Annotated in this window: 914 protein-coding genes, 7 tRNA genes, 1 other RNA gene, 2 pseudogenes, 2 CRISPR repeat arrays and 1 riboswitch (2 of these 927 only partly in view); of the genes and pseudogenes, 411 read left to right on the forward strand and 513 right to left on the reverse strand. The window is 44.2% G+C overall.

The window, feature by feature from the left end:
* The 6 genes from UCH003_RS05220 to UCH003_RS05245 form a co-directional block, all read left to right on the forward strand.
* On the forward strand, positions 1-324 hold the end of the coding sequence (locus UCH003_RS05220) for an ATP-binding protein (RefSeq protein ID WP_060825706.1). Its footprint begins 477 nt before the window's first position; the window shows 324 of its 801 coding nt (coding positions 478-801); its start codon lies off the left edge, out of view; it ends in the stop codon at positions 322-324.
* Positions 314-964 carry a CDC27 family protein gene (locus tag UCH003_RS05225; protein WP_060825707.1) on the forward strand — a complete coding sequence of 217 codons (651 nt, stop codon included), beginning with the start codon at positions 314-316 and terminating at the stop codon, positions 962-964. Before UCH003_RS05220 ends, UCH003_RS05225 begins: the two co-directional genes overlap by 11 nt.
* Positions 961-1,500: a hypothetical protein gene (locus tag UCH003_RS05230; RefSeq protein WP_039672754.1), complete on the forward strand. Its 540-nt coding sequence runs from the start codon at positions 961-963 to the stop codon at positions 1,498-1,500. The genes UCH003_RS05225 and UCH003_RS05230 overlap by 4 nt, the downstream gene beginning before the upstream one ends.
* Before the next feature lie 68 nt (positions 1,501-1,568).
* Positions 1,569-3,599 carry an ATP-dependent helicase gene (locus UCH003_RS05235; protein WP_060825708.1) on the forward strand — a complete coding sequence of 677 codons (2,031 nt, stop codon included), beginning with the start codon at positions 1,569-1,571 and terminating at the stop codon, positions 3,597-3,599.
* Between the two features lie 61 nt (positions 3,600-3,660).
* On the forward strand, positions 3,661-4,053 hold the full coding sequence (locus UCH003_RS05240; protein WP_039672752.1) for a rhodanese-like domain-containing protein: 393 nt from the start codon (positions 3,661-3,663) through the stop codon (positions 4,051-4,053).
* Between the two features lie 9 nt (positions 4,054-4,062).
* Entirely contained in the window at positions 4,063-5,799 is a 1,737-nt protein-coding gene (locus UCH003_RS05245) for a thioredoxin domain-containing protein (protein ID WP_060825709.1), read from the forward strand.
* A gap of 103 nt (positions 5,800-5,902) precedes the next feature.
* Here the strand turns inward: UCH003_RS05245 and UCH003_RS05250 are convergent, their stop codons facing one another.
* The 8 genes from UCH003_RS05250 to UCH003_RS05285 form a co-directional block, all read right to left on the reverse strand.
* Complete coding sequence (locus UCH003_RS05250) at positions 5,903-6,178, reverse strand: hypothetical protein (RefSeq protein ID WP_060825710.1); 276 nt, start codon at positions 6,176-6,178, stop codon at positions 5,903-5,905.
* A gap of 275 nt (positions 6,179-6,453) precedes the next feature.
* On the reverse strand, positions 6,454-8,325 hold the full coding sequence (gene htpG, locus UCH003_RS05255) for a molecular chaperone HtpG (RefSeq protein ID WP_060825711.1): 1,872 nt from the start codon (positions 8,323-8,325) through the stop codon (positions 6,454-6,456).
* A 145-nt stretch (positions 8,326-8,470) separates the two neighbouring features.
* Positions 8,471-9,160: a lysophospholipid acyltransferase family protein gene (locus tag UCH003_RS05260; protein WP_060825712.1), complete on the reverse strand. Its 690-nt coding sequence runs from the start codon at positions 9,158-9,160 to the stop codon at positions 8,471-8,473.
* On the reverse strand, positions 9,138-10,244 hold the full coding sequence (locus tag UCH003_RS05265) for a hypothetical protein (RefSeq protein WP_060825713.1): 1,107 nt from the start codon (positions 10,242-10,244) through the stop codon (positions 9,138-9,140). Before UCH003_RS05265 ends, UCH003_RS05260 begins: the two co-directional genes overlap by 23 nt.
* A complete protein-coding gene (gene purQ, locus UCH003_RS05270) occupies positions 10,237-10,908 on the reverse strand; it encodes a phosphoribosylformylglycinamidine synthase subunit PurQ (protein ID WP_039672745.1) in 672 nt (223 codons plus the stop codon). Before purQ ends, UCH003_RS05265 begins: the two co-directional genes overlap by 8 nt.
* The gene (gene purS / locus UCH003_RS05275; RefSeq protein ID WP_060825714.1) at positions 10,902-11,147 is read right to left on the reverse strand and encodes a phosphoribosylformylglycinamidine synthase subunit PurS; all 246 of its coding nucleotides are present in this window, start codon (positions 11,145-11,147) and stop codon (positions 10,902-10,904) included. Before purS ends, purQ begins: the two co-directional genes overlap by 7 nt.
* A gap of 21 nt (positions 11,148-11,168) precedes the next feature.
* Positions 11,169-11,882 carry a phosphoribosylaminoimidazolesuccinocarboxamide synthase gene (gene purC / locus UCH003_RS05280; protein WP_039672741.1) on the reverse strand — a complete coding sequence of 238 codons (714 nt, stop codon included), beginning with the start codon at positions 11,880-11,882 and terminating at the stop codon, positions 11,169-11,171.
* Between the two features lie 14 nt (positions 11,883-11,896).
* Positions 11,897-13,240 carry a S41 family peptidase gene (locus UCH003_RS05285; protein ID WP_060825715.1) on the reverse strand — a complete coding sequence of 448 codons (1,344 nt, stop codon included), beginning with the start codon at positions 13,238-13,240 and terminating at the stop codon, positions 11,897-11,899.
* A 227-nt stretch (positions 13,241-13,467) separates the two neighbouring features.
* On the opposite strand from UCH003_RS05285, the gene UCH003_RS05290 reads away from it, so the two are divergent.
* Positions 13,468-16,041 carry an ATP-dependent Clp protease ATP-binding subunit gene (locus UCH003_RS05290; RefSeq protein ID WP_060825716.1) on the forward strand — a complete coding sequence of 858 codons (2,574 nt, stop codon included), beginning with the start codon at positions 13,468-13,470 and terminating at the stop codon, positions 16,039-16,041.
* A gap of 39 nt (positions 16,042-16,080) precedes the next feature.
* On the opposite strand, the gene UCH003_RS05295 is transcribed toward UCH003_RS05290, so the two are convergent.
* Positions 16,081-16,506: a hypothetical protein gene (locus tag UCH003_RS05295; protein ID WP_039672735.1), complete on the reverse strand. Its 426-nt coding sequence runs from the start codon at positions 16,504-16,506 to the stop codon at positions 16,081-16,083.
* 75 nt (positions 16,507-16,581) lie between these two features.
* Here UCH003_RS05295 and UCH003_RS05300 point away from each other — a divergent pair, with 75 nt between their 5' ends.
* The gene (locus tag UCH003_RS05300) at positions 16,582-17,022 is read left to right on the forward strand and encodes a hypothetical protein (RefSeq protein ID WP_060825717.1); all 441 of its coding nucleotides are present in this window, start codon (positions 16,582-16,584) and stop codon (positions 17,020-17,022) included.
* On the opposite strand, the gene rraA is transcribed toward UCH003_RS05300, so the two are convergent.
* Together rraA and UCH003_RS05310 are read right to left on the reverse strand one after the other, a co-directional pair.
* On the reverse strand, positions 16,985-17,482 hold the full coding sequence (rraA, locus tag UCH003_RS05305; RefSeq protein ID WP_041963368.1) for a ribonuclease E activity regulator RraA: 498 nt from the start codon (positions 17,480-17,482) through the stop codon (positions 16,985-16,987). The genes UCH003_RS05300 and rraA overlap by 38 nt on opposite strands.
* A 21-nt stretch (positions 17,483-17,503) precedes the next feature.
* A complete protein-coding gene (locus UCH003_RS05310) occupies positions 17,504-17,860 on the reverse strand; it encodes a hypothetical protein (protein WP_041963369.1) in 357 nt (118 codons plus the stop codon).
* 88 nt (positions 17,861-17,948) lie between these two features.
* On the opposite strand from UCH003_RS05310, the gene glmS reads away from it, so the two are divergent.
* The 12 genes from glmS (at position 17,949) to UCH003_RS05370 (ending at position 31,129) form a co-directional block, all read left to right on the forward strand.
* Positions 17,949-18,356 (forward strand): methylaspartate mutase subunit S, encoded by a 408-nt coding sequence (gene glmS / locus UCH003_RS05315; protein ID WP_060825718.1) that lies wholly within the window; start codon positions 17,949-17,951, stop codon positions 18,354-18,356.
* Complete coding sequence (locus tag UCH003_RS05320) at positions 18,353-19,717, forward strand: methylaspartate mutase (protein ID WP_060825719.1); 1,365 nt, start codon at positions 18,353-18,355, stop codon at positions 19,715-19,717. Before glmS ends, UCH003_RS05320 begins: the two co-directional genes overlap by 4 nt.
* A complete protein-coding gene (locus UCH003_RS05325) occupies positions 19,714-20,907 on the forward strand; it encodes a glutamate mutase L (RefSeq protein WP_060825720.1) in 1,194 nt (397 codons plus the stop codon). The genes UCH003_RS05320 and UCH003_RS05325 overlap by 4 nt, the downstream gene beginning before the upstream one ends.
* A 1-nt stretch (position 20,908) precedes the next feature.
* Complete coding sequence (locus UCH003_RS05330; RefSeq protein ID WP_060825721.1) at positions 20,909-22,480, forward strand: AMP-binding protein; 1,572 nt, start codon at positions 20,909-20,911, stop codon at positions 22,478-22,480.
* A gap of 103 nt (positions 22,481-22,583) precedes the next feature.
* Positions 22,584-22,718 carry a 50S ribosomal protein L34 gene (gene rpmH, locus UCH003_RS05335; RefSeq protein ID WP_039672720.1) on the forward strand — a complete coding sequence of 45 codons (135 nt, stop codon included), beginning with the start codon at positions 22,584-22,586 and terminating at the stop codon, positions 22,716-22,718.
* Positions 22,706-23,044 carry a ribonuclease P protein component gene (gene rnpA / locus UCH003_RS05340; protein WP_060825722.1) on the forward strand — a complete coding sequence of 113 codons (339 nt, stop codon included), beginning with the start codon at positions 22,706-22,708 and terminating at the stop codon, positions 23,042-23,044. Before rpmH ends, rnpA begins: the two co-directional genes overlap by 13 nt.
* Positions 23,041-23,379 (forward strand): membrane protein insertion efficiency factor YidD, encoded by a 339-nt coding sequence (gene yidD, locus UCH003_RS05345; RefSeq protein ID WP_060825723.1) that lies wholly within the window; start codon positions 23,041-23,043, stop codon positions 23,377-23,379. The genes rnpA and yidD overlap by 4 nt, the downstream gene beginning before the upstream one ends.
* A gap of 5 nt (positions 23,380-23,384) precedes the next feature.
* The gene (gene yidC / locus UCH003_RS05350) at positions 23,385-24,971 is read left to right on the forward strand and encodes a membrane protein insertase YidC (RefSeq protein ID WP_231964833.1); all 1,587 of its coding nucleotides are present in this window, start codon (positions 23,385-23,387) and stop codon (positions 24,969-24,971) included.
* Positions 24,968-25,930, forward strand: a complete 963-nt coding sequence (locus tag UCH003_RS05355; RefSeq protein ID WP_060825725.1) for a Jag N-terminal domain-containing protein — start codon at positions 24,968-24,970, stop codon at positions 25,928-25,930. Before yidC ends, UCH003_RS05355 begins: the two co-directional genes overlap by 4 nt.
* Positions 25,927-27,264, forward strand: coding sequence for a tRNA uridine-5-carboxymethylaminomethyl(34) synthesis GTPase MnmE (gene mnmE, locus UCH003_RS05360; RefSeq protein ID WP_060825726.1), 1,338 nt, complete (start codon positions 25,927-25,929; stop codon positions 27,262-27,264). Before UCH003_RS05355 ends, mnmE begins: the two co-directional genes overlap by 4 nt.
* Before the next feature lie 60 nt (positions 27,265-27,324).
* The gene (nhaA, locus tag UCH003_RS05365) at positions 27,325-28,488 is read left to right on the forward strand and encodes a Na+/H+ antiporter NhaA (protein WP_060825727.1); all 1,164 of its coding nucleotides are present in this window, start codon (positions 27,325-27,327) and stop codon (positions 28,486-28,488) included.
* Between the two features lie 64 nt (positions 28,489-28,552).
* Positions 28,553-31,129, forward strand: coding sequence for an EAL domain-containing protein (locus UCH003_RS05370; protein WP_060825728.1), 2,577 nt, complete (start codon positions 28,553-28,555; stop codon positions 31,127-31,129).
* A gap of 6 nt (positions 31,130-31,135) precedes the next feature.
* On the opposite strand, the gene lolA is transcribed toward UCH003_RS05370, so the two are convergent.
* Positions 31,136-31,651, reverse strand: a complete 516-nt coding sequence (gene lolA, locus UCH003_RS05375) for a LolA-like outer membrane lipoprotein chaperone (protein WP_060825729.1) — start codon at positions 31,649-31,651, stop codon at positions 31,136-31,138.
* 124 nt (positions 31,652-31,775) lie between these two features.
* On the opposite strand from lolA, the gene secA reads away from it, so the two are divergent.
* A complete protein-coding gene (gene secA, locus UCH003_RS05380; protein WP_060826941.1) occupies positions 31,776-34,361 on the forward strand; it encodes a preprotein translocase subunit SecA in 2,586 nt (861 codons plus the stop codon).
* A 12-nt stretch (positions 34,362-34,373) separates the two neighbouring features.
* Positions 34,374-35,576 (forward strand): ABC transporter permease, encoded by a 1,203-nt coding sequence (locus tag UCH003_RS05385; RefSeq protein WP_060826942.1) that lies wholly within the window; start codon positions 34,374-34,376, stop codon positions 35,574-35,576.
* Positions 35,577-35,614: 38 nt separating this feature from the next.
* On the opposite strand, the gene UCH003_RS05390 is transcribed toward UCH003_RS05385, so the two are convergent.
* The 4 genes from UCH003_RS05390 to UCH003_RS05405 all read right to left on the reverse strand — a co-directional run bounded on the left by UCH003_RS05390 (position 35,615) and on the right by UCH003_RS05405 (position 39,528).
* Positions 35,615-36,019, reverse strand: coding sequence for a hypothetical protein (locus UCH003_RS05390; RefSeq protein WP_039672706.1), 405 nt, complete (start codon positions 36,017-36,019; stop codon positions 35,615-35,617).
* A gap of 113 nt (positions 36,020-36,132) precedes the next feature.
* The gene (locus tag UCH003_RS05395) at positions 36,133-37,371 is read right to left on the reverse strand and encodes an ArsS family sensor histidine kinase (protein WP_060825730.1); all 1,239 of its coding nucleotides are present in this window, start codon (positions 37,369-37,371) and stop codon (positions 36,133-36,135) included.
* A complete protein-coding gene (locus UCH003_RS05400; RefSeq protein ID WP_039672703.1) occupies positions 37,368-38,048 on the reverse strand; it encodes a response regulator transcription factor in 681 nt (226 codons plus the stop codon). The genes UCH003_RS05395 and UCH003_RS05400 overlap by 4 nt, the downstream gene beginning before the upstream one ends.
* A 61-nt stretch (positions 38,049-38,109) precedes the next feature.
* On the reverse strand, positions 38,110-39,528 hold the full coding sequence (locus UCH003_RS05405; protein WP_039672702.1) for a Do family serine endopeptidase: 1,419 nt from the start codon (positions 39,526-39,528) through the stop codon (positions 38,110-38,112).
* Between the two features lie 203 nt (positions 39,529-39,731).
* On the opposite strand from UCH003_RS05405, the gene UCH003_RS05410 reads away from it, so the two are divergent.
* Genes UCH003_RS05410 through UCH003_RS05420 form a run of 3 tightly spaced genes read left to right on the forward strand, consistent with a single transcriptional unit; the run spans position 39,732 to position 42,625 of the window.
* Complete coding sequence (locus UCH003_RS05410) at positions 39,732-40,613, forward strand: DnaJ C-terminal domain-containing protein (RefSeq protein ID WP_060825731.1); 882 nt, start codon at positions 39,732-39,734, stop codon at positions 40,611-40,613.
* Between the two features lie 27 nt (positions 40,614-40,640).
* On the forward strand, positions 40,641-41,015 hold the full coding sequence (locus UCH003_RS05415; protein ID WP_039672699.1) for a heat shock protein transcriptional repressor HspR: 375 nt from the start codon (positions 40,641-40,643) through the stop codon (positions 41,013-41,015).
* An 11-nt stretch (positions 41,016-41,026) separates the two neighbouring features.
* Positions 41,027-42,625: a cation:proton antiporter gene (locus UCH003_RS05420; RefSeq protein ID WP_060825732.1), complete on the forward strand. Its 1,599-nt coding sequence runs from the start codon at positions 41,027-41,029 to the stop codon at positions 42,623-42,625.
* On the opposite strand, the gene hemW is transcribed toward UCH003_RS05420, so the two are convergent.
* Positions 42,622-43,677, reverse strand: a complete 1,056-nt coding sequence (hemW, locus tag UCH003_RS05425; RefSeq protein WP_060825733.1) for a radical SAM family heme chaperone HemW — start codon at positions 43,675-43,677, stop codon at positions 42,622-42,624. The two genes, UCH003_RS05420 and hemW, sit on opposite strands and share 4 nt — an antisense overlap.
* Before the next feature lie 77 nt (positions 43,678-43,754).
* Here hemW and UCH003_RS05430 point away from each other — a divergent pair, with 77 nt between their 5' ends.
* The 11 genes from UCH003_RS05430 to cmoA are packed head-to-tail and all read left to right on the forward strand — an operon-like array spanning position 43,755 to position 53,452.
* Complete coding sequence (locus UCH003_RS05430) at positions 43,755-44,225, forward strand: RNA pyrophosphohydrolase (protein ID WP_039672696.1); 471 nt, start codon at positions 43,755-43,757, stop codon at positions 44,223-44,225.
* A 1-nt stretch (position 44,226) separates the two neighbouring features.
* Positions 44,227-45,429, forward strand: coding sequence for an aspartate kinase (locus tag UCH003_RS05435; protein ID WP_060825734.1), 1,203 nt, complete (start codon positions 44,227-44,229; stop codon positions 45,427-45,429).
* A gap of 3 nt (positions 45,430-45,432) precedes the next feature.
* The gene (locus UCH003_RS05440; protein ID WP_039672694.1) at positions 45,433-45,984 is read left to right on the forward strand and encodes a HobA family DNA replication regulator; all 552 of its coding nucleotides are present in this window, start codon (positions 45,433-45,435) and stop codon (positions 45,982-45,984) included.
* Positions 45,977-46,606 (forward strand): DNA polymerase III subunit delta', encoded by a 630-nt coding sequence (locus UCH003_RS05445; protein WP_060825735.1) that lies wholly within the window; start codon positions 45,977-45,979, stop codon positions 46,604-46,606. Before UCH003_RS05440 ends, UCH003_RS05445 begins: the two co-directional genes overlap by 8 nt.
* Entirely contained in the window at positions 46,593-47,741 is a 1,149-nt protein-coding gene (gene folP, locus UCH003_RS05450; RefSeq protein ID WP_060825736.1) for a dihydropteroate synthase, read from the forward strand. The genes UCH003_RS05445 and folP overlap by 14 nt, the downstream gene beginning before the upstream one ends.
* A gap of 10 nt (positions 47,742-47,751) precedes the next feature.
* Positions 47,752-48,507, forward strand: a complete 756-nt coding sequence (locus UCH003_RS13805; protein WP_231964814.1) for a hypothetical protein — start codon at positions 47,752-47,754, stop codon at positions 48,505-48,507.
* Positions 48,497-49,258 (forward strand): TSUP family transporter, encoded by a 762-nt coding sequence (locus UCH003_RS05460; protein ID WP_060825737.1) that lies wholly within the window; start codon positions 48,497-48,499, stop codon positions 49,256-49,258. Before UCH003_RS13805 ends, UCH003_RS05460 begins: the two co-directional genes overlap by 11 nt.
* Positions 49,255-51,207, forward strand: coding sequence for an NAD-dependent DNA ligase LigA (gene ligA / locus UCH003_RS05465; RefSeq protein WP_060825738.1), 1,953 nt, complete (start codon positions 49,255-49,257; stop codon positions 51,205-51,207). The genes UCH003_RS05460 and ligA overlap by 4 nt, the downstream gene beginning before the upstream one ends.
* Positions 51,197-51,910, forward strand: coding sequence for a 23S rRNA (cytidine-2'-O)-methyltransferase TlyA (gene tlyA / locus UCH003_RS05470; protein WP_060825739.1), 714 nt, complete (start codon positions 51,197-51,199; stop codon positions 51,908-51,910). Before ligA ends, tlyA begins: the two co-directional genes overlap by 11 nt.
* The gene (locus UCH003_RS05475; protein ID WP_060825740.1) at positions 51,876-52,739 is read left to right on the forward strand and encodes a bifunctional riboflavin kinase/FAD synthetase; all 864 of its coding nucleotides are present in this window, start codon (positions 51,876-51,878) and stop codon (positions 52,737-52,739) included. The genes tlyA and UCH003_RS05475 overlap by 35 nt, the downstream gene beginning before the upstream one ends.
* Positions 52,739-53,452 (forward strand): carboxy-S-adenosyl-L-methionine synthase CmoA, encoded by a 714-nt coding sequence (gene cmoA / locus UCH003_RS05480; RefSeq protein ID WP_039672682.1) that lies wholly within the window; start codon positions 52,739-52,741, stop codon positions 53,450-53,452. The genes UCH003_RS05475 and cmoA overlap by 1 nt, the downstream gene beginning before the upstream one ends.
* Before the next feature lie 9 nt (positions 53,453-53,461).
* Here the strand turns inward: cmoA and UCH003_RS05485 are convergent, their stop codons facing one another.
* The 4 genes from UCH003_RS05485 to UCH003_RS05500 are packed head-to-tail and all read right to left on the reverse strand — an operon-like array spanning position 53,462 to position 57,403.
* Positions 53,462-53,746, reverse strand: a complete 285-nt coding sequence (locus UCH003_RS05485) for a hypothetical protein (protein WP_060825741.1) — start codon at positions 53,744-53,746, stop codon at positions 53,462-53,464.
* A gap of 3 nt (positions 53,747-53,749) precedes the next feature.
* Positions 53,750-54,775 (reverse strand): DHH family phosphoesterase, encoded by a 1,026-nt coding sequence (locus UCH003_RS05490; protein ID WP_060825742.1) that lies wholly within the window; start codon positions 54,773-54,775, stop codon positions 53,750-53,752.
* A gap of 21 nt (positions 54,776-54,796) precedes the next feature.
* Positions 54,797-56,989 carry a flagellar biosynthesis protein FlhA gene (gene flhA, locus UCH003_RS05495; protein ID WP_060825743.1) on the reverse strand — a complete coding sequence of 731 codons (2,193 nt, stop codon included), beginning with the start codon at positions 56,987-56,989 and terminating at the stop codon, positions 54,797-54,799.
* Between the two features lie 9 nt (positions 56,990-56,998).
* Positions 56,999-57,403, reverse strand: coding sequence for an RrF2 family transcriptional regulator (locus UCH003_RS05500; RefSeq protein WP_039672671.1), 405 nt, complete (start codon positions 57,401-57,403; stop codon positions 56,999-57,001).
* Positions 57,404-57,595: 192 nt separating this feature from the next.
* On the opposite strand from UCH003_RS05500, the gene rpsO reads away from it, so the two are divergent.
* The 9 genes from rpsO (at position 57,596) to UCH003_RS05540 (ending at position 65,713) form a co-directional block, all read left to right on the forward strand.
* The gene (gene rpsO, locus UCH003_RS05505; RefSeq protein ID WP_039672670.1) at positions 57,596-57,868 is read left to right on the forward strand and encodes a 30S ribosomal protein S15; all 273 of its coding nucleotides are present in this window, start codon (positions 57,596-57,598) and stop codon (positions 57,866-57,868) included.
* A gap of 314 nt (positions 57,869-58,182) precedes the next feature.
* Positions 58,183-58,428: a helix-turn-helix domain-containing protein gene (locus tag UCH003_RS05510; RefSeq protein ID WP_039672669.1), complete on the forward strand. Its 246-nt coding sequence runs from the start codon at positions 58,183-58,185 to the stop codon at positions 58,426-58,428.
* On the forward strand, positions 58,428-58,598 hold the full coding sequence (locus UCH003_RS13715; RefSeq protein ID WP_173636954.1) for a hypothetical protein: 171 nt from the start codon (positions 58,428-58,430) through the stop codon (positions 58,596-58,598). Before UCH003_RS05510 ends, UCH003_RS13715 begins: the two co-directional genes overlap by 1 nt.
* Positions 58,599-59,211: 613 nt before the next feature.
* Positions 59,212-59,958, forward strand: a complete 747-nt coding sequence (locus UCH003_RS05515) for a hypothetical protein (protein ID WP_060825744.1) — start codon at positions 59,212-59,214, stop codon at positions 59,956-59,958.
* Between the two features lie 189 nt (positions 59,959-60,147).
* Complete coding sequence (locus tag UCH003_RS05520) at positions 60,148-60,894, forward strand: hypothetical protein (RefSeq protein WP_060825745.1); 747 nt, start codon at positions 60,148-60,150, stop codon at positions 60,892-60,894.
* 335 nt (positions 60,895-61,229) lie between these two features.
* Positions 61,230-62,033: an HrcA family transcriptional regulator gene (locus UCH003_RS05525; RefSeq protein WP_039672663.1), complete on the forward strand. Its 804-nt coding sequence runs from the start codon at positions 61,230-61,232 to the stop codon at positions 62,031-62,033.
* A gap of 3 nt (positions 62,034-62,036) precedes the next feature.
* The gene (gene grpE / locus UCH003_RS05530) at positions 62,037-62,606 is read left to right on the forward strand and encodes a nucleotide exchange factor GrpE (RefSeq protein ID WP_041961658.1); all 570 of its coding nucleotides are present in this window, start codon (positions 62,037-62,039) and stop codon (positions 62,604-62,606) included.
* A 52-nt stretch (positions 62,607-62,658) separates the two neighbouring features.
* Complete coding sequence (dnaK, locus tag UCH003_RS05535) at positions 62,659-64,539, forward strand: molecular chaperone DnaK (protein ID WP_039672659.1); 1,881 nt, start codon at positions 62,659-62,661, stop codon at positions 64,537-64,539.
* Positions 64,540-64,681: 142 nt separating this feature from the next.
* Entirely contained in the window at positions 64,682-65,713 is a 1,032-nt protein-coding gene (locus UCH003_RS05540; RefSeq protein WP_060825746.1) for an HD-GYP domain-containing protein, read from the forward strand.
* Between the two features lie 3 nt (positions 65,714-65,716).
* On the opposite strand, the gene ppk2 is transcribed toward UCH003_RS05540, so the two are convergent.
* On the reverse strand, positions 65,717-66,604 hold the full coding sequence (ppk2, locus tag UCH003_RS05545; RefSeq protein WP_060825747.1) for a polyphosphate kinase 2: 888 nt from the start codon (positions 66,602-66,604) through the stop codon (positions 65,717-65,719).
* A gap of 102 nt (positions 66,605-66,706) precedes the next feature.
* Between ppk2 and dsbD the strand changes: the two genes are divergently transcribed.
* Together dsbD and UCH003_RS05555 are read left to right on the forward strand one after the other, a co-directional pair.
* Entirely contained in the window at positions 66,707-68,446 is a 1,740-nt protein-coding gene (gene dsbD, locus UCH003_RS05550) for a protein-disulfide reductase DsbD (RefSeq protein WP_060825748.1), read from the forward strand.
* Entirely contained in the window at positions 68,447-68,737 is a 291-nt protein-coding gene (locus UCH003_RS05555; RefSeq protein ID WP_039672655.1) for a hypothetical protein, read from the forward strand. It abuts the gene before it with no gap.
* On the opposite strand, the gene kdsB is transcribed toward UCH003_RS05555, so the two are convergent.
* Genes kdsB through UCH003_RS05585 form a run of 6 tightly spaced genes read right to left on the reverse strand, consistent with a single transcriptional unit; the run spans position 68,724 to position 74,674 of the window.
* Complete coding sequence (kdsB, locus tag UCH003_RS05560) at positions 68,724-69,434, reverse strand: 3-deoxy-manno-octulosonate cytidylyltransferase (RefSeq protein WP_060825749.1); 711 nt, start codon at positions 69,432-69,434, stop codon at positions 68,724-68,726. The genes UCH003_RS05555 and kdsB overlap by 14 nt on opposite strands.
* On the reverse strand, positions 69,431-70,927 hold the full coding sequence (thrC, locus tag UCH003_RS05565) for a threonine synthase (RefSeq protein ID WP_060825750.1): 1,497 nt from the start codon (positions 70,925-70,927) through the stop codon (positions 69,431-69,433). The genes kdsB and thrC overlap by 4 nt, the downstream gene beginning before the upstream one ends.
* 16 nt (positions 70,928-70,943) lie before the next feature.
* Positions 70,944-71,795 carry an acetylglutamate kinase gene (gene argB, locus UCH003_RS05570; protein WP_039672651.1) on the reverse strand — a complete coding sequence of 284 codons (852 nt, stop codon included), beginning with the start codon at positions 71,793-71,795 and terminating at the stop codon, positions 70,944-70,946.
* 37 nt (positions 71,796-71,832) lie between these two features.
* Complete coding sequence (locus UCH003_RS05575) at positions 71,833-72,783, reverse strand: tetraacyldisaccharide 4'-kinase (protein WP_231964815.1); 951 nt, start codon at positions 72,781-72,783, stop codon at positions 71,833-71,835.
* Positions 72,764-73,897 carry a DegT/DnrJ/EryC1/StrS family aminotransferase gene (locus UCH003_RS05580; protein ID WP_039672648.1) on the reverse strand — a complete coding sequence of 378 codons (1,134 nt, stop codon included), beginning with the start codon at positions 73,895-73,897 and terminating at the stop codon, positions 72,764-72,766. The genes UCH003_RS05575 and UCH003_RS05580 overlap by 20 nt, the downstream gene beginning before the upstream one ends.
* Before the next feature lie 9 nt (positions 73,898-73,906).
* Positions 73,907-74,674 carry an NAD+ synthase gene (locus UCH003_RS05585; RefSeq protein WP_060825751.1) on the reverse strand — a complete coding sequence of 256 codons (768 nt, stop codon included), beginning with the start codon at positions 74,672-74,674 and terminating at the stop codon, positions 73,907-73,909.
* Positions 74,675-74,899: 225 nt separating this feature from the next.
* Here UCH003_RS05585 and UCH003_RS05590 point away from each other — a divergent pair, with 225 nt between their 5' ends.
* Positions 74,900-75,493 carry an MBL fold metallo-hydrolase gene (locus UCH003_RS05590; RefSeq protein ID WP_060825752.1) on the forward strand — a complete coding sequence of 198 codons (594 nt, stop codon included), beginning with the start codon at positions 74,900-74,902 and terminating at the stop codon, positions 75,491-75,493.
* Here UCH003_RS05590 and UCH003_RS05595 read toward each other — a convergent pair.
* Genes UCH003_RS05595 through UCH003_RS05605 form a run of 3 tightly spaced genes read right to left on the reverse strand, consistent with a single transcriptional unit; the run spans position 75,490 to position 77,205 of the window.
* Entirely contained in the window at positions 75,490-76,041 is a 552-nt protein-coding gene (locus tag UCH003_RS05595) for a hotdog domain-containing protein (protein WP_060825753.1), read from the reverse strand. The genes UCH003_RS05590 and UCH003_RS05595 overlap by 4 nt on opposite strands.
* A 43-nt stretch (positions 76,042-76,084) precedes the next feature.
* A complete protein-coding gene (gene cmoB, locus UCH003_RS05600; protein WP_060825754.1) occupies positions 76,085-76,987 on the reverse strand; it encodes a tRNA 5-methoxyuridine(34)/uridine 5-oxyacetic acid(34) synthase CmoB in 903 nt (300 codons plus the stop codon).
* A complete protein-coding gene (locus UCH003_RS05605) occupies positions 76,987-77,205 on the reverse strand; it encodes a hypothetical protein (protein ID WP_039672637.1) in 219 nt (72 codons plus the stop codon). The genes cmoB and UCH003_RS05605 overlap by 1 nt, the downstream gene beginning before the upstream one ends.
* Positions 77,206-77,249: 44 nt before the next feature.
* Here UCH003_RS05605 and UCH003_RS05610 point away from each other — a divergent pair, with 44 nt between their 5' ends.
* Positions 77,250-78,542: a M20/M25/M40 family metallo-hydrolase gene (locus UCH003_RS05610; protein ID WP_060825755.1), complete on the forward strand. Its 1,293-nt coding sequence runs from the start codon at positions 77,250-77,252 to the stop codon at positions 78,540-78,542.
* A 3-nt stretch (positions 78,543-78,545) separates the two neighbouring features.
* Positions 78,546-79,109, forward strand: a complete 564-nt coding sequence (locus UCH003_RS05615; RefSeq protein ID WP_060825756.1) for a thioredoxin family protein — start codon at positions 78,546-78,548, stop codon at positions 79,107-79,109.
* Here UCH003_RS05615 and nth read toward each other — a convergent pair.
* Positions 79,106-79,750, reverse strand: coding sequence for an endonuclease III (nth, locus tag UCH003_RS05620; protein WP_060825757.1), 645 nt, complete (start codon positions 79,748-79,750; stop codon positions 79,106-79,108). The two genes, UCH003_RS05615 and nth, sit on opposite strands and share 4 nt — an antisense overlap.
* A gap of 125 nt (positions 79,751-79,875) precedes the next feature.
* On the opposite strand from nth, the gene UCH003_RS05625 reads away from it, so the two are divergent.
* From UCH003_RS05625 to mog, 6 genes are all read left to right on the forward strand, one after another.
* Entirely contained in the window at positions 79,876-80,688 is an 813-nt protein-coding gene (locus UCH003_RS05625) for a peptidylprolyl isomerase (RefSeq protein WP_039672628.1), read from the forward strand.
* 256 nt (positions 80,689-80,944) lie between these two features.
* On the forward strand, positions 80,945-82,021 hold the full coding sequence (gene fbaA, locus UCH003_RS05630; RefSeq protein ID WP_144440983.1) for a class II fructose-bisphosphate aldolase: 1,077 nt from the start codon (positions 80,945-80,947) through the stop codon (positions 82,019-82,021).
* Positions 82,022-82,057: 36 nt separating this feature from the next.
* Positions 82,058-82,933 carry a 1-aminocyclopropane-1-carboxylate deaminase gene (locus UCH003_RS05635; protein ID WP_060825758.1) on the forward strand — a complete coding sequence of 292 codons (876 nt, stop codon included), beginning with the start codon at positions 82,058-82,060 and terminating at the stop codon, positions 82,931-82,933.
* Between the two features lie 120 nt (positions 82,934-83,053).
* Positions 83,054-84,346, forward strand: coding sequence for a histidinol dehydrogenase (hisD, locus tag UCH003_RS05640; RefSeq protein WP_060826945.1), 1,293 nt, complete (start codon positions 83,054-83,056; stop codon positions 84,344-84,346).
* On the forward strand, positions 84,343-85,296 hold the full coding sequence (locus UCH003_RS05645; protein WP_060825759.1) for a ketopantoate reductase family protein: 954 nt from the start codon (positions 84,343-84,345) through the stop codon (positions 85,294-85,296). Before hisD ends, UCH003_RS05645 begins: the two co-directional genes overlap by 4 nt.
* Positions 85,283-85,813 carry a molybdopterin adenylyltransferase gene (gene mog, locus UCH003_RS05650; RefSeq protein ID WP_039672624.1) on the forward strand — a complete coding sequence of 177 codons (531 nt, stop codon included), beginning with the start codon at positions 85,283-85,285 and terminating at the stop codon, positions 85,811-85,813. The genes UCH003_RS05645 and mog overlap by 14 nt, the downstream gene beginning before the upstream one ends.
* Positions 85,814-85,989: 176 nt before the next feature.
* Here the strand turns inward: mog and UCH003_RS05655 are convergent, their stop codons facing one another.
* The 6 genes from UCH003_RS05655 to UCH003_RS05680 form a co-directional block, all read right to left on the reverse strand.
* Positions 85,990-87,096, reverse strand: coding sequence for a TRAP transporter substrate-binding protein (locus tag UCH003_RS05655; RefSeq protein WP_231964816.1), 1,107 nt, complete (start codon positions 87,094-87,096; stop codon positions 85,990-85,992).
* Between the two features lie 21 nt (positions 87,097-87,117).
* Positions 87,118-89,748, reverse strand: a complete 2,631-nt coding sequence (locus UCH003_RS05660) for a valine--tRNA ligase (RefSeq protein WP_060825760.1) — start codon at positions 89,746-89,748, stop codon at positions 87,118-87,120.
* 59 nt (positions 89,749-89,807) lie between these two features.
* On the reverse strand, positions 89,808-90,605 hold the full coding sequence (locus tag UCH003_RS05665; protein ID WP_060825761.1) for a GGDEF domain-containing protein: 798 nt from the start codon (positions 90,603-90,605) through the stop codon (positions 89,808-89,810).
* A gap of 95 nt (positions 90,606-90,700) precedes the next feature.
* Positions 90,701-91,630 carry a cysteine synthase A gene (gene cysK, locus UCH003_RS05670; RefSeq protein ID WP_039672617.1) on the reverse strand — a complete coding sequence of 310 codons (930 nt, stop codon included), beginning with the start codon at positions 91,628-91,630 and terminating at the stop codon, positions 90,701-90,703.
* Positions 91,631-91,643: 13 nt separating this feature from the next.
* Positions 91,644-92,057 carry an Rrf2 family transcriptional regulator gene (locus UCH003_RS05675; RefSeq protein WP_039672615.1) on the reverse strand — a complete coding sequence of 138 codons (414 nt, stop codon included), beginning with the start codon at positions 92,055-92,057 and terminating at the stop codon, positions 91,644-91,646.
* A gap of 9 nt (positions 92,058-92,066) precedes the next feature.
* The gene (locus tag UCH003_RS05680; protein WP_060825762.1) at positions 92,067-93,329 is read right to left on the reverse strand and encodes an O-acetylhomoserine aminocarboxypropyltransferase/cysteine synthase family protein; all 1,263 of its coding nucleotides are present in this window, start codon (positions 93,327-93,329) and stop codon (positions 92,067-92,069) included.
* Positions 93,330-93,801: 472 nt separating this feature from the next.
* Here UCH003_RS05680 and UCH003_RS05685 point away from each other — a divergent pair, with 472 nt between their 5' ends.
* The 12 genes from UCH003_RS05685 to UCH003_RS05740 all read left to right on the forward strand — a co-directional run bounded on the left by UCH003_RS05685 (position 93,802) and on the right by UCH003_RS05740 (position 104,216).
* A complete protein-coding gene (locus UCH003_RS05685) occupies positions 93,802-94,080 on the forward strand; it encodes a DUF2018 family protein (RefSeq protein ID WP_060825763.1) in 279 nt (92 codons plus the stop codon).
* Positions 94,073-94,531 (forward strand): hypothetical protein, encoded by a 459-nt coding sequence (locus UCH003_RS05690; protein WP_039672607.1) that lies wholly within the window; start codon positions 94,073-94,075, stop codon positions 94,529-94,531. Before UCH003_RS05685 ends, UCH003_RS05690 begins: the two co-directional genes overlap by 8 nt.
* 15 nt (positions 94,532-94,546) lie before the next feature.
* Positions 94,547-95,440 (forward strand): polyprenyl synthetase family protein, encoded by an 894-nt coding sequence (locus UCH003_RS05695; RefSeq protein ID WP_432416386.1) that lies wholly within the window; start codon positions 94,547-94,549, stop codon positions 95,438-95,440.
* Positions 95,440-96,744, forward strand: a complete 1,305-nt coding sequence (hemA, locus tag UCH003_RS05700; protein ID WP_060825764.1) for a glutamyl-tRNA reductase — start codon at positions 95,440-95,442, stop codon at positions 96,742-96,744. The genes UCH003_RS05695 and hemA overlap by 1 nt, the downstream gene beginning before the upstream one ends.
* Positions 96,741-98,444 carry a proline--tRNA ligase gene (locus tag UCH003_RS05705; RefSeq protein ID WP_060825765.1) on the forward strand — a complete coding sequence of 568 codons (1,704 nt, stop codon included), beginning with the start codon at positions 96,741-96,743 and terminating at the stop codon, positions 98,442-98,444. Before hemA ends, UCH003_RS05705 begins: the two co-directional genes overlap by 4 nt.
* Complete coding sequence (locus UCH003_RS05710) at positions 98,441-98,866, forward strand: FxsA family protein (protein WP_039672600.1); 426 nt, start codon at positions 98,441-98,443, stop codon at positions 98,864-98,866. The genes UCH003_RS05705 and UCH003_RS05710 overlap by 4 nt, the downstream gene beginning before the upstream one ends.
* Complete coding sequence (locus UCH003_RS05715) at positions 98,817-99,677, forward strand: DsbA family protein (RefSeq protein WP_060825766.1); 861 nt, start codon at positions 98,817-98,819, stop codon at positions 99,675-99,677. Before UCH003_RS05710 ends, UCH003_RS05715 begins: the two co-directional genes overlap by 50 nt.
* Entirely contained in the window at positions 99,674-100,618 is a 945-nt protein-coding gene (hemC, locus tag UCH003_RS05720; protein WP_039672598.1) for a hydroxymethylbilane synthase, read from the forward strand. Before UCH003_RS05715 ends, hemC begins: the two co-directional genes overlap by 4 nt.
* A 9-nt stretch (positions 100,619-100,627) precedes the next feature.
* Complete coding sequence (locus tag UCH003_RS05725; protein WP_060825767.1) at positions 100,628-102,436, forward strand: menaquinone biosynthesis decarboxylase; 1,809 nt, start codon at positions 100,628-100,630, stop codon at positions 102,434-102,436.
* Positions 102,437-102,576: 140 nt separating this feature from the next.
* Positions 102,577-103,170 (forward strand): hypothetical protein, encoded by a 594-nt coding sequence (locus tag UCH003_RS05730; RefSeq protein WP_060825768.1) that lies wholly within the window; start codon positions 102,577-102,579, stop codon positions 103,168-103,170.
* Positions 103,171-103,437, forward strand: a complete 267-nt coding sequence (locus UCH003_RS05735) for a CBU_0592 family membrane protein (protein WP_231964817.1) — start codon at positions 103,171-103,173, stop codon at positions 103,435-103,437.
* Between the two features lie 128 nt (positions 103,438-103,565).
* Positions 103,566-104,216 carry a ferritin family protein gene (locus UCH003_RS05740; RefSeq protein WP_060825769.1) on the forward strand — a complete coding sequence of 217 codons (651 nt, stop codon included), beginning with the start codon at positions 103,566-103,568 and terminating at the stop codon, positions 104,214-104,216.
* A 50-nt stretch (positions 104,217-104,266) separates the two neighbouring features.
* Here the strand turns inward: UCH003_RS05740 and UCH003_RS05745 are convergent, their stop codons facing one another.
* Positions 104,267-105,319: a tyrosine-type recombinase/integrase gene (locus UCH003_RS05745; RefSeq protein WP_060825770.1), complete on the reverse strand. Its 1,053-nt coding sequence runs from the start codon at positions 105,317-105,319 to the stop codon at positions 104,267-104,269.
* Between the two features lie 258 nt (positions 105,320-105,577).
* On the opposite strand from UCH003_RS05745, the gene UCH003_RS05750 reads away from it, so the two are divergent.
* Positions 105,578-106,024, forward strand: a complete 447-nt coding sequence (locus UCH003_RS05750) for a GatB/YqeY domain-containing protein (protein ID WP_041961686.1) — start codon at positions 105,578-105,580, stop codon at positions 106,022-106,024.
* Between the two features lie 41 nt (positions 106,025-106,065).
* Here UCH003_RS05750 and UCH003_RS05755 read toward each other — a convergent pair whose 3' ends face one another.
* From UCH003_RS05755 to UCH003_RS05795, 9 genes are all read right to left on the reverse strand, one after another.
* Positions 106,066-107,286, reverse strand: coding sequence for an acetate/propionate family kinase (locus UCH003_RS05755; RefSeq protein ID WP_060825771.1), 1,221 nt, complete (start codon positions 107,284-107,286; stop codon positions 106,066-106,068).
* The gene (gene pta, locus UCH003_RS05760) at positions 107,283-109,391 is read right to left on the reverse strand and encodes a phosphate acetyltransferase (RefSeq protein WP_039672582.1); all 2,109 of its coding nucleotides are present in this window, start codon (positions 109,389-109,391) and stop codon (positions 107,283-107,285) included. The genes UCH003_RS05755 and pta overlap by 4 nt, the downstream gene beginning before the upstream one ends.
* Before the next feature lie 75 nt (positions 109,392-109,466).
* On the reverse strand, positions 109,467-110,906 hold the full coding sequence (locus tag UCH003_RS05765) for a Mur ligase family protein (RefSeq protein WP_060825772.1): 1,440 nt from the start codon (positions 110,904-110,906) through the stop codon (positions 109,467-109,469).
* Positions 110,906-111,178, reverse strand: a complete 273-nt coding sequence (locus UCH003_RS05770; RefSeq protein WP_039672578.1) for an acylphosphatase — start codon at positions 111,176-111,178, stop codon at positions 110,906-110,908. The genes UCH003_RS05765 and UCH003_RS05770 overlap by 1 nt, the downstream gene beginning before the upstream one ends.
* Entirely contained in the window at positions 111,175-111,894 is a 720-nt protein-coding gene (locus UCH003_RS05775; RefSeq protein WP_060825773.1) for an alpha/beta fold hydrolase, read from the reverse strand. Before UCH003_RS05775 ends, UCH003_RS05770 begins: the two co-directional genes overlap by 4 nt.
* Positions 111,887-112,114 (reverse strand): type II toxin-antitoxin system Phd/YefM family antitoxin, encoded by a 228-nt coding sequence (locus UCH003_RS05780; protein WP_060825774.1) that lies wholly within the window; start codon positions 112,112-112,114, stop codon positions 111,887-111,889. The genes UCH003_RS05775 and UCH003_RS05780 overlap by 8 nt, the downstream gene beginning before the upstream one ends.
* Positions 112,115-112,171: 57 nt before the next feature.
* Entirely contained in the window at positions 112,172-113,209 is a 1,038-nt protein-coding gene (locus tag UCH003_RS05785; RefSeq protein WP_060825775.1) for a D-alanine--D-alanine ligase, read from the reverse strand.
* Positions 113,210-113,223: 14 nt separating this feature from the next.
* Positions 113,224-113,781: a Holliday junction branch migration protein RuvA gene (gene ruvA / locus UCH003_RS05790; protein WP_060825776.1), complete on the reverse strand. Its 558-nt coding sequence runs from the start codon at positions 113,779-113,781 to the stop codon at positions 113,224-113,226.
* Positions 113,778-115,706: a flagellar assembly protein A gene (locus UCH003_RS05795; RefSeq protein ID WP_060825777.1), complete on the reverse strand. Its 1,929-nt coding sequence runs from the start codon at positions 115,704-115,706 to the stop codon at positions 113,778-113,780. The genes ruvA and UCH003_RS05795 overlap by 4 nt, the downstream gene beginning before the upstream one ends.
* 138 nt (positions 115,707-115,844) lie before the next feature.
* Between UCH003_RS05795 and murJ the strand changes: the two genes are divergently transcribed.
* The 14 genes from murJ to UCH003_RS05865 all read left to right on the forward strand — a co-directional run bounded on the left by murJ (position 115,845) and on the right by UCH003_RS05865 (position 130,787).
* Positions 115,845-117,254: a murein biosynthesis integral membrane protein MurJ gene (gene murJ, locus UCH003_RS05800; RefSeq protein WP_060825778.1), complete on the forward strand. Its 1,410-nt coding sequence runs from the start codon at positions 115,845-115,847 to the stop codon at positions 117,252-117,254.
* Positions 117,241-118,647, forward strand: a complete 1,407-nt coding sequence (gene cysS / locus UCH003_RS05805) for a cysteine--tRNA ligase (protein ID WP_060825779.1) — start codon at positions 117,241-117,243, stop codon at positions 118,645-118,647. The genes murJ and cysS overlap by 14 nt, the downstream gene beginning before the upstream one ends.
* Positions 118,629-120,362 (forward strand): ABC transporter ATP-binding protein, encoded by a 1,734-nt coding sequence (locus UCH003_RS05810; RefSeq protein ID WP_373028048.1) that lies wholly within the window; start codon positions 118,629-118,631, stop codon positions 120,360-120,362. The genes cysS and UCH003_RS05810 overlap by 19 nt, the downstream gene beginning before the upstream one ends.
* 73 nt (positions 120,363-120,435) lie before the next feature.
* Positions 120,436-121,497 carry a quinone-dependent dihydroorotate dehydrogenase gene (locus tag UCH003_RS05815; RefSeq protein ID WP_060825781.1) on the forward strand — a complete coding sequence of 354 codons (1,062 nt, stop codon included), beginning with the start codon at positions 120,436-120,438 and terminating at the stop codon, positions 121,495-121,497.
* A 48-nt stretch (positions 121,498-121,545) separates the two neighbouring features.
* Positions 121,546-122,805, forward strand: coding sequence for a M16 family metallopeptidase (locus tag UCH003_RS05820; protein WP_231964818.1), 1,260 nt, complete (start codon positions 121,546-121,548; stop codon positions 122,803-122,805).
* A gap of 1 nt (position 122,806) precedes the next feature.
* On the forward strand, positions 122,807-123,700 hold the full coding sequence (gene dapA, locus UCH003_RS05825; RefSeq protein WP_060825783.1) for a 4-hydroxy-tetrahydrodipicolinate synthase: 894 nt from the start codon (positions 122,807-122,809) through the stop codon (positions 123,698-123,700).
* Positions 123,700-124,467 carry an enoyl-ACP reductase gene (locus tag UCH003_RS05830; protein ID WP_060825784.1) on the forward strand — a complete coding sequence of 256 codons (768 nt, stop codon included), beginning with the start codon at positions 123,700-123,702 and terminating at the stop codon, positions 124,465-124,467. Before dapA ends, UCH003_RS05830 begins: the two co-directional genes overlap by 1 nt.
* The gene (gene pgsA / locus UCH003_RS05835) at positions 124,464-125,006 is read left to right on the forward strand and encodes a CDP-diacylglycerol--glycerol-3-phosphate 3-phosphatidyltransferase (protein ID WP_060825785.1); all 543 of its coding nucleotides are present in this window, start codon (positions 124,464-124,466) and stop codon (positions 125,004-125,006) included. The genes UCH003_RS05830 and pgsA overlap by 4 nt, the downstream gene beginning before the upstream one ends.
* Entirely contained in the window at positions 125,006-126,064 is a 1,059-nt protein-coding gene (gene rseP / locus UCH003_RS05840; RefSeq protein WP_060825786.1) for an RIP metalloprotease RseP, read from the forward strand. Before pgsA ends, rseP begins: the two co-directional genes overlap by 1 nt.
* Positions 126,054-126,731 (forward strand): YggS family pyridoxal phosphate-dependent enzyme, encoded by a 678-nt coding sequence (locus UCH003_RS05845; protein ID WP_060825787.1) that lies wholly within the window; start codon positions 126,054-126,056, stop codon positions 126,729-126,731. Before rseP ends, UCH003_RS05845 begins: the two co-directional genes overlap by 11 nt.
* A gap of 141 nt (positions 126,732-126,872) precedes the next feature.
* Positions 126,873-128,960, forward strand: a complete 2,088-nt coding sequence (locus UCH003_RS05850; protein WP_060825788.1) for a transporter substrate-binding domain-containing protein — start codon at positions 126,873-126,875, stop codon at positions 128,958-128,960.
* 70 nt (positions 128,961-129,030) lie between these two features.
* Positions 129,031-129,597, forward strand: coding sequence for a SiaB family protein kinase (locus UCH003_RS05855; RefSeq protein ID WP_231964819.1), 567 nt, complete (start codon positions 129,031-129,033; stop codon positions 129,595-129,597).
* Positions 129,594-129,971 (forward strand): DUF1987 domain-containing protein, encoded by a 378-nt coding sequence (locus UCH003_RS05860; RefSeq protein ID WP_060825789.1) that lies wholly within the window; start codon positions 129,594-129,596, stop codon positions 129,969-129,971. The genes UCH003_RS05855 and UCH003_RS05860 overlap by 4 nt, the downstream gene beginning before the upstream one ends.
* A 9-nt stretch (positions 129,972-129,980) precedes the next feature.
* Positions 129,981-130,787: an HD-GYP domain-containing protein gene (locus UCH003_RS05865; protein ID WP_060825790.1), complete on the forward strand. Its 807-nt coding sequence runs from the start codon at positions 129,981-129,983 to the stop codon at positions 130,785-130,787.
* Positions 130,788-130,863: 76 nt separating this feature from the next.
* Here UCH003_RS05865 and UCH003_RS05870 read toward each other — a convergent pair whose 3' ends face one another.
* The 6 genes from UCH003_RS05870 to UCH003_RS05895 all read right to left on the reverse strand — a co-directional run bounded on the left by UCH003_RS05870 (position 130,864) and on the right by UCH003_RS05895 (position 137,136).
* Positions 130,864-131,763, reverse strand: a complete 900-nt coding sequence (locus UCH003_RS05870; protein WP_060825160.1) for a formate dehydrogenase subunit gamma — start codon at positions 131,761-131,763, stop codon at positions 130,864-130,866.
* Complete coding sequence (gene fdh3B / locus UCH003_RS05875; RefSeq protein ID WP_041961705.1) at positions 131,760-132,392, reverse strand: formate dehydrogenase FDH3 subunit beta; 633 nt, start codon at positions 132,390-132,392, stop codon at positions 131,760-131,762. Before fdh3B (UCH003_RS05875) ends, UCH003_RS05870 begins: the two co-directional genes overlap by 4 nt.
* Before the next feature lie 9 nt (positions 132,393-132,401).
* Positions 132,402-135,266 (reverse strand): formate dehydrogenase subunit alpha, encoded by a 2,865-nt coding sequence (locus UCH003_RS05880; RefSeq protein WP_082709156.1) that lies wholly within the window; start codon positions 135,264-135,266, stop codon positions 132,402-132,404.
* Between the two features lie 119 nt (positions 135,267-135,385).
* The gene (locus UCH003_RS13980) at positions 135,386-135,484 is read right to left on the reverse strand and encodes a twin-arginine translocation signal domain-containing protein (RefSeq protein ID WP_348623511.1); all 99 of its coding nucleotides are present in this window, start codon (positions 135,482-135,484) and stop codon (positions 135,386-135,388) included.
* 375 nt (positions 135,485-135,859) lie between these two features.
* Complete coding sequence (locus UCH003_RS05890; RefSeq protein ID WP_060825791.1) at positions 135,860-136,516, reverse strand: DUF1847 domain-containing protein; 657 nt, start codon at positions 136,514-136,516, stop codon at positions 135,860-135,862.
* 5 nt (positions 136,517-136,521) lie between these two features.
* On the reverse strand, positions 136,522-137,136 hold the full coding sequence (locus UCH003_RS05895) for a hypothetical protein (protein ID WP_060825792.1): 615 nt from the start codon (positions 137,134-137,136) through the stop codon (positions 136,522-136,524).
* Between the two features lie 65 nt (positions 137,137-137,201).
* On the opposite strand from UCH003_RS05895, the gene UCH003_RS05900 reads away from it, so the two are divergent.
* Positions 137,202-137,807, forward strand: a complete 606-nt coding sequence (locus tag UCH003_RS05900; protein ID WP_060825793.1) for a MarC family protein — start codon at positions 137,202-137,204, stop codon at positions 137,805-137,807.
* Here UCH003_RS05900 and UCH003_RS05905 read toward each other — a convergent pair.
* Genes UCH003_RS05905 through UCH003_RS05920 form a run of 4 tightly spaced genes read right to left on the reverse strand, consistent with a single transcriptional unit; the run spans position 137,804 to position 142,739 of the window.
* Positions 137,804-138,883, reverse strand: coding sequence for an ABC transporter permease (locus tag UCH003_RS05905; RefSeq protein ID WP_060825794.1), 1,080 nt, complete (start codon positions 138,881-138,883; stop codon positions 137,804-137,806). The two genes, UCH003_RS05900 and UCH003_RS05905, sit on opposite strands and share 4 nt — an antisense overlap.
* Positions 138,880-140,001: an ABC transporter permease gene (locus tag UCH003_RS05910; protein ID WP_060825795.1), complete on the reverse strand. Its 1,122-nt coding sequence runs from the start codon at positions 139,999-140,001 to the stop codon at positions 138,880-138,882. Before UCH003_RS05910 ends, UCH003_RS05905 begins: the two co-directional genes overlap by 4 nt.
* Entirely contained in the window at positions 139,998-141,614 is a 1,617-nt protein-coding gene (locus tag UCH003_RS05915; protein ID WP_039674918.1) for an ATP-binding cassette domain-containing protein, read from the reverse strand. Before UCH003_RS05915 ends, UCH003_RS05910 begins: the two co-directional genes overlap by 4 nt.
* Before the next feature lie 9 nt (positions 141,615-141,623).
* Complete coding sequence (locus UCH003_RS05920; RefSeq protein ID WP_231964820.1) at positions 141,624-142,739, reverse strand: HlyD family secretion protein; 1,116 nt, start codon at positions 142,737-142,739, stop codon at positions 141,624-141,626.
* Between the two features lie 128 nt (positions 142,740-142,867).
* Between UCH003_RS05920 and UCH003_RS05925 the strand changes: the two genes are divergently transcribed.
* Entirely contained in the window at positions 142,868-144,175 is a 1,308-nt protein-coding gene (locus UCH003_RS05925; protein ID WP_060825796.1) for a TolC family protein, read from the forward strand.
* Positions 144,176-144,265: 90 nt separating this feature from the next.
* Entirely contained in the window at positions 144,266-144,862 is a 597-nt protein-coding gene (locus UCH003_RS05930) for a DedA family protein (RefSeq protein WP_060825797.1), read from the forward strand.
* Here UCH003_RS05930 and UCH003_RS05935 read toward each other — a convergent pair.
* Positions 144,834-145,706 carry a VIT1/CCC1 transporter family protein gene (locus UCH003_RS05935; protein WP_060825798.1) on the reverse strand — a complete coding sequence of 291 codons (873 nt, stop codon included), beginning with the start codon at positions 145,704-145,706 and terminating at the stop codon, positions 144,834-144,836. The genes UCH003_RS05930 and UCH003_RS05935 overlap by 29 nt on opposite strands.
* A 105-nt stretch (positions 145,707-145,811) precedes the next feature.
* Between UCH003_RS05935 and UCH003_RS05940 the strand changes: the two genes are divergently transcribed.
* From UCH003_RS05940 to UCH003_RS05955, 4 genes are all read left to right on the forward strand, one after another.
* A tRNA-Gly gene (locus UCH003_RS05940) sits at positions 145,812-145,886 on the forward strand.
* Positions 145,887-145,917: 31 nt separating this feature from the next.
* On the forward strand, positions 145,918-146,217 hold the full coding sequence (locus tag UCH003_RS05945; RefSeq protein WP_060825799.1) for a hypothetical protein: 300 nt from the start codon (positions 145,918-145,920) through the stop codon (positions 146,215-146,217).
* Between the two features lie 53 nt (positions 146,218-146,270).
* Positions 146,271-147,176, forward strand: coding sequence for a helix-turn-helix domain-containing protein (locus tag UCH003_RS05950; RefSeq protein WP_060825800.1), 906 nt, complete (start codon positions 146,271-146,273; stop codon positions 147,174-147,176).
* A gap of 112 nt (positions 147,177-147,288) precedes the next feature.
* A complete protein-coding gene (locus UCH003_RS05955; protein WP_060825801.1) occupies positions 147,289-148,896 on the forward strand; it encodes a methyl-accepting chemotaxis protein in 1,608 nt (535 codons plus the stop codon).
* A 49-nt stretch (positions 148,897-148,945) separates the two neighbouring features.
* Here UCH003_RS05955 and UCH003_RS05960 read toward each other — a convergent pair whose 3' ends face one another.
* The 9 genes from UCH003_RS05960 to mltG form a co-directional block, all read right to left on the reverse strand.
* A complete protein-coding gene (locus UCH003_RS05960) occupies positions 148,946-149,503 on the reverse strand; it encodes a 2-oxoacid:acceptor oxidoreductase family protein (protein ID WP_060825802.1) in 558 nt (185 codons plus the stop codon).
* Positions 149,504-149,513: 10 nt separating this feature from the next.
* Entirely contained in the window at positions 149,514-150,347 is an 834-nt protein-coding gene (locus tag UCH003_RS05965) for a 2-oxoglutarate ferredoxin oxidoreductase subunit beta (RefSeq protein ID WP_039674905.1), read from the reverse strand.
* Positions 150,347-151,480, reverse strand: coding sequence for a 2-oxoglutarate synthase subunit alpha (locus UCH003_RS05970; protein ID WP_060825803.1), 1,134 nt, complete (start codon positions 151,478-151,480; stop codon positions 150,347-150,349). Before UCH003_RS05970 ends, UCH003_RS05965 begins: the two co-directional genes overlap by 1 nt.
* A gap of 9 nt (positions 151,481-151,489) precedes the next feature.
* The gene (locus UCH003_RS05975; protein ID WP_060825804.1) at positions 151,490-151,807 is read right to left on the reverse strand and encodes a 4Fe-4S dicluster domain-containing protein; all 318 of its coding nucleotides are present in this window, start codon (positions 151,805-151,807) and stop codon (positions 151,490-151,492) included.
* A 92-nt stretch (positions 151,808-151,899) separates the two neighbouring features.
* Positions 151,900-152,769, reverse strand: a complete 870-nt coding sequence (gene sucD, locus UCH003_RS05980; protein ID WP_060825805.1) for a succinate--CoA ligase subunit alpha — start codon at positions 152,767-152,769, stop codon at positions 151,900-151,902.
* Positions 152,766-153,941 (reverse strand): ADP-forming succinate--CoA ligase subunit beta, encoded by a 1,176-nt coding sequence (sucC, locus tag UCH003_RS05985; RefSeq protein WP_060825806.1) that lies wholly within the window; start codon positions 153,939-153,941, stop codon positions 152,766-152,768. Before sucC ends, sucD begins: the two co-directional genes overlap by 4 nt.
* A 130-nt stretch (positions 153,942-154,071) precedes the next feature.
* Positions 154,072-155,028, reverse strand: coding sequence for a malate dehydrogenase (gene mdh, locus UCH003_RS05990; protein ID WP_060825807.1), 957 nt, complete (start codon positions 155,026-155,028; stop codon positions 154,072-154,074).
* Between the two features lie 39 nt (positions 155,029-155,067).
* Positions 155,068-157,305, reverse strand: a complete 2,238-nt coding sequence (locus UCH003_RS05995) for an NADP-dependent isocitrate dehydrogenase (RefSeq protein ID WP_060825808.1) — start codon at positions 157,303-157,305, stop codon at positions 155,068-155,070.
* 200 nt (positions 157,306-157,505) lie between these two features.
* Positions 157,506-158,498 (reverse strand): endolytic transglycosylase MltG, encoded by a 993-nt coding sequence (gene mltG / locus UCH003_RS06000; RefSeq protein ID WP_432416387.1) that lies wholly within the window; start codon positions 158,496-158,498, stop codon positions 157,506-157,508.
* Here mltG and UCH003_RS06005 point away from each other — a divergent pair.
* A complete protein-coding gene (locus UCH003_RS06005; protein WP_060825810.1) occupies positions 158,389-160,950 on the forward strand; it encodes a DUF3971 domain-containing protein in 2,562 nt (853 codons plus the stop codon). The genes mltG and UCH003_RS06005 overlap by 110 nt on opposite strands.
* Here the strand turns inward: UCH003_RS06005 and UCH003_RS06010 are convergent.
* The 7 genes from UCH003_RS06010 to hypB all read right to left on the reverse strand — a co-directional run bounded on the left by UCH003_RS06010 (position 160,943) and on the right by hypB (position 165,714).
* Positions 160,943-161,572 (reverse strand): HAD family hydrolase, encoded by a 630-nt coding sequence (locus tag UCH003_RS06010; RefSeq protein WP_039674889.1) that lies wholly within the window; start codon positions 161,570-161,572, stop codon positions 160,943-160,945. The two genes, UCH003_RS06005 and UCH003_RS06010, sit on opposite strands and share 8 nt — an antisense overlap.
* A 6-nt stretch (positions 161,573-161,578) precedes the next feature.
* Entirely contained in the window at positions 161,579-162,079 is a 501-nt protein-coding gene (locus tag UCH003_RS06015) for a GNAT family N-acetyltransferase (protein WP_039674887.1), read from the reverse strand.
* 64 nt (positions 162,080-162,143) lie between these two features.
* On the reverse strand, positions 162,144-162,485 hold the full coding sequence (hypA, locus tag UCH003_RS06020; RefSeq protein ID WP_060825811.1) for a hydrogenase maturation nickel metallochaperone HypA: 342 nt from the start codon (positions 162,483-162,485) through the stop codon (positions 162,144-162,146).
* Positions 162,485-163,489 (reverse strand): hydrogenase expression/formation protein HypE, encoded by a 1,005-nt coding sequence (hypE, locus tag UCH003_RS06025; RefSeq protein ID WP_060825812.1) that lies wholly within the window; start codon positions 163,487-163,489, stop codon positions 162,485-162,487. Before hypE ends, hypA (UCH003_RS06020) begins: the two co-directional genes overlap by 1 nt.
* Positions 163,486-164,610, reverse strand: coding sequence for a hydrogenase formation protein HypD (gene hypD, locus UCH003_RS06030; RefSeq protein ID WP_060825813.1), 1,125 nt, complete (start codon positions 164,608-164,610; stop codon positions 163,486-163,488). Before hypD ends, hypE begins: the two co-directional genes overlap by 4 nt.
* Positions 164,603-164,872 carry a HypC/HybG/HupF family hydrogenase formation chaperone gene (locus UCH003_RS06035; RefSeq protein ID WP_039674882.1) on the reverse strand — a complete coding sequence of 90 codons (270 nt, stop codon included), beginning with the start codon at positions 164,870-164,872 and terminating at the stop codon, positions 164,603-164,605. The genes hypD and UCH003_RS06035 overlap by 8 nt, the downstream gene beginning before the upstream one ends.
* 5 nt (positions 164,873-164,877) lie before the next feature.
* Complete coding sequence (gene hypB / locus UCH003_RS06040) at positions 164,878-165,714, reverse strand: hydrogenase nickel incorporation protein HypB (RefSeq protein ID WP_039674880.1); 837 nt, start codon at positions 165,712-165,714, stop codon at positions 164,878-164,880.
* Between the two features lie 97 nt (positions 165,715-165,811).
* Between hypB and UCH003_RS06045 the strand changes: the two genes are divergently transcribed.
* Positions 165,812-166,513, forward strand: coding sequence for a hypothetical protein (locus UCH003_RS06045; protein ID WP_060825814.1), 702 nt, complete (start codon positions 165,812-165,814; stop codon positions 166,511-166,513).
* 85 nt (positions 166,514-166,598) lie between these two features.
* On the opposite strand, the gene UCH003_RS06050 is transcribed toward UCH003_RS06045, so the two are convergent.
* The 8 genes from UCH003_RS06050 to UCH003_RS06085 form a co-directional block, all read right to left on the reverse strand.
* A tRNA-Leu gene (locus tag UCH003_RS06050) sits at positions 166,599-166,683 on the reverse strand.
* Between the two features lie 124 nt (positions 166,684-166,807).
* A complete protein-coding gene (locus UCH003_RS06055; protein WP_060825815.1) occupies positions 166,808-167,164 on the reverse strand; it encodes a thioredoxin domain-containing protein in 357 nt (118 codons plus the stop codon).
* Entirely contained in the window at positions 167,164-167,673 is a 510-nt protein-coding gene (gene bioV / locus UCH003_RS06060; protein ID WP_060825816.1) for a pimelyl-ACP methyl ester esterase BioV, read from the reverse strand. The genes UCH003_RS06055 and bioV overlap by 1 nt, the downstream gene beginning before the upstream one ends.
* The gene (locus UCH003_RS06065) at positions 167,660-169,321 is read right to left on the reverse strand and encodes an ATP-dependent metallopeptidase FtsH/Yme1/Tma family protein (protein WP_060825817.1); all 1,662 of its coding nucleotides are present in this window, start codon (positions 169,319-169,321) and stop codon (positions 167,660-167,662) included. The genes bioV and UCH003_RS06065 overlap by 14 nt, the downstream gene beginning before the upstream one ends.
* Positions 169,308-170,552, reverse strand: coding sequence for a tRNA (N(6)-L-threonylcarbamoyladenosine(37)-C(2))-methylthiotransferase MtaB (gene mtaB / locus UCH003_RS06070; protein WP_060825818.1), 1,245 nt, complete (start codon positions 170,550-170,552; stop codon positions 169,308-169,310). The genes UCH003_RS06065 and mtaB overlap by 14 nt, the downstream gene beginning before the upstream one ends.
* On the reverse strand, positions 170,533-172,140 hold the full coding sequence (locus tag UCH003_RS06075) for a mechanosensitive ion channel domain-containing protein (RefSeq protein ID WP_060825819.1): 1,608 nt from the start codon (positions 172,138-172,140) through the stop codon (positions 170,533-170,535). The genes mtaB and UCH003_RS06075 overlap by 20 nt, the downstream gene beginning before the upstream one ends.
* A complete protein-coding gene (gene aroB / locus UCH003_RS06080; RefSeq protein ID WP_060825820.1) occupies positions 172,133-173,182 on the reverse strand; it encodes a 3-dehydroquinate synthase in 1,050 nt (349 codons plus the stop codon). Before aroB ends, UCH003_RS06075 begins: the two co-directional genes overlap by 8 nt.
* A 42-nt stretch (positions 173,183-173,224) precedes the next feature.
* Positions 173,225-174,631 carry a COG3400 family protein gene (locus UCH003_RS06085; RefSeq protein ID WP_060826951.1) on the reverse strand — a complete coding sequence of 469 codons (1,407 nt, stop codon included), beginning with the start codon at positions 174,629-174,631 and terminating at the stop codon, positions 173,225-173,227.
* 218 nt (positions 174,632-174,849) lie between these two features.
* On the opposite strand from UCH003_RS06085, the gene tgt reads away from it, so the two are divergent.
* Entirely contained in the window at positions 174,850-175,971 is a 1,122-nt protein-coding gene (gene tgt, locus UCH003_RS06090; RefSeq protein WP_060825821.1) for a tRNA guanosine(34) transglycosylase Tgt, read from the forward strand.
* Positions 175,972-175,997: 26 nt separating this feature from the next.
* Positions 175,998-176,780, forward strand: coding sequence for a CorA family divalent cation transporter (locus UCH003_RS06095; RefSeq protein WP_060825822.1), 783 nt, complete (start codon positions 175,998-176,000; stop codon positions 176,778-176,780).
* Positions 176,781-176,791: 11 nt separating this feature from the next.
* On the opposite strand, the gene UCH003_RS06100 is transcribed toward UCH003_RS06095, so the two are convergent.
* The 5 genes from UCH003_RS06100 to UCH003_RS06120 are packed head-to-tail and all read right to left on the reverse strand — an operon-like array spanning position 176,792 to position 181,536.
* On the reverse strand, positions 176,792-177,307 hold the full coding sequence (locus tag UCH003_RS06100) for a SixA phosphatase family protein (RefSeq protein ID WP_060825823.1): 516 nt from the start codon (positions 177,305-177,307) through the stop codon (positions 176,792-176,794).
* A gap of 46 nt (positions 177,308-177,353) precedes the next feature.
* Positions 177,354-177,635: a hypothetical protein gene (locus UCH003_RS06105; RefSeq protein ID WP_041961737.1), complete on the reverse strand. Its 282-nt coding sequence runs from the start codon at positions 177,633-177,635 to the stop codon at positions 177,354-177,356.
* Positions 177,616-178,782 (reverse strand): MFS transporter, encoded by a 1,167-nt coding sequence (locus UCH003_RS06110; RefSeq protein ID WP_060825824.1) that lies wholly within the window; start codon positions 178,780-178,782, stop codon positions 177,616-177,618. The genes UCH003_RS06105 and UCH003_RS06110 overlap by 20 nt, the downstream gene beginning before the upstream one ends.
* Entirely contained in the window at positions 178,772-179,422 is a 651-nt protein-coding gene (locus tag UCH003_RS06115; protein ID WP_041961739.1) for a response regulator transcription factor, read from the reverse strand. The genes UCH003_RS06110 and UCH003_RS06115 overlap by 11 nt, the downstream gene beginning before the upstream one ends.
* On the reverse strand, positions 179,419-181,536 hold the full coding sequence (locus UCH003_RS06120) for a sensor histidine kinase (protein WP_231964822.1): 2,118 nt from the start codon (positions 181,534-181,536) through the stop codon (positions 179,419-179,421). Before UCH003_RS06120 ends, UCH003_RS06115 begins: the two co-directional genes overlap by 4 nt.
* 195 nt (positions 181,537-181,731) lie before the next feature.
* On the opposite strand from UCH003_RS06120, the gene UCH003_RS06125 reads away from it, so the two are divergent.
* From UCH003_RS06125 to UCH003_RS06135, 3 genes are all read left to right on the forward strand, one after another.
* A complete protein-coding gene (locus UCH003_RS06125; RefSeq protein WP_060825826.1) occupies positions 181,732-183,141 on the forward strand; it encodes a DASS family sodium-coupled anion symporter in 1,410 nt (469 codons plus the stop codon).
* Between the two features lie 210 nt (positions 183,142-183,351).
* On the forward strand, positions 183,352-184,203 hold the full coding sequence (locus UCH003_RS06130) for a fumarate hydratase (protein ID WP_060825827.1): 852 nt from the start codon (positions 183,352-183,354) through the stop codon (positions 184,201-184,203).
* 12 nt (positions 184,204-184,215) lie between these two features.
* Positions 184,216-184,779 (forward strand): Fe-S-containing hydro-lyase, encoded by a 564-nt coding sequence (locus UCH003_RS06135; RefSeq protein WP_039674856.1) that lies wholly within the window; start codon positions 184,216-184,218, stop codon positions 184,777-184,779.
* A 114-nt stretch (positions 184,780-184,893) separates the two neighbouring features.
* On the opposite strand, the gene UCH003_RS06140 is transcribed toward UCH003_RS06135, so the two are convergent.
* Positions 184,894-186,792 carry a PilZ domain-containing protein gene (locus UCH003_RS06140; protein ID WP_060825828.1) on the reverse strand — a complete coding sequence of 633 codons (1,899 nt, stop codon included), beginning with the start codon at positions 186,790-186,792 and terminating at the stop codon, positions 184,894-184,896.
* Positions 186,793-186,892: 100 nt separating this feature from the next.
* Here UCH003_RS06140 and murA point away from each other — a divergent pair, with 100 nt between their 5' ends.
* From murA to UCH003_RS06235, 19 genes and pseudogenes are all read left to right on the forward strand, one after another.
* Positions 186,893-188,161, forward strand: coding sequence for a UDP-N-acetylglucosamine 1-carboxyvinyltransferase (murA, locus tag UCH003_RS06145; protein ID WP_039674854.1), 1,269 nt, complete (start codon positions 186,893-186,895; stop codon positions 188,159-188,161).
* A gap of 3 nt (positions 188,162-188,164) precedes the next feature.
* Positions 188,165-189,364: a molybdopterin molybdotransferase MoeA gene (locus tag UCH003_RS06150; RefSeq protein WP_060825829.1), complete on the forward strand. Its 1,200-nt coding sequence runs from the start codon at positions 188,165-188,167 to the stop codon at positions 189,362-189,364.
* A gap of 1,234 nt (positions 189,365-190,598) precedes the next feature.
* A pseudogene (locus tag UCH003_RS14030) lies at positions 190,599-190,946 on the forward strand (methyl-accepting chemotaxis protein); the annotation flags it as partial.
* 301 nt (positions 190,947-191,247) lie between these two features.
* Positions 191,248-191,322 (forward strand) — tRNA-Gly (locus tag UCH003_RS06160).
* An 83-nt stretch (positions 191,323-191,405) separates the two neighbouring features.
* Positions 191,406-192,221: a flagellar basal body P-ring formation chaperone FlgA gene (flgA, locus tag UCH003_RS06165; RefSeq protein ID WP_144440984.1), complete on the forward strand. Its 816-nt coding sequence runs from the start codon at positions 191,406-191,408 to the stop codon at positions 192,219-192,221.
* Positions 192,218-192,748: a UbiX family flavin prenyltransferase gene (locus UCH003_RS06170; RefSeq protein ID WP_060825832.1), complete on the forward strand. Its 531-nt coding sequence runs from the start codon at positions 192,218-192,220 to the stop codon at positions 192,746-192,748. The genes flgA and UCH003_RS06170 overlap by 4 nt, the downstream gene beginning before the upstream one ends.
* On the forward strand, positions 192,745-193,230 hold the full coding sequence (coaD, locus tag UCH003_RS06175; protein WP_173636970.1) for a pantetheine-phosphate adenylyltransferase: 486 nt from the start codon (positions 192,745-192,747) through the stop codon (positions 193,228-193,230). The genes UCH003_RS06170 and coaD overlap by 4 nt, the downstream gene beginning before the upstream one ends.
* Positions 193,221-193,805 (forward strand): dTMP kinase, encoded by a 585-nt coding sequence (tmk, locus tag UCH003_RS06180; RefSeq protein WP_039674841.1) that lies wholly within the window; start codon positions 193,221-193,223, stop codon positions 193,803-193,805. The genes coaD and tmk overlap by 10 nt, the downstream gene beginning before the upstream one ends.
* The gene (gene hisS / locus UCH003_RS06185; protein ID WP_060825833.1) at positions 193,798-195,006 is read left to right on the forward strand and encodes a histidine--tRNA ligase; all 1,209 of its coding nucleotides are present in this window, start codon (positions 193,798-193,800) and stop codon (positions 195,004-195,006) included. Before tmk ends, hisS begins: the two co-directional genes overlap by 8 nt.
* Before the next feature lie 11 nt (positions 195,007-195,017).
* On the forward strand, positions 195,018-196,862 hold the full coding sequence (gene speA, locus UCH003_RS06190) for a biosynthetic arginine decarboxylase (protein WP_060825834.1): 1,845 nt from the start codon (positions 195,018-195,020) through the stop codon (positions 196,860-196,862).
* Positions 196,859-197,578 (forward strand): serine O-acetyltransferase, encoded by a 720-nt coding sequence (gene cysE, locus UCH003_RS06195; RefSeq protein ID WP_060825835.1) that lies wholly within the window; start codon positions 196,859-196,861, stop codon positions 197,576-197,578. Before speA ends, cysE begins: the two co-directional genes overlap by 4 nt.
* A 227-nt stretch (positions 197,579-197,805) precedes the next feature.
* Positions 197,806-199,374 carry a nitrogenase iron-iron protein, alpha chain gene (anfD, locus tag UCH003_RS06200; RefSeq protein WP_060825836.1) on the forward strand — a complete coding sequence of 523 codons (1,569 nt, stop codon included), beginning with the start codon at positions 197,806-197,808 and terminating at the stop codon, positions 199,372-199,374.
* A gap of 11 nt (positions 199,375-199,385) precedes the next feature.
* On the forward strand, positions 199,386-199,739 hold the full coding sequence (gene anfG / locus UCH003_RS06205; RefSeq protein WP_060825837.1) for a Fe-only nitrogenase subunit delta: 354 nt from the start codon (positions 199,386-199,388) through the stop codon (positions 199,737-199,739).
* Positions 199,740-199,748: 9 nt separating this feature from the next.
* Positions 199,749-201,137, forward strand: a complete 1,389-nt coding sequence (gene anfK, locus UCH003_RS06210) for a Fe-only nitrogenase subunit beta (RefSeq protein ID WP_060825838.1) — start codon at positions 199,749-199,751, stop codon at positions 201,135-201,137.
* A 63-nt stretch (positions 201,138-201,200) separates the two neighbouring features.
* Positions 201,201-201,728, forward strand: a complete 528-nt coding sequence (locus tag UCH003_RS06215) for a pyridoxamine 5'-phosphate oxidase family protein (RefSeq protein ID WP_060825839.1) — start codon at positions 201,201-201,203, stop codon at positions 201,726-201,728.
* A 103-nt stretch (positions 201,729-201,831) separates the two neighbouring features.
* A complete protein-coding gene (locus UCH003_RS06220) occupies positions 201,832-203,370 on the forward strand; it encodes a sigma-54 interaction domain-containing protein (protein ID WP_060826952.1) in 1,539 nt (512 codons plus the stop codon).
* Positions 203,363-204,724, forward strand: a complete 1,362-nt coding sequence (locus UCH003_RS06225; protein ID WP_060825840.1) for a nitrogenase component 1 — start codon at positions 203,363-203,365, stop codon at positions 204,722-204,724. Before UCH003_RS06220 ends, UCH003_RS06225 begins: the two co-directional genes overlap by 8 nt.
* 74 nt (positions 204,725-204,798) lie before the next feature.
* Positions 204,799-205,971: a pyridoxal phosphate-dependent aminotransferase gene (locus tag UCH003_RS06230; RefSeq protein ID WP_060825841.1), complete on the forward strand. Its 1,173-nt coding sequence runs from the start codon at positions 204,799-204,801 to the stop codon at positions 205,969-205,971.
* Positions 205,972-206,080: 109 nt separating this feature from the next.
* The gene (locus UCH003_RS06235) at positions 206,081-207,277 is read left to right on the forward strand and encodes an NAD(P)-dependent oxidoreductase (RefSeq protein WP_060825842.1); all 1,197 of its coding nucleotides are present in this window, start codon (positions 206,081-206,083) and stop codon (positions 207,275-207,277) included.
* 50 nt (positions 207,278-207,327) lie between these two features.
* Here UCH003_RS06235 and UCH003_RS06240 read toward each other — a convergent pair whose 3' ends face one another.
* From UCH003_RS06240 to UCH003_RS13585, 6 genes are all read right to left on the reverse strand, one after another.
* Complete coding sequence (locus tag UCH003_RS06240) at positions 207,328-207,576, reverse strand: hypothetical protein (RefSeq protein ID WP_041961761.1); 249 nt, start codon at positions 207,574-207,576, stop codon at positions 207,328-207,330.
* 2 nt (positions 207,577-207,578) lie between these two features.
* Positions 207,579-208,535, reverse strand: a complete 957-nt coding sequence (lpxD, locus tag UCH003_RS06245; RefSeq protein ID WP_060825843.1) for a UDP-3-O-(3-hydroxymyristoyl)glucosamine N-acyltransferase — start codon at positions 208,533-208,535, stop codon at positions 207,579-207,581.
* Positions 208,535-208,996, reverse strand: coding sequence for an acetolactate synthase small subunit (ilvN, locus tag UCH003_RS06250; protein ID WP_173636971.1), 462 nt, complete (start codon positions 208,994-208,996; stop codon positions 208,535-208,537). Before ilvN ends, lpxD begins: the two co-directional genes overlap by 1 nt.
* A 13-nt stretch (positions 208,997-209,009) precedes the next feature.
* A complete protein-coding gene (locus tag UCH003_RS06255) occupies positions 209,010-210,701 on the reverse strand; it encodes an acetolactate synthase large subunit (RefSeq protein WP_060825844.1) in 1,692 nt (563 codons plus the stop codon).
* A gap of 284 nt (positions 210,702-210,985) precedes the next feature.
* Positions 210,986-211,888, reverse strand: a complete 903-nt coding sequence (locus tag UCH003_RS06260) for a phosphatase (protein ID WP_060825845.1) — start codon at positions 211,886-211,888, stop codon at positions 210,986-210,988.
* A gap of 10 nt (positions 211,889-211,898) precedes the next feature.
* Positions 211,899-212,063 carry a hypothetical protein gene (locus UCH003_RS13585; protein WP_231964823.1) on the reverse strand — a complete coding sequence of 55 codons (165 nt, stop codon included), beginning with the start codon at positions 212,061-212,063 and terminating at the stop codon, positions 211,899-211,901.
* A 265-nt stretch (positions 212,064-212,328) separates the two neighbouring features.
* Between UCH003_RS13585 and UCH003_RS06265 the strand changes: the two genes are divergently transcribed.
* The 5 genes from UCH003_RS06265 (at position 212,329) to pdxA (ending at position 217,279) form a co-directional block, all read left to right on the forward strand.
* Positions 212,329-213,798, forward strand: a complete 1,470-nt coding sequence (locus UCH003_RS06265) for an NAD(P)/FAD-dependent oxidoreductase (RefSeq protein ID WP_060825846.1) — start codon at positions 212,329-212,331, stop codon at positions 213,796-213,798.
* A 31-nt stretch (positions 213,799-213,829) separates the two neighbouring features.
* The gene (locus tag UCH003_RS06270) at positions 213,830-214,204 is read left to right on the forward strand and encodes a c-type cytochrome (RefSeq protein ID WP_039674822.1); all 375 of its coding nucleotides are present in this window, start codon (positions 213,830-213,832) and stop codon (positions 214,202-214,204) included.
* A 55-nt stretch (positions 214,205-214,259) separates the two neighbouring features.
* Entirely contained in the window at positions 214,260-215,390 is a 1,131-nt protein-coding gene (locus tag UCH003_RS06275) for a cytochrome b/b6 domain-containing protein (protein WP_060825847.1), read from the forward strand.
* Between the two features lie 174 nt (positions 215,391-215,564).
* Positions 215,565-216,344 carry a pyridoxine 5'-phosphate synthase gene (locus tag UCH003_RS06280; protein ID WP_060825848.1) on the forward strand — a complete coding sequence of 260 codons (780 nt, stop codon included), beginning with the start codon at positions 215,565-215,567 and terminating at the stop codon, positions 216,342-216,344.
* Positions 216,341-217,279 carry a 4-hydroxythreonine-4-phosphate dehydrogenase gene (gene pdxA / locus UCH003_RS06285; RefSeq protein ID WP_060825849.1) on the forward strand — a complete coding sequence of 313 codons (939 nt, stop codon included), beginning with the start codon at positions 216,341-216,343 and terminating at the stop codon, positions 217,277-217,279. Before UCH003_RS06280 ends, pdxA begins: the two co-directional genes overlap by 4 nt.
* Here pdxA and UCH003_RS06290 read toward each other — a convergent pair.
* The 14 genes from UCH003_RS06290 to UCH003_RS06355 all read right to left on the reverse strand — a co-directional run bounded on the left by UCH003_RS06290 (position 217,276) and on the right by UCH003_RS06355 (position 229,489).
* The gene (locus UCH003_RS06290; RefSeq protein WP_060825850.1) at positions 217,276-217,890 is read right to left on the reverse strand and encodes a class I SAM-dependent DNA methyltransferase; all 615 of its coding nucleotides are present in this window, start codon (positions 217,888-217,890) and stop codon (positions 217,276-217,278) included. The genes pdxA and UCH003_RS06290 overlap by 4 nt on opposite strands.
* Positions 217,865-218,581 (reverse strand): energy-coupling factor ABC transporter ATP-binding protein, encoded by a 717-nt coding sequence (locus tag UCH003_RS06295; RefSeq protein ID WP_060825851.1) that lies wholly within the window; start codon positions 218,579-218,581, stop codon positions 217,865-217,867. The genes UCH003_RS06290 and UCH003_RS06295 overlap by 26 nt, the downstream gene beginning before the upstream one ends.
* Positions 218,578-219,252 carry an energy-coupling factor transporter transmembrane component T family protein gene (locus tag UCH003_RS06300; protein WP_060825852.1) on the reverse strand — a complete coding sequence of 225 codons (675 nt, stop codon included), beginning with the start codon at positions 219,250-219,252 and terminating at the stop codon, positions 218,578-218,580. Before UCH003_RS06300 ends, UCH003_RS06295 begins: the two co-directional genes overlap by 4 nt.
* Entirely contained in the window at positions 219,225-219,647 is a 423-nt protein-coding gene (locus UCH003_RS06305) for a hypothetical protein (RefSeq protein WP_041961767.1), read from the reverse strand. The genes UCH003_RS06300 and UCH003_RS06305 overlap by 28 nt, the downstream gene beginning before the upstream one ends.
* Positions 219,644-220,240 carry a cobalt transporter CbiM gene (cbiM, locus tag UCH003_RS06310; protein WP_041961768.1) on the reverse strand — a complete coding sequence of 199 codons (597 nt, stop codon included), beginning with the start codon at positions 220,238-220,240 and terminating at the stop codon, positions 219,644-219,646. Before cbiM ends, UCH003_RS06305 begins: the two co-directional genes overlap by 4 nt.
* Positions 220,240-220,983 (reverse strand): DUF4198 domain-containing protein, encoded by a 744-nt coding sequence (locus UCH003_RS06315; protein WP_060825853.1) that lies wholly within the window; start codon positions 220,981-220,983, stop codon positions 220,240-220,242. Before UCH003_RS06315 ends, cbiM begins: the two co-directional genes overlap by 1 nt.
* A gap of 71 nt (positions 220,984-221,054) precedes the next feature.
* Positions 221,055-222,059, reverse strand: a complete 1,005-nt coding sequence (gene mnmH, locus UCH003_RS06320) for a tRNA 2-selenouridine(34) synthase MnmH (protein WP_060825854.1) — start codon at positions 222,057-222,059, stop codon at positions 221,055-221,057.
* Positions 222,053-222,544, reverse strand: coding sequence for an HIT family protein (locus tag UCH003_RS06325; RefSeq protein ID WP_060825855.1), 492 nt, complete (start codon positions 222,542-222,544; stop codon positions 222,053-222,055). Before UCH003_RS06325 ends, mnmH begins: the two co-directional genes overlap by 7 nt.
* Positions 222,544-223,332 (reverse strand): indole-3-glycerol phosphate synthase TrpC, encoded by a 789-nt coding sequence (trpC, locus tag UCH003_RS06330; protein WP_039674808.1) that lies wholly within the window; start codon positions 223,330-223,332, stop codon positions 222,544-222,546. The genes UCH003_RS06325 and trpC overlap by 1 nt, the downstream gene beginning before the upstream one ends.
* On the reverse strand, positions 223,329-224,597 hold the full coding sequence (locus tag UCH003_RS06335) for a hypothetical protein (RefSeq protein ID WP_060825856.1): 1,269 nt from the start codon (positions 224,595-224,597) through the stop codon (positions 223,329-223,331). The genes trpC and UCH003_RS06335 overlap by 4 nt, the downstream gene beginning before the upstream one ends.
* Positions 224,573-224,953 carry a YkgJ family cysteine cluster protein gene (locus UCH003_RS06340; RefSeq protein ID WP_060825857.1) on the reverse strand — a complete coding sequence of 127 codons (381 nt, stop codon included), beginning with the start codon at positions 224,951-224,953 and terminating at the stop codon, positions 224,573-224,575. The genes UCH003_RS06335 and UCH003_RS06340 overlap by 25 nt, the downstream gene beginning before the upstream one ends.
* The gene (locus UCH003_RS06345; protein WP_060825858.1) at positions 224,941-225,636 is read right to left on the reverse strand and encodes a tRNA1(Val) (adenine(37)-N6)-methyltransferase; all 696 of its coding nucleotides are present in this window, start codon (positions 225,634-225,636) and stop codon (positions 224,941-224,943) included. Before UCH003_RS06345 ends, UCH003_RS06340 begins: the two co-directional genes overlap by 13 nt.
* A 2-nt stretch (positions 225,637-225,638) precedes the next feature.
* A complete protein-coding gene (locus tag UCH003_RS06350) occupies positions 225,639-228,521 on the reverse strand; it encodes a hypothetical protein (RefSeq protein WP_060825859.1) in 2,883 nt (960 codons plus the stop codon).
* Positions 228,522-228,529: 8 nt separating this feature from the next.
* On the reverse strand, positions 228,530-229,489 hold the full coding sequence (locus tag UCH003_RS06355; protein ID WP_060825860.1) for an NAD(P)-binding domain-containing protein: 960 nt from the start codon (positions 229,487-229,489) through the stop codon (positions 228,530-228,532).
* 123 nt (positions 229,490-229,612) lie between these two features.
* Between UCH003_RS06355 and UCH003_RS06360 the strand changes: the two genes are divergently transcribed.
* From UCH003_RS06360 to UCH003_RS06370, 3 genes are read left to right on the forward strand one after another with little or no spacing between them, the layout of a single operon-like run.
* Positions 229,613-230,848 carry a glutamate-5-semialdehyde dehydrogenase gene (locus tag UCH003_RS06360; protein WP_060825861.1) on the forward strand — a complete coding sequence of 412 codons (1,236 nt, stop codon included), beginning with the start codon at positions 229,613-229,615 and terminating at the stop codon, positions 230,846-230,848.
* The gene (locus UCH003_RS06365) at positions 230,845-231,423 is read left to right on the forward strand and encodes an ATP-binding cassette domain-containing protein (protein WP_060825862.1); all 579 of its coding nucleotides are present in this window, start codon (positions 230,845-230,847) and stop codon (positions 231,421-231,423) included. Before UCH003_RS06360 ends, UCH003_RS06365 begins: the two co-directional genes overlap by 4 nt.
* An 18-nt stretch (positions 231,424-231,441) precedes the next feature.
* Positions 231,442-232,089 carry a DedA family protein gene (locus UCH003_RS06370; protein WP_060825863.1) on the forward strand — a complete coding sequence of 216 codons (648 nt, stop codon included), beginning with the start codon at positions 231,442-231,444 and terminating at the stop codon, positions 232,087-232,089.
* Here the strand turns inward: UCH003_RS06370 and UCH003_RS06375 are convergent.
* On the reverse strand, positions 232,055-232,474 hold the full coding sequence (locus UCH003_RS06375; RefSeq protein ID WP_039674785.1) for a chemotaxis protein CheX: 420 nt from the start codon (positions 232,472-232,474) through the stop codon (positions 232,055-232,057). The genes UCH003_RS06370 and UCH003_RS06375 overlap by 35 nt on opposite strands.
* Positions 232,475-232,602: 128 nt before the next feature.
* Here UCH003_RS06375 and UCH003_RS06380 point away from each other — a divergent pair, with 128 nt between their 5' ends.
* On the forward strand, positions 232,603-232,890 hold the full coding sequence (locus UCH003_RS06380; RefSeq protein ID WP_060825864.1) for a DnaJ domain-containing protein: 288 nt from the start codon (positions 232,603-232,605) through the stop codon (positions 232,888-232,890).
* On the opposite strand, the gene UCH003_RS06385 is transcribed toward UCH003_RS06380, so the two are convergent.
* Positions 232,887-234,251, reverse strand: coding sequence for a class II 3-deoxy-7-phosphoheptulonate synthase (locus UCH003_RS06385; RefSeq protein ID WP_060825865.1), 1,365 nt, complete (start codon positions 234,249-234,251; stop codon positions 232,887-232,889). The genes UCH003_RS06380 and UCH003_RS06385 overlap by 4 nt on opposite strands.
* A gap of 71 nt (positions 234,252-234,322) precedes the next feature.
* Positions 234,323-236,434, reverse strand: a complete 2,112-nt coding sequence (locus tag UCH003_RS06390; RefSeq protein WP_060825866.1) for a methyl-accepting chemotaxis protein — start codon at positions 236,432-236,434, stop codon at positions 234,323-234,325.
* A gap of 401 nt (positions 236,435-236,835) precedes the next feature.
* Here UCH003_RS06390 and UCH003_RS06395 point away from each other — a divergent pair, with 401 nt between their 5' ends.
* The 5 genes from UCH003_RS06395 (at position 236,836) to UCH003_RS06415 (ending at position 241,418) form a co-directional block, all read left to right on the forward strand.
* Entirely contained in the window at positions 236,836-237,861 is a 1,026-nt protein-coding gene (locus UCH003_RS06395) for an amino acid ABC transporter substrate-binding protein (protein WP_041961779.1), read from the forward strand.
* 68 nt (positions 237,862-237,929) lie between these two features.
* Positions 237,930-239,084 (forward strand): amino acid ABC transporter permease, encoded by a 1,155-nt coding sequence (locus tag UCH003_RS06400; protein ID WP_060825867.1) that lies wholly within the window; start codon positions 237,930-237,932, stop codon positions 239,082-239,084.
* 1 nt (position 239,085) lies between these two features.
* Positions 239,086-240,174, forward strand: coding sequence for an amino acid ABC transporter permease (locus tag UCH003_RS06405; protein ID WP_060825868.1), 1,089 nt, complete (start codon positions 239,086-239,088; stop codon positions 240,172-240,174).
* A gap of 8 nt (positions 240,175-240,182) precedes the next feature.
* The gene (locus tag UCH003_RS06410; RefSeq protein ID WP_039674550.1) at positions 240,183-240,929 is read left to right on the forward strand and encodes an amino acid ABC transporter ATP-binding protein; all 747 of its coding nucleotides are present in this window, start codon (positions 240,183-240,185) and stop codon (positions 240,927-240,929) included.
* A gap of 27 nt (positions 240,930-240,956) precedes the next feature.
* Positions 240,957-241,418 carry a hypothetical protein gene (locus tag UCH003_RS06415; RefSeq protein WP_060825869.1) on the forward strand — a complete coding sequence of 154 codons (462 nt, stop codon included), beginning with the start codon at positions 240,957-240,959 and terminating at the stop codon, positions 241,416-241,418.
* Here UCH003_RS06415 and ilvA read toward each other — a convergent pair.
* Both ilvA and UCH003_RS06425 read right to left on the reverse strand, forming a co-directional pair.
* Positions 241,415-242,626 (reverse strand): threonine ammonia-lyase, encoded by a 1,212-nt coding sequence (ilvA, locus tag UCH003_RS06420; protein ID WP_039674546.1) that lies wholly within the window; start codon positions 242,624-242,626, stop codon positions 241,415-241,417. The two genes, UCH003_RS06415 and ilvA, sit on opposite strands and share 4 nt — an antisense overlap.
* Complete coding sequence (locus UCH003_RS06425; protein WP_060825870.1) at positions 242,623-243,057, reverse strand: CoA-binding protein; 435 nt, start codon at positions 243,055-243,057, stop codon at positions 242,623-242,625. The genes ilvA and UCH003_RS06425 overlap by 4 nt, the downstream gene beginning before the upstream one ends.
* A 156-nt stretch (positions 243,058-243,213) precedes the next feature.
* Here UCH003_RS06425 and UCH003_RS06430 point away from each other — a divergent pair, with 156 nt between their 5' ends.
* On the forward strand, positions 243,214-244,395 hold the full coding sequence (locus UCH003_RS06430; RefSeq protein ID WP_060825871.1) for a methyl-accepting chemotaxis protein: 1,182 nt from the start codon (positions 243,214-243,216) through the stop codon (positions 244,393-244,395).
* A gap of 2 nt (positions 244,396-244,397) precedes the next feature.
* On the opposite strand, the gene trmA is transcribed toward UCH003_RS06430, so the two are convergent.
* From trmA to UCH003_RS06445, 3 genes are all read right to left on the reverse strand, one after another.
* Entirely contained in the window at positions 244,398-245,510 is a 1,113-nt protein-coding gene (gene trmA / locus UCH003_RS06435; RefSeq protein WP_060825872.1) for a tRNA (uridine(54)-C5)-methyltransferase TrmA, read from the reverse strand.
* Positions 245,511-245,719: 209 nt separating this feature from the next.
* The gene (locus UCH003_RS06440) at positions 245,720-246,430 is read right to left on the reverse strand and encodes a hypothetical protein (RefSeq protein ID WP_039674538.1); all 711 of its coding nucleotides are present in this window, start codon (positions 246,428-246,430) and stop codon (positions 245,720-245,722) included.
* Between the two features lie 10 nt (positions 246,431-246,440).
* On the reverse strand, positions 246,441-247,958 hold the full coding sequence (locus UCH003_RS06445) for a B12-binding domain-containing radical SAM protein (protein ID WP_060825873.1): 1,518 nt from the start codon (positions 247,956-247,958) through the stop codon (positions 246,441-246,443).
* Positions 247,959-248,035: 77 nt separating this feature from the next.
* Between UCH003_RS06445 and UCH003_RS06450 the strand changes: the two genes are divergently transcribed.
* Positions 248,036-248,113, forward strand: a tRNA-Pro gene (locus UCH003_RS06450).
* 62 nt (positions 248,114-248,175) lie between these two features.
* On the opposite strand, the gene UCH003_RS06455 is transcribed toward UCH003_RS06450, so the two are convergent.
* The 5 genes from UCH003_RS06455 to UCH003_RS06475 are packed head-to-tail and all read right to left on the reverse strand — an operon-like array spanning position 248,176 to position 262,894.
* The gene (locus tag UCH003_RS06455; RefSeq protein ID WP_060825874.1) at positions 248,176-250,296 is read right to left on the reverse strand and encodes a site-2 protease family protein; all 2,121 of its coding nucleotides are present in this window, start codon (positions 250,294-250,296) and stop codon (positions 248,176-248,178) included.
* A complete protein-coding gene (locus tag UCH003_RS06460; RefSeq protein ID WP_060825875.1) occupies positions 250,296-251,642 on the reverse strand; it encodes an efflux RND transporter periplasmic adaptor subunit in 1,347 nt (448 codons plus the stop codon). The genes UCH003_RS06455 and UCH003_RS06460 overlap by 1 nt, the downstream gene beginning before the upstream one ends.
* A 13-nt stretch (positions 251,643-251,655) precedes the next feature.
* Entirely contained in the window at positions 251,656-260,247 is an 8,592-nt protein-coding gene (locus UCH003_RS06465; RefSeq protein WP_060825876.1) for a DUF4347 domain-containing protein, read from the reverse strand.
* A gap of 17 nt (positions 260,248-260,264) precedes the next feature.
* Entirely contained in the window at positions 260,265-260,987 is a 723-nt protein-coding gene (locus UCH003_RS06470) for an efflux RND transporter periplasmic adaptor subunit (RefSeq protein WP_060825877.1), read from the reverse strand.
* Between the two features lie 14 nt (positions 260,988-261,001).
* The gene (locus tag UCH003_RS06475; RefSeq protein WP_060825878.1) at positions 261,002-262,894 is read right to left on the reverse strand and encodes a TolC family protein; all 1,893 of its coding nucleotides are present in this window, start codon (positions 262,892-262,894) and stop codon (positions 261,002-261,004) included.
* A gap of 270 nt (positions 262,895-263,164) precedes the next feature.
* On the opposite strand from UCH003_RS06475, the gene UCH003_RS06480 reads away from it, so the two are divergent.
* Positions 263,165-263,839: a response regulator transcription factor gene (locus UCH003_RS06480; RefSeq protein WP_060825879.1), complete on the forward strand. Its 675-nt coding sequence runs from the start codon at positions 263,165-263,167 to the stop codon at positions 263,837-263,839.
* Positions 263,836-265,410: a transporter substrate-binding domain-containing protein gene (locus tag UCH003_RS06485; protein WP_060825880.1), complete on the forward strand. Its 1,575-nt coding sequence runs from the start codon at positions 263,836-263,838 to the stop codon at positions 265,408-265,410. The genes UCH003_RS06480 and UCH003_RS06485 overlap by 4 nt, the downstream gene beginning before the upstream one ends.
* A 40-nt stretch (positions 265,411-265,450) precedes the next feature.
* Here the strand turns inward: UCH003_RS06485 and UCH003_RS06490 are convergent, their stop codons facing one another.
* The 9 genes from UCH003_RS06490 to UCH003_RS06530 form a co-directional block, all read right to left on the reverse strand.
* A complete protein-coding gene (locus UCH003_RS06490) occupies positions 265,451-268,474 on the reverse strand; it encodes a molybdopterin dinucleotide binding domain-containing protein (RefSeq protein ID WP_060825881.1) in 3,024 nt (1,007 codons plus the stop codon).
* 2 nt (positions 268,475-268,476) lie between these two features.
* Positions 268,477-269,601, reverse strand: a complete 1,125-nt coding sequence (gene nrfD, locus UCH003_RS06495; protein WP_060825882.1) for an NrfD/PsrC family molybdoenzyme membrane anchor subunit — start codon at positions 269,599-269,601, stop codon at positions 268,477-268,479.
* A gap of 1 nt (position 269,602) precedes the next feature.
* Positions 269,603-270,391: a sulfate reduction electron transfer complex DsrMKJOP subunit DsrO gene (gene dsrO / locus UCH003_RS06500; RefSeq protein ID WP_039674532.1), complete on the reverse strand. Its 789-nt coding sequence runs from the start codon at positions 270,389-270,391 to the stop codon at positions 269,603-269,605.
* A gap of 79 nt (positions 270,392-270,470) precedes the next feature.
* A complete protein-coding gene (locus tag UCH003_RS06505; RefSeq protein ID WP_060825883.1) occupies positions 270,471-272,132 on the reverse strand; it encodes an ATP-binding protein in 1,662 nt (553 codons plus the stop codon).
* Positions 272,119-272,811, reverse strand: a complete 693-nt coding sequence (locus UCH003_RS06510; RefSeq protein ID WP_039674530.1) for a response regulator transcription factor — start codon at positions 272,809-272,811, stop codon at positions 272,119-272,121. Before UCH003_RS06510 ends, UCH003_RS06505 begins: the two co-directional genes overlap by 14 nt.
* A 4-nt stretch (positions 272,812-272,815) precedes the next feature.
* A complete protein-coding gene (locus tag UCH003_RS06515) occupies positions 272,816-273,307 on the reverse strand; it encodes an FKBP-type peptidyl-prolyl cis-trans isomerase (RefSeq protein WP_039674527.1) in 492 nt (163 codons plus the stop codon).
* A 58-nt stretch (positions 273,308-273,365) separates the two neighbouring features.
* Positions 273,366-275,924, reverse strand: a complete 2,559-nt coding sequence (gene acnB, locus UCH003_RS06520; protein ID WP_060825884.1) for a bifunctional aconitate hydratase 2/2-methylisocitrate dehydratase — start codon at positions 275,922-275,924, stop codon at positions 273,366-273,368.
* Between the two features lie 24 nt (positions 275,925-275,948).
* Positions 275,949-278,042 (reverse strand): DNA translocase FtsK 4TM domain-containing protein, encoded by a 2,094-nt coding sequence (locus UCH003_RS06525; protein WP_432416383.1) that lies wholly within the window; start codon positions 278,040-278,042, stop codon positions 275,949-275,951.
* 193 nt (positions 278,043-278,235) lie between these two features.
* Positions 278,236-280,869 carry a flagellin gene (locus UCH003_RS06530; RefSeq protein ID WP_060825886.1) on the reverse strand — a complete coding sequence of 878 codons (2,634 nt, stop codon included), beginning with the start codon at positions 280,867-280,869 and terminating at the stop codon, positions 278,236-278,238.
* A gap of 166 nt (positions 280,870-281,035) precedes the next feature.
* On the opposite strand from UCH003_RS06530, the gene UCH003_RS06535 reads away from it, so the two are divergent.
* Complete coding sequence (locus tag UCH003_RS06535; protein WP_039674522.1) at positions 281,036-281,317, forward strand: HU family DNA-binding protein; 282 nt, start codon at positions 281,036-281,038, stop codon at positions 281,315-281,317.
* A gap of 64 nt (positions 281,318-281,381) precedes the next feature.
* On the opposite strand, the gene UCH003_RS06540 is transcribed toward UCH003_RS06535, so the two are convergent.
* Together UCH003_RS06540 and UCH003_RS06545 are read right to left on the reverse strand one after the other, a co-directional pair.
* Positions 281,382-282,866 (reverse strand): inorganic phosphate transporter, encoded by a 1,485-nt coding sequence (locus UCH003_RS06540; protein WP_060825887.1) that lies wholly within the window; start codon positions 282,864-282,866, stop codon positions 281,382-281,384.
* Positions 282,867-283,356: 490 nt separating this feature from the next.
* Positions 283,357-284,058, reverse strand: a complete 702-nt coding sequence (locus UCH003_RS06545; RefSeq protein WP_060825888.1) for a hypothetical protein — start codon at positions 284,056-284,058, stop codon at positions 283,357-283,359.
* A 220-nt stretch (positions 284,059-284,278) separates the two neighbouring features.
* Here UCH003_RS06545 and UCH003_RS06555 point away from each other — a divergent pair.
* Positions 284,279-285,465, forward strand: a protein-coding gene (locus UCH003_RS06555; RefSeq protein WP_144440965.1) for an IS3 family transposase whose coding sequence is annotated in 2 segments (ribosomal slippage) — positions 284,279-284,570 and positions 284,570-285,465 — 1,188 coding nt in all. Because the reading frame shifts where the segments join, the coding sequence is not laid out codon by codon here.
* A 1,000-nt stretch (positions 285,466-286,465) separates the two neighbouring features.
* Here UCH003_RS06555 and UCH003_RS06565 read toward each other — a convergent pair.
* The 10 genes from UCH003_RS06565 to UCH003_RS06610 all read right to left on the reverse strand — a co-directional run bounded on the left by UCH003_RS06565 (position 286,466) and on the right by UCH003_RS06610 (position 297,257).
* Entirely contained in the window at positions 286,466-287,728 is a 1,263-nt protein-coding gene (locus tag UCH003_RS06565) for an MFS transporter (protein ID WP_060825890.1), read from the reverse strand.
* Positions 287,725-289,860 (reverse strand): bifunctional acyl-ACP--phospholipid O-acyltransferase/long-chain-fatty-acid--ACP ligase, encoded by a 2,136-nt coding sequence (aas, locus tag UCH003_RS06570; RefSeq protein ID WP_060825891.1) that lies wholly within the window; start codon positions 289,858-289,860, stop codon positions 287,725-287,727. The genes UCH003_RS06565 and aas overlap by 4 nt, the downstream gene beginning before the upstream one ends.
* A 2-nt stretch (positions 289,861-289,862) precedes the next feature.
* A complete protein-coding gene (locus tag UCH003_RS06575) occupies positions 289,863-290,171 on the reverse strand; it encodes an ArsR/SmtB family transcription factor (protein WP_060825892.1) in 309 nt (102 codons plus the stop codon).
* Between the two features lie 100 nt (positions 290,172-290,271).
* On the reverse strand, positions 290,272-291,597 hold the full coding sequence (locus tag UCH003_RS06580) for a dual specificity protein phosphatase family protein (RefSeq protein WP_060825893.1): 1,326 nt from the start codon (positions 291,595-291,597) through the stop codon (positions 290,272-290,274).
* A gap of 2 nt (positions 291,598-291,599) precedes the next feature.
* On the reverse strand, positions 291,600-293,318 hold the full coding sequence (locus UCH003_RS06585) for a bifunctional alpha/beta hydrolase/class I SAM-dependent methyltransferase (protein ID WP_060825894.1): 1,719 nt from the start codon (positions 293,316-293,318) through the stop codon (positions 291,600-291,602).
* A gap of 22 nt (positions 293,319-293,340) precedes the next feature.
* Positions 293,341-293,979, reverse strand: coding sequence for a lysophospholipid acyltransferase family protein (locus tag UCH003_RS06590; protein WP_041961804.1), 639 nt, complete (start codon positions 293,977-293,979; stop codon positions 293,341-293,343).
* Between the two features lie 9 nt (positions 293,980-293,988).
* Positions 293,989-294,921 carry a phosphatidate cytidylyltransferase gene (locus UCH003_RS06595; RefSeq protein ID WP_144440985.1) on the reverse strand — a complete coding sequence of 311 codons (933 nt, stop codon included), beginning with the start codon at positions 294,919-294,921 and terminating at the stop codon, positions 293,989-293,991.
* Entirely contained in the window at positions 294,918-295,514 is a 597-nt protein-coding gene (locus UCH003_RS06600; protein ID WP_060826954.1) for a CDP-alcohol phosphatidyltransferase family protein, read from the reverse strand. The genes UCH003_RS06595 and UCH003_RS06600 overlap by 4 nt, the downstream gene beginning before the upstream one ends.
* Positions 295,515-295,720: 206 nt before the next feature.
* Positions 295,721-296,707: an amidohydrolase family protein gene (locus UCH003_RS06605; protein ID WP_060825895.1), complete on the reverse strand. Its 987-nt coding sequence runs from the start codon at positions 296,705-296,707 to the stop codon at positions 295,721-295,723.
* Positions 296,708-296,816: 109 nt separating this feature from the next.
* Positions 296,817-297,257, reverse strand: a complete 441-nt coding sequence (locus tag UCH003_RS06610) for a hypothetical protein (protein ID WP_144440986.1) — start codon at positions 297,255-297,257, stop codon at positions 296,817-296,819.
* 115 nt (positions 297,258-297,372) lie between these two features.
* Here UCH003_RS06610 and UCH003_RS06615 point away from each other — a divergent pair, with 115 nt between their 5' ends.
* Complete coding sequence (locus UCH003_RS06615) at positions 297,373-297,966, forward strand: hypothetical protein (RefSeq protein ID WP_039674507.1); 594 nt, start codon at positions 297,373-297,375, stop codon at positions 297,964-297,966.
* A 12-nt stretch (positions 297,967-297,978) separates the two neighbouring features.
* Here UCH003_RS06615 and UCH003_RS06620 read toward each other — a convergent pair whose 3' ends face one another.
* From UCH003_RS06620 to UCH003_RS06630, 3 genes are read right to left on the reverse strand one after another with little or no spacing between them, the layout of a single operon-like run.
* Positions 297,979-298,485, reverse strand: coding sequence for an META domain-containing protein (locus UCH003_RS06620; protein WP_060825897.1), 507 nt, complete (start codon positions 298,483-298,485; stop codon positions 297,979-297,981).
* Positions 298,486-298,502: 17 nt separating this feature from the next.
* Complete coding sequence (locus tag UCH003_RS06625) at positions 298,503-300,200, reverse strand: monovalent cation:proton antiporter-2 (CPA2) family protein (protein WP_039674505.1); 1,698 nt, start codon at positions 300,198-300,200, stop codon at positions 298,503-298,505.
* 21 nt (positions 300,201-300,221) lie between these two features.
* Positions 300,222-301,244: a bifunctional 3,4-dihydroxy-2-butanone 4-phosphate synthase/GTP cyclohydrolase II gene (locus UCH003_RS06630; protein WP_041961808.1), complete on the reverse strand. Its 1,023-nt coding sequence runs from the start codon at positions 301,242-301,244 to the stop codon at positions 300,222-300,224.
* 91 nt (positions 301,245-301,335) lie between these two features.
* Between UCH003_RS06630 and UCH003_RS06635 the strand changes: the two genes are divergently transcribed.
* Together UCH003_RS06635 and UCH003_RS06640 are read left to right on the forward strand one after the other, a co-directional pair.
* Positions 301,336-301,411, forward strand: a tRNA-Gln gene (locus UCH003_RS06635).
* Between the two features lie 18 nt (positions 301,412-301,429).
* Positions 301,430-301,505: transfer RNA gene (locus tag UCH003_RS06640), tRNA-Met, on the forward strand.
* 239 nt (positions 301,506-301,744) lie between these two features.
* On the opposite strand, the gene UCH003_RS06645 is transcribed toward UCH003_RS06640, so the two are convergent.
* The 21 genes from UCH003_RS06645 to UCH003_RS06740 all read right to left on the reverse strand — a co-directional run bounded on the left by UCH003_RS06645 (position 301,745) and on the right by UCH003_RS06740 (position 314,118).
* The gene (locus UCH003_RS06645; RefSeq protein ID WP_231964763.1) at positions 301,745-302,527 is read right to left on the reverse strand and encodes a DNA adenine methylase; all 783 of its coding nucleotides are present in this window, start codon (positions 302,525-302,527) and stop codon (positions 301,745-301,747) included.
* 109 nt (positions 302,528-302,636) lie between these two features.
* A complete protein-coding gene (locus tag UCH003_RS06650; RefSeq protein ID WP_144440987.1) occupies positions 302,637-302,906 on the reverse strand; it encodes a hypothetical protein in 270 nt (89 codons plus the stop codon).
* Entirely contained in the window at positions 302,854-303,285 is a 432-nt protein-coding gene (locus UCH003_RS06655; RefSeq protein WP_060825900.1) for a hypothetical protein, read from the reverse strand. Before UCH003_RS06655 ends, UCH003_RS06650 begins: the two co-directional genes overlap by 53 nt.
* Complete coding sequence (locus UCH003_RS06660) at positions 303,245-303,799, reverse strand: hypothetical protein (RefSeq protein ID WP_144440988.1); 555 nt, start codon at positions 303,797-303,799, stop codon at positions 303,245-303,247. The genes UCH003_RS06655 and UCH003_RS06660 overlap by 41 nt, the downstream gene beginning before the upstream one ends.
* Positions 303,789-304,055 (reverse strand): hypothetical protein, encoded by a 267-nt coding sequence (locus tag UCH003_RS06665; RefSeq protein ID WP_060825902.1) that lies wholly within the window; start codon positions 304,053-304,055, stop codon positions 303,789-303,791. Before UCH003_RS06665 ends, UCH003_RS06660 begins: the two co-directional genes overlap by 11 nt.
* Positions 304,052-304,276, reverse strand: a complete 225-nt coding sequence (locus UCH003_RS06670; protein ID WP_060825903.1) for a DUF7220 family protein — start codon at positions 304,274-304,276, stop codon at positions 304,052-304,054. The genes UCH003_RS06665 and UCH003_RS06670 overlap by 4 nt, the downstream gene beginning before the upstream one ends.
* Positions 304,277-304,284: 8 nt before the next feature.
* Positions 304,285-305,175, reverse strand: a complete 891-nt coding sequence (locus tag UCH003_RS06675) for a phage late control D family protein (protein ID WP_158509035.1) — start codon at positions 305,173-305,175, stop codon at positions 304,285-304,287.
* A 56-nt stretch (positions 305,176-305,231) separates the two neighbouring features.
* Complete coding sequence (locus UCH003_RS06680; RefSeq protein ID WP_060825905.1) at positions 305,232-305,435, reverse strand: tail protein X; 204 nt, start codon at positions 305,433-305,435, stop codon at positions 305,232-305,234.
* Positions 305,432-305,815, reverse strand: coding sequence for a phage tail protein (locus UCH003_RS06685; RefSeq protein WP_060825906.1), 384 nt, complete (start codon positions 305,813-305,815; stop codon positions 305,432-305,434). The genes UCH003_RS06680 and UCH003_RS06685 overlap by 4 nt, the downstream gene beginning before the upstream one ends.
* Positions 305,808-307,805, reverse strand: coding sequence for a phage tail tape measure protein (locus tag UCH003_RS06690; RefSeq protein WP_060825907.1), 1,998 nt, complete (start codon positions 307,803-307,805; stop codon positions 305,808-305,810). Before UCH003_RS06690 ends, UCH003_RS06685 begins: the two co-directional genes overlap by 8 nt.
* Position 307,806: 1 nt before the next feature.
* A complete protein-coding gene (locus UCH003_RS13920) occupies positions 307,807-307,929 on the reverse strand; it encodes a hypothetical protein (protein WP_280936547.1) in 123 nt (40 codons plus the stop codon).
* A 5-nt stretch (positions 307,930-307,934) separates the two neighbouring features.
* On the reverse strand, positions 307,935-308,171 hold the full coding sequence (locus UCH003_RS06695) for a phage tail assembly protein (protein WP_060825908.1): 237 nt from the start codon (positions 308,169-308,171) through the stop codon (positions 307,935-307,937).
* A 9-nt stretch (positions 308,172-308,180) separates the two neighbouring features.
* On the reverse strand, positions 308,181-308,687 hold the full coding sequence (locus UCH003_RS06700) for a phage major tail tube protein (protein WP_060825909.1): 507 nt from the start codon (positions 308,685-308,687) through the stop codon (positions 308,181-308,183).
* Between the two features lie 9 nt (positions 308,688-308,696).
* Positions 308,697-309,812: a phage tail sheath family protein gene (locus tag UCH003_RS06705; RefSeq protein WP_060825910.1), complete on the reverse strand. Its 1,116-nt coding sequence runs from the start codon at positions 309,810-309,812 to the stop codon at positions 308,697-308,699.
* Between the two features lie 50 nt (positions 309,813-309,862).
* On the reverse strand, positions 309,863-310,435 hold the full coding sequence (locus UCH003_RS06710; protein ID WP_060825911.1) for a hypothetical protein: 573 nt from the start codon (positions 310,433-310,435) through the stop codon (positions 309,863-309,865).
* A gap of 11 nt (positions 310,436-310,446) precedes the next feature.
* A complete protein-coding gene (locus tag UCH003_RS06715) occupies positions 310,447-311,487 on the reverse strand; it encodes a gp53-like domain-containing protein (protein ID WP_060825912.1) in 1,041 nt (346 codons plus the stop codon).
* Positions 311,487-312,056: a phage tail protein gene (locus UCH003_RS06720; RefSeq protein ID WP_060825913.1), complete on the reverse strand. Its 570-nt coding sequence runs from the start codon at positions 312,054-312,056 to the stop codon at positions 311,487-311,489. The genes UCH003_RS06715 and UCH003_RS06720 overlap by 1 nt, the downstream gene beginning before the upstream one ends.
* Positions 312,049-313,119: a baseplate J/gp47 family protein gene (locus UCH003_RS06725; protein WP_060825914.1), complete on the reverse strand. Its 1,071-nt coding sequence runs from the start codon at positions 313,117-313,119 to the stop codon at positions 312,049-312,051. The genes UCH003_RS06720 and UCH003_RS06725 overlap by 8 nt, the downstream gene beginning before the upstream one ends.
* Positions 313,119-313,394: a GPW/gp25 family protein gene (locus UCH003_RS06730; protein ID WP_060825915.1), complete on the reverse strand. Its 276-nt coding sequence runs from the start codon at positions 313,392-313,394 to the stop codon at positions 313,119-313,121. The genes UCH003_RS06725 and UCH003_RS06730 overlap by 1 nt, the downstream gene beginning before the upstream one ends.
* The gene (locus UCH003_RS06735; protein ID WP_060825916.1) at positions 313,391-313,879 is read right to left on the reverse strand and encodes a phage baseplate assembly protein V; all 489 of its coding nucleotides are present in this window, start codon (positions 313,877-313,879) and stop codon (positions 313,391-313,393) included. The genes UCH003_RS06730 and UCH003_RS06735 overlap by 4 nt, the downstream gene beginning before the upstream one ends.
* On the reverse strand, positions 313,876-314,118 hold the full coding sequence (locus tag UCH003_RS06740) for a hypothetical protein (protein WP_060825917.1): 243 nt from the start codon (positions 314,116-314,118) through the stop codon (positions 313,876-313,878). The genes UCH003_RS06735 and UCH003_RS06740 overlap by 4 nt, the downstream gene beginning before the upstream one ends.
* Positions 314,119-314,280: 162 nt before the next feature.
* On the opposite strand from UCH003_RS06740, the gene UCH003_RS06745 reads away from it, so the two are divergent.
* From UCH003_RS06745 to UCH003_RS06790, 10 genes are all read left to right on the forward strand, one after another.
* Positions 314,281-314,724 (forward strand): phage protein Gp37, encoded by a 444-nt coding sequence (locus UCH003_RS06745; protein ID WP_060825918.1) that lies wholly within the window; start codon positions 314,281-314,283, stop codon positions 314,722-314,724.
* On the forward strand, positions 314,721-315,590 hold the full coding sequence (locus tag UCH003_RS06750; RefSeq protein WP_060825919.1) for a phage protease: 870 nt from the start codon (positions 314,721-314,723) through the stop codon (positions 315,588-315,590). The genes UCH003_RS06745 and UCH003_RS06750 overlap by 4 nt, the downstream gene beginning before the upstream one ends.
* On the forward strand, positions 315,587-316,048 hold the full coding sequence (locus UCH003_RS06755; protein ID WP_060825920.1) for a hypothetical protein: 462 nt from the start codon (positions 315,587-315,589) through the stop codon (positions 316,046-316,048). Before UCH003_RS06750 ends, UCH003_RS06755 begins: the two co-directional genes overlap by 4 nt.
* A 12-nt stretch (positions 316,049-316,060) precedes the next feature.
* Positions 316,061-317,041, forward strand: a complete 981-nt coding sequence (locus UCH003_RS06760) for a major capsid protein (RefSeq protein ID WP_060825921.1) — start codon at positions 316,061-316,063, stop codon at positions 317,039-317,041.
* Between the two features lie 139 nt (positions 317,042-317,180).
* A complete protein-coding gene (locus UCH003_RS06765; RefSeq protein WP_060825922.1) occupies positions 317,181-317,585 on the forward strand; it encodes a phage protein Gp36 family protein in 405 nt (134 codons plus the stop codon).
* Complete coding sequence (locus UCH003_RS06770) at positions 317,575-318,063, forward strand: DUF1804 family protein (protein ID WP_060825923.1); 489 nt, start codon at positions 317,575-317,577, stop codon at positions 318,061-318,063. The genes UCH003_RS06765 and UCH003_RS06770 overlap by 11 nt, the downstream gene beginning before the upstream one ends.
* The gene (gene terL, locus UCH003_RS06775) at positions 318,050-319,792 is read left to right on the forward strand and encodes a phage terminase large subunit (protein WP_082709161.1); all 1,743 of its coding nucleotides are present in this window, start codon (positions 318,050-318,052) and stop codon (positions 319,790-319,792) included. Before UCH003_RS06770 ends, terL (UCH003_RS06775) begins: the two co-directional genes overlap by 14 nt.
* Positions 319,789-321,192: a phage portal protein family protein gene (locus UCH003_RS06780; RefSeq protein WP_060825924.1), complete on the forward strand. Its 1,404-nt coding sequence runs from the start codon at positions 319,789-319,791 to the stop codon at positions 321,190-321,192. Before terL (UCH003_RS06775) ends, UCH003_RS06780 begins: the two co-directional genes overlap by 4 nt.
* Positions 321,189-322,346 carry a PBECR2 nuclease fold domain-containing protein gene (locus UCH003_RS06785; RefSeq protein ID WP_060825925.1) on the forward strand — a complete coding sequence of 386 codons (1,158 nt, stop codon included), beginning with the start codon at positions 321,189-321,191 and terminating at the stop codon, positions 322,344-322,346. Before UCH003_RS06780 ends, UCH003_RS06785 begins: the two co-directional genes overlap by 4 nt.
* A gap of 89 nt (positions 322,347-322,435) precedes the next feature.
* Complete coding sequence (locus UCH003_RS06790; protein ID WP_060825926.1) at positions 322,436-322,912, forward strand: phage virion morphogenesis protein; 477 nt, start codon at positions 322,436-322,438, stop codon at positions 322,910-322,912.
* Here the strand turns inward: UCH003_RS06790 and UCH003_RS06795 are convergent.
* From UCH003_RS06795 to UCH003_RS06810, 4 genes are all read right to left on the reverse strand, one after another.
* Entirely contained in the window at positions 322,909-323,169 is a 261-nt protein-coding gene (locus tag UCH003_RS06795) for a Mor transcription activator family protein (RefSeq protein WP_060825927.1), read from the reverse strand. The genes UCH003_RS06790 and UCH003_RS06795 overlap by 4 nt on opposite strands.
* Before the next feature lie 75 nt (positions 323,170-323,244).
* The gene (locus UCH003_RS14035; protein ID WP_432416370.1) at positions 323,245-323,544 is read right to left on the reverse strand and encodes a phage protein GemA/Gp16 family protein; all 300 of its coding nucleotides are present in this window, start codon (positions 323,542-323,544) and stop codon (positions 323,245-323,247) included.
* 14 nt (positions 323,545-323,558) lie between these two features.
* A protein-coding gene (locus tag UCH003_RS06800) for an IS3 family transposase (protein ID WP_144440965.1) occupies positions 323,559-324,745 on the reverse strand; the annotation gives its coding sequence in 2 pieces (ribosomal slippage) (positions 323,559-324,454 and positions 324,454-324,745; 1,188 coding nt in all).
* Positions 324,746-325,230: 485 nt separating this feature from the next.
* The gene (locus UCH003_RS06810) at positions 325,231-326,190 is read right to left on the reverse strand and encodes a hypothetical protein (protein WP_060825928.1); all 960 of its coding nucleotides are present in this window, start codon (positions 326,188-326,190) and stop codon (positions 325,231-325,233) included.
* A 280-nt stretch (positions 326,191-326,470) separates the two neighbouring features.
* Between UCH003_RS06810 and UCH003_RS13720 the strand changes: the two genes are divergently transcribed.
* From UCH003_RS13720 to UCH003_RS06820, 3 genes are read left to right on the forward strand one after another with little or no spacing between them, the layout of a single operon-like run.
* Positions 326,471-326,641, forward strand: a complete 171-nt coding sequence (locus tag UCH003_RS13720) for a hypothetical protein (protein WP_173636955.1) — start codon at positions 326,471-326,473, stop codon at positions 326,639-326,641.
* Between the two features lie 2 nt (positions 326,642-326,643).
* Complete coding sequence (locus UCH003_RS06815) at positions 326,644-327,369, forward strand: arginyltransferase (protein ID WP_144440989.1); 726 nt, start codon at positions 326,644-326,646, stop codon at positions 327,367-327,369.
* Between the two features lie 56 nt (positions 327,370-327,425).
* The gene (locus UCH003_RS06820; RefSeq protein WP_060825929.1) at positions 327,426-328,256 is read left to right on the forward strand and encodes an adenylosuccinate lyase; all 831 of its coding nucleotides are present in this window, start codon (positions 327,426-327,428) and stop codon (positions 328,254-328,256) included.
* On the opposite strand, the gene UCH003_RS06825 is transcribed toward UCH003_RS06820, so the two are convergent.
* The 5 genes from UCH003_RS06825 to UCH003_RS06845 are packed head-to-tail and all read right to left on the reverse strand — an operon-like array spanning position 328,253 to position 331,899.
* A complete protein-coding gene (locus tag UCH003_RS06825; RefSeq protein ID WP_060825930.1) occupies positions 328,253-329,524 on the reverse strand; it encodes an RNA polymerase factor sigma-54 in 1,272 nt (423 codons plus the stop codon). The two genes, UCH003_RS06820 and UCH003_RS06825, sit on opposite strands and share 4 nt — an antisense overlap.
* Positions 329,525-329,539: 15 nt before the next feature.
* Entirely contained in the window at positions 329,540-330,262 is a 723-nt protein-coding gene (lptB, locus tag UCH003_RS06830) for an LPS export ABC transporter ATP-binding protein (RefSeq protein WP_041961811.1), read from the reverse strand.
* Positions 330,249-330,674, reverse strand: coding sequence for a tRNA (adenosine(37)-N6)-threonylcarbamoyltransferase complex ATPase subunit type 1 TsaE (gene tsaE / locus UCH003_RS06835; protein ID WP_060825931.1), 426 nt, complete (start codon positions 330,672-330,674; stop codon positions 330,249-330,251). Before tsaE ends, lptB begins: the two co-directional genes overlap by 14 nt.
* A complete protein-coding gene (gene trpD, locus UCH003_RS06840) occupies positions 330,671-331,654 on the reverse strand; it encodes an anthranilate phosphoribosyltransferase (RefSeq protein ID WP_060825932.1) in 984 nt (327 codons plus the stop codon). The genes tsaE and trpD overlap by 4 nt, the downstream gene beginning before the upstream one ends.
* Positions 331,651-331,899, reverse strand: coding sequence for an RNA-binding S4 domain-containing protein (locus UCH003_RS06845; RefSeq protein WP_039674492.1), 249 nt, complete (start codon positions 331,897-331,899; stop codon positions 331,651-331,653). The genes trpD and UCH003_RS06845 overlap by 4 nt, the downstream gene beginning before the upstream one ends.
* A 153-nt stretch (positions 331,900-332,052) precedes the next feature.
* Here UCH003_RS06845 and UCH003_RS06850 point away from each other — a divergent pair, with 153 nt between their 5' ends.
* The 14 genes from UCH003_RS06850 to UCH003_RS06915 all read left to right on the forward strand — a co-directional run bounded on the left by UCH003_RS06850 (position 332,053) and on the right by UCH003_RS06915 (position 345,844).
* Positions 332,053-333,279: an argininosuccinate synthase gene (locus UCH003_RS06850; RefSeq protein WP_060825933.1), complete on the forward strand. Its 1,227-nt coding sequence runs from the start codon at positions 332,053-332,055 to the stop codon at positions 333,277-333,279.
* Between the two features lie 37 nt (positions 333,280-333,316).
* Entirely contained in the window at positions 333,317-333,715 is a 399-nt protein-coding gene (locus UCH003_RS06855) for a rhodanese-like domain-containing protein (protein WP_039674489.1), read from the forward strand.
* On the forward strand, positions 333,712-334,158 hold the full coding sequence (rplI, locus tag UCH003_RS06860) for a 50S ribosomal protein L9 (protein ID WP_039674488.1): 447 nt from the start codon (positions 333,712-333,714) through the stop codon (positions 334,156-334,158). Before UCH003_RS06855 ends, rplI begins: the two co-directional genes overlap by 4 nt.
* Before the next feature lie 5 nt (positions 334,159-334,163).
* Positions 334,164-334,709, forward strand: coding sequence for an ATP-dependent protease subunit HslV (gene hslV / locus UCH003_RS06865; RefSeq protein ID WP_039674486.1), 546 nt, complete (start codon positions 334,164-334,166; stop codon positions 334,707-334,709).
* Positions 334,706-336,031 carry an HslU--HslV peptidase ATPase subunit gene (gene hslU / locus UCH003_RS06870; RefSeq protein ID WP_060825934.1) on the forward strand — a complete coding sequence of 442 codons (1,326 nt, stop codon included), beginning with the start codon at positions 334,706-334,708 and terminating at the stop codon, positions 336,029-336,031. Before hslV ends, hslU begins: the two co-directional genes overlap by 4 nt.
* Before the next feature lie 9 nt (positions 336,032-336,040).
* Positions 336,041-336,937: a GTPase Era gene (gene era / locus UCH003_RS06875; RefSeq protein ID WP_060825935.1), complete on the forward strand. Its 897-nt coding sequence runs from the start codon at positions 336,041-336,043 to the stop codon at positions 336,935-336,937.
* A 70-nt stretch (positions 336,938-337,007) separates the two neighbouring features.
* On the forward strand, positions 337,008-338,534 hold the full coding sequence (locus UCH003_RS06880) for a hypothetical protein (protein ID WP_060825936.1): 1,527 nt from the start codon (positions 337,008-337,010) through the stop codon (positions 338,532-338,534).
* Complete coding sequence (locus UCH003_RS06885; RefSeq protein WP_060825937.1) at positions 338,527-339,174, forward strand: hypothetical protein; 648 nt, start codon at positions 338,527-338,529, stop codon at positions 339,172-339,174. The genes UCH003_RS06880 and UCH003_RS06885 overlap by 8 nt, the downstream gene beginning before the upstream one ends.
* 44 nt (positions 339,175-339,218) lie before the next feature.
* Positions 339,219-339,599, forward strand: a complete 381-nt coding sequence (locus tag UCH003_RS06890) for a hypothetical protein (RefSeq protein ID WP_144440990.1) — start codon at positions 339,219-339,221, stop codon at positions 339,597-339,599.
* Positions 339,568-341,118, forward strand: a complete 1,551-nt coding sequence (gene mshL, locus UCH003_RS06895; RefSeq protein WP_060825938.1) for a pilus (MSHA type) biogenesis protein MshL — start codon at positions 339,568-339,570, stop codon at positions 341,116-341,118. The genes UCH003_RS06890 and mshL overlap by 32 nt, the downstream gene beginning before the upstream one ends.
* Positions 341,099-341,908 (forward strand): ATP-binding protein, encoded by an 810-nt coding sequence (locus UCH003_RS06900; protein ID WP_060825939.1) that lies wholly within the window; start codon positions 341,099-341,101, stop codon positions 341,906-341,908. The genes mshL and UCH003_RS06900 overlap by 20 nt, the downstream gene beginning before the upstream one ends.
* Positions 341,901-342,785, forward strand: coding sequence for a hypothetical protein (locus UCH003_RS06905; protein WP_060825940.1), 885 nt, complete (start codon positions 341,901-341,903; stop codon positions 342,783-342,785). Before UCH003_RS06900 ends, UCH003_RS06905 begins: the two co-directional genes overlap by 8 nt.
* A gap of 66 nt (positions 342,786-342,851) precedes the next feature.
* Positions 342,852-344,603 carry a GspE/PulE family protein gene (locus UCH003_RS06910; RefSeq protein WP_060825941.1) on the forward strand — a complete coding sequence of 584 codons (1,752 nt, stop codon included), beginning with the start codon at positions 342,852-342,854 and terminating at the stop codon, positions 344,601-344,603.
* Positions 344,600-345,844 carry a type II secretion system F family protein gene (locus UCH003_RS06915; RefSeq protein ID WP_041961826.1) on the forward strand — a complete coding sequence of 415 codons (1,245 nt, stop codon included), beginning with the start codon at positions 344,600-344,602 and terminating at the stop codon, positions 345,842-345,844. The genes UCH003_RS06910 and UCH003_RS06915 overlap by 4 nt, the downstream gene beginning before the upstream one ends.
* Positions 345,845-345,882: 38 nt before the next feature.
* Here the strand turns inward: UCH003_RS06915 and UCH003_RS06920 are convergent, their stop codons facing one another.
* Positions 345,883-346,326: a hypothetical protein gene (locus UCH003_RS06920; protein WP_039674583.1), complete on the reverse strand. Its 444-nt coding sequence runs from the start codon at positions 346,324-346,326 to the stop codon at positions 345,883-345,885.
* Positions 346,327-346,340: 14 nt separating this feature from the next.
* The gene (gene flgH, locus UCH003_RS06925; RefSeq protein WP_039674466.1) at positions 346,341-347,048 is read right to left on the reverse strand and encodes a flagellar basal body L-ring protein FlgH; all 708 of its coding nucleotides are present in this window, start codon (positions 347,046-347,048) and stop codon (positions 346,341-346,343) included.
* 347 nt (positions 347,049-347,395) lie between these two features.
* On the opposite strand from flgH, the gene UCH003_RS14040 reads away from it, so the two are divergent.
* Complete coding sequence (locus UCH003_RS14040) at positions 347,396-349,408, forward strand: methyl-accepting chemotaxis protein (protein ID WP_060825942.1); 2,013 nt, start codon at positions 347,396-347,398, stop codon at positions 349,406-349,408.
* A gap of 131 nt (positions 349,409-349,539) precedes the next feature.
* Here the strand turns inward: UCH003_RS14040 and UCH003_RS06935 are convergent, their stop codons facing one another.
* The gene (locus UCH003_RS06935; RefSeq protein ID WP_060825943.1) at positions 349,540-349,854 is read right to left on the reverse strand and encodes a hypothetical protein; all 315 of its coding nucleotides are present in this window, start codon (positions 349,852-349,854) and stop codon (positions 349,540-349,542) included.
* Positions 349,855-349,948: 94 nt separating this feature from the next.
* Here UCH003_RS06935 and mmuM point away from each other — a divergent pair, with 94 nt between their 5' ends.
* Positions 349,949-350,914: a homocysteine S-methyltransferase gene (gene mmuM / locus UCH003_RS06940; RefSeq protein WP_060825944.1), complete on the forward strand. Its 966-nt coding sequence runs from the start codon at positions 349,949-349,951 to the stop codon at positions 350,912-350,914.
* Positions 350,895-351,107, forward strand: coding sequence for a hypothetical protein (locus UCH003_RS06945; protein WP_060825945.1), 213 nt, complete (start codon positions 350,895-350,897; stop codon positions 351,105-351,107). Before mmuM ends, UCH003_RS06945 begins: the two co-directional genes overlap by 20 nt.
* Positions 351,108-351,185: 78 nt before the next feature.
* Here UCH003_RS06945 and UCH003_RS06950 read toward each other — a convergent pair whose 3' ends face one another.
* The 7 genes from UCH003_RS06950 to UCH003_RS06980 form a co-directional block, all read right to left on the reverse strand.
* Positions 351,186-354,215 carry an efflux RND transporter permease subunit gene (locus UCH003_RS06950; protein ID WP_060825946.1) on the reverse strand — a complete coding sequence of 1,010 codons (3,030 nt, stop codon included), beginning with the start codon at positions 354,213-354,215 and terminating at the stop codon, positions 351,186-351,188.
* A gap of 4 nt (positions 354,216-354,219) precedes the next feature.
* Positions 354,220-354,960: an efflux RND transporter periplasmic adaptor subunit gene (locus tag UCH003_RS06955; protein ID WP_060825947.1), complete on the reverse strand. Its 741-nt coding sequence runs from the start codon at positions 354,958-354,960 to the stop codon at positions 354,220-354,222.
* Positions 354,957-356,195, reverse strand: a complete 1,239-nt coding sequence (locus UCH003_RS06960) for a TolC family protein (RefSeq protein WP_060825948.1) — start codon at positions 356,193-356,195, stop codon at positions 354,957-354,959. The genes UCH003_RS06955 and UCH003_RS06960 overlap by 4 nt, the downstream gene beginning before the upstream one ends.
* Complete coding sequence (locus tag UCH003_RS06965; protein ID WP_039674455.1) at positions 356,192-356,806, reverse strand: TetR/AcrR family transcriptional regulator; 615 nt, start codon at positions 356,804-356,806, stop codon at positions 356,192-356,194. The genes UCH003_RS06960 and UCH003_RS06965 overlap by 4 nt, the downstream gene beginning before the upstream one ends.
* A 112-nt stretch (positions 356,807-356,918) precedes the next feature.
* Positions 356,919-357,446, reverse strand: coding sequence for a peptide deformylase (def, locus tag UCH003_RS06970; RefSeq protein WP_060825949.1), 528 nt, complete (start codon positions 357,444-357,446; stop codon positions 356,919-356,921).
* A 10-nt stretch (positions 357,447-357,456) separates the two neighbouring features.
* Positions 357,457-357,924: a hypothetical protein gene (locus UCH003_RS06975; RefSeq protein ID WP_060825950.1), complete on the reverse strand. Its 468-nt coding sequence runs from the start codon at positions 357,922-357,924 to the stop codon at positions 357,457-357,459.
* Positions 357,925-357,990: 66 nt separating this feature from the next.
* Positions 357,991-358,416, reverse strand: a complete 426-nt coding sequence (locus UCH003_RS06980; RefSeq protein ID WP_060825951.1) for a CopD family protein — start codon at positions 358,414-358,416, stop codon at positions 357,991-357,993.
* A gap of 88 nt (positions 358,417-358,504) precedes the next feature.
* Between UCH003_RS06980 and UCH003_RS06985 the strand changes: the two genes are divergently transcribed.
* The 4 genes from UCH003_RS06985 to UCH003_RS07000 all read left to right on the forward strand — a co-directional run bounded on the left by UCH003_RS06985 (position 358,505) and on the right by UCH003_RS07000 (position 360,819).
* On the forward strand, positions 358,505-359,542 hold the full coding sequence (locus tag UCH003_RS06985) for an AraC family transcriptional regulator (protein WP_060825952.1): 1,038 nt from the start codon (positions 358,505-358,507) through the stop codon (positions 359,540-359,542).
* Positions 359,535-360,140 carry a pentapeptide repeat-containing protein gene (locus UCH003_RS06990; RefSeq protein ID WP_060825953.1) on the forward strand — a complete coding sequence of 202 codons (606 nt, stop codon included), beginning with the start codon at positions 359,535-359,537 and terminating at the stop codon, positions 360,138-360,140. The genes UCH003_RS06985 and UCH003_RS06990 overlap by 8 nt, the downstream gene beginning before the upstream one ends.
* Positions 360,141-360,207: 67 nt before the next feature.
* Positions 360,208-360,519, forward strand: coding sequence for a type II toxin-antitoxin system Phd/YefM family antitoxin (locus UCH003_RS06995; RefSeq protein WP_060825954.1), 312 nt, complete (start codon positions 360,208-360,210; stop codon positions 360,517-360,519).
* On the forward strand, positions 360,520-360,819 hold the full coding sequence (locus UCH003_RS07000) for a type II toxin-antitoxin system RelE family toxin (RefSeq protein ID WP_060825955.1): 300 nt from the start codon (positions 360,520-360,522) through the stop codon (positions 360,817-360,819). It abuts the gene before it with no gap.
* A 155-nt stretch (positions 360,820-360,974) separates the two neighbouring features.
* Here UCH003_RS07000 and UCH003_RS07005 read toward each other — a convergent pair whose 3' ends face one another.
* The 11 genes from UCH003_RS07005 to UCH003_RS07055 all read right to left on the reverse strand — a co-directional run bounded on the left by UCH003_RS07005 (position 360,975) and on the right by UCH003_RS07055 (position 373,208).
* The gene (locus tag UCH003_RS07005) at positions 360,975-361,553 is read right to left on the reverse strand and encodes a pseudouridine synthase (protein WP_060825956.1); all 579 of its coding nucleotides are present in this window, start codon (positions 361,551-361,553) and stop codon (positions 360,975-360,977) included.
* Positions 361,554-361,645: 92 nt separating this feature from the next.
* Entirely contained in the window at positions 361,646-362,059 is a 414-nt protein-coding gene (gene nikR / locus UCH003_RS07010) for a nickel-responsive transcriptional regulator NikR (protein ID WP_039674438.1), read from the reverse strand.
* 78 nt (positions 362,060-362,137) lie between these two features.
* A complete protein-coding gene (hypF, locus tag UCH003_RS07015) occupies positions 362,138-364,357 on the reverse strand; it encodes a carbamoyltransferase HypF (protein ID WP_231964756.1) in 2,220 nt (739 codons plus the stop codon).
* A complete protein-coding gene (locus tag UCH003_RS07020; RefSeq protein ID WP_060825958.1) occupies positions 364,350-365,987 on the reverse strand; it encodes a hypothetical protein in 1,638 nt (545 codons plus the stop codon). Before UCH003_RS07020 ends, hypF begins: the two co-directional genes overlap by 8 nt.
* Positions 365,984-366,523: a HyaD/HybD family hydrogenase maturation endopeptidase gene (locus tag UCH003_RS07025; RefSeq protein WP_039674431.1), complete on the reverse strand. Its 540-nt coding sequence runs from the start codon at positions 366,521-366,523 to the stop codon at positions 365,984-365,986. The genes UCH003_RS07020 and UCH003_RS07025 overlap by 4 nt, the downstream gene beginning before the upstream one ends.
* A gap of 12 nt (positions 366,524-366,535) precedes the next feature.
* Entirely contained in the window at positions 366,536-367,213 is a 678-nt protein-coding gene (cybH, locus tag UCH003_RS07030; protein WP_039674429.1) for a Ni/Fe-hydrogenase, b-type cytochrome subunit, read from the reverse strand.
* Positions 367,214-367,229: 16 nt separating this feature from the next.
* On the reverse strand, positions 367,230-368,978 hold the full coding sequence (locus UCH003_RS07035; RefSeq protein ID WP_060825959.1) for a nickel-dependent hydrogenase large subunit: 1,749 nt from the start codon (positions 368,976-368,978) through the stop codon (positions 367,230-367,232).
* Positions 368,979-368,993: 15 nt separating this feature from the next.
* Positions 368,994-370,151, reverse strand: a complete 1,158-nt coding sequence (locus tag UCH003_RS07040; RefSeq protein ID WP_039674427.1) for a hydrogenase small subunit — start codon at positions 370,149-370,151, stop codon at positions 368,994-368,996.
* Between the two features lie 237 nt (positions 370,152-370,388).
* Entirely contained in the window at positions 370,389-371,732 is a 1,344-nt protein-coding gene (locus UCH003_RS07045; protein WP_060825960.1) for a nickel-dependent hydrogenase large subunit, read from the reverse strand.
* Positions 371,719-372,615: a hypothetical protein gene (locus UCH003_RS07050; protein ID WP_060825961.1), complete on the reverse strand. Its 897-nt coding sequence runs from the start codon at positions 372,613-372,615 to the stop codon at positions 371,719-371,721. Before UCH003_RS07050 ends, UCH003_RS07045 begins: the two co-directional genes overlap by 14 nt.
* The gene (locus UCH003_RS07055) at positions 372,612-373,208 is read right to left on the reverse strand and encodes a TetR/AcrR family transcriptional regulator (RefSeq protein WP_173636956.1); all 597 of its coding nucleotides are present in this window, start codon (positions 373,206-373,208) and stop codon (positions 372,612-372,614) included. Before UCH003_RS07055 ends, UCH003_RS07050 begins: the two co-directional genes overlap by 4 nt.
* Positions 373,209-373,313: 105 nt before the next feature.
* Between UCH003_RS07055 and UCH003_RS07060 the strand changes: the two genes are divergently transcribed.
* The gene (locus tag UCH003_RS07060) at positions 373,314-373,703 is read left to right on the forward strand and encodes a TerB family tellurite resistance protein (protein WP_231563837.1); all 390 of its coding nucleotides are present in this window, start codon (positions 373,314-373,316) and stop codon (positions 373,701-373,703) included.
* A gap of 27 nt (positions 373,704-373,730) precedes the next feature.
* Here UCH003_RS07060 and UCH003_RS07065 read toward each other — a convergent pair whose 3' ends face one another.
* Positions 373,731-374,990, reverse strand: a complete 1,260-nt coding sequence (locus UCH003_RS07065) for a glucose-6-phosphate isomerase (protein ID WP_060825962.1) — start codon at positions 374,988-374,990, stop codon at positions 373,731-373,733.
* A 117-nt stretch (positions 374,991-375,107) separates the two neighbouring features.
* Here UCH003_RS07065 and UCH003_RS07070 point away from each other — a divergent pair, with 117 nt between their 5' ends.
* The 6 genes from UCH003_RS07070 (at position 375,108) to UCH003_RS13640 (ending at position 381,541) form a co-directional block, all read left to right on the forward strand.
* Positions 375,108-376,823 (forward strand): YgiQ family radical SAM protein, encoded by a 1,716-nt coding sequence (locus UCH003_RS07070; protein WP_060825963.1) that lies wholly within the window; start codon positions 375,108-375,110, stop codon positions 376,821-376,823.
* A gap of 23 nt (positions 376,824-376,846) precedes the next feature.
* Positions 376,847-377,158: an MTH1187 family thiamine-binding protein gene (locus tag UCH003_RS07075; protein ID WP_060825964.1), complete on the forward strand. Its 312-nt coding sequence runs from the start codon at positions 376,847-376,849 to the stop codon at positions 377,156-377,158.
* A 53-nt stretch (positions 377,159-377,211) separates the two neighbouring features.
* Positions 377,212-377,739: a hypothetical protein gene (locus UCH003_RS07080; RefSeq protein WP_060825965.1), complete on the forward strand. Its 528-nt coding sequence runs from the start codon at positions 377,212-377,214 to the stop codon at positions 377,737-377,739.
* Positions 377,740-377,851: 112 nt separating this feature from the next.
* Positions 377,852-378,679: a PhnD/SsuA/transferrin family substrate-binding protein gene (locus UCH003_RS07085; RefSeq protein WP_060825966.1), complete on the forward strand. Its 828-nt coding sequence runs from the start codon at positions 377,852-377,854 to the stop codon at positions 378,677-378,679.
* Positions 378,680-378,685: 6 nt separating this feature from the next.
* Entirely contained in the window at positions 378,686-381,127 is a 2,442-nt protein-coding gene (locus UCH003_RS07090; RefSeq protein ID WP_060825967.1) for an EAL domain-containing protein, read from the forward strand.
* 216 nt (positions 381,128-381,343) lie between these two features.
* Positions 381,344-381,541, forward strand: coding sequence for a hypothetical protein (locus UCH003_RS13640; RefSeq protein WP_144440991.1), 198 nt, complete (start codon positions 381,344-381,346; stop codon positions 381,539-381,541).
* 56 nt (positions 381,542-381,597) lie between these two features.
* Here UCH003_RS13640 and UCH003_RS07100 read toward each other — a convergent pair whose 3' ends face one another.
* Positions 381,598-382,662 (reverse strand): hypothetical protein, encoded by a 1,065-nt coding sequence (locus tag UCH003_RS07100; RefSeq protein ID WP_060825969.1) that lies wholly within the window; start codon positions 382,660-382,662, stop codon positions 381,598-381,600.
* A 259-nt stretch (positions 382,663-382,921) separates the two neighbouring features.
* Positions 382,922-383,647, reverse strand: a complete 726-nt coding sequence (gene fliP, locus UCH003_RS07105) for a flagellar type III secretion system pore protein FliP (protein WP_041961916.1) — start codon at positions 383,645-383,647, stop codon at positions 382,922-382,924.
* 128 nt (positions 383,648-383,775) lie between these two features.
* On the opposite strand from fliP, the gene glmU reads away from it, so the two are divergent.
* Genes glmU through truA form a run of 6 tightly spaced genes read left to right on the forward strand, consistent with a single transcriptional unit; the run spans position 383,776 to position 389,491 of the window.
* Entirely contained in the window at positions 383,776-385,077 is a 1,302-nt protein-coding gene (gene glmU / locus UCH003_RS07110; RefSeq protein ID WP_060825970.1) for a bifunctional UDP-N-acetylglucosamine diphosphorylase/glucosamine-1-phosphate N-acetyltransferase GlmU, read from the forward strand.
* Positions 385,070-386,281, forward strand: a complete 1,212-nt coding sequence (gene coaBC / locus UCH003_RS07115) for a bifunctional phosphopantothenoylcysteine decarboxylase/phosphopantothenate--cysteine ligase CoaBC (protein ID WP_060825971.1) — start codon at positions 385,070-385,072, stop codon at positions 386,279-386,281. Before glmU ends, coaBC begins: the two co-directional genes overlap by 8 nt.
* On the forward strand, positions 386,278-386,997 hold the full coding sequence (locus UCH003_RS07120; RefSeq protein ID WP_060825972.1) for a hypothetical protein: 720 nt from the start codon (positions 386,278-386,280) through the stop codon (positions 386,995-386,997). Before coaBC ends, UCH003_RS07120 begins: the two co-directional genes overlap by 4 nt.
* A gap of 6 nt (positions 386,998-387,003) precedes the next feature.
* Positions 387,004-387,732, forward strand: a complete 729-nt coding sequence (locus tag UCH003_RS07125; RefSeq protein ID WP_060825973.1) for a prepilin peptidase — start codon at positions 387,004-387,006, stop codon at positions 387,730-387,732.
* The gene (locus UCH003_RS07130) at positions 387,725-388,753 is read left to right on the forward strand and encodes an LptF/LptG family permease (protein WP_060825974.1); all 1,029 of its coding nucleotides are present in this window, start codon (positions 387,725-387,727) and stop codon (positions 388,751-388,753) included. Before UCH003_RS07125 ends, UCH003_RS07130 begins: the two co-directional genes overlap by 8 nt.
* Before the next feature lie 6 nt (positions 388,754-388,759).
* Positions 388,760-389,491 (forward strand): tRNA pseudouridine(38-40) synthase TruA, encoded by a 732-nt coding sequence (truA, locus tag UCH003_RS07135; protein WP_060825975.1) that lies wholly within the window; start codon positions 388,760-388,762, stop codon positions 389,489-389,491.
* A gap of 15 nt (positions 389,492-389,506) precedes the next feature.
* Here truA and UCH003_RS07140 read toward each other — a convergent pair whose 3' ends face one another.
* The 18 genes from UCH003_RS07140 to UCH003_RS07225 all read right to left on the reverse strand — a co-directional run bounded on the left by UCH003_RS07140 (position 389,507) and on the right by UCH003_RS07225 (position 404,112).
* Positions 389,507-390,733 (reverse strand): amidohydrolase family protein, encoded by a 1,227-nt coding sequence (locus UCH003_RS07140; RefSeq protein ID WP_060825976.1) that lies wholly within the window; start codon positions 390,731-390,733, stop codon positions 389,507-389,509.
* Positions 390,723-391,814: a glycoside hydrolase family 3 N-terminal domain-containing protein gene (locus tag UCH003_RS07145; protein WP_060825977.1), complete on the reverse strand. Its 1,092-nt coding sequence runs from the start codon at positions 391,812-391,814 to the stop codon at positions 390,723-390,725. Before UCH003_RS07145 ends, UCH003_RS07140 begins: the two co-directional genes overlap by 11 nt.
* On the reverse strand, positions 391,814-392,701 hold the full coding sequence (locus UCH003_RS07150; protein ID WP_060825978.1) for an NAD(P)H-dependent glycerol-3-phosphate dehydrogenase: 888 nt from the start codon (positions 392,699-392,701) through the stop codon (positions 391,814-391,816). Before UCH003_RS07150 ends, UCH003_RS07145 begins: the two co-directional genes overlap by 1 nt.
* 14 nt (positions 392,702-392,715) lie before the next feature.
* A complete protein-coding gene (gatB, locus tag UCH003_RS07155; RefSeq protein ID WP_060825979.1) occupies positions 392,716-394,143 on the reverse strand; it encodes an Asp-tRNA(Asn)/Glu-tRNA(Gln) amidotransferase subunit GatB in 1,428 nt (475 codons plus the stop codon).
* Between the two features lie 17 nt (positions 394,144-394,160).
* A complete protein-coding gene (locus UCH003_RS07160; RefSeq protein WP_060825980.1) occupies positions 394,161-394,718 on the reverse strand; it encodes a thiamine phosphate synthase in 558 nt (185 codons plus the stop codon).
* On the reverse strand, positions 394,693-394,986 hold the full coding sequence (locus tag UCH003_RS07165) for a hypothetical protein (RefSeq protein WP_039674408.1): 294 nt from the start codon (positions 394,984-394,986) through the stop codon (positions 394,693-394,695). The genes UCH003_RS07160 and UCH003_RS07165 overlap by 26 nt, the downstream gene beginning before the upstream one ends.
* On the reverse strand, positions 394,973-395,650 hold the full coding sequence (locus UCH003_RS07170) for a F0F1 ATP synthase subunit A (protein ID WP_039674407.1): 678 nt from the start codon (positions 395,648-395,650) through the stop codon (positions 394,973-394,975). Before UCH003_RS07170 ends, UCH003_RS07165 begins: the two co-directional genes overlap by 14 nt.
* Before the next feature lie 59 nt (positions 395,651-395,709).
* Complete coding sequence (locus UCH003_RS07175; RefSeq protein WP_039674406.1) at positions 395,710-395,916, reverse strand: 2-hydroxymuconate tautomerase family protein; 207 nt, start codon at positions 395,914-395,916, stop codon at positions 395,710-395,712.
* Positions 395,892-397,613, reverse strand: a complete 1,722-nt coding sequence (locus UCH003_RS07180) for a SulP family inorganic anion transporter (protein ID WP_060825981.1) — start codon at positions 397,611-397,613, stop codon at positions 395,892-395,894. Before UCH003_RS07180 ends, UCH003_RS07175 begins: the two co-directional genes overlap by 25 nt.
* A gap of 15 nt (positions 397,614-397,628) precedes the next feature.
* A complete protein-coding gene (locus UCH003_RS07185; protein ID WP_060825982.1) occupies positions 397,629-398,381 on the reverse strand; it encodes a TIGR02757 family protein in 753 nt (250 codons plus the stop codon).
* Positions 398,374-399,186, reverse strand: a complete 813-nt coding sequence (locus UCH003_RS07190; protein WP_060825983.1) for an ABC transporter permease — start codon at positions 399,184-399,186, stop codon at positions 398,374-398,376. The genes UCH003_RS07185 and UCH003_RS07190 overlap by 8 nt, the downstream gene beginning before the upstream one ends.
* Positions 399,186-401,030, reverse strand: coding sequence for a flagellar hook-associated protein FlgK (gene flgK, locus UCH003_RS07195; RefSeq protein ID WP_060825984.1), 1,845 nt, complete (start codon positions 401,028-401,030; stop codon positions 399,186-399,188). Before flgK ends, UCH003_RS07190 begins: the two co-directional genes overlap by 1 nt.
* 2 nt (positions 401,031-401,032) lie before the next feature.
* Entirely contained in the window at positions 401,033-401,461 is a 429-nt protein-coding gene (locus UCH003_RS07200; RefSeq protein ID WP_039674398.1) for a hypothetical protein, read from the reverse strand.
* A 26-nt stretch (positions 401,462-401,487) separates the two neighbouring features.
* On the reverse strand, positions 401,488-401,688 hold the full coding sequence (locus UCH003_RS07205) for a flagellar biosynthesis anti-sigma factor FlgM (RefSeq protein WP_039674396.1): 201 nt from the start codon (positions 401,686-401,688) through the stop codon (positions 401,488-401,490).
* 61 nt (positions 401,689-401,749) lie between these two features.
* Positions 401,750-402,043: a rod-binding protein gene (locus UCH003_RS07210; protein WP_432416388.1), complete on the reverse strand. Its 294-nt coding sequence runs from the start codon at positions 402,041-402,043 to the stop codon at positions 401,750-401,752.
* Positions 402,044-402,069: 26 nt separating this feature from the next.
* The gene (locus tag UCH003_RS07215) at positions 402,070-403,122 is read right to left on the reverse strand and encodes a flagellar basal body P-ring protein FlgI (protein ID WP_173636957.1); all 1,053 of its coding nucleotides are present in this window, start codon (positions 403,120-403,122) and stop codon (positions 402,070-402,072) included.
* 59 nt (positions 403,123-403,181) lie between these two features.
* Positions 403,182-403,757, reverse strand: a complete 576-nt coding sequence (rsmD, locus tag UCH003_RS07220; RefSeq protein WP_060825986.1) for a 16S rRNA (guanine(966)-N(2))-methyltransferase RsmD — start codon at positions 403,755-403,757, stop codon at positions 403,182-403,184.
* On the reverse strand, positions 403,747-404,112 hold the full coding sequence (locus tag UCH003_RS07225) for a hypothetical protein (RefSeq protein WP_060825987.1): 366 nt from the start codon (positions 404,110-404,112) through the stop codon (positions 403,747-403,749). Before UCH003_RS07225 ends, rsmD begins: the two co-directional genes overlap by 11 nt.
* Before the next feature lie 125 nt (positions 404,113-404,237).
* Between UCH003_RS07225 and UCH003_RS07230 the strand changes: the two genes are divergently transcribed.
* Genes UCH003_RS07230 through UCH003_RS07245 form a run of 4 tightly spaced genes read left to right on the forward strand, consistent with a single transcriptional unit; the run spans position 404,238 to position 406,939 of the window.
* Positions 404,238-404,606: a FlaG family protein gene (locus tag UCH003_RS07230; RefSeq protein WP_060825988.1), complete on the forward strand. Its 369-nt coding sequence runs from the start codon at positions 404,238-404,240 to the stop codon at positions 404,604-404,606.
* A gap of 3 nt (positions 404,607-404,609) precedes the next feature.
* Positions 404,610-406,298 carry a flagellar filament capping protein FliD gene (fliD, locus tag UCH003_RS07235; RefSeq protein ID WP_060825989.1) on the forward strand — a complete coding sequence of 563 codons (1,689 nt, stop codon included), beginning with the start codon at positions 404,610-404,612 and terminating at the stop codon, positions 406,296-406,298.
* 19 nt (positions 406,299-406,317) lie between these two features.
* Positions 406,318-406,695 (forward strand): flagellar export chaperone FliS, encoded by a 378-nt coding sequence (fliS, locus tag UCH003_RS07240; protein WP_039674387.1) that lies wholly within the window; start codon positions 406,318-406,320, stop codon positions 406,693-406,695.
* Positions 406,682-406,939, forward strand: coding sequence for a hypothetical protein (locus UCH003_RS07245; protein WP_039674385.1), 258 nt, complete (start codon positions 406,682-406,684; stop codon positions 406,937-406,939). The genes fliS and UCH003_RS07245 overlap by 14 nt, the downstream gene beginning before the upstream one ends.
* A gap of 17 nt (positions 406,940-406,956) precedes the next feature.
* Here UCH003_RS07245 and UCH003_RS07250 read toward each other — a convergent pair whose 3' ends face one another.
* The gene (locus UCH003_RS07250; protein ID WP_060825990.1) at positions 406,957-408,597 is read right to left on the reverse strand and encodes a sodium:solute symporter family protein; all 1,641 of its coding nucleotides are present in this window, start codon (positions 408,595-408,597) and stop codon (positions 406,957-406,959) included.
* A complete protein-coding gene (locus UCH003_RS13725; RefSeq protein WP_173636958.1) occupies positions 408,594-408,764 on the reverse strand; it encodes a symporter small accessory protein in 171 nt (56 codons plus the stop codon). Before UCH003_RS13725 ends, UCH003_RS07250 begins: the two co-directional genes overlap by 4 nt.
* 216 nt (positions 408,765-408,980) lie before the next feature.
* On the opposite strand from UCH003_RS13725, the gene UCH003_RS07255 reads away from it, so the two are divergent.
* Genes UCH003_RS07255 through UCH003_RS07275 form a run of 5 tightly spaced genes read left to right on the forward strand, consistent with a single transcriptional unit; the run spans position 408,981 to position 414,374 of the window.
* The gene (locus UCH003_RS07255; RefSeq protein ID WP_060825991.1) at positions 408,981-410,792 is read left to right on the forward strand and encodes a thiamine pyrophosphate-dependent enzyme; all 1,812 of its coding nucleotides are present in this window, start codon (positions 408,981-408,983) and stop codon (positions 410,790-410,792) included.
* 2 nt (positions 410,793-410,794) lie between these two features.
* A complete protein-coding gene (locus tag UCH003_RS07260) occupies positions 410,795-411,331 on the forward strand; it encodes a 2-oxoacid:acceptor oxidoreductase family protein (protein WP_060825992.1) in 537 nt (178 codons plus the stop codon).
* Positions 411,328-412,629, forward strand: a complete 1,302-nt coding sequence (locus UCH003_RS07265) for a phenylacetate--CoA ligase family protein (protein WP_144440992.1) — start codon at positions 411,328-411,330, stop codon at positions 412,627-412,629. Before UCH003_RS07260 ends, UCH003_RS07265 begins: the two co-directional genes overlap by 4 nt.
* Positions 412,626-413,060, forward strand: coding sequence for a hypothetical protein (locus tag UCH003_RS07270; protein WP_060825993.1), 435 nt, complete (start codon positions 412,626-412,628; stop codon positions 413,058-413,060). Before UCH003_RS07265 ends, UCH003_RS07270 begins: the two co-directional genes overlap by 4 nt.
* A gap of 15 nt (positions 413,061-413,075) precedes the next feature.
* On the forward strand, positions 413,076-414,374 hold the full coding sequence (locus UCH003_RS07275; RefSeq protein WP_060825994.1) for a phenylacetate--CoA ligase family protein: 1,299 nt from the start codon (positions 413,076-413,078) through the stop codon (positions 414,372-414,374).
* A gap of 38 nt (positions 414,375-414,412) precedes the next feature.
* Here UCH003_RS07275 and UCH003_RS07280 read toward each other — a convergent pair whose 3' ends face one another.
* A complete protein-coding gene (locus UCH003_RS07280) occupies positions 414,413-415,423 on the reverse strand; it encodes a virulence RhuM family protein (RefSeq protein ID WP_060825995.1) in 1,011 nt (336 codons plus the stop codon).
* Positions 415,424-415,430: 7 nt separating this feature from the next.
* Complete coding sequence (locus UCH003_RS07285; RefSeq protein ID WP_060825996.1) at positions 415,431-416,957, reverse strand: ATP-binding protein; 1,527 nt, start codon at positions 416,955-416,957, stop codon at positions 415,431-415,433.
* 129 nt (positions 416,958-417,086) lie between these two features.
* Between UCH003_RS07285 and UCH003_RS07290 the strand changes: the two genes are divergently transcribed.
* A complete protein-coding gene (locus tag UCH003_RS07290; protein ID WP_060825997.1) occupies positions 417,087-418,034 on the forward strand; it encodes a YbgA family protein in 948 nt (315 codons plus the stop codon).
* On the opposite strand, the gene UCH003_RS07295 is transcribed toward UCH003_RS07290, so the two are convergent.
* Entirely contained in the window at positions 418,035-420,164 is a 2,130-nt protein-coding gene (locus UCH003_RS07295) for a methyl-accepting chemotaxis protein (protein WP_060825998.1), read from the reverse strand.
* Between the two features lie 112 nt (positions 420,165-420,276).
* Here UCH003_RS07295 and UCH003_RS07300 point away from each other — a divergent pair, with 112 nt between their 5' ends.
* The 4 genes from UCH003_RS07300 to UCH003_RS07315 all read left to right on the forward strand — a co-directional run bounded on the left by UCH003_RS07300 (position 420,277) and on the right by UCH003_RS07315 (position 424,421).
* Positions 420,277-421,626, forward strand: coding sequence for a cryptochrome/photolyase family protein (locus UCH003_RS07300; RefSeq protein WP_060825999.1), 1,350 nt, complete (start codon positions 420,277-420,279; stop codon positions 421,624-421,626).
* Between the two features lie 83 nt (positions 421,627-421,709).
* Positions 421,710-422,342 carry an NAD(P)H-dependent oxidoreductase gene (locus UCH003_RS07305; RefSeq protein WP_060826000.1) on the forward strand — a complete coding sequence of 211 codons (633 nt, stop codon included), beginning with the start codon at positions 421,710-421,712 and terminating at the stop codon, positions 422,340-422,342.
* Between the two features lie 115 nt (positions 422,343-422,457).
* A complete protein-coding gene (locus UCH003_RS07310; protein ID WP_060826001.1) occupies positions 422,458-423,690 on the forward strand; it encodes a putative DNA modification/repair radical SAM protein in 1,233 nt (410 codons plus the stop codon).
* Positions 423,690-424,421, forward strand: a complete 732-nt coding sequence (locus tag UCH003_RS07315) for a TIGR03915 family putative DNA repair protein (protein ID WP_060826002.1) — start codon at positions 423,690-423,692, stop codon at positions 424,419-424,421. Before UCH003_RS07310 ends, UCH003_RS07315 begins: the two co-directional genes overlap by 1 nt.
* 36 nt (positions 424,422-424,457) lie before the next feature.
* On the opposite strand, the gene UCH003_RS07320 is transcribed toward UCH003_RS07315, so the two are convergent.
* The 4 genes from UCH003_RS07320 to UCH003_RS13925 form a co-directional block, all read right to left on the reverse strand.
* Positions 424,458-425,882 (reverse strand): efflux transporter outer membrane subunit, encoded by a 1,425-nt coding sequence (locus tag UCH003_RS07320; protein ID WP_060826003.1) that lies wholly within the window; start codon positions 425,880-425,882, stop codon positions 424,458-424,460.
* Complete coding sequence (locus UCH003_RS07325) at positions 425,872-429,000, reverse strand: efflux RND transporter permease subunit (RefSeq protein WP_060826004.1); 3,129 nt, start codon at positions 428,998-429,000, stop codon at positions 425,872-425,874. Before UCH003_RS07325 ends, UCH003_RS07320 begins: the two co-directional genes overlap by 11 nt.
* 3 nt (positions 429,001-429,003) lie before the next feature.
* The gene (locus UCH003_RS07330) at positions 429,004-430,161 is read right to left on the reverse strand and encodes an efflux RND transporter periplasmic adaptor subunit (protein ID WP_060826005.1); all 1,158 of its coding nucleotides are present in this window, start codon (positions 430,159-430,161) and stop codon (positions 429,004-429,006) included.
* A gap of 84 nt (positions 430,162-430,245) precedes the next feature.
* Positions 430,246-430,902 carry a TetR/AcrR family transcriptional regulator gene (locus UCH003_RS13925; RefSeq protein ID WP_060826006.1) on the reverse strand — a complete coding sequence of 219 codons (657 nt, stop codon included), beginning with the start codon at positions 430,900-430,902 and terminating at the stop codon, positions 430,246-430,248.
* 180 nt (positions 430,903-431,082) lie between these two features.
* Between UCH003_RS13925 and motA the strand changes: the two genes are divergently transcribed.
* From motA to UCH003_RS07355, 4 genes are read left to right on the forward strand one after another with little or no spacing between them, the layout of a single operon-like run.
* Positions 431,083-431,856 (forward strand): flagellar motor stator protein MotA, encoded by a 774-nt coding sequence (motA, locus tag UCH003_RS07340; RefSeq protein ID WP_039674352.1) that lies wholly within the window; start codon positions 431,083-431,085, stop codon positions 431,854-431,856.
* Positions 431,857-431,865: 9 nt separating this feature from the next.
* Complete coding sequence (gene motB, locus UCH003_RS07345) at positions 431,866-432,660, forward strand: flagellar motor protein MotB (protein WP_060826007.1); 795 nt, start codon at positions 431,866-431,868, stop codon at positions 432,658-432,660.
* A gap of 41 nt (positions 432,661-432,701) precedes the next feature.
* On the forward strand, positions 432,702-434,537 hold the full coding sequence (locus tag UCH003_RS07350; RefSeq protein WP_060826008.1) for an ABC-F family ATP-binding cassette domain-containing protein: 1,836 nt from the start codon (positions 432,702-432,704) through the stop codon (positions 434,535-434,537).
* A 33-nt stretch (positions 434,538-434,570) separates the two neighbouring features.
* Positions 434,571-434,873: a hypothetical protein gene (locus UCH003_RS07355; RefSeq protein WP_039674346.1), complete on the forward strand. Its 303-nt coding sequence runs from the start codon at positions 434,571-434,573 to the stop codon at positions 434,871-434,873.
* A 9-nt stretch (positions 434,874-434,882) separates the two neighbouring features.
* Here UCH003_RS07355 and UCH003_RS07360 read toward each other — a convergent pair whose 3' ends face one another.
* From UCH003_RS07360 to UCH003_RS13935, 5 genes are all read right to left on the reverse strand, one after another.
* Positions 434,883-435,623, reverse strand: a complete 741-nt coding sequence (locus tag UCH003_RS07360) for an MBL fold metallo-hydrolase (RefSeq protein WP_060826009.1) — start codon at positions 435,621-435,623, stop codon at positions 434,883-434,885.
* Positions 435,624-435,704: 81 nt separating this feature from the next.
* Positions 435,705-437,312, reverse strand: a complete 1,608-nt coding sequence (locus tag UCH003_RS07365) for a methyl-accepting chemotaxis protein (RefSeq protein WP_060826010.1) — start codon at positions 437,310-437,312, stop codon at positions 435,705-435,707.
* Positions 437,309-437,683 (reverse strand): diguanylate cyclase domain-containing protein, encoded by a 375-nt coding sequence (locus tag UCH003_RS07370; protein WP_144440993.1) that lies wholly within the window; start codon positions 437,681-437,683, stop codon positions 437,309-437,311. The genes UCH003_RS07365 and UCH003_RS07370 overlap by 4 nt, the downstream gene beginning before the upstream one ends.
* A gap of 183 nt (positions 437,684-437,866) precedes the next feature.
* Complete coding sequence (locus tag UCH003_RS13930) at positions 437,867-438,115, reverse strand: HD domain-containing phosphohydrolase (RefSeq protein WP_060826011.1); 249 nt, start codon at positions 438,113-438,115, stop codon at positions 437,867-437,869.
* 35 nt (positions 438,116-438,150) lie between these two features.
* Complete coding sequence (locus UCH003_RS13935; protein WP_144440994.1) at positions 438,151-438,537, reverse strand: HD-GYP domain-containing protein; 387 nt, start codon at positions 438,535-438,537, stop codon at positions 438,151-438,153.
* Positions 438,538-438,626: 89 nt separating this feature from the next.
* Here UCH003_RS13935 and UCH003_RS07385 point away from each other — a divergent pair, with 89 nt between their 5' ends.
* Complete coding sequence (locus UCH003_RS07385; RefSeq protein ID WP_231964757.1) at positions 438,627-438,902, forward strand: helix-turn-helix domain-containing protein; 276 nt, start codon at positions 438,627-438,629, stop codon at positions 438,900-438,902.
* Positions 438,903-438,970: 68 nt separating this feature from the next.
* Here the strand turns inward: UCH003_RS07385 and zupT are convergent, their stop codons facing one another.
* The 5 genes from zupT to UCH003_RS07410 all read right to left on the reverse strand — a co-directional run bounded on the left by zupT (position 438,971) and on the right by UCH003_RS07410 (position 443,450).
* Positions 438,971-439,816 (reverse strand): zinc transporter ZupT, encoded by an 846-nt coding sequence (gene zupT, locus UCH003_RS07390; protein WP_060826013.1) that lies wholly within the window; start codon positions 439,814-439,816, stop codon positions 438,971-438,973.
* A 20-nt stretch (positions 439,817-439,836) separates the two neighbouring features.
* Positions 439,837-440,640, reverse strand: coding sequence for a hydroxyethylthiazole kinase (gene thiM, locus UCH003_RS07395; protein ID WP_060826014.1), 804 nt, complete (start codon positions 440,638-440,640; stop codon positions 439,837-439,839).
* Complete coding sequence (cytX, locus tag UCH003_RS07400; protein ID WP_060826015.1) at positions 440,619-441,830, reverse strand: putative hydroxymethylpyrimidine transporter CytX; 1,212 nt, start codon at positions 441,828-441,830, stop codon at positions 440,619-440,621. The genes thiM and cytX overlap by 22 nt, the downstream gene beginning before the upstream one ends.
* Positions 441,827-442,630, reverse strand: coding sequence for a bifunctional hydroxymethylpyrimidine kinase/phosphomethylpyrimidine kinase (gene thiD / locus UCH003_RS07405; RefSeq protein ID WP_060826016.1), 804 nt, complete (start codon positions 442,628-442,630; stop codon positions 441,827-441,829). The genes cytX and thiD overlap by 4 nt, the downstream gene beginning before the upstream one ends.
* Before the next feature lie 58 nt (positions 442,631-442,688).
* Positions 442,689-442,822, reverse strand: a riboswitch (TPP riboswitch).
* 34 nt (positions 442,823-442,856) lie between these two features.
* Positions 442,857-443,450, reverse strand: a complete 594-nt coding sequence (locus UCH003_RS07410; protein WP_060826017.1) for a GGDEF domain-containing protein — start codon at positions 443,448-443,450, stop codon at positions 442,857-442,859.
* Between the two features lie 103 nt (positions 443,451-443,553).
* Here UCH003_RS07410 and UCH003_RS07415 point away from each other — a divergent pair, with 103 nt between their 5' ends.
* Complete coding sequence (locus UCH003_RS07415; protein ID WP_060826018.1) at positions 443,554-443,805, forward strand: helix-turn-helix domain-containing protein; 252 nt, start codon at positions 443,554-443,556, stop codon at positions 443,803-443,805.
* Here UCH003_RS07415 and UCH003_RS07420 read toward each other — a convergent pair.
* The 6 genes from UCH003_RS07420 to UCH003_RS07445 all read right to left on the reverse strand — a co-directional run bounded on the left by UCH003_RS07420 (position 443,795) and on the right by UCH003_RS07445 (position 452,348).
* Positions 443,795-446,749 (reverse strand): cache domain-containing protein, encoded by a 2,955-nt coding sequence (locus tag UCH003_RS07420; RefSeq protein ID WP_060826019.1) that lies wholly within the window; start codon positions 446,747-446,749, stop codon positions 443,795-443,797. The two genes, UCH003_RS07415 and UCH003_RS07420, sit on opposite strands and share 11 nt — an antisense overlap.
* Positions 446,750-446,769: 20 nt before the next feature.
* Positions 446,770-447,939, reverse strand: a complete 1,170-nt coding sequence (locus tag UCH003_RS07425) for a cation:proton antiporter (protein ID WP_052435386.1) — start codon at positions 447,937-447,939, stop codon at positions 446,770-446,772.
* 24 nt (positions 447,940-447,963) lie between these two features.
* Positions 447,964-448,373: RNase P RNA component class A (gene rnpB, locus UCH003_RS07430), an RNA gene on the reverse strand.
* A 55-nt stretch (positions 448,374-448,428) separates the two neighbouring features.
* On the reverse strand, positions 448,429-450,243 hold the full coding sequence (locus tag UCH003_RS07435) for a methyl-accepting chemotaxis protein (RefSeq protein ID WP_060826020.1): 1,815 nt from the start codon (positions 450,241-450,243) through the stop codon (positions 448,429-448,431).
* A gap of 93 nt (positions 450,244-450,336) precedes the next feature.
* Positions 450,337-451,422 carry a tRNA pseudouridine(13) synthase TruD gene (gene truD, locus UCH003_RS07440; RefSeq protein ID WP_060826021.1) on the reverse strand — a complete coding sequence of 362 codons (1,086 nt, stop codon included), beginning with the start codon at positions 451,420-451,422 and terminating at the stop codon, positions 450,337-450,339.
* A gap of 101 nt (positions 451,423-451,523) precedes the next feature.
* On the reverse strand, positions 451,524-452,348 hold the full coding sequence (locus UCH003_RS07445; protein ID WP_060826958.1) for a thiamine-phosphate kinase: 825 nt from the start codon (positions 452,346-452,348) through the stop codon (positions 451,524-451,526).
* Between the two features lie 460 nt (positions 452,349-452,808).
* Here UCH003_RS07445 and UCH003_RS07450 point away from each other — a divergent pair, with 460 nt between their 5' ends.
* The 3 genes from UCH003_RS07450 to UCH003_RS07460 all read left to right on the forward strand — a co-directional run bounded on the left by UCH003_RS07450 (position 452,809) and on the right by UCH003_RS07460 (position 454,871).
* Positions 452,809-453,486, forward strand: coding sequence for a DUF5644 domain-containing protein (locus UCH003_RS07450; protein WP_060826022.1), 678 nt, complete (start codon positions 452,809-452,811; stop codon positions 453,484-453,486).
* A 9-nt stretch (positions 453,487-453,495) separates the two neighbouring features.
* A complete protein-coding gene (locus tag UCH003_RS07455) occupies positions 453,496-454,341 on the forward strand; it encodes a hypothetical protein (RefSeq protein WP_060826023.1) in 846 nt (281 codons plus the stop codon).
* 137 nt (positions 454,342-454,478) lie between these two features.
* Entirely contained in the window at positions 454,479-454,871 is a 393-nt protein-coding gene (locus UCH003_RS07460; RefSeq protein WP_039675663.1) for a class II SORL domain-containing protein, read from the forward strand.
* Positions 454,872-454,888: 17 nt separating this feature from the next.
* Here UCH003_RS07460 and UCH003_RS07465 read toward each other — a convergent pair whose 3' ends face one another.
* The 5 genes from UCH003_RS07465 to UCH003_RS07485 form a co-directional block, all read right to left on the reverse strand.
* Positions 454,889-455,719, reverse strand: coding sequence for an SIR2 family protein (locus UCH003_RS07465; RefSeq protein ID WP_060826024.1), 831 nt, complete (start codon positions 455,717-455,719; stop codon positions 454,889-454,891).
* Positions 455,706-457,052, reverse strand: coding sequence for a sigma 54-interacting transcriptional regulator (locus UCH003_RS07470; protein ID WP_231964758.1), 1,347 nt, complete (start codon positions 457,050-457,052; stop codon positions 455,706-455,708). Before UCH003_RS07470 ends, UCH003_RS07465 begins: the two co-directional genes overlap by 14 nt.
* Positions 457,053-457,202: 150 nt before the next feature.
* Positions 457,203-457,412: a putative nitrogen fixation protein NifT gene (gene nifT, locus UCH003_RS07475; protein ID WP_060826026.1), complete on the reverse strand. Its 210-nt coding sequence runs from the start codon at positions 457,410-457,412 to the stop codon at positions 457,203-457,205.
* A gap of 9 nt (positions 457,413-457,421) precedes the next feature.
* Entirely contained in the window at positions 457,422-459,059 is a 1,638-nt protein-coding gene (locus tag UCH003_RS07480) for an L-aspartate oxidase (protein WP_060826027.1), read from the reverse strand.
* Position 459,060: 1 nt separating this feature from the next.
* Entirely contained in the window at positions 459,061-460,188 is a 1,128-nt protein-coding gene (locus tag UCH003_RS07485; protein WP_060826028.1) for an aldo/keto reductase, read from the reverse strand.
* A gap of 241 nt (positions 460,189-460,429) precedes the next feature.
* Here UCH003_RS07485 and UCH003_RS07490 point away from each other — a divergent pair, with 241 nt between their 5' ends.
* Together UCH003_RS07490 and UCH003_RS07495 are read left to right on the forward strand one after the other, a co-directional pair.
* On the forward strand, positions 460,430-461,551 hold the full coding sequence (locus UCH003_RS07490) for a pyridoxal phosphate-dependent aminotransferase (RefSeq protein WP_060826029.1): 1,122 nt from the start codon (positions 460,430-460,432) through the stop codon (positions 461,549-461,551).
* Positions 461,548-462,018 (forward strand): FKBP-type peptidyl-prolyl cis-trans isomerase, encoded by a 471-nt coding sequence (locus tag UCH003_RS07495; protein WP_041963418.1) that lies wholly within the window; start codon positions 461,548-461,550, stop codon positions 462,016-462,018. Before UCH003_RS07490 ends, UCH003_RS07495 begins: the two co-directional genes overlap by 4 nt.
* Positions 462,019-462,097: 79 nt before the next feature.
* Here the strand turns inward: UCH003_RS07495 and ldhH are convergent, their stop codons facing one another.
* Together ldhH and UCH003_RS07505 are read right to left on the reverse strand one after the other, a co-directional pair.
* Positions 462,098-464,224: an L-lactate dehydrogenase (quinone) large subunit LdhH gene (ldhH, locus tag UCH003_RS07500; RefSeq protein ID WP_060826030.1), complete on the reverse strand. Its 2,127-nt coding sequence runs from the start codon at positions 464,222-464,224 to the stop codon at positions 462,098-462,100.
* Complete coding sequence (locus UCH003_RS07505; protein ID WP_060826031.1) at positions 464,221-464,784, reverse strand: LutC/YkgG family protein; 564 nt, start codon at positions 464,782-464,784, stop codon at positions 464,221-464,223. Before UCH003_RS07505 ends, ldhH begins: the two co-directional genes overlap by 4 nt.
* Before the next feature lie 254 nt (positions 464,785-465,038).
* Between UCH003_RS07505 and mntA the strand changes: the two genes are divergently transcribed.
* From mntA to UCH003_RS07530, 5 genes are all read left to right on the forward strand, one after another.
* Entirely contained in the window at positions 465,039-465,317 is a 279-nt protein-coding gene (mntA, locus tag UCH003_RS07510; protein ID WP_060826032.1) for a type VII toxin-antitoxin system MntA family adenylyltransferase antitoxin, read from the forward strand.
* On the forward strand, positions 465,310-465,678 hold the full coding sequence (locus tag UCH003_RS07515; protein WP_060826033.1) for a HepT-like ribonuclease domain-containing protein: 369 nt from the start codon (positions 465,310-465,312) through the stop codon (positions 465,676-465,678). The genes mntA and UCH003_RS07515 overlap by 8 nt, the downstream gene beginning before the upstream one ends.
* On the forward strand, positions 465,679-466,260 hold the full coding sequence (locus UCH003_RS07520; RefSeq protein WP_060826034.1) for a hypothetical protein: 582 nt from the start codon (positions 465,679-465,681) through the stop codon (positions 466,258-466,260).
* 80 nt (positions 466,261-466,340) lie between these two features.
* Positions 466,341-467,576 carry an MFS transporter gene (locus UCH003_RS07525; RefSeq protein ID WP_060826035.1) on the forward strand — a complete coding sequence of 412 codons (1,236 nt, stop codon included), beginning with the start codon at positions 466,341-466,343 and terminating at the stop codon, positions 467,574-467,576.
* A 57-nt stretch (positions 467,577-467,633) separates the two neighbouring features.
* Positions 467,634-468,410 (forward strand): NYN domain-containing protein, encoded by a 777-nt coding sequence (locus UCH003_RS07530; protein WP_060826036.1) that lies wholly within the window; start codon positions 467,634-467,636, stop codon positions 468,408-468,410.
* Position 468,411: 1 nt separating this feature from the next.
* Here the strand turns inward: UCH003_RS07530 and UCH003_RS07535 are convergent, their stop codons facing one another.
* Positions 468,412-468,975: an HDIG domain-containing metalloprotein gene (locus UCH003_RS07535; protein ID WP_060826037.1), complete on the reverse strand. Its 564-nt coding sequence runs from the start codon at positions 468,973-468,975 to the stop codon at positions 468,412-468,414.
* 256 nt (positions 468,976-469,231) lie between these two features.
* Here UCH003_RS07535 and UCH003_RS07540 point away from each other — a divergent pair, with 256 nt between their 5' ends.
* Genes UCH003_RS07540 through UCH003_RS07570 form a run of 7 tightly spaced genes read left to right on the forward strand, consistent with a single transcriptional unit; the run spans position 469,232 to position 473,892 of the window.
* A complete protein-coding gene (locus tag UCH003_RS07540; protein ID WP_039675684.1) occupies positions 469,232-469,642 on the forward strand; it encodes an NADH-quinone oxidoreductase subunit B family protein in 411 nt (136 codons plus the stop codon).
* A complete protein-coding gene (locus tag UCH003_RS07545) occupies positions 469,639-470,064 on the forward strand; it encodes a 4Fe-4S dicluster domain-containing protein (protein WP_060826038.1) in 426 nt (141 codons plus the stop codon). Before UCH003_RS07540 ends, UCH003_RS07545 begins: the two co-directional genes overlap by 4 nt.
* The gene (locus tag UCH003_RS07550; protein WP_060826039.1) at positions 470,065-470,559 is read left to right on the forward strand and encodes an NADH-quinone oxidoreductase subunit C; all 495 of its coding nucleotides are present in this window, start codon (positions 470,065-470,067) and stop codon (positions 470,557-470,559) included.
* The gene (locus UCH003_RS07555) at positions 470,552-471,640 is read left to right on the forward strand and encodes a nickel-dependent hydrogenase large subunit (protein WP_060826040.1); all 1,089 of its coding nucleotides are present in this window, start codon (positions 470,552-470,554) and stop codon (positions 471,638-471,640) included. Before UCH003_RS07550 ends, UCH003_RS07555 begins: the two co-directional genes overlap by 8 nt.
* Position 471,641: 1 nt before the next feature.
* Positions 471,642-472,115, forward strand: a complete 474-nt coding sequence (locus tag UCH003_RS07560) for a 4Fe-4S dicluster domain-containing protein (protein WP_060826041.1) — start codon at positions 471,642-471,644, stop codon at positions 472,113-472,115.
* Positions 472,116-472,118: 3 nt separating this feature from the next.
* On the forward strand, positions 472,119-472,481 hold the full coding sequence (gene hypA, locus UCH003_RS07565; RefSeq protein WP_060826042.1) for a hydrogenase maturation nickel metallochaperone HypA: 363 nt from the start codon (positions 472,119-472,121) through the stop codon (positions 472,479-472,481).
* On the forward strand, positions 472,468-473,892 hold the full coding sequence (locus UCH003_RS07570; protein ID WP_060826043.1) for a glutamate synthase subunit beta: 1,425 nt from the start codon (positions 472,468-472,470) through the stop codon (positions 473,890-473,892). Before hypA (UCH003_RS07565) ends, UCH003_RS07570 begins: the two co-directional genes overlap by 14 nt.
* A 37-nt stretch (positions 473,893-473,929) precedes the next feature.
* Here the strand turns inward: UCH003_RS07570 and UCH003_RS07575 are convergent, their stop codons facing one another.
* On the reverse strand, positions 473,930-474,754 hold the full coding sequence (locus UCH003_RS07575; RefSeq protein ID WP_060826044.1) for a LysR family transcriptional regulator: 825 nt from the start codon (positions 474,752-474,754) through the stop codon (positions 473,930-473,932).
* A 95-nt stretch (positions 474,755-474,849) separates the two neighbouring features.
* Between UCH003_RS07575 and UCH003_RS07580 the strand changes: the two genes are divergently transcribed.
* From UCH003_RS07580 to UCH003_RS07590, 3 genes are read left to right on the forward strand one after another with little or no spacing between them, the layout of a single operon-like run.
* Positions 474,850-476,115 carry a 3-isopropylmalate dehydratase large subunit gene (locus tag UCH003_RS07580; RefSeq protein WP_060826045.1) on the forward strand — a complete coding sequence of 422 codons (1,266 nt, stop codon included), beginning with the start codon at positions 474,850-474,852 and terminating at the stop codon, positions 476,113-476,115.
* Positions 476,112-476,615, forward strand: coding sequence for a 3-isopropylmalate dehydratase (locus UCH003_RS07585; protein ID WP_060826046.1), 504 nt, complete (start codon positions 476,112-476,114; stop codon positions 476,613-476,615). The genes UCH003_RS07580 and UCH003_RS07585 overlap by 4 nt, the downstream gene beginning before the upstream one ends.
* Before the next feature lie 2 nt (positions 476,616-476,617).
* A complete protein-coding gene (locus tag UCH003_RS07590; protein ID WP_060826047.1) occupies positions 476,618-477,538 on the forward strand; it encodes an alpha/beta fold hydrolase in 921 nt (306 codons plus the stop codon).
* 2 nt (positions 477,539-477,540) lie between these two features.
* Here the strand turns inward: UCH003_RS07590 and UCH003_RS07595 are convergent, their stop codons facing one another.
* Together UCH003_RS07595 and UCH003_RS07600 are read right to left on the reverse strand one after the other, a co-directional pair.
* The gene (locus tag UCH003_RS07595; protein ID WP_060826048.1) at positions 477,541-479,106 is read right to left on the reverse strand and encodes a bifunctional GNAT family N-acetyltransferase/carbon-nitrogen hydrolase family protein; all 1,566 of its coding nucleotides are present in this window, start codon (positions 479,104-479,106) and stop codon (positions 477,541-477,543) included.
* Between the two features lie 146 nt (positions 479,107-479,252).
* A complete protein-coding gene (locus UCH003_RS07600; RefSeq protein WP_060826049.1) occupies positions 479,253-479,570 on the reverse strand; it encodes a DUF1104 domain-containing protein in 318 nt (105 codons plus the stop codon).
* Between the two features lie 132 nt (positions 479,571-479,702).
* On the opposite strand from UCH003_RS07600, the gene UCH003_RS07605 reads away from it, so the two are divergent.
* Genes UCH003_RS07605 through UCH003_RS07615 form a run of 3 tightly spaced genes read left to right on the forward strand, consistent with a single transcriptional unit; the run spans position 479,703 to position 481,739 of the window.
* Complete coding sequence (locus tag UCH003_RS07605; RefSeq protein WP_060826050.1) at positions 479,703-480,338, forward strand: response regulator transcription factor; 636 nt, start codon at positions 479,703-479,705, stop codon at positions 480,336-480,338.
* Positions 480,325-481,374, forward strand: a complete 1,050-nt coding sequence (locus UCH003_RS07610) for a sensor histidine kinase (RefSeq protein WP_060826051.1) — start codon at positions 480,325-480,327, stop codon at positions 481,372-481,374. The genes UCH003_RS07605 and UCH003_RS07610 overlap by 14 nt, the downstream gene beginning before the upstream one ends.
* The gene (locus UCH003_RS07615) at positions 481,371-481,739 is read left to right on the forward strand and encodes a hypothetical protein (protein WP_060826052.1); all 369 of its coding nucleotides are present in this window, start codon (positions 481,371-481,373) and stop codon (positions 481,737-481,739) included. The genes UCH003_RS07610 and UCH003_RS07615 overlap by 4 nt, the downstream gene beginning before the upstream one ends.
* Positions 481,740-481,764: 25 nt before the next feature.
* On the opposite strand, the gene nifK is transcribed toward UCH003_RS07615, so the two are convergent.
* The 4 genes from nifK to nifH are packed head-to-tail and all read right to left on the reverse strand — an operon-like array spanning position 481,765 to position 486,111.
* Positions 481,765-483,309 (reverse strand): nitrogenase molybdenum-iron protein subunit beta, encoded by a 1,545-nt coding sequence (gene nifK, locus UCH003_RS07620; RefSeq protein ID WP_082709164.1) that lies wholly within the window; start codon positions 483,307-483,309, stop codon positions 481,765-481,767.
* 10 nt (positions 483,310-483,319) lie between these two features.
* Positions 483,320-484,774 carry a nitrogenase molybdenum-iron protein alpha chain gene (nifD, locus tag UCH003_RS07625; protein ID WP_060826054.1) on the reverse strand — a complete coding sequence of 485 codons (1,455 nt, stop codon included), beginning with the start codon at positions 484,772-484,774 and terminating at the stop codon, positions 483,320-483,322.
* A gap of 36 nt (positions 484,775-484,810) precedes the next feature.
* Positions 484,811-485,170, reverse strand: coding sequence for a hypothetical protein (locus UCH003_RS07630; protein ID WP_060826055.1), 360 nt, complete (start codon positions 485,168-485,170; stop codon positions 484,811-484,813).
* 29 nt (positions 485,171-485,199) lie between these two features.
* Positions 485,200-486,111 carry a nitrogenase iron protein gene (gene nifH, locus UCH003_RS07635; protein ID WP_060826056.1) on the reverse strand — a complete coding sequence of 304 codons (912 nt, stop codon included), beginning with the start codon at positions 486,109-486,111 and terminating at the stop codon, positions 485,200-485,202.
* A gap of 378 nt (positions 486,112-486,489) precedes the next feature.
* On the opposite strand from nifH, the gene UCH003_RS13845 reads away from it, so the two are divergent.
* The 12 genes from UCH003_RS13845 to UCH003_RS07695 all read left to right on the forward strand — a co-directional run bounded on the left by UCH003_RS13845 (position 486,490) and on the right by UCH003_RS07695 (position 501,209).
* Positions 486,490-486,729, forward strand: a complete 240-nt coding sequence (locus UCH003_RS13845; RefSeq protein ID WP_060826057.1) for a hypothetical protein — start codon at positions 486,490-486,492, stop codon at positions 486,727-486,729.
* Positions 486,730-486,783: 54 nt separating this feature from the next.
* The gene (locus tag UCH003_RS07645; protein WP_060826058.1) at positions 486,784-487,791 is read left to right on the forward strand and encodes an OprD family outer membrane porin; all 1,008 of its coding nucleotides are present in this window, start codon (positions 486,784-486,786) and stop codon (positions 487,789-487,791) included.
* Between the two features lie 195 nt (positions 487,792-487,986).
* Positions 487,987-488,661: a response regulator transcription factor gene (locus UCH003_RS07650; protein WP_041963486.1), complete on the forward strand. Its 675-nt coding sequence runs from the start codon at positions 487,987-487,989 to the stop codon at positions 488,659-488,661.
* A gap of 1 nt (position 488,662) precedes the next feature.
* Positions 488,663-490,306: an ABC transporter substrate-binding protein gene (locus UCH003_RS07655; protein ID WP_231964836.1), complete on the forward strand. Its 1,644-nt coding sequence runs from the start codon at positions 488,663-488,665 to the stop codon at positions 490,304-490,306.
* Positions 490,299-491,963 (forward strand): sensor histidine kinase, encoded by a 1,665-nt coding sequence (locus tag UCH003_RS07660; protein WP_060826060.1) that lies wholly within the window; start codon positions 490,299-490,301, stop codon positions 491,961-491,963. Before UCH003_RS07655 ends, UCH003_RS07660 begins: the two co-directional genes overlap by 8 nt.
* A gap of 99 nt (positions 491,964-492,062) precedes the next feature.
* Positions 492,063-492,629: a hypothetical protein gene (locus UCH003_RS07665; protein WP_060826061.1), complete on the forward strand. Its 567-nt coding sequence runs from the start codon at positions 492,063-492,065 to the stop codon at positions 492,627-492,629.
* 12 nt (positions 492,630-492,641) lie between these two features.
* Positions 492,642-495,185 (forward strand): molybdopterin guanine dinucleotide-containing S/N-oxide reductase, encoded by a 2,544-nt coding sequence (locus UCH003_RS07670; protein WP_060826062.1) that lies wholly within the window; start codon positions 492,642-492,644, stop codon positions 495,183-495,185.
* A 254-nt stretch (positions 495,186-495,439) separates the two neighbouring features.
* A complete protein-coding gene (locus UCH003_RS07675; protein WP_060826063.1) occupies positions 495,440-497,581 on the forward strand; it encodes a methyl-accepting chemotaxis protein in 2,142 nt (713 codons plus the stop codon).
* 258 nt (positions 497,582-497,839) lie between these two features.
* Positions 497,840-498,130, forward strand: a complete 291-nt coding sequence (locus UCH003_RS07680) for a nucleotidyltransferase family protein (RefSeq protein WP_060826064.1) — start codon at positions 497,840-497,842, stop codon at positions 498,128-498,130.
* Positions 498,131-498,555: 425 nt separating this feature from the next.
* Entirely contained in the window at positions 498,556-499,029 is a 474-nt protein-coding gene (locus UCH003_RS07685; RefSeq protein WP_060826065.1) for a GNAT family N-acetyltransferase, read from the forward strand.
* Between the two features lie 110 nt (positions 499,030-499,139).
* Positions 499,140-499,997, forward strand: coding sequence for a D-amino-acid transaminase (locus UCH003_RS07690; RefSeq protein WP_039674613.1), 858 nt, complete (start codon positions 499,140-499,142; stop codon positions 499,995-499,997).
* A gap of 63 nt (positions 499,998-500,060) precedes the next feature.
* Entirely contained in the window at positions 500,061-501,209 is a 1,149-nt protein-coding gene (locus tag UCH003_RS07695; protein WP_039674615.1) for a GGDEF domain-containing protein, read from the forward strand.
* Here UCH003_RS07695 and UCH003_RS07700 read toward each other — a convergent pair.
* A complete protein-coding gene (locus tag UCH003_RS07700; RefSeq protein WP_039674617.1) occupies positions 501,206-501,700 on the reverse strand; it encodes a hypothetical protein in 495 nt (164 codons plus the stop codon). The two genes, UCH003_RS07695 and UCH003_RS07700, sit on opposite strands and share 4 nt — an antisense overlap.
* Before the next feature lie 113 nt (positions 501,701-501,813).
* Between UCH003_RS07700 and UCH003_RS07705 the strand changes: the two genes are divergently transcribed.
* Complete coding sequence (locus UCH003_RS07705; RefSeq protein ID WP_060826066.1) at positions 501,814-503,154, forward strand: amino acid permease; 1,341 nt, start codon at positions 501,814-501,816, stop codon at positions 503,152-503,154.
* Positions 503,155-503,404: 250 nt separating this feature from the next.
* Complete coding sequence (locus UCH003_RS07710; protein ID WP_060826067.1) at positions 503,405-504,295, forward strand: DMT family transporter; 891 nt, start codon at positions 503,405-503,407, stop codon at positions 504,293-504,295.
* On the opposite strand, the gene UCH003_RS07715 is transcribed toward UCH003_RS07710, so the two are convergent.
* From UCH003_RS07715 to UCH003_RS07735, 5 genes are all read right to left on the reverse strand, one after another.
* Positions 504,285-505,091, reverse strand: coding sequence for a PhzF family phenazine biosynthesis protein (locus UCH003_RS07715; RefSeq protein ID WP_060826068.1), 807 nt, complete (start codon positions 505,089-505,091; stop codon positions 504,285-504,287). The two genes, UCH003_RS07710 and UCH003_RS07715, sit on opposite strands and share 11 nt — an antisense overlap.
* 111 nt (positions 505,092-505,202) lie before the next feature.
* On the reverse strand, positions 505,203-505,472 hold the full coding sequence (locus tag UCH003_RS07720; RefSeq protein WP_082709165.1) for a type II toxin-antitoxin system RelE/ParE family toxin: 270 nt from the start codon (positions 505,470-505,472) through the stop codon (positions 505,203-505,205).
* A complete protein-coding gene (locus UCH003_RS07725) occupies positions 505,459-505,734 on the reverse strand; it encodes a type II toxin-antitoxin system RelB/DinJ family antitoxin (RefSeq protein ID WP_060826069.1) in 276 nt (91 codons plus the stop codon). The genes UCH003_RS07720 and UCH003_RS07725 overlap by 14 nt, the downstream gene beginning before the upstream one ends.
* A gap of 58 nt (positions 505,735-505,792) precedes the next feature.
* Positions 505,793-506,296, reverse strand: a complete 504-nt coding sequence (locus UCH003_RS07730) for a M48 metallopeptidase family protein (protein ID WP_060826070.1) — start codon at positions 506,294-506,296, stop codon at positions 505,793-505,795.
* A complete protein-coding gene (locus UCH003_RS07735; protein WP_060826071.1) occupies positions 506,293-507,165 on the reverse strand; it encodes a CHAD domain-containing protein in 873 nt (290 codons plus the stop codon). The genes UCH003_RS07730 and UCH003_RS07735 overlap by 4 nt, the downstream gene beginning before the upstream one ends.
* A 212-nt stretch (positions 507,166-507,377) precedes the next feature.
* Between UCH003_RS07735 and UCH003_RS07740 the strand changes: the two genes are divergently transcribed.
* The 3 genes from UCH003_RS07740 (at position 507,378) to UCH003_RS07750 (ending at position 512,055) form a co-directional block, all read left to right on the forward strand.
* The gene (locus UCH003_RS07740; RefSeq protein WP_060826072.1) at positions 507,378-508,538 is read left to right on the forward strand and encodes a MotA/TolQ/ExbB proton channel family protein; all 1,161 of its coding nucleotides are present in this window, start codon (positions 507,378-507,380) and stop codon (positions 508,536-508,538) included.
* Positions 508,538-509,611, forward strand: a complete 1,074-nt coding sequence (locus tag UCH003_RS07745; protein ID WP_060826073.1) for an OmpA family protein — start codon at positions 508,538-508,540, stop codon at positions 509,609-509,611. The genes UCH003_RS07740 and UCH003_RS07745 overlap by 1 nt, the downstream gene beginning before the upstream one ends.
* Positions 509,612-509,793: 182 nt before the next feature.
* Positions 509,794-512,055, forward strand: a complete 2,262-nt coding sequence (locus tag UCH003_RS07750) for a bifunctional diguanylate cyclase/phosphodiesterase (protein WP_060826074.1) — start codon at positions 509,794-509,796, stop codon at positions 512,053-512,055.
* Between the two features lie 16 nt (positions 512,056-512,071).
* Here UCH003_RS07750 and blaOXA read toward each other — a convergent pair whose 3' ends face one another.
* Positions 512,072-512,842 (reverse strand): class D beta-lactamase, encoded by a 771-nt coding sequence (blaOXA, locus tag UCH003_RS07755; protein WP_432416371.1) that lies wholly within the window; start codon positions 512,840-512,842, stop codon positions 512,072-512,074.
* A 128-nt stretch (positions 512,843-512,970) separates the two neighbouring features.
* Between blaOXA and UCH003_RS07760 the strand changes: the two genes are divergently transcribed.
* Positions 512,971-513,381 (forward strand): VOC family protein, encoded by a 411-nt coding sequence (locus UCH003_RS07760; protein WP_060826076.1) that lies wholly within the window; start codon positions 512,971-512,973, stop codon positions 513,379-513,381.
* Between the two features lie 79 nt (positions 513,382-513,460).
* Here the strand turns inward: UCH003_RS07760 and UCH003_RS07765 are convergent, their stop codons facing one another.
* The 13 genes from UCH003_RS07765 to UCH003_RS07825 all read right to left on the reverse strand — a co-directional run bounded on the left by UCH003_RS07765 (position 513,461) and on the right by UCH003_RS07825 (position 519,827).
* On the reverse strand, positions 513,461-513,703 hold the full coding sequence (locus UCH003_RS07765) for a phage tail protein (protein WP_060826077.1): 243 nt from the start codon (positions 513,701-513,703) through the stop codon (positions 513,461-513,463).
* A gap of 149 nt (positions 513,704-513,852) precedes the next feature.
* A complete protein-coding gene (locus UCH003_RS07770) occupies positions 513,853-514,725 on the reverse strand; it encodes a hypothetical protein (RefSeq protein WP_060826078.1) in 873 nt (290 codons plus the stop codon).
* Between the two features lie 33 nt (positions 514,726-514,758).
* Positions 514,759-515,142 (reverse strand): type II toxin-antitoxin system VapC family toxin, encoded by a 384-nt coding sequence (locus UCH003_RS07775; protein WP_060826079.1) that lies wholly within the window; start codon positions 515,140-515,142, stop codon positions 514,759-514,761.
* Positions 515,124-515,351, reverse strand: coding sequence for a hypothetical protein (locus tag UCH003_RS07780; protein ID WP_060826080.1), 228 nt, complete (start codon positions 515,349-515,351; stop codon positions 515,124-515,126). Before UCH003_RS07780 ends, UCH003_RS07775 begins: the two co-directional genes overlap by 19 nt.
* 67 nt (positions 515,352-515,418) lie before the next feature.
* The gene (locus UCH003_RS07785) at positions 515,419-515,754 is read right to left on the reverse strand and encodes a nitrogen fixation protein NifQ (protein WP_060826081.1); all 336 of its coding nucleotides are present in this window, start codon (positions 515,752-515,754) and stop codon (positions 515,419-515,421) included.
* The gene (locus UCH003_RS07790; protein WP_060826082.1) at positions 515,751-516,980 is read right to left on the reverse strand and encodes an RNA polymerase factor sigma-54; all 1,230 of its coding nucleotides are present in this window, start codon (positions 516,978-516,980) and stop codon (positions 515,751-515,753) included. Before UCH003_RS07790 ends, UCH003_RS07785 begins: the two co-directional genes overlap by 4 nt.
* 158 nt (positions 516,981-517,138) lie before the next feature.
* Positions 517,139-517,435: a 2Fe-2S iron-sulfur cluster-binding protein gene (locus UCH003_RS07795; RefSeq protein ID WP_039674647.1), complete on the reverse strand. Its 297-nt coding sequence runs from the start codon at positions 517,433-517,435 to the stop codon at positions 517,139-517,141.
* A 10-nt stretch (positions 517,436-517,445) separates the two neighbouring features.
* Positions 517,446-517,784: a hypothetical protein gene (locus UCH003_RS07800; RefSeq protein ID WP_060826083.1), complete on the reverse strand. Its 339-nt coding sequence runs from the start codon at positions 517,782-517,784 to the stop codon at positions 517,446-517,448.
* A 15-nt stretch (positions 517,785-517,799) separates the two neighbouring features.
* Complete coding sequence (locus UCH003_RS07805; protein ID WP_231964760.1) at positions 517,800-518,168, reverse strand: nitrogen fixation protein NifZ; 369 nt, start codon at positions 518,166-518,168, stop codon at positions 517,800-517,802.
* On the reverse strand, positions 518,158-518,493 hold the full coding sequence (locus tag UCH003_RS07810) for a nitrogenase-stabilizing/protective protein NifW (RefSeq protein WP_060826084.1): 336 nt from the start codon (positions 518,491-518,493) through the stop codon (positions 518,158-518,160). Before UCH003_RS07810 ends, UCH003_RS07805 begins: the two co-directional genes overlap by 11 nt.
* A gap of 10 nt (positions 518,494-518,503) precedes the next feature.
* On the reverse strand, positions 518,504-519,022 hold the full coding sequence (locus UCH003_RS07815) for a flavodoxin (protein WP_060826085.1): 519 nt from the start codon (positions 519,020-519,022) through the stop codon (positions 518,504-518,506).
* Between the two features lie 4 nt (positions 519,023-519,026).
* The gene (locus UCH003_RS07820; RefSeq protein WP_060826086.1) at positions 519,027-519,467 is read right to left on the reverse strand and encodes a NifX-associated nitrogen fixation protein; all 441 of its coding nucleotides are present in this window, start codon (positions 519,465-519,467) and stop codon (positions 519,027-519,029) included.
* Between the two features lie 3 nt (positions 519,468-519,470).
* Positions 519,471-519,827 (reverse strand): NifB/NifX family molybdenum-iron cluster-binding protein, encoded by a 357-nt coding sequence (locus tag UCH003_RS07825; RefSeq protein WP_060826087.1) that lies wholly within the window; start codon positions 519,825-519,827, stop codon positions 519,471-519,473.
* A gap of 112 nt (positions 519,828-519,939) precedes the next feature.
* Here UCH003_RS07825 and tsaA point away from each other — a divergent pair, with 112 nt between their 5' ends.
* Positions 519,940-520,425, forward strand: coding sequence for a tRNA (N6-threonylcarbamoyladenosine(37)-N6)-methyltransferase TrmO (gene tsaA, locus UCH003_RS07830; RefSeq protein WP_060826088.1), 486 nt, complete (start codon positions 519,940-519,942; stop codon positions 520,423-520,425).
* A gap of 84 nt (positions 520,426-520,509) precedes the next feature.
* On the forward strand, positions 520,510-521,028 hold the full coding sequence (locus UCH003_RS07835; RefSeq protein ID WP_060826089.1) for a ferritin-like domain-containing protein: 519 nt from the start codon (positions 520,510-520,512) through the stop codon (positions 521,026-521,028).
* A 33-nt stretch (positions 521,029-521,061) separates the two neighbouring features.
* On the opposite strand, the gene UCH003_RS07840 is transcribed toward UCH003_RS07835, so the two are convergent.
* Genes UCH003_RS07840 through UCH003_RS07850 form a run of 3 tightly spaced genes read right to left on the reverse strand, consistent with a single transcriptional unit; the run spans position 521,062 to position 526,252 of the window.
* Positions 521,062-523,566 (reverse strand): chemotaxis protein CheW, encoded by a 2,505-nt coding sequence (locus tag UCH003_RS07840; RefSeq protein ID WP_060826090.1) that lies wholly within the window; start codon positions 523,564-523,566, stop codon positions 521,062-521,064.
* Positions 523,567-523,591: 25 nt separating this feature from the next.
* Positions 523,592-524,896: a nitrogenase iron-molybdenum cofactor biosynthesis protein NifN gene (gene nifN, locus UCH003_RS07845; protein ID WP_060826091.1), complete on the reverse strand. Its 1,305-nt coding sequence runs from the start codon at positions 524,894-524,896 to the stop codon at positions 523,592-523,594.
* Between the two features lie 9 nt (positions 524,897-524,905).
* Positions 524,906-526,252 (reverse strand): nitrogenase component 1, encoded by a 1,347-nt coding sequence (locus tag UCH003_RS07850; RefSeq protein WP_060826092.1) that lies wholly within the window; start codon positions 526,250-526,252, stop codon positions 524,906-524,908.
* Positions 526,253-526,445: 193 nt separating this feature from the next.
* On the opposite strand from UCH003_RS07850, the gene UCH003_RS07855 reads away from it, so the two are divergent.
* Genes UCH003_RS07855 through UCH003_RS07865 form a run of 3 tightly spaced genes read left to right on the forward strand, consistent with a single transcriptional unit; the run spans position 526,446 to position 528,420 of the window.
* Positions 526,446-526,823 (forward strand): DUF362 domain-containing protein, encoded by a 378-nt coding sequence (locus tag UCH003_RS07855; protein ID WP_060826093.1) that lies wholly within the window; start codon positions 526,446-526,448, stop codon positions 526,821-526,823.
* Between the two features lie 9 nt (positions 526,824-526,832).
* A complete protein-coding gene (locus UCH003_RS07860; protein WP_060826094.1) occupies positions 526,833-527,207 on the forward strand; it encodes a NifB/NifX family molybdenum-iron cluster-binding protein in 375 nt (124 codons plus the stop codon).
* Positions 527,188-528,420 (forward strand): FprA family A-type flavoprotein, encoded by a 1,233-nt coding sequence (locus UCH003_RS07865; RefSeq protein WP_060826095.1) that lies wholly within the window; start codon positions 527,188-527,190, stop codon positions 528,418-528,420. The genes UCH003_RS07860 and UCH003_RS07865 overlap by 20 nt, the downstream gene beginning before the upstream one ends.
* Before the next feature lie 7 nt (positions 528,421-528,427).
* Here UCH003_RS07865 and UCH003_RS07870 read toward each other — a convergent pair whose 3' ends face one another.
* Both UCH003_RS07870 and UCH003_RS07875 read right to left on the reverse strand, forming a co-directional pair.
* The gene (locus UCH003_RS07870; RefSeq protein WP_060826096.1) at positions 528,428-530,161 is read right to left on the reverse strand and encodes an EAL domain-containing protein; all 1,734 of its coding nucleotides are present in this window, start codon (positions 530,159-530,161) and stop codon (positions 528,428-528,430) included.
* Between the two features lie 96 nt (positions 530,162-530,257).
* Entirely contained in the window at positions 530,258-530,926 is a 669-nt protein-coding gene (locus tag UCH003_RS07875; protein ID WP_060826097.1) for a response regulator transcription factor, read from the reverse strand.
* A 195-nt stretch (positions 530,927-531,121) separates the two neighbouring features.
* On the opposite strand from UCH003_RS07875, the gene nifB reads away from it, so the two are divergent.
* The 6 genes from nifB to UCH003_RS07905 are packed head-to-tail and all read left to right on the forward strand — an operon-like array spanning position 531,122 to position 536,956.
* Positions 531,122-532,552 carry a nitrogenase cofactor biosynthesis protein NifB gene (gene nifB, locus UCH003_RS07880; RefSeq protein ID WP_060826098.1) on the forward strand — a complete coding sequence of 477 codons (1,431 nt, stop codon included), beginning with the start codon at positions 531,122-531,124 and terminating at the stop codon, positions 532,550-532,552.
* A gap of 18 nt (positions 532,553-532,570) precedes the next feature.
* A complete protein-coding gene (gene nifV / locus UCH003_RS07885) occupies positions 532,571-533,683 on the forward strand; it encodes a homocitrate synthase (RefSeq protein WP_041962467.1) in 1,113 nt (370 codons plus the stop codon).
* Positions 533,684-533,687: 4 nt separating this feature from the next.
* On the forward strand, positions 533,688-533,951 hold the full coding sequence (locus tag UCH003_RS07890; RefSeq protein ID WP_041962468.1) for a hypothetical protein: 264 nt from the start codon (positions 533,688-533,690) through the stop codon (positions 533,949-533,951).
* Positions 533,944-534,939 (forward strand): leucine-rich repeat domain-containing protein, encoded by a 996-nt coding sequence (locus tag UCH003_RS07895; RefSeq protein WP_060826099.1) that lies wholly within the window; start codon positions 533,944-533,946, stop codon positions 534,937-534,939. Before UCH003_RS07890 ends, UCH003_RS07895 begins: the two co-directional genes overlap by 8 nt.
* A gap of 35 nt (positions 534,940-534,974) precedes the next feature.
* On the forward strand, positions 534,975-535,631 hold the full coding sequence (locus UCH003_RS07900) for a uracil-DNA glycosylase (protein ID WP_039674685.1): 657 nt from the start codon (positions 534,975-534,977) through the stop codon (positions 535,629-535,631).
* The gene (locus UCH003_RS07905) at positions 535,628-536,956 is read left to right on the forward strand and encodes a hypothetical protein (RefSeq protein ID WP_041962470.1); all 1,329 of its coding nucleotides are present in this window, start codon (positions 535,628-535,630) and stop codon (positions 536,954-536,956) included. Before UCH003_RS07900 ends, UCH003_RS07905 begins: the two co-directional genes overlap by 4 nt.
* On the opposite strand, the gene UCH003_RS07910 is transcribed toward UCH003_RS07905, so the two are convergent.
* The 4 genes from UCH003_RS07910 to UCH003_RS07925 form a co-directional block, all read right to left on the reverse strand.
* A complete protein-coding gene (locus tag UCH003_RS07910; protein WP_039674689.1) occupies positions 536,946-537,320 on the reverse strand; it encodes a YbgC/FadM family acyl-CoA thioesterase in 375 nt (124 codons plus the stop codon). The two genes, UCH003_RS07905 and UCH003_RS07910, sit on opposite strands and share 11 nt — an antisense overlap.
* Before the next feature lie 246 nt (positions 537,321-537,566).
* The gene (nosZ, locus tag UCH003_RS07915; RefSeq protein WP_060826100.1) at positions 537,567-540,161 is read right to left on the reverse strand and encodes a Sec-dependent nitrous-oxide reductase; all 2,595 of its coding nucleotides are present in this window, start codon (positions 540,159-540,161) and stop codon (positions 537,567-537,569) included.
* Positions 540,162-540,187: 26 nt separating this feature from the next.
* Entirely contained in the window at positions 540,188-541,471 is a 1,284-nt protein-coding gene (locus UCH003_RS13990) for a c-type cytochrome (protein WP_348622706.1), read from the reverse strand.
* Positions 541,472-541,784: 313 nt separating this feature from the next.
* Positions 541,785-541,997, reverse strand: coding sequence for a hypothetical protein (locus UCH003_RS07925; protein ID WP_039674690.1), 213 nt, complete (start codon positions 541,995-541,997; stop codon positions 541,785-541,787).
* A 138-nt stretch (positions 541,998-542,135) separates the two neighbouring features.
* Between UCH003_RS07925 and UCH003_RS07930 the strand changes: the two genes are divergently transcribed.
* A complete protein-coding gene (locus UCH003_RS07930) occupies positions 542,136-542,741 on the forward strand; it encodes a lipocalin family protein (RefSeq protein WP_060826101.1) in 606 nt (201 codons plus the stop codon).
* Here the strand turns inward: UCH003_RS07930 and UCH003_RS07935 are convergent.
* From UCH003_RS07935 to UCH003_RS08005, 14 genes are all read right to left on the reverse strand, one after another.
* Positions 542,688-543,458: an ABC transporter permease gene (locus UCH003_RS07935; protein ID WP_041962472.1), complete on the reverse strand. Its 771-nt coding sequence runs from the start codon at positions 543,456-543,458 to the stop codon at positions 542,688-542,690. The two genes, UCH003_RS07930 and UCH003_RS07935, sit on opposite strands and share 54 nt — an antisense overlap.
* Complete coding sequence (locus tag UCH003_RS07940) at positions 543,455-544,438, reverse strand: ABC transporter ATP-binding protein (RefSeq protein WP_060826102.1); 984 nt, start codon at positions 544,436-544,438, stop codon at positions 543,455-543,457. Before UCH003_RS07940 ends, UCH003_RS07935 begins: the two co-directional genes overlap by 4 nt.
* A complete protein-coding gene (wtpA, locus tag UCH003_RS07945; RefSeq protein ID WP_060826103.1) occupies positions 544,435-545,385 on the reverse strand; it encodes a tungstate ABC transporter substrate-binding protein WtpA in 951 nt (316 codons plus the stop codon). Before wtpA ends, UCH003_RS07940 begins: the two co-directional genes overlap by 4 nt.
* Positions 545,386-545,520: 135 nt before the next feature.
* Positions 545,521-546,258, reverse strand: a complete 738-nt coding sequence (locus UCH003_RS07950; protein ID WP_060826104.1) for a winged helix-turn-helix domain-containing protein — start codon at positions 546,256-546,258, stop codon at positions 545,521-545,523.
* 2 nt (positions 546,259-546,260) lie between these two features.
* Positions 546,261-547,052 carry a formate dehydrogenase accessory sulfurtransferase FdhD gene (gene fdhD, locus UCH003_RS07955; protein ID WP_060826105.1) on the reverse strand — a complete coding sequence of 264 codons (792 nt, stop codon included), beginning with the start codon at positions 547,050-547,052 and terminating at the stop codon, positions 546,261-546,263.
* A gap of 93 nt (positions 547,053-547,145) precedes the next feature.
* Positions 547,146-548,045 carry a formate dehydrogenase subunit gamma gene (locus tag UCH003_RS07960; RefSeq protein ID WP_039674696.1) on the reverse strand — a complete coding sequence of 300 codons (900 nt, stop codon included), beginning with the start codon at positions 548,043-548,045 and terminating at the stop codon, positions 547,146-547,148.
* 11 nt (positions 548,046-548,056) lie between these two features.
* Entirely contained in the window at positions 548,057-548,659 is a 603-nt protein-coding gene (gene fdh3B, locus UCH003_RS07965; protein ID WP_173636960.1) for a formate dehydrogenase FDH3 subunit beta, read from the reverse strand.
* 7 nt (positions 548,660-548,666) lie between these two features.
* Positions 548,667-551,525 (reverse strand): formate dehydrogenase subunit alpha, encoded by a 2,859-nt coding sequence (locus UCH003_RS07970; protein WP_082709166.1) that lies wholly within the window; start codon positions 551,523-551,525, stop codon positions 548,667-548,669.
* A 17-nt stretch (positions 551,526-551,542) separates the two neighbouring features.
* Positions 551,543-551,740 carry a twin-arginine translocation signal domain-containing protein gene (locus UCH003_RS07980; protein ID WP_041962480.1) on the reverse strand — a complete coding sequence of 66 codons (198 nt, stop codon included), beginning with the start codon at positions 551,738-551,740 and terminating at the stop codon, positions 551,543-551,545.
* A 104-nt stretch (positions 551,741-551,844) separates the two neighbouring features.
* A complete protein-coding gene (locus UCH003_RS07985; protein WP_060826107.1) occupies positions 551,845-552,594 on the reverse strand; it encodes a TorD/DmsD family molecular chaperone in 750 nt (249 codons plus the stop codon).
* 367 nt (positions 552,595-552,961) lie between these two features.
* Positions 552,962-553,747, reverse strand: coding sequence for a HesA/MoeB/ThiF family protein (locus UCH003_RS07990; RefSeq protein WP_060826108.1), 786 nt, complete (start codon positions 553,745-553,747; stop codon positions 552,962-552,964).
* Positions 553,748-553,764: 17 nt separating this feature from the next.
* Positions 553,765-554,052 (reverse strand): MoaD/ThiS family protein, encoded by a 288-nt coding sequence (locus tag UCH003_RS07995; RefSeq protein WP_231964761.1) that lies wholly within the window; start codon positions 554,050-554,052, stop codon positions 553,765-553,767.
* A complete protein-coding gene (locus UCH003_RS08000; protein ID WP_039674704.1) occupies positions 554,049-554,276 on the reverse strand; it encodes a MoaD/ThiS family protein in 228 nt (75 codons plus the stop codon). Before UCH003_RS08000 ends, UCH003_RS07995 begins: the two co-directional genes overlap by 4 nt.
* Positions 554,276-556,012: an aldehyde ferredoxin oxidoreductase C-terminal domain-containing protein gene (locus tag UCH003_RS08005; protein ID WP_060826109.1), complete on the reverse strand. Its 1,737-nt coding sequence runs from the start codon at positions 556,010-556,012 to the stop codon at positions 554,276-554,278. Before UCH003_RS08005 ends, UCH003_RS08000 begins: the two co-directional genes overlap by 1 nt.
* Positions 556,013-556,325: 313 nt before the next feature.
* Between UCH003_RS08005 and UCH003_RS08010 the strand changes: the two genes are divergently transcribed.
* Complete coding sequence (locus UCH003_RS08010; protein WP_060826110.1) at positions 556,326-556,718, forward strand: thioredoxin family protein; 393 nt, start codon at positions 556,326-556,328, stop codon at positions 556,716-556,718.
* A 7-nt stretch (positions 556,719-556,725) separates the two neighbouring features.
* On the opposite strand, the gene UCH003_RS08015 is transcribed toward UCH003_RS08010, so the two are convergent.
* The 16 genes from UCH003_RS08015 to UCH003_RS08090 all read right to left on the reverse strand — a co-directional run bounded on the left by UCH003_RS08015 (position 556,726) and on the right by UCH003_RS08090 (position 573,469).
* Positions 556,726-557,235 carry a hypothetical protein gene (locus UCH003_RS08015; RefSeq protein WP_060826111.1) on the reverse strand — a complete coding sequence of 170 codons (510 nt, stop codon included), beginning with the start codon at positions 557,233-557,235 and terminating at the stop codon, positions 556,726-556,728.
* Positions 557,232-558,185: a hypothetical protein gene (locus UCH003_RS08020; protein ID WP_060826112.1), complete on the reverse strand. Its 954-nt coding sequence runs from the start codon at positions 558,183-558,185 to the stop codon at positions 557,232-557,234. The genes UCH003_RS08015 and UCH003_RS08020 overlap by 4 nt, the downstream gene beginning before the upstream one ends.
* Positions 558,182-558,859, reverse strand: coding sequence for an ABC transporter ATP-binding protein (locus tag UCH003_RS08025; protein WP_060826113.1), 678 nt, complete (start codon positions 558,857-558,859; stop codon positions 558,182-558,184). Before UCH003_RS08025 ends, UCH003_RS08020 begins: the two co-directional genes overlap by 4 nt.
* Positions 558,856-559,965 (reverse strand): ABC transporter permease, encoded by a 1,110-nt coding sequence (locus tag UCH003_RS08030; protein WP_060826114.1) that lies wholly within the window; start codon positions 559,963-559,965, stop codon positions 558,856-558,858. The genes UCH003_RS08025 and UCH003_RS08030 overlap by 4 nt, the downstream gene beginning before the upstream one ends.
* A complete protein-coding gene (locus tag UCH003_RS08035) occupies positions 559,955-560,143 on the reverse strand; it encodes a hypothetical protein (RefSeq protein WP_060826115.1) in 189 nt (62 codons plus the stop codon). The genes UCH003_RS08030 and UCH003_RS08035 overlap by 11 nt, the downstream gene beginning before the upstream one ends.
* Entirely contained in the window at positions 560,140-561,192 is a 1,053-nt protein-coding gene (locus UCH003_RS08040; RefSeq protein WP_060826116.1) for a nitrous oxide reductase accessory protein NosL, read from the reverse strand. Before UCH003_RS08040 ends, UCH003_RS08035 begins: the two co-directional genes overlap by 4 nt.
* 28 nt (positions 561,193-561,220) lie before the next feature.
* Positions 561,221-562,066, reverse strand: a complete 846-nt coding sequence (locus UCH003_RS08045; RefSeq protein WP_060826117.1) for a tetratricopeptide repeat protein — start codon at positions 562,064-562,066, stop codon at positions 561,221-561,223.
* A 16-nt stretch (positions 562,067-562,082) separates the two neighbouring features.
* Complete coding sequence (locus UCH003_RS08050; protein WP_060826118.1) at positions 562,083-563,351, reverse strand: coproporphyrinogen III oxidase family protein; 1,269 nt, start codon at positions 563,349-563,351, stop codon at positions 562,083-562,085.
* Between the two features lies 1 nt (position 563,352).
* Positions 563,353-563,853, reverse strand: a complete 501-nt coding sequence (locus UCH003_RS08055; protein ID WP_060826119.1) for a CopD family protein — start codon at positions 563,851-563,853, stop codon at positions 563,353-563,355.
* 9 nt (positions 563,854-563,862) lie between these two features.
* Positions 563,863-566,565 (reverse strand): cytochrome c biogenesis protein CcsA, encoded by a 2,703-nt coding sequence (gene ccsA / locus UCH003_RS08060; protein ID WP_060826120.1) that lies wholly within the window; start codon positions 566,563-566,565, stop codon positions 563,863-563,865.
* Positions 566,566-566,574: 9 nt separating this feature from the next.
* Complete coding sequence (nrfD, locus tag UCH003_RS08065) at positions 566,575-567,531, reverse strand: NrfD/PsrC family molybdoenzyme membrane anchor subunit (RefSeq protein ID WP_060826121.1); 957 nt, start codon at positions 567,529-567,531, stop codon at positions 566,575-566,577.
* Positions 567,532-567,533: 2 nt separating this feature from the next.
* Complete coding sequence (locus UCH003_RS08070) at positions 567,534-568,217, reverse strand: 4Fe-4S dicluster domain-containing protein (RefSeq protein ID WP_060826122.1); 684 nt, start codon at positions 568,215-568,217, stop codon at positions 567,534-567,536.
* Positions 568,218-568,250: 33 nt separating this feature from the next.
* The gene (locus UCH003_RS08075; RefSeq protein WP_039674732.1) at positions 568,251-569,042 is read right to left on the reverse strand and encodes an FKBP-type peptidyl-prolyl cis-trans isomerase; all 792 of its coding nucleotides are present in this window, start codon (positions 569,040-569,042) and stop codon (positions 568,251-568,253) included.
* A 76-nt stretch (positions 569,043-569,118) separates the two neighbouring features.
* On the reverse strand, positions 569,119-571,191 hold the full coding sequence (locus UCH003_RS08080) for a multiheme c-type cytochrome (RefSeq protein ID WP_060826123.1): 2,073 nt from the start codon (positions 571,189-571,191) through the stop codon (positions 569,119-569,121).
* 177 nt (positions 571,192-571,368) lie between these two features.
* Positions 571,369-572,790 (reverse strand): c-type heme family protein, encoded by a 1,422-nt coding sequence (locus tag UCH003_RS08085; protein WP_060826124.1) that lies wholly within the window; start codon positions 572,788-572,790, stop codon positions 571,369-571,371.
* Complete coding sequence (locus tag UCH003_RS08090; RefSeq protein ID WP_039674738.1) at positions 572,780-573,469, reverse strand: response regulator transcription factor; 690 nt, start codon at positions 573,467-573,469, stop codon at positions 572,780-572,782. The genes UCH003_RS08085 and UCH003_RS08090 overlap by 11 nt, the downstream gene beginning before the upstream one ends.
* Positions 573,470-573,882: 413 nt before the next feature.
* Between UCH003_RS08090 and UCH003_RS08095 the strand changes: the two genes are divergently transcribed.
* From UCH003_RS08095 to UCH003_RS08150, 12 genes are all read left to right on the forward strand, one after another.
* Entirely contained in the window at positions 573,883-574,614 is a 732-nt protein-coding gene (locus tag UCH003_RS08095) for an HAD family hydrolase (protein ID WP_060826125.1), read from the forward strand.
* 102 nt (positions 574,615-574,716) lie between these two features.
* Positions 574,717-575,499, forward strand: a complete 783-nt coding sequence (locus UCH003_RS08100; RefSeq protein ID WP_060826126.1) for a class I SAM-dependent methyltransferase — start codon at positions 574,717-574,719, stop codon at positions 575,497-575,499.
* 294 nt (positions 575,500-575,793) lie between these two features.
* Positions 575,794-576,531 carry a TetR/AcrR family transcriptional regulator gene (locus tag UCH003_RS08105; protein WP_060826127.1) on the forward strand — a complete coding sequence of 246 codons (738 nt, stop codon included), beginning with the start codon at positions 575,794-575,796 and terminating at the stop codon, positions 576,529-576,531.
* Positions 576,524-577,852, forward strand: a complete 1,329-nt coding sequence (locus UCH003_RS08110) for an ABC1 kinase family protein (RefSeq protein WP_060826128.1) — start codon at positions 576,524-576,526, stop codon at positions 577,850-577,852. Before UCH003_RS08105 ends, UCH003_RS08110 begins: the two co-directional genes overlap by 8 nt.
* Entirely contained in the window at positions 577,845-579,269 is a 1,425-nt protein-coding gene (locus UCH003_RS08115; protein ID WP_060826129.1) for a DUF4153 domain-containing protein, read from the forward strand. Before UCH003_RS08110 ends, UCH003_RS08115 begins: the two co-directional genes overlap by 8 nt.
* Positions 579,270-579,280: 11 nt before the next feature.
* Complete coding sequence (locus tag UCH003_RS08120; protein ID WP_060826130.1) at positions 579,281-579,649, forward strand: hypothetical protein; 369 nt, start codon at positions 579,281-579,283, stop codon at positions 579,647-579,649.
* A complete protein-coding gene (locus UCH003_RS08125; protein WP_060826131.1) occupies positions 579,636-580,040 on the forward strand; it encodes a VanZ family protein in 405 nt (134 codons plus the stop codon). Before UCH003_RS08120 ends, UCH003_RS08125 begins: the two co-directional genes overlap by 14 nt.
* Before the next feature lie 88 nt (positions 580,041-580,128).
* Positions 580,129-580,917: an SAM-dependent methyltransferase gene (locus tag UCH003_RS08130; protein WP_060826132.1), complete on the forward strand. Its 789-nt coding sequence runs from the start codon at positions 580,129-580,131 to the stop codon at positions 580,915-580,917.
* 98 nt (positions 580,918-581,015) lie between these two features.
* The gene (locus UCH003_RS08135) at positions 581,016-581,258 is read left to right on the forward strand and encodes a helix-turn-helix domain-containing protein (protein ID WP_060826133.1); all 243 of its coding nucleotides are present in this window, start codon (positions 581,016-581,018) and stop codon (positions 581,256-581,258) included.
* Positions 581,248-582,408 carry a type II toxin-antitoxin system HipA family toxin gene (locus UCH003_RS08140; protein ID WP_060826134.1) on the forward strand — a complete coding sequence of 387 codons (1,161 nt, stop codon included), beginning with the start codon at positions 581,248-581,250 and terminating at the stop codon, positions 582,406-582,408. The genes UCH003_RS08135 and UCH003_RS08140 overlap by 11 nt, the downstream gene beginning before the upstream one ends.
* Entirely contained in the window at positions 582,405-582,845 is a 441-nt protein-coding gene (locus tag UCH003_RS08145) for a methyltransferase family protein (RefSeq protein ID WP_060826135.1), read from the forward strand. Before UCH003_RS08140 ends, UCH003_RS08145 begins: the two co-directional genes overlap by 4 nt.
* A gap of 125 nt (positions 582,846-582,970) precedes the next feature.
* Positions 582,971-583,447: a hypothetical protein gene (locus UCH003_RS08150; protein ID WP_060826136.1), complete on the forward strand. Its 477-nt coding sequence runs from the start codon at positions 582,971-582,973 to the stop codon at positions 583,445-583,447.
* Positions 583,448-583,507: 60 nt separating this feature from the next.
* Here UCH003_RS08150 and UCH003_RS08155 read toward each other — a convergent pair whose 3' ends face one another.
* Complete coding sequence (locus UCH003_RS08155) at positions 583,508-584,392, reverse strand: 3'-5' exonuclease (RefSeq protein ID WP_060826137.1); 885 nt, start codon at positions 584,390-584,392, stop codon at positions 583,508-583,510.
* A gap of 143 nt (positions 584,393-584,535) precedes the next feature.
* Here UCH003_RS08155 and UCH003_RS08160 point away from each other — a divergent pair, with 143 nt between their 5' ends.
* Genes UCH003_RS08160 through UCH003_RS08190 form a run of 7 tightly spaced genes read left to right on the forward strand, consistent with a single transcriptional unit; the run spans position 584,536 to position 590,738 of the window.
* Entirely contained in the window at positions 584,536-585,618 is a 1,083-nt protein-coding gene (locus UCH003_RS08160; RefSeq protein ID WP_060826138.1) for an ABC transporter permease, read from the forward strand.
* Complete coding sequence (locus tag UCH003_RS08165) at positions 585,615-586,241, forward strand: ABC transporter ATP-binding protein (protein WP_231964762.1); 627 nt, start codon at positions 585,615-585,617, stop codon at positions 586,239-586,241. The genes UCH003_RS08160 and UCH003_RS08165 overlap by 4 nt, the downstream gene beginning before the upstream one ends.
* Positions 586,225-587,802, forward strand: coding sequence for a cbb3-type cytochrome c oxidase subunit I (locus UCH003_RS08170; RefSeq protein ID WP_060826139.1), 1,578 nt, complete (start codon positions 586,225-586,227; stop codon positions 587,800-587,802). The genes UCH003_RS08165 and UCH003_RS08170 overlap by 17 nt, the downstream gene beginning before the upstream one ends.
* Complete coding sequence (locus tag UCH003_RS08175) at positions 587,795-588,796, forward strand: hypothetical protein (RefSeq protein WP_060826140.1); 1,002 nt, start codon at positions 587,795-587,797, stop codon at positions 588,794-588,796. The genes UCH003_RS08170 and UCH003_RS08175 overlap by 8 nt, the downstream gene beginning before the upstream one ends.
* Complete coding sequence (locus tag UCH003_RS08180; RefSeq protein ID WP_060826141.1) at positions 588,786-589,325, forward strand: YceI family protein; 540 nt, start codon at positions 588,786-588,788, stop codon at positions 589,323-589,325. The genes UCH003_RS08175 and UCH003_RS08180 overlap by 11 nt, the downstream gene beginning before the upstream one ends.
* Before the next feature lie 8 nt (positions 589,326-589,333).
* Positions 589,334-590,095, forward strand: coding sequence for a metallophosphoesterase (locus tag UCH003_RS08185; protein ID WP_060826142.1), 762 nt, complete (start codon positions 589,334-589,336; stop codon positions 590,093-590,095).
* On the forward strand, positions 590,085-590,738 hold the full coding sequence (locus UCH003_RS08190) for a histidine kinase dimerization/phospho-acceptor domain-containing protein (RefSeq protein ID WP_158509037.1): 654 nt from the start codon (positions 590,085-590,087) through the stop codon (positions 590,736-590,738). The genes UCH003_RS08185 and UCH003_RS08190 overlap by 11 nt, the downstream gene beginning before the upstream one ends.
* 68 nt (positions 590,739-590,806) lie before the next feature.
* A CRISPR array of direct repeats spans positions 590,807-591,228; the repeat unit is 30 nt; unit sequence GTTTAAATACAAATCTTGTGTCGGTTCGAG.
* Positions 591,229-591,741: 513 nt separating this feature from the next.
* Here UCH003_RS08190 and UCH003_RS08195 read toward each other — a convergent pair.
* A complete protein-coding gene (locus tag UCH003_RS08195; RefSeq protein WP_060826144.1) occupies positions 591,742-592,398 on the reverse strand; it encodes a hypothetical protein in 657 nt (218 codons plus the stop codon).
* A gap of 15 nt (positions 592,399-592,413) precedes the next feature.
* Positions 592,414-593,091 carry a S24 family peptidase gene (locus UCH003_RS08200; protein WP_060826145.1) on the reverse strand — a complete coding sequence of 226 codons (678 nt, stop codon included), beginning with the start codon at positions 593,089-593,091 and terminating at the stop codon, positions 592,414-592,416.
* Positions 593,092-593,577: 486 nt separating this feature from the next.
* Here UCH003_RS08200 and UCH003_RS08205 point away from each other — a divergent pair, with 486 nt between their 5' ends.
* The 21 genes from UCH003_RS08205 to UCH003_RS08305 all read left to right on the forward strand — a co-directional run bounded on the left by UCH003_RS08205 (position 593,578) and on the right by UCH003_RS08305 (position 604,745).
* On the forward strand, positions 593,578-593,796 hold the full coding sequence (locus UCH003_RS08205; protein WP_060826146.1) for a hypothetical protein: 219 nt from the start codon (positions 593,578-593,580) through the stop codon (positions 593,794-593,796).
* Positions 593,797-593,798: 2 nt separating this feature from the next.
* On the forward strand, positions 593,799-594,017 hold the full coding sequence (locus UCH003_RS08210; RefSeq protein WP_060826147.1) for a hypothetical protein: 219 nt from the start codon (positions 593,799-593,801) through the stop codon (positions 594,015-594,017).
* Positions 594,001-594,276 carry a hypothetical protein gene (locus UCH003_RS08215; RefSeq protein ID WP_060826148.1) on the forward strand — a complete coding sequence of 92 codons (276 nt, stop codon included), beginning with the start codon at positions 594,001-594,003 and terminating at the stop codon, positions 594,274-594,276. The genes UCH003_RS08210 and UCH003_RS08215 overlap by 17 nt, the downstream gene beginning before the upstream one ends.
* Positions 594,266-594,736 carry a hypothetical protein gene (locus tag UCH003_RS08220; protein WP_060826149.1) on the forward strand — a complete coding sequence of 157 codons (471 nt, stop codon included), beginning with the start codon at positions 594,266-594,268 and terminating at the stop codon, positions 594,734-594,736. The genes UCH003_RS08215 and UCH003_RS08220 overlap by 11 nt, the downstream gene beginning before the upstream one ends.
* The gene (locus tag UCH003_RS08225; RefSeq protein ID WP_060826150.1) at positions 594,733-595,320 is read left to right on the forward strand and encodes an HNH endonuclease signature motif containing protein; all 588 of its coding nucleotides are present in this window, start codon (positions 594,733-594,735) and stop codon (positions 595,318-595,320) included. Before UCH003_RS08220 ends, UCH003_RS08225 begins: the two co-directional genes overlap by 4 nt.
* A gap of 92 nt (positions 595,321-595,412) precedes the next feature.
* Positions 595,413-595,985 (forward strand): hypothetical protein, encoded by a 573-nt coding sequence (locus UCH003_RS08230; protein WP_144440997.1) that lies wholly within the window; start codon positions 595,413-595,415, stop codon positions 595,983-595,985.
* Complete coding sequence (locus UCH003_RS08235; RefSeq protein WP_060826152.1) at positions 595,982-596,203, forward strand: hypothetical protein; 222 nt, start codon at positions 595,982-595,984, stop codon at positions 596,201-596,203. Before UCH003_RS08230 ends, UCH003_RS08235 begins: the two co-directional genes overlap by 4 nt.
* Before the next feature lie 95 nt (positions 596,204-596,298).
* Positions 596,299-596,451: a hypothetical protein gene (locus UCH003_RS13685; protein WP_158509038.1), complete on the forward strand. Its 153-nt coding sequence runs from the start codon at positions 596,299-596,301 to the stop codon at positions 596,449-596,451.
* 105 nt (positions 596,452-596,556) lie between these two features.
* Positions 596,557-597,042 (forward strand): hypothetical protein, encoded by a 486-nt coding sequence (locus UCH003_RS08240; protein WP_144440998.1) that lies wholly within the window; start codon positions 596,557-596,559, stop codon positions 597,040-597,042.
* A 65-nt stretch (positions 597,043-597,107) separates the two neighbouring features.
* Positions 597,108-597,485, forward strand: coding sequence for a hypothetical protein (locus UCH003_RS08245; protein WP_060826154.1), 378 nt, complete (start codon positions 597,108-597,110; stop codon positions 597,483-597,485).
* 8 nt (positions 597,486-597,493) lie between these two features.
* On the forward strand, positions 597,494-599,644 hold the full coding sequence (locus tag UCH003_RS08250) for a DDE-type integrase/transposase/recombinase (protein WP_060826155.1): 2,151 nt from the start codon (positions 597,494-597,496) through the stop codon (positions 599,642-599,644).
* 66 nt (positions 599,645-599,710) lie between these two features.
* Positions 599,711-600,421: an ATP-binding protein gene (locus UCH003_RS08255; RefSeq protein WP_060826156.1), complete on the forward strand. Its 711-nt coding sequence runs from the start codon at positions 599,711-599,713 to the stop codon at positions 600,419-600,421.
* Positions 600,422-600,467: 46 nt separating this feature from the next.
* Positions 600,468-600,728, forward strand: a complete 261-nt coding sequence (locus UCH003_RS08260; protein ID WP_060826157.1) for a hypothetical protein — start codon at positions 600,468-600,470, stop codon at positions 600,726-600,728.
* Positions 600,729-601,040: 312 nt separating this feature from the next.
* Positions 601,041-601,295 (forward strand): hypothetical protein, encoded by a 255-nt coding sequence (locus UCH003_RS08270; protein ID WP_060826159.1) that lies wholly within the window; start codon positions 601,041-601,043, stop codon positions 601,293-601,295.
* A gap of 2 nt (positions 601,296-601,297) precedes the next feature.
* Positions 601,298-601,936: a DUF3164 family protein gene (locus UCH003_RS08275; RefSeq protein ID WP_060826160.1), complete on the forward strand. Its 639-nt coding sequence runs from the start codon at positions 601,298-601,300 to the stop codon at positions 601,934-601,936.
* 86 nt (positions 601,937-602,022) lie between these two features.
* On the forward strand, positions 602,023-602,250 hold the full coding sequence (locus UCH003_RS08280; RefSeq protein ID WP_060826161.1) for a helix-turn-helix transcriptional regulator: 228 nt from the start codon (positions 602,023-602,025) through the stop codon (positions 602,248-602,250).
* 95 nt (positions 602,251-602,345) lie between these two features.
* On the forward strand, positions 602,346-602,558 hold the full coding sequence (locus UCH003_RS08285; protein ID WP_060826162.1) for a hypothetical protein: 213 nt from the start codon (positions 602,346-602,348) through the stop codon (positions 602,556-602,558).
* Between the two features lie 10 nt (positions 602,559-602,568).
* Positions 602,569-602,835 carry a hypothetical protein gene (locus tag UCH003_RS08290; RefSeq protein ID WP_060826163.1) on the forward strand — a complete coding sequence of 89 codons (267 nt, stop codon included), beginning with the start codon at positions 602,569-602,571 and terminating at the stop codon, positions 602,833-602,835.
* Positions 602,832-603,758 carry an AAA family ATPase gene (locus UCH003_RS08295; RefSeq protein ID WP_060826164.1) on the forward strand — a complete coding sequence of 309 codons (927 nt, stop codon included), beginning with the start codon at positions 602,832-602,834 and terminating at the stop codon, positions 603,756-603,758. The genes UCH003_RS08290 and UCH003_RS08295 overlap by 4 nt, the downstream gene beginning before the upstream one ends.
* A 246-nt stretch (positions 603,759-604,004) precedes the next feature.
* On the forward strand, positions 604,005-604,409 hold the full coding sequence (locus tag UCH003_RS08300) for a phage protein GemA/Gp16 family protein (protein WP_060826165.1): 405 nt from the start codon (positions 604,005-604,007) through the stop codon (positions 604,407-604,409).
* 75 nt (positions 604,410-604,484) lie between these two features.
* On the forward strand, positions 604,485-604,745 hold the full coding sequence (locus UCH003_RS08305; protein ID WP_060825927.1) for a Mor transcription activator family protein: 261 nt from the start codon (positions 604,485-604,487) through the stop codon (positions 604,743-604,745).
* On the opposite strand, the gene UCH003_RS08310 is transcribed toward UCH003_RS08305, so the two are convergent.
* The 12 genes from UCH003_RS08310 to UCH003_RS08370 all read right to left on the reverse strand — a co-directional run bounded on the left by UCH003_RS08310 (position 604,742) and on the right by UCH003_RS08370 (position 614,581).
* Positions 604,742-605,218: a phage virion morphogenesis protein gene (locus UCH003_RS08310; RefSeq protein ID WP_060825926.1), complete on the reverse strand. Its 477-nt coding sequence runs from the start codon at positions 605,216-605,218 to the stop codon at positions 604,742-604,744. The genes UCH003_RS08305 and UCH003_RS08310 overlap by 4 nt on opposite strands.
* A gap of 89 nt (positions 605,219-605,307) precedes the next feature.
* The gene (locus UCH003_RS08315) at positions 605,308-606,465 is read right to left on the reverse strand and encodes a PBECR2 nuclease fold domain-containing protein (RefSeq protein WP_060825925.1); all 1,158 of its coding nucleotides are present in this window, start codon (positions 606,463-606,465) and stop codon (positions 605,308-605,310) included.
* On the reverse strand, positions 606,462-607,865 hold the full coding sequence (locus tag UCH003_RS08320) for a phage portal protein family protein (protein WP_060826166.1): 1,404 nt from the start codon (positions 607,863-607,865) through the stop codon (positions 606,462-606,464). Before UCH003_RS08320 ends, UCH003_RS08315 begins: the two co-directional genes overlap by 4 nt.
* On the reverse strand, positions 607,862-609,604 hold the full coding sequence (gene terL / locus UCH003_RS08325; RefSeq protein WP_082709170.1) for a phage terminase large subunit: 1,743 nt from the start codon (positions 609,602-609,604) through the stop codon (positions 607,862-607,864). The genes UCH003_RS08320 and terL (UCH003_RS08325) overlap by 4 nt, the downstream gene beginning before the upstream one ends.
* A complete protein-coding gene (locus tag UCH003_RS08330) occupies positions 609,591-609,854 on the reverse strand; it encodes a DUF1804 family protein (RefSeq protein WP_060826167.1) in 264 nt (87 codons plus the stop codon). The genes terL (UCH003_RS08325) and UCH003_RS08330 overlap by 14 nt, the downstream gene beginning before the upstream one ends.
* A 69-nt stretch (positions 609,855-609,923) precedes the next feature.
* A protein-coding gene (locus UCH003_RS08335; protein WP_144440965.1) for an IS3 family transposase occupies positions 609,924-611,110 on the reverse strand; the annotation gives its coding sequence in 2 pieces (ribosomal slippage) (positions 609,924-610,819 and positions 610,819-611,110; 1,188 coding nt in all).
* 51 nt (positions 611,111-611,161) lie between these two features.
* Entirely contained in the window at positions 611,162-611,377 is a 216-nt protein-coding gene (locus tag UCH003_RS08345; protein WP_060826168.1) for a DUF1804 family protein, read from the reverse strand.
* Positions 611,367-611,771, reverse strand: a complete 405-nt coding sequence (locus UCH003_RS08350) for a phage protein Gp36 family protein (protein WP_060826169.1) — start codon at positions 611,769-611,771, stop codon at positions 611,367-611,369. The genes UCH003_RS08345 and UCH003_RS08350 overlap by 11 nt, the downstream gene beginning before the upstream one ends.
* 139 nt (positions 611,772-611,910) lie before the next feature.
* Positions 611,911-612,897 carry a major capsid protein gene (locus UCH003_RS08355; protein ID WP_060826170.1) on the reverse strand — a complete coding sequence of 329 codons (987 nt, stop codon included), beginning with the start codon at positions 612,895-612,897 and terminating at the stop codon, positions 611,911-611,913.
* Between the two features lie 12 nt (positions 612,898-612,909).
* Positions 612,910-613,275: a head decoration protein gene (locus UCH003_RS08360; RefSeq protein WP_060826171.1), complete on the reverse strand. Its 366-nt coding sequence runs from the start codon at positions 613,273-613,275 to the stop codon at positions 612,910-612,912.
* An 11-nt stretch (positions 613,276-613,286) separates the two neighbouring features.
* On the reverse strand, positions 613,287-614,141 hold the full coding sequence (locus UCH003_RS08365) for a phage protease (RefSeq protein WP_060826172.1): 855 nt from the start codon (positions 614,139-614,141) through the stop codon (positions 613,287-613,289).
* Positions 614,138-614,581 (reverse strand): phage protein Gp37, encoded by a 444-nt coding sequence (locus tag UCH003_RS08370; protein WP_060826173.1) that lies wholly within the window; start codon positions 614,579-614,581, stop codon positions 614,138-614,140. The genes UCH003_RS08365 and UCH003_RS08370 overlap by 4 nt, the downstream gene beginning before the upstream one ends.
* 164 nt (positions 614,582-614,745) lie before the next feature.
* On the opposite strand from UCH003_RS08370, the gene UCH003_RS08375 reads away from it, so the two are divergent.
* The 21 genes from UCH003_RS08375 to UCH003_RS08470 all read left to right on the forward strand — a co-directional run bounded on the left by UCH003_RS08375 (position 614,746) and on the right by UCH003_RS08470 (position 627,119).
* Positions 614,746-614,988 carry a hypothetical protein gene (locus UCH003_RS08375; RefSeq protein WP_060826174.1) on the forward strand — a complete coding sequence of 81 codons (243 nt, stop codon included), beginning with the start codon at positions 614,746-614,748 and terminating at the stop codon, positions 614,986-614,988.
* Positions 614,985-615,473, forward strand: a complete 489-nt coding sequence (locus UCH003_RS08380; RefSeq protein WP_060826175.1) for a phage baseplate assembly protein V — start codon at positions 614,985-614,987, stop codon at positions 615,471-615,473. The genes UCH003_RS08375 and UCH003_RS08380 overlap by 4 nt, the downstream gene beginning before the upstream one ends.
* Positions 615,470-615,745 (forward strand): GPW/gp25 family protein, encoded by a 276-nt coding sequence (locus tag UCH003_RS08385; RefSeq protein ID WP_060825915.1) that lies wholly within the window; start codon positions 615,470-615,472, stop codon positions 615,743-615,745. The genes UCH003_RS08380 and UCH003_RS08385 overlap by 4 nt, the downstream gene beginning before the upstream one ends.
* Positions 615,745-616,815 carry a baseplate J/gp47 family protein gene (locus UCH003_RS08390; RefSeq protein ID WP_060825914.1) on the forward strand — a complete coding sequence of 357 codons (1,071 nt, stop codon included), beginning with the start codon at positions 615,745-615,747 and terminating at the stop codon, positions 616,813-616,815. The genes UCH003_RS08385 and UCH003_RS08390 overlap by 1 nt, the downstream gene beginning before the upstream one ends.
* Entirely contained in the window at positions 616,808-617,377 is a 570-nt protein-coding gene (locus tag UCH003_RS08395; RefSeq protein ID WP_060825913.1) for a phage tail protein, read from the forward strand. The genes UCH003_RS08390 and UCH003_RS08395 overlap by 8 nt, the downstream gene beginning before the upstream one ends.
* A complete protein-coding gene (locus UCH003_RS08400; RefSeq protein ID WP_060825912.1) occupies positions 617,377-618,417 on the forward strand; it encodes a gp53-like domain-containing protein in 1,041 nt (346 codons plus the stop codon). Before UCH003_RS08395 ends, UCH003_RS08400 begins: the two co-directional genes overlap by 1 nt.
* Before the next feature lie 11 nt (positions 618,418-618,428).
* Positions 618,429-619,001 carry a hypothetical protein gene (locus UCH003_RS08405; RefSeq protein ID WP_060825911.1) on the forward strand — a complete coding sequence of 191 codons (573 nt, stop codon included), beginning with the start codon at positions 618,429-618,431 and terminating at the stop codon, positions 618,999-619,001.
* Positions 619,002-619,051: 50 nt separating this feature from the next.
* Positions 619,052-620,167, forward strand: coding sequence for a phage tail sheath family protein (locus UCH003_RS08410; RefSeq protein ID WP_060825910.1), 1,116 nt, complete (start codon positions 619,052-619,054; stop codon positions 620,165-620,167).
* Positions 620,168-620,176: 9 nt separating this feature from the next.
* Positions 620,177-620,683 carry a phage major tail tube protein gene (locus tag UCH003_RS08415; RefSeq protein ID WP_060825909.1) on the forward strand — a complete coding sequence of 169 codons (507 nt, stop codon included), beginning with the start codon at positions 620,177-620,179 and terminating at the stop codon, positions 620,681-620,683.
* 9 nt (positions 620,684-620,692) lie between these two features.
* Entirely contained in the window at positions 620,693-620,929 is a 237-nt protein-coding gene (locus tag UCH003_RS08420) for a phage tail assembly protein (RefSeq protein ID WP_060825908.1), read from the forward strand.
* A gap of 5 nt (positions 620,930-620,934) precedes the next feature.
* A complete protein-coding gene (locus UCH003_RS13940) occupies positions 620,935-621,057 on the forward strand; it encodes a hypothetical protein (protein ID WP_280936547.1) in 123 nt (40 codons plus the stop codon).
* A 1-nt stretch (position 621,058) separates the two neighbouring features.
* Positions 621,059-623,056: a phage tail tape measure protein gene (locus tag UCH003_RS08425; RefSeq protein ID WP_060825907.1), complete on the forward strand. Its 1,998-nt coding sequence runs from the start codon at positions 621,059-621,061 to the stop codon at positions 623,054-623,056.
* Positions 623,049-623,432, forward strand: a complete 384-nt coding sequence (locus UCH003_RS08430; protein ID WP_060825906.1) for a phage tail protein — start codon at positions 623,049-623,051, stop codon at positions 623,430-623,432. The genes UCH003_RS08425 and UCH003_RS08430 overlap by 8 nt, the downstream gene beginning before the upstream one ends.
* Entirely contained in the window at positions 623,429-623,632 is a 204-nt protein-coding gene (locus UCH003_RS08435) for a tail protein X (RefSeq protein ID WP_060825905.1), read from the forward strand. The genes UCH003_RS08430 and UCH003_RS08435 overlap by 4 nt, the downstream gene beginning before the upstream one ends.
* A gap of 56 nt (positions 623,633-623,688) precedes the next feature.
* Positions 623,689-624,579, forward strand: a complete 891-nt coding sequence (locus UCH003_RS08440; RefSeq protein WP_158509035.1) for a phage late control D family protein — start codon at positions 623,689-623,691, stop codon at positions 624,577-624,579.
* 8 nt (positions 624,580-624,587) lie between these two features.
* Complete coding sequence (locus UCH003_RS08445) at positions 624,588-624,812, forward strand: DUF7220 family protein (protein WP_060825903.1); 225 nt, start codon at positions 624,588-624,590, stop codon at positions 624,810-624,812.
* Entirely contained in the window at positions 624,809-625,075 is a 267-nt protein-coding gene (locus UCH003_RS08450) for a hypothetical protein (protein WP_060825902.1), read from the forward strand. Before UCH003_RS08445 ends, UCH003_RS08450 begins: the two co-directional genes overlap by 4 nt.
* Positions 625,065-625,619 (forward strand): hypothetical protein, encoded by a 555-nt coding sequence (locus UCH003_RS08455; RefSeq protein WP_144440988.1) that lies wholly within the window; start codon positions 625,065-625,067, stop codon positions 625,617-625,619. The genes UCH003_RS08450 and UCH003_RS08455 overlap by 11 nt, the downstream gene beginning before the upstream one ends.
* The gene (locus tag UCH003_RS08460; RefSeq protein WP_060825900.1) at positions 625,579-626,010 is read left to right on the forward strand and encodes a hypothetical protein; all 432 of its coding nucleotides are present in this window, start codon (positions 625,579-625,581) and stop codon (positions 626,008-626,010) included. The genes UCH003_RS08455 and UCH003_RS08460 overlap by 41 nt, the downstream gene beginning before the upstream one ends.
* Positions 625,958-626,227, forward strand: a complete 270-nt coding sequence (locus UCH003_RS08465; RefSeq protein WP_144440987.1) for a hypothetical protein — start codon at positions 625,958-625,960, stop codon at positions 626,225-626,227. The genes UCH003_RS08460 and UCH003_RS08465 overlap by 53 nt, the downstream gene beginning before the upstream one ends.
* Positions 626,228-626,336: 109 nt before the next feature.
* On the forward strand, positions 626,337-627,119 hold the full coding sequence (locus UCH003_RS08470; RefSeq protein ID WP_231964763.1) for a DNA adenine methylase: 783 nt from the start codon (positions 626,337-626,339) through the stop codon (positions 627,117-627,119).
* Positions 627,120-627,293: 174 nt separating this feature from the next.
* A CRISPR array of direct repeats spans positions 627,294-628,037; the repeat unit is 30 nt; unit sequence GTTTAAATACAAATCTTGTGTCGGTTCGAG.
* 165 nt (positions 628,038-628,202) lie between these two features.
* Here UCH003_RS08470 and cas2 read toward each other — a convergent pair.
* The 9 genes from cas2 to cas6 are packed head-to-tail and all read right to left on the reverse strand — an operon-like array spanning position 628,203 to position 637,120.
* Positions 628,203-628,514 (reverse strand): CRISPR-associated endonuclease Cas2, encoded by a 312-nt coding sequence (gene cas2, locus UCH003_RS08475; protein ID WP_060826176.1) that lies wholly within the window; start codon positions 628,512-628,514, stop codon positions 628,203-628,205.
* Positions 628,511-629,515: a type I-B CRISPR-associated endonuclease Cas1b gene (gene cas1b, locus UCH003_RS08480; protein WP_060826177.1), complete on the reverse strand. Its 1,005-nt coding sequence runs from the start codon at positions 629,513-629,515 to the stop codon at positions 628,511-628,513. The genes cas2 and cas1b overlap by 4 nt, the downstream gene beginning before the upstream one ends.
* A 23-nt stretch (positions 629,516-629,538) precedes the next feature.
* Positions 629,539-630,351, reverse strand: coding sequence for a BRO family protein (locus UCH003_RS08485; protein ID WP_060826178.1), 813 nt, complete (start codon positions 630,349-630,351; stop codon positions 629,539-629,541).
* A 9-nt stretch (positions 630,352-630,360) separates the two neighbouring features.
* Complete coding sequence (locus tag UCH003_RS08490; protein WP_060826179.1) at positions 630,361-630,855, reverse strand: CRISPR-associated protein Cas4; 495 nt, start codon at positions 630,853-630,855, stop codon at positions 630,361-630,363.
* On the reverse strand, positions 630,852-633,056 hold the full coding sequence (locus UCH003_RS08495) for a CRISPR-associated helicase/endonuclease Cas3 (protein ID WP_060826180.1): 2,205 nt from the start codon (positions 633,054-633,056) through the stop codon (positions 630,852-630,854). The genes UCH003_RS08490 and UCH003_RS08495 overlap by 4 nt, the downstream gene beginning before the upstream one ends.
* Positions 633,056-633,769, reverse strand: coding sequence for a CRISPR-associated protein Cas5 (gene cas5, locus UCH003_RS08500; protein WP_060826181.1), 714 nt, complete (start codon positions 633,767-633,769; stop codon positions 633,056-633,058). The genes UCH003_RS08495 and cas5 overlap by 1 nt, the downstream gene beginning before the upstream one ends.
* A gap of 1 nt (position 633,770) precedes the next feature.
* Positions 633,771-634,691 carry a type I-B CRISPR-associated protein Cas7/Cst2/DevR gene (gene cas7i, locus UCH003_RS08505; RefSeq protein WP_060826182.1) on the reverse strand — a complete coding sequence of 307 codons (921 nt, stop codon included), beginning with the start codon at positions 634,689-634,691 and terminating at the stop codon, positions 633,771-633,773.
* A 12-nt stretch (positions 634,692-634,703) separates the two neighbouring features.
* Positions 634,704-636,407, reverse strand: a complete 1,704-nt coding sequence (locus tag UCH003_RS08510; protein WP_060826183.1) for a hypothetical protein — start codon at positions 636,405-636,407, stop codon at positions 634,704-634,706.
* The gene (gene cas6, locus UCH003_RS08515) at positions 636,404-637,120 is read right to left on the reverse strand and encodes a CRISPR-associated endoribonuclease Cas6 (RefSeq protein WP_060826184.1); all 717 of its coding nucleotides are present in this window, start codon (positions 637,118-637,120) and stop codon (positions 636,404-636,406) included. Before cas6 ends, UCH003_RS08510 begins: the two co-directional genes overlap by 4 nt.
* A 118-nt stretch (positions 637,121-637,238) precedes the next feature.
* Here cas6 and ybaK point away from each other — a divergent pair, with 118 nt between their 5' ends.
* A complete protein-coding gene (gene ybaK, locus UCH003_RS08520; protein WP_060826963.1) occupies positions 637,239-637,718 on the forward strand; it encodes a Cys-tRNA(Pro) deacylase in 480 nt (159 codons plus the stop codon).
* Here the strand turns inward: ybaK and UCH003_RS08525 are convergent.
* Positions 637,715-638,191, reverse strand: a complete 477-nt coding sequence (locus UCH003_RS08525) for a PAS domain-containing protein (RefSeq protein WP_060826185.1) — start codon at positions 638,189-638,191, stop codon at positions 637,715-637,717. The genes ybaK and UCH003_RS08525 overlap by 4 nt on opposite strands.
* Positions 638,192-638,256: 65 nt before the next feature.
* On the opposite strand from UCH003_RS08525, the gene UCH003_RS08530 reads away from it, so the two are divergent.
* Genes UCH003_RS08530 through UCH003_RS08555 form a run of 4 tightly spaced genes read left to right on the forward strand, consistent with a single transcriptional unit; the run spans position 638,257 to position 644,493 of the window.
* The gene (locus tag UCH003_RS08530; protein ID WP_060826186.1) at positions 638,257-639,312 is read left to right on the forward strand and encodes an FIST C-terminal domain-containing protein; all 1,056 of its coding nucleotides are present in this window, start codon (positions 638,257-638,259) and stop codon (positions 639,310-639,312) included.
* Positions 639,313-639,368: 56 nt separating this feature from the next.
* Complete coding sequence (locus tag UCH003_RS08535) at positions 639,369-640,586, forward strand: sensor histidine kinase (RefSeq protein ID WP_060826187.1); 1,218 nt, start codon at positions 639,369-639,371, stop codon at positions 640,584-640,586.
* 3 nt (positions 640,587-640,589) lie between these two features.
* Positions 640,590-642,773 carry an ATP-binding protein gene (locus UCH003_RS13590; protein WP_082709172.1) on the forward strand — a complete coding sequence of 728 codons (2,184 nt, stop codon included), beginning with the start codon at positions 640,590-640,592 and terminating at the stop codon, positions 642,771-642,773.
* Positions 642,754-644,493: an EAL domain-containing protein gene (locus tag UCH003_RS08555; protein ID WP_060826191.1), complete on the forward strand. Its 1,740-nt coding sequence runs from the start codon at positions 642,754-642,756 to the stop codon at positions 644,491-644,493. The genes UCH003_RS13590 and UCH003_RS08555 overlap by 20 nt, the downstream gene beginning before the upstream one ends.
* Here the strand turns inward: UCH003_RS08555 and UCH003_RS08560 are convergent.
* Entirely contained in the window at positions 644,474-645,172 is a 699-nt protein-coding gene (locus UCH003_RS08560) for a response regulator transcription factor (protein WP_060826192.1), read from the reverse strand. The two genes, UCH003_RS08555 and UCH003_RS08560, sit on opposite strands and share 20 nt — an antisense overlap.
* 115 nt (positions 645,173-645,287) lie before the next feature.
* Between UCH003_RS08560 and UCH003_RS08565 the strand changes: the two genes are divergently transcribed.
* The 4 genes from UCH003_RS08565 (at position 645,288) to UCH003_RS08580 (ending at position 650,299) form a co-directional block, all read left to right on the forward strand.
* Positions 645,288-646,574: a hybrid sensor histidine kinase/response regulator gene (locus UCH003_RS08565; protein ID WP_060826193.1), complete on the forward strand. Its 1,287-nt coding sequence runs from the start codon at positions 645,288-645,290 to the stop codon at positions 646,572-646,574.
* Complete coding sequence (locus tag UCH003_RS08570) at positions 646,550-648,679, forward strand: WD40 repeat domain-containing protein (RefSeq protein ID WP_144441000.1); 2,130 nt, start codon at positions 646,550-646,552, stop codon at positions 648,677-648,679. The genes UCH003_RS08565 and UCH003_RS08570 overlap by 25 nt, the downstream gene beginning before the upstream one ends.
* A 65-nt stretch (positions 648,680-648,744) precedes the next feature.
* A complete protein-coding gene (locus tag UCH003_RS08575; RefSeq protein ID WP_041962523.1) occupies positions 648,745-649,239 on the forward strand; it encodes a peptidylprolyl isomerase in 495 nt (164 codons plus the stop codon).
* Positions 649,240-649,390: 151 nt separating this feature from the next.
* Complete coding sequence (locus UCH003_RS08580) at positions 649,391-650,299, forward strand: bile acid:sodium symporter family protein (RefSeq protein ID WP_060826964.1); 909 nt, start codon at positions 649,391-649,393, stop codon at positions 650,297-650,299.
* A 28-nt stretch (positions 650,300-650,327) separates the two neighbouring features.
* Here the strand turns inward: UCH003_RS08580 and UCH003_RS08585 are convergent, their stop codons facing one another.
* The 6 genes from UCH003_RS08585 to UCH003_RS08610 all read right to left on the reverse strand — a co-directional run bounded on the left by UCH003_RS08585 (position 650,328) and on the right by UCH003_RS08610 (position 656,425).
* Complete coding sequence (locus tag UCH003_RS08585) at positions 650,328-650,987, reverse strand: LexA family transcriptional regulator (protein WP_039675117.1); 660 nt, start codon at positions 650,985-650,987, stop codon at positions 650,328-650,330.
* A gap of 242 nt (positions 650,988-651,229) precedes the next feature.
* Complete coding sequence (locus tag UCH003_RS08590; protein WP_060826195.1) at positions 651,230-651,793, reverse strand: DedA family protein; 564 nt, start codon at positions 651,791-651,793, stop codon at positions 651,230-651,232.
* A gap of 8 nt (positions 651,794-651,801) precedes the next feature.
* Positions 651,802-652,467 (reverse strand): lipid-binding SYLF domain-containing protein, encoded by a 666-nt coding sequence (locus UCH003_RS08595; RefSeq protein WP_060826196.1) that lies wholly within the window; start codon positions 652,465-652,467, stop codon positions 651,802-651,804.
* Positions 652,464-654,254, reverse strand: coding sequence for an ABC transporter ATP-binding protein (locus UCH003_RS08600; protein ID WP_060826197.1), 1,791 nt, complete (start codon positions 654,252-654,254; stop codon positions 652,464-652,466). Before UCH003_RS08600 ends, UCH003_RS08595 begins: the two co-directional genes overlap by 4 nt.
* Positions 654,255-654,303: 49 nt before the next feature.
* Positions 654,304-655,860 (reverse strand): ribonuclease Y, encoded by a 1,557-nt coding sequence (gene rny / locus UCH003_RS08605; protein ID WP_039675125.1) that lies wholly within the window; start codon positions 655,858-655,860, stop codon positions 654,304-654,306.
* Positions 655,766-656,425, reverse strand: coding sequence for a 5-formyltetrahydrofolate cyclo-ligase (locus tag UCH003_RS08610; protein WP_231964764.1), 660 nt, complete (start codon positions 656,423-656,425; stop codon positions 655,766-655,768). Before UCH003_RS08610 ends, rny begins: the two co-directional genes overlap by 95 nt.
* 64 nt (positions 656,426-656,489) lie before the next feature.
* Here UCH003_RS08610 and UCH003_RS08615 point away from each other — a divergent pair, with 64 nt between their 5' ends.
* The 5 genes from UCH003_RS08615 (at position 656,490) to acpS (ending at position 660,264) form a co-directional block, all read left to right on the forward strand.
* Positions 656,490-657,053, forward strand: a complete 564-nt coding sequence (locus UCH003_RS08615; RefSeq protein ID WP_039675128.1) for a TlpA family protein disulfide reductase — start codon at positions 656,490-656,492, stop codon at positions 657,051-657,053.
* The gene (gene ftsY, locus UCH003_RS08620) at positions 657,053-657,937 is read left to right on the forward strand and encodes a signal recognition particle-docking protein FtsY (RefSeq protein WP_060826198.1); all 885 of its coding nucleotides are present in this window, start codon (positions 657,053-657,055) and stop codon (positions 657,935-657,937) included. The genes UCH003_RS08615 and ftsY overlap by 1 nt, the downstream gene beginning before the upstream one ends.
* Complete coding sequence (gene radA / locus UCH003_RS08625; protein WP_039675131.1) at positions 657,930-659,282, forward strand: DNA repair protein RadA; 1,353 nt, start codon at positions 657,930-657,932, stop codon at positions 659,280-659,282. The genes ftsY and radA overlap by 8 nt, the downstream gene beginning before the upstream one ends.
* Before the next feature lie 62 nt (positions 659,283-659,344).
* Entirely contained in the window at positions 659,345-659,893 is a 549-nt protein-coding gene (fliL, locus tag UCH003_RS08630) for a flagellar basal body-associated protein FliL (RefSeq protein ID WP_041962531.1), read from the forward strand.
* On the forward strand, positions 659,890-660,264 hold the full coding sequence (gene acpS / locus UCH003_RS08635; protein ID WP_060826199.1) for a holo-ACP synthase: 375 nt from the start codon (positions 659,890-659,892) through the stop codon (positions 660,262-660,264). Before fliL ends, acpS begins: the two co-directional genes overlap by 4 nt.
* Here acpS and thiS read toward each other — a convergent pair.
* The 13 genes from thiS to ilvC form a co-directional block, all read right to left on the reverse strand.
* Positions 660,261-660,458: a sulfur carrier protein ThiS gene (gene thiS / locus UCH003_RS08640; RefSeq protein WP_060826200.1), complete on the reverse strand. Its 198-nt coding sequence runs from the start codon at positions 660,456-660,458 to the stop codon at positions 660,261-660,263. The genes acpS and thiS overlap by 4 nt on opposite strands.
* Positions 660,449-661,483: an SAM-dependent methyltransferase gene (locus tag UCH003_RS08645; RefSeq protein WP_082709173.1), complete on the reverse strand. Its 1,035-nt coding sequence runs from the start codon at positions 661,481-661,483 to the stop codon at positions 660,449-660,451. The genes thiS and UCH003_RS08645 overlap by 10 nt, the downstream gene beginning before the upstream one ends.
* A 3-nt stretch (positions 661,484-661,486) precedes the next feature.
* Entirely contained in the window at positions 661,487-662,674 is a 1,188-nt protein-coding gene (locus tag UCH003_RS08650) for an aspartate aminotransferase family protein (RefSeq protein ID WP_060826202.1), read from the reverse strand.
* Between the two features lie 38 nt (positions 662,675-662,712).
* Complete coding sequence (locus UCH003_RS08655) at positions 662,713-663,321, reverse strand: trimeric intracellular cation channel family protein (RefSeq protein ID WP_041962535.1); 609 nt, start codon at positions 663,319-663,321, stop codon at positions 662,713-662,715.
* Positions 663,314-663,724 carry a Holliday junction resolvase RuvX gene (gene ruvX, locus UCH003_RS08660; RefSeq protein ID WP_060826203.1) on the reverse strand — a complete coding sequence of 137 codons (411 nt, stop codon included), beginning with the start codon at positions 663,722-663,724 and terminating at the stop codon, positions 663,314-663,316. Before ruvX ends, UCH003_RS08655 begins: the two co-directional genes overlap by 8 nt.
* Positions 663,725-663,731: 7 nt before the next feature.
* Positions 663,732-664,202, reverse strand: a complete 471-nt coding sequence (locus UCH003_RS08665; RefSeq protein WP_144441001.1) for a hypothetical protein — start codon at positions 664,200-664,202, stop codon at positions 663,732-663,734.
* Between the two features lie 97 nt (positions 664,203-664,299).
* Complete coding sequence (locus UCH003_RS08670) at positions 664,300-664,776, reverse strand: YbaK/EbsC family protein (protein ID WP_060826205.1); 477 nt, start codon at positions 664,774-664,776, stop codon at positions 664,300-664,302.
* A gap of 10 nt (positions 664,777-664,786) precedes the next feature.
* Entirely contained in the window at positions 664,787-665,587 is an 801-nt protein-coding gene (locus UCH003_RS08675; RefSeq protein ID WP_060826206.1) for a sulfite exporter TauE/SafE family protein, read from the reverse strand.
* 11 nt (positions 665,588-665,598) lie between these two features.
* The gene (locus UCH003_RS08680) at positions 665,599-666,369 is read right to left on the reverse strand and encodes a DNA-processing protein DprA (RefSeq protein ID WP_060826207.1); all 771 of its coding nucleotides are present in this window, start codon (positions 666,367-666,369) and stop codon (positions 665,599-665,601) included.
* The gene (locus UCH003_RS08685) at positions 666,369-667,523 is read right to left on the reverse strand and encodes a divergent polysaccharide deacetylase family protein (RefSeq protein WP_060826208.1); all 1,155 of its coding nucleotides are present in this window, start codon (positions 667,521-667,523) and stop codon (positions 666,369-666,371) included. Before UCH003_RS08685 ends, UCH003_RS08680 begins: the two co-directional genes overlap by 1 nt.
* 13 nt (positions 667,524-667,536) lie before the next feature.
* Complete coding sequence (minE, locus tag UCH003_RS08690; protein ID WP_039675156.1) at positions 667,537-667,776, reverse strand: cell division topological specificity factor MinE; 240 nt, start codon at positions 667,774-667,776, stop codon at positions 667,537-667,539.
* Positions 667,773-668,582, reverse strand: a complete 810-nt coding sequence (gene minD, locus UCH003_RS08695; protein ID WP_039675158.1) for a septum site-determining protein MinD — start codon at positions 668,580-668,582, stop codon at positions 667,773-667,775. Before minD ends, minE begins: the two co-directional genes overlap by 4 nt.
* 170 nt (positions 668,583-668,752) lie before the next feature.
* Complete coding sequence (ilvC, locus tag UCH003_RS08700; RefSeq protein ID WP_039675160.1) at positions 668,753-669,775, reverse strand: ketol-acid reductoisomerase; 1,023 nt, start codon at positions 669,773-669,775, stop codon at positions 668,753-668,755.
* A 136-nt stretch (positions 669,776-669,911) separates the two neighbouring features.
* Between ilvC and UCH003_RS08705 the strand changes: the two genes are divergently transcribed.
* The 6 genes from UCH003_RS08705 to rpsR all read left to right on the forward strand — a co-directional run bounded on the left by UCH003_RS08705 (position 669,912) and on the right by rpsR (position 674,910).
* On the forward strand, positions 669,912-670,724 hold the full coding sequence (locus UCH003_RS08705) for an HDOD domain-containing protein (protein ID WP_060826209.1): 813 nt from the start codon (positions 669,912-669,914) through the stop codon (positions 670,722-670,724).
* Positions 670,721-672,667, forward strand: a complete 1,947-nt coding sequence (locus tag UCH003_RS08710; protein ID WP_060826210.1) for an RNB domain-containing ribonuclease — start codon at positions 670,721-670,723, stop codon at positions 672,665-672,667. Before UCH003_RS08705 ends, UCH003_RS08710 begins: the two co-directional genes overlap by 4 nt.
* Positions 672,660-673,634, forward strand: coding sequence for a DNA polymerase III subunit delta (gene holA, locus UCH003_RS08715; RefSeq protein ID WP_060826211.1), 975 nt, complete (start codon positions 672,660-672,662; stop codon positions 673,632-673,634). Before UCH003_RS08710 ends, holA begins: the two co-directional genes overlap by 8 nt.
* A gap of 72 nt (positions 673,635-673,706) precedes the next feature.
* On the forward strand, positions 673,707-674,108 hold the full coding sequence (rpsF, locus tag UCH003_RS08720; protein ID WP_039675167.1) for a 30S ribosomal protein S6: 402 nt from the start codon (positions 673,707-673,709) through the stop codon (positions 674,106-674,108).
* A 13-nt stretch (positions 674,109-674,121) separates the two neighbouring features.
* Positions 674,122-674,622, forward strand: a complete 501-nt coding sequence (locus tag UCH003_RS08725; RefSeq protein ID WP_041962545.1) for a single-stranded DNA-binding protein — start codon at positions 674,122-674,124, stop codon at positions 674,620-674,622.
* A gap of 21 nt (positions 674,623-674,643) precedes the next feature.
* A complete protein-coding gene (rpsR, locus tag UCH003_RS08730) occupies positions 674,644-674,910 on the forward strand; it encodes a 30S ribosomal protein S18 (protein WP_039675171.1) in 267 nt (88 codons plus the stop codon).
* A 48-nt stretch (positions 674,911-674,958) separates the two neighbouring features.
* On the opposite strand, the gene lon is transcribed toward rpsR, so the two are convergent.
* Positions 674,959-677,382: an endopeptidase La gene (gene lon, locus UCH003_RS08735; protein ID WP_060826212.1), complete on the reverse strand. Its 2,424-nt coding sequence runs from the start codon at positions 677,380-677,382 to the stop codon at positions 674,959-674,961.
* Between the two features lie 115 nt (positions 677,383-677,497).
* The gene (locus tag UCH003_RS08740; RefSeq protein ID WP_060826213.1) at positions 677,498-678,142 is read right to left on the reverse strand and encodes an outer membrane protein assembly factor BamD; all 645 of its coding nucleotides are present in this window, start codon (positions 678,140-678,142) and stop codon (positions 677,498-677,500) included.
* Between the two features lie 160 nt (positions 678,143-678,302).
* On the opposite strand from UCH003_RS08740, the gene fliW reads away from it, so the two are divergent.
* The 6 genes from fliW (at position 678,303) to hpf (ending at position 685,667) form a co-directional block, all read left to right on the forward strand.
* The gene (fliW, locus tag UCH003_RS08745; RefSeq protein ID WP_060826214.1) at positions 678,303-678,698 is read left to right on the forward strand and encodes a flagellar assembly protein FliW; all 396 of its coding nucleotides are present in this window, start codon (positions 678,303-678,305) and stop codon (positions 678,696-678,698) included.
* 72 nt (positions 678,699-678,770) lie between these two features.
* Entirely contained in the window at positions 678,771-682,964 is a 4,194-nt protein-coding gene (locus UCH003_RS08750) for a hypothetical protein (protein WP_060826215.1), read from the forward strand.
* Positions 682,964-683,635: a type II secretion system protein gene (locus UCH003_RS08755; RefSeq protein ID WP_060826216.1), complete on the forward strand. Its 672-nt coding sequence runs from the start codon at positions 682,964-682,966 to the stop codon at positions 683,633-683,635. Before UCH003_RS08750 ends, UCH003_RS08755 begins: the two co-directional genes overlap by 1 nt.
* Complete coding sequence (locus UCH003_RS08760) at positions 683,632-684,606, forward strand: type II secretion system protein (protein ID WP_060826217.1); 975 nt, start codon at positions 683,632-683,634, stop codon at positions 684,604-684,606. The genes UCH003_RS08755 and UCH003_RS08760 overlap by 4 nt, the downstream gene beginning before the upstream one ends.
* Positions 684,606-685,058, forward strand: coding sequence for a hypothetical protein (locus tag UCH003_RS08765; RefSeq protein ID WP_060826218.1), 453 nt, complete (start codon positions 684,606-684,608; stop codon positions 685,056-685,058). Before UCH003_RS08760 ends, UCH003_RS08765 begins: the two co-directional genes overlap by 1 nt.
* 90 nt (positions 685,059-685,148) lie before the next feature.
* On the forward strand, positions 685,149-685,667 hold the full coding sequence (gene hpf, locus UCH003_RS08770; protein WP_060826219.1) for a ribosome hibernation-promoting factor, HPF/YfiA family: 519 nt from the start codon (positions 685,149-685,151) through the stop codon (positions 685,665-685,667).
* A gap of 60 nt (positions 685,668-685,727) precedes the next feature.
* Here the strand turns inward: hpf and recG are convergent, their stop codons facing one another.
* Genes recG through UCH003_RS08805 form a run of 7 tightly spaced genes read right to left on the reverse strand, consistent with a single transcriptional unit; the run spans position 685,728 to position 692,340 of the window.
* On the reverse strand, positions 685,728-687,551 hold the full coding sequence (recG, locus tag UCH003_RS08775) for an ATP-dependent DNA helicase RecG (protein WP_082709174.1): 1,824 nt from the start codon (positions 687,549-687,551) through the stop codon (positions 685,728-685,730).
* On the reverse strand, positions 687,538-688,788 hold the full coding sequence (locus tag UCH003_RS08780; RefSeq protein ID WP_348622760.1) for a M16 family metallopeptidase: 1,251 nt from the start codon (positions 688,786-688,788) through the stop codon (positions 687,538-687,540). The genes recG and UCH003_RS08780 overlap by 14 nt, the downstream gene beginning before the upstream one ends.
* 44 nt (positions 688,789-688,832) lie before the next feature.
* A complete protein-coding gene (locus tag UCH003_RS08785; RefSeq protein ID WP_060826221.1) occupies positions 688,833-689,882 on the reverse strand; it encodes a dehypoxanthine futalosine cyclase in 1,050 nt (349 codons plus the stop codon).
* Entirely contained in the window at positions 689,863-690,399 is a 537-nt protein-coding gene (locus tag UCH003_RS08790) for a hypothetical protein (RefSeq protein ID WP_060826222.1), read from the reverse strand. The genes UCH003_RS08785 and UCH003_RS08790 overlap by 20 nt, the downstream gene beginning before the upstream one ends.
* Complete coding sequence (locus UCH003_RS08795; RefSeq protein WP_060826223.1) at positions 690,380-690,673, reverse strand: AtpZ/AtpI family protein; 294 nt, start codon at positions 690,671-690,673, stop codon at positions 690,380-690,382. The genes UCH003_RS08790 and UCH003_RS08795 overlap by 20 nt, the downstream gene beginning before the upstream one ends.
* Positions 690,670-691,959, reverse strand: coding sequence for a glutamate-1-semialdehyde 2,1-aminomutase (hemL, locus tag UCH003_RS08800; RefSeq protein WP_060826224.1), 1,290 nt, complete (start codon positions 691,957-691,959; stop codon positions 690,670-690,672). The genes UCH003_RS08795 and hemL overlap by 4 nt, the downstream gene beginning before the upstream one ends.
* A gap of 60 nt (positions 691,960-692,019) precedes the next feature.
* A complete protein-coding gene (locus UCH003_RS08805) occupies positions 692,020-692,340 on the reverse strand; it encodes a c-type cytochrome (RefSeq protein WP_039675199.1) in 321 nt (106 codons plus the stop codon).
* Between the two features lie 247 nt (positions 692,341-692,587).
* On the opposite strand from UCH003_RS08805, the gene folD reads away from it, so the two are divergent.
* The 11 genes from folD (at position 692,588) to UCH003_RS08860 (ending at position 701,171) form a co-directional block, all read left to right on the forward strand.
* The gene (folD, locus tag UCH003_RS08810) at positions 692,588-693,439 is read left to right on the forward strand and encodes a bifunctional methylenetetrahydrofolate dehydrogenase/methenyltetrahydrofolate cyclohydrolase FolD (RefSeq protein ID WP_060826225.1); all 852 of its coding nucleotides are present in this window, start codon (positions 692,588-692,590) and stop codon (positions 693,437-693,439) included.
* Between the two features lie 7 nt (positions 693,440-693,446).
* Positions 693,447-694,277 (forward strand): signal peptidase I, encoded by an 831-nt coding sequence (gene lepB, locus UCH003_RS08815; protein ID WP_060826226.1) that lies wholly within the window; start codon positions 693,447-693,449, stop codon positions 694,275-694,277.
* Complete coding sequence (locus UCH003_RS08820; RefSeq protein ID WP_060826227.1) at positions 694,277-694,930, forward strand: site-2 protease family protein; 654 nt, start codon at positions 694,277-694,279, stop codon at positions 694,928-694,930. Before lepB ends, UCH003_RS08820 begins: the two co-directional genes overlap by 1 nt.
* A gap of 103 nt (positions 694,931-695,033) precedes the next feature.
* Positions 695,034-695,474, forward strand: coding sequence for a ribose 5-phosphate isomerase B (rpiB, locus tag UCH003_RS08825; protein WP_060826228.1), 441 nt, complete (start codon positions 695,034-695,036; stop codon positions 695,472-695,474).
* Complete coding sequence (locus UCH003_RS08830; RefSeq protein WP_039675209.1) at positions 695,464-695,796, forward strand: membrane protein; 333 nt, start codon at positions 695,464-695,466, stop codon at positions 695,794-695,796. The genes rpiB and UCH003_RS08830 overlap by 11 nt, the downstream gene beginning before the upstream one ends.
* A 61-nt stretch (positions 695,797-695,857) precedes the next feature.
* Positions 695,858-696,406, forward strand: coding sequence for an adenine phosphoribosyltransferase (locus UCH003_RS08835; protein WP_060826229.1), 549 nt, complete (start codon positions 695,858-695,860; stop codon positions 696,404-696,406).
* A 1-nt stretch (position 696,407) separates the two neighbouring features.
* Positions 696,408-697,613: a tryptophan synthase subunit beta gene (gene trpB, locus UCH003_RS08840; protein ID WP_039675213.1), complete on the forward strand. Its 1,206-nt coding sequence runs from the start codon at positions 696,408-696,410 to the stop codon at positions 697,611-697,613.
* A 4-nt stretch (positions 697,614-697,617) separates the two neighbouring features.
* Complete coding sequence (locus UCH003_RS08845) at positions 697,618-698,307, forward strand: DedA family protein (protein WP_060826230.1); 690 nt, start codon at positions 697,618-697,620, stop codon at positions 698,305-698,307.
* The gene (locus UCH003_RS08850; protein ID WP_060826231.1) at positions 698,297-699,748 is read left to right on the forward strand and encodes a leucyl aminopeptidase; all 1,452 of its coding nucleotides are present in this window, start codon (positions 698,297-698,299) and stop codon (positions 699,746-699,748) included. The genes UCH003_RS08845 and UCH003_RS08850 overlap by 11 nt, the downstream gene beginning before the upstream one ends.
* 8 nt (positions 699,749-699,756) lie before the next feature.
* Positions 699,757-700,332, forward strand: coding sequence for a CheB methylesterase domain-containing protein (locus UCH003_RS08855; protein WP_039675219.1), 576 nt, complete (start codon positions 699,757-699,759; stop codon positions 700,330-700,332).
* Positions 700,332-701,171 (forward strand): CheR family methyltransferase, encoded by an 840-nt coding sequence (locus tag UCH003_RS08860; protein ID WP_041962563.1) that lies wholly within the window; start codon positions 700,332-700,334, stop codon positions 701,169-701,171. The genes UCH003_RS08855 and UCH003_RS08860 overlap by 1 nt, the downstream gene beginning before the upstream one ends.
* A 9-nt stretch (positions 701,172-701,180) precedes the next feature.
* On the opposite strand, the gene UCH003_RS08865 is transcribed toward UCH003_RS08860, so the two are convergent.
* Entirely contained in the window at positions 701,181-701,729 is a 549-nt protein-coding gene (locus tag UCH003_RS08865; RefSeq protein ID WP_039675223.1) for an isochorismatase family protein, read from the reverse strand.
* Positions 701,730-701,870: 141 nt separating this feature from the next.
* Between UCH003_RS08865 and UCH003_RS08870 the strand changes: the two genes are divergently transcribed.
* A complete protein-coding gene (locus tag UCH003_RS08870; protein ID WP_039675225.1) occupies positions 701,871-702,404 on the forward strand; it encodes an RBBP9/YdeN family alpha/beta hydrolase in 534 nt (177 codons plus the stop codon).
* 26 nt (positions 702,405-702,430) lie between these two features.
* Here the strand turns inward: UCH003_RS08870 and UCH003_RS08875 are convergent, their stop codons facing one another.
* Both UCH003_RS08875 and htpX read right to left on the reverse strand, forming a co-directional pair.
* Entirely contained in the window at positions 702,431-702,811 is a 381-nt protein-coding gene (locus UCH003_RS08875; RefSeq protein ID WP_041962565.1) for a cupin domain-containing protein, read from the reverse strand.
* A 22-nt stretch (positions 702,812-702,833) separates the two neighbouring features.
* Positions 702,834-703,688, reverse strand: a complete 855-nt coding sequence (gene htpX / locus UCH003_RS08880) for a zinc metalloprotease HtpX (RefSeq protein ID WP_060826232.1) — start codon at positions 703,686-703,688, stop codon at positions 702,834-702,836.
* Positions 703,689-703,797: 109 nt separating this feature from the next.
* On the opposite strand from htpX, the gene UCH003_RS13595 reads away from it, so the two are divergent.
* Entirely contained in the window at positions 703,798-704,187 is a 390-nt protein-coding gene (locus UCH003_RS13595; protein WP_082709175.1) for a hypothetical protein, read from the forward strand.
* Between the two features lie 37 nt (positions 704,188-704,224).
* Positions 704,225-706,420 (forward strand): 5-methyltetrahydropteroyltriglutamate--homocysteine S-methyltransferase, encoded by a 2,196-nt coding sequence (gene metE / locus UCH003_RS08885; RefSeq protein ID WP_060826233.1) that lies wholly within the window; start codon positions 704,225-704,227, stop codon positions 706,418-706,420.
* Between the two features lie 53 nt (positions 706,421-706,473).
* Here metE and UCH003_RS08890 read toward each other — a convergent pair whose 3' ends face one another.
* The gene (locus UCH003_RS08890) at positions 706,474-706,815 is read right to left on the reverse strand and encodes a type II toxin-antitoxin system PemK/MazF family toxin (RefSeq protein ID WP_039675231.1); all 342 of its coding nucleotides are present in this window, start codon (positions 706,813-706,815) and stop codon (positions 706,474-706,476) included.
* Positions 706,802-707,029, reverse strand: coding sequence for a ribbon-helix-helix protein, CopG family (locus UCH003_RS08895; protein WP_060826234.1), 228 nt, complete (start codon positions 707,027-707,029; stop codon positions 706,802-706,804). Before UCH003_RS08895 ends, UCH003_RS08890 begins: the two co-directional genes overlap by 14 nt.
* A 146-nt stretch (positions 707,030-707,175) precedes the next feature.
* Between UCH003_RS08895 and UCH003_RS08900 the strand changes: the two genes are divergently transcribed.
* Positions 707,176-708,297 carry a hypothetical protein gene (locus UCH003_RS08900; RefSeq protein ID WP_060826235.1) on the forward strand — a complete coding sequence of 374 codons (1,122 nt, stop codon included), beginning with the start codon at positions 707,176-707,178 and terminating at the stop codon, positions 708,295-708,297.
* Between the two features lie 15 nt (positions 708,298-708,312).
* Here UCH003_RS08900 and UCH003_RS08905 read toward each other — a convergent pair whose 3' ends face one another.
* Together UCH003_RS08905 and UCH003_RS08910 are read right to left on the reverse strand one after the other, a co-directional pair.
* Positions 708,313-708,924 (reverse strand): 3'-5' exonuclease, encoded by a 612-nt coding sequence (locus UCH003_RS08905; RefSeq protein WP_060826236.1) that lies wholly within the window; start codon positions 708,922-708,924, stop codon positions 708,313-708,315.
* 1 nt (position 708,925) lies between these two features.
* Positions 708,926-710,737 carry a DUF294 nucleotidyltransferase-like domain-containing protein gene (locus UCH003_RS08910; RefSeq protein ID WP_060826237.1) on the reverse strand — a complete coding sequence of 604 codons (1,812 nt, stop codon included), beginning with the start codon at positions 710,735-710,737 and terminating at the stop codon, positions 708,926-708,928.
* Between the two features lie 163 nt (positions 710,738-710,900).
* On the opposite strand from UCH003_RS08910, the gene UCH003_RS08915 reads away from it, so the two are divergent.
* Positions 710,901-711,161, forward strand: coding sequence for a hypothetical protein (locus UCH003_RS08915; RefSeq protein WP_060826238.1), 261 nt, complete (start codon positions 710,901-710,903; stop codon positions 711,159-711,161).
* Positions 711,162-711,186: 25 nt separating this feature from the next.
* Here the strand turns inward: UCH003_RS08915 and UCH003_RS08920 are convergent, their stop codons facing one another.
* Genes UCH003_RS08920 through cstA form a run of 3 tightly spaced genes read right to left on the reverse strand, consistent with a single transcriptional unit; the run spans position 711,187 to position 714,588 of the window.
* A complete protein-coding gene (locus UCH003_RS08920) occupies positions 711,187-712,194 on the reverse strand; it encodes a CobW family GTP-binding protein (RefSeq protein WP_060826239.1) in 1,008 nt (335 codons plus the stop codon).
* 11 nt (positions 712,195-712,205) lie between these two features.
* Positions 712,206-712,406 carry a YbdD/YjiX family protein gene (locus UCH003_RS08925; RefSeq protein WP_060826240.1) on the reverse strand — a complete coding sequence of 67 codons (201 nt, stop codon included), beginning with the start codon at positions 712,404-712,406 and terminating at the stop codon, positions 712,206-712,208.
* A 58-nt stretch (positions 712,407-712,464) separates the two neighbouring features.
* The gene (gene cstA / locus UCH003_RS08930) at positions 712,465-714,588 is read right to left on the reverse strand and encodes a pyruvate/proton symporter CstA (protein WP_060826241.1); all 2,124 of its coding nucleotides are present in this window, start codon (positions 714,586-714,588) and stop codon (positions 712,465-712,467) included.
* A 296-nt stretch (positions 714,589-714,884) separates the two neighbouring features.
* Between cstA and UCH003_RS08935 the strand changes: the two genes are divergently transcribed.
* A complete protein-coding gene (locus UCH003_RS08935; RefSeq protein ID WP_060826242.1) occupies positions 714,885-715,556 on the forward strand; it encodes a response regulator transcription factor in 672 nt (223 codons plus the stop codon).
* Here the strand turns inward: UCH003_RS08935 and UCH003_RS08940 are convergent.
* Positions 715,545-717,083, reverse strand: coding sequence for a transporter substrate-binding domain-containing protein (locus UCH003_RS08940; RefSeq protein WP_060826243.1), 1,539 nt, complete (start codon positions 717,081-717,083; stop codon positions 715,545-715,547). The two genes, UCH003_RS08935 and UCH003_RS08940, sit on opposite strands and share 12 nt — an antisense overlap.
* An 8-nt stretch (positions 717,084-717,091) precedes the next feature.
* Positions 717,092-717,736 carry a GDSL-type esterase/lipase family protein gene (locus tag UCH003_RS08945; RefSeq protein ID WP_060826244.1) on the reverse strand — a complete coding sequence of 215 codons (645 nt, stop codon included), beginning with the start codon at positions 717,734-717,736 and terminating at the stop codon, positions 717,092-717,094.
* Positions 717,737-717,817: 81 nt separating this feature from the next.
* Between UCH003_RS08945 and UCH003_RS08950 the strand changes: the two genes are divergently transcribed.
* A complete protein-coding gene (locus UCH003_RS08950) occupies positions 717,818-718,723 on the forward strand; it encodes a DMT family transporter (RefSeq protein ID WP_060826245.1) in 906 nt (301 codons plus the stop codon).
* A gap of 147 nt (positions 718,724-718,870) precedes the next feature.
* On the opposite strand, the gene UCH003_RS08955 is transcribed toward UCH003_RS08950, so the two are convergent.
* From UCH003_RS08955 to UCH003_RS08975, 5 genes are all read right to left on the reverse strand, one after another.
* Entirely contained in the window at positions 718,871-719,458 is a 588-nt protein-coding gene (locus UCH003_RS08955) for a LutC/YkgG family protein (RefSeq protein WP_060826246.1), read from the reverse strand.
* Positions 719,455-720,822 carry a lactate utilization protein B gene (locus UCH003_RS08960; protein WP_060826247.1) on the reverse strand — a complete coding sequence of 456 codons (1,368 nt, stop codon included), beginning with the start codon at positions 720,820-720,822 and terminating at the stop codon, positions 719,455-719,457. Before UCH003_RS08960 ends, UCH003_RS08955 begins: the two co-directional genes overlap by 4 nt.
* Complete coding sequence (locus UCH003_RS08965) at positions 720,819-721,562, reverse strand: (Fe-S)-binding protein (protein ID WP_060826248.1); 744 nt, start codon at positions 721,560-721,562, stop codon at positions 720,819-720,821. Before UCH003_RS08965 ends, UCH003_RS08960 begins: the two co-directional genes overlap by 4 nt.
* A gap of 153 nt (positions 721,563-721,715) precedes the next feature.
* Complete coding sequence (locus UCH003_RS08970; protein ID WP_041962575.1) at positions 721,716-722,342, reverse strand: LysE family translocator; 627 nt, start codon at positions 722,340-722,342, stop codon at positions 721,716-721,718.
* Between the two features lie 40 nt (positions 722,343-722,382).
* Complete coding sequence (locus tag UCH003_RS08975; RefSeq protein ID WP_060826249.1) at positions 722,383-723,375, reverse strand: hypothetical protein; 993 nt, start codon at positions 723,373-723,375, stop codon at positions 722,383-722,385.
* 82 nt (positions 723,376-723,457) lie between these two features.
* Here UCH003_RS08975 and trhA point away from each other — a divergent pair, with 82 nt between their 5' ends.
* Positions 723,458-724,099: a PAQR family membrane homeostasis protein TrhA gene (trhA, locus tag UCH003_RS08980; protein ID WP_060826250.1), complete on the forward strand. Its 642-nt coding sequence runs from the start codon at positions 723,458-723,460 to the stop codon at positions 724,097-724,099.
* Positions 724,100-724,118: 19 nt separating this feature from the next.
* On the opposite strand, the gene UCH003_RS08985 is transcribed toward trhA, so the two are convergent.
* The 6 genes from UCH003_RS08985 to UCH003_RS09010 form a co-directional block, all read right to left on the reverse strand.
* Positions 724,119-725,105, reverse strand: a complete 987-nt coding sequence (locus tag UCH003_RS08985) for an acyltransferase family protein (RefSeq protein ID WP_060826251.1) — start codon at positions 725,103-725,105, stop codon at positions 724,119-724,121.
* Positions 725,106-725,114: 9 nt separating this feature from the next.
* Positions 725,115-725,735, reverse strand: a complete 621-nt coding sequence (gene thiE, locus UCH003_RS08990; protein WP_060826252.1) for a thiamine phosphate synthase — start codon at positions 725,733-725,735, stop codon at positions 725,115-725,117.
* Between the two features lie 93 nt (positions 725,736-725,828).
* Positions 725,829-727,709 (reverse strand): methyl-accepting chemotaxis protein, encoded by a 1,881-nt coding sequence (locus UCH003_RS08995; RefSeq protein WP_060826253.1) that lies wholly within the window; start codon positions 727,707-727,709, stop codon positions 725,829-725,831.
* A 126-nt stretch (positions 727,710-727,835) separates the two neighbouring features.
* Positions 727,836-729,071 carry a GNAT family N-acetyltransferase gene (locus UCH003_RS09000; RefSeq protein ID WP_082709178.1) on the reverse strand — a complete coding sequence of 412 codons (1,236 nt, stop codon included), beginning with the start codon at positions 729,069-729,071 and terminating at the stop codon, positions 727,836-727,838.
* A gap of 148 nt (positions 729,072-729,219) precedes the next feature.
* The gene (locus UCH003_RS09005) at positions 729,220-730,482 is read right to left on the reverse strand and encodes a serine hydroxymethyltransferase (RefSeq protein ID WP_060826254.1); all 1,263 of its coding nucleotides are present in this window, start codon (positions 730,480-730,482) and stop codon (positions 729,220-729,222) included.
* A gap of 233 nt (positions 730,483-730,715) precedes the next feature.
* Positions 730,716-732,326, reverse strand: coding sequence for a methyl-accepting chemotaxis protein (locus UCH003_RS09010; RefSeq protein WP_060826255.1), 1,611 nt, complete (start codon positions 732,324-732,326; stop codon positions 730,716-730,718).
* Between the two features lie 343 nt (positions 732,327-732,669).
* Between UCH003_RS09010 and UCH003_RS09015 the strand changes: the two genes are divergently transcribed.
* Together UCH003_RS09015 and UCH003_RS09020 are read left to right on the forward strand one after the other, a co-directional pair.
* Positions 732,670-733,047, forward strand: coding sequence for an ArsR/SmtB family transcription factor (locus UCH003_RS09015; protein WP_060826256.1), 378 nt, complete (start codon positions 732,670-732,672; stop codon positions 733,045-733,047).
* Positions 733,034-735,031: a heavy metal translocating P-type ATPase gene (locus UCH003_RS09020; protein WP_060826257.1), complete on the forward strand. Its 1,998-nt coding sequence runs from the start codon at positions 733,034-733,036 to the stop codon at positions 735,029-735,031. Before UCH003_RS09015 ends, UCH003_RS09020 begins: the two co-directional genes overlap by 14 nt.
* A 62-nt stretch (positions 735,032-735,093) precedes the next feature.
* On the opposite strand, the gene UCH003_RS09025 is transcribed toward UCH003_RS09020, so the two are convergent.
* The 3 genes from UCH003_RS09025 to UCH003_RS09035 are packed head-to-tail and all read right to left on the reverse strand — an operon-like array spanning position 735,094 to position 737,191.
* Positions 735,094-735,948, reverse strand: a complete 855-nt coding sequence (locus UCH003_RS09025) for a hypothetical protein (RefSeq protein WP_060826258.1) — start codon at positions 735,946-735,948, stop codon at positions 735,094-735,096.
* A 44-nt stretch (positions 735,949-735,992) separates the two neighbouring features.
* On the reverse strand, positions 735,993-736,457 hold the full coding sequence (locus UCH003_RS09030) for a threonine/serine exporter family protein (RefSeq protein ID WP_039675008.1): 465 nt from the start codon (positions 736,455-736,457) through the stop codon (positions 735,993-735,995).
* Positions 736,458-736,459: 2 nt separating this feature from the next.
* Entirely contained in the window at positions 736,460-737,191 is a 732-nt protein-coding gene (locus UCH003_RS09035; protein WP_231964765.1) for a threonine/serine exporter family protein, read from the reverse strand.
* Positions 737,192-737,406: 215 nt separating this feature from the next.
* Between UCH003_RS09035 and UCH003_RS09040 the strand changes: the two genes are divergently transcribed.
* Positions 737,407-738,762, forward strand: a complete 1,356-nt coding sequence (locus UCH003_RS09040) for a hypothetical protein (RefSeq protein ID WP_060826260.1) — start codon at positions 737,407-737,409, stop codon at positions 738,760-738,762.
* Here UCH003_RS09040 and UCH003_RS09045 read toward each other — a convergent pair.
* Positions 738,759-739,466, reverse strand: a complete 708-nt coding sequence (locus UCH003_RS09045; RefSeq protein WP_060826261.1) for a type 1 glutamine amidotransferase — start codon at positions 739,464-739,466, stop codon at positions 738,759-738,761. The two genes, UCH003_RS09040 and UCH003_RS09045, sit on opposite strands and share 4 nt — an antisense overlap.
* A 205-nt stretch (positions 739,467-739,671) precedes the next feature.
* Here UCH003_RS09045 and UCH003_RS09050 point away from each other — a divergent pair, with 205 nt between their 5' ends.
* The 5 genes from UCH003_RS09050 to UCH003_RS09070 are packed head-to-tail and all read left to right on the forward strand — an operon-like array spanning position 739,672 to position 744,370.
* A complete protein-coding gene (locus tag UCH003_RS09050; protein ID WP_039675011.1) occupies positions 739,672-741,045 on the forward strand; it encodes a circularly permuted type 2 ATP-grasp protein in 1,374 nt (457 codons plus the stop codon).
* Positions 741,042-741,704, forward strand: a complete 663-nt coding sequence (locus UCH003_RS09055) for an alpha-E domain-containing protein (RefSeq protein ID WP_039675012.1) — start codon at positions 741,042-741,044, stop codon at positions 741,702-741,704. Before UCH003_RS09050 ends, UCH003_RS09055 begins: the two co-directional genes overlap by 4 nt.
* On the forward strand, positions 741,694-742,467 hold the full coding sequence (locus UCH003_RS09060; protein WP_060826262.1) for a transglutaminase-like domain-containing protein: 774 nt from the start codon (positions 741,694-741,696) through the stop codon (positions 742,465-742,467). The genes UCH003_RS09055 and UCH003_RS09060 overlap by 11 nt, the downstream gene beginning before the upstream one ends.
* On the forward strand, positions 742,464-743,417 hold the full coding sequence (locus UCH003_RS09065; protein WP_060826263.1) for a M14 family metallopeptidase: 954 nt from the start codon (positions 742,464-742,466) through the stop codon (positions 743,415-743,417). Before UCH003_RS09060 ends, UCH003_RS09065 begins: the two co-directional genes overlap by 4 nt.
* Positions 743,414-744,370: a M14 family metallopeptidase gene (locus UCH003_RS09070; RefSeq protein WP_060826264.1), complete on the forward strand. Its 957-nt coding sequence runs from the start codon at positions 743,414-743,416 to the stop codon at positions 744,368-744,370. The genes UCH003_RS09065 and UCH003_RS09070 overlap by 4 nt, the downstream gene beginning before the upstream one ends.
* A gap of 41 nt (positions 744,371-744,411) precedes the next feature.
* On the opposite strand, the gene UCH003_RS09075 is transcribed toward UCH003_RS09070, so the two are convergent.
* The 39 genes from UCH003_RS09075 to UCH003_RS09265 all read right to left on the reverse strand — a co-directional run bounded on the left by UCH003_RS09075 (position 744,412) and on the right by UCH003_RS09265 (position 810,676).
* The gene (locus UCH003_RS09075; RefSeq protein ID WP_060826265.1) at positions 744,412-746,022 is read right to left on the reverse strand and encodes a methyl-accepting chemotaxis protein; all 1,611 of its coding nucleotides are present in this window, start codon (positions 746,020-746,022) and stop codon (positions 744,412-744,414) included.
* Positions 746,023-746,100: 78 nt separating this feature from the next.
* Positions 746,101-746,991 carry a transglutaminase family protein gene (locus UCH003_RS09080; protein WP_060826266.1) on the reverse strand — a complete coding sequence of 297 codons (891 nt, stop codon included), beginning with the start codon at positions 746,989-746,991 and terminating at the stop codon, positions 746,101-746,103.
* A gap of 3 nt (positions 746,992-746,994) precedes the next feature.
* A complete protein-coding gene (locus UCH003_RS09085) occupies positions 746,995-749,475 on the reverse strand; it encodes a circularly permuted type 2 ATP-grasp protein (protein ID WP_060826267.1) in 2,481 nt (826 codons plus the stop codon).
* The gene (locus UCH003_RS09090; RefSeq protein ID WP_060826268.1) at positions 749,475-752,837 is read right to left on the reverse strand and encodes a DUF2126 domain-containing protein; all 3,363 of its coding nucleotides are present in this window, start codon (positions 752,835-752,837) and stop codon (positions 749,475-749,477) included. Before UCH003_RS09090 ends, UCH003_RS09085 begins: the two co-directional genes overlap by 1 nt.
* Positions 752,838-753,111: 274 nt before the next feature.
* Positions 753,112-754,380, reverse strand: coding sequence for an HlyD family type I secretion periplasmic adaptor subunit (locus UCH003_RS09095; RefSeq protein ID WP_060826269.1), 1,269 nt, complete (start codon positions 754,378-754,380; stop codon positions 753,112-753,114).
* Entirely contained in the window at positions 754,374-756,464 is a 2,091-nt protein-coding gene (locus tag UCH003_RS09100; protein ID WP_060826270.1) for an ATP-binding cassette domain-containing protein, read from the reverse strand. Before UCH003_RS09100 ends, UCH003_RS09095 begins: the two co-directional genes overlap by 7 nt.
* A 21-nt stretch (positions 756,465-756,485) precedes the next feature.
* Positions 756,486-771,143, reverse strand: a complete 14,658-nt coding sequence (locus tag UCH003_RS09105) for a beta strand repeat-containing protein (protein ID WP_060826271.1) — start codon at positions 771,141-771,143, stop codon at positions 756,486-756,488.
* 310 nt (positions 771,144-771,453) lie between these two features.
* Positions 771,454-772,419 (reverse strand): hypothetical protein, encoded by a 966-nt coding sequence (locus UCH003_RS09110; RefSeq protein WP_060826272.1) that lies wholly within the window; start codon positions 772,417-772,419, stop codon positions 771,454-771,456.
* Between the two features lie 82 nt (positions 772,420-772,501).
* Positions 772,502-774,286 carry a tetratricopeptide repeat protein gene (locus UCH003_RS09115; protein ID WP_060826273.1) on the reverse strand — a complete coding sequence of 595 codons (1,785 nt, stop codon included), beginning with the start codon at positions 774,284-774,286 and terminating at the stop codon, positions 772,502-772,504.
* Positions 774,276-774,551 carry a hypothetical protein gene (locus tag UCH003_RS09120; RefSeq protein WP_060826274.1) on the reverse strand — a complete coding sequence of 92 codons (276 nt, stop codon included), beginning with the start codon at positions 774,549-774,551 and terminating at the stop codon, positions 774,276-774,278. Before UCH003_RS09120 ends, UCH003_RS09115 begins: the two co-directional genes overlap by 11 nt.
* 25 nt (positions 774,552-774,576) lie before the next feature.
* A complete protein-coding gene (locus UCH003_RS09125) occupies positions 774,577-775,971 on the reverse strand; it encodes a TolC family protein (protein WP_060826275.1) in 1,395 nt (464 codons plus the stop codon).
* On the reverse strand, positions 775,968-776,591 hold the full coding sequence (locus UCH003_RS09130; RefSeq protein ID WP_060826276.1) for a hypothetical protein: 624 nt from the start codon (positions 776,589-776,591) through the stop codon (positions 775,968-775,970). Before UCH003_RS09130 ends, UCH003_RS09125 begins: the two co-directional genes overlap by 4 nt.
* A gap of 15 nt (positions 776,592-776,606) precedes the next feature.
* On the reverse strand, positions 776,607-778,967 hold the full coding sequence (locus UCH003_RS09135; RefSeq protein ID WP_060826277.1) for a MotA/TolQ/ExbB proton channel family protein: 2,361 nt from the start codon (positions 778,965-778,967) through the stop codon (positions 776,607-776,609).
* Between the two features lie 268 nt (positions 778,968-779,235).
* Positions 779,236-782,601 carry a tandem-95 repeat protein gene (locus UCH003_RS09140; RefSeq protein WP_060826278.1) on the reverse strand — a complete coding sequence of 1,122 codons (3,366 nt, stop codon included), beginning with the start codon at positions 782,599-782,601 and terminating at the stop codon, positions 779,236-779,238.
* Positions 782,601-785,588, reverse strand: a complete 2,988-nt coding sequence (locus tag UCH003_RS09145; protein ID WP_060826279.1) for a beta strand repeat-containing protein — start codon at positions 785,586-785,588, stop codon at positions 782,601-782,603. Before UCH003_RS09145 ends, UCH003_RS09140 begins: the two co-directional genes overlap by 1 nt.
* A complete protein-coding gene (locus UCH003_RS09150; RefSeq protein WP_060826280.1) occupies positions 785,491-786,666 on the reverse strand; it encodes a retention module-containing protein in 1,176 nt (391 codons plus the stop codon). Before UCH003_RS09150 ends, UCH003_RS09145 begins: the two co-directional genes overlap by 98 nt.
* 120 nt (positions 786,667-786,786) lie before the next feature.
* Positions 786,787-787,407, reverse strand: coding sequence for a response regulator transcription factor (locus tag UCH003_RS09155; protein ID WP_060826281.1), 621 nt, complete (start codon positions 787,405-787,407; stop codon positions 786,787-786,789).
* 1 nt (position 787,408) lies between these two features.
* Positions 787,409-788,734 carry an HlyD family type I secretion periplasmic adaptor subunit gene (locus tag UCH003_RS09160; protein ID WP_060826282.1) on the reverse strand — a complete coding sequence of 442 codons (1,326 nt, stop codon included), beginning with the start codon at positions 788,732-788,734 and terminating at the stop codon, positions 787,409-787,411.
* Positions 788,731-790,887 carry a type I secretion system permease/ATPase gene (locus UCH003_RS09165; RefSeq protein ID WP_060826283.1) on the reverse strand — a complete coding sequence of 719 codons (2,157 nt, stop codon included), beginning with the start codon at positions 790,885-790,887 and terminating at the stop codon, positions 788,731-788,733. Before UCH003_RS09165 ends, UCH003_RS09160 begins: the two co-directional genes overlap by 4 nt.
* A 2-nt stretch (positions 790,888-790,889) precedes the next feature.
* Positions 790,890-792,851 (reverse strand): bifunctional diguanylate cyclase/phosphodiesterase, encoded by a 1,962-nt coding sequence (locus UCH003_RS09170; protein ID WP_060826284.1) that lies wholly within the window; start codon positions 792,849-792,851, stop codon positions 790,890-790,892.
* Positions 792,848-793,489: a transglutaminase-like cysteine peptidase gene (locus tag UCH003_RS09175; RefSeq protein ID WP_060826285.1), complete on the reverse strand. Its 642-nt coding sequence runs from the start codon at positions 793,487-793,489 to the stop codon at positions 792,848-792,850. Before UCH003_RS09175 ends, UCH003_RS09170 begins: the two co-directional genes overlap by 4 nt.
* Positions 793,490-793,537: 48 nt before the next feature.
* Complete coding sequence (locus tag UCH003_RS09180) at positions 793,538-794,863, reverse strand: TolC family outer membrane protein (protein ID WP_060826286.1); 1,326 nt, start codon at positions 794,861-794,863, stop codon at positions 793,538-793,540.
* A 397-nt stretch (positions 794,864-795,260) separates the two neighbouring features.
* Positions 795,261-795,731 (reverse strand): nitrous oxide reductase accessory protein NosL, encoded by a 471-nt coding sequence (locus UCH003_RS09185; protein ID WP_060826287.1) that lies wholly within the window; start codon positions 795,729-795,731, stop codon positions 795,261-795,263.
* Positions 795,732-795,740: 9 nt separating this feature from the next.
* Complete coding sequence (locus tag UCH003_RS09190) at positions 795,741-796,568, reverse strand: ABC transporter permease (protein WP_039675043.1); 828 nt, start codon at positions 796,566-796,568, stop codon at positions 795,741-795,743.
* A gap of 1 nt (position 796,569) precedes the next feature.
* Positions 796,570-797,073 carry a hypothetical protein gene (locus tag UCH003_RS09195; protein ID WP_060826288.1) on the reverse strand — a complete coding sequence of 168 codons (504 nt, stop codon included), beginning with the start codon at positions 797,071-797,073 and terminating at the stop codon, positions 796,570-796,572.
* Positions 797,070-798,035 (reverse strand): hypothetical protein, encoded by a 966-nt coding sequence (locus UCH003_RS09200; RefSeq protein WP_060826289.1) that lies wholly within the window; start codon positions 798,033-798,035, stop codon positions 797,070-797,072. The genes UCH003_RS09195 and UCH003_RS09200 overlap by 4 nt, the downstream gene beginning before the upstream one ends.
* Positions 798,032-798,700, reverse strand: coding sequence for an ABC transporter ATP-binding protein (locus tag UCH003_RS09205; RefSeq protein ID WP_060826290.1), 669 nt, complete (start codon positions 798,698-798,700; stop codon positions 798,032-798,034). Before UCH003_RS09205 ends, UCH003_RS09200 begins: the two co-directional genes overlap by 4 nt.
* Positions 798,697-799,887 carry an ABC transporter permease gene (locus tag UCH003_RS09210; RefSeq protein WP_060826291.1) on the reverse strand — a complete coding sequence of 397 codons (1,191 nt, stop codon included), beginning with the start codon at positions 799,885-799,887 and terminating at the stop codon, positions 798,697-798,699. Before UCH003_RS09210 ends, UCH003_RS09205 begins: the two co-directional genes overlap by 4 nt.
* On the reverse strand, positions 799,877-800,194 hold the full coding sequence (locus UCH003_RS09215; RefSeq protein ID WP_144441004.1) for a hypothetical protein: 318 nt from the start codon (positions 800,192-800,194) through the stop codon (positions 799,877-799,879). The genes UCH003_RS09210 and UCH003_RS09215 overlap by 11 nt, the downstream gene beginning before the upstream one ends.
* Before the next feature lies 1 nt (position 800,195).
* Positions 800,196-800,651, reverse strand: a complete 456-nt coding sequence (locus UCH003_RS09220; protein WP_060826292.1) for a nitrous oxide reductase accessory protein NosL — start codon at positions 800,649-800,651, stop codon at positions 800,196-800,198.
* Complete coding sequence (locus UCH003_RS09225; RefSeq protein WP_060826293.1) at positions 800,638-801,276, reverse strand: ABC transporter ATP-binding protein; 639 nt, start codon at positions 801,274-801,276, stop codon at positions 800,638-800,640. The genes UCH003_RS09220 and UCH003_RS09225 overlap by 14 nt, the downstream gene beginning before the upstream one ends.
* Positions 801,273-802,178, reverse strand: a complete 906-nt coding sequence (locus UCH003_RS09230; RefSeq protein ID WP_060826294.1) for a NapH/MauN family ferredoxin-type protein — start codon at positions 802,176-802,178, stop codon at positions 801,273-801,275. Before UCH003_RS09230 ends, UCH003_RS09225 begins: the two co-directional genes overlap by 4 nt.
* A 10-nt stretch (positions 802,179-802,188) precedes the next feature.
* The gene (locus UCH003_RS09235) at positions 802,189-802,683 is read right to left on the reverse strand and encodes a c-type cytochrome (protein WP_060826295.1); all 495 of its coding nucleotides are present in this window, start codon (positions 802,681-802,683) and stop codon (positions 802,189-802,191) included.
* Positions 802,680-803,258, reverse strand: coding sequence for a hypothetical protein (locus UCH003_RS09240; RefSeq protein ID WP_039675060.1), 579 nt, complete (start codon positions 803,256-803,258; stop codon positions 802,680-802,682). The genes UCH003_RS09235 and UCH003_RS09240 overlap by 4 nt, the downstream gene beginning before the upstream one ends.
* A complete protein-coding gene (locus UCH003_RS09245; RefSeq protein ID WP_231964766.1) occupies positions 803,255-803,953 on the reverse strand; it encodes a 4Fe-4S dicluster domain-containing protein in 699 nt (232 codons plus the stop codon). Before UCH003_RS09245 ends, UCH003_RS09240 begins: the two co-directional genes overlap by 4 nt.
* Positions 803,954-803,992: 39 nt before the next feature.
* Positions 803,993-805,300, reverse strand: a complete 1,308-nt coding sequence (locus UCH003_RS09250; protein WP_082709179.1) for a nitrous oxide reductase family maturation protein NosD — start codon at positions 805,298-805,300, stop codon at positions 803,993-803,995.
* Positions 805,300-806,094 (reverse strand): hypothetical protein, encoded by a 795-nt coding sequence (locus UCH003_RS09255; RefSeq protein ID WP_039675064.1) that lies wholly within the window; start codon positions 806,092-806,094, stop codon positions 805,300-805,302. Before UCH003_RS09255 ends, UCH003_RS09250 begins: the two co-directional genes overlap by 1 nt.
* A 151-nt stretch (positions 806,095-806,245) precedes the next feature.
* Entirely contained in the window at positions 806,246-808,846 is a 2,601-nt protein-coding gene (gene nosZ, locus UCH003_RS09260) for a Sec-dependent nitrous-oxide reductase (protein ID WP_060826296.1), read from the reverse strand.
* 183 nt (positions 808,847-809,029) lie between these two features.
* Positions 809,030-810,676 carry a sensor histidine kinase gene (locus UCH003_RS09265; protein WP_144441005.1) on the reverse strand — a complete coding sequence of 549 codons (1,647 nt, stop codon included), beginning with the start codon at positions 810,674-810,676 and terminating at the stop codon, positions 809,030-809,032.
* 127 nt (positions 810,677-810,803) lie between these two features.
* On the opposite strand from UCH003_RS09265, the gene UCH003_RS09270 reads away from it, so the two are divergent.
* The 6 genes from UCH003_RS09270 (at position 810,804) to UCH003_RS09295 (ending at position 815,241) form a co-directional block, all read left to right on the forward strand.
* Entirely contained in the window at positions 810,804-811,493 is a 690-nt protein-coding gene (locus tag UCH003_RS09270; RefSeq protein WP_060826298.1) for a response regulator transcription factor, read from the forward strand.
* A 108-nt stretch (positions 811,494-811,601) separates the two neighbouring features.
* Positions 811,602-811,904, forward strand: coding sequence for a c-type cytochrome (locus UCH003_RS09275; RefSeq protein ID WP_060826299.1), 303 nt, complete (start codon positions 811,602-811,604; stop codon positions 811,902-811,904).
* Between the two features lie 197 nt (positions 811,905-812,101).
* Complete coding sequence (gene petA / locus UCH003_RS09280) at positions 812,102-812,608, forward strand: ubiquinol-cytochrome c reductase iron-sulfur subunit (RefSeq protein ID WP_060825369.1); 507 nt, start codon at positions 812,102-812,104, stop codon at positions 812,606-812,608.
* A gap of 11 nt (positions 812,609-812,619) precedes the next feature.
* On the forward strand, positions 812,620-813,876 hold the full coding sequence (locus UCH003_RS09285) for a cytochrome b (protein WP_060825368.1): 1,257 nt from the start codon (positions 812,620-812,622) through the stop codon (positions 813,874-813,876).
* Complete coding sequence (locus UCH003_RS09290; protein ID WP_060826300.1) at positions 813,873-814,724, forward strand: c-type cytochrome; 852 nt, start codon at positions 813,873-813,875, stop codon at positions 814,722-814,724. The genes UCH003_RS09285 and UCH003_RS09290 overlap by 4 nt, the downstream gene beginning before the upstream one ends.
* 58 nt (positions 814,725-814,782) lie before the next feature.
* Positions 814,783-815,241, forward strand: coding sequence for a Crp/Fnr family transcriptional regulator (locus tag UCH003_RS09295; protein ID WP_060826301.1), 459 nt, complete (start codon positions 814,783-814,785; stop codon positions 815,239-815,241).
* Between the two features lie 40 nt (positions 815,242-815,281).
* Here the strand turns inward: UCH003_RS09295 and UCH003_RS09300 are convergent, their stop codons facing one another.
* The 8 genes from UCH003_RS09300 to UCH003_RS09335 form a co-directional block, all read right to left on the reverse strand.
* The gene (locus UCH003_RS09300) at positions 815,282-815,599 is read right to left on the reverse strand and encodes a hypothetical protein (protein ID WP_060826302.1); all 318 of its coding nucleotides are present in this window, start codon (positions 815,597-815,599) and stop codon (positions 815,282-815,284) included.
* Positions 815,600-815,603: 4 nt separating this feature from the next.
* Entirely contained in the window at positions 815,604-816,185 is a 582-nt protein-coding gene (locus tag UCH003_RS09305; protein ID WP_060826303.1) for a hypothetical protein, read from the reverse strand.
* The gene (locus tag UCH003_RS09310; protein ID WP_060826304.1) at positions 816,185-817,144 is read right to left on the reverse strand and encodes an ATP-binding protein; all 960 of its coding nucleotides are present in this window, start codon (positions 817,142-817,144) and stop codon (positions 816,185-816,187) included. The genes UCH003_RS09305 and UCH003_RS09310 overlap by 1 nt, the downstream gene beginning before the upstream one ends.
* Positions 817,129-818,100, reverse strand: a complete 972-nt coding sequence (locus UCH003_RS09315; protein ID WP_060826305.1) for a tetratricopeptide repeat protein — start codon at positions 818,098-818,100, stop codon at positions 817,129-817,131. Before UCH003_RS09315 ends, UCH003_RS09310 begins: the two co-directional genes overlap by 16 nt.
* Positions 818,093-818,452 carry a hypothetical protein gene (locus UCH003_RS09320; RefSeq protein WP_060826306.1) on the reverse strand — a complete coding sequence of 120 codons (360 nt, stop codon included), beginning with the start codon at positions 818,450-818,452 and terminating at the stop codon, positions 818,093-818,095. Before UCH003_RS09320 ends, UCH003_RS09315 begins: the two co-directional genes overlap by 8 nt.
* Positions 818,449-819,792, reverse strand: coding sequence for a hypothetical protein (locus UCH003_RS09325; RefSeq protein ID WP_060826307.1), 1,344 nt, complete (start codon positions 819,790-819,792; stop codon positions 818,449-818,451). Before UCH003_RS09325 ends, UCH003_RS09320 begins: the two co-directional genes overlap by 4 nt.
* A gap of 187 nt (positions 819,793-819,979) precedes the next feature.
* Positions 819,980-821,086, reverse strand: a complete 1,107-nt coding sequence (locus tag UCH003_RS09330; protein WP_060826308.1) for a WG repeat-containing protein — start codon at positions 821,084-821,086, stop codon at positions 819,980-819,982.
* A 28-nt stretch (positions 821,087-821,114) separates the two neighbouring features.
* Complete coding sequence (locus UCH003_RS09335; RefSeq protein WP_060826309.1) at positions 821,115-821,444, reverse strand: hypothetical protein; 330 nt, start codon at positions 821,442-821,444, stop codon at positions 821,115-821,117.
* A 187-nt stretch (positions 821,445-821,631) separates the two neighbouring features.
* Here UCH003_RS09335 and UCH003_RS09340 point away from each other — a divergent pair, with 187 nt between their 5' ends.
* Positions 821,632-822,192, forward strand: coding sequence for a ParA family protein (locus tag UCH003_RS09340; RefSeq protein ID WP_039675739.1), 561 nt, complete (start codon positions 821,632-821,634; stop codon positions 822,190-822,192).
* Positions 822,193-822,196: 4 nt separating this feature from the next.
* Positions 822,197-822,454 carry a hypothetical protein gene (locus UCH003_RS09345; protein WP_060826310.1) on the forward strand — a complete coding sequence of 86 codons (258 nt, stop codon included), beginning with the start codon at positions 822,197-822,199 and terminating at the stop codon, positions 822,452-822,454.
* A gap of 110 nt (positions 822,455-822,564) precedes the next feature.
* Here UCH003_RS09345 and UCH003_RS09350 read toward each other — a convergent pair whose 3' ends face one another.
* The gene (locus tag UCH003_RS09350) at positions 822,565-822,864 is read right to left on the reverse strand and encodes a hypothetical protein (RefSeq protein ID WP_039675736.1); all 300 of its coding nucleotides are present in this window, start codon (positions 822,862-822,864) and stop codon (positions 822,565-822,567) included.
* 611 nt (positions 822,865-823,475) lie between these two features.
* On the opposite strand from UCH003_RS09350, the gene UCH003_RS09355 reads away from it, so the two are divergent.
* Entirely contained in the window at positions 823,476-825,335 is a 1,860-nt protein-coding gene (locus tag UCH003_RS09355; RefSeq protein WP_060826311.1) for a sensor domain-containing diguanylate cyclase, read from the forward strand.
* A gap of 318 nt (positions 825,336-825,653) precedes the next feature.
* Here the strand turns inward: UCH003_RS09355 and UCH003_RS09360 are convergent, their stop codons facing one another.
* Both UCH003_RS09360 and UCH003_RS09365 read right to left on the reverse strand, forming a co-directional pair.
* Positions 825,654-826,421, reverse strand: a complete 768-nt coding sequence (locus UCH003_RS09360; RefSeq protein ID WP_060826312.1) for a hypothetical protein — start codon at positions 826,419-826,421, stop codon at positions 825,654-825,656.
* Positions 826,422-826,689: 268 nt separating this feature from the next.
* Positions 826,690-826,766 (reverse strand) — tRNA-Met (locus UCH003_RS09365).
* A 210-nt stretch (positions 826,767-826,976) separates the two neighbouring features.
* Between UCH003_RS09365 and groES the strand changes: the two genes are divergently transcribed.
* From groES to UCH003_RS09380, 3 genes are all read left to right on the forward strand, one after another.
* Positions 826,977-827,243, forward strand: coding sequence for a co-chaperone GroES (groES, locus tag UCH003_RS09370; RefSeq protein WP_041963813.1), 267 nt, complete (start codon positions 826,977-826,979; stop codon positions 827,241-827,243).
* 41 nt (positions 827,244-827,284) lie between these two features.
* Positions 827,285-828,916, forward strand: coding sequence for a chaperonin GroEL (gene groL, locus UCH003_RS09375; protein WP_060826313.1), 1,632 nt, complete (start codon positions 827,285-827,287; stop codon positions 828,914-828,916).
* A gap of 63 nt (positions 828,917-828,979) precedes the next feature.
* Entirely contained in the window at positions 828,980-829,756 is a 777-nt protein-coding gene (locus UCH003_RS09380; protein ID WP_060826314.1) for a hypothetical protein, read from the forward strand.
* Here UCH003_RS09380 and UCH003_RS09385 read toward each other — a convergent pair.
* The 5 genes from UCH003_RS09385 to UCH003_RS09405 form a co-directional block, all read right to left on the reverse strand.
* Positions 829,753-830,583 (reverse strand): YitT family protein, encoded by an 831-nt coding sequence (locus UCH003_RS09385; protein ID WP_231964767.1) that lies wholly within the window; start codon positions 830,581-830,583, stop codon positions 829,753-829,755. The genes UCH003_RS09380 and UCH003_RS09385 overlap by 4 nt on opposite strands.
* A 30-nt stretch (positions 830,584-830,613) precedes the next feature.
* The gene (locus UCH003_RS09390; protein ID WP_060826316.1) at positions 830,614-830,991 is read right to left on the reverse strand and encodes a DUF1850 domain-containing protein; all 378 of its coding nucleotides are present in this window, start codon (positions 830,989-830,991) and stop codon (positions 830,614-830,616) included.
* Positions 830,988-833,096, reverse strand: a complete 2,109-nt coding sequence (locus UCH003_RS09395) for a TRAP transporter permease (protein ID WP_197653509.1) — start codon at positions 833,094-833,096, stop codon at positions 830,988-830,990. The genes UCH003_RS09390 and UCH003_RS09395 overlap by 4 nt, the downstream gene beginning before the upstream one ends.
* Positions 833,097-833,119: 23 nt before the next feature.
* The gene (locus UCH003_RS09400) at positions 833,120-834,058 is read right to left on the reverse strand and encodes a TAXI family TRAP transporter solute-binding subunit (protein WP_039675707.1); all 939 of its coding nucleotides are present in this window, start codon (positions 834,056-834,058) and stop codon (positions 833,120-833,122) included.
* A gap of 144 nt (positions 834,059-834,202) precedes the next feature.
* Entirely contained in the window at positions 834,203-834,799 is a 597-nt protein-coding gene (locus UCH003_RS09405; RefSeq protein ID WP_060826318.1) for a lactate utilization protein, read from the reverse strand.
* 92 nt (positions 834,800-834,891) lie between these two features.
* Between UCH003_RS09405 and UCH003_RS09410 the strand changes: the two genes are divergently transcribed.
* Positions 834,892-835,602, forward strand: coding sequence for a YebC/PmpR family DNA-binding transcriptional regulator (locus tag UCH003_RS09410; protein WP_039675703.1), 711 nt, complete (start codon positions 834,892-834,894; stop codon positions 835,600-835,602).
* A gap of 12 nt (positions 835,603-835,614) precedes the next feature.
* On the opposite strand, the gene UCH003_RS09415 is transcribed toward UCH003_RS09410, so the two are convergent.
* The gene (locus tag UCH003_RS09415) at positions 835,615-835,851 is read right to left on the reverse strand and encodes a helix-turn-helix domain-containing protein (protein WP_144441006.1); all 237 of its coding nucleotides are present in this window, start codon (positions 835,849-835,851) and stop codon (positions 835,615-835,617) included.
* A 255-nt stretch (positions 835,852-836,106) separates the two neighbouring features.
* On the opposite strand from UCH003_RS09415, the gene UCH003_RS09420 reads away from it, so the two are divergent.
* The 3 genes from UCH003_RS09420 (at position 836,107) to UCH003_RS09430 (ending at position 841,495) form a co-directional block, all read left to right on the forward strand.
* On the forward strand, positions 836,107-837,714 hold the full coding sequence (locus UCH003_RS09420) for a HAMP domain-containing methyl-accepting chemotaxis protein (RefSeq protein ID WP_060826319.1): 1,608 nt from the start codon (positions 836,107-836,109) through the stop codon (positions 837,712-837,714).
* 89 nt (positions 837,715-837,803) lie between these two features.
* Complete coding sequence (locus tag UCH003_RS09425) at positions 837,804-839,180, forward strand: putative bifunctional diguanylate cyclase/phosphodiesterase (RefSeq protein WP_060826320.1); 1,377 nt, start codon at positions 837,804-837,806, stop codon at positions 839,178-839,180.
* A 134-nt stretch (positions 839,181-839,314) separates the two neighbouring features.
* Positions 839,315-841,495: a PAS domain S-box protein gene (locus tag UCH003_RS09430; RefSeq protein ID WP_060826321.1), complete on the forward strand. Its 2,181-nt coding sequence runs from the start codon at positions 839,315-839,317 to the stop codon at positions 841,493-841,495.
* 3 nt (positions 841,496-841,498) lie between these two features.
* Here UCH003_RS09430 and UCH003_RS09435 read toward each other — a convergent pair whose 3' ends face one another.
* The 12 genes from UCH003_RS09435 to UCH003_RS09490 form a co-directional block, all read right to left on the reverse strand.
* Positions 841,499-842,116 (reverse strand): LysE family translocator, encoded by a 618-nt coding sequence (locus UCH003_RS09435; RefSeq protein ID WP_060826322.1) that lies wholly within the window; start codon positions 842,114-842,116, stop codon positions 841,499-841,501.
* 58 nt (positions 842,117-842,174) lie between these two features.
* Positions 842,175-842,864: an MOSC domain-containing protein gene (locus UCH003_RS09440; protein ID WP_060826323.1), complete on the reverse strand. Its 690-nt coding sequence runs from the start codon at positions 842,862-842,864 to the stop codon at positions 842,175-842,177.
* 87 nt (positions 842,865-842,951) lie between these two features.
* On the reverse strand, positions 842,952-843,716 hold the full coding sequence (locus tag UCH003_RS09445; RefSeq protein ID WP_060826324.1) for a class I SAM-dependent methyltransferase: 765 nt from the start codon (positions 843,714-843,716) through the stop codon (positions 842,952-842,954).
* A gap of 28 nt (positions 843,717-843,744) precedes the next feature.
* Positions 843,745-845,061, reverse strand: a complete 1,317-nt coding sequence (locus UCH003_RS09450; RefSeq protein WP_060826325.1) for a 2-isopropylmalate synthase — start codon at positions 845,059-845,061, stop codon at positions 843,745-843,747.
* Positions 845,062-845,625: 564 nt separating this feature from the next.
* Positions 845,626-846,852, reverse strand: a complete 1,227-nt coding sequence (gene hydF / locus UCH003_RS09455; protein ID WP_060826326.1) for a [FeFe] hydrogenase H-cluster maturation GTPase HydF — start codon at positions 846,850-846,852, stop codon at positions 845,626-845,628.
* Complete coding sequence (gene hydE, locus UCH003_RS09460; protein ID WP_060826327.1) at positions 846,836-847,903, reverse strand: [FeFe] hydrogenase H-cluster radical SAM maturase HydE; 1,068 nt, start codon at positions 847,901-847,903, stop codon at positions 846,836-846,838. The genes hydF and hydE overlap by 17 nt, the downstream gene beginning before the upstream one ends.
* Positions 847,904-849,295 carry an aspartate ammonia-lyase gene (locus UCH003_RS09465; protein ID WP_060826328.1) on the reverse strand — a complete coding sequence of 464 codons (1,392 nt, stop codon included), beginning with the start codon at positions 849,293-849,295 and terminating at the stop codon, positions 847,904-847,906.
* 9 nt (positions 849,296-849,304) lie between these two features.
* Complete coding sequence (gene hydG / locus UCH003_RS09470; RefSeq protein ID WP_082709181.1) at positions 849,305-850,777, reverse strand: [FeFe] hydrogenase H-cluster radical SAM maturase HydG; 1,473 nt, start codon at positions 850,775-850,777, stop codon at positions 849,305-849,307.
* A 48-nt stretch (positions 850,778-850,825) separates the two neighbouring features.
* Positions 850,826-851,515 (reverse strand): cytochrome b/b6 domain-containing protein, encoded by a 690-nt coding sequence (locus UCH003_RS09475; protein WP_060826329.1) that lies wholly within the window; start codon positions 851,513-851,515, stop codon positions 850,826-850,828.
* Positions 851,508-851,870 (reverse strand): iron hydrogenase small subunit, encoded by a 363-nt coding sequence (locus UCH003_RS09480; protein ID WP_060826330.1) that lies wholly within the window; start codon positions 851,868-851,870, stop codon positions 851,508-851,510. The genes UCH003_RS09475 and UCH003_RS09480 overlap by 8 nt, the downstream gene beginning before the upstream one ends.
* A 9-nt stretch (positions 851,871-851,879) precedes the next feature.
* Positions 851,880-853,232: a [Fe-Fe] hydrogenase large subunit C-terminal domain-containing protein gene (locus UCH003_RS09485; RefSeq protein WP_060826331.1), complete on the reverse strand. Its 1,353-nt coding sequence runs from the start codon at positions 853,230-853,232 to the stop codon at positions 851,880-851,882.
* 312 nt (positions 853,233-853,544) lie between these two features.
* On the reverse strand, positions 853,545-854,396 hold the full coding sequence (locus tag UCH003_RS09490) for an NAD(P)-dependent oxidoreductase (RefSeq protein WP_060826332.1): 852 nt from the start codon (positions 854,394-854,396) through the stop codon (positions 853,545-853,547).
* Positions 854,397-854,475: 79 nt separating this feature from the next.
* On the opposite strand from UCH003_RS09490, the gene UCH003_RS09495 reads away from it, so the two are divergent.
* Both UCH003_RS09495 and UCH003_RS09500 read left to right on the forward strand, forming a co-directional pair.
* Positions 854,476-855,084, forward strand: a complete 609-nt coding sequence (locus UCH003_RS09495) for a helix-turn-helix transcriptional regulator (RefSeq protein ID WP_060826333.1) — start codon at positions 854,476-854,478, stop codon at positions 855,082-855,084.
* Between the two features lie 71 nt (positions 855,085-855,155).
* Entirely contained in the window at positions 855,156-855,551 is a 396-nt protein-coding gene (locus tag UCH003_RS09500) for a cupin domain-containing protein (protein ID WP_060826334.1), read from the forward strand.
* Here UCH003_RS09500 and UCH003_RS09505 read toward each other — a convergent pair.
* The 6 genes and pseudogenes from UCH003_RS09505 to UCH003_RS09530 all read right to left on the reverse strand — a co-directional run bounded on the left by UCH003_RS09505 (position 855,522) and on the right by UCH003_RS09530 (position 861,638).
* Entirely contained in the window at positions 855,522-855,821 is a 300-nt protein-coding gene (locus UCH003_RS09505; protein WP_280937473.1) for a helix-turn-helix domain-containing protein, read from the reverse strand. The genes UCH003_RS09500 and UCH003_RS09505 overlap by 30 nt on opposite strands.
* A 29-nt stretch (positions 855,822-855,850) precedes the next feature.
* Complete coding sequence (locus UCH003_RS09510; RefSeq protein WP_060826336.1) at positions 855,851-856,300, reverse strand: AraC family ligand binding domain-containing protein; 450 nt, start codon at positions 856,298-856,300, stop codon at positions 855,851-855,853.
* Positions 856,300-856,884 (reverse strand): annotated as a pseudogene (locus UCH003_RS09515) (hypothetical protein); the annotation flags it as partial. The gene UCH003_RS09510 and the pseudogene UCH003_RS09515, both read right to left, overlap by 1 nt.
* 89 nt (positions 856,885-856,973) lie before the next feature.
* Positions 856,974-858,353 (reverse strand): cell envelope integrity protein CreD, encoded by a 1,380-nt coding sequence (creD, locus tag UCH003_RS09520; protein ID WP_060826338.1) that lies wholly within the window; start codon positions 858,351-858,353, stop codon positions 856,974-856,976.
* A 49-nt stretch (positions 858,354-858,402) separates the two neighbouring features.
* Positions 858,403-859,773 (reverse strand): ATP-dependent RNA helicase DbpA, encoded by a 1,371-nt coding sequence (dbpA, locus tag UCH003_RS09525; RefSeq protein ID WP_060826970.1) that lies wholly within the window; start codon positions 859,771-859,773, stop codon positions 858,403-858,405.
* 11 nt (positions 859,774-859,784) lie between these two features.
* Positions 859,785-861,638 (reverse strand): sensor domain-containing diguanylate cyclase, encoded by a 1,854-nt coding sequence (locus UCH003_RS09530; protein ID WP_060826339.1) that lies wholly within the window; start codon positions 861,636-861,638, stop codon positions 859,785-859,787.
* Between the two features lie 133 nt (positions 861,639-861,771).
* Here UCH003_RS09530 and UCH003_RS09535 point away from each other — a divergent pair, with 133 nt between their 5' ends.
* Positions 861,772-862,668: a phosphatidylserine decarboxylase gene (locus UCH003_RS09535; protein WP_060826340.1), complete on the forward strand. Its 897-nt coding sequence runs from the start codon at positions 861,772-861,774 to the stop codon at positions 862,666-862,668.
* Positions 862,613-864,589 (forward strand): EAL domain-containing protein, encoded by a 1,977-nt coding sequence (locus UCH003_RS09540; RefSeq protein WP_231964768.1) that lies wholly within the window; start codon positions 862,613-862,615, stop codon positions 864,587-864,589. Before UCH003_RS09535 ends, UCH003_RS09540 begins: the two co-directional genes overlap by 56 nt.
* A gap of 43 nt (positions 864,590-864,632) precedes the next feature.
* On the opposite strand, the gene UCH003_RS09545 is transcribed toward UCH003_RS09540, so the two are convergent.
* The 21 genes from UCH003_RS09545 to napA all read right to left on the reverse strand — a co-directional run bounded on the left by UCH003_RS09545 (position 864,633) and on the right by napA (position 887,004).
* Entirely contained in the window at positions 864,633-865,832 is a 1,200-nt protein-coding gene (locus UCH003_RS09545) for an OprD family outer membrane porin (RefSeq protein ID WP_060826341.1), read from the reverse strand.
* 281 nt (positions 865,833-866,113) lie between these two features.
* The gene (locus UCH003_RS09550; RefSeq protein ID WP_060826342.1) at positions 866,114-866,968 is read right to left on the reverse strand and encodes a c-type cytochrome; all 855 of its coding nucleotides are present in this window, start codon (positions 866,966-866,968) and stop codon (positions 866,114-866,116) included.
* On the reverse strand, positions 866,965-868,218 hold the full coding sequence (locus UCH003_RS09555) for a cytochrome b (RefSeq protein WP_060826343.1): 1,254 nt from the start codon (positions 868,216-868,218) through the stop codon (positions 866,965-866,967). Before UCH003_RS09555 ends, UCH003_RS09550 begins: the two co-directional genes overlap by 4 nt.
* Positions 868,219-868,227: 9 nt before the next feature.
* The gene (gene petA, locus UCH003_RS09560; protein ID WP_060826344.1) at positions 868,228-868,728 is read right to left on the reverse strand and encodes a ubiquinol-cytochrome c reductase iron-sulfur subunit; all 501 of its coding nucleotides are present in this window, start codon (positions 868,726-868,728) and stop codon (positions 868,228-868,230) included.
* Positions 868,729-868,735: 7 nt separating this feature from the next.
* On the reverse strand, positions 868,736-869,035 hold the full coding sequence (locus UCH003_RS09565; protein ID WP_041961938.1) for a c-type cytochrome: 300 nt from the start codon (positions 869,033-869,035) through the stop codon (positions 868,736-868,738).
* 271 nt (positions 869,036-869,306) lie between these two features.
* Positions 869,307-870,974 carry a sensor histidine kinase gene (locus tag UCH003_RS09570; protein ID WP_060826345.1) on the reverse strand — a complete coding sequence of 556 codons (1,668 nt, stop codon included), beginning with the start codon at positions 870,972-870,974 and terminating at the stop codon, positions 869,307-869,309.
* Positions 870,967-872,634, reverse strand: a complete 1,668-nt coding sequence (locus tag UCH003_RS09575) for an ABC transporter substrate-binding protein (RefSeq protein ID WP_060826346.1) — start codon at positions 872,632-872,634, stop codon at positions 870,967-870,969. Before UCH003_RS09575 ends, UCH003_RS09570 begins: the two co-directional genes overlap by 8 nt.
* Positions 872,621-873,313 (reverse strand): response regulator transcription factor, encoded by a 693-nt coding sequence (locus UCH003_RS09580; protein ID WP_060826347.1) that lies wholly within the window; start codon positions 873,311-873,313, stop codon positions 872,621-872,623. Before UCH003_RS09580 ends, UCH003_RS09575 begins: the two co-directional genes overlap by 14 nt.
* 86 nt (positions 873,314-873,399) lie before the next feature.
* Positions 873,400-873,768 (reverse strand): hypothetical protein, encoded by a 369-nt coding sequence (locus tag UCH003_RS09585; RefSeq protein WP_041961940.1) that lies wholly within the window; start codon positions 873,766-873,768, stop codon positions 873,400-873,402.
* Between the two features lie 3 nt (positions 873,769-873,771).
* On the reverse strand, positions 873,772-874,407 hold the full coding sequence (locus UCH003_RS09590; protein WP_041961941.1) for a 4Fe-4S dicluster domain-containing protein: 636 nt from the start codon (positions 874,405-874,407) through the stop codon (positions 873,772-873,774).
* A gap of 12 nt (positions 874,408-874,419) precedes the next feature.
* Complete coding sequence (locus tag UCH003_RS09595; RefSeq protein ID WP_173636962.1) at positions 874,420-876,696, reverse strand: molybdopterin-dependent oxidoreductase; 2,277 nt, start codon at positions 876,694-876,696, stop codon at positions 874,420-874,422.
* The gene (locus UCH003_RS09600) at positions 876,693-877,253 is read right to left on the reverse strand and encodes a molecular chaperone TorD family protein (protein WP_060826348.1); all 561 of its coding nucleotides are present in this window, start codon (positions 877,251-877,253) and stop codon (positions 876,693-876,695) included. The genes UCH003_RS09595 and UCH003_RS09600 overlap by 4 nt, the downstream gene beginning before the upstream one ends.
* Positions 877,254-877,441: 188 nt before the next feature.
* Positions 877,442-878,542 (reverse strand): redox-regulated ATPase YchF, encoded by a 1,101-nt coding sequence (ychF, locus tag UCH003_RS09605; protein WP_060826349.1) that lies wholly within the window; start codon positions 878,540-878,542, stop codon positions 877,442-877,444.
* A gap of 109 nt (positions 878,543-878,651) precedes the next feature.
* Positions 878,652-879,620 (reverse strand): SLAC1 anion channel family protein, encoded by a 969-nt coding sequence (locus UCH003_RS09610; RefSeq protein WP_060826350.1) that lies wholly within the window; start codon positions 879,618-879,620, stop codon positions 878,652-878,654.
* A gap of 238 nt (positions 879,621-879,858) precedes the next feature.
* On the reverse strand, positions 879,859-880,212 hold the full coding sequence (locus UCH003_RS09615) for a chaperone NapD (RefSeq protein ID WP_060826351.1): 354 nt from the start codon (positions 880,210-880,212) through the stop codon (positions 879,859-879,861).
* Positions 880,209-881,156, reverse strand: a complete 948-nt coding sequence (locus UCH003_RS09620) for a WD40 repeat domain-containing protein (protein WP_060826352.1) — start codon at positions 881,154-881,156, stop codon at positions 880,209-880,211. The genes UCH003_RS09615 and UCH003_RS09620 overlap by 4 nt, the downstream gene beginning before the upstream one ends.
* Complete coding sequence (locus tag UCH003_RS09625) at positions 881,157-881,660, reverse strand: ferredoxin-type protein NapF (RefSeq protein ID WP_041961946.1); 504 nt, start codon at positions 881,658-881,660, stop codon at positions 881,157-881,159.
* 2 nt (positions 881,661-881,662) lie between these two features.
* The gene (locus tag UCH003_RS09630) at positions 881,663-882,187 is read right to left on the reverse strand and encodes a nitrate reductase cytochrome c-type subunit (RefSeq protein WP_060826353.1); all 525 of its coding nucleotides are present in this window, start codon (positions 882,185-882,187) and stop codon (positions 881,663-881,665) included.
* Positions 882,184-883,008 (reverse strand): quinol dehydrogenase ferredoxin subunit NapH, encoded by an 825-nt coding sequence (gene napH, locus UCH003_RS09635; protein ID WP_039675522.1) that lies wholly within the window; start codon positions 883,006-883,008, stop codon positions 882,184-882,186. Before napH ends, UCH003_RS09630 begins: the two co-directional genes overlap by 4 nt.
* Positions 883,005-883,826, reverse strand: a complete 822-nt coding sequence (napG, locus tag UCH003_RS09640; RefSeq protein ID WP_060826354.1) for a ferredoxin-type protein NapG — start codon at positions 883,824-883,826, stop codon at positions 883,005-883,007. The genes napH and napG overlap by 4 nt, the downstream gene beginning before the upstream one ends.
* A gap of 388 nt (positions 883,827-884,214) precedes the next feature.
* Positions 884,215-887,004 carry a nitrate reductase catalytic subunit NapA gene (napA, locus tag UCH003_RS09645; RefSeq protein WP_060826355.1) on the reverse strand — a complete coding sequence of 930 codons (2,790 nt, stop codon included), beginning with the start codon at positions 887,002-887,004 and terminating at the stop codon, positions 884,215-884,217.
* A 318-nt stretch (positions 887,005-887,322) separates the two neighbouring features.
* Between napA and UCH003_RS09650 the strand changes: the two genes are divergently transcribed.
* On the forward strand, positions 887,323-887,766 hold the full coding sequence (locus UCH003_RS09650) for an NUDIX domain-containing protein (RefSeq protein WP_060826356.1): 444 nt from the start codon (positions 887,323-887,325) through the stop codon (positions 887,764-887,766).
* 75 nt (positions 887,767-887,841) lie between these two features.
* Here the strand turns inward: UCH003_RS09650 and UCH003_RS09655 are convergent, their stop codons facing one another.
* Together UCH003_RS09655 and UCH003_RS09660 are read right to left on the reverse strand one after the other, a co-directional pair.
* The gene (locus tag UCH003_RS09655; RefSeq protein WP_060826357.1) at positions 887,842-889,206 is read right to left on the reverse strand and encodes an OprD family outer membrane porin; all 1,365 of its coding nucleotides are present in this window, start codon (positions 889,204-889,206) and stop codon (positions 887,842-887,844) included.
* 133 nt (positions 889,207-889,339) lie between these two features.
* Positions 889,340-889,801 carry a hypothetical protein gene (locus UCH003_RS09660; protein ID WP_144441007.1) on the reverse strand — a complete coding sequence of 154 codons (462 nt, stop codon included), beginning with the start codon at positions 889,799-889,801 and terminating at the stop codon, positions 889,340-889,342.
* 262 nt (positions 889,802-890,063) lie between these two features.
* On the opposite strand from UCH003_RS09660, the gene UCH003_RS09665 reads away from it, so the two are divergent.
* Positions 890,064-890,390 carry a hypothetical protein gene (locus tag UCH003_RS09665; protein ID WP_060826359.1) on the forward strand — a complete coding sequence of 109 codons (327 nt, stop codon included), beginning with the start codon at positions 890,064-890,066 and terminating at the stop codon, positions 890,388-890,390.
* 92 nt (positions 890,391-890,482) lie between these two features.
* Here the strand turns inward: UCH003_RS09665 and UCH003_RS09670 are convergent, their stop codons facing one another.
* Genes UCH003_RS09670 through UCH003_RS09680 form a run of 3 tightly spaced genes read right to left on the reverse strand, consistent with a single transcriptional unit; the run spans position 890,483 to position 892,191 of the window.
* On the reverse strand, positions 890,483-890,755 hold the full coding sequence (locus tag UCH003_RS09670; protein WP_060826360.1) for a type II toxin-antitoxin system YafQ family toxin: 273 nt from the start codon (positions 890,753-890,755) through the stop codon (positions 890,483-890,485).
* Positions 890,752-891,003: a type II toxin-antitoxin system RelB/DinJ family antitoxin gene (locus UCH003_RS09675; RefSeq protein WP_060826361.1), complete on the reverse strand. Its 252-nt coding sequence runs from the start codon at positions 891,001-891,003 to the stop codon at positions 890,752-890,754. The genes UCH003_RS09670 and UCH003_RS09675 overlap by 4 nt, the downstream gene beginning before the upstream one ends.
* 54 nt (positions 891,004-891,057) lie before the next feature.
* The gene (locus tag UCH003_RS09680; RefSeq protein ID WP_060826362.1) at positions 891,058-892,191 is read right to left on the reverse strand and encodes a hypothetical protein; all 1,134 of its coding nucleotides are present in this window, start codon (positions 892,189-892,191) and stop codon (positions 891,058-891,060) included.
* A gap of 144 nt (positions 892,192-892,335) precedes the next feature.
* Here UCH003_RS09680 and UCH003_RS09685 point away from each other — a divergent pair, with 144 nt between their 5' ends.
* The 11 genes from UCH003_RS09685 (at position 892,336) to UCH003_RS09735 (ending at position 903,256) form a co-directional block, all read left to right on the forward strand.
* Positions 892,336-893,196 carry an EamA family transporter gene (locus tag UCH003_RS09685; protein WP_060826363.1) on the forward strand — a complete coding sequence of 287 codons (861 nt, stop codon included), beginning with the start codon at positions 892,336-892,338 and terminating at the stop codon, positions 893,194-893,196.
* 483 nt (positions 893,197-893,679) lie between these two features.
* Positions 893,680-894,333, forward strand: a complete 654-nt coding sequence (locus tag UCH003_RS09690) for a 4Fe-4S dicluster domain-containing protein (protein ID WP_060826364.1) — start codon at positions 893,680-893,682, stop codon at positions 894,331-894,333.
* Positions 894,333-896,273 carry a proton-conducting transporter membrane subunit gene (locus UCH003_RS09695; RefSeq protein WP_060826365.1) on the forward strand — a complete coding sequence of 647 codons (1,941 nt, stop codon included), beginning with the start codon at positions 894,333-894,335 and terminating at the stop codon, positions 896,271-896,273. Before UCH003_RS09690 ends, UCH003_RS09695 begins: the two co-directional genes overlap by 1 nt.
* A gap of 12 nt (positions 896,274-896,285) precedes the next feature.
* Positions 896,286-897,212 (forward strand): respiratory chain complex I subunit 1 family protein, encoded by a 927-nt coding sequence (locus UCH003_RS09700; RefSeq protein ID WP_060826366.1) that lies wholly within the window; start codon positions 896,286-896,288, stop codon positions 897,210-897,212.
* 2 nt (positions 897,213-897,214) lie between these two features.
* Positions 897,215-897,868: a hydrogenase 4 membrane subunit gene (hyfE, locus tag UCH003_RS09705; RefSeq protein ID WP_060826367.1), complete on the forward strand. Its 654-nt coding sequence runs from the start codon at positions 897,215-897,217 to the stop codon at positions 897,866-897,868.
* A gap of 1 nt (position 897,869) precedes the next feature.
* Positions 897,870-899,339: a hydrogenase 4 subunit F gene (locus tag UCH003_RS09710; protein ID WP_060826368.1), complete on the forward strand. Its 1,470-nt coding sequence runs from the start codon at positions 897,870-897,872 to the stop codon at positions 899,337-899,339.
* Positions 899,340-899,348: 9 nt separating this feature from the next.
* Positions 899,349-901,088: an NADH-quinone oxidoreductase subunit C gene (locus UCH003_RS09715; RefSeq protein ID WP_039675502.1), complete on the forward strand. Its 1,740-nt coding sequence runs from the start codon at positions 899,349-899,351 to the stop codon at positions 901,086-901,088.
* Positions 901,085-901,624 carry a formate hydrogenlyase complex iron-sulfur subunit gene (locus UCH003_RS09720; protein ID WP_060826369.1) on the forward strand — a complete coding sequence of 180 codons (540 nt, stop codon included), beginning with the start codon at positions 901,085-901,087 and terminating at the stop codon, positions 901,622-901,624. The genes UCH003_RS09715 and UCH003_RS09720 overlap by 4 nt, the downstream gene beginning before the upstream one ends.
* The gene (locus tag UCH003_RS09725) at positions 901,621-902,442 is read left to right on the forward strand and encodes an NADH-quinone oxidoreductase subunit B family protein (RefSeq protein WP_041961960.1); all 822 of its coding nucleotides are present in this window, start codon (positions 901,621-901,623) and stop codon (positions 902,440-902,442) included. Before UCH003_RS09720 ends, UCH003_RS09725 begins: the two co-directional genes overlap by 4 nt.
* Positions 902,442-902,801, forward strand: coding sequence for a formate hydrogenlyase maturation HycH family protein (locus UCH003_RS09730; protein WP_060826370.1), 360 nt, complete (start codon positions 902,442-902,444; stop codon positions 902,799-902,801). The genes UCH003_RS09725 and UCH003_RS09730 overlap by 1 nt, the downstream gene beginning before the upstream one ends.
* Positions 902,802-902,809: 8 nt before the next feature.
* Positions 902,810-903,256, forward strand: coding sequence for a hydrogenase 3 maturation endopeptidase HyCI (locus UCH003_RS09735; protein ID WP_060826371.1), 447 nt, complete (start codon positions 902,810-902,812; stop codon positions 903,254-903,256).
* Between the two features lie 3 nt (positions 903,257-903,259).
* Here the strand turns inward: UCH003_RS09735 and UCH003_RS09740 are convergent, their stop codons facing one another.
* From UCH003_RS09740 to UCH003_RS09780, 9 genes are read right to left on the reverse strand one after another with little or no spacing between them, the layout of a single operon-like run.
* The gene (locus UCH003_RS09740) at positions 903,260-904,021 is read right to left on the reverse strand and encodes an ABC transporter ATP-binding protein (protein WP_060826372.1); all 762 of its coding nucleotides are present in this window, start codon (positions 904,019-904,021) and stop codon (positions 903,260-903,262) included.
* Positions 904,014-904,790, reverse strand: coding sequence for an ABC transporter permease (locus UCH003_RS09745; protein ID WP_060826373.1), 777 nt, complete (start codon positions 904,788-904,790; stop codon positions 904,014-904,016). The genes UCH003_RS09740 and UCH003_RS09745 overlap by 8 nt, the downstream gene beginning before the upstream one ends.
* Positions 904,791-904,800: 10 nt before the next feature.
* Positions 904,801-905,700 (reverse strand): ABC transporter substrate-binding protein, encoded by a 900-nt coding sequence (locus tag UCH003_RS09750; RefSeq protein WP_060826374.1) that lies wholly within the window; start codon positions 905,698-905,700, stop codon positions 904,801-904,803.
* 8 nt (positions 905,701-905,708) lie between these two features.
* Positions 905,709-908,717, reverse strand: coding sequence for a DUF5714 domain-containing protein (locus tag UCH003_RS09755; RefSeq protein WP_060826375.1), 3,009 nt, complete (start codon positions 908,715-908,717; stop codon positions 905,709-905,711).
* Entirely contained in the window at positions 908,695-909,351 is a 657-nt protein-coding gene (locus tag UCH003_RS09760) for a TVP38/TMEM64 family protein (RefSeq protein ID WP_060826376.1), read from the reverse strand. Before UCH003_RS09760 ends, UCH003_RS09755 begins: the two co-directional genes overlap by 23 nt.
* 23 nt (positions 909,352-909,374) lie before the next feature.
* A complete protein-coding gene (locus UCH003_RS09765; RefSeq protein WP_082709185.1) occupies positions 909,375-910,466 on the reverse strand; it encodes a (Fe-S)-binding protein in 1,092 nt (363 codons plus the stop codon).
* A complete protein-coding gene (locus UCH003_RS09770) occupies positions 910,456-911,127 on the reverse strand; it encodes a TVP38/TMEM64 family protein (protein WP_060826378.1) in 672 nt (223 codons plus the stop codon). Before UCH003_RS09770 ends, UCH003_RS09765 begins: the two co-directional genes overlap by 11 nt.
* Positions 911,127-911,564 carry a rhodanese-like domain-containing protein gene (locus UCH003_RS09775; RefSeq protein WP_041961968.1) on the reverse strand — a complete coding sequence of 146 codons (438 nt, stop codon included), beginning with the start codon at positions 911,562-911,564 and terminating at the stop codon, positions 911,127-911,129. Before UCH003_RS09775 ends, UCH003_RS09770 begins: the two co-directional genes overlap by 1 nt.
* A gap of 47 nt (positions 911,565-911,611) precedes the next feature.
* Positions 911,612-912,052, reverse strand: a complete 441-nt coding sequence (locus tag UCH003_RS09780) for a rhodanese-like domain-containing protein (protein ID WP_052435265.1) — start codon at positions 912,050-912,052, stop codon at positions 911,612-911,614.
* A 223-nt stretch (positions 912,053-912,275) separates the two neighbouring features.
* On the opposite strand from UCH003_RS09780, the gene UCH003_RS09785 reads away from it, so the two are divergent.
* From UCH003_RS09785 to UCH003_RS09800, 4 genes are read left to right on the forward strand one after another with little or no spacing between them, the layout of a single operon-like run.
* The gene (locus tag UCH003_RS09785) at positions 912,276-913,355 is read left to right on the forward strand and encodes a phosphotransferase (protein WP_060826379.1); all 1,080 of its coding nucleotides are present in this window, start codon (positions 912,276-912,278) and stop codon (positions 913,353-913,355) included.
* Entirely contained in the window at positions 913,337-914,656 is a 1,320-nt protein-coding gene (locus UCH003_RS09790) for a TIGR04283 family arsenosugar biosynthesis glycosyltransferase (RefSeq protein WP_060826380.1), read from the forward strand. Before UCH003_RS09785 ends, UCH003_RS09790 begins: the two co-directional genes overlap by 19 nt.
* A gap of 43 nt (positions 914,657-914,699) precedes the next feature.
* The gene (locus UCH003_RS09795) at positions 914,700-915,047 is read left to right on the forward strand and encodes a CidA/LrgA family protein (protein ID WP_060826381.1); all 348 of its coding nucleotides are present in this window, start codon (positions 914,700-914,702) and stop codon (positions 915,045-915,047) included.
* A complete protein-coding gene (locus UCH003_RS09800) occupies positions 915,044-915,754 on the forward strand; it encodes an LrgB family protein (RefSeq protein ID WP_060826382.1) in 711 nt (236 codons plus the stop codon). The genes UCH003_RS09795 and UCH003_RS09800 overlap by 4 nt, the downstream gene beginning before the upstream one ends.
* A gap of 20 nt (positions 915,755-915,774) precedes the next feature.
* On the opposite strand, the gene UCH003_RS09805 is transcribed toward UCH003_RS09800, so the two are convergent.
* The 6 genes from UCH003_RS09805 to nrfH form a co-directional block, all read right to left on the reverse strand.
* Positions 915,775-917,151, reverse strand: a complete 1,377-nt coding sequence (locus tag UCH003_RS09805; RefSeq protein WP_060826383.1) for a type IV pili methyl-accepting chemotaxis transducer N-terminal domain-containing protein — start codon at positions 917,149-917,151, stop codon at positions 915,775-915,777.
* An 8-nt stretch (positions 917,152-917,159) separates the two neighbouring features.
* Positions 917,160-917,825: a Crp/Fnr family transcriptional regulator gene (locus tag UCH003_RS09810; protein WP_060826384.1), complete on the reverse strand. Its 666-nt coding sequence runs from the start codon at positions 917,823-917,825 to the stop codon at positions 917,160-917,162.
* Positions 917,826-917,842: 17 nt separating this feature from the next.
* Complete coding sequence (locus UCH003_RS09815) at positions 917,843-918,493, reverse strand: hypothetical protein (protein WP_060826385.1); 651 nt, start codon at positions 918,491-918,493, stop codon at positions 917,843-917,845.
* The gene (ccsA, locus tag UCH003_RS09820) at positions 918,477-920,864 is read right to left on the reverse strand and encodes a cytochrome c biogenesis protein CcsA (protein ID WP_231964838.1); all 2,388 of its coding nucleotides are present in this window, start codon (positions 920,862-920,864) and stop codon (positions 918,477-918,479) included. Before ccsA (UCH003_RS09820) ends, UCH003_RS09815 begins: the two co-directional genes overlap by 17 nt.
* A 101-nt stretch (positions 920,865-920,965) precedes the next feature.
* Complete coding sequence (nrfA, locus tag UCH003_RS09825) at positions 920,966-922,513, reverse strand: ammonia-forming cytochrome c nitrite reductase (RefSeq protein ID WP_060826387.1); 1,548 nt, start codon at positions 922,511-922,513, stop codon at positions 920,966-920,968.
* A 120-nt stretch (positions 922,514-922,633) separates the two neighbouring features.
* A protein-coding gene (nrfH, locus tag UCH003_RS09830) for a cytochrome c nitrite reductase small subunit (RefSeq protein ID WP_060826388.1) crosses the window boundary here: on the reverse strand, positions 922,634-922,746 show its end. It continues 421 nt past the right edge of the window; the window shows 113 of its 534 coding nt (coding positions 422-534); its start codon lies off the right edge, out of view — the gene reads right to left on this strand; its stop codon occupies positions 922,634-922,636.

Genomic DNA, 922,746 nt, shown 5'->3' on the forward strand with positions numbered 1-922,746 from the left:
TTATTGCGTAAAAAGCAGTTTCAAACCCGTTCAAAATGGGTCATAGAGTACGGAAATCTCGATGAGCACGAAGTTTTACGCTATATCCATGCTCTGTTGATGTCTCATTCGTACGGCGATATTGCGTGTATGTTTTCCAAAAGTGAAGCAAAAATTATCACGCGTTACACGCAAGGCAATTTTCGCACGATTAAAAAATTTTGCTATACGTTGATGAAATTGCTTGCCTATGCACATAAAAACAACCTTGCCAAATACCGAAAAATAACGCGTTGCCTTTTAACGATGACGGCACTCGATATAGGACTGATTCATGACGCCTAATCGTTTTTTGGACTTGGAAAAACGGTGCGCTAAGCTCCGAAAAAAACGTACGATGAAAATTTTAAGCCTTTGTTTAGGGCTCTTTTGCCTTAGTGCGGCGGTTGTTTATGCGTATCGTCCCGCTTGGTTCGGCATTCATCACAAGGGCGAGGCACCGATCGTTGCTCCGGTTGTGACTAAGTCCGCAGAGACGATTCCCACTCCCGTTTCCGTACCGCCGATTGAAGCGGCACCTTTGAATGAGGTTGCCAAACCCAAAGCCAAAGAGATCCTTTTTTTAGGCGTTAGCGGTCTGCACTCTAAAGCCTCTTTACCCGAAAAAGAGTCCGAAGAAGCTTTACGTGCTTTACAAGAAGAGCGCAAGCTCGTCGAAGCTTTTTCCAAAGAACCCGATTTTAAAAATGCGTACGCTTTAGCGGAGTTTTATTTTCATCTTCGAGCCTATCAAGAGACGATTCTTTGGGCACAAAAAGCAAGTACGTACGATACCCATTCGCCGTTGCCTCGTCTTTTGTACGCCAAAGCAAAATTTCATCTTGGCTATCCGCAAGAAGCTATAAGCTCTTTAGAATTATTTTTAAGCTATATTAAATCTCCCGAAGTTGAAGCACTTCTCACTTTTTACAAAGGACAGCAATGAAAATTTTAGTTGTATGGTTTGGACTTTTGTTGACGATGTCTTACGCTTATACGTATAAAGAGCTTACCCGCGATTATGAGGCAAAAAATTACGATAAAGTCTGTAACGACGCCGCTTCTCAAAGTTATTTGAAAAATGAGAAAAACGAGCAAATTTTGGTAATGATCGGAGATGCGTGCGCCAAAACCGATTCGATTAATCCGTTAGGCAATATCTCAAAAAACCTTATCAGCACAAAAGAGTACCGTGAAAGCGGTTCGTATTTTGCAACGCTGCTGCTTCAAAAAAAGCTTATCTATCAATTTATGCACGATGCGATCAACCTTAAAGAGTTAACCTTACCGCGAACCGATCATGTGCTCTCACGCGTGTTTGAACAGCTTTCAAAAGGCAATTACAAAGAAGGTTCCAACGGCATCGAAATCACGACCGATACGATGGACTATCTGTTGTGGCTTTCCAAAGACGAGCCGAAAAAAGTCTATATCGATGAGCATAAAGACGGAAAATTGGTTCAACGTCACTGGTATTTGTAAACGTTTTTACCTAGATTTTGGGTGAGTTGGACTACAATTTCGCCTCAAATGTTTTTTCTAGGAATACCATGCCTCTAAGCCGTTTAAATCCCGAACAAAAAAGTGCCGCAACCGCACCGTTAGGGTACAATCTTATTATCGCAAGTGCCGGAACGGGCAAAACGTCTACGATCGTGGCACGTTTAGCCTACTTGCTCGGACGAGGCATCGCCCCTTCTCAAATACTGCTTTTAACGTTTACCAACAAAGCCGCCGCCGAGATGATCGAGCGCGTGGGCGTTTTTTTTAACACGTCGATTACCTCTCAAATCGAATCGGGAACCTTTCATGCGGTCAGTTATCGTCTGCTCAAAAAAATGGGCTACAACATCGTTTTAAAACAGCCTAAAGACCTGAAAATTTTACTCAAAACCATTGTGGAGCGAAGACGGTTCGATCATATCGAATCGGGCGTTAAAGCTTACAGCGCGGGTTACCTATACGATCTTTTTTCGCTCTATCAAAACAGTACCGTGACGCAAAGCTTTACCGAATGGTTGGCGGAAAACGACAGTGAACACGGCGTTTTTTTTGACATTTACGAAGATATTTTTGAAGAGTTTAAAGCACTCAAACACGAATTCGGATACGTGGATTTTAACGATTTGTTGATTTTGATGCGCGAAGCATTGACGAAAAACGATCTGATCGGTTTTGAGGAAGTCTTAATCGACGAGTACCAAGACACGAACACCTTACAAGGCTCTTTGATCGACGCGTTTCGTTCCAAGTCGCTTTTTTGCGTAGGAGATTACGATCAGAGTATTTACGCCTTTAACGGTGCCAACATCGACATCATCGGCTCTTTTGCGACGCGTTACCCCAATGCCAATGTTTTTACGCTCAATAAAAATTACCGATCATCTCATAAAATTCTCTCCTTAGCCAATCGCGTCATCGAACAAAATCCAAGGCTCTACGAAAAGCACTTGGAAGTCACGCGCGAAGGAGCGTTTGAAGCACCGCAACTGCTGATTTACGATGAGTTGTTCGCTCAATACCATTCCATCGCTTCGTTGATTCGCAATTCCGCCAATCCGCCGCAGGAAATTGCCGTTATTTTCCGCAATAACTCTACCGCGGACGGCATTGAGGCAACGCTACGAGAACAAGGCATTGCCTGTAAGCGAAAAGGAGGCATCAGCTTTTTTGACGCGGCTGAAGTCAAGGCGATGTTAGACCTTGTGGGCGTCGTGGTCAACCCCAAAGATATGATGGCGTTTATTCATACGTTTGAGTATGCTAGAGGCGTGGGGAGTTCTCTTTCGAAAGAACTGTTTGACGCCCTTTTTAAATTGGGCGAGGGCAATATTTACGAAGGGTTTTTTCATCCCAAATCCGGTGTCGAAGACCTGTTTAAAAAACGTCCCAAGAACCATCAGTTAGGGCTTTTTGACGAGATTTACGATTTGGGGAGCGTGAGCCGTTTTTACAATTTGGGTTTTGAAGAGTTATTTTTATCCAGTCCGATTTTAAAGCACCCGCGTTTGAGCGTTGATGGGGCGAAGTTTTTATACCAATTTTACAAATTTATGAAACATGCCACGCGCATTAAAACGCCGCAAAGTCTCATCAATCACGTTTTAAGCTCCGAAGTATTCAGCGCGATCGCCGAAACTTTGGCACTTAAACGTTCGATTAAAAAAGACGGCAGTGTCGATGAAAAACAAAAAACCGAAGCACGCTCACGCATCTTTCGCAAAGGGCACCTGCTCAAAGACCTTTCAAGTTCGTACGCTTCGAGCGAGCGTTTTTTAAATGCCTTAACGTTAGGAAGCAACGAAATGAGCGAAGGCGAGGGGGTCAATTTGCTCAGCATTCATGCGAGCAAAGGGCTGGAGTTTAAAGAAGTCTACGTCATCGACCTCATGGACGGACGCTTCCCCAATCGAAAGCTGATGCAAAAGGGTGGAAGTTTGGAAGAAGAGCGTCGCCTTTTTTACGTAGCGACCACACGGGCCAAAGATACGCTTTATCTTTCGTATGCCAAGTACGACAAAATCAAAAAGATTAGCTATACCCATTCACCGTTTTTAGTTGAAGCGGGAATGGTACATTAAGTTTTAAAGTCATCTCTTACTTTAAACGGATAAAATAACTCCTAAAAACAGAGGAGTTATAATGCGTAAAATCGGTCTCTTTTTAATCTTTCTGAGTTCATTTCTTTTTGCAGATTTGCGAAACGTTGAAGTCGACGAAGCCGTCGTCAAAAGCGGTATAACGGTCGTGGATATTCGCACTAAACCCGAGTGGGCCGATACGGGCGTTGTGAAAGGTGCGGTTTTGTTGACGTTCTTTGACGAGCAAGGACGCTACGACGTCGATGCCTTTTTAAAAGAACTTGACAAACATGTCAGTAAAGACAAAGAATTTGCTTTGATCTGCCGTACGGGAAGCCGAACTTCCGCCGTTTCGGATTTGCTTTCCAAACAAGGTTACAAAGTCGTAAATCTACGTGGCGGTATGAAATTACTCCTTCAAAAAGGCTACGTACCTACGCCCTACAATCCTTAGGAGTCTAAAATGCACACGAACGAGCTGATACACGAGGATTCTCCTTATCTGTTGCAACACGCGCACAACCCCGTGAACTGGATGGCATGGAGCGATAAAGCGCTTGTCAAAGCCAAAGAGGAAAACAAACTGATCTTTCTTTCCATCGGGTACAGTACCTGTCATTGGTGTCATGTGATGGAGCGCGAAACGTTTGAGGATGAACTCAGTGCTAAAGTGCTCAACGATGCGTATGTGAGCATCAAGGTCGATCGTGAAGAGATGCCAGACCTTGATAAATACTACCAAGACGTGCATTACCTGCTCACCAAACGCGCTGGCGGTTGGCCACTGAGTATCATTATGACTCCAACACAACAAGTCATTTTTGCAGGAACGTATCTGCCACCGCAAAGTGTGCAAGGACGTATGGGGTTTCGTGAACTGACCAGTTTTATCAAAGGCAAGTTTGATGATGCGTACGAAGAGGTGCAAAAAAGTGCCGTAAGCATTGAAGCGGCGATCAAGCAGTATGAGCGCAGTTTTGAGCAAAAAGAGCACATTGATGCAGAGATGGTTCTGGAAACGTTTGTGAGCAAGGTGAAAACGAGTTACGATGATGTTTCCAAAGGCATCGGAAGTGCGCCAAAATTTCCCCATGCATCGACGTGGAATGCTCTGTTAGACATTTATCAGAAAACGGGTAATCTTGAAGCGTTGTATATGAGTGAAGATGCCTTAAATGCAATGGCGCGAGGCGGTATCAACGACCAAATTGAGGGTGGCTTTTACCGTTATAGCGTTGATGAAAGTTGGGTGATTCCACATTTTGAAAAGATGCTTTACACCAATGCCGAACTCATCGAAGTCTATGCCAAAGTGTTTAAAATCACTCAAAAACCGTACTTTCAAGAGCTTATTGACACAACCATCAAAGCGATGGATGAGCGGTTTTTAAAAGAGGGACTTTACCTCAGTGCTAGTGATGCTGACTCTGAGGGAGAAGAGGGTAAATACTTTGTGTTTGGTTTTAAAGAAACCCAAGAAGCACTTTTAAAAGGCGGGCTCAGTGAAGTAGAAACGAAAGCCGTGATGGACTATTTTGGCATCACAAAGTTCGGCAATTTTGAACATCAAACCACCAATCCTACGCTTACATGTAACGAAAAACCTGCACGTCTTAATGAAGCGATTGTTATTTTAAAAGAGGAACGTCAAAAGGTAGCGTATCCATTTATCGACACCAAAATTTTGACCGCGTGGAATGCGTTGATGGTCACAGCACTCTTCGAGGCAGACAAAGTCGAAAAAGCAAAAAGCGTGCTTGATACACTTTTAAACTCTTTACATGTAAAAGGTGTTTTGTACCATCAGATGGTTTTAGGCGGTAGTTTGAAAGTGGAAGCCTTGTTAGAAGACTACGCTTTTGTGATCGAAGCGTTACTTCGAGCTTACGCGCACAGCAACGAAGCGCACTATTTGGAACTGGCAAAGAGACTCAGCCATGAAGCGGAGCAAAAATTCTACAAAGAAGGTACATGGTACCTCTCCGACAAAGCCTTTCGTGCCAAAGCCGTTTTGGAAGACAACAGCTACAAAAGCCCACTTTCAACGATGATCAAAAATCTATTTGAACTCGCAAAAATTGAAGATGATACGGCGTTGTTTATACGAGCGAAAGATATGTTGGAGAGTTTTGGGGCGGGTATTCAAAAGTATGCTCATGCGTATCCCGAAGCGGTGAGGGCAATCACACTTTACATGTAAAAAGTTAAAAGTTTAGCCCTGACCCCTTTTCCTAGGTTACCTATAAAAAGTTAAAAGTGAGCAAACAAAAAGCCACTAGCGGGTTTTTGAGTTGCTCACTTTTTTAGGATTCTTTGTTTTCTCGACGATCTTTGATTTTTTCAGCCAATTGATTAATGGCATCTGCAAAATCAAGAAAATCATCTTCTTTCATTACCATATCAGGATGGAACTGAGCTGCTGTCCATTGAGCTTGTATTGTAAATTCATGCGCACCAGTTAGAATATTGTTACGTTTCAAAAAATTAATTACTCGATTGGAGTGCTTTTTATCAGATAGATCTATAGTGATGTAATCTTCTTTAGTTCCAAAATGGTCATATTTTCCTATTTCAATCATTTCTATTCCTTTATTCCTAACTATTTATGCAACGAATATTATATATAAAATAGTCTGATATGTCCATGTAAATGAATATTAAGATATAAGAGACGAGAGGGCTTTACATTATAATCTTTTACGTTATTTTGCCATCTGAAATAACCAATGAAAGTTCTACAAACATTGGAAGTCGTGTGTGGCATTTTATGAAAATAGAAATTTGATGTAGCTTGGAAAAGTAAGGGCAGTTCTTTTTTACATGTAAGGAAAAATCCTTACATGTAAAAGTATTTTTAGAGTGCTTTTGCGATAAAACGGTTCAAGCGTTTGGCAAAAGCCGCGGTATCTTCGATCTTCATACCTTCTTGAAGTTTGGCTTGGTCAAGAAGTAAGAAAGCAACGTCATTAAGCTCTAAAAGGTCACTTTTTGCGCTTAGTTTTTTGAAGATTTCATGCTCAGGATTGATCTCTAAGATGGGCTTAACGGCTGGGAGATTGTCTTGTCCCATCTGTTTAAGCATCTGTTGCATTTGGAAGTCTGGGTCGTTTTTATCGTACACAAGGCATGATGGAGAATCACTCAAACGACTAGAGATTTTGACGTCTTTCGCATCGTCTTTGAGGATTTCTTTCATTTTGACCAAAATTTCTTTGTAGGTTTTTTCATCTTCTTCTACTTTTTCTTTGTCTTCTTTGATCTCTTCGTCGATGTCGGAGTTGTTTACGGGTTTGATCGGTGTTTTATCGTATTCGCCCACCATTGGGAAGACGATGGCATCGACTTCTTCATCAAGAAGCAAGACTTCAATATCTTTAGCTTTGAATTGCTCAATCAGTGGAGAATTACGAAGGATTCTTTCATTTTCACCCGTGATATAGTAGATGCTTTTTTGATCCTCTTTCATACTCTCTTTGTACTCTTTAAGGCTGACAAGTCCATCACGTTTAGACGATTTGAAAAGCACTAACTCTAAAAGCGCTTCTTTATTGTCCCAGTCATTGTACAAACCTTCTTTGATGACGCGCCCGAAGTTTTTGTAGAACTCAAGGTATTTTTCTGCATCTTTTTCTTTGAGAGATTTAAGTTCGCTCAAGATTTTTTTCACGGAAGCTTTTTTGATGGTCTCTAAAATTCTGTTTTGTTGTAAAATCTCACGGCTGACGTTAAGCGGTAGGTCTTCCGCATCGATGATACCTTTAACAAAACGTAAGTAAGTTGGCAACAACTCTTTTTCATCATCGGTGATAAACACGCGTTTAACGTAGAGTTTGACACCCGGTTTATAGTCCATTCTAAACAAGTCCATTGGCGGTGTTGAAGGAATGTAGAAGAGGGTGGTGTACTCAAATGTTCCTTCTGCTTTGGTATGGCTCCATAACAATGGATCGCTACTATCGTGAGAGATTTGTTGGTAAAAGTCTTTGTACTCTTCTGGTTTGATTTGACTTTTTGCTACTGTCCAAAGCGCGCTCGCTTTGTTGATTTGCTCATTTTTGATTTCGCTGCTTTTCTCTTTGCCTTCATCGTCATACTCTTTGACTTCTTTGTCCATAAAAATAGGGAATTGGATGTGGTTAGAGTATTTTTTAATGACGTTTTGAATGCGGTAAAACTCTAAAAATTCATCTTCATCGTCTTTGAGGTAAAGAGTGATGGATGTTCCGTGGCTCTCTTTGGAAACTTCAGCGATGTCATACTCTGCCCCGGCTTCACTGCTCCACATGTAAGCGGTCTCTTCGCCTGCTTTGCGGCTAATGACTTCGATTTTGTTTGCAACCATAAAAGCAGAGTAGAAACCAACACCAAATTGACCGATGAGGCTAGAGTCTTTCTTTTTATCGCCGCTAAGGTTTTGCAAGAATGATTTGGTACCGCTTTTAGCGATAGTTCCGAGGTTTTCGACCAAGTCCTCTTCGTTCATACCGATACCCGTATCGCTGATCGTTAGGGTTTTGGCTTCTTTATTGATCGCAATATCGATACGAGGAACGTAAGAAAGAGCCTTATATTTTTCATCGGTTAAGGTTAGGTAGTTTAGCTTGTCGAGTGCATCAGAGGCATTGGAGACAAGCTCACGCAAAAAGATCTCTTTATTCGAGTAGAGCGAGTGAATCATCAGGTCTAAAAGTTGTGTCACTTCGGTTTGAAAAGGGTGTTTTGACATCGTAGTTCCTTTGTTAATGTATGTATTTGTTGGGTTTTTTCAAATACTTTTACGTTTTAAAGTATTTTGAAAAATCCGAAAAACGGCGTTATTGTAGCAAAAAATAAAAAAAGAAAACGCCACTTTTGTGACGTTTCTCTTAACGTTACGCTTGGTTTAAATTGCTTTGCAGTGTTTGATTCATCGCGTCGTACATTTTCTCAAACCATTGCTCGTCGGCTTTGGGATCGATGGGATCAAGAAAATGCACATGGACTTCTCCGCCGTTTGCCATAAAGTTTTGCGAGTCGAGAACGTAGCGCGCACCCGTGATGAGAGCAGGTTGTACGACAAGGTCCAATTTTTCCGCTAATGCTTTGGCTCCGCTTTGGAATTTTAAAAGCTTATCGCCTCTTCCTCGTGTACCTTCGGGAAACATCGCAAGCACACGACCTTCGCTAACGCGCTCTTTGCCTTCTTTAAGCATTTTGATAATGGAGCGTTTATCTTTTCGATCGATCGAAATCATACGAGGTGCCGGGATAATATGCCCAAAAAGCGGAATATCTTCGATCTCTTTTTTAGCGATCCAACAGAGATTTTTAGGGTAAATCGCTTCGAGCGTCACGATGTCGAGTAAACTTTGATGGTTCATAACCAACAAAGTCGTCTTAGGCGAAATGTCGCCGTGGGTGACGATCTTAAATCCGATCAAATAGGTTTGAAGATTGGCCCACGTTTTTCGAATGCCGTGCGTACGGTTTCGAAACAGATACATTAAAACGATCGTGATCAAAACGGTCACGACGAATTCGATCATAACGAAAAAAGCTCTAATTCTGGGTAATATTTTCACGTTGCGTCCATCCTATTTTCCCATCAGGAAGTAAGATTTTGATGTAATTATCGCGATCGCCGAGCCTTTCGACGTCCAGCATTTTATCGTTCGTAAAAAAAACCGTGGAGCGTTCGGTCGGCAAAATCATCAAAGCGCTATTGGCTTTGAGTTTGACTTTATTTAAAGGGTTTTTATCCAAGAAAAACAGTGCCGTAAAAATCAAAACGGGAAGCAGATAGTACCAGCGTCGTTTCTTTAAAAGAATGACAAAAAAGACAAAAGCAAAAACACCGTAAGCGATCGTTTTGTAAAACTCGAAAATACTCTCTTTCGGGTTGAGCCCCAGTTGGGTACTGACTTCGTCGCTTTCGATGATGACCGGAAGCGTTATTTTTTGAAATTTATTGCTCGGAAGATCAAAATAGGTAAACTCGAATTCGCGTTGATAATTGGGGATAATGGCGTAATAGTAAATCTTCTCGCCGTTAGCGGTTTGCGAGTACGAATCGATGCCGCTTTTAGCGATACCGCCGAGTTTAAAATCTTGCAGATTCGCACCGCTTGTTTCAATCTCCAAAACAACGATGACGTTTTTAGCGTCGAAAGTCGTCGTTTTGTACTTATTGACGTTAAACGATTGGGCGATAACGTTGCAAAAAAGAGGATCGTTTTTGAGTTGAACGACGGAAGGAAGGCTTAAGCCGATGATTTCGCTCTCTAAGGCTTCTTGATTTTGAATCAACGAGACGCTTAAACGCGGCATGGAAGCATTTTTAGACGTGACTTTGAAAAGAAACGTCGCATAATACGTATTGGAACCCGCAGATTCCCACGTCGCTTGAGGATTGAGGACGACGACGTTAGAACCTTCTGAAAAAGTGTTGCTTAACGCATCGACTTTGCTCTTGGCAACGATGGCTTTAACTTTAACGCTAAAAACTTGTCCGATATAGACTTTTTGCGGGCTGGATTCGAGCGAGACGAACAGCGATTTGGAGCGTGACGATGTTTCCGCAAAAACCCCTTCTTCGGCATAAAGGCTTTGGAAGAGGATAGCAAGAAGGATAAACGGAAGTAAAAAACTTCGTATAAGCTTAGTCAAGAAAACCTCGGAGCATTTTGACGCCGTCGTCTGAACCCAAAATCGCTTCAATCGCACGCTCGGGATGCGGCATAAGACCGAAAACGTTTTTGGCTTCGTTACAAATGCCCGCAATCGCGTCGATCGAACCGTTAGGATTTTGAGGAGTGCCTTTTTCATCGCAATAGGTTAAGAGAACTTGATGCTTAGCATAGAGTTCTTTGAGACCTTCCGGATCGATGTAAAAACTTCCCTCACCGTGAGCGATAGGGATGTTGAGCACTTCGCCAACAGAACATCGGCGTAAAAAGGTATTATCGTTGTGAACGACTTTTAAGTGATGAAATTGCGAAATAAAATGGACGTTTTCATTACGTTTCATCGCTCCGGGTAAAAGACGCGCTTCGACTAGCATTTGAAATCCGTTACAGATACCGAGTACCTTTCCGCCTTGTTGGGCAAACGCGATGACGGCTTTCATAATCGGTGAAAATTTAGCAATAGCCGCACTTCGTAAATAATCGCCGTAGCTAAAACCTCCGGGGAGAACCACAAGATCGGTTCCCTCGGGTAATTTTTCCTCTTTATGAAAAACCAAAACAACTTCTTGACCTAATTTTTCGAACGCATATTTCGTATCGATTTCACAGTTGGTTCCCGGAAATACCGCGACGGCGACTAACATGCGGGAAACTCGATCGTATAGTTTTCGATAACCGTATTGGCTAAGAGTTCTTCACACATAACGGTTACGCGTTCTTTTGCCTTGGCTTGATCGTCGGTCGCAACCTCGAGAATAATCTGCTTTCCGATACGTACGTCGCCGACTTCGTCAAATTTGAGCGAAGCGAGCGCATGATGGACGGCTTTTCCTTGCGGGTCGAGAACGCCGTTTTTCAGTTGAATATTGACAATAACTTTCATTGTTTCGTTTTCCTTCAGTATTTAGTGCGAGAGTATACGTTTTAAAACCTCTTCGTAAGCAACTTTGACGCTGCCGAGACCTTGTCTAAATCTATCTTTATCGAGTTTTTCGTTGGTATCCATATCCCAGAAGCGACAGCTATCGGGGCTGATTTCATCGGCAAGGAGAATCGTGCCTTCTTGATCGACGCCAAATTCGACTTTAAAATCGACGAGTTTGAGTTTACGTTCTGCGAAAAAGCTTTTCATGATTGCATTGATCTCTCGACCCAAACGTTTGAGTTCTTCAAGATCCGATTCGCTTTTGACGAGATTGAGCAATAAACAATGTTCGTCGTTGATAATAGGATCACCGAGTGCATCGTCTTTATAATAAAATTCTACCAAGGTAAACGGAAGAACCGTACCGTCTTTGATACCCAGACGTTTCGCCAATGAACCGGTTGCGATGTTACGGACGACCACTTCGATAGGAATAATTTTAACTTTTTTAATCAATTGGTGCGTATCGTCAAGCGTTTTGACCAAATGCGTTTGGATACCGTGTTGTTCCAAAAGATGAAACAACTGCGTACTGATTTTACAGTTGAGTGCGCCTTTTCCTGCTTCATTGCCTCTTTTTTCGGCATTAAATGCCGTCAAATCGTCTTTAAACTCGGAAATCAAGAGATTTTCGTCATCGGTTACAAAAAGTTTTTTACCTTTACCTTCGTATATTAACGCACCTTTGTTCACAGAAAGCTCCTCGCTTATTTTTTAATAGAAAGTACCTTGATAATGTCAACGGCACTTTTGAGTTGTAAATCTTTGTAAAGATTCTCTTGGGTTACGATCTCTTTATTGGTTGTTTTAGAGTCCTTACCGCCCTTCGCTTTTGTTTTTGCCTCTTTCGTATCCGCGACCGCGGTTGTTTTATTTTCGTCTACTTTTTTAAGTTCACCTTCAAGGTGTTTTTTCAAATCTTTTTCTTTAATCGTCTGTTCGTTGGTTTTATTCGGTACGTCGCCGGGATAAACGACGATGTCCGGCACGACGCCTTCGGCTTGAATGGTACGACCGCTTGGGAGGTAATAACGTGCGATGGTTAAGCGGATGGCTTCGTTATCGACGACGGGAAGAATGGCTTGAACGCTACCTTTACCGAACGTTTTTTCACCGACGATGACCGCGCGTTTGTGGTCTTGTAACGCACCGCTGACGATTTCGCTGGCACTGGCACTTCCGCCGTTGACGAGAACAACCAACGGTTTTTTGGTAATCATATCGGCTTTATTGGCTTTATATTCGGCGTTTTCGGACTCGACGCGTCCTTTTTGCGAAACGATGATGCCCTCATCGACGAAAAGGTTGACCAATCCGACGGCTTGGTTGAGAAGGCCTCCGGGATTGTTGCGGAGATCTAAAATAATACCTTTAACGTTTTTGTTTTTGTTGATCGCTTCTTGAACGTCGCCTACGATGTTTTTATCGAAGTTAACGACGCGAACGTAAAGCATATTTTCGTTTTCAACCGTTTTGGTATAAACCGATTCGATTTTAATAATATCGCGGACGATGGAGATGAGTAGGGGTTTTGTCTCGCCCTCGCGTACCAAGGTTAACTCGATACCGGTACCGGGTTTACCTCTCATGATATTGACTGCTTCGTCAATCGTCATATTGAGCGTTGATTGTTTATTGATTTTTAGGATAATGTCTCCGGCTTTGACTCCCGCTTTATCCGCAGGCGTTCCTTCCATCGGAGCGATAACGGTTAAGGCACCGTCTTTTTGACCGACGGTAATTCCTAAACCGCCGAATTCGCCTTCGGTTTGAATTTTAAGGTCTTTAAGATGTTTCTCGTCTAAGTATGAGGAGTGTGCATCAAGGTTGGTTAAAAGTCCTTCGATCGCTTTTGTGACGATATCGTCGATTTTAAGGTCGTCGACGTAGTATTTTTCAATCGTAGCCAAAACACGCGTAAATTTGGCAAGCGATGCAAGGCGACTTTTTTCTCCTTCGGGAGTGTCTGCGAAGAGTGTCGAAGAAAAAAACGTTATGAGGGCTACAAACGTAGCGGTGAAGCCGAGAGCGGCAAAAGATGGATGTTTCATAGGGTGTGTTTAACTCCTAGCAAGAGATGCATATATTTGGAGTGTTGATTATAGTGGAAGTTCCCTAAAATTTCTATGAAATCCAAGGGCGGATCGGTAGGTTTAAAACGTTTGACAGGTCGGTATTTAATGCTAAAATAGTCACCATACATAATGCCTTAGTGCTAAATAAACTTGACAACAATAGACTAAAGTTATATAATACCGTAAAAATCAAAGGAGATGCGATGAACTCACTTTTTGAACAACTAACCAATCAAATGCGCGAAGCGATCGAAAGTGCTATTAGCCTATCTTTACATTCGAAAAATCAAGAGGCAACCCCTTTACATGTACTTTGGGGATTGATTACCAATTCGGCTTCGATTCTCAATCAAGTCTTTACTAAAATGAACATCGATAAGAGTGCTATCGAACTTGAAGTCAAAAGCGAAATTCAAAAATTACCGACGGCTTCTTCGGTGACGAAAGAGAATATCACCGTTTCGCGTGCTTTAGTCGAGACGCTTCAAAAAGCCGAAGGCTTGATGAAACAAAAAGGCGACAGCTATTTATCGGTCGATACGTGGCTTTTGGCGAATATCGACAACGACCCTTTTAAAAAGATTTTGGGTAAATACTTAGACCTGTTACAATTTAAAAAGAATCTCGAAGCATTGCGCGGCGGCAAAAAGATCGACAAACAAAGTGCCGACGATACTTTAGAATCTTTGGATAAATACGGTATTAATTTGACCAGACTTGCGAGCGAAGGCAAGCTTGATCCGGTGATCGGACGCGACGAAGAGATCAGTCGTATGATGCAGATTTTGATTCGTAAGACGAAAAACAATCCGATCTTAATCGGCGAACCCGGTACGGGTAAAACGGCGATTGCCGAGGGATTAGCCTTGCGTATCGCGCACAACGACGTGCCTTTAAGCTTGCAAAACAAAAGCGTGATCGCGCTTGATATGAGTGCGTTAATCGCCGGAGCCAAATACCGCGGCGAGTTTGAAGACCGACTCAAAGCCGTCATCGACGAAGTGAAAAAAAACGGCAATATTATCTTGTTTATCGACGAAATTCACACCATCGTCGGTGCAGGTGCCAGTGAAGGCAGTATGGATGCGGCGAATATCCTCAAACCCGCCCTTGCCAGAGGCGAGCTTCACACGATCGGTGCGACGACCTTAAAAGAGTACCGCAAGTATTTTGAAAAAGATGCGGCTCTGCAACGTCGTTTCCAACCGGTCACGGTCAACGAGCCGAGCATCAACGAAGCGTTACAGATTTTACGCGGTATTAAAGAGCATCTTGAAGCCCACCATAACGTTAGCATTCAAGACTCCGCACTGGTCGCGGCGGCAAAGCTGAGTTCGCGTTACATTAGCGATCGTTTTTTACCCGATAAAGCGATCGATTTGATCGACGAAGCCGCGGCAGAACTTAAAATGCAGATCGAAAGCGAGCCCACCGAGCTGAGCCGTATTAAACGCTCTATCAGTACGCTGATGGTTGAAAAAGAGGCACTTTTGATGGAAAAAAACAAAAAGAACGACGAGCGTTTGCATGCCATTGAAAAAGAGCTTAGCGATGCTAAAGAGAAGATGCACGCGCTTGATGCACAGTTTGAAAACGAAAAGAGCGTTTTTAACGACATCGCTTCCATTAAAAGCCAAGCGGAAGCCTTGAAACGAGAAGCGGAAAGTGCGAAAAAACGTAGCGAGTTTAACAAAGCCGCCGAGATCGAGTACGGTAAGCTACCTGAACTCTTAAAACAAGAGGACGAGCTTAAGGCTAAATGGGAAAAGATGCAAGAGAGCGGGACGTTGCTTAAAAACAGCGTCGATGAAGAGATGATCGCAACGATCGTCAGTAAATGGACGGGCATTCCGGTGACGAAAATGCTCCAAAGCGAGAAGACGAAAGTTTTACATGTCGAAGCGTATCTCCAAAAAGAGGTTATCGGGCAAGACGAAGCGATCAAGGCGATCGGTCGTGCGATTAAACGTAATAAAGCAGGTCTTAGCGAGCAAAACAAGCCGATCGGCAGTTTTCTTTTCTTGGGACCTACGGGCGTAGGTAAAACGCAAAGTGCCAAAGCGTTGGCAAACTTTTTGTTCGATACGACCAAAGCGTTGATTCGTTTCGATATGAGCGAATATATGGAAAAACACTCGGTCAGTCGTTTGGTCGGTGCGCCTCCGGGCTACGTCGGTTACGATGAGGGCGGACAACTTACCGAAGCGGTACGACGAAGACCTTACAGCGTCGTATTATTCGACGAGATTGAAAAAGCGCATCCGGATGTCTTTAACATCTTGCTTCAGGTACTCGATGAAGGACGTTTGACGGACAATAAGGGCGTGACGGTCGATTTTAAAAATACGATCATCATCTTAACGTCCAATATCGCCAGTAGCAAAATTATGGAGTTTGAGGGCGAAAAACGTCAAGAAGAGGTGATGAAAGAGCTTCGTGCCTACTTTAAACCCGAATTTCTCAATCGTTTGGACGACATCGTGATCTTCAATCCGCTCACCGAAGACGGCTTGAGAGAGATCGTGAGCATTATGTTTAAAGAGATCGAAACTAAACTCGCCGGCAAAGAGATCAAAGCCGAATTGACGACTGCCGCAAAAGCGTTGATCGCCGAAGCGGGATTTGATCCGGTCTACGGTGCACGTCCTTTAAAACGCGCTTTGTATGAGTTAGTGGAAGACAAATTGGCGGAGCTGATTTTGGAAGATCGTTTGCATGAGGGTGAAAATATCGTCATCGATGCCCAAGAAGGCAAAATCGTCATTCGAAAAAAGTAAGCCTTCAAAGTTACATGTAAGCCCTACATGTAACTTTCTTTAGGGTTGGCAATCTTTGTATTGAACGGAAAATTTAAACAATTCGGTGTTGTTTAGATCGTAGAAAACGTAAACGAAAACGGCACCGTGTTTTAACAACTGCTTGATCTCTTCATCGCTACACAAATAGCTTCGATTGTTCTCAAACGTCGTTTTGATGAGCGTACCTTTGTCGGTTTTCAGGATGGTTTGAATCATCTCGTTATGCGAATTGATGCGGTTACGGTACTCGATCGCGTTTTGAAAACTCACGACGTCCACGAGTGTGGTGTAGTCGTCCAAAAGCATCGGAATATGCTCTTTGGTGCCGTCTTTGATAATCGATAAAATTTTAGGAATATCTTCCTCTTTGAAATTATCGTCGTCGGTGACGTCATTGGCGAAAAGCGACGTGAGAAGTGCTACAATAATCGCGTATTTTTTCATAACCTTATTCCTTTGAGCGAATTTTACTATAAAATTCTCAATATAACGGTCTTTTTTTCAAGGAAACGACAAATTATGAGCTATTTGCATTGGTTTGAAGCACATGCTAACAAACATCACGCGATTATCGTTAAACTTTTGATGCAAAAGATGTCCAAAGAAGCGATCATCGACTATTTTACGTTTGAAAAAATGCGCTTGAACGAGCCGGATTTTTGCCCTTTGTATGGAGATTGTCAAAAGTGCCATACGATGGAGAAACTGAATTGTTATTTGTGCGCTTGCCCGCATTTTCGGTTTAACGATGAGGGTATTGCGTGCCGCGAAGGGATAACGTATAAAAGCACTTGTGCGATCGATTCACGCAAGGGACGATACGCGGTTTTTGAAAATGTTGCGCATTTGGATTGTTCTTTGTGCACGGTTCCCCATACCGAAGCGTTTATCGCAAAACACTTCGATTTGGAGTGGAAACACCTTATGAGAGCGTGTCTTGAGCATGCTCTAAAGGCGTAGCACTTAGGATGATTCCGTCGCGATCGGCGTAAAGATAGTCGCCTTCATTGAACGTTACGCCGCCGAACGAGAAGCTTACATGTAAGCTTCCTTCTTGAGGTTCCATCGTCTTTTTCGGACATGTTCCCAATGCAAAAAGCCCTACATCGATCTCTTTCGTATTTTTAGTATCGCGGACGTAACCGTTGATCACGATTCCTGCCCAGTGATTTTCATACGCGAATTTCATCAAATTATCGCCGACGACGGCCGTGTATGCGGCATGGACGTCGACGACGGCAATGCGTCCGGCACCTTCACTTTTGAGCAGTTCGACTAACGTTTTGTTATTGCCAAAGAGTTGAACGGTAACGATAGAGCCGAAGATGCGTTTGCGTCCGCCGTAGGATTTGAAAAGAGGATCGAGAACGCGAACGTGATTAGGATAGGCATCGCAAAGGTCTGCGGTGTAAAATTTCATAAGGGCTCCTTGTGTTACTTGTTATTTGAAAAGGCGTATCAGGTTGTCTTGAGTGGACATGGGTGAACGCTTCGGTACGGTAAAATCGACTTTTTCTTCATGGCAAGAACCGCAGAGTTTGAGTTCTTGATGTGCTCCGACGTCTTTTTGCGCATAAACGTTTTCACGTGAATGACAATCAAAGCAGTCTTTTCCGCATTGCCCTTTTTCGGAGGGTTTATTGTGACATGTAATGCACTCTTTTAATACGAAATGGTTGGAATCGTCGATATGAGGTTGCAGTTTGGGATGACACTCCAAGCAACTGCCTCCGCATGCCGATACGTTAGTGCCGAAAGCCGCTAGAAAAATGCTACACGCGAGTAAAATACGATACATGCTAAAACTTTTTCAAAAAATTTGTGTTAATTATACTTTAATAAGGTTAAGATAAAATACAAAATTATTCAAAATTTAGGCTAAAAGAATGAAAGTTGTCACGGGCGTAGTCGGCAACGATATTCACGTGGTCGCTAACCGACTCATCGATATATCGTTACAAGCAAGAGGGTTTGAAGTGTTTAATCTGGGTGTCAACACTTCATTGGAAGAGTTTATCGACGCGGTGGTTGAAACCGACGCCGACATTTTGCTGATCTCGTCACTCAACGGCGAAGCGGAAGGGTGGTGTAGAGATTTGCAGTTTTTGCGCTCCGAGTATAACTTGCGTGAAGACGTTATCTTTGTGATCGGCGGCAACTTAGCCGTGGGTGAAGCCAACCAAGACGATATTATCCCCAAATACCGATCTTACGGGTTCGATCTCGTGTTCCATCAAGTCGATCTCAATACCGGTTTAGACGAGTTAGAGCGATACGTCAAGGAGCGCGCATGAGTTTGTTGCAAAAAGAGCGCGACGTCATTACGCGCAACGAATACGCCGACACGTTTGATTTTGCCGAGATTGAAAATTTTATCGCGAATGCTCCCAAAGAGCTTTTTATCACGCATCATTTTAAAAAACGCGACCGTCTTTTGGTTCAGCCGCGCGGCGGTTTCCCGACTTATAAAAAGATGTTTGAACTCTACGAAACGTTTATGGGTGCCGACATCGACGTTTTGCCCTTGACGGTGGATAGTAACACGCGCCTCAACGACTATGCGATGGCGCAAAAGATGCTTCGCCTCTCCGAAGAGAACGAGATGGACATGCTCAACGGCTATCCGCTTGTCAATCACGGTTATCGAACGACCAGAAAAATGATCACACACTTTAACAAACCCGTTAGCCTTCGCCACGGTACGCCCGATGCGAGGCTTTTGGTGGAAACCGCTTTGGCGTCGGGTATTTTTGAGATCGAGGGCGGACCGATTACGTACATGTTGCCTTACTCGAAAAACTTTCCGCTCGATAAAGCCTTCTTGTACTGGAAATACGTCGACAAAGTCTGTGCGCTTTACTCCAAACTCAACGAGCCGATCAATCGTGAATCGTTCGGTCCTCTCACGGCAACGCTCGTTCCGCCGTGCATCGTTATCGTGATCCAGCTCATCGAGATGCTTCTATCGTTGGAAGAAGGCGTCAAATCCTTTTCGGTCAGTTTCTCGCAAAACGGCTCGATGATGCAAGACATCGTCACGTCCAATGTCTTAAAGAAATTGGCACGCGAATACGCCGATACGTTTGGAAGTCAAGATGCCATCATCAATCTCGTTTACCATCAGTGGATGGGTGCGTTTCCGCGCAACAAAGAACTCTCCGACCAGCTGATCAATACCAACACGGTCATTGCCGCGATGGTTAGAGCCGATAAAATCATCATCAAAACGCGCGACGAGGCGTTTGGAATTCCGACCATGCAATGCAATGCCCAATCGGTCGCTAATACCAAATATACGCTTCGTACTCTCAAAGGACTTCCCGTGATGAGCGATGCCGAAGAAGAGGAAAATCTTGAGTTGGAAGTACGGGCGTTAATGGATGCGGTCATGAACGATCCTGCCGATACCTTGTGGCGGAAAGTGTTTAACACTATCAAAAGCGGACTTATCGACGTGCCGTTTTCGCCGCACATCATCAACCATAACGCCGTGATTACGATTCGAGACGATCAAGGCAATATCCGCATCATCGATAAAGGAAAGCTTCCGTTACCGGAACGCTGTTTTGCGTATGAAAAATCCAAAGTCAATTTACCGGAAAGTAAAACCGAAGTCATCAACAAAATTATCCACGACATAGGAGCCATGCTATGAGTAAACTACTGATCGACGTGGGTAGTACCTATTTTAAAGTGTGTCAGCAAAGCGGTATTAACCAATATTTTCGCGATTTTAACAAAGATATTTTTGATGATTTGCTCAATAAATGCGGCGATATTTTTTCCAACTACGCAAAAGAAGACATCTATATTTGCTCTTCCGCTAACGGCGGTTTAAGTACACTCATTATCGGTCTTACCAATTCGTTCAGCCTCAAATTTGCCAAAAACATCGCATTTAACTCGGGGATTAACATCATCGATACGATTTTGTACCATAAAATCGACGAAGCCAAAGCACCGGGAGAACTGATTGACGTGGTTATTCTCGTCGGCGGGATCGACGGTATCGCAAACGTGTTTGACGAAAAGTTGTTTCACTTTTTACGCAATGTTCATTACAACAACATCGTGTACGTCGGCACAAAACAAGACGCAATGTTTTTGAGCGAAAACATTCAAGAGCTTAAAGTGCTTGGAAACATCATCACCGAAAAGCTACATGTCAACGGCGGCGAGCTGAAAGAATACTTGACCAATCTGTATCAAGCCGATATCGTCGGCAAAGAGGACATCAAACACCTCTACGCTATCACGGCCAATCAAATCTATTCTACGCCTTACATCGTCAATCGCTCTTTACCGCTGATTGACGCCAATTTTGACGTGGTCAATCCGTTCATCGTCGTAGACATCGGCGGCGCAACGACCGATATTCATTACAGCCGTGATTTGGTGCGCGACAATATCGTCAGCGAAAGCGGATTTGACCGTTTGGTGTTTAAAAAACTGGGCGTCTATAAATCACGTGAGACGCTGATCTTTGCCGCCAAAAACAACGAGTTCGTGTACGAGCTTTTGGCGTATTTGAACGTAACGGAAAATATCTTGGAAGAAGAGAGCGAAAAAGCACTTCGCATTTTGATGCAGCTCTCCATTTTCTTGGTGCTTTACAAAGTCTCGCGCTTGCACCCGTTGTACGTAACGCTACATCTTGAACAGCTCAAAACCGTCGTATTAACGGGCGGTATCACTAAAGTGCTTTCGTATGAAGAGGCGGAGAGCATTATGCAGTTTTTCTATAAAAAAGTATTAGGACTTCACGCCATACCCAACATCGTGATGGATTACGAGTATGCCATTTGGACGCTTGGCATGCAAAACGATACCGCTTCAAGGAGCTAAGATGTCAATCAATTGTATTCGTGCATTAATAGAAAAAGCCGCCGTTGTCTGCCCCGATAAAATTGCCGTTATCGACGGAGCCAAAAAACTTAGCTACGGTGAGCTCTTTAAAAAAGTCAATCAAGTCGCACGCTATTTTAGCGAATTGGAATTACCGAGCGGCTCGCGCATCGGTATTTATTCGCATAAAAGTAGTGAGCAGATTATCGCTATGTTGGCGGTGCTTTCAACCGAGCATATTTTCGTCCCCATTTCGCGTCTTTTAAAATCCGAACAAGTCGAGCACATCATCAAAGATTGCGGGATTTCGTGCATTATTACCGATAAAAATAAGATCAAAAATATCGATGCAATCGACTATAGCGGTAAAATTATGACCTATGAGGCAAGCGAACGCGACATCGTTTCGTTTGAAGAAATTTACAAATGTTGCAGCGATGTTTATACATGTAACATCGGCGATTATAAAAATGCGGCAATTACGTACAGTTTCGGTTTGACGGGTTTTCCGCGCGGTATCGTCATTACCCATCGTAATTTAATCGACAGTGCACGCGTTGTTTCCAACTACCTTGAACTTAAAGAAGAAGACGTCATTTCGGGAACATTACCGTTTATTTTAGACTACGGTCTCAATCAGCTTTTTGTTTCGATCTATCATCATGCGACCTTGGCACTTCATTCTTTGGTTCTTCCGGCCGATTTTTTCAACCATCTTATCAACGATAAAGTGACCGTTTTACCGGTGATGCCGCCGCACATTACCCAAATGTTTGACGATAGTAGCCGAATTCCCAATGCCAAATTATTGCAAAACGTGCGCATCGTGACCTCTTCAGGCGGTAAAATTACGCCGAAAATGATCCACGACATCGAAGCACATTTTAAAAACGCTAAGTTTTATTCGATGCACGGTTTAACCGAAGCATTTCGTTCGACTTACCTCGATCCGGCACAACTTAAAATTCGTCCTAATTCCATCGGTAAACCGATTCCGGGCGTTGAAATTCACGTGATCAACGAACAAGGCTTGGAGTGTGCGCCTAGAGAAATCGGCGAGCTCATTCATCGAGGCGGTTATATTTATAAAGGCTATTGGAAATCCAAAGAAGATACGCAAAAACGTTATAAAAGCGTCGATATTTTGAAAAAAATCGTGAACCTAGAGGGCGATTTGACCGATGAAATCGTTGTTGCCAGCGGTGATTTCGTTTATCGAGACGAAGAGGGGTATTTGTATTTCGTCTCTCGTAAAGACGACATGATTAAAGTCAGCGGTTTTCGTATTAGCCCTTACGAGATTGAAAGCGTCGTTTACGATAAACTTCCGAGCGTAGCACAATGTGCTGTTTTTTCCATTGAAAACGAAAAAACGGAAGAAGAAATCGTCATGGTTTACGGTGCTATAAGGGAAATTCCGAAAAATGAAATTCTTTTCGAGTTGAAAAAACATTTGCCCAATCATATGATTCCTTCGATTATCGTTTACAAAGAAAAGTTGCCGCAAACGAGTCCGAGTGAAGTCAAAATTGACAAAGAAGCTTTACGAAAAGAGGTCTTGGAACTTCGTTAGAACCTTGCGTATCTTGGAGTTCTTAATCGAATCTTATGCAATTTTTAAGTAAAGCTAAGGTAAAATCCATACCTTAAATTATTTTTACAGAAGGAAACTTTCGATGAAAAGAACGTATCAACCTCACAGTACCCCTAAAAAGCGTACACACGGTTTTAGAGAGAGAATGAAAACCAAAGGCGGACGTAAAGTCATTGCAGCACGTCGTGCTAAAGGAAGAAGAAGATTGGCCGCTTAAGGGCGTATGAAACTCTCAAGGAAACACGAGAGTATTCATATATTTACAATCACGGGAAAAAATGGCACTACGAAGGTGCCCTTGTTTTTTACTTGAACGATACGACAAAAAGGGTTGGATTTACCGCGAGTAAAAAAGTCGGTAATGCTATTAAACGCAATTTAGCCAAACGAAGGCTTCGGGCAATTTTTTTAGATATACAACCTACGTTGAACGACGGTGTTTATGTTTTTGTTGCAAAAGAGAAGATACACCAATTATCCTACGAGGCACTCAAAAAAGGGATAATATGGTCTATGAAAAAGTTGAACTGTGTTAAAGAATGAAATCCTTGACATTGTGGCTTATAAAACTGTACCAAAAGTTTTTGACGCTTTTTAGTTACGGAAGTTGTAGGTATTATCCGACATGTTCGCAATACGCAAAAGAACAACTTTTGTACAATGGTTTTTTCAAAGCACTTTGGTACAGTGTTATACGCATTTTAAAATGCAATCAACTTTTTGTAGGCGGAATCGATTATCCTATCGTTCGCAAAGTGTTTGCCGCTCCTTCTTTTGTACATGTAAAACGGATTTCCTCACAACGTGTTGTTTATTGGTTCGTGCCAAAAGGCACACAAAGTTTTTACATCGTAAAAGCTTTTAAAACATTGAAATAAAGGGAATCTCAATGACAGATAAACTGACTCCTCAGGTGCGTATTATTATCGCCACCGTTTTATCTTTTTTATTTTTTGCACTCTACGATCACTTTTTTATCCCCAAAAATCCTCCGATGACCGATGCCAATACTTCTGTTGCTGCTGAGCAAAAAGCCGCTACATCGGCACCGAGCGTAACGACGAATAGCCAAGATGTGACGGCCGCACCGACCAATGCAACGTCCACGACGGAAGTCATTACGACGATTAAGGCGGCTTCTTATGAAATTCAAATTGATCGTTTAGGACGCATTGCAAGAATGTACCTTCAAGAAGGGAAATACAAAGACGATAAAGGCGAGCGTTTTCAGCTCATCGACGCTTCTCAAAACTTATTGCCTTTAGAAATTCGTTTTAAAGATAAATCGCTCAACGACGATGCTTTTGCTATGTCGTACAGCACGGATAAAAGTACGGTAGACGTCGACGCAAAAGGTGCTACGGTCGTGTTGACGCAACAGTTGAGCGGTTTAAGCGTCACAAAAACATTGACGTTTTATCCTAACGGAAATTACGATATTCATGTCATGCTTTCCAGTCCGAAAGAGTATTTTATTTCTCCGGGCTTTCGTCCGCATGTCGCAATCGACAGTTATACTTTCCACGGTGCATTGATTAAAAAATCCGACGATACGATTCAAACGATCGACGACGGTTCCGCTAAGAGCGACGTACAGTTTAGTGCGGCTAAAATCGTAGCGGCAGCCGATAAATACTATACGACGTTTTTTTACAACCTCGATAAAGGCCTTAACAGTATCGTCACGATCGGTAAGGACAAAGATCCTCTTTTATTCGTTCAAGGCGAAGCCGATTTTAAATTGGGCGGGTATATCGGTCCTAAAGACCATAAATTGCTCCAATCGATTCATCCGGGATTGACCGACGTCGTCGAATACGGCTTTTTTACGTTTATTGCAAAACCGCTTTTTATGTTACTCTCTTATTTGCACGGTATTTTCGGTAACTGGGGTTGGGCTATCGTCGGAATGACGATTATCGTACGTTTGGTATTGTATCCATTAACCTATAAAGGCATGGTTTCAATGAATAAGCTCAAAGAGCTTGCACCGAAAATTAAAGAATTACAGAAAAAATACGGCGACGATAAGCAAAAACTGAATATGCACATGATGGAGTTGTATAAAAAACACGGTGCCAATCCGATGGGCGGATGTTTGCCGATTCTTCTTCAAATTCCGGTCTTCTTTGCCGTGTATCGCGTGTTACAAAATGCGATCGAACTCAAAGGAGCAGAGTGGATTTTATGGATTAACGATCTTGCCGTCATGGATCCTTATTTTATTCTTCCGATTTTGATGGGTATTACGATGTTCGTCCATCAACGCATTACGCCGACGAGTTTCACCGATCCGATGCAAGAAAAAATTATGAAATTTTTACCGCTTATCTTTACGTTTTTCTTTGTCACGTTCCCTGCGGGTTTAACGCTTTATTGGTTTACCAATAACCTTGCATCGATCGTTCAACAGTTTTACGTCAATAGAATTTTTGCCAAAAAACATGAAGAGCCAAAGGTCGAAAAATGATACGAGTCGAAGCTGAAACACTTCAGGAGGCTTATTCAAAAGCCGCGGGCGAGTTGTCGTGTTCGGTAGTGGATTTAGAAATCAACATTATCCAAAACGGATCAGGCGGATTTTTGGGGCTTTTTAAGAAAAAAGCCATTATCGAAGTTCAACGTAAAGGGGCACATAAGCCTCATTTTAAAGAACGAGAAGAGCGTGAAGTCAAAGAACCTACAGAGCATCAAAGAGGCGGTGAAACGCCTAGCGATGCAAGTTTTGATGAGCGTAAAGAGTTTCAAAAACGTTCTAAAAATAGACGCCATCGTACGAAAAATAAAGAGCCTTTTAAAGAAGGAGTACAACAAGAGCGACCCGAGCGGAAACCGCTAAACACGAAAGAGACGCCCGTAACGCACGAGCCTAAATTCGAGCAAGCTAAACCGTTGAGAGAAGTGCGCCATACGATAGCACCTAGCGTTATCGATCAAAATTTCCATCAGGAAAAACGCGAGATTAACGATATTTTGGACGAAGTACGACAAAACATCAAAAATCTTTTTAAATACGGATGTTTTACGCTGGATACGCCCTTGGTCTCAAAATACGACGAAGAGACGATTTTAATCGAATTTAGCGGTGAAGACGCGGCTCTTTTGATCGGAAAAGAGGGGTATCGCTATAAAGCACTTTCGTATCTGTTATACAATTGGATTAACCTCAAATACGGTCTTAACATTCGCCTTGAAATTGCGGAATTTTTGAAAAATCAAGAAGAGATGATCGAGAAGTACTTGGTACCGGTAATTGAGCGTATTCGTAACAGCGGAAAAGGTCAAACGAAGATTTTAGACGGAGTTCTGATCAAAATTGCGCTGGAAGCATTACGAACCGAATTCCCCGAAAAATACGTCGGTATCAAATCGGGAAAAGACGGCGGTAAATTTATCGTCGTGAATGATTTTAATAGGAAAAACGCATAGACACGATAGCTGCGATAGCTACGAGTTCGGGTATCGGCTCCATTGCGATTGTGCGTGTGAGCGGAGCGGATGCCCTAAGCGTAGCCCTTCGACTTTCTCACCAAACGACGCTGATACCAAGGCATGCGACTTTATCGTTTTTATACGATAACGCTTGCGCAGCGATTGACCGAGCGATCGTTCTTTATTTTAAAGCACCGCACAGTTTTACGGGCGAAGACGTCGTCGAATTCCAATGCCACGGCGGTTCAATCGTCGCAAGTATGGTTCTTGACGCGCTCTTAGGCTTAGGCGTGCGCCTTGCTCAACCGGGGGAATTTTCCAAAAGAGCTTTTTTAAACGGTCGTATCGATTTGTCCGAAGCCGAAGCGATAGCCGCCTTAATCGAAACGAGAAGTGCGGATGCCGCAAAAATATTAACGCGTCAGCTCAAAGGCGAGCTGAAACAGTTTGTCGAACATGTGAGAGACCAACTCGTTGAAATGTTGGCTTTTATCGAAGTCAATATCGACTATGCCGAAGAAGATTTACCGCTGGATATGATGCAAAAAATTCGCCTGCGTTTAGATGCTTTGAGTGAAGAATTGCGCCGTACTTATGAGAGTAGCGAACGTCGAAAAGGACTGATGAGCGGCTTTAAAATAGCCATTGTCGGCAAACCGAACGTCGGTAAAAGTTCCCTTCTAAATGCACTTTTGAGTTACGACAGAGCCATTATCAGCGATATTGCCGGTACAACGCGCGACACGATCGAAGAAGAGCTTCGTATCGGTTCGCACTTGGTGCGTATCGTCGATACGGCAGGAATTCGCCAAGCCCACGATACGATCGAACAAATCGGAATCGAACGTTCGATCGCGGCGATCGAAGAGTCTGAAATCGTCATTGCGATGTTTGACAATAGCCGTACATGTGATGCGGAAGATCTTCACATGTTAACCTTACTTCAAACGTATGAAGCGACAAAGTCCGTGATTTACGTCTTGAATAAAAGCGATTTACCCGCTTTATTTGATCGCTCGCTCTTACAGGAAGCATGTTTGATGCTCTCCGCTCATCGCGATACCGACCTTTTAATTCAATCGCTTCAATCGCTTTTGGATCGATGCGCACACGAAGATAGTATTATGTTGACCTCTTCGCGTCAAGTCGAAGCGGTTAAAACAGCGTACAAAGAGGTTATGGCTTCGTTTGATCTCCTTAAAGAAGGCCAGCTTGAATTGTTCGCGTTTCACATCAACGCTGCCGTCGAAGCGATTTCTTCAATTACGTCCGCTTTCGAACGCGATGAAATTCTCGATAAAATGTTCAGCCGCTTTTGCTTGGGAAAATAGCGATTTACAAATTATTTACTTCTTTTCGTTACTATAAAACTCGAACGAAAGGGGGTTTTTATGTTAACATCGATAGAAGAATTTATTAAAAAAGAGTCCTCTTCGGGCATTCTTTTGATTGTCGTTACTCTAACGGCACTTTTGCTTCAAAATAGCGTTTTAACCGACTTTTACTCTCGTTTTTTAGAAACGCCTTTGCAGATCAGTTTCGGCTCGTTCGGCATAGCCAAACCGCTTTTGCTTTGGGTGAACGACGGATTGATGGCGGTATTCTTTTTTTTAGTCGGCTTGGAAATCAAACGTGAAATTTTAGAGGGGGAACTCTCTTCTCGAAGTCAAATTACCTTACCTTTGATTGCCGCGATAGGCGGAATGATAACTCCCGCATTCGTCTTTGCGTTTTTTAATTACGGCGATAGCTTTGCAATGAACGGATGGGCAATTCCGACCGCGACGGATATTGCATTTGCTTTAGGTATTTTGTCTTTGCTCGGGCCTCGCGTTCCTCCTTCCTTAAAAATCTTTTTAATGGCACTTGCGATTATCGACGATTTGGGAGCCGTCGTGATTATCGCACTTTTTTACACCTCCAAACTCTCGTTTATGTCGATGATGGTCGCTTTAGGGGCTATGATGCTTTTAGTGATCATGAACCGTTTGGGTGTCGTGAAAAAAGCGGCTTATATTTTAGTCGGTATCGTTTTGTGGGTTGCCGTTTTAAAATCGGGCGTTCATGCAACCATTGCCGGCGTCGTGTTGGCTTTTACGATTCCGCTTTATTCTTACACTGCTCAAGGAGAGCGTTTTTCGATGCTCAAAGAGTTGGAACACGACTTGCATTATTGGGTCGCCTTTTTGATTTTGCCTCTGTTTGCTTTCGTCAATGCCGGCGTTGATCTTAAAGGGGCTTCCGTTCAAACGTTGGTTTCGAATGTTTCGCTTGGAATTGCACTCGGACTTTTCCTTGGAAAGCAAGTCGGTGTTTTTTGCTTTAGTTATATGGCCGTGAAATTAAAATGGGCCAAATTGCCCGAAGGCAGTAGTTTTAAACAACTCTACGGTGTCGCCGTTTTGACGGGAATCGGTTTTACGATGAGCTTATTTGTGACGACGTTAGCGTACAACGATAGCACTGTTTTTTTTCAGGCCGATAAACTGGCGATTCTCATCGGTTCTTTTTGCTCGGGCATCGTCGGGTATTTGTTTCTTAAAAAAATTTTATAATTATGACATAAGCTAAGGAAAGCTATACTGTAATACGTTTTGTGCCTCGTCAAAGGAGCCGGCAGTGAAACAATTAAGTCTTACCAAACGTCTTTTTTGGATAATAACGCTTTTTATTTTTCTTGCCAATGCCGTCGTTATCGGTTATTTATACCGACAAGCGCACGAGTTGACCGCGATTAGAGCGTATTCGAAAGCCAAAACACTCCATGACTATTTTATTTCGATGCGTTATGTGTATCACCAACAGTTTCTCTCAAGCGGTATCGATTTAAACGACTCGACGGTCGGATTTTTACCTGCGCACGCTTCAACGCATATCAGTGATTTCTTTAGCCAACGCTCCAAACAAGGTATTACGATTCGTAATGTTTCGGATAGACCGCGCAATCCTGACAATAAAGCCGACGCGCTTGAAGAGACGATGATCCGCTATTTCGATGCCCACCCTAAAGAAGACGAAAAGCTCGAATTAATCGAAGAGGCGAACGGGCAATCGTTTTATTTTTTCTCGTCGCCGTTACGAATTCAGGCATATTGTTTAGCCTGTCACGGTAAAAAAGAGGAAGTATTGCCCTATATCGCCCAGCGTTACGACAATGCTTACGGTTATTCTTTGGGTGAAGTAAGAGGACTTACCAGCATAAAAATGCCCAAAAACCTTGTCTTTGACGATGTCATCGCGCTTTTTTGGAAAGAAGTCGTCTTTAGCGTAGCGGCAACGCTTTTTTTGCTAGTTGTAACGTTTTTGGCGATTGAAGAGCTAACGAAAAGAGAAGTGGAACAGAAAAAAGAGTTGGAAGCGTTGGTCAAAGAACGGACGCAAAAATTGATGCAAAAAAGCGATGAACTGGAAAAAGCGTACGATCATCAAAAGCATCTTTACTCGGTTTTGCGTACGGTTGCCGACAGTAATCAAATCTTAATTACGACGCAGACGCTCGACGAGTTATTACACCAAACGGCACAATGCCTTTTTGAAAACGATTCGTTTGCCCATGTCAAAATTATTTTGTGGGACGAAGAGAAACTCTTGGTTAAAGAGTCCTTGGGACTTGACGGTGATTTCAACATTACGGATATCGAAGAAGAGGTTTTTCATAAAGGGGGTTACCGTATTTTAACGCACAACGATAAAGCCGTCGGCTCTTCATGCCAAACAATGATGCATCGTTACGGTGTGAGCGAAGCGTATATTACCGCGCTTAGAAGCGATAAATTTGCGCGTAACGTTTTGGGCGTGTTAACGATTTGTACGACGATACCGCAAGGTTTTAGTCAAGAAGAGCGCGCGATGATCGAAGAGTTGGCGGGAGACGTCGGCTTTGCCATTAACTCGTTTCGTCAAAAGGAGAGCATTATTAAGCTTTCGTATTACGATCCGCTAACCGATTTGGCTAACAAAACGATGCTAAGCGAGCACATTCGCCTTGCCATACAAGCGCACCAAAATTCTCACATGTACGGTGCGTTGTTATTTTTAGATATTGATAATTTTAAGTCGATTAATGATCTTAAAGGCCATGCAACGGGCGATAAGCTTTTGGTCTTAATGGCGGAGCGTCTCAAAGGCTTCACGCGGGACAATGATGTTTTAGCGCGCTTCGGCGGCGACGAGTTTACCGTCTTACTTCCGAATATTGCCGACAATGTGGAAGCAACCGCGCGTAGTGCCGAAGAGACGGCTATGAAGATTTTAATCGCGGCAAAAGAGCCGTTTATGATTGATCATCATCCTTTTTTCGTGACGGTTAGTATCGGGATCGGACTTTTTGGTGAAAAAGAGAGCGTAGAGTCGTTATTAAGCCATGCAGATAGTGCCATGTATGCGGCTAAAAGAGACGGACGCGATACGATTCGTTTTTTTGACGCATTTATTCAACATGTCATGGAAGAAAAATCGTTGATGTTGCAACGCTTACGCGACGCATTGGACAGTGAGCAGTTTTTCTTGCTCTATCAGCCGCAACTTGATCATAATCGCCGTATCGTCGGCGTGGAGGCATTGGTTAGACTTCAGACAAAAGACGGGAAGATCATTTCACCGGCACATTTCATTCCTATTTGCGAAGAATCCGGATTGATTATACCTTTAGGTTATTGGGTTATGAAAGAGGCGATTTCCCAAGCGGCGAGATGGAAAGAAGATGCCGAAAAATCCTTATGGCGCATTTCGATTAACGTGAGTATCAAGCAATTTGAACGTGAAGATTTTATCGCAATTTTAGAATCGATGTTGAACGAAAACGGCATCGATCCCTCACGACTTCGCTTGGAATTAACGGAGAGCCTTTTGATTGGAGACAGTGAAAAAGCGTTGAAGAAGATCAATGCGCTCAAAACACTCGGCGTTTCATTGTCGATCGATGATTTTGGAACGGGATATTCGAGTTTGCAGTATCTCAAAAATTTTCACGTCGACGAATTAAAAATCGACCAATCGTTTATTCGCGATTTTATTCACAATCGAAGCGATGCGATGATTGTGGAAACGATTCTTTCTATGGGGCAAAGTTTTCATTTGGAAGTCATCGCCGAAGGCGTGGAAACACAAGAACAGTTTGAGGCGTTAAAAGAACTCGGATGCCGTTATTTTCAAGGCTATCTCTTTTCAAAACCGACGGCACCGGAGCTTCTTTAAGATCGCTTATTCACGGACGATATCGTATCCTTTCGGAATATCGGGGCGAAACATTTCGTCGTCGATAAAAAGATCGGTTGAAGCGTTGGAAAAGAGAATTTCGACGTTATTTTCCAATTTATCTTTGTAGCTTATCTTCTCGATCGTATCGTTAGAACCGACAATCGTATACGTCGTGTCCATAAAGCGGGTGATATAACGGTTCGGAGCGACCTCTTTGGCTTCGCGAAGCAATTGTGCGATGTTGGGCGTGTTTTGCAACGTCGTAACGATCACTTGCTCCAACTCCGGTTCGACAATTAACACTTTGTTTTGGTTAAAATAGATTTTTTTCACGACGGGTTTTTGATAAACCCATAACGCTTTTTGTTCTTTTGTGGCATAAAACGTCCCTTCGTACGCAATCGTTTTATTTTGATCGTTGGTCACTTTTTGAATAAAATCGCTTTGAATCGTTTTAAAATCGCCGATTTTTGCGCATAAAAGCGTTGTAAGGCAGAGTAAAATTCCAATCAAACGCATAAAAACCCCTTGGTCGTGCAATATCGTTATGGAGTTTTATCAAAGAGATAGTAAAAGTATGATAAAATCCTGAATTCTAATGAAAACAGATCAGAAAAAAGAAAGAAAATTAGAGGAAAATCGTATGTCACTCAGTAGTATCGTTCGTAAAATTTTCGGCACGAAAAATGATCGCGTCGTGAAAGAGTTAATGGGACGCGTCAAAAAAATCAATGCCTTAGAACCGACGTATGAAAGGCTAAGCGATGAAGATCTTAAGGCGGCGTTTAACGCATTGAAAGCGGATGTCCAAGCCGGTTTAAAATCTTTGGACGAGGTTTTGAACGATGTTTTTGCAATGACGCGAGAAGTCAGCAAACGTACGACGACGATGCGCCATTTCGACGTACAAATGGTCGGCGGTTTAGTTTTGCACGGCGGCAATATCGCCGAGATGAAAACGGGTGAAGGTAAAACGTTGGTTGCAACGCTTCCGGTCGTACTCAACGCAATGAGCGGTGAGGGTGTACATGTCGTGACCGTGAACGATTATTTGGCGAAACGCGATGCGGCGGATATGGCTAGAATTTATAACTTTTTAGGGCTTAGCGTAGGTGTGGTGACCAACGATCTTGCCAACGATACCGAACGTAAGGCGCAATACGACGCCGACATTACGTACGGTACGAATAACGAATTCGGTTTTGACTACTTGCGCGACAATATGCGCTACTCTTCGGGCGAAAAAGTACAACGTATGCATAATTTCGTGATCGTCGACGAAGTCGATTCGATTTTAATCGACGAAGCGAGGACGCCTTTGATTATCTCCGGACCTGCGAATCGAACGTTAGAGGGATATAAACTTGCCGACGGCGTAGCGCGAAAATTGGTTAAAGAACGTGATTTTAGCGTCGATGAAAAAAATCGAACGATTATTTTGAGCGAAGAGGGCATCAGCAACGCCGAAAAATTGTTTGAAGTCGACAACTTGTACAGTTTGGAAAATGCCGTTTTATCACACCACCTCGATCAAGCGTTGAAAGCCCACTATCTTTTTGAAGCGGACGTTCACTATGTCGTCAGAGAAGGCGAAATTGTTATCGTCGACGAATTTACGGGTCGATTGAGCGAAGGCAGACGCTTTTCCGAAGGTTTACACCAAGCCTTGGAAGCCAAAGAGGGCGTGATGATCAAAGAAGAGTCACAAACTTTGGCGGATATTACTTTCCAAAACTATTTTCGATTGTATAAAAAGCTTGCGGGTATGACGGGAACCGCACAAACCGAAGCAACGGAATTTTCTCAAATTTACAATTTAGAAGTTATCTCTATTCCGACAAATTTACCGATGCGTCGCGAAGATATGAACGATTTGATTTACAAGACTGAACGCGAAAAGTTCGAAGCCGTCATTAAAGACATTAAAGCATGCCATGAAAAAGGTCAACCTGTTTTGGTGGGTACGGCATCCATCGAAAAAAGCGAATTGTTGCATACGTTGCTGAAAAAAGAGAAAGTGCCGCATTCGGTTTTAAATGCGAAAAACCATGAAAAAGAGGCACAAATTATCAAAGATGCGGGCTTAAAAGGTGCCGTTACGATCGCAACGAATATGGCGGGACGCGGTGTAGACATCAAATTGACCGATGAAGTCAAAGCTTTGGGCGGTCTTTATATTATCGGTACGGAACGTCATGAAAGCCGTCGTATCGACAACCAACTTCGCGGTCGTTCGGGACGTCAGGGTGACGTGGGCAAGAGCCGTTTTTATTTAAGTTTGGAAGACAATCTTTTACGTATTTTCGGAAGCGATCGTATTAAAGCGATTATGGAGCGACTCGGCATCGAAGAGGGTGAACATATCGAATCGAAAATGGTAACGCGTGCGGTTGAGAACGCACAGAAAAAAGTTGAAGCCCTTCACTTTGAAGCGCGCAAACACTTGTTGGAATACGACGACGTTGCCAATAAACAACGTAAAACCATTTACAATTTTAGAAACGATCTTTTAAATCCCGCATTCGGTATCGAAGAAAAAATCAAAGAAATTCGTCTCGAGTTCGTTACCAATCTGCTCTTTAGAGCTGAAATTTACGAAGGTATTTCCGAGACGCAATACGATCTTGAACGTCTTTGTGCCGTTGTGAGAGACGAGCTTGGAGAAGCATTTGAAGCCCCATCGTTTCAAGAGCTTGATTTTGACGGATTGCGCACGAAATTGACGGAGTTATTGGAAGCACGTTACGATGAAAAGATGTCCCTCGTTGATGCGACGCAACGTAAAGAAATCGAACGTATCTTATACCTTCAAGTTTTAGACAATGCATGGCGTGCCCATTTATACCAAATGGATATTTTAAAAACAGGTATCGGGCTTCGCGGTTATAATCAAAAAGACCCGTTAACCGAATATAAAAAAGAGAGTTATAACCTTTTTATCGAATTGGTCGAACAAATCAAATTTGAGAGTTTTAAAACGCTTCATATCGTTAAACTTCGCGATCAAAAAGAAGAGGACGAGCGACGTCAAGCGATGGAAGAGATGATCCGTCGTATGGAAGAGAACAATACTTCGACGACCTTAGAACACCAAAATCCTTATGCGGAAGACGAAGAAGACGAAAAAGAGAAAAAAATTCCTAGAAATGAACCGTGCCCGTGCGGAAGCGGTAAAAAATACAAACAATGTTGCGGTAAGAGCGGTCCTAAAAAAGGGCTTTTAGCATAAAGGGTAACGGTGGTGCAAGGAAATCTTAGTCTTTATCTCGTTAAAAAATATTTGCGATTCGATAAATCGCAGCCGTTCATTACCGTGATTTCGCTTTTAGCATTTTTCGGCGTGGCGATCGGATTGACGGTTTTAATGGTCGCTATGGCGATTATGAACGGCTTTGACAAAGAGTTTGAAAAAAAACTTTTTACGATGAATTATCCGCTTTCGATCTATTCGCGTACCTTTTCTCCGGTGACGCAAAACGATTTGGAAACGCTGAAAGCGAATTTTCCTTCACTGAAGTTTAGCCCGTATATTTCCACCCAAGTGATCGTGAAAAAAGGAGACCGCTTAGAAGGCGGATTGCTTTTCGGTGTTCATTTCGAGCAAGAGGCACAGATCAACAGTATCGTCGCCGATGCGGTGCGCGGAAAAACGCTTGATAAATACGATTTGATTACCGGAAGCGAACTGGCAAAACACCATTTACTCAGTGCCGATGAAAAAGCGACGTTGATTTTTACGAAAAACGATCCGGGCGGTATGAGTTTGATTCCGAAGATGAAACGGTTTAACTATCAAGGTTCGTTTCATTCGGGCTTAATCGCGTACGACAAAGCTTACATGTACACGACGTTGGACTCTTTAGCGCAAATTTTGCAATACCAAGAGGGAACGTTTGACGGCATTCATATCTATTCGGACAATCCTCTCGTCGATATCGAAAAGATTCGAAAAACCTTACCGGCGGATTTAGGAATTGTCGGTTGGTGGCAGATGAACGGCAATTTTTTTGCCGCTTTAGCATTGGAAAAACGCGCTTTGTTTATCGTCTTAATGCTGATTATTCTCATTGCATCTTTGAATATTATCAGCTCTTTGTTGATGACGGTTATGAACCGACGCAAAGAAATCGCTCTTTTGCTTTCACTGGGAGCCTATAAAAAAGAGATCAAAAATACGTTTTTTTACCTAGGCTTGGTGATTGGCGGCGGCGGAATGCTTTTTGGTATGCTCTTAGGCAGTATTGTTTTATGGGTACTCGGTTCGTTTGATATTATCTCGCTCCCTGCCGATGTTTACGGTACGGCGCGCTTGCCGCTTGATTTATCGTCGCTCGACTTTTTCTTGATCGTCTTAGGAACGAGTGCTATCGTGGCTCTTTCCTCGTATTACCCCGCGTATAAAGCAACGCAGATTAACGTTTTAGATACCCTTCGTAACGAGTAGTTATGCTTTTCAAAGCGGGCAATATTTTGCCCGCTTTTTTATACATGTAGAAGTTCGGTCGTGATATTGCAGTTATCTTCCACCATCTCTTGAAGCTTACTCAAAAGCGTCTTGGAATCGGTTCCGTCCTCCGGATAGGTAACGACGTTATCGTGGGGCGATTGATCTAAAAATTCTTGAATCCCCGAAAGCACTTCGGTCGCACCGTTCCAATCGGTTCCCGTCAAGATAACGACATAATGGTTATTGTGGTTGAAAATCGCGTCGGTGCGTCGAAGAATGCGTTGAAACATCTCCAAACTATCCATCTCTTTGCGATCTTCGAGGGAGAAAAAAATCAGCGAAAACGGAACTTCGTCTTTAATTCCGAAACGCTCCAATAAGGCGATATGATGGTCGATAAGATTGGCGAGATTGATCTTGGAAAAAGCGATTCCGGACATAAAACGTCTCCTTGTCAATGAGTTTTTATTTACTTTCTTTCATTCGTCGTAAGTGATCTCTTTATCGCGAACTCCGTCTTGAAAGAGGGTAATGAAAGCAATCTATTGTAACATTAATTCGGTTCGAGCGTATCGAGTTTTTCAAAATTGAAATAATTATACCCGTCTTTGTGTTCGTAAGTAAACGTCAAACGGTGTGCTTTGAGAATATGATGCACGATGTAAAGACCGAGTCCGAAACTGTGGTGTGAATTGTTTTCTTGCACAAACGGTTCCAAATAATGTGCCAGTTCGTATTTGAGCGGCTTGCCTTGGCTAATAAACGCCATTTTCGTTTTGCGCGCAACGATGCGTACCTTTTGATCAATGGAGTATTTGATACCGTTGTCGATGACGTTTTTCATCGCCGTCGTAAAGAGTCGAAAATCGACGTTTAAAATAATCTCTTCTTCGCCGTCGATTTCGATTTGCGTAGGAGAAATCATCGCAAGATCGATGGCTTCGTCAAGCATATCGACCAAACGGTACGGTTTGACGTTTTTGAGCCCCTCTCCGGAGGTAATTTGTTCAATCGAGGCAAATTCGTTAATCAGAAGTTCCAGTTTTTCAAACGTTCCGATCAGACGCGTGCGTTGCTTGCCTTCTTCGAGCATTTCGGCACTAATGCGACCTTTTGTGATAGGTGTTTTGAGTTCGTGCATGATATTGCGTAAAAAGAGCTGTCGGGATTGGTTGAGTTTGTTGATCTGCGCGACCGCATTATGAAACGCATTGGCGACTTGGGAGATTTCGTCTTCGCCGTCGGTTTTACAGTTGATCGTAAGGTTGCCTTTGGCAAACGCATCCATTTGGCGTTTGAGTTTTCGTAAAGGTTTGATTTTACGAATCGTCAAAATATACGCGATGATAATAATCGTAAAGACGATGCCGAAAATCGTTTTAATCAAATCGTAACGGTAGGGTTGAAAATCTTCGTCTTTTAGCAGTAACGACGAGTATTTGGTTTCGATTTGTAAGTAGTGGTCGTTTTCGTAGCGCAAAATGGCACTCGATCCGATTCGATCGGAGATTTTTTGAATCACTTGCGCATTTTGGATAATATGTTCTTGTTGCGCTTTATCCGTAATCTCGCGCATTTGGTACCCTTGCACTTGCTTTTTCAACTCTTCGTTGGTAATAAAATTATTAAGGTGAAAAAGCGTCGCACGCGCGATGATGGAGTACTTGATATTGAGTTTTTCGGTATAGGTTTGCTTGTCGTATTCCAACAAGAAAAGGAGTGCAAGGAAAATACTCACGATGCTGATCGCAAAAATAAAGGTAATGCTGTAAAAAATAGAAGACTTGGTCATTGTAAAAATTTGTATCCTATACCGCGAATGGCGTGAATATACGTCGGTTCTTTAGGGTTTTCTCCGAGTTTTTGACGAATACGTCCGATGATGACGTCGATGCTTTTGTTGGTTGTCTCTTCGCTAATGGCTTCGATATTGTAAATCAGCTCTTCGCGTGAGACGACGCCGCCTTCTTTTTTGATGAGATAGCCCAAAATACCGTATTCGGCAGCCGTTAAGGGAAGGGCTTTTCCGTGAAAAACAATGGTGCGTTGCTCTTCGTTGAGGACTAAATCTTTCGTTTTTTGTACGTTTTGATCGATAGGCGTTAAGCCTTTATTGCGTCGTAGAAGACTCATAATGCGCGCTTGCAATTCTCTTGGATTGTAAGGTTTGGGTAAATAATCGTCCGCGCCGTTTTCCAAAGCGGTCACTTTATCGGTTATATCGGTGCGTGCGGAGGAGATGATGATAGGAATCGTATGACGTTTGCGAATCTCTTTACACACGTCAAGCCCGTCGATACCCGGAAGCGTGAGGTCTAAAATCAAAAGATCGAAAGGATGCATATCTAGCGTCGAGAGTCCTATGTAAGGATCTTCCGCGACCGTGACGGACATGTCAAAAGGTTCTAAATATTCCGTTAAGATTTCGGCTAATTCCAAATCGTCTTCGATCATCAATATTTTCGTCATAATACTCCTTACATGTCAACGGTATTATAGCCAATTTTAGGAGGTTTTCCCTCCTAAAACCTTAAGGCATAACCAAAATGGCTCTGTAATTTTGACGGTTGATGATGACGCGTTTTTTATGGTTTTTATACTCTTTCAAGGCATTGTTCAAGTCTTTCATCGTTACGATACGTTTTTGCTCGATTTGAACGATAATATCGCCTTCTCTAAAGCCCATCAGTTCCGCTTTAGAATCTTCTTGGACGTCGGTAACCAAAATACCTTCGGTCTCTTTGGGAATTTGGTACTGCATACGTGTTTGGTTATTGATTTCGGTGAGATCGAGACCTTCGATAGGACTGGACGCTCCTTTACTCTCGGCTTTACTGCTTTGAGTATCCATTTTGGCGAGTTTGAGTTTTGCCGTTTTAATTTTTTTGTCGCGTTCGTATGTAATCGTGACGCTACTCTCGGGTGCAATGGCGGCAATCGTATTTTTCAAGTCGTTGGAATTTTTGATTTTCGTGCCGTCGACTTCAATAATCAGGTCGGAAACCTGCAAGCCGCCTTTTTCTGCCGGTGAATCTTTTTCGACCATTACGATGAGCGCACCTTGTTTATTGTCGTACAGTTCTTTCAGATCGGACGTTAAATCGGAGATGGAAACGCCCATAAAACCGCGTTCGATTTTGCCGTTTTCAACCAACGAAGTAGCGATTTTTTGAACCATATTGGAAGGGATGGCAAATCCTACGCCGTTGTTACCGCCTCCTTTAGAAAGAATGGCACTGTTGATACCGATGAGCGCGCCGCGGCTATCGACTAAAGCACCGCCTGAATTACCGGGATTGATCGAAGCGTCGGTTTGAATAAAGTTTTCGTATTGATTGAGTCCGACGTTGTTTTTATTGAGAGCGGAGACGATGCCTTGCGTAATGGTCTCCCCCACGCCGAAAGGATTTCCGATCGCGAACACCACGTCGCCTTCTAATAGATTGGAAGAGTCTCCGAATGAGGCTACATGTAGGTTTTTGGCATCGATTTTAATGACCGCAAGATCGGTTTTTGAATCTTCTCCGATGACTTTAGCTTTGTACTCTTTTTCGTCGTTCGGAAGCGTCACGACGATTTCATCGGCACCCTCGACGACGTGGTTGTTGGTAACGATATAGCCGTCCGCGGAGATAATGACGCCTGAGCCTAAAGAGTGCGATTTACGCTCTTGCTGTTTTAATTCGGGAAGTCGGTTTCCGAAAAATTCTTTAAAAAACGGATTGAGCATCATCAGTTCGTTGAGCTGGTCGCTCTGCTTGGTTTTCTTGGTCGTTGCGATATTGACGACGCTTTGTTTGACGTTTTTGATCGCATTGTTGTACGAGAGAATAACGTTGGAAGACGTTGCGTCTTGTCTTGGCGAATCTTTAGGCATCTGAGCGATTTGGATCGTTCCTGCAAAAAGGGAAAGAGAAGCGATAAGAGAGAGTAAAATCGTTTTTTTCATCGTTAGTCCTTTAAAAAATGTGCTGGTCGTGAAATTATAAAAGAGTGAAGTAAATATAAAGTAAATATTAAGCTAATGCTGGTATAAAACTTGATTGACCTAGACTAAACTTTTATGTTATAATCACTATAAATATTTTCAAGCGAAGAAGAGGCTTCTTCTTGAGAAGATGCCTCGATACATCGCTTTTGAAGGGTAATATGATGAGTAAAAGTTTATACGAAACCTTAGACGTAGCGCAAAGTGCAAGTGCCGACGAGATCAAAAAGGCGTATCGCCGTTTGGCACGTAAATACCATCCCGACGTCAATAAAGATCCGGGAGCGGAAGACAAATTTAAAGAGATCAACGCCGCATACGAAATTTTAAGCGACGAACAAAAACGCCGCCAATACGATCAATACGGCGATAGTATGTTCGGTGGACAAAATTTCCACGATTTTGCCAATGCGCAAGGCGGAGCCAATCTCGACGACATTCTACGCAGCATTTTCGGCGGCGGCGGATTTGGGGGATTCGGCGGTTCGGCACGCGGCTTTAGCGGTGGATTCGGCGGTTTCGGCGGCGGCGGATTTAGCGGTTTTAACGAACCGGATTTGGATGTTAACGCTAAAATCGTCGTTCCGTTTAACGTAGCGATTTTAGGCGGAAAACATTCGCTTTCTTACAACGGCGAAAATTTTGACGTTAAGATTCCCGCAGGGATTCAAAGCGGCGAAAAAATGCGCGTGAAAGAGAAGGGTAAAAGCTATCAAGGGTACAAAGGCGATCTGCTTTTAACCGTCGACGTTGCGCCGAGTCCCGAGTATGTTCGAGAAGGAGACGATTTGGTCAAGACCGTGGATATTCCTCTCAAAACGGCACTTTTCGGCGGTAAAATCACGACGGATACGCTTTACAGAGAGATTACGCTTAAAGTCAAAGAAGAGACGAAAAACGGTCAAAAATTCCGTGTGAAAGAGTACGGTGCTTTAAATCGTAAAACACAAACCAAAGGCGATCTTTATTTGGTTGCCAATATCGTTCTTCCGAGCCTTTCGTCTTTGGATCGAGACTTAAAGGCGATGATGGAAGCCAAACTTTAAACGAAGCTATCGGCAAAGGAGCGCAAAATGCATCATGGATATGAAGAACCCGTTTATCTCATCAGCGTCGTGGCGAAAGTATTGACCATTCATCCTCAAACGCTCAGACAGTATGAACGCGAAGGGTTGGTTATGCCTTCTCGAACGGACGGTAAGATGCGTCTTTATTCGCAACGCGACATCGATAAAATCAAGATGATTCAACGTTTAACACGCGATCTGGGCGTCAATCTTGCCGGCGTGGATATTATCATGCAGCTCAAAGATAAAATCGATGAGTACGAAACGTTAATCGAGGGATTGCGCAATGAAATTAGCGGATTGTCGAAAAAAAGTACGCAAACGAAAAATCCGTTGGTAAAACATAAAAACAGTTATGAAATTATTCTTTTCGGAGAGTAGGGAGAAGCGTTTTGGATAATATACTGGTCATTATTTTAAGTGCGACGGCGATTGCTACCGTACTCAATATTTTATTCAAACGCATTAACCTTCCGACGATTATCGGTTATATTTTAACCGGTTTTGCGATCGCTTCGTTTTTTAATCTTCGTAACAACGACTCGTTAACGCATATCGCGGAATTCGGTATCGTTTTTTTAATGTTCACGATCGGTTTGGAATTTTCGCTTAAACACTTGCTCAGCATGAAGCGCGACGTTTTCGTTAACGGCTTTTTACAGGTTCTACTAGCCGGAGGCATTATTTCGCTTAGTGCCGAATACCTTTTCGGCATGGATCGAAAGAGTGCGATTATCGTGGGCTATGCCTTGGCACTCTCTTCAACGGCGATTGTTTTGAAGATTCTAAACGATACCGGAACGATGCATACGATCTACGGGCGAAAGTCGTTGGGTATCTTGTTGTTTCAAGATATTGCCGTGATTCCGATCTTGTTGATGATCAATATTTTTTCCAATCAGACCAGTACGCTCTCGTCGCTTTTGTTGGAAACGTTGATTAGTGCGGTCATTATTTTAGGGTTAATGTACCTCATCGGAAAATATTTATTGAATCGTTTTTTATCGCTCGTGGTATGGGCGGATACGCAAGAAATTTTTATCGCGTCGGTGTTATTGTTGGTCGTCGGAGCTTCATTTTTAGCGCATACGTTTGGATTTTCATACTCTTTAGGTGCTTTTTTAGCGGGCATGATGATGTCCGATACGCAGTATAAACATCAAATCGAAGCGGACTTGGTTCCCTTCCGCGATATTTTACTCGGTCTGTTTTTTATTACCGTCGGTATGCAAATCGATATTGCCTTGATCGAAAAACACTACGATTGGATTTTGATTCTTTTAGCGGCTATTTTGGCGATTAAAATCGGGGTCGTTTATGTGATACTCGTGTGGAGGCAAGGCAGTCGTATTGCGCTTAAAACGGCTTTGGCATTGTGTCAGGGCGGCGAATTTTCGCTTGCGGTCTTAGCGTTGGCGAGCTCCTCTTCGCTTTTAAGTCAGACTACGGCGCAAGTTTTAATCGTCACGGTCGTTATTTCAATGGTTTTAACACCTTTTATTCTCAAAAATATGCAAAAAATCGTTAATGCTATTACCAAAGAGCCCAACGTCGGTGATTTTAGAATTCACTCATCAGGCATCAAAGATCATATTATCGTCTGCGGATACGGAAAGCTCGGGCAAGAGATCGTTTATCGATTGAAAAAAATGAACGTTAATTATTTGGTATTGGAACACGACATTACACTCGTCAAGCTCGGGCAAAGCAGAGGCGAACCCGTTTACTTCGGAAATGCCGCCGAAAAAATTATTTTAAAAAATGCCTTTGTCGAAGATGCCAAAGCAGTGATTATCGCCATTAACAACGAGAAAAAGCTGATTTTACTCTGTGAAGTGCTTAAATCTTTCGGAACACCGATCAAAATCGTCGCCAAAGCCAGCGACTTTGAAGAGAAAAAACTGCTCAAAGCCTTACAGATTCGCCACATCGTCAATGAAGGACGCGAAGCGGCGAAAGCTCTTTTGAAAGAGGCGATGGAAGCGTCTTAACGCGTGAGAAAAAGTGCCAGTTCGTCGCTGAGAAAATAATCTTGATTGAAAAGACGATCGTTGATTTGCACGAGCTTTTTTTCGTGAAGCAAAATGGCGGCATTTTCACGCTCTCGTTGCGATAACAGCGATGTTAGAACGCCGACGTTGCTTCGCAATCCTAAAAAAATCTTTTCGACATGTAAGTCTTCTAGGCTAAGCATTTCGGTACGTCTTGCCAGAGGATTTTGCACGTATGCTTCGATTTCGCTCGGAGGATAAAAACGCCGATCGTCGAAAAACCCGACCGCTCCGGCACCGACTCCCATATAATTTTCATGAAGCCAATATCCTGTATTGTGCCTGCTTTGGTAACGGCCGAAGTTGGAGATTTCGTATTGGGGAAAACCCGCTTCGACGATGGACGCGACAAACGCACGTGCGAGTTCTTCGGAGGGATTGGTCGTCTCGTTTCTCCCGAAAAAAGGCGTGTTTTCTTCCAGCGTGAGCGCATAAGCGCTGATGTGATTGATCGGAAGAGAGCACGCAATACGCAAGTCTTCGTTTAAAAGTGCTTCCGTGTCGTACGCCGTTGCATAAATGAGATCGACGGAGAGGTTTCGTATACCGGCGTTAAAAGCGTTTTCGACGGCACGAATCGCCGTGACGGGCGTATGGTTTCGTCCTAAGAAGGCAAGCTTTTGCGCATGGAAACTCTGTACGCCGAAACTGATACGGTTAACGCCCAAAGCATGCATGGTTTGCAACCACGAAAGGGTCGCCGAATGCGGATTTGCCTCGGTCGTGATTTCGGCATCCGGAGTCAAATAGGGCGTTATAAGCGCAAAAAAAGGCTCATACCGCGCCGCATCGATGCACGAAGGCGTTCCGCCTCCGATAAATAACGAACGGATGCTTTGTTTTTCGATGGCGTTTTGTTCCAGTTCAAAGCGGAGTTGGTCGTTGATCGCCGACATGTAAGCTTTTTTCAGCGTTGATTTAGTGTCGTACGAGTTAAAGGCGCAGTAATGACACTTACTGTCGCAAAAAGGGATATGAAGGTAGGCTAGCACGGGATTCCTCGGTATCAAGCAAGTTTAATGACTTTTTGGCTACTATTTTAACAAAAATATAGAGGTAATGTATAAGCATGGAATCTCCAAAACGATACAGACCCAATGTTGCCGCCGTCATCGTCTCCGATAAATATCCGTTTAAGTGCGAGCTTTTTATTGCCAGCCGCAGCGATATCGAAGGTGCATGGCAATTTCCTCAAGGAGGCATTGACGCGGGGGAAACTCCCAAAGATGCGCTTTACCGAGAGCTTGAAGAAGAAATCGGCACGGCAGAGGTAGAGATTATCGCCGAATTTCCCGAATGGCTACAGTACGATTTTCCTCAAAAGATAGCCCAAAAAATGTACCCTTTTGACGGACAGAGTCAAAAGTACTTTTTAGTCAGGCTTAAAAAAGACGCTAAGCTCAATTTGGCGACGAAAGAGCCGGAATTTAACGACTATAAATTTGTCGCGTTAGAAGAGATTTTCGATTTTATCACCTATTTCAAGCGTCCGGTATACAAACAAGTGTTAGAATATTTTAAAAAAGAAGGGTATTTGTAAGATGTTGATCGTCCAGAAATACGGCGGTACGAGTGTCGGAAACGTCGAAAGAATCGACGCGGTAGCCGCTAGAGTGATTGAAAGTAAAAAAGCAGGACACGATCTTGTCGTGGTCGTTTCCGCTATGAGCGGAGAGACCAATAAATTGTTGGAATTTGCGGGATTTTTTAGTCAAACGCCCAATCATCGCGAAGTTGACATGTTGCTCAGTTCGGGCGAACGCGTTACAAGCGCGTTGCTGGCTATCGCATTGGAAGCCAAAGGCTATCCCGCCGTTTCCATGAGCGGAAGACGTGCCGGTATCGTGACCGATATGATTCATACGAAAGCTAGAATCGAGTATATCGATACGACGGAGATGAAAAAAACACTCGGTGAAGGTAAAATTATCGTCGTCGCGGGTTTTCAAGGCGTTAGCGATAACGGCGAAGTTACGACGCTCGGACGCGGCGGTAGCGATTTGTCCGCCGTAGCGGTTGCCGGAGCATTGGAAGCGGACCTTTGCGAGATTTATACCGATGTGGACGGCGTGTATACGACCGACCCTCGAATCGAGCCTAAAGCTAAAAAACTCGATAAGATTAGCTATGAAGAGATGTTGGAACTTGCCAGCTTGGGTGCAAAAGTGTTGCAAAGCCGTTCGGTCGAATTGGCGAAGAAACTCAACGTCAACTTGGTAACGCGCAGTAGTTTTAACCATCATGAAGGAACACTCATTACAAAGGAAGAAAATATTATGGAACAACCGTTAGTGAGCGGCATCGCTTTAGATAAAAATCAAGCACGCGTGACGCTTCGAGGCGTTACCGATAAACCGGGTATTGCCGCAGAGATTTTTCAAAAATTAGCCGATTGCAACGTAAACGTCGATATGATTATTCAAAACGTGGGGTATGACGGTACGACGAACCTCGGTTTTACCGTACCGCAAAACGAGCTTGAAGTGACCAAACAAGCGATGAGCGAACTCAAAGCCAGCGAGATTATGCAATACGACAGCGACATCGTTAAAGTTTCCGTCGTCGGCGTGGGTATGAAATCGCACAGCGGCGTTGCCTGCAAAGCGTTTTCCACGATGGCAAAAGAGGGCATCAATATCGAGATGATCAGCACGAGCGAAATTAAGATTTCGATGGTGATTCAGGCCAAATACGGTGAACTTGCCGTCCGAGCCCTTCATAGCGCATACCAGCTGGATAAATAGTTAATGCAACAGTTCTTAAAGTGGACCTTAGAGCAAATACGCAAAGACGGCTCTTCGATGAGTTGGATGGAAGAGAAGCGGTTCGAATGGGTGCCGCTTTGTGCTTCCATGCTTAAAAATTTACTGGACGGGCATACCTTTATCGTCGTAACGGACGATGATAGGGCGTGGTTTTGCCATTACCTGCTTCGCGCGGTCAATAATCGTCAGAAAAATCGTCCGCTTTTACCTTTCATCGCGTTGCAAACACTTTATCCCAATTTGTATCAGGTCAAAAATAACGAAGACATCGAGCTTTTAGAAGATATGCTCTCTCAAGCGTTTCCCGGCGGTTATACCTTCTTTTACGTCGGTAAGAACAGCGATATTAAAATGCAAATCGCTAAACGCAAAGACGATAGCTTTATGTGGATTATGGACGAACACATCCAAAACAGTTTCTACCTTTTAAGCGACGACGACAGCTTGGATATTAAATTGATTCAACTTTTTAGACTTCTCGATAAAAGTATCGATGCCGTGCTTTTTGCTGAGGTTGCGTTTGAAAATGAGTGACGAAGAGGTTTTAAGCCATATTTTTATTTGTAAAAATGTGGAAAAAGCCAAAGAGCATTTAAGCCTTTTGTTGGACAAAAAAAGGCATCTGTTTTTTGTGAAAGACGAATTTTTGATGGAAGACGCCAAAGAAGTTATCAAAGAGGCGTACGTCGCCGAAGCGGCAGATAAATACCTGATTTTGGTCGCAAAAAGCTACCGCATCGAAGCTCAAAACGCACTTTTAAAAATTTTAGAAGAACCGCCGCGTCACATCGTTTTTATCGTAGTCGCCCCTTCAAAAACGGCACTTCTCCCGACGATTCGTTCCCGATTGGCATATAAGGAATTGGCGGTCGAACACGAACGCATTCGCAGCGAACTTGTGCTTTCCAAACTGGATATCTCCGATATTTACGCATTTGTGCAAGCCCACCAAACGATTGAGAAAAATGCACTTAAAGAGTTGGTGCAAGGGATCGTTTACGAAGCGATTCACGAATATCGTCTCCATTTTAGCGAGAAGGAGCTGGAGCATTTTCAAAAGCTTTTGCATTTGGTCGAGCTCAATTCCAGACCGCAAACGATTCTCACATCGCTTTTGCTTTCCGTGATGTTAAGGAAACACCGTGAAACTCTATGAACTTTCGTCTGCTTCCGATGTCAAAACGGTATTGGAGCGTCTGGGCGTTACGCACGAAGGGCAGAAGCTTTTAGTCCCGAAAAGCAGATTGCACTTGATTTATATCCGTGATCTGAAAACACCGGCGGCCAATATCTTAAAACAAGATGCACTCAGTATCGGTGCGGATTTGGCAGTACCCAAAGAGACGGTGACATGTAGCGTTCCTTTGGTTGATGCGCTCTTGATTGCCAACGAAAAACAGCTCAAAGAGCTGATTCAAAAAGAAAAAGCACAACCTTTCGGACTCAAAACGGTTTCTAATGCGTTGACATCGCTTGTAAAGCAGCCCGTTGATGACAATGCCTTCGAGGTGATGGGCGTCGTGAATGCCAATGAAGACAGTTTTTTTCAAGGCAGTCGTTTTCACGGAGACGCCGCGTTATCGCATATCGTATCGATGATCGACGAGGGAGCTACGATCATCGATTTGGGCGGCGTTTCCAGCCGCCCCGGAAGCCTCGGCGTTAGCGAAGAGGAAGAACTTTCGCGCGTTCGCCCGATTATCGATTTGATTGCACACCACAACCTGACATGTAAGGCGCGTTTTTCGTTAGATAGCTATTCGCCGCTTTGCCTTGAATACGCACTTTCACGCGGTTTTTCGATCGTAAACGATATTACCGCTTTGTCCGACGATGCGGTGGCGAGCGTTGCGGCAAAATACCGAGCAACGGTTGTTTTGATGCATATGCAAAACGATCCTACGACGATGCAATGTGAGCCCGTTTACGATAACGTTGTTTTAGCCGTCGATGCATTTTTTGAAGAGCGTATCGAAAAGGCGAAACGGTTTGGAATTTCCGATATGATTTTAGACGTAGGCATCGGTTTTGGAAAAACGCTTGAGCATAATTTACAACTTTTAAAACATCACGCTCACTTTTTGCGTTTCGGTTATCCGCTTTTAGTCGGAGCGAGTCGAAAATCGATGATCGACAAAATTATTCCCACGCCCGTCGAAGAGCGATTGCCCGGAACGCTTGCGTTGCATCTCAAAGCTTACGAAGAGGGTGCGACGATCATCCGTGCGCATGACGTTAAAGCACATGTACAAGCCCTGAGTGTGTTTAAAGCACTCCATTTGACTGTTTAGGATAGTAATTGTGGAAAAAATAATGGATCTTTTAAATCGTATCAGCACGCTTTATGCGATTCCTCAATGGATCGTCAATAGCGGTGCTATCGCGATTTGTATTATCTTGGTCGCTTCGCCTTTTGTAGCACGTTTTTTAATGCGACCTAAGTATTATAAATTTCGTGAAATGCTTTTATTTAAAGTGTTATGGCGATGGAAATACAAAAAAGGCGACATTATCGCACTTTGGTGTTATTGTCCGAAGTGCCGCGCAATGTTGTTTTGCGATGACGAGAATTGTCGAACGACGGACGTTTTACAAGATAAAATTACCTTTTTCGTATGTAACGAATGCGGCGGAAACGAACTCGGGCGCGTGGTAGGCGGCGATAGACGCTATGCGCTCAGTTTGGTCAGACGCGATATTTGGAGGCATATTAAAGACGGAACGTATAACGAGGTTGCCAAAGCGACCAAAGAGGCTTTGGAACTGTTGCAACACCTCGAAGAGGAACGAAAAGCACAAGAACTTCACGACACTACGCAAGAACCGTCCACGCTACAAGAAGCAATGCCACATGCGCCTTTGCTCAAAACATGCCAAGATAACGAAACGCCTCAAGAACCTTTAATGAATTCGGCTGAGGACAAACTTTCTTCGACTACAGAAGAAGCGTCGCAATCAAACGATGATGCTTCCATACCTCCTCAAGAGGAACAAAATAACGAAAAACAAGAGAACGTAGAGGAAGCAAAACCTGAGGCAGAGCGTCATGGAGTTTGAGTTTTACTACTATCTCATTTTTCTTGCGACGGGCGTGATTGCCGGATTTATCGATTCAATTGCCGGAGGCGGAGGGATTATCACGATTCCCGTTTTGTTGGCTTCGGGTATGCCGCCGCATATTGCTCTTGCGACCAATAAACTCCAAGGAACGTTTGGAAGCGGTATGGCGTCGTTCAATTTTATTCGCAAAGGCTTCATTCACTGGCATGAAGTTGCTATCGGCGTTTGGTATACGTTTATCGGTGCGGCATTTGGAACGTATGCTATTTTACTCTTAGACGCAAGCGTGTTGGCGAAGACGATTCCTTTGATGCTCGTCGCTATTTTTGTTTATACGCTCTTATCGCCGAAAATGGGCGAAAACGATCGTCACGCTTATTTGGGGCAGCATCTTTTTTTCCTGATTTTCGGTTTAGGTATCGGTTTTTACGACGGATTTTTCGGTCCGGGAACGGGTACGTTTTGGACGATTGCATTGGTTGCGCTTTTAGGTTTAAATCTTAAAAAAGCGACGGCTCAAACGAAAGTGATGAACTTTACGAGCAACGTCGTCTCCTTAGCGGTTTTCCTGTACAGCGGCAATGTTTTACTCTTAGTAGGTCTCTTAATGGGTATAGGTCAACTGATCGGTGCCTACGTGGGTTCCAACATGGTCATTCACAAAGAGGTAAAGTTTATTCGACTCTTTTTTTTAACGATGGTTGCTTTGACGCTCATCAAACTTATTTACGGTAGTTATTTTTCATGACACATCACGATTATTTAGACAAAGTCTCCTTGGCAAACACGTGGGCGAAAGCCTATTACGTCGATGACGCTCCTTTGGCGAGCGATGAAGAGTATGACCTTCTGTATCATGAGATCGTAGCGTACGAACAAGCCAATCCGCTTTTAATCGACGAGAGCAGTCCGACCAAACGCGTCGGCGGCAAGGTGCTTGAGGGTTTTGAAAAAGCGGCTCACGGCGCGCGTATGTGGAGTATGGAAGACGTATTCGATCAGTTTGAACTTGATGCGTGGATCGAACGGGTCAAAAAAGTGAAAGAAACGTTTACGTTTTATTGCGAACCCAAATTCGACGGAGCTAGTTTGAACCTCATTTACGAACACGGTTTTTTAAAACAGGCGATTACGCGAGGTGATGGAAGTATCGGCGAAGACGTCACGCAAAACGTTAAAACGATTGCATCGATTCCTTTAACGATAGAGCATCAAGGTTTGCTTGAAATTAGGGGCGAGGTCGTGATCAAAAAAGCCGATTTCGAGCGTTTAAACGACGAACGCCTTTGTGCGGGCGAAGCCCTTTTCGCCAATCCGCGAAATGCCGCCGCGGGCAGTTTACGGCAGTTGGATACGAGTGTGACCTCAAAGCGTAAGTTAATGTTTTATCCTTGGGGTATCGGGATGAATTCCTTGACGCAGAGCCGATTGAGCGAACGTATGGCGTATGTATACGGTTTGGGTTTTTTAAAGCCTCCGCGTATTCTCGTGACGTCTCATATCGAAGCGGTTCATGCCCTCTATAACGAACTGATCGCGACACGCGATGCGATTGAAATGATGATGGACGGTATGGTTGTGAAAATCGATGAAATCGCACTGCAAGAAGAGTTAGGCTACACGGTAAAGTACCCGCGTTGGATGGTTGCGTTTAAATTTCCGGCGATCGAAAAAGTAACGACGATCAACGCTATTACCCTTCAAGTCGGACGTACGGGCGTGGTAACGCCCGTGGCGGAGGTCGAAGCGGTCAATATCGAGGGCGTCATCGTCGAACGTGCAACCTTGCATAACTTTGATGAGATAGAGCGCAAGGATATTCGCATTCACGATACCGTGATTATTATTCGAAGCGGCGACGTTATTCCTAAAATTATTAAAGTGCTCGAATCAAGGCGTAAGGGCAACGAAATCGTTCCGACGCGTCCGATGCATTGTCCCGTTTGCGGCGAAGAGCTTTTGGACGAAGGGGCGTTGATCAAGTGTCAAAACCTTTCGTGCGACGCAAGGATTTTAGGGGCGATGATTCACTTTGCGTCTAAAAAAGCACTGAACATCGACGGGCTCGGCGACAAAATTATCGAGCAGCTTTATGCGCAAAAATTGATCTTACATGTCAAAGACCTTTTTACGCTTACAATGGATGATCTTTTAACCTTAGAAGGCTTTAAAGAGAAAAAAGCACGCAATCTTTTGGAGGCGATTGCGTCGTGCAAAGGCGTCGCATTAGAAAAATTTATCAATGCCTTAGGGATTGAGCATATCGGCGAAGTGGCGGCAAAGAAAATCGCACGCGCATTCGGCAACGAATGGCTACAGGCGCATTACGACGCGGTCATTGCGTTAGAGGGATTCGGCGAGGAGATGGCGAAAAGCTTGATGGAGTTTATTCGCGTTAATGCTCAAGAAACACAAGAATTGATGGCGATTTTAGAACCTACATGTCAGAAATTGGAGATTACCGAGTCGGTTTTTACGGGGAAAACCGTTGTTTTAACGGGTGCGATGAGCGAATCTCGCGATGCGATTAAAGAGCGGCTTGAAAAACTGGGGGCAAAAGTCAGCGGGAGCGTTTCCAAAAAAACCGACTTCGTAATTTACGGCGACGATGCGGGAAGCAAACTCTCCAAAGCGCAAGAACTCGGCGTTAAAACTCTCAGCGAACACGAAATGGCGGAGATGCTTGATGAGGCTTGATCGCTACGTTTTTGAACACGGGTTTGCGCAAAGCCGCAATAAAGCTTCCGAGCTGATCGCCGAGGGGAGTGTTTGGGTCAACGGACACGTTGAGAAAAAAAGCGCTTACGAAGTCGTAGCGAACGATTGTGTCGAAGTGAGTAAGATTCATGCTTATGTGAGCCGTGCGGGGCTTAAATTGCGTGGATTTTTAAACGAATACCGCATGATCGAAGCCCAAGATCAAGAAGTTTTGGATATCGGAAGCAGTACGGGCGGATTTGTGCAGGTATGGTTGGAAGAGGGGGCACGCTCGATTACGGCGGTCGACGTCGGAAGCGAGCAGTTACATGTCAGTTTACGTGAAGATGAACGTATTTTGGTCTACGAAAATACCGACATTCGCACGTTTACCCCAGAGAAAACCTACGGTATCGTCAGTTGCGACGTCTCGTTTATCGGTCTGACGACGATTCTAGAAAGCATCGATCGTTTAGCACACGACTGGATTATTCTTTTGTTTAAACCCCAGTTCGAAGTCGGCAAAGAGGTTAAACGCTCTTCCAAAGGCGTGGTTAAAGATAGCTCGGCTATCATTCGCGCACAACATCGCTTTGAAGCACACGCTCTTTCTTTCGGATGGACGTTGGTTTCCAAATGCGATTCAACGCTTCAAGGAAAAGAGGGGAATGTTGAAACGTTCTACTGTTTTAAAAAAAGATAGCGTCGATACCCTTGCCATCGGCAGTTTTGACGGTATGCACGTTGGGCACAGACAACTTTTAAAACACCTTGGAGCTAACGGTGCGCTTTTTGTGATCGACAAAGATCAAGCCAATCTGACTCCGGGCGTTAAGCGTAGCGAATATGCGGGCTATCCGTGTATGTTTTTTCATTTTCTCAAAGTAAAAAATATGAGCGGCGAAGAGTTTGTCGCACTACTTAAACGCGAATTTATTCATCTCAAAAAACTGGTCGTCGGATACGATTTTTGTTTCGGCAAACACCGTTCGTGTACGGCAATCGATTTACGTACCTTTTTTGACGGCGAAGTCGTCATCGTGGACGAGTTTAGCTATCGAGGCGTTTCGGTTCACTCGAGTGCGATCCGCGACTACTTAAAAGAAGCAAAACTAGAAGAAGCAAACCGTTTTTTAGGGCGTGAATACGCAATAATCGGCGATGTGATTGCGGGGCAGGGAATCGGTAAATCACACCTTTTTGCCACGCTCAATCTGAAAGTACACGAGTATCTGATTCCCGCCGAGGGCGTTTACGCAACGCGCACGAAGATTCGCGATAACATTTACGACTCGGTTTCGTTTATCGGCATTCGAGAGAGCACGGACGGGCGTTTTTCGATTGAAACGCATATCTTAGACCTTGATATCGGTAACGTTGAAGGAAGCGTACAGCTCTCTTTCGTGCATTTTTTACGAGAAAATAGACGATTTGAAAGCTTGGAGGCGTTAAAAAAAGAGATTCAAACGGATATTCAAAAAGCGCGTCTCTTTTTGAAAACATGCCGTTTTTATTTGGGAGATTTTTCGTGATGGACGATACGCTTTTTTCAAAACCGATTTCGAAACAGTTTGAATTCGACGAAGACGTTGCCGTCGTTTTCGACGACATGTTGGAACGTTCTATCCCTTTTTACAAGGAAGTCATTGAATTGACATGTGATTGTATCGTACGGCACGTTCCTTCTTGCGCCTCGATCGTGGATTTGGGGTGTTCGACCGCTAACACGCTTTTGACGCTTTATAAAAAAAGCGATAAAAGTTATCGGTTGTTGGGCGTCGATAATTCCGAAGCGATGTTGCATCTAGCACGGCAAAAAGTGCATGCGTACGGAGCGCACATGAGCTTTCTCAACGCCGACATTACCGAAGTGGCACTTGAACCCCACGATGCGATTATCGCTAATTATATGCTTCAGTTTATTCGCCCTTTACAGCGAAGTGCGTTTGTTCAAAAACTCTATAATGCCCTCAAACCTCAGGGTATTTTACTTTTGAGCGAGAAAATCGTTTTTGACGATAAAGTGCTTAACAAGCAGATGATTGACGTATATTACGATTTTAAACGCAAACAAGGCTATAGCGATTTTGAGATAGCGCAAAAACGCGAAGCTTTGGAAAACGTTTTGATTCCTTATACCGAACAAGAAAATAAAGCCATGCTGGAAGAGGTCGGATTTGAAACGATAGAGACGCTTTTTAAATGGGGAAATTTTGCAACGTTCATCGCAAAGAAAAAGGGGTAAATCCCCTTTTTAATGCTGTGGGTGGAATAATTTAGGGTATTTGTTCTTCATATAGGTAATGACCTCGATAATCTCGTCGAATCCCATTTCCGCATCGTCGTCTTCGTCTTCAAAAACTTCGTCGATACTTTTTAAATAAAGATCAATCGCTTTAGGAAGGTCTTCTTTTTTCGCGCCCGCAAAAAAGAGTGCCGCACCTAACATGTCGGCTAATTGCATCGCCATCTCTTCGATCTCTTCTTCGGCGCGTTGAAGTTCGTGTTGAAGTTCGTGTTGAAGATCTTTCTTTTCCATAGATTATCCTTTTGACGCGATAATATTCGTCACTTGTGACTTAATCGCATCATACGTAAACGCATCTTTAAAACTGCTGAGAAGTCCTCCGCTTGCGTTGTGATGTCCGCCGCCGTTTGCAAGGTGTGCCGCCATCTTACTGACGTCGACTTTACCGTTGGAGCGTAGACTGATCGTCTTTTTCGAGGTAACGTCCATGAAAAAATCGAAATCGGGATTGGCGGTTAAAAAGTCGTTTCCGATAATCGAGACGTTTCCGATGTTGTACGTGAGAATACCTTGGTACTCTTTGTAGGTGATGCGCATTTTTTCTTTGGCATTGCTTAGTAAAACGACGTTGTATGCGGAAACGAGATTGCTAAGCGTATCGTTTTTATCCGTTTGAAAAAAGGCTTTTTTCAAGCCGTGTACCGCATCGTCCAAGGCGATATGCGCACCCTCTTGCGTAAAAAATGCCTGCGCATTGTGAAGAAGATTGAAAATATAAGCGGTATTTTCGTGCGGGAACATCACTTTATTAACTTCTTTAGCACCGCTAACCATTCCCATGCAGACTTTGCCGAGCTCAAAATGCGGGTCGTTTTCGAGCCAAATATCGACGGCATTGACGACATCGACGAAATGCGAAAGTTTTGCATCGTGACCGTAAATGGAACTAAAAAAATCGTAGGTAATTTTAGTGGCGCAACGCATGGAATCGAGGTAATACCATTCAAACGTTTCGGCGCATTCAAAGCCGGATTTATGATGATCCAACAAGAGCAGTTGAATCTCTTTTTCGCAAATCGTGGCTTTGGATTCAAACTCCTTAGCCTGCTCCATCGTGAGATTTAAATCGGTGATGAGAATGACGTGTTTCTCGATGGAAGAAGCTTGGATGGATTCTAAAATTTGGTTGAAGCATTCGTTGATTTCTTTGCCGTAGTTGGAATTGTAAAATACGATAGAATCAAAATAGCGTGCACTCACCATCTGACAACCGTAGCCGTCTAGGTCCGTATGCGAGAGGTGGTGGAGAAGATAATTCATAAAAATCCTTACATGTAAAGTTTAAAGTTTGTCGATTTCGATGGAACCCATCACCTCGAATTTTGAAGCCGAATCGATCTCTGCGTGCGAAAGAACGACGATATCGAGACCGAACTTTTCAAAAATGTCCGATAACGATTTGCGAAGCATCGGATCGACGATGATAATTACCGGTGCGACGCCTTTATGCAAAAGCTTTCCCGCTTCGTCGCTACAGACTTTAACGAGTAAATTGATTTGACCGATGTTGAGCATCAAATCGCGCACGCCGTCGCGATCTTTTAGTGAATCTAACAGTTTTTGTTCGGTCGCGGCATTAAACGTTAAAAGCTTTAAAACGCCGTTTTCGTCTTTGTACAGTTTCGTAATGACGCGGGCAAGCCGTGCGCGCACCTGTTCGACGATAATCGAGACGTTTTTCGTCACTTCGGCAATGTCGCTGATCGTCTCGATGATCGTGAGCAGATCTTTAATCGGAATTTTTTCATGCAACAAGGCTTTGAGCACTTTTTGAATCAAACCGATATTGGCAACTTTGAGACAATCTCCCACGACGACCGGATAATCTTTTTGGAGTTTGTCGACGAGGCTTTGCACCTCTTGGCGCGTGAGCAACTCTTCGGAGTATTTTTTAATCAATTCGCTTAAATGCGTTGAAATAACGGTCGCCGGATCGACCGTCGTATAGCCTTTGATAATCGCGTCTTCTTTAATATTGGCATCAATCCAAATTGCATCCAGTCCGAAAGCCGGCTCTTTGGTCGGGATACCTTGAACTTTATCGATGGTCAAGCCGCTGTCCATCGCCAAAAATTTATCGGGATAGATTTCGCCGCTACCGATTTCGATGCCTTTTAATAAAAGTTGATAATGGTTCGGCGCAAGATGTAAGTTATCGCGGATACGAACTTGCGGGATCAAATAACCAAAATCGGAGGCAATTTTGCGACGCATACTTTTCACGCGATCCAGAAGGTCTCCGCCTTGTGCGGGATCGGCTAATTTGATGAGTTGATACCCCAAGTCAAGCTCTAAAATTTCCAATTTTAAAATATCGTTGAGCGTGTTTTCTTCTTCTTTGCGCAACTCTTCGGGACTTTTTTTCGGAGCTTGGGACGTTTGTGCCTTTGCTTCGGCTTCTTGCTTGGCTTTTTGCACGGCTGCGGGCGTGGATGCAAAAAAAGATTGTAGTGAAAAATGGCCGTCGTGCGTTTGTTTGATCAAGTACGCCAATCCTAAAAAGATCAATCCGACAAATGCGAGCGAAAGACTCGGAAGCCCTGGAACCAAGGCAAAAAGAACTAAAATAAAGCCGACGATCGCCAAGGTTTTGTAGTCGCCGAAGAGTTGGTTGACCGCTCCGTCGGAAAAGCTCGATTCATCGGCTTTATTGGCGCGCGTGATGATAATACCCGTCGCGGTCGAGGTGATGAGTGCAGGAAGTTGGGAGACCAGACCGTCCCCGATCGTTAAAATCGTATACGTCGATGCACTGGTCGCTAAATCGAGTCCGTGTTGAAACGCTCCGATTAAAAAGCCGCCGATAATGTTAATGATCGTAATGATAATACCCGCAACCGCGTCGCCTTTGACGAATTTACTCGAACCGTCCATCGCTCCGTAAAAATTGGCTTCTTGAATAATCTCTTCACGGCGTTTACGTGCGGCTTTTTCATCGATCAGTCCTGCATTAAGATCCGCATCGATCGCCATTTGTTTTCCGGGCATCGCATCTAGGGTAAAACGTGCCGCAACTTCCGCAACGCGGGTCGAACCTTTGGTAATAACCATAAAATTGATTAAAACGAGAATCGAAAAGACGATAACGCCGATAACGTAATTACCGCCGACGACGAATTGTCCGAAGCTAGAAATTATCTCGCTTACCGCGTCCGGTCCATTGTGTCCGTTGGTTAAAATCATACGCGTCGTCGAAATGTTCAATGCCAAACGATAGAGCGTAATAATCAAAATAAGCGTCGGAAACGTTGTCAAATCGGTCGGTTTAGGGATATAAAGCGAAATCAGAATAATCAAAACGGAGATCGACAATGAAATAACAAGAAAAAAATCGAGTACGGGACTGGGAAGCGGAACGATGATAATCGCTAAAATCGCAACGATAAAAACGACAATCGTTAAGTCTTTCGACTTAATGATCGGTTCTAAATACGGGATAATACGCCTGAGCAACTCATTTTGATTTTTTGCCAATAAAGACCTCTAAATTTCGATAATATCTTTAAGTGTCATATTATCCAAAAAATGGTCAATTTTTGATTGAAGTCTATTTAAGATCGGCCAAACGCGGCAAAAATCTCCTTTGCCTCCGGGACATTTTTGCGATGACGGAGAACATTCGAAGACAACGGTTTGTTTTTTTTCGGCACATTCGACAATGGCTTTGAGCGTTAATTCATCCGGTTTTTTTGCCAGCATAAAACCGCCGTGAGCGCCTTTAAAAGAGCTTAAAATATTTTCTTTGGCAAGCGATTGGAGGATTTTGGCTAAGAAGCTTTTGGAAATACCTAATTGGTTTGAGAGCGTATCGACGTCTTGCGGCGAGTTTTTTTGTGCAATAATAATCAGTGACAATAGAGCGTATTCGCTAGCTTTGGTTAAGAGCATCCATGCATCCTCGGTTTTCTTTAATTAAGAGAAATATTGTACTAAATAAACGTTAGAGTTAGCTTTAATTCATAAGATAATTCGTATGCGTTGCCTCAAAATGTTACGGAAGGGTTTATTGACAATTTTCGTTCTTTAAGATACAATTTCAGGCTTTTGAAAAGCAACTAAATTACCAATCAGGAGGTCGTTATGGCTTTAGGTTCGGCGGAAAAACAAGTTATTGTTTCACAATTCGGTAGAAAAGAGGGTGACACAGGTTCACCGGAGGTTCAAATTGCGCTTCTTTCAAAAAGAATCAGCGATTTAACGGAACACCTTAAACTTAATGCGAAAGATCACTCTTCACGCCTTGGTCTCTTAAAACTTGTCGGACAAAGAAAACGTTTAATGCAATACCTTAAACGTAAAGATTTTGCTACGTACAGCAAAGTTATTAAAGAACTTTCTATCCGCGACAAATAATATCGTTTGTCCTTCCGTGCCGAGATAGCATTTTTTGCTATACTCGGCTTTTTTTTTGCCCCGTTTTTCCCTTTACTCCCTCTTCTTTACCGATACCGCAATAGTTTACAACAGCATTCTTTGGACTCTTTTGTTGATAATTTTATACGGTTTAACGTATAAAATATATATTTAATGTATAAAAAATAAAAAAATTAGATATTTATGTCAAATTTTATTATAAATATATACTAAAACATCATTTTTAAGATATAATAACTTATAAAATATCCTATTTATGTATAATTAATCCGGTATTGGTTAGAATCGTATACATGAAAACAAACGATATTTTTAATCTGCTTCATAATGCTGTCGAATCGAAGTATTTGGGAAAGAAGATTTCTCAGCGTGAAATGGCGGATAAACTCGGCGTATCGATGCGAACGTATCAAGATTGGAGATTAGGTAACTCCATGCCTCAAGCGGCTTTAGCGATTTTTAAAATGCTAGGCGAGCTTGATGAAGACGATGCGATCAGATTGATTAAACGTATTGTTAAAGATTCAAAGGATGCATGATGAGCACGCTCTCTCAAAATGAACGCAAAGCACTCAACGATATTTTCACGGCTATGACCGAAAAAGAGACATTTTTTTCCCGTCTTAAAGAGAGCAAAGGCGAATTGAAGCATTTTTTTAGATTGATTTTTATGCGCCATAAAAAACGTATTAAACACCCCGTTCGATAAACCCCTTTTTCGTTTCTTTCCTTCTCGCACGTTTGGTATGCGAGCATATTCACTCTTGTTTTAGCATATAGGTACTATTTAGATGGTAATTGTCATCACAACATGTTTGATCATAACTATGCAATTTTTACATATTGAGTCTAAATCACCTAGTTTTTTATAAAAAATAATACTTTTCATTATAATTTTTAAGGTTATGACGAATACCATATTACTGTTATATCACAGACAATCAAATGTATGTTGTGTTACTCAAAAAGGGGCATCATAAGAGGTATGTACGTGTCTGGCAGTGTCCCATGTTAAGGCGTTTTGTTTCAAAACTACGTAAACCTTGGCATTCCACTATTTCAGTTTTAGCCCCGTTGGCGGGAATTATGTATTGAAGTTTTAGGATTACATGTAAACCTTTTTCAAACCAAAAAGCTTTACATGTAAAGAATAGAAGAACACCAAAGGAGGCAAATTGTGAGTTACAAACCAAGGTGGCATAAGCTAGGCAATATGACAAATTTAAAGATAAAAACAGGAGAAGAAATTTGAGAAAGTTAAACGTCAAACACCCGTTTTATTGCATTAGTGAAAAATATAAATAATTTAAGGAAAAATAAAATTGAGACCTAAAATTCGAAAAGGCTTGTATATACTAGCCGTTGTTATAGGAATAACTTCGTATGCTGGATCATTACCTGAGATAAATATTGAAGGATCTGATGCAATAAAGACATACGTTGCAAACGCTTCCTCTTCTGAAAAACAACAGATGCATAAACTGTTAGAAGCAGGGGATAAATTTGCCAAACTATTTTTGGATGGAGAAATTTGTGGTTGTGAACCATACGAAGAATGTCCAGTTGTAGCCGCATTAACCGAATATCCCATTGTAGATGATTTTTTACATAACTTTTGTAAAGGGTGGGAAGTAATATGGGTCAATAATCAAAGGGGTTTTAATCATTATTTGGTAGACACAGACACCCATTTAGTGTCCATAGATATTGATCCAAACGCCTATACGGCAGTTTTAACATATGAAAGTAGTTTGGTTGGTGTATTTATAGAAGGTCAAAGCACAAATGACAATGAGGATCTTATCGTGTCTTGGGATATCTCAAATCGAGGTAAGCATATAAGTGTTAGTTTTACTTTTAATACCAATACCAATAAAGTCATTGATTACGCAAAAGGAAGTGAAAATGTTGATTATTACACTCAGAGCATTTGGTATCCAGAAAGTATGCTGGGTCGTGCAGCTTTTCTTAATTGGAGTGAAGAGCACAGAAAACGACAAAGAGACCTTGCGAATCAAATCAAAGCAGATCTTTTAAACTACCAAAGAACACACAAAAACACAAAATAGAAAGCATAGGGGTCAGGTCTAAATTTTTAACTTTCTTTACATGTAAACCTTTTTCAATGCAAAAAGTTTTACATGTAAAGAATCAAATGGTGGCGTAAGTCTGGTTAGAGAAAGACAATAAGGAGAGGCAATGAAAGAAAATCAATGGTTACAAGGGCAAGTGAAATCTTTACATGTAAAGGAAGAAAAATGAAAAGGTTACTACTAATAAGTGGGCTTTTGATGGTAAATACGCTGTTACAAGCTGATAGTTACTTACTTGTAATGAGCAAAGATGACAAATTGTGTCAAAACATCACCACGATGTTCAATGAAGATCTTTTTAAACACAAAGAAGTGCGCTTGAAAGACCATAAAGAGTTTAATGTGGTGGTGTGGGATAAAGAGTTTGAGTTTTATCGTGCAAGCGGAGACCAAGATATACTCTATAGCGAACCACGTTGTGATAATGAGCAATCTCTGGGATGTAAAAATGCCATCTTTGATATTAACAATGACGGCAAAGATGAGCTTGTAGCCTATCTGGATGAACGTTTATATGGAACGGCTAGTTATAATCAAATCAGTTACGCACCACAAGAAGAGAATGGTTCTTTAAAGTTCAAGTACAGACAAAGCACTATTGTAGGTGATGAACACTATAAAGAATTTCCAGTACAAAGAGTTGCCAAAGATGGTTTCAAATTTTATATCACGTCCAGTTCATTTGTTTTACTCCGTCCGTTTAAAGTTGCCGATACCTTTTACATTGCGACATTTTTCAATACGTATGGAAGAAATAATTGGGATCCCTATCGATATAACAGTAAAAACCTGAACGATAACAATATGGTTTCCATTAGCAAATATGACGCAAACAATGAACAGCATGACCTATGCTACATGATACGTGTGTTTACCAGTCCAACCTTCACTAAAACAAAAAAGGCTAAATAATGGCACTTTGATCGACTTGGGATAGGGTTATGTATGATGTCTTTCAAAACAATGGTACTCTAAAATCCGATTTAAAAAATCTGGCGTCTTCTGTACGTAGTGATTTGAGCGATGAACAAGCTATTCAAGCAGTCAAAGATCTAAAGCTTTGTTGATAAGACTTGGCAGTTTAAAGCAGGCGGAGGTATCGATACGCCTAAAGCTTTAATGATTGACCTACGCCTGATCTCACTAACGCTTTTTCTGACATGTCAGTCTTAAACGGTATTACTTGACAATACTTGACTCAATGTTGTATAATTACATCAGCAATTAAATAACAAGAGTGCTAAAAAATGAAAAAACCTTCGAAGCAAGCGTTGATTTTAGAATCGATTATTCAAGCTTATTTGAAGTCGAAAATGCCTATCGGCTCATCCGAACTTCAAATGAAGATGACGTTAGGGATTTCGCCTTCAACGATTCGCATCTATTTTAAAAAGCTTTCCGAAGAAGGATCGTTAGTTCAGCTCCATGTCAGTAGCGGGCGCGTACCGACACACCGAGCATTGCAAGGGTATTGGCAAGAGCGTATCGACACGTCGCTTCCCGTCGAAATTAAAAATATCGAGAAGTTGAGACGTTCCACGAACGAACATCAGCTTTTTTGCGTCGTCGAAAGAAGTTCAGAAGCTATTTTTAAAGAGATCGTTGCCGTTCAGGATCGCTTTTTGATTTTAGTCTTTGACGCACACGAAGTTGCATTAAAATACAATACGAAAGTGGAGCAGTTTCTTCAACGCCTTATCGGCTGTACGATGCGCGAACTCAAAGATATTTCCGTGCAGGTAGGTCTTTACGAGCTACATGAAAAGCTTTCGATGATTTTTCAGCAATCTCCGCTTCTTCGAGAAGGCGAAAAAGAGATGTATGCGATTGCGCAAGAATTTCAAACCGATGCGTTTATAGAGCGTTTTAGACGATTGCATTTTCTAGAATCGATTGAAGACGGTTTGTATTTTGACGGATTTATTCCGTTTGGATGCATGGCGGTAAAACAAAAGGTTCAATTAAAAGACCAAAATGCGATGGCCGACATGTTGTGTTTCGGTCGCATCGAGAGTGATTTTGAAGATTTTTTCAATCAAGTAAAGGAGTAAAACGTGAATGAACCGTTAAACGAAGAGCAACAGCGGCAAGAAGCTGCTCCCGAGGAAGTGACGCAAGACGTTTGCTCGGAAGCGGTATGCGATGCGCAGCCGTGTTCGGAAAACAATGAAGTCGAACAATTAAAAACCAAGCTTGCCGAGCTTGAAGATAAATATTTACGAGCCAATGCCGACTTCGATAATATCAAACGTCGCCTGGAAAAAGAGAAAATGCAGGCGATCTCTTATGCCCATGAAGTCTTTGCAAGAGATCTTCTTCCCGTAATCGATGCGTTAGAGATGGCTCTCGTAGCCGGTAAAAATACCGAAATCGATAGTACGGAACTTTTAGGAAAGGTTAAAGAAGGGTTGGAACTAACGATTGAGCAGTTCCGAAAAGCTTTTGAAAAACACGGAATCGAACTGGTTGAAAGTGAAGGCGGTTTTGATCCGAACGTTCATGAAGCGGTGATGCAACTTGAGAGTGAAGAGAAGCAAAGCGGGGAGATTTTACAAGTCTTTCAAAAAGGCTATAAAATCAAGGATAGAATTTTACGACCGGCAATGGTCAGTATCGCCAAATAAAGCAATCTTGCGTTTATCGGCATTTATATTAAAATTAAATAAAGGATAAAAAATGGGAAAAGTAATCGGTATAGATTTGGGAACGACCAATTCATGCGTTTCCGTGTATGAAAGAGGAGAAAGTAAAGTTATTCCTAACAAAGAAGGAAAAAACACGACCCCTTCGGTTGTTGCTTTTACGGACAAAGAAGAGGTTTTAGTCGGTGATACGGCAAAACGCCAAGCGGTAACGAATCCTAAGCGCACCATCTATTCTATCAAAAGAATTATGGGTTTGATGAGCAACGAAGAAAAAGCCGGTGAAGCGAAAAAACGTCTTCCTTACGCGGTTGTCGACCGAAACGGTGCATGTGCGATTGAAATCGACGGCAAAGTGTACACTCCGCAAGAAATTAGTGCCAAAGTCTTGATGAAACTTAAAGAAGACGCGGAAGGCTTTTTGGGCGAGAGCGTGACCGATGCGGTTATTACCGTTCCGGCATATTTTAACGATAGCCAAAGAAAAGCGACCAAAGAAGCCGGTACGATTGCCGGATTGAACGTATTGCGTATTATTAACGAGCCGACGGCGGCGGCGTTAGCTTACGGTTTGGATAAAAAAGAAGCGGAAAAAATCGTTGTTTACGACCTCGGCGGCGGAACGTTCGACGTTACCGTACTGGAAACGGGCGATAACGTCGTTGAGGTATTGGCAACAGGCGGAGATGCCTTCTTGGGCGGCGACGACTTTGATAACCGTCTTATCGACTGGTTAGTCGGTGAATTTAAAAGCGAAAACGGTATTGATTTAAAAGCGGACGTGATGGCACTTCAACGTCTCAAAGAAGCGGCTGAAAATGCAAAAAAAGAGCTTTCGTCTTCTATGGAGACCGAGGTCAATTTACCGTTTATCACAGCCGATGCAACCGGTCCAAAACACTTGGTCAAAAAGCTTACGCGTGCAAAATTTGAATCGATGATTGAAGATTTGGTAGCATTGACGATCAAGAAAATCAAAGAAGTCGTCAATGATTCCGATCTTAAAAAAGGCGAAATTAAAGAAATCGTTATGGTCGGCGGATCAACGCGTGTACCTTTAGTTCAACAAAAAGTGAAAGAGTTCTTTGAAAAAGAGCTCAACAAATCCGTCAATCCGGATGAAGTTGTTGCGATCGGTGCGGCTATCCAAGGCGCGGTTATTAAAGGCGATGTCAAAGATATTCTTCTACTCGATGTTACGCCTCTAAGCCTCGGTATTGAAACGTTGGGCGGCGTTATGACGAAATTGATTGAAAAAGGTACGACGATTCCGGTTAAAAAATCGCAAGTCTTTTCGACCGCAGAAGACAATCAACCTGCCGTTACGATTCACGCACTTCAAGGTGAGCGTGAATTCGCACGCGATAATAAATCGCTCGGTCAATTTAACCTTGAGAGTATTCCGCCGGCACCTCGCGGCGTACCGCAAATCGAAGTCTCTTTTGACATCGACGCCAACGGTATTTTAACCGTTTCTGCTAAAGATAAAGCAACGGGTAAAGCTCAAGAGATTAAAATCTCCGGAAGTTCGGGACTCGATGATGCCGAAATCGAACGAATGGTTAAAGATGCAGAATTGCATAAAGAAGAGGACAAAAAACGTAAAGAAGCGGTTGACGCACGTAATCAAGCCGATGCATTAGCGCATCAAACCGAAAAATCTTTAGGTGAGATGGGTGATGCGATTAGTGCCGAAGATAAAACGAAAATCGAAGCAGAGCTTAAAGCCCTTAAAGAGGTTCTCGCGAATGAAAGTGCGACCAAAGAGCAAATCGACGCTAAAGTGAAATCATTAAGCGAAGCCAGCCATAAACTAGCCGAAGCAATGTATAAAAAAGAGCAAGGCGGAGCCGCCGGAGGCGAACAGCCAAAAGCAAAAAAAGACGATGACGTCATCGACGCCGAAGTCGAATAAACTTCTTTCTTTTTAGTATCCAAGCGTTTTCACGCTTGGATACCTCTTTCCCCTCCCTTCCTCTAATTATTAGAAATATAAGTTTTAAACAAAAATATATGATTCACTTGATATAATCGTCTTGTAGATTCAAGGTTGTATTATGAGCAAAATCATTAAACTCTTTTTGAAGCAAGGCTTTACCCCGGTAGACAATAGGGTTTTTAAACTAGGCTCCGTCCTCCCTTTTGATTGCTATATCCAAAGGTTTAACGGCTTTTTTATCGTTCTAGAAAGCGGTACGTTTTTGAACGAGTCGACGTATCGTAAACTGGTACAAAAAAACCTCCAAATTTTTGTTCAAACACGAAAATACGAAGATTATAAAACGTATGTACAGCGCTTTGCTTCTCAAATCGGTGATAAGCATACGTCTTACGAAACACAGGAATTAGAGGATGTTGTAGCGCAATGCTATGATATGAAGTCTCTTTTAAAGCAAGCGCAATCATTGCACGATAAATTAAAGATTATCTATACGTATTCCAAGTACCTTTTAAATGCTTGGTTGCAATCCAAGCAGCGCGAACGCGTTCCCGTGGATGCGATATCTTTTTTAATGGAAGAATTCGTTTTTGTGGCTAATAGTGAGCATTTAACGCTTTCAAAGTTCAATGATTTTTTGGATGAAGAAGACGATTTGGCGGCACATTTAGTCAAAGTCGCTTTTTTCGCAGCTATGATAGGAAGTCATATCAATTTGGATTTTAGCGATCAAAAGAAGTTGCTGATTGCCGCCATTTTGCATGATGTCGGTAAGACGGAATTGGATGAAAATCTGCTACACAAATCGGATTTCTTATCGGAATTTGAGTATAAGCTTATACAACGACATGCAGAGGCGAGTGCCCACATGGTTCGTCAAAGCGGACTGAAAGATCGCGTGATTTTAAATGCCATTAAAGATCATCATGAGCGTTTGGACGGTAGCGGGTATCCCAAAGGTGCTAAAGAAGATCGTATCAGTATGTTCGGAAAAATTCTTGCGGTATGCGATATGTTCGATGCTATGATTACGATTAAACCGTATCGAGGTGCGTTCAGTACGTATAATGCACTCAAGCTTATGCGCCTAGAGGCGCGAGACAAGCTTGAAATGCGTTATGTGAATCTTTTGGTTAAAGATTTAAAATAAGATTTATCCGTTGAGATGAGAGAGGTTTTCGCTCGGTAAGCTTTTTTCCATAATCTCAATTTCTTCTTTACCGGTTCGAACGACGTTTGGATCAAGTGTTAGATGTTTTTTCTTAATTTTATCGGGATAATCGACGTTTTGTAAGATGTGGCGAATCGTATTGAGTCTGGCTTTGCGTTTATCGTCGGATAAAATAATCGTCCACGGACAACGCGGATTGTTGGATGCTAAAAGCATGGAATATTTGGCGACCGTGTATTCGTCCCAAAGTTCTTGCGATTTTTCATCGACGGGAGAGAGTTTAAATTGTTTAAGCGGATCGGTTTTTCGTTCTCTAAAACGTTTGGCTTGTTCTTCTTTTCCGACCGAAAAATAGAATTTGAATAAAATAATGCCTGAATTGACCAACATGGTTTCAAATTTTGGGACTTCGCGTAAAAACTCTTTGTGTTCTTCTTGGGTACAAAAACCCATCACCGGTTCGACGCCGGCGCGATTGTACCATGAACGGTCAAATAAAACGATTTCTCCGGCAGAGGGTAAGTGTTGGGTATAACGTTGGAAATACCATTGTGAACGCTCCGTATCGGAGGGCTTTGAAAGTGCGACGATACGCGCGCCTCGCGGGTTAAGATGTTCGGTAATGCGCTTAATCGTTCCGCCTTTACCCGCCGCATCGCGTCCTTCGACGAGAATCAGAACTTTTAAGCCTTTATCTTTCACATGGTTTTGAAATTTTAGCAGTTCGACTTGGAGTTTTGTAAGCTCTTTTTCATATTTTAGCTCGCTTTTTTTGACCCAAATTTGAACTTTGTCGTCATGTTTTTCTTCTTTTGAAGCAAGAATCTCTTCATTTTGAAAGGCGATTTTTGTTTTCTTTTTCTTTCCCATTCCTCTTCCTTTTAGCCCTTGAATGCCTTTAAATCGTTGTAATTTAAAAAATATTTAGGCTTATTCGCTACAATAAATCATTCTTTTTTTAAAGGTAACATTGTGAAACGTATTGTAAGCTCTTTTTGCTTAGTTCTTTTCTTCGCGATTTCGTTATTTGCGATCGAAAAACCTAAAATTTTAACTCCCGAAGAAGCGTTTAACGTGACAACTTCGCGCGATACTCAAGGCATTCGCATCGCGTTTACGATTGCTCAGGGTGTTTATTTATACGACGATAAGATCAAAATAGAGCTTTTAACGCCGAAAAGTAGCGATATTACCTCTTCTTTGCCGCGCCCGCCGGCCGAATCGTTTCACGAATACCAAACCCAACGTCGCTCGTTTGAGATATTGATTCCGGAACATCTTCTTGCATCGCAAGCTTCCGCGTTTGAGCTTAAGGTCTCATACCAAGGGTGCGCGGAAATGGGAATTTGTTATCAGCCGCAAGTCAAACAGTTTCGATTCGACCAACAAGCTGCTTCTAAAACTTCCCTTTCGGAGCAAGACGCGATTGCGATGCGTTTAGCGGAGGGCAATTACGGTTGGATTCTTTTGAGCTTTTTCGGTTTTGGATTGCTTTTATCGCTTACGCCGTGCGTGTTTCCGATGATTCCGATCCTCTCGTCCATTATCGTCTCTCAGCCGAGTGTGGCAATGGGCGCAAAAAAAGGGTTTGTTTTATCGTTGGTATACGTTCTTTCAATGGCATCGGCGTATACGATCGCGGGAATTTTAGCGGCACTTTTTGGGGCCAATTTACAAGCTTCGTTGCAAAATCCATGGGTCATTAGCGTGTTTAGCGCGATGTTTGTCGTCTTGGCATTGTCGATGTTCGGTTTCTTTGAAATTAAGATGCCAAGCCGCATTCAAAGTAGACTTAGTAAAACTTCCGACGAAGCACAATCGCAAGGGATAGCGGGTATCGCGGTTATGGGGTTTGTGTCGGCATTGATCGTCGGTCCGTGCGTTGCGGCTCCTTTGGCGGGTGCTTTGATTTATATCGGACAATCGGGAGACGTTCTTTTGGGCGGAACGGCTTTGTTTGTCATGAGCTTGGGTATGGGTGTTCCGCTTTTGGCAATCGGAACGACGGCAGGACGCTATATGCCGCGCCCGGGTGCATGGATGCAAAACGTAACGGCTTTTTTCGGCGTGACGCTTTTGGGTGTGGCTGTTTGGATGCTTTCTCGTATCCTTCCTTCATTTGTTACGATGGGCTTGTGGATGCTTTTATGCCTTCTCTCCGCGCTCTTTTTCGGTGCAATCGAACCGCTTGCGAACACTGTGAGCGGATGGAAAAGACTTGTCAAAGGATTTTGGTTTATCGTTTTGCTCTACGGGATTGCTTTATTTGTTGGGCTTTTAAGCGGTGCTAGCAATCCGCTTTCTCCGTTTGAACGCTTGACGTTGAAAGAAAATAGGCTTCATACCGCCTCTTCGCCAGACGCTTCCATGTTACATGTCAAAACGTTAGAGGAGTTAAACGTGTTCATCGCCAAAGCGCAAAAACCCGTTATGGTCGATTTTTATGCCGATTGGTGTGTGAATTGCGTCGAGTTTGAGCGTTTTACGTTCCAAGACGCTCGCGTTCAAGAAAAGCTCAAAACGATGGAGCGGGTGAAAATCGACGTAACGAACAACAGCGATGAAGATAAAAAGCTCCAAAAAGCGTTCGGTATTTTCGGACCTCCGGCAATTTTATTTTTTAAAAATGCCCAAGAAATAAGCGAACTGCGCCTTGTCGGTTATAAAAACGCCGACGAATTTTTAACACATATCGAGAAAGTAGGGCACTAAATGAAAGTGATTTTAGTCGTTGACGTCGAGGGCTTAAACGATCAAGTCGTTTTTGAAAAGCATTTGAAAAAAGAGGGTTTTACGCCTATTAGCGGGGAGTCGTTCGCATATGAGGGCGATACGACGACGCATTTGTTTAGTACGCGAGCGTTTATCATGGAAGTCGTGGGTAAAGCTTTGGATAAATCAGGATTTTTAGAGTGCCGTATCATGTTTCAAGTCGGAGAAAATCCGATGGAGACATACCGCTTCGATACGTCTTCCCAAGAGTTTGTGCTTACGAACGGTTAAAAAAGCGCAATGCGCGCTCTAAATCTTCGGGGGTGTCGATACCGAAGCTTTGACTGTGCACTTTGACCATGGCAATTTTATAGCCGTGGTATAGGGCGCGTAGTTGTTCCAGTTTTTCGATATGTTCAATAGGTGCATAAGGAAGCGCACAAAAAGTTTCCAATGCTTCTTTACGAAAGGCATAAATCCCTAAATGCCCGAAATAACCCTCGAAACCGCCTTCACGATCATAAGGAATCGCACTTCTGGAAAAATAGATCGCTTGATCGTCGGCATCTAAAATGACCTTGACGAGATTGGGGTCTTTGACATGTGAAAGATCGATCGGTTTGCATGCGCTGGTAATCAATGCTTTGGTTTGTTCGGCACGTTGGATCACGTGTTGAACGACGCTTTCCTCGATAAACGGCTCATCTGCTTGCACGTTCACGATGATTTCGTCGGAAGGAAGGCAGAGTTTGGATGCGGCTTCGTTAATGCGATCCGTTCCGCTTTGATGCTCTTTTGAAGTTAAAATCGCCTTGAATCCGTAAGATTGGGCTAATGCTACAACTTCTGCCGTATCGGCGGCAATCGCAACATCGTCGAGATGTTCTACGCGCTTAGCGGTTGCGATCACCATCGGAATACCGTCAATTGGAGCTAAAATCTTACCGGGAAAGCGCGTCGATGCAAAACGTGCTGGGATGATAATCACTGTGCATCCTTTTGACATGTAGCGTTTAAGAAATCAAAAATCTCTTCTTCGATGCGATCTTTTTCAACGACGCGATCGTGAATGATCGTTTCGTTAAAGAGGTTTTGAATGCAAGGCGGAATCGTGACATGTAAGGTTTGAGCGATGCCTTCCAATGCCTCTTTATCGCTGTATTTGAGTGTATCGTGTCGAAGAGCGTTAAGCATTGTGGGTGCAAATTTCGTCCATTCGGCGGTTGAGCATAGAACGCACGTAAGCGGTTTGGCTTTCAGCGTTTGATAGGCTTTGAGGCACGTTGCCGTATGCGGATCGAGTACATAGCCTTTATCGGCATAATGACGGATTTGCTCTTTGCCGAAATCGTCGTCGCAATACACCGCCGCAAAATCTTCTTGTAAAGCTAAACGCTCTTGATCGTTTAGCGTATAGACTTTGTTTTCTTTGAGCGACTCCATCAGCTCTTTGGTACGCATAGCTCCGAACTTATCGAATAAAACGCGCTCGACGTTGGAGGAGATCAAAATATCCATCGCCGGCGAAGTGGTTTGCAGCAAGCTTCGATGACGCAAGTCGTAAACACCCGTCGTAATCAGGTCGGTTAAAATATTGTTGATATTGGAAGCGATTAGGATTTTTTCAATCGGCAATCCCATTTTTTTAGCATAGTAAGCTCCCAAAGCGTTTCCGAAATTTCCGCTTGGAATAATCGTGTAAAAAGGTTCTCCTAGCGTTGCTTTACGTTGTTTCAGTAACGCGATATAGGCGTAAATGTGATAAACGATCTGAAAGATAATGCGCCCGAAATTAACCGAATTGGCGGCACTGAGTTTCATCTGTTTTGCATGCAGAGCTTCTTTGAACGTAGGTGAAGCTAAGAGCGTTTTGAGTGCGTTTTGTGCATCGTCGAAGTTACCGTGAATGCCGATGACTTTAAGGTTGCTACTTTTTTGCGTCGTCATTTGAAGACGTTGTACGTCGCTTGTTCCGCCGCTTGGATAAAGGCATGCGACGTGAATATTCGCTTTATCGGCAAAGGTATCCAATGTCGCAGGTCCCGTATCGCCGCTGGTTGCCGCTAAAATAAGGTACTGTTCGTTTCGTTGTTGTGCAAGATGGGAGAGAATATAACCGAAAGGTTGCAATGCCATGTCTTTAAAGGCGCGCGTCGGTCCGTGGTAGAGCTCGTTAACGAAAAGGTCGTTTTCGATTTGCACAAGCGGCGTAGGTTCTTTTGCATCGTCAAATGCATCGTAAAGCGCGAGTGCTTCTTGGATCACTTTTTCTTCGATATCGATTTGAAAAAGACGTAAAATATCGAACGTAATCTCTTTGTAGCTTTTATGAACGGCTTTTTCTAAAAAATCGGTATCGATTTTAGGGAGTGTTTCGGGTACGTAAAGCCCGCCGAAGCTTGCGCTTGGATTTAAAATAGCAAACGAAAACGGGACGTTTTGAGGTTTAATGCCGTCGTTTCCGCGAGTTTCGATAAACATGGAATTCCTTTAGCTCTTATTCTTTAATGATGGTGCCGATACCGTCTTTGGTAAAAAGCTCTAATAAAATCGAGTGTTCGATGCGTCCGTCGATGATATGTGCACATTCGACGCCCGCACGAACGGTTTCCAAGCACGCATCAAGTTTGGGAATCATTCCTCCGCTGATCGTGCCGTCTTTTTTGAGTTCTTTGATTTTTGCTTTATCTAAAACGGAAATCAGATTGCCTTCTTTATCGAGAACACCCGGAGTATCGGTTAAGAAGATGATTTTTTTGGCTTTGAGCGCCACGGCGATCTTACTGGCGGCAAGATCGGCGTTAATGTTGTATCCGGGATGTTCGGGTGTATCGCCTGCGGCAATCGGTGCAATGACGGGAATAAATTTCTCTTCCATCAATTTTTTGATCACTTTTTTATTAATATGCGTAATATCGCCGACCAAACCGTAGCGTCCTTCGCTTAGAGGTTTTGCACGCATAAAATTGGCGTCTTTTCCCGTGATGCCGATGGCTTTTGCGCCGTTATGGTTCAAAAGCGTCGTAATCTCTTTATTGATGCTACCGCTTAAAACCATTTCGACGACTTCCATGACATGTTCGTCCGTGACGCGAAGGCCGTCGACGAAACTGCTTTGTACGTCGAGTTTATCCAAAAGCGCATTGATTTTTTTGCCGCCGCCGTGAACGATGATAGGTTTAATGCCGACAAGGTAAAGCAGCACCAAGTCTTTGGCAAATTTTTCTTTGAGTTCGGGGTTGATTTGCGCCGCACCGCCGTATTTGATCACGATGGTTTTTTTATTAAAAAGTTTAATATAAGGAAGCGCGTCCATTAAGATTTGTGCTTGATGAATTTTATGTTGCACGTTCGTATCCTTTGGGGACAATTTCAGAGGAATTATTTTAGCGTTTAGGAGCTAAAAGTGCGTTGATTTTTGTCAGCGTTTCGGGGAAGATGTCGATGTCGAGTTTTAAAATAGAAAGCGGCAGATCAAACGTTGCCATTTTAACGGCGTCTTTTTGCGTCGTGAGTATTGAAGTCGCCTGATGCTCGTGCATCAGCGTTTCAAGCTCTTTTTCCGTGTACATGTAATGATCGGGAAAGGCGACTTTGCCGATCACGTTATCGGGGAGATAAGCGTCTAAGCGGCTCGGTTTGGAAATGGCGGTGACCAGTAGCATTTTGCGCGTCGGCGCAATGACCTCGACGCGACGGAAAAAATCAACGCCTTCGGTAATAATCAGATCGGCTTTTTGGTATAAAAAGCGAGGTTCCCGATACGGACCGCTCGGAAGGCAAAATGCATTGATCGGCTCGGGATTGGGTTTCATTAAAATATCGATTTTAGCGATATGGCTTTTGGAAAAACCGTCGTCCAAAAAGATGAGTTTTGCCCCTTTTTTCTTGGCAAGGCGAATTGCATCGACGCGGTCTTCGCTGACGATGACGGTAGCTTCGGGCAAGGCTTTGGCGTACAACATCGCTTCATCGCCGCTTGCCATCGCATCGCACATCATTTGTCCGCGATCGCTGACGACCAGCATACCGTGCGATTTTCTTCCGTATCCTCGTAAAATGACGGCAACGTTGTCATACTGTTGCGCTAGCGTAATGCAAAAAGGTGTTTTTCCGTTGCCTCCGAGGGTTAAATTGCCGACACTGACAATCGGAATTCCAAAACTCAATCGTTTCTTTTTTCCTCGATAACGTTTAAAAAGGGTGATCGCACAATAAAGAAAGCTGATCGGCAAGAGAGCATACGAAAGAAGCTTGTGACTCAACGTATGAGGGTAAAAGAGATACTCTTCTACCCATAAAACGAATTTAGGGTTTTTAAACACGGTTTTTTGCAATTTCTTTAATCTGTTCGCACACGTGTAAAACCTCTTTATCGCTGAGGCTCGAATAAATCGGCAAAGAGAGAATTTGCTGATAGTTGCTGAGAGCTTTTGGAAAATCGTTAACCCGTAAGTTGTATTTGTGTTTGTAGTAGCTTAAAAGGTGTAGGGGAATAAAATGAAGTCCCGTGTAAATACCTTTATCTTTCAATTCGCGAGCAAAATTATCGCGATTCTTATCGATTTTAATGATGTATTGCGTGTAAACATGATCGCGTTTTTTGATCGGAGTGCTGACGTGCGGGCACGAAGCGAGTTCACGGTTGTAAATATCGGCGATTTCCATTCTTCGTTCGATAAAATCGTCGTTTTTTTCCAATTGTCCGATCGCAAAAGCGGCATTAAGCTCGTTGAGATCGTATTTGAGTCCGATATCGACGACGTCGTACACGTAACCGATGTTGCCGAATTTATCCCAGCCTTCGCTGACGATCGCATGGTTACGCAAAAGGCGTGCACGACGGCTTAACTCTTCGTCTTTGGTCGTCATAATGCCCGCACTGGAGACGGAGTAATTGGATTGTGGATTGAAGCGAAAAACGGTAATATCGGCTTCAAGTGAGCCTATTTTTTTCTTCTCGTACGTTGCACCGAGTGCCGCGGTTGCATCTTCGACGATTTTAATGTCGTAATGGCGCGCCAATTCGTAAATGCGATTCATATCGGCAGGTTGCCCCGCGATATGGCTGATAAACGCACCTTTGAGTTTTTTAGCTTTGTTGTTTTTAAGAACACTTTCGAGCTGATCGACGTCGATGTTAAAATCGTCTTTGTCGATATCGACAAAAATCGGCTCGGCGTCAAAATGACGTACGACTTCGGCTACGGAAGGAAAAGCGTTCACCGAACAGATGATTTTATCGCCGCGTTTGAGATCCAACGCGCACATCGCAAGATGCATTGCCGCCGTACCGTTTACGGTTGAAATCGCATCGCCGCAATCGATGTACTTGATAAATTCTTTCTCAAGCGTTTCGACTTTATTGGCTTTTTCCAAATCCAAGACTTCGTTGATTAAGGAACGCTCGCGTTGATCGATGTAAGGCTTGTAAAACGGTATTTCTTTCATAATAGTCCTTTATTTGACGCTATGTAAATCAGCGATAGTGGGAAGTTTACCTTTGAAACGATTGTTTTCGATACGATTCAGGGTCGTTTCGACCAGTTCACGTTCGAAACCGAGCGCAATGAGAGCATTTTTATCTTTCTTTTCTTCGATATGGGCAAAGAGGACTTTGTCGATTTGAGCGTAGGTAAACCCGAACTCGCCTTCGTCGCTTTGGTCTTCCCATAAATCGGCGGAAGGAGCTTTGTTTAAGATAGAATCGGGGACGCCTAAATGACGTGCCAGTTCAAAAATTTCCGTTTTGTAAAGGTTCCCGATGGGATTGATCGCGCATGCCAAATCGCCGAAAATCGTACCGTATCCTAATAGAATTTCGCTTTTATTGCCCGTACCTAAAACCAGTGCGTTTTCACGTGCGGAAATATCGTATAAAACAGACATACGCATACGCGCACTAAAATTTCCGATACGCAGTTTTGAAGCGTCGGGATGATGGCTGAAGTAGAGATCGACTAATGACCCTACGGGAATTTTTTCATAGCGAATGCCGAATTTTTCGCATAATTCGCTTGCATGTTCTATGCTAGCGTTACTGGAAGTTGAAGCCGGAAGCATCAGTCCCAAAAGATCGTTGTGAAACGCTTGACGTGCTAAAAGAGCCACCACGGCAGAGTCTACGCCGCCGCTAATGCCTAAAACGACTTTGGAAAATCCCGCTTTGGCGACTTCGTCTTTCAAAAATTGAACCAAGTAAGCTTCGATTTTTTCATATTTGTTCATACTACGACCTTTACAAAATGTGAGCAACGACTTTCTAAACGTTTTTGCGTAACTCTTTGTCTTTGCATGGCGGCTTAGACTGACATGTAACCTATCCGTGCACGCCTAAGTCGACTAATTATACACAAGATAAAATTAATGCATTCTTTTAAGCTTCAAAAGAAATCCAAGAAGAGTTATGTTACACTTTTTAAAATGGCTCTTTTAGTCTTAGAAGGATCGATGATGGAAATAATGCATCGCGCATGCGGCGCGTACGGAACGAACTGTTATATCGTCAAAATAAAGGATAAAGAACTGATTATCGATCCGGGTGTCGATGCGTTTGCTTGGGTGGAGCGTAACGTAAAGCATCCGGTCGCCATTTTAAATACGCACGGTCATTTCGATCATATTTGGAGTAACGCCGCATTGGTTAAGCGATTTGCCGTGCCTATTTATGCACCCAAAGACGATTGCTTTATGCTCGAAAACGATCCTTTTTTACAAGGAACGCCTTCATCGAAAGCCGACGTGGAAGTTGAGGGTAACCAAAGCTTTACGATAGAGGGTATCGACGTCACGTTTTTGCATTGTCCGGGACATACGCCCGGATGTAGTATGATTCGTATTGCCGATAAACTGTTTAGCGGGGATTTTATTTTTCGCCGATCGATCGGTAGGTACGATTTTCCTTACAGCGATGCTTCTCAAATGCGACGCAGTTTAGAGCAGTTTTTAACACTTCAAGACGATTGGGAAATCTTTCCCGGACACGGCGAGAAAACCAGCGTTAAAGAGGAACAGAAGAACATACCGTATTGGCTAGAGTATTTTTAAGCAAACTCTTTGGCGAGATTGGCTTGTAAATCGTCTAATTTCGTTTCTAAAATATGGTGTTCGAGTAAAACGGCTTGAAAAACGCCTTCAAACACTTTGATTTCGTTGATGATACCGACGACTTTGACTTCGCGTTTACGCGCTTCTTCAAACCGTCCTTTGGCTTCAAAGGAGATAATATCGCCGACGCGCGCAGGCGCAAAAAATTTCGAGCGGCATCCGATGACGACGAGATTGGCTTCGTTGATGGCGGCAACGGCGGCATACTCCGCCGCACCGAAAATAAAACCGTTATGCACCAATCCTAAATCGTCTACCGCCATTTCGTAGGTGGTTTGAAAGACGACTTTGGCATTATTTTTTGAAAGAGCACTTAATGAGCCAACGTAGGCATTTTTGATTTTTTGATGGGTTTTAAGTCCTTCGTGGAAGTCGATTACGTTTTCGTCGAGCATCGACTCATCGGCATTCTCTTCGGATACTGCCTCGTCGTATGCCGCCGTATTTTCGATCATCTCTTTGACGAGTCCTAACTTATTCTTGCCCATCTAGCATCCTTGCTCTAAAATTTATGAAAAACAAATCGGCGTTTTAGCGTTTTGCTTTAACGTAGACGCGTTTTGGAGCGGGATATCCCTCTATTGTGCGACTCGGGTCTTTCGGGTCTAAAAACTGTTCCAAACTCTCGCCGAAAATCCATTCGGTTTTACGTTGTTCGTTCGTATCGGTAACTTTGATTTCCAAGACTTCCGCGTCTTTAAATTTAGCGCGTTCCAGCCAATTGAAAAGGGCTTGAACCGTCGGAACGAAATAGACGTTGGGGATTTTAGAATAGGTTTGTGCGGGGCAAAGTGCAACGGGGCTCTCTCCGTCGATCATAAAGGTATCCAAGAAGAGTTCGCCTCCTTGATTTAAGCCTTGATAGAGTGCTTTGAGGGTTTGAATCGGATCGCTTCGGTGGTACAAAACTCCTAAACAAAAAAGCGTATCGAAACGGTGTTCGTACAGGGGAAGGTGTTCGACGCCGAGCATTTCGTAGACGATGTCGCTTTGAACAAAACGATTGATAAAGTCAAATTGGGTTTTGTACAAAGCGGAAGGGTCGAATCCGACCAATTTTTTAGGCTTTTGCATTAACATGCGAAAAAGGTAATAGCCGTTGTTACAACCGATATCGCCGACGATTTTATCCGACAAATCAAAATGAGGTTCTAAAAGGTTGTATTTGATAAAGCTTTGCCATTCGGTATCGATGAAGGTATCGAAAAGTCGAAACGGTCCTTTTCGCCACGGCATCAGTTTTTGAGCGCACTCGTGAACGAGGTTTCGTACTGTTGAAGAAACGGAAGCGTCATCGACGTGAATGCAGTCTTCAAGTGTTACATGTAGGTTTTCAAACTGCGGAAGCAAAGCAAGAGCTTCTCGCATCGGCTTAATATCTTTCCACTCAAGCCAAGCAAGGCGCTCTTGGCGAATCGCATCCAAAGAAGACATTATTCAAAAAGGCTTTTAGTTTTATCGACGCCTTTACCCACGCCGTCGGTGACGGTTTTATAATCCACGATATTTTCGTCGCACGTTTTGTGATAGACGCCCATCGAATCGTAGTATTCCTTGCAATCGTTATAGTATCTTCCCGATACGCCGCGATCGTTAAAATAGAGGCATCCTTGAAAAATAAAAAGAGGTAAAAGGATTAATATTGTTTTCATAGCGGGTATAATACCATTCGACGATTAATTTTTCAAGGGTCAGTATGCAAGCGATTTTAGAACATTTTAAAGCGATTAGCACGATTCCCCGTTGCAGTTACCATGCCGAAAAAATGAAGGATTTTATTAAGCATTTTGCTTCCGATTTAGGCTTTGGGGTGCGAGAAGACGCTTGCGGTAACGTTTTATGCGTCAAAGGAACGCCGCACGTTTGTTTGCAGGCGCATTACGATATGGTATGCATCGGCGATACCGATCCGATAGTGCTTTATCAAGAGGATTCTTGGCTCAAAGCGCGCGCATCGACGCTCGGTGCGGACAACGGTATGGGCATGGCGATCATGTTCTGGGCGATGGAGCGTCACGACGATTTGGAATGCCTTTTTACGAGCGACGAAGAGGTCGGACTTTTAGGTGCGATGGGATTTTCATTACCGTTACGATCGGATTATATTTTAAATTTAGATGCGGAAGAAGCGGGCGAAATTTACATCGGTTGCGCCGGAGGCGTTGACGTGCATGCAACGCTAGAGCTCACGTACGCGCCGTTGGAAAAAGAGGCATTGCTTTACGAAGTGCATGCATTTGATTTTTTAGGCGGTCATTCGGGCGTCGATATCGATAAACCGATCCCCTCGGCGATTAAAGCATTGGCGTACGAGTTATTGCATCACAAAGAGATTCGACTCGTTTCGATTGAGGGCGGAGAACGTTTAAATGCCATTCCTAAAAGTGCTACGGCAGTCGTTGCGTGTTCTCACCCTTTAGGCATCACCGATCCTCGCATACGGGTACGACGCCTTGAAGACGCACGTTTTACGCACGCACTCGTTCAAAGCGATCGTATCGTCAGTGCTTTGGGTGCTTTTGCTCAAGGCGTTCGCGCATGGGACAAAACCTTGGATATTCCCTCTTTGAGCATGAATTTAGGTATCGTGACGCAAAAGCAAAACGAACTTCACGTCGAAGTGTCGATTCGTGCGATGGATGATGAAAATTTAGCTATACTTGCAAACGAAACGACGGCGTTTTTTAAGGGTTTTAGCTTTACATGTAAGCTAGAAGGCGGACACGGAGCATGGAAGCCTTCCGTCGGTGCTTTTGCCGACGTTGTACGAGACGCCATGCAAACTTTTTACCCGCATGCCGTCTTTAAAGCCATTCATGCAGGGCTCGAATGCGGTGAACTCGTCGCGCGCCAATCGAAAAAAATTGAAGCGGTCTCCATCGGACCTACGATTCGCTATCCCCATGCGGTACGCGAAGAGTGCGATTTGGATTCGGTAGAACGCATTGCACAGGTCGTTCAAAAAATTATTTCATTTTATAAGGATTAACTCATGGCACTGATTCAATCGGCTCCTATTGCTTTAGGTACGCCGCTTAAACATTTTAGTCTTGAAGATCCCGACGGAAACGGGTTGAGTAGCAAAACGCTCTTCGGTAAAGGCGGTTTTTTGCTGGCGGTGATGTGTAATCATTGCCCTTATGCCAACGCGGTGTGGAAACGTCTGGTCGCCGTAGCGGAGTTTGCGAAAAAATTGGATATTTCGACCGTTGCGATTAACCCGAACATTCATCCCAATTATCCGGAAGATTCGCCGGCGCATATGCGCGATAAAATTGCCGAAATGGGCATTTTCTTCCCGTATTTGATTGATGAAAAACAAGAAGTCGCTCAGAGTTTGGGCGCGACATGTACACCCGATATCTTTTTATTCGATGCGGAGCAAAAGCTCTATTATCACGGGCGTATCGACGATAATTGGCGCGATGAATCCGCCGTAAAAGAAGAAGAGCTCCGCGAAGCGATTATGTTGCTTTTTAGCAAACAAGAAGCCCCCAAAGTCCAACACCCCTCCATGGGATGTTCGATCAAATGGATCGATACGGTCACGGGTTAAACGGCTTTAAACCCGTCTTTACTTTTACAATAAGGCTGCAAAAGGCAGGTATCGCAAAGCGGCTTGATCGCTTTGCAATGGTATCTGCCGAACAATACCATCGCTTGATGGAGCGTATCCAAATCGTTCTTAAAAAGTTTCGTTAACTCTTCTTCGGTTTTAACGGCTGTTTTAGCATTTGAAAGCCCCAATCGGTGAGCGACGCGAAAAACGTGCGTATCGACCGCCATCAAATTCGCTTTGGCGTACTCGATCATAACGACGTGAGCCGTTTTTTGTCCGACTCCCGCGAGTGTGATCAGTTGCGTTTCGTCAAGCGGAATTTCTCCGCCGTATGTTTGAACGACGGTTTGCGCCATCTTGACGAGGTTTTGTGCTTTGTTGTTAAAGAACGAACACGAACGAATCAGGGCTTTGACGTTTTCAAGATCGGCGGAAGCTAAGGCTTGGACGTCCGGGTAGTGTTTAAAAAGCTCGGGAGTAATGATGTTGACGCGTTTGTCGGTGCATTGTGCGGAGAGCATAACGCATACCAAAAGCTCGTACAACGAGTGATAGCGTAATTCCGTAACGGCTTGCGCATAATGCTCTAAAAAAAAGGCTTTAATGGCTTGAACTTCTTTGGCGGCGGCTTTTTTCATAATTGACTAAACCTTGATTCTTTTTGGAAAAATTATACCGCTAATCCTTGAAATTAACACTTTATTTAAGAAATCGTAATATCATTTTAGATAGAATTCCACAATAACTTTCTTAAAGGACTTGAGTGAAAAAAATTATTCTAAGTAGTATTGCCGCGGCAGTACTTGGCGTGAGTTTAAATGCGACGGTTTTTGCAACCGTTAACGGCGAAGACGTAACGGATCAAGATATTGCGGTATTAATGCGCGCAATGCAAGGTGCAAAGTTTGAGACACTCCCCGAAGATGCCAAACAAAAAATCGTCGAGCAAGCGATTGAACGTAAATTGTTAACCGCCGAAGCGATGAAAAGCGGCGTCGAAAAAGACAAAGATTATGCCGAAGCACTCAAACGCATTAAGAGCGATCTCGCCCTTGAAGTTTGGATGAAAAAAATCTTTGACGGCGTCAAAGTAAGCCCTCAAGAAGTCAAAGACTATTACGATAAAAATGCCGATAAATTTATGCAACCGGCAACCGTAAAAGCACGACATGTCCTCGTTAAAACGGAAGAAGAAGCTAAAGACGTCATCAAACAACTCGACGGCCTTTCCGGTCAAAAACTTGCCGATAAATTCATTGAACTTGCAACGACCAAATCAACGGGTCCTAGTGGTCAAGGCGGCGGCGATCTCGGTTGGTTTGCGGCAAATCAAATGGTAAAACCTTTTGCGGATGCAGCATTTGCGCTTAAAAAAGGCGAAATTACAAAAGTTCCCGTTCAAACACAATTCGGATACCACGTTATTTTAGTCGAAGATACGAAAGCGGCTGAAAAAGCAACGTTTGAAACGGTTAAAGCTAACATCGAAAACGGTTTGAAAATGGAAAAATTCCGTGTTCAAGTTTCCGAAAAAGCTAAAAAATTACGCCAAAACGCTAAAGTAACGACGAAATAGTCAAATGACACGCCTTACGCTTTGCCGTTAAGGCGTGAAAACAAGATAAATGCAGTTTTTTCTGCCTCGCACGAGGCAAGCTTTAGTCAAAGCGAAGCGTAGCTTTTCGGGCTTTGCCGTTAAGGCGTTAAAATGATAAAGCGTTAAAGTGAGGCAGTTTTTTCTGCCTCGCACGAGGCAAGCTTTAGTCAAAGCGAAGCGTAGCTTTTCGGGCTTTGCCCGGAAGGCGTGTAAAAATTAAAAACAAAGGCGTTTTATGGTGAATGCAAAAATTTTTGATTTTGTAAAACCGGGTGTCGTGACGGGTGAAGACGTGCAAAAAGTGTTTGCAATCGCAAAAGCGAATGCCTATGCTATTCCTGCGGTTAACGTCGTGGGAACCGATTCGATCAATGCCGTTTTAGAAGCGGCAAAAGCGGCTCATTCGCCGGTGATTATTCAATTTTCTAACGGCGGTGCCGAGTTTTATGCGGGAAAAGGTGTGAGCGGTCTCCAAGCCGGCGTGTTGGGTGCGATTAGCGGAGCGTTACATGTGCATACCGTAGCCGAAGCATACGGGGTTGCGGTTATTTTGCATACCGATCATGCCGCACGCAAACTATTACCGTGGATCGACGAGCTTTTAAAGGCAAGTGAAGCACATTTTGCACAAACGGGTAAACCGCTTTTTAGTTCTCACATGTTAGACCTTTCGGAAGAACCTTTAGAACAAAACGTCAAAACGTGTGCGGAGTATTTGGCGCGTATGAGTAAAATCGGTATGACGCTTGAACTCGAACTGGGTTGCACGGGCGGCGAAGAAGACGGCGTCGACAATACGGGACTTGATAACTCGGCACTTTACACGCAACCGCAAGACGTGGCGTATGCGTATGAAACCTTAATGAAAATCAGCCCTTATTTTACGGTTGCCGCATCGTTTGGAAACGTTCACGGCGTTTACAAGCCCGGAAACGTTCATTTAACGCCGAAAATTTTGGATAATTCTCAAAAATACATCGAAACCAAATTTGCAACGATGGCAAAACCCGTTAATTTCGTTTTTCACGGCGGTAGCGGTAGCGAGCTTACGGATATTCGCGAAGCGGTCGGTTACGGCGTGATCAAAATGAACATCGACACCGATACGCAATGGGCTTTTTGGGAAGGCGTTAAAGGGTATGCCGAAAAATACGCTCCGTATCTTCAAGGCCAAATCGGCAATCCTGAAGGCGACGATAAACCCAATAAAAAATACTACGATCCGCGCAAATGGTTGAGAGCGGGCGAAGAAGCTCTTAAAGCTCGATTGCTTCAAGCTTTTGACGCACTTAATTGTATGAATCGTCTTTAAAATACAAGGCCTCGAAAGAGGTCTTGACCTTTGTCGATGGTCTCTTTTCAACCCTCTTTATTTGAAGAAAAATTTTTTCAAAACCGCCGCATCTATTTTAAACGCGACGACCTTTTAGACGTCGATTTTTCCGGCAACAAAGCGCGTAAATTTTACGCTTTTTTAGTGCGGGATTTTCCGCATATTCGACGTGTCGTCAGCTCCGGTTCCAATCAATCCAATGCGATGTATTCGCTCTCCGTTTTGGCAAAAAAAAGAGGATGGGAATTTATTTACGTTTGCGACCATATTCCGTCATTTCTCAAACAAAATCCCATCGGCAATTACGCTAAAGCCCTTGAAAACGGTATGCGTATTTTCGAGTCGTCCTCGCGCGAAACCGCACTAGAGGCTTTCTTGGATTCGCATACCTTACATGTCAAGGAGGGCGGAAGGCAAAAAGAGGCGGAAGAGGGCGTGGCACTTTTGGCACAAGAATTGGTGTGCGACGTCGCGCGCGAACATATCGAGAATCCCTACCTTTTTTTACCTTCAGGTACGGGAACGACGGCACTTTTTTTGCAAAAACACTTGCCTTTCAAGGTTTATACCTGTGCTACGGTAGGCGATAGCGCGTATTTGAGGCGCCAATGGGAATCCATTGAGACAAACGTACATGTCTATCCGACGATTTTGGAAACGCATCGAAAATACCGTTACGGCAAACTTTACCGCGAGCTTTTCGAGGTTTGGAAAAACGTACAGGCGGAAACGGGTGTCACGTTTGATTTGGTGTACGACCCTTTGGGCTGGAAAGTTCTGATAGAGCATCTTTTGATGCTGAAAGGAACGCCGATTTATTTGCACCAAGGCGGGCTTTTGGGCAATACGTCGATGCTTCAACGCTACGCGCGCAAAGCAATTATGTTATAATAGAGCTCTTATAAGCCGTTTTCAAAAGCATAGTGCACCAACATTTATTGTGACGTGCCGTTGCGATGCTTAGGGCTGATTGAACACAGTTGATTGATGAATTTTAACGAGGAAAAAACGATGCTACTTTTAAAAACCGAGCAGAAAGACTTTCAAACGCATTTTGATGCACTTTTACGCCGCGGACATATGGATATGGAAAACGTTTCAAAAATCGTCGGAGGTATTTTGAACGAAATCAAAGCCGAAGGAAACGATGCACTCAAGCGACATATCGAGAAGTTCGACCGATGGCATGTTGAAAACGACGCGGCTTTATGCGTAACGCCTGAGACGATGAAGGCGGCGTACGATACGTTGGATGCACCCCTCAAACAAGCACTGGAGCTTGCGTATCGACGCATTTATACCTATCATGAGAAATTAATGCCTAAATCATGGCTTGATTTTGAAGACAACGGAACGGTGCTCGGGCAAAAGGTCACGCCGATGGATCGTGCGGGACTTTATATTCCCGGCGGTAAAGCGGCATATCCGAGCAGTTTACTGATGAACGCCATTCCCGCAATCGTCGCAGGCGTCAAAGAGATCGTTGTTTGTACGCCGGCTCCCGATAACGAGCTTAATCCTTTATTATTGGCGGCGATGCACGTGTGTCGTATCGAAAAAGCGTACAAAGTCGGTGGAGCAAGTGCCATCGGCGCGATGGCGTACGGCACGCAAAGTATTCCGAAAGTCGACGTGATTACGGGACCTGGCAATATTTTTGTCGCAACGGCTAAGAAAATGGTATTCGGCGAGGTCAATATCGATATGATCGCAGGTCCAAGCGAAATCGGCGTTTTAGCCGATGAGAGCGCAAATGCGAACCATTTGGCGATCGATTTGCTCTCACAAGCCGAACACGATGAAATGGCAAGTTCTATTTTGATTACGCCTTCGTCCGAGATTGCGGAAAAAACGCGCAAAGAGATTGACACGTGGCTTCCAACCTTGCAACGAAAAGCGATTGCGGAGGTGTCGATTCAAGAGCGAGGCGCGATTATTCTCACGCGCGATATGGACGAAGCGGTGGCTTTAATGAATCAAATCGCGCCGGAACATCTGGAAATCGTCACGTCTCACCCGTTTGATCTTTTGCCGAAAATTCGTCACGCGGGTGCCATTTTTATGGGAGCGTATACGCCAGAACCGATCGGAGATTATATCGCAGGTCCTAATCATACGCTTCCTACAGGAGGAACCGCAAAATTTTATTCGCCTTTGAGCGTCGATCACTTTTTGAAACGCTCTTCGATCATTAGTATGAGCAAACAAGGCATCGACGAGATCGGCGAAGCATGTGCACTGCTTGCTAAGACCGAAGGACTTGGAGCACACGAAGCGAGCGTTAAGGTTCGATTAAAAGCATGAAGTTTATTGTTTTAGGCGCGGGCGGAGTCGGAAGTTATTTTGCCGCAAAGCTCTTGCGAGCGGGTCATGAAGTTTTATTGGTGGCGCGCGGCGCACATTTGGAAGCGTTGCGTACGGAAGGTTTGCACCTATTTCACCCCGATTTGACGTGTTCGATGCCCGTTCACGCCGTGGACATGGAGGCGTTATTCTCTATCGACGTGCTTGAGTACGATGCGATTTTACTTGCGACAAAGTCGATGGCGACGCGGGAAGTTGCGATTTTTTTGGCAAAACGCTTACGTGGAAACGTGAAAATTCCTTATATCGTTTCATTGCAAAACGGTGTCGAAAATGAAGCGATTTTATGCGATTACTTCGCGGAAGAGTACGTTATCGGCGCGTTGACGCGCAAAATAGGCGCACATGTAATCGCCCCGGGACGCATCGAAGCGGTCGGTGAGGCCGAAACGATCGTGGGTACGTTGTTCTCGACGACGGAAAATGAGTTATTCTTGGAAACACTTGCACAATCGTTTAACGAAGCGGGTATCCCGACGCATACGACGTACGATATTCGTCAAGAGTTATGGAAAAAGCTGATCATTAACAACGGAGTAAATGCGTTGTGTGCTCTTTTGGAAGTTAAAACGGGCGTTTTGTTCGACGATACCAAACTCTCTGCCTTGGTCTACGGCTTAATGCAGGAGACGGCACGTGCAGCACGAAGCTTACATGTCAAGATTTCTCAAGAAGACGTCGATGCGATGTTTGAACTGATTTCGCATTTCGACTCGATCAAACCTTCGATGTTGGTCGATTGGGAACATCATCGTGCGTTGGAAATCGATGAGATTTGCGGTATCGTGATTCGCGCCCTTCATCAAATCGGTGAGGACGCGGCGTATACGAAAACGATTGCGACGCTTTTAGAATTTAAGACGGAGAAACGAAACCATGACAGAGATTAAAATCGGAATTTTAACCGTATCGGATCGCGCCAGCGCCGGTGTTTACGAAGACCTCTCAGGGCAGGCGATTATCGCTACCCTCAATGAGTATTTAAGTTCTCCGTGGAAAAGTGCGTATCGCGTTATTCCCGACGAACAAGCGTTGATCGAAGCGTCGTTGAAGCAGATGGCAGACGAAGAGGGATGCTGTTTGATCGTAACGACCGGAGGTACGGGACCGGCACTTAGAGACGTAACGCCCGAAGCAACCGAAGCGGTATGTGAAAAAATGATGCCCGGTTTTGGAGAATTGATGCGTCAAGTCAGCCTTAAATACGTACCGACGGCAATTTTATCGCGTCAAACGGCGGGAATTCGAGGAAAAAGCCTTATTATCAATCTTCCCGGTAAACCCAAATCGATTCGAGAGTGTTTGGATGCGGTTTTTCCGGCCGTACCTTATTGCATCGATCTTTTAGAAGGACCGTTTTTGACATGTCATGAGGAAATCATCAAACCGTTTCGCCCTAAAGCGTAAATGTTAAGTAAGGGCAAGACGCCCTTGCTACTTTTAGGTATGCGAAGAGTTCTTGCCGAACTCTTGACACGTCTTTAAAGCAAAGCTCTAAAGACTGCGTTAACGCTGCGTTTTCTTTGGCGCAAAGCCCACGCACCTTTAGTGCTTCTTCTTGCAAAATACGTTTTGCAAGAAGTCTATTGTTCGAGTTGTTTAAGATAGCCGTATTCGCCCATCAGCGTCCAAGGACGTACTTTAGCCAAATAAGCGCGTTGCGACTCTAAAATTTCTTTAAAAACCGGATCTTTTGCCGCTTGTTCGTCTTCAATCTCGCGTGCCGCTTTTTTCAAAGCCGCCATTACGTCCGCCGGAAATTGTTGTACTTTGACGTTAGGATACTCTTTCGCAATATTGGCCCATGCTTCGGCATTGGCATGGGTTGCTTGATCCATAAGTTGGGAACCGACCGATTTGATAGCCGATTCTAAGATAGCACGTAAGTCGGCGGGGAGGGCGTCGATTTTCTTTTTATTGGCAAGGAGTTGAATCTCGCTTGCCGGTTCTTGCCAACCGGTATAATAGTAATTTGCCAATTTATGAAAGCCCATCGCAAAGTCAAAAACGGGACTAATCCACTCTACCGCATCGATCGTGTTGCGCTCTAAAGACGTGTAAAGTTCGCCCGGAGGCGTATTAACGGCATTGACGCCGAGTTTTGCCATAACTTCGCCGCCTTGTCCGGGAATTCTAAACTTGAGACCTTTGAGGTCGTCTAGGGATTTAATCTCTTTTTTAAACCAGCCGCCCATTTGCATGCCGGTTGAACCCATAGGATAGGAAATCAGTCCGTGTTCACCGTAAACTTTTGCCGCTAACTCTTTACCGCCGCCGTAGTTGTACCATGCGTATTGTTCGCTTAAAAGCATTCCAAACGGTACGGTCGTAAAGAAAACCAATTTATAATCTTTCCCTTTGTAGTAGTACGAAGCGGTATACGCAAGGTCGTATTGTCCCTCTTTGACCATATCCATAACGCCAAAAGGGGCTTTGTGCTTATTGGGGGAATCGACTTTAATTTTCAAGCGGCCGTTAGACATTTTCTCAACGGTTTGCGCTAGCGTGAGCGGTGCCGGACCTAAAAAAGGAACTTGCTCCGCCCACGTGCTTGCCAATGTTAGCGTGTAGGTTTTTTCGGGTGTTGAGCTTGTTTTGACCTCTTTACTTTTGTCCTCTTTTGTATTTTCGCCGCATCCGCTGAAGAGCATGAGCGATGCGGTAAGAAGCGTGAATAGTTTTAAGCGCATGGTGTTTTTCCTTATACCGATTTAAAGGCTTAAAGAGCGGAGTTCACTCTCTATTTTTGCCATTTTATTTTGGGCGTCTTCCAATCCTTTTTGATTTTCGGCAATGACCTCTTGAGGAGCATTGGCGACGAATCGCTCGTTGGAAAGCATACCGCTTAGTTTTGCGATCTCTTTTTCGAGTTTGATTTTTTGATGGTTAAGACGCTCGATGATAGGGGTTAAATCAACGCCCGTAAGGGGGATGAAAACCTCGACGTGATCGCTAACGTCGGTAACGGCATTGGCGATTTTCGTTTCCGTAAAGTCGATATGCTCAACTTTAGCCAACAAACAGATGTATTTCATCGCTTCTTGAAGGGTTGAATGATCGGTTACTTTAAGATAAGCATGTTCGATTTTCTTATTGGCAAGATCGATATTTGCTTTGGCGCGACGAATCGCAACAATCGCTTCGATAACGATTTCAAACGTTTCTTCGATTTTCTCGTTGCGTTTTAAATCGTGCGGATAGCGTTTAATCATAATCGATTCGTTTGCTTCCAAGGTCGTGTCGGAAAGTTCTTGGTAAAGAAATTCGGAGATAAACGGCATAAAAGGGTGCAAGAGTTTCATCGCTTCTTTAAAAATAGCACCGAGTTCTAAGATTGCCGGTTTATCCGCTTTGCTGAGCTCAATACCCCAATCGCAAAATTCGCCCCATAAAAAGCGGTACAAAGTCGTTGCCGCATCGTTAAAACGATAATCGCTAAAATAGCCGCGTACCTCTTCGGTTGCCGCACTTAAACGGCTTTTCATATAAGCACCCAAAGCCGTTCGAATCTCAATATTTTCGAGGTCTTCAAAGGAGGAGGCGTTCATCAGCAAGAAACGAGACGCGTTGTAGAGTTTGTTGGTAAAATTACGCATCTGTTCCAATTTTTCCGTACTGAGTTTTATATCGCGCCCTTGAACCGCCAAAATGGCAAGCGTAAAACGTAGCGTGTCCGCGCTAAAGGCTTCGATACTGTCGAGCGGGTCGATAACGTTGCCTTTACTTTTGCTCATTTTTTGCCCGTGTTCGTCTTTTACCAATGCATGCAAATAGACGTCTTTAAACGGAAGCTCTTGGAACGTATGTTCGCCTGAAAACATCATACGCGCAACCCAAAAGAAGAGAATATCAAATCCCGTAATTAAAAGGCTGTTAGGGTAAAAATCGCTTAAATCGCTTTGCGACCATTTTTCTTCTTTGAAAACATCGCCGTTTCCCCAGCCTAACGTTGAAAAAGGCCAAAGCCCCGAGCTGAACCACGTATCTAAAACGTCGGGGTCTTGATGGATTTGGGTACTCTTACATGTAGGACATTCATGCTCGCTTTCATTTTCACTTGCCCATTCGTGTCCGCAGGCATCGCAGTAGAAAACGGGAATTTGATGTCCCCACCAAAGCTGTCTTGAAATACACCAATCGCGTAACTCTTTCATCCACGCATTGTACGAATTGATCCAGTGGCTCGGGTAAAATTCCGTTAAGTGGCGGTTGACTTTTTCGATCGCACCTTGCGCAATCTCTTTTTTAACAAACCATTGTTTAGAGATGTACGGTTCAACGACGTTTTTACAACGGTAACAGTGACCGACTTGGTTTTCGTAATCTTCGATTTTCTCGACAAAGCCTTCTTCTTGCAGCTTCGCGACGACATGTTCGCGTGCATTTAAGCGTTCCATGCCTTGAAATGCGCCGCAATAATCGTTGAGCATACCCGCTTCGTCGAAAATCGTGATAAATTCCAATCCATGGCGTTTTCCGACTTCATAGTCGTTAACGTCATGGGCCGGCGTAACTTTCACGCATCCGGTACCAAAGCTCATATCGACGTGTTCGTCGGCGATAATACTGATTTCTCTTCCGATGAGCGGTAAAACGACTTTTCGCCCGACAAGGTGTTTGTAACGTTCGTCTTCCGGATGAACCATGACCGCCGTGTCTCCGAAATAGGTCTCAGGACGCGTCGTAGCGACGATGAGGTATTCGTGTGAATTTTGAAGAAAATATTTGAGATGGTACAGTTTGCCTTTGTGCGTTTCGTACTCGACTTCGATATCGCTGAGTGCGCCGTCGTGCGTACACCAGTTGACCATATAATTGCCGCGGACGATCAGCCCCTCTTCGTACCATTTGACAAATGCTTTTCGAACGGCTTTTTTAAGCCCGTCGTCCATCGTAAAGCGTTCCCTGCTCCACGCCGGAGAGGCTCCGAGCTTTCGCATTTGATGAAAGATTTGACCGCCGCTGTAGGCTTTCCATTCCCACACTTTTTCTAAAAATTTTTCGCGCCCGAGTTCTTCTTTTTTGATACCTTGCGCTAAAAGTTGTTTTTCGACGACGTTTTGCGTCGCAATGCCCGCGTGGTCCATACCCGGTTGCCAAAGAGTTTTGTAACCGTCCATACGTTTATAACGTGTGATAACGTCTTGGAGCGTGAATGTTAAAGCATGCCCGATGTGCAAGCTTCCCGTGACGTTGGGAGGCGGCATCATGATCGAGAAGTTTTTGCCTTTTTCTTGAATGGCTTTGTTGCCTTCTATTTCAAAGTAGCCTCTGCTCTCCCAAATTTTATAATAACGTTCTTCAATCTCTTTGGGGTTATAGACGGTGCTTTTTTCACTCATGGGGTTCGTTACCTTGCTTTTTTTGGTTGGATTATACAAAAAGAGCGGTAAGACTTGGTTTAAGCAAGGAACGTAGCGGTGTTTTTGCCGGCGGCTTTAGAGATGTAAAGGGCTTGATCGGCACGTTGAAGCATCGTGTTGAACGTATCTTCGTCTTTATAAGCGGTATAGCCGATACTGAGGTTGATTTGGAGCTCTTGGGCTTCGTTATTGCGCGAGACCGGAATCGTTTTGTGGTTGAACTCCTCTAAAATGCGATTGACGACCGTCGAAGCCGCATTTTTATCGTTGTCGACGATACACAAAACAAACTCGTCGCCTCCGAAACGTCCGATCGTATCGCACGAACGCAGTAAACGCTTAAGCGTATGCGCCGTTGTTTTGATCGCTTCATCGCCGATGAGGTGACCGTAGGTATCGTTAATCGGTTTAAAATCGTCGATGTCCAAAATAATCAGAAAAAGTGCTTGTGCCGAGCGTTTGATCTTTTGGATCTCTTGATGGACGACGGTAACGAACATCAAGCGATTATACAAGCCCGTCAATCCGTCGAAGTGGGAGAGGTTTTCCACTTCGACGTACGATTTGTTCAAAAAATATGCCAAGAGCGTGACCAAGCTCGAGATGATGACGGTAAAGACGAATGCATAAATGAGCGTATGATAAACGATGGTTTGTTGCATGCTCAACCAATCGGAAATGTAGGTCTCGTTGACAAAAGAGAGGGCTAAGTAGTGTTCAACATGTTGTTGATGGAGCAATAAAACGGGTACGGTACTCATAAAAAGGTTGATGATAAATGTCATCGCGCCTAAAAGAAGCGGTCTTTTAAGCATGGTTTTCGGTAGGTGTTTCATTCGTACGCACGCCCCTTTACGTCGATACGAGATAGTAGCATAAAATGCGTAAAAGCATTCTGTTTTTTTGAAAATTGAAACGTAAAAGAGTCGGGTTACGACTCTTTATACTCATACAAACCCGAACTTAAATAACGCTCGCCCGTATCGCATAAAATCGTGACGATCGTTTTGCCTTTATTTTCCGGACGTGCGGCTATTTGCGAAGCGACGTAGACGTTTGCTCCGGCGGAAATGCCTACTAACAATCCTTCGCGCTTCGCAAGGTTTCGCGAAGTCTCGATAGCATTATCGTAACTGACTTTAACGACCTCTTGGTACAACTTCGTATCCAAAACGGCGGGAACAAATCCAGCACCGATACCTTGAATTTTGTGCGGTCCTGGATTTTCGCCGGAAAGTACGGGAGAAGTGTCCGGTTCGACGGCGATAATTTGAATATCGGGATTTAACTCTTTGAGGCGTTTTCCCGTTCCCGTAAGCGTACCGCCCGTTCCTACGGCGGCAATGAGAATATCGACTTTACCGTCGGTATCTCTCCAAATTTCTTCCGCGGTGGTGGCATAATGTGCGGCCGGATTGGCTTCGTTGGCAAATTGTTGCGGTACGAAAGCGTTTGGAATCTCTTTGGAAAGTTCCGTCGCTTTTTCCACCGCGCCGCGCATACCGAGCGTTGGTTCTGTCAGTACGAGTTCCGCGCCTAAAGCCGCTAAGAGTTTACGTCGCTCTAAGCTCATGGAACTTGGCATCGTCAGCATCAGTTTGAGTCCGAGGCTTGCGCACACGGTTGCCAAACCGATACCGGTATTGCCGCTGGTAGGCTCGATAATAACGCTATTGCGGTCGATAAGACCTTTATCGAGTGCCGTTTTAATCATATTGAAGCCGATGCGGTCTTTGACCGAATGCGAAGGGTTTAAAAATTCGCATTTGCCTAAAACGAGGGCCTCGGAGGCGTTAGAAGCCGTATTGAGCTTCACCAAAGGCGTATTGCCGATGAGTTCGGTGACGTTTTGTGCGTACATGTGAATTCCTTTCTTAAATAGAATAGTTGAGTTGAGCGTTGAAACGCTCGATGTAAATCGAAAAATCGGATAACGGAATCGTGAAAATCTCTTGAATTTTAGCATTGCTTTCTTCATAAAAGAGTTGCAATACGGGATCTTTGATTTCGCTATCGACCACCGTGATTTTTCCTTCTAACGCGATTAAAATATCTTTGATCAAAATATCTTGCGCGTTTTTAGCCAATAAATAGCCTCCATAGGCTCCTCGGACGCTCGTAACTAAACCGGCTTGACGTAATAAGATTAACAGTTGTTCCAAATAGTTCTGCGGGATATGCGCCCGATGCGAAATCTCTTTGATTTGCATCGGCTTTTCGCTTTTGGCTAAAAAGAGTTGGTACATCGCATTGAGCCCGTACATTCCTTTGGTTGAGAGTAATGACATGTAAGCTCCTTATCCTAATGCAATTTTCAAGTCTTCGATTAAGTCGTCGACGTTTTCAAGTCCGATGCTTAGACGAATTAAACCTTCTTTAACGCCCGCTTTATCCAACTCCTCTTTTGAAAGTTGTTGGTGTGTCGTACTAGCCGGATGCGTGATGATCGACTTGGAATCGCCGATGTTGACGACGACGCTAAAGAGTTTGGTCGTGTTGAGAATGTGTTTGGCAAACTCCAATCCTTCGACTTCAAAACTCAGCAAACCCGATGTTTGTGCGTTTTTAAAATACCGTTGGGCTCTTACATGTAAAGGATCGCTTTGCAATCCCGGATACGAAACGTTTTTGACTTTGGGATGCGCTTTTAAAAATGCCGCGACTTTGTGTGCATTGGAAGAGTGCTCTTTCATGCGTAACGCCAAGGTCTCTAATCCTTGAATCAACAACCAAGCGTTATACGGCGCTAACGTTGCTCCGATATCGCGAATGAGCGACAAGCGAATCCTGAGTGAAAAGATCGGGAAAGGCAAGGTCGCATACACTAAGCCGTGATAGCTCTCGTCGGGTTCGTTAAAATGCGCATAACGCGGATTGCCGATCAGCTTGGCATTTAAGCCTTTGGCTTCAACGATTAAACCGCCGATAGCACTGCCTTGTCCGTTAATGTACTTGCTCGCGCTGTGAACGCTAACGTCGATGCCGTTTAAGAGCGGTTGAAATAAAATCGGTGTCGCGACGGTATTGTCGCAGATGCTCACAACGGCGTATTTTTGAGCGATTGAGACGATTTTTTCGATATTCGGGACGGCGATTTGCGGATTGGAAAGCGATTCAAAAAAGATCGCTTTGGTCCTATCGTCGATTAACGCTTCCAAATCATCGGCATGATCACTTTCAAAGACTTTTGCGTGAATGCCGAAGCGTTTAAGCGTATGGGTGAGAAGCGTCGTCGCTCCGCCATAAATTTTTTTGGCCACGATGATATTGTCGCCGGCTTCGGCTAAATTGGCGATAGCGTAAAAAATGGCGGCTTGTCCGCTGGCGGTCGCGATAGCCGCTTCACCGCTTTCCAAAGCTGCAATACGTGCTTCCAATACGTCGGTAGTCGGATTGTTAAGCCTTGTATAAATAGGTCCGAGTTCTCTCAGGGCGAAACGATCGGCGGCCGTTTCGGCAGAACCGAAATCGTACGCCGTCGTTTGATAGACGGGAACCGACATCGTACCGAACGCTTGTTTATCGTAACCGTAGTGAAGAGCAAGTGTTTCTTGATGCATGTTCAATCCTTTTTGAGTTTTGCTGATGACAGTATAGACAAATTTTTAACTATTGTCAAGTATCTTTATAAAAAAACTAGAGATTTAATTTTTCTTCTCGACCGAAAGAGAAAACATGCGTCTTTGTGTCGGATACATTAATAGAAAAAGATGCAAAAGATTCTCAAAGAGGAGGGCAGGGCATGAATGAAAACAGGTTACATGTCAGGAAAGATTTGAGCCGTAATAATACGCAACGATTATTTTTAAGCAACGAACTAACGGGATATTTTATACAGATTATTATACATATTATTTTATGTAAATAGCTATTTATAGGCTTTTGTTGCACTGTAAATTAATGGCGAAAGAATGGGGTAAACTAACGCTGTGTTAGTCGAAACGTTGCCAAAAAGCTTGTATGGCAGAAGCCCTTTTTCAGAAGAGAAAAGCTATAATCGAAGAGAACGTTTAACGATTTGAGGAAGCAGCGATGTTATATGAAGACGAAGACGATTTTTTAGTAGGCTCCGCAAAAAGTAAATTTTTCGATATTGTTTTTCACGCCAACAAGACCTTGGTCGAGCAAAAGCTTTTAGAAACGATCGATCGTTTCAGTGCTATGGAGCTTTTATTGGAAAAGATGTTAGGCGAAGAAGAGGCGTACCGTGCGATTAAAAACGTGCTTGTCGAAGAACCCGATGCGATTTTAAATCGCAATAACGACTTTTTTATCGCCGCCGTTGGGGAAATATTAACTCAAAATGAGTAAAATAGCCTTTTTGTTTGGTGTCGTCGCGCTGGTTATTTCCATCGCCGATGCCGAAATTTACAAGTACGAGCATCGCTTTATTTTGAAAAAAGACGAGCAGGGGTTGGTGTTTATCAATCATAAAGAGGTCACGAAAAAGCCGACGGCCGACAACCCGAACAATGAATATTTGCTTCGGCTCCGTTGGACGCTTTTTACCAACGATATGTTGACGCTTTTAGTCAACTATCGAGGCTATCCGACGCAATATATTTTAGAAAAAAAGTATCCGTTGCAAAACATCGTCGTTCCTTTATTGCCTGTCGGGGTGAATCCGATAACGTCTCAAACGTATGCTAGAATACAATTTTACGATTTCAATCAAACCGGAAAAACGGCGTATATCGATGTTTCGATTGCCGATGAAGCCAATAGAATAGAAGTAGAGTTTAAACCGAAAAAAACAGAGTAGGGTAGGAAAAGCGTGCTGGAAAAAGTCGAAAATGCGATGCTGGAAATGGTCGCCTCTTTAAAAGATGCGAGAAGTGTTGAACTGTTTCATCAAGTTCCAAAAGGTAAGCGATTACGCGCGAAGTTGATTTTAAAAATTGCGGGCGCAAGCGAAGAGTCTATTCGTTTGGCGGCGATCGTCGAGTTGATTCACGCCGCGAGTTTACTGCACGACGACGTTATCGACGATGCGTTTACCAGACGCGGAGAAGCTTCCTTGAACGCGCTTTTTGGCAATAAAACCGCGATTATGCTCGGTGATATTCTTTATTCTAAGGGATTTAGCGCACTGACGTTTTTACCTCAAAAAATTGCTTTTACGATCTCTAACGCCGTTTCGCTTCTTTCCGTGGGCGAGCTTTTGGACGTCGAACTTGCCGATGCGTTCAATGCGGATGAAGAACGCTATATGGATATGATTTATAAAAAAACCGCTTCTTTAATTGAAGCATCTGCCGCTTCTGCGGCGATGCTTGCCGGTAAAAATCCCGATATTTACGCTCTTTACGGAAGAAACTTGGGGTTGGCGTTTCAGATTATCGACGATATTTTAGATATTACCCAATCGAGCGAGACGCTCGGAAAGCCTTCTTTGAACGATTTTAAAGAGGGTAAGACGACGTTGCCTTATTTGTATACGTACCGAAAATTAGACGCAAAAGATCGTTCCGTTTTGCTTTCACTGTTTGCGAAGCCTTTGGACGAAACGCAAAGTGCGTGGATTAAACAAAAGATGGCTGAAACGCAAGGACTTGAAGATGCCCTTTCGTTTGCGAAAAAGCTTGGATACGAAGCCTTACATGTGATTTCAAACGAAGAAGACGTAGGACTCGGCGCGATTATGCGAGAGATGATAGAGAGGAAATTTTAATGCATTATATGACAGTTAGTTTTACCCATAAAAATACCGATATTAAAGTTCGGGAAAAATTGGCGTTTAACTCCGAAGAAAAAAGCGTTCATTTTATGACGGCTTTGAAAGCGTGCGCCGCGGTGAACGAGGTCATCTTACTTTCGACATGTAACCGCGTCGAGATCATCGCCAGCGTCTCGGACGTCTCTTCCGCTTTAAGCGATACCTTTGATCTGCTCTCGCACGTATCGGGTATCGCACGAGAAGATTTGGAAGGAAGAGCCGACGTGTATGAGGACAACGGTGCGATTCATCATCTTTTCACCGTCAGCTCCTCTTTAGACAGCTTGGTTATCGGCGAAACCCAAATCGCTGGACAACTTAAAGACGCATTTAAATATGCGTTTGAACACAACTTTTGCGCTCAAAAACTCGGTCGCGCGATGCATCATGCGTTTCGTTGCGCGGCGGAAGTTCGCAGTCGTACCGACATCTCCAAAAGTCCCGTTTCCGTTTCGAGCGTTGCGGTCAGTAAAGCCAAAGATTTGCTCGGTAATTTAGGCGGACTCACCGCATTGATCGTCGGTGCGGGGGAGATGAGCCAATTAGCGGCAAAACACTTGATCGCAAGCGGGGTCAATTTAATTATTATCAACCGTAACATCGAGCGTGCGCAAGAGTTGGCGAACGAATTGGGCGAGCTTGCCACCGTAGCACCGTACGCGAAACTGACGGAGTTTATCAATCGCTACCGTTTGGTTTTTTCGGCGACGGGTGCGCCGCATAGCGTGATTACCGACGATATGGTCGAAGAGAGGGATTTCTCGCGTTATTGGTTCGATATTGCCGTTCCTCGCGACATCGACGTTAACGAGCATGCCCATTTGCATGTTTTTGCCGTCGACGATTTGGAAGAGATCGTCAACCGTAACATGTCGCTTCGAGAAGAACAGGCAAAAGTCGCCTACAGTATCGTCGGGCGCGCTACTATGGACTTTTTTAAATGGTTACAGAGCATGTGCGTCGATCCGATTATTAAAGAGATTCGAGATCATGCCAAAACCTGTTCGATGCAAGAGTTGGATCGGGCAGTCAAAAAAGGGTATATTCCCGAAGAGTTACAAGATCAAGTCTCAAAAGTCTTGCACCACGCTTTTAACTCTTTTTTACACTCCGCAACGAAAAATCTTAAAGACGTCGCCGAAAAACCCGAAGCCGATACGATCGTACAAGCGGTTCAATATATTTTTGATATTAACGAAGACCAAACCAAACAACTCAATCTTTATAAATGTGAATACCAAATGGGAGTACTGAAATGAAATTTTCCAAACTCTATGCACCGACGACCAAAGATGCGCCTAAAGATGCGACACTTCCTAGCCATCAGTACTTGGTGCGCGGCGGTTTTATCTCGCAAGTCGGAAGCGGACTGTATAACTTCCTACCGATGGGAAAAATCGTCTTTGATAAGATTAAAAACGTCGTCAAAGAAGAGATGGACAAAACCGGAGCGCAAGAGATCCAAATGGACGTGGTAACGCCTGCGGAACTCTGGAAACAAAGCGGGCGTTACGATGTTTTCGGTAAAGAGTTATGCCGTTTTAAAGATCGCAAAGACAACGAGTTCGTTTTAGGACCGACACACGAAGAAGTGGTCGTAGACATCGTTCGCAACCGCATTAACAGCTACAAACAGCTTCCGCTTCATTTGTATCAAATCACGACGAAATTTCGCGACGAAGCCAGACCTCGTTTTGGCTTGCTTCGCGGGCGCGAATTTACGATGAAAGACGGTTACAGTTTCCACGAAGACGAAGCGTGTATGAAACAAGAGTTCGACGTGATGGAAAAAACGTATACTAAAATTTTTACGCGTTTGGGGCTTGATTTTCGAGCGGTCGAAGCCGATAGCGGCGCCATCGGCGGAAGCGGCAGCAAAGAGTTTATGGTGCTGGCGCAAAACGGCGAAGACGACATCGTCGTATGTCAAAGTTGTGCGTACGCCGCCAACGTCGAAGCGGCAAAACGGGCACCTAAAACGACGAACGCTCAAGCACCCGAAGCCAACTTTGGAAAGTTTAAAACACCCGATATGAAGACGATTGACGATGTCAGCGATTTTTTCAAAGTCGATCCGTTTTACAGTATTAAAGCCGTCGTAAAAAAAGCAATCTATGTCGACAAAGAAGAAGTGGTCGTCTTTTTCGTTCGCGGTAACGACGAACTTCAAGAGACGAAAGCGCAAAATGCGTGCGGTGCTTTGGATTTGGTCGACGCAAGTTTGGAAGAGGTTGAAAAAGCGGGTTTATACGCCGGCTTTATCGGACCGATCGGTTTGGAAAACGTCCGTTTTTACATCGATTTCGAACTCAAAGAAGCAAAAAATCTGATCTGCGGAGCAAACGAAGTCGATTACCACTTCGTCGGCGTTTCGATGTTTAATTTTAAAGAAGAGCGTTATAAAGATTTGGTCTCCGTTCATGCCGACGATCGATGCGCGTGCTGCGGCGGTGTACTTCACGTGACCAAAGGAATTGAAGTCGGGCATATTTTCCAGCTCGGACAAAAATACGCTAAAGCGATGGGTGCAACGTTCTTGGATAAAAACGGTAAAGCACAACCGTTTTATATGGGCTGCTACGGTATCGGCGTAAGCCGATTGGTTGCCGTGATGATTGAAGCCAGCCATGACGATAAAGGATGTATTTGGAACAAACAAACCGCACCTTACGTCTTAGATATTATTGTTTCCAATAGCAAAGACGAGACACAAAACGCATTTGCCGAAGCCATGTATACGAAATTTCAAGATGAAGGCGTGAACGTTTTATGGGACGATCGTAACGAACGTTTCGGCTTTAAAATGAAAGATTTCGAATTGATCGGTTTTCCGTATGCCTTGATTGTCGGTAAAGAGCTGGAAGAAGGTTTCGTCGAGATCGTCGAGCGCAAAACATTGGACAAAACCGTCGTCAAAAAAGAAGACGCTTATGCCGCGCTCAAAGAGCTTCTCGCGTGAAATATTTTTTAATCTATCTGTTCTTGGAAGTGGTCGTAACGGTCAATATGACCTCGTGGATCGGCGCGGTAGCGACGTTTGTCGAGATGGTTTTTTCCGCCTTGGTCGGGTTAATCATTCTCGCCAATATGCGCGTGACGTTGATGCAGAATATGAACGCTTTGATGCAAGGAGAGATTAGCCTGTCGTCGTTTCAACGTTTGAACCTTTGGACGATCGTCGGCGCGATTTTATTGATTTTACCCGGTTTTTTAGGCGATATCGTAGGACTTTTACTTCAGTTTAGCTCTATGATGACGCTGATTGTCTCCAAACTTTTACATGTCGGCGAGGAAAAAACGACGCCTCGCCATTTTAGCAAAGGAAATCACGATGAAATTATCGATGTTGAAGTTATTGACGATTCTCGCACTCTTAAGTAACCTTTCTCTCTTTGCGGCGGCGGAAAAGAAAGAATCCTCCGATCAAAAGGTACTCGCTTTTTTAGAACAAGCCGTGAGTAATAACGAAAACTATACGCTTGAAAAAGCGACGATCGTCAAAAAAGAACCGCTCAAAGAGATCGCCGGATGGACGGCTTATTTCGTGCGTCTCGATTTGAAGCTTAAAGACGGCAGTAAGACCGTATCGCTTAGCGACGTTGTTTTCTCCGACGGCGTGTTGTTTAGCAAAGATTTTACGGCGTTGGGAAGTAAACGAAGCATTAAAAGTCGTTTTTCACTCGATATGGACGCAAAAGCCTATGATAAAGAGCATCTTCTTGTAGGCAATTTCGACGCACCGCATAAGTTGGTCATCTTTAGCGATCCTTTATGCCCGTTTTGCATGGATTTCGTACCCGAAGTGATTGAAGATGTTCAAAAAAATCCTGAAACGTTTGCACTTTTTTACTATCACTTCCCGCTTTCGATTCATCCGGCGTCTCCTACGTTGGTGAAAGCGATACTCTTAGCCGAGGAGAAGGGCGATAAAGCGATCACGCAAAAAGTCTATAAGGCGTATTTGGATATTCAAGAAAAAGACGAACAAAAGATTTTAGATATTTTCAATAAAACATTCGACAAACGCTTCACGCTCCAAGAGATCAACCAAGCGTCTATTCTCAAGCGTTTGAACGACGATCTTGCTTTCGCTCAAACGATGATGGTTAACGCTACGCCGACGATTTATATTGACGGAAAAAAAGACGATACGAAAAAAGTGTATAAAACGTTTATGAAAGAGTCCAAATGAAAAAACTAATCATTGCAACCCGCGGCAGTAAACTCGCCCTTTGGCAATCCGAACACGTGAAAGCGGAACTGGAAAAAGCACATCCTAGCTTAGAAGTCGAACTCTCCGTTATGATGACCAAAGGCGACAAAATTTTAGATACGCCCTTAGCCAAAATCGGCGGTAAGGGACTCTTTACGAAAGAGTTGGAAGAAGCGATGCTTCGAGGCGAAGCGCACATTGCCGTGCACAGCCTTAAAGACGTTCCGATGGAGTTTCCAAAGGGCTTAAAACTGGGCGTTATCACTAAGCGCGAAGACGTGCGCGATGCGATGCTTTCCGAAAAATACGCCTCCTTGGAGACCTTACCTCACGGTGCGGTTGTAGGAACGACGAGTTTAAGACGTCGAATGCAATTGCTCAAACTTCGCCCCGATTTTGTGATCAAAAACCTTCGCGGCAATGTCAATACACGCATTCGTAAGCTCAAAGAGGGCGAATTTGACGCGATTATTTTAGCGAGTGCCGGCATTAACCGTTTGGGATTGGCACATGAAGTGGCTCATTTTGTTCCTATTTCCAAAGACGTGATGATTCCTGCTTCCGGACAAGCTGCTTTGGGTATCGAAATCGTCGATGATCCTGAAGTTGAACGTTTGGTATCGGTCTTGAACGATCAAAATGCGATCATTGAAACGCGCGTAGAACGCGATTTTGTAACGATTTTGGAAGGCGGTTGCCAAGTACCCATCGGAGTCAATGCCGAAATTGAAGGCGAAAACTTACATGTCAAAGCGATTTTAGGAATGCCCGACGGTTCTGAGATGATGAGCGAATCGATCACCTCGACACGTGCCGAGTATGCAAACGTCGGCAAAGCGTTGGCGCAAAGCGTGCTAGAGCGTGGAGCGAAAGCACTTTTAGAGCGTGCCGAAGCAATGGCACTCAACGAAGTCTTTTAAGGAAAACGTATGGAACGCGTGATTGCACTGCTCCGCCAAAACGATTTGCTACGTGTCATCGACGATGAACTTGATATTGACCTTGAAATTCCTCATTTAGCGTACATTGAAGTGAAAAAAGAGGATTCAAAGGCACTGTTGTTCACCAAACCCGTCAGTAAGCGTTTGGGAAAAACCTTTGATATGCCGGTGTTGATGAATGTTTTTGGCTCGAAGAGGGCGACCGAACTCATTTTCGGAAAACATCCCGACGCGGTTGCCAAGCAAATCGAATCGTTGATGCATATGAAACCGCCCTCATCGTTTATGGATAAACTCGGCATGCTTGGAACGCTTTTCAACCTTAAAAACGCACTTCCAAAACGCCTTTCCAAAAAAGGTACATGTCAAACAAAAATCTACCAAGAACCCGATCTTTACGATTTACCGATATTAACGACATGGCCGCAAGACGGCGGACCGTTTATCACGATGGGACAGGTCTATACGCAAAGTTTGGACGGTACGAAACAAAACTTAGGCATGTACCGCCTGCAAGTCTATAGTAAAAATCGTTTGGGAATGCACTGGCAGATTCATAAAGACAGTGCTCATTTTTTCCACGAGTACAAAAAAGCAGGGCAAAAAATGCCTGTCTCCGTTGCTATCGGCGGCGATCCTTTGTATATTTGGTGCGGTCAAGCGCCGATGCCGATCGGTATGTTTGAACTCTTACTCTACGGCTTCATCAAAGATCAAAATGCGCGTTTGGTTAAATCGTTGACCAATCCGATTTATATACCCGAAGATACGGACATTGTGATCGAGGGCTGGGTTGATCCCGGCGTGATGGAAATCGAAGGGCCGTTTGGTGACCATACGGGCTATTACACGCTTAAAGAGCCGTATCCCGTGATGGACGTGAGTTGCATTACATGTAAAGAAAAACCGATCTATCAAGCTACCGTAGTGGGTAAGCCTCCTTTGGAGGACAAATACATGGGTTGGGCGACCGAGCGTATCTTTTTACCGCTCTTAAAAACCACCGCTCCTGATTTGATCGACTACAATATGCCTGAAAACGGCGTCTTTCATAATCTGATCTTAGCCAAAATGAATGTACTTTATCCGGGGCATGCCAAACAGTTTATGCATGCGTTTTGGGGCGTAGGGCAGATGAGCTTTGTCAAGCATGCGCTTTTTGTCGACGAAAAAGCACCGAATTTAAATGATTATGAGCAAATCAGCGATTATATTTTAAATCGCGTGTGTGCCAAACGATTGTTGATCAGCGAAGGCGTTTGCGATGCCTTAGATCATGCTTCGCCCAATGCGCTTTTCGGCGGAAAACTTGGGGTCGATGCGACGGGCGAAGCGGTGGAAGCTGGCGTAAAAACGTTACTGAGCGATCAAGAATTATGGCTTAAAGTAACCACGCTTGTTCCCGAAGTCAAAGCTTTAAAACAGTACAAAATCCATACGAAGACACCGATATGTGTTTTAGCGATTGCGAAAAAACGAAATGCACGGGATGTTTTTGAAGCACTCAAAGCTTTTAGAGATCATATCAAGCTTTTTGTCATCGTTGATGATGCTTCCAACGGTGTCGATAATCCTTACATGTTAATTTGGCGCACGGTTAATAATATCGATGCGTTGCGCGATATTTTTATTGAGAACGAATTGATCGGAATTGACGCGACGACCAAAACGGAATTAGACGACTATACCAGAGAGTGGCCGGAAGATACGACGTGCGATCCGACAACGATCCAACGCCTGATTGAACAAGGTCTTGTCAAAAACGACCCGATTTTTTTGAAACATTTTCAGATTTGATTTAATAAACCGTATATCATTATTTTATAAAATAAAGTAATGATATACATCTTTTTGCTTCACGGTTGCGTTTTTGCCTTCAGTATTGAAATATTTTAAATAAAATTATAAAATGATGTATTTCGACTAAGGATTTTACGATGCAAATCTCTTATAAGCCTTTAGTAGAGCGTTTTTCAATTCCTCGACCTACCTTAATCGAGTGGCAGAAGAGGGCAGAAGAAAAAGAAAATTGGCGTGTGAAACATTTGGCGTATCTTCGGATGCAACTTTGCGTTGAAAAAGAGACGTGTGCCGAGCTTAAAAAATATGCTCCGTGTCCGGAAGAACTCTTCTTGCTTTGCGTTTATCTCTTTTTTTACACTATCGACGCTTATATTCCCAAAGACGACCTCATGCGAGGCTTTCGTGCTTTTGCGCTTGAAGTGCGAAACGGCGTTGAATATCAGCACGAATTTGCCGGACGAATCTGGTCGCTACGTATGGGCGAGGAATCAAGTAAAAAGATGGTTAATTATTACCGTTTGTTTGACCTCTTAAAACACCTAACGGCGGCGCAATATGCCGTACTTTTGAGTGCGGCGATAGAATTTGTTCATGCGGCAAAAAGCAAGTACCGCATCGACACGAAAGCATGTTTAGAGGGTAAAACATGGCAAGAGCTCTTTACGTACGATAAGGCGTTTTCGCTTAAAAGCATCGAAACATTTTTTAAAAATAAAGGGATATTGTAAATGGCGCATATCGAGATGGATCTGTTTCAATGGCTTGGATTTGGAGGAATGCTCTGTATTGTTCTTGCCTATTTTTTGCTGCAAATCGGTAAATGCGACGTGCATTCTTTGGTATATCAGCTTTTAAATTTAACGGGAGCACTTGCACTCATCGTCTCGTTATACGTTCATTTTAATTTAGGATCGTTTCTGATTGAAATTTTTTGGATCGTTATTACCGTATACGGCATCGTTAAAAATCTTTCGAATGGGTACAAAAAGTGCTAAAAAGCTATATTTTACATATAATAATACATAAAATATCCTTTAAATAATAAATTTTATTATATGATATTTATTTCTTTATAAGTTGAATTGCTCTAAGATACTATCATCAAAACCCAAAAGGAGAAACAATGAGACAGTACGAAACGTATAAATGTAGCAAATGCGGTAATGAGGTTGAAGTGCAAAATGTCGGAGGCGGAAAGTTGACCTGTTGCGGTCAAGAAATGAGCTGTATTACCGAAGATCTTACGGCTGTCAATCTAATGAAAGCCTTTGCCGGTGAATCGCAAGCGAGAAATAAGTACGATCTTTTTGCGGACATCGCACAAGAAGAGGGCTGGCATGCGGTTGCACGTCACTTTAGAGAAGCGGCAGAGAATGAAAAATGGCATGCACGCGCAGAATTTAAAGCGTATCATAAACTCGTAGACGGTGCGGAAACGGAACTCACGCTTAAAAACTTGGATAGTGCAATGGCGGGCGAAAACTACGAGCACACGACAATGTATCCGAATTTTGCGAAGATTGCGGAAGAAGAGGGGCATAAAGAGCTTGCACGTCTTTTTAACGCTATCGGCAAAGTCGAAGTCGAACACGAACGCGAATATAAAGCCTTACAAGATGCGATGAGAGAAGACGGTTTCTTTAGCGATGAGGAAGATGAGATTTGGGTATGCGAAGTATGCGGTCACATTCATCGAGGTAAACGCGCACCTAACGCCTGCCCGCTTTGTAAAGTCGGTAAAGAGTATTTTAAACGCCAATGTTTAGGACTCTAAAAAGCACTTATTGAAAAAAATAGCCGCATTTATATTCACGCGGCTATTTTCTAAAAAATATCCGTTGTTTTCGTGAGACGGTCTTTGTCAAAATGTGTATAAATTCTTGACGTATTAATGTCTGCATGTCCGAGCGATTCTTGTACTAAAATCAAATCTTTACTTTTTTGATAAAGCAACGTCGCAAAGGTATGTCGTAACATATGCGCTCCGTTTTTATTTTTACGAATACCGACATGTAAAAGAATTTTCTCAACAAGTCGACTGACGTATGCTTGGGTTAATACCTTACCTTTGTGGTTGCAAAATAAGAGGCCGTTATCACATGTTTTGGAGGCTAGCCACAGCCGTAAATCTTCTTGAATAATCGTTTCTTTGATCATGACGACTCTAGGTTTGTTACCTTTTCCTCTCACTTGAATGACGTAAGCGTTTCCGTCTTTGACAAAATCTTTAATAAGAATATGAAGGGCTTCGCTGACCCTGATGCCCGTATACAAAATTACTTTGATAATCAAGCGGTTTCGTGCGGCTGATGTGACATCAAAAGGATAAGTATCGATACCTTCAATAAAGCGTTGAGCTTCTTCCTGATTCATAAAAGAGGGGAGTTTCGTACCGCTTTTACCTCCCAGCCCGCCCCAATTTTTGAGCTCGATCCCGTATCGAAAGGCATTACCGGTTTCGTCTGCATTTTGTTTATCGATAAATCCGAAAAAGGAGATGAGTGCAATGCGATAGTTTTTTTTAGTCGCATCCGATAGATTAGCCGTTTCGGATGCTAAAAAGTCACTTAATAACTCTTCGTCTATCTCTCGCATTGAGGAAGCTCCGTAAGTGTTTAAAAAGAGCGATAATTTTTCAAGAGGAATAAAATAGACGTGAATACTGTTGATACCGATATTGCGAATTTCCTTGATAAGCGGTTTTAACATCTCAAGTGAATAGAGATTTTTCGAAAGCTTTTGGAGAATCAACGCCAGTCGGTCTTTATCTTTGACATGCCGATTTGAAAGAGACGTAATCTTATTTCTGATGAATCGTATAAGCCAAAAAAGATAAGTGTCGTTAAACGAGTTTTCACAGTCCAAAGGGTATTTCATCGATACGTCGCTTTTATTGAAGTCAGTGACTTATACTAACGTTTTTTCATTTAAATTTCGAATAAAAACTTCAAATTAATTAGTTTGGAAATTATAGTTTCCAATACAAATACGACATATTAAGAGGGCACATCTATAGCCGTTCAATATTTATGACAGTCATTTTATCGTTAACAACCCTTTTTTATGGGCGTTTTTTATAATATAAACTATAAAATACCTTTTACATTTCACATTGTATGAATACAGGAGAAAAAGATGTCTCAATTAAAAACGAAACTTCAAGACGACTTGAAAGAAGCCATGAAAAACAAAGATGTTTTTAAACGCGACGCGATACGCTTTTTAATGAGTGCTCTCAAACAAATCGAAGTTGACGAGCGCAAAGAGTTGAGCGATGAAGATATTATGAAAATTATCCAAAAATCCCTCAAACAACGCGAAGACGCGATTAGCGCGTTTCAAGAAGCCGGGCGTAACGATCTTGTCGAAAAAGAGACGGCGGAAGCTTCACTGCTTAAAAGTTATTTGCCTCAGCAATTAAGCGATGACGAACTGAAAGCTATTATTCAAAAACATATTGCCGCTTTAGGCATTAGTTCCATGAAAGAGATTGGAAAATTGATGCCGGTTATTTTAAGCGAATGTGCCGGCGTGGCAGATGGAAAACGTATTAATCTTATCGCAAAAACCATGTTAGCGTAAAAGTGACATGTAAGAGATTTTCTCTTACATGTCGTCTTTTTTTAGTGAAGCTTTTGTTTATGCGCCAAAATGACTTCTTGCGTCTGTAGGGCAATCTCTAACTCTTCGTTCGTCGGAATGACCAGTACCGTCACAGGACTCTCTTTTGTGCTAATTTGCATGGTACGCGAAGAACGTTTTTGATTGAGAATCGGATCGATTTCGATACCCAGATTTTGAAGATTCTCGCAACTCTTAGCACGAACGTTGTGGGCATTTTCTCCGATACCTCCGGTAAAGACGATACAATCGACGCGTCCTAATGCGGCACTGTAGGCACCGATGTATTTTTTGATGCGGTAGTTGAACATTTCCAATGCCAATTGAGCTTTTTCGTTACCCTCTTCTGCCATTTGCCCGACTTCTCGCATGTCATTGATACCGCAAATGCCTTTGAGACCGCTTTCTTTGTTTAAGACGCGATCTAAGGTTTCAATATCCAAACCTTCTTTGCGTGCAAGGTAAAATAAAACGGCCGGATCGATATCGCCGCTTCGCGTTCCCATCATCAATCCTTCAAGCGGTGTTAACCCCATAGAAGTATCGACGCTCTGCCCGTTTTGAATTGCACTGACGCTTGCGCCGTTTCCCAAGTGCAAGGTAATTGCGTTCAGTTGAGAAAGCTTTTTGCCCATAAATTTTGCCGCCTCTTTTGCGACAAAACGATGCGAAGTTCCGTGAAAACCGTAGCGTCTGATTTTTAAATCTTCGTAATAATGATAAGGAATTGCGTACATGTAAGCATGCGGCGGCATCGTCGCGTGAAAAGCCGTATCAAATACGACGACTTGCGGAACGCTGGGGCTTTGTTCCAAAGAAACTTTAATACCGGCTAAATGCCCCGGATTGTGAAGCGGTGCCAATGGAATCAAGCGTTCGATTTCCGAGGCGACCCATTCATCGACGATTACGGGTTCACGGAAAGAAGAGCCGCCTTGCACGACGCGGTGCCCTATTCCGTCAAGGTCGTTTAAATCGTGAATGGCACTCGATTCGATCAAAAGTGCGCTCATGAGTTTTAAAGCGATTTCATGGTTTGGAATCGGCAATTTATGCTCAATTTTTTGTTCAGCACCCTCTTTGTCAAGGTATTTAATACGTGCAAGCGAAGAGTTTTCCCCGATTTGCTCGATTAAGCCGCTGGCAATGACGGCATAATTTTCCATGTTAATTAATTGGTATTTAATTGAAGAACTTCCCGCATTGAGCACTAGAATTTTCATTGAGCCTCCCCTTCGCCGCTTTGCGCTTGGATTGCCGTGATGGCAACCGTATTGACGATGTCGGGAACCAAACAGCCTCGGCTTAAGTCGTTGACCGGTTTGCGTAATCCCTGAAGTACCGGACCGATAGCAACGGCTCCGGAGCTTCGCTGAACCGCTTTATACGTGTTATTACCGGTGTTGAGATCCGGAAAAATGAAAATCGTTGCTTGCCCCGCAACGTGGCTATTAGGCAGTTTTGTTTTTGCAACGATCGGGTCGATTGCCGCATCGTACTGTATCGGCCCTTCGACCAAAAGATCGGGACGAGCTTCTTTGACGATTTTGGTCGCCAAGCGTACTTTTTCGACCTCTTCGCCTTTGCCGGAATCTCCCGTAGAGTACGAAAGCATCGCAATTTTCGGCTCAATACCGAACATTTTTGCCGTATCGGCAGACGAGATAGCGATTTGCGCTAACTCTTCCGCATTGGGGTCTTGGTTAACGGCACAGTCGCCGTAAACTAAAACGCGCGTATCCAAACACATAAAAAAGAGGCTTGATACGATGGAAATACCCGGTTTGGTTTTAATGATCTGAAGTGCCGGACGAATCGTTTCTTGCGTCGTATGAATCGCACCGGAAACCATACCGTCGGCATGTCCCAAATACACCATCATCGTACCGAAGTAATTTTTCATCATCATACTGTCTTTAGCGACTTCGAGGGTTAAGCCTTTGGCTTTACGCATCTCGTAAAAAGAGGTAACGAAAGAGTCCATAAGCGAAGAGTTGAGCGGATCGATAATCGTCGCTTTGCTAATATCCAGCCCTAGCGTAGCACTTTTCTGTCGTACTTCTTCTTCGACACCGAGTAAGATAATATCAGCAACGTCGCGTCGAAGCAAAATCTCCGTCGCTCGCAAGATACGTTCGTCATTACTTTCCGGAAGAACAATGCGTTTGCGATCTCTTCGTGCTCTTTCGAACAAGGCGTATTCAAACATTACCGGTGTAATCGAGCTTGCGGAAGAAGGCATATTGATAGAGCGATGCATCTCTTCAATATTGACATTAGACGAGAAAAGTCCCATAGCAAGCGCAATTTTACGTACGCTTTGCGGCGTAATGCGGGCAGGCACGTTGGCAACGTTGACGGCAGTGGTAAACGTACCCTCGTCGACGCTTAAAATGGGAATGGAAAGGTCTTTAAATCCCGCAATCAATTTGTTAATCGACTTGTGCGGCATCATACCTGCGGTGAGTAAAATACCCGAGATATTCGGATAGTTGTTTGAAAAAACGGTGCTTAAGCATCCTACGATAATATCGGATCGGTCGCCCGAGGTAATAATTAAATCGCCGTCTTCGATGTATTCTAAAAAATTATCGAGTTTCATAGCGGCGATTTTGCTTTGTTTGACCACGCGGCGTAAATCTTTTTCTTCTCCGTAGATATGAACGCATCCTAACGTTTTTTTGATTTCGGCGACGGTAGGCGTATCCAGTTCGGGAATCTCTTGTAAAAAGTACAGAGGCGCTTCTTGTAAGGACTCTTTTTGCGTCAGCTCTTTAAGCGCTTCCCATTCCGTTTCGCCTAAGCGGTTGACAAAAGTCGCAAAGTGCTGACAACCTGCCGCTTTAATGGCTTCGGCTTCGATATGAATTTCGTCGATTACCTCTTTAACGTTTTTACCTTTACCTTTTAAAACGCTAATAAAAGGGCTACTAAGGTTTTTGGCGATGGAGAGATTAATATCAAAATCGATCGTCGGCGAAAAGTTGGATTGGTTTAATCCCTCAATCAATACAAAGTCGTACCGGCTCTCTAAATTCTTCAATTTATCGATCAGCGTTTCAAGCACTTCGTTATATTTGTTTTCGGCAACCAAACTCTCGACTTCGTGAACGCTATAACCGACCATTTCATGAACGTCCATACCCAAGGCATAATGTTCAAGCATAAACTCGATATCTTTATCGACCGTTTTGTCGTCTGCAACGACGGGGCGAAAAAAAGCAACTTTGCCTAGACGTCCTTTTAAAAGCTCCATGATACCCATCGCTACGACCAAACTACCGGCCGCGGGTGCTAGCGATGAAATATACAAACTTTTCGTTTTCATCTCTCTCCTTTTAAATGTAACTCTACTCACTATACTATAGCAAACGTCTAATAAAGATATAACAAAATAAAATGACTACATAAAATTCGGCGCATCGTTGGAAAAAAGGATAATGTCGCCTTTTTGCGTAAACTCGGCTAATACGTCTTGGAGTGTACTTTTATCGGATAAAATAATTTTTTGAGCTTTTTGAATCGCTTTGTTTAGTATCGTAACATTCGTTTTTCCGGTAATAATCACCAGATCGAAAACATCGTCGATTTTTTTCGCTAAAAGCGTATTGTCGTGTTCGTTACTTTCAACGATACCCGGCGTAATGATCACTTTACGACCTTGATACGTCGCGATTAAGTCATACGAACCGAGCATTCCTTCTAAATTACCGTTAAAGCTATCGTCGATAATGATTTTTCCGCCGGCTTCGATACGCTCTAAACGATGTTCGACACTACGCAAGGTCGAAACCGAAGCGCGAATCGTCTCCGTATCAATGCCTAAAGCATGCGCGACGTAAATAGCCGCACTTAAGTTGGCGGCGTTAAATGCCCCTAAAAGATTACAATGAAAGCGTTCCTCTCTTCCCTCAATCGGAATCGTAAACGATAGTCCTTCTAAGGTGGCGTCGACGTCCGTAATTTCCGAACCGAAAACACTGATACATCCGCCTGCTTTAGCATGCGCACTCTCATGAACAAACGCTCTTTCAAGGCGTGTGGAGTGTAAAAGTTCCATTTTCGTATTGCGAATGTTTTCGAGCGTTTTGAAGTATTCGATATGTTGAGCACCGATGCACCCTACAACGGCGATATGAGGATTGACGAAACGTGCGATTTCGTCAATGTCGCCTTTGAGCCTAGCACCGGCTTCGACGATATAGACGTCGCACGCTTCGGGTAGGTTTTCGTTAATATCTTTGATAATACCGCCTAACGTATTAACGCTACGGGGTGTTTTATAGACGCGATAGGCAAAAGAGAGAATATGTGCTAAAAAATTTTTAATGCTGGTTTTACCGTAACTCGCCGTAATCGCTACGACTTTTAACGAAGGATTGTGCATCAATTTTTGACGTGCGGATCGTTTAAAACCTTCAAAAAGAATCTTTTCGTACGAAAGTGCGATCATATGCGCCGTTAGAAGAGGAATCAAAACGCCAAACGTCTCGCAACCGTGCCAAACACTGATGCATAGCGTATCTTGAAACAAAGCCGCTAAGAGTAAAAAGAGAAAAAAACGCTTTACGCGAGGGGTAAAAACGAGCTTTTTATCGAGCTTACGATGCCATGCGAAAAGAGCAAAAAGATAACCGATACTCCACAGTAGAACCGGCCATCCCGATAAAAGATAATAACCCGCAAGCGGTACGGCTAGAAAATAAAGATGCCAATCGTAACGATGGTAGTGAAAACACAAACGTTCTAATCGATAGGAATACCATTGCATAGCACTCATAAAATAATAGCCAAGACCTAAGGTTAAAAGCAGTTGCGAACTTACCTGTATCAACAGTTCCATTACGCCCTCTTCTCGAAAGTATCGAAATGCATCGACTCGATTTTTTCACATGTAACGTTTTTCACGTCGGAAAACAAAGAACCGTCGTATAATTTACTGATAAAAAATTCCAAATCTTCTTCGTAATCGGCATTCAAAACCACTTCAACGCTACCGTCCGCTAGGTTGCGGATGTATCCGTAATACTCAAGTGCGTGGGCAACTTCGAGCACGTATTTTCTATAATTAACGCCTTGAACGCGCCCTGTCACAATCATCCGATATGTACTCAACCCAAAGACTCCATCATAATTTTTTCGATTGTTTCGCCGTTTCGTAAAAAAAAGAAATGATCACCCTCCAAAGGGAAAAAACGGCTTCCTTTGATCAAGGCATGCATTTTCTCGCCACATTGAAGAGGCATTGCGGTATCGTCTTTGCCCCAAAACAAAAACGCTTTTGCTTTACATGTAAGAAAATGCGGACTTAAATCTTCATTCACAACACGCTTGATAATTTCATACATCACATCGCTCATGCCATCCACATCTTTGGTAGCAAAAAGACGGTAAAAAGAGCGTGGTGCAAAAGGTTTAAGCAGCTTGAACAGAGCAATTTTGAACCTTACTTTCAAAGACTTTGGCGGAACAATACCCGCACTGGAAAGCAAGACCAAAACCTCAGGTGCTAAAAGCGTTGCCACCTTGCCGCCGTAGGAGTGCCCGACGATCATAAGGGGTTTTACATGTAAGGCTTTTAGAAAGACCCTAACGATGTCGGCATACTCTTGGGTGATAATGATGCGATCAAGCGGAGAGTGCCCAAAACCGGGAAGATCAAGGTAAAGATGCTGATAGGAAGGAAAACACTTTCCAAACGCTTGCTTCATAATCTCTTTGTTGCTTCCCCAGCCGTGTAAGAACAGAATCGTTTGAGGTTGATCAAGATTGAGCAATTCGTAGGAGAGCGCGTACGTGTTATTTTGAAATACAATCTCTTTCTTAGCCATCGCTCTTCTTTTTCGTGCTGGCGTAGATTTTTTCTAAAATTTCAACCGCTTCACTCATTTTTTCGTAAGCGTCTATCGGAATCATCACTGCTTCAAAGTGATTGTTTTTAACGATAACGACGCGCTTTTGCTTCCCTTTGGTAATACTGCCCAAAACCGTACTAAAGTTTCGCACCATATCGGTCGCCGTCATTATTTCGTCTTTTGCATAGGTCATCATAGCGCTGAACCTCTTTTTGTGCATAATTTTATGTAAAATCATACGAAAAAGAGGCTTTTATTTCCCTTTTGCTGCTTGAATCGAGTTGATATAGCGATACGCTTTCGGCATCGCGATACCTTGCGGAAGATGATAACGCAATGCATATAAAACCCCTTCAAAATCATCAAAGAGGTAATTGGCCATACTGCCCGGAATCGGATTGATTTCGTTGAGGTAGACTTCATCGTCGATCACAAAAAAATCGCAGCGAATCAATGCCCCGATAAATAAAGGATCGTAAAGTCGTTTAAATGCTTCGCGAATCGATTGTTCGAGCCGCTCGTCGATCGTCGCTTCGTTAACGCGCTTTGTGCGTGAAAAATCGAGGTATTTTTTATCAAAATCCAAAAATTCCTCTTTTTGAGGCTCTTCGATGATTGAAAAAATAAAATCGTCGGCTTTGCATCCCGCTAAATTAAACTCTTTAACCCCTTTTTTAAACGGTTCGATCAGCACGGTATCGTCGAACTCATACGCAACGTCCAAGGCATATGAAAGCTCTTTTTCCCCTTTCACGACGCTGATACCGATAGAACTTCCCAAACGAAGCGGCTTGACGATAAACGGATACTCGATGCGAATCGGCATCGGAGAATCTTTGCGCAGCACTTGGTAGTCAAGCACGTTTACGCCGACTTCTTGCGCATAGAGTTTGGTAAAGAGCTTGTTATAGCTGATCGCACAGCCCTCGGTTCGAGGACCGATAAACGGAACGCCGAAAAAGGTAAGCATCGAGCTGAGTGTTCCGTCTTCGCCGTCCATTCCGTGAACGAGATTGACCATGACGTCAAAAGCTACTTTACGTTCGCCTAAAATCTTTTTCGCGTAAAAACCGCCTTGTTTTAAAACCAACGCCGTATCGTTTTTGTATGCGCCGCTACTGAAACGTTTTGACGTGATGGTCTCGGTCGGAATCAGGTAAAAATTGCGATCGTAATCGCAGAAAATATAGACGATTTCGGTTTTCGGAAGTATTTTTTTGAGTGCGATCGCACTAACGACGCTGATTTCGTGCTCAAAACTGTGTGCTCCGAATAAAACGGCTAGAGTCATAAAGTATCCTTCTTTTAACTAAGCTTTCGTAAAGCTTCTTTGATAAGTGTTTGCGTATCGCCGCTTTGAAGAGAACCTAAAGCTTTTTTGATCGCGTCTTTTTTAAAACCCAAACTTTCCAAAGCCATGGTCGCTTCCAACATACTGCCACCGCTACTCTCCTCATCGGATAAGTGAAGCGAAAAGTCGCTCAATTCGACCAAAATACGTTTGGCGCTTTTAGGCCCGATACCGGGAACTTTTTGAAACGCGTGAACGTTTTGACTGAGTAACGCTTGCGTAAAATCGTCCGGACTCAACGTTGAACAGACCGCAAGCGCGGTTGAGGGACCGATGCCGTTTAGTTTGATTAAGGTGTCAAAAACTTTTTTTTCGTTTTCATCGACGAAACCGTAAAGGCTATGTTGATCTTCGCGAATAATTTGCGTGACATGTAAGCTGATTGCGTCCGAGGTAATCTTACCGAGGCTAAACAACGAAATAAAGATTTTATACGTGATACCCGAAGCGATTTTGAGGTGCAGCGCGGTGATCTCTTTTTTGACAATTTTTCCTTCAATACCTACAATCATTTGCTGCTATACTCGCTTGAACGTATAATTTTTTGCTCGCCGTTACCTAAGTCTTTGAGCGTAATTTCGCGTGAAATTTCATGCTCTTTGGGGTTATACGTCACGTCTTTAGGCGGCGAAATCAGTTTAAATCTCACTTCGTTAAACTCTTTCCATGCGGAATGATTGATAATTTTAGCCGAAAAAACTTTGTTTTGTACTTTATTGAGGTCTTCACGAAACTCTTGAAGCTCTTCTTTTTTGTCTTTAAAGGTTTGCAAAACCGTATTGTAATCCAACACTTTTTCCTGAAAATCTTTAATTTTCGCAAAAAGCGTGACGGGAGGTTCGACGCCGTTTCGTTTCAACTCTAAAATTTTGTCTTTGACCATTTCCGCCATCGGTTTGTTCTTATCGATGTACTCTTTTTTGGCACTGAGTTGCCTTGGATATGCTTTGAGCTCTTCTTCAAGTTTTTCGATTTTACGATTGATTGAAGCAATCATTTCGTTAAACTCTTTGGTAACGCTCGGATCGATAATCAGCTTGTTATTATTGCCCTTGAGCTCTTGGATCTCAATCACTTCCGAGGCCGTAATCTTCCCGTTGGAGATGAGATTTTCGATTTTTACGATCTTGGCATTAATTTCGCCGCCGATCATCTGTTTGACATGTACCGTATCGGCGATGACTTTACCGCCTTCCAAACGATCGATCTGGACGTCTTGCCCGTTGGCTTCGCCTCGATGCACCGCGATGATGATTTTATCGGCTTCGATCACGGCACTTTGATGCGTCTGTCCGCCGATTTCGGCCAGTTTAGCTTTAATTTTGGCACCGCTTCCGATGTTACCTTGAACGTGGACTTCGGAAGTCTCAACGCTCATACCCGCACCGATAGCGTCTTTTAAAATGTCTTTTTCTTTGATGTTTATCTTGATGTTCGAGTTAAGGTTGGTATCGATCGAGCCGGTTGAGCGAAAGCTAATTTCATTGATTTCCATCTGATCTTGGATGTCGTAGCTACCTTTGTCGAAATTAACGTATCCACCGCGGTTTGCAATGTATTTGATGCCGGTTTCATTCTCTTTTTTCGTAATGTTCGCCGAAACGACGATCGCCGTATCGTTGCTTTTTCTCGGTTCCTTGACGGGTAAAAAAGCACCTCGGCAATTGCGTCCGGGCGTTCCGGGTTGAGGCTTGACGTACTCGATGATACATTCGTCTTTTTCGACGGCCAAAACGTATCCGCGTTTGGAATAATCGACCTTACCGTCGGATGTTTTTGCATTCATCTTCTTTTTGTAATGAAAAATGAGATCGTCGTTGATGCATGGGATTTCATCGACGCCTTGGCAGACGACAAACGAAACGTCTTGGTCTAAAAATCCGTTTACGCGAATATTCGCTACGAGTTTTTTAACCTCTTTGTACATGTTTTGATCGCGAATGCCGACCAAAATACCCGCCTTTATTTTTTTGGTCTGAATATCATGGAGCATCATCTCTTCGAGTCTTGAACTATAGGTAACGTGATGGCTTTGCGACACTTTGGCGATAATTTTCGTCAAATTCTTATTGCCGCTTAAAGCGATTTCGGGAAGTTCGATCGTCTCTTGGGTCGGATCGATTTTATAGATTTCGACACGGTAATATTGTGAAATTTTAAGATTTGGATTGAGCAAAAACGTATCGTCTAAAAAGAGCTTCATCAGCTCTTCGGTCACTTCATTGTTTTCGCTTTTTTCGTCGCTGAAAAACGTTGTTACTTTGAGTAACTTAAATCCCAATTCTGTCGGCTTGACATGTTGGGCTAACGCAATATTTTTCAGTTCCTTATGAACGTTGGTCGTATCGATGATGATGGATTTAAACTCCGACGTTTGGCTTTCGTTTAAAGCCGTTTCGTTTGAGCCTACCCCTTTAATTTTATCAAACAGTCCCAAAGTGTTTTCCTCATAATTCTCATAAACCAAAAGGCTTACTTTAGCCTAAATATCGGCACATTCAAAAATAAATATAAGGGTATCTTAGCAAAAAATAGATAAAAAATTTGTTTAAACGATTTTTGGATAAAATTCGAAATGCTTATCAAATCATTTTTTACAAACAGTATCGGAACATTGGTTTCGAGAATTTTCGGATTCATCCGCGACATGCTGAGTGCTTCGATTTTAGGAGCCAATATTTACAGCGATATTTTCTTCGTTGCCTTTAAATTTCCAAACCTTTTTAGGCGGATTTTTGCCGAAGGTGCGTTTACGCAAAGCTTTATTCCCGTCTTTATCAAAACGACGCACAAATCGCTTTTTACGTATCGTATTTTTGTACGCTTTTTACTTTTCCTCGTCGTTTTTTCCCTTTTCGTAACACTCTTTAGCGAATTTTTTGCCAAAGTCATCGCGTTCGGGTTCGACGAGGAGACGGTTGCCCTGTCCGCTCCGTTCGTTGCGATCAATTTTTACTACCTTCCGCTCATTTTTATCGTGACGCTTTTAGGGTCGTTGTTGCAATACAAACACCGTTTCGCCGTAACGGCGTTTTCGACGGCATTGTTAAACATCGGTATGATCGCCGCATTATTGTTGTTTCAAAATTGGGATCGTAAAACCATCGTATATGCCCTCAGTTACGGCGTTTTACTCGGCGGTATTTTACAGGTTTTGGCGCATGTAATCGCGCTTAAAAAAGAGAACCTGTGTAAACTCTTTCGTGCCGGTTTTGCGCATCGAAAACGAAACGATGCGGCACTTCAAGCGACGCAAAAAAGCTTTAACCGCTCGTTCTTGCATTCGATCGTCGGAAACTCGACGCCCCAAATCGTCTCTTTCGTCGATACGACTTTGGCAAGTTTTTTAGTCACGGGGAGTATTAGTTATCTTTATTACGGTAACCGTATCTTTCAACTGCCCTTAGCCCTTTTTGCGATTGCTTTGACGACGGGTATTTTTCCGAAAATGACGCGATTGCTTAAAGCAAACGACGAAGCGGAAGCAACGCGGCTACTCTCGCAGGGCTTTTGGATTTTGGCTTTTTTGCTGACGACGTCGACGCTCGGAGGTTGTATGTTAAGCCGAGAAATCGTTTGGCTTTTGTTTGAAAGAGGCTCGTTTTCAAGTCACGATGCGGAAGTCACTTCATGGGTTTTGGCGATGTACATGTTAGGCTTGATTCCCTTTGGGCTCTCCAAGCTCTTTTCGTTGTGGCTTTATGCGAGCATGCGGCAAAAAGAGGCGGCGGTAATCGCCATGTACGCGCTAGGTACTAACCTTCTCTTCTCGTTTGCGCTGATTCAACCTATGGGGGCGGCAGGGCTTGCATTGGCGGGATCGTTATCGGCATGCGTGCTTCTGTCCTTAACGATTCGATCGTTCGGCACTCAAGCCTTTTTTGCTATACTGTACGATAAAAAATTAATCCTCTTAGCGCTCGTTCTCGTCGCGGAAGCGGTATTACTCTATTTTTTCAAGGAATTCTTACATGTACATTTTTGATTCGGCTCAAAAAAAGAAAGTTCTTTTCGAATCGATACGTCAGGGCGAAGCAAAACTATACGTTTGCGGTCCGACCGTTTATGACGATGCTCATTTGGGGCATGCCAGAAGCGCGGTTGCATTCGATTTGTTGCGTCGCGTTTTGATCGCATCGGGGTATCGGGTCTGTTTCGTCAAAAACTTTACCGACATCGACGATAAAATTATCGCTAAAATGCACCAAAGCGGTCAATCGCTAGACGAGATCACCGCGTTTTACATCGAACGTTACAAAGACGAGATGCGAGCTTTACATGTCGATGATGCCGACATCGAGCCTAAAGCGACCCAAACGATTCACGAGATCATCGCGTTTATCGAAACGATGCTTGCCAAAGGCGTTGCGTACGGCACGAGCGACGGCATCTATTTCGATACGTCCAAAGATACGAAATACCTCTGCCTTAGCCATCGCAGTATGGAAGAAGAAACCGCTCTTGCGAGGGTTGAGACGAAAGAAGAGAAAAAAGACGCCAAAGATTTTGCTTTATGGAAATTTTCCAAAGCAAACGAGCCGAGCTACCCTGCACCTTTTGGCGCGGGACGTCCCGGATGGCATATCGAATGTTCGGCGATGATCGAGAAACATTTAGCCTATCGTGACGGTGCCTACCAGATCGATATTCACGCCGGCGGAGCCGATTTGCTCTTTCCTCACCATGAAAACGAAGCGGCGCAAACCCGATGTAAAAGCGATCAGGAATTGGCAAAATACTGGATGCATAACGGCTTTGTTACCATCAACGGCGAAAAAATGAGCAAATCGCTCGGAAACAGTTTTTTTCTTAAAGACGCCTTGAAACACTACGACGGCGAAGTGCTTCGTTTTTATCTTCTCTCGACGCATTATCGCGCTAATTTTAACTTTTCCGAAGAAGACCTCTTAATGAGCAAAAAACGTTTGGACAAAGTGTATCGATTGAAAAAACGCGTTTTTGACATCGCAAGGGATGAAACGCCCGTTGAGCCTCTTTTTCGCGACCAGATGCTAGAGGCGTTGTGCGACGACCTGAATATCTCAAAAGCCTTGGCGATTTTAGATGAAACGATTTCGCGTTTTAACGATCAAATCGATCAAAATCCGAAAGATAAAGCTCTCAAACGTCAAGCACACGCCAATCTTCATTGGATAGAGTCGCTTTTGGGCATAGGACTTTACAATCCTTATATGTACTTTCAGCTCGGCGTTGACGATGCCGAAAAAGCTCACATCGAAGCATTGATCGAAGAACGCGCTCTTGCTAAAAAAGCTAAAGATTTTGCCAAAGCCGATGAGATTCGCGCTCTTTTGGAATCCAAACGGATTCAATTGATGGATACGCCAAACGGCACGCAATGGGAGAAGGTACTTTAATGGGCGGTATGAAAGTTATTTTTAAACGTTTTCAACCTTTTTTTAAAGATTATATCCCCTACTTTGTTTTGGTCGTCATCGGGATGATTCTCTCAAGCGGCGGAACCGCTTTTTCGGCCTATCTCGTGCAACCTTTGTTGGATAAAATTTTTATCGCAAAAGACCACGAAATGTTGGCGCGTTTGCCTTACGTTATTATTCTCGTTTACGGTTTAAAAGAAGCAGGCAGGTATATGCAAGCGTACTATACCGCTTATATCGGGCAAGATTTAATTCGTCGATTCCGCGATTTGATGCTTCAAAATCTTTTACGCTTAGACTTGTCGTTTTTTCACGAATACCGAACGGGTGAACTGATCAGCCGCAATACGAACGACGTGGAACGCGTACGAACCGTCGTTTCCAATCTTGTTCCCGAGCTCTTAAAAGAGTCGTTTACGATTTTGGGGTTGATCGGCGTCGTGATTTATCAAAATTCGGAACTGGCGTTTTATGCCTTGGTGATTATGCCCTTAGCGATTTATCCGCTCAGTCGCCTTTCTAAAAAAATGAAAAAGGTCTCACGGCAGTCGCAAGAAAAAGTTTCCGACATTACGGCAAAACTCAGTGAGATTTTCAACAATATCGAAATTATCCAAGCTAACAATGCGCAAGCGTACGAACATACCTTGTTTAAGAACGAGAACGAACGCTACTTTAAACTTACAATGAAAGCGACCAAAGTCAATGAGCTCGTCAGCCCCGTCATGGAAATTTTAGGCTCTATCGGCGTTGCGGTCGTCATTATCGTCGGCGGAAACGAAGTCATTCAAGGAGCTATGAGCGTAGGGGCTTTCTTCTCGTTCTTAGCGGCTCTTTTTATGCTTTATACGCCGATTAAAAAGATATCGGGTCTTTACAACAAAATGCAAGACGCCATTGTTGCCAGCGAGCGTATTTTCTTTTTATTGGACTTGGAACCGAGCGTGCAAAACGGCGGTTCGGCATTGCCTGAAAAAATCGAAACGATTCGGTTTGAAAACGTCTTTTTATCGTACGGCAATCAAGAAGCACTCAAAGGCGTCGATTTGGACGCCAAATCCGGAGAAATGGTCGCACTCATCGGTAACAGCGGCGGCGGCAAAAGCTCTTTAATGAACCTTTTGATGCGCTTTTACGCTCCCTCAAGCGGAGATATTTTGCTCAACGAGCGTTCCCTCTCTTCCTTTGATTTGCACGCTTTACGCGAAAAAATCGGTATGGTGACGCAACGGGTTTATATCTTTCACGACACCGTTGCGGCGAACGTCGCTTACGGTAAAACGATCGAAGAAGAACGCGTCATCGAAGCTTTGAAAAAAGCCAATGCCTATGAGTTTATCCAAGATCTCGAACACGGTATTTATACCCATTTGGACGAATTCGGTACGAATCTTTCAGGCGGACAAAGACAACGTATCGCCATTGCCAGAGCCATTTATAAAAACCCTCAAATCTTAATTTTAGACGAAGCGACTTCAGCGTTGGATTCGCATAGCGAACAAAAAATAACCGAAGCAATCGAAAACCTCGTTAAAGATAAAATCACGTTCGTGATTGCCCATCGGCTCTCAACGATTAAAAAAGCTGATAAAATCGCTTTTTTAAAACAAGGACGCATCGTCGCGTTAGGCAGTGACGAAGAGTTGCAAAACAGTTCTGCCGAGTATGTTCAGCTGAAAAGTTTACAGTATTAAACGCGCCTTAAATCAACCATCTTTTATGTTCAATGGGGTATAATCGCGTACTTATATGCCAAGGAAACGAAAGATGTTTGATTATGCGACGATGAAAAAACTTATGTTCAATTTTTCCCCTGAAAATGCGCATCATATTGCAGAATTTTTCTTTAAAAACGGTGCCAAGTACGCTCCCTTTATACTTCCTCTTCTGGCGGAACGCTTTTTTGTTCACGACAAACGCTTGGAACAAAACCTTTTCGGTTGTACGTTTTTAAACCCTCTGGGATTGGGTGCGGGATTTGATAAAAACGCGACGATGATTAAAATGCTTACCGCCCTTGGATTTGGCTATATCGAGTACGGTACGATTACTCCCAAACCCCAAAGCGGTAATGCCAAACCCAGACTGTTTCGCTTTGTCGAAGAAGAATCGATTCAAAATGCGATGGGCTTTAACAACGAAGGCATGGACGTGATCGCAAAGCGTTTAGAATCGCTCTACCCTTTTGCGACGCCTTTGGGTGCCAATATCGGCAAAAACAAAGTAACGCCGAGCGAGGACGCGCTCAAAGATTACGAGCAATTGATTCGTCAATTTGATCGTTTGAGCGACTATTTAGTCATCAATATCTCCTCGCCCAATACTCCGGGTCTACGCGATTTGCAAAACGAAGCGTTTATCAAAGACCTTTTCGTCATGGCAAAATCATTGACGAGTAAACCCGTTTTACTCAAAATCGCTCCGGATTTGACGGTCAAAGATGCGATTGATTTGTGTTCGTGCGCCCTCGAAAACGGTGCGGCGGGTATCGTCGCGACCAATACGACGATCGATTATAGCCTGCTGAAAAACGCCAAAGATTTCGGCGGCATCAGCGGTAAAGTCTTGAAGGAAAAAAGCTTTGCTTTGTTTGAAGCCCTTGCCAAAGAATTTTTCGGCAAAACGACGTTGATTTCCGTCGGCGGTATCGACTCGGCGGAAGAAGCGTATCGAAGGCTTAAAGCGGGCGCAAGCCTTGTTCAGACGTACACGTCGTTTATTTTTAAAGGACCGAGCGTCAATAAAGAGATCAATTTAGGCATCTTGGCACGTATGGAACACGAAGGATTTAGCCGTATCGGCGAATTGATAGGATCGGATAGGAGATGATACCGTATGAAAGCGTTAGGATTATTTTTACTTTTTTTAGGAGCATTAATGGCTAATTCGTTGCCGCAACATTTCACAAAAACTTTGGACAACGGTCTTCAAATCGTCGTTATTCCCATGAACAATAAAAGCGACGTTATTACGACGGATATTTTTTACCGCGTCGGTAGCGGAAACGAAACAATGGGGAAAAGCGGTATCGCTCACATGTTGGAACATTTGAACTTTAAATCGACGAAAAATCTGAAAGCCGGCGAGTTTGACGAAGTCGTCAAAGGATTCGGCGGCGTTAACAACGCTTCCACGGGATTTGATTATACGCATTATTACATCAAAAGTTCATCGAAAAACCTCTCAAAATCGTTGGAATTGTTTGCGGAGTTGATGCAGAACCTACGCTTAAGCGACGAAGAGTTTCAACCTGAACGCAACGTCGTTTTGGAAGAGCGTTTGTGGCGAACCGACAACTCGCCGATCGGGTATCTCTATTTTCGGCTTTTCAACAACGCGTTTACGTATCATCCGTACCATTGGACGCCGATAGGATTTAAAGACGATATTAAAAACTGGACGATTGAAGATATTCGCAGTTTTCACTCGAAATATTATCAACCCGCAAACGCGATCGTCGTTGTCGCGGGCGATATTCACGCCAACGACGTTTTTAGCGAAGTCGAGAAGCAATTCGGAGGCATTAAAAACGATAGCGATCTTCCCGCACCGCACCATCAAGTCGAGCCCGTACAAGACGGGGCTAAGCGTATTATGATCAAAAAAGAGAGTGAAGTCGAAATGGTGGCGATCGCTTATAAGATTCCTGATTTTAAACACGAAGATCAGGCGGCACTTTCGGCTTTAAGCGAGCTTTTGAGTAGCGGAAAAAGCAGTAAATTGCAACGGGTTTTGGTAGACGAAAAACAATGGGTCAACCAGATTTACGGCTATGCGATGGAAGCGAAAGATCCTTCCGTCTTTTTATTTTTAGCGGTATGCAATCCGGGTGTGAAAGCCGAAAGCGTCGAAGCGGAGATTTTAAAAATTATCGAAAGCCTTAAAAAAGGCGATATTAGCGATAAAGATATTGAAAAGATCAAGATCAATACCAAAGCCGATTTTATTCATAATTTAGAAAGTTCAAGTGAATTGGCGACGCTTTTTGGCTCGTATTACGCTAAAGGGGATATTGCTCCGCTTTTATCTTACGAAGAGCGTATCAATCGACTGAAAAAAGAGGATATTATAGGCGTTGTCAAAAAATATTTGGTTCCGCAAACATCAACGACGGTTATATTACGAAAGGAGTATTAAGATGCAACATGTTTTACAAGGTGCCATGACCGCACTCATTACGCCGTTTAAAAACGGAAAACTCGATGAAGTTCATTATGCAAAATTAATAGAAAGACAAATCAAAAACGGTATCGACGTCGTCGTGCCCGTCGGAACGACGGGAGAAAGCGCAACGCTTGATCACGAAGAGCATCGCCGCTGTATCGAGATTGCCGTAGACGTTTGTTCCAAAAGCGACGTTAAAGTTTTGGCGGGAGCCGGAAGCAATGCTACGCACGAAGCGATCGGTTTGGCAAAATTTGCCCAAGCGCACGGCGCACACGGTATTTTATCCGTGACCCCTTATTACAATAAACCGACTCAAGAAGGTCTGTTTCAACATTACAAAGCCATCGCCGGTTCGGTGGATATTCCGGTGCTTTTGTACAATGTTCCCGGTCGTACCGGATGCGATTTATTGCCCGATACGATTTTTAGACTCTTTGATGCATGTCCGAATATTTTCGGTGTAAAAGAAGCAACCGGTTCAATCGATCGTTGCGTCGATTTGCTTGCACATCAGCCGAAACTTGCCGTTTTTAGCGGCGAAGACGCGATTAATTATCCGATACTTTCCAACGGCGGTTCGGGTGTTATTTCCGTAACGTCCAATATCTTGCCCGATCAAACGGCTAATTTGACGCATTTGGCACTCAAAGGCGATTTTCACGGTGCTAAAGCGATTAACGATTCGCTTTACGAGATCAATAAAATTTTATTTTGCGAGAGCAACCCGATTCCGATTAAAGCGGCGATGTACATTGCAGGGCTTCTTGAAACCTTGGAATACCGCTTGCCTTTATGCGCTCCCAGCCACGACAATATGAAAAAAATAGAAAATACCCTTAAAAATTATACGATTAAAGGATTTTGATGCGAGGTAAAACACTGGTCATTAGCGGCGGTACGCGCGGTATCGGTAAAGCAATCGTTTATGAATTTGCACGCGAGGGCGTCAATATCGCGTTTACGTACAACTCAAATGAAGAACTAGCCAAAGAACAAGTCCACGATTTGGAAAAAACTTACGGCATTAAAGCCAGAGCGTTTGCTTTGAATATTTTAGAGCCGGAAACCTATAAAGACCTCTTTTTAGAGATCGATAAAGAGTTTGATCGCATCGATTTTTTTATTTCCAATGCGATTATCTCCGGACGACCCGTCGTCGGCGGTTATACGAAATTTATGAAACTAAAACCCAAAGGTATCAATAATATCTTTACCGCAACCGTCAACGCATTCGTCGTCGGTGCGCAAGAAGCCGCCAAGCGTATGGAAAAAATCGGAGGCGGTAGCATCATCTCCCTCTCTTCGACGGGCAATCTCGTCTATATCGAAAATTACGCGGGTCACGGGACGGCGAAAGCGGCGGTCGAGACGATGGTGCGTTATGCGGCGGCGGAGCTCGGAGCTTTAGGCATTCGCGTCAATGCGGTCAGCGGCGGTCCTATCGAAACCGATGCATTGCGTGCATTTACTAACTACGAAGAGGTACGCGACATTACGGCAAAACTTTCGCCTTTAGGACGCATGGGGCAACCCGAAGATTTGGCGGGTGCTTGCTTATTCCTTTGTTCCGATAAAGCGTCGTGGGTAACGGGACATACGTTGATTATCGACGGCGGTACGACGTTTAAATGATGAACCTACCCAACTTTTTGGCAAGTACGCGCATCGCGCTTGCCCCTTTAATGTTCGTTTTGCTCGTCAATCGCGATTTAGCGTTATTCGAAGGCTTACATGTCAGTTGGCTGGACTATTTTGCGGCATTGATTTTCGTGATTGCGAGTGCGACCGATTTTTTCGACGGATACATTGCACGCAATTGGAATCAAAAAACGCAACTGGGAGCTATTTTAGATCCGCTTGCCGATAAAATGCTGACCTTAGCGGCATTCTTAGGTTTGATGATGATCGATCGTGCCAATGCGTGGGCGATTTACTTAATTTTAACGCGTGAATTTTTCATTACGGGTCTTCGCGTCGCGGCAATCGGCGAAGGAAAAAATATCGCCGCATCGATGGCGGGTAAAGTCAAAACCGTTCTTCAAATGATCGCTATCGGCTTTTTAATGATGAATTGGCCTTTTGCCGAGCTCTTATTATGGGCGGCCGTGGCGTTGACGCTCTATTCGGGATACGAGTATATCATCGGTTATACGAAAAAAGGAACGCATTAATGGGGATCTTCGCGTCCGTTCTTGTTTTATCGTTTTTGATCTTTTTTCACGAACTCGGGCACTTTTTAGCGGCGCGTTTTTTTGGCGTACATGTCGAAGTTTTTAGCATCGGATTTGGCACAAAAGTCTTCAAAAAAATATTCGGCAAAACCGAATATTGCATCAGTCTGATTCCGCTTGGCGGATACGTGCAGATGAAAGGTCAAGACGATCGCGATCCTACCAAAGTCAGTTTCGATCCCGACAGTTACACGATCCAAGCACCGTGGAAGCGCATGATTATTCTTTTTGCCGGTCCTTTTGCCAACTTTTTACTGGCGTTTTTACTTTTTATCGCTACCGGTACGATGGGCATTACGAAGTTTTCGCCTATCGTCGGTCAAATCGGAGAAAGCTCTCCCGCTCTGGTTTCCGGCATCATGACGAACGACCGTATCGTTTCGATTAACGATTCCATGATTCAGACGTGGGACGACGTGAGCCGTGCGATTCAAGCAAGCGAAGGCGCATTGCGCGTCAAAGTCGAACGAGAAGGATTGGTGCACACGCTGGTGGTCGAGCCGAAAATCAGCGCGTATCAAAATATGTTTAAAGAGACCCGGTATAAAAAAATGATCGGTATTGCGCCTAGCACTCAAACGATGAACGTTCGTTACGCAGGAAGCGAACTGCTTGCTTTTGCATGGGATCAGACCGTGCAATCGACGACGTTGATCGTTAAAGGATTGGAAAAATTGATTGTCGGAGAAGTTCCTATGAAAGAACTTGGCGGTGTAATCACCATCGTTAAAGTTACTTCCGAAGCAAGTGATGCGGGGTTGGTGGTGCTTTTAGGCTTAACGGCATTAATTTCCGTCAATTTAGGCGTTCTCAATCTCTTACCGATTCCGGCACTGGACGGCGGACACATAATGTTCAATTTCTATGAGCTTGTAACGAAACGCGTACCGAGCGAACGCGTTTTGGCGACGATGACGACGGCAGGATGGATGGTGCTTTTAAGCTTGATGGCTTTGAGCCTTTTTAACGATATTTACAGGTTAACCAATGGAAACTAAAGATTTTGTAACGACCTTGGACGACATTTTGACGCGTGTGGAAAAAGCGCGTTTACAGATTAGCGAACATCACATCGTCAAAATCGTAGCGGCGAGCAAAAGTGCCGATACGGCGATGATCGAAGCGATGTATCATGCGGGACAGCGAAGTTTCGGCGAAAATAAAGTTCAAGATATGAGCGACAAAGTCCATACCCTCTCCTCTCTTCCGTTGGAATGGCACTTTATCGGACGTTTACAAACCAATAAAATCAACCAACTCATCGACCTTGATCCTTTTTTAATGCACTCTTTAAGCTCGATCGAACTTGCGCAAGAGCTAGACAAACGCTTACATGTCAAAGGTAAAACGATGAATGTTTTACTTCAAATTAATAGCGCGTACGAAGCGCAAAAAGCAGGCGTGATGCCCGAAGCCGCGCTTGAAGCGTACGAGCAAATCAGCCTTATATGTAAGCATCTTCAGCTCAAAGGCGTTATGAGTATCGGCGCACACACCGAAGAACAAAACATCGTTCAAAAGAGTTTTGAGACGACCTATAAACTATTTGAGTCTCTCCAAAAACATGGAGCAAAGTACTGTTCGATGGGTATGAGTGGGGATTTTGAGCAAGCGATTGCGTGTGGATCAAACATGATTCGTTTGGGCAGTATTTTATTTAAATAAGATTCTTCCCTATAGGGGTAAGGTTTACGTTAAAAAAACGTTACCTTTTTAATTGCCGGCGCATATTTTCCTTCTTTTTTCTAAACGCATCATACCGATTTACGTTATAATAAACGCAACCTTACCATTTGGCGGTTTGAAATGCGTTTTTTAGTATTTTCTTTACTGCTTTTTTCTTTATACGTCCATGCAAGTGAAGTCGCGTTAAGCCAAGAAGAACAACGTTATATTGAGGCTCATCCGATCGTTCGCGTTCACAATGAAATGGATTGGGCACCTTTTAATTTTTACGAAGACGGACGTGCGCAAGGTCTTTCGATTGACGTGATGAATCTCATTGCCCAAAAAGTCGGCTTAAAAGTGGCGTATATTACGGGATATTCATGGAATGAATTTTTGACCATGATGCAAGAAAACCGTCTCGATGTTATGCTCAATATCGTGAAAAACGATGATCGCGAAAAATACCTTCTGTTTACGACACCCTACCAATCGGTCGCTCATTGCGTCGTCGTGCGTAACGACGCTCCTTGGAAAATCGAAACGATTCACGATATTCTTGATAAAAATATCGCTATGGAAGAAGGGTTTTTTAACCATCATTATTTAAAAGAACATTATCCAAACACGCGTTTAGCACTCAAAAAAGATACCTTATCGACGTTGCAAAGTATTGCTTATAACGAAACCGATTTAACCGTGGGTTTGGTTCCGGTGGAAACGTATATGATTAAGCGTTACGGACTGAGTAACCTAAAAGTGATCGGCATTTCCGACGAAGAGCTTTTTGCGCCCAAAGATTTGCGCATCGCGACGTCTGTCCACAACCCTATTTTGATCGGTATTCTTCAAAAAGGTTTGGATGCGATCGATCAGGAAGAGCACAACCGTATTGTCAATCTTTGGGTCAATACGAACGTTGAAAAAATTATGAATTGGAATTTGCTGTTTAAAATTCTGTTTTTCTTTTTCTTGATTTTAGCGGGAACGCTTTTTTGGACATGGCGTGTCAAGAGGATTCAAAAAGAGCTCGCCGATTCTAATTTTTTAATGCACAATCTCTTAAACGCTATCCCAAATCCTCTTTTTTATAAAGACGCAAACGGTGTTTTTTTAGGATTTAACCAAGCATACGAAGAGGCTTTCGGTATCGATTCTACACGTTTTATCGGAAAAACCGTTTTAGAATTAGACTACTTACCGCCGGAAGATCGTTTAAAATACCATCAAGAGGACATGCGCGTCATTCAACACACGCTTTCGTTAAAGCGTGAACAAGAGATGGTTTTTCACGACGGAGCCGTGCACCATACGCTCTATTCGGTAAACGGTTTTAAAACGTTAAAGGGAAAACCGGGCGGATTAATCGGCATTTTTGCCGATATTTCGCATCAAAAAAAGATTCAGCACGAACTTGAAATTTCCCGTCACGAAGTCGAAGAGAGTCATAAAGCGATGAAAGATTCGATTGAATATGCCTCCTTGATCCAACACTCTTTACTACCGAATCATACGCTTTTACACCGTTTTTTTTCCGATTATTGCGTGCTTTGGCAACCTAAAGACATCGTCGGCGGCGATATTTATTTTATGGAAGAGTTTGACGACGGTAACACTTTACTCGTGATGATGATGGATTGTACCGGACACGGCGTTGCGGGAGCTTTTGTGACCATGCTTGTCAAAGCCGTCGAACGACAGATTATCGCTACGATCCGTCATCAACACGAACGCATCAGTCCGGCCAAAATCCTCGGTATTTTCAATCAAAGTATCAAGCATCTTTTAAATCAACACGATGCCACGGCCATCAATAATGCGGGGTTTGACGGTGCCGTTCTTCTTTACGACAAAATCAATGCAAGCATCACGTTTGCGGGCGCATGTTTACCGCTTTTTTACCTTCAAGCCGACGGTACGCTGAGCATCCTCCAAGGCGATAAACACTCCGTAGGGTACAAACAGTCACAGACCGAATACGTTTTTCGCGAACACGTATTATCCGTCGAACAAGGCATGCGTTTTTATATCACAAGTGACGGCTTTTGGGATCAAAACGGCGGTGAAAAAGGCTTTCCTTTCGGCAAAAGTAGATTTACGGACCTACTCAAAAAGCACTATCAAGAGCCGTTTGCCGATCAAGAAGAAATTTTTATTAAGACCTTGCATGCGTATCAGGGAAGTGAAATACGAAGCGACGATATTATGCTTATCGGCTTAAAAATCTAATCCATCAACAGAGGAAAAACGGCAACGTTTTAAACCCGATCTTCATCAAAAGCAAAAAGGAGCGTTTGCGATGATAGACATCAACACCGTTAAAAAATTAATCGAAAAAGACGGTATCGTCTTTTTAGCGTACGGCGGTTTTTTATCGCAAACGCTGATTGCCGGCATGACGGAAGCTTTGGAAAAAGAGGCAAAAGAGAGTGATTTGGGGATGAACGAGTCGACGAATATTTTTACGATTTTTATCGAATTGGCACAAAATATGATGAACTACTCTAAATCCAAAAACGAACAAGCCTCTTCCCATAAGTCTGAGGGCTTGATCCTTGTAGGCAAGCGTCCCAAGCAAAAGCACTATTACGTCTTGAGTCAAAATATCATCACGCTTGAAGATAAAGAAAAGATATTGCCCAAGCTTGCCGAACTCGTTTTAATGAATAAAGAGACGATTAAACAGCGGTACAGAGAGCTTCGAAAAAGCGGTAGCGAAGCGCATCATAAAGGCGGAGGTATCGGGTTTTACGAAATTGCCAAACGAAGCGATAAACTCTCCTACGAGTTTGAACAAATTAGTGAAAAGAGGTATTATTTTCGCATGAAAGCTATTATTAAAACACAAGGGAAGGCATTGATATGAATAATTTAAAAGTTGAAGCCACGCAATATACTCCTGAAATTTCATTGGAGACTTATGGGGAAATTAACATTAAAGGCAAATCGTACCCTGAAAATACGTTTGAGTTTTACATGCCGATTTTGCATTGGCTCCGAACGTATTTTACCGAGCCAAATGCTCCTCATTCGTTGACCGTTAATGTCGAAATTACCTATTTTAATTCCAGTAGCTCCAAACTCTTCTTCGATTTTTTCGATATTTTAGATGCGAATAAAGAAAATTTCAATATCACCGTCAATTGGATTTTTGATCGCGAAAATGATAGTGCCAAAGAAGCGGGCGAAGATTTTATCGAAGATTTTACCGATCTTACGATTCATCTGATTGCAAAATAGAGGCATAGCATGGAACAACATGAAGTGATTAAAAACCCTTTGATCGTTGAATTGGAACTCTTACGCGTCAATTTCGATAAAACAACGGAAAAACTGATTAAAGATATTCAACGTCATGAAAAAATTATGACCAAAGCCGATAAGCGTCAAAAGCAAGAGTACGACGAACTTCAGCGTAAATTTGCCGAAGTGGAAGCTTTGCAGCAAGAGATTGAAGAGACGCAAAAAGAGGTTATTTTTACGATGGGTTCGATCGGTGAAAGTCGTAGCAAAGAGACGGGAAACCATGTGCGTCGCGTTGCCGAATACTCAAAGCTAATTGCCTTGCATTACGGGCTTTGCGAACACGATGCCGAGATGCTCAAACAAGCAAGTCCGATGCACGATATAGGCAAAGTCGCCATTCCGGACGCCATCTTAAATAAGCCAGGCAAACTCACGCCCGAAGAGTTTGAAATCATGAAAAAACATACGGAGCTTGGCTATGACATGTTAAAACATTCGCATCGCCCCCTCCTCCAAACGGCGGCAATCGTCGCCTACGAACACCATGAAAAATTTAACGGACAAGGGTATCCGCGCGGACTTAAAGGAGCCAATATCCATATATACAGCCGTATTACCGCATTTGCAGACGTCTTTGACGCTTTGGGAAACCAACGATGCTATAAACCGGCGTGGAAAGACGAAGATATCTTTAACTTATTTCATCAAGAACGAGGGGAACACTTCGACCCTAAAATCGTTGATATTTTTTTCAAAAACTTGAGTGAATTTTTATATATCAGAGAGATGTTTAAAGATCCTGTTGCATAAGCAAAGCGCACCAAATCGTGCAAAGCCCCGAAAACGGGGCTTTGCTTTTGACATGTAAGCCTACATGTAAGGCTAATTAAACCTTGCCCTCTTCTTTGAGCTTCTTGTACCAAGAGCTGTGAAGGATGGCGACTTCCTCTTCTTCTTTATAACCCGTGATCATCGAATGAATCGCACCTTTGATGGCAATCGCCGCCATATAGACATGCACCATAAAGAACGTAGCGACGACCATACCTAAGATATTGTGAACGATCGCACTGAGACGTAGCAGGTCGATTTGGCTCATACCCAACATCGTAGCAACCGGTGAGAGATCCTTGTTTAAAAAGAACATCAACGCTCCGGTAATAATCATCACGATACCGCCTGGCATCGCGATCCAAAACCATGCTTTTTGTCCGGCGTTAAACTTACCTGCGGGGACGGGTTTTTTCTCTTTGGAGAGGTAACCGCCCACGATCATCATCCATTTTACGTCGTCGTTATTAGGGAACATATCCCTAATCCAAGCAATAATCATCGGAAGAACCGTAATCGCAAACACGGGTGTTGCCAAACCGTGTAAGTTCTTACAAATCCTCACAAACATACCGCCGCCGAAAAAATCTCCGAATGCCATAACAAAGCCCGTAGGCACGATGACTAAAAACGAAAGGGCCGCAAGATTGTGCATGACGCGCATCAAAACGCTAAACGCAAAAACCTTCTTTCCGTGATGCGAAAACACTTTAGGTCCGATCAGTAAATAGTGAATGCCTCCCGCAACGGGAACCAGAAACAGTGCGATCAAAAAGCCTTTCCAGAACCATTCGCGTTGAAGAAGCGTAAACACTTCTCCAAACGCATGGTAATTGGGAATCGCATTGAGCATCGCCGTTCCGTACAACGGACTATCGAATTGACTCACGCTAATGGCATAAAGAGACGACATACTTAGCAGTGTGCTTAAAAGTACTATCCATCGTTTCTTCATTGCGTTAGCCCCTTTCTACCTTGTTTGTTATACGCCATATTCCAAATATACGAGTTGTTCGCCTCTTTGCTTTGACCGCGAGCGAGCACACGGGTACGGTAAAGCTCGGACACTTTCTCGGAAGTTCCGATGAGAAGCGCATTGGTCGAACACATTGCCGCACATACGGGTACTTTACCTTCCGAGATACGGTTTTGACCGTAACGTTCTCGCTCGTGTTCGGAGTTGGTCTCTAATGGACCGCCGGCACACATCGTACATTTGTCCATCGCCCCTTTGGCGCCGAAAACGCCATCACGCGGGAACTGCGGAGCACCGAACGGGCATGCGTACAAGCAGTATCCGCATCCGATACATTTTTCTTTATCGTGAAGCACGATACCGTCGGCTCGGATATAAAAACAATCCACCGGACAGACTTGCGAGCACGGTGCGTCGGCACAATGCATACACGCAATCGAGATCGACGTCTCTTGACCTTCGACGCCGTCGCCCAGCGTCACGACTTTACGGCGGGCAATGCCCACGGGTAATTCGTGAGCATTTTGGCACGCAACCACACATGCAAAACATTCGATACAGCGATCCGTATCGCAATAGAATTTTAATCGGCTATTGGTATTTTCCATGGTGTCTCCTTACGCTTTTTCCACACGGCATAGACCCGCGTTGAACTCTGAGATTTGGGTAATCGGGTCAAAGCCGTAGTTAACGATCGTATTGGAACTTTCACCGATCGTATACGGACGTGCGCCTTCAGGATAATTTGCACTCAAATCGACCCCTTGCATAATACCCGCAAAGTTGTACGGCATACAAATACGATCCGGCGTTACGCTACGGTTGTAGTGAACCCGTACCTTAATCTTCGTACCCTGAGGCGCGTGAATCCACATCATTCCCTTATCTTCGATGCCATATTTGGAAGCAAGATCTGGGTGAATATTGGCAAACATCTCCGGCGTAATGCTTGAGAGGTATTTACTCGTTCGCTCTAACATACCAGCCCCTGAGAGGTTGACTAAGCGCATAGACGTTAGGATCGTCGGGAACTCTTTGGACCAGTCTTGTTTGGTTTGCTCAGAGATGTAACGTGTTGCAACCCTAAAGTTATTGGCTTGATCCGGTAGTGCCGGATATTTTTGTACCAAATCCCAACGTGGAGAGTGAATAGGCTCTCTATGAACCGGTACGGGATCTGGGAATTCCCAAACAATCGTACGTGCCCTTGCATTTCCGTAGACGCAAACGCCATACTCTCGAGCGTATTTTTGAATAATACCGCTAAAGTCCATCGCCCAACTTGGTCCCATTTGCGCTTTTTCTTCTTCACTAAGCGTAATACCGAGCACTTTTTCGATATTGGCTTTGGTAAGTTGTGGGTAACCGCCTTGGATTTTTTGTCCCGGAAGCGTCACGGTTTCATCGGCAAGTAAATTATCACCGTTATGCTCAACACCGAAACGATTTCGAAAGCCCAAGCCGCCTTCATTGACCGGTTTAGAGGCATCGTAAAGGATCGGCGAACCCGGATGTTTTTCATCCCAGCACGGCCACGGAAGTCCGTAATATTCGCCTTCCATTTCGCCGCGACCTTTGAGCGTCAACGGATCGAAGAGATGCCAGTTTTCTTGATGTTTGCGCAGACGCTCGGGCGTCCAACCGGAAAGTCCGATACTTTTAACCGTACGAGCAATCTCACGTACCGCATCGTCCGGCCATACAAAATCGTTTTTATACTGAACGACGTTACCGTTTTCGGCACGCATTTTCATACCCTTGACGTACTCATCGTAAAATCCGAATTTTTTCGCAAACTCGAACATCACTTCATGATCGGCTTTGCTTTCATACAGCGGCTTAACGACTTGGGAACGCCATTGGGCGGAACGATTGGTAGCAGAAAGCGTTCCTTCGCACTCAAATTGCGTTGCAACCGGCAAGATATAGATACCGTCTTTTCGATCGGTAATAATTGCCGCTTCATTCACAAACGGTTCGGCTACGATTAACATGTCAAGCTTATCGATGGCTTCTTTGATTTTCACCTGCTGAGACATCGAGGTAATTCCCGTTCCTTGTACCCAAAGCACGCGAATCGGAGCGGAAGAGGTCGTTTTTTCTTCTTGTAAAACACCTTGCCACCACTTCGCAAGTGAGAAACCTTTGGCGTGCATCCATTTACGCTCACCCTTATCGTCAAGATCAGGGTGGAAACGGTTTTGCATAGACTCGAAGCTAACACCCCATGTTTTACAATAGTACTGCCATGCGGCTTTATCCAAACCGTAGTACCCCGGTAAACTGTCAGAGAGGTTTGCCATATCGGTAGCACCTTGAACGTTATCGTGACCGCGGATAATATTACATCCGCCTCCCGGACGTGCCGCATTACCAGTAACAAGTGAAAGAATTGGAAGGATACGCGTATTGGAGCTTCCTACAGAGTGTTGCGTAATACCGAGTGACCATGCAATGCTTGCGGGTTTGGTTTTAGCGTAAAGTTCTGCAACCTGTTGGATTAGCTCAATAGAAGCACCGGTAACATTGGAGGTCTCTTCAGGCGTCCATTTAGCAGCTTCGGCTCTGATTTGATCCATCGCATAAGTTCTATGCTCGATAAAATCTTTATCTTCCCAACCGTTTTTAAAGATTACATGTAAAAGTCCATAGGCAAACGCAATGTCAGTACCAGGACGAATACGCACGTAAATATCCGCTTTAGCAGCACTTCTTGTAAAGATAGGATCGACGACGATCAACTTCGCGCCTCTATCTTTGGCTTGTAGGAAATGTTTAAATCCGATTGGATTGGCAACGGCAGAGTTGGCTCCGACCATCATAATTAACTTAGAATTCTCAACAACATCACCAAAGTGATTTGTCATAGCACCATAACCCCATGTATTTGCCGCACCGGCAACAGAAGCGCTATGTCAGATTCTAGCTACGTGATCGATATTATTTGTGCCCCAAAACGCGGCAAATTTTCTAAAGTAATACGATTGTTGGTTGTTAAATTTAGCCGAACCCAACATCATCAATGTGTCAGGACCGTTCTCTTCTCTAATTTTTAACATTTTAGAAGAGATCTCATTTAACGCTTGTTCCCACGTTAAACGTTTCCATTGTCCATTCTCTTTTTTCATCGGGTACTTGATACGTTGTTTGGACTTGGTCAAATCGATTTGATCCGTACCCTTACAACAGTGGCTTCCCTCGCTGATCGGGTGGTCGTGTGCGGGTTCTTGTCTTACCCATACGCCGTTATGCACTTCGGCTTTGATGCCGCAACCTGCCGAACAGATCGAGCAGATCGTTTTAACCGTTTTTGAGCCTGGGAACGGGTTTTTAACCTCTTCCGCACTCGCCTCTCTGATCGCATCTTCTTTGGCTAGAAGATTTCCCGCTCCAAAACTAGCACTTCCCAGAGCCGCCATTTTTAAAAATGAGCGTCTTCCGATTTTGCTAGAGGAGAGTATGGGGTTTTCTGTTTTACTCATCTCATCTCCCGTGATTAATAGGATCTCTTATAGTAGAGCTTCCATGCATCCGTCTCTTTATACAAAATCTCTTTTTTCGGAGATTTCCCATAAACGACACCGTTTGCGCCTTTGGCACTCTATTTCGAGCTTGCCAAAACACCGCTTGCACCGGCAGTTGCTACCACTGCCGTCGTCCCGAGGGCTTTTTTTAGAAAGTCCCTTCTGTTCTCGTGCACGATTTCCTCCTGCAACTTGCTGACATGTCAAAATAGCCATGAAAAATTGGCATAAAACGGTAATGTATCATTGACCGTCAATGAACGTCTTATGCACGTAAAAATGTTGTTAATGGAAGAAAAAAGACATAGAGGTATAAGAATGAAGTCTATAAATTTTAAAAAAAATATATCCTTCACGATACGTATGTGCGCTTACCCCGTAAGCATATATCATGAACAACGAGACCATTATAATGATTGATAACTTTATCGCATCTTAAAACGGTAAATATTTGTTGACCTATAAAATAATATTTAAGCGTTATATTGGTAAATATATAATGACTTTTAAAATGTAAAAAGTTATTGCTAGGCTGATTTTTAAGGTTTCTCTTAAAGTTCGCGCGGCGTTAGAAGTTTCTTATAATAGGTTTTGGTTAAATGCAAGGCGGCGATCGGGTTGTGACCGAGGACTCTGTCTTTGACGACCAGATACGTGATCGGAGCTTGCGCGTATTTGATAAAAAGAGAGTCGTGTCCGACACACAATCCCATAATGACGTTTAAATCGGTTTTCGCTTTATTGATGTATTTGGCTTGTAAGACGGGATTACACATCGGCTCAAACGTATTCGGGCGTATTTTTTGCGCTTCTTGGAGTCCGATTTCGATCTTATCGCGCGAGCCGACTTTGCAGATCGCCATAAAAACGTCAAATCCGTTGATTTTTAAGATTTCGGCGAAGATTTGAGATTCATTGACCAAGCCTACACACGAAGCGATGCCTATTTTGCGTGCTCCGATACGTCTAGCAAATGCCAGTATCTCTTCCACGCGCGTCAGCGTTCCGTAGTATTTTCCTTCGATTTCCGCCGCGGCTAAAGCGATGGTGCGATCCATCCCCTCTTCTTGGTAGCATGCCAAGGAGGCGTCTAACATCGACGTTTCAACATTGCTCGTTAGGCAAAATTTGGGGTAACGACTCTCGTGTTTATGGCAATTAAGCGTTGCACATTCGGCGCAACTTAGCTCTTTTTCTTCCGTATGCATGGTGATTATCCTTTTGACATGTAAAGGTATGTGCCGTAAAGGCTTAGGTAGACGCCGAGCAACTCTTTTAATCCTTGGCGTACGTGTACTCGCTCTTCTTCGTGAAAAATATTCTCTAAAAGTTTGACATGTAAGGTTTCGCCGAAAAGGACTAACCGCTCCGGCGTAAACGAGGAAGACGCTTCTTTTCCCAAGACAAAAAAGAGTCCCAACGCGCGATTGAGTGCCGTAACATAGGCAAGAAGATTCTCGTAAATGCTTTTCTCGACCGGTTCTAGTTGGAAAAGAAAGCATTCCAAAGAGACCGCTAAAAAACTTTTCTTTTTTGGAAAGTTGGCATGCAAAAGCGTCGCGAAAAGGTTTTGTTTCGCTTCGCGTAACGCGGTAGGAATCGTAGCGTCCAACGCATCATCAAAGGCTTTAACGCTCGCTTCAAATCCCGAAGCATCGTGGAGCCCTTGATGCGACATTAACGTATGGATTTGCGCTTGCGTAAATTTCGTAGGCGTGTACAGTTCCAACGAAGAGAGGGTTTGAAGTAAAAGAGCGTACAACGCTTTTTCATCTTCGTTCGGGTTTTTTGCCAAATATTCGAGTAAGTAAAGGATCTCTTTTTTCATGCTTCCATTCTGCCAAAGCCCGGCTGAAAAAGTGCTATAATGCCAACGCTTTTTAAGGAGGTTTTATGATTCATCTTTCGGCTTTTTTTGCGATTTACGTCAAGTTTTTCTTTATTATGACGCCGTTTTTCGTAACGACGATCTTTTTGTCGATGACCAAAGGCGTCGATGAAAGCGATAAAAGACGTCTTGCGATTAAAGTAACGTTTGCGATTGCTGCGAGTTGTTTGATTATTCTTTTTTTCGGTAAATACATTTTTGAACTTTTCGGTATTACCCTTGATGCTTTTCGCATCGGTGCGGGGGCACTTTTATTTTTAACGGCGGTCGATCTCGTGCAAAAAGACATTAACGCCGAACCGACATGTAAAGCCGATATTTTAAAGCATGCGGTCGTTCCTTTGGCAATTCCCGTTACCGTCGGCCCCGGAACGGTGGGTGCGTTGATGGTTATGGGTGCGGACATCGAGAGTTTTGACGACATGTTACTCGGATCAAGCGCGCTTTTGTGTGCCATCGGCAGTATCGGCGTTTTGCTCTATCTCTCTGGGCATATCGAACGTTTGATCGGTCGTGCCGGATTGATCGTCTTTAGCAAAGTTACCGGACTCGTTCTTGCCGCTCTTTCGGCACAACTGATTTTCACGGGCATCAAAAACTTTTTGCGTTAAAAAAGGTGCCCGATCTTTCGAAAGCCGATCACGTATAAAATACTTCCGACGCTAAAAACGCCCAAAAAGTAAGGGTACAATTCCAAAACGGGTGTTCCTCGAAAGAAAATACTCTCCGTTCCCTCGATGAAATAGCGAAGCGGAGACAGTAAAGAGAGCGTTTGCAACCATGGATGCATCGCATAAATAGGCGTCCACGCTCCGCTTAAAAAGATAAGTGGAAGCATAATGACGACGGAGAGCTGTGCGACTTGCATCACGTCTTTGGCGACCGCCGCGACAAAAAGCCCGATACCCGCTCCCGTAAACGCATAGAAAAACGCTAACACTAAAAAAGCGAAAAAAGAGCCGTGAATGGGCGTGTCAAAGGCTCCGAAAACGACAAATCCGACCGAAATTACGATGCCGATCATCACGATAATAACTTGGGAAAACGATTTGGCGAGAATAATGCTTTTTGCATCGACGGGCATTAAGAGCATAATATCCCACGTGCCGTCCTCTTTCTCTTTTACAAAGACGACCGCCGTTAAAATGACCGAGAGCATCGTCGTGATCGACAAAAGCTCCGTTAATGCCATAAACGTTGCGTTATTGGCGTTTTCGTTGAAAAGTTTGTGCGTGACGAGCTCGACGCTAAAGGCGGTATCGGAAAAATTAAGCACGATGTTGCTCAAATAACTCAGCGTCGTATACGCTTGTGACGCGGCGGTTGCATCTAAAAGAACGTTAAGCGTCGCGTGTTTGTTTTTACGAAACGTCCGCTCAAAATCTTCGTCGAAGATCAATCCTAAAATGATCTCTTTATCGAATACGGCTTGCGAAAGTGCTGCTTGGGAATGAAACGCCACGGGAGGCAAAAATTCGGGTTCGTGGAAATAGTGTAAGAGTTTTTGGCTCAATCCGCCGCCGCTTTCGTCGACATAGCCGATCGCCACGTTGCGAGGTTTCAGTTCTATGCCGCTTCCTGCGATGTACACTTCCATCGTAAAAGCGTACAAAACGACGAGCACCAGCTGCCACGAACGAATGAAACGCACGAGTTCGCGCGCGACGACCGTCCAAAAGACCCTCATCGAAGCTCCTTTTTCAAGATCAAGCTTCCTAGCCCCATCAAGAAAAGCCCGTAAAATGCCAAAATAAAGAGGTAAAGTTGCGTTTTTGCCGAAGCCAAGCCTTCACCGACCAAAAAGACGTCGTATAAAATGTGGTTGTAATACATTACGGGAAAAATATGTGCTTCATAGCGCGAAAAACCGACCATCGAAGAGATCGGCATCAAAATACCCGAATACAAAAATCCCGGAATAATCGTCACGATCACCGTCAAAACAACCGCAACGATTTGCGTTCGCGTCACGATAGAGATGAGCATACCGATGGAAAGACTAATGACCAAATAAAGCTCAGAAGCGATCCAATAAAGCCAAAAACTCCCTCGAAACGGTACGTCGAACCAATACGTCGCCCATAAAAAGAGAATAAAGATATTGATCGAGTGGAGGAAAAAAACGGGAATTAGCTTGGCGGCGATAAACTCCGCTTTGGAGAGCGCGGAAGCGTAAAAGTTAAAGATCGTGCCTTTTTCTTTCTCTTTGACGATGAGTAATGCCGCTAAAATCGCCGGAGCGATCAATAAAACCAAACCGATCAATCCCGGGACGATCGCATCTTCGTCACGCATCGCTTGATTAAAAAGTGTTCGTTGGTTGATGGCTATCGTATGCGCATCGCGATCGAGCATACGCTCTTGAATGGCAGACGCCGCATTGAGAACGACGCCTTTGACGTAACTTTCGATCGTCGAACCTCGCATCGGAAATGCCGTGTCGACGAAGACGCCGATTTGGATTTTTTGCCCGTGAAGCAGACGTTTTTCGAACGATTCGGGGATGATAATAACCACGTCGCTTTGCGCACGGTGGATGGCATCAAGTGCTTCGCTTTCTAAACGAAGCTCTTTTTGAACCGTAAAATATTTTGAGTGTGCAAATTTTTCGATCAATAAGCGTGAATAATGGCTTTGATCGTAATCGATAATCAAGGTACGCGCCCCCGTCACTTCCATGCGAATTCCGTAACCGAAAAGCACCAGTACCATCGTGGGCATCAAATAGACCATAATAATCAATCGGCTTCGTACGATTTCGCTCAGTTCTTTGAGAACATAAGCCTTAACGACGGAGAGTTTCATCGAAAATACTCCAAAAATATCTCTTCAAAAGTATGCGCTTGAGGATGCTTGGCGTAAAAGCCTTCTATCGTATCGTCGGCGATTTTCGCTCCTTGGCGCATTAAAACGACGCGATCGCAAAATTCCGCTTCGCTCATATAGTGCGTCGTAATCAAAATAGCGATTTTCCATTTTTCTTTCAAACACTTCAAAAGTTCCCAAAACTGCGCCCTAGCAATGGCATCGACACCCGAAGTCGGTTCGTCCAAAAACAAGATCACCGGTTCGTGTAAGAGTGCCGAAGCTAAGGAAAAACGCTGATTGATTCCCAAAGGAAGCTCCGGAGGCAAGGCGTTGAGATAGTTTTCAAAACCGAGCTCTTGCGCATAACGTTTGATGCGCTCTTTGGCCGTTTCACTCGGCAAACCGCGCATCGAAGCAAAATAGAGCAAATTTTCCTGTACGCTCATATCGTTATACAAGGCAAAATGTTGACTTACGTAGCCGATGGAAGCTTTAAGTGCTTGTCGATCTTGGGGTGTTTGAATCGTTTTGCCTAAAAGTCGCAATTCGCCTCCGTCAATCGGATAGAGTCCCAAAAGCATCTTAATAAACGTCGTTTTTCCGGCACCGTTGGCTCCGAGCAGTCCTAAAATCTCGCCTTTTTTTAGGGTAATATCAACGTTATCGTTGGCGACGAAAGTTCCGAAACGTTTGGTTAAGCCTTTGGCGTCCATTAAAACGTCGCCGTCAAAATCGCTTTTTTCTTTGTCGCTTAAAACGATCGGCGGCATCGTCTTGTCGTTTTTTAAGGCGTTAACGAAAAAAAGTGCCTCAAGCGTAGGCGTTTGCGTCGACTTGGATGCGAGCGGGGTAAGCGTGTAAAGGGTTTGTAAGGTTTTGATGCACGGTTCAACACAGGGGGTACCTGGGTCGTAACATAAAGATTCTACCGTTTGTAAAAGGGCTTCGGAAGTACCTTGCGCAATGATTTTTTGTTCGTCGAAAAGTAAGATTTTATCCATCTTCGCCGCTTCTTGCATGTACGCGGTACTGATCAAGCAAATCGTGCCTTCACTTCGGCGTATTTCCTCAAGGATTTCCCATAATTCGATCCGGCTCAAAGGATCAACACCCGTTGTCGGCTCGTCCAAGAGCAACAGTTTCGGGCGATGTAAGAGCGTGCAGATTAAAGAGAGTTTTTGCATCATTCCGCCGCTGAGTTTCCCCGCTTGGCGGTCTTGAAATTTTTCCAAACCCGCCATTTGAAGCAAGCGTGTTTTATAGGTCTCAAAAGCCTCGTTTTGAACGAGATCGTGAATATCGGCAAAAAAACGTAGGTGCTCGCTCACGGTTAACATGTCGTATAAGACAAGTCCGATACCTTGGGGCATCAAGCCGATACGCGCTTTAAGCGGTTCGGCCTCTTTGCACGAACGGTAGGTATGATTGTCGAAAACGATTTCTCCTTTGCATGCAATGACGCCGGCGATTGCGTGAATCAAGGAGCTTTTTCCCGCGCCGTCCGCACCGATAAAACCGACAATTTCCCCCTCGTTCGCTTCAAAATTCGCATGCGCAATGCCCAAACGATTTTTATGAAAAACGCTTACGTCACGAACAACAAGTCGCATAAGGGCTCTTTATTCGGGAACATTTTTGAGGTGAACCGGAAGCCCTTGCGCGTCCATGGAAACGACGCCGACCGCGGGCAATCCCATTTTAAGCGTCGGCTGAGGCTCTTTGGGCTTGACATGTAAAGCAAAAACGCGTTGAATTCGATCGCTCGGTACGCTGACTTCTTTGGGCGTAAACTCCGCTCGTTGTTCGATGCGAACGACGTTTGAGGCTATCGGCTTATCCGGAGTCGCATCCAAAAAAATGACCGCTTCATCTCCTACATGTAGCTTTCCGTTTTCTTTGGTATCGACAAAAATCTTCAAGTACAACGAGCGAGGGTCCAACAAGGTCGCCACCACGCTTCCCGCACCCACGACTTCGCCGACGTTGGCGATTTTTTCAACCACGACGCCGTCAATAGAGGAGCGTAACGTCATTTCGTTCAAGACGGCGTCGATTTGACGTTTGGAAGCCCTCAGCGCATCGATACTTTGGCGCATCGCCTGAAGCGTTTGTTGTTGGGCATTCGCTTTCGTATGCTCACTTTTCGCGACTTGAATCGCCAAAGACGTTTGCGCACGTTTTTGATACAACGCGTCTAACGTATTGTGAGCCGTTTTGTATTTTAAATCGGCGGTTTCGATTTGACGCTTTTCGATGAGGTTTTGTGCATAAAGGTTTTGAACGCGTTCCAAATCGCGTTTGTCTTGTTCGAGCGAGCGTATTTGCGATGCAATGCTCTTTTCAAGCTCTTCGTGCTGGTGTTTGCGAATTTGAATCGTATCGTTTGCCTGACGCAACGTTTCGCTTATCGTCGTTTCCGCAACGTTTAGTTCCGTCTCTTTGGCATTGATTTGTGCTTCGATTTGATTTTTTTGCGCTTCGTACTCATCGCTTTTCAAAACGGCGATAATGTCGCCTCGATGCACGGCTTGTCCCTCTTCAATATCGATACGTTCGATTCTCCCGGCATACTTGGCATTCAGATTGATTAAATCGCCGTCCATACGCCCCGAGCCGAAAACGAGATTGGGAGCGAGTGTTTGCGTGCGAAGTTTCATGAAAATGAATCCCGAAGCTCCGAGGAGCAAAAGAACGATCAAAACGCCTAAACGATACTGTTTGATTTTTTCCAACATAAGCACTCCTTCTTTCGACACACGTTTAATTATATAACGAAAAGGGTATAACTTTGCCTAATTAAGAGCAAATTAATCCAAGCAGGACTACCATTTTATCGATTCGTCCCTCGTTTAAAGGAGTAATAATGCGATGGTTGTTTCTCTCGACAATGCTACCGGCATGGCTCTTTGCACAGACTTACGGCGAATTGCTGAGCCTTTTGGAGTCTAGCTTCCGTTACCAAAGCGCGCAAGCACTTGAAAATGCTTCCGAAGCCTTGTATCAAGCCGCCAAAGGAAAAAATTTACCCTCGCTCGATGCGACCTTAAGTGCAATCGAATGGAACGATACGCCGACGATGACGCTCAATATGCCGCCTCTGTTTTCGGGCATTACCGCACCGGTAGGTACGCGCAGACACCTTGAGGGCGCACTGGTGTTAACGTACCCTCTTTTTAGCGGATTTGCGATCTCCGCAACGATCGACAAAGCCAAATTGGAAAGCGAACAGGCCTCTTTAAAACGTTTCAATCTTAAACGCAACCTTGCCTTACAAACCACGGCTCTTTACAGTGCCGTTATTGCCGAAACCAAAGCGATCGGCGCGTTAAAAAGTTCCGAAAACGCCATCGAAAAAGCCTATTTAAAAGCCAAAGGTTACTACGAAAACGGACTTTTAGCCCAAAGCGAACTTTTTGCGATAGAGGCGAAAAAATACGATATTCACGCGCAACTCATTGATCGCCAAAACCTACGCGAACAGTACCTCAATCAACTGGGAACACTGTTAAATACGAAAATCGTCACGTTACACGACGAAACGTCGCTTGAGATGCACGCGCCGAGCGAAAATGAAGCATTAACGTTTGCGTTGGAAGAGCGCGAAGATATGAAAGCGATGCAAAAATCCGTCGACGTCGCGCATAAAAGCATCGAGCTTGCCCAAAGCAAATACTATCCAAACGTCGCTCTTGTCGGTGCGATTAAACACCAAGGCGATTCGTTGGCGTTAAACGGAGACGGGTATACAAATGCCGATAAAAGCTATGCGGGAATGAGTATTTCGTGGAATCTTTTTAACGGTATGAGCGACCGCCAAACGCTTGAAGCGGCACGAGCTACGCAAATGTCCGCTTCTTTTGAGCTCGCAGCGTATCAAAGCGAGATTCAAACAGAAATTCAAAACGGTTTTTTGGAGTTTCATACGCTTGAAGCCAAACTGCAAAGTGCCAAAGAAGAGCTTCGTGCAAGCGATACCTACACCGCTCTTTCGCAAGGACGTTTCGACAACCAACTCATTAGCGCGGACGAACTCTCCCGTGCGATCGCCTCCCGTGCCGCCGTCGAAGCCAAAGTCGCTTCGTTGGAGAGTCAGCTTTTTAACCAAAAGGCTCGCTTATGGCTTTTGTGCGGTTGGAGTGTTTTTGAAACAAGAGTGCTTCCGCATTTATAACCAACACGACATACCGCAACGCATGTTTGGTGCAAAGCATCTTTTAGAAGAAAAAGAGTAAGATGCACGAAACATTTTAAGAAAAAGATCATGGAAGCGGAACTACTCGATTTAATGCGCCAATACGGCTATATCATTCTCTTTTTTTGGAGTATATTGGAAGGCGAAAGCGGTCTGGTGATGGCGGGACTTTTTGTGCATACCGGCGATATGGCGTTGGTTTGGGCGATTACAACGGCGGGATTGGGTGCGTTTGTCGGCGATCAAATCTACTTTTATTTAGGGCGATTTAAAAAAGAGTACGTCATTCGCAAATTTGGTTCTCAAAAGCGCAAATTTGCCCTTGCGAAGCTTTTACTACGCGAATACGGCGGATTTATCATCTTTATTCAACGCTATCTCTACGGTCTTCGTACGATTTTACCGCTTTGTATCGGGCTAATGGGGTATTCGCCGCGGTATTTTGCGATTTTAAATGGAATCTCCGCATGTTGCTGGAGCGCGATTATTATTGTGCCCGTCTGGTACTTCGGCGATACGATTTTATCGCTTATCGCTTACGCTAAAACACATTGGTACTTTTTCGTTCCCGTTGTCATCCTCGGTATCGGATTTTTCATAGGTTTTATTCGTCGACGCTCCGCCCGAAGCAAAGTCCTTAAATCTCGATCCCGAAGTAATGTTTGACGACGTAGCCGATACCAAAAGAGATTAAGGCGACGCCGAACGTAATGTACGACATTTCGCGTACGCGTTTCCAAAATGCCAACTCTTTGGCGACGCTAATGTAAAAGTTATATGCAAAAATTGCCGCAAGTGCCGCACAAAACATCCAAAATATCGACATGTAAATTGCATCGAACAGAAAAAACGGCAACACGAGCAACGCCGTCGTGATAATATACGAAATGCCCGTATACAGCGAATACGTCATCGCGCTAATGTCTCCGTTTGGTGTCTCTTTCGACTCCAAGTATGCCGATCCCGCCATCGAGAGTGAAGCGGCAATACCCATGATAAGGCCGGTCACGCCTACGACGCTACTTTTTTCAAAGGCAAGGGCAAGACCGCTTAGCGTACCCGTGAGTTCGACGAGGGCATCGTTCATTCCCAAAACAATCGCACCGGCATAGAGCAGTTTTTTGTCGTGAAGCATATCGATCAATTCGATTTCATGATGCATCTCTTGTTCGTAAATATCGTTAGCCTTAGGATCGATTTCGATGAGCTCTTTGTAAAACTGCTTAGCACCCTCTTCGCGGTTTTCCAGAAATTTAAGCGTAAACGAAACACCGAGAATTTTGGAAAGTAAAAGGTAAAAAAGCACGACAAACGAGCGCGGTCGTAACTCTTTTTGCGTAAATGAGCGAAGATAGGCATAATGTCCCTGCTCTTCTTTGGCGATTTTACGAAAAATCTCTCGGTTGGCTTCGTGTTTTTCCGATCGTGCGAGCATGCTGTAGATCGTATAATCGTCTATTTCGTTTTGTTGTTGCTTGAGTGCTTTTTGGGTATTGACGGTTTGTTTCATGATCTTTCTCCTGATGCAACATTATACTCAAGTCCGAATAAGAGAATGCGTATGATTTTTTTGACATGTAAGGAAAAGGTTGTGCTATAATGTCACCGCTAAAACGCGGGTGTAACTCATCGGTAGAGTGTTAGCTTCCCAAGCTGAAAGTAGCGGGTTCGATTCCCGTCACCCGCTCCATAACCTCTTAAAACCTTCCAAAGGTATTTTCGTGAAAGAGAAACTTCAAAAGATCGCCCGCCATCCCGTAACGAAAAAAGTCCTATCGGACATGAAACCCGAAAAATCTTTTTGGGGAATATTCGGTGTGTTTCTCTTTTTTATCGCTCCCGAAATTATCGCCTATTTTTGGGCATCGGATATTGTTCATTTTGCCCAAAACGGTTTAATGACGCATCCTTCTCTTGTAGAGCGTTACACGGACGAACTGTTGATTAAACTTTTTGAAGACGGTGTCAGTTATCTCAATCTTTGCGTCGGTATCGCTTTGTTTATTTGGCTATTTTTTTAAAACGTATTCTTTGCTTTTTGGACGATTATTATTCTTAATGCAAACGGAGTTTAATGTTTACCCTTTCTTTAGAAAAAGCATTACAGGTATATCGGTCGTCTTTTAGCGATCATTCCAAATTCGGCGTTAACCTTCAAAAAAGCGGTTTAGATGAGATCGATATCGTTGTTCTCGAAAAAGATATATCGGTGCAAAACGTCACGCCTCTAAAATTTGATTTTTACGTTTTTTTATTATCGATCGAAGGAGATTTGCTACGCCATATCGATCAGTTTGATTATAAAATTTCCAAGTATTCGTTTCAACTGCTTCCGCCCAATACGTTTTATTCGTTTGAAAATATTAGCCCGATTACCAAAACCTATATTATCGCTTTTAAAGCGTCTTACCTTCAAGATTGTTGCAATACGAAAATCGTACACTCGCTCTTTGATTTTCATAATACAAATATGAGTCCTATTACGTTATCGATGTCTTTATATCACCGCGTTATTAATATGTTTGAAGATATTTACCAAGCCCTAAAAGAAGGTGAAGAAGAGAGTCATTTCTTGGTTAAATTGATCTTGATGCGTCTTTTGCTGTTACTCAAAAATGATAAAATCAACCAAAATAAATTGCATTTGACTCAAAAAAGTAGAGCTTGGCAATTGACGTATCGCTACTTGGATCTTATTGAGATGCATTTTTTGGAAGATAAAAAAGTTTCCGATTATGCCAAAAAACTGGGAATTACCTCGAAACATCTAAGTGAGACGACTAAAACGACGCTTGGAAATCATGCTTTATTTTATATTCATCAGCGTCTGTTGAAAGAATCTCTCTATCTTTTAAAGTATTCCGATTTATCGATCGTACAAATTGCCTCAAAACTCTCTTTTCAGACACCTTCCGAATTTTCGCGTTTTTTTAAAACATACTACAAAATGACACCCAAAGCATTCCGATTAGGAATATGAGTTTTTTGAATCGGATTCCGTATTTTTGTATACAAAAGTATTTTTTTGTACTTTTCTTCGAGCTTATAAATAGATAATATTTTTAAAAATATTTTTAGAAATGGAGTCGTACATGAGTATCGGAAAACAGTTAATGACAATGCTATGCGTTGCTATTTTGGGGATTATCGCGGTTTTTAGTATCGGAATCCAAAAGATGGAACAGGTTTACACGAAAACGAATACATGCAATGTTAATTCTTTGCCGAGTATTATCGTAATGGGAAATCTACAACAAAGTATGTATCGTATTCGGCTTACGATTTGGGAACATATGAGTACAGATGATATGAAGGATATGAAAAGGCTTGAAGAGCAGTACCGTAAATATAAAGTTGATTTTGAAAGAGATTTAAAAAGTTATGAAAGCCTTCTTTCCGATGCTAAAGATAAAGAGCTTTATGACAAAGAAAAAGAGTATTTTATGCAATATGCTGCTTTTATTGAAAAATTTTTTGTGTTATCTAATGCTCATCAAAATCTTGAAGCAAAAGCATTAATACTTTCAAATCGTTCCATTGCTCAAAATATGACGAAAACGATTGAAGAACATATGACCTACAACCAACACCTCGCCGAAAGTGATGCAAAGATGGCGGTAGAAGCTAAGAACAGCGCCTCCTCGATGATGATAGGACTTTCCCTAATCGTAGCTTTGAGCGTGATTGTCTTAGGCGTGATGATCCGTAATAACGTTATGCAAGGAGTGCATCTGATACGTGATAGTATCCGTGGATTCGTTCAAAAAAAAGAGTTGAAGTTTCGCATCCATTACGGTAAAAAGAATGAGATTCAAGAGATCGTCAATAGCTTTAATACGCTGGTGGATACCTTAGAGCATATTATCGAAGACGTTAAACGCTCTTCCAGCGAAAATGCTTCGGTTTCGCATGAACTCTCCACCACCAGTATGCAAATCGGCAGAAACGCCGAAAACAGTACCGTAATCGTTAACAATACGATTGAAGAGATCGTATCGATTAAAAAGTTTGTTCAAGAAACGGCGATCCTCTCCGAATCGATGAAACAAAGTATCGCCCTTGCGGGCAATAAACTTGAAGCCGCCAAAAATGAAGTAATCCAACTGAAAAACGAAGTCGAACTTGCCAGTGAAGCCGAAAGTGCACTTGCCGGACAATTGGAGCAGATGAGTAAAGATGCCGAACAGGTCAAAGAGATCTTAACCGTCATCTCCGATATTGCCGATCAAACCAATTTGCTTGCACTCAATGCCGCCATTGAAGCCGCTCGTGCGGGAGAACACGGAAGAGGATTTGCGGTGGTTGCCGATGAAGTACGTAAACTTGCCGAACGTACCCAATCGTCTCTAACCGAGATTAACGCAACGATTAACGTCATCGTTCAATCCATCGTTAACTCTTCGGATAAGATGAGTAAAAATGCTCAAAACATTCGTCATCTAGCTTCGGTTTCAACCAATGTCGAAAATACCATTATCTCTACGACTTCGGTTATGAACGAAAGCGTAGCATCGGTAAGCGTGAGTGCCGATAATTCTCATAAGATTGCTAAAGATACCGATAAGATCGTTGATCTTGTTACCAATATCAACGCGATTACGAGTGAAAATGCCAGAAGCGTCGAAGAGATCGCCTCTGCGGCCGATCATCTCTCCAAGTTAGCGGAAAATCTCAATGCTAAGCTGGGGCAGTTTCAGTAAGCTTTTAAAAACGACATGTAAAGAGAGGACTCTTTACATGTCATAGTTTTTAAAGTTTTTTTAATGCCTCATCGGCGTATTTGATACCGAGTTCATATGCTTTTTTGTTCTCGGGATGCACTTTTTCGGGCACTTTGGAAAGCATGACTTCGCGGACGAGATCGTGAGGAAGCACTTTGGTCATTTCAACGGTAATCGCCAAGGCAACGACGGATTGCGTAATGACGTTTCCGACCTCTTCTTTGGCTATCGTAATCAACGGTATTTCGATGATTTTCCATTTTTGACGATCTTCTTCACTTGTTTTAACGAGATTAGGTTCGACGACAATGAGCCCGCCCTCTTTAACGCCGTTTTTAAATTGATTGAAACTGACTTGCGCCGTAGCGATCATAAATTCAATTTCGCCTTCGTTGGCATATGGAAATAAGATTTCACTCTCATCCAACAAAATATCGACCTTCGTAGGTCCTCCGCGCACTTGAGAGGTATACGTCGATGCTTTAACGCCGTATCCGCCCTCTTTGATCTTTGCGACCGCTAAAATCTCTCCCGCTAAAATAACGCCTTGACCGCCGACGCCCACAAAACGTAATTGTCTTCTCATTCAAGGCTCCTTATAGCGCTACGGTTGTTTTATTTTGAGCGGCGTAAATCACTTTATCGTACGCTTCGCAATATTCGAGTTTGCCCTCTTCTTGCTTTAAAATGCCCGTCGGAAATTTACCCGCACGCTCTTCTTCGCTGAGAAGGTCAAACTTGTTTTTACCGACGATGCGGCTTTCGATCCATGCAAGATTTAAGACGGCCTCGCCCATTTTGTTTTTTCGCCCCAAGTTAATATGGCAATTGGAAAAGACGTCGAAGAATGAATACCCTTTATGCGAAAAGCCGGCGACGAACATTTTTTCCAATTTTTGAGGATCGAGTACGGATTCACGGGCAACAAAGGTCGCTCCGGCGGCATCGGCTAGCTTTGCGGCATCAAAACTCGGATCGACGTTACCGTAGTTGGCCGTCGACGTCCACATACCCTGCGGTGTCGTCGGACTTGTTTGGGAGTTGGTCAAACCGTAAATGAAGTTATTGATCAAAATATGGTTCAAATCGATATTTCTTCGACAGCCGTGAATCGTGTGGTTACCGCCGATGGCCAATCCGTCGCCGTCACCCGTAACGACGATAACGTGTTTTTCGGGATTGGCAAGTTTAATGCCCGTTGCATACGCGATAGCACGACCGTGCGTCGTATGCACGGTGTTGCAATCGACATACGAACTAAAACGTCCGCTACAGCCGATTCCGGAGACGACGCACACGTCATCCATATTCCAACCCATTTTATCGATAGCGCGAATGACGGATTTTAAAATAACGCCGTCGCCGCAACCCCAACACCAAAGTGTGGGCATTTTATCTACCCGTAAATATTTATCGTAATTAAACGCCATTAGAACATCTCCTTCACTTTGGCAACCATCTCCAAGGGAGCGATCGGACGACCGTTTGCTTTGTGCAGGGTCGCAAAGTCGTTTCGCTTGATAACGCGCTCGATTTCTTCGAGGTATTGTCCCATATTGAGCTCGGTGACCATGATTTTTGAAAAACGTTTACCGATTTCTTGCAATTTTGCTACCGGACTCGGCCAAAGCGTAATCGGTCTAAAAAGTCCCGCTTTGATGCCATCGTTTCGAAGTTTCATCACCGCTTCTTTTGCACCGCGGCTAATACTACCGTAAGCAATAATACAGACTTCGGCGTCTTCGAGCATAAACTCTTCGTATCGTACCAGATCATCGGCTTTAGTTTTGATTTTATTGGTTAAACGTTCGATATTGTATTCGCACATTTCGCCGTCTTCGGTCGGAAATCCTTTGTCTCCGTGATGCAATCCCGTAACATGGTAATGATACCCTTTAAAAAAAGGATTGAGTACGGCAGGCTCGGCAGGTGCGGCGGCATAGGGTTTATATTCCGCAGGATCGCCCGTAAATTCGGCGCGTTTGATCACGCTTTTTTCGACGTCCGCTAAATCGGGAAGAATCGCTTTACCGTGCATATGACCTAAGGTTTCGTCTAAAAGCACAAAGACGGGCGTCATATACTTTTCGGCGATGTTAAACGCGCGTATTGTTTCGGTATAGGCCTCTTCCAAACTTCCCGGACATAAAGCAATCGATGCGTAATCGCCGTGCGTAGGATACTTTGCTTGCCCGATGTCCGCTTGCGAAACGCGTGTCGGAAGGCCCGTTGAGGGACCGCCGCGCATAACGTTGACGATGACCAAAGGGATCTCCGCGATAAAACTATAACCGATTTGCTCCGCTTTGAGGGAGATTCCAGGACCCGAAGATGCGGTCATTGCTTTCGTTCCGCTCATAGAAGCGCCTAACGCGACGCAAATACCGCCGATTTCATCTTCCATTTGGATAAATTTACCCCCGACTCGGGGTAAAAGTTTGCTTAAATCTTCCGCAATTTCACTTGAAGGCGTAATAGGATAGCCTCCGAAAAATTTACATCCGCATTCAACCGCCGCTTTTGCTACCAGTGCATTTCCGCTTGAAATTACTTCTCTTGCCATCTTGCTTCCTTATGCACCAAGTTTTCTAAATTTATTTTTTTTGACCGCTTCGGCGCGCTCTTTGGCGGCTTCCGAAAGCTTTGCAAATTTAAATTCGCTTTTATCGGCGACGTAAATCGCAAAATCAGGACAATGTAATTCGCAATCCCGACATCCGATACAGGCTTCGGGTTCTACGACTTCTATCATCGAACCTAAGGTCGAATTGGGTGCTTGGACCATCGCTAAAACACCGGCCGGACACAGACTAACACAAATATCGCATGCTTTACACCTTGAGACGTTGACCCATACGGGCGTATTGCTCGGTGCAGTGATTAAACCCATCCTATCGTTCTCCTTTACTTAACATAATGCTTGTTTCAAAAAAGAGGATACGGTTGGCATAAAACGACCGTACCTCATGGACGAAAATTTTATCATTTCAACACTTCGGCTATCTTTTTGCCGATTTCCGCCGGAGATTTCACGACATGTACGCCTGCTTTCTCCAATGCTTCCATCTTTTCGGCCGCCGTTCCGGAGCTTCCGCTCACGATCGCGCCGGCATGTCCCATACGTTTTCCTTTAGGTGCGCTTTGTCCGGCGATAAAAGCAACGACGGGTTTGGAAATATGCTCTTTAATAAAAGCCGCGGCTTGAATTTCAAGATCTCCGCCGATTTCTCCGATTAAGACGATCGCTTTTGTTTCGGGATCGGACTCAAACATCGCCAATAACTGTTTGTATGAAAGTCCGATAATCGGATCGCCGCCGATACCGACCGCCGTCGTAATACCGTACCCTTCGTTACAGACTTGATTGGCTCCTTCATAGGTTAACGTTCCGGATTTACTGATCAATCCGACACAGCCTTTTTTAAAAATAGCTCCCGGCATAATGCCGATTTTACACTCTTGTGCGGTAATAATTCCGGGACAGTTAGGACCGATCGTCTTCATACCTTTTTTGACGGCGTATGCTTTAACGCGTTGCATATCGCGAACCGGAGAACCTTCGGTGATGATCACGGCTAGTTCGATACCCGCGTCGGCGGCTTCCATGACGGCATCGGCGACAAAGGCAGGCGGTACGAATACCATGCTGACCGTTGCACCCGTAGCGCGAACGGCTTCGGAGACGGTATTGAAAACGGGTTTGCCTAAATGCTCACTTCCCCCTTTTCCCGGAGTGACGCCACCGACGATTTTCGTACCGTAGGCAAGGCATTGTTCCGCATGAAAACTGCCCTCTTTTCCGGTAAAACCCTGTACGATAACTTTCGTGTTTTTATCGATTAAAATACTCATGCGATCTCTCCTTTAGCGGCGGCAACGGCTTTCATCGCGCCTTCTAGAAGATCCGTCGCACTGATAATATTGGGTATATGGGCATTTTTAAGAATTTCGGCGGCCTCTTTGGCATTGGTACCGTCCAAACGGACGATCACGGGAACGTGAACGTCAATAAGTTTCGTCGCTTCCAAAATACCGTTTGCAATACGGTCGCAACGTACGATACCGCCGAAAATATTGACGAAAATCGATTTGACGTTAGGGTCTTTGAGAATAATTTCAAATCCTTTGGCTACGGTTGAGGCATTGGCTCCGCCGCCGACGTCCAAAAAGTTTGCAGGGAATCCGCCGACGTAATGAATCGTATCCATCGTTCCCATCGCAAGTCCGGCACCGTTAACCATACACCCGACGTTACCGTCAAGCTTGACGTAGCTTAACCCAAATTCGGATGCTTCGCGTTCAATAGGATTTTCTTCGCTTAAATCGCGCATCGCTTCGATTTCCGGATGGCGAAACAGCGCATTGTCGTCAAAACTCATTTTTCCGTCCAACGCAACGAATGTACCGCTTTTGGTTTTGACCAGAGGATTGATTTCGATGAGTTCGGCATCATTTTCCATGTAGACTTTATACAGTGATGCGGCAAAGGCACTAAAAGAGGCTATGGCTTCTTTCTCCAACCCGAGTCCGTAAGCAAGCTCGCGTCCGTGAAACGGCTGGAATCCGATAAACGGATCGACGGCAACTTTGATAATTTTTTCGGGAGATTCGGCGGCGACTTTTTCAATTTCCATACCGCCTTCACACGATGCCATAATCACGGGCATTTCACGAGCGCGATCAAGAACGATTCCAAGATAAAGTTCATCGGCGATATCCACACCTTCTTCGATGTACACTTTATGAACCACTTTACCCGCAGGTCCCGTTTGGTGCGTTACGAGCGTCATTCCCAAAATTTCGTTTGCGAGCGTTTTGACCTCTTCAAGACTGCGTGCCAATTTAACGCCACCGCCCAACCCTCGACCGCCCGCATGGATTTGCGCTTTGACGACCCATAGCGTGCCGCCTAGTTTTTGTGCGTTAGCAACCGCCTCGTCTGTCGTACAGGCAACATGTCCGTTTGGAGTAGGAACATTGTATCGTTTAAAAATCTCTTTCGCTTGATACTCGTGAATATTCATAAAACCTCCATTTTGCTTTCATTTTTTCGTTTCTTGGGTATGACTCTAATGTGAATCTAACACCTTAGTCAATTAAAATATCAACTATATCTTTTTTTTGCTACAGATTTAAGTTTAGCTTATCCGTAGACTACAGGGTTTTTGTGAAAAAATTACTCTTATGGAGCGTTTGAATCAAGCTATCGACGGAAGCAACGCTTTTGGCGAATTGACTTTTTTCATCGGCGTTTAACGGTAATTCGAGAACTTTTTCCATACCGTTAGCACCGAGTACGACGGGCACGCCGTTCACTGTATTGTTGTAACCGTATTCTCCCTCCAATAAAACGGCACACGGAAAAATAGCACGCGAATCGTTTAAAATCGCTTCGATCATTTTAACCGTAGAGTTCGCGGGAGCGTAATATGCGGACGTTCCCATATATTCGATGATTTCTGCACCGCCGTAACGCGTTTGCGTAATAATTTCGTCAATCTCTTCTGCCGTTAAAAGATCGGTTAGCGCAACGCCGTTGACCGAAGAGTAACGCGGAAGCGGAACCATATCGTCTCCGTGTCCGCCCATCACGCTGGCGGTAACTTGCCCGTAACCGAATCCAAGTTTTTGAGAGATAAACGTTTCCATTCGTGAACTGTCCAAAATGCCTGCCATACCGAGAACTTGATTGCGCGGGTATTCGCCGACTTTGAGTGCCGTATAGACCATGGCATCTAGAGGATTTGAGACCATGATAACGACGGCTTGAGGCGCGTATTCGCGTACTTTTTCGATAATTTCGCGCGTAATAGCGGCATTAATCATCAAAAGATCGTCTCGACTCATACCCGGTTTTCGAGGACTGCCCGCCGTAACGACGACGATATTGCTACCGACGATGGCATCGTATTCGGCGGAACTGTAGATTTGCGTGTAACTGCCCTCCGGACTGGTTGCTTGTAAAATATCGATCGCTTTACCTTGCGCCATATCGTTGTCGCGGTCGATCATCACGATTTCACGGCAATATTTTCGCATCGCAAGCCAATAACAAACGGTAGCACCGACATTTCCCGTACCGATAATGGAAACTTTTTTACTGTGTGACAAACGCTATCCTTCTAAAGTGTTGTAAACAATGAAAACGTCTTACGCATTGAGCGTTTCAAGTGCGCGATTCAACGTGGCACTCGGACGCATAGCGGCATTGGTTTTGTCAAAATCGGGTAAATAATAGCCTCCCATATCCACGGCTTTTCCTTGAACCGCATTGAGCTCGTGAACGATGAGTTCTTCATTTTGAGCAAGCGTTTGTGCCAAAGGTTGAAATGTTTTTGAAAGCGACATGTCAATCGTTTGTGCCGCCAATGCTTCTGCCCAATATAAGGTCAAATAAAAATGGCTTCCGCGATTGTCTAGCTCGCCTACTCTGGAAGAAGGCGATTTGTTGTTATCTAAAAATTTTCCGGTTGCCGCATCGAGCGTTTGTGCTAAAAGAGCCGCTTTGGGATTGTCGGAAACATGGCTTAGATGTTCCAAAGATGCCGTAAGTGCCATAAATTCGCCTAAAGAGTCCCAACGCAAGTGGTTTTCTTCGACAAATTGCTGTACGTGCTTAGGTGCAGATCCTCCCGCACCCGTTTCAAACAAGCCGCCGCCGTTCATCAACGGAACGATGGAAAGCATCTTAGCCGAAGTTCCCACCTCTAAAATCGGAAATAAGTCGGTTAGATAATCGCGCAACACGTTCCCCGTTACCGCAATCGTGTCTTGACCTTTGACGATACGTTCCAAAGAGATACGAATGGCTTGTTCGGGCGACATAATGCGAATATCAAGTCCGGTTAAATCGTACTCTTTAAGATACTTTTCGACTTTTTGAATCATTAAAGCATCATGAGCGCGCTGTGCGTCGAGCCAAAAAATTGCCGGCGTTTGGCTTAATCGCGCACGGTTGATCGCCAATTTGACCCAATCGCGAATCGGTGCGTCTTTGGCTTGACAACCGCGGTAAATATCGCCTTTTTCGACCGAATGTTCGAGGTAGATTTGACCGCTTACGTTATCTACGACGCGTACGACGCCTTCGTTTTGACACACAAAGGTTTTATCGTGAGAGCCGTATTCTTCAGCTTTTTGCGCCATTAAGCCCACATTGGGAACCGATCCCATCGTTCGCGGATCGAGCGCACCGTTTTGTTTACAAAACGCGATCGTCTCTTCATAAATGCGTGCGTAGCAACGATCGGGAATTAAAGCTTTGGTCTCATGGAGCTTCCCGTCTTTGCCCCACATTTTGCCCGATTCTCGGATACAAGCGGGCATCGAAGCGTCGATAATGACGTCGCTTGGAACGTGAAGATTCGTAATGCCTTTGTCGGAATTTACCATCGCAATTTCAGGTCGTTTGGCATAACACGCTTGCATATCGGCTTCGATAGCAGCTTTTTGCGCTTCGGGTAAAGAGGCTAATTTGACGTACAAATCGCCCAAGCCGTTGTTAGGATTAACGCCCAGTTCGTCAAAAAGAGCGGCATGTTTTTCGAAAACGTCTTTAAAAAATGTACGCAAAGCGTATCCGAACATAACGGGATCGCTGATTTTCATCATCGTCGCTTTTAAATGCAAAGAGAGCAGAAGGTTATTTGCTTTGGCATCGTTCATTTGCGCTTCGTAAAAAGCGGAGAGTTTTTTGGCACTCATAAACGTAGCGTCGAAAATCTCGTCTTTTTGCAGAGGCAAACTCTCTTTTAAGACGCTAACGCTTCCGTCCAATGCGACCAATTCGATGCGTACGCTTGTCGCTTCATGCATCATCACGGATTTTTCGTTACCGTAAAAATCTCCCTCACGCATGTAAGCCACTTCGGCGCGAGACTCTTTGGTCCATGCGCCCATGCGATGCGGATGTTTACGGGCATACTCTTTGACGCATAAAGGAGCGCGTCTATCGGAGTTTCCTTCGCGTAATACGGGATTGACCGCACTACCTAAGACTTTAGCGTAGCGTGCTTTGATCTCTTTTTCGTTTTCGTCGGTCGGATTTTCGGGGTAAGAAGGAATCTTAAAACCTTTGTCTTGAAGCTCTTTAATCGCACTGAGCAGTTGCGGAAGCGATGCGCTGATATTGGGTAACTTAATAATATTGGCTTCGGGTTTGGCGGCAAGTTCTCCTAAATAGCTCAAATCGTCGTTTCGCTTTTGCGTTTCGTCCAGTCCTTCCGGAAAATTTGCCAAGATACGTCCCGCAAGCGAAATATCTCTGGTTTCGACGTCGATATTTGCCGTTTTGGCAAAGGCTTTCACGATCGGAAGGAGTGAATACGTCGCTAATGCCGGTGCTTCATCCACAATCGTATAAATCATTTTGCTTTGAGTGTGAGCCATTTAGGTACCCCTTTAAAACTAATTTTCGCTAATGCTATCACGTTATTAATTAAATTTATATCACTAGAGTTTTACAAAAACTCTAAATACGTCTTAAAAGCAAAGCTTTCAAGACTACGCTAACGCTGAGTTCTCCTCGGCGGAGTGCCCACGCAACCCTTGGTGCTTTTATTTTTTGCAAAATGCGTTTTGCAAAAACTCTACTCTTTTTTTATATTTTCCAAATGCGTCTCATAATTTTGGGAAAAGGTATGCGTTCCGTTTTTATTTTTGACAAAATAGAGATAATTCGTCTGTTTTGGAAAAATAGCGGCAAAAATCGCTTCTTTGCTGACGCTACAAATCGGCTGAGGCGGCAAACCTTTGTACATGTAAGTATTGTAAGGCGACGTATCTTCTCGAATACGTTGCGGCGTGATTTTCGTATGCGAGAATTGCCCGTAGTTGAGCGATCCGTCCATTTGGAGCTTCATCTCTTTTTTCAGTCGATTGTAGATGACGGACGAGACGAAAGGCATCTCTTCGTTATTGGCGGCTTCTTTTTGGATAATCGACGCAATAATAATAAATTTGAGCCATTTTTGCTCATTAAATTCGCCGAAGATTTTTTCAAAAACGTCTTTATGGTAACGTTTGGCATGCGCAAACAAAAAGTGGATCAGCTGTGCTTCTTTGATACCGACAGGAATGTAATAGGTCTCCGGAACGATAAAACCGTCCGCATAGGGCGTAGCTTTGGCGTATTCTTGCTGCAACGTTTCGTACGATAAATTAAACTCCAATGCCAATTGCGCCAGTAAAAACTCTTTCGTTTCGCCAGGAATATAGGTAATAATCTTCAAAGGAGCTTTGGAATGGCTGAGTTTATACAGAAAATCGCCGCGCGTTAAAACGCTCTCTTGGATACTGACCCAACCGGCTTGCGGTTTGCCGATCAAATCCAAAAGGTATTTATCGACGCGTGCGTGCAAATCAAAGTTTTTATCAACCATATATGTTATAATTTGCCCAATCGAGCCCTGCGGGACAAATGCTACCGACGTAGAACTCATAGGTCTTGATAAGTGAAACAAAAGTGCATATATGATTATTAACGCGACGTCGCATACCATTAAAAAAATTTGGATTCTTTTTTTATTCATCGTTCTCTTTTTTGTTGCTTTTATCGCCACGCTGATGCATGGTCTTTTTATAGAGAGTTTACGTCTACCGAACGTAAAAATCGATCAATTATATATGAAACTAGATAAAAAATTGATTGTGAACATCCAAACGTTGACGATCGATAAATCAACGTCGGCGGATACCTCTTTGGAAGAGAGCGCATTGATTCTTGAAAATTTTCCGTACCTCAATCAATTTTTTAGCCATATCGATATTCAAACGATTGTCTACGACAACGAAACGTTTTCACTTTTGTACGATAAAGCCCTTTTCAGTTTGGAAAGTCAGCATTTAAACGTTAAAGCGCGTATGGAAGCGTTGGATAAACATCGCTTAACGATTTTTCTGGAAGAGGCTTTTTTAAAAGATTTCGCCTTACATGTCAACGGTATCTTTTTTACCGATCTTTCACGTTTTGAGTCAACATTTGAGGGGCATTTTGAGACTTTCGGCATTCAAGGCGAAGCCAAGATCGGGCTTGAAAAAGACCTTCTTTCGTATCAACTCCAAAGTGAACCTTTTACGCATCGATCACTAAGCGATTTGATGAATTTTTTGGTCACGCAAGTCGAACTCGAACCGATCGTGAAAGCATGGATTCATGAAAATATCGTTGCTAAAGAGTATCGTTTGACGCATTTAGAGGGAAAATTCGATTTGAAAACGCAAGAGTATTTTCCTTTAGAAATGAAAGGCGAAGCGATCGTCAGCGATGCCAACATTACGTTTGCCTCACATGTTACGCCGGCACATGCCGATGAAATAGGCATTAAGCTTGATAAAGACACCTTGTTTTTTGCACTTCGCAATCCGATTTACGAAGCCAAATCGCTTTCAAAAGCCGATATTCATATCTATAATTTGCTTACGAAAGGCACGGGAATCGTCGTTGATCTGGCGACCAAAGCACGCCTAGACGCTTCTATACATAAAATTTTACATACTTTCAAAATCGACGTACCTTTGGTACAAACATCGGGAATGACCGAGGCGTCGATCAAGCTGGATATCCGTTTTTTACCGTACGATCTCAATGCAACGGGACTCTTTAAACTTTCCCCTAGTACGTTTGAGCTGAACGGACTTCCCATGTCGACGCGTTCGGGTAGCGTTGAACTCAATAATTTTAACGTCAAACTCAATCAAACCAACCTTCGGTATAAAAATCTTTTCGATATCGATACGACGGGACGCTTGGATACGAAAACGGGCGTATACGACGGAAAAGTCGATATTCATTCACTTTTGATAGATTTTAATGGAAATACCCTTCTTAATGCAAAAGAGATACGTGACCTAAACGGTTCGTTTCGCATCGACGACAATGCAACAACCTTAAGTTTACCGTCGCTTCAAACCGCGATGCGTTTCGGTAAAGCGACCAATTTTTTTGAGATAAGTGATCTTTCGCTCATACGCCCGCTTTCGCCTTTGATGCAAGAACATAATCTTTCGCAAGGAAACTTGAAACTTCAAACCGACGATTTTCAAAAATTTCGTGCCGATATTCTTTTGGACAACGTCGATTCCGTCTTAATCGAGAACAATCAAACACGCAATCGCTTTGATATCGCATTTGCAACCGACGGCAAAGTCATCGATGCCTACACGAAAGATCGTAAACTCTCCGTCCACTACGATAAAGAACTTGCGATACGCTTAAAAGATATTAACCTTTCCGTTCCAGAGGGCAATGCGACGTCGCAAATGCCGATTAAAACGACGATTTCGGGAGAAAATGCTTCGTTTCTCGATCAAAACCGAAGTGCGTTTCTTTTGAGTGATAGGTACACGCTCATTCTCTTTCTCGATCAAACCCAATTACGCTCGTCTTTGGGAAAATCACTTTTCAATTACGATAAAAAACGTGATCACTTAACGATCAATGCAACCGCAATGGATGATAATATGACCAACCGGCTTTTCAAAAAAGCCTATTTTAAAGAAGGCAATTTTTCGCTTGATATTGAAGGCAAAGACGATAAACACATGCAAGGTACGTTTATCATGCATAAAACCTTGATTAAAGATTTAAAATTTTTCAATAACCTGATGGCAACGATCAATACCGTCCCTTCCCTGCTCGTTTTTAACGATCCGAGTTTCAATAAAGAGGGATATTTCGTCGAAAACGGATACATCGAATTTTCGCAAGAAGATGAGAAGATGACGATTAAAGAGCTGCAATTACGAGGAAACAATACCGACATTACCGGAGATGGAACGGTTGACTTTACGGCCGGTACGCTTGATCTAAACCTTCAAATCAAAACCTTAAAAACGTTTAGCTCCGCTTTGGATAAGATACCGATCGTCGGCGGCATTATTTTAGGCGAAGACGGCAAAATAGCCACTAGAGTCAACGTAAAAGGCTCGATAGACGATCCGAAAGTAGAAACGCATCTTTTGATGGACACGATTAAAAGTCCGGTTAACGTGATTAAACGAACGCTCGAATTGCCTCTAGAGCTTTTTAAATAAACGTCTTTAACAAGCGTAAAAGTTCCGGCACGTTTCGGGCGCGAAGCGAAGCTTCTTGGGCAGTTCCATATCCCCACTCCGCGAAAATAAAGTCGATTCCGGCATTTTTGGCGGCACCTTCGTCTTTCACGCTGTCGCCGATTAAAAGCGTATCGTTCGGTTTTGCGTCGACTTCACGCATTAAATACTGCACCATTAAAGGGCTCGGTTTAGGCTCCAAGACGTTATTGCCGCCGACGATCGCGCTAAAATATTCGGCTACATGTAAGGCTTCTAGCATACGGCGCGCAAAAAAATCGCTTGCATTGGTTGCGATGCACAAATGCGCTTTAGCGTTTAGTTCATGCAACATCTCTTTGACGCCCGGATAAAGAACGCTGGTAATCGAGCTTTGCATGTAATGTTCTTTAAACAATGCACGATGGTTCGGATCGTATTCGTCGGTACCGTAAAAAATCATCGGAAGATGTTGATCGGGCTGGTTAATATGATACTCTAACTCTTTTTTCCCGATAGGCGCAAGTCCGATGCTATCTCTTACAAAATTGACGCTTTGCGTCATAGCGGCACTCGAATCGATCAACGTACCGTCCATATCGAAAATAATGCATTTTTCTTTCATAGGATTTTAGTCTTGAATCCGTTGACCTAAGATCAAAAGGTCTTTATCGATCCCCTCGATCGTAGCGATGCGGCTTAGATTGCCCCACTCTTTGAAACCGATTTTCTTAAATAACGTCAAACTTGCGATATTTTCGGAAAAAATCAAGGCTAAAAGCGTTTTAATGCCGATAGATTTTGCACGCTCTATCGCTTCGCCGAGAAATTGCTGTCCGAGTTTTTTACCTTGAAAATTTTTATCGATGTAGATATTGATACGCGCCGTATCTTGGTAGGCTAACAAATTGGCGTAAAAAGGCTGAATGCTAATCCACGCGATAATACGTCCGCAATACTCTTTAACGAGCATCGGACGTTGTGCCGTATGTGCGTAAAACCACTCCAGTTTTTCATCGATTCCGACCGTCTTGCTATCGGCAGTCGAAATACCGTCTTTGATCGCTTCGTTGTAGATTTTAATAATTTCCGCCAAATCGTCGATGGTTGCTTCTCGTAGCGTTTGTAACATACAGGGCAATCCTTAAAGTTGAATAATCATCCCTGATTATACACAATGCTCTCTTAGTCTAGCTTTACTCCATTTCAAGGCGCATTAAAAGCATCTCTTCGCCGTCGATAATACTCACGTCGCGACTTTGACATGTCGGGCAGATGAGCTCATAATGTTCCAAGGTAGACTCTTGCTTACACTGCTCGCATCGTACGACGACATCTTGTACATGTACCGTGAGTTGGGCATCGTGACAGATTGTTTGTTCTTTAAACGTCTCGAAAGCCGTTTCCAAAAAGTGGATTTCGACGCCGCTTAATTTGCCGACTTTAATCTCCACTTTCGTAATTTTCGTTGCACGGTTTTGGCGTGCGTTTTTTTCGCAGAGCTCCAAAAGCGCATTGACGATCGAGAACTCGTGCATTAGCAAATCCTCGGCAATAACTCACCTTTAGGCGGTTCTAAAAAGCGTTCTGAGCCCCACGGCGTTTGTAAAACGACTCTACCTTCAAATCGATCGTCCACGTCGCCGATCAGAGCACTTTTGGAGGTCTCTTCAAAGCGTTTGAGTACCTCTAACGCTTTGGCAACTTCGCTTTGCGGAAGTGCAATCAGCATTGTCCCTTCATTCGCAAACTCGTAAGGCTCAAACCCTAAAAGTTCGCACATTCCTTTAACTTCGTTAGCAACGGGAATGTCTGCTTCCCTAACATGGATACCGACGTTTGACGTTTGCGCCCATTCATTGAGTACCGCACTCACTCCCCCGCGCGTTGCATCGCGCAGTGCATGGATTTTAATATCGGCGTCGATTAAAGCTTCGATGCTTTTCCATAACGACGCACAATCGGTTTTCAAGTCGCTTTGTAACTCCAGCTCTTCGCGCATCGCCAAAATACACGCTCCGTGGTTTCCGACTTCGTTCGTTACGATGATCGCATCGCCTTGGCGTAACGCATGCGCCGAAATACCCTCTTTCAGCACTTCTCCGACACCTGCGGTATTGATGAAAATACCGTCGACGCCGCCTTTGGGAACGACTTTGGTATCTCCCGCCACGATTTTAACGCCGCTTTTTGCCATCTCGTCGCGCATAGAGACGACGATTTCTTCGAGCTTGTCGTACTCAAATCCTTCTTCGATCATAAACGCACATGTTAAATATTTAGGACGTGCTCCCATCATCGAAAGGTCGTTGACGGTTCCGGCAATGGCTAATTTCCCGATATTTCCTCCCTTAAAAAAGAGCGGCGAAACGGTAAATGAGTCGGTCGTAAAAGCGATTTTTTCGCTTTTCATCGTTAAAACAGCCGCATCTTCCATGTGTAATAAAATATCGTTGCCGAAATGTTTAAAAAAAAGGTTTTTAATCAGACTTTGCGTCTCTTCGCCGCCTCCGCCGTGAGAAAGTAATATTTTTGTACTCACGCTTTCGCTCCTTTAAGGTTCAAATTGCCGTATTTAAAATATGCCGCACATGCCCCTTCGCTTGAAACCATGCACGAACCCATCGGATTGCTCGGAATGCAGGCTTTTGCGAAAACTTTGCAGTCGTACGGCTTCGCGCGCCCTTTTAAAATATCGCCGCAAATACACATTTTATGGTCGTCCAACAACACTTTGGGAAGAATGTCGTCAAAAACGACTTCGGCATCCATCGCAGCATAAGCGGGTTTAAGTTTTAACGCGCTGTGGGCAATGTCGCCGATACCTCGCCATCTAAAATGGTCTCTTTTTTCAAAATAGGTTTTTACCAAAGCTTGCGCTTTGAGGTTTCCTTCTCTAGAAACGGCTCTGGCATATTGGTTTTCCACTTCGGCTTTGCCGTGATTGATTTGACGTACGATACGCAGTACCGATTCCATCACGTCGGTCGGTTCAAAGCCCGCTACGACTACCGGCGTGCGATACGCTTTTGCGATCGGCTCGTAAATTTTATATCCCGTAATCACGCTGACATGTGAAGGTCCTAAAAACGCGTCGATCTGAGCATCGCCGCCGCTCATAATCGCGTCAACCGCTTCGGGGACGCTGACGTGATTGATATGAAAAAAGATATTTTTTAGCCCTAAACGCAAAGCTTGTTCTAGGACGACCGCACTCATAGGTGTGGTCGTTTCAAATCCTATGGCAAAGAAAACGACGTTTTTATCGGGATTGTCTTGTGCAATCTTGATGACGTCCAAAGGCGAATAGAGCGAACGAATATCGCATCCATCCGCCCGTAACTTTTGTAAAGAGCTTTTGCTTCCGGGGACGCGTATCATATCGCCGAGCGTCGCTAAGATCGTGTTCGGCATGAGCGCTAACGCAATCGCGTGATCGATGCGCTCTTTGGGCATAATACACACGGGGCATCCCGGCCCGTGAACAAATTCGATATTATCCGGTAAGAGTTGAGGAAGTCCGTATTTCATAATCGTATGGGTATGTCCGCCGCATACTTCCATAATATTGATTTTGCGCGTACACTCTTTGCGAATGATCGCCGCCAACGCTTTCATATGGACGGGATCACGAAAACCTTCGATGAGATCGACTTCAGGCATAATGGCTGTTTCCTTCGTCTTCGTCGATTTCTCCGTTTTTCATCGCCTCCGCGATTTCGTTATACGCGGCAATGCTGTCTTCGGCCTCTTCTTTGCTGATCTTATTCATCGCAAATCCGACGTGGATTAAGACGTAATCGCCGACATGAACGGGTTCGCTAATCAAATCGAGCGTCACTTGGCGTCTAACGCCCAAGGTATCTACGGTTGCATAATTGTTTTCGTCGATTTCCACGACTTTAGAGGGAATGGATAGGCACATAACGACTACCTCAATGCTTTTTTCATTTTAAGGTAAGCAATCCATTGATCGATTCCTTTACCCGATTTGCTATCGATTTCGATGACGTCGACTTTCGGGTTGAGTTTGCGTGCCTCACGAATCGCTTTTTCGATGCTAAAGTCAAAATACGGCAATAAATCGCATTTTGTGATTAAAAAAAGATCGGCGTTTTTAAACATAACGGGGTATTTTGCCGGTTTGTCGTCGCCTTCGGGTACGGAGAGTAAGACGACGTTTAAATGCGATCCGACGTCGTAGCTAGCGGGGCAAACGAGATTACCCACGTTTTCGATAAAAACGACGTCCAACCCTTCAACGGGAAGATGATGCAAAGCGTCATGGACCATAAAAGCATCGAGATGACAAGCTTGTCCGGTCGTAATTTGATACGCGGGAGCTCCTTTGGCAACGATACGATCGGCGTCTTGATTGGTTTCCAAATCGCCTTCGATCACGCCGAGTTTGATCTCTTTCGCATCGATCGTCGCTTCCAAAAGCGTGGTCTTTCCGCTACCCGGACTGCTCATTAAATTGATCGCCAAAATACCGTGTTCTTCGAAATGCGCTCGATTGTGTGCCGCTTGCGTATCGTTGGCGTCTAAAATTTTCGTAATGACCGAAATCGTTTTGGCGTCGTTGAGTTGCGGATTGGCATGTAAATGTTCGTGTTTGTGCTCATGATCGTGAGAATGGGGATGGTCGTGATCGTGATGATCGTCGTGCGTATGCGCGTGGCTATGTTCGTGTCCGTCATGGCTGTGAGTATGCTCATGTGCGGACCATTGTGTCGGCGTGATGGAACAACCGCAATCTTTACACATAGAATATCCTTTTGAGTTTTTAGGAGATTATAGACAAATTCTTTAAATAGGAGCTAAAAAAAGAATTTTCTTAGTTGTTTTCAGGAAAAATATCGTTATGAAATCTTCCGGAAATCTTTCCTGTCTTTTTTGCGGTGCATCGAAACTTTACCGTGTGAGCAAAACGCAATACCGCTGTGCGACATGTAAGCAGACGTGGAGTGCTCAAAAAGCTCATAAAGAAACTTTAATCATCGAGGCTTTCGTTGAGGGTTTAAGCATTAACGCAGCATCCTCTTTCTTGCAATTAAACTACGCAACCGTTCAAAAACGTTATGCGAGTTACCGCTCGTTTCTTGTTCAAAAAAGCGAAGTACGGTATCAAAGTGCGGCTCTGTTTAGCGAATACGACGAATATTATTATTTACCGACTTCCAAAAAAGGAAATCCCCGTTATATTTTCGATGCCATCGGTATTTTAGGAATGCTCTGCGATAAAGGCGTTTACACGCTTTTATTGCCCGATCACTTTGAGTCTTTAAAACAAAACAGTTGTGCTCTTGAAGAAAAAGAGGCTTACGCAAAATATCTTCAACACCATAAGATTGCACGTTTAGAAAGTTTCGATAGTCGATTGAGCCGTTTTTGGATTTTTTTAGAGACGTTTATGCACCGTTTTAAAGGCGTCGATCATACCAATTTTATCTACTATCTCAAAGAAGCGGAGTTTAGATTTAACCACACGAAAGAAGAGCAACGCCAAATATTAGGGCAAATAAACACATATAAGTATCGATACGTAGAAAACAGCAAAAAATAAATGAAGTGATCGTGCCATCATTGTGACACTCTTGTGACACCGACAAAGTTTAAGGTTTAGAATGTCGATTTGAAGGGGATTGAGGTGGTACCTGAGGCCGGACTCGAACCGGCACATGTCTCCATACTAGATTTTGAGTCTAGCGCGTCTACCAATTTCACCACTCAGGCACATTGAATTAAGAGTTCGAATTATACAAGAAAAAACTTAAATAACCGTAAAATCATAAAAAAGGTTCACTCCAGACGCCGTGTATACTTGGCTGAGATTGTTTTTCTGAAAGTAGCGACGCACTTAAAAGCCGAGGAGTCGACTTTTGGGATTGCCTTTTTGAGGATTGATACCCAGTGCCATACTTTCATACACCGCTTCGGATTTAAGGCCGTATTCGACTCGGTGTAGCTCGCTTTTTTCGTTGTACGCCATGCAGATGGGGACGGAGCGAATGTTAAAAAGCTCATGGATACGAGGGGCTTCGTCAAGATTACATGTCAAAAAATCCACATGTAACACAAGGTTTTGTTCTACGCGCTTTACTCTTGCGTCGGCGATCTTGCATTGAGAACAGTGTGCAGTGTGTAAAAGCAGTAAAAAAGCGCGATGAGGTTGGCTCAGGCGTTCTAAAAGTTCGGTTTCGTTTAGGGCTTGCATTATTTTAAAAGATGCCCTACTCTTTTGACGTAGTAAACGCTCGCAAACGGCACGAAAAAATCCTTACATGTAAGGCTATCGACAACCGCATCGCATTCGCCCGTGTAGACTTCGATCGTGATACCTTTGGCGACGAGCATGTGCAGTTTGGTTTCGTCCCATACGTAATTTAATAGCTCATTGAGTTCTTCAATCGAGCCTTGATGAAGATAGGGCGTCACATCAAACGTCGAAGGATAGACGGTGTTTTGCATAAAATTTTGGGTATAACTCTCGCTATTCTTAGCAAAAAAGAGGGTTTGAAGCTTTTTAAATTTCGCGTCTTTGTGTTGAAAAAACGCGGGAGAAAAGAGTTGCAACGTGTCGATACGCGTTTGACATGTCAGGGCATATTCAAACGCTTTGATAGCTCCGTAGCTAAATCCTGCGACCGTGAAGTCGTTTTGAATGAGGTAAGGCTCAAAAAGAGCCTCTTCGCCTTGAAAGCAAAAACCGCTAAAGAACGTCATCGATGATGACTTTTAACTCATTGCGAGAGATGCTTTCGTGCGTGTACAAGGTGTCGCTCACTTTGTCCAAAATACTATGCATTCCCTCTAAAAAACGTTCCAACTCTTTTTGGGCGGTTTCCAAAATCATCAGCACGTCGTTCTCGTTCGGCAAAAGTTTTTCGCCCATACCGTAAACTTCGACCATTTCTCTGGCGATTTCCAAAGCGCGGTTGAGGTCTTCGGTCGCATTGGTGTATTTTTCATTGTAGGCAAGCTCCGTAGCGACCATTCCGGCAAGATAGACTTTCAATTTGCTGAGCATCTGTGTTTTGGACTCAATTTCACGGTCCATATCTTTAATGCGGTCGTTGACGATCGTCACTTTGTCGAAATCGATTTCAAACCAATACGCGCACACCGCTTTGGCGGCTTGATAGCGTGCTTGAATTTTTTTCTCTTCGTTGGAAAAACTGAGGACTTTCTTTTTTCCTAAAAGCACTTTTTGACGTACGGCGATAAAATCGCTCGTTTCAAGTGTTTGCGAACTTCTGCGAAGTGCGTTGATCGCAGCTTCGTTGACCCATGTCGCAAGGGCTGCTCCGCTAAAACCCACGCTCATATTGGCAAGTTCTTCAAGGTTGATATCGCTTGGTTTATTGCGCAAGTAGGTTTTTAAAATCTCCGTTCGATCGTGTTTATCGGGAAGCGAAATAAAAATGCGTCGATCGAAGCGTCCCGAGCGAAGCAATGCTTCGTCGATCACTTCGATTTTATTAGTTGCGGCAATGACGATCACGCCGCTACTGTCTTCAAAACCGTCCATTTCGGTTAAGAGCTGATTGAGCGTCGCTTCTCTTTCGTCGTTACGTAATCCTCCTCTGGCTTTACCTACCGCATCGATTTCGTCGATAAAGATGATAGAAGGCGCATGTGCTTTGGCTTGCGAAAAAAGCTCCTTAACCCTTTTGGCTCCCATGCCGACGTAGATTTGCACGAATGTTGCACCGCTTTGGTAAAAAAACGGTACGCTTGCCTCTCCCGCAACGGCTTTGGCGATCATCGTCTTACCTACGCCAGGAGGTCCGACTAAGAGCACGCCTTTGGGAAGCGAAATGCCGTAGCGTTTGTATTTGGCGGGATTTTTTAAAAAATCGACGATCTCTTCGAGCTCTTCTTTGACGTCTTGAATGCCCGCGACGTCTTTAAAACTCACCTGTGCGCGTACCGGACGAATGACGTTGCCTAAAAACGGATCGTAAGAGGCGTACGCTTTTTGAGCGTTTTCTTGTTCTTTTTTGGCATCTTCGGCGCGTTTTTTTCGTGCAAACAGCAAGAGTGCCAACAGCCCTCCTAAGAGCAAAACGATAATCAGCATATCGTCGATGAACGCATTGTTACGGGCGACTTCGACCGGAACTTTTTGGAGCAGTTCGCTCATATCGATACCGTCTTTAATAATCACGAATTGGTCGTTGATGCCGTATAAAAAGACTTCGTCGTTTTCGACTTTGGCTTTTTGAATCGCGCCGGAATTTAAAAGCGCGTTGTACGTCGGTAAATCGATGATTTTCGGCGTAATGCGTATATAGCCGAAAGCAAGTAAAACGATAAAAATGCTTAACGCCATAAACGACAGCATCAGTTTTTGCGACTTAAAAATTTGCATGATTGCACTCCCCTAAAATCTCGTACGATGTGACGTTGACCCACTCTTTCAGGACGTCGCGTTCACTTTGCAGGGTTACTTTATTGAAAAATTGATCGTAACCGATAAAAAGACCGTCTTTATACTCTTCAACCAAAACATCTAAAGCGACATGTCGGCGTGCTTGACGAAACGCGATATTTTTTGCGTGAACCAACGCTTCGATTTGCTTAAGGCGTTCTTTGGCGATATCGCCTTTGATTTCGGGTTTCATTAATGCAGACGGCGTTCCGTCGCGTTTGGAGTAGGTAAAAGCGTGCAGGTGCGTTAGCGGAAATTTTTCTAAAGTGTGATACGCCTCTTGCCAAATTGCATCGCTTTCCCCCGGATGCCCCGTGATAAAATCGGTTCCGAGCGCAAAGCCTTGTTCGCTCAGTTCGCAGAAAAGTTCCAAATCGCGCATAACGCGGTTGCGCCTTCGCATCAGCTCTAACATCGTCTCGGAAGTGTGTTGCAACGCAATATGCAAGTGTCGCTCCAACCACGGTTCGCGTAAGATTTCGCGAAAACTCTCGTCAATTTGGATCGGCTCGATGCTGCCTAAGCGGATACGGCGCACGCCGCGAATAGCACCTAATCGCTGAACGAGTTTTCCTAGTGAGCTTCCTTTATCTTTACCGTAACTTCCGATATTCGTTCCCGTTAAGACGAATTCGCCGTATCCGTTGAGGGCTAACTTTCGTACTTGCTCGACGATGGTGTTTTCATCTTGACTGCGCGCATTTCCGCGAACGAAAGGAATAATACAATAAGCACACCTGAAGTTGCACCCTTCTTGGATTTTGATAAATGCTTTGGTTTTGCCCGTATATTCGTGTACGATGGTCTCATCCAGCGAGGTTAGATCGCCGATTTCGAAAAACGGACGGTCGTATTTTAAAAGCGTGTTGATATGCGCTTTTTCCGAATGCCCCATGACGCCGAAGACTTTTTTTTGCGCGAAAAGACTTTCGCCTTTGCTCATTGCGCCGCATCCGGCGACGATTACTTTTTTGCCTTCTTTTGAGACGTGATTGATATAGCTTCGCACCCCGCTGTCCGCGCCGTTGGTGACCGTACACGAGTTCACGACGACGATATCGGCGGCATGTTCGTCTTCCGTTAGCTCAAAATCGTGTAAATTTTCCATCATGACTTGGGTATCGTAGATGTTGGTACGGCACCCGAACGTTTTAAAATAGACTTTTTTCATCTACGCTCTTTGGCGATTCGTGCGTCGGCATCGGTTTGTCCTGACGCGCAAGATTGACGTTTTGCGTTCGGTAAGCGATCGTAATATCCTCTTCTTTGTTATACGCATCGATGATTTCGCAGCCGATCGTACCGCGAAGTGCCATTGCCGCGTATGAATTGGTCATATACCAGCAGTTGACGCAAAAGCCTTGTTCTTCGACAAACGCAAAGATTCGCGGCTCGACGTTGGTGTTTTTAAGGCTATACTGGTTGCGCAATAAATTGAGTTGCGTACGCGCGATGTCGGTGTAGCCTTTGGCATATTTTTTCGTAATTTCGCGCGCGATATGCACGGCTTTTTTGTGATTGGAATCAAACGTGATATAGATATAGATACCATCCCAAACGGTACGCATCGTTCCGTGGGTGTAGTTGGAAATGACCGAGGTAAAAACCAAGTTGTTCGGCACGAAAAAGATACGACCGGAACGGATATTTTCTTTATAGCTGGTAAGCGTAATGTCTTCCAAAACCGTCATACGAAGAAGCGAAATATCGATAATATCGCCGACGTAAGGCAGTCCGTCTTTTTGAATCTTAATACGATCGCCGACGTGAAAACTTCCGCCGAAAACGATGACCATCCAGCCCAAGATGCTCATAAACCAGTCTTTCATAGCAATCGCGATACCCGCGGACGCAAATCCTAAAACGGTGACCAGGTACGAAACGTTTTCGATGTAGGAAAAGAGTAAAATCAACAGAATCAACGTGACGTTCACAAAATTGATGATCTTATTGGCGGTATAAAAACGTTCGTTGTCCTTGACGTAGCGTTTGGCGATAAATTTCAATAAAAACGTCACGACGATAACGACGATAATAAAAATACCGATGTTAAAAGCGCGCTTCATCTGTACGGTAATGTCTTGCGTTACCCGAATCGTCGCTTCTTCGACTTTTTTCACGTAAAGCGAGTAGCTCGTGCGTGCGATCTCTTGCGCGGAGGTAAAGGCGTTCAGCTCTTTTTGCGCTTCGTATAAGGCATCTTCATTCGTAATCATCGGCTCAATTTCGTACAAGGTCGCTAAAAGCGTCTCTTTTTCTTTGAGTTTTTCGACCAAAAAGTCCAAACGTTCCAAGCGCGCTTTGTAGTCCAAACTCTCTTGTTTGATTTTTTTGATGTACGAGAGTGCCGAAAGAATCGCAAACGGGTTGGTCACTTTCGTGTAACTTTCCACGTCCGCCGCATCGACGAGTTTGCTAAAAGGCGAATTTTTAAACTCTTGTAAAAGCTCGATCTGCTTTTCCAAAGACTCTTGTTTGGTTAAGAGTTTTTCGTATTTTTCCAAAGAGGCTTTGTCTTTGGTATTTTTAAATTTTTTCACTTCGGCATCGACGGTGGAGAGCTCTTCTAAAAGTTTTTGGTACGTCAGGTAATTGCCGTAGCGTTTAAACCATAGATTGTCTTTGACCGCTTCGTCGATGAGGGCAATTTTTTGATGTAAGGCATCGATTTTGATGCCATCTTCGAGTTTAGACGTAGCGTTTACGTCGGCAAACAAAAACGTACATGTTAAAAAAAAGCAACACAGTGTTTTAAACATGATCGCCCTTTAACGCACGCAGAACCGTTTCTTTGGGAATATCGTTACGCATCGCGTAGTTCCCGATACCTTGGGGTAAAATAAATTTGATCGTATCGTTCGCGCTTTTTTTATCTAAGAAAAACGCTTCGTAAAACGCTTCCGAAGAAGGAACGTCGTAGTGCGTCGGTAGGTCGTAACGGCTTAAAAGCGTTTGAATGCGAAGCGCGTCTTCTTGGCTTAAAAGATCCAGACTTTTGGCGAGTGTATTAGCCATAACCATACCGATTGCTACGGCTTCTCCGTGTAAATAAACGCTGTAAGCGGTTTGGTTTTCGATGACATGTGCAAACGTATGACCGTAGTTCAGTACGGCACGAACGCCTTGTTCGGTTTCGTCTTGCGCAACGACGCGTGCTTTAATAGCGATGCTTTTGCGAATCGCTTCGGCAAGATTTTGGTCGACATGTAAGTCGTGCGTTTCGAGCCATGCAAAAAATTCACGATCGAACGTCACCGCCATTTTGACGACTTCGGCGACGCCTGCGGCAAATTCGCGGTTCGGAAGCGTCTTTAAAAAAGAGCTTTCACAGTACACCGCGCGTGGTTGCCAAAACGTTCCGATCAGGTTTTTGCCGTAATCGTTGTTGATACCCGTTTTCCCGCCTACGCTTGCATCCACTTGTGCCAAAAGCGTGGTCGGAATTTGAATAAAGTCGATACCTCGTTGATAAATCGAAGCGGCAAAGCCCGTCATATCGCCGATCACGCCGCCGCCGAAGGCGATCAAAAGCGATTTGCGATCGAGTCGGTGTTCAAAGCAGGCGTTTAAAATGCAATGAAGGCTTTCAAAATTTTTATACTGTTCTCCGTCCGGTAAAATAACCGTGTGCAAGGTTTTGACATGTAAGCGTGTTTTGATGGTTTCAAGGTGCAAAGCGGCGACGGTCGTATTGGTCACGATCATGACTTTCGTATCGAAGCAAAGCGTTTGCAGTTCGTCGATGAAGACGGTGTAATCTTTCGAAGAAGCGGTTGAGTTAAAAACGACGTTGACGTGCATATTTGATCCAAATTTTTTATTTTATAGTATCTCAAAAAGGCATTAATTTGTATTAACCGGAATAAAAAGTTGATAATTATCCGCCAATTTAAAGTGCAGTTTATCCATATCGGTTGAAAAAATAGAGAGCATATTGGACTCTAAAATTTTATGGCTAAAAGGGAGAAATTGCAAAATATTGTCTCTGTTTTTTAGCTTAAAAAGAGGATTTTTTTCGCTTTGAATCATATCGACTTCACGACCGAAAATTTTGGAAAGGTTTTCAAAATGCTCGATTAAGCTATTTTTCGCTTCGGGATGATCGGGATTGTAAGTATAAAGCTTGATTTCCAATGCGAGTTGCGTCGCGACGTCGAAAATTACGGAGGATTCTTGTTCGATTTCATGCGCGTCGTTGCTGAGGACGACGCCTTGATTGAGGCTTGAAAAACCGCGTTTGCCCATTTTGAAAACGGGAAGTTTGGTTTTGTAGAGTGCTTTACGGTTGTGTTGAAAGAAACGATTCATCGTGACGATCAGTCCGATGTCCATCGTTTCGGTATCCGCGCGGAGAACTTTACGCGGATTGGTCTCGTAATAATCGATCATCACGTTAATATGCGTGCTATGGTAACTTTTGATTTTGTCCAACGACTTGCAGTACGTCGGATGAATCACTTTGATATGCAATTTGTTACTATTGAGCTTAGAGTGCAACAACAAGGCGTCGTTGAGCAGAGATTCCATCTCTTTATCGTTCATCTCGAGCATATCGACCAAGCAGTAGATACTGCTTCCAAACGGTGATGGAAACTGCCCGAGCTCGCGTTTGATACTTCGAAAAACGCTTTGAAGCACTTTAGGATCGCCGACTAAGAGAATGAGATCGTTGGGTAAAAGCATCAACGTCGGTCGCGGAAGTAACAAAGCGTTGGCGCGATAGACCGCGGCGATTTTCCATTTGCTTTGCTCGATGGACGCTAGATGGCGGTATGCATACGAGCTTCCGACCGGAATGGAGACTTCCATAATTTCGCCGATACCCAAACCGATATTTTGTGCCATAATGGGCATATTGGGGAGATGATCGGTAAAACGTGAAGCTAAAATTTCTCTGGAATTGACCATAAAAAGACGTTTGTCTTCCAGTTGAAGACCCCAACGGTCCATCAAAACGATGCGTACTTTATTATCGATACGTCGAATATTTTTGTACGTCGCCGTAACGTCCATTTCGTTGGAGAGTAAAATCATAATTTGAAAGAATTGTTCGTTTAAAACGACGGCCAACTTTTCGTAGCTGGTCGGGTCAAACTCGAAAAATTTAAAATTTTCGGGGCGACGTTTGGGCAGCGTCTCTTCTTTGTACGTGATAATCGTATAGCTATTTTCGCCGGCTTCGGTTTCCATAACCTTTTCTAAAAATTGTTTTGCTAGAATGCCATCAGCGATGATAAGGATTTTTTTCATACGAGCTCCCAAAATAATAAGCACCGAAGGTGCGTGGGCACTCCGTCTTGGAGAACCCAGTGTTAACGTAGCTTTTAGAGCTTAGCTTTAAAAGCGTGTTAAAGATAAAAAAGCACCGAAAGGTGCGTGGGCGTTGCGTCTGGCAAAACCCAGTGTTAACGTAGCTTTTAGAGCTTAGCTTTAAAAGCGTACTATAATGAGAGGATATTATAACGGATATGAAATTTCAGATAGATAAAACCGACGGAAATGCGCGCGCATGTACGATTCAAACGGCGCATAGCACGATTCAAACGCCTATCTTTATGCCGGTCGGAACGGTCGGAAGCGTGAAAAGTTTGGACGCGAAAGACGTGATGGAAGAAGTCGGAGCGAAGATTATTTTAGGCAATACCTACCACTTGTATTTGCGCCCCGGAGACGAAACGATTCGTCATTTCGGAGGACTGCACGGCTTTACGAAGTTTCCGTATAGCTTTTTGACCGATAGCGGCGGCTTTCAAGCCTTTAGCCTCAGCGACATTTCCAAAGCCGATCAAAACGGCATTACGTTTAAAAGCCACATCGACGGCTCGACGCACTATTTTACGCCCGAGAAAGTCTTGGACATTCAGTACAACTTCAATTCCGACATTATGATGATTTTGGACGACCTTGTAGCCCTTCCCGCTACCAAAGAGCGTATTGCGCTTTCGATTCAACGAACGACGGATTGGGCGAAACGGGCTATTGCGTATCATCTGCGCAAAAAGGCCGAAGGAATCGGCACGCATCAAAATATTTTTGCGATCATTCAAGGCGGTACCGATCAAGAGTTTCGCCGCATCAGCGCAAACGAATTATGCGAGCTTCCTTTTGACGGTTTTGCCATCGGAGGGCTTAGCGTGGGAGAAGCCAACCGCGAAATGTACGATACGGTCGAATTCGTAACACCGCTGATGCCGACACATAAGCCGCGGTATTTGATGGGCGTGGGGACACCCGAGGATTTGGTCGAAAACGTCGAGCGCGGCGTGGATATGTTTGATTGCGTTATGCCGACCCGCAATGCGCGAAACGGCTCTTTATTTACCTCTTTCGGGAAAATCAGCATTAAAAATGCCAAGTTCGCTTTGGACGAAAATCCGATCGATCCCGAGTGCGACTGTTTGACATGTAAGCACTATTCAAGAGGCTACTTGCACCATTTGTATCGTGCAAAAGAGTTAACGTATTTTCGGTTGGCTTCGATTCATAACCTGCATTATTATTTACATTTGATGGCACAAATGCGCGAAGCGATCTTACAAGGCTCATTTGCGGCATTCAAAGCCGAGTTTTATCGCAAAAGAGGCAACTAAAATGCATGACGATGCGGCGGTTTAAGATGCAAACCCTTTACGAAACAATCGATCGTTTTTACCTCTTAGACATCAAAAATCCGACGCATCCGTCGATGTTCGTCGAAGAAGCGGCGTACGATATTTTGATTGTGACGCTTCCGCATAAAGACAAAGAGCTCATCGTGAATGCCCATGCTTTTGTCTTCGACGATCGGCATTATTACCGTTACGATTCCGTGCAAAGCGTTTTTTTGGAGCTTACTTCGATGGAAGAAGTGTATGTGTATCTCAACGAAAAGACGAACGAAACGATGAAACTTGTCGCTTCGATTCACGAGAGTATCGATTGGATGGAAGAGCGGCTTTACGAAAACAAACCGTTTACGGCATTTATGCATTATTGGTTAACGTATAAAAAAGATTTAGCGCGCATCGTGCGTCTTTTAACGTTGGCGACGGAAGTTTTGGAAACGTTCGTTCAACGTTATATCCAAGAAGAAGGCTTTTTGGCAACGCATTTTAACGATATTCACGAGCATTTAAGCCGTACCAATCGTTCTGCGTTATTGGCCATCGATAAACTGGGAAACCTGTACACCTTTTACACCAGTCGCAACAACGAGCGTATGAACAAAACGATCTATTTTTTAACGATTTTATCGGCGATTTTCTTACCGCTGAATTTGGTGGTCGGTTATTTTGGGATGAACACGCAAAATTTACCTTTTTCGACGATCGCTTCGGGATCGGAAAAGGTAACGGTTTTGCTGGGGCTTTGTGCCGGAGTGATGATCGGGCTGATCTTTTACTTACGTCGGAAATTATAAGCAGACGAGCTTTAGGATTCTTGCGAAGTCTCTTTAAGGTGTTTTTTCGGATAGTCGAAAAAGAGGATATGTCCGCTCTCTTCGGTGATCTCGTGAAAATGTTCGACGTCGAAACGAAGGCAAACGATCGCACACGTCGGGATATTGCTTAAAATTGCGCCGCTAAGGCGTTCGCCGACTTCGGTAATGGTTGGGTTATGTCCGATGATGAACACGTCGTTGCAGTGATCGTCGATGGATTGAATTAACGAAAGATAGGTTTCAAAGGTACTGTCGTAAAGTTTTTTCGTATAGATAATCTTCTTTTTGTTAAATTCGACGGCTTTGGCAAGCTCTTTTGCCGTCTTTTCCGAACGTTTGGCAGGGCTTGCGTAAATTGCGCAGGGCAAAACGTCGAACATCTTCAAACGTTTGCCCATAAAAAGAACGTCGCGCTTGCCTCTTGCGTTTAAAGGTCTTATAAAATCATCGAGCGTTTCGTCTTTCCAGCTGGATTTGGCATGGCGTATTAAATAAATTTTTTTCATTGTTTACCTCACACTTGGTACGTCATTATAACATCGTAATATGATATTAATATAAAAAATTCTGCGTGACCCATTGGCGTACCAAGCGTCGGGTAACCGCAAAAAAAGGTAATTCGCTTCGCAAGAAGATTTCCATTTTTTTGAGCGCGTAGGTGTCTAATTGCATCTCGTACGCGAGCGTGTTGAGCATTAAAAGCATTTGGGCTTTGGAGGTCGTATCAAAAGGTTCATCGCCCTCTTCGTTAAAATAGCGCTTTTCATCGTATAGTTTGGGGTCGGATACGTAATCCAATTGTAAAAAATCGTCGTCAAGAGACTGAAGGTTCATGCATCACTCCTTTAGGCATCAGAAACGTTAAACAAAATGAAATCGTTGCCAAAAAAGCTCCGATCAAAAAAACGGCGGAGACGGAATAGGTCCAAATAATGCCTAAACTAAAAGGCAATAAAACCGCCGAAATATGGTTGATCGTAAATCCGATACTCGACGTAACGGCAATATCGCGGGCATCGGCAATTTTTTGAAAATAGGTTTTAAGCGCGATCGCGATCGTAAAAAAGAGATTGTCGATCACGTAAAGCCCTACCGCCATTTCAAGGGATTGTACCATAGCATATAGGACAAAAATGAGCACGATGGAGCCGTATTCGATTTTGAGCGAAAGATTTTCGCCGAAACGTTCGATGAGTTTTCCGACGTAAGGAGCGCAGAGCATATTTAAAACCGTGTTGACGATGAGTAAAAGAAGCATATTTTGGACGCTGAAATGAAAGCGTTCCACGAGCAAAAATCCCGCAAAAACGACCACGATTTGGCGTCTGGCTCCGGCTAAAAAGGTCAAAACGTAAAAAATCCAATATTTTCGACGTAAAAAAAGTTTGTTCTCTTGGATGACGTCGTCTTTAAAATGCGGAAAAACCCTCCACGCAAACAATGCGGCGGCAACGGTGATCGCACCGCTTAAAGCGTAAATCGCCGTATAACCGACGTTAGCGTATTGCATCAAAACGTATAAAAGTGCCAAGATACCTAAACCTATAAACGACCGGAGGGAAGAGAGTTTTCCTAAAAACGACGGTGCTTTGTTTTTGTCGATCCACTGTAAACTTAACGAGCTGTGTAAGGTTTCAAGATAATGAAATCCTACGGACATCACGATCGTCGTGACGTAAAGTCCGACGGCGGAGGGGAAAAAGCCCGTGAGCATCGTACCGATTCCTAACAAGGCCAATGAAAGATATGCCGCGCTTTGCTGGCGCAAAAAGATGAGAACAAAGACGATCGTAAATGCCAAAAGGCCGGGAACTTCGCGCAGACTCTGGAGTAAGCCGATCTTTTCGCCGTCGAAACGAACGACTTCTACGGCAAAATTGTTGAGCAAAGAGTTCCATGCGCTAAAGGCGACGGGAACGGCGGCGGCTAAAAGGTACAAAAGCCCCTCGCGTGAGGCGAGAAAAGGCGTTTTAACGTTCATAATTGAGACGATAGCCGACGCCGCCTTGGTTTTCGATGGCTTCTTCGGGTAATTTTTTACGCAAGCGTTTAATGAGGGCTCGTATGTTTTCGGTCGTCGTGAGTTCTCCGCCCCAAACGTACTGCTCAATACGCTCGAAGGTGATATTTTTATCCAGATTTTTTGCAAAAAGATTGAGCAGTAAAATCTCTTTTTTCGCCAGTTTTACCTCTTCGCCTCGGTTATCGAGCAATCTTTCATGCTCAACGCAATAGCTAAAGTTTTGGGCAAGGCGAATCGTATGGGCTTTGGGTTTGCACAGACGTTCGATTTTGGTTTCCAATTCGTACATGTAAAACGGCTTTTTGAGGTATTCGTCGCATCCTTTGCAGTAGGCTTCTTGAATCGTTTCGAGTTCGACGTTTGCGCTGATAATAATGGCGGGAGTTTCGCCGTCCATGCTGCGTATTTCTTTCAAAAGAGATAATCCGTCGATGCCCGGAACGTTAATATCCAAGATATAACAGTCGTATCCGTTGTCGATTGCTTCAAGTGCTTTTTTGCCGTTATCGAAAAGATCGACGCGGTATTTTTTATCTTCGAACGCTTCAACGATGACGTTTGCCAAACGCTCGTTATCTTCGAGTACCAAGATTTTCATACGCTTCCTTTGTATTTTTGAACAACAATGCACAAGCGTGCGCCCTGCTCTTTTTGTTCCGCATAAATTTTTCCGCCCATTTTATCTTCGATAATCAGGCGCGCCATGTATAAACCAAAACCGTCACCGTGTTCTTTGGTGCTCATAAACGGGTTGAAGATCGTCTCCAACGTCTCTTGTTCGATTCCGCAACCGTCGTCTTCGATCGTGAGGTAAATCGACGTTTCGTCGCTTTGGAGCGTAATCAAAATCACGCCTTCGGTCGATACGGCTTCTCTTCGCTTTAGAATACTATCTTTTGCATTATTAACGATATTTAAAATACATTGTTTAAATTCGTTAGGGTAGCCGAACGCTAAGAGTTTTTCCTGACATAAATCGTGAATCGTAATCGTAATGTAATTGTATTTAAGATTATGGTTAACGACTTCAAGCATTGTTTCGACGGCGTCTTTGACGTCAAAGGCACTTTGTCGGGTCGAGGGTTTGATGAACTGTCTAAAGTCGTCGATGGTGCGTGACATGTACTTAACTTGCGTCATAATGTCGTCGACGAATTTTTGCGTATCGGCTTCGTCAAGCACTTTTTTACGGCGTTTATAGATCAACTCTTGCGCAATCGCCGAAATTTCGACCAGCGGCGTTTTCCATTGATGCGCAATACTGGCGATCATTTCGCCGACTTCGGATTGTTTCGAGCGTTGCACGACAAATTGTTCGTGGCGTTTGTGCTCGGTGTCGATCTTTTTCTTTTCGGTAATGTCGGTCATAATGGTCACCACGCCGGCTTCGAGGTTTTTTTCGTCGGTATAGTAAGTGCGCCTAATCGCAAAGGTTTTTTTCTCATGATGCGGAAATTGGATTTCGATTTCGGTGCTGTTAGGATTATTGAGCGGCACGTTTTGGATCTGATCGCAGATAGAGGGCATCACTTCTTGAATGTTACGTCCGACGATGTCCCATTTATCCCTGCCTACAATTTCGCATAAGAGCTCGTTACACCCTAAAACGGTTCCGTCGTTGGCTTTCCAAAAAATGGCACTTTGGATGTTATTCAAAAGAACGTAGTCAAGCTTGCTTTGCCTGAGTTGCTCTTTCTCCAAAGAGATACGTTTGATAATGTTTAAGACAAGAATCGTCGTGAGCAAAAGGAGCAAAGGCATCAAAGTAAAGGCGTTCTCGACGAATTTTTGGTGCTTTTCGTAGAAACTTTCCACGCCGTTAATCACGACGGAAGGACTTGGGATGTCGCTTGTCGAAAGACCGAATTTTTTCAGTACGAGGTTATCGAAAAAATAGTTATTCGAAGGCGTGCTGACGGGAAGAGAGCTGATTTTTTTGCCGGAGATAATCTCAAAAGCCCTTTTAGCCGCCAAATAGCCCTGCTCGTAAGGATCGACCATATACCCTCCGATGACGCCCTCTCCGACATGAATACGGTTGAGTGCAAATACGGGGTATTTGGAACGTTGGAAAAAAGATTGTAAGCGATGATAGGGAATATAGTTTCCGTACATGTCACGGTAAAAACTGGTAAATAAGATGACGCTGTGTTTGGGTAATTTATCGATTTTTTCGTCAATGGTCTTAAAATCGATTTTATTGTCGAAAACGATGCGTACTTTATCTTGAAAGTGGCTCGACTCTTCGACGATTTGATCTTTAATCATCAAGGAAGAGTAGGCATCGTCACTGATAATATAGACCATTTTCGTTGCGGGGAAAAGGGTTTGGATGAGCTCTAAGTTTTTGCGTATATCTTTATACTCAACAATACCGGTGACGTATTGTTTGAGATACGGCGTAATGTCTTTGGGATTGAAATTTTCGACGCCGCAAAAGACGATCGGCGTATTGGGAAACAATTCACGATGGTATTTGAGGGCAAACTCGTAGGCGTAGTTATCGGCCGCAATAATTGCTTTATAGGTGCGATCGCGAAATTTTTTGCGGTAAAGATCCAACAGTTCATCGAAGTAGTTTTGCGATTCGATTTTTTTACTGTCCATATATTGGGTCGTTAGTTCGTACTCGGGATGTTTTTTCATGACGTCCTCGACGCCGCTTGAAATTCCGTCGGTCCATTTCAGCCCTTTATTGTAGGAATGGAGCAATAAAATTTCGTTGCCGAATAAAAAAGAGCTATAAAAAAACAATCCAATTATTATTTTTAAGATATTCATAAGTTTCCAGCTATTTTTTTTACCATTTTAGCAAAAAAGTCTCATTTATATCTCTTTTCTACGCCTATAATTACGTCAGTCTTACTTATGAGATGTTGAGTAAAAATTATTTAATGGAGGTTTTACATGTCAAAACAAGCCATTTCAATGCTGATTCCGGTATTGGTAATGTTGGTTGTTTGGTTTCTTCCGGCACCTGAAGGTTTAAGTGCAAATGCTTGGCACTTTATGGCTATTTTCTTGGGTGTCGTCGTAGGTCTCGTTTTAGAGCCCGTTCCGGCTGCTCTTGTGGGTCTCGTAGGCGTATGTTTGGTTGCCCTTATGGGGATTATCGATCCAAAGCCCGCCGAAGGTATCAAATGGGCACTTTCCGGTTTCTCTAACTCTATTATTTGGTTAATCTTTGCAGCTTTTATGTTCGCGGCAGGTTATCAAAAAACGGGACTCGGAAAGAGAATTTCTCTTATTATGGTTAAGTTTATGGGTAAAAGCTCGCTAGGGCTTGGCTATGCGGTAGCGTTTGCCGACCTTTTACTGGCTCCGTTTATGCCTTCCAACACGGCAAGAAGCGGCGGTACGATTTTCCCTATCGCGATTAACATTCCTCAAATCTTCAACTCTCTTCCCGATAACGAGCCGCGCAAACTCGGTTCATACATTACGTGGGTAGCGATGGCGGCGACATGCGTTACGAGTTCAATGTTCCTAACGGCACTTGCTCCAAACCTACTAGCCGTCGACTTGATCGCAAAAAGTGCTAAAGTCACCATTGAATGGGGTGCTTGGGCAAAAGTGATGATTCCTTTGATGTTACCGCTTTTCCTTTTAACTCCGTTGTTGGCGTATATCGTTTATCCTCCGACACAAAAACAATCTCCCGAAGCACCGATTTGGGCGGCAAACGAGCTTAAAAAAATGGGTTCGATTACGTTTAAAGAGATCATGATGTTGCTCTTTGCGGTTCTTGCGCTTGTCCTTTGGATTTTCGGTAAAGAATTGAGCGTCGACGCTACGACTGCGGCTGTTTCCATCGTTGCTTTAATGGTTCTTTGCAAAGTTATCTCTTGGGAAGACGTTATCGGTAACAAAGGCGCTTGGAACGTTCTTGTATGGTTCTCCACGTTGGTTGCACTTGCAGGCGGTTTGGGTAAAGTCGGTATTTTAAAATGGATCGGAACGATGGCGGAAAGTTCTTTAACGGGTCTTTCTCCGATGGCGTTAATGATCTCGATGATTATCGTATTTTTCATTCTTCACTATTTCTTTGCGAGCGTTACGGCACACGTTTCCGCGTTGGTTCCGGTTTTCGCATTGATCGCCGTTAAATTTATCGCGCCGGATCAATTGCCTGCGTTTATGATTTTACTTGCCGGCTCACTCGGTATCATGGGTATCATCACTCCGTACGGTACGGGTCCTTCTCCGATTTGGTATGGTGCAGGTTATATCTCTCAAGCCAGATGGTGGGCTTTGGGTGCACTTTTTGCCGTGATCTACCTTGCCGTCTTGTTAGTAGGTGTTTTCCTTTTCGTCTAACACATTAAAAGTACGCAACCCCGAAGTAATTCGGGGTGTGCATTTTTACGAATCTTTACATGTAAGGATTCGTAGAGGTGCCCTCCTTTTAAATGTAAACTCAAACTAGCACCTCTACTTTACTTTTTAGGTACAATAGAATTGATTAAATGGTTTGTGCAAGCGATTTGATCAGTTCTATTCAAAATCAAACTTTTTCGGAGATGAAAAATGAGAGAGATTAAGTACGAAGATATCGTCAAGAGCGTAAAGGATATGATCCTTTACAGTGCGACAAATTTGCCTAAAGATGCTTATAAAGCATTGCAAAGTGCCTACGACACGGAAAAAAGTGAAGTGTGTAGACAAGTTTTGAAGCAAATTTTAGAGAATGCAGATATTGCCGCGAATGAAGCGCGACCGCTTTGTCAAGACACCGGATTGGCCGTCTTTTTCGTCAAAGTCGGCGAAGACGTCAAAGTCGTCGGAGGCAGCTTGAAAAAAGCGATCAACGAAGGAACGGAGCAAGGCTATAAAGAGGGTTATTTACGTGCTTCTACCTGTCATTGGGATACGCGCGCAAACCTTAAAGACGAAGTCGGCTACAACCTTCCGGCGATCATTCACTTCGATCTTGTCGAAGGCGATAAAATCGACATCGAATACGCAGCTAAAGGCGGCGGTTCCGAGAACGTCTCTCGCGCAACCGTATTTCCTCCCGCAAAAGGCAGAAAAGGTATTATCGAATACGTTAAACAAGTAATCTCCGATGCAGGTCCAAACCCGTGCCCTCCGCTTACGGTCGGTGTCGGTATCGGCGGTACGTTTGAAAAAGCCGTTATCTCTTCGAAACATGCGCTTTTTAGAGAATTGGGCAGTAAAAATCCCGATCCGGTACTCGAATCTATGGAAGAAGAGTTGATGCATCTTCTCAATAACTTGGGTATCGGTGCTATGGGTATGGGCGGTACGCAAACGGTACTGGGCGTTCATATCGAAAAAAATCCTTGCCATATCGCAAGTTTACCCGTGAGCGTCAACGTTCAATGCCACAGCTCACGCCATATGCACATTACGCTATAAGAAGGAATTACAATGAGCAAAACTTATCATTTAACGGCACCGCTTAGCGAAGCAGACGTCATTCAACTTAAAGCAGGCGATATTGTTTATTTAACGGGCGTTGTTTACACGGCACGCGATGCGGCACATAAAAAATTGGTGGATCTTTTAGATGCGGGTCAAGCCCTTCCTTTCGATATGAACGGTGCGGTTATCTATTTCGTCGGACCGACTCCTCCCAAACCGGGCGATCCGATCGGAAGTGCAGGTCCTACAACTTCATACAGAATGGACTCTTATTCACCGCGCTTGATCAACGAGCAAGGGCTTAAAGGGATGATCGGAAAAGGTAAACGTAACCAAGACGTCATCGATGCATGTGTTAAATCCAAAGCGATTTATTTCGGTGCGACCGGCGGTGCGGGTGCTCTTCTTGCTCGTCAAATCAAAAAAGCGGAAGTTATCGCCTATCCTGAATTGGGACCTGAAGCAATTCGCAGACTCGAAGTCGTCGATTTTCCTTTAACCGTTATTAACGACACGTTTGGAGCCGATCTTTACAAAATGGGTCGCGCTCAATACGAAGTTTTCGAATAAACCCCTCTTCTTTACCTAATCACTTGCAAGAGGTACGCTTAAACGTGCCTCTTGTTTGAACGCTTCACGCTTTCAATTATACGCTTTCAATTATACGCTTTCAATTATACGCTTTCAATTATACGCTTTCGTTGCCTTTTTGATCTCGAAAATAAGCTCTTTTTGGCGGTTATACATGTAGCGAAGCAGATAGTCGTCATAGGGTTTTGGAAGCTTGTCAAGCATCACGACGATCTTAGTAAATTCGTCTTTTTGTAAAATGTAGGTTACTTTTGCCTCGATCTCCATGATGACGTATCCGTTGTCGCCCTCTTCGTTCGGAAGCGAAAAATTCAGACGGACTTTTTGGTTGAGCATCTCTTCTTCGCGAAACGATTTACTGACTTTCATCGCAATAGAATTCACGGAAATATCGATAATATCGCCTTGAGCGGAAGAACGATGGGCGTATTTGATGAGTACGGGAGTGCGAATGCTGGTTTGAACGCGCGTGTGTTGACGGTTGTTAGCACTGCTGGGCATAAATTTGAGGTTTCTAATGACGACGAAAGAACGCTTAATGTCGACCAACGAGACTTCCGCTTTGATGTCTTTGGGAAAATTGGGTGCTTGTAAAACCGTCTCTTTTTCGATCTGCATCGCATATCCTTGGAGGTTTTCGCAACTCATCTGATAACTGTCTTCCGTGATTTTGAGGATATAAGCGTGCGTATTGATGCACAAGCCTTTGTAGATATTTAACAGTTTGATCGGAATTTTGTTATTTACGCAATTGTGCATCAAATACCGAATCTGTTCTTGCTCTTCGATAACGTTTTCAAGGTATTCGAGCTCAAAATATTTGATCTTTTCAATATCTTGGGGCAAAAGCGTTTGGGTGTTAATCTTTTCGATATAGTCGATAACGACGTTCAAGTCGTCCGATTCGACGTGAAAGGCCGAAGAGAGAATGATCGGCGTGATTTTTTCGCTTGCCGTAGCGTAAATCAGCTCTTGTTGAAGGTGTTTTGTTTGTTCGCACGTATGCTCAAAAGTTCGATCTTCCCCCATCAAAATGTAAAGGTTCGGACTCCATTGAATCAACTCTTGATTCTCTTCTTTGAGCTGAAACAATTTAAGCATTAGATTTTTAAAAGCATCGTAAAGCGTGGTGCTTTTGAACGTTCGACTGAGTTTATCGAGGTTGGAAATATTGATAAAAACGAGCGAAACCGGCATTTTCGTAACGCTTTGTTGCGCAAGACGATCCTTAAGACGATCGATGAAATCAAAACGGTTTAAGACGGTTTGTGCGGGTTTGACGTCTTGGAGTTGATCGACGGGGATCAGCGTGATAATTTTTTCGTCGCTTTGATCAAACGCTTTGACGATACACGTATATTCCGCTTCTTTGTTGGAGGCGGTTTCGATGACGATGTTCCCTTGTACGTCTTCATGGCTGAGCAGAACCTCGCTTAATTCGACGTCTTCGTGAACCTTCGCTTCGATTTCCAAAAGATCGTTTGTTTCGTAAATTCTTTTTGCCTGTGCATTGGCATAGGTTAATTGAGCATTTTGAAAGACGAGAAACGGGAAAAAATGTTCGATCTTTTTTTCCAGTTCGATTTTTTGGTACATGTAGAGTTTATCGTCGAGTTTATTGGGATTTTTGGTAAAGATCGAGGCTAAAAGCGTCGCTTCGTTGTTGAGCGGTAAAACATCGGTAACGCCGAAGTGCAAAGCAAATTTCAGTAAGAGCCGATTTTCGACGTCTTGAGCGAAAAGATACGCGACGACGGGTTTGTACTGCGTAAAAATCCCGAGCAGGCGTTTGAGCTTCTCTTTGGAACTTTCGCCCAATTCGATAAAAAGAATGTCGTTGCGATCACGATACGATAATAAGTCTAGATCGTAAGACGAAAACGTTGCATGAGGGATTAGAGCGGATTCAAGCATGCTTAAACGTTTTTCGCCGAAGTAAAGGTGCGCGATACTCAAATAGCGCGTTTCAAATAAAAATTGCTCTAAGACCACTGCTTTCCTCACAATCTTAATGATGTCAATTCTACCAAAATTCATCGAAAATTCAATCATAAATGACTACAATAGATGCATCTTTTCAAAGGACATGGGTATGATGTACTATTTAGCCGTCGAAGGCAAACAAAAATTAAGCGGTTCGGTAACGATTTCAGGAGCAAAAAATGCCGCGTTGCCGTTGCTGGCATTAACGCTTCTTTCCAAACGAAAAATTAAAATATCCAATATCCCCGAAGTTGCCGACGTCAAAACGCTTTTACAACTGCTTGCCAATTTGGGTGCAACCTATGCGTTTGTTCAAAAAAACGTCGTAGACGTAGATGCGACGAGTGTCAATTCGGCGTGCGCCAATTACGACATTGTCCGCAAAATGCGCGCGTCTATTTTGACGCTTGGCCCTTTACTTGCGCGTTTCGGGCATTGCGAAGTCTCCTTGCCCGGAGGTTGCGCTATCGGTCAGCGTCCGATCGATTTGCATTTAAAAGCTTTAGAACGAATGGGTGCGGAAATCGAGATTAAACAAGGGTATGTTTTGGCTAAAGCTCCCAAAGGATTGAAGGGTGCGACGATCGTTTTCGATAAAGTGACGGTAACGGGTAGTGAAAATATCATTATGGCGGCGGCATTGGCGCATGGAACGACGATGCTCGTTAACGTGGCAAAAGAGCCTGAAGTCGTGCAATTATGCGAAGTCCTACGCGACGCGGGTGTGACGATCGAAGGCGTGGGAAGCTCTAAACTCATCATCGAAGGAAGCGGGGGTAAATTGCTCAATATCCCCGATTTTCGAGTCATTCCCGATCGTATCGAAGCGGGAACGTATTTGTGCGCCGGGGCGATTACCAAGTCCAAAATAACGCTCAAAAACGTCAACCCGAAGCATTTGGAAGCGGTAATTTTGAAACTGAAGCAGATGGGCTTTGAGATTGACGAAACGGAAGAGTCGTTGACAATTCACCCGAATGAAAAAATGATCGCATGCGACATCGAAACTTCCGAATATCCAGGCTTTCCGACCGATTTGCAAGCACAATTTATGGCGTTGTGTACGCAGGCAAAAGGAACGAGCTTGATCGATGAACGGTTGTTTGAAAACCGTTTTATGCATGTGAGCGAACTCGCTCGTATGGGAGCCAATATTAAGCTCAAAGGTCACACCGCAACGGTCGAGGGAAAAATGAAACTCAATGCCGCGGATGTTATGGCAACCGACTTACGGGCAAGTTCGGCGTTAATTTTAGCCGCGCTCGTTGCCGAGGGTACGACGAAAATCCATCGTATTTACCATTTAGATCGCGGGTACGAAGATTTAGAGGGAAAATTTTCAAGACTCGGCGCCAATATCGAACGATTAGAGGAGTAAATTATGGCAAAGCAAAGCAGTATCGATTTTTTAAGTGCCGTTGAAAAAAGCCTTTCTTTGGCGACGCAAACGCCGCATGCCGAATGGGTCAGTATCTTTCAGGCTCTAGGACGTACCTTGGCACACGACATTACATGTCAAAAAAATCTTCCTTCGTATAACAATGCCGCTTTAGACGGTTTTGCATTTCGTTTCGATAGTTTGAGTGAAAAAATGCGTATCAAACGAACGATTTTAGCCGGTGAAGTCGTGTCGGAATGTTTAGACGAACACGAATGTTATAAGATTATGACCGGAGCCAAAGTGCCCGACGATGCGGATACGATCATCCCGTTTGAAGAGTGTTTTGTTGAAGGCGACATGTGGATGAAGCCCCGCGCTAAAGTCGTCAAAGGCAATGCGTTGCGTCAAAAAGGCGAAGAAGCCGCTTTGGGTTCTTTGTTATTGAAAAAAGGTACGGTACTCACGTCTCGTGAAATGGCGGTTCTCGCTTCGCAAGGTATCAGCATGGTGTTGACGTATAAACAGCTGAATATTGCGGTTTTTTCAACCGGTAACGAGTTGAAAGCTCCGTGGGAAAGGGCCAATGAAGACGAAATTTACGATATTAACGCGCTTTCTTTGATTTCACTTTTGGAAGAACACGGCTTTAAAGCTTCGTATTGCGGCGTTATTCCCGATAATTTAAGAACGGCGACGCGCTATTTTGCGGCGATGAAACATTACGACGTTTTGGTTACGAGCGGCGGCGTGAGTATGGGCGAGGCGGACTTTGTCGAGCGTGCGCTCAAAGCCAACGGTTTTGAGGCAGTTTTTAACGGAATCAATATCAAACCCGGAAAGCCGACGATGATGGGTATTATGGATCACACGATTATCGCGTCGATGCCGGGAAATCCTTTGGCGGCATATGTTAACGCGTTTGTTTTTTTAATTCCTTTGCTCAAAAAGCTTCAAGGGCAGACGAATTTTTACCATACGCGACTGACCGCCGTCAATAAAACCTCTTTTACGATGAAATCCGGTCGCGTCAACTTTGTTTTAGGGTATCATAACGACGGCGTCTTTGAAGTGTACGGCAATAATAAATACGGATCGGGGATGGTTCGCCCTCTTCAAAATGCCAATGCGCTATGGATTAGCGATGAGACGGATTTACATGTCAATGCAGGAGATACGATTCGCATTACTTCACTTTTGTGAGATTAATTGTAAAAAATAATTTAATTTTCAGAAAAATAGTATAAAAAACTTGACCGTTTAACCTTTTTTTCGGTATATTGAACGAAAAATTTATCCAGAAAGATCTAAAGGCTTGGTAATGTTTAAGAATTTAAAGATTTCTACAAAACTTCTCGTCATCTCTCTCATAACGGTTTTAGGATTATCGCTGCTTTCGTATATCGGAATCAATGCTAGCTTGGTCGGTAAAAGTTCTTTGGAAACTATTTATGAAAAAAATGTGGTTCCCGATGCCGAAATTACGACCGCACGTACGACGTTTGAAATGATTTTAAACGATTTAATTCACGTCACCAGTGAATTTTTGCCGACGGGACAAGCCAGAGATCGCTTACCCAAAATCGAAACCGAAATGAATAGTTTTTTTGCTAAAGCCTTGAAGAGCGAATTTTACAACGATCCGACGCTCAAGCAAAATCTAAACGAAGCATACGAACGTTACTCTCAAAAGATCGCTCCGAAGCTTCAAAAAATTCATGCGCTTTACGTTAAAGATCACCGAGAAGACATCGGCGATATGGCGGTTGAGATCGAAGAGGATTGTCACTATATCAGTCAACGTTTTCACAATATCTCTTCATTTACCAATCAACGCGTCAAAGACATTAGCGTCGAAATCAGCGCGAAACTCAATCGCAATTTGTACATCGTCATTGCCGTTTCGGTTATTATTTTAGTCATTACGACGGGCTTGTTGTTTTCGATTAGCCGTTACATCGTCAAACGTATCGGTCGTATCGGAGAGCATTTGTCCGAAATTAGCAAAGATTTGGCGTTAAATCGACCGATCGTTCCGTGTAATTACGATGAAATCGGAGAAATAAGCAGCAACCTCAATACGCTTTTGTCGACCTTGCAGCAAGCCTTGCTCAAAGCCAAAACGACGATGTCGAGTAATTCTACGATCAACAAAAGCATGCAAACCTTTTCCCATCAAATCACCAACGTTGCAAAAGAGCAAGATCGCATCGTTGAGAACGTCAAAAAATTAACGGCAAAAATTAATCGCGAATTGCAAGAATCCTGTGAAATTTCCGAGACGTCGGCCACGTATATGAAAGAGGACTACGCCATGCTCGATATGATGATCGAGACCTTGGACGAAATCGTCGAAAGTATCAATACCGTGAGTCGCGAAGAGCAAAATATTTCGACGCAAATGCACGATTTAGCCGAGCAAACGGCGCAGATCCGCTCGATTTTGGAAATGATTAAAGATATAGCCGATCAAACCAACCTTTTAGCCCTCAATGCCGCGATCGAAGCGGCGCGTGCGGGCGAACACGGGCGCGGCTTTGCGGTGGTTGCCGATGAAGTACGCAAGCTTGCCGAACGTACGCAAAAATCGCTTTCGGAAATCGACGTGACGATTAGCGTGGTGGTTCAAAGTGTTTCGAGTGCGAGTGAAAACATCAAAGAAAACAGCCAAAAAGTGGTCGATTTGAACGAAAATGCCATTAAAATTTCGTCGATGGCAAACGAAACCAAAGAAAAAACGGCGAAGAGTTTGGACATTACCAACGTCGCGTATAAAAAAGCCGTCGATATATCTAAAGAGATCGATGCGCTGACCAAAGGCGTCGAAGAAGCCAACGGCTTAGCGCACGAAAATAAACAAGTCGCCGATAATTTGCTTTCTATCTCTAACGACTTAAATCGTTCGACGGCGGAGCTTGAACAAGAGATCAATAGTTTTCAGGTTTAAACGCGCTTTAAAGCCCTTCACGGTCAATTTGTGTTACAATTATCATGCTTTAACGGCGCAAAAATATGCGTTTTTGCGTTAAAGAGCAGCAAAAACTATTGACATGAAGGGGCTTTTTTGATAGAATTCCGTCCGTTTTGCGGGAATAGCTCAGTGGTAGAGCACGACCTTGCCAAGGTCGGGGTCGCGAGTTCGAACCTCGTTTCCCGCTCCATTGTTATCTTTTTATGTTTTTCTTCCTTTCTCTTTTCCCAAACGATTTACATCGATAAAACTTATTGCGTCGATCAATCAGACGTGAGAGCCTCTTTTTTCGGTTACAAAGACGCCCATTCCAAAGACGACCCCGTGTTGGTCGAAATTCCTAAAGATCGTATGCAATACACCGTTATGAGCGGCGCGATTCTCTCCTTTTTTAACGACCGCAATATCAGCGTCGTCGACACGAGCGAAGGCGTCGTCGTTTTTAAAAAAGAGTGCCGTTTAATGGGCAAAGCCGACGCGATCGAAGCCCTCTTCTTGAAAAAATTTCAAGCCGCAGCTCCATACGTACTGATCGAGAGCAAACCGCATATTGGAACGAAGGCCTCTTTACCGGCCGATTTTAAGCGATACGAACTTATCGATATTCTCTTAAGCGACAATACGCTTCGTAAAAACAGCGGCTCGTTCGTTGCACTTTTTAAAGTCGGCGACAAAGAGCGGAAGCTTTACTTCTCGTATGAAATGGACGCTAAAGCACGCGTATTTAAAGCGAAACGTAATTTGCTTAACGGTACAATCCTCGGCAACGATGATTTTGAAACGGTGCTCGTCGGATTAGACGCATTACCGAACCGCGCTATGCTCCGTGAAAACACGCAAACGTTAATGGTAAAAAGCACCGTCAAAGAGGGGCAAATTCTTACCGATTATCTCTTTGAACCCAAACGTCTCGTGACAAAAAAATCGGCTATTAAAGCATTGTATAAAGACGAAAGTTTAAGCATCGAGGTTCAAGCAACCCTTTTAGATGACGGTGACGTAGGAGATATCGTGAGAATCAAAACCGAACAAGGTAAAATTTTAAACGCAAAAATCGTGTCCGCCAACGAAGCGGTCATTCTCGAATGAAACGCCTTATCGTCGGTATCAGCGGCGCAAGCGGCGTGGAATTGGGCTTAGCCTTTTTAAAAGCGCTTCCTTGCGACATCGAGTCTTATGTGATTGTTTCCGATCACGCTAAAGTCGTTTTCGAAAAGGAACACGCGTCCATCCACCGCTTGGACGATACCGATATCGCGGCACCGAGTGCTTCGGGTTCGTTTCAATGCGACGCCATGGTTATTATTCCGTGCAGTATGAACACTTTGGCAAAAATTGCCTACGGTATCGCCGACAATCTTTTAACGCGCAGTGCAAGCGTTATGTTGAAAGAAAAACGACCGCTCTTATTGGCTCCGCGTGAAATGCCTTTTTCTGCCATCGCCTTGGAAAATATGCACAAACTCTCTGTGCTCGGAGTTCATATCGCGCCGCCGGTTGCGGGCTACTATGCCGATGTCGATTCTTTGGAAAAGATGGAAAACTTTTTCATCGGTAAATGGTTTGATCTTTTAGGTATCGAACATACGTTATTTAAACGATGGGAGGGAGCATAATGCGCGTTGCAATTTATCCGGGGACGTTTGATCCCATTACCAACGGTCATATGGACGTGATTAAGCGGGCGCGTAAACTTTTCGATAAAGTACTCGTCGCCGTAGCGTTTTCGGAAGAAAAACGTCCGATGTTCGACGTGCAAACGCGCGTCGAGATGGCACAAGCCGCCGTGAGCGATTTGGAAGACGTACATGTAGAAGCTTTTGACGGCTTGTTGGTACGTTTTTCCCAAGAAAAAAATATTCGCGTGATGATTCGAGGCCTTCGTGCCGTCAGCGACTTTGAGTTTGAATTGCAGATGGGTTACGCCAATGCGTCGCTCTGGAACGAAATCGAAACGGTCTATTTGATGCCGAGCCTGAAAAATGCGTTTATTAGCTCTTCCGTGGTTCGCTCTATCGCTAAACACGGCGGAAACGTATCGCATTTAATTCCCTCTTCCGTTTTACCTTTTGTCGAAAGAAAGCTCTTATGTATGTAATTTTTGAAGGGGTCGATACGACCGGAAAAAGCACGCAAGTGCGCCTTTTTGAACAAAAAAATCCCGATGTGCTCGCGACTAAAGAGCCCGGCGGTACGCCCTTAGGTATGAAGCTTCGCGAGATACTCTTAAACGGTGAGGCAAAAGCGTCGCTGTATGCGGAGTTGTTCTTATTTTTAGCCGATCGTGCGTTGCATTACGACACGGTCGTTCAACCGCATCGCGATCGACGCATCGTGATTAGCGATCGGGGATTTGTCTCGGGTATCGCCTACGCTTGCGCCAATCACGAAGAAATCGAGGGCGAATTCTTGCTTCAAATGAACCGTTTGGCCTTACACGGAACCTATCCCGATAAAATCGTTCTTTTTTTGACCGACGAAGCATTGATCCAAAAACGTTTAGGCGTAAAAGAAAACGATGCGATCGAAGAGCGAGGCGTAAGCTATTTGTTACGAATTCAAGCTATAATGCGCCGCATCGTTAAGAGCTTGCCGATACGCTATTTGGAAGTCGATGCAACGCAGAGCGTCGAAGCAATTTATCAACAGATTGAGGAATTTTTACATGATTAATGCATTACGCGGTATGAAAGATACGCTTTTCCCGCACAATGAAGTTTACATGTACGTGATCGATACATGTACTAAAATTGCCCGCAATTACGGTTTTTCGTTTATTGAAACGCCGATTTTGGAAGAGACGGCGTTGTTTAAACGCAGTGTCGGCGAAAGCAGCGACATCGTCGGTAAAGAGATGTACCAGTTTAGAGATAAAGGGGATAACGACGTTTGTTTGCGTCCCGAGGGAACGGCAGGCATCGTGAGGGCTTTTATTCAGGAAAAATACGACAAAGCGGGTCTTTCCAAACGCTTTTTTTACCATGGACCGATGTTTCGCTATGAACGACCGCAAAAAGGACGACTTAGACAATTTCACCAATTCGGTGCGGAGAGTTTCGGCGAAGCGAACGTGAGAGAAGACGCAACGATTATTTTAATGATTAAAGCGATTTTCGAAGCCCTCGGTATCGGTTATACGTTAGAAATCAACTCCTTAGGCTGCCCCGCGTGTATGCCCGCTTACCGTACGCGTTTGGTCTCGTTTTTAGAAAGCGTCGAGGGATTGTGTGAAGATTGCGAACGAAGAAAAACGACCAATCCGATTCGCGTGCTTGATTGTAAAAACGAACATTGCCAAACGTTGCTTCAAAACGCACCGTTAATCGTTGATCATTTATGCCCTACATGTCAAAATGATTTTGAGACGTTGAAATCGATTTTAGACCATTTCGGGATGGCGTATCGCGTCAATCCTAAGTTGGTACGCGGGCTTGATTATTACTCCAAAACGGCGTTTGAGTTCGTCAGTTCCGAAATCGGAGCGCAAAGCGCTATTGCCGGCGGAGGACGTTACGACCGTTTGGTGGAATTTTTAGACGGAAAACCTACTCCCGCGGTCGGTTTTGCGATGGGGATCGAGCGTTTAATGGATTTGGTCAAAATGCCCGAATCCAAACGTGAGGGATACTACATCGCCGCTTTATGCGACGAGGCGTTACCAAGCGTTTATACGTTGGTTCAGCAAAAACGCGCGATTGCGCAAGTGTTAACGAGTTACGAGCCCAAATCGCTTAAAAATCATCTCAAAGCCGCCGATAAATTTTATGTAAAATTTTGTGTATGTATCGGTGAAGACGAGCTGGCAAATCAAACGGTGTGGGTGAAGGATTTAGAGAGTAAAGAAGAACGCATTATGCCTATCGAGAACTTTTAAGGAGCAAAACATTGGACTACGGTATTAAAACCTGGGGAAACGACAACTTTTTTATTGAAGACGGTAAAGTCAAGGTCAACACCGGATGTGAACCTTCACTCATCGAAATTATTCAAGAGATACGAAAAGACGGTATTCGAGGTCCTATTTTATTACGGTTTCCTCATTTGATTCAAAAACAGATTCGAATGATCTACAAAAGTTTTGCCGACGCTAAAAAAGAGTTTAACTACGAGGGAAATTTTAGTGCCGTTTATCCTTTGAAAGTCAATCAATTCCCAAATTTCGTCAAAAACCTTGTCGCATTGGGACAAAAATACAATTACGGTTTGGAAGCGGGATCGAAAGCCGAGCTTATTTTGGCGATGGCATACAACAATCCGCATGCGCCGATTACCGTTAACGGTTTTAAAGACAACGAGATGATCTCTTTGGGGTTTATCGCCGCGGAGATGGGGCATAATATTACGCTGACCATCGAGGGCTTGAACGAGCTTGAGAGCATCATTTCGATCACGAAAGATCGCTTCGGGTGCGTTCCCAATATCGGTCTTCGCATTCGTCTTCACAGTTCGGGAATCGGTATTTGGGCAAAAAGCGGCGGCATCAATTCCAAATTCGGCTTAACCTCTACCGAACTTTTAGAAGCGGTCAATATGATTCGCGATGCGAATCTCCTCGATAAATTTACGATGATTCACTTTCATATCGGTTCGCAAATTACCGACATTGCACCTTTGAAAAAAGCCTTACGGGAAGCGGGCAACATTTATGCCGAGCTTTGCCGCATGGGTGCGACGAATCTTCGTGCGATCAATTTGGGCGGCGGTTTGGCGGTCGAATATTCGCAACATAAAACGACTTTACATAAAAACTATACTTTGGGCGAGTACGCCAACGACGTCGTGTATCTTTTAAAAGACATCGCAACGCAAAAAAACGTTCACGAACCGGATATTTTTATCGAGTCGGGACGTTTTGTCGCGGCACATCATGCCGTTTTGGTTGCGCCCGTTTTGGAGCTTTTTTCGCAAGAGTATACCGATCAAAAATTGCGTCTTAAAGAGATAAACCCTCCTCTCGTTCAGGAATTGTACGATCTCTTCAATACGATGAATCGTAAAAACGCTCTTGAGTTCCTTCACGACAGTATCGATCATATGGAATCTTTATTGACCTTGTTCGATTTGGGTTACATCGATCTTCAAGACCGTTCCAATACCGAAATTTTGGTTAACTTGATTATTAAAAAAGCGGTGGGACTTAGTGCCGATAAAAAATTGAGCGAAATTTTGGATATTCAAGATCGCGTTCAAGAGCGCTATTTGGTCAACTTTTCCCTCTTTCAAAGTTTGCCCGATTTTTGGGGTATCGATCAGACGTTTCCGGTTATGCCTTTGGATCGTTTGGACGAAGTTCCGACGCGTTCGGCTTCGCTTTGGGACATTACCTGCGATAGCGACGGCGAAATCGGCTTTAGTACCGAAACGCCGCTGTTTTTGCATGACGTAGACGTTACGCAACGCGATTACTTTTTAGGATTTTTCTTGGTCGGTGCTTATCAAGAGGTTTTAGGTATGAAACACAATCTCTTTACGCATCCCACAGAGGCGACGATTCGCATCGACGACGACGGATATGAGATTGAAAATATCTTAGAGTCTCAAAGCATTAGCGATATTTTAGAAGATTTAGATTACGATATTAAAGAAGTCCAAGAAAACCTGAACGATCGTATCGAAGCTTCCGATATTATCAGCGAAAAAGAGAAGAAACATATCTTAGGTGAGATTTATCTCTTTTTGAACGATAACGGTTATTTGAAAACGATCAATAACGAGGATAATACGCAATGAGCGACATCTCTTTATGGCAAAAAATCAAGGAAGATTTTTCCCAACCCGTTTTGCACGATCCAGCACTCAATTCTAAAATAGAGCTTTTTTTCAACTATCCGGGCGTATGGGCATTAGCAAATTACCGTATTGCCCATGCCTTACATGTCAGGGGTTTTCGTACCCTTGCGCGAGCGATTATGGGGATTTCCCAGATTATTACCAATATGGACATTCACCCCGCATGTACGATCGGCAGACGCGTCTTTTTCGATCACGCTTTCGGCGTGGTCGTCGGTGAAACGGCGGTAATCGGAGACGATGTTTTGATTTACCAGTGCGTCACGTTAGGCGGTGTGAGTTTAGAACGCGGCGTCAAACGCCATCCGACGGTCAAAAACGGCTCGGTTATCGGCTCGGGGGCTAAAATCTTAGGCGACATCACGATCGGCGAAAATTGCCGTATCGGCTCCAATTCGGTGGTCGTTAAGAGTATTCCGGACGACTCCACCGCCGTGGGCGTACCCGCACGCGTGATCGAAAAAGGGCGCGACAAAAGCCCGATGGCGCATAATAAACTTCCCGATATTAACAAAGAGCTTTTTATCTACATGTTCAAACGTATTAAGATTTTAGAAGACGCCGTTTTGCAAAGTCATCAAGACCAAAACGTGAAAGTCAAAGACGACGAATTGGAAGCTATTTACAAAAGCTACTTGGAATCGGTTAAAGAATAATTCTACCGCAAAAGGCGTGCTTTTCGCGCCTTTAACACTCTATCCTTCCCTTTTTCCTATGCATTTATGAACGTATCTTTGTACATATTTGTACACAGATGCTTTTCTCCACTCCTCTTTTATTTTTTCAAATAGCCTAAAATAGGCACTTTTAAGCTCTTTAACCTTCGGGAATACTCTATGCAGTTTAGGAGATGAAATCATTCATCACACCAAAGGAGAAGACCATGCCGTATCATGAGTTTGAATGTAGTACATGTATTCCGGAACGGAAATCACATGCGGTTTTAAAAGGGGAAGAAGATGATCTAACGACGTGCCTTCCCGAGGGACACTTGGCCACAATTCCCGGAACGATTTCGGAACGCGGATGTGCCTATTGCGGTGCAAAGCACGTGATCGGTACGCCGATGAAAGACGCGATCCATATGAGCCACGGACCCGTGGGATGTACGTACGACACGTGGCAGACGAAGCGTTACATTAGCGATAACGACAACTTCCAGCTCAAATACACCCATGCAACCGATATGAAAGAGACGCATGTCGTCTTCGGCGGTATGGATTTGTTGAAAAAAAATATGATTGAAGCGTTTAAAGCGCATCCCGAGATTAATCGTATGACCGTTTATCAAACGTGCGCGTCGGCGTTGATCGGCGACGATATGGAAGCAATGGCACGCGAAGTAATGAAAGAATTGCCCGGTACGGATATTTTCGTATGCAACGCACCGGGATTCGGCGGACCGAGTCAGTCGGGAGGTCATCATAAGATCAACATTTCGTGGATTAACGAAAAAGTCGGTACGGTAGAGCCGAAAATCACGAGCGATTACGTGATCAATTACGTCGGCGACTACAATATTCAAGGCGATTGCGAAGTGATGTGCGATTTCTTTAAACGTATGGGCATTCAAGTGCTTTCGACGTTTACGGGAAACGGTTCGTACGATGAGCTTCGCGGTATGCATCGAGCGCACTTAAACGTGCTTGAATGTGCTAGATCTGCCGAATACATCTGCAACGAGCTGCGCGTCAAGTACGGCATTCCGCGTCTTGACATCGACGGTTTCGGCTTTGGACCGCTTTCGGAATCCTTAATGAAAGTTGCGCGCTTTTTCGGCCTTGAAGATCGTGCGCAAGCGATTATCGACGAAGAAGTGGCACGATGGAAACCGGAACTTGATTGGTATAAAAAACGGCTTACGGGCGTCAAAGTCTGCTTATGGCCGGGGGGATCGAAACTGTGGCACTGGGCGAATGCGATTCACGAAGAGATGGGCGTAGAAGTCGTCTCTTTGTACACCAAATTCGGTCATCAAGGCGATATGGAAAAAGGTATTGCCCGAGCGGAAGTCGGAACGCTTGCTATTGACGATCCGAATGAACTTGAAGGTCTTGAAGCGATGCGCATGATGAAACCGGACGTCATTTTTACGGGTGTTCGACCGGGCGAAGTTGCTAAAAAACAACGCATTCAATATCTTAATGCCCATGCGTATCATAACGGACCGTACAAGGGGTTCGAAGGCTGGGTGCGCTTTGCTCGCGATATTTACAATGCGCATTACTCTCCGATTCATCAGCTCTCGGGTATCGATATTAGCAAAGACGACTTTAACATCGATAAAGGCTTTATGACGCGACAAATGATTTCCGACGTCAAACTCACTCCCGAAGAGGCACATGTCGAGGGAGAAACGCCTTATACCGGCGAATTTGATTGTGTGACGCCTTTACGAACCAAGACGTATCCTAGCGAGCTTACGCGCAGTACGACTGCTCAAGCGGTTTAAAGGAGGCAAAGATGAACGAAGAGACGATTCGTGCCCGTATCGCACCCTTGGAAGATTACATTATGAAGCACTGCCTTTGGCAATTCCATTCCCGCGAATGGGATCGCGTTAGGCAAAACGAAGGTATTTTAAGCAAAGCAAAGCAACTGTTATGCGAAGAGCCGGTGGCAAAAGATACACCGGAAGATCGTTGTTATTGGGTCGATGCCCTTGCTTTGACGGAAGCCTTTCAAAAGCGGTTTGCGTGGCTTAAAGAGATGGATAAAGAGAGCATAGAGGTTCTGATGCACGCGCTTAAAGAACGCATCGATTTTGTTACGATTACGGGGTCGCTCAATAAAGAGTTGACCTCTCCACGTTATTAAGGAGTTTCCATGTCATGCGATTTACGAGCCAAAGAGCGATCGGGAATTATCAATCCCATTTTTACATGTCAGCCTTGCGGTGCTCAATACGTCAGTATCGGGATTAAAGATTGTATCGCTATCGTACACGGCGGTCAAGGATGCGTTATGTTTGTTCGGATGTTGTTTGCACAGCATTTTAAAGACAATTTCGACATCGCATCTTCTTCGTTGCACGAAGACAGTGCGGTTTTCGGTGCCACGGGACGCGTCGAAACGGCGGTGGATGTTTTATTGGCGCGCTATCCGCACGTTCGGGTTATTCCGATTATTACGACATGTTCGACCGAAATTATCGGAGACGATATTGAAGGCGTTATCAATAAGCTCAATAACGGTCTATTAAAAGAGAAGTACGCAGGTCGAGAAGTCCATCTCGTACCGGTTCATACGCCGAGTTTCAAAGGCAGTATGATCAGCGGGTACGATGTCGCGGTCGAGTCGTTGGTTAAAGCGTTCGCAGAGCAAACGACGCCCAACGGTAAGATCAATTTAATCACCGGCTGGGTCAATCCGGGCGATGTTACGGCTCTCAAACACCTATTGGCGATGATGCAAATCGACGCTACCGTTTTATTTGAGATTGAGAGTTTCGATTCGCCGTTAATGCCCGATAAAAGCGGTGTTTCTCACGGCGAAACGACGGTTGAGGATTTAAAAGATACCGCCAATGCCGTAGGGACGATCGCTCTCAATCGTTATGAGGGCGGTAAAGCGGCGAAATACCTTGAGAAAAAGTTCAAAGTTCCCTCCGTCATTGGACCCTCGCCGATCGGAATTCGCAATACCGATACGTTTTTGAAACAGCTTCAAACGATGAGCGGTAAGCCGATTCCCGAAGCTTTGGTCAAAGAAAGAGGCATTGCGATCGATGCGATTACCGATTTGGCGCATATGTTTTTTGCGGATAAACGCGTTGCGATTTTCGGTGCGCCCGATCTTGTGATTAGTTTGGCGGAGTTTTGCATCGATATGGAGATGAAACCCGTTTTACTTTTATTGGGAGACGACAACAGCGGTTATAAAAAAGACGATCGTATCAAAGCACTTCAAGCCAACGTGGATTGGGATATGGAAATTATTATGAATGCGGATTTGTGGGAATTGGACGATCGCATCAAAAATAAAGGTTTAAAGCTCGACTTGATTATGGGGCATTCCAAAGGACGATGGGCGGCAATCGACAATCATATTCCGATGGTTCGCGTCGGTTTTCCGACTTACGATCGTGCGGGGCTTTACCGTCATCCCGTCGTCGGTTATGCAGGTGCTATTTGGCTTGCCGAAGAGATTGCCAATACGCTTTTTACGGATATGGAATACAAACGCAACAAAGAGTGGTTACTGAACGTTTGGTAAGCCTTACATCGGAGCGGTTTAACATGTACATGTCAAAACCGCTCGCTTCAAAAAGGAGATAGTATGCAAAAAATTCGTTATACGCAACGTATCTGTCAGGACCAAGAGGCCATCGAATCTTTTTTACAAACAACGCGCGTAGGCATTGTTGCGATGATCGATCACGAGAGCCTTCCTTATGCAACGCCCGTTAATTTTGTTTGGCATAAAGGAGCTCTTTATTTTCACGGAATGGGTTCGGGGAAGAAAGAGTCGATCTTGTCCCAAAATCCCTCCATTTGTTTTACCCTCTTCCATGAATTCGGTACGACGGTCGATCCGATGCCCTGCCATGCCGATACCTCTTATCGAAGTGCGATGATCTTCGGGAAAGTCTTTAAGGTCGATCATAGCGAAGAAGCGGCGGAGGTATTGCAATGTATCCTTGATAAATATACTCCCGATTATTATAAAACGACGATTACGAGCACTTTAGTCGAAAAATATCGCTCGTCGCACGACGGTAAAGCGGTATCCGTTTTCAAAGTGCTTCCTTATGAAATAACGGTCAAAGAAAACTGTGTACCCGAAGATCAATTGTTTAATAAATAAGCAATTGAGATGTCGGCATTACGCACGTGCTGAAGGTATAATATTCGTTATATAATTAAATATATAATGCTAAAGTTCGTTGATATTACTTGAGGAGACGATGGTGGATACTACCTGTATTAGCCCGATAAAAGATTGCCCGCGTTATCAAGAGCTTAGAGTATTATACGATATTTCTTTGGCACTTCGCGAGAGTGCTTTAGGAATCGAAACGGCTTTTGAAAAAACGCTTCAATTGCTCAAAAAACATTTTTATATGGATAAAAGCATCTATTACGGTTTAAACGACGAACAAAACGAACTGTACGTGTTTAGTTCGATCGGACTGAGTCGTCAACAAGAGCTCTTATGCACGTATAAAATCGGTGAAGGTGCAACGGGAATGGCGGCGGAATTTAAAGAGCCCGTCGTGATCGAGAACGTGCATCACAATACCCTTTTTCTCAATAAAAGCCGTAGTTTGAAGAAAAGCGAAATCTCTTATTTGGCGATTCCGGCGTTATCGCACCATCAACTCTTAGGCGTGCTGGGCGTGAGCCTTACTCAACAGTCTTTAGATAATTTTGAAGAATTGATTACGATTTTGTCGATTACGGCATCGTGGTTAGCACAATCGAAGCAGATGCATCAAACCATTATCGATGAGAAAAAGCGGCTCAAAGAAGAAAAGCTTTATTACAAAGAAGAAATTTTAAGTCCTCATGAAATTTTGGGGCACAGTGCATCGATTCAAACCGTTTTGGAGATGATTCACAAAGTCGCGCAAACCGATTCAACGATCTTTATCAGCGGAGAAACGGGAACGGGCAAAGAGTTGATCGCCAAAGCACTTCATAACTGTAGCCTTCGTAAAGAAAAACCTTATATCAAATTAAACTGTGCGGCAATTCCGGAAAATCTTTTGGAAAGCGAACTTTTCGGACATGAAAAAGGAGCGTTTACGGATGCAAAAGAGATGCGTAAAGGGCGTTTCGAATTGGCGGATGAAGGAACGCTGTTTCTCGATGAGGTCGGAGATTTGAGCCTCAATCTTCAAGCCAAGCTTTTGCGTGTTTTGCAAGAACAAGAGTTTGAACGTTTAGGCGGCGTTAAAACGATTAAAGTCAACGTACGCATCGTTGCGGCGACCAATCGTAATCTTAAAGAGATGGTTCGCGACGGCCGTTTTCGAGAAGACCTTTTTTACCGCTTGAACGTGATTCCTATCTTCTCCCCTCCTCTTCGCGACCGCGGCGATGACATCATTGTGTTGGCGCGTCACTTTTTGGAGCACTTTTGCAGGCGGCACGGCAAAGAGCGTCTTTTAACATCCGATGCCGAAGCTATGCTCAAAGCTTACGCATGGCCGGGCAATATTCGCGAACTTGAAAACAGTATGGAACGCATCGTGTTGCTGGCTCCTTCTTTACATGTCGATTCGCACGTGATCCTTTCGGTATTGCCGGCAAAAAACGAAGTGACGAACAAAGAGGTCGAAACCAAAGCCGATTTGGAAGATTTGGAACGCCAAACAATCATTAAAGTTTTACGGGAGTGCGGCGGCGTCAAACTCAAAGCGGCAAAAAAACTGGGAATGAGTAACCGTCAAATCGGTTATAAAATTCAAAAATTTGACATCGGTATCGGTGATTACCTTGAGTAGCGTCACTCAAAATTCTATGCAATCGCCGCCTCGTTTTTTATTTCAAGACCTTTTTGACGATACGGCGTGTTCACATATCGGGAGTAAAGATAAAAAAACGACATGTGAACGTTTACAACCCGGCTCATGCGTTAGCGGATGCGCTTTGGAAGGTGCATTCAATTTTTTGAGTCCTATTCAAGGATGCGCGCATTTGATTCATTCGTCTCCGACATGTTATAACGCTTCGCGTATTCAAAAGAAAGACGGCACGGAGCATTTTTGCACGACTTTGGCACTCAACGATCTGATATTCGGTGCGGAAGAAAAACTGAAAATGCAGATTAGCCATATCGCTAAGACCTATCGTCCTCGCGTGATTTTTATTTACATGACGTGTGTTAGCTCGTTGATAGGCGAAGACATCGAGCGGATTGCCAAAAGCATGCAACAAGAGCTTGGTATTTGGATCGTTCCGGTAATGTCCGCAGGCTTTTTAGGGGTTGCAAATTTCGGTGTACGTATTGCGGGTATGGCGCTTTTAAAGACGTTAATCGGGCTGAAAGAGCCTTTAATCGATACCGCGTATGCAATCAACCTTTGGGGCTACGGACTGAGTGAAACCCAACGGATGAGTTATCGCATTCTTTTTGAACGCGTCGGAATGCGCATTTTGGCATTTTTCGGCGGTGATGAAGCGGTTGAAGCGATTATGGGTGCACACAAAGCAAAACTCAACGTTTTAATCAATGCCAAGTCGTTAACGCCCGTCGCGCGAAAATTTGAAGAACGATACGGCGTTGCGTACGTGGAAACTTCGTTTTTCGGTGCTCGCGCGACGTGTGATGCATTGCGCGTGATTGCGGAGCAGTTTAATGACGGAGCGGTGTGTCGTAAAATTGAAAATATGATTCACGAAAAAACCAAAGCCCTACAAGAAACATGTAAAGCGTTTCATACGCTTTTTTCCGGAAAAAAGGTCGCGATTTTATTGAACGGACTCTTTTCGTGGGCCTATATCCCGCTTTTGGAAGATTTCGGGATGCATGTCGTTGCGATATCGATTGAAAATTTGAATGAAGACGATAAAGAAAAAGCGGTGGATTTGCTCTTAGGCAAAGGACGTTTTATGTACGATCCAAACGTGGAGTTTGAAGAAATTGTGAACGAAGAGCCTATCGATATCGTGATTACCGATACGGATCATTGCGCTATCGCTTCGCGAGCACATATCCCTTTTTTCAATATCGATCGTTGTTCAAATCCGTTTTTTATTGGATTTGAAGGGGAAGCGGCGTTCGCGACGGAACTTTCATTGACACTTCAAAACCCCGTATTTAATATCGTCTACCAAAACCCGCCGTGGCAAGAATAAAAACGCTTGACCGTGTTAGGGAAATAGGGATTTTTTCGCTATAATCTCGACGATATTTTTTTAAGGGAACGTGCATGTTATCTAAACGAATTCAAGTATTGTCGCCCTCTTTAACCTTGGCGATTACCGCTTTGGCAAGAGATCTTAAAGCGCAGGGAAGAGATATTTTAAGCTTTTCGGCCGGTGAGCCCGATTTTGACACGCCTCAACGCGTTAAAGACGCCGCTATCGAAGCGATTCAAAAAGGCTGCTCCAAGTATACCGCCGTCGCGGGCACGCCCGAAGTTCTTAAAGCGATCGCAGGAAAGCTTAAACGCGAAAACAATCTTGAATACAAGCCTTCCGATATTGTCGTAAACGTCGGTGCAAAGCATTCGTTGTTCAATATTTTTCAAGCGATTCTCGATGAAAAAGATGAAGTGATTATTCCTTCGCCTTATTGGGTTACGTATCCCGAAATCGTCAAATACAGTAACGGAACGCCCGTTTTTATTGAAACCGACGAGGCAAGTTGCTTTAAAATTACGCCGGCGCAACTCAAATCCGCCATTACGCCTAAAACGAAAGTCTTGTTGCTAAACACGCCTTCCAATCCGACGGGTTCGGTTTACTCCAAAGAGGAGCTTCAAGCACTTGCAGACGTTTTGAAGGGTACGAAAATTCTTGTCGTTTCCGATGAAATGTATGAAAAGATTTTATTTGACGGACGTAAATTTACCTCCGTTGCGGCCATCAGCGAGGATATGTACCAACGAACGATTACCGTCAACGGTTTGAGCAAATCCGTCGCGATGCCCGGATGGCGTTTTGGCTACTTGGCATGTCCGATCAAAGAAATCGTCAACGCGATCGTCGATTTGCAAGGGCAAAGTACGTCCAATATCAATTCAATCACGCAAAAAGCCGCTATTCCGGCACTTGAGGGTTTGGTGGACGATGATATCGAAACGATGCGCGTCGCGTTTGAAAAACGACGTAATTTGGCTTGCGAACTCTTTAGCAAGATTCCGCAACTTAGCGTCGTCAAACCCGAAGGCGCATTTTATCTTTACGTCAATACGAAAGCGGTCGAAAACGATTCGATGAAGTTTTGTTCTAAACTGCTTGAAAAAACGGGTGTGGCGGTGGTTCCGGGTATCGGATTCGGGATGGAAGGCTATTTTAGACTTTCGTTTGCGACCGATGATGCGACTATTCGAAACGGTATCGCGCGTATTGCCGATTTTGTTCAACATTACGAACGATAATTTTCTTCCGGGGTGCTTAAAATAGCACCCTACTTTTAAAACTTCTCAAAAAATCCTCAAATTTTTGATACAATCCCGACACGATTTTGACATGTAGCAAAGGAATACGATGAATAAGTACGTCATTACGCTCGCTAAAACCTGTTTAGGATGCAAAAAACCCTCTTGTCGTACGGGCTGTCCCGTGGGAACGCCGATTCCGGAGATGATTCGTCTGTTCTTGGCGGGAGAGATTAAAGAAGCGGGAAAAATGTTGTTTGAAAACAATCCGCTCTCTGTCATCTGTTCAATGGTCTGTCCGCATGAAAAGCATTGCGAAGGGCATTGTATCTTGAATAAAAAAGGTACGGCGGTAAGCGTAGGCAGTATCGAAAATTACATTTCCGATCTGTATATGAACGACCTTCAATTTGAAAAACCTCTTAAAAACGGCACGAAAGTCGCTATTATCGGAAGCGGACCTGCGGGAATCGCGTTGGCGATACTTCTGGGTATGAAAGGCTATGAGATCACGATGTACGACGCTCACGATAAAATCGGCGGTGTTCTTCGCTACGGTATTCCCGATTTTCGTCTGAATAAAGAGATCCTCGATACGATTGAAAACAAATTGCGTCAATTGGACGTGACGATACGTCCTAATATTACGGTCGGTAAGAACATCACGATCGCCGACTTGTTTCGCGACGATTTTAAAGCGGTCTTTATCGGTACGGGTGTTTGGTCTCCGAAAAAATTGGGGATTAAAGGTGAGAGTTTGGGCCATGTTCATTTTGCGATCGATTATCTCAAAAATCCTTCCGTGTACCGTCTCGGTCATAAGGTCGTTGTTTTGGGTGCTGGAAACGTAGCAATGGACGTGGCAAGAACGGCGGTGCGACACGGCGCGCGTGACGTGATTATTATGTACCGTAAAGGGATGGAAGATATTCCCGCGTCCAACCATGAAGTTGAATGTGCCAAAATCGACGGCGTTAAATTTGAGCTGTACAAACAACCCGTTGAAATCAACGAACAAGGCGTGATCTATCAAGGTACAAACGAAAGTGTTGAAGCCGGAATCTTAGAAGCGGATTCGGTTTTGATCGCCATTAGTCAAAATCCTAAAGACAATATCGTACAAACGGCAAAACAGATCGAAGTGGACGGAAAAGGTCTCGTGATTACTGATGAAAGCGGTCGAACGACGATGCAAGGCGTTTTTGCTTCCGGAGACGTGGTAACGGGTGCGCGAACGGTCGTCGAAGCGGTAGCGTTTTCAAAACGTGTTGCCGTAGCGATTGAGGAGTATGTGGCGACGCTGTAGTCGCAAATAAAAAAAGCTATACCGTCTACACGGTATAGCGTGAGTGATTTTTACGAACGCGGTTGCGCTTCGAAACGCGCTTTGGCGTCTTTGAGCGCATTGATCAGTTCATCGAGATTTTCATAAGGAATGTGCGCTTTCCAATCCGGATCTTCGGTATTTTTCTTTAATGAAATGCCGATACTCACGACCGGAAACGATCCGTTGCCGTAAGGCTCTTCCAAATGCGAAACGGAGATGACGCCGTTTTTAGTACCTGCTAACGGAAATTTGGTTAATATTGTATTTTTTCCACCCATAATTATGAATTCCTTTTAAAAAATTGAGCGATTTTGGCCTGTTTTTTAAGCCAATCGCTTTGAAGCATTAGCGGGAATCCGCCGTAGACTTTGCCGCCTTCGATGGATTTACTCACTCCGCCTCGTGCCGCAACGGTCGCGAAATCGCCGATTTCCAAATGACCTGCGGTTGCGCTTTGTCCGCCCATGACGACGTTTCGTCCCAACTTCGTCGATCCCGCCAAGCCGGTTTGCGCGACGATGATGCAAAATTGACCGATTTCGCAATTGTGTCCGATGTGCACAAGGTTATCGATTTTTGTCCCTTTTTTAATAACCGTAGAGCCGAAAACCGCACGATCGATCGTGGAATTAGCACCTATTTCGACGTTTTCTTCGATAATCAAGTTACCGTTATGGTAAATCTTGATGTGTTCGCCGGTTTTCGTATGCGCGTAACCGAAGCCGTCGCTCCCGACGACGACGCCGGCTTGAAGGATGGATCCTGCTTTAATTACACAATCGTCGTAAACGACGACGTTAGGGTATATGACGACGTTTTGACCGACGGTGACGTTCGCTCCGATCGTTACGTTTGGCATAATACGCGCGCCAGCTTCGATGACGCTTCCGCTACCGACGACGACGTTTTGCTCGATCGATGCCGTAGGATCGATACGCGGAGCAACGGAAGTAGTCTCAAAAACTTTTTTCGCGAAGTAGCGGCTGGCGTATGCCATGCTCAAATAAGGATCGTCGCTCACGAGAGCTTCTACGTTTGAAGGTAAGGCTTCTAAATAGGCCTTGGGAAGGATGACAACGCCTGCTTGGGTGTTTTTTAAGTCGTCGAGTAGCTTGGCGTCTTTAAAAAAAGCAATATGCGAAGGCGTTGCCTCCTTGAGCGTTGTAAAAGAGGCAACATCAAAATCTCTGCCGGCGTAGTCTAATCCTAACGCTTGTGCAAGGAGGCTAATTTTCATTACAGATCCATCGCTACCGAACCGCTGCGAACGATATCGGTCGGATTGTATTTTTTAACGGCTTTTAAAAAACTGTCGATTCGATTGTAATCGTCCGCAACCATTAAGACGATCGACTCTTCGCTGCTACTGGCGATCGTGCCGTTATAGGCTTTGAGCATGGCATCCAGACCGTTGAAATCTTCACTCAGAGGAATTTTGACTAATGCAAGCTCTTTTTCGACAAACTCGCCCGATTCGATGACTTTATAGGTCGGTATCAATTTATGAAGTTGTTTGACGATTTGTTCCAAAACAGCGGTACTGCCTGAGGTAACAATTGTCAAGCGCGACAAATTCGTTTTCGGAATGGGGGCTACCGTTAAAGAGTCGATATTGTATCCGCGACCGGCAAATAAGCCTGAAATACGAGATAGTACGCCGTCTTCGTTGAGGACGATAACCGATAATACTCTTCTAATCGCATCCATAGGCTTACTCCTTATACTCTAACATCATATTGTAAAGCGTTCCGCCTGCCGGAACCATCGGTAAAACGTTTTCAAAGCGATCGACTTGAACGTCGATCATACAAACGCAACCGCTTTGCATTGCATCGTTTAAAGCTTGATCGAATTCTGCTTTGGTTTTGACTCTAAATCCGCGTCCGCCGAAGCTTTCAACCAACTTGACGAAATCGGGTTGTACCGAAAGATCGGTTGAAGAGTAACGTTTGTTGTAGAAAAAAGTTTGCCATTGTCGAACCATTCCTAAAAATTGATTGTTCAAAATAATGTTGATAACGGCAATTTTATTTTCGACTGCGGTCATAAGCTCTTGAATATTCATCAAAATCGAGCCGTCTCCCGTGAAGTTGATGACCGTTTTGTTCGGTAATGCAACCTTAGCACCCATCGCCGCGGGCAAACCGTACCCCATCGTTCCTAAACCGCCGCTGCTGAGCCATTGTCTTGGATAGCTAAACGGGTAAAATTGCGCCGCCCACATTTGGTGTTGACCGACGTCGGTACAGATGACGGCTTTATCGCCGAGAAGTTCTCCTACGCGTTCAATCGCCCATTGCGGTTTGATGACGTCGTTGCTGTCTTCGTACCTGAGCGGATGAATTTCGTTGTAGCGTTTTAGCAGTTCACGCCACGGTTTGTATTTATCGGCTTGTATTTGCTCTTTTGCCAGCGGGATCATCGCTTCGACGACGTTTTTAAGGTCTCCGACGATCGGATAATCGATTGGAACGATTTTCCCGATGCTGCTTGGGTCGATATCGACGTGAATGATTTTGGCATGTTTGGCAAATTCGCTGAGTTTTCCCGTAACCCTATCGTCAAAACGAGGACCAAAAGCGATCATCAAATCGGCTTCGCTCATCGCCATATTGGCGCAATAGCAACCGTGCATACCCAGCATGCCGAGCAATAAAGGATTTTCATCGCCCATTACGCCGCGTGCCATCAATGTTTCGACGGCGGGAATACCGCAAATACGAGCAAATTCGCGAACTTCATTTGCCGCGTTGGAATTAATCGCACCGCCGCCGATGTATAAAACGGGGCGCTTCGCCGCCGCAATCGCTTCGATCGCCTTTTTGATTTGACGAGGGTTGCCTTTGTACGTCGGTTTGTACGTTTGCATTTTAATTTCGCTCGGGTAGCTAAAATGTGCCATCTGTGCGGTTACGTCTTTGGGAATATCGACATGTACGGGACCGGGTCTGCCGCTTCGTGCGATATAAAACGCCTCTTTTAAAATACGCGACAAATCTTTGGCGTCTTTGACCAAATAGTTGTGTTTGACGCACGGACGGCTGATACCGACCGCATCGATTTCTTGAAACGCGTCCGTACCGATCATACTAATAGGAACCTGTCCGCTAATGACGACCAGAGGAATCGAGTCCATATAGGCCGTTGCAAGCCCCGTCACCGCGTTGGTAAATCCAGGTCCGCTGGTCACAAACGCAACACCGACCTCGCCCGTTGCCCTCGCATAACCGTCTGCGGCATGAATCGCCGCTTGTTCGTGTCTCGTTAAAATATGTTTAAAATGGTTTTGTTTATAGACTTCATCGTAAACATTCATAATCGCACCGCCGGGATAGCCAAAGACGACGCTGACGTTCTCCTTCCGTAGTGCTTCTATAACCATCTGGGAACCGCTTAACTCCATGACCTCTCCTTTCATCTTTTTTTTGGTTGCGACTTCGCGCTAAAGTTTGCTTTTTAGGAAGCAAACTCTTTTTGTACATGTCGGGGCAAAAGCCTCAACGCCGAGGTTGTACGGAGCGTCAAAGGTTGACTCTTGCGAAGTCAAATTTTCCGCATACCGCTAGTGTTACATCTTCACGTAAAGCTCGAATACCGCTATTTTATCGGGTGTTAAAGCTCGGTAAAAAAAGTGGGTTATTATAGCAAATAAAGATTAAAAGAGGCTATTTTCGGTACTTTGAATCGCTAAAAGGAAGAGGTGTTACAATTTGCTATAGCCACGCCTTCTCGAAGGCTATCGTCGATAACGATGCAGGTTTCAAATCCCAGTTTTTGCATAATGGTTTTAACGAGTAAAATTCCGGCGATCATGGAGTCGCGGCGATTGGTTCCCGTAAAGCGTGTTGCTTCTTCGATAGGCATACGGCTTAAACGTACGAAAGCTTCTTCAAAATCGTTGACATGTAAAGAAGTTCCGTTAATCGCGTTTGCATCGTAATGGGCATAATCCATGCTTTGTTTAAAAGCGGCAACGGTCGTCGGCGTTCCGGCGGTCGCGATCAATTGACGATAGTGCGATACGACGGGTTGATGTTGCAAGACAAAAGGTTCGATGACCGATACGATGCGATCAATGTGTGATGCGTCGATTGGGGCGTAGCGTTCGGTGGTTGTGACGATACCGAACGGAAAGCTTCGGCTTTCTTTGCTCGTCGTGTTACAAAAAGTAATTTCCGTCGATCCGCCGCCTAGATCAAATAAAACATAACAAGACGCGTCGAATCCTTCTCGTTTTAAGGCGTGTTCAACTGCTAAAGAGGTCAATGCCGCCTCTTTTTCGCCTGAAATAATTTCAAAGCAAATCCCAAACGTTGTTTCGATACGACTAAGAATTTCTCGCGCATTGGATGCCATGCGCATCGCTTGCGTCGTGACCGCAAAGCAAGGTTCGTTGCGGAAGTCAAAATGTAACGAAGCTTCATGCAGTGCCGTAAAAAGGCGTTCTTGCGACTCTGGGGCAATCGCACGGTTGACATGTAAGTCTTTTGCCGTACGCACGATGCGTTCAAAACATGCCGTTCTTTGACGTGTTTGACAATCAAAACGTGCGATACGAAGCGTGTTAGAGCCTAAATCACATGCAATCATACGGCAAGAGCTAACGTTTTTGAAAACCGAAGAGTTTCATTACAAGGGCAAGAGCAAGACGAAGCACGCCGATCAATACATATGCAATAAGGGTATAGAACAGTGGATGGTAGGGCATATCGTGCGCCATCAGACGAGAAAAATGCTCTAAAGGATGTGAAACCCACTGATTCATATGCATGCCTAAGGATAAGACGAAAAATATCACGACAAAAATGAAGAACTCTTTTTTCACGATGCCTCACTACGGGAGCTAAAATTTTTACAGATTGTAAGCAAAAAAGACTTAATAGAAGATTTAGAATAACGTTACATTATCGCTACAATCTTAGAAGATTATAAATAACTAAAATAATCAACTATAATATTACTAGCCAAGGAAAACTTTATATTGTTGGCAGTAGAATGGGGAGACATACAACAAAAAGGATGGTTAAATTATGAAGTCTGACAAAATCATCGAAGAGATTCTAGGTGAGATTGAAAAACACGAAGGTGTCCTTTCCCGTCGTGACGCTATGAAGCTATTGGCTGCGTCTCCTATTGCCGCAGGCGTTTTAGCAGGTACGACAACGACAACCGAAGCGTTTGCTTCTTCCGATGCAAAGGGAAAAATCGTGATCGTCGGAGGCGGTCTTGCCGGTGTTGCTACGGCGGCAAAATTGACGAATAAACTGTCCAATCCCGACATTACGATTATCGAGCCTAATCCGCATTCGGTTTCGTATCAACCGGGGCAAACATTGGTAGCAGCCGGCGTATGGCAAAAAAGCGATATTACGTATGATACCGCCAATTTTATTCCCAAAGGCACAAAATGGATCAAAGAGATGGTCGTCTCTTTCGATCCGGCAAATAACAAAGTCAAAACGCAAAGCGGCATGGAAGTTGCGTACGACTATTTGGTCGTAGCAACGGGTTTGGTGCTCGATTTTGCTTCGATTAAAGGCTTAGAGGGCGAAATCATGTCTTCGGGCGACAATGAAATCGTTCGCAAAAAAGTGGGCAAAAACGGCGTCTATTCTATCTATTTTGCCGACGGTGCGGTTGATACGTATAAAGGTATTCAAGAATTGATCGCCAAAGCCAAAGCACACACGGGAAGCGAAAAGCTACAAGCCATTTTTACCGATCCGGCTACGGCGATTAAGTGCGGCGGTGCTCCTAAAAAGATTATGTATATTATCCATGATCTTTTAACCAAAGCCGGCGTACGCGATAAAGTTGAACTTACGTTTTGTCCGAGCGGCGATAAGATGTTCGGCGTGCCCGAATACAACGACGCTATTTTTGAACAATTTAAAAAACGCGGCTTTAAATGGGAATTTAAAACCAATCTTGTCGCCATCGATACCGAGAAAAAGGTAGCGACGTTTGAGAATAAATGGTTGGAAAAAGGCGAATACGACGAGGATTTAAAAGAGTATACAATGATCCCGATGTCTAAAAATATCGAAAAAAAATACGACTTTATCCATATTACGCCGCCTCAAAAAGCACCCGATCTTGTCGGTAAATCTCCGATCGGCTCTTCCAAAGGTTGGGTTCCCGTCGTGAAAGAAACCTTACAACATGTTACGTATAAAAATGTTTTTGCTATCGGCGACGTTGCCGCTCTTCCGATGGGTAAAACCGGCGGAAGTGCCCGTAAAGAGTATGCCGTTTTAGTCGACAACTTGATTGCCGTTATGGAGAAAAAAGAGAAATTGCCGGCTGCATACGACGGTTATACCGTATGTCCGTTGATTACGAGCCTCGGTACGGTTATGCTTGCCGAATTTAACTGGACGGCAAAACCTACGCCTTCTTTCCCTCTCGATCCGACGCAAGAGCGATGGATTTGGTGGTTGTTGAAAGTGTATGCCCTTAAACCGATGACGATTTACGGCATGCTATCCGGTAGAGCTTAAAATAACGAACGAATAGAAAAAGGAATAACAGATGAAACAATTGACTTTACTATGTATGACGGTAGCAAGTTTGGCCTTATTAAGCGGTTGCGGGGATAAACCTAAATCGGATGCGGCAAAGTATAAGTATTCTGCGGCGGAAGTGTATAAAGAGACGTGTTTGCATTGCCACGGCAATAAGGGCGAAGGCAATCCCGAGAAAAAAGCTCCTGCGATTAATAAACAAAGTATCCAAGAGCTTGAGATGTCACTTTTTGACATCAAAAACGGCGGTTTAGGCCAATCTACGGCAAGTGAGCACGAAGTAATGGAACATAATATGAAAAAATTAGCCGAAAAAGGTTATGATTACGATATTAAAGTGATGGCAAGTTATATTTTCAACACGTTTAATATCAGCAAGTAATGATCAACGATACTTCTCGGCGACATGTTAGCCGAGAAGTACCTGAAAGCGAAGAATGAACAAGCGACAAAATGAAGTTTTCGTATGGCCTTTGTGTACGCGCATTATTCATTGGATGATCGCACTCTCCTTTATTACCTCTTTTATCACGGCTTTTTTTCACTCGCTTTTTAAATGGCATTTAGCCTTCGGTTGGATTTTCGGGATTGTTTTGATTTATCGGCTCGTTTGGGGCATCGTCGGTCCAAATTATGCGACGTTCAAAACGTTTAAACTCTCTTTTGCGGAACTGCGATACTATTTTGTCGAAAAGGTGCAAAATCGGTGGCGCAAGATTCACGCCGGTCATAATGCCGCTTCCAGCTGGTTTACGATTATCGTGTTGTGTTTCGGTTTGGAAATCGTTCTAAGCGGGCTTTTACTTCAAGGAACACAAGAAGCGAGCGGTCCGTTTTGCTTTTTAAACAACGATTTTTTTAAGGCATCGACATTTTTGTTTTACGTGCATAAATACGGAGCGTATATTCTCGTTGCATGGGCGTTCATTCATATTTCAGGCGTCCTCGTGGAGCAGTTTTACCATAAAACGCATATGCTCTTTGCAATGGTAACGGGCTATAAAAGGGCCGATGGCGAAGATACCGTCGTTTCGATTTGGCACCATCTGTTTGCGTACAGCGTGATTGCGATCTCAATCGGTATGCTTTATACGATCGTTTACGACGAAAAGAGTTATTTGACGCATGAACGTTTTGCGAAAATCGACTATGCCGCCGAAAACGAGGCTTATGCGCAAAAGTGCGGAAAATGCCACAAACCCTACCCTCCTTTTATGTTTCCGAGTGCTTCGTGGACGCTTTTAATGGACGGCTTATCGAACCATTTCGGCGAAGCGATTAGCGATCGCAATATTACCCAAAGCGAGCAAGAGAGCATTCGTGCGTATCTTGCAAACCGTAGTGCCGAAACCTCCTCGCGCAAGTTGGCGTTTAAAACGCTGGACTCTTTGGGGACGATGCATCCGATCTCGATGAGTAAAGTTCCCTACTGGCGCGCGGCACATGAGGACATCGATCGTAGCGTGTACAAACGTCCTTCGATCAAAGAGGCTTCCAACTGCTTCGCCTGTCACGAAGGATTTGAGTTCGGTATTTTGGACAATACGCGTATTCATATTCCCCAATAGCGACCGTTTCGTAACGTCGCAATTTTTTTGAAACCCTATTTTGGTTATAATACAAAACGTTCCTAGCAACTGTCTGACGCGTCGTTGATGCAAGATTTTTACATATAAGATGATGTAGTGTGTTTTGTACCTGACGCGTAGGCTCGTTTTGAAACTAAAAACAAAGGATGCAGAATGCTTTTGGGTGTGAATATCGACCATATCGCCGTATTAAGGGAAGCGCGCAAGATCAACGATCCCGATCCTTTGGACGCGCTCTTTTTCGTTAAACGCTCCGGAGCCGATCAGATCACGATTCATCTTCGCGAAGATCGACGCCATATGAACGACGAAGATGCGCAAAAAATCATTTCACAATCGCAACTTCCCGTGAATTTAGAGTGTTCGATGAACGCTGAGATTCTTGAAAAAGTGTTAGCTTTCTTGCCGCATCGAGCGACCTTGGTTCCCGAAAAACGCGAAGAAGTTACAACGGAGGGCGGCTTGGACGTTCTTGCGCATTTCGAGGCTCTCAATCAGGCGATCAAGCGTTTGCATCAAGCGCAGATCGAAGTATCGCTTTTTATCGATCCTTCGGTGGAAATGATCGAAGCGGCGCACCGTTTAGGCGTTGAATGGATTGAACTGCATACGGGTTTGTACGCCAATATTTATGCGATGTTGTATGCCAATTTGGCGCGAACGCCTCATTCGATTGTTGAGCTGCAACTGGATCGAAAAACCTTACATGTCAAGTTGGAAGCATCTTTGAGAGAGCTTGAAAATGCCGCCAATATAGCGCGTCGATTGGGAATGAAAGTCGCCGCCGGGCACGGTCTTAATTATCAAAACGTCAAGCCAATCGTCGCTATGGCTGCGATCGAAGAACTCAATATCGGACAGAGTATTATCGCGCGTTCCGTTTTTGTCGGCTTAGAATGCGCGATTAAAGAGATGTTAGGATTGGTACGATGAAAAAACTTGCCATCAGCATCGGCGATCTTAACGGCGTCGGTTTGGAAATTGCGCTCAGAGCGCACCGAGAAATTACGAAAGTCTGTAAGCCGATTTATTGCATTAACGAAAACATGTTAGCATGGGGAAGCGCACTTTTGGGAATCGACGTACCCGAAGATTTCGAAATTCGCGATTGCGGAAAAGTTTTTGAAATTACTCCGGGCGTTTGTTGCGCCGATGCCGGAGAGAGTTCCTATGATTCGTTTATCACGGCGGTGGCATTGGCCAAAAGTAATGAAGTCGATGCGATCGTGACGTTGCCGATCAATAAAGAGGCATGGGAAAAAGCGGGCTTGGAATATAAAGGTCATACCGATGCTCTTAGCGATTTACTCGGATGCGAAGCGATCATGATGCTTGGATGCGAAGCGATGTTCGTCATTTTGTACACGCATCATATTCCGCTTCGTGATGTGCCGCACGAGATCAAAACGAAAAAGCTTAAACCGTTTTTACTCAAAATATACGAAGAACTCGGATGTGAACGTATCGCGGTTTTAGGGTTAAATCCGCATGCGGGAGATCACGGCGTTATCGGCGACGAAGATAGCGAAATCGAAAAAGCGATTCAAAAAGCCAACCATTTTTTAGAACGTGAAGTTTTTTTCGGTCCCATGGTTCCCGATACCGCTTTTTCAACCGCCAATCGTGAAAAATTTAAGTATTTCGTTTGCATGTACCACGACCAAGGTTTGATCCCTCTCAAAACGCTCTATTTTGAAGAGAGTATCAACGTAAGTCTCAATGCGGGCATTATACGAACGTCGGTTGATCACGGAACCGCTTTTGATATTGCCTATACAAACGCTCAAGAGCTTTCAACGCTTAGTTACGTCAATGCCGTTCACGAAGCGTTGAAGCTGACCGGTACTAAAGTCTTATTGACCTTTTAGGCTTTTGCGGCAAAACAGAGGATGACCTCATACGTTTTGCCGTTTTTGCTCACGGTGTGTGCGTGGACGAAACGCGGTTTTTCAAAGCCGTTTTCGGTGAAAAAACGCACCCACTCTTCCCTTGAAAATCCAAAATGGTATACGCCCGTGTTGTCCGAGTGAAAACTTCCGTCCTCTTTGTCCAAGTCGGCAATCGCTAAGAGCCCTTTGTCTGAGAGGATACGGGAAAATTTTCGAATAAGGTGCGAAGGCTCTTGGATATGGTGAAACGCCATGGCACTTACGATACGATCGAATCGCAAAGCACCGAAATCCGCATCAATGTCCAATGCCAAGGTGTCAATATGAGTCAATCCGCTTTCATCGGCTTTACGTTGAAATTGCTCCAACATCGCACTTGAAAGATCTGCGCCGACGAGTTTCCCGACAAAAGGAGCGATATTGAGTCCCACAAGTCCGGTGCCGCAGCCAAAGTCCAAAACACAGTCGTCTTTTGAAAACGAAACGGAGTCTAAGATCGCATCGGTAATATTTTTAGCAAGGCTTAAACGCATATTGTTTTGATCCCACGTTTGTGCTACGGCATCAAAGCGTTGTTTCGTGTCCGTCATACGTTCTCCAGATATAAGATTTTTGGGGGTTTGAGGCGTTAAACGTACCGTGTAAACCCTCTTGCGTCATCGTATAGATTTTATCGACGATGGATTCGAGAAACTCTCTGTGATGCGAAACGATGATGATGCTTTTATCGATTTTACGTAAAATCGCAACGAGCTTTTGTTGCATGGCATTGTCCAATCCATTGGTCGGCTCGTCTAAAAGCATGAGTTTGGGTTCGGCGATTAAGACGCCGGCAAGTGCTACTAATTTTTTTTCGCCTCCGGAGAGATGATAGACTACTTTCTTCGCCAAGTGTGCAATGCCTAAATCCTGAAGCATCATAGCGGTTTTAAGTGCGGCTTCCTCTTTGGATATGCCTTGGGCAAGGAGGCTAAACGCGACGTCATCCTCGACGATAGGTGCTAAAAATTGATTGTCGGAGTCTTGAAAAAGATAGCCGATCATCGTACGCACGGTTTTAAAATCGTCCAAGGAGCGCATCGGTCGGTGAAACAGTTCCAAGAGACCGCTTTGCGGCAAAGACAATCCGGCGATCATCTCCAAAAGCGTCGTTTTACCGCAACCGTTAGGTCCGATAATCGCAATTTTCTCTTTATGCGAAAGGTTTAACGTGATGCCGTTATAGAGCGTCACGCCGTTACGTGCGGCGGAAATATTTTTCATCGTTAGCGAACAACTCATAGTAGATACCCTTGATGCCAAAAAAGTGAGATAAGCGTCAATAACGTTGCAATCGCGTCGTTGGAGCTCAAGCTTTGGCGGCGGCTTAAGGTGTAAATTTCACCTTGAAATCCCCGAAGCAGCATTGCTTTTTGCAAAGCGACCGAGCGTTCTAAAGCCTTGATTACCAGCGTGCCGATAAATCCCGCCAACGTTTTATACGATAAAAGATCGGTTTTGGGCGTAAAACCGCGAATGCGTAGCGTATTTTTAAAGAGTACGAGTTCATGGCGAATCAGAAAAATCGATTTACTCGTAAAGAAAAAGAGCGTCGTTATTTTATGCGGTAAAGCGAGGCGTTGCATCGCAATCGCGATCGTAAATTCGTTACAGCCGTGAAAGAGCAGTAAAATACAAAGCAACATCAAGTTGGAACGAAGGAGCATTAATCCCGCAAGATGCTCTTGATGTTGCCAATAAAGCGTGAGTGCAATGAAAACGATCAGCGTATTGAGCATGACAAGACGCTTGAAAATAATCAGCAAAAAGCGTCGTTTGAGCCATGCCAAAAAAAATAAGATCAGCGACATCGAAACGTACATGTGCGTTTGAAGTGCGATCGTGCAACCGTATACGAGGGCTAAAAGCAAGGCGACGCAAGGCGTTATCGGCGGGTGGGACGTTTGATCCAAAAGAGTGCTCCAAAGAAAAAGACAATTATAGCCAATCCTAAGGCGACTTTACTCAAAGGCGTATCGGCAGGTAAGGTTTTGAGCTCTTCTTTTGTGTGGGATTTTGCTTCGTAGTCCAACGTCGCTTGATGCCCCATACCGCCTTCAACGGTAATTTTGAAATGCGGTGCAGGCAACTTGATGGAGGCTTTTCCTTCATCGTCGGTTTGAACGCGTGCTAATTCTTTGTCTTGAAAATCTTGAAGCAGGATCGTGCATTGTTTACACGGAGCGGATTTGGTAAAGTAGCTTTGAACGTATAAACTCCCCTCTTCGTCGTAAGCGAAAAGATTGATTTTATGTGCGTACAAAGTCGAGATACTTAAAAAAGCGATGATTATAAAACGAACTATCATACGACCTCCAACCATGCGGGTGCGACTTTTTCGATAAAACGAAGTGCAAAAAGCGTGATGACGCCTTCGATGAACATCACGGGTAGGTGTGCTAAAAACGCCAATTGTGCGGCACTGACGAACGCTTCGCCGTTTAAGGCTAAGGTAAGCGAGAGCAAGAACGCCGATAAGCCTAAGGGAACAAAGCCGATGCAAAACCATAAGGCGGTTTTTTTCCATAGCGTATGCGGATGTAAGCGAAAGAGAAAATACCCCGCAAGCGTTGGAAACGCAAGATTGAACACGTTAACGCCGAGCGTCGTGAGTCCGCCGTAGCCGAATAAAATACCTTGTAAGAAGAGCGCGACGAAAATTGCCACAAAAGCGCGCGGACCTAACAGTGCGCCGACGATACCGCCTAAAACCAAGTGAACCGACGTCGGACCTAAGGGAATATGAATAAACGACGCTAAGAAAAAGAGTGCGGATAAAACGGCGGTTTTAGGAATCTCTTCGTTTTTAAGCGTTTTAAACGCGTAAAAAACCAGTGCCGTCGAAAGAACGGCACCTCCGATCAGAATTTCGGGGCGTAATACCCCTTCGCTAATATGCATTAGTGAATCTTTTCGGTTTTAAGCCACAAAACGGCACCCAGTTCTACCGGATAGCTTTTACCCTCGTGTTTGATTTTTTCGTCGTCGTCGATTAAAGCGGCAAATCCCCACCAGCCCTCAAGCGGTAAAGCCACATGAAAAACACCGTTATTATCGGCTTTGACGACTTGTGTTACGTACATGTCGTTGGGAGCTTTAAGCCCTTGTGTGTTGTAGTATTCGATTTCGATTTCGGCATTGGGAACGGGTTTACCTTTGTAGAGCACTTTGCCGCTAAAAAGATTTCCGGCATAAAGCGAGTAAGGGCGTGAAAGCGGAATGATTTCGGCTTTGAGTCCGATGGGTTTATCCCAACCTTCGCCCGAATTAAACGCATCGACGATTGTTTTCGTTTGATGGCGAATAAACTTGTCTTCCGCAGGTTCGAAGTACGGCATCGGATCGACGTAAAATTGGTACACGCCGGGTTCTTTGATCGTATATTCGCTTTTCCACGTCGTCATTTTATTTTTTTCGACCGATTGGAGATTGCTTAGAAGCGATGTTTTTTTACCTTCAAAGAAGACGCCTGCTTCCTTAGGTTTTTGCATGTTCATCGATTGTTGTTCAAACGGGTGCGTAAACTCGTATTGAATCGAAACTTTCGGATTTTTTTGTTCGACGACCGACTGATCGGTCATAACCGTTTGAAAGTGAGCCAAAAGCGACGTTGCGCAAACCAGTGATGCCAATAATATTTTCATACGAATGGTCCTCATAAATAATACTTGAATTAATTTGATATTATTGTCGCATTTATGACGTAAAAAAGGGCTTAAAGCGTTTCGCGAAGGTTGATGAGTGAAGCGATGCATGCCGCTTCGTTTGCATTGTCGAAAACAAAGCTTACATGTAAAGGTTTTTGATAGACCAAATCGTAATAATCGCGCAGTAAGAAGGTAACGACGCTTTGTAAATCACGGCGTTCGTACGCATCGATAATCGCCTCTTTAACGCTTTTACGAATGTAAGGCGCGATAATCGCCATTGCGCGGTAAAAAAATTCCGGCGTTACGTTTTGGTAGTAATGTAAGATGCGTTTCGTACGCATTTCAAAGGGTGCGGTAATTTCGACGCGAACGCCTGCTTGAATGTTTTGATACACGCGCGCGGGAATCGTGACTTTTCCAAGACGCTTGCTCTCGGCTTCGACAAAGATACTCTGATCGGGTTCTAAAGCGAAAAGAGCGTTAAAGAGGCTGTTTTCAAACATCTTTTGGCTCGGTTGCGCTCCGCAGACCGCGCCGAAACTCGAACCTAAATGATTGGCGAATCCTTCGATATCGAGCGAAGGCGAGAGTCGTTTGAGCAACTCGGTTTTTCCGCAACCCGTTTTTCCTCCGAGGACGATAAAACGTCGGTGAGGCAATTGCTCGAAAAACGTTAGTACGTACGCGCGATAACGTTTATAACCGCCTTCCAAACGATAGACTTGATAACCGATATGCGACAATATAATGGCGATCGAACTGGATCTTAGCCCTCCTCTAGCACAATAAATGCCGATCTTCGAGCCTATGGGATAGTGTTTTGCGATCGTTTGAAGGTGTGCGGCAACGTTTTCGCAGATGTAACGCGCGCCTAAAATCTTGGCTTCGTTGCGCGATCGTTGTTTGTAAATCGTACCGACTTCTTGGTGTTGTGCATCGCTTAGCGCATAAAAGTTTTGTGCGCCTACGATGCAAGATTCGCTAAATTCTTTGGGGCTACGAGCGTCGATCAGAAGATCCAACGCTTCGCGAGACGCTAAAAACGTTTCGACGTCGCATTCTTTTAACATGAAAAATACGTCGGAATCAGCGCGTGAAGTGTGTGATACAAGGCGTCAAAATCCGTACCGTAGACGCGGGTTTGCGCTATAGCGGTAATAAAATTGGTGTCGCCGCTCCAACGCGGAAGAATATGGTAATGTACATGTTCGGCAATGCCGGCACCGCCGCTTTTACCCAAATTCATACCTAAATTGACGCCGTGCGCTCCCAGCCCTTCTTTAAGCATTTTAACCGAGCATTGCACCAGATGCGACATACGAAGCCACGTCGAAGACTCTAAAGACTCGATGGCGTCGGTATGAACGTGCGGTATAACCATAAAATGCCCCGGCGTGTACGGGTAGCGGTTCATCACGACAAAGCAGAGTTCGTCGCGATAGAGAACGTGATGTACTTCGTCCATTTCGGGATGTTCGCTAATACGGCAAAACACACACCCCTCTTCTTTTTCCTTAAAATAAACGTCGCGCCACGGTGCGTACATGTAATCCATCAATCGACCTTTTTGATCGCTGCCAATGCGGACGCGATATCGGGTTCGCGCATAAAGTATTCGCCGATCAAAAAAGCGTCCGCGCCGACTTTGCTTAAATGCCGAATCGTCTCTTTATCGTTCAAACCGCTTTCCGCGACGATAATTTTACCTTGAGGAATGAGCGGCATGAGCTTTTCGGTTAGGCTCATATCCATATCGAAAGTCTCCAAATTGCGATGGTTGATACCGATAATGTTTGCGCCTGCAAAAATCGCTTTGACCAAATCTTCTTTGTCGTGAATTTCGACTAAAACTTCCAATCCTAAGCGAAACGCATACTCTAAAAGGTGTTTAAGCTCGGTTTTACTGAGCGCTTTGGCGATCAACAAAATAAAATCGGCACCGTAAACGAGTGCCTCGACGATCTGATACTCGTCTACGATAAAATCTTTTCGAAGCAGCGGCGTCGGAACGTAACGGCGTATTTGCGTCAGGTATTCTAAATCGCCCTTAAAATAGTGCGGCTCGGTTAAAACGGAAATCGCATCGGCTTTGCCTAACTCATACGCTTTTGCGATCTCAAGCGGATCGAAATCCTCTTTGATAATCCCTTTACTCGGGCTTGCTTTTTTCACTTCGGCGATAATGCGGTAAGGATTGTCGCTCGTTGCTTTCAGATACGGCTTAACGTCGCGCGGCATATAAGGATTAAACGCAAGGCTTCGCCCTAACCAATCGATCGTATACTTTTTTTTCTTTTTCTCCAAATCGTCTTTGGTACGCTTGATAATCTCGTCTAAAATCATGGTTGTTTCTCTTTGAGGCATTGTTTGATGGCATTAATGTGGCTTAGCACTTCGGGTTCGGTGGAGATGCTTTCGTCGAAATCTTTCATAATATCGTAGGCTTTTTGGCACTCTCCTAGCTTGTAGTATCCCCACGCTAAAGAGTCCAAATAGTAAGGCGAATCGGGTTCGAGTTTTAACGCCCGCTCCACCAAAGCGATTCCTTTTTTAACATCGATAGTATGATCGATCAATAAGTAGCCGTAGTAATTTAAATAGACCGAATCGTTCAAGATAGCGGTCACTTCTTCAAATTTATGCGTTATAGACTGTAAAACTTCGGGCGAAAGAGCGTTTTTATTGAGCTCGTATTCGTAAATCGCCATTTTACCGAGGTAGTCGATGTTTTTCGTATCGTCGTAGAGTTCTGCGGCAAGTTCGTAAGCGTTTTTAAATTTCTTTTGCGTTGCATAAATTTGGAGCAATAAATCTTCGTTAAACCGACTTTTTTCCAAAAAGGCGATCGCGCCTTTGACGTCTTTGGAATAGAGCATCAATTCGACGATTTTCTTGGCGATTTCTTCGTTTTGGTTCTCTTTGTAGAGTTTCTTATACGTAGCGATCAATCCGTTCACGTTACGATCGCGTCCGTAGATTTCAACGAGTTTGTAGCACACGTGTTGCCCGCATCCTTCCATGGATGCAAAGGTTTCAAGGTACGCCATGGCGTCGTCTTTACGGTCTAAAAAGCGGTACAACACTTCGACCATATTCATCAACAGCTCTTCGGAAGGTTCGAGTTTGTACGCACTTTCAAAGTATTTGAGCGCAACGTCGTAGTTTTTCATCTGCAAATACAAATTGGCGGCAATGCTTAAGTGTTGAACGGTCTTGTCGGTACCGATTAACGAAAGGATCTCTTTTTCCGCTTCTTCATAGCGTTTTTCTTTGACGAGTTGGCCGACATGTAAGCGTGTAAAGTTTTTCTCTTCGGGGTATTTTCGAAGTCCTTCATCGATCAATGCGGCGGCATCTTGCGTTTGGAGAACAAACGCTAAACCCGCTTCTTCGGTCAAATAGTCTTTCTTTTGGCTCTGATCGTAGAGAACGTGGTATACTCTTTTAGCATTCGCATAATCGCCGCGTTGTTGATAATCAAGGGCTTGAAGAATAAGGTTGTCCTCTTCTTCAAAGACTTTTTTGGTCGTTTCGGTGAAGACGACTTCTTTGGTGCTACATCCCACCAAAAGGAAAAAAACGACTATAAAGGAATAATACCGGGACATTCTGAAACTACCTCGTTCATGTTATCTTTAAAATGTTCCCAAAAGGGAAACGTTCGACACTGTTTGGGACGTACTTCGTAGATACCGCATTGTTTGCGGTGCGAATCGAAAAAAATACACGCATACCCACTTTCGTGAACGACCTCTTTGATCGTGAAACGATAGCGAATTTTGTTTAAATAGTTATTGATAAAAAGCACTTTGTTCAAAGAAAGTTTTGCCGCAATCGCTTCGATCTCTTCTGTGCTGACCCAAATATAACCGCTTTCTCCGATACAGCAGTTTCCCTGACACGTTTCGCACGCGCTAGGATCGAAAGCGTAGGGATAATCGTTGCAATGCATTAGTTCTGCCATGCTAAACTCTTGGTTTGGGATTTTTCGAAAATATGTGCGACGCGAGGAGTGAAATGATCGTTCTCGTATAAAATAATCGGCGGACGTACTTTACATAAGGTTTTGGAATTTTTACGCGCACGAATCAAAACCAACGAAGACTCTTTCGCGTAGCTTGGGTGGACAAAACAGATCTCTTCGACGTTGAGCTTTGCTTTTTGTAACTCTTGCATGAGCATATCCAGTTGTTTGGCATCGTAACAAAAACAAAAATAGCCGCGATTGCTTAAGTTTTTCGTGACTTTATGCGCCAATGCTCCAAACGGTAAGGCACTGCCGTGACGACTCAAAAAAAGTGACTCGTTTTGGCTTTTCACGACGCCTTGATGGTAAAAAGGCGGGTTAGAGACGATCCAGTCGAATTTATCGCTAAACGACGTTTCCGTAAAATTGCCGTGTATGAAACCTACATGTAAAGAATTGAGCCCCGCATTGCGCTCGCTGAGAATCATATTCGCTTCTTGAATATCCAAAAGCGTCATTGACGTTTCAGGAAAATCGCGTTTGAGCAAAAGCCCTAAAATACCGCACCCGCATCCGACGTCCAGTATCGATCCTTTGGGGTGACATGCCGCGATAAAATCATAAAGTAAGAGCGTATCGCTGTTGTAGCGATAGCCCGTTTCGTATTGGTAAAGTTGCATGTTTATCGGTACACCTTGATTACAAACCCTTTGGATTTATCTTTTTCGACGTTGGAAAGCGCATAACTAATCTTCGCGCCATCGCCCACAAACGTTTCAATGAGCTCTCCGCCCGCTTTGGCGCGTGCTTTTCCTAAGCCGATGTTGGCAAGGGAACTGATGCGATCAATTTCGCTGTCCTCGACGCCGACTTTTTTACTTTTAATCAGTTTTAACGAGGCAAATCCGCCGTTATCGACGATAGGTGCGACCTCGAAGAAATAAGTACCGTCGTATTTGCTTAAGAAGGCTTGCACGTTTTGTTTGCACTGATCGGAAATGGCGTTGACGCCCGTTCCCATATCGGTACACATAATCGAATCGACGAAAACGGGCTTTTGTCCCTTGCCGGCAGGTTTGTTCGGTGTTGACGTTGCGGCGGCCGTTTTAGGCGCGTTTTTCGTCGATTCGGACGCTTCGAGTAACGCCAACTTTTCGTTTAACGTTTTGAGCGACTGTTCGCTTGCCGCCAAACGTTTGCTCAGAGCGTCTTTTTCTTGAGCAAACGCCAGTTCTTTTTGTTTGAGCTCTTTTTCCAAAGCGATACTTTTGAGCGTCTCTTGTTTTTGGTTGCCGTTGAGCGCACTTTCTTTCACTTTGAGCTCATTTTGAAGCGTTTTGGTCTCTTCAAGATGCTTAAACTCTTTTTGTTTCAGCTCTTCTTTAAGTTTTTTAATCTCTTCTTCGCTGTTTTGTTGCGCGGCACTTATCTTTTTAATCTCTTCTTTGCTCGCCGAAAGTTGCGTCTCTTTGGCTTTGAACGCTTTGTCTTTTTCTTTAAGGGCGTCTAGGTATTCGATCTCTTTGGCACGTAACGTATCTTTAAGATCGACCAATTGCGTGTTTTCGGTTGCACGGTTTTTCTCGGTTTGCGCCAGTTTGGCTTTGAGCTCTTCGATTTGCTTATTGCTTGCCTTGGTTGCGGAGTCTTCCATATCTTTGATTTTGACTTGAAGCGTTTTGAGCGCGCTTTCGTGGCGCGAATTTTCATCGCGAAGTGCTTGCATCTCAACCGCTTTGGTTTTAATCTCTTTCTCCAGTGTCGCAATTTTAAGTGTTTCGTCTTTTTTTGCCGCTGTCGCCGTTGCCTCTTTTGCGCGCAGATCGGCCTCTAGCGTTTGAATTTTAAGAAGGTAGGCTTCTTCTTTTTGTTTGGTTTCGCCGCGAAGCGTTTCCAGCGTGCTTTGGGCGGATTTGAGCGAAGTATCCTTGGCGTCTTGAGCTTTTTGCTGTTCAAGTTTAAACGCTACGAGTTGATTTTTCGCGTTTTGAAGTTCTTGGTCTTTGGCACTCATTTTTTGTTTCAACTCTTCGTTGGCGCGCGTAAGCTCTTCCGTATGGAACTGAACGCGATCATACGTCTCTTTTGCACTGGCTTTGTACTCGGCTAATTGTTTGTCGAGGTTTTCCGTTAAGGCTTTTTTAGAGGCTTCGAAGCTTGCGATTTTCTCGTTGAAAATTTTGTAGTTTTTATTATGGACTTTGTCGTTTTCGTCGACGCGACGTTTTACTTCGGCTTCGACGTTGAGTTTATCGTTGTTGAGTTTGGCAATTTTATCGTTGAGTTCTTGAATGACAATCTCTTTTTTTGCCAACTCTTCTTTATGTTTGAGCAAGCTGTCGTTCAAACTTTTTTCCATCGCTTGCGCATTTTCTTCCAGTTTTTTATTGCCCGCGGTGAGTTCTTTGTTGAGCTTTTTCTCGTCTTCAAGATAGGTTTTAAACTTATTGAAATCTTTTTCGTTCTCCAAAATTAAGGCATCTACGTGTTTTTGCGCACTTGCAAGTTCGGCGTTGAGACCTTTGATTTTCTCTTCTTGGACGGCTAATTTTTTAAGACCCACTTGTTCTTGGTCACTCATTTCTTGGCGATTTTTTGCGATGAGCGTTTCGGTGTCGGCTTTGAGTTGTTCGATGGTTCTGACGTATTGGGCAATTTCGTCTTTATGTTTTTGATCCGCCGCAAGGAGATTTTGCGTTTGCTTGCTTAAAAGCTCGTTTTTCTCTCTTGCCGCAAGATCGAGTTGGTTTTTCAGTTTATCGATTTCGTCTTGTTTGCGCATAAAGGCATTTTTCGCCGTATCGTTGTTGTTGGCGATTTGTTCGTTCAGAAGTGAAATTTGATCGTTAAGAAGTTTGATTTTTTCCTTATAGTCGCTCAGCTTAGCTTGTTCTTCTTCGCGCGCTTTTTGAATCTCTTTGCCCTTGCGCGTTTCGGCTTCAACGGCTTGGCTTTTTAATTCGTCGATTTGAGAACGCAATGCGTTGGCTTCTAGATTGGCTTTTTGCGCGATGACCACGTTTTCTTTTTGCAATTCGTTGATTTTCATCGTCAGATCGCTGATGTTACGATAATGCTGCTGTTCCGCCTCGTTGAGGCGTTCGGTATTTTTGCTTTGAAGTTCCGCTTTTTCGCTCTCGCGTTCGTTCTCTTGTTCGTCAAGTTTTTTAGCAAGTTCGTTTTTTTCGTTCGTTATCAGTAAATTGTCGTGTTGTAAGAAAAGAAGCGTTTTTTGCAACTTGGCAATCAGGCGTTTCATATCTTGCGGCATCACTTCCGACTCGGGAATTGGTTTGCCCTGTTCGTCGAGATAGGCGTCTTCTAAAAGATCGGAAGCCTCTTTGTTTTGTTCCAAAGTCGCTTCTTTATCGATGTAGCGTTTTTGAACATCTCTGGGTAAATCGCTAAATTTGACGTCGCTTTTACTAATGTATTTTTCGCCGAGTTCGTCAAACGAAACACCGTCGAAATGACCGAATTTGTAGGCGGAAAAACCGCCTACGCCGATAATGACGCTTAAAAGAATGTTTAAACTTTGTGACGACGAAAGAGGGATTTTTGCCATTTCTATCCTTACATGTGAGACGATGTTAAGATATGCGTTACGATATCGTGGGCGTGGTTGAGCGCAATGGCGATACTTCCGCCGCTTTTAACCGCGATGTCGCCGGCAAGGTAAAGCCCTTTGGTTTTCGTCTCGTAGTGCTCATCAAACTCGGGTTTGCCTTCCGCATCGAAGGTAATACCGCATTTTTTGAGAAAATCGACCGGCGTCGTTCCGCCGATAGCATAGATGACGCGATCGTAAATCGTGTAGTAGCCGTCGGTAAAATTGACTTTCACCAGACCGTTTTCGTTTTCGATCGAGACGATGTCCATGCCTAAGCGTAGGCGTAGTTTTTCTTGACCGTTGTATTCGTTGATAAGGGTTAAATTGATGTCGTTGAGTCGACTAAAGGTCTCACGACGGTAGTTCAGCGTGACGTTATTGGTTTTAGAAAGCTCGATTGCGTATTCGACCGCCGAATTACCGCCGCCGACGATCAACAGTTTCTCTCTTTGCGAACATTTGTCGAGGTTGAAGTTGATGCGCTCTTTAAGTGAAATCGGAAGCGTATAGTCGGGTTTGTTGGGTTTGCCCATCGTTCCGATTGCAACGATAACGTTTTTCGCGCGATAGCCGGCTTTGGACGTGACGACGTAGAATTGTCCGTTCTCTTTCGTGATGCTTTCGACTTCGCTGTTAAACGCCGTGTCGATTTCGCCTCTATCGAGTAAGGAGTCGAAATAGTTGAGCGTGCTCTCTTTGGTGCCGTCTCGAAAATCGATCGTTCCTTTAAGTTCGATCTCTTGTCCTTTGTAGTTCTTATCGACGCGTTTGTTGTCTTTGTAGAATTTACGAATGGTTTGCGAATGGTTTTCGCCTTTTTCGATCATCAAGATGTTTTGAAGCCCTAACGCTTTTGCTTCAACCGCCGCACCGATGCCTCCTGGGCCTCCTCCGATAATGACTAAATCGTATAACTGTACCATGATGTGTGTCGTCTCCCGTTTGTTTCTTCTTATAACGTCCATTATACCCCGCGCTTACTTATGGCTTATTAAATATAAAAAGTGTAAAATCCCCGTAAATGCGATGATTAAGGAAAGAAAAACGTGCAAACTTTTTTAGAACATGCTAAAGCGGCAAGTAAGACGATCGCCACGCTTGATCCCCAGACGAAAGTATCGGTATTGATGCAGATGGCGGATGCTCTGGAACAAAACGCCGATACGATTCTCGCCGAAAACGAAAAAGATTTACACGAGGCGCGCCAAGCGAATTTAGCGGGTGCTTTGGTCGATCGATTGCTCTTAAACGCCAAACGCATTGCGGATATGGCGCAGGCCATTCGCGAAATCGCGGCACTCAAAGAGCCGATCGGACGCGTTTTGGAAGGATGGGTCGTTCAAAGCGGGTTGCGCATTGAAAAAGTGAGCATTCCCATCGGCGTCATCGGTATTATTTACGAGAGCCGTCCGAACGTCACGAGCGATACGGCGGCATTGTGTTTCAAAAGCGGCAACGCATGCGTGCTCAAAGGCGGGAAAGAGGCATTGCACAGTAATCGGGCGATTGCCGCGCTTTTGCAAGCGGTGTTGCGAAACAACCGTTTGCCCGAAGAGATTATTTCGCTCTTACCCGATGCTTCCCGTGAGGGCGTCGCAAAACTCATTAAAATGGATCGCTACGTTGATTTGATTATTCCGCGGGGCGGCGAAGCGTTGATTCGCTACGTCAGCGAAAACGCAACCGTTCCGGTCGTAAAACACGATAAAGGCGTTTGCCATACCTACGTCGACCGAGACGCCGATCACGAACGTGCCGTCGCAATCGTTTTAAATGCCAAATGCCAACGTCCCAGCGCATGCAACTCCCTTGAAACGCTTTTGGTACACGAAGCAATCGCCGAAACGTTTTTACCGCATATGAAAGAGGCACTTGATCGCGCGGGAACGTACGTCAAAGGGTGCGAAAAAACGCAAGAACTCTTACATGTAGAACGTGCAAGTGACGAAGATTATCATACCGAACACTTAAGTAATGCTTTAAACATCAAGATCGTTGCGAACGTCGATGCGGCAATTGCGCATATCGCCGCTTACGGTTCTTCGCATTCGGAGGCGATTTTGAGCGACAATTACAGCGTCGTTGAGCGTTTTTTAAACGAAGTAGACGCGGCGGCGGTGTACGCCAACGCTTCGACGCGTTTTACCGACGGCGGCGAATTCGGCTTCGGGGCAGAAGTGGGCATCAGTACCAATAAACTGCACGCGCGCGGCCCTATGGGCATTAACGATTTGACGACTTATAAATTTAAAGTTTACGGGCAAGGGCAAATTCGCGAATGAGCCAAGAGGTGTTAGCGATTGAAGGTCTTTGCTTCGGTTATCCTCATGGACGGCTTTTGTACGAGGATTTTTGCTTAAGCGTGCATCGGGGTGAATGCGTTTCGATTTTAGGAGCGAGCGGGAGCGGGAAAAGCACGCTTTTCGAGCTCATTACCGGACACCTTAAACCGCTTAAAGGAAGCATCGTCGCCGCACCTCTTTCGCAAATTTTTCAAGACCCTTACACGTCGTTTCACCCGACGTATAGCATTGAAAATCAAATCAAAGACGTCGCGTCGATGGAAGATTGCGAAGCGTTATTGCACGACTTGGACCTTGATGCGAATCTTTTAACGAAAAAACCGCATCAATTAAGCGGCGGTCAATTGCAACGATGCTCGATTTTACGTGCATTATTGATGAAGCCTCAACTGCTTTTAGCCGACGAGCCCTCTTCCGCGCTCGATAACGTCACGGGCTTACATGTCATGCAGTTGCTGATGCGCTTTTTGGATCGCGTGGGAATCGTACTCATTACGCACGATACGCATTTAGCCGCATGGTGTAGCGATCAAACGATTAAATTAACTCATTAAAGTAAGGATAAAAACGGCATGCATGCTATGATAGATTGGATTGTTCAAACGGTTGGAGCTTTGGGGTATTTGGGTATTTTCGTCATGATGTTGATCGAAAGCAGTATTTTCCCGCTTCCCAGCGAAGTCGTGATGATTCCGGCGGGCTATTTATGTGCCAAAGGCGAAATGAGTATGCCGGTCGTGATCGTGTTAGGAACGCTCGGGAGTATCGCCGGAGCTTTACTCAATTACTATTTGGCGGTCTTTTTGGGGCGAAAATTGATTTTAAAATACGGGCACTATCTCTTTTTCAGTGCCGAAAAGCTTGAAAAAGTCGAACGGTTTTTCAAGACGCACGGCTCGTTTTCAACGTTTACGGGACGTTTGATCCCCGTTGTGCGCCATTACATCTCGTTGCCCGCCGGATTGGCGCGTATGAATGTGGCACTTTTTTGCTTTTACACGGGATTGGGTGCCGGTATTTGGGTCACGATTTTGACGCTTTTGGGGTATTTCTTCGGTCAGAATCAAGCCCTTTTGGAAGAAAATTTGCATACGATAACGTGGAGTTTACTCGCTTTGATCGTCGTTAGTTCGCTCGTGTACGTCAAAGTGTTTCGTACCAAAGAAAAAAAACGCGCTCGTAGTGCTATTGGCGCGCAATCACAAACGAGAAATCGTTAAGCGAATAACACAGCGTCTCTTGCGTCGTAAACGGAAAAGGATGTGAGATATGCCCCATAAATTCGGGAACGCTGAGTTGGTAGGTGTGATTGGGGTATTTTTGTTGTAAGATGACTTTTGCCCCGCCGATAATTTGGTTGGAAACCTCTTTGATTAAGTCGTCCAAATCGTCTTCGCACAGGCTATCTTCAAAAAGAAGGTTTTGTGCGATTTGGTTGAGGGTTTCTCGTTGAAATAAGAGATACCAAATATGCTCGGCTTCGTTTTCGTACAAAGAAACCGCAGCACCGTAAAAGTTGTCTGTTTCGAGTCGCCCTTGTCGTAAAGACGTCGATAAGATCGTGGAGCAAAAATTCTCAGCGGCAGAAAGAACGGCTTGTTTCATTTTTTGTCCAAAAATATTATTTTGTGAAACGATTATAATGCAAGCAATGTAAATTAAAGATTAAATAACAATCGATGCGCCATAAGGCATATTCAAAGCTACATGTCAAAAAATAAGGAACTCGCGTGATGGAAAAAGAGATCAGTTTTGAAGCGTTTAGCCGTGCCGTAGAGACGTTGGGTCTTGTCGGAAAAACCGATAAAAAGACCGTTCGAAGCGTTTATCTGCTCTTATGCAAAGAGTTTCATCCCGATATGCCAACAGGCGATCACGCAAAATTTCAAGCCATTAACGATGCGTACACACTGGTGATGGATTATATGGAAGCCTATCGATTTGACTTTGACGAAGAAGAGTTTAAGCACCAATTCCCGCTTTATGACGCCAAAGCGGGAATATGGATGAACGAGCGTTAAGATTCTATCAGACGTTGGCGTGCCGCTTTGAGGGAATCGGCAATCAAAAAGGCAAGTTCAAGAGCTTGGTTCGCGTTGAGACGCGGGTCGCATTGGGTTTGGTAACGGCATGCAAGGTTCTCTTCGGTGATCTCTTGTGCGCCGCCGATGCACTCGGTGACATCTTGTCCCGTCATCTCCAAATGAACGCCGCCCGGAAACGTGCCCTCTTCTTCATGAACTTTAAAAAAGCCTTTGACTTCGCGTAAGACTTCATCAAACGAACGCGTTTTGTAGTTATTGGAAGCTTTGATGGTATTTCCGTGCATCGGATCGATACTCCAAAGCACTTCTTTTCCCGCTGCTTTGACCGCGCGTACAAGTTTTGGGAATTCGGATTCGATTTTATCGGCACCCATACGAACGATAATATTGATGCGTCCCGCTTCGTTTTCGGGGTTTAATTTTTCGATTAACGCCATCAGCTTTTCGGCCGTCATGCTAGGACCTGCTTTAATACCGATAGGATTTTTAACGCCGGTTAAAAACTCGACATGTGCTTCGTCGACTTCTCTCGTTCGATCGCCGATCCACAGCATATGCGCCGAACAGTCGTACCAGTCTCCGGTCAAACTGTCTTGACGCGTGAGGGCTTCTTCGTAGTTGAGAAGCAAGGCTTCATGCGACGTATAGACGACGGTTTCGTGAATGCTTGGCGTGCTAGTCGATGTGATACCGCATGCTTCCATAAACGCAAGCGTTTCGGAAATGCGCTCGCATAAATGTCGGTAGCGATCGCCCAAAGGACTCTCTTGGACAAAACCTAAGGTCCATTTATGCACTTGATGCAAGTCTGCCAAACCGCCGCGCGAAAAGGCGCGCAGTAAGTTCATCGTCGCCGCCGATTGGTTGTAGGCTTTGAGCATGCGTTTCGGGTTTGGGATACGCGCTTCTTCGGTAAATTCGATATCGTTGATAATATCGCCGCGATAACTCGGCAATTTGACGCCGTTCAACTCTTCGTAATCGCTTGAGCGGGGCTTGGCGAATTGTCCCGCGAGTCTTCCGACTTTAACGATCGGACACCCTCCGGCAAAGGTCAAAACGACCGCCATTTGAAGCAGAACTTTGAACATGTCGCGAATATTGACCGCATTAAATTCCGCAAAACTTTCGGCACAGTCGCCGCCTTGCAGTAAAAAAGCCTTACCGTGTACGACGTCCGCCAAAGCAGATTTGAGTTGTCGTACTTCTCCGGCAAATACGAGCGGAGGATACTTACTTAGCTCTTCTTCGACATTTTGTAAAATCTCTTGATTGGCATAAGTCGGTTGTTGTTTGATCGGTTTGTCTCTCCAAGATGCACGCGTCCAAGAACTCATAAAAGACCCTTTAATGATTTTCTCTATTATAATGAGATTGGCTTTAAAGAGAATTGAAAAGTCCCGACGTTTTAGGACGTTTTAAACTGCCCGACGGTTTTACTGAGCGAATTGACGTGATGCGTGACGCTGTCGCTAATCGTACGTACGCGGCGGTTCAGGTGCGTTAACTCGTACACTTCGTCGCTAATCGCCTTCGCGTGAAGCATCGTGTTTTTCGAATCTTCAAAAACGGCGTAAACGTCTTCTTTCATTGCCAAGATTACCTCTTTTTGATCGTGTAAAATCGCATCGATACTTTGTAGTGATTCGGTGGAGATCGCAACACCGTTGTCGACCGTACGATTGACGTTTTGCATACTCGAAAGCGCGTCCCCGACGTTGTCGTTAATGTTATGCACGATGGCTTCGATACGTACGGTGGCTTTATCGGTCATGTCGGCTAGTTTGCGAACCTCTTCGGCAACGACCGCAAATCCGCGTCCTTGTTCGCCCGCACGACTGGCTTCTACCGCCGCATTGAGGGAGAGAAGATTGGTTTTGTCGGTAATGTCTTTGATGGTTTCGATCATCGACGAAACCTCGGCGACGTTTTGCTCCAGCGTAAAAATAATCTGCGTCGTTTCGTCTGCGATGGTTTTGATGTTGCCGATGGACGATTCTACTTTTCCGAGTTTTTCGGCGACATGTGCTTGCGTTTGGCTAATTTTAAGGCTCATCGCGTCGGCTTTAGTGACCGAATTTTGGATCGCGTTGTTTTGGGTTTGAATATGCGTCGCGATATTTTGAATGCTAACGCCGATTTGCTCGATTTTTTTGCCCGTAACGACGATCGTGTTGGTGAGATGTTGATTGAGGTTGAGCAAATTGAGAAGCGAGCTTTTGGTTTTTTGTAAGATCGTATCGAAAATATCGATGACGCTGTTAATCCAAACGGCCGTACGTCGGTTCTCATCTTTTGCAAATCGATTCAAATCTGCCCGTTGGGTAATATCGCCGTCACCTTCGACAAAACTTTGCAAGAGTGAACGTAAAGAGGCGTATGCATTAAAAAAATTAGACAGTTCGCTTTTGGTCATCCCTAAAATCATCGCTAAAGAAACCGTCGTAATGATGCCGATTTCTTGTAAGCGGGTTAAAAACGGCATAAACGTGAGGGTGGCATAATAGGCACTCGGAATGAAAAGACCGATGAGCAAAGCCATTCTAAAATAAAGTTTATGGCGAAATTGCATGATGTCGTATACTTCCGAAAGATCGCCCTCGCACATCATTCCCCACGTATCGAGGCTATAAGGAAGCGTTACGGTAATACCTTTGCCGATCACGGGAATGCCGCGATAATCGGAATACCCCGGATACGCACAACAGAGATTTGCTCCTTTTTTAACGGTGTTGGCTACGCCAAAGTGCAATGCTTTGGTCGCGGGGTCGTTAAAAACGATCTCAAATTCGGTATGTTTTTGAATCGAAATGATGCCTTGTTTTGTGTGCACGCCCTCTTTGAGGTTTTCACCGAAGCTAAACGTGTCGTCTTCAAAACGCGAGCGAGAAAGTGCCGTTCCGGTTTTAATGTTTTTATTAAAATAGGGTTTGATCATAAAAAGATAGTTATCGCCGGATTCTTTAAAGATATGTCCCGCTTCGCGTTGAATGAGATCGCTGAGCGTATCGTTGGAAACACGTGCGACGAGAAGGCACTTTTCGTTTTGACATGTAACGTGTTTCATAAAAGCGAGCGTCACGCAATCGTGGAACGTCGAAGCCTTGGGGCGAAATAAAAGCGTATCTTCATCGACGTAAGGGCCGAAAAGCAGTTGCGAGGAGCCGAGCTGAACGTAATCGACGGCTTCGCAAAAAGCGGTTGCATCGTAACGATACTCTTTTAACGGGCGTTGCATCGAGCTAAAAAGCATCGTTTTGGCACTGTTAAGAATGAAATATTCTAAAATCGTTTCGCTTAGCTTTTCTTGCTCTTTGAGGATACCGAGGGGATCGCCTGCTTCTTGATCGAGAAGAATAGCGGTATTTTCGACTTCGCGCCATATTTCGTTCGCCCATTCGATCATAAGCCGTTTACGTGTTTGTGCAATACCTTCAAATGCGGTCTCGACGGCACTGAGCATTCCTTTATTGCGCGTCCATTTCGACCAAATAGTCCCTTTATCTTTGAGTGAAAGCACGGTATTTTCCTTTATTGTTTTTGATTGTTTAATTTTTAATCATTTTTTTTTATTCGTGAAAGACATTTAACGATTGCTTTGATTCATAAACGCTTCCGACGGTTTTGCGTCATTAAATCGCCTCAAAAAAAGTATCGTCTATAAGCCCCTTCATATAGAGCGTTGAAAGCTTTATATTTTAAAAAAAACAACGCAGAACTATACAAAAATAGCAATCTCGATGCAATGATAAAATTGATTAAAAAATAATCATAAGATTTCGAAAAAGCCTTTTTTCTTCAAGAATGTAGATTCTACACACCTTTTTCGACTGATTAATTTATAGGCAATTTTTTCGCCAAAAAAAATCTTTTGATGTTAAAATGGACGTACACCAATTCTCAAACGAAAGGAAAGAAATAATGGTTTTATCTCGTATCGCTAAAGTCTCTTTAGCAACCGTAACGATTTTGGGTTTAGGCGTCACGACACTTAGTGCCGATACGCTCAGTGAAGTACAAAAGCAAGGTTTTGTGAAGTGCGGCGTCGACGGCGGACTTCCGGGGTTTTCCGAAGTCGGTAGCGACGGTATTTACAGAGGAATCGACGTGGACGTATGCCGTGCCGTCGCCGCGGCAACACTTGGTGACGCCAAAAAGGTTAAATACGTCGCTTTGAACGCAAAAGAGAGATTAACCGCGCTTCAATCGGGCGAGATTGATATGCTTTCCCGTAATACGACATGGACGGAAACCAGAGATACCTCGTTGGGTTTAAATTTCGCCGGCGTCAATTATTATGACGGACAAGGCTTTATGGTAACGAAAAAACTCGGCGTCAAAAGTGCCAAAGAGTTAGACGGTGCTTCGATTTGTCTTCAAACGGGAACGACGACCGAGTTGAACGTTGCGGACTATTTTAGAACCAACAAAATGAAATACAAACTTGTCTCCTACGATACCAACGATCAAGTCGTTAAAGCATATGAAAGCGGTCGTTGCGACGTTTTAACTTCCGATCAATCTCAACTTTACGGTTTGCGTATTAAATTGGCAAAACCGGACGAATCCATCGTTTTACCCGAAGTTATTTCCAAAGAGCCTTTGGGACCGGTTGTGCGTAAAGGGGACGGTCGATGGTTCGATATCGTTAGATGGTCGTTTTATGCCATGTTGACGGCGGAAGAGTCGGGCGTTACGAGTGCCAATGTCGATGCGATGCTTAAATCCGACAATCCGGACGTGAAACGTCTTTTAGGTGCGGAAGGTCAGATGGGCGAAAACTTGGGACTTAAAAAAGATTTTGCTTACCAAATCATCAAACAAGTCGGTAATTACGGCGAATCGTTTGAGAGAACCGTCGGTCAAGGCTCTCCGCTTAAAATTCAAAGAGGCTACAATGCCCTATGGACAAACGGCGGTTTACAATACGCACCTCCTTTTAGATAAGAAGCGTTGGAATGTTTTTCACGAGAGCGGCGTGTCCGCTCTCTTAACTTCTTAAACAAAGGACGTACATGTTAGCACTTTTGAGAAATCAAAAGATTCGAGGGATTATTTTTCAGCTTTTAACGGTAATCGGCTTGGTTGCTTTTTTGTGGTATATTGGTGCTAATACGGTTGCAAATATAGAACAAAGAGGCATTCAAACCGGTTTTGGATTTTTGGAAGGAACGGCGGGATTCGGTATTGATCAATCCCCGATTCCCTACACCGAAGAGGATACGCACGGCAGAGTTTTTATCGTAGGATTGTTAAATACGATGATTATTGCCGCCGTCGGTATCGTTTTTTCGACGATCGTCGGATTGTTGATCGGTATTTTAAGGCTTTCAAACAACTGGTTAATCGCCAAGCTCGCCAAAGCTTATATCGATTTTTTCCGTAATATTCCGCTTTTACTGCAAATTTTGTTTTGGTACAACGTCGTGTTGCGCGCCATGCCAAACCCTAAGCAAAGTTACAATTTCTTCGACACGATTTTTATCAACAACCGAGGACTTTACTTCCCGCAACCCGAATACAATACGACGTTTTTTGCGATTTTAATAAGTTTTGCGGTTGCCTTCACGTGTGTTTATCTTCTCAATCGATGGGCAAATCGCCGCAAAGAAGCCACGGGGAAAGACTTTTTCGTCTTACCTTGGGGTATCGCGCTTTTTCTTCTACTTCCCGCCCTTGCCTATTGGATCGGCGGTGCGCAATTGCACTTTAGTTTTCCCGAACTTCGGGGTTTCAACTTTAAAGGCGGCAAAGTGCTTTCACCGGAATTTTTGGCGTTGGCGTTTGCGTTAACGATTTATACCGCAACGTTTATCGCTGAAGCGGTACGTTCAGGCATCGAAGCGGTCAGTCACGGACAAAAAGAAGCTGCCGCTTCGATGGGATTTAGCCCGTATCAGTCCCTCAAACTCGTTATTTTGCCTCAAGCCATTCGTATTGCGATTCCTCCCATTATCAACCAATACTTGAATTTAACGAAGAACTCTTCTTTGGCAACGGCAGTGGGTTATCCGGAGATCGTAACGGTTTTTGCGGGAACGTCGTTAAATCAAGTCGGACAAGCGATTGAAATTATTGCGATGACGATGTTAGTTTACCTTATTATTAGTTTGCTGGTTTCGGCGCTGCTTAACTGGTTTAACCATAAAATGAAGATCAAGGAGCGCTAAGATGGCGGTTTATTCCAAAAAAGAGGCGCGCAAGGCTCCCTCCAATGTTAAAGGCTTAACGTTTTGGTTACGTGAAAACCTTTTTTCTTCCCCGTTTAACGTCGCATTAACGCTTTTAGGCGTGATGCTTTTGGTATGGGTGATTCCGCCGTTCATCAAATGGGCGTATTTGGATGCCAATTTTGCGGGAAGTACGCGAGAAGATTGTACGGGCGGAGGAGCATGTTGGGTCTTTATTCGCATGAAAATCGATATGTTTATGTACGGGTTTTACCCTTCCGAATTTCGTTGGCGCGTCAATACGGTTTACGGGCTGTTTCTCGTATTGGTTGCGGCGTTTCGTTATCTCAAAAGCCCTGTTCTCAAAATCGTATTGGCGCATGTCTATTTTATCGCCGGTTTCCTTTTGGTTCACGGCGGTTTAGCAGGTTTAGAAGTCGTGCCGACCGATAAATGGGGCGGTTTGATGTTGACGATTATGGTGGCCGCCGTCGGTATCGTTTCGGCGTTTCCTTTGGGTGTTATTTTGGCGTTGGGACGTGCGTCGCATTTACCGATTATTCGCAGCCTAAGCGTTACGTACATCGAGTTTATTCGAGGCGTACCGCTCATTACGATTTTGTTTATGTCTTCGGTTATTTTGCCGCTTTTCTTCCCCGAGGGAATGAACTTCGATAAATTGTTGCGCGCACTGATCGGTATTGCGATGTTCGAAGCGGCGTATATCGCCGAGAATATCCGCGGCGGACTTCAGTCGATTCCCAAAGGTCAATACGAAGCGGCGGATGCAATCGGTTTGTCGTACTGGCAAAAGATGTTTTTAGTCATCTTGCCGCAAGCGTTAAAGGTTGCCATTCCCAACCTTGTCGGCGTTTCGATTGCCCTTTTTCAAGATACGACGCTTGTTTTGATCATCGGTTTATTCGATTTGTTGGCGATGGTGCGTCTGAGTGCCGCCGATTCGTATTGGCTCGGCTACGAGACGGAAGGCTACGTGTTCGTTACCTTTATCTTTTGGTTTTTTTGTTACATGATGTCGAATTTCAGCCAAAAGCTTGAAAAACGTTTTAATACGAATTTACGAAAATAGGACACTTTATGAAAGAGAGAAAAGAGATTATAGAGATTAAAAATCTCAATAAATGGTACGGCGATTTTCATGTCCTCAAAGAGGTCAATCTCACGGTGAAAACAGGTGAAATTATCGTGGTATGCGGACCTTCCGGATCGGGTAAATCGACGCTGATTCGCTGTATTAATTACTTAGAGCAATTTCAAGAAGGTAGCATTAGCGTTGAAGGTATCGATTTGGTCAACGACGTCAAAAAGATCAAAGCGATTCGCGAAGAAGTAGCGATGGTGTTTCAACACTTTAACCTCTTCCCGCATTTGACGATTTTAGACAATCTTACCTTGGCTCCGATTTGGGTCAAAAAGATGCCGCGCAAAGAGGCCGAAGCGATGGCGATGAAATATTTGGAGCGCGTGGGTATCGCCAATCAAGCGAATAAATACCCCAATCAACTCTCCGGCGGTCAGCAACAACGCGTCGCAATCGCAAGAGCGTTATGCAAAAATCCGAAAATTATGCTTTTTGACGAGCCGACTTCCGCATTGGACCCCGAAATGGTTGCCGAAGTTTTAGATGTTATGATAGAATTAGCCAAAGAAGATAAAACAATGGTGTGCGTGACGCATGAAATGGGTTTTGCTAAAAAAGTAGCCGACCGTATCATTTTTATGGACGCGGGACAAATCGTTGAAGAAAATACTCCCGAAGAGTTTTTCCAACATCCCGAATCCGAGCGTTTAAAACTCTTTTTAGAGCAAATTTTATCGCACTAATCGTTGTTGACATGTAAGGATTGTGGTATGGAAGAGTTGATTCCCGTTTTAGTGATTGTCGGAGCGGTCGCTTTCGTGATGATCAAACAAATCGGCAACATTACCCAAAGGCTCGATCGCGTGCACGATGCGGACGCATTTGAGCGCTATGCGAAGTTTTCGGCGATTATTCAAGAGCACGTGCGCGCGATGAAACAGAGTATCGACAGCTCAAAACAGGTAGCGTTAAGAACGTACATGTTAATCGACGAGAGCCAAGAAGCGTACGCGTTGGAGAAGCTCTCCGATATGATTCGCAAGCTCGTTTTTTTTGAAACGATGACGGCACGGCAAAAAAATCCTCAAGAGATTGAAGCGGAGCTTTTTGAAATTTTAAACGCATTGGAACAGTTTTTAAAAACCTATTGTCAAGAGGGAGAGGCTCAAAGCGAAAAGCTTCGCGAGAGCCTCATGGTCGCCTATGAGACGCTCACGAACGAAGAGGTTTAGACCTCTTCGATAAACGGATATTTCGCGTCGTTTAAGAGTTCGCGGATCATCGCTTGATGTTCTACGCCTTTGGTTTCCAACATAATCGTAATTTGTGCATCGCCGTAAGAGAGTTTCGTCGAAAAACGGTCGTAATCGATTTGAATAATATTGGCGTTGGCATTTTTAAATAAGTCCGTCAGACGCATCAGTGCGCCCGGTTTGTCGATCAACGTGATGACCAACTTCATTTTACGGTGCGATTTGATTAAACCTTTCTCGATAATGATCGAAAGCACTTGCACATCGATATTTCCGCCGCTTAAAACCGCGCCGATTTTGGTATGTTTGTCAAAGGCAAATTTTTTATGCATAATGGCCGCAACGCTTGCCGCACCGCCGCCTTCAACGACCAATTTTTGTCGCTCCAATAAAAACAAAATTGCCGATGCAATCTCTTCGTCGTCTACCGTGACGACTTCATCGACACACTCCAAAATATGTGCTAAATTGCTTTCACTGACGTCGCGTACGGCGATACCGTCGGCAATCGTTCGCACGCTTTTGGAATTGATCGCTTGTTTGGCATGGAACGATTCGCACATAGCGGGAGCTCCTGATGCATTGACGCCGATGACTTTGATTTTCGGATCGATTTGTTTGATCGCCGAGCTCATACCGCTAATCAGTCCGCCGCCGCCGATGGGAACGACGACGACGTCAAGGTCGTTGATTTCATCGATCATTTCTAAAGCAACCGTTCCTTGCCCCGCAATGACTTTTTCGTCTTCAAACGGGTGAATAAACGTCAAGCCGTGTTCGTTGGCGTACGTAAGGGCATACGCGTAGGCTTCGTCGTAGTTATCGCCTTGTAAGATCACTTCCGCACCCAAAGCTTTGGTTCCCGTGACTTTTAAAAGAGGCGTGGCTTCTGGCATCACGATCGTTGCTTGGATACCGAAGACCCGAGCACTGTAGGCAACGCCTTGCGCGTGATTGCCCGCACTTGCTGCAATGACGCCCTTTTTGCGTTCTTCTTTGGTTAATGAGGCGATTTTATTGTACGCGCCGCGAAGTTTATAAGCACCCGTAATTTGGAGATTTTCTTTTTTTAGATAGACGTTTGTTCCGACTTCTTCACTTAAAATCGGAGCTAAGGCACAAGGCGTGTTGGTCACGACGCCGGCTAATTGTCGTTTGGCTTTAACGATTTCACTAAGGGGTATCATAGGTGTAACCTTTCGTATTCTACTTTCGTACATTTATTTTGAACGGCGATTAAGCCGTTTTCTTTTGCTTTTTGGCAGGCGGCATTGTTAATAATGCCCAATTGCAACCATACGACTTTCACGTCGCCTCTTTGCAAGGCTTCATCGACGAGCGAATCGGCGATTTCGGGTTTACGAAACATATCGACCATGGCTACTTTTTCTGGAATTTCCAGAAGCGATCGGTACACTTTTTCCCCTAAAATCGTCTCTTCCTTGGGATAAATCGGATAGATTTTAAAGCCTTTTGTTTGTAAATAACGTGCTACTTTATGACTGTCTTTATCGGGATCGGGAGAAAGGCCGATAATGGCAATGCTCTTGCACATCGAAAAAATATCTTTAATGCCCGCATCATCGGGCATGCTAATGTTAGAAATGTCGCATTCCATTATTGCTCCTTTAAAAAAAATTGAAGTGAGGAGTATAGCACACCCAAACTTTCTTAGCCTTTATCGAAAAAATTACGTTTGACGTATGTCGTCTGTTTTGCCATTTTTTTGTGCTATAATCCCACGAAATTACATTTTGTATTATAAGGGAATATGATGTTTCTCGGGGAAATTAGTATTAAAACGAAAGGCTGGATTTTAGCACTTTCGACGGTCGGAGGATTTACGGCAAATACGATCTTGGTCTTTTTTTTATTGGAAGGAACGAATCGTACGATTTTAGTGACGGGTTCGATTTTGGGGATGATTTTTTTCTTCATCTTTACGCGCATTATGACCTTAAGTATTTCGCGTTCGATTGACGCGCTTTCTGCCGTTACGTTTGATTTGGCGCAAGGAAGCGGCGATTTAACGAAACGCATCACCGTAACGTCGCATGACGAAATTGCCGAGCTTTCCGCCAATATCAATCATTTTATCGATAAAATCCATCAAACCGTTATCGCTGCGACCAAAGCATCGCAAGAGAGCACCTCCACGGCCGATCGGTTTGCACTTATCGCTCAAAATATTCATCAACGTATTGCCGAAGAGCTCAGTTTTGCTCAAAAAACGAAAACGTTGGGAGATACGATGAAAGGCGTCTTGGAACAATCGACGCAAAGCTCGAAAGATACGAGTCGCGATATTTTAGCCGCCTCTTCGACGTTGAACGAAACGGCATGCGAGATACAACGTTTGGTCGAAGATATACAAAAAGCTTCCGAAGTGGAGTCGGTCACGGTCGAGAGGCTCAATCAACTCAGTACCGACGCCAATCAGGTTAAAAACGTTTTAACGGTCATTTCCGACATTGCCGATCAAACCAATCTTTTAGCACTCAATGCCGCGATCGAAGCCGCACGCGCGGGCGAACACGGACGCGGTTTTGCCGTCGTCGCCGATGAAGTGCGAAACTTAGCCGAACGTACGCAAAAAAGTTTGAGCGAAATTAACACGACCATTAGCGTGATCGTGCAAAATATTATCGATGCCAGCGGTCAAATGAACGACAATTATGCCTTTATCGAAAAAATAGTCCATCACTCGGCACTGGCACAGAGTCACATCGGCGAAGCCGAAGTCGTCATTAAAAAAGCATCGCACGTCTCGTCTCAAGCGTCCGAAGTATCGCAAAAACTCTCCAGCGATACGACGACGATCTTGGAAAACGTTACTTACATGTACGAAGTTTCATTGAAAAACAGTACCGACGTACACGAGTTAAACGGTGCGTCCAAAAACCTTCTCGCGCAAGCCGGCGAACTTTCGCATAAACTCAACCAATTCCAAATCTAAGGTTACGAAATCGAGCGTCGTTTGAGAATGACGCCCGATTCGAGGTGTTCGGTATTGGGAAATTGGTCGAACAGAGCAAACCGTTTGATCTCGTACCGTAACGCTAAAATCTCTAAATCGCGCTTGAGCGTTTGCGGATTGCACGAAATATAAATAATATGCTCGAATTGCGAAATAAACGCAAGGCTTTTTTCGTCTATTCCCGAGCGCGGAGGATCGACGAAAACATGACTAAAGCGATACGCATCCAAATCAAGATGCGCTAAGCGGTTGAACGTACGTTCGTGGTTGAGTGCGGAGGTGAGCTCCTCGGCACTCATGCGTAAAAACGAGATCGTGTGAACGTCGTTCAATTCACAGTTGATCAGTGCCGATTTGATAGACGTTTTAGAGATTTCCGTCGCCAAAACCTTCTGAAATTTGCTAGCCAAAGGAATCGTAAAGTTGCCGTAACCGCAATAAAGCTCCAACAGATCTTCGCATTCGCTCATGTGTTCTAAAACCCAAGCGATCATCGCACGATTGATGGCGCGATTGGGTTGCGAGAACCCTCCCTCAAACACACGGTATCGATACGTACGCCCTGCTATTTCCAAACACTCTTCTGCAAAATCGCGGCTTAAAACGCGTTTGATACCGCGCGAGCGACCGATGATGCCGATACCGAATCGCTGCTCTAAGACTTTAGCCTCTTCATCCCATGCTACATGTAAAGGTTTGTGGTAAAGGAGCGTGACCAAAAGATGCTCCGACGTGCACAAAAACTCGATTGAAAAAATCTTTTCGCGCAGGATCGAAGAGCTTTCGATTGCCTTTAAAAGTTCGGGCATCAGCACGGCGATTTTTAGATCGACTTTAGGGCAAGCGTCGATGCAAAGCGTACTTTTTTTATCCGCCGCACCCATGGCGTATGAAAGCGTGTCGCCCTCTTTCCACAAGCGAAATTCCGCGCGTGATCGATAATGGCTATCTTGGGAAGGAAAAAAATCGAAAGAACCTTGATAGAGGGATTCGAACAAGGTCGTAATCGCCTTTTTTTTAGAGATTATTTGGTCTTCGTAATCTAAACGGTACAGCGTACAACTACCGCACTTCCCGAAATATGAGCACTCCATCGCATTCCTTTTATGTAATATTATATGTAAAATTTTATCTATTTTTAGCTTTCCTAAAATCACGTTTTGGCAAAGTATCCGCGCACCTTTGGTGCTTTTTATCTTTGACACGCTTTTAAAGCTGAGCTCTAAAAGCTACGTTAACACTGGGTTCTCCTCGGCGGAGTGCCCACGCACCTTTGGTGCTTATAGATTGTCGATATGTTTCGTTAGAGGATTAAGCTTGAAAACACGCCGATAATCGCGCCGAAAACGCCGCCCCATACGACCAGCCAACCCAAATGTTCTTTAATAAAATCTTGAACGATTTCTTTGACCATTCGCGGCGTCAGCTCATTAAGGCGCGCATCGACCATCTTTTCTATGGTGATTAACATGTCATCACTTAGTGATGAATTTTGTATTTTTTTAGATATTTTTTGTTGAAATACATCACTTTTAACGATTTCATTGAGCGAGATTTTGAGCTTTTCGTTAAACGGAGCACGCAGTCCTTCCAATGCGCTTGCTCCTCCGAACATCGCCAACATCCCGCCGAAAGAGGACTCCATGACGGTTTTACTGAGCGCGTCAAAGGCCAAAGAGGTGTCTATCTCATCGATGATAGAGCCAAGATCGAGCGTTTTTTCTTCGTGTGCAAAGAATGCGTCGAGTTGTGTTTTGGTAAAAAACTGTTCCATCATCAGGTTTTTAATCGATGCTTTAAAGGCTTCAAAACGTAATTCTATGACGCCGCTTCCGTAAAAAAAAGGTACTTTTTCAAAAAGCATATGAATGGCAATTTGATTGGTAATCGCGCCCGAAAGGGCAAAAAGTCCCGCTAAAAGTAGCCAATGCGCGAAGGGTTCGCTTAAAACGTAAGAGAGTGCTACCAATCCAAGGCTTATCAGATCGGTCATAAAGCTTTTATCGTATTTCATCGTTTCTCCTTTACACTGCGTTTGCATGTTTTAATTGTCGTTTGTTAACTTTGATCGTGTTCTCTTCACTTTCGTCTCGCGGTACGTAGTTGTCACGCAAAAAAGAAGGCATTTTGCGTCCGCGAACGGTCATAATATCTTCGATGAGCTGCGCTTTGATTCTTTCTTTTTCATAGCCTTGCTCCTCGCAAAGATAACGAAAAACCAGTTCCGCCAAACGGTCCAAGGCAATTTGCCATGTAGATTCGGTTTGGGTGTAGAGCCATTCGCTAAAGGCGTAAAAGCCTTCAAACACCTGCCCCTCTTTCCATAAAAGCTCACACGAGCGTTTAAAATTGCCGCTGTTATACACCATATCCCAAAAACGTGCAAATCGTTTCATTTTTTGCATCAGCGCAAACGGGATTAGATCGTTTTGCACAATATCGTACGGAGGTTTGTCCGAATAAACCATGCCGTAGATTTCGTCGTGACGCGAGAGCGTCGTACCGGAAAGTTTTTTTAAAATACCGATTTGAATTTCGCATTGCGTCAGGGCATGGAGTCGGTTTAAATTGCGCCCGAATCCCTCGATACTTTCTCCGGGTAACCCCACGATCAAATCGACATGTAAGTGTGCATGGGTTTCATTCTGTAAGAAAGCGAGATTTTCTTCGATTTTTTCCACATTGAGGCGTCGATGAATATTTTGGGAGATGTTCGGATCAAGCGTTTGAATTCCGACTTCAAGCTGCAAAGCCGCCGGAGGAAACTGAGCAATTTTTTCACGCAGGGCTTTGGGAAAATGATCGGGAATAACCTCAAAATGGACAAAATATTCCTCTTTTTTGGAGAGAAAAAAGTCTAAAAGTTGTGTTGCGTTCTCAATACTTAAATTAAACGTTCGATCGATAAATTTGAAATTGCGCACGCCTCGTTGCCATAATTTTTCGAGCTCGCCTAAAAAGCGTTCCATCGGAATGTCGCGTACTTTTTTATCTGCCGAAGAGAGACAAAACTCACATGTAAAGGGACAACCGCGACTCGCTTCTACGTAACAGTAACGATGTTTGACGTCATGATCGCTGTAAAAATCGTAGGGTAAAACAATCGTACTTAAATCGACCATCGGTGCTTTTATGAAACGTTCTTCGGGTAAATCGTCGTTTAAAAGCCTTCGGCACAATGCGTAAAAAGCATTTTCTCCTTCGCCTTGAATGATATAATCGGCTTTGGAAAAATCGACGCGATGCGGCAGATGTGACGCTTCGGGACCGCCTAAGATAATAAACGTCTTCGGCGATACTTTTTTCAAAAGTGCCGTCAGTTCTTGCACTTCAAGCGCATTCCAAATATACGCACCGATACCGACGATGCGCGGTTGATGTGCAAGTATGTGCTCCGCGACGTCCGCGACGCTTGTATTGATGACGCTCTCTAAAATCAAAGCTTGGGCTTGAAGTTCGCGTAAATTGGCGTACAAATAACGCATAGCAATCGACGTATGCGTGTAGCGGGCGTTAAAGGTCGTTAAAATAATTTCTTTCATGTGTACCGTTTATTTTTTTGTTTATTATAATAAAACTTTTTGGTTATTTTTGTTAAAATCCACATTCTAAAATGGATCGGGGTGTAGCGCAGCCTGGCTAGCGCGCTACCTTGGGGTGGTAGAGGTCGCGTGTTCGAATCACGTCACTCCGACCATTTTTGCGTTGAACGCTTCTTGACATGTCACTCTTCTTACCCTAAAAAATTCATAGCATTTTTTAAAATTCACTTTCACGAATAAGAACAGAGAGTACTTTTTTGTAAACTTTCGTGATCAAGCTTGACGATTCGCCCTCGACTAACAATGTCCCAACACTTCGATTTCGCAACCGTATATTGCTTTCGTTTAAATCAATGATGATTTTATAATAAGCTTGTTCGGTTTTGAGACGTTTATTGCCGTCTTGCCGCGTAGCGATTTTTCCGCCGAATACGGAGGCTAATTCGGGAAATTCTAAATACGGACTTGATACTTTGGCTATCTCGTTTACGCTTGCATGAATATCTTTTCTATCGCCGGAGTGAAAGAAAAACGTACTTTTGGCACTGTTTTTAAGGAACGCCATGTCGTATTCGTTGCAAAAAGCGGTAATGCGATGGTCCGTGTCGTCGTATAGCACAAAAATCGGTTTAGTTTTACTGACCCATTGATTTTCTTTGAACGTATCGTAAAGATAGACTTTCCCGTCGAAATTTGCTCTGACGTCAAATTTTTGTCGGATTTTTTCTAAACCTTCCAATTCGTTTAGGCTTTTGAGTAGGCTCTCTTGCAAGACAAAACGTTTGTCCAAGCTCTCTTTAAAACCGGCTTGTTTGTCCAGTTCTTGCTTGAGTTGCTCGATTTGCGTCTTCACTTGGGTGATCTTGAACTCCAGTTCCGATGAACGTATTTTCATCAAAAGATCGCCTTGTTTAACTTCCGCTCCATTCGTAAAGAAGATGCTTTCAATGTAGCCGTCTTCAATCGGATAAAATTCAAAATAGTGCTTTGATTCGATCACGGCAGGCATCTTGATCGTGCCATGCCACGGAAGAAAAATCGCCGCTAAAAGAAGTAAAAACACGAACAGTGAACGGCGGTTTTTTCGATTGAACGTAAGTTCGCCTCGTTTCTTCCACCAGACGTTGAACTCTTTGTAAATCGGTAAAAGGATAAACCATGCGACTTCAACCGCAAAGAGAATAATACCCAAAGCTTTAAACGCAAAATAGTACACTAATGCGGCGATTCCGGCAAATAAAAAGAAGCGGTATATCCATGTCGCAATCGCATAAACGATAAAAAATACTTCGCGCTTTTTCGTCAAAAGTTCGGGTTTTTCTTGCTCTAACCCTAAAATATGATGACGCAAAAACCACTTCGCCATCGCAAAAGAGCGCGGCTGTAAATTTTGCGTATCGGTTAAGTCTGCAAGGGCGTAGTATCCGTCAAAACGCAAAAAAGGACTGATATTGATGAGCAAAGAGCTGGTCCAACTGGTTGTTGCAATGATAAATAAAATACTTTTAAAAACACCGATCGGTGCAAACGACCATAAAAACGTCGCAATCAATGCCAAATAAAGCTCGACTTTAATGCCCGCTAGAACGATTTGCAAACGCTGGTAGTTAGACTTTAACTTCCAAGCACTGGTCGTATCGGTGTATAAAACGGGGAAAAGCACTAAGAACGCAACGCCCATCGTGGGGACTTTGCACCCAAAACGTTTTGCGCTAAAGGCATGTCCTAATTCGTGAAAGCTTTTAACGAACACCAAAGAGAGAAAATAATAAACAGCACCCTCTTGCGAGAAAAAATAGAGAAACGTTGAACTAAACGTCGTCCAGTCTCTTAAGATAAAAATGATGCCGATAAAGCCTAGAATTAAAACAATGTTTTGCCAGAGCTTAGAGTATAAAAAATCAATGCGATGTAGATTGTCATCCAACCAACGATCGGGTTTTACCAACGGGATTCGAATAAACAGGTAGTTATGCAAAAGCCATTTAAGCAACGTTTGTCTGGATTGTTTATACATCGCTTTGATGCGATGCAAAGACTTCGCGTCTTCACAAACGATCAAGTTGTTTTGGCTTAAAAATTCGATAAAGGTCTGCAAGGATTCCGCATCGATCGCGTAGTTTTTCTCTTCTAAGGTTTTTAAAAATTCTGCGGTCGTGATGCCGCTTTGCCAATGTGAAATCAGCTCAAATGCATCAATACCGATCGTGAAATACTTGTTTTGAATGGGGTCAAACAGTAACCAGCGTTTGGAACCGTCTTCAGCCGAAGAGGTATCCAAAAGCTTTAAATCGTTTCGTAACGGCGGTAGAAGCGGTTCTTGCGTCTGTGGAAGCATTACCAGCCGATCCATTGCCTAACGGCGGTGATGGGTTTTCGAAAAAGGTAAAAAAAGAGCGTTACGTTGTGCGAATAGATTTTTGCCGTACCGCGAAGTCCGATAGAGGGAATGTACCCGTTTTCTTGAATATCGTCAAAATCCGCGACGATACGATACGACAAAATATTTTGTTCGGTGAGTTCGGGCTTGTAGGAGATGTATTTGATTTTGGCATTCCACGCGTTAATCGGATCGTTGTCAAAAAACGCTTTGACGGAGGCATTTTCTTCAAGGAAAAGAGCATCGTTGACGGGTAACATCATTTTGAGCTCTATTTTACGAGCATCGGCAATCAAAAAGATACGCTCACCCGTTGCGACGGGTTTTCCTTTCCAATCATTCGGATTGGTAATAATCGCAACCCCCTCCTCTTTGGCGAAGATAGAGGTTTTATCCAACTGGTCTTTGGCATGCGCGAGCTCGGCTTCTTTGAGTTTGACATGGTTTTCAAGCTGCGCAATTTGGCTTTTTTGTTTCGGATCGAAAAAACTGCTTTGTCTGGCGGTAAACAATTCGGCATTGCTCACATCAAGCGTTCGTTTGGCAACCAAATAGTTGTTATTAAAATCGACGTCGTCAAACTTGACGACCAATTGATCTTTTGTTACCTTTTCGTTGGGAAACACCTTGACCTCTTCAATGACCGCATTAAGAGGCGACGTCACCACGTAAGGATTTTTGGCATCGACTTCCAGCGGTGCTAAAACAGAGAGCTTTACCGGCATAAACATCAGAACTAGAAGCGTTAATGCCGCTATTTTGACGTATTTATTGCGAAACGAGATATTTTTAAACGTTTGGAAAAGAGCGCATTTACGCATTGCAAATAAAAAGTAGGCTAATGACGAAGAGAGATGTTGACACAAGGCAACGTCATTTTCGCTCCACGGCTCTTCTTTAAATAACAGTAACATGTAACGGGTTTGCTTTTGCTCTTTCTCGCAATGAAGCGGTATTGTTAAAAGGTGTGGAGGCGCAAATTCGTGAAAAGATTTGGCGTTAATCTCTTTTAAATCGCGTGACGCATCGACGCTAAAAATCTCTTTCGCTTTTGCGTTGTGACGAATATCTTCGGCAATCTCTTCGATCCATTGAACGTAAGGTGAAGTTGCGTCCATAATGGCAATATCGGAGATTGCCACAACACGGTATTTTTCTCTTAAATCTGTCGTGAGTAAAACCCCTTGCGTATAGGATACGAGGTTTCGCGTTTCGTTGACAACTTGAAAATAGAGCTCTTTTAAGGTTTCACAACTCCTACAGTTATGTTCTAACTGTAGGAGTTTTGCTAAAGTCGGTTCCAATCTCTCTCTTTTCTTATGCGAGTAGTTTTGTTAAATAAGAGCCGTAATGCTCCAGTCGTTGGGTTTCAAGTGCGATTTGCTCTTTAAAGCCCACAAAGTTCTTGGCATCGGTTTGGTTTTTGTTTTTCAACTGTTTCAAATCAATGGTAAGATTAAGTACCCTTGTCGTACCGTCCGAGTTGATCGCTTTGATGCTGACATGTAACGTTTCGAGCTCTTCGAGTAACGTACCGGTAATATTACCCGTTCTTGGATCAAACGACAAGCCTTTCGGTAACGCAGCCCCGTCTGCTAGGGTGACAACAAAACTTTGCGCAAGATTGGTGTCGACGACTTTGACTTCAATATAGTTGTTGACAAGTTTGATCTCTTCAATGGCAATACCGACAATAGAGAACGAGTCACGACTGGATTGATTAAAGACGATTTGCCCGTTGGTTAAGACATTCACGTCGACATTGGCCTGAAGTACGCCACTACCGCCTTGGACACCTCTTTGTGTCGTCGTATCGCCGGATGAAGCGGAACGCTCGTTTTGAGTGTCTCTCTCTCCGGCACTACCCGATGATGGTGCATCGGTTCCCGCTCGAGGCGTTTCTTGAGTGCTACTTGTTCCAAAACTACCGCTTCCACCGCTTGAGGCTTCACTGCCAGAAGATGGAGTCGTGCTTAAAAAGCCTCTTCCGACCTCCGTCGGCAATCCGCTAGATTGAGCACTAGGTGCATAGTTGATAACACCCAATCCTCCAAGAGAACCTCCCGTCGTTCCTGGATTTCCAAACGGATTTGTACCGCCAGAAGAGCTTCCCGTAGGGGTGGACGCATCCGCACTACCGCCGCTTGATGGTGCCGGTTTTGCCGTTTCTAGCGGAGCGGGGGCGATGACTAGCATCGAATAGGTTCGGCTGATCGTTGCGCCGAACGGATCTGTTGCTTTAAGCGTAATCTCAAAAACTCCCGATTGTGAAGCTCTTCCGGAGATGACACCCGTATCCGGATCAATCGATAAGCCTATCGGTAAATTCGTTGCTTCAAACGTAAAGACGTTGCTTGCATCGCTATCACTAAAGAGCACGGCAATATCTTTGCGGTAAACGTCTCCAAAAGGTATTTCGACATCGATATTGTCCGATGCAACCGTCGGTGCATCGTTTGTACCCGTAATCGTGATCGAAAAATTCGCAATCGTCGTTAAGCCTTCAGCATCCGTAACGGCAATAGGGATAACAATCGTATCGGTTTCGCCTTGTCCGACATAATTATAACTAGAAGAATCAAACGTAAACGAACCGTCATTATGTAAGATGAAGCCCTCAGGTGCAGTTCCGCTTACGCTAAACGTAATAGAGCCGCTATCGACGTCGCTTGCCGGAAGAACACCTTGGAGGTGTTCACCTTCAATAACACTCCCGGACTGCGCTTCAAAGACAGGACTATCATTGACTGCATTGACCGTAATAGCGATGGTTTGAGTAGCTTCCAAACGATTGCCCTCACCAATATTGCCAAGGTCGTTAATGCTGATGGTTAAACTATCGCTTCCGTTATAATCGCTATTAGGTGTATACGTTAATCCATTGATTGCATTTTGTAAATCTTCCAAGCTGCCGCGTATTTTAAGAATAGAGGAATGATTAGAACCTTCCAAAACACTTAGCCCCGTCGTTTGTGACAATTCCAATGTTCCGTTAGTGACATGAAGTGTCACGTCTAAGAGTTGGGATGCATCTATCACATCCAAATCGGACAGAACAATCGCATGAGTATTGTCAAAAACAAAAGGCGTATCTTCGTTTATCGTGACGGTCGTATCGGTGATCGTAATCACCGGTGCATCATTGACCGGAGTCACAAAGAATGCAACTTGAGCGATGTTGCTCACTTCGCCGTCATTCGACGTAAATTGGTATAAAAACGTTTCATATCCGTACCAGTTTTCATTCGGAATAAAGGTAAATTTCGCGTAATCGGGATGATCTGCTCTATTTTTACCTTCATTCAACATAATTTTACCGTTGGTTAATTGATAACCGATGACTTTTGCATTGGAATCATAGATATAGGTGCTTGCGTCAAAAGCATGGAACGTTCCTGCTGTTGTGATCGTGCCGCTTGCATTCGTGATGTCGGGTGTTCCCGTTCCAAACACAAACGTTCCTCCATTATCGTTAATATCTGTCACGAGATTATTGATATTGGCGATAATTGAAGAGGTATTATCTTCGGCTCCTACGATATTGTCGCTGTAAATATTGGGGATCGCCGGCAAAACCATCACCAATTTTTCCGAAACATTCGTACCATTTAAAGCATCTCTTGCCGTTATTTTCAAATAATCGGCACCCGGAGTGATATAGTCGTTTCCATATCCAGCAGCGTATGTTACACCGTTAGAAGCGGCTAACGTAGCATTGATTTGATCGATCGTTCCGCTGAGTGTTACAACGCGCGAGCCGTTTCCGCTGATCTGTGAAGCACTAAGACCGTTGGTGATCGAGTCGTTGATCGTGATGTGACCGTAGCGGGTTGTCTCAATCGTGACACTGAGCATCGTATCGTCTAAATCGGAAACCCTTAAAATAGAGCCGATCGCAAGCGTACCGTCGTCATTTTGACCGATGATTTTTTCAACGATCAGCGTTGTCGTATTTAAATCTATCGACGGTAAGTCATTGATCGATTGAAGGTTCACACTTGCCGTTTTGACGCTATAACGTGCCGCCGTCTCACCGCCGTTTCCGCCGTCGTTGACTTTAATCTCAACCGTTCTAGCCGCATCATTGAAATTATCGGACGCATTGCTAAACGTGATCGCTCTTGCCAAGGCTTGTACATGTGAAGAGTAAGCATTTTCATTCAAATGTACGCGTAATTCTTTACCGTTTTCACCGTTTAAAACAGAGTCGATGGTGCCGATAATAGTATTACCGTATTTTACATGTAAGCCTTCAAACGAAATGCCGCCAAAGGATGCAATCGCCAAAGTATCGAGCGATTCTTTATGTGTCGTCACGGCAAAGGAAATATACCCGCCATCATAACTCGTGCCTTCCAAGTCCGTCACCGTTATATCAGAATCGACTTGTACAGGTGATCCGTTTTCGACAAATGTTTTGGGATGTAATGTTCCACCTAAAAGCGGAGCATCATTAACCGCATCTATGGCAATGACCAATTGCTTAGTGTCGGTAGAACCGTCGTTATCACTAAGCGTCACGGTAAAGGCTTCTGAAGTATTAGCCCTAAGAGCATTGATGACATCAGCATTTGGGGTATACGTATAAGCACCCGTAACCGTATTGAGTGTGAGTGTACCGTATAAACCTACTTTCGTCACTGTTGAGTTTAGTAATACGCCTCCATCAATTCCGTATGTAAATACCGTATTGTGATCAATGTCGGTTGCACTTAAAGAAGAAGATGTTGCGTTGAAAACGTCGTTTGCATCCGTATCGGTATAGTAAATCGTAGCAGGTGTATTTAATATGACATTATCATTCGTGCCGACGATATGAACCGTAATGGTTTTATTCACGCTTGCATTACCGGAATCTTTTACGCTAATCGTATAGGTCAATGTTAAGGTCTCGCCTGCCGGTAAAGCGTTAAAATAGTTGCTACCGGAATTAAACGACCAATTGACGTCAGAATCGTGCGTCGCAACGCTTAACATGTTAAGTAAAGCGTTCGTGTTTAGCGTCAATCCTTCCGTTGCTCCCGATGCGACGACACCGACTTTACTGACTGAAAAACTCGTATCCATCGTATCAATATCTTCAATACTTAACGTACCGCTTGAGCTCAATGTCGTATTGGTTTCATTGACGGTTGACACATCACTATCACCCGCATCAACAACAACGGTAGGTGTGTCATTCACACCGTCAATGGCTATTGAAACGGTTGTCGTTGCCGTTGCGCCTTGAGAGTCCGTTGCCGTTAGTGTATAAAGAAGTGTCACCGTCTGACCTCTGCCTAAGAAGTTAAACGTGTGTTCCGTTCCTGAATTAAAACTCCACGAGACCGTTCCTGTTGTTGAATCGTTATCAATAACGGGATTGGAGTTGATATGGAGCATATTTTTGATAATCTCTTCCGTATAACCTGAAGGTAAGGTTAACCCGCTGGGAAGCGTGACCTGTACGGAACTGACCGCAACATTAACCTCATCGGTTAGATCAATATCCGTAATCGTATAATCATCGGTTAAAACAAGCGACGAACTGTTTTCTTGTAGGTTGGTCGATGCCGCATGCTCTAAACTGGAAGTGATATTAGAAAGTTCTGATACGGCTCCGGCCGCATAATACCAATCAAACATGACCGTTTGTGAGGCATTGACATTGTTTAAGTTCGTAAACATCGCATATCCGCCGTCATCATACGATTGATTGTAGACAGAATTTAAAGGATCAATTCCTGGAGCGTACTGATTGGAGGTGGTCCAACCGTATCCGGGGGCAATGACGGTATTGACATTGGTATTAGTCGAGTAAAAAAGAACGGCTGTCGCGTTGGCACCTGTTCCCGTATAAATTTTAATCGCTTTAGCTTGCTCTGAAGCATTTGAGATCATCGTAAATTCACCATTGACGATATTGCCTTTTTGTTTGGCGGGACTATCGCTACCTGCGACAAAATCGTCGCGTGTTCCGACCCAAAACCTCAAGTTTTCCGTCGATGTAGTTCCTAGATTGGTAATATACGTGTTTGCTTTGATATATTTAGCACCCGATTCCAAGGTATAGACGTTCGTCACTTTCAAATGAGCCGTTCCGACCGTAATCTCACCGCTCCAAACAATCGTACCTGTTCCTGTGGTAGTATTGAAATGGGAATTATCAACCGTCGTATTGGTAAAAGTCGGAGTAAGATTAACCGTTCCTTCTAAGTTCCAGTCCGTATCCGTCTTAGCACTGCCGGAATTATAATCTGCGGCAATTGCCATGTTTAATTGATAACTAGAGAACGTTAATTTATACCAAGTACCGTCTTTATAATACCACGGTTGTTCCAGCATACCTGTGCTTGCATTAACAGAATCAACCGTTCCGCTTCCGAATCTTAGTAACCCGTTATTAAATACTTCCGTTCCCGCGTTTGGACTTGTCGCTCCGGCAGCAGGAGGTGTTACAACACCTGTTCCTCCGCTTGTAATCGTTCCAAATACCGGAGCATCGTTTGTTCCCGTGATCGTAAACGTAATCCTTGTACTTTGTGTAGCACTTGCCGTGTCGGTTGCGATTACATCATAACTAAACGTAATCGTCTCTCCTTCGGCAAGAAAATTTAAATCGACATTATTAGCAGTATAGCTCCATGTCGTCGTACCGGAAGAAGCATTGGTCACACTTGTGTGAAATCCTGCACTCAATGCCGAAGAAAGTGTTGAATTGAGCGTACCTCCGCTCCATACAATATCGTTGTTATAACTATACGTCACATTAACATTACTATCGACATCGCTAAAGGTTACCGTTCCGCTTTGTGTCAAATTCTGATTGTCGATGCCGGTCGTTTCCGTAAAGCCTGAAGGGGTTGAAACGGAAATCGTCGGCGCATCGTTGACACCCGTTACATGTAACGTCGAAGTATCAACCGTACTCTCTAAATTTCCATCGTTAATTTTCCACGAAACGGTTCGCGTCGCTTGCGTTAGACTTAAGGTTTCACTGGTGGAATGATACGTAACGCTTCGTAATGCACTTTGCCATTGGGCAAGCGTTGCCGTCGCACCTGAAGATGTTAAAGTTAAAACACCGGTTGAGCCATTGTAAAGTGCCGTGATATTGCCCATCGTGGAGCCGTCATTCGTAAAACCTAAAATATCACCGCTTAAAAAACCGGAACTAATGCTGACTTGAGCACTTGCTAAAGTCGTATTGTCTATATCGTTTAGCGTTAACGAAGGCGAGAGCGCGATAGGCGAACCGTTTTCCGAATAATTTGACGTCTGACTGGTTTCTAACGTAGGTGCATCGTTAACGGATAATACTTTAACGGTTAATTGAGCAGCACTTAACGTTCCCCCTGCTCCGCCGTATTCGACAATGTATCCGGCAATTGCGCTTGTATTATTGGCTGCAAAATCATTCCATTTTCCGGCATTGGCTCCGGAATAGTAAAAGTGTGCCACGTCTTCTCCGCCGCGTGAAGCATCGGAATTATTCGGTTCACCGCTATCCCAGTTGGCATATTGGCTGTTATACGCTGAGCCGTAATTGGACGTCGAATTGGTTCCGGCACTCGTATCGCCTGTCCAAAATTGTGTTCCGGCTTCCGGACCTGTGACCCACTTCCAAATCCCTTCGCTAGCGGCATCGCTAGCACCGATCCAACCGTTTCCGCCCGCCATCGAAGTGATGAGCGCATTTTCGTTCGCGGATGTGATGGTGACCAAGTATCCATTTAATCCATATAAAGTACGAGCTTCCGCCGCGGTTTTAGCATCGGTCCAAGAAATACCCGATGCGCTGACAAATTCGTAGTAATGTCCATTGAGCGTATTGAAGAATTTACCCGTTTGGTTGATTCTATAAGGTTGCTCGCCGCTTCCTTGGTTGTCGTTAACCGTAATGGTTAAAGGATCGTCGCCGAACCAATTGGAATCGGCTTGATAGCGAAGCGTAGCAAGAGTGCTATTAAGGTTTGCAGTACTACCCGTAATTTCCAACGTATGCGTGCCTGTACCGCTAACCGTTACACCGCTGGAACTGCCTAAACTTAAATTACCGTGATTGGACGATATGGTTACTTTAACATCGCTTCCGGCATCATTATCGCTAACGCTGATCCCGGAAATCGTAATGGACGTATCTTCATTCACAGAAAGCGTCTCTCTACCTGAAATATAAGGTAAATCATTTGTTGAGCTAACGCTAATCGTACTAGAAGAACTGCCTACGTTACCGCTTGAATCAACAGCCGTTACGGTAAATGTCCGATTCGCGGTTGAAGGATCGTCGGAAGTATTGGAAAACGAAACCAGTTTCGAAATTGACGTTACGACTGCATCATTCACTTTCGTTCCGTAAACTCTTACGTTATCGATGTAAAGCTGTCCGCCTGCCGCTTGCCCTCCCGATGCGTCGTATGTGCCGTTAACAAAAACAAATCTATACGTACCGGATGTTGAAATAGTGGTTGCTTTCGTTGCCCATGCAGTGTTGGACGCACCCGTCGCATCTAAAACTTCAATTTGCGCCCCTGTATTAACATTGACGATATATCCGAAAGCATCAAAATCATCACCTCCGGCATAGGCTCTCCAGTCAAAATAGATGACATCACCCGAGCTTGCTTCAAAAGCGGAGCTGTATACGGCAGGTCCGTGAACCACATCGTAGCCGTTGAGTGTCGTCATACTACTGGTAAGTTTTAAAGCATAGTTACCGTCTGTCGCATTTCCGGCTTCGGAAACAATGGTTGTCGAATAAGAACCGCTTGGTATGTCATTGTCGTTTCCGCCGGAGTTTGCATTGTTCGAATAATCGCTTGTATCTTGCGATGTCCATCCGGCAATAACCGTAGAACCTAAATCGATCATTTGATTCATTGCCGTCCATCCGGTGATTGTTCCCGTCTCAAAACTTGCATTTGTAAAGCTACTGGCAAAATTAATTCGTAATTTTTGTCCGTTAACTCCGTTATAGGTGGAATCTATCGAACCGATAATATCTTTTCCGGAGCCGTTCCCCAAGTACACATTGGAACCATCAAGAGAAATAGCTCCGTTCGCGGTGGCGTTGCTTGCACTATTGAGTACAAGTTGATCCGAGGTTGTAGCATTTGTAAAGCTATACTCGATATATTGCCCCGCATAGCTTGTACCGTTCGTAATAGAAATATTTGAGGCAGGATTTACGCTTGCACCGTTTTCATAAAATGTGACATTTTGTAAACCGGAAATTGAAGGTGTTCCCATATCTCCTTGATAAGACATGATATTAAAAGACTCCGTTTCAACCACACCGCTTTTAATTTCTAAATCCCAATCTCCGCCGACGCCGGTCGTATCGTTTGAAGCGGCAATATCGGCATCGGTCGAAGCGGCGACGGCATTGATAAAGGCTTGTCCTTCTCCGTTGGCGGCAACGTCGCATCCGTAAAGCAAGACGTCGCCGTTTTCGGACATAGCGTTTTTAATCGTTTGCATTAACGCGTCGTAATGTGTTAAGGTATTTTGATTTAAAACATCGTTTCCGACCGTAATTTCACCGGTGCTACCGTGAGAGAGAACGTGAAGAGCGTCAATCTCGGTTTCATGCTTAAGAATCGTTTGAATCTCGTCTAAGGAACTGACCAAATAAATTTCAACGTTATCGCCGATCCCTTTGACCAGTGTTTCATAATCTTTGACGCTGGTGTCGACAAAAGCAACTTCTTTGCGTGTATTGGATTCACTGCTTTGCGTTGCTTGTACTTTGTGAGCATTATTTTCGGCATTGTCGTTCGTTACATCGCTGTGTTGAACGGTCGTATCGCTTGTTTGTGTTGAAAAACTGCTCTTATCAAGGACGTCAACTGCCGTACCGACTGCGGCTCCATCAAAGAGCATTCTTTGTTCTAACGCGCTAATAACCGGTTTTTTTCTAGTATTTTTCATGGTGCCCGTCCTTGATATTAATGGGTATTTTGAGGGAAATGGGCCGTAGCACTCATTCCCGGAATAATAGTTTCAAAAGGCTTGATCAACTTTGCCCGTATCGTAATCGATTGGCTTGTCGGATCTACTACCGAATCGATCTGTACGATTTGCGCTTTCAGCGTTGTTTTTGTCTCATCGACATTGAGTTCAAATTCCATCCCTCTTTTCAGCCATGCAAGCCACGAAGAGGGAACGACGACTCTGGCTTCAAGATTATCGAGTCCGACGATTTCGAAGAGCTCGTCTTGGGGTTTAATACTTTGGTATTTCGATACTTTCTTAGAGGCGATTTTGCCGTCAAAAGGGGCATTGATCTCGCATCGCGAGACGTTAATGGCGGCAATATCGCTTTCTGCTTTTTGTTTGTTGTAGTTTTCATTTGAGATTTGAATCTCAAACGTCCCCACGGAACCGAAAGAGTCAAGTTTTTTGTTTTTTTCCAGTTCAAGCTTGGCGATCTCTTTTTCAACGTCTATTTTGCGTTTTTGCGCTCGATAAACCGCACAATCGATTTTCAAAAGGGATTCGCCTTTTTTAAAAGAATCACCCTCATGCTTGCTAAGCTCAATAATTTCCCCTGCAATTTCACTGGATAAAACGGTGCGATCAAGCGATACGATAATGGCACGTGCCGTAGGATTTTCTGCGGCACAGAGCATCGATGCTAACGCTAATACGATACTTAAAACTCTTTTCATTGCGCTCACCTTTTTTATTTAGCACTAACCCTGTTTTTTTCAACGAGCCATGGATTTTCAGACACGATCCATGATGGAGAAACTCCCGCTTCTTCGGCAATTTTAGGAAGGCTATCACCCTCTTTGACGCTATACGGTTTTGCGTTGACCGTTAGCTTGTCACCGGGGTAAAGAAGCACTTTTGCCGTTCTGAAATTCATCGTTGAAAAGCGATTTTCTTCTTTTTGGAGTGTTGCTTTTTGCGGCACTTCAACAGCTTGTGTTTCTTTCACTTCCGGCATAACGACAGGTGTTACATGTAACGTTTCCTCTTTCGTTTCGGCGACGGGTTTAGCTTCAACGATAGGAGCTTGCGTCTCTTGAACTTCCGGCACGACGACAGGCGTTACATGTAGCTTTTCTTCCGGAACTTCCGCGACGGGTTTTACTTCCTCAACGGGGGCTTGTACCGCTTGAATCGGTTCCATGTTTGGCGTTTCAAGAGCTTTTTCATCTACACCCAAAGAGGCAAAGATTTTTCCGTAACCGTTTTGAACATTCGCATACGCCGCCGAGTAACGCAACGTCGCCAAGATATTATTGAGTTTCTCTTTGATGAGAATCAAACGACTGTTAACATTAACGGAATTTTCAACTTCCGTGAGACGGTAAATATCATCGGCAACCGTGAGATACTCTTTGGCTAAGAGGTACTCTTTTTTTGCTTGGTTGAAGTTAACGATGGAGAGATGCACTTGAGAGAGTACCGCCATCGATAGAGCAAGTTTTTGCTCTTTTGCCACTTCGATTTGAGTTTTTGCCAACTTATTATACGAGCTTGCTTTAAAGACGTTCAAAAGATTCCATGAGACATTCGCACCGTAAGAGTACCAGTCGTTGTTGAGCAAATAATCGCTATTGTCGTAAGATAAGGAAGCACTAAGATTAACCCCCGGTAACATTTTAAGCTTAGCGGCGGTTAACTCTTTTTCCGAGATGCGCTCTTGGTATCTGCTCTCTGTCAACTCAGGACGATTTTCCAAAGCGATCTCTTCCATTTGATCAAGACTGAGATGCATTTGAGGAATCTCATAGTTTTTTTCAACTTTATCGGCTAACTCAAACTCGGTTCCCGGTTTAAGCCCCATGAGTTCCGAAAGCTCGACTTTGGCTGAAATAAGACCGCTTTCTAAAGTATGAAGCGATCGTAAAATGTCGAGCAATTCGCGTTGATACGCTAAAGCTTCCATCGGCGTTTTGGAAACGCGTTGGTCTTGAACCGCTTTAGAATCGTTAAGGGCTTGTTTCACTTCGACCATCATCGGTTGAATGCGTTTGAGCAGATCTTGTGCGGAGACGGCTTGATAGTAAGCTCTTCTGATCTCTTGGGTCAACGTATGCTCGATCTTTTTCTCTTTTTCTTTGGCGATTAAAAATTTATCGGCTTGTTGCTCCGCTCTAACGTAAGACAAACCGAAATCAAGAATATTCCAACTAAAGGTAACGTCGGTGGTCGATCTCTCTTTTTCTTGGGAGATGGAGTACGTATTGTTCAACGGTTGGGGTTTTCCGTTGGTAAAAGAAGCACTTTGGCTCGCCGCATAGTTATTGCGTTCGGAATATCCCGCCGCCGCGGTCAAACTCGGCAACATGTCATAATAAACTAAATCAAGTTGTTGTTCGGAGAGAGCCGATTCTAAAACTTTGACACGCTTTTGAAGATTGTGGTTGATACCGCGATAAATTGCCTCATCCAGCGTAATGGGTTTTGTGACCGGCAAAGCCGCTTCGCTGAGCGTCGATAAATCCTTCTTAACTTGCGCTTTGACGTCTTCTTGAAGCATCGGTTGCGGTGCAACGGAACAACCCGTAATGACAACCGAAGCGGCTATGGACAGAACAACGTTTTTAGACACTTGTTTTAGCATGATGAACACCTTTTGTAATTTTATTTTTAGTCTTTAATAGCGGAAGTCTCAAAATCGAAAGAGAAAGCCTGATATCGTGAAAGCGACGATTTAACATACGCCAATCCTCATATTCATACGTTTTACTCTAAGCTTCATTGTACTTTTTTCATATCGTAGCTTTATCGCACGTTAAAATTTTTTTTGCGATGTGTTTGCGATTTGATTATAATACAGTTACGAAAATCGATCATACGCATCAAGATTTAAAAAAAGACCGGTAAAACACCGATGAAACGATTAGCGGATAAAAATTTACTACTTTTAGAAGACAACGTCGAATTTATCGATAACGCCGTCTCTTTATTTGAGATGTTCGTCGCGCGTGTTTATGTCGCACATACGATTAAAGAGGCTTATGAACTTTTTGAGAAAGAACGCATCGATATTATTATTTCGGATATTCACCTGAAAAATGAAAACGGGCTCGATTTTATCAAAGAGTTGCGAAAAAGTAACGACAGTGTTCCTGTTTTAATTCTGAGCGGTCATAAAGACGAAGAATTCCTCTTCAAAGCGATGACCTTAAATCTCAGCGGCTATCTTTTAAAACCGATTAATTTTAAAATGTTGGTTGACGGACTTCAAGAATGCATTAAAAAAATGGAAGCAAGTTCGCAGACGATCGTTACGCTTAAAGACGGTTTTTGTTACGATAAAGCACTGAAAAACGTTACGAAAAATAACGTTACGTTTGAGCTGAATAAAAAAGAGATTCTCTTTTTTGAAATGCTCTGCCAGCATAAAAATACGATTTTGACGCGCGACATGTTTTTAGCTTACGTTTATGAGTACGAACCGATGAGTGAAAGTGCGCTTAATAATTTTATTATGCGCATACGAAGACGTTTCGGAAAAACGTTTTTACATACGATTCCGGACGTCGGCTACAAGTTGATCGTATGATGAAATCGCTTTGGGCATTGTGCCTTTGGGGCTTTATAGCGACTGTTTTTGCCTCTTCCGTTGCGTTAAGCCCAGAGCAAGAAGCATACCTCAAAGAGAAAAAAGTCGTGACGATGTGCGTCGATCCCGATTGGGCTCCTTTTGAAACGATTAATGCCGACAAAGAGCACGAAGGCATTGCCGCCGATCTGATACGATTGATTGCTTCTAAACTCGATCTAACGTTACGATTGGTTCCGACGAAAACATGGGAAGAGACGGTTTTAAAATCCAAACGCCAAGAGTGCGACCTCTTAAGTTTGGTCAATCAAACTCCAAAGCGCGAAGAATGGCTCGTATTTACCGAACCGATCATTAAAGATCCCAACGTACTGGTCGCTCGCAGTGATTATCCGCCGATCGACGACATACGCTCCTTGCGTAATACCAGCATTGCCTTACTGAAAGAAACATTCGTTATCGAGCGTTTTCAAAACGATTTTCCTAACCTTAAAATTCTTCCCGTCGATACGGAAGAAGAAGCGTTTTGGATGGTGGAAAACAAAAAAGCGGATTTGACGCTTCGCTCGCTGATGGTTACGGCATATACGATCAAAAAAGAGAGTATTTTCAACCTCAAAGTCGTCGCACAACCCAAAGATTACGTCAACATTTTGCGTATCGGCGTTCGCAAAGACGAACCGATTTTGCGGGATATTTTAAATCGAGGCATTCAAGCAATCACGCCAAGCGAAAAAGAACACATTGTTAATAAGCATATTTACATCAAAGTCGAATCCAACGAGCGTAACCACCACTTATTGATTTACGGTATCTTAACGCTTTTATTGATTTCGTCTTTGATCTTAATTTGGAATTACCAACTGCGTAAACGTGTTGCGCAAGAGGTCAAAAAAAACCTTGAACACTCTCAAATGCTTTTTCAACAATCCAAACAAGCCGCCCTTGGTGCGCTTATTGCGACGATTTCGCATCAATGGCGGGAAAGCCTGACTAAAATCAGTTATGCGAATTTGACGTTTCGCGCCCATATCTTGCAACATAAAAAGATTCCGGACGAATTGCTGGATAAAAACACGCGGGAAATCGAGCAAACCTTGGATTTTATGTCCGAGACGATGCAGAACTTTTTAGAGTATTACAAACCTTCTACCAACGTTTACGAATTTGAGGTCGAAGACTCGATTCGAGCCGTGATTCGCATTTTGGATACCCGTATTAAAAACCTGAACGTCGCTATTGCATTTCATCAGACGTCCAATACCCATTTTATCGGTATTCGTAACGAGTGGATGCAAGTGTGGATGAACCTTTTATCCAATATGCTCAATATGGCACAAAAACGTGCTATCAAGTATCCTTATATCGAAATTACGATTAGCGAAAATGCGATTTCGTTTCACGATAATTGCGGCGGAATAGAACCTGAAATATTGGAAAAGTTAAATAAAGGAAGCTATAAAAACGGTTTAGGGATTAACATGTCAAGGGAAATCGTGGAAAAATACGGCAAAAGTCTTTTCATGCATAACCTTGACCAAGGGGCTCAATTTATGATCGTTTCGCCTTAAGCGAGGCTATGAAAGCGTCGTTTCATAGCCTGCGGTTTGGTTAGATTTTTTCGATGCGAACCGGAACGGCTTGGCGTGCGTTGGAACCGACGGCAAAATCGCTTAAGGTCGGCATATTCAAGCGCGTTATATCGCGTAAGCCTAATTTATTGATATTGACGCCGCTTCTTCTGGCGATGCGTCCTTGTTTAAGCACGCTATCGATCTTAACGTCGATCGCCCCTTCTCCCTCGCGTCCGCTACCGTGTTCGATGCCGATAGAAAGCGGATGAATTCCTTCTTTGACGCGGCAAATGCCTTCAATCGTTCCGTCAAGCGAGCGGACGCGTACCGCTTCGCCGTGCGTGATGCCCAATTGTTGCGCCGTTTTTGCGTTCAAATCGATGTAAGACGTGTAACGCGTATCACGCAACGCTTCCAAAGCCGAAGTTGCCGAAGAGAGCACGTTGGACTTGTAGCTAAAGGCTAGAAACGGGTATTCGGGCGTATTGAATTTTAATTTTTCACCGTTAGCAAGACGCGGTGCATAATAACGCGGTACGCCGCTGTAAAGCTCTCCCGTTAACGCATGATGCGACGTTCCGACGGTCTGGTTATAAACGGCAATCGCCTTGGTATAAGATTTGGTCATTTTATTGCCTTCGTATGCGCTACCTTTATCGGCAAAACGCCCTCCCCGACTCATGACGTAAGCAACCCTTTTCCAATTTTCGCCGCAAATACGTTTGAGCGACACGACATACTCTTCCAGTCCTGCCAAAGCAATCTCTTCGTCGCTAATTTCAGGTACGGGTGCGGCTCCGTCCATCGCGATGTTTTCAAAGGCTCTTAAATAAAAATCTTCGGGACGCTCAAGCGCAAATTTTGCATTGGCTCCGTTGATAGCATTAGCACCGAATCCCGCTAAATTAAGCGATTTTCCCAATTCGATAAGAAAACTGTCCATCGAAATCGGTTCGCCGTTTTGCAGCTTTGCATTGGGTGAAGCGACGATCGGATAACGTACATGTGAAGTTTTCGTAAGGTGTGCCGCCCACGGCGAAACGACGCCCCATGTTTCGTAAAGAACCGAATCGGGCACGATATAATCGGCGTAACGGCTGGTTTCATTGATAAACGGATCGATCGCAATAAAAAGCGGCACGGCTTTTTTGGGGTCTTTTAAAAGCGGGATCAAATGTTCCGCACCGCTTTGTCCGTACATAAAGTTCGAGCACCATGAGATTAACGCTCCCATTTTATACGGATAGGCACTAGCACTGCTATGAATCACTTCCGATTCGATCGCGTTGGTAAAAGGAAACCATGCATCTTTTGCCGGATAGGGATTTTCGCCTCGGGCAACTTTTTGTTTGTATTCGCTGCTGGTTTCATACGCTTTTCGAGCGCGATCCAAACGCGTACCGAAAGGCTTTTGTTTACCGGCATAGGCCAAAAGGTTGTAAACGGAACCGTTAAAATCTTTAAATTTACCGCCTCCCGTACTCATACCGCCTTTGTAATTTAAATTGCCCACCAACGCCCCTAACATCATCACGGCATACGTCGTGTAAAATCCGGTCGAATGCATCGTTCCGCCGTGACAATCGACGCCGACGCTACGACCGTAAGAGGTAAATTCACGTGCCAAATGGACGATCGTTTGCTCATCGATACCGCTTTCTTGGGCGTAAAACGAGAGCGGATGCTCCAATGCCGCCTCTTTAAGAAGTAAAAAGGCACTTTTAACGCGGTATGTTTTCCCCTCAAGGCTCACGTCTCCCTCAAATGCGATATCGGCTTCTAGAACTTCCTCGGCGGATTTGAGTTTGGCATCTTTGGCATCGACGACATGGACGATTCCTTTGGAATCGACGAGAATTTTACCTTGGTTTTCGCCTTCTTGAACGACCAAATGCGACGCATTGGTAAAGCTGTAATCGTGTAAAGCTTTTTGCGACGTTTCGCTTGGAATCGCCAAGTACGCTTTCAAATAACGCTCTTCTTCGATAATGACGCGCATCATACCCATGACAAACGCCAAGTCTCCGGAAGGTTTGATCGGTAGCCAACGCGAGCGGTCGCTTGAGGCAATCGAGTCGCTGTTGGTCAAAATCGGCGTGACGACGACATAGCGAAGATTTCCTTCGCTTCGACCTTTTGCCAAGAGTTTGGCTTGACGCTTAAACGGATTGCCCGCTTGTGCCGGAGCCGTAGCGATGTTCAGCATAAATTGACAATGTTCGTAATCGGGCTTCATATGCGGATATGCGTTAAAATCGTCTAAATACGCCGCTTCGCCCGCTCGCATGGAAAGACCGCAGATCGAGGTGTGCCCCATAAAATTGACCGTACCGAAACTTTGCACGAAGCGATGCACGATAAAGTTTTGACGTCCCTCGTCCGCCGTGCCTAAAACGCACAATTTATTGGCTATCGGACCGTAATCGGGGTTGTTTTCGTCGATCAAGGTTTTCGTATCGGCAAAGGCTTTGAGCCCGTCAACATAGCCTTCTTGGAAAAGATTACCGCCTTGCGTAATTTCACGAATCAACTGCTCGATCGAAATCGTTTGCCACTGATTGTCGCCGCGTTTACCGACGCGTTTTAGCGGTGCTGTGACGCGAAAAGGATCATTGAGTTTTTCATAAACCAGATTGCCTCTTGCACACGCGGTCGAGCGCATTTCCAAGCCTTTTTCTTTCCACGCGGAGGTTGCTTGAAAGCTTTCGCTTAAAGGAGTTTTGTATGCCAACCACGGATCGGAAGAGAGAAGACTGTACGGATTGCCGAAAACACGCTCGACGTGACCCGTTTTACGGTTGATTTTGACGCGAACCGAACAGTGGGTCGTACATCCGTTACAAATGCTCGGTTTTATGCTAAAATCGTTAGAGGGCGTAAAAGAACCTTTGACATGTAAGCCTTCGGTTTGAGGTGCGTTTCCGTAAATAGGATCGTTTGCTTTTTCGCCGCGTCTGGAAAGCGTAGCGACATGTTTGAGCGTATCGCTATAACCTCCAAGTGCCGCGCTTCCGGTGACGATGCTGGTTCCGATTAAAAATTTTCTGCGTGAACTTTCCATAATTATTGCTCCTTCGTATAATAATTCGCCATCTCTTTATCCCAAGGAAAAAGTGCCATAATCGCGGCAATTAAAGCGATGAGCAAACTCCAGTTGGACACCACGGAAAGAATGCTATCGAATCCAAAGACATGAGGATGGTATTCCAATAAGAAAGGCGTCGTTTTTCCGATGCTCTGACCGCCGATAACGGTGTTCCATCTAAAAATCCATACGCCGATTGCCGAGAGAACGCCCGCAAAAAGAACCCATTTGAGCGAGCGGGAGAAAAAGCGAATAAAACCGATTGCCATCGGTACAAAAAGACAAATAACGTAATCGACGATCAGGACTTCCCAAAAGTTTTCGCCGAAAAAGAGTTTGAGGGCATATTTTTCTTCGTTATTGAACGTAATCGCAAAGGTGAGCCAAAAGAAACGAATCACCAAATCGATGACGATAAACCATGCAAGCAATCGTGCCAAACGTTGCATCATCGCATAATCGATACGTTTAAAATCGGTAAAAAATTTCTGAAAAATCGGTAGCAAAATAATGAGCAAGCCCGTACCCGAAACCATTGCGGAAGCTAAAAACAAAATAGGCATAATCGGCGTATGAAATAAAGGAATCGCGTGAACCGCACCTAAAATATAACCGGTGTATCCGTGTACGCTTAGTGCCAAAGGAATACCGATCGCTCCAAGTAAAACGCCTAAACGATGGTCTTTTTCTTCTTGTTCTTTCGTGTAGGCGACCCCTTTTTTCATCGTAAAATAAGGTCTATACAAGACGATTGCTTCGGCTAAAATTAAAAGCGGATACGCCATTAGTAACAAAACGCCCCATTTCATCGGAGAGGTCGGGAAGTTTTCCCATCCGTAAAAAAAGAAGTTGATAATGCGTCCGGGTTGGCGTAAATCGTCGATGAGATTCATCGGTGCGGCAACGAGTAAAACAAAGGCCAAAAGCAGCGAAAAACCGGCAATAGGCTTATACTCTTTCATACCGAAAACATGCGCAAAACTTGAAATGATAAACGCCGCGGCGGAACTTCCGGTAAACCAAAAATAGTTCGGAATGTCGATACCCCAAGGTCGATCGGGCGTAATCGAGCTAATCGTATGCAATAGTGATCCAAAATCCATGTTATTCTCCTTTACTTGACCATTCTTTGTGCAAAGCACCCTCGCGTTTGCGTACCGCGTCGTCCAAAATTCCGTTTGAATACGGTAATGACTGGATTTCTCCGCTCAACGCAATGTAAAATACGCGCGGTTTCGTTCCGGAAGCTGGTTTTAAAACGGTGGCCGGAAACGTTGCAAGCAAGCGTGAGACGTGCGAAGAAGGATCGTTCAGATCACCGAAAACCCGTGCTCCGCCGACACAACTTTCCACGCATGCCGGAAGCAATCCGTGATCGACGCGATGCGCGCAAAGCGTGCATTTGTCGGCAACGTTGGAGATCGGATTGAAATAACGTTTATCGTAAGGACAGGCATTGATGCAGTATCCGCATCCCCAACAAATCTCGTTATCCACGACGACGATACCGTCTTTGCGGGCAAACGTCGCTCCGGTCGGGCAGACGCTTACGCACGAAGGCTCGGCACAATGGTTGCAAAGTTGCGGTAAAAACGCTTTCCTGACGCTTGGGTAACTTCCGAGTTCGTATTCGGGAACGTAGGTTCTAAATTTCTCTTTGGGGACTTTATTTTCACTTTTACACGCACTCGTGCAGGCTTGGCATCCGACGCATTTGCGAAGATCGATAACCATACCGAAGCGTTTACCCTCTTGCCCGACGTAACGGGCGTCTTTGGCGTCGCGACCGGGATTGGTAAGGCTTAATGCGTGTGCATGCGTTGATGCTAGCGTACTAACGCCGATCAAGCCCGTCGCTTTTTTGACGAACTCCCTTCTGCTCTTACTTGGCATAAAAACTCCTTTTGACAATTTCCAAAAGGTATAATAACGAGCAGTCGAGAGAAACTAGGGAGAAACGAAAAGCGAGGGATTAGAGAATGATTTCGAAGCAGGCTCCCTGATCGGTATTGAAGGCTTTAAGGCTTCCTTGAGCGTGTTGTTCGATAATGGTTTTACTCATGTAAAGACCGATGCCCGTACCGCTTTTGGCATGTTTGGTACTGACGTAAGGCTCGAAAATGCGCTCAATCGGTTCCATTTCGATTCCGCCGCCGTTATCGACGATGCGAATACAAATGCGACCGTCGATGCGTTGAAGCGTAATGCTAATATGTGGATCGTCGATCGCACGTTCGAGTAAAATGTCTTTGGCGTTACCGATAATATTTAAAACGACCTGCGCAAACTGGCTTGGACATCCTTTGATCTCTAGGCGCTCTTGGGCTTCGAAAGTCAAGCGGATATGGTGGTTTTTGAGTGCCGAATCGATCAGATCGATAGCCTTTTGAATCGTGTCGTTGATGACGTAATCTTTTTTTTGGTTGTCGCTCATAAAAAAATTGCGAAAATCGTCAATGGTTTTTGACATGTAAGCGATAAGCTTCTCCGAACGCGCGATACGCTCTTCGAAAATATCGCGGCTTAGTTTATTTCTCTCCCATAAAAGTTGAAGGTTCATCAGCGTTGCCCCCAGTTCGCTTAAAGGCTGACGCCACTGATGGGCAATATTGCCGATCATTTCTCCCATACTCGCCAAGCGGCTTTGGTGCATTAACAGTTGTTCGTGATGCAAACGTTGTTCGATCTCTTGGTTAACGCGATCTTCAAGCGTGTGATTGAGGTGGCGCAAGCCCGCTTCGCTCTCTTCAAGCCGTTTGATTAAAACGTCAAATCCATAGTTTAAAATAACAAGCAATACGCCGATCATCGCAAGCGTAAGGAAAAACGCTTCATAGACGGCATCTAAAAGCTTTTGTTGCTGATCGCTAATATCTTGAAAGAAGAGAAGTTGCGCCAGATGATCGCCGATGAGCCCTTCGAGTTGAATGACGTGCGTGATGTACGTGCGGGTACGATTTTGTGAAATCGCCCCGTCTTGGAGGCTGATAGAGCGCAAATCGTTCTCTTTGGGCTCAAACGTTTCGCCTTTAAACAAAATATAGCCCTTAAGACCCGAAAACTCCTCGACTTCGTTTAAAAAATACTCCGGTGCAATCGCAAATTCCAACATTCCGACTAAAGCTTTGTCGACGTAAACCGGCACGATAATATGATACGCCGCATAATGTTTGGAGAAGAAAAATCCAAATTGAGGTTCGTTTGGAACGGCTCTTTTTTCGTCGATTTCACTTTGCTTAGGGTCTTTTCCGAGGTGTGCGATAAGATGGCGGTTTTCGTCGTAAAAACGGATACCGAGCAAAAACGGATTTTCCTGTTTTAAGACTTTCCATCGAAAACTTGAAAGCCCCGTGAGCTGTTCGACGTTTTTATGCACCAACGCGTCTTTAATGCCGTAAGAGTCGAGATTGGCATAGGCGCGATTGAGGTAAAACGTTGCGGTGCGCTCTAGCGTCGTTTGGTAGAGACTATGAATCTGTAACGCATAATCTTTGCGTGATTTTTCGATCGACTCTTTGACGTCGAGGTATCGCATCCATCCGAAAATCATCGCCATTGCCGCAAAAAGCAATAATACGAAGATCATCGTTTTGGTTTTCGTAGAAGGCGAGAGGCGTTTTTTAGCGTACGGCAAGTTTGTATCCGATACCGAAAATATTTTCGATCAAATCGTTCGGAAGTTTTTTACGCAGTTCTTTTACCAGTGCTTTTAAAGCCTCTTTATTACCGCCATCACCCGCCCAAACCGCCTCTTCCAACATGTCATAAGAGAGAACGCGATTTTTTTGGCGCAAAAGGTATTCAAATAAAAGACGCTCTTTTTTCGTCAGTACGCTAGGCGTTTCGTTGACGTAAAGCGTACACGATTCGGGATTGTAAAAGACGCTTTCGTTGACTTTAATGACGTTACCCTCTCCCCATTCGTACATCCAATGCGCGCATGTTTTAAGTGCGTTTAAAAAGCTCTCTTTGGAAAAGGGTTTGAGAAGGTATGTGCAAATATTGAGTTCGATCGCTTCTAAAAAATAGCGTTGTTCGGCATACGCGCTCATAATAATCACGGGAACGCGTTTATGGGATTCGCGAATCCTCCTTAGCAGTTCCAATCCGTTGCATTTAGGCATACAAATATCCAAAAGCAGTACGTCGGGACGGTGTTCGTAAAAAAGCTCTTCGGCTTCTTCGCCGTTGGACGCTTGAATCACGCGCTTGAAGAAAAGTTCCAAAGTTTGTGCGACGCTATGGCGTAAGCTCTCTTCGTCTTCGGCGTAAAGGATTGTTAAATGTTCGAATAAGCCGAGCGTATCGTACATGGTTTTATAAAACGGAGCGTTCGACGTCGATCGAATGGAAGCGCTTCTCGATCTCTTCGGGTAAGGCTTCGCGAATACCGATAACGGTGGCGTCAAAGACGACCGTTACGCCTGATAGCGGATGATTGGCATCTAAGACGACCTGATCGTCTCGAATCTCGCTGACCGTATAAACCATCATAATCTCTTCGTCGTCGTCCTCGCTGAAAACCATTTCAACTTGCTCTCCGATTTGTAAATCGTCTTCAAATTGTGAACGATCTTCTACTAAAACCAATTCGCCTTTATACTCTCCAAACGCCTCTTCGGGAAGCAGTTGCATATGCACGCTCTCTCCGATGCGTTTTCCCTCTAACGCCTGCTCGATTTTTACGAAAACTTCGTCGTATCCGCCGTGCAGATACACCAAAGGAGTCGCTCCGCTATCGAGAAGTTCGTGTTGGGTGTTAAATAAAGTATAATCAAGCGTCACGACGCAATTTTTATGAACAGTCAAATCAATCCTTACATGTAAGAAAAATGAGCCGTCTTTTCAAAGACGGCTTGGTGTTGTTTTAGTGACCTAAAGCGAAATCTTCGATGAGATTAAAATTGAGGTATTGATAGACCTTTTCGGTTTTTCCCGCCAATTTTTTAGGCACTAAGCTCATGTACTCTTCCACGCTAGGAAGTCGTCCCAAAAGCGCGCATAAAGCGGCGAGTTCCGCACTTCCCAAGTAGACTTTCGAGTTAGGCCCCATACGGTTGTCGAAGTTTCGAGTCGATGTCGAAAAGACAACGGCACCCTCGCGTACGTTGGCTTGGTTGCCCATACAAAGCGAACATCCCGGAATTTCGATACGCGCGCCCGCCGTTCCGAAAAGCGCGTAGTAACCCTCTTGCGTGAGTTGGTTTTTATCCATTTTCGTCGGAGGTGCAATCCACAAGGTCGTAGGAACTTTGCCCTCTCCTTGCAAGACTTCGCCGAGTGCTCGGTAATGTCCGATATTGGTCATACAACTTCCGACGAAGACTTCATCGATTTTTTTAGGGCGATTGTCGTCGGCTAAGATTTCGCTTAGGGTCGCAACATCGTCCGGATCGTTCGGACATGCTAAAATCGGCTCTTTGATTTCATTCAGGTCGATTTCGATGACTTCGGCGTAGTGTGCGTCGGCATCGGCTTTGAGCAGTTTTGGCTCTTTGATCCATGCTTTCATTTTATCGGCGCGACGTTGAAGCGTTTTGGCGTCTTGGTAACCGGCTTTGATCATAGCTTCTAAGAGCGTAATGTTGGATTGGAGATATTCGACGACGCTTTCTTCATCTAAAGCCACGGTACATGCCGCCGCACTTCGCTCCGCCGACGCGTCGCTGAGCTCAAAGGCTTGTTCGACTTTGAGTTTAGGTAAACCTTCAATCTCTAAAATACGTCCGGCAAAGACGTTTTTCTTATTTTTCTTCGGAACCGTGAGTAAGCCTTTTTGGATCGCGTAATACGGAATGGCATTGACAAGATCGCGTAGCGTAATGCCCGGTTGCATCTCGCCTTTAAAGCGTACTAACACCGATTCTGGCATATTAAGAGGCATGCTACCGGTGACCGCGGCAAAGGCTACAAGACCCGAGCCTGCCGGAAACGAAATGCCGATAGGAAAACGCGTATGACTGTCGCCGCCCGTTCCGACGGTATCGGGGAGAACCATACGATTTAGCCACGAGTGAATAACGCCGTCCCCCGCACGAAGGCTCACGCCGCTACGGGAAGTGATGAAATCGGGAAGCGTGTGGTGAAGTTTGACGTCGCTGGGTTTGGGGTAAGCGGCGGTATGACAGAAGCTTTGCATCACCAAATCGGCACTAAAACCAAGCGCGGCAAGCTCTTTAATCTCGTCCCTCGTCATCGGTCCGGTGGTATCTTGACTACCGACGGTGAGCGTTTGCGGTTCAACGTACATTCCGGCACGTACGCCTTTGACGCCGCAGGCGCGTCCGACCATTTTTTGTGCCAACGTGTACCCTACGCCTTGAAGTTCTTCAGGTTGCTCGGGTTTAGCGAAAATAGTCTCGGCACCCATGCCAAGACTTGCTCTGGCTTTTGCGGTCAGTCCTCGACCGATAATGAGCGGAATACGTCCGCCCGCTCGGTACTCGTCGGCTAAGGTATTGGGGGAGAGTTTAAACGTACCGACCGTTTTCCCTGCTTTTTCGACCTTGCCTAAAAGCGGATAGACATCGATAATATCGCCGGTTTCGAATGCGTCGACGTTGACTTCGATCGGAAGCGCACCGCTGTCTTCGGCGGTGTTAAAAAAAATAGGGGCAATGGTTGAGCCTAAAATAAGGCCGCTTGTTTTTTTATTGGGAACGCCCGCAATCTCTTTGCCCATCCACCATTGAATAGAGTTGATACCGGACTTTCGGCTACTTCCCGTTCCGACGACGTCACCCACGTAAGCGACTTCATAGCCTTTTGCTTTTAATTCGGTGATTTTTTCAAGTGCGCCCGGAAGTCGTTTGAGGAGCATCGCATTGGCATGCAAAGGAATATCGCTTCTCGTAAACGCTTCGCTTGCGGGACTTAAATCGTCCGTATTGGTTTCTCCCGCAACTTTTAACACCGCAACGGTCATTTTTTCGGGAAGAGCGGGTTTTGACGTAAACCACTGTGCATTTGCCCATGAAAGCATCACTTCTTTGGCATACGTATTGGTTTTGGAAAGTGTTTCAATGTCGTTGAAAGAGCCGTAGACGAGAATCGTGTTTTTAAGAGCGTTACAGGCGGCTTGCGCAACTTCGTTGTCTGAAGAGCTCAGGGCATCGACAAGCGGTTGAACGTTGTAGCCTCCGAGCATCGTGCCTAATAATTCAACCGCATAAACGGCGGAAATGGCCTTACATGTCACTTTCTTTTGGGCAACGTCGTTTAAAAATGCTGCCTTAACGTAAGCGGCTTCGTCAACACCCGGTGGAACGCGATCGGCCAATAATGAGCGAAGAAACGCTTGATCGCCCTCTTCTTTTTTGAGTAATTCTACGACTTGAGCCGTTTTTTTTGCGTCAAGCGGTAAAGGAGGAACACCTAATTTTGCTCTTTCATTCACTTCAGCTTGATAGCTTTCAAAAAAATCCATTGTGATTGACTCCTTTAAAGTTGATTAGACGATAATTTCGCGTTGACCTTTGGCATTTTGAGACGATAAAATTCCCATCGCCTCCAGTTGCTCGACGATCGTCGCGGCTCTATTATAGCCAATATTTAATCGTCTTTGAATATAAGAAATCGAGCTCTTTCTTTCATTAAGGACAATGGCTTTGGCATCTTCAAAAAGTTCGTCAAGCTCACCGCTGTCTTTGGATCCGGAAGCAGAAGAAAAACCCTCTTCACTCTCTTTTAAAAAGCTTTCGTCATAGACGACGGGACGCTGTTTCTTGAGGTATTCGACCACTTTATCGATCTCGTCTTCGGTGGTATAGGGGGCATGCAAACGAATGAGTCCGGATGTGCCCGGAGGGGTGAAAAGCATGTCGCCGTTTCCAAGAAGCGAATCGGCTCCCATAGCGTCTAAAATGACTTTTGAGTCGATTTTTTGCCCGACTTTAAAACTAATACGCGAAGGTAAGTTTGCCTTAATCAGACCCGTTACGACGTCCACGGACGGACGCTGTGTCGCCACGACGATATGAATACCGCTGGCTCGTGCCATTTGCGCCAAACGTGCGATGTAAAATTCGACGTCTTTACCGCTCGTCATCATCAAGTCTGCCAGCTCGTCGATAATAATGACAATGTAAGGCATCGGCTCTAGCCCTAAACTTTTGGCTTTTTCGTTGTAGTTTTCGATATTTTTCGTTTTGGAACGGCTCATGATCTGATAGCGTCGCTCCATTTCGGAGACCATATTGGCAAGAGCAACGATGGCTTGTTTCGGTTTGGTAATGACCGGCGTTAACAAATGCGGAATGTCGTTATAAATTGAAAATTCGAGCATCTTAGGGTCGATCATCAAAAAGCGCAAGGTATCGGGTGAATTGCGGTATAAAAGCGATAATAGCATCGCATTAATTCCCACGCTTTTACCGCTTCCGGTCGTTCCGGCGATCAAAAGATGCGGTAATTTTTTAAGATCGGTCACAAAGGCATTTCCAACGATGTCTTTACCTAAGGCAATCGTTAAAGGCGAAGCCGATTTTTTGAAAATATCGCTTTCTAAAATCTCTTTGAGGTAAATCGTTTCGATTTTTTGGTTCGGAACTTCGATACCCACGACGTCTTTACCGGGAACGGGTGCTTGAATACGAATCGTTTTAGCGCGAAGTGCCATCGCAAGGTCGTCTTGAAGCGTTAAAATACGCGAAACTTTGACATGCGGTGCAGGTTTGAATTCAAATGTCGTTACCACCGGACCCGAATAGGTACGAACGACATCGCCTTCAATTTTAAAGCGTCTGAGTTTTTCGAGTAAGTCTTGGATTTTTTGATCAATTTCGTTTTCATTGACATGAACCGCTTTGGTCGGAGGATTGGCTAAAAACGAAAGCGGCGGCAGCTTAAAATCTTTGGGTTTGTCGACTTCGCCTTGATCGATTTGCGAAAGCAATTTTTTGTTTTCTTCGACTTCGCTCAAAATCTCGACTTTTGCGTTGGAACTTTTGAGTTTAACCAAACTTTTTTTCGGTTCGCCCTCCTCGGGGAAAAGCGGTTGAAGAATCGTAGGATTTTCTTCCGTCTCTTCATCGGTGGGGATTAACGCTTCTTGTTTTCGCACGGATTTGACTTTTTTCTCTTCGCGTTTGGGCTCTTCAGCGGGTTCTGCTTTATACTCTTTAACGCTTGTTTTTGTAAATGTAGGTTTGATCAAGGCAAAAAAATCGCTGATACTGGATTCGACTAAAAGCGTCATGGCGAGCATAAAAACGGCTAAGATAAAAATCCAAACACCCATAATACCGATAAATCCGATCAATAAATCAACGATAGAACGACCGAATAAACCGTTGTATTCGTTATGAACGATAATCGACTGAGCCATTAAAAAAGCGAAAAAAAGAATAGCGGAAGCGACAAAAATGCCGACGCTTCGTTCCGTTACTTTTCCTTCTTTGTAAAGCGTAAATGCCGGTAAGATGAGCATAAAAGGGTAGATAAACGCTAGATAACCGAAAAAATGTTGATTTCCGTGCCCCAAATAAGCACCGAACCTTCCGACGACGGAGGCGTCCGGTAAAACGGTCGCGACGCCCAAATACAAAACAATCGCAATAAAAATAATAAAAAAAGTCTCTTTTAAGATAGTATATCCTTTACATGTAATCGTAATCCCCTCAAGCGATTCAAGCTTTCTAGGCTCGTAAGCGTCTCTCGTAGAATTTAAGCACTCTTAAGTATTGGTGCTCTAACGTCTTGTAAGCATGATATTACAAGACGTTTATTATAACAAATTATTACATGTAATCTAAAAGAGACAGCTTATTAATTTGTGAAAGTGTCGATAACATAGCTTGGTAGGAGGTATAAATCGCCTGATATTCCAAATAGGCTTCTGCCGTATCGACGCTAATCACGCTATTTTGAACCGTTTTGACATTGACCGTCAACATTTCGCTACGGGCATTCGCATCGGTCAGTGCATTCCCGAGCGCACCGATTTTCGTGTGTGCTTTGTTGACGTGATCTGCGATATGGTCGATTTGAAGCAATGCATTTTGAATTCCCATCGCGCGAGGATCGTCCGAAGAAGCATCCATATAAAGATTGCCGGATCTTACGGCTTCAATCATTTCATCTAATTGTTTAAAAATATCTACGCTTGGGCTCTCTACGGTTACGGAATCGTTTGCCATAAAAGAGAGTGCCGTACTTCCGATGCCCGTAAAATCCGTCGAGCTTTTATCGTACATGGATAATGCGATTTTGGTCTCTGAAGATTTTTTATCGACGATATTTATTCTTCCTTTGTAATCCAAAGTCGCCTCAACGCTGTTTTTAGCCGTTGATAAAGCATAATTGTATTCGGCGGTATTGGCATTGGCAATAGCATTATCGTAATCGATCGTCGCTTGAGCGATTTGAGCGGCTGAAGAAGTAGGATCGGCTTTAACGATTCCGGCATCAATCGCTTTTTGAATATACGCTTGTGTTTCAAGCGAAACACCGCTTTTGGCAATTGCGGCTTGTGCATCGCGGTTGGTCGTATCACCGGCTACGCCGAACGCAATGGCATTGTTAATGGCCGTTTGCGCATCGCTCGTTACGCCTTGCTTAGGAATATTGCCCGATGTAACCATACTTACAATATCCAAAAGTTGTTGATACGTCATGTCATCGGCTTTGGTTTTTGTATTGCTCAAATCTCCTTTACCGTTATAAATGGAGATAATTTCGTTTGGTTCGCTGCTATTGATGATCCCGTCACCGTCTAAGTCAATCGAAAATGTCGTATCAGACGAGTCTAAATTGAGTGTTCCCGTACGGCTGATACCGTTTTTGTCCGTAAAATTCAAGACCAGTTGTTTACCGTTTAAGCTATCGACACCTGCAACGTCTACGAGTTTGGTTGAAGCGGTTGCAAAGTTATTGGTTGATTTGACGACTTGAGAAACATTACCCGAAAGAAGGTTACCGTCTTTTTCAAAGCCTCTGCGTGCATAATTCATTGCATCGGGAAGCGCATTTCCGTGAGCCAATCCGTTGGATGCATTTTTTGGAACGATCGAAACGACGTTCGTTGGTACTTTTATCATTCCCGAGCCGAGCGTTGCCGTAGGTACGCCTCCGTAATATTCCGTATCGATGGCACTCATTAAGTCTTGTACCGTTTTACCGGCAATTGAAAAGGAGGTTGCTCCGAAATCGAGATGATCGACATCGGCAGGGAAAATATCTTTTAATGCCGTCGTCGTGCTGATCGTAGAGGTATCGACACCGCTTTGCGGGAAGCTGATACCGAAATTGCCGCCGCTAAGCACGCTTGATCGCATCGTCAGATCGGGAGAAGAAAGCGACGTTGCGTAATTGCTTTTGTTAAAAGCGATAATGTCGACGTTCGGATGCAAGGTTAAATTATCAATATTCATAATTTGCTCGGCATCACCCGTTTGTCCGGCGGTTGCGTTTCGATCGATTGCCCCGAACATATTCATTTCGAGCGTTTGATGACCGGTCATTAAATCTTTTACTTCAATTTGCCCGTGTGCGTTAAGACTCACGCTGACGACTTTATTGGTTGCCGTATTGCCGTATGCTTCGCCGATGCTATCAAGAAGATTCGATACTTTAGAACCCGTATCCATTTTAATGGTGTTTGAAAAAGTAGTACCGTTACTTTTACGACCGGAGAGATAAAAAACGGCTTTTCCGTCATCGGAAGCATTATTATTCGTATCGCCTACAAGATCGCGTATCGTGTCGTCTTGCGTAATGTACACTTCGCTTGCCGTTTCGTTTTGACTGTTTTGTGTCATCACGTCCGGATGCAATTTGGATTGGTTGAGCAATGCTACGTTGCTTGATACGATTTTGCTGTAATCGCTGTCTTTTCCTAAGAAAAGCGATTGTCCGTTAATATTATAATCTAATTCGACGCCCGAACCGATTAATGCTTTTAAATTTTCATCGTTACCTTGGTAGTTGCCGTACGCATCGATAGGTTTTTGGTTCAAAGAAGAGCCTGAAAACAAAAATTGACCGTTAATAGAGGTGTTGGCAAGACTTAAAAGTTGTTGTTTAATTCCGGTTAGATCGTTTGCCAATGCTTCGAGACTTGTCGTTGAATTCGTACTCGTGGAAGCTTGAACCAATTTTGCCTTAAACTGATCCAATGTACTGGAAAACGACGTCAGAGTCGTATCCGTATTGTTAGCAAAAGTTGCGGCTTTTGAGGAAATAGCACTTGATTGCGTTAACGTGTCTATCTCAGTATTTAAACGCATCGCATCGATATAAATACCGGTATCTTCGTAGCTGTTTTGAATTTTCAATTTAGAGGCGATTTGTTGGTTAATATTATACAAGCTCTCACTATTAGTGCGATAATTGCGCAACGACGTGGAATGTAATAAAGAATTCGTTATCCTCATAAATTATCCTTAATAAATTATCTTTCTTAACATAAGCAAATTTGATTCCTTGAGCAAAATATCGTCTCTTTGGGTATATTCTTTAACTTTTTAAGAAAAATTATTGTCTTTTTTTAAAAAAAATTGTACAATCCTCGCACAAACACTTTATTTTAAGGAATGGGCAATGAAAAAAGCGGAATTTATCCAAGCGGTCTCTGAGAAAGCGGGTCTTTCAAAGAAAGATAGTCAAAAAGCTGTTGATGCAGCATTAGAAGCGATTAGCGAAGCGCTTGTCGCCGGTAAAGAAGTTAGCTTTATCGGATTCGGTACGTTTAGTACGGCAACAAGAGCGGCTAGAAAAGCAAGAGTTCCCGGTACAAACAGAGTCGTCGATGTTGCTAAAACAACCGCCGTTAAATTTAAAGTCGGTAAAAAATTGAAAGACTCCGTCGCTTCCGCAAAATAATACTTTATATTCGATCAAAATCGTACGATCTTGTATCGTACGATTTTTCCTTCTTCAAAATTTATCACTTCATCAAAAAGTTTAATCCCATATAAATGACCGATCCGAGTAACGCCGTTACGGGTAAAGTAAAAACCCACGAAAGCACAATCACTTTGATCGTATTTTTCTGAACGCCGCCGTCGGGTTCTGCTACCATCGAGCCGGTCACGGCACTTGATAAAATGTGTGTCGTACTGACGGGAGCATGTGCGAAGTTTGCGAGTAAAATCGTTAACATCGCCGTAGCTTGGGACACCGTTCCTTGCATATAATTGATCGGTTTTGAACCGATTTTTTCGCCGATGGTCAAAACGATACGTTGATAGCCGATCATCGTACCGACGCCGATTGCCAACGCCACGGCGATAATAACCCAATAAGGAGCGTATTCGATAGCCGAGACGATGTGTTTGCGTTGAGCCGCGATATAATCGGACTTATCTTTATCACTGAGCAGATAGATCTTCTCTGCTTGCGCAAAAAAGTTATCGGAGCATAAAATAGCCGTACGAACGCTCCATCGATCTTCGATCGAAAGTTCGGAATACGAATGCAAATGATCAAGCTTAGACGCGACTAAAGAGACGGTCTCGCCGACTTGATTGACGTTGCATTCGGCAATGGTATTTTTGGTTTTTAACGCACTGATAAGCCTTTTTTCGCTGACGAGTTGTGCAAGGGAGTCTTGATTGTCTTGGTAGAAGCGCGCAAGGTTATTAGCGGCGTCTCGGGTTTGAATGATTTTGTAGTGATGCGAGTCCATATTGAGGGCATAATATTGCGGTAAAATACCGATTAAAATGATCATAATAAGACCGATGCCTTTTTGCCCGTCGTTCGAGCCGTGCGCAAAACTTACACCTGCCCCTGTGGCAACGATACCCGTTCGAGCCCAAAAGCTTGGATGTTTACGTTTTTCTTCTTGTTCGGGTGTTCGAAAAAGGCGTGGATTATTAATGTATTTTCGAGATAGGCGCATTAAAAGGTAAGCAAATCCAAAGCCTAAAATCGGTGAAACCGCTAAGCCGATCAAAACGGTGTAAACGACTTTCCAGTTGACGCTGTGCGAAATATCAAAGCCGTTCATAATGCCAAACGTAGCACTCACGCCGATAATGGCACCGATCAGCGAATGTGAACTGGAAACGGGAAGTGCGAAGTACCATGTACCGAAATTCCAAATGACTGCCGCAATTAAGAGCGAATAGACCATTGCCAGTGAAGCATTGGGATTAGATGTTACCATAATATCGACGGGCAAGAGATGCACGATCGAATACGCAACGCCGATGCCACCCGTGATAACGCCTAGAAAATTCATCATTCCCGACATCACGACGGAGTATTTTGCTTTCATCGAATGGGTATAAATAATCATGGCTACGGCATTCGCGGTATCGTGAAAACCGTTAATCATCTCGTAAAAAAGCGCAATTCCAAGCGATAGAATCAATAAAGCGATCGTAATCGCACCGACACCGTTCAACGCATCCCAAAGTACAGACATCTCGTATCCTATAAATATTTCAATTCGATTACTTTACCAAACCAATCCCCTGATTTTGCTTTAAAACGCTTCTTTTATTTTCCTTGCAAAGACATTGTCGTTGTTTTACACGTGCTCGTTTGTGTGACACGAAAGACGTAGAAAAGATGGTCGATCATTCAATCGCTTTACGTGCTGACGTAAGATTTATCGTAAAATATTTGCATGGATAAATAGCGTATGCTTGGGGTCTAAAAAATTTCTGATCGTGTGAATAAAATCCGCTTTTGAGCTTCTAAAGTAAATGCGTCTATTGAAATGTAAATCGTTACATGTAAAAGGATGCATGTTCTATTCCCTCTCAAATATTCTTACATGTAAAGGTTTTGAAGTTGTAAAATGTTTATGTATCTAAGAAGTTAAAAGTTTAGACCCGACCCCTTTTGTTGGTGAGATGCTTCAGTAAGGGTGGCACCTTCTAGGTTTATGTTGGTTTGAACAGAGTTTAAGTCTATGAAAGAGAGTTTAAACGTTTTGAACGTCGCATAATTATGTTGGTTTGAACAGAGTTTAAGTCTATGGAGGTTATACCTTCTTCTTTGAGTGTTTTTAGCTCACCTTTATCGACTGCACCATCTTGGTCATAGTCATGCCAGAGTTGTAAACGGTTAAAGAGGATGTCTTTACGATCTATTTTATTGTCATAGTTGGAGTCTATAGTGTTTCGTAGTTCATCGAAACCACTGGTGGTAGCATTGCCAAATGCTTCGTTAATATTATCAATTTTTCCATCTTCATTTTCATCATAGACTAAAATGGCATCATTGCCTTTGACCCATGAGGTTTTTGTTTTAACACCATTACCTGTGATGTCAAAGTAAACTTCTGACTCAGCCAAGGAGACGGTGGAGATTAAGCCATCTTTATCAGCGTCGATGACCAGTGGGTCTTGCATACGTGGGGTGAATGGGTTGTAGTCGGTTTGGTGACCGTCTGGGTTGTCTTTATTATAGGCATTGATAAGATTGTTCAATTCTTCTTCGTTTATATCTGCACCTTCTAAGAAGAGGAAGCGGTCTAGGGAAGTGTCGAAGGATACATTACTATCTGTCAACCATTTGAAAAATGAATTTTGTGCCTTAGTATACATATTGTAGATATCTTCTCCGTAGAGTCCAGCAATAATAGCAGCCGCTCCAGCGCCAACAATCAAAACAGGAGAAGCTGCAGCAGCCTCAAAACCAATTAGTAGCCCTAGGGATACTTCAAGAATAGCAGATGCCCCAATATCCGCAAGATAACCAGCACCTACGCCAACGACAGCTTTTTCAAGATCGGTTCGTGTTTGTTCAGAACCTTCAAACGTGATCTGGCTACACTAAATGATACACAGAGATGATAGAATTTCTGTAAATCATAAAGAGGATAAACGTATGTCAGGGAGAGTACAAAGATATACCCAAGAATTTAAAGATTCAGCGATACAGTTGGCATTAAACAGTGAGAAATCTGCGATGGTAATTGCCAAAGAGTTGGGGATGAGTGAGAAGACTTTATATGCATGGTTACGTCAATATCGTCAGAAGCATCATTTGGAATCTCCAATGATTGTACGTTCTTCAATCAACCATCATGCCAAAGAGAGCGTGGAAGAAGAGAACAAGCGCTTGCGTAAAGAGAATGCCCGTTTAAAGATGGAAAGAGATATCTTAAAAAAGGCAGCGGCGTTCTTCGCAAACGAAGCTCATTGAAGTACGCCTGGATCAAAGAGCATTGCAACGAATTCAATGTTGCATCAATGTGTCATATATTAGAGGTATCAAGGAACTGTTATTATCGATGGCTTCGTATTGAAAAACAAGAAGATACTTTTTTAAATACGATGATCAAGGATATTTTTCTTGGAACCTATCAAACCTATGGCACGCGTCGTCTAAAAAAAAGACTTGAGCAACTCTATGGCTTGATCGTTTCTCGTAGACGAATTGCAAGGATTATGAAAAAATTAGGACTCAGTTGTCGCAATAAACGTCGTTTTAGAGTGCTTACCACCAATTCCAATCATACGTATGCCATTGCCCCTAATCGAATACAACAAGACTTTTATACATCAACGCCCGATCAAATGTATGTGGGCGATATCACCTATATTCCGACACAAGAAGGGTGGCTGTATTTAGCGGTTGTAATTGATTTATATTCGAGAAGAGTCATCGGGTGGTCTATGGATACACATATGAGTTCCATGCTTGTCAATGATGCTTTATTTATGGCACTTAAAAAGCGTAATCCTCCTCATGGTGTTATCTGGCATACCGATCGCGGCAGTCAATATGCTTCTGATGCTCACAAAGCCTTACTTAAGGAATATGGCATCGTTCAGAGTATGAGTGCTAAGGGAAACTGTTACGATAATGCTGTTGCTGAGAGTTTTTTTCACTCGCTAAAAACCGAACTGACACATCACATGAAATTTGAAACAAGGAGCCAAGCCAATCAAGCAATATTTGAATATATTGAAGTGTTTTACAATAGACAGAGGTTACACTCAAGTAATGGCTATTTATCTCCGGTAGATTTTGAAAATAGATACTTGTTACAAAACAACATCAGTGCTTAGACATTTTCTTTTCTGTGTATCATAAACTGTTGACAGATCAATTGTCCATAAATGTGTGTAATACTTCTTTGGAAATGGTTTTGGTCCTCTATGCCATTTATCAACCCGATAACTATTCATCAACTCATTAATCTGAAACTTCTCGATGTTCTCATCGCTGATATATTCATTCACAAATGCCATTGTTTTTCCCTTCTTTAGTTTTGGTTGTTTTTATTTTGAAAGCTTACATGTAAACTTTAACGTTTATCTTTTTTCTTATCGTTGCTTGGCTTAAGCCACCATTTTCTCTGCCCCACTTTTTGTCTCTATGTGTGTTATTTGTATCTTTATATGTAAAGATTGCATTTTACTAAAAATACACATTTTAAATAAAACACGTCACAGTTCATATCACGAAAAATAAAATTATAAAGGAGGGTCTTGGCAAGCATTGAAAGTAAAATGCTTTTTTTGCATATTTGTATTTTTGATTTTAGATTGAGTGCTATATGCAGCATAAGGGGACTGACTATCTAAGTGTAGTCGTGAAGTAATATAAGGTGAAACACCATAAATAAGATTCTGAAACATCTTAATTCCTTACCATGTTACCTTTGATTTTGAAGGCAGTTGTGTAAACGTGCATGTCCCATGGACATCTTTACATGTAAAAGGCATTAGTCATAAATATGTAATAGCTTAAATGAATTTGCATAAAGAGGAATAGTATGAAGAGTATAGTTTTGAGAAGTAAAGATGGTTAGGTTAAGAACGTTTGCCCAATGCGTCTTTTACCATTCAAAGATTTATACAGCTCACGTAACCCCCTACTTTTGAGTGACACAAATACATCTGATTGTCTTATAAGATCATATTTTAGTCATTATAACCTTAAATGTTATAACCCAAAAAGAGTGCTTGATAAAAACGCTCGAACCGGGCAATCCGAGCGTTTGTTTTAAAAATTGGTTGGTTCTACACAAATATGAAAATGGTTCACACTCTTTACATGTAAAGCCTAATCAAGTCGTTTATACAGCACCCAAGCGATCCATGTTGCGATGAGTCCTGTGCCAATGGCTGCGCTCAAAAAGACTTCGGGGATTTGCCATGAAGCATCGAGCAAAACCATCGTAAGTACCGCACCAAGAACCATAAAAAGGGCGTTTAAGATGTTATTGGCGGCGATGATGCGTGAGCGAAAAGCGGGATCGCTTTGGCTTTGCATGATGGCGTAAAGAGGGACACTAAAGAGTCCGCCAAAAAGAGCGATAAGCGTTAGATCGATCAAGATATGCCAAAAAGTGCTGCTTGAAAAAAGGACTTCGACAGGCACAAAGCTTGAAGAGGTGAGCGCAAAGTCGATTCCAAAAAATGCCATGCCCAAAGCACCCAATATGATTAACGAAGGACGAATCGCATGGTGGCTGAGTTTTTCACATAAGAATGAGCCCACGCCGATGCCGACGGTAAAGAGGCTGAGCAAAAGCGTTACCGTCGTCTCGTCGCCTTCTAAAACGATTTTGACAAACGCGGGAAATTGCGAAAGTAAGAGTGCGCCGTAAAGCCAAAACCATGAGATGGCGATGATGGCGAGAAACACGGTCTTATTGGCATACGCCAGTTTCAGTGTTTTCGCCGTTTGAGAGAAGATGTTGTACGAAAGACTCATCTGCGCATTCAAGGAAGGTGCTGTAGGAATGTAGCGACTGCACATGTAGCCCATCAGTGCGATTGCCATACCCATGACACCCGCGATAATGCCACCAGACACAGACGTTGCGATCAACCCTCCGCCAAGAGTGCCCAGTAAAATAGCCCCAAACGTCCCCGACTCAACCAACGCGTTTGCCATAACCAGCTCGTTTTCACCCATATGTTGGGGGATGATGGCATATTTGATGGGTCCAAAAAGCGTTGAGTGCAACCCCATGCCAAAAACCACGACCAACAGCAAACTAAACCAATGCATGTAAAAACCAAGCGTGGCAATGCTCATCAACCCCAATTCCAAAAGTTTTACAAGGCGTGTTAAAGTGGCTTTGTCGTATTTGTCCGCCAGTGCTCCAGCCAGTCCTGAAAAGATGAAAAAAGGCAAAATGAAAATTGCCCCGATAAGCGGCGCTAAAATACCTAAGGGCAAACTCGTCCAAGCGCTCGCATGAAACGTCACCAAAATGGCAAGCGTGTTTTTCAAAATGTTGTCGTTAAACGCACCTAAAAACTGTACCGAAAATAACGGCGCAAACCGTTTGGTCTTTAAAAGGTAAAAAGCACTCATGCGATCTCGCTTGCCATGGATTTTAAGGTGACATAATCGGTCTTGCCTGTGCCCAAAAGTGGCAATGCTTCCACATGCACGATTTTGCGAGGCACGGCAATTTCAGGGAAACCGTTGCTTTGAGCGTTTTTTTGCAAGGCTTCACGACTTAGGTTTTTATCGGTTGTAAAGAGTACGATCGCTTCGCCTCTTGCGACATCGGGAATGGATGAGCTGGCATGTAAAAAACCGTTCGATGTTAATGTCGCTAGTTTTTCGACCGATTCTAGAGAAATCATCTCTCCGGCGATCTTGGCAAAGCGTTTGACACGCCCTTTGATCTGCACAAACCCAGCCTCATCGATGCTCACGATGTCACCCGTGTTGTACCACCCCTCGCCTGCTTCGGACGTCGGCTTTTCCAAAACGCCCGGATTTTCAGCGCGCAAATAGCCACTCATGACATTCGCACCTTTTACATGTAAAATGCCGCCCTCCTCTATGCCAGGCACAGGAATGAGTTTATACTCGATGCCCGGTAAGATCTGTCCGACTGTTCCTTTTTTATACGCCATCGGTGTATTGACCGCGATGACAGGGGCTGTTTCGGTTGCACCGTACCCTTCAAAGATGCGCAAACCAAACTTCTCAAACCAAAGCTCGCGCACGTTTTCAGCGAGCTTTTCTGCCCCAGCGATGACGTAGCGCACACGGTAAAAATCGTACGGATGCGCATGGCGTGCGTAGTTGTGCAAAAACGTGCTCGTCCCTAACAAAATCGTGCAAGAGCGATCATACGCGATCTCAGGAATGACACGGTAATGCAGTGGCGAAGGGTACATAAACAGGTGCATACCTCGAAAGATCGGAAGCAGTGAGCCTGCTGTAAGACCAAACGAGTGGAAAATCGGCAGGGCATTGAGCATTTTATCTTCCGTGGAAAAATCAACGATGGAGCTGATCTGAGCGATATTGGCAAGTAATGCTTCATGTGAGAGCACCACGCCTTTAGGTTTGCCTTCACTGCCTGAGGTAAATAAAATGACTGCTGTCTCTTTTTCATCTTGAGAGCTTGTAACTAGGCGTGGAAAATGAATCACATAGAGCATCAGCCATAGTTTATCAACCAAGCGCATGGATGCTTTGAGCTCTTCGAGGTAGACAATGCTCACACCTTTTAAGGCTTCTAATTTCGGAGCGAGTTTCGCTTGTTCCACAAAGGCTTGCGAGGTGACAATCGTTTTGATTTTTGCCGCGTCACACGCACTTTGCAAACCGTCCACGCCTGCTGTGAAATTGAGCATTGCAGGTATTCGTTTTATACCTGAAAGACCCAAAACAAGTGCCAACGAAGCAACCGCTGTCGGCATCAAAACGCCCACCGCTTCGTCTTTTTGAGTAATAGGGCTTAGGAGTCGTCCCAAACCTAGTGCCATTTTAAGAAGCTGCGCGTAGGTGTATTCGACTTGTTTGATGTCTTCAACAATCGCTTTGTTTTTGCCGTACGTTTCAATGGCATCCAAAAAAGTGCCGAAAAGATCATTGGCAGGACGTGCGTCAAACGAGCACTCTTGCATCAAACGTCGCATCGCTTCACCGGAGAGCAGACGTCTTTCATGCGATGTTCCCTCGTGTGGAACAGTCAGTTTGGTTGGCGTGCAATAACGAAGCAAAATCTGTGGAAATAGTCTGTGTGGGTATGTCTTTGGCATGCGCGAAAGCTTACTAAATGTCGCCCCTTGAATGATGATCGGAACAACGGTTGCATTGGTTTTGACCGCCACGAAGGCACTACCTTCGTAAATCTTCATCAAACTGCCTGTCGTCGTAATGCGCCCTTCGGGAAAAATGACCACGGGACGTCCGCTCTCCACTAAGCGAATAATCGCCTTAATCGCCATCGGATTGGACGGATCGACGGTAAGATGATCGACGAGCATAAGAAAAAATCGTATAAAAGGATTGTTGGCGATTTGCGTATTGATGATAAACACGGGCGAAACGGGCAACATCGCGCCCAAAATCAACCCATCTAAAAACGATTGGTGGTTGGCGATGATGAGCATCGGCTCATTTTTATTGGCTGTAAAATGCCCATGAACGCGTATTTTAAATAAAATACGTAAAATTATACGTAAAATTGTTTTGATCATATTTATTTCCCGTGTAGATAATCTAAAACGTTGTTAAAGGTTGCTTCCAAAAGCGGCTTATTGACCCAAAACCAAACCTCTTTGCCGATCTTCTCACTTAAAAGCACTTCGGCTTGATGGAGGATTTTGAGGTGGTGCGAAACAGTGGTGCGCGCCAAAGGAGAGACTTCAGCAATTTGCCCTGCATTGAGACGCTCTCCATCTTCAAAGAGTAAAAGAATTCTTTGGCGGTGCGCGTCACCTAAAGCCATAAAAATGGCAGACATCGGTTTCCATTCAAGCGGTAAATCTTTAGCATATTGTGTTTGCATCTTATATTCCTAAATGTTTAAGTTTATAGACATAATAATCTTTTTTGTCTGAAAGTTTTCTTAGAAAATGGTGGGATTGGGCTTTACATGTAAAGCAAACTCAACCCCTCTTCTGCTCTTCCAAGTACGTTGCATAAAGGCTTAGACTCACGTGCATATATTTTGAAGCGACATATGCCGGTCGGATTTGGCGTAAACGTTCGTGTATCTGCTCTAATGAGTAACCTTGATACATAAGCCATGCACCAATTGCTAGAATACTACGCGAAAGTCCTAAGGCACAATGTACGTAAACCCCCTCTTCTTTGTACTTTTCAATGAGTAAAACAACTTCATGAAGCACCTCGGTAGAGGGAATGGTCAAATCCAAAAAAGCAAACCTCGTTTGCGAGACAACACTTTGACGGCATTGATGCTCTAGCGCTAAATTGACGATATGCTGAACCCCTACTTCTTTTAAGCGTGCGTACTCTTTCGTATCGGGATGACGCCCGACATAAACGCGCTCTTGTACCTGTGCAAAAAGAGGCAATGTTCGTTTGTACCATCGCCACGACAAATAAGTACCTATAAAATAAGGCGCAAAAAGAGCCCATTGCCACCACGATGCCTGTACGTTTTTGCCCGCAATCAGCTCATTAAAACCAAATGCATAGGCAAGGCTCACCAAAAGCAAGGAAACAAAAATCCAAAGTAAAAACAATGAGTGCGCATAAAAGGCTCCTACTAAAAAGACCAAAGCTCCACTGAGATAATAAAGCCCTACTTTTAAACTTCGCGGCGTCATAAAACGGTTTAAGAGTGGATTGCTTTTTTGAGAAGGAATCAACCCAATAGCGCACAAGCCCATTAAAAAACCCGTAGGTAAGTCGATAAAATGGTGCTGATAAACAAAAAGCGTTGATAAGGCAATGAGCCAAAGCCAAAGAGCCACACCATACTTTACCAAACGGTTAACGAAATGCTCTCGCATCGAAGCCCACAATACAACGGCAAAGCTAATATGTAAGGAAGGAAGTTGGTTGTAGGGTAAATCTGCCAGCAAAAGGTTGAATAAAAAACGGTATGAATCTGTTTGAGGCTTCGTAAAGGCACATTGCAACGGGAAAAATACAAAAATAAGAACAGAAGATACTACGATAAACAGAACCCGCAAAGAGAGAGTACGCAGTTCAAGCCTGGTTTGCGGGAGTAAAAAGGCAATACAAAACATCACGTCCGAGGACATATAAGGAATAATAAACGATGAAACAAAGGGGATTTGACGCTCCCATTCTCCATAAAAAGAGGAATGAGGAGCCGTCATATGCGCGTACTGATTGGCTGCGCCGTAAAGGATAAAAAAGAGCGCACCCATAAAGAGCGTCCACACAAAACGCTCTTTAAGTGTTGCGCAAGCCTCTAGTTTTGCATCAAACGCATACATGCTTAGGCATCTTTACATGTCAAGGTGGCAACCGAAACGGTAAAGATACCCCAATCATCGATTTTCATAGAATTTTTCACAAATCCGCTCTGTGCAAAAAGGGTATCAAGTTCGTATTGGCTTCTGCGACGCATAATCCACTGCTTTTGTTGATGATTACCTAAAACATAAGCAATTTGCTCAAGTTGTGGGTGCCATGGCTGACCTGTGTAAACCAAAAAAGAACCTTTTGGCATCATGGAAGTTACGCCGTCAATAGCGTTTTGAATGAGTGCATTATCTTCAAACAACTCAAACACGCCGGAGATAATGACAATATTGGGTTGATAAGAACGGTTCTCATACGTTTGTTTATCAAAAGCATCTGCTTGTTCATAGCTTATATTTTTCAAGGAAAACTCTTTCGCTAACGCTCTTCCTTGCTCAATGTTTTGCTCCTGATAATCCCGCACCAAAACTTCAATATCCGGATACTCTCGTGCCAACTCGATCAAATAGCGAGCCGGACCTCCTGCAATATCTAAAATCCGTACTTTTTCGCCTTGCGCACGTAAGTGCTCTATTTTTTCACGAATGGTGGCAATGGCATTGACTTTTCGTTGACGTATCCCTTTCCAGCCAATACTATTGAGATAATTTTTATCAATTATTTTCCCCAATGCCCCTTGACCGTTTGGCGTGTTTTTATAAATATAATCCAGTGTCACACCCGAATCAAACCCATAACGAAGCCCTATGCTCATCCCTTCGCTTACCCTGCCAAAACGATGCAACATAAACCGCTGAAAGGCAAAAGAGCAATTTTGTAAAAACGGTATTTCTCCTTTGGCGATGGTGTCTTTTTCGAGCTGCGTTATCTTAATTAAATGCTCTTTTAACGAAACTTTCGGTGCGGCAAACGCTTCACGCATAAAAGCTCCAATGGCATCAAGGGCTATTTGAGCATTTTGCTCATACAAAACCCCATGGTAAAATCCTTCTAATGCTACAAAGCGTTTCAACGGCGATGAAAGCTTGTCGTAAAAAATCTTTTGAACCGAGCTCTCCACCACGTAATCTGCCGTAGCGGAGAGAACCAGTGTGGGTGTCACTATCAAAGATGCATCCTCTACGACTCTTTGCGCGGTATCTAGAAGCGTTACCAACTGCTTTGCCGGAATATTCGGCGTGATAAGCGGGTCTGTGTTGTAACGCTTTTGCTCTTCAGCATTGTGCGTGAGAAACTTCGCTTTGACATAAGACGTGATATTAAGACCCTCTTTAAAATGAAGCATCAACGCCAAAGCAGGTTTTGCCAAAGGAACGTAAAGTTTGATTTTAAAAGCAGGTGCAACCAATGCCATCCCCGCAATTTTAGGAGCAAAATCATGCACCCACGTCGAAGCAACAACACCTGCAACAGAGTTTGCAACTACAAAAATAGCTTCTTGCGTGATGTGCTCTTTTTCACACACAAATCGTACAAACGCATCCAAATCACGTACGAGATTCATAAACTCATACGTTGCACCTTCTTTGGTGTAACCATGCCCGCGATTGTCGTATGAAAAAATTTTGTAGCCCGCAAATATGGAAGAGCGCGCTATACTATCCAGTCTTTCAGAGTGTTCATGCCCGCGATGAAGCAGTAAAACAACTTTGCCGTTGGCTTCTTGGGTCGGTTCCCATTCCCTGAAAAACAGTTCCGCTTTATCAAAACTTCTAAATGTTCCGGTCTTCATACTTTATCCTTTTAAGACTTTTTTATACTTGGGTTAAATTGTTTTGATTCACATCTTCCAATGCTTTAATACGACTCTCCAAACGCTCCGTTAAAGCGTGTGTCGTATCGTCTTCAATAAACAGTGGTTTATCGATAAAAATATCTATAATAAAAGGAACTAAAAGAGCTTCGCCTTTGGGTAAAACTTTTCCGGCACCATGGATATAGATGGGAATAATAGGCACGAAAGGAGCCATTTTCGCCAAATGTCCGATGCCGGATTTAAACTTTTCCATCTGCCCTGCTTCTCCGCGACTTCCTTCAGGAAATATAATCACGCTCTGCCCCTCTTCTAAAGCTTTTCGTACCGCTTCTAGGGGATGGGAATGCGTTTTAGCCACCGTGCGACTCAAAGCTATAATGCCGATAACATGCGTTGAAAACCACTTAATCCACCGATTTTTCATAAAATAATCTGCCGCAGCAACGGGCCGTAAAGCTCTAATACGTCGCATCGGAAAAAGACTCATCAGAACAAGCGTATCGATATGGCTGTTATGATTTGCAACAATGATGCACGGTATATCAAGCGGGAGATTTTCTCTGCCTCTTACATGTACGCCAAAAATAAACAACACAAGTGGACGCACGATAAACCCAAAAAAAAGCCATTTAAACATACGCTATCCTTAATAGTACAAATAATACGTATAGTGAAAAAATAGCGGTGCGGTGTACGTTAAACTATCGATGCGATCAAGTATGCCGCCATGCCCCGGTAAAAGATTGCCCGAATCTTTGACGCCGATGTCTCGTTTCACCATCGAAATGACCACGTCACCGATAAAGCCGGCACTGCTGATAAGCATACCTGCAAAAAGTGCCTGTATCCACGTAAAAGGTGTTAAAAAAGAGAAAGCAACCCCTAAAAGGCTGAGTGTGAAAAATGCCCCTAAAAACCCTTCAACCGTTTTATTGGGACTCACTTTTGGGATGATTTTATGCTTTCCAAGCGTTTTACCCCAAAGATACTGCAAAATGTCATTCAGCTCGGTTAAAAGAACCACGTAGAGCACAAGCTCTTTTCCCCCGACATCATGACCGTTGAGTGTAGGTAAGGTCATCATATAAGCGATATGGCTTAAACCAAACACAAACATCATCAATCCCCATTGTACGCGACTTGTATGCTCCAAAAAACCTTTTGTATCGCCTATAAGCACTTGACGAAAAGGCAAAAGTAAAAAAAGATACACGGGTATCCAAATGATAAACATACCATACCACTGAATACCAGCAAACCAATACTGAATAACTATAGAAAGATACGCGTAAAAGATAATTCGCCTATCCGTTCTGCGCGTTGGAATCAGCGTGAAATACTCTTTCAATGCCAAATAGCTAATCAACGCAAAAAAGAACATCGCCACAGTCGTATGCAACATTGCTCCAACCACAAAAGCGAGCACGATAATCCACCACGATTGAACGCGATCTTTAAGCTCGGTTGAAGTACGAAAGAATACCCGAACAATGAGCGTTGCCAGTAAAAGCAACCCTAGAATAACACCGATGACTATCCCACTTTTACCGCTAAAAAGCATCGCTATAGAATCCATCATGCTAACCCTTTTTGACAACGTCTAAGCATGGTCCACGACGCTAAAATCGTAGCGATCATGAACACGCCGTTGACCCAAATGTGAGACGTCACGCCAAGTCCCAACACCAACGCCGTACTTCCTATCACAAAGGCTCTATCACTCTTGCCCATTGGGCCATCATACCGCCGCGTTTTTCCAATGACTGCTCCCAAGATACCTGCCGTTTCCGTCAAAATAGAGGCAATCACAAAAAGCGTCACCCACAAAGGTAAAACACCTTCTATCATGGCAAAAGGCAAGTAAAGTGCCGTATCGCTGAGCACATCGCCCATTTCATTAAGCATCGCACCGAGATCGCTTTTCATATCATGCTCTTTGGCTAACATCCCATCAATCGCATTCAGCGCCATCCGAACAAACAAAACTATAGGAAGCATCCATAAGGTCCACAAAGCCCCTTTCGTCAGAGCAATCAGCCCACCCCAAACAACGCTAAGACCTAAAGCGGCTAAAGTAATTTGATTGGCAGTCATACCCTTGTTTGCAAGAATTCGCACAATAGGGCGAAGCACGCTTTGAAAAGCAGGTTTTAAATCATAAATCGTTGGCATCTTCATTGTTATATTCCTACAGTTTAGTATCAAAAAGCAGATCCATATCCTTACATGTCAAAGTATTGATCTACCATTCTCTCTTTTGCGATCTTAATTTTTTACATGTCAAGGTTATAAACCATTTTATATTACGAAAATTTTAGCCTAAATTTCACACTTTTTACCTCCATAATATTTTTTTGTATCAACTGCTCGTCAAAAAATTACGCTACATGTAAAATCTTCCGATAATTCGAATAAATAGGATGATTTGCAGGGAAATAGACCATCATCGCTTTAACGTAACGATCAAAGACATTTTTTTCCTGAGCGATGCAAAGGCGTTTTAAAAGTGTTATATCGTAACTGTTCAGCATCGTTGTAAACGGTACGGGGTAGTCGCTTCCAAAGAGTAGTTTATGGTGTATGTCGCTTTGTGTGCTAAGATGGCGCAACGCTTTAGCGCGCACGGGCGTTAGCAAGGCTGAGACATCGGCGTAGAGGTTGTCGTGCGTTTTGAGCATCTCAAGCAGAGTGAAATAGTCATCGTTAAAGCGTTTAGGGTTGGACGAGAGTGCTTTAAAAATGTGGCGGGGCTCGTAAGAAAGTGCCATATGCGCGCAAATGACCTTGACACCGACCTCTAAAGGTTGACGCACCATCTCGATGCTCTCGCAGGTTTTATACGAATGCACGCTGCTCTCGCTTCCCACATGAATGATCAACGGCAAATCAAGCGCCGCAAGTTTTTCAAAATAAGGACGATACCGCGCTTCACGCGTATCCACACCCCAATAATTTTGCAAGAACTTTGCCCCTTTAAAACCTAAAGCGTGGTACTTTTCGATCAATTCCAACGCATCAGGTCGTTTAGGATTGATGGAGAAAAATGGGATAATCAGATCAGGATAGTGTGCGTACAACGTCGCCACATCTTCATTGCTTGCACAGACGGTTTTGTCTTTATGAAGAACATTGCCCTCATCATCGACCTTTGCATCGACGCCAAAAAGCACGATTTTCTCGATGTGTTCTGAGGTTTTCACCGAATTCATGAGAGCATCGGTGTAGGCTTTGTACGGCTCTTTTGTAAGTGCTTTGGCGTCGATGCCGAAGCGTTTAGCAAAAAAGCGTAAAGCAACTTTGTCGTAAAAGCGGTTGAAAGAGACTTCACTGCTGAGTAGGTGAACATGTGTGTCGATGGTTTTCATTTCTATATTCCTAATATCTTAAACATATTGGAATATTAATACCTCTTTGCTGAAAGTATTCTGAAAAATGAACCGACATATCGATGTGTTTGTATGATGAAATCTAAGATTATTGAACTCGTTTATAAACCGTTTTATACCCGCCGGCTTCTGTGGAAATGGTCTTTTGATCGATGATTTTATAGGCATTGCCTACTTTAATATCATCATCGAAAACGATCACTTTATCTGCTTGAATATCGTAACTTACCGGTGTTTTTGTACCGAAAAAAAGCATACTTTTACGATCAAACTGAATCTCTAAAATGCCCAGTTTTGTTTCGGCTCTCCACGTGCCGATTAAAGGATTGCGATGCGTTTCATCCCAATAAAATGTAACGCCCAATGCCAGAAAAAGCACGATGACAATACCCGAAAAAATCTGAAATACCGGCAAAGAAAGTTTTTTGGCGGGAACTTTCGACGCTGTTCGTGCACGAGAGGGTGTTTTTGCTTTACGAGAGACTGTTTTAGCGTTTGACATGCGAGGTTTTCGACTCTCTGGGTGCATCCGTTACCTTTTAAAAATGAGTTATCGACGCATTATAACATTCTTACATGTAAGGTTAAAAGCTTCTGCGTGTTATAATTTCTGAAAGCATTACTCTCAAAGGAAGATTTCGACTATGTTTTCAAAATTGATCAATCTTTTTAAAGTCAAAGAAGACGATACTTTAAATTTTATCAATCAAGAAGCGTTTCAAAAACCTTCAAAAAATCATCGATTTACCCAAGAAGAGGAAGACGCTTTTTTTGAGCACCTCGAAAAAGAAGATTTGGCGATTCAAGAAGAAAGCCCTTCTCCCAAAACGACACCGACGTCGCGTGAATCGACTTTAAAAAAAATGTATGCGTGTATGAAAGAACGCGATTGGAACCCGAAACACCATCCCAAAATCCTCATAGCTTTATCCGGAAGCGTTCTTTTAGCCGCTTTTATCGCATTTATGCTCCACGAAACGCCCAATCCGCTTCTTGGAAAATGGCAGCCGATCAAAAAAACCAATATTTTCGCACCGACCGGAGAAATTGAGTTTCGGAAAGACCAACTCTTGGCCAACGGTGTAACGACGCCGATCGAGTATACGATAGAATCCCAATACGTCGAAGTCGTCGACCTTAATACGAAAATGCGCATACCGTTTTACATCACCGGCGATAAGACGATCGAACTCAACCTTTTGGGCGTGAAAACGACGTATAAAAAAATCGATAAATAAAGCGGTCTTTTTTTAAAGTACCGCTTCAAAACTCAGTAATGTTTTGCCCTCTTTTTGAAGCAACAATACGCCATCTTCGATCTTATACGTTTGAGCTTTGGATAAAGCGTTTAAAAAGTCGCGTTCGTCTTGAAGTCTGGGGCACGCCATCATCGTGGAAGCCACCTTTTCAAAGCCGACGCGCTGAGAGGTTTCATCAAGCGTATACGTACCTAAAAGAATATTGCATCCGCCAAAACCCTGTAAGCGTCGATTTTCCAATTTTAAAATCAAATAGGCTTCACGTTCGCCCGTTAAGGCGATCACGGCTTTGCCTTCAACGCCGATCAGCTTCCAATGCACTTCTTGAATACGCGTCGGCAATAATTCCGTCTCGTCTTTGACGTCTATGTTTGCGGCTTCGGTTGGTTTGGTTTCTTCATACTGTGCGACAGGCGCGAGCTCGGGCGAAGAAGGCGTACAACCGCACATCATACATACGCCGATACCTAAAGCCGCAAGACGATAACATCGGTACATCAACTTCTCCTTCACATTTATTCTTTCGTTATTTCGCGAATCAGTTCATATTCGTTTTTGCGTAAAGACTCCAACAATACGCTAATTTCGTCGGGTTGAACGCCCATTTGACTGAGCGCTTCCGAACCTGTGCGAATACTGCTTTCTAAGGTCTCGGCAATCACCCAACTTGCCCCCGCCATGAGCATTTTGTCCATAGCTTTGATGTCGAGTGCTCGTGCCAAGACTTTAATATGCGGATAATTTTCTTTGATGTGCTTCACCACTTTAATCGCATTTAAACTATGATCAATCGAAACGATGAGCATAGACGCTTGGTCGAGTTTGATCGTATTGAGAAGCCTCATATCGGTAATATCGCCGAAAAAAACCGGGAATCCTTGTTTGCGCCCGTGTGCTACTTCGCTCGTGTTGACGTCAAACACCATAAATGGAATCTTACTACTCTTGAGCATTTGAGCGATTACTTTGCCCGTGCTTCCGTATCCGGCAATAACGACTTTATGCTCGATGCTCACACCGTCCGCATTCAAGTAGGAAAACGGTGAGACATTGGCCAGTTTATTGGCAAGCGAACACCCAAACGAATAGAGCACCGGCGTAAAAAGCATACTAATCGAAATCACACCGATTCCGACGACGAAAAGTTGATCGTCGATAATGCCTAAAGCCTTTGCCGCACCGAACAAAACAAAACCGAATTCACCGCTTTGATTGAGCAAAAATGCCAATTTGATCGCAGCACTTTTCGTACCGCCGAAAGCAAGCACCAACACAAAAATAACCAATGCCTTAAGTATCAAAATAACGCCGATATGTCCGCTAAACACCCACGGATCGTTCATGATGGCATTAAAATCGATCGACATTCCTACGGCAATGAAAAAAAGGCTCATGAGCATTCCTTTAAAAGGCTCAAGGCTCGATTCGATTTGAAAGCTGTAACGAGACGTGGAGAGGAACATTCCCATCAAAAAAGCACCGAGTGCCATCGAAAGCCCCGCATGATCCATGAGGTATGCCGAAAGAACGACGCTGAGCATCGTCAGGAGTAAAAAAGCGTCTTTGTTGCGCTGTTTAGCAACTTTGTCCAAGGCTTTGGGAATAATATAGCGACCGAATACGACCAACAGTATGATCATAACGACAATATTTAAGATGGTTTCGATCCACGAAGTTTCGTCAACGGAAGGCTGATGTGAAGACAACAAAGGCAAAATCGCTAAAAGCGGAACGACGGCTAAATCTTGAAGCAATAAAATAGCAAAAGCGTTTTTACCGTGTTCGGTATTGAGTTTACCCTTTTCTTGTAATATTTGCATGACAAACGCCGTTGATGAGAGTGCCAACGTAAAACCTAAAAGCATCGCTACGCGGATATCTTCGACGAAAAGCTTCATGTACCATCCAAGAACAACACCGGAAACGACGACTTGCAAAGAGCCCATACCGAAGACTTCTTTACGCATCGACCAAAGCTTTGTCGGTTGCATCTCCAATCCGATAATAAACAAAAGTAGCACAACGCCGAATTCCGTAAAGTGGCGTAACGTTTCGACTTCGCTCGTTACCGTAAACCCTCCCGTATGCGGACCGACGATAATACCGGCAAGCAACAATCCCAAAATAGAACCCAAACCGATACGCTTAGAAATCGTTACCATAATCGACGTTACCGCCAATAAAACCAATGAGGAGAGTAGGAAAAAATCCATACAGAGCCTTTAACGTTGGAGTTATAAAACTATTTCTTGCGCAATGTTCAAACCAAAACCCGCTAAGCCGACATAATCTTTATGCGGCGTAATAGAAATCAAATCAAGGCTTTCTATCCCTAATTTTTTCAATATTTGCGCACCGATACCGAATTCCCTCAACTCTTGGTTGCTCGAATATTCATTATCGACAAAAATAAAGACGCCGCCGTGTGTTTTCAAATACTCAATCGCCTTTAAAATACCGTGATATTTTTTCTCATTGGCCAACAGTTCGCTATCGGGTAAAATATGGTGAAATTTAACCGCGGCTTTTTTACCGACTTCACCGAACATGTAGACAATATGATGGTTACCTTCATGATCGATCATGTCGATTTTACGGGTTTGTGCTCCAAAAAACTCGACGTTTGCCGCAAAAATCTCTCGCACCAGAGATTCCGATTGCATACGGTAAGCTACGATATCAGAAATATAAACGATATGAATACCGTGTTCCTGACAAAAAAGATCCAAATCGTCTCGTCGTGCCATATGACCGTCTGCTTTCATCACTTCGCAGATCACCGCCGCTTCCCGAAGACCCGCTAAACGGCAAAGATCGACAGAGCCTTCCGTATGCCCCGTTCGCACCAACGTGCCGCCTTTACGCGCAATCAACGGGAAAATATGCCCGGGACGAACCAACTCTTTAGGAGAGCTCATCGTATCGGCTAAAATCTTGATCGTTACGTCACGCTCGTATGCCGAAATACCCGTCGAACACACCCGTGCATCTACCGATACCGTAAATGCCGTCTCATGCTGAGAGTCGTTGTACTTGACCATCGGCGTGAGCTCTAAACGCGTGGCGATCTCGTCGTTCAGCGCGACGCAAATAAGCCCCCTAGCTTCCGAAGCCATAAAATTGACTTTTTCCGGTGTCGAGAATGTCGCGGCATAGACTAAATCCCCTTCGTTCTCTCGATCTTCATCGTCTACCATCATTACCATTTTGCCGTGCTTAATATCTTCGATGGCTTGCTTGACTCTTTGAATAGGCATTTTCGCTCCAAAAATAATTTTAAAAAAGTATAGTCAAAAACCCTTGACAAACACATTAAAAGTGACTATAATTTCACCTCGTTTAAGGCATTGGGGTATAGCCAAGCGGTAAGGCAACTGGTTTTGGTCCAGTCATTTCAGGGGTTCGAATCCCTTTACCCCATCCACCTTATTACATCTTTCGTCGCGGGATAGAGCAGTTGGTAGCTCGTCGGGCTCATAACCCGAAGGTCGCTGGTTCAAGTCCGGCTCCCGCAACCATTCTTCCAAAACTACTCAACCAAAGTATTATCAATAAGCAAACTTTAGATTACCTCAAATTATTCTATTACATCTATCTACCATCTTTTTTTTCTCTTTGTCCGTGTACAACCGCGCTTAAAATGTTAGTAATTTGAATTTAAAATGATAGTTACACGCTCTTTTAACCGATTTTATCCCACTTTGCTATCATATTCAATTCAAATTTTAAACTACTAAATGAGTAAGCGCCGAAGCGCCTACCCTTTGATAATGACCTCTTTAGCCTGTTTTTGACTTCCTCCTCGTAAACTATATAACGTAGAGACCTCTATGATCTCGAAGCCCTTATATAGGTCTCTGACGACCTCGCAATCGTTGTATGAAAGCACAAACCGACCCTTGATCCCCCTGAGCATCTCTGCCAATGCAATATGCTGATCGATATTGAATCCGGAAGGTGTTTTATAGTGGCTTTCCGTACCTACATAAGGTGGATCAAGGTAGAAGAGCGTGTCGGGATGATCATAGGTCGTAATAAGCTTTTTAAAGTCCATATTTTCGACACAAACACCTTGCAGTCTCTTTGACCAGACGCGAAAGTCCCTATCTAAATTTTTTACTCTTGGTTTTGAACCTCTTGGCATTGCGAAGTCTGTGCCTTTTGAACCGAAGCTTTGTGCTATTAAATAATAGTAAAACGCGGCGCGCTCTATGTCGTTTCGTGGATGCAGCGCTTTAGTTTTAATGCGAGTGAACATCTCCCTTGAGACAAACATGCGGTTTAGATAGAGGTGGAGTGATTGAGGTCGCTTTTGTATTTGTAGGTGTAGATTGACTAGATCGGAGTTGATGTCGTTAACGACTTCTATTTTACTTCGAGGCTTTCTATAGAAGACATTAAGATCTCCTCCAAAGACCTCAACATAACGTTGATGTTCCGGGAACTCTTTAATGATCTTATCGGCAAGCTTTGACTTACCTCCAACCCACGCGAACGGGGCAACTCTTGGGACGTTGTGATACTCTTTGAGTCTCTCCATGCAAAAACCTTTCATTTTGTAATATTTTGAGGGTATCCCCTAAAAATATTTTAGAATTTGATTGCAAGGAGTTTGGGACGACTTGTTAGGCAGAGGGAACTCTGCCTATTCATTGGCATTTTTTGACTTTTGCCCTTACTTTTTCATTATCTTCTTTCATAATGAGGTAGTTCCCATAGCTCCATTCATTTTGCTCAAGCTCTTCCCCTTTTTGAAAGGTTTTAGGCTTAATGACAGGCATAGGGTCTAACTCAATAACGCACCTTTGAGGCACGTTAACGAACTGGTCAATTTGTGGTGTCTGAGGCTGATCGACACCGCATCCGCTACCAAGTACGGCTATTAAGAAAAGCACGAGCATTATCGCAACTTGACGCATTTTGGTCTCCTTTCCAGTTCTTGACCTCGTCTTTGAAGTCGTTGTATTTTTTGCTGATCTTTAAGAGCTCATCGTTGACCGCTTTAAGATTTTTCTCTGTGTCCGCTTTATTTGCGGCAATCGTTGCATTTTGTACCCCGATCTCTGCTTGCTTGAGACTAACTTTTTCCTGAAGCTCTTTGATCTTAGACTCTTTTTTGGTCAGCTCACCACCTTGTTCCTTGATGACCTTTTCATTATCGCTTATTGTAGAGCGCAACGACACCTCTTCTTCCAATATGAAAAGGCTCATGGCGATCAGCGCTCCAGCTAAAAGAATGCTAACTCCTTTCCAAAGGCTACCAGTACCTAAACTGAGAATTGTCTTGAACATCTCCATACTGTCTCCCTAGTGTGTAAATATTTTGCGAGTATTCATAATTTATCTCGCAATTATTGCGGGTCTGAATCTTCCCGCTTTTTAACGTAAAGTGCGAGTCTCCCCTAGTGCATTGCGCTTTCGCTTTTGCCCAGTTCTCCGCACCGGCTTTTCTGATCTCTTTAAGTACCCAGTCGCCGCCGTTGTAACGCTGATACGTGACCCAAAGCGGTCGCCCCTGCTCATGCAGGTAACGCATGATCGCCGCTTGCGCTCTAAGGCTTCCTTGCACGCTTGCGATCTCGGTAATGCCTTCCTTATCTAAGACATTTTTCCACCAACGATACGTGATCTGCGCGACTCCTTGAGAGCCTACTCCGTCGTTTGAAATACTTGCTCTACACCCGCTTTCTTGCTCCAGCTGTGCGATAGCGTATTGGTAAGGGAAGCTTGTACCGAACTCTTTAAAATGCGCGACACGTACCTTTTGTGTTAAAAGAGCGCAGCGCTCCAGCGCAAAAAGATTAACCGCCAATAGAGTAACTATAAACAATAACCGCATATAGCACGATCCTCCCTACATTCTTAGGTGAAAAGCTGGATGTACAACACCACTCAACTTTGCCCAGTAATAGTCTGCCGGCAATGTACGCATGAATAAGACCGAAATTAATTAGTACCATCTTGGCGATGATAAGCTGAACAAAATGTTGATCATCCCCAAAAACATGCAACACGATTACCGCAAGACAAAGACAAGCCAATACCGCTTCAAACCATAACTTTTTCATTTTCTCTCCTTTTTTACATGTAAGAAATTAAATACGCGGCGGATCAGATAGTTACGACCGATAGATGAAACCGTAAAGATCATGACGATCCAAAATGAACTCTCCATGCTTTTTGGCATACCAAATAACGGAAAAACAAAATACGCCAATGCAAGGCTTATGAAAAACCCGCTGAACGTGTTAAATAAGCTCTCATAAAACGAAGCTCTTTTACTCTGCATCTACTCTCCTAATTTTCAAATTCAACACTGATCGTGTAACCGTTATCCCCCCAAGTGTGACGCACCTGTTGCACATCAAACTCTTTGCCCCATTTCGCGTTAGGGAGGTTTAAGATCGTAAGCTTTCCCCCAGCTACGATGTTCAGACCCTCGTAGTCAAACCCTCCGCGCACTGTGCCTTTGTTTTTTAAGTTCAGCTCCGCTTTTAGTTTTACCCTCGCTTCCGCCTCACTTTGAAAATTTCCGCGCACGTTAAGAGCTGGTGTCCCGCTTCCTATCGATACAGACATCACTTTGTTTTCTTTCGTACTTTGCCATGACGCGCTGGCTGAGTTGTAGAGTGTTTTGTCAAGCATCTCAAGGTAAAGGTTATCCGTAAGGTCGGCATTGATCGTAAACTTAGGCAGTTCACTCTCTTTATCGCCCCCTTTTTTTGGGCAAAAGAGGATCGTGTCGTTTTTAATCGAAAAGGTCGCCCCGATCTCTCGTGCGATGCGTTGCATAAAGGCAAGGTCACTTTCATCATTTTGACTCTCATGGAGAAACATAAGATCGTAAAAGCTATTTTTGACACTTAGGTCATTCCGCTTTGCGATCTTTTTTAAGATGTCATCTAGCGAGGCATTTTCGTAGCTCATGGTTCGCTTTTCTTTGATTTGCGTACTAAAATTAACCGGTGTTCCCGTGATGCTAACGACTTTAGTTTGATAATCTAAACGAGACTTCAAAACACTAAAAGAGCCGATGTACCAAAGATGCCCCTCAAAACCGAGCCATACTTTTAAGATGTCTTTGTACTCAGGCGGTGCGAAATTCTCTCCATGAAATCGAATTTTAAAGCTGTCGGCTGAGTTGTCTTTCGCATCGGTGTACTCTATACCGAGGATATACTTCTTCAATGAAGCAGTCACATCTTTACCATTTGCCAAAAGCTTAAAACTTGGCTTTTTAATAGCTACCATAGGCTTATCCCATCGCTTTCGCTCGCTACGGTTGCCGTATACTCAGGGAGATAGACTTTGTCTCCAGCATCTAAAAGTGCCTTTGACATAAGGTGAGCATTGGCAAGCATCACTTCATTAAGAGGTTCAAGCGTTCCATAATAGGTATAGACGATCGTATCTAAGCGATCATTTTGAGTTGCGATGACGTGTTTCATTCGCGTACTCTTTTCATTTCAACACTAAACACGACTTTGACTGATCTTCCATCCGGAAGAAAGAGGCTTCGATCTTCTTTTACTTTTGTGATCTTAAAGTCGCCCAAAACCTCACCGTAACCGTAGATAAACGGCACGGCTTGTTTTTGATCCGCGATAGCAAAAAGACGCGCTAAAGGGTTCAACCCTCCTTTAAGGGTAATGATAGACCCTGAGAGGGTAAGCTCTTCGATGTCCTTGCCTACACTCTGCTCACCGGTGTAGTAGTTTACCTTTGGAATTTCAGCGAAACTGTACTCTTTCGTATGGCTTAGCGCATCAAAAGGCTTTTTTTCTAAAGAGAAAATAAAATCACCGATCATCGCCATAATATTAGTCATTGAAACTCCTATCGGCTTGATCGCGCTGTATCTCTCTTAAAGCTTTACGTACTTGCTCATCGATCTGTGCTTGTGTGCGGCTTGCTTCCTCGGGAGAGCTGAAGTTTGGATTTTGAATCGTAACGCTAACGCTATTTGAAGTCGAACCCTGTGCTGGGATGTTTCCAGCCCTAGCCATAATGGGTATAGTTTGCTGACTAGGTGAAGTCGCCTGTTGTACATTGGATTCCGCACCAAAAAACGATTTGACACCATTAACCGAATCTAAAACCCATTGAAATTTACCACCAACCCAATTAAAAAAAGAGTCAAAAAGCCCTGTAATTGTTGTAATTGGATTTGTAAACAGATCAGTAATAAACGAAGCAAAAGTATTAAACCCCTCTATAGCCCCAGTTATTTGGCTTCCGATCCAACTAAAAAGAGAACTAAAAATATTTACGACAGATTGAGCGATTGAACTGAAAATATCGGCTACATTAAACGATTGAAACGCCCATGTGAAAGCCTTGCTAATCCAATTAAAAAGCGGTTCAAACTGCGCGTAAATTGCTGTAGCCGCACCCCCTAATAGATCAGCGAGCCACGTTCCAAAAGAGACAAACCACCCTTTTAAAGTATCCCAATTTGCGATGATCAGTGTAGCCGCTCCGGCAATAAGCGCAGCACCGGCGATGATCCACCCAAATGTAACCATAGACGTAACGCCAAGCACACCTAAAACAGTCGTAAACATAGACACCGCGATAGCTGCTGTACCGAGTCCTCCTGAGAGTGCTACAAAACCGACAAGCGCACCACCTAAGAACTTTGTAACATTTGGGTATTCTTGTGTTAAGTCTGCTAAAGCAGCTGTCGCATCCCCAAGAAAGTTCGTAACAGACTTAAGCTCAGGAGCGATCCCCTCACCTAAGAATGCGAGGAGGTTTGAAAATGTACCGGTTAAAGCTTCCCATGTGTTTCGAAGCGACTTCGTGGTATTTCCAACACGCATATTTAGATCAGCTTGCTCTTTGAGCTTTTTATTAAACTCTGAGATACCTCCCGTTCCTTTTTGAATAAGAACGTTCGCCATCGATGCCGCTTCGCCTTTACCAAAAAGCGACTCTATAACATTAAGACGTGCCGCGTCGCTTTCAATTTCTTTGAGCTGTTCAAGCTCTTTGATCATGTTTTCAACGCCTAAGAACTTTCCAGTTGTGTCATTGAATGTAAGTTCAATCCCTTGTTTTTTAAGCTCTTTAGAACCCTTAAAATTTACCGCTGATTCGATCATATTGCCAAGGTTTGTACCAACGGTTTCGCCACTAAAACCTGACTTAATGAGTAAGCCAATGAGAGGTTCAACATCTCGCGCGGCTTGGAGTCCCATCATTCCCAACCCTTTCATGGTAGCACCGACTTTTGAAAAGGCAAATTTCATCTCTCCAACTTCAACGCCCATGTGCGCAAGGCGTTGAATATCGTCAATGAACACGAGCAGATCACTGTCTGCGATACCTAAAGCCTCCCTAAATTTTGCAGTAGAGACGGCGGCTTCTTCGTAAGGAATTTTAAGTACAACACCAAGGTACGCGGCAGACTTTAAAGCCCCACCGATAATGCTTTGCTCCTCGACTCCAAGCGATTTTAGCTTTGATGCCATAGCGTAAAAATCTGCTGTCGTACCCGGTAGAGCATTACCAAGCTTTGTCGCTTCCTCATTGATCCCTTTAAAAAAAGGACTCACGCTTCCATCGCTCTTCATGAGAGTATTTTGTAGTTGTATTTGCGCGTCTTCGAGGTCAGCATAAGACTTGATAACCTCCCCAACGGCTCCTTGAGTCGCCAGTTGTGCGCCTTTAAGCCCTGTACCGATAGCCGCACTTGCTGTGCCGAAGTTTTTTAAGTCTTTTGTGGAGTTTCGGATCGCAGAACCAAGAGAGGAAAAAGCAGGGCTAAACATATCTTTTGCTGTAAGTGCTATACCTAAAGCGAACATCTTGCTCATCTTATCCTCCTTTTCCTTGATGTGCGAGCCTATCGATCTCGTCTATAAACAGTAAAAGGGTATCGATCTCCATCTCCAGCATATCTGCATAGGAGAAATGGAGCCAATGACCCACCAATGCCATGAGCCTTATGAGCTCTTTTTCTCCGGGGACAAAAAACGTTTAAGCTCGTTTTGTAGTAGCGCGTAATCATCGAGGTATAGCTCCGAAATATCCTCTACGGTTTGCATCGTAAGGTTCGCGATCAAAGCGACTTCTTGCTCCCCAACGTTGCTAATTTTTGCAACGGCTAACGTATCTTTAACCTTTGGTCTTCGCATTTTGACGACCGTCCCGTCGCTTAGAGTGATTTCAACGTCTTGCATTTTTTATCCTTATAAAATATGATTTCTAAGATCAGCGAAGAGGTCTTCGCCATCGATCTCGCAGATCAGGTTATCAACATCGATGTCGATAACTTTAACCCCGCCTAGCTCTAGCGAATAGGCACTCGTTGCGATTTCTAACGCTTGCTCTACGTTCTTACCTCTCTCAGGCAGAGGGTTTTGAAACTTTTTGACCTTGCCGGTGATCGTCGCAAGTAAGGAGAGCGTCTCATCCCCTTGGATTAAAGAGCCTTTAACGTAAAAAACAGGGCTCGTGCCAAACTGTTTACTTGCCGCCGTATAGGCGTATGTGTTGTATTCGGAGAGCGTGATCTTCGTAGTCATCGCTTTAAGAAGAGGGATCACCTCTTCTTTAGCTATCGCACCCGCACTTTCTTCCGTCAAAAATTCGATGTCGGGTAGCTCTACTTTGTTCGAGATACCGACATTGCCGATCCCCTCAACGAGGATGTTAAACTCTCGTAAAAACTGTTTTGCTCTTGGTGCTTGTGGCATGTTTACTCCTTATCCATTGATGATGTTTAGCAGCACATCGCTGTAGTCATCCACGTATGTAAGCTCGATATTGAGCTCCCTGATGGTTGGCATATCTTGGAACTCGACCGTTAGATAAAATTGACCATTGCTCACCGTAGCTTTAGTGTTTTTTGTTGTGTCGAAATAGGCTTTAAAACCTAATGCAACACCTGCCCCTTTAAGCCCTCGCATAAACTCTTCGATTGCTTTTTTGACATAAAGAAGCTCATCCGCCTTACGATCTCTCGCATAACGGCTCGCTTCGATCATGGCTCTAAGCATTCTGTAGAAAGTACGCACACGGTTAAGTGGTTGCCAGATAGTATCAATGTCGGTGGTCTCAAACCCGTAGGTTCTCCAACCAACATCACGCACGATCGTATTGATACCTTTATTGCGGAGGCGACGTGCTTCGCTATCTTCACCCTCCGCATAGTCGATAATGCGGTTCGTGGCACTAACACTTTGAACGATGCGGTTACTCGCTGATTCTGTCCATCCATAGGTACTAGATGCATCCATATAAGCGATAAGTCCCGCCCAAGCCGCAGAGCTTGGCATAGCAAAGCCATCCAACGTCACTTCAGTAGGATGAACAAGTAGCGCAAAGCGAGTTCCATAATTAGCAGCGACTGCTAGCGCGGCACTTTCGTTTTCTCCTTCCACATCTATGATAGCCGTTGCCCAAAGTTTCTGCGCTACTGCACCCATCGCCAAACCAACAGTTACTTCAGCAGAAAATGCAGGGGCTACAATGAGATTAGGACGATAGCCTGTTACGGCTTCAGCAGTTTTAAGTGCATTGACTCCAGCAATAATGATCTCTTCTGTCGGGTCTTCGCTATCGATCGCGTTGATGATAAGTGGGCATGAGACCCCTTGAGCGTCAATGGCTTTTAGCGCATCTAAAAGTGTGCCCTCCACCGTTTGCCCACTCGCTGGAGCAAATGCACTCATGGCAAGCGTGACATTGCCAAAAAATTGTAAGCCAAGCGTACCTATATTTGTCGTTCCAACAACCGCGATCGGCGTGGTTGACTCTACGGTCACGGCACGCGATGCTTTAACGCTAATGGTTCCGTTAATTCCAAATAGTAATCCCATTTTTTCTCCTTTTTCTATGTTTAATGCTTCGTGCAGGGCACTGGTCTTTTTTAACTACCGCTTGGGTACTCTGGCATTGTTGGTAATTCAACAACGACCGTAGAGGCTAGCAGTGTTCTTAATGTTACGGTATACTCTCGCCATTCAACAGGGAACTCAATGCCAGCTTTCCAACAACGAAGTGCAACCAAGTCCGTTTTATCGATCGCAGTTTGAATCGCTGTTTTAAATGTTGCGAGGGCTTCTGCAACAATTTCGCTTTGTGCCCTAAAATCGTAAAGTTCCGTCGTGCCATTTGCCTTTACTTTATTATGCGCGTTGTTTATTGCCTCTTGCCAAACGGCGTCTTCGATTTCTATGTTAGGCGTAGGTATTACCGATTCCCTCTCGACAATCCTAGCCGTAACTTTTGCATAGGTTTCTTCGCCCAGCACCTCTAAAAGCATTGTGTCGGTGTATCCAGTTTCAATAAGTTTTTTAACTGCTTCCTCCGAAAGCGTAAGTGCTTCTACTCTTTCTTTTATCTCTTCGATACTAGGTGCGCGCGTAAGCTCACCGTGTATTTCTTTATCGTAGTATCCTAGAATTCTTTTTGTTTCTTTATCGTAGTGTGCATATTTCATTTTTTTTGCTCCTAATATCCAATCGCAAACCAGTTATAGCTATAGCCTGCAACGTTAAAAGAATGGAATCTAAAACTTCCCAAATCTGTAATATTTAATAATGTAACCATTGCTTGTACATAGGCGTCTACGTTCGAGCAAGGCATTACAAAAGCCCTAGCAACCCCTGTAAAGGCAATAGGATAAGTAACGGTTACTTGTGCATTCTGTGCGGGTGCAATATTCCCCCACTGTAAAATTACCCCATTCGAGAATTTAATGTAACCATTGCCACCCCCAGATACATTGCTAACACCATTTCCTGCACTATTTGCGTAATTAACGCTAAAATTAGCAGGATTATAAACGTACATGTTTGAAGCGTCGTTTCCTCCCCAAAGCCACGAAGGTTGCCCGCCTTGCCCGATCCAGTTCCAATTCATCCCGATAAGTTTGTTCGCGTTCGACGCCGTCGTTGCCGTTGCGGCGTTTCCGCTTAACGCCCCTGAGAAAACAGGAGCCGTAACGGTTCCGGTAAACGTCGGCGAAGCGGTCGGTGCCGCGCCGAGTGTTGCTCGTGCCGCCGCCGCATCGGTGTCGTCGAGAAGGGTGCGCATAAACGCCGTTAAATCCGTTGTCGCAAAAGTGTCCGAGGCGGTTGCATAAATGAGCTTATTCGCCGCAGTTGAGACTTGCGCTAGCGCGGAGAGCGTTGCATCGGAGTCTTGTTTGTTTGCCAATGCGGTAGATAGGCCGTTGATGCTATTGATCGTAATTTGCCCATCCGCAAGCGTAACGTTAATCGTAATGTCAGCACTTCCATCAAAATTTGCGTTGCCGGTTACGGCTCCGCTTAGGCTGATCTTTCGAGCCGTCGCGAGTTTGAGTGCTTTTGCAACACTCTGCGTACCGTCAATCACTTTCGTTAAGAGGTTTTTTAAAAAGTTAGTACGATTTGCGAGTTGTTTCGCCTGTACATTGCTGATGCCGTCCGCTCCGCCGATGACGGGGTCGGTTGTTTCGATCTGATAAACTCCCTCAGCATACTCCGTCGTTTCGGTTAAAGTAGCCATTATGATACGCTCCCGTAATTGTAATTTCCGTCGTAGTAGATCGTGCCGCTATGTGTTGCGGCTACACGCGTGTAGTCGATGCGCAATAAAGACGATCGTGCCGGTGCGACGCTTTTCGTCAAACGTTTAAGTTGCGCGGCTTGCGCATTGATCATCGGTCGGCTGGCGATAACGACATATTCCGCCCAGTGTGTTGCATTGCCGTGCTGATACACTCCGTTATGTGTCGCTGTTGCGTCGAAGCGGATTTGGTAATCCCCCTCGACGATTAGCGCACCTGCATCGATAACATTAACGGCTTGCTTAACCGCCCATAACGTTCCGCGTCGTCGCTTGATTGTTGGGAATGCGGCAATGAGTGCTCTGTGTTCATCCTCGGAGATGTTTTGCCACCAGTATTCAACGCCGTAGTATTGCCCCAGTGCAAACAAAAAACTCGCTTTACATGTGGCGGGATCATGCAAACGCCCGCTCCAAAGCTCGCTCATAACTCGTTCGATCGATGCGGCACCTGTACTCTCAAGCTTTTTTTCTCTTTCGGTATAGTGCGATGGGATTAGATTAGCCAACGCTCACCTCCACTGTTCCCAAGATAGCGACTTCATCTTCGCCAACGCCGACGGTTGTCGCCGGAGCACTTAAACTTACGTCTTCAATGCCGTCTACTGATAGTGCGGCAATGATCATGCCGATCGTGACACTTTTACCGATTTCTACGACATCTAGGCGCTCTTTTAAACGCGCTTTAGCCGTGTCTAATGTTGTTGTTGCGTCAACCTCGTCGCTTACACTTAAAATAGCCGTAACGTTGTAAGGCACCCTGCCTGCCGCTTTAATGTTTACTTTGTCGGTTAAAGGGCGATGCACTGCGGCACTCGTCGCTTCTGCTACGCGAGAAAGCATCGCTTCATCAACGCCGCTTAGGCTATGCACGATGACTTCAACCTCTCCCGGATCATTACTGTAGACGTTGACGTCGCTAATGCGCGCATCGGCTTGTAGTGCCCAATATTCGTAACTTTTTACACTCCCAGCGGTTGTTTGTTGCTCGTTTGCAAGGGCAATAAGTGCACGGAGAGCATCATCGCTCATCGGGTTACTTCCTCCGCTATACACGGATGTCTGCGTAACGCTCGTTAGATACGCCCTAGGCACCATCGTCGAGATCACTTTCGTGTCTGATGTCGCTGTGTAAAGCTGTAATTCGGCGATGCCTGTTGCCTCGGTTGAGCCTGCTAAAAACGTTACATCTGCAAGGAGTAAAGAGGTACTACCGTCTTCATTTAAAAGCTCAAGTCCTGCACTTAGCACATAGTCTGTGCTCAAAGTCGCACCTAACGTAAAAGTTACCGGAGCGGCTGGCTTAGCCCCTGCATCACGTTCGATAAAAAATTCTGAAGCATGAAAGTCAAGGTATGCGCCCGTCGCGGTCTGCCAAAAACTCTGCGCGACGAGATCATTTGTCATCGTCCGAAGTTGCAATTCTCGGTAAGCGAAAGTCTCTAAAACAGGCATAACTTCGTCGCTCTCGTTAGGCTCATACTCAGTATCGTAGGCTTGATAAATAGCAACAAGTTCCGATCTGATCTGATCAAGTGTCAGCTCTTTACACATAGGAGGTATCTTCGCCATTACGCCGCTCCTTCTATGGTCTCGCCATCATCAAGCGTGATCAAAAATGAAAACTTGCCAGATTTTGCATCAAAGGACTTGATCTTCGCACTGCTCACACTGACGTCTTCCCATCTTTCGATCGCCTCTTTGCAATACTTCGTAAAAAGCAAGCGTGTTTCAGGTGTAAGCGCACGATCGCGTAGTTTGTAAAGCTCACTTCCATACGTCGGCATGCCGACACGCTCGCCGAGCTTTGTAGTTAAAATGCGGATGATGCGCGCAGCCAAAGTCATGGTCGAACTCCTGATTGTGCATTGCCCGAAGCGACTCCTGTATGTACGTGCGTACTTAAAGAGCCTTTTTCATCAGTAATCGTTCCGGTTACATTTAGGTCTCCGGTGATATTTACCGCGGTTGCACTAAGGTTGATATGATGCTCCGTCGTAATCGAAAGATCATGCGTTTGCGTGTCATAAACGATGCGCGTACCGTCGCTAAACTCAACAATTGCCGTGTGATCGTTCGCACCCTCAGGCTCTTTGCACCCTTTATTAAAAATGCTGCCAAGAGCAATGCCTCCATTAGCTTCCGCAAAAGGAAGCACGACGATCACTTGCTCATTGAGCTGCGGAGGAATCCACACTTTCATAAATTTGTTTGAGATGCTTTGGTAGGGTATCCATGCGCTTACTCGGTCAAAGAGCTGAACACGTACAAGCGCACGGTGAGAGAGATCAACCCCGACTACGGTGCCAACCTCGACGAAGTTACCTTTCATGAGTGCACACTCTCTTTGCGTTTCTTCTGCGCGATGAGATGCTTTGTGATCACTTCCGGGGAAGCAGTATCGAGGAGAACACCGTGGATGAACGTAATTGTGTCTTGTTGCCCTTGCGCAATTTGTTGGAGTGTTGCGATCTGCTTGTTTTGGTTAAACAGTAGTTTAATCGTAGGTAATGCGATAAACACTAACATAAACTGTGCAACCGGTAAATAAGCGCTAATGGTCTCCAACATAAAACTCTCCTCAAAATCTCGATGAGCGAATCATGCCGCAGAGTCGTTCCGCCTTTCTATTCAACTCCTTTTTTCAAAATAGCTCTTTAAATAGAGTAGTGGATAAGGCGTATAGGTATCGTGTAGGATTGTGGCAGAAATTCACTATCGAGGGCTCGGCGCATGGTTGCACAATTTGAGGCGGCTTTAAAAACCTATTTAAAAGAGCAAGACTTTAACGTAAAAAGCTATTTTGGAGAGTTTGACAAGCCAGATACTGCGGAGGTCTTAAAAACATTCTTGCCCTGTGTCATGGTTGACTTTGTCGAATCAAAACCGAATGATCTCTTTAGGGAAGATGCAACGTTTTCGCTCTACCTTGTACACCTTGCCTACTCAAAGCAAGAAGATACACGCAAGAGCAAAGACTATGCGCTGTTAGACTTTATCAAGAACGTTAAAAACGCTTTACATGTAAAGAGTATCGCAGAGAGTGAGCCTATCAATGTAACGCGGATCAAGAAGATTTTTGATGCGGCAAAAGGACAGTCCTACATGACAGTCTACCTGCTTAGCTTTGATGTGACTTTGATTGAAAAAAATTATCTAAACGGAGAAGTGGAATGAAAGACTTTATCGTCTTGAGTGTTGCGGCGGCTAATTTTTTTATGCTGAAAAATGCGATCGAAATTACAGGGGACAACCCTTGGCTTAAAATTGGCATTAGCGGCAAATGGGAGGGACACCCCGTCGGTGCGTTTGAACTCAATCAAGCCACATTCGACCAGATGGTTGGAAATTTTGAGAAGTCAGCCGTCGACATTGTCTGTGACTATGAACACCAAACCCTCTACGGCGATCAAGCTCCAGCTTCCGGTTGGATCAAAAAAAATCCTTTAAGCCTTAAGGCAGAAAACGGAGAGCTCTTTGCCAAGATCGAATGGACGGACAAAGCAACAACATACATTAAAAACATAGAGTACCGCTATCTCTCTCCTGTCTTCGCACCCAATACCATCGACCAAGCAACGGGTGCCAATATCGGCTGGACACTACACAGCGTAGCCCTTACCAATAAACCTTTCCTCCAAGAGCTCGACGAGGTAAGGCTTAATAAACTCAATAACCAAACCAAGGAGGAAACCATGACCCAAGAGGAGAAGGATGCAATGACTGCCTTACAAGCAGAAAACACATCTTTAAAAGCTGACAAAGAAAAGCTTACCGCAGAAGTTCTTGCCAACAAAGAAGCCAGTGCTATGGCTAAAGTAGATGCGGCGATCGCTGCCAAAAAGATTCACCCAGATCAAAAAGAGCACGCGCTTAAAATGTGCAAAGCTGATATGGATGGGTTCGATAAATTTATGGAAACCGCCAAACCGTTCGTGACCGCACCCGGAGGTAATGATCTATTCGATAACAAACAAACAGGCGCAACGGGCAACCAGTTGAGCCAAGCCGAAATTAAAGCTGCCACAGGAGGAGCACTATGACTATTATCCACCAACGTCCACCCCTGATTACGGAAGTAGTAGCAACATCAGATCGTGTTGTCTATGCAGACGTAAATGTTCCTGACACAATCGCGGATGGAGAAGAATACTTCATTGGCAAAGTTCTTGTAACGACCGATGGCGGTAAAACATTTGATGCCTTAGAAGAGGAATCTTGGGTCTCATCAGGAGTCGATTATGACACAGGAGACATTGTTTACCATAATGGACATGTCTACACTTCATTGGTTGAGAACAACCTAGTAGAACCCGGTACCGATGCTACCAAATGGCAGGATGATGGTGCATGGAATGCAAACGGTGTTCTTATGGAGAACATTGATAAAACTTCGACATGCGCTGTCTTAGTTTCAGGTATTGTCGTTGAGTCAAACCTACGTGGTTATGACCCTAATATGCGTCAAACGCTATTTAACAATAAAATTTTTATGCAATAAGGACGGTAAAACATGCCAATGACTGCAGAAGATGTCGTAAGACGCTGGGGTGTTAAAAACACAACACAAACATTGTCACTACTTAAGGTGACTCAAACGCCAATCTTTGATGAATACTTCAAAGCAAACATGGAGCCCGTAACGGGTGGATCTGTTCCCATTAAAATTGAGAAAGGTTCTGGGCTTGTATTAGAATCTGTCTCTCCTGGCGCAGAGCATCTTGTCCATGAACGCCCAACAATTTACGAAATTATCGTTAATCTCCCTCGTTTTCCATTGGAAAATACAATCCAAGCTTCTACACTTAATGAAATCGCAAGCTTAGAAGCAGAAGACCAACCGATCCAACTTGCAACGGAAATTGGGAAAATACAAAGAGAGCAAAAAACGAGCTTCGAGACTACAATTGAGTACATGTCAACAGGCGCACTCTTTGGGAAAGTTATGGATGGTAAAGGTAAAACTCTTTTCGAATTTGCCTCCACTCGTCCTCAAATCGAATTTAAATCAGGTAAAAAGTTAATTCAATCCATTACCGAGATTGACGACGCGATGGTTGAAGAGCTTGGACAAAACCCCGGCTATAAGATCAAATGTGGACGCGGGTTCCTTACCCATATTACAGCCTTAGCAGAAGCAGAAGACCTCTTTGATAAAAAGATGGCATCTTGGGTTGTAAATGGAGAGACGCGACTCTTGGAAGTACATGGAGTTCGCTTTGAAGCGTATGTTGTAAAATACAAAAACACTGCGGGGCAACTTGTCACGTTTATTGGCGATAATGAAATGGCGGCAATCCCAAATAGCCCTACATTTACAAAATTCTATTATGGTCGTGCAGATCATACCGAAGCTGTCAAACGAACGGCTACGCTCTTTTTTGGTATAACAGAGGTATTACCAAAAGGTAGAGGGGTATGTGTCATTGGGGAATCAAAACCTCTTCCAGCATGCCTTAACCCAAATGCAGTTATTCGCGGTAAAAAAGCATAAATATTCCCCTCTTTTTGAGGGGAAGCCATAAACGGCTCTAAAAACGATTTAAGCCTTAATCCGACTCGTTTATCGAAGAAAAGTTTTAAATCGTTTCTAGGCGAATTTAAACACCTTTTAAACACATAGGCGGAGAGTAATGATAACGAAAGAAAACCTCTTAAAAGAGATCAGCGAGGGCGAGCTCTTAGAACTCAGTGATCTTGATAGCACCGGAGAGATGGATGATGCACGTATTGATCATGCAATCGAAGAGGCTAAGACCTATATCTCTTCATTTATTCTCATTCCCTCAAATCCAAACCCTCTTTTAATCAGCATCGCCGTTGATCTAGCGCTTAATGAATTACGCAAGGCGCAAGGGCTAGGCGATAAAGAAGTCGTCAGAGAGGCTGATAGCAAGCTCATCAAGATGGCAAAAGGTGTTATATCGACTGCTATTTCAACCTCAAAAGAGGTTAATACACCTCGCATCGGCAATGCATATGCACATACGAAGCGTCGATACAGTTCTATCACGAAAGGGTTTACACATGGCGTCTAAAGCGCAAAAGATCGAAATAGCACGCTCTTTGTACATCGTCGGTAAAAATGTCGAAGAGATCGCCGCGATCTTAGAAACCAGTGTACGCACCATTCAAAACTATCGTTCTGAAGACGGAGCAAATGGGTATGACTGGGACGTACTGCGAGCAGAAAAGCATATTGTCGCAGACCCAAACCGAAGGGAGCACCTGTACTCTGATTTCGTAAGTTACATGTATGAGTCTTTAAAAGACGTAAGAGAAGCGCAACTCCCTGCCGGTGAGAAAGCGGATAAGATCGTCAAGCTCTCCGATGCTTTCGCAAAGATGAAAGCGATCGTCCGCTATGAAGACCCTGCCGCCTATAAGCATGGCATCATTAAACATGTCATCAAAGTGATCGGCGAGGGGATCAAGGCGCGTGGCGATAAAGCACTTTTGGAGGTCTTTATCGAAGTCGTAGACCAACATGGGGATGAATTCGATGTCGCTCTTTGATAAAGAAGCGCTAAGATCACTGCTTCGTGATACGAAAGAAGAGCTGATCAGTGCAGGTAAAGACAAAGAAACCGCAGAACGTTTGACGCGTAGAGAGTTTCTCTCATGGTTGGATGACTATACAAGCTCTCTCAAAGAGATCATACATTCGAATAGTACATTACCTCCTGATGGCAGAGATGAAAGGGTTAAGCGTCAGCGTGTTGATTTCGACTTTTTTAGAAGAACGTATTTCCCTCATTATTACTATCTACCCGGTAAATCTGCTCTCCAAGCAGACTTAGAAACCATCTACCAACGTATCGCAAAAAGAGCGATCTCTCGTGCCGTAGCGAATGCTCTCATGGACACACCAAAGAGTGAAAAGTATGCACTAGCGGCTCCAAGAGGACATGGCAAGTCGACCGATGCTTCCGTCGTATTCCCGATATGGCTAATCGTTAATGACTTTAAACATTTTATTACGATCTTTTCAGATGCGATCGAACTTACCGAAACACTCATCGAAGCGATCAAAGCGGAACTTAGCGAAAACGACAACCTCAAAGCCGACTTTCCTCATGCCACTAGCATCGGAAAGCGTTGGAAGATCGGCGACATCGTCACAAAGAATGGTGTAAGAGTTAAAGGTTTTGGTTCAGGAAAGCGCGTTCGTGGTATCAAACACGGGGTGCATCGTCCCGATCAGACGATCATTGATGATCTTGAAAACGACGAGAACGTCAGAAGCAGAGACCAACGTGACAAGCTTGAGGCATGGCTCGACGAAGCCGTCGCCAACTTGGGTGCGGTGGACGACAGTATGGACATTCTCTACATTGGAACACTTTTACACAAAGACTCTGTGCTAGCTCGTAAGCTCAAGCTTGCGTTTTGGAATCCGCGTATACACAAAGCTATCATCACGTTCCCGGATCGAATGGACTTGTGGGAGCGCTTTAGCACGCTTTACATGCACCAAGGGCTAGATGCATCACACTCTTTTTACTTGGCTAACAAACAAGAGATGGACAAAGGAGCACGGGTTCTTTGGGCGGAAGCCGTCTCACTTGAAACACTTATGCGTAAACGTGCCGAAGCACCAAGATCATTTAATAAAGAATACCAAAATGAACCATCCTCAGGGTTTGAAAAATTCGTGCGTGAAAAGATGCATTTCTATAGACAACTACCAAACTTAAAGCAATTAAAGATTTTTGGATGGTGTGATCCGGCTGGGGAGAAAAAAAAGAGTGACTATACAAACTTAACCATATTTGGTGTTGATGAAAAAGAAAAAAAAGGTTATGTGCTAGAGTCAATCAACTTAGTAATTGGTTCAAAAGAGATATGCAAACGCATGGTTGATTTGCAAGAAAAGTACCGATGCAAGATTTATGGATATGAAGATAATGGAGGGCAGTTCCATCTTAAACCTTTTATTCTAGATGAAGCGTTTGATAGAGGGATTATTATGCCTTTACGCGGTATTAACAATACTGACAACAAAGGGCTGCGAATTGAAGAGCTTGAACTCCCTATTGAGAATGGAGAAATACTTTTACATGAAGATCAAATACAACTTATCCAACAGCTTGAGGACTATCCTGAGGGGAAAAATGATGATGCCCCCGATGGTCTCGTGTGCGTTTATCGCCTAAGTAAGCTTGCAAAAATGAAAAAACACAATAGCGCCCCGCGAACAAATCGCAGAGGATTAAGAGGAAGAATGCCAAGGAGACACCGATGAAATTTATAACCAACATTTTTAAACCTAAACAAACTAAAGCATTAAAACAAGAAAAACGAACTTCTAGTGCCGCCCCTGCTGTCGATATTTTACGCAGTATTATGGACAATTTACCGGTTTACCAACGCTGGCTCGATCAAGATGAGCTAGACCGCATTTCAAACGATGCAACCGTCATCTCAAGCATCGGAAGCCGTAAAGCGGCAACGCTCAAAAAAGAGCTGATCATTACATGTAAAGACGAGACGCTCATTGAACCGCTCACGAATGTGTTTGATCACACGGTGCTTCGTAAAATCCTTGATGCTCCATTCCAAGGTGCGAGCGTTTTCGAAGTCAACTGGGAAGTACAACCTGAGGGCTACTTGCTCATGCCTAAACTTGTCGAACGCTCTTACCGTGAGTTTACGATGAAAAACGGGGTACTCTACTATAGCCCTTACGGTTCTTTAACAGATATTCCAGAGCATAAAGCCGTGATAGCCCTGTACGAAGACAAGTACCATAAACCAATGGGGCGACCGCTTGCAGAGTCCTTGTTTTGGTATGTCAAATTCAAAAACGCCTCTTTGGAGTTTTGGATCAAGTTCTTAGAAAAGTACGGTGTGCCGTGGGCTATCGGTAAAACAGACGGCGATAAGGACGCGATGGCTGAGGAGCTTTACGCCATGCTCAGCGGGGATGCCGCAGTCATTGAGAAAGATGATGAAATCAAAATTGAAACTGTCTCAAAAACGGGAGATTTTGACAAGATCACTTCCTACTTGGACGACCAGATCAGGGAGGCGATCTTAGGAGGCAATTTAACAGGGAATGTCAAAGGTGGCAGTTTTGCCGCTACACAAACGCACAATGAGATCAGAGAAGACATTGCGATGTCTGATGAGCATACGACACTCCAGCTCATGCGCAAAGTCATTGAAAGCTTCAGGGTACTGAATTCCATCAAAGAGCCTATTAAGATCATTTTAAAAGATAAAGATGACCCAAACACGGTACTTGCTGAACGCGACGAACGCATCTCAAACATGGGTTATAAACCCACAAAAGCCTACATTGAGCGGACGTATAACATTGAAGTCGAAGAGAAAACCGACCCAACGGCTACCATTGCCAATAAACACTTACAGAAGCTCTATGCGTTTAGTCAAAATAAACCGATCACGAGTTTAGAAGACATCGAAAGCGGTACTGATCTTAAAACCATAGCACTTTCATTTCAAAGTCAAATAGTGGATATTGTTGATAAATGCACCTCGTTTGAAGAGGCTATTGATGCATTACACGAAGCATACCCGCAAATGGACATCGAAGCGTTACAGGACGTGATGGATAGTGCATTGCAAAGCTCTTACATTTTAGGCAGCGCTCAAAGCGAATTTGAGGAAAGCGAAGCGTGAAAACACCCTCTTTTGCCGCAGGGCTTGCCCCTAAGGATGCTATCGACTATCTGCGCAATAAAGGGTATAAGCTTAGCTTTGATTACAACGAGATGAGTAAGGACGCACACCATAAAGCCTTTACGGTTGCAAAGGTCATGCGCCTTGATTTGCTCAGCGATATCCACGGCTCTATCACCGATGCGATGCAAAACGGTACACGCTTTGAGGATTGGAAGAAAGCGCTTATCCCCACACTTGAGAAAAAAGGATGGTGGGGTCAGCAGAGCATCGTCAATCCAACGACGGGAGAAGTCAAAGAGATCACTGTTAACTCTACGCGTCTTAACACGATCTTTAAAACAAATACTCGTGTGGCAATGGCGACGGCTAGGTATGAACAGCAAATGCAAGGCGAGCATAATATCTATTGGGAATATATCGGAGGTCTTAGCGAGCATCCAAGAATGGAACACAAACGAAAGAGCGGCATCGTTCTTCTTAGAACAGACCCGTGGTGGCAAACCAACTATCCACCAAACGCATGGGGATGTCATTGTAAAGTCAGAGCATGGAGTGCACAGCAACTTCAAAAGCAAGGTAAAGAGTTAACGACAGGAACGCAAGAAGACATCGCCACAAAAGACTGGGCATACAATCCCGGTGCGGGTAATCGTGTTGCAAAGATCGCAAAGCTAGACTTAGATAAGAGTTTAAAATCACTTCCAACCATCATGCCTAAAACATCATACAGTGCCTACAGCGATGAAGCGTTGAAAAAGAAATTTTATGGAGATTTAGGCGTTAAATCAGGTGCAATGTATGTCGATAAAGTGGGCGACCCAATGATTATAGACGATAGCTTATTTGAAAATTTTGCAGGACAATCAAAGATTAAAAAACAAGACAGACACTTCTATATAGACGCCTTTGCGACGGTGCTTAACGCCCCTGACGAGATATATCTTGAATGGGACGACAAGGCAAACCGTTTAGTTAAGAAAATGTTTCACTATTTTAAAGACGACAAAGAGAAGCAAAAAGCGTTAATGGCTATTTTTGAGTATCTTCCCGATAAAACGCAAGGAGTTACTTTTTATTTTATCGATAAAGCAACGACTTTGGAGAAAAAAAGAGAGGGAAAACTCATTTATCAGAAAGAGCGCGCTCAATAACCGCATCTTTGCACGATGGAGCGCTCATTGCTCATTCCATGCGGTGCTCTTTCCGATAAAAGAATTATACCAAAAATAAAGAAGAAAAGATGATCACGATTGAAGTTATCGGAGCGCCTCGGATAGAAGAGGCTATAAGACGGCTACATAGTAAGCTTACCTCGCTTAAATCACCCATGAGCGAGATAGGCACTTTTTTTACGAACACAATGGAAGACAGTTTCGACAATGAACAATCTCCTGATGGAACACCGTGGCACCCACTTAAAGAGAGTACCAAACGCTCCAAAGCAAAGCGCGGTGAACATAAGATGCTCCAAAGCAAAGACAGTAACATGTATGAGAGCATTAACTCTCAAGCTGATGAGCATTCGGTTATCGCTGGGGTAAATGCTTTTAGCAAAGATGGATACCCATACCCACTGGTTCACCAGTTCGGAAGTAAAGATGGGACTATCGTGGCACGTTCTTTCGCTCCGATCACAAAAGATGGGAACTTAACACGCGGTGTTGAAGAAGAAATTTATAGTATTTTGGAAGATTATTTGAGAGAGTATGTAGATTAAAAGAGGGATGGTTCTCTTGCCTCGCCGATGATCTCATAGATGCGGCTGAGGCTAAGAGCATATTTGAGCTTGAGTTCTTTTGGGGAGAGTTTGTTTTCGGTGTAGTCTTTGATGATCTCATCATTACGACCATTCATACACCAAGAGGGGACATAGATAGGCATACCGCCATATTCTCGCATCATCTCTTCATCGCTCGCACCCTCACGGATGCGCCTAGTAAAGTCTTCGAAAATATCTTTATTAGAAAGTGACATAGCCTACCTATAAGCGTTTTTGGTATTTTACATGTAAATGAGGGGTTAATTTAAATATTTCTCAATTTGAGAAAATTATTGAAGTTTTTGAAGTGCTATCAGTATATTCTTTGCTTCGTCGACTCTTAGCGAAGCGATACTTTCACACTCCCTTTTAGTAATGCGTTTGCAAAAACTAAGCAGTGCATGCTCGCTTTTGTCTCTCGCTTTTTGCTCCCACATAGTTGTGATCTTCCACGCTTGAGAGGGAGTGCAACACTTATGCTGAAACACTGGTAATGTATCGGTTTGCATGTTAAGATAGCTCACTAATTGAATGAGCTCCGTTACATGTAATGCTTTAGAAGAGTGATCTGTCAACAGTTTATGATACACAGAAAAGAAAATGTCTAAGCACTGATGTTGTTTTGTAACAAGTATCTATTTTCAAAATCTACCGGAGATAAATAGCCATTACTTGAGTGTAACCTCTGTCTATTGTAAAACACTTCAATATATTCAAATATTGCTTGATTGGCTTGGCTCCTTGTTTCAAATTTCATGTGATGTGTCAGTTCGGTTTTTAGCGAGTGAAAAAAACTCTCAGCAACAGCATTATCGTAACAGTTTCCCTTAGCACTCATACTCTGAACGATGCCATATTCCTTAAGTAAGGCTTTGTGAGCATCAGAAGCATATTGACTGCCGCGATCGGTATGCCAGATAACACCATGAGGAGGATTACGCTTTTTAAGTGCCATAAATAAAGCATCATTGACAAGCATGGAACTCATATGTGTATCCATAGACCACCCGATGACTCTTCTCGAATATAAATCAATTACAACCGCTAAATACAGCCACCCTTCTTGTGTCGGAATATAGGTGATATCGCCCACATACATTTGATCGGGCGTTGATGTATAAAAGTCTTGTTGTATTCGATTAGGGGCAATGGCATACGTATGATTGGAATTGGTGGTAAGCACTCTAAAACGACGTTTATTGCGACAACTGAGTCCTAATTTTTTCATAATCCTTGCAATTCGTCTACGAGAAACGATCAAGCCATAGAGTTGCTCAAGTCTTTTTTTTAGACGACGCGTGCCATAGGTTTGATAGGTTCCAAGAAAAATATCCTTGATCATCGTATTTAAAAAAGTATCTTCTTGTTTTTCAATACGAAGCCATCGATAATAACAGTTCCTTGATACCTCTAATATATGACACATTGATGCAACATTGAATTCGTTGCAATGCTCTTTGATCCAGGCGTACTTCAATGAGCTTCGTTTGCGAAGAACGCCGCTGCCTTTTTTAAGATATCTCTTTCCATCTTTAAACGGGCATTCTCTTTACGCAAGCGCTTGTTCTCTTCTTCCACGCTCTCTTTGGCATGATGGTTGATTGAAGAACGTACAATCATTGGAGATTCCAAATGATGCTTCTGACGATATTGACGTAACCATGCATATAAAGTCTTCTCACTCATCCCCAACTCTTTGGCAATTACCATCGCAGATTTCTCACTGTTTAATGCCAACTGTATCGCTGAATCTTTAAATTCTTGGGTATATCTTTGTACTCTCCCTGACATACGTTTATCCTCTTTATGATTTACAGAAATTCTATCATCTCTGTGTATCATTTAGTGTAACCAGATCACCTTTACATGTAAAGAGTATGTGTTACTATCTCATTTTGGATTAATTTTATCTATCTGCTCTTGTGCTATTTTGCCTTTAAAGAAGATAAACTGGCAGAGTCTATCTGTCCTACTCACACACCAAACATGGTGACGATAGCTCATATTGCTCTAAAAGTCGGCACCGGCATAGAAAACAACAGCCCATGCATCAGTGGTTTTGCCCGTATGCGTGTAAGAGAAGATCGATAATAGCACGACTCAGTAGCTTCTCCTTCTGCGATTATAACGTTATTTTATCTTTTCCCCGTTATACAATGCGTTATTTTACTTTATTAGCTAAACTCCGTACACGCTTTTAAGCTCTAGTGTCACGCTTTCCATGCCAAATACAAAGTACAGGTAATGATTTCATCGTCAAAATTCCCAGTTCAGCCTTACTGTTCAAACTTATTTTTGATAATTTTGTATGTTTTTTCATGGGCATAGCGTCTTGCAAATTCTATAGGTGTGTAACTGTTGGTCTCATAACGACGAAGCCCTATAGGCTTTTCAGCCACCTCAATGGGCTCATTTAAAAAGGTCTCGCATTCTTTACATGTAAAGAGTTGTTCGAGTGTTTGCGTGCAGTTAAATTTTATCGCCTCGATGTAGAGTTGTTTGAGCTCTTTGACATCCATTGAGTCGTCCAAAAGTGACTTCTTGGCTACGGTTTGAAGAGAAGCTAACTGTTGGTGAAGCGAAGATAAGAGTGTCTCTTTTTGGGCACTTTGCAAGTTTTGTTCTAAAAAGGAGACGATATGTTGCGCATTGAGCACATCTTCTTGCGCGATGCAATGCTGCTTTGTTAAGCGTTTTATATCTTCTTCAAGTGCCTTGGTTAAAGAGCCTTCAGATATTTCACACTTTTTTTCAAAAAAAAGCGCAAGCGTGGAGGGTTCTTCTTCATACATCTTGGTTACCAATGCTTCGGGTGTTTGCATACCTGCTATCTGTGTGGCACGCATCACTTCATCGTTTTGAAGGGCTTGCAAGATCTTTTCATAGCGTTCTTGGTGCGCTTTAAGCGTTGCTAGAGACTCTTCGATGTTTTTGTGTACGGTATCGTTAAATGCCGCATCACTCTTTTTTTCATCGACAACGTCTTTAAGGCGTTTTGCTTGTTTGAGAAGATGCTCGTAGGTGCTTTTAGGCATAACGACGCTCGAAGTTTCCTTTTTTAAGCTTCCCAAAGACATTTTTATAAACATAACGCGTGCAAGCTCCTCTTCACCTTGTTTGGTTTCTTCAGCACTGGGCTTAGGAACTTCCACTTTAGGGCTAGGAGAGACAAATAAGAGGTCTAATACGATTACCACGGCACCAAGCCCTAGTACAAATTTATAGAGGTCTGTCATTTATTTATCTTTTTTGTATTATTTCGATGTGTTCAAATGCATCGATAAGCGTTTAGACATATTCTTGTTTATACGCTTTATGCACATATGAAAGATATTTCCGCCTATACTGCCACCCATTCTATAACTGCTTATTTCGAGTCTTGATGCAAACCTGTCGTATTTTTCATTTTTTTGTGTGATGATTACTCTGTATCTCCAACACAAAGTACCTTATCTTTAATCATGCCGTTTTTTGCTATAATCCAAACTTATTTTAGCTATAGACAAGGACTTTACAATGCAAAATGCGTTGTTTGACGATTTAAAATCGATCAAAGAGAAGATGAATCAAGATGAAAAAATCAATCAAGAAAAGCTTATAGAAGCGCAAAAGCAAGAAAAGGAAAAAAAATTGCAAGCGCAATTTGAGACTTTTATGAAAACTTCGGGCGTTAAAAAACTCCACTGATTATGGCATTACACTCACGTATGATCGAATTTTCGACCTTAGAGACGTCTTGTTCTTACTTGGACGGATGTAAAACGCGTATGGAATACAAATACATCGAAAACGCGACTTCAGAACTCAATCAAGCTCTGGTTGAACGGGGTTGGAGACGTTTTGGACATTATTATTCCAGACCGCAATGCTCGCATTGCAAGGCATGTTTAAGCCTTCGTATCGATGTTCGAAATTATCAATTTTCACGCTCCGCAAAACGGACTTTTAAAAAAGCCGAGGGGATACGTTACGTGATTCAAGTGCCGAGTATTAGCAACGAACATCTAGAACTCTACGATAAATACCATCGTTTTATGGAACAAAAACGTGGCTGGCGATACTACTACCTCAAACCGCAAAGCTACCACGAACTTTATGTTAGCGGCGCGCAGGATTTCGGTAAAGAGGTACTTTATTTTTACGAAGACAAATTGATCGGTGTGGATTTGATCGACTTTTTGGATGACGGGATCTCCTCGATTTACTTTTTTTACGATCCCGATTTTGCCCATCTTTCGCTAGGACGCCTTTCGATTTACGAACAATTAATTTTGGCAAAAGAGTACGGTTTAGAGTGGATTTATTTAGGATATTACGTTGAAAACTGCCAAAGTTTAAAATACAAAGGAAACTATCGTCCTTATCAGATTTTACAAGGAAACCCCAAAATAGACGAGGATGCTATCTGGCTTTAAAAACTTGGAATCTTTTTTGCTTAAGATGCATATCTGAATGCAAAAAGGAGAGCTCGATGCACTGCTGCCTTACTCACGATATGCTTGCCGTTACAATTCAAGAAGATGCAAAGACGTTTTATTTTCTACAAAATATCGCCGCTAAAAATTTCACGAAAAAAATCGGGCGCAAAGAAAAAATGATTATTTTTAAAGAACCCGAAGAGACGGTTCAGCGTCGTTATTTTCTAAAACTTATCTCTAAAATTTACTTGCGCGAGCATAATGATCAAATGCAAGCAAGCATCATCGAAAACGCTATCGATAAAAGCATCAAAATTTCACTTTTAAAACCCAATCAAGTCATTCAAAAAATGTCGATTCGCATCGCTATTGAAGACAATTATGCCGTTATTTTCGATTTGGGTTCGCACAATACGCTTTTCGCATCTTACTTAAAAAGCTATTTTAAAGATCACCTCGTCAGAATACGCCCTAAAAACGGGACGATTACGCTCTATCCCAATTCCGATCAAACCGCCGTGCTTTTAGACAAACTTTTGGCGCAAAAGGAGCTTTTCGGCTCTTACGTCGAATTTCATTACGATCGAGCGCATTATGAAGCCTACACACGAACTCTGATGGCGAAAAAAATCCGCCGTAACCGTCACAATGCCCTCTTCTCGCTCTTGGAAGACTATTTCGGTATTTTAGGGTGTAAAATAGAAGATTCATTCGAGATCGTTCGTAGTAACTACTTGGCGTTAGTGAAAAAATACCATCCCGATAGTTGCGGACTTTACGACGGAGACTTACATGTCAAATACGTTGCAAAGTTTCAAGAGGTGCAAACGGCATACGAAATGGTCAAAATGCACTTTCAAAACTCCGAGCGTTGCATCGCCTAGCGCGTTAACATGTAAAGTTTTTTACGTTCGGACGAACTGGCGATATTGAACTGTTGGCGGTATTTGGTAATCGTGCGACGCACCATTTTGATGTTAAATTTCTCTTCAATCATTTCCAGCAACTTAAGATCGCTCATCGGTTTTATGCGACTTTCGTTTTTAACCAACTCTAACATGTAGTCTTTAATGGCGCTATTGGAAATATCTTCGTCCAAAGCGGTCGCAAAAAATTGTTTTAATGCGATGACACCGCGACTGCATGAGAGATATTTACCGGCAATCGCACGCGAAATCGTCGAAGGATTGCGCCCCAAATCGTCCGCCAAATCTTTCAGTTTCATCGGTTTAATGGCTTTTCCGAAGAAAAAATCGTATTGGTATTCGACGATCATCAGGCCGATTTTATACAGTGTGGCTTTACGCATTTCAAGCGCATCGATCAGGTCTTTGGCATCTTTGATTTTCTGCGAAACGAAGCTGTGGCTTTCGTCCATGCCTTCCGTATCGATGATGATCTCGGGATAATAGGCGTCGTTTAAGCGCACCTCAATCGCACCGTCGTTTTCATAGATAAAAATATCGGGGATAATCTCTCGTTCGTCTTCTAAAAAATCGATGGCGGGAGGGTTGCGAAAACGCTGAATAATGCTAAGTGCTTCATGAAATAAAGGCTCTTTACTCATGGATTCGATCGCTTCAAAATGGACGATAAGATTTTCAACAACCTCGTAGAGTTCATTTTCAAGCGTGAGGTCTTGGAGTTGAAATAAAAACGCCTCTTTGACGTCAACCGCGCCGATTCCCAAAGGTTCAAGATAAGCAAAGCGTTGTCTGATTTTTTCGACTTCGGACATCGATACGTTCAATTTGTGTGCAATATCGTGTAGAGCCTGAGCTTCGAAATAGCCTTCACAATTGATATTTTCAATGATTTCATAAGCAATATTTTGCGATTTTTCCGTCGGAAAAAGCGGCGGATTGATCTGCTCGAACAAAGCCTCGTAGAGTGATTTTTTATAAAGCGTTAACGCTTCGATGGTATCCGAAACCGACGTTTTAGAGGCATGTTGAAAAAAGCTCTTTTTTTCGAACTTTTTTTCGGGAACTTCGCATCCGGATCGAATATGAATCAACGGATTTTCTTGCACGAACGGCTCGAGCGTTTCGGTTAAAGTATCAAGATTGGCTTGTAAAATGGGCAGCCAACCTCTCAGGGTTGAGGAGAATTTTTGTTTGGCGGTCTGTGTAGCGTTGACCCTAAGTTTCACTCCTCTCTCCTAAAATTAAAATCGAAAATCTTCGCCGAGATAATAGGTCTTCACCAGTTTATTTTGCGCCACTTCTTCACTACTACCGCTGGCAAGGAGAGTTCCGTCTTTGATGACGTAAGCACGATCGCAAATAGCAAGCGTCTCTCGTACGTTGTGATCGGTAATCAAAACGCCGATATTGAGTTTTGCCAACTCTTCAACGATACTTTGAATATCCGCGACCGCCAAAGGGTCAACGCCCGCAAAAGGTTCGTCCAAAAGCAAAAATTTGGGATGTAACACTAAAGAGCGAGCGATTTCGCATCGGCGTCGTTCACCGCCGCTAAGGCTCACGCCGTTACGTTTACGAATCGGTTCGATGTTTAAAAGATTTAAGAGTTCTTCGACGCGTTTAGCGGCCTCTTCTTTATTGCTGTAAACAATCTCCGCCGCAAGCATAATGTTCTCTTCCACGCTTAAATCTTTAAAAATACTTGATTCTTGCGGCAAGTAGCCGATACCTTGTTTGGCTCTGACATGTAAGGGAATATGCGTCACGTCTTGGTTATCGAAATAAACCGCACCCGAAGTCGGTTCTATCAAGCCGCAAATCATATAAAACATCGTCGTCTTTCCGGCTCCGTTAGGTCCTAAAAGTCCGACGACTTCGCCGCTTTTGACATCAAGGGAGACGCCTTTGATGATCGGCGTTTTTTTAATTACTTTTTCAAGTTTTTCTACTTTAAGCGTATGCATGTATGTTTACCTTATAGGTTCGTTGATCGTTTTTTTCTTCAATATCAAGCGTGCCGTAAGCAATGCCTAAACGCCCTAACAGGGCTTCAAAATCCGACATGGCCCATTCGATCAGATGGTATCCGCGGCTATCGAGTTTTTCGATCAAACCGCTTTTGACGAATCCATCCGTACCGCATTGGTAAATGTCGTAATGAAACAAACGGTTTTCATATTCGTGCAAAATGGAAAAGGTCGGCGAAGAGACGGGTTCGCGAATGCCTAAAACGGCGGCAAACGTTTGAACAAACGTCGTTTTTCCGCTTGCCAAACCGCCTCGAAGCAATAAAATCCCCTCTTCTCCCATTTGCTCTCTAATCGTTTGCGCCAGTGCCTTAAGCCCCGTCACGTCACATGTCGTTTCGTACGTCATACTAAATACGAGAGTTTAATAATTTCGCCGAGCTTATCCCACGCTTGTTTGCTTGCAAGTGCCGCATCCATCATTTCGATACCTTCTTGAATATCTCTGGCTTTGGAATCGACGACCAAAGCGCATGCACCGTTTAGTAACACAACATCGCGCTTAGGACCTTTTTCTTCGTTTTTCAAAATAGCCCGCGTAATATCGGCGTTATGATCGCTATCGCCGCCTTGAATCGATTCCAAAGAGGCCGATTTAAAGCCGTAAGCTTGAGGATCGATTTCGCCTTGGCTTATCTGCGTATTTTCAATCATCATATAAAACGTAGGAGCAGACATCCCGACTTCGTCCAAACCGTCAAGCGAACTTAACACCATACTTTTTTGCGTACCGAGTGCTTGTAAAGCTTTACTAAAACGTTCGACGTAATCGACGTGAAAGACGCCGACGACTTGTTTTTGCGCATTCGCGGGATTGGCAAGCGGTCCTAACATGTTAAAAATCGTTCGATGCGGCAGTGAGCGACGAATCGGCATAATGTGTTTCATGCACGGATGATGGTTCATCGCAAACATAAAAACAAAACCGCACTCTTGAAGCATTTTAACCTGTTTTTCGGGCGTTAAATTTAAATTGAGCCCGAGCGATCTTAAAACATCGGCACTTCCCGATAAACTCGTTGCCGAACCGCTACCGTGCTTGGCGACTTTGCAACCGAGCGCACTTAAAACGATAGAGGTTGTGGTCGAGATATTGAACGTACCGCTTTTATCTCCTCCCGTTCCGACAATATCGATGATTTCGGTTTTTAAATCGTGTGGAATGTCGAGTTTAACGCTGTGTTCGCGCATCACTTTTGCCGCGGCGGCAATCTCTTCAAAGCTTTCTCCCCGATGGTAAAGCTCGACTAAAAAACGCGCGGCTTCTTCGCTTGAAAGCTGATTTTCAAACAACGCGTTAAACGCTTCGTATGCCTCTTGATAATTCATTTTAGTTCCCTTACGTAGTCGTTTTGTTGGGTTTTGGGTATGGTTTTGGTTTGCGGCAATTGCACGACTTCGTATCGAACGGAGCGTTCAAGATAAGCCACGGTGATAATATCGCCTACTTTAACGTCTTTAGCGGGTTTGGCCGTTACGCCGTTAATGCTGACGACGCCGTTTTTACACATATCTTCGGAAACGGCTCTTCGTTTCGTAATATTGACGCTGTTTAAAAATTTATCGATTCGCATCTTTCTTCCTTGATTTAACGTCCATTCTAGCAAAAGAATATTTAAATTTGGTTTTTGAGCTTGACCGCCAAATCGCCCCTAGAGCATAAGCAAAGTTTTTATAAAGTTGCGCTACTATCACGAAATTCTATTAATTTTATGAGGATTCGTACGATGAAAAAAAATGTCAAAAAAGTGGTTTTAGCATACTCCGGAGGACTTGATACCAGTATTATTTTAAAATGGCTCCAAGACGAGTACCAATGTGAGGTCGTCACGTTTACCGCCGACATCGGTCAAGGCGAAGAGTTGGAACCGGCACGCAAAAAAGCGATCTCTTTGGGCATTAAACCCGAAAATATTTTTATCGAAGACTTAAAAGAAGAGTTTGTAAGAGATTACGTTTTCCCGATGTTTAGAGCCAACGCGATTTACGAAGGAGAGTATCTTTTGGGTACGTCTATCGCGCGTCCTTTAATCGCAAAACGCCAAGCGCAAATCGCGGCAATGGTCGGAGCCGATGGCGTAAGTCACGGTGCAACGGGTAAAGGAAACGATCAAGTACGCTTCGAGATGGGTTATCTTAGTATGAATTCCGATCTTGTGATTATCGCTCCTTGGAGAGAATGGGATCTAAATTCACGCGAGAAATTATTGGCGTATGCCGAGAAAAACGGTATCAGCATTGAGAAAAAGCCGGGTAAATCGCCTTATTCGATGGATGCGAATTTATTGCATATCTCTTATGAAGGATTGGTGCTTGAAAATCCTGCCGCCGAACCGGAAGAAGACATGTGGCGATGGACGGTAAGTCCCGAAAAAGCACCCGATCAATCCGAAGTGATTGAACTCACGTACGAGAAAGGCGATCCGGTCGCACTTAACGGCGAAAAGCTTTCTCCTGCAACGATGCTTTCTAAGCTCAATACTCTTGGATGCAAACACGGCATCGGACGTATCGATATCGTCGAAAATCGCTTTGTCGGTATGAAAAGTCGAGGTTGCTACGAAACTCCGGGCGGTACGATTATGCTTCGTGCCCACAGAGCGATCGAGAGCATTACGTTAGACCGTGAAGCGGCGCATTTTAAAGATGAGTTGATGCCGCGCTACGCGAAAACAATTTACAACGGCTTTTGGTTTTCGCCCGAACGCGAAATGATGCAAGCGGCGATCGATAAATCGCAAGAAGGCGTCAACGGCACGGTAAGATTGAAACTTTACAAAGGTAACGTGTCGGTCATCGGCAGAGATTCTAAAACCAACAATCTCTTCAACGAAGCCTTTTGTACCTTTGAAGAAGATGAAGTTTACAACCAAAAAGATGCGGCGGGGTTTATTAAACTCAATGCGCTTCGTTTTATTATTAGCGGTAAAAATAGAAAAAAACAAGGAAATTAAGGCATTACAATGCCGATGATCTCCGAAAGATACGTCGATGAGTCAATTATATCTGCAAGAGATTGAAAGAAGCCACGAAATAAGTCCGGAAGAGTTACATGTACTTCTTCTAGCAAGGGCAAAAGGTCGTGTTTCGTTTTGGTTAATCGATGTTCGCGAGAAAAACGAGTATACGGCATCGAGTATTAAGGGAACCGACGGCGTGTTCCCGACCTCGACGCTACATACGCAACTCAATGCGATCTTTAAATTACAAGATCGTTTAGTGATTTTTTACTGCACGAATGCACGCCGAACCTTTCGTTTGATTCCGCGCCTCAAACGTATGGGTTTTACCAAAATAGCGCACCTTAGCGGCGGAATTATCGAATACGGCGGAGAGAAATTGAAAAACGCTCCTCTGCCTTCTAGCATCAATCATAAGGAGACACTATGAAAGTTTTATTAATTAAAGACGTCAAAGATTTAGGAAAAAAAGGCGAAATTAAAGAGGTCAAAGACGGTTACGGTCAAAACTTCCTTATCGGCAAAGGGTTTGCCCTTTTAGCGACAAACGAAGTTATGCGCAAATACGAAGCGGAACAACGAAAAAAAGCTGCCGCACAAGAAGAAGAGATCGCTAACCTCAAAGCGATACAAGCGAAATTGGCAACGCTCAAATTGACCGTCAAGCGTAAACTCGGGGCAAACGGTAGCCTTTTCGGTGCCGTTACCAAAGATGAAATTGCGCACGAACTTAAAACGCAACACGGTATTGAAATCGATAAAAAAACCGTCGAAATTGATCAAGCGATCAAAACGACGGGCAATTTCGACGTCAGCATCAAATTAGGACACGGCATTCACGCCCTCTTGTCCCTTATTATTATCGGAGAGTAAGATTAATGTTTGAAGCAACCACCATTCTTGCATGTCGAGGCGAAAACAAAGCGGTCATCGGCGGCGACGGACAAGTCACGTTCGGCAATACGGTGCTTAAAAACAACGCCACCAAAATTCGCAAACTCTACAACGGTAAAGTCTTAACGGGCTTTGCCGGAAGTACCGCCGACGCTTTCAACCTTTTTGACATGTTTGAAACGATTTTAGAACAAAAAAAAGGCGACTTATACAAATCGGTGATCGAATTTTCCAAAGAGTGGCGCAAAGACAAGATGTTGCGTCGGCTGGAAGCGATGATGATCGTGCTTGATTGCGATCATATCTTTATTTTAAGCGGTACCGGCGACGTGGTTGAGCCCGAAGACGGGAAAATAGCGGCAATCGGCAGCGGCGGAAATTATGCCATTGCGGCGGCTCGCGCTCTGGATAGGCACGCGAAACTCGACGAAGAGACTATCGTCCTTGAGAGCCTTAAAATCGCAAGCGAATTGTGCATCTACACCAACGATCGTATTAAAACGTTTGTTTTAGAAAAGAGTGCTTCATGAATTTAACTCCCAAACAAATCGTTGCCTATTTGGATGAGTACATTATCGGTCAAACCAACGCGAAAAAAGCTATTGCCATCGCCCTTCGTAACCGATACCGAAGGCTTTTGCTTGAAGGCGACATGGTCGATGAAGTTATGCCGAAAAATATTCTCATGATCGGCTCTACGGGTGTAGGCAAAACCGAGATTGCGCGGAGAATGGCAAAAATGCTCTCTTTACCTTTTGTTAAAGTGGAAGCTAGTAAATACACCGAAGTCGGTTTCGTCGGTCGAGACGTCGAATCGATGGTTCGCGACTTAATGATGGCTTCGATCAATCTAGTGAAAGCAGAGCATCGAGAGAAAAATCAAGAAACCATCGCCTTACATGTCGAAAAAATTATTATCGAAAAATTGCTTCCGCCGCTTCCCAAAGGCGTGAGCGAAGAAAAAAAAGCCGAATACGAAAGAAGCTTTGAAAAAATGCGCCAAAAACTTCGCGACGGAGAATTGGACGAACTCAAAATCGAAATCGAACTTTCGCAAGGCAATAACGATTTGGGCGACTCCTCCTTACCGCCGGAAATGGTCAAAGTGCAAGAGTCGTTTATTAAAATTTTAGGTACGGGGCAAAGTTCAATCAAAAAAGAGATGAGCGTTAAAGATGCAAAAGAGGCGTTGAAACTCGAAGCGAGCGAAAAATTACTCGATATGGAAGCAATTAAAAGCGAAGCAAGAGACCGCGCTCAAAACGGCGGTATTATTTTTATCGACGAGATCGATAAAATTGCCGTCAGTGCTTCTCAATCGAACCGCAGCGATCCAAGCAAAGAAGGCGTTCAACGCGATTTATTACCCATTGTCGAAGGCAGCGACGTTACGACGAAATTCGGTACGATTAAAACCGACCACGTTCTTTTCATTTCGGCAGGTGCGTTTCACTTAAGCAAACCGAGCGATTTGATTCCCGAATTGCAAGGACGATTTCCGCTACGCGTCGAGTTGAATGCCTTAAGCGAAGAGGTTCTTTACCAAATATTAACGCAACCTAAAAATTCGCTCCTTCGTCAATATCAAGCGTTACTCAAAACGGAAGGCGTCGAGTTGGTTTTTGAAGAAGAAGCGATTCGCGCTATTGCGAAAATTGCGCAAACAACCAACGAAAGAACCGAAGATATCGGTGCTAGGAGATTGCATACCGTCATTGAAAAAGTATTGGAAGAGATCAGTTACAGTGCCGACGAACATCAAGGCGAGACCCTTTACGTCACAAAAGAGTTGGTACACCAAAAATTAGATGCTATCGTTGAGAACGAAGATAGCAGTCGCTATATTTTATAAAGTAGGATTATGATAAAACCTCTTAAAACAAAAGCCGGCTTTGTTGCCGTTGTCGGACGCCCCAATGCCGGTAAAAGCTCTCTACTCAACTGGCTTATCGGTGAAAAACTTGCCTTGGTTTCGCATAAAGCCAATGCAACGCGCAAGCGACTCAATATGATCGCCATGCATGAAAATGCTCAAATTATCTTTATCGATACGCCGGGTATCCACGAGCAGGAACGACTCCTCAATCAATTTATGCTCGAAGAAGCCATGAAGGCGATGGGCGATTGCGATCTTATTTTGTTTCTAACGCCCGTTACCGATACCCTGCAACACTACGCGGATTTTTTAACTTTAACCAGGCCTGACGTACCGCACATCGTTCTTTTAACCAAAACGGATACCGTTTCGCAAACGGTACTATTGGATAAAATAACACAATATCAAACCTATCAAGACAAATTTGCGGCCTTAATTCCCGTTTCCGTAAAAAAAGGAATCTCACAATCCTATCTTTTAGAGACGATTAGTCGATTTATTCCGGAACATCCTTACTTATACGATCCGGAAATATTGACGACGGAACGTTCTCGCGATATTTATAAAGAGCTGATTCGCGAAGCGATTTTTGAATACACGAGCGATGAAGTGCCCTACTTTTCAGATGTTTTAATCGATAAAGTCGAAGAAAAAGAGTCAATCGATCATATTTATGCTACTATTGTCGTCGATAAAAAGAGCCAAAAGGGTATTATTATCGGAAAAGAAGGGCAAACGCTCAAAAGAATCGGCTCTCATGCCCGTCGATTAATTGAAGAATTGTCACAAAAACGTCTCTTTTTGAAACTTGTCGTCGTTGTAAAGCAAGGCTGGAGTCAAGATAAAGAATTATTGAAGAAAATAGGTTATATAGTAGAATAAAGTAACAATAACAAATTATGATATAATTGTTGTACAATGATTAATTTTTAAAATAAAAGGGGTTTTAAAAATGTCCATAACAGAGGATAGACGTTACAGTTCGCAAATCGTCTCCATCGACCCTTCATCTCTTGTCTCATATGCGTATTCGAAAAATGAAATCAAACTGAATAAACTTGAAAAAAGCGATAAAAATGCATTTTTTATCTCTTATCTTTACGCACGGGATATGATTAGCGCAACGATCGATATTAGTCGAAATATTCCCGATAGCGATCTTAAAGACGCTATCGAAATCAAAGTGTATGATGAGTTGGCGCTAGATACATCCGTAGAATATACGATTACGTATAGCGAAACGGATTCCAAAGATACTAAAAATCGCTCATTTAACGTTTTTATCGTCGATGCTGCGTTAATTGACGCTAAATTATCCCCGATCAAAGAAAAAACACGCTATATCGATTACGTGACGCCGGCTCCCTTTTTAATCAAAGCGTTATACTCTAAAAATTTACTTGAACCGGACGGTACGCACTGTTTCGTCTATTTTCAAAAAAACGACGCCTTTTTAGCTATTTATAAAGGCGGCGAATATATTTATTCCAAGTCTTTGCATTATTCTTTAAAAGAAATTAATGAAAAATTTTGTGAACTTATCGGCGAAAGAATCGATGAAGAAGACTTTTATAAGTTACTCGTCAATGAAGGACTTCGTGCAACCAACAGCCAACACCAACAAAGCCTCATGCAACTTTTCGGAGAAATTTTCCTCTATATTAACGATGTTTTAGTTTTTTGTAAACGATCTTACAACATCGATTATATCGATAAAATTTTTTTAGGTTCCGAAATAGGAACATTTTCGGGAATTGACGAGTATGGAAGAAGTTATTTGGGATTGGAATCGTTTGAATTTAATTTTAGTATCGCCATCAATTCTAAAGAGTGGTATATCGATCAAATTCATATTTTGATGATGCTCAGTGCACAACTTTCTTTTGAAAACCATGATGATCGACTTAATTTTTCGATTTTTAAACGCCCTCCTCCGCTAAAATATCGACCGGTAGGACAACTTTTAGCGATTTTAGCGGCCAGTTTGATTGTGAGTCTTGTTTATCCCGCCTATCAATTTGCTTATCACTCTTTTTTAAGTTTACAAACGGCACAAAATACCAACGCATACAATACGCTTTTACAAAAAACTTCTAAAATTCGTCAAGATATTGCGGCATTGAAAATAGAAAAAGAGAAAGTGGATGTTCTTCTCAAAGACGAAACGGCAAAATTTGAATTTAGAAAAAAATTGCTCTCGGAAATTTATCGTAAAAAAATCTCTTATCCGATGAAAGCCGCCATGCTTCTTGAAATATTTCAACTTTCCAACCAAAGCGGAAGCAAAGTTGAAAACATTGTTTTTAAGAACCAACAACTCACGGTATCCATTCAAAATAGAAGCGAGAAAAAAATCACGGAATTTATCCAAGACCTTACCGAACTTAAAAAATATAAAATCAATACCGATAAAATAGCCCAAGACGATACAGGTAAATTGTATAGCAGCAACATTTCAATAGGATTGCATGATGAATAGCCTTGATTCACTCTTTGATAAAATTGATGCTTTTTTTGATGGAAAGAAAAAAAATGAAACGTATCTGATCTTTTTAATGCTTGCTTCCGTTGTCGGTTTTATAGTCTATAGTTATCTTTTTCCGATCACGGAATCCATGTTAAAACAATCATTACGAACCGCGCAAGAAACCGAAAAAAAGCTTAAAGATGAACAATCGTATCTAGCTTCCGTTTCAAAAGACGGCAATGAAAATTTTTTAATTGCTAAAATCAAATCCGACATTGAGCATTCTAAAATCCTACTTGAAAAAGCAACGTACACGAACGCTTATGTCGATACGAAATTAAAAGAGCTTTCCTACCTTCTTTTTAACGATGAAAATTGGGCAAAATTCTTAAATTCTATCACACAATTGGCTCAAAAATATGCCGTACGCATCAAAGTCATCGAAAATAAAATCAATGAACCGAGTTTACAAAAAATTGAACAGATACTCTCTTTAAAAGTTGATTTTAACGGTCCTTTCGTCAACACGATGAAATTTATGAATGCCATTGAGGAAAGTGAATTAGTCGTCGATATTTACGAGTTAAACTGCACAGGAAAGAAAAATATTGAAGGACAATTGAACATTGCCGTTTGGGGGATGAAATATTGAAAACAGTGTTATCAATTATCGTCATGACATGTACGATCGTAGCGGTGATCGAAGCAAAAAGCAATCTAACGTTAAACGATGAAGTCAAAACGTACGATACTATTTTTGAGAAGATCGCAGAAAAAAGAATCGGTGCGAATATTCTTCTTTTGGATACATTGGGGAACCCTTTTGTTTCACTTTCATCCGATTTAAATGTCTCGGAACATAACGCATCATCAAAAATAGAAACCTTTACGCTCGAAGCCACCTTTGAGGCAAAAGCAAAAATTAACGGTATATGGTACGGGAAGAATGATGATGTTGGAGCGTATAAACTGGTAAGAGTTACACGTAATAGCGCCCTATTACAAAACGACAATGATAAAAAAGAACTTTTTATAAGGACGAAAGATGAGAGTAATGTTAAAATTTTTGCCAAATAATATTATTGCATGTATGGCAATTATAGCGTTTTTACTGTCTCCCGTTTTGGCGGTCGATAAAGCAAAAACGTGTGAACATCGTACTTTTAATATCAAAACCAATAATAAGGCGACGGGTGCGGAATTGCTAACCGAATTGGCCGACGTATGCGATTTTAGTATTGTCGTGAAAGACACGGAAGCAGAAAAAATTCTAGCAAAAAATTTAAACGGTATCAATATTAAAAATCTCTCTTTGGACGAAGTCTTTCAAATTGTTCTTAACGATAATGACCTTTTCTATACCTATGATAAAAATTTTCTAAAAATTTCGGCACTCTCAACAAAATCTTTTAAAGTCGATTATATTTCATCCGTTCGTGAAGGCAAAGCGGTTATTAATGCTTCGGTAGACGCTACACCTAAAGAAGTCGGTAGCAACGGTACATCGAGCGGGGCAAACCTTAGTACCAATCAAAACACCATTTCCTCTAACGAATCTTTTGATTTTTGGAAAACAATTTCAAGTGAGCTTATGTCTGTTTTAAATACGGGAGCAGAATCCTATACCGCACAAACGCCTATTATTAACGCCAGTGCCGGTATCATTACCGTAACGGCGACAAAAAAGCAACTCAATCGTGTTGCCGAATATATTGACTTACTCAAAGAGCGATTGCATAAACAAGTACTTATCGATGTTTCGATCTTGTCCGTTGCATTAAGCACAAGCAATAAAACAGGCGTTGATTGGAGTAAATTCCAACTTAGCATTAACAGTACGTCTATGTTTAATAATAGTAATAATTTAAATGCCTACCATAAAGAGCCTTATGCCCAAGTTGGAGCCAATGACTCTCTAACGGGGAATAGTGCCGTGATGAATAACTTAACCGTTGTTAACGATGCCGTCTTTTCAATCTCCGGTCTCGTTGATTTTCTTGCCTCTAATGGAGATACGCGTGTCGTATCCAGTCCGAAAGTTTTAACAATGAATAATCAACAAGCCCTCATCACGGTAGGAGACAACATTAATTATCGTGTACCTGAAGATACGACCAACACGGCAACAACGACATCAACATTAACGACTACCTATACTAATTATTCAATTTTTATAGGTATTTTGCTCAATATTACACCTGAAATATCTGAAGACAATGAAATTATTTTACGAATCAACCCTTCGGTGAGTAACTTTAAATATTCTGACGATGATACAAAAACAACCAATCCTCGTGAAATTGCTCCGGACACGACCGAGAAAAAACTTTCAACAGTTGTAAAAGTTAAAGATGGTAGTACGATTATTCTCGGCGGACTCATAGCCAATACCAAAGGCAAAGAAGCAAGTAACGTCCCAGTTCTCAGTAGTATTCCTTTGTTAGGCGAAGCCTTTAAACACTCTGCCGACACGATTAGTACCACAGAGCTTGTTTTTGTTATTACCCCACGTATTATCGGAGCTAAAGGAACGGATAAAACAACACTTAAAGATCTCGGGTATAGTCAAAAAGTCTATGAACAGCCATTACAGTGATCTCAAATCCATCTTTGTCGATGGAGAAGTATTTGACTATATTAATTTAGACAAAGCGGCACTGACGTACGATAAATTGATACAAACGTTGGATAAGCCTTTAAAACTTATTTTGTTTTACGGTAAACCGGGAACAGGAAAAACGTTTTTATTGCAAAAAATCTATAATGATTTACGCCAAAAAAAGCGTATTATTTTTTTCCCGAGACCTTTTTTCGACGAAAAAGTTTTTATTAAAGCTTTATACGAAGCAACGTTTGGAAAAGCTTCTCCGGAATTTTCCAATTATAATGAGTTTTTAGCCTTAGTGGGAAAACACATCACTTCTCCCGAACAAGGTATTACCGTTTTAATCGATGAAGCACAACTCTATCCGACGGATCTGATTGAAAAAATCCGCCTAATGGCCGATTCGAGACTTTTTAAATTTCTTTTTACGGTTCATAAAACGGAAAAAGAAGACGTTCTTGCTAAAGATTATTTTCAAACGCGTATTTGGGAAACAATTGAAATCGATAATGCTTCTTTAAATGAAATTAAAACCTATATCGAAAAAAAATTATTGTTTCATAATCGTTTTGAGTATCTCAATTTATTCAAAGAAAAACATTATAAACTGATTGCACACCTTACCTCAGGTAATTTGCGAACTATCAACAAATTGATGTATAAACTCTTTGAAATTTTAGAGTATTACGATCAACATAAACCCTCTTTAATTAAAGCCAATGCTTTACATATCAAATATATTGAGATGGCTGGAATTAGCCTAGGAATGATTCATGCTTAGCCATTCTGAAATCAACGAGCTTGAGAAAAAGCTATCGAAATACCGATTAAAAAGAACATTATTCTACGGTGGAACGATTTTAATAGGCATCTCTGTTGTCGCCACGCTCGCTTTACTTTTCTTTCTTTATCGCTCAGATGCCTCAAAACCTCAAGAAGTTCAAACACCGCATGAAACTACTATACGAGAAAAAGAAAACAACGCTAGCAGTACATTAACATCCGTTCTTGCAGTAGAAAATAATATGACAAAGACGGAAAACACAATTCCGGATAAGCATCAGGAACAATCAAAAGAAGAAATTTTGCGCTTACGCCTCCCGGATACATTAAACAAAACGTCCACATCGGATAAAAAAGCTTATACTCCACCGCCCGAAGACTTCGATACACCGCCTCTCAAAAAGAAAGCAGAAAACGAATTGGATTTGCCGGTATTAAAACGTAACGGTAACAGTGAAGAACAAACGTTTTATCGAAATAAAGAAGAACAAATCGACGCTACGCTATTGCCTCCGCCTCCTCCGCTAGAAGAGACTAAACCCAAAGGCGTTATTAAAATAGAAAGCCAAGAGATCAATTCGATTTCATATTTGAAAGAAAAATTCGATACGACACATAATATCGTCTTTGCTTTAATGTTGGCAGAAGAGTATTATTTAAGTAAAAACTATGTTGAGAGCAATAAATGGGCATTAATCGCTAATAATCTTGATGCCGAAAATGAAAAAAGCTGGATTTGGTTTGCTAAATCCAAGCTCAAGCTAGGACAAAAAGAAGATGCTATTTTAGCACTAAAAACGTATTTAAAAAACACAAAATCACAAGCGGCGCAAAGTTTGCTCAACCAAATTACCTTGGGAGAACCGATTCAATAACGTTTTTACGCTATAAGCAAATTCTATAATACACACAAAGAAATGAAAAGGTAGCGGTGCAGAAGCATGAGTGATATTACGACGACTTTATTAACATACTTAATCCAAAACCGTATCATTGACGAAAATACGGCTCATAGAATTCAAGATGAAGCAAAACAAAACGATCAAAAAGCTTTAGGCGAAATTTTACTTGAAAATCGTTTTTTTACCAAAGAAGATCTTTTCATCTTAGTAATCGAATTTTTTAAAAAAGGATATGTGTCTCTTGAAGACGTTAACAGCAATTTTGCCATAGAAAGTGAGAGATTTTTACAGGCATTGGCAAAAAATTTAAGTTATGAGTATTTGGATCTAGATTCGATCGATATCGACTACCGACTCGCTTCTAAGTTACCCTTCCCTCAACTTAAAAAATATCAAGCTTTGCCGATCCGTGAAGATGAAATTAATATCTTTGTGGCACTCAAAGACCCAATGGATATTCATGCGCAAGAAGGCGTACAACGACTGTTCCCGCGTAAGCTTCTAAAAATTATTATTGCCGATCCCGTTCAAATCGATAAATACCTCATTAAAATAGAATTGGGAGAGAGTATTAAAGGGCTTATCGGCGAAATTCGAAAAGAGATTACTTCCAGTGCCGTCGAAAATCCACAAGAATCTTCCGGTATTCTCAAACTCATTGAAATTATCTTAAAAACCTCGATCTTAGCAAGAGCTAGTGATATTCATATCGAACCGACCGAAAACAATTGTATCGTCCGAAGCAGGATCGACGGTATGCTAACGGAAACATTTATTTTCGATAAAGACATTTATCCTCCCTTAGCATCTCGTATGAAACTCCTTTCTAATATGGATATTGCGGAAAAAAGAAAACCTCAAGACGGACGTTTTTCGGCAACCATTTTAGGAAGAGAGTATGATTTTAGGATTTCAGCACTTCCAACCATTAACGGCGAGTCTATCGTTATTCGTATTTTAGACAAGTCCAAAGTGATGATAAAAATTGAAGATTTAGGAATGCATCCGAAAAATTATGCCAAATTTTCGCAATCAATGCGTTCACCTTACGGTATTATTTTTGTTACGGGACCTACGGGAAGCGGTAAAACAACAACGCTTTATGCGGCTCTCAATGCGATTAAAAGCGTACAAACCAAAATTATTACCGTAGAAGATCCGGTGGAGTACCAGCTCAATTTAACGCAACAAGTACAGGTAAACGAAAAAGCTAATCTCACCTTTGCTTCGGCGTTGCGTTCTATCTTGAGACAAGATCCCGATATTATCATGATCGGCGAGGTGCGCGATACCGAAACGCTTCGAATTGCCGTTCAAGCTGCATTAACGGGTCACCTTGTTTTTTCAACGCTCCACACAAACGATGCCATCAGTGCCGTTACAAGGGTGGTCGATATGGGAATTGAGTCTTATTTAATTAGCGGTTCTTTAATTGCTATCGAAGCTCAAAGACTCATACGAAAACTTTGTCCTTATTGTAAAAGCAAATACACGCTGCCCAAAACGGCGCACGATGAGATTCGCGACATGTTACCGCCGACGTATCAATTTTACAAAAATAACGGTTGCGAAAAATGTGCCCAGACGGGATACCTCGGAAGAGAAATGATCTCTGAGATTCTCGTCATTAGTGAAAAAATTTCAAGTATGATTGCACAAGGTGCTAGCAAAAGTGAAATAAAAGAACAGGCACTCAAAGAAGGTTTTATCGACATGTACCAAGACGGTATTATACGTGCGGCAAACGGTGTAACCACATTTGACGAAATTGCAAGGGTGGCAAAAGGATGAAATATTTTGAAGTGAATTACCTTTCCAAAGGTAAAAAAAGTAAAACGATTATTAAGTCTCCCAATAAACACGATGCCATTGCGATCGCCAAGATAAAAATTCCGGGCATTATCGTCAATGTCAAAGAGACTTCCGCGCCGTTAGAAGATCAGTTAAGTGCCTTTAAAGATCAATTTTTAAATACGATCTTACGTAAAAAAGTCAAAATGACAAGTTTAATTGCCGCGATACGCCAATTAAGCGTTATGACGAATGCAGGAATTTCAATTCACGACAGCGTTAAAGAAGTTGAGGCGGCAACGGTCGATAAAACGCTGAAAGAGATTTTTTCAAGCGTTAACGACGATCTTAACTCCGGTTTGAGCCTAACGCAGGCATTAATGCCTTATCGTGAAACCGTCGGAGACGTAACGATTGCTTTGGTGGAATTAGGTGAAAGTACCGGTAATATGGCGGAATCTTTGGCAAAACTTGCCGATATTTTAGAGGAAATCGAAGAAAACAGGCAAAAATTTAAAAAAGCCATGCGCTATCCTATTACGGTCGTGATAGCCATTGCGATCGCCTTTACGATTTTGATGGTTTACGTCGTTCCGAAATTTAAAGACATCTTCTCTAAACTAAAAGCAGACTTGCCTCTTCCGACCAAGATCTTACTCTTTATGGAACAGATGATTAACCAATACGGTTTATACCTTTTAGCCGGTATTATCGGTACGATTATCTTGTTCAAATACCTTTTAAATAATAACGAAGAGTTTAAGAAAGGATTTGATAGGTATATTTTAAAGACTTACTTGATCGGCGACATTATTTTTTATGCAACCTTGAGCCGTTTTTGCCTTGTCTTTACCGAACTGATTCGTGCGGGTATTCCGATTGCCGATGCATTGGACACTTCATTGCTTACACTTGACAATACGCATCTTAAAAAAAGGCTTTCCGCCGTTAAAGTTTCGGTACAACGCGGTATATCGCTTACCGAAGCTTTTCGAGATACGGCTCTTTTTGAGGGGATGCTCGTTCAGATGATTCAAGCGGGTGAGCAAAGCGGTACGTTGGACAAAATGTTGGAGAAAGTGACGTTGTATTTAAAATCGCGCTTTAATCAAATTATCGACAATATCGCAAGTTATATTGAGCCTATTTTATTGGGATTTATTGCGGGAATGGTTCTTTTGATGGCATTAGGTATTTTTATGCCGATGTGGGATATGGCAAAAGCGGTTAAAATGAATTAAGAGACTTCACAAAGCAAAAGCTTTGTGAAGTTTACGTCTTAGAACTCTTTGGGAATAGCGCATTCGAGCGTATCTGAAAACTTCTCTTGTGCCAGATCAATCAACTCTTTTTGCGTCAAGTGCGCAATAAGGCACAATGCACCTAGCTTTTTACACCATAGCCTTTCAATTTTGATTTTATAATCGGCTTCTTTGATTTTAGTCGAAATGCTCCAACTGCGAATACTCTTTTTTTCTTTATACCCTAGTACGTTTAAAATTTCTTTATCGTCGACTTTATGATCGATGCATGAGCGTAAATGAGCTTCGTTAAGCCCCAATCGCCAAGCCTTATAGCCTAAAACAAGTGCGCGAGCACGTTCGGGGTTATTGGTTTTGACTTTATCAAAACTAGCACCGAAATACTTCAGTGCAACAATAATGTCTTTTGCTTTAAAAATTTTCTCTTTTTCCGCAAATTTCGGTGCAATCGTTTCTTGCAATGATAATCCTTCTTTTAAAATGGCCAAATAGTTTCCATAAATTTACTACCCCACGGCTTGGTCGTCGTTTGATCGATATCCCCTTCCGTCTTGTAGAGTATTTTGGCATCGGCAATGTATTTCGAATCAATGTTATTGTATTGATCGATATCGTACGGTCGAATGACGCCGCTAACTTGAATAATCTGCTTTTCTCCGTTTAAAAGCAGTTCCCTGCTTCCTTCGATAAAGTAATTTCCGTTATTTAACACTTTAATAATACGTGCGGAAATCGTCGTGGCAAAACTTTCGTTACGCGTTGAGCTTCCCGTTCCCGTAAACGAATTATTGGATCCGGCCGTAAAGCCGATATTGCCCAATTTATTTACCTGATTCGATACGCTTCCCATCACTCCACCTCCGGCAGCCGTCGTAATACCGGCATTTAAAGCATCCGATCCTTCCTTGGTTAATGCTTTTTTCCCGGTAGAAGTTTGAGCCGTTTTTTCCGTAATCGTCACCGTTACGACGTCGTTAACGTTCATCGCTTTACGATCGGAAAAGAGAGGATTTTCCCCTTGACCGAAAAGACTTCCCGGATTTGAACCCATATTTTCATTAACGCGCGATGGCAATTCGTCGACGTACGCAGGTGCTTGCATTGTAATCCTCGGGTCGGCGGGATGCGAAGAACAACCGCACAAACAAAAAATCGAGACCAAAACCCATATCACCATTTTCATAATATTTTCACTCCGTACGTTTTACTTTGCCGTATCCTATCACACGCCCTAAAAAATGACATGTAATGATGTACATGTAAGGCTTTGACAATACGTTGCCTCTCTTGAGACGCTTGATATGATCTCTATTATATCCAAAAAAAAATTTACGACACGTAAAGTTAACGGCATTTATTTTTTGTGAAAAAATGACTGCTATCTAGAAGTCGTATGTCACCAAACTAAGCTATTCTCGTGCTACGAATATGATGTAATATATCTTCAGAACGCTTTAGATTACTTTTAAGATACTTAGCGTTACTATTGGTATACGGTCTATCGTTGTTAACAAAAGGAGCAAGTCTTACATGTTTAGTTTTTTACATTCATCGGCCGAAACGGCGTCTCAAAAAATGCCCTCCGCGCTTTTAGATTCTCTTGTTACGCTCAACTTTCATGAAAACGAAATTACGAGCACTTTAAATGCACTCTCGTTTATTCCGAAGGTGGCTTTAGGTTTTGTATCGCCGGCATTAGACTTTAACGCGATTGCTTCGAAGCTTAAAGCGACGCTTCCTCCTAATACGACCTTAATACTTTCCACGACGGCGGGAGAATTGTGCAGTTGTGCACTTCATCAAAATGCCGCTTCTTCTTCGTTGTACTCTTCCGCGAATGCCGGAGAAGGAGACAATATCGTTTTAATGCTTTTTTCGGAGCAAATGGTCAGTGATGTCTTTGTCGCCTCCGTTGCCTTAAAAAGCGAAGATATCGGGACGAGTAAAAAATCAACGCTTGAGCGCGTTAAAAGTATCGAAGAAGAGATTAAAAAAATTCGTATTCCTTTTAAAATGCGTTTTGATGATACTATCGGTTACACTTTGATCGACGGATTGAGCGCTAGTGAAAGTTTTTTTATGGAAGCGATCTACAACGTCGCCAAATTTCCCTGTCTTCTCATCGGCGGGAGTGCCGGCGGCAAGCTCGATTTTCAAAATACCTACATATATGACGGAACGCGAACTTTGCGTCACCATGCCGTCGTTACTTTTATCAAATTGTCGCCGCAGTTTCGTTTCGGTGTTTTTAAAAGTCAAAATTTTAGAAAAACTTCGACGTCATTTAGCGTTTTATCCGCAAATCCGCTCGCGCGTTCGGTTCATACCTTCTTAGACCGTCGTACCAATACTGGAATCGGCGTTGTTGCCGCTTTAAGCGACCATTTTAAATGCGCCGTCGACGCTTTAAACGACAAACTTGCCAATTATACCTTCGGTATCGAAATTAACGGCGAAATTTATATCCGTTCCGTCGCTTCCATCGATACGATCAACGATACGATACATTTTTATTGTGACATCGAAGCGGGAGAAGAACTTTTATTGCTGGAAAAGACGGATTTCGTGCAGACGACGCAACAAGACTATGCGCAATTTAGCCGCAACAAACCAAAACCTATCGGGGCGATTTTTAACGATTGTATCTTAAGGCGTTTATGCAATGCCTCGGAAATTCATCGCCTTTCCATTTTCAAAGAGGTTCCAGTCGCCGGCTTTTCGACGTTCGGAGAACTTTTGGGCGTCAATATCAACCAGACCTTAAGTGCTATTTTCTTTTACGCTCTTGATCAAAACGTTTTTGAAGACGACTACGTCGAAAATTTTGTGCAAAAATACGCCGGATTTAAAAGCTACTTTTTGCAACGAAAAATCAATCGCCAAACGATGATCCAAGCCATTTATAAAGCGATGTTGGATCAGATGAAGCACAGTATGCCCGTACTTCAAAACATCGGTAACGTTCTAAGCCAAGCGGTCGGTTCTATCAATGCGATCGAAGACAATCTCGGGCATGTCGAACAAGAGTTTGGACTTTTTGCCTCGAGTATGGAAAAAGGAAGCGTCGATAACGCTAATCTTGTGATCGATATTGAAAATTTAACCAACAATGTACGCGATATTCGCGTTGTTTTAAGTGTTATTTCCGATATTGCCGATCAAACCAATTTGCTTGCGCTCAATGCCGCCATCGAAGCGGCACGTGCGGGTGAACACGGTCGCGGTTTTGCCGTCGTTGCCGATGAAGTCAGAAAGCTGGCGGAACGCACGCAAAAAAGCCTCTCTGAAACAAATGCTTCGGTCAGTACGATTATTCAAGCGGTCGAAAATATCAGTAAAACAATGGGCGGCGTGAGCAGCGGATTGATGGATGTTTCGTCTAAGAGCGGCACGCTTTCGTCCAATATGGAAAAACTTGCCGAACAAAGCCATACGATTTCCAATGAGTTAAAATCCCAAGCGACCTTAACGCAAACGTTAGGCGAAGAGCTTCAAAAGCTCGGTGTCTACGAAAAAACGCTCGATATTTTACATCGCGATTAAGCCAACACGAGGGTATGATACGCTCTGCCCTCGTTTCTTACATGTACGTTTTAAAGCATAGCTCGCATGGCTTGAGCGGTACGCCGTAAGGAACGATTTTATCGAGTAAGCAGAGCGTACCGTGGTCACATTCATTTCTTCGTATCGTATTTTTCCTCGATAAGGCGGGTGTATTTTTCTTGAAGGTCGATGTATTTGGAAAGAAGTTCATGAAACTTTGCTTCGTAATCGACGTCTGTTTTCCCCTCCTCTTCTACCTTTTTGACAGGTTGTGGCAATGAAGCACTAGGCTGCGTTTGGGAAATACTTTCATCAAGGATATAGTCTTGATCGTCTTTTTTAACGGTTTTCACGTGACCTGCGTTGATTTGTTTGATTACGGCAAACGTGCTCCTTTTATGTTTAACGGCATATTGTTGAATGCTCACAAGGTTGTTCTCGTTCACGACGTTCCTTTTGATAGGTAAAAAACTTCGTGCATATTGTAGCTAAAAAGAAACTCAGGGTATAATGCACGAAAAATTATCAAGGCAAAAACGCATGAATCCGATAGAACCTTTTTTAAAAAAGCAAAACGTGTTGATTTTAGACGGAGCGTTCGGGACGGAGTTGGAACGTCAAGGCTATGACATCAACGATCCGTTATGGTCGGCAACGTTTTTGATGCACAATCCGCGTGCCGTCGCGAAAGTACACGAAGATTACCTCAAAGCGGGAGCCGATTGCGTAACGAGTGCCAGCTATCAAGCCACGTTTGAGGGTTTTATGAAGCGCGGCGTGAGCCGTGAAGAAGCAAAAAAACTGATACAATCCTCGGTGCGTATCGCGCAAGAGACGGTAGCATCGTTTTGGGCAGATGAAGCCAATCGAAAAGACCGTCTCAAACCTTTGGTCGCCGCGTCGGTTGGCCCATACGGGGCGTATTTGGCGGACGGTTCGGAGTTTCGCGGCAACTACGGTTTAAGCCAAGAAATGTTGGAAGCGTTTCATGCCGATCGTTTGGAAGCACTCATTGAAGCCAAACCCGATTTGCTGGCGTGTGAGACGATTCCCTGCCTTTTGGAAGCTAAAGCACTCGCTTCTTTGCTCAAAAACCGCCCGAACGTCTATGCATGGATAAGCTTTAGTGCCAAAGACGGCAAGCACATAAACAGCGGCGAATCGATTCAAGAGTGTGCCAAGGTTTTAAATACGTGCGAGAATATCGTTGCTATCGGCATTAATTGTACCGCGCCGCAGTACATTGAAACGTTGATCGAGCAAATACGCGCCGTCACCCAAAAGCCGATTATCGTCTATCCCAACGGCGGAGCGACGTATAATGCGCTTAGCAAAACGTGGGACGGCGTCTCTCAAAGCGGAATGCATGCTAAAATGGCGTATACTTGGTATCAAAAAGGAGCAAACATTATCGGAGGGTGTTGTCAAACCACGCCTGAGGATATTGCTCAAATCGCCCGATGGGTAAAATATGAAGGAGAAAAAAATGGGCGGATTGCTCAATAACAGCGTTAAAATGGAAAAAGGTTATAAGCTAGCGGGACTTGCGACACAACAAAAGTATACGGTTCCGTATGAAAAAAAACAAGAAAACGTCGGTGCGGTCAACTCCGATAAAGCAAAACCGAGCGACGCGCAAAAAGCTAAGGCAAAAGCCAAAGCCAAACAAGCGAAAAAAGACAGAAAACGCAATCAATAAATTCTTACATGTAAAGGTTTTCCCTTTACATGTAAGGGATGTGATGATAACAAACGCCCGAGTATTTTCACTGCTTTTCTATTCAACAATACCTTTTTCGTACCATTTCCTCAACCATGCATCGAGCGGATACATAAATTTATAAATTGCCGGTACGACCAAAAGCGTCAAAACGGTTGAACTTAAAAGTCCGCCGATAATCGCCAATGCCATCGGAGAGTTGGATTCGTGTCCCGCTCCGTGTCCAAACGCTAAAGGAGCCATCGCTCCGATCATTGCAAACGTGGTCATTAAAATCGGACGTAAACGTTTTTCTCCCGCTTCCAAAAGCGCATCGTCGATGCTTTTTCCCTCTTTGATCGCGCGGTTCGCAAAGTCGACGACCAAAATGGCGTTTTTACCGACCATACCCAACAGCAAGATAATACCGATCATAACAAACAAACTAAAGGCATTACCGCTGAGATACAGCGCAATCATAACGCCCGTAAAAGAGAGCGGCATCGAAATCATAATGATAAACGGTTGAACGACGGATTCGTACAATGCCGCCAAAATAAGGTAAATCAAGATCACGGCAAGTAAAACCGCCGCACCGAAAGCCTTATTGGTATCTTCCATATTTTCAACGTCGCCGGTATAACGGTAACTGTACCCTTTTGGTAAAATAGAAGGCATCTTTTCATTAATCACGGTCACGATCTTATCCAACGACGTGTTGTAAATATTGGCGGTGACAAGCACTTTTCTTTCACGATCAAATCGGTTGATCGATGCGTTACCCGTTCCCTCTTCCAAGCTTAAAAGTCCTTCAAGTGCCACGAAATTGCCTTCCGCATTGCGTACTTTGAGCTTTTTCAGATCTTCCAAAGATTTACGATAATCGTCGTTATAGCGCACCGTAATATCAAATTGTCGGCCGTTGTCTTCAAAGTAGGAAACGGCACTGTCGCTTGAATACGCCGATGCCAACACCGAAGCGATCTCTTTAACGCTAACGCCGACACGTTGGGCATTTTCACGTAAAATAGAGACTTTAACTTCAGGTTTTCCGTCTTCAAAATCGCGGTCGATATCGACGATACCTTGGGTCTGCTTTAAAACGTCCATCAGCTTACGCGAAGCGCTATCAAGCTCTTCGAGGCTATCTCCGGTAATGACGACTTGTACGGGTGCCGTTGTTCCGCCCGTGTCGAAATCGTCGACTTTTTCCACTAAAATCGTAAAATCTTGATACGTTTTCAGCTTATCGCGATAGAACTGAATAATCTGTTCTTGCGTTCGCGTACGTTCGGCAACGGGTTTTAATTTGGCATAGAATTTAGCTTTGTGAATCTCTTTTGCGGAGTTATAGCCGATCGAAGAGATCGAATAAACAATGTCATGATCCTCTTTTAACAAAGCATCGATCGGAGCGATTTTCGCTTTCATCGTTTCCAGATTAATCCCCACGGGTGCTTTAATGACGACTTGAAACTCGCTGTTGTCTTGCATCGGCAAAAAGCTCATACCCACTTTCAACGTCGTCGAAAAAATGAGGACGCCGACGGTAGCAATAATCGTCAACGTTTTAAAGCGTAAAATCGGTTTTAAGATTTTGACGTACGCTTGATCGACGGCTTTTAAAATCGGCTCGGTCGCATAGTAAAATTTACTCTCTTTGGCACTCAAAACTCTAGCACCGACACTGGGAATAAACATGACCGCTACCAGATACGAGATGACGATACCCGCAGCTACCGTCATTGCAAACGAGTTAAAGAACATTCCCACGATGCCGTCCATAAACGCCACCGGAATAAAAACGGCAAGTAAGACGGATGAAATCGCCAAGATCGAAAACGCCACCTCTTTAATACCCTCAAACGAGGCGCGAAAAGGCTCCATGCCCTCTTCCATTTTTTTCATAATATTTTCGATCACAACGATGGCATCGTCGATAAAAATACCGATGGCAAGCGTCAAACCGATCAACGTTAGGCGGTTAAGGTCATAGCCTAAGGCATGAATAATGGCAAACGTTCCGATGACCGAAGTCGGAATAGCAAGTGCCGAAACGACGGTTGCCGTCACGTTGCGTAAAAAAGCAAACACGATGATAATCGATAAAAATGCACCGAAAATCAGGTCGAAACGCACGTTGTTAATATTGATCATAATCTTTTCGGATTGATCTTGAAGCACTTTAATTTCAAATTGATCGCCGGCTAAATGCTGAAGGTGCGGTAAGGCTTTTTTGACGCCGTTAATAATCGTCAACGAGTTTTCGCCCGCAATCTTTTTCACTTCAAGCGTGACGCCGCGTTGGCCGTTGTACGATGAGTAGCTTTTTGCATCGCTGAGTCCGTCTTGAATCGTCGCAACGTCTTTAAGCCGCACGCCCGGTTTGACGAGGATCTCGCCTATTTCATCGAAATTTTGTGCGTCGCCTTCGGCTTTGAGGATGATCTCTTGCGTTTGATCGACCATCTTGCCGGTACCTTGCTTAATATTTTGCTTCGCGATAATCGCACTGACGTCAGAGGAAGAAAGCGCATACTTTGCCAATAAAAACGGATCGATAAAGATGCGGATTTCCCGATCTTGGTAACCGACGATATTGACCTCGCCTACGCCTTTAATGCGTTGCAGTTGGGCTTTGAGCTTTTCGTCGGCTAAGCGCATCAAGGCTTTGGAGTTATCGCCTTTATCGGCAATAAAAAGGCTCACGACCGCGCCGCTTGCACCTAGTTTTTTCACGACGGGTTTATCGACTTCGATCGGTAGATTTAAAGCACCGATTTTGTCACGTACGTCGTTGGTCGCAACGTCAAGATTTTTCGTGAGTTCAAATTGAACGGTCACAACGCTAAATCCTTCGTAACTGGTCGACATCAATTTATCAATACCGTCGACGCCCGAAACCGCTTCTTCGATTTTATCGGTAACTTTCGTTTCCACCGTGGACGGATCGGCACCGTTGTAAGTCGTTTGAATCGTCACGACGGGAAAGTCGACGTTGGGGAAAAGGTTGATCGGCATCGTATTGTACGACATCAGTCCGAAAACGATGAACGTTAAAACACCCATAAGTGTTGTTATGGGGCGATTAATGGATAGTTTATACATAAGACTATTCCGCTTTAATCATGCCGTTACCGAAGAGTCCGGGCATCAAATCCGCCGCTTTGACTTCGGCTTGCATTTCACGCGTCGCACTTAAAACGGAAGGATAAAGCTTTGCGATCGTTCCCTCGTACGTTTTATCGCTTCCGTCGACTTTGTAGGTAAATTTTTGTCCGATTTTCACTTTTTGCCAATACTTCTCGTCGAATTTCAGTACAAGCTTGATCATATGAGGGTTCATGGCACTCAAAAGCGTCGTTTGACCTCCAAAAACGATGCTGCCTAGCTCCGTTTGTTTTTTCGTGATGACCAAATCGTAGGGTGCGCGAAGTTCGGTTTTAGCAAAAGCCGCTTCTTTCATCGCAAGCGTCGTTCGCGCATTTTGGTAGGAAAGTGCCGCAACGTCTTTTTCATAGCGGTAATTGTCCATCTTCTCTTTGTCGATCACATCGGCAATCGCCGCATAACGCTCGTATGTTTTTTGAGCGTGTTCGGCACTTTTTTGAGCACTTTGCATCGCGATGCGCGCACTCTCTACCGCCTGTTTTTCTTCGCTATTTTGAAGTGCGAGTAAAAGATCGCCTTTTTTGGCGTATGTGCCGACGTTCACGTATAATGTGCCGACGACGCCGGAAACCGAAACGCCCAAATCGGATGTCTGGTCGCTCAACACGTCAAAGGTCGCGTAAATATCTTCGGCGTAAAGGGCGTTGAGTAGCAAACATAGGGTGATCAAAAGTTTTTTCATTGGATAGCTCCTTTTATTTCTCGCCCCATTTCATATAAAAGGACGGCTTTTTGGTACTCTACTTCATTGAGAGCGGTTTGTAATTGGGATGTTGCATTGTATTTATCGCTTAGAGCGTCGAGATAGCTGACGTTATTGACGATACCTTGCTGGTATTTCTTTTTCACGAGTTCATAGGTCATCGAAGAAGCGGTGAGTTTGGCTCGAGCGGCTTCAATCTTGGCAAGAGCGGTTTGGTAACTGTTTTGAGCACTTTTTAACGAAGCTTTTGCTTTGCTTTTCTCGTAAGAAAGTTCGCTGCTTTTAGCAAGATAATTTTTACGTGCCGCTTCGCCGGTCGCTGCGGTAGAACCGAAATCAAAGACTTTCCATTCCAAAGCCAACATAATCGTATTTTGATGATCGCCGTCGTTTTGCGCCGCAAAATTAGGATTTTCGTAATCGTATTTGTAGCGAGAATACGTATCTTGGAGTTTGATCGTCGGCAAGTATCCTGCTTTGGCAACGTCTGCTTCGAATTTGGCACTTTGGACGTTTTGTTCCATCGCTAAAATATCGAAACGCTCGCTTGCGTTCTCAGACGTGTTTTCGAGCCGTAAAAGTGAGCCTTTTTCAACGGATACGCGCGTGCCCGTGAGGTATTCTAACGCGTTGGAAATATTATTGAGCGTATTGTCCAAACTTAAAAGATCGACGTTGGTTTGTTCGATATTGGAGACGATTTTTTGGAGCTCATCTTCGGTCGTCGTTCCGACGGAGAGAAACTTTTCAAGACGGTAACGCTCGGCTTCGAGTTGCTCTTTTTTTTGTAAGGTCGCTTCTTTGCTCGCTAAGGTGCTAAGATAGTTGTAGTAATAATACACAACGTTCAAGGAGACGTTGTTTTGCGTGGAAGAGAGCGAAAACGTTGCGGAGCGTACTAAAGCTTCTTGCTGATCGAACAATGCGCCGCGTTTTCCGCCGTCATAAATAACAAACGAAAGCGTTGCCGAACCCGTTCGACTTTTATCGGGGTATAAGAGGCTTTCCACCTGATTGAACGTTTGATTTGCACCTAACGAGAGGCTCGGTAAGTATGAACTTTTGGTGGCATACTCTTTTTCTTGCGCGGACTCGACGCTATAGCGGGACGACTCGACAAGCTTGTTTTGCTCCGCTAAGTTTAAGAGTTCGGGCAAATTTCCCGCCATCGTCAAAAGCGGGAAAAGAAAAGGTAAAAGTATCCGTCTTTTCATCGTGATTTCCTTATATACTGTTGCAAAAGGTTAGAGATATGTTTTGAGAGGGTTTGTTGCGCTTCATCAAAGTGCATATTGCCGGCTTTTGCGCGCACGAGCATTCCTTTGAGCAACATGATGATCGTGTAGGTCAGGAGTTCCACGTCGTCGATTTCAAATTCGCCTGATTGTACGCCTTCTTTCAAACAAGCGGAGATGAGATCGTAATCTTGCCGGATAAACCTATCAAAATAAGCCGTGTAAAGTCCCGTCGTATCGATCAACATAGCACTGAGCGAGTGTTGATAAAGCGTAATCATCTGCTCTTTGTCGTATTCGAGTCCGCATTCATTGAAATTAAAATACTCCAAAATCTTTGCTTTTGCACTCGTTACATGCATGGCGCGTTTGGCATACGCTTCTTCATGATTGCGTGAGAGCATATCCCAAATCGTAAAGATGATCTCCTCTTTATTTTTAAAATAGAGGTAGATCGTCCCTTTGGCGACACCGGCGTTTTTAGCAATTTCGTCGATGCTGATTTGAGAGATATTTTTAGCGGCAAACAGCGGTATGGCCGCTCGGGCTATTTCTAAACGTTTTTCTTCCTTGTCGATAATGCGTGCCATGTCACCTCTTTAATGAATGACCGTCAGTCATTTATTTTGTGAAATGGTACATTTTTGATTTTTAAATGTCAAGAGATCGGGCAATGAAAAAGCTTACATGTAGAAACAGTTTTTACATGTTAAGGAGACGTTGATACTCTTTTTCGGTGATGATGTCTTCGGTCGAGTCGACGCGGTCGATAAAGACTTTGCCGATGAGGTGGTCAAACTCGTGTTGAAAGAGACGCGCCAAAAATCCGTCAAAAAAAGCGTGTTGCGCTTTGCCTTCCCTATCGATGTACGCGACTTCGACATGAGCGTGTCTCGGCACGCGCGCGCGAATCCCCGGAATGCTCAAACACCCTTCCCAATCTTTCTCTTTTTCTTCAGAGAATGCAAGAATGCGCGGATTGATCAGCGCGGTCGGTTCCATCAACGGAGCGTTGGGATAGCGTTTATTGGGAGCTGAAGCCATAATCAGCACACAAAGCGAATGTCCGACTTGGGGTGCTGCAATTCCCGCACCTTTAGACTCTTGACATGTCGCGATCATAGCGTCGATCAGCGTTTGAATTTCAGGTGCGCGGATGTCGCGTATTTCTTTGGCATGCGTGCGAATGACGGAAGAACCCAATTGCGATATTTCTAAAATGTTCGGCATCGCTGCTTCTTTAATCTTTTAACAATGCGACGATTTCGTCAAGATGAAGTTTGAAATGTCTTGGAAAATCAACGATCATCGCTTCTAAAGAAATTCGCTCGTTCAATGCACTAATCCACTCGTTTTGAAGCTTTGTTTCATCGACGTTTTTAATGACATGGACAACGTGTTTAGCGGTCGCTTTCAGTAATGCTTGCAAATCTTCCCAATCGTAGTTTTGATAATCTTGGAGTTTGATCCATAAGTCGTTTTTACCGAGATTGGCATAATCGGGAAAGATCAACGGATTGCTTTGATACTGTAAATGAACGATGCGATGGGTATTGTTCGACGCCGAATCGCACAGATGCCCGACAATTTGCTTGATCGTACGATGCTGTGCGTTGGTTTTGGTCGCAACCGTGTTGATGTCCGCCTTTTTTAAGATCTCTTCCAATGTACCCAGTAGCGTCAATATCGCGTCGCCGATTTTTTCCATTGCTTCTCCTTGCGCGTTTGCTCGTCCAATCATAACCTGAGACGACTTAAAAATGAAGAAAAGAAACTAAAACGGTTTAACGATGCTAAGCAAGATAATAACCGCCGTAGTGATCTCAGGTATCACGCGAAAAAGCTTGAAAAAGCGCACGTTTTGAGGAATACTCTCTTGCGCAAACCGGCGTATCAATTTTTTACATGTAAGGTGATAGACTACCATACCCGTAACCAATGCAAGTTTAAGATGCAACCACCCTCCGCTTTGAAGCAGATGAGGATTGAGGTAGAGTAAAATTGCCCCGAATTTGATTGAGAAAAGCATCGCAACCGTACCGACTTTAAAGAGACTGTTCTCTTGAAGCGCGACGGTTGCATGGGCATTTTGGGGTGCATTGATATGATAGACGAAAAGTTTGGGCAGATACACCAGCATGATCATCCACGTCGCAACGGAGATAACGTGCAATGACAGAACGAGGCTGTAAGCGTTCATTTGAATTCCTTAAGCAAGATTTAGAGCCCTTAGTATATAATCTGCTTTAAAAATTTAAGTGACATTTTACGACTCTAAGGATGACATTTTGCGATCGGAAGATTTGAAACAAGCACCTGCGGAAGCTTTTTTATTTATCCTCTCGTTTTTAACCAAGCAGTATGCCTTTGATGCAACGCCCTTCCTTAACGAGCGCGGCATCACGCTCAAAGATTTACATGTAAAAGGTGCAAAAATCAACGCCGCATATTTGCACGATCTTATCGATGAAGCAGTCACTCGCACAGGCGATGCAGGGGTGTTATTTACCTTTGCTGAGTCTGTCACACCCAACAATCTGGGCATCTTGGGGTATTTGCTCTTACATTCAAGCAGTGTAGAAGACGCTATCGTGAAATTGTGCCGCTACTATCCGCTTGTTGGTAAAACGCTTAAGCCCATTTTTACAAAAGACGATGGTGCTTACAAGCTGACCCTGCTCATTCACAAAGAGGGCGAGATGTATCATCTTGAAAAGTACAGCGCGGAGATTCATCTCAGTGCGATGCTTCATCTCATCAACAAAATCATCCCCAAACCCATCTTCCCCATACGCACGACATTTAGGCATGCCAAACCTTTACATGTAAAAGCGTACCAGAACGTTTTTGGGCAGAACATCGTTTTTGATGAGGTGGAAAACGCCCTCTTCTTCGACAAGACGCAACTCTCAATGAAAACCAGCTACGACAATCCTTACCTGCTTCGTGTTTTTGAAAAAGAGGCGGAACAGAGCTTGGGTATGAGTGTGCATGGAAGCCTCAAAGAGCAAGTCTTAGGCTACATCCTCATCGCTACGGGCGAGCTTGATGTCTCGCTTGAGAGTGTTGCGCAAAAGGTGGGTTTGCATCCGCGAACGCTTCAAAAAAAACTCAAAGAGGAAAACAGCAGTTTTGTCGAACTTTTAGGCGAGGTTCGCCAAAAGCTAGCGGCGCATTATCTGCAAAAAGGTCTGGGCATCGCGACCATTGCGACATACTTGGGTTATGCTGAACCAAGCCCGTTTTTAAGGGCATTTAAGAAGTGGTTTGCCATGACACCTAAGGCGTGGGTCGCTTTACATGTAAAAGGAAATGAGCATGCCTAACATCGCTATCGTCGATCATTTGGACTGTTTTGCCGAACGTTTTGAGGGGGTTGATTTGCACGCAAAGCGTATCAACAAAGCCGAATTTGAGGAGTGCACCTTTGTCTCGTGCGACTTTAGTGAAACGTTCTTTTACGCGTGCCGTTTCATCGACTGTCATTTTGAAAACTGCAACCTCAGTGTCATGAAACTGACCGACACCAAACTCTCCAATACGGCGTTTACGAGCTGTAAAATGAATGGCATCGACTGGTGCATGGCAAACTGGAAAAGTTTGCTAAACCCAGCACCGCTCAAATTTGACGAATGCATTGTGGATGACAGTAATTTTTTTGGGCTTTTGATGGAAGGTCTTGTCATGAAAGCGTGTCGCGCCAAAGAGGTCGACTTTCGCTCCGCCCTGCTCTCCCACGCCAATTTCACTGGAACCGACTTCAAAGGCGCGCTGTTTCACCAAACCCATCTGGAAAACGCCAACTTCACCAATGCCATCAACACCCGCATCGACCTTCGCACCAATCACCTCAAAGGCGCCATATTTAGCCGTTTTGAGGCACTTGGTTTGCTTGAGGGGGTGGGAATTGTGTTGGTGGATTGATGAGAAGTAACTTGTAATTTACTGGTAAATTTACTATAATATTTGCATATAAATCATAGGATATACCATGACAGTCAAATACGCTCCAAATGAGCTTTTATCGATTACGGATTTTACGAAAAAGATTGCGACCATTCTTAAAGGTATCAAAGAGCAATCGTGCGAAAAAGTGGGGATTTTGAAAAACAATAAACTTGAAGCCGTTGTTATCTCCACCGATGAATATGAACGCCTCAAATCGCTTGAAGAGCTTTTTGAAACGATGGAACATCAAGAGATTTTTGAAGCGGTGCAAGCACGCAAAAATACTCCTTTGTCTTCGTATATGCCCTTTGAAGAGCTTGCCAAAAAGTTCAATGTCGATCCAAAGTCACTGTAAATGTATGCCATCAAAACGCATCCTTTGGTTGAAGAAGATTTAAAAAACTTCGATCACTCCTTGGTTGTGTTGATCTTCAAAAAACTAGCACAGTTACAACACTCGCCTCTTTTGGGGCAACCCCTCGGCAATAAAAATAACCTCGATTTGAGCGGCTACTACAAAACGTATGTCGCGAAAAAACAGGTGCGTATTGTGTATAAAATCATCGAGAATGAATTGGTGGTCTATGTCGTCACCGTCGGCAAACGCGAAGAGATGGAAGTGTATAAAGAGGCGATGAAAAGGATCAAAAGTTGAGATTTAGTTTATGTCTTTGTTTTCCTTAGTATCAAAGTATTCTAAAATCATCTCATTGCCCTTAAAAAAGTAACTGTTTTTTTCATTTTATCCCTTGTCTTTGTTGGTTGTATCTTACATGTCGGTATTTAAAGCGAAACGGTCGCGTTTTGATGTTACCCGAGCTTCTTTAAAAGATTCTTCTCTTCTTCCGTGCTTAGGAAACGCCATGCGCCGATGGAAACGTCCAGTTCAAAAGAGCCGATATGCGTGCGCGTGAGTTCCAAAACTTTTAAGGGCGTGCCGAATTTCGGGTCTTTGAGTGCTCCGAAAAGGCGACGAATGTGGCGGTTTTTTCCCTCGTCGATTTGAACCCGAAGTTTTGTTTTTGCACCACCCATGCCGATTTTTTCGACTTTAAGTGCTTTGAGTAAACCCTCAGGGCTTTGCACGCCCTTGAGTGCTTGGGCAATATGTTCGTCCGTGACATGCCCTCGCACCCAAATCTCATACGTTTTGATGCAATGCCCCGGTTGGGTCAGTGCGTTGCTGATGTGCCCGTCGGTCGTAAAAAGCAACAATCCTTTAGAGTCAAGATCGAGCCGTCCGATGGGCATCCAACCCTCGGTATACGCCCATTCGGGCAAGAGGTCATAAACGGTTTTGCGTCCGAGATCGTCAGAGCGCGTGACCAGATAGCCTTTGGGTTTGTTTAAAACTAAGAGTTTTTGTGAATCGTTCGTAGTGAGAGGCATCAGGAATATTCCCCGTATTAAAAAAAATGTCGCGTAGCATTAGGTATGTGAAGTAAGGGTAAACGGTACGCTTACCCTTTACGATCAAAGATTTACGAAGCGGGAATCGACGCTTCGATGAGTTTACAGAATTTGACGCCTTTCAATCCTGCGATTTTTTGCGCAAAATCTTTAATATCGGAGACTTTTCCCGTCACCATAACCGTTTCTAAACAGTTTTCATGCGTAACATGTACGTGCGTATTGCACATGATATGCACTTTGGCGTCGTGTTGAATCTCTAAAATTTTTTGAACCAATTCGTTTTGATGATGCGTGTAAATCATAGCTAAAACGCCGATAACGTCGCTACCGTCATCTTGCCAATCGTCTTTAACGATTTTTTCTCGGATTAAATCTCTTGTAAATTCACTGCGAGACGCATACCCTTGTACGTCCACCTTTTTATCCAGCTCTTCTAAAAGCTTTTCCGGCAAAGAGACGCTAAATCGAATAATTTTATCCATAGTGTATCCTTTAAAATAACATTCATAACGATTCTAATCAGATTATTCTTTAATTATTGCATAATAAAAATATTAATGCTAGCTCTGAAGTGCTTTATAGAGTTGACCGACGCAAATGCCGCCGTCGTTAATAGCGATCTTTTGCGGGAAATAAAGCGGTTTTGAGATGTGCAAAAGAAGTTGTTCCATCAATGTGCGATTTTGAAACACACCGCCGCAAAGTACGATTTTTAGGGGGTAGCGTTGTATTATTTCATCTATAATGCCGACCAACGTATTGATAAATTTAGAGGCAATCAGACGCGGTTCGCTTTCGTGAATCATCGCTTCGAGCATCGGTAAAAAACGGATCGTTTGAGCATCGATCGTGACGTCGTAGCGCTCTACGATCGTTTCGTCATAAAGGCGTTCCAACCAAAGCCCGCTTTGACCGTCGTAGCTGACATCACTTTGCATACCGCACAAGATCGCCACCGCATCGAAAAGCCGCCCCATCGACGAACACAGCGGCGCATTGATCTTTTTGGTATAGGCGTGCTTGAGCGTTTTGAGAGCACTTTCGTCAAAATATTCAAGCAACACTTTATCGGCACGATCGCCCATTGCTTGCCACAACATCGACGCCAAGATACGTTTACTCTCTTTAATGCTCGCATCGCCGCCCAAGAGTAAAAAAGGCTCTAACGAAGCGACGCGTTCATAGCCTTGCTTATCGCATACCATGCATTCGCTTCCCCAAATGACGCCGTCGTCTCCATATCCCGTTCCGTCCCATGCAAAACCTAAGACTTTTTCACTCAACCCGTATTCACACATCACCGACAAAACATGCGCATAGTGATGTTGCACTTGCAAAAAAGCGACGGGTTGTTTTTTCGCCCAAAGCGTCGAGAGATACTGCGGATGCAAATCGCCCACGATCAATTCGGGGATAAATCCGTAAAATCGCTCAAATGAAGCAATCATCTCTTCAAACAACATGTGGCTCGCCACGTTGTCCAAATCGCCGATATAAGGCGAAACGATTATCTGATGGTTAAGATAAATAGCGATCGCGTTTTTTTGGTGCGCTCCAACGGCCAAGATCGCACGATGATCGCTTGAGTCGACGCGAAAACTATGCGGCGCAATACCTCGTGAAGCACGCATCAAAAGCATCTTCTCGCCGATAAACTGCACGACGCTATCGTCGCTTCGATGCACGATATCGCGGTTATAATCCAGATAATATTCGACAACGTTTGAGAGTTTCTCGACCAAGGTTTTGCTATCACTAATAATCGGCTCGCCCGAACGATTGGCACTTGTCGCAATAATCGGCACACGCAAGCTTTGAAATAAGATGACATGTAAAGGCGTATACGGTAAAAAAACGCCGATTCTATCGGTAAAAGGTGCTACATGTAAGCTTAATGACGAAGCAGTATTTTTGCGTTTTAAAAGCACGATCGGGCGCAGTTGCGAGCTAATACCTTGGGCTTCTTCTTCACGCATAACGCATATGTTTTTGATAGCGTCTAGGTCTTTTAGCATCACGGCAAAGGGTTTTGAAGGACGGTGTTTGCGCTCTCGGAGTTTTAAAACGACGCGATCGTCGGTTGCGTCGCAGATCAGATGAAAGCCGCCCATACCTTTCATCGCGACGATATGCCCCGCATGAATCAGCTCTGCCAAACGTACGATTGCCGCTTCGTTCGTTGCAAGCGTTTCGCCTTGCATCGATCGCAACGTAAGCGTAGGACCGCATTTGGAACAACTGATCGGCTGGGCATGATAACGCCTATCGGTAGGGTCTTGATACTCTTTTTCGCATGCTTCACACATCTGAAACGAAGCCATCGATGTCGAGACTCTATCGTAAGGAACGGTTTGAATGATCGAATAACGAGGTCCGCAATGCGTGCAGTTAATAAAAAAATAGCCGTGACGTCGGTTGTTCGGGTCGTTTAGCTCCCGCAAACACTCCTCGCACAAGCTCATGTCGGGCAGAACTAAAGACGATTTTTGCATACTCGCATCGCTAGGCGCAATGACAAAAGCCCTTTCGTCCGCTTGAAACGGAACTCTTTTTTTCTCCCAAAAATCGATACGTGCCAGCGGAGGCAATTCGTCAAAAAGTGCTTTTTCAAAAGCCTTCAACGCTGCTTCGTTTCCTTGAACTTCGATGAAAACACCCGATGCATTGTTGAAAACGACACCGCTAAGAGTGTACCGAAGGGCTAAAACGTAAACAAAAGGTCGAAAACCGACCCCTTGAACGATCCCTTCGATACGGTAAAAAATACGCTCTTTAGCCATCAATCGGCAATTCTTGATTCATACAAATCGTATGGTTAGGTTTGATATTTTTAATGACCATTTCACTGAAACGTTTCAATCCGAACATCAAGCCGCCCAAAGCGATTTTTTCGCATCCCATATTCTCTTTGTGTGCATCGGCGGTATCGCTAATAAAATACGCCAAACTCTCCATAAAACCGAAACTAAGCGTTACGTCGTCCGTACCCGCAAGTTTAAAACTCATCGCGCTACGAATCAAACGAAGGTAATTAAAGTCGCTGATTAACGCATCTTCTTTTTGGAGATAATAATCGATGCGAGGTCCTTTTTGACCCCCGAAATCTTCGGCATTTTCAATCAATTTTTGCGCACCCTCTTCCCATACGTCGCACAATCCCAAAAGAATGGAAGCAATGTTCCATAACGAGAAAATACTCTTCGGTAAATTCGCAGGGATAGACGTCGCTAAGGCTTTGGCGTAAAGGTCCGGAAAGTGTGTTCGATAGTTTTCGACCAAACGCTTCGCACTTGCGCTCGTATGTTCAATTTCCTCAAACAAAGCTTGATAGCTTTCTGGCAAAGGAAACGATACCAGATTGAGCATACCGTGTTCTTTAGAATACTGCATAATGCGATCGTCGTGAGTACAACTCAGGTAAAAACACGTCGTTACGTTCTCAAAAATTCGATGCTCATGCATGATCGAAGCAAAAGCGCGATGAGAAGGCTCTTCGATCTTTTGTAATGCTTCGGGCATCAAAATCGTATCGTCTTTTAACAAGACGATTTCACCGTTTTCAAAAACGCAAATACGCATCGTATCGATTATCGTATTTTCGTCGATCACGACTGAAAAAGAAGCAGACTCGCAAGGTTTCGTCGTTTTAGCCAGAAACGCTACGCCTTTTTTTTGAAGTGCTTTGGAAAGCTGGTATAAAAAAAGATCGTTCGCTAAACGTATCCAGACACGTGAAGCAATAGAGCTTTTTTGTGCAAATACGGCATTGACTTTTAAGCGTAACGCCGGACGTTCCAACGTCGCTAAGGCTTTAATTTCATTGTCGCGGATAACAACCATACGCTCCAACGCCGATAAATCGGTAGCGATCACCTCCGCATCACCCGTTTGAGAAACTGTCTCGTACGCTTCGATCGGCGCGATCGTATACGTTTCGTTGCGATAACAAACCTTCACGAAATGACCTTGAACAAGCGTCTCGACCACTTTCTCGTAAAGGCTCTCACGTTCGTCACGCGTAACGCCTTTGGCGATAAGCGTTTCGTTTTCGTACATGTCAAAACCAATGGTTCTCAAAGAAGGCGAAAGCGTTTCGTCGACGAAAGCCAAATGTTTAGGAGTAAACACAATATCTTCGCATGAGGTAGACGTACATACAATGCCGTCTTGAGGTCTATTCGGTGCGACAAAGACATTGGTCGATTTGAAAAAAATCGACAAGGGAAGCATTGCCGCTAAAGTATCGGCAAAAGCACCTAAACGCTCTTCGTTATCTTCCGCGAACAGCGTTATCGTATTATCCGTACGTTGAATGGCATGTAAAATCGCAAAATCCGTTGCGATTTCGCACAGCAATCTCTCTAAAATATCGTTATTCGAACCGTATTCAAATTCAAATGCTAAAATCATCGCTCCTCCAAACAAGATGCGTTTGCGACTTCTTGTATCGTAAGCGTAGCAATTTGTTCATAAGTAAAACCTAATTCGACCAAATGTTTGAGTAAAACGCTTTCCATGACGCTGCTGCCTTTAAGAACGGCTTGCGTCATCGCAAGCGTCGTATCGTCTACGACTTCGGGGACGATGCCGATCACTTTTGTCGGCGGTCTATCGCCGACCATATCCATCATTGTCAAAGTTTGAAGCATTTCGACTTCATGCGCGCTTCCTTGCCATGTAATAGAGCTAGGAACGCTTTCAAAGTCGAAGAAGTAAACATCGCCGATCTCGCCGTCGTCGGCATCAACGCAATCGAGGACGATCAAATAATCGTATTCGGCAATGACGGGAATTAATCTTTGTGCGAGCGTACCGCCGTCGATAAAATCTAAGGTATGCTCAGAAGAAGAAAACGCATATTTTTGTTCCACAAGGCGGCAAAGATGCACTCCGACGCCTTCGTCGGAGAACATCACGTTGCCAATGCCTAAAACCAACACTTTCAAGCCAAAACTCGCTTAGTGTTTTGAATCGTGTTTTGTAAACTTGTAACCGCTGATAATGGCATCCATAGAGCCTTCTTTACCCATAATCGAGTTAAAGATAGCCATATAAATGTGGATCGGTAAGAAAATCAAAATACCCCACATAACGATATGGTGAATTTCTCTTACCATCGCAAGGCCACCCATCATCGCCTCAATCGGACGCATAAAGTCGTACAAGAAAAGACCGATGCCGCCGCCTTGGTACATGTGAACGTACAGGATAAGTCCCGTTAAACTGATCACGAAAACCATTGCGTATAAACCGACGTATGCAATGAATTGCAAGGGATTGTACACGCCTCTTAAATGAGGATGTTCTCCCATAAAAAGGTAATATTTAATTTGTTGAATCCAAATTTTCGGACTGATAAAGTCTAAAAATGCGATTCGCTCTTTCATACTGACCTTGTCGATTAAGAAAAGGTAGAGTTTAAAAAGCGTAACGGCAATCAACAAAAAGCCTGCGATCTCGTGCCACATTCTAAATTTGGCATTCAAAAAGAGAATCGGCTCATCCGAAGCTTCCGGAATAATGAAAACATACGTCAAGTAAAAACCCGTTACGGTTAATACCGCGATAGCGATTGCTCTTAGCCAGTGCGTCCAACGAAGCCCTGCCGAGAACTCAAATTCTAAATTTCTTTTCATCTTAGACTCCCTTTTCTTAGCAAGATGCGCCGCTGACGTTTACCTTATAACTGCTCATCTCGTTGCCTTTTTTATCCATGACATGTACCGCACATGCAAGGCATGGGTCGTAAGAGTGAATGATCCTTACGATTTCGAGCGGTTGAGAAAGGTCTGCTAGTTTAAGTCCGATGAGGGATTCTTCATACGAACCTCTAACGCCCTTGGCATCTTTTGGACTGGCGTTCCACGTCGTCGGAACAACGGCTTGGTAGTTTTCGATCACGCCGTTTTTGATTTTAACCCAGTGGCTTAATACACCTCTTGGTACGTTACCGATATAGCGACCTTTGTACTCTTTGTTTTTATCGATTTTATAGCTTGTGTACGTTGAGTCGTCGACTTTGAGGTTTTGAATTAATGCGCTAAACGCTTCCAAACCATAATCTGCAATCACTTTGGCTTCGAGCATACGACATGCCGTACGACCGAGCGTTGACGCAACCGCCGTAATAGGAAGACCCGTATCTTTTAAGAATTTGTCGACAACGGTTTTAACACGTTTGTTACCGAGCGCATAGTTAACAACGATATTTGCCAAAGGTCCGACTTGAAGCGGTTTGCCGTCGTAGCGAGGTGCTTTAACCCATGTATATTTACCTTTTTCGTCAATAACTTTTGTCGGAGCAAGTACGCCTTTATCGTTGATCGTCTCGGCATCTTTGAAACCGGTATAGTTCGGTTCTTGTCTACCTTCGTACGGATGGTACGCAGCATTGTCTTTGTACCAAGAGTGCGTTGCTTCTTCGGTAATTTTGCTCTCGTCAAGTTGTTGAACTTTAAACGGTTTTCCGCTTACGAGATTAATGACGTCTTCGCCCATCATCACGCCGCTTTCAAACAAGAACTCTTTAGCGTTAAGTTGGAACTCTTTGTACGTAAAGAGGTTCGGTACGCCAAGACCGGCATTGACGCTCGGCTCACCCGCATAAGCAAGACCCGCCATAACGACATCGGGATAGTATGCGCGATTCACAAAATCTGCCAACTCTTTAAACTTCGTCATAAACTCACCCAAACGCGCCGGAGATTGAAGATCCATAACGCATGTAACACCGCCGACGGTCAAACTTTGAGGGTGCGGTTGTTTTGCACCGAAAACCGCCATCATTTGTGCCGCGATACGTTGCATTTCCAAAGCTTTAAGGTAGTGAGAAACGGCAATAAGGTTTTGCTCAGGCGTTAATTTATACGTTGAGTGTCCCCAGTACGCGTTAGCGAACGGTCCAAGGTGACCTTTTTTAACGAATTCCGCAACCCGTTTTTGTACGACGACAAGATCGTCGGCACCGCACGCAAGCGGTGCATCGGTATATTTAAACGCTTCTTGCGCCGCTTTATGCGGATCGGCTTTAAGCGCGGAGACGACGTCTACCCAGTCAAGTCCGTGAAGGTGATAAAAATGGACGGGGTGATCGTGCAAGAAAAGAGCACAGTTCATTAACGTACGCGTTAATTTAGCATTTAACGGAGGTTCGATGCCGAGCGCATCTTCAACGGCAACGATACCCGCTTTATAATGCGAATAGGTACAAACGCCGCAAATTCTTTGGGTCATAAAACCCGCATCTCTAGGATCTCTTCCTTTAAGGATAGTTTCAATACCTCTCCAAAGCGTCGAGGAAGAGTAAGCCTCCGTGACAACATTGTTATCGTCAACGATAACTTCAACCCTTAAGTGTCCTTCGATTCTGGTAATTGGATCGACTACGATTCTTTTGCTCATTTACTTATCCTTCTCTTATTCTTCAGTTTTTCCACTGCCCTTAACCGCAGCAATCGCCGCGTGAGCCGCAATACCGACCGCCGTAACCGTTAGAAGCGCAACACCGACTTTATCGGCTGTTTTATCGGCACCCTCACCGTAAACGGTATGGTAAAGTCTATCGCCCAAAGGCTCTTCAAACGGTCCCATATTATCCCAAAAACCCGGTTCGGAGCATCCGATACAACCGTGTCCCGCTTGTACCGGCCATGAAGTGTGTTGATTAAAGCGTTCGCGTGAGCAGTTATTAAACGTATAAGGACCTTTACAGCCGACTTTATAGAGACAAAAACCTTTTTTAGCACCCGCATCGCCGAATTCTTGTACGAATTCGCCCGCATCGAAGTGTCCGCGTCTTTCGCAAAGATCGTGAATTCTAAGGCCGTATGCCCATTTTGGACGATTGTACGCATCCAATGCCGGAAGCGTACCGAAAAGAATGTAATGCAATACGTTACCGACGATATTTTTCTCGCTTGGAGGACAACCCGGAACGTTGATGACCGGTTTATTCGTGATTTTACTCAAAGGTTGTGCATTCGTTGGGTTTGGATATGCCGCTTGGATACCGCCGAAACTTGAACATGTACCGATCGCAAAAATAGCTGCTGCCGCATCGGCCGCTTTTTTTGCACTGGCTTGACCCGTTTGTCCGTGTGGTCCGACCGTTAAGAAAAACTCGCTGCTTCCCGCCGGAATACCGCCTTCAACCATCAAAATAAATTTGCCTTTATATTTCTCGATCGCACTTTCCAAATTGTGCTCTGCTTGCCAACCACAGGCGACCATTAACGTCTCGTGGTATTCCAAAGAGATATGATCGAAAATAAGACTATCGATCGTAGGGGCGTCGGTTCTAAGTAAGCTCTCAGAACAACCGGTACACTCTGCCATATGCAACCATACCACCGGTAAACGGTCGGTCAATTCGGCAGCTTGCGCCATAAGAGGTGTAAATTCGGACGGTAAAGAAAGCATTGCCGTGACTCCGGCTGCCCACTTCATAAAATCCCTACGGCTAATACCGTGTTCTTCCATGAGTGCCGCAATTGATTTCTCTTCCTTAATACGGGGGAACTTCTCAAGATCGTTCAATCTTTGAGAAAGCCTTTCGTACAGTTTTGCGTGTTCCATCAGTTTCTCCTGTGTAAATTTTCCAAGATCAATGTAGACTCCTCATTCAGGCAGGTTAAAAATTATTACCTGAATGATTATTCATTTAGTATTAAATCAAAAATTATTTCACAATATGTTAGATACGCATAATCTTTAGCTTATTTTCAGTCAATAGGGTAAAAATGTAACAAAAAAAGGAGATAAAAAGTGTATAGTATTAAAAATGCATAAATTGTCACACTGAATAATCGTGCGTTATTGGGTCGTACACACCGAACAAACATCAAAACTCTTGACGATAAAGTCTGCTTTGGTCAACGAATCTAGACCGACAAGAGCTTTTTGAACGACCGATAAATTATCGCGTTCGCCGTTGCCGAGATTCCAAACGGTCGGCGTAATAATATCGTAACGCTCAATCACGCCGTGGTTCACGCTGATTGCGTGAATCAAACTGCCTCTGGGTGCTTCAACCACGCCGATACCTTCTGCGCTCAGCTCATGGACGTTACGTTTTGGCGGTATTAAAGAAGCTTCACGAATATCCAAGTTTTCCAGCAATCGCTTCGTTTGAACCAACAAATGTGCACATTCGACGACGCGTGCCATCACGCGCGTTAATGCCGCGTCTTTAAAACGGCGATGAAAATCGCGAATCAATCCCTCCTTAGCTACCATCATCCGCGCCAAAGGACCGACTTCAAAAAAACTCTTTTTATACGTCGCGGTTTTAGAATAGGTATAGCCTTGCGTAGGATCTTCAAAAAAAGTATGCGCGAGGCTTTCGGACACGTATTTGATATCGGCCGGTAAAACGGTCGTTTTAGCCGATTTGAGCGCGCCTTCGTACAAAAACGAATCTCCCAGTGCCAAAAAGCGATCGTGACTACGCCCGAGACGGTCAAATGCATGACGAATCATCGTATCGATTCCCCATGAAAGCGCGGAAGGGCTTGCCATAACTTGCACGGCGGAATCAAATCCCGTAAACTCTTCCAATGAAAATCCCAAAAGCGTCTCTTCACAAAATGCGATGACTTTTTCTAAAATACCGCGGGCATTCAAAACGTCCAAACTCACAGGATCGCATGTCACGCCTCCGGGTGCGACGAAAGAGCCGTGCGGCCATTGCCCCGAAAAGATTGCACCCATTTTCAACGTTTCGGTAACGGCGTTTTGCGCTAAGAACCAACGCGGTTTTTTAAAAGCGTCGCCTCGATACGAAGGATTGTCAATTTTTTCCAATTCGGGAAGAACGGAGAAAAAATACCATTTGATATGATTGTGAATTTTTTCGGCATTCAGTGCAATTTCGCGTATATCGCGCGCTTTTTTGTTTAAAGTAATCGTCTCTTGAGCATGTTCGAAGCACGATTCAATCGCACGAACGCATGCCAGTGCATGCGAATGCGAACAAATACCGCAAACCCGCGGCGTAAAGGCAAGCGCATCGTACAAAGGTCGTTTGCGTAAAATCTCTTCAATGCCGCGATAATTGAAAAACTTCAGCTTCGCAAATGCGATTTTTTCGTCTTCCCATTCTACCTCTAAAGCGGCTTCGCCTTCGATTCGTTCTATGATTTCTTTAGTGATCTTCATCGATAAGTTTCTTTTCCAATCGTTCGATTTTAAAACTTTTGGCAACGCCTGCTAGCGTATAATAGGCACGTTTGCCGATACCGTAAGGCGTTTGCGGTAAAGACATATTTTTGTGTGTTTCGTACAGTGCACGTCGCGGAAAATCAAACTCCGTGCAACCAAGACACGGCGATCCTGCTCTGGTTTTCGAACTAATATCGTTCCAGAGTATTTTATTGCAATTGGCATGCGTATTAGGTCCCAAGCAACCGTGCTCGTAAAACATGCATCCCTCTTTTTCGCCCAATTGTTTGCAATCGACTTTCCATTCGAAATATTCGTTGCGTAAACATCCGTGATGCGCCAAATAGGCAAAGATCTCTTTCGGGCGCAAAAATTCGTCCAAAAGAACCGTTTTCCTCTCCCGCAACGCCATCATCGTTTCCGCAATCCAACGCGGGTGTGCGGGACAACCGGGAATATTCACGACGTTGGATTTTTCGTCCCAATACCCGCCTTTTTCTTTAGCATTAAAGAGCGCGCCGCTGATGCGCCGAGGATCGCGTAAACGAAACATACCGCCGAAACTTGCACAGCTTCCCACGCACACGATAAAACGCGCTTTGTTCGCGAGCGGTTCCAAAATTTCGGGAAACGAACGCCCAAAACGCTGTAGATAACGCGCTTCTTTCGTAAACGCACCCTCAACGATCAGAAAGTCAAACGCTTCGGGTTTGTCTAAAAGCGATTCTAAGGTGTGTGCCGTAAATAACAAAGGATGGTAGAGCATTTCAAAAGAGGCGGCAAAAAGTGCCATGTTCGAATAATTCAAAAAAGAGTGGCTATTACCGTTACATGTAATGCCTTGAATCCAAATAACCGTTGATTTTGTATTCGCTTTCACGGTTGCTTTAAGGCATTGTAGATGTTCAATGCAATATCGTCGATATAACAATTGATATTTTTATCTAAAACGCCCTCTCCGTTTAAAAAGACGAAACCGCCCAAGTAGCCCATAAAAAGACCGAAAGCCGAAAAGAAGTCTTGATTGCGAAGTTCGCCGCACGCAACGCCTTCCTCGAAAAAAATCATCAACTCCGTGACAAACGCCGATACGCAGAGCATTCCTTCGCACCCGTCTTTAAAAACTTCTCTGTTGGCAATATAAACGCGTAAAAAGTAGTTGATGTGTTGCGGTTTGGAAGACGCCATCTCAAAATAGAGCGAAACGATCTTACGAATCTTTTCTTGGACGCTGCATGTCTCTTCGTTGACACGTCTGATTTCCGCACCTAAAATATCCGAAGAGTATTTAATAATCTCTTTGGCCAAGATCTCTTTAGAAGAAAAATAATTGTATATATTTCCGACGCTCATATCGATTGCTTTCGCAATATCGGGGATTGTCGTCGAATAGAAACCTCGACTAGCAAAAAGCATCAAGGCGGCTTCTAAAATTTTTTCGCTTTTTTTACTTTTTTTATCCACGATACCCATCCTTCAAAATACGCTTCGTTTATTCTAACATATTATTAATCTTTATTTAAAATTTTTGACTATAATTTTGCTATTTCTTACCAAAAGGAGTCCAATGTGTTACTGATGAAATTACGTGCCGAAGAGAAATTTGCTTTTTTACAACTGGCGCAATACGTCGCAAAACTTGACGGCGAATACGGACTAAAAGAGAGAGAAGTCGTAGAAGAATACTGCACGGAAATGGGAATTGAAAACGTTGAAATAGAGTTAAACGCCTTTGATTTGGACGCGATCTTAAACCTGTTTTTATCGCCTAAAAATCAAAAAATCGCTATGTTGGCATTATTGGTTTTAGTGCATATCGACGATCGCTACGGCATCAACGAACATAAAGTCATCTCAAAAATCGCGCAAACGTTTCATATCGACGATAAGACCTTACACCTTTTTTCAATGTGGGGGAAAATGGGATCTGCATTGTACGAGCAAGCGCTCAGTTTTGTGGAAAAATAGTGTCGGGAGAGCTTCCCGACACGGTATTTAACGTATTTTTTTAAGACGTTTTTCCTCGATCAATTTACCTTTTAAGATACGCTTTCCGTCTTCGACGCCGGGTTGGTCGTAAGCGTTAACATCCATCATTTGACCGACGATCGAAGTTAAAAGCTCGTAATAGAAAATCAATTTTCCCATATTCTCTTCGTCGATATGTTGCATCGTAATCGTATCGACGGGAATATCTTTTTTATCGAGCAACGCTTCAATCGTAGAATCGGCTTGCATGTTAATCAAATCGCAAAAAGCAATACCGTTCATCAAATCCAAATCTTCAAGCTCTTTGAGGGTAATGGACGGAATCTTAATCTTATCGTCAAAATTTTCGACTTTTAAAACCGTGACACTTTTATCGCGAAGTCCTTCGACGATGAGCTGTAAAAAGGAGTGTTGATCCTTAGGTCCGATCAAACCGACCGGCGTTAAACCGACGTTAAAACTGCTATTACGTTGTTTTTTTCCTAAACTCTCGCCCCACAATTGCACGTACCAATCCGTAAAATAGTCCAAACTCTCCGAATAGGCAAATAAAGTATTGATATTATAATTCATCGAATTTTTGGCGTAATAGGTCGCTTTTTTCAACAAGGTCTCTTTGATGTATCCGTCTTCGAAGAAACTTTGCTTAATGGCTTTAGCACCGTCAAGCAAACGTTGAACGTCTACGCCCGCCAATAAAAGCGGAGCTAAACCCGCCGCGGAAAGTACGGAATAACGTCCTCCGACATTGACCGGAATATGTAAAACAAACGCTTTAAGCGATTTGGCGTGTGCTTCGAGTTTGGAACCGACGTCGGTTACGAACGTAAAGCGGTAATCCAAGCTAATTTCTTTGGCTTTCAGTAAGGAAAGGACGTATTTGTATACGGAAATGGTTTCGATCGTGCTTCCGGACTTGCTAATAACAAAAAAGTGCGTGTTTTTGATGTCGAGTTTATTTAAGGTCGAACGAATCGATGCGGGATCGGTACTTTCGAAAAAATGCAAGCGTTTATCGAAATCGCGAATTCCTTGTAAGACTCTAAAAATAGCTTTAGGACCCAAAGAACTTCCGCCGATACCGATAATAGCAATGTCTTTAATCGCATTGTCGTCGTTTTTGGAGCGGAACTCTTCCAAGTACGCTTCAAGATAACTAATATCTTGCTCCGGCAATGCATAATAGCCGATATTTTTTTGTTCTTCGACGATTTTTTCAAAGATGCCTTCTTCGACTTTTATATTGAAATAAAGCGAGTTTTTCAAACGAATCCTCCATAAAAATAAGTAGAGCGATATTACTACGATGCATCTTAAAAAAAGCCAAACGCAATAGGAAATTCGTTATAGTTCGATACAGTATTTCAAGCCCTGAGGAGCCCTATGTTTTTACCCACGACTTTTGATGAAATAAAGCAACGCGGATGGGATCGTTGCGACGTGATTCTCGTCACTTCCGATGCCTATATCGATAGCCCTTATATGGGCGTTTCCGTAGTCGGTCGCGTTTTGGAAAAAGCAGGGTACAAAGTCGGTATTATCGCTCAACCGGACATCAAAAGTGCTGCCGACATCACGCGACTGGGAGAGCCGAGACTTTTTTGGGGCGTGAGCGGCGGAAGCGTGGACTCAATGGTCTCTAACTATACCGCGACGAAGAAATTTAGAAACTCCGACGATTATACGCCCGGCGGCATCAATAACAAACGACCTGACCGCGCGAGTCTTGTTTACGTTAATCTCATTCGACAACACTTTAAAAACACCGTACCGATTATGCTCGGCGGTATTGAAGCGAGCTTGAGACGGGTCAGTCACTACGATTTTTGGTCGAACACCGTTCGAAAACCCATTTTATTCGACGCCAAAGCCGATTATCTGCTTTACGGTATGAGTGATCTTAGCGTCGTCGAGTTTGCCGATGCCCTAAAACAAGGCATTTCACCCTTACATGTAAGAGGACTTTGTTACATCGCGAAAGAGCCGAAAACCGAGTATCTTCAACTCCCCAGCCACGAGGAAGTCATCAACGATAAACTCAAATTTATGGATATGTTTGATCTCTTTTACCACAATAACGATCCGATTTCCGCCAAAGGTTTATGCCAAAAAGTCGATACGCGCTATTGGATTCAAAATCCACCCGCTCGTTACCTCACGACCGCACAAATGGATGAAGTCAGCGCGCTTCCTTTTATGCGCGACGCACACCCGTATTACAAAAAACAAGGGCATATCAAAGCGTTGGAGACCATCAAATTTTCCATTAACACGCATCAAGGCTGTTACGGCGAATGCAGTTTTTGTGCCATCAGCGTCCATCAAGGAAGAACCATTCGAAGCCGCTCGGAAGCGTCTATTCTCAAAGAAGCCAAACTGTTTACTACGTATAAGGATTTTAAAGGCATTATCTCCGATTTAGGAGGACCGACGGCTAACATGTACGGGTATGAGTGTTCTAAAAAGCTCTCCAAAGGCACCTGTGAAGACAAAAGCTGTATGTTTCCCAAGCTCTGCCCTGCTCTCAAACCGACCCATAAAAAACAAATCGATCTTTTACGCAAAGTGCGAGCACTTTCTGGTATTAAAAAAGCGTTTGTGGCTTCAGGCATTCGCTACGATCTGATCAGCGAAGATAAAGCATACGGTTACGAATACCTCAAAGAGATCGTCGAACACCATTTAAGCGGACAGATGAAAATCGCGCCCGAGCATATCGATGACGAGATTTTAGCACTGATGGGAAAACCCGGCAAAGACTCCTTGGTCACGTTCAAAGCACTTTTCGACAAACTAACCAAAGAATCGGGGAAAAAGCAATTTTTAACCTACTACCTGATTGCCGCACATCCGGGATGTGAAGAACGGCATATGCACTCTTTGAAAAATTTTGCTTCTAACGTACTCAAAATCAATCCCGAACAAGCACAAATTTTTACGCCGACGCCTTCGACGTATGCGACTTTGATGTATTATACGGGCTTGCATCCGATCACTCGAAAACCGATTTTCGTCGAAAAAGAGATGCACAAAAAAGAGCGACAAAAAGAGATTGTCGTCGCCAAAGAGAAAAAATATCATAGCGGATTTGACAGCTAAAAATCGACATGTAAGGATTTTTGATGAGCGTATTATTGGAAATGAGTATGTTCCCGCTGGAAGGAAGCGGTTCAAAGAGCGCGTTTGTCGCAAAGATTATCGATCAAATCGATCAAAGCGGTTTTGCCTATAAACTCACGCCGATGAGTACGGTCGTGGAAACGTCTACGATGCAAGAAGCCTTGTCGCTTGTCGAGCAAGCGTACGAATGTCTGGAAGAATGCGAACGCGTGTACGCGTGCTTAAAATTTGATATTCGCAAAAATCGCAAAGACGGTATGCATCAAAAAATCGCTTCCGTTCAAAAAAAATTAAACCGACCCGTCAACGCCTAAAGTAAACTCTATTTACGTCGATTTGGTTGTACCATAGTCAAAGGGGCATTGCTATGCAATCACAATCGATCAATACTAATAATTACAGTTACAACAGTCTTGGATTTTCACTCCAAACCAGTAGCGGCGACGTCATCGATCTTAACATGTACGACGAGCGTTCCGCTTCGATTTCACACGAACAAAGCGGCGGTACGCAAAATACGATGCTCTCGCTTTCACATGCTTACGGTTACAATTTTCACTACGAAGGCGACGGAATCGACGAAAACGATCAAAAAGAGATCGATGCGGCGATGAAGCTCATTCAACCGCAAATCGACGAGTACCTTTCCAACGTGCAACAAAGCTCTGAAACAGTCACGCTCGCATCCGCTATCAATACCGCTTACGAAGTCAATCAAACTTTGCCGAGTGCCAAAGATCAAAATACGCAAAATTATACTAATAATTCTTTGTTAAAAATGATCGATCAGATGATGGAGCAAGCGGATAAGCAAAACGAAAAGGTGCTAGAGGGAGCACAAAAGCTTTTTGAAAGCGTCCTCAAACAACAAAAAGGCTTTGAGCTTTACGTCTAAGCTTCGCTTTTTTGGATGCATATTTCGCTGAGTGTATCGCCTAACATTGCATTGACATTCTCTCGCTATTTTTTATATAATTCGCGATAGTGTGACAAAAAGGTGATATTTAGTGTTTAATTTTAAGTTTGTTTCGATTGTTTTTTTAAGTATAGCTTCTGCGCTTTTTGCCCAAGAAATAGAAAGTCTCAAAATAGGAATCGCACCGCACTCCTCCGCTCGTATTATCTATGACGTACATCGCGATCTTAAAACGTTTTTAGAACATTATTTCAATCGACCCGTACAAATTTTAAGCGCAAAAACGTTTAGCGATTTTGCCGATACTTGCGATCAAGGCGATACTTACGATTTGATTATTACCTCACCGAATTTAGCTTATTTGGCGCAACACCAAGCGCATTACGTACCTTTAATGACCTACACCAAAGGCTTGGAGACGATTATTTTAAGCAAAACGTCTTCTTCGCTTAAAGATCATCCCGAAAACATCAAAATTGCAGGACAAGACCCCGTCTCCTATGCAACGCTCTGCGGCGAAGAGTGGCTAGAACAACAAGGTTACGTTCCGGGCAAAAATTTAATTTACAGTTATTACATCAGTGCTTCAGACAGTTTAGCAACGCTGTTGCTCAAAAACCAAGTCGATCTCATCATCATTTCATTACCCAATTATTTAAAACTGGATCAAGAATTGCAAAATCAACTTTTCGTCGTCTACCATAGTGCTCCCAAACCGGGTCGTATCTTTTTAGCCAAGGACTCAAAGGGGATTACGATCGAAGAGTGGCGCAATGCGTTGGTCGCTTTTTCCCAAAGCCAAGAAGGTGCACGGCATCTTAAGGCTACGAAATTGGAGGGCTTTGAAATGCTTGAACCTCATGCATTAGATACCCTTAGCACGATAGCCCAAAAAACCTCTTCGCGATTAACGCATTAACAATCGATGAAGCTCTCTCTTGCATGGAAATGGCTTATTGCCGCCTTACTCATCGAAAGCGTGATGCTTTCTATCCTTGTTTACCGTAACGTTGAACAATTAAGCGACAATTTATTACGACAAACCGACCAACGGCTTCAAGCCGAAAAAGTCCTTTTACAAAGTGCATTGATCGCCCCGTTCGTTCAAAACGACTATGCAACCATTCAAGCGATTTTAGAAGAGTCGTACCAAAAGCTTAATATGCTCTATTTGGTTGCGCTTGATCTCCAACATACGCCTATCGCAAGTGTCGGAGCGGTCGACTTAAATGCTCTTCAAACGCTTCGAAATACACCGCTAAATGCACAAAGCGTTCAAGAACCCACGTATGATACTTCCGTCGATCTGATGATTTCCGATCAAAAAATCGGCTCGCTTCGCGTCGGAATTTCTACGGAGTTCTACCAAACGGAACGTCGTTCGATGATGATCAAAAGTATCGCCATCGCCTTGGTCGAATTGCTTTTATCCGCCTTAATTCTCAATTTACTTGCCCGTTGGATCAATCAAAACCTCATCAAACTTACCCAGAGCGCGCAAGCGATAGCCGAAGGCAATTACTCCAAGCGCGTTGAATTGAGCCGTGACAAGGAAATCTCAAAGCTCGCAACCGCGTTTAATGCGATGGCGCAGAGTATTCAAGAACGTATTGCGACGCTAGAACAACTTCATATGAAAGAGCAATCTTTAAGCAAGCAATTAGAGTACAACGCTTATTACGACGTTTTAACCCATCTTCCCAATCGCGTTTTACTTGCCGATCGATTGCATCAAGCACTTCTCAAAGCCGACCAAAGCGGCCAGTTAGTCGGCGTTATTTATCTGGATCTTGACGGTTTTAAATCCGTAAACGATACCTACGGTCACTTTACGGGAGATCAACTTTTGGTCGTCGTCGCGCAAAAGATGCAACATGTGATGCACGAAAACGATACGATCGCACGAATCGGAGGCGACGAATTTGTCATTGTCCTTCAAAGTATCGACGAAGCGTATGCGTGCCAGATAGTTTTGGAACGCTTGCTCAAAACCCTATCCGCACCCGTACTTTTAGGCGATATAAAACTTTCGATCTCATGCAGCATCGGCGTAACGCTCTATCCTATGGATAACCATGACGCGGAACAACTAATACGCCATGCCGATCAAGCGATGTATATCGCCAAGCAATCCGGTAAAAACCGGTATCACTTTTTTGACTTCAACGAAAGCAGGCTCTTAAAAGCCATGAACGACGATCTAAGCGCAATTGCGCAAGGATTAAAACGTGAAGAGTTTGTGCTTTATTACCAACCCAAAGTCAACATGCAAACGGGTGCTATCGTCGGCGTCGAAGCCTTAATTCGTTGGGAACACCCCCAAAAAGGTCTTTTGTTACCGATGAGCTTTATCCCGCTGATCGAGCACCATCCGCTCATCGTAAAACTCGGAGAATGGGTTATTAGCCAAGTATTATGGCAACTCAGGGAATGGAATAGCCAAGGGCTTTTTCTTCCCGTTAGCATCAATATCAGCGCGTATCAACTTCAAGAAGAGACGTTTTTGGAGCGTTTAAAAATTTTATGGGAAGATTACGCGGATATTTTACCCGATCAGTTGGAAATCGAAATATTGGAAACCAGCGCACTCGAAGAGATTGAGCGCGTTTCACGCATTATTCACGAATGTGCCGCTATGGGAATTCACTTTGCGCTGGACGATTTTGGAACGGGCTATTCCACGTTAATGCACCTTAAAAAATTGCCCGCAAAAATTTTGAAAATGGATAAAAGCTTCATCGCCGATATGGTTGCTAATCCGGAAGACCTGACTATCGTAGAGGGCGTGATCGGATTGGCAAAATCGTTTCATAAAAACATTATCGCCGAAGGGGTCGAAAGTGTCGAGCACGGTATCTTTTTATTGCTACAAGGATGTCAATACGCCCAAGGATACGGTATTGCACGACCGATGAACGCCGATCAACTCGTCCAATGGATCGCCGATCCCCAATCCATGAAAGACAATTTACGCATATGGCGACGTTACGGCTACGACTCTGAGGCTCTACCTTGGCTTTACGCGCTTTGCGAGCACAATGCATGGATCAACGATTTAAAAAATTTCATCGACAATATCAAACCGACACCGCCTGAAATCAGTGCCGATTTATGCTACTTCGGAAAATGGCTGCACGAAAAGCCTTTCCATGTGTACCGCGAAAAAGCATGGTTTCGCAAATTTGAAACCCTGCATAAGCATCTCCATCGCCTCGCGAAAGAACTCTTAGACTCTCGAATGTGTGAATCAAACGAGTCGCTTCACGCACGAATGGAAGCGATAGAAACGCTGCATCAAGAGATGGTAAAATCGATTTTTCTACACATTCGTCAAGAGATTAAGCGAACCCTACCTAAGGCTTCTTAACACCATATTTTTAAGCCGGCTTCTTGAAAATCTTTTTGCAAGAGATAAAAGCACCGAAGGTACGTGGGCACTCTGCCGAAGAGAACCCTTCTCATCAATGGGGTATATGAAGCTAAGCGTGATGGACTGATAAAGATTCTCTCATCCCTTCCTATTAGCTATAAATGGCAACTGGAAAGTTCAGAACTAAATGAACGCTATGCAAAGGTGGAGGGAGTGCTCAGTGTCAGTGTTGGGGAATTGTTACGTCAATCTTCAGGTCTGGGTATTTGTGAACTCAAAGAGCTTAAAGGCACAGGAGGACTTCACTTTATGATGGCACGAGCAGAAACCAGAGCACTCAAATGCTCCATTGAAGTACTCTTTGGCAGTGTCATCAACTACTATGTAAAGCATTATTTGCAAGCAGCATAGAAAATATTATAGGGTCATAAATTGACCCTATTTTTGATTTATAATGATGATAGCCATTAATTAGGATACCAGTCAAAACCTTGAAAATACGTTGGATACCCAGTCTGACCAAAAAACATATCCGATCCATAGTATAAAGCAGCAGGGTTCTGAATCAAACATCCATTTTCATCAACAGGTGGAGCACCAAGCATTTGAAATGGGCCAGATTGAAACATATCAGCACTAGGTCTTATACACTGAAAACCAATCGGATTTGGCTTACTGGTTTGAATTTCAGATGCTGCTGTAAAAGTGATTTGTTCAAATTTATCATTTTCGGAGATATCAGGAATGATATTGCTTGGCACTTTACACGATGAAATATCAAATACATTGCTACATTGTACTTTAAAACCAACTGTTAATGCGTGAGCGTTATCGTTTAAATTTTTATAACTGATTTCTAATGCTTGATACGACAGAGAAACTATCGTTGAGTGATTTCTTGTTTCAGCATTATGGAAAATAGCAATTTTAGACGAAGAAAGGGGATAATAATTAATGCCATAACCGATAAAGTTTTCATCTTTTGTAAATTCATAGTAAGTTCTACCAACATTGACACTTGCATCAATAACACCAAAATCACCTTGAAGTCTTTTAACTAACTCTGCGTAAGTTCTTTTAGTTGTTTCATCAGTAATTTCAAACAAGTTACCAATTTTTGTTCCATGTAAATCGGTTTGATTCGCACCAATTTCTGCATAGAGCGTATCTGTAAGTTTATAGCCGATCCCTAGGGTTAATCCATATTGATTGACTCTATCGTTTGAACCATCGTATCCATACATTTTTTCATTAAGATAGCTAAGTCCTGTTTTGATATACCATTGAGTATCTTCAGGGTTATACTTAAATACAGTACCAAATTTAGTATAATCAGATGTGTTTTCAAGCCGAATCTTAATTGTTTCAGTATCGTAATACAAACCTGCACCGTTTGAAGTATTGCCTCCATTAGCATCTGATTTCCTAGAATTTAGTTGATAGAGTGAAAAAAGTGTGTCATCTGCGAGAACAAAAGTATTTGAAACTAGTAATAGAGATAATAAACTTAGGTTAAAGGGCAAGAGTTTCATAAAAAATCCTCATTATTTTTATATGAAAATCATACAGTAATAATTTTAAAATTGCTAATATTTTGGAAGTAGATATTTGTGATTTTTTTAAAAGTTGACCTATTTTTGACTGATTATTTTCTGCTTATTTTAGCAGATTTTGTTGTTGTTCGATAATTTTTTATTATACTTACTCTTCTTTATAAAAATAATTTATTCTTATATTTATGGACAAATCATTCAACCTAAAAAATACTTCAAAAACACCATAAAAACGAACTTAATGAAAACTCTCAACCATTTTACCGACGAGTAAGTTCCAGCCGTCGACCAATACGAAAATCAGCAATTTAAACGGCAAAGAGATCATCGCCGGCGGCAGCATCATCATACCCATTGCCATTAACACCGAACTGACGACCATATCGATTACTAAAAACGGCAAATAGAGTAAAAAGCCGATTTCAAACGCCGTTTTCATTTCGCTGATCATAAAGGCGGAAACGGCGATCGTTAAAGGAATATCTTCGATATTTTTGGGGTTTTCCAATTGTCGAATACGAAAGAAAAGTGCCAAATCTTTTTCACGCGTATTGCGTACCATAAAGGCTTTAAACGGAGCGGCTCCTTTTTCAAACGCCTCTTGATAGCTCATTTTTTCTTCCAGATACGGCTTGATTCCGACATTATAAGACTCTTTGGCGACCGGCTCCATAATGAAAAACGTCAGCACCATCGCCAAAGAAACCAGTACCTGCGTCGGCGGAAGTTGTTGCGTTCCTAAAGCTTGACGTAAAAACGAAAAAACGATGGTCAAACGCAAGAAGCTCGTCATCATAAAAATTAACGACGGAGCTAAGACGAGAATCGTTAAGACTAAAACAAGATTGAGGCTTGTCACCAATTGTTGCGGAGAGTTGGGCGCGCTTAAAGAGAGATTGACGGTCGGAATCGTATCGGCGGCAAAGCTTGCACATCCTAATATCAAGATTAAAACGACTCGCATCACTGTTTTCAACGGCTATCCTCATAAAATAATGCATCATTCTAGTCGGTTTTGCGTTAAAAAGCATTTAATTTTTAAACAACTTTTCGTTAAAATAACCTTTATTTCATCTTCTTAGGAACATCCGTATGAATATTTCGATCGCTATTATGGCGGCAGGTCTCGGTACCCGCATGAAATCCGCTCTTCCCAAAGTTCTCCATACGATTAGCGGTTTTGAGATGCTTTACCATTCTATCAAAGAGGCACAAAAAATCAGCGACGATATACATGTCGTTTTATACCATCAAGCCAATCGCGTTCAAGAGCAAATGAACGCCTATTTTCAGGGTATCCGTTACGTCATTCAAGATCACGAAAACTTTCCCGGTACGGGCGGAGCGATTATGGGCGTTACGCCAAAATACGATCGCTTGCTTGTTTTAAGCGGCGATATGCCGCTTTTGGAAGCAAGCGACATGCAACGTTTCTTAGAGATAGACGCCGATGTGGTCATGAGCAGTTTTTGCGCGAAAGAGCCTTTCGGATACGGCAGAGTCGTAATGAACGATTGTGCCGACGTCGAGAAGATCGTCGAAGAAAAGGACGCAAGCGACGAAGAAAAAAAGATTACTGCGGTCAATGCGGGTGTTTACCTCTTCAAATCCGCATTTTTACGCGAATATTTACCGCGTCTTGATAACCAAAACAAGCAAAAAGAGTATTATCTCACCGACTTAATCGCTTTTGCACACCGTGATCGAAAAGGCGTAAAAGCCCTCCTCGTCGATGAAGAGACCTACATGGGCGTCAATTCCAAATACCACCTTTCCAAAGCCGAAGAGATCATGCAACGACGTATCAAACGTCGCTTCATGGAGCAAGGCGTTATCATGCGATTACCCGAGACAATCTACATCGAAGCGGACGTCGAACTCAAAGGCGAATGTATCCTCGAAAACGGCGTAACGCTTTTAAAAGGTACTTCGTTAGAAAACGTCCACGTGAAAGCGCACAGCATCATCGAAAAAAGTACCTTGAAAAACTCCGATATCGGCCCGATGGCACGCATCCGTCCCGACTCTTTAATCGAGAATACGCATATCGGCAACTTCGTCGAAGTCAAAAAATCAACGCTCAAAGGGGTTAAAGCCGGACACTTAAGCTATCTCGGCGATGCGAGTATCGATGAGGGCACTAATATCGGTTGCGGTACGATTACATGTAATTACGACGGCAAGAAAAAATACCGAACGATGATCGGCAAAAACGTCTTCGTCGGAAGCGACACGCAACTGGTTGCGCCCGTCACGATCGAAGACGACGTCATCATCGCTTCGGGAACGACGGTCACGAAAAACATTCCCAAAGGCGCCCTTGCCATTAATCGCGAGCCCTTGAAGATCGTCGAGGGATTTTTTTACAAATTTTTCGGAAAAAAAGATGCGTAACACCTTACTTTCCGGCAAAAAAATTCTCGTCGGCGTCACGGGAAGCATCGCGATTTACAAAACGCTGGAGTTGATTCGTCTGCTGGTAAAAGCAAGCGGTGACGTAAAAGTCGTAATGAGCGAAGACGCCAAACGCTTTATCTCACCCCTCACCTTCGAGACGATCAGCCAAAACAAAGTCTTACATGTAGACACCGAAAGCTGGAGCGAAGAACTTAGCCATATTCATATCGGGAAGTGGGCGGATATGTTTATCATCGCGCCCGCCTCGGTTAATACGATCAATAAACTCTCCTGCGGTATTGCCGACAACCTCTTAACGCAAACGGCGATAGCGTTTACCAAACCGATCCTTTTAGCCCCGTCCGCCAATACCCATATGATGCTCAACCCTATCACGCAAGAGAGCTTAACGCGATTGCAAAACTTCGGATACGTGATCGTCGCGCCCGAATCCAAACTGCTTGCGTGCAACGATGAGGGCGTAGGTGCGCTAGCAAGCGTCGAAGAGATTTTCTACGCCGCCGCTAGAGTGCTTCTTAAAGAGCCGTTTTGGGAAGGGCGTGACGTCATTATCACGGGGGGAGGCACGCGCGAAAAAATCGACGACGTTCGATGCCTTAGCAACTTTTCCAGCGGCAAACAAGCCTTGGCATTAGCGACGGTTGCTTATCTTAAAGGCGCAAACGTTACACTGATTACCGGCGGTGAAGCACCCGAATTTAAAACGATCTCCACCTTACATGTCAGCAGTTCGAACGAGCTTCGTACGACCTTGGAGGCACACATGCGTTTATGTCAAAATGCCGAAAAAACGCCTTATCTTTTTATGACTGCCGCCATTAGCGATTACGTGCCCGAACACGTTCATCACGGAAAACTCAAAAAAGAGACTTTAGGCGAATCGTATTGCTTGGCATTAAAACGTAACGTCGACATCTTAAGCGAATTGGATAAAACCGGTTGGATCGTCGTCGGCTTTAAAGCGGAAACGGACGAAGAAAACGCTCTTCAAAACGCCCAAACGATGCTAGAGAAAAAAGGGCTAAGCGGCGTTTGTTTAAATATCGTCAAAGAGCAAAACCGTTTCGGTTCTAACCAAAACGAAGTGTATTTTATCGGCTTAGACGCTATCGTTCATTTACCGCTTCGAAGTAAATTCGAGATTGCCGAACAGATTATCACACTTTCTCAAACCTTATGATTTCTACGCTTCGAAAACTCTCCGGTCTTAGCTCGGACATCGCCAAAACATCTTCGTCAAGCGTTAATTTCAACGCCAATCTTCCGGTGACGATCGAAGTGCTCAAAAAAATCGACCCTTTGCGATACCGTCTTCGAGTCGGATGCAAAGAGCTGACGACCAAAAGTCAAAAAGAACTGATCGCGGGTAAAAAATATTGGGCGAATTTTTCCGAGGGAAAGGGCGGTATTTTGACGATTTCGCACCTCTACCCGCAACCTTCTCTTTTCGACGATGCGCTCTTTACGCCTTTGGAAATTGAGCTCTTTTGCAACGATGAAGGCTTTAACTCAACGCTTTTTAAAACTTTCTTACTCGATAATCTTGCACGCGAAGAGCAGGACAAAACGCTTTTTCAGACCTACGGTTATATGCTCTTAGCCCTCTCCAAATACGTCGTTCACCTCCCCTTGCTTTGGAGTGAACAAAAACATATGGTACAATTCTCCCTTTTTGATACGCACGACGTATCGTTTTATATGGCGTTGGAGCACTTAGGTCCCTTGCGCGGAACTTGGAGCAACCGTCAACTCGAACTTTGCGTCATGTACGAAAAGAGTCTTTACTATTTACAAAAAGAGCAAGCAAAATTGGGTATGATTACACAGATACGTTTGGAACGAGAGATCAAACCTCTGTTTGATTCCGCAGACGTCATTTTAGACATTAAAGGCTAATAGGGTATGTATTTTTTGGCGATAGGAATTTTTGGAGCGTGCATCGGCTCGTTTTTAAACGTCGTTATTTTGCGTTTGCCGAAAAACGAAAGCATCGCACTTCCCTCATCGCATTGTCCGCATTGTCTTCATCCGCTCAAATGGTATCACAATATTCCCTTGATTTCGTGGCTAGGACTTAAAGGGAAATGTGCTTTTTGCCGTACGCCTATTTCCAAACAATACCCGCTCGTCGAAGCAGCATGCGCACTGTGTTACCTGCTCGTTGCATGGCGCGTCTCTACGTGGCCGCAAGCCTTGCTTTTAGGAACGATTTTTTCTCTTTTACTTGCGCTCAGCATCATCGATATGCGCTATAAAGCCGTGCCCGACGCACTATCGCTTCCGGCACTGTTTCTTTCGTTTTTGTATCGATTGCCCTTTGAATCTCTTCAAAACGGATTGGTCTTCTTAGGAGCTTTTGCACTGCTTCGCTTAAGCGTCTCGGCGATTTCCGGCAAAGAGGCGATGGGTGAAGCCGACAGTATCATCGCCGGAATTATCGGAGCGATACTGGGGATAACGCTCGGATTTGCCGCTATTTACCTTGCCGCACTCATCGCTTTAGTCGCGTTTATGCTTCTGCGTCAAAAAGGCTATGAACTGCCTTTTATCCCATTTTTATCTTTGGGACTTTTGATTGCATGGATTTTCGATCATCCTATTTTAACGTTTATGGAACATTGGTATGAATAAAGCATCTTTTTATCTCTTGAAACACTTTTTAGAGCTTTTTAGCGCACTTTTTTTTATTCTGTTTTTTATCACCTCGATTGTTTTTTTCATTAAAATTACCGCCTTAACGGCCATCATTACGATGAATTTTTGGGAGCTCGGAACGCTTTATATCTACCTTTTGCCCAAAACGCTGGTTTATACGCTTCCGATTACGTTTTTCATTGCTTTGAGCATCTCTTTGTACAACCTCTCGAAAGAGAACGAAACGATTGTACTCTTTACGCTCGGCTACGATCCTAAAAAAATTACGCGTCTTTTTATGAGCCTAGCAACGGGACTTTCTGTGATTCTTTTGATAGATATTATGGTTCTCGTACCGATTTCAAAACAGCTTAACAGCAATTTTATCGAATATAAAAAAGCCGAAGCAAAATTTAATATCAAAGCCAATGAATTCGGACAAAAGTTTTCGGACTGGCTTGTCTACATTGAACACAGCGATAATGCCAAACAATACGAAGGCATTACGCTTTACCACAATCCCGAAAAACAAGAGGATAAAGAGCAATTGATTCTCGCTAATGCCGCTACGATCAATAATGAAAGCGGCATATTACGTTTACATCTTGATGCGGGCAAAGTCTTTGAATTTCAAAAAGACGGCATCGGTCAAACCGATTTTGAAACGATGTATATCAATAGTCAACCTAAAACGGCCGTCGGGGCGATACAAACGGTTAAGGAGTACTGGAACGACGTTTTCGTCAACTGGAAACGCGCTTACGATTTATCCTTTTTCCTCACCGTCGCCCTCTTCCCGATTGCCTCGACGATGATCGCAATGAGCATCGGCATCGTGACGTATCGTTACAATAAAGAGAGTATTTACATGGGTATCTTTTTGTGCCTTGCGTTTTATTTGACGCTTACGACGGTTTTTTCTTCAAAACTACCGCAATATGCGCCGCTAATTGTTTTTGCGATCACGATGATCGCTTCGTACGTACTCTATCAAAAACGTATTCGCCGTGTTTTTTAAATCGATATGCGTGTTAAAGTAACCCTCAGCTACGACGGGAGTGCCTTTAACGGCTTGCAAAAACAAGCCTTTGACGCCGACGTTAAAACCGTTGCAGGTACACTGGAGAAAGCCCTAAAGCGTCTTCATATCGACTCGACTCCCGTTGCAAGCGGGCGTACGGATACGGGCGTACACGCCTTAGCACAAGTCGTGCATTTTGACGTTCCGACACCTTGGAGCGACCTTACAAAATTGCGTCATTATTTGAACCGCTCTTTAATGCCTCATTGTTACGTCAAAAAGATTGAGCCGGTAGACGAATGCTTCAATGCCCGCTTCGACGCCAAAAAAAGGCTTTATCGCTATGTTATGTACGAAGGAACGTACCAGCCTTTTTTAAGTGCTTACGCTTTACATGTAAGCTCTCTTGACGTTGCAAAACTCGATACGCTTGCCAAGCTTTTTGAAGGAAAACACGCGTTCGGTTTTTTTAAAAAAACAGGAGGCGGAACGACGGGAGAAGAGCGTACTATTTTTAAAGCCGGAGCTTATCGTTATCAAAAAAAAATCATTCTTTACTTTTTAGGCGACGCTTTTTTACGATCTCAAATTCGTATGATGACCGATATGCTCTTAAAAGTCGAGAGCGGTTCTTTGTCGCCTGAAGATTTAATCGCACAGCGAGATAAACGCAAGAAGATCAGCTCAACGCTAGCTCCCGCCTGCGGGCTTTACCTCTCGCGTATTTATTATTAGAAGTTGTGTCGAAGCTTATTCGTTTTCAAACAAAAGTTTTCCGCCGACGATCACTTTGGCGACTCGACCGTATAACGTATCACCATAGTATAAAGAGTGTTTGTTCGTCACGGTATAGGTAGGGTTAGGATCAAACAAAACGACGTCCGCATCGCATCCTTCTTCAATTTTTCCTTTATGCTCTAAGCCTAAAATCATTGCCGGATTGCGTGCACACAACGTTTCAAGTGTTTGCAAATCGATCGTACCGTTTTTGACTAAAAACGTATACGCCAAAGTTAAAAATTCTTCAATCGATCCGATACCGAACTCCGCATCCTCAAACGCGACGTCTTTATACAAAATCGATTTAGGAGAGTGCGAAGAGGTAACGCAATCGATCATTCCCGCTTTCAAAGCATCGATTAGGGCAATTCTTTCGTCTTCTTCGCGCAAAGGAGGCATCAATTTAGCGTAAGTATTAAAACCGTCGCAGCTTGCATCGTTTTTGGACAGATGATGAATCGAAACTTCGGTAAAAAGAGAAGAAGGGCATGCTTTTTTATGCGCTTGGGCTATCTCCAAAGAACGCTTCGTCGAAAGCGATTTTAAAACGACGTTAGCACCGTAAAAAAGTGCCATTTCACAGACTTTCGCTACTTCGGCCGTTTCGGAAATCTTGGAAATTCCCGAAAGTCCTAGCGTCGAAGCGATACATCCGTCGTTCATCAATCCGTTATCGTCAAGATTCGGCTCGTAACACTGTACGAAAACCGGTTTGTCTTTCATCGTAGCGTATTGCATTCCGCGGCGAAGCAAGTTGGCATTACGGTGCGAATCGGCCAAAATCGCCGAAGCTCCGTTATTGAGCAACGTGGCAATATTGTGCAGTTGGTCTTCTTTTTGATCCGCCAAAGGAGCACTCATCACAATATTGACTTTAGCTTGATCAATTTTAAATTTTACCAACTCCAAAAGCGTCGCACTCTCCAAACGAGGCGTAAAATCCGACATCACCACCGCCGTCGTTACACCGCCTTTAAGACAACTTTGTGCGAGTTTGTCGATATGGTCTTGGTTGAGAATGCTATTGGAAAAACGTACGTTAAGATCGATCATTCCCGGAAGCAAAACCATACCGTTAGCCTCTAAAACCTCCTCATGCATAGGAGCGTTAAGGTTTTCGCCGATCGCAACGATCTTGTTGTCCTGAATCAACACGTCTTGTCTTTTTTCGTGAATTCGTGCGTTTTTAATAAGCATAGCTTCCTCGCTTGGATAGATTTTTTTTAAACGTCAAGATGCGTGCGTAAGATTGCTCGATGCTAGCTTGCGAAATTTCTCCGCTACGAACGGCATCTAATAGAATTTTTTGAACCGTAAAAGGCATACTGGCATTATCGGCAAAATAATTGGTAAAAACAAGAATATCGCCGCCGGCTTGTACGCTTCGGATAATGCGTTGTTTAAAATCGAGCGTATTAGGCAAAGAGTCGGTACGTAAATTATGCACAAAAACGACGCCTTTGAAGTGCATTTTATCGCGCAATAAGTTTTGAACGATCGTTTTGGAAAAAAGCGAAGGCTCTTTCGGATCTAAATCGTTAATCTTGGCATGCGACATCAAAACCGCGTCGATTTTATCGTAAGCAATGAGGTCGTAATAGGGTTTGAGTTGCTCAAATCGCCATGAAGCCGAAGCATCCGCGCGGCTTGAAAAATCATCCCATAAATTGGCTCCCGCATAGGGAAAATACTTAACGACAGGCGTCATACCGTTTCGATACATCGCATCGATAAATAAAAGGGCATACGTGGTAACGATCTCTTCGTAAGAAGCATAAGAACGCTCCGACTCTTTGGCATTACCGGCGATTTTACGTTGTAAATCGAGTACGGGAGCTAAATTGACGTTTACGCCGCCTTTTGCCATAGAAGAGCACATGGCGTCGTAAATCGAGGCGGTTTCGTTCACGTCTTTACTCGTTGCGATTTCATTGGCACCGTATGCGGGAGCAAAGCCTTTTTTGAGGGAAAAGAGATTTGCATCGCTTCCGTCATGTTCAACCGCAACGATCAAAGCCGCATCTGCCGGAGCTTGCGCTTTGAGATAATCGGTCAATTTTTTCAACTGGGCAACATTTTGGATATTTTTTTCCGTTAAAAAAACACCGCCTATTTTTTCGCGTTTAATATCTTTCGCGACTTGTTCAACCCACTTATCGCTCTCTTTCGTTCCGTCAAATCCGATCACGATCATTTGGGCAATCATCTCTTCCAACGACGTGCTTTTCGCACAGGCAAGACTCAGGCACAATGCCGTCAGTAAAAAAATTCGTTTCATCAATCCGCCAATAAATCTTTCACGCTTTGTTTGGGAGCCTTTCCCTTTAAGATCAAAGCAATTTCATGAGCAATGGGCGTATAAATAGCGTGTTTTGCAGAAAGCTCGAAAACGGCTTCAGAGGTATAAACACCCTCCGCCACTTCGCCTAATTCTTCCAAAATCGCGTCTAAAGCTTTGCCTTGCGCTAAAAAAAGACCGACGCGGTAATTACGCGAAAGCGTACTCGAAGCCGTTAAAAAAAGATCGCCCGCACCGCTAAGCCCCAAAAACGTCGCTTCTTTTGCACCGAAAAAATGACCGAAGCGTTGCATCTCGACCAAGCCTCTGGCAATTAAGCTCGCCCGTGCGTTATTGCCGAGTTTTAACCCGTCACAAATACCGCTAGCAATCGCCAAAACGTTTTTATAGGCACCGCAAACTTCCGCGCCGATGACGTCTTGCGAAATATAGGTTTTGATAAATGAAGGGAAAAATGCGCAAAACTCTTTGGCAAGGCTTTCATTGGACGCATTGACGACGACCGCCGTGGGGAGAGCTTGCATCACTTCTGAAGCAAACGAAGGACCGGAAAGAAATGCCAGATGGGTTTCGGGTACGTACTGTGCAAAAATTTCATTTAAAAATTTTCCGCTTCCTTGTTCGATTCCTTTTGCGGCAACCAAAATTTTTTGCCCCGAAAAGCGAAAATGCTCTTCCAACCAACTTCGCACGACTTGCGCCGGTAAAGCAAAAATGAGATAGTCGCTTTGAAGGGCTTCTTCAAGTCCTACAAAATTTTCAACGGATTTTGCGTGTCGCGACGTAATCTTACATGTAACATTGCGGGAAATAGCAAACTGAAGTGCTTGCCCCCATTTTCCCGCTCCAATGACCGCTATACTCACAAAAAACCTTTGCGTTAGTGAAGTCTGGCTTTTAAAAGCTCGTTGACTTTGGAAGGATTGGCCGTTCCTTTGCTCTCTTTCATCGCTTGTCCGACAAAAAAAGCAAAAAGCTTCTCTTTACCCGCTTTGTATTCGGCGACTTTATCGCCGTTTGCGGCAATAATCGCATCGATGATCGCTACCAGCGCGCCCTCATCGCTCATTTGTCGTAAGCCTAGCGTTTCAATCGCTTCATCAACACCGACGCGATTTTGCATTAAATAGTCCAAAACCTCTTTGGCGGCTTTACCGCTAATCGTAGCATCTTCGATACGTTTGACGAGCAATGCCAACGTCGCGGCATCAACCGGCGAAGTCATAATCGTCACGCCGTTTCCCAAACGACCTTGAAGCTCGACGCTTAGCCACGTCACGCTATTTTTCGGACTCGCACCGTGTTCAATCATCGTTTCAAAAAAGCGTGCCGTCTCGACACTTGCGGTAATCACGTTTGCATCGTACGCCTTGATGCCGTATTCCGTTACGAAACGATCTCTTTTCTCATCGGGTAATTCAGGGATTTGAATACACTCGGCTAACATATCTTCGGGAATCAGAACCGGTAATAAATCCGGATCGGGAAAATAGCGATACTCCGCACTGTCTTCTTTGGAACGCATACTGCGTGTTTCATTTTTATCGATGTCGAAAAGCCGTGTCTCTTGGACGACTTCTTGCTCGTATACGCCGTCTTCCCATGCCGCACTTTGACGCTCTACTTCGTAATCGATGGCTCTTTGGATGAATTTAAACGAGTTTAGGTTCTTAATCTCCGCTCTCGTATAAAGCTTCGTATCGCCTTTCGGGCGAATCGAGACGTTCGCGTCGCAACGAAAACTTCCCTCTTGCATATTCGCGTCGCTAATGTCGAGGTAACGCAAAATAGCATGAAGCTTTTTAAGGTATAAAACCGCCTCTTCGCTACTGCGCATATCCGGTTCGCTGACGATCTCTAACAGCGGTGTTCCGGCACGGTTAAGATCGACATGTGAGACGTTGCCGTGGTGAATATTTTTTCCCGCGTCTTCTTCGAGATGCGCGCGCGTAACCCCGATGCGTTTTTTCGTCCCGTCCTCAAAATCGATATATATCTCGCCTGCTTCGACGATAGGTATTTCAAACTGGCTGATTTGATACCCTTTGGGTAAATCGGGATAAAAATAGTTTTTACGGTTAAAAATAGATTTTCGATTGATCGTTGCGTTGATGGCCGTTCCAAGCGCAATGGCTTTTTTCACCGCCTCTTTATTTAAAACGGGCAAAGCTCCCGGAAGGCCTAAGCAGACCTCGCACACGTTAGTATTGGGTTCATCGCCGAAACTGGTCGGACAACTGCAAAAAATTTTGGTTTTCGTATTTAACTGAGCATGAACCTCAAGTCCTATAACAACTTCAAATTCCATTCATGAGCCTTTGCGGATTAATCTAAAAACAAGCGGATAGAAGCAATTCCGTACACCCCAAGTGCTTCACACGCCTTGACATGCGCAGGTTTGACGATACCTCCAAGCGCGAAACATTTGAGAGAGATTTTATCATTTATTTCTTTTAACTTCTCTAAACCTACGGGCGTTCCTTTGCCGGGGGATTCGAAGATGGGACTAAACGTCAACGCATCGGCACCGTTTTTTTGTGCCTCTTCCGCTTCGCGTAAGGTATGCGTACTGACCACGACAAAAAGTCCTAAAGCTTTAGCCTCTTCAACGACATGTAACGCATTTGAGGGCAAATGTACGCCCAAAACGCCTAAACGATGAGCCAAACGATAATCGCCATGGAGAAGGACGTTTGCATATAAATTTTGCGGAAGCAAAGCAAGAACCTCCGTAGCAAACACTGCATAATCGACAACATGTTTATCGCGCAAACAGATATAATCGACGTGGTGTTTTTGCGTAATGTCACGAAGTTTTTGCGCACAGATTTGCGCATCGGAAGTGTAATAAAGCGGATCAGTGATCAGATAGCGTTTGAGCATCGTTTGTGTCGATCCAGCGTTGCAATAAAGCCGTTTGCTTTTGCGCTTCCGAAAATTTGGCAATCTGCAAAGACGCCACTTCAAAAACAACCACAAAAAGTGCTCCGAAGAGAAAACAAAAAAGCCCGATCACGCAAGCGACGATCCATCCGAAAGGTAAGAAGAGTAAAAAGAAGTATGTCCCGCCGGCAATTGCAAGAGCCCAAGAGGCACCTTGCAAAAAGCTCAGCAGTTTTTCAAAACGCGAGAAATCTTTAGTGTTCTTCACTGATCAAGACCGCACCTGCAAGATAAACGTACGTTAAGATCATAAAAATAAACGTTTGCAAAAGTGCGGAAAACGTTAAAAGCGCATATGCGGGAAGCGGAGCAACCCAAGGGGCAAGCATTAAAACTACCGCCAAGAAAATATCTTCGCCTTTGATGTTACCGAAAAGTCGGAAGGAAAGGGAAATAATACGCGAAAAATGCGAAACGATTTCGATAGGAAACATTAACGGAGCCAAAAGTTTGACCGGTCCCATAAAATGTGCGAAATAGTGAACGACGCCGTTGACGCGGATACCTTCAAAATTATAATAAACAAAAACCATTAACGCCAATGCCAATGTCATGTTTAGACTGCTTGAAGGTGCTTCAAAACCGGGAACGATACCGATCATATTGGCAACAAAAACGACCAAACCGATGGTTGCTACAAGCGGTAAATATTTGCGAGATAACTCTTCTCCGATGACGTCTCTGCCCATAGAGATAACGCCTACAAGATATGCTTCCATAACGTTTTGTACGCCGCTTGGGACCAATTGCATCTTAGACGTTGCCATTTTGGCGAGTCCCAAGACGATCAATGCTACCAAAAGAATGTGGGATACGAAAAGAAAGTTATGGTCGTGACTGATTAAGCCTACAAAGGTAAAAATTTCACCCATTACACCGTTCCTTTAATTATTATTTGCGTGATTGTATCGATAAATCATTTAATCATTCATTAAGACTTCGCTTTTTGGCGAAGCTTTGTGACTTGTTCACCGCCGATACCCCAATTGTCGGTATCGACTTCATCGATAACGACGACGGTCGTCGAACGATTTTTTCCTAACACGTCGACCAATAAATCGGTCACGCCCGCAATGAGTTTTTCTTTTTGCTCTTTGCTGGCACCTTCTTTGGTTATTTTGATATTGACGTAGGGCATGGCATCTCCTGATTGAGTAGTCGATCGGCACGAAGGAGTGCCGTATCGATATGATCGGTAATGTTTTCTTGTCCGACGTTTTTATCAAAACCGAGGCGTTCCATTTTATGTTTAATACGCTCGTTGACGCCGGAGAGTACAAGAACCGTTCCGTTGCTTTGACACAACTCTAAAAATTCTTCCAAAGCATGTAATCCCGTCGCATCGATCATGGGAACATGACGCATTCGTAAAATAAACACTTTAGGAGCATCTTCCAATTCGCCCAAAATATTTTTTAAACGATCGGCGACGCCAAAGAAGAAAGGACCGTTAATTTCATACACTTCGACGCCTTGCGGGACGATTTTATTGCTAATGGCATGCGCGTCGGTTTCGTCAATCGGCTCGTCGGTTTCGTCAAAAGGCATAACCACGCTCTCTTTCGTGTCGATAATCCCCGTCACGTCGATCATACGCTTGATAAATAAAAGACCCGCCAACATAATGCCCGTTTGGACGCCGGTGTTCAAATCGATAAAAACGGTCAAAAAGAAAGTCATTAAAAGGACGACGACGTCGTTTCGTTCCGACTTAAGTGCAATCGCTTTAAAATGATGAAATTCGCTCATATTCCATGCAACGACCACTAAAATTGCCGCCAATGCCGCCAAGGGAATTAATAAAATCAATTTTGAAAACAAAAACATAAAGATCAATAGCATCAACGCGTGCAACATACCCGAAACCGGACCGTATGCACCCGATTTAATATTGGTTGCCGTTCGAGCGATCGCACCCGTCGCCGCAATACCGCCGAAGAGCACCGACCCGATGTTAGCGACGCCTTGAGCGATCAGCTCCTTGTTGGAATGGTGATGATCGCCCGTCATACCGTCTGCAACGACACACGAAAGTAAAGACTCGATTGCCCCTAAAATCGCTATCGTAATAGCATCGGGGAAAACGGCGCGAATTTTTTCCAGCGAAAAAGCGGGGATCGAAGGTGACGGAAGCGTCGAAGGTAACGATCCGAATTTCGATCCTATCGTTTCAACCGGTATATTAAACCACCAAACCGCAAACGAAGCAAAAACAATGACCAGCATCGGAGCGGGAACACGCGGAAAACGATGGCGAAGTTTAATTAACATCGCGATGCTGATCAGCCCTATAGCCAGTGCGTAATAATTCACATGTAAGACTTCATGCGAATACAAAACCCATTGATCGGTAAATTCCGCCGGCATTTTTGCAATCGGCAAGCCTAAAAAATCTTTGATTTGCGATGAAAAAATAATTAAGGCAATACCGCTTGTAAATCCCACCGTTACGGGATACGGAATAAACTTGATGATATTGCCGAGTTTAAAAACACCCATTAAAACGAGCATTCCGCCGGCTAAAAACGTCGCAATCACCAAACCGTCATAGCCGTGTTTTAAAATCACCGCATAAAGTACCACAACAAAAGCCCCCGTAGGACCTCCAATCTGATACCTGCTACCTCCGAGTAAGGAGATAATAAACCCCGCAACGATCGCCGTAAAAAGACCGCGTTCGGGACTTACGCCGCTGGCAATCGCAAATGCCATCGCCAAAGGTAAGGCAATAATCGCCACCGTCGCTCCCGCAAGCACGTCCGAAGAAAAGTGTGCGAAAGTGTACCCTTCCTTTAAAAGCGTATAGCTTCTAGGAAGCCAATTTCTTACATTCATCAAAACCGCCTTTCTTTACAGTATTTGTTTCTCCTGTCCTAAGCGATACAGGGCAAAATCGAATTTGACGGGATCGTTAGGATCAAGTGTTTTTAAGGCATCGGTCAGCTCGAGAACCGCTTTAAAATCGTATGTTTTACGCGCAATCAACCCTAATTTTCGACCGACGCGAAACGTATGCGTATCTAAGGGCATCAAAAGGTCTTGAGGACGAACCTCGTTCCACAAACCCAAGTCCAATGCGTCGCAACGAACCATCCAACGTAAATACATATGCCATCGTTTGTAAGCGGAAGTCGGGTTAGATGAAGGCATTTTACCTAAGAGAAACTGATACCCTTTTGAACGATACGGATTAGAAGCGTACAACATGTCGATCAGTACGGCAATTCCGTCCATGACGTTTTGCTTTTTTCGATACCCGCGTAGAAACAGTTTTTCCAAACTTCCGTGCGTCTCTTTGAGGCGTTTGAGCGTTATAAAAAATGCTTGAATGTCAAGACTGCTTTGAAAACGATAATACGAAGATTGCAAAGCCTCGGCGATATGCGATTCGCTTGTTTCCAAAAGGCTAAAGTCCAAACTCTCTAAAAAATGCACGATCGCTTGAGCATTTCCGTAAGCAAAAAGCGCACAAACCAAAGCGACGTATTCGTCTTTATACCGTGAAGCAACCATTAAAGGATCGGGTTTTGAAACGGATAATTCTAAAGCGCAATTGCGTTTAAGAGCTTCTTCGCGTAAACGATCGGCAATGCTTTTATGCATCGCTTAAAGCCTCTTTTTCGTTACTTTTTTCTTGGAGGTAGTCGGAAAGTTGAAGCAAAGAAAACGTCACGAGAAAGATCAAAAGGCCGGGGAAAAAACTCAGCCACCACGCAATGTCGATAACGTCGCGCCCTTCGCTTAAAATAACGCCCCAACTGATTTGAGGCGGCATAATGCCGATCCCTAAAAAACTCAATCCGCTTTCGGAAAGTATCGCGCCGCTAACGCCGAAGGTAAAACTGATGAAAAAGATAGGCGCAAGTAAAGGAGCAAAATATTTAAAAATAATTTTAAACGTTCCTACATGTGAGAGTTGTAAAATTTTGATAAACGGCGCATTGGCAATCGCAAAGCTCTCGCTTCGAATCATACGCGCCATTCCCATCCATCCCGTCACCGAGATAATCACAACAAGTATCCAGACCGACGCGTTCATATAACTGATCAACGCCAAGAGTAAGAAAAAAGTCGGAAACGTTAAAAAAAGATCGATCACGATAATAACCAAACGATCGACGCCTTTTTGAAAAAACCCCGCACTAATGCCGATCATCAAGCCGATGACACTTGCAATAAAAGCACTACCGAGTCCGATTAAAAGCGAAATTTGACCGCCGAGCATTAAACGGGCTAAAAGATCGCGCCCTAAGCGATCGGTTCCCAAAAGATGATCACAATCGGGTGCTAGCAAAATGGCGTCGGGATGGAGATCGTAAGGCGAAACATGATAGAAAAAAGGCGCACCGAAGCATAAAAAGAAAATGAGCACCAATAAACAGGTGCTCGCGTAAGGAAAGCGTTTCACTAGGATTTGATACCTAAAAGCGTATCTAACATTTCATCGATTGTCGTAATAATTTTAGCGGCAGCGGCAAACGACTTTTGATATTGCATCAAATCAATCAGTTCTTCTTCTGTATTAACACCGCTAATCGATTGAAATTCAGAAGTAATCGTTGCATTTAAAGCTTCATTGGTGTCATATTGACTTTTTGCCGCGGAAGCATCCGTAGCAATCTTCGCCGTAAACGCGCTGTATTGCCCTTGTATCGTACCCTGAGAAATCGAGCCGTCTTTATGGTAAAAATTTAACGACGTATATTGAAGCTGAAGCATACTGTTCGCAACACTATGATTTCCGTAAACGGGAGCTCCGTATCCTTGAACCGCGGAAGGGTTTTCTTTATATTCCGTTTTGACGTTAATATTCGAAGCGTCGGTACCCGTTAAAAACTGGCTCACTCCGATAATACCCGGAAAATTACTACCGTTGTCTTTAACGGCAACCGTATAACCGTTATTCAAAGAAGTTGGGCTAATCGAAAAAGAACCGTTGTCCATAAACTCGGCTTTAAAATAGTCACTCACGTCATTCAGCGCGTTGTTGTCTTGATTGTCGTCCGTATCACTGTTAAATTGCGTTAAGATACTTTGCGAAAACGTATCGTCGTTCATCGTCGTCATACCGTTAATCGTGAGTGTTTTACGTGCCACTTCTTTTCCGTTGGTATCGTAAACGATGACGTCCATCGATCCGTCGTTCATATTATTGTAAACGTTTTTCAGCGACTCATTGCCTTTCAGCGATAAAGATGGACTATCCATACGTTTTTGGGCACTTTGAGCATAAATATTGTTGGTTTCCGTAATAAAAGTCTGAGCAAAACTATCTAAATCATCTATATAGCCTTGTAAAATACCGTCTTGCGGGTATCCGCCGTTGATGCTTTTATCAATTACACGCCCTCTTAAATCCAAAATAGCACCGATTTTACCTCCGGATAACTGTGTCGTCAAGTCGTAAAGACTACCGTCTTGCATTTGCGAAGAGATGGAGTAATAACTGCTTTCGTTGGAAGAGTTATCGATAACGATCGGATGAAACGTAGGTCCGTCTACAAACGAGGCACCCGATATATTGAGATAATATTCCTTTCCCGTATCGGTCATATTGGCATCTACGGTCGTATCACTCGTAATATTGCCTTTAAAAACGGATATATTGACCAACTTAGAGAGCGTCAATTCCAATTTATCGCGTTGATCTCGTAAATCATTGGCATATGTTCCCTTGGTTGCTTCGACGATACCGATTTGTTTATTCAAATCGGCAATTTGACTTCCAAGGCTATTCAATTCGTCGACGGCCGTTTTTAATTGCGTGTTCATGGAGTCTTGCAAATTTCTTAACGAATCCCTCGTCGATTGGATATTGGTCGTCAATGTAACGCTTTTTTGGATCAATGCGATTTTTTGTGAACCTTCCGTCGTATTAGAAGCTAAATTACTCCATTCCGTAAAATAGTTCGTTAAATCTTGCGCCAATCCCGAATCGCTTAAATCAGGGAAATATTTTGCCGTTTCTTGCAAAGTTTTAGTCGCAAACGTATCGTAAGAGAGATTTGAAGAGGCATCGCGAAGTTTAGAGTAGACAAACTCATCATGAATACGTACGATCGAAGTAACGGAAACACCGCTACCTATGCTAACGCCTTGCGTATAAAGAGGCGTACTTGCCGCAAACGAAACACGTTGACGCGTATACGAATCATTGTCGGCATTGGAAATATTTTGGCTGGTCGTCGCAATAGCGATTTGCGAAGCATTTAATGCCGTTTTGCCGGTATTGAGCGTGCTAAATAGGCTCATCTTTAAGCCCTTACTTTGAGTAAAGAAGCCGGTTTGTGATTCGAAGCGGTATAACCGTCCATTTCTCGCGGGAAAATACTGTCCAGCAGAACGTTATAAAACTGGCTAACGGTCACAACGTAACGCGCATACTGCTTATTGCATGTTTTAAGCTCGGACAATTTGGTTTTCATATACGCTAAAAGTTGTTTTTGCTCGGCGTTTAGAAGCTCTTCAAGCGATTTTTGTCCGCTTTCTTTCAGCATTTTCATTAACTCATTATCTAACAGTGATTTTTTATGTTCAAAAGAGTGAAGTAAATCTTCTTTAATTTTAGCACGTTCAAAAACATTCATATGTTTGGCAACCTTGATATCGGCAATGTCCTTTTCCGTTTGTTCTATCAGGTTTTCAATATCTTTGATCGCATTTTGTAGATAGTGAGTTAACATTTTTTATCCTTTGATATAGAAAGGACTTAGAACAACTCTTCCGTAATCGCTTTTGCCGTTTTTTTCAGATCGACCTTATACGTTCCGTCTTCGATCTCGGCTTTAAGCGTAGAAAGTTTGTCTATGCCTTCGCTTTTTTCGGTTTTTTCGGCACTCTTTACGGTGTCGTCTTTGAATGCACTGCCTTGTACATACGCCGCATTGGACGCTTGAACGGTTGAAATCATTTGAGACCCTTTATAAGTTTAACGTTTGTGTTAACCCTATATCGTCTAAAACAATAAAACATTAACGCCCTTCTTTCAAATAATTAAAAAGCATCTGACTGATTCCGAGTCCACCGCTAAGCGCGGAACTCATCGTATCGTTATACATCGATCGATAAATCTTATCTCCGGCATCTTTTGGAAAAAGCGGGTCTTGCTCTTCCGTGTCCGTTGCGATGTCTAAAATTTGTTTGAGAAAAAAAGCTTCAAATTTATCGGTTTGTTCTTTCAGCAAAGCATCGCTTTGAGACGCACTGCTTGATGCCGAAGCCGCTTTGACGTTTGTCGTCGGTAAAGAGCCGTAATTCGCATTCATCAATGCTAGCGACGTATCATTGGTCATTAGATCACCACCAATTGCGCCGTAATCGCACCGGAACGTTTGATGTTTTCAAAAATCGAGATAATATCTTTGGGTTTTGCGCCTAATTTATTGAGTGCGCGCGCTACGTTGGCGACGGTCATACTCTCTTCTTGCATTTTAATGCGGTTTTCGCTTGCCGCTATTTGAACGTTACCGCCGATATCGACGTTTTTATCGCTTGGTACGTTATCGTTTGCTTCGATTTTAATCGTAATATCGCCGTGCGTAATGACGACGGGATCCACTTTGATATTGACGCCAGAGACAATCGTTCCCGTGCGCTCGTCGATAATAATTTTATCTTCGCGTTCGTATTTCACTTGCGTATCCAGCGTTTTGGCTAAAAACTCGACGGAGGTATAATTGGCGGGTTTCATCAATCGAATCGTTCGAGAATCGGTTGCTACGGCAATTTTTTTACCGAAGGCACGGTTAAGTTCGTTTTGAACGGAGACTGCCGTATTGAAATTTGCTTCTTTTAACGAAAGATTGATAAATTCTTGTTCATGTAAATCAAATTCGATCTCACGCTCCACGAGTGCTCCGCCGAAAATATTCGCCGATGCCGGGTGATTAACTTGTCCTTTTTCCTTACCGTTCATACCGCCGATCGTTAGCGATCCTTGCGCCAAAGAGTAAATTTTTCCGTCGACGCCTTTAAGAGGTGTCAACAAAAGATTACCGCCTTGTAAGGATTTGGCATCGCCGATAGAGGAAACGGAAACGTCGATTTTATCGCCTTGACGCGCAAAAGCAGGAAGTTTTGCGGTGACGACAACCGCAGCGATATTTTTAGATTTAATATCCGCCGGATCGATTTTAACGTTGACGGTCTGCAAAAGATTCGATAAAGAACGAAGCGTAAACTCCGAAGAAGAACCGTCTCCCGTTCCGTTTAATCCTACGACCAAACCGTAACCGATCAGTTGGTTTTCGCGCACGCCGATGACGTTAGCGACATCCCCGAGCCTTTCAGCGAAAAGCGACGATACGATGGAAACAATTACCAATGAAATGTTGATAATTTTCATTTATTCCCTTTACATGTAGCATTCTTTGCTAAGTGTAAAGCAATTCGCGTTCCAAAGATTTATCGATAGTACGACAGAGAGCTTTTTCCGAATTTTTTCGTTTTTTGAAGCGTATATGAACCGATGGTTTCGGGTAAAACTTCCGTACTCATATGTTCTACGATGGCGGCTATCGTCTTGTCTTGCGGTAACGAGGCAATGAGGCGGAGCGTATTTTGATACACTTCTTCCATACCTTCACGAATGGAAAACGGTGGATCAAAATAAAAATAGGTCGGCGTACGTAAGGCAGAAAACAGCGTGGGCAATACCGTAAAGCTATCTCCGTAGATGACCGTCGTATGCGTATCGTCAATCACTTTACAATTGCGTTTTAAGATACGAACGGCATCTTGATCTTTTTCGATAAAATAAGCATACATGGCGCCTCGACTGAGGGCTTCAAGACCGATAGAACCGCTTCCGCCGAAAACTTCGACAAAGGTCGTATCCATAACGTCGTATTGTAGCGTATCGAACAACGAGCCTTTTAAGATCGCTTTGGTACTGCGAGTGCTCTCTAAAGAGGGTAACTCCAGCTTTTTTCCTTTATATTTTCCCGTGTTAATCGTCGTATATAAAGGTTTAGTTCCCATAATAATTCCGAATCGTCTGAATCAAATCCGCTCTAAATTTATCGGTCAAAGCCGTGATTTTTTCTTCAAGAGCATAGGTACTTTTTGGCATATCTCCTATCAATCCGTCCATACTGTTTTGAAGAAGTAAAAGGTGTTGAAAAAATTTATCGAGTTCTAATAATAACGTCGATTTTGAAAACGGTATATTCAAATTTCCCTCAGACGCGGCAACGTAAAAAACCGGCTTATCGAGTTCGATTTTTTTGTCGCTAATGACGAAATCACATTGTTTATACGCAACAATAGCATCACCCAAAAACGATTTGAGCGCACGGCTGAGTAAAAGCGACTGACATACGACGGCAATCTTCATCGGCTCCCTTTAAGATACAATATCGCGAAATATAACACACAATCTCTTAAAGAGTTAAACAAAAAAAAAGATGTGCCGATTTAGCTCATAGGAAATTAACAACTGACGGAGTAAGGAGAGCTACCATGGATATTTTTAGTGCAACCAGCAAACATGTTGAAGCTACGACTACGCCCAAATCGGCTAACGTTATGCCGACGAAGCAGGTAGAACATTACAGCGAAACAACCGACGCCAATCAAGATACCCAAAAAGATCAAACGAAAGACGTCAAAGCCTCCCTTGAAAAAACGGTTAAAGAATTGAACGAGCAAATGGATATGCTTGACACCAATCTCAAATTCGGTTTTAACGATAAAATCGATATTATGTATGTCAACGTCATGGAAAAAAGCACCGGAAAACTGATTCGCAAGTTTCCGACGGAAGAAGCGATGAACTTGTCGGCAAAAATGAAAGAAATCGTAGGAATGATTTTTGATAAAAAAGGATAGTAGATGGCAACTTCAAGCTTAAGCTCGCTCGGGCTCGGAAGCGACGGTGCTCTCAGTTACGATACGATTGATAAATTACGTACCGTTGATGAAAAAGCGCAATTGGATCCTATTGATAAAAAAATAACGACCAATACGACTAAACAAAACGATTTAACTTCATTAACTTCGTTGGTAACGACGTTAAAAACATCGACAAACTCGCTTGCCAGTGAAATGACATACCTTAAAAGAACTACGACCGTTTCGAACAGTGCCGTTTCAATTACGGCGCAATCGGGTACGGACGTTCAAGATTTTTCGTTGCATGTCACAACTCTAGCGAAACAAGACGTTTATCAGTCCAAGACATACACGTCTCAAACCGCTACGTTTGCTTCGGCCGACGATACGTTAACGCTCGAAATTAACGGTAAAAGTTACGATTTCAACGTAACCGCGACGACAACATTATCTGAACTTAAAGATATGATTAACGATAAAGCGGGAGACAAGGTAACGGCTTCTATTTTGAATGTCGGAGGCACCGAACCGTATCGTTTGGTTATCAAATCGGATACGACGGGAAAAGATAATGCCATAACACTTTCCTCAACGGGTACGACCAGTGCGGATTTAGGCTTTAGCACGGCAGCCAACCATTTGCAAGAAGCAACGGATGCTTCTTTCACGTATAACGGAGTGGCAATTTCACGTGCGACAAATACGTTTGACGATCTGATTAAAGGCGTTAGCGTTACGTTAAATGAGACGCAAGAAACAGGTAAAAATACGACTGTATCGATTACGCAAGATTCAAGCGAACTCAAAAAAACCGTTGAATCTCTTGTCTCTTCGTATAATAGTTTAATGTCGCAACTCACGGAACTGACAAAATACGATATCGATACGAAAACCGCCGGAACATTCCAAGGCGTTAGCCAAATTACGGCATTAAGCAGAGAAGTACGCAAACAAGTCTTAAGCGTCGATTCCGAAGGTAGAAGCTTGGCGGACTACGGACTCGAATTGAATACCGACGGACAGCTTGAATTTGACTCATCGGTATTTGATAAAAAATTGAAAGAAGACCCTGCCGAACTTCAAGAGTATTTTAGAGGTTCAACCACGTACAAAACAACGCAATACATCGGAACTCCCGTTGCTTCCGATGCTCTGAATATTGCTACGGACGAATTTAAAATCAACGGAACTTCCGTCACGTTTTCCACATCCGCAGGTGCCACGGCGGCCGAAAATCTTACGGCCTTACAAACGGCGATTAATAAAGCAGGCATTTCGGGAATCGAAGCGACATTGGGTAGCAATAATAATATCTACCTCAAAAGCACGATTCAAGGTTTGGACATCGAAATTACGGGCGATAAAACTAAGCTGGCATCTTTAGGATTACAACCGACGACGGCTTATGCGCAAAGCGAAACCAAGGAAGGTGTTTTTACCTCGTTTAATACGCTCTTAAATTCTTATACCAATAGTAAAGACGGTATTTTGTCGCTTTATAAAACAAGTTTAACGACGGAGAAAAAATCGCTGACTACCGAACGTGAAAAAACCGTCACGAATTTGGATAAGAAATACGACTTGATGGCAAAACGTTTTGCCGAGTACGATAGGATTATCAATCAACTTCAAACAAGTTTTGACTCTTTATCGCTAATGATCAAACAATCTTACACGTCACAAAATTAATTTATTTAAGGAAAATAGAATGTACTCCAATCTAGCATACTCAACTTACTCACAAAATAACGTCTCGATAGAATCACCTGAAAAGTTGATAAAAATGCTATACGAAGGTATTTTACGCTTTGCTTCTCAAGCAAAAAGAGCCATAGAAGACGGAAATATCGAGAAACGAACCTATTGGATTAACCGTACTTCCGCTATCTTCGCAGAGTTAATTCATTCACTTAATTACGATAACGGTCGAGTTGCGTACTATCTACAAGGTCTTTATACGTATCAGTTAAAATTGCTTTCGGAAGCTAATTTAAATAACGATACCGAAAAATTAGATCAAGTCATGAATGTAGCACGCGGCCTTTTAGATGCGTGGAAAGACGAAACCGAAAATGTCATGGAATAACGATTTTACGGTAGCCTTGGTTTCAAAAAACGATCATGAGATAGAACGATTGCTCGCGCGAATGCCGCAATTTACTACTCGTGAAGAGATGCAGTGTGCACAAGCGTTGATTCAAGAAGCCTTAACGTATATGCAAGATGAACGTCGTGGCATACAAGAGGCGATGCAAAAACTTAAAAAAACACGCGATTTCATCGCTTCTTCAGAAATATTATCATCCTACGAAAAAGAGTACAGAGGGTAAAGCTACCCTCCTTCTTTTTAGTCTTCAAAACACTTTTTAATCAACGTAGCACTCTCAGGCTTTGTCATCAAAGAGACAATCACCGCGGTCAGTGCCGAAAGCGGCAGAGCGATCATCATTGCATCAACAAAGATGATTTTGCCGCTTAAGAGCGAATCCACCCCAAAAAGCATTTTTGCAACACCTAGCTGTTTGGCTTCTTGAAAGTGCACAAACAACAACCAAAACGTCGTTACCACCGTTCCTACGATCATCGAAGCGATGGCTCCTTTTTTGGTCATGCGTTTCCAAAAAAGCCCACCAAAATAAGTCGGTAAAAAGATGCTCGCGCACAACGCAAAGAAAATCGCCGTACTGCGTGCGATGATGGCAGGTTGTTTGTCAAACACATAGGCTAAAGAGACCGAGATGACGATCATGACGATGATACCTACGCGCGTAATGAGCAGAGAATTGGGATTGTTTTTGCCCGCAAGCTGTTCAAAAACATCGCGACCGATCGCCGTTCCCATCGCATGAAATTGACTCGAAAGCGTACTCATCGCCGCTGAAATGAGGGCAAATAAAAAGATAAACGCAAACCATTTAGGCATCGCGGCATTGATAAAATGTGGAATCACCTTTCCGATACCACCCGTGCTTTGAAGTGCGTTTTTGCCCTCGTTAAACTCATAATACCACACGTTCGTCACCGAACCCACCAGATAGATAATACCCGTCATCGCGATGATAAAAACGCCACCGATCAAAACAGCGCGGTTCAGCTCATTTTTGCTTTTTACGGTCATAAAACGCACCACCAACTGCGGTTGCGCCAAAACACCCACACCCACGCCCATCGCAATGGTTGTAATGATAAATAGCCATCCCTCAGAGAGAAAAACGGGCATCTTATTCCAGCCCTGAAAGCCCCAGTTCATCGAGAGTTTCATCAAAAAATCAGGACTTCCCGCGGCGAGTTCTTTGATGTTTACATGTAAAAGCGGTGCAACGGTTTTATCCCAAACCATCTCCAACTTTGAAAGTCCCACGTCAACGCCACCGATAGCATTAAACACCATCACCATCAAGATGATCATCGCGACAAACATAATGACCCCTTGAAGCGCGTCGGTTAACATAACGCCTTTCAAACCACCTGCTAAAACATACCCCGTGACGATCACGGACATCACCAAAAGGGCAATGTGATAGTCAACGTGAAAGTATGCCACTAAAAACTCCGTTCCACCAATGAGCACCGCTGAAGTGTAAAGAGGCATAAAAATCGTGATCAAAACACCGCCAAAGACCTGAATAAACTTCGAATGAAAACGTCGGCCTAAGAGTTCAGGAAAGGTGTGTGCGTTGAGTCGAATGCCCATTTTTCGCGTTGGATTGCCCAAAAAAACAAACGCGATAAAGACGCCGATGAAGATGTTACAAAAGGTCAACCACAACAGCGAATTTCCAAGCCATGCCGCCACACCGCCAAATCCTACGATCGCCGCGGTGGAGATAAACGTTGCTCCATAACTCAGCGCCATGACAAACGGATGCGTATCTCCTCCAGCGATGAGATAGTCCGCCGAACTTTTGGTCTGTTTGTATCCGACATAGCCCAAATAGGCTAATACCGCAAGATAAACGATGATGACGATATTTTCAATCAGATTCATCCCAAATCCTTCGTCATTTTTGCTTCGTCTTTTTCCCAAGACTTGGTGTTTAACACCTTCTCTTCTTTGTCTTTATTCCAGTTGATGACACCGTAAATCACGCATAAAAGAGCGCTCGCATTCATCAGCCAAAATGCCGCTCCAACTCCTAGATCAAATGTTCCCATTCACAACTCCCACCTTTTAATGTTCCTTAAAGTAATATAAAATGCTTTAATGAACCTTTATTCACACAATTAATGGATTCTAAAAAATGGCTAAAGTTTCAAAATTGCCCACTTTACATGTAAGGATTTTGCGAAGATGGCTTAGATAAGTAACTTATAATCTTAGTTTCAATACTCTGTAAGACATTACACAATTCGTACTGGAGCGCCGCGACGATGAAACAGATTTTGATGGGAAATGAAGCGATTGCCTTAGGGCTCATTCATGCGGGTGTCGATATGATTTCAGGGTATCCTGGAACACCCTCAAGCGAGATTTTGGGAAATTTTCAAAAGTTTCGCGACAAGAACAAACTGAATGCCTACGCACAATGGGCGACCAATGAAAAAGTGGGCTTTGAAGTCGCTTACGCAGGTGCCATTTCGGGTAAACGTACCTGTGCGACGATGAAGCAAGTCGGACTCAATGTCGCCAGTGACGCGCTGATGAGCGCTTCGTACATCGGACTTAAAGGTGCGATGCTCTTGGTCTCCTGTGATGATCCCGGTTTTTACTCCTCCCAAACCGAGCAAGACAGTCGAAGCTTTGCCAAGTTTGCAAAAATCCCCGTGCTGGATCCTGCCACACCGCAAGAAGCGTACGATATGGTCAAACTAGGCTCTGAGCTATCGCACCACTTTGAATCCATCGTCATGCTTCGCCCTGTGATGCGCGTGAGCCACGCTAGAGAGATTTGCGAAGTCGATGATACGATAAGCGTAAACGCCAATGAGGGCAATTTTGAGCGCAATATTCCACGTTGGGGTGCCGTGCCACCTGCGGGAAGATTTCGCCAAGGTTTAGAGCAGATCGAGCGTTTGGAAGCCATTAAGGCGTGGAACTGGGATCATCTCATTGAGCCTAAAACGCACCAATTCAAAGGCGCTAAGGTACTTTGTCTTACCAGTGGCACGGGCGATGGTTATGTCAAAGAAGCCGTGGAAGAGCGTGGCATTCAAGCCGATATTTTAAAACTCGATATGCCCTACCCGCTTCCCAAAGAAAAGCTCGAAGCGCTTTTTGCACCTTACGAGAAAGTGATCGTTTTTGAAGAGAGTTACCCCTGTATCGAAGAGCAGTTAAGCTCACCAAAACTCTACGGGAAACTGACCAAACACGTCCATCTCATCGATGAATTTTCTAAAGATAAAGTGCTCGCTGCGTTTGCTAAAGCGGGTGTCATGGAGCCAAATCACGCGTACCAAAGTGAGAAGTACGAAAAAGAGCTCCCCAAACGCCCACCCAATATGTGCCCCGGCTGTCCGCACCGCGACGTGCACTATGCCATTACCAAAGTCTTTAAAAAGAAAAAGTCTATCTACACCTCTGACATCGGCTGTTACACGCTAGGACTCAATCAAGCGGCGATCGATACCATCTTGTGCATGGGTGCGAGTGTTTCGATGGCGAGCGGTTTTAGCATCTCCGATCCCGATAAAAGCGTTGTCGCGACCATCGGCGATAGTACCTTTATGCACTCGGGTGTTGCGCCGCTTATTAACGCCGTGTACCAAAACCATAAGTTTGTTCTCATCATTTTAGACAACTCCACCACCGCGATGACGGGTCGTCAAACCACGCCAGAGCGTACCAATCCTCATCAAATCGACATCAAACGCATCGTTGAGGGGTGTGGTATCACCTGTCACGAGTACGTCTATGAGCAAGACCTAAACAAAACCTTCGGTTTCGTCAAATCGCTTCAAGAAGCCTACAAAACCGCTACCGCACCTGTTGTTGCGGTTATTCGTGAATTTTGTGTACTCGATAAAGACAATGCCGCGGGACGCCTTGGCAATGTGCTTGTTGAAGTCGATGAGGACAAATGTGTTGCCTGCGATTCGTGCATCACCAACTACAAATGCCCACCGATGTTCTACAACGATGCAGGCAAAATGGCTATTGATCCGTTCTTGTGTGCCGGATGCGGCTCATGCCTTGATGTGGTCTGTCCAACCGACGCGTTTGTGAAAAAAGAGGAGAAATAGTCATGAAATATCAAATCGTTATCGCAGGTATCGGCGGACAAGGTGCGGTCTTTTTGGTCAAAGTGCTTAGCATCGCCTCAGCCCTTGCAGGTCAAAAATGTTTAGGCACGGAAAACCACGGCATGAGCCAACGTGGCGGCTCGGTTTCATGCTATGTCAAAATCGGCGACTTTTACGCCCCTGCCATTGATGAAGGACAAGCCGATCTTTTGATCGCGCTAGAAGGCAATGAAGCGCTACGCAATATCCAATACCTTAGCAAAGACAAAGGCGTCATCGTTGTCAATGCGCCCAAAAGTTTTCCCAAAGTGGACTTTGAAACCCACAACATCGACGCGTTTAAAAAAGCCAAAGCGAAAGCATTTCCCATCGATGCGCTCAACGTCTATATGCTAGGCGTTACGCTCGCACTTGATACACGATTTCCGTTTACATGTAAAGAGATCGAAGAAGCGATTACTGCGATGAATGCGAAAGTTTCGGAGAAAAATATCGCTGTACTTCACCAAGGCATCAACGATGCAAAGGCAAAGAAATGATCTGGTCAAAAGAAGAGACATTACCACGTCATAAACTAAGCGAGCTTCAAACCGAACGCCTCAAAGAGACCGTCGCGCGTGTTTACGCCAATGTACCGTTTTATCAGAGAAAATTTGCCGAGCTTGGCATCACGCCTGAAGACATTACTTCCATCGACGACATCGCAAAATTGCCGTTTACGAAAAAGCAAGATTTGCGCGACAACTACCCTTTTGGGCTTTTTGCGGTCAAAAAAGATGCGGTCGTACGCGTGCACAGCAGTAGCGGAACGACAGGAAAACCCACCGTTGTCGGCTACACCAAGGCTGATCTTGATACATGGAACGAAGTGATGGCGCGCGTCTTTACGATGGCAGGCGTCACAAGCGAAGACACCTCACACAATGCTTATGGCTACGGACTTTTCACAGGCGGTCTAGGGCTTCATTATGGGGCTGAAACCGTGGGTGCTACCGTTGTGCCAAGCAGTGGCGGTTTTACCTCACGCCAACTGATGCTCATGAAAGACTTTGAAGCGACTGTCTTGACCTCTACGCCCTCCTTTGCGCTTCATATGGCAGAAGCGGCGGTCGCTGAGGGCTATGACATCCAAAAAGATTTCAAACTCAAATGCGGCATCTTTGGAGCAGAACCTACAAGCCTTGGGCTTAAAGAAGAAGTCGCAAAAGTGTGGGGCATCCACTACTGTGAGATTTACGGACTCTCCGAGATCATCGGACCAGGTGTGTCGTCAAACTGTTTTGAGAGCAAAGATTTGCACGTCTTTGAAGACCATTTTTACCCCGAAATTATCGATCCTAAAACGCTGGAAGTCTTGCCGTATGGCGAAAAAGGTGAACTGGTCATTACAAGCCTTACCAAACAAGCCTTCCCGATCATTCGCTACCGAACAGGCGACATCACCTCGTTGGATAGAACCCCATGCAAGTGTGGCAGAACGCATGTGCGCATGAAAAGTGTCATGGGTCGCGTGGATGACATGCTCATCGTCAACGGCGTCAACGTCTTCCCATCGCAAGTCGAGCATGTGCTTTCCAACATCGAGGGCATCACGCTCAATTATCAAATCATCGCCGATAAAAAAGGCTACCTTGATAAACTAGAGATCATGGTGGAAGTGACTGAAAATATGCCACTGGATAGCATCGGGCAACTGGAAAGCTTGAAAAAGAAGATTCAGCACGAACTGCTCAACAACCTCTACATCAACGCGGAGATCAAACTCGTTGAACCACGCACCATAGAGCGCAGTGTCGGTAAAGCCGTCCGCGTCATCGACAAAAGGAGTCATTCATGAAATGCAACATCAAACAATTAACGATTTTTTTAGAAAACAAGGCGGGTGAGCTCTCGGTGCTGACCAACGTGCTTTCCAAAAATGGCATCTCGATCAAGTCGATTTTGCTCGCCGATTCAACCGATTTTGGGTTGGTGCGCACCATCGTCGACAATCCTGAAAAAGCTAAAACCGTCCTTGAAGATGAGGGCTTTAGCGTGCGTTTCACCGATGTGTTTGGCGTGAAGATCGAAGACGTTGTGGGAAGCTTCGACCAAGCCGTGGGCGCGCTTTCACGGGCGGGCATTAACATCCTTTACACCTATAGTTTTTACGAAGCCAGCACGGGCATTTTCATTTTCAGTGTCGATAAAGACCGATTTGACGACGCGATCGTTGCACTTCAAGCTCAAAATATTGAGATTGTTCAAGCCAAACACTTTTACATGTAAAGGTTGGAAAGACCCATGACATTCAGTAAAAACGAAAGTTTGTGCAAAGACGAGCTTCAGGCGTGGCAACTCAAACACCTCAAAGAGACGCTCCTTCGCGTCTACCATTTGGTGCCGTTTTACAAAAAAAAGTTTGATGAACACGGCGTTTTGCCGCAAGACATTAAGACTCTTGAGGACATCGCCAAGCTTCCTTTCACCAAAAAGCATGACCTTAGAGACAACTACCCTTTTGGCATGTTCTCGGTCGATATGGATCAGATCGTGCGCATCCACAGCTCTAGCGGCACAACGGGCAAACCCACGGTTGTGGGCTACACCGAGCACGACATGGACATCTGGGCAGAAGTGATGGGAAGAGCGTTTACAATGGGTGGCGTGACCTGTCAAGACATCATGCAAAACTCGCACGGCTACGGACTGTTTACGGGCGGACTTGGCTTTCATAACGCGGCTGAGCGCATGAAGATCGCCGTCATTCCAAGTTCGACTGGTTTTACCTCTCGCCAACTCTTGCTCCTTAAAGACTTTGGCGCAACGGTTTTAACCGCAACACCTTCTTTTGCGCTACATATGGCAGAAGTCGCTAAAGCGGAAGGCTATGACATCCAAAAAGATTTCAAACTACGCGTGGGATTTTTTGGCGCAGAGCCAACGAGTGAGGGGCTTAAAAATGAGATAGCCCACATCTGGGGCATCGACTACCACGAGATTTACGGGCTCTCCGAGATCATCGGACCGGGCGTTGCGTGTAACTGCAAACACTCCAATTTACTTCACATTCATGAAGACCATTTCTACCCTGAGATCATCGACCCCAAAACGGGTGAAGTCTTGCCAGAGGGCACACGAGGCGAACTGGTCATCACGACGCTGACCAAACAAGGCTTGCCGATCATTCGCTACCGAACAGGCGACATTACATCCTTAACACGCATTCCGTGTCGTTGTGGCAGAACCATCGGCAGAATTGAAAGCATCGTAGGACGCAGTGACGATATGCTCCTCATCAACGGCGTCAACGTCTTCCCATCGCAAATCGAACACGTGCTTTCCAAACAAGAAGGCATCACGCTCAACTACCAAATCATCGCCGACAAAAAAGGCTACCTCGATAAACTAGAGATCGACGTAGAACTCGATGAGCATCTCATCAGCGATGATGTCAGTTACCTCGGAAACCTCAAAAAAGAGCTTCAGCACTCACTTTTAAATAACCTCTACATCAACGTCGAAGTCAAACTCGTCGCACCCAAATCGCTTCAAAGAAGTGAGGGAAAAGCCACACGCGTTTTGGATAAGAGACCGAAATAATCTTTTACATGTAAAGTCTTTTGGCTTTACATGTAACATTATGACTTGGCTTTTTTAAGCATCTTCGCCGTTGTATCGATATACGCTATAAAATCTTGCTCAACACGGGAGAGTTCATTTTTAGTTTTCTCTTTGTATTTTTCATACTCGTCATACGCTTTTTGAGTGGCTTTGTCATGGCTCATTTTTCCTGCATGTTCGAGTATATCTTTGCCTGTCATTTTCAAAAATTCATCAAGCCTTTTTATCCAATCGCTCATATACATAGGCGTTTGACTCATCGCTTGGATTTCTGCCACTTCTATGTAAGCCGTTACCATTCGGTTTAAAAGGTTGAGTTCATCTTCATTCAGATAATTTTTGGCAACACCAACCTCTTGCCTCGTCGGATGCGTGCCTTTGAAATGCGTAAGCCCCATATACGGCTTGGTACTATCCGCTCTTTCATAGACAAGTTCAGCCGCGGTATTGCCGTGGACTGCCCAGTGCATTTTGTTTTGTACCGTTTGAAAAAAGAGGATGCTTTGCTCCGCCTTTGGGTCATAATCTATACTTGTAGCGTAGATGTCAAGCACCTTGCGCCAAAAAATCTTCTCACTGCTTCGTATATCGCGAATACGTGCTAAAAGCTCTTCAAAGTAATTCCCGCCACCTGCTTGCTTGAGTAACTCATCGTTCATCGTAAAACCTTTGACGATGTACTCTTTCAGCCTCGCCGTTGCCCATTGGCGAAACTTCGTACCTTGCAACGACTTCACACGATAGCCTACGGAGATGATGACGTCAAGGTTGTAATAGTTCATATTATAATTTTTACCGTCTTGTGCACTTGTTCGGAAATTCCGAACAACTGAATCTTCGACTAATTCACCCTCGGTAAAAATATTTTTTATATGCTCGCTTATCGTTGCTTTTGATTTTTGAAAAAGCTCACACAGTTGCGCTTGCGTAAGCCAAACAGTCTCATTTTCAAGTCTTGTTTCTATTTTTGTGTTGCCATCTTCGCTCTGGTAAATCAGGATGTTGGATGTTGGTGTATCTTTGATCATTTTAAAATTACCTCATACCATTTATAAAATTCCGCATTTCTTTTATTGATTGCTGTAGTTGTTCGTTCGTAAATCTTGGATTATTAGTATTTTCAGGATGATGTATTTGATGTCTAATATATTCACTTATACTTATTTGTTGAGGACAAATAGCACCATCTCTTTTTATTTTATTGTAATTAACAAGTGTTTGACTAAGATTATAGTTAGCTAACTCTCCTTCACTCTCAATATAACTATATAGTTCATTATGGTATTCATCATTTGATTCACCAAAGGCTAAAAAGTTTACTTCATTTAACGAAGGATACGGTAGATTCGCTCTTTCAATATTTATAATTTCCTTGCTTGAACCATTAATAATAAGTTTTAAATGTTCAAAATCTAGCATTTTAACAATAGCTGGACTATGTGTTGTTAAAATTATTTGTGTATTGTCTGTACACGATAAATCAATAAAGGCGTCAATCAATTTTCTTTGATGGCTAGGATGTTGTGAGGTTTCTGGTTCTTCAATAGCATAAATAATACTTGGGACATGTAGTTCTCTTTGCCTTCTCTCAGCTTCTGCTCTAAAAAAATTTAACAAAACTAGCCTTTTAACACCACTTCCACGCTTATTTATTGGAATATCCTCATCTCCAGTAATTGACACACTTTTAAATACATCAGCCCATTTTAAACTTTCCGAAGTAGGAATAACTGGATTTAAGCTATTTGCAATTTCAGGATTCATTTCTTTTAATTTTTCAAGAGTTTTTGTTGCTACTTCTCTTAATTTTCTTTCAACTTCGATTGCAACTTGCTCTAAACTATTTTTCAAAGTCTCATCTTTTAAAATTTCTTGAACTGCTAATTTCATTGGGTTTTGAACTTCATCATCGCCATCACTATTTTTTCTATCTGATTGAAATAATGAATACAGTGGCAAATAGTTTTTCAACTGTTCCCAAATATTTTTTGCATCTTCTTTGGTTACATCAATCTCTATTTCTTCTAATTGTAAATCATCTATATAATGATTCCAAATTGATTTTCTTGCTACAGCACTTTTATTTTTATGTTCACATGTTATAGCATTGTCTTCTATAATTTTTTGTAAATCTTTGATTTTTTTCAAAAGCAAATCACTACAATTTGTATTTGTTGGATGATGAGCTTTAATGAAAACTTTTTCTTTTCCAGCATTAGAATATTTTTTTATAACTTCAAGTTGATGAGAACTATTTAAGAGATATTCATCTTGCAATGTAGTAGGATTTGTAGTATCAATAGTTAAAGAAGCTGGTAAATTCTCAAATACTACAGTAATTTTTATTTCTGTATTTTCTTCTTCTTTAGCTTGCTTATTGATATCTTCTTTATCAATTTTAACTGCACCTTTTCCATCATTGAAAAAAATATCTAAGGCTTCTAATATCGTTGATTTACCAATATCATTTTTACCAACGAACACAGTTAAGTCTGAAAAATCAATGACTATTTCATCTTTATAGCTTCTAAAATTTTCTAATTTGACTTTAACAATTTTCATTTCTTCTCCTATGTTCTATTGAGATATTTTTGTTAGTAAAAATTTTAATCTCATAGTCTACCACATCCCCACTAAGCCTTTTATCAAAAGAATAGCTATAATTGTCATAGCTTTTTTCAAAGGACTTTCATGCTCAAACTAGCCGTTTCCGCCTGTTTATTGGGCGAGCAAATTCGTTACGACAAGACAGCTCAACGCGACCGCTTTATCACTGACAAGCTTGGCAAATATGCTTCATTTGTGCCTTTTTGTCCTGAGCATTTGGCGTTTGGGACGCCGCGTGAGACCATACGCATTGTGCAAGAGAGCGAGCACAAAAAGGTCATCACCGTCTTTTCCAAAAACGATGTCACAGAGGCGATAAACGAAGCGGTGGAGCATGAACTGCGAAAGATTCAAAGTGAGCCGATTTGCGGCATCATCCTTAAGTCCAAGTCGCCGAGTTGCGGGCTTGGGAGTGCTAAGTATTACAGCGGTGCGATGAGTGAAGGGAAGAAAGATGGACTTTTTGCGTTTACATGTAAAGCGTATTTTGTGGATTTTCCCATCGAGGAAGAGGCGCGTTTGATCGACCCTTGGCTGAGAGAGAATTTTGTGATGCAACTTTTTGCGTACCACGATGCGATGGTGCTTCAAGAGAACATTCAAACCATGCAAGAGCTTGTGAGTTTTCACACCGCGTATAAGTTTCTACTGCAAAGCAAGCACGAAGCAAACTACCGCCTTTTGGGTAAGATCGTCGCCAACCATGCGAAAAAAAGCCTGCATGTCGTGACGCACGAGTACCTTGCGCTGTTTAAAAAGACGATAGCACACAAAGGCTCCATCGGCAAAACGGTCAACGTGCTTCATCATATGGTCGGTTTTTTCAAAAAAGAGTTGAGCAGTGCCGAAAAACAGGAGCTTCACTTACAGATCGAAGCATTTCGCGATGAGATCGTTCCACTTATTGCCGTGATGAATACCGTCGAATTTTTGGCGAAGAAGTACAACACGACCTACCTTCTAGGGCAGAAGTTTTTAAACCCCTACCCTAAAGACTTAGCGCTCCGCTCCGTGATTCAAGAGGGAAAATAATCACGTTTTGAACGTGCTAAGCGTTGCGTTAAGATTTTCCGCCATTTGGCGAAGGTCTTTGCTCGTAACGCTGATTTCTTCGAGTCCTTGCGCATTTTGATGGGAAATGGTGTTGATACTTTCGATCTTTTCGACGATAACGTCGATACTTTTTTCGGTATTGACGTAGTCGTTGACCGTTTTATCGCTCATTTTCGTCGCCATTTCCATGATGCTCGTCGTCTCTTTAATCTTCTCTTCGACGGTTTCTGCGGTATGCGTTAGCTCTTGAACTTTTTCGGAGTTTTGATTCATCTGTTCACCCGAATCGATAATGGCTTGAACGATGACGTTAATGGTCGCATTGATCTCCATAAGGCTTTTTTGCGTACGTTCGGCGAGTTTTCGCACTTCATCGGCAACGACCGCAAAACCTCGTCCGTGCTCGCCCGCACGTGCGGCTTCGATGGCGGCGTTAAGTGCTAACAGATTGGTTTGATCGGCAATGTCGGAGATGACCGTTAAGACGTTTTTCACTTGATCCGCATCGGAACTGAGTTGTCGCATTCGCGTTGCCAGCTCCATTTCGGTATGCGCGCTTTCATCGACTTTATTCCCAAGCGCGATAATCTCAGCGCATGCGCTTTTGAGGTTTTCGTTTGCACGGGCGATCTGCTCTTTCGATCGCTTGGCTTCATCGACCGAACTTTCGATCTCGCTACGGAGGGTTTGGGAAACCTGAGTCGCGTCCGCGATAAGCTCCGTAGAGTGTTCTACACGCTGCGTAATCGTTTGGGAAATACTGGAGAGCGTATTGGAAAGGTTGGTATTTTCGCTACTGGCTCCTTTGGCGGCAATCATCGTCTGATGGACTTTTTCGATAAAATGATTGATCTGCGTTGCCGCTTTACCGATCTCGTCGTTTCCGTCTACGTCAAGCTTACATGTCAAATCGCCCTCTCCCCGTGCCAAGTCCGCGGCTTTCGCGGTTAGCGCATCTAAAGGACGGTTGACCACGCGCCCTAAAACGACGTAAATCACGCCGAAAATAATCAACACCATCACTATGCCCGAGAGGATTAATTTCACGATCAGATGCGTTATATTGGAGTCGATCTTCTCTTTTTGCGTAGCGACGTTATTTTCGACGTCTTGTAAGTAGATGTTGGAGACTAAAAACCATTCCCAATCTTTAAAGTATTTCGCATAAACCATTTTCGGCTCGACTTTGCCGGTCGTAGGATTTTGGTACTTATAGGAGATGTAAGCCCCCTCCTCCTCATGCGCCATACTCTCTTGAATCAATAACTGACGGTACGGTTTTCCGTCCACGTCCTTATCGCCTAAGTCAAAAACCGTATCGCGCAATTTGGGATTTGCGCCGTTGAAAACGACCGAGTATTTGCCGTCTTTGAGCTTTTTGACCGCATAAAAGTAGCCGCCGTTGCCGTATTTGAGGTTGGAAAGTGTTTCGATGGCTCTATCTTGGTGGTAGGATTTGATGAGCGACATGTATTCGCCCGTTCCGATGATGAGATTGAGCGGTTTGAAGTAAAAGTTGTACGAGATTTTTTCTTCGATTTCGCCGCTGAGGGGATTTTTATTAAAATACTTGGTCACGTTGTTCCCGCCCGGAAGTGCCGACTCGATAATCGGCTTGACCGTGTAGTTTCCTTTGACGTCTTTTCGGTCGATCAAATTTTTGCCGATAAGGTTTTTACTTTCGTGCGCGACGTTAATTCCCTCGGGCGTATAGGCGAAAAAATAGCCCGCTCCTTTATTATAGCGATAACTTTGAATCACGTGGATTAAAAGCTCTTTGAGTGCTTGTTCGCTCATACTCTCTTTTTTCTCTTGGTAAATAAAACTCAAAAGTTCTTCAAACATCAAAGCGTCTTCTTTGATTTTTTCGACGATTTTTGCGTCGCTGGTTTTGTCGTAAGAGGTTTTGACCGCTTCTTGCGCGATTTGGAGATAGTTTTTAACCTCTTGCTTATTCAGTGTTTTGATCAGCTCTTCTTGATCGGACATTTGCGTTGCGCCAAGATCGTACGTACCGCGAACGACGATAATAAAAAAGATGGATGCCATCACCGAGATAGAGACGATAAAAACCAAGAGAATTCGTATTTTGAGCGAAGCTTTGAGCATACAAGACCGTCCTTGCGAAAATTCAGAATATTTCAATTTTACATCAAAAAAAGGACAATTTTAGGATTTCTTTTACTATATAATACTTTCCAACTATCTTCAAGGCTAACATGTGAAAAAATTACTCTGGTTTAGACGCGATTTGCGCATTGAGGACTCGATGCTTTTGACGACAAAAGGCGAAGTTTTACCGCTGTTTATTTTCGATACAAACCTTTTAAACACATTGGAAGCAAACGACCGTAGGGTTTCGTTTATTTTTGAACGGGTGCTAAAGCTCAAAGCCGACCTTAAAGCGATCGGACTCGATCTAGCCCTGTTTTACGGCACGCCTTTGGAGGTGTTTACCTATCTCAAAACGCTCGGGTTTGAAGAGGTTTACGCCGCCGTCGATTACGATGCGTACGCCAAAGAGCGCGATCACGCTATCTCCTCGGTTCTTCACTTTCACGCACTCAACGACTGCTACCTGTTTGAACCCAACGAAGTACTCAAAAAAGACGGCTCGCCTTACCTTGTTTTTACCCCTTATTATAAGGCTTGCAAGCAGCTTTACACACAATTTCACGCATTAAAATACGTAAAAGCCGATCAAAGCCTTTCAAACTTCGACTACGACGTGCTTTGGAGCATTCAAAACGGCATTCAAAAACCTTTACATATCAAGCTTGAAAGTCTTGGATTTGCGTCTTTACATGTCAACATTTTAGAGCCTCAAAAAGCACTCGAAATCTTTACATGTAAGATCGATGCGTACGAAGAAAAACGTGACTTTTTAGACGCAGACGCCACATCGCACCTAAGCGTACATCTACGTTTCGGCACGATCTCGATTCGCGAAGTCGTGCGTCATTTGGTTGCGTTGAAAAAAGAGGGACACCCAACGGAACCATTTTTCAGGCAGTTGATCTTTCGCGAATTTTACGCTTACTTGCTTTACCATTTTCCCAAACTGGCATGGGAAAATTACAAATATTCCCCGCCCGTTTCCAATGACGAAGAGGCGTATGCGCGATTCATCTTAGCTCAAACGGGCTATCCGCTTGTCGACGCGGCAATCACGGAGCTTTTAGAAACGGGCTTGATGCACAATCGCGCACGTATGATCGTCGGCTCGTTTTTTACCAAACATTTGATGTTGCCGTGGCAAAAGGGCGAGGCATTTTTCGCCAAACATCTTTTAGATTACGACGCGAGCGCGAATGTGCTTTCGTGGCAGTGGTGTGCGGGAACAGGGATCGATCCGCAACCCTATTTTCGCATCTTCAACCCCTACGCCCAATCGTTGAAATTTGATAAAGAAGCCCACTACATCAAACGTTATCTTCCGCTTTTGCGTAACGTACCTTCTGCTTCTTTGCACAACGAAGCCTATCTGCTGCATCATTCTATCGCAGGCTATCCTAAGCCCATCATTGCGCATGAAAGTGCTCGAAAACGTTTTTTAGCATCCTTCGACTAAACTAATTACATACCAAAAGTATCGTAAGGGTAATGAAAGTTTTGAATGACTATAATTTTTACGCCACACTATAAGGAGACACTATGCTACAAAACGAGTTTTCAAAAGCTATGGACTTTCGTCATGCATGCAAACTTTTTGACGAAAACAAAAAAATCTCTGATGAAAATCTGCGCTTTATCATGGAAGCCGCACACAAGTCGCCCTCTTCTTTCGGAATGGAGCCATGGAAATTTCTCGTCATCAAAAACGAGTCGCTTAAAGCCAAACTTCGCCCGTTTTGCTGGGATCAGCCGCAAATTACGACATGTTCGCATTTGGTCGTCATTCTAGCCGCCATTGACGCCGTCAAAGTCGAAAGCGGTATTCCGATGAAACGTTTCGCACGACGCGATATGCCGCAAGAAAAAAAAGACTTTTACATCAATCTTTATGCCAACCACCTCAAAGAGACGCTAAGCTCTGATACCAAGGTCTACGCATGGACGGCACGTCAATGCTACATTGCGCTAGGAAACATGATGACCGCGGCGGCGTATCTCGGTATCGATTCGTGCCCGATCGAGGGATTTGAAAAAGAGAACCTTGAAAAAGCATTAGAGCTTGATACGAGCAAATACCAAGTCGCCATCGTCTTACCTTTGGGGTATCGCATCAACCCGCAACCCGCACACCTTCGCGTTCCTTACGATGAAATAGTCGAGATCATCGAATAGCATCATCAAAGCGTCTCTTGCGATTACACCCAAGAGACGCCCTCTTCTTCTCTCTTTTTCATTTCATTTTGAAATATTTTAGCCTTTACATGTAAAAAAGGTTTATCATGCGTGCATGAAACTAACCACCGAAGACAAACTCTCCATCTTAGCAGGCAGTGCCAAGTACGATGTCTCATGCTCGTCCAGTGGCAGCGAGAACAACTACAAAACAGGCGAGCTGGGCTGTGCGCACACCAGCGGCATTTGCCACAGTTTCACCAGCGATGGTAGGTGTGTTTCGCTTCTCAAAGTTTTGCTCTCCAATATCTGCATTTACGACTGTGCGTACTGCATCAACCGCGTGAGCAACGACATCCCTAGAGCGGCATTTACACCTCGCGAACTAGCAGAACTTACCATCAATTTTTACAAACGCAACTACATCGAAGGACTTTTTCTAAGCTCAGGCATCATCAAAAACGAAGACCATACGATGAGCTTACTGCTTCAAACCTTGCGTATTTTGCGCCACGAGTACCGCTTTAATGGCTACATTCACGTCAAGCTTATCCCCGGAGCTTCCAAAGAGCTTATCGAAGAAGCGACCCTTTTGGCGCATCGTGTGAGCTCCAACATCGAGCTTCCAAGCTCCAAAAGCCTTGCTCTTTTAGCACCCGATAAAACCAAAGAGACACTTCTTTCCCCGCTCAAACATGCGCGCGACATCACCTTGCAACGAAGTGCAAAACCGATTTCGATGAGCACACAGATGATCATCGGCGCGACAAGTGAGAGCGATTTTGAGATCTTGAAGCTCTCCTCATCGCTGTACCAAAAAGCACTTTTAAAGCGGGTCTATTACTCTGCGTACATTGCGGTAAATAACCACAAACACCTGCCCGTTCCAGAGCTTTCCAAACCGCCACTCCTTCGTGAACACAGACTCTATCAAGCCGATTGGTTGTTGCGTTTTTACGGCTTTAGCTACGATGAGATTTTGAGCGAAAACCAAAACCTTGACATACAGTTTGACCCTAAAACCTTTTGGGCACTCTCCAATTTGCATCTGTTTCCCATCGACGTGAACCGAGCACCCAAAGAGGTGTTGGTGCGCATTCCAGGCATTGGCATCAGAGGAACTTTGAAAATTTTGCAAGCCAGACGCTTTAAACAGCTCAGCTTTGAGGACTTAACACAGCTTAAAATTTCGCTCAAAAAGGCGCGCTATTTCATCGTTGCGGGTAAGGATTTTTACCGAAGTACCAGTCTTTATGAAGAGAAGATCAAGCTTGCGCTTATTCATCAAGGAGAAAACATCATCCAACCGACTCTTTTTGATGCGTCTATTTACACAGGAGAGCTGTGATGATCTTGCTGTATGATGGCACTTTTGAGGGTTTTTTGTCTTTGGTGTATGAGGTGTACTATGAGAAGTTACATGTAAACGCCATTGTCAAAAAACTCCCTGAAACACTTCTGTTTGAGCGCTTTCATGAAGTCTTTAGTGATGAAGCCAAAGCGCGCAAAGTCTTAGAGGCTATTTCGAAACACTTCACAAAAGAGCACCAACGCACCATTTTCAATATTTTCTTATGCGACACAAGAGAGCATGAAATGGCGCTTTTAGAGTACATTCGCATTGGGTTTAAAAACCAAAAAGAGCTACAGAACATCAACAATCCCAACCTTTTTTTCATCCAAACACTTGAAAAGGAGCTTTTGTGTTTGGTGCATAAGATGTACGGTTTTACCCGCTTTGAAGAGCTAGACGATGGCACGCTTTATGCCAAGATAGAGACGAAGTTTAACATTGTCCCTTTTTTGGGAGATCATTTTTGCAAACGATTGGGTAACATTCCTTTTATCATCCACGATGTTAAACGCGCTCTTGCTTTTGTCAAAAACGACAAGATACGGGAAATACGCTCTATTGCCGAGTTTGAAGCACCGACAGTTTCAAACGAAGAGGAGAAATTTAAAGCGTTATGGAAAAGTTTTTTTAAAGCCGCGGCAGTGCAAGAGCGGTTCAATCCCAAGCTTCAGAAAAGCTGGGTTCCGCTTTTATATCGTACTTACATGTACGAATTTGACGCGTAAACGCTTGGCAGTAAACCAAACGTCTACGCATCTTTTTTATAACTCCGAAGTCTCTTTTTCAAAGGCTTGCTTATCGAAGCCGCCGCCTAAGGCTTTATAGAGCGAAATGCCGGAACTAATCAACGATTGTTTGGTTTGCACCAAACTTAATTGCGCCGCAAGATAGTTTCGTTTAGCATCCAGCAAACTCAAATAGTCGCTGTATCCTTGCTCGTATTGTCGCTTCGTAAGAACGTACACTTGCGAAACGCTGTCCAAATACGCCTTTTGATGCTCTAACTGTTGCGTCAACGTGTGGCGTGAATTTAACGCGTCATACGTATCTTGAAACGCTTGCTGAACCGTTTTAGCGTAATTGATCTCGGCTAGCTCTTTGTTTGCTTTAGCACTTTCCACATTGGCGGAAGTTTTTCCCATATTAAAAAGCGGCGTCGCTAAACTGCCGCCGAAACTGTGCATCGCCGATTGCGATTGGAAAAGATTGGAAAGCTGCGTGCTTTCAAAGCCAAGCGCACCGGAGAGGCTAATGCTCGGAAAATACGCCGCTCTAGCTACGCCGATGTTGGCATTGGCAGCTTTGAGTTGCTCTTCGGCTTGAAGAATATCGGGACGCTTTTGCAAAAGCGATGAAGGTAAATCGGCGGGAACGACAATATCGTTCGGCAATTTACGATTCAACGTTTCGTGTGCAAACTCGGCAATGGCACGAGGCGATTTTCCGACCAAGACGGCCAAAGCACTTTGCTGTAAAGCAATCGATTGCGCTAGGGTATCTTGGTTGATGCGAGCACTATCAAGCGAGGCTTGTTCTTGTAAAAGCGTTGCCTTGGTAATCGCACCCGCAACGTATTGCGCTTGGTAGCGTTTGAGACTCTCTTCTCTGGTTTGAATCGTCTCTTTGACGATATCGTACTGTTCGTACAAACTTAAAAGCGTAAAATAGCTATCGGCAACGCTGGCCGCCAATGCGATTTTAACCGTCTCTTTTGCCGCATACGTCGCTAACAAGCTTGCTCGTGCGGAAGCTTCGGCTTCTTTGTATTTACCCCAAAGATCCACTTCGTAACTGAGTACGGCACTCAACGAAAAATCGTTGTAAGTATTATGTGCTTTGGAACTAAACGTATCGGAACTCGTTCGAGTACGCTTGCCAGAACCCTCGATATCGACACTTGGATAGCGATCGGACGTACTGAGCGACAACGAAGCGCGCGCCAAAGAGATATTTGCCATCGCACTTTGGAGGTCGTAATTATTTTTCAACGCCTCCTCGATTAACGCAGAAAGCTTCTCGTCACGGTAATTGTTCCACCATGACGCGTCAAATGAGGATACCGCTTGCACGCTATCGCTACGGTAAGCATCGGGCATAGCTTGTTCGGGTACTTTCAAGTCGGGAGAAAGCGAACATCCGCTCATCATCATGACCGCCAGTGCGGCGATATAAGTATTACGCGTCATGGCTCTCTCCTCTTTTTATAAATTTTTCATTCAATTTTGCCAACCAATTGTAAAAAAGCGGTACAAAGAAAATCGCAATCGTCGTTGCCGCAATCATACCGCCGATAACGCCCGTACCGATTGCATGGCGACTTCCCGCACCTGCGCCTGAACTAATGGCAAGCGGTAAGACACCGATCGTAAAAGCTAAAGACGTCATGACGATCGGACGGAAACGAAGACGTGCCGCCTCAAGCGTCGCATCTAAGATCGATTTGCCTTTTTCTTGTGCTTGCATCGCAAACTCAACGATCAAGATCGCATTTTTCGCCGAAAGTCCGATCAGTACCAATAGACCGATTTGGAAATAAATGTCGTTGCTGAGCCCTCGCAAATAAACCGCCGCAATCGCACCGAATACCGCAAACGGAACGGCGGTAACAACGGCTAAAGGCATCAACCATCGCTCGTACTGCGCCGCTAAAATCAAGAAGATAAAGACGATACCGAATAAAAAGGCTTGCGAACCGCTTCCTTCCATCTCTTTTTCCTGATACGACGTTCCCGCCCATGCAGTTACGTAACCTTGCGGTGCAACTTCATTGACGACTTCTTCGATCGCTTTAATCGCATCGCCGGAAGTATATCCCGGTTTGGGTTCGCCGACGATTTTAGCCGCGGCAAAGATATTGAAACGGTCTACGACGTCCGGTCCGATAATACGATCAAAACTCACCAACGCACTAATAGGGATTAATTTCCCCGAACTGGATTTCACAAAAACGTATTTTAAATCTTCCGGTTTTTCTCTAAAATTGACTTCCGATTGAACGTTGACCTGATACGTACGACCGAACAAGTTAAAGTCGTTGACGTAGTACGCACCGAATGTCGCTTGAAGCGTACTAAAAACATCTTTTATCGAAACGTTCAATGCCTTGGCTTTTTCGCGATCAAGAGTAATTTTATACTGAGGTACCGCCGTATCAAACGTACTACGAACCATCGTTAGTTCCGGTCTTTGACGCGCTTTTGCGACGATTTGGTTGACAATCTCCCCTAGCGAATCCAACGAACCGCCGGTACGATCTTGCAAGTACATCTCAAAGCCGCCCGAGATACTAAGCCCCATAATCGGCGGAGGGTTCAAGGCAAAGATCGTCGCTTCGGGAATCTGAAAAAACGCTCCGGTTAACGAACCGCTCAATGCTTGAGAGTTTTGGTTTGGACTTTTACGTTCACTCCAGTCCTTCAAGTCGATAAAAGAGGTTAACGCATTGGTTTTTACCGCACCGCTGATAATATCAAAACCGGAGATCACGATGCTATAACGAATGTCGTTCACGGAGTTCATAATTTTACTCATATTGCCACCGACTTCTTGCGTACGAGGAAGCGACGATGCGGGAGGTAAAGACGCCGAAGCGATCAAAAAGCCTTTATCTTCCAAAGGAACAAGGCTAGAAGGTACTTTTTGAAAAAGCCCGTACGTGAGTCCCATGAGCCCGAAAAATAACATAATACTGATAAAACCGTGTTTTACGACCAAGCCGACACCTTGAGTAAACCAGTCAGTCGAAAGGTCAAAAAATTGATTAAATTTTTTCACGAACCAAAAAGGTTGCGGCTCTTTTTTCTGAAGAAAAATCGCACACAACGCAGGGGTAAGCGTTAAGGCAACCATACCGGAAATAATGACGGAAATAACGATCGTAATCGCAAATTGCTGATACATCGCTCCGGTAAAACCGCCCATAAACGATACGGGAATGAAGACAGCGCACAAAACCAAAACAATCGCAATAACCGGACCCGTTACTTCTTTCATCGCCTCGATCGTTGCGTCTTTAACGCTAATATCCTCACGCGAGTGTAAAATTCTTTCGACGTTTTCAATAACGATGATCGCGTCGTCGACGACAATACCGATTGCAAGGACCAAACCGAAAAGCGTCAAAAGATTGATCGAAAAACCGAGCGCATACATACCGGCAAATGAACCGATGATGGAAACGGGAATCGCCAACACCGGAATAATCGTTGCACGCATATTTTGTAAAAAGAGATACACAATGATAACAACCAATAAAAGAGCTTCAATCAGCGTTTTGACAACTTCTTTGACCGAAACCTGAATAAACGTCGTCGTATCGTAAGGAATACGATACTCGATGTTTTCGGGGAACGTTTTAGAAATCTTCTCCATTGCGGCATCGACTTTTTCAGATGTTTCTAGCGCATTTGCACCGGATTGTAAATAAATACCGATCGGTACCATCGTCTGACCGTTTAAGGTCGCGGTAACGTCGTACGACTCGGCACCGAGTTCGATACGCGCAATGTCTTTGAGGCGAAGACTTGAACCATCTTTATTGGATTTTAAAATAATATTTTCAAACTCTTCTACTTTATCAAAACGCCCTTGCGTCGTAACCGTATAGGTATAGGCTTGAGAGGTCTGAGACGGAGATTGATTAAATCTACCGCTTGCAAATTGTGAATTTTGCTCGGAAATCGCACTGATAACTTCTGTAGGGCTTAAATTGTACTTGGCCAATTGATCCGGCTGCATCCAAATACGCATCGAATAGTCTTGATTTCCGAACAATGAAGCATCACCCACGCCGGGGATCCTTTTCAATTCGTCGATGACGTTCACGAGTGCATAATTGGCCATGTAAATACGATCGTAACTGTTGTTCGGCGAAATAATCGAGATAACTTTCAAAATCGTCGAAGACTTTTTACGTACCGTAACGCCTTGAGCCTGCACTTCGCTCGGAAGACTGCTCAACGCTGCTTGAACACGGTTGTTAACGTTGATTGTCGCCATATCCGGATCAGTTCCGATTTTAAAATAGACATTGATCGTTAGCGATCCGTTGGACGAAGCGGTTGAGGACATGTAAATCATATCTTCGACACCGTTGATTTGCTGCTCGATCGGTGCGGCAACCGTCTTCGCAATCGTTTCGGCACTCGCTCCGACATAGGTTGCACTGACGCTTACTTGCGGCGGCGTCACTTCAGGGTATTCTTCGATCGGAAGACCTTTAATACCCATCAAACCCGCAATAATCACAACAATCGAAAGAACGGTTGCGAAAATAGGTCTGTTGATAAAAAATTTGGAAAACATACCTTATTCCTTTGTTTCGGCAACGTTAATAGGAGTGCCGGGGCGCAATTTGGTCAAGTTATTCGTAATAACCGTGTCGCCTGCATTTAACCCGTTTTCGATAATATACGTATCGTTATGTACCGTTCCGGCTTTGACGGGAAGTTTATGCGCTTTGCCCTCTTTGACGATATAGACGTAAGAACCCGTTGCATCTTGTAAAAGTGCTTTTTGAGGAATGCTGATCGCATCTTTGTAAACCAAACCTCCTACGTTAACGCGTACGAATAGTCCCGGAATCAAAATATGATTCGGATTGGAAAACGTCGCTCTAGCTTTAATCGTCGAAGTTTCGGCATCTACCGAATTATCGAGAAAATCAAGCGTTCCCTCTTTCGCATACGCCGATCCGTCCGGCGTCAAAAGACGAACGGGAAGTTTTGCGTGTGCGATGCTGTTCCAATTTCCCGTTCCCATCACGTATCGCTTTTTGAGCAATTCAATATCGGGAAGCGAAAACTCGACATAAATAGGATCGATCTGCGTGATCGTCGTCAGGGTCATCGTATCGCTGTTAGACCCGACGTAACTTCCGATATCTTGAGTATTAAGACTCGTCATGCCCGAAATCGGCGCTTTGACTTTCGTATAATTAAAATCGATAGTCGCTTTTTTAAGTGCCGCTTGCGATGCTTTGAGTGAAGCGATAGCGGATTCGTATGCCGATAAAGCACTGTCGCGTTCTTTTTGAGAAACGGCGTCTTGTGCAAATAAGGTTTTAATACGTTCCCAATCGCGCGTCGCTTGTTTTAACGTGGCTTCTTTGACACCCACGTCCGCTGCCGCTTCTTGCATCAACGCTTCGTAACGCTCAAAATCGATTTGATAAAGCATTTCGCCGGCTTTCACGAAATTTCCTTCCGTAAAATACTTTTTCTCCAAAATACCGCTCACGCGGGCAACGACATTAATTTGTTGAATACTCTTAATTTTGGCAGGGTACTCTAGCGAGACCGGAACATCGCTCGCAACAACTTTATACGTTGCGACGGACAAAGGAGGCATCGCTTGCGCGGTTGCGGTTTTATGTTCGGAACCGCTACATCCATTCATCCAAAAAGTTCCCAATGTTGCAATTAAGGCATACGTTGCATACTGTAAAGACATCTTTGTTTTTCTCATATGTTTTACTCCGTTGTTTAGTGTAATGTACATTACATTACATTTTCTGGCGAATTATAGCCCTTAAAAGTTAACAAGTCAAGCTCAAGATCGTTGTAATCCTTTGACAAAAATACTTACAACTTGGCGCAACGCTCGTTCTTGTTTTTCGGGTGAAATATCGATCTTCGCACCGACAAGCCTTCCGAATATAAAAGGGTCTTTCAGTGCGTGTAAAAATTGTTCCGCACATAAAAGCGTATCCTCAACAGTGATTCTTCCTTCTTTTTTTTCTCGGTCAAGATAGTCGCTAATAACTTTTTTAGGACGCATCATAACTTTTTGCATGACTTGTTCGCTAAAAGGAAGATCGTCCAAATAGCCGACCGAAACGATCAGACGATGAAATAAAACCGCATCGTTTTCAATGACCACGCGTAAAAATTCATGACCGATCATCGTTAAAAACGCTTCCAAACGCCCCTCGTAGCCTTGACTCATTTTTGACCACTCACCGAATAACTCTTGTGATTTTGCCTCAAGAGCCGCAATGAACAATTGCTCTTTATTGCCGAAATGCTTATAAAGCGTCGCCAAAGAACCGCCGGCGACTTTAACGATATCGCACATACTTACGTTTTTATACCCCTTTTCAAGAAACAAACGATACGCAACATCAACGATTTTAGTACAGCGCGATTCGGCTTTCGTGCTTAATTGTTTAAAAAAAGAGTTAAAAAAGCAACATCCTTCTTTATTCATTCCTTTGCACCTCCTTGCACGGTTTTTCAAAATTATACAGTTTTATTGGCTTTAAACAAAAACTTAGCGTAGGAACTAAGGAATATTGTTATATTATTCACGAAATTATGTAAATTTTTTTGCATTTTTACCGATAGTATTTTTTAGCAATTAATATTGAATCAGTTTGGAGCAAAAGGTATGGATTTAACCGTCATCTTAGGCATGTTGCTTGCCGTTACGTCGATCTCCGTGGGCGATCTTTTAGAGGGCGGCAATCCCGTTCACGTTCTACATTTTACCTCCTTTTTGATCGTGGTTCCGACTGCTATGGCATCGGCCATGACGGGCACGACCCAAGAAAACGTTAAAGCTGCTTTTAAAGAATTTAAACTCGTTTTTAAAAAATCTCCTATCGATCTTCACGCACGCATTAAACAAATCGTCGATTTTGCCATTATCGCCAGACGCGACGGTATTTTGGCGTTAGAATCACATGCCAACCAGATGGAAGACGAGTTTTTCAAAAAAGGCTTAAGTATGGCGGTTGACGGTACGGAAGCGCACGAAATCGAAGAGACGCTGGAAATTATGATCGAACAAACCGAGGAATATTACCACGGTGCGGCGCACTACTGGCTTCTTGCCGGTGAAACCTGCCCCGTTATGGGACTCGTCGGTGCCGTTTTGGGTTTGATCCTTGCGCTTCAAAAACTCGATAACCCCGCCGAAATGGCGGCAGGTATTGCGGGTGCATTTACCGCAACGGTTACGGGTATTGCGGGTGCTTACATGTTCTTAGGTCCTTGGGGAAATAAGCTCAAAGGAAAATCACACGACTTTATCAAAGAAAAACATGTCATCTTAGCCGGTATTTTAGGTATTTCACACGGCGACAATCCGAGGACTTTAGAGATGAAACTTCTCAACTACCTCTCTCCGCTTGAAGAGAAGAAAAGTCAATTCGATAAATAAGGAAACTCCGTGGGTAAAAAATGTAAACAGACCGAATGCCCCGCCGGTGAAAAATGGGCCGTTCCTTATGCCGACTTTCTGAGCCTTCTTTTAGCACTTTTTATCGCACTTTACGCACTTGCTTCCGTTAACAGCGAAAAGATGAAAGCCCTCAAAGAAGAGTTTGTTAAAATTTACGATTACAGTGCCAAACCCGAAGAAGCCAACCCCGTTATTCGCTTAAACGCCAAAGCCGGCGATGCGGCAAAAGATAAAGACAAAGGAAATGCGGGCGGCGTATCGACGCAACTGGACGAGATTGCCAAATTGGCCGAAATGATTGAAAAAATGAACATCGGCGAAGGCTCTTTGGAACAAAAAATCGACGGTGCAATGCTCAAACTCCCCACAAAGATGTTATTTGCTCCGGGCTCCGCCGACATTACCAACAGTGATTCAATGCTTTTCTTAAAACGTGTTTCGGATATTATCTCGATGTTACCTAAAAACGTCGACGTCGTCGTGAAAGGCTACACCGACAATACGCCCGTACCGAGCGGCAGTAAATTTCAAGACAATTTAGAGCTCTCAAGCGCGCGCGCCAATGCCGTCATTCGCGTTTTAATTAAAAACGGTATTGCTCGCGATCGCCTGAGCTCCGCCGGATACGGCGATACCAAACCCGTGGCAAGCAATGATACGCAAGAAGGTCGAGAAAAGAACGGTCGCGTCGAGTTTACGATGCGCATCTCAGGTCCCGATAATTCCGCCAAAAAAGAGTCTATCCTCGATACGCTCAATACCATCAATAAAAAAGCAGAATAGTTTCGACTATTTTGCTTCATCTCTAACACGAACGAGCTTTTATGATTCAAGTCAGTCATTTGTATAAACATTTCGGCGAACAAAGCCTTTTTGAAGATATTAATTTTAGTTTAGGAAGCGGCTATAAAGTCGGCTTCGTCGGGCGAAACGGTTCAGGAAAATCCACGCTTTTTAAAATACTTTTGGACGAAGAAGAAGCCGACGCCGGCGATATTTTGATTCCGAAAAACTATACTGTTGGAACGCTTCGCCAACATATCCTCTTTACGCATCATAGCGTTCGCGAAGAGTGTGCTTCCGCACTCAAGCACGAGGAAGCCTTTGACGTGTATAAAATCGAAAAGCTGCTTTTCGGGTTAGGCTTTACGCAAGACGATTTGGACAAAGACCCGATGAGCTTTTCCGGCGGTTATCAAATTCGCCTTAACCTTGTCAAACTTCTTGCCGCCGATCCTAACATGTTATTGTTGGACGAGCCGACCAACTACCTTGACATCGTCTCGATGCGTTGGCTTAAAAATTTTCTCAAAGAGTTTAAAGGCGAGCTGATACTTATTACCCACGATCGCGATTTCATGGACGCGGTTTGTACGCATACGATGGGACTCAGGCGTCGATCGCTCAAATTGATCGAAGGTAATACGCACAAATACTACGCCAAACTGGAAGAAGACGATGAATATTACCTCAAAACCAAAGCCAATTTAGACAAAAAACGTGCCGAATTGGAAGATTTTATTACGCGGCAAAAAGCCAAAGCTTCTAAAGCCGTTATGGCGCAAAGCAAGGCAAAACAACTCGATAAAATGGGCGAAATGGAAGATTTGGAAGCGGAGAACAGCCTTGCTTTTACGTTTAATTACAAAAAAACGCCGGCTAAAATTATGTCGGAAGCGCACAATCTTACGTTCGGATACGATGCTGCAAAACCGCTTTTCAACAACCTTTCGTTTAAACTCGAAAAAGGAAAATGCTTAGCGATTATCGGTAAAAACGGCAAGGGAAAATCCACGCTCCTCAACCTTTTAGCGGGGGAATTAAACCCTCACGCAGGTTCACTGTATTTTCATCCGGAAACGACGCATGCACATTTTGGGCAAACCAATATTCAAAGGCTGAACCTCAAAAATACGATCATCGACGAGATCTATGAAACAGACCCGCTTCTTGGGATTACGCGCGTGCGTTCGATTTGCGGAGCGATGATGTTTAGCGGTAAACTTGCCGAAAAAGAGATAGCGATTCTCTCCGGAGGCGAACGAAGCCGCGTTATGCTCGGTAAAATTATCGCAACGCCTGCCAACCTTCTTTTCTTGGATGAACCCACGAACCATCTTGACATGTACTCCATCGATGCTCTTTGTGAAGCGATTAAAAGCTTTGAAGGATCAACTGTTTTGGTCACGCACTCCGAGGCGATGCTTCGAGCATTAGCCGATACCTTGATTATTTTTCATCACGATAAAGCGGAGTTTTTTGACGGAAACTACGATACGTTTTTAGAAAAAATCGGATGGGAAGAAGAGCTTGACGACACGCCTAAAAAAGCCGTATCGAGTGATTATAACGAGATCAAAAAACGACGCACCAAGCTGATTCAAGAGCGAAGTAACGCCCTATCGCCTCTGAAAAAAGAGATCGAGCGTTTGGAACATAGAATTATCGCGCTTGAGGAGCGCATCAAAAACACTAACGAAGCCCTTGTCGTCTGTTCGTCAAGCACTAACGATTTGTCGGAATTGCAACGTCTTAGCAAAATGATTAAAATCGACGAAGAAGAGCTTGAAAAACTTTTCGAAACGTTTGAATCTTTACATGTACGTCACGATTCGCTCTTTGAAGCCTATGAAATTCAATTGAAAAACATTGAAAATTAGTGTAAAATTGCCAAAAAAGCAAAGGTACACACGATGCAAAATTTAAAAGAACTCCTCTTGGAAAACGGTTGCTCGCCGGAGTTTATCATTGATGCTATGCGCTATGAGCATCTTTTTAAAGGAGACGTCGACGCCTTTCTCGATACCGTCGAAGATATTTTGATGAACGAAGAAGATTACGATGAAGAAGCCCTAGACGATGAGGACGATTTTGATGAAGAGGAAGACGACCCTATTTATCAAAGCGAGTACAATTACGAGGGCAACGAAGACGATATCTATTTTGAAGACGAAGACGGCGAAGAGGCCTTTGAAGACGACGAAGAAGAGGAATAATCCTCTTTTTCACACCTCGATATGAAATCCTTGCTCGATGTAAGGATACTCTACTTTGATTTTTTTCTCACGTATCGGCAATAATGTATGACAACTTGCATGAATAAAATAGCCCATTTGCGGCTCGATTCGGCGGATCAATGCCGCGGCGGTTTGAGGCGTACAATGTTTTTTAGACAACATCCCGTCACTATAGCACGCATCGATAAAAAGATGGTCGATCTTTTGAGCGTGTAAAAACGCAAGCATCGTTTCTTCGATGTCGCCGCAATCGGTCAAATATGCCGCCGTTTTCGTTGCGGTACGAATCACATATCCCAAAGTCGGCTTCGAGTGTACAAGCGCAACCGCCGTAATCGTGACGCCTTGAATTTCAACGCTTTGTAAAGGGTTTAACACACGGTACTCCAAAGAATCTTTGCGCACCAATAAATCCCCGAAACCGTCGGCATCGTCGGGTATATAGCACGGAATGGTCGTAACGGATTTACGAAGGCGCATCAGCCCCAAACAATGATCGGCATGAAAGTGCGTTAAAAAGACGGCACGAATCGTAACGGTATTGAATCGATCCATGAGTGCATCGTATCCGGCGTCAAATAAAATCACGCTTCCGTCGTCTAAGGTGAGATAAGCCGACGTGGAACGATTGCTGATTCCTTTTTCCCGCGCCTCTTGACAAACCTTACATGTACATTGATGAAGCGGAATACCGCCCGTGTCCGAAGTTCCTAGAAATTCAAATTTCACGCATTCCCTTTAAAAAAGATGTGAAATTATACACGAAAAAGAGGATGCGAGCTTCATACTTTGCGTATGAAGCTCGAAGCATTACTGAAACTGCCCCAGCTTAGCATTGAGATTTTCCGCTAACTTGGAGAGATGATCGGCCGCAGAGGCGATCTCTTCGATGCTTCTGGCGTTTTCGCTTGTAATCGCATTGATATTGGTAACAAGATCAACGATCTTATCGGTATCTTTAGCAATCTTATGAGAATTATCGGCACTCACACCGACCGATGCTACGCTTTCGTTCATGACCGAGGTCGTAGAGATAATGGTATCTTCGACATTGGTTGAAACCGAAGCTAGATGACGAATGTTTTGAGCATTTTTACTCATCTTATCCGAAGAGTTAACGATGGATTGAACGATGACGTTAATCGTTGCGTTAATCTCGGTTAAAGACGATTGGGTACGTTCGGCAAGTTTACGGACTTCATCGGCAACCACCGCAAAGCCTCGTCCGTGTTCTCCTGCTCGGGCAGCTTCAATCGCGGCATTGAGTGCAAGCAAATTGGTTTGATCGGCAATATCGGAGATGACGGTTAAGATCTCTTTGACCTGTTCGGCATCTTTACTCATCTGTTCCAATTGTCCGGCAAGTGCACTTTCGGCTTCACTGGCAAGTTCGACTTCGTTTTTCAGTTGAATCACTTCATTTTTGGCGGCTTCGAGTTTATTGCCCGCAAGAGCGATACTTTGTTTCATCGATTCGGAGAGGATCGCCGTTTCTTGAACAAACTTTTTAATCGATACGATCTCTTCAATCGTATTGTTAACGATCACGGTACTGTTTTCGGCATTTCTACCGATTTGCATACTGGTGGTGGAGAGTTCATGCGAAACCGAAGCGTTTTCGCTAGAAGAGCGTTTGACGTCTTCAATAATATGCTCTAAGGTATCTACCAGCGTATTAAAGCTATTGACGATCTCTTGGATCTCATTCTTTTTACCGTAATGGATACGAAACTTCAACTCTTTTTTTTGAACGAATCCACTGATACTATCTCGTATCAGATGCACTCCTTGCATCACGTTATTTCGGATCATCACGCCTAAGACAATCACGCTCAAGGCTACGATTAGGGAAAGTCCTATCATCATCGACGAGGCGCTGTTCTTTTCCGCAGCCGCTTCTTGCGATTCACGTAATGCATCTTCTTGGACATCGTCCATATGCTCATCCGTCGTCTTCGTAAGCGTTTGAGGCACTTCCGCCGTAGCGGCGATCAACTGTTTAATTTCCTCTTTTTTACCTTCTTTGGAAAGCGTAAAAATTTTGTTCACGATCTGGGTATATTTATTAAAATACTCTTTTTCTTTTTCGTAATAACCTCTGTCTTTAGCATCGGAAATCAAGCGTTCGTAATCGTGATTGGCTTTTTCGAAATCGCGTTTATAACCGTTGAATTTTTCCTCCAACGCTTCTTGCGTCTTAAGATCGTCGCTTTCCATATGCTGTAAAGCAACGATGCGCATGCGGTACATCGCTTGCTGTAAATCTCCGATCAGTAAAATACTCGGTAAGGAATTGACGTTACATGTATTGGTCTTGGCATAGACGTGTTCCATCTTCGTCATCCCGATGCTAAAAACGGCGATAATGCCTAAAATAGCAATGAGAAGCATGGTAATTAACTGTTTTGAGATACTCATAAATTGACCACTCCTTTGAGGTATTTAATATTCTTTTTTTTATGCAAATACGGTTCAAAATCTTCCCATGTTCGAAACGAAAAATCATGAAGATGAAAATGGGTCAGACTAATGTCGATCCCCTCAAATCCTAAACAGAGTTTTTCTTTAACCTCTTGCGTGTCAACATTCATATGATGCGAGTTTAAGATCACAAAATCATCGCCGTAGATACGAAAAATCGGCGCATGGTCAAAGAGAAGTTTGAGCCTTAAAAACGTCTCTTTTAAAAGATGGTTTCCCGCTTTCCAGCCGTAATAATCGTTATAGCAATGCATATGATGAATTTCGATCAGATAGCAGCAAATGCACTCGTTTTCACCCCGTTGCATTAAAAAGTAGTTCAAATAATCGCTGGAATATCCCGTCGTGATTTTATCTTTGTAGAAAAACGCAAAATACTCTTCTTGATGATACGACGTCGGAATTTGATGAACGCTTGTAAGCTCTTTTTGGATTTCGAAAAAACGTACGGCGGCTTCAACGACGTGCGGATCAAATTGCGTATTGGAGCATCATCGTAACTCGTTTAAGGCTTCGTTTTTGGTTTTTCGCGGTTTGTAGATTCGGTTGGTCGTCATAGCGTCAAAAGCGTCGGCAACGCATAAAATGCGTGATATCAGAGGAATAGCATCGCCTCTGAGTCGATCGGGATAGCCCGTCCCGTCGAACGATTCGTGATGATGCCGCACAATAGGGACATGGTCTTTTAACGCGGAAATATTTTCGATGACTTTCACGCTGTCGATCGCATGACGCTGCATAATGATGAGCTCTTTTTTCGTAAAACGCTTGGGTTTTAAAAGAATGGATTCGGGGGGGTTAAGAGTTTTCCGACGTCATGAAGCAATCCGGTTTCATGCGCTAACGTCTGTTCTTTGGCGTCCAATCCCAAATTTTCCGCAATTTTAGAAGCATAATAGGCAACTCTTCTTGAATGTCCGGCCGTATAAGGGTCTTTTTCTTCCAAAATCGTATTAAGCATATGGATTGCTTCGCGATAAATCATAATACCTTCTTTTGTGTACGTATACCTACGTTTTTCTGATGAGTTTAATTGAGAAAGAAAGCTAAATACTCTATTATAATAGATAAATATGCATTTTATTTCAAATAAAATTAAAATGATATTAATTTGACATACGTAATCATTTTCCGCCTTAATTTTAGTCGTAAAATCGATCAAAACTCAAACGCTCTATTATGATAGATTGATTGAAGTCGTTTATCGGTATAAACTCACGTATGGAAAATTAAAAGCATTAAAGAAATTTTATGAAAAAAACTCTAGAGCATTTTCAACAAGAGATAGAATATGACGGTACAGAAATGCGAGCGTTTTTTTTAAGCGTCGGGCGGCGAATTCAGACTATTCGTAAAAAAAAAGGTATTAGCCAGCTCGAACTTTCGAATATGCTTGGATTTAAGTCGACCTCATTAATCGCCGGAGCGGAATCGGGATACCATAACATTAAGTTTTCTTTAGAGCACCTCTACAAAATTTCTAAAGCACTTAATGTCAGTATCAAAGAATTTTTCGACTTTGAATAAACGCAGCTCCGCGCGCTTAACGATTGACGTTTACCGTTACATGTCAGATTGGACTCACGTCTGACATGTTAAATTAATTTGAACGCAACCAAGCTTATCGCCATTACGAACATTCCTAAAACGATTCCGAAAATCGTCGTATGGGCATTACCGTACACGCGCGCCGAAGGTAAGAGTTCGTCAAAAGAGATATACACCATGATGCCCGCAACCACGCCGAACGTAATGCCTAACGTCAGCTCGCCCATGATCGGAAGTAAGAGGAAAAAGCCTACGATCGCGCCGATCGGCTCCGCTAAACCTGAGATAAAAGCGTACCAAAACGCTTTTTGACGATTTCCCGTCGCATGATAAATCGGTAAAGAAACCGCCATTCCCTCGGGAATATTGTGAATTGCAATCGCAAGCGCGATCGTTAAACCGATAGTCACGTTTTCGACCGCGGCGATAAACGTCGCAAATCCTTCGGGAAAATTGTGAATCGTGATCGCAAGTGCCGTAAAAATACCCGTACGATGCAGTGCTGAATGATTGACGGGCGTGTGTGCATTTGTTTCGTGAAGAACGCTCAGTTCTTGGGTTGATTTGAGTTCGTGAGGATTGACGTCTTCGGGGATCATTTTATCGATCAAGGCACTCAGCGCAATTCCCGCAAAAAAACAGACCAACGCAATCGCTTCGCCTTTAACGTCGTTGTGAAAAAGCAGACTAAACGAGAGCTTGGATTTGTTTAAAATTTCGACGAATGAAACGTACACCATCACGCCTGCGGAAAAACCGAGTCCGATCGATAAAAACGTATGGCTTTTATTTTTCGAAAAAAAAGCGATTAATGCGCCAAAGCCGGTACTGAGTCCGGCTAAAAGCGTCAAGAAAAAAGCGGGAAGAAACTGTGCCAACGTTATCGACTCCATTCTCGCTCCTTTTTGCGAGATTATAACACGTTTTGAATCCGTAAACGACGATGAAGCGTCGCTGCGTTCATCTTGCTAATTTCATCGATCAGCGAAACGCGAAAACTTCCCGTGCCTTTGGTTTTATCCGCTAATTCCGAAGCGATCGCCATCGTCGAAATACCGGCAATAGCCGAAATCAACGCATCGCTTTTGGTTCCTAAAAAACTACCGATCAACGAAGTCGTCATGCATCCCGTGCCCGTCACTTTCGTTAATAACGCATCGCCGTTTTGCAAACGATACGTTACGTTGCCGTTTGAGACGATATCTTCTTTCCCCGTAATCGCAATCGTACACTGAAGTTTTTTGGCTAACGAAGCGGCGATCAATCCGCCGTCTGCTTCATCATCCAACGAATCGACACCGGAACTTTTCGCTTCCAATCCCGCAATCGTTTTGATCTCCGCCATATTGCCGCGAACGACGTCCATACGTACATGTTGCAATAATGCTTCAACGCTTTGAAGTCGAAACGGTGTTGCACACACACCCACGGGGTCTAAGATAACGGGAATCCCTTTTGCATTTGCCCTACTAGCAGCTTTTTGCATTGCTTCGAACGTTTGGGCGTTGAGCGTTCCGATATTTAAAACCAAAGCGTCGCACAATGAAACCATTGCTTCGACTTCTTTTAATTCGTCCGCCATAATAGGCGATGCGCCGATGGCTAACACCGTATTGGCACAATCGTTGACCGTCACGTAATTGGTAATATGATGAATCAAGGCGCATTTATGCGCTAACGCATCAAAGAGTGCCTTTAGTGGCTCTTTAAGGTCCATGTTCGAACTCCTTTCCTAAGCGTCACAAACAATAAAAGCGTCACGATCATCGTCGGTAACGTCGACCCTAAAATAAAATCGAGCGTTAAAAAGTAATAATAGACGATAATCCCCGCAATCCAAATAAAAACATACCCTACATGTAAGCGTAACGTTTCATCGATACGTGTATTGCCGAAGAGAAAATAATCACTCAGCACGATCGCAAACAAAGGAGCAAACACCGAACCTATCGCATACAAAAAGTTTTCGTACGCCTCAATCGGCGTTAAAAGCGCAACGCCAAGACCTATCAACGTCATGACTAAAGCGATTGAACGTTCGGAAAATTGAGGAAAAAGATTTCGAAACGTTACTCCGGCGGAATAGGCGTCCAAAAACGTCGTCGTTACGGTTGAAAGTAACACGATACCCAAAGCAAAAAATCCTAAATTGAGCGCGTTCATCATACTCGCAACACTTGCGTCTTTGGCATACAATGCCATCGCCAAGCCGATCGTATACATCAATGAACTGCCGAGAAAATAGCCTGAAAAGCACCCGATCAAACCGCGTGTTTTATGTGCTGCAAAGCGTGTATAATCGGCAATCAACGGTAACCACGAAAGCGGCATAATCACGCAAAGTTCCAACGCCGCGCCAAAGCTCATCTCACCGGTCGAAGGCGAGGCAAAAATCTCTTGTTCCCGAAAAACGACAAAACATAACAAAAGCGTCAAACCCAAAAGCAATACGACCGCGATAACGTTCAATCGCGTAAAGCCCTGTTTGCCCAAAGCGATCCACAGCAGGATTAAAGCGGCAATCACGATCGTCCAAACGTGAAGATTTTCGATTCCCCAAAGAGAGAGGCTTAACGCGTCGGCGGCTTTAGCACCGGAGAGCATCATCACCGCCGTCCAGCCTAAGAGCTGAAGCATATTTAAAACAGAGAAAAGATACGATCCGTATCTGCCGAATGCGATACGCGTTGAGGTCATCGCCCCTATTTTGGCATTAAACCCGATGATGCCGCCCAAAATTAAAATCGCTCCGCCGATCAGATGTCCGATCACGATCGCCCATACGCCTTGCATAAATCCCAAAGGTGCCAAAAAAGAGCCCGTTAAAATCTCCGCCAAAGAGATTGCGGCACCAAACCACAGCGCAAAAAGGCTCCATCCGCCCAAAACGGTTTTTTCGCGCATCATACGTTTAATCCCGCTTTGCGATACAGTGCGTAAAAATGATGCACCGGTCCCACACCCTGCCCCAAGGCAAAACCGTGTTCAATTGCTTCGGTAATATAGACTTTTGCTTCTTCCACCGCCTCTTTGAGCGGATAATCTTGTGCTAAATAAGCCGCAATCGCCGATGAGAGCGTACAACCCGTACCGTGCGTATTACGCGTGTGTAAGCGCGGCGAATGCAATTCAAAAAAATGTTCTCCGTCATACAAGACATCGATAGCGTCCGCTTCCAAATGACCGCCTTTGACTAAAACGTTCGCACATCCAAGCGCGTGTAAATCACCTGCGGCACGGTGCATTTTTTCCAAAGAATCGATCCGATAACCCACGATGACTTCCGCTTCGGGTAAATTGGGTGTAATCAGCGTCGCCATCGGTAAGAGTTCTTCAATCAACGCTTTTTTGGCTTCGGGTTGTAACAGATCGTAACCGCTTTTAGAAATCATCACGGGATCGACAACAAGCGGCGGCAAGGCATAGCCTTTTAATGCGGAGACGATCGCATGGATGGTTTCAGGACGCGATACCATACCGATCTTGACCGCATCGACGCGAATATCGTCGAAAATGGCTTCGATTTGACGTGTAATGACGTTTGGGGTCACGTCTTGAACGTCAAAAACGCCTTGCGTATTTTGAGCCGTAATCGCCGTAATAACGCTCATACCGTACGTTCCGTTCGCACTAAAAGTTTTCAAATCGGCTTGAATGCCCGCACCTCCGCAGCTATCCGAGCCGGCAATGGTTAAACAGTGTTTCATACGCTATCCTCATAAAGAGAGTTCAACGCTCTGATGCAATAAGAGAGGGAAAAGTACGGAGGAATTTTTGATGCTTGCCTACGCCGGTATTATCCGGATCAGGTCTCGACCGAGCAAAAGACTCGGCGTTGAGGATCAAAGAATCGTCATTCTTTATCTCAGCCGGTTTAACCGGCTCTCCTAGCATAAGGGTTTCGGATAATTGTACTCTGATTTAGCGGAATTTTCAAGGCATAACGCATTCGATGCGGTTTTTCCCTTTTTCTTTCGCTGCGTACAACGCACGATCGGCGCACTGGACGATCGCTTCGGCACTTAACGAATGGGAGAAAAGGCACACGCCGACGCTAATACTAATCGGTATGTTCTGATACGTTCGCAAGGCGTCTTGAATTTTTTCGATAACGACAAAAATATCCTCCCGATCGATCAGCGGACATAACAGAATAAATTCGTCGCCTCCAAAGCGAGCCAGCACGTCTCCTTCACGTAACTTTAAGTTACATTCCTTGACAATATGCGCTAAAACTTCGTCACCGAAAAGGTGTCCGTGTGTATCATTTATCTGTTTAAAATCATCCACGTCTATCATTAAAACGGCAGAAGAATGATGGTAACGATGTAACAATCTTAAATGATATTCCAAAATTTCAAGAAAATAGCGTCGCGTATAGGCTTGAGTTAACTCGTCTTTTTGCGTCAACTCATTGAGGTAAAGCATTTTGCGTTTGAGGGAGACAATGATTTTGATGAAGAAAAGCAAGACGATACCAAAAAAAACACCTATTGCCACCATAATACTAATGCAAAAATTATCCATCCTGCTTACACCGTACCGTACTGTTTTAATTCACTATAGGGAATTTTAAAAACATTTTAACCGTTATAAACTTAGATAATACTTCACTATAGGGAAAATTATCATGCTGGCATTTAGAGATTTTTTACCGGATGAAATTCAAGCGTTTCACCGCTTGATTGCCCGTAACGTTCAGCATATTCGTAAAGAAAAGAAGATGACGCAACTTGATCTAGCCCTCACGATCGGGCATAAATCGGTTAGTACGATCGCCAAAATTGAAGCTGGATTGGAGAATAAACACTACAATATCGAGCATTTGTATAAAATAGCAACGATTTTAGAAGTCGATATTTGCGATTTTTTTAAACCGTAGTTCTTTGGCGTATCCATTGGCGTAAGTCTTCGATGCTCATCGGTTTTGCGTACAAATAACCTTGACCTTGAGCGCAACCGTGTTCTGCCAAGAAACGTTCTTGCGCTTCATGTTCGATTCCTTCCGCCAAGGTCGTAATTTTCATACTACGTGAGAGCTGAATAATCGAATCGGCAATCGCACAGGCATCTTCATGGCTCGGAAGATCTTTAACAAACGACATGTCGACTTTGAGTTTGTTGATCGGTAACTTTCGTAAATAACTCAAAGACGAATACCCCGTACCGAAATCGTCAATCGCGATATTAAGCCCCAAGCTTTGCATCTCTTTTAAAAGCATAATCCATCGCTTAGGATCGTGCATCAAAATCGACTCAGTGACTTCCATTTCAATCACGGACGGATCGATTTTGGTCTCGTCTAAAACCGTTTTAAGGGTTTGAAGAAAATCGCTAAATTCAATTTGCACACCCGAGATATTCACGGAAACCGTCCCGCTAAAAAGCCCCTCTTCGTGCAATGCGACCCAATCCAAACAGGTTTGTCGCAACACCCATGCTCCGATTTCGACGATCAACCTCGTCTCTTCGGCATACGCGATAAAGCGTCCCGGAGCCAAAATACCCTCCAAAGGGTGCCGCCAGCGAACGAGTGCTTCCACGCCGATGAGTTCACGGGTTTGAAGATCGATTTGCGGTTGATAATAAACCAAAAATTGTTCCTCTTTAACCGCTTCGCGAAGCGCGTTTTCCATGCCGATACGCTCGTACGAAGCGACGGTCATATCGATCGTATAGAAAGCATAGGCGTTTTTGCCGGCGTCTTTGGCTTTATACATTGCCGCATCGGCATTTTTAATCAGCGTTTCGCCCTCGGTTCCGTGATCGGGATATAAACTAACGCCGATACTTGCCGTTAAAAAGAATTTTTGATCTTTATTGATAAAAGGCTCTTCAAAAATCGTCTGAATCTTACGCAAAATCACTTCGACTTCAGCGCGTTCGTTGATTGACTCGATGACTAAGACAAACTCGTCTCCGCCGATACGAGATAACGTATCGCAGTGGCGAATTTTATGCTGCACGCGAAGGGCAAACTGCTTTAATATTTCGTCGCCGTAACTGTGCCCGAAGCTGTCGTTGATCTTCTTAAAATTGTCCAAGTCCATAAAACAAACGGCAATCATTTGCATATGCCGTTTGCTATTTTCAATCGCATGGGCAATTCTGTCGTTTAACAATAAGCGGTTAGGAAGTCCGGTTAAAACGTCGTTGTGCGCTAAAAATTCGAGGGCCTTTTCCGAGGCGATTAAACGCTCTTCATTGGCTTTTTTCTCGGTATTGTCGCGCGCGGAAACAACGTAAGCGGAAGGTAGTTTGTCGCCTTGTTCGTAATAAGGAAAATATTTTGCATGTAAAAAACGCTTGCCGAACGACGAGAGCACCCAATATTCGGATTCAAACGTTTCACCGCACAAAACTCGATCGCTCATGGGCTTTAGCGTCTCGGCAAAATACTGTTCTCCGAAAAGCTCTGGCATCGTATGTCCGACGATTGCCTCTTTTTCTTTATCAAAAAAGCTTAAATACGCCTCGCTAATCGCCAAATAGGTATAATGACGATCAATAAGCGCTAAAAAATCTTCAGAACTCGAGACGATTTTCTTATACTGCTCAAGATGTTTATTGCTATGTATTTTTGCCGTCAACATCGTGTTGGCATGAAGTGCTAGCTCTTCAAACTCCTTGAATTTTAACGATTGCGTATCGATCAGACGGTCTTTGCTCGATAAGGAATCGAAAAAAGCGATAAACGTTTCAAAATCTTTACGCAAACGACGGTTAAGATAAAAATAAACCGTCCAAACCGTTGCAATAAAAAGCGAAATCCAAATACCGATCGACGAAAGCATCGCCTTGAGTTCGTCGTACATTTTAGCTTCCAATTGCGCGATGTCTTGTTCTATTTTATCGACGTAAACTCCGGCTCCCACATACCATCGCCAATCCGGATAGGCTCTCACGTAACTCAGTTTCGGCAAGGCTTTTTCGTTTTTCAACGGAGGCATAACGTATTCGACAAAACCGCCTCCTGATTTGGCAGTTTGAATCAATTCTTGAACGACCCGTTTGCCTTGTGCGTCTTGAGTATCGTACATGTTACGATTCGGCGCAGGATACGAAAGCGAAAAACCCTCCCACGTACCGATAAACACATACCCGTCTTGCTGATCGTCAAAGTGAAAGCGTCGCTCATCCGCCAAAATCTCTTGGCGTATTTGCGCTTCCGAATCTTCGACATAATAGCCTGTTCCGATCAACCAGTCAAAAGGTTCGAACCGTTTAACATACGAGATTTTTTTATGGTTGTCGGCTTCTTCAAAAGGTTTGCTCCAAAGGTATTCGTAATAACCTTCCGACATCGTTTGGGCAATATCGATCATGCCTTTGGCAATACATCTTCCTTCGATATTGTGCACGTTGAGAAGTGTTTTTCCTTCCATCTCGGGATGATTGGTCAAAAGCATTGCCGTGCCGTTCAAATCAAGAATAAAAAAATACCCTTTATTGTGCTCGTAACGCAGCATACGAAGCGTTTGAATAATGCGCTCTTGGATTTGTGAGGGGGAGTGTTTATCTTTGTTCTCCTCGTATATGTGCACCGCCACATTGTAGGCTTCATCCACGCGCGCACGAACGAGACGTTGGGTATTGGCATAGGCCGATCGGCGTTTTTGGTCGATCTCTTCGATGAAGCGATTGACCTCTTTTTGCAAGAGCTCTTTTTGCGTCTGAAAATAGCTCTCCTTCAAAGCCGCAACGTCACTATAAAATTTATGTTTGATGTTGTAAAAACTAAAGCCGAAAAACGCAACCGAAAAGAGTAAAAAAACCGCAATCGCCATCAAGTGGAAATAGCGGAAAAAGCTTAATTTTTGACTCACTGCGCTTCCTCGGGCGTTATTTAGAGATCGTTTTTTTCAAACTTAGCGAAGAGGTACATTAAAAACTGTATCAAGGTCATAATCAAAATACCTTCCATCAAAGCGGCAACGATAAACGAAGCATATTCATTCGCATCGATCGCTCCGTTTTTAACCGCAATGGTTGCAATGGCAACCAAAAACGTCAAAGGCATCGAATCGCCCAAACTAAAAAGAATTGTACTTTTAAATCCCAAATAGCTGTAATAGGCAATAAAAGAGCTGATCATACGTGCCAAAACCATCGCAATCATAATCCACAGAGCATGCATTAAAATATGCGAACTAAACACGAGATTAAGATCCAACGTCGTTCCGACGAAGATGAAAAAAAGTGGTACCAAAAATCCAAAACCGAACGTTGAGAGTTGATGCGGCAGTTCGCGTTTATGCGTAAAAAAATTCGAAATATAAATACCGGCGATAAACGCACCTAAAACCATATCGATTTCAAGCCATTGCATCGTTGCGATCAAAACGAAAAAAAGCGCCATACTGAAACGTAAACTTTGGTGCATCGTATCGTGGTTCGGCATAATAATATTTTTGAGTTGCGGATACCACCAAAAAAGAATTTTAACTAAACGGAAAAGAACGTACGAAGAGAGAAAAACCAAGGCTAAAATCATCAAGCTTTTGACAAAATGCCAACCGAACCCGTGCGTGATCATACCGTCGAAAATCACCAATGCGCCGATACTGATAATCTCGCCGATTACACCGATAATGAGTGAAAGTTCAAGCCATTTGTGTCGACGTCCGTGCTGGTTGATCAACGCCATAATCATCCCTAACGAGACGATCGGTATAGCAACGATATAGACGGCAGAAAGACCCATGATAAAATAAAGCGAAAACGAAATACCGTATAAACATCCGAAATACAACATCGCTTTTTTTAAAAAACGATCTTTATACTCTAAAAAACGCTGAATATCGATCTCTAAACCCGCTAAAAACATCAGATAAAAAAACCCGATTTTGGCGAGGTTTTTAAAGACGTCGTTATCGACATGTAAGAATCCAGACCAAATAGCAAACGTACCGAGTAAAATTTCGACGACGGCTGTGGGAAGGCGAAAAAGGCGAGAAATAATCGGAGAGAGTACCATTAAAAGTACCACATGCGCTAAAAAGATAAGATTTTCCAAAAACATCCTTTTTTAGGCTTTGGGACAAAAGGTACGGCGATAAGCCGGGTTCTGTCTGGGGTGATTATTTATCTACGACTTATCTTACGATAAGCCTCTAGCGAAGGGTTTATGAAGCGTGAGACCAAAACCGTCCCTTCTTGCTACAGGTTGGGTTTACATAGCCGCGATGATTACTCAAAGCGCTGGTGGGCTCTTACCCCGCCGTTTCACCTTTTCCATTAAACTGTCTTCTTGGAGACAAGCAAAGCTCGTCTCCAATTCATCTCGCAAAAGCTATGCTTTCGCAAGAATGATAGTCAGCATGGTAGTTTACTCTCTGTTGCACTGTCCCTTAGGTTACCCTAGCCGTCCGTTAGACGGAACCATGTCTCACATGTAGCCCGGACTTTCCTCTTGAACGCACGCGTCCAAGCAATCACCTGCCGTACCTTTAGAACGATTATTGTAGCAAACTTCCCCTTAAAGGTGCTCTGAAGGAGAGAAGAGCTACGACTTTTTGACCTCTTCGATCATTCGATCAAGAACTTCAAAAAGCTCTTTGCTTTTGATTTCGACGGTTTTAAAATTCTCCAAAATAGCTGCGGCATTTTGCGTGCAACCGTCGGTACAAAGGCATTTTAACGATTCCAAGATTTTTTCGTGAATCAAGGCATGCGGCGCGGCTAAACGTTGAAAACTCGGAACATGTCCGAAAGCGGTTTTTCCGTCTCCTTCGTCATACCATTTGCCCAAACGACATTCGTGATGATTGCTCAAGTTTATTTTAGTATCGTTATTGAAAAGGGCATTATAAGCGTTGAGTTTAAAAATAATATGATCCAATTTGGCTAATTCAATGAAAATATCGTAAGAAATCAGTCGATTTTCCCTTCGAATCGCATCGGCATTATCGGTTAAATGATGCAACGCGTTTTTGAAGCGATCCAGTTTTTGTGCCGATTCGAGTGCGTAGTTTTCCGTAGATTTGGTGTTTTCGACCATGACTTCGGAGTTTTGTCTAAGAATATTGATGGTTGCTTCGACTTCGGCAGTTGCTTTTTGCGTTCGCTCCGCCAATTTTCTAACTTCATCGGCAACCACCGCAAACCCGCGTCCGTGTTCGCCCGCACGCGCCGCTTCGATGGCGGCATTCAGTGCTAAAAGATTGGTTTGATCGGAAATATCTTTGATTAAAGCGATGACGTGACCGATTTCTTGCGTACTTTGCGTCACGCTTTGAGCATTTTGACGCGTTTCGTTGACTCTTTCGACGATACGATCGATTGCATGTATGATTTCATCGGTGCTTTGATGTACGTCGGTTACGACCACGGAGGTTTGCTCGTTCAGAGTTAATATCTCCTGCAATGTCACTATCGTCGATTGCATCGTATGTTGTATAGCAACGCTTCCTTCAATCGCACCGGAGGTCATGGCATTGCTTAATGCTATCATCAAACGAGATTGTGCCATATGTTCGTTCACTTCGCGATGCGCCTCTTTCATTTTCGCCTCTTCTTCTTGTGCCATGAGAACGACATGTTCGAATTGATCGAAAAGGCGATTGAAATGTTCGGAAGTATGCGCGATTTCATCATTGCTCTCAATCGGTAAGCGACGGGAAAGATCGGCTTTTTCGGAAGCAAGCAGTGCGGCAATATCTTTGAGTTTATTGATATTTTTAAGAATGACCCGTGACGTATACCACGATACAAAGAGTAAAATACCGATACCGAACGTAGCGGTTAAAATCATCGTTGCGTATCCCGATTTTAAGGCTTCGTTAGAACGGTTTTCGTCTTTTTGAGCCTGTTCATTGGAAAGCACGACCAATTGATCGACAAAGCGACGATGTTCTTCATAATACGTTTGTAACTCACCGTGTAACAGGGCATACGCCTCTTTTAAATCTCCGCGTTCGACGGCAGGAATCAACTTGGTTGCCGTTACTTCAAAATAACGTAATGCCGGAGCTTTTATATGTTCCAAAATGAGTTGTCGTAACGGTTGGGGTAAAGTACTTTGCTCCCAATAACGCTGACGATCTAAAAAATCTTTTTGTAAGGTTTCAAGCTTGTGTTTGTGCTCTTCAATCTGTGCTTGCGTGCTGTCGGCAAGTTGATAACTGACCAAGCGCGCTTCGATGATATATTCCGGAGGCGGAAGAATGTCGGCTAAAAGGTCTTTGGAGAGAATGATTTGTTCGTATAAACTTCCTTGAATTTGTACCCGTTGAATCGTGATAAACGAAAGACCTATGAGTAAAACGACCACGCATGAACTGATGAAAGCGGAAATAATCAAACGGTATTTGATTGTCATAGCAAGCTCCGTTACGGATTAGCACCGTCGTCGTTTTACGCCAACGACAATGCTAAAAGGAAATCTTGCATAAAGTATTCCATTAAGAAATTTTTATAATTCTATCTTAAGTAATTCCTCGATGATCACGGTAGCGTACGAGCCTTTTGGAAGGGAAAAATGCATTTCAAACCATGCCTCTTCTTCTTTGTAAATACCCTCAACATCTTCCGCAAAACTCCATGCAAAGCGACGGCTTCCGTTGATTTTGTCTAAAAAAGGCACGCTCTCTTTAAAAATCATCTGTTCGATTTCGCCCGCCTCGTATTCGGCACGAATATTTTTACCGCCGACCAACCAACCGGCTATCGTGATACCGTGCGCTAAAAAACGCGGAAGCTCTTCTGCAACAGTTTCACACACGAACGCTTTGCCCGCAGGGTAATGATGCAACACATCGCCGTGCAAAAGTTTAAAAAACTGAGGTTGTTTTTTAAGGCTTTCGACCATTTCTTTGGGCAGGTTTGTTGCGCGTGTCGCATCGGCGACGTTAAACTCTTCGATCAAGCGGCTCATTTCGATGCGTTTTGAAAGCCACATGTTAAACAGATAGCTCTGATACGCGTTGATAAAAAACTCTTTCATCTTAGGGTTGCGCTCTTTGCGTTTGCCCTCTAAGATCGCTTTACCCTTGATATAGTTATCGCCGTCAATGCCAAAACGCTGATAGCCAAAGAAGTTTGGGAAGCCCTCAGCACTGATCTTTTTGAGTCCATCTTGAAGCTTTTTTGCGTCAATCGGGTTAACTTTTTTAAGGCGTACGAAAAAGCGATTGCCTTTTAAGTGTCCTGTACGGATTTTATTGTTGTGGTAGGTTTTGTCTAAAATTTTGATCTTTTCATGGCTAAAGTTGGCAAGTTTTGGCTCGAAATTTTTATGCAACGAAATATACTGCGTCGTCATGCCCTCTTTGTCTTTCAGTCCTGCATAACCAAAATCGCGCACTTTACAGCCTGTGACTTCGCTAAAATATTGCAACATATCCCATGTCGTGAGGTCTTTTTTTCTGACATGTAAGACCAAATGCTCGCCCTCACCGCTGAAAGGATAGAGTGGAATTTCATTGACCACGAAGTCACTGCTGTTTTTGGTAAACATCGCGTTAATCGGCGAATGAGAGAGAAAAAATTGCCTGTTCATAAATGTCCTTGATTGGTTAATAGTATGCCCTTTTGCATACGGTTTCTACGCTCGATGAGGAAAGCGTTGCGATGTTGATTGGCGTGCGAAGGACGTCACCCTCAAAAATGATGTTCCCGACAACGACACCTAAGCCGTCCTCTTTGCACGCGACCAACAATCGTCATTTTCGTGCGCGTTTGACGGGCAAGGCGCGCAACCGTTCGTTTTTTACGCGGATCGAAACAAAAAAGCATCTCATACTCTTCCCCGCTACATGTAAGCCTTTTAGGGAGCCGTTTGAGCCAGCGAACGCCCTTTTTACCGCTTTGTTTTAAAAGACGCGAAAGGTCTTTAAAGAGTCCGTCGGAAATATCCATACCCGCATGCCAATAACGAGCGGCTTTGTAAACGAAACGCTCTTTAAGATCGGGTTGCATAAAGCGTCCCGACGAAGAGACGCTCCCTCCGCGCAACAGGCGCGTCAACTCACGATAAGAACGACCGAGCGTCCCGGTATACGCGACGTAATCGCCTATTTTTGCACCGCTTCGATACAAAACATGCGAAGGACGCTCGGCAATGATCGTAATCGAGATCGCCAAGGTTTCCCCCGCGGTCGTGTCGCCGCCGATGATGTCGATTCCGTAGCGGCATGCTACCTTTTGAAACCCTCCGCTTAATTCTTTGAGTTGCGCGTAGTCGAATGTTTTAGGCATCACGACGCCGATCAATGCCCATTTAGGTTTTGCATTCATCGCAATCGCGTCGGAGATATTGACCAACATGCTTTTTTGCGCGATTTGATCCAAACGCATCCAGTCGCGTCTAAAATGAATCCCTTCGCAAAACAGGTCTTTTGCATAGACGAAATTCCCCACAACCGCACCGTCGTCGCCGATGCTCGTACTTGGAAATTGCGAAATAAAAAAAGACTCTTTGTCCATGTAACCCCACTTGCGTTTAAACTTTTTTATCTTTGCCACGCCTTTGAAGCAAAGCTCCAAAGACTACGTTAACACTGGGTTTTGCTCGGCGCAATGCCCGCGCACCTTCGGTGCTTTTTTATCTTTAACACGCCTTTGAAGCAAAGCTCCAAAAGCTACGTTAACACTGGGTTCTCCTCGGCGGAGTGCCCGCGCACCTTCGGTGCTTTTTTATCTTTAACACGCCTTTGAAGCAAAGCTCCAAAAGCTACGTTAACACTGGGTTTTGCAAGACGTAACGCCCGCGCACCTTTAGTGCTTTTACGTACACCAAAAGTTTTGTACGAAGGCTATTGTAAGATGATACGCATTAAGAAGCCATTATAGCGACGCGTGCGCCTAAAACCACTTGAAAAATAGGCGTTTTCCTTAAGTAAAAGTGCGCTAGAATAGAGTATTACCTTAAAAGGAGTTCGAAAAAATGGAGTGTAAACTTGCCCTCAGCGTTTTTCGCTTTGACGCAAAAACAGATTTTCTTCCTTACTACAAAACCCACTACGTCACCGTCGATCTTAACGAAAGCGTTCAAACGCTTTTAACGCTTATTCAGGCACAAGATCCTAGCTTTGATTTCCCAAAAGACGCTCTTTCGGCTCTTAAAATCAATCAAAAAGCCCTCTTTGCTTCCGAAACACTCAAAGGTGTCGTCGAGTCAATGGGTAAAGAGTTGTGCTTAGAACCGCTTAGCATCAAACGTGCTATCAAAGATATGATCATCGATACCGACGATTTTTATCGCAACTTTGATCGGCTCAATGCTTGGGTGGACGGTAAAGATAAAGCCCTTTACGAGCAGTATCTGATTTACCGTTATGCTTCCAGTGCTTTAGACGTCATTGAAGATTTTCAAGGCGACGCTTTGTTTGCGTTTGCTTTCGATATGATTCAAAAATATCCCGAGCAAAAAGAGAAAATTTTAAACGTGATCGCCGATGAAAAAACCGGTATCTTCGTACGCACGAGATTGTGCCAAAAAATCTATCCGTGTGCAGGCGAAGTCGAGCGAAAAATCGCCGCATTGAAAAACACGATGATGCAACATCGACCGTTTTTTAATCCTTTGGTCGAAAAATTATCCCGTCGCGTCGACACGTTGTAAGGAGAGACGATGAAACGTTACTTTTTATTCGATAGTTTAATCGAAGCCGATAAAACAACCCCTTTCACGCAAGCGACCCAAACACTTTTTCGCATGTTGGAGCTTGACGTTCCCTCTTTAAAAGAGGTTAAATCCGACGTCGGATTTGAGATGATGATGCTGGATCAAGAAAAGTTCTTCATTCGCAATGCCTTCACGCTTTCCAAAGCCGCGAAAGAAAACGCGCATATCGTCTGTCCGGAGCAAAGTTCGTTCAGCTCTCTTGCTATAACGAAAGAGGCTCTTCAGACAAATCCCGAGCTCTATGAAAAAGTAGCCTCCGCGCTCTTGGATAAAAGCGTTACGCTGAACCTTGACGTCGAAATTTTAAGCTTAGAGCGTTTTTTACTGGAAGTCTGCGACAGTGAAAAGCTCAAAACGATGCTCAAGCACCCTTTTACGAAGTTTCAAGCAGCACTTTTCCAAAGCAGCGCATATTGCCGTGCTCGCAAATTTAACCGCGATGAAGATTTAAACACCCTTTTGGAACTGATAGAACTCAAACGCATTAAACACGAGCACCGTTTTGAAAGCGACGGATACGAACTCTTCGATGCAAATCCGCAAGCCGCCCAAAAACTTTGCGGCAAAGCGATGCTCGATATGTTCGACAATGCGGCGGATTTCATCGTCGTGACGGACGCGCGCAGTTTTGTGATGTGCGACGCCTACCAAAAAGAGAGCGAAAAACTCCTCGGTCGCGAAATCGGACTTTTTAGCCTCACGCTTCCCGAACTTTTAGTGTTGGCATTGGGAGAAACGAATGCTAAAGCGATCGGCGTTGATAAGCACAACGTTCGCGTTACCCTCCTCTAAAACCTCACATGTAAGGAGCAAAAGATCTTTGCTCCTTAAAAAATTATAAATAGGACTTTATCTCTCCTATTTTTAAGAGTTATTTTCACGATTGTGTATTATGATTTCACATCTTTTAAACAACAAGGAGTCATGGAATGCCAAAAATTAATCGTTACGTCGATATCGACACCGTTGAGAGAGAAGCTAAAAAAGATTATATCGATCGACACTCTCCCTTTATCGCCTGTGCGCAAAATGCTAAACAAAATGCACCGTTTAAAGTGACCGTTAAAGTCGGAAATGCCTATACGCATCCGGACGATTTTGACCACTATATCGCCAATATTCAACTTTACAACGGCGAAACACTTTTAGCAAGAGCCGATTTTGTTGCCGGAACGCTCGGAGGACAAGATAAAAAAGGTCAAGCGGAAGTCACGTTTACGATCGTTCCGACCGGTAAAAAACTCCACCTCGTCGCACAAAGCTACTGTACTAAACACGGTATTTGGGAGAGCGATCCCGTTGAAGTAAGCGTCGAAGAATAAATATATTATAAAGAGTGCTACTCGGCACTCTTTAAAAATGTTTCTAATGAAACGGGAAGCTTTTCGACACGATGGGCTTTCAAAAACTTTTCCTCTTTTTTACGCATCGTTTCGTGATCGTTGATCGTATAACCGCCTTTCAATCCTAACGTAATCTCGTTTGCTACCATACGAAAAGTATCGCGATCGAAATCGACGCCGAGGAAAAGATAGCTTTTGTCGTTTTTATAGGTTTTCAATAAAGGAGGAAGCGCGTAACCACCCATCGCTTCGGTCAACCAATCGACAAAATCGGCATCGGAAATAATAAAGTTTTTCTCGGGAACCGTACAGCCGAGCGGTTTAAAAACGATAGGAATTTGTACATGTAAGGCTTCTTTATCGACACGCGTATAGGTTTGAGTCGCAACGTCGTAACGATACACGATAAAACGATCATACCCCGCCATAATACGACTCACGCCCGTAATCAAAAAATGCTCCGTCGCATCGTACAGTTTGAGCAGCGAATCGTCCAGATTAAGATCGACGACGTAGCGAGGCATCAAGGTTTTGAGCCACACGTACACCTCAGGCATCGCGTAAGGCTTTGCCGTAAAGATATGGTTTGTCATTCCTTCGATATACGCTCGTCCTTTGCGTTGTTCCAAGCTCATCGCCGCGCGCGAATACTCGTACATCAGCCGTGGAGACATCGCACGCCCCGAATTTAACGCCAAAATCATCGAATCGCTATCAAAAGGAATTTGAAAGCCGTCTTCGGTTTTTGTGCCTTTAAAAACGCCCATTCCGATGAAAGGAACCGTCGTGCCCTCTTTAATGTGGGCTTCTAATTCATGCTTCTTCACTCATGATCCTTCGTTGGCACATTAGTTTTTGGTTAAACGCCGGTAAAAGCAACAGCATTTCATCCGCGCTAATACCGTCTTCGCTTCCCATCAATACGATTCTCTCAACCGTATTTTCCAGCTCTCGCACGTTTCCGGGCCACGTGTATTGGCACAAGATTTCCATCGCTTCGTCGGTAATAAGCACTTTTTTCTTATGATTGCTCATCGATTTTTGTAAAAAGAAATTGACGAGCAACGCAATATCGTCGCCGCGTTCGCGAAGCGGCGGCAAGTCGATAGGAATGACGTTGAGACGATAGTACAAATCTTCTCTGAACGTCCCGTTTTTTACCATCTCTTCCAAATTGCGATTGGTTGCGGCGACCAAACGAACGTTGACTTTAATCGTTTTACTGCCGCCGACGCGCTCAAATTCGCGTTCTTGTAAAACGCGTAACAGTTTGACTTGCGCCGAAGCCGAAATATCGCCGATCTCGTCTAAAAAGAGCGTTCCGCCGTCGGCAAGTTCGAAACGGCCTTTACGCGCCTCTTTCGCATCGGTAAACGCCCCTTTTTCATGCCCGAAAAGTTCGCTTTCGATCAAAGTATCGGTAATCGCCGCGCAGTTGAGCTTCACAAAAGGCTCTTCTTTGCGTTTAGAGCGTTTGTGAATCGCGGCGGCGACGAGTTCCTTACCCGTACCCGTTTCGCCTCGTACCAACACCGTGACGTTACTTTCGGCGATCCGCTCGACGACATTGTAGACCATCTTCATTTTCGGACTCTCTCCGATAATGTCGCCGAAATTGTGAACCTTCGAGTCCCACTCCATTTTGTAGTAAAGTTTCAACTCTTTGAGACGCTCTTTTTCTTTCAAATTAATATCGTGTGAGCGAATGGATTGAGCAAAAATCGAACTCAAAATCGTCAAAACACGAATCGTACTTTCAAAATCAATCGCCGTCTTACGCGTCGTACTGGCACCCAAAACGCCGATGACCTCTTGATCGACCAACATCGGCACGGCAATATACGAAATCGCGCTTTGATCGCGATTGCCCGATTTGTTTAAAAACATCATATCGTTATGAAGGTTTTCGATGACGACAGGCTCTTTACTCTCCGCGGCGTGCCCCGTGACGCCTTCGCCGAGTTTATACGTCGCCAACTCTTTTTGGTGTCTGCTAAAATCGATACTGGCATAAACGCTTAAAATATTATCTTCGCCCAGCGTATGAATCACGCATTTTTCAAGATGCAATCTATTTTTTAAAATCATTAACGCTTTTTCAAGCGATGCGACCAAATTCAGTGAATTGGAAACGACCGTAGCCGTTTCATAGAGTGTCATTAGTTCTCTCGTGTTCAGACAATCTCCACATTTTGCGTCTAATGGAACCATCGTACACTCCTAAACCGCTAGTTTCGATACGTAATTATAGACAAAATGAATATTTAATATCCACTTTTTATGTTTATATTTTAACCACAAACCCACATGTTATTCCGAAATCTTTTTACAAACCTCTTCTTTCGGAAGACTCTTGGGGCCTGGTTGTATCCACCACGTTTCGTCGTTACTCAGTACCACTTCGCCGCCCCATTTTTCTTCGCTGTTAAATTCGATGGTTTTAATGGTCTCTTCCATATCTTTTTTTGCGATATAAAAGTAGATTTCGTTTCCCTCTTCGCGTAACATTACTTTTGCCATTTTTTCTCCTTAGGTTAATAATTTTTTTAAAAAGCGCGTCAACCATTGATCTTCGTACGAAACTTTGAAAAAGCCTTTTTGAAGCTCTTTGACCAAAACGTGACGATTTCCCTCTTTTGACATGTAAGGATGCTCTTCCCTGTAATGCGAACCGCGGCTCTCTTTGCGGTGCAATGCGCCTAAGATAATCGCTTCGGAGAGTTCCAAAGCGTTACGAAGCTCCAAAATCGAAATCAATTCGACGTTATTGTGTTTGCCTTTGTCGATGCAATGCAAGGTGTTGGCTTCCAAACGCAAATATTTCATATAATCAAACGCCTCTTGCAACGAGTTTTCGTTACGAAAGATACCTGCTTTATCGAACATAACCTTTCCGACCGAAATGCGCATGGCGTTGAAGTTTTTCGTGCAATCTCCCTCGAAAATGCGTTGTACCAAATCCATATTTTTGATAACGACGCTATAATCGATCGGCAAAAGATCGCGCGTATGCGCATACTCTCTGGCTTTTTTCCCGGCAAGTTCGCCGAAAACCGCCCCTTCCAAAAGCGAATTTCCACCCAAACGATTGGCACCGTGAACGCCTAAAGAAGCACTCTCGCCGCAAATAAAAAGCCCCTTCACGTCGCATTCGCACATCACCGAAGCGATACCGCCCATACTGTAATGCGCGACGGGTTTGATCTCTAAAAGCTCGCTTGACAAGTCGATGCCCGCTTGGTTGTAAGCACTTTTGTACAAAGAAGGCACGCGCGTTTCCAAAACTTCTTTGGGAATATGACGCATATCGATATAGACTTTTTGACCCGCTTTGATTTGAGAAAAAATCGCGCGTGCCAAGACGTCTCTTGTTCCCAGTTCGTTCACGAAACGTTCCCCTTGCGAATTGACGAGCAATCCGCCCTCACCTCGTGCCGCTTCGGAAACAAGGTAGCTGGTTTTAGCAAATCCCGTCGGGTGAAATTGCACGAATTCCATATCTTGCAAACTAAGTCCCGCCCGTAACGCGACGCTCAGCAAATCGCCCGTACAATCTTGGGCATTGGTACTGTATCCTCGATAAATGCCCGCATATCCGCCGCCGGCAAATACGACGGCTTTGGTCGGATAAACCGCCACCGTAGAGTCTTGCTTTTTCAAAACGACGATGCCGCTGACGTATTTCTCGATTTTTGTAATGTCCATCACGTAATGGTTCACTAAGAAATCCACGCCGATCAAGCGCGCCTTTTTTATCAACGCCTGCGTAATTGCCGAACCCGTACTGTCGCCGACGAAACAGGTGCGTTTTGAACTTCCGCCTCCGAAACTGCGTTGTAAAATTTTTCCGTTTTCGTCGCGATCGAAAGCAACACCGTAATCGACGAGCTTTTGAATGATATGCGGTGCTTGGCGGCATAAATACGCAATTGCTTTTGGATTGCCCAAACCTTGCGCGCTTTTACGCGTATCGTCGATGTGTTTTTGAATCTCCGCTTCGTCTTTAGGGTCCAATACCGCGTTAATTCCGCCGCTGGCGACGGCACTGTTCGACTTAAAAAGATTGCCTTTGGTAATGATGGCGACACTGTTGGTCTCGCTTTTCGCTTCAATCGCCGCCATCAGTCCGGCGATACCCGAACCGATAATAATCACGTCATACGTCATTTTAACGCTCCACTTGGTATAAAAGATTGTATTTGGCAAGAGTGGCGGCATTGGTTTTGGCAATGCCGAGATTGGTCAGGACATGTTCGGGATTGCTCGAACTAAAAAGCGAACTAACGACGCCGCGAGTAGAACGCACAAACTGTAATGCTAATTGCACGTCGCTTTCAAGCTCCATTTTCGAATCGAGCAAATAGCCGACTTCAGGCTTAAACGGACGCTTAAACAGATGCATCTGTAACAAAGAAGCACTGCTTAAAACGCCTAATCCCAATTTATGGGCGACTTGTAAAACCGTGTACTCTTTTGCGTCGCTCATCTTTTGCGTCGGCACAGAGTAGGCATGGGTTTTAGCGATATTAAACGGAAGTTGGACGTATTTAAAGTGGTGGTTTGAACCGCCGACTTCACGTGCAACGTCAAACACCTCTTCGAGGTTGATATGCTCTTCGTTATGCTCTTCATACGTCAACGCATTCCAAACGGCAATGCCGTAAGCGCGTATTTTCCCCTCTTCAACCATCGCTTCGAACAAGCGAAAAATATCTTCGAGCCGATGCAAAAAATGACGACGCCCCAAACGTTGAAGTTGGGTTTCGGGATTGTGTAAAAAATAGACGTCTAGCGTTTCGACGCGTAAATTTTCTAACGAACGTTGCAACGAATCGTACAAAAAAGCAGGCGTCATACAATGCTGATCGAGTTCGATCTCATCGGGACGCGCCAAGCCTTTTTGTACGATGTGTTCGTCGATCCACATGTAAGGATTTTGAGGAAACGGAAAATCGAGCGGAATGAAACCGCCTTTAGAACAGATAATCAGTTCGTCGCGCTTGATTTCACCTTCTTGTATCAGCTCTTCCAACGCTTCGCCGATCTCTCGCTCGCTTTGTTGGTAACGGTAGTTAATCGCCGTGTCGATCAGGTTAATACCGCTGCGTATCGCCGTTTTTAAGGCTTCTTTGTAGTCAAACAGATAGTTTTCTTCTTTATACGGCTCTTTTTTAAACGTTCCAAATCCCAGTTTGGAAAAGATCAGTCCGTCAAAGCGTGCGTAAAAATCTTTATAATGCGAAAATCGTTTGGCAAAGCGATGAGTTGCTTCGGGAGTTGCATACAATTCGTGCATCGTTCACCTCATAATTTTTTTCGATACGGCTTTCTATACAAGAAGTGTTCCGTTACTTTTGAGCATTGAAGTGCCCTTTACGACGTCAGCATTATGCCTTCAAAAACGTAATTATTTTGATTAAAATATAAGCAATGCCGTGCACTTTCAAAACGTCTCGCTTCATATGAACGACTTTTCATTGGCTTAAATCTTTTATAGGTATAATAGACTTCTCGTATTCAAATTGTTAGGAATAAACGTGCGTTGTGAAAAAATGAGTTCTTTTATTGTCATGGACATCGTCAAAGAAGCGGAAAAATACGACGATTGTATCCACTTTGAGATCGGACAACCCGATCTTCCGCCCTCTCCAAACGTCAAACAGGCTTTACATGTCGGTATCGACGACGACCGCTTTTCGTATACGCAAAGCCATGGACTCATCGCACTACGCGAAAAGATCGCCGCGCATTACGCCAACACGTACAATGTCACCATCGACATCGACCAAATCTTTTTAACACCCGGAACCAGCGGTGCGTTTCTCATCGCCTATGCTTTAACGCTCGGCAAAAACGCGACTTTAGGCTTTAGCGACCCTTCGTATCCGTGTTACAAAAACTTTGCCTATCTTTTGAACATCACGCCTTGCTTTATGCCTATCGGCAAAGAGGACGATTTTCAGTTACATGTAAAGCATTTAGAAGAACACACACTCGATGCTCTGCAAATCTCTTCCCCTGCCAATCCCACGGGAAATATCTACGGTAAAGAAAACCTCAAAGAGCTTGTCGGCTACTGTGAAGCAAAAAACATCGCTTTTATCTCCGATGAGCTTTATCATGGGCTAACCTATGAAAAAGAGGCGCATTGTGCCCTTGAATTTGGAAGCGATAACGTCTATGTTATCAACGGCTTTTCCAAGTATTATTGTATGCCCGGTCAGCGTTTGGGTTGGGTCATCGTGCCCAAAGAGAAAATCCGCCATGCCGAAATGGTGGCGCAAAACTTCTTTATTTGCGCTCCCACCCTTAGCCAATACGGCGCACTGGAAGCTTTTGATGAGCATTACCTTACAAAAATCAAAGCCGAGTTCAAAGCCCGCCGAGACTTTTTATACGCCGAACTCTCGCAACTTTTTGAGATCGACGCCAAACCCGAGGGTGCTTTTTATATCTGGGCAAACGTCTCGAAATATTCCGACGACGGCTTTGCGTTTGCCAAAGAGCTTTTGGGAAACATCCATATCGCGCTCACGCCGGGGATCGATTTCGGCGAAAACGGCACACACTGCTATGTGCGTTTTGCCTACACGCGAAGCATCGAACATATGCGCGAAGGCATCGTGCGTTTAAAAAACTATTTGAAGGATAAACAATGAACATTCAAAAAAATCGCGTGGTTACGCTCAGCTATCAGCTCTTTGACGCAAGTGATCGTCAACCTTTGGATACGGGCGACGAACCGTTGGTTTACCTCCACGGAGGATACGGCGATCTGTTTGAAAAAGTCGAACACGCTTTGGAAAACAAAGAGATCGGCGATGAAGTCACGCTCGTTTTAAGCGCAAAAGAGTCGTTCGGCGAATACGACGAAAACTTGGTCGTGACGCAACCGCGAAGCGATTTTGACGAACACGTCCATGTCGGAGAACAGTTTGAAGAGATCGTTGAAGATGAAGTCGGCGACGACGAATCCGTCTTATACCTCGTCAGCGAAGTCACGAAAGAGCATGTCATCTTAGACGGTAATCACCCTTTTGCGGGCAAAGAGATCCTCTTCCACGCGATCGTTGCCGACGTACGCGAAGCAAGCAAAGAAGAGATCAAAGAGCAATACGCACGCTAATCCTTCTTTGAGTTCTTGAAAAATCAACGCTAATAGTCTACATGTAAGGAATTTCTTCCTTACATGTAGACTTCACACTTTATTTAAACTTATCGACCATGAGTTCGGCGGGGTGAATCGCCTTGATTTTAGAACCTGATTTATCCAAACCGCCTCGTATCTGAATCAAACAGCCCGGACACTCGGCGGTCACGAACTCCGCACCCGTCGCTTCGATGTTTTCAAGCTTCCGTTTGAGCATTTTCATCGAAATCTCGGGTTGTTTAAGGGTGTACGAACCGCCCATACCGCAACACGTATCGCATTCATTCATCTCTTTGATGTCATACCCTGCCGCACTCAGTGCTTCACGAGGCTCTTTGAAAACGCCTACGTGACGTTTGGCGTGACACGAGTCATGATAGGTTAAGGTATGAAGTTCCATGCCCTCTTTAGGCGTTAAGCGTTTTTCTTTAATGAGCTTATCGACCAATTCGGTGAACATGTAGGTTTTTTCCGCCACTTTCTTAGCTTGCGGAATGAGCACTTCTCGGTGTTGTTCTTTAAGAATTTTAATCCACTCTTTTTTCAAAGCGGTCGTACAACTCGCACAACTGACCACGACATAGTCGGGATTGCCTTCTAAAAGCGGTAAAATGTTGCGCTCCGCCGCGTCGGCCGCCATATCAAACGAACCGCTTCCCCAGTGTGGGATACCACAGCACGATTGCGCTTCAGGGAAGAGCACTTCGATGCCCGCTTTGTTTAATATCTTCACAATCGCCACGCCCGCATCGGGATAAACGAAATCCAACGCACAGCCCGCGTAAAACGCCGCTTTTTGTTCGCATTTAGGTTGTTTGATCGTTGGGAAAATATCTCTAAAAGGAGACGGCGCAACAGAAGGCAAACTTCGATACTCCGAAAGTCCTGAGAGAAACATCGGAAGATGGCGTATAAAGCCCTCTTTCACAAACGGTTTTTGCACCACAGAAGCGGCGCGCAACATCGTATGGAAAACCTTGCGGTTGTTGATGACTTGAAGCGCGCTTTTGTAGATAAACGGCAACCCCTCTTTCGCAGCGGCACGACGGCGAATTTCTAAAATAAGACCTGGAATATCAATCTTCGCAGCGCAAATCTCTTTACATTTATCGCAACCAATGCAGAGCGCTTGAATGTCTTCAGCGGATTTGAGTTCATTAAACCACGCCGTTAAGATCGTACCGATACCACCGGTGTAGATGTCACCAAAGACATGACCCGTCACCAGACGGTACACGGGGCAGACGTTCAAACAGGCGGCACAGCGAATGCACTGAAGCGCTTCTTTAAATTTCGGGTCTTTTGCCATCGCGGTTCGGTTGTTGTCCATCAAGACGATATGCACCTCTTTCATCGTCCCATCATCGTTTAGCGTTGGAGCTGAAATGAATGAAGCGTAACTGGTGAGAAGCTGACTCGTTGCATTGCGTGGAAGCGCGGCTAAAATAGGCGCGGCATCGGTGTAGTTAGGAACCAGTTTTTCAAGACCAACCAATGCGACGTGAATCTTCGGGAGCGTTGTGACAAGGCGGGCATTGCCCTCGTTGGTACAGATGACGATGGAGCCCGTTTCAGCGATAGCGATGTTGGCTCCTGAGATGCCCATATCGGCTTCAAAGAATTTCTCGCGAATCGCTTTACGTGCCACTTTCACCAGTTTTTGAATGTCACTGTCCAACGGTTGTTTGGTCTCCGCGGCAAAGAGGTCGGAAATTTCCTCTTTCGTTAAGTGAAGGGCAGGCATAACCATATGGGAGGGCGTTTGGTGCGCAAGCTGACAGATCCACTCGCCCAAATCGGTTTCGTCGGATTGAATGTCAAATTGATCAAGGAAATGGTTCAGATGAATTTCCTCCGTTGCCATCGACTTGGATTTGACGATCTTTTTGACCCCTTTTTCGTTGCACAGATTGGCGATGTACTCGCGCGCTTCATCGGGACTTTTGGCGATGAAGACTTTGATGCCATTTGCTTCCGCATTTTTCTTAAACGTTTGGGCAAGCTCATCCAAATGCCCCGCCGCTTCACCTTTAATATCGGCGATTTTCGAACGCAATGCTTCAAAGTCAACGCCCTCAAACGCTTTGGCTCGGGTTGCCGGGTAATTCCACCGGTCTAAAATACCGGCTAAGTTTTGATTTTCAAGGGCTTTATGAATCGATGCCGACATACCTTCTTTCATGATGCTACTCCTTCTAACGCTAAATCATCCACACACACAATCACCAATCGCTCAGGGCCATGCACCCCGATAGCAAGCACGCGCTCAATATCTGCGGTTTTACTCGCACCCGTAATCAGCGTGATGTATTTGTCCTCTTTGGGGTGCATTTTGCTCATCAATGCCGGAATATCCGCAATGATTTTTGACGTCGGCAAAATCGCTACGTGAATCCACGCCAGTGCCGAAGCAAGGCGTTGCGTCACATCGGTCGAGTCTTGCGCCATACTGCCCGTCTCCGCAAGCCCCCATTTCAGTTGGGTAATGCCTACTTTGGCTCCTTTTGCCAATTCGCGCGTCACGTCAAAATGAAGTCCCGGAAATTTCTGAGCCATCGCTTCATTGTCAAATGCTTCTAAAATAGGACTCTGCGCCCATACGGCGTACGAACCCGCTTCATCCTTAACGCCCTCTTGCGCCATAAACGCCTCGATAAACCCCAATGCCTCTGAGGTTGTCGCAAAACGCTTCACTTCGGTATTACCCGACGCTTCCGCTTTTGCTTTAAAACTTTCAAACATAGGTGCCTCTCCTTTTTCGTAAACTCTTTTTGACATGTAAGAAATTTCTTAATAAAATATAAATTATTAGACTTAATCTAAACACTAAATATTGTAGCTCACGCAAATGACGAATGTATGAGAATTTGAGAAGTGTGAAAAAGAGCTAAGAAGAGATTTACTTTCTGATACATACACGAAGATAACTGCGCTAAAAGAGAGGTTTATTTTCAAAGTATGTTATAATTTTTCAAACTATTAAGAGAGGATAAACGATGGGACGCCAAGAAGTCTTAAACACTTTAGAACAACTCAAAGCCAAATACAACATCCCAGAACTTTACCTTTTCGGTTCTTTTGCCAAACATCAAGAAAATGAAAACAGCGACATCGACATTGCCGTCAAACTCGAAAAGACAGATGCTTTTTTACTGGTACGCATCATGCACGAAGCCAAAGAAAAACTGCATCGAAACGTTGACATCGTGCAACTAAGGGAACGCATGAATCCTCTGCTGAAAAAAATCATTCTTGAAGAAGGCGTGCGTGTCTGAACAAGAACTTGTAAAAAACATTCTTGAACAGATGATTCTCTCTTGCGAAAGAGTCGAAAAACGTTTTTCTACCATTCACGCTATCAATGACTTTTTAGACACTGAAGAAGGTATTGAAAAACTCGATGGCATTTGTATGCAAATCATCGCACTCGGCGAAAGCGTCAAAAACCTCGACAAAATCACTCACAAAAAACTTCTCTCTCACTACCCTCAAATTGTTTGGAGCGAAGTAGCAGGTATGCGAGACATCATCAGCCATCACTATTTTGATCTAAACGCTGAAATTGTTTTTGAAGTGTGCCAAAATCATATTACAGAGCTTAAAGAGACGCTTGAGATGATTCAAAAGGAACTTTGAATGGAAAATGAACAACCATCATTAAGCTGTGGTATCATCATGCCAATTTCGACAATGGATGGATACTCCACAAAACATTGGGAAGAAATTAAAAACATTTATGAAAATATTGGAAAGAATTGTGGTTTTACTCGCGTTCAGCTTGTGAGTGAAGAGAAAGCATCAGGTATCAACCATACCAATATAATTAAAAATTTATTTGAAAATGACATTGTCATCTGTGATGTAAGCGGTAAAAATCCAAATGTTATGTTTGAGCTTGGTCTTCGTATAGCTTTTGATAAACCCGTAGTTGTAACAAAAGATGATGAAACAAAAATAAGTTTTGATATTGCCCCATTTAAATATTTAGAATACCCAAAATCTCAGCATCATGGAAAAATAGAAAAATTTAAAAAAGATTTAGCAGAAAGTTTACTTGCTACCTTAGAAAAAAGCCCCTCGTATCTACAAAGCTTTGGTATTAACTACAGTCGTGTTGATAATAATGAAGCTTTTTTAAAGAAACTAGATAAGATTGAAAAAGATGTTCGTACAGCAAACTTTTATGCACTTACAACTAGGCAAAAATTTCAAATATAGAAAGTATTGTCGATAATCCTATGACACAATTTAATTTATAAACACCTTGAATTTCATTTAAACCAAAAGCCATGAGTATCATGAATATCAACACCTTTCGGGCTTTTCAAAGTTGTAATTATCGGCTCTTTTTTGCGGGTCAATCGATCTCTTTGATGGGGACGTGGATGCAACGAACGGCCGTTTATTGGGTTGTTTACATGCAAACGCACTCCGCGTTTATGTTGGGCTTGAACGTCTTTGCGACGCAGTTTCCTTCTTTCGTCTTTTCGCTGATCGGGGGAATCGTCGCCGATCGTTACGATCGTTATAAAGTGCTCTTGTTCACGCAAATTCTTTCAATGACGCAAGCGATCATCTTAACGCTGGTCGTGGCATTCACGCATTATAGCGTCACGGAAATTTTACTTTTGAGCACTTTTTTAGGCGTGATTAACGCTTTCGATCTTCCGGCGCGCCAATCGCTTGTCTACTTGCTCGTTGCGAAAAACGAGGATTTAGGCAATGCCATCGCGCTCAATTCTTCCATGGTCAATTTGGCAAGGCTCGTAGGTCCCGCACTCTCCGGTTTGGTTTTGGAGAGTTTAGGGGCAAGCCTTTGTTTTATGCTCAACGCATTGAGTTTTATGGCGGTTATCGCTTCCTTGTCGATGATGAAACTTCCCTCGTATGTACCGCCGGTTACGGAGCAAAAATTGCTCGGCGACTTGCAAGAGGGGCTACGTTACGTTCGGACTTCGCCTTATTTGTTCAAGCTGATCGTTTTGTTGGCACTCATAAGCTTTTGCGTGTTACCCTACGCGACGCTTTTACCGATCGTCGCCAAAGAAGTTTTAAACGGTAACGCTTTGACGTACGGTTATCTCATTAGTTGCGTCGGTATCGGCGCACTCTTTGGAGCCGCACGGCTGGCTTCGTTGTCGAGCATCCTTTATCACCAAAAAATTTTATACCTTGCGACGCTCTTGCTCGGCGGCAGCATCGTTGCACTCTCCTTTTGTACCGTCGATTTGCCCGCTTTTGTATTTGCCGCACTCTCCGGACTCGGCATGATGCTGCATACGACGATCGTCAATACCTTGCTACAAACCCTCTCCGACGTTCGTATGCGCGGACGCGTGATGAGTTATTACGCGATGGCACTTTTCGGTATGCAACCGATCGGAGCGTTGCTGATCGGTACGATTTCGCATCGTATCGGCGTGGAACCTACGCTTTTGCTTCAAGGGCTCCTTGCCTTGTGCCTTGCTCTTGCGTTTCGCTCTTTTTTATGGAAAAACGTACCCGAACAAGCCGCAGACGCTAAAACGCTTTAATGCCTAAACTAAGCTATAATAAACGTTAGAGCATTCTTAAACCAAAGGTATCACATCATGAAAAACGGTAGCGAAGAAAAGCGTATCGTCGTCCTTATCGACGCGGACAATGCACAACAAAGTAAATTGGAATTGATCTTAGCAGAACTTTCGACGCACGGGCGCATTATCGTCAAACGGGCGTACGGCGACTGGTCGAGCGGTTACCTTAAAAATTGGAAAGAGCGGCTTAACGAGCTGGCGATTCAGCCGATTCAGCAGTTCGCCTATACGACGGGCAAAAATTCGACCGATGCTTCGATGATCATTGATGCGATGGATTTGCTCTACACGCAAAAATTCGATGCGTTTGCACTGGTTTCGAGCGATAGCGACTTTACCAAGTTGGCTTCACGCCTCAAAGAGTCGGAGATTTACGTTTTCGGATTCGGCGAGCATAAAACGCCGCTTTCCTTTCGCAATGCCTGCGACGATTTTATCTTTACCGAAAACCTCAGTATCGAACCCGAACCGTTAGAAGAGCTTCCCGAAGCCAAACCGGCACCCAAAGCCGATGACGACGCACTCAAAGAGTTGATCAAGCTTTTGCATATCGGTTGGGAGAAGACGCAAGACGAAGAAGGGTGGGCAAGTATTTCGGCAGCCGGTGCGTACATCAAACGCCAATCGCCCGATTTTGATCCGCGCACCTACGGGTCGAGTAAATTAACCTCGCTTCTTGCCAAGCTAAGCGAGCATTTTGAGATGAAACGCTATCCGGGAAAAGGGACGACGACCATCGTCGATTATCGACCGATGGTCAAAAAATCCCCCGCCCGTAAACGACGACGCTAAATTAGGATTTCATCTCCAAACCCAAGCTCGGCGCGATAGCGCGCATTGCCGATATGACGTCGACGATCAGTTCGTCGATACTTACATATAACATGTCGGCTCCTTTTTGGATCACCTCCCTACTCGCACCCGCGGCAAAGCCTTTGTCTTTAAACTTTTTTTTCGCCGAGGAAAGTTCCAAGTCCATCACGGACTTGCTCGGTCGTACCAGTGCGCACGCGGTAATGAGTCCCGTGAGTTCATCGACCGCGTACAAAGTTTTTTCCATATGCGAGAGCGGTTCGACGTCGGTACAGATTCCCCATCCGTGCGACATCATCGCGCGAACGACCTCTTCGGGATAACCGTTTTCACGAAGAATTTCGGCACCTTTACGGCAATGTTCATCGGGATAGCGTTCGTAATCGACGTCGTGCAACAATCCAACGATTCCCCAAAGCTCCTTATTTTCCCCCGATTTCTCGGCAAAATACCGCATCGTACCCTCGACGGCAAGTCCGTGCGTCACGAGGGCATTCGAGTTATAACGTTTGAGTAGCGCAAGCGCATCTTCGCGTGTAGGCATAGGTTTCCTTTACGATTGGAATGGACTTTTTTCATGAGCTTCATAATACAAAGCTTTAGTACCGGATTTCATCGGTAAAAAGGCATCGTGGAACAGGCTTAGGCAAAAAGTCTCACTAAAGAGCTTATTGTAACACATTCGTCACGACAAAGAAGTTTTTTTGTGCTAGAATACGCTACTTAAAAAAAGCTTTTATTTTTCAGTTAGATTAAAAATGTATAATTTACATTCAAAAACGCTTTAAAGAGAGAATAGTTTGAATCCGATTAACGTATATCGCATCAACACGGGCTCGTGTAACGGTTGCGACGTCGAGCTTTTAGCCAGCGTTCTGGTGCCGAAATTCGGCTTTGATACTTTAGGCTGTACGTACACGAACGATCCCGAAGCAGCCGACGTCGTGATCGTGACGGGTTCGATTACCGCACGCTCCAAACCCTTTTTAGAATCCACCCTCAAACGTCTTCCCAAACGTAAAATCGTCGTTGCGATGGGCATATGCCCGATCAGTTGCGGCGTTTTTCGGGATAGCTACTCGATCGAAGGGCCTTTGGATCGCTTCGTCGAAGTCGACGTCAATATTGCGGGGTGTCCGCCGAGTCCGCAAAGTATCGTTGAGGGTTTGGTGCTCGCCTGTCGACTCTACCGCGACAAGGAGGGAGCATGAGCGCGTATAAAGGCAAACTCTCTTACGATCAAACGCAGTGTATCGTCTGTCAAACCTGTGCTTTCGTCTGTCCCGCCGGAGCGATCGACATTACATGTAAGGCACTTAAACAAAGTTACGAATTCATCATTTGGCACAATTCGTGTACGTTATGCGGCAATTGTACCTACTTTTGTCCGACCGGAGCGATCGCGCTGAGCGACGTACGCGCCGAAGCTTTACCGCAAAGTCAAAAATACACGGCGATCACTTCGGCGACTTTGGCGTTTGATCGTTGCCCGAAATGTTCCGAACCGATGATTACAACACCCGATTCGCTCCTTAACAAAGGATTTTCAAAACAAGACGATGCTCTTCGATCGCTCTTTAACCTCTGTCCGAAATGCCGACGCGAATCTACTTTTACAAAGCGAGTTCTTTAAATGCACATCCTTGAAAAAACCTTGAACGACTCATTAACCGCGCACAACAATCCGTTACGTTTTACGCCGCATTACGACAGCCTTTGGTGTGAAACGGACGATCAAACGCTCTTTTTAGCCTTAGCGGAGCTTTTACGCCGAATGGAAGCACGCGTGTGTATGATTAGCGCGTACGCTAAAGACGAGGCGCACGAACTTGTGTACCATTTTGACTGCGGCGGCGTTATGGCAAACGTCAAAGTGTATGTTGCCGATCGATGCGTTTTCTCGATCACGCCTTTATTTAAAAGTGCCGATTGGACGGAGCGGGAACTCAGCGAAATTTACGGTATCACGCTTCAAAACCATCCCAATCCCCAACGTCTCTTTTTAGACGATTCGATTGATCGAAGCGTTTTAGACGAGTACTACTCGCTCTCGTCGATGATGAACGGACGCGTTAGCGAAACGCTTTGGAATAAAGTCAAAGCGCAAAAGGAGGCACGCCATGGATAAAACAACCGTGATTTTAGGCCCTTTCGACGTCGCGCTGGAAGAACCCGTTTACTTTAAGATCGAGCCCAACGACGACGCTCGAACGATTAAAAGCGTCGACATGGTCAACGGTTTCGTGCATCGAGGCATCGAATCGATCGTACTGCAAAAAAACTTTTTACAAAACCTGATCATTACCGAAAAAGTGTGTGCGCTTTGCTCTAACAACCATCCCTTTACCTACTGTATGGCGGTGGAAAAAATCGCGCGTATCGACGTTCCGATGCGCGCACAATACCTTCGCGTTTTAACCGACGAAATCAAGCGCATCGCTAGCCATCTTTTCAATTTGGGTATGCTCTCGCATTTGATCCACGACGGTGCGTTAATGCGGGATTTTCTCGAGACGCGCGAAGCGTTTCAAGACCTTAAAGAACGTATTTGGGGCAATCGTATGGACTTAAGCGCCAATACGATCGGCGGCGTTAAGTTTGACCTCGATCCAACGCTCATAACCGCCATCCAAACAACGCTCGATCAAAACGAAGAGGCAATCAAGCGTTTTATCGAACGCTTCGAACACGACGAAATGCTGATCAAACGCTTAAAAGGCGTAGGCGTTTTACCGCACGAAGATGCCCTCAAACTCGGCGTCGTAGGTCCGGTCGCGAGAGCCAGCGGCGTCGACAACGACGTACGCAAACACGCTCCTTACGCGGCGTACGCCTCTTTGGACTTTAAGGTCATTCTCAAACAAGACGGCGACGTCCTCTCGCGTGCACTCGTGCGTTTGTACGAAATCGTAGAGTCGATCGCGCTCGTACGCCAAGTTTTAAACGCCTTGCCGCAAGGCGAAATCGCCTTACATGTCAAAACGATCGTGCCCGAGGGAGAAGCCGTCTCCCGTACTGAAGCACCGCGCGGGGAGTTGGTCTATTACCTCAAAAGTAACGGCACGCGAAAGCCCGAACGTATGAAATGGAGGGTTCCGACGTATATGAACTGGGAAGCACTCAAAATTATGATGCCAAATAACACAATAGAGGACGTTGCGCTGATTTTTAACAGCATCGATCCTTGTATCTCCTGTACCGAGCGTTAAGATGCGACATCGATTTATTGTAGCCGACTCGCGCAAATGTATCGGGTGTTTAAGTTGCGAACTCGCCTGTGCCGCCGCCAATGCGGGCATTCGTTTTGAAGAAGCCTATACGACCAAGCGACCGCTTTTTTCGCGCAATCGCGTGATAAAGATCGATGGGAAAACCGCGCCACTTCAATGCATGCATTGCGAAGATGCACCTTGCGTGAGCGTCTGTCCGCACGGCGTGATCGAGACGACGAGCGATACGGTTCGCCTCAACGAAGAAGCGTGCGTCGGTTGCGGTACGTGCGTCTTGGTTTGTCCCTACGGAGCACTCGCGCTCAATCCTCAAAAAGGACGTTTGATCGCGCAAAAATGCAATCTTTGTTTTCATCTTCCCACAGGTCCCTCGTGCGTGCAAGTCTGTACGACCGATGCGATTCGCGTGGCGGATTATGATACGTTTGAAACGCTTCAAGCCGATAAAGGCTAAAACGTGCATGAGTATTCCATCGTCGCATCGCTGATCGACGTGTGCGAAAAAGAGGCGAAAAAGCATCGCGCCAAAGCGATTAAACGCCTAAGCGTTCGCATCGGACGACTCAGCGGTATCGAGATTCATTTTTTCGAACAGTGTTTTGAAACCTTTAAAGAAGATACGATCTGTCGCGACGCGGTCTTGGAGATTGAAACGTGCGACGTCGTGCTTTTGTGCAAAGCGTGCGGCACACGAAGCGTCGTAAGCAAAAACCGTTTTGTCTGCCCGAAATGCCAAAGTGCGGAAGTCGAGATGATCGGCGGACAAGAGTTACATGTCAACAGCATAGAAATTATCGAGGAAGAGCATGAGAGAGTATAAAACCGTTGCAAAAGCATACCCGAAAAAGCGCCCGGCAAAGGAACGTACACAAGATTATTATCCGATTTACCATAACTTTGAAGAGAACGAAGCTAAGGCGCAAGCTAGCCGTTGTTTGCAATGCCCCATCGATCTTTTGCGAGGGCTTGAGAGTGAATTTACGTTTTGTCGTACGGGCTGTCCGCTCAACAACAACATTCCCAGATGGCTGAAAAAAACCTACGAGCACGACTATGCAAGCGCATTCGAACTTTCCAACGCACGCTCGCCCTTCCCTGAAATCTTGGGTCGCGTTTGCCCTAAAAAAGGCTTGTGCGAAAGTGCGTGTACGTTAGAGAAAACGCCCTATCATGCCGTTTCTATCGGCAACGTCGAAGTCTATCTTAACGAAAAAGCCATCGAAGAGGGAGCCGTTCCTTTTTACGGTCGGGCAAGCGAACGCACGTTCAAAGTCGCAGTCGTCGGATCCGGTCCTGCGGGGCTTAGTTGTGCAACTTTCTTGCTCAGAGCCGGCATCGACGTCGAGCTTTACGAAAGGGAAAATCGCGTAGGCGGACTTTTGATGTACGGAATTCCCAATTTCAAACTTCCCAAAAGCGTCATTTTACGCCGTTTCGAGTGGATGAAAAATGCCGGAATGAAAGTACACCTTAACACCGAAGTCGGTAAAGACGTGAGTTTGAGCGAACTTCAAGAAAAATTCGACGCCGTCTTTTTGGGCTTGGGCGTTCCGCTCGGTCGCAATGCGGGAATGGAAAACGAAGATGCCAAAGGCGTGCATCAAGTGATGGAGCTTCTCACGCAAACGCAAAAAAATCTTTTAGATCATGCGCTTCAACAATCGATTTTACGCGACAAAAACGTCATCGTTATCGGCGGCGGAGACTCGGCGATGGACGCTTTACGCACGGCGATTCGCCATAAAGCCAAAAGCGTGACATGCGTATACCGACGGGACGAAGCGAGTATGCCCGGAAGTCCTGCCGAAGTCGTCAATGCCAAAGAAGAGGGAGTGGTATTTCGCTTTAACGCTCTGCCCAAAAAAGCTTTGGTCGATGAAAACCGTCACGTCGTCGGTCTTGAAATCTTAGAAACCTACCTTGATGAAAACAACCGTTTGCAAACCAAAGAAGAGAGCGTGCAAACCTTAGCGGCGGATAGTATTATCTTGGCACTCGGCTTTGAAGCAAAACGTTTTAGTTTTTACGAAGAGCTCAACCTTGCGGTAGGCCGCTCCAATACGCTGATTGTAGATTCCAACAAAGAAACCAGCCATCCTTTTATCTTTGCGGGCGGCGATGTGGTCAGAGGCGCAAACTTGGTCGTCAATGCCGCACTCGACGGAAGAGAAGCGGCGTTTGCCATCGCTAAAAAGCTCGGAGCATTGAGCGATCCTTATTTCAATTTATAGACTGTTTTTACCGTGCTAAAACCTTACATGTAAGGTTTTAGCCAAATGTGCGCAAATAATCCGCAATAAACGGAACATTGTCTTTGCGGCACACCAAACGCGTCTGCAAGTCACACTCGTTTTGCTCCAATTTGGTCAGTTTCAATGCCCTCTCATAACCAAACTTTTCGATGATTTTTTTGGATAAAAAGGCTTTCCCCATCCCTGCTTTCACGCATCCGAGCATCACTTCGTAGTTTTCCACGATCATCGTGTGATACGTTTTATTCCCTGTTTGCTCTTCGTGTGCCTTTAAAAAATCAAAATGCGTACTTTTTTCACGATAGCCGATCAGCGTATTGGGGCAGCGTTTGTCTTGAGGTTCCACAAGGTACAAATCGTCGCTGAACTGATTGAGTACTTCGATGTCGGGGTGCTTCGGATCGCCCGTGATGAACGCAATATCGATTTGATACGCCAAGAGTTTTTCCAAAACGCTCGGCGTTCCGCTTGTGTAGACTTCCAAAGACATCAAAGGAAAATCGCGTTGCACAGTCTCGATAAAACGCAAAAGCCGTATGGTTGCGTTGGCTTGACTCGTGCCGATACGAAGCAGGGTTTGTTCTTTCATGTTTTGCATCTGGATCGAGGCATTTTCGATTTTCTGAACGATCTCTTTTGCCAAAGGATAGAGTTTTTCGCCTTCTTGGGTTAAAATGACGCCTTTGGGAACACGATGAAACAGCTCATACCCAAGTGTCTTTTCCAACTGCTTGATGCGAAGCGTGACGTTAGATTGGGTGAAACCAAGCTCCAATGCCCCTAAAGAGATGCTTTTTTGCTCACTCACCGCCACAAAAACTTTGAGAAGATTCGAGTCCATATTACCCTCCATTATATTGTCTATGATTATACATTATTTGCTTTTGTATAATTATTTATCATACAATTATCCAAAATCAAAGCGAAGGATTTTTAATGCATGCGATCGAAAAATTGCTGGCAAACAAAGCCGGAAAGGATAGCGTTACAACGGGCGAAATCGTCAACTGCGAAGTTGATCTTGCCGGTATTAACGACTTGTATTTACAAACGGTGCGCTCCTTTCACGAAATGGGCGGTGTCAAAGTCTATGACCCCAGCCGCGTTATGATGTTTCTCGACCACTATGCCCCCGCTTCGACCATTATGCAAGCACAAAACCAAAAGGCGTTTCGTGAATTTTGCTGGGATCAGGGCATTGAGATGCTCATGGACATCGACCAAGGCGTATGCCATCAAGTCGTTGCCGACAAAGGTTTAGCGCATCCGGGGGAAATCATCGTCATCACCGATTCGCATACGACCACGCACGGTGCATTCGGTGCTTTTGGAACGGGCGTGGGTGCAACCGATCTGGCCATCATCTTGGCAACGGGCAAGCTCTGGTTTAGAGTGCCTGAGATCATCAAGATCAACTTTGAAGGTAAACCGCCTCAGGGTGTTTATGCCAAAGACATCATCTTGCACGCCATCGGAGAGCTCGGTGCGGATTTTGCCGTTTATAAAGCGGTCGAATTGGCAGGCTCGACTTTGCAGTATTTGAGCATCTCCGAGCGTATGGCACTGTGCAATATGAGTACGGAGATGGGCGCAAAGACCAGTTACATCCAACCCGATGATGTTACGATGGCTTTTTTAAACGAAAAAGTGACGCGCCCGTATGAGATTTATCATACCGACCCCGATTTTGTCTATGCGGCGCAGGTCAGCTTTGACGTTACGCATCTTCAGCCCAAACTTGCCGCACCTTCCAGCGTGGATAACGTCTTTGACATTCAAACATTCATCGATACGCCCGTCGATCAAGCCTATCTAGGATCTTGTACGGGCGGCAGATGCGAAGACATCGGCATCGCCGCTGGGATTTTAAAAGGCAAACATATTGCGCCTCGCACGCGTTTTGTTATCGTTCCCGCGTCCAAAGGCGTCTTTTTGGAAGCCATGGCAAAAGGGTATGTGCAAAGCTTGGTGGAAGCGGGGGCGACTTTTGTAACGCCCGGATGTGCGGCGTGTTTGGGCACGCACGAGGGAATGCTCGCCTCAGATGAAACATGCATTACCACGACCAATCGCAATTTTCCCGGACGTATGGGCGACACCCAAGCACGCATCTTCTTAGGCTCGCCCGCCGCCGTTGCCGCCGCGGCACTCGAGGGCAAGATCGTCGATCCCACGCCCTATATCGTAAAGGAGAACGCATGAACACGAACCTACAAGGAAGGGCTTTTGTTTTCGGTAACAATGTCGACACCGATCAAATCTATCCGGGCCGCTTCGTGCAATACACCGATGTCGAAGACGTTGCCAAATACGCGATGCATGGAGTCGACCCCGAGTTCATTCATACGGTTAAACAAGGCGACATCATCGTCGCAGGCACGAATTTTGGTTGCGGTAGCAGTAGAGAACACGCCGCCATTACGCTCAAAGCCGTAGGAGTAGGAGCGATTATCGCCGAGTCGTTCGGGCGCATCTTTTACCGCAACGCGATCAATCTAGCTCTTCCGCTTATCGTTTGTCCTCATATCTTAAAATACGTTCAATCCAGAGATTCTCTCTTAGTGGATTTAAAAAGCGGTACGATTTCCAATGAAAAAGGCATTCTCATAACCGCCGAGCCGCTCTCGCCTTACGTGATGAGTATCCTAGAAGCCGGCGGCATCAAACCGCTCGTTCGAGCCCAACTTTTACGAGGAGCGTAACCATGGCATTAGAAGCTTATTTTCAAGGATTTGAAAACGTACATGTAGAGGTTGAAGAAGACATTGTGATCAATACGTGGGTGGGCGGAAGCGGTGAAGAAGCCATTCTTTTACTGCACGGTCATCCCGAAAACTATCTCATTTGGCGTGACATTGCCCCTACTTTAGCCCAAAAATACCGTGTGGTCGCAACAGACCTTCGAGGCTACGGCGACAGCTCCAAACCCATAGGCTTGGAAGATCACTCCAACTACTCCAAGCGCGTCATGGCACAAGACAACGTGAGCGTTATGAAAAAGCTCGGTATCCAAAAATTCCATGTCGTCGGGCACGACAGAGGGGCTCGCGTGGCGCATCGGCTGATTCTTGATCACCCCGAAAAAGTGTTGACATGTACGCTTATGGATATTTTACCGACCTATGACATGTACAAAGAAACCAACCGTGAGTTTGCAACCAAATACTGGCATTGGTTCTTTTACATTCAAAAATTTCCTTTCCCCGAACGCGCCCTCAGCGTAGACCCTGCATTTTTCATTCATTTCAACCTAACCAACAAAGTCGGTCCAAAAGCGGCTGAACGCTTTTCTAAAGAGGTATTGGACGATTATATCCGCTGTTATGCCAACCCTGCGTGTGTTCACGGCATCTGCGAGGATTATCGCGCATCGGCTGGCATCGACTTGGAACACGATCACGTCGATAGAGACCAACGCATCAAAACGCCGTTGCTGGTGTTATGGGGAGCCGACGGCGTGGTCGGAAAAATCTGGAACGTTTTAGAGGGTTGGAAACAATACGCCGATCACGTTAGCGGATTTGCCGTTCCCGAGTGCGGACATTTCGTACCGGAAGAACAACCGGAGATTTGCCTTGAAGCGATGCAAAGCTTTTGGGACATGCATCGCAAGAAAGATTCGTAACCCTAGCCTTTAACGACGAGGAAATCTTCCTTGTTACCACGCCATCGTAAACTATACAGATCGTGGCGGCGAGAGCGCATATTGCGTACACTGCCCCGTTCTCGCAGCTCTTTTAAAAGGCTGATGTCCAGATCGGCGACTAAAGTCATTTCGGTATTGGGCGTGGCTTCTGCCATGGTGGCATCGTGAGGAAATGCAAAATCGGACGGGCTAAAAACGGCGGCTTGGGAGTATTGAATGTCCATGTTTTCCACTTTGGGAAGTGTGCCGACACTACCGGAGATCGCCACATAACACTCGTTCTCAATCGCTCTGGCTTGCGCGCAACGACGCACTCTAAGGTAGCTGTTTTTTGTGTCGGTCCAGTAGGGAACGAACAAGATGTCGATGCCCTGCTCAGCTAAAAGACGCGGCAGTTCGGGGTACTCGACATCGTAACAGACCAAAATACCCACACGACCTACGTCGGTTTCAAACACACAGAGTTTGTCGCCGCCGTGCATACCCCAGTACGCCTCTTCATCGGGGGTGATGTGCAGTTTTTTCTGCGCATCTTTCGTACCATCACGACGGCAGAGGTAACTGGCGTTATAAAGCGTGTTACCGTCGTATTCGGGCATGCTACCTGCGATAATGTTGATGTTGTAACGCACGGCAAATTGACCTATTTTTTCGACTAAAGTATCGGTATATGCCGCTACGGTACGAATCGCCGTTTCTTGGTTTTCATCACTGCGCAATGCCATCAAAGGCGCGTTAAAAAACTCGGGAAATAAAACAAAATCGGCTTTATACCCCGCCATCGCATCGACGAAAAATTCGACTTGGTCTAAAAACTCTTCGACGCTTTTGACGCTTCGCATCTGCCATTGCACGACACTGACGCGAATAATGCCGCGATTGACCGTAGGATGGGTGTGCGGTTCTTCATAATCGACGTTGCTCCACTCCAAAAGAGTGGCATACTCACGAGACGCGGCATCTCCTTTGAGATACCCTTTTAAAATACGCCTGACGTGAAAGTCATTGGCAAGCTGAAAACCCAACACATGATCCCGAAGTTCTTTGTCTTTCACTCGTTCGATGTATTTGGAAGGGGTCATCTCGTGGGCATGTGCCGCGTAGCCCGGAATGCGCCCGCCTGCGATGATGCGCTTAAGGTTGAGTCGGTAGCAAAGCTCTTTTCTAGCATCGTAAAGCCTGCGCCCGAGTCGCAATCCTTGATAATCCGGATCGACGTAAATGTCCAATCCGTAAAGCGTATCGCCCTTGGGATCGTGCGTGCTCAACAAACAATTTCCCGTAATTTGATCGTACGTGTGGCGATCGCCGTATGTGTTATAATCGACGATCAAGCTCTGCGCCGCGGCAATGACTTTACCGTCGTCCTCGATGCAAATCTGACCTTCGGGAAAAGTCGAAAGCTGTGCGCTAAACTCTTCAATCGTCCAACCCCCAAGCGTCGGATACACTCTATCCATAATACGTTTGACGTCATCATAATCTTCTGCTTGCAAATTGCGTAAAATAAGTTTGTTGGTCTGTTTTAATTCGTCGTTGTTTCCCATTCAAAATCCTTTGATACCGTTGCAAATAAAATAACGTCGTTATCTTAGCACGCTTTGGGTTTAGGAGGAGTTGAATTTCAAACTTAATGTCAGGAGAGAAGTTACAAAAGAGAGCCGAAGCTCTCTTAAAAAACGAAGATAAAACCTTATCGACCGCCGCGTCCGTTCCCTCTTCCGCCGCCGCCCGCTCCGCCGCCGTTAGCACCGGAATTTCCGTTTCCGCTACCCGCACCTACGCCGGCTCCCGTGCCGTTAGTATTGGCACGTTGGGATTGGGAGAGAGACTGCCTCTCTTCTTGTGAGAGTGCTTGCATTTTGGATTGCATGGCTGCTTGAAACGCCGCTCTATCTTCTGTTGGAACCGTTCCTCGCATTGCCGAAAGTTCCGCCGCGCTCATCGCGGAGTAATCCACCGCAAAAACCGCTACACTCAGCATACATAATGCTAAAAGACTTTTTTTCATCATAACCCCCTTTGAAAAATTTTATAATGAAATTCTATAATACAAGTGTTAGCAAATCGTTAAGGGAAAAAATTTTTTACTTTAACACTTCGTTAACGCAGATATGTTATGCTTTAGACCAAGGAGAGCGTTATGTCAAAAATTTTACTGCTTGAAGATGACTATCTTTTAAGTCAAACACTCATCGGTTTACTGAGGGAAGCTGGGTTTGAAGTAGCCCATGCCCAAGACGGTGAAGAAGCATTGTCTTTAAGCTACGATACGATTTTTGATCTTTACCTTTTTGATATTAACGTGCCTTTACTCAACGGCATCGACGTTTTAAAGCTTTTGCGCGATAACGACGATAAAACGCCGGCTTTTTTTATCAGCGCGTATAAAGATATTCAGACGATTACGAAAGCGTTTGAGGGAGCATGTGATGATTATATTAAAAAGCCTTTCGATTTCGATGAACTCGTCGTGCGAATCAAGGCGCATATTCACAAGCACAATCCGACGATTGTTTACGGGGCTATGCGTTACGATCTTTTAAGTAAACGTATTTACATAGACGATAAAGAGATGGATTTAGGGATCGTCGAAAAAGCGATTTTTGATCTTTTGATGCGTAATATGTCTCAAACACTTGATAAAGAGATGTTCTTCGACGTTATGGAAAAACCGAGCGACATTGCCCTACGCGTTCATTTGAGCAAACTCAAACAACGCTTTGCTTTGAATATCACCAATATTAAAGGCATAGGATACCGTCTTGAAAAAATATGAAAAAGAGGCGTTTTTAAAAACGTTCGGTATCTTTTTTCTCTCTTTAGCATTGTTTAGCGGCATTGTTTCGTATTTTTATTATAAAGAGCAAAAGCATATTTTAGGAGAATTTATTTTTTCGCAAATGCGAGAATTTACCTATAGCTTTCAAGGCTCGCCTTTTGAGCTCGATGTTGTTCCTTACGATGCAACGGTCGATCAGCTCAATCTGATCCCTTGTCCAGAGGGCATGTGCGGTTATTTTACGATCCCGCGAAGTAAACAGTCACTGTTTAAAGTAATTTTGCCTTACGATCAATACGTCGAACACGAAAACGGAATCATTTATAAAGTGCTCTTGTTATACATCGGCGTTTTAGCGGCGATTTTCGTTTTTGCGCTTTTTTACTCTTTTTATGCGCTCTATCCTCTCAAAAAAGCACTCGATTTGCTGGAAGGTTTTCTCAAAGACGTCATTCACGACCTCAATACGCCCATTACGTCGATCTTGCTCAACACCAAAGCCTTAGCAAAACGTCGTAGCGACGAGGCTCTCGAACGCATCGAATTGGCGGCACGTACCATCGCATCGCTTTACCGTAATTTAGAATCGCTCCAAAAAGGATTTATTGCCCAAAAAAACGAAATCGATTTGGAAAAGCTTTTGCACACCAGAGCCAAACCCTATCAAAAGCTCTATCCGCACTTAAATTTCATCTTTCAAACGCACCCCTACACGCTCATCAGCGATGAAGACGCGGTAGCACGCATTTTCGACAATCTAATCTCCAATGCGTGTAAATACAACCGAAAAAACGGCTCGGTCGAACTGTGCAACCGTGAAAACACCGTGAGCATTTGCGATACGGGCATCGGTATTCGCGATACGAAACGTGTTTTCGAGCGTTATTATAAAGAGCAAAGTAAAGGACTTGGACTCGGGCTTCATATCGTGCACTCTTTATGCCGACTTTTAGGGATCGACATTGACCTGCAAAGCACGCCGCAACAAGGTACGTGCGTCCGCCTTACATTTGCCTTGAAGGAGTCCTTGTGAAGCGTTTTTTCTTAGGGCTAAGCTTCGCCGTTTGCCTTTACGCTGAAGACCTTATCGATCAAGAGATCAAAAATACGTCCACGATTGACGACTTGACGACGAAAATGAACAATGCCCCTAAACAATACCGCCATCGCTACATTCAAGCGATCAAAGAACGCAGTGCCGATGAAAATCAAGCAAAACGCGCTTTAGCGATGCAAGCTTTGCAAGAACACCATGTCAATACGTTAACGGGAAAAAACGAATCGTCAAATAGTACCTCGGGAAACGGGACTTCAAGCGGAGGGGGAAGTTCGGGAAGCGGGAACGGCAATGGAAACGGCAATGGCGGTCACGGCGGCGGCCACGGAGGAGGAAAGTAGGTTGAGAGCCGAAGCCCTCAACGTTTTAGCGTACACAGTCGAAGAAATAATCGGTTTGAGCGATATCTTTCGTCTCTTCATCCAAATGATCTAACACGGCGTTGGTAATCCATGTTAAAAGATTTAAACATCCTTCATATCCGCTGATAGAGTAGCGGTGTAAATGATGTCTATCAAAAATCGGGAAACCGATACGAATCAAAGGAATCTTCGTATCTCTGTAAAGCTCTTTACCGTAGACGTTACCGATCATAAAATCAACCGGCTCGGTGAACAATAAACTTCTCAGTGCCCACAAGTCTTTTCCCATCCAAATATGGCAATCCTCTTTAAACGTACATTTATCAAGAATAGCCTGCATCTCTTTTTCCCAACCCTTACGCGGAGCGTTGTGGCAAAGTACATGTACGGGAACGGCTCCCATTTCGACTAAAAACGAAACGACGCCGAGTAAGAAATCGGGATCGCCCCAGATCGCAAACTTTTTACCGTGCATATACGGATATGAATCTTGCATCGCATCGACCAATTGTGCACGAAGTTTTGCAAGCTCGGCAGGAACGGGTTTTCCCGTCAATTCACTGAGTTTCATCACAAACGCGTCGGTTCCGTTAAGACCGATCGGGTTACATGTTACGTACTCTTGTTTCCACTCGTTTTTAATGTACTTACCCGTTGTCGGAGTAGAATATTTTTGAAGTGAAATAGTCGCTTTAGCTCCTTTGGAAGCTTTTGCCACTTCGATCGGCGTACCGCCGGCATAGAGTTTGTATTCCCCTGCTCCCGTGTTCCATTGCTCTTCGTGGTCGCCAAGCATAACGATTTTGTCGCTAAACATTGCCGCCATTTTTTTCACTTCTTTAAGGCTTCCAAGGTAGGTTTCAAAACCGGGGATAATGTTGATGCGCTCTTCATCTTTTGCTACCTCACCCTCTGGTGTCAAGGTTTTTAAGATGGCTTCCATCATATTATCGTAACCTGTGATGTGGCTACCTTTGAAAGAAGGCGTATGCGCCGCAGGAATATACGTCGCGTCAAGTTCACCTTCCGCTTCGCCGCGCGCACCCTTAACAAACGCATCTAAGTCATCACCGATAACTTCTGCCATACATGTGGTAGAAACGGCAATCATTTCAGGTTTGTAAAGTGCTTTACAGTTACGTAAACCCTCTTTCATATTCGCCAAACCGCCGAAAACCGCCGCACTTTCACTCATAGAGTCGCTCACGCAAGGCGTTGGCTCTTTAAAGTGACGCGTAAAGTAACTTCTAAAGTACGCAACGCATCCGTGACTGCCGTGAACGTAAGGCATCGTGTTTTCAAAACCAAGAGCTGCCATAACAGCACCTAAAGGTTGACACGCTTTGGCAGGATTGATCGTGATGTGCTCACGCGCCAAATTCTTCTCACGATACTCCCATGATGTCATCCACTTTGCGACGTCTTTGACTTTTTCGGGATTGGTAGCACCTGCGTGACCTTCAAATTGCTTTTTATTTTTAAAAACCTCTTGGTATTCGGGTTTTAGAAAAAGTTTTTGTCCGTTGACAATGTTTTCTACGTCTTGCATGATGCCCTCCTTACTTTGATTCCCATGGCGCTTTGGTGTATCCCCATACCGGAGAATTCATAGCCAAGTCCATGTCTTTTGCAAAAATTGCGAATGCGTCGTATCCGTGGTACGGACCGCTGTAATCCCAAGAGTGCATTTGTCTAAACGGTAAACCCATTTTTTGGAAAACGTACTTCTCTTTAACACCGCTCGCCACTAAATCGGGTTTGAGTTTTTTAACAAACGCCTCAAGTTCGTATTCGTTGACGTCATCGTAAATAAGGGTTGAACCCGCAAGCTCGTCTTTCGTACGTTTATAGTCGTCGCCGTGCGCAAATTCATAACCCGTACCGATGACTTGCATACCGAGGTCTTCATACGCACCGATAACGTGACGAGGACGAAGTCCGCCCACGTAAAGCATGACTTTTTTACCCTCTAATTTCGGGCGGTATTTGGCGATAACCGCATCGGTCATTGCCGTATATTTGGCGATAACCGCTTCTGTTTTTGCTTGAATGCTCTCATCGAAGAAAGCGGCGATTTTGCGTAAACTCTCCGTCGTTTTAGAAGGACCGAAGAAGTTATACTCCATCCAAGGCACGCCGAACTCTTGCTCCATATGGCGTACGACGTAGTTCATACTTCGGTAGCAGTGAAGCAAGTTGATTTTCGCCTTAGGTGCCGTCGTCATCTCTTTGTACGTTGCATCGCCGCTCCATTGAGCGATGACGCGTAAACCGATCTCTTCGAGTAAAATACGTGAACTCCATGCGTCGCCGCCGATGTTATAATCGCCTACAATGGCAACATCATACGGTGTACTTTCAAAATCTTTGCGATACGAACCGTCCGGCAATACCTCATCGCGGATCATATCGTTGGCGATATGGTGACCCAAACTTTGCGAAACACCGCGGAAACCTTCGCACGATACCGCAACAGTCGGTTTTCCCGTCTCTTTTTTATACGCTTTGGCAACCGCTTGAATATCATCACCGATCAAACCGATAGGACATTCGCTTTGAACCGAAATACCGTTGTTCAAAGGGAAAAGCTCGTCGATTTCCGCCAGTGCGGCTTTGAGTTTTTTGTCGCCGCCGAAAACGATGTCTTTTTCTTGATAATCGGTTGAAAAGTTCATCGTAACAAAGGTATCGACACCCGTCGTTCCGATATAATAGTTTCTTCTACCCGCACGAGAGTATTGACCGCAACCGATAGGACCGTGGCTGATATGAATCATATCTTTGATCGGTCCCCAAACAACGCCTTTACTTCCCGCGTACGCACAGCCGCGCTGAGACATGACGCCCGGAATCGTTTGTTTGTTGCTTTTGGTACTATCGCATGCACCTTTAACACCATCGGGCGCATCAACGCCCAAGTGTTTGGCTCTACTTTTTTTTGCTTTATCCGGATAGGCTTCAAGCACTTCCGCGATTACGGCTTGTTGCTGGCTTAGCAATGTTTCTGTCGTCATGGCTCTTTCCTTTAACTGATTTGAGAGCTATCGCGATTAAGCGACTTTAACCCTGTAAAGATTCATATCGTCGAGTTTTTTACAAACAGCCGCCGTTTTTTCGCCGTCTACCGCTTTTGAAATCTCGCTGATTTGGTATTTGTTGGTGTAATAGATCATTTTAAAATCGCCTTCGACGTCGGTGTTTTTGTAGTAATCAACCAAAGCCGTAAAAAGGAATGATCCTTTTTCAACGCCGATTTCTTCGAGTTTAACACCTTCACGTGTTTCACTGGTTAACGTGATAGAGCTAACGCCTGAAAGATCGCCAGCACCTGCTGTTACTTTTTCAATAACTTTGTCAAATTCTACTTTATTTCCCATAGCTGCTGGGAAGTGGTATCCACAAATAAACATGATTATCTCCTTCGTCTTATTTTAAAAAATTAAGCCGTAGCTTTTTTGCCGATAGCGTCTGCTTCGACTTCTTCTTCCAAACCGAATTCCATCAAGAGTGCCTCAAGATCATCCATTTCAAGCGGTTTAGGGATCACTTTAAGATCGTTGGCGATAATTTTACGAGCAAGCTCTCTGTATTCGTAAGCTTGGTCGGATTTTTCAGCAAATTCAACAACGGTCATACGACGAAGCTCTGCACGTTGAACGTGGTTACTTCTTGGTACGAAGTGAATCATTTGCGTTCCGATTTGCTCTGCTAAGTGTTTAGCAAGGTCGTACTCACGGTCTGTCATACGTGCATTACAGATAAGTCCTGCAAGTCTTACGCCGCCGGTATTGGCATATTTCAAAATACCTTTAGAGATGTTGTTAGCCGCATACATCGCCATCATTTCACCTGACATAACGATGTAGATCTCTTGTGCTTTACCTTCACGAATCGGCATCGCAAATCCGCCGCAAACAACGTCGCCGAGTACGTCGTAAGAAACGAAATCGAGTTCTTCATCGTAAGCACCTTCTTCTTCCAAGAAATTAATCGCCGTAATAACACCGCGACCTGCACAACCAACTCCCGGCTCTGGTCCGCCAGATTCCGTACACATAATGTAACCTTCTGTGATGGTTGTATCATCAGGGTGAAATTCTGCCGCACCCGGTTTACATACGTCTTCGAGCTCCAAATCCTCAACCGTACCGACCTCTGATGCTAATTGCATAATCGTACATTGTGCTTTTTCATGCAAGATAAGACGTGTTGAATCCGCTTTAGGATCACATCCGACGATAAGAATTTTTTTACCGAAGTAGTGTGCCATTGCGGCAAGTGTATTTTGTGAAGTGGTTGATTTACCGATACCACCTTTGCCGTAGAAGGCAATTTGACGAAGCTCTGACATTGTGTTCTCCTTGTGTGAGTTTTTGTTCGAACGAGATATTGCATAGAGTGTTCCGTAGAAAAAAAAACGCGTAAAAAATTTGACGTATAGCGCAAAAAAAGTCAAAAACAAGGCATTCCGTGCTTACATGTCATCGTTGCGTATCCGTATCGAGCCAAAGCCGTTTGTCGAAAAAATCGTTTTAAAATCCCTTTGGCACTTTAAACTACCGTACGTTTTTGATATGTGCATATGCCTAAAAGCCGATGCTCTTATCCGACGCATCCGCCTTACATGTTAAAAGAAAAGCGTATCGAGAAAAAGTGTTCTTACATTTTTTCATCATTTTTTTTCTGTATATTACCTTTGTCATTCATTTTATTTTAAGGAGTGTGTTTTATGAAAAGTGCCAAATACAGTTTGGTTGCCCTTATGGCTGTGGGTGTAGTCTCTTCTCTTTGTGCCGCCGATACGCTTGCCGATGCATTTAAAAACGGCAAGGTAGGCGGAGAACTTCGTGCATGGTATTTCGATAGAGATAATGGAACGACGTCGCATCAAGATATTTTCAATACCGCCGTCGTTTTGAACTACGTAACGGACACGTTCTACGGATTTCGTTTTGGAGCAACAATGTAATCCAATTATGCGCCGTATGCGGACAGTGATTCTAAAGATCTTTTCAAAGGTGACATGTACGGTTCGGGTGCTATGTTATCCGAAGCCTATATCGGCTATGCGATTGGAAAAACCGACCTTAAAATCGGTCGCCAATTTATCTCTACGCCGTTGGTTAGCGGTAGCGGTTCACGCATCGTCAAAGAGGCTTTCCAAGGTGCCGTCTTAACCAATACGGATCTTCCTTCAACGACGTTGATCGCCGCTTACGTCAACAAATTTCAAGGCAGAACCAGTACGCTAGCCGACGCTAGCGACGTCGGGGATATCGGCGATTTTACCAAAACGTATGCCCTCTCCGTCGGTAAAGGCGGAAGCGTGAGCAAAGCGTTTATCGACGATGCTTACAGTGCCGGAGTGATTAACAAATCGATTACGGGACTGACGTTAACCGCTCAATACGCATTGGCAAACGACGTTGCGCATTTAGGCGACGTTAGCCTTTACCATGCCGAGGCAAACTACGTTCTTCCGCTAAACGGTTTTAAATTAGGATTTGACGCGATGTATCGTACGTCTCGTACCGACTCCGCGCTCGATAACCTCAACTTAGAAGGTAGCTATTTCGGCGGTCGCGTCAGCATCATCGACCTTGCGGGTTTCGGTATCAGCGTTGCCGCGGCAACGTCGGATAAAAGCGACGACTTAATTGCGGGTGTCGGCAACGGTGCGGATAGTACCTATACCGGAAGTATCTTAACGTCAGCGCACACCTACGCACGCGATACGGATTCGTATATGGGTAAAATCTCATACGATTTTAGCAAAATCGGCGTTACGGGTTTAAGCGCGTTTGTCTTGTACGCGGATAACGACCAAGGCTATACGCAAGGTATCGCTCAAACCAGCGGTGATTGGAAAAATACCGCATGTGACGTTACCTACGCTTTTGAGGGCGCGTTAAAAGGCTTTAGCCTCTCTTTACAATATGAAAAAGAGGACAACGACAAACGTAACGCCGCAGGTGTCAATACCAACGTTACGTCCGAAGAGTATCGCTTTAGAGCCAACTATAAATTCTAAGGTTTTCAAGGAGAGCGGCTGTATGCCCTCTTCTTTTTGTTTTTTTGCGTTACCCAAACGCCTTCACGTCGCCCCTCAGCTTCGCTTGATCTGCTTTTGCCATTTTTTCGCCATTTTTTTGTGTCATATTGAGACTACCAAAAAGACTTACATGTGAAATGGTATATAATCTCAGTGCTAGAATAAAGGTTCGTAATGACGCAAAATCCGCTGAAACATTTAAACATTTTGTTTGTCGAAGACGAAGAGAACATCCGTAAGCATATCGCCAACGCTTTAGGCTATATCGTTCATGAGATCAAAGAAGCCTCCAACGGGCTAGAAGCGTTGGAAATACTCAAAACGTTTTCTCCCGATATTATTATGACCGATCTTGAAATGCCGATCATGAACGGCGTGGAGTTGATTACGACGATTCGTAAAAAAGAGATCAATACGTGCATCGTCGTTTTAACGGCATACACAAGCCAAGAGTATCTGCTACCGTTGATTAATATGCACATCGAACATTACGTGGTTAAACCCATCCGTTTTGAAAAAATGCTCTCTATTTTGCAACAATGTTGTGCAAAACTAGGCACCGGTAACGACCGCCGCGATTTGCCTCAAGGCTACGGTTACGATTGGAATCAAAAAATTTTGACTTACGAAAACCGGAGTATTACGCTCACCAAAAAAGAGATTTCGTTTTTGGAACTTTTATTTCATAACCAACACCGCATCGTCACCTACGAAGAGTTTCAAACCTACGTTTGGGGCGATGCGGTGATGACCGACGATGCGATTCGCTCTTTGGTGAGAAACCTACGCAACAAGCTTCCCAAAGACATTATCGTCAATCTCTCGGGGATCGGATACAAACTTGAATAAAATGCTTGCCAAAAGCCTTATCTGCTTTGTTTTAGGGCTGTTCCCTTCTTACATGTATGCCCTCGAGTCAACCTACGAAACCGACGATGCGGCAAAGATCAGCCTTGCATCTCGCGATCCTAATTCGCATTTACATGTCTATATCCCCTCGTTGCCCTATGCGTATATTATGCGTTTAATCAACGGGACGTTGGTGAGACTGGACGATTCTACACGCGGTTGGGAGTATTTTATTGCCTATAAACATGAGAAACGCGATGATTTGACCTATGATTTTTGGCTCAGAGACGACGTGAAGTTTCAAGACGGTACGCCCTTGAATGCCGATGCCGTCGTTGAAAATTTTAACCATTTTCTGCAAGGTGCTTTTACTTACACAGACATTCACCGCAAACTCAAATCCGTCGAAAAACTAGACGCGTACCGTATTCGCATCCACCTCAATGCCCCTTACGGTATGCTTTTTCACGATCTCGCACGCATCAATTTTTACACCAAAGAGTATTACCGACACCATCAATGGTCAAAAAGCATCACCGCCGAAAATACCGCTCTTGTAGGGCCTTTCGGTGCGGGACCGTATATTTTAACGCAAGGGTATGCAACGGGGTTAGCCCAAAGCGATACGGTTGTTTTAAAAGCCAATCCTTACTATTTTGAAAAATCGCAACCCTATATCCAAACCTTAACGATTCACACGCGTATGCCCATCGATCGCGTGATCGACGCACTAAGCAATAAAGAAGGTCAAATCGACATTGCCTTTATCCCGCTGAATAAAAAAACCGAGATCGTCAATTCAAAATACGCAAAATTATACACACTTCCTTCGACGACGACACTAAGTTTTCATATGAATCTGATGAACCCCCAAACGCCTTTGCACGATCTTCGTATACGCCAAGCACTGAATGAAGCTTTAAACCAAGAGAACCTCGTCAAATTTGCATACAAAGGCGAAGGCGTTCCCTCCCCTTTTCCGATCTCGGCGAACATGTACGCCGCCAAAACACTTTCGAACGCTTACATGTCACACCCGCCCGCACGAATGAGCGACGAGGAGATCGCACGCATTTTAAACGGCGTTCATCTCAAAGTCGTCACGCAAGATCGCTTTTTATCCATCTGTAAAGGAATTGAATACCAACTCAAACGCTTCGGCGTCACGTTCAGTTACGATGTCACGAGCGATGAAAAATACGTTTTCAAACAACTCTTGACCAATCGTGAACACCGGTATGATTGGGATCTGTTATTGTGGGGAAACGAAGATTGGTACGGGCATCCTTGGTCGAGCCTCTTTACGCTTTACACGCCCAATCAATGGTGCGCCATCGACAAAGACGACGCGCTTGATGCTTATATGCGAACCCTCTTTACGCTCGAAAACAGCGATTCTCGTTTTTTACCCTTGATGGATACTATTTTGAAACATGTGTACGAAAAAGCTTACATGTTAAGCATTCCTTCTCCCAATATGGTCGTAGGCATCAATAAAGAAGTCGATTTTACCCCCTCAAGCGTAGCGATTATGCGTCTATGGGAAGCAAAACTCACACCCTATCATTGGTCGATTCGCTCGTCGCCTCTGCCGCAAGAGCGTTTACGTTACCGTTTACCGACAAAGGTCTTACCCGATGAATAACCTCAGCATCCGCACCAAATTTCTCATTTTGGGCATTATCGCCTTTGTGTCGCTTTTATCGCTGGCACTTCTTTCGATGAATATCAATCAGCGCGGTTTTGCCAACCTTCATCACGTCTTTACCGACTTCAAAAAAGTTCAAAATCTGCAAAGCAACTACATTGAACCGCTTTTTATGTTACGCGAAACGATGCTAACCATGGTCATGTCGCCCAACGACGATTATAAAAAGCGTGCGGATCAAAAGCTCATGCCCATTTTTAACAAGCTTGAAACGATGATCGAACAAGCTCCCGATCCGATAGCCGAACAATGGATTCGTTACAAAGAACTTTTGCTTACGACACGCTCTTACGCCCTGCAAAGCTTTGACGAGGGCTCGTTTATGAATGCGGTTTCAGCGGAGAGAGACGCTTTTTACACGCTCATCGATTCATTAAAAGCCTTGCAAGAAGATCGTTTGGAAGCTTCACAATCAACCTTTGCGAATGCCGAGAAAAACGTGATTCAAAGCCATTATTATTTGATTGCCGGTTTCTTTTTAATCGCCGTGATCAGCTTCTTGTTCGACTCGGTCATCGTCAAGCAAATCGTCGAGTCGATCGAAAAAGTTCAACACGGATTGCAACAGTTTTTTACCTATTTGAAAAATCCCACCAAAACGGACGAGCAGATTTTTATCACGTTCGATCATAACGACGAACTCGGGAAAATGGCGCAAACGATCAACCAACATGTCGCAAGCGTGCAAGAGAGGCTCAATCAAGACCGATTGTTGATTCAAGAAGCGACGCAAACGGTGAATCATCTCAAAGAGGGAAAATTCGGTCAGCGATTGAGTTTGAGTTCCAACTATCACGAACTCAACGCACTTAAAGACGTGATGAACGAGATGATGGACAGTTTGGAGCAAAAAATCCAAGAAGAGATCAAACAACGAAGCGATCAAGAAAAGCTTTTAGTCCAACAATCCAAGCTCGCAGCAATGGGCAATATGCTCGGCAATATCGCCCACCAATGGCGTCAACCCATCAGTGAGATCAACGCTATTTTGATGGAAGTCGAGGCGATCACGCGTTACGACACGTTAAGCCAAGAGAAGCTTCTTACATACATCCATACCTGTTGCGACGTTACCGAACACATGTCCAATACGATTTACGATTTTCAAAACTTCTTTCAGCCCTCCAAAAACAAAGAAAGTTTTAGCGTCATGGAAGCATGCAATAACGCCATCTCCATCATCAATGCTTCGCTCAAATACCATAACATCACGCTCAGCTACGATTATGCCGCCAAAGACAGTTTGATTATCGGCTATCCCAACGAGTTTGCCCATGCCGTTTTAAATATTTTATCCAACGCAAAAGATGTCTTAATCGAACGCCATGTTTTAGAGCCGTCCATTCGCATCAACATTAAAACGGGTAAGCACTTTACGATCATCCGTATCGAAGACAACGGCGGGGGCATCGCACCTGAAAATATCGATCGTATTTTTGAGCCCTATTTTACGACCAAACACGCCAAACAAGGCACGGGCATCGGGCTTTATATGACCAAAGCGATTATCGAAAACAACATGCAAGGCTACGTCAACGTCGAAAATACCGATCAAGGAGCACTCTTTTCGATCAAACTGCATTTACCGCTCTAAACGCCGTTTTTTCGCCATTTTTTTTCCACCAAATTCCCTTTTTTATCGCTTATACTCCTTCGTAGGTTTCAAATATTTTAGTTACTACGGAGGTATTGTATGTGGAAACAAATCGCGGGTATCGCCTTGGCGTCAAGCGCGCTTTTTTCGAACGACGTCGTCTATTTCGTGAAAGAAAAGCCCGTCTATTTGGACGCAACGTCCGGAAAAGTCGTGGGGAAACTTCTTCCTACTAACGCGGTCGAAATTCTTGCACAAGAGGGTGATCGAATCAAATTTAAGATCACGGGGTATCAAAATAAAGCTACGCCCAACGTGATTTATTTTACCGATAAAGCACGTATTTTCTCTCTAGCCTTTGCTAAAAACATCACGCCCGTAACGCAAATCGTGGAGAGTAAAGATCAATGGAATACCGTTACCACAGAGGCGTACACCACCAAAGGGGATTTTGAAAAAAGTGTTGAGCCCATGATGGAGAGAGCCGCTAAACTCTACTCGGATAATTGCTCCATGTGCCATACGCTCAATGCCGTCGATCACTTTACCGCCAATCAATGGCCATCTACGTTTCGCTCAATGCTAGATCGAACACCGATTCAAAAAGATGATGTGTGGTTAGTGACTCAGTATTTGCAAAAAAATGCCAGTGATATGAAAAAGTAAGAGGAGAACGTTATGCAAGAAACAATCAATCGAAGAGGATTTTTAAAAATCGGTGCCACATTAGCGTCCGTTCCCGTTTTTTCGCAACTGTCTGGAACCTATTCGCTTTTTGCCAAAGATGTGAGCGATTTGGTTAAAAACGGCGAAGTCGTTACGGGTACGCACTGGGGTGTTTTAAAAGTAACGCTAAAAGACGGAAAAGTTGTTGATTCTAAACCGTTTTTCAATACAAGTAAAATTCCAAACTCTCTGCAAGGCAATACCGCTGACATGATCTATAAATCGCGCGTCAAGTACCCGATGGTTCGTAAAAGTTACCTTGAAAATCCGGACAATCCAAAACCGGCTCTTAGAGGTAGCGAAGAATTTGTACGCGTGAGTTATGAAGATGCGATCAAACTCGTTGCACGCGAACTCAAAAAAACGCGTACCCAAAAAGGACCTGCAAGCGTTTTCGCGGGAAGTTACGGATGGAAAAGCGTCGGTAACGTTCATAACTCCAGAATCTTACTGCATCGTTTTATGAACTTAAGCGGTGGCTTTACGGGAAGTTTAGGCGACTACTCCACGGGAGCAAGCCAGATCATTATGCCCCATGTTGTCGGTAGCATCGGCGTTTATGAACAACAAACCAGCTGGCCGGTGATCTTGGAGCACTCCAAAGTCGTTGTTCTTTGGGGCGTCAATCCTATCACGACACTCAAAATTTCATGGCAAGTTGACGATGCTCAAGCTTTTGCTTATCTAGAAAAACTTAAAGCCAGCGGTAAACAACTCATTATCATCGATCCAAGGCGTTCAGAGACCATTCGCTATTTTGACAAAGCCAGATGGATTGCACCGCTTCCCAATACCGATGTCGCGATGATGCTCGGTATGGCAAACCACCTGTACAAAAAAGGAAAATACGACAAAGAGTTCCTTGAAACCTACACGGTTGGATTTGACCGCTTTAGCGAATACCTTTTAGGAAAAACCGACGGTATCGACAAAACAACGGCATGGGCAAGCAGTATCTGCCGTATCGATGAAAAAACGATCCAAGAATTAGCAGAACTCTTTTATGATAACCGAACGTTTATGATGAGCGGTTGGGGTATGCAACGCGCGCACCACGGAGAGCAACCGCACTGGATGTTGGTCACCTTAGCCTCAATGCTAGGTCAAATCGGACTTCAAGGCGGCGGTTTTTCACTGGGTCATCACTACAGCGGAGCCGGTGTACCCACACGTAAAGGGGCAACGATCGGCGGTATCAATGCGGCAAGTTTAGGGTATTTTGACGAAAGCGGTAAATTTATCGGTACGAAAAGTAGCGGAAGCGACGCAGCCAGCACCGGAGAGAGTTGGAAACTCAAAGTCTCAGCCTCATCGTTTCCTGTTGCTAGAATCGCCGACGCATTAATGCATCCGGGAAAAACGATACAACATAACGGAAAGATAATTACTTATCCCGACATCGACTTTATCTATTGGGTCGGAGGCAATCCTTTTTCGCACCATCAAGATACCAATACGCTTGTCAAAGCATGGAAAAAACCTCGTACGATCGTCGTAAATTCCATTTATTGGACACCGAGTGCCAAAATGGCGGATATTGTGTTCCCTACGACTTCCCAGTACGAGCGAAACGACATCGCAATGATAGGCGATTACTCCAAGCACGGTATCGCACCGATCAAACAGTTGGTCGAAAAACAGTTTGAAGCGAGAGACGATTATCAGATTTTCAGCGATTTATGTTTGGCATATGCGGGTAAAGAACTTTTTAATGCTTACACCGAAAATGGCAAAAAAGAGATGGATTGGATCGAGGAGTATTATAACGTCGCGTACAATACGATCTTAAAAACACCGCAACTTTTGACGGATATGAAACCGTTTCAAACATTTTGGAGTGAAAATCAACCCGTTGTTTTTAACAGCACGATGGAAAGCGAAAGCTTCGTGAAGTTTAAAGATTTTAGGGACGATCCGATCTTACAACCGCTCGGTACGCCATCGGGTTTAATTGAGATTTACTCCGATACGATCGCAAAAATGAACTACGACGATTGTAGGGCGTATCCTAGTTGGTTTGAACCGATCGAGTGGCTTGGTATGAAACAAAAACCGGCGGAATTTCACATGTTAAGCCCGCATCCATACGATCGTTTGCATTCACAACAAAATCAAACACGTTTACGTGACACGTATGCCGTTGCCAATCACGAGCCGATTTATATCAACCCTAAAGATGCGGCTAAAAAACAGATCAAAAACGGCGATACCGTACGTGTTTTCAACGCAAGAGGTGAAATTTTGGCAGGTGCTGTCGTAACAGACGATGTAATCGAAGGCGTGGTGTGTATTTATGAGGGGGTATGGTACGACCCTGAAAAACCGGGTGCGGTAGGAAGCCTCTGCAAAAACGGTAGCCCCAATCTTTTAACGATTGATATTCCAACGTCAAAATTGGCAAACGGAAACATCTCGCATACGGCATTGGTCAATATCGAAAAATACACGGGAAAAACACTTCCTCTAACGGCATTCTCCGCACCTAAAGGAGCCTAAGCTTTTTCGCTCTCTTTGTCTTTCAAAGAGAGCGCTTCTTTTCTTACATGTAAAGATTTTATTTCGTCATATTAATCAACTATCCTGTCACTTTTCTATTATTTCACACTAGAAACCGCATAAAGTGTTACGTAGAAAAACTCTTTTGAAAAAAAAATTCAACAAAAAGCAAAATAGCGACATGTACATTGAATTTAAATCGATTTTCATCTAGAATAGTCTCGCAACAAATAACAACAAAGAAGGACCGTACAATGATATTTAGGTCCATACAAACTAAGATTGTTTTGATAGCCGGGCTTTGCTTGGTTTCAGCCGTTGTTCTATTGGTGGGTTACGGGTTGTTTTCATCTAAAAGCACACAAGATGTGGTTTCCAAGGAGGTTTCCTCTTTGTTGACGGAGCTCAACATGGAGAGACTGCAAAATTTAGCCGGCGAGCAAAGCGGTACCATTCAAGCCGAATTGGAGTTGGCGTTGAATGCTGCGCGTACGATGGCTAATACCTTTGAAGTGAGCAAACTTAAACCTAAAAATGGTAAAGAAGCTTTGGACATCGGCCGCGATCAGCTCAACGCGGTGCTTTTGAATGTATTGCAACATAACACGAGCTTTAACGGTACCTACTCCTGTTGGGAACCAAATGCCATCGATGGGGCGGATGAAAACTTCCGTGTCAACAAAGACGGTAACAACCCGACTACCGGACGCTTTACCCCTTATTGGACGCGTGATGATAAAGGCAATATTGCCGTTCAACCGTTAGTCGAGTACGACACCTACGACAAGCATCCTAACGGTGTTTTAAAAGGTGGCTGGTACATTACCCCTCGTGAGCAAAATAAAGAGAGTGTGCTTGGCCCTTTGCCTTACATCGTACAAGGGAAGCAAGTATTCTTAGCAACGATGTCTGTGCCAATTCATGTCAATGGTAAATTTTACGGTGTTGCCGGTGCGGATTATAACTTAGATTTTGTTCAGCAAATTGCCAAAAAAGTTGATAAGGAATTATTTGAAGCGCATGGACAGGTGTCCATCATTGCCGACAACGGTCTCTTGGTTGCCCAAAGCGAAAATCCTAATATGATCGGAGGTCATTTTAAACAAGTGATGCCTAAAGGTTGGGAAGAGATTTATGCAGCGATTCAAGCCGGTAAAGCGTTCGTTCGTATCAACAATGAGAGTGGTATGATCGAAACGGTTGCTCCCATCCAGCTTGGACAAACGGGTAAACCTTGGGCGGTTTTGATTCAAGTGCCACGGGAAATTATATTGGCGAAAGCGTTGATGCTTGATAAAGATATGAGCGATCGACTTTACAGCAATGCTTCAATGCAAGTTGTCGTTGGTGTTATCGTTGCATTACTCGCTATTATTGCCATCTATTTCCTTACCACCAGTATGATTGCCAAACCTCTTTTAAACCTTAAAGAAACTGCCCATGATTTGGCAACGGGAGATGGTGATTTAACCAAAAAATTAGCCATTAAAAATCAAGATGAAATTGGTGATGCTTCCCATGAGATTAACCAATTTATCGATAAAGTTCACTCAACCATCAAATTAGCAAAAGATACCAGTTCTGAAAATGCATCGATTGCGCATGAACTCTCAGCGACAACCCTGCAAGTGGGCAAACGCGTGGAAGACTCTTCAAGTATCATTGCTCAAGCCACACACATGTCAAGCGAGACCAAACAAGAAATTGTCGCTTCCGTCAATGAAGCAAAAGCTTCAAAAGAAGAGATCGTTAAGGCAAATAATGAACTCCAAAGTGCTCGTAAGTTCCTTCAAAAACTAGGACAGCGTGTTGAAGAGAGTGCGCAAACAGAACAAGAACTTGCACAAAAAATCCAACAACTTAGCTCTGATGCCGACCAAGTTAAAAATGTTCTTACCGTCATCAGCGATATTGCGGATCAAACAAACCTTCTAGCACTCAATGCTGCCATCGAAGCTGCACGTGCAGGAGAGCATGGACGTGGTTTTGCAGTCGTTGCCGATGAAGTACGCACCTTAGCAGAGCGCACCCAAAAAAGTTTGGTTGAAATCAACGCAACCATCAATGTCATTGTTCAAGCTATCACAGACAGCTCAGAGAGAATGAATGTTAATTCAGCACAAATCCAAGAATTAAACGCGCTCGCGGGGGATGTGGAAAGCAAACTCGATAACACTGTTTCTATGATGAATGTTGCAACCAAACTCAATGAGAAAACGGTTAACGACTACATCCAAACCGGTGAAAAAATCGATATCATCGTTTCCAAAATCGAAGAGATCAATACGTTAGCAACGCAAAATACCAGAAGTGTGGAAGAAATCGCAGGGGCGAGTGAGCACCTCAATGAACTCACCACACAACTCAACGCCATCCTCAATAAATTTAGAACATAAGTTAAAGCCCTATTTTAGGGCTTTAATCACTTTGTTTTTCGTGCCACGCAATCCATCAGTTTGGTTGAAAAAAAGCGTTTCTGCACTGGCTACTTTTTAAATTTTCTACTTTACATGTAAAGATTTAATTGATTAATTTCATTACAGTAGCCTAGTATCACCTTTTTTGAGAAAAAAAGAGAACAAAAAATTTTCAAAATAAGGTATTTCATTTTTTGCTATACTTAACATGAAAAATTCAGATGTTGGAGGCAAGCTATGGAAAGAGAGACTATTTTGGCATACTTAAAAAATCACAAAGATGAGTTTGCACAAAAGTATCACATCTCAAACCTTGCACTCTTTGGTTCATTTGCACGCAATGAAAACCATCATAACAGCGATATAGATATAGCCATCGATACAAGTCTAAGTGATTATTTTTTGCTTTATGATTTTAAAGAGAGTTTAGAAAAAGCATTTGATGCCAAAGTCGATGTTGTTAGACTTAGAGAAAAAATGAATCCTTCTTTAAAAAAGAGAATTTTAAAGGATGGTATCTATGTATGATAAAGAGCTTGTACTCGATATTTTAGAATAGGTTATACCCTTAAAATAGTTACCATTTCTTCTTGAAGTTACGAACAAAAGTTAAAAGTCAAGCCCTGACCCCTATTCTTTGCTCAGTGACTTGTTTAACCGCTTCTATTTTAAATTCTTCTGTGTAGCGTGGTGGCATCGTTTCTCCTTGTTCATACAACATTATTGTCAAAATCGACCTTTATTGATGAAAAAAGAACTGTCTACATTTTTGGGGTCATTCCATTTTGATACAATTACGTATTACATAAATGGGGACAGGCTACTTTTATGGAACTAGATAATAAATCTTTTACATGTAAATAAAAAGTAGTCCCCTTTATCTTGGGAGTAGGCTTAAGGGTTAAGATATTTTTTTATAAAATACTTTTCCAACAAATATACAAAGAATTCACATGAAAACAGAAAGATTAAGATTAAGAACATTAAACCAAGAAGATAGCAAAACGTTATATGAACTTATTTTTAGCGATAAAGATGTCATCAAATATACTTTTGGAAAAGATACTATTTCAGAGCAAAACGTATATGAGTATGTAAAGCAAATAGGGTTGAAAGTTTTAGAAAATAATACTTCAAAAGAAATTATAGGTTTAGCAGGTGTTCTACCTTGTTCTTATCTGCAAGCAGATGACTATGAATTTGGATTTATTTTGGCAAAAAAATTTTGGGGATTAGGATATGCAAGTGAAATTGGTAGAGCCCAAATTGCATCAATAAAAAATTCTTTTACTCAAAATAGAGCTATTGCAACAGTTTCTCCTGAAAATATCGCATCTATAAAATGCTTAGAAAAACTTGGACTTAAATATGAAAAAACAATCTTTACAGATAGAGGAGAAAAGTTAATCTATGTAATTAAATTTTAAACAGCCTCTTTTTCAATTCTTTACATGTAAAAGCATTTTTGTCTACTTATTGCACACCCGACTAAGAAACCTTTTGATACAATGTCGTATTATTTTTTTTGGAGTCTGTAATGAGCAGTATTGTTTTTTTAAACGGAGATTTTTGTAAAGAGGAAGATGCGAAAGTATCGATTTTTGATCGTGGGTATCTTTTTGGCGACGGTATCTACGAAGTGGTTCCTGTTATTAATGGCAAAGTGATCGACAAAGAGCCTTTTTTTGAGCGTTTTGACGGGAGTATGCGCAAAATCGGTCTTCAAGCGCCTTATTCGCATGATGAGGTTATGACGATTTTAAATACCTTGATCGCGAAAAACGACGTCGTCGAAGGCGGAATTTACATGCAAGTTACGCGCGGCGTCGCCCCTAGAGAATTTTATTTTCCCGAGAACACGCCTACGACGTTTACGGCGTTTACCTTTAAAAAAGAGATCATTCACAACGCGCTCGCCGAAAAAGGGGTTAAAGTTTTAAGCGTTAACGATATTCGTTGGAAACGCCGCGACATCAAATCCATCTCGCTTTTGGGACAAGTGCTTGCCAAAGAAGAAGTCCACCAAAAAGGTGCTTACGAGGGCTGGATGGTCGAAGACGGTTTTGTCACGGAAGGTACTTCTTCCGCGGCGTTTATCATTAAAGACGGCGTCATCATCACGCGTCCCCTTTCAAACGCTATCTTACCGAGCATTCGTCGCAAACTTTTGATGGAATACACCAAAGAGAACAACATCAAAGTCGAAGAGCGTCTTTTTAGCATCGAAGAAGCCATCCATGCCGATGAAGCTTTTATGGCAAGTGCTACGATTTTCGTTCTTCCGATCGTTGAAATCGACGGAAAACCGATCGGTACGGGAAAACCGGGACCCATGGTTCAAAAATTACGTGCTATGTACGTACAAGCCGCACTTAAAGAAGCAAGCGAAGCCTAAGCGCATCGTATCGGGCGGTGACTCTATCCGCCCTTTTTTCACATACAAAGGGATACTCCTTCCATGTTAACCTTGGCAAAAAAAATGCAACACCTTGTCGATCTCATCGTCGTCAAATCGCCCGTAAGCGATAAAGAAGAACGTGTCAGGCTGAACCACTACGTGTGGGTAACGTTTATGATGCTTCCTATCACGCTGATTGCCGGAGCGTATCATGCCTCCGTACGCAATTACGCCTTGACGTTTTTAATCGTTCTCTTTTCGGCGTACCTCGTCACCACGCTTTTTTTGATTGCCAAAACCCGTAAAACGTACCTTTTGTATTTTGTCTCCAATGTCATTTTTACCGTTTTGATGATTTATCTGCTCTACCATGCCGATTTTGACGCCTCGATGATTTTATGGCTTTTTACCTATCCGTTGGGAACGATTTTTTTATTTGGAAATCGTATCGGTTTTATGTGGAGTTGCGTATTGCTTGCGATCGTCATGGTCTTTTTCATATGGGTTCCGCACGTCGATCACGCGTACGATCTAGCGTTTAAAATCCGTTTTTGCTTTTCGTATCTTGCGATCGCGTTTATTACCAGCTGGATCGAATACTACAGACATCGCTACCAACACGAGTCCGAAGCCAACCGTGAAGCCCTTTTAGCGGAACAGACCCTTTTAAAAGAAGAGATTCACAGACGCACGCTTTTGGAAGAGGAGTTGCACTACCTTGCGCAAACCGACATGCTGACCAAACTTTACAATCGCCGTCACTTTCTCAACTGCGCTCACAAAGAGTTCGTACGCGCCAAACGTTACGGTTACGATCTGGCATTCGCCCTTTTGGACGTCGACCACTTTAAACACATTAACGACAGCTTAGGACATCCCGTAGGCGACGTCGTACTGCAAACACTCGGAGAGTATTGCGTTTCTCAGGTTCGCGATACCGATATTGTCGGGCGATTGGGCGGCGAAGAGTTGGCATTTTTACTCTTACATGTCAACGAAGAAAAGGCGAAAGAGAAGATGGAACACTTGCGTATCGCTTTAAGCCGATTGCGTATCACGTACGCGCAAGGAATCGAGCCTTTAAACATTACCGCCAGTATCGGCGTGGCTTCGATTACCTCCGAAGTGCAAAGTTTTGAAGATTTGTATCTGCGTGCCGATAAAAAACTGTACGAAGCCAAAAACGCCGGACGCAACTGCGTGCGTTAAGAGGCTTTTTTGAGCTTTGCGTTCTCTTTTTTCGTATGTCCGAAACGATCCAAGCCGTAGCGATTGTATCCGTCGACGAAAATTTTCTGCGACGGATCGAAACTCTCGCCGCAAGCTTCTTTATCGTAAATCACTTCGATACCTCTTTTCCCGTCCTTAACGCGTAACATGTACTCTACGCCTTGAGCGACCATGGAGACTTTGGAAAAGTCGTTGCACTGTCGTTTCAGATCGTCCGGCAAGGTTTTGTATTTGTAAAGTTCGTCAAGAATCTCTTTCGACTGCGACGTCGTCGCATCGAGCAAAACCCGTTTTCCTTCCACATCGACATGCTGGACGACGAGCCTTAACTCTTTGTACTTAAACGTTTGCGGGAGATTGGACTCCATACTTTTTGCCATCACGGACGCAAGAAGTTCAGGCGTTATCTTAAAACCCGACTGGGCACACACAAGCGAAACCAAACATCCTAAAGCCATCCAAAAGCGCATGTCATATCATCCTCAAATAATTTTCGTAATTGTACTTCTTTTTTGAGCAGATGTCAGCCTCCTTTTGCTTCAAAAAAGATACAATATACGCTTTTAATTGAGAAAGGAACTACATGCACAAAAACTCTCTGAGTCGAGGTCTCAAAAACAGACACGTTCAGTTGATCGCCTTGGGCGGAGCGATCGGAACGGGACTGTTCTTAGGCGTTTCAACCACCGTCCAAATGACCGGTCCGGCGGTTCTTTTAGGCTATGCGTTAGGCGGATTTATCGCGTTTATGATTATGCGGCAACTCGGCGAAATGATCGTCGAAGAGCCGGTAGCAGGTTCTTTTAGCCACTTTGCAAATACCTATTGGCATCACTTTGCCGGCTTTGCTTCGGGCTGGAACTACTGGATGCTTTACGTTTTAGTCGGTATGGCGGAACTCACCGCTATCGGAACGTTTATTCATTTTTGGTTACCCAACGTTCCGACATGGGCATCCGCGGCCTTCTTTTTCGTCATCATCAACCTCGTCAATCTTGCCAACGTACGTTTTTACGGTGAATTTGAATTTTGGTTTGCCATTATCAAAGTGATTGCGATTATTGCGATGATCGCTTTTGGTTCCTACCTTCTTATCAGCGGCAACGGCGGCGAACAAGCACATTTGAGCAACCTTTGGGCACTTGAGGGCGGTTTTATGCCGCACGGATTTTCGGGCTTTGCGATGGCAATGGTGTTCATTATGTTCTCATTCGGCGGGCTCGAACTGATCGGTATCGCAGCAGCCGAAACGGACGATCCGAGCCGTACGATTCCCCAAGCGACCAATCAGGTCATTTACCGTATTTTAATCTTCTACGTCGGAGCGCTCGTCGTTTTACTTTCGTTAATGCCGTGGATGAAAATGACCAAAGAGGTAACGCCTTTTGTGATGGTTTTTCACAGTCTGGATCAAAACTTTGTTGCGCATATTCTCAATGCCATCGTTCTCACTGCTGCACTTTCGGTTTACAATAGCGGCGTTTACTCCAATTCGCGTATGCTCTACGGTCTTGCCGCACAAGGTAACGCACCCAAACGCTTTATGAAAACAAATCGCGCCGGTGTGCCGGTCAATGCCGTTTTATTTTCGGCTCTTATTACGGGTCTGTGCGTCGTTTTGAACTACTTTATGCCCGAAGACGCTTTGAATTATCTCATGGCATTGGTCGTTTCGGCATTGGTTCTCAACTGGTTTATGATTAGTTTCGCGCATCTAAAATTCCGCTTGGCGAAAAATAAAGAGAAAATCGTTCCGAAATTTAAAGCGTTGTGGTTTCCGTACGGAAATTACCTTTGCCTTGCGTTTTTCATCGGTATTTTAGTCGTGATGTGTTTCATCGACGGTATTCGTACATCGGTCTTCCTGATCCCCGTTTGGCTGATCATTCTTGCGTTAGGCTATAAATTTTTACGCAACAAATAGTTCTGTTTTTTTCTTACATGTAAAGCCTTAACATGTAACCGACCTTGCGCTGCTGTTGACAAGCACGTCAAGGTCGGCTTTTTGTCTTATCCCAAAGATGAGTGGTTTTAGAAGAACCCTATTTTCAAAGGAAATTGTATGTGTTCGAAAACGCTTCCTTTTGAGCTTTTACACCGAGTTTTCCACTAATATCTACGACGAATCGCGCCAAAACAAACTATGATGCGCCCATTTCATACAAAGGTCGTTTATGCCAAAAGAGAGCAAAGCACATTTATTGGTTTTACTCAACACATTTTTAGTCGCAGGTTCGTTCATTGCCTCTCAAAAAATTGCAGGTATCATTCACCCTATTTCGCTGACACTGTTGCGTTTTGTTCTTGCGTCCATTTTACTGAGCCCTTTCATTTTTTTCAGCTCCACTAAACGAGAAAAGCTGACAAAAACATTTCCTAAAGCGATGATGATTAGCCTGTTTTATTCACTCTATTTCATTGCTTTTTTTAAAGCGTTGGAGATAACAACAGCGCTCAATACAGGCACACTTTACACGCTTGTACCGCTTGTTACGGCTATTTTGTGCATCTTTTTCTTTAAAGAGCGCATCAGCCCTTTTCAATTGCTGATTTATCTCTGCGGTATCGTGGGAACGGTGACTATCGTTTTTAAGGGCGAACTCTCTTTGTTGCTTCATTTTTCAATCAACAGAGGTGATTTTATCTTTTTGAGTGCCGTACTTTTTATGGCTATTTATTCGATTTTGACCAAATTTTTACATCAAGAAGAGGATGACGTACTGGTGTTGGTATTTATGACGCTTGTGGGTGGAAGTCTTTGGATGTTTACTGCATTGATGCTGATGGATATACCGCTTCAATGGGAGCGCATTACAGGCAATGCGCTCTTTGATATGCTTTATCTTGTCATCGGAGCAACGCTTTTAACGGTCTATCTTACGCAAAAAGCTTCTATCGTCATCGGTCCTAAAAAAGTGATGTCGTATGTTTACATCAGCCCAGCGAGTATCGCCTTCTTGCAATACTTACTTGAAGATGCAGTAATCACATGGGACATTTGTGTAGGCATCGGTATATCTTCGCTTTCAACACTCTTGCTACTGAACCATCATTCTAAGCATTGAGTGTTACGGAGCCTTGTAAATACTGAACACACGTACCTGAGACAAAAATACGCTCTTGCGTAACACGACAATAAAGCACGCCCGTACGTTTTGACGCTTGCAGCGCTACTAGTTCACTTTTTCCTAAACGCTTTGCCCAAAAAGGCGCAAGCCCCGCATGAATAGAGCCTGTCACTGGGTCTTCCACACCGCCATTGGCTGGCCAAAAATAACGTGAAGCAAAATCATACGCTTTGCTTGGTGCAGTTACGACCACATCAAGCGGTCCAAGTGTTTTTAGTTTTTCAAGGTCAGGCACGACGTTTTTAACATCATCCTCATTCGCATACACGGCAAAGTACGCTTGTTGATTTTGATGAAATTCTAAAGGAGCAATTGAAAGCCCTGTTTGCAATGCATCTGGAATAACGCTTAGTTTCTCAGGCGTACGGTTGGGAAAGCTCATCTCAATGCGCCCGTTTTCACGCGCATGCACTTCAATTTCACCCACCGCTTTGGCAAAAAATGTGACGCGCTCTTTTTCTCCTAGATGATTAAAAATAACATACGAACTCGCCAACGTCGCATGACCACAAAAGGCTATCTCAGTCAGTGGCGAAAACCAACGGATTTCATAGACACCTTTATCGTTTTTGACAAAAAAAGCCGTTTCTGAAAGGTTGTTTTCAGAGGCAATGCTTTGCATCAGAGTTTCAGGTAGCCAATGCTCAAGCGGCACCACGGCGGCTTGATTGCCTTTAAAAAGTTCGTTTGTGAAGGCATCGATAATGTAGATGGGAAGTTGGGAAAGAATCATTATTTAAACCTTTTGCTTGAAATGAAAAATATACTAATGTAGTTGTTAGATTAAGATTTGATTTTTTATATCTGACATCCTCTTGGTATAATTTTATAACCTTACTTATTCTTATTCAAATAACTCCGAATGCGAGCCAAGCCGAATGAGATTGAGCATTTGTTCATCAAGAAAATAAATTACAAGCAAATCACCACTAACATGAAACTCTCTAAACCCTGACCAATTACCCTCAAGGCAATGGTCTAAAGCTTCAGGAGGTAAAGATTCACGTTGCAAAAGTTTTGCCACATAAACGACAAACTTTGCGAAATGCTTTTCGCTCATTTTTACATGTAAAAAATCTTTTGTAAACTGCTTATGCCTTTTAATGCTGAGCACTTTTTTGACTTTCGAGTTCTGTTTTTAATGTTTCAAGTGTGACGGTTTCCATATTGATGCCTAAACGTGCTTCGTTCATCGCTTTTGCTGTCGTCTCATTGGGGATTTTGAGCTCAAAAGGAATACCGTTTTCGCTTTTAACTTTGGCTAAAAACATATTGATTGCTTGAGAAGTCGAGATGCCTAATTGTTTAAAAATAGCCTCTGCGGACTGTTTTAATTCAGCATCGCATCTAGCTCTAATGGTTGCTTCAAGTGCCATAGTAACTCCTTATAACTATTTTGTAGCACTATTGTAGCACAAAATTGTCACAATAGTGCTAATACAACTTCCCAAACACATCTAAATGCGTCAGATAAAGTCTCACATCAAACTCGAGTTGATGGTAACTTGGCTCCATCTTCTCGCACAGAGTGTAAAAGGCTTTGTTGTGCTCTTTTTCTTTGAGGTGCGCTAGTTCATGCACGCAGATCATCTTTAAAAAAGGCTCCGGTGCGGTTTTGAAAAGCGTTGCGATACGGATTTCGCTTTTGCTTCGAAGGCGTCCTCCGTGGTTTTTGATGGTGGTGCGATGCAGCCCAAGTGCGTCGTTAATGTCACTGATCTTTCCGTCGTACGAGACGCGGCTGAGCGGTTCGCTTTTACGAAGAAATTCCGAGCGTAACGCTATGACGTAGGCATACAAGGCTTTATCGCCGCTGATCGCGTGCGTGGTGGGGTACTTTTTTAGCAGGTATAAACCGAGTTTTTCCTCGTCGATGAGGCGTTGTACTTGCTGTTGCAGACTATGAGGATAGTGTTCTACGTAGTTTAAAGGATTCATCGTGCCTCATCGCATCGTTGAAAGCGGCGAAAGCGTTTTTTGAGGTTTTCGGCTTTACATGTAGCGATACATGTACGTTTATCTTCGCGCAAATCTGCTTTCAGCAGTGCCGAAAGTTCTCGAAGTTCGGTTTGATGCAACGCGTTATAGCGTTTGATACGTTTGATTTGGACATGTTTATCCTGTACGTTTCCCAAGGCGGTTTGCATCGGCTTCAAACTCTTGGCAAAATCTTTCCATCCAAGAGCGTCGCAGGTATAGCGTAAAGTTTTGTAGTGTAGGCGTAGTTGATGCAAACGTTCGTTGGAAGCATCTGCTACGAGGTGTTGCGAAAGCTTGGCAATCTTTTTCACGCGGGTGCGAACGATCGCTTCGAGACGGTGCGAAGCATGTTTTTGCGTTGGAGTGAGATACAAGTTTGCATCTTCTACGCAACGTTGTAGCGATGAAAGCATCTCAGATTCACGCGCGTAGCGTTCGCAAAAACGATCGTATGCGTCTTGTCGTTCTTGACGCAACGCGTTTTCAACCGCTTCAAGTTCGGCAAGCGAAACGGCTTCGACGCGGTTTTTATACGTCCCGATACACGCTAAAAAAACATCCAAATCCCGCATAGCATTGGTCTCTTTTTGTAAAAATTTAAAAGTTTGAAGAAGGACTTTGCGGCGTTTTTTTTCCAGAAACGAACCGAATTCTTGGCATAAAGAGCGACTAAAACGAAGGTGTATGCGGTAACGATGCAAACTCTCCGGCTCGTCGGTTTGCATAAAGCGTTTGACATGTAAGGCTATCTCGCTTTGCGCGTGCATGAGATTTTGTTGGAGAAGCATCGGAATTTCAAGCGTACCGTCATCGTTGAAAGAGCTCATTTTGCGCCTTATGAAGAAAGGTTGTGCGAGTATTAAGCAAAAGAGAAAACACTCGGCGTATCAAAAAAGATTGTAGTCTTTTCATCGTAAAAACGGCATTAAAAAGCCCGTATATTTACTTTCCGTATAACAAATAAGGCTATAATAGGACATCTTTAACGCATGTTCTTGCCACACCGCAAGAACGTTTGAATTGTCACAAAGGCTCTATGATGAATGAACGAATGGATGAAATGCTTCAAGACTTAAGTGCGCTAGAGCGCAAACCGACATCGGGCATCGGAACGTATTTAAGCTTAATCGCCCTACCGAGTGCGGCGTATCTTTATTTTATTCTCGGTTATTTGGACGTTCTTCACTTCCATGTCGGCATACACAGCATCGTTTTAATCGGACTGATCTTTTTCGTGTCGCTTGTGTTTGCCAAACATAACGGAGAGTACGGCGCATGCACGTTTCGCCGCTACGGCAACGAGCTCAAAAGCGAACTCAACGCATACGTAACGAAAAACCTTATGCGTATCGGCGAAACCGAAAAGTCAAACGCAACGTTCGAGACGTTTATGGACGCTTACGCCAAACGCATTCGCAACGACAATTATGCTTCGATCGCCGCGGGCGTTTTCCCGACGATGGGAATTTTGGGTACGTTTATCTCCATCGCGTTGACGCTTCCCGATTTTTCGTCTCAAACGGCAGGTGCGTTGGAGCAAGAGATTTCCATTTTGTTAAGCGGTGTGGGAACGGCGTTTTACGTCTCGATTTACGGTATTTTGCTTTCGCTTTGGTGGATTTTCTTCGAAAAACGAGGACTCAGCCGTTTCGATCGAGACGTTGAGATTATTCGTGAAGCGACCGCATCGCTTTTTTGGACCAAAGAAGAGATCGAACAAGCCTACCTCAAAGAGAACCTCCAACATTTTGAAAAAATCGGCTTGATGTTCGAACGTCTTAGCTCAAACGACTTTTTCGAGCGTTTGGGTAAAAATATCGAATCCAAATTTGAACTCTTCGACGAAATGCTCACTATGGAAGCCAGTGCGGTCAAACGCGTCTCCGAGCACATCAAAGAGGGTATGGATACCTTAGCGCGTTCCCAAGAAAAGCAAAAAGGGTTGATCGAACTGCACGAACAAATGCTTGCCAAGATCGAGGGATTTAACGAAAATACGACGGCGTTACATGTCAAAATGACAGAGAACAACGAAGAGATGATCGCCACCAATCAAGAGCTTTTACGTGCACTCAAAGAATCCGCCGCAGCGCGCAATCCCAACGAGCCTAACGCCGAAGTCGAATCGCTCAAAGAGAGCCTCAAAATGATCGACGCCGAGACCGAAGAGATCATTCAAAAAATGGATGCGTTAAAATAATGCGCTACCGTTCTTCAAAAAGCTCGGATCAAAACTTTTGGGTCTCTTACGCCGACTTAATGGCAGGGCTTTTGTTCGTTTTTATTTTGCTCATCGGCGCGATCGTCGTCAAATACGTCTACGTTCAGACGGATTTGAAGGGCATTAAAAACGATCTTGAGGCGCAAACGCGCGTCTTACGCCAAAGCCAAGAGGAGCTTTTACGCCAAAAACAAGACTTTTTACGCCTCAAAACCGATATGAACGCGACCAGTGCTTCATTGCAAATTGCCCAAGAATTGTTAATGCAAAAAGAGTCCGACCTAAACGAATCCAACGCAAAACTTCAACTCAGCGACCGAGAAATCGAAAATCTTAAAAAGCTACTTTTAGATACCGAACTGGCACGCGACGAAGTCAAAGGCGAATTGGTTGCTAGCCAAATGGAACTGGGCACGACGACGCAAACGTTGAAACTCAAAGAGGGAGAGCTCGCTCTTTTGAGCGCAAAACTCTTGGAAAGCACAGCGGCGCATCAGCAACTGGTTGATGATTTAAACGTGACCAAAGCGCGCATTAAAAATCTGACGGGACTTCGCATCAAAGTCGTACAGGAGTTGAAAAACAAATTGGGCAAAAAGATCAATATCGATCCCAATAGCGGAGCGATCCGACTTCCCTCCGGCGTTCTTTTCGACGTGGGCTCTTACGAGATCAAACCCGAAGCCAAAGCACGCTTAAAAGAGACCTTGCAACCCTACTTGGACGTTCTTTTAAACGACGCGTCCATCCGTGAAAATATCGACCATATCATGATCGAAGGGCATACCGACTCGGACGGTACCTACATGCACAATCTGGATCTTTCTCAAAAAAGAGCCTATGCGGTTATGGCGTTGATCTATTCGTGGGACGAAAGTAAAAACGCGCTTTTACAACGTTACGTCAGTGCCATCGGACGCTCTTACAGCGACCGCATCTTTAAAAACGGCATTGAAGACAAAGACGCATCGCGTCGTATCGAAATCAAATTTAGCCTCTCTAATAAACAAGCCATTCAAGAGATCGAAACGTTTTTACAACGCAAAGACTAATAAAGCGCAAAGAAGGAAATCCCCTTTTTCTCAAGAGTTCGGCAAGAACTCTTTTCTTTGCGGTATCGAGTTTGTAGCTATTTTTCTCCTTTTTCACATGCTTTGACCGCTTCGTTTTGACAATGTCACTTCTGCCGATCATTTTTATGTTAAGATAATCGATGAAGAATAAAGGAGAAAATATGGCCTTGATTCAAAAAAACATTTGGACGATTTTTTATATTCTTCTTCTTTGCGGTATCGGGTTTTTAGGCATCGTATCGTACGCCAAATGGAATAACGTTCGTGAACACTATGCCGACGACCAGATCAATCTCGTAAAACTCGTCGGCAACGCGACGCACTCTTTGCTTCTATCGCAAGAGATGATACTCGATGTTTTAGGCAAACAAGTTCTCAGAGACAAAGATCCTCGTATTTTAGACGAATTGCTCTTGCTCAATCCCTCCGTCGTCGCCTTCGGTTTTGTCGATGTCGATGGCAATTACCGTTACGTCAATACCAAATTTGATAAAGCCAAACTTCCCAACCTTCGTCAAAACCCTCTCACGAAAGAGTCGTTCGAGTACACCCTCACGCAAAAATCGATGGTCTTGGGCAGAACCTATTATATCGCGGCAAGCGGACGCTGGGGCATTCCGATTCGCAAAAGCGTTGTGGACGATTCGGGTAAAATCATGGGCGTTATGACCGCAGGGCTCAGCGTAGAAGGAGCGTTTAAAATTTACACCGACCGTCTCTCTCTCAGTGAGTATAACAAAGTGACGCTCATTCGAGAGCGAGACCGTTTTGTTCAATTTCAATCCGCAAGCCGCGAAATCTCTAAAGAAATTTACGAAAACCCTCTTCCCGAAGTATTTCTTAATGCGTTGATGGACGCGATCGTGCAACGATACGCCGTTTCCAAAGACGACATCAAAACAAGCGGACGTATTTACACCGCAAGCGCGCGCGACGTGACGGGAGAAAAGATCCAGTTTGCGCTCAAGTACGACCCCCGCTATGCATTATGGATTCTCTCCGATATTGACGAAACGCAAATTACGCGCGAATTTATGAACCATTTTTTCGGCTACATCCTTCTTTTTGTCGGCGTACATGTCGTTTTGTTTATTCTCTTTAAAATCATTTCGGACGCGGAGAACAAACGCCGTGCCGATTTAGTATTCCAAGCCACGCACGATTCGCTCACGCATCTGCCCAATCGCGCTTACTTTCAACAATACATCCACGATTGGATGGGCGAAAACGCTCCGCCTTTTAGCCTTTTGTACTTTGATTTAGACCATTTTAAAAACGTGAACGACAGTTTCGGACATCATTTCGGCGATCTCTTGCTCATCGAATTTTCAAGGCGGCTTTTAGAGGTTAAGACGCCCGAAAGCATTGCCATTCGACAAGGCGGCGACGAGTTTCTTCTCTTAAGCTACGTGACGGACGATCACGAACTCTTAGCCCAAGCCGAAAAAATCATGCAAGAGATTTCCAAACCTTACCGTATCAAACAGTTTAATTTTGTGGTAGGTGCAAGCATCGGTATCGCCAAGTATCCCGAACACGCCCAAAGCGTTGATATGCTTTTGCGTGCCGCCGACATTGCGATGTACGAGGCGAAAAAATACAAAAATAGCGTTCGTCTTTTTGCCGCTTCAATGCAAGAAGGATACCTCAATCGCGTGATGATGGAGCATATGCTCCGCCAAGCATTGGAAAAAGGAGAACTCTACGTCGCGTATCAGCCGCAAATGGATCGAAACGGCATTATGTACGGCGTCGAGGCGTTGGCGCGATGGCAAAGTGCGGAATTGGGGCTCGTTCCGCCCGATCAATTTATTCCGGTCGCCGAAGCGTCGGGTTTGATGCCCAAATTGGGAGATTTTATCTTGAAAAAAACGCTCGAAGAGATGCAACGTTTTCAAGAGGCGTTAGACATAAGGTTTCAAGTCTCCATTAACATCTCGATTAAGCAATTTATGGAAGCGAACTTTCTTAAAAAGCTCACGCGCGAAATCCAAAAAACTAAACTCGACAACCTTGCGATATGCCTTGAAATTACGGAAAGTCTGTTTATCGAAGACATCGACTATCTTTTGCCGCTTCTAAAAAAAATACGCGAAATGGGGCTGTACATCTCGATGGACGACTTCGGTACGGGTTATTCGTCGCTCAATATTTTGCGTAAATTGCCTATTGACGAACTCAAAATCGATAAGAGTTTTATCGATACCCTCATCGAAGACGTTACCGCGGAAAAGATGGTTCAAAATATCATCACGATCGGTAAAAATTTAGAATTGGCGATTTTAGCCGAAGGTGTGGAAACGAAAGCGCAAGAAGAGAAGCTTCTACATTTGGGGTGCGATCGTTTTCAAGGCTATTTTTACGCTAAACCGTTGACTTACGACGCACTCCAAACGTTTGTAGAAGAACAAAAAAGACATTGACATGTAAAGCCGTTTATCACTCCAAAAGCTTCTTGTATCGCAATGCGTCCAAGGTAATACGTTTGCGTAAAGGCAATTCGTCGCTTGAGGGAGTGAGTAAATTCGTCGCAAAAAAGTAAACGCCTTTAGAACTTTCCACATACCCCACGTACCAACCGTGATACTCGGCATTTTTGGGAACCGCCCAGCCTGTTTTAGCGTGTATCACGAAGTCTTCGCCTTGCTCGTCGATCATCATTTTTTTCAGTAAATCGATGTCGCTTCGGCGAAAAGGAAGTTCGTTTCGATAGAGTTTTTTGAGAAAAGCTATCTGCTCGTAAGCACTGATGCGAAGCTTGCCATCCAGCCAAAAACGCTCGACATTATCGCCTGTTTTTTCGTTGCCGTAGTGCAGTTTTTTCAGATAAGCATTGTACGCCTCAAGCCCGATTTGACGCGCAAAACCTTGATAGCACCACACACACGACGTTTTAAACGCACTCTCTAAGGTTTGGTCTTGGTTCCATGCGGGTACACTTCGTTTCACTTTATCCCAAACGATAAGGCTCTTTTCATTCACGACACCTTCTTCTAGGGCAATAAGCGTGTTAGAAATTTTAAATGTTGATGCAGGTAAAAGCGGCATTTTCGCACGTTTTTCATTATAGACGAAAGACTCTTTACCATCAAGTGATTCGATAACCATCGTACCTTTGACGCCAAAATCGTCAAAGAGTTTGGCAAGGGTTGCGTCATCATTTGCCAAAAGCGATAGGGAACAAAAAAGAAGAGGCAATAACCATCTCACGATGACTCCTTTTTTGCTAAATTATAACCAAAAAGAAACGGTGAATTCCTTTTTCTTTTACATGTAATTTTCGTTTGCTATGCTACTATGTACCATTATATTTTTATGTTTACATGTAAGGAGTGCCCATGAAACCTTTTATCAGTATGATCAGTCTTGGAGTGAGCGATTTAAATGCATCCATTGCCTTTTATCAAACGGGACTTGGTTTTCCGCGTATGGAACCCTACGATGAGAATATCGCTTTTTTTACTTTAAATGGAACATGGCTAGCACTGTACGAAAAAAAAGCGTTGGCAGACGATGCCAACATCGCCTTTGATGAAAGCCATTTTCATGGCTTTACCCTTTCACATGTACTAAGCAGTGAAGCCGAAGTGGATGCACTGTTTAAAGAAGCCATTCAAGCAGGAGCCACACCTACCAAACAACCTCAAAAAGTATTTTGGGGAGGTTATAGCGGCTACTTCAAAGACCCTGACGGTCATTTGTGGGAAATCGCTTATAATCCTTTTTTTAAGATAGGAATAGGAGAGTAAAAACTAATCTATCCTTTTCCTCATATAATACATTTAACGAATTTTTAGAACAAAAGAAACCCCAAAAATGGGGCTTTATTTAGTCACGTTGTGGAAAAATTCCTTCTACGGCTATAAAATACTGCGTATGAGGATCTGGTGCTAAGCCTTTTAAATTAGGAACTGCAAATGTAGTGTGCCCATCACCACCATAGGTCGTTCCTATCAAAGCAAACAATGCTTGATTGTTCATGATTTGTAACAATCGTCCATCACAAAGTACCCATCCACGTATTTCAAACTGAAATGCAAACAACTGAATTTGTCCAAGTATAAAGTCCATGAAGCACCTCCTTGTAGGTAATGTAGTTCATTATAACACAAACTCAAAACAGCTGATGTTGCTTAAGGGGAAAAATACGAAATAATGGTTATGATTTATTAAAATTTTTAGGGTGTTTTAAGGTTGTAACTGACCTCTAGAATTAAAGCCTAGCTCTTCATTCTTTTAATTAATAAATCACTAATAAGTTTTATATAAGATATCAATATTCCAATTATTTCTTTGAATCTATCTCTATCTGTGTAAAATAAATCTTTAACTACCTCATTTGCTTTTGGTATTTTTGTTAAGCAAATCATCTTTTCATATTCTTGACTTCCAAAAAAATTAGAAATCATATTTTCATAAATTTCTTTATTTGAATTTCCATTAATTCCATATTTTTTAAGTAGTTTTTTTGATAATCTTTTTCTATCCAAAAAACCGTTATCATGCACTATTGCATTTCTAAGTTCTGAAAGAAGCGCTACTAAAAAAGAGTAATTACGAAATGGCTCTTTGATATCATCATATTTTTTCAAATTAAGCTTTTTCTCAAATACCTCGATAATGCTATACGGTCTATTTTCTTTCTTTAATACTTTATTCGCAAAATCTTCATGTGTAAAAATTTTTATATCATCTATCGATACTTTTCCAAAATCCTGTAAATCCCAAAAATTATTGTCTAAATATCCTATTAAACTATATAAATCATCAATATGTTTTTCATATAATTCATAAGCTTCGACAAAAAGCCATTGTAATTGTTTATTGTTATGATATTCAGCACTTTCAAGAAGTTCATTCACATTTTTTTCTATTTTAGCATCACTTAAAATTTTTTTATGATTACTTAAAATATCCCAATAGACCAATCTTGTTCCTACTATCTTTTCATCTTTTAAAGTATCTATTTTCGAAAACTTCATTAAATATTCTTTATACTTATTCGTTGATTCATCAACAATAAATGAACCATATAATGAAATTTCTAAAAGTTTATTTTCAAAAGAATTAAATAATTGTTCCACTTGTTCCATTTTTAAATGCCTTCCACTATCTTTATCTCATTATCACCAAATCGCATCTTGAAAATAACTCAATATCTTCTCATCTTTCGTTAAAAGTTTACGTTCCTGACTCATGGCATGTGCGACGATAATGCGATCAAATGGGTCACGTGTCCAGTCGATCAGCATTGCTTTTTGGATGACTTCATTAAAATGACAATCCTCTATTTTAAGTCCTATCATAGCGCCAAGATCACCTAAAATATTGTAGGGCGTCTCTGAAATGCGCCCAATTTCATGTAAAAATTTGAGTTCGAGTTCAACCATTGGAGAAACAAAAAGTTGCCCTGCTTGCTCGATGGCTTCAAGTGCTTTGGGTGAAAATTTTTGAAGCTCTTTTTGCCTCAGCCACACGACAATGTGCGTGTCTAAATAAAGGGTTTCCATTCGCTCTCCCATGGGGTGTTGATGAGTTCATCATCGCTTGCGGTCGTGATCTTTTTAGCAACGATTTTATCGAGGCGAGACGGACGCTGTTCGGGAACAATGCGCAACAATTTACCTTTGCGCGAAATCTCAAGAAGCTCACCTTTTTCGATGACACTGTCCAAAAGGTTGTAAAGGTTTTCACGAAGTTTTGAGGGAGTTACGACCATCTTTGCTCCTTTCATTTAAAGTAGAAGCATTATACAATGGCGTACGTTATAAGTCAAATTACGTACGTCACCCCACCAATCGACAGGCGAAGCAGTTGGTTTGATCTTTACATGTAAAGCACGCGGGGGCGACAAGATCGAGCGAATCGTAGATAAATTTTTTCCAAAGTTTATCGGCGGGTTTAAGCTCGAAGAGTTTGGGAAAGTGGCATTTCATGTATTTGCCCATCTGCACACGGTTTTTAAAACCCATGTCTTCGTACAAGTGGCGTTCGCGCATCGACATTGCCGCAACGTGGGGAGCGATGACGTATTTTGAGTAGCGATTTTTGGCGTAACTTTGTAAGAAAATCGTGACCGTCGCTTCTATCTTTAAGCGTTCTTCTTTCGTATAGGGATTCATGCTTGTACCTTGTAAATTTTTTTGCGTTCTTTGGACGATGCGACGTTCATCAGCTTTCGGTATTTCGTAATCGTACGTCGAACCATTTTGATGTTGAAGCGTTTTTCAATCCGTTCGAGTAAGTCGTCGTCGGTTAAAGGCTCTTCTTTGTTTTCGTATTCGATTTGTTGGTTAATAAAATTTTTGATCTCGGAGGAAGAGAGCTCTTTGGTCGCTACCGCGTTGGTAAAGAACGACTTTAGAGGGAAAATACCTTGTTTCGATTCGACGTATTTATTCGAAATTGCCCGCGAGATCGTCGATTCGGCGAAAGAGAGTTCATCGGCTAAGTGACTCATATTGAGCGGCCTAAGCTCGCCTCCGACAAAAAAAGAGAGCTGCTTTTCGACGATTAAAAGCACGATCTTATACAACGTACTTTTGCGTAATTCCAAAAGGTTGACGATGTCGCGTGCCTCTTTAAGCTTGTCTTTGATGGAGTCGTTTTTGCTCGAAAAAGGCTCTTGAATCACGATGTCTGGATAATATTCGTTATTGATACGAAGGCGTATGTCTTCATCCACTTCCACGTAAAAATCAGGAATAATTTGCTTGGGTGTGGCTTGATACTCCAAAGCCGGAGGATTGGAAAATTTCTTTATAACCGCCCTTGCCTCTTCAAAACGATGATGTTTGGAAAACTTATCGACTTTGTGCATCTGTTCGATCATTTTTAATACCAGATGATACAGTTCGTCATCAACCTCGTCGCTCATTGCGTCGAGTTGAAAAACGAACGATTCATGGGCATCCAAAGCACCGACGCCATAGGGTTCGATCTTTGAAAAACGTTGTCGTATGCGCTCAACATAGTCGCTATACACGTTACAGGTAATCGCGATTTGTTCGATATCGCCGTCAAAATAACCCTCTTCGTTGATGTCGCACAGTATCTCGTGGGCGACTTTTTGCGAAACGGGCGTGGGGAAAAGCGGCGGAACGATTTGTTCGAGTATCTTTTCATGCAAAGACTCATGGCTCAATACCAACTCTTCCACCATGCCGTGACTGCTAGCACCCATCGTATGCTCATACGGGCGTTTGACCTCTAAAAACGGATTTTCGTACGAAAGCGTTTCGAGATGCGTGCTTAACTCTTGAAGAGGTAGCTGTAACAACGGGAGCCAAAGTTTGAGCGAGAGGTTGAGACTCTGCTTTTGTTTAAATTCTAGGTTGATACTTCTCATGCAAAAAGTATGCCCTATTTATGAGCTAAATTTGCTTTTTTCTTGATTAATTTTTATGCATTTTAAAAGAGATTTTACAAAAATGTAACAAAGAGGCGACACGGGGGAAAAGAGGCTACGCGGGATGTTTGGATGCGTAGCGACTCTTAAAAGAAGGATTAGTATTTGATACGAACGACGCCGTTTGGCTTTTCGATTTTCATCTGGCATGAAAGGCGCGTATTGGGTGTACATGTACTTGCAAGTATCTCTTTTAAAACCTTAATCTCTTTGTCGGTTTTAGGCGATAAAAACTCCATACCTTGAACGATCTCCACGGCACACGTTCCGCATTGACCGTCACGACAGCCAAAGGGCAATGCGCTTCCGCTTGCTTCTACGACGTCTTGAATGGTAGCACCCGGTTTAACGTTGACGGCTAAAAAGTCGTTGACGATTTCTACTCTTGTTGTCATGGTTGATCCTTTATTTTTTAAATGGTTTAATCAAAACATCGCCCTTAATCATCATCATCGAAGCGATGCGCACTTTCGGGCTTACGGTAAATTGTTGGCAAATATCGGCGTCTTCTTGGCTAATCGCACCTAATGTGACGAGTTCGTCGAGCTCTTCGTCTTCCATATAACTCGTCGGTTCCTCATCGCTGATATGCTCAACGCTAATCAGACATGTCGAATGATCTTTGGGATCAAACGTAATAGGAATCCCTTTTTCTTTCGCTAAACGAACGACGGGTTCGCCGATTTTGGCATCGTAAATACCGTCTTTTTCCGCATCAAAATGCATAAAAATCACTTTGGCCATAACACTTCCTCCTTACTAAGATTTGTTTTTGTAATGCTCACTCATCCACGCATGCTCTTCGGCTTCGAGATCGCGATACGGCTCCATTGCCTCCAATTCGTGTTCCCGGCATCCGATCACTTCGACAACCGCTTCGGCATCTAAAAAATGCACTTCGTAAACGCGTATGACTTGTAAAAAATCCCCGACGGATCGGATATAACCGATCGAGCCTTTTTGGATCATCACTTCGCCGATTTGAAGGTACGGATAGGTTCCGTCGTTTTTCACGTCTTCGAGCAATTTTACTTTCTGTCCGAGAAAAAACTTTGCTTTGGCTTCGTCTTTACCCGACAACTTTGCGGTGACCGTATCGTGTAATACGACGTTTGGATCAACAATCACAACTGCCTCCTTTTTGCGAAGACGTCGTACACGAAGCACACCCTTTGGCATGTCCGTCTTCCGCCATCCCCCATACTTCCGCGGCACTTGGAGAATGCCCGTGTTTATAGTCCATGTAAACGCGCATCAAAGCAAATTTTAAAAAATCCATCAAGTATTTTTCATCGCCTTTGTAAAACTCAAAACCCTTTTTAATCAACGTGCCGTACTCTTTCATAATATGAAAACGCTTAACTTGAACGATGTGTTCGTCATACTCGATAGCAAAAAAATCAAAGTAGTCTTCTGCCGCTCTTAATTGATAAAATTGCTCCAGCGTTCTCATGTCGTATCCTTTACGCCAATTCTTTTTTAAGTTGCGCTATCCAGTTTTCGATACGCTCTTCGGATTTGTCCTCTTCGTTGATATTGTCGATAGCCAAACCGCAAAATTTATCTCCCACGCACGCCAAACTCGCCTCGTAATCGTAATCGCTAGCATCGACAAAACCGATAACCTTTGCACCCGCTTTGGAAAAAATCTGATAAAACTTGCCCAAAGCGCTGCAAAAATGTTCTCCGTGCGTCTTACTATCGCCCGCACCGAAAAACGCCATCGTTTTGCCTTTAAAGTCGATATTTTCGGAAGTGATTTCAAAAAGAGCGTCGACCCAGCTAAAGTGAACGTCGCCTTGTCCCCATGTCGAACTTCCGAAGAAAAGGACATCGAATTCCTCAAACTGCTCAACGCTATCGAAGTCGTCTTCCATTAAAACGCACGCATCGTCTTCGACCTCAAACGCCTCTTTCAACGCCTCTGCGATTTGTGTCGTATTGCCGCCCGCACTCGCGTAAAAAATACCGATATTTGCCATCGTTTTATCCTGCTTTTAAAGTGTATTGTTCGTAAATTTCAATTGCGCTCTTGAGCATCTTACCGCCTTCTTTGACCACGTCTTCATAAGTGCGGAAACTGTAACGGTGCGCATCTTTAAAAAATTTATTCGTCACGACGATCTTATCCGCTAAGACGACCGCCCGACCGAAGCCCTCATGACTCATCTCCATCACGACCGAACACATCACACCCGTTTTGAGCTCAAACGCCAAAGCGATCGATTGAAAAATGAGGCGAATATCTTGAATCTGCATCTCATCGATGTCGGCAATGATGGGAACATTTTTAAGCTCTTCTTTGCTTTTGACGTATTTTTCGCACAAAAGCTCTTCATCGCTTTTTTTTGCCCACGTACCAAACTGATCGAGTGCTCGGGTTTGTGAAATCAGCGTTTCGATAAACAATTTTTCAAGCTCGTTCATACGCTACGCCCTTGCCTCTAAAATTTTTTTGATAAACGGAGGAGGATTGGTTGCCATCATGGAGGTGAGCTTTTCCAATTCGTCTTCGATGTTGACAACCTGTTTGTATTTGATAGGGAAAATCTTTCCGTTAACGACTTTTGCCGCTGCCGCAGGTCCGATCTCGACACAGTACATAATATCGACATGTTCGTTAACGAGCATCTCGACTCTGCCCTCGGTGCGCTCTTCACCGGTCGGAATAACGCCGTGTAGACTATAACCGTTTGCATCGACGTCGTAAACGGCAAACTGCTCGCCTGAACCGAAATGGGCATCAATGTTTTTCAAATCGTTCGTAAAAAACGCTACTTTAACCATCGGTGTGTTCCTCCTATCCTTAAACTTACGGATGTATTTTCAAAAAGTGTTCCGTAGACAAATTTAGTTCCGATAAGATAAACTAAACAAAAATAATATGAGGAGTTTTTCTATGATACGCTTTGAGCCGATCGGCGTTATTCACACGCCCTACCTTAACAATGCCCCATACCAACCGGTTTCAAACGACGCCGGAGAATTTTATATCGATCTCAACGAAGCCTATACGGACGGGCTTAAAGAGTTGTTGCGTTTTAAATACATCTACCTTCTGTTTTATATCGATCGGCTTCACGAAAAACCGAAAATGCGCTTGACGCCGCCTTGGCTTAAGAACAAGGAGTTGGGTCTTTTTGCGACGCGTACGCCCAATCGCCCCAATCCTATCGGACTGAGTATCGTAAAGCTCGTTAACGTTATCGATCGTAAAATCATCGTATCGGGACTCGACGTCTTTGACGGTACGCCGCTTTTGGACATCAAACCCTATATCAAAGAGTTGGACGATAAAAGCGATGCCAATTACGGATGGCTCGAGGACGTCGACAACAAGGAACATTTTATGTTACACATCAAAGGAATACCGCACGATTATTGACATGTCAACGACCACGCGTTCTTCTTAGTCGTTTCTAGCCAAGTTTATGGTAGGATATAATCCACCAACCTCTAAGGAGAACGTATGAAACGAGATAAAAGTATCGAGTTGCTCAATCGCGCTATTGCCGACGAGCTTGCCACGGTTCATCAGTACATGTTTTTTCATTTTCATTGCGACGATCAAGGATACGACTTACTTTCAACCCTTTTTAAACGTATCGCGATTGCCGAAATGCTTCATATCGAACGTTTAGCCGATCGCGTGCTTTTCTTAAAAGGCACTATCGAGATGAAAGCCGCCCAAGAGGTTCAACAAATTACCGACGTCAAAGCGATGCTCGAATTTGCACGTCAAGGCGAAGACGATGCGGTAACGATGTACAACCAATTTGCGATCGAGTGCGGCAATAACGCCGACAGCGTGACCAAAAAGCTCTTTGAAGAACTGGTTTTAGACGAAGAAGGACATTACGCCGAGTACGACGACGAGATGGACAATATGCTTAAATTCGGCGAGCAATACCTCGTCCTTCAATCCATGGAACGCAGTAAGAAAAAAGCGACGATGGCAGCCGCCGCAACAACGGCAGAACCTGCCTGAGTCTTTTTGAGCATAGAAGGCAACCCTTCTATGCTACCTTCCTTGTTTTTCCAACAGTAAATACCGCTCAATTTTTAGCGGATCTAAAATCGAAAGCATCTCCGCTTTTTCCTGTCCGGCATCTGATTTGACGATGGCTTTAGTGAGGGTATGTTGCCCGAGCATCGCTTGGTTCGTCTCGTCGATGCAACGAATGGGCACTTCGGGACTGTCTTGCACCGCATCGATGACCAATCCGAAAGGATGATCGTCGTTTCCTTTCAAAACGATAATATAATTTTTTTCTTTATCGTAACTGCGTTCGTGTTGAAAATACTTCGCCAACGAAGCAACGGGGATCGTTTTGTTATTCCACGTAATCATACCGACGTAGATTTCGTCCGAACCGATCACTTTCGTGACGTCTTGCCCTTCTAACGCGGCGTAGATCTGCTCGCTTTGTATCGCGTACAAATTCCCGTATAGCCAAAACGTCGAAAGATCGACGCTTTTTTCGCTTGCCGTGACTTTAGGATACGCATAATGTTTTGCGTGGACTTTTTTTGCCTCTTGCGACAAAGCGTTTTTATGTGCAATCCGAATACACACGACCGCAAAAACGTCGTTGACGTATCCGTCGCTGACTTTATACTCGCGATACCCCTTCGAAGCCGATTTCCCGATAATGTAATAATCATCGTCGATTAAAACGATTTTTTCGTTCGTGTCGCAAAAACGGCAACGCTCGCCTACGTTCATTTTAGGCGACGTCGATGCGATGATCGTTTGGGTTTTAGCTTCGATAAACAGTGCGAAAGAGCGTTCGTCTTCGCCAATCACGTCATGCAACATCGCCTCAAATTGCGCTTGAGCGTCAAAAACGATCGCAATGCCTCCCAATGCCTCTTTGTGCCCTTCGATAAAGATCGGAGCATTATAGATATACGTGTATTTGCCTTCGTACAGTTCGCTGGGTTCGAAGGCACTGACGACATACTCTTTAGAACTTTTTAACGCCAAGGTTTGAGCGATATAAGGCGCACCGATACGTTTCCCGACGAAATGCGCGTATTTTTCTTGGCTGACCGCCAAAACACATCCTTGCGCATCGTATACAAGCAGGTGCGCATAAACGGTGTAAAGTGCGTTGATCGTGCTAAGAACATCGCTCATCTCGCGTCCGAACTCTTTTTTAATCGTACTAAAATCTTTATACTTAGCGCTAAAGGCTTTGATAAACACGGGACTGAGCGCCCACCAACGGCAATCGTTGGCACGCTCGTAAAGGTTGCGATCCATAATATCGATCGCCAACGTCGCACGAAACGCCGCATCGTTAATATACGAAGCCACCACCGTCCAATTCAAATTGCCGATCGACTCCTCAAAAGTCTTTTTCGTTTGTGCACCCGTACGCGAGATCTCGTTGAGAAGCGATTTTGAAAACGAATTATCGCCGCTTTTTTGATTGGCGATTTGCACGTTTCCGTTCCAAATCGTCATATCGAGTTTGCGCTGAATCGCTTCAGCTTTGGAAGGGATATTCGTGAACTCTTCGGAAAAAAGCGACGAGTTTTTAATGATTTTTGTCTGTTCATCGCTAAAAGGCAAATGCGCTTGTTTTTTGGAAAATGCAAACGAAAGCGGTATGAGCGCGTGGGATTGCCATCCCAAACCGAAAAACCCCTGATACCCTTTGGTCTGCTTCGTACATGCAACGTACTCTTGGGCTAAAAAGGGTACCGTATCGACTCGATTCAAAACGGTTTTGTGCGGCGCGCACAAAGGGTAATGAAACGGGTTACTACTGTAAATCGTGCGATTTTTAGCGTCTAAGAGCAAAATATCCGTCCACGTTTCATGATCGATCAAAGGAGAGATAATCACGTGCATTTCGTCTTGAAATTTAAACACCAATCCCAGCACCGCCAAAGGTTTGCCCTGATCGTCGCAGACGCGGTAGGAGTAGATCAAACTCTCTTTGTCGTTGACGATGGGATAGATACCGAAATTTTCAACGTACTCTTTGGACGTGTTCAACGCCGTATCGATAAAACGCCGATCGATTTTCTTACCTAATTTTTCGCCGTGCGTCGAAGCGATGAGCGTACCGTCCAAATCAAACAAGAGCACGTCGTCGTAAACGCTGTATTTTTCGATGTACTCGGCAAACCGTGCTTGTATAGAAGCCAGCGCATCGCGTTGTGCGGGTGCGTCCATCGTCGCAAAATCGCATAAGCTAACATCCGTTGCCAAAAAACCGACGTCTGCTGTTCGTTCGAACAAATTGCGAATCAAAATATCGATGGCGACTTGCGCTTTGGAACACATTTCGGTCGAAAGTTTTTTAACGGTTTCTTCGCACAGTCGTCCTAAAAGTTGTTCGGAAAGTAAACTAAAGGCTTGTCGTGTTTCGGAAATATCCATACCGATGTTACTCATTTGCCCTAGTAAAGAGAGTAAATTCCATCGTTCGGAAAGTTGATCGAGTGCTTTTTGATAAGCAACCACCTCGGGGATAAAGGCATTGTAACGCGACGTGTCTCCTTCTTGAACCATACTCAAACCCCTTGTGTAAAGTAAATTATTGTGACGCTTGATGATGTACTAGCAGATTGTTGACTTCGCACAAAAACGTGCAACTACCCTCGTACAAAATAGTGTTGCGAAGCCCGACGCCGACTTGCTCATAATTGGGAAATCCTCGAATCAACAAAGCTTTATGGTAGCGATGCGCCAGACGTTCGCCGTGGAAGTTGGAAATCAACATGTCAGAAAGCGGCAAAGACTTTTCGACCTCTTCAAAATCGCCGATGCAAACTTCACATGTAAACTCTTCTTGAATCTCGCTTCGTTGCGCAATAAAGGCTTTAACGGAAGTGCCGACTTCTAACAACGCTTTGGCGATAGCGTACGCGCTATCGGGTTCGTCGGCGATGATCACTTTGCTTTTGCCTAAAACAAAATGGGTATCCAAAAGAACGTCTTGCAAACGCGCTCGCCAACGCTTGACACGGTTAGGAACGCTTTGAATGCCAAGATACGCCAATATTTCGGCGTAGAAGCGATCGCTGGCTTCCAAGCCCGTTAAGGTGTCAAAATGCACATGTTTCGTTTGCGCGTTTTTCTCCAAAAAAAGCTCGCCGCATTTTCGAACCGAACGCCCTATCGTGACAACAAGCCCGCAATCACCGAGTGCTTCGATGTCGCGTACTAAAATTCCGCCGCCGCTTAAAGAGCCTTGTTTTACGCCCAAATGTCCGTCAAGCGAATCGCTCAAATCAGGCAGTGCAAACACGTCAAATCCCAATTCTTCCATCGCTTCTTTGAGTTTTTCGACTTCGATCGGACTCATATTGACGTTGGGGACGAGTAAGGCTTTCTCTTGTTTTACCTTGCTCGCGGGTACGACGAGTTGCGTTATGATATTTTGAACGCTTAAGCTCCAACCGCTCTCCAATCCGCCTTCAAAATCGGGCGTATGCACGTAAACGATTTTTTGCTTTTCCTTCAAAAGCAGCGTCGCGCCTTTGATGTCATCCCCTTTGGTTTCGGTCATTCCCGTCGTAAAAAGACCGACCAAATCGGGCGTCGTTTTTTTCGTAATGTTCTCGATCGCTTCGGAGATACCCCTTTCCCCGCCGTCGATCACCGCACTAATATCGTTGACCGCGGTCGTTTGAATTGCGATCGGGTCATTGAAGTGACGCGTAAAAAGCACTTTCGTAAACGAAGCACACCCTTGCGCTCCGTGCATTAAAGGCATACAGTTTTTGATCCCTAAAAACGCCAAGGTCGCACCCATCGGTTGCGAAAGCTTCAGCGGATTGACATGTAAGGGTTTAAGCGTGTTTGTTTTTGCCTCTTTCAACGAAAATGCCGTACTCATATGATCCTCCTAAGCCGCTTCCCACGGTGCTTGTGTTCCGACGAGTTTAAAAACGGGATTGCGTAACGCCGCGCAAACGTCGAGTGCTAGATTTTCAAGTCCGCCGTACGCTCCGTAACTCACTTTTTTCTCTTGATTGACGTCCACAAAGGCGATGCGTTTCTTAATCGCCGTATAGAGGCTACGCCCGCCCGCTAATAAAATATCGACCTTGTGTTCGTCGATGAGGCGCGGTTGTTCGGTTGCGGGACTTTTAAACACGATCGGCACGTACTCTTTGGCAATGGCGATGTCTTCTTCGGTCGCCTTTTGAATCGACGTCGCAACCACTTCTATGCCGATGTCTTGAAGTGCCGAAGCGATCGACCACGACTTGTTGCCGCCGGTATTTAAAATCGCTTTTTTCCCTTTAAGCAACAATCGATACGGAGCTAAACGCTCCTCGAGCTTTGCCTCTTCTTCGGCGATAATCCGCTCGGCGCGTGCCGACAAATCCGCATCTCCAAACGCGTTGACGATGGAGCGAATGGCGTTGGAGGTATCGCGCTTACCGTAAAACGAAACGCTCACGTAAGGAATACCGTAACGCTCTTGCATCTTGCGGCACAAGGTCACTAACGACTTCGCACAAACGATCACGTTGAGCTTGGCGGTATGCGCTTGTTGGATCGCTTCGATACGTCCGTCACCCGAAAGCGTCGAAACGACGTGAATGCCGATACGCTCTAAAATCGGACGGTACTGCCACATATCTCCCGTCACGTTGTAATCGCCGATCAAATTAATACCGTAAGGATGAATCGTCTCAGGCTCTTTCGTGCCGATGAGTGCGTCCAAAACCGCTTCGCCGGCAAGTCTTGAGCCAAGGTTTTTACTGCCGACAAATCCGGGGGCATGCACTGCAACGATCGGAAGACCGAACTGCTCGCTTGCAACCTTACATGTATAGTCGATATTGTCCCCTATCATCGCCGTGACGCATGTTTCGTAGACAAAAATCGCCTTAGGCTTTTTATGCTCTACGATGTACGCCAAAGCCGAAGCTAGCTTCTTGTCGCCGCCGAAAATGATGTCTTGCGTCGTCACGTTCGTGCAATATCCCAAAGGCGTATTATTCTCGCCTTGATAGCTTGTAAGCGTTGCTCGTGTTTCCCACGAAGCACCAAGACAGGTGTCCGGACCGTGTACGAGGTGCACGGCGTCGGCATAAGGAAAGAGGGATATTTGCGCTCCTTCAAACGCACACCCTCCGCTTGTCGCTCCGGGTTTGGGTTTATCACAGCTACTTTTTTTGGTTTTGTTATGAGAACAAGCACTCTCGTTTAACAAATCCTTGATCAGTTTCGTATTTACCATATAGCTTAATTTGCAAGAGGTGTTCCTTTGACTTTTTTATCTCCAAAGGAACACCTTATGCAATGTAGAAAGCGTGTACCTTTAAAAACCCTTACTCAACGCGACCCTGATGCAAATATGCCCTTATTTGCTTCAGGGTTGGTTTGTACAAAGGTTTTTTGAGAGACACTATTTTACATGTAAAGGATCTATCATGGCAGTCAAAATTACCGAACTTTGCATCAATTGCGACAGTTGTATCGACGAGTGCCCCGCAACCGCGATCGTAAGTGCATCCGATTCGCCTATCAACGGCGAAACAACGTACGTCAAGCCCGAAAAATGCATCGAATGTGCCGACGGTACGATGCCAAAATGTGCGGACGCCTGTCCCACCGAGGGTGCTATCGTTTGGGATATGCCTTATACGGCGGAATTTAACGCGTACTACGTATCGGGTCACGAAAGCGGTTTATACAATATCCGCGAGCATAAGAAAAACGGCATTATGTTTCCCGAAGTTTCCCCTAAACCGTATCGCGAAGCTATCTCTATCGCTGATCGCGAAGCGCACGTTCCCGTTAACGCGTAAGGAAATACGATGAAAATAGCATTTGCATCTACGGACAACCTCCATGTCAACGACCATTTCGGATGGTGCAAATGCTTTTACATGTACGAACTTCATAACGACTCTTTTAGCTTTTTAAAAACGCTCCCGTCGCCGAACGAGCATAGCGAAGAAGGGGATAAACTTGCCTACAAAATCGCTTGTTTGGAAGATGCAAATATCCTCTGTGCTTCCCATATCGGACCGCGTGCTTCGCTCTTGGTCAAGGGTTCGGGTATTTTTGTTTTAAAAAGCGAAAAAGAGAACGAACGCATCGAAGATGTTTTAAACACGCTTTTACGGCTCAAAAACACGCAACCTCCTTTGTGGATGCAAAGGTTTTTACATGCACCCTCTGCCTCTTGAAATCGCACCGGATATTTTTTATATAGGCGTACTGGATCCCGATATTCGAACGTTCGACATCGTGATGCACACCGCCAACGGCTCAAGCTATAACGCTTATTTGATTCAAACCAGCCAAGGCGTCATCATCGTCGATACCGTCAAAAAAGAGTTTCAAGAACTTTTTTTTAACCGCATCGAATCTTTATGCGATTATACGGCGATTCGCTACGTCATCGTCCATCACATCGAGCCCGATCATTCGGGTGCGCTTCCAGAACTCATCGCGCGCGCACCGCATGCTAAAGTCTTAATATCGCCGCAAGCTACGACGATGCTTAAAGCCCTTACCGGAAGCGAAAATATCGACTTTGAAACGATCTGGACCAACAAACAACTGCATTTAGGAAACAAGACCTTAACGTTTTTGAGCACGCCTTATTTGCATTGGCCCGAGACGATGAGTTCGTACGTCGAAGAGGACAAACTGCTCTTTAGCGGCGACGTTTTCGGGGCGCACTATTGCGATCGACGCCTTTTTAACGATAAAGTGGGCGATTTTTGGTATGCGTTTGAATATTATTACGACCATATTATGCGCCCGTTTCAAAGCTACGTGAAAAGTGCGCTCAAACTCTACGACCGCTTGGATATTCAAACGATCGCGCCGCTTCACGGTCCGATCATTCGCGAAAATCCTTCCACGTATATCGAAGCGTACCGTCAATGGAGCACCAAGCTCGAACGCCATAAAAAGGGGCAAAAAGTTCTCTCGATTTTTTATTTAACGAGCTACAAAAACACGCAAGAGATGGCGCAAGCCATTTACGAGGGAGCGGAGAGCGTAGAAAACATCGTAACCAATATCTACGATTTGGCGTCTATCGAAGAGCAAAATATGATTCGGATTCTTGAAGAGAGCGACGGATTTTTAATCGGAACACCGACCATTAACGCCGATGCGCCCAAACCGGTCTGGAATCTGCTTTCGTGTTTGATGTTTTTGGATAAGCAAGGTAAAAGTGCCGGAGCATTCGGCTCTTACGGCTGGAGCGGCGAAGCCATCGATCATATTCTTGCGCGCTTGAAAGCTCTCAAACTCAGAGTCCCTCCGCTAGAACCGATGAAAATCAAGCTGATTCCCACCGAAGAAGAGCTTCAACGATGCTTTTGTTACGGCGTCGAATTTGCCGAAATTTTAAACGGTAAAATGATCGAAATCGATCTGGCGTAACAAGGTGCTAGTTGAGCAGCTCTTGTTGCGGCTTACCGATAAAATACCCTTGAAATTCGTCGATACCTAAGGGAATCAACGTATCGAAAACCGCTTCGTTATGCACAAACTCGGCAATCGTTTTGATTTGCAAAGCTTTGGCAAACGAGACGATCGCTTTGACCAACTGAAACGATTGGGTATCGTGATCGATGTCTTTAATCAAGCTCCCGTCGATTTTCAAGTAAGCCGGATGCATCTCCATAATGTTGGTAAAATTGGAATACCCCGTACCGAAATCATCGATCGCGATCGGCGCTTTTTCATACTTGACGTATTTTAAAAAATGCTTGATCGTATTAAAATCTCCGATTTTTTCGCTCTCTACGACCTCAAACACTAAGTTAAATCGTTGGCGTTTTTCTTGGTAATCGATGATTTTCGCACGCACGCAATCGCGAATCTCTTTATTGAGCATATCCCGAAAACTAAAATTGATCGAAAAATCAAGATGTAAGTTGGCTTGCGCTTTTTCGAGAACTTTTTCGATCATACAAAAACTTAACATGTCATACTGTTTCGTTCGGCGCGCAATATCGAGAAAATAGTACGGAGAGACGTATTGCTCTGCTCCACATTTATCTTTCGTACGAATACGAATCAACGCCTCGTATTTGACGATGCGCTTGTCGGCGTTGCAAATCGGTTGATAAAACGGCACGACGTTGTCTTGATTGAGCGTGTCGTTAATGACGTCTTGCCAATAAAAATCGTTCGATAAGGATTCGGTTTCGTCAAGATTGCTCGTATAAACGACAAAACTTTTTCCCGTTTGCTTGGCAAAATCAAGTGCGGTAAAGGCTTTATTGAAAAGATTTTCTTGATCGAACGTCACGCCCATCGAGATATGAATCAAGATTTTTTCGCTTAACGCGTCGACTTTTAACTCCAACCCGTCGAGGGCTTCCAAGGTTGCCTGCACGTCTTCGTAAATCTTTTCGGGATCAAGCTGTTGATCGATCGAGAGCATCACGAATTCGTTGGTCGCAATACGAAATGCGCTGTAAAAAAGAGACTGTGCCGCCTCTTTTAACACGTCCGCAAAGGCTTTAAGGATGTCGTTGCCGATCTCCATACCGTAGAGTTTATTGTAATTTTTAAATTGATCGATCGTAATCAGGAAAAGAGCCGGTACGTCGTCGGACGAAATCTCTTTTAACATTAAATCGAGCGCATTTTTATTGGAAAGCTTGGTTAAAGGATCGTTGTAACGTTGCTCTTCAAGCGCATGATTTTGCGTCAAAATCGTCTGTTCCAATCCGTACATGTACGCTTTGGTCTCTTGCTTCATCACGATCGTCTCGACGGTGGAAGAAAGCGTTTCAAAAAATTGGTCGAGTTCGAGAGGTTTTAAAATATAGCCGTTGACGTTTAAACGAATCGTTTCGATGAAAAACTCGCTGTCGTTATACGCGGACGTAACGATCGTTGCGATGTCGCGAGAGTGTTTGCGTATCTGAGCGATTAACTCCAAACCGTTCATTTTCGGCATTTTAATATCGCTCATTACCAAATCGTAAGGTCGTTTGGCTTCTCTAAAAAGACGGTACGCCTCTTCTCCGTCTTGCGCCGTGTCGATGTGTTCGAAAAAATCTTTTAAAATATCCAACATCGAACAACGAATTTCTTCGTCATCTTCAGCGTATAAAAGAAAAAGCGGTTTCGTGCGTATTTTTAACGCCTCAATGTCGCAGGGTTCCATAAAGCCTATCCCAAATAAGCAAGATACACGAAGTATAGCGGAAAAAACTTCATTTATTATCAGCTTATTCTGAGGATCGTTAGAGAAGGCTCTTTTTTATAAGACGAGCCTATAACCCGTTCCGTATTCGGTCATCAGATAAATCGGCTTTTTAGGGTTATCCCCTAACTTTTTGCGAATATTTTGGATATGGTAATTTAACGATTGAGGAGAACTGAGAGAGGAGAGATGAATGGCTAAAACGTTACGATAAACCACACGATTTTTATTTTCTATGAGGAAAGCAAGAATTTTATATTCGATAGCGGTCAACGAAAGCGGTTGTTGGTTAAATAAAATCGTCTGCGTATTGTAATCGATCGCCAAACTTTTTCTCGCGACGTCTAATTTGATGCGCGAACAACGTTTTAAAATCGCCCAAATACGTACTTCCAGCTCCTCCAAAACGAAAGGTTTGCACACATAATCGTCCACGCCGAAACGAAAAGCCTGTATTTTGATCGCGGTATCGTTGTAGGCACTTAACACGATAATCGGAATGGTGCTTTGGTTGTTGATCTGTTTGATCACTTCCAAACCGCTAAAATCGGGAAGGTTTAAATCCAACAAAAGCATGTCGTAAGCATGAAGCGAAAGCTTTAAAAGCCCGTCCACCGCTGTTTCCGAGACGTCGACTTCGAAACCGACGTTTTCCAGAAAATGTACCGTTTGATTTGCGGCATCGCAATCGTTTTGCACTAAAAGAATCTTAATTTTTTTTTGCATTCGTCCTAACCGCCCAAGAATTCGTTATAACCATTATACACCAAAGAAAGGTGCTATTTTGCCAACAACCGTTTAAAACCAAGCTTATAGCTTATGAAATGCTCACATCGGGTAGCTTTGAAACCTTAGATGCATTTGCTCGTCCAAGGAACACTTCGTGCACTTTTTAGACAAAATCACTTCAAAGGATCGCACATGAGTTGCTCTTGCTCATCCTCAACCAACACCCAAAACGAGCTGCATGCGAGCATCTTACAAAAGATTAACAACCACCCTTGTTACTCTCAAGACGCTCATCAACATTATGCGCGTATCCACGTAGCGGTTGCTCCCGCTTGTAACATCCAATGCAACTACTGCAACCGTAAATACGACTGTTCCAACGAAAGTCGTCCGGGCGTGACCAGTTACAAACTTAAGCCCGAAGAAGCCGTCAAAAAAGTCTTACATGTAGGCGGACTCATTCAACAACTAAGCGTCGTAGGCATCGCAGGTCCGGGGGACGGTCTTGCCAATCCCAAACAAACGTTTGAGACCTTTGCACTGTTGAAAAAATATGCTCCTGACATCAAATTGTGCCTTTCTACCAACGGTTTGATGATTCATAAACATATCGATGAGATCGCTAAGTACACCATCGAACACGTGACGGTTACGTTAAACAGCGTCGACGAAAGCGGTGAAATCGGCGCAAAAATCTATCCGTGGGTGTTTTACGAACACAAAAAACATCGCGGCGTCGAGGGTGCAAAACTGCTTCTTGAAAAGCAGCTTTTGGGCATTAAGATGCTTGTTGAGCGCGGTATCTTGGTTAAGGTCAACTCCGTCCTCATTCCGGGCATCAACGACGAGCACCTTCCTTTGGTCGCCAAAAAAGTCAAAGAACTCGGCGTTTTTATTCAAAACGTTATGCCCTTGATCTCCAAACCGGAATTCGGTACAAAATTCGGCTTAGACGGCGTTCCGAGCGCAACGCACAAACAGTTAATGAAAGCGCAAGAAGCGTGCGACGTTAACGTCAAAATGATGCGTCATTGCCGTCAGTGCCGCGCCGATGCGGTCGGACTTTTAGGAGAAGATCGTAGCGACGAGTTTTTTAAAGAGAGTTTTGTAGAGAAAAGTTTTGAAGAACTTTCCCACCATTATAATCTCAATCAGCGTATGAAGACACACGAAAATATCGAAACGTGGCGTCGAGTGCTTCGTGCGGCGAACGGTCGAGCGCTCCAAGAAGAAGCCCTTGACAAGCACGCGCTTAGCTCCACGGGAGAGACCAAACTCATTGCCGTGACGACGCGCGGAAACGGACTGATCAACGATCATTTCGGAAGCGCGAAAGAGTTTTTAATTTACGAAGCGGGCGATAAAGCAATTAAGTTTTTGATGCACCGCAAAGTCGAAAAAGCGTACTGTATGGGCAAAGAAGGATGCGACGGAACGTATCCGATCGACGAGATCAAACAAACATTACAAGACTGTGATCTACTGCTCACGCAAAAAATCGGCGAATGCCCGCAAAAAGAGCTCAATAGTATTCAGCTGACATGCGATGAGAGTTTTGCGGACGAACCCATCGAGATTTCCGTTTTGAAAGGTGCGCGAAAACACTTTTTTACCGCTTCTTAAGAGGCAAAGGATACGGCTATGATTATCAACGATACGACGCTTCGAGACGGGGAACAAGCCCCTTACGTCGCTTTCAATACGGATGAGAAAATCGCCATCGCATCGGCATTATACCTTGCCGGAGCAGACGAACTTGAGGTCGGAATTCCGGCAATGGGCGCAAAAGAACAAGCCGACATTAAAGAGATTTTGGCACTCGATCTTCCGTTGCGCATTATGAGCTGGAACCGCGCTACGATGAGCGACCTTGAAGCCTCCCTTGCCTGCGGTCTGAAAGCGGTCGATCTGTCGATTCCGGTTTCGGATATTTTGATCGAGGCAAAATTTAAAGGCGATAAAACACGCCTCTTAAAAAACCTCGAAGAAGTCTTACATGTCAGCCGATCCGAAGGACTTTTTACCTGCATCGGCGGCGAAGACAGTTCGCGTGCCGATCTGGGCTTTTTAAAAGAAGTCATGAGCTTAGGCGCCCAAGAGGGAGCTGATCGGTTTCGCTACTGCGATACGGTCGGTATTATGCGTCCGCATCAGATTTACGAACATATTTCCGCACTGTGCGATCTTCACCTTTTAGAGATCGAAATGCACACGCATAACGATTTCGGGATGGCAACCGCCAATGCGATCAGCGGCTTGGAAGCGGGAGCTATCAGCGTCAACACGACCGTTATCGGGCTAGGCGAACGCGCCGGAAACGCCAGCTTTGAACAAACGCTTATGGCACTGACCCATCTTTTCGGCGAAGCGCGCACGGTTGACGCTAAAGCGCTTCATCACGTCGTCTCTTTGGTACAAAAAGCCGCACATCAAACCATTTCGCCGACCATGCCCATCGTCGGGAAAAACATCTTTTCGCACGAATCGGGCATTCACGTCAACGGTATGATCAAACACGAACAAGCTTATGAAGCCTTCTCGCCGCAAAGCGTGGGCATGAAACGCACCTATCCGATCGGCAAACATTCGGGCAGCTCCACCCTCGTGTATCATTTGCGCGCTATGGGCGTCGAACCCGAACACGAAGTCGTCAATCGCATTTTACCGACCGTACGGGAATTGGTTACGGAGCGTAAAAAAGTCCTCAACAAAAAAGAACTTAAGGCACTTTACAACGCACATAAAGCCGGATAAAGCGATGCACGAGTACGCCTCTAAAATCATTTGCGAATGCGGACATAAAACGATCCAAGACGCCGTCGATATTTTCAAATCGACGACGCTCCCGTATAAAAAAGCCAAAAAATTAGTGACCGAATGCAATCAAACCTGTTGTCGAAGACCGCTGATGGCACTTTTTAATATGGTCGAATTCGGAGAAATCGACTATGAAGAGATTGCCTTTTTAATCGATCAAAAAAACAATCGCCGCGACGAAACGGAAGGAGAAAACGATGGCTGAGGGAATTCGCGATTTTGCCGCATGGATCAAGTCTCAAGGGTTGGAACATACGTTACCGCGCGATTTAAGTAAACTCGAAGGACTTACGACCTTGGATTTGAGTCGCAAAAAACTCAAAAGCCTTCCCGAGAGCATCGGTGCACTTCAAGAATTAAGCATTCTCAAACTCTCGGGCAATCGTTTAAGCGAGCTACCCGAGAGCCTTTGTAGGCTTAAAAATTTGCGTAACCTCCAATGCGAAAACAACCTCTTAGAAAGCCTCCCCGAAGCGATCGGAAACCTCTCTTCCTTGGTCATCCTCAATCTCAACGGCAACCAGCTAAGCTCTCTTCCTTTGGGCTTTTACGAATTGTGCAATTTGACGCGTTTAACCTTAGCGGTCAACCGATTGAGTCGCTTGGACGATGCGTTTAAAAACCTCAAAAAACTCTTACATGTCAGTTTGGATACCAACTATTTCGCTCATTTGCCCGAAGTGTTCGGCTCGATGCAATCTCTTTATTATCTGGATCTCTCTTTCAATAAACTTCATGCGCTTCCGCAATCGCTCGGCGAAATCCAAGAACTAGAAACGTTGATTCTAGAAGGCAACCTTTTACGCGACTTACCCGCCTTGGAAGTGCATGACATGTTAGTCAAACTCAACCTTGCGTCCAACAATCTCTCTTCGATCGATATCGATTTTTCCAAACTCGAAGATTTGCAAATCCTCTCTTTAGAAAACAACCGACTTGAGAGCGTGCCCGACTCGCTTTGTTCACTCCAAAAATTGACCTCGCTCGATCTGAGTGCTAACCGCCTCAAAAGCCTGCCCGAATGCATCGGAAAGCTGGAAAACCTCTACGAACTCGATGTCGAGGAAAATGCCCTCAGTTCGCTTCCCGAATCGATCAAAGAGCTCAAACACCTCAAAAACCTCTACATTGCCGACAACCGAGGGCTCAAACGTCCCAAGCTTGCTTCGCTGGAATACTGCGACGTAGAATAAGGAGTTTTTAACTCCTCCTTGGCTACCATATATGAATGACACCTATTGAAAAAATTCGACTTCTAAAGCTCTTGTACCAATACCGTGCCATGGGTTTTGAGTATTTTCAAGAATACCGACCTTTAGCGTCCGTGCCTTCCTTGCCTCAAACGCTTGAAGAACTGAAGCGCGACGTGGCGCATTGCCATTTGTGCGCACTTTCCAAAAGCCGAAAAAACGTCGTTTTCGGAGCCGGAAATTTGAGGGCTAAAGTGATGTTCATCGGGGATAATCCCGGAGCGAACGAAGATGAAACAGGCTTACTCTACGCGGGAAAAAGCGGTGAGTTGCTTGCTAAAATGATCGAAAACGTTTTACTCGTTCCCAAAGAAGAGGTTTACGTGACGACGATTTTAAAGTGCAAAACGCCGCAAAATCGCGTTCCGACACCGGAAGAAGTGGCGTGTTGCAAACCCTACGTGATGCAACAAATTCAAACGATTAAGCCTCAGATCATCGTGGCTTTAGGCTCGACCGCCTTTCACCATTTAACGGGCGAATACGACACGCCGATCGATCGGGTGCGAGGCTCCGTGCTCAATTTCGGAGAAGCGAAACTCGTTGCGACGTTTCATCCGAGCTTTTTATTGCGAAATCCCAGTGCCAAGAAAGAGGTTTTCGCCGATTTGCTAAAAATAAGGAGTATGTTATGAGATTTTGGACAACCGTAGCGATTCTCGTAGCTTTTTTAACCGGTTGTACGACGACCCAGTCGACGCCGCAACCCTATAAACCTTCAACCTACAACGTATCGTCCGCCCAAAAAGGCAACCAAAAAAGCACCGTAACCTATCCCGGTTCGGAAGGTGCCGCACCGACGATTACCGGCAAAGTAATCCAACAACAACCCAAAGCGACCCCACAACAAGAACCCGCGACGCCTTATGCCGAAACGGCGATCAGCTCGACGACCTTGGCTATGGCGACGCCAACACCCTCTACCGGCGTTGAAGCGACTCCGATGACGCCGACGCAACCGGAAGCTTCCGAAGAGAAAGAAGGCGCGCTTAGCGTTGCATCGCCGATGCCAAAACCCTTAAACGACGATAGCACGATGATTAAAGTCGCCGTTTTAATTCCGCAAAAAACCATCAAAAAATACGCGATTTCAACGGTCAATTCCGTCATGTCGTATCTGTTGTATAAAAACTACTATTTCGATTTGAACGTCTTTAATTCCGGAGACGAAAGAGAAGCTTCGATCGTTCAAGCGTTGAACGAGATCAAAGCGGGCGGTTACCGCTATATTATCGCGCCGGTCACGAACGAGGGAGCGGTCGTCATCGCGAACAACGTTCACGATACTTTGGTTTTCATCCCGACGCTCAATAAATCCGCCGTATCGATCACCAACGCCAACATCGTCTTCGGCGGTATCGATTACGACAAACAAATCGCGCTTCTTGCCGAAAAAGCTAACGAAAAAGTGGGAGCTTTTGAAGACGGAAGTGCGCTTAGTTCACAACTCAATACCTTCGTCAGACAACATAACAGCCGTGTTTTTTACGAAAAACGCGTCGAAAACTCCAAAGCTAATTTTAAAGGAATGTTTAAAGGAAACGGCTCTTTAAACAACGCTTCGTTTTACCTCAATACGCCGATCGTCACGTCAAGCTTGATCGCATCGCAATTACGCGCAAACGACATTCAAGCTTACGCCTTGCTCTCATCGCAAATCAATTACAACCCTTTATTGCTCACGTTGACGCAATACGAAGATCGTAACCGCCTCTACATCGCCAACTCGATTCAGCGCGCACCGAGCGGACTTGAAGAGATCAACGCAATGTTTGGGCATGACATCGTGTACGATTGGGTCAACTATTCGACCTCTATCGGAGCGGATTTCGTCTGCTCCAACTTTTTTGAAGGACGCGTGGCTCGCGCGTTTAAAGAACCGATGATCAATAATCAAGTGGCGTATCAAACGTCGCTTTATCAAGCCGGACGTAACGAATTTATCCGCGTTACGCCTTAAGGCTTAGGAAAAACGCTTTCGTATCCTCATCGATACGAGAGGGTTTTCCTTCTTTGACGTACGCCAACGTCGCAACCATCCTAAACAATACCGCTTCTTCTTTGTAAATCGTTTGCTTTAGAACCAATGATGCATTTTTCAATTCGACCAATTCGCTTTTCACTTCGATAAGATCGCCGAGCTTCGCGGATTTGAGATAATCGGCTTCCAAATGCTTCACGACGAAATGACCGCCGTTTACCGCCGGACTCATACCCCGTTCGTAAAAAAGATCGCTACGCGCACGTTCGCACAACGTGAGATAATTTGCATGATAGACAACGCCTCCGGCATCGGTATCGTCGTAATAAATCCGTGTCTTCATCGCTCAAAAACCTTTGTGGTAAAAATGGCTTCGTCGCAGGCTTTTTGCATCAGCCCTTCAACTTCAACAAAGTCTATTATACAAAATGCACTCTTTCACGCCACTTTGAAGTATGTGTCGAAGATAATGACATGTCAAAAAAAATCAAGGCATGCCGTCTCTTACATGCCTCGTTACAACATCGTTTTGGCAGGAGTGTACAATGAGCCAAGAAGCCGCTTCCTAAGGCTCCTTACACATCACATGTTAAAAAAGATCGGCGTTTTCGTCTATCCATTTAAAATACTCGATAATATCTTTGATCTCTTGATCGTTCATATTTTGGTTCGGCATTTTAAGATTGAAAAATTCGATCAGCTTTTTCATATAAGGCTCTTGAAATTTGCTCTCGGGATTTTTGACGTATTCGGCAACCCATTGTTCCGCATTTTTGTGACGTTTTAACACGCCCGTTACGTCAGGGCCCGAACTCACTCTCCCGACGACATGGCATCCCGAACAGCCGCCTTCTTTAAACGCACCCTCGCCTCGCTTAGCGGCGGCAGATTTGGGAGAAGCCAAGGTGTTGACCAAGAGATCTTTCGCTCTAATCGCCGAGTCCGCGGTTTTAATGATGTACTGCCATGCCATATTCTCAAAAAGAATCGCATTTTCCAAATTATTTTCTTTGAACGCTTTTGCCGCTTTCTCTTTCTCCGGAAGAATCTTCGCATATTGGTCTTTTGCATCTTCGAGCAAGTTATTTACGGTCGGATATTTTGAAGCTTGGTTCTCTTTTAAAAATGCAAACAGAGCATCGACGACGCGTTGAGACGCTTCGTTATTCGCCGTAATTTTTTGATACTCTTCTTGCAGTTCCGCCGGAGAAAGATTTTTGATTTTGGATTTTTGGCTCCAATCATACTCTTTTTTCGGATCTTTGACTAAAAAATACCCCATCATTTCCAGATGCAACGCCGAACAAAATTCCGTACAATAGTAAGGGAAAACGCCTTCGATGTCGGCAACAAAATCGATCTGCGCCGTTTCGCCCGGTTCGACGGAGACGTGAATATCGTGATGGTCGATCGTAAAGCCGTGTGTTTCGTCTTCGGCACGTTCGACGTTGGTAATATACATCGTAATTTTATCCCCTTTGTTGACGGTAATATGCTCGGGGTTGATGTGCGAGCGTACCATCGTCGCATAAACATACACATGATCTCCTTTACGAACGATATGCTCTTCTCCCGCAAGCGTTTTACCGATATGCGGCTGATTTGTTTTCGGGTTCGTTCCCATAGGGTATCTGACTTCGGGGTGTATTTTACTGGCGCGAATGGATGCAGCTTGATGCGGCTCGCCTAAAGGTATCGGCAAGTCGTACAAGAGTTCCATTTTCTTATCGCCGATGTCGATGAGCTGATTATTTTGCGGATGCAACGGTCCTACCGGTAAAAATCTATCAATCGCCAATTTATTTAAAGCGATCAGATATTTTCCTTGCGGATCGGCGGATTTACCCTCCATCGCTTCGAGGTGACCGACATTGTAATGAATATTGACCCTATCGTATATCTTCAAGTTTTTATAGTCCCATTTGACGATTTGAGAGTCGACGTATAACGAGCTGTATACCGTCCCGTCTTCTTTTCCGAAGCTGTTATGAAGATGTCCCAATCCCAATTCCAGTTGACCGTGCAATGATTTCTTTAAATCAAGGATCGGTATGCCGTACGCATCTTTACCGACGAACTCTTTAGCGTCTATTTGTTGAAGAATTTTTTTAAAGTCATAGACGGATGCATGCGTATCGAGCTTTCCGGAAACGATAATGTATTGACCGTCCGGGTTCACGTCGACGCCGTGCGGAGATTTATTTTCGGGAATTAAAAAAAGCGCATTGTTTTTGACCGCTATATCGATCGGAATGACTTTGTGATTATTAATGATTTTGACGTTTTTTGCATCTTTTGCAAGCTCGGCCAATTTTTTCCAGTTATAGACATGTAAATAATCCGTATCGTTTCGACTGCATCCGGCTTCAAAAGGAGGAAGCCCTTTTTCGATGCCTCCCGTATAAAGTTCGGAATTATAAGAATTGGTAAATCCCCACCCTTCCGAAATACCTTTTCCGGCATCGGTCAAGTCTTGCATGTACGGAGGCAGTTCCAGAGTAAACGATTGTTCGGGTAAAATTCTTCCTTTTTCTTTGTTAAATTTCCAAAACGTCACGCCTCCTCGATACGTGTCTTGATACGCTTCCATCGGATAATAATCGTTTGTTAAAGGTGCGGCATACTGGCACGATTCGAGAATATATTCGGTATTGGGCGTTACGAATGCACCGCCGTGATCCGATTTAAAAAGAGGGTTAACGACAATTTGCGAAGTTTCGAAATACTTCAAGTTAATCACGGCGATTCGCGCATTGGCTTTATCGTTGATAAAAAGGTATTGCCCGTCATACACGCCGTTGGTTTCGGAAAGTGCGGGATGGTGCGTATCGCCCCAATTAATTTCACGACCTCGGATATTGCCTTCGCGTAAAATTTCTTTTGAATCCGTATCAAAACCGTATCCTTGCCACGGCTCGGGAGTAAAAACGCTGATATATTTCAATATCCGCATCGAAGGAACTCCGTAAACCAACACTTGTCCCGATTGTCCGCCGCTGGCAAACACGTAGTATTCATCATGCTTACCGCTCGGCTGATAAACTTTTAATGCCGCAATCGCGTCTTGTTCGGAGAGCCCGCGTTGTTGCATCACGTCTTGAAATTTAGATTGCGCCTCCGTCGATTGTGCTAAAAACAACCACACCGCTATCACGCTATAGAGCAACCATACATACTTTTTCATCACTTCTCCTTTCTCATAAGCTCGACTTATTTGGCTTCAAACCGACTAATCTCGTCGATAACGCTTTGTATCTCTTCTTTTGACATGTGATCCAGTACGGCAATGTGCATCTCTTCTTGGTGTTGCTTATAGTCCAATAACGTTTGCATCATCGCGTCTTGTTTTAGTCCAAGCAGTTTTGTTCCCATCGCTCCTTCGCCGTTAACGCCGTGGCAGGGAGCACAATTGCTTTTATAGAGTTGGCTGACTTTAAACTTTCCAAGAGAGCCTGCTCGATCTTCTAAAGCTTTGACTTTGAGTGCTTGTTTATTTTGTTCGGCTTCTCTTTCTTTTTCGATCGCTTCTTGCGTCTTCACGGAAGGGGTTTGAACGATGACTTCCGTTACAGGTTGGGGTTTCGTCGTACCGACGATAGCGGAAATTTTTGCCAAAGTATTGACGTTACTATCCGTCATTAACGTATAAAGTCCTGCTAAGAGAGAAGCTATCACGACACATGCCGCCCAAAAATGGCGAAGAAGCGTCGCTTTGCGTTCGACGTGATGTTTGCATGCTTTGACTTTGAGTATCCACGCCGCTAACGACAATACGCTAATAGACGCCAATGCCCAAAAACCGATAACGGGATAGGCATGCGTCGTAAATTGAGCGACTTTCCCGTCTCCAAGCAGTATGGGCATAAACGGCTTTATCGTAATCGCGCCGCTTTGAAGCGTATGCCCGAACCAATAGAGCCAATACCCGTAAATTCCCATAAACAAAAAAGGCAAGAGTACGGGAATCGCCATCAAAAAATCAATCCATTTATAATCGTAAATCATAAATAAGGCAAGCAACAGCGCCAGCATAATCAAAGCGTAAGGAGCAAGCGCACGTTCGTAAATGCCGCCTCTTTCCATATGCGCCATACCGACATAGTGGTTAATCGTATTCATCTCGTGTACCTCGCCGCTGAGTCCATCAAAATGAATAAAGACGGGTAGCCCGTAAGGGAAAGCTTCTTTGGGATAGTTCGGGGCTTCAAGCGAAAATTTCCATACCGGCATGGACGGGACACCGATCTCTTCGGATATCTCTATCATTTTTTTAAGATCGCCTCGTACTTTTTGGGGTGTATTGATACTGATATACCGATCTTTTTGATAAAAATTCCACAGCGGGTAGACGTAAGCGGGAATCTCTCCGACTTTACCGTCTTTGATACGCTCCAACGTTCCGTGAAAACCTACCGAAGGAACGACAAATCCGTACATTAAAACGATCAAAGCCAATCCCGCCAATATTTTTGATAGCCAATACGCTACTTTCATAATGAGCTCCTTGTGACTTATTATAAAAATTTTTTTAATTTTATTTTTTAATTCTATACCTTTGGCGGTCTCTTTTCGGTCGCTCGTAAGAAAAATATGCCAAAATTATTTTTTTGAGTGATGGATCTCTTAAGCGGGGCAAATGAAAGTAAGGGAAAATTCGTATTTTTTCACGCACAAAAGGTGCTATAACGCAAGGATAAGCAGAAGAATGACCGCGCTACAAAGGAAGACTTTTTCAATACCATACGATGAAGAGCGTCTAACATCGCATGGTATTGAAGCAAACGATCGGCTATGACGCGTTTAAGCGTTAAAGCAAATCGTCGATGTCGGCTTGTCCCTCTTCGATTTGGGCTAAAAGCTCTTTTTCTCTTTTAGAATCGCGCGTGACGACGCCCAGTTTGGATTGAATTTTTTGGATCCACTCTTCTTTTTCGCGGTACTCGAGATTGCTGGTTTTGACCGTATCGAGCAGTTTTCGAAGCTCTTGCGGCGATTTTTCGTCTAAGTTAATCGTAGGCATACGAAATCCTTTAAAATGACATGTAAGCGAGAATTATAGCACGCATTGAATCTAAAACGGTTACCTTAGCTTCCGTCAAGAAAAAGCGTGTTAGAATCGCCTATATTCGATCGAAAAAACGATCGTTAGGAGAGTGACATGGTTACGCATCGATTTCAAAACAAAGCCGCCTTCGTACTTACCATTGGTTTACTAGGCTCATGCCTCTTTTGGAGCGGATGTGCAACGCATCCCGATACGCCACCGCTTCCAAGCGTTGCTTCGGTCGATTTGGAACGCTACGCGGGAAAATGGATCGAAATAGCACGCTATGAAAACCGTTTTGAAAAAGGGTGCGTCGGAGCGACCGCCCAGTACCACGTAGAAGCCGCTAGCGTATCGGTACTCAATCAATGTTACGATGCGAAGGGCGAACGCATCGGCGAAGCTAAAGGAGAAGCAAAAATGGTAGAAGGGAGCAATAACAGTCGCCTAAGAGTGAGCTTTTTTTGGCCTTTTTACGGTAATTATTGGATCGTTATGCTCGATAAAGAGTATCGCTATAGCGTCGTGGGCGAGCCTACAAGACGCTATTTGTGGATACTCTCTCGAACCGCGACGCTTTCCTCGCACGATAAGCAAACGATTTTGGCGTATCTGCCGACGATCGGTTACGATCCCGATCAACTTTATTGGACGAAACCGATCGATTTAGCGCAATCGGTTGTTGACAAATCGCACGCTCAAGAAAACCAAAATCGATAAAATGATCATCACGCCGGCAACCGGAGCGGAATAACTGAGTCCAAAACTCGTAAAACGATCGTAAATCAAAACGGGCGCGGTCATCGGATGGTAAACCAAAATCACCACGGCACCGAACTCTCCGAGTCCTCTCCCCCACATCATCAAACAGCCGTTAACAATGTCTTTTTTCGCATTGGGCAGAGAAATTGCAAAAAAGACTTTCAGAGGCGTTGCCCCAAGCGTGCGTGCAACTTTTTCGAGCTTAACGTCCACTTTTTTAAATCCCTCTTTGGCTCCGTTAATCAAAAACGTGGAAGAGAGGAACATCATCGCGATCATAATACCCGTTTCCGTACCGATAAAATGAATCCCCAAAGCGTTGAAAAAATCGCCCCATAAACCGCTTCCAAATGCCACAAGCAATGCAATTCCCGCCGCGGTATGCGGAATCATAATCGGAATATCGATCAAGGTTTCTAAAAACGAACGCCCGAAAAAAGTGTGTCGCGCGATCAGATACGCCAAAGGCAGTCCGGTCAGTAACGCGAAGAGGGTCGAGAAAAAAGAGACTTTCATCGTCAACCATACCGAAGCCGCAACATCGGCTTCTTGAATCGTCTTTAAAAGCGTTTTAACGTCGTTTCCGATCAGCATCTTAAACAAAGGAACGGTTAAAAACAGCAACATCACAAGCCCTAACAGTGCTAAGAACGTCGTAAACCAGTAGCGTCTCATAAGTAACACACATCCTTTCGATTAAATCCGATATACATCGCTTCTCCCCGATGAATCGAACACCCTTCGTGTTCGCGTTTGATCATTTTGACGAAAAATTGCTCTTCACCCACCGTAATAAACAATTTAAAATGATCCACGATACCCATACATTCGTCCAGAGTTCCGCTAAAACGATAATCACATGTCAACGTATCTTCTTTGGAAACCATAATGTCGTTCGGATCGATCGAAAAAAGTTTGGTCGCGTCTTCATCGATAAGTGCCGTCGAAAAAATATTTTTAAAGCCTAAAAATTCGGCAACTTTTAACGATTTCGGATGGGAAAGCACTTCGTTGGCGGAGCCGACTTGTTGGACACATCCGTCCATCACGATAGCGATACGATCCGCCAAATAGGACGCTTCTCGAAAATTGTGCGTGACATGTAGCGTGGTTAAGCCGTAACGGCGATGCACGTCTTTGAGAAATTTCATAATGGCGTTTCGAAACGTCGGGTCGATCGCACTGAGCGGTTCGTCTAGCAGTAAGATTTTGGGGCGCGCATAGATCGCTCTGGCAATGGCGATGCGTTGTTTTTCGCCGCCGGAAAGGTTGTCGATGCGACGTTCTAGCAATTTTTCCAAACCTAAAAATTCAACCAAGTCTTCAAACAAGCTCTCGGCGTCTTCGATCATTTTATAACGTCCGGCAAAACGGATATTTTCGCGTACGCTTAAATTGGGGAAAAGCGCAAAGTCTTGGTAGACAAATCCGATCGAACGCTCTTCGGGAGCTTTGTGCATGATCTCTTCGTTATTAAAGATCAGCTTACCGCCGACGTGGTGTAAGCCGGCGATCGATTCTAAAATGACCGTTTTCCCCGCACCCGAATGCCCCAAAATCACAAAGTATTCACCCTCGCCGACGTCGAAGCTAATGTCTTTTAAATCGAACGCCCCTACTTTACATGTAAGGGCTTGCAAGGAGAGATAACTCATTTTTTTCCTAAAATAGAGGCATCACCCGTGATAATCGGCGGATTCATCGTATCTTGACCGTTTTTCTTCATGATCGCCTGTCCTTCAGGACTCAAAATAAAGTTGACAAATGCCACCGCACCCGCTTTATTGGCAGGAGATTTAGCGTTTTCAAAAATACTCAAACCGTACACCATCGGCGCACCGACTTGCTTCTCGACTTCGCCCGGCTTTTTACCGTCGATATTAAACGATACTTCGGAATAGACGTTATCGTATTTAGCACTTTTGAGCGAAATAGCTTCGGGGAGCGTAACGTATTTGAGGTGATGTTGATCGGCTACGGATTTATAAATAAACAAATAGTCGTATTGTCCTGCTTCCAACAAACCTAAAAGATCGGTCTCTTTCGGTCGAACGACGACTTTTTTAGGGTTTTCTTCTCCGACTTCGTAATGGTCGCCGTAATTAAAAAGCGCTTGATACAAACCGGGTTTAACGTAGTATTTTTCCGCCAACATCGTCACCAACATCGAGCGATAACCGCACGGATCGAGATTAGGGTTTGAATGTCCTACGACAACGCCCTCTTTCATAAAAATATCCGTCCAGTTCTTCTCGTTAATTTCTTTGGAGAATTTTGATTTGTCGGTATAGGCTAAAACCATTTCGTTGGTTGCAAACTGCGCGTTAAATTTGGCATTATTAGGGATTAGCATCGCATCGATCACTTGATAGTCGGCACTGCCCATAACGTCCGCCGCACGTCCAAGATCGGTTACTTTACGCGCTGCGGCGATACTGCCGCTGGGTTCTCTTTGCACGTCGTACTGCGGGTATTTTTCTTCAAACACTTTTTCGATCTCCGCAAACGGCACCGAAAGGCTTCCGGCATGTAAAACGACGATAGGCTCTTTTGCCAACAAAAACGACGCCGCTAAGGCACTGAGTAACCATACTTTTTTCATATAAAACTCCTTTTAAAATATGTATTTTTTGCATAATCACACTGCGCGAGGGGCTTCAAATGAAGCACGCGCTCACACAAAGGATATCGGAAAATCTTACCCTATTTGCATAGCGACAAAATAGCCGATACTGTTTTAATCTTTAAATTCTTTTTTATTTCTCGGTCTTAAAAACAACTCTTTAAAGCGTTCGTTCGCATAATTTTCGATGTCCGCTTGGAGTTTACGATAGTTGTCCATATACTCTTTGGCAACGGAGGTGAGTTTCGTACCCGCGTCTTCTCCGCCGCCTTGTTTGGTTTCAACCATCACGTCGTTGATGTTTTTCTGCAATATCTTAATATGCGTCCATGCTTTTTTATAGTTCATACCGATTTTTTCGGAGGCCTTGGCGATAGAGCCCTCTTGCTCGATCAGCTCTAAAATCTCGGTCTTCCCTTTGCCGAAAAGCAACTCTCCCTCGGCGTTTTCGATCCACGTTTTGGTTTTAACGTAAAGCCTCGGACGCTTTTTTTCGGTAAAACATCCCAAAGAACAATACGTCACGTCGATATTTTTTTCTTTGAGCGTTCCTCGAATTTTCTTCAACCCGATACCCGAAGCCTGCGCGCGTGCGGCCTGACATGTCACGCGATTTTTATCGTCTAAAAGCGGCGTCAAACGATTGAGTGCTTCAACGTCGAATACGCCGCCTTCAATCTTACCGAACTGTCCGAGTTCGCAACGATCGATGCGTATTTCAAGTGCTTTGGCGGCATCGCCGACTTCGCGGATCGGACATTTTAACTTGGCGGCAATTTTATACGCATCGGAGCAATCGAGCTTGCCGTGTTCGTTCAAATACTGCCGAATCAACGCTTCCATTTCGTTCATGCTTATGCCTCCTCCATCACGATACGGTGTGCATGGCGGTAAACGTTCATCGTATCGCCGCGTACAAAACCGATTAAAGTAAGTCCGAATTTTTCGGCGATCATCAAACCTAAACAGGTCGATGCGGTACGTGACGCTAAAATAGGAATTTGATGCATGACCGCTTTTGCCACCATTTCCGAAGAGAGTCTGCCGCTAACCATTAAAAAAGCATTGCGCGTATCCACACCCGCCATCACGGCTTTACCGACGACTTTATCGATCGTGTTGTGCTGGGCGATGTCTTCGCCGATAAAATAGGTCTTTTCATCGGTAAAAAGTTTTGCCGTATGCACGCAACCCGTTTGCTCGTACAACGGACATTCGGTATAAAATCGGCTCATTTCGTAACTCAGTTTTTGAGCACTCAGGCAAAAATCGCTTTTGATCACTTTCGCTTCGATGGCTTCGGGATCGATATTGGCGGTCATACTCTTACCGCATCCGCTAATGACCACGCCTTCGGCGTTGAGCTTGTGAATGTTTGCTTCATTGACTTTAGCCTCGATACAAACTTGCATACCGTCGTTTAGGAGCTTGAGCGAAAGGACGTCGCTAAATTTTTCGATAATGTTTTCACTCATCAAATAACCGATTGCCAACGCTTCTTGATCGACGGGTGTTGCCATCAACGCACCCACGCGCTTTTCATTGACGAAAAGTTCCAGTTTAATTTCGCGTACCAGCGTATCGTCTCGCTCAAAGACCTCTTTGCCTTTAATTTTAGTAATTTTGGTTGAAAAAATCGGTTCCATATTCGTTCCTTCGTTATGCGTTTAGCGCATATTTATCGTCAAAAAAAGTGTAGCGTACGAAGCTTAATCGTACGCTACATGACACGCTATTTTTTAAAACTTACCCTGATTTTTGAGCTTTTTATACCACGTGCTGTGGAGGATTTTCACTTCCTCTTCTTCCACGTAACCCGTGATAATACTTTGCACCGCACCTTTAATGGCAAACATTGACATGTACACATGCGTGATGAAAAGTGCAACAACCGCAAAACCCATAACGTTATGGATAATCGCGGCGGCACGTAACATGTCGATTTGACTCATGCCCGTTAGATTATGGAGCATTTCCATTTTAAAGTCAAGAAAAAACATAAACGCACCGCTTAAAATCATCGTAATGCCGCCAAGGATTGCTACCCAATACCACATCTTTTGACCCGCGTTAAATTTTCCCGCGAGGATCGGTTTTTTCTCTTTGGAGAGATACCCTCCTAGGATCATAAACCATTTAACGTCATCAAGGTTAAAAAGAGCTTCTTTGAGCCACATCAATGCCATCGGAATGACGACGATCGTAAAAGGAACCGTAAAGAGTCCGTGTAAATTTTTACAAAATCTAACAAACATTCCTCCGCCGAAGAAGTCGCCGAAAACGATCACGAATCCCGTCGGGACGATCACGATAAAGCTAATCGCCGCGATTTGGTGGATTATACGGTTATACAGATTAAAGGCGTAGTATTTCTTTTCACTGTGCGGAAACACTTTAGGCCCTATAATCTTATAATGCAGGAAAAAAGCTCCCGGTACGCCGATTAAGATGCCTAAGAATATCCATGCAAAGTAGTGATGTTGGAGCATGGTAAACAAGGGGCCTAATTTCAAGCTCTCTTCTTGTCCGTATCCTAAGATATTTTGTATGCGCATCTCACCCCATATTTGGCTATCGACGGCAAATGCCGCCGATGCCAACGCTAGGGTCGCAATGAACATGTAAAGGTATTTTTTCATTGCAACTCCTTTCATTGGTTTTTATACGCCTTATCCCATACCAACGGATTGCTTGCGCCTTTTGCGCGGGAAGAGACACGGGTTCGGATAATGGCAGACACCGATTCGGAGTCTCCGACCAAGAGTGCTTTAGTAGAACACATCGCCGCACATACGGGTACTTTCCCCTCGGCGATTCGGTTTTGACCGTAAAGGTGTCGCTCTTTTTCGGAGTTTGTCTCAAGTGGTCCTCCGGCACACATGGTACATTTATCCATCGCTCCTTTAGCCCCGAAAATCCCTTCACGCGGAAATTGCGGTGCGCCGAAAGGACATGCGTACAAGCAGTAGCCGCAACCGATGCATTTTTCTTTATCGTGTAACACGATGCCGTCTTCACGAATGTAGAAACAATCGACCGGACAGACTTGCTCACACGGTGCGTCGGTACAATGCATACATGCGATGGAGGTTGAAAACTCTTTTCCGGGAATGCCTTCATTGATCGTAATCACTTTTCGTCTTGCAATTCCTACCGGCAGTTCATGCGCTTCGGCGCACGCTACCGAACATCCGTCGCACTCGATACATCGGTGCTCATCACAGTAAAATTTCATTCTTGCGTATTCCATCATCCACCCCCTACGCTTTCTCTATGCGACACAAGCCGCCTTTAGTCTCAGGAATCTGAGTGATGATGTCGTAACCGTAGTTGGTAACGGTGTTAACACTCTCACCGCTTGCATACGGTTTCGTTCCTGCCGGGAAATTGCCCGTTCGATCCGTACCTTGAAAGTAACCCGCAAAGTGAAACGGCATAAAGACCATATCCGGAAGCACGCTGTACGAATACTTCGCTTTGACTTTAATCTTCGTACCCTCCGGAGAGTGTACCCACATCATCGTTCCGTTTTTAATGCCGTGTTTCAACGCTAAATCCGGATGGATATGGCAAAACATCTCAGGCGTTAACGCTGCAATATACTTCGACGCACGGTTTTCGATACCCGCACCGTTCATGGTTACCAAACGTCCCGTGACCATATTGATCGGGAACTCTTTCGCGTAATCTTGCGCACTTTGAACGGAGATATACTTCGTCATAACGCGGAAGTGGTTCGCTTTGTCCGGATAAGCCGGATATTTGGCGACTAAGTCGGTACGCGGAGAGTGTAGAGGTTCTCGGTGCATCGGAATGTGATCCGGGAAGTTCCAAACGATCGCTCTGGCTTTGGCATTACCGTAAGGGCAAACGCCGGCTTCTAAAGCTTTTTGAACCAAAATACCGCTGTTATCGACTTTCCAGTTCGCACCGCATGCCGCTTTTTCTTCTTCGCTTAGCGTAATACCGAGCACTTTTTCGATATTTTCTTTCGTGATTTCAGGGTATCCCGTTTCGATTTTAGAACCTTTCGGGAAAGAGCCTTTCTCAGCCAAGAGGTTTACGCCGTCTTTTTCCAAACCGAAGTTGTTTCGAAAGCCCATACCGCCCTCGGATACGGGAATACTCGTATCGTAAAGGTTTGGAGAACCGCCGTGCGTTTTCGTCCAACACGGCCATGGAAGTCCGTAAAATTCGCCTTTCATCGGTCCTATTCCCGCACCGCTTACTTCATCGAACATATGCCAGTTGTCGGTATGCTTTTTCACGCGCTCCGCCGTCCAGCCTGTTAAGCCGATGGTTTTGATGATACGTGCGATTTCGTTGGTCGCATCTTCCGGCCACGTAAAGTTCGTTTTACCCGGAATCGTCTCAAGTTTTCCGTCTTTCGTCTCTTGCATCAACATACCTTTGGTATATTGCTCATAAAAACCTAAACGCTTGGCGAGTTCAAACATAATCTCCTGATCGGGCTTGCTCTCATACATCGGCTCGACGACTTTGTATCGCCATTGCGCACTTCGGTTGGTTGCAACGACTAAGCCGCTCGTTTCAAATTGCGTTGCCGCAGGAAGAATAAAGACATTGTCTTTTTTGTCGGTCAAAATCGCCGCTTCATTCACGAACGGATCGGCAAGTACGAGCATATCGAGGTTGTCAAGGCCCTCTTTGATTTTGGCTTGTTGCGCAACGGAGGTAATACCGTTTCCGAAAACCAAAAGTGCTTTCAGCGGTGTTCCCGCATTTTCGATTTTTTCGTCGGATTTAACGTTTTGCACGCCCGCCCACCATCGTGCGAGTGAAAAACCGTTTTTCTCCATCCACGACGCATCTTTAAACTGCTTAACGAGATAATCGTAATCGACGCCCCACGACTTGGCAAAATATTTCCATGAACCTGCCGCCAAACCGTAATATCCCGGAAGCGAATCGGCAAGACATCCCATATCGGTTGCGCCTTGAACGTTATCGTGACCTCGAAGAATGTTCGTACCGCCGCCGGCACGTCCCATATTTCCGAGTGCCAACTGAAGAATCGGAGCCATACGGGTATTGGACGTTCCAATCGTATGTTGCGTCAATCCCATCGCCCAAATCAACGTTCCCGGACGATTTTTAGCATAAAGCGTCGTAATTTGAATCAACGTATCCGCAGGAACGCCCGTAACGTCGGCAACGACTTCCGGCGTCCATTTTGCCGCTTCTTCTCTGATTTTATCCATACCGAAAACGCGTGCATCGACGTATTCTTTATCTTCCCAACCGTTTTTGAAAATAATGTTCAACATACCGTACATAAACGGAATATCCGTACCGGGACGAATTTGCGCATAAAGATCCGCTTTTGCCGCCGTTTTCGTAAAACGAGGATCAATAACGATCAGTTTAGAGTTGTTTAACTCCTGCGCTTTTAAAAAGTGTTGAAAACCGACAGGGTGGTTGACCGCAGGGTTTGCACCGAAAATGATAATGGCCTTTGACTTTTGAATATCTCCAAGAGAATTCGTCATCGCACCGTATCCAAATGTATTCGCCACACCGGCGACTGTGGAAGAGTGTCAGATTCTTGCTTGGTGATCGGTATTGTTCGTGCCGAAAAATGCCGCAAACTTTCTAAAATAATAGGCTTGCTCGTTACTCATTTTCGCCGAGCCTAAAAACTGAACCGCATCAGGACCGTCTTTACTTTTAAGCTCTTTAAGTTTGCTTGCAATGCGATTTAGCGCATCGTCCCAACTTAAGCGTTTCCATTGGCCGTTTTCTTTGACCATCGGATATTTCAAACGGACTTCCGATCTGACCATATCGATCATATCGGCACCTTTACAGCAGTGTCCGCCGAGGCTAATCGGGTGATCTTGAGCAACTTCTTGACGCACCCATACGCCGTTTTGAACTTCTGCGATTACGCCGCATCCTACCGAACAGGACGTACAGATCGTTTTTACTTTTTTACTTCCCGGAAACGGATTTTTGACTTCTTCTTCCGTTGCCGCTCTGGTGACGTTTTCTCCGGCGAAGCTTGAAGTTGCGCCAAATGTACCGGCAATTGCCGCCATTTTGAGGAAACTTCTTCTACCGACGGTCGTACTTAGAGCACGTTGCGTCTCACTCTTCATTACGCTATCCTCCTGTCTTAACGGGCAGATTTATAATAATCTTCCCATGCTTGTGTTTTTTTGTACGTCACTTCTTTTTTCTTTGAGTGACCTACAATAACGCCGTTTGTACCTTTTGAAGCGGAAGAACTTGCTTGCAGCGTTGCAATACCGAGCGTGCTAACGGCACCGGCAAGTGCGGCTTTTTTCACAAAACCGCGTCGACTCTCGTTCATAGAATACCTCCTTTGGTGGGGTTCATCTCTTTGACATGTTAACGTTACATATAAGAGATTGCTCAAAAAAACCGACGTTTTCTTGAGCCATCCCTTCAGGATCGCTAAGCGTGAGACGTGAGTTTTTTTGCTGCCTTGTCCGCATCACGTTTGGCTTTGTTTTCCGCCCTTCGTCTTGCTTCGGCACCCGAAACGACCTCTAGAGGTTGCGCTCTGGCAACGCGGTTTTTCTCGCGAAACGGCGGTTGTGCCACTTCAAAGTAAAGACGCTCGAAAGCGATAAACGCATTCATCACGATCGCTACGGCTTTATAGGCTCGTGCTTTAGGATGTTCGTAAACGTTCACGATAAATTCGTCGATAAAAGGATTGATAATTTCCGTAAAGAGGCAATGCGCCAAGGTGTCGTATTCACTTTGATTTGAGAGAATAAGCTCGATAATATCGTGCATAAACGTCACAATAAACCCGACGCTGTCTTCGTTTTCTTTGAAGTGCTTTTCATCGCGTCTAATGCGCGTTTTGGCTAAAAAGTTTTTGACTTCGAGTTGTTTGCGACCGCTCTCCAAGCCTTCGTCGTAATACGAAGCCGTATTGCGAACGATGCGATACGAAGGGTTGTGAAAAATATCGTCGTACTCTTGAATCAACGCGCCTTCGCCCTCTTCAAGGTAGAGTTGTTTGAGCTCTTTTAATGCCTCGGCGGAGTTTTCATCCAAGGGATTATCGATCATCACGTTGATCGCTTCTAAAATGCCTTTAAAACGATTTTTATCGATCGTAAAAACAAACATTTTACTCAAAAAGCCGTAATAGAGCGAACGTGCTTGATTAACCGATGCTTTGTTTATCATCTTTTTGTTCTCCATTTCTTAAAGTCAACAAAACTAGACCGATTTAGTCCGAATTAGTCAACGACGATCGTAAAGTCCGAAAACAAGGGAAAGCACGGAATCTTGGTGGAAACATTGCCCTTTTTTTACGGTGCGTTATAGTGTTTCAGTAAACAACCGTTTACCGATTTTGAGAAAATGTACCACAGATTTGCTTAGGTGAAAATGGAGAAAAAAGAGTAGTATTAAAACTTAAATATTACTTAAATATGCAATTTAAGCATATTACTTTGAGAGTTTTTGCGGATGAAAAAGTATAGTTTACAAAAGGTTAAATTTTCCTGAATAACAGGTTTTTTGCCCTTCGGTTCGTGTGAGATCGCAAGGCTTAAAAGAGCACCGTCTCGTACTCTTTCAAGTCCATAAAAAGCGTTTGATCTAAATGCGGACGATGGAGCAAAAGCTTCACGACTTCCGCACTTTGCAATGCTGCCGCACACGCAACGGTAAACGAAAGATTGCCTAACAGCGTTTCTGCACCTTTGCCCTCTGTCGGATAGAGCTCTTCCAAACATCGGTTGGTTGAACACTCTAAAGTCATACCCGCAATAGCGGCGTGCACAAAAGGCATATGACGTTCATACGTCCATCGCGCCAACACTTTTTTAAACGTCGGGTCGTCCAAAGCGTCAACCGTCACATGAACCGTTTCTAAAAGGGTACTATGGCGTTCTAACGAAAAAAATTCGGGATACGCACTGACATGTAAAGAGGGATTGATCTGCATTAACCGTTCGGCGAGCACTTGAGCTTTATTTTTTCCGAGCGTTGGTACGGTTGCCCCGATTTGACGATTGAGGTTGTGTTCTTCAAAAACGTCGCCGTCAAATAAAGAGATGTTTCCCACGCCGATACGCGTTAACAATTCGGCGACAAATCCGCCCAGCCCTCCGCATCCCACGATCAGAACGTTGGATTGAAGCAGTGTTAATTGTTCTTGCACGCACAGACTCTGAACGTTTCGTTTGTAGCGAAGCGGCATGATACCCTCGTTCATGGCTACGATTTCGACATCGCGAAAACTCATACCGTACTCTTTTGCCGCTTTGAGCGTCATCGTCAAGGGTAAAAAGCCCTCTTCTTGGTTCACATGTAAAAAATCTAAGAGTTCCATAGTTCCTCTTTGGTGTCTTAAGTGCCTGAGGCGTCCTTAATGCCTAACATCAGCCGATACGACCCCGGTGTGCCGGGCGGGAGTAAGGCAACGCGATCGTTATCCTTTAAGAGTGTCTCTTTGGGCATAACGACACGATTGATAAAAACCGCTTCGACCTCTTCGGGTTTGAGTCCTAAGGTCGCGATGAGCGTATGCACGTCGCACGGCGGCGTAATTTCCATTGGCGCTTCAATAGGTTCAATACCTTGAAGGCGTAACGTATCGCGCAAAAAGGAGAAAGCATTCAAGATAATACGCATCATCCTCCGCCTATTTTAGGGAAAAGTGCGATTTCGTCCGCCTCACGTAAAACATACTCGGGCGATACGTGCCTGCCGTTAACCATCAATACGCCTAAAGGAGAAGTTTTTTCAAGCTCCAAAGAAGCAATGATCTTGGCGGCGGTTGTGCCGAGGGGGAAATCCCCCTCTTGCACTTTAAATCGTCCTTCTCGATAATGCGCAAAGAGTTTAACGACGATGCGCATTAAAAATTCCAGAACTCGTCGATCTCTTCACCCGTAAAATCCCATGTAACGTTGTGAGGAGGCAAGGTCTCGTATTTCATAAATTCCGGTAAACGATCGTCCGCCTTACCGAATCCCGCTTTGATGTTAAACTCATGCTCTTTTTTGAGAATCGTTTTACCCAAATTCATCACGTCGTCGATCGTCAAAGCACAACCGAAACGTGCATTGATCATATCGATCAACGAAGGTAAACATTTAGCGTCATCAAGCGCGGCAAAAGCGACGAAGATACACATACCCGTGCTATCGACCGCCGCGGAAGCGATTTGGAGATTACGCGCAAGTTCGACTTGACCCTCTTTTTTAAGCGGATCGACATGTCCGCCGCTGTTGAGGATGTTGGTTGCCACCGCATAACCCGCCGTGTGATCGGCACCCATCGGCGTCGTCGCATACGTAATGCCTTGACCTTTAACCGCTCTTGGTTCGTACGCCGGAATACCTTGACCTTTCACGGTCGGAACTCTGACCAACCCGTACGCTTTACCTAAAATATGCGTTCCCGCACCCAAGATTCTTCCAAGAGGCGTTCCGGTAGGAATTTCATGTGAAAGCAGTTCGTACGCTCTTGCACCGTCGCCGTAAGCAAGGATTCCAGCATCGACGGCAAGACCCAACATGACGGACGTTTCAATCGAATCAACGCCCAAATCGTCCATCAAACCGTCCATTTTAGCGATCAAGTCTAAGTCTTGAATGCCTAAGTGCGCGCCCAAAGCCCAGATAGTCTCATACTCAAAACCCGACGTCAAATAATTGCCGTCTTTGTCGTTATAGACTTGTGAACATTGAATCACGCAGCCCGCATGACAACCGTGGGTCGTTTTTCCGCCTCTGGCTTTGATGTTTTCCGCCATCGTCTCGCCGCAGATTTTTTCGGCATGTTCCCAATTTCCGGCTCTAAAGTTACGCGTCGGAAGTCCGCCCGCTTCATTAAGGATATTGACAAGCACGTTGGTACCGAATGCCGGTAAGCCTTGTCCGCTGATCGGATTTTCTTGCAAAGTTTTGGTAAAGATTTTACTCGCTTCTTTGAATTTTTCAGGATTTTCGATCGTGACTTCTTTGTAGCTTTCCGCATCGACGGTGATACATTTGATCTTTTTAGAGCCCATAACCGCGCCCAAGCCGCCGCGTCCGTGGCTTCTAAGCTTTCCGCCGGGATCTTTGACGGAAATATTGGCGATGTTCATACGCATCTCACCGATACGTCCGATACTCATAACCGCTACTTTTTTATCGTATTTAGCCGCCATCGCATCCAACACGGCGTAGTTATCCAAACCGACGAGTTCTGGGACGGGAATAAATTCGACACAATCTTTGGTAACATGTAATTGATAAAAAGTCCCTTCATCTTTGGGCAAGCCTTCGATAATCAAGGCTTTGACGCCGAGTTTTGCCATAATAGCCGCACTCGTACCGCCGACGTTGGATTCTTTGATACCTCCGGTTAAAGGGCTTTTCGCACCACAGGAGTTACGACCGCTATTGGAAGCACTCGTACCGGAAAGCAAGCCGGGAGCAAAAACCAGTTTGTTATTGGGTCCTAGAGGATGACACTCCGGATCGACCTCTTCGGCAACAATCGTTGAAGTCAAACCGCGTCCGCCTAATCCCATCCATGATGCGGGAACTTCTTCAATCTTAAAACTAAGATTTGACATGTTAACTCTGTAAATTTTATCAGCCATAATAGACTCCTTTTGGTTGGTTGTTTACCCCATACTATTCAAAGTGTATAGCACCAAAATAGCAAAGTCAACAAAAATTATTAAAACAAAAATATGCTTTTTTAGCATATTTTTTTTTACACACTTTTGGAAACACTATGCGAACTCTACACTCACATGTAAGATTCATTGAGGTGTTTTTTCGCTCGTTTTTTTGTAGCAAACACCAACGCGCTCCCCCTCTTTTCCCCTTTTTTCGCGCTATCATCTCATAAGGCTTCTTTCAGCCCCCTCCTTGAGAGAAGCCTCGTTCAAGATAAGTGAAGGAAAAACCATGAACTTTCTTTTTAAAAGCCTTTTAGCGGCAAGCATCGGTCTTGTCGTGTTACATGCGGATTTTTTGGAAACGCAAAGTGCCCAAGCGCTCAAAGAAAAAAAATTGATTTTGCTGAACATCGAGAGTGAAGATTGTCCCTACTGCCAAAAAATGAAAAAAGAGATTTTTAACGATGCGCTCTATCGCAAACAGATCGATCAACGCTTTATTTTTGTCTCCAAAAATGTCAACGATCCCAGCTTGCCCGCCGTTTTTCGCGTCCAAAGCGTTCCGGCCAATGCGATCTTAGAACCTTCTTCCAAAGAGATCGTCGATGCGTATACCGGCTATATCGAACCTAAAACGTTTATGGGTATATTAGACGAGGCGTACAAAGCAAAAATGAAATAAAAGCGTTTTAGAGCTTATTTTCGACCAACAGACGACGAACGATAGGATTCCATAACGTCTCTCCGCGAATCGCGCACGTATACATTTCATCAAAATAGTGATCGGCTAAGGCGTAAATTTGAAATTCATACGCTCCAAAACCGTATCCCATCGGCGTCACTTCGATGCGCGAATACCATGCCGTGCGTGCGGGAACGTAACGCTCGGTATCTTGGGCATAGACATAAAGCGTTAACTCGTCCTTGTCTTCTTGACGTTCCAACCATAAAAACAAACTTCCGATGTCGTTAAAAAAGTAGGTGTCGCCGTTAGGTCTGATCGCTTGCGCGGTGTTGAAAGATTCCGTAATCGGTACTCTGTCTTGGGAGCAAAAATAGCGATCAAAGACGATTTCCAAAGGCTCTTTCGCCTGATTTCCTTTGACTACGTATATTTTTTTCTCGCCCATATCGACCGCGCTGATCAAGGTAAAAGCGATGCAGGCGAATACGATCAGGCTTATCAACGATTTGATCATAAAAACACTCCGGTCATCACGTAGTAACGTACCACGTAAAACGTACAAATCGCCGTCATTAGGCTTAAATAAAACGTCGAGAACTTCAAGAGTCTTAGGTGAGGCTTTTTCGTTATCAGCTCAATCAAAAACGGCATCATTCCAAAAAAGATTCCTAAAAAAAGCGTACCCCAAATCGCGTAACCGATATAGTAATACTCTTTTTGCAACATACAGTACGGGCACTTGTGATTGGGCATCTCGTACACGTAAAGCCCGAAAAAATAAGTAATCGCGTAGTAAGCGACGAACAAAAAAAGCACGTTGCAGATAAAACTTGCCATCGCGTTTTTCAAAACGTTTAAGACCGCGATCGCAACAAAAAGACCGTAAAACAAGCTAACCAAGAACTCTTGCGTGTACCCAAAAGGCAGTTTAGGGGCTTGAAAGACGACCGAACAACAAAAGACCGGAACGTTTAAGGGAATGTCTCCGAAATAGGCGATTTCCAAGAAAAACTCTAGCACGACGCCGACAAACAAAAACGTATAGAGCCAATATTTGCGCCTCAAATACGGAAAATCTACCGCGGCTAAATCCAGTTTGTTGACGATCAACCAAAGGCCGAAACCAAAAATCAACCATAATTTGACCAATAACAAAAGATTGCCGTATACGTTCGCTCCTACGACGCCTGCCGAGCACATCGCACCGGGGACGACGCCGGAGAGCGAATTTAACGACTGAACGAAAAAAAGAAAAAGAATGATTTTCGTCGCAACCGTAAAGTATAAAATCGTATTGATCAGGTAGTTTTTTTTCTCCAAACGATACTGAAGTGCGCTACTCGCTTCAAAATCCCAGTAGCGTAAAATGACGACGATATTGGCTTGCGCGATGCTCATCAACACCAGCAAAATAACCTCTATCACTAAAAAAACGACGATTTCATGCGATAAAAAGATACTCATGAAACTATTTCTCCGTCTTTCATACGAATGCATCGGTCGATCACGTCCGATTCTTCGAACAACACGTCGTGCGTTGCGATCAGTACCGTTTTTCCCATCGCTTTAAACGTTTTTAAGATCTCGATGAACATCAAGCTGTTGTGCGTGTCCAAATTGGCGGTCGGTTCGTCCGCTAAAATAATAGGAGGGTCCATCACAAGGGCACGTGCGATAGCACAACGCTGCTTTTCTCCGCCGCTCAAATCCGAAACTTTTTGCTTTTTTTTATGCGCAATATTGGCGATTTGAAGGGCTCGATCGATTTTTTCTTCTCTTTGCGAAGCACTCCATTCGCTCAACATCAAAGGTGCCGTCACGTTTTGATACACGTTTAACCCGTTTAAAAGATTGAACGATTGAAAGATAAAACCGACACGCTCGTAACGGTAAAGCGACGCCAGCCGATCGGGAAGTTTTGCGATTGTTTCACCCTCGACGATGATGTCGCCGGAACTGGGTTTACTCAAGCCTCCGATCAACGATAAAAGCGTACTTTTACCGCTTCCGCTGACTCCTTTTAAGATCACGATTTCCCCCGCTTCGATCTCAAAAGAGATCTGTTTTAAAGCATAAAAAGCGTTTTCTTTGGTTGAATTGTAAATTTTATCGACGTTGGATACCGTAATTTGTTTCATCGTACCGCCTCGCTCATATCGGCAATGGCGATTTTCCACGAAGGAATAATCACGAAAGCTAAAAAAGGAATGACGCTGAAGACGAAAAGTAAAAAGAGCAGATTCAAATCCACGATCGGCGTAAACTCAACGCTCCGCCCCAATTGCGAGCCTAAAAAAATCGCTCGAAGCAAAGGAGCTTGGAAAATAAAAACGTACATGTAAGCGATCCAAACGCCGAGCAAAAAGGCACTGAAGGCGACGAGGGCGTTTTGGATAAACTTCAACGCGATAATATCTTTAATGGCATATCCGATACTGCGCAAGATAGCGATCTCTTTTTTCTTTTCGCCGTACGCAAGGCTGATCTGATTTTTGAGTAAAATCAAAAATGCAACCGTACAGACCCAATACAAAATCATAAAAATCCCGCCCTTGTAGTAAAAAAGATGGCGATAGCTAGCTTGAATGTCTTCTTTGGACGTCGCTTTAACGGTGGGGAGAAGCTGAACGATTTTCAGCGTTATATCACCCACTTCGTTGGGATTGGGAACGGTGACCAAAAGCTTGGAATATTCGTCGACCTTAAAACCCAAAATCGCTCTTACGTTTGCCGGATGCATAAAAATCACGTCGTTGGAGAGAACGTTTGTCTGCTTCGATTCCGTTTTGAGCATTTTGAGCGTGATTTTGCCTTGCGTTGAAAAGAAGTTAAACGCATCGTCGTAGTGCCATACTTTCATCGCTTCTTTGACGCCTTCTCCGATGCTCATTTCGCGTAGCGAAAGGCTCGAATCGCCGATCAAGTGAAACCAAACGCGTTGTTGCGAAAAGTAGTAGTACCCCTCGACGTCTCCTTCGACGGCACTGACTCCCGCAAGATCGGCGATGCTTTCTCTATCCTCTTCGTTCAGTTTGTACGCACGTCCGGCTAAAGTGTTTTCCACGACGATATCAGGACCAAATTTCGCCGCATCGACCAAATCGGAGCGAATCGCGTCGGAGACAAACAGTACCGCACTTAACAACGAGACGATAAACGTAAAAATAATAAAACTAAACAGATGATCGGCGCGATCTTTGAAGAGTAAAATAACGGCATATTCGATCAGATTTTTACTGAACATACGCAAACTCCTTATATTCCTTCTCTTTAAAGCAAAAAGAGGGCTCGACGTATTTCATACGAAGCGCACTCTCTTCGATCTTCTTTTCTTTGCCCCGATGATCGAAACTGAGGTAATGCATCAGCACGATCGCATAAGCAAGCGCGAAAAAAAGTGCCGTAAAGCGCAAGGTTTTCATAGGCTTTTGAGCGTTTTTTCGTCGATGTCGCTAAAGCTTAACACGCGTTTACCGTTATGATCTTTCATAAAAGCACTCGCTTCGTTTTCGTTCGCAAACGGGATTAATTCCGAACCCATCGGACCGTAAACATTCGCTCCGATCACGAAAAAAGCCTGACGTGCGTCGATTTTTTTCAACGTGTAATAATCGCTCACGTAGATTTTCTCAAAATTCTTTTTTTGTGCGAAACAATATTTCATCATATCTTTGACGCCGTCGAAATAGATGTTTTTCTCCGAAGTTTCGATCATCGCAGCCCATTGAGGGTATTTGGCGACGAACATACCGCATACGGGACATTTGGCATCTTTGGGAACGACGATTTTTGCTTCGCTTTGTGCGGAAACGACGTTTTTATGATCCCACAAATAAAGCGCGACTGCTTGGTACTGGCTTTCGGATTCAAGTCGGCATGATTTGGCAAGAGAAACTTTTAATTCGGCAATCGTTGCGAAGCGATTGGCATCGATCGTTTCGCAAGCGTTTTGGTACAGTTTTTCGCCCGTACCGTAAACGTTTTGCTCGCGTTTTGCCTTAATCATTGCCGTATCTTTGGGAAAATCTTCTTGCGCGATAGCATACGCTTCTGCAAATTTCACGATACGACCGCCGTTTTCGCTTTGAAAGGCTTTCGCGTCTTCTTCACTCGCAAAAGCGTATTGGCTATTCATCGTCATCGTTCCGGGTTTGGAACTGCCCACAACGATAAAGGCTTGGAACGCATCGATCAAGCCGAGGTTTTTCGTATCGGCAACTTTAACGTCTTTTTGAGGAATGACGCCTTTGGTCGCTTCGACCAAACAGTGAATCGAACAGTATTGATGCTCTTCATGAACGTAACTCGTTTTATAAAATTTCACCAAATCCATACCGCAATTGGGACAATAACGCTTTGCGTCGCCCTTTTGAACCAAGGTCGCCTTTTCTTCCGGAACGCTTTGGAACATATCCATCGCCCACACAAAGGTCAAACATGTGATAAGAAACACGGCAATACGTTTTAACATTTTTTCTCCTTAAACATTGTAAGATCGTCTATTTCATATGCGGCGAATCGATAATACGTACATTATCGCATCCGACTTGCAAACCTTTGTCGCAACTTTGTTGAAACAACGCTTTGGCTTTTTGGTCGTCTTGCGCGACGCCTTTTCCCTCGGCATACAAGATCCCTAAGTTGTTACACCCTTTGTCATACCCGAGTTGACACGCCTTCTCGTAAAAACCGAACGCTTTTTTATACTCTTGCGTCACGCCGCGACCCGATACGTATAAAAGTCCCAAGTTGTCGCAGCCCATACTCACGTTGCCGTCGCAGGCTTTTTGGTAGTATTCGCTCGCTTTTTTAGCGTCTTGCGCCACGCCGCGTCCTTCGGCATACAAAAATCCTAAATTGTTACAAGCAAAAAGGTTTTCGCTTTGGCAGGCTTTTTTGTAAAGCTCGCTTGCTTTTTGATAGTTTTGCGTCACGCCCGAACCGTTGGCATACAAAAGTCCCAAACTGTTACATGCGCTGTCGTCATCGTCCGCACACGCTTTTTCGTACAACGCTTTGGCTTTTGTAAAGTCTTGTTTGAGCGCGGTGCCCTCAACGTACATTAGCCCCAAGTTGTAACATGCCGAACTGAAATTTTGATCGCAGGCTTTTTCGTAGAACAACGCCGCTTTTTTAAGGTCTTTGGCGACATTGCCTTCGCCTTGTTCGTAAACGACGCCCAAGTTATAGCATCCCGAAGCCTTGCCCTCTTTGCACGCTTGATCGTACACTTCGACCAATTTTTGATGATCTCCGCCCTCTTTTGCTTCGATACCCTCTTTGATAAATCCGGCATGCGCGCAAAGTGCCGCCGCTAAAAATAATAGTGCTACACGGTATTTCATGGTTTCTCCTTTGGTTTTATGAAGCATTTTGATAAAACGTTTTACTCAAATACGTACGAACGAGATCCATACCGCTGTAAAACGTTTTCATCATCGTCGCACACAAGTAATCGCCGAAAAGCGTCGTATAAATAACGCCTTTTTCTTTGCGAATCGCATGGTTGGACTCCAACCACCACAACTCGATGCTAAACATTTTTTCGACGCAAATGCCAAAGCGCGCGTTAAAACGCTCCATATCGAGGCTTCGCGAAAAAAGCTCCAGCAAAAAGGCGTATTGAACCTGCTGTTTGGGCGAAAAAACGGGCGTTTGCGCAATAATCGCATGGCGTCGGTCTTTGATACACTGAAGGTACTCGCTCAAAGAGTAGGCGTTCACGTAAAGTCGGCCGTTAAACGCGCTAAACGCACCGCTTCCGACTCCGATGTATTCGGGATAATGAACGACGTATTCGTCGCTTAACGCACTTTTTTCTTTGGCAAACGCCCATGCGTTATTAAGGTTATACTCGCTCATTTCGTCGCGAATCGCTTGGTAAAGCGTCCACTCTTTGATGCCCTCTTCTTCTCCGAAAGCATTTTTGATGCTCTCCTTCATTAACGAAGAGCGCATCAGCGGATACGTGGTGATTTGTTCACTGCCTAAGGCTTTGGCGATGCGTAAATCTTCGCGTAACATCGCTTCGCTTTGGGCGGGAAAATTAAAGATCAAGTCCAAACTGATCGTGGGCAAAATGCCTTGAAGCGATTCGATTTTGCGTTGAAGCTCTTTGGAAGAGCCGTAACGCTCGTACCGCCCCATGCGTTTTAAAAGCGTATCGTCAAAGGTTTGTACGCCGATGGAAAGCCGATCGATCAGCCCTTTAGCTTCGTACACTCTTTCACGATCGATCGAAGCGGGCGAACTTTCGCAGGAGACTTCTTTGATATCAAAAAGCTCTTTTGCCACACGAATCGTCTGAAAAAGCTCTTTGGGATCAACGAAGGGCGTACCGCCGCCGATGTAAAGGCGATCGAAGGAAAACCCTAAGCGTTTTAAAATGAACAACTCTTCGCGCAACGAACGAAAATAGCTTTTGGCGTTTAGGACGTCGTATTTAAATTTGTGGAACGAGCAAAAGGGGCAAAAATCGTGACAAAAAGGAACGTGCATGTATAGAAGATAGGGTTTCGACGCGTCTATGTCGTAGGTAACGGGCGCGTCGAGCCTTTGAATTTTGAGGGCTTCTTTGAGCTTGGATTGCATCATAGATTGCGCAAAATAAGACGAAAACCGTTTTAACATGTCAAGCCTTTAAGGTCGCGATTTTATAAATGACGAAACCGAAAAACACGATCACACCGAGGGAAAAAAGCGGCATTGTCTCTTTGGTAATCACGTAGGTGACGATCAGGATCGACAACAATGTCGGCACTTCGTTATAGGCTCTAAAAAACTGTCCGCTTCGCGTCGTCGGTTGGGTCTGAAGCTTGAGCCTGTAATGCTCCATGCTAAACGAAAAAAGCGTTAAGAGTACCAACACGAGCAGTTTTAGATGCATCCACGACTGCTCTAAAAGCGCATTGTTGAGCGCGATCATCCATACGCCGCTGATGATGCTTGCCCAAAATGCGGGTAAGCCGATGTATTTGTAGAGCTTGTATTCTTGAATTTGCACGACCGAGACAAAGCCTGCGTTATTGTTATGTTCTCGATGGTAAACGTAAAGCCTCGGCTGGTAAAACATGACTGCCATCCACGACATCACCGCCATAATATGAAACACCAAAAGGTACATGTAAAGCATTTTCACTCCTTAAACTAAACGTACTTTGCGACCGCGATACGCCGCAAACGCTAAACACGCGATGATTGCCAAACCATAATAAACGCCCGAAGGAATCGCCGGACTCTCTCCGGTAGCGGCATACGAATGCATGCCCGTCAAATAGAAATTGACGCCGAAATACGTCATCAAAATCGAGCCGAAACCGACGATCGAAGCAATCGAAAAAACGTAAAGCGAAGAGAATTTGGGCACAAAACGTAAATGCAAAATCAACGCATAGACGATAATCGAAACGTACGACCACGTCTCTTTGGGATCCCAACCCCAATAGCGTCCCCACGATTCGTTTGCCCAAATACCGCCGAAAAAGTTACCGACGCTCAACATCGAAAGCCCGATAATCAGGCTGATTTCGTTAATGGCACCGATCATACGAATCTGCTCGTTGATGCGTTCTTCGTTGGGAGCACGTTTGAGTGCCATCAAGACCAAACTAACCGCGCCCAAAAGCGTACCCAAACCCAAAAAGCCGTAACTCGCCGTAATAACCGACACGTGAATGCTCAACCAATAAGATTTTAAGACGGGAACCAAGTTGGTGATTTGCGGATTGACGAAACTCATATGCGCTACCAACATGACGATTGCGGCTAAAATCGCGGCGGACGAAAGCGATAAAATAGAGCGTCGAAATACGACCAAGCCCGCCAGTGCCGCCGACCAGCCGATGTATATCATCGATTCGTACGAATCGCTCCAAGGCGCATGCGCGGAGACGTACCAGCGAAGGGCAAGCGCAAAGGTGTGCACGCCAAAACCGAGGGCAAAAAGCACGATCGTCGCTTTTTCCAAGACGATCAAACGTTGTCCCCGAAACAGGTAAACCAACGCTAACAAAAATGCCCACAATCCGACGATAAAGTAAAACCCGACGAGCTTTTGAAAAAGTCCTAAGCGGTTGTACGTCACTTCGGCTTTCACGCGCGTTGCGCTTGGCAAAATCTCCGAAGCTTCCGCTCTTTGATGCGCTTTAAGTCCGTAAAGTGCTTGCGTCGCCTTCTCCCAACGGTTGGTTTCGATGCCCTCTTGCAATCCCGCAAAATAGTTGCTAATCAACGTTTTGACTTCCGAAGAGACGCTCGGATGGTTTAACGCACCGCTAGGATCGACCCATGTGTGCGCCGGATCGTTCGGTAGGGGGATAAACTTGAACAAAACGCCTTTAAACGTCAAATAGGCGATATTGAGTTTCTCGTCGAATTTAATCAAGTCGTTTTCGAACGTACCGCGTTTGGATTGCGCTTTTTGGTTGGCATCGTTCATCGCTTGCGCTAGTTTATAACGTCCGCTTTCGTCGAACACCTGCGAAAACGAGGCATACTCTTGATCCTCTTTCATACCGATCAGTGTTTTGATTTGTCGGTTGGAAAGCTTGACGATCGCAATGTCTTGCCAGATGTCCGGTCGCGTGCTCATGGCTAAAACCATCTGTTCGGCACTTAAACCGTAAAGAGAACGTTGCGTCGTCAATTTCGTGACGATTTCGGTCGCTTCGGTGCTAAAAGGCTTCATTCTTCCTTGCATATCCTGCACCAAAAGCTCGCTGAGATCCTTATCGGCATGCACTGCGCTGTTCACGCGGACTTGCTCCAAATAAGCACTATAATCTGCCGTATTTGCCCTCACGTCCACGCCTAAAAAGCTTACAAAAAGGGCTATCCACACCAATTGCGCGTTTTTAAGATACTCTCTTAGTTTGAAAAAACGGCTACCGCGCGTAAAAAAGTTCATTAAAAATCCCGCCGTTAAAAGAAAATATCCCGCATACGTCGGCCACTTTCCGGGATCTTTATTGATCTCCAAAACCGTTCCTTTTTCATCCGTATCGTATGACGATTGAAAAAAGGTATACCCTTCGTAATGTAAAGGGTGATTCATAAAAATGCGATACGCCATTACAGGCTTTTTGAGGGTGTCCAAAACATCGATTTCACTTGCATACGAAGAAGCACTCATCGAGCCGGGATAGCGTTCCAACTGAAAATCGCGCAAGGCTATGGAAAAAGGTAGTACTAGCACTTTTGATCCCCACGACAGATGAACGTCAAGCCCCTGAAACGAAACGGTAACCGGCTCTTCGATCCAGCCGGCACCGCCTTCGATTTTTACCGAGCGCATTTCACTTCCGTAACGAACGTCGACCCAAAGCGTCGCCAATTCGCCTTTGGCTTTATAGCGGTAATTTTTATACGTGACGACCAAAGGCTTTCCCTCGATCGTCTCTTTATAGGTAAAATCGTTCGATCCGAGTTGCGTTAACGCGAGCGGATATTCAAACGAAGCTTTAGGCGTTTCGACGTGAAGGTACGACGTCACCGTGAGCATTTCGTTTTCGCTCTTTCCCTCACGAACGTGCATGACCCCTTCGTATCCGAAATAACGCGTCAATCCCGCGCCGATTAAGATCACCGCAAAAGCGGCGTGTATCAAAAAAGCACCTTTTCGTCTCCACATACGGGTTTGATACATCAAACCGATCATACAAAGGCATGAGAGTACCATGACCGTTTCGTACCACGCCGCGTCGTACACGGCGATTTTGGCACTTTGCGTATCGTACGCGCTTTCGATAAACGTCGCAACGCCTGCGCCGATGCCTAAAATCGCCAATAACAGTAGCACGACCCCGTAAGAGAAAAGATAACGCATCCCTTTTTCAATCCACACCATAAAAACCCCTTATGCGCTAAACGTTTGTCCGGCATATAAAATAAAAAGACGTAACGATAAAACTCCCAGCACGCTTGCCGTACCGCTGAGATAAAATGTAAATGCGCTATGAGCGACTTTTTTCCCTAAGAGAAAATTCAACACCAAAGGTACGCCAAAGCCGATTCCGACGACGCCGAACCAGAAAAGCGCACTGTAACCTCCTTGAAAAAATGCACCCGCCGTTTGTTTATCGAAGCTCGTTCCGACGATTAAAGAGACGAAAAGCATAAACAAAAGCAACATCTCCAACGCCATAACGGGCCACTCGATCGTATGCAAGGTTTTCATATCGCCCGCGTGAGCGTCGGCTTGAAAGAAAAACGAAGCGATCAGGCTTGAAAACGCCGTTCCGGCAGAAAGACCCGAGACGATGAACAAGGCGGGTAAAATCGCGGTATTTAAGAGCGGAAAACGAACCAATACCGAAATCAAAAATCCCGTATACGCACACACGACGATCGCGAACACAAACGCCAACACTTCGACCGCCGGACGCAAAGCTTTCAAAAGAGGAAAGAGAAAAAAGAGTTTTGCCAAAGGCGTTGTCGCCAAATGCTCTTTTATCCACCCCTCAAACACGATCGCTACCAACACAAACGTTAACGGTATGTACAGACATAACGCCAAAACGCCGATCGACATAACCGACTTAAAGTTGTAATTGATCAAGATTTTCCAAAAATAAAGCGGTTTTTCCAAATCGCCCACTAAGAAAACCATTCCAAAAACGATGGTGACAAACGAAACAAGCGAAGCGGCTTTGAGTAAAGGCGTCTCCACGCTTTGGCGTTGATAGTAGCGAAGCGCCAACGAGACGATTAATGCGCCTCCGGAGATTCCCGCTAATAACAAATAGACGCCGATCGGCCAGCCCCATTCCACACCGTGGGAAAATCCGACGGTAAATTCTATGGCTTCGTTCATGATTAAACTCCTACTTTCACAACGGGAATATAACGCAAGCTCGGTTTGGTTCCAAACGTCGGTTTCATACGTACCGCATCTTTGACATGTAGGATTTGGTTGATGTACGAATCCGGATCGTTCAGATCGCCGAACACCAAGGCTTTATACTTGCACGCTTGCACGCATGCGGGGTCTTGTTTTTTCGCAAAATTCGTATTAAAACAAAAATTGCAGTTCTCCGCCGCTTTGGTTTCGTGGTTGATAAAACGAACGTCGTACGGGCACGCTACGATACAATACTTACATGCGATACAATCATCGGCGTTCATCGTCACGATGCCCGTTTTCTCGTCTCGATGACAGGCTTTGGTGGGACATACGTTCACGCACGGCGCATCTTCGCATTGTTGACACGAAACGCGTACATAGCGTTTTTCCATCGGCGTAGCGGGATCGGTTTTATTTTGCACGTAAAGCCTTGCTTGACCTTGGGGCACGGCGTTTATTTTGTGACATGCGACTTCGCACTCGGTACAACCGACGCATTTGTTTTGATCGAAAATCATCCCGTAATGGGGTTTCTTACCTTCGTTTGACGTTTGCGCTTGTTCTTCGGCTAAGACACCTTGCCCGATGGTGCCTACTACGACGGAACTCGCACCTAAATACTTTAGAAAATTTCTTCTTTTCTCATCTTGTTCCATTCTCGTCTCCCCTTTTTGTGTGACTACGAACCTCTACTGTTTCTTGAGTGTTTTGTCCGTCGTCGTCAACTCTTTCTTCGTCTCTTCACTGAGCGGTTTTGCGCTATTGTTCAATTCGCCCGGTTTAAGCACTTTGACGAGTTCGACTTCAAAAACGACCGTCGATCCGGCAGGAATGGCTTGAACGTCCGCATTACCGTACGCAAGCTCACTTGGAATAACCAATTTGGCTTTCTCACCCTCGCGCATCAACATCAAGCCCTCTTGTAAACCGTCGATGACGTTGACCATCGAAAGGTGAGCCGGCGTTTTGCGCGCATAGGTGTCGTCGAACACCGTACCGTTGAGCAACGTTCCTTTATAATTGATCATCACAATGCTTTCAGGTTTAGGCTTCTCGCCTTTACCTTCCGCTAACATTTCGTACTGAAGGCCTGATTTCGTGGTAACGACTTTCTTGTTCTTGGCATTGTTTGCAAGGTATTTTTTACCCTCTTCTAAATTTTTATTGAGCTCTTGGTTAAATCTCTCTTGGCTGATTTTATTTAAACCCTCTGCTCGATTGTTTAGATACGTAATAATCTCTTCGTCTGAAAGTTTTTGCTTTTTCTTTAAAGCATCGACGAAACCGTCGATCAATGCTTCAACATCTGCCTTAACGCCGAGCTCGGATTGTTCAAAGAGTTGATTCGAGATATAAGAACCCGTCGAAACGCCGATACTGTACGACTCTTTTTGAACATCCGTTTTGAGCTCAACCGCAAAACCCCTTGATACCAAACAAATAAATACAAACAACCCAATAGAGATTTTTTTACTACTCATCATCATGCCTTTTACCGTAAAAATTCATGAGCCAAGCGAGCTTGGCCCATGATAAAGTCGCTAACGCGACACCTGCTTAGAGATTCTTTTTCATGACGCGTTGCGCTTCATTAATATACTCAACCGCTGCATCGAGTCTTTGTTTCGTATATTTAAATCCGTGTACGCCCCATGAACCGTCTTTTTCCACTAAATCAACGGTTTCTTGCGCTTTTTCGATCAACTCGTAAACGCGTGCTTTATCGGACGGTGCCAATTTTTTGACTTCAAGCATTGCATAAAGCCCTTGGATACCGACTTTGACTTGCGTAAACTGGTCTTTGACCGGTGTTTGCCAGCCCATAACTTCATCGTAGACTTGTTTTTGGTCTTTGAAGTGTAAGGTCTCTTTTAATTCAGAGTTAATCGGACTATGACATCCTTTTGCCTCGACTTGCTCTTTATCCGCCCATGTCGTTCGAGCGCACGCCCACATCAAGTCGACGAAGTTACGTCCGTCTTTATTTCTATCGAAATGCCAATCTTTCGTATCACGAGGTCCTGTTGCGGCAGAGCTTGCAACCATCGTTTTCATTTTCGGATCGACTTCGATTTTCCAGATGTGTGAACGACGTTGCGTATCAAATCCCGCTTGATCTTGGAATTGAACCGCATAGAAGTTTTCACAACTCATCATAAACGGCATATGGCACGTCGCACAACTGTTTTTACTATGCGTATCGGATTTTGCATGAATATACGCTTGCTCTTTATGGCAATCCGCACACTCTTTTTTGAGTTTCGGTTTCGTATAGAACGAACTCAAATAACCTTGGTTGGCGTTATAGTTCGTACCTTTGACGTTTTTCTCGCCCGAAACGTCACCCGTAACGTCGTGAGGATCATGACATGTAGAACAACGCATTCCTTTTAAGTAGTGCGCCGTAAAGTACGATTGAGCACCTTCGGTTCCGCATCCAGGTCCCATGGATTTGAATTTTGAGCTCAACGCTAGGTCGGGTTTACCGACGTTAAGCGGATTGCTTTTCATCAAATCGGGGTTGTAGCTAAAGCGTTGGTGACAGCGTTCGCAGTTAGAGATCAATAAGCCCGAACCGCCTTCCAAGTGACCGCCCGCTCCGTGGCACTCTTCACATGAAACGCCTTTGGAGATCGTATGTTTTTGAAGCTCTTTGGCATTACCTAAAGCCGCAAAAAATTCGCCTTGGTTTTTAAAATCGAATTTCCAAGGGTGGCATACTTCACAATACGAAGTCGATGCTTGGAACGACATCTCTTTTTTATACTTCGCCGCATAAGAAGCAAGTCCTCTGACGTATCCGCCGTTATCGCCGTATTCTTGAAGCGTTACGGGGAACTCTGGAACCCATTTTTTAATCTTTTTCGCGACTTCAGGCGTTAGGTTGTACGCCCACGTACGTTGCCATTGGTTTGCTCCGGCCGTGATTTGACCCGTACCGTTTTTGAGTAAACCGCCTTCGACATGGTATGTTCCACGTAATAACCATGCATCAAAGAAGCCCATTTTTGTTCTAAGGTGTCCTACGGTACAATAAATAACGTCGGGTGTGATACCTTGCGGTAAAATCGATGCCGTGTCGCTGTCAAAAACCGGATCGTTCAATTTATTATTGACCTCAGGGTGTTCGCCCGGAAAACGTATTGTGGACGAGTGTCGTGATCTGCTCCAAGCTTCATATTGCGCAGCATGGCACTCGCCGCATTTTTCAGGTCCGATGAATTTGTTAGGATACGCAAGCGTTGAATTACGCGCTACCCGATACATCATCGAACTAAAACCCTCACCGCCGCTGCGTTTAGAGTTTTTGGAAAAATCGACGCCGTGACCCTCTTCGATCCACTCGTGACCGCGATCGCCTACGACCATCTTACCGACCGTTTTTCCGCCGTATTTGGTAAAAATGGGGTGATTTTTAAAGAGCCAGTCGTACATCGCTTGCTCTTCGACAATATAATCTTGCAACGAAATGACGCCTCGGCTCTCTTTCGTTCCCTTCGCGTGAGCAATAATCTCGCGCGCTTCCTTAGTCATCTGCATGCCTTCCATGGCGGCGGCACTGGTTGCACCGACGGCAAAGATACTCGTGCACATGAATAAACCCAGTAACACTTTGTCCCAATTTCTCATGTTTCCTCCTTTGAAACAGACCAACCTAAACCGCTCTTTTTCGCGTATGAATCGTGGAAATTTCACATGCGCTTTCGAGCAATTAAAGCATTAACCAGCACAAATGCTTCAAGGGAATGGTAACACTAAAAAAGGGGGGAAAAGGGGGAAGTATTAAATATATGTTAAATAGAAGAATTAAAAGATAATTGTAAAGATAACGCCATCATCCGTATTGTCCACGCGTAAGGTTGCACCGTTTTTTTCGGCAATCATACGGCTCATGTAAAGCCCCAGTCCGCTACTAGACTCTTTCGTCGTCACGTAAGGATCGAAAATAGTCTCGATCAAATTTGCATCGATATTTCCGGCATTGTTCTCAATCGTAAGAATCGGCATTGAACTGGCAAGAAAAGCACGAATACGAATAATGCGCTCTTGTCGCTCGGGCACGTTCGCCAAAAAAGCCTCTTTGGCGTTGTTCATAATATTAATCAAAACTTGAACGATCTCGTTTCGATACCCCAAACGTATAAAATTGTCTTGAATCTCGACGTGAACGTCGATCGCGTATTTTTCCAGCGAGGCACTTAGCAGTCTTTTGGCTTGAGAGACGACCTCTTGCGCGCTAAACTCGTGTTTGGTCGTACTCGGCGTAAAAAAGTTTTTAAAATCGTCGATCGTATGCGACATAAACGAGAGCTGTTCGCTGGCTTCTTTGATTTTTTGCGTGAGTTTTTCTTTGGTTAACTTGTCTTTTTCGCTGTGCAATTCGAGGTTGATTAAAATCGAGCTGACTTGTGCCAAAGGCTGACGCCATTGATGGGAAATATTGCCGATCATCTCTCCCATCGACGCAAGACGGTTTTGGCTCATCATCAGCATTTTATTTTTTTCCTGCAAGCGAAGTTCGCTACGGTAGATTTTATACAAAAACAAAATGAAAACGACAAAGACGATAAACATCACCGCTCCGCCCACCATAAACTCCTTAACGTGGTACGTTAAAATGCTAAAAACGGGGATTTTAAACGTAATCATCGCAATGACGTCGCCGACTTTGCTCTCAAACGAGGGAATGACGTGGTACTGCTCAATCATACGCTTGGGCGCACTATTGGACGTATGGCATTGCATACACGAAGTGTCCGAATTGCGAATCGGCAATCCGACGAAAAAATACGGTGCATTATTTTCGTGAATAATCCGTGAATACTCCTGATACTTGCCCTCTTTAAAGTCGTCTAGGATTTCATTTTCAAACTCGTTTCCCTCGTGTGCGGGATTGAGCGGATTGTATGCGACCAATTTATAATCGTAGTTGATGTTCTTTTTTAAACGCTGTATATCGTAAATCGAACGCGTAATGTAGGTTGACGAGAGCAATCTCGGGTCAAAAAAATCGCGCGCAAGCATCTTTTTTTCCTTGAGTTCTTCGATAAGCGGACGCTGCACCACGGAAACGTAGTCGCGAATCGCATTCATCGTATCCAAAACGAAAAACGCCTCTTGTCTGGCGTCTTTCATCGCAAGTTCACGGTAAAAGTTGAAAAACAAAAGCGTAATAATCGCATAGAGCACGACAAAAAGCGCGATGATGATTTTAAAATTATACCTCACACACGTACCCGACGCCGTACAAATTTTTTATAAATCCGTTATCGATCTTTTTGCGCAACTCTTTCACGATCGACTTGAGGGCTTCTTTGCTCGGCTGTTCAAATTCCCACATGTACTCGAAAAGCTGTTCATACGTAATCGTTTGATTAGGTCGTTTTAAAAAGTATTCGAGTAGGCGGCTTTCGCTTTTGGAAAGGTGGATCGTCTCGTTGCGACAGGATAAGGTTTTACGGCAATAATCATAGGTGTATTCCGCGCTGATTTGAAAACTCGGACGATGGTCCACGAGCTCCAACGCCACTTCTTCCAGTGCTTTGATCAAACTGTTTTTATCGTACGGTTTGGTTAAATAACGCGTAATTTTGAGTTCTACCGCACGCCAAAGGTACTCTTGTTCGGTGTGCGCCGAAAGAATAATAATCGGAATTTTTTTATTCACTTGGCGAATTTTTTTGACGACTTCAAGCCCGTCGATATGCGGAATCGAGATGTCGAGCATTAAGACGTCGTAGATGTTTCCCAAAGCCTCGTCCAAGGCTTCAAGCCCGTCTTTCACGCCGACGACTTTACCGAAAAAAAGCTCCAAAGATTCGACGATATTGTTTAAAATAATCTCTTCGTCTTCAACGCACAGAACCTTTTTATCCGATAAAATTTCTAAAGGGTTATACTCGTTCATAGCTGTTATCTTTTATCTCACAAGTTTCGCTTGCATCAAGCGTTGATCACAAAAGGCGAAAAAATAGTATCGGATTTTATCTTATAATAAAATTTTTTAAGATAAATTTTACACTGACATGTTAAAGAATCGACGCACGCGTCAAAACGGTTCTTGTTTGCTTTTAGTTTAAAAAAGGTTAGCAAAACGTTTAATCTTTTTTTCTATACTTTCGTTACCAAGACAATACCTCCTTTTTAGAAAACCTAACCACTTGAAACACCAAACGCTCGAATTGCCCGATTCGAGCGTTTTTCTCTTTTCCAAACTACGCTATACTTCGATTACATTAAAAATCCTAATAACGCGAAACGCGCTTTACAAGGCTTTGCTAAAAGCGACGCTCCTGCTTTGTTTTTTTGAAAGAGTTACCCATGTTTGACGGTAAAAAAGTCGTTATTTTCGATATGGACGGTACGCTTATCGATTCGGTCGGTATTTGGAACGCCGTCGACGCCGAACTTATCAATGCTTTGGGCGCACAAGCACCAAACGAGTGTGCGATTCAACACCGACGCGATTCGCTTTTACACGCTCTAAGCCATACGCAAGATGCTTATTTGGAGTATTGCGACGCGCTGCGAAAAGCCTATAACGCGCGCTATTCGAAAGAAGAGATTCGCGCGATGCGGTATCGTATTGCCAAGCACTACCTTCAAAACGTTATCGATTTTAAGCCTGACGCTCCTGCGCTGTTGCATTTTCTTCGCGAAAAAGGCTTAACGCTTGCCATTGCTAGTACGACCTCACAGAGCAATCTTCATACGTACATGTACGAAAATTCTCAGATGATGCAAAAGGTCGATTTTGCCGAAACCTTTGCGATGATTCTCGGGCGTGAAAGCGTTAGCCGCATCAAACCCCACCCGCACGTCCATCATCACGTCATGCAAACGCTCAACGTCACGCCCGAAGAGTGTTTAATTATCGAAGATTCCCTCGTCGGACTCGAAGCCGCACGTCACGCCGCCATCGACGCGATCATTGTGTACGACCGTTACGCACGCGACGATCAAGAAGCGTTAAAACAAGGCGCATACGCTTACTTCGACGACTTTCAAACACTGCTTTACGCCGCGCAAAAAGAACTGGCGTCACAGGCGTAACGATGGGGCGCATTGTCGCGTAGAGTCTATTATCGCAACTCAGAAGTTTTCTTAAAGGAAATTTCGTTATATTTTTAAATATATAAATAAAAAGGATGCTCGATGAGTTCACATGTAGCGCTTTGGAGCCGTGCTTCCAAGCATGCTTTGCAACAAAACGATTTTTCCGAAGACACCGACTATATTCTCAACTGGATCGAAAATCAAGGCATCGGTTTTGAGGGCTATTCGCTTTTAGACATCGGATGCGGCACGGGGACGTTTGCGCTTCCTCTTGCGCTCAAAAAAGCCCATGTCACGGCACTTGATCTTTCGTGCGATATGCTCAAAATCATCAATGAAAAAAGCGAAGCACTCGATACCGACGTCTCCGTGAGGCTTCAACACGCCGATTGGAGTGCATTTACGTCCGAAGAAATCTACGACATCGTCTTTGCATCTATGACGCCTGCCATTAGCACGCAACGCGACATTGAAGCGATGCTAAACGCAACCCGCTCGCTTGGAATTTTCGTCGGCTGGAAGAAGTACCGTCACAATTCTTTGCTCGATCTTTTGCTCATCGCGCACAATGCACCCGAATGCCACGCCAACCCCAGCGTCGAAGTCAAAGCCTTTTTACACGCCTTGGAAAAAGCCTCCATCGCCTACAACGTCCACTACTTCCCAAGCACCTACAAACGCGCCTACACGTTCGAACAAGCCAAAGAGTATGCTTACAAACAACTCATCGGCTACAACATCTTCCCAAGCGAAGCCAAAATCAACGCCGTCTTAAACGACCTCATGGAAAACAACCTCATCGTCTCCGAAAACAGATCCGAAAAGGGCGTCGTCCTCTTTTCCAAATGCCCGCTGTTGCACCATTTTAGTTTGGTGTGTTAGAGGGTTTTTGGGTTTACATGTAAAGACATTTGTAAGCAGTTTATCGGAAATGTTTGCAAGAGAAAGTGTAAAACGTTAGCCTTGCCTTTGGCTTTATATGACGATATACCGTCAAAACACGCTATTTCGAACAATACTGACCATACTTTCCAAAAAACACCCTAATCAATTACAAATTTTGCCTTAAATTTCATTGTTCCTGTAACAAGCAAAGAAATTTTACTTAATTTGCTATATATTAATTGACATTTATATGCGAAATAATATATACTTGGTTAACTAAAAGGGGTGAAGATGAAAATTTCCCAAGAAAACAGAGAACTTACCAAAATCAAAATTTTGGAAGCTGGTGTTGCACTCATGATTGAAAAAGGGTTCAAAGAGGCTTCGATGCGAGAAATCGCACACAAAGCAGGCGTGAGTAACCCTACTATTTATAACTATTTCCCAACAAAAGAGCATATGTTATATACCTACATCGAATGGAAACATCAACAAGCACGCACTCTTGTGGATTCTATCGAGGGATTTGATACTTATACATTAAGGGAGCAGCTTCAAACCTTCGTTGAAACAGAAATTGAGCTCTATTTGGAAGATCGGGAATTTATCGCGCAAATTGCAGAGATGGTTTTTCACTCTTCATCAATTAAACTTGAATCTATCTACGCTACTAATCGACTTTTTACAGAAACGATTGCTGATATGATTGCAATCGCCGTTGAAGCAGGAGAGATTGAAAGACCTCCATTTGAAGAGTATTTACCTAAGATTTTTTGGGATTATTTTGTGGTCGTTGTCACCTATTGGATCAAAGATGAGAGTCAATCCTTTGAAAACACCACCCAATTTATCGACCACTCTATGGGTGTCATTGAAGCTATTTTAAATTCAAATTTGCTTAATAAAGCCTCAGATTTAGGAATGTTCCTCTTTAAAAATCATCTGCTCTCTGCCATTACCCGTTTTTCAACCAAACAGAGTCGTTTTACAAAAATCAAACGAAAGTTGGGGGACGTATTTCATGGATAAGCCAATTCCCATCACGAGTATGGCTCGAGGTAAAGTCATCGGTAAGACGCTCCTTAAAATTGGAGCAACCCATTCAAAAGGGGCTCTTAAAAAAATACTCTCTTCGGAAAATCATAAACAATCCATTCAAGATGAGACGCATGAAGAGACAGCCAAAATTATCATCGAAGCACTGGGTGAGCTCAAAGGCATATCGGTTAAAATTGCGCAGCAAGTTATGGTGGCACTGCCATTTTTACCACAAAACTATCTTGAGCACATCGGAAAATCTTTTAATGCCGTTCCACCCATCAACCGTGCCCTTATTCGTAAAATTATCAAACAAGAACTTGGCAGCTATCCCGAAGAGATATTTGAATCGTTTGAAGCAATACCTTTTGGAAGTGCAAGTCTAGGACAAGTGCATAAAGCAAAGTATAAAGGCGAAACCGTCGCCGTTAAAGTGCAATATCCAGGAATTGCAAACTCAATCCACTCCGATATGGGCATGGTCAAGTTTATGCTAGAACGCTTTGCGAAAGGGCATAACATTGACCATTTGATTGAAGAGATCAATCGAAGGCTTTATGAAGAGGTAGATTATTGCTTTGAAGCCGACAATGTGATGTTTTTTAAAAATGCTATCACACATCCTAACATCGTAATACCTCGTGCTTACAAAGACCTCTCAACATCAAAAGTGCTCGTTTGCTCCTGCGTCGAGGGCTACTCGTTGATAGATTTTTTAACATCAAAGCCAACGCAAACGCAACGCAATCATTACGCTCAAATTCTGTTTGACACCTTCTTTTCAACGCTCTATGAGCTCAAAGCCATTCACGCCGACCCCAATCCTGGTAATTTCATCTTTATGCAAAACGGAGATTTGGGTGTAATTGATTTTGGATGCATCAAATACGTTGATCAAGAGTTTTTAACGCATTATAACCATTTGCATCTCTCGTTGATTTACGGTGAGAATGAAGATGAGATTGTACGTCAATATGCCAATCTTAAGATGATTGATCAAAGCGACATCGAAACCATGCGTGCTTTTTACCAAGAGATTATTCGACCGCTCGATTCACTCTACATAGAGATTTTAAAAGAGGATTACTACGACTTTGGAGCGGATCACTCTTTTTCTAAAAGAGGGTTTGAAACCATTTTAGATATACAGAAAAAACAGACCCACTCTGTGCATAAATTTAATCAAGAGTATCTATTTTTAAATCGCACTTTACTTGGATATTACACCCTATTCGAGCAAATGAATGCTCAAATTGATACCAGATTTGCAAAAACTGTTATGAAAACGTTTCAAGGGGAAAACAATGGCTAATTTTATTGAAGAAACTCAAGCAATAGAGAGTGTCGATACGCCTTTTAGCGATATTCGTTTTAGCGTATTGCTTATAGGAATCAGTCTATTGCTAGCACTTTTCAAAACCCAATTCGTGCCATCTCAAGCAATTGGTTTAGGCACTATTTTGCTCTATATGATTGCACTCGTTCCACTGATTTATCTTATTGTAAAAAACCAAATCATCAACCGTTATACACTTTTTGCATTACCTTTTATACTAATTTGGTGCATTGATATTTTTATCTACAACAACACATTGGTGCATGTTTTTTTGCCTTATATCATCGTAGGCACGATTGCCGTTTTGTATGTAACGAGTATGCACAAAGTGGATTATTTCTATCAAGCCTTTATTCCAAGACTGTTGATCTCTTTTTCATTGATCTCATACCTGAAAACATTTACGACACATCTCTTTTCGTATAATCAAAACTATTCTGTTTATAAACGAAGTTTGATTGCTGTGCTAATTACATTTCCTTTCGTTGGCTTATTCTTGGTTCCGTTTAGAAATGCCGATACAAATTTTAATAATGCCGTTACCCAGTTTATGCACTATTTTTCTCTCTTGAAGTTAGACCATATCATGATGATACCGGTTTACTTTTTGATCTACTTAAGTCTCTTTCTTTACAGCTATCTTAACCACGCGTCACGCCCACTCAAAGAAAACAAAACATCCTTTGATACGCTCATTATCGGTATTTTTTTAGGTGCCTTAAATGTGATTTTCATAACATTCTTAATCTTCCAAATTGCCTATTTATTTGGTGGTGAAGCCTATATCAACGAGTCTGGAATTTCTCCCGCCCAGTTTGCAAGAGAAGGATTTTTTCAACTCGCGTGGGTCATTAGTCTGGTTGTCATCATCTTTTTAGTCATCATGCGTCGGTATCAAGGGGAATTAAGTATTAAAATTTTGATGACCGCATTAATGTTGCAGACAATTATTATGGGATTTGCTTCTCTTAAAAAAATGTATTTATACCAAGAACTTTTAGGGGTAACAACCTTGCGTTATTATATAGAATGGTTTGAATATTTTTTGATTCTCGTATTGGTTATTGGCATCCTTTTTACACTTTTACGCAAATCGTTTCATCTACTCCTAAATCTTATCATGATGTTAGGGTTGATCGCTTTTAGCATTGTTGCCTCCTTAAATATTGACTATATGATTGCTTCGCATACTATAGAAAAATTCAAATATGAGCCCAGTAAACTGGATAAAGTTATGCTTACACACCTTTCGATTGACGCATTACCAGCATTAATGCAAGCATCTATTGCCTTTACAATAAATTTTTCAGAAGAGAGTTGTCACACGCTTATGCAGTATCATTTTGGCAAATGTCAACGTATAAATCATTATAACGCAACACATCAACACTAAGGAGAGTTCCTATGGATATTTTTGAATTTTATAAAACTTCAGGTATTGATCTTGAAGAACATAACGGAGCCAAATTTTATGCCGTGCAACCCAAAGATGCATGTGCATTGCTAGATTTACTCAACCAACAGCATGTCATCGTCCATAGCATTGACGTACTCTACAAAAACGAAAATGGTCTTTATGGCTATAGTACGCAATCGGGTAAGTGTATTTCTTGGGATTTGGACTCTGCCAATATACCCGAAGAAAAAAGGTATGAGGTCGTTAAGCAGAAAATTCAAGACTTTGATGCACGAAGTGACCATGAAAATTTAGCGTTTTTATTTTCAGATGAACAATCCTATAAAGCATGGAAGAAAAATCATGCAAAATTTTGAGACTACACAAACGCAAAAAAGATCGGATCTTTTGAAACGGATCTTTCTTCCGACAGCTTTCTTTGCTTTTCTCGTTTTGATTATCTATCAAGCAGATACGGCTCACTATAATTTCGCGTTCAAAATGGTAGGGAGAATCCCCTATGGAGACAAAATAGGACATATCGTACTGTATGGAATTATGGCATTTTTGTTAAATTACGGCTTTAAAGGGAAAAAATGGTTTAAGATTCAAATTGGCTCTTTAATTGTTCTTGTATTTTCAATACTAGAAGAAATCAGCCAAGCCTATTTTCCAAGTCGTTCATTTGACTTGGCTGACATTATGGCGAGTATCGTTGGAATTATTATTTTCACTTTTTTATTTCAACATTTGAAAAGAGAAGCCTAGTTTATGCTTTACATGTAACCTTCGCATGTCTTGACATTAAAGAAAATTTCGTTATATTTTTAAAGATATAATGTAGAAAGGATTTTCGATGAGTTCGCAGATAGCCCTCTGGAATGCTTCTTCCAAACGACACCCGCATGACGATGATGCGTCTATCAACGAGGACGCGCAACACATCATCGCATGGGTGGAAAGTCACGGCATCGCTTTTGAGGGCTATTCACTCCTCGACATCGGCTGTGGTACGGGCGCTTTTGCTATTCCATTAGCGCTCAAAAAAGCACACATCACCGCGCTTGACATCTCCTATGACATGCTCAAAATCGTCAATGGAAAAAGTGAAATGCACGACTTAAGCGGCTTTGTCACGCTTCAACATGCCAATTGGAGCACGTTTACACCACCTGTAACGTATGACATCGTTCTTGCGTCCATGACACCCGCCATCAGCACGCCACGAGACATCGAAACCATGCTCAATGCGACCCGCTCACTTGGTATCTTCGTCGGTTGGAAAAAACACCACACCAACTCCCTGCTCGATCTTTTGCTCATCGCGCACAATGCACCCGAATACCACGCCAATCCCAGCGTCGAAGTCAAAACGTTCTTGCACGCCTTGGAAAAAGCCTCCATCGCCTACAACGTCCACTACTTCCCAAGCACATACAAACGCACCTACACGTTCGAGCAAGCCAAAGCTTATGCTTTCAAACAACTCCTAAGCTACGGCATCTTCCCAAACGAAGTCAAGATCAACGCCATCCTCAACGACCTTATGGAAAACAACCTCATCGTCTCCGAAAATAGGTCCGAAAAAGGTGTCGTGCTCTTTTCCAAATGCCCGCTGTTACACCATTTTAGTTTGGTATGTTAGAGGGTTTTTAGGTTTACATGTAAAGCTTATTTGACTAACATATTTGACATTTAGACTTTAAAGTTATAAAATGTCTAAAATATTAGTCAAGGAAAAACATGGACTTAAAAGAGTTTGGAGCCTACGTTGCACAGCTTCGTAAAGAGAAAAAAGTCTCACAAGAACAACTCTCTCGTGATCTTTCTATTTCTCGCGCGACCATCAGCTCCCTTGAAAACGGCACAAGTTCCGATGTTGGCATAAAGAAGATACTTCACATCCTTGACTACTTAGGGTACGAGCTTACATGTAAAGAAAAATCTCCCTTCCCAACTTTTGAGGAGTTAAGAGATGAAAGATAGTTTACATGTAAAAGTTTCTAGCGAAAAAGCAGGCACTATCCTTCTTGAAAATAACGAATACATCTTTGACTACACAACCAATGCTCAAGATACCTTTGTGTCACTCAGTATGCCTGTACGAACGAAGAGTTATGTAAACCCAAAACTCCACCCCATTTTTGAGATGCACCTACCCGAGGGGTATCTGCTTTCCATCATCAAAAAACATTTCTCAAAAATCACCAAAACCGATGACTTTGGACTCCTTCATCTTATGGCACACAGCATCAAAGGCAGGCTCACGTACGAAGCAGATGACACACAAGAAGAAACAACCCTCAGCTTAGACGCACTCTTGCACCCAAAAAGTGAAACGCTCTTTGATGAACTGGTCAGCCGTTTTGCTCTCAACTCGCCACTCAGTGGCGTGCAACCCAAAGTCTTAGCCAAAGTGCGCGACAAAGTTACCTTGCCATTGCAAGAGTACATCGTCAAGTCATGGGGTGACGAATACCCACACTTAGCGCTTAACGAATTTTACTGCATGAAAGTCATAAAATATGCTGGCATCGAAGTGCCTGAGTTTTACCTCTCCGATGACAACAAGCTTTTCATCATGAAGCGCTTTGACATCAAAGACGATGATAGTTACTTAGGCTTTGAAGATATGTGTGTTCTTCAAGCCAGACAAGCCGATGAAAAATACGAAGGCTCCTACGAGCACATCGCCAAAAGCATCAAAACGTTTGTCTCACCCAAACACAAGAAAAAGGCACTCAGAGATTTTTTCAAAATGATGGTCATCAACACACTGGTGCAAAACGGCGATGCGCACCTCAAAAACTTTGGCGTACTCTATGAAAATATCCAAAACATCTGGCTTGCACCCGCGTATGATGTCGTTTGCACGACACTTTACATTCAAAAAGACATCCCTGCTTTGTATCTTTTAGGAAGTAAAAAATGGTGGAGTAAAGCGTTTTTGCTCCGTTTTGGAAAAGAGAGTTGTGAACTAAGCTCTAGCGAAACACTTACGCTTTACGATGAATGTGTCGAAGCTTTGCGCATCACTACTCATGAAATGAAAGAGCGCATTGAGAGTGAAAATGACTTACATGTAAAGGCATTTTTAAACAGCTTAGTGGAAGTGTTTGAGAGGGAAAATCAATGAGTTCAAAACGCTACTCTTACCTTTTGGTGTCGTTGCAATTCATCTTCATTGCACGCTTGCTAATAGAACATGGCTTGCATACACCAAGCAACTTTGCTTTGCTCATCTTTTTGCTAGGCGGTGGCTTTGGGCTTTATGCGCTAAAGCATAACCCACTTAGCAACTTCAACATCACACCTGACATTAAAGCAAACGCCTCGCTCATCACCACCGGTGCGTACCGCTACATCAGGCATCCTATGTATTTTTCACTCTTTGTGATGATGCTCGGCATTGTGGTCTCTAAGCCCACATTATTGAGTCTTTTTATCTACGTGCTTTTAGTGGTAACGCTGTTTTTGAAAGCCTATAAAGAGGAGATGTTGTGGGTGGAACAGTCGAGTGAATATAGAGATTATAAGCAGAAAACGAAAAGAATTATTCCATTTGTTTTGTGAAGTAACAAAATTTATATTTTATAAAATGTTTATAAAAAGCTCAAAATTGTAAAAATGTGAACTTTGGTATAATAAGTTCCATACAAGTAGTTAAAAGACATTCTTACAGATAAGGTATTTTACAAATGAAAGAACGAGATAATATAGATATTAAGCTTGGTGGAACTTCTCAACAAACAGCTATTAAAGCAGCAGATTATTTAATTTCTCTTAACATAGGCTTTCATGTTCCAAATAAAACACATAGAAGGAACTTATTAATTGCTTATGCTGAAAAAGGATTAACGTTATATGGGAAAGCATTCGATATAGTCAAAAGTAAAAATAATATTAATTATGACTCAATAGAAGATATTAGAAAGAATTTTGATTCTATAATCATTTATGAAATAAAATCAACTGCAAAAAAAACCGTAAAAGAAAACTTTAAAGGACATTTTTTTTCCATATCTACAGCTGAATTACTTACAGCACAAAATATTAAAGGAAAGTATAAATTTGCTTTTGTTAATACAATTAATAAAACATGGGAAGAATTAACTTTAGAGGATATTTTACGAAAATCAAAAGGTATTTATCCAACATGGAGTATACAATTTTAACTTCATATTATTTTCTCTGCAACTCTTTTGAATCTTCTATTTTCCTTTACATGTAAAACTTTACGGATACGAAACCAACACCTTCTCTATCGCCTCTTTCAGTTCGCTACTCAAATTATCCATCTTATTCACCATCCATACAAGATAGTTGCGGTCTATCTCTAACACTTCCAGCGGCGTTTTACCCGCGTATTTGCCAAAGCCGATGGTGAGGGTGATGTCCTCTTTGGTGGATTCGAGGGCGTGGAGTATGGAGGCTTTCATGTCTTCGTCGAGTCCGTTGGAGTTTAGCATGTAGTGGAGGTCTTGGCGATCCGTCTTGGCGACGTCGATGAACTTTTTGCCTTTGTTTTTACCATACGGTATGTGACTTAGGACGATGGGCTCAGAACAGAGTAAGATCATCTTGGGTATGGAGTGCTCGTCGCACAGGCGCTCAAAGAGGTATTTGAGTACGATGACATCGCCTAGCGCGTCGTGTGCGTTGATGCGAATGCCGAGCTTTTGCTCCAACGCTTCTTCTTCACGGTAAAGTCCCCATTGGTAGCGTTTGTACTGCAAGCTAAACGAGCCATCGAGCGGATAGTAGGCGCGAAGTACGCGAAAGGTGTCGATGAGACTCATCTGTGAGGTAAAGCCCTCTTTGGCAAGCATACTAAGATCAAACGCGGCATTTTGAATGACGAGGATATTGGCAGGCGAGTTGAGTTCCAGAAGCCTCTTATATGCCCGAGTCTGAACGCATGAGGGTTCGCCCTCAACCTTTTCAGGCGTGATGTGGTGTATCGCCATCGCTTCGTAGGAAATAGGCAAAGGCGGCTTGCACAGCGCGTCATGCACCTCTTCGATCTCAAACTCTTCATTTAACACCAAAAAGCTGAGCTGACAGATGCGGTCTTTTTCAAACATTCCCGTGGTTTCAGTATCTAACACGATGATCTTCATAGCATTTCCTCTTGCAACATTGCGTGCATTGTACTTCGACATAGCTTTCAAATGTTTTACATGTAAAGGTAATTCATACTCCATTCATATTGGTTTTCTAAAATTGTCATTATTATCCAACAAGGAGTCGTCTTGGAGTCGTCTTGGTCTCACTCTTTTTTAAAGCGCTGAACCGTAACCGCTTTAAAACCTTTCTCATTTACCTGAGCATTACCGTCGCGATCACAGCGATCTTTATGATTACCTCGATTTCACGGGGCATCATCGGCATGTACTCCACGATGCTCAAATCCGAGGGTGACATCATCATCACTCAAGCCAAAATCGCCGATACCTTTTTCAGCGATGTCTCTGTTTCGCTCGTTTCCTCCGTGCAAACCGTAGCAGGGATCAAAGAGGTGTATGCGCTCATCCTTGGAGCTAGCCCTATCAATGAGCTTCCTATCGCCGCCATTTACGGTGTGAGCGAGAACCGCTTTAAGACCTATGCGCTCACACAAGGTTCTTACCCCAAAAAAGGCGAAGTGATGCTGGGCAAAAACATCGATGCGAGACTTCATTCACCCAAATCTGTGAGCATTTCCAACAAAATGTTCACGGTTTCTGGCATCTTTGAAAACGGTGTCGGCTTTGAAGATGGCGGGGCGGTTTTAAACCGTGAAGACGCCAGCGCTATCTTTAACAAAGAAGCGTCCATTTTGCTTGCAAGCATCGACAAAAGCGCTGATGCAACCTCTTTGATAGAACACATCAACGCTTTAAGCCCTGACATCGAAGCCAAGACCACCCATGAATTTGTGGACAACTATAACCAGTTCAAGATCATCGAGACCTCCTCCAACGTCATCAGCGCGGTGGCGTTTTTGATGGGGCTTTTGGGCATTGCAAGCCTCATTAGCATCACGATCAATGAGCGAAGAAGCGAGTTTGGTATCCTTCGTGCCATCGGCAAATCCTCACGTTTTATCATGAGCATGGTAGTCGGTGAGACGTTTATCATCACGTGCATTGGCTTTATCTCAGCCCTTTTGCTCTCCAAAGGGCTTTTGTTGATGATCGCGCATATCGAGAAATTTCAAGGCTACGTCAACGGTGAACTAAGCGTCCAAACCATCGTCGTCGTTTTTGGATTTTCTCTGTTTATGGCACTTTTGGGCGCTCTGCTTCCAGCTTACAGCGCTTCGAAGATCGACCCGATCATTCTGATTCAACGAGGTGCGTTATGATCCTAGAAGCACGCGGCATTACGCACTACTACAAAAATGACCTTGCGTTAGATAACGTCCATTTTACGGCTCAAAAGGGTGAGTTTATCGCCATCGTCGGAGAAAGTGGCGGGGGAAAATCGACCCTGCTTTCCATTCTCTCTTCCCTGCTTCGTCCGACCCTTGGCGAGCTCTTTTTTGAGGGAAAAGCGTACACGCAGATCACAAACATTGATGCGTTTCGTCAAAAAGAGATCGGATTTATCTTCCAGTTTCACTACCTCATCGGGTATTTAACGATTTTGGAAAACATTAAACTTGCCGCCATCGACAAAAAAAGCCCCTACATCGACACGCTTTTTGAGCAATGTGGCATCGAAGCGATCAAAAACAAATACCCCGATGAGATTTCAGGCGGACAACGTCAACGTGCCGCAATTGTGAGAGCGCTTGTCAATCACCCCAAAGTTCTCTTTGCCGATGAACCCACGGGCAATCTGGACTCGCACAATTCGCAAAATATCTATGAGCTATTCAAATCGCTCTCCAAAAGTGGCACGACCCTTATCATCGCAACACATGACCGCCATGTATCGGCATATGCAGACAAAATTATCGAGGTAAACGATGGAAAAATTCTCTAGTTTTATACAAAAATCCTTTGCTATTAGCGCACTTTTTTTGCTCTTTGGCTTAGCGTTTGGATTTGAATACTCACTCAATCTTTTGGGCTACTTTCTCCCCTCTTCCACGCTTTCAGCGGTCAATGCCAGAAGTGCGCATATCTCTTTGATGCTTTATGGTTTTGTGCCGTTGATGCTCTCGTTTTTACCGTTTGTCTTGATGGAAAAAGAGAACATCCACAGCGAAAAAGGGCTTGAAAAGCTAAGAGTCTATTTTACGCTCTGGTGCGTCTTTTTGGTCTTTATGACGATCAGCCTTTTGATGGGTGTTCACCGCGGGCTTGCGTTTTACGACTTTGCGTATGAGCTAAACTTTATCCTTGCGTTTTCAGGGCTTTTTTACATCTTGGCACTGTATGATTACATCAAGGTCTACAAGGTCATTCCTCTGTGGATCAAAGTCTCTTTGTACTTGGTCATCGCTTCGCCCATCGCGCTTTTGGTGCTGATGAACCCCGTCATCGGACAAGTGGAAAAAACCGTCGTAGGACCGCATGGGGACAATACGCTTGGCATGAGTTACACGCTTATTCCCATCTTTTACCTGCTCATTAAACTCCACGCCAAAGAGAGCTTTGTCGCAAAGTATCACGCGATGTGGATTATTCCGCTTGTGGGCTACATCGCTTCAGTAGCACACCGCATTTTTATAGGAGAGCTTACCTACAACCAAGAGTGGTTTTTTCAGTACCTCACCCTTTGTTTTGTGCCGTTGCTTCTTAAATGGCTCAAAGATGCAAATATCACGTTTCAAAACAGCCCCTCTTTAATCATCGCGGTCTATGCGTTTTTGTTTGTTGACATCGAGGGGAACATCTTGTTTATTCCCTCCATTCGCTGGTTGTTTCACCGCAATGACCTCGTTGTAGCACATGCCCACATCGCGATGGGAGTTGGCATCTTTTTTATGGCGATGGCGGTTGTTTCGCCCTATCTTAAAAAACTTAACGAGCGCTCGTTTAGCCTTTTTTACACGCTCGGTTTTACACTGATGCTCATCGCCCTTTCGATGGCAGGGCTCATGGAAGCGGGCTTTATACAAACAGACATTCATCTTCTATGGACGATTCGTATGCTTTGTGGGCTTTTCATCATCCTTGTGACGATGGGCTTTTTTTACCCTGAGCTTGGCTGGCGTCTTGAGAAGCTCAATGCGCTGAAACTCTACCATCTTGCAGGCTTTGCAAGTGATGCTTTGGGCGGTCTCTTTTTGTTTGTCTTTGCCGCAACGCTTTATCCGCTTTTGGGCTTTGGTTTTGAGGGTAAGTACGAGTATGTCGTCTTTGCGTTTATGACAACGACAGGCATCATTCATCTTTTTGCACTCATGCACCCTCTTCACGCGCTCCTGCTTGCCAAGATCAGCGCGTTTAACCGCATCGCAGTTTCTTCGATGTTTTTTTCGCTCTATCTTGCGCATCAGCTTGGTGTTGAGGGCATGATGATCGCGGTGTATGACCTTGTTTTTGCCTCCATCTATCTCATCCTCGCATCCACATTGCAAAGGAGTGCTTATGTTTAATGTCCTTTTCACCCTCTTTGTCGCCAGCGAGTTTTGTTACTACTTGCTCATCGCGCAAACGGGCATCATCGAAGTCTTTCACTCCGACGTCCAGACCTTTTTTACCTTGCCTTTGGGTGGCGTTCTAGGAAGCTTGTTGGTGTACCGCTCGTGGGGTTGGCTCAATACCGATCAGCGAAAGATCATCTTTTTTGTGGGCATTCAAGCCTTGTGTTCGTTTTTTTATCCCTCGCTCAACCTTGCGGTCTTGGCACTGCTTGGCGTGAGTTTGGGTATGAGCGCTCCGCTGTTGATCAAAGTCTCCAAAGAACGCATGGGTGAGATCGCCATAGCATTAGCCTTGACCTATGCACTTGCTACGGCACTCTTTACCTATGCGCCTATTTTACGGGGTAATCTTGCCATTGCGCTCTCAGTGACCGCGTTTACATGTAGCTTTTTTCTGCACCGTTTGCCGCCGCACCGTGTGGAGATCGCCTCGGAGCGTTTGAGTCTTTACGCAGTGGCTTCCATGGCAATCTGGGCGTACTTGGACGCGAATCTTTTTGAAACGCTCTCACGTAGCCTTGACATCGCCATTTGGAGAGAGCCGACATGGCATATCATCTGGGTGTTTCACCTCATCGGCATGGGCGCGGCGTACTTGCTTCGAGACGTGTTTAAAGAGCAACACGCGTTCATCATCGCCTTTTTGTTTGCGACGAGTTACGCTCTTTACGCGGCGCGAGAGGCATTGCTTTTAAGCATGGTTTACCCGTTTGTCATCTCGTACTACAACTTTGTCATCCTCAAACGCCTCTCCAAGCTTGGCGATCTTAGGCTGTTGGGTGTCATCATGGTGTTTACGGGGTGGATCGCGGGTGGTGGCGGGCTCCTTAGCGCGCTTTTTGGTTACACCTATGTGGGTGTTTTGTTTATTTGCGTGCTTTTGTGCGCTGAAATGTACGGCTTTATCTATCAAATTTCTCAAAAAAGGATCAACAATGTTCACTAAAACCATCGTCTCTTTGCTTGCGGCATCGCTTCTGTGCGGCACACTGTTTGCCAAAGAGCTTCATTTTCAAGAAGGCACCATCGGCGCGCAAACTGAAATCTTAGGTGATAGCAACATCAACCCCAAAAGTTCGCACATTAGCGCAAATTTGAGTATGGACGATACGATTGAGTCGCTCAAAGGCGAGATCACGCTAGAGCTTTTAAGCCTCAAAAGCGACAATGAAAAACGCGATGAGCATATGTACGAAGCCTTACATGTAAAGACGCATCCTAACACATTTTTCAAACTGAAAGAGGTCGTCAAAGAGGCTGATGGTTACCATCTCATAGGCATTCTAACGCTCAATAACCAACCCAAAGAGATCAACACCAAAGCCGAGATCACCGATCAAAACGGATTTGTGAACCTCAAAGGCAATTTTACGATCAAGATGAGTGCGTTTGGCATCGAACCGCCAACACTGCTTTTTTTAAGCGTTCGTGATGATGTGGTCGTCTCGTACGATCTTATTTTGGCAAAACGTTAGGCAAAGCGATGTTTGAAAAGGGGTACGAAAAGCTCAACCTCAAACGCATGATGCTAAGCATCGAGCACCTGCCCTCCTCGTTTGAGAACTTTACCATCGTGCATCTAAGCGATTTACATGTAAACGCTAAAACGCCGCTTCATGCCCTTGAAACTTTGGTCGCCAAGATCAATGAACTTCACATCGACATGGTCGCTCTCACAGGCGATCTTTTCGATGCTAAGCCCTCGCGCATTCGCACCCAGCTTGAGGTTTTAAAACAGATCAAACACCCTGTCTATTTTGTCAGCGGCAACCACGATCTGCTCTTTACATGTAAAACGCTTCGTTCTGAAATCGAAGCGTTGGGATTTACCCTCTTAGACAACCGTATAGTCACGTTGCACAAAGAGGACGCGCGTTTGCAGCTGATGGGACTTAGCGATGCGTTTAGTGCGTATTTTGGCATCAAGCGCCATGAAAAAGAGCTTTTTGCCACATTAGATCCTCACCTTCCTACGCTCTTGCTGGCGCATCAGCCCAAAGACATTCGTTTTGCCAAGCATTTCAGGGTCGATGTGCAACTCAGCGGTCATACGCACGGCGGGCAGATCTACCCGTTTGGCTACATCGTCAGGCTCTTTCAGCCTTACCTTCACGGTTTACATGTAAAAGATAAAACACAGATTTTCGTCACAACGGGGTATGGGTGTTGGGGCTTTAACCTGCGTTTTAAAGCGCCCAGTGAAGTGGTCATCATCCGGTTGGTGGGAGCAAAAGATGCAGATTAAGGTGAAGTTGCTGTTGTGGTATCTGTTGGTTCAGAGTCTCATCTTAGCCAGTTTTAACTACGCGCTTTTTATCAACGTTGAGCACAATCTAAGCGAAAATATCTCAGGCGTCATCCAAACGCACGAGGCGATTGAGCACTTTTTAAACACGGTGTGGCTGTTGAGCCCTTTTTGCATTGTGCTCTCCAGTTTTGGTGGGTACTTTTTGATCGGTCGCTATTTTAAACCGCTTCAAGCGATGCTTCACAACATGCAAACGATCAACGCGAAAGAGCTTTCAGGGCGCATCGAAACACACAACAATGACGATGAGATCAGCCGACTCGCCACCGCGTTTAACGCGATGCTAGAGCGCTTGGAGCATTCATTTACCGCGATTAAAGCGTTTAATACCCAAGCTTCCCATGAGCTGAGAACGCCTCTGACCATTATGCGAGGCGAGATCGAGATTGCACTGCGTAAAGAACGTTCCGACGAGGAGTACCGTCGTATCTTAGAAGTGCAACTCGAAGAGATCCAAGCCCTGCAAACCCTCATCGAAGATATGCTTCTCTTCGCTGAAGGTAACGCAAGTTTAAGCTATGAATACTTCCCCAAAAAACAACTGCCGTTTTCGATTTTAAACACCGCTTTTGAGAAATAAAAAGCGTACATCAAACACACATATCGGTTTGAGTTATACAAATAGACGAAGACGTTAGCGATATAGTTCTTTAAATACAAATCTTGTGTCGGTTCGAGGCATATTAGTAGCAAACGTATGGCGCATATTATAGTTTAAATACAAATCTTGTGTCGGTTCGAGTGTAAGTGATTGTATTAATTAAATAATAGCTACACTTGTTTAAATACAAATCTTGTGTCGGTTCGAGGTTGGCGACGTCTTAGTGTTGCCAAGATGTCCCAGTTTAAATACAAATCTTGTGTCGGTTCGAGAAAAGTCTTTATTCGCGATCGATATAATTTCAGCTTTGTTTAAATACAAATCTTGTGTCGGTTCGAGCCGTGCGGCTTTTTTACTGCCTTTGGCGTGTTGGTTGTTTAAATACAAATCTTGTGTCGGTTCGAGTGATAAGACACTCTACAACTCAGCGAGTGCGTCAGTTTAAATACAAATCTTGTGTCGGTTCGAGAATATAATGGGTTTTCTATTCCTTGTTTTTGTGAGGGGCTGTATGAAATGATAGTGTAGGAATTTTGGCGCACTTCCCTAAAATAGGCACTTTGTGGCGTGTGTTACTGGTGTTTCATCTTTAAATTATTCTGCTGTTTTTTCACTCTCGTGTTCTTTTGCGAAATTATTGACTTGATTCGTGAAAACTTTGGTGTTTATCTTTAACATGGATAGTTGTTTATACTTCGATGTATAGGCTGTTTGTGCTTGATTTGTGGTGCGAAAATTTATGCGAAAATGTTGGTGGTCTTTTGATGATCTGCTTTGGTTGTTTAAGTGTTGCTAAACTGCAACAAACGAACACGACAAACGAACAGAAACGAACATGACAAACGAATACCGCGAAAAGGCTATTTTGTTCCTTTGGGTGTTTCCAAACTGTGATAAAGGAACACGACAAAGGAACACGACAAAGGAACATATTTTCAGGTGATAAACGAACAAAGTATTATATTTAACTCAAATTGATATTTTATTGTGATACTACCCATTTGTCATCTTGAATTTTCAAGCCAAAACTTTTTCCTATGGTGTGCATTGATGTGACAGTGGTATCTAACATCTCTTTGGTTTGTCTGTCGTATTGTTTTATGTCGTCAAGTAAAGACGGTTTTTTGGTGTCCATGAATTCGACAAACTTTTCGCACTGTTTTCTATTGATATTGTAAATAGTGCTGTAGTCTTGTCGAATTGAACTGACTTGCTTTTTTATCTCTTTATCGTGAAGTTCAGGCGTACGATATTCCCCTGCAAAAAACTCTTTACTCATGTCTGCATACATTGAAGCATATTGACGCGCCTTTGATATGCTGGGACTCTGTCTAAAATCTGTCATTGTCATTTCTGCAAAAGCTTGATTTGACATAATGTGATTAAAATAAGTCATGACCGTTTTTTGATCTTCTTTGAAATACTGATCTTTTACAACTGGGTCTGTTATTCTTGGATTTTTACTCGTATCGTATATGGCGACAGCCATAATTCCAAAAAAACAAAAGCCAATTGCTATACACGTACTCATAAAATATGTATAGAGTTTTCCCTTGCCTTTTGCGAAAAACCTCTTTATAAAGTATCTACCTACAAAAACACCCGCAACAAAAACTACTACAATCAAAAAACCAACCATCTACCTCTCCTTATTTTAAAATATCCGAATTTTTGCCCTGACAATACCCACGATTGTAAGGTATTGTAATTCATCATCGTGTAGCTCTATTTCGTCATAGTGGCTATTTTCACTCAGCAACTTGACCCATTTTTTGAACGGATCCATTTTTATGCGCTTGATGTACACGGAGCCATTGATATTGGCTATGACTGTTTCGCCGTTTTTAGCGTCGTCATGACGTTCGATGAGCACCGTTTCACCATTAGAGATATACGGTTCCATGCTGTCGCCAAAAACCGTGATGATGTCGAGCTTATCAAAGCGACGAACATTCACAAGTTGCTCTAAAAATCTTCGATCAAGGCGCATCGGTTGCGGTACGTACTGCCCCTCGTTAATCGCTCCATACCCTGCGGCGGCAATAACATCAGGATAGTAGTTTACCGAAACAGAATTGTCGTCTTCTACTCTATTTGTAGTGATAGGTAGAGAACCTTGTTCTCCAAGAAGCATTTCTCCTTTACCTGTAAGTAGCCAATAAACATTGATATTGCAGATTTCCGCAATATCAACAATTGTGCTTGCTTTGGGTTCAGATGTTCCTTTTTCATAGTCAGCAAGTGTTCTTTTGCCTATTTTAAGGCTATTTGATAAATCTTCTTGCGTTAGCTTTGCATAATTTCGTGCCTGAATGATGCGAGTTTCTAACATTTTAGACCTTTTAAATTGCAATAAATTACATTATTCTATTGACAAATGCAGAAATCTGCATTATAATGCCACCATACCAAAAAAAAGACTACTTTCTTTTTGGTATGTGTTTCTTTTTTTGAATTGTATCGTATTTCTGAGTTTTGAGAAATACGCCTTCTTTAACATAACAGCTACAGCTCAGGTACCTTTGATTAGGTGGGGAATTGACCCGTAAAACTGTAGTGCGCAAGGCGTTTCGCCGACCATAGGAGTGCTTACGAGAGGGCAACTGTGGCAACTTTTAAATTCTTAAAAGCATGTAGTGGTTTCTTGTTTTTAAGAGTTTAAATTTTAGGAGATACCTATGCCGGATATGACAGCGATACTCCCAGTGGTGGCAATATTTGTCGTATTGTATGTGGTGCTAAGGCGCAAGCCTAGGGCTAAAACGGAGAACTTAGAACCGATCAAAAGCGTTCTTGGGTTTATGAAAGGAAAAAAGTGATGGGAAAAGCTCTTTACATTCTAAACGAATTAAAAAACAAAGACGTGCTTGACATGCAACAAATAGGCATAGAGTATGAGGATGTAGACGATGCAATAGCCGAACTTGCAGAGTTTCGTGAGGCTTTTGAAGTAATGAAAAAGCTTGAACAAGAGTTAAAGGGTATTAACCCTGAGCTTATGTTGTTAAAGCTTGTTACTGCCGCACTTAAGGAGTGATGATGTTCGAAAATACAAAAGCTATCTTGCATAGCATCGTCGAGGGAAAACCTCCTCGCAAAGGAACGAAGACATATGCGAAGATAGACGATGCGCTGTTTGAGGTCTTTACGGCAAAACAAAAACTACAAGCCGCAGAGAAAGAGATCGCAGAGCTAAAAGAGAGAGCCGCTTGCGGACAAAAGTTTAAAGCGGAGGCAAACGATGAAAGCAAACTTTGACAATATGAGAATATTTACGACTGGCAGTATGAACGCGTTAGGGGAGGTACTTAAAGACTATGTTATCGATAGTGATGACATCGACGATGATGTAAAGCGAAAAATTACGAATGCTTTTAATTATGCCGGACAGAGAGTTAATGTTTTAAATTGCCTATACGATGATAACGTAAAAGATGACGTAAATGATCTATCTGATGTTATCGAAGTTGAACTGTTAAAGCATGAAAAATCGGAGGAGGATGACGATGAGCTATGATATTTTCGAAAAAAAGGCGGCTCTTAACAGCGAATTTGAAGTAATCCCGACGAAGATACAACTCTATGCGGAGGGCGTCGGTTTCGACGCAAACGGCTATATGCGGTATGACGGCTTAACCTATCCTACGGACACGGTAAAGTTGTCGAGCTTGCCGCTAAAAATACGAGGGTTATTTGCGCCGCAAAAATACGATGTCGTAACTCCGGGGACACGCGATATCGACACAACCGGCGGTAAGACATCTCCTTTGCAGATAGACGGAAACCTGATAAATCTTAGCAAGATTTTGATGGAACAACTCGAAAATATTACGAATCCCGAAAAAATTAAAGACGTTGACATAATCGCTGAGCTTAAAAAAGCGAATGCCGTGTGCAACGTAGCGGATAAGATTATTAATGTCGTTGATCTATCCTTGCGGGTTGAAATATTTAAAGATAAAAAGTTGTGCAGATGAACTATACGCATACGCAAATAGCTTTTTTAAAGAAGCATGAAACCGTTGAACGAAAAGAGCTTACCGAGCTTTTTAATGCTGAATTTGGGACACAGCAATCCTTTGAGGCGATTAAACAAAAATGCAAAGTTCTCGGCTTAAAAACAGGTAGGGATGGATGCTTTAAAAAAGGACATACCCCTCCCAATAAGGGCACGAAAGGGCTTGCGGGAGCAAACAAAACATCGTTTAAAAAAGGCGACGCACCGCATAACACGAAGGCGGTCGGGACGATTACGAAAATAAAAGATTCGAACGGCTATTGGTACACAAACATTAAAGTCGCCGAGCCTAACAAGTGGCAAATGTTGCACACATACATTTGGGAACAAGAACACGGCAAGATACCAAAAGGCTACTGCGTAATCTTTAAAGATAGGGATACCGAGAATATGAGCTTGGATAATCTAATGCTCGTTTCGAGGTCGGAGTTAGCAAGGCTAAACCAAAAGTACGCTGCGATCGATCCAAGCCTTAGGGAAGTCGCTTTACAGGTTGTAAAGATACAAAGTGCAGTTATAAAAAAAGGAGGAGGACACCGATGACGAATAGCGAATTTTGGAAGTCCTACGTGGCGAAGTGCTCTGAAAAAGGTCTACCCCCCCTCTATAAGAACGCTGAGGAGTTTGACAAAGCGATGACGGAACCGCCGAAGCCTTACAGTTCGGATGACTTTACGCCGCGCAAAGACGAGAGTACGCAAGATAACGATGATGACTTCGAGCATATGCTCTATTTGATGCAACAATCAAACGGATTCGTTGAAGATGAGTACCTTGAAGAAAGTACAAAAGAAGAACATGTGGAAACGGTTAAACCTAAAGTATGTGCATGTTGCCAAGAACCAAAGAGTGACGATGCCTTTGGAACTCTTAGAAATGGGGAGCTACGCAATATATGCAAAGCATGCCACGGTAAAAAGATCAGCCTCTCAAGATGCAAAATCAAAGAGGTTACACCCATTACGAAAGAGCTTGAGATGCAGACAGATCATTCCACGCAGATCAAAGCGCGAAAAGACTTAAGTATGGCAATGGGTAGCGATGCAGGCGATGACAAAGTAGCGATTATGAAGCTAAGTGTTTTTCATGCCGCACTAGGTATGGCATACGAAAGAGGCGTTGCAGAGGGTAAAACCTTTGCTGACTTGACGATCACCGAGGTCGAACCCCCAGTGATCTTAGATGAAGTTTTAGGAGAAAGAGCATGAGCAAGATCGTTATTTTGAAAGTAAAAGAGTATTTTAACGAAGAGCAGTTGGCAGCATTGGCGAGTGAAGAGGAAGCCACCATTACCGTTACAGGTACACTTGAGGCGGTCTACTTTAACGCAGAAGATTATTACAACGTAATCGAAGCGGCGCAGATGTTTGACCAAATGACTGAGAATACTGACGATGAGGATGGTCGCAATGTGCAAAATGATTAAACGATTTAAACGGTTTTTGGGAGAGAAAGTGGTGCGCCCTGTGCGTATAAAGCTCTACTTAGTAGAGTGGAATTTAACGAAGTAAGGGGTTTGGAATGTTGATGATCGAAAAAAGTGACGAAGGATTTTCGCTAACGGTAGCGGGGGATGCTTCGCATATCCTAGCAGAGCTTACGATTCTCGTTGAAGTGGTGCAAGAAAAGATTAAAGAAATAGATGTGCGTGAAATTCTAAACGACCCTATTTAAAAATGCCTAACAGGTGCGTATTTGAAAGCTATGAGGAGACCGAAAGGTGCAAAAGAGAAAGAACCTGAGCGAAAAGCCGACGGTGCTGAAAGTAAAGAGTAAAAGGTGCTCCCTATGTGGGGCTTGGCACCACGGTGCGACGAGAGTCTGCGAAAAATGCAAAACGATGAAATGAAAATCCTAGCCAACGGCATGGAAAGACATCGGGCAATACAGGCTATCGCGGAAGCAGGCATCGACAGTATGCCCCTATATGACCTCTTTCGCTATGCGAAGATTAAAGGGCATACACTCTTCTTTGTATTTAAAGCCGATGCCGCACGGTTTGAGTTCAAACACCAAAAGGAGCGGATATTGGAGCGCATGAGAGCGTATTACGCACTGCATAAAGAGCGTTTGAAAAAGGCGAACGCTCTTTTTAAAGATATTGCTTGCGTCGTGATTGCCGAAGTGCAAAAAATAGAAGCTAAAAAAGAACCTCTTCTTTATAAAGAGCGTTCTAGCGGAAATTTTACAATTGGATGTAGCGACCCTAAGCTTCGTGCTTTATTTGAAAACATACAACAAACTATTAAAACGAAATTATCTTAAGAGCTTTTATCTGAAGGTGAAGGCTCTTATGAGAATTTCTCAAATACATACGAAAGGACGGGATGATGGACGAGTTAGAGCAACTACAACTACTCGCGCGCATGATCGAAACGTCTCGTGAGACAGGGAAGCAACTTACCATAAAGCAAGCGCAGCGCAAGATACACCGCGAGTACATTACGGCTCAGCTTTGGAATAAGCACGGATTAAATCCCTCGGGGTTCATTCTTGTTAGCGGATTTAAAGGTGAGCTTGAGGGTGACTATGAAACAGCTGATCCGCGATATGAGTCCGTGTTTAACAACTTCTTGAAGATGGACAACAAGCTGACCGGAGAGGTAGGCTTGAAACTGCGCGAAGCGATGGATAAGCTAGGCATCGACTATCGGCACTCTCCGACGTTTCCCCTTGACGATCTTAAAAATGACGCTGATGTGGCGTAGGTCGTAACATGCTGTACGTTGAAACAAGCGTGATCGCCAAAATAGCAGGCGTTGGAGACAGAACGATACAGGCCGCAATAGAGCGAGGCTCAAAGCAGTACACGAGCATTCGCATCGATGCAAAAGGCAGAGGCGGTAAGAAGCTACTTATTGCGATCGATGAGGCAAAGCTGAGAGAGGCGGTCGTTTGCGGTACGGTTGATAAAGATGTTCCTATTTGGGATGAAACGGGAGTCCTTTTAAAAGAAAACAGTTTCATTTCAAATACAAATATTAAAGAAACCACACCGCAAGATGCCGCCCCCGATATGACAACCTACCTCAATGCTACACCTGAGCAGAGGCAAAAGGCACTTTTGCGCATGGAAGTCGTTGAACGCTATGAAAAACGCGATAAAAGGCTCAATGTTAAGGCATTTTTGGACACTTTAGAAGCTAAATTTAGCGCACTTTCGATGAATGAAATGAAGCTTTTTAGGTACAAAAAGCTCGTTGAAACTGCCAAAAAAGAGGCAAAAAGCCCTTTAGAAGCACTGCTCGACAGCCGAGGGAGGCAAAAGGGCACGATAAACATGAGCGAAGAGATGCAGGATATGGCAGTGCGCATGTTCGCACGCCGTGATAACCCGCTTAAAGTCGCCTCAATTTATCAAAATATGCTCCACCAGTACAAAAAGGAGATGTGCAGTTATGATGTGCTCAACAACTTCCTAAACCGTTGGAAACGTGAGAACGCATCGCTTGCTGAGTTTGCACAAAATGCTGACAAATGGAAGAACAACCGTCTCGCAGCGTTTGGAAGCAGTAGCGAAAAAGCGAAGTACCCAAACCACTTTTGGGAACTGGACTCGACACCGTGCGACATCATCTGTAAGGATGGTAAACGCTATGCTATTTTGGGCATGGTGGATGTGTATTCGCGTCGTTGTACCTTTTGGGTGGACGAGAAGTCAAGCAGTTACAGCATCTCTCGTTTGCTTCGCAAAGCGATCTTAAAAATGGGTGTACCTGAACATGTGGTGGTGGACAACGGTAAGGACTACCAGTCCAATCACTTCGACTCTATTACGTATAACCTCGGCGTACAAAAGATCACGGTGCCGCCGTTTAGCGGCGACATGAAACCTCACATCGAACGGCTCTTTGGCACGCTGAGCGCTCAGCTTTTTGAAGAGCTAGAGGGTTACATAGGGCATAGCGTAGCCGAGAAATCGGAGATAGAAAGCCGAAGAGGCTTTGCACACAAGATCGCCTCGCAAGCGAAGTGGTATGAGCAAGCAAAGAAAGAAGAAAAGCGAACGTTCTGCAATGCCTTAGCGATCAAAAAAGACAACCTTGGTCTTGAAGTAAAAGTGCCCGTTGATGCAGAACGGCTACAGCAGATCATCGACGGATGGGTTGAGGGTATTTACGAAAAAAGAGAACACAGTAGCCTCGGCAAGTCCCCGTTAAAACGGTGGACTGATACGTTTATGCCTGTAAAGAGCATCAGTGACCCGCGTGCGCTTGACATTCTGCTTGGTGAAAGCTTTGAAAGGCGTGTCGGGAAGAAAGGTATACGCCTCAACGGTGCGCTTTACCAACATGTACACCTTGCGCATTACATCGGGGAGATGGTTCGCCTAATGTGCGATGACAATATGGGGCATGTGTACGTTTACAAGATGAACTATGAGCCTATCTGTATCGCCGAAGACTACGAATACACGGGTAAAAGCAGAGCCGAGCTTGCAGAGGGTAAACGCATCAGTCACCGCATCGCTAGAGAGTACGCGAAGCTTCTTGAAGAGTGGGAAAACATCAGCCGTAAGGTTGATCCATCCATCCGACATCGCATCGATGCGTCTTTGAAAGAAAACTCCCCACTGGTGAGCACAAAGGTTGTCTCTAAGGTGACCGAGGTTAGCAGCGCAGTAATAGCGGCATCCAAAGAGTTTGCTCGTCAAGATGCGGAGGTTGTAGAAACTTCAAACATCATGAACATGGAGGGAGAGAAACTACTCCCATCAGGTCGCCCGGCATTTACACAACTTGTCGATCGGTTTATGTGGGACTTGGAACACGACACGGTGGATGAGAGCACGAACAGGTTAAAAGAGAAACAACCCGACTTATGGGAGATTGCAGCAAAAGAGTTTGCACGAAAAAAGGTTGGATAGTGGAGCGATTATAAATTCGCTCCATGATCGAGTCTTAAATTAAACAACAATAAAAGGAGTACAAAAATGCGTGAAGAGTTTATCCGAACACGGAATTATATTAAATTGGTTGAGTCTTTCGCAAACCTTAAAAATCTACCCGAAACTGCGCCTCGCATGGGGCTAGCGTTTGGTGATTTTGGGTTAGGTAAGACCGTAGGATTAGAGAAGATTGCGGCGCAAGAAAATGCTATTTTATTGCGAGCGACGCAGACATGGTCAAAGAGCTCTTTGCTCTCTAAGTTGTGTACCGAGCTTGGATTAGATACGAAAGGGCATAGCTCGATGATGCATGAGCGTGTGAAAGAGTCGTTTATCTTAGAGCCGCGCATCGTTATTATCGACGAGGTGGATGCTTTATTGAAAGCGGAGAAATTATCGGTTTTGGAGCTTCTAAGAGACCTCCATGACGAAACGCAGATCATAATTTTCTTTGTGGGTATGGAAGAAGCCAATGCAAAGTTTAAGAAGTACCGACACTATTACAGCCGTATCGTAGAGCTTATTAAGTTTGAGGGGATTGCTTTGCAAGACATTGAGAGCTTTTGTGCTCTTAGCGACGTAAAGATCGAAACAGATTTGATTCATTTCTTCGTAAAACGTTATCCCAACCTACGACAGATTAAAGTTCTACTGCTTCGTCTTGAAAACTGGTGCGAGATGAACGAAGTGGCGAGTGTTGATCTAAATTGCTTTAAGAGAAGTGGGGTTGAACATGGACTTAACACGCAGAACTAGACTGTTCCAGAAAAAGAAGAGCACAAAACAAAGCATATGGAACTACATGCGCCGCAATATACGCTTCCGTGTCGGCGACATAATGATGATCTTAGACATTAAAGACAAAACGATAAAACCCATTATGTGGGCACTCGAAAAAGCCGGATACCTCAGGCTTGAGAGCGCAGGCGATGCGTATAAAGACCGCATTTATACGTTTATTAAAAACACCGGCATAAAGAGCCCGTCGATAAACGGTGCGGAAGTATATGACCATAACACCGGGGAGGTGTTTAGCCCTAAGTTAAACAAGGAAGCACGATGAGCTTGTCAATACTAAAACAAGCTTGCGATCGGTACGGACAGCGTAAGGTCGCAAAGCGCATCAAGCGCAGCGTAACGGCGGTAAACCAAACGCTGCACGGAATATATCCTAAGCCTGAGAACATTTTAACCTTGTGCGCTACAGCCTTTACGGAGTTTGAAAGCAATGAAATTGTATGCCCTACCCTTGGAATGATCCATAGCGGAACATGCGCTAGGTACTCTCTTTGGGCAGAACAGAACAAAGTCCACTCCGATAGGCTCTATCGATCGGTTAAGGATAAGTGCCTGACATGCAAACAAGGGAGAAAGGATGGCGCATGACTTTGTAAACGTTACAGAGCTCCTTGAGCGCATAAAGGACAGGCTTAGCAAAAGCATAGGTGAGCGGTGTGTGCTCGACAGCGATGTCGCGGCGGCGTTAGGTATTAAAAAGCGCATCTTGGCAAATGCAAAATACCGAAACAGCAACACGAAACTGCTTGAACCCGTACTGAGGTACTGCATGAGAGAGCGCATTGACCCTATAGCATTACTGATAAAAGAAAAACCAAACAAAAAGGAGTAAACATGGTATTAAACGAACAAGGTGCGTGGAGAGATAAAGAGGGAAATTACAAACACCCCGATCTTGTCCCTGTGGATAAGCAATTAGAAGATGAGCTTGTTATGAAGCTCGTAAGTGATGCAAAGGCGGTTAATGAAACCTTGGCACAATTTAAGGCATCCGCATTTGAACAATGCTATGCGTTTGTTGACATATTGCGGCAAAAGTACGGTCTCAATCGTCTTGAAAAATCGGAATCGGGCTCTGTTACGCTTCGCGCGTACGATGGTACGGCGGAAGTACAAATCCAAGTCGCAAAGTTGATCGTCTTTGATGCAAAGCTAAAGCTTGCAAAAGAGAAGCTCGACGAATATTTTACCGAAAAAACGGAAGACTCCGATCCTGAGATCAAGACGCTTATCTTGAGAGCATTCGAGGTGCGTAACGGCAAGGTAGATGCTAAACAGATTTTGAGTTTGAAAAGCTACCCAATTACACATCCAAAGTGGCGCGAAGCGATGGTGATGATCGATGATGCTACGGAGATCGCCGGAACAAAGAGTTATATTCGTTTTAAAGAGCGCAAAGACGGTTTGATTGATGGCGATATGGTCGCCATACCGCTCGATCTTGCCTCCGTCGAGATTCCTAAAAAAGATTGATTTAACAGCCTCCGCATGCGTGTGGGGGCGATTAAGTTAATGGTATAAGTTAATTTTCGGTAAAATCAACACAAAAGGAAGGTGTTATGGAAGAGAACATCGTTAAAAATGTATGTGCCGAACTTGGCATAAATCAAAAAGAGCTAGCGGAGCAAATTGGTGCAGCGGAGGCTACGGTTAGAAACTGGAGTGCTGGCAAAGAAATACCCGCATGGGCACACAAATCAATGGATATGCTCATCGAATTAAAGAAATATAGAGAGCTATCAACCACCGCAAAGAAATTTATAAATCTTATTCAAGAGATAAAATAAAACCGCACAAATATATCTTTTAGATAATTTACTATTGACAAAAGTATCTTAAAGATATAAAATTCCTCTATAATTTATCTCAAAAAGAGGAAAATATGAAAAATCTAGTTATTGTAACCAACCTAAAACGCTACAACTCCGCTATCTACTCCGTAAAAGAACTGATCAAGGCTCAAAAAATAGACGATTACGAACACCTAATCGACACTATTATGCTTGCCTACTATGGGATTGAAGGGATTATTACGGATATGGAAATCCAAAATCGTGAAGAGCTCATCAAACAAGCATCAAAAAATCAAAAATAAAGGAGAGGCTATGAAACATCCTATCGAAATAGCAAAAGAAAAGTTTGCAAAAAATAAAGACATTACAGTGTGTCAGGTCGTTGCGAGAGGTAAAACAAATATATGTGGTGTTGTTTATAAGGGTCTGTTTTACCCTGATTGTTATTTTGATGACAAAGAAGGACAAGTGGCTTATGTCATTGAAGATGGAGAGGGAATTTGTCTATTCACTTCGGACGGAACTTTTGCTACACGGTATAAGTTAGATTTTGGAATCAAAGAAAAGGTTAAAAAATGATTGACGTGTATTCAGAATTAAGAAAACAATCTCTGAATTATGAAAGCCTCAGTCACGTAAAAACTGAATTTTTAGTGGATGATTTTATCGTTAGTGAGGCTATTACCATGATTTATGGGAAAGAGAGCCAAGGTAAGAGTTGGTTTCTTTTGTCGCTTGTGAAGAAACTAGAACCGATGGAAAACATCAAAAATATTGTCTTTGTTGATCTTGATAACCCTAAAACACAGCTCAAAAAACGAAATCTTGATGTTCATTTTGGAAACAGTAATAAAATACTCTACTTAAATAAAGGCGATATGACGATGGATAGCGAAGAGCTTTTGGAGCTATTTCGTCAAGGAGCACGACAACCAGGGCAATATTACAAGGGTACTGTTCTCATTATCGACAGCACGAGGGATATTGTCGATAATACCTACAACGATGTGCAGGTTAAGCGTTTTATGCAGATTATGAAAGATGTTAGAGATGCTGGAGGAACCGTTATCTTAATTCATCATTCAACGAAAAATGGTAAAGTGATCGAGGGAAGCTCTGATTTTACTAAGAGTGCCGATAACGTCTATGAACTTAGCCAAAAAGCACGATACGATAATGTACTTCACTTTGCTTTACATGTAGAGTATGACCGTGATCCGATAAAGCACTGTGGCTTTAGTGTAGATACATCAACATTAGTTATGGGTATGATTGATCCAACATTGGCGCATATGAATCCGCATGATGAAGAAATAGTGAAAAAAATACGTGAAGAGCTTAAAAAACATCCTGATGGACTCAATCAAGGAAAACTTATGACAGCTATAGGGTATAAATCAGCTGATCGAGGTGGCAAGGCAATACTTGAGCGTTTTACTGGAAAACTTTGGCATACTATTAGCGGTGCAAATCGACAAAAAATATTTAAAATAGGTTTGTAATATAAAAATGTGCATCACCTGCACCACCTGCTTCACTCGATAAATAAGGGCGTATACACCGCATAATGCAAGTAATGCGAGTGATGCAAATATTTAAAAAGTCCATCTGATAATCTCACTCCAAACCACACGTACCACACGACCACACCACACATTTTACCACACTCAAACAGCCTATTAATGGTACTTTAGTATCTATTATGGTTGTGTGGTACGTGTGGTAGATACCATTCAAAAGGACGCCCCATGACTCCAAAACAACAACAAACACACAAAAGCCTCATTGTACAGGTTCACACGTCGACACGTTACAAAAACTACTACAAAGAGAACCGCGAAGCATACGAAGAGTTACTCTACAATGCCTTTGGCAAACGCTCCTCAACAGCGTTACATGTAACGGAGCTCATTCAATTAGTGAGCTATCTTAACATGCAAACGGATACATTGCCAGTGTTTCAGCATAAGCGTTGCACACCCTCTCAAGCGTGGAAGATCACAACTATGTGGGAGCAAAAAGCGAGAGACAAAAGCGAGCATGCACTGCTTAGTTTTTGCAAACGCATTACTAAAAGGGAGTGTGAAAGTATCGCTTCGCTAAGAGTCGACGAAGCAAAGAATATACTGATAGCACTTCAAAAACTTCAATAATTTTCTCAAATTGAGAAATATTTAAATTAACCCCTCATTTACATGTAAAATACCAAAAACGCTTATAGGTAGGCTATGTCACTTTCTAATAAAGATATTTTCGAAGACTTTACTAGGCGCATCCGTGAGGGTGCGAGCGATGAAGAGATGATGCGAGAATATGGCGGTATGCCTATCTATGTCCCCTCTTGGTGTATGAATGGTCGTAATGATGAGATCATCAAAGACTACACCGAAAACAAACTCTCCCCAAAAGAACTCAAGCTCAAATATGCTCTTAGCCTCAGCCGCATCTATGAGATCATCGGCGAGGCAAGAGAACCATCCCTCTTTTAATCTACATACTCTCTCAAATAATCTTCCAAAATACTATAAATTTCTTCTTCAACACCACGTGTTAAGTTCCCATCTTTTGTGATCGGAGCGAAAGAACGTGCCACGATAGTCCCATCTTTACTTCCGAACTGGTGAACCAGTGGGTATGGGTATCCATCTTTGCTAAAAGCATTTACCCCAGCGATAACCGAATGCTCATCAGCTTGAGAGTTAATGCTCTCATACATGTTACTGTCTTTGCTTTGGAGCATCTTATGTTCACCGCGCTTTGCTTTGGAGCGTTTGGTACTCTCTTTAAGTGGGTGCCACGGTGTTCCATCAGGAGATTGTTCATTGTCGAAACTGTCTTCCATTGTGTTCGTAAAAAAAGTGCCTATCTCGCTCATGGGTGATTTAAGCGAGGTAAGCTTACTATGTAGCCGTCTTATAGCCTCTTCTATCCGAGGTGCTCCGATAACTTCAATCGTGATCATCTTTTCTTCTTTATTTTTGGTATAATTCTTTTATCGGAAAGAGCACCGCATGGAATGAGCAATGAGCGCTCCATCGTGCAAAGATGCGGTTATTGAGCGCGCTCTTTCTGATAAATGAGTTTTCCCTCTCTTTTTTTCTCCAAAGTCGTTGCTTTATCGATAAAATAAAAAGTAACTCCTTGCGTTTTATCGGGAAGATACTCAAAAATAGCCATTAACGCTTTTTGCTTCTCTTTGTCGTCTTTAAAATAGTGAAACATTTTCTTAACTAAACGGTTTGCCTTGTCGTCCCATTCAAGATATATCTCGTCAGGGGCGTTAAGCACCGTCGCAAAGGCGTCTATATAGAAGTGTCTGTCTTGTTTTTTAATCTTTGATTGTCCTGCAAAATTTTCAAATAAGCTATCGTCTATAATCATTGGGTCGCCCACTTTATCGACATACATTGCACCTGATTTAACGCCTAAATCTCCATAAAATTTCTTTTTCAACGCTTCATCGCTGTAGGCACTGTATGATGTTTTAGGCATGATGGTTGGAAGTGATTTTAAACTCTTATCTAAGTCTAGCTTTGCGATCTTTGCAACACGATTACCCGCACCGGGATTGTATGCCCAGTCTTTTGTGGCGATGTCTTCTTGCGTTCCTGTCGTTAATTCTTTACCTTGCTTTTGAAGTTGCTGTGCACTCCATGCTCTGACTTTACAATGACATCCCCATGCGTTTGGTGGATAGTTGGTTTGCCACCACGGGTCTGTTCTAAGAAGAACGATGCCGCTCTTTCGTTTGTGTTCCATTCTTGGATGCTCGCTAAGACCTCCGATATATTCCCAATAGATATTATGCTCGCCTTGCATTTGCTGTTCATACCTAGCCGTCGCCATTGCCACACGAGTATTTGTTTTAAAGATCGTGTTAAGACGCGTAGAGTTAACAGTGATCTCTTTGACTTCTCCCGTCGTTGGATTGACGATGCTCTGCTGACCCCACCATCCTTTTTTCTCAAGTGTGGGGATAAGCGCTTTCTTCCAATCCTCAAAGCGTGTACCGTTTTGCATCGCATCGGTGATAGAGCCGTGGATATCGCTGAGCAAATCAAGGCGCATGACCTTTGCAACCGTAAAGGCTTTATGGTGTGCGTCCTTACTCATCTCGTTGTAATCAAAGCTAAGCTTATACCCTTTATTGCGCAGATAGTCGATAGCATCCTTAGGGGCAAGCCCTGCGGCAAAAGAGGGTGTTTTCACGCTTCGCTTTCCTCAAATTCGCTTTGAGCGCTGCCTAAAATGTAAGAGCTTTGCAATGCACTATCCATCACGTCCTGTAACGCTTCGATGTCCATTTGCGGGTATGCTTCGTGTAATGCATCAATAGCCTCTTCAAACGAGGTGCATTTATCAACAATATCCACTATTTGACTTTGAAATGAAAGTGCTATGGTTTTAAGATCAGTACCGCTTTCGATGTCTTCTAAACTCGTGATCGGTTTATTTTGACTAAACGCATAGAGCTTCTGTAAGTGTTTATTGGCAATGGTAGCCGTTGGGTCGGTTTTCTCTTCGACTTCAATGTTATACGTCCGCTCAATGTAGGCTTTTGTGGGTTTATAACCCATGTTTGAGATGCGTTCGTCGCGTTCAGCAAGTACCGTGTTTGGGTCATCTTTATCTTTTAAAATGATCTTAATAGGCTCTTTGATGGAATTCAGTACCCTGAAGCTTTCAATGACTTTGCGCATGAGCTGGAGTGTCGTATGCTCATCAGACATCGCAATGTCTTCTCTGATCTCATTGTGCGTTTGTGTAGCGGCAAAACTGCCACCTTTGACATTCCCTGTTAAATTGCCTCCTAAGATCGCCTCCCTGATCTGGTCGTCCAAGTAGGAAGTGATCTTGTCAAAATCTCCCGTTTTTGAGACAGTTTCAATTTTGATTTCATCATCTTTCTCAATGACTGCGGCATCCCCGCTGAGCATGGCGTAAAGCTCCTCAGCCATCGCGTCCTTATCGCCGTCAGTTTTACCGATAGCCCACGGCACACCGTACTTTTCTAAGAACTTGATCCAAAACTCCAAAGAGGCGTTTTTGAATTTGACATACCAAAACAAGGACTCGGCAAGCGGTCTTCCCATCGGCTTATGGTACTTGTCTTCGTACAGGGCTATGACGGCTTTATGTTCGGGAATATCTGTCAATGCGCCGTAAGGGCTATAGTAGAGTACCCCGTTTTTCATCGTAAACTCACGGTAAGAGCGTTCGACAAGTTTAGGCATGAGCAAGTAGCCCTCAGGTTGTACTTCCCAGTTGACTTCGAAAACGCTCGCACCTTGGAATGGAGCATCAAGGATTTTACGAAGCACCGTGTGATCAAACACATTCGTGAGCGGTTCAATGAGCGTCTCGTCTTTACATGTAATGATCAGCTCTTTTTTGAGCGTTGCCGCTTTACGGCTTCCGATGCTTGAGATGACGGTTGCATCGTTTGAAATGCGGTCTAACTCATCTTGATCGAGCCAGCGTTGGTAAACCGGTAAATTGTCCATAATACTGCGTAAAATATCGACAGCAGGGGCGGCACTAGAAGTTCGTTTTTCTTGTTTTAATGCTTTAGTTTGTTTAGGTTTAAAAATGTTGGTTATAAATTTCATCGGTGTCTCCTTGGCATTCTTCCTCTTAATCCTCTGCGATTTGTTCGCGGGGCGCTATTGTGTTTTTTCATTTTTGCAAGCTTACTTAGGCGGTAAACGCACACGAGACCATCGGGGGCATCATCATTTTTTCCCTCAGGATAGTCCTCAAGCTGTTGGATAAGTTGTATTTGATCTTCATGTAAAAGTATTTCTCCATTCTCAATAGGGAGTTCAAGCTCTTCAATTCGCAGCCCTTTGTTGTCAGTATTGTTAATACCGCGTAAAGGCATAATAATCCCTCTATCAAACGCTTCATCTAGAATAAAAGGTTTAAGATGGAACTGCCCTCCATTATCTTCATATCCATAAATCTTGCATCGGTACTTTTCTTGCAAATCAACCATGCGTTTGCATATCTCTTTTGAACCAATTACTAAGTTGATTGACTCTAGCACATAACCTTTTTTTTCTTTTTCATCAACACCAAATATGGTTAAGTTTGTATAGTCACTCTTTTTTTTCTCCCCAGCCGGATCACACCATCCAAAAATCTTTAATTGCTTTAAGTTTGGTAGTTGTCTATAGAAATGCATCTTTTCACGCACGAATTTTTCAAACCCTGAGGATGGTTCATTTTGGTACTCTTTATTAAACGATCTTGGTGCTTCGGCACGTTTACGCATAAGTGTTTCAATTCCGACAGCTTCCGCCCAAAGAACCCGTGCTCCTTTGTCCATTTCTTGTTTGTTAGCCAAGTAAAAAGAGTGTGATGCATCTAGCCCTTGGTGTATATGAAGCATACTAAAGCGCTCCCACAAGTCCATTCGATCCGGGAACGTGATGATAGCTTTGTGTATACGTGGATTCCAAAACGCAAGCTTGAGCTTGCGAGCGAGCACAGAGTCTTTGTGTAAAAGCGTTCCAATATAGATAATGTCCATATCATCATTAACTGCACCAAGGTTCGCAACTGATTCATCAAGTAAGGCTTCTCGTTTATCCCTCTGATCACGACTGCGTACATTCTCATCATTTTCAAAGTCATCAATGATGGTTAAATCAACCCTCCAAACGCCATGCTTGATACCTCTGGCACGCTTACTAGACCCATACCCTTTGACACGAACACCATTTTTAGTGACGAAATCCCCAATCTTCCAAGATCTGCCGATGCCTGTTGCATGAGGAAAGTCCGCCTTGAGATTGTCATTCTCGCTCAGTTCAATCTTAATGGCTTCAATCTGTGTCTCGGCAAGCTCTATGGCGTCTGAGAAGATCGTAATAAAATGTTTAAGATTGTTAACGATACACCAAATGACAAAGACAACAGAAACATCAGTAGACTTACCATGCCCACGGGGAGCCGCTACACCATACTTCTCACTCTTGATCGTATCAAGCTCATTGGCAGCAGCGCTTGAGAGAATAGAGCGGCTTTTAATACGTTGGTAGATCGTCTCAAGATCAGCCTGAAGCGCGGACTTACCGGGAAGATAATAGTAATGAGGAAAGTACGTCTTTCTAAAATAATCAAAATCAACAAACTGACGTTTGATCCTTGCATCGTTTTCTTTGGGATCAAGTGTAGTATTAGAGTGAATGATTTCCTTGAGGGAGTCTGAATACTCACCAAGCCATTTTTGAAACTCTTTACGCGTTAAGCGCTCAGCTACTTTCTCATCAATACCCTCGGCAAGTAGATCGCTTTTTGTGTCATGAAGTAATGCCCTAAGCGCTTCTTTATCAAAGAGCGACATCGAATTCATCCCCATGTTGGTCTACAACTTCGATAAACACCTCTAACAGTGCTTTATCGCCACGCGCCTTGATGCCCTCGCCGATCACTTTGATAACATGTTTAATGATGCCATGCTTATAGGCGGCAGGGTCTTCATAGCGGACGATCGCTTTCATCTTAGCGAAAGCATCGGAGAGCTTGACGATCTTGTCCGCTTTCTCGCCCGCGGGCAATGCCGCCTCTCGGACATCTTTGAGTGATTCGTACATGTAAGCGACGAAGTCAGAGTACAGGTGTTTGATCTGTCAACAGTTTATGATACACAGAAAAGAAAATGTCTAAGCACTGATGTTGTTTTGTAACAAGTATCTATTTTCAAAATCTACCGGAGATAAATAGCCATTACTTGAGTGTAACCTCTGTCTATTGTAAAACACTTCAATATATTCAAATATTGCTTGATTGGCTTGGCTCCTTGTTTCAAATTTCATGTGATGTGTCAGTTCGGTTTTTAGCGAGTGAAAAAAACTCTCAGCAACAGCATTATCGTAACAGTTTCCCTTAGCACTCATACTCTGAACGATGCCATATTCCTTAAGTAAGGCTTTGTGAGCATCAGAAGCATATTGACTGCCGCGATCGGTATGCCAGATAACACCATGAGGAGGATTACGCTTTTTAAGTGCCATAAATAAAGCATCATTGACAAGCATGGAACTCATATGTGTATCCATAGACCACCCGATGACTCTTCTCGAATATAAATCAATTACAACCGCTAAATACAGCCACCCTTCTTGTGTCGGAATATAGGTGATATCGCCCACATACATTTGATCGGGCGTTGATGTATAAAAGTCTTGTTGTATTCGATTAGGGGCAATGGCATACGTATGATTGGAATTGGTGGTAAGCACTCTAAAACGACGTTTATTGCGACAACTGAGTCCTAATTTTTTCATAATCCTTGCAATTCGTCTACGAGAAACGATCAAGCCATAGAGTTGCTCAAGTCTTTTTTTTAGACGACGCGTGCCATAGGTTTGATAGGTTCCAAGAAAAATATCCTTGATCATCGTATTTAAAAAAGTATCTTCTTGTTTTTCAATACGAAGCCATCGATAATAACAGTTCCTTGATACCTCTAATATATGACACATTGATGCAACATTGAATTCGTTGCAATGCTCTTTGATCCAGGCGTACTTCAATGAGCTTCGTTTGCGAAGAACGCCGCTGCCTTTTTTAAGATATCTCTTTCCATCTTTAAACGGGCATTCTCTTTACGCAAGCGCTTGTTCTCTTCTTCCACGCTCTCTTTGGCATGATGGTTGATTGAAGAACGTACAATCATTGGAGATTCCAAATGATGCTTCTGACGATATTGACGTAACCATGCATATAAAGTCTTCTCACTCATCCCCAACTCTTTGGCAATTACCATCGCAGATTTCTCACTGTTTAATGCCAACTGTATCGCTGAATCTTTAAATTCTTGGGTATATCTTTGTACTCTCCCTGACATACGTTTATCCTCTTTATGATTTACAGAAATTCTATCATCTCTGTGTATCATTTAGTGTAACCAGATCAGTTCTCTTCGGTTTGGGTCTGCGACAATATGCTTTTCTGCTCGCAGTACGTCCCAGTCATACCCATTTGCTCCGTCTTCAGAACGATAGTTTTGAATGGTGCGTACACTGGTTTCTAAGATCGCGGCGATCTCTTCGACATTTTTACCGACGATGTACAAAGAGCGTGCTATTTCGATCTTTTGCGCTTTAGAAGCCATGTGTAAACCCTTTCGTGATAGAACTGTATCGGCGTTTCGTATGTGCATATGCATTGCCGATGCGAGGTGTATTGACCTCTTTTGAGGTTGAAATAGCAGTCGGTATAACACCTTTTGCCATCTTGATGAGCTTGCTATCAGCCTCTCTGACGACTTCTTTATCGCCTAGCCCTTGCGCCTTGCGTAATTCATTAAGCGCTAGATCAACGGCGATGCTGATTAAAAGAGGGTTTGGATTTGAGGGAATGAGAATAAATGAAGAGATATAGGTCTTAGCCTCTTCGATTGCATGATCAATACGTGCATCATCCATCTCTCCGGTGCTATCAAGATCACTGAGTTCTAAGAGCTCGCCCTCGCTCACTTCTTTTAAGAGGTTTTCTTTCGTTATCATTACTCTCCGCCTATGTGTTTAAAAGGTGTTTAAATTCGCCTAGAAACGATTTAAAACTTTTCTTCGATAAACGAGTCGGATTAAGGCTTAAATCGTTTTTAGAGCCGTTTATGGCTTCCCCTCAAAAAGAGGGGAATGTTTACGAGACTGCGGTTGCAATACGCATCGCTTTAACCACTGGAATCGGTAGGGGTTTTGAGTTACCGATCAGGTTGTACCCAGACGGGTTGTCTAGCTTAACGGTCTTAACAAAAAGAGGCAACGGTTGAAGACCTGCATCAAGATCGTCGATGGCGAGATATTTAAAGGCAAACGCCGCATCTTTGCTTTTTGCTTGAATGTTTTTGTCGTCGATTGCTTTAACGCGTTTTTTCGTTTTTGGGTCATAGTAGGTTGACACAAAACGATAGATAGTATAACCACCAAGTAAAATCGTTGAGCCTACAACTTTTGCGTCTGAACGCGCATCGTTCGGTAAAGATGAAATTTTTGACGAAATTTTTGAGAAAACTTTTTTACCTGCGTAAAAATCAACATTTTCCCCAAACCCATCTTCTGCAATCTGTTCAGCCATCTCACTTAGGCCATCGATGATGTCTTGTAGTGTTGCATCTGCTGCATCCCATTTTTTTGTAATCGCATAAGTTGGAACGGTTCCATAGTCTACTTCGTATGTTTCCATCCCACTATCCGTTTTCATAGCGTATGCAATTTTTCCGCTTAAGCTCTGTCCTGAAAGAGATTCCATCGTCGCTCGAATGGTCTTACGCATGAATTCGACCTGTGAATTAACATAGGTTTGCACATACTCTTGTTGCCCATTTGCTAAAAGCGTTTTAATATTGTTAAGTACGTCCGCACCTAAGAATTTTTGTACAGAAACGGGTAATGGCTCAATAAACTTAATCGTGCCAGTATCGCCGCCAATGCCAATGGCACCTGTTCCCCTTTTTACGACAGGTACTGCCTTGATTGTTTCAATGAGTTCATCAATGCCAATCGTCGCAAAAGGGTGTTGTGTGCGGACATCTTCAGGGTAGAACGTATCCATAATCGGTGTTTTTAGCACGGGCGCTTGTTTAATAGCAACAGCGACCGCCGCCAATGAAAAGAGGTTTTTTAGCATGCGTTCTCCTTATTAAACTGCATAAATTGTAATGTCGCTAAGAAGAGCAATGTCGTCTTCCGTTGCGTTTGAGGTACTCTCACTTGTACCAACTAATAGCATGTCTGCAACCACGGTACCGTGTTTAACTACGGGTGCCGATGTATTAACGGTTGTATCTAGCTCTTCGGCAAGTACACCTTTTGGATTTTGTGTACCGTTTGTTGCGGTAGGTACATAGGGCACGTAAAGCCCTGATGAATTTTTGGCAACAATGAGACCTTTTGGAAGTGTGCCCTGATCTTCGGCAAATACTCCCGTTAGGCAAACTGGAGAGTGGGTTCGATCAAGAACGGAGCGGGTGTCATAAGTTCCCGTATTTACAACTGCATTAAACATTGTTATCCTTTTTAAAATCTAGCAGCGCTGATAGCTGTATCAGCCGTAGCATTGGGTTGATGTTGTTTGTTATCGAATAGATCATTACCTCCGGGTGCGGTCACGAACGGTTTGGCGGTTTCCATAAATTTATCGAACCCATCCATATCAGCTTTGCACATTTTAAGCGCGTGCTCTTTTTGATCCGGGTGGATTTTTTTGGCAGCGATCGCCGCATCTACTTTAGCCACGGCACTGGCTTCTTTGTTGGCAAGAACTTCTGCGTTAAGCTTTTCTTTGTCAGCTTTTAAAGATGCGTTTTCTGCTTGTAAGGCAGTCATTGCATCCTTCTCCTCTTGGGTCATGGTTTCCTCCTTGGTTTGGTTATTGAGTTTATTAAGCCTTACCTCGTCGAGCTCTTGGAGGAAAGGTTTATTAGTAAGGGCTACGCTGTGTAGTGTCCAGCCGATATTGGCACCCGTTGCTTGGTCGATGGTATTGGGTGCGAAGACAGGAGAGAGATAGCGGTACTCTATGTTTTTAATGTATGTTGTTGCTTTATCCGTCCATTCGATCTTGGCAAAGAGCTCTCCATTTTCCGCCTTAAGGCTCAAAGGAATTTTTTTAATCCAACCGGAAGCTGGAGCTTGATCGCCATAGAGGGTTTGGTGTTCATAGTCACAGACGATGTCGACAGCTGACTTCTCAAAATTTCCAACCATCTGGTCGAATGTGGCTTGATTGAGTTCAAACGCACCGACGGGGTGTCCCTCCCATTTACCGCTAATGCCAATTTTAAGCCAAGGGTTGTCCCCTGTAATTTCGATCGCATTTTTCAGCATAAAAAAATTAGCCGCCGCAACACTCAAGACGATAAAGTCTTTCATTCCACTTCTCCGTTTAGATAATTTTTTTCAATCAAAGTCACATCAAAGCTAAGCAGGTAGACTGTCATGTAGGACTGTCCTTTTGCCGCATCAAAAATCTTCTTGATCCGCGTCACGTTAATAGGCTCACTCTCTGCGATACTCTTTACATGTAAAGCGTTTTTAACGTTTTTGATAAAGTCTAACAGCGCATAGTCTTTGCTCTTGCGTGTATCTTCTTGCTTTGAGTAGGCAAGGTGTACAAGGTAGAGCGAAAACGTTGCATTTTCCCTAAACAGAGCATTCGGTTTTGATTCGACAAAGTCAACCATGACACACGGTAAAAACGTTTTAAGCACTTCTGCGGTGTCAGGTTTATCAAACTCTCCAAAATAGCTTTTTACGTTAAAGCCTTGCTCTTTTAAATAGGTTTTTAAAGCCGCCTCAAATTGTGCAACCATGCGCCGCGCCCTCGATAGTGAATTTCTGCCGCAATCCTACACGATACCTATACGCCTTATCCACTACTATATTTAAAGAGCGCGCTTGAAAAAAGGAGTTGAATAGAAAGGCGGAACGACTCTGCGGCATCATTCGCTCATCAATGAGAGTTTGAGGAGTGAAAATGTTGGAGACAATCAGCGCTTATCTGCCGGTGGCGCAATTTATGTTAGTGTTTATCGCATTGCCTACAATCAAACTACTGTTTAACCAAAACAAACAGATTGCAACACTCCAACAAATTGCGCAAGGGCAACAAGACACGATTACATTTATGCACGGCGTTCTCCTCGATACCGCCTCCCCGGAAGTGATCACAAAGCATCTCATCGCGCAGAAAAAACGCAAAGAGAGTGTGCACTCATGAAAGGTAACTTCGTCGAGGTTGGCACTGTAGTCGGGATCGACCTTGCTAACCGTGCGCTGGTGCGTGTCCAGCTCTTCGACCGAGTAAGCGCATGGATACCCTACCAAAGCATCTCAAACAAATTTATGAAAGTGTGGATTCCTCCGCAGCTCAATGAGCAAGTGATCGTCGTGCTTCCTTTTGCGGAAGCTAATGGAGGCATTGCTCTTGGCAGCATTTTTAATAAAGGGTGCAAAGAGCCTGAGGGTGCGAACGATCACACGGCAATTGTTGAGTTTAGCGACGGTACGCGCATCGTTTATGACACGCAAACGCATGATCTTTCGATTACGACGGAGCATCATATCAACCTTAGTGCAACCGCGGTAAATATCACCGGAGACCTAAATGTAACCGGAACGATTACTGATGAAAAAGGCTCTTTAAGTACGCACGTACATACAGGAGTCGCTTCGGGCAATGCACAATCAGGAGTTCGACCATGACTTTGGCTGCGCGCATCATCCGCATTTTAACTACAAAGCTCGGCGAGCGTGTCGGCATGCCGACGTATGGAAGTGAGCTTTACAAACTACGCGATCGTGCGCTTACACCTGAAACACGCTTGCTTTTTACGAAGTATTGCAAAGAGGCGATCGAAAGATGGGAAGACGTCAGTGTGAGCAGTGCGAAGATCAAGTCCTTTGATGCAAAATCTGGCAAGTTTTCATTTTTGATCACGCTTGATGATGGCGAGACCATAGAAGGAGCGGCGTAATGGCGAAGATACCTCCTATGTGTAAAGAGCTGACACTTGATCAGATCAGATCGGAACTTGTTGCTATTTATCAAGCCTACGATACTGAGTATGAGCCTAACGAGAGCGACGAAGTTATGCCTGTTTTAGAGACTTTCGCTTACCGAGAATTGCAACTTCGGACGATGACAAATGATCTCGTCGCGCAGAGTTTTTGGCAGACCGCGACGGGCGCATACCTTGACTTTCATGCTTCAGAATTTTTTATCGAACGTGATGCAGGGGCTAAGCCAGCCGCTCCGGTAACTTTTACGTTAGGTGCGACTTTGAGCACAGACTATGTGCTAAGTGCAGGACTTGAGCTTTTAAATGAAGACGGTAGTACCTCTTTACTCCTTGCAGATGTAACGTTTTTAGCAGGCTCAACCGAGGCAACAGGCATCGCCGAATTACAGCTTTACACAGCGACATCAGACACGAAAGTGATCTCGACGATGGTGCCTAGGGCGTATCTAACGAGCGTTACGCAGACATCCGTGTATAGCGGAGGAAGTAACCCGATGAGCGATGATGCTCTCCGTGCACTTATTGCCCTTGCAAACGAGCAACAAACAACCGCTGGGAGTGTAAAAAGTTACGAATATTGGGCACTACAAGCCGATGCGCGCATTAGCGACGTCAACGTCTACAGTAATGATCCGGGAGAGGTTGAAGTCATCGTGCATAGCCTAAGCGGCGTTGATGAAGCGATGCTTTCTCGCGTAGCAGAAGCGACGAGTGCCGCAGTGCATCGCCCTTTAACCGACAAAGTAAACATTAAAGCGGCAGGCAGGGTGCCTTACAACGTTACGGCTATTTTAAGTGTAAGCGACGAGGTTGACGCAACAACAACATTAGACACGGCTAAAGCGCGTTTAAAAGAGCGCCTAGATGTCGTAGAAATCGGTAAAAGTGTCACGATCGGCATGATCATTGCCGCACTATCAGTAGACGGCATTGAAGACGTAAGTTTAAGTGCTCCGGCGACAACCGTCGGCGTTGGCGAAGATGAAGTCGCTATCTTGGGAACAGTGGAGGTGAGCGTTGGCTAATCTAATCCCATCGCACTATACCGAAAGAGAAAAAAAGCTTGAGAGTACAGGTGCCGCATCGATCGAACGAGTTATGAGCGAGCTTTGGAGCGGGCGTTTGCATGATCCCGCCACATGTAAAGCGAGTTTTTTGTTTGCACTGGGGCAATACTACGGCGTTGAATACTGGTGGCAAAACATCTCCGAGGATGAACACAGAGCACTCATTGCCGCATTCCCAACAATCAAGCGACGACGCGGAACGTTATGGGCGGTTAAGCAAGCCGTTAATGTTATCGATGCAGGTGCGCTAATCGTCGAGGGGGATTACCAAATCCGCTTCGACGCAACAGCGACACATAACGGAGTGTATCAGCACGGCAATGCAACACACTGGGCGGAATATGTCGTTATCGCCAGCCGACCGATGATCAATGCGCAAGCCGCGCAACTTAAACGTTTGACGAAAAGCGTCGCACCGGCACGATCGTCTTTATTGCGCATCGACTACACGCGTGTAGCCGCAACACATAGCGGCACGATCTACTACGACGGAAATTACAATTACGGGAGCGTATCATAATGGCTACTTTAACCGAAACGACGGAGTATGCTGAGGGAGTTTATCAGATCGAAACAACCGACCCCGTCATCGGCGGAGCGGACGGCATCAGCAATGTACAGGCGAAACAACTCGCAAATCGTACTAACTTTTTAAAAAACCTCTTAACGAAAGTGATTGACGGTACGCAGAGTGTTGCAAAAGCACTCAAACTCGCGACGGCTCGAAAGATCAGCCTAAGCGGAGCCGTAACCGGCAACGCAAATTTTGATGGAAGTGCTGACATTACGATTAACGTTACGCTTGCGGATGGGCAAATTACGATCAATAGCATCAACGGCCTATCTACCGCATTGGCAAACAAACAAGACTCCGATGCAACGCTCTCCGCGCTAGCGCAAGTCTCAACTGCGGCGAATAAGCTCATTTATGCAACCGCCTCGGACACTTTTGCGACAACGGATTTAACGGCGTTTATGCGCACCCTTCTCGACGACACCGATGCGGCGGCGGCACGAGCAACACTCGGCGCGGCACCGACCGCTTCGCCGACGTTTACCGGAACCGTTACGGCTCCTGTTTTCTCAGGGGCGTTAAGCGGAAACGCCGCAACGGCAACGACGGCGTCGAACGCGAACAAACTTATCGGGATGAATTGGAACTGGATCGGGCAAGGCGGGCAACCTTCGTGGCTTTGGGGAGGAAACGACGCTTCAAACATGTACGTTTATAATCCTGCTAATTTTAGCGTTAATTACGCAAATAGTGCAGGAAATGGTGTTAGCAATGTATCTGGGGGTGGCAATGGTTACATTAAATTCTCGAATGGGGTAATTTTACAGTGGGGGAATATTGCACCCGCACAGAATGCACAAGTAACCGTTACTTATCCTATTGCCTTTACAGGGGTTGCTAGGGCTTTTGTAATGCCTTGCTCGAACGTAGACGCCTATGTACAAGCAATGGTTACATTATTAAATATTACAGATTTGGGAAGTTTTAGATTCCATTCTTTTAACGTTGCAGGCTATAGCTATAACTGGTTTGCGATTGGATATTAGGAGCAAAAAAAATGAAATATGCACACTACGATAAAGAAACAAAAAGAATTCTAGGATACTACGATAAAGAAATACACGGTGAGCTTACGCGCGCACCTAGTATCGAAGAGATAAAAGAAAGAGTAGAAGCACTTACGCTTTCGGAGGAAGCAGTTAAAAAACTTATTGAAACTGGATACACCGACACAATGCTTTTAGAGGTGCTGGGCGAAGAAACCTATGCAAAAGTTACGGCTAGGATTGTCGAGAGGGAATCGGTAATACCTACGCCTAACATAGAAATCGAAGACGCCGTTTGGCAAGAGGCAATAAACAACGCGCATAATAAAGTAAAGGCAAATGGCACGACGGAACTTTACGATTTTAGGGCACAAAGCGAAATTGTTGCAGAAGCCCTCGCAACATTTAAAACAGCGATTCAAACTGCGATCGATAAAACGGACTTGGTTGCACTTCGTTGTTGGAAAGCTGGCATTGAGTTCCCTGTTGAATGGCGAGAGTATACCGTAACATTAAGAACACTGCTAGCCTCTACGGTCGTTGTTGAATTACCAACAATGCCAGAGTACCCAAGCGGTAGTTAAAAAAGACCAGTGCCCTGCACGAAGCATTAAACATAGAAAAAGGAGAAAAAATGGGATTACTATTTGGAATTAACGGAACCATTAGCGTTAAAGCATCGCGTGCCGTGACCGTAGAGTCAACCACGCCGATCGCGGTTGTTGGAACGACAAATATAGGTACGCTTGGCTTACAATTTTTTGGCAATGTCACGCTTGCCATGAGTGCATTTGCTCCAGCGAGTGGGCAAACGGTGGAGGGCACACTTTTAGATGCGCTAAAAGCCATTGACGCTCAAGGGGTCTCATGCCCACTTATCATCAACGCGATCGATAGCGAAGACCCGACAGAAGAGATCATTATTGCTGGAGTCAATGCACTTAAAACTGCTGAAGCCGTAACAGGCTATCGTCCTAATCTCATTGTAGCCCCTGCATTTTCTGCTGAAGTAACTGTTGGTTTGGCGATGGGTGCAGTAGCGCAGAAACTTTGGGCAACGGCTATCATAGATGTGGAAGGAGAAAACGAAAGTGCCGCGCTAGCAGTCGCTGCTAATTATGGAACTCGCTTTGCGCTACTTGTTCATCCTACTGAAGTGACGTTGGATGGCTTTGCTATGCCAAGCTCTGCGGCTTGGGCGGGACTTATCGCTTATATGGATGCATCTAGTACCTATGGATGGACAGAATCAGCGAGTAACCGCATCGTTCAAAGTGTTAGTGCCACGAACCGCATTATCGACTATGCGGAGGGTGAAGATAGCGAAGCACGTCGCCTCCGCAATAAAGGTATCAATACGATCGTGCGTGATGTTGGTTGGAGAACCTACGGGTTTGAGACCACCGACATTGATACTATCTGGCAACCACTTAACCGTGTGCGTACTTTCTACAGAATGCTTAGAGCCATGATCGAAGCGAGCCGTTATGCGAGAGATCGTAAGGCGGATGAGCTTCTTTATGTCAAAAAAGCAATCGAAGAGTTTATGCGAGGGCTTAAAGGGGCAGGTGTTGCATTAGGTTTTAAAGCCTATTTCGACACAACAAAAAACACTAAAGCTACGGTGAGCAATGGTCAATTTTATCTAACGGTCGAGTTCCAAGATATGCCAACCATCAGGGAGCTCAATATCGAGCTTACATACGTGGATGACTACAGCGATGTGCTGCTAAACATCATCAATGGATAAGGAGTAAACATGCCACAAGCACCAAGAGCAAAACAGTTTTTACGAGAGTTTAACATCCTCGTTGAGGGGATCGGCAATGTCGGTATCTCGAACAAAGTAGAGCTACCCGACATCGAATTTTTGACGGAAGAAAGTGCGGGTGCGATAGCTAAAGAAGAGGTGATCCCTCTTCTTAAAGCGATGACTACGAAGATCACGCTCTCCGAATACAACACATACGCCTATACGGCGGCAAGTAAACAGTTTGGCACGAGCCCTGTTTTTTACGTTAAAGGCTCTTTAATCCAAGGGGATGAGACGCTCTCCTTACTTGCGACGATCACCGGCAAGGTCAAAAAGTTTCAAAACCCTCTGCCTGAGAGAGGTAAGAACGTAGAGCAAGCGTTAGAAATCGCAACGAGTGCCTATTCGCTAGAGCTAGGCGGGGTTAAAGTTATCGACATCGATGTTGATAACCTGATCTGCGAGATCGATGGCGAAGACCTCTTCGCTGATCTTAGAAATCATATTTTATAAGGATAAAAAATGCAAGACGTTGAAATCACTCTAAGCGACGGGACGGTCGTCAAAATGCGAAGACCAAAGGTTAAAGATACGTTAGCCGTTGCAAAAATTAGCAACGTTGGGGAGCAAGAAGTCGCTTTGATCGCGAACCTTACGATGCAAACCGTAGAGGATATTTCGGAGCTATACCTCGATGATTACGCGCTACTACAAAACGAGCTTAAACGTTTTTTGTCCCCGGAGAAAAAGAGCTCATAAGGCTCATGGCATTGGTGGGTCATTGGCTCCATTTCTCCTATGCAGATATGCTGGAGATGGAGATCGATACCCTTTTACTGTTTATAGACGAGATCGATAGGCTCGCACATCAAGGAAAAGGAGGATAAGATGAGCAAGATGTTCGCTTTAGGTATAGCACTTACAGCAAAAGATATGTTTAGCCCTGCTTTTTCCTCTCTTGGTTCTGCGATCCGAAACTCCACAAAAGACTTAAAAAACTTCGGCACAGCAAGTGCGGCTATCGGTACAGGGCTTAAAGGCGCACAACTGGCGACTCAAGGAGCCGTTGGGGAGGTTATCAAGTCTTATGCTGACCTCGAAGACGCGCAAATACAACTACAAAATACTCTCATGAAGAGCGATGGAAGCGTGAGTCCTTTTTTTAAAGGGATCAATGAGGAAGCGACAAAGCTTGGTAATGCTCTACCGGGTACGACAGCAGATTTTTACGCTATGGCATCAAAGCTAAAATCGCTTGGAGTCGAGGAGCAAAGCATTATCGGTGGGGCTTTAAAGTCTGCCGCGTACCTTGGTGTTGTACTTAAAATTCCTTACGAAGAAGCCGCCGTCTCTACTGCAAAATTTAGGGAGGCTTTAGGTATCGCAGACAGTGATCTGCTCGTGTTCATTGACGATATTCAACGCCTTGCGCACATGGGCGTTGAAGTTGGAGAGATGAAATTTGCCTTTTCAAAAGTCGGTGCTACCATGAAAGGGTTGGGAATGATGGGACTCCAAGCCGCGCGAGATGTTGAACCTCTCATTGGCTTACTCATTAAGTCAGGTTTTAGTGGCGAAACCGTTGGTACAAACCTTGGCAATATGATCGAATCAGCGGTAAATTTTAAGGGTTCTAAAGAGCTTAAAAAACAAGGGATTGAACTTACATTCAATGACACAACTGGAAAGTTCTTAGGCGTTGAAAACATGATCAAAGAGCTTGAACAGCTCAAAGAAATTGAAAGCGACGCGGCACGTCTTAATGTTATAGAGTCGCTTTTTGGTAAAGGCGAAGCGGCATCGATGGCGAACGTTCTTATTCAAAAAGGAACGGGAGGTATCTCAGAGTTTAATAAAAAGCTCAAAGAGCAAGCTGATCTAAATATGCGTGTTGGAAATACCACGAAGTCGCTTCGAAACACATGGGAAGCTTTAACCGGTACATTTTCAAACCTCCTCGCATTCTTAGGTGAGGGGATCGCTCCTGAGCTTAAGTCTGTTACGAACTTTCTTGGGGATGCGACAGCTGCTTTAGCAGACTTAACACAAGAATACCCAAATGTTACAAAGTTCTTAGGTGGTGCGCTTGTCGGTTTTGTAGCACTCTCAGGAGGACTCGGTACAGCAGCTATCGCGGTGTCTATGTTTACGACTGTTTTAGGTGTGCTTGGCGTTACGTCTATGGTTACATTTGGGTGGATCATCGCCGGTGCTGCGCTTATTGCCGGAGCGGCTACACTGATCATCGCAAATTGGGATACTTTAAAAGGGTGGTTTGTCTCTTTTGGAACGTGGCTCGCTGATCTATTAGGGGGTGCGGCTACAGCAATTTACGCGCAGTTTGAACCGCTTTTTAATTGGATTAGCAAGGCTTTCACATGGGCGTTTCAATCGTTTAATGTAGCCGATATTTTCAGTTCAATCGCTCAATCTGTCGTAAATATTTTTAGTTCTCTTTTTAGTTGGATCGGAAGCCAAATAACTGGGGCTATAGAGGGGTTTAATACTTTTGCTTCGTTTATTACTGATCTGTTTACAAATCCAATTACAACAATTACAGGGCTTTTTGACTCTTTTTTTAATTGGGTTGGTGGTAAATTTCAATGGGTTTTAGATTCGGTTAATGGTGTCAAATCGTTTTTTGGTGCGGAATCCAATGTACAACAGGCGACTTCACCTAGTCAGCAAACTATACCCATTATGGCTAGGGCTGGAAACATCCCAGCACAGGGTTCGACTTCAAATAGCGTTAGCGTTACGATTCAAAATCCAAACTTCAGCTCTCCCGAGGAAGCAAGCCGCACACAAGCACAGATCGATGAGCAAGTACGTAAAGCTTTAAGAGAGATACAGCGCGATCAAGCCGATAGGAGTTTCAATGACTAATATTATGGCGATGATCGGTGATTTTATTTTCTCTTTAGAAAAAAAGCCTTTTGATGCGCTAAGCCATACGAAAGAGTACAGTTTCGCTGAAATTCCAAAGGTAAACTACTACACCGGTGAGCAGAGTGTAGGCAAGGACATCGAAGAGCTTACCCTCTCAGGGTCTATCATTACCCTTAAAGGAGGGTTGAACCCTTTAGCGCGTCTTTTTGCTATCGCGGATCAAAAACAAGCCGTGCCGTTTATCTACGGTTACGGTGAGGTTTTGGGCGACTTTAAGATCACAAAAGTAAAAGAAGATCGAAGCCTCTTTCTTCCGGATGGAAGATCAGTCAAAGTCGTGTTTAGTGTTGAAATGAAAAGAGTACGCGAATGAAACACGTCATCGCAACTCAAAATGATCGCTTAGATACGATCGTCTATACCTATTATGGAACGCTTGAACCTCTTAATGAAGTGATGCTTGCCAATGCTCACCTTATGTCAAAGGCACTTTTAGATGCTGGAGACAAAGTCTATCTCCCTGAGTATACGGCAACCGTAGCGAGCGAAAGCGATGGGATAAGCCTATGGTAGCTATTAAAAAGCCAAGTTTTAAGCTTTTGGCAAATGGTAAAGATGTGACTGCTTCATTGAAGAAGTATATCCTCGGTATAGAGTACACCGATGCGAAAGACAACTCAGCCGACAGCTTTAAAATTCGATTTCATGGAGAGAATTTCGCACCGCCTGAGTACAAAGACATCTTAAAAGTATGGCTCGGTTTTGAGGGGCATCTTTGGTACATCGGCTCTTTTAGTGTTTTGAAGTCTCGTTTAGATTATCAAACTAAAGTCGTTAGCATCACGGGAACACCGGTTAATTTTAGTACGCAAATCAAAGAAAAGCGAACCATGAGCTACGAAAATGCCTCGCTAGATGACATCTTAAAAAAGATCGCAAAGCGGAATGACCTAAGTGTCAAAAATAGCTTTTACGATCTTATGTTTCTCCATGAGAGTCAAAATGATGAAAGTGACCTTGCCTTTATGCAACGCATCGCACGAGAGATCGGGGCGACCTTTTCGATTAAAAACGACACGATCCTCTTTTGCCCAAAAAAAGGGGGCGATAAAGAGAGTGAACTGCCTAAGTTTACGATCAATGCCGACCTTACGGATAACCTTTACCTTGAGATGCTTGACAAAACACTCTACAACTCAGCCAGCGCGTCATGGCAAAGTACGAAAGAAAACAAAGTGATGTCTGTATCGATAGGAAGCGGGACACCAGCTCTTAACGTGCGCGGAAATTTTCAAAGTGAGGCGGAAGCGAGGGTAAAACTAAAAGCGGAGCTGAACTTAAAAAACAAAGGCACAGTGCGCGGAGGGTTTGACTACGAGGGTCTGAACATCGTAGCTGGGGGAAAGCTTACGATCTTAAACCTCCCTAACGCGAAATGGGGCAAAGAGTTTGATGTGCAACAGGTGCGTCACACTTGGGGGGATAACGGTTACACGATCAGTGTTGAATTTGAAAATTAGGAGAGTAGATGCAGAGTAAAAGAGCTTCGTTTTATGAGAGCTTATTTAACACGTTCAGCGGGTTTTTCATAAGCCTTGCATTGGCGTATTTTGTTTTTCCGTTATTTGGTATGCCAAAAAGCATGGAGAGTTCATTTTGGATCGTCATGATCTTTACGGTTTCATCTATCGGTCGTAACTATCTGATCCGCCGCGTATTTAATTTCTTACATGTAAAAAAGGAGAGAAAATGAAAAAGTTATGGTTTGAAGCGGTATTGGCTTGTCTTTGTCTTGCGGTAATCGTGTTGCATGTTTTTGGGGATGATCAACATTTTGTTCAGCTTATCATCGCCAAGATGGTACTAATTAATTTCGGTCTTATTCATGCGTACATTGCCGGCAGACTATTACTGGGCAAAGTTGAGTGGTGTTGTACATCCAGCTTTTCACCTAAGAATGTAGGGAGGATCGTGCTATATGCGGTTATTGTTTATAGTTACTCTATTGGCGGTTAATCTTTTTGCGCTGGAGCGCTGCGCTCTTTTAACACAAAAGGTACGTGTCGCGCATTTTAAAGAGTTCGGTACAAGCTTCCCTTACCAATACGCTATCGCACAGCTGGAGCAAGAAAGCGGGTGTAGAGCAAGTATTTCAAACGACGGAGTAGGCTCTCAAGGAGTCGCGCAGATCACGTATCGTTGGTGGAAAAATGTCTTAGATAAGGAAGGCATTACCGAGATCGCAAGCGTGCAAGGAAGCCTTAGAGCGCAAGCGGCGATCATGCGTTACCTGCATGAGCAGGGGCGACCGCTTTGGGTCACGTATCAGCGTTACAACGGCGGCGACTGGGTACTTAAAGAGATCAGAAAAGCCGGTGCGGAGAACTGGGCAAAAGCGAAAGCGCAATGCACTAGGGGAGACTCGCACTTTACGTTAAAAAGCGGGAAGATTCAGACCCGCAATAATTGCGAGATAAATTATGAATACTCGCAAAATATTTACACACTAGGGAGACAGTATGGAGATGTTCAAGACAATTCTCAGTTTAGGTACTGGTAGCCTTTGGAAAGGAGTTAGCATTCTTTTAGCTGGAGCGCTGATCGCCATGAGCCTTTTCATATTGGAAGAAGAGGTGTCGTTGCGCTCTACAATAAGCGATAATGAAAAGGTCATCAAGGAACAAGGTGGTGAGCTGACCAAAAAAGAGTCTAAGATCAAAGAGCTTCAGGAAAAAGTTAGTCTCAAGCAAGCAGAGATCGGGGTACAAAATGCAACGATTGCCGCAAATAAAGCGGACACAGAGAAAAATCTTAAAGCGGTCAACGATGAGCTCTTAAAGATCAGCAAAAAATACAACGACTTCAAAGACGAGGTCAAGAACTGGAAAGGAGACCAAAATGCGTCAAGTTGCGATAATGCTCGTGCTTTTCTTAATAGCCGTACTTGGTAGCGGATGCGGTGTCGATCAGCCTCAGACACCACAAATTGACCAGTTCGTTAACGTGCCTCAAAGGTGCGTTATTGAGTTAGACCCTATGCCTGTCATTAAGCCTAAAACCTTTCAAAAAGGGGAAGAGCTTGAGCAAAATGAATGGAGCTATGGGAACTACCTCATTATGAAAGAAGATAATGAAAAAGTAAGGGCAAAAGTCAAAAAATGCCAATGAATAGGCAGAGTTCCCTCTGCCTAACAAGTCGTCCCAAACTCCTTGCAATCAAATTCTAAAATATTTTTAGGGGATACCCTCAAAATATTACAAAATGAAAGGTTTTTGCATGGAGAGACTCAAAGAGTATCACAACGTCCCAAGAGTTGCCCCGTTCGCGTGGGTTGGAGGTAAGTCAAAGCTTGCCGATAAGATCATTAAAGAGTTCCCGGAACATCAACGTTATGTTGAGGTCTTTGGAGGAGATCTTAATGTCTTCTATAGAAAGCCTCGAAGTAAAATAGAAGTCGTTAACGACATCAACTCCGATCTAGTCAATCTACACCTACAAATACAAAAGCGACCTCAATCACTCCACCTCTATCTAAACCGCATGTTTGTCTCAAGGGAGATGTTCACTCGCATTAAAACTAAAGCGCTGCATCCACGAAACGACATAGAGCGCGCCGCGTTTTACTATTATTTAATAGCACAAAGCTTCGGTTCAAAAGGCACAGACTTCGCAATGCCAAGAGGTTCAAAACCAAGAGTAAAAAATTTAGATAGGGACTTTCGCGTCTGGTCAAAGAGACTGCAAGGTGTTTGTGTCGAAAATATGGACTTTAAAAAGCTTATTACGACCTATGATCATCCCGACACGCTCTTCTACCTTGATCCACCTTATGTAGGTACGGAAAGCCACTATAAAACACCTTCCGGATTCAATATCGATCAGCATATTGCATTGGCAGAGATGCTCAGGGGGATCAAGGGTCGGTTTGTGCTTTCATACAACGATTGCGAGGTCGTCAGAGACCTATATAAGGGCTTCGAGATCATAGAGGTCTCTACGTTATATAGTTTACGAGGAGGAAGTCAAAAACAGGCTAAAGAGGTCATTATCAAAGGGTAGGCGCTTCGGCGCTTACTCATTTAGTAGTTTAAAATTTGAATTGAATATGATAGCAAAGTGGGATAAAATCGGTTAAAAGAGCGTGTAACTATCATTTTAAATTCAAATTACTAACATTTTAAGCGCGGTTGTACACGAGGTCGTAAACGCCGTCGAATGCTAAAACGGGGGATAGTTTAAATACAAATCTTGTGTCGGTTCGAGTCGATTTTTTGCGTGACCTACAATGTCAGCCACAATTGTTTAAATACAAATCTTGTGTCGGTTCGAGAAAACAATTATAGAAGAGGCAATAAGAAAACCGAGTTTAAATACAAATCTTGTGTCGGTTCGAGCAAGGACGGATACGCCCAACCTAGATAAAAAAGGTAGTTTAAATACAAATCTTGTGTCGGTTCGAGCCCATTAAGTTCTATTTCTTCTCTTACTTCATGGGTTTAAATACAAATCTTGTGTCGGTTCGAGATTTTTCAGTCTCTTTTCTTTTGCCTTCTAAATAGTTTAAATACAAATCTTGTGTCGGTTCGAGTTTATTTTGAATATCCATACTGTCTTTATGATTAAGTTTAAATACAAATCTTGTGTCGGTTCGAGTAAAAGAACTTTATCAAGTAGATTGGTTTGAAAAGTTTAAATACAAATCTTGTGTCGGTTCGAGGTTATAGCTTTCGTCCCAAGAATAAGTAGTTGAAGGTTTAAATACAAATCTTGTGTCGGTTCGAGCTTCGCAAGAGATTTTAAAGTGGGATAAAGCAGGGTTTAAATACAAATCTTGTGTCGGTTCGAGGATATGTTAAAAACTGTTTAGACGCAACCGTCAAATCGTTTAAATACAAATCTTGTGTCGGTTCGAGGCGCTTCTCCAACAACATAATCAATAGCACTAACGTTTAAATACAAATCTTGTGTCGGTTCGAGGGCTAGATTATGGCACTTTCTTAAAAGAGTATTCCCATAAAATAGCCATTTTGGTCATTTTTTCCAATGAAAATTAACAGTAAAATGTTAAAGATCAAAAAGGCGACTTAACGCCCTATTTTAGCAATTTCCCGCCTAAAAAGAACTAAACCGTGGTTGGAAAAATTAGATGAAAATTCCCTCGCTCTCCTTTTTTGGATTTCCAAGATTTTCTTCGCTAAAACTTCCTGAGCTGAGCATCTTGATGATCGTCACGAAGTCGATCTCTTGGTCGATCACTTTTTTAAGTTCGCTTTGAAGTTTTATTTGATTGGCGGGTGTGATATTGCCTCTAAAGATAGACTTTTGGTGATGTTTGAGGTATTTTTTACAAATTTTGAAAACTTTGGAGACACGGTATTTGCCAACATCGCTGAATTCATCGGCTATATCATAAAACAAAAAGACATAATTGTAGTTGGTTGTGTCCTTTTTCACATCTTTTCCTTGAGCAAAAAGGGTGTAAATTCTCGTCCTTCGACAATGGTTTTGATGAGTTTGTAGCCATCAAGTTTAAGACAATGTTTGTACGTTACCTTGCGTTTGAGCTTTACATGTAAAAAGGTTTCGTTCATGCGCTCTTCAAATGCGTCGATAAAAATCTTCTTACCCTCTTCGTTTAAAAGTGCGTAATTGAGGTTTTTGTCAAAGTGTTTGAGCACTTGGAGCTTCTTTCGTCCGACCAAATCAAAAATGGTTTTGAACACAATGACGGGTTTAAACGCTTCACTCAAGTCCAGACTCAAACTAAAGCGCCCTTCCCTCGGGCTGTGCAAAAAACTGATGGACTGGTTAAGATGCGTGTGATAGATGGAGGCGATGGTTTTGGTATATAAAAGCGTGTTGCCAAAGCTAATGAGTGCGTTCATAGGATTGTCCGGTGGACGCTTGACACGCTTGTTCATCACAAAATCTTCAGGCAAAAAGTATTTAAAACTGTCGTAAAATCGACTCCAAATCTGCCCCTCGACAAAGAGTATCTGCTCCACTTTCATCGTTACATGTAAAAGTGATGGCACATCGTTTTTAAGCCAATCAAGATACAGTTTGAGCTCTTTTTTGTCGTGACGGTAGTAGTGGTACAACACTTCGTGGATGTTTTGAGCGATGGCTGAGACAATGTTTCTAGCAATACTCAGTCGTTCATTGACAAAACACAAGGCTTGCTTGACATTTAGGTCACCACTGACAAGGTACGCCTTAGGGTAAAACGTGCCGCTGTAATTGCCGTGGTAGTTGAAAATATGCAAAGTAATGCCTGCTTTGGCGATGAAGTCTAGAAACTTCGTGTTGAAACTCACTTCATTGAGGCAGTAAAGCTCCCTCGTCTCTTCGATGGGCAAGTAAAAGTTGCCCTTTTCGTTGCGAAACGCGATGGAATTGTCCTTGCGACTCAGCTCGCCCATAGAGAAAATATAACGTGTGTGGTTCTTTGCCATGGTTCATCCTAAATCATCAAACATCATTTTTTTTCCAATAAAGTTTTTGCATTTTGTTTCGTCACCACGCTTTTACCTGTCTTTTTTTCAATTGCTTTGCGTGTATTTCCGGCAATCGTACCGCCTTGTTTGGCGACTTTTTGACTCTCATCAAACCTTTTTGGCTTTTTCTCTTTTGAGATTTCAGTTGTGGTAGCTTCGGCTAACATCGTAAGTACGAGTTCTAAATTGGTCATATTGTCTCGTAGATTTTCTTTTTGAAGATTTTTGAGCGTTTTGTATTCTTGCGTCGTATGACCGCTCCATGCTTTTGAGATGATGTCGGTTAGCTGTGCAAACTCTTTGCCCTCCTCAACACCTCTTGCTTTCCACTCATCAGTCAGCTCTTTTCGTACTTCAATGCTTTTGAGCCTTTGGTTAATCCACTTTTCTGTATAGCCCAATTTGAGATAATCTTGCATCGCTTGATCGATGGACTTTTCGGGGTCTTGCATCGACTCAATTCTCTCATATCCGACCTTTGCAAGCCACTGCTTAAACGGTTCAACATGCGGTGATGGAATAGACTGAATAAGCCGTAAAAGCTGTTCAGTTGTCGCTACATCCGTAGCTCTCATTTTCCCATCAGATGCTTGCATTTTCAACTGTCCGATTTTTTCGGACAATTCACTTCCTTCTTTTTTAAGCTTGTTTTTTAAGTCACTCCAATATTTTCTAGGTCGGTCACTCTGGGTTAAAACCTCAATAGCATCTATAACGCTAAAATACCAAAGCTCATGCTCCTCATCCCAGTGACTTCGTATCTGTTTTGATTCAAAAAGTTGTATTTTTTCCATGACAGTTCCTTATATAAAGCAGTAATCAAAATAAGCACATTTTTTACACTTGTTCTCAAACTTCGGCAGTGGTGGTGTCGGCAAAGTAATCAGTGTCGTTATAGCTTCCAAAACAGATAAAAGTTCTTTTTCATTCGCATCATCTAGCTCAATGATCTCACTTTTGGTGTTGTGATTTTTCTCGTTGTACTCAACTTTACCTTTGCGCTCGATGCCTTTGCCTTTGAGTTTGTACAGATAAAGCAACACTTGCCACTTCACCGCTTCTGGGTCAGAGTCTGACTTTTTGAGTTCCACAAGGTATTCTTTGGTGATTTTATCGATTTTGACATTGTCGATTTTGACTTCTGCCTTTTTGGCTTTTTCTTCGCTAATCTCATGAAGCACCTTGCCAATGCGCACATCTTCACTGTTGTCTTCAAGGTTGATGCGATTGGCGTGGAGCCAAAGTTTGGTTTTGCAGATGAAATAGTAGGAAATTAGAGTGCCTGTAATGTTATTCATTCGCCACCAAACTCATAAAAACCATTATGGCTGTCTTCAAGAATAATACCCTCATTAAAAGAGTAATTCAGCTTCAAAACTTTATAAAATGTTTTTTCTTGTGTTACATGTAAATAACTTTTTTCATAATAAAAAGGTAGAGAAATCGTATAATCAAATGTTCTTTTTTTCTCATCCATAAAATCATCATAAAGCCAATAATCATTTTTCTGACTTTCTGGAGGAATATCTCGTAAGTCATAATTATCTGATGATTGATTAATTCCATGTAGGTTTTTAATAGTCACATCGTACTTTTCATAAGCACTCTTAAAAAGCCGTGTAATTTTGTTATTTGTTGCAATATCTTCTTCAAATAATTTATCATACACAATATTCAACCATTCAACATATTTACCAAGTTCAAAATAACCATTTTCTATGGTTTCAAATGTTAATTTTAAAAGCTCAATTTCTTGATAAGGAAATTTTTTCTCGTATTTATAAATATAAATCTCACCTTTTTTATCTGTATCTTTTTTGCGATTAACTCGTCCAAAACGCTGAATCAATCCATCAATAGGTGCATTATCTGTAAACATCACATCAAAATCAATATCTAAAGAAATTTCAACGATTTGCGTTGCCACAAGAATAAAAGGTTTCTTTTGTTTGAGTTTTTCAAAAATCATCTCTTCTTTTTTTTGCTTATCTATTTTTTTAAATGTAGAGTGGTACAACATAATTTCTTCATCTTTTAATGAAAATTCATCTTTAAGATACTTATATATTTTAGCTGCACTTTTAACAGTATTACGAATAATTAAAATATTTTTTGATTCTTTGAATTTTTCTTTAATGAAGTCAAAATCATCATCTAACTCATACTCTTTTTTAATAATATCATTAGCTTTTTTTTGAAATAAATCATTTTGTGTTATCGTTAAATACGTTTGAATATTGAGTAATTTTTTAAGTTGATTGGGGATGGATGCACTCATCAAACAAACTCTTACATCGTATTCTTGGCATAACTCCAAAAATCGTTTTAGAAATCCCATCAATTTAAAATCGTAAGCATGAACTTCATCAATAATAATGACAGAATTTAAAAAGTTTTTTGTTGCAATATTGAATCTTCCTATATTGATAAAATACTTCAATAACGAATCAATGGTCGATACAGTAATAGGCTTATTGAAACTTTTACTAATAAGAAAATCGCTTTGAAAAACATCATCTACAATGCCATTTTCTTTTTCATAAGCTTTTTCGAGAAATATTTTAGCCGTAGAATGAATCAATCCGCACTCTTCTTTATCAAAAAAATTTTGGATTCGATCATAGAGTTTATTGGAAGTTGTTTGAGTAGGAAGCGTATAGATAATTTTGGTATTTTGATTATAAAGATTGTAAATTGCCCAGAGCAAAGAGCCTTCGGTTTTACCTTCACCTGTTGGGATTTCAACAAGTACACTTTTGTTTAAAAGCGATAATTCTTCTTGAAAAGGTCTTAATTTATCAAACGTTAAATGTGTTACAAAATTTTCTTTTGTCGGTAATGCTAAAAAGGTCGTCGTTGGTTTTGTTTGCGTAAATCTTGCACTTGCTAACCAATCCGCTAAATTCAAGATTCCAGATACATAAGAGTATAAAACTCTAAATTTAAAACAACTTTGTATATCTGCCAATCGTTTTTCAGAAATATTAATATACTGTTTATACAAATCTCTTTTTAATTCTTTAAACTCAAAAATATAAGGGCATATTTCATTGAAAGTTTTTTGATACAACAATGAGTAATTTTCTAATAGTGTTAAATATTGAGGTAAAAATGTAAAATTATAATTTGCACTATCATATTGCTTTGGAAATAACGAATGATGCGATAAAACAATAGAAAATAATAAATTATTTTCTCCAATATCTTTATAAACAAAATCTTTGATATGTAGCAATAAAGAAGCTCCATACAATGGATGGTATGATTTCTTTCCATTATTTATTGTTTCTTGAAACTCTACCGTTGCTTTTCCAATATCATGAAAATAGGCACTAAAAAATATCAAATCACGAATTTTTTGCTCACTCCAACCCGTACATATAGAAACTTTATGAAGTATTTGTGGGTCAATTTGATTGAGCGCTTCTTCTACGACCCACTGTGTATGCTCTTCAAACGTTTGGTACTGTTCATTTGATGTTTTAGCTATTATTTCCATCAATAAAACACCATTTTATTCTCTTTTTCTTTATCAATGTAACTTGTAACGTTTTGGAGCTCAATTTCACAGTTGATAAACTCTACTTGCGGATATTCCTCTTTAACCTCTTTAGAAATTCTCATGCCTTTTTTATCAAAAGCATTAAATTTTATTGGCGTTAAGTTAGGTGTCGGCAATTCTAAGGGTTGGGTTGGGTCTTTGATAAATGCTTTGTACGAATAGGCTTTATTTAAAAATACCGAATTGATTCTATTGGTTGGATTGAGTACTAAAGCATCAATAATCGTTACATTTTTAATAAGAATCAACTCATCATCTAAGCCTAAAGCAGGAGTATTTTTTGGATTTTTCAAAGCACTGTATATTTCATCAAAAAGTGTTTTATTTTTGATACTTAGATAAATCGTATATTTTGATAAAAAGAGCTTATCTCTTCTTATAACGCTTTTCCCCATATTCCCTTTTTCTAATGTTTTATAACTCCATAAATCTTTTGTTTTTCCATTGATTTCATCAATAATGACAGATACATCTATCAACTCTTGATTTAAAATCTCAAAAAATTCTTTTTGAGATTTTAATGCAATATTACACAAAAACCCAATAATCGTAGTTTTCGGTGGAGCTAGAAACGTTTTATGGTAGGTTCTAAAAAAGGGGACTCTAAACGAATTTAAAAGTCCCTCAACCTCAAAACGGATGGCTTCCATTTTAAGCTCCTAAATTATTTTTGTACTCTTCAAGAGCTTGTGCAACGCTCACAACATTATCAAAAGAGCTTCTTATTTCTGCCTCATTTGTAAAAATTCCTTTAGTAATTCCGATGGTATATGACTCAGGTTTATTATCTTTTAAAGCTTCTTGGATTGTTTCTATGTCAATGCTCCCATCAGAATCTACGCTTAAAGCATTTAATAAAAAGGGATTTCCTGTTTTTTGCTTTGCGACAATAATAAATTTTGGAGCAATATCTTCAAGATTGCGAGCTTGTTTTGCACCGCCATTAAAGGATTTAATAGCATCAAGAAATACATTTAAGCGTTGTTTTTTCTCTTCATCACTTAAAATTGATTTGACTTCATAGGTATATTCGTTAATTTCATTGCCGATATGAGAAAGATTTATCATAATATTTCCTCTCATAAAATTTAAAGTGTCAATTTCTACTTGTACGATATTGCCGCTTTTTTTACTCTCATCTTCTGTTTTTTGCTTGCGTGTCAAATAGTCATATTCGCCTTTATAGGGAAATATAGAAACCATTGGACTCACTTTGATAGGAGACCATCTTCGACCACCTTTGGGCAACATAAATCCAAACAAATCCAAATCACATACGGATTTAAAAATTTTTTCTCGTTGCTTATCATCTATTTTTGCATTGAGCGATGGATACTTACCATTTTCTTCAACCGTTGGATTGCCATCTTCATCAACACTACTGATTTTTTCTCCAAGTTGCATCAAAGTTTCTTTCATGTATCTACGTAACGCTTGCCCTGACACATACGCAAATTCATCGCCGTTTGCATTGGAGATTTTCTTCATGACCGTAACATTACCGCCAGAACCTTCGCCACCGTTAAGTGAAGCCACATTTACTTTTGTAATATACGCAATATTTAAAAACATTTTTTCTCCTTTTTATTTTGTTTTTGCAAAACTAACTGTTTTAAATTTATCGATTGCATAGATTGCTATATAATCTCTTGCAATTTCCCAATTTTGTTCAACATTGACTAAAAGATTTTCCAGTGATTCATTAAACTCATTAGAAAATCGTGCTTTGTCTGCATTTTTAAGACTTGAAAATTTCAAATCTTTAAAATATGACACCAACTGTTTATAGTTTTTAACGCTTCTTAGCTTAAATAATAAGTCTTTATCACCAAGCTCCGCACAAAAGAAGCCAACACCATCGCCAATTTTCTTAGCATTTTCATGAATGCCCATTTCACTTCCTCCTAAAATATTTTTTAAATAACTTTGTTCAAATGAAAATAACTCTTTTCCAAAACCCTGTGAATTATTTTTTAAAATAGAGAAACTTGCCACAAAATACTCTTTACGCACATTGTTAAATGAAAGTATTTTTTGACACCAATGCTGTAAATTTAAATTAACTTCATCTTTGCTTTGCGATAAAGAAAAAACCTGAAACACATGCCCTAGATATTTAAAAAGCGATTCTTCTTTTAATTTCATAAAGAACTGAATAAGTCGATACGCTTTAGTATATTCACTCAACGAAGTTTTAAAGGTTCCATCATCGGTATAAATAACAAAACTCATGTATTGTAAAAGCTCAAACAATATTTTTGAGTTCTCAAGAGTATCGTCATCAAACAACACTGCCAAATCTTCATCTTGTAAACTCTCATATTCACTTTCAATATGATAAATCACCGAAAAAAGGTACATAAAAAACTTCATTTCAAACTCTTCGGCACTTGTGGAAATATAAAAGTATTTATTGACAATATCATCTTTTCTTAGAACGTTAAAGAAATCTATATTTGAAGATGTGGTCACAACTTTGCCATCATCATTTCTATACTCTTGTCTATTGTCATTGATTTGTAAAAACTTTTTAAAGGTATTGAGTGCTTCTACGTTAGATGAATTGGGATAAATAAAATACGAATAGTTATAAAATCTTTGTACTCGTCCACCAAACCAATACATTAAGGCATTCCATTTATCAATTTTATAAGTTTGTGGCTGTTTTAGCATATCGTGAAAATAGTCTTGTCCATCTTCAAAAGAGTGAATTTTTGAATCAATCGATAAGATGTTATCACTGGCAAAATATTGGCTAAATCGCTCAATAGCCGTATCTAATGCGATAGCAACAATCACTTCATTATTTTTATTGGGAACTTTTAAAGTGCCATTTGACTCTGTTTCTGGCTTTAACTTCGTTCTTTCGCAGAAATCGAGGTAAAGTTTTTCAACCTCTTCTCGACTTAATCCTAGCTCTGATATTTTTTTGTACAAATAAACACCATTTCGTAAATCATTTTTCTGACCACCTTTGGTGTCAAACTTTTTATCTACAATAAAATCCATCTTTATTTCATCAAAATACCATCGATCATTATCTGTCTGATAAACTATTTTATTGTCTTTTAAAAACGAATTAAGGATTTGGGTATAAACTTGATCTTCTTTTTGCGCATCAAATTCTAAGGTTAATTCATTTTGATCTAATGAGAAAGTTATATCAAAGTCTTTGTTTTGGAGAAATTGGTATAAATTGACGATTCCATTGTTATAGAAAAAATCTTTACATGTAAAGATTTTCGTGACTCTTTTATTGTCCGAATCGAATAAACTTTTTTCTTTCATCTTATCCCCTTTCCAAGCATAAACCCACCACCATAGCTATTCTTTTCTCCTGCCCCGCACGCCAACGCGACAAATGCCAACTTCTGGCTCACATCATCTTCGTTGGGCACAATCTTAAATTTATTGCCAAAAAAGCGGATGGATTTGCCGTCTTTGGTGATGAGGATATTTTGGGGAACTTTGTTTTTGATTTCGATGAGTTGGATGAAGCTTTGATTTACATGTAAAGATTCTCCAAAGAAGCTTTGGTATTTTTTCTCAGCGTTTTCGTGGAGTTGACGTTGGAGTTGGACGATATCGCCGCTTTCGTTCGTGGTCCAGTATTTGCCGTTGCTGATCGAGACAATGACGGGAGTGGCACTGTAAAGTTCGGTGATGAAAAACTGTGAAATGATTTTTTTATGGGCTTCGACGACGAGGAGATTTTCGTTGTTAATATTTTGGCGTAATGTGGTTTGGAGCGTGTCCATGAGCGCTTCATCTAAGGAGCGAATCGTAAAACTGTAAAGATTCCCTTGCTTGTAGACTTTCTCTTTTTCGATGGGAAGTAACCCTCCAAAAACGTAGTATTTGAAACCCTCTTTTTGGTGCACTTCACCCTTACCTTCTTGGTACATCGAAAAGCTGATGTACTTCGAGAGCAATTCAAAACTCTTCTCAAACGCGATGTCTCTTTTGATAAATGCCTTGCATCTCAGTTCAAAATAACGCATACAAATCCTTTTTTTGTAAGATTAAATAATCATACTACAAATTGATAATAAGGATAGCAAATATTTCAAATCGAAAGATTTTTTGCTACCATTCGTAAAAAAGTTGTGAGAAATGAACATGAGCCTTAAAAAAACAAATGCGGCGCGGTTTTTAGATACGTTAAAACTGCCTTATGAGATGAGTTCCTATGAAGTGGATGAAGAAGATTTAAGTGCGGTGCATGCGGCGCAATCGCTTGGTGTGGCACCTGAATGTGTCTTTAAAACGTTGGTGGCGCGCGATGAGGCAAAGCGCATTTTAGTCGCGTGCATTCCTGCGGCTGAGGAGATCGACCTTAAAGCTTTGGCAAAGGTGGCAAAAGCTAAACGGTGTGAACTGGTGGCAGTCAAAGAGCTTTTGGGGCTTACGGGCTATATCAGAGGTGGCTGTTCGCCGTTGGCGATGAAGAAGCATTACCCGACGTTTATCGATGCGAGCGTTCATCGGCATGAAAAAGTGTACGTCAGTGCCGGACTTCGGGGCGTGCAACTGCATCTTGCCCCGTCCGTGCTGATAGAGGCAACCAAAGCACTGTGCGAAACGATCGTTAAAGCCTAGTTTTGCGCCTCCAAGGCGCGCTTAAGATCGTCAATATCGGTATGCGTACCGACAACGCGCAGGGGCGAGCCCTCTTCATTGCGTGCGATAACGCCGCCTTGCGCTAATATCCATTTATAGTGTCCGTCTTTGCAAAGCAGACGATGTTCGCAACGATAATGCACGATTTTACCGCTAAACAATGCCGCCAATTCATTCAGGCATTGCGTAAAATCGTCCGGATGCACGCGAGAACTCCATGCGTCTATCGTATCGTTGATTTCATCGGGCTGGTAGCCGAGCATTTTTTTCCATTGAGGAGAGAAAAAAATTTCATTGGTTGCGATATTCCAATCCCATATTCCGTGACCGATAAAATCGATCATCTGAATGTCGTACTGTTTATATTCGCTCATGGTTTCGACCTTTTTTAAAACGTTGATGCCATCATAACACGCCAACGTTGCAAACACGTTGCAAGCGATATGACCCAATGGATACAACGCGTTTGTCACGCTAGATGGTGTACAATGACCGCATTAAAACTTTGGAGAGGACGATGTTTGAACAAATCTCTTTTTTCGAGAGTGCGGAAAAACTGCATACGAGTCTTACAAAAGGTCGCTATTTACTGTTCGTCGCCGATAAAACCGACATTGCGCCGTTGGCAACTTTGCCCGACGATATTACCTTCGTCGGTGCCGTTTTTCCGCGCGTTATTTACCGACATCACACGTACGATACGGGAATTATCGTCGCGAAAATGTCCGACTCGACCCTCTCGTGCATTGTCCCCATGGACAATACGACCCAGCTCAAACTCCCCGAAGAGACCAACGCGGTTTTAACATTTTTCGACGGTTATTCGATTCACACCGATCGTTTTTTAGAAGTCCTCTACGCCCAATTGCCCGAACAAGCACGCATTCTAGGCGCGGGCGCAGGTAAAATGACGCTTGATCCCGCATCGTATCTTCTTTTCGACAACACGCAACGCTACACCAACTACGCCATCGTCGTCGCTTCAAAGCAGAGTGTCGGACTGGGAATCAAACACGGTTGGACGACCGTGATGGGTCCTTTTATTGCGACGCATTGTTCGGGACATACGTTGGAAAAAATCAACTTTCAAGATGCCTATAGCGTGTACCGTTCCATCGTCGAAAAAATCAGCGACATTGCTTTTGATCAGACGCCTTTTTTCACGATTGCGCAACGCTTTCCTTTGGGCATCGTTCGTTATAACAAAGACTTTATCATAAGAGAACCCTTTTCGACGAACGGTCAGTCTTTAACGCTCAATGCGCAAATCGACGCAAATTCGGTTATTTCCATCTTAGAAGGTAAAGCCGACGCCATTATCGAAGCGGCTCGCGAAGCCGCCGTTGCTTCCTTACATGTCAAAACACAAGCGCACAGCAACGTCTTACTGATAGACTGTATTTCACGCTATTTACTTCTTAAAGAGCGTTACGGCGAAGAGTTGGAAGCGATTACTTCCGTGTACGATAACGCGATTCCGTTGTGGGGCGTTTTAAGTTTAGGCGAAATTGCCAACGCCAATCAAGAAGGAATCGAGTTTTATAACAATACATGCGTCATAGGTACCCTTTAAGTGTTGTATGATTTTCATCAACAAACGTTATACCGTGCATGTAAGTAGGAGAAACGATGCAATACCTCAACGAACAGCTGCTTTTGACGTTCGAATGCGTCAGTTCCATCGGAACATCCTTAAACTTGGAAACGATGGTCGAGCGTTTTTTGCGTGTTTTTACGCGCAAAACCGGTGCGCTCGCATCGCTTTATTGGCAATACGTTTCCGAAGAAAAAGGCTACGTCGAACGCTGCTTTTTAGGAAAACAGGCGTTAAAACCGCTTTTTAAACGCCCAGACGTACAGAGCTCAAACGATCAAATTAGCGTCCAAACCGAAGGAAAAAACACTTTTTTATACGTCACGATCGATAGAGACAGTATGGTTTTTCTCTTTTATTCCGATAAAAAAGACCTTGAACTGCTCTGTTCCATCGTCTCTTCGTTTCATTCCAAACTCGAAAATGCCGTGCGCGCGTGCAAAAATCACCACGACCTTTTAGAAATCAACCAAAATTTGGAACGCCGCATCGAAGAAGAAGTCGCTAAAAACCGTGAAAAAGACAAACATATCTTGCAACAATCCCGTCTTGCGCAAATGGGCGAGATGATCAGCATGATCGCACACCAATGGCGTCAACCTTTAGGCTCTATCTCTGCCGTTGCCGCATCGATCCGTCTTAAAGTTTCACTCAATCGCCTCGATACGAGCAGTGAAGAAGCCCAAGAGCAGTCAAAAGCGTTTTTGCTGGATTCGATGGGAAAAATCGAATCGTACGTGCAATTTCTGACTCACACGATCGATGATTTCCGCAATTTCTTCAAACCCGACAAGCAAAAAGAGCGTGTAAGCCTTGCCCAACTCGTCAACCGTACGCTCGACATCATCGGCAAAGCGTTGGAGATCAATACCATCGCAATCAAAGTCGACGTCCAAAGCACGCGTGAGATTTTGACGTATGCGAGCGAAGTAACGCAAGTCATTTTAAACGTTTTGAAAAATGCCGAAGATGTCATCAAAGAGCGTCACATCAAATATCCGCACATTTTTATCCACATCGAAGAGCAAGAAGAGTGGCACGTTTTAAGCATCGAAGACAATGCCGGAGGCATTCCCCCACACATTCTCCCGTATATTTTTGAGCCCTATTTTTCGACCAAAAGCGAGAAAAACGGATCGGGATTGGGTCTTTACATGTCAAAAACCATCATCGAAGAACACTGCGGCGGTATGATCTATGCCGAAAATACCCCGATCGGGGCACGTTTTATCATCAAACTCAAAGAGGAATAATGCATGTTACGCCAAAGCTTATCGAAACTCATCCAAAAAGAGTACCTCAAATCCATTATTTTTCCTCTTCTTTTGATCGAAGCGATGCTTCTATGGGCCTACTTTTGGAGCAATGCGCATGTGAGCGAAAGCACGCAAAAAGCCTTGATCGAAGAGACGAAGATCCATATCAAAGAGATTAGCAGTCGTTCCGCCGAAATCGTTAACGTTACGTTTAAAGACGTCTCGCATATGACGGAGCTTTTTCGTCAAGAGCATGAAACGTTTTTTGCCCGATTTGATCCTCAACATGTCGGCATTAAAAGCCACAATTATCAGCAATTGGAAAACGGCGTCATCACCAATACGCAACAAACGCCAAACGCATGTACGCTTTTTTACTCCAACATCAAGCAAACATCGCCGTATCGTCTTGAAAAAGCAATCGCAACCGAAGAACTTGACGGCTTTTACAACACGATGCTTCAAAGCAATCCGAATATCGCACAGGTTTATTTTAACAGTCACGATTCGATGAACCGCCTTTGCCCTTTTATGCCCGACGCACTCAATCAGTACGCACACGACATCGATATTCCCAAGTACAATTTTTATTTTCTTGCCGACGAAAAGCATAACCCTCAGAAAAAGATCGTCTGGACGGACGCTTACCTCGATCCGGCTGGTCTTGGTTGGATGATTAGCGCGATTGCGCCCGTGTACAAAGGCGACTTTTTAGAAGGCGTCGTAGGCGTCGACATTACGATCGATCAGCTGATTTCCAATATTCTCTCCCTTCGCCTTCCCTATCGTTCCATGAGCCTTTTGGTCGACGAACACGGTCACATGTTAGGTATGAGTAAAACGTTAGAACCTTTCTTGGGACTTCAAGAACTTACGTCGCATACTTACGAAGCACCCGTAGAAAATACGATTTCCAAGCCGAAAGATTTTAACCTTTTCGACAATAAAGCCAACACCCTAGCTTCGTTTCTCACGAAAATGGTCAAAGAAAACACTTCTCTGGACGAATTTCGCTATGCCGACACTGATTTTTTGATCACACAAAACCCCATTTCGCAAACAGGATGGAAGCTTATTTTACTTTTAGATAAAGACTCTTTGTTAAAAAGCGGCAAAGACCTGAAAGCAAAAACCGACTTTATCGGCTACATCGCACTTGGTTTTATGGCGTTATTTTACTTGGTCTTTTTATTTATTCTCATTAGCCGAGCCCAACGCTTTTCCGCGCAAATCTTAACCCCGCTTCACGAACTCATTCAAGCGACTCGAAGCCTCAAAGACAAGCTTGTTACGACCAAACTTCCGCATTCGGACATTATCGAGCTGAACACTCTTTTGGACAACTTTTCGGCGATGAGTCACGAGCTGCAAAACTTGTACGATTCGATGGATAAGAAGATCAAAGAGGGCATCTTGGAAAATATGGAAACCCAAAAGATGATGATCTATCAATCCCGCCTTGCGCAAATGGGCGAAATGATCAGTATGATCGCACACCAATGGCGACAACCTTTGGGCGCGATTTCAACGGTCACGGCGAGCATCAAACTCAAGCAAAGCCTCAAAAAATTCGACCTTACAACCTCGGAAGGACGCGTCGCGCAAGACGAATTTTTAACGACGGCCATCGACAAGATCGAAAATTACATCCAATTTTTGACCAATACGATCGACGATTTTCGTAACTTTTTCAAACCCGACCAACGTCACGAAAAAAGCTCTTTGGCGCACATTATCGAAAAAACGCTTCGCATTATCGGAAAAAGCCTCGACGTTCACAAAATTGCCGTAGAGATCGACAACCGTTCGACACGTGAGTTTATCACGTACGAAGCGCAAGTGACGCAAGTGCTCATTAATATCTTAAAAAACGCCCAAGACGTGCTTCTTGACAAAAAAATAGAAAATGCTACGATACGCTTGAACGCTTACGAAGAGAAGGAATTTTTTGTCATCGAGATCGAAGATAACGCCGGAGGTATCCCCGAGGCGATTATTTCCAAAGTGTTCGATCCCTACTTTTCGACCAAAGCGGAAAAAAACGGCACGGGGCTTGGACTTTACATGTCAAAAACGATTATCGAAGAGCATTGTCACGGCATTTTAAGCGTCTGCAATACCGAACGCGGAGCAAAATTCAGCGTGAAAATTCGGGGAGAATACGATGTCCGTAGCGATCAATGAGCTTTTAACGCTCACGTCTCATTTACGCGTTTTATACGTCGAAGACGATGCGATATTACGTGAAAACACCGTCGCGCTTTTAAGCGATCTGTTCGCCTCCATCGACGAAGCAAGCGACGGACAAGAAGCATACGCGCGCTATCAAGAACAACCCGACGTGTACGACATTTTAATTACCGATTTGAATATGCCGCATATGAACGGCATGGAACTCATCAAACGCATTCAAGAGATCAACCCGTTTCAGCTGATCGTCGTCGTCTCGGCGCACAACGAAACCGAATATTTTTTAGAGAGTATCCGCAACAACGTCAACGGCTATATCCTCAAACCGATCGATTTTGAACAGCTTTTAGAAACGCTTTACAAAGTCTCGTTGCTCGTCAAAGAGCGCAAAGAAAACATTCAAAATAAAGAAAAACTCGAAGCCTTGCTCCAAGAGCAACACCAAAAGCTGGAACAAAACGATCAAATCGTGCATGAGTTTTTAACGCTCGACAAGGTGACGAAACTCCAAAACGCCACGATGCTCTACACGTTTTTGGACCGTTTTTTACAAGACCATGCACTCACCGTTATGCTTTACAATATCGATGATTTTAGCTTTATCAATCAAACTTACGGCGTCGATTTTGCGGACGAAGTTTTGTACAAAGTCGGTGAATTTCTGCGCTATAACCTCGCAAAAGACGTTCATCTGTATCGCTACAATTCCGACGAATTCGTCATTCTCTTCGATCCCGATCTGCTCAGCCCCGAGCTTTTTGCGATTCAGATTCAAACTTTTTTTAGAGAAACACCCGTCGGAGAGATAAACAATCGCCCGATCTACGTGACGCTTTCATGCGGTATCGCAACGTCTCGAAATCCCGCATTGTTGCTCTCCAACGCGCGTATCGCTTTGCGTGAAGCTAAGATGCGCGGTATTCCGAGCCAGTACAACGTCTACAACGCAAGCGATCCTTTCTTAAAACGCTCCGAAGTCGAAACGACGTGGATTCAAAAGTTTCGCTTAGCCTTGGAAGAAGACCGCGTTATTCCCTATTTTCAACCCATTATCGACAATCAAACGGAAAAAATCGCCAAATACGAATGCCTCGCCCGCATCGAGGACGACGGTGAAGTTATTTCGCCCTCGCACTTTTTGGAAGCGGCGCGAAGAAGCGGTTTGATGAGTAACCTAACCCGTATGATGATTAACAAATCGTTCAAAAGTTTCGCGGATCAGAGCATCGAATTTTCGTTGAACATCACCAACGAAGATTTACTCGACGATACGTTCATCGACTTCTTACATGTCAAGCAAGCCCAATACCGCATTGACCCGCATTGCGTTATTTTCGAAATTTTGGAAGACATTATTTTAAGCGACCTGAATAAAATGCCGCTTAAAAACCTTCACGTCCTCAAAGCTATGGGATACCGTTTGGCGTTAGACGATTTCGGAAGCGACCGCTCAAACCTCAACCGTTTGGACAATATCGGCGTTCAATTTCTCAAAATCGACGGACAGTTTGTTTTAGGCATCGACCAAAATTTGCGCAATCAAAATATCGTCGAAACGATTACTGCGATGGCACATAAAATGAGCGTTCAAGTGATTGCGGAATTTGTCTCGACACGCGGGGAATACGAAACAATTAAGCGTTTAGGCGTGGACTTTTCGCAAGGTTTCTTTTTCGAAGCACCGGCACATTTCCCTAAGCCGTCTTCGTGTTGAGTTTGTACCCTCTGTTTTTCAAGTTGACGATCGAGTTTTCATACCCGAGTTTGTCGCGTAAACGCTTGACCAAAGCGCGAAGCGTGGAACTGTTGACCTCTTCGCTTTGCCAAACGACATGGGCGATCTGCTCGTTGCGAACAAACGCATCGGCATGCTTGACCAAAATATAAAGCAACGCCTCTTCTTTCGCGGTTAGCGTCTCCAAAATATCGTTGACATGTAAGGTGCGCTCGTTCATCGAAAAAACGACGCCTGGGTGTAACACGACAAGATCGCTTGTCGGAACGCTTTGAGGTTTTTGCCCGCAAAGATGGGCGGTAACTTTGATCATCGTGTTGATTAAATGTTGCGAATCGAAAGGCTTCGTTAAAAAGCTAAAAATCCCCAAATCGATACTTTTCAGAAAATAATCGGTCTCTTTGTACGCCGAAATGACGATTACCGTTTGCGTAGGATTTTTCTTTTTAATCTTTTCAATCAAATGAAGCCCGTTTTGTTGGGGAAGCTGAATATCGGTAATGACCAAATCGTACGTGCGGGTTAGGTAATGCGCATAAGCGTCTTCCGCCGATGCAAAGGCATCGATCGTATCGAAGAAATCTCCTAAAAAAAGGCACAATTCCTCATTAAGCGCGGTATCGTCTTCAACGAGGAGTAACGACAGTGAATGACGCACGATGTTCCCTTTAGGCAATTTTTGGGAGTAATTTTGGGTTAGTATAGCAAAAAATACAACTCAAATACAACGCTTACGTTATATAATAGTCCCATCAAACGATGCGGAGAGCTTTATGGAAAATGCGATTGATCAACTCATTGCTTGGAGCAAGGATCTGAATGTTTTGTATGTCGAAGACGACGTCGCCTTGCGCGAAGAAGTTAGCCTCTTTTTAAGCGACATCTTCAGCCGAGTCGATTTGGCGAGTAACGGCGAAGAGGGATTGCAAAAACTCGCAAAAAACCAATACCATTTAGTCATTACCGACATTCGTATGCCCGTAATGGACGGCATCGAAATGATCGAGAAAATCAAAGAGCTTTATCCCGAACAACCCGTCTTGGTGACCTCCGCACACAACGAAATCGATTACCTCGTCAAGCTCATCAATCTCGGAGTCGATAATTTTATTACCAAACCGCTGCAAAGCGAACAAATTTTCAAAGTTTTACATAAAATCGTCGAGCATATACACCACAAAAAGGAGTTACGGAAAATCGAACACGATTTACGCGAAGCTCACGCCCAGTTAGAAAAACTAACCCAAATGCAATCGCGCTCTTTGGATTTGAAAAATGCCGTTTTAAAAGCCTACAAAGAAGCCCTCGATAAAGCGACCATCGTCTCAACAACCGATAAATTCGGCGTTATTAACGACGTTAACGAAAATTTTTGCCAAGCTACGGGTTACGGAGAAGAGGAGATCGTCGGTAAAACGCACCAGCTGATAGTCCATCCCTCGACCGATAAAAAAACCTATGCCGATTTGTGGAAAACGGTTTTAGCCAAACAAACCTGGCAAGGGCTGCTCATCAACCAAACGCACACACTTTCGCCTCTGTATCATTACACGACCGTCGTTCCCATTTTAGATGCCAAAGGCGACATTAGCGAATTGATCTGGATTGTGCAAGATTTGACTGAACTGCATCGCATTCAAGAAGCAAAAACCCAAGCTTCTTTGGATATTGCCTTAAGCCTCAAAGAAGACGAATTTTTAAAACAATTGCCTTTTGCCGCGGCGATGCTAGACGAAACGTTTCGATGCGAACGTTACAACGCCTCTTTTGAAACACTGGCGATGAACCACGTCAAAGAAGAGACGTTCGTCACGTTGACGCAAAAAAATCTTTTCCTCAAAGAACTCGTCTATTTTGAAGAAATGGACTATTTTCAAACCCTATCCGACATCTTCGATAAGTTTCCCTACGAAGGAGACATCACGTTCAAAGGAACGATCCAAACGATCGATCATATGCAAGAAGTTCTCGTCAAAATTACGCCTTATGCGACGCATTATCTTATCAGCGTCATTCCCCAAGAGGATTTTGAACTATGCTGCCAAGTTCTAGGGAGATAATTTTACACAGCGCCGTTTCGCGTATGCATTTGGCGCAAGACGACATGTCGCTTCAACTCATCGATAACGACTGCCGTCTGCACAAAATCGATCTCGAATCGCTTAAGATCACGAAAAGTACGTCCTTATCGCATCTTTACGAACACGATCTTTTCGATTATTACCGTCGTCCGTTTGCGATTACGCAACACTTAGCCTACATCTCTTTCTCACAAAAAGGGGTAGAGCACCTCGTCGAGGTAGATTCGAAAATTTTGCCGATTTTTACGTTTTCGTACAACAAAAACGAACAGATCAGCAAAGCGGCATTTAGCGAAAACGGCAACTATCTGATCACCGGTAACGAACACGGACGCGCTTACGTCGTCTCGACCTTGGACGGAAGTTTACAGGCCGATTTACCGATCAGCAGCGACGTCATCAGCGCGGTGGAAGTTTCCGAAACCTATCGGCTAGCGGCACGCGCTTCGTTTACCAAAGAGTTGGTCGTGTACAAACTCAACACGCGCAGCGTCATTTTCGAACAAAAGCTCGATGCCGTCATCGAAATGATGCTTTTTTTAGACGATCGCTATCTTTTGGCGATTACCCGTAATTCCAAACTGCTCAAAATTGACCTTTACCTACAAAAAATCGAAAAAGAAGTGCTCCTCGATACGGTCTTGTGGCCTTGCGTCTTCATTCTTTCGCACAGTCAAAAATTTCTCTACGTCGGCACGCGCGAGTCGGTTCTTTTTGCGATTCACGTTAAAACCTTGGAAATTTTATACCATGTCAATCTTCCCTACCAAGGCATTACGACGCTTGCTCGTAGTAAAAAGTATTTTATCATCGGCTTCAAAACGGGCGAAGTCGTTTTTTACAACCACCGCGAATTTGAAACGGAGTTTATCAACCACATTCGTTTGCACCAAATCAAAGAGGCCTCTTTGCTCTTTAACAAAAATATCTTTTTGATGACGCATCGCGAAACCAAAAAAATCTATGAGTTTTGGGAAGAAGAGAAAAAAACGATTATGGAACTTTTGTCACGCGGTGAAATCGAAGGAGCGCAAAAAATAGCCGAACCATACCTTTTCCATCCCAAATGCAAACTGGAATTTACCGATCTTTCCCTCCTTCAGCCTGATCTAATGAGCTTACACCGCTATATTCGCAGTTTTCATTTCGCGCTGGCCTATCAGTTGGTCAAACTAAAACCCGCACTGAAAAAAAGTTCTTTATATGCCACGATGGAAGCATTATGGACAAAAAGTTTCCAAAAAGCGCAAATTTTACTAGCACGAGAGCCTATCCTTAACAAAGAAAGCGCCAAAGAGGCGTTGCATCTTTTTGAAGACGTTGAAGAGAAGCAATCTATTATCGAAAATATGCTCAAACGTTCCGGTATTTTTACACTCGCCGAAAATGCAGCCAAAGAAAAAAATTTCGCCTTTTATTTTAAACTGGTCGCGCAAAATCTCTTTTTGGAATATACCCCGCTGTATCAAAAAGTGCTGCAAATTGCCGAACGACTGCAACATGAAATCAACGTCTCATTGGAAAACCGTTTTTTTGATCAAGCCCTGACCTTAGCCGATATTTTGCACCAATTTAGTCCCTATCGCCATCAAGCCAATCGTCTCAAAGAAGTTTCAAAAGCATTGATGATTCTCGAAGAGCACCTTGAACATCATCGCCTTTTTGAAGCCGTTAAGCTTCAAGAACAATACCGTTTACAGACCAATTATGCACCGATCGTTACACTGGAGCAACTCAAAATCGCCTTCCAAGAAGAGCAAAACCGATTGCTTAGTACCAAACACTACGGTGCCGTTTATGCCAATATCTTGCCGTATATGAGCCTCACGGTCTGTCGGCAAAACGTCGCCAATATCATGCGTCAATACTACATGTCGCAACTCGAAGACGCGATCGCAAACACGAGCTCTTCAATCGACTGGGAAAAGACGTTTTTGGAGTATTGTCGTTTTTTCCCGACGGATAAAATTTTGGTCGAATTTGCAAAACGTCACGGTAAAATGGAGGTTTTACAACGCATATCCGCGATTGCGCGAACCGAAGAATCACCGCAGTATCCAAAGACGATCGTCTGTAGGGCATAAGCTTATCAGAGCATAAATTTGTTATAATAAATCTTTACATAATCTTACTTCATTAAAGGAAACCTATGTCGGGACTTAAAACCTACGACTATACGCAAGAACAACGTGCGGCATTTGCTTACGCAATTATTACGACTGAAAAAGGGAAAATCGTCCTGAAACTCAATACAGAAGAGACGCCCAACACCGTTGCCAATTTTGCGACACTCGCCAACGATAAATTTTACGACGGTCTTACGTTTCATCGCGTCATTAAAAACTTTATGGCACAAGGCGGTTGCCCTAACGGTCGCGGTACGGGCGGTCCGGGTTGGTCGATTGCCTGCGAATGTAAAGGACAAAAAAGTAAACACAAACGAGGCGTTATCTCTATGGCACATGCGGGTCCCAACACCGGCGGCAGTCAGTTTTTTATCTGCTTCGTAGACTGCCCTCATCTTGACGGCGTGCATACGGTTTTCGGCGGCATTGAAAAAGACGACAAAGAGAGTTTTAAAACGCTCGACGGTATCGCACAAAACGATAAAATCGTCTCCATCGAAATCAAAGAGAAGCTCTAACTCTTTTGACATGTAAGTCTTAAAAGCTTACATGTCATCTTCCAACGGCGTTGCGTTTGCATTACCTGTATTCGGTATCGTCACACTGTTTCGCTTCGCTCAAAATGAACGTTATCCTACAGAATGGCTTTTATTAAAGAAAGGTTTTACTATGATCCACCGTATCAATGCACTCTTCCCGCTTTGGGCACTTTTTTTCTCGCTCTTGGCTTATCAAATGCCCGCGTATTTTACACCCTATAAAATGCATATTTCAACACTGCTGATCGCCGTGATGTTTTTTATGGGCATTACCTTGCGCCTTGAAGACTTTGCACGCGTACTGAAATCGCCTCGAATTATTGCGATTACCGTCGGATTGCAGTTTTTCATCATGCCGCTAGCGGCGTTTTTGCTCTCAAAGTTGTTTGGATTTTCCACCGAACTGTTAATCGGTATGGTACTCGTCGGTGCCGTATCGGGCGGTACGGCGTCTAATGTCATTACCTATCTTGCCAAAGGCGACGTTGCTCTTTCCATCACGATGACGACGACCTCTACGCTTTTATCCGTCGTCGCGACACCTTTTTTAACCCTGCTTTACGTCGGACAAAAAGTTCCGGTTCCCGCGCAAAGTATGCTGATGAGTATCTTAGAAATGGTGATCGTTCCGGTCGTCTTAGGTGTCGTCGCTAATTATTTTTTATCTCGCCGTATTGCACGCATTGAACCCTACTTGGCGACGTTTTCGATGATAGCCATCGTGAGTATTATCGCTATCGTCGTCGCGCTCAATCGACAAAATATCGCCACGGTCGGTATGATGACGATCTTAGCCATCATGTTGCACAACCTTTGCGGACTTGCGGGCGGATATTGGATCACGAAATGGCTAGGATACGATCGACGTATTTGTAAAACCGTCGCGATTGAAGTCGGTATGCAAAATTCCGGTCTTGCCGTTGCATTGGCAATGAAATACTTTACGCCTTTAAGTGCGCTTCCCGGTGCGATTTTTAGCGTCTGGCATAATATATCGGGCGCGATCTTGGCGGGATATTGGGCAAAGAAAGACCGCTAAGCATCGCTTTGAGGGTAACATGTTACCCTCAAATATTACAAGAGAGTTTGCCGACGACTTTGCCTAAAACGTTCACTTCTTGCGCATCCATAATCTCCGGCGCATACGCTTCATTATCCGATACCAATGCGACCGTACCGTTCACATGTAACTGCAATCGCTTGATAAAAAGACCCGCAGGCGTCGAAACGACGTAGATACCCGCTTTTTTTGCATTCGTATATTCTTGGTTAATAAAAACAACGTCTCCGCTAAAGAGCGTCGGTTCCATCGAATCGCCTAAAACGTTGATCGCTTGAATATGCTTAATCATTCCGATACCGCCTAACTTCCGGACAATCTCTTCGTCCAGATACATCATTTCGCTGCTTTCGTCTTCGTTTAACGCTCCGCCGCCGGCAGAAGCGTAAATATCGCGAAAATAGTGAATACGTGCATACTTATCGGTTTCGGCCTGTAAACTTTCGACGATTTGATCGAATAAAAGCCAATTGATCGAAATTTTTCGCTTGGCGCAAAACTCTAAAATCTCTTTATAGGGAATTTTGGAGCGATTTTTCATCGTCGCCAATGTCAGCTGATTGATGCCGAGGGCTTCGGCAACGTCTTTATCGAAAACCTTCCGTTCTCCGACTTCTTGAGAGAGAACATCTTTGACTTTTTGCAAAACGGCTAATATATCCGGCATCTTCGCCTCCAATATTTCATTTTGAAATAAAATTGTAGCATATTTTTCAATTTTAGTAAAATGGATGAAAATTTTATCACAAAGGTGTCGTTATGAAAAGTTTATTGTCTACGCTAAACCATTCAAAAAATGTTTATACGTCCTTTATGAACCGTGTCGAAGAGAAAATGCTGATTTTAAGCAATAAAATTTTCTAAGGACTTCTTCAAACACCGCGAGGATGTTTGAAGCCAAGAGTGTCCTTAAACCTTTTTAGCGGTAGCTTTTTGGAAGTAAAACCAAATGAGTGCCAAGATACTCAAAAGAATAACCGGTGCCATAAAAGGATTATTCGAAAAATAAGCGGCAATGCGCATCAAAATTTCACCCGCTTGGTAGCTGGCAATTCCTAACGAAAGAGCCCATACGATAGCCGCAGCGGTGTTAATCAAATGAAACTTGACGATCGGATATTTGGTAATACCGATCGTCATCGGTACAAGTGTTTTAAGCCCGTAAATAAACTTTTGAATGAAAATAATTTTGTCACCGTACTTTTTCATCAAAAGATGGCTTAACGCCAATTTTCTTCGATGCGCTTTAATATAAGGCAATAACGCTTTTTTATTGTAGCGTCCCATCGAAAATAAAAATGCGCTTCCGATCGTATTAGCGATTGCGGCGATAACGATCGAAAGCGTTAAATCCATCTGTCCGGCATAACTTAAAACGCCCGCCGCAATAATCGCGACCATCCCGCCGCCGAAAGAATAGAAAAAGAGTAAGAGGTACCCGTACGTTGAGAGGGAGGTTAAAATATCTTCCACAAAAATCCTTAGTGCGTTAAACGCTGAATACTTTTCAAGAACTCTTCAATCGCATACGAAGCGGTTAAGCCGTCCGACTCGATAATTTGTTCGGGAGAGATGCTATTGCCGTAGAGTTCGATATTTTTATCGTAATCGTGGTTCATGACCGAACCGTCAAACGAAACACCCGCAAAGACGCCTTGCGTTTTCGTGTAGGTATACACTTCCGAAGAAAAATCGACTTCGCTTCCTCTTCCCGCACTCTCTCCCGCAGGCCCAGCGGCAACGGAAGCGTCGACGCCCAACGTCATTTTATTGTTCGAAAGTTTTTGAACGATATCGCGGCTTTTAAAGAACATCAAAATATCTTTTTTCTCGACGCCCAACTGTAACCCGAAACCCGCACCACCGAGTTTAACGAAAAACGGATAGCTCCATGTTCCGTTATCTTTGCGCACGACCATCACGCCCTCGCCCGTTCTACCGCCTAGAAACATACTGATCTCGATCGTTCCGGGAAAAATCGCGATGGCTTGGGCATTATCGCGTACTTTTTCGGGAATCTTAATTTTAGAATCGTATATCATATTTTTAATGGCATTGGCCGAATCCAAAAGATTCTCTTCCGCCGATGCATACGCTAACGAACTTAAACTCAAAACCGTCATAACGTATATCCATATTTTTTTCATGAGATTTTACTCCTTTGATTTTCCGTAACATAATTAAAAAACGCCCCTTCGGCTTGCATGAGCACTTCATGCGTTCCCTCTTCGACGATTTTACCTTTGTCTAAAACGTAAATATAATCGGCTTTTTTAATGGTGCTGAGTCGATGTGCGATGATAATCGTCGTCTTACCTTCCAAATACGACTCTAGCGCACAAAAAAGCTTCGTTTCCGTATGCACGTCCAATGCCGACGTCGATTCGTCTAAAACGACGATATTAGGACGTTGCAAGACCATTCTCGCAATCGAAAGCCGCTGCCTTTGACCGCCGGAAAGCCGAATACCGTATTTACCGATTTGCGTCTCAAGCCCTTCGGGCAACTCGTCGATCAGCGTATCAAGCTGCGCGATACGTAATGCATCTTTGACCAAGCTCTCTTCACATGTCGCGTCGATCATCAAATTTTGCGCGATCGTCGCATTGAAAAGCTGCGGATTTTGCAAAACCAAAAAAAGATGATCGCGTACGACGTCTAAACCGATCGTTCGAATCGAAACGCCGTCAAACGCAATGTCTCCCTCATCCACAGGATAAAGTCCAACCAAAAGATGCGCTAAGGTTGTTTTTCCGCTTCCGCTCGCGCCTATTATAGCAATTTTCGATCCCTTTGGAATGTGCAAATCGATATGCTCTAAGATTTTTTTCTCTCCGTCATAACTAAAACTCAAGTCTTTAACGTCAATCGCATTCGTTTGCGTACCGATAAAAGGATTGTGTAGGTGTTGCCCTTTTTTCTCAAGCGATAATGCAAAAACTTCGTTAATGCGATCAAGCGATTTTTGTGCATTGTGGTAAGCATACTGGATATTTAAAATATCTTGCATCGGAGGCATTAAAACCCACAAATATCCGAAAATCGCCAACATCAATCCGATGCTTAAATCCGAATAAGCGACCACAAAAATACTTGCGGCGCGAAAAAGTTCAAAGCCAGAAAGAAAAATCAAGAATGAAAAACGATTGGCTCCGTCGCTTTTATAGGTAAACGTAATGGAATGTTCTTTAATCGAGCGAGAGTGGTTATGCACCTTGTCAAAAAAAAGCTTTTCTTTATTGGTGGAGCGAATCTGAACAAACATCTCCAAGGTTTCGTTTAATGCGTCTTGAAACAGTTCAAACGCCTTGTTTTGCTCTTTTTTCAGTTGTGCGACTTTTTTTGCGAATTTCGTCGTAAAAACGATGACGATCGGATTTAAAATCAAGATAAAAAGAGCCAACTGCCAATGAATCCATAACAGTACCGATCCCACACCCAAAATCATTAAAATAGAGATAATCAACCGACTGACGGAAACGCCTAAAAACGTATCGATCGTCTCGATATCCGTGACCAACAGCGATGCTGCTTTTCCAGCACCGAAAGACTCGAACTGATTCATCGCCACATTTTGTAAATGGTGCAACGCCTCTTCCCTAACGCGAAATGCAACGTTTTTGGAAACGATCGTAAAGAGTTTGGTTTGCCAATAATTTAAAAGAAAAAAAACAAATCTTAAAAAAATGACGCTCAGTAAAACGATACCGATGTAAACAACGGGACTTTGAAGGTGCGTACAATAAGTATCGATCGTGCGGGTTAAAAATCCCGGTTTTTTCAGCAGGACTTCATCCACGAGCATCGGCATTAAAAGCGGAACGGGCGTATTAACGATTGCCGCGACAAAAGCGACGATATTAGCGGTAATAAGCTCTTTTTTATAGGGTTTGATGAAACGAAAAAGCGTTTTAAAGTCGTAGTGTACTGGCATAAAAATCCGATAAAGGCAAGAGAACGTGTCTCTTGCTTTAGGTTAAAATTTAGCGCGCAAAGTCGACCGCACGCAATTCGCGAATGACGTTGACTTTAATTTCGCCGGGATATTGAACTTTGTTTTCGATCTCTTGTGCGATCTCTTTCGCCAATAAAACCGCTTCGTCGTCGTTAATAAGCTTGGCGTTGGCGATTACGCGAATTTCACGACCGGCATTGATGGCATAGACTTGTTTAATGCCTTGTTTGTTTTTGGCGATCTCTTCAATGTCTTGAACCCGTTTCAAAAAGCTCTCCAAAACTTCGCGTCGTGCGCCCGGACGTGCGGCGGAAAGCGTATCGGCGGCGCATACGGCAGCCGATTCGACGGAAGTCGGTTCTTCGTGACCGTGATGCGCGTAAATCGCATTGATAACGACATCATGCTCTTTGTAGCGTCGGCAAATCTCCGCGCCCAAATCGACATGGCTACCCGCCGTTTCATGCGTTAATGCCTTACCGATATCGTGTAGGATACCGGCGCGTCTTGCCAACAGTACGTCACCGCCGGTTTCTGCCGCAATGATGCCGGCTAAGTGCGCGACTTCCAAAGAGTGACCGAGTGCATTTTGGCCGTAGCTGGCTCTAAATTTAAGGCGACCGATCAATTTGACGATTTCCGGATGCATTTTTGAAAGCCCTAGATCGATGATAATATTTTCACCCTCTTCCATCAACCCTTGGTCAAATTCGTCCTTAACTTTTTCGTAAATGCCTTCAATACGTGCCGGCTGAATTCTGCCGTCTTGCACTAAAAGCTCAATGACTTTCGTCGCAATGGCACGTCTGTAAAGATTAAAACTGCTTAAAATAATCGCGTTTGGCGTATCATCGATGATAATATCGACACCTAAAAGCATCTCAAGGGTTTTAATATTACGTCCTTCTTTACCGATAATACGCCCTTTGAGCTCGTCGTCTTTAATATTGACGACGTTGATCAAACGTTCCGCGGCAAATTCGCCCGCAAAACGCGTCGTAGCTTGCGCTAAGATATAATTCACGCGACGTTTGATGTCTTGTTTGGCTTCCTCTTCCAATCGACGCGTCGTATGCGCGATTTCCGCACGCGATTGCTCTTCGACTTTGGCAAGAACAATCTCTTTGGCTTCGTTTTGCGTCAAGCCCGCGGATCGCTCTAAAACGATTAACGCTTCATTGACTTTTTGGGCGTACTCTTCTTTGAGCTGCAATCCCTCTTCGTATAAACTCGTCGCATTTCCGTGAAGTTGTTCAAGTTCTTCACGCTCTTTACCGACTTTTTTCAATTCTTCTTTATAACTACGCTCTTTTTTCTCTAATTCCAGCATTTTGTCGGTATGCTCTTTTTTAAGAGCGATCGTGCGATCTTCGTACTTACGTTTGGCTTCTAATTCCGCCTCTTTGACTTTTAAATTCGAATTACTAAGAATCAGTTCCGCTTCATGCTCGATGGCTTTAGCTTTGGCTCTTGCTTGAGCGACATGTATCTCATAATTTGCGGCTTCCATCTTCTTGGCGATGAAAAATCCCGCAACGCCGCTGACTAATGCGGCTCCACCTACGGCTAACGACTCTAGGACCATTTTCCCCTCTTTTGATGATAGTATGATACGGGGTTAAATAAATATCGGCTGCAATATCGTGTTCTTCGGATAAACGGCTTTGCGTCATACACAACTCCCTTTGAATAAAAACGATAGGAGGCTTTTTAGCGAGGGTTTGAAAGAAACGATCGTACATTCCCTTCCCGAAACCCACTCTTTTGAATGCCCCGTCAACCCCGATGACGGGCACCACGGCAAGATCAATCTTGGGCTTTAACTTAAAAGAGTTTTTGGGCTCTAAGATGTTAAAGACTCTCTTTTCTAAAGGCAATCTCCATTCTACCATCTTGAAACTAATACCTTCCATAAACGGAACATATACCTTGCATTTTCTACGCCTACATGTATGAATAACGCTACGAATATCCGCTTCGATTGCAAGCGGATTGTACAAGAGAATCGAACGGACGCGCATATGAAAAAGAAAAGAAGAGAGTTGACGCTGGAGCACTTTATCCCGCCTGTAACAACCGTTTAAAGTTTCGAGTTTTGCTCTTGCAAAGGCTCGAAAATGGGATTTGCTTTCGAACTTAATTTTTTCCATTGTTGTCACTTTAAGGCTTGTTTGACTACAATCATATCCTTTATAATCTAAAAAAAGGACCATAATGAAACTTTGGGCAACCTTGTTACTTGTCTCGACGCTTCTACTCTTAGGAGGGTGTTCTTCCGAAAAAAAGAAAACCGATAACCAAACCGAACCCGCTAAAGTGCAAGAAGAAGTGAAAGAAGCGAAAGCAGAAAAAATCGTTCTACACGATGTCAACGGAAAAGAAATCGTCGTAACGCCGATCGAGAAAGGATTTCGATTTTCGGGCTACGAAGACAAAGTTGTTTTAGTCAATTTTTTCGCCACATGGTGTCCTCCGTGCAAAGCCGAAATTCCCCATCTCAATAACCTTCAAGACAAATACAAAGACCGTTTAGTGATTTTAAGCGTTCTATTAGAGGAAAACAAGTCGCAAGAAGAACTCAACAGTTTTATTCAATACAATGCCATTAACTATGTTATCGTCAACGGTATCGAAAATTTTAAATTTGCGCAAAGCGTCGGCGGCGTTAAAAATATTCCGTTAATGTTTCTCTACGATAAAAACGGCAAATACTCCACGCATTACGTCGGTGCTATTCCCGAAGAGATGATCGAAGCCGATATTAAAAAAGTGCTTTAATGTTTAGTTTTATTAAAAAAGGACTCGAAAAAACACTCGGTTCGATTAAAGATATTCTGCCCGAACGCGTCGAGAAAATCGATAAAACGCTTTTGGAAGAGATTCTCATCGAGTCGGATATTCCCTATGAACTCGTCGAAGAGATTCTTTACTATCTTCCACCTGCTTCCTCCATCGCAAGAGCCGACGTAAGACGCGTTTTAAAAGCCTATTTTACCTATCCAATGCCCGAACGTTCATCGGAACAAACACCGTTCGTGGAGCTGGTAATTGGTGTCAACGGAGCGGGAAAAACGACGACGATCGCCAAACTGGCACATAATTATAAAAAAGCTTCTCAAAGCGTATTGTTGGGTGCGGCGGATACTTTTAGAGCCGCGGCGATCGAACAATTGAAAAGTTGGGCAGAGCGCGTGGATGTCGGTATCGTTTACACCGCGCAAGGGCACGATCCCTCAGCCGTCGCATACGATACGATTAGCTCCGCAATCGCCAAAAAAATCGACCGCGTCATTATCGATACGGCAGGGCGTTTGCACAATCAGGTCAATTTGGCAAACGAACTCAAAAAAATCGTACGCATTTGCGATAAAGCACTTCTTGGTGCTCCGCACCGCAAAATTTTGATTTTAGACGGTACGCAAGGCACGTCTGCGATTAATCAAGCCAAAGCTTTCCACGAGATGATCGGCATCGATGCGATCATTATCACCAAACTAGACGGTACAGCCAAAGGCGGGTCGCTTTTCGGCATCGCCAAAGCGTTGGAACTTCCGATTCTCTACGTCGGCGTCGGCGAGGGAAAAGACGACTTGATTCCTTTCAATTCCGACGAATATGTCGATACGATTTTAGACGCCATTTTTACGCCCAACCATGGCTAAAAAACAAATTCTTTTCGAGTGCCAAGCGTGCGGTCACCAAAGTGCTAAGTGGTTGGGAAAATGTCCCAATTGCGGTGCTTGGGACGAATTTATCGAACTTTCGCAAAAACAAATCGACGTGTTAAAAGAGACCGGCTCAAAACCCGATTCCGCACAAAGCCGTGCCGTTTCTATTACCGAGGTGACGTACGAGCAAATTGAACGTTTTAGTTCGGGAGACAAAGAGCTCGATCTCGTCCTCGGCGGCGGTATCGTCGAAGGAAGTCTCACGTTGATCGGAGGCAGCCCCGGAGTCGGAAAATCGACTTTATTGTTGAAAATTGCGGGAAACTTGGCGCGTGAAGGCAAAGAAGTGCTTTACGTCAGCGGCGAAGAGTCCTCAAGTCAAATCAAACTTCGAGCCAATCGCGTCGATAGCAACTACGAAGCCCTCTATCTGCTTTCGGAAATTAAACTCGATACGATTTTTACGGAGCTTGAAAAACATCCGTATAAAATTTTGATTATCGACTCAATCCAAACCCTTTACAGCGAAAAAATCGCCTCCGCTCCCGGGAGTGTTTCACAAGTCCGCGAAATCACGTTTGAACTTATGCGTTTTGGTAAAGAACGCAATATCGCGATTTTTATTATCGGGCATATTACCAAAGAAGGTGCGATTGCAGGGCCTAGAGTCTTAGAACATATGGTCGATACCGTTTTGTATTTCGAGGGTGATTCATCCAGAGAACTCCGTCTCTTGCGCGGCTTTAAAAACCGCTTCGGAGCGACCAGCGAAGTGGGTATCTTTGAAATGACGAAAGCGGGACTCGTGAGTGCCAAGGACGTCTCGAAAAAATTTTTCACGCGAGGTAAAGCGCAAGCAGGCTCCGCCATTACCGTTTTGATGGAAGGATCGCGCCCGATCGTTTTGGAAGTCCAAGCTTTAGTCAGCGATAGCGGCTATCCCAATCCTAAGCGTAGTGCCACGGGATACGAAATCAATCGCCTCACGATGCTTTTAGCTCTTTTGGAGCGCAAACTCGACCTTCCGTTTAACCAGTACGATGTTTTCGTCAACATCGCCGGCGGTATTAAAATCAGCGAAACGTCGGCGGATTTGGCGATTATCGCCGCTATTATCAGCTCGTATCGCAACCGACCGATCAGCAAAGACACCGTTTTTATCGGAGAAGTTTCATTAATCGGGGACGTACGCGATATTTTTAACCTCGATTTACGCCTCAAAGAAGCAAAATCTCAACACTTCGAAAAAGCGATCGTTCCTTCACTACCGCTTGAACCGCTTGATGGCGTTAAGTGTTATCCTATCGACGAAGTCTCAAAATTAATCGAATGGATGTAAAAAAAATTATCGTTTAGACGATATGTCTTATACGAAATTTATTTGGATTAAAAAGGAAGAAAATGGCAGGTAAAAAACCTGAAGACGGCGAAGCCGTCGTTGAGAAAAAAGCAAAAGGTAATACCGTTCTTATCGTGATTATAGCATTGTTGGTACTTTTGTTGGTCGGCGGCGGAGCGGCGGCATTTTTACTTTTAAGCGGCTCTCACGACGAAGCTAGCGCGGATGCCGGACATGCGGCGGCACCGCAAGAAACCAAAGCGGCACCTAAAAAAAGCGGCAGTAAAAAATCGACCGACCACTTAACCGTAGGACCGATGTATCCGATGACGCCTTTTGTCGTCAACTTACTCAGCGAAAGCGGCAATCGATTCTTAAAAGTCTCCATCGATTTAGAACTCAGCGACGCTAAATTGCAACCTGAAATGGATCACAAAAAATCTCTCATTCGCGATATTATTATTCGCACGTTCTCGTCTAAAACGTTTGAGGAAGTCAGTACGCTCAAAGGCAAGGACAAGCTCAAAGAAGAAGTATTGGATAAAATTAACGAGAACCTTTCCGACGGACAAGTGAAAAATATCTATTTTACCGATTTCGTGGTTCAATGATCGGGATTGATCTCGTATCCATCGCACGCATAACGCATATGCGCGAACGCTTCGGCAATAAAGCGTTCGCAAAATTTTTATCCGAAGAAGAACTCGCACTGGTGCAAAACGACGTCACGGCGGCTGGTTTTTATGCCGCAAAAGAAGCGATTTCGAAAGCATTAGGTATCGGGATTTGCGGACAATGCGGATTTATGGATATTAAAATTCTTAAAGATGCACGCAACGCACCCTCGTTTACGCTTTCACGCCACCTCGTTGAAACGTACGAAATTAGCGATGTTTCCTTATCTATTACGCATGAAAATGGTTTTGCCGTTGCCGTCGCCGTGATCGAAGGAAAAAAGCGTCAGCGTCGACTCTGGCATTAACCTCCGCCCACAAATTGTAAAAATTCGACTTTATCGTTTTCGTGAAGCTCAAAAGAGCTCCACTGCTCTTTTTTGATAACGTTCATATTGACCGCGGCAGCCATCACTTTCGTCTCAATATCCAAATCCACTATCAAAGCTTGAATCGTTCTCGCATTGGTTTCTTGCAAAACTCCGTTGATGATTAACTGCATTTCAATGCTCCTTTTCGAAAACACGCCATATTAAAGCGTTCACCCATAAAAGCGGGGTCAATGAGCGTTTTGACACGATTTTTCTCTCGATTGTAAGCCTCTTTTGTCGTTTTTTGGGCAAAAAGATCTAACAGTTCGATCAAGCCGAAATCGACCAATGCTTTCATTTGAGAACAAAATTTTTCTACATACAGACCGCTTTTTTCAAAGGCTTGAAACACGTGGGCAAAGCAGACGTCATACGTAAGATCCGCATCGGCAAAAAAGGTATCAAACGTATACCCTTCACGCTGCGAACCTTCGACAAGATCGCTTAAAGCAAAAAAAGGATAAACATGATGCTTAGCGTAAACGCGAAGCGAAAAATCTTCGCGAGCCTCTTTTTGCCCGTAGTCAAACGTGACAAATTCTAAACGATCGGCACTGTGAGCCATCGAAGCGGCAAAGGCTTCATACGCTAAACACAATTCGCCTTTACGAACGCCGTACTCTTTTGCTTTAAGGGAAGTCGGTTCGTCCATCGGTTTAAACACCGCTCGATTCTCTTCGATATATAACATTGTGTCATCGTAAATCACTTCACATGCAAAAGCGTCGAAAATCTCGTTTGCAACAAAGAAAGCTTCTTCTACATTGACTTCTTCCAAGGATTTGACATGCCTGAGCGTAACGGCATCGCCAAACGCTTCTTGGAAATAGGCTTTTTGCATGAGCTCGTTTTGCACAAAAGGTTCAACGATGACAAAGCGTAGCGTTTTCAGCCACTCCGGTTTCAGCGTGTAGATAAACTGAATCATATCGGCAAGCAAATACCCTTTATGCGCACCGATTTCAACGACATGACATGTCGGGCTTAAAAAGCCGCTTTGAATCGTCGAAATCAGACGCTTGGCAATCGATCCGCCGAAAAACATACTCGTACTCACGGCGGTGTAAAAATCGCCCTCTTTTCCGATAATGCGTTTTTGCGTATAATAGCCCCGATTGCCGTAGAGCCATTCGTACATGTAAGCACTAAATTTCAATGTTTATCCAAGAGCCTTGCATGCACGCTCCAAACGTTTAAAGCCCTCGTCCATCTCTTCTTTGGAAATGGTTAAAGGCGGCAAGAAACGCAACGTATTTTGTCCGGCTTTTAAAACCAAGACACCCTCTTCGAAAGCTTTTTTAATCATGCCCGCTAAAATATCGCCGCTTTTGCATCGAAGTCCTCGCATCAGACCTAGCCCTTCTACGCTTTCAAATAAGCTCGGAAATGCTTGACATGTCGCTTTTAATTTCGCATCGAAATGGATCAACGCTTCATCAAGCATACCGCTTTGTTGATACTCTTCCAAAATCGCTAAAGCTTCCAAACCTGCACGTGTCGAGAGAAAATTTCCTCCAAACGTACTACCGTGATCGCCCGCTTCAAAAATATCTTTGTGTTTCGTAATCACTGCACCGATAGGAACGCCGCCTGCTAGACCTTTCGCAAGCGTAATAATATCCGGCTCGATCTCGTACAAGGTCGTCGCCAAAAATTCACCGCTTCGAAAGACGCCGCTTTGCACTTCGTCGATGATGAGTAAAATCTCTTTTTCTTTTAAAAATTTGGCTAAAGCTTGAATCTCTTCTTTAGGAAATGCTTTCACGCCGCCTTCGCCTTGCACAAGCTCTAACATCACCGCTACGGTTTCATCATCGATACTGTTGTACAAATCCGCAATTGCTTTGGTATAGGAAAATCCTTCCGGATAAGGTGCAAAAGCGGTTTTGTGAAAACTCTCCTGCCCCGTCGCTTTCACCGTCGTAATCGTACGACCGTGAAACGAATGTTCTAAGGTTAAAACTTTATAACGTTTATTGGCAAATTTTTTCTCACCGTACTTACGGGCTAATTTGATGGCACCTTCATTCGCCTCCGCACCCGAATTTCCGAAAAAAACCGCTACGTCAAACCCGGTAAGGTCATGAATCTTTTGAGCTAATTTTGCCTGAGGTTCTATCATGTAGAGATTTGAGGTATGAATCAAATGACGTGCTTGATCGCTAATCGCATCGGCAAGTCTTTGATTGCCGTGTCCTACGCTGACGACGCCGATACCGCTGGTAAAGTCGATATAATCTCTTCCCTTGTCGTCAAACAACGTTGCGTTGATGCCGTGTTTAAAATTGACATAGTTTCTTGCATAAGTATGCAACACGTACGTTTTGTCCATGGTTTCAAAATCCATTGGCTACTCCTCAAAAAAAATGCAATTATAGCAAATGCCTACCCAATTTTAGGCAAGTTCCATTTTTTATAATACGCGAGTAGCCGAAGCGAAACGCCGAAGGCAAAAACAACCATAAAAGCAACGTATCCTTGAATGCCAAAAGCATCAAAGGCAAATAAAATCGCACCGACGAGCAAAGAGACCGTACCGTAAAATTCGCTGGTCAACAAAAAAGGTACGCGATTGAGTAAAATATCGCGCAGCACGCCGCCGCCAACGGCCGTAATTAACGCCATTAAAACCACGCCGAAGAAATTAAATTCCGCTTGTAACCCGATAAGCGCACCGGAGATAGAAAAAGAGACCAAACCCAGCGTATCGCTGATGATAAAATAAAACGTCTTTTCGATCTCGTCTTTTTGATGCAATTTAAGTGCAATGCTCAAAACGATAACACCGATGACCAATAATGAAGGAAGCATATGCGTAAACGTAGAAGGTGCTCTTTGGACGATCGTATCGCGTACGATTCCTCCGCCTAACGCCGTTAAAAAAGAAGCGATAAAAATACCCAAAAGGTCCAAACGCTCTTTAATGGCTACGTAAAAACCGCTGAGTGCAAAAGCAATCGTCCCGATAATTTCCGCCACTTCCAACTCAACCATGCGATCCCTTTAAGGTTTCTAAATACCGCTCTAAAATCACTTTAGCCGCGATCGAATCAATGCGTCCGTCACGCTTTTGGCGCATTGTGCCTTGCATCATCTCTTTGGCTTCCAAGCTTGTTCCGTACTCGTCTTGGTAAACCACTTCACCGCCAAAATGTAAAAGTCCGACAAAATGCTCAATGCGTCGCTTCATCTCCGCTTCGCTACTGCCGCCTTTGGGTAAGCCTACGACCAAACAGTCGATATGCCACGTCGTTAAAAACGTATCCACGTCGCATGCGGCTTGATCGCGATTTTTTCGTAAAATCGCTTCTTGGGGCACGACAAGAGACTCGCCTAAACACAGTGCCGCCCCGATACGCTTTAGACCGATATCTATTGCCGCTATCTTTTTTATCATTGGGTTCTTACCGACAACGCAAATACTCCAAACGCGTTTCGTCCCATAACGCTTTGGCGTTGTAGTTAGGGACCAATCCGTTAGGCGATTTTTGCGATAAAGGGTTTTGTGCCGCTTCGATCATATAGCGCGGCATATAATTGGGCTTTCCGAGCGATTCTAAAAAGCGACATGTAGAGGCTAAATGCTCCAGTTTGTCACGTAAAACTTGCGCAAAACGATCGCGTTTTTTGGCATCTAGCGGGCTAAAATAGGTTACTTTTAAGGTATCTAAAACGCTGCGTGCCGATTTATCGGCAACGCGTAAACTATCAAAGTACCCGTACGCCGTCGCCGTCAAATACAAATCTGCCGCTTGGTCGTATTTTTCCTCTTGGATGCAATACGCACTTGAGGCAAATAAGAGGTCTGCAGAAAGTTTGTTGATGATTTCGACGTGTTCTAAACATCGGTTCGACCAAGCCTCCGATGCGTGCATTGTTTGTTCCTCGAAAGGATTACTTGCAGACCAAAGCACTAGAGGTGCTATAAGCGTTAACATCATCCCTTTCATCGGGTTCCTTTTCCTCAAGGTATCACTCCTGCCATGCTTTACAGACGTCGACCCAACCGCAAGAGCGTGCATACGTTTGTAACGAAGGAATATCCAAAGCAATCGCACTGTTGGCACTTCCGGCAGCGGGATACACCCTATCAAACCGTTGCAACGATACATCTAAAAAAACGCGTACGTTTTCGCGAATACCGAAAGGACAAACGCCTCCGATGGCATGTCCGACCAAAGGTTCGACCTCTTCGGCTTTCAACATTTTCGCTTTGATCGCAAAACGTTCTTTAAACTTTTGATTGTCAACTTTCGCGTCTCCCGCGGCAACGATCAACAACGCACCGCCTCGTTCGTCGTAAAACGAAAGCGTTTTAGCAATCTGTTTAGGCTCACAACCCAATGCACGTGCTGCCAGCTCGACGGTTGCGCTCGAAACGTCGAATTCGATAATCTTTTTTTCCAAACCGTACGTTTGAAAATAAGCCCTTACCTGTTCTATCGCCATTGTTTTGCCTTTATAAAACCGAACTCAACATTTTGATACTCAACGCCATCAACAAAAGCGCAAAAATCTTTTTCAATTTCGAAACCGGAAGATTATGCGCCATTTTGGCACCCCACGGAGCCGTAAAAAAACTCACGAGCGAGATGAGAACGACGGCAGGAAGGTAAACGTAGCCCAATTGCAAACCGGCACTGCCTTCTTGCAAAATCCCGTTTAACATGTAACCGATCGTACCTGCAATCGATAGAGGAAAGCCTATCGCCGCCGAAGTCGCAATCGCTTTTTTAAGATCGACGTTCTGCCAAACCAAAAACGGTACCGTTAACGAACCGCCGCCGATCGAAACGAGTGCCGAGACGATACCGATAAACAAACCGCCGCCGAAAAGTCCTTGGTTTCCGACGATTTGTTGCGAAGGCTTCGGCTTTTTATCCACGGCCATCTGAATCGAAACGTATGCCATAAAAACCGCAAAAAAGATCGCCAGTTGCGCCGATTTCATAGACGCCGCTAAAAACGTCGCTCCAAACGTACCGATAACGACGCCGGGAGCCATAATTTTAACGATACTCCATTGAACCGCGCCTCGTTTATGGTGCGCCCGCATACTGGCAAACGATGTCATTACAATAGACGCCATCGACGTGCCTAACGCCATATGGACGACTTGTTCGACCGCAACGCCTTGTGCTAGAAAAATTGTCGTTAGTGCCGGAACCATAATACCTCCGCCGCCGATGCCCAATAATCCCGCCATAAAGCCGACAACGGCACCCAAAACCAAAAAAGCGATAATCCACTCAAATCCCATCGTTGTATCCTTTAAATGCGAATAATGCGTCCGTTATCAACTTTGATTTTTCCTAAACATTCATACTCGAAAATTCGATCGGCAAATTTTTCAACCGCTTCGTGGTATAACGGTTGCGTTTCGCAATAACGTAAAAAATCGTCTTGACATGTAGACGTCGTAAACCCTAAATTTTCGACAAAAGCATCAATATCTAAAATCGGCGTTGCTAGCCCTTGACGTAGTAAATCATTCGTCGCTTCGCTCTCGCCCAAGCGATGCGGAAAAACAAAAATGGGCTTTTGCATTTGAAGCGCATAGTGAATACTGTGCATCGTTCCGCTTTTGCGGTCGGCTTGCGCTACGATTAACGCTTCACCTAATGCAACGATCAATTCGTTTCGTTGGGGGAATGCCCATTTTAAAGAAGGAGCACCCGCTTCAAATTGGCTCAAAACCAATCCTTGAGATTCAATCGCTTCAATCATTTTACGATTGATCGAAGGGTAGCGAATATCCAAACCCGTTCCGGCAACCATAATCGTTTTATCGAAACCGGCACCCCAATGTGCAGTTGCATCAACGCCTTGCGCCCCTCCGCTTACGATGCACGCACCCGCGTTCGCAAGTTTTGAAGCAAGCGTATGCGTCATCGTCTTGGTATAGGCAAACGGGTGTCTCGTTCCGACGATCGAAATTTTTCGTTGACGTAACAAAGAGGTATTGCCGACGTAAAAAAGGCTCTTGGGATAGACTTTCATCGCTTCGCATTCCGTGATATGAAAGTCTATCGTTTGAATCATCATAAATCTTTGAGATAGACCAAATCCAAACCTTCTAAAAGATCACTCGAATCTTTCAGAACCTCTAACGTACTTTTATGCGGATGCCCGATCGCAATGGCGTATCCGTTTCTCTTTGCTTTCGTAACCGCTTCTTTGAGTTGCGTTCGAATCGCACTTTTATCCAAACTGTTATCCAAAAATACGTCTCTGGAGTAACAAAACATATCGTATTTTTTGCATACCGCACCGACTTTCGAATTACCGATCGTTCGGCTATCGACAAAGAGTAAATCGCGTGCTTTCATCACTTTAATCAAACGATCCATCGCGTTATAATCGGCAGTATACGTTCCGCCCGTATGGTTATTGTAGTATTTGATATGAGGAAACCATGCTTTAATACGGCTAATACGCTTTTCAATCACGTCGCTCGAATCGAGCGTCGTTAAGGTATCCGGTTCCGGAGACGAATAGTTTTTCGACTCCATCGGAAGGTGAATCATCGCAAACTCAAACTCGTACGAGAGGCGCACGGTCTCGGGATGTCCTTTGGTCGGCGGGAAGAAAGAAGGCGTCACTTTATAGGGAATTTCTTTAATCAAGCGCGTTTGCCACGGAAACGATACGTCGTCGATAATAATCGCTAAACGCGGCGTCGTTCCGGCAGGATACGTTTTTCGCATCACTTCGGAGTGTTTCGTCGTTTTAGCGGCTTTGACGTTTTGCTCGTAGTCTTGAGCTTCGGAAAGAATCGGCGTTTTAGGCTCTTCTTCTTTATGCAAAGGTGTCGTTACATTGTGTTCAAGAGTCTCTACGGAAGCATTTTGTTCTAGTTTCTGTTCCGGAGGTATCGGGAGTTCTTCGGATCGGCTCACGTTGGTTTCTTCAAGAGCAGGAGGAGGCGTAGTCAAAGACGCTAAACGCGTTTTTTCATCGTCAAGCATCTGTTTCATTTTACGCATCAACTCTTCGCTAGAAGCACTGTTTTGCTTTTGCACCGTTTGATAATGCGCATACGAAGTCGTCATGTAGACGTAAACTCCGAAGGAGAGGATCATAACGGTCATGATCAACATTACTATCAGACTGTATCGTTTCAATGTACGCGAACGCACTTCTTTAGGCGAAGAGGCAACGTTATTGGAACTCTTTTCTTTATTTTTCTTTACCATCACTGCTTACACACTACTTTCCAAGAATAACTTCGACCTCTAATAACTCAAGATTTTGATTTGTCTGCGAGGTAATTTTCACGTCTTCAACTTTGGTATATTTACGAATAACCGCAATCAAATCGTTGCGCAAGTCGTCCATATAGGGAAGTTTGCAGCTCGCCCTTTCATGGGCAAGCATAATCTTCAAACGGTTTTTGGCGACATCGGCACTGTTTTTGTTACGACCGAAAAAACTATCCAAGAAACTCATTTAAAGATTCCTTTCAACGTTGCAAGAATTCCTTTCTTTGCACGAATATCCAAAAATTCCACATCTTCGCCCAAAATACGACGGGCTATATTGCGATAAGCTTCGGCAGAGAGGGATTTGTCTTTATTGACGATAGGCGAACCCGTGTTGGTGGAGGTAATAATATCTTCATCGTCGGGGACGATACCGATCAACGGGAGCGCTAAAATACTTAAAACGTCTTCGACGCTTAGCATATTACCCGCATCGACCATTTCAGGTTTGATACGATTGATGATAATGTGTTTTTCGACCTCTTGTCCATTGGTAGCTTTTTCACTTTTCGCATCGATAATACCGATAACCCTATCGGCATCGCGAACAGAACTGACATCGGGCGTCGAAACGATTAATGCACGGTCGGCTAAAAAAATCGAGTGTTCAAACCCGCTTTCAATACCCGCAGGCGAATCGATCATCACGATATCAAAACTCTCTTTGAGATTTTCGATCAACGCTTTGACTTTATCTTTATTTAAAATATCTTTATCTTTGGTTTGGCTTGCGGGTAAAAAATAAAGCGTTTTCGATTTTTTATCGTTGATCAACGCTTGCGCAAGGTTACATCGCCCTTCCATAACATCGACGACGTCATAGACGATACGATTTTCAAGCCCCAAAATCATGTCAAGATTTCTAAGCCCGATATCAAAGTCGATAGCAACCACTTTTTTGCCCAAATTTGCAAGTCCGACGGCAAGATTGGCGGTAGTGGTGGATTTGCCGACCCCGCCTTTACCCGACGTTACGGTAATAACTATACCCATGTAACCTCTTTGAATAAATCAAGATAGAGTTCCTCGAACTCTTTACGCCGTTGTTGAGAGTAAAACACCCGACATGACGTTAAAAAGCGGGTTTTCTTCGCTAGAAAACCCACACACTTTGCGTGTTATTTTCGGTTCTTTCGCCATCGCATTGTGAAAGAACCGAAACGTTAGTTTTTGTCTTTGTTGATGATTTTTTTAGAAGTAATCCAAGGCATCATCGCTCTGAGTTTCTCACCTGTTTTGTTAAGGAGGCTTCTCTCTGTTTTAGCGCGCTCTGCGTTCATGCGAGTGTATCCTGCTTTGCGCTCTAAAATAAAATCTTTCGCAAAACGACCGTCTTGGATCTCAGCCAAGATCTCTTTCATCGCTGCTTTTGATTCAGCGTTGATCACACGTTTTCCACTCACATAGTCACCATACTCTGCGGTGTTAGAGATAGAGTAACGCATATCGGCAATACCGCCTTGGTACATCAAGTCAACGATGAGTTTAAGTTCATGTAAACACTCAAAGTATGCCATCTCAGGTTCGTAACCCGCTTCAACCAACGTTTGGAAACCCGCTTCAACCAAAGAGGTAACACCACCACAAAGAACCGCTTGCTCACCAAAAAGATCGGTCTCTGTTTCGTCTTTGAAGGTTGTTTCAATAATACCTGTACGACCACCACCGATAGCTGAAGCATAGCTTAGTGCAAGTGCTTTTGCAGTGCCAGTTGCATCTTGATCGACTGCGATAAGATCAGGAATACCACCACCGTTTACAAACTCGCTTCGAACCGTATGACCGGGTGCTTTAGGAGCGATCATAATGCAATCGACGCCTTTAGGAGTGATAATTTGACCGTAGTGGATGTTAAAACCGTGTCCGAATGCAATCGCTTTGCCGGCACTTAAGTTGGGTTTGATTTCCGCAGCAAAAACGTCGCTTTGCATCTCGTCCGGTAACAAAATCATAATCACGTCGGCATATTTCGTCGCTTCGGCAACGCTCATCACGTTAAATCCTTTTGCTTCCGCTTTCGCCCATGAACTGCCTTCTTTGCGAAGACCGACGACGACTTCTACGCCGCTGTCGCGAAGATTTTCCGCATGTGCATGTCCTTGAGAGCCAAATCCGATCATCGCTACTTTTTTTGAGCGAATAATGCTTAAATCACAATCTTTGTCATAATAGACGGTAATTGCCATAACAGATCCTTGTCGTATAAATTTCACGCATTTTACAGAAGTGTTACTTAAAAACTTTACAACACCATCTAAAAGGAAACTATAAAGCAAGACGAGATAGAATGTGACGTATAACATTCTTTATGCAGGATCGGTTATGGACGAAAATATTTTAAAAAAAATCAAGGCTCTACCGCCGCTTGACGATACCGTGTTGAAAATCCAGCGCATTTGCGTTGATAAAAACAGTTCTCTTTCCGATTTGGTACAAGTCGTCGAGAGCGATCCGATGTTAACCGCCAATATTCTCAAATCATCCAATTCGCCGTTGTACGGTTTTAGCCGAGAAATTAAGAACATTGCCCATGCGGTCTCTTTGTTCGGCATGGCGACGGTTCGGGGTTTTGCGCTTTCAAGTGCGATCAAACAAAATATTAAAATTAATTTAGAACCTTACAACATCAATAACAATATCTTCCTCGATATCAGTACTTTGCAAAGTATGTTCATGTTCAAGTGGTACTCTAAAGTCGATAAATCCCTCCTCGACATTCTCCAACCCGCGTCTTTTATGATGGAAGTCGGAAAGATTATTATTGCGCATGAATTGATCGAACGTCGCAAAGAACAGGCTTTTCAAGAAGCACTTTTAAACGTTACGACCTTAGATGCCTTGGATGCTTTGGAAAAAGAGTACGTCGGATTTTCTAACGAAGAGATTACTGCTAAGATTTTTGAACAATGGAATTTGGAAAGCGAACTTGTCGAAGCGATTCAATATTCGCGTACGCCCGAAAAAGCTCCCGAACATATTAAAGTGTGCGCACGTGCCTTACATGTCGTACAAACCGCCGTTAATATTTTTGCCCAGCTAAGCGATGCATCAATTCAAAATGCTTTGGTGCTGTTGGAAGAGTACCGTCTTCAAAAAGAACCGTTTCTCGAAACGTACGAGCAATTCATACAGTGAGAGATTTTCTTTTAAGTTTGAGTCGCGGAGTGGCACGAAACGATGTGCCTTCCGCTTTTTTACCTCATTTTCAAGCACTGCTTCAACTACGCGCTTTGGTTCAAAAAAACGATCTTTACATGTTAGAATCTTCTTACAAAGTCGGAAAACTCGACGTTGCATTTAACGGAACCGGTTTTTTAAGCTCCTTAGAGCCGACAAGTGCCAAAGATATTCTCATTGAATCCTCAAGCTTGCACGGTGCGATGAGAGGCGATCTGGTCGTCGTTAAACGCGTCGCAAACAAACGAAGTTCGCGTCCTAAAGCCGTGGTCGTTTACATCGCGCAACGCGCCTTTAGCAAAAGCATCGTCTACACCAAAATGAGCAAAGGCAAAGTTGTCGGTGCCAACGTGAAAAACGAAGCACTCTTCGAGATAATCGCCAGTCAAAAATCGCTTAAACAATTACCGCTTGGAACCGTCCTCAAAATCGACAATACGTCCAATACGATCGAAGAAGTGCTAGGCATTTTAGACGATCCAAGCGTCGATGAGAAGATTTCATTGGCTCTTTTCGATAAAAAAGAGTTTTTCAGCCCGGAAGCCGAAGCCGAAGCCAAAAGCCACGGCGATTTTGTCGACAAAAGCTACTATGCACATCGCGTCGATTTAACGCATCTACCCTTTTGCACGATTGATCCCGTGGATGCCAAAGATTTTGACGACGCTATCTATTTTGACGTGCAAAACCACATTTTATACGTTGCTATCGCCGATGTAAGCGAATACGTACATGCTATGGGCTATATCGATAAAGAAGCCCTCGTTCGCGGTTTTTCGATCTATTTTCCGCATAAAGCGATTCCGATGCTACCGCGCGCTTTAAGCGAAAATATCTGTTCGCTCAAACCAAACGTCGATCGACTCGCTTATACGTTTAAAATAACGCTCGACCCGCTGACATGTGAACCGATCGAAGAAGCGTTATTCGAAAGCGTCATTCATTCGCAAAAACGTTATACGTACGAGACAATCGATCTGTTTTTAAAAGGCAATCTTAGCGATGCCGACGCAACGGATCAACCTATTTTGGCGTACCTTTTTGAACTGAACGCTTTGACGAAAAAATTGCGTACCATACGCTTGGAAAAATCCTTTTCGTTTCGTGCTTCGGAAATTCGAATGCGCGTCGACGAAAACCAAAATCTGATTTCGACGAGCATCGAAGAAGAGACTCCTTCTCACGGGTTGATTGAAGATTGTATGCTTCTTGCCAACAAAGCCGCCGCTAAAAAACTGGGATTCGGTATTTTTAGAACGCATGAAAGTCCTTCTTATGAACGCATGGAAGCACTTTTGAGCGATTTGGCACTGATCGGTATCAACGTGAAGCTCCGCTCGGACTTGCCGCAAATGATTCGAGAGATTCAACAAAAAGCCGATACGCTGAACCTGCGTGACGAAGTCGATAAACTCATTATCAAAAGCCAAAAGAAAGCCATTTACGAACCGGAAAACAAAGGGCATTTCGGACTCGGATTTGACATGTACACCCATTTCACGTCACCGATTCGTCGTTACAGCGACTTGACGTTACACCGCCTTTTGAAGGCAAAAACGTCACACGACGATAAAAAATTGGCGTTTTTGCTCAAAGACATCGCGCCTTTATGTGAACAAATTAGCCTTCTCGAGCGTGAAAGCGACAAAGTTGCGTGGGATTATATGGATCGTAAATTTGCACGCTATATGGCCTTACATGTCGGTGACAATTTCAAAGCAATCGTCGTTGAAACCGAGCAAAACACGATTGCAAAGTTAGACGATACGATCAAGGGTGCTCGCATCTTTTTGCTGGATGATGACGTGCATCTTTTGCAACGCGTTGAGATTAAAATCGTCGAGAGCAACATCGCTACGGCAAGAATTTATGCACGTGTTACGAGGAGCTTTGATGTATAAAAGAGAGTTTGAAAATCTTTTAAAAACAAAAAAAGTTCCCAAAGCAACGCTTTTTTACGGCGCATGCGCTTACCAAAACAATCTTTTAACCCGTGCTCTGTTAGAACTTTTAAATGCATCCGGCGAAGAAAAACTCATGATGTATTACGACGAATATCATTTCGGTTCGGCAAAAAATTTTCTTTCGCAAGCCTCGCTTTTCGGTGATCGCAATATTTTAATCCTTAAAACCGATAAGCCGCTTCCCGCAAAAGAACTTTCAACGTTAGTCGAACTGTGTACGAAAAACGATTCTAGCTATTTTATTTACCAATATTTCGGTGAAGATAAAAAAGCAACGCCGATGACCAAAGCTTTCGACAAATTTTTCGTTCGTCTCTTCAAAGCCGACTATAACGAAGCCGTATCGCTTCTAGCCCAACATGCAAACGCCCTCGGGCTTGCGATCGATCGTTACGCTTTGGGAGAATTGTACGTTTTGCATGCGGAAGATTTAGCGTTGTGCGTTAACGAGTGCGAAAAACTGCTTGTTCTAGGAAAAGAGGTTCAAACCGCCGATATTCATACGCACGTTTACGGCCTCGGAGCAGTTTCTATGGACCGTTTTATGGGTAAGTTATTGGAAAAAAAAGATATTAAAGAGGAGTTTTTACGCCTTGTCGAAGGCGACGGCATTGAAGAAATCCGTATTGTTAATGCCTTACAAACGCATATTTCGCAACTCTTTTTATTTCACGCCTACATCAAACTTCACGGCACGTTTGACGCCAAAGCGATTTTAGGCTACCCTCTTCCGCCGCAACTTGCCGCCGAACGCTCTAAACTTTCCATTAAAATCGACTTAGCAACTTACCAACGGCTCTTAACGCTTTTAACCGATACCGAATACCGACTCAAAAAAGCCGGTAATATTGAAAAAAGCAGTTATCTGCTCTCTATCTTAATAAAATTTCAAAGTTTTTTATAGTATAATCCGCGTCTATTCTAAAAATCCTTACTCAAATAGATATTATTTGGGTGAAATCCATAAGGAGACATTATGCGACATTACGAGTTGCTTGTCGTAGTTAAACCTACGCTAACCGTAGAAGAACTACAAGCAAAACTAGGCTTTCTAAAAGAAATTTTAGAAAAAAACGGCGCGGTCATCGCTGCTACACTTGACATGGGTACCCGCAAACTTGCGTATCAAATCGATAAATTTGAACGCGGTACATACGTTGTATTCTATTTTACTGCCCCAACGGCTGCGATTGCAGAAGTTGAAAGACTTATCCGTATTACGGAAGAGTTTATCCGCTTTATGACCGTAAAATTTGAAAATCAAAAAGAACTTCGTTTCTGGAACAAACAAGTGGAAAAAATCACGAAAAAAAGTGATGCACCCGCTGTTGTAGAGACTAAAGAGATTGTAGAAGATACTGTTACGACTGAAGCTTAAATAAGGAGCCACGATGTTCAATAGAGTGATTATGCTTGGTAATCTCACGCGCGATTGCGAACTTCGCTACCTGCCAAACGGAGGTGCCGTATGCACAACGGGACTTGCGACTAACCGTCGCTTCAAAAAACAAGACGGTAGCCAAGGTGAAGAGGTTTGCTTTATCGATATCACTTTCTTTGGACGCACGGCGGAAATCGCCAATCAATACCTAAGCCGCGGCAAAAAAGTATTGGTGGAAGGTCGTTTGAAACTCGATCAGTGGACGGATCAACAAGGCGTTAAACGCTCAAAACACTCCATCACGGTCGAAACACTTCAAATGATTGATTCTCGCGGACAAAACGAAAGCGATATGGGCGGAAGTTACGGTGATCCGACAAGCGGTTCTATGCCAAACGTCGGTTATAACCCCAGCCAAAAACCGACCGGCGCACCAAGACAATCAGCTCCCGAAATGAGTGGTCATGATATTCCGAGCATCGATATTAACGATGACGAAATACCGTTTTAGTAAATAAAGAAGGATAAAAAGATGGCAGAGAAAAGAAAATTTGCACGTAAATACTGCAAATATTGTGAAGCAAAAATAGAATACGTTGATTATAAAGATGCAAAAATTTTGAGACACTCACTTTCCGAGAGATACAAAATTATGCCTCGCCGTTTAACCGGTAACTGCAAACGTCACCAAGAGATGGTCGAACTTGCGATCAAACGCGCTCGTGCGACGGCGGTTATCCCATACATCATCGACACGAAAAAAGTCGTGGCCGTACCTTTTGAGCAATTGCAACAATAGGGTTTACATGTAAGGTTTGGAACGCGCTTCCAAACCTTACGTTTTGTGTTATTTTACGAGCGCGTACTCCAACACTTCTTCGATCTTACTGACCGGAATAATCGTCATTTTTTCTTTCACTTCGTCCGGAATTTCCTCGAGATCTTTCTCGTAATTTTTCTTCGGTATCAATGCCGTTTTGATTTTTGCTTTATACGCCGCAATCAATTTTTCTTTAAGCCCGCCGATCGGCAACACTTTACCGCTCAGGGTTATCTCGCCCGTCATCGCAATGTCGCTTTTGACTTTTTTGTCGCAGAGAATGGACGCGATCGCCGTTGCCATCGTTATACCCGCACTCGGACCGTCTTTGGGCGTTGCGCCTTCAGGCACGTGAATATGCAAATCGTAACGTCGGTATACGTCGCTAGGCTCGACTTGTTTGGCACTTTCTTCTTTCTCCAAGCTCGTCGTCGGAATAATAGAAAGCGGCACACTGATTTTGCCGTTGTCGATCAAAACTTTGACAACGCTCAACGCAATTTTGGCCGATTCCTTCATCACATCGCCCAGTGAACCCGTAATTTGTATGCCGCCTTTACCTTGAATGCGAATGGCTTCAACTTTCAATACGTCGCCTCCAACACTCGTCCATGCAAGTCCGTTGACGATTCCTACGCTATTTTCCTTATCGACTTCGTCGATCTCGAAAACCGTTTTAGGAAGATACTCTTTGAGGTTACTGTTGGTAATGCTGACTTTTTCTAATTTAGGATCCATTAAAAGATGTTTGGCAACTTTACGCAAAATGTCGGCGATGCGGCGACGTAAATTACGTACTCCCGATTCCCTCGTATAATTGGAAATAATCAGTTGCAAAGTTGCTTTCGAAATCGCCACTTCGTTATTTTTAAGTCCGTGTTTTTTTAATTCCTGAGGAATTAAGTATTTTTTAGCGATTTCGTATTTTTCTTGCGGTGTATAAGAATTCACAAAGATAAACTCCATACGATCGCGAAGCGGTGCGGGAATAGAGCCGACTTCATTCGCCGTCGCAATAAAAATAACCTTGCTCAAATCGATATTAAAATTGAGGTAGTAATCTCTAAATTTATTGTTTTGTTCGGGATCCAACACTTCTAAAAGTACCGCCGTCGGATCGCCCCTGTAACTACGGGCGACTTTATCGATCTCGTCTAAAACGACGACGGGATTCATCTCTTCGGCTTCAATAATACCTTGAACGATGCGTCCGGGCATCGCTCCGATATACGTACGTCTGTGCCCTCGAAGTTCGTTAACATCTTCCAAACCGCCTAAGGCGATACGAACGAGCTTGCGTTTGAGAGCTTTCGCGATAGAATTTGCTAACGAGGTTTTACCCACGCCCGGAGGGCCTGCAAAGCATAAAATCGCGCCGTTTGCCGACTTATCGGCGATACCGCGTTTGGCTAGAAGTTCACGTACGGCAAAGAACTCTTCGATACGCTCTTTAGGCTTATCAAGCGAATAGTGGTCTTTATCCAGTTGCGCTTTAACCTCAAGCACGTCAAGGTTTTTCTTAGCCGCTTTACCGAAAGGAATCTCAATAACCCAGTCAAGATAGCTTTGGATCAAATTTGCATCGGCAGAATCCGGATGCATTCGAGCGAGCTTATCGATCTGCTTTTTGATCTCTTTGTAGGCATCTTCTTCCATGTACTCTTTTTTAGCTTCAAGTTTTTTACGGTACTCTTCGATCTCTTCTTCGCGCTGATTGTCCGTACCTAGCTCTTTTTGGATCTGCTTGAGCTGTTCTTTGAGAAAATACTCTTTATTGACTTTCTCGATTTGCGAATGAACTTTGGTTTTGATCTCTTTTTTCAAACGGCTCGACTCGATCTCTTCGATCACGTAATCGATAATTTGTAGAAGTCTGATTTCATCGTCGGCTTCGACAAAAAGTTTATAGGCTTGTTCTTTTTTAAGTTTCATCGTGCTTGCAATCAAATCAATAATACGATTAACGTCACTGTTTTCTTCGACGGTTTTGAGCAAATCCGGAGGAAATTGACCGCTTAAAGAGGAGAGTTGCGTAATTTTTTCGCGTAAAACCGATAGTGCCGCTTCGACTTTCATCGTTTCTGATCGGTGCGTTTGAATCAGATCGATCGTCGCACGAAGCGGCATAGAACCTAATTCTTTTAAAATTTTGCCTTTTTGCATCCCTTGAAATAAAATTTTGACGCGACCGTCGGGTAATTCGACTTTGCGCATGATAGAGCCTATCACACCCGCAGGATAGATTGCGTTAAAGTCTCGTCCTTGTTCCTGTCCGACTTTTGCAGTACAGACCATGACCAAAGAGTTGTGTTCCAACGCTTCGTTAGCAGCTCGTATATTCTCTTCGTCGGCTAAAAAGAGCGGTGAGATCATAAATGGGTATAAAAATAAATTATCCTCGACAACAATCGGGATATCCGCAGGAAATGCGGTGTAATCGGTGATCTTCATCGTTTATCACTCCGTGTAAATTTAAGGTATCGTTATAGTATTTTACAAAGTAGCACATAAAAGTTAAGCTTTTATGTGCCGATTAGATTATAGGGTAAAGAAGTAAATAAAAAGTCTATTTTTCAAACCATGATCGATACCACGGCATATTCGGCTCGATCATTTGTGCTTTTCCTAAAGAAGAGTTAGTGATCTTATCTTCGTAAATTTTTGCCGCATCGGGTTTATCGACACGTGTATAAAGGCTTTTGATATTTTCGTTTAAAAAGTACTCGCCTAATTCCAAGCGCACTAAAATCGTTTCCGCTAAAGGACGAAATTTAGAGTTGGGGTATTTACTAAGAAACTCTTTGGTTTGCGAAATCGTATCCATCAAAAGTTGCTGATTGCGATTGGGATTGGGGAACGATTCGTAATTGGCTTTAATCTTCATAAAACGGACATGATCGGCATTTTCACGGCTACCGTAACGTTTTAGATACTCGTCAAGATAAAAGTTTGCTAAAACGTATTCCTCGTCTTGCATGTGAGCGTTGGCAAGCATCATCATCGCTTCAGGCAAAAGCGGCGATTCGATATGTTCACTCGCGAGCGACGTGTAAAATCCGTCGGCTTTTTCGAGATCTTGCGCTTTGATCTCTTTGGCAATCTGTTCATACCAATACGTTGCGGGCATGTTAAAAACTTCCTTATCCTTGGAAGCACATCCGCTGATAAAAGCGACTAACGACGCGGCGACAAGCATATTTGCTATCTTCATTCATTCTATCCTTTTCGTTACAGTAAAAATCTTATTGTACCCGTTTTTTCGTTATCTTACTATATAACGGATTAATTTTCTTTTTTCAGCAAAAATGAGAGCCATTTAACCAACAAAATGCTACAATAAATCAAAATAACTATTTTTCAAAAGGAATTGTATGGTTTTTAGTCTTAAAATGCCTCTTTTAGGGTTTGAATCGATTCAAGAAGTGGAACTTGAAAAAATCGACGAATTCTTCGTTAAATTTATTTCAAAGTCCGATACGACAACATTTACGCTTATCAACCCCTTTATGCTGAGACCTTACGAATTTGAAATCCCCGAATATTTTAGAACACTCCTCGATATTAACGAAAAATCAAACATTCTTATCCTCAATATTATGATTATCGCCACTCCCATTGAAGCCTCTACGATAAACTTTTTAGCCCCGTTGGTTTTTAACGTCGATAACGGTGCAATGGCACAAGTGGTCTTAGACGCCAACAAATATCCGGAATTCGGCTTGATGGAAGGAATCGCTCGGTATTTGAATAAAGGGAAATCTGAGTAAATAATATTTTATATAATATTATTTTCTATAAAATTCTATGTTATTCCTAATATAAAGAAAGGTCATTAAGTCATGAAAACCAATGCGTTATCTTTTTTTTCTTTTGTTTTCATCTCTTTCTTGCTTTTATTTCCCTCAACAGGTTGGAGTAAAGGGAAAATAATACAACATCAAAATCCTTTCGTATCTGCGCTACCGTCCGGTTCTTCGCTAAGCTTATACGGCGATTTTATTGCAACCGGAACATCCGTGCTTTGCCAAAACGATGGTCATGGCAGTTGCAATAATGCCTATACGGGCTATTTATACGAATCCAATTTAATGTATAAGAATGCCGTCTCGACATCCGTTATACCATTAAACTCGGCAACAGCTACTTTAACATTGCCATCAGGTATTGCCGGAACAGATATCGTATGGGCTGGATTATATTGGCAAGGTCATATTGCCGGACAAAATGCGTCTAATTATACAACCGATAGCAAAATTCAAAATAGAAACAAAGTCGATACTCTATGGCCGGATGGAACAGCATCTTCCCTTTCAGCAGATACGATATGGTATCATGATTTTTGGGGAGACGGCACAGGTAATTCTGGAGGTTATCGATCTTTTTATCAAGGATATAAAGATGTCACAGCTTTACTTAAAAACCATCTCATTCCAGGAACATCACAACCTATCACTGTAGGGAATATCAAAGCTAATAGCGGAACAGATTGGTATTCTTACTTCTATTTAGCATCTGGTGCAGAAGTTAACGGAATTAAATTTGGATTTTGGGGAAATTGGGCTCTTGTCATTGTATATAGTTACCCAGCTAATAATATTCCCGCCAATGCTAAATTAAAAAATGTTCAAGTAACTCATGGCTTTGATGCAATGGTGCCTTTAGATATCAATGGATATAAAACGTTTAATATCACATTACCCGTTAATGGATTTTTAACGCCTAAAGAAAGTACAGTTAATGCAAAAATGCTCTTTTATGCCGCAGGCGGAGAAAAAAATATCGCAAGAGATGCATTTTACATTCAAAATGCTAATAATGGCTACGCTTATACAGCCGTCTCAAACACCCAGAACCCATCAAATAACCCCTTTAATGGTACCGTTTCCAATAATGGCATCGCTATAGACAATACGATTTCTTACTACCCTGGATTAGATTTGGATACATTCGATGTATCACAATATATGACAAATCAACAAACCAATACCGCGGTGAAGCTTGAAGCTACTTTTAGTAATAATAATGGTGATCAATCAATGCCCGGGATTCTAGCTTTTTCAACGGAACTTTATGAACCAAAATTTTGTTACGATTATGCTTATTCTCAAAATGGAAAATACTTTACGGAAAGCAATAATGGCACATCTTTGCCCCGGGTTCAAGGTAAAATTACACCGACAGATGACATTAATGTCTCTATTTATATTAAAAATGAAGAAAACTCAGATGTTGAAGCGCAAAATTTAACGCTTGATATTACAGATATTAATACATCTCAAGCAATTTATAATCGAAATAGTACTTATGTTGTACACCCTTACGAAATAGTACCTGTTCTTATGCCTGATTCTAGTTTAACGGTAAGCGATTCTCAGATTGTCGGTATTCCGCATGGAACCATCAACGGCAATGAGTATTTTTACACTTATTACACGTTAACTCCAAAGGCTATAAATGATATCAATATTTCTTTAAATGCACAAATTAATTACAATCTTGTTTTAACAATTGGGGGAAATACGGTTTCTCTTCCGTATTCTTATACGGTAGGAAGCACCAAGTTCCCACTATGTACTGGTGATGTGACCAAGTATGAGCCTAATTGGGGAACTTTTAATATTGCAGCAAAAGGTGTTTATAACAGTAATGACACTTACCCAAAATTTAATATCCCTACTCAAGTTGTAAATCGCCCCGGAGCATACCTTATCACTGCGCACGACGCCAATAGTACACCGGTTGCTTATACGAGAGAATTAACTATTCCTACGGTCGTAGGTATCGAAATTATAGATGCCGGTAAATTTCATAATACGAAAGCTAGCTGTGATGAGCCTTCTAGCGCAATTAGTGAACGCTTTTGGGTTCCTTTCGTAGACACAACGGGTGCCAAATCACAAGTCGATTTTCAAACAGCTTTACAAAAAGCGATTGATACCAATAGTATTTCTATTACTAATATTAAAGAATATTTTAATAAAGCAAGACAAAATACGGCATTTCGTATTAGCGCAAATGTTGGAGATGCTAATAATACCGTTATCAAATACGAACAACTTTCTAACGGAAAATACCGAATGATCAACTTTACAGAGCTTGTACAAACATACGGTACGTGTAAAAAAACGGTTAAAGCTCCCAATGGTACGAGTACGACTAATCAAGTCGCAGTTGCATGCGGTAATGCTGGAAACACCGGTGTAGACTACTTCACGCTCGCACAATGTCATGAATGTATTTTAGGGTATCGTACCCTTTATACATGTTCAAGGGATAACTTTGCAACACGACCGGAAAGTTTCAACGTTAAACTAAGTGATCTTAATCAAACAAATCATGCACAAACTCAATCTTTTGCACAAGATCGCACGGGTGTAATATTACCGAATAATGAAAAAATTCACATTGCTACTGGTTATGCCTATCGTTTTGATATTAATGCGACAGATCACGACGGGAATAATGCTAGTTCCGGTTATACGCGCTACTTTACCACTTCTGCGACAGATCATAATATTTCTTTTGTATGGCAACCTCTCTCTCCAATTAACCCTTCAATACGATGTAATGACCTTTCTAGTAAACCTCTTACTTTTAATATGATTAATGGAATAATCTCAAGTGAAGCTAATCTGACCAATGTCGGAGAATACCGACTCAATATGATTGACACGAATTGGACGCTTGTTGATAACAATATTAACTACATGACACATCATCGTTCTGCTTCCGTCAAAGGCGTTACAACAGATGTTAGTAATTATTTTGTCGGCTTCGGTAATGCCTTAGACTGTAAAGAAAATAGTTCAATAACTCAAAACTCTTCTATGCTACCTTCAATTTCTGGGAACACACTTACAAATATTAACGGTTGTACAATCGATACCAACAACCATGACAACAACGAAGCCGGATTAAAATACCGCGATTACAACGTGTCTTCTCATCCTTATCGTTTCAGCCTTTTACTGACCCCTTCTTATGGAGTCAATAACAATAACGACTTTACAAACGCTTGGGTTTATATGAATGATCTTAACGATACAAATGATATTCATAAGCATGCCGACATGAATGAATCAATGCATTTTAGAGGTACCATTAGTGCTACAGGTTACGACAATACATCCATGAGCAATTTTGTGACAGGCTGTTATGCGCAAGATATTAATATTAGCATGGACCATACGTATTCTCGTATGCCTCCTATGCCTTATCAGTATCGTCTTTTTGATCTTAATTCAACAGACGACATTATTAGTATTGTTCCAAAGTTGACCACTAATCCAGGCGATGCTAATACGACAATAGTTCTTAGTGAAGGTAATTTTACCAAAGATCTTAACGGTGCGATCAAAATTAATCAACATCTTAACTTTGATCGCAACACTTCAAATCCTATCAATCCGATTGTAGTAATCTTTAACGACCTGAATACAACCTGTAAGCAAAATCCCGATTGTACAATGCAAGCCGATTTAAAGAGTGGTTATACGACAGAGGGAAACCTTACAGTCGACGTTAACGTTACACACTATTACGGACGCGCTTACTCGACCGATTATCGCGGTCCTAGTGCTATCGATACAACTATTCGCTATGAAGTGTATTGTAAAGATTGTAATAAAACCGATCTGAATATTACGGGAGCACAAAGCCCGACATCGCTTAATTGGTATCAAAATATGAGGCATGATGCTTTAACCGATGGTAACATTAGCGTATTTACCTCAGTTTCAGCAGGCACAGCAAAAGAAACAACGATCAATCCGATAACCACTCCCGTAGGCGGTATTACACATGGTTTAGAAAGCTATAATGCTCATTTAACCAATGCCAACGCTCCTTATACGGATCGTATTCGCATGACACCTTCTTCTTGGCTTCTTTATAATCCGTTCAATGCAGCAGCAACCACTAACGATTTTAACGTAGAATTTACACGTTCGGGGAATTGGGCTGGAGAAGGAAATTTGGGAAGAACCGTTGATTTAAACACTTCAACACGTACCAACCGTAGGATGGAATGGTAATGCGTTCTGCTATGTCGCTTATTGAGCTTGTCTTTACGATCGTCATTATGGGGATTGCCGTGATGAGTTTGCCTCTTATTCTCACGCAAGTTCAACGAAACGATGCTTTTGCGATGCAACAAGAAGCGATTTTAGCGGCAAAGGCAAAAATAGGCAATATCCTCACGTATGAGTGGGATCACAATAGTTACGATTCAACAGCGTCACGTTCTTTTGTCCTTGCTACCAGTAGCCCGGATACGGAACTTAATTGTAATGGAACGACATTTCGCCGTCTTGGTCACGTCAATGCCGATTCTCGGCGTAAATGCTCTGCCACGGGCGCATCGGCAAGTGCTATCGGTGCTGATGCGGGTGACGGTGGGAATTTTACCGATATCGACGATTTTGACGCAGATGCGATCAACATTAGTGCCTCTGCGGAAGGAGCCGGTACGCTCGATTATATTTTCAATTTAAACCTGAGAACAAGCATCACTTATGCGGCAGACAGTGCTACCTATAACGTCTCACCCGTTGTATTTACTTTGAATCCCGATAATAATGCGACCGTTACCAATATTAAGACAATATCCGTTACCGTATCGGGCGGCGACCAAAATATAACGTTACGTGCCTTTACATGTAACATCGGAGAATCCATGCTTCTTCCATCAAGGCCGTACCAATGAAAAAACGCTCCGCTTTTACGTTGATAGAGTTAGTGATGGTCATCGTGGTTTTCGGTATTATTGCAAGTATCGGAGCCGAGATTATCACGAAAATGTATGAAAACTATTTGCGAACGCGCGCGATCAATCGCCTACAGAGCCAAACCGAAATTACGCTAGAGCAAGTTGCCAAGCGTCTACAATATCGCATCAAAGATAGCGTAAGAGCAAGCAACGATAACGGTGCCTCGTGGCGAGCACTACCAAATGCGATAGCAGGATATGACACAATCGAGTGGATCGGGATCAGCAACGAAAGCTTTTTGGGCGAACATAACGGAACTTCCGTCGTTCCGGGATGGAGCGGCTTAATCGATATGAACGATACGGTTAATACAAGCCATGCGGCAAGAACGCTTTCCACACCGGGAAGCAGGTTGGATTTTACCAACAATATTATCAAATCTCTTACCGACAATAATGTTGCCATGGATGGAACGGCAATTAAGCACCCTGCACTTATTTTTAAAGGAGCAAAGCCGGGTACTTTTTCAAATTATTATGAAAATGCCATTACTATAGGGAACAATCCTTATGCAAGAAAGGTTCGATGCGTGGGTAATAATTGTGCGGCGAATTTTTCCACTTTACAACTTCTATCCAATGCGGCCAACGATGATTTGATCGACTATGACGGTGATGGGAATGGAGATCTCTTTGAACAATACTACCTCGCCCATAGTGCTTATGCTCTCGCACCTATAGGAGCTGCCGATGATTTTAATCTGACGCTTTATTACAATTATCAACCGTGGGAAGGCGAAACCTATACGCCAAACGGTACATCGACGGTACTTGCCGAGCATGTCAGTACGTTTCGTATTCGACAAGACGGCGATAGTATTCGTATCAAGCTCTGTATTCATGATGCCAACCAAAGTATTGCCAGTAATTTTGACTTTAGCGCATGCAAAGAAAAGGTGATTTACTAATGAAAAGAGGGTTTACACTGATTACCGCCATTATCTTTATCGTGTTAATTGCTACTATTGCGGCATTATCCCTCTCTTTTTCAACGTTTTCTACCAAACAAACCAGCGATCTCTATCTTAGAGAACAAGCCGAACTTTTACTTCAAAGCGGAACCGAATTTGTGCTTTTGGCCATCAGCGCTCATGAAATCAACGCAACAAATGGATGCATTAACGCAGTGAATGCACAATACCCTCAGGCCGGAGTCAATGCTCTTTTTGATATCAATGCTACGATTTATTACATCGGTAACGGGCTTCCTTTAGCATGCAATATCTTAGGCGATAATGCCCTAGCAACCACCGACTCTAATGTCACCGTCATTATCGATACCGTCGTTGAAACAACGCCCGGAAACAACATCTCCACAGAACCCATTCGCTTGCATCGCCGCACGATCCAAAAGCCGTAATTTCAGCTCAAAAACTCCTTTTCATTTAAGGTTGCATTTGTTATACTGACCTCATAAACCCGCACCGTGCGGGAAGGAAAAGGAGACAAGATGAACACGAGTATCGTAGGTAAACAATTTGATTTGACCGAGCCGATTAAGGCTTATATCGAAGGAGCGGTTGATGCTCTTGGCAAATACAATTTGGATATTATCTCCGTGCGTACGGTGATCGCAGCCGATGAAAAAAACGGTAAAAAAGGCTTTAACGTTGAATTTGCGATCAACATGGCACATAAAAATACGATCGTTATCCAACAAAAAGACAAAGACGTTTATGCGGCGGTCGATCTTGCGATTGAGCGCGCTAAAAAAGTGCTTCGTCGCCATCACGATAAAATTATTACTAACTCTAAAGCCACGGAAGATGCACCTCTCGTGATCGAAAATCAAGAAGGAAGCGACGACGAAATCGTTCCGATGCGTTTAGACAGCTACAAACCGATTGAGGTAGAAGACGCGATGAACGAGCTTAAAGCTTCCGATAAACAATTCCTCGTTTTCCACGATATGGAAGACAAATTCCGCGTGATGTATAAAAAAACCGACGGACGATTCGGTCTTTATTAACCTCTAGACCCAAGCCGAGACTTGCTCGGCTTGGACTTTTTTATCTTTTTTCGAGTTTTTTTAAGGTTGCATCGCCAATCGGTTTTGCGCCTCTTTCAAGATCGCTTCATCGCTTCCCATCTCAAACCACACCAACTTCTTACCGCTTTGAATCACGCCTTCTACCACGTCGCCGCCTTGACGATACGCTAAGTCTAACTCGGCAATCTCAAAACCGTCCAAGGTTCGGCTAAATTTTTCCAAGCGTTCGTTTTGCGGCGTATTGGTATATAAAAAGCAATACCCTTTAAGCCCGTTACGGCTCACGCGACCTCGTAGCTGATGCAAACTTGCCAGCCCTAAACGCTCGGCACCGACGATCACGATAGTCGAAAGCCTCGGAAGCGAAATGCCCACTTCCACGACGGTCGTCGAGATGAGCAAATTGCCCTCTTCTTTAAACGTTTTTAAAATACTCTCTTTGTGCTTGTCCTTTCCGTGCGTGACAAAAACGCCCTCGAAGTGTTTTTCCCAAAAACCGCGCCCTTCGTCGATCGACTGATAGTGGATCGCTTCGCTCTCTTCCACCAGCGGATAGACGATAATGCACTGTCTTTTTGCTTCGATTTCGCGGCGAATATGCTCCAAAAGCATTTTAAAATTTGCTTTTGCGATCACATACGTCGTGATGTCTTTGGGAAACGGCAAGGTTTTAATAAACGAAAAATCGACCAATGATGATTGTATCATACTGAGCGTTCGAGGAATCGGCGTTGCCGAAAACTGTAAATAATGCGGATACCACGTTCCTTTGGAAGAGACTAAAGCCGAAAGCAAGGCACGTTGTTTAGTACCGAAACGGTGCTGTTCATCGACCATCACCAATGCGCACCTCGGCAGTTCTTTATACAAAAGCGCATGCGTACCGACTAAAAAGTCAAACTGCGCCAAATCTTCTTTCGTATCGGACTCTTGCGTGACCAAAAGCGTCTTGACATGTAAGGGTAAAAAACGTTTTGCCTCTTCAAATAATTGCGTCGCCAAGACGCTTGTCGGTGCCATTAAAACGGCTTTTTGCGGGTATGCCATCATCACGGACGCTAAAATGACCATCGTCTTACCGCAACCGACGTCGCCCATAATAACGCGTTTGGCGGCATTTTCACTTTGAAAATCGTGCTTAATCTCCGCAATGACTTTTTGCTGGTCGTGCGTTAAACGAAAAGGCAAAGTTGCGATAAACGCTTTTTCGTCGCCGACCAGTTTTGCACACGAAGGAAAGGTCGTTTTTTTGGCGGAAAGCTTTTGAAGATAATTGAAAATTTCGACAAATTTGAGGCAGGAAATCGTCTCATGCGTATAAGCGTTCGAAAACGTCGCCGCTTCTTGGGGCGTAGGAAAATGAAGGCTTAAAAGCGTTTGCGCCTCTTTGACATGTAAGCCTTCTTCGAGCAAGGTTTTTTCACTGACGTAACGCGCCATCAACGTGCTCACGGTTTTACTTTGAAGCGGCGTTTTATACTTACATGTCAGTGTATTGACCTGTGTCACGACTTGCGGTTGTATCATCTGCCATCTTCCGCCGTTGTAACTCAACTTGCCGCTGACGAAGAGTTCGCCGCCTCGCTTGAACACCGCTTTATGATAAGGCTTAAGCGCAAAAATGACACCCTCAAAATGCATCTGCCACGCTTCGCAAAAAAAACGAATCTGAAGCACTTTGGGCGTTTGCGTAAGAGCCGTTATTTTCACGAAGACGGTATTGACGCGATCCAGCAGAGGCGAAGGAGAAAGATAGGTATTTTCATACGCGGAGGGAAGCAGAAGCGCTAAATCTAAAAGCGTTCCTACTCCTAATTTTTTGAAACGTTCCTTATCGAGAGGATCGCATTCAATGTTTTTCACGTTTGGTTACGACCGAAAAGCTTAACGCGGTAATTTCGTCATGTTTTTTGATAAACGCGTTTAACTCGGGAAGCGTCAATTTTTCTATTTTTTCGAGCTGTTGCTTGGAGTGTCCTTGCTCGTAACCGTTGTAATACTCAAAAAAAGCGCGGGAGAGTCTTTGCGAAAGCGTTTCGTTACGAAGCGGCTCGGAACCGAGTAAAAAACGTTTGGCTTGGTCGAGTTCTTCTTGCGTCGCTCCTTGTTCGACAAAACGTTTGATCTCTTGCGCGACGATCTTTTTTGCCTCTTCAAGGTTTTCGTTCTTCGTTTGAAGATGACCGGTAAAACTGCTATGCGATTTGCCGATACTGCTTCTACTGTAACTCGAATATGCCAATCCTCGCTTCACGCGTACCTCTTCCATCAAACGACTTCCAAAACCGCTCTCGCCCAAAATAAAGCTCGCGACTTTGGCTTTGTACGCTTCCGAATCGCCGCTTTTCATGTAAAAAGGCGCCCCGAAATAGATATAAGCCTGCTCGCTCTCTTTGTAGACGATCTGTTCTTTGGCGTCTTTATTCGCGTCAAAATACGGCATCGCCTTGATATGTCCGTGCTTAAATTCGTTTAACACGGGAAGCAACATCGTTTTAAGCTCCTCAAGTTCGATGTCGCCGCCTGCAACGATAATGAGGTTTTGTAAGCTGATGCGTTCTTTGTAGAATGCTTCAACGTCTTTGAGTTTTAAGGCTTTGATGCTTTTCACTTCTCCGCTATAGGGGTGCGCAAAAGGCGTCTCTTTAAAAATCAATTTTTGAAGGTTGAGATTGGCGATGTAGTCAAAGTCGCTCTCTTTATTGGAAAGCATTCCCAACGTTAAAAGTTTGATTTTTTCAAAGCTCTCTTTGGAAAAATTAGGACTTTTGACCAATTTCCCCAACATCTCAAGCGCATAAGGAAACTGCTCTTTGAGCGATGAAACTTCAAATACCAGCGTTTCAACGCCTGCATGTGCATCTAAAGAGATCGCGCGAAACTCAAGCTCTTCGGCAAACGCGGTTGCTCCCATCTCTTTGGTTCCCTCGCCGAGCATCGCCGCTAAAAACTTTGCAATTCCCTCATGCTCTTTATCTTCCATACTTCCGGCGTTTTGAACCACGATCTGAACGGATGCTATCGGTAAGGTCGTATCTTTTTCAAATACCACGGGAACGGCAACCTCGCCGACCTTGATATGACTAATCTCTTGAGCCACTACTACTCCTTGTAACAAAATCACCAATGCGATTATTAATTTTTTCATGCAAATTTCTCCAAAATCGTATACGCCGTATCCCGTTTGGCGGGAATGGAGCCGATGTCTTTGATGAGTTTGATCATCTCGGCTTGATTCATACGATTAGCCGCACCTGCGGCTTTAACGACGTTTTCTTCCATCATGGTACTTCCCAAATCGTTTGCTCCGAACAGAAGTGCCAACTGGCCGATGTAACTGCCTTGCGTTACCCATGAACTTTGAATATTTTTAAAATTATCCAAATACAAGCGACTGACCGCTAAAAGCCGTAAATAACGATTGGAAGACTGTTTTTGAATTTCGGGATGCTCGGCTTTCAACTTCGTATGATCGCTTTGAAAACTCCACATAATGAACGCGCGAAATCCACCCGTTTCATCTTGCAACGCTCTGATTTTCTCCCAATGCTCGATGATCTCTTCATCGCTCTCCAGCGTTCCGAACATCATCGTAGCGGTTGTTTTCATGCCGATTTCGTGCGCGCTTTTGTGAACGTCGAGCCACTGCTGCGCACTCAGTTTTTTCGGTGCAACCAAATCGCGCACGCGGTCGCTTAAAATTTCCGCTCCGGCTCCGGGGATACTGAAAAGCCCTTTGGCGTGAAGTCTGGTTAAGACCTCTTTGTAACTCAATTTGGAAATGCGCGCGATATAATCAATCTCTATCGCCGAAAATCCGTGGATCGTAATGCTCGGATAATGCGTGGCTATCCACTCCACCAATGCTTCATACCATTCAATTTTCAACGTCGGATGTACGCCGCCTTGAAATAAAATCTGCGTGCCGCCGATAGCGATCAATTCTTCGATTTTCTCTCCGATTTGCTCAAACGAGAGCACGTACGCCTCTTCTTCTTTCGCATGACGGTAAAACGCGCAAAATTTACAATCGACCCAACACACGTTGGTATAATTGATATTGCGATCAACCACAAACGTCGTTATATTTTCGGGGTGAAGCTCCCTTTTTCGTGCCGACGCCATCTGGCCTAAAGTGTTGAGATCGACTTCGCGTATTAAACGCAACGCTTCCTCACGACTCATACGTTCCATAAAAATCCTTTTTTAAAAACACCGCGCCGAACAAGCCGCAAAGCGGAATGACGCTGAGCCCTATCAAAAATGCTACGGCATCGAATCGGCTCTTATGCACTAAAACCAACAACGTTAAAAATAAAATACCGTAGGTTGCGATACGATACACCGAAAGTGCACTTTTATAGCTTAAAGAGAGATTTTGAAAACTCTCTTTAAAGCCGATTTTAGGCGGTTTTTTCTCTGATTCGAGCGGGGAGTCTTGCATCGTAGCGTCTTCGTTCTCTTTTTCGCTTTCTTCGTCATCATCTTCGTAGTAATGCTCAAATTTATCCGGCGGTATTGCTCCCGCTGCCAAACGCGATTGTACCATGCGGTGATACGAATAAAACGACGCAAACGTAATCAACAAAGAACAGGCAAACGCCGCTTGCGTGTTTAAAAGCCAGTTACCGCCTTGCATCAACGAGACGGCAAGAACCGCTACGTCCCCCGCAAGGTACGCCAGCAAAAGCTTAACGCTCGTCTTTCTCATCGTCGTCTTTGACATGTCGGTAATTTTGATAGCGTACGTCGTCTTTAAGCTCATCCAGCGAACGAAGGTTTTTTTTGTAGGCTTTGTAAACATTCAAAATTGCTCCGCCTACGCCCCAAAAAACGCCGAGCCATAAAAGCCACGGCATTTGGAAGTATCGGCTCATCCAAAAGCCGGCTCCCGCGCCGAGTGCTACGGCGACGACCATCGAAATGCCTAAAGAGAGCTGTTCGGCTCCCTCAATTAATCTTCCGTATTTCGGTTTTTCGCTCATGCCATCTCTTTAAAAACTTTTTGCGCCGCTTCGATCGTATCGTCGATCATTGCGTCGCTAATAGCCGTCGAAATAAATCCGGTTTCAAACTGTGAGCACGCAAAATAGAACCCCTCATTCAACATGCCTTGGTGAAATGCCGCAAAACGCTTCGTATCGGACGAAAGCGCATCGGCAAAATTTCTCACGGGCTTATCGTTAAAGAAAAAGCCGAACATAGAGCCGATCGCATCGACTTGCAGTGCGATACCCGCATCACTAGCCGCACTTTTAAGCCCTTCGACCAAGCGTTTAGCTTTGGCTTCCAGCGAAGCGTAAACGACTGCTTCATTTTCGATGAGTTGCTCAAGCGAAGCCAAACCCGCCGCCATCGCGACCGGATTGCCGCTGAGGGTTCCGGCTTGATATACCGGACCTTGCGGCGAAAGGTTATCCATAATCTCGGCACGTCCCGCGAACGCACCGACGGGCATGCCGCCGCCGATCACTTTTCCAAACGTCACCAAATCCGGAACGGTACCGTAAATACCTTGCGCTCCTTTTAACGAAGCGCGAAAACCGCTCATCACTTCGTCAAAAATCAAGAGCGCGCCGTTTTTTTCGCACAAGGCTTTTAAATCTTCCAAAAACTTCGGATCGGCGGGAACGAATCCCATATTGCCCGCAAGCGGTTCGATGATGACGCACGCGATGTTTTTAGAGTGTTTAAAGCACTCTTTGACGCTTTTAATATCGTTGTATTTCGCAAGCAACGTATGTTTCGTCAAATCGGCGGGAACGCCCGGAGAGCTGGGATTGCCAAACGTCGTCGCGCCGCTTCCCGCTTGCACCAAAAGCGAATCGCTGTGCCCGTGATAACATCCCTCAAATTTGACGATGTCGTCTTTACATGTAACGCCTCTTGCCAAACGAATCGCACTCATAACCGCTTCGGTTCCGCTACTGACAAACCTTACTTTGTCGATTTCGGGGAAAAGTGAACAGATTAAACCGGCAAGTTTGGTCTCCGCTTTGGTCGGTGCTCCAAAACTAAGTCCTTTTTTTACCGCTTTGATGACCGCTTTTTCGATCGTATCGTCGGCATGACCGAAAATAAGCGGTCCCCAACTTTGAACGTAATCGACGTAACGGTTATCGTCGACATCGATCAGATACGCTCCTTCGCCTTTTTTGATAAATAACGGCGTTCCGCCCACGCTTTGAAACGCCCGAACCGGAGAGTCCACGCCTCCGGGAATGACGCGACACGCTTTCTCGTACGCTTTGACGCTCTTATCCTGATTCATCTTCATTCCTCGTACTCTATTTTTGATTATTTTACTGAAACTTTGCCTATAAACCGCTTTTTACTTTTTCACTTCGCTTGAGACGTAATAATACAAACTATCGATCTCTTGCCACGTTAAAAAGTAGGTCGGCATGACTTTATGTTGCGTTGTTAAGGCGTGAAAAAAACGCTCTTTGCTTAAGTTTGTGATATTCGGAGCTTCTAAAACGACGGGTTTGCCTTTGAGCGTATATTGAGAGATAATCGTACCTTCCCCTTTTTCTCCGTGGCATTTATTGCAACCGATTCCTCGAGGATTGGAATAGAGCATTTTGGCATATTCCATTTTTGTAATAAAATCTTCACTCCGAAGCGATACGCCAGACAGCAGTAAAAACATCGTAATCCCAAGCCCCAGTCGCTTCAAAACCCTTTTATCCCTTCTTTAATAGACGTCTTGCAAAATCCGCTTTACAAGAGGTAAAAGCACCCAAGGGTGCATGGGCACTCCACCGACGAGAACCCGATGTTAACGTCGTCTTTGCAGCTTTACTTCAAAGGCGTATTCTCAAGCGTTCATACTCTTTTGCAAGAACTTTAATAGTAAGTTTGCTATAGTACCAAAAATGAATTTAAAGGATGTTTGAATGCAAATCCTTGACGGAAAAGCACTGTCGGACCAAATCAAAATTCGCCTCAAAAAGGAGAGCGAAGCACTCGTTGAAAAAGGCATCACTCCCGGACTTGCCGTTATTTTAGTCGGCGACGACGCCGCGAGTCAAACGTACGTTAAAATGAAAGAAAAAGCGTGCGACATCACGGGAATTTACTCCATCATTCACAAAATGCCCTCTTCGATTTCCCAAGAAAAAATTTTGGAAACCATCGCCATGATCAATACCAATCCGAATATTGACGGCGTTTTGGTTCAACTTCCGCTTCCCAAACACATCGATACGACTAAAATTATCGAAGCCATCGAGCCTCGTAAAGACGTCGACGGCTTTCACCCTTTTAACGTCGGACGGTTGGTTGCCGGATTGGAAAGCTTCGTGCCGTGTACACCCCTTGGCGTTATGCGCCTTTTATCCCACTACGCCATCGATCCTAAAGGATTAAACGCCTGCGTCGTAGGAGCTAGCAATATCGTCGGAAAACCGATGATGAATCTTCTCTTAAACGCAGGAGCAACGGTCGATATTTGCCATATTTTTACCAAAGACCTCAAAGAACATACGAAAAAAGCCGACCTTTTAATCGTCGGAGTGGGTAAACAAAACCTCATTACCGAAGATATGGTCAAAGAAGGCGCGATCGTTGTTGATATCGGTATCAATAAAACCGCCGAAGGACGCATCGTCGGCGACGTGGATTTTGAAAACATCGCACCGAAATGTTCGTATATCACGCCGGTACCAGGAGGCGTCGGTCCGATGACGATCGCGATGCTGCTTGAAAATACCGTTAAAGCCGCACACCATCGCTTGAACGCAAAATAGGAAGATTATGAAAAATTTTATCCATCGATTTTACCACTTTTCCAACAGTTGGACGGGAACGATTATTATCGTTTTATTCGTTATTTTTTTCGTCGCGCAAGCCTTTGTGATTCCCAGCGGTTCTATGAAAAAAACCCTACTCATCGGCGATCATCTTTTTGTCAAAAAGTTTTCGTACGGTCTTCCTACTCCGCATCTTCCGTGGCTTGAAATTCCCGTTTTACCCGATTTTAACGGTGACGGGCATTTGATCTCCTCAGAAGGTCCAAAGCGCGGAGATATCGTTGTTTTTCGTTATCCAAAAGACCCTAAAGTCCACTACGTCAAACGTTGCGTCGCACGCGAGGATGATGAAATTTTATTTCAGGACAAGAACCTTTATGTTCACTTTAGCGAAGGCGACGACTACATTAAAACGCATTATCCTGCCGATAAAATTAAGACCATTGCAGGAAAACTTTGGGTCAATAACCCGTATAAAGAGCAGTTTCACGGTATTCATTACGACGACGGCGTCGATTTGTTCGCACAGATGGTTTTGCATCTAAAAGCCAATCAATTGGCGATGAAACCGGCACTCGTTGCGGAACTTCCGATGGTTGCGGGCTATAGCAATTTCAACGCTTTTTACGCTAAAGTCGAAAAAGGACACTATTATATGGTCGGAGACAATCGCGACCACTCCAACGACAGCCGTTTTTGGGGTAGCGTTCCCTACAGTCTTATCGTCGGCAAACCGTGGTTTGTCTATTTTTCATGGGATGACGACTATAAAATAAGGTGGAACCGTATCGGAAGATCGGTCGATAGCCTCCAATTCGACGAGACGCTTTTCTAATGGAGAGTATCAAACTTATCGAAATTGCGGCAGTCGTTTTAGCCTTGATGATCGCTATTATCGGTCATGAAATTATGCACGGCTACGTAGCGTATCGCTACGGCGACGACACCGCTAAACATATGGGAAGACTGAGCGTCAATCCGTTTGTACATGTCGATTTGGTCGGAACGATCATCGTGCCCGCCGTTTTGTTTTTGAGTAACGCTCCTTTTATGTTCGGCTGGGCAAAACCCGTTCCCATTTATATGCCAAGCGTCATTCGAAACGGCGGCTATAAGGCGGCGATTGCCGTTTCACTTGCGGGGATTGCTTACAACTTTACGCTGGCAATCCTAGCTTCTGTCGTTTTAAGCCAATTAGGCGATATTAGCGAAGTCAACAGTTACGTCGAATATTTTTGGGTCTATTTTCTCGTACAATCGATGATTTATAACGTCGTCTTGGGTATTTTCAACCTCTATCCGATCCCGCCGCTAGACGGTTCGCATGCGCTAAGCTATTTGGGGCGCATTTTCGGTTGGAATGCCTTGGTACGCTTCTACGAATCAACGGAACGTTACGGCATGATTATTCTTATCGTCTGTATCGCAACACCGCTTTCTTCTTACTTTTTTATGCCGATTCGCGTCGTTTTAAGTTGGCTTTACTAAAGTGCTTCTTTTTTGACCTAACACCGTTTTATTCGGGCTTTGTTAGGTCTGTTTTATAATGCGTGTGCTATAATCGAAACGATTATGTTCTTAAAGGATAGACGTGAAATTTTTTATTGCAACCGACCATGCGGGCGTTGCTATCAAACCGGACGTTATAGCGATGCTCACAGCGATGGGGCATGAAATCGTCGATCTTGGACCTTTTTCCCAAGAGAGGGTCGATTATCCCGATTTTGCGCATGCATTGTGCACGGAAGTCTTACAAAATCCCCAAACGCAAGGCATTTTGATCTGCGGATCGGGTATCGGTATGAGCTTGGCGGCTAACAAACATGTCGGCATTCGTGCCGCATTGTGCCATGACGCCTATACCGCTCAAATGGCGCGCGCCCATAACGACGCCAATGTTTTGTGTTTCGGACAACGTATCGTAGGACTCGGCGTGATCGAGTCGATACTTCACGCATGGTGTGCAACCTCTTTCGAAGGAGGCAGACATGCACACAGAGTTGAAAAAATCGAGTTGACACATGGCGTTTGAATGGGTTTTGACAACGGCGCTTTTTTCGGTTTGTCTTTACTTGCTCGTCATGGTGTTTTACTACAAAACCCTGCTTCGCAAAGAAAAACGCGGCAATATCGTGATTAAACAAACCCTCAACGATGCCGAAGTCGTCATCCGCAAATACCAAGTCCAGCTTCAACGCTCTTTGGGCAATATCGATATTTTAAGCGATGAGCTCAAAAAGGTGAAAAACGATCTCAAATCCTTACGAACCCGTAACAGTCAATACCGTATGGAAGGCGATAAGCTTCGCCAACATATCAAAGAGCTAGAGGGCAAAATCGAGGCGTTGTTGTAACTACGCTACGTCGGTCGATTTGCTTTGTATCTCAATTTAAAAAATTCTATAAAGGCCGTTGATGCATCTTTTAAACGAGAACGATAAAACATTTCTTCTTCAGTCCATCCGCGAAATCGAGGATTTTCCCAAACCCGGTATTAAATTCAAAGATATTACGACGCTTTTAGGCGATACGAACGCTTTTAATCTCCTTATGGATCATCTTGCCAGTCGATACGAAAACCAACAAATCGACTACATCGCCGGCATCGAAAGCCGAGGCTTTATTTTCGGTGCGGCGTTAGCGGCACGCCTTCGCACGCGTTTCGTTCCGATTCGAAAACCGGGCAAACTTCCCTATACTACTATTAGCGAGAAATACTCGTTAGAATACGGCGTGGACGAAGTTTCGATTCACATCGACGCTTTTAACGGCGTTGCCAATCCGCGTGTCTTGCTGATTGATGATTTGATCGCTACCGGAGGCACGGCAACCGCCGCGGTCAAACTGATTACCAAAGCAGGAGCGACCTGCGTCGAAGCATGCTTTGTGATGAACTTGACGTTTTTACAAGGCGATTTGGACATTAAGAAAATGACCTCCGTCTATTCCGTGTTGGAGGTGTAACATGTACATTCCACGCGCTTCAAAATTTGATCCGGACGCAAACGGACACTTCGGGATTTTCGGAGGACGCTACGTTCCCGAAACCTTAATGCCTATCTTGATCGATTTGGAAAAAGAGTATCGCAAACTTCGCTTCGACGAACACTTTTGGACGGAAGTCAACCACTGTCTGAACGAATACGTCGGACGTCCTTCCGCACTCTTTTTTGCCAAAAATATTTCGCATGAACTGGGTGCAAAAATTTACCTTAAACGCGAAGATCTCAATCATACGGGCGCACACAAGATCAATAATACCGTGGCACAGGGCTTGATTGCGAAAAAGATGGGTAAAAAACGCGTTATCGCCGAAACGGGTGCCGGACAACACGGCGTTGCCACGGCGACGATTGCGGCACTTTTAGGCTTGGAATGCGAAGTTTTTATGGGAGAAAAAGACGTTGAACGCCAAGAACTCAACGTCTTTCGTATGAAGCTTTTGGGTGCTAAAGTCCACAGCGTCAAAAGCGGAAGCCGTACGCTTAAAGATGCGATGAACGAGGCCATTCGCTACTGGGTGACGCATGCGCGTGATACGTTTTATATTATCGGCACCGTCGCAGGCCCGCATCCGTATCCCATGATGGTACGCGACTTTCAAGCGATCATCGGTTACGAAGCCAAAGCGCAAATTTTGGTCAAAGAAAAAAGTCTTCCCGATTACGTCATTGCCTGTATCGGCGGAGGAAGCAACGCTATGGGGATTTTCAGCCACTTTTTAGGCGAAGAAGGTGTGAAATGCATCGGTATCGAAGCCGGAGGTTTGGGTATCGAAACCGATAAACACGGTTGTTCGCTTGCCAAAGGAAGTCCCGGTGTGCTTCACGGACAGATGAGTTATCTGTTGCAAGACGACGACGGACAGATTTTAGAGGCACATTCGATCTCCGCCGGCTTGGACTATCCCGGTATCGGACCTGAGCATGCTTACCTCAAAGAACAAGGTGCGGCGATTTATGAAAACATTACCGATCAAGAGGCACTCGATGCGTTCGTCTGGCTATCGCGCAAAGAGGGCATTATTCCGGCGTTTGAGAGCGCGCATGCCATTGCCTATTTGAAAAAAATCCCTAAAGATGAGATTAAAAACAAGATCGTTATCGTCAATCTTTCCGGTCGCGGCGATAAAGATATGGTGCAAGCCAAATCAATTTTAAACATAGGATAAGGGCATGATGCATACGATCGGAAAACATACCGGAAAGCTTTTTACGCTTCTCATGGTCGTAGCCCTTCTCACGTTAGCTTACGTCCTTTATCAAGCACCGGCGGAAGGACTGGAAAATAAGTTTATTTATTTGATGAAAGCTTACGGATACATTATCCTTTTTGTATGGAGTATGTTGGAGGGCGAAAGCGGCTTGATTATGGCGGGGCTTTTGTCTCATACGGGCGATATGAATCTCTTTATCGCGATTTTCGTGGCGGGACTCGGCGGTTTTGCCGGAGATCAGGTCTATTTTTACATCGGTCGTTTTAATAAAAAATACGTCCATATGAAACTCAAAGGTCAACGTCGGAAGCTGGCACTCGCGCATCTTTTACTCAAAAAATACGGCTGGCCGATTATCTTCGCACAACGTTACATGTACGGATTGCGTACGATTATTCCGATCTCGATCGGCTTAACGCGTTACGATGCCAAAACCTTTGCCTTTATCAATCTTATGTCGGCATGGTGTTGGGGCGCATTTACGATTTTGCCCGCTTGGTATTTCGGCGACGAAATTTTGATCGTCATACACTGGGCAAAAGAGCATTGGTATTTTGCACTTCCTCTTGCCGGACTAATCGGCGGAAGTATCTACTACTATTTTCATAAAATGACGGATAAAACCTTTAAGGAAAAACATGCACGTTAATATTCTAAACCAAAAATTATTTGATTCGACAAGCGACGTTAAAGTCGTTTTCGTCGTCGCAAAAGCATTTGATCACCGATGGATTCGCGATAAAGAGAGTTTTGAACTGTTAGGATTCAAAGGCGAAAGCGAAGAGACGCTCTTCGTTGCCGCTTCTCGGATTCTTTACGTCGGTTGCGACAGTTTGGATGCCGAAGATATTCGTTTGAGTGCGGCAAAAGCGTTGGAAGCCTTGAAAAAAACCAACGTCAAATCCGTCTCTATCGGAACGTATTCTTCCGATTGCCCCGGTATGAACGTCAAAGCACTTGCCGAAGGATTGATGCTTGGAAGCTATGTTTTCGATCAGTATAAAAGCAAAAAAGAGCCTTCAACCTTAGAAAGCGTTTTTATATGCCTCGAAGATTACGCGCGCACCGACGTCTCCGTAGAGACGGCGAGCAAAGCACTGAAAGAAGGAACGCTTATCGCAGAAGCGACGAACTTTGCCAAAGCGATCGTCAACACGACGCCTTTTGACATGACGCCCATCGCCTTGGCGAAACTTGCTCAAACCCTCACGTCGCTTCCAAACGTGACATGTAAGGTTATGGACGAGACCTTTTTGAAAGAACAAGGCATGAACGCTTTTTTAGCGGTCAATCGCGCAAGCGTCCATCCGCCGCGTTTGATCCACCTGACGTATATGCCCCAAGCACCTAAAAAACGTTTGGTTTACGTCGGTAAAGGATTGACGTACGATAGCGGCGGACTGAGCTTAAAGCCTAGCGAGCATATGGTGACGATGAAAGCCGATAAAAGCGGCGGCGCGGCGGTAATGTCGATTTTAAAAGCGGCGGCGGAACTCGAATTGCCGTTTGAAGTGCACGCCATTATCGGAGCAACCGAAAATATGATCGGAGGCGACGCCTATAAACCCGACGACGTTTTGGTTGCTAAAAACGGTAAAACCATCGAAGTTCGCAATACCGATGCCGAAGGACGCTTGGTTTTGGCAGATTGTTTGTGTTACGCACAAGAACTCAAGCCCGATCTTTTGGTCGATATGGCGACCCTCACGGGTGCTTGCGTCGTGGCGTTGGGCGAATACACGACCGGTATCATGGGACACGATAGCACTCTTAAACACTCTATGCAAAAAGCCGCCGATAAAAGCGGCGAACTCAGCGGTATGCTGCCGTTTAACAAATACCTCAAAAAGCTTTTGAAAAGTTCGGTTGCCGACATGTCAAACATCAGCTCCAGCCGTTACGGCGGCGCGATTACCGCGGGATTGTTTTTAGACAACTTTATCGAAGAGGCGTATAAAGACAAATGGCTTCATTTGGATATTGCGGGACCTGCGTATTTGGAAAAAGCATGGGGCTATAACCAATCGGGTGCAACGGGTGCTGGCGTACGAATGAATCTCTATTGGATGCTTGAAGAAGCTAAAAAATAGTACCGCAGATGAAACCTAAACTCATCTTAATCGGGGCTTCCACCGGAGGTCCCGGACATCTTAAAAAGATTTTATCCTCGCTTCCCTCTTCTTTTAACGGCATTATTTTAATTGCGCAACATATGAACAGTACGTTTATTCCGAGTTTTATCAACCAATTTCAGACGGAACTCGCTTTTCCCGTACACACGCTAGACGCGCGTACGCTTTTAACGAACGGTCATATTTACATCTGCGCCGGACACGCCCGCGTTAAAAGCGAACCCAATGCCAATACCTTAAGAGCCGAACCGGTCGAACAAGGCGATACGCCGTACAATCCGAGCATCGATACGCTTTTTCTTTCCGCTCTTTCATGCGTCGAAGATGCCGATATTTTAGCGGTTTTATTGACCGGTATCGGGCATGACGGCGCATTCGGCTTGAGCGAACTTCAAAAAAAAGGGGCACGCTGTATCGCCGAGAGCGAAAAAACCGCGATCGTTTACGGTATGCCTAAACGCGCGGTGGAAATCAACCCGCAAATTAGTTCTAAGCCTTTAGACGATATTATCGTCTCGATCAATCAATTCGGAGCACCGTAATGTTCTTCTGGAATCGAAAACAAGAACCGACCTCGCCGCAAACGCTTTCTAAAGAGCCTGAAGTTTTCAACGCCCTCGGATTAAACGACCTATTGCACTACATTAAACGAGAAATCGGCGTCGATCTTTTTGCCAAAAACAGTATTATCGAGACGAAGTTGCGTCTTTTTTGCGAACGAAAAGAGATTTACAGCTTTCGCAAACTTTTCGAAACGCTTCAACACGATAAGGAATTACGCCAAGAGTTGATCGATTTGGTCACGGTTAACGAAACCTATTTTTACCGTGAGGAGAGCCAGCTCGAGTTGGCAATTACCTTTGCATTGCGGATTCCGCATGTTAAAATTTTATGTGCACCTTGCGCTTCGGGAGAAGAAGTCTATTCGCTTTCGATGATGTTGCAAGAAAGAGGTCGCATGCCCAATGATTTTAGCATCACGGGAATCGACATTAACTCCGAAGCGATCGATAAAGCTAAGAATGCCTCGTTTTCGGAACGTTCGTTACACAAACTCGACGAACGGCTCAAAGAGCGTTATTTCATCAAAGACGAGCGTTCTTATAAAGTCAAATCGACCTATTTTACTTCGGTCGATTTTAAGAAGGTCAATATCTTCGAGCATGACTTTTTAGCACTCGGAAATTTCGACATTATCTTTTCGCGCAATATGCTCATCTATTTCGACGACGACTTTCGTCTCAAAACGATCGAGCGTTTCGCGTCGCTTTTGAAGAGTGAAGGCAAGCTCTTTTTAGGGCATGCCGATATTATTCCCGAAAACCGATTTTTTACCAAATATACCGAAAACAGGCTTTCGTACTACGTTAAAAAAGGCTAAGCTCCTTTTTTAACGCTCTTTTACCAAGCGACTGATCGCTTTAAACTCGGCATGTTCTGCTGTGCCTAAGAGTTCAAAAAGGATCGACTCGACGGTCGCAAGAAAAATTCCTTCTTGTTCCATACGCCGCAAAGCCGTCTCACAATCGTACCCGTAACGAGAACCCACTGCGTCGGTACATACGATCACGTCAAATCCTCTTTCTTTCAGATCCAATGCCGTTTGTAAAACACACACGTGCGCTTCTACTCCCGCAACGATGACGCTTTGCGTTTCGTAAGCTCTCAGCGTTTCGGTCACGTTTGGATTTTGGCAACAACTAAAACTCTTTTTCTCGTAAACCTCTCCGTCTCCTAAGAGCACTTTCAACGAAGCGATCGTCTCACCGAGCCCTTGGGTGTATTGTTGGTTGCAAACGATCGGTACCGATAAACATTGCAAGCCCTGAACCAACGTACACAAGCGTTGTTCGATACGTGAATGTCCTTCTATACGGTAAAAAAGCTTCTCTTGTACGTCTACTAGCATCAAACACGCGGTATTGACCTTTGGTCGCATACGTCCTCCTTCGGTGAACTTTTTTAGAATACCCTAAGCCCTCTTTCGTATAATCGTCTTCAGACTTCTTTCATGACCCGCAAGCAAAAACGTTGAGAGGTAATGAAAGAAACCTAATTCTTTTCACGCATAAGGGACACTATGAAACCCTCCGTACTCATTCTACCCGGCTACCAAGGCTCCGGTGAAACGCACTGGCAAACGCATTGGGAAAAAGCCAACCCCGATTTTTTTCGCGTCGAACAGCGCGACTGGGAAGAACCGATTGCTTCCGAATGGGCGGAACAACTCGAACAAACGCTCCAAAAATGCGAAAAACCCGTTGTTTTAGTCGCACACAGCATCGCGTGTTTGGTGCTTGCACACTGGGCAAGCAAAGCGCATACGCCGATTAAAGGCGCATTGATCGTTGCACCGCCTAATCCTGAAGAAGCGATTTTTCCTAAAAGTGCTCAAGGCTTTGCACAAACGCCGATGATGCGTTTTGATTTTCCAAGCATCGTTCTTGCCAGTAGCGACGATCCTTACGCAACGATGGCGTACAGTAGACGCCTCAGCGATGCATGGGGAAGCAAACTGATCGATCTTGGCAAACGAGGTCACATCAATACCCAAAGCAATCTCGGCGCATGGGAAGAAGGGTATGCGTACCTGCAAAGTCTGCTTCACATGTAAGCATAAAGCCCTTGTTGAAGGGCTTGCTAACACTCTTGGTGACAGCCGCCTTTTTTGCGTTTGACCATCTCGATTTTGTCTTCAAGATTAGGAACCAAGCATAAAAATTCGTAATCTTCTTCGCCGATTACGTCGTACGAATGCGCCACGCCCGCGGGAATAAACAACACGTCGTCCTTTTCGGCGATGAAAAGCTCTTCACCCAAGCGCACTTGCGCTTTACCTTTTAAAACGTACTGTTCGTGCTCGACTTCGTTGGTATGATAGGGCATATGTCCGCCTTTTTTGATCACAAACTTTCGCATCGCAAAATGGGGTGCGACTTCGGGAGAGATGAGCATCTGCATACTCGCACCTTCGCCTGATTGAAGCGGCGTGCTGGGGATTTCATTCAAAGCTTTTTTCATCTGTTTGCCTTTACATGTAAGATTAACGTAACTCTAATTTTAACTCTTCCAACCTTGCGATTCGATCTTCCGTACTCGGGTGTGTCGAAAAAAGCGAAGCAAACGAGATATTTTTACCCGAAAAAGGGTTCACGATAAACATATGAGCACTCTCCGGCGTCGCATCGTGCATCGTACCTCGCGCATTGTAACCGGAGAGTTTTGCAAGAGCACTTTGAAGCCATTCGGGATGTCGCGTTATACGCGCCGCACCTTCGTCCGCCATGTATTCGCGGTTGCGGCTGATCGCCATTTGAATGACCGCCGCCGCCAAAGGGAGGATAATCGCTAAGACGATCATCACGATAGGATTGGGTCGATTTTCCCTATCGCCGACTCCAAACATCGCGCCAAATTGCATCATATTGGCGATCATTCCGATCGCTCCGGCAATCGTCGCCGCAATCGTACCGATCAGAATATCGTAGTGGCGAACGTGGCTAAGCTCGTGCGCCAAAACCGCTTCCACTTCTTCATCGTCTAAAAGCTCTAAAAGTCCCTCCGTAACCGCAACGGCGGCATTTTGAGGATTACGACCCGTCGCAAACGCATTGGGGACGGATTCGGGAATGATGTACACTTTGGGCATCGGCAGAGCGGCTTTTTGTGCCAATCGCTCGACGATGGCATAAAGTCCGCTTGCTTGTGCGCGCGAAACTTCGACGGCATTGTAATGACGCAGCACCAAGGTATCGGAATAAAAATAGCTCACGAAGTTCATAGCACCCGCCAACACGAGTGCCATCAACATACCTTGCGTTCCTCCCATCATACCGCCGACCCATACGAACACTAAGCTCATTAACGTCAATAATACGACGGTTTTGACCGTTTCCATCACGTCACTCCTTCAAAGATAATCGTTTTATTTTACCCAAGATTGGTAAATAGTTTTTACATGTTAAGCGTTGTGCTATAATACAACCACTCTTTTAAAAGGATACTGTGTGCGGCTACCTCGTGGCTTTGGCAAAAAAGGCTATTTTACGCTCTCTTCCATTCAAGCATCCGCTATTGAGCAAAAAACCAAACGCCGACACGTACGCTTACGCTATACCGCCCGTCTTTTGAGCGACACGGACGAACACGAAACAAACGAAGACGATCCACCGCCCTTAAGCCCTGATCTGTTACTCCTTATCTCATCCTACCGTCCAAGACGTTGCCAATGCAGTCGACTTTTTGCTTCACGCGCACACTCTGCCATCAAGCGTGCTCGAAAACGACGTCAATGCAACTGTAATTGCCGCTATTTTAGCTTCCGCCGTACCGGTGTTCATCCGCCCTCTTTTCTTTTTACACCATCACATTTTCGCCTTCTGTGCCGTGATCGTTGACGGCTTTATACTTGAATCGTAAAAAGGAAATACATCCATGTCACAAACGTACGTTACGGGTTTTCCTCGAATCGGAGAAAACCGAGAACTCAAATTTGCCCTAGAGGCATTTTGGGCACGCAAAATACCCTTTAGCGAAGTGAAAACACTCGCAAAATCCCTTCGCGCCAAACACTGGCGTGCGCAAAAAAATTGTGCGATCGACTTTATCGCATGCAACGATTTTAGCTATTACGACCTCATGCTTGACACGAGCGTTCTTTTGGGTGCAATCCCCAAACGCTTTTTAGACATCGAAGATCCGATCCAGCGTTATTTTGCTATGGCACGCGGCGACGCGACGCATCAAGCGATGGAGATGACCAAATGGTTTAACACCAATTACCATTACATCGTTCCCGAACTCGAAACGAAGACGCGATTTAAACTCGATACGCGTAAAATCGAAGAAGAATATGCCGAAGCGAAAGCCTTAGGATTATCGCCTAAGATCAATCTGATCGGACCGATCACGTTTCTAGCCCTCTCCCGTATGCAAGACGCTACCGATGCTTTTGGTTTATTTGACGCGCTTTTAGAGGCGTATGAAGAGCTCTTTTCCTTCTTAAGCACGTTTGATGCGACGCTTCTAATCCAATGCGATGAACCGATTTTCGTCAAAACCTTAGAGCCTCGTTATCTTAGTCTACTCAAACGAGCGTACGATCGCTTAGGCAAGGTCTCCTCGTCGCTTAAAATCAGCGTCGTGACCTACTTCGATCATGCCAAAGAAGCGGTCGACGTCTTGGTAACAACGCCGATTTGGGCGATCGGTTTGGATTTTGTTTACGGCAAAGAAAACCTTGACGTGCTTTCGCATTTTGGCGACAAATATCTTATTGCAGGGCTTATCGACGGGCGCAACGTTTGGAAAAATGACCTGAATGCTTCGCTTGGGCTCTTAAAACACATCCATGAATACCTTCCCAAAGAGCATGTCATCCTCTCTACTTCTTGCTCGCTTTTACATGTACCCTATTCGCTTCAAAGCGAAACGAAACTTCCGCTTGAAGTCAAAGATAAACTCAGCTTTGCCATCGAAAAACTCTCGGAATTAGAGTCGTTACGCGCGCATTTTGACGTCGGCGTTTTCGTCAAAAACGATACCTCTAACGCTCCTGCTCCCCAAATGCCGCAACGCCCTTTCTTTCCGAAACGCTCTGCGTATGCACAACGCCGCATCGTACAAGAGAAGCAATTAGGTCTTCCACTTTTGCCCACGACGACGATCGGCTCGTTTCCGCAAACCCAAGAGATTCGATCTTTACGTGCTTCGTTCAAAAAAGGAGAACTCTCCCAAGAAGCCTATGAAAGCGAACTTCAAAAAGCCATTGAGGCGTGCGTGCGACTTCAAGAAGAGCTAGGACTCGACGTTTTGGTACACGGCGAGTTTGAACGCAACGATATGGTCGAATACTTCGGCGAATTGTTAGAGGGTTTTGCCTTTAGTACACACGGTTGGGTGCAAAGTTACGGTAGCCGTTGCGTTAAACCTCCTTTGCTTTACGGAAGCGTTAAACGAAAAGCACCGATGACGCTTTCATGGATCACGTATGCCCAAAGCCTAAGCGATAAACCGCTCAAAGGTATGCTCACGGGTCCCGTGACGATTCTCAACTGGTCGTTCGTGCGTAACGACATCCCCAAAAGCGACGTCGCCTACGAAGTCGCACGTGCGATTAGCGATGAGATCGACGATCTGCAACGAAGCGATATTCGCATCATTCAAGTCGACGAAGCGGCGTTTAAAGAGGGCTATCCGCTGCGTTCAGAGAAGATCAAAGCGTATGAAGATTGGGCGGTCGAGAGTTTTAAAGCGAGCGTTTCCAGCGCATGGGATCAAACGCAAATCCATACGCATATGTGTTACAGCGACTTTAACGACATCATTCACACCATCGAGCGTCTCGATGCGGACGTCATCACCATCGAAACGGCACGCAGCGGCAATACGCTTCTCAAAGTCTTCAAAAACGTAGACTATAGGGCACAAATCGGACCGGGCGTGTACGACATCCACTCGCCTCGCGTTCCAAGCGTTGAAGAGATCACAACGCAAATCAAAGCGGTACTCGAAGTTTTCCCCAAAGAACAACTCTGGATCAACCCCGATTGCGGGCTCAAAACCAGAGGCTGGGAAGAGACGAAAGCCGCACTTAAAAACATGGTCGAAGCGGTCAAAGCATTTCGATAAAGATCAACCGCAAGGGGAATTGTCTCCTTGCGTCTGCTTTACATGTCAGGCTTTTAAAGCGTAACTTCCTCAAAGAGTTCTCTTAATTTTTGAAGCTCTTGGGGCGTTAATGTTGCTAGTTTTTGGATGAAACGCTCATTGTCAATGGCTCGTATTTGCGTAACAACCACATCTGAATCTTGCTCCAACAGTTCTCTTTTAGCAATGCGCATACGAATGGGTTCGGCATCATCAATCAGTGAGGTGCTCAGTGGGAAAATAATGGTGGTTGGGTACTCGCTTTGGTTCAACTCATCGTTTTGAAACACAACCGCAGGTCTTATCTTCCCCATTTCATTATTTTTCTTAATTGGATTGAGGTTCACAAGCCATATATCGCCCTTACAGACCGTCATTCAACGTTCCTTCAATGCTCTCATAGACGGCTTTGTCTGCCTCTTTTGTTTTTTCAACCGCTAAACGTATGCGTGATTTTTTTTCCGATTCAACATTAGTAGCATAAAATTCTATCGCATCACGTATGACATCACTTTTTTTCTTACGCAAGGTTTTAGCGATGCGCTCAAGCTTCAATTCTAGGGCTTCATCAAGCCGTACCGTCGCCGTCATGGTGTCTCCTTGTAGTTTATAATACAGTATTATAGCATACTCCATTTTAAAGAAGCAGTATTTATTAAATTACACATTGACTTACCACCCCCACCAAATGATGTATAATAAGCCTTAATGTAAATTCTTGAAGATTAGGGGCACATATGAATGAAAAATTACAAAATGGTGTGCAAGAATTATTAAATCTCAAAGAGACTTGCTTAGCGGCAATCGTACCTCATTTTGATGCAAGTTTTTTAGAAGAGACAAATAAACTTTTTGAGAAAATTAGAGAAATAGATTTTTCTAAATTGGACGAAACAAAACAATCAATTATTTTAGCCCAAATTCATGCTTTCAATAGTGCAATTAAATTATTTATTGCCGTACCAGAAGCATCATCCCGTCAAGCACAATTTACGACAACAAAAGACTCTTTATTAACTGCCTTAAATGAACTTGAGAGCAAGCCAGAAAATGCTCGTTTAAGTATAAAAAATATTCTTTCAGAAAAAGCTCCCAATTACACTCAAATAGAACAAGCTATCAACACATTATCTGCCAAAATAGAAGAAGAAACGCAAACAAGAACTAATGATTTCAAATATTATCAGATTGGATTAACTAAATTAGAAAAAAAATTAGAAGATTTAGCACCTATCGAAACCCTTACTACGGATGCAACAACAACTTTAAACCTTGCGAAAGAAGCTTTAGATAAAGCGCAAAAAACAAAAACCATAGAGTTTTCGGATACATTATCCCAAGAATATAAAAGATTAGAGAGTAAATACTTTAGGACTGGTATTGTTTGGCAAGCCTTAGCCATTGCGTCATTTATTGGTATTTTTTGTGTTCTGTACTATCATAAGATTTGTTTACTAGTGCCAAGTGATGAAATGGAAAAGATATTCCATGATGGTTTGGTGAATTCCATTTATGCACTAAGCCCTATTTTCTCTAAAATTGGTCTCATTGCTTTTTTTGCTACAGTTTCAGGTGTTTGTTTGAAAATATATTTTCAATACAAGCGACTTTCTCAAGAGTACAGACAAAAATCACTTCTTGCTAAAAATCTTTTGACGGGACATGATGTATTAAAACCTTATATAGGCGATAAGATAGATACAGCATTTATTTTACCAACGATTGAAAAAATGTTAGAAGACCCTCTTTCAAAAGTTTACTCCAAACAAGACTCTCATGAAAATACACTTGGTCTTGCTGAAAAGGTGCTTGAATTGACAAAAAAAGGGAAAGAGTTAGGGGCTACAACTAAAGATTAATCTTTACATGTAACCTTACACCCTCTCAATATTCCGAAGCTTTATATACATCATCGCCGTCATTACCGCATCATTGAGTGCGTCGTGTTTTCCGAAGATGGGGAGTCCTAAGTCGTTCATCATCACGTCAAACCGTAGGTCGATGACGCCATCGGGGATTAGTTTGATCTTTTTGTCGTGGTAGAGCCCTGAAACTTCGGTTTGAGGGTTGGGTAAGGTGATGCCAAGCCACGGTTTGATGTATTTGTGGATCATCTTCATATCAAACTCAAGGTAATACCCAACCAAAGGGCGAGCGCCGATGAAGTGTAAAAACTGCTCTATCGCCACGTGCGGGGCGATGCCGTTTTCCAGATCGATATTGCGGATTTGGTGGATTTTAATGCTCGCTTCGTTAATCTCACGGCTGGGTTTAACGAAAAGCTCAAACTTTTGCGAAGTTAAAATTTTATTCTCTTTGACGATCACCGCCCCGATGGAGAGAATCTCGTCTTTTTTAGGGTTAAGCCCCGTCGTTTCGGTATCGAAAACCACGACTTCGTCCAAAGGGGGCGCGTCGAACAAAAACCGATACCGCTCGTCTTTGAGCTTTTGAGCGTTACGATAACGCAGCCATTTTTCCCACATGTTAACTTACCAACGACAATTTAAAATGGTGCGTCAAAAACTTTTTAAAGGTATTGACGATCTTGAAACTGTCTTTTAAAAGTTCGAGTTCGAGTTGATTGAGCTTTTCAATGCGAATCAAATTGTCAGAAGGCGCATCATCGCCTCGCTCCAAACGCTCTTTCAAACGCAAGCTTAAAAAAGTATCCAAAGCTTCGATGAGGGTTGAGGCAAAATTGGCGTCGAAAACCTCTTCTTTGGCAAGTTTTTTAATGCGCGTCACGGTATCGGTCGCTTCGATTTTGTACTCCAACGCCAAACTGCGAATCCCGTGAACGATCGGGAAAATACCTCCTTTTTTGACGTCGATGCGGTTGTCTTCGGCAATCAGATGCGCGAACATACCGATAGGCGTTTCAAACGCTACCGCCGGTTTAGCAAAATTGGCTAAAAGCGGGCTTTGCCCTTCAACGCCTTCATAGAGTTTGCGTTTCACGTGAGCCAGCAAACGACGATCACCCGCAACGGCGATGCTGTCGACGAAAATCGCCATATTCATGACATCTTCCATATTCGGCGCGTCAAGCCACCGCACAATCTCTTTTTCGTATTCGCCTAAAGATTTGCGCCAATACGGATTGGAAACCATGATATTTCCCTCGCATTTGGGGAATCCAAAATCGATCAAAATTTCATTAAACCGCTGCATGTAAGGCACAAATGCCTCCGTATCTTCTTTTTCGGCAATAATGAGTGCGTTGTCCTGATCGGTTTTGAGCATCTGCTCTTTTCGACCTTCGCTTCCCATCACGATCAAACACGCCTTCTGCGCCAAAGCTTCCGGAACGATCATATGGTAGAGTTTTTCATAGATTTTTTCATGAATTTCCGAAATCAATTTGGCGATATAATCGACTTTCGTACCTTTAACGTGAAGTTTTTTGACAATACTCGTCACGTCCAAACTCGCTTGTTTCAGCTCTTCGAAGCTTGTTGCTTTGCGGATCTGTACCGCAACCAAATAGCTGTGATTGGCAAAATAGCTCAGCAAATCCAACTGCTCCAAAATCCCGACGATCTCGCCGTCTTTAGTCACGACGAGCCGTTTAATCGAATGTTTGGTAAACATTAAAAGCGCGTTAAAGAGATAATCGTCCGCCTCGATCGTAATCATCGGAAAAAGCGCAATCGGTCCGATGCTTGCTTCTTTGTCATATCCTTCAAAAAGCACGTGCCGTCTGATGACGCTATCGGTCACGATGCCGTACCCTTGCGCGCTTCGCACGACGATGCAACTGCTTTTTTTGGCTTCCATTTGCCGCAAAGCACTCATAATGGAGCACTCCGTTTCGACGACGGTGGGTTCGTGTAGATAGCTATCGTGCACGCGCGCCATCATAAAACCGGAGAGCTCGGTCGTATACTCTTTTTGTTTAGCGGATTGTATTTTGTTGGCAAGACCTTGAATGTAATAGGCTTTAAACGCGGCGTTGCTGTCCAAAAGTGCTAAAAAATCCTCTTTTTTTAGCTCGTAGCAAATCAGCTCTTCCAAAACCTTAAAATGGCTCTCGCTTTTACCGTAGATCAAGGCGTCCGCATCGAACGAACTGGATTTGCCGTAAACTTTGACCAGCTCCTCTTCTTGGTATTCGCCGACTTCACCTTTGATAACGACGTATAAAAATTCGGCATTAAGCGAGGGCGAGAGCAAAAGCGTCTCTTTTTTGTAGTAAGCGATGTTCACCGAAGCGATGACGCCGGACATCTCTTTTTTGCTTAAAAGCCCAAACGGATAGATCGAGCGTAAAAACGCTTCCAAATCGTACATACTCATCTTCACGCCTTTACATGTCAAAATCGTTCGTTCGTCGTCTTAAATCCATTTTGTACTAAGATGATTGTAACGTGAAGAGAAGCAAAAGGCTCTTACATGTCGGCTCTTTTTAGATGCTTCTTAGCGAAATGTGGCATAATTGCACACAAAAAAAGGAACACGCGTGCACCCTGTTTTAGAAAAATTTTTAGCCGGTATTAGGGCATTGCATCAACTCGACCCTAAAAACCTGCCTCAAGAAGTCGTTGCTATTTTGGTAAAAATGAGTCCCGAAGAGCTGTTTAAAACCTGTACGCAGCTTGCCGTCTTATGGCACAATATTCCGACCAAAGACTCCGCGTTGAGCCTCTCGGGAGAAGAGATGCAAACTTTAGCGGAGCAGTACCTTCAAGCACTGATCGCACGCGTGAAGGAAAGTCGCTAAACGCTTACGAGATTTCGGCGCTACGCTACGCGCCGCACGCTTGAAATTTTTCCGCTAAACGTTCATAAGGAATTTTACGCCCGATAACGACCAAAAGCGAAGTCGCCTCTTCCTCGCCCCATTCCGAGCCGTAGTCAAAACCGACGACTTTGTGCACGCCTTGAACGATTAAACGTTTGGGTTCGTCTTGAATCGCCAAAACGCCTTTGTATCGTAACATGTCATTGCCCCATTCTTCGATCAAAGCTTCCATAAACGCACCGATACGCGTCAAATCGAGCTTCTCGGCACGAAACACGTACGACTCGATGTCATCGTTAAACGAGCGTGTCGGTTTGGAGGCACTAAACGATTTGAAACGAATGTTTTGAGCGTCTTTGACTTCGTAAACACCTTGGTTGATTTTAAGCGCATCGCTTAACTCAAACGCGCCGATACCGATCCAAACTTCTTTGGGTAAAACGCCTCGGTAAGCCTCGAAAATCTCCGCTTTTGAATTGATAGACGCCAAACGTTCCAAAACACTCTGTTTTTGAGCCTCGTCGACACAATCGGCTTTGGTTAAGATAATGCGATCGGCAAAACCGATTTGCGAAGCGCATACGCGATGCTCGTCAAGCTGTTTGAGACAATGAATCGCATCGACAAGCGTAATGACCGCATCCAAACGAATACGTTCGCGAATCGTCTCGTCCACGAAAAATGTCTGAATAATCGGTGCGGGGTCCGCCAAGCCCGTCGTTTCTAAGATTAAACGATCGGCTTGAAAGAGTCCTTGATCCATTTTGTCCAATATCCCTTTTAACGCTTCGGTCAATTCGCCGCGAATCGAACAACAGACGCATCCGTTGCTTAGTTCCACGATCTCGACGTCGGGGCTGCTTTTTAACAACGCTCCGTCGACGCCCACCGCACCGAATTCGTTTTCGATAATGGCGATACGCTCGTTTTTGGATTGCTCCAATAAATAATTAATCAGCGTCGTTTTACCCGAACCTAAAAATCCCGTTAAAATCGTCACGTCTAAAAGCATCTCTTGTCTCCTTAGCAACAACGCGATGTACCGTTTTTTCCGCCGTAGCGCGCTTCAACGCGATCTTTGTAAAATTCTTCATAGGTCATAGGTGTTTGCTCGGGATGCGTTACGCGCATATGCTGAACGTACGTATCGTAATCGGGCACGCCGACCATCAGGCGCGCGGCTTGTCCGAGATATTTTCCGGCTTTTGCAAGATTTTCAAACATCGGTTCTCCTTAAAAAAAGCCTCAAGAAGGCAAAAGCCCTCTTGAGTTATGCGCTTGCTTAATGCACTGCGCCGCGTAAAATATCTTCCGCGTTGGCAGGCAAAGGTGCATAAGGGACTTCAACCGCCGTATCTTTATCGGATTTAAGTGCCTTAAGGCATGCTTGAGCCGTAAAGAAAATCATCACGACGACGACGATCATAAAAAATACGATCAAAAATCCGTCGATTTGATTGTTAAAGATAACGCGTTCAACCGCTTCTTGCGATTTGAAAACCGCATTGGGTTTAAAATTACCGCTTGCAAGCAAAGACGAGAGTTGGTTTGCTTTTGCGAAAAAACCGATCGCAGGGTCGCTACTAAACGCTTTGTACCAACCGGCACTCATCGTACAAATAACAAGCCATGTGGAAGGAACGATGGTAACCCATGCGTACATTTGCTCTTTCTTTTTGAAAAGAACGACCGTACATAACATCAAGGCAATTCCCGCCAACATTTGATTGGTAATACCGAAAAGCGGCCACAAGGTATTGATACCGCCCAAAGGATCGACAACGCCCACGTAAAGGAAATAACCCCATGCCATAACAACCAGTGCCGTCGCCAAAAGATTGGCAAACAACGAGTCGGTACGTTTAAGCGTCGGATTGATCAAACCTAAAAGATCTTGCAACATAAAACGAGCCGCACGCGTACCCGCATCGACGGACGTTAAAATGAAAAGTGCTTCAAATAAAATTGCAAAGTGATACCAAAACGACATCGAACCTAAACCGCCGAGTGCTCCGTGAATGATTTGAGCCATACCCACCGCCAAAGTCGGTGCGCCGCCCGCACGCGATACGATGCTTTTTTCGCCTACGTCTGCCGCGATGTTCGTTAAAACGTCGGGAGTGACGACAAAGCCCCAATTGCTAACCGTCGCACTTGCCGCCGCCGCAACGTCGGCTAAACCGCTTGGATTGAGTGCCGCCAAAGGAGAGTTCATCGCAAAGTAAACGCCCGGATCGATAATCGAAGCGGAGATCAATGCCATCATACCGACGAAAGATTCCATCAACATACCGCCGTAACCGATCAAACGCGCTTCTTTCTCGTTCGCCAACATTTTAGGCGTCGTACCCGAAGAGATCAATGCGTGGAAACCCGATACCGCGCCGCACGCAATCGTGATAAACAAGAACGGAAATAAACTACCCGTCCAAACCGGACCGTGATCGCCAAAAGCGTACTTGGTCATTGCCGGCATTTTCATATCGGGCATCAATAAAACGATACCGATCGCAAGACCGACGATTGCTCCGATTTTTAAGAAAGTGGAGAGGTAATCTCTCGGTGCTAAAAGCAACCATACGGGAAGAACCGACGCGATAAAACCGTAAGCGATCAACGACCATGTCAATGCAACGCCGCTAAGATCGAAATAAGGTGCCCAAGTCGGGCTAGCCGCGACTTGTCCGCCGAGCATAATACCCACGATCAATCCCACAAAACCGACGACCGAAATTTCCAAAATACGACCGGGGCGAATAAAGCGTAGGTAAATCCCCATAAAAATCGCTAAAGGAATTGTAAAGGCAACCGTAAACGTACCCCAAGGACTGTGCGTTAAGGCTTTAACGACGACCATCGCCAAAACGGCTAAGATTATGATCATAATCATAAAGCACGCAATCAACGCGATAATGCCCGGAACCGTTCCCATCTCCATTTTGACGAGTTCGCCCAAAGAGCGCGCATCGCGTCTTGTCGATACGAAAAGAACGATATAGTCTTGAACCGCTCCGGCCAAAACGACACCGGCTAAAAGCCAAAGCATTCCGGGTAAATACCCTAGTTGCGCTGCTAAAACCGGACCGACCAAAGGACCCGCACCCGCGATTGCCGCGAAATGGTGTCCGAACAAAATCACTTTATTGGTCGGAACGTAGTCCAATCCGTCGTTATGACGAAAAGCGGGTGTCATGCGCGTGCCGTCGGCTTTTAAGACTTTATCGGCAATGTAAAGGCTGTAATAGCGATAGCCGATCAAATAAACACACACGGCGGCGGTTAATATCCACATGGCATTAATCGTCTCGCCGCGATTAAGCGCGATATAGCCTAACGCAATAGCACCGAGTATCGCAACGAAAAACCAAGCAATCTTTCCGGTCGCGCCGGAACTGCTAGCTGTCATAATGTACCTCCCTTAGGTAAGTTTGTGTAGCGTTTGGTAATCTTTAAGTAAAGCCGTCGATTTTTTTGATACGTTTTGCAACAAAAAAATCTTTATTCACCTCAAAGCACTTTACTTTCCTGCTCATTGTAGTACGTAAGCATCTCATTAATCTCATCATATATAAAAAATTTTGTGATTTATGCGTGATTTCTATGATAAAACGACGCCGAAACCCCTCGCCATTTTCGCTAGCGTCATCAGGAAGTTATTACCAATGCAACGCTATAATTCACGTAAAAAAAAGGACGAAACGCGTGGAGCTTTTAAAAACAAAAAACGTTTTATTTGTCGAAGACAACGATGATTTCGCACAAAATTTTATGACGCTTTTAGCCCTTTTCGTTCAAACGATTTACCACTGTAAAGACCTTCAAAGCGCACGCGAAACTTTTGCATCGCAAAGGGTCGATTTGATCATTTGCGATATCAAACTGAACAACGAAAACGGGTTAAATTTTATCGAGGAAGTGAGAAAAATCGAAACAACAATTCCGATCATCGTCTTAAGCGGCAACAAAAACGAAGAGTTTTTATTTCGTGCGATTCCGCTCAACCTCACCGCCTATCTTTTAAAACCGATTACCTACAAAGACTTTGTCGCCTCTTTGGAAAAATGCGCCGGAGCTTTTTTCAAAAACGAAACGATCGTGCTTAAAAACGGCGACGTATTCGACCGACAAAACCAAACCCTTCACCTCAAAAGCGGGGAACTGATTGAGCTGAGCAAAAAAGAGACGCTTTTTCTCTCTCTTCTCATCGAAAACGCACACCAAATCGTAACCAAAGATATGCTACTAGCTTCGGTTTGGGATTATGAAGAGGTAAGCGAGGGGGCGATTGCCAATTTCATCATGCGCTTGCGCAAAAAGATCGGCAAACAGTTTATCCATACCGTCGCCGAAAGCGGCTACCGTTTAGGCATTTGAAAGTACGATTTGAATGCAAACGCCATTTGGAGTATTTTGAAAGAGAAGTTTTTGGCGGTACTTTTCTAAAATACGCCTGCACATCGGAAGTCCGACGCCTTTGTTCAGTTCTTTGTCATCGATACGTCCTCGCGCGTTATCGCAAATGCGCACTTCTTTGTCTAAAATCATCACGCGAATTCGCCTATCGTCCACGTTGGAGCGTTTAAACGCATGAATCGCATTGTTTAAGATATTGAGCCAAATTTGCATGTATTCGTTTTTAATGCCGTAAAGCACTTTCGTCTCGTCGCCTTGAATGTCCACCGTAATGTTGCCCTCAAGCAAATGCGTTTCGATTAAAGAAAGCGTCTGCTCGATCGATTCGTACACGTTAAAGTGTTGTAACAGCGTCGATGGTTTGTAAAACTCTAAAAAGTTCTGCATCGTTTGCGACATAAAATCGAGCGTTTGCTCAACCTTTTTGAGTTGGGTATACAAAAACTCTTTTTGAATCTCTTTGTCGTGTTCCATCAAACCGATCAACATTAAATTAACGCCGCTAAGGCTTGAAAGCGGCTCTCGCCATTGATGCGAAATATTGCCGATCATCTCTCCAAGTTCTGCTTTTTTCGATTGTTGCATCATCAATTTTTGGTTTTCGACGTTTTGTGCAATCGCTTTTTTAACCTCTTTGCGTAACATGTAGTTCCATAACAAAATCATACTTACGATCAACCCGATCGTTCCGAAAAAGTACCATACTTCTTTACGCAGGGGTTGTTGAACGATGGAAGGGATATAACGATTGACGATCGTCTCTTTTTCGCGTAACGAAACGCTTTGAATACCTTTATTGAGAATATCGCGCAAGATCGTATTGTTTCCCGTGATGCCGATACGAAAAATCGTATCGATGCCCTCGACGTGCCCTCCGATTTTGAGATTGAAAAATCCTTGTTGCTTAATCTGATACGCCACCAGCGCAAAGGGCTTGATCGTCATATCGACTTGTTTATTGGCGACCAACACCAAAGCATCGCTCTCACTGGCGACCGTAAAAAGCGTTACATGTGGAAATTCTTTTTCGATTTTCGCAAACAGCGGCGACCCCCTGGGCAGTGCTAGAGTACCGCTCGGAATGGATTTAAGATCGCCGATAAAACTGTGCGTATCGGTCGTAATCAAGACGTTTTTATCGACTAAAATCGGATCGCTAAACAGTAGCCACGTATCAAGTTCGGGTGTTTGGCTGATTAAACTGACGATGTCGCATTGAGCGTCTTTGGCCTTTTCGAGGCTATCTTCCCACGTATACGTTTGTATGATTTTAACGTTCAGCCCTACGCGTCCGGCGACCAAACTTAAAAGATCGGCACCGATACCCTCGTGATTTCCTTCCGGAGTCAAAACCTCAAACGGCATTAAAGAAGGATTGGTGCATACTTTAATATCGCGGTGCGATAAGATATAGCGTTGCTCCTCGTCGCTGAGCGTAATATGCGCATTGCCGGCAAAGAGCATCGATGCAAGGCATAAAAGCCACATGTAAGCTTTCATGGGCGCAAGGGAGGGATATAATGCTCGCTCAATAAAAAAGCGATTTTCTCCGCCATCAGCGCATAGCCTTGGGCATTGGGATGAACCGCATCGCCGCGAAGCGTTTCGTTTTCCTGAATCGCCTTTAAACTTTCGTCTTCGATCACCAATGAACGTTCTTTTGCAATGTCGTAATAAAACGAAGGGACGCTAAAGCGCAAAATATCCAACGTAGCAACACCGACCAAAAGCACGTAAATACCTCTATCTTGCGCCAACTTTACCATCGCACTTATGTTGGCTTTGGTTTGGCGCACGTCGCTTTGACGCAAGAGGTCGTTTCCGCCGTGGCACAAGACCAAAATATCGGGTTGCGTGCGATCCAAAACGCTAGAGAGTCGCGCCAAGCCTTGCGCGCTCATTTCGCCCGAGACGCCTTCGTTCACGACATCGACATGTAAACGTTCGGCAAGAACGGAAGGATAACTTTGCTCGGACAAAACGCCGTATCCTTGGGTTAGACTATCTCCAAAAGCAACTATTTTCGTATTGAGCGGCAACGAGAGGCTCATCGTATTTCGATCGTGGGAAGAACGGTATACCTCAATGCCGACGATCAGAGCTAAAATGATGATGAAATTGCGTAAGGTAAAGAGTTCCATAGCTTTATTGTAACGTGTTGTCGCTTGTTTTAGCAACTCTTAGCTAGAATAGCTCTCATTTTTTTTGAAAGTACCATAATTATGAAACACAACTCTATTGATTTGATCGGTATTGGTTTTCTACTCATCGCCATGCTCACGTGGGCAAGCTCGTTTATCGCGCTTAAAGCCGTGCTGGGCGTTATGGGACCGATGAGTGCGATGTTTGGTCGTATGGCGATTGCTAGCCTCTGTTTTGTCTACTTTATCAAGCAGTTTCGAACCTACGAATTCACCAAGCACGACATTAAATACATCTTACTGTTAACCTTTTTTGAGCCCTGCCTCTACTTCATCTTTGAAGCCAAAGCCTTACAACTCACCACCGCGTCCCAAGCGGGTATGATCACCTCCATGATGCCACTTATGACCGCGATCGCGGCGAGTTTTGTGCTCAAAGAGTACCTCAGTAAACGTGTTGTCATCGGCTCTGCTCTGGCGGTCATTGGTGCGGTTTGGTTAAGTCTTAGTGCTCAAAGCAGTGAGCACGCGACCAATCCTCTCTTGGGCAACTTTTTAGAATTTTGTGCAATGGTCTGTGGAACATGGTACGCCATCTCGGTGCGCTACTTAAGCCAACGCTTCTCTGCTCTCTTTTTGACCGCGGTTCAAGCTTTTGTCGGCACGATCTTCTTCTTTCCATTAGCCATCTGGGAGTCGTGGGGCGTACCACTTACCCTTTCAGCAGAAGCAGTGGGTTGGTTGTGTTACTTGGGCATTGTCGTAACCCTAGGAGGGTATGGCATGTTCAACCTCGCCTTAGGACGCATCGAAGCGTCACGCGCCTCAGTCTTTGTCAATCTCATCCCCGTCTTCACCGTTCTTTTAGCATACGTCTTCTTAGGCGAAGTGCTCTCTCAAACGGAAATGATGGCAAGCTTTGTGATTTTTGGAGGCATCATCGTCTCTCAACTCCCGCGTTTTCGCGCAAAAGAGAAACTACTTTAGACTTTACATGTAAAAAGATTAGGAAGAGATTTCTTGCAAAATCAATTTTGCAAGAAGAAAAGCACCCAAGGTGCGCGGGCTTCCTGCCGAAGGAAACTCAGTGTTAACGTAGCTCTGGGGGCTTTGCCCCCCCAGAGCGTGTCAAAATTAAATGAAGACCACGCACGCCTCAGTGGCACCATGCGCTCCGATGACCAAAGACTGTTCGATGTCGGCTGTTTTAGACGGTCCGCTGATGAAGATGCCAAAGAGATCTTTGTCGTCAAAACCAACCCTCGTGTAGGCTTCATGCATCGTATGCACGACCTCACCTTTGGGCACGACGATCATCAACTTTTGAGCGATAAAGTAAAGTGCTCGGTGTCTTGCATCAGCCTCTTTAACCCACACCGCACCGTTTTCGGCGACGGCAAATTCACCTTTGATAATCGCAAGATCAACGTCTTTAAGCGTATGCGGATCATCCGTTGCACCTAACTCTTTCGTGCCTACATGTAAACCCTCTACCGTTGAGACGATGACCGTCGCTTCGGCGTAATGCTCTTTGATGTAGCTGTCGATCTCAACCAAAGAGTCCAAATGCACGGCATTTCCACCGACACTTGCGAGCGTTGTTGCAAATTTTTCATCCAAATTCGCATAGGTCGTATGCAAAATATTGACTTCGGGTAAAGCGCTCTCATCGTGAGGCTTCGCCTCTTTAATGGCTTTTAAAATAGCTTCGCGTGAACTCATTTGATACCCTTTTTTGCTTTGTAAAGTTCTTTAAAACTGTTTTTGGGAAACGGCGGTAACTCTCGGTTTTTGCCCCAAAGGTTGAATTTGGAATAAACAAGTGCGCGCGGTAAAAGCGGTACCATTTTTCGTGCCATAAACCCAGCAAAGTCCATCAGTTTCGGACGGCACATCAGCCATGTTGCCATCTTGAGTGCGTTGTGTTTGATGGGGCTTAGATACCCAGCATCGACCACATCTTGGCGTTTTAAGTAGAGCTGATCGGCTAGATCCACTTTGACAGGGCAGACGTTGGAGCAGGAGAAACAAAGAGAACAGGCAAACGGCAAGCTGTAGTATTTTTTAAGATCGCGACTCGGAGCAAGTGTCGAGCCAATGGGTCCAGGGATAACATAGCCATAGCTGTAACCACCGCTTCTTCGGTAAATCGGACATGTATTTAAACACGCTCCACAACGAATGCATTGAAGCGATTTGATGTAGCGTTTATCAGAGAGGATTTTGCTTCTTCCGTTATCGACGATGACGATGTGCATCTGTCCGCCCTCAACCGCACCGTGATAATGCGACGTATACGTTGTCACCGGTTGACCCGTTGCACTTCTGGCTAAAAGGCGTGTAAAGATGCTCAGGTCTTTCAACCGTGGAATGATCTTCTCAATGCCCATACACGCGATGTGAAGCTTGGGTAAACTCGCACCCAAGTCGGCATTTCCCTCGTTGGTACAGACCACGATGCCACCCGTTTCAGCAATGGCAAAGTTCACACCGGTCATTGCCGCGTCAGCGCTTACAAATTTTTCACGCAAATGTGCTCGTGCGGCGCGTGTAAGGTAGGTTGGGTCGGCATTGCCTTTTTGGGTATTTAAAAACTTCTCAAAGGTTGTTCCTACATCCTCTTTTTTGAGGTGAATCGCGGGAAGAACGATGTGAGAAGGCGGCTCTTTACGAAGCTGTACGATGCGCTCACCTAGGTCAGTGTCTACCACTTCGATGCCGTGCTCTTCTAAGTACGGATTGAGATGGCACTCTTCGGTGAGCATTGATTTACTTTTAACGATCATCTTCGCACCATTGGAGCGCAAGATGTCTAAAACGATCTCATTGTGCTCTTTCGCGTCTTTCGCCCAGTGCACACGAATGCCCCGAGCTTGTGCGTTTTTTTCAAACTGCTCAAGGTATTCATCCAGATGAGAGAGCGTGTGGGATTTGATCTTATCGGCAGTATTGCGAAGCTCTTCCCATTCGTCTAAGCTTTTGGATTGGTTGTCTCGTTTAACACGAACAAACCAGAGCGCTTTGTCGTGCCATTTCATACGCTCAACATTTGCGGCAAATTTTTCGGCAAGTTCTGGGTGGCTCATTGGACGTCTCCTGCTAAAATTTGAGCGATATAGATCGTTTTAAGCGGCATTTTTTCGCGATCGATCAAGCCTTGCATGTGCATCAAACACGACATATCCACGCCGGTGATGTACTCACTGCCAGCGTCTAGATGGTCTTGCAAACGTGCGCGTCCCATCGCCGTACTCATCGCTTCTTCGGAGACCGCAAACGTTCCTCCAAAACCACAACATTCATCTTTGCGGGTGAGTTCAGAGTAGCTAATGCCCTCTACTTTGTCGAGTAAGTTTTTGATCTTGGAGAATTCGGGTACATTCTTCTCACTCATGCTTGCCATGCCAAGTTCTCTGTGAGCATGACAGCTGTTGTGGATGCCCACTTTGTGAGAAAATGTAGCATTCATAGAGGTAGGTTTAATGACATCGTGTAAAAACTCGATGAGTTCATAAGTGTGTGAACGCATACGCTCAAAACCCTCGCGTCCTTCTAAAAACTGGGCGTAATTATGACGCACCATACTCACGCAACTGCCGCTAGGAGCGACGATGTAGTCGTAGTCTTTGAAGATGTTAAAAAAGCGTTCGGCTAAGAGGGCGGTTTCTTTCGCACAGCCTGTGTTGGCTTGTGCTTGTCCGCAACAGGTTTGGTTTAATGGATATTCCACATCCAACCCCAAGTTCTCTAGCACCCTCAGCGTTGCCATCGAAGCTTCAGGGTATAACTCGTTCATAAAACAGGGGATAAAAAGACCTATTTTCATCGTTTGCTCCAAAGTCGTTTTGGGATTATCCTAACACCGAAGACAAACAAACGTATGATATTTCTTACGAGCCTAAAAGATTTTGTAAAAAGATTTCGATAAGTAACACTCCCGAAACGAGTGCTAGGATAACGGCGATAAGTTTAACGCGGCTCATCGCGACGTGAACGCTAATTTAAAGGCGAGTGCGGCAAAAATCGTTCCGGCAACGCGATTGAGTATTTTCTCCCCGTTTTGGGTTTGAGAGAACCATTGACCGACGCGACCTGCAAGCAAAGAGACGAAAAAGAAGACGACAAAAGCACTGAGCATAAACAAAGCACCGAGCATGAAGATTTGTCCCGTGACGTTTCCAGCTTCCGGACGCGTAAATTGGGGTAAAAAGGCTAAGAAAAAGATGGAAACTTTAGGGTTAGTAATGTTCATAAAAATGCCGCGTTTGTAGAGCGAAACTAAACGTATAGGCGTTTTGTCGGTTTCCAGTTTGCTTTTGCTTGCATCTTTGAACGCCATAAACGCCAAATAAAGCAAATACGCCGCACCGATCATTTTTAAAAGCGTAAAAGCAAGTAAAGAGGTCTGAAAGATCACCGCAACGCCCAAAGCAACCGCCGTCGTATGAAAAATCAGACCGCTACAAAGCCCTAACGCGATGGCAATGCCGCTGCGACTGCCTTGACTCATCGACTGTGTTAAAACAAATAAAATATCAGGTCCCGGCGCAAGGGCTAAAAGCGTCGAAGCCGTGATAAACATTGCGATCGTTTGAAGATCAAGCATGAGCTTTTCCTTTACATGTAAGATACGAAATTGTACCGACTCACGCCTTAGATAAACCGCCTAATTGCGCAATTTGCATCGAAATTTTGAGCATCTGCACCATAATGTCGCTTTTTTCGACCGGATCATGAGCTTTAGCAAGTTTTTTTTCAAGCATTTTGAGTCGATTTTTTAAAGCGGAAAGAAGACCTTTATTGAGATCGGAAGAGGAAGAGGACTCTTGTGCCTTTTGTAAAATCATACTTGAGCCGACGGGCGTTTTTGCTTCTTGTTCGTCGGATGCTTGCGTTTGAGTATTTTTGATCGCAAAATCTACATGTGACATCCAACCTGCCGTACCGTTTTCAAACAAAACAACGCCGCTTTTTTGTAACAACGCATCGGTCGTTGCACCGTTTTTGTACCGAAACGGCGCATCCGTACTTTCAAGCAATAATGCACCGACTTGTGCTTGATTTAAGGAGATAAGATTGTCTTGTACGGCACTTTTCTGCCAAATTTTTAATTTGGAAAAGATAGTATCGTTTTCATCGATCCAACCGTTTGCGTCTTCATCGTACTCGGATAAGTCGGCAAAACCGTCACCGCTTTTCGTACCAAAAAGTTCACTTCCTTCGTCAATGATGCCGTTTTCGTTTTTATCCCATGCTAAAAAGCCGTTATTGCGACCCAAAAGAGCAATTTCTTCTTGATTTCCGTCGCCGTTAAGATCAAATAAAAACGTTTTCGATAAATCGATACGAGCAAGCCCGCCTTCCAGATTGATAACCAAAGGATCGACGAGGGCACCCAACGATTGTATCGTGAAAGCTTCGTAACGATCTTCACGCGATAACGTACTGTGTAAAGCAATATCGAGAACCGCCCCCGTTTGCGTTCGTATACTTCCCGTCGCCTGAAGCGTTAAGTTTTCCGATTCGTTGTTTTGCGTCAATGTTTGTACGTGCGTATCGTCGATATGCCTTACGACCGTACTGCTTTGCAACTCTTCATGGTAACTTTGTATGTTGAGCGACGATGATGTAATACGCATAGCTTTTTGCCCCCAAATAGCTTTTGAGAACTAAATCGACCGAATCGAGGTATAATTAAAGCATACAGATAAGGAGTTTACGATGCAACCGACACGAAGCTACTCTCAAAAAGAAGAGATATGGCACAGTATTAGCCACGGGGTAGGACTTTTGTTAAGCGTCAGCGCATTAACGCTTTTATGCGTTTTTGCCGCTCAAAGCGGTGAGGGTGCCAAAATTGCCAGTGCGATCGTCTTCGGTATCGCGTTAATCGTCATGTACGGCGCTTCGACGCTCTATCATGCCGTGCCTTTTCCCACACTCAAAGCTATTTTACGACAATTCGATCATTGCGCTATTTACGTTTTGATTGCCGGAACGTATACGCCCGTATGTCTTTTGGGCATTCAAGGCTCGTGGGGATGGACGCTTTTTGGCATTTCATGGGGCATTGCGCTTTTCGGCACGGCACTGAAAATTCTCTTTCCGGGTCGTTTTCACCTTTTGGCGGTTATCCTTTACGCACTGATGGGATGGATGGTCGTCGTCGCGATCAAACCGCTCATGGCGAATCTCTCGACGCTTCCTTTGGTTTTACTGCTAGTCGGAGGAATTATTTACACGCTCGGCATCGGTTTTTACATACAAAAGCAACGCTTCTTTAGCCACGCCATTTGGCATTTTTTTGTCTTAGGCGGATCGATTTTTCATTTTTTCGCCGTCTTGTCGCTCATTCGAGAATAACCCTTAAAGAAGGGCTATTCTAAAGCAACTTATCAAATCCTATCCACTTTTTCAGCGTCTCGATTCCTACCGAAAGGATTAAACAAATTCCCAAAAGCACCGCAAAAATAATGACGGGATAGTGAAAAGCATAAATGAAATCGGGAAAATAGTAGTAATAGATAAACGTGTGAAATAAAAAGATATTGAACGAATGCACGCCGATAAATTCGAACGCTTTTTTAGTCCAAGCAGAGACTGCTATCCATTCCGTCGTCCACAAGATCAGTAAAATCGCAAAAAACGTATCGGCTCTGACACTATCGAAAAGATAGCCGTTTTGGCGATACCACGCGACAAATACCGTTAAAACGGCTAATAAAACAAAGCGTTTTTTCCCCAATCGATCCAACCATGCGATTATCTTCAAAAACCCGTCGGTTTGAGAAAGGTAAACGCCCGTCGCAAACGGAAAAATCCAATCGTTTACCAACGGAATCGGCACAAAGAGCAAAAGGGCGCATAGGGCTAAAAACCATAGATGAAATTTTTGCGTCAAAAAATAGACAAGAGGAAAGAGAGCGTATAAAACGATAATAAGGCTCATAAACCACCACGTCGCGTTGTACCCGTAACCGACCCACGTAAACATGTGAAGCCCGAGCATTTGCAGCAACAAACCTTGCATGTAAGCATGTCCGTAAACGCCCTCTAAGGTTCTGCCCATAAACCAAACACCGATCGGAACGAATAAAAGCGCGATCAACCAATAGTTCATATAGAGCTTCAACACCCTACGCTTGTAAAACGACGCGAGTTCTAGCCCTTTTTTCTTGACCGACTCTGCCAGCCCGAAACCGCTTAAAACCACGTAAATACCGACGCACACTTTGGCCAATAAGGCGGTTTGATAAACAACCCATCCCTCTTCGGGATGTTCGTAAAAAAGATGATGCCACAAAATCAGCATCAACGCCATACCTTTACTCGCATTGGTAATCGAAACGTCAAATTTGCCCAAGACCATTCTTTCTCCTTACGGTAATAAACGTGCGATATTTTCCTCTATCGTATCGTTTTTGTACACGGCACTGATCACCGAATACATCGCGATGTCGTAGGAACGTAAAAGGGGAATCGTGTCGGGAGTGATACCGCCGATAGCGCAAATCGGTACGTTAATGACCTTTTTGGCTTCACCGAGCACGGTATGCGGAACAACGATAGAGTTTGGCTTTGTCGGAGAGGGAAAAAACGAACCGAAAGCGACGTAATCTGCCCCCAGCGAAGCGTAATGAAGTGCTCGTGCAATATCGCCGTAACACGATACGCCGATAATTTTATCGTTTCCCAAAAGGGCCCTTGCTTCTTCATAACTCACGTCGTCTTGCCCGACATGTAAGCCGTCCGCGTTGATGCGATGCGCCAATTCCAAACGATCGTCTATGATGAAAACCGCTTCGTAAAGATCGCACAGAGCTTGAAGGCGACGGCATGTTTTTTCCGCCGCTTCATCGCTTGCGTATTTGTCGCGGTATTGGATCACTTTGACGCCGCATTTTAACACGCGCTCCATTTGCTCTAAAATCGTCTCTTCGGGAGTCAACGTAGCGTCCGTTAAGACGTAAAGTCCGTTTAAAAGGGATTTATCGATCATGCAAACCTCTTGCGTTTTTAAAAGAGATTGTACAGATAAAACCTTAAATTGCCCAAGCTTTGCGACGCGGCTCGGGCAAAAGCGTTCAAAACGTTACGAGCGAAACTTGCTAAGCTCGTTATTGAGATTTTCGGTCATCGCATGCAAATGATCGCTTGCTTGCGAAACATTGTCGATGCTGGCGACGTTTTCTTTTGAAATCGCGTTAATCTTTTCGATTTCGACGACGATGTTTTTGATCTTGTCGGACGTACCGATAAAATCATTCACCGTATCGCGGCTTTGCGCGATCGTCGAATGAATAATTTCCGAGACGTTATTCATCCCCTTTTGCAGATTTTCCGTCACGACGGCGAGGGCTTGCACTTCATGCACGTTTTGCGCAATGTCGGTATTAGCGTCCATGATGGATTGCACCACGACGTTGATCGTCGCATCGATCTCGACCAAGCTTTTTTGCGTGCGTTCGGCGAGTTTTCGCACCTCATCGGCAACGACCGCAAAACCACGACCGTGTTCTCCCGCACGCGCGGCTTCGATAGCCGCGTTGAGGGCTAAAAGATTGGTCTGATCGGCAATGTCGCGGATAATATTGAGCACTTCTTTGACCTCGTTGGCGTTGTGGCTGACCGTATTGAGTCTTTCGGCAAGGTTTTGTTCCTTGCTTGCCGTCGTTCGCATCGTATCTTCGAGCTGTTCGACTTGCTCTTTGACTTCGACGATGTTGTGTTGCGTACGACTCAATGCCTCTTGCGAATCTTGCGCTTTGGCGACGGAGTTTACAAGGCTTTTGACCAGAGCAATGCCCTCTTCTTTCGTGTTTTCCGTTATTTTGGATTCGGTCTCGACATTGCGGACGACTTCCAACGCCGTACGTGAAAGTTCTTCCGAAATCGAAGCGTTTTCATTGCTGATTGCTTTGGACTTTTTGACGATGTCGTGCAACTTTTCAATAAAAGCGTTAATATTACGCGATACGACCGCAAATTCGTCGTTGGAGCTGACATGTAAGCGATGGCGTAAGTCGCCTTGAGACGTTGAAAGCTCCTCCACGACCGCATTGAGTCGATCGACAGGGCGAAGCAAGATACGAATCAGCACGATCATTGTTGCGACGCTCAATGCCAACATCACAAGCCCGAGCAATGCCAACTCTTTGACTTGCGTATCTAAAAAAGCGTAAGCGACCTGTTTATCGAAACTAATCGCGGGTAGCCATCCCGTCTCTTTAGACGTTTTGAACGCAAAGATTTTTGGGGAACCTTTATCGTCGTATTCGACCAGTCCTTCGCTTTTGGCACGAATCGCCTCGGCGATAGACGGTGCCGTATTTTTCAGCTCTTTTCCAAGCATAGTGGAATTTGGATGCGCGATAAAAATACCTTTAGTATCCGTTAGCATCCCGAAACCGCCGTTGAAATTAATGTTGGCGATCGCTTGGGTGAGCGCATCGAGCGAAATATCTAAAATAACCGCTCCGACGAAGGTCTTATCTTTAAAAATCGGCGCCATTACCGAAACGACCAATTTTTGGGTCGTCGCATCGATATACGCATCCGTTACACCCGATTTTCCCGAAGCTTTGACGCTCTTGTACCATTCTCTTATTCTTGGATCATACCCTTCGGGCAATTTGGTTCCGCTTCCCGTCATCGCGCTTCCGTCTTCAAGCCCTACCGTCGTATCGAATCCCCCCAAAGTCTTCGTCGTCTCTTGTAAGATCGTGCGGATTTGTAAGGTATCCATGATCTCGATGTCCGTCAAATAGCGTGCCGTACTCTCCATAGTGCTTTTTTTACCCGACGCCCAACTGTCGATGAAATCCGTCAACGATCGAGACGCCATGCTTAAACTGCTTTCAATTTGTATAACGCTGTTTTTTTTCGTATCCAAATAGCTAATCACGCTAAACAGACTCAAACTTAAGAACATTAAAACGGTAATACCGAGAATTATTTTGATCTTAAACGACATATAATTTCCTCTCTTGTGATCTCGTTGCGTGACATTATAGGCTAAAATAGTCCTCATATTTTACCCTCAATTGCTCACTTTTTGCCCATAATAGGCGTAACCGTTTTGCAACCGATAACGTTTATACTAAGATGAAAGAGGAAGAGTACGTCCTTGGAAAGGTTTAAATCCTAGCGTTTCGCAAGGTATGGAGAGTGCGGGTATATCGTCTAAAAGCGTTATAAAGTGAAAGCCCATCGTTTTACATGTAAAAAGCACATGCTCCAGCAACAACGCCTCAATGCCTTGATGCAAAAACGTCTCCTCAACCACCAATGCCTCTAAAACAGCGCTTTTTTGAGCCGTTGCGAGTGAGGTATGATGCGTTACGTGAAGCATTCCGACCACTTCGTCTTCGTGCGTTGCAACATAAAGCGCGCCCAAACGCTCCTCGTGTATCCAAGCAGTCAAAAGCTCCAAAGAAGCGTGTGGAAGCAGTCGAACTAAAGTGTCCATGTCTTCACCTTTGGCACGCCTTACCTCAGAAGATAAAGGCTGATGCGTCGACTCATATGCAATGAGTATCTTTTTACGCTCAATGCCCCAGCGATACCCGCTCATCGCACCGCTTTTGGCGATCACACGATGACACGGAATGAGATAACCGATGTGGTTTTTCCCGATGGCACTGGCAACCGCTCGCACGGCATTGGGTTTGTCGATGTAATTGGCGATGTCTTGGTAGGTCGCAATCACGCCGTTGGGGAGATTTAACAGCGCTTTCCAGACGTTGACTTGAAGGTTTGTTCCTTTGACCAAAAGGTTGTATTTTTTATTTTTGAGAAAAATATTTTCCAAATAACGCTGGGCTTTGCCGTCGTCATGCACCAAGTTCGCATTTTCCCACAGTTCTTGAAATCGCTTGAAAATCGCCTCTTGATTCTGGTCGATAAAGCCTAAAAAACAGATGCCTTTATCGGTGTAAGCGATCAACGCTTGCCCAAAAGGGGTGAGTCCAAAACCGTACGTGATGGTGACATCTTTTCCCTTTTCGCGCCACTCCTTAGGCGTCACGCCGATCAAATTCACAAACAGTTCATGCAACCGACTCACACTGGAAAGCCCGATGTCAAGGCTACTGTCTAAAATGGACTTGGACTCTTTGATGTGCTCTTTGGCGTAATTGAGCGTCACCGAGTGCAAAAACTGCTTGGGTGTTACGCCCACGTACTCTTTGAAAACTCTGATAAAATGGTACTTACTCATACCGATACGCTCAGCGATCACGTCGATGGAGGGCTGTTCTTTGAAATGCGCATCGATGTATTTGATCGCTTTTTCAATCAACTGATAATTACCATGCAATGCTTCGATCTCTTTCATGACACCCTCCTCTATTATTTTTCTATTCCCGACACGCCTTTAAAGCAAAGCTCTAAAGGCTACGTTAACACTGGGTAATCTTGGGCAGAAAGCCCGCGCACCTTTGGTGCTTTTCCTCATTACAAAATACGTTTTGCAAAAAGTCAATCTAATATGTCGCACTTTCGTACACTTTAAAGTTTGCCAAAAGTGCCATCAGCTCTTTTTTGATCTTTACATGTAACGTTTTATTATCGATATGATCCAACACGTCACACATTTTATGGGCGATGAACGTGAACTCTTCTTCTTGCATACCTAGTGTCGTGAGTGCAGCTGAGCCGACACGGATTCCCGATGTCAGCGCCGCACTTCGCGTGTCGTTTGGAACGCTGTTTTTATTGACCGTAATACCAGCGTTCTCAAGCGCCTTGCTCGCTTCATCACCCGAATACTCTTTGTTCAGTAATGATACCAAAATCAAGTGGTTATCCGTTCCTCCGCTGACCAAATCAAAGCCTCTTTGCAAAAAAACATCGCTTAGAACACGTGCATTTTGCTTCACGTGCTTCGCATACGCTTTCCACGACGGATCAAGCACTTCACCAAACGCGACAGCTTTTGCCGCGATGACATGTAAAAGCGGTCCACCTTGCAAAGCAGGAAAAACAGCAGAGTTGATCTTTTTCGCAAGCGCTTCATCGTTGGTCATAATCACACCGCCTCTTGGACCACGCAATGTTTTGTGTGTCGTGGAAGTGACCACATGTGCGTAAGGAAATGGACTCATATGCTCGCCTGCTGCCACCAAACCCGCAATGTGTGCGATGTCGGCAAATAAAATCGCATCTACCGCGTCCGCGATCTCTCGAAACTTGGCAAAGTTAAGCTCTCTCGCATACGCCGAAGCACCGCAAACGATCATTTTAGGTTTAACGATTTTGGCGATTTCCATGACTTTATCGTAGTCGATCACACCTTGCGCATTCACGCCGTACGAAAACGACTGGTAATTTTTACCCGAAAAACTCACTTTCGCACCGTGCGTTAAGTGACCGCCTTGTTGCAAGTCCATACCAAGTAGTTTATCGCCTGCTTGAAGTAACGCCGCATACACCGCGCCATTGGCTTGGCTACCCGAATGAGGTTGGACGTTGGCATAGGCACATCCAAAGATCTCACAGAGTCTATCAATGGCAAGCTGTTCGATCTCATCGGCAAACGCGCAACCATTGTAGTAGCGTTTTTGCGGGTATCCTTCGGCGTATTTGTTGGTAAAAATACTTCCCGTTGCTTCCATCACAGCAGGCGAGGTAAAATTCTCACTCGCAATCATCTCAAGATGCGTGGCTTGCCTCTCATACTCGTGCTGAAGAATCTCAAATACTTTCGCATCCGCCGTTGCTAAACGATCGTTTTTAATGTAGCTCATTGTCTCTCCTTTGGCTTGATGGAAGAAGTGTAGCACCCTTAAAAAATTCATTCAATCCAAAAATTGCCCTCTTTAAACGTGAAAGCAATTTTTGGATTGTTCTTGTACAAAAGGAGATATTTTTCAACTTTTTGACGCTCATGCTCTTTACATGTAAAAAGATAATTAAAGCGGTAACTGACCCTTTTTTTCTAAAAAAAAGAGTCAGTTCATAAAACAGAAGAAGTGAATCACTACGATTTAAACTGTTCTAGTTTGTGGTTAAGGTTCTCAGCAAGTTTAGAGAGATGATCGGCAGCACTAGCGATCTCTTCAACACTTCTAGCATTTTCACTGGTAATCGCGTTAATATTGGTGACAAGATCAACAATCTTTTCTGTGTCTTTGGCAATTTTAGTAGAGTTCTTAGCACTCATTGTGACAGACTCGACGCTCTCTTGCATCACGGAAGTTGTATGGGTAATGGTATCTTCCACATTGGTTGAAACAGAGGCTAAGCGTCTAATGTTTTGAGCATTTTTACTCATGTGATCTGAAGAGTTCACAATGGCTTGGACAATGACATTGATAGTGGCATTAATTTCGGTAAGACTTTTTTGCGTACGCTCGGCTAGTTTTCGCACTTCATCGGCAACAACGGCAAACCCCCTTCCATGTTCGCCTGCTCGTGCGGCTTCGATAGCGGCATTGAGGGCAAGAAGATTGGTTTGATCGGCGATATCGGAGATAACGGTTAAAATTTCTTTGACTTGCTCGGCATCTTTACTCATCTGTTCTAACTGCCCAGCCAAAGTCGTTTCTGCTTCACTGGCAAGCTCAACTTCATTTTTGAGCATGACGACTTCATTTTTCGCAGATTCGAGTTTTTCTCCTGCGACACCTATACTTTTTTTCATCGATTCTGACAGTAACGCTGTCTCTTGAACAAACTTTTTAATAGAGACGATCTCTTCAATGGTATTGTTGACAATCACTGTGCTGTGTTCTGCATTACGACCTATTTGCATACTAGTAGTGCTGAGTTCATGCGAAACGGAAGCATTTTCACTGGAGGAGTGTTTGACATCATCAATAATCACTTCTAAGGTATCGACTAAGCTATTGAAACTTTGTACGATCGCTTCAATCTCATTTTTCTTGCCGTACTTAATTCTAAACTTCAACTCTTTGTTTTGAACAAAACCTGCAATACCGTCACGAATCAGCGAAACGCCTTGCATGATGTTGTTTCGAATTGCGATGCCAAAGAGAATGACGGCTAGAGTAATCATTATAGCCGATCCTACGACCAGCAAACTCGCATGATCTTTTGTCGACACAGCTTCTTTTGCATCCGTCTCGGCAAGTTGTCGATTATACTCCATCTGTTCTACAAAAGAGTTCGTCATCGCATTCATAATCGTAGGATTTTTAAAGAAAATATCTCTCGACGCTTCTTTATTATTTTCTTTTGAAAAAACAATCGCTTTATCCACAAGTTGAAGGTACGCGTTCACAGCGACGCGATCTTTTTGAAGGAACTCTTTATCCGTATCATCCGAGATGAACGGTTCATATTTTTTTAAAGACTCCTCAAGGAGTTGTTTTCTTTTTTCAAGATCATCTTCGATTTTTTGCATAACAGTTAAATCATCTTGAGCGATATGCTGCCAAATCAAAACTCGAATCATAGAGGCGTTGAAAAGAGCATCACTCAGTATTAAAACACTGGGCAAGGCATCAACGTTACATGTATTTGTTTTTTGATAGACCGTTTCCATTTTTTGAATAGAAATACTCAAAACTCCGATAAGACCTAAAATAGCAATGAGTAACATTGCTAATAATTGTTTTGAAATGCTCATTAAATTCTCTTCCTTTTGATTTTTTGATTGGTTTAGCTACGAAATACGAGGTTTTCCGACATCATAAATCACTTTTATGACCTATCGTGATCTTTACTATTGTCACAAATGCTTTATCCAAAAAACGATATTACATAAAGTGTGTAGCAAGAGAATAGCTTTGCATTACGCATACAATCAAAGAATGGGCATACCAAACTTTCAATGTTTTACCGTCTCCTTTTCTTTACATGTAAAAACTTTTTGAGTTTGCCTATCATTTTAAGCCTTTTCTAATCTGAGTTGTTTTAACATATGAGCAATTGTTCATATGAACAGTTATACATTTTAAAAGGAGCATGCGATGGGTGATGAATTTTGCAGTTGCGACATAGTGCACGAAAACGTCATCGAAATGGTGAAGAAGAAAATGCCGCAGGAGGAAAAGCTTTACGACCTTGCCGAGCTTTTTAAGGTTTTTGGAGACACAACGCGTGTGAAGATCATCTCGGCTCTGTTTGAAGCAGAACTGTGTGTATGCGACATCGCAGAACTCTTGCATATGACTCAGTCCGCCATCTCGCATCAGCTCCGTGTTTTGCGTCAAGCGCGTCTTGTCAAGCACCGCAAAGAGGGAAAAGTCGTCTTTTATTCGCTTGATGACGAGCACATCAAAAACATTTTCAACCAAGGCTTAAAACACATTTTAGAACCACGAGGATTTGAGTATGCACTTCAGTGAAAAAGCACCCCAAACCTGCGATGCGACAACGGGAAGTTGTTGCAGCAGATGCCAACCCATCGTTCCAGATCATGCCCATCACGACCATGATCACGATGAACACGACCACCACCACGGTTTAGGAGATTCGAGTTTAAAAGAGATGCTCACGTCGTGGCATTTCATCACGTTTTGCATCGGTGCGGTGCTTTTTATCGCCGCTGTTTTGATGGACGAGAGTCATCCTTGGCTGTTTTGGACCTACCTACTTAGCTTCTTTCTAGTGGGCGGTGAGATTCTCTACATGGCGGTTACCAACCTTTTCAAAGGGCATGTTTTCGATGAAAACTTTTTGATGGGACTTGCCACCGTGGGCGCATTTAGCATCGGCGAATACCCTGAGGGTGTTGCCGTGATGCTCTTTTTTAGAGTCGGTGAATTTTTCCAAGACTTAGCGGTCGATCGCTCTCGCAAGTCCATAACCCAGTTGATGGACATTCGTCCCGATTTTGCCAATCTTCAAAGCGAAGACGGCGAGCAAAAAGTCAACCCAAGCGACGTGGCACTCGGCAGTCGCATCATCGTGAGACCGGGAGAGAAAATCCCACTCGATGGCACTATCATCGAAGGACGCTCCACACTTGACACCTCAGCATTGACAGGCGAATCTTTGCCCAAAGAGGTGGGTGTCGGCAGTGACGTACTCTCAGGAACCATCAACAAAACAGGTGTTATCATCGTTGAGACAACCAAACTTTTTTCAGAATCCACCGTTTCAAAAATCTTAGACCTTGTGCAAAATGCAGGAGCTAAAAAAGCGAAAACGGAGCAATTTATCACAACGTTTGCGAAGTATTACACGCCTTTTGTTGTGATCTCCGCGGCATTACTTGCCTTTTTACCGCCACTTCTGATGCAAGACGCACTGTTAAGCGAGTGGTTTAGACGCTCGTTGGTTTTCCTTGTCGTTTCATGCCCGTGCGCATTGGTCGTTTCCATTCCGCTGAGTTTCTTTGGAGGCATCGGCGGTGCGTCTAAAAACGGCATCTTGGTCAAAGGCGGCAACTTTCTTGAAGCGCTCAACCGTGTCGATACCGTGGTGTTTGATAAAACAGGAACCCTCACCAAAGGCTTTTTCAGTGTGACGTCGGTTCGCGCACTTCACGGTCACAGTGAGATCGACGTCCTACGCTTAGCGGCTCTTGCGGAGATGCACTCCAACCACCCCATCGCGATCTCCATCAAACGTGCGTACATTGAGCCTTTAGATGCGGTTGTGAGTGATTATGAAGAGTTGGCGGGGTATGGTGTCAAAGCGATCATCGATGGCAAAACCGTTCTTGCGGGCAATGCCAAACTGTTGGTCGAACACGCCATCGTTCATGAAGCCATCGACACGCCTGACACGGTGGTGTATGTCGTAGTTGAGGGGAAACTCATCGGTTCTATCCTCATCGCCGATACGCCTAAGGAAGATAGCAAACAAGCTATCTTAGCACTTAAAGCACTGGGTATCCAAGACATCGTGATGCTCACGGGAGATAATCAAACCGCCGCCGATAAAGTCGCACAGGAACTTGGCATCACCCACGTTGAAGCCGAACTTTTACCGCACCAAAAAGTGGAGAAACTGGAAGCCCTTATGGCGAAAAAAACGGGTAACGGCAAAACCGTCTTTGTGGGCGATGGCATCAACGATGCACCTGTTTTGGCGCGCGCTGACATCGGCATTGCCATGGGAGGCGTTGGAAGTGACGCCGCGATCGAAGCTGCGGACATTGTCATCATGACCGACGAGATCAGCAAAGTCGCCACCGCACTTAAAATCGCCCATAAAACCCACGCCATTGTGTGGCAAAACATCATTTTCGCACTGGGTGTTAAAGGGGCTATTTTGATTATGGGAGCGTTTGGAATCGCCACGATGTGGGAAGCCGTTTTTGGAGACGTCGGCGTTGCACTCATCGCCGTACTCAACGCTACTCGGGTTTTAACGCATAAATAAACTACGCAAAACGCTCTTCAAATCGAGGAGCGTTTTTGCTTACATGTAAAGAGTTTTTACTGTCATTCTTGTAGTATGCGCCACGGCTTGTCTGTGAGTGGATTTACCTCTACATGATTTTCGCTGTCAATCCAAGAATCTTGAAAGATTTTCCAGCCATTTTTATAGGGTACAAAAACAAACAAATCACCACTCAATTGATCGTCAAACGCAAGGGCATTACCATACTTTGGTGTAAAGATTATATCTAACTCTAAATAAACTTTATGAACTTTGTTATCGATGCTTATTTCATCTTTTCCAAAACACCATTTTTCTCCTACCTCACTGGTGTAACATTTATGTTGAAATATCTTCTCAAAATATACACTTTCATCATAAGATGTTCCAACCCGTATTAAAGAGCCAACCATTGGAATCTCGTTAGGCAAAGAGGCTATTTTTTTAGGTTCATACATAAATTCACTAATGAATAATTGCTTTTGGCTATCAACTTGAAGCTTAATACATTTATAAGTATATTCACAAGACCATAATACACTCTTTTGTTCAAAGCTACAGTCGTAATTTTGCCCTTCATGATAATTTTCACTAACGCTAATAAGACCATCCTTGCCAATATTAACAATCAAAAGATCACTTTCTTTATTTGCGGATAATGCGTAATTTTTTGTTTTTTCGAGTTTAATCCAAAAATCTTTTTCAACATAATGCCCTTCATAAGGCGACAAAAGTGTTTGCTGATTACACTGAATCGTTGGAAACTCTTTTTTTAACATATCCAACGTATAGTCAAGCCTTGTATCGTTATCTGCACATAATGATGTACTGATGGAAAATAGGCACAGTAGAAAAGCGGAATTTAATTTGGCTAGCATAACAATCTCCAATAGTTTTAAATCACGAAATAATTTCATGGCTAAAATCCATCTAAAATCTTTACATGTAAACACCCAAACCTCTAAATAATCGGCTGCTTCCGCTTTGTATAATACATCGAAGGCAGTACCAAACCAAAGGCGATGGCAAATAAAATACTCACCGCGTGCAAGCCATTTTCGATAAAACGTGAGAGCAAAACGTCGCTAACGCCCTCGGTGTTCATGCGCACAAGGCTGATCATCATCTCATACGCATACGTTCCAGGGATCATCGGAATGATAGAAGCGACCGTGTAAACGGGTCTAGGCATCACGTAACGGCGCGACCAGAACACGCCGATAATGCCGATCGTCGTCGCGGCGATAAACGTGGAGAGTTCGATGGAAAGATGCGCGTGCATGAGTACATCGCGAAGCCCGTACGTCAACGCACCTCCTGCCGCACAAAAAGGCAATGCAGAGCGGGGCACGTTAAAAATCATTGCAAAACCCACAGCGGGAATCGCCGCCCACAAAGCGTCCAATAAAAGACTCATCCATTCCATCGTTACCATCCTTGCACTCCCAAAAGTCCCATGGCAAGCATAATGCCCAGTGATGCCATCAGCGTCATCAAGGTCGCTTGTGCCCAACGCCCCCAACCCATACTGATGTAGCCTTTAAATGCATCCAACATGGAGTTGATATAAGGAAAACCCGGAACAAGGAGCAAGACACTCGAAGAGAGTACGATGTGCCCAGTGGTGCTAAAGCCCTCGAAAAAGGCAAGACTCGCGATGAGGGTACAGACAAATGCGGTAAACGCAAAGACGATCAGCAACGAATAGTTACGCCGTGAAAGCTCCCTGCGCACACTCATCCCTACCGATGCCGCCACAAACGTGATGAAAAAACCCGCCCAATCCGCTCCTTGCAAATGACTAAACGCCGCGCATGAAAGACCGATCATGGGGATAATCAACCATCCAGGATACGCATTGGCATGAATATTCGCCAACGCACGCTCCACACGCATAATGTCGCGAGGATTTTGCTCCGCCTCAATACAGATCGTGACGATCTGATGGACGATGGACATATTGATCGGCTGTTCGTACGCGCGCCTCGTACTCGTTACGGAAGAATCACCGATCAATGTGGTTAACACGATAGCCGAGGGAATCAACGACATCTCAATGGAAGTACACCCAAGCGCTACACCCAAGCGAGAGGAGAGTTGCTCGATCAAACGGCTCTCCGCCCCATACTCCAAAAGCATCGTCGCCACTTTAACAACCACGGCGGTAATCCTTGTCTGTTCTTCTTTCGAGATCGTGGGAAATCCTTTGTATGTTCTATGGATAGAATCATAGTTAAAATAGGTTTAAAATGAAAAGAGAACCATCTTTTTGAGATGCACGATCACCTTTTTTACGCTTACATGTCACGTATATCTCTTGGTTTTCCTCTAACCTTCATTTTGCTACAATAACGCATTTAAATCCGGAACGAACGATGAACAAGCTCTGTAAAATAGCCCTTTTAGCGATTACGTTTTTACATGTCGCAAAACTTTTTATGCCCGTGAGTTTGGAGCTTTTATCGTTTTTTACGGCCGTGTTGTTTGTCTGCGGTTTGGGAATGCAAAAAAAGGGATTCTTGCGCATTACGGTGCTTTTTTTCGTTTTGGGAACGACGATCCTCCTTGTATACCGCCTTGCCTTTCCCGTCTGGATGCAATCGCTCACGTCTATGACCAATATTATCGCGATCATCGTCGTGATGCAACTTTTTTCGATTCCCATCGAAGCGGGACGTTACAGCGACACCGTCGAGTATTGGCTCAAAAAATTGTTTCGCAAAGAGAGTTCGCTTTACTTTTTTGCGATGCTCGTGACCAACCTTTTTTCGAGTTTTTTACTCTTCGGAACCGTTCCCGTCATGGTCGCGCTCTTTAACAAAGCCCTTAAAAACAGCGTTTTAGACTATCAACGTTTTTTTGCGACCGCGATTATGCGCGGTTATGCGCTCGTGCTTTTTTGGGCACCCGGAGCCGTCATCATCTTGCTGGTCATGCAAGTGACGCACGTGTCGTGGTCGGAACTTTTCGTACCGGGCTTTTTATTAAGCACGATCGGACTCATCACGTCGTACCTTTTGGAACATACGTTGCGTTTCAACCGCCCTGTCCTTTCAGAGCCCTTTGAAGCTTCTGCACGTCTTGCGCACAATGCCCCGAGACAAACGGTGCATATCGTACTGGTCGTCGTTTCGCTTTTACTTTGCATCGCCCTTTTGGAGTCTTTTTCCATCGGCACGGCGACGGGAAGAATTTTGCTTGCGGGTTTTATGATCTCCGTCGTTTGGATCGTGTCGTTTGCGAAGCATCCCAAGCTTGTTGCGATCTTGAAAACGTATGCGCAAAGCGGCATCACGCAAGCAACCGACTTTGCGATCTTTTTTATCGCGGTGGGATTGTTTGCGGGAGCGATCGATCATAGCGGTATTTTAATGCACGTTCAGCCTCTCTTGCAAGAGAGCATCAACCGCATGGGCATTTTTTCCATCATCGTCATACCGCTTTTATTTATCGTTATTGCGATCTTCGGTATCCACCCGCTTGTCCTTGCGGTCATGTTCGGCAAGATTTTACTCTCCCTCTCGTTGCCGCTCTCTTCCGTTTCGGTGGCACTTCTTTTGATCTTAGCGGCGGCGATTTCGTTTATCGTTTCGCCCTTTGCCGGTATGTCATTGATGACCGCCAAGTTTTTAAACGTCACGCCGCTGGACGTTTCGCTTCGATGGAACCTGCTCTTTTGCACGCTTTTTTTAGCGGAAGGGATTTTATTTGCTTACATGTGGTCTTTTTAAAGCGTTTTTGAAGTGACATGTAAGAACTCCAAAAGCGTGTGCATCATCGCTTCGGTGCGTTGCGTGCGCTCCTCAATCCGTAAAAACATCGCTTCTTCGTTTTGCACGTATCGCGAAGGGACAAGTTCGTCTCGACAGTTTTTGACGATAGACGCTATCGTCTTTTCGGTCATTTCCAGATGAAACTGCAAACCGATTACGTTTTTTCCGACTTGAAAAGCCTGATGTGCGCACGCGTCGCTCTTTGCAAGCCAAAAGGCATCGCGGGGAAGATCAAATGTTTCGCCGTGCCAATGAAACACTTCAAGCGAATGCGAAAAGGCAAAGACTCCCTCTTGGGTATCGTACCGAGCGGGTACGATCGGAAACCAACCGATCTCTTTTTCACGATTAGGATACACCGCACTGCCTAGAGCACTCGCGATCAATTGCGCTCCCAAACAAATTCCTAAAACAGGTTTGCAAGACGCGATCATCGAACGTATCCACGCTTTTTCTTCCGCAAGCCAAGGGTACGCCGCTTCGTCGTTGACGCTCATCGGTCCACCCATCACGATCAAAAAATCGATCTCTTCGAGCTTCGGAAAAGATGCGTTTTGTTCGTAAAAACGCGTGTAGGTTACTTGATACCCTTGCGCGACAAGCCACGGCTCGATCGTTCCCAAACCCTCAAAGCTTACATGTAAAAATGCATGTGCTCTCATAAAACTCCTTTTCAAAATAGAGTAGAACCTTTGAAATTCTTTTGAGTGAGCATAGCATAAAAAGCCCCTTGCTTCGCCTTTTTTTTCGTATACGACACGTTGTTTAAAAAATAACCAAAAAATTACATTTTTATTCGCTTCCTCTGCTTATTTTTGTGCTAAACTGCTTGCATCACATTGACGTGAAAGGGCAAAGGTAACGGTCATGATAGAGTCACACTCTCCCCTCTACGATGCTTTCAAAAGCGTCTTAAATACCATCGATACGCAACGCGTCCAAGAGTTACTCGCCTACATGAACACCGAGGCGATCAATTTCAATCTCTTTAAAAACAATGCCTTTATCGAACGTAAATTTCCGTTCGATATTATTCCGCGCATCGTTTCCCACCAAGAGTTCACGTACCTTGAAAAAGGCATTCAACAGCGCATTTACGCCCTCAACCTCTTTTTAGAAGACATTTACGGTGCGCAAAAAATTCTCAAAGACGGCATTATTCCCAGCGAATTCGTCTTCGCGTCCAAAGCCTATCTGCCCGCATTTGCGAATACACCCGTATCAAAGAACATTCGCGTGCATATCAGCGGCATCGATTTGGTCAAAAACAGCGTCGGCGACGGCTGGGTCGTTTTGGAGGACAATCTACGCGTTCCAAGCGGCGTGAGTTATCCGCTTTCGTTGCGTATTTTGACGCGCAAAGTTTTTCCCGAATTTTTTGAAAAGCTCCCGATTCAAAGCGTGCACGATTATCCCAAGCGTCTCGAAGCGGCGATGGACTACGTCAATACGGGCGGTATTAACGTTATTCTTACTCCCGGACGGTACAATTCGGCGTTTTACGAACACTCGTACCTTGCCAAGCAAAGCGGTACGGTCTTAGCGACGGGAGACGACCTCTTTGTCGAAAAAGACAAAGTCTACCTGAAAACCTATCTCGGCAAAAAAGCGCGCGTCGGTGCGATTTACCGTCGTCTCGACGACGATGCGCTCGATCCGGTGGAGTTCAATGCCGACTCGCTTATCGGCGTACCGAACATCACCCAAGCCTACCGTGCCGGCAATATCGCGCTTATGAACAGCATCGGAAACGGCATCGCCGACGACAAAGGGATTTATTACTTCGTACCGGCGATGATTCGTTATTATATGAACGAAGAACCGATCTTACAAAACGCGCCGACGTATTTGGCATTTTTTGAAAAAGATCGCAATCACATCTTGCAAAACCTACGCACGCTCGTCATTAAAGACGTCGCCGAAGCGGGCGGATACGGCGTCGTTTTCGGCTCTAAACTCTCCAAAAACGAGCGCGAAGCCCTCAAAGACGCTATCATCAAAGAACCCAGACGCTTTATTGCTCAAGAAGTCATCGAATTTTACGACATCGAGTGCTTAACGAACGAAGGAACGTTAAGCCCGAGAAAAGCCGATCTTCGAATGTTTTCGATCTTTAGCGACGATATTTTCATCTGGCCGTGCGGCTTGACGCGTTATGCTATGGATCCGAGCAGCTACATCGTCAACTCTTCCCAAGGCGGAGGATTTAAAGATACGTGGGTTTTAAAGGAGAGCAAATGATCCTCATTTCACCGCAAACCGCCGAAAGCCTCTACTGGATGGGACGATACATCCAACGTGCCGAGAGTATGACGCGTCTTATTATCGCGCTGTTCGATAAAATTATCGACGAAAACTTCAACGAAGCCAAAGATCTGTACGAAAAATTGGGTATCGCGCTTCATTATACTTCTTCGCAGGCGTTTTTGCGTAAAAGCGTCTTTGAACTTGATTTTATCAGTTTGCTCTACGTCATCAATACCGCACGCGAAAATGCGATCTTAACGCGTTCGCACCTGCCCAATCGTATGTTTAGCCGTATTAACGCTTTGTATTTAAAATACCAAGCCGCTAAAGAAGAGCCTACGGTCTCGATTTATTGGCTCGAATCGACGCTTCAGGAACTCGATGCGATCTGGGGCAATTTGGAACTCTCTTTGGTAGAATCCAAAGAAGCACCGCTCATCGAACTTGGAAAAGTCGTCGAACGTATGGATCTGAGTATTCGCCTGTTCGACAGTATCGAAGCGGCCGTTTGGGATACAGAAAAGCTTAATGTCATTGCCGATAAAATACGTCCCGGTCACAAAAAAATTCTTTTATCCAGTAGCCAAAAAGCCAAAGCTTTAGCTACGATCAATTCGGTATTTGGAGCTTTAATCACATCTCATGAAAGTTAATTTTTCGTATGATTTTACCCTCACGTTTCCAGAATCCGTGAGAGACCATCGCTACTGTTTGCGTATCGTTCCTTACGAAAACGCTATACAAACCTGTTCCAACCTTGACATACGCGTCAATACGAATGCGGCGTTCGAACAAGGAACCGACGGTTTTGCCAACCGTTTCGTGTACGGGACCATCGCAAAACCGCACAAAAGTTTAAGCGCACACATCGAAGGCGAACTCGAGCTTTTACCCTACGTCTATTGCGACGAAGAGCCTCCCGCTCTTTACAATGCACCTTCGCCGCTTGTGAGCTTTTGCGCGTTGATGCAGGCGTTTTTGGACGAAACGACGCTTCCGGTGAGTGCTTTTCGCAAGGCTTTTATGCTCACGCAAAAAATACGTGATAGCTTTACGCTGATCGAAAGTACCAAAGCGGAAGGGTTGGAGAGTTTTTTACTCTATAAAGAGGGGCTTCGAAACGATTTTAGCCATCTTTTGATTGCTTTATTGCGACATGTCAACATTCCCGCTCGTCTGTGCCACGGTTTTATCGAAGGCGAAAATAAAACGCATACGTGGGTCGAAGCATGGATGGACGGCGATTGGAGAGGATTCGATCCGATCAAAGGCATCGTCATTCACGACGAACCTTACGTAAAATTGGCACATGGACGCGATTTTTCCGATTGTGCGATTTACAAAGGCAGTTATATCGGAAAACGTCAACACATTTTAAAAATTACGGGACAAATCGGAAGGGAAGAACAACAATGATCGAAGAAGTTTTCAGCGTTCAACTTCCCGTCAACGAGACGCTTTCGCTCAAACGCAACCGTTTTGCGCCGAGCGATATTACGAAAGCGACCAAACGCATTTCGATCGTCACGGGCATTCACGGCGACGAAATCGAAGGGCAATACGTCTGTTACTTGCTTGCCAAATGGCTCAATGCCAACCCTGAGGCGATTAAAGGCATCGTCGATATTTATCCCGCCATGAATCCGATGGGCATCGATAGCATTACGCGTGGTTTTCCGTTTTACGACGTCGATCTAAACCGTACGTTTCCGGGAAGCACGTCCGATTTTTTACCCGCGCAAGTCTCCAACGCCATCGTCGATACGGTCAAAGGAAGCGACTACGCCATCGATATTCACGCAAGCAATATCTTTTTACGCGAACTCCCCCAAGTGCGCATCAGCCGCGCCAATGCCGACGAGTTGGTTCCTCTAGCGGAAAAACTCGGTATCGATTTTATTTGGGTGCACGATGCGGTAACGGTTTTGGAGTCGACCTTTTCGCATGCGATGAACACGCTCGGTACGCGAACCTTGGTCGTGGAAATGGGTGTCGGAATGCGTATTACCAAAGAGTACGGACAAAACCTCACGCGCGGTCTTTTGAACCTGATGGCACATGTAGGCATTATCGATAAGCCAATTTTACCGCCGACGACGCTTGCGGTTTCAACGCTCAATTCCGAAGTTTTTTTTATCAACGCCTCCAAAGCGGGCGTTTTTATTCCTATTTTAGAGCATAACGTCAGCGTACTGCGCGGCGAAAAACTCGGGGAAATCATTGATCCGCTTTTGGGCGTCGTCCAAGAGACGATCATCAGCCCGTGCAACGGACTTTTATTTACGATTCGCGAATACCCCGTCGTTTACGAAGGCTCTTTGATTGCTCGCATACTAGAAGACCCCAAAGAGGAAGCAAGCGTATGAGAGAAGAAGTTTTATTTGAAATCAGCTCTTTGAGCCGCAATCCGCTTAAAGTCAAAGGGTACCGCTTTGGACGAGAAGGTACGACGCCTAGTTGCGTGATCGTAGGACCGATGACGGGAAACGCGATCGATCAACTGTGGATCGCCTCTCAAGTCGTACGCTTTTTACGCCAACAAGAACTGGCAAACGCCGCATTTATCAAAGGCGAAATTCTCGTCGTTCCTACGGTCAATCCCTATTCCTTCAATATGGGCAAAAGTTTCTGGCCGCTCGATAACACCGACATTGACGTGATGTTTCCGGGCTATGATAAAGGCGAGACGACCCAACGCATCGCCGCACGACTGTTTGAAAAAACCAACAACTACGACTACGCAATTTTACTCGAAGCCAGAAAAGATCACGTCGAGTGTATCCCTTACGTCAAAGTGTTGCAAACGGGTCGCGAAAATATCGATCATGCCAGAGCGTTCGGGCTTGATTTTATTCATCTCAAAGAGCCGAGTCCTAGCGATACGGTTTCGCTGAACTACAACTGGCAAATCTGGAACGCGCAATCGTTTTCGCTCGTCTCGGGTAAAAAAGGTGTTTTACAAAAAAACGAAGCCAATAAAGTGATCGATGCGATCATTCGGTTTCTTTCGCAAAAAGGGCTGATCGATTATGCGACGTTTGCGGCATCAAGCGGCAACATCATCACGCAAAACGACATTGAAGCGATTAAAAGCACCGCCGCGGGACTCTTCGACGCGCTGGTTCCGATCGGCGAATGCGTCGTTCACGGTCAACCATTAGGTCGTATTTTCAATGCGCTGGAAGGAACGTTGATGCAGACGATTATCTCTCCGTGCGACGGCATCGTTTCGTGTCGCTACGACTATTCGATGATTTTTCAAAATGCGATCGCGTACCGTATTATCAAAGCGGAAGCGGCACTAAATCGTTACATGTAAGAAAGCAGAGGAGCAAAGAAGTCTTTGCCCCTAAACGCAGATTATGAGCGGAATTGATTGAGTTTGGTATTGAGGTTTTCGGCTAAACGCGAGAGATGATCCGCCGCCGCGGCGATCTCTTCGACGCTTCTAGCGTTTTGGCTGGTCAGCGTATTGATGTTGGAAACCATAGAGACGATTTTATCGGTGTCGTTGGAAATCTTATGCGAATTGGACGCACTCGTCGTTACGGACGTCACGCTCTTTTCCATCACGTCTACCGTTCCCAAAATCGTCGATTCGACGCCGCTGGAAACATCTGTCAGCCTTTGAATATTTCGAGCGTTTTTATTCATCTGATCGGACGAATCCACGATCGACTGAACGATGACGTTGATGGTCGCGTTAATCTCGGTCAAAGAGGCTTGCGTACGTTCGGCAAGCTTTCGCACCTCATCCGCAACGACGGCAAATCCGCGTCCGTGTTCTCCGGCACGTGCCGCTTCGATGGCGGCATTGAGCGCCAATAAATTCGTTTGGTCCGCAATATCGGAGATGACGGTCAAAATTTGTTTGACCTGCTCGGCATCGTGGCTCATCTGCTCCAATTTATGCGCCAATGCGCTCTCGGCCTGACTGGCATTATCGACTTCGTTTCGCAACGAAATAACCTCTTCTTTGGCATTGTTAAGCTTTTGACCCGCAGAGGCGATCTCCGTTTTCATCGCTTCGGAGAGTTGTGCCGTCTCTTGAACGAAACGTTTGATCGTATCGATCTCGTGAATCGCGTTTTCGACGATCAAAGAGCTTTGCTCGGCATTGCGCCCGATTTGCATACTGGTCGTACTAAGCTCATGCGAAACCGATGCGTTTTCGTTGGACGAATTTTTGGCATCTTCGATCGTGTGTTCTAGCGTATCGACCAAGTCGTTGAAACTCTTGACGATCTCGTTGATTTCGTTTTTCTTGTCGTAGCTGATGCGAAATTTGAGCTCTTTGGTGCGCACAAAACTCGTGATACTGTCGCGAATCAAATGCACGCCTTGCAAAATATTTTTGCGAATCGCAAAGCTTAAAACCAAGACCGAAAGCCCAACGGCGAGCGCGACCAAAATCATCATCAACGTTGCGTTTTCTTTCGTATCGACGGCAATCTTCGCATCGTTTTGCGATAAGGTTTTATTGTACGCCATATGCTCTTCCAAAAGGGTATTGAGTGCCGTGCTTTGTGTACGCAAGTTATACAACAATGCTTTAGCTTCTTCGTTTCTATCGGCTGACGACAAGGTAAAGAGTTGCTCGGAAATAGCGATAAAAGGGCTAATCAGCTCTTTTTCCTTAAGATACATCTCTTTATCTTTTTCGTCGGAAAGTAAACTTTCGTATTTTTTATAGCTGGCGTCAAATTTTGCCCGATACTCGTGAAAACGTTTTTCAATCCTTTGAAAATCCTCTTTATCGTGAGCCGTAATGTGTTCCCACAGCCTCACGCGCATCTGATTAAATTCGTTTTGCATGTCCGCCATAATTAAAACGCTCGGAAGCGAATTGACGTTACAGGTATTGGTTTTTTCAAACACTTGCTCCATCTTGGTCAGCCCGATACCGAAAATAGCGATAAGCCCGAAAATAGCGATGGATAGCATCATCATCAATTGTCGTGAAATACTCATAGTTGACTCCTTTATGATCTTGAGTGAAATCATAACTTAGCAAGTGTGACAAATGCGTTGCATGCTAAAAAAGGAGTTTTAAATGTTTCGTCGTACGTCCACTTCGATGGAAAGTTTGCTTTGCCCGCTACTGAGCACCACGCCTCGAAGCGGTGCAACGTCGTCGTAGTCTCTGCCGCTTCCTAAGACGATGTGTTGCGTGCTTGCAAGAAGATTGTTCGTCGGGTCGAATGCCGCCCAACCGTATTGCGGGATATACACGCCGACCCACGCATGCGACGCGTCGCTTCCGAAGAGTTTTTCGCCTCCAAGCGGAGGCACGGTTTCGATATAGCCGCTGACGTATCGAGCACTCAGTCCCAACGAACGAAGTGCCGCAATCGCAAATTGCGCAAAGTCTTGGCACACGCCTTTCTTGGCTTCGAAAATCTCCTCAATCGGCGTCGTAATATCGCTAAAACCGGCGACAAAATCAAAATCGTCGTAGATGCGCCCCATAAACTCTTTGATCGCTTCGGCGATAGGACGGTGCGGTTCGAACGAACGTCGCGCATAAGCGCGAATAGCGTCCGAAGCCTTGGGAATACGTTTGGAGTCGAATAAAAAGAGCTTTGCCTCAATCGCATCGGGATCAAAACGCGTTAATGCGCTTGCGACCTCTTCACATGTCAGCGTTAACGCTTCAAAACGCTCGACGCGCCTTAAGACCTCTTGTTCGTCTATGCTGACATGGGAACGACCGACGACGCTCAAGGATCGATGCGCCTCGCGAATCAACAAATGCGACGTTGCGTTCCCGAACATATCGGTAAAATCGCTGGTTTCGTACGCCAATGGCGTCACTTCCATCTGAAAATCCATGACATGTTGCGTGACACTCTCTTTGGGACGCAACCGTGCGATATTGTGGCTAAACGTCACAAGCCCTTGATAATGAAACGCCGTTTGATGGTAAATTTCGTACGTCATAGGCTACTCGTCATAATGGGAAAAATAGGTTTTGGAAAGCTCCACCGAACACAGTGAAAAATGTTCCGAAAGCTGTGTCAAAAGTCGATCGAGTGCCGTGTAAAAGCTTTCATTCTCGTCTAAGAGCATCAACGACGCAAGGTTACTGAGCGTGAGAGTGCTGTACGCTTGAAAAATCGGCTCTTCGTAAGCACTCAAATACGTCTTGCGTTTGGGCAGAGCCTTTAAGTCCTCCAACAAAGCTTGCGTCACGTAAGCGACGGATTTGGGAAAATGCGGATTTAAGATCAAAAACTCCACCACGTTTTCAAGTTGTAAAGAGCTTTTATACTGCGTACGGTACGCGTTAAAGCTTTCGCTTGAGCTCAAAAATGCCTCTAAAATATCGTACGTCACGGCTTTATCGTGTTTAAAACAGAGCAATGAACGTGCTTTCGAAAGCGTTAAAAGCGCACTTTCGAGTTTAAATCCGATGTCGTAGACGATCAAACCTTGCTCTTTGTACATACTCTCTTCCACCAGCTCTTTGTATGCCACAAGGTACAACAACACTTTATCGAGTTCGCTTAACATACTGCGAACGGGCGTATTGGGTTTTTTCGTAAATTGCTTCCACTCTTTTTGCATCTGTTCGAACAGTTTCCACGCCTCGATCGCCAACAGGCTTTTAACGCAAAGATTTGCATTGCCCAGTCGTTCCAGCGTAAACGCGAGAGAGCCTTGTTTGTGGGCGTCTTTCATCAACGAGGCGATTTCAAGCAAGGGATTTTGCGCCGTCTCTTCGTCTAAAAATCCCGGATACGTCATCGTCACATGGGTTAACGCTTTTTGCAAGGTGCGTTTGGACTCTTGCGAAACGCTGCCTTCGTAGTGGTGAAAATCGGTCATCTTTTTGACCGTATAGCGCATCAGTCGCAACGTATGAATCGCACGCGAAAGATAACGCCCGAGCCAAAAGAGGTTCTCGGCTTTGAGCGTGGGCAAGGTGTTGAGCGAAGCGTCGATAAAGGGCAAAGCCGCATAATTTGGAAGATTTTCGTTCTTTTTATCCTCTCCCAAAATCCACAAATCTTTGCTCGTTCCTCCCTTTTGCGACGAAACGAGCAATGCGTCTTTGGAAGCGGAAACGCGCACCAATCCGCCGTTCATCACGGTGTAATTTTCATTCTTTTTCAAGGCGTAAGCGCGTATGACCGCATTGCGCGGTTCGATTTTGCCGTTACCGTAAAAAGGCGTCGTCGAAAAGTCGATCGCCTCTTGTGCGACGTACTGATGCGGATTGTCTAAAACGCTTTTTTGCAGTTTCTCTTTCATCGCTTCGGAAAGGTTTTTGACCAAATAGGTCTGAATCGATTCGGTTTTGTCGATTTTTTTAAGAATAAAATTCTCGAAGTTTTCCATCACGAACGTTAACTCTTTTTCTTGTCCGCACCACCACGTTGCGATTTGCGGCAAAATCAGCTCTTCGTTCAGAAAAAAACGGCAAATACGTTCCATAAAAGGGTTCAGTCCGATATTTTCCACAATCGCACTGCCGATGGGATTGATCATCGCAAGATTGCCTTGGCGTACGCAATCCACCAAACCCGCAACGCCGAGCTTTGAATCTTCCAAAAGCTCCAGCGGATCGCAAAATCGATCGTCCAGACGTTTGACCAAGGTTTGAATCGGTTTGAGTCCGCTTAAACTTTTCAGCCATACGCTACCGTTTTTGCACAACAGATCATCGCCTTGAACGAGGTTAATTTCTAAAAACGAACTCAGATACGCATGTTCAAAATAGGTCTCGTTGTGCGGTCCGGGCGTTAAAAGCGCGGCTTTAGAAGTGTCGCCTTTGGTCAGTTTTTTGAGCAGTTTTTTATACTCTTCAATAAAAGGAAAAAGCTTTTTGACCTCATGGTCCGCGTAAAAATCTTTCGCCGCGATATTCATCGTCAAACGGTTTTCGATGGCATACCCCAAACCCGAAGGTGCTTGCGTGCGATCGTTAATGACCCACATCTTTCCGTCCGGCCCTCTTGCTAGGTCTAATGCGTAAAAATAGAGCTGAAAATCTTCACGTAAGCCCATACCGTGTACGGCACTCAAAAAGCCTTTGTGCGTAAAAATAACTTCGGCGGGAATGATGTTCTCTTTTAAGAGCAACCGTTCGCCGTAGAGGTCTTTTAAAATAAAATTGAGCAGTTTGGCACGTTGTTTAATCCCTTGTTTGACGCTTTTCCACTCTTCTTTCGTGATCATAAAAGGAATCGGATCTAAACTCCACGGACGGTTGCCTTCGCCCTCCGGATCGTTATAAACGTTGTACGTAACGCCGTTATCTTCCAGATGCCATGCGATCTCGGCTTGTTTACTCTCCAACTCCTCAACGCTCAAACGCTCCAAATGTGCCGCTAAGTTCTTCCAATGCGCCCGTACGTTACGGTCTTTATCGACCATTTCGTCACAAAAAGAGGCAGAAGCGTAGGTATCGAAAAACTGCATTAGGCTTTCATTCCTTTTCGTCTTAGATCGAGCGTATGCGGGTATTCAAGGCTCGGCGGTAAGGTCTCGACCCACAAAGTCTTCGTAGGATCGCCCTCCAACGCCATCACGGTCGCACGCGTGTTTACATGCGCGGTTGAAGTCTGAATCACCGAAGGCGTAAGATAGCGTAGCTCGCCTTGAGAATGGTTAAAATCCCAAAAACGGTTGATACGTCTGGACTGGGCTTCGTAACTGTTGATCGGGAAAGTGTCGTAACTGCGTCCGCCCGGATGAGCCACAAAATAACGCATACCGCCGATGGAGCGTTGGTTCCAACGATCAACCACGTCAAACGTTAAAGGCGTATCCACGCCGATGGTGGGATGCAAAGCCGACCACGGTTGCCACGCTTTGTACTTCACGCCCGCAACGAATTCTCCTTCCACGCCTGTGGGCGAAAGCGGAACGACGACGCCGTTACATGTAAGGGTATAGCGTTCGGGAATAAAATCTTTGATCTTGACTTGCACGCGCTCCAACGAAGAATCTACATAGCGAGACGTTCCTTGTGAGCCGCTCTCTTCGCCAAGAACATGCCAAGGCTCGATGGCGGCGCGAAGTTCCAGATGCATCTTTTCAATCGTCGTCATTCCGTAAAGCGGAAAGCGAAACTCGAAAAACGGATCGAACCAATCCAGCGCAAAAGGATAACCTTCGGCATTGAGAAAACCGACAATGTCGCGTAAATCTTCTTTGACGTAGTGTTCCAGTAAAAACTTATCGTGAAGCTGTGTGCCCCAGCGCACCAGTTGGTGTTGGTACGGTTTTTTCCAAAAGAGAGCAACCAAAGTGCGTACTAAAAGCATCTGTAAAAGCGCCATCTGCGCGTGTGGAGGCATATCAAACGCACGTAGTTCCAAGATGCCAAGCCTGCCACTGCTGGAATCGGGCGAATAGAGCTTGTCGATGCAAAATTCGCTTCGGTGTGTGTTGCCTGTAATGTCGGTCAGCATATGGCGAAACAGCCTATCGGTCAGCCAAAACGGCACACTCTCGCCCTCGGGAATCTGCGCAAAGGCGATCTCAAGCTCGTAGAGATTTTCCGCCCTGCCCTCATCCACACGTGGTGCTTGCGAGGTTGGACCGATAAATGCGCCTGAGAAGAGGTACGAAAGTCCTGGGTGGTGTTGCCAAAACGTGATAAGACTGCGAAGCAGATCGGGACGGCGTAACAGCGGACTGTCTTCGGGTTTGAGCGCACCGATCGTGACGTGATTGCCCCCGCCCGTGCCTGTGTGTTTGCCGTCTAACATAAACTTTTCTGTCCCCAAGCGTGATTCGTGTGCCTCTTTGTAGAGGGTCAAAAGATTCTCACTGAGTGCTTTCCACGATGTTGCAGGGTGAATGTTCACTTCAATGACACCGGGGTCTGGCGTGACTTTGATGCGCTCTAGCCTTAGATCATGCGAAGGTTCATACCCTTCCAAAAATACTTTTACATGTAAAGATTCTGCCACCGCTTCGATGCATGCGACCAAGTCTAAAAGGGCTTCTGTATGGTTGAGGGGTGGAAGAAAGATAAAGAGTTTTCCCTCGCGCACTTCTGCGCAAAGTGCCGTGCGTACAAAGGTCTGGGTTTGGGTATTTGAAAGGGTTGCATCGACTTTTTTGCAACGCTTGTGTGCTAAGATGCTGTACTCGCCCAAAGCGGGATAATGCGCAAACAGATCGGGTTCAAAAGGAAGTGCTAGCTCAGAGTGCGGCTTTTCGACCAAAGAGCCCAGTGGAAGCCTGAGCCCAAGGGGTGAATTGCCCGCACTGAGGTACAAATAGCCACGCCTTAACACCCACGAAGAGGTGATCCATCGTGTCGTTCCAAAATTCAACGGTAACACATACCCCACAGGATTATTAAGCCCCCTAGAGAACACTTTGGCGATCGTTTGTCGCTCCAAAGAGTCGGAGAGATCGGATTTCATCGGATCGATGTCGATGGGCAGTTCGGACTCTTTAATGATGTAATACAAGGGGTCTTCGTACGCTTCAATAATGTTTTGATCGCTCACACCAAGGGTCAGTGCTAGTTTGGCTAAAAAGCGTTTGGCATCGTCGTTAGTATAGTCGTAGGTTTCGTTCATATCGGCAAACAGTGTAGGATTGTTCCAGATGGGTTTGCCATCTTTGCGCCAAATGATGGAGGTTTGCCACCTTGGAAGCGGCTCACCAGGGTACCATTTCCCTTGGGCATAGTGAAGCATGCCACCTTTGGTAAATGAGCTTAAAAGTTTGCGTGAGAGTGTGTCGGCGAGAGAGCGTTTGTGCGCACCGTCGGCTTTGGTATTCCACTCATCGCCTTCCATATCATCAATCGAAACAAAGGTCGGCTCACCACCCATGGAAAGCCTTACATCGCCCTCTTCCAAAGCTTTGTCGACTTCAAAACCTAAGTTATAAATAGCATCCCATTGGTCTTCACGGTACGGTTTGGTCACACGCGGCGATTCAAAAATGCGTTTGACCGTGTTGTCATAAATGAATTCTGTTTCGCATTTATCGCTCATACCCTCGATCGCATAGGCACTCTCATACGAAGGCGTGCACGCAAGCGGTATATGTCCCTCGCCCGCAAAAAGCCCACTGGTCGCATCAAGCCCTATCCAGCCGGCTCCGGGGATATAGACTTCCGTCCACGCATGAAGATCGGTAAAGTCTGCTTCGGGACCACTTGGGCCATCGAGTGAGGCGACATCGGCTTTGAGTTGCACGAGGTAGCCCGAGACAAACCGCGCCGCAAGCCCTAGATGGCGAAGCACTTGCACAAACAGCCACGCAAAGTCACGGCAACTGCCCAGTTTTTTTTCCAACGTCACTTCGCAGGTTTGCACTCCCGGTTCTAAACGAATCGTGTAGGAGAGATGGCGGTTGATCTCGCTATTAAGATAGACCAAAAAATCAATAATAGAGCGTTTTTTACAATCCAAAGAGCGTACAAAAGCCCTTAAAAGCTCACCATCCTCGCTCTCTTCAAGGTAGGGAAGCAGTTCCTTTTGGAGTTCTTTTTTGTAGACAAATGGAAACTCTTTGGCATACTCATCGACAAAAAAATCAAACGGATTGATCGTGATGAGATCGGCGATGATCTCCACATCGATGCAGAGCTCTTTCGTTTTTTCAGGAAAAACGATGCGTGCTAAGTAGTTGCCAAAAGGGTCTTGTTGCCAGTTGATAAAATGGTTTTCGGGTTTGATTTTGAGCGAATAGCCCTCAATCGGGGTGCGACTGTGAGGAGCTGGGCGCAAACGGATGATATGCGGGGACAGAGAAACGTAACGATCGTAACGGTACTCGGTTTTATGCGACAAAACGACTTTAAGCGACATAGCGACCCCTTTGGTAAGAAAATCGATGTCATTATAACATCAAGTGCTTCTTTCGTGCGTGCGCTTTTGCTTAAGATATCATCAGAAGCGTTCTTAAAAAATGCTTAGAACGCTTGACATGTAAACAATAGAGTTCTTGCAGAACTCTTGACACGTCTTTAAAGCAAAGCTCTAAAGACTACGTTAACACTGCGTTTTCTTCGGCGCAAAGCCCACCTTCTTGCAAAATGAGTTTTGCAAGATGTCTAATGAATATTGCAAAAAGTCTGGTGATTTAGGGTTCCATAAGCGCATTTTTTCCCATACGTTTTAAGGGAAGCAAAATATACTCTAAAACGGTTCGTTTTCCCGTGATAATGTTAATACTCGCCTCCATACCGGGCATGATCGGCAGATTTGCTCCGAAACGGTCTTTGTCGGCTTTGATTTTCACGGCATAAAAAATATCGCCTTTTTGCGTCGTAAAGCTATCGGGGCTAATCGATATCAGTTCGCCTTCGATCATACCGTACTTCGCATAATCGTACGCCGTAATCTCGATATTGGCTTTTTGACCGACCCATATACGCCCGCGATCGGCGGCTTTAATATTGGCTTCGATCGTCAAACCCTCTTCCAAGGGCGTAATTTCCGCAACTTTATCGCCCGGTTTAATCGTACCGCCGATCGTATGAAAGTACAAAATATTCACAATACCGTTTACCGGAGAGGTAATGAGCAAACGGTTCGTTCGATCGATACTGGCTTCGCTTTGTTGGGAAAGCTGTGTCAATTTTAAGCGTACTTCTTGAAGATCGTTGAGTTGCTTGGATAAAATATCGGAGCGAACGGAGCCTAACTCATGCACCGCTTCTTTGTATTTACCTTGCGTAATCGGTATTTGATTGGTCACTTCGTCGATTTGCGTAATCAAATTTTGTTTTTTACTCAGTTCAAACAAATACTCTTTACGCGATCCCGCACCCGATTTCATTAACTGTTCGGTAATCGAAACGTTCTCTTTTGCCATATTGAGTTCAAGCGAGAGATTTTTTTCCTTGATTTCAAGCTCTTTAAGCTCGTATTGACGTTGTTCGACTTTTTGCTGTACGCCGCTTAAGCGTTCCGTATTGTTCGTTTTTTCGCTTTTAAAAATCTGCATTTCGTTTTGAACGATCTCGGGATAGCCTTCGCTCATATACGCTTCAAAAACCAAAGGCTTATCGTCAATCAAACTCATCAAACGTTGTTCTTTTGCAAGGAGCGAAATTCTATCCAAATCTTTGCTTTTCAGATCGGCGGTAAAAAAGGCCTGATTGAGCTGGTAAATCGGCTGATTGACTTTGACCGTATCGCCTTCTTTGACTAAAATCTCCGAAACGATACCGCCTTCTAAGTGTTGAAGCACCTTGGTTTGTCCTGAAGGTACGGCTTTTCCGCTTCCTCTGACAACCTCATCGATATGGCTAAATGCCGACCATAGAAAGAAAACGACGAAAAAAAGCCCGATGGGAACGACCGTGACGTAATAGCTCCATCGCTTTTCGATCATCATGTCTAACATACGGGTTTTCCTTGCAACTGTTTTAAAATCTCTTCTTTAGGGCCATCCGCTACGATACGCCCGTTGTTGACGACCATCACGCGATCGACCAAATCCAAAGCGGCGAAACGATGCGTAATGACGATCAGCGTTTTATCGCGTAAAAGCGGCTTAAGGTGGTCGACCATCTCTTTTTCAAGCCCGACGTCCATGCCGGTCGTCGGCTCGTCCAACACGACGATCGAGGGATCGTTAATCAACGCACGCGCAAGACCGACCAAATGACGTTGTCCCACCGAGAGGCGACTGCCGTTTTCGCCGACTTGAAAATTTTCTCCCTCGCCCGAACGTTTGACAAGTTCGTCCAAACCCGTCATCGCCAAAAGCTTAATCAAACGCTCTTTGCCGATACGTATGCCCAGTTCGATATTGTCTTTAAGCGTTCCGGCAAATAAAAACGGCTCTTGCGGCATAATGCCGATATGTGCGCGAAGCTCCACCGGATGAAGGGTATGAATTTCGTGTCCGTCGATATGAATCGTACCGCTTTGTGCGGAATCGATGCCGGAGAGTAGCCTCAAAATCGTGCTTTTACCCGCACCCGTGCGCCCGATGATGCCGATTTTTTCGCCTTGCTTGATCTTGAAAGTGGCTTGAAGCAAAGAGGGATTTTTAGAACCCTCGTACGTGTACGTGACATGGTTAAATTCGATATTTCCCTCTAAATTTCGAACGCCGAATTCAACGGATTTTTGCGTTTCCAAAGGCAAATGCCAAAAGCGATTCAGCGAATCGAGGGCTTCTTTAAACTCTTTGTATTTCACTAAAATCGTCGAAATATTCACAATCGGAACCATCGCGCGTCCGACCAAAATACTCAATGCTACCAAAGCACCTAACGTTAGATTTTTTTCTTGAATCTCGTAAACGCCCGCCACCAAAGCAAACATCGTCGCAAACTGCATCACGACCGCGGAGAGGCTCATCGCCAAATTGGTGTGCATTTGAATTTTGAGATTGACGAAATTGTAAAAATGGATTAATTTACGCCATTTAAACAAACGCGTCGTTACCGCATTGGTCAATTTGAGCGTTTCGATACCCTGAATCGTCTCAAATAAAAAATTGTGTTTCATCTGTCCGTCGTTAAAGAGTTTTTGACTCCAACGAAACAAAGGAATTTGAAATCCAAGGTTGATCGCAACAACGACGATACCGCACAAAAGCGTAATCGCGGCAATGATCGGAGAGATAATGTAAATAATCAACAAGGTCAGTGCGATAAAAGGCAAATCCAACGCCAAAGAGATACTTTTGGACATAAAAAAGTCGCGTACTTGCGCAGCTTCCCTAAAAAGGTTGGCTTTAGAGCCGGCTAAAAGACGATCGTGACTGCTTTGCAAAAGCATTAAACGCTCTAAAATCTCTTCTTCCAAAATACTTCCGATGCGCTTGCCCATCGTTTCCAAGATATAAACGCGCGCCATTTTAAATAAAGCGTCGAACATGTAGATCAAGGCTACGCCGATCGTTAAAACGGCCAAGGTTTCCGTCGCGAAATTCGGGATGACACGGTTATAAACGTTCATCGTATACATCGGGATTAAGATGACGAACAAATTGATAAAAACCGTCAAAATTCCGACGCGAACGATCTCCTCTTTGGAGCGTATCAGATGGTTCCAAAACCACGCTTTACTGTGATCTTCTTGTTCGAGTATACCGCCATGATCTTCGGGCTTGTAAAAAACCAAGAGCATCGAAAAGCGCTTTTGAAGCGTCGGCATATCGATCACTTCTTCAATGCCGTAGTGAAGATCGAGCACGGTCACGGAACCGTTGTCGAAGGCTTTGATAATTGCGATTAAGCCCTCTTGCGAACATGCGATGCAAGGCACCAAATGCGCCTCGACCATATCGCGTTCAAGGCTAAGGGCTTCACATGTCAGTCCAAAATCCTTTGCACTTCGAACGATCGCTTCGTTATGGATAGGCTCATGCCCCAAAACCGTATCGATCGTCTCGTACGAAACGTTCCCGTAGTAAAAATCAAGAATATACTTGTATGCTTGTACTAAATAATCGTTTTTTTCCGCTAATTCCATACCGACGTTTACCGATCCTTTTTAACTGACATGTAACAAAAACGTATTGATTCCGTCACTAATCTCATACGACGAACTATGATCGCTCAGAGCCCATGAAGTCGATGCGGTACCTCCGTCAACCGTAAAATTCGACGAGGACGTAATCGAAAGATTCGCATAATTTACATCGTCTACGTTGAGGTTGATCTCATACGTTGAGGTATTAGAATCGGTATCAACGCTTGATGTTTGCGCAAGCGAATAAAGCATATCAAAGCTAATGGACGCCGTTGCGGAAGATAACGACGAAAGATCCAACGTTTCAATATGGTTAAACGCCGTCGTGTCGTTTAGCGTACTTCCGCCGGCAATACCGTTGATCGCGACCGTATCGTTACCGCCGTTACCGTTAAACGAAATCTCGTCCAATTGCGAAAAATCCAATACAAGATGATCGTCGCTCGCCGTTCCCGTGATGCCTAATTGATCGTTACCCAATGCGTCAACGCTTAAGGATTGAATATCCATCGACGTAGTTCCATGAATCGCAACGCTACCGCTTCCCTCCAACGTCGCAATATCGCCGCCTCCGACGCTAAGATCATTGTAGTCTAAGGTCGTCGTCGTTGTATTTGCAACATTCAACGTTTCAATTCCAACCATCGTTTGAGTACTTAAATCCATCGTAGAGGTCGTATAAAGCGTATCGCTTCCGCCCGTATCGTTAATATTCATCGCGTAATCGATCGTTATCGTATTGACGTTTGAGCCCGTATTTAACTGCGTAATACCGCTGGTATCCGTTAAATCCGCCGAGCCCGTATAATCGGTAAGATTCAGCGTTTCGACATGGCTTATTTTGCCAAAATCCGCCGCATTAAGCGTACTCGTTCCCGTCACGCTTAGCGTATCGGAACCGTTTCCAAGATCGATACTTGTGAGAGTATCTAAAAAGCTACTCTTAAGCGTCAACGATTCATTACCGCTAGAACCGCTCACCGATGTTGTATCGCTATCGATCGTCGCACCCGAAATATCAACGCTCACGCCGCTTGCTAAGGTGATTGCATCGACGTTGCTTATGCTTTGCGTGTACGACGTTCCGCCCGTAAATGCCAAGGTGGTCGTGAGCGTATCGGCGATAGAAGACCACGTAAATGCCGTATCGCTTCCGACTTCGACGATCAACGAGCCGCTTCCCGATACCGTATGTCCTGATACGATATCGTCCGTTACGCTCATCGTTCCGCTTGAGATGCTAAGAACATCGACATGGGTTAGATTTCCGCTATACGTTCCCGTTCCGCTCCAGTCTACATGTAAGATCGTACTTGCGGCGATTGATGAAAAATCCGCATTGAGCGTTGCATCCAAATTCGTGACGCTTAGGGTTCCGTTACCGCTGATCGTCTCACCGCTCACGACCGAGGCATCGGCACTTAAGATTATCCCATCGGCGATAACGACGCTATCGGTGCTTAGGGTTCCGCTCATTGTCGTTGAAGCGTTAACGTTGATTGTTTCAACATTGGTGATATGGGAAGCATTGATGTTTAAACCGCTTGCGGCAATCGTAAGAACATCGCCCGTCCCTCCGCCGCCGTCAATCATTCCGCTCGGAGAGGAAGCCATCGTAGAGAGAATCGTGATCGTATCGTTTCCGTTACCGGCAACAACGCTCGCGGAAGCATTATCCAAATTAAACGTATCGGCATTCGCGGTACCGCTGAGCGTTTGGGTTCCCGTTCCGTCGTTGATCGTAAACGTACCGCTATAACCCGTCACGTTTTTTATCGAAAGATCGACGCTTGCCGTTCCGGAGTTAATCACGATATTACCGCTACCTTCATAAGCACTAAGAGTATTGGCTTGTGTTCCCGAAAGCGTCAATGCCGCACTCGTATTGACGGTATCCAACACCGTACCGATCGTTACGCCGGAAAGATCCAACGCAGTCGTGACGTTCAGCGTTACGGTACCGCTAATACTGTTGGTGAGTCCCGAAAAATTGTTAGACGCGGCCGTCGAACTTGCCGTAATATCAAGCGAACCGTTTCCTATGATACTGAGCGTTTTTCCGTTGAGCGTTTCTGCGGTTACGGTAGCCGTTATGCCGCTATCTACGGAGACGCTCGATATTGTTCCTAAAATACCCGAAAACGTTGCATCGGCTTTAAATTCAAGCGTTTTCGTTCCGCTGAGTGTCACACCGGAAAGGTCTGCGGCAGAGTCGCTACCCACGATAAGCGTCACCGAACCTCCGCCCGTAACGCTTTTACCGGATACTTCGCTTGCTTGTACTATCAATGTCGCACCGCTTGCCACATAAAAACTTTCAATACCGCTTAACGCCGAACTCGAAAGATCAACCGTATTGGCCGTGATGTATAATTGATCGTTGGCAGAACTGCCGAGATTAATAGACGTATATGCCGAGTCTATTTTAACCGTCTCGCTCGTACCGACACTGGTTGTTAATGCACCGCTATATGCATAATTGGTCAAATCGACGACTTCCATCCCTGCTATTTTCGTAAAATCAAGCGCACCGTTACCCGTAACGACGAGCGTATCCGTAGAACCTGAAGAATCACTAATCGTATCGTTAGTATTTGTGCCGAAACTTGACGTACCGATCGTGACCGTTTCACTTCCCGTGCTACCGTAGATTTTTAACGCTCCACCGCTATCTTTACTAAAACCTGCAACGCTTGCATCAAGCGTTCCCCCCGCGGCTAAGACAAGGCTTAAAAGACCGCCGCTGTTCAAACTGGTCGATGCAAGAGACATTGCATTCACATTCGTTGCGTTAAGCGTACCGTTGATCGTAAACGTTTTGCCGCTCATCGAGCTTCCAGAACCGCTAAGGCTCGCACCCGAGGCAATCGTGATGATCGGAGAACCTGAAAACACCCCGCTCAGTGAACTGCTTCCGCTTGTAACGTTAATCGCTTCGACATTGCTAATAGTGCTTGCATTTAAAGCGACTCCGCCGCTGATATTTAACGTATCTGTGCCGCTCCCTCCGATAAGGCTTAAATTTGCGATTGCACTATTATTAACGGCATTGGTACCTCCGGAAGACAGATCGACGGTTGTCAAACCGCTGCCGCCGTTATACGCTTCGTTGCCTAAGCTCACATTGTTGCTGCCGCCGGAGAGTTTTAAGATTTCGACACCCGTAATATTGGTCAACATTGCATCGCTAATCGTCGCTCCGCTATCGGTAATCTGTAAAATATCCGCCGTGCCGCTACTATCGCTTACGATATCCGAACTGTTCAAGTACGCACTGGCAAATTGATACGTATCGTTACCTAGACCGCCGTAAAGGCTATCGGTTTGGTGTCCCGCGATCAACGTATCCGCACCGCTTCCGCCCGTGATCGCATTGGAAACGCTTTGAGCACCGACAAGCGTCATTGCCGTAGATCCGCTACCCGTCATCACGATTTTGGAAATATTCGTATACGTTTTGGAACTGTTCATATCAAGGCTACTCGTAATGCCCGTAACGTTAAGCGTATCGCTTGCGCTAGCGTATCCGATAAAGTCGGTATATAATGTCGCTTGCGCTTTGGAAATCGTTAATGTTTGCGACGTACCGCCTTGGTAAAATTTCAACCCCTCGATGCCGCTCACCGAAAGCGTCGAGAGATTTTGGTCACCCGAGACGTTCACCCACACCATATCCGTGCCGCTACTACCGGTATCGGAAATAATATCGGAAGCAATATCCGAACTTGAAGTGAACACATACGTATCGCTACCCTCTTGTCCGTCCATTCGATCCGTACCGCTTCCGCCCGTGATCACGTCATCGCCTTCACCGCCGTAAATCGTATCGGCTTTTGACGTACCGACGATCGTATCGATACCGTCTCCTCCGCTAATCGTTATCGCTCCGCTATATCCCGAAACGTTCATGCCGCTCAGATCGACGATCGAGCCGTCATCGTCGGAATTGACTTTTAAAATACCGCTTCCCGTCAAGGTGACGCCGCTTAGCGTTTGCCCGTCGGTAGCGTTTAAAACGACGGTTCCGCTGTTGACTATACTCATCGTATCGCCTGTTATCGACGCCGTATTCATACTCAACGTTTTTCCGCTAGCGATGCTTAACGTCGAAGTTGACATGTCACCCGTTATCGAGGTATCGGCATTGATGTTGATCGTCTCAATGCTTGCAATGACGGAAGCATTTTGCGTTATCGCCGCATTGATATTTAAAGTATCGTTACCGCCGTTACCGACGATGGAAGCTTTGGCGGCCGTAATGTTAAAGACATCGGCTCCGCTTCCGCCTTTGAGGGTATCTAAACCGCTTCCGGTATTCATGGTCACGGCACTGCTCATCGACGAGGCATCTATAACGAGTGCATTCGTATTGGACGTCGCGTTAATCGTCGAAAGCCCCATCGCCGTAGCATACGCGCCTAGCGTAATCAAACCGGTATAGGCATTAAGATCCAGAGTAGAAAGCCCGCTAAAGGTTGAAAGATTGGCGTCGACCACCGGCGTCGAACCGCTCAACGAAAGCACGTCGTTACCGCTTGCTCCGATGATGCTCGCATTGGGTGTTGCATCGGCTAACGCCGCGGAAGTATACACGAACGTATCCACGCCCGTTCCGCCGATTAAGCTCACTCCGGAAAGACGGCTCTCGTTGGCACCGATCGTAAACGTATTCGTTCCGGCGTACAGTTGTACTTTTTCGATAGCACTTAGGTTGGCAAACTGTGCATCGCTTATCGTTCCGGCATCCAAAAACACCACGCTGTCCACCCCGCCGCCGCCGTCGATGATGTCGGCACTCGAAAGATTGGAAATCGAATAGTTAAAGGTGTCGGCTCCGCTTCCGCCCAAAAGCGTCGCACCGCTTATCGTACTGATGTCAACGGTTACCGTATTGGTGCCGTTGTAGAGTTGGATTTTTTCGATATGCGATATAGAACCTAGCATCGCCGTCGTGAGCGTTCCCGCGCTTAAAAAGTTTAAGGTATCGACACCGTCTCCACCGTCTAAAATATCGTGCGCGTCGAAGGCACTCAGCGAATAGTTAAACGTATCGGCTCCCGTACCGCCGATGATCGTTACGTCGTTTTTATCCAAATTCGATACATTGTTGCCTGATGAGGAGAGCTGAATGATTTCAAGATTGGAGATATTGGAAAATTGCGTATTGCTAAGCGTTCCCGCATCGCGAAAGTACAGTGTATCGGTATCCGCACCCGCATTGATCGTATCGCCGGAAGTCAATTCGGCGATATAAAAATAAAGCGCATCGCTACCGCTTGACATGTCAACGATATCGCTACCGTAATTAGCACTTGCGTTACTGGAAAGATTGCTGGCATAATAGACATCGTCTCCGGATCCAAACGTAACCGAGTTATTGGCGGTATTGCCGTAAACGGTATTGTCGTAAGCACTGCTTGCCAAGACATGGGTAAAGCCGTAAATCGTATCGGTTAGTGCGGCATTAGAGGCATCTCGTGCGGTATTGGCAGCCAAGTCGACGATAACACCGCCTGCGTATTCGTTATAGCGCAACCAGTCCGAACCGTCAACCGTCGATGCGTCGTTACCGTAAAGCGTATCGCCGTCCATCGCGCCGTAAATAAAATCTTGTCCCGAACCGCCGTAAACGGTATCGTGATCATGATCTCCCGTATTCACTCCCGTATAACTCGTTGCATTTGCGCGAATTACGTCGTTTCCGTTACCTCCGTAGATCACGTCGGCTCCGTCCCCTCCGGCGATCGTATCGTTATCCGATCCTCCGTCGATATAATCATCGCCGCCGCCGCCGTAGAGTGAGTCGTTTCCGGCATAACCCCAAATACTGTTATTCGAACTATTACCCGAAATCGTATCGCCGTTGAGTGTTGAGTTGGTACTATTAGAGCCTTCGATATTTTCAAAATTACGAATCGTATCGACATAGCCGGAAGCCCCGAAGCTAGAGCCGTTATAGATTTGAACCGTCGTATCGACATTGCCTTCGGCAAGCGTAACGTTGATTTTATTTTCGTAATAGTATCGAACCGTATCTTCACCATCCCCGCCGTCTAAAACGTCGTTACCGCCGTAACCTTCGATACGATCGTTACCCGCACCGCCTTCAATCGTATTGACGTTCGCGTTGCCGTAAAACGTATCGGCATAATTTGTTCCCGTCATATGATCGATAGCGGTAATAACGTCGTTACCGCGGCTATTCGAAATATGTTGTGCCAGCGTATCGCTCAAATCGGTATACGCTCCCTCATTAATGCCGTCGATCGAATAATCGATCCAACTGTTCGCGGCATTTCCCGTTCCGATAATCGTATCGTTTCCCGCTCCACCGGCAAACGTATTGATGCCTGTGCGATCGTCTAAAACATCGTTACCGCTACCGCCGAAAAGTGTGTCGTCGCCGCCGCTTCCGCTTAAATAGTTATCGGCGTCATCGCCGCGAATCGTATCATTTCCAAGCCCGCCGATAAAATCTTCAATATTAACGATCGTATCGTTATCACCGCCGCTAATTGTTACCGTCGCGTTCGTTGAACCGTTTAGCGTTACGTTGATCGCGTAGGAATTGCTAATCGCCGAATAATCGACTCTATCGCTAACGCCTTGTCCCCCGTTGATATAATCGCTCCCGTCCGATCCGCTAATCGCATAAATCGTATCGTTGCTCGTCGTCCCGTAAGAACCGTTATCGTCACCGTAAATTACATCCGCACCCAAGCTTCCCCAAATGAGGTCGCTTCCCTCGCCGCCGTAAATCGTATTAATGGACGTATCGGTGATCGAGCCTGAAAGCGTATCGGCGTAAATACGATCATTTCCCGCACCGCCGTAAATCGTATCGCCCCCGAGTCCGCCGTAAATCGTATCCGCACCGTTACCGCCGCTGATAACGTTGACAAGAGAATTTCCCGTAATCGTATCGCCAGAATCGCCTCCGGTCACGTTTTCGATCGCATCCGTTAAACGAAGCGTTCCTCCGCCGCCGCTTGTTTGTGAAGAGGTCGAATTTGAAATATCGACCGTCACGGAAGATGTCGCCGCACTAAAATCAAGCGTATCCGTATTATTCCCGCCCGTAACCGTATTGGTTGCGGTTGCATCGGCAAGGTAAAAAAGATCGTCGCCGTCGTTTCCTTGCATCGTATTGATACCACTACCACCGTTGAGGTAATCCGCTCCGCTTCCACCGTATAGCGTATCGTTATCTGCCCCGCCCCATAAGCTATCGTCACCGAGTCCACCGTAAAGCGTATCGTTGCCCGCTTCGCCTAATAACGAATCGTTGCCCGTCTCCGTACCGTCGATGCTTGTTGCGCTATTATCATCACCGTAAAGAACGTCGGCACCGGCACCGGCAATGAGCGTATCGTTTCCGCTACGTCCGATCAACCTATTGGCATATCCGTCGCCTGTTACCGTATCGGCAAACAAAGAGCCCGAAACATTCTCGATTTCGTAAATAAGATCGGTCCCAAAATCCGTTCCTACCGAGCTGTATGTCGATAAATCAACATTTACGCCCGAACTCGTCGCGTAAAAATAATCAATCGTATCACCGAGCGTTTCAGTCGTCTCGCCGCCGTAAATCGTATCGTTGCCGGAGGTCATTACAAACCAATCATCTCCCGCATTACCGCGTAAATCGTCCGAGCCGCTGTTTCCCGTGATCGTATCGGCGTAGCTTGAACCCAAAACACGTTCAAACGAACTAAGCGTATCGGTCGTACCCCAACTATCGGTCGCGCTTCCCGAAGCTTGTCCGTAGGCATTGAGACCCGAAGCCAAATTCACTTTAACGCCCGCAACGTCGTAAACGTAACTCACCGTATCCCAGCCGTTGCCGCCCGTCAAAATATCTGCTCCGGCAAAACCGCTTATCGTATCGTCGTTATCGTCGCCGCTTAGCGTATCGGCATTTGTTCCGCCGTATATCGTATCGTTCCCGCCGCCGCCGTTAATGATTAAGGTATCGCTCGGTCGCGTCGTGAGCGTTGAATTGAGCGTCGTTGAAAAGAAATTGTCGGCATAACTACTACCGATATACGCTTCGATACCGCTTACGATCGTGTCGGTACCGACGTTGGAAGCCGTACTTCCGATGACCGTCGGCGTAGCGACGCTTCCGCTTAGCGTACCGTCGGTCACTTCGATCAAACCGTCGCTATCGACAAAAGCAACCACGCGTTTGGTCGATGTCGCATAGCTGACCGTATCAATACCCGTCGTACCGCTATCACTGAACGTGTCGTTTCCGCCGCCGCCGTAAAAAAGATCCGAACCCTCTTTGCCGTCGAGTAAGTCGTCGTCCAAACCGCCGTCTAAAGTGTCGTTTCCGCTACTTCCGTAAAGCGTATCGGCTCCGGCTTCACCGTTAAGCGTATCCGCGGACGCTACATGTGAGTTGGTAACGTCATCGCCGTATAAAACGTCGTTACCGTCGCCGCCTTTGATATTATCTGCTCCCGCGTTACCGTAAATCGTATTGGACATACCGTCGCCGTATAGGGTATCGCCGGCACCGCCGCCGTTAATATTCTCAATATTTTGAATCGTTTCGATATTGCCGTAACCGTCGTTACCGATCTGTAAAGTCGCTAAATTGACGATGATAGACGTCGAAGAGATCGCGCTGAAATCAACCGTATCGGCACTGCCTGTCCCACCGTCGATAAAATCGATACCGGCACTGGTGTAAATCGTATCGTTTCCGGCACCGCCTTTAAGGGTATTGGCTCCCGCATCACCCCACAGCGTATCGTTTCCGCCACCGCCGGTAATATGTTCAATCTCGTCAAACGTACTCAGGCTACTTCCCGCTACACTAATCGTTCCGGCCGACATGTCAATTTGAAGATCGGTGCCCGTTGCAATGTCCGACATGTCTAAAACATCGTTCGTTCCGATATTGCCGCTTCCGTTATCGCCGTGAAGAACATCTCCGTCTAAGGCACCAAAAAGCGTGTCGTTTCCTTCACCGCCAAAAAGCGTATCGATACCGCCGCCGCCTCTTAGAGTATCGTTTCCGGCTTCACCGTAAAGCGTTTCCGCTAAAGCACCGCCGTTCACGACATCCGAACCGCCGCCGGAATAAATTTTACTCAAGACCCCTGTATCCGCACCGCTAATCGTATCGGCACCGATACCCGAACGTAAAATTTCAATCGTCGCCGTATCCACGACGTCCGAACCGTCGCCGTAGATATTCCCCGTATTTAACAGTGCCGTAATCGCAATACCGTTCGTGATATAATCGAGCGTATCGACGCCCGCTCCGCCGTAAAGCGTATCGTTTCCGGCATCGCCGCGTAAACTATCGCCTCCGTCTCCGGCATACAACGTATCGTTTCCGGCACCGCCGATGAGCGTATTGTGTCCGTCCGATATGCCGTGCGAATTTAGGGCATTATCGCCGTAAAGTACGTCGGCAAGCGTTCCGCCCGTGATCGTATCGGCACCTAAATTTCCGTAGATCGTTACCGAAGCCGTACCGCCGCTTAGCGTATCCGCACCGCTTCCCGAGCTAAAAACTTCAATCGTCGTCAAAATATCCGTTCCGATACCGCTACTTCCGGCGTTATCCGTCACATTCGTACCGCCGATCAATGTCATATTGTTGGTATTGGAACTATAATCGATCGTATCGACTCCGGCATCGCCGTAGTAAAAATCGTTCGCACCGTCTAAGGTACCGATCAACATGTCGTTATCGGCCCCGCCGTAAAGCACATCACTGCCCAATCCGCCGTCTAGGGTATCGCTTCCCTCATTTCCCATCAATGTATTGGTTAAACTATCTCCGAGGATCGTATCTGCGGCTTTGGAACCGAAAATATTTTCGATATTTCGTATCAGATCGTCGTTACCGCCGCTGCTTCCTATCGTAACCGTCGTATACGTCGCGGCATTTAACGAGACGTTAATCGCATCGTAAAGTGTTCCGTAATCTAAGGTATCGACACCCGCCCCGCCGTCAAGCGTCATAGCTGCGGTATCCGTAGAGGTGCTCAAGGTAAAGCTATCGTTGTATGTGCCCGTCACGATCACTTCAGCCTCGGAATAATAATCTTTAGCAGAGCTTGACGCGCTTTTAAAGAGTGTTTGCGTTCCTAGATCAACCGTCAAAGCAGCATTTGCCGTCGTGTAATCGAGTGTATCGCTTCCATCTCCTCCGATGAGCGAATCACCGTCTAGATTACCGCTTAGCGTATCGTCGCCGTCGTTACCGTTTAGCGTATTGAGGGTTCCTGAAAGTCCGATTAAGGTATCGTTGCCGCTTCCGCTTAAAACGTTTTGTATCGAAACAAGCGCATCGTAGGATGAAGAGGACGTAAAATAAGCTCTTCCCGTCGTCAAGTTTGCGACGATAGACGCTGTTTCGGAAGAGTAATCGGCAGTGTTCGTTCCGCTACCGCCGTCGAGATAATCGCCCTCAAGGTTACCGTAAAGCGTGTCGTTACCGCCAAGTCCGCTTAAGGTATTGAGGGTTCCCGAAGCACCGATCAACGTATCGGACTGTGCCGAACCTAAAACATTTTCGATACCGTAAAGTTTATCCGTTCCGATCGTTGCTCCGGTTGCGTTACCGTTTTGCAAATCAACCGTAACGCCGTAATAAGACGTTGCACTGTAATCTGCCGTATCGATTCCGCTATCGACCGAGGTACTCATACCTCCGATCAGCGTATCGTTTCCCTCTCCGCCGCTTAAGGTATCGTTCCCTGCTTCACCGTAGAGCGTATCGTCTCCGGCTCCACCGCTAAGCGTGTCGGCACCTACACCCGCACGAACGATATTGTCGTTGCCGTTTCCGATAATCGTATCGGCACCGCTACCTGTAGCGATATTATTAATATTGGCAAGTGTATCCGAGTTACTCGACGTCGGCATACTACCGGAAAGATATACGTTGTTGCCTGCGGACGTCAAGTTAACGACCAAATTACTACTTTGTGCCGTATAATCGGCTAAATTCGTGCCGCCTTCACCGTCGAGATAGTCGCCGTCGGTATTACCGCTCAGCGTATCGTCTCCGGCTCCTCCGTAAAACGTCTGTTGCGACCCGGCACCGCCTCTTAGCGTATCGTTTCCGTCGGTAGCGACAATCTCTTCGATTGCATAAAGCGAATCGGTCGAAATAACCGCATTGCTCGCATCTAAAATCGTGGCATTGGTTCCTACATGTGAAAGATCGACCACGATATGATCAACGGTTTTTGAATCTATCACGTCGTGGTACACATCCGCATAGCTTAAACGGTCTTTGACGTTACCGTCGCTCGAACTTCCAAAAACACCGCCGTAATAGCTATCTCCGCCGCCGCTGGCAAAAAACGTGTCGTTTCCGCCGTTGCCGATCAACGTATCGGCATTACCGGAACCGATCATAACATCGTTATATCCGGAACCTAGGATCACTTCGATACCGGCTAGCGTATCGATACCGCCCAAACCGTCGTTGACCGTTCCGTTTGCCAAATCGGCATAAATCGAAGAAGAACCGCTGTAATCGGCGGTATCGATACCGCTATCGTGTGTGGCATCCGTTCCGCCCCAGAGCGTATCGTTGCCGGCTCCGCCGATCAGCGTATCGTCGCCGGCTCCGCCGATCAGCGTATCCGCACCGCCCATACCGCTTAGCGTATCCGCATCGGCTCGACCGTCGAGAATATTGGCGTCGCTATTACCGATCAGCGTATCTTTATCCGAAGCCCCGTAAACGTTTTCGATGTTCATCAACGTGTCGGAATTACTTCCGTCCAAGGTCACGACGATGCGTCCCTCGGCATACATGTAATCGGCGGTATCGGACCCTGAGCCGCCGTCCAATAGGTCTCCGTCTCCGTAACCGTAAAAAATATCGTTTCCCAATCCGCCCATAAGCGTATTAACGCTATTGCCCGATCCACCGGAAAGCGTGTCGGCTTTGGAAGAACCGATGACGTTTTCAATCGCAATCAACGTATCGCTGTCCGTTGCCGATACGTATGCCGTTCCCGCCGTTAAATCGACGTTAACGCCCGTTGTGCCGGAAACATAGCTGTAATCCGCCCAATCTTTTCCGCCTAAGCCGTTTAGCGTATCCAATCCGTCCATACCGCTTAAAGTGTCCGCACCGCTTTTTGAGCCGATAATCGTGTTGGCAAGCGCATTACCGATCAAAGTATCGCCCGATGCCGAGTTTGAACCTACGATATTTTCGATATTGAATAATTGATCGTAGCCTTCACCCATGGCATAATTGGACGACAAATTAACAATAACCGCCGCTGCGGAAGCACTGTAATCCACGGTGTCCCAACCGCTTCCGCCGTTGAGATAATCGTCTCCGCCGCCGCCTTTAAGCGTATCGTTACCGCCGTAAATCGTCGCCAAAGTGCTGTCGTCGTCCGTATTGCGGATATATTCGACGCTTTGATCCGCCGCAACCTCAACTTCCGCATTGCTAAGAATCGGAGCCGAATCGCCGTAAATCGTATCGTTATCGCTCCCGCCGCCCAAAACATCGTTACCCGCATAAAGAGGCGTCGCGATCACCGTATCGATCATCATATCGCCGACGATCGTGTCCGCGCCCGAACCGCCCGTGATCGTGTCGTCGTTCGCCGTCACGGCCGTTGCGCTATGATCGTATCCACCGATGAGAAGGTTGTCCGCCGTATCGCCGGAAATACTATCTTTGTATTGCGTTCCCGCAACGTTCTCGACATTCTTAATAATCGTCGTAGCACTGGTACCGCCGATATTGCCTAAAGATCCGTTCGCCGAATCGTTAAGGGTAATAATCAGCCCGTTTGAATTATTGGAAAAATCCGCCGTATCGGTATTGTCGCCGCCGTCGATCATATAATCGTCCGTACTGCCGATCAACCAGTCATTACCCGCACCGCCTTCAAGCCAATCTTTTCCGTCTCTACCCTCAAGCGTATCGTTACCTTCGCCGCCGCTTAATTTATTGGCGTTGGCATCACCTCGAATCGTATCGTCGTATTTGGAACCGACGACGTATTCGATGCCCGATAAATGATCGCTGATCGTGCGCGACTCTTCGCCGGTCAAAACGTCCGACGTTGCGTCGTAAACCGTTTTTCCGCTCGCCGTTCCCGCTTGCAAATCAACGATCACGCCCTTAGAATCGTTGGCATATGCCACTCCCGTTACGGGATCGATGTGCCCGTCGTTGGCAAATAAAAAGTCGTCGCTGTATTTTGTCATAAACGAATAATCCGCCGTATCGATGCCGCTTCCGCCGATCAGCGTATTGACCCCCGCACCTCCGCTTAAGGTATCGTTGCCGTTACTGCCTTCTAGCGTATCGTTACCGATACTCCCGTACATCGTATCGTTCGACAATCCTCCCGTCACCGTAGAATCCAATTTGGAAGTATAAACGATGTTTTCATTCGGTGTGGTATCAAGAACAAATCCCGTCGAATGTTTGCCCGTATACGTATAATCCGATACGCTGTCGACTTCTTTGACGATAACCCCGATGTCTTTGTATGCGGTTAATTTGGTTAAATCAGGGACAATCACGTCGCCTTGTTTTTCATCCGGTACGTTTGACATGTTAAACTCTGACGTCAAAGCAACTTGCATGAGATTATCAAAATTTAACGTTATCCCCGACGAATTAGGGTAATAGCGAATATAAAACTCTATCGTTTCACCGCCGTCGCTCAATGTTGAAGAAAAGCCCGTTCCGGCACTGAGCGTCCATCCTCCGCTGGCATTGCCCGCAGAACTAAAATCGGAATTTAAAATTTCAAAACCGCCGCTTGTCAGTCCGTTAATCGCAATACTCGTAATCGTAAAACCTATCGGCTGAGAAACGTTCAAGCGCACAAGCTTGGTGAGATACGTTTCGTTCACAAAAGCCGGATTATCTGCCGTAATCACGGTCGAATAAGCACTGTTGCGATAATCAAGCGTTTCGGGTTCAAACTGCGCCGCCGCCAGCTTGCTGACATTGCCGAGTGCGCTTCCCGTTCCGCCTAAAACGGTTGTCACGCTGTCGGCGGTCGACTCACTGCCCTTAATTTGATAAAATCCTACGTCAAACGATAAGGCGGCCGAAACGTCGGCAACGTTGTCTTTTGTTTTTTCTTCGGACGAGCTGTACTTGTTCGTTAAATCCTCTTTTGCCGTTTCGTTGCTCGTAAATTCGGGGAGACTTTCTTGAAGGTATTTGCCGGACTCGTCTTTTGAAGCGACGTCGTCAAGGCGTTTTGGGAGTTCCGGATCGACGTAATAGGCATTATAATCGTTAACGGGAGCATCTTGCGTTTTTGCTTTTTGTTCGTGTTCAATCGGTTGTTCTTGTGTCTCCAAAGAGACGTTTCCGGAAACCAAAACCGCATCTTTCGGAGCTTGACCGACGTCCGTGATCGTATCGAGGATTTGATCTAGTGCTAAAAAAGTACCGTTAGGGAGTTTGATAACCGGAGCGTTGTTTTCAAATGCCATCATACCCAAAGAGACGAACGTCAATTGTCCGCCGTTTGGAAGCGTTGCGATAATATCGCCGCCGACGACTTGAAATTTTGCTTTAGACAAATCGAGTGCTAAGGATAACTCGTCGCCGGGACGCAAAAAGAGATTAAGATTTTCACCTTTGGCGGGTAACGATTTTAGACTAATCGTACTTTTACTGTAGATCACTTCCGGGGCATTAGACATATCAAATCTCCTGCAAAACGTCTCTTACGAAGCAAATAGACTTCTTACAAAACACGTTTTGCAAGAAGTAAAAGCACTCAAGGCGCACGGACACTCTGCCAAAGAGAGCCTCGTATTAACATGGTCTTCGAAGCCGTGCTTCAAAGACGTGTCAAAATTCTTGCCGTTTTGCAAGAACGCCATCAAACACGTATAATGAATCTATTATAGTCACATATTTGTAATCTTATGCTTAAAGGAGGGTTTTCGCATTAAAAGGGAGATTTAAAGTCTTCCTTTTAATGCGATTTTAAAGGTGTAAAACGCTTATTTAAATCATTAAAACGAGCAACGCAACGACTAACCCCAATGCCGCCGTCGTTAAGCCCGTAGAAATTTTTTTCGTCATTTTCGGAAGGCTATTTTCTTTTTGCGTATTTTCACCGATAATAAAGAGACCGACGCGTTTATTGTCGGCATTCAAAATCGGTTTGGCGAGAATAAAATAGTCGTCTTTAATGATGTATTTACCGGCGATGAGCTGTTCGAAATCAATACCGGATAACTGCTCGAGAAAATCGGCGTCGACATGTGATTGTACGCTAATCTCAAAGTTGCCTACTTTTTGGTATTTAAACTCCTGCAATTTTTTCATATCCATCAAATCGCGTTCCATAAGGACTTGAAAAATCTTACCGCTACTTTTATAAACGTCAAACAGAAAATCCAATGATTTCTTCACTTCCAAAACACCGTTTTGAAGAGGATAAAGAGCATGGAGGAAAACCTGCCCGTCTTGGTATTCGATGCCGCTGAAAGGCTGATTATTGGCCAAGACTTTCTGAAGTCCGAGCGAATCGTAAGGTTGCGCATTTAAAACCGGCGTGCGCGATGAAGAGCTGATTTTAACCGCTTCTTTGGAGTAGAGCTCCAAAACAATGCCGTTTTGATCGATCTTTTTAAGGCTTCCGCTCATCGCGTTGAGCTTTGCGGCAATCGCGTTCGGATCACCTTGGGCATTAATTGCGGCTACAAAATCGGGATTGGCTAAAAGCATATCACCGACAATCTCTAGATTCAACATTGTATCGGCAATTTTCATATCCAATTCGTGGAAGTAACTGCTATTGGTTGCCTCGTATAAATTTTTCGTCGCCCTATTCGTCATCGAATTTAAATAATAAAGCGTGCCGATAATGCCTAATACCGAAAGCGTAATGAGCGTACTAAACCACAACGCTTTTCGCTTCTTCAACCGTTCCATAAAGGCCTGAAATTTCAAGATCATTCCAAACATGATTTACCTACCTTCTATCGCTTGTTAAATTATCGTTTACACACGATGCATTTTTTGATGGTCGTGGGAGAAAAAACCGCATTTAGACGCTCTTTTCTGCCGTCTTTAACATCGTTTCCAATGCTCTAAATACCGCCGCAATCGGCACGCTCCAATCACCCGAAACCGTTTGCCTAAATACTTTAACGCTTTGATACCACGGCGTCGTATCGCCCTCTTGCATCCATCGCCAATCGGCAGGTTTAGGCGTCAAGACCCAAACGGGTATGTTTAAAGCTCCGCACAAATGAGCCACCGCTGTATCCGTCGTAATTACAAGGTCCAAATGCATCATCACTTTCGCCGTTTCGTAAAAATCGCTTAAAACAGGGGAAATATCGACAATCGTATCACTTAATCCTTCCCCGGCAATATCCTTTGCCTCATCGCCTACATGTAAAGAAATCCACTGTATCCCTTCCAACCCAAACCACGAGCGATACGCGTTCAAACCGATATGTTTGTTTTTAAAATCCTTATTGGTCGGACTGGAACTCCAAACAATGCCGATTTTCATACGATCGGGGCTTAACGCCACGTCGATTTTGGATTTGGGCACAAAAAGATACGGAAATTCTTGAGGAATTGTTTCCAAGGTCGTCGCAAAACGTTGTGCCGAACACAATAGCGGCAGATAAAAATCATGCGCCGGAATGGAAGAAGACTCTTCGTCGATCACTTCAAGGCGCGCATCCGCCGTTTGAAAGAGCCGCACCAGATCCGGACGCGTCCTGACGATCACATGAGCGCCTGCTTCCAAGAATTTCTGAGCATACCGAATAAACATGATATTATCGCCGAATCCTTGTTCGTTTTGCAAGACGATCGTCTTGTCTTTTAAAGGTTCGCCTTTCCATAACGGTGTCTTGTACGCATGGGTTTTTGCCAAAAGCTCTTTCATCGCCAAACGGTATTCGTAGCGTCTCCAGCCCTCTTCGTAGTCGCCTTTGACCAAAGCAAGCAACGCCGTATCGAAATTTGCGTTGATGTGGTTCGGTTCCATCTGCAACGCTTTTCGATAATACGGTTCGGCTTTATCGTACATTTTTTGCTCTTTAAATAAAGCCCCGACGTTGCTGTAGGCATCCGCATACGAGGGATTGAGTTTTATGGAACGGCTTAAGGCCTCAAATGCCTGCTCAAAAGCACCCGTTTGACGGAGTAAATTGCCCAAGTTATTATAGACAGCAGAATCGTTTGGATGGAGTTCGATGACCTTTTGATATGCCGCCAAAGCTTTTTCGTTAAGCCCCAACTCTTTATAAGCAATGCCCAGATTATTCAGAGCTTGCGTTTTTTGGGGTGCTAACGAAACGGCTTTTTCATAATAAGGCAGGGCTTTATCAAACTGTTTGAGTAATGCATAAACATTACCCAAAGCGACATGAACGTCGTATTGATCGGGGAAACGTCGTAAGAGCTCTTCGCCTAAGCCTAAAGCGTGTCGGATACGATTAGCATGGGAATAAAGCTCCATCAATTTTAACGCGTCTGCAAGTTTGACATGTAAGCGTAAAGCTTTTTCTAAATAAACGACGGCTTGGTCGGTATTGCCTTGCAGGGCGTAAATAGCACCCAAATTCGAATAAAAAGAGCCGTGCGACGCATCGAGCGTAATACCTTGCAAAAAGGTCTTTTTGGCTTCTTGCAAACGCCCCAAGCGTTTATACGTCACGCCCAAATTGTTATACAAACGTCTCATGAGCGAAGCGTTCGGAGCAAAACATTGTGCTTTCGTATAACACGCAAGTGCTGATTCAAGTTGGTTATCGCGTAAAAAAAGATCGCCCGATTCAATGAGAAAAAGGCTCGCATTTTCAGTTGGCACTCTTCTCCTTTTTTGTATCGTTAATCGTTTTAAACGTATCGATCGTACCGTCTTCTTTTTTATAAATTTTTTTATCTTTGAGCGTATTTTGGTTTTTTCCCTGCTCTTCGTTTTTTTGCATCAGATGTTTTTCATAGTACTCTTTACCCTGAAACAACACCTTTTTTTTAATATCGTCCTCTTCTTGCTTTGCCAGGACGTTCATCTCTGAAGAAGCAAACGCCGCGATTCCTAAAAACAGTGCAAACGTTACGATCCGTTTCATAGACGTACTCCCTTGAGGATATAGATTATAAACCGAAATAATCAACCAACTTACCTTGTTTCATCAGAAGGTTGAAATAGTCCGTTAAACGTGTTTTTTCGCTGGTCAGTTTCGCCAATTCGGCACTGTTGACTTGTCGTTGCGCTTGTAATAGCGTAACCAAATCCTGACTGGAAAGTCTAAACTTCTCCCAATACGCCTCTGCCATCTTTTTGCTCGCTTCGATCTCCACTTTGAGCGTATCGATGGTGCGTGAATTGGTTTGCACCGAATTAAACAATTTTTGCGAATTCCACCTTGTGTCTTTTTTCGTGTATTCCAAGTTGTAAACAAGTCCGGAAATTTCGCTTAAAAGTTTTGCCGTTTTTGCTTCATTTTTGCCGCCGTCGTAAAGATTGTAACTAAAGATCAATTCGGCGGTAAAATCTCTGTTATGCCCATCCGTCGGAACAATACTGTAATCTTGGCGCGCCCGTTTGGAGTTACTGATGGCAAGATCGACTTTAGGACCGTTGGAGGCCTTTGTCACCGTGACGTCTTTTTGCTTACCCTCAATTTGCTTCTCGATAATGGCGAGGTCGACATTCTCTTTTTCAATCTGTGCCAAGAGTTTTTCAAGCGGCTGCAAGACGATTTCGAACTCCGTCTCAAAAGGTGCCATCTCTTCAATTTTTGATCCGATTAAAAATTCGTAATAATCTTTGGCATTGTTGTAATTGGATTCGGTATTGATCAGTGCGGTTTTGGCATTGGAAACACTTGCCAAGATAGAATTTTCATCCCCGGCCGTCGCCGCACCCAATTCCCGTTTGGTTTTGACGATCTCTAAAATCTTTAAAAGCTTATCGTAATTATTTTGGTTGACTTCGATCGATAAACGTCCGTATACGACGCTCAAATAAGCATCAATCACTTTAACGATCTCTTCTTCTTTAGTGCCTCTTAAACGCTCTTCTTGCTCTTTTTTCGTAATTTTCGTGCGCTCGATCGTTTCGACGTGCATCCCCGAGGAGTATAAATTATAATTAACCGCAACGTCGCCTTTGATCTGCCCGTATTGTTGCGTATCAAATCCTTTGGTCTCCTTGCCGGTTCCAGTAGCAATAAAATCGACTTGCGGTTTAAGGTCACTTTGGGCCTCGGCGGTGGAACTTTCCGCTTGCGTAATGCGCTCTTGGGCTTGTTTTACCCGAAAGTTACGCTCGATCGCAACGGCGACTGCTTGCTTGAGCGTGGCTTTATCCCCTTCGACCAAAAGCGGTTGTTCTTTTGGCTCTTCCTCTAAAAGCATGCTTTGAGATTGCGTCTTTTTTAACGATTCTTGCAGCGGTTGCGAAGTCGTTTCCAAAGGCTCCGTAGCCCATCCGTAAGTAAAAAAAATCCATCCTAATAGTAGAGCTTTGATGGCGTTAGCATTCATTTGACGTCAACCTTTAAATATCCGAACTCGAAGTTATTACTTTCGTTTTGTTTATAACTGATCTTAATTTTATTTTTAAATGCCGGTGTCGCTTCTAACGTATTTTTTGTGGCAAGAACGCGTCCGAGGGAAACTTGCTTTGCCTGCGTCGCACTTAAAATCTTTTTCGAATCCCCGACCGAAAGCACAAATAAAGCGTTAGGATTGGATTTGAGGATTTTTTCCATTGTTTTGGTCAGCTTTGCAATAGCGTCTTTAGCGACGAAATAGTCATTATTTTTAAAAACAATCGTCAAATCGGACTCTTTATAATCGACGATAGCCGTTTTTTCGGTACTTTTAGTTAAAGTGTTTTCGCCCGTTTCTTGCGTGCTTTGCGTCGTCGCTTTCGTAACGTCTTGCAAAGTTACGAACGTCACTGGATTTTCTTCTTGCTTTGAAGAAGTATCGGAAGAAGCCGCGGCGGCAACCGTGACCTGTTTGGAATTAAACTGCATGTAATATCCGACGTTTACAAACATAATTAACACAAAAAGTAAAAGGACTAAAATCACCGACGAAAAAAGATCCACGTAAGAGATAAAAGGATTCATTTCACCGTGTTCGCTACCGCCTGCCATGAAAAATCACTGCTCCTATTTAGAATGTTTACCGAAAAAAGATGCAAAAAATCCTTTAATGTCTTCCGACAAACTCGCCGCATGTTCCATTTTACTGCTATCAAACGCAAACACTTTTTCTTCAATAGCTTTTAACGATTGCGCCATGCTTTCTAGATGGGCTTGCGTCGACGTGATTTTAGCGTCCAATGCCGCAATGATCTTGACATGTTCATCTTCCGTATGTCTAAAATACGTCGTTTCGAACTCTTTTCGCTGTGCGGCGTGTTCCACGCTTATGTCCGTCGCTTTTGCGATACGTTCGTCCAAGTGCGTTAACGCTTGCGCTTGCGAGAGGGCATGCGTTTCATAGCGATTGGCGTAAGCTTGCGTCGTATGCAAGACCTCTTTAACGACTTGCGTCTCTTCGATAAGGGAGTCGCGAATACGTTGAAGCGTTCCATGTTCTTCTTCGTGCACTGTGCTATAAGTAGTAGCCAAGCTCTTTTGCGACTCTAAAATCGACTCTAACGCGTGTCGATGAGCTCCTAAACTGCGATCGATACCGCCTATGGCACTATGCGTCGACGCCGCCGCCTCTTTGGCTTCGAGCATCAGCGTTTGCTCTAAACCCAATAGCGTGTTTAAGGCTTGCTCGGTTTGGTTGATCGTCGCCGAAACAACCCGCAGAATCTCAAGCCCTTCAAGAGCGTTTTTCTGATGATCGAGGTGCATCGTCTCTTCAATCGTCCTTAAATTTTCGATCGTTTGAATTTCGACATGTAAGGTTTCGTGAAGACGCTCAAAGGCTTCGTAAAGTTTTTGATTCTCTTGAAGACTGCTTGAAAAATACTCTTTTTGCGACAGTTCCTGCGCGCTTAACATCGCGGCGTTATTGGCAATGTTAGCGTTGATTGCGGAAAGTTTTTCCGACGTTTGATCCAACAACGATGTTAAACTGAGGAAGTTTGCATCCCTAACGTTTGCCATCGACGAGAGCATATCGACCTCTTGCCCGAGCGTCTCGTGAAGAGCACCGATGGACTGCACCAAGGTTTCATGACGGATATGCGCGTTTTGATCCTCTTGTATCGCGTGTTCTCCCATCGCTTTTAGGGTTTCGTGCTGTGCAAACACCGCTTCATGGACGCGTACGACGCCGGTATTGATCGTGCTTAAAGTTTCGCCGCTTTGGCGCGCTACATGTTCATGGTGTGTTAAAAACGCTTTTTGTCCCTCGATGATTTTACCTTCCGCATCAACCAACGATACGAGCGTATCGCCTTGCGTATGGAGCTGTTGCGACATCTCCTCTAAAGTCTGTTTTGCGTGTTCGAGTAGCTCGTTGCCTTGGCGTACGAATTCTCCTTGACGGTTTAACAAAGAGGTCATTTCGCTATGGTTTTCTTCCCGTCGTTTGAGTGCGTTTTCATCCCGTTGCGCCCACGCTTCCGCGATACGATTGACCTCATTTTGATGCATACGATGCAAGGAAACGATCGTACCGAGCGTTTCGTGTTGCGATTCTATCGAGTGTTTCATGGACGTAAGCGTTTCGGATATGCCGTGAAGCTTTTCGTTGGATTTTGAAAATTTTGAAATTTCGTGCGTAAACGTACTCATCTGCTCTAAAAAAACTTCCATAAAGCTTTTTCGATGCTCGGGAAGATTGGCACTCGAAACCGCCGATCCGTTAAACGCTTCGGGCGCAACGTCGATAATACGATCTTTTAACCAATCTTCAATACCGCTAATCAGCGTATCTTGCGAACGAAATAAAATATAGCCGTTAATACCCAAAATGACCGCACATACGACGCCGAATAACGAAGCTCCAAAACCGATCGCCATACCGGAGAGCGGACCCGAAAAATCTTGCATAATCTGCTTAATGTCGATGTCACCGTTAAGCCCTAAAATAATCTGTCCCATATGGTCGATGGCTTCGACCAATCCGACGAACGTTCCCAAAAGACCGATAAGCATCGCGGTATTGATGAAAAAATTGATATACGATTTTTGTTGGCGAAATTTTCCTTCCAACCAATCGATAATATTTCGCGACTCCTCTTGCGTAAAAAACATCGTTTGCTTGCTTTTTCTGCTTTGAAGCATATGCGCGATATTGGCGGGTAAAAGAGAATCGATACTGCGAATGTAAAATTCATAGCCCGTTTTCTTATACGCGAGTGCGCCGAACGTTCCGCCGAGCATCATAATGTGAAAGCCGCTGACGATCTGATAGAGTGTTCCTACCGCCAATAAACCTAAAATGGCCGTACTAAAGATAACGGTCGCCATAAAAAAGATACCGAGTAACTCGGCGTTGGTATACACAACATAGAGAATGAAAAGCCAAATGATTAAATATGCTTTTAAAACTTTGATTCGTTTCATCGTGTTAAGTGTTACCCTTTTTTTTAAATTTATTATAGAACCCTCGGCGATTTTATCAATTCTTTCGTATAGTAATGCTTAAAGTACCTTTACAAAATGACAAAAAAATTCTTTGTAACCAATGCGTTACTTTTACGAAAATTACGTCTTTATCATCAAATTGTTTCAAAAATCAAAAAAGAATTATTATTTGTCAAAATTATCGATAGCAATAAAAAGAGGAGAAGAAGCATATACGCTTTTTCTCCTCTTTTTGTATATTAAAATATTATTTAAAATCCGTATGGACAATACTGTCTTGAACGTCGATTTTAATCGTGCTTCCGCCGACCGTGGCCTCATAACGCGTAAATCCGACATCTAACCCCGTCGTATCGGTACTTGCCGTCCAACCTGTACCCGAAATCGTATCATCATTACCGCCCAGCACTTTTAAAACCGTATTGGTATCATCGGTAATATTTAGAACATCAGCCGGATTTAGCGTCATTTTAATACTGGCTTTCGTCATATCTAAAACTTCGATACTCTCGATTTTTCCGTCTGAAATACCGCTCAAATTGACTGTTGCGTTTGAAGCAAACAACAGCGTATCAAGACCCGTCCCACCATCGATAACGGTATCGGAGGCATCGTATACGAGCGTATCGTTACCGGCTCCTCCGTAGAGTTTATCGGCTCCGACACCGCCGTAGATAATATCGTTCCCGTCTCCGGCATTAATAACGTCGTTTCCGGCACCACCGTAGATAACATCGTTTCCATCGCCGGCATTAATAACATCGTCTCCGGCATAACCGCGAATCAAATCGTTTGAAGCAGTACCGTTAATTGTATCATTGCCTTCCGTTGCGGAAGAGTAGGTATTGGTTGTTTCTGTAACGACGATACTAAAGCTATCGCTCGTACTCGCATGACTACCGTTAGATTCCATGGCCGTGGCCGTGACGGTAATATTGATTGTTCCGGTATAATTGTCGGCAGGAAGCAAATAAAGATTTTTCAATTGATCCGCCGTCAAAGTCCATGTTCCGTCACTATTATGGGTCCCTGCCGTTAGTATGGCACCGGTAGGAATTCCTGCTAACGAAACGCTCACACTTTCCGAACCGTCCAAATCGGAAGAAGCGGCATAAAGATGAAGAGCGATAGGACTACCGTATGCCGTTGTCGATCCTGAAAGAGCAATATTAGCATTTGAGAGTGAAAGTGAAGAATCTTTATTACTATCCCCTCCGTTTAAAATAAGCCATTGAAACGTATAGTCTCCGTTTGAAGTAGCCGTATAACTATACGAACCGCTATTGGTTAATGTCGTCGATGTTATTTCCGATGCAGAAACAATCGTTGAAGATCTATTGCCGTTAGGATCCGTGACTATCAAAACAACTAAATCATTGTAACCGTATTGTATTTCTGAAACCGTATTTTCTCCGTTTTTAAAGATATAATCCCACGAAATCGTCATACCGGACGTTAACGAATAATGAGACTCCGATACTTTTCCATCAATGACGTCAACAGTTCCTGGATCGCTAACTTTACCGCCGGTTGGATTAAATCCGTCGAGATAACCGGACGAAAGCCCCAATTCCGTTTCAAGGTTTGCCTGAGATACGCCGCTACTCGTATTGGTACCGGCTTGCGTAATAACAACATCGCTATTATTCGTTGAAATTACGGTTGCACCTTGGTTCGTCGCATAAATATCTGAAACGCTTAATACGGGAATATCCGCCACGGCTATAGAAACCGTTTGAGAAGTAAACGCGCTATCTCCGCCGTTTTGCTCCGTTGCGATTGCTTGAATCGTAATATCAAAATCGCTTGATACGGAAGAAGAGACGCTTAACGTTAAACCTTTAGTATAGTCTAAGCTATTCGTACTAATCATCCATGTTCCGTCCGCTTGCAATACGCCTTCACTGAGTGTCGCTCCAGCGGGCACTCCCGAAATGATAAGGCTTAATGCTTCACTAACGTCTCGATCGATAAGGTTAGAATTGATATTTAACGTATAGTGTGTAAAAGTCGTCGTCGTGAAAGCACTTTGTCCGTAAATCGACCCGTCCGCAAATACAAACCCTTCTATGTTATTGAAAGACACCGAAGCACCGGTATCTTTGTCAATCAACGTCCCGTCCATACCGGAATTAACATTATTGTGGTCGTTAATATTGCTAAATGTATAGTGAGATGCACCTTTGCCCAGATAAACAACGTCATACGTACCTGTTCCGTCCGCACCGTTAATACTGTGGATTTGATTGCTGTTAATGTCACCTAAAATCGTAATAAAATCCGATGCGGTATTCGATCCATTTAAATTACCGCTATTGAATGTTTGGCTAATGACGTTTGCATTACTAATAATCGGTGTAATCGTACCGTTATTATCGACCGTAAAGAGTTCCGTCGTTCCGTAACTTACAAGTATAGATGTTGTTACGCTAGAACCGACGGTGGCACTTAAAGACGGAGTATCGGCAACTGCCGCAATATCTATAGAGGTTGTATACGAATGAGCACTCCACGCTTTACCGTCACTGACGCTAAACGAAAAAGAACCGTCTGCATCGCTATTGTCCGTTGGGTCAAACGTTAATTTTTCGCTATTAATATCTGAAACGGAAATAATCGTATTAGCACTGACTGCCGTGCCATTAAGATAAAGTGTTCCGTTCGTCGGTAAAGAATCGATACGAATCGAAACTAAACTATCTCCGTCGATATCACCGTAAGTTCCAAAATCGCTTGCATGAAGCGTATAAGGCGTATCCTCGGTAATCGAGATTGTATCATCGGTCGATGTCGGCGCATCATTTACCGCATTGACGTATAAGGTTACGGTGGCCGTATCGCTTCCTCCTTTGCCATCACTGATCGTATACGTAAAGGATGCTTCTCCGTGATAATTTACCTCCGGTATAAACGTAATATGACCGCTTGCAAGCGAAACCGTACCGTGCATTGCATTGGATACGTCAATGACACTTAGCGTATCTCCGTCGTTATCACTATCGTTACCGAGTAAAGCAGAAGTAGGAATACTCAACGATGTATCTTCATTGGTCGTTAACGTATCATTATGACATGTAAGATTATCCGTCGTACTTGAGAGGATATGATAGTTATTGCCCCCGTCGTTACTTAATTCTACTTTTAAAACGGCTGACCCGCCTTGATCCCAATAAACGATCGATATTTCATGTGTACCGCTTGTCGTAATCGAAAAGTCGCTCTTCGTCTCATTTGACGAACGATTACCGTTATAAGATGATACTGCTACTCCATCTATATAAATGGTATAACCGTCGTCGGAAGTGACTTTAAAAGAGTAATTCCCTGCACTCAATTCCATACTTCCCGTAAGTTTGATAATAGCATCCGATCCCGTATCATTTCCGATACTTAAGTGAGTAGCATTCGTACCTAAAAAGGTTGCTAAACTACCGCTACTACCTAAATTATTACTGACGCCTCCGTAATTAAGTGCCGTTGCGGTAAATGTCGCATCCGGAGTCGTTTGGCTTGCTATAAAGTTTTCAACTTGAGTAATGCTGCTTAAATTAGGTCCATCCGAGTTTGCACCGCTATCATTATAAACATAATACTCCCCTTTTAAACCGTTCATCAAATACGTATCGTCTTTTGCGACAGGAATACTATTCCAATCAAGGTCGCACCGCTACCTTTATTACCGGCAAGATCGGTATAGCTCTCATTCGCAACACTAATGCTTGGCGTATCCGTACCGCTTTGGGTAAAGGTCGCCGTCCAGACTTTAGGATCGCTGCTGCTTTGCGTTAAGTTACTCAACGTTCCGCCCGCGACGCTAATATCGTTCGTATCGAAACCGCTTGGCGTTTCGCTAAAGTTAAAGGTAATCGTCGTGGATTCGCCGGCGGCAAGGTTGGTATCGCTCGCGCTGATCGCAAGGGTCGGAGCCACGGTATCTGCGTTCAACGGTAAGGTCGCACCGCTACCTTTATTACCGGCAAGATCGGTATAGCTCTCATTCGCAACACTAATGCTTGGCGTATCCGTACCGCTTTGGGTAAAGGTCGCCGTCCAGACTTTAGGATCGCTGCTGCTTTGCGTTAAGTTACTCAACGTTCCGCCCGCGACGCTAATATCGTTCGTATCGAAACCGCTTGGCGTTTCGCTAAAGTTAAAGGTAATCGTCGTGGATTCGCCGGCGGCAAGGTTGGTATCGCTCGCGCTGATCGCAAGGGTCGGAGCCACGGTATCTGCGTTCAACGGTAAGGTCGCACCGCTACCTTTATTACCGGCAAGATCGGTATAGCTCTCATTCGCAACACTAATGCTTGGCGTATCCGTACCGCTTTGGGTAAAGGTCGCCGTCCAGACTTTAGGATCGCTGCTGCTTTGCGTTAAGTTACTCAACGTTCCGCCCGCGACGCTAATATCGTTCGTATCGAAACCGCTTGGCGTTTCGCTAAAGTTAAAGGTAATCGTCGTGGATTCGCCGGCGGCAAGGTTGGTATCGCTCGCGCTGATCGCAAGGGTCGGAGCCACGGTATCTGCGTTCAACGGTAAGGTCGCACCGCTACCTTTATTACCGGCAAGATCGGTATAGCTCTCATTCGCAACACTAATGCTTGGCGTATCCGTACCGCTTTGGGTAAAGGTCGCCGTCCAGACTTTAGGATCGCTGCTGCTTTGCGTTAAGTTACTCAACGTTCCGCCCGCGACGCTAATATCGTTCGTATCGAAACCGCTTGGCGTTTCGCTAAAGTTAAAGGTAATCGTCGTGGATTCGCCGGCGGCAAGGTTGGTATCGCTCGCGCTGATCGCAAGGGTCGGAGCCACGGTATCTGCGTTCAACGGTAAGGTCGCACCGCTACCTTTATTACCGGCAAGATCGGTATAGCTCTCATTCGCAACACTAATGCTTGGCGTATCCGTACCGCTTTGGGTAAAGGTCGCCGTCCAGACTTTAGGATCGCTGCTGCTTTGCGTTAAGTTACTCAACGTTCCGCCCGCGACGCTAATATCGTTCGTATCGAAACCGCTTGGCGTTTCGCTAAAGTTAAAGGTAATCGTCGTGGATTCGCCGGCGGCAAGGTTGGTATCGCTCGCGCTGATCGCAAGGGTCGGAGCCACGGTATCTGCGTTCAACGGTAAGGTCGCACCGCTACCTTTATTACCGGCAAGATCGGTATAGCTCTCATTCGCAACACTAATGCTTGGCGTATCCGTACCGCTTTGGGTAAAGGTCGCCGTCCAGACTTTAGGATCGCTGCTGCTTTGCGTTAAGTTACTCAACGTTCCGCCCGCGACGCTAATATCGTTCGTATCGAAACCGCTTGGCGTTTCGCTAAAGTTAAAGGTAATCGTCGTGGATTCGCCGGCGGCAAGGTTGGTATCGCTCGCGCTGATCGCAAGGGTCGGAGCCACGGTATCTGCGTTCAACGGTAAGGTCGCACCGCTACCTTTATTACCGGCAAGATCGGTATAGCTCTCATTCGCAACACTAATGCTTGGCGTATCCGTACCGCTTTGGGTAAAGGTCGCCGTCCAGACTTTAGGATCGCTGCTGCTTTGCGTTAAGTTACTCAACGTTCCGCCCGCGACGCTAATATCGTTCGTATCGAAACCGCTTGGCGTTTCGCTAAAGTTAAAGGTAATCGTCGTGGATTCGCCGGCGGCAAGGTTGGTATCGCTCGCGCTGATCGCAAGGGTCGGAGCCACGGTATCTGCGTTCAACGGTAAGGTCGCACCGCTACCTTTATTACCGGCAAGATCGGTATAGCTCTCATTCGCAACACTAATGCTTGGCGTATCCGTACCGCTTTGGGTAAAGGTCGCCGTCCAGACTTTAGGATCGCTGCTGCTTTGCGTTAAGTTACTCAACGTTCCGCCCGCGACGCTAATATCGTTCGTATCGAAACCGCTTGGCGTTTCGCTAAAGTTAAAGGTAATCGTCGTGGATTCGCCGGCGGCAAGGTTGGTATCGCTCGCGCTGATCGCAAGGGTCGGAGCCACGGTATCTGCGTTCAACGGTAAGGTCGCACCGCTACCTTTATTACCGGCAAGATCGGTATAGCTCTCATTCGCAACACTAATGCTTGGCGTATCCGTACCGCTTTGGGTAAAGGTCGCCGTCCAGACTTTAGGATCGCTGCTGCTTTGCGTTAAGTTACTCAACGTTCCGCCCGCGACGCTAATATCGTTCGTATCGAAACCGCTTGGCGTTTCGCTAAAGTTAAAGGTAATCGTCGTGGATTCGCCGGCGGCAAGGTTGGTATCGCTCGCGCTGATCGCAAGGGTCGGAGCCACGGTATCTGCGTTCAACGGTAAGGTCGCACCGCTACCTTTATTACCGGCAAGATCGGTATAGCTCTCATTCGCAACACTAATGCTTGGCGTATCCGTACCGCTTTGGGTAAAGGTCGCCGTCCAGACTTTAGGATCGCTGCTGCTTTGCGTTAAGTTACTCAACGTTCCGCCCGCGACGCTAATATCGTTCGTATCGAAACCGCTTGGCGTTTCGCTAAAGTTAAAGGTAATCGTCGTGGATTCGCCGGCGGCAAGGTTGGTATCGCTCGCGCTGATCGCAAGGGTCGGAGCCGGTTGTCTCGACCGTGAAAGTCTCACCGTTTGCGGTAGTACTGTTGCCCGCAGTATCAGTTGCTTTAATGCTTGGCGTATAGGTTCCATCCGGTAAGGGATCCGCTACGGCAACGCTCCATTTGCCTGTTGCGTCTGCCGTTGTTGTATAGATATGTCCGTTGAGCGTCACATCGACGGTGCTACCCATTTCTGCTGTTCCGCTGAGAGTCGGTTTGGTATTCGCGGTGATGTTATCGCTAGTGAAAACGCCTGTATCGTTCGTACCATCGTCTTCTGGCAATACACCCGTAGGTGCCGCCACGTGGGTATCGAGCGTAAAGCTCAGCGTTGCGGGTGCGGAAGTGTTGCCGGCGGTATCGGTTTGACGTACCTCTATGGTATTGACTCCCTCCGCGGCCGTTGGCGGGGTGGTACTCCATGTTTTTCCACCATCACTGCTGTATTCTACCGTTGCACCGCTTTCGATACCGGCGACGGTGTAGGTACCGGTTTTGGTGATGCCATCACTCGCAGAGCTTCCCGTATCGCTGTCTAAGGTAATGCTCGGTGCCGTCGGTATTGTGGTATCCACCGTACCGCTAGAGGCTGCTTCGTAAGACAAGGTATTATTGCTATCTTGGTTTGCATTTAAAGAGCGTTGTTCAGAGATAACGCTACTTTCGTTTCCTCCCACGAGGTATTGTGCGGTGGCGAAGCCTGAGACAACGTTACCGCCGCTTGCACTAGCACCCGTATCTCCTCCGGCAGCCGTTGCTTCTAAAGTGGAAATATCCTCTCCGCGTAAAAGTGCCGCTTGGATATCTTCAACACTTTGGTTGGAGGAGACGGCTTCTATCGTTTTACCTTGCACGACGGATTCATCGGCGAAATTTTGAGCATGAACGTAAACGCTTTGATCCAACGTAACGTTATCGTTCCCGTTGAGAACGATTTCTCGACCGTCGTTGAGCGTCAAGACGACATGGGAACCTGCGCCGATCGTACTGATAACGTCTTCCGCATTGAGCGTATCGCCGACTTTTAAAACACGATCTTCTCCCGATGCGTTACGCGCCATTACGATGCCGCTGATTTGCTTGATTGTTCCGATAGAAAGTGCCATAGCAAACTCTCCTCATGTATTTTATTTTACATGATTCTAACGCAATCGAAAATGAAATACTATTGTACTTTGGTACAATAATCTTAAAGGGCTTTTTTAGGGGGAAACGAAGGGTAAAAATTAGAGAATGAGCGCTAAGGCCAAACGATCTTTAGCACCCGTTTTTTCAAAGATGGAACTTAAATGTGCTTTGACCGTTCGTTCGGTAATTCCTACATGTAGAGCGATTTCTTTATTACTCAAACCTTTTTTGAGCAAAAGTGCGACTTCTTGTTCTTTTTGCGTTAAACGTTTTAAAAGAGGATGGCTCGCAGGCGACATCGTTGTTTGCGTGCTGAACGTTCGGATCATCGTTTGAATAAACTCGGGATAGAGCCAAATATTACCCTCCAAAACGCTGCGATAAATCTCATGCAAATGAATCGGTGCCATATGCACGTTTCCGTATGCTTTAATGCCTAACGCCAGCCATTTCGAGCCTTCTTCATACGTCGGCATGGCACTAAAAATAACAATATGTACAAAAGGATAGTGATCTCGCAAAGAAGTTAAAAGACGTTCGATCTCGGGTATCGTACGGTTGCGCGTATCGACGAAAAGAAGCATGGAAGTATCGTTTTTTTGTAAAAAATCATCCAGCTCCGTTTCGTGCGAAAAGCTACATGTCATTGTTTTTAGCGTATAGAACGCTTCATTCCATACGTTGATGATTACACGATCCGAAGAATAAAAAACAACCATGTTAGCGCTCCCTGAGTGCATTGTTTTTTGCCTTTAAAATAGGTTTTAAAAGGTAATCCAAAACCGTTTTTTTACCGGTTAAAATATCGACCGTCGTCGTCATACCGACCATTAATTCCAACGGTTTTTCGCCCGTTCCCAGATGGTTTTTATCCGTCTTAATATGCACGAGATAGTAGCTTTCGCCTTTATCGTTCGTAATCGTATCGGCACTAATAAAAACAAGTTTTCCTTTCAATCCGCCGTAAATCGAAAAATCGTAAGCGGTAAATTTGACCGTCGCATCCAAGCCCAAGCGTAAAAAAGCAACGTCGGAAGGTTTGACTTTTGCCTCGATAAGCAACGTATCCTCGGTAGGAACGATTTCTAAAATATCCATGCCCGGTTTCACGACGCCGGAGACCGTATTGACCAAAAGTTGTTTTACCGTTCCGTCCACCGGAGCTCTGACTAAAGTGCGTTGAACCCGATCTTCCAAGCTTGTTTGGAGTTCTTGAAGCCGCGACATTTCGGCAATGGCTTCGTTTAACTCTTTTTTGGCTTTATTTTGAAATTCCAACTCCGCTCCGGCAAGTTTATTGTGTGCTTCTTGAATCGCCGATTGAACTCTTGGGATCGCCAATTTTGATGCTTGTAAATCGCCTTGAATCGTGCTTGCCTGACGTTTAAGTTGTAAAAATTCCATTTCGGAAACCAACCCTTTTTTAACCAAAGGTGCCATAATATTCATCTCTTTTTGCACCAAATCGTAACTGTTTTGCAGTTGCGCTACTTTGGATTCCAATTCGGAAAGTTCGCTATTTTTTTGCTTCATTTGCTCTTGAAGAATTTGAAGCGTTTTACCGAGCTGTTCGTGATTGGAGTCGTATAAACTCCTTTCATACTCCATCTGTTTTCGCATCTCTTCACTGGGATTTTCAAGCGGCGTAAACGCGTTTCCGCTTGATTCGGCTTCCAAACGGATCGATTTGGCTTTGAGTTCGATATAACGAAATTTATTTTCGCCGAACGAACCGACGAAGTTTTTGTCGTCGATTTTCAATAAAACCTGTCCCTTGGTCACATGATCGCCCTCTTTGACCAAAATCTCCGAGACGATACCGCCTTCCAAATTTTGAATGACTTGAAGTTGCTGCGAAGGGATCACTTTGCCTTCGCCGCGCGTCAATTCGTCTACTTCGGCGATACTCGCCCAAACGATCAGCCAAAAAAGTGCAATAGCGATAACCCAAAGCATTTTACGAGACGAGTTGGGAACTTTTTGTAAAACGGCTTCGCTCAGGCTCGACATAAACGCCAAATCGCGTTCATCGTATTTTTGTTTCATGAACGCCCTCCTTGCAATTGACGCAAGACGTCCTCTTTTTTACCGTCAAGCAATACTTTGGCGTTGTCGATGACGATTAAGCGATCGACCAAATCGAGTAGTGCCATCTTATGCGTAATGACCAATGTCGTTTTGTTTCCGATATTTTCCTGCAATAAAGCCTTCATGCGACTTTCACATGTACTGTCCAAAGAGTTGGTCGGTTCATCTAAAAGCATAATCGGCGTATCGAGCAAAAAAGCACGTGCCACGGCGATACTTTGCCTTTGCCCTCCCGAAATTCCCTCTCCTCGCTCCAAAACGGGCATATCAAATCCCAAAGGATGACTGTCTACAAACTCGTCCACGCCTCCTATTTTAGCGGCTTTTAAAATCGTTTCGTCGTCGACGTAAGGGGCTTTGTAAATAATATTATCGCGTACCGTGCCGTAAAAGAGCACGACGTCTTGCGGTACGTATCCGATGTTTTTACGCAAATCTACCGAATCGATTTGATTGATGTCGATGCCGTCGATTAGAACGGAACCGTTATCCGGCGCATATAAACCCAAAATCAACTTTTCAATCGTCGTTTTCCCCGAACCGTTACGCCCTAAAATACCGACTCTTTCTCCCGCTTCGATTTTAAACGAAACATTTTCTAAGGCATTCTTCGTGCTTTCGGGATAAGCAAACGACACATTCTTAAACTCGATTTTACCGTTAAATCGCTCGCGTCTAACAAATTTTTTACCGCTGGGTCGCTCGACGGGTAATTTCATAATATCGTCTAAGGCTTTATAGGCCGTCCGCGTCTGTTCAAAACTGGCGATCAACGCGGCAACTTGTCCCATAGGCGCAATCGCACGCGACGAGAGAATAACCGCGGCGATCAATCCGCCCATCGTCAATTCCACTTCTTTGATCATGTAAACGCCCAAAACGACGACGGCAATCGTGTCGAGTTGAACCAAAAACGACGTTACGGTCGTAATGGAGTTGGACAGGAGTTTCGATTTGAGGCTTCGTTGCGCTATTTCACCGCTGGCTTCTTCCCATTTCCACTGTGCATGCCCGCCGGCAGAGAGGGCTTTAATCGTCTCAAGCGCGTTCAAACTCTCGATGAGAATACCGTTTTTAATCGCAGAAGCTTGGTACGTACTCTCGATGCTCTCTTGCATCGGTGTTTTAATCATGACCGTATAGCCCAAAATCATCAACATCAAGACGATGGGAACGATGACCAAATATCCCGCTATAAAATAGGTCGTCAACAAAAAGATAAACGCAAAAGGCAAATCGATCAGTGCCATCAAAGTCGACGAAGTCAAAAAATTGCGAATCGAATCAAAATCGCGTAAATTACTCGCAAAGGCTCCTACCGATTTCGGACGAGACGCCATCTTAAGGTCCATCACTTTTTCAAACAAAATAGAAGACATAATCACGTCGCTTTTTTTACCGGCGATTTCTAAAAAATAGGCTCGTAAAAACTTCAAAACGATGTCCAATACGTAAACGACGAAAATGCCTAACGCTAAAACCCAAAGCGTCTCTACGGCGTTATTCGGGATCACGCGATCGTAAACGTTCATCGTAAATAAGGGGCTGGCAAGCACGAAAATATTGACGACCAATGAAGCGACGACGACGTCGATATAGATCGATTTGGAACGTTTAATCGTTCCCCAAAACCAACTGTGCGAAATCGTATCTAAAATTTTATTGCGGCTTTCGTTGGCAATAAACTCTTTTTTCAACAGAAAACAAAAACCGGCATACTCTTGCGACAAGGTTTCCATATCGACCCAGTTTTCGCCTTCGGGAAGATCGGGATGAATGATTTTTGCACGTTTTCGATGGTTATCGAAACTTTCTAAAATGCATGCCGAACGGTCTTTCAGCACCAAAATACACGGCAATACCAAAGAAGAAAGCTCGTCTAAAGGCTTTTGCGCTAAGCGACTGACAAAACCCGCACGTTTTGCGGCACGCGAAAAAAGTGATTTAGCACCGCCGTGAATCGAAAAAAGTTCAATCGAATTAATGCCTTTTTCAATCGGAAGTCCGGCAATCAACGCTTCGGCACTGTAGGGCACGTTATAGAGTTTTGTAAAAAGAACCAAACACGATAACAAAGGATCTTGCGTATACTCTGTATGTTGCGAATTCATCGTTATCCTATTAATTGAGGCTCGGCAATAAAACTGCCTTGAATATACGCAATGCCCATTTGCGCCAATTTTTCTTTTTGTTCAACCGTTTCAACATTGGTAGCGATCACTTTAATATCCATACTGTCCGTAATAATCGTTAAAGAGCGTTTCACCGAGTCGCTTCCGTTTTCACTGAATAGATCCAATAAATACGACGTCTGCATTTTGATATACGCCGGATTGATCGATTGAATCGTCCTTAAACTCTCGTGCGTGATCGCGAAATTATCCATCCCGAATCCATATCCCATCGTTCGAACGAATTTAGAAAACTTCACCAAAATTTCCACCGGCATGTCCACTAAACTCGGCATCTCAAAATAGAGAGAAGAAATACCGATTTGCTTGAAACGTTCTACGCTCTCTTCAAGCCACGCCCAATCGTTACTTTGTAAGAAAATATCTTTCCCCAAATTGATACATACCGCTTTAGAGACGAATATTTTTTGCGCTAACACTTCGTAGGTTCGTTGAATCACGTAATGATCCAAACGTGCGCCTAACTTCAACTCCGTAATCATCGGCATAAAATATCCCGCATTATGCAAATGCCCGTTGTAATCTTCCAAACGTAAAAAAAGCTCACTTTGAAAAACCGTATCGTAAGTCTGAATATCGACCACGTTTTGATACGCCAAGCGAAACCGTTTTTGCTCCATCGCGTTTTTCAGTTCTTGCGTCCATGCCTCTTTGCCCAAAACCAACTGCTTGTCGCTCGCTTGCTCGGCAAAACAATTAATCGTAAACGCCCCTTTGGCTTTTGAGGTCGTCAACGCAAAGTCCGCTTTGGAAAAGAGCTCTTTCGCATCCGCATGCGCGTAATACCTCGCATAGCCGATATTGATGTAATGCTCTTTTTCATTGAGATCGAACCGCCTGGTCACGTCTTGTAACATAGCGCGAATTTCATCGCATAAAACCTCAAACGCTTCTTGAGAGGACGCCGGTGCTAAAACGGCAAAATCGGTTTCGTTGAGTTTTGCGCTGACATACTCTTTTTGGTTGCAAATCGCCCGTCTTATACACTCGGCCGTCTCTTTGATAAACGCTTCGCTTTTTTGATACCCTAAGGCTTGTTTGAGTCTCTCGTAATCGTTCAACGAAATTAAAATCAGTGCACCTTGCGCGTTTTTAGCTTCTGATGAAAGATACTCCTGTAACTTGATATTGAAATACCGACGGTTGTACATCTTCGTGACGGTATCTTGGTATAAAAGTTCATGGTATTTTTTCAGCGTTTCGGACTCTTTTTCAAAAATCTCTTTGACTTTTTTAATCATGCTGTTCATCGCAAAAACGACGTTTTTAAGCTCCGTGGTAAAAGGAATATCGTTTTGAAAGATAAAATCGCTCTCTAAAATAGCTTCGGCTTGCTCTTTGACACGTTTTAAAGGCTTTAAAATCAACGTTAAAATAATCTGTAAGGCAAAAAATCCAACACAAGTCACTCCCGCAAAGAGCATTAATACGTCTTTAAAAATCGTCCATAATTGGCGGTAAGCATGTCCGCTATTGAGCTGAACCGATAAAACACCGTAAGGCGTCCAACCGAGCATAATTTGAGAAGTCGCTACGGGCGGCTCGACTTTGACGTAGCGAATAAACCATGCCGGCACGTCGGCAACCACGACCTCTTGTACTTTTTCAACCAAAATGCGATGATCCATACTTTCTAAAGTGATTTTTTCGTAATAGCCGCTATCGAAAACCGAATTAATCATCGCTTCCGCCGTCGACGTATCGTCCAAACTTGCAACCGAGCTGATCGAAAGCCCTAAAGAATTCGCCGTATGAAGGGCATCGGTGTAAGCTTGCTCTTTAACGTACTCGTTGGAGCTGAGAAAATTAAACCACATAACACCGCCGAAAATCAGCGTTTGCAAGATCGATAAAACAATAATTATCTGTTTAAAAAGCGTCATAATCCCTCTTTTCTGATTTTATCTACCAAGTCATACCATTTTTTGTTTTTTTCCATACCCGAAGGTACGATCTGTCCTAAGCCTTGCTGTTTTGCCAAATAAAGCGCATCGCCGTTAAAGCTGTAAACGGGAATCAGGTCGTTGCGCTTCGTCGCCGGTAAAATGGTTCCGTTAATATTGTCAAGAACCAAAGGAACGGAAGTCGGCGTTTCAAAATAGGTTAAGACCATATGCGCTTGCTGGTATTTTACCGCTTTAACGTACGTAAAAAAAAGTTTGTCGCCGGAAATGCCCAGCTGTTTGAGCGTAAAATATTTGGCAATAACGAAATCCTCGCAATCGCCGGCACCCTTACCGATGAATTCCATCCGCGTCGCCCAGTAATCTTTTTGATGCCAAATCTCCTCATCGGAGGCAAAACGCATACGATTGAAAAAATCGTTGACATGTTCTAGCTTCTGCGCTTCCGGTGCTTTTTGAAGTGTTTCAAGCAATTGATTCAAAGCTTCCAAACGTTGTTTCGCTTGTCCGCCGTAGAGTCGTTCTATCTTTTGAAAAATTTCCGGTGAGAAAAATTCCGTACCCGCATAGAGTGCCAGCACGACCCAAAAGATAAAAAAGACGATTTTTCCGCGCATCTTTACCTCTTGGGCGTTGGATTACATGTCATATCGCCTACTTTGATTTTAAAAGGAGACACTTTGTGCCGAACACACCGGAATGCGGTAATTTTGTGCAAAATCGGAATCAAAATAAGCGGTTAAAACACCCATATTGTCCAATAAGCGGTATTTAGCATACAAAAAAGCCGCTTCGGCTTCCACAAGGGCTTGACGTGCCGAATTATACTCGCCTTCCGCATCCAAAAGGTTAATCAAATCGCGCTTACCGATCGCAAACTCTTGTTGGTACGACTCTAGCGTCGATTTACTGTAATCGCGGTGTTCTTTCAAGAAAGTGATACGCTTTTGCGTCGACGTATAGCTTTCCCACGAAAATTTTACGCTTTCGGTTAAATCGCGTATCGTACCGGAAAGCGTTTCTTGTTCTTGCACTTTTAAAACGGCGTATTTTTCTTTCGTTAAGACGTCGCTTCCTTTATTGTAAAGGTTATAGCGTAATTTAAGTAAAGCCGATACGCTCTCGTCTCGTCCGTTATTGCCGTCAACATCGTGCCCGACGGTACCGGCAACTTCAAAGTCGAGTTTGGGGTAAAATGCCGCTTTGCTTCCCTCATACAAGGCATCGGCAAGTGCGATATTAGCTTCTTGGACTTTCACGGAAGGGTTGCACTGCAAACTTTTTTCTTTAATTTTTTCAAAATTCGCCGGAAGTTCAAGCGTCATAACGGGTTTGACCAAGGCATCCGCTTCAACTTTTTTTCCGTAAAGCTTTTCAAACGTACTTACGGCGTCTTTGTAATTATTCTCTTGTGAAATCAAATTCGATTGTGCCAACGTATAACGACTTCCCGCTTGTTGCGTCTCGGAAATGCGACCGAATCCGCCATCGGAACGCTCTTTGATTTGTCGGTAAATCGCTTCGTGCGTCGAAACGCTCTCCTTTGCCAAATCGATCAATTCTTGTTGCTTGAGTAAAGAGATATAAGCATTAACGTATGCTAAAAGCGTTCGATCGGCTTTCTCGCTCACACCGAATGCGGCAGCTTCAAGCCTGCTTTTTTGTTGCTTGATGGCATTTTCGGTCGCAAAGCCGTTGAAAATATTTTGATTGAGAACCAAAGAAGTTTGATCCATAACGTTACCTTCACGTTCTTGTTTCGTCGCACTGTTTTTAATGCTTTGATGCCCATACGAGCTCTCGACGTCCAAAGTGGGTAAATATCCGTTTTCTGCGATATTGAGCTCTTTTAACACGCCGTTGTAAGCTTCGACGCTCTCTTTGACTTTCGGATTGGAGGATAAAATCGTTGTAACACCCTCTTCCAATGTTAAAGAAAAAGCCAAAATAGGGAAAACAAGTGTGAAAGAGAGTACTTTTAAAACATTCATCCCGTGCTCCTTTTGAGTAGTATAAGCAATTTTTGTTACGAAGTTGATACGGTTTTGACACTAAATTGTAGCATATTAATAATGCGAGTGCAAGTTATAATTAGGATTATTAGTTTTTTTAACCCTAAAACATCCTGACGATTAAATGCTGAACGTTCAAATTGAAAACATCGATCGATTTTGCCTTTTAAATTAACATGTACATGTAAAACTTAAAAGATTTATCGATTGAAACGTTCTTTCCAAAGTATCGAAGACGTGTCTAACGATACGCAAAAGCTTCTCAAAAGGATTTTACGAAAAAAGTAGTAGGCGGTTGAATTTCTTGACGGTGTTGCTAACCTTTTCGTACGATGATAGCGAACACCGAAAAGGTTAGCGATGAAGATATAAGGGCTTAGCGTAGTCTGTTGTTCAAAAGATTGATGAGAGCATCTGAAACTCCCGCAAAATCCAAAATGCGCGTTCCGCCGAATTTTTTAACGAAAGCTTCGGCTTGCTCTTTCGTACTAAATGCGGGTAAATCGTCGCCCGAGATACTGGTTTTACTCGAGCCGTAAACGAAGTAAGCCTCTTGTGCGACGATTTTTTCCATCGTATCGTAATCGGTTACGTAAATTTGCATATCTTCTTTCGTGCGAATGACGTATTCGGGCCATCGCGAAGATTCAAAATAAAACTCAAACATCGATTTGGGGCTTGAAAAATAAAGATGCTCTTTGCTTCTTAACGTAATAGTCGAAGCCCATTCGGGGTGTTGGTAAATCTGAACTTTACGAATCAGACACTGCGCGTCTTTCGGGATTTCTATTTTTGCGCCGAACAATGCGCTCAAAGTCACTAAAATCAAACAAAGCTTTTTCATCATGTAAAACTCCTAGATAAGATCGTTTTTAGTAAAAATTTTAAAACCTAAAAAGGCGAAAAGTAATCCCAAACACACCGGATACGCAATCGAAAACAAGAGAAAATAGACCAATTTTACGTTATCGAGAATGTAAAATGCCACCGGTCCCATGACAGTGAGCTCCGGATCAAAAAGGCTAATCGCCGCAACTCTAAAAACTTCCATCGGATTGACCAAAGCAATCGCAATGATCAGCTCTTCGCTAAAGCGATTTTGCATCATTAAACTGATGAGAATAATATCGATAAACGCTAAAAGAAAAATCCAAACGAAAAACGAAAGTCCCAACGCGACTTCCGAAGATTTAACGCTCGAAGAGATTAAAAAAGCGATACCCAAAAAAGCGGAGCTTAACGCAAACAATAAGCCCGTATAGAAGAGAAAAAGCGACCACGGAATGCTTGCCCCTTTAAGTACGCCGATCAACAGTGCCAACACCATGGCAAAAAAGACCGGTAGAAAAACCGTCGCAAACCGCCCGAGAATCTTTCCCCAATAATAATGCGACAGCGAAAGAGGAAAGGAGAGCATGTATTCTAAAATGTGATTGTCCCTATCGCCCGAAATGGAGCGTACCGTCGTAACCAAAATAAAAATCGGCAAAATCACGATCGTGATTTGGATATACATCAACAACAACCTGCTCAAACCGCTAAATCCCATCACTTGGGACTCCGTAACGCCGGCGACGAAAAAAAGCGCGATCAAACCGCCGAACACCAACGAATAGACTAAAAACCATCGTGCGCGAAGAGACTCTTTCATATCTAAAAGAGCAATTAAGACTAAATTTTCCATACTATTTTCCTAATAATTTTTTACGAATTTTCGGGTCGCTCATCGTTTCGCCGCGAAGCATACGAAGGCGCATTTCATCAAACGTTATCCTATTGTCTCCTTCTTGTTCGTATGCTCCGAAACCGTAATGCATCGGAGTTTCGTCGATCACCGAATAAAAAGCGCGCAATGCATCGACGTATCGGTTCGTATCGTTGCTAAAAACCCACATGTGAACCGTTTGAGGCTCGACGTTTTGTGCTTTCATCCACAAAACGGCACACCCGACGTCGTCGAAAAAGTAGGTTTTCGCGTTTTGAATAATTTGCGCCGTGTGCTTCTTCCCGACAAGGTACATGTAACATGTCGGACATTGAACCGTATTGTCTTGAAACTCTAAAGGTGCTCCTTCAGGATTTTTGCGATCCGTCGGCAATTGATTTTGGGCACGCAAATAACCGAACAACGCACCTAAACTCAACAAAGGCGTTAGGATTAAGATCGATAAGGCTATACGGCGATTCATAACCATACTCCGTTTTTAAGATAGTATGCGAGCGGATACGCCGAAATCGACACGACGTATGCGGTATTGAAAAATCCCGAAAGCCTCCAATACCGATAAGGAATCGTATGCGTGATAGACGCTAAAAGCCCTCCTCCTACGGCGCAAAACGTACCCGTAAAGAGCATGACATACAAGCCGTACCCCACATAATAATACTCCTTTTGCAAAAGGCAAAACGGACAACGATGTGTCGGTAGTTCGTAAACATACGTGCTAAAGAAGACGATCAGCGAGATTAACGCAAAGATCAAAAATAGCGTATTGCTCACAATCACGCCTGCCGTGCTCTTCAACCAAAGCGCGATCAAGCTTACCGTGTAAACAAGATAAAAAATACCGACCCAGACACGAGCATCGACGTTAAACAAGAGCGAAAGCGACGCGCTACTGCTCGCCGCGGAAAAAAGCGTGCCGCAACAGCTAACGATTTTACTGACGTCTAAGCGCGTGAAAAAGCCGATTTCCAAAATGATTTCGGTAAAAAGAGGCACGCATAGCAAGGCGAAAAGGATTAATTTCAACCGCGTATACGCTAAACGGACGTGCGACGCATCTTCGGCATGGAGCAGAAGCCAAAAACCGAAACCGTAAAGATTAAAGAGTTTAAAAAGCGTCAAATCCAGTCCGAAACCGATCGAATTTACCACGCCGCTTGCACACATCGCACCCGTAATCACGGCGGAAAGCTTATCGCAGGTGTAAATAAAAAAGAGAAACAACGGAAGTTTGAGCACAAAAATATACTTGATAATGACCGCAACTAAAGTGCTCTGTTTCGTCAAACGATACTGCAAAGGCGTTACAGCAGCGTAATCCCATCGATACGCGATGCGTAGGCTAAGGATTAAAGCAAGCGTTCCCAAACCGAGGAAAATAACATCAAGCGTCAATAAAGCGATGATCTCCGGCGTTAAAGTCATGGACGTAGCACTCCGTGATGCAATTCGATTGTTTGATCCACGAAATCCAAATCGAAAAATAACGGATCATGGGTCGCTACGACCAAAGTGACGCCTTCGTGTTTCAACGCACGTAACTCTTCAATCAACGAGAGCGAAAGCTTACGATCCAAATTGGCGGTCGGTTCGTCGGCCAATACGATCATGGGATTGCGAACCAACGCCCTAGCGATTGCCGTGCGTTGTTGCTCTCCGCCCGAGAGTCGATGAACGTACATGTGAGCCTTGTGGGCAATACGGCATCGCTCCATCGCCCGTTTGGCTTTTGCTTCGATGACATGTAAAGGTATATTTTCCGGAACCAAGGGCGTCGTTACGTTTTCTTGAACGCTTAAATACGGAATCAAATGAAATTTTTGAAAAATAAATCCGATACGTTCGCGGCGCATTTTGGCACTTAATCGTTCGGGCATTTTTGAAATCTCTTCTCCATCAACGACGATGCTTCCGCTTGTCGGTTGCGCCAAGCCTGCGATTAAAGAAAGTAACGTACTTTTGCCGCTACCGCTGGCTCCTTTTAAGAGAACGCATTCGCCTTGCGCTACATGCAACGAGACATGAGACAGTGCTTGCACGCACTCTTCTGCTTGCGTAAACATTTTACTTACGTTTGAGACGACGATCATCGTAACACCTCATCCGCATCGACGATAGACGTACGCCACGCCGGAATTAACGTTGCGGCGATATAGACGGGCACGCTCAGCAAAAACAGTAAAACGATCATTGACCCAGAAAGCGTATAGGGCAAGGCAAAAGGCGGTTTTAAAGTGGAATAACCCGTGAAAATAGCGCGCAACAGCGGTGCTTGCAAAGCGTAAACGTAAAACAACGCCGTAGCCAAGCCGAAAAGAAAAGCTCCAAGCGATAGGATAAAACTTTCAAAAAATTTCTCTTGAAGCACCGTATCGGTATCCCAGCCGAGTGCCTTTAAAATGCCGATCTCCTTTTTTTCTTCGGAACTTAAAGCGTTGGATTTGTCGTATACGATGATAAAAAAAGCAAACGCACACACGCAAAACAATGCAAGAAAAAAACCGCTTTTATAATCAAAGATATTCTGATAACTCACACGAATATCGTCTCTCGTTACCACACGCAGATCGGGAAATTTTTCAATGATTTTTGCGACGATCGTCGGAATTTCACTGACGTTTGCCGAAACTTTCAACACAATATCTGTGGCATCGGAAGCATTCATTCCGAAAATTTCATATGCCGTTTGTTTCGGCAATACGATCAAATCATTCGCTTCCAAGGCAAGATCGGAGTGAAACACGCCGGCAATACCGACTTTTTTCGTTTGTCCCTCGGGTGTAATAAAATTGAAAAAATCGTTATAGTAATTCTCACGCAAAATAGTTTTGACGCCTTCTCCGACGATCATCGTCGGAGAAGGCGAACGTTGCGTCCAATCGACATCTTTAATCAAACGCGCCATCGTAGCCGAATACGGCTCTTCGTAGGCATCGAGTCCGACGACGGAAAAATTGACGCCGGCGGGTTTAAAATAGTAATATCCCCAAATACGCGGCGTCACGGAACCCACACCTTGAATTTCCAATAAAGCGTCGACGCGGCTAACGGGGATTAGCGTTTGCTTTCCCGCGACGAAACGTTGTAAGGTCATATCCGGTAGCGTTTTGAGCGTAGCGTTCAATTCCGCTTTGATCGATTCGGCGATCATTAAAACCGAAGAGAGTATAAAAATCAAAAAACTCAAAATAAAAAAGATAAAAAAGTTCTTGCCGAAGCGGCGAAACAACGAACGAACGGCATACTCTAAAAGAAGCCAGCGAAAGCTAAAAAGCATAGTCGATCCTTGAGGGTTGCGCTAAGGGCGTATAACGGTAAACAAACGTCGAGGGAAAATACTCCAACAATTCGGGGGATTCGTTAAAGTACGCAAAAACGTCGCTGATACTTCGATGGCGTACGTAATGCGCTTCGCAAACCAACGCCAGATCGCTCAATCCTACGAACGAACTCAGAAGTTCTTTGCGCGCCAACATTTCGTCGCTCCCTAAAAGCGTGTGTGAAAAATAGAGATTTTGCACGAAGCAAAGCACGCCTAAACCGATCAAAAACGTTAGAATACGAGCCGTGCTTTTGCCTATCATGCTATTTTCCTATTTGAATGACACGCCCGGTCAACTCCGTAAAATCAACGATTTCTTGACCTTCTTTTATCTCTTCTTTGCGTACATGTGCACCGAATCCGTAAGCCATCGGTGTGATGTTTTCCGTATCGTAGAACGCTTTACGCGCATCGATCCATTCGCCGGTTTTCGCATCGTTCACCCAAATAACCGCCTCTTCGCTCCAGGCAATCTTGTTTTCCTTAAACCATAAAACGACGCAACCGATGTCGTCAAAAAAATAACGCCTGCCGGTATGCGGATTGATCGCTTGGGCAGAAAATTTTCGATCGCTTAAAACCATCTTACACCGTTCGCACATGTCACGATCCCAATGAACGGGTTTGGCACTCAGATCGATTTTCGTATCGCATCCTAAAAGAAGAAGGAGACTTGCGATCATGCCCAATGCATTTAAGAGTACGCTAGCGTTTTTCATCGCTAATGACCTTTCCAAAATCCATATACAATTCGCGATTGACGATCGACTCCATCTCGTCGATACGATGCGTGACAAAAAGCGCAATGCGCGCATGGCGTTCTTGGGTTAGGAGCCTGTAAAAATTATCCCGCGCTTTCGGATCTAAATTGGCGGTCGGCTCGTCGTAAATCATAATGTCGCTTCGACGTGCCAAACTGAGGGCTATCAACATTTTTTGCTTCATACCGCCGCTTAATTTAAAAAACGATTTCGTCAGATTGGCTTCGATATCGAGTTCCATCTCTTGCGCATACTTCCAAATCAACGCTCGATCCGTATGCGTACTTTTGCAAACGTATTGAATCAGCTCCTCTAAATTGAGCTTGATCGGAGGCGGAAGCTGCGGAACGAAACTGATATGATTTAACACGTTCGTGCGCTCCGTGATCGGATCGAAACCGTTCACGCGAACCGCACCCTTGTCGGGATGGTAATAGCCTAAAATGAGGCGAATCAGCGTCGTTTTTCCGGCACCGTTTGGACCCATTAACGCGATACAATCGCCGTCTTTGATGGATAACGATACGGCGTCCAAAGAGAGCGTATTTCCAAAACGTTTTACAAGATTTTGAATGTCTATCATACGAGCGACTTTAAGCGAAATGTATAATTTAAAGCGTCTTGGTGGCATACGTCGATACAACGTCCGCACAACGTACAATCGGCATTGGTAATGACTTGCTTTGTGATTCCTTTTTCGATGCGCTCTTTATCGTATTGCGGTTTGGTCAGCTCTAAGATATGGCTTTCGAAGCAAACGTCGTGACAGACCATACAATGATCGCAACGATCGTTCCACTCGACACGCGTCGCACTCACCGTTCCGATCATACCGTACGTCGTTCCGATAGGACAAACGTACTTACACCATGCGCGTCTTGCAAAGAACACTTCGACGCTAAAGACGATCGCAACCCAAATCAAGGCTAAACTCCACCCGTACGCGATAAAGCGGCTTAAAATGCCTACGACGTTAAAGACTTCAAACACCAAATACCCGCTTGTAAATGCTAAGAGTAAAAAAATCGCCCAAAAAGCGTATTTGATACGATGATCAAAGGTTCGCTCTTTAATGATCTTCTTTTGCACGAGCATCGTGTGTAATTTTTCGCCGATTTCACTGAGCAATCCGTAAGGGCAAACCCAAGCACAATACGTCCGTCCGCCGATCAGTAAATAAGCGATCACGATCGTCGTCGTTCCGATAATCATATTGATCGGCATATGGTACGTTGCGACAAAAACTTCCAACGTCGTAAAAACGTCGATTAGATGAAATCCTAGAAAGCGAGACCCGCTGAGCGTTCCTTCAAGCGTTTGTATATCGACTTTAAACGATAGAAAAAACAATAAATGAATACTAATGATCGCCGCCCAACGTTTTGCACGAAGGCTCAAACGCTTTTTACCTTGATTGTCTACGGTATAAAACGTCGATCCAAACGTCGTTTTGGCTATCGTATTACGATCTTGATATTTGTTCATCGGATCTCCTTTATTTGGACGCCGCTAGTTCTCTGGCTTTAAATTCGCCGATCTCGTATGCAAGTTCCTTCAAATCGCTTTCGCTCAGATTTAAAACCGCACCTTTCATAATCGGATTCGTGCGCGTACCGTTTTTATACTCTAAAACTTTGGCGAACAGGACATCTCCGCTCTGTCCGAAAAGCGGTAATCCCACCGCGCCTTTACCGTCAATTCCGTGGCATGAAGCACATTTGCGTTTAAAATTGTCGCTGACCTTAAAGGTTGCTACGTTACCGGCTTTTTCCTTGAGAGCTTTGAGTTTTTGGGCTTCGCTCTCTTCTTGCGTCGGTTGTTTTACCCCTTGCGACGCGTCGGAATTAAACGAAACGGTATTGGTTTGCGGAGCGATATTTTCGATGATTTTGTTACTCTCGCCGCCTTGAAACGCTCGACCTTGGCTTAGGGTATACGCCATCAATCCTACTACGATAACGGTAATGCCGCCTACGATGCTATTTTTCATTGTCGTCTCTCTTTTATTTTTTTGATTTGTTGATTAAACGTATAAATTTCATCCGCTAAGGCTTGAATTTGTTTATCGTCTAACTGTTTGACGAGGTCTTTCATCAAAGCATTCTCTTTTTCGCCTGTTTTATATTTTTTGATCGTCTCGGAAATATAAGCACTGTCTTTGCTCAATAACGAAGGTCCGATAATCCCGTTGGCATAATCGTCGTGACATGCGGAACATTTCACCATAAACTCTTTACTGAGTTTGCTGACCAAAAGGCTGATTTCGACATGTTCGTACGGACTTCGTACGTTTAATGCCGCGCCCGTAGGCGTATAATTTTTTTCTTCTACGCTTTGAGCCGTTTTTTTATCTTGCTGATAATCGTAATAAAATACTTGGCTCGTATTGGCGTCATGTTGTTTCAATGCAACTTTGTTCACTTTATAGTCGGCATTTTCTTCCACTTCGATCGCTCCGCTAGCCGTGCTACGAGTGTGCTCTTTTGGCGTCTCTTCTTTTTTTTGATCGCAACCGCTCAAAACGATGAGCCCTAAAAATACCGTTAGAAATATGCGATATTTCATCCGCCCTTTCCCTCCCCGTAATAAGATGCATAACTTTCCCTCGGTTTGACGACGATCGCGGGCGTTAATGCGGGGCAAAGTTCTTCGCATGCTCCGCACCCGACGCAACCGCTTTTGACGATCGGTCGTACCGTACCTTCTTTTTCAACCATCTCGATCGCGCTTAAAGGGTTGGGAAGCGGACACATGTCGGCACAAATCGTACAAGGCTTCCCTTCCAACGAGGCTAATTTTTTCAAAAGTTCTTCTTCAACGTCTCGCGTATGCGGATGTTTGGAAATCACGCCGGCATGTCCTTGGGGAACCGGTTTTTTTTGCAAAGCCAAACACGCTTCCGGAAACGCCAATACCGCAATACCCATTTTGACGTCTTCGGGTTTTTCGGTGTGATGGTCCAACGCTCCGGTAGGACATGCCAAGACGCAAGGAAGCGGACCGCACAAATAACACGCACGGTTTCTTGCTTCGATATAAGGCGTCCCCATACCGTATCCTTTCGCAAAATCCGCTAAATGAATCGAGTGGTACGGGCAAACTTGCAAACACTGTCCGCATTTAATGCACAGTGCCAAAAAGCGATCTTCCTCGACGGCTCCGGGCGGTCTTAATCTTGCTTCGTGCGCTCTTAAGTAAGGAGTTCCTAGTATTCCTCCGCCTAAGGCCAATCCTAAAACGCCTAAGGTCGAGTAGCTCATAAAGTCTCGTCGTGATTGTTGCGCCATAATGTCTTTCTCCTAATGGTTCGTAAATTTTGGTTTTTTATCTTCCAAAAGAAAAATAGGCTCCGAAAAAGGAGCTAACTTTGATAAAAAATTGAGCAACGTTAAAACGGGCGAACCGTAAAAAAACTTCACGGAAGGGTTGTAAGTCCATAACTTATCAGCATACTGATAAACGCGATAAGCGTTATCCCCATAACCATCCATATTCTTATCAAAACCTTCATAGTTATCCCAGTAATTCATCGAAAATTCGTTTTTAAACTCTTGCTCGTTTCGCGAATCGTTGACGATATCTTCAATATTGCCCACAATGCTGTTTTCCGTAACCACGTTATTTTCGCACAACGAATGAAAATGCATCGCTTCGGCGTTATACATGATCTTATTGTTGCGAATAAAATTGTGCGTATCGGGTTCAAAAGGCGACCGATCGATATACAGACCTTGCGAATTGTAAATAATCGTGTTGTTTTCAATCGTAAAATTGGTCGCATCTTTAAATCCGATACCGATACCCGTAGCACCCACTGCGCTTTTAACGACGTTACCCGTGGCAATCGTATCGTTGGAATACATAAAGAAAATCCCCACCGAATTGTATTGGTACACATTATTGTGAACGTAATTTTTACCCGCATACATAAAGTGCAACGAATAACGACCGTACTCGCCGAGGTTCTCTTCGATCGTATTGCCGTGCGAATACCACACGACCATATCCCGTGATCGATAAAGATGATTTTTACGTACGATATTGTCGTTGCTGTACCATAACCGAATTCCGTCTCCCCGTAATCCGAGGTCGTAGTCTTTCGACGTAATATAGTTATTTTGAATCAACGAATTGTTGGCAATTTCCATATTGATGCCGAGCAACGAGTCCAAAATCGTGCAATTGCTAACCTCGCATTGCGAAACGGCACCTTTGCTCGCATCGCCGTTAATATTAATCGCCGCGTCTAAAACGTCGGCACGTTCTCCGCTGTTTCGAAGCGTCAGATTTTTTAACGTGACGTAAGAGCTTTGAATCGTCACGATGCTTCCCGCACCCAACCCGTCGATAATCACGCCCTCTTCGACGCCGATCAGGCTAATGGGTTTTTGAATGACGATATTGCCTTCGTAAACGCCTGCTTTTAATTTGATAATCGAACCTTCTTTAGCATTGTCGATCGCGTCTTGAATCGGATTTCTTCGCGTCTCTTTGATCGGTCCTGTATAAACCCTCGCTTTGTCTTGCGCTTGGACGTCGTAAGAAAATGTCCCGTCCGCGGCATAAAGCGATACGATGAAGCTTACGATCAAAAAGAAATATCGCATTATTGTGCCGCTACGCTTTTTTGTTCTTTATTCGCTTTATTGCGCGCGATGAACGCCAACAACGAAAAGAGACTAATAAGAACCAACAGATAAAAGCCGATCGTCGGATACGAATGCGTCGTAAATTGAGCGACCTTACCGTCTCCGAAAACCGTCGGCATAAACGGTTTAATTTTAAAAGCACCCCAATCGTGGAGGTTATGTCCGAACCAATAGAGCCAATACGAATAATCGGCGATAAACAAAAGCGGTAAAGAGACGGGAATTAGCATCAAATAATTGAGAAATTTATGGTTATACGCTATAAAATAGACCATAATCAAGCTCAACAATAAAAGCGCGTAAATACCGATTTCACGCTCCAACGTTCCGCCCGTCCACATCGGATCCATACCGATATAGTGGTTAATCGTATTCATTTCATGCACTTCGCCGCTAAACCCGTCAAAATGAAAATACACGGGAATCCCTTCGGGAAACGCTTCTTTAGGATAGTTGGGAGCTTCCAAAGAGACAAACCAAATCGGCATAGAAGCGACGCCGATTTCCGAAGAGGTCGCAATCATCTGATCGAGATCGTTATGCGCCTTTTTAGGAGTCGTCGTACTTTTATAGCGTCCTTGATTGTAAAGATTCCAAATCACTTTTGAGAACGAATGAATTTCGTCTTTATGCCCTTCGTCGATTTTATTTAAAACGCCGTGAAAGCCGATCATCGGAAACGTAAACGAGAACGTTAAAACGATGAGCGCGAGTGCGGCGAAGATCGTAGATTTTTTATAACTTGCGTGCATATACTACTCCTTAAATAACCTTATTTAGACGTTTGAAAACCTAACATGTAAATAAGATTATATGCTGATGTCTTCGGTTTTACCTTGATACGCGTCAACGAATCCGCAAGCGAAAGCTTTTACTCTCGCTTGCGAAACGCATTACGCGCCGCTAAAATAAATTAGCGTTGCTGTCAACCCATTTCAAATACTCGATGATGTTTTTCACTTCTTCATCTTTCATATTTTGATTAGGCATCCTTAAGTTAAAGAAATCGATCATCGCTTTAACGTACGGCTCGTCAAATTTCGGTTTCGGATCTTTGATAAACTCGGCAACCCATTTCTCACCGTTTTCATGGCGTCCTAAAACACCCGTTAGATCAGGACCGGAGCTTACTTTACCGATGACGTGGCAACCGGAACATCCGCCTTCATTGAAAGCCGTTTCGCCTTTTGCCGCGGCAGGGCTTTGTTTGGTTGCAACAAATTTGACTAACAAATCTTTCGCACGAATACCGACATCTGCCGTTTTAACCATATACTGCCAGATCATGTTTTCAAACAGAACCGCTTTTTCGAGGTCGCCTTCTTTAACGGCGGCATCGGATAGTTTTTTCTGCTCGGCGATTTTGCCGTATTGATCTAAGGCATCGTTCACGAGGTTTTTAACGACGTCGTGTTTTTCATAATGGTTGTCTTTCAAGAACTTCACGACGCTTTGAATAACGTCATCCGTCGCCTTGTTGGTCGCAACCGTTTTATCGTACTCGGCTTTCAATTGCTCTTTTGACATCGATGCCATTTTAAGCTTTTGAACGCTGTCGTATTTTTTGTTAGGGTCTTTGACCATCAAATAACCCATCATTTCAAGGTGTAACGCCGAACAAAATTCCGTACAGTAGTAAGGGAAGACGCCCTCCATATCCGCTTTGAATTTAATGCTGGAAGTTTTACCCGGTTCAACCGATGCGTGAACATTGTAGTTATCGATCGTAAAACCGTGCGTTTCGTCTTCGGCTCTTTCAAGGTTCGTGACGTAGAACGTTACGTTATCGCCTTTGTTGACGGTAATTCTCTCAGGATTGATGTGCGATCGAACCAAGGTTGCATAGACTTTAACGTCACTACCGTTTCGCTCGATTCTCTCTTGTCCCGCAAGGGTTTTACCTTCATGAACCGTATTCGTTCGCGTATTGGTTCCCATCTCGTATCGTACTTCGGGATTAAGTTTGCTTGCACGGATCGCAACAGCATCGTGCGGCTCACCCAACGGAATCGGCATATCGACGAGCATATCCATTTTACCGCCGCGAATATCGATTAACTGATGATTTTGCGGGTGTAACGGACCGACGTTGTTAAAGCGATCGATGGAAAGTTTGTTCAACGCAATAATATAATCGCCCTGAGGATCTGCCGTATTGCTCTCCATACCGCACAAGTGACCGATATTGTAGTGGACGTTCACGCGATCCAACACTTTTAAAGTCTTAAAGTTCCATTTTACGACTTGTGAATCGACGTACAAAGAAGTATAAATCTCGCCGTCAACGTTCGAATATTGGTTATGCAAAGGTCCAAGACCCAACTCGACTTGCCCGTGTAACGCTTTTTTCATATCTAAAATAGGAATACCGTAAGGATCTTTTCCGGCATACTCTTTATTTTTGATCAAGTTTTGAATCTTGGAAAAGCTGTAAACGGAAGCATGCGTATCTAATTTACCGCAAACAACGATATATTCGCCGGTTGGATCAACGTCAACGCCGTGCGGAGATTTAGGCTCGGGAATCAAAAACAATGCATCGTTTTTGATCGCAATATCCATAGGAACGACGCGATGATTGTTAACGATTTTGACGTTTTTAGGGTCTTTCGCCAACTCTGCAAGTTTTTGCCAATTATAGACATGTAAGTAGTCCGTATCGTTACGGCTCATACCCGCTTCGTTCGGCGGCATACCGACTTCGATACCGCCCGTATACATTTCGGAGTTAAACGAGTTGGTAAAACCCCAACCGTGGCTCACTTTTTTACCGGCATCGCTTAAGTCTTGCATGTAAGGCGGGAGTTCGATGGTGTAAGAGTCTTTTTCTTGGATACGTCCTTTCTTAGGGTCGAATTTCCACATCGTTACACCGCCGCGGTACGTCTCTTTATAGTCTTCGATCGGGTGGTAATCGTTGTCGAAAGGAGCCGCATATTGTGCCGCTTCGATAATCCATTCGGAATCTTGCGTAAAGAAAGAACCGCCGTGCTCAGATTTAAAGACGGGATTGACAACGATTTGTTTGGTTTCAAAATCGTGCAAATCGATGACTGCAATACGAGGGTTGGCTTTGTCGTTGACGACCAACCATTTACCGTCGACTTTAGCATCCGTTTCGGAAAGCGAAGGGTGGTGCGTGTCGCCCCATGTAATATCTTTGCCTCGGATTTTTCCTTGAGCGAGGACTTTTTTACTCTCCTCGTCAAATCCATATCCCTGCCAAGGTTCCGGAGTAAAGACGCCGATATACTTTAAAAGTCGCATCGACGGTACGCCGTACACCATAATTTGCCCCGATTGACCGCCGGAACTAAAGACCAAGTACTTGTCATGGACTCCGGTCGGATTGTAGGTTTTAGCCGCACGAACGACGTCCGCTTCGCTTAAACCTTTTTCTTTCATAACCTTGTCCAAGGCACTTTCGGTCGCAGCAAACGAAACTGTCGCACCGAGAGCTCCGATAAGAGCAAGCGAAGAAAGAAGTTTAAAACCTTTTTCCATAAATTACCTCCTTTGTTGATGTTCATATTAAATCCTTTACAATGACGAACGGTCATTTAACAAAAATTTAATACTTGAGTTAACTCTGAAAGTTTATACTATTGTCAGTTTCTTTTCAGTCGCTAATAAAAAATATAAAAAACAATGTTAATTATTTAAATATGTGTCAATTTAAGAATTAACTTATTTTTTGGGCAGTTGAATGGAGAAAGTAGCTCCGTTTTCACGGTTATACGCGTTAATCAGACCGTGAAACTGGTTTTCGATAATCAGCTTTGACATGTAAAGACCAATCCCCGTAGAAGGTTTAATCTTGTTGCTGTGGAAAGGTTTAAAGATGTCGCCGATATGGGCTTCTTGTATGCCTCCCGCATTATCCGAGATGCTGATAAAAACGTCTTTCTCGTCACATGTAAGCGTAATGTCGATATGCGGATGTTCGATAGGAAGGTTTTTAAAGATGTCGATACTGTTTTGGATAATAGACAAAATGACTTGCGCTAAGCTATTGGAATTGCCGTAAACAGAACTACGTTCATCTAGAAGATTCTTCGTAACGTGAATCGCATTTTGCCGAATCGAAGAGTCTAGAAGGTTGAGTGCTTGAACGATGGAAACGTTCGGCGAAAAAAGCGTACTGTCGGTGTGTTTATAAAAATTTTCAAAGTTGGTAATCGTCTCGGACATAAATTGAATAATCTCTTCGTTCTTTGCCGTCTCCTCGATAAGATCGGGATCTTTAAGTTTGTTGCGAATGTACATACAATTAAAACTAAGCTGCGCTAAAGGCTGTCTCCATTGATGGGCGATAATGGCGATCATCTCTCCAAGAGCCGCGAATTTAGACTGTTGCATCATAATTTTATCTTTGAGCGTCTCTTTGGAAATATCTTGAATACTGATGATAATTAAAACGGCACTGTGTTGCCCGCTGGTTGCGATGGAAAGGCGAATGGGAATTAAATCGCCGTTTTTATTGACGCCCTCGATGGTTTTAACCTCTTCTTTATTTTCGATGGCGAGAATGTCGCGAAGCGTTACTTTTCGCGTATCTTTCGTTAACATGTGCATATAGCGCATCGGAATCGCTTTATCGAAAAAGAGTTGATCAAGCATCTCTTCTTTGGTGTATCCGAAGATTTTTTCTGCCATTTGGTTAAATGTTTTAACCCTGAGTTGGTAATTGAGTGTAATAATCGCGTTACTATTGGACTCAATAACGCTATTGGCGTAATCTTGCTGCCTGAAAATTTCCTGCGTAAACTCGATGATTTTTTTATTGGCGGGTCTAAAAATGAAAAGTGCTTCAAAAAGAAGCGTAATGAGCGTGAAAATAAAAATATAAAACTCTACGTTTTTGAGCTTAATCGTCGTCTCTTCGGTCGTTTTCACGTAAACGGCGGTCGCCAAATCTAAAGCTTCTAAGAGTTTTTGCGCATTTTGTAAGATATACGTAAGGCTTCGCCCGTCTCGGTTTTCTTCAAACCGTTTGGCATGAAACAGATACGCCTGAACGTTTTTATCCAATTTATACGGTTCGTCGAAATAGATTTTTTTCAATTCGTCCGTCATCGGAAACGAAATGAGCAGTTGATGCGCCTCTTCCATCGCGGCGATATTGGTGCGAAGATTTTCCGTTTTATAGTAAATGGCGAATAAAGCGATTTGTTGCGAAAGCATTCCTTGTTTACTGCTGAGATTAATAATCTTTCCGTCGTTGGATTGGTTGCTGATAAGATGGTTCATATTGTAATAGGCAAGAACGGATAAACAGGCGATAATCAAAAGAGCTACGATGTATCTTCGCGTAAAACTAATCGTTTGAGTCATACTAAAACCTTCATTTTTGAGAAAAACCGACGGGTTGTTCGTCAAATATTATAACTATCTTTTTGATAAAATCGTGTTACAATTAAATCAAAAGCATCGAATCGCTTCGCCATAAGGAACGTTACACATGTTAGATAAACAAAAATTGGTCTTAAAAAACAGCTCTATTTTATTAGCCGAAGATGAAGAAAATCTCCGCAACAGTTTTAAAAAAGTTTTACTGCTTTACGTGAAAGAAGTCTTCACGGCATCCAACGGCGAAGAGGCATTTGAACTTTATCAAAACCATCGTCCCGACATCATCATTACCGATGTTAAGATGCCCAAACTCAACGGGTTGGAGCTCATCAAAAAGATACGTAAAGAAAATCAAGAAACGCCGATCATCGTGACAAGTGCTTATACGGATAAAGACTTATTGTTGGAATCAATTAAACTATCGTTGGTCGATTATCTGGTTAAACCGATCAAAGAAAAAGATTTGATCGCGTTGTTGGAAATTAGTGCGGACGTTTTACTCCAAAAGGTCAAAACCGTTGTAACCATCGACGAACGTAACACTTACGATTACCAAAATAAACAGTTAGTTCAAGACGCCCAAAAAATTAGCTTGACGCATAAAGAAGTCGAATTTTTAGAAATTTTATTGCAACACAAAGGCAATCTCGTGACGCGTCAAACCTTGGAAGACAAACTCTACGTTTATGAGGAGGCACCGCCTTCGGCTTTAAAAAATCTTGTCTTTAAACTACGCAAAAAAATAGGTAACGACGTTGTTCAAACCGTCGGAAACTTAGGATATACGATTAAAGATTAAGCTTTATCCTTAGGTGCTTAGCGACTCAAAAGAAACTCGCTATAGTATAAAATGTCACTCTATGATGAAAAAAATATAAAACAAACAATCACATGGAGGAAATTAAGGATGAAAAAGTTATCGACGGTTTTTCTACTGCTCGTAGGAACATCGCTTGCACTCAATGCCGCTGAGGGAGAAGCTATTTATAAAAGCAAATGTTTTTCCTGTCACGGCGATAAAGCTTCCAAGGCGGCTTTAAATAAATCTCAAATTATCGCGGGATGGGATGCCGCTAAAATCATCGCATCGCTTAACGGATATAAAAACGGCGAAGGCGGCCCGATGAAAGGCGTTATGAAACCGATCGCAAGTGCGCTTAGCGATGACGAGTTGAAAGCGGTTGCTTCGACGATCGCCTCTTACAAATAAGAAGATTCGGTACATTGCGACCGAATCTTACCGCATGGTTGAAATTTTAAACCTAGCATTCGTTTAGGTTTCTTTCAAAACCGACTTTACCCACCAAAAGCACCGTAGGCGCGCTGGCTACCAAAAAGTTCAGCGTTAACATAGCGTAAAAGCTTTGCTTTACATGTAAGTTTATTTGATCAAGAAAGGAAAACAGGATGGCTGTTGAAGAGAGCAGACGAGACTTTATCGGCATGGCATTCGGCGGTTTTGCAGCGGCAGGGGGCATTGTGGCTCTGGGCGCTATGAAGAAGACTTGGGATCCGCTTCCAAGCGTACAATCCGCCGGATTCATTACCGTTGATCTCTCTCCGATGAAAGAAGGAGAGGTACAAACGATACAATGGAGAGGGAAGCCGATTTTCATTTTGAAGAAAAGTGCGGATATGGCAAAGAACGAGAAACGAGACGTCATCGCAGGAGGGAGTAGCTACTCGGTGATGATCGGACTTTGTACGCACTTAGGCTGTATTCCGACGTGGACACCCTCCACCAAACAGTTTAAATGCGCATGTCACGGCGGCGAATTTGACGCCAGCGGCGTCAACACGTTCGGACCGCCTCCTCGTCCAATGGATATTCCTCCCTTTAAAATCGACGGAACGAAACTCGTTCTCGGCGAAGAGGGACCGGAATATAAAAAAATGGTAGCTAAGAAAGCGTAAAGGAGAGACACGTGGCAGAAATAAAAAAAGCAACGGGCTTGATGGACTGGTTGGATCAGCGATTGGCGGTCAACGGATTTATCAAAGTGATGATGAGCGAGTATTGGATTCCTAAGAATATCAATTTCTTATGGGCGATGGGTGTCGTCTTAATGAGCTTGTTCATGATTTTGATCGTATCGGGTATTTTTCTTTTGATGTATTACAAACCCGATATAAAATTGGCGTTTGATAGCGTCAACTATACGATTATGCAAGAGGTCGAATACGGCTGGTTATGGAGACATATGCACGGCGTAGCGGCATCGGTTATTTTCTTAGTCATCTACATTCACATGTTTACGGGTATCTATTACGGCTCATACAAAAAAGGCCGTGAGATGATCTGGTTAACCGGTATGGCACTCTTTGGTATCTTCTCTGCCGAAGCGTTTAGCGGGTATATGCTTCCGTGGGGACAAATGAGTTACTGGGCGGCACAGGTTATTACCAATCTTTTCGGCGGCATTCCTTTTATCGGCGAAGCGTTGGTCATTTGGATTCGAGGCGATTTCTTGGTAGCGGATGCGACGTTAACACGCTTTTTTATGTTACATGTCCTTTTACTTCCGTTAGTGATTTTACTCTTAATCGCCGTTCACTTCTATGCGTTGCGCTTTCCGCATGTCAATAACCAAGACTCCGAAGAGTTTGATTTCGACAAAGAGGCTAAGAAATATTTGGAAGGTCGCAAAAAAGAGTCTAAAGTGGTTCCTTTTTGGCCGGTCTTTTTATCCAAAGACTTTTTTGTTGTCGGTATTGCCTTAACCGTCTTTTTCTACTTGGTCTGTTTCCACTACGATTTTGCGATGGATCCGATCAACTTTGAACCGGCCAACAATATGAAAACGCCGGCACATATTTATCCGGAGTGGTATTTCTTGTGGAGTTATGAAGTGCTTCGCGGTTTCTTCTTTGATATCGGCGGTATTGCGGCAATGGATATCGGTTTAGCGGCGTTTGGATTTGCCAACGTTATTTTTATGCTGTTACCGTTTTTAGATCGCAATACGATGCATACGGCACCGGCGCACAAACGTCCGATGTTTTTCGTCTGGTTTTGGTTATTGTTAATCGATATGATCGTTTTAACCGTTTACGGTAAGCTTCCTCCGACGGGGGCAAACGCTTGGGTAGGCTTTGGTGCAACCATCGTTTTCCTTGTTTTATTCGTCCTCCTTCCGATTATTACCAAAATTGAAGCCAAAAACGAAGGAGCCGAGTCATGAGAGAGTTGAAAATTTTAGTGGTGGTTCTTTTCTTTACTGCCGTTGTCTATTGGGGTGTCGAACCTTTCGCCCATTCTCAGATGCACCCTCACGTCGCCCCTGCCGATTTCAGTTTTAAGGATTTAGGGCATACGGTGGGTAAAGGCGATTTTATCAAGGGTGAAGAATTGGTGCAAGCAAACTGTGTCGCCTGCCATTCCGTTAAATCCGTCGGCATTCAATCTGCCATGAGTGAGAGCGATGCATCGTTAGCGTACGGTGTCGTACCGCCCGATTTGAGCAATGCGGGCTTACTCTACGATCCGGCTTTCTTAAGCGCGTTTCTCAAAAATCCGGCAAAAGCAATGCTTGTTGAACACAAATTTGATCAAACAAGAACCTTTCCGATGCCTTCATACGACTGGATGAGCGAAGACGAGATCTCCTCTATTCTTGCTTTTTTTCATAGTATCGTCAAGCCGGTATCCGACAAAGCTTTATATGAAGAAGCCTGCGGCAGATGCCACGATATGAAATACGATAAAACGATGAGTCATTCGGATAAAGCGGCATTAACCGCGTATATGGGAACCTTGCCTCCGGATCTTTCGATTATGATTCGTGCAAAGAGCGACGAGTACCTTTCAACGTTCATCAACAATCCTCAAAAACAGTTAGCGGGTACGTCGATGCCGCGTGTAGGTTTAACCGAAAAAGCGCAAAATCAAGTGATCTCCTATATGGAGAAAGTCGGCGATCGTAAAAAAGCCGAACGCGAAGACCTCGGTTATAAGTTAATCGCTTATATGGTACTTTTCACGCTTCTTGCGTTTGCTTGGAAAGTCAAAATCTGGAGAGAAGTGCACTAATGTCAACCTCACAAAGGCACGTTTAAAAGCGTGCCTTCCTTATAAAAGGAAAGGTCTTATGTCTCACGATACGCATTTTTACCGTCTCAACATTCAACACCTTTTCAATGCCGACGTCAACTGCCGATATGCCTATCGGCGACGCTATGAAGCCAATGAAATCGTCTACCAAAAAGGCTCTCAACCGATCACTATTTTTATCTACCTCTCTGGAAAACTCATGCTCATCGGGGAAAAAACGCAAGGCTTAGACGCGTATCCGGGAGAGTTAATCGGAGCACATGCTCATTTTGCCGGTCTTTGCTACGCCGAAACCTTACAATTTAGCTCATCGGGAGAGATGTTCGTCATTCAGTTTGATTATTTTCAAAAGCAGATACACCGCTGTTTTGCCTATTTTGAAAAAATTTTCGACTGCTTGCTCAAACACCAAAGAATCTTAACCAACCTTACGACGATCCCGCAAGAAATCGGCAAAAACGATTCTGTGCATTTAAACCGTTACGCCGCTCTTTAAACTTTCGCACGCCAAAATGGCGCAGCGTATATCCTTTCGTTTAGCGTAGTCCCCAAAGGGCTAAAAGTACCCCGCAACTCGCCATCCAAACCGGAAAAGGGAAAATAAAAAAATGAAAAATCATCCCTTCATGCGGAAATGTCAACGCGTCAAAGAGTGTTTCTTTGGAAGATTTGATGCGGTAGATGAAATCATAAAGACCCAAAAGGGCGATTTCAAACCATGCTAAAAAAGACCCCAACGACTCGCCCACATAGCTTATCGCCAAAAATACGGTAATGAAAAAGAGCGGTAAAAACCACAAAGCCCATACATTTGCTATGCCAAAATAGTTCCAAAAATAAAAATAATTTTTCATCGTATCACGCCTTATGCGTATAGGTATACATCTGAAAGGCTTTCACGGCTTCTTCCAAGGCCTCTTTATCACATAAGGGCTCTTCGCCTCTTAAATACGCCATCGTAAAAACATGGCGATTTTCTTCACACCACGTCGCTTCTATTTTATACCCTTTTTTGGAAACAGGGCTGTGGGAATCGACATAGCCTTCTTTGACTTCGCATCGTTGAGAGGGCGAAAAGTGAAATATCTCCGCATCAATGACGCGTCCGTTGACGTGCAACGTATAGCGAGCGATACCCTTGTCTGCTATAGCATAAAGGCTTACATGTAAGAATGAACGCACCAACATAAACGTTGCGAGTAAGAAACCGCTAAAAAACAAAGCGATGATACCATGCCACACATTGTGCGTTTGCCACGTGCTGTACGCCATCACAAGTGCTATAAAAGAGCCGAAAAGTAAAAAAACAAGCACGCCTATGCGCGTCATGATTTCTTTGAAAAATTGTTTTTTAACGTCTATGGGCTGAATATACAGAGGCTTTCCCAAATTGTGGGGTAGTTTGATGACATAACGTTTTAAAAAGTCGTGTGAGGTCATTACACAAAGCCCATTTTTTTAGGTTTCTTGCCGAGCGTTTCTGACATGTAAAGGGCTAATTCATCGTAAATGCCGTTTTCATTGGCGTATTCGACGACATTTTTCGCGGCACTAAACCACTCCAACGTCGTTGCTTTGGTACGGTGTATCTCTTCTTTGAGTGCATCTTGGTCGATGGTGAGCTCTTCGCCACTTTCTAAAATTTCCTCGATGATCGCTTCACTCACCCTATCCACCACGCCTTTGATATCTGCCCCCGAAAAATCAACGCTCATCTTGGCTAAAGCGTTATAGTCAAGTGGTTCTATCGGCAATTCTTGCAAGTAAAGTTTGAAAATAGCTTCACGTGCTTTTTCATCGGGCGGCGGGATAAAAAAGATTCTATCAAACCGTCCGGTACGCCTAAAAGCACTGTCCACGTCCCACGGTGCATTGGTCGCGCCGATGATGAGGATGTTTTCATTGTCGCTTTCCACTCCGTCCATTTGGGCTAAAAAAGCGTTGATGGTAGAGGTCATATTGGTATGACGAAGCAGTTCTCTCTTTCGTCCAAGCGCGTCGATCTCGTCGATGAAAATGACGCACGGGCGATGGGTACGAGCAGTCTCAAAGAGTGCTTTGATATTTTTTTCGCTGTTTCCCACGTACATATCTAAGATTTGCTCTATTCCGATGTTGTAAAATGTGGCACCGCACTCTCCGGCGATGGCGCGCGCAAAGTAGCTTTTTCCGCATCCGGGTGCGCCGTAAAGCAAAATGCCTCCGCCCGCACTTTTTTTAAATTTCTTAAACAATTCGGGATTTTTAAAGGGTTGGATGATTTTCATAGAGGCTTGCTTTTTGAGCTCCTCCAAACCGCCGATAGCATCAAACGTGATTTTGTATTTTACATGTAAAGGCTCAAACACACTCATGCCAGCCTCTTCCTCATTGACTCTGTTTTTTAACGGTTCATCCATCGTTTCCCTTTATGGATTATTTCTTCTATTTTAGCAAAAATGAGTCCTAAAATTTGCCCGCCGATACGCCCCATAACGTAGTACATTGCCGCACCCAAAAGCGTGACGTACCATTCATGCCACGCCACATTACCCAGCAGAGCAAAACAGAGTACAAAAAACGGAAGACTTAAGCGCCAATCGCGCCAAACATACAAGGAGAGAAGAAGTAAGACGCCTGAAGTATGAGGACTCTTTTCCCACATTTCAAAGTGTTCGCCTAAGGCGTACAGCAAAAAAGCCAGCATCAAAGCAGGGGCAAGTGCGTAATAGCGTTTGATACTCTCCAAATTCTCTTTACCCTCCCCGTCGAAAGGGTTACGCACTAAAATCTTGCGAAGAACGTTGCTTTTTTCAAAAAGATGAGACGTACCCAGCATTGAGTACAGATGCAGTGCTCCGGCATGATGCGGATCGCTCGCAAGGATAGCCGTAACGATTTCACACGCGATGGGCGTATTGCCCAAATGATACGTAATGATGGCAAGGGTGAGCAAAAAATCAACATTGTGCGCATCCAATGCCAAAGCTTTATCGATAGCGCGTTTAGCTTCAACATAACGGGAAAGTTCTACCAAAACCTGCGCATGAAGATGATGGTACGCACCGTGGTTGGGCTCATGAAAAAGCAGTTCTTTGACACACGACAATGCCTCTTTAAGACGGTCTTGTTTAAACAAAACAAACGCGTGAAAATAAAGAAAATGCACCTCTAAGGGAAACTGTTCCAACGCTTGGGCGATGGCTTCAAGTGCTTCATCCAAACGCTCCAACGCGATAAACGCCAAAACCGTATAGTGATACGCACTCATGCTCTCTTCATCATGGGAAGCACACAAAGGAATACTGACATGTAAAAGTTCTTCGTAGCGTTTCAGCTCGTACAAAACGTCCAGTCGTTTGGCGATGTCACTCACGGTTTATCCTTGTAAATGCGACGCAATTAGGGCATTTGTATGCGATGGAAGCTAAAAAGAATGCAAAACAAAGCGGCGAGGCAAGAGGGTATTGAACGCATCCTAAAAAGCCCAAAAGAGCGATGAGTACGATCACGACGTATTTTTGTGTCGGCATATGGTAACGCATCTCGAAGCGATACGCGAACCACAGCGTCAATGCTACGGTCAGCATTGTAACGACATTTTTGAGCCACAAGACACTCAGACCTTTGTCTTGAAGCAAGAGCGAAAATACCATGCCGTATAGAAACCCTAACCACCCGCAATACAAAACAATGCTGAGAAATTTTAAAACATAATGTCGTTTCATTTGCCCTCTTCTTTTGGGTTCACATTCCACACATACACATGACCGTCGTCGAGCGTGTAGAGCTTTTCGTCGCTGATCTCAAAATCCATAACCTCGTTCGCTTCTCCTTGAAAATCGTGCGTTATTTTTTTGCGTTTGAGATCATATCTATACAGATGCGGTGAATCCAGCTCTTGCGTCAACAAAACGGTATCGTTCCAGACACGTATGCGATACACCCTATTTTTTGGGATATTCGGCAACGATGCAAGCGCATGCAAAGTTTTCGTATCGTACAACACGAGTCCGTGTCTATCGGTTCCAACCGCTAAAGTCTGCTTGTCGTACAACGCTAAAGCGAGCACGTCATAAGCATCTTGAACATTCGTATCTCGCAAGGTTGTGATAAACGAGCTTTCCTTGGGCGAAGAGCCAAGCGCATACACTTGAACTTCGCCCAAATCGTTGGCAACAAAAAGCGTGTTATCGGTGTAGAGCACGTCAAAAATACGATCAAAGCGTTTGTCTTCCAGCGTTTCATAGCCTTTGAAACGCTGTTTTTTTGTATCGAGGCTCTTTACATGTACGTTATGGTGATAGATTTCCACAATGCCGCCTTTGCCGAAGCGAAACAAGTACGCGCCAAAACCTCTTAAGCGATTGAGCTCTTTTGCAGACGTTGCAAGCTCTTTGGGGGCTTCTGTGAGAAGCTTTTTTGTTTCCCAAAAGAGGACTTTGCCGTTTTTTGAGGCAACGTATAAATAGCCTTGGTGCAAGAGTATATCCCTATCGAAAGAGTCTGAATCTTGAGCATTAAGAAGCATCTCATGAACGAAAGCAAGTGTTTTTTTATCGTAGATTTCTAAGTATTCCGCATCGCTTGGCTCACGCTTTTGCGTGCTGTACACTTTGGAGCGAGATTGACTCAAGACATAGATAAAACGCTCATCCGTTGCCATTTTTGAAGCGAGGCGGTGCTTGAGTTGCACGCTTTGTAAAAGTCCGTTTTGTTTGGCAAGAAGTGCTCTTTTAAGCCGGGGTTGAAGTGTGTCTTTGCTTATGCGTATCGGCTCATAGGGTTTATATTTAAACTCCCGCTCTGCGTAATACTCATGCGTCGCGTTGATCTCTTTGTATACGACCAATTTATGAAACCCAAAACCACCCGTACCGACATCCTCTTTTATGCCCAGTTTTAAAATGCCTCCTTGCGTCGTTATTCCTCGAGGTTTGTCATCGATGCTGACATGTAGTCCCTCGATGTCGCTTTGAAGATGAAGCGTACGATCGGTCGCTACGACGCTCTCTTGCGCCCACGCCGATACGGCCAAAAAACAAATACTCCCTAACATAGCTCTCATACGCGCTCCATGCTCATAACGTCTTTCGTTTCGACACCGTATGCGCTAAGCTTTCCCGTACCCAAACAAGCGTTGCATCCGTCGGTAGCTTAGATCAAAGGCTTTTAAAGTTTAAAGATGCCCGCGAAAATCGCCGATGACCTCGTGCATATTTGCCTTTACATGTAAGAGGTCATCATTGCGTGTATTATTTTTTATTCACTTCTTTTTTTAAAATCTCATACGCTTTGGAACTATACTCTTTTCCTGTCGCATCTATTAGTATTACTTTACCATTACGTTTAACTTCATATAAGCCATTTGCAATATTAGGGTAAAACTTAAAAATGTCATTGAACTTTTCTTGTGTAACTATTTCACCTTTTGCGTTGATAAATACCCATTTATTATTCACTTCCACTTCCGCAAAACCATTAGATTTAAAATGCCCAGCATATTTAAATGATGCTGGAATGATTACTTTACCCTGCTCATTCACATATCCATACAAATAGTCCCGTTTATCACCGTCTCCAACGGCATCAATTCCAACACATGCTAATCCATTTGATGTAAACATTTCTGCCGTATCGAATTTTGCGGGAATAACCATTTCACCTTTAGTATTAATGTAACCGTATTTTGATTCATATGTTCTGACTTGAACGGCAGCCAATCCGTTGGAACCAAAATCGGCGGCATGATCGAATTTTGCGGGAATAACCATTTCTCCTTTGCTATTGATATAACCGTATTTTGAGTCATTTGTGACGACAACGGCTAAACCGTTCGCCGCAAAAGGATATGCAAACCTAAATGTCGCAGGAATGACCATTTCCCCTTGCGCATTGATATAGCCGTACTTGTCAATTTTTTTCACTAAAGCCAAACCGTTCGGTGCAAAATCGCTTGCTTCTTCAAAATTGCTTTTCATGGCCAATTTTCCGGTAGTGAAACTATCTTTATCGATATAACCATATCGCTCTTCGAGTTTTATTTTTGCCAAACCGTTAAGCGCGAAATCATACATGCCATACTTACCATCAAGTGTAAAAGGCGTCGCTGCTTCTCCTTTCGCATTAATAAATCCATATTTGCTGCTGAATTTTTCAACTCTTACTGCGGCTAATCCATTTTGTGAAAAATGATGCGCATAATAAAATATTTTTCCACCAAATACGGGCTCTCCTTTTGAGTTGACATAAACACACGTACCATCCAAACAAAGCGGTTTGGGGAAAGACTCTTCGGCAACTATCAAAGACGCACTACCGAGCAATGCTATTACTACCATTAAGTGAAACAATTTTTTCATTCGTTTATTTCCTCTTGAGTATTTTATTTTACTGACTTACTGCATACATCCACACTGCCAATACCGCCGTAACGATACCCCAGTATTGAAGCGGTATCCAAAACAAAGAGTGCGTACTTTTTAAGATATACTCTTCGTTGGTCTCTTTGTCGATGACCACCTTCCCCGGTTTACGGTTGAGTTTTTGCCCGACAAAGAAGATAATCCCCGATGCCAAAAACAATGCCAAAGGCATCGCCCAACGTGAACTTCGATAGTACCCTGACCCAAACACGGCATCGCATAGAAGTTGCATCGCCACGGAACATACTATAGCAATCACTATAGCCAAGATACCCCAACCTTTCCAAACAATCATCACGCGCTCCTCTTGCGTTTATTTTTAAAAGTATACGTTATTTTCGTTATGTCTTGCGTTATATTTTGGACAAACACTTACCTTCGACGTGTTCTTAGTCTCATCGTATGGCACACCGCTTCTCTTGAAAATTAGAGTATATTTAACTATAATATACTCATTAAATAGCGTTATTAAAGGGTTAAATATGATTTTATCGGTTATCAACAAAAAAGGCGGCGTCGGCAAAACGCCGATTGCTTTTTCGCTCGCGAAAGACTTAGGGTATTATCTCCAATCCAACGATAATTCCGTCATCGAATCCATCTATCCGGAAATGGCGAAAATATCTCCGACTCCGGAGATTATCGAGAATTGCGTTTACGATTTTGGAGGGTTCGTCACGACCGGCGTTTTACCGATCTTAAAAGTCAGCGATGCGGTACTGATTCCGACATCGACGGATTATAATTCCATTTTACGAACCGTCGAAACGATCGAAGAGATACAAGCCTTGAACAACCGCCTTTTCATCCTTGTGACCAAAACGGAAAAAGAGAGCGACTTTCAAGCGGTCAAAGATGCCATATCGGCTCATTTTGATAATTTGGAGTTTTTTGAACTGCGATTGTCAAAAGCATTTAAGAACAGTATTGAAACCGGTTTGAGTCTCTCTGAGCTGTACCACGAAACGCCGCTGTCCAAATGTGCTTATAAAACGGTTTATCAACAATACCGATCGCTTCTTGAACTCTTCAAAGGAGAATAGCGTTATGGCAGAAAAAAAATCCATCGATTCTATCCTCGGAAAAGCCAAAACAACGTCCACGTCAACCTTTGCCGAAAGCGAACGCAAAAAAGGAGGACGCCCAAAAAAACCGCCGAGCGAACACGCCAAGGAAAATCGCTACGCCGTCTATTTTAGCCCGAGCGAACTCGCCATCGTCCAATCGGCGGCAGATAGCTACGGTATGAGTGTCGGGAAATTTATCAAAATGGCAGCGATGAGAATGGGCAAATCGGAACAATGATAACCGTAAAAAAACGGTTTTATAACACTATTAAACCGTTTTTTATCGTATAAAAAATCCGCCTTAGCGTTACATGTCAAGTCGCGCCTCTTGACCTTTGAAGACTCTTTTTACTCGCAAATCTCGTAACGAATGGGGATTTTTCCTCTCGCGTCTACGCCAAAATCGATGGGCTTGATCAGCCCTCGACGCTCCAGTGCTTTGACCGTTTGAGCGTCGATCTCCCACTCCAGTTTAACCGTCCCGTCCGGCGTAGACTTCGTTTTGACGTTAGGATACGCCCAACGTCCCATACTGCTAATCTTTTTCGTGACGGGATCATACCAAGGGTATTTTTTATACTCGATAATGCGATACTCTTTTAAAGCATTGAATTTTTCTTGCATTAATGCGGACAATGCACTCACCATCTTAGCGTTTTCCTTCAAAGCGGATTTCAAAGATCGTCAAGACCCTTGTCTATCCTTCCTCAATTTGGCATCTTCGCCCTTCTTAATGTCTGACATGTACATGGGATAAACCAACGATTGGGTTAGAAGGACGAGTGTCGGCAAATATTTTTTAAGACTATCATAAATAATCTTTAGAGATCGTAAACATTGAAGCTACGCATGCATCAAAGTGCATCATAAAACGTCTTTGGTGTGAAGACACCCGACTCTCAAAACAGGTTGATTTTCAGGAAGTTTTACAAAGATGTTCGCAGAAGGCTAGCGCCCTCGTCTCCTTGAATGCTCGATCATTTACGCATTGCGGTCTTTTGTGTTTTCTTACATGTAAAGCTTTTGGATTCCTTTGTAACCAATTTATTTCACTTCATTGCCCCTCTTTATTTCAGCACACGCCACCCTTTGATTCTTTACATGTAAAGGTTTTTAGTTCGAAAAAGATTGACATGTAAAGAAAGTTAAAAGGTTAGACCTGACCCCTTAGTTTTACACAAGTTTAGCCTATGATTATGGCACTATAGTGACACTAAATATTTTAAAAGGTACAATAATACAAAAAATTAGGTTTGTATATGACAAATAAAAATTTTAAATTCATGTTTTTTACATATTTTGTAATTTTTGGTATTTTGGTTGCATTTTTTGGTTCTTTTGTTGGTTATAACATGAATCTTATTGATATCAAAAAAAATATTGATAAAGCTTCACAAGAAGTTGGATTAATAAAAAAATTTGATTATTTAAAACCAGATATAGAAAAATTTGATGAAATAGTTAAAGCATTGTCTACTAATACCTCATTGGAAGAGTATATTACATCGCCTGATAAGCAAAAAAGAAATAATTTAACGAATGTTTTTTATGCAATTTCTATGTCAAATAATTTTATTATGCAAGCTCGATTTATTAGTGAAGAAGGAAAAGAAATAATTCGAGTTGATAGAAAAAATAAATATGACAAGCCTTTTATAGTTGAAGAATCAAGTTTACAAGATAAAAGTCAAAGAGATTATTTTCAAATTGTAAGTCATATGAAAGAAGCAAAAATATGGCACTCCCGTATTGATCTTAATATTGAAAATGGGAAAATAGAAGTTCCTTATAAACCAACATTTAGAGTAGCTCAACCTATTATAAAAGATAATAAATTTGTTGGCATGGTTATTGTTAATTTACTTGCATCTGAAATGATTAGTGGCTTAAAAAAATCAACAAGTTTTGATCATTTTATTATTGATAAAGATGGTTATTTTATTACACATCCAAATGATGAATATTCATGGTCACGGTATACAAATTCTAGTATTAGATTGTATGATGAATTCCCATTAGAAGCAGAAAAGATACTTGCAGGGGAAAATAAAGGTGAGACTTTTTATAGTTTTCAGTTAAATGATATATTAGATAATGAAGATAAAGCTATCTTGATTTTAAAACCAAAAATTGCCTATCAGAGTACATTATTTTCATCTAATATCAAAACGAGTATTTTAATAATTTTACTTAGTATTTTAGTTAGTATCCCTTTAGCATTTTTTGCTTCAATTGCTCCATCGAAACTTCAAAAATCTTTGCTTTTAGCAAATCAGGAATTAAGAAAGTTTGCGGATATTATTGACAACTATGTCATTACAGCTACAACAAAAACAAATAGTGTTATTACATCTGTCAGTACAGCGTTTGCAAAAAGATATGGTTATTCAAAAAAAGAATTAATAGGTCAAAAAATGAATATTATCCGTCATTCTGAGACTTCAAATAATTTATATTCAGAGCTTTGGGAAACAATTGAAGCTGGAAAAAACTGGCAAGGTGAATTAAAAAATCTTAGTAAAGATGGAAATACGTATTATTTGGAACAAAACATTATTCCTATGAAAGATGAGAATAATAGAATTATTTCTTATATGGCTATTGGTAATGATATAACAGCTAAGAAAGAAGTTGAGCGCTTATCTGAAATAGATAAACTTACGGGAATTTATAATCGAAGAAAACTTGATGAATACATGGAAAGTGAACTCAATAGAGCAAAACGTTATCATCAACCTTTATCATTTATGATCCTTGATATTGATCATTTTAAAAATATAAATGATACATACGGTCATCCTGTTGGTGATTCTACATTACAGACTTTAGCAAAAATATTAACTGATAATTTACGGAAAAGTGATATTCTTGGACGTTATGGTGGTGAAGAGTTTTTAATTATTTGTCCTGAGACAGATAATAATCAAACAGCTTTACTTGCTGAAAAGTTAAGAGCTTGTGTAGAAAATACTCTCTTTAATGATATTAAAAATATGACTATCAGTATAGGTGTCGCAGAATTTGAAGGTGAAAATACAGTTAAAGAGTTATTTTCACGTGCTGATAAAGCACTTTATCAAGCAAAACATAATGGTCGAAATCGTGTAGTCGTAGGATAATTTTTTTAACAATTATAGTGCTACTATCAATGGTCAAAAGAGACTATTCAAACCATCTAAAAACTTTTGACAAGTTTGAACACAATTACAGTTGAACATAAAAAGGGGTCAGAGCAAAACTTTTAACTTTTAGAGCTTTTCTGACTCTTTTCTCTTGTGATTTACCCTCTTTACCTCTTGGTTGATGCCTTACATGTCAGGCTTATTTTAGCAAACACTCCCTTGTTTTTTGCCCACTTTTTTCCGTTTGGAGTCCATCTGATTTCTTACATGTAAGAAAGTTACCCTCTTAGCTCTCGCCTCTGGCGTTTCACGATATTAATCAATAAATTCCATTGGATTTTTATTCAAGCATGCAAAGCCGAGGTCTTCAAGCTTTCTGCCGTCGATTATACGTTGTGTGGAAGCTACCTTGTCGCTAAAAGAAGGAGGTACGAACCGACATTGCTCACACTGATAGACGTAAAGTTCCTCTTTGGTAGGATGCATGGGCGCGCAGAGATTGAAAATACCTTGAATATCATGCTCCATCGCAAAGATCACCGCCCGAATCACATCGGTTCGATGAACATGATTGACGCGACTCTTTCCGTCCGTCACAAGCGTGTTCGAAACATATTTGCTAGCAATGCGATCGCCGCCCATTAATCCGGCACATCGGAAGATAACATGTACTTTTTTCTGAAGATGCTTTTCTGCTTCAAAATATACGGGATTTGATGCTGAAGTTATCTCACTCTTTTCATCATAAATACCGGAAGCTTTGGGGTAAAGAGAAGTCGAACTCACGAAAAATATTTTTTCAACGTTTAAAAAGGAGGGATGTTCCGAGAGTTTGGTCAGAAATGGGAGAAAATCATTAAATTTGGATGGCGGATAGTTGATAAAAAGATACTCACACGACAGTAATGCATCAAGGTTTTCATACCTATTTTCCGTTAAAACGTAAGACTCAAAACCTAAGTCCCTATGCCTATGCTTGGCTTCTTCATTTCGAGCAGCAAGCTTGATACTATAGCGATCTTTAAGTGTTTGAGCAAGTTCCAAGCCCAACCAACCGGCGCCTAAAATCGAGAGAATTTTCATAGGTTATGACCTTGAAGGCTCTTTCTACGCAAAAGAGCCTTACGTGATAAAAACAGATCAAATAAATGGGGTATACCCAGTATAGGGAAAATTGGTAAACCGTTGATAAATAAACGCTACAAACCATGCTTTGCGTTGAGAAGCAAGAATAGAAAAAAGTTTCTGCTAGGAATTTTTAAGCCTAACTTTCGTCACATTATTTTAACGGCGAAAGTATCAAAAACGTGATTTGGACTACTACGATAACGGATTTTAGAGTATTTGGAAGTGGTGTCAAGAGAGAGACTTGAACTCTCGACCTCCGGCTTATGAGACCAGCGCTCTAACCAGCTGAGCTACCTTGACACCTAATAAAGAGACGCAATTATATAGCTTAGAAACTTATATTTCGGTTAATTTTAAATAGAAAACGACCGTTCAAAAAAAACTAAAAAACATTGAGTATATAAGACTAAAGTTTTAGGGTTTTTTGCTTGACATTTTACGTTGTTTTGTGTAAAATTCTGTCACTCTAAATAAAAGAGTGCTAAAATTTCAGTCAAAAGGACGAAAAACATGACTTTCAAACCACTTGGAAAACGCGTACTTCTCGAAAGAGTCGAAGAAGCTACGACTACAGCGACAGGTATTATCATTCCTGACAATGCCAAAGAAAAACCTCTCAGCGGTATTGTTAGAGCAGTCAGTCCAAAAATTGAAGACAAAGGACTTGTTTCAGTCGGCGATAAAGTCGTCTTCGGAAAATATGCCGGAACGGAATTAACGCTTGATGCAAAGACCTATTTAGTGATGAATATCGACGATATTCTCGGCGTACTCTAATTTATTAATCTACCACACGAACATATTATAAGGAAACACGAATGGCAAAAGAGATTCAATTTGCAGACAGCGCAAGAAATGCCCTTTACGAAGGCGTTAAAAAATTAAACGATGCGGTAAAAGTAACGATGGGACCACGCGGTCGCAACGTCTTGATTCAAAAAAGTTTTGGTGCTCCAAGTATCACTAAAGACGGCGTATCCGTTGCAAAAGAGATTGAGCTTAAAGAGACCGTTGAAAATATGGGTGCGCAACTCGTGAAAGAAGTCGCGTCTAAAACAGCCGATCAAGCGGGTGACGGTACAACAACGGCAACCGTTTTAGCACACGCTATTTTCAAAGAAGGTCTTAGAAACATCACCGCAGGCGCAAACCCCGTTGAAGTTAAACGCGGTATGGACAAAGCGGCCGAAGCGATCATCGCAGAACTTAAAAAAATGGCAAAAGCCGTAAAAGATAAAAAAGAGATCGCACAAGTAGCAACGATTTCCGCTAACTCCGATACCGTTATCGGCGGATTGATCGCTGAAGCGATGGAAAAAGTCGGTAAAGACGGCGTTATCACCGTTGAAGAAGCCAAAGGTATCCAAGACGAACTTGACGTCGTTGAAGGTATGCAATTTGATCGCGGTTACCTCTCTCCGTACTTTGTAACCAACCCTGAAAAAATGCAAACGATTTTAGAGCATCCTTTTATTTTATTGTTCGACAAAAAAATCTCCAACCTCAAAGACCTTCTTCCGGTTCTTGAGCAAGTTCAAAAAACCGGTAAACCGCTTCTTATCATTGCCGAAGACATCGACGGCGAAGCATTGGCAACCCTTGTTGTCAACAAACTCAGAGGCGTTTTAAACATTGCGGCGGTAAAAGCTCCGGGCTTTGGCGATCGAAGAAAAGCAATGCTTGAAGATATCGCGATCATCAGCGGTGGCGAAGTCGTGAGCGAAGAACTCGGTCGTACGTTAGAGAGCGCAACGCTTGCAGACCTCGGTCAAGCCGCTCGCATCGTTATCGACAAAGACAATACAACTATCGTCAACGGTAACGGCGAAAAAGCACGTATCGACGGACGCGTTGCACAAATCAAAGCACAAATCGCAGAAACCAGCAGCGACTACGACAGAGAAAAACTTCAAGAAAGACTTGCCAAACTTAGCGGCGGCGTTGCGGTCATTAAAGTAGGTGCGGCAACCGAAACCGAAATGAAAGAGAAAAAAGATCGCGTGGACGATGCACTTTCCGCAACCAAAGCGGCGGTCGAAGAAGGTATCGTTGTCGGCGGCGGTTCCGCTTTCATCCTTGCGAATGCCAAAGTTTCGCTTTCTCTCAGCGGCGACGAAGCAATCGGTGCCGAGATCGTAACACGAGCACTCAAAGCTCCGCTTCAACAAATTGCCGAAAATGCGGGTTTTGATGCGGGCGTCGTTGCACACAACGTTTTAACAAGCACCAAAGCCAATTACGGCTTTAACGCGGCAAGCGGCGAATACGTCGACATGTTTGAAGCCGGTATCGTCGATCCGGTTAAAGTATCGAGAATCGCCCTTCAAAATGCCGTTTCAGTAGCAAGCCTTCTTTTAACCACGGAAGCTACGATTACCAACATTAAAGAAGAAAAAGCCCCCGCAATGCCGGATATGAGCGGTATGGGAGGCATGGGCGGAATGATGTAATGCATTCTGCCTATGCTTAACATGTAAAGCCGCTTCGGCGGCTTTGCTTTTCATTGTGATTTCATGAAACATTTACTTCTTTTTCTTTTACCCTGCACTTTATTCGCGTTTGAAGCTTTAGTCGATGCTCTTTTAGACGGCAATTTGACCCATAAAATCACCGCCAATTACTATGAAAACGATGAAGAGGAGATCCCCTTTTCGAGTTCTCGAAACCAAAAAGTCTTTTTTCGGTATCAAACTGCACCGCGAGACGGCATCAAACTCGAAATGGCGACGCAATCCTTTGCACAAAAAACCTACGATAACAGTAACGACAATACGATTTACTATACCGAAGCACGCTATCAAAACGCGACGGATTTTTTTCATTACAAATTGAGCGCGAACTACTATGCCGACACGTACCGCCAAAGTTTGTCCGAAAAAAGCGTCGAAACGACCAATGCGTTCGGTATGAAAGCGCAAGTCAATTTAGACGCATTGAGCAGTTACGTTGCCTATTCGCAAGTGATGAACGGTATGCGAAGCGCTTCAAGCGATCTTGAGGGCAAAGACCACCTTTTGCCGACCTCTTCGGTCTTAAGCTCGAACAATTACATGCCCAATACCGAAGCGTATGCCTTCGACGTCAATTACGCTTTGCGAAGTAACGTCGTTTTAGGCTCTCGCTACGTTTTGACGACGCACGAACAAACGATGCTCTCTTACACGGGTGTTTATACCGATTTTAAACTCAATGAACTCTCAAAGGGGCTTAATTTAGGCGTTTCGTATGATAAAACGGGTATCGACAAGCAAAACAATCAGATGAGCATTCAGATCAAAAAATCGTTTTAGTGCCCGCGACCCAAGAGTTCCGAAGCTTCCATAACAACCATAAACGCTTCTTTATCGATGGTTTGAATGAGCTCTTTTAAGCGTGGAATACGCGCGTTTTCGACGACCAAAAAGATCATACGCTTGGATTCGTTCTCAAAAATACCCTCCCCGTGGACGATCGTACCGTTTTTGCCCAGATGTTCGACGATCGCTTCGCACAGTGCTTCGATTTTTGTCGAAACGATATGGACGACTTTTTTTGAAGGTCCGCGCGTTAAAAACATATCGACGCTCTTAGCGGTAATATAAATACTCACCAAACTCCACAACGCCAAATCGATATTTTTAGCGATAAAAGCGATGGAAACGATAATGCACATATCGATGATGAGCATCACCGTCGAGGCTTTGAGCGTCGTTTTTGCCGCAACGATTTTGGCAAGAATGGTCGATCCGCCCGCAGACGCATGACCGCTAAAGATCAAACCCAATCCGATACCGACGGCGATTCCGCCGAAAATCGCCGCTAAAATGACGTCGCGACTTAAGGCTTGAAAACCCAAAGCCGCCATCGTATCGATGCACAAAGAGGTAAATCCGATCGCGACAATGCTACGAAGCGTAAAATGTTTTCCGAAATATTTTGTTCCTAAAAGCAATAAAGGTGCGTTAATCGCGACCATTAAAACGCCGACGGGGAAGTTAAAAAGATAGTGACCCAAAAGTGCCATACCTGAAGTTCCGCCCGTTACCAACGCATTGGGAATAAACAAAGAGACGACGCCGTACGCCAAAAAGAGCGAGCCTAAAACAATATAGCCGTAATTTTTAAGTTCCGATTTCAAAGCAATACCTCACATAAAAAGTGCGGTATTTTAGCGTTCGCACGCTTCAAGTACCATAGTGTCCAACGTCAGCAGTTCGGACATTAGCGCACTAAGCGCATAACATTCGCCCCCAAAGCAGAGTTCATAACCTTGCGTAAAGGGCGAATGCGCTAAACGCAAGGTCTGTAAAGGCGGAATATGAGGCGTATACTGCCAAGCCCCGTTTAGAAAGTGCGCATCAAGAGGCGGCTCCATTCCCGCACCGCTTCCGCGTACGCTTGCGAGAACGACATGTAAGGCATTGTCGTGGATCGTCCATTGTTCTTCCCAACGGATTTTCTCGACCGAATGCATCCACGCAAGGGTAAAGCTATTGACGTACAACGTAATCGAAGCAACCCCCGCGCTAATGCACAAAGCCGTCATTGCGCTTTATAACGTCTCCAAAGATTCCAAACGACAAAAAGCGTTCCCAAAGTAAAACCCATTTCATCCGTGATCGGCAATGCCGCCACCAATAAAACGGCGATACCGGCGGCACAGACACGTTCGATGACCTTTAAGGGCGTCCATAAATAACCAATCGCCGCACATCCCCATAAGAAAATCGCCAAAAGTGCCTTCATGACGACATAAACAACCACCGTCCATGTCGGATCGCCTTGCAACATCAACGAAGGATCGTAGACCGACATAAACGGAACGACAAAACCGGCAATGGCGATTTGCGTCGCTTTAAAGCCGATCTTCATCGCCGAGGCTTTGGCAATCGACGCGGCGGCAAACGCCGCTAACGCAACAGGCGGCGTCAAATCCGCCATAATACCGAAATAAAAAACGAACATATGACTGACGATCAACGGTACGCCGAGTTTTAGAAGTGCCGGTGCGGCAATGGAACTGGTAATAATGTAATTGGGAATCGTGGGAATACCCATCCCCAAAATTAAACATGCGACCATCGTTAACAAGAGCGAAAGGAAAAGGCTCGTTTGACCGACTTCTAAGATAAATCCCGCAAAGTTAGACGCCGCTCCGGTAAGCGTCAATACACCGATAATCACGCCGACGATCGCACATGCGATGCCAACGCCCAAAGCTTGTTTGGCACCGTCTATCAACGCTTTTTTCATCGTTAAAAGCGTCTCTTTCCCGCCTTGCACGAAAAAGTTAAATACCACAAGAACACCGATCACACCTAAAACCGGCACAATGCCCCATTCGATAAACGAAGCCGCACCTAGCCCTAGCGAAAACCAAAAAACGTAGCGAAGTGCCTTTTGGGAAATACGCACCGCAATCGCCGCACCCAAAATCAATACCGCCGTCAACGTTAAGCCCATCATACCCGCGAACATCGGCGTAAAACCGTGAAACAACATGTACACCAACGCCGCCAAAGGAAGTGCCAAATGCCAACTTGCTTTGAGCTCTTTCCACGGATTGGGGCATTGATCGGCGGGAATGCCTAAGAGTTTGAGCCTACCCGCTTCCAAGTGTACCATCCAAAACGCCGTGACGTAGTACAACATCGCAGGAATAATCGCCGCCATCACGATGTCGGCATATGGAACGTTGAGCGTCTCCGCCATAATGAACGCCACCGCACCCATAACCGGAGGCATAATCTGCCCGCCCATCGACGATGTCGCTTCCACCGCACCTGCAAAAACAGAGCTGTAACCGAAACGTTTCATCAACGGTATCGTGAACTGTCCAACGGTTAAAACGTTGGCGACTCCCGAACCCGAGATCGTTCCCATTAAGCCCGAAGAGATAACCGCGACTTTTGCGGGACCGCCTTGCGCGCGCCCGACGAGTCCAAGTGCTAAAGCGTTAAAAAGACGAATCATCCCCGCATGTTCCAAAAACGTTCCGAATAAAATAAACAAAAAGATATACGTTGCAGAAACTAAGGTCGGCGTTCCCAAGATACCGTCGCTTCCGAGATAAAGCTGCCCTACGATTTGGTCAAATCCAAAACCGCGATGCGCAATCGAGAGCGGCAAGTATTGCCCCAAAAAGCCGTACGCCAGAAAAGCGGCACACACAAAAGTCAACGCCCAACCGACTACGCGACGCGCGGCTTCAAAGACCAAAACGGACGCCAACGTCGCTACGATTAGATCGGCATTCGTCGGATCGCCGGATCGCTCGATCAAATCGGCTTCGAAGATCAAGTGGTAAAACCCGACGCCAAATCCGAGTAAAGAGAGCAAAACATCGTACCAAGGGATACTTTGCTCGCTTCGTCCTTTGGCGTTCATCGGATAAAGCATAAAAATTAAAAACATCAAAAAACTGACATGTAAGGCGCGAATCACCAGACTCGAAAAGGGGTGAAACGCCGCAACGCTAATCTGATACGCCGAAAACGCCAGCGCCCCGAACACGACTAAAGACGCCGCCCAACCGACGAGTCGGCGTTGGTGTCCGTGCTCTTCGAAGTCGGATTCTTCCTCACGGTTCTCTTCATGCATTAAAACAGACATTCTCTTTTCCTTATCGTAAATCAAAATAAGAAGGCTCATCAAAGAGCCTTCGATCGTACTTCTTAGAGAAGCCCTTTTTCTTTATAATACTTCAATGCACCCGGATGAATCGGAGCCGGAGGATTTTTGGCGGCATTTTCCAGCGAAATGCCTTTGGCGGCGGCATGTGCGGCAACCATTTGATCCAAGTTTTCAAACATCGTTTTCGTCATCGTGTAGACCGTTTTTTCGGAAACACCCGAATGCGTTACCAAAAAGTTTTGAACGGAAATCGTGCTCACGTCACTGGTTTGCCCCTCATACGTATTGGCGGGAATAATACCGACTTGGTATGCCGGATCGTTGATTTTTTGGACGATTTCGGCGGGAATCGTTAGGAAAACGACCTTTTGAGAGGTTGCCAAATCACGCAGTGCCGCAACGCCCGCACCTGAGGAGAGAAGCGTGACGTCAAGTTGGCGGTTTTTCATCAACTCGACCGACTCGGCATACGAAAGATATTCGACTTTTGAGAAGTCTTCATATTTGATGCCCGCCGCTTCTAAAATCTTTTTAGAGTTGAGTGCCGTTCCCGATTTGGGTGCTCCGACGGAGATACGCTTGCCTTTAATATCCGCAAACGATTTGATTCCCGAATCCGCGGCGGCTACAAAGTGAATGTAATTGGGATACAACGCCGACACGGTGCGAAGTTTGTCCAAAGGTGCTTTAAATCCGGCATCCGCATCGCCTTTGTATGCGTCCGAAAACGAATCGCCCAAAGAGATCGCCACTTCGCCGCGTCCGGCTTGCAATAAATTGAGATTTTCCACGCTTGCTTTGGTCGCTTGAACCGCCGTTTTGGAATCGGGAATCGCTTTAGCGTACATCTGCGAAAGCGCAACGCCCAAAGGATAATAGATACCGCTGGTTCCACCGGTTAACACATTAATAAACTCTGCCGCGGAAAGTGCCGTTGCAAGGCAAACCGCCGCGCTCGTCGCTAAAAGCGTTTTTTTCATCGAGGACTCCTTAGAATAAATGTCGTAGACGTTGACGATACTTCGTACATCTTTAACTTTAATCAAAAAATCCTTGGAAAATCTAAAAACGTTACGCCTTTACCGCTTTACATGTAAAGTGTTTCCGTGCGAAGCATTTTACGTCTAATAGCCAAGCGGCTCTTCAACGAGAATAATCGTCGTTCGCCCCTCTTCGTCTCCGGTGGTATACGTGAATTTTTTACCGATATTGTTGATCGTATAACGCGGTTCTTTGCCCAAGCTAAGTGCTATCGCATTCATACGTTCGATATTTTTTGGGCTAGCGACGTCGCGAATACGCTTAAATCCCGCTTCGACGTTTTCGACGAGTTTATTGATACCGGCGATAATCAACACCTTTTTAGGCCCAAAAATCTGCGCGGCAACACGATTTCCGCTACCGTCGGCATTGACCAAGATGCCGTCTTTGGTAAGTGCGTTCGTGCCGCAAAGGTATAGGTCGGAGAGTAAACCTTGGCGACGGCGGTTGACATTTTCTTCCATGCTAATGCCCGCTTCGTATTGATTAAAAAGCGTCAGGTCTTTACGAGAAGTAACATAATCGTACAATCCGATCTCTTTGACGCTTTGCGAACCTCCAAATCCAATACGCATGTGCGGTTGGATGAAGCTCATCGACGCATGCAACGCCGCTTCTTTGTTGGGTACGACGACCAACTCGAACCCGTGCTTTCGATAAATTTTTTTTAACGCTTCCATAAAAGCTTCCTTGTTTTTATCAAATCATACTCTTATTTTTAAAAAGGTATAATTAGAAAATTGACACTTTATCAAAGAAGGAATATACCCCTATGGGAAGAGCGTTTGAGTACCGAAAAGCCGCAAAATTAAAGCGATGGGGCAATATGTCCCGTATATTTCCGCGTCTGGGTCGTATGATTATGATTGCCGCAAAAGAAGGCGGCGGCGATCCGGATATGAACCCCAAACTCAGAGCCGCGATCTTAAATGCGAAAGCGGAGAATATGCCCAAAGACAATATCGATGCCGCAATTAAACGCGCACTCGGTAAAGATGCGCAAAGCTTGTCGGAAACGACGTACGAGGGTAAAGGACCTCACGGGTCGCTTTTTTTCGTCGAATGTGCAACCGACAATAATACGCGTACCGTCGCTAACATTAAAAGCGCGTTTAAAAAAGCGGGCGGGGAGATGCTCAACAACGGTTCACTGGAATTTATGTTTTCGCGAAAAGCCGTTTTTGAATTTGCCAAAACCGCGACGATGGATTTGGAAGAACTCGAATTAGAACTCATCGATGCGGGTTTGGAAGAGATCGAAGAAGAAGACGGCGTCGTGCTCGTCTATGCGGACTATACGAATTTCGGAAGCTTAAATGCCGCATTTGAGCGTTTGGGTATCGCACTGACCAAAGCGACTTTAGAGCGTATCGCCAACACGCCGATCAATCCTAGCGAGGAGCAAATGCCCGATATTGAAAAAATCATCGAGCGTATCGAAGAAGACGACGACGTTCAAGCCGTCTATACCAATCTGGGCTAATTTTCGAGGGATTTAAAGACCCTCGAAAAACTCGCAAATATCAACATCCAACACTTTAGCAATTTTACAAAGATGCTCAATGTTAAATTTTTTATTTTGAATTCCACATTCTGCCTTTGCATAAAATGCGGCGGAAGTATGTCCAATCGCTAAAGCCATTTCGAGCTGGCTTTTACCTTTCTTTTCGCGCAATTTTCTAATATTGCTACGAATCCTTTCATGGGCGTATTCTATATCGTTCTTGGACATGATTTTATCATCTTTCACAACATTGCTACATGTCAAAGATAAAATTTACGTAAGTTTACTTTGATAGCTCCTTTACCGCAACGTCCTATAGGGCATTGCGTTATTTTCCTTTTCGTCTTACACTGTCACAGTTTTATTTTCTTAATATTTTTCATATTCGTGTGAACATATTGAATCCTTTATAGTATAAGAATTTTATCGTCATTTTTTAAGCATATATTTTAACAAAGATCAATCGTAAAAGGAGTTTGCCTTATGAGTATCGGAAAACAGTTGATAACAATGCTCGGCATTGCTATTTTTGGAATTATCGCCGTCTTTAGCATCGGAATGACAAAGATGGAACAGGTGTACGAAAAGACCAATACATGTAACGTGAACTCCTTACCGAGCGTTTTATTAATGGGAGATATGTCGCAAGATTTTAACGCTATGCGTATTACGATATGGGAGCATATATCGTCGCACGATAAAGGCGAATTAAAAGCGTTAGAAACCAAATTTAAAGAATATAAAACTTCTTTTGACCTCCACTATAAAAAATACAGTGTTTTACTCTCCGACGATAAAGATCGCGAATTTTACAAAAAAGAACAGGAGCTTTTGTTCTCGTTTCTTGCAATGACGGATCAAGTCTTTAAGCTTTCCGACGAAGATAAAAACGATGAAGCCAAAGCGATCGTTTATGTTAATCGTGCATCGACGGCGCAATTGGCTAAACTCTTTGAAGAACATATGGATTATAACCAACACCTCGCCGAAAGCGACGCAAAGATGGCGGTAGAAGCTAAGAACAGCGCCTCGTCGATGATGATAGGACTTTCCCTAATCGTAGCCTTGAGCGTGATTGTCTTAGGCGTGATGATCCGAAATAACGTGATGCAAGGAGTGCATCTGATACGAGATAGTATCAGTGGATTCGTTCAAAAAAAAGAGTTGAAGTTTCGTATCCATTACGGTAAAAAGAATGAGATCCAAGAGATCGTCAATAGCTTTAATACGCTGGTAGATACCTTAGAGCATATTATTGAAGACGTCAAACGCTCTTCTAGCGAAAACGCTTCGGTTTCGCATGAACTCTCCACCACCAGTATGCAAATCGGTAGAAACGCCGAAAACAGTACCGTGATCGTTAACAATACGATTGAAGAGATCGTATCGATTAAAAAATTTGTTCAAGAAACGGCGATCCTCTCCGAATCGATGAAACAAAGTATCGCTCTTGCAGGCAATAAACTCGAAGCCGCCAAAAATGAAGTGATTCAACTGAAAAACGAAGTCGAACTTGCCAGTGAAGCCGAAAGTGCACTTGCCGGACAATTGGAACAGATGAGTAAAGATGCCGAACAGGTCAAAGAGATCTTAACCGTCATCTCCGATATTGCCGATCAAACCAATTTGCTTGCACTCAATGCCGCGATTGAAGCTGCCCGAGCAGGAGAACACGGACGAGGCTTTGCGGTGGTTGCCGATGAAGTCCGTAAACTTGCCGAACGTACCCAATCGTCTTTAACCGAGATTAACGCAACGATTAACGTCATCGTTCAATCCATCGTTAACTCTTCGGATAAGATGAGTAAAAATGCTCAAAACATTCGTCATCTAGCTTCGGTTTCAACCAATGTCGAAAATACCATTATCTCTACGACCTCGGTCATGAACGAAAGCGTAGCATCGGTAAGTGTGAGTGCCGATAATTCTCATAAGATTGCTAAAGATACCGATAAGATCGTTGATCTTGTTACCAATATCAATGCGATTACGAGTGAAAACGCCAGAAGCGTCGAAGAGATCGCCTCTGCGGCGGATCATCTCTCCAAGTTAGCGGAAAATCTCAATGCTAAGCTGGGGCAGTTTCAGTAAGTTTTTAAAAACGACATGTAAAGAGAGAACTCTTTACATGTCACTTCCGTCGATAAGCCAAAAACATTACTTTATGAAAAGAAGTGAGAATGTACCGTAACGTTTTAAGAAGAGCTATTGTGTCGTGGAAAATGAAGCCTTGCTTGCATCAGCCCGCGAGGAACAGGCTATGGTATCGCATAGACCCTTTAACGCATTTAGCCAATCGTATCGCTTTGCACGAAGCCCTTATGCGCATCGAAAGCGCACCCGCACGCCCTCAATACCAAGCTTTGCTGATTTTGGATTTGGACCGTTTTCGAACAATCAATCATACGCAAGGGCATATAACGGGCGATCGTATTTTAATCGAGCTTGCATCGCGATTCCAACATCTTTTGGGCACGCAAGGAGATCTTTACCGTTCAGGCGGCGATGAATTTAGCGTGTTATACGAAACGCCTTTTCACGAAGAATCTCACGCCAAAGACGCCGCACTTTTTTTAGCAAAAAAATTGTCCTATGTCGTTTCTTCTGCCATAACCATCGATCATAAGAGCTTTCGACTGAGTGCGAGTATCGGGATAATCGTCTTTAAAAACCGATCGTATTCTGCCGAGCATCTCTTTCAGTATGCCGATAGCGCACTTTTTCGCGCCAAAGAGGAAGGAAAAAATACGATTCGCTTTTTTCAAAGCGACTTTCAAACGCATTTAGAGAGCAAGGCCGTTTTTTTGGAACAACTGCTTTTTGCCGTGGAAAACGATCAGATGGAGCTTTTTTACCAAACGCAAACAACGCTGACATGTGAGAATGCGCCGCGCATTTACGGTGCGGAAGCCTTGATTCGATGGCACCATCCGCATATCGGAACGGTTGCGCCGAACCGTTTTATTCCTCTTGCCGAAGAGAGCGGACTCATCATTCCTTTAGGGCATTGGATTTTAGAACATGCGATGCGCCAACTCAAGGCGTGGGAAAACGATCCGGACAAACATACGTGGCGACTCTCGATCAATATCAGCACGAAGCAGTTTGAGCATGAGAGTTTTCTCCCTTCCGTGTGCGCTTTGCTCAAACGCATCGCCTGCGATCCTCGTAAAATCTGTTTTGAACTGACCGAAAGTCTTTTGATTCAAGATGCGAAAAAAGCCCTGCGAAAAATCTTCGAACTTAAACGCCTCGGCATCTTGCTTTCGATCGACGATTTCGGTACGGGGTTTTCTTCGCTTTCGTATTTAAGGCGACTCAAAGTAGACGAACTCAAAATCGATAAGAGTTTTGTTCGAAGGATGCTTTCAAGTCCCGTCGATCGAACGATTATCGAGACGATTTTAACCTTAGGCAAACGCTTCAACCTTGCAATCGTCGCGGAAGGAATCGAAACGCAAGCGCAATTCCAAGCGTTAAAGAACTTGGGCTGTCGCTCTTTTCAAGGGTATTTGTTTCACAAACCCTGCTCCATAGCTTCGATTGGCTCGTTTTGATCGTTAAGGGTTTTAAAATTCATCGTGATTTTGTATAATAAACTTCCGACAAAAGACCCTTGCCAAAAGGCGTGCGGTGTTTGGAAGAAGTAAAGAGCTTTACAACACGATTCCTCGAATAAAAGAGATTGACGATGATTGAAAATACGCAAGAGACTCGCAAAACATCGATGCTTATTCTTGAAAGCTCGCTTGTATTTTCAAACGTCCTGCAAAAAAACCTTTGTGCCTTAAACTATCGCGTGACGCTTGCCAAAACGCTCTACCAAGCCGTCGAACTGCTCAGCGTCCAAACGTTCGACGTGATCGTACTCGATCTTCATTTACGCGACGGCGAAGGCGAGATGATCTTGCAAAATCTCTCGATCCTCGATCCGAAACTTAAAATGATCGTCTATTCGATCGATCATGATCCCAACCGCTCACACACATGGGATCGTTACGGTGTTTTAGCCTTTCTTTCCAAGTCCGATCCGATCGCTCACATTGTCCGTAAGATCGACGCACTCGCTCAATCGTGTGACCAAGAGCCCCGTGCGCGTCTTCTTTGGATCGGCGAGCTCGAATCAACGGTTCAACACGTTCGGACACTCTTACATGTAAGAAATTACCGCCTTTTTGTTGCTCAAAGCCAAGAAGAAGCGTTCTCTTTCGCGCCGATCGATCTGATCCTTCTCGAACTCGATGTGTACGATACTGCGAATGTTGAGCGTTTACGCCAAGTGCGCGCCGCTTACGCTGAGCCGCAAACGCCGATTTTTATCGTGACGCAAGCGTACGATTCGGCGTTGCTTCACGCGTTGATCCAAAACGGTGCCAACGAATTTTTCGTCAAACCGCTTTTAGGCGAAATGCTAGGAGAGAGAATCGACTTTTGGCTCGAGAGACAACGCATTCAAAACGTGCAACAACGCGAAGGTCGCTTGCTTCAAGAGTACAAAAACGTGATCGACAAAAGTATGATCGTCTCCAAAACGGACCCGCACGGTATCATTACGTACGTGAACGAGCAGTTTTGCGATATTTCGGGCTATCGTGCCGACGAACTCATCGGACGGTCGCATCGCATCGTTCGTCATCCCGACACGCCCGCATCGGTTTTTCAAGACCTTTGGACAACGATCTTAAGCGGCAACATGTGGAAAGGGATTTTAAAAAATCGTAAAAAAGACGGCTCCGCGTATTGGGTTCATGCGTTTATTTACCCTATTATCACGCGCAAAGGGCAGATCGACGAAGTGATCGCGATTCGCCATGACGTCACCCAACTGCACCTTGTGAAAGAGAGCCTAAGCCGAGCACTCCAACGCTCCGACTCCGATCTTGACGAAGCGTTTCACCTTTCCAAACAATACGAAACCGTCATCGACGAAAGCAATAGTCTCACGCGCGTCGATACCGAAGGAAAAATCTTATTTGTCAATAAACGCTTTTGCGAGCTTTCCGGTTACGCGAAAGAAGAGGTCATCGAGCAGAGTTTTAGTGCTATGTATGCAGACGACATCGATCCGCTCGTCGTCAAGCAGCTATGGGAGACGATCCAATCGGGGCACATTTGGAGAGGCGTTTTAAAAAACAAACGCAAAGACGGCTCGCTTTATTGGGTCAAAGCCACGGTTGTGCCTATCAAAGACAAACAAGGCAAAATCACCGAATTTATGTCCGTCCGTAACGATATTAGCGAGATTATCAAACTTCACGAAGAGATCGAGTCGACGCAACAAGAGATCATCTACCATATGGGCGAAATTGCGGAGAGCCGAAGCCAAGAGACGGGAAACCATGTCCGACGCGTTGCCGAGTATTCACGTCTTTTGGCACTCAAATACGGACTGGACGCACAAGAAGCCAACAAAATCGCCATGGCTTCGCCCATGCACGACATCGGCAAAGTCGGTATCCCCGATGCGATTTTGCATAAACCCGGAAAATTAACGGACGAAGAATGGGAGATTATGAAAACGCACGCCATGCTCGGTTATGCCGTTTTACAACACTCCAAACGTCCTATTTTACAAGCTTCGGCGATTATCGCCAAAGAACACCACGAGAAGTACGACGGCACGGGATACCCCTTAGGACTCAGCGGCGAAACGATTCACCTTTACGCGCGAATCGTTGCGATCGCCGATGTTTTCGACGCGCTCAGTCACGATCGCTGCTATAAAAAAGCCTGGGAAGACGCCGACGTTTTTGCGTTTTTTGAAAAAGAAAGAGGCACGCATTTCGATCCGAACTTGGTCGATATGTTCTTAGCCGCAAAAGAAGAATTTTTAACCATCCGCAACCATTTCAAAGACGCACTCAATCCGTAATATTTACTTTTGGGTTGAAGAGGCAAGCTCTATGCCAAGCCCAGCGAACGTGAGTGCAAATCCTTTTTTCATCCACGACTGTACGCGACGCGACGCAAGGACGTTTTGACGAAAACCGTGCGCCAAAAAGCCGTAAAAAACAAATACGACAAACGTCATGAGCATAAAGACGCAGCTAAGTGCAACCATATCGCCCAGAGGCGAAGCGGTATCGGCACGGATAAATTGCGGTAAAAACGCTAAAAAGAAAATCGTCAATTTCGGATTGAGGATATTGAGCAAAAAGGCTTTCGCGATCAAAGAAAGAGCACTCGTGCGCGTCGCTTGCATATGCGTTTCAAAACCGCTTTGATCTCTCCACGTCAGAATCGCAAGGTAAAAGAGGTACAACACGCCCGCTATTTTCAACGCTTCAAATGCCAGCGCGCTCGTGTGCATAATCGCGGCAAGCCCGAAAATCGTCGCTAAAAGATGCGGAACGATGCCAAGCGTACATCCGAGTGCCGCAAATATTCCGGCACTTCTACCCTGAACCAGTGCCGTCGAAATCGTAAAGATAACGCCCGTTCCGGGAATCAGCACGACAATAAGCGACGTTATGAGAAATTCCAAACCGATCATCCGAGCACTCCTTGAAGTAATGTCGCTATTGTACCATACGCGACATTGAGAAGACTCTCTAGCGTATTTGCATGTAAGCTAAATCACTCGTACCGTTTAAACGCTTGATAAGACTGTCGCGGTACGATGGCGCGATCGAAGATAGCGTTAAAATACGTTCCAAAGTCATGGCAAAATGCGTCGGTTCCAAAAAAGCGCGGTTGGCGTCCAAAATACTGATAGGGCACGCTTCTTGGCTAACGATGCGCACCGCATCTCCCGTACCGATCACTCCCTCTTTTACCACCCGATAATACCAACCACTGAGTCCACTTGTAAAAATTTCATTGGTAAACGCTGTGTGATTCCACCGCCGTGAAATCTTCCAACACGGCTTGCGCGGTTGCGTGACTTGAAGGATAGCCGAGCCGATTTCATAAACATCGCCGAGCATCACGTTTGCTTCTTGAAGTCCGACGATCGTTAGGTTTTCCGACAATGCGCCAAAAGGTAAACGCTCCAATCCCAAAAACGTCGCCCAATGCGCATAGTTTTCGTAGCTGTTCGCAAACACGGCTTTGTCGATGCCACCGTGATGCGCTCTATCGGCAACCTCATCGTCTTCGAAGCCTTCAAAACTTACATGTAAAGGTCTTCTTGCAACCTCTTTAAACGAAGCCGTATGCCACGCTTTGTCTAAAAACTCTTTTGCGTTTTCATCGCCGTACGTTTTAGCACGCCCAACCTGCACCGAAAGCACCTTTGGCATCGCATCTCCTTTTTCGTTGCATTCATTGTAGCATCATCTTTTTTTTTACGCGTTGATGTGCATCAAAAGGGTTTACATGTAAAGATTTTATTTGCTCAATTGCACTTCAAGGCGCATCATAGCAACATGCACCCTACCCTCAGAATCGGGTGGGCAAAGTGTACTATACGCTTCTATCCACGCTTTGACAAACGCCTCTTTTTGCTCACTTGGGACACGGTTGATAAACGGAAACCATGTTGTCTCAAGCCAACCGCGAAACGCTTTGAGCGTGTCATGTACCATATCTTTAGACACTAAATGCGCTTGGTATGTGCTAAAACCTACGCCCTTTAACAATGTTTCATAGGTTTTATCCGAATGAAACGTGTACGGCGACTCAAAGCCTTCAAAATACTCGGCATACGCGGGGAGAATGTGATGAAATGCTTCAAACACTTTTGCGCCATTCCCCGCTCCTCCCATCTGCAAAATCGCTCTGCCCTTTGGTTTGAGGGCTTTAAAAATACCCTGCAAAATAGCGTCATGGTCTTTCGCCCAGTGCAACGCGGCATTGGAGAACACCACGTCAAAACGCTCATTGAAGCTTAGCGCTTGTGCATCCATTTGCATAAAAAGAGGCTTTGAAAATGCTTCTTTGGCATAAGCAATCATCTCATGACTAAAGTCGATACCGACGACTTCACCGTGGGTGAGGCGACTCAACGCATCGGTAATTTTTCCATCGCCGCACCCGATGTCCAAGATGGATTCATCGCCTTTAAGTGCCATCTTTTCGATCAACTCGTTCGCCCAAACCGCTTGTCCTTTTGAATTTGCCGCGTAAACATCGGCGTTCCATTGTCCACTCATGATTTGTCCTTCTTTACATGTAAAGATCTTAAAGCTTGCACATTTGGCGGAAGACTTTAAAAATCTCTTCCGCATTCACTTCGATCCCCTTCTCATCGCACAACTTCTGCACTTCTAGCGCAATTTCGACTTGCATCGATTTGGTCGTCTCAATGCCGTAAAACTCCTTCAGCACATACGCCACGCCTCCTTTACCAGACTGAGAGTTGATGCGCACCACATCGCGGTAATCCCGCTTAATATCTTTGGGGTCGATCACAAGGTACGGGACGTGCCAATAACCATCTAACACCACCTTTTGATACTCCATACCTTTCTTTATAGCGTCTTGATGCGTGCCCGAAAAAGCCGTGTAGATCATAGAGCCTACATAAGGGTGACGGGGAGGAATGGTGCTGTGGGTCAAAGTGATGATCTCCTGCAAAATCGTATCGATGTTGTAGATGTCTAACATCGGGTCAATCCCTTGCGAGTAAAGATTGAACGCCAACGTGACCAAGTCAACATTACCCGCACGCTCGCCATTTCCTAAAAGCGTTCCCTCAACCCTTTGCGCCCCCGCTAAAATAGCCATCTCGGCACTGGCAACCGCACATCCTCTATCGTTGTGCGGATGAACGCTCAATATTACGGAGTCGCGTTCCAACATCTGTTTGCTCATCCACTCGATTCTATCGGCATAGATGTTGGGTGTGCATGCCTCTAAGGTGTTTGGCAAATTGATAACCATCGGTGCGTTTTTGATTGGCATCCACTCGCTGATAACCGCATTCACCACATCGCGTGCAAACTCCAACTCCGTTTGGGAAAAGCTCTCAGGTGAATACTGAAACAACACATCGCCTTTAAAGTTTGCCGCCTCTTCTTTGATGATGCGTGTGCCCTCAACCGCTAAAGCGATGATCTCCGCTTTGCTTTTGTCAAACACAATTTTGCGCTGATTGTCCGCGGTCGGGTTGTAAAGGTGCATCGTTACTTTTTTCGCTCCTCTCATCGCTTCAAAGGTTCTTTTGATGTGTTTTTCGATGGAAGGCATCAAAACCGCAACCCTAACATCTTCAGGGATCAAGTTCTGCTCAATCAACGCTCGACAAAAATCAAAATCGGTCTGCGACGCACTCGGATATGCGATCTCGATCTCTTTAAATCCCATCTCCACCAATTTTTGAAAATACGCCAATTTTTTGGTCGCATTCATGGGTTCTACTAAAGCTTGATTGCCATCTCGAAGATCGGTACTCACCCAAATGGGCGCTCCTGTGATAACGTTACTCGCCCACTCGCGGTGTGCTAAAGGTACCAACGGGTACGGTTTGTATTTTTTAAATGTTTGTGCAGTTTGCATAGAAATATCCTTAAGTATTCAAATGAGCTACAAGCTCATACATGCCAAATCAGGCAGAAAAATCTTGTGTTAAGACAAGAAAAACAACAATGAAAATAGACTTCTTGTAAAACTTGTTTTGCAAGAAGTAAGAGCACCAAAGGTGCGTGGGCACTCTGCCGAAGAGAACCTAGTGTTAACGTAGTCTTTGGAGCTTTGCTTCAAAGACGTGTCAGAAGTTCTTGCTATTTTGCAAGAACGCTAATGATAAAAATTGAGCTGATTAGGTAGAGGTATCCTCAGGGCTAAAAAGCCAATTTAAAAATCAACAGTGAAAAAAAAGGGGTTAAGAATGAAGGTTTAACGGAGCTTCAGGAGGAGGACGACGACGAGTGATGCGTTAGAAAATTGCGCAATGCTCTGAGGTTGGGGTATGGTGTGATGGGTGATAAATGTTGCCATCTGAGTCTCCTTTAAGAAAATTTGACAAAAGTATAGCACAGAAGTTTGAAAATCGCAAAAAAGGTTTGACATGTAAGACATCAAAAAACCGTTTTTGCGATCAAATCGTTTCCGGCTAAAGATTCACTGCCGATCGTCATACGCCATTAAAGCAAGCGGAAACGGCTCTAACGAGCGGTCTAAAACACCTTGCAACACTGAAATTGCAATACCATAGTTAGTAATGGGAACATTTGCTTTTTGCGCTTCGATAAGACGTGAAAGCATACCTTGGCGGTTGAGCGTACACGCACCGCAGTGAATGATGAGTTGATACTCTGCAATATTTTCGGGATAATCCTTCCCGCTACAATGCTCAATCGTTAAATCAAGTCCGCTGTACTGTCTAAGCCACCGTGGGATTTTGACCCTGCCGATGTCATCTTCCAAAGCATGGTGCGTACAGGCTTCGGCGATTAGCACTTTATCGCCCTCTTTAAGATCGTGAATCATCTTTGCACCCTCGCTTAGAGTGATCAAATCGCCTTTAAGGCGCGCCATCAAAATCGAAAAGGTCGTGACTTTGACATCTTTTGGCGTATCGGCAACCGTTTTTAAAACACATTGCGAATCGCAAACGACGAGCTTCGGAGATGATTTGAGTTGGCTTAACATGTAGCTTAGCTCTCGCTCTTTAACGACAAGGCAACAGGCGTCATGGTCTAAAATATCGCGAATCGCTTGCACTTGAGGCAAAATCAAACGCCCTTTGGGTGCTTGCAAGTCGATGGGAACAACCAGAACGATCACATCGCCCTCCCCTATCAAATCCCCTAAAAGAGAAGGTTGTTTGATCCACGATGAAGGAATAATCTCGTGTATTTTTTCAAAGAAACGCTCCTTATTTTCGCCCGTTTTAGCACTCATTTCAAGCCATGAAGCGGCGTGCTTGCACAGGGTTTGCACAAACGGCTCTTGCGGGATTTCTTGGTCTATTTTATTACAAATGATCGTAAAAGCAATCGCTTTTTCTTTAAAAAGTGCTACCAATTTTTCCTCAAAAGTACCCCAACGATTAGGCTCTACCACTAAAACGGCAACATCTATTTTTTGGATGACATGTAACGTTTGCTTGATGCGTGCTTCGCCCAAACTTCCCTCATCGTCAATTCCTGCGGTGTCGATAAAAACAACCGGTCCTAAAGGCTGAATCTCCATCGTTTTTTCCACAGGATCGGTCGTCGTGCCCGGTGTTTCGGAGACAATGGACATCGCTTGGTTCGTGATGAGATTCATTAAAGAGGATTTTCCTACGTTGCGGCGACCAAAAAGTCCGATGTGCAGGCGTAATCCTTTAGGCGTTTGCGTCATAAAAATTCCTTTGTTCTTTTTGTCGTACAATAAAGCGTTCGCTATCGCCGTTAGTGTCGGCAATGCCTCGACCGATAGCAATGATTTTGCCGGAGATACACAAGCGACAATGCTTTGGCGTATCGTCGATGCAAATTTTACCCGGATACAAGCGGTACAAGGCGCGGTATTCGCCCTCGGTAATGACAGGCATCACGACATTGGCTCCGCTCTTTAGGGCAATGGCGCGACCGTTGGGATCAAGCGTTTCCATCGCCGTCGTAGCAGGAATGTTGATCTTTGGAAGCAGTAAACGAACCAACGCCGTCATCTTCAGTGCCATCGTAAACTCGCCACCTTTTACCTGCGCAAGCGGCGTGTTTTCACTGGGAATAAAAGGACCGATGCCGATCATATCAAAATCCGACTGTTTGAAAAAAAGAAGATCGTTTGCCAAAGACGTGATGCTCTGCCCCGGCAAGCCAACAAGCGAACCGCTTCCCGTTTCATAACCGAGTTCTTTTAAAATACGAAGGCATTTTAAGCGATTCTCAAAACTCATCTGAGGATGCAACGACTGATAGAGTGCTTTATCGGTAGTTTCAATACGCAATAGATAACGATTGGCTCCTGCTTCTTTGTAGGCTTGGTACTCTGCTTCACTTTTTTCGCCCAAACTCAGCGTGACCGTAGCGCCTAAGGCGCGTATGGAAGCGATGATGTCGCACATCGCTTCCATGGAGTAACTATGGCTTTCACCTGATTGGAGTACAATGGTTTTATACCCGTAATCAATTGCCTTGCGTGCAAAGCTAAGAATCTCTTCACTGCTTAACTTATAACGTTTAATGAAGCGATTTTCGACTCTGAGTCCGCAATAATGACATGTACGCGTACAGATATTGGAAAACTCCAACAACCCTTTGAGATGCACGTCGTTACCGACATAACGTTCGCGTGTTTGATCGGCGGCATGAAAGAGGGCTTCATCATAGCGATCTGAACGTAAAAATTCAACCAATTCTTGATGACTTAATTCATGGGTTTGCAAGACTTTGGCGATTCTATCCATTTATTTTCCTAGTGCAATTAAACGAGAGGGCGATAAAAGAGCGTCGATTTCATTCTCTTCTAACGTTGTTTCGCGTATTAAGAGCTCTTTGAGAGTCATATTGGAGTTTACATGTAAAGCCGATGCAAGCTGTGTCGCCTTTTCGTAACCTAACACGTCTAAAAGGGCTACTAAACAACCGCTAGAGTTTAAAACTTGTGAAAGGGCGTGTTCCGTGTTGGCTTCAATGCCTTCAATCGCCTTTTCGCGAAACATAGCAACCGTATTTTTCAGAAGCGTTAAGCTCTCTAAAAACGCCTGCGCCAAAAGAGGCATAAAGGCGTTAAGTTCGAGTTGACCGTTTTGGGCGGCTTGGCAAACCAAAAAGTCGTTGCCCATCACTTTCATCGCCGCTTGATTGACCGCTTCGCAAATGACGGGATTGATTTTGCCGACCATAATGGAAGAGCCCGCTTGCACGGGCGGCAGGGCAATTTCCGCCAAACCTGCACGAGGGCCTGATGAGAGAAGCCGTAAATCTGAAGCAATTTTAAACAAATTGGTCGCATGCGCTTTTAAGATACCGCTGACTTCAACGAACATATCGCAATTTTGCGTCGCATCGATCAAATTTTCAGAACGTGCTACGGGAAGATCACTCACCTCTTTGAGACACTCGACAACAAGAAAAAGGTACTTTTTAGGAGCACCGATGCCCGTACCGATCGCCGTTCCGCCGAGGTTGACGTTTTTAAGGCGTTCGATGGACTTAAAGACGCGCCAGCGATCTCTGGCAATTGCTTCGGCATACGCTCCAAAACCAGCTCCCAAACTCATAGGAACGGCGTCTTGAAGTTCGGTTCGTGCCATTTTAAGTACGGAGCTAAACGCTTTTTCTTTATCTTGAAGTGCGCCTTGAAGTTTGGCAATTTCATCGCCGAGTTCTTGTAAAAGAGACATCGATGCCACTTTCAGCGCGGTTGGGTAAACATCGTTGGTGGATTGGTGCAAATTGACATGATCAAGCGGATGAAGGATCTCGTAACTGCCTTTGGAATGCCTCATGATTTCTAAGGCACGATTGGCGATGACTTCATTCATGTTCATATTCAACGACGTTCCCGCCCCGCCTTGTAACGCATCGACGATGATATTATTGTGCCATCTGCCCGAGATCATCTCATCGCAAGCTTGTATAATCGCTTTTGCTTTAGCGGCATCTAAAAAACCAAGCGTCGCATTGGCGTTTGCACACGCTTTTTTTACCTGTGCAAACGCTTGAATAAACCGTGTATCGATGCCTAAATGACTAAGCGGAAAGTTTTCGAAAGCCCGAAGCGTATGAATACCGTAATACGCCTCGCTTGGGACTTCTCGTTCTCCTAAAAGATCATGTTCTATGCGAAAACTCACGCACGTTCCTTACAGATGGCAATCATTTTTACCGTGTTCTAGCCCGTGAAGCATATCTTCGACTTTGTCGGCTAAAAGCGGCATATTTTCACGCAACATTCCAAGGTATTTAGGGATAATAATACGCTCGCCGATGCGTTTGACTTCAGGGGATGCATAGTCTCTCATATACTCTTTAAAGGTCAAAATACCGTTAGGAATACACAAATGTTTGATGCTTGCATTTTTTGCTAGCGGCATAAAATCGCACCCTGTGCGCCCTTCTCGGTAACAGGAAGTACAAAAAGAAGGCAAACGCTCTTCTTTGATGAGGCTTAGGATAAACTCATCAATCCCTCGATGATCGCCGATGGCAAATTGTTGAATGGAAAGATCATTACCCTCTTCGTGTTTTTTATACCCGCCGATACCGATGTTCGTACCCGCATCCATCTGCGAAATGCCGCATTTTTTAAGCATTTCGTCTCTGAGTTCCGGCTCTTCGCGTGCCGTTAAAATCGTTCCCGTAAACGGACACATTAAACGAATGACAGCCACGACGCGCATAAAATCTTCATCGCTCATGGCATAAGGAAACTCGCTTAAATCGGTATCGGAAGTGCGTTTGATGCGAGGAAACGACATCGTATGCGGACCGATACCGAACACTCTTTCTAAATCCATCGCATGATGTAACATGGCAAGCACTTCAAATTTCCAGTCGTAAATACCGAACAACACGCCTACCGCGACATCGTCCAGTCCTGCATTTAAGCCTCGATGCAATGCGAATAATCGCCAATCATACTCGCCTTTGAGCGTGCCTTTGGGATGCATTTTTTCATACGTTGCCCTATGATACGTCTCTTGAAAGACTTGATACGTTCCAATGCCCTCGGCTTTAATGGCTTGGTACTCCTCTTCAAACATCGGAGCGGCATTGATGTTGACACGCCTGATTTCCGTATTGTCTTTTTTTGTGGCGTAAATGGTTCGCACACTTTGGGCAATGTAGTTATAATCGCTCTTTGGATGCTCACCGTAAACGGCGATCAGACGCTTTTGCCCCGCATCTAAGAGTGCTTTGACTTCTTCTTCAAGCTCTTCGTGATTCAACGTTTTTTTGGACATGGAATCATTGGAAGATTTAAAACCACAGTACTGGCAGTTGTTTACACAGGGATTGGAGATATACAGCGGCGAAAAGAGAACGATTCGGTTTCCGTAAACCTCTTCTTTGATGTACGTTGCCGCTTTAAAAACCTCATCCCATAAAGCTCTATCGGTAATATTTAAAAGCGTTGCCGTCTCTTCGGGAGAGAGCATATCGCCTTTAGTGGCGTTATTTCTGGCTTTTTCAATAATGGCTAGAACACGCTCTTTTGAAGGATTTTTTGCTTCATTAATGGTTTGATGAATTGCCTCATCGTCAATAAAATCGTTAAACTCGCGCGATGCTTCCCACGCTTTAATGCGTGCAAATCGCTCACTCGTCCATGACATTGTTTTTCCTTTACATGTAAAGCACTAGCCGCCGTAGCGGCTAGGTTTTTAATGGTGCGCTTTTAGAGGTTGCTCTAGAGTGCTGACTTTAACCAAATCGTTTTCAACCCATTTAGGCGCATGATGAAGGGCATCTTCCAACGGTACGTCACCTGAACCGAAACGAAACATCGCTTTAAAATCTTCAATGTTAATCACGGCTAATGGAAGATGCGCACCTACTGCCATCACTGTCGCAATGATAGATCCCCAAACGTGAAAATTGAAAAAATAGACCATTGTCGTTTTACCTAAAACAGGAGCCATAAAATACAGCAACCATCCCGTAACGATGAGTCCAAAAATCATAAAGATAAAAAAGAGGTAGGTTATCTTTTGACCGGCGTTAAAACGACCTTGAGGAGCCACTTCAACAGGACCAAAAGGAATACCAAACAAGCGTCTGGGATAGCCTCCAAGATTTTTAAACCACGCAAAGGTATCGGCATCCCAAATAAGTAGATTGCGTAACATTAAAAAGAAACGATCCGCATTTAATACCACAAAGCCCACAAAATTGAGCGTAAAAACAATCGCGATGCCGATGTGAAACGTCATCATGAGTGAAGCGGTCGCTTCACTTACTAGTTTAAAATAGATCAAAACGCCTGTAATAGCGAGGATCATCCATGTCACCATGTTAATGTTATGAAACATTTTCTCCGACATCGGGAATTTTAAAACTCTTTCATTAGCCATGGTGTGCTCCTTGCATTAAAAGATTACTTCGATCGACATAGGTTTTGGTATGTAACAACTGCTCCGCAACTTCGCCCATCGGCTTGGTTCCCATGTCTTGATAGACTTTAAGGCAACTTGCATTTTGGTGCGAGCCTGCAAGATTGATTTTTTGCAAACGTTTGTCATCTTTGTAAAGCCCTTGTTGGCGAAGTGCGATGTATGACTTTCGTTTTTGAACGATGTCAGTAACAACATAACCGCTGATCGCGATTGCAGAAACCGACACGCCTGCGGCTTTAAGAAAATCGCGACGACTTAACAATTGACCGACCGGTTTTTCGGCGTAAAAATAGTTCTCTTTGGTAGCTTCCATAGTTTCTCCTTAAGCTCTAAGCGGTAATGGCAATAATGGGTGCAACCACGATGTTCCCATCGTTCGCACAGGCTGTCCGCCGCCGTTAACACAACCGCCGGGGCAGTTCATCACTTCGACAAAGTGGTATTGATTTTTATCGTCGATCAAGCGTTTAACGATCTCTTTAATGTTGCGTGAAGCCCCGTTGACGACGGCAACTTTCACATTGATGATTTTTCCATTTAATGCTTTCAAAGGAACGGGGATCGTCGCTTCAACGATGTCTTGCTCGTATCCGCGCACCAACGTAATATCGGGATTGGAAAGCTCCGTGCCGGATAAAATAAAATACGCCGTTCGAAGTGCCGCTTCCATAACACCGCCGCTTGCTCCAAAAATCGTCGCAGCACCCGTATAGACGTTCATGGTTTCTATCTCGCGCTCGTCGGACATCGTCAGTGGATTAATTCCTTTGCGTCTAAAGATTTCAGCCGCATCACGTGCCGTTAATACCGCATCAATATCTTGAAAAGAAGGAGTTTCTTGCGGAATTTTGCTTTCTGCTTTTAAATGCTCATAAGCTGAATTAAACTCCGGTCTGCTTGCCTCAAAAATCTTTGCCGTACAAGGCGTCACGGAAACCATATAAATATCACGAGGGTCTTTCTTCCACACAAATTCCGCCGCCCATGTTTTAGCAAGTGCACCGCCCATCTGAATCGGTGATTTGGCTCCGGAAATATGAGGAATAAGCTCAGGATGAAATGTTTCGGCATTTTTAACCCACGCCGGACAGCAACTCGTAAAATGCGGTAGCGGATGGTGTGCAACATGTTCTAAATCCTCACCGCGTTCGCCCAAAACCCAGTAACGTACTTTTTTGATAAACTCCGTGCCCTCTTCCAAAATGGTCTGATCGGCGGCAAAATTGACATCATAGTTATGAAAGCCTGCTTTTTCAAACGCATTGTAAAGACGATTGATCGTAAGATCGCCCGGTGTTCCGCCAAACTCTTCGGCAATGGAAACACGAACGGCAGGGGAAGGGTGGGCAACCACAAACGCTTTAGGATCATCAAGCTTTTTCATGATTTCATCCACAAAACTCATCTGCTCAATCGCACCAAACGGACAATTGACCAAACATTGACCACAGGCGACGCATTTGTTGGTGCTAATCGCATGAGCAACCCCTAAAGAACCTTTGATCGCCTCGGTGGGACAAAACGCGGTACAGGTATCGCACCCTACGCAGTTGTCTTGATTGATCTTGATGATACCTCTTAACTCGCCTTTACGATGCGTTCCTTCAAACGCCGCCTCGCCGCCCCAAGACTCTTTACTCGGCGGAAACGTGCGTATCTTTGAAACTTCCGACATTCAAACCTCCTTTTAAAGTTTAGTGTATTACATTCGAATAAGTAAATAATAATTTACCTTTGCATGTTGAAATCGTACAAGATTTAAGATTAAATTAATATTAATAAGATAGAAAAAGTATTATTAAATAACTCTAATATTTTTTAAATATGAAATAAACACCTTTATTCATAAAAAATAGTATTTATTTCAAATTATCGGGGCATCGTAGCATGAAAAAAGAGGAGAAAAAGGGGGAAATAGTTTCTAAAAGAGATTATTGAGCTATTTTAAAACGTCAAGGGCACTTGACCTTTAAGTGCCCTATTTTTATCACGCTTTGAAAAGTTGGTAGATCGAACTAAAGTCTTCCTCGCCGTATCCGCTCATCTTTGCTTTACAAAAAAGCTCTTTGGTAACACTGGCGGTGTAAAGTGGGCGGTTCATGCTATACGCCAAATCTTGCAAACAGTGCAGGTCTTTATTGATCGCCGCGGTGCTAAAATGCGCACTAAAGTCCTCATCGATCAGTTTTTGCGTTTTTGCCGCTAGCACCAGTGACTTTCCGCCACCCGCACCTAAAATGTCCAATAACTCTTTTTTATCGATGCCGCACGCCTCACCCAGAGCCGTACACTCCGCGATCGTCGCCATAAAAGAACCCAAACAAAGGTTGTTAATCAGCTTCATTTTCGCCGCAAATCCTGCCTCTTTGAGGTGGAAAATCGTCGAAGCAAACTTCTCAAGTAACGGTTTACATGTAAGATAAACAGCTTCTTTGCCGGCACACACAGCGGTCAACTCACCTTTGCTCGCAGGCACGACACTTCCAAGTACAGGACATTCAAGGTAATTGCCGCCTTTGGCTTCGACCATCGCATGAAATTCGACCACGTCGTTGAAATGATTGGTGCTAAGATCGACGATGGTTTTGCCTTTTTGTATCGCGCTTAACAGCCCATTTTCCATCGTTAAAACATCGCGAACGCCCGCTGAGTCAAACAGACATAAAAATACGGTATCGCATTTTTCCAAAAGCACTTTGGGAGAGCTTTCACACACAAAACCTTTCGCCTCCGCTTTGCTTTTGGTACGGTTCCAAACGATGACCTCTTCATTCATACTTGTTAAACGTTTTGCGATGGCAGCGCCTAAGTTACCTAAACCTATAAAACCGATTGCCATGATGACTCCTTTGAGCTATTTTTTAGAATTATAGTCTAAATTAGACAAAATATCTTTAAATGAATGCTATAATTGCCAAATGAAAAAAGAGCTCAAACCGTATGTCACTTTATGTGACGCCATCGCCAAACTGTTTTACCCCAATGTTGAAGTCGTCATGCACGACTTGGAAGCCAAAAAGCTCGTCCACATCGTTAATGCGTTCTCAAAACGCCGCGTGGGCGATGCGATGCTCAGTGAACTGAGAGACCTAAACAGCATCAAAGAAAATTGGGTCGGACCGTACGATAAAACCAGCAGTGATGGCAAACGCCTCAAAGCGGTCAGCATCATCGTGCGAGACACGGAGGAAAAGCCCATCGGGATGATCTGCATCAACTACAACATCGAACCCTTGGAGAGCTTGCACGATTTTCTCAAAAGCTTTTTACATGTAAACGCCGAAGCCAAACCCTCCGTACTCTTTTCGCAAAGTTGGAGAGAGCACACCGACGAGATGATCGAAAAATACTTAAGCACCAAAAACATCGCTCTCTCAGGACTTTCCAGTGAAGATAAAAAAGAGTTGGTGGTCTTTTTGGAACACGAGGGCATCTTCGCCATTCGCAATGTCGTGGGGTATATCTGCTCGGTGTTAAATGTCTCTAAGGCTACGATTTATAACTGGTTGAAAGCAGTAAGAAATTAACGCGCAATTTTATACAATTCAAAAAAACAAACCTTCTTTATAATGCTCCTCGAAAATCAAAGGAGTTCATTATGAAAACAGACACACAGCTTTTTGAAGCATTTGAATACGGTACGCTTTTAGTCGATGACAAAAGCGTTAATTTAGCAGAAATTGCATGGTGGAACCACCCAAAATTTGAAGGGGTGGCTTTGAAACATCTTATCACCTCAGCCCAAAGCGATGGGGCATTTAGCTTTCATCTGGTACGCATTGCTCCGCACAAAACCATCGAAACGCATATCCATGAAAATGAGTTAGAAACCCATGAGGTCATTGGTGGTAGTGGGCGTTGCATCAAAGAAGGCGTTACGTTTGCGTATGGAAAAGGAAATATCAGCATTTTCCCTCAAAAAACACCGCATTCCATTCATGCTGATGCAGAAGGATTGTATCTTTTAGCGAAGTTTTTCCCCGCTTTGTGCTAATGCATCTAAATCAATACATGCCGCTTTGTAAGATGATGGAGAGATTTGATACAGATGTTTAAACTGTCTTATAAAGTGGCTTTGGTCGTAAAATCCTGCATTCATCCCTGCCTCTGTTAAAGAATCGGTTTCTTCAAGCATGTTTTTGGCTTTTCGTACACGGTTTTGAATGTGAAATTGATGCGGTGTCATTCCAAGGCTTTCATCGAACTTACGAATGAAATGGTACTTGCTCATCGCACTAAAGCGTGAGAGATGCTCAACATCGATACTCTTCGGGGTAGGTTTCTAAAAACTCTTTAATAGGCAAAAGGATTATGGTATTTTTCATGTTGATGATGCGCATACAGTAGAGGTAATTTGTTTAAAAGCTTATCGCTACTCACCACATCCAAAAGCTTTGCACCTATAAGAATTTCTAAATATTTAGACACAATCTTATGTGCTTTTTCAAGTGGATAATGCTCTAAAAACGATTTTTTGAGGCTCATGACCAACAGATCATAAACACCTAAACTTTGGAGTTCATGCATTTCATAAGGGCATATAGTAAAAACATCGTTTTTTTCACATAACGTCGTTGTTTGATTGACACACACAAAGAGTTTGCCTTTTAAGACAATGCCCATCGTATAACTTGAAATATGACAATGCTTCGGGTATGAAAAAGAGACTTGCGAAAGCGAGATAAACTCCAAATCTTCATGCGCTGTTTTACAATAATAAACCGCCGTTTTTTCCTGCATCATCACTCATCTTTCAAAAGACACGATTCCAACCAACGACAATATTCACGATACCCGTTCGCATCATAATTTAAAGACGAAGGATTCATAAAACCATGCAAATATGAACTTTTAATGCATGTGAGAGTCTCTTTATGAATTAGGTTGGCTATCACTTCATCGACATCAAAATGTTTTTCACATTTTGGAAAAATAAGCGTGCAAGGAATCAATGGTTTCACCTCTAAAAAATGGCGAATTTGAGATGCGTAAAAGCCATAAAAAGCTTTTATATTCTCACCGGATAATCCATCTAACGCTTTCCACATTGCCGAAGCGCCCATGCTAAATCCTATAAGAATGACTGCTTTATTTGAAAGTGCCGCAAGTGCTTTGACGCACAACGTGGCATAATGTTCAAGCCCACAGTGCTGTAAAAACGCCTCATAGGCTTCACTTTCATCGTGAAAATCCATGTATTTAGCCTCGTACGGGTCTAGGATATGCACGTCTTTGCATAAAAAAGATAGACGCTGTTTTAACTCTCCTATGGCGTTTGTATAGCCGAAAATATCGGTGGCTAAGAGAATATGTGGCATATTGTTTTCTTTACATGTAAAAAGTAATCATCTTGATTATTTACTAAATGCAACATGTTCATAAAGATAGTTGTTGAGGTATAATCATATCTTCACAGCTACATATCTGCTTCATTTGTAGAATACCAATCAATTTTTCGAGTAATATACATAATTGTTGTAAGGATGCCAAATAATCCAATACTTCCCATAATAAGTGCGTAATCCTCCAATTGCAATACAATATAGAAATAACCATAGAGCGTAATGAGAATACTACAAACTATTTTTGTAAAAGATGTACTTTTTGTAATGGACTTTGAATATCCAGAGACTAGAACAGTAATTAAAAATGCTGATACAAGATAGGCTATATCAAAATTAAAATGTTCAGAAATAGCTAATAATAATACATAAAAAAGCAAGATTGCCAATCCAATCAAAATATACTGAATAGGGTGAACACGTCTTTTATTAATGACTTCAGAAAAGAAAAATGCTGAAAAAGTAAAAATAATAAACATAAAGGCATATTTCGTAACTCTTATTGATTTTTGATAAATATCTGCTGGGATTAATAATTGTACTCCAAAAGAAGCATCAGGAGATTCCTGTGCAATATAAAGATTTTTATGATTATTTGGGATAGGTGAACCAATCTTATAGTCATCACCAATCCATACTTGAGGATAACTGCGGTTTAAGTGCAAAACATTCCATTGAGCTGAAAATCCCTTCTCTGTAATTTCCCTTACTGTAGGAAGAAATGAACCTTTAAAACTTGGTGTTTTCCAGCTCGATTTTACTTCGATATGCGTTGTCTTCCCCAGGGGAACAAAATAAAGTTTTTCACTTCCATTTAAAAAAAGTTGTAAAGAAAAAGATTGATCTTTTTTATCTATTGAAATTGGAATAATAGCTTGCGCACCAGATTTACCAATATCTTGTGTTTTTAGTCCAGGACCTGCTTGATAAACTTTGTCGTTAAATGAAACTATAATATTTTTTTGAATTCCTCTCATATCAGAAATTCCTATAGAAAAAACTGCTTCATCCCAGAGGATATTGGAAGGATCAATATCTAAATGTTTTAAAGATGGAATTACAAAATTTCCCTTAATATCAATTTGTGAATTATAAACAACTGTTTGATAAATATTTCGATATCGCATCTGAGGGTCGATAACACCCGATATATTCAGGTCCTCAGGTAAAATGTGAAGATAACGAATGCTATATTTTGTTTGATTGTTTTTTTCATCTTTTAAAAATACTTTAAATGGTACTGTAAAAAAAGGACCTGTGATTTTTTGCGCATCACCCCAATTATGATTTGTTTCAGAGACAACAGTGGTTTTTCGATTTTCTCGCTCATTCATTGTTGAAGAAATCATACTCATGGGAATGAGTAATATCAATGTCAAAAATGCAATTGATATCATTTTTAACGATACAGAGTTGCGCATAAAATTTCCAAATTTTTCTGAATTGACACTCATGTTATTCCTTATAACGATTACTTAAAATATTTACATGTAAATATTTGTTTTACCCTAACTTCCATATTTTAAACCGCCTGTTTTTAATCGTCGTAGCGCACAGTCCATTAAAGGCTTTATCGGCGTAAGCTCGCTCTATCGCTACATATGAGAATTTTTCCAAAATGTCGATTTTGCCGATGACACTGCCACTGAGTCCTAAGTCTTTGGTGAGGGTTCCCAAGATGTCGCCGGCGCGCATTTTTTGTTTTTTGCCTGCGTCGATGCAAAGTGTGATATACAGGGCTTTTTTCGGTTGTGAAAGGGGTGGATTTAAGTCGCCAATGCTTTTACATGTAAACGTAAAATTGGCTTCTTTAAGCTCTTCAAAAAAGCTCTCTTCTCTAGGAGTGACAAAGCTTACTGCAAGCCCCTCTTTTCCCATGCGTCCTGTTCGTCCGATGCGGTGGGTGTAGATTTCCATCGTTTGGGGTAGTTCGTAGTTGATGACCATTTCGACATCTTTGATGTCCAGTCCGCGTGAGGCCAAGTCTGTGGCAACGAGGATTTGCGCACTGCCGTTGGCAAATAAAAGTAAATGTTCATCTCGGTCTATCTGCTCCAAATCACCATGTAAACTCAGTGCGTCAAAACCTTCATCTACCAAATAGCCTTGGAGTTCGGACACGCCTACTTTGGTTTTACAAAAAATGATGACCGACTTAGCATCACTTTCCAACAACACGCCTTTGAGTGCCTCTTCCTTTTCGCTAGGCTCCACACGGTAGCAGATTTGCGCTATGTTGGAAGAGGTGGTTTTCTCTTCTTCGATGCTTACATGTAAAGCATCATGTTGCACTTCCTTGCACATCTGCTCGATCTCTTTAGGAAAGGTGGCGGAGAAGAGCAAGGTTTGGCGTTTGGTGGGCATTTTAGCGATAATTTTTTCGATGTCCTCAAAAAAGCCCATATCAAGCATACGATCCGCTTCATCAAGCACGAGCGTTTTGATATGCTCAAAATTGATCGTCTTTTCTTGCAAATGCTGCAAAATGCGCCCAGGAGTTCCGACGACGATATGCGCGCCATGCTCTAAACTGATGCATTGTGGCACAAAACGCGTTCCACCGCAAAGAGTGACGATCTTGATATTATGGGCAAATCTGGCGAGTCGTCTAAGCTCCGCGCTCACCTGTTCGGCAAGTTCACGCGTGGGGCACAGCACGACCGATTGGATGCGCATGGAGTTTACATGTAAAGCCATCAAAAGCGGCAGCCCAAACGCGGCGGTTTTGCCACTGCCTGTTTTGGCTTTAGCGATAAGGTCTTTTCCTTCAAGCGCCAAAGGAATGCACTCTCTTTGGATAGGGGTCATGGAAACATAGCCCAAATCGTTTAAATTTTGGAGCATTTTTGGGTCTTGAATGTACGCGTTAAACATAGATGCCTTTTCTAAAAATTTGCTTTTTGATCCCACAATTCCGTGGTAAATTGAATGCATCGGTTACGTCCGCTCTCTTTGGCTTTATAAAGCGCGACGTCGGCGAACTTGATCGCCTGCCAAAAGCCGTCGGTGTCATGAGGAAAGTCGCTAATGCCGATGCAAATCGTCTTTTTCAAAATGCCGTCGGTCGTTTTGAAGCTGAACTCTTCAACGCTTTGTCGAATTTTTTCCGCGACGTTTGCACCGTAACCGACGTCCGTATCGATCAACAAGATCAAGAACTCCTCGCCGCCGAAGCGAATGACGATGTCCGATTCCCTGACGCATTTTTTCAAGATATGCGACGTCTCTTTCAGAACGCTATCACCGACGTCGTGACCGTATTTGTCGTTGACTTGTTTGAAGTAGTCCATATCGCACATCAAAAGGCTGATCTGTTTTTTACGTCTGAGTGTACTGGCGATGATCTGATTGGAGTGGTCTTGCAAGAAACGACGGTTGTAAAGTCCCGTTAACCCGTCGACCAACGAAGATTCACGCAAAGTGTTCATCAAGCGTTTGGTCTCAATGACAGAGAGCGAATGTTTGATGTAACTCTCCGCTTTGAAAATTTTCTCGTTGACTTCCTCCGCCGATGAGGCTTTAAAAACAAACTGTACGACGGCTCCGGCATGCCCCGAGACGATCAAAGGAATACAAACGTGTTTTTTGCCCTCATCGCGTAAAAACTCCTTGCACACCCCTTCGTATTCGAACGAAGAGACTTTATGCCCTGTTTTCTGTGCGCGACACAAGGTGCAATTATGCAAAATTTCTTCGTTGCATGCGATCTCTTCGCTTAAAGGATAGACCATATTCATCGTTTGTTTGGCGGCATTGACGTCAAAAATGCGATACTCGTCGATGCCCGCTTCTTTTTCAAACACTTCGCCCAAACGCGTGTAGACCACTTCGAGCGAACTGTCCTCTTCGATGACTTTTTTAAAGACGGTCACGCCATAGACGGTATCGACCAGTTTGTTAAATTCGCGCGAGAGCGTACCGATTTCGTCTTTGGATTTGATTTTGAGTTTTTTACTGAGATCGACTTCGCCCGTTCCCAAAGAGTGAATTTGTTGAATCATCGACTCGATCGGGCGCGAAAAGGCTTCTCTGAGCCATCGCGTAAAGAGCATCAACAAAATAATCGCAACGAAAATGACCCATGCGACGCTGTTGATCGACAAACGAATGGCATTATTGACCTGTTGCGAGTAGTCTTGATACAAGCCGTTAATGCGTGCGGATAACGCTTGCGTCAACTCTTGCGTTTTTTGAATATGCGTATTTAAAACCTCTTTGGTTTGTTCGATCTCTTCGGCACTTAAGGAATTTTTACGTTTTTGCGCCGTTAAAACGCTCTCTTCCATCGCACCGATCTCTTTAAAAATCATCTGCAAAGCTTCAACGCTTTGCGAGTCTTCTTTGGAAAGCGACTGAATAAAAAGTTCAAACACGTTACCGCTCATCGTCGTTTTTTGGTTACCGACGAGCGTTTCGGAGAGCGTGTTTTTGGTTCGCGCCAAAAGGCCTTTGAGGTAAAATAAGGTCGTATCAAACTCTTTCGTCGAACTCAAAGCGTTTTCGATCGAGGTCAATTCCGGACTCAAACATAAAACGACTTTCATATAAGGGAGCGTGCTTTGCGTCAGTTGTGAATAACGGTAATGAATAAAACTCAATGAAGAGACCGTAATCGTACCGATAAAAACAAACCAAAAAAACGTACCAAACTCAAATAAAAAAAACTTCTTGCGAATCGGAAGATTGATAAACGTAATGAATTGTACGAATCTTTGCCAAAATCCGGTCATCTTTTCCATAATAGACACTATCCTTTTCTTGTAAAATTATTAAAAATCAAACGTAAAATCCTATCATAATTTTTGAATTTAGTTTCAAATAAATCGTTCATCTGCTATAATCTAGCCAAAATTAAATACGCAAAAGAGAAACATGCAACGATACCCAAGCTTTAAAACTTCCGTATTATCGAGACTATTCGGACGCTTTGCCCGCAAAAAATTCCCATCTTTTTTTCAATACGTCATCAATCAAACCTACGTTCGATGCATGAACGTCGATCTTAAGGCATTCAAAAACGCCGCTTCGTATGAAAGTCTCAACGCGCTTTTTACGCGTAAACTCGTCACGCCGCGTTCTTTCGATACCGATGCATCCGTCTTCATCTCTCCGTGCGACGGCAAAGTCAGCGCTTACGGAACGATCCAAAACGACACGGCATTGCAAATCAAAGGCTTTGACTATCGAATCGGTGCGCTTTTGAGCGATTACGTCTCCAAAAGTAACCGACAAAAACTCCAAAACGGCGTTTTTATCAACGTTTACCTCTCGCCTAAAGATTACCATCGTTACCATGCACCGTTGGATATGCGTATCGCTAAAGCCGTTCATATTCCGGGGAAATTATACCCCGTTAACCTTTCATGGCTGAAAAAAGTTGACGAATTATTTATCGAAAATGAACGAGTTGTGCTAGAATGTTACACTAAGAACGATCACGTATTTTACATGGTTTTTGTGGGGGCACTAAACGTCGGTAAAATGGTCTTTCATTTCGATCCGTCGATTCAGACCAATGCCTCTTCTAAACTTCAACGTTATTATTATTATTATACCGATTTACACGTTAAAAAAGGCGATGAAATAGGATTATTTGAGATGGGTTCGACGATCGTTATGCTCTTTGAACCGAATGCGCTTGAATGGGATTTTTCCGCCGTCGATTGCGTCACGTTCGGACAAACATTAGGAAGGGTACGAAGGCATGAACCAAATGAGCACTATCAGACAATCGCCGCCGAATCAACCGCTGACGCTTCTGTACCTTGAGAGCGACGCGACGGCACGCACGGCGGCAAAAACTCTTTTTCTCAGCCGATTCGAAACGCTTTATACGGCGGAGAACGTCGAACAAGCGCACTTGCTTTACGAGGAACATCGCTTAGAGATCGACGTTATCGTTACGGAGTTGTCTTTTCCGCACGCAAGCGGTATCGATCTCATACGTTCGATTCGCGAAAAAAACACTTTCGTAACCGTCGTCGCTTTGTGTGCGCGAGGCGACACGGCGTTAATTCCCCAAGCACTCGAGCTCAACGTGGACGGGTTTTTGTTTAAACCTTTTACGCAAGAACAACTCTTCTCAACCTTGGATCATCTTTTAGAAAAAATTTACCTGCGCTACGAAAATACGCAAAACGCTTTGTTACTCAAACAATATATCGATATTACTAATGCCAGTTCTATTATCTCCAAAACCGATCCTAACGGCTTTATTACCTTTGTCAACGACAAATTTTGCCAAATAACGGGCTATCGACCGGACGAATTACTCGGACAACAACACAATATCATTCGCCATCCCGATATGCCCAAAAGTGCTTTTAAAGACCTCTGGGCAACGATCAAGGCGAAAAAAACATGGCAAGGCGTCGTTAAAAACCGTGCCAAAAACGGCGATCCTTATTACGTTAAAACGACGGTTCAGCCTATTTTAAACGCCAACGGAGAGATTGAGGAGTTTATCTCCTTGCGTTACGACATCACCGCCATCATGAGCGATAAAAAGCAATTGTTCGACTATCTCTCCGCCAACGCCCTCTCCGTGCTCATTTTGATTCAAATCGAAGATTATACGGTACTGGAAAAATTTTACGATAAAGGCAGCGTGGAAAAAATCGAACAGACTTTCGGCAAAACACTGCTCTATTTAATGCCCAATCCTTGGGGTTTTCAACGCATTTATCATCTTGAAAACGGATTGTACGCGTTTGCGATCGACCGACGAAGTTGCCGCGCGGATAAAGAAGAGATTCACGCCGTCTTGGAGCAATTTTTAGCCAACGTCAAAGAACATGTCGTCAAAATCGACACCATCGAATACGATATTTCCGTTATTTGCAGTTACACGTACGGGATTTTTAAAGTCTTTGAAGATGCAAAAATCGGTATCGAGCAAGCCATCGCAACCAAACAACCCATCGTTTATGCCGACGGATTATCGGGCATCGAGTACGATAACGCATTGAAAAACATCGAGACGATTCACACCATTAAAACCGCCATCGATACGGGAAACATTCTCTCCTATTTTCAACCGATCGTCGATAATCGTACGCGCAAGATCGCCAAATACGAATCGCTCGTGCGCCTTGTCAACGAAGGCGGGCAACTTCTGACGCCTTACTTTTTCTTGGAAGTCGCCAAGAAGGGGCGTTATTACTCTAAAATTACCAAAATCGTCCTCGACAATTCGTTTGCGGCACTTCTAAAAATCCCCGATGCCGCCATTTCGATCAATCTTTCACTTCACGACATCGAACGCGAAGAGATTATTCGTCATATTTTTCAGCTTTTAGACCGCTATCCCGAGCAGACTTCCCGCATCGTATTCGAGCTTTTGGAAAGCGAAGACATTCGCGATATTGCCCACATTCAACGTTTCATTCAAAACGTCAAACAAAGAGGCGTAAAAATCGCGATCGATGATTTTGGAACGGGATATTCAAATTTTGAGCGTATGCTTTCGTACGAACCCGATATTTTAAAAATCGACGGAAGTCTCATTCGCAATATCGATACCAACGAAGTCAATCGCAATATCGTCGAAACCATCGTCTTATTTGCCCAAAAACAACGCTTGGAAACCGTCGCCGAATTTGTTGAAAACGAAGCCATCTACTGCATCGTCACGGATTTGGGCGTCGACTACTCGCAAGGCTACCACTTCGGACGCCCCGAATTGTTTTAAACGCTTTGACATGTAAGCTTACATGTCAAAGCATAAAAGGGTTTTAGAACTTATAGCTTGCGCTAAATCGAAACTCGTGTTTATCTAAAGCACCCGCTTTATCGCGATTTTCTTTGTCGTACATCACAAGAAGATTGAGCCCTTTGAGTGCGCCCTCAAAGGCGTAATTGCCCGTGAGTGAAACATAAGAAGCTTTACCGTACGAGAGGTCATCGTCATCGGTTACCGTGTAGCTTGTCGCAAGCGTCGTTGTCGGTGTAAACGCGTAGCTTAGACCGATCGCATACGCATCGGTGTTCGCAGGATAACTGCTGGAAAGTATGATCGTTCCCGTGTACGCAAGATCCGCGCCCCAACCGATTCCCGGAGTCACGGTTGCGTCTTTGCTCACGCTGCTATACGCGACATAACCGCCAAGGGCTCCGTATCCAAGGCTTGCTTTAAGACCGTAAAGATCGGCATTTTTGCTCCCCGTGACGTCTTTATCGCTGTAGTAGTATTGCGCCGCTAAGCCATAGGTAAAGGCGTTAACCATCGCACTGTACGCCGCTTCTGCATACGCCATCGAACCATTGGTGTTCAGATCTTCCGCATACGCCGCGGTTAAGGTTAAGCCCGTAATTGATTTATTCACAGCAACTAAAGTATACGCACCGTCTTCTAACAACGGAGAAACGCCATACGGATTGCTATAGGTGGTAAATTTACCGATATTGCCCGCCCCATCGGTTTGTGCTTGGAATTTTTGCACGTAGGCTGCGGTTAAAGTTGTGTTGGGAAGGTCGGTATTGACGATGCTTGCACCCTCAAATGCCTCTTTCACGATACGATTTCCTAAAGAGGCGATAAGTGGGGTATTGAGGAACATGCGTCCGACTTGAACAGTAGTTTTGCCTGCACTGTACGCTAAATACGCTTCGGAGAGTTGCGCACCCGAGCCGTACTCATCCCAACCAAACTGTGTTTTCGCATTGGAACTTGCAAACGGCGCACTGTTGGCTTGACCTGTTAAACCGAGGCTAAAGCCGTTGTAGGAGCCTGTCGTATACCCAAGAACAACGCCCGTGTTAAAAATTGATTCGCCCGAAATAGCAGGATTGCGGTCACGATCCCAGTAAAACGCTTTGAGTTCGCCGCTTACTTTGCCTTCTTTAAAAGCATCTGCCAACGTATCGGCACTAAAAGCACAGGTGCTAAGTCCCGCTACACACAAGGCTGCTAAGCTAAGATTTGCCAATTTCATATGTTTCTCCTTCGTAGTGAAATACTTTACATGTAAAGTATTGATGACGTTAATTTATACCAAAATGATGCGCCACTCTTTAAAAAGGAACGCCTCCAGACAGATGCATAAACCCATCTGCCTCATTCTTTAATAAGCCCGTTGTTTTCATAATTAATTTGAAGCTTCAAGAAAAATTTTAAATAAAAAAAAGAGCAAAAAAATCGAAGAGGAGGAGCATCGTTATGACGAAAAAACTAAGAAGAAATAAAAGAGAAGATAGGTGTCAAAAAAGAGGCGGCTTACGCCGCTCTCTTCCAAATCGAAACTTTCCACAGATACGCTATTAGGGTAAAAATAGCCATAAATCCAATGAGCTGCAAGCCAAGGCTCTCACGCTCCGCTTTCTTGCGATCGCCCACTTTTTCCAAGTAAGCGATCACTTGCTGTTGAGACGCTTCACTCAGTCCCACGCGAGGCATTGCAATGCCCTCGACCATTTTCAATGGTTCGTTGATAAACGTGGTTAAATACTCCGCTTTTTTAGAGCGAATCATCATCGAAAGATCGGGTGCTTCGGCTCCCAAATAATTTTTCATCGATGCGCTTGGCGTTTGAGCTTTTAATGCATCGTATTTCATGCTGTGGCATCTGCCGCACGCTTCTTCAAACACCGCTTTATCACTGATCGGCGAAGAGCCGATGTTGTTCAAATACGCCACGACGTCGGCAATCTCTTGATCGCTGAAAAAGCCGTAACTTGGCATAGCATAGGGCTTTGCATCGTTGAATTTGTGCGAAAGCTTGGTTGCACGCACGGGGTCTTTTAAAAATCCTGCTAGGTAATTTTTATCGTAAATCACGCCCGCATGACTGAGATCGGGTGGGACAACACCGTAGCTACTCGCCGCATCTTCAGGGCTCATCGGTGCTTCCAACCCTAGACTTTTAATACCGTGACACGCGATGCAATTTGCCTCGACGAGCAATTTGCCGTTGTCCGCATTGCCGTTGACATGTAAAGGCGCCATCTCTTTAAAACCAAAATCGGCGGGGGCAACATGCGGGTGCATTTGCGAATGGGCATACGGTTCAACGCCCCAGTACGTCACGGCGGTAAAGAAGACCACAATGGCTAAAATCTTCACTTCTCTCATGCCTTCTCTCCTTTTTTCGCTTCGTATTTCGTGATAATCGGCAGGACGATAAAAAGCCCTAAGAAAAGCACCGCGGCAAAAAAGCCGACCCATGCGTTCACGCCCGTCGGCGGCAATTTACCGTAAACGGTAAGGACGATCATATCGACGACCAGAAACCAAAACCACACGAAAAACGCGGGACGTTTATGTGCCGGAGCCGTATTCATCGCATTGCGATCCAAAAACGGCAGTAAAAAAAACACCGTATTGGCAAACACAAACGCGATCAAACCGATGTCCATCGCCGCCATGCCGCCGATGTCAAAGAAAAAGCCTCGAAGCACTTCGTAGTTCCACAAAAAATACCATTCCGGATAGATGTGTGCCGGAGTCTTCATCGAATTGGCGGGTTCAAAGTTGATCGGATCCATCGCAAAATCGAAGTGATAACAGACCAAAAAGAAGAAAAACGTCATAAAAAAACCGACGACGAAAAAGTCTTTGGATAAAAACACGGGCCAAAACGGTACGACGTTAGACTCTTTAACGCGCCCTTCTTTGTATGTTTTCGCTTCCGCTTCAAAATCGAGCTCTACGGAATCTTGGTTGTTGACATGCGGAAAGCGAAGCGTGTAAAAATGCACCGCGATGACCGCTAAGATCACCAGCGGTAATAAAACGACATGTAACATAAAAAAGCGTGTCAACGTCGCATCGGCAACAACGTAATCGCCGCGTATCCAAATGACCACCGCATCGCCGATCACGGGAATACCGCTGAAAAGATTGGTGATGACTTGCGCCGCCCAGTAGCTCATCTGTCCCCAAGGAAGCATATAGCCGCTAAACGCTTCGGCGGAAAACGCCACAAAAAGCACCATACCCGTCAACCAAATCATCTCGCGCCCTTTTTTATACGAGCCGTAGTAAATACCCGTAAAAAGGTGAATGTAGATGATCAAAAACGTCGCCGACGCCGCAACGCCGTGCATATGTCGCCACAACCAACCGTACTCGACTTCTTGCATAATGGTATAGTTCACGCTATCAAACGCTAAAGCAACGTCCGGTTTATAATACATCAGCAACAAAAGTCCCGTCACCAACAATACCGCAAACAAAGCGATCAAAACCACGCCCATCGCCCATAAAAAGTTGATATTTTTGGGAATCCAATACTCACTCATCATCACGCGCATAAAGGCTTTCACCGCCAAACGCTGATCGAGCCAATCGATAAAGCCTTCGGCTTTTTTTATTTGTGCCATAACGCCTCCTTAGGCTTTTTTCGTCATTTTTTGATACTCCGCACCCTCTTCGCCCAAGACGATCGTTTCACCGTTTCGTTTAAAAGGAGGAATATCCAAAGGACGAGGCGGCGGGCCGAACGTTTGAATACCGCTCGCATCGAAAACGCCGCCGTGACACGCGCACTTAAACGTTTGAGAACTCGCCTCGTAAGAGGGAATGCACCCCAAATGGGTACAAAGCCCGATCAACACGACAAATCGCTTTTCGCCGATACGAATATCGCGTTTGTCGTTGCTTGGCGTCTCCGCGCTTTTATGCAAAATAAAAACGGGTTTACCGCGCCATTGAACCGTGTGCATTTCGCCCTCTTTCATACCGGAAAGATCGACGCTGACAAAACCCGCCGACTGAACGCTCGGAAGCGGATCCCAACTCTTTTTCATCGCGCCCAAGGCAAGCACTCCGCCTACGGCACTGATACCGCCTAGAGCCCAGCCTATAAAATCGCGCCTACTGTGTTGTGCCATCGATAGACTACTTTTTCGTGATAAAAGAGGCTAACTCTTCGATTTGCGCATCGCTGAGGCTGGCAACTTGCGGTTTCATCATCGCTTTTTGTTCTCTGCCGTAACTGCCGTCTTTATACCCTTTGAGGGCTTTAACAAAATCCTCTTTGCTCATCTCTTTGATCACGAGGCTTTTATTTAACGCGGCTTTCTCGCCTTGCGCTCCGTGGCAGGCGATACACTTGGAATATAAAGGATTGGCCGATGCGCTTAAAGCAAGGCTACACCATACCAACGCAACGCTACATGTAAGGGTTGAAAGTTTCATCTACGACTCCTTGAAATTAATTTCCCGCATCGTAGTAAAAAAAAATAGCAAAAAAATGAGATCAAGCCCAAAAAGAAGAGGTAATCTTAATTTTTAAAATAGACTTTTGCAAAAAGAAAAAGCACCAAAGGTGCGTGGGCTTTCTGCCGAAGAAAACGCAGTGTTAACGTAGTCTTTAGAGCTTTGCTTTAAAGACGTGTCAAGAGTTCTGCAAAGAACTCTCATAAATTAAAGCAAGTTTTTTGTGTCAAAGGCGGCGTCCAAGCTATCGCTAACTTTCCCGTTTGAGCTTAATCGTAAAAAGCGCGCCGTCTTGAGTATTGCTGACGTTAATGATGCCGTTCATATTATTTTCGATAATCATCTTGGTCATATAAAGCCCGATTCCAGTACCCTGTTTGGCGTGTTTGGTCGTAAAATAAGGCTCGAAAATACGCTCGATATGCTCCGCCGCGATGCCGCCGCCGTTGTCTTCGATTTTGATCAGCGTGTAGCGTTTGCCGTTTTTAACGCTCATCGCGATGTACGGTGCTTCGATTTGACGTTCGATCAAAACGTCTTTGGCATTGGACAAAACGTTTAAGATCGCCTGCGCAAACTCGTTGGGATAGCCTAAGACCTGCGCACCCTCGCTTTTTTCCAAACGAAACTCGATGGAGTGGTATTTGAGCGATGCTTGCAAAATCGAACTGGCGCGTTCGCACGCATGGGTCACGTCGAAAATCTCTTTGGCTTTGGAGGGCTTGAAGAAGTTTTGAAAGTCGCTGATGGTATTGGACATGTACTCGGTGATGCGGTTACACTCTTCGATTTTGGCGTTTAAAAACTCTTCGGTAAAATCTTCAAAATGGCGTCTGACTTGAATAATCATCAAAAGCGCGTTAATTTCGCCCAAAGGTTGACGCCACTGGTGCGCGATATTGCCGATCATATTGCCCATGGCGGCAAGTTTGCTTTGCTGGATTAAAAGCTGTTCTTGACGCGTGCGCTCATCGATCTCTTGCTGAATGCGAAATTCCAAATTATCGAGCATTTCATTCATCACGGCTTTTAAAAGGTTGAGCTGATCGGAGTTGGCGCGCGCCACCAAGCGTCGATCCAAGTTGCCGAGTTTCAAATCTTCCACTACGTTGGTCGCATCTTCGATCAGTTTGCTGTCTTGCTCCAAATTGGCTTGGATAATTTCGATATTTTTATTGATACGCCGCGCCATATCGCCTAACTCGTCTTTATTATTCAACGGGATATGAATCCTTGTCGCCTCTTCGGTCGAGGGCGACTTGAGATAATCGAAAAATTCGCGCAGTCCTTTGCTGACATGTAAGGTAGAATCGACGATATTTTTGGCGATATACGAACCGATCAGCAAGGTAAGCACGATAATAACGATCAGCCATACGACGATAAAATAACGCGAATTATTTGCCTCTTTGTTGGCTTTGGTAAAGGTATCCGAAGCATGGGAAAGCTCGTTTTGCTGCATTTCATCTAGTGAATCCATCAGCGCGTAAAATTGGTCGCGTTCAACCGTATTGGCGTTAATAAACGCGCCCTCTTCAAAATCGTCTTTGAGGTAAGACTGGTTCGCCCTAATCAACGTTACGTAATTTTGCCACTGATCGTAAACGTTTTTCGGCAAACGTTGGAAAGGTTCGTCCATCTTTTGATACATCGCATTGATCGTCCGTAAAATATCTTTACGCAAATCTTCGTTGGGTGCCATAATTAAAGAGAGCGACTGTTCTCTGAGCTTAAAAAGCGGCAAAATATAGGTCTGTTGGATCGTCTGCACGCGCTTGGAGCCTTCAAAAACGTTGTTGACGTTCACGACCCCTTTTTGCGTAATGTCAAACGCCAAAAAAGAGAGCGTCACGATAGAACAAACGCCCAGCGACGCCATCAACAAAAATTTAAGCCGAATGGAGAGGTATTTAATCATAGCTAAACCTTAAAGGAATCAACGGAGCTTCGCGCTCTTTAGGATATGCCGACGTAGCGATCGAGCGATGGTATTTCGTAATTTTTGCTTTCCACAGCGGCATCAGCAACACCGAAGAAGGCTCGTAAGAGACCTCTTTGTTGACCGCCAAAACGATATTGGGTGCGGGAACGGCTAACATGTAAGCTTTTTCATAGGCACGATGGACGATTTTAGAGACGATTTCGTAAAAACTTTCGCTTTGAAACTCTGCGTCGAAAAACTGCTCGATATACGTTTGCATCACGTCGTCTTTGTCCATTGCCGACCATTTATCGGCAACACGGTACGCAAAAAATGCCGTCCACGGATTGTTACTACTCCAATCGTCATTTCCCCATGTCAAAATATCCCATGTTTTAGGCGATTCGCGATTGGTTAAGAGCTGCTCGTAAATGACTTTTTCGTTCGGCGTAATCGTATATTCTAAACTCACACCGTAGCGTTTGAGCTGATGCTCGATCCCGTGCCATAAAAACATAAACCGATCCATCGTAATGACGTTAAGGTGCAATCCCTCAAGCGTTTGTTTGAGTGCTTTTTCCTCGTCGGCGGTATTTCTTGCACGTTGTCCCCACGTCGGCAAATCCGTGATAGCGCGTTTGATCGAACGGTAATTGGGACTGGCTTCGCTCGGGGCTAACACACCTTCGTTTTTGTAAACAAAATTTAAAAGGTTTTCCTGATTGATCGCTTTATTGAGTGCAATGCGGATCTTTTGATCTTGCAAACGACTCTTGGGTTTTAGCAGGTTAAAATAGATCGAGATATTGTGAAGCGAGGGTTTGGTAACCAATCGCGCGTACTTGGAAAGCACGGTTTCGACTTTTTTATTAAACGGGATCGGCGTAATATCGAGCGTTCCCTCTTCCAATGCCATTCGTACGGCTTCTTGGGAAGTCAGCTCCGTGTAGACCGTGATTTTTTCGATGTAAGGAAGCCCTTTTTCGTAGTAATTTTCATTGGCGACCAACTCCAACGTCGGCGTTTGATACCGTCCCGTCGCATACCCTTTTTCCAATCGGTAAGGTCCCAATCCCCACGGGCCTGGAGCTTGCATACTGTTACATGTAGAACCCTCTTTGGTGCTCCAACCGTAACGCTTCAAGTACTCGCTCGGATACAGATTGATCGACGTTAAGTCGCTGAACAATAATCCGTAAGGCTTGTTCAAGTGAATGCGAATCGTGTAGGCATCGACTTTTTCGACGCTTTGAAGCCTTTTATGAATGTCCGAATAAACGACGGGGTCTTGCATAAAATAGCGAAAATTTTCCACCACCGAATCGGCGTTAAAGGGTGTACCGTTTTGGAACAAGACGCCGCGTCTGAGCGTTAATTCGTAAGTCAAATCGTCGATCTTGCGATGGGACGTCGCCATCATGTATTCCCAGCCGTTTTCGTTATCGCTGGAACGCACGAGCGTCCCGTTAATCAATTTGGAAACATACAGATACGGCATCGTCGGGAAAAAAACGCTGATATGCGATCCTTCGAGCCTTTCATTTAGAAGCGTGGTATTAAAGTCGTCTTGGCGCGCATGAAAAGGTTCTTTCCAACCCTCGGCATGCGCGATCAGCGCGATCAAAATTCCCCAATACAAAAGTCTAGCACATTTCAAATCGGTATCCTACGCCCGAGAGGTTCGTGATGAAATCCTTGGGCAGTTTTTTGCGTAAATTTCGCACCAAAGAACGAAGCGCGCTATCGGTCATCACGTCGTCTTGCCAGATATGCGACTGGAGCTCGTCGTACGTGACGATGCGTTGTTTATTGTGCAATAAAAGTTCTAAAAAAAGAGCCTCTTTTTTGTTGAGATGAATCATCTCGCCTTCAAACCGAAGTTCTTTATGATCGACGTCGTAAAAGTAACCGCACGGCAATTCGTAGACGATCGCATGGTTTTTGCTAATGCGTTTTAAACATCGCTGCAACGCTTCGAGCAATCCTTTGAGATTGACGGGTTTGACGATGTACTGCTCCAAATGAAGGTCGACGACTTTTAGCAAATACTCCTTATCCGTATGCGCCGAAATAATCACCAAAGGCGTCGTTTCGTCTTCGGCACGAATCTTCTCGACCAGCTCAATTCCGTTCATGACGGGCATCAGTACGTCGGTTATCACGATATCGGGGCGTTCTTTTCGGTACAACTCCAAAGCGACTTTCCCGTTTTCCGCCTCCAACACCTCTTTGGCGTAATAGCGAAGCGATGCGGCGATATTTTTGCGTATGCCGTCTTCGTCTTCGGCATACAAAATTCTGAGGGCTTTCAAATGCTCTAAAAAAAGCTTATCCACGTTTTTTTGCTCCTTCGCAAAGCTTTTTACTTGCGTGCGTTGAATTTTAGTGTCGTATTTGCAAGACTTGCAACTAAAATTCCGCCTCAACTGCTTTTATAAATCAAATTGACGCGTATGCCGATAACGTGCCGTCCTTCGCTTAAAGGACGAATGCTCGTTTTCGGATACCAGCCTTGCATAACCGGCAAAGAAGAAGGCGATTCGAGCGTATCGACCAGAACATTGACAAAGTAGCCTGAGGGCAGATCGGGCTTTTCCAGTTTTATTATAACGAAGTTTTCCTCTCCGACGCGGTATTGAGCAGGCTCTTCGATTTCAACGTGCTGATGCGACAATTCGCCAAACTGCGGATCGCCGAAACTACACACGCTCGGGGCTCCCATACTGCCCCAAGCGCAACCGAGTAAAGCCCAGAGCATACACCATGCGATTTTGAGCTTTAGCGGTAACATCGTTTATCCTTTAGGTTGTCGGTAGATCTCTTTAGGCATAAAGGGATGGATAAAGCGTGTCGAAGGTTTCGTCTCCGCATCGATCGCATAGTCGATACCGATAGGGTCGCTTCGAAGCTCTTTGTATTTGGGGTCGTGGAGATCGATGATCGTGATCGCATGAACCGGACACGATTGGACGCACGCGGTCGTTTTGCCCTCTTCTTGTCGCTCCCAACACATACTGCACTTCTCGGCACGCCCCATTTTCGTATTGAACTTCGATGCCCCGAACGGACACGCTTTCACGCAACCGCCGCAACCGATACAGATACTTTGGTCGTGTTTACAAATACCCGTTTCCGGATCTTTCGTATGCGCCCCGACCGGACAAATGGCGACACAAGCGGGGTTTTCGCAGTGGTTACACGCCAAGGAGAAGTAAAATCGCTCCATCGGCATCGACACTTTCGGTGCTTTTTGGTACGAGGTCAGCGTCGGTAAAATATTGTTATTGTCGATCAGATAATCTTCCGCACCGATCTCACGGACTTTTCGCCACGTAACGCCTTGGTCTTGATGGTATTGGTTTTTACACGCCATAGCACAGGTATTGCATCCAAGACAGATGCTTCCGTCGACTAAAAATGCTTTTTGCATCGTCCTCTCCTCTTATAGTTTTTTGAAATTAACAAACGTATCGTGTAACGCAACACCCGGTGCACCCGTTTTAAACGCACCCATGTCTGAACTGGTATCATCGACGAGTTCATTCACGTTGTAAATTTTGTTGTGGTAGTACTGCTCGTACATCAAAAGCGTTCCTTTTTGAACGTTATCGGTCACTTTCGCACGCACGCGTAAAACACCTTGGCGGTTGAAAACGGCAACCATATCGTCCGTGTCGACCATCTTTTCTTCCGCATCATCAGGGTTGATATACACATACGGCTCCGGATGAAAATCCTCCATCCATTCCAAATTTTGGAACTGAGAGTGCAAGCTCCACCTGCTGTGAGGTGAGGTCATACGGAAACGATCGTAGGGCTTACGAACTTCAAGATACGCCGGCAATGCGCTACCGAAAAGCTCCAACGCTTTATCCGAATAAAACTCAAATTTACCGCTAGGGGTTTTAAACTTACCGTCGGCATAGGGAATAACCGCTTTGGCTTTAACAGGACCCTTTTTAAGCTCTTCCCATGATTGGATACCGAATTGCTCGTAAATTGCCGGATTGAACTCTTTGATCGTCATCTCTTTACTGTCCACGCTTTGCGGGAACGTACACGAACCTTTGGAGAGTTGATTCATACGTTTGGAAAGCATCGCCGCGATTTCAAGATCAGACTTAATCTCAAAAAGCGGTTTAATCGCTTGCTCGTTGATGCTCAACCAATAATGCCAGTAAGAGACGTTAACGTCGTACTCTTCAAATTGAGTGGTTACGGGAAGTACGATGTCCGCCCATTTAGCGGTTTCATTAAAGAATTGATCGGCAACGACCACAAGATCGAGCTGTTGAAACGCGCGAATCAACTGGTTACGATCAAAATCTTGCGCGAAAACGTTTTTACATGCGACCCAAAGAAGTCTTACTTTTGGCTCTTTGGCACTCATCAGTTCACGCGCGGTTTTATTGATGTTTAAAAAGCGATCGGTATACGCCGCTTTTTCGCCGCCCACTTGAGCAAACTCGCCTTTGGCACCTTCAGGTCCCGTGTATCCGACACTGCCTTCGGGTTTGACTTGGCTGAGTGCCGCGTAGTTAAAACCCCACGTGTTAAGGTGTCCATAGCGTGCACCGCCCGCGTATTTGCCGATATTGCCGCTTACTGCCACCAACGCATCGATCGCACGGATCATGGAACCGCCGTTGGTGTGGCGTTGCATACCGTACCCCATCCAAACGGTCGCAGGTTTTGCTTTGGCAAACGATAAAGCCAACTCTTTAATCATCGCTAAAGGAATACCCGTCACTTTGGAGACGTCGTCTAATTTTACCTCTTTATCAAGATACGCTTTGTACTCTTTATACCCTTTGGAATGAGCGTCCAACCATTTTTGATCGTGCAATTTTGCATCGATGATGATTTTTGCCATTCCCAAAGCCAATAAGCCGTCCGTTCCCGTTTTGATCTGAAGGTATTGGCTTGCTTTAGATGCCGTTTCCGTAAAAATCGGATCGATCACGACGACCTTCGCCCCTTTGCTTTTGGCTTCATATATGTACTTCATGGAGTGTACGGAGTTTGCGGCAGGATTGACACCCCAAAGAATGATAAATTTGCTGTCTTTCATCTCTTCAGGATCGTTACACCACATATCGCCCATGTCGAGGTTTTGCGCATCGATACCCGCAGGCCAGCACGGCGTTCCCGCAAGGCGCGTCGTATAGCCGATGGAGTTAAACATACCCTCGATACCGTAATGCGTAATGCCGAAATTACCGGAATATTTGGTCAATGCCGCACCCAGTAAGGTACCGTCTTCTTTTTTCATGTCCAAAAGTTTTTTAGCAATGATGTCGATGGCTTGATCCCACGAAATACGTTTCCACGTTCCGCTTCCCTTGCCGCCGACTTGCATCATCGGATACTTAAGACGTCGTGCCGAATAGACGCGCTTGACGTACGAGTTACCTTTAACGCAACATCCGCCTCGGGTATACGTCGATTCTTGCGCGCCTTCGATAAACTGCATCACGCCGTCTTTGACGTAGGTTTTGATGCTACAGGTATCGTAGCAGTTTCTTGGACACGCATTACGGAAAGTTTGATAACTTTTTTCGCCCGAATAGGGGATTTTCGTATTCAAATCTTCGTTTGCCTCCAAAACGCCTCCGGGCAATGCGGATAAAACACCGCTTGCGGCAAGCCCTTTGAGAAAGCTCCTTCTGCTGATCGTGTTGTTGAGTATCTCCTCAACCTTTGCTTTGGAATAACTCATTCGTGACTCCTTGTTGTCGTTGTTTCTCTTATCAAGAATGATTTGAGCTCGTTTAAAATAAAGTGAATCGCATTGTCGCCTTCGCTTCGTCCATGCATCGCGCGTTCGATCAATTGCGGCATCCAAACCGCGATATGCTCGTGAAAAAAGTAGTAACGAAGTTCGCTTAAGTAAGCGACGTTTTTGACCTCTTCTAAATAAATCAATTGGTAATACGCATCCAGCTCCACGCCGATATGATCTTCGGGAACGATGTTTTTTAAGGGATAAAAAAAGCCCATCGTTTCGTAAAGCGATCTTACATGTAAGGTGCTTTGCGTCATCACGCTTTGAGGATCGTCGATATAGACCGAGGCAAAAGGATCGGCAATCGGTTCCATGGGACCCACGAAATAACGATTGAATAAAATTTCCAGTTCGTCCTCGTCGATCGAATGCTCGAGCGAAAACGCATCGTAAGCCTCTTTAAGCGTTTGAGAATTGTGCGCGTTGAAAAAATCGCGTAAACGTTTGAGCGTCGCCAAACGCTCTGATCGAGAAAGAAGATCATTTTGCATTTTAAACTCTTTATGTAATCTGTTTTATTTAGAAACGTACAAGAATGGTAAATGAAAAAAAGAGCAAAAAAATCGCAAAACAAGCAGAAAACGACGTAAAAAGTTAAATGTAGGGAAACGTTACATGTGAAGAAAAGTAGAGGCGTTTCGCCGCATACAAACGTGCGGCGAAACGTTAAAAGTAGAAATTATACGTTAAATCTAAAGTGCATGACGTCGCCGTCTTGGACGACGTAGTCTTTGCCTTCTAAGCGCATTTTACCCGCTTCTTTAGCACCGGTTTCGCCCTGACATGCAATATAATCGTCATAGCCGATCACTTCGGCACGGATAAAACCTTTTTCAAAGTCGTTGTGAATGACCGAAGCGGCTTTGGGGGCACGCCATCCCTTGCGAATCGTCCATGCGCGTACCTCTTTAACGCCCGCGGTAAAATACGACGCAAGCCCCAATTTTTCGAATGCCAAACGAATAATCTGTTTTAAGCCGGACTCTTGCACGCCCAACTCTTTTAAGAACTCTTCCGCCTCTTCTTCTTCGAGTGCGACCATCTCTTCTTCGACTTTCGCGCACAACACGACCACGTCCGCACCGACTGCTTTAGCATGGTCTTTGACCGCTTTGACAAAATCATTTTCCTCTAAAAGTCCCGCTTCATCGACGTTTGCGCCGTAAATGACGGTTTTGTTGGAGAGAAAACGAAGCTCTTTATCCAAAGCTTCAAAGTGTGCATCGTCTTGTTTGGCAAACGTACTCACCGGTTTGAGCTCGTCTAAATGCGCTCTTAACGCTTCTGCGATTTCCAAGACTCCTTGCGCGCTTTTATCGGCTTTGGCTTGACGTCGTAAGCGATCGAGTTTTTTATCGAGCTGCTGCACGTCGGCTAAAATCAGTTCCGTTTCGATAATTTCGATGTCGCGTATCGGATTGACGCTGTTTTCCACATGCGTGATGTTTTCGTCCTCAAAACAACGTACCATATGCAAAATAACTTCGACTTCACGGATATTGGAGAGAAACTGATTGCCCAGTCCCTCGCCCGCACTAGCACCCTTAACCAAGCCCGCAATATCCACGAAATCAACGGTAGAGTGTTGAATACGCTCGGGATTGACGATTTTCGCAAGCTCTTCAAGCCGCGGATCGGGAACGGGTACGATGGCTTTATTGGGCTCGATCGTACAAAAAGGATAATTCGCTGATTCTGCATTTTGCGCTTTGGTCAGCGCATTAAACGTGGTAGATTTTCCGACATTGGGGAGTCCTACGATACCGACACCTAAACCCATAGATTGACCTTTTTAATTAACTTTTAAGGGCGATTTTACCCAAAAGCGTCTTAAAAACGCTCAAACAGGTACGAAAGAGCTTCGCCTTTCGTACTAAGGGATTACGCGTTTATTCTTGAACGCAGATCTCGCCTCGTTTGATATGTAAAATCGTCTGATACGCCACAACGGCTATTACGACGCTCGTTACCGCAACCATCGCATACGAGAGTCCCCGTAAAACGACGTCTTTGGTCTCGTGGTACATCAACATCGTGCTAATCGCCATCGCCGCCAAAGGAAACACGAACGCCCACCATGAGATAAAGAACTTGATTTTGACGAAGTTTTTGTACATAAACGCTAGTAAAAGCGTAAAGAAAAGAGCAAGATTAAACAAAATCGTTGCAAAAGCGTCGATCGTGCCGTACATCTTAAAGTACGCGATAAATCCTACCGCCGGCGGCGCGATGAGAATAAACATCGTCGGCATAAATTTGACGACCAATTGATGGTGGAAAATAATGCGGTTGAGTAAAATCGCAAACAAAACGATCCAAAAGAAAAGCCCGCAACTAAAGAAATACATCAAAATACCGTGGCTCGCAAAACCGACGCCGCCCACGGGAACCAACAAATTTCCGACGATCGGGATAAACCACGCGGGATTGGAGTGTTCCAACTCTTGATTGCGATTGATCCAAAACGAAACGGTGTACATCGTCAAATAAAAATGGAGCACCGTTCCGGGATACCAAAACAGTGCGGCAACCTGAGGATACACTTCTTTATACACGATGGCTAACATCAACATCGAAATCGAAATCGCCGCAAAAAAGTTGAGACGAATCGGATGCGAAAACTCTTTTTGAACCGCGGGTGCGTATTTGAGGTATTTGACGACGTATATCAGCGTAATAACGCAAAACAGTAAGGTCGAAATTCCCATAAGCACCGTACCGATCCACGCACTCATCGATAACCACAATGCCGCTTTTTGGTACATAATCGTAAGACCGCTCATACCCATCACGATCGCATACATCATAATCGGAAAAAACTTGATCCTATTGTGTTCGCATGCACTTTTTTCTTCCATTTATTCCACTCCTAACTATAATATTTTTTAAATATAATTATAAGAATAAACTCTTATCGATTAGAAAGCTCTAAATAAAATAATCTAGCTTTGCGAATTAATCGTCTGCTCGTAAAATCCATGGAGCGTGAGGTGCTAAAGAGGCGTATTTTTGCTTAATATGTAAAGCCAACAAAAAAGGAAGGGGTTTGATGAAAACCCCTGAGGAGAAACCGTATCGAAACGGACAAATGCGGTTTTAGTGGATCTTCTTTTTCAAATCGCCGCGGTAGACGATATCTTTTAAAGCGACCGTGTCGTCGTTTAAAATAGGCGGTACGACGTCGGAACGTTCCAGCTTCGCCTTTTCCGCCTCCAACTCGTCTTCGCTGTACGCCATCATCATATCGGCGCAGATGACGTGCGGCAAACGTTCTATTTTTTTCATTTTCGCCATCTCTTCGTCGATATTTTCACCCTCGACCGTCACGATGATTTTACCCTTTTGGGTGTCGTGAAAATGGTATTCGCAAAAATCGCTCTTTTGGCATAAAGCGATAATCTCTTCCACATACTCGGGTTTGGCTTGAATTACAATGCTTGAAATATTCACGGTAAACTCCATATCATAATATAAGGATCGTCGCTACTGCTTACCACGCGATGATCGTCGATAAACACGATGGCGTTCAGCGTACTTTTTTGACCGATGAGCGTGTGTAAACGGCTCTTTTTCGTCACGTCGAAAATCACGATGTGATTTTGTTCGTTAAACGCAAATGCCGCCAAGGTTTCATCCGCGCTTAATGCACCCGCATACATCAAAAAATCGCCGTCGAATCGCTCAAAACTTCCGCTCAAAAGATCGTACACCACGCCGCGCCTGTCTTGCCCGGCACCTAAGATTTTTTGTCGGTGAAAATCGACGTCGTAAACGTTATCGACGTTGCCGCCTTTAAAGACTTTGACGATTTTCCCGCTTGCAACTTCCAAAAGGCTCAACTCTCCCGACTCACACGAGCTTACCGCTTGCGTTCGTGTTTGATTTAACGCGATGTCGCTAAAATGCGAAGGATTGGCCTGAACGCGATAGACTTCTTTGGCGTTTTGAATATCCCACAACACGATCTCGTTACTTAAAAGGGCTATCAAAAGATGTCCTTTGTCGACAAACTTCGCTTTTGAAACAAACCAATTGCACGAAGCGTCGATCACGACTTTCGTTTGGGCGTTTTGCACCGTATAAACGCTTCGCGCTCCGTTTTCGGCTTGCACGACCGCAACATAACGTCCCTCTAACGCATCGATGGAAAACACTTTGGGAGCCACCTCTTCGCCCGTAAAATCTTTGATTTTAGGAAAAACGATTTGCGACGTTTTGACGCCGTCATTGAGGCGAAACGTCTCGATCGTTCCAACGCTTGTCGCGGCGACGATCTGTTCATGCGCAACGATTAACGCTTGCACGTTTCCGCTTGCTTGTATCTGTAATTTAGGATTGAGCGTCGCGGCACATACGAGACTCGCGACCATTATTAAACACCCGACGATACGCATTTACGCCTCCTCTTTTGTATGCATGACGATCGCCTCGCAAGGGCACAACTTGACGCATCCGCCGCACCCGTTGCACGCGTCGGCATCGATCGTCGGTCTAAACAACCCTAAAAAGCGAATAGCCCGAACGTCGCACCCGTCCAAACAACTGTTGCACAAGCTTTGATGCCATGCCATACATGCTAGTATATCGATTTTGGCGCGTATCGGCAATACGTTAGTGCCGGTTTGTGCATTTAAAACATCCTTCGGACACGCCTGAGCGCAGGCCTCGCAAAAGCTACAACCCCCTTTTGCGAAGTCTAAGCAAGGCGTATGTGCGGCATCGAGGAGGATAATCTCCGTAGGACATGCGTTCACGCAGGGCGTATCCTGACATGTAACGCATTTTCCTTCGAACAAGGTACTATCATTGCAATAAGGCGGGCGAACACACAACGTTTTTAAATTTTTTTCGCCTTTCTTACCCAATAAAGCACCGAGTATCCCTCCTCTGCCGCTCATCGTTACTTCACACCTTCATTCAAGCTGTCCAAAAGATGTGAGCGCGATTGCGCATCTTTTGCGCGAAAATCCGGTTTGAACTCGTTTTTGACCAACGGTTCGTTGTTCGATTGCGGCGCATGACACTGAGAGCAGTTAAAACGCGCTTGCGAAAGTTCATTCAAGACCTTTTGCGTTCGCATATCGAAAAAGTGCGATTTGGGAATCGGCGTTGCTTTGAGCGCTTCGGCGACTTCGGGAAGGTGACATCCAAGACACGCATTGTTGTCTTTACTCATGTCTAACATTCCCTCGACGTCGTGAGGAATCATCGGAGGCGCATTTTCAAAAGAGCGCTCAAACACTTTAGATTCTCCTGCCGTCGCCGTCGAATATGCCGTATTGTCAGCAACAACGTTTTTTTCGCTGTAGAGATCGACTTTTCGTAGTCCCAATTCTTCCTCACTGTAAGTTTGAGACACCGCACATCCGCTACCGATAACTATGCCCGCTACTAAAAGGGCAATGACTTTTTTTTGCGTTATCATTCTTTTTCTCCAACATTGATGTAATTTCTCACGCCAAACGAAAGGGCATTGCCTTCACATACGTCGATACATCTGCCGCAATTGGTACACTCTCCGAAAAGAATCGCTCCGCTTTGCTTGGAGACGATACCCAAAACGTGCTTTTCGGGGCACACCGTTTTGCATGCCATACAAGACGTACATTTCGTATGATCGTGTTTGACGCGAATGAGGCTTAAACGCCCCACCACCGAGTAAAACCCGCCTAAAGGACACACATGTCCGCACCAACCGTTTTTAACGGCGAAAAGGTCAAATAAAAAGAGCGCCAGTATCGCGGCAACGCCCATACCCATACCGAAAATGATGCCTCGATGCAACATCCCGATCGGGCTTACGATCTCAAATGCGGCAACGCCGGTAAGGAAACTTAGGACTAAACTGAGCCCTAAAAGCCAGTAACGCACACCTCTTCCCAACCAAATTTTACGCTCCGTTTGCTCTAAAAAGAGCTTTCTTCGCGTCCAATTCGCCGCATCGGTCACGATATTGACCGGACAGACCCACGAACAAAAAGCGCGTCCGCCGAAGATCGTATAAAAAAGCCAAACGAGCACGCCGCCGACAAGCACGTTAATGCTTACCGTCGCACCCGCCGCGAAAATTTGCAACAGTGCAAAAGGGTCCGCCAAAGGAATCACGCCCATTATCAGCGACGCACTGAGGTTTCCCGTTAACACACGAAAACCGTAGACGTTACCGAGCGTAAAAAGCACCAACAAAGAGAGTTGTACCAAACGTCGTGCGATTAAAAAGCGGTGTGTTTTGATCCATGATTTCATTTGAATAAATCCTCCCCGCTGTTGAGATAATCTTCAACCTTCTTTTCGCTACGTTTCGTATGCGTGGTCACCTCTTGGCTGACGTTTTCCAGACGTTTTTCGTCCGCTTTTTCCCACCCTTTGATGTAGTGTGCGCCGAGTTTTCCCTGCGCTACTTCATTCGGCAAAACGTGAATCGCCGCTTTTTCGGTAACACAAGCGCGTTCGCATAAACCGCATCCGGTACACGTATCGGAACTCACGATCGGAATTAAGTATGCATGCTTACCCGTACGCGTATTGCGTCGGTATTCCAGCTTAATCGCACTGTCCATAACGGGACAGGCACGATAACACGCATCGCACTGAATTCCCCAAAACGCGATACACGACTCCGTATCCACAACGGCAAGTCCCATTTTCGCTTTAAAGATGTCCAGCTTCTCTTCACCTTCTTTAATACTCGATACACTGCTCTTATTCAACGCGCCCGTCGGACATACCGGCACACACGGTATATCCGTACACATATGACACGGTACCTCTCTGGGTATGAAAAACGGCGTTCCCAAAGGTTTATTTTCTCCGGGCACCGCTAAACGCAACGTATCGTAAGGACACGCCTCGACACACTGACCGCATTTGATACACAAGCGCATAAAATCGTTCTCGTAAAGGGCTCCGGGCGGTCGTAGAATCAAGGGCGACGCTTTGGCTTCTTCAATGTAACCCGTCCATACCAAACCGCCTAAAGCACTGAGTCCTACGCTTTGCGCCATCAACGAAAGAAATCTTCGTCTCTCCGTGATCGTGGCTTTTTCATGGTTTAACTGGCTCACGACAATCCTTTTAGATCTATTTTTACACGCCGTTTGGGCAAAGCCCAACCGACTACGCTGCGCTATGCGCAAAACAAGAACATGAATGTTCGATGTTTCTGTGAAAAGCTTACCTCTTCGAGGTAGAATCTTTACATGTAACTTTTTAACGCTTTCCCTATTTCCGTTTGGGCAAAGCCCAACCGACTACGCTGCGCTATGCACTAAAGCTTACCTCTTCGAGGTAGAATCTTTACATGTAACTTTTTGACGCTTTCCCTATTTCCGTTTGGGCAAAGCTCAACCGACTACGCTGCGCTATGCACTAAAGCTTACCTCTTCGAGGTAGAATCTTTACATGTAACTTTTTGACGCTTTCCCTATTTCCGTTTGGGCAAAGCCCAATCAACTACGCTTTATAAAGCTTAACGGCACACTTTTTATAATCGGTTTGCTTTGAAAGCGGACATGTCGCATCCAAGCAGACTTTATTGATAAAGACTTTTTCATCAAACCACGGAACAAACACCAAGCCTCTTGGCGTTCGGTTACGTCCACGTGTTTCGACACGCGCTTTTACGCTTCCGCGACGGCTTTCGACCCAAATCAAATCGCCTTGTTTAAAGCCTTTGGCTTCGGCGTCGCTTGGGTGCATGTAACATAACGCTTCGGGAACGGCACGGTAAAGTTCGGGAACCCGCATCGTCATCGTTCCGCTGTGCCAGTGCTCGAGTACGCGTCCGGTACACAACCACGTATCGTATTCTTTATCGGGCATTTCGCACGGATCCATATACGGTCTGAAGAAAATTTTTGCTTTGTTTTTAAGCGGGAACGTCTCTTCGGTGGTCGGTTTTTGCAAGTTACCTTTTTTGATCGCTTTGGCAAACGTGCCGTAAAATGCGAAATCGCCGTTGTTCTCTTTTGCCGCATACGGATCGTATTTGGCATTGAAGCGCCATTGCGTCTCTTTACCGTCCACGACCGGCCATTTTAGACCTCTTACTTTGTGGTACGTATCAAAATCCGCCAAATCGTGTCCGTGACCGAGACCGAATTTTCGATACTCTTCCCAAATCGCTTTTTGGATAAAAAATCCGTATCCCTTCCACTCTTTACCGTCACTTCCGGCAACGCCTCGGCTATCGCCGAATACTTCGGTATTGTCAAAACCTTCACCGATAGCGTCTTTGGCTTTGAACGATTTAAAATAACTATTGGCAAATAAAACATCAAAAAGCGTATCGGTCTCTTTGTATCCCATCGCTTTGGCCGCTTCAATCACACTCGGTAATTTACCGCCTTTAATCGTCTGCTCGCCCCATACGTCGGCAATCGTAAAACGTTTGGAAAGCTCGACCCATTGCCACGTATCGCTCATCGCGTCGCCTACTGGGAGGACTTGTTGTCGCCAGTGTTGCGTTCTTCGCTCGGCGTTACCGTATGCGCCCCATTTCTCGTAAATCATTGCCGAAGGCAAGATAAGGTCGGAAACCTTTGCGGAAATTCCCGGATACGCATCGGAACAAACGATGAAGTTATCCAGTTCGCGTGCCGCTTTGATCCAATGGTTTGCGTTGGCACTGTCTTGGTAAGGATTGCACACGTTGACCCATGCGAATTTAATCTTACCGCTTTCGATTTGGCGGTGGATATTCATAATGTGTTGGTATCCCATCGGATTGAGCGTACCGGCAGGTAAATTCCAAATTTTTTCCGTAATTTCTCGGTGTTTCGGAATGGAAACGTCCATATCCGCCGGTAGACGATGCGTAAACGTTCCGACTTCACGTGCCGTACCGCACGCACTCGGTTGTCCCGTCAATGAAAATGCACCCTCACCCGGTTTGGCTTGTTTGCCTAAGAGGAAGTGAACCATGTAAGATTGTTCGTTGACCCACGTACCGCGTTGGTGTTGGTTAAAGCCCATCGTCCAGAAACTAACGACTTTTCGATTTTTTTCGATGTACAAGTCGGCCAATTGTTTTAATTTAGCTTTATACGCGTCAAGCGACTCGTTGGGATCGCCTTTAGCGATTTTTGCGACGTAATCTAGCGTGTAAGGCTCTAATGCCTTTTTAAAATCTTCAAAGCTAATTTCCCAATGCAAGATCGCCTTGTCCGCGTTTTTCATCTCCATAAGATCGCCGGCTTTAACGCCCAAATGCGCCAATCCCGGTGCTTCTTTTTCGCTGATGACTTTAGCGTCTTCTTTTTTAATAATCTCCAACTCTTTGGCACTGTAGCCGAGTTTTTTTGCTTCGGCTTCGGTTCGCATGCCATAACCGATGTTTGCAAAACCCGTTGCGAAAACAATGTTTTTCTTCACAAAATCCCAATCGATCGCTTCGGGATGATTGTAGACGATTTCGCGTGCAATGTAGTTCCAGATCGCAAGATCGGTACTTGGGGAGAAAATAATCTCAAGGTCGGCTAAATCCGAACAGCGGTGCGTGTAGGTAGAAAGATTGACGACTTTAACGCGATCGGGCGCGGTTAATTTGCGATCGCTGACGCGTGACCATAAAATCGGGTGCATTTCCGCCATATTGGCGCCCCACGTCACGATCGTATCGGTCAATTCGATGTCGTCGTAGCAGCCCGCAGGTTCGTCGATACCGAACGTTTGCATAAAGCCGACGACCGCCGAAGCCATACAGTGGCGTGCGTTGGGGTCGATGCCGTTGGCGCGGAAGCCCGCTTTCATCAATTTTGCGGCGGCATAGCCTTCTTGAATCGTGTATTGACCCGATCCGAAAACGCCGATTGCCTCAGGACCGCCCGCTTTAAAGGCGGCTTTGATGTGTTTTTCCATCTCGTCAAACGCGCGCTTCCATGAAACGGGTTTGAATTGACCTTTTTTATCGAATTCGCCTTTATCGTTGACGCGAAGAAGCGGTTGTTTCAATCGATCCGCACCGTACATGATTTTGGCGTTAAAATACCCTTTGATACAGTTTAGTCCGCGATTGACCGGAGCGGCGGGATCGCCTTTAACGGCGACGATTTTTCCCTCTTTCGTCGCAACCATAATACCGCAACCGGTACCGCAGAAACGACAAACGGCTTTGTCCCATCGCCAACCGGCTTCTGCTTGTTCGCTCGCCGCTTTAAGCTCGCTAGGCACGCTAATGCCCACCGCGGCGGCGGCACTCGCGGCAGCCGTTGTTTTTAAAAAGTCCCTTCGTGAAAGTGACATCGTGATACCTCCTGATTTGAGTTTCGGAGTCATTCTATCACTAAGCAAAATCGCAAATCTATGACTTAAGTCAATACTTTAGTTTTTTAAATTTACTTTTGCGTTTGTTTAAAAGCATGATGGCACGAATGTATCGACACCGTTTCAAAGGAAACGCTCATGCTTACATGTAAAGATTTTGAGATGAAATTTGGTTAAAATGTAACGCGATAAAGTGCTCGGAACATTTGACGCGTTACCGCATGATCTGTTCTATACTGTCTTCTTTGCATGCATGACGTCAAACGTGCGCTTTAACGTATCGAAATAAGGTTCACAATGAAAAAATACGTTACCGGTTTTTTATTTTCGCAAGATGCGACGCGTGTCGTTTTAATCAAAAAATGCCTTCCTGAATGGCAACAAGGTTTGCTCAACGGCGTCGGAGGAAAAATCGAAAACAATGAATCATCATGCGATGCTATGGTAAGAGAGTTCCAAGAAGAAACGGGGGTCTTCGTGGCGCACGATCAATGGACGTGTTATGCCAAAATTTACCGTCCGAATTATTACGAACTTGATGTTTATTATGCGTATTCCGATCTCGCTTATGAAGCGAAAACCGTTGAGCGTGAAGAAGTTTACCTCATCAAGCTTCAAGACATACCCGAAAACATCATCCCCAATTTACGGTGGTTGATACCGCTTGCTTTGGACAATCAGGCGGATTTTTCAAAACCCGTCGTTATTCATGAAGTCTCCGAAGAACGTCTGAAAGCATAATAGACTTCTTTCATAACCTATGAAAGGAAACGACGGCATTTCTGCCGTCGTTTTGAAGATGCAAACGCGTGCAAATTAGAATTTATAGTTTGCTCTAAAGCGCATCTCGTTGGAATTAACCGTTGAAGTGGTCTCTTTTTTACCGTCTTCATACTCTAAAGAAACGGTCAAGCCTTTAAGAGAAGGAATGTCGTAAGCGATTTGACCGCTCCAAAATGTTGATTCCGTATCGACATCGACACTATTCAACACGGCTCCCGTAATCGTTTTTGCATCTTGATTCACTTTGGTGTATTGACCCAAAACTTTAAGTCCCGTAACGCCGATTTTTGAGAAATCGTAACCGACTTCGATTTTATAAGCATCCGTATCGGCACCGGAAGTGACCTCCGCACCTTTGATCAGCGGAGCCGTATACGTGGTAGGACCGTTACCCGCACCTAAGAGGACGGATTGGTTGCTAGAGACGGTACTGTAAGCAAAAGAAGCGTTAAAGCCTGCTAGCTCGCTAAATCCGATACGACCTTGGTACATATCGCCCTCGACGTGGAAACTATCAAATGTAGGATTGGACGTTCTTGAACCGCGATACGTTGCATCAAGAAGCACTTTCATAGCACTTAAAGGTACGACGTAATTACCTTCGGCATAGAAGACGTTGGCATCGCCGCCTTGCGTTAATTCAACATCGTTAACAAACAAATATTGTCCTATTAACGTCAAGTTAGGAATAGACTTGTTAATCGCGGCTGCCGTGTAAGCACCGTCAAACCCGAAAACGTTTGAGCCCCCGTTTGCCGTACCAGTTCCGTAAAATACCGCTTCTTTTTTAAAGCTAGGCATTTCAGAATCTCCACCGGCTACGGTTTTGTCATAATCGGATGTTCGACCTTGAAATTTGTCGGAATAACCGGCAACCAATGTCGTATTTGGAAGATCCGTATTGACAAGAACTGCGGCTTGAAACGCTTCTTTAAACATTCGTGAGCCGGAACTGTTAACCAATGGACTCGTGATAAATTGGCGACCTACTTTTGCCGTCGTTTTACCGAGCGTATAGGTTACGTATGCTTCCGATAGAACCGCGCCCGAGCCGTACATATCCGTTGCATAAAGATTTTTTGCGTCTTTATCGGCAAAAGGAGCATAGCTTCCCTGAAATGTCGCTCCAAAGCCAAAACCGAATAACGGATCCGTTACGTAACTAAGCACAACGCCCGTTGAAAGAATATCGGCATCGCCCTTACCGAGTGTTCCCGATGCGCCCGGTGTCGAAACGGCCGGATTGGCAGCACCTGTATCTCTATCAAAATACCAGGCGCGTAATTCACCGCTGACTTTACCGTTTTTAAACGCATCGGCAAGTGTATCTGCCGCAAATGAACCGGACGCAAGTCCGGCAACAACCATAGCCACCAAGCTAAGTTTAGCTAACTTCATAATTCCTCCTTTTAAAAAGTGTGAAGCTTCTTACCTAATTTAACATACCTCATCCGTTAAGTTATGAAAGAAGCTCAGCAGCATCTTACATTAGTTCCATAGCATGAAAATAGCATAAAATTTTAAGATTATTTTAAAATAAGTAAGGATTAACGGCGGATTCAATGTTTACATTTGTCTTTACATGTAAAAAGAATGGTTTAGTTTTTTGGCGCCAAACCCAACAGTTCGACTTTTTCATTTTCTCTTGAATCGGTACGTTTCGTTTTGTTTGACGATGCGCGCACATCTCGTTGGAGGTGCAACTCTTTTCTAAGAGGTATAACACCTTTAACCAAACAATCACGGGAGGCTTCTTCACAAGCAGTTTATGCCCTTGAACTTCCACTAACAAACGATGCGATGCCTCTCTAAGGACACTCCAAAAATCACGTTGCCCTTGAAATTTTGTGTCGGTATAGTACCAAAACGTTCGTTTGAGTTCCACTAAAATCTCTAAACCATTGCTGTAAAACTCTTCCACCAGAACATACGTCCCTGCTATCATCTGTTCAACTGCCGCCTTGGCATTGGTGTCATGATAAAAACGTATCAATTCGATTTCTGAGGTAATAATTGGCGGTCACTCGGGTTGGAGCGTGCGTAAATCATGATTCATGAATGATGCCTTTGTAGTGTGGTGCAGTTTAGTGTATATAGGCTTTGGTATGGGTTGGGGTTTAGAGTATGGGGCAAAGTAACCTCGCTCCCTTTATGCCTTTATGCAATTTTGCTACAATAAACTTTTTTAAATTAATCACAAAATCTTAAAACATAAAAAATAAATTCCAATCGACTTTGCTCAAGGAGAAAAAATCATGAATTACTCATACCAAGTTCAAAAGCTGTCTGAGGCAAGAAGGGCTTTAATGTTGCCTCATGATGTAGGAGAAGCGCATGCAATCGCTATCGCATTTCGTGCGTGCTCTTGCGCATTTAATACTCTTGATGAAAACCAATTAGAAGAAAAAGCAAGAGGCTGGATTTATAATATTAAGAACTTTATGAGTACGACTGGTATAGTTGATGATTTAGGCGAAGGTACATTGCTAATCAAAGCACAAAGCCTTTCAAAAGATGAGCAACGAAAATTATCAGATAGTATTGATGAACTTGCACATTGGTTTAATAGATATAGGGGCTAAGACTACAGTTTTAACTAATTTTATATATTACCCGTTTCAAAACGGGTAATAAGCTTTAGGGGTCATTATACGAGGGCTAAACTTTCAACTTCTTATTTAAACAATTTAGAATGCTTACCAACTTCCACCAAAACTAATTCCACTTCATCGTTATTGATTTTGTAGATGAGCAGTAAATCAGGTTTAATGTGACACTCCCTGCATCCTTTATAGTTGCCTATCAGAAAATGATCTTTGTATTTTTCATCCAAACTTTCACCCTGAGCAAGTTTAAGAACAATCGTTAAAACAAGTTCTTGCTCAGAGGATGAGAGCTTTTTATAGGCTTTTTTGAAAGAAGATGTACGAAAGATGGCGTATTTCATGACTCAAGATCGGCTTTGAGTGCTTCGATGGAATCAAAGGATTTTCCTTCTCTTTTTTCTAGTTCTTTCAGTGCTTTTTTCATTCTCTCCGTTGGCACTTTTAACTCAAAAGGGATGGAATACGTCATAGCAACTTGCTTACAAAAAAGGTTAATGCCTTCACTGAGGTTCATACCATACTGTTTTAACACTTCTGAAGCAATAATCTTAGTCTCTTCATCAATACGAACACTGGTTCCTGTTCTCATCGTATCTCCTTTTTTATATAATTGTACCACAAACGTAGTACAATTACAAACACTTTAACGACTCTTCTTAAGCAAAAACTCCCGCCCGACTTTCACTCTTGGAACGCCACCGTAAGCGATGATGTCGGCGGTGGCGTTGGTTTCGCTCCAACGATCGGGAAGAAAAGAGCCTGTGCCGATAATGTCGATGGGGGCTTTTGCCCATGCCATTGAGCGGCATTTTGAGGGTGTAAATCCTGAAGAAGCGATGATGCGAACGTTTGTAAAGCCTGCGTTATCAAGATTTTCCCGCATGCTCCAGATGGCGGCGGCTGAAACGCCTGTGCCGATGAGATCATGCAGTTCCGCTTCGGTGCGATAATCTCTCACAGCATCAGGCGCGTGGCGTCCGAGCACGTCGTAGCTTTTTTGGGTATCGAGTCCTTCTAAAAAGCGTCCACCGTGCGTATCAAGTCGCACAGCGATCTTGCCCTCGTGCGCTAAAGCGGCAAAGGCATTACACACTTCGAGCGTATCGGTGATTTCGCGACCGAAGTAATCGGCTAAGATGGGTATGTTTTCTTCAGGAAAGCATTCATGGAACATGGAAGCGGCTTTGAGTGTTGAGCCGGCATATCCGATGAGCGCGTGAGGCACCGTTCCTAGCCCTTTTTCACGGCCGAAAAAATGCGCTGTTGCATCGGTCGCATTGCCGATAAACCCAACCGCTTCAAACTTCTTTTGCGCCGCTTTGGAGCCAACGGACGCCCCATACGCCATAATCTCCGCCATCTCAGTCCCAGCGCAATGCCTTGCATCCATCGCTAAAAAAGCAACATGCGGAAGGATCTGGCACATCTCGTAAGCATTGTACGCCGCAACGCACGCCGAGCCCAATTTTTGCAAGATGAGCGTTTCATGTTCTGCTAAAAATGTAAACGAACCGGACAGGTAAAACAGCGGCTCACCCGCCCCCACCCATTCGCCCTCTTCGTGCATCACCTCAATGCTGATCGTTTGCCCCGCTTTCTTGGCTTGCTCTTTTATATACACCGTGGCAAGGCGCACCGCTGAGAGAACGGGACGGCGTAAAAAGAAAGCGTACGTGACTTCCGTGTCGCCGAAACGTTCGACAATCGTTTGAGTATTGGAAAAATATTTATCGGTCCATGCCGATACGTCATTGCAAGCGTATTGATCCCGTGGCATACGATTCCTTTATCATTTTATAGCGACCTTATAGTCTTCTTTTGCTATACAACTGCTTAGAAAGCTTTTTGAACAAGGTATTTTTTGAGCAGATTGCCTTTAAATTTATCGCTTACATGTTATACTTTTCGAAAGGATTTTACGATGCGATATTTGCTTTTAACTACCTTTATTTGGGCGTTTTCGTTTAGTTTTATCGGTGAAATTTTAGCCGGTCGGGTTGATAGCTACTTTGCGGTACTGGTACGAATCTGTCTCGCATCGCTGGTCTTTTTACCTTTTACGAAATTTCGCGGCATAGATAAGGCGTTAAAAGTTAAAATCATGCTCATCGGCAGTGTGCAAATCGGTTTTATGTATATCTTCTTCTATCAATCGTTTTTATTCCTCAGCGTTCCGGAAGTCATTCTTTTTACGATTTTTACGCCTATTTACGTGACGCTGATTTACGATGGGCTGAAAGGGCAATTTAACCCGCTGTATCTGGTAAGTACGGGGATGGCGGTTTTGGGAGCGTATATTATCCGTTACCAAAACGTCGATTCCGAGTTTATTACGGGTTTTTTGATGGTGCAAGGAGCCAATATCTGTTTTGCCCTTGGACAAAGTGCTTATAAAAAAGTAATGGAATCCAACCCAAATATCATACATCGTGATGTATTCGGGTACTTTTACTTCGGTGCATTGCTCGTCGGTATCGTCGCTTTCGCTTTATTGTCCGATCATAGCAAACTCTCGCCCACACTTTTACAGTGGAGCGTCTTGCTTTGGCTAGGAATCGTCGCTTCCGGGATCGGCTATTTTTTATGGAACAAGGGTGCTTGCGATGTCGATGCGGGAGTTTTAGGTATCATGAATAACGCATTGGTTCCGGCAGGTTTAGTGATGAACCTTCTGCTTTGGAAAACACCCGTCGATTACGTTTCACTGTCGATCGGTAGCGGCGTTATCCTCTTTTCCTTAGCTTTACATTACCGCTTGATCAACCGTTCGCGTTCCTTGTAGCCGCTCTTTTCTCCTTGCGTTTTCATTCGTAAAGCAATCCGTGTTAAACTATGACTACGTGATCAAAACTAGCTTCCAAATGACGTGCATTTTGCCTTTTGTTAGTTTTTAATTAAGATTTTTTATTAGTTTATTTATTCAGCTATTTTCATGCTACGAACTTAATGTAAGATTTCTTCGAAGGAAGATTTAGGCATTTAAGGTCTTGGTAAGCCTAAATAGATATATCATAACGAAGTCATTCGAGTATGATATATTGCTTCTAGTACAAGAGTCGTTTGAGTCGTTAGAGTTCTTTTATAGCCCTTGAAGCAGTGATGCGTTCGGTAGAAACGCTTTCATTTTTAAAGATTAAAACTGAGTTTTTGCTGAGACTTAGGCAATATTTAATTTTTAAAAGTGTTTAGCGACGGCGAAGGCCCTTATTTCGAGTAGTTGTCAAAGAGGTTTATTCAAAATTACACAAATCATAGAGGAACGTCTATGTCCAAAGTTCATAAATTCGTTATTACAAATCCGGATATCTGCATTGCATGTAACGCCTGCATGAAAGCTTGCGTGAAACATGCTTATATACGTGGGAAGCTCTCCAAAGCAAGGCTCGACGTGCTTAGCCTAGAGAGCGGTAAAATGCCCAATCAATGCCGTCAGTGCGACGATGCACCGTGCGCCAACGTTTGTCCGACGGGTGCGCTTCGCATCGACAATGCGTGCGTTGAGCTGTGCGAGGAGATTTGCATCGGCTGTAAACTCTGTACGATTGCCTGTCCTTACGGAGCTATTCACGTCGATGCGGAATGCCCGCCTTCCGTTCGAGACGAATGGGAAAGCAACTTGGAAGCCGGTTGCGTCAGCGGGCTCAAAAGTATCGCAATTAAATGCGATTTGTGCGCGGGTATCGAAACCGGCCCTGCATGTGTCGGCGTTTGCCCGACGGGCGCGCTCGTTATGATCGACCCCGTGCTTGAAGAGTGCAAATTCGGCAAAAAAATCAAAGGCGATATGGCTCCGTTTTTAAAAGCCGTCGTTCCGAATGCGAATATTGAAAATATCCCGGCACCCGAAGTCAAAAAGCCCAAAGAGCCTAAACCCGCACCGGCTCCGGAAACATCCGAATCCACTAAAGAGGAAGCCTAATGCAAACGATATACACTCTTTTTTTATTAACCTCGCTTGTCTCTCTCGCGCTGTATAAAAAACCGCTTCTTGCGCAAAAAATAGGATTTGGTTGTGCCGGTCTTATTTCGCTTTACGCAGCGGTTTTTTTCTTTTCCAACCTCGATGAAACGATGTTGTGGAAATTGCCGGGCAGTTTTATCAGCTTGCCGCTTTTTAAGCTCGATTCACTCGGAATGTTCTTTAGCTTCTTGGTCAGTTTCATCGCCTTTGCGGTTTCGCTTTTCAGTTTCGATTATGCAAAGTTTTACGAGAAAAAAGCCAATTTAGCGGTTTTTGCCTCCTTGTTTAACGCATTTATCCTCTCCATGCTTTTAGTCATCGCGAGCGATAACGTCTTTTCGTTTATGCTTTTATGGGAAGTGATGACGCTCCTTTCAGCACTCTTGATTCTCATCAACGACGAAGAGGGTGCGGGCAAACGCGTCATGATTTATCTCGGTATCGCACAAATCGGAGCTTCGTGTTTGATGGTTGCTCTGATTATTATGGCAAGTCTTGCCGGTACGTTTGAGTTTAGTCAATTTGAACATCTCGACATCGGTATGGGTATGAGTATAACGCTCTTTTCGCTTCTTCTTTTGGGACTCGGCTCCAAAGCGGGTATGTTTCCGTTTCACGTTTGGTTACCCGTTGCCTACTGCCAATGCCCCTCAAACGCTTCGGCTCTCATGAGCGGCGTTATGATTAAAGTTGCCCTTTTTGCGTTTATCAAATTTTCGCTTCTTTTACCTCAAGTCGTTTATTTCGGTTATATCCTGCTTGCAATCGGAGCACTAAGCTGTATCTTCGGTATTATCTATGCGTTAATTTCCAACGATTATAAAGCCTCTATCGCTTACAGTTCGTGCGAAAACGTCGGTATCATCTTTTTAGGACTCGGCGGTGCGTTTTACGGTTTGGGAACCGACTCGCCGATCATTGCGTTAATGGGATTTATCGCAGGGTTTTACCATATTTTAAACCATGCGGTTTTCAAATCGCTTCTATTTATGCTCAGCGGTAACATTTTTACCGAAACCCAAACACGCGATATGGACGCGCTTGGCGGATTGCATAAAAAGATGCCGATCACGTCCGTTATCTTTTTTGTCGCAGCACTTTCCATTTGTGCGCTTCCGCCGCTTAACGGCTTTGCAAGCGAATGGCTCATCTATAAAACATCCGTCATAGGCGGTATGGCAGAAGGCGGAAATTCTCGCTTTTTCTTCTCGCTCGCCGTTATTGCGCTTTCCATTACCGGAGCAATGGCGATTATGGCATTTTCCAAAGTTTACGGCGCGATTTTCTTAGGTGTCGCACGGGATAGCAAAAGCATTGAAAACGCTAAAGAGGTTTCCGTCGGTAGACTCGCTCCGCTAGCCTTACTCGCAAGCCTTTGCGTCGGTTTCGGTCTTTTTATGAACGATGTCGTAGGCATGCTCACGAAAATCGTTCTAACGATCATACCGCAAACCAGTGCCGGTGTCGCAGGGCTGATCTCCATGCCGCTGATCGTGGCAATCATGCTCTTATGTTCCGTATTGCCTTTTGTTTTCCTCTATTTTCTCAAAGCCAACAACAAAGAAGTACGTGTAAGCGACCCTTGGGCATGCGGCTTTTTATACAATAAAAATATGCAAATCGGCTCCAACTCTTTTACCGGAGACGTGAGAAAGGCGTTAAGTTTTCTCATCAAGCACGAACAAGAGATCAAATTGGACGGCTATTTTTCCAAAGCGGTCTATATCAAGAAAACACACGACTTTTTTTGGGAAAAACTTTACAAACCCGTCATTGATCTTGTGATGAACATTGCCGAAGAAATCGGTATTTTTCAAAACGGACGCACTAACCTTTACGCGGGTTATATTTTGATTTATCTTTGTTTGATACTCATTTTTGGGTACTACTACTTATAAGGAGAGGGCACGATGGATTTTATTTACCTACTAACACAACTGGTGTCGGCAATCATAGTGGCTCCTCTTTTTGACGGTATTTCACGAAAATTAAGAGCCAAATTTCAATCGCGTATAGGACCGAGCATTTTTCAAACCTATTACGATATTTTTAAACTCTTAAAAAGAGGACGAACCAAATCAAGCAGTACGAGTTACGTTTACCAAATCGCACCCTACTTGCTTTTTATCAGCGCGGCGGCGATGTTTTGTACCTTACCGATTACGTACGGGGCGAATTCAAGTGCCTTGACACACTTTTCGGACATTTTCGTGTTGCTCTATTTTGGGGCATTGTTCCGCTTTATCTTTATCGTTGCGGGTATCGATACCGCCAATCCTTATGCGGGTATTAGTGCCAGCAGGGAAGGAACCATCGGTTTTTACACCGAAGAGGTTGCCGTCATTTGTCTCATCGTCGTGATGATGGGCACGGGAAGTACCGGCTTGCCTTTTATCTCTTCTTTGGTACAAACGGGAGAGTACGGTTATGCGATTCCTTCTTTTGCCATCGCTTCTACGGCTTTTTTGTGGGTCATGTACGTTGAGACGGGTCGAAAACCTTACGACTTGGCAGAAGCCGAACAAGAGTTGCAAGAGGGAGTGCTCGGAGAATTTTGCGGTAAAGATTTTGCGATCATCGATATAGCGATTTTATTGAAGCAAATTACGGTATTAGGCTTTTTCCTTGTCGTGTTTATGCCTTGGGCGGGTCTTGTCGATAATCCGATTTTATCGTTGGTGCTTTTCTTGGTTGAAGTAGGCTTTTTATATGTAATGAGCGTTTTTATCGATAACTTCGGACCGAGATTTACGATCAACAAAGGAATGAAACGCACGATGCTCTTTGCGCTTGCGATTTCGTGTACTTCGTTAGTACTCTATATTATGGGGATTTAACTATGGCAACTATTAACCTAATCGATATTATCGCCGTCTTAATGATGGGAACGAGTTTTGCGGTCTTTAGTTTAAGACAATACCGACACAGCGTTTTGGCGTATGCCCTGCAAACGCTTTTATTGGTTGCGATCTTTTTGGCGTTGTACGACAAATACGATTCGCACGAACTGTTGGTTTGGTCCGTTACCGCTTTTATCATTAAAGTGGTCTGCGTACCGCTTTACCTCTTGCGATTGATTAAAAAACTAGGCGTTGTCGTCGATGACGAACCCGTGGGCGGCTTTTTTATCTCGCCCGTCGTAGCACTTAGCTTTTCGCTGGCGGTTGCGATGATGTTTTACAAAGTGTTTATTCACTTTTCGATTTTTAAAGACGTCTTGCCGCTTTTTGCCGCTTCGTTTATCTTTATGATGGGCATTTTCGGCTTTATTTTACGAACCTCTTTTCTTAAACAGATCCTTTCGTATTGTCTGTTTGAAAACGGCATTCACTTAAGTTTGGCGTTGATGGCATACACTTCACATGAATTGGTCGAAGTGGGTATTTTAACCGACGCCGTTTTTGCGGTTATTATTATGAGTATTTTGGCAAAGCGATTTTACGCCTCTTACGGAAGTCTCAATACATCTAAAGCGGTCAATTTAAGGGGATAACATGGATCTTTTATTATTAATACTCACCGTACCTTTTGCTTTTGGCGTTATCATGTTCTTGATGCCGCTTCATTTTAAGTTTTTGCAGACGTTTCATATCCTCTTGAGCGTGATTGTTTCGTCGCTTTTATTGTGTGCCGTAGGCAAGGTCGTCAATAAAGAGGTGCTCTCCTTATTTCACGACTTTATCTTTTTAGATTCGATGGGGGCTATCTTTTTGTCGCTCATCGCCATTACGGGACTTCTTGCCAACGTTTACGCCACGACCTATATGAAATGGGAACTAGAGGGCGGACATATTAGCTTGCGTGAAGTCAAAAACTACTTTGCGCTCAGTTTTATCTTTACGTGGACGATGAGTTTAAGCGTCTTATGCAACAACATCGCGTTTATGTGGGCAGCCATCGAAGCTACAACGCTTGCATCCGTGTTTCTCGTCGCGGTTCACAACGATAAAAAATCGACCGAAAGCGGTTACAAATACATCGTATTGTGCAGTATCGGTTTGGCGTTTGCCCTGTATGCAACCATTTTACTCTACTCTGCCGCCAACGGTAAAATCGACGGCGAAGCGATGCTGTACACCAACTTGCTTGCCAATGCGGCAAGTCTAGACCCTATGGCGTTAAAACTGGTCTTTATCTTTGCGTTAATCGGTTTTGGAACCAAAGCCGGATTGGCACCGACGCATACGTGGCTTCCCGACGTTCATGCCGAAGGACCCGCACCGACATCCGCATTGCTCTCGGGCGTCCTTTTAAAATGTGCTATGTTAGGATTGATTCGCTATTACGCGGTCGTTGCTAACGGCGTCGGATTTGATTTTGTCGAAACGGTTATGGTAGTGAGCGGTACGTTAACGCTTTTCGTCTCCGCCTTTTTCTTGATTCGCCAACACAACGTCAAACGTATGTTTGCGTACCACTCGATCGCACATATGGGCGTTATCGCTTTTGGTTTGGGCGTAGGCGGTGCTATCGGATTGTTCGCGGCCTTGTTTCACTGTGCGGCGCACTCGTTTACCAAAGCCTTAGCCTTTTGTTCAACCGGCAATATCGCCAGAATTTACGGTACGAAAGATATGACCAAAATGGGTAATATGATCCGCATCGCGCCTTTAACGGCGGTACTTTTCGGTATTGCGATCTGTTCATTGGTCGGTGTTCCGGGATTTGCCATTTTCGTCAGCGAATTTTTAATCTTTAAAGCCGCCGCCATTGACGGTAAATACATTTTAATGGGTATCTTTGCGGTTGCCTTAGCGATTATTTTTATCGCCGATTTTTCACACTTCTTTTTAGCATCCTTCGGTAAAGTGGAAGGTAAAGTAGAGCATAACGGCGAAATGAAGCTCAGCGAAAATTTACCGTTGATTGCTTTAGCCGTTTTGATCGTCAGCTTCGGTATTTGGCAGTTCGATTCCTTTACGTTCTTACTTGATCAGAGCGTTAAAACCATACTAAAACAATAGGACTTTCTAATGAAATGTGATAAATTTATAGAAGCGCTAGGACAAAGAGTTAAAATTTTAGAAGTCACGAGGCAGTACGAAGATCAAGTGACCGCTTTAGTGGAGCTAAACGACCTTCCCGAAGCGGTACGTTTCTTGTATTACGATATGGGCGGTTATCTCTCCACGATGATTCCCAACGACGAGCGAAGCATCAACAAACATTATGCGCTTTACTACGCGCTTTCGATGGAAGGCGGCAAAATGTTTGAGGGAGACGAAATCGCACAAGACGAAAAATGTTTCGTTACCGTTAAAGTGCTTATCTCTCCCGAATCATTGGTTTTCCCGTCCGTGACGCCGTTGGTGCCGGCTTGCGTCTGGTATGAAAGAGAAGCTTACGATATGTTCGGTTTGATCGCCGAGGGCTTGCCCGATAAAAGACGCTTGGTCTTAAGCGACGACTGGCCGGACAATCTCTTCCCGCTTCGAAAAGACGCGATGGATTACCGCTATCGTCCCGATATGAAAGAGCATTATATGGAGCCCGAATACGACTTTTTACGTCCGGAAGGCTCGGGGATGATCGACGTCCCTTTGGGACCTTTGCATATTACGGCGGACGAACCGGGGCACTTTAGACTCTATTGCGACGGCGATACCATTATCGATGCGGATTACCGACTCTTTTACCAACACCGCGGTATGGAAAAACTGGCCGAAAACCGTATGAACTACGATCAAATGGGCTATTTAGCGGAACGCGTATGCGGTATTTGCGGTTACGCCCATGCGATTGCGTGTATCGAGGCGGCGGAAAAAGCGATCAACTTGGAAATTCCCGCTCGTGCGCAAGCCATTCGTATCGTCTGTTCAGAGATCGAAAGACTTCACAGTCACCTTTTAAATATCGGTTTGGCATGCGAAGTGACGGGTAACTACAACGCGTTTATGCACATTTTTAGAATTCGCGAATACTCGATGAAACTTGCCGAACTGGTCACCGGCGGACGTAAAACTTACGGTAACGTCGTTATGGGCGGACTAAGACGCGATATGACGGGTCATGAGATAAAAGAGAGTTTACGCATCTTGCATATCATCGAAACGCAAGTCGAAGAGGTTTGGGATGCCGTGATGGACGATCAACGCCAAATGAAACGCTGGAAAGGTGTGGGAATTCTTGATAAACAAGTCGCACGCGACTTTTCGCCCGTCGGTCCGAACATCAGAGGTAGCGGTATTAAACGCGACACCCGTTACGACCACCCGTACGACTTTTTCAAACAAGTCAAATTCGATGTTGCGGTTGTCGAAGGCGGCGACGTATTTGCCAGAGAGATGGTGCGTTATATGGAACTCAAAAGCTCCGTTTCCATCATTCGCCAATGCTTCGAGTTGATGCCTCAAACCGCGATCATCGTCGATCCGAAATTTCACGTTAAACCCGAGAACTACTCTTTGGCGTACGTCGAAGCACCCAGAGGCGAGAACGTTCACTGGATCATGCAAGGCAGCGCGCAAAAAGTGTATCGCTGGAGATGCCGTGCCGCAACGTACAACAACTGGCCGAGCCTTCGTTTTCAATTCCGCGGTAATACGATTGCCGACGCCGCACTTATCGTATGTAGCTTAGATCCGTGCTATTCATGTACGGAGCGTGTAACCGTCGTGGACGTTCGAAGCAAAAAAAGCAAAATTTTGACGCACAACGATTTGAAAGCGTTTTCGCAAACCCTTAAAAACAGTCCTATGAAGGATCTCAAATGATGAAACTTCTCGATATTAGTAAAAAATACGGCGAAATTACCCATAAGTACCCGTTTGAGCCTTATAAAGTCGCCGAAAATTTTCGCGGCAAACCCGCTTATATTTACGATCTTTGTATCGGTTGCGCGGCATGCGGCGTTGCCTGCCCGTCCAATGCGATTACGGTACAATTGAACGAGAATAAAAGCAAATTAATATGGGAATTCGACTGCGGACGCTGTATCTTTTGCGGAAGGTGCGACGAAGTGTGCCCGACCGGTGCGATTAAGCTAAGTGAAGAGTTTGAACTGGCGGTTAAATTCGATAAATCCGCGATGATTCAAAGGGGAGAACTGGAAGTACAATGTTGCAGCGAATGCGGCAAACCTTTCAGTGCCAAACGCTTGGTCAAATACAGTTTAGAGTGTTTAAGTAAAGCCAATTTGGGCGAAAAACGATTGGAAGAGGCAAAAAGCTACGTCAACGTTTGCCCTACATGTAAAAAAACGGCTACGGTAGCAAACTTTACCGCCGGCAAAGAGATGGTGATAGAATGAAAACGTATGAAGTCCCTCAAAATATTCAAGACGCCAACGACTTGGAGCAAAAACTGGAATTGCTCAAACACATCGGACGTAGTTTTAGCGTTTATCGCATCGACTGCGGAAGCTGTAACGGCTGTGAAATCGAAATTTTTGCCGCCATTACGCCGCTTTGGGATCCCGAACGCTTCGGTTTCAAACTCGTTGCGAACCCCCGTCATGCCGATATTTTGCTGTGCACGGGTCCCGTGACGCGCCAAATGTACTATCCGTTACTTCGCGCCTACGAAGCCACGCCCGATCCTAAAATCGTCGTAGCACTCGGGGCGTGCGGCTCTACCGGAGGCATTTTTTACGATGCCTATAGCGTGCTAAGCGGCATCGATAAAATTATTCCTGTCGACGTTTACATTCCCGGCTGTCCTCCGCATCCTGCGAGCATTATCTACGGACTAACCACCGCGCTTGGCGTTATGGATCAAAGACTTCAAAAAACAAGCTTTGAACACGATAACGAAATGCCGCCCGCGGTCGAAGATTCCGTTTTAGGTAATACCCTTTTCGAGAGGGATTTGTTGGTGCACTCCAAACGTCTTATGAGCTATATTTTCGGACGCAAACTGTACGACAAATACCTTGCGGCACTCGTCAAAAGCGGCAATATCAAAGACACGAAAGCGACCAAAGCCGCGATTACCGAAGCGATGAAAAAAGAGGACGACCCGCGCTATGCGGAGTGTTTGGGTATTTTGCATAACGAAATTTATACCCAATACGTTCCGTGTCAAGAAGAGGATAAAATCAGCCTTCATCGCGTGAAGTGGGGACGCTAATGGTTGAAGTCTATAAACTGATGCAGCGGCATCTCGACGGCGCAAAATCGGGCGACGCCAAACTCGATCAGATCAAAATCTTTTCAACATGTATCGGGCATGGCGTCGGAACGATTGATTTTAGCGAGAAAGTGTTGGAAATACCCGAATGTGAATTCGACGAGATCGTGGCACACGGCGGAGAATACCTCAAATTCAAAATCGGTAACCTAAGTCGGTATTTTGAAATCGAAATTTTCCCCGAACATGCCGCGCAATTGGTTCCTCAAATGCTCGAATGCCCTTTAAAAGAGATTCTTGCGAACTTAAAAGAGGGCTATTTGGTGTTGCGTAAAGATTTCCAAACATCCAGAACATAGGAAGCGACGTGAAAAAAGCACTATTATGCATCGGAAACGAACTTAGAGGCGACGACGGCGTCGCCATTGCTCTTGGGAGGCTTGTCGAACAACGCCTCCCCTCGTGGACGGTCTTCTTCGGCTACGATACGCCCGAAAATGAATTTGTCGCTTTGCGCGAATTTCAACCCGACGTGATCGTCGTAGTCGATGCAATGAGCGGATTTAAAGAGGATAAAATCGAATTTATCGACCTCAGCGACGAGCGTACCTACGTCTACTCGACGCATAACCTACCCACGCCGATTTTGATGAGCTACCTTCGAGAGATTTGCATTCAAACCATTTTTTTAGGGATATGCGTTTTACTCGAAAACGTCTTGCATTTTAGCGAAGGGTTAAGCCAAAGTGCCCAGACGTCCGTTACCAAAGCGTTCGACAAACTTCAAGAACTCGACGCGATGCTTGAGGCTTAAAGCCTAGAGGGCTTTAGCCTGTTTCAAGCGTGCTAAAATCGTTTCGTAAAGATGCTTGATTTTTAAGGAAGCGTTACGTTGTTCCTTGGGCGTTTGCGGCGTCACAACCTCTAAAATACGACCGGGTCGTCCGTGCATCAGCACCACTCTATCACCCAATAACAAAGCTTCGCGAAGCGAGTGCGTCACCAAAACCGCGCTCATGCGGTTTTCGCTAAAAAAGCGCTGCATCGCTTCGTCCATCATCTCTCGTCCCACCTCGTCAAGCGCGGAAAAAGGCTCATCCATCAAAATGAGTTTGGACTCCATCGCAAGGGCACGTGCAAGTGCGGCTCGTTGTTTCATACCGCCTGAAATCTCCCTCGGATAGGCTTTCGCAAACGAAGCAATGCCCGTTTTTTCCATATATTCTTGGGCTTTTTCTCGCTTTTGATTTTTGGAAAGCGCGGTACGATGCAACGGTAACATCACGTTTTCTTCGATGCTTAACCATACAAAAAGCCCCGAATCTTGCGGAATGAAACTGCGCGAATGATGCGGTGCGACAACGGCTTCGTCGCGGTGCAATACCGTACCGCTATTAGGCGTCTCAAACCCCGTAAACAGACGAAGCAAGGTCGATTTGCCGCAACCGCTCTCGCCTACGATAGAGATGCATTCTCCTACATGTAACGTCAGATCGATCTTTTGAACGGCAACGACGCAACGGTTTTCATGGGCTAAAAAATAGGCTTTGCTTAAACCTTCGGCTAAGAGTTCAACCATTGCCTACCCGCTGTAAAATTTTCTTTTCCAAAACCCTAAATCCCCATTTTTCCGCAACGATTCCCACCGCACAGATCAAGCCGATGGAGATAAACACGACTTCAAAATCAAGCGACCAACGTGATTGAATAATGGCATAGCCCAGCCCCACGCTACTACCGACGACCATCTCCGCCGCGATCAATACGCGCCAACCGATAGCCAGTCCCAAACGAAGTCCCGTTAAGATCGGCAAAGCGCATAAGGGCAGGATGAGCGTAAAAAAAAGTCGAAACGAAGAGAGGTTCATCATCTTTGCCATGGAAAACGTTTGTGCGGGAATCGAATGAATCGCTAATGCCGTGTGCATAAAAATCAGAGGAAACGCGCTCATCGCGATCATAAAAAGCGTCGCTCTCTCGCCGATACCGAACAAGAGCATTGCAAAAGGAATCCATGCAAGACCGGGCATCATCTGCAAAACGGTTCCGACATGTAAAGCGATCGCATAGGCTTTTTCAAAAAAACCGCAGACCGTCCCAAGCGTCACGCCGAAAAAAACGGCGATACTATAAGCGATCAGCCACCGCTTCAAACTCATCGTAAAATGGGAAAAAAGTGAAGTGTCGTAAACGCTTTCGCCGCTTAAAAGCGAAACGAGACGCATCACAACCGCATCGGGCATCGGAAAGGGAATATGCCGCACCGCTTCGACGCTCAGGGCGAAAAGCCACCAAAAAAGCGTAAAAGCACCCATCCAGGCGAGAATCCAAAGAGACGACTTTAGCACACGCGTTCCTTTAATGCGCCGTACATTTTTCCACATCGGGGAGATGGGAAAGTTTGTGAGCGTCGTATAAAAATTCCGCCATTTTAACCAAACTTGCCTTGGTTGTCGTGTCGATACCGATGCGATAAAAATGGTACGCCATCGCTTCTTTCGTCGCACCGACCGAAAGCTTGGAAAATTTTGAGACGATCTGTGCGCTTTCTTCGGGTGACTCGTTAATGAATTTCGCCGCTTTTTCGAGTGCCCTCAACACGCCGTCCATGTGAGACGCATGCTCTTTAAAACTCGACGCTTTGACCATCAGCAAAAGCGGATAGGTATTGCCCACGCCGTCCAAACTCTCGATGCGTTTTCCAATGCCTTTTTCAACCAAAACCGAAGGAGTCGGCTCGCTTGCGATGACCGCATCGACCTCTTTGGACGCCAACGCCGATGCCATCAACGAAGGTTCCAAGTCCATCAACTCTTTGTCCAACGTTATACCCTCCGCTTTGGCTTTAAGCATCACGCCGCCGTGCGTCGAAGTGCCTTTTTTCACGGCGATCTTTTTGCCCTCAAGGTCTCGAAGCGACTGTGCCGAAGCGTCCACGGGAACGACCACGCCGTGACGTTTTTCGCCGCCGCCCAAAGCGGTAAGGATTTGAATGTTAGGACAATATTTTGCCACCGCGATCAACGCGGCGGTATCGCCCATCGTCGCAATATCCGCATCGCCGAAGATCAATGCTTCGCCGGTCGCAGGCCCGCTCGTAAAACGTTTTGCCGCGATTTCAATGCCCTCTTCTTCAAAAAACTTCTTCTCGATCGCTACGATCACGACCGCATCGACGACACGATCTTGCAAGGCAATAACCAAAGGCTTCGTCCATCCCAAACTTACTATCGTCATAACTAACAATACAAAACGCATGGTTACTCCTAAAATATCGGGCACTTTTTGCCGTAGCAATACGCATTAAATTTTTTCTGGTCGCACTTCGTCTGTTCTTCTGCCCAAAGCCTTACATGTAAGAAATCTTCCGACAACGAAGAGGCGATCGTGAGTGCCGTCCAGACTTCTCGGTTGCAGCAGCGCGCCGCTTCGTATTCGGCGATTGTGCCCAAAACCGCATGCGTCACTTTTTGCGCTTGAGAGCGTGCCGCTTTTGCCACGGGAGAGGCTTCCAACAAAATCGCAAATCCGATGCCCACTCCCGCCGCCGCACCGCACATTCCTAAAAATCCGCATGCGCCTCCGATTACGCTTGAGCCTCGAGATAGAGCCGTTTTGAGCGCATTTTCGGGGAGTTTACCGCCGCTATTGCGATAAGCGGTTACGATGATGGCTGGTACCATCGCATGGTGTTCGGGACCGTGTTTGGGAATGCTCGGATGCGCTCTGATCTGCTTGAAAAGCTTTAACATGTCGCGTTCTTGAGAGCTTCGGCACAAATGCTCAATCACCACAAGCGCGTCTTTAGCGTGGCACGCGTCGCACACGTAGTGTCCGTTTTCACATGTCACGCTACTCAAATGCACGCTGTTGCAATAATGGCACGCGACCTCTTGCACCGCCGTTTCATAGCGCAAAGGTGCTTTACAGACCATACAATCGTGCGCGGCTTTAGGTTTTATGAGACCGAAGCTTTCCGCGGCAAGGCTTCGTAACGACGGTTTCGACTCCGGAGGAAGCGCGCAGTTGCAAGCAGCACCTTCTTGATTGACGATGTTACCCTCCGCGTCGAAACAAAATAAAACGCTTTGCAATGCCTTTGCCGTACGGGCTCGAACTTTGGTTTTAACGCCTTTGTAAAGAACGATGCCCTCTTCGAGAATCAAACGCTCTCCCTCGCCCTTGTACATCACGTCGACGTACGTTTCATGCGAGGGTTTGTATGCTTCAAAACTCAACGAATAAAAAGGATGCCCTTGCACTTCGCGGTAAAAGAAGCGTTTCAATAAGCGAATGTTCGTAAAACCGCTTTCCAAAAGTAAGCCCGTTAAATGCGTTTGGCTCAAAGCACCCGCGATGCACTCACCGCCGAGCTTGGCATCGTTTTTAATGCCCGCACTCGCTTCTTCGTCGCACACGACGTCCGAAACGACGAGCCTTCCGCCCTCTTTCAAGACGCGAAAGATTTGTGCGAAGAGTTTGCGTTTGTGCGTGGAAAGATTGAGCACGCAATTGGAAGTTACGACGTCGACGCTGGCATCGTCTAAAGGTAAGGCTTCCAAATAGCCTTGATAAAACGATAGATTGTCGTATCCGAGGTTGTGCGCGACCGCTTTTGCGCCTTCTTGGGCGATACGCAACATCGAGGGAAGCATATCGACGCCGATAACACGTCCGTTTTCTCCCACGAGTTTGGAAGCGATGAAGCACTCCACACCTCGACCCGAACCTAGATCGAGCATCGTCTCGCCCGCTTGTAAATCGGCTTCGAGAATCGGACTGCCGCAACCGTAGCCTCGAAAGCGCAACGCCTCGGGAATATGCGAGAGTAACGCCTCATCGTAGCATACGGGATTTAAAATATCCTCTTTATCTTCCAATGCCGCATCATGGTAAAACGCTTTAACGATGCGAAGCGATTCGCTTTCTCCGGTAGCGATCATACAATTCGCATGCGTGTGCGCTATGCCTTCATGCGCGCCGCAAGTGTACAAAATATCGCCCATTTCCAAACACAAACCGGCTTTTTTCGGTTCGTACGAAGCCGCCTCGGCAAGCATCATTTCCATCGCCAATGCACGCATTAAAGGCTCGTAAGGATCATCGCCCATCAAAGTTCGGGCATGATGGAAACTATGGTCCAAATCGCCGCCGCCCAGTAAAAACCGTAAGGGCGTTTTCAAATCGACGACGGAACTTCGGGCGATACGTTCGGCCGTCTCGCTTTTCAAAGCTTCGGCAATCGTTTTTCCTTGCATAAGAAGTTCTTTTTCTCCGACGGTTGCCGCACTTGGATAAAACCGTCCGTCATAGCCCAAAGCCAAGGAACTGCGTCCGGAACTCGAACCGTCGTGAACCGTGCCTTTGGGCGCGAAAATTTGGGTTTTTAAGGCTTCAAAATTGTCAATCGCGACACCGTGTTCGCATGCGTACATGTAAGCGTTGAGCAAAGCGTCCAACAGTACGTCCGTCGACACGATAGGAGTGTCGCTCCCGCGTCCGTGCACAAAATACCATAACAAATGCAGATGCGTCGCTCCCGCATTTTTCGTCGTATCGATCAGACCTAAAAGCGTATGAAGGTTGTGGGGATGAACGCAAAAAGAGAACGAAAACGCATACGCGTTGTCTCGAAGCCATGCCGCGTTACGCAAGACCTTGGCAAACGTACCTTTACCTCGAAGCGCGTCGTGTTCGGCTTCCAGTCCGTCTACGCTGATTTGAAACGAAAGGCGTTTGGAATCAAACGAAGCGGCTGAAAAGACTTTTTGCACCAAAACACCGTTTGTCAGGACAACGACGTTCGTCGCTTCGTAGTTCAAAATCGTCTCGATCAGCTCCAAAAAGCGCGGATGCACCAAAGGTTCGCCGCCGGTGACGATAAACAAACGACACCCGAGCGCATACGCTTCTTGCAGATGTTTTTGAATCGTTTCAAAGGCTAACATGTCACTCTCTTCGGGCGAAGAACTAAACAGACAATGCTTACATGTCAGATTGCATCGGTTGGTCAGGTGAATCCAAAATTCCGCTAGAGCGGGGGCTTTCGTTTCGTACTTAGGACGATAAACGCGCGGATTGGGTAGGGCGATACGTTTTTGAAAATGCACGTCGCCTTGTTGCAGTAAAAAGTCGGCTTCGGCATTGGGAATAAACCAATCGGCACCGTGTTCGTAGACGTAGATTGCACGGTTTTTATACGTAATTTTTTGCCACAAAGACCTAAAATCATTGATCTCTTCACGGATCGTTTCAGTGTAACTCACGGGTTTCATACCTCTTCACTCGTTTTTGAACATAGCCTCGAAGGAGCATCGAGACAATGACTAAAAGAACCATCAACGCAATACTTATCCAAAAATCCGTCGTACCGAACGCTAAAGTTTTTGCGCCGATATTGGCATAGACGAATACGCCGGGCATCATACCCAAAAACGTCGCAAAGAAAAAATCGCGGTAGCGAATCGTCGAAAAACCCGCCGAATAGCTGATGATGTTAAACGGAACCAACGGCACCAAGCGCAACAGTAAAATCATCAAAAAACCGTGGGACTGTACACTGCGATGAAAATGAATCAGCTTCTCGTTCGAGAGCTTTGCATGCATCTTTTTACCGTACCAACGGGCAAGGAAAAACGACAACGACCCGCCGCAAAGCGCACCGACGATAATGTAAACGCTGCCTATCGTAAAGCCGAAAATGAGTCCGCCCGCCAACGCTAAAATCCCGTCGGGAAAAAATACGAGCGGCGCTAACGTAAAGAGTACAATAAAAATCAGCGGCGCATACATACCGAAGCTCAAAACGAACGCCTTAATCGCTTCGACTTGTTCAAACGAGAGAATACCGCTTCGGTAGAAAAAAAACATTAAAAGCCCGAACGCCAAAAAAAGAAGTGCTTTTTTCATGGAAAATCCTTTTCAAAACGCGCTTACAAGCGTTCGATCATACGACGTGAACGGTAACGGTTGTACCACTTTTTAAGAACACCTTGCTTGGCTTGACGCTTGAGGCGGTGCGGCATAAAGATAAAGTCTAACAGATGAAGCCCGTTTTTGCCGCCTTTGCTCATCGACTCGGCGCAACTTTGGCAGTAGCTCACGATGCTTTCGCATTGCGTTTGAGCGGCTCTGCTTTGCATCTGCGCTTGGGCAAGATGCGGCGCGCTCAGTTCCATCATACCTCCGCTTCCGCAACACTGCGTTTTATCGCGGTTAAATTTGAACTCTTCAAACGAAAGACCGATTGTGTGCATTAAAGCCCTCACGTCCTCTTGCAATGCGCTCTCAAAGCGCGTGGGACAAGGATCGTGCAAAGCAACCGCATCGTACGAACGGTAGCGATCGATCGCGGTTTTGGGAACGCCGATCTCGTTTAAAAGCGAATAGAGCGATACGATTGTGATATGCGGCGAATGGGTTTTGATGCTCATATAGCAATTTTCGCATGCCGTGACGACCGTCGTCGCTCCCATTGCGGCAAGGTCGCTCTCCAAGTGCGATCGGTAGATGTGAAACTGTGCCGTATCGCCCATCATCCGCGTGGGCGTACCGCAACACTGTTGAATGATGCCGATACCGGGCAATTGTGAACGCAAATAATCGAAAACCGCATAAATCAGCGAAGGCGAGTACGAAGCAAGGGCGCATCCGGGCATAAACGCCATATGCCTATACGCTCCCGCCGTAAACGATTTGAGCGTTGAAAAACGTTTTGAAAAACTCTGTTTTTGGTGAAACATGACCGCACCGTAACCGTATTTTTTCAAAACCTTTTGATCGGCGGCGTAGTGTTCTTTCGTACCTTGAAAGAGTGCTCCAAAATCAATATCTTTCGGGCACACGTGCGCGCACAAACCGCACGTCGCACACGAAAATGCCGTTGCTGAGCTCGGTTTTTCACGCGTAAAGCGAAGCAGTAAATTTTTAGGCGAATCGGTGTGCGCATACAGCATCGGACACCCTTTCATGCACGCTTTACAGTCCAAGCACGTTTCAAGATAGTGCGCGAGCTTAGCGTCCACGATACACCCGTTTGATGAGATAGACCAAAATCGTCACGGAAAAAAGAATCAACAAGCCGTACACAAACGTTCGCGCCCCGCCCGTTAACATCTCTCCGGCATATGAATAAACCAGCGTCGCCGGTAATTGCCCGATACCCGTAGCGATCACGAACGAGCCAAGGCGCATCGACGTCAGCCCCGCGGCGTAGCTGACCACGTCAAAGGAAATAAACGGAAGCAATCGCGCGATCAAAATCGCGTACACGCCGTGTTTTTCAAAAAAAGCGTCCACACTTTCCAACGCCATCTTCGAAGTGAGTTTTTCGACGACTTCGCGACCTAACAATCGCGCGATGTAAAAACACAAAATCGCGCCCGCCATCGCACTCGTCCATGAAAGTGCCGCACCCCAAAGCCAACCGAACAACGCCGCATTGGAAAAAGTAATGAGAAACGCCGGCAAAGGTGCCATGACCGATTGAAACACCATCAGCGCAAACGAAATCAACGGTGCCCAAGCCCCGAACGATAAAATATACGCTTTAATCACTTCCAAATCGAGCCCTTGAAAAAGCGCGATCCATCCCAAAAACAGCGCACGAGAGCTGGGAAACACTAGCAAGGCGATGAGAACGATACCGCTTAAAAGCAGTACCGCCCGTTTGTGCATTCGCGTCATTATTTGTCTAACACGTCGCTAATTTTTTCTCTCGGCCAACCCTCTTGACCGTTTTTAAGCGTAAAAAGTTGCTCTTTTTTGAGTCCTTTTTCCAAATAATAATCATACGTTCTATCCGCACCGCCGGCACCTCTTGGGCAAACGATGACCACTTTTTGATCGGGTTTAATATCGGGAAGCAACTCTGCCAAGCGCGCTTTTTCCGCATCGGTTTTAACCGGATACGCATAGGTTTCGTGTGCTCCTTTTAAATGCTCTTTTGCAAATCCCGGTTTTTCTTGAATATCCACGATGACGACTTTGGAAGGGTCTTTTCGAATCAATTCCGCCGTCTCTTCGGCGGTAATGTAGTTGTAACTGCTAAAAATTCCCGCCATCAACGCACCTTTAAAAAGTGCCGTTGCCGCCAATGCGCCTAATACTTTCGTCATTTTCATTCTTGTATCCTTTAGAGTATGCGCGTTCTTACGAAACCGCACGAAATTTATTTATCCAAAACGTCTTTGATTTTATCTCTCGGCCATTCGTATTGACCGCCTTTAAGCGTAAAGAGTTGCTCTTTTTTGAGCCCTTTTTCCAAGTAAAAATCATACGCTCTATCGGCTCCTCCGCCGCCTCTTGGGCAGACGATGACCACTTTTTGATCGGGTTTAATGTTCGGCAAAAGCTCCGCTAAACGTGCTTTTTCCGCATCGGTTTTAACCGGATAGGCATACGTTGAAATAGCACCTTTGAGATGTTCCTCTTCAAAATCGGGTTTTTCTTGAATGTCGACTAACACGAGTTTGGAAGCGTCCTCACGCATCAACTTTGCCGTTTCGTCGGCGGTAATGTAGTTGTATTTGGCATTTTCTTTGACTTTACCGCCGCAACCGAGCGTCAACAAAGCCGTCAATACCACTGCGCTTATCGCGAGTATTTTCATGGATTGCTCCTTTAGGAAATGACATGTAACGAGCCTAAAGAGGGGAGTATGACAAAGAAGAGCACAAAGGAGGTTATGTCTTTTTTGATGTACGCTTAAGCCTTAAGCCGTTACATGATGTGGTACAATGATAAACTTTTGTAACTTACAATGAGGTTAAATCGGTCAACGTTTCTTGACTGATCTAAAAAGTGCCGTCGTTTTAAAAGGAGCGTTCTCTCGTATGACAGTTGAAGATATTGCGCGTTACATAGCCGCGCAAAGCGTTTTAGGAAAAGTATTAAAGCACGATCGTTACGATGTTGACGAAATCGGTGGAGGTAATTTAAATTTTATCTTTCGCGTACAAAGCGCATCCGGAAATTCGCTGATTATCAAACATGCGCCGCCTTACCTTCGTATGCTCGGAGAAGCGTTTGCTTTGACGCAAGAACGTATCTGCGCGGAGATGCATACGATGCATTATTTTCAAACCATCGCGCCTTCGTACGTGCCGCACGTTTACCTGTGCGACGAGGAGCATTTTTGCTTTGCGATGGAAGATTTGCGGGAGTTTCGTTTGATGCAAAACCGCTCCGACGTGCCGCTTCGCATTTACGAAAAACTGGGCGATTTTTTAGCTTTGCTTTTTTTAAATATGCCGCCGCCTCGTTTGGAGGGTTATTACGAAAATGCGGCGTTGAAGCGTATCAGCGACGAATATATTTTTTGCTTTCCCCATATCGCCGATCACCCCGCCCTCGTTCGCGTACCCTACTTCACGCCGCGCCCGAAAAGTCGGCATTTCGAGGCGACGATCGCTTGGCTTAGGACGCGTTTTTTAGAAGCCAAAGAGCACCTTTTACACGGTGATTTGCATACGGGATCGGTCATGACAAACGGCTACGATCTCAAAATCATCGATGCGGAGTTTGCCTTTTTCGGTCCTTTGGGATTTGACGCGGGTGTTTTGATCGCGCATATCCTTTTTGATGAAATTCATGCCTATTGTAGCGATCAAGCAGTGCACTACACAAAACGCATACAAGCCTTGTTTCGCGGTTTTGAGGCACGTGCTCACACCATCTCGTTAGCGTTTTTACGCGAAAGCGTCGGTTTTTGCGGTGCGGAGTTGTACCGTCGCTTGCTCGTTCCGGCGAAAGCCAAGCCGCTCGAAGCTTTACCGAACGTATCGCAAAAGGCCCAAGCATATGCCTTAAGCGAAACCTTGGCGATCGATTTGGTTGAAGCATGCTTACATGTAGAATCGCTTGAAGATTTTCTCGCACGCGTGGAGCGTCGCTTATGTCCCAAAACGCGCTAATTTATTTTCTCAAAGCTCCCAAAGAAGGCGACGTCAAAACGCGCCTTGCAAAAAGCATCGGCAACCAAGCGGCGACTCGATGCTACACGCTTTTGTGCGAACGGCTTTTGGCACTTGAAGTCGACGAAACCGTCGATCGCTTCATCGCTTACGGCGACGCTCAACACGCCATACCGCCGTTTGAAGGCTCTTTCGGTCTCTTTTTTCAAGAAGGCGAAGGCTTGGGAGCACGCATGCAAAACGCGTTTCGGCACTGTTTTGCACAAGGCTACGAGCGTGTCGTCTTGGTCGGAGCGGATATTCCCGACGTCGACGCATCGCTTTTAAACGAAGCCTTTGATGCACTTGCATCGCACGATGCGATTTGCTCGCCGACGTATGACGGCGGCTATTACCTCATCGGCTTTCACGCAACGACTTTCACGCCCAAGGCATTTAAGCATATCGTCTATTCGCAAAGCGACGTTTTTGCCAAAACGCTCGATGCGCTTTTTCCTCTCGTGGTCGCTCAAGGCAAAACGCTTCACGACCTTGATACCTTGGACGACCTCAGAGCCCTTGCTTTTAAAGCCTCTTCCTCGTTTCATACCTACGCGCAAGCCCTCTTAAAAACGCTTCCGCGCATCAGCGTCGTCTTGCCCGTGTATCGCGAAGATGAGCGATTACGAAAGATCATTGATCAAACGCGTCAGCGAGCGCAAACGGCTTCCATCGAAATCATCGTCGTCGACACCGATGAGAGAACCACCGTCGATGCCGTGGCATTGGAAAACGTTCGCATCGGATTTAGCCGACAAGGGCGTGCCGCGCAGATGAACGAAGGGCTTTTGATGGCGCAAGGAGAAACCGTGCTGTTTTTACATGCGGACACGCTGCTTCCCGACGCTTGGGATCGCTTGGTCGAAGAAACCTTACATGTCACGTGTGCGGGAGCGTTTTCATTGGCGATCGACGATGCGCATCCGTGGTTTCGTTTTATCGAAAACGCCGCCAATCTTCGCGCAAAACTGACACGCGTTCCCTACGGCGACCAAGCCCTCTTTTTCTCGACGCCGTTTCTACGCGAACAAGGCGGTTTTGCCGACATTGCGTTGATGGAAGACGTGGAAATCATGCGACGCCTCAAAAAGCAACATGTACCGATCGTCATACGAAGCGAAACGGTGTTGACCTCTTCGCGACGATGGCATCAAGAAGGCTTTGTGTACACGACGCTTCGCAACCGCATTTTAAGCTTTTTATTTTGGCTAGGCGTCTCTCCGAAGCGTTTCATCAAACGCTATCGAGCACATCGGGACTAAATTTTGTATAATCATCTTTTTCATACCACCCTTTAGGAAAGCCATGTTACACGGTATCTTGACCCTTTTGCTCTTTCAATTTGCGGGAGAGTGCATCAGCAAACTTTTTGAGCTTAAAATCCCAGGCCCCATCATCGGTATGGTTTTACTCTTGCTTTTTTTAGTGATACGCAAGGGAAGCTTTCACGCGCTTGACAATGCCGTTTTTTGGCTCTTGCGCTATTTGCCGTTGTTTATAATTCCTGCGGCGGCGGGCATCATCACACAGGTGGAGACGATTTCAAACGAACTGGTTGCCATTCTGGCTTCTTTGATTGTCGGAACATTTTTAGCCCTAGCCTTTAGTGCTAAGCTAATGGATATTCTCATTTCGAAAAAGGAAGAACGATGAATTTTGATGCGCTCATCGCATATATCACGAGTACGCCTTTAACGTGGATTATCGTCACGCTCAGTGCGTATAAAGCGGGGATTTTGATTTATGAAAAAACGGGCAAACATGCGTTATTACAGCCTATTGTGATCGCATACGTCATTATGCTTCCCATTCTTATCGTGGCGCAAATTCCTTACAAACAGTATTTTGAGTCGGTCAGCATTTTGCACTTTTTTCTAGGACCCGCTACGGTGGCACTTGCTCTTCCCTTATACAAAAACCTCAAACTGATTCGTGCGTACCTTTTGCCTATTTGCATCACGCTTTTTGCCGGTGGCATTTTTACCATTTTAAGTGCTGTGGGTATTTTATGGCTTTTGAGTGCTTCCAAAATTACGATGCTCTCGATGACCACGAAGTCGGTTACCGCACCCATTACGCTGATCACCGCGCAAGACATCGGAGCCAACGCCTCTTTAGCCATCGGATTTGTCGTCATCACAGGACTTTTGGGAGCACTCTTTGGGACGTTTGTGTTTAAGCTCTTAAAGATCAAACACGACGCCGCCAAAGGTTTCGCACTCGGACTCATCTCGCACGCCGTAGGAACAGCTAGAGCCTTTGAGATCAGCGAAAACGCCGCCGCCTTTTCAGCCTTGGCGATGGGACTCGTGGGCGTGTTTATCGCTGTTTTCCTGCCGCTTGTGACCCAGTTTTTATAGCTTACATGTAAGCATTAAGCTTACTCGCTTTTTTTGCCCTCCGTCGTGCCGTTTTCGACCATTTGGTTGAGGCTCTTTTTGAGCTTTTGAAGCATTTTATTGACGTGAATGAGGTTTTCCGCCGATTGGATCGCGATGTCTTCGGTGGCGTTGACGTTTTTATCGAATGTCTTTTTTTCGTTTTCGTCGATGCCCATACCCTCAATCGCGTCTTCGACCTCTTCGGCGATTTGTTGGAGTTGCGACACGGCGTTTTCGGCTTTTTTAAGCGCGTCTTCGCTCTCTTGCATCGCGAGGTTGACCTTTTGCACGAATTGGGAAATGTGCGTGGAAGCTTCTTGAAGCTCGTCTTCACTGTTGGAAGAGAGGTTGAGATGGTGTTTCGTGACGATGTTAACGTCGCCTTGCGCCAACTCTTTGGCTTTTTGCACAAAACCTTCCAGATGCTCGATGACCTCTTTGGTCATCACGAACGCATAGAGGATAATCACCAAACCGATCAACAAGCCGATGTATTGGAACTTTAAGAAAAGATCGTTTTTATGTTCGCTATGGTCGGTATAGAGCCATACCGCCTCGTCCATTGCATTTAAAAGCTGAATATTTTTTTCGTAGATATACGCAAGGTGTCGGTTGATCTGCGTCTCTTTTTCGATCAAACGTTCCAGAAAAACAACATACTCTTCCCAATACGCGTTCGTCTCTTTCACGACTCCGTAGACTTTCGGATCGTTTTGTACGGCGGGATCGTTCAAAAAGCCCTTAATCGTCTTATCGTACAAGGCTTTGGCGTCGGCGTAAATAACCAAGTCTTGCGCGTTTGCCATTCGCAAATAGCGATTAACGTACAGTCCCATACGTTGAGAGAGCATACGTTGACGACCCGAAAGATCGATATGCACGTTACTCAAATTGGCACCGACCATACGTTGCACGACCGCATCGGAGAGGAACAAAAGCTTTTCGATGCGCGGCGTTAAAACTTCGGTATCCAAACGAATCGACTCGATGCCGCTTTTCAAGGCTTCGACTTCTTGTTTAAAAGGCTTCCAATACGCCATAACCTCTTCGAGTTTGGCTTGGATTTTTTCGTTTTGCGGCGCGTAAATGCCTTTGGCATCGTTGCCGTAAAGCAGATCGTTCAGGCTGCTTTCAAAAAGCCCGACCGCGGTGTTGAGTTCACGAAAATCGTTCCCCTGACGATGCACGATAAAGAAGACTTCTTTGCTCATTTTTTGCGAAAGCATACGCTGTTTGCCGGCGATATTGATGATATAAGCGTCTTTTTTGCTCATCTGATTCATCATCACGGTTAACGAGATGATGGCAATAATAACGAACGAAAGCAGCCCTCCGGCGAGCTTCATTTTGGTACTGATGGTTTTAGGTGTCATCATCGTTTTGCCTATTCGTAAATGTCTTTAAGTTCTTGCGTGTTCAAAATCACGACGTTGTTTTTGTCGATTTCGATCACACCGTTACGCGTTAGTTTGTTTAAAATGCGTGAAAGCGTTTCGGGTTGAATGTGCAACATGTAAGCGATTTCATGCTTTTTGAGGGCATTAAAAGTTTCTAGATCGTTGATCAACATGTGCGCGACTTTCGCCGTTCCGTCAAACACGACGTCGCGGCTAATAATACACTGCATTTGCTGAATCATCTTAAAGGACTCTTCGAGGATTTTGGTCATAAGGCGATGGTTCGTGTAGATCATCTCGCGAAACGGCGCGCTTTGAATGCTCAAAACCGTGCTGTTTTCTAAAAATTCGGCATTGGCGTAACAACTGATAAAAAAGCTATCGATGAGTTTTGAGACGTTGAAAATCAACGATTTTGAGAAAAGTTTGTACAAGAAAATCTCGTTTTCGAAACGATCGACTTTGTAAAATTTAACCGACCCGTCGATAATATAATACACCGCGTCTTTACTGTCTTTCTCGTAAAAAAGAACGTCGCCTTTTTGGTACTGCTTGACCCCGCTAAAATGCGCGATTTTTTCGATGTCGCCCTCTTCGAGCGACTGAAAAATCGGCAAATGAGCGATTAAGGCGGCATGTTCGGTTAATGCCATCTGCGACTCTTTGGGTGTTATTTTGTAAACGTTGCGTTTTCAACGATTATCTTATAAATATACCCCGAACCGAAATTTTTGTCAACGGCAACCATACCCGTCGCGGTCACGATATCACCGACTTTGGGCAATTCTTGAGACGTAAAAACGATGCGTCCGACTTCACGGTTCTCGCCCGTACCGTCTTGGATGTGAATCCAGTTGCGTCCTAAAATCGCGGAAGAGGCTTTGACGACTTTGCCACGAATCGTAACGCTTTTACCGCTCAATTGCGTTCGTTGTTCCCACGCCTCTTTCACGCTGAGCGTACCGTTTTGCCGATAAGGCGATACTTCGACGTACGCGTTGATCAACGCAAGATTTCCCGCTTCTTGAACGTGGGTGCGGTATTGAAGATTGGAAGCGAAGACCAACTCGTCAAACGTGCGACCCAACGCCTTACTTTCAAAATTTTTAGCCTTCATCTCCTCTTGGAAACGGACTTCCGTACCTTTATCGAGCGAAACGCCCTCAACCGCGATCCAATACCGTTTTTTCGTATCGTCGATCTGCAAGTAGGTGTAACCGCCGCCTTGCATCACGTCGACGACGACGCCTTCGTAAATATCGCCCGCGTGGAGTCCGACGCAACAGGCAAGTGCGACTAAAATGCTATACAGTAGTTTCATGATTTTCCTTTAAAGTTTTATGAGGATACGATGCGACGATCAAGGCTAGCGTTCCCGCAAGGCAGGCGTACACCCAAAGAGGTACGGGAACCGGATCGCCCGAAGCGTACGAATGTTTGCCCGCCAAATAAAAATTGACGCCGAAATACGTCATCACGATCGAGCTAAATCCCAAAAGCGATAAAACGGCGAAGAGATACGGCGAGTAGAGCTTGGGAAGCAGCCTGACATGTAAGATGATCGTATAGACGATAATCGAAATATACGCCCACGTCTCTTTAGGGTCCCAACCCCAATACCGACCCCACGATTCGTTCGCCCATACGCCTCCTAAGAAATTGCCGATAACCAAAAGGCTCAACCCGATAATCAAGGTAATTTCGTTGATCAGCGTGAGGTGTTTGATATGGCGAACGATCGATTCGGAAGGCTTACATGTAAAGAGAATAAGCGTGAAAAAACCCAGCGCGCATCCCAAAGCCAAAAAGCCGTAACTAGCGGTAATAATCGACACGTGAACGGAGAGCCAAAAGGATTTTAGCACCGGAACCAAGTTCGTAATTTCCGGATCGATGTGCCCCAAATGCGCCGTAAACATAAAAATCGCCGCCATCATTACCGATCCGGCAAGCGCGAACATAAAGCGGCGCAAAAAGAGCATGCAAAACAGCAGACACGACCACGCGATGTAAACGATGGATTCGTACGTATCGCTAAAGGGCGCGTGCGCACTGACGTACCAGCGCAACGCCAAGCCGAGCGTATGCAAGACAAAGAGCGCGACAACGACGCCAAAAAGCACGCAATCAAACCGACATGTAAAAAACTTCGGCGCAAAAACGCGACCGAACGCAACGCATAACAACAAACATCCCACCGCCATATACGCAAGCGTTAAACGCTCGAAAAGCATCAGTTTATTGTAAAAAATTTCCACGTTGATGTGCGTCTTTGAGGGCATAACGTCCGCGCCGTATCGGTTTTGAAACCGTGTAAACGTGTCGACATGTAAAAGAGCTTTGTCGTAATCGCGCGCAAACAACGCTTCGATAAAGGCGGTCGAACTCTCCTGCAAAGCCTGTGATTCTTCGACGTTAATTTGCGCAAACATCTGCTCAAAAGCAACCCACGTACGGTGTGCGTCGTTTGGAATCGGGAAAATCTTAAACAAAACGCCTTGGTAAAGCATAAAAGCGATGCTCAAACGCTCGTCCGTTTTAATCAAATCGTTCTCGTAAACGCCCCGATGCGAAGGTTTCATCTCCAACGCTTTTTGAAGTTCGGTTTCGAGTTTGTAGCGGTATCCGTCAAAAAAATCGTCAAAAGACGCCAGTTTTTGATCGCTCGCAATCCCGATCAAGGCACGAAGCTTAGGCGTTTTCGTTTGAATCATCGCCTGTTTTTTCCATAAACTCGGATGCGAGAGCATGCCTAACGAAATTTGCGTCGGGCTCATACCCTCAAGCGTACTTTTACCGCTTAGTTTGTAGAGCACTTCTTGCGCCAAAGTATCAAACGGTTTCATACGTCCCATGCGCGACTGCACGACGACTTTCCCAAAAGCGTTCGCGACCTCAAGGCTCTTTTCGCGATGCTCGTTCAAATAGTTTTGCACGTAGTCGCTTTGCGAAAAAAGCGGTATTTGAGTGCTTATGAGCAGCAAAACGAGGCTTAACATACTTTTTTGGGCTTGCGCGATGAGGATTCTAAAACGCGATTTGGGATCGAACAGATTTAACATCAAACCCAAAAACAACAAAGCGTATCCGACGTACGTCACTTCCGTGCCGGGGTCTTTGGTCACCGAAAGGATCGTTCCTTTTTCGTCGGGATCGTAAAAAGTTTGAAAAAATTTGTAGCCTTTATAGACCAACGTGCGGTTCATCGCAATCGTATCGTCGAAACGTCGATCGCCGTCGATTACCGTGACGTTGCTCTCATACGACGAAGGTGCAGAGCTTCCGTAGTAACGTTCCAAAACGAAATCGTTGAGTTTTAAAGCAAAGGGCAGTTTGATGATGTCGCTTTTTTCATTCGAGACGATAAAATCGACCGTGGCGTTTTCACGAATTTTCATCACCCCTTCAACACCGAAATAACGCGTCAATCCCGCACCGAGCGCAATCACGATCAACGCAACGTGAAAGATAAATTTGGCACGATGCAAAAGGTACATTCTCGTACGCGCTAAGACCAGCGCGAGGTTTAAACACGTCGCGGCCAGCAATGCTTCGTACCACCACGTATTGTAGACGTACATGCGTGCGCTTGCCGTACCGAAATCATTTTCGATAAACGTCGCCGCCGCCGCTCCCAACGCAAGAAAGCTTAAAAGAAAAAGCATGGTTTTGTACGAGCCTAATATCTTCATCAACACGGATTTGCCTTTATGTGATACGAAAATAGCTTCGACGTAAGTGGCTTTAGTATAACATAAAAGACGAAAGGGAAAACTCCCCTTCGTTTAGTAGATTACTTTTTATTCCAAGAAGATTTACCGTTATCGATCGTATCGGCATCTTTGTAAAGCTCAGGGTTGGCTCTACCTTTGGCTTTCGCCTCTTTTTTCCACTCTTGTTCCAACGTTTGTTTAAACTTCATTTTTTCGGCTGAAAGTGCCGCCATATCGACTTTGGCTAAAGATTGCGCTTTGGCTTTGGTATCGAAATCCGGAGCGATATAGTCCATCACGCCGTGTTTAGCAAGTACGCCGACCAATTTGATACGCGCTTTTTGAGCATCGTCGCTACCTGCGGCAAGTAAACGTAAGGTCTCTTCGGGAGCGTGGAAGAAGTTTCCGTGACCCGCGATCGCCATATCGACTTTAAATTGACCGTGGCGAATGAGTTTACGAATCTCTTTAAGCTCGTCGTCATTAGCACCCGCTTCGATCGCTTTTGCCGTTTCAAGGTGTGCTTTTCCTAAATTGTCCAAGGCGACTTTATTGAGGAACTCTTTACGCTCGTATTTTTGATGAACGATGCCTTTAAGTTTCTCTTCGCTCTCTCTGTGGCAGTTCATACATGTACGATCCATCGCTTTAAGCGGGTTCATCAAGACTTGGTGATCGGAGTATTTAACCGCACCTTCTTGCGTATAAGGCATATGACAGTCTGCACATGAAACGCCTTTTTGTCCGTGAATTCCGGTTTTCCAAAACTCGAAATCGGGGTGTTGCGCTTTGAGCATCGGTGTTTTAGAAAGGGTGTTCGTCCAGTCGGAGAAGCCGATTTTGTCGTAGTATTCGATCATCCCTTCAACGCCGGCATTTCCCTCTTTACCGATACCGTTATGCCATGGATAAGTCACGACCATCGCCGTTTTTGCTTCACCTTTAGCATCTTTCCAATCTGTTTTTTGGAAGTAATACTCTACGTGGCATTGCGCACAGACTAAAGAGCGTTTTTCTTGGTGGGTAGACTCTTCAAACGTTTTCAAACCTGCCGCTTGTAAACCGCGGTTAAGTTGAGGAACGCTGGCGCGAAGCTGAGCCGTTTTGTCGTCGTGGCAGTTGGCACAACCAATCGTGTTGACGATTTGTGAACCGTATTTTGCCCATTTACCCGTAAAGAACTCCAATTCGCCGTCTTCTTCGATCAAACGAGGAACATCCGGAGATTTACATGTCCAACAAGCCGTCGGAAGCGGTCCCGTTTTAGCATCGACGGGAGCTCCCGTACGAAGGCCGTTAACGTTATCTTGTACCGCATAGTAGTGTCCGCGAGGAGAGTTGTAATCTTTTGAAAATGCATAACCTGCCCAAATAACGCTAAGGGCCGGATCTTTTTCCAACATGTCGGTAAACGTGTCGTATTCTTTGGTTTTTTTCCAAGAGTCAAACTGACGTGGATAGTATTTTGCCCACTCTTCGCTCTTATTTTTACCTTCGATGCCTGCTTCACTCGGTGCTTTGGCAAGTTCGACTCTTTGCTTCTCTTTTTCCGTTATATTGCCGGCAAGTAGTGCCATCGCCCCGATAGCGACAAGTGAGCCAACAAGTAACACTTTGAACTTCATCATCATTTCTCCTTTTCTATTTTTACACGCTTTAAAAGCAAAGCTCTTAAAACTACGCTGCGCTATACACTGAAGCTTGCCTCTTTGAGGCAGAACTCTTTTTATTGCGCTTCAAAAATAAAGCTATTGGACTTCTTTAACACCCAAATTATTCGGTGTCGTGGTAAGACCTCTGACTTTGCCGTGCGGTACGCCTTTATGACACTCCCAACAACGTCTGCCCGTTGCTACGCTTG

The organism is Sulfurospirillum cavolei (assembly GCF_001548055.1).
Classification (GTDB): Bacteria; Campylobacterota; Campylobacteria; order Campylobacterales; family Sulfurospirillaceae; genus Sulfurospirillum.

Coding starts and splice junctions, on each gene's coding strand:
- UCH003_RS06440 (WP_039674538.1), bottom strand. CDS start 246,430: ATGAAATACGATAAAAGCTTTATGACCGATCTGATAAGCCTTGGATTG.
- UCH003_RS06315 (WP_060825853.1), bottom strand. CDS start 220,983: ATGAAAATATTATTGGCATCACTGGTTTGCGCAACGTCGCTTTTGGCT.
- UCH003_RS07495 (WP_041963418.1), top strand. CDS start 461,548: ATGAACATTCAAAAAAATCGCGTGGTTACGCTCAGCTATCAGCTCTTT.
- UCH003_RS08400 (WP_060825912.1), top strand. CDS start 617,377: ATGGCTACTTTAACCGAAACGACGGAGTATGCTGAGGGAGTTTATCAG.
- flgH (WP_039674466.1), bottom strand. CDS start 347,048: ATGAAAATGGTGATATGGGTTTTGGTCTCGATTTTTTGTTTGTGCGGT.
- htpX (WP_060826232.1), bottom strand. CDS start 703,688: ATGGAAACGGTCAAAACCGTCGTATTATTGACGTTAATGAGCTTAGTG.
- UCH003_RS07825 (WP_060826087.1), bottom strand. CDS start 519,827: ATGGTTAAAGTAGCGTTTTTTACGAACGATTTGAAAAACATTGATGCC.
- UCH003_RS08120 (WP_060826130.1), top strand. CDS start 579,281: ATGGATATTTTTGAATTTTATAAAACTTCAGGTATTGATCTTGAAGAA.
- ccsA (WP_231964838.1), bottom strand. CDS start 920,864: ATGAAGATATTAGGCTCGTACAAAACCATGCTTTTTCTTTTAAGCTTT.
- UCH003_RS07905 (WP_041962470.1), top strand. CDS start 535,628: ATGAGATTTTGGACAACCGTAGCGATTCTCGTAGCTTTTTTAACCGGT.
- UCH003_RS05845 (WP_060825787.1), top strand. CDS start 126,054: ATGGAAACTAAAGATTTTGTAACGACCTTGGACGACATTTTGACGCGT.
- UCH003_RS09230 (WP_060826294.1), bottom strand. CDS start 802,178: ATGAACAAATATCAAGATCGTAATACGATAGCCAAAACGACGTTTGGA.
- UCH003_RS08760 (WP_060826217.1), top strand. CDS start 683,632: ATGAAAAAACGCTCCGCTTTTACGTTGATAGAGTTAGTGATGGTCATC.
- UCH003_RS07020 (WP_060825958.1), bottom strand. CDS start 365,987: ATGATTTTAGCATTTGAATTTGAATACGGTTCGAATAACGATATTTTA.
- UCH003_RS05310 (WP_041963369.1), bottom strand. CDS start 17,860: ATGTATCGTATTTTACTCGCGTGTAGCATTTTTCTAGCGGCTTTCGGC.
- UCH003_RS09445 (WP_060826324.1), bottom strand. CDS start 843,716: ATGAGTGGACAATGGAACGCCGATGTTTACGCGGCAAATTCAAAAGGA.
- UCH003_RS06655 (WP_060825900.1), bottom strand. CDS start 303,285: ATGGAGATGTTCAAGACAATTCTCAGTTTAGGTACTGGTAGCCTTTGG.
- UCH003_RS08600 (WP_060826197.1), bottom strand. CDS start 654,254: ATGCCAGTACACTACGACTTTAAAACGCTTTTTCGTTTCATCAAACCC.
- UCH003_RS06855 (WP_039674489.1), top strand. CDS start 333,317: ATGAGTCAATTATATCTGCAAGAGATTGAAAGAAGCCACGAAATAAGT.
- murA (WP_039674854.1), top strand. CDS start 186,893: ATGATGTACTATTTAGCCGTCGAAGGCAAACAAAAATTAAGCGGTTCG.
- UCH003_RS09250 (WP_082709179.1), bottom strand. CDS start 805,300: ATGCGATATTTCTTTTTGATCGTAAGCTTCATCGTATCGCTTTATGCC.
- UCH003_RS09350 (WP_039675736.1), bottom strand. CDS start 822,864: ATGGTGAGTGCATTGTCCGCATTAATGCAAGAAAAATTCAATGCTTTA.
- UCH003_RS09165 (WP_060826283.1), bottom strand. CDS start 790,887: ATGAATTCGCAACATACAGAGTATACGCAAGATCCTTTGTTATCGTGT.
- ybaK (WP_060826963.1), top strand. CDS start 637,239: ATGAGCCTTAAAAAAACAAATGCGGCGCGGTTTTTAGATACGTTAAAA.
- UCH003_RS07245 (WP_039674385.1), top strand. CDS start 406,682: ATGTCATGGAATAACGATTTTACGGTAGCCTTGGTTTCAAAAAACGAT.
- UCH003_RS07800 (WP_060826083.1), bottom strand. CDS start 517,784: ATGGCCAAAGTGATTTTTATGCATTTTGATGCGGAAAAAGACGGTATT.
- UCH003_RS09680 (WP_060826362.1), bottom strand. CDS start 892,191: ATGCCACGGGATCAATACGCTTGCAATGACGTATCGGCATGGACCGAT.
- hslU (WP_060825934.1), top strand. CDS start 334,706: ATGAATTTAACTCCCAAACAAATCGTTGCCTATTTGGATGAGTACATT.
- terL (WP_082709170.1), bottom strand. CDS start 609,604: ATGTCGCTCTTTGATAAAGAAGCGCTTAGGGCATTACTTCATGACACA.
- mog (WP_039672624.1), top strand. CDS start 85,283: ATGACAGAGATTAAAATCGGAATTTTAACCGTATCGGATCGCGCCAGC.
- UCH003_RS08490 (WP_060826179.1), bottom strand. CDS start 630,855: ATGAATAACATTACAGGCACTCTAATTTCCTACTATTTCATCTGCAAA.
- UCH003_RS06820 (WP_060825929.1), top strand. CDS start 327,426: ATGCACTGCTGCCTTACTCACGATATGCTTGCCGTTACAATTCAAGAA.
- UCH003_RS07790 (WP_060826082.1), bottom strand. CDS start 516,980: ATGAGAAGTATCAACCTAGAATTTAAACAAAAGCAGAGTCTCAACCTC.
- UCH003_RS08845 (WP_060826230.1), top strand. CDS start 697,618: ATGATGCATACGATCGGAAAACATACCGGAAAGCTTTTTACGCTTCTC.
- UCH003_RS07045 (WP_060825960.1), bottom strand. CDS start 371,732: ATGAAGATCACTAAAGAAATCATAGAACGAATCGAAGGCGAAGCCGCT.
- UCH003_RS07210 (WP_432416388.1), bottom strand. CDS start 402,043: ATGAATGCGAATTACGGCTCTTTACCGACGACAAACGTCAAAGCGGCT.
- cytX (WP_060826015.1), bottom strand. CDS start 441,830: ATGATGCGCGAAAAAACCGTTTTGGGCGGATGGAGCCTTTTTGCGCTG.
- UCH003_RS08050 (WP_060826118.1), bottom strand. CDS start 563,351: ATGTTAAAACGGTTTTCGTCTTATTTTGCGCAATCTATGATGCAATCC.
- UCH003_RS09215 (WP_144441004.1), bottom strand. CDS start 800,194: ATGATAGGCAAAAGCACGGCTCGTATTCTAACGTTTTTGATCGGTTTA.
- thiM (WP_060826014.1), bottom strand. CDS start 440,640: ATGGACCTTAAAGAGCCACTAAAGGCACTCTTTGATGCGTTAGCGCAT.
- UCH003_RS07820 (WP_060826086.1), bottom strand. CDS start 519,467: ATGAACGAGCTTGAAAAATTGTTTATCGAAACGCTGATTTCACAAACC.
- UCH003_RS06725 (WP_060825914.1), bottom strand. CDS start 313,119: ATGGCGAAGATACCTCCTATGTGTAAAGAGCTGACACTTGATCAGATC.
- UCH003_RS08040 (WP_060826116.1), bottom strand. CDS start 561,192: ATGTTAAAACGTATTGCCGTGTTTCTTATCACATGTTTGACCTTTGTG.
- UCH003_RS08300 (WP_060826165.1), top strand. CDS start 604,005: ATGACTCCAAAACAACAACAAACACACAAAAGCCTCATTGTACAGGTT.
- UCH003_RS05555 (WP_039672655.1), top strand. CDS start 68,447: ATGAAAGTGATTTTAGTCGTTGACGTCGAGGGCTTAAACGATCAAGTC.
- UCH003_RS06540 (WP_060825887.1), bottom strand. CDS start 282,866: ATGTCTGTACTTTGGGATGCGTTGAACGGTGTCGGTGCGATTACGATC.
- UCH003_RS07560 (WP_060826041.1), top strand. CDS start 471,642: ATGCGACATCGATTTATTGTAGCCGACTCGCGCAAATGTATCGGGTGT.
- zupT (WP_060826013.1), bottom strand. CDS start 439,816: ATGGAGTCGATAACGTTGGCACAGTTTCTTCCCGCTTTTTTCTTGACG.
- UCH003_RS08470 (WP_231964763.1), top strand. CDS start 626,337: ATGGAGAGACTCAAAGAGTATCACAACGTCCCAAGAGTTGCCCCGTTC.
- UCH003_RS08655 (WP_041962535.1), bottom strand. CDS start 663,321: ATGGTTGAGTTGGAAGTGGCGGAAATTATCGGGACGATTGCTTTTGCA.
- UCH003_RS08565 (WP_060826193.1), top strand. CDS start 645,288: ATGGAAAATGCGATTGATCAACTCATTGCTTGGAGCAAGGATCTGAAT.
- UCH003_RS08755 (WP_060826216.1), top strand. CDS start 682,964: ATGCGTTCTGCTATGTCGCTTATTGAGCTTGTCTTTACGATCGTCATT.
- UCH003_RS09475 (WP_060826329.1), bottom strand. CDS start 851,515: ATGGCTAATGAAAGAGTTTTAAAATTCCCGATGTCGGAGAAAATGTTT.
- UCH003_RS06585 (WP_060825894.1), bottom strand. CDS start 293,318: ATGAAGACCGGAACATTTAGAAGTTTTGATAAAGCGGAACTGTTTTTC.
- UCH003_RS09620 (WP_060826352.1), bottom strand. CDS start 881,156: ATGCGTATCGTCGGGTGTTTAATAATGGTCGCGAGTCTCGTATGTGCC.
- UCH003_RS05225 (WP_060825707.1), top strand. CDS start 314: ATGACGCCTAATCGTTTTTTGGACTTGGAAAAACGGTGCGCTAAGCTC.
- UCH003_RS08245 (WP_060826154.1), top strand. CDS start 597,108: ATGGACGAGTTAGAGCAACTACAACTACTCGCGCGCATGATCGAAACG.
- fliD (WP_060825989.1), top strand. CDS start 404,610: ATGGCAACTTCAAGCTTAAGCTCGCTCGGGCTCGGAAGCGACGGTGCT.
- UCH003_RS06340 (WP_060825857.1), bottom strand. CDS start 224,953: ATGGCAGAACTAATGCATTGCAACGATTATCCCTACGCTTTCGATCCT.
- UCH003_RS05320 (WP_060825719.1), top strand. CDS start 18,353: ATGAGTTTGTTGCAAAAAGAGCGCGACGTCATTACGCGCAACGAATAC.
- UCH003_RS09180 (WP_060826286.1), bottom strand. CDS start 794,863: ATGAATGTTTTAAAAGTACTCTCTTTCACACTTGTTTTCCCTATTTTG.
- UCH003_RS06845 (WP_039674492.1), bottom strand. CDS start 331,899: ATGCGAATCGATAAATTTTTAAACAGCGTCAATATTACGAAACGAAGA.
- UCH003_RS09255 (WP_039675064.1), bottom strand. CDS start 806,094: ATGCACGCAAGTTATAAAAAATCTACGATCTTCGCCGCACTCGCGCTC.
- UCH003_RS09140 (WP_060826278.1), bottom strand. CDS start 782,601: ATGAACGGTTTAAAAGGGGAGTATTATGTTTATAATGATAGCGGTGCA.
- UCH003_RS08425 (WP_060825907.1), top strand. CDS start 621,059: ATGAGCAAGATGTTCGCTTTAGGTATAGCACTTACAGCAAAAGATATG.
- UCH003_RS08080 (WP_060826123.1), bottom strand. CDS start 571,191: ATGAGAAATTGGGACAAAGTGTTACTGGGTTTATTCATGTGCACGAGT.
- UCH003_RS06705 (WP_060825910.1), bottom strand. CDS start 309,812: ATGGGATTACTATTTGGAATTAACGGAACCATTAGCGTTAAAGCATCG.
- UCH003_RS06305 (WP_041961767.1), bottom strand. CDS start 219,647: ATGATAGTTCGTTTTATAATCATCGCTTTTTTAAGTATCTCGACTTTG.
- UCH003_RS08460 (WP_060825900.1), top strand. CDS start 625,579: ATGGAGATGTTCAAGACAATTCTCAGTTTAGGTACTGGTAGCCTTTGG.
- UCH003_RS06335 (WP_060825856.1), bottom strand. CDS start 224,597: ATGTCCCGGTATTATTCCTTTATAGTCGTTTTTTTCCTTTTGGTGGGA.
- UCH003_RS05870 (WP_060825160.1), bottom strand. CDS start 131,763: ATGAAGAAACGATGGATAGTACTTTTAAGCACACTGCTAAGTATGTCG.
- UCH003_RS08010 (WP_060826110.1), top strand. CDS start 556,326: ATGAACTTTCTTTTTAAAAGCCTTTTAGCGGCAAGCATCGGTCTTGTC.
- UCH003_RS07160 (WP_060825980.1), bottom strand. CDS start 394,718: ATGCTCAAACGCTATCTGATCACTGATCCGCTTTATTACACTTCCGAT.
- UCH003_RS09015 (WP_060826256.1), top strand. CDS start 732,670: ATGGGTGATGAATTTTGCAGTTGCGACATAGTGCACGAAAACGTCATC.
- UCH003_RS07215 (WP_173636957.1), bottom strand. CDS start 403,122: ATGAAAATTATCAACATTTCATTGGTAATTGTTTCCATCGTATCGTCG.
- UCH003_RS09740 (WP_060826372.1), bottom strand. CDS start 904,021: ATGGTTGAACTCTTAGCCGAAGGTTTAAGCAAAGCCTATTTTTTAGCC.
- UCH003_RS13920 (WP_280936547.1), bottom strand. CDS start 307,929: ATGGCATTGGTGGGTCATTGGCTCCATTTCTCCTATGCAGATATGCTG.
- UCH003_RS07320 (WP_060826003.1), bottom strand. CDS start 425,882: ATGACGCGTAATACTTATATCGCCGCACTGGCGGTCATGATGATGAGC.
- UCH003_RS09000 (WP_082709178.1), bottom strand. CDS start 729,071: ATGAAAGAGATCGAAGCATTGCATGGTAATTATCAGTTGATTGAAAAA.
- UCH003_RS05400 (WP_039672703.1), bottom strand. CDS start 38,048: ATGACGAAAATATTGATGATCGAAGACGATTTGGAATTAGCCGAAATC.
- UCH003_RS07910 (WP_039674689.1), bottom strand. CDS start 537,320: ATGAAGACACGGATTTATTACGACGATACCGATGCCGGAGGCGTTGTC.
- UCH003_RS06815 (WP_144440989.1), top strand. CDS start 326,644: ATGGCATTACACTCACGTATGATCGAATTTTCGACCTTAGAGACGTCT.
- UCH003_RS05445 (WP_060825735.1), top strand. CDS start 45,977: ATGAGTGACGAAGAGGTTTTAAGCCATATTTTTATTTGTAAAAATGTG.
- UCH003_RS06170 (WP_060825832.1), top strand. CDS start 192,218: ATGAAACGCCTTATCGTCGGTATCAGCGGCGCAAGCGGCGTGGAATTG.
- sucD (WP_060825805.1), bottom strand. CDS start 152,769: ATGAGTATTTTAATCGATAAAAACACGAAAGTTATCGTACAGGGTTTT.
- fbaA (WP_144440983.1), top strand. CDS start 80,945: ATGGTGAATGCAAAAATTTTTGATTTTGTAAAACCGGGTGTCGTGACG.
- UCH003_RS07055 (WP_173636956.1), bottom strand. CDS start 373,208: ATGGGTATCGTGGATAAAAAAAGTAAAAAAAGCGAAAAAATTTTAGAA.
- thrC (WP_060825750.1), bottom strand. CDS start 70,927: ATGTTTATCGAAACTCGCGGAAACGACGGCATTAAACCTCAAAACGTC.
- UCH003_RS07855 (WP_060826093.1), top strand. CDS start 526,446: ATGGCAGTCAAAATTACCGAACTTTGCATCAATTGCGACAGTTGTATC.
- rsmD (WP_060825986.1), bottom strand. CDS start 403,757: ATGGGAACTAAACCTTTATATACGACGATTAACACGGGAAAATATAAA.
- UCH003_RS09080 (WP_060826266.1), bottom strand. CDS start 746,991: ATGACGTACGAAATTTACCATCAAACGGCGTTTCATTATCAAGGGCTT.
- fliP (WP_041961916.1), bottom strand. CDS start 383,647: ATGCGAGTCGTTTTAATCTTGATATTAGGATGTGCAAGCTTTGCCGCC.
- UCH003_RS08790 (WP_060826222.1), bottom strand. CDS start 690,399: ATGAGAAAGACGAGCGTTAAGCTTTTGCTGGCGTACCTTGCGGGGGAC.
- cysK (WP_039672617.1), bottom strand. CDS start 91,630: ATGTACGCACAAAACGTCACCGAACTCATCGGCAATACGCCTTTGGTG.
- UCH003_RS05490 (WP_060825742.1), bottom strand. CDS start 54,775: ATGAATTATCTTCTCCACCACCTCTCGCATACGGACCTAGACGGCTAC.
- UCH003_RS06275 (WP_060825847.1), top strand. CDS start 214,260: ATGAACAAGCGACAAAATGAAGTTTTCGTATGGCCTTTGTGTACGCGC.
- UCH003_RS08175 (WP_060826140.1), top strand. CDS start 587,795: ATGTTTAATGTCCTTTTCACCCTCTTTGTCGCCAGCGAGTTTTGTTAC.
- UCH003_RS08030 (WP_060826114.1), bottom strand. CDS start 559,965: ATGTTCAGTAAAAATCTGATCGAATATGCCGTTATTTTACTCTTCAAA.
- UCH003_RS08140 (WP_060826134.1), top strand. CDS start 581,248: ATGAAAGATAGTTTACATGTAAAAGTTTCTAGCGAAAAAGCAGGCACT.
- UCH003_RS06650 (WP_144440987.1), bottom strand. CDS start 302,906: ATGCGTCAAGTTGCGATAATGCTCGTGCTTTTCTTAATAGCCGTACTT.
- UCH003_RS06790 (WP_060825926.1), top strand. CDS start 322,436: ATGATCACGATTGAAGTTATCGGAGCGCCTCGGATAGAAGAGGCTATA.
- UCH003_RS08280 (WP_060826161.1), top strand. CDS start 602,023: ATGGAAGAGAACATCGTTAAAAATGTATGTGCCGAACTTGGCATAAAT.
- UCH003_RS08895 (WP_060826234.1), bottom strand. CDS start 707,029: ATGACGGCGACGGTACGGCTTGATGAAGCCCTAGAATTGAAGCTTGAG.
- UCH003_RS08075 (WP_039674732.1), bottom strand. CDS start 569,042: ATGAGTAGTAAAAAAATCTCTATTGGGTTGTTTGTATTTATTTGTTTG.
- UCH003_RS08210 (WP_060826147.1), top strand. CDS start 593,799: ATGTTCGAAAATACAAAAGCTATCTTGCATAGCATCGTCGAGGGAAAA.
- UCH003_RS09550 (WP_060826342.1), bottom strand. CDS start 866,968: ATGAGAGAAGTGAAGATTTTAGCCATTGTGGTCTTCTTTACCGCCGTG.
- anfG (WP_060825837.1), top strand. CDS start 199,386: ATGAACGAAGAGACGATTCGTGCCCGTATCGCACCCTTGGAAGATTAC.
- UCH003_RS08855 (WP_039675219.1), top strand. CDS start 699,757: ATGAAACCTAAACTCATCTTAATCGGGGCTTCCACCGGAGGTCCCGGA.
- hemL (WP_060826224.1), bottom strand. CDS start 691,959: ATGAATCAGGATAAGAGCGTCAAAGCGTACGAGAAAGCGTGTCGCGTC.
- UCH003_RS08865 (WP_039675223.1), bottom strand. CDS start 701,729: ATGCGACCAAAGGTCAATACCGCGTGTTTGATGCTAGTAGACGTACAA.
- UCH003_RS09530 (WP_060826339.1), bottom strand. CDS start 861,638: ATGGAAAAGATGACCGGATTTTGGCAAAGATTCGTACAATTCATTACG.
- UCH003_RS08220 (WP_060826149.1), top strand. CDS start 594,266: ATGAGCTATGATATTTTCGAAAAAAAGGCGGCTCTTAACAGCGAATTT.
- trmA (WP_060825872.1), bottom strand. CDS start 245,510: ATGGAGTGCTCATATTTCGGGAAGTGCGGTAGTTGTACGCTGTACCGT.
- cybH (WP_039674429.1), bottom strand. CDS start 367,213: ATGAAAAGAAATTTAGAATTTGAGTTCTCGGCAGGGCTTCGTTGGACG.
- UCH003_RS08670 (WP_060826205.1), bottom strand. CDS start 664,776: ATGGCGATAGAACAGGTAAGGGCTTATTTTCAAACGTACGGTTTGGAA.
- UCH003_RS09005 (WP_060826254.1), bottom strand. CDS start 730,482: ATGAGCTACATTAAAAACGATCGTTTAGCAACGGCGGATGCGAAAGTA.
- UCH003_RS08150 (WP_060826136.1), top strand. CDS start 582,971: ATGAAAGAACGAGATAATATAGATATTAAGCTTGGTGGAACTTCTCAA.
- mmuM (WP_060825944.1), top strand. CDS start 349,949: ATGAATCCGATAGAACCTTTTTTAAAAAAGCAAAACGTGTTGATTTTA.
- UCH003_RS08795 (WP_060826223.1), bottom strand. CDS start 690,673: ATGAGCGAAAAACCGAAATACGGAAGATTAATTGAGGGAGCCGAACAG.
- UCH003_RS05330 (WP_060825721.1), top strand. CDS start 20,909: ATGTCAATCAATTGTATTCGTGCATTAATAGAAAAAGCCGCCGTTGTC.
- UCH003_RS08215 (WP_060826148.1), top strand. CDS start 594,001: ATGAAAGCAAACTTTGACAATATGAGAATATTTACGACTGGCAGTATG.
- fdh3B (WP_041961705.1), bottom strand. CDS start 132,392: ATGGAAAATACCAATAGCCGATTAAAATTCTATTGCGATACGGATCGC.
- UCH003_RS08165 (WP_231964762.1), top strand. CDS start 585,615: ATGATCCTAGAAGCACGCGGCATTACGCACTACTACAAAAATGACCTT.
- UCH003_RS08355 (WP_060826170.1), bottom strand. CDS start 612,897: ATGCTAAAAAACCTCTTTTCATTGGCGGCGGTCGCTGTTGCTATTAAA.
- ldhH (WP_060826030.1), bottom strand. CDS start 464,224: ATGAAAGAAGGTATGTCGGCATCGATTCATAAAGCCCTTGAAAATCAA.
- nifT (WP_060826026.1), bottom strand. CDS start 457,412: ATGGCAAAAGTAATGTTACGCGAAGAGGGAAACGAAATCTACTTTTAT.
- UCH003_RS09490 (WP_060826332.1), bottom strand. CDS start 854,396: ATGGCAATCGGTTTTATAGGTTTAGGTAACTTAGGCGCTGCCATCGCA.
- UCH003_RS05590 (WP_060825752.1), top strand. CDS start 74,900: ATGGAAATAATGCATCGCGCATGCGGCGCGTACGGAACGAACTGTTAT.
- UCH003_RS08650 (WP_060826202.1), bottom strand. CDS start 662,674: ATGGATTTTGAAACCATGGACAAAACGTACGTGTTGCATACTTATGCA.
- UCH003_RS07280 (WP_060825995.1), bottom strand. CDS start 415,423: ATGATCAAAGATACACCAACATCCAACATCCTGATTTACCAGAGCGAA.
- UCH003_RS05585 (WP_060825751.1), bottom strand. CDS start 74,674: ATGAACAAATATGAAAAAATCGAAGCTTACTTGGTTCAATTTTTGAAA.
- UCH003_RS13715 (WP_173636954.1), top strand. CDS start 58,428: ATGAGCACGCTCTCTCAAAATGAACGCAAAGCACTCAACGATATTTTC.
- UCH003_RS05755 (WP_060825771.1), bottom strand. CDS start 107,286: ATGAAAATTCTAGTGCTCAATGCGGGAAGTTCTTCAATTAAATACCAA.
- UCH003_RS09485 (WP_060826331.1), bottom strand. CDS start 853,232: ATGTCGGAAGTTTCAAAGATACGCACGTTTCCGCCGAGTAAAGAGTCT.
- napA (WP_060826355.1), bottom strand. CDS start 887,004: ATGTCACTTTCACGAAGGGACTTTTTAAAAACAACGGCTGCCGCGAGT.
- UCH003_RS07900 (WP_039674685.1), top strand. CDS start 534,975: ATGACACCTATTGAAAAAATTCGACTTCTAAAGCTCTTGTACCAATAC.
- UCH003_RS07505 (WP_060826031.1), bottom strand. CDS start 464,784: ATGTTTGAAAGTTTTAAAGCAAAAGCGGAAGCGTCGGGTAATACCGAA.
- UCH003_RS07355 (WP_039674346.1), top strand. CDS start 434,571: ATGCAAAATTTAAAAGAACTCCTCTTGGAAAACGGTTGCTCGCCGGAG.
- UCH003_RS07080 (WP_060825965.1), top strand. CDS start 377,212: ATGCAATCACAATCGATCAATACTAATAATTACAGTTACAACAGTCTT.
- UCH003_RS08805 (WP_039675199.1), bottom strand. CDS start 692,340: ATGTTTTTACTGCTGTCTGGCGTATCGCTTCGGAGTGAAGATTTTATT.
- UCH003_RS08970 (WP_041962575.1), bottom strand. CDS start 722,342: ATGCTTGATCTTCAAACGATCGCAATGTTTATCACGGCTTCGACGCTT.
- UCH003_RS08170 (WP_060826139.1), top strand. CDS start 586,225: ATGGAAAAATTCTCTAGTTTTATACAAAAATCCTTTGCTATTAGCGCA.
- UCH003_RS07760 (WP_060826076.1), top strand. CDS start 512,971: ATGAAACCTTTTATCAGTATGATCAGTCTTGGAGTGAGCGATTTAAAT.
- UCH003_RS07655 (WP_231964836.1), top strand. CDS start 488,663: ATGCTTGCCAAAAGCCTTATCTGCTTTGTTTTAGGGCTGTTCCCTTCT.
- UCH003_RS09040 (WP_060826260.1), top strand. CDS start 737,407: ATGAACAAGCTCTGTAAAATAGCCCTTTTAGCGATTACGTTTTTACAT.
- UCH003_RS07595 (WP_060826048.1), bottom strand. CDS start 479,106: ATGGGAAACAACGACGAATTAAAACAGACCAACAAACTTATTTTACGC.
- gatB (WP_060825979.1), bottom strand. CDS start 394,143: ATGGAATTTGAAGTTGTTATAGGACTTGAGGTTCATGCTCAGTTAAAT.
- htpG (WP_060825711.1), bottom strand. CDS start 8,325: ATGTCAAAACACCCTTTTCAAACCGAAGTGACACAACTTTTAGACCTG.
- UCH003_RS08375 (WP_060826174.1), top strand. CDS start 614,746: ATGTTGGAGACAATCAGCGCTTATCTGCCGGTGGCGCAATTTATGTTA.
- UCH003_RS07670 (WP_060826062.1), top strand. CDS start 492,642: ATGCAAGAAACAATCAATCGAAGAGGATTTTTAAAAATCGGTGCCACA.
- hslV (WP_039674486.1), top strand. CDS start 334,164: ATGTTTGAAGCAACCACCATTCTTGCATGTCGAGGCGAAAACAAAGCG.
- ychF (WP_060826349.1), bottom strand. CDS start 878,542: ATGGGTTTAGGTGTCGGTATCGTAGGACTCCCCAATGTCGGAAAATCT.
- nifB (WP_060826098.1), top strand. CDS start 531,122: ATGAGTTGCTCTTGCTCATCCTCAACCAACACCCAAAACGAGCTGCAT.
- UCH003_RS07535 (WP_060826037.1), bottom strand. CDS start 468,975: ATGCCTACACGCGAAGATGCGCTTGCGCTACTCAAACGTTATAACTCG.
- UCH003_RS08580 (WP_060826964.1), top strand. CDS start 649,391: ATGATCCACCGTATCAATGCACTCTTCCCGCTTTGGGCACTTTTTTTC.
- motA (WP_039674352.1), top strand. CDS start 431,083: ATGGATTTAACCGTCATCTTAGGCATGTTGCTTGCCGTTACGTCGATC.
- UCH003_RS07365 (WP_060826010.1), bottom strand. CDS start 437,312: ATGAGTATCTCAAAACAGTTAATTACCATGCTTCTCATTGCTATTTTA.
- UCH003_RS07415 (WP_060826018.1), top strand. CDS start 443,554: ATGCTGGCATTTAGAGATTTTTTACCGGATGAAATTCAAGCGTTTCAC.
- rpsR (WP_039675171.1), top strand. CDS start 674,644: ATGGCAGAGAAAAGAAAATTTGCACGTAAATACTGCAAATATTGTGAA.
- UCH003_RS08995 (WP_060826253.1), bottom strand. CDS start 727,709: ATGTCGTTTAAGATCAAAATAATTCTCGGTATTACCGTTTTAATGTTC.
- UCH003_RS05675 (WP_039672615.1), bottom strand. CDS start 92,057: ATGTCATTACTCTCAACCAAAGGAATGTACGGGCTCAATGCGATGTAC.
- UCH003_RS06290 (WP_060825850.1), bottom strand. CDS start 217,890: ATGACGGACACGAAACAACGCTTTGATGCCGTAGCACAAACGTGGGAT.
- UCH003_RS07700 (WP_039674617.1), bottom strand. CDS start 501,700: ATGCGCTTTTGGATGGCTTTAGGATGTTTGGTTTCGCTTGTGTGTGCC.
- UCH003_RS06235 (WP_060825842.1), top strand. CDS start 206,081: ATGAATAAGTACGTCATTACGCTCGCTAAAACCTGTTTAGGATGCAAA.
- nifD (WP_060826054.1), bottom strand. CDS start 484,774: ATGACGACAGAAACATTGCTAAGCCAGCAACAAGCCGTAATCGCGGAA.
- UCH003_RS08900 (WP_060826235.1), top strand. CDS start 707,176: ATGAATGAAAAATTACAAAATGGTGTGCAAGAATTATTAAATCTCAAA.
- petA (WP_060825369.1), top strand. CDS start 812,102: ATGGCTGTTGAAGAGAGCAGACGAGACTTTATCGGCATGGCATTCGGC.
- flgK (WP_060825984.1), bottom strand. CDS start 401,030: ATGAGCCTATTTAGCACGCTCAATACCGGCAAAACGGCATTAAATGCT.
- UCH003_RS08945 (WP_060826244.1), bottom strand. CDS start 717,736: ATGGAACTCTTTACCTTACGCAATTTCATCATCATTTTAGCTCTGATC.
- UCH003_RS07180 (WP_060825981.1), bottom strand. CDS start 397,613: ATGAATGTAAGAAATTGGCTTCCTAGAAGCTATACGCTTTTAAAGGAA.
- UCH003_RS05235 (WP_060825708.1), top strand. CDS start 1,569: ATGCCTCTAAGCCGTTTAAATCCCGAACAAAAAAGTGCCGCAACCGCA.
- UCH003_RS09545 (WP_060826341.1), bottom strand. CDS start 865,832: ATGAAATTGGCAAATCTTAGCTTAGCAGCCTTGTGTGTAGCGGGACTT.
- lon (WP_060826212.1), bottom strand. CDS start 677,382: ATGAAGATCACCGATTACACCGCATTTCCTGCGGATATCCCGATTGTT.
- UCH003_RS06715 (WP_060825912.1), bottom strand. CDS start 311,487: ATGGCTACTTTAACCGAAACGACGGAGTATGCTGAGGGAGTTTATCAG.
- UCH003_RS06995 (WP_060825954.1), top strand. CDS start 360,208: ATGACAGTCAAATACGCTCCAAATGAGCTTTTATCGATTACGGATTTT.
- sucC (WP_060825806.1), bottom strand. CDS start 153,941: ATGAATATTCACGAGTATCAAGCGAAAGAGATTTTTAAACGATACAAT.
- hypB (WP_039674880.1), bottom strand. CDS start 165,714: ATGTGTAAAGATTGCGGTTGTTCCATCACGCCGACACAATGGTCCGCA.
- UCH003_RS06005 (WP_060825810.1), top strand. CDS start 158,389: ATGATTATTAACGCGACGTCGCATACCATTAAAAAAATTTGGATTCTT.
- UCH003_RS06115 (WP_041961739.1), bottom strand. CDS start 179,422: ATGAAAATCTTGGTACTCGAAGATAACGAGCGTTTGGCAAACGTCATC.
- UCH003_RS05250 (WP_060825710.1), bottom strand. CDS start 6,178: ATGATTGAAATAGGAAAATATGACCATTTTGGAACTAAAGAAGATTAC.
- UCH003_RS07770 (WP_060826078.1), bottom strand. CDS start 514,725: ATGGAACAAGTGGAACAATTATTTAATTCTTTTGAAAATAAACTTTTA.
- UCH003_RS06455 (WP_060825874.1), bottom strand. CDS start 250,296: ATGCTTCCACAGACGCAAGAACCGCTTCTACCGCCGTTACGAAACGAT.
- UCH003_RS06755 (WP_060825920.1), top strand. CDS start 315,587: ATGACTATTATCCACCAACGTCCACCCCTGATTACGGAAGTAGTAGCA.
- hypD (WP_060825813.1), bottom strand. CDS start 164,610: ATGCCTGAAGTCGATCTCATCGAAGGTTTTCGTGATCCCGTCCATATG.
- UCH003_RS09235 (WP_060826295.1), bottom strand. CDS start 802,683: ATGAAAAATAGCATCGTAGGCGGCATTACCGTTATCGTAGTAGGATTG.
- UCH003_RS07305 (WP_060826000.1), top strand. CDS start 421,710: ATGCTACAAAACGAGTTTTCAAAAGCTATGGACTTTCGTCATGCATGC.
- nhaA (WP_060825727.1), top strand. CDS start 27,325: ATGTTAACATCGATAGAAGAATTTATTAAAAAAGAGTCCTCTTCGGGC.
- UCH003_RS09170 (WP_060826284.1), bottom strand. CDS start 792,851: ATGACGCTTTTTAAACAGATAATTATTGTTTTATCGATCTTGCAAACG.
- UCH003_RS06370 (WP_060825863.1), top strand. CDS start 231,442: ATGCATGCTATGATAGATTGGATTGTTCAAACGGTTGGAGCTTTGGGG.
- UCH003_RS13940 (WP_280936547.1), top strand. CDS start 620,935: ATGGCATTGGTGGGTCATTGGCTCCATTTCTCCTATGCAGATATGCTG.
- UCH003_RS06580 (WP_060825893.1), bottom strand. CDS start 291,597: ATGTATGCGTTTGATGCAAAACTAGAGGCTTGCGCAACACTTAAAGAG.
- UCH003_RS08435 (WP_060825905.1), top strand. CDS start 623,429: ATGAAACACGTCATCGCAACTCAAAATGATCGCTTAGATACGATCGTC.
- UCH003_RS05405 (WP_039672702.1), bottom strand. CDS start 39,528: ATGAAAAAAACGATTTTACTCTCTCTTATCGCTTCTCTTTCCCTTTTT.
- cstA (WP_060826241.1), bottom strand. CDS start 714,588: ATGACAGCTAGCAGTTCCGGCGCGACCGGAAAGATTGCTTGGTTTTTC.
- UCH003_RS08975 (WP_060826249.1), bottom strand. CDS start 723,375: ATGCGTATTACATCATCGTCGCTCAACATACAAAGTTACCATGAAGAG.
- UCH003_RS06130 (WP_060825827.1), top strand. CDS start 183,352: ATGAGAGAGATTAAGTACGAAGATATCGTCAAGAGCGTAAAGGATATG.
- UCH003_RS05390 (WP_039672706.1), bottom strand. CDS start 36,019: ATGTCCGGAATCGCTTTTTCCAAGATCAATCTCGCCAATCTTATCGAC.
- UCH003_RS07775 (WP_060826079.1), bottom strand. CDS start 515,142: ATGGAAACCCTTTATTTAGACACGCACATTGTCGTGTGGCTGAGGCAA.
- UCH003_RS07705 (WP_060826066.1), top strand. CDS start 501,814: ATGCACAAAAACTCTCTGAGTCGAGGTCTCAAAAACAGACACGTTCAG.
- UCH003_RS06475 (WP_060825878.1), bottom strand. CDS start 262,894: ATGCTAAAACAAGTGTCTAAAAACGTTGTTCTGTCCATAGCCGCTTCG.
- UCH003_RS08195 (WP_060826144.1), bottom strand. CDS start 592,398: ATGGTTGGTTTTTTGATTGTAGTAGTTTTTGTTGCGGGTGTTTTTGTA.
- UCH003_RS06400 (WP_060825867.1), top strand. CDS start 237,930: ATGTTAGCACTTTTGAGAAATCAAAAGATTCGAGGGATTATTTTTCAG.
- UCH003_RS08705 (WP_060826209.1), top strand. CDS start 669,912: ATGGACGAAAATATTTTAAAAAAAATCAAGGCTCTACCGCCGCTTGAC.
- UCH003_RS06620 (WP_060825897.1), bottom strand. CDS start 298,485: ATGTACCGATGTTATCGTCTTGCGGCTTTAGGTATCGGCGTATGTATG.
- folD (WP_060826225.1), top strand. CDS start 692,588: ATGCAAATCCTTGACGGAAAAGCACTGTCGGACCAAATCAAAATTCGC.
- UCH003_RS05975 (WP_060825804.1), bottom strand. CDS start 151,807: ATGGGTTTAATCACTGCACCGAGCAATACGCCCGTATGGGTCAACGTC.
- UCH003_RS05895 (WP_060825792.1), bottom strand. CDS start 137,136: ATGAAAAAAGAGATCCTTTACTTACTCGAATATTTGGCAAAAAACCCG.
- hemC (WP_039672598.1), top strand. CDS start 99,674: ATGAAAAAACTAATCATTGCAACCCGCGGCAGTAAACTCGCCCTTTGG.
- UCH003_RS06945 (WP_060825945.1), top strand. CDS start 350,895: ATGGGCGGATTGCTCAATAACAGCGTTAAAATGGAAAAAGGTTATAAG.
- dsrO (WP_039674532.1), bottom strand. CDS start 270,391: ATGCCAAGTAAGAGCAGAAGGGAGTTCGTCAAAAAAGCGACGGGCTTG.
- UCH003_RS07200 (WP_039674398.1), bottom strand. CDS start 401,461: ATGTTAACTCACTATCTACAAAATGCGATCAAAGATATTGAAAACCTG.
- purQ (WP_039672745.1), bottom strand. CDS start 10,908: ATGTTAGTCGCCGTCGCGGTATTTCCGGGAACCAACTGTGAAATCGAT.
- UCH003_RS05950 (WP_060825800.1), top strand. CDS start 146,271: ATGTTTACCCTTTCTTTAGAAAAAGCATTACAGGTATATCGGTCGTCT.
- UCH003_RS05730 (WP_060825768.1), top strand. CDS start 102,577: ATGCAAATCTCTTATAAGCCTTTAGTAGAGCGTTTTTCAATTCCTCGA.
- UCH003_RS09030 (WP_039675008.1), bottom strand. CDS start 736,457: ATGGAATGGATGAGTCTTTTATTGGACGCTTTGTGGGCGGCGATTCCC.
- UCH003_RS05285 (WP_060825715.1), bottom strand. CDS start 13,240: ATGAAACATCCATCTTTTGCCGCTCTCGGCTTCACCGCTACGTTTGTA.
- UCH003_RS06625 (WP_039674505.1), bottom strand. CDS start 300,200: ATGGATTTTTTCCTACTCTCCTCATTGGTTTTATTGGCGGTAACGTCG.
- UCH003_RS06990 (WP_060825953.1), top strand. CDS start 359,535: ATGCCTAACATCGCTATCGTCGATCATTTGGACTGTTTTGCCGAACGT.
- UCH003_RS07575 (WP_060826044.1), bottom strand. CDS start 474,754: ATGGACTCGAATCTTCTCAAAGTTTTTGTGGCGGTGAGTGAGCAAAAA.
- UCH003_RS05685 (WP_060825763.1), top strand. CDS start 93,802: ATGTTATATGAAGACGAAGACGATTTTTTAGTAGGCTCCGCAAAAAGT.
- UCH003_RS08585 (WP_039675117.1), bottom strand. CDS start 650,987: ATGCCGGATATATTAGCCGTTTTGCAAAAAGTCAAAGATGTTCTCTCT.
- UCH003_RS09425 (WP_060826320.1), top strand. CDS start 837,804: ATGTACCGTAACGTTTTAAGAAGAGCTATTGTGTCGTGGAAAATGAAG.
- UCH003_RS05935 (WP_060825798.1), bottom strand. CDS start 145,706: ATGAAACAAACCGTCAATACCCAAAAAGCACTCAAGCAACAACAAAAC.
- UCH003_RS06510 (WP_039674530.1), bottom strand. CDS start 272,811: ATGTACGATACGCTCGGCTTATTCGAACATTTAACAATCCTTTACGCC.
- UCH003_RS08920 (WP_060826239.1), bottom strand. CDS start 712,194: ATGCTTTTAGACGTGACGATTTTAACGGGATTTTTAGGTTCGGGTAAA.
- UCH003_RS08680 (WP_060826207.1), bottom strand. CDS start 666,369: ATGATTCAAACGATAGACTTTCATATCACGGAATGCGAAGCGATGAAA.
- UCH003_RS06380 (WP_060825864.1), top strand. CDS start 232,603: ATGGAAAAAGAGATCAGTTTTGAAGCGTTTAGCCGTGCCGTAGAGACG.
- UCH003_RS07630 (WP_060826055.1), bottom strand. CDS start 485,170: ATGTTTATTTGTGGATACCACTTCCCAGCAGCTATGGGAAATAAAGTA.
- hisS (WP_060825833.1), top strand. CDS start 193,798: ATGATTAATGCATTACGCGGTATGAAAGATACGCTTTTCCCGCACAAT.
- UCH003_RS08135 (WP_060826133.1), top strand. CDS start 581,016: ATGGACTTAAAAGAGTTTGGAGCCTACGTTGCACAGCTTCGTAAAGAG.
- UCH003_RS07950 (WP_060826104.1), bottom strand. CDS start 546,258: ATGAACGAAATGGAAGCGTTGATTCGGCAGTATTTGAACGAACACGGC.
- UCH003_RS06355 (WP_060825860.1), bottom strand. CDS start 229,489: ATGGTACAGTTATACGATTTAGTCATTATCGGAGGAGGCCCAGGAGGC.
- UCH003_RS09795 (WP_060826381.1), top strand. CDS start 914,700: ATGTTACACGGTATCTTGACCCTTTTGCTCTTTCAATTTGCGGGAGAG.
- UCH003_RS06100 (WP_060825823.1), bottom strand. CDS start 177,307: ATGAAAAAAATTTATTTAATACGCCATGCCAAATCCAGCTGGAAAGAC.
- UCH003_RS08390 (WP_060825914.1), top strand. CDS start 615,745: ATGGCGAAGATACCTCCTATGTGTAAAGAGCTGACACTTGATCAGATC.
- creD (WP_060826338.1), bottom strand. CDS start 858,353: ATGAGTGTCAATTCAGAAAAATTTGGAAATTTTATGCGCAACTCTGTA.
- UCH003_RS09360 (WP_060826312.1), bottom strand. CDS start 826,421: ATGAAAATTCTCTCGATTTTAGGCGCCGGTTGGTTGGGCTTGGAACTT.
- UCH003_RS08910 (WP_060826237.1), bottom strand. CDS start 710,737: ATGAGTATGTACGATTTGGAAGCGTTTTTACGCTCGATCTATCCGTTT.
- UCH003_RS07815 (WP_060826085.1), bottom strand. CDS start 519,022: ATGGCAAATATCGGTATTTTTTACGCGAGTGCGGGCGGCAATACGACA.
- UCH003_RS05910 (WP_060825795.1), bottom strand. CDS start 140,001: ATGAAACTCTCCGTCGTTAAGGCTTATGTTCTCAAAGAACTGAGCGAA.
- UCH003_RS09050 (WP_039675011.1), top strand. CDS start 739,672: ATGATAGAGTCACACTCTCCCCTCTACGATGCTTTCAAAAGCGTCTTA.
- dapA (WP_060825783.1), top strand. CDS start 122,807: ATGCAACATGTTTTACAAGGTGCCATGACCGCACTCATTACGCCGTTT.
- UCH003_RS09715 (WP_039675502.1), top strand. CDS start 899,349: ATGAAATGTGATAAATTTATAGAAGCGCTAGGACAAAGAGTTAAAATT.
- UCH003_RS05820 (WP_231964818.1), top strand. CDS start 121,546: ATGGCTAATTCGTTGCCGCAACATTTCACAAAAACTTTGGACAACGGT.
- UCH003_RS05410 (WP_060825731.1), top strand. CDS start 39,732: ATGAGTAAAAGTTTATACGAAACCTTAGACGTAGCGCAAAGTGCAAGT.
- nifN (WP_060826091.1), bottom strand. CDS start 524,896: ATGAGTACGGCATTTTCGTTGAAAGAGGCAAAAACAAACACGCTTAAA.
- UCH003_RS06270 (WP_039674822.1), top strand. CDS start 213,830: ATGAAACAATTGACTTTACTATGTATGACGGTAGCAAGTTTGGCCTTA.
- UCH003_RS08090 (WP_039674738.1), bottom strand. CDS start 573,469: ATGAACGAGTATAACCCTTTAGAAATTTTATCGGATAAAAAGGTTCTG.
- UCH003_RS07455 (WP_060826023.1), top strand. CDS start 453,496: ATGAAACGTTACTTTTTATTCGATAGTTTAATCGAAGCCGATAAAACA.
- UCH003_RS06630 (WP_041961808.1), bottom strand. CDS start 301,244: ATGCCTATTCAAAGAGTCAAGCAAGCCATCGAAGATATTAAGCACGGC.
- UCH003_RS09265 (WP_144441005.1), bottom strand. CDS start 810,676: ATGACTCAAACGATTAGTTTTACGCGAAGATACATCGTAGCTCTTTTG.
- UCH003_RS07310 (WP_060826001.1), top strand. CDS start 422,458: ATGAAACTAACCACCGAAGACAAACTCTCCATCTTAGCAGGCAGTGCC.
- UCH003_RS06735 (WP_060825916.1), bottom strand. CDS start 313,879: ATGAAAGGTAACTTCGTCGAGGTTGGCACCGTAGTCGGGGTTGATCTC.
- UCH003_RS09815 (WP_060826385.1), bottom strand. CDS start 918,493: ATGAAACTACTGTATAGCATTTTAGTCGCACTTGCCTGTTGCGTCGGA.
- UCH003_RS08430 (WP_060825906.1), top strand. CDS start 623,049: ATGACTAATATTATGGCGATGATCGGTGATTTTATTTTCTCTTTAGAA.
- UCH003_RS05595 (WP_060825753.1), bottom strand. CDS start 76,041: ATGGGCAAGAATAAGTTAGGACTCGTCAAAGAGATGATCGAAAATACG.
- UCH003_RS08005 (WP_060826109.1), bottom strand. CDS start 556,012: ATGGCTGATAAAATTTACAGAGTTAACATGTCAAATCTTAGTTTTAAG.
- UCH003_RS08155 (WP_060826137.1), bottom strand. CDS start 584,392: ATGAAGATCATCGTGTTAGATACTGAAACCACGGGAATGTTTGAAAAA.
- UCH003_RS08235 (WP_060826152.1), top strand. CDS start 595,982: ATGAGCAAGATCGTTATTTTGAAAGTAAAAGAGTATTTTAACGAAGAG.
- UCH003_RS07645 (WP_060826058.1), top strand. CDS start 486,784: ATGTACGGTTCGGGTGCTATGTTATCCGAAGCCTATATCGGCTATGCG.
- UCH003_RS06465 (WP_060825876.1), bottom strand. CDS start 260,247: ATGAAAAATACTAGAAAAAAACCGGTTATTAGCGCGTTAGAACAAAGA.
- UCH003_RS07385 (WP_231964757.1), top strand. CDS start 438,627: ATGAAAAAAACTCTAGAGCATTTTCAACAAGAGATAGAATATGACGGT.
- lpxD (WP_060825843.1), bottom strand. CDS start 208,535: ATGAAAATTAGCCTCCTTGCACAAGCGTTAGGATTAGACTACGCCGGC.
- UCH003_RS09500 (WP_060826334.1), top strand. CDS start 855,156: ATGAAAACAGACACACAGCTTTTTGAAGCATTTGAATACGGTACGCTT.
- UCH003_RS06345 (WP_060825858.1), bottom strand. CDS start 225,636: ATGCAACTTTACCAATACGAAACGGGCTATCGCTACAACAGCGATACG.
- UCH003_RS09245 (WP_231964766.1), bottom strand. CDS start 803,953: ATGAGCTACTCGACCTTAGGCGTTTTAGGATTGGCCTTAGGCGGAGGA.
- UCH003_RS07525 (WP_060826035.1), top strand. CDS start 466,341: ATGAATATCAACACCTTTCGGGCTTTTCAAAGTTGTAATTATCGGCTC.
- UCH003_RS07545 (WP_060826038.1), top strand. CDS start 469,639: ATGAGCGCGTATAAAGGCAAACTCTCTTACGATCAAACGCAGTGTATC.
- hydE (WP_060826327.1), bottom strand. CDS start 847,903: ATGGATAGAATCGCCAAAGTCTTGCAAACCCATGAATTAAGTCATCAA.
- tmk (WP_039674841.1), top strand. CDS start 193,221: ATGTATGTAATTTTTGAAGGGGTCGATACGACCGGAAAAAGCACGCAA.
- UCH003_RS06045 (WP_060825814.1), top strand. CDS start 165,812: ATGAAATCTTCCGGAAATCTTTCCTGTCTTTTTTGCGGTGCATCGAAA.
- UCH003_RS07100 (WP_060825969.1), bottom strand. CDS start 382,662: ATGAAACTCTTGCCCTTTAACCTAAGTTTATTATCTCTATTACTAGTT.
- UCH003_RS05355 (WP_060825725.1), top strand. CDS start 24,968: ATGATACGAGTCGAAGCTGAAACACTTCAGGAGGCTTATTCAAAAGCC.
- UCH003_RS09800 (WP_060826382.1), top strand. CDS start 915,044: ATGAATTTTGATGCGCTCATCGCATATATCACGAGTACGCCTTTAACG.
- UCH003_RS06405 (WP_060825868.1), top strand. CDS start 239,086: ATGGCGGTTTATTCCAAAAAAGAGGCGCGCAAGGCTCCCTCCAATGTT.
- cas1b (WP_060826177.1), bottom strand. CDS start 629,515: ATGGCAAAGAACCACACACGTTATATTTTCTCTATGGGCGAGCTGAGT.
- UCH003_RS07980 (WP_041962480.1), bottom strand. CDS start 551,740: ATGAACGAGAGTCGACGCGGTTTTGTGAAAAAAGCCGCACTTGCCGGT.
- UCH003_RS08860 (WP_041962563.1), top strand. CDS start 700,332: ATGTTCTTCTGGAATCGAAAACAAGAACCGACCTCGCCGCAAACGCTT.
- hydG (WP_082709181.1), bottom strand. CDS start 850,777: ATGTCATGGACGAGTGAGCGATTTGCACGCATTAAAGCGTGGGAAGCA.
- UCH003_RS08415 (WP_060825909.1), top strand. CDS start 620,177: ATGCCACAAGCACCAAGAGCAAAACAGTTTTTACGAGAGTTTAACATC.
- cas7i (WP_060826182.1), bottom strand. CDS start 634,691: ATGTTTTTAAATATTGCGTATATTACAAAAGTAAATGTGGCTTCACTT.
- UCH003_RS09785 (WP_060826379.1), top strand. CDS start 912,276: ATGACAGTTGAAGATATTGCGCGTTACATAGCCGCGCAAAGCGTTTTA.
- UCH003_RS06415 (WP_060825869.1), top strand. CDS start 240,957: ATGGAAGAGTTGATTCCCGTTTTAGTGATTGTCGGAGCGGTCGCTTTC.
- UCH003_RS07750 (WP_060826074.1), top strand. CDS start 509,794: ATGGCCTTGATTCAAAAAAACATTTGGACGATTTTTTATATTCTTCTT.
- UCH003_RS09700 (WP_060826366.1), top strand. CDS start 896,286: ATGGATTTTATTTACCTACTAACACAACTGGTGTCGGCAATCATAGTG.
- UCH003_RS06295 (WP_060825851.1), bottom strand. CDS start 218,581: ATGAGTTGTTCGCTAACGATGAAAAATATTTCCGCCGCACGTAACGGC.
- cmoB (WP_060825754.1), bottom strand. CDS start 76,987: ATGTCTTCTTTGGATGCGATTCGCCAAGAGCGCCTTGCTTGGCTTGAG.
- minE (WP_039675156.1), bottom strand. CDS start 667,776: ATGAGTTTCTTGGATAGTTTTTTCGGTCGTAACAAAAACAGTGCCGAT.
- UCH003_RS08890 (WP_039675231.1), bottom strand. CDS start 706,815: ATGACGGTCTGTAAGGGCGATATATGGCTTGTGAACCTCAATCCAATT.
- minD (WP_039675158.1), bottom strand. CDS start 668,582: ATGGGTATAGTTATTACCGTAACGTCGGGTAAAGGCGGGGTCGGCAAA.
- UCH003_RS05920 (WP_231964820.1), bottom strand. CDS start 142,739: ATGTTGGAAAAAATCAAACAGTATCGTTTAGGCGTTTTGATCGTTCTT.
- UCH003_RS09810 (WP_060826384.1), bottom strand. CDS start 917,825: ATGGCATTAACCGAACATGCCGCCTTAATCGCTCATTTGCCGATTTTT.
- UCH003_RS06750 (WP_060825919.1), top strand. CDS start 314,721: ATGAAAGACTTTATCGTCTTGAGTGTTGCGGCGGCTAATTTTTTTATG.
- UCH003_RS07850 (WP_060826092.1), bottom strand. CDS start 526,252: ATGGTAAATACGAAACTGATCAAGGATTTGTTAAACGAGAGTGCTTGT.
- ruvA (WP_060825776.1), bottom strand. CDS start 113,781: ATGATTGTAGGTATTGAAGGAAAAATTGTCAAAAAAGAGATCACCGCG.
- UCH003_RS06915 (WP_041961826.1), top strand. CDS start 344,600: ATGAAATATTTTGAAGTGAATTACCTTTCCAAAGGTAAAAAAAGTAAA.
- UCH003_RS08955 (WP_060826246.1), bottom strand. CDS start 719,458: ATGAGTTCACGCGAAGCTATTTTAAAAGCCATTAAAGAGGCGAAGCCT.
- UCH003_RS13845 (WP_060826057.1), top strand. CDS start 486,490: ATGAAAAGTGCCAAATACAGTTTGGTTGCCCTTATGGCTGTGGGTGTA.
- UCH003_RS08275 (WP_060826160.1), top strand. CDS start 601,298: ATGGTATTAAACGAACAAGGTGCGTGGAGAGATAAAGAGGGAAATTAC.
- UCH003_RS08615 (WP_039675128.1), top strand. CDS start 656,490: ATGAAACTTTGGGCAACCTTGTTACTTGTCTCGACGCTTCTACTCTTA.
- UCH003_RS05415 (WP_039672699.1), top strand. CDS start 40,641: ATGCATCATGGATATGAAGAACCCGTTTATCTCATCAGCGTCGTGGCG.
- UCH003_RS08045 (WP_060826117.1), bottom strand. CDS start 562,066: ATGAAATACCGTGTAGCACTATTATTTTTAGCGGCGGCACTTTGCGCG.
- UCH003_RS09070 (WP_060826264.1), top strand. CDS start 743,414: ATGAGAGAAGAAGTTTTATTTGAAATCAGCTCTTTGAGCCGCAATCCG.
- nifH (WP_060826056.1), bottom strand. CDS start 486,111: ATGTCAGAGCTTCGTCAAATTGCCTTCTACGGCAAAGGTGGTATCGGT.
- ppk2 (WP_060825747.1), bottom strand. CDS start 66,604: ATGGGAAAGAAAAAGAAAACAAAAATCGCCTTTCAAAATGAAGAGATT.
- nifK (WP_082709164.1), bottom strand. CDS start 483,309: ATGCAAGACGTAGAAAACATTGTCAACGGACAAAAACTTTTTCTAAAA.
- UCH003_RS06410 (WP_039674550.1), top strand. CDS start 240,183: ATGAAAGAGAGAAAAGAGATTATAGAGATTAAAAATCTCAATAAATGG.
- UCH003_RS07265 (WP_144440992.1), top strand. CDS start 411,328: ATGATCTGGTCAAAAGAAGAGACATTACCACGTCATAAACTAAGCGAG.
- UCH003_RS05775 (WP_060825773.1), bottom strand. CDS start 111,894: ATGGCTAAGAAAGAGATTGTATTTCAAAATAACACGTACGCGCTCTCC.
- UCH003_RS07780 (WP_060826080.1), bottom strand. CDS start 515,351: ATGGTCGTAACTCCCTCAAAACTTCGTGAAAACCTTTACAACCTTTTG.
- UCH003_RS06535 (WP_039674522.1), top strand. CDS start 281,036: ATGAAAAAAGCGGAATTTATCCAAGCGGTCTCTGAGAAAGCGGGTCTT.
- UCH003_RS07290 (WP_060825997.1), top strand. CDS start 417,087: ATGCTCAAACTAGCCGTTTCCGCCTGTTTATTGGGCGAGCAAATTCGT.
- nrfD (WP_060826121.1), bottom strand. CDS start 567,531: ATGAACGAAGCCATAGAATTTACCGTCGGATTTTCCCACGGTGTGGAA.
- UCH003_RS05660 (WP_060825760.1), bottom strand. CDS start 89,748: ATGAGTGAAAAAAGCACCGTCTATAACCCCAAAGAGATTGAAGAACGT.
- UCH003_RS05780 (WP_060825774.1), bottom strand. CDS start 112,114: ATGATGACCTATGCAAAAGACGAAATAATGACGGCGACCGATATGGTG.
- UCH003_RS08665 (WP_144441001.1), bottom strand. CDS start 664,202: ATGCACGCATCGGAGGCTTGGTCGAACCGATGTTTAGAACACGTCGAA.
- UCH003_RS06795 (WP_060825927.1), bottom strand. CDS start 323,169: ATGTCACTTTCTAATAAAGATATTTTCGAAGACTTTACTAGGCGCATC.
- UCH003_RS08290 (WP_060826163.1), top strand. CDS start 602,569: ATGAAACATCCTATCGAAATAGCAAAAGAAAAGTTTGCAAAAAATAAA.
- aroB (WP_060825820.1), bottom strand. CDS start 173,182: ATGCACGTCAACGTCGTTTTTAACTCAACCGCTTCTTCGAAAGATTAC.
- UCH003_RS07075 (WP_060825964.1), top strand. CDS start 376,847: ATGAGCGTATTATTGGAAATGAGTATGTTCCCGCTGGAAGGAAGCGGT.
- UCH003_RS06075 (WP_060825819.1), bottom strand. CDS start 172,140: ATGTTTAAAACACTGTGTTGCTTTTTTTTAACATGTACGTTTTTGTTT.
- UCH003_RS09020 (WP_060826257.1), top strand. CDS start 733,034: ATGCACTTCAGTGAAAAAGCACCCCAAACCTGCGATGCGACAACGGGA.
- UCH003_RS08105 (WP_060826127.1), top strand. CDS start 575,794: ATGAAAATTTCCCAAGAAAACAGAGAACTTACCAAAATCAAAATTTTG.
- UCH003_RS08230 (WP_144440997.1), top strand. CDS start 595,413: ATGACGGAACCGCCGAAGCCTTACAGTTCGGATGACTTTACGCCGCGC.
- UCH003_RS09710 (WP_060826368.1), top strand. CDS start 897,870: ATGGATCTTTTATTATTAATACTCACCGTACCTTTTGCTTTTGGCGTT.
- UCH003_RS08190 (WP_158509037.1), top strand. CDS start 590,085: ATGCAGATTAAGGTGAAGTTGCTGTTGTGGTATCTGTTGGTTCAGAGT.
- tsaE (WP_060825931.1), bottom strand. CDS start 330,674: ATGACGTACGAAACGACATGTGACGTGACGGGGCTTAAGGCACTGGCG.
- UCH003_RS07450 (WP_060826022.1), top strand. CDS start 452,809: ATGGAGTGTAAACTTGCCCTCAGCGTTTTTCGCTTTGACGCAAAAACA.
- UCH003_RS08555 (WP_060826191.1), top strand. CDS start 642,754: ATGTCCGTAGCGATCAATGAGCTTTTAACGCTCACGTCTCATTTACGC.
- lolA (WP_060825729.1), bottom strand. CDS start 31,651: ATGCGTTTGATTGGAATTTTACTCTGCCTTACAACGCTTTTATGCGCA.
- bioV (WP_060825816.1), bottom strand. CDS start 167,673: ATGACGTTCTTTAGCGGTTTTTGCTTTCAAGGCGAAGAGGCTCTTTTT.
- UCH003_RS07730 (WP_060826070.1), bottom strand. CDS start 506,296: ATGAATCCTTTAAACTACGTAGAACACTATCCTCATAGTCTGCAACAG.
- UCH003_RS06595 (WP_144440985.1), bottom strand. CDS start 294,921: ATGATGGATTCTATAGCGATGCTTTTTAGCGGTAAAAGTGGGATAGTC.
- pgsA (WP_060825785.1), top strand. CDS start 124,464: ATGATGAACCTACCCAACTTTTTGGCAAGTACGCGCATCGCGCTTGCC.
- UCH003_RS07130 (WP_060825974.1), top strand. CDS start 387,725: ATGAATAAAGCATCTTTTTATCTCTTGAAACACTTTTTAGAGCTTTTT.
- nosZ (WP_060826100.1), bottom strand. CDS start 540,161: ATGAAAAAGTATGTATGGTTGCTCTATAGCGTGATAGCGGTGTGGTTG.
- UCH003_RS06565 (WP_060825890.1), bottom strand. CDS start 287,728: ATGAGTGCTTTTTACCTTTTAAAGACCAAACGGTTTGCGCCGTTATTT.
- UCH003_RS06695 (WP_060825908.1), bottom strand. CDS start 308,171: ATGCAAGACGTTGAAATCACTCTAAGCGACGGGACGGTCGTCAAAATG.
- ruvX (WP_060826203.1), bottom strand. CDS start 663,724: ATGATAAAAAAGATAGCGGCAATAGATATCGGTCTAAAGCGTATCGGG.
- UCH003_RS07695 (WP_039674615.1), top strand. CDS start 500,061: ATGTTAACCTTGGCAAAAAAAATGCAACACCTTGTCGATCTCATCGTC.
- mtaB (WP_060825818.1), bottom strand. CDS start 170,552: ATGAAAAAAGTCTATTTTAAAACGTTCGGGTGCCGTACCAACATCTAC.
- UCH003_RS09535 (WP_060826340.1), top strand. CDS start 861,772: ATGCAACGATACCCAAGCTTTAAAACTTCCGTATTATCGAGACTATTC.
- UCH003_RS08310 (WP_060825926.1), bottom strand. CDS start 605,218: ATGATCACGATTGAAGTTATCGGAGCACCTCGGATAGAAGAGGCTATA.
- UCH003_RS09355 (WP_060826311.1), top strand. CDS start 823,476: ATGACAAATAAAAATTTTAAATTCATGTTTTTTACATATTTTGTAATT.
- UCH003_RS08535 (WP_060826187.1), top strand. CDS start 639,369: ATGCAATACCTCAACGAACAGCTGCTTTTGACGTTCGAATGCGTCAGT.
- UCH003_RS09065 (WP_060826263.1), top strand. CDS start 742,464: ATGATCGAAGAAGTTTTCAGCGTTCAACTTCCCGTCAACGAGACGCTT.
- UCH003_RS06700 (WP_060825909.1), bottom strand. CDS start 308,687: ATGCCACAAGCACCAAGAGCAAAACAGTTTTTACGAGAGTTTAACATC.
- UCH003_RS05525 (WP_039672663.1), top strand. CDS start 61,230: ATGAAAAAACCTTCGAAGCAAGCGTTGATTTTAGAATCGATTATTCAA.
- UCH003_RS09205 (WP_060826290.1), bottom strand. CDS start 798,700: ATGATCGTCGTCTCAAACGTAAGTAAAATGTTTACGCAAGCAGAAGAG.
- UCH003_RS07865 (WP_060826095.1), top strand. CDS start 527,188: ATGCACCCTCTGCCTCTTGAAATCGCACCGGATATTTTTTATATAGGC.
- UCH003_RS13585 (WP_231964823.1), bottom strand. CDS start 212,063: ATGAATCAGTGGGTTTCACATCCTTTAGAGCATTTTTCTCGTCTGATG.
- UCH003_RS06135 (WP_039674856.1), top strand. CDS start 184,216: ATGAGCAAAACTTATCATTTAACGGCACCGCTTAGCGAAGCAGACGTC.
- UCH003_RS08685 (WP_060826208.1), bottom strand. CDS start 667,523: ATGGTAAAGAAAAATAAAGAAAAGAGTTCCAATAACGTTGCCTCTTCG.
- UCH003_RS09200 (WP_060826289.1), bottom strand. CDS start 798,035: ATGACTTTAACGCCGGAGATCATCGCTTTATTGACGCTTGATGTTATT.
- UCH003_RS06960 (WP_060825948.1), bottom strand. CDS start 356,195: ATGAAAAGACGGATACTTTTACCTTTTCTTTTCCCGCTTTTGACGATG.
- holA (WP_060826211.1), top strand. CDS start 672,660: ATGTATAAAAGAGAGTTTGAAAATCTTTTAAAAACAAAAAAAGTTCCC.
- UCH003_RS09685 (WP_060826363.1), top strand. CDS start 892,336: ATGCGATATTTGCTTTTAACTACCTTTATTTGGGCGTTTTCGTTTAGT.
- fliW (WP_060826214.1), top strand. CDS start 678,303: ATGGTTTTTAGTCTTAAAATGCCTCTTTTAGGGTTTGAATCGATTCAA.
- tsaA (WP_060826088.1), top strand. CDS start 519,940: ATGATACGCTTTGAGCCGATCGGCGTTATTCACACGCCCTACCTTAAC.
- UCH003_RS09240 (WP_039675060.1), bottom strand. CDS start 803,258: ATGAAATATCGCATATTTCTAACGGTATTTTTAGGGCTCATCGTTTTG.
- UCH003_RS05995 (WP_060825808.1), bottom strand. CDS start 157,305: ATGGCTCACACTCAAAGCAAAATGATTTATACGATTGTGGATGAAGCA.
- UCH003_RS06910 (WP_060825941.1), top strand. CDS start 342,852: ATGAGTGATATTACGACGACTTTATTAACATACTTAATCCAAAACCGT.
- def (WP_060825949.1), bottom strand. CDS start 357,446: ATGCCGAACATTTTAGAAATATCGCAATTGGGTTCTTCCGTCATTCGC.
- mnmH (WP_060825854.1), bottom strand. CDS start 222,059: ATGTTAAAAGAATGCGACGTCGAAACGTTTTTAGCGTCTCGCGAAGCG.
- UCH003_RS13590 (WP_082709172.1), top strand. CDS start 640,590: ATGTTACGCCAAAGCTTATCGAAACTCATCCAAAAAGAGTACCTCAAA.
- UCH003_RS07125 (WP_060825973.1), top strand. CDS start 387,004: ATGTATTTTTTGGCGATAGGAATTTTTGGAGCGTGCATCGGCTCGTTT.
- UCH003_RS09155 (WP_060826281.1), bottom strand. CDS start 787,407: ATGGTTGTTTTTTATTCTTCGGATCGTGTAATCATCAACGTATGGAAT.
- UCH003_RS07890 (WP_041962468.1), top strand. CDS start 533,688: ATGCACGAGTACGCCTCTAAAATCATTTGCGAATGCGGACATAAAACG.
- UCH003_RS08205 (WP_060826146.1), top strand. CDS start 593,578: ATGGGAAAAGCTCTTTACATTCTAAACGAATTAAAAAACAAAGACGTG.
- UCH003_RS06395 (WP_041961779.1), top strand. CDS start 236,836: ATGGTTTTATCTCGTATCGCTAAAGTCTCTTTAGCAACCGTAACGATT.
- thiS (WP_060826200.1), bottom strand. CDS start 660,458: ATGCAGTTAATCATCAACGGAGTTTTGCAAGAAACCAATGCGAGAACG.
- fliL (WP_041962531.1), top strand. CDS start 659,345: ATGGCAGGTAAAAAACCTGAAGACGGCGAAGCCGTCGTTGAGAAAAAA.
- UCH003_RS08830 (WP_039675209.1), top strand. CDS start 695,464: ATGGCGTTTGAATGGGTTTTGACAACGGCGCTTTTTTCGGTTTGTCTT.
- UCH003_RS06980 (WP_060825951.1), bottom strand. CDS start 358,416: ATGAACGCTTACAGCCTCGTTCTGTCATTGCACGTTATCTCCGTTGCG.
- UCH003_RS07665 (WP_060826061.1), top strand. CDS start 492,063: ATGTGGAAACAAATCGCGGGTATCGCCTTGGCGTCAAGCGCGCTTTTT.
- UCH003_RS08130 (WP_060826132.1), top strand. CDS start 580,129: ATGAGTTCGCAGATAGCCCTCTGGAATGCTTCTTCCAAACGACACCCG.
- UCH003_RS09595 (WP_173636962.1), bottom strand. CDS start 876,696: ATGAGTTATTCCAAAGCAAAGGTTGAGGAGATACTCAACAACACGATC.
- hyfE (WP_060826367.1), top strand. CDS start 897,215: ATGGCAACTATTAACCTAATCGATATTATCGCCGTCTTAATGATGGGA.
- UCH003_RS08255 (WP_060826156.1), top strand. CDS start 599,711: ATGCGTGAAGAGTTTATCCGAACACGGAATTATATTAAATTGGTTGAG.
- UCH003_RS08785 (WP_060826221.1), bottom strand. CDS start 689,882: ATGGAACGTATGAGTCGTGAGGAAGCGTTGCGTTTAATACGCGAAGTC.
- UCH003_RS09220 (WP_060826292.1), bottom strand. CDS start 800,651: ATGAAAAACGCTAGCGTACTCTTAAATGCATTGGGCATGATCGCAAGT.
- UCH003_RS09695 (WP_060826365.1), top strand. CDS start 894,333: ATGCAAACGATATACACTCTTTTTTTATTAACCTCGCTTGTCTCTCTC.
- UCH003_RS05230 (WP_039672754.1), top strand. CDS start 961: ATGAAAATTTTAGTTGTATGGTTTGGACTTTTGTTGACGATGTCTTAC.
- UCH003_RS07870 (WP_060826096.1), bottom strand. CDS start 530,161: ATGGAACCCTGCGACATTGAGGCGTTAAAAATACGCACGAAACCGCTT.
- UCH003_RS06600 (WP_060826954.1), bottom strand. CDS start 295,514: ATGCCAACGATTTATGATTTAAAACCTGCTTTTCAAAGCGTGCTTCGC.
- nrfA (WP_060826387.1), bottom strand. CDS start 922,513: ATGATGAAGTTCAAAGTGTTACTTGTTGGCTCACTTGTCGCTATCGGG.
- UCH003_RS09565 (WP_041961938.1), bottom strand. CDS start 869,035: ATGAAACTTTCAACCCTTACATGTAGCGTTGCGTTGGTATGGTGTAGC.
- UCH003_RS08385 (WP_060825915.1), top strand. CDS start 615,470: ATGACTTTGGCTGCGCGCATCATCCGCATTTTAACTACAAAGCTCGGC.
- UCH003_RS05865 (WP_060825790.1), top strand. CDS start 129,981: ATGGAACAACATGAAGTGATTAAAAACCCTTTGATCGTTGAATTGGAA.
- UCH003_RS09450 (WP_060826325.1), bottom strand. CDS start 845,061: ATGCAAACTGCACAAACATTTAAAAAATACAAACCGTACCCGTTGGTA.
- UCH003_RS09395 (WP_197653509.1), bottom strand. CDS start 833,096: ATGAGCCTTCTTATTTTGATTTACGATAAGGAAAAGAGAATGTCTGTT.
- UCH003_RS05680 (WP_060825762.1), bottom strand. CDS start 93,329: ATGCATCAAGAAACACTTGCTCTTCACTACGGTTACGATAAACAAGCG.
- UCH003_RS06710 (WP_060825911.1), bottom strand. CDS start 310,435: ATGAAATATGCACACTACGATAAAGAAACAAAAAGAATTCTAGGATAC.
- UCH003_RS05785 (WP_060825775.1), bottom strand. CDS start 113,209: ATGACTCTAGCCGTTTTATTCGGAGCACACAGTTTTGAGCACGAAATC.
- UCH003_RS07260 (WP_060825992.1), top strand. CDS start 410,795: ATGAAATATCAAATCGTTATCGCAGGTATCGGCGGACAAGGTGCGGTC.
- UCH003_RS07205 (WP_039674396.1), bottom strand. CDS start 401,688: ATGATTTCAACCGTTCAAGCGTCCAATGCGGCGTATGTACAAGGCAGT.
- fdhD (WP_060826105.1), bottom strand. CDS start 547,052: ATGGAACCGATTTTTTCAACCAAAATTACTAAAATTAAAGGCAAAGAG.
- UCH003_RS07585 (WP_060826046.1), top strand. CDS start 476,112: ATGAACACGAACCTACAAGGAAGGGCTTTTGTTTTCGGTAACAATGTC.
- UCH003_RS06265 (WP_060825846.1), top strand. CDS start 212,329: ATGAAGTCTGACAAAATCATCGAAGAGATTCTAGGTGAGATTGAAAAA.
- UCH003_RS09405 (WP_060826318.1), bottom strand. CDS start 834,799: ATGGAAGCGTTAAAAAAAATTTATCGAAAGCACGGGTTCGAGTTGGTC.
- rpsF (WP_039675167.1), top strand. CDS start 673,707: ATGCGACATTACGAGTTGCTTGTCGTAGTTAAACCTACGCTAACCGTA.
- UCH003_RS05900 (WP_060825793.1), top strand. CDS start 137,202: ATGATTCATCTTTCGGCTTTTTTTGCGATTTACGTCAAGTTTTTCTTT.
- terL (WP_082709161.1), top strand. CDS start 318,050: ATGTCGCTCTTTGATAAAGAAGCGCTAAGATCACTGCTTCGTGATACG.
- UCH003_RS06900 (WP_060825939.1), top strand. CDS start 341,099: ATGAACAGCCATTACAGTGATCTCAAATCCATCTTTGTCGATGGAGAA.
- UCH003_RS05655 (WP_231964816.1), bottom strand. CDS start 87,096: ATGCGCTTAAAACTATTCACGCTTCTTACCGCATCGCTCATGCTCTTC.
- pdxA (WP_060825849.1), top strand. CDS start 216,341: ATGAAAAAACTTGCCATCAGCATCGGCGATCTTAACGGCGTCGGTTTG.
- UCH003_RS09025 (WP_060826258.1), bottom strand. CDS start 735,948: ATGAAATTATTTCGTGATTTAAAACTATTGGAGATTGTTATGCTAGCC.
- UCH003_RS09010 (WP_060826255.1), bottom strand. CDS start 732,326: ATGAGCATTTCAAAACAATTATTAGCAATGTTACTCATTGCTATTTTA.
- UCH003_RS07895 (WP_060826099.1), top strand. CDS start 533,944: ATGGCTGAGGGAATTCGCGATTTTGCCGCATGGATCAAGTCTCAAGGG.
- UCH003_RS09720 (WP_060826369.1), top strand. CDS start 901,085: ATGATGAAACTTCTCGATATTAGTAAAAAATACGGCGAAATTACCCAT.
- UCH003_RS09075 (WP_060826265.1), bottom strand. CDS start 746,022: ATGAGTATTTCACGACAATTGATGATGATGCTATCCATCGCTATTTTC.
- UCH003_RS09760 (WP_060826376.1), bottom strand. CDS start 909,351: ATGAAAAAAGCACTTCTTTTTTTGGCGTTCGGGCTTTTAATGTTTTTT.
- UCH003_RS06740 (WP_060825917.1), bottom strand. CDS start 314,118: ATGTTGGAGACCATTAGCGCTTATTTACCGGTTGCACAGTTTATGTTA.
- UCH003_RS09730 (WP_060826370.1), top strand. CDS start 902,442: ATGGTTGAAGTCTATAAACTGATGCAGCGGCATCTCGACGGCGCAAAA.
- UCH003_RS08740 (WP_060826213.1), bottom strand. CDS start 678,142: ATGAAGATAGCAAATATGCTTGTCGCCGCGTCGTTAGTCGCTTTTATC.
- cysE (WP_060825835.1), top strand. CDS start 196,859: ATGAGCGACATCTCTTTATGGCAAAAAATCAAGGAAGATTTTTCCCAA.
- UCH003_RS08570 (WP_144441000.1), top strand. CDS start 646,550: ATGCTGCCAAGTTCTAGGGAGATAATTTTACACAGCGCCGTTTCGCGT.
- UCH003_RS08320 (WP_060826166.1), bottom strand. CDS start 607,865: ATGAAATTTATAACCAACATTTTTAAACCTAAACAAACTAAAGCATTA.
- UCH003_RS05925 (WP_060825796.1), top strand. CDS start 142,868: ATGCGATGGTTGTTTCTCTCGACAATGCTACCGGCATGGCTCTTTGCA.
- UCH003_RS06065 (WP_060825817.1), bottom strand. CDS start 169,321: ATGCAAATTTTTAAGTCGCAAAAACTGATGCTGTCGTTTATGGCGTTA.
- UCH003_RS08115 (WP_060826129.1), top strand. CDS start 577,845: ATGGCTAATTTTATTGAAGAAACTCAAGCAATAGAGAGTGTCGATACG.
- UCH003_RS05705 (WP_060825765.1), top strand. CDS start 96,741: ATGAAATTTTCCAAACTCTATGCACCGACGACCAAAGATGCGCCTAAA.
- UCH003_RS08330 (WP_060826167.1), bottom strand. CDS start 609,854: ATGTACGAATCACTCAAAGATGTCCGAGAGGCGGCATTGCCCGCGGGC.
- UCH003_RS05610 (WP_060825755.1), top strand. CDS start 77,250: ATGCAAGCGATTTTAGAACATTTTAAAGCGATTAGCACGATTCCCCGT.
- UCH003_RS09725 (WP_041961960.1), top strand. CDS start 901,621: ATGAAAACGTATGAAGTCCCTCAAAATATTCAAGACGCCAACGACTTG.
- rraA (WP_041963368.1), bottom strand. CDS start 17,482: ATGAAATTTTACACCGCAGACCTTTGCGATGCCTATCCTAATCACGTT.
- UCH003_RS06955 (WP_060825947.1), bottom strand. CDS start 354,960: ATGAAAAAACTTTTGATCACCCTATGTTTGCTACTCAACGCCCTTTAC.
- dnaK (WP_039672659.1), top strand. CDS start 62,659: ATGGGAAAAGTAATCGGTATAGATTTGGGAACGACCAATTCATGCGTT.
- thiD (WP_060826016.1), bottom strand. CDS start 442,630: ATGAAACACTGTTTAACCATTGCCGGCTCGGATAGCTGCGGAGGTGCG.
- UCH003_RS08225 (WP_060826150.1), top strand. CDS start 594,733: ATGAACTATACGCATACGCAAATAGCTTTTTTAAAGAAGCATGAAACC.
- trpB (WP_039675213.1), top strand. CDS start 696,408: ATGTACATTCCACGCGCTTCAAAATTTGATCCGGACGCAAACGGACAC.
- UCH003_RS07035 (WP_060825959.1), bottom strand. CDS start 368,978: ATGAGCAAAAGAATCGTAGTCGATCCAATTACCAGAATCGAAGGACAC.
- UCH003_RS08675 (WP_060826206.1), bottom strand. CDS start 665,587: ATGGGATTTGAGTGGATTATCGCTTTTTTGGTTTTGGGTGCCGTTGTC.
- cysS (WP_060825779.1), top strand. CDS start 117,241: ATGTACATTTTTGATTCGGCTCAAAAAAAGAAAGTTCTTTTCGAATCG.
- coaBC (WP_060825971.1), top strand. CDS start 385,070: ATGCGTAACACCTTACTTTCCGGCAAAAAAATTCTCGTCGGCGTCACG.
- UCH003_RS09290 (WP_060826300.1), top strand. CDS start 813,873: ATGAGAGAGTTGAAAATTTTAGTGGTGGTTCTTTTCTTTACTGCCGTT.
- UCH003_RS09300 (WP_060826302.1), bottom strand. CDS start 815,599: ATGAAAAATTATTTTTATTTTTGGAACTATTTTGGCATAGCAAATGTA.
- nifV (WP_041962467.1), top strand. CDS start 532,571: ATGATTATCAACGATACGACGCTTCGAGACGGGGAACAAGCCCCTTAC.
- UCH003_RS09790 (WP_060826380.1), top strand. CDS start 913,337: ATGTCCCAAAACGCGCTAATTTATTTTCTCAAAGCTCCCAAAGAAGGC.
- UCH003_RS06480 (WP_060825879.1), top strand. CDS start 263,165: ATGAAACGATTAGCGGATAAAAATTTACTACTTTTAGAAGACAACGTC.
- UCH003_RS07960 (WP_039674696.1), bottom strand. CDS start 548,045: ATGAAAAAATACCTTTACATGTTCATTGCGACCCTAGCGTTGGCATCG.
- cmoA (WP_039672682.1), top strand. CDS start 52,739: ATGGACGATACGCTTTTTTCAAAACCGATTTCGAAACAGTTTGAATTC.
- UCH003_RS07040 (WP_039674427.1), bottom strand. CDS start 370,151: ATGGAACACGCAAAACTGTACGAAAGGCTTTCTCAAAGATTGAACGAT.
- UCH003_RS06325 (WP_060825855.1), bottom strand. CDS start 222,544: ATGGATTACATGTACGCACCGTGGCGCGACGTTTATTTTAAGGAAAAA.
- UCH003_RS09345 (WP_060826310.1), top strand. CDS start 822,197: ATGGCAGAAAAAAAATCCATCGATTCTATCCTCGGAAAAGCCAAAACA.
- UCH003_RS05750 (WP_041961686.1), top strand. CDS start 105,578: ATGTCTCAATTAAAAACGAAACTTCAAGACGACTTGAAAGAAGCCATG.
- UCH003_RS08025 (WP_060826113.1), bottom strand. CDS start 558,859: ATGAAACAAATTACGGTATCCAACGTCGATAAAATTTACAATTCAACC.
- UCH003_RS08295 (WP_060826164.1), top strand. CDS start 602,832: ATGATTGACGTGTATTCAGAATTAAGAAAACAATCTCTGAATTATGAA.
- UCH003_RS09295 (WP_060826301.1), top strand. CDS start 814,783: ATGTCTCACGATACGCATTTTTACCGTCTCAACATTCAACACCTTTTC.
- UCH003_RS09045 (WP_060826261.1), bottom strand. CDS start 739,466: ATGAGAGCACATGCATTTTTACATGTAAGCTTTGAGGGTTTGGGAACG.
- UCH003_RS09055 (WP_039675012.1), top strand. CDS start 741,042: ATGATCCTCATTTCACCGCAAACCGCCGAAAGCCTCTACTGGATGGGA.
- UCH003_RS08345 (WP_060826168.1), bottom strand. CDS start 611,377: ATGGCTTCTAAAGCGCAAAAGATCGAAATAGCACGCTCTTTGTACATC.
- UCH003_RS09135 (WP_060826277.1), bottom strand. CDS start 778,967: ATGAAACGAATCAAAGTTTTAAAAGCATATTTAATCATTTGGCTTTTC.
- UCH003_RS05970 (WP_060825803.1), bottom strand. CDS start 151,480: ATGGCAAGAGAAGTAATTTCAAGCGGAAATGCACTGGTAGCAAAAGCG.
- nrfD (WP_060825882.1), bottom strand. CDS start 269,601: ATGGATTTTGGATCACTATTGCATACGATTAGCTCGATTACGCCCGAT.
- anfK (WP_060825838.1), top strand. CDS start 199,749: ATGTCATGCGATTTACGAGCCAAAGAGCGATCGGGAATTATCAATCCC.
- UCH003_RS08365 (WP_060826172.1), bottom strand. CDS start 614,141: ATGAAAGACTTTATCGTCTTGAGTGTTGCGGCGGCTAATTTTTTTATG.
- UCH003_RS08360 (WP_060826171.1), bottom strand. CDS start 613,275: ATGTTTAATGCAGTTGTAAATACGGGAACTTATGACACCCGCTCCGTT.
- UCH003_RS09400 (WP_039675707.1), bottom strand. CDS start 834,058: ATGAAAAAAACGCTTTTAGCGACGAGCGCGGCGGTTTGCCTTGCAACG.
- UCH003_RS07680 (WP_060826064.1), top strand. CDS start 497,840: ATGGAAAGAGAGACTATTTTGGCATACTTAAAAAATCACAAAGATGAG.
- UCH003_RS09670 (WP_060826360.1), bottom strand. CDS start 890,755: ATGAAATACGCCATCTTTCGTACATCTTCTTTCAAAAAAGCCTATAAA.
- UCH003_RS05745 (WP_060825770.1), bottom strand. CDS start 105,319: ATGAAATACCCTTTGGACTGTGAAAACTCGTTTAACGACACTTATCTT.
- UCH003_RS05855 (WP_231964819.1), top strand. CDS start 129,031: ATGATAGACATCAACACCGTTAAAAAATTAATCGAAAAAGACGGTATC.
- UCH003_RS08305 (WP_060825927.1), top strand. CDS start 604,485: ATGTCACTTTCTAATAAAGATATTTTCGAAGACTTTACTAGGCGCATC.
- UCH003_RS07550 (WP_060826039.1), top strand. CDS start 470,065: ATGCACATCCTTGAAAAAACCTTGAACGACTCATTAACCGCGCACAAC.
- UCH003_RS08410 (WP_060825910.1), top strand. CDS start 619,052: ATGGGATTACTATTTGGAATTAACGGAACCATTAGCGTTAAAGCATCG.
- UCH003_RS09655 (WP_060826357.1), bottom strand. CDS start 889,206: ATGAAGTTAGCTAAACTTAGCTTGGTGGCTATGGTTGTTGCCGGACTT.
- UCH003_RS14040 (WP_060825942.1), top strand. CDS start 347,396: ATGTTTAGTTTTTTACATTCATCGGCCGAAACGGCGTCTCAAAAAATG.
- acpS (WP_060826199.1), top strand. CDS start 659,890: ATGATCGGGATTGATCTCGTATCCATCGCACGCATAACGCATATGCGC.
- UCH003_RS05580 (WP_039672648.1), bottom strand. CDS start 73,897: ATGAAAGAAATACCGTTTTACAAGCCTTACATCGATCAACGCGAGCGT.
- UCH003_RS07835 (WP_060826089.1), top strand. CDS start 520,510: ATGAAACGAGATAAAAGTATCGAGTTGCTCAATCGCGCTATTGCCGAC.
- UCH003_RS06665 (WP_060825902.1), bottom strand. CDS start 304,055: ATGAAAAAGTTATGGTTTGAAGCGGTATTGGCTTGTCTTTGTCTTGCG.
- UCH003_RS08905 (WP_060826236.1), bottom strand. CDS start 708,924: ATGTGGGAAAAATGGCTGCGTTATCGTAACGCTCAAAAGCTCAAAGAC.
- UCH003_RS07270 (WP_060825993.1), top strand. CDS start 412,626: ATGAAATGCAACATCAAACAATTAACGATTTTTTTAGAAAACAAGGCG.
- UCH003_RS09160 (WP_060826282.1), bottom strand. CDS start 788,734: ATGAAACAAAAATACGATGAACGCGATTTGGCGTTTATGTCGAGCCTG.
- UCH003_RS05615 (WP_060825756.1), top strand. CDS start 78,546: ATGGCACTGATTCAATCGGCTCCTATTGCTTTAGGTACGCCGCTTAAA.
- acnB (WP_060825884.1), bottom strand. CDS start 275,924: ATGGATTTTTTTGAAAGCTATCAAGCTGAAGTGAATGAAAGAGCAAAA.
- UCH003_RS05930 (WP_060825797.1), top strand. CDS start 144,266: ATGGAAGCGGAACTACTCGATTTAATGCGCCAATACGGCTATATCATT.
- ligA (WP_060825738.1), top strand. CDS start 49,255: ATGACACATCACGATTATTTAGACAAAGTCTCCTTGGCAAACACGTGG.
- UCH003_RS05955 (WP_060825801.1), top strand. CDS start 147,289: ATGAGTATCGGAAAACAGTTAATGACAATGCTATGCGTTGCTATTTTG.
- UCH003_RS07410 (WP_060826017.1), bottom strand. CDS start 443,450: ATGGATAATTTTTGCATTAGTATTATGGTGGCAATAGGTGTTTTTTTT.
- UCH003_RS08145 (WP_060826135.1), top strand. CDS start 582,405: ATGAGTTCAAAACGCTACTCTTACCTTTTGGTGTCGTTGCAATTCATC.
- UCH003_RS07250 (WP_060825990.1), bottom strand. CDS start 408,597: ATGAATCTGATTGAAAATATCGTCATCATCGTTTATCTTGCGGTATTA.
- UCH003_RS09805 (WP_060826383.1), bottom strand. CDS start 917,151: ATGATGACACCTAAAACCATCAGTACCAAAATGAAGCTCGCCGGAGGG.
- UCH003_RS08125 (WP_060826131.1), top strand. CDS start 579,636: ATGCAAAATTTTGAGACTACACAAACGCAAAAAAGATCGGATCTTTTG.
- UCH003_RS07765 (WP_060826077.1), bottom strand. CDS start 513,703: ATGGACTTTATACTTGGACAAATTCAGTTGTTTGCATTTCAGTTTGAA.
- UCH003_RS07660 (WP_060826060.1), top strand. CDS start 490,299: ATGAATAACCTCAGCATCCGCACCAAATTTCTCATTTTGGGCATTATC.
- UCH003_RS07370 (WP_144440993.1), bottom strand. CDS start 437,683: ATGCAACGGGGTGAAAACGAGTGCATTTGCTGCTATCTGATCGAAATT.
- UCH003_RS06810 (WP_060825928.1), bottom strand. CDS start 326,190: ATGACAGACCTCTATAAATTTGTACTAGGGCTTGGTGCCGTGGTAATC.
- UCH003_RS05860 (WP_060825789.1), top strand. CDS start 129,594: ATGAATAATTTAAAAGTTGAAGCCACGCAATATACTCCTGAAATTTCA.
- UCH003_RS07530 (WP_060826036.1), top strand. CDS start 467,634: ATGAAAAACGGTAGCGAAGAAAAGCGTATCGTCGTCCTTATCGACGCG.
- UCH003_RS07275 (WP_060825994.1), top strand. CDS start 413,076: ATGACATTCAGTAAAAACGAAAGTTTGTGCAAAGACGAGCTTCAGGCG.
- UCH003_RS08285 (WP_060826162.1), top strand. CDS start 602,346: ATGAAAAATCTAGTTATTGTAACCAACCTAAAACGCTACAACTCCGCT.
- murJ (WP_060825778.1), top strand. CDS start 115,845: ATGCTTATCAAATCATTTTTTACAAACAGTATCGGAACATTGGTTTCG.
- UCH003_RS07810 (WP_060826084.1), bottom strand. CDS start 518,493: ATGAGAACGCTGGAGCAATTTTATCAATTAAGAGCGGCAGAAGACTAC.
- UCH003_RS07170 (WP_039674407.1), bottom strand. CDS start 395,650: ATGGGTGAAATTTTTACCTTTGTAGGCTTAATCAGTCACGACCATAAC.
- UCH003_RS07315 (WP_060826002.1), top strand. CDS start 423,690: ATGATCTTGCTGTATGATGGCACTTTTGAGGGTTTTTTGTCTTTGGTG.
- ilvA (WP_039674546.1), bottom strand. CDS start 242,626: ATGATACCCCTTAGTGAAATCGTTAAAGCCAAACGACAATTAGCCGGC.
- UCH003_RS07990 (WP_060826108.1), bottom strand. CDS start 553,747: ATGGAACTCTTAGATTTTTTACATGTGAACCAAGAAGAGGGCTTTTTA.
- UCH003_RS07590 (WP_060826047.1), top strand. CDS start 476,618: ATGGCATTAGAAGCTTATTTTCAAGGATTTGAAAACGTACATGTAGAG.
- UCH003_RS05765 (WP_060825772.1), bottom strand. CDS start 110,906: ATGGAACTGTTGATACAGGTAAGTTCGCAACTGCTTTTAACCTTAGGT.
- UCH003_RS07710 (WP_060826067.1), top strand. CDS start 503,405: ATGCCAAAAGAGAGCAAAGCACATTTATTGGTTTTACTCAACACATTT.
- UCH003_RS09750 (WP_060826374.1), bottom strand. CDS start 905,700: ATGCGTTTTGTATTGTTAGTTATGACGATAGTAAGTTTGGGATGGACG.
- anfD (WP_060825836.1), top strand. CDS start 197,806: ATGCCGTATCATGAGTTTGAATGTAGTACATGTATTCCGGAACGGAAA.
- UCH003_RS09430 (WP_060826321.1), top strand. CDS start 839,315: ATGATTGAAAATACGCAAGAGACTCGCAAAACATCGATGCTTATTCTT.
- dbpA (WP_060826970.1), bottom strand. CDS start 859,773: ATGTTTAACGCGTACATTCAAGACCCAAAAATGCTCCAAAATTTAAAC.
- UCH003_RS08750 (WP_060826215.1), top strand. CDS start 678,771: ATGAAAACCAATGCGTTATCTTTTTTTTCTTTTGTTTTCATCTCTTTC.
- UCH003_RS05605 (WP_039672637.1), bottom strand. CDS start 77,205: ATGAAAACAATATTAATCCTTTTACCTCTTTTTATTTTTCAAGGATGC.
- UCH003_RS07225 (WP_060825987.1), bottom strand. CDS start 404,112: ATGAAGATTGCCGTCGTATGTCAGTCGCTTTTACTCAGCCGTGCGCTC.
- UCH003_RS05690 (WP_039672607.1), top strand. CDS start 94,073: ATGAGTAAAATAGCCTTTTTGTTTGGTGTCGTCGCGCTGGTTATTTCC.
- UCH003_RS08485 (WP_060826178.1), bottom strand. CDS start 630,351: ATGGAAAAAATACAACTTTTTGAATCAAAACAGATACGAAGTCACTGG.
- UCH003_RS09675 (WP_060826361.1), bottom strand. CDS start 891,003: ATGAGAACAGGAACCAGTGTTCGTATTGATGAAGAGACTAAGATTATT.
- UCH003_RS09175 (WP_060826285.1), bottom strand. CDS start 793,489: ATGCGCGGAAAAATCGTCTTTTTTATCTTTTGGGTCGTGCTGGCACTC.
- UCH003_RS07070 (WP_060825963.1), top strand. CDS start 375,108: ATGTTTTTACCCACGACTTTTGATGAAATAAAGCAACGCGGATGGGAT.
- UCH003_RS06255 (WP_060825844.1), bottom strand. CDS start 210,701: ATGGAGTTAAGCGGTTCCCAGATGGTTATAGAAGCACTACGGAAGGAG.
- UCH003_RS09305 (WP_060826303.1), bottom strand. CDS start 816,185: ATGACCTCACACGACTTTTTAAAACGTTATGTCATCAAACTACCCCAC.
- UCH003_RS07690 (WP_039674613.1), top strand. CDS start 499,140: ATGAGCAGTATTGTTTTTTTAAACGGAGATTTTTGTAAAGAGGAAGAT.
- UCH003_RS05475 (WP_060825740.1), top strand. CDS start 51,876: ATGTTGAAACGTTCTACTGTTTTAAAAAAAGATAGCGTCGATACCCTT.
- UCH003_RS07470 (WP_231964758.1), bottom strand. CDS start 457,052: ATGACACTCTATGAAACGGCTACGGTCGTTTCCAATTCACTGAATTTG.
- UCH003_RS08000 (WP_039674704.1), bottom strand. CDS start 554,276: ATGCGCATCGTCGTTAAACTCTTTGCGCATTATCGAGAAGGACGATTT.
- UCH003_RS09540 (WP_231964768.1), top strand. CDS start 862,613: ATGAGCACTATCAGACAATCGCCGCCGAATCAACCGCTGACGCTTCTG.
- UCH003_RS05240 (WP_039672752.1), top strand. CDS start 3,661: ATGCGTAAAATCGGTCTCTTTTTAATCTTTCTGAGTTCATTTCTTTTT.
- UCH003_RS09310 (WP_060826304.1), bottom strand. CDS start 817,144: ATGGATGAACCGTTAAAAAACAGAGTCAATGAGGAAGAGGCTGGCATG.
- UCH003_RS06385 (WP_060825865.1), bottom strand. CDS start 234,251: ATGAGTTCTTGGACGCGTGCATCTTGGAGAGACAAACCGATCAAACAA.
- UCH003_RS08035 (WP_060826115.1), bottom strand. CDS start 560,143: ATGAAAACCTTGCGCTTTACGGCACTTTTTTTCGCGCTTGCTTATGCG.
- UCH003_RS06575 (WP_060825892.1), bottom strand. CDS start 290,171: ATGCAAACACAATATGCTAAAGATTTACCGCTTGAATGGAAACCGATG.
- UCH003_RS09185 (WP_060826287.1), bottom strand. CDS start 795,731: ATGATGAAAAAGCTTTGTTTGATTTTAGTGACTTTGAGCGCATTGTTC.
- UCH003_RS09190 (WP_039675043.1), bottom strand. CDS start 796,568: ATGGAAAATTTAGTCTTAATTGCTCTTTTAGATATGAAAGAGTCTCTT.
- UCH003_RS09100 (WP_060826270.1), bottom strand. CDS start 756,464: ATGGAATTAGCGGAAAAAAACGATTATTTAGTACAAGCATACAAGTAT.
- UCH003_RS09495 (WP_060826333.1), top strand. CDS start 854,476: ATGAAAAAAGAGCTCAAACCGTATGTCACTTTATGTGACGCCATCGCC.
- UCH003_RS09555 (WP_060826343.1), bottom strand. CDS start 868,218: ATGGCACAAATAAAAAAAGCCGAAGGCTTTATCGATTGGCTCGATCAG.
- UCH003_RS09780 (WP_052435265.1), bottom strand. CDS start 912,052: ATGAAAATACTCGCGATAAGCGCAGTGGTATTGACGGCTTTGTTGACG.
- rpmH (WP_039672720.1), top strand. CDS start 22,584: ATGAAAAGAACGTATCAACCTCACAGTACCCCTAAAAAGCGTACACAC.
- UCH003_RS06445 (WP_060825873.1), bottom strand. CDS start 247,958: ATGAAAGAAATTATTTTAACGACCTTTAACGCCCGCTACACGCATACG.
- UCH003_RS05395 (WP_060825730.1), bottom strand. CDS start 37,371: ATGACCAAGTCTTCTATTTTTTACAGCATTACCTTTATTTTTGCGATC.
- UCH003_RS09210 (WP_060826291.1), bottom strand. CDS start 799,887: ATGCTTTTTAGCTTTCGCTGGCTTCTTTTAGAGTATGCCGTTCGTTCG.
- UCH003_RS05540 (WP_060825746.1), top strand. CDS start 64,682: ATGAGCAAAATCATTAAACTCTTTTTGAAGCAAGGCTTTACCCCGGTA.
- UCH003_RS06590 (WP_041961804.1), bottom strand. CDS start 293,979: ATGTTTAAATGGCTTTTTTTTGGGTTTATCGTGCGTCCACTTGTGTTG.
- thiE (WP_060826252.1), bottom strand. CDS start 725,735: ATGATCGATAAATCCCTTTTAAACGGACTTTACGTCTTAACGGACGCT.
- UCH003_RS05915 (WP_039674918.1), bottom strand. CDS start 141,614: ATGCGACTTGTTGTTCGTGACGTAAGCGTTTTTCATAAAAATCGTTTG.
- UCH003_RS05440 (WP_039672694.1), top strand. CDS start 45,433: ATGCAACAGTTCTTAAAGTGGACCTTAGAGCAAATACGCAAAGACGGC.
- UCH003_RS05830 (WP_060825784.1), top strand. CDS start 123,700: ATGCGAGGTAAAACACTGGTCATTAGCGGCGGTACGCGCGGTATCGGT.
- UCH003_RS07985 (WP_060826107.1), bottom strand. CDS start 552,594: ATGATAAACAAAGCATCGGTTAATCAAGCACGTTCGCTCTATTACGGC.
- UCH003_RS07580 (WP_060826045.1), top strand. CDS start 474,850: ATGCATGCGATCGAAAAATTGCTGGCAAACAAAGCCGGAAAGGATAGC.
- UCH003_RS09440 (WP_060826323.1), bottom strand. CDS start 842,864: ATGCCAAAGGTGCTTTCGGTGCAGGTTGGGCGTGCTAAAACGTACGGC.
- era (WP_060825935.1), top strand. CDS start 336,041: ATGATAAAACCTCTTAAAACAAAAGCCGGCTTTGTTGCCGTTGTCGGA.
- UCH003_RS05435 (WP_060825734.1), top strand. CDS start 44,227: ATGTTGATCGTCCAGAAATACGGCGGTACGAGTGTCGGAAACGTCGAA.
- UCH003_RS08055 (WP_060826119.1), bottom strand. CDS start 563,853: ATGCTTTACATGTACCTTTTGGTGTTTCATATTATGGCGGTGATGTCG.
- UCH003_RS07145 (WP_060825977.1), bottom strand. CDS start 391,814: ATGAAACGAATTTTTTTACTGACGGCATTGTGCCTGAGTCTTGCCTGT.
- UCH003_RS08960 (WP_060826247.1), bottom strand. CDS start 720,822: ATGAGCCACCCAGAACTTGCCGAAAAATTTGCCGCAAATGTTGAGCGT.
- UCH003_RS05485 (WP_060825741.1), bottom strand. CDS start 53,746: ATGGAAAAGAAAGATCTTCAACACGAACTTCAACACGAACTTCAACGC.
- UCH003_RS07925 (WP_039674690.1), bottom strand. CDS start 541,997: ATGCCTACGATTAACTTAGACGAAAAATCGCCGCAAGAGCTTCGAAAA.
- UCH003_RS06685 (WP_060825906.1), bottom strand. CDS start 305,815: ATGACTAATATTATGGCGATGATCGGTGATTTTATTTTCTCTTTAGAA.
- UCH003_RS05290 (WP_060825716.1), top strand. CDS start 13,468: ATGAACTCACTTTTTGAACAACTAACCAATCAAATGCGCGAAGCGATC.
- UCH003_RS13720 (WP_173636955.1), top strand. CDS start 326,471: ATGCAAAATGCGTTGTTTGACGATTTAAAATCGATCAAAGAGAAGATG.
- UCH003_RS08095 (WP_060826125.1), top strand. CDS start 573,883: ATGTTTGACGGTAAAAAAGTCGTTATTTTCGATATGGACGGTACGCTT.
- UCH003_RS08270 (WP_060826159.1), top strand. CDS start 601,041: ATGGCGCATGACTTTGTAAACGTTACAGAGCTCCTTGAGCGCATAAAG.
- UCH003_RS05890 (WP_060825791.1), bottom strand. CDS start 136,516: ATGCATACGGAAGAAAAAGAGCTAAGTTGCGCCGAATGTGCAACGCTT.
- UCH003_RS09150 (WP_060826280.1), bottom strand. CDS start 786,666: ATGGCACTTTCTATCGGAACAATCAAGCAAATCAGCGGCATCGTAATG.
- UCH003_RS09090 (WP_060826268.1), bottom strand. CDS start 752,837: ATGTCGCTTAAAGTCGTTTTGTCGCATAAAACCGAGTACCGTTACGAT.
- UCH003_RS06975 (WP_060825950.1), bottom strand. CDS start 357,924: ATGGAAAAAATCGGCGACGCGATATTGACGCTACTGGGTACATTGGAA.
- UCH003_RS06085 (WP_060826951.1), bottom strand. CDS start 174,631: ATGAAAAAAATCCTTATCATCGCTGATGGCATTCTAGCAAAACAATTT.
- UCH003_RS07940 (WP_060826102.1), bottom strand. CDS start 544,438: ATGAGTTATCTCTCCTTGCAAGCCCTTACATGTAAAGTAGGGGCGTTC.
- UCH003_RS13925 (WP_060826006.1), bottom strand. CDS start 430,902: ATGAATAAAGAAGGATGTTGCTTTTTTAACTCTTTTTTTAAACAATTA.
- UCH003_RS05635 (WP_060825758.1), top strand. CDS start 82,058: ATGGTCTCTTTTCAACCCTCTTTATTTGAAGAAAAATTTTTTCAAAAC.
- ilvC (WP_039675160.1), bottom strand. CDS start 669,775: ATGGCAATTACCGTCTATTATGACAAAGATTGTGATTTAAGCATTATT.
- rny (WP_039675125.1), bottom strand. CDS start 655,860: ATGGTCCTAGAGTCGTTAGCCGTAGGTGGAGCCGCATTAGTCAGCGGC.
- UCH003_RS06365 (WP_060825862.1), top strand. CDS start 230,845: ATGAGCCAAGAGGTGTTAGCGATTGAAGGTCTTTGCTTCGGTTATCCT.
- UCH003_RS06610 (WP_144440986.1), bottom strand. CDS start 297,257: ATGCACCCAGAGAGTCGAAAACCTCGCATGTCAAACGCTAAAACAGTC.
- UCH003_RS09335 (WP_060826309.1), bottom strand. CDS start 821,444: ATGATTGTTTGGAAAGGTTGGGGTATCTTGGCTATAGTGATTGCTATA.
- UCH003_RS05430 (WP_039672696.1), top strand. CDS start 43,755: ATGGAATCTCCAAAACGATACAGACCCAATGTTGCCGCCGTCATCGTC.
- UCH003_RS09420 (WP_060826319.1), top strand. CDS start 836,107: ATGAGTATCGGAAAACAGTTGATAACAATGCTCGGCATTGCTATTTTT.
- UCH003_RS08985 (WP_060826251.1), bottom strand. CDS start 725,105: ATGGTCTTGGGCAAATTTGACGTTTCGATTACCAATGCGAGTAAAGGT.
- UCH003_RS09625 (WP_041961946.1), bottom strand. CDS start 881,660: ATGAGCGGCAGAGGAGGGATACTCGGTGCTTTATTGGGTAAGAAAGGC.
- UCH003_RS08510 (WP_060826183.1), bottom strand. CDS start 636,407: ATGAAAGAAAAAAGTTTATTCGATTCGGACAATAAAAGAGTCACGAAA.
- UCH003_RS08100 (WP_060826126.1), top strand. CDS start 574,717: ATGAGTTCACATGTAGCGCTTTGGAGCCGTGCTTCCAAGCATGCTTTG.
- UCH003_RS08765 (WP_060826218.1), top strand. CDS start 684,606: ATGAAAAGAGGGTTTACACTGATTACCGCCATTATCTTTATCGTGTTA.
- groL (WP_060826313.1), top strand. CDS start 827,285: ATGGCAAAAGAGATTCAATTTGCAGACAGCGCAAGAAATGCCCTTTAC.
- UCH003_RS08380 (WP_060826175.1), top strand. CDS start 614,985: ATGAAAGGTAACTTCGTCGAGGTTGGCACTGTAGTCGGGATCGACCTT.
- tlyA (WP_060825739.1), top strand. CDS start 51,197: ATGAGGCTTGATCGCTACGTTTTTGAACACGGGTTTGCGCAAAGCCGC.
- wtpA (WP_060826103.1), bottom strand. CDS start 545,385: ATGAAAAAAGTATGGTTACTCAGTGCCTTAGCGGCGTCGTTTTTGTTG.
- UCH003_RS09600 (WP_060826348.1), bottom strand. CDS start 877,253: ATGCAAAATGATCTTCTTTCTCGATCAGAGCGTTTGGCGACGCTCAAA.
- UCH003_RS07555 (WP_060826040.1), top strand. CDS start 470,552: ATGGATAAAACAACCGTGATTTTAGGCCCTTTCGACGTCGCGCTGGAA.
- UCH003_RS06425 (WP_060825870.1), bottom strand. CDS start 243,057: ATGGAATGCGACATTTCTAACATTAGCATGCCCGATGATGCGGGCATT.
- UCH003_RS08835 (WP_060826229.1), top strand. CDS start 695,858: ATGCATCTTTTAAACGAGAACGATAAAACATTTCTTCTTCAGTCCATC.
- glmU (WP_060825970.1), top strand. CDS start 383,776: ATGAATATTTCGATCGCTATTATGGCGGCAGGTCTCGGTACCCGCATG.
- UCH003_RS06760 (WP_060825921.1), top strand. CDS start 316,061: ATGCCAATGACTGCAGAAGATGTCGTAAGACGCTGGGGTGTTAAAAAC.
- UCH003_RS07875 (WP_060826097.1), bottom strand. CDS start 530,926: ATGCAAAAAAAAATTAAGATTCTTTTAGTGCAAAACGATTGCGATGCC.
- UCH003_RS06745 (WP_060825918.1), top strand. CDS start 314,281: ATGGTTGCACAATTTGAGGCGGCTTTAAAAACCTATTTAAAAGAGCAA.
- UCH003_RS09120 (WP_060826274.1), bottom strand. CDS start 774,551: ATGAAACGGATCGTAACGTTTGCACTGTTTTTAGGAATCGCGGCGTTT.
- UCH003_RS08020 (WP_060826112.1), bottom strand. CDS start 558,185: ATGAGTATCTTTTTATCGCATGAAATCGTCGTTTTTTTAGTGATAGAG.
- UCH003_RS08260 (WP_060826157.1), top strand. CDS start 600,468: ATGCGCCGCAATATACGCTTCCGTGTCGGCGACATAATGATGATCTTA.
- UCH003_RS09095 (WP_060826269.1), bottom strand. CDS start 754,380: ATGTTAGACATGATGATCGAAAAGCGATGGAGCTATTACGTCACGGTC.
- UCH003_RS07295 (WP_060825998.1), bottom strand. CDS start 420,164: ATGCTCAAAGCTTCGCTCAAAATACGAATTCTCTTGGTTTTTATCGTC.
- hemA (WP_060825764.1), top strand. CDS start 95,440: ATGCATTATATGACAGTTAGTTTTACCCATAAAAATACCGATATTAAA.
- UCH003_RS07485 (WP_060826028.1), bottom strand. CDS start 460,188: ATGCACGAATTGTATGCAACTCCCGAAGCAACTCATCGCTTTGCCAAA.
- UCH003_RS08925 (WP_060826240.1), bottom strand. CDS start 712,406: ATGTTTGAAAATCTTGCAAAAGCCGGAAAATATCTCGGACAAGCCGCG.
- UCH003_RS06770 (WP_060825923.1), top strand. CDS start 317,575: ATGGCGTCTAAAGCGCAAAAGATCGAAATAGCACGCTCTTTGTACATC.
- UCH003_RS09085 (WP_060826267.1), bottom strand. CDS start 749,475: ATGCAGTTTTTCGATACCTACGCTTCTGCCTCTTTTTGTGACGAAATG.
- UCH003_RS06690 (WP_060825907.1), bottom strand. CDS start 307,805: ATGAGCAAGATGTTCGCTTTAGGTATAGCACTTACAGCAAAAGATATG.
- yidD (WP_060825723.1), top strand. CDS start 23,041: ATGAAATCCTTGACATTGTGGCTTATAAAACTGTACCAAAAGTTTTTG.
- truA (WP_060825975.1), top strand. CDS start 388,760: ATGCGTGTTAAAGTAACCCTCAGCTACGACGGGAGTGCCTTTAACGGC.
- UCH003_RS05295 (WP_039672735.1), bottom strand. CDS start 16,506: ATGAAAAAATACGCGATTATTGTAGCACTTCTCACGTCGCTTTTCGCC.
- cbiM (WP_041961768.1), bottom strand. CDS start 220,240: ATGCATATTAGCGAAGGGGTATTACGCCCCGAAATTCTGATCGGAGGT.
- UCH003_RS07520 (WP_060826034.1), top strand. CDS start 465,679: ATGGAAAATGAACAACCATCATTAAGCTGTGGTATCATCATGCCAATT.
- secA (WP_060826941.1), top strand. CDS start 31,776: ATGTCACTCAGTAGTATCGTTCGTAAAATTTTCGGCACGAAAAATGAT.
- UCH003_RS07735 (WP_060826071.1), bottom strand. CDS start 507,165: ATGAGCTCTTTCAACGATGACGGTACGCTTGAAATTCCGATGCTTCTC.
- UCH003_RS08950 (WP_060826245.1), top strand. CDS start 717,818: ATGAAACACAACTCTATTGATTTGATCGGTATTGGTTTTCTACTCATC.
- hypA (WP_060825811.1), bottom strand. CDS start 162,485: ATGCACGAGTTCTCGATCGTCAATGCGCTTTTGGAGCTCTGCGAAAAA.
- UCH003_RS08610 (WP_231964764.1), bottom strand. CDS start 656,425: ATGGAAAAAATTAAGTTCGAAAGCAAATCCCATTTTCGAGCCTTTGCA.
- UCH003_RS07860 (WP_060826094.1), top strand. CDS start 526,833: ATGAAAATAGCATTTGCATCTACGGACAACCTCCATGTCAACGACCAT.
- UCH003_RS09125 (WP_060826275.1), bottom strand. CDS start 775,971: ATGAATGCTAACGCCATCAAAGCTCTACTATTAGGATGGATTTTTTTT.
- UCH003_RS05725 (WP_060825767.1), top strand. CDS start 100,628: ATGGAACGCGTGATTGCACTGCTCCGCCAAAACGATTTGCTACGTGTC.
- UCH003_RS07230 (WP_060825988.1), top strand. CDS start 404,238: ATGGATATTTTTAGTGCAACCAGCAAACATGTTGAAGCTACGACTACG.
- UCH003_RS06470 (WP_060825877.1), bottom strand. CDS start 260,987: ATGAAAAGAGTTTTAAGTATCGTATTAGCGTTAGCATCGATGCTCTGT.
- UCH003_RS07605 (WP_060826050.1), top strand. CDS start 479,703: ATGTCAAAAATTTTACTGCTTGAAGATGACTATCTTTTAAGTCAAACA.
- UCH003_RS09775 (WP_041961968.1), bottom strand. CDS start 911,564: ATGAAAATGACGAAAGTATTAGGCGCATTGGCGGCAACGGCACTTTTT.
- UCH003_RS07725 (WP_060826069.1), bottom strand. CDS start 505,734: ATGGCACTTGAAGCAACCATTAGAGCTAGATGCGATGCTGAATTAAAA.
- cas6 (WP_060826184.1), bottom strand. CDS start 637,120: ATGCGTTATTTTGAACTGAGATGCAAGGCATTTATCAAAAGAGACATC.
- UCH003_RS06530 (WP_060825886.1), bottom strand. CDS start 280,869: ATGAGGATAACGAATTCTTTATTACATTCCACGTCGTTGCGCAATTAT.
- UCH003_RS13930 (WP_060826011.1), bottom strand. CDS start 438,115: ATGCAGCGTCATGCGATCGACAGCGTGAAAGTCATCGAAAATATTTCC.
- UCH003_RS07785 (WP_060826081.1), bottom strand. CDS start 515,754: ATGAATCCCTATACGAAAGAAGAACGCTTAAAGATAGAAGCGACGGTC.
- UCH003_RS06780 (WP_060825924.1), top strand. CDS start 319,789: ATGAAATTTATAACCAACATTTTTAAACCTAAACAAACTAAAGCATTA.
- UCH003_RS07685 (WP_060826065.1), top strand. CDS start 498,556: ATGAAAACAGAAAGATTAAGATTAAGAACATTAAACCAAGAAGATAGC.
- UCH003_RS09270 (WP_060826298.1), top strand. CDS start 810,804: ATGTTAGATAAACAAAAATTGGTCTTAAAAAACAGCTCTATTTTATTA.
- trhA (WP_060826250.1), top strand. CDS start 723,458: ATGCAACCGACACGAAGCTACTCTCAAAAAGAAGAGATATGGCACAGT.
- UCH003_RS07090 (WP_060825967.1), top strand. CDS start 378,686: ATGAAGCTCTCTCTTGCATGGAAATGGCTTATTGCCGCCTTACTCATC.
- UCH003_RS08530 (WP_060826186.1), top strand. CDS start 638,257: ATGTTTGAACAAATCTCTTTTTTCGAGAGTGCGGAAAAACTGCATACG.
- UCH003_RS13990 (WP_348622706.1), bottom strand. CDS start 541,471: ATGAAAGTAGCGTATTGGCTATCAAAAATATTGGCGGGATTGGCTTTG.
- UCH003_RS09650 (WP_060826356.1), top strand. CDS start 887,323: ATGAAAAAATACGTTACCGGTTTTTTATTTTCGCAAGATGCGACGCGT.
- UCH003_RS05850 (WP_060825788.1), top strand. CDS start 126,873: ATGCGTTTTTTAGTATTTTCTTTACTGCTTTTTTCTTTATACGTCCAT.
- UCH003_RS09630 (WP_060826353.1), bottom strand. CDS start 882,187: ATGATAACGCAAAAAAAAGTCATTGCCCTTTTAGTAGCGGGCATAGTT.
- UCH003_RS07175 (WP_039674406.1), bottom strand. CDS start 395,916: ATGCCCTACGTCAATATCAAAATAACCAAAGAAGGTGCCAGCAAAGAG.
- UCH003_RS09770 (WP_060826378.1), bottom strand. CDS start 911,127: ATGACGCGAATGCACAAACGGGCGGTACTGCTTTTAAGCGGTATCGTT.
- UCH003_RS07140 (WP_060825976.1), bottom strand. CDS start 390,733: ATGCTTATTAAAAACGCACGAATTCACGAAAAAAGACAAGACGTGTTG.
- trpD (WP_060825932.1), bottom strand. CDS start 331,654: ATGAATTATCAAGAGGCATACGAAGCGTTTAACGCGTTGTTTGAAAAT.
- UCH003_RS09510 (WP_060826336.1), bottom strand. CDS start 856,300: ATGATGCAGGAAAAAACGGCGGTTTATTATTGTAAAACAGCGCATGAA.
- UCH003_RS07435 (WP_060826020.1), bottom strand. CDS start 450,243: ATGACAATCAAATACCGTTTGATTATTTCCGCTTTCATCAGTTCATGC.
- nth (WP_060825757.1), bottom strand. CDS start 79,750: ATGAAAAAAGCCGCCGCCAAAGAAGTTCAAGCCATTAAAGCCTTTTTT.
- truD (WP_060826021.1), bottom strand. CDS start 451,422: ATGAACAGGCAATTTTTTCTCTCTCATTCGCCGATTAACGCGATGTTT.
- UCH003_RS06880 (WP_060825936.1), top strand. CDS start 337,008: ATGTCCATAACAGAGGATAGACGTTACAGTTCGCAAATCGTCTCCATC.
- UCH003_RS08450 (WP_060825902.1), top strand. CDS start 624,809: ATGAAAAAGTTATGGTTTGAAGCGGTATTGGCTTGTCTTTGTCTTGCG.
- fdh3B (WP_173636960.1), bottom strand. CDS start 548,659: ATGATGGAATACGCAAGAATGAAATTTTACTGTGATGAGCACCGATGT.
- glmS (WP_060825718.1), top strand. CDS start 17,949: ATGAAAGTTGTCACGGGCGTAGTCGGCAACGATATTCACGTGGTCGCT.
- hypF (WP_231964756.1), bottom strand. CDS start 364,357: ATGGCTAAAGAGCGTATTTTTTACCGTATCGAAGGGATCGTTCAAGGG.
- UCH003_RS06240 (WP_041961761.1), bottom strand. CDS start 207,576: ATGGGTGGAAAAAATACAATATTAACCAAATTTCCGTTAGCAGGTACT.
- rplI (WP_039674488.1), top strand. CDS start 333,712: ATGAAAGTTTTATTAATTAAAGACGTCAAAGATTTAGGAAAAAAAGGC.
- UCH003_RS08250 (WP_060826155.1), top strand. CDS start 597,494: ATGCTGTACGTTGAAACAAGCGTGATCGCCAAAATAGCAGGCGTTGGA.
- UCH003_RS07460 (WP_039675663.1), top strand. CDS start 454,479: ATGCCAAAAATTAATCGTTACGTCGATATCGACACCGTTGAGAGAGAA.
- UCH003_RS07445 (WP_060826958.1), bottom strand. CDS start 452,348: ATGGACAAAGAGTCTTTTTTTATTTCGCAATTTCCAAGTACGAGCATC.
- UCH003_RS07060 (WP_231563837.1), top strand. CDS start 373,314: ATGAAATTACGTGCCGAAGAGAAATTTGCTTTTTTACAACTGGCGCAA.
- UCH003_RS09330 (WP_060826308.1), bottom strand. CDS start 821,086: ATGAAAAAATTGTTTCACTTAATGGTAGTAATAGCATTGCTCGGTAGT.
- UCH003_RS07795 (WP_039674647.1), bottom strand. CDS start 517,435: ATGACAACAAGAGTAGAAATCGTCAACGACTTTTTAGCCGTCAACGTT.
- UCH003_RS09130 (WP_060826276.1), bottom strand. CDS start 776,591: ATGGCAGGCGGTAGCGAACACGGTGAAATGAATCCTTTTATCTCTTAC.
- UCH003_RS05460 (WP_060825737.1), top strand. CDS start 48,497: ATGGAGTTTGAGTTTTACTACTATCTCATTTTTCTTGCGACGGGCGTG.
- UCH003_RS05965 (WP_039674905.1), bottom strand. CDS start 150,347: ATGGCGTTTAATTACGATAAATATTTACGGGTAGATAAAATGCCCACA.
- UCH003_RS07745 (WP_060826073.1), top strand. CDS start 508,538: ATGCGCTACCGTTCTTCAAAAAGCTCGGATCAAAACTTTTGGGTCTCT.
- UCH003_RS05735 (WP_231964817.1), top strand. CDS start 103,171: ATGGCGCATATCGAGATGGATCTGTTTCAATGGCTTGGATTTGGAGGA.
- UCH003_RS07715 (WP_060826068.1), bottom strand. CDS start 505,091: ATGATTCTTTCCCAACTTCCCATCTACATTATCGATGCCTTCACAAAC.
- UCH003_RS08405 (WP_060825911.1), top strand. CDS start 618,429: ATGAAATATGCACACTACGATAAAGAAACAAAAAGAATTCTAGGATAC.
- UCH003_RS07480 (WP_060826027.1), bottom strand. CDS start 459,059: ATGACGTATGACGTGATTATTATCGGTTCGGGTATCGCCGGACTGATG.
- cas5 (WP_060826181.1), bottom strand. CDS start 633,769: ATGGAAGCCATCCGTTTTGAGGTTGAGGGACTTTTAAATTCGTTTAGA.
- UCH003_RS06105 (WP_041961737.1), bottom strand. CDS start 177,635: ATGAACCTTCAGTCTCTTGACGACGATTTTTTACAATTGGATTACGTA.
- UCH003_RS06375 (WP_039674785.1), bottom strand. CDS start 232,474: ATGAAACAAGCCGTTCTTTCTGCCGCTGAGAATTTTTGCTCCACGATC.
- UCH003_RS06055 (WP_060825815.1), bottom strand. CDS start 167,164: ATGCAAGCCCTAAACGAAACCGAACTTTTAGAACGCCTGAGCCAACCT.
- UCH003_RS07185 (WP_060825982.1), bottom strand. CDS start 398,381: ATGCATAAAAGCATTGCCGATCGTTTACGCGAAGAAGCTCTTAAACGC.
- nikR (WP_039674438.1), bottom strand. CDS start 362,059: ATGGATAAAATTATTCGATTTAGCGTCTCTTTGCCGGAAAAGCTTTTA.
- UCH003_RS06260 (WP_060825845.1), bottom strand. CDS start 211,888: ATGATTGCATGTGATTTAGGCTCTAACACGCTTCGTATCGCACGTTTT.
- UCH003_RS05810 (WP_373028048.1), top strand. CDS start 118,629: ATGGGAGAAGGTACTTTAATGGGCGGTATGAAAGTTATTTTTAAACGT.
- purS (WP_060825714.1), bottom strand. CDS start 11,147: ATGAAAGTTATTGTCAATATTCAACTGAAAAACGGCGTTCTCGACCCG.
- UCH003_RS09590 (WP_041961941.1), bottom strand. CDS start 874,407: ATGCAAAAAGCATTTTTAGTCGACGGAAGCATCTGTCTTGGATGCAAT.
- UCH003_RS09570 (WP_060826345.1), bottom strand. CDS start 870,974: ATGATTAAATACCTCTCCATTCGGCTTAAATTTTTGTTGATGGCGTCG.
- napH (WP_039675522.1), bottom strand. CDS start 883,008: ATGAAATCATGGATCAAAACACACCGCTTTTTAATCGCACGACGTTTG.
- UCH003_RS08575 (WP_041962523.1), top strand. CDS start 648,745: ATGTCGGGACTTAAAACCTACGACTATACGCAAGAACAACGTGCGGCA.
- trpC (WP_039674808.1), bottom strand. CDS start 223,332: ATGATTTTAGACGAGATTATCAAGCGTACCAAAGACGATTTGGAGAAA.
- UCH003_RS06215 (WP_060825839.1), top strand. CDS start 201,201: ATGCAAAAAATTCGTTATACGCAACGTATCTGTCAGGACCAAGAGGCC.
- UCH003_RS09390 (WP_060826316.1), bottom strand. CDS start 830,991: ATGACGGCTTTGTGCATTAGCGCGGGGGTTGCTTCGATTACGTTGTAC.
- UCH003_RS08180 (WP_060826141.1), top strand. CDS start 588,786: ATGTTCACTAAAACCATCGTCTCTTTGCTTGCGGCATCGCTTCTGTGC.
- UCH003_RS09225 (WP_060826293.1), bottom strand. CDS start 801,276: ATGATAGACATTCAAAATCTTGTAAAACGTTTTGGAAATACGCTCTCT.
- UCH003_RS07255 (WP_060825991.1), top strand. CDS start 408,981: ATGAAACAGATTTTGATGGGAAATGAAGCGATTGCCTTAGGGCTCATT.
- UCH003_RS05325 (WP_060825720.1), top strand. CDS start 19,714: ATGAGTAAACTACTGATCGACGTGGGTAGTACCTATTTTAAAGTGTGT.
- mshL (WP_060825938.1), top strand. CDS start 339,568: ATGAGAGTAATGTTAAAATTTTTGCCAAATAATATTATTGCATGTATG.
- UCH003_RS06150 (WP_060825829.1), top strand. CDS start 188,165: ATGGCAAAGCAAAGCAGTATCGATTTTTTAAGTGCCGTTGAAAAAAGC.
- UCH003_RS08965 (WP_060826248.1), bottom strand. CDS start 721,562: ATGAAAATAGGTCTTTTTATCCCCTGTTTTATGAACGAGTTATACCCT.
- UCH003_RS05715 (WP_060825766.1), top strand. CDS start 98,817: ATGAAATTATCGATGTTGAAGTTATTGACGATTCTCGCACTCTTAAGT.
- UCH003_RS06950 (WP_060825946.1), bottom strand. CDS start 354,215: ATGTATAAACTATCCATTAATCGCCCCATAACAACACTTATGGGTGTT.
- UCH003_RS06010 (WP_039674889.1), bottom strand. CDS start 161,572: ATGAAAGAAAAATGCATTATTTTCGATATGGACGGTACGTTGATCGAT.
- UCH003_RS08595 (WP_060826196.1), bottom strand. CDS start 652,467: ATGAAAAAAATATGGATATACGTTATGACGGTTTTGAGTTTAAGTTCG.
- UCH003_RS09755 (WP_060826375.1), bottom strand. CDS start 908,717: ATGAAACCCGTGAGTTACACTGAAACGATCCGTGAAGAGATCAATGAT.
- UCH003_RS08110 (WP_060826128.1), top strand. CDS start 576,524: ATGGATAAGCCAATTCCCATCACGAGTATGGCTCGAGGTAAAGTCATC.
- UCH003_RS05510 (WP_039672669.1), top strand. CDS start 58,183: ATGAAAACAAACGATATTTTTAATCTGCTTCATAATGCTGTCGAATCG.
- UCH003_RS08465 (WP_144440987.1), top strand. CDS start 625,958: ATGCGTCAAGTTGCGATAATGCTCGTGCTTTTCTTAATAGCCGTACTT.
- UCH003_RS09195 (WP_060826288.1), bottom strand. CDS start 797,073: ATGAATCGCCGTATAGCCTTATCGATCTTAATCCTAACGCCTTTGTTG.
- UCH003_RS08185 (WP_060826142.1), top strand. CDS start 589,334: ATGTTTGAAAAGGGGTACGAAAAGCTCAACCTCAAACGCATGATGCTA.
- UCH003_RS07120 (WP_060825972.1), top strand. CDS start 386,278: ATGATTTCTACGCTTCGAAAACTCTCCGGTCTTAGCTCGGACATCGCC.
- radA (WP_039675131.1), top strand. CDS start 657,930: ATGGCTAAAAAACAAATTCTTTTCGAGTGCCAAGCGTGCGGTCACCAA.
- UCH003_RS06965 (WP_039674455.1), bottom strand. CDS start 356,806: ATGGCACGCATTATCGACAAGGAAGAAAAACGTTTAGAAATAGCCCGA.
- UCH003_RS09585 (WP_041961940.1), bottom strand. CDS start 873,768: ATGTTACCGCTAAAGCTCAAAATCGCATGGTGTATGCTCTGGGCTTTA.
- UCH003_RS06110 (WP_060825824.1), bottom strand. CDS start 178,782: ATGAACGTTAAAACGCCTTTTCTCGCCTCACGCGAGGGGCTTTTGTAC.
- UCH003_RS06490 (WP_060825881.1), bottom strand. CDS start 268,474: ATGGAAAGTTCACGCAGAAAATTTTTAATCGGAACCAGCATCGTCACC.
- UCH003_RS05960 (WP_060825802.1), bottom strand. CDS start 149,503: ATGAGAAGACAATTACGTTTTGTGGGCGTCGGCGGTCAAGGCGTTATT.
- UCH003_RS06230 (WP_060825841.1), top strand. CDS start 204,799: ATGTTATCTAAACGAATTCAAGTATTGTCGCCCTCTTTAACCTTGGCG.
- nosZ (WP_060826296.1), bottom strand. CDS start 808,846: ATGGAAAAAGGTTTTAAACTTCTTTCTTCGCTTGCTCTTATCGGAGCT.
- UCH003_RS05645 (WP_060825759.1), top strand. CDS start 84,343: ATGAAGTTTATTGTTTTAGGCGCGGGCGGAGTCGGAAGTTATTTTGCC.
- UCH003_RS08350 (WP_060826169.1), bottom strand. CDS start 611,771: ATGATAACGAAAGAAAACCTCTTAAAAGAAGTGAGCGAGGGCGAGCTC.
- UCH003_RS09415 (WP_144441006.1), bottom strand. CDS start 835,851: ATGTCCAAGAACGATATAGAATACGCCCATGAAAGGATTCGTAGCAAT.
- hisD (WP_060826945.1), top strand. CDS start 83,054: ATGCTACTTTTAAAAACCGAGCAGAAAGACTTTCAAACGCATTTTGAT.
- UCH003_RS06885 (WP_060825937.1), top strand. CDS start 338,527: ATGAATAGCCTTGATTCACTCTTTGATAAAATTGATGCTTTTTTTGAT.
- UCH003_RS05740 (WP_060825769.1), top strand. CDS start 103,566: ATGAGACAGTACGAAACGTATAAATGTAGCAAATGCGGTAATGAGGTT.
- ccsA (WP_060826120.1), bottom strand. CDS start 566,565: ATGGTGTGGATTGAAAAAGGGATGCGTTATCTTTTCTCTTACGGGGTC.
- UCH003_RS07570 (WP_060826043.1), top strand. CDS start 472,468: ATGAGAGAGTATAAAACCGTTGCAAAAGCATACCCGAAAAAGCGCCCG.
- UCH003_RS05665 (WP_060825761.1), bottom strand. CDS start 90,605: ATGAAACACCTACCGAAAACCATGCTTAAAAGACCGCTTCTTTTAGGC.
- UCH003_RS07930 (WP_060826101.1), top strand. CDS start 542,136: ATGGTTACGCATCGATTTCAAAACAAAGCCGCCTTCGTACTTACCATT.
- UCH003_RS06765 (WP_060825922.1), top strand. CDS start 317,181: ATGATAACGAAAGAAAACCTCTTAAAAGAGATCAGCGAGGGCGAGCTC.
- UCH003_RS07005 (WP_060825956.1), bottom strand. CDS start 361,553: ATGCCTCTCACTACGAACGATTCACAAAAACTCTTAGTTTTAAACAAA.
- UCH003_RS06125 (WP_060825826.1), top strand. CDS start 181,732: ATGTCAAAACAAGCCATTTCAATGCTGATTCCGGTATTGGTAATGTTG.
- UCH003_RS08495 (WP_060826180.1), bottom strand. CDS start 633,056: ATGGAAATAATAGCTAAAACATCAAATGAACAGTACCAAACGTTTGAA.
- UCH003_RS07325 (WP_060826004.1), bottom strand. CDS start 429,000: ATGTTTTCCAAATTTTTTATCAACAGACCTATTTTCGCAACCGTTCTT.
- UCH003_RS06905 (WP_060825940.1), top strand. CDS start 341,901: ATGCTTAGCCATTCTGAAATCAACGAGCTTGAGAAAAAGCTATCGAAA.
- UCH003_RS07935 (WP_041962472.1), bottom strand. CDS start 543,458: ATGAGACGCTACTGGTTTACGACGTTCTTAGCACTGTTAGGGCTTGTG.
- UCH003_RS09320 (WP_060826306.1), bottom strand. CDS start 818,452: ATGAAACGACATTATGTTTTAAAATTTCTCAGCATTGTTTTGTATTGC.
- UCH003_RS09410 (WP_039675703.1), top strand. CDS start 834,892: ATGGGAAGAGCGTTTGAGTACCGAAAAGCCGCAAAATTAAAGCGATGG.
- UCH003_RS06485 (WP_060825880.1), top strand. CDS start 263,836: ATGATGAAATCGCTTTGGGCATTGTGCCTTTGGGGCTTTATAGCGACT.
- UCH003_RS05905 (WP_060825794.1), bottom strand. CDS start 138,883: ATGAGGGTCTTTTGGACGGTCGTCGCGCGCGAACTCGTGCGTTTCATT.
- UCH003_RS07330 (WP_060826005.1), bottom strand. CDS start 430,161: ATGAGAAAAACAAAGATGTCTTTACAGTATGCAACGTATGCCTTAATT.
- tgt (WP_060825821.1), top strand. CDS start 174,850: ATGAAATTTCAGATAGATAAAACCGACGGAAATGCGCGCGCATGTACG.
- UCH003_RS09610 (WP_060826350.1), bottom strand. CDS start 879,620: ATGGAAGAAAAAAGTGCATGCGAACACAATAGGATCAAGTTTTTTCCG.
- UCH003_RS09110 (WP_060826272.1), bottom strand. CDS start 772,419: ATGTTTGGAATGATCTTGAAATTTCAGGCCTTTATGGAACGGTTGAAG.
- hpf (WP_060826219.1), top strand. CDS start 685,149: ATGAACACGAGTATCGTAGGTAAACAATTTGATTTGACCGAGCCGATT.
- hydF (WP_060826326.1), bottom strand. CDS start 846,852: ATGACGCAAACGCCTAAAGGATTACGCCTGCACATCGGACTTTTTGGT.
- UCH003_RS09340 (WP_039675739.1), top strand. CDS start 821,632: ATGATTTTATCGGTTATCAACAAAAAAGGCGGCGTCGGCAAAACGCCG.
- mntA (WP_060826032.1), top strand. CDS start 465,039: ATGGGACGCCAAGAAGTCTTAAACACTTTAGAACAACTCAAAGCCAAA.
- rpsO (WP_039672670.1), top strand. CDS start 57,596: ATGGCTTTAGGTTCGGCGGAAAAACAAGTTATTGTTTCACAATTCGGT.
- fliS (WP_039674387.1), top strand. CDS start 406,318: ATGTACTCCAATCTAGCATACTCAACTTACTCACAAAATAACGTCTCG.
- UCH003_RS09105 (WP_060826271.1), bottom strand. CDS start 771,143: ATGTCTAATGCCCCGGAAGTGATCTACAGTAAAAGTACGATTAGTCTA.
- UCH003_RS08070 (WP_060826122.1), bottom strand. CDS start 568,217: ATGGAACAAGATGAGAAAAGAAGAAATTTTCTAAAGTATTTAGGTGCG.
- UCH003_RS13685 (WP_158509038.1), top strand. CDS start 596,299: ATGTTGATGATCGAAAAAAGTGACGAAGGATTTTCGCTAACGGTAGCG.
- UCH003_RS13725 (WP_173636958.1), bottom strand. CDS start 408,764: ATGGGAACATTTGATCTAGGAGTTGGAGCGGCATTTTGGCTGATGAAT.
- UCH003_RS06730 (WP_060825915.1), bottom strand. CDS start 313,394: ATGACTTTGGCTGCGCGCATCATCCGCATTTTAACTACAAAGCTCGGC.
- UCH003_RS06680 (WP_060825905.1), bottom strand. CDS start 305,435: ATGAAACACGTCATCGCAACTCAAAATGATCGCTTAGATACGATCGTC.
- metE (WP_060826233.1), top strand. CDS start 704,225: ATGTCACAAACGTACGTTACGGGTTTTCCTCGAATCGGAGAAAACCGA.
- UCH003_RS07285 (WP_060825996.1), bottom strand. CDS start 416,957: ATGAAAATTGTTAAAGTCAAATTAGAAAATTTTAGAAGCTATAAAGAT.
- UCH003_RS08015 (WP_060826111.1), bottom strand. CDS start 557,235: ATGATCAAATCGTTGATAAGCCTGATCGTATTCGCCTGCATCGCTTTT.
- UCH003_RS06350 (WP_060825859.1), bottom strand. CDS start 228,521: ATGGCAAAAATCCCTCTTTCGTCGTCACAAAGTTTAAACATTCTTTTA.
- rseP (WP_060825786.1), top strand. CDS start 125,006: ATGGGGATCTTCGCGTCCGTTCTTGTTTTATCGTTTTTGATCTTTTTT.
- UCH003_RS06035 (WP_039674882.1), bottom strand. CDS start 164,872: ATGTGCCTATCCATTCCCTCTAAAGTCGTGGAAATCGACGAAAACAAT.
- UCH003_RS09380 (WP_060826314.1), top strand. CDS start 828,980: ATGAAACATTTACTTCTTTTTCTTTTACCCTGCACTTTATTCGCGTTT.
- UCH003_RS09435 (WP_060826322.1), bottom strand. CDS start 842,116: ATGATCGGTTTGGAATTTCTCATAACGTCGCTTATTGTCGTGCTGATT.
- UCH003_RS09060 (WP_060826262.1), top strand. CDS start 741,694: ATGAAAGTTAATTTTTCGTATGATTTTACCCTCACGTTTCCAGAATCC.
- UCH003_RS07600 (WP_060826049.1), bottom strand. CDS start 479,570: ATGAAAAAAAGTCTTTTAGCATTATGTATGCTGAGTGTAGCGGTTTTT.
- lptB (WP_041961811.1), bottom strand. CDS start 330,262: ATGCATACGCTTAAAGTAGAAAAACTTGAAAAAGTAATTAAAAAAACG.
- UCH003_RS08725 (WP_041962545.1), top strand. CDS start 674,122: ATGTTCAATAGAGTGATTATGCTTGGTAATCTCACGCGCGATTGCGAA.
- lepB (WP_060826226.1), top strand. CDS start 693,447: ATGAAAAATTTTATCCATCGATTTTACCACTTTTCCAACAGTTGGACG.
- UCH003_RS07995 (WP_231964761.1), bottom strand. CDS start 554,052: ATGATGCGTATTATCTTGAATGCTTTCTCCTTTTTGCGCGATACGTTA.
- UCH003_RS05300 (WP_060825717.1), top strand. CDS start 16,582: ATGAGCTATTTGCATTGGTTTGAAGCACATGCTAACAAACATCACGCG.
- ftsY (WP_060826198.1), top strand. CDS start 657,053: ATGTTTAGTTTTATTAAAAAAGGACTCGAAAAAACACTCGGTTCGATT.
- petA (WP_060826344.1), bottom strand. CDS start 868,728: ATGGCACAACACAGTAGGCGCGATTTTATAGGCTGGGCTCTAGGCGGT.
- UCH003_RS06645 (WP_231964763.1), bottom strand. CDS start 302,527: ATGGAGAGACTCAAAGAGTATCACAACGTCCCAAGAGTTGCCCCGTTC.
- UCH003_RS08820 (WP_060826227.1), top strand. CDS start 694,277: ATGGAGAGTATCAAACTTATCGAAATTGCGGCAGTCGTTTTAGCCTTG.
- UCH003_RS08370 (WP_060826173.1), bottom strand. CDS start 614,581: ATGGTTGCACAATTTGAGGCGGCTTTAAAAACCTATTTAAAAGAGCAA.
- UCH003_RS08445 (WP_060825903.1), top strand. CDS start 624,588: ATGCAGAGTAAAAGAGCTTCGTTTTATGAGAGCTTATTTAACACGTTC.
- UCH003_RS07650 (WP_041963486.1), top strand. CDS start 487,987: ATGACGCAAAATCCGCTGAAACATTTAAACATTTTGTTTGTCGAAGAC.
- UCH003_RS08420 (WP_060825908.1), top strand. CDS start 620,693: ATGCAAGACGTTGAAATCACTCTAAGCGACGGGACGGTCGTCAAAATG.
- UCH003_RS07000 (WP_060825955.1), top strand. CDS start 360,520: ATGTATGCCATCAAAACGCATCCTTTGGTTGAAGAAGATTTAAAAAAC.
- UCH003_RS08870 (WP_039675225.1), top strand. CDS start 701,871: ATGAAACCCTCCGTACTCATTCTACCCGGCTACCAAGGCTCCGGTGAA.
- UCH003_RS07675 (WP_060826063.1), top strand. CDS start 495,440: ATGATATTTAGGTCCATACAAACTAAGATTGTTTTGATAGCCGGGCTT.
- UCH003_RS06095 (WP_060825822.1), top strand. CDS start 175,998: ATGCAAACCCTTTACGAAACAATCGATCGTTTTTACCTCTTAGACATC.
- UCH003_RS09325 (WP_060826307.1), bottom strand. CDS start 819,792: ATGAGAGCTATGTTAGGGAGTATTTGTTTTTTGGCCGTATCGGCGTGG.
- UCH003_RS05815 (WP_060825781.1), top strand. CDS start 120,436: ATGTTTGATTATGCGACGATGAAAAAACTTATGTTCAATTTTTCCCCT.
- UCH003_RS06850 (WP_060825933.1), top strand. CDS start 332,053: ATGAAAAAAAATGTCAAAAAAGTGGTTTTAGCATACTCCGGAGGACTT.
- aas (WP_060825891.1), bottom strand. CDS start 289,860: ATGATCAAAACAATTTTACGTATAATTTTACGTATTTTATTTAAAATA.
- UCH003_RS07740 (WP_060826072.1), top strand. CDS start 507,378: ATGAATGAACGAATGGATGAAATGCTTCAAGACTTAAGTGCGCTAGAG.
- UCH003_RS08200 (WP_060826145.1), bottom strand. CDS start 593,091: ATGTTAGAAACTCGCATCATTCAGGCACGAAATTATGCAAAGCTAACG.
- UCH003_RS08875 (WP_041962565.1), bottom strand. CDS start 702,811: ATGAAAAAAGCTTTGAATGAAATCCCCAGCACGCCGCTTCAATCAGGC.
- UCH003_RS05245 (WP_060825709.1), top strand. CDS start 4,063: ATGCACACGAACGAGCTGATACACGAGGATTCTCCTTATCTGTTGCAA.
- UCH003_RS07840 (WP_060826090.1), bottom strand. CDS start 523,566: ATGGTTCAAGAAGGAGACACGTCGCGTTACAATGCCTTTATCCCCGAG.
- UCH003_RS06670 (WP_060825903.1), bottom strand. CDS start 304,276: ATGCAGAGTAAAAGAGCTTCGTTTTATGAGAGCTTATTTAACACGTTC.
- UCH003_RS06615 (WP_039674507.1), top strand. CDS start 297,373: ATGTTTTCAAAATTGATCAATCTTTTTAAAGTCAAAGAAGACGATACT.
- UCH003_RS06605 (WP_060825895.1), bottom strand. CDS start 296,707: ATGAAAACCATCGACACACATGTTCACCTACTCAGCAGTGAAGTCTCT.
- UCH003_RS06280 (WP_060825848.1), top strand. CDS start 215,565: ATGCTTTTGGGTGTGAATATCGACCATATCGCCGTATTAAGGGAAGCG.
- UCH003_RS05520 (WP_060825745.1), top strand. CDS start 60,148: ATGAAAAGGTTACTACTAATAAGTGGGCTTTTGATGGTAAATACGCTG.
- UCH003_RS08940 (WP_060826243.1), bottom strand. CDS start 717,083: ATGTGGCTTTTATGCCTTGCATCGATGCTCTTTGCCGGCAATGCGCAT.
- pta (WP_039672582.1), bottom strand. CDS start 109,391: ATGAAAACGAAAAGTTTGTATATTTCATCGCTAGCACCCGCGGCCGGT.
- UCH003_RS09275 (WP_060826299.1), top strand. CDS start 811,602: ATGAAAAAGTTATCGACGGTTTTTCTACTGCTCGTAGGAACATCGCTT.
- UCH003_RS07350 (WP_060826008.1), top strand. CDS start 432,702: ATGATTCAAGTCAGTCATTTGTATAAACATTTCGGCGAACAAAGCCTT.
- UCH003_RS05500 (WP_039672671.1), bottom strand. CDS start 57,403: ATGCTCTTAACCAAAGCTAGCGAATACGCTCTATTGTCACTGATTATT.
- groES (WP_041963813.1), top strand. CDS start 826,977: ATGACTTTCAAACCACTTGGAAAACGCGTACTTCTCGAAAGAGTCGAA.
- UCH003_RS08850 (WP_060826231.1), top strand. CDS start 698,297: ATGCACGTTAATATTCTAAACCAAAAATTATTTGATTCGACAAGCGAC.
- UCH003_RS06015 (WP_039674887.1), bottom strand. CDS start 162,079: ATGTTACAAACGCTACGAGAAGCAACCATCGACGATTTGGCGGAAATT.
- UCH003_RS09690 (WP_060826364.1), top strand. CDS start 893,680: ATGTCCAAAGTTCATAAATTCGTTATTACAAATCCGGATATCTGCATT.
- UCH003_RS09665 (WP_060826359.1), top strand. CDS start 890,064: ATGAATTACTCATACCAAGTTCAAAAGCTGTCTGAGGCAAGAAGGGCT.
- UCH003_RS09480 (WP_060826330.1), bottom strand. CDS start 851,870: ATGGAAGCTACCAAAGAGAACTATTTTTACGCCGAAAAACCGGTCGGT.
- UCH003_RS06430 (WP_060825871.1), top strand. CDS start 243,214: ATGTTTCTCGGGGAAATTAGTATTAAAACGAAAGGCTGGATTTTAGCA.